General features: G+C 65.7%; 821 protein-coding genes, 12 tRNA genes, 3 rRNA genes, 5 pseudogenes, 5 riboswitches and 1 other annotated feature (2 of these 847 only partly in view). Of the genes and pseudogenes, 513 read left to right on the forward strand and 328 right to left on the reverse strand.

The genetic code is table 11. From position 1 onward, the window contains the following. From RND64_RS06325 to RND64_RS06340, 4 genes are all read right to left on the reverse strand, one after another. Positions 1-682: the 5' portion of an ABC transporter ATP-binding protein gene (locus RND64_RS06325; protein ID WP_049699760.1), read on the reverse strand. The gene continues 605 nt to the left of window position 1, outside the view; only the first 682 of its 1,287 coding nucleotides appear in the window; it begins with the start codon at positions 680-682; the stop codon falls past the left edge of the window. Further along, positions 679-1,326 (reverse strand): ABC transporter permease, encoded by a 648-nt coding sequence (locus tag RND64_RS06330; RefSeq protein ID WP_049699759.1) that lies wholly within the window; start codon positions 1,324-1,326, stop codon positions 679-681. Before RND64_RS06330 ends, RND64_RS06325 begins: the two co-directional genes overlap by 4 nt. 236 nt (positions 1,327-1,562) lie before the next feature. Further along, complete coding sequence (locus tag RND64_RS06335; RefSeq protein ID WP_290726755.1) at positions 1,563-2,816, reverse strand: acyl-CoA thioester hydrolase/BAAT C-terminal domain-containing protein; 1,254 nt, start codon at positions 2,814-2,816, stop codon at positions 1,563-1,565. A 22-nt stretch (positions 2,817-2,838) separates the two neighbouring features. Next, complete coding sequence (locus tag RND64_RS06340; RefSeq protein ID WP_251723084.1) at positions 2,839-3,324, reverse strand: hypothetical protein; 486 nt, start codon at positions 3,322-3,324, stop codon at positions 2,839-2,841. 356 nt (positions 3,325-3,680) lie between these two features. On the opposite strand from RND64_RS06340, the gene RND64_RS06345 reads away from it, so the two are divergent. Together RND64_RS06345 and RND64_RS06350 are read left to right on the forward strand one after the other, a co-directional pair. After that, complete coding sequence (locus RND64_RS06345; protein WP_251723085.1) at positions 3,681-4,472, forward strand: TetR/AcrR family transcriptional regulator; 792 nt, start codon at positions 3,681-3,683, stop codon at positions 4,470-4,472. A 116-nt stretch (positions 4,473-4,588) separates the two neighbouring features. Next, positions 4,589-5,785 carry a DUF5685 family protein gene (locus tag RND64_RS06350; protein WP_251723098.1) on the forward strand — a complete coding sequence of 399 codons (1,197 nt, stop codon included), beginning with the start codon at positions 4,589-4,591 and terminating at the stop codon, positions 5,783-5,785. Between the two features lie 24 nt (positions 5,786-5,809). Here the strand turns inward: RND64_RS06350 and RND64_RS06355 are convergent, their stop codons facing one another. Both RND64_RS06355 and RND64_RS06360 read right to left on the reverse strand, forming a co-directional pair. Continuing rightward, positions 5,810-6,601, reverse strand: coding sequence for a dioxygenase family protein (locus tag RND64_RS06355; RefSeq protein ID WP_251723086.1), 792 nt, complete (start codon positions 6,599-6,601; stop codon positions 5,810-5,812). 32 nt (positions 6,602-6,633) lie between these two features. Next, a complete protein-coding gene (locus RND64_RS06360) occupies positions 6,634-7,710 on the reverse strand; it encodes an EamA family transporter (RefSeq protein ID WP_251723087.1) in 1,077 nt (358 codons plus the stop codon). Between the two features lie 39 nt (positions 7,711-7,749). Here RND64_RS06360 and RND64_RS06365 point away from each other — a divergent pair, with 39 nt between their 5' ends. The 7 genes from RND64_RS06365 (at position 7,750) to cysC (ending at position 18,474) form a co-directional block, all read left to right on the forward strand. Further along, complete coding sequence (locus tag RND64_RS06365; RefSeq protein WP_290726748.1) at positions 7,750-8,292, forward strand: CGNR zinc finger domain-containing protein; 543 nt, start codon at positions 7,750-7,752, stop codon at positions 8,290-8,292. A 104-nt stretch (positions 8,293-8,396) separates the two neighbouring features. Beyond that, positions 8,397-11,990 carry a transcription-repair coupling factor gene (gene mfd / locus RND64_RS06370; RefSeq protein WP_290726746.1) on the forward strand — a complete coding sequence of 1,198 codons (3,594 nt, stop codon included), beginning with the start codon at positions 8,397-8,399 and terminating at the stop codon, positions 11,988-11,990. A gap of 19 nt (positions 11,991-12,009) precedes the next feature. After that, complete coding sequence (locus RND64_RS06375) at positions 12,010-12,903, forward strand: MazG family protein (protein ID WP_049699750.1); 894 nt, start codon at positions 12,010-12,012, stop codon at positions 12,901-12,903. Between the two features lie 322 nt (positions 12,904-13,225). Next, positions 13,226-14,707 (forward strand): sulfatase family protein, encoded by a 1,482-nt coding sequence (locus RND64_RS06380; protein WP_049699749.1) that lies wholly within the window; start codon positions 13,226-13,228, stop codon positions 14,705-14,707. A 91-nt stretch (positions 14,708-14,798) separates the two neighbouring features. Continuing rightward, entirely contained in the window at positions 14,799-15,584 is a 786-nt protein-coding gene (gene stf0, locus RND64_RS06385; RefSeq protein WP_049699748.1) for a trehalose 2-sulfotransferase, read from the forward strand. Beyond that, entirely contained in the window at positions 15,581-16,528 is a 948-nt protein-coding gene (gene cysD / locus RND64_RS06390; protein WP_049699747.1) for a sulfate adenylyltransferase subunit CysD, read from the forward strand. The genes stf0 and cysD overlap by 4 nt, the downstream gene beginning before the upstream one ends. Then, the gene (gene cysC / locus RND64_RS06395) at positions 16,528-18,474 is read left to right on the forward strand and encodes an adenylyl-sulfate kinase (RefSeq protein WP_235434397.1); all 1,947 of its coding nucleotides are present in this window, start codon (positions 16,528-16,530) and stop codon (positions 18,472-18,474) included. The genes cysD and cysC overlap by 1 nt, the downstream gene beginning before the upstream one ends. 269 nt (positions 18,475-18,743) lie before the next feature. Here the strand turns inward: cysC and efeB are convergent, their stop codons facing one another. From efeB to efeU, 3 genes are read right to left on the reverse strand one after another with little or no spacing between them, the layout of a single operon-like run. Then, positions 18,744-20,081 carry an iron uptake transporter deferrochelatase/peroxidase subunit gene (gene efeB / locus RND64_RS06400; protein WP_049699746.1) on the reverse strand — a complete coding sequence of 446 codons (1,338 nt, stop codon included), beginning with the start codon at positions 20,079-20,081 and terminating at the stop codon, positions 18,744-18,746. A 4-nt stretch (positions 20,082-20,085) separates the two neighbouring features. Beyond that, positions 20,086-21,279, reverse strand: a complete 1,194-nt coding sequence (gene efeO / locus RND64_RS06405) for an iron uptake system protein EfeO (RefSeq protein WP_270483055.1) — start codon at positions 21,277-21,279, stop codon at positions 20,086-20,088. Beyond that, positions 21,276-22,988 (reverse strand): iron uptake transporter permease EfeU, encoded by a 1,713-nt coding sequence (gene efeU / locus RND64_RS06410; RefSeq protein ID WP_270483053.1) that lies wholly within the window; start codon positions 22,986-22,988, stop codon positions 21,276-21,278. The genes efeO and efeU overlap by 4 nt, the downstream gene beginning before the upstream one ends. Before the next feature lie 80 nt (positions 22,989-23,068). On the opposite strand from efeU, the gene RND64_RS06415 reads away from it, so the two are divergent. From RND64_RS06415 to RND64_RS06435, 5 genes are all read left to right on the forward strand, one after another. Continuing rightward, positions 23,069-23,812 carry a lytic transglycosylase domain-containing protein gene (locus RND64_RS06415; RefSeq protein ID WP_049699744.1) on the forward strand — a complete coding sequence of 248 codons (744 nt, stop codon included), beginning with the start codon at positions 23,069-23,071 and terminating at the stop codon, positions 23,810-23,812. A 130-nt stretch (positions 23,813-23,942) separates the two neighbouring features. Further along, positions 23,943-25,226 (forward strand): phosphopyruvate hydratase, encoded by a 1,284-nt coding sequence (gene eno, locus RND64_RS06420; RefSeq protein ID WP_049699834.1) that lies wholly within the window; start codon positions 23,943-23,945, stop codon positions 25,224-25,226. A 13-nt stretch (positions 25,227-25,239) separates the two neighbouring features. Next, a complete protein-coding gene (locus RND64_RS06425; protein WP_270483050.1) occupies positions 25,240-25,953 on the forward strand; it encodes an FtsB family cell division protein in 714 nt (237 codons plus the stop codon). Positions 25,954-25,984: 31 nt separating this feature from the next. Continuing rightward, the gene (locus RND64_RS06430; protein WP_270483049.1) at positions 25,985-26,548 is read left to right on the forward strand and encodes a DUF501 domain-containing protein; all 564 of its coding nucleotides are present in this window, start codon (positions 25,985-25,987) and stop codon (positions 26,546-26,548) included. Beyond that, entirely contained in the window at positions 26,545-27,498 is a 954-nt protein-coding gene (locus RND64_RS06435) for a Ppx/GppA phosphatase family protein (protein ID WP_270483047.1), read from the forward strand. The genes RND64_RS06430 and RND64_RS06435 overlap by 4 nt, the downstream gene beginning before the upstream one ends. A gap of 46 nt (positions 27,499-27,544) precedes the next feature. On the opposite strand, the gene RND64_RS06440 is transcribed toward RND64_RS06435, so the two are convergent. The 5 genes from RND64_RS06440 to RND64_RS06460 form a co-directional block, all read right to left on the reverse strand. Then, a complete protein-coding gene (locus RND64_RS06440) occupies positions 27,545-28,159 on the reverse strand; it encodes a class I SAM-dependent methyltransferase (protein WP_270483046.1) in 615 nt (204 codons plus the stop codon). A 31-nt stretch (positions 28,160-28,190) separates the two neighbouring features. After that, positions 28,191-28,703 (reverse strand): DUF4395 domain-containing protein, encoded by a 513-nt coding sequence (locus tag RND64_RS06445; protein ID WP_270483045.1) that lies wholly within the window; start codon positions 28,701-28,703, stop codon positions 28,191-28,193. A 173-nt stretch (positions 28,704-28,876) separates the two neighbouring features. Continuing rightward, entirely contained in the window at positions 28,877-29,185 is a 309-nt protein-coding gene (locus RND64_RS06450) for a hypothetical protein (protein ID WP_270483043.1), read from the reverse strand. A 5-nt stretch (positions 29,186-29,190) separates the two neighbouring features. Further along, positions 29,191-30,378 carry a fatty acid desaturase family protein gene (locus tag RND64_RS06455; protein ID WP_270483041.1) on the reverse strand — a complete coding sequence of 396 codons (1,188 nt, stop codon included), beginning with the start codon at positions 30,376-30,378 and terminating at the stop codon, positions 29,191-29,193. Positions 30,379-30,380: 2 nt separating this feature from the next. Further along, positions 30,381-31,466, reverse strand: coding sequence for a ferredoxin reductase (locus RND64_RS06460; protein WP_270483040.1), 1,086 nt, complete (start codon positions 31,464-31,466; stop codon positions 30,381-30,383). 253 nt (positions 31,467-31,719) lie between these two features. Between RND64_RS06460 and RND64_RS06465 the strand changes: the two genes are divergently transcribed. The 4 genes from RND64_RS06465 to RND64_RS06480 all read left to right on the forward strand — a co-directional run bounded on the left by RND64_RS06465 (position 31,720) and on the right by RND64_RS06480 (position 38,944). Next, the gene (locus RND64_RS06465) at positions 31,720-33,087 is read left to right on the forward strand and encodes an MFS transporter (RefSeq protein WP_049699735.1); all 1,368 of its coding nucleotides are present in this window, start codon (positions 31,720-31,722) and stop codon (positions 33,085-33,087) included. 79 nt (positions 33,088-33,166) lie between these two features. Further along, a complete protein-coding gene (locus RND64_RS06470) occupies positions 33,167-33,823 on the forward strand; it encodes an HAD family hydrolase (protein WP_049699734.1) in 657 nt (218 codons plus the stop codon). Positions 33,824-33,923: 100 nt separating this feature from the next. Further along, on the forward strand, positions 33,924-35,648 hold the full coding sequence (locus RND64_RS06475) for an AMP-binding protein (protein ID WP_049699733.1): 1,725 nt from the start codon (positions 33,924-33,926) through the stop codon (positions 35,646-35,648). Next, positions 35,645-38,944, forward strand: a complete 3,300-nt coding sequence (locus RND64_RS06480) for an acetyl-CoA carboxylase family protein (protein ID WP_049699732.1) — start codon at positions 35,645-35,647, stop codon at positions 38,942-38,944. Before RND64_RS06475 ends, RND64_RS06480 begins: the two co-directional genes overlap by 4 nt. Positions 38,945-39,029: 85 nt before the next feature. Here RND64_RS06480 and RND64_RS06485 read toward each other — a convergent pair whose 3' ends face one another. From RND64_RS06485 to RND64_RS06495, 3 genes are read right to left on the reverse strand one after another with little or no spacing between them, the layout of a single operon-like run. Continuing rightward, positions 39,030-40,037: an NADP-dependent oxidoreductase gene (locus RND64_RS06485; RefSeq protein WP_049699731.1), complete on the reverse strand. Its 1,008-nt coding sequence runs from the start codon at positions 40,035-40,037 to the stop codon at positions 39,030-39,032. Continuing rightward, positions 40,034-41,545 carry an AMP-binding protein gene (locus tag RND64_RS06490; RefSeq protein WP_049699730.1) on the reverse strand — a complete coding sequence of 504 codons (1,512 nt, stop codon included), beginning with the start codon at positions 41,543-41,545 and terminating at the stop codon, positions 40,034-40,036. The genes RND64_RS06485 and RND64_RS06490 overlap by 4 nt, the downstream gene beginning before the upstream one ends. Positions 41,546-41,592: 47 nt before the next feature. Further along, positions 41,593-42,069 carry a MaoC family dehydratase gene (locus RND64_RS06495; RefSeq protein WP_049699833.1) on the reverse strand — a complete coding sequence of 159 codons (477 nt, stop codon included), beginning with the start codon at positions 42,067-42,069 and terminating at the stop codon, positions 41,593-41,595. 201 nt (positions 42,070-42,270) lie between these two features. Between RND64_RS06495 and RND64_RS06500 the strand changes: the two genes are divergently transcribed. The 11 genes from RND64_RS06500 to RND64_RS06550 all read left to right on the forward strand — a co-directional run bounded on the left by RND64_RS06500 (position 42,271) and on the right by RND64_RS06550 (position 53,793). Then, the gene (locus RND64_RS06500) at positions 42,271-43,032 is read left to right on the forward strand and encodes an SDR family oxidoreductase (RefSeq protein WP_049699729.1); all 762 of its coding nucleotides are present in this window, start codon (positions 42,271-42,273) and stop codon (positions 43,030-43,032) included. A 93-nt stretch (positions 43,033-43,125) separates the two neighbouring features. After that, positions 43,126-43,878, forward strand: coding sequence for an SDR family oxidoreductase (locus RND64_RS06505; RefSeq protein WP_049699728.1), 753 nt, complete (start codon positions 43,126-43,128; stop codon positions 43,876-43,878). Between the two features lie 53 nt (positions 43,879-43,931). Further along, positions 43,932-45,140: an acyl-CoA dehydrogenase family protein gene (locus RND64_RS06510; RefSeq protein ID WP_049699727.1), complete on the forward strand. Its 1,209-nt coding sequence runs from the start codon at positions 43,932-43,934 to the stop codon at positions 45,138-45,140. A 14-nt stretch (positions 45,141-45,154) separates the two neighbouring features. After that, positions 45,155-46,300 carry an acyl-CoA dehydrogenase family protein gene (locus RND64_RS06515; RefSeq protein WP_049699832.1) on the forward strand — a complete coding sequence of 382 codons (1,146 nt, stop codon included), beginning with the start codon at positions 45,155-45,157 and terminating at the stop codon, positions 46,298-46,300. A gap of 79 nt (positions 46,301-46,379) precedes the next feature. Beyond that, positions 46,380-47,363, forward strand: a complete 984-nt coding sequence (locus tag RND64_RS06520) for an NADPH:quinone oxidoreductase family protein (protein ID WP_049699726.1) — start codon at positions 46,380-46,382, stop codon at positions 47,361-47,363. 53 nt (positions 47,364-47,416) lie between these two features. Next, positions 47,417-48,619 carry an acetyl-CoA C-acyltransferase gene (locus tag RND64_RS06525; protein ID WP_049699725.1) on the forward strand — a complete coding sequence of 401 codons (1,203 nt, stop codon included), beginning with the start codon at positions 47,417-47,419 and terminating at the stop codon, positions 48,617-48,619. Positions 48,620-48,702: 83 nt separating this feature from the next. After that, complete coding sequence (locus RND64_RS06530; RefSeq protein ID WP_049699724.1) at positions 48,703-49,386, forward strand: TetR family transcriptional regulator; 684 nt, start codon at positions 48,703-48,705, stop codon at positions 49,384-49,386. Between the two features lie 146 nt (positions 49,387-49,532). Next, entirely contained in the window at positions 49,533-50,642 is a 1,110-nt protein-coding gene (gene sfnG / locus RND64_RS06535; protein WP_049699831.1) for a dimethylsulfone monooxygenase SfnG, read from the forward strand. Positions 50,643-50,725: 83 nt separating this feature from the next. Then, positions 50,726-51,943, forward strand: a complete 1,218-nt coding sequence (locus RND64_RS06540) for an SfnB family sulfur acquisition oxidoreductase (protein WP_049699723.1) — start codon at positions 50,726-50,728, stop codon at positions 51,941-51,943. 143 nt (positions 51,944-52,086) lie between these two features. After that, positions 52,087-52,827, forward strand: a complete 741-nt coding sequence (locus RND64_RS06545; RefSeq protein ID WP_235434395.1) for a hypothetical protein — start codon at positions 52,087-52,089, stop codon at positions 52,825-52,827. A gap of 69 nt (positions 52,828-52,896) precedes the next feature. Next, the gene (locus RND64_RS06550; protein WP_049699722.1) at positions 52,897-53,793 is read left to right on the forward strand and encodes a hypothetical protein; all 897 of its coding nucleotides are present in this window, start codon (positions 52,897-52,899) and stop codon (positions 53,791-53,793) included. Positions 53,794-53,901: 108 nt separating this feature from the next. Here the strand turns inward: RND64_RS06550 and gjpA are convergent, their stop codons facing one another. Then, positions 53,902-55,578 (reverse strand): outer membrane porin GjpA, encoded by a 1,677-nt coding sequence (gjpA, locus tag RND64_RS06555; protein ID WP_049699721.1) that lies wholly within the window; start codon positions 55,576-55,578, stop codon positions 53,902-53,904. 387 nt (positions 55,579-55,965) lie between these two features. On the opposite strand from gjpA, the gene RND64_RS06560 reads away from it, so the two are divergent. Together RND64_RS06560 and RND64_RS06565 are read left to right on the forward strand one after the other, a co-directional pair. Further along, complete coding sequence (locus RND64_RS06560) at positions 55,966-57,870, forward strand: fatty acyl-AMP ligase (RefSeq protein WP_049699720.1); 1,905 nt, start codon at positions 55,966-55,968, stop codon at positions 57,868-57,870. Positions 57,871-57,993: 123 nt separating this feature from the next. Beyond that, positions 57,994-58,896 (forward strand): hypothetical protein, encoded by a 903-nt coding sequence (locus RND64_RS06565; protein WP_200903270.1) that lies wholly within the window; start codon positions 57,994-57,996, stop codon positions 58,894-58,896. Between the two features lie 83 nt (positions 58,897-58,979). On the opposite strand, the gene RND64_RS06570 is transcribed toward RND64_RS06565, so the two are convergent. Further along, positions 58,980-60,542 (reverse strand): YibE/F family protein, encoded by a 1,563-nt coding sequence (locus RND64_RS06570; protein WP_049699718.1) that lies wholly within the window; start codon positions 60,540-60,542, stop codon positions 58,980-58,982. 21 nt (positions 60,543-60,563) lie between these two features. After that, positions 60,564-62,027: an LLM class flavin-dependent oxidoreductase gene (locus RND64_RS06575; RefSeq protein ID WP_235434405.1), complete on the reverse strand. Its 1,464-nt coding sequence runs from the start codon at positions 62,025-62,027 to the stop codon at positions 60,564-60,566. A 156-nt stretch (positions 62,028-62,183) separates the two neighbouring features. On the opposite strand from RND64_RS06575, the gene RND64_RS06580 reads away from it, so the two are divergent. Continuing rightward, positions 62,184-62,684, forward strand: a complete 501-nt coding sequence (locus RND64_RS06580; RefSeq protein WP_049699716.1) for a mycothiol transferase — start codon at positions 62,184-62,186, stop codon at positions 62,682-62,684. A gap of 46 nt (positions 62,685-62,730) precedes the next feature. Here the strand turns inward: RND64_RS06580 and RND64_RS06585 are convergent, their stop codons facing one another. The 6 genes from RND64_RS06585 to RND64_RS06610 all read right to left on the reverse strand — a co-directional run bounded on the left by RND64_RS06585 (position 62,731) and on the right by RND64_RS06610 (position 68,861). Further along, complete coding sequence (locus tag RND64_RS06585; RefSeq protein WP_049699715.1) at positions 62,731-63,150, reverse strand: DUF6764 family protein; 420 nt, start codon at positions 63,148-63,150, stop codon at positions 62,731-62,733. Between the two features lie 176 nt (positions 63,151-63,326). After that, complete coding sequence (locus tag RND64_RS06590) at positions 63,327-63,941, reverse strand: response regulator transcription factor (RefSeq protein WP_049699714.1); 615 nt, start codon at positions 63,939-63,941, stop codon at positions 63,327-63,329. Continuing rightward, positions 63,938-65,038 (reverse strand): sensor histidine kinase, encoded by a 1,101-nt coding sequence (locus RND64_RS06595; RefSeq protein ID WP_049699713.1) that lies wholly within the window; start codon positions 65,036-65,038, stop codon positions 63,938-63,940. Before RND64_RS06595 ends, RND64_RS06590 begins: the two co-directional genes overlap by 4 nt. Before the next feature lie 61 nt (positions 65,039-65,099). Continuing rightward, positions 65,100-65,906 carry an ABC transporter permease subunit gene (locus tag RND64_RS06600; protein WP_049699712.1) on the reverse strand — a complete coding sequence of 269 codons (807 nt, stop codon included), beginning with the start codon at positions 65,904-65,906 and terminating at the stop codon, positions 65,100-65,102. A gap of 36 nt (positions 65,907-65,942) precedes the next feature. Beyond that, the gene (locus RND64_RS06605) at positions 65,943-66,887 is read right to left on the reverse strand and encodes an ABC transporter ATP-binding protein (RefSeq protein WP_049699711.1); all 945 of its coding nucleotides are present in this window, start codon (positions 66,885-66,887) and stop codon (positions 65,943-65,945) included. A 102-nt stretch (positions 66,888-66,989) separates the two neighbouring features. After that, positions 66,990-68,861 carry an APC family permease gene (locus RND64_RS06610; protein WP_083444421.1) on the reverse strand — a complete coding sequence of 624 codons (1,872 nt, stop codon included), beginning with the start codon at positions 68,859-68,861 and terminating at the stop codon, positions 66,990-66,992. 382 nt (positions 68,862-69,243) lie between these two features. On the opposite strand from RND64_RS06610, the gene RND64_RS06615 reads away from it, so the two are divergent. From RND64_RS06615 to RND64_RS06630, 4 genes are all read left to right on the forward strand, one after another. Continuing rightward, on the forward strand, positions 69,244-69,933 hold the full coding sequence (locus tag RND64_RS06615; protein WP_049699709.1) for an MspA family porin: 690 nt from the start codon (positions 69,244-69,246) through the stop codon (positions 69,931-69,933). A 37-nt stretch (positions 69,934-69,970) separates the two neighbouring features. Then, positions 69,971-70,657, forward strand: a complete 687-nt coding sequence (locus RND64_RS06620) for an MspA family porin (RefSeq protein ID WP_049699708.1) — start codon at positions 69,971-69,973, stop codon at positions 70,655-70,657. A gap of 131 nt (positions 70,658-70,788) precedes the next feature. After that, positions 70,789-71,790, forward strand: coding sequence for a cation diffusion facilitator family transporter (locus RND64_RS06625; protein ID WP_049699707.1), 1,002 nt, complete (start codon positions 70,789-70,791; stop codon positions 71,788-71,790). A 63-nt stretch (positions 71,791-71,853) separates the two neighbouring features. Then, a complete protein-coding gene (locus RND64_RS06630) occupies positions 71,854-72,780 on the forward strand; it encodes an LLM class F420-dependent oxidoreductase (RefSeq protein ID WP_049699706.1) in 927 nt (308 codons plus the stop codon). Positions 72,781-72,808: 28 nt separating this feature from the next. Here RND64_RS06630 and RND64_RS06635 read toward each other — a convergent pair whose 3' ends face one another. From RND64_RS06635 to RND64_RS06650, 4 genes are all read right to left on the reverse strand, one after another. Next, a complete protein-coding gene (locus RND64_RS06635) occupies positions 72,809-73,612 on the reverse strand; it encodes a pirin family protein (protein WP_049699705.1) in 804 nt (267 codons plus the stop codon). A gap of 7 nt (positions 73,613-73,619) precedes the next feature. Next, a complete protein-coding gene (locus tag RND64_RS06640; protein WP_049699704.1) occupies positions 73,620-74,126 on the reverse strand; it encodes a MarR family winged helix-turn-helix transcriptional regulator in 507 nt (168 codons plus the stop codon). Continuing rightward, a complete protein-coding gene (locus RND64_RS06645) occupies positions 74,123-75,097 on the reverse strand; it encodes a pirin family protein (protein ID WP_049699703.1) in 975 nt (324 codons plus the stop codon). The genes RND64_RS06640 and RND64_RS06645 overlap by 4 nt, the downstream gene beginning before the upstream one ends. Before the next feature lie 126 nt (positions 75,098-75,223). Continuing rightward, on the reverse strand, positions 75,224-76,402 hold the full coding sequence (locus RND64_RS06650; protein WP_049699702.1) for an acyl-CoA dehydrogenase family protein: 1,179 nt from the start codon (positions 76,400-76,402) through the stop codon (positions 75,224-75,226). A gap of 202 nt (positions 76,403-76,604) precedes the next feature. Between RND64_RS06650 and RND64_RS06655 the strand changes: the two genes are divergently transcribed. Further along, the gene (locus RND64_RS06655; protein WP_049699701.1) at positions 76,605-77,438 is read left to right on the forward strand and encodes an SDR family NAD(P)-dependent oxidoreductase; all 834 of its coding nucleotides are present in this window, start codon (positions 76,605-76,607) and stop codon (positions 77,436-77,438) included. An 81-nt stretch (positions 77,439-77,519) separates the two neighbouring features. Then, positions 77,520-78,389 (forward strand): alpha/beta hydrolase, encoded by an 870-nt coding sequence (locus RND64_RS06660; RefSeq protein ID WP_049699700.1) that lies wholly within the window; start codon positions 77,520-77,522, stop codon positions 78,387-78,389. Here RND64_RS06660 and RND64_RS06665 read toward each other — a convergent pair. Both RND64_RS06665 and RND64_RS06670 read right to left on the reverse strand, forming a co-directional pair. Then, positions 78,386-79,618, reverse strand: coding sequence for an SAM-dependent methyltransferase (locus RND64_RS06665; RefSeq protein ID WP_049699699.1), 1,233 nt, complete (start codon positions 79,616-79,618; stop codon positions 78,386-78,388). The genes RND64_RS06660 and RND64_RS06665 overlap by 4 nt on opposite strands. Positions 79,619-79,720: 102 nt before the next feature. Next, positions 79,721-81,145, reverse strand: coding sequence for an aldehyde dehydrogenase family protein (locus RND64_RS06670; protein WP_049699698.1), 1,425 nt, complete (start codon positions 81,143-81,145; stop codon positions 79,721-79,723). 154 nt (positions 81,146-81,299) lie between these two features. On the opposite strand from RND64_RS06670, the gene RND64_RS06675 reads away from it, so the two are divergent. Both RND64_RS06675 and RND64_RS06680 read left to right on the forward strand, forming a co-directional pair. Beyond that, positions 81,300-81,620: a putative quinol monooxygenase gene (locus RND64_RS06675; RefSeq protein WP_049699697.1), complete on the forward strand. Its 321-nt coding sequence runs from the start codon at positions 81,300-81,302 to the stop codon at positions 81,618-81,620. A gap of 223 nt (positions 81,621-81,843) precedes the next feature. After that, positions 81,844-82,995, forward strand: coding sequence for a TDT family transporter (locus RND64_RS06680; RefSeq protein ID WP_049699830.1), 1,152 nt, complete (start codon positions 81,844-81,846; stop codon positions 82,993-82,995). 5 nt (positions 82,996-83,000) lie between these two features. Here RND64_RS06680 and RND64_RS06685 read toward each other — a convergent pair whose 3' ends face one another. The 4 genes from RND64_RS06685 to RND64_RS06700 form a co-directional block, all read right to left on the reverse strand. After that, the gene (locus RND64_RS06685) at positions 83,001-84,542 is read right to left on the reverse strand and encodes a phospholipase C (RefSeq protein ID WP_049699696.1); all 1,542 of its coding nucleotides are present in this window, start codon (positions 84,540-84,542) and stop codon (positions 83,001-83,003) included. Between the two features lie 154 nt (positions 84,543-84,696). Beyond that, positions 84,697-84,921 (reverse strand): hypothetical protein, encoded by a 225-nt coding sequence (locus RND64_RS06690; RefSeq protein WP_049699695.1) that lies wholly within the window; start codon positions 84,919-84,921, stop codon positions 84,697-84,699. Between the two features lie 31 nt (positions 84,922-84,952). Beyond that, a complete protein-coding gene (locus tag RND64_RS06695) occupies positions 84,953-85,768 on the reverse strand; it encodes a PE-PPE domain-containing protein (RefSeq protein WP_083444413.1) in 816 nt (271 codons plus the stop codon). A gap of 76 nt (positions 85,769-85,844) precedes the next feature. Further along, complete coding sequence (locus RND64_RS06700; RefSeq protein WP_049699693.1) at positions 85,845-87,362, reverse strand: alpha/beta hydrolase; 1,518 nt, start codon at positions 87,360-87,362, stop codon at positions 85,845-85,847. Positions 87,363-87,451: 89 nt separating this feature from the next. Between RND64_RS06700 and RND64_RS06705 the strand changes: the two genes are divergently transcribed. Both RND64_RS06705 and RND64_RS06710 read left to right on the forward strand, forming a co-directional pair. Continuing rightward, positions 87,452-88,909, forward strand: coding sequence for a dihydrolipoyl dehydrogenase family protein (locus RND64_RS06705; RefSeq protein ID WP_049699692.1), 1,458 nt, complete (start codon positions 87,452-87,454; stop codon positions 88,907-88,909). A gap of 38 nt (positions 88,910-88,947) precedes the next feature. Beyond that, positions 88,948-89,778 (forward strand): sulfurtransferase, encoded by an 831-nt coding sequence (locus RND64_RS06710; protein ID WP_049699691.1) that lies wholly within the window; start codon positions 88,948-88,950, stop codon positions 89,776-89,778. 80 nt (positions 89,779-89,858) lie between these two features. Here the strand turns inward: RND64_RS06710 and RND64_RS06715 are convergent. Together RND64_RS06715 and RND64_RS06720 are read right to left on the reverse strand one after the other, a co-directional pair. Next, positions 89,859-89,932: transfer RNA gene (locus RND64_RS06715), tRNA-Leu, on the reverse strand. Positions 89,933-90,015: 83 nt separating this feature from the next. Next, positions 90,016-90,414 carry a hypothetical protein gene (locus RND64_RS06720; protein WP_049699690.1) on the reverse strand — a complete coding sequence of 133 codons (399 nt, stop codon included), beginning with the start codon at positions 90,412-90,414 and terminating at the stop codon, positions 90,016-90,018. A 151-nt stretch (positions 90,415-90,565) separates the two neighbouring features. On the opposite strand from RND64_RS06720, the gene RND64_RS06725 reads away from it, so the two are divergent. Genes RND64_RS06725 through RND64_RS06735 form a run of 3 tightly spaced genes read left to right on the forward strand, consistent with a single transcriptional unit; the run spans position 90,566 to position 94,480 of the window. Beyond that, the gene (locus RND64_RS06725) at positions 90,566-92,887 is read left to right on the forward strand and encodes an MMPL family transporter (RefSeq protein WP_049699689.1); all 2,322 of its coding nucleotides are present in this window, start codon (positions 90,566-90,568) and stop codon (positions 92,885-92,887) included. Next, entirely contained in the window at positions 92,841-93,584 is a 744-nt protein-coding gene (locus RND64_RS06730) for a TetR/AcrR family transcriptional regulator (protein WP_049699688.1), read from the forward strand. Before RND64_RS06725 ends, RND64_RS06730 begins: the two co-directional genes overlap by 47 nt. 32 nt (positions 93,585-93,616) lie before the next feature. Next, complete coding sequence (locus RND64_RS06735) at positions 93,617-94,480, forward strand: Bax inhibitor-1/YccA family protein (protein ID WP_049699687.1); 864 nt, start codon at positions 93,617-93,619, stop codon at positions 94,478-94,480. Between the two features lie 74 nt (positions 94,481-94,554). Here RND64_RS06735 and RND64_RS06740 read toward each other — a convergent pair whose 3' ends face one another. Together RND64_RS06740 and RND64_RS06745 are read right to left on the reverse strand one after the other, a co-directional pair. Beyond that, complete coding sequence (locus RND64_RS06740; RefSeq protein WP_049699686.1) at positions 94,555-95,778, reverse strand: acetyl-CoA C-acetyltransferase; 1,224 nt, start codon at positions 95,776-95,778, stop codon at positions 94,555-94,557. A gap of 47 nt (positions 95,779-95,825) precedes the next feature. Then, positions 95,826-96,455: a TetR/AcrR family transcriptional regulator gene (locus RND64_RS06745; protein WP_049699685.1), complete on the reverse strand. Its 630-nt coding sequence runs from the start codon at positions 96,453-96,455 to the stop codon at positions 95,826-95,828. A 67-nt stretch (positions 96,456-96,522) separates the two neighbouring features. Here RND64_RS06745 and RND64_RS06750 point away from each other — a divergent pair, with 67 nt between their 5' ends. Continuing rightward, positions 96,523-97,923 (forward strand): MDR family MFS transporter, encoded by a 1,401-nt coding sequence (locus RND64_RS06750; RefSeq protein ID WP_049699684.1) that lies wholly within the window; start codon positions 96,523-96,525, stop codon positions 97,921-97,923. Here RND64_RS06750 and RND64_RS06755 read toward each other — a convergent pair. Next, positions 97,907-98,665, reverse strand: a complete 759-nt coding sequence (locus RND64_RS06755; RefSeq protein WP_049699683.1) for a LamB/YcsF family protein — start codon at positions 98,663-98,665, stop codon at positions 97,907-97,909. The genes RND64_RS06750 and RND64_RS06755 overlap by 17 nt on opposite strands. Continuing rightward, complete coding sequence (locus RND64_RS06760) at positions 98,662-99,582, reverse strand: SGNH/GDSL hydrolase family protein (RefSeq protein WP_049699682.1); 921 nt, start codon at positions 99,580-99,582, stop codon at positions 98,662-98,664. The genes RND64_RS06755 and RND64_RS06760 overlap by 4 nt, the downstream gene beginning before the upstream one ends. 62 nt (positions 99,583-99,644) lie before the next feature. Here RND64_RS06760 and RND64_RS06765 point away from each other — a divergent pair, with 62 nt between their 5' ends. From RND64_RS06765 to ilvA, 3 genes are all read left to right on the forward strand, one after another. Further along, a complete protein-coding gene (locus RND64_RS06765) occupies positions 99,645-101,045 on the forward strand; it encodes a cystathionine beta-synthase (RefSeq protein WP_049699681.1) in 1,401 nt (466 codons plus the stop codon). A 33-nt stretch (positions 101,046-101,078) separates the two neighbouring features. After that, on the forward strand, positions 101,079-102,233 hold the full coding sequence (locus RND64_RS06770) for a cystathionine gamma-synthase (protein ID WP_049699680.1): 1,155 nt from the start codon (positions 101,079-101,081) through the stop codon (positions 102,231-102,233). 76 nt (positions 102,234-102,309) lie between these two features. After that, positions 102,310-103,506 carry a threonine ammonia-lyase gene (ilvA, locus tag RND64_RS06775; protein WP_049699679.1) on the forward strand — a complete coding sequence of 399 codons (1,197 nt, stop codon included), beginning with the start codon at positions 102,310-102,312 and terminating at the stop codon, positions 103,504-103,506. 26 nt (positions 103,507-103,532) lie between these two features. Here ilvA and RND64_RS06780 read toward each other — a convergent pair whose 3' ends face one another. Next, positions 103,533-104,048 (reverse strand): SRPBCC family protein, encoded by a 516-nt coding sequence (locus tag RND64_RS06780; protein WP_049699678.1) that lies wholly within the window; start codon positions 104,046-104,048, stop codon positions 103,533-103,535. Between the two features lie 90 nt (positions 104,049-104,138). Between RND64_RS06780 and RND64_RS06785 the strand changes: the two genes are divergently transcribed. After that, positions 104,139-107,420 carry a BTAD domain-containing putative transcriptional regulator gene (locus tag RND64_RS06785; protein WP_049699677.1) on the forward strand — a complete coding sequence of 1,094 codons (3,282 nt, stop codon included), beginning with the start codon at positions 104,139-104,141 and terminating at the stop codon, positions 107,418-107,420. Between the two features lie 55 nt (positions 107,421-107,475). On the opposite strand, the gene RND64_RS06790 is transcribed toward RND64_RS06785, so the two are convergent. The 3 genes from RND64_RS06790 to RND64_RS06800 all read right to left on the reverse strand — a co-directional run bounded on the left by RND64_RS06790 (position 107,476) and on the right by RND64_RS06800 (position 109,795). Beyond that, positions 107,476-108,312: an ABC transporter permease gene (locus RND64_RS06790; RefSeq protein ID WP_049699676.1), complete on the reverse strand. Its 837-nt coding sequence runs from the start codon at positions 108,310-108,312 to the stop codon at positions 107,476-107,478. Next, positions 108,312-109,352 (reverse strand): ATP-binding cassette domain-containing protein, encoded by a 1,041-nt coding sequence (locus RND64_RS06795; RefSeq protein WP_049699829.1) that lies wholly within the window; start codon positions 109,350-109,352, stop codon positions 108,312-108,314. The genes RND64_RS06790 and RND64_RS06795 overlap by 1 nt, the downstream gene beginning before the upstream one ends. 113 nt (positions 109,353-109,465) lie before the next feature. Further along, positions 109,466-109,795, reverse strand: a complete 330-nt coding sequence (locus RND64_RS06800; protein ID WP_200903269.1) for a hypothetical protein — start codon at positions 109,793-109,795, stop codon at positions 109,466-109,468. A 166-nt stretch (positions 109,796-109,961) separates the two neighbouring features. Between RND64_RS06800 and RND64_RS06805 the strand changes: the two genes are divergently transcribed. After that, positions 109,962-110,864: a hypothetical protein gene (locus RND64_RS06805; RefSeq protein ID WP_049699827.1), complete on the forward strand. Its 903-nt coding sequence runs from the start codon at positions 109,962-109,964 to the stop codon at positions 110,862-110,864. 113 nt (positions 110,865-110,977) lie between these two features. On the opposite strand, the gene RND64_RS06810 is transcribed toward RND64_RS06805, so the two are convergent. Then, on the reverse strand, positions 110,978-111,859 hold the full coding sequence (locus tag RND64_RS06810) for an SGNH/GDSL hydrolase family protein (RefSeq protein ID WP_049699675.1): 882 nt from the start codon (positions 111,857-111,859) through the stop codon (positions 110,978-110,980). Positions 111,860-112,061: 202 nt separating this feature from the next. Between RND64_RS06810 and RND64_RS06815 the strand changes: the two genes are divergently transcribed. After that, positions 112,062-112,850, forward strand: coding sequence for a DUF4352 domain-containing protein (locus RND64_RS06815; RefSeq protein WP_049699674.1), 789 nt, complete (start codon positions 112,062-112,064; stop codon positions 112,848-112,850). A 93-nt stretch (positions 112,851-112,943) separates the two neighbouring features. Here the strand turns inward: RND64_RS06815 and greA are convergent, their stop codons facing one another. The 3 genes from greA to RND64_RS06830 form a co-directional block, all read right to left on the reverse strand. Continuing rightward, positions 112,944-113,435: a transcription elongation factor GreA gene (gene greA / locus RND64_RS06820; RefSeq protein WP_049699673.1), complete on the reverse strand. Its 492-nt coding sequence runs from the start codon at positions 113,433-113,435 to the stop codon at positions 112,944-112,946. A 233-nt stretch (positions 113,436-113,668) separates the two neighbouring features. Continuing rightward, the gene (locus tag RND64_RS06825) at positions 113,669-114,376 is read right to left on the reverse strand and encodes a queuosine precursor transporter (RefSeq protein WP_064869615.1); all 708 of its coding nucleotides are present in this window, start codon (positions 114,374-114,376) and stop codon (positions 113,669-113,671) included. A 113-nt stretch (positions 114,377-114,489) separates the two neighbouring features. Continuing rightward, the gene (locus RND64_RS06830; protein WP_049699672.1) at positions 114,490-114,963 is read right to left on the reverse strand and encodes a DUF4307 domain-containing protein; all 474 of its coding nucleotides are present in this window, start codon (positions 114,961-114,963) and stop codon (positions 114,490-114,492) included. 15 nt (positions 114,964-114,978) lie between these two features. Here RND64_RS06830 and mca point away from each other — a divergent pair, with 15 nt between their 5' ends. The 3 genes from mca to RND64_RS06845 all read left to right on the forward strand — a co-directional run bounded on the left by mca (position 114,979) and on the right by RND64_RS06845 (position 118,378). Next, positions 114,979-115,935 carry a mycothiol conjugate amidase Mca gene (gene mca / locus RND64_RS06835; RefSeq protein ID WP_049699671.1) on the forward strand — a complete coding sequence of 319 codons (957 nt, stop codon included), beginning with the start codon at positions 114,979-114,981 and terminating at the stop codon, positions 115,933-115,935. Continuing rightward, the gene (locus RND64_RS06840; protein ID WP_049699670.1) at positions 115,932-116,294 is read left to right on the forward strand and encodes a hypothetical protein; all 363 of its coding nucleotides are present in this window, start codon (positions 115,932-115,934) and stop codon (positions 116,292-116,294) included. The genes mca and RND64_RS06840 overlap by 4 nt, the downstream gene beginning before the upstream one ends. A gap of 71 nt (positions 116,295-116,365) precedes the next feature. Continuing rightward, complete coding sequence (locus RND64_RS06845; RefSeq protein WP_049699669.1) at positions 116,366-118,378, forward strand: thioredoxin domain-containing protein; 2,013 nt, start codon at positions 116,366-116,368, stop codon at positions 118,376-118,378. 41 nt (positions 118,379-118,419) lie between these two features. On the opposite strand, the gene RND64_RS06850 is transcribed toward RND64_RS06845, so the two are convergent. From RND64_RS06850 to rocD, 3 genes are all read right to left on the reverse strand, one after another. Next, the gene (locus tag RND64_RS06850; RefSeq protein ID WP_083444412.1) at positions 118,420-119,235 is read right to left on the reverse strand and encodes a patatin-like phospholipase family protein; all 816 of its coding nucleotides are present in this window, start codon (positions 119,233-119,235) and stop codon (positions 118,420-118,422) included. Further along, a complete protein-coding gene (locus RND64_RS06855; RefSeq protein WP_049699668.1) occupies positions 119,232-119,861 on the reverse strand; it encodes a histidine phosphatase family protein in 630 nt (209 codons plus the stop codon). The genes RND64_RS06850 and RND64_RS06855 overlap by 4 nt, the downstream gene beginning before the upstream one ends. 83 nt (positions 119,862-119,944) lie before the next feature. Beyond that, positions 119,945-121,993, reverse strand: a complete 2,049-nt coding sequence (rocD, locus tag RND64_RS06860) for an ornithine--oxo-acid transaminase (protein WP_083444411.1) — start codon at positions 121,991-121,993, stop codon at positions 119,945-119,947. A gap of 97 nt (positions 121,994-122,090) precedes the next feature. On the opposite strand from rocD, the gene RND64_RS06865 reads away from it, so the two are divergent. The 3 genes from RND64_RS06865 (at position 122,091) to RND64_RS06875 (ending at position 124,404) form a co-directional block, all read left to right on the forward strand. Next, entirely contained in the window at positions 122,091-122,537 is a 447-nt protein-coding gene (locus RND64_RS06865) for an Lrp/AsnC family transcriptional regulator (RefSeq protein ID WP_039993353.1), read from the forward strand. A gap of 283 nt (positions 122,538-122,820) precedes the next feature. Next, positions 122,821-123,915, forward strand: coding sequence for a 3-deoxy-7-phosphoheptulonate synthase (locus RND64_RS06870; protein ID WP_049699667.1), 1,095 nt, complete (start codon positions 122,821-122,823; stop codon positions 123,913-123,915). 87 nt (positions 123,916-124,002) lie between these two features. Continuing rightward, positions 124,003-124,404: a helix-turn-helix domain-containing protein gene (locus RND64_RS06875; protein WP_049699666.1), complete on the forward strand. Its 402-nt coding sequence runs from the start codon at positions 124,003-124,005 to the stop codon at positions 124,402-124,404. A gap of 175 nt (positions 124,405-124,579) precedes the next feature. Here RND64_RS06875 and RND64_RS06880 read toward each other — a convergent pair whose 3' ends face one another. From RND64_RS06880 to RND64_RS06890, 3 genes are all read right to left on the reverse strand, one after another. Further along, positions 124,580-125,182: a ClpP family protease gene (locus RND64_RS06880; protein ID WP_049699665.1), complete on the reverse strand. Its 603-nt coding sequence runs from the start codon at positions 125,180-125,182 to the stop codon at positions 124,580-124,582. Further along, complete coding sequence (locus RND64_RS06885) at positions 125,179-125,796, reverse strand: ClpP family protease (protein WP_049699664.1); 618 nt, start codon at positions 125,794-125,796, stop codon at positions 125,179-125,181. Before RND64_RS06885 ends, RND64_RS06880 begins: the two co-directional genes overlap by 4 nt. Before the next feature lie 85 nt (positions 125,797-125,881). After that, positions 125,882-127,534: an alkaline phosphatase D family protein gene (locus RND64_RS06890; protein ID WP_049699663.1), complete on the reverse strand. Its 1,653-nt coding sequence runs from the start codon at positions 127,532-127,534 to the stop codon at positions 125,882-125,884. Between the two features lie 115 nt (positions 127,535-127,649). Continuing rightward, a riboswitch (cobalamin riboswitch) is annotated at positions 127,650-127,858 on the forward strand. Positions 127,859-127,974: 116 nt separating this feature from the next. Here RND64_RS06890 and RND64_RS06895 point away from each other — a divergent pair. The 3 genes from RND64_RS06895 to RND64_RS06905 are packed head-to-tail and all read left to right on the forward strand — an operon-like array spanning position 127,975 to position 130,867. Next, entirely contained in the window at positions 127,975-129,036 is a 1,062-nt protein-coding gene (locus tag RND64_RS06895) for a FecCD family ABC transporter permease (protein WP_049699662.1), read from the forward strand. Then, positions 129,033-129,833: an ABC transporter ATP-binding protein gene (locus tag RND64_RS06900; RefSeq protein WP_049699661.1), complete on the forward strand. Its 801-nt coding sequence runs from the start codon at positions 129,033-129,035 to the stop codon at positions 129,831-129,833. Before RND64_RS06895 ends, RND64_RS06900 begins: the two co-directional genes overlap by 4 nt. Further along, complete coding sequence (locus tag RND64_RS06905; RefSeq protein ID WP_414652009.1) at positions 129,830-130,867, forward strand: ABC transporter substrate-binding protein; 1,038 nt, start codon at positions 129,830-129,832, stop codon at positions 130,865-130,867. Before RND64_RS06900 ends, RND64_RS06905 begins: the two co-directional genes overlap by 4 nt. A gap of 40 nt (positions 130,868-130,907) precedes the next feature. Here the strand turns inward: RND64_RS06905 and trhA are convergent, their stop codons facing one another. The 3 genes from trhA to RND64_RS06920 are packed head-to-tail and all read right to left on the reverse strand — an operon-like array spanning position 130,908 to position 133,061. Next, positions 130,908-131,576, reverse strand: a complete 669-nt coding sequence (trhA, locus tag RND64_RS06910; protein WP_049699659.1) for a PAQR family membrane homeostasis protein TrhA — start codon at positions 131,574-131,576, stop codon at positions 130,908-130,910. A gap of 37 nt (positions 131,577-131,613) precedes the next feature. Continuing rightward, positions 131,614-132,624, reverse strand: a complete 1,011-nt coding sequence (locus RND64_RS06915) for a TIGR03617 family F420-dependent LLM class oxidoreductase (protein WP_049699658.1) — start codon at positions 132,622-132,624, stop codon at positions 131,614-131,616. Next, positions 132,621-133,061, reverse strand: a complete 441-nt coding sequence (locus RND64_RS06920; protein WP_049699657.1) for a MarR family winged helix-turn-helix transcriptional regulator — start codon at positions 133,059-133,061, stop codon at positions 132,621-132,623. Before RND64_RS06920 ends, RND64_RS06915 begins: the two co-directional genes overlap by 4 nt. An 87-nt stretch (positions 133,062-133,148) precedes the next feature. Here RND64_RS06920 and RND64_RS06925 point away from each other — a divergent pair, with 87 nt between their 5' ends. Continuing rightward, positions 133,149-134,228, forward strand: coding sequence for a hypothetical protein (locus RND64_RS06925; RefSeq protein ID WP_049699656.1), 1,080 nt, complete (start codon positions 133,149-133,151; stop codon positions 134,226-134,228). Positions 134,229-134,268: 40 nt separating this feature from the next. Then, on the forward strand, positions 134,269-135,051 hold the full coding sequence (locus RND64_RS06930) for an isoprenyl transferase (RefSeq protein ID WP_049699655.1): 783 nt from the start codon (positions 134,269-134,271) through the stop codon (positions 135,049-135,051). Here the strand turns inward: RND64_RS06930 and RND64_RS06935 are convergent. Both RND64_RS06935 and RND64_RS06940 read right to left on the reverse strand, forming a co-directional pair. Beyond that, on the reverse strand, positions 135,018-136,262 hold the full coding sequence (locus RND64_RS06935) for an aminotransferase-like domain-containing protein (RefSeq protein WP_331436521.1): 1,245 nt from the start codon (positions 136,260-136,262) through the stop codon (positions 135,018-135,020). The two genes, RND64_RS06930 and RND64_RS06935, sit on opposite strands and share 34 nt — an antisense overlap. A 23-nt stretch (positions 136,263-136,285) precedes the next feature. Then, a pseudogene (locus tag RND64_RS06940) lies at positions 136,286-136,570 on the reverse strand (GntR family transcriptional regulator); the annotation flags it as partial. A 76-nt stretch (positions 136,571-136,646) separates the two neighbouring features. On the opposite strand from RND64_RS06940, the gene RND64_RS06945 reads away from it, so the two are divergent. Then, on the forward strand, positions 136,647-137,420 hold the full coding sequence (locus RND64_RS06945) for an SDR family oxidoreductase (protein ID WP_049699824.1): 774 nt from the start codon (positions 136,647-136,649) through the stop codon (positions 137,418-137,420). Then, on the forward strand, positions 137,417-137,896 hold the full coding sequence (locus tag RND64_RS06950) for a carboxymuconolactone decarboxylase family protein (protein WP_049699654.1): 480 nt from the start codon (positions 137,417-137,419) through the stop codon (positions 137,894-137,896). The genes RND64_RS06945 and RND64_RS06950 overlap by 4 nt, the downstream gene beginning before the upstream one ends. A 119-nt stretch (positions 137,897-138,015) precedes the next feature. On the opposite strand, the gene coaA is transcribed toward RND64_RS06950, so the two are convergent. Continuing rightward, a complete protein-coding gene (gene coaA, locus RND64_RS06955; RefSeq protein WP_049699823.1) occupies positions 138,016-138,957 on the reverse strand; it encodes a type I pantothenate kinase in 942 nt (313 codons plus the stop codon). A gap of 98 nt (positions 138,958-139,055) precedes the next feature. Between coaA and RND64_RS06960 the strand changes: the two genes are divergently transcribed. The 5 genes from RND64_RS06960 (at position 139,056) to RND64_RS06980 (ending at position 145,712) form a co-directional block, all read left to right on the forward strand. Then, complete coding sequence (locus RND64_RS06960; protein ID WP_049699653.1) at positions 139,056-140,294, forward strand: hypothetical protein; 1,239 nt, start codon at positions 139,056-139,058, stop codon at positions 140,292-140,294. Between the two features lie 55 nt (positions 140,295-140,349). Beyond that, entirely contained in the window at positions 140,350-141,627 is a 1,278-nt protein-coding gene (glyA, locus tag RND64_RS06965; RefSeq protein ID WP_049699822.1) for a serine hydroxymethyltransferase, read from the forward strand. Positions 141,628-141,702: 75 nt separating this feature from the next. Further along, complete coding sequence (locus RND64_RS06970; protein ID WP_049699652.1) at positions 141,703-142,575, forward strand: acyl-ACP desaturase; 873 nt, start codon at positions 141,703-141,705, stop codon at positions 142,573-142,575. Positions 142,576-142,901: 326 nt separating this feature from the next. Continuing rightward, a complete protein-coding gene (locus tag RND64_RS06975; RefSeq protein WP_049699651.1) occupies positions 142,902-144,209 on the forward strand; it encodes a PhoH family protein in 1,308 nt (435 codons plus the stop codon). A 483-nt stretch (positions 144,210-144,692) separates the two neighbouring features. Then, entirely contained in the window at positions 144,693-145,712 is a 1,020-nt protein-coding gene (locus tag RND64_RS06980; protein ID WP_269555537.1) for an IS481 family transposase, read from the forward strand. A 101-nt stretch (positions 145,713-145,813) separates the two neighbouring features. Here the strand turns inward: RND64_RS06980 and RND64_RS06985 are convergent, their stop codons facing one another. Next, positions 145,814-147,205: an NAD(P)/FAD-dependent oxidoreductase gene (locus RND64_RS06985; protein WP_049699650.1), complete on the reverse strand. Its 1,392-nt coding sequence runs from the start codon at positions 147,203-147,205 to the stop codon at positions 145,814-145,816. 200 nt (positions 147,206-147,405) lie between these two features. On the opposite strand from RND64_RS06985, the gene RND64_RS06990 reads away from it, so the two are divergent. The 9 genes from RND64_RS06990 to RND64_RS07030 all read left to right on the forward strand — a co-directional run bounded on the left by RND64_RS06990 (position 147,406) and on the right by RND64_RS07030 (position 157,229). Further along, positions 147,406-148,647, forward strand: a complete 1,242-nt coding sequence (locus RND64_RS06990) for an amidohydrolase (RefSeq protein ID WP_235434393.1) — start codon at positions 147,406-147,408, stop codon at positions 148,645-148,647. Next, complete coding sequence (locus tag RND64_RS06995; protein WP_235434392.1) at positions 148,641-149,057, forward strand: amidohydrolase family protein; 417 nt, start codon at positions 148,641-148,643, stop codon at positions 149,055-149,057. The genes RND64_RS06990 and RND64_RS06995 overlap by 7 nt, the downstream gene beginning before the upstream one ends. Then, positions 149,054-150,169, forward strand: a complete 1,116-nt coding sequence (locus RND64_RS07000) for an ABC transporter ATP-binding protein (RefSeq protein WP_049699649.1) — start codon at positions 149,054-149,056, stop codon at positions 150,167-150,169. Before RND64_RS06995 ends, RND64_RS07000 begins: the two co-directional genes overlap by 4 nt. Next, the gene (locus tag RND64_RS07005; protein ID WP_049699648.1) at positions 150,166-151,350 is read left to right on the forward strand and encodes a polyamine ABC transporter substrate-binding protein; all 1,185 of its coding nucleotides are present in this window, start codon (positions 150,166-150,168) and stop codon (positions 151,348-151,350) included. Before RND64_RS07000 ends, RND64_RS07005 begins: the two co-directional genes overlap by 4 nt. Beyond that, positions 151,347-153,200: an ABC transporter permease subunit gene (locus tag RND64_RS07010; RefSeq protein WP_049699647.1), complete on the forward strand. Its 1,854-nt coding sequence runs from the start codon at positions 151,347-151,349 to the stop codon at positions 153,198-153,200. Before RND64_RS07005 ends, RND64_RS07010 begins: the two co-directional genes overlap by 4 nt. A gap of 73 nt (positions 153,201-153,273) precedes the next feature. Further along, positions 153,274-154,098 (forward strand): SDR family oxidoreductase, encoded by an 825-nt coding sequence (locus RND64_RS07015; protein WP_049699646.1) that lies wholly within the window; start codon positions 153,274-153,276, stop codon positions 154,096-154,098. Positions 154,099-154,141: 43 nt separating this feature from the next. After that, positions 154,142-155,407: an acyl-CoA dehydrogenase family protein gene (locus RND64_RS07020; RefSeq protein ID WP_049699645.1), complete on the forward strand. Its 1,266-nt coding sequence runs from the start codon at positions 154,142-154,144 to the stop codon at positions 155,405-155,407. Then, on the forward strand, positions 155,404-156,453 hold the full coding sequence (locus RND64_RS07025; protein ID WP_270485879.1) for a phosphotransferase family protein: 1,050 nt from the start codon (positions 155,404-155,406) through the stop codon (positions 156,451-156,453). The genes RND64_RS07020 and RND64_RS07025 overlap by 4 nt, the downstream gene beginning before the upstream one ends. Positions 156,454-156,521: 68 nt before the next feature. After that, positions 156,522-157,229: a TetR/AcrR family transcriptional regulator gene (locus tag RND64_RS07030; protein ID WP_049699820.1), complete on the forward strand. Its 708-nt coding sequence runs from the start codon at positions 156,522-156,524 to the stop codon at positions 157,227-157,229. A 64-nt stretch (positions 157,230-157,293) separates the two neighbouring features. Here the strand turns inward: RND64_RS07030 and RND64_RS07035 are convergent, their stop codons facing one another. Together RND64_RS07035 and RND64_RS07040 are read right to left on the reverse strand one after the other, a co-directional pair. Beyond that, positions 157,294-158,826, reverse strand: a complete 1,533-nt coding sequence (locus tag RND64_RS07035) for an AMP-binding protein (RefSeq protein ID WP_049699644.1) — start codon at positions 158,824-158,826, stop codon at positions 157,294-157,296. Between the two features lie 73 nt (positions 158,827-158,899). Beyond that, positions 158,900-159,859 (reverse strand): phosphotriesterase family protein, encoded by a 960-nt coding sequence (locus RND64_RS07040; protein WP_049699643.1) that lies wholly within the window; start codon positions 159,857-159,859, stop codon positions 158,900-158,902. 209 nt (positions 159,860-160,068) lie between these two features. Between RND64_RS07040 and RND64_RS07045 the strand changes: the two genes are divergently transcribed. The 8 genes from RND64_RS07045 (at position 160,069) to RND64_RS07080 (ending at position 169,913) form a co-directional block, all read left to right on the forward strand. Continuing rightward, positions 160,069-161,025 carry a L,D-transpeptidase family protein gene (locus tag RND64_RS07045; RefSeq protein ID WP_049699642.1) on the forward strand — a complete coding sequence of 319 codons (957 nt, stop codon included), beginning with the start codon at positions 160,069-160,071 and terminating at the stop codon, positions 161,023-161,025. A gap of 199 nt (positions 161,026-161,224) precedes the next feature. Then, entirely contained in the window at positions 161,225-162,025 is an 801-nt protein-coding gene (locus RND64_RS07050) for an alpha/beta fold hydrolase (RefSeq protein ID WP_049699641.1), read from the forward strand. Further along, the gene (locus RND64_RS07055) at positions 162,022-163,338 is read left to right on the forward strand and encodes a hypothetical protein (protein ID WP_049699640.1); all 1,317 of its coding nucleotides are present in this window, start codon (positions 162,022-162,024) and stop codon (positions 163,336-163,338) included. Before RND64_RS07050 ends, RND64_RS07055 begins: the two co-directional genes overlap by 4 nt. Beyond that, positions 163,335-164,543 (forward strand): GNAT family N-acetyltransferase, encoded by a 1,209-nt coding sequence (locus tag RND64_RS07060; RefSeq protein WP_270485875.1) that lies wholly within the window; start codon positions 163,335-163,337, stop codon positions 164,541-164,543. The genes RND64_RS07055 and RND64_RS07060 overlap by 4 nt, the downstream gene beginning before the upstream one ends. A gap of 75 nt (positions 164,544-164,618) precedes the next feature. Then, a complete protein-coding gene (locus RND64_RS07065) occupies positions 164,619-165,893 on the forward strand; it encodes an acyl-CoA dehydrogenase family protein (protein WP_049699638.1) in 1,275 nt (424 codons plus the stop codon). A gap of 46 nt (positions 165,894-165,939) precedes the next feature. After that, positions 165,940-166,824 (forward strand): LLM class flavin-dependent oxidoreductase, encoded by an 885-nt coding sequence (locus RND64_RS07070; protein ID WP_049699637.1) that lies wholly within the window; start codon positions 165,940-165,942, stop codon positions 166,822-166,824. A 23-nt stretch (positions 166,825-166,847) separates the two neighbouring features. After that, positions 166,848-168,134 carry an NtaA/DmoA family FMN-dependent monooxygenase gene (locus tag RND64_RS07075; RefSeq protein ID WP_049699636.1) on the forward strand — a complete coding sequence of 429 codons (1,287 nt, stop codon included), beginning with the start codon at positions 166,848-166,850 and terminating at the stop codon, positions 168,132-168,134. Between the two features lie 162 nt (positions 168,135-168,296). After that, positions 168,297-169,913 carry an APC family permease gene (locus RND64_RS07080; protein WP_083444410.1) on the forward strand — a complete coding sequence of 539 codons (1,617 nt, stop codon included), beginning with the start codon at positions 168,297-168,299 and terminating at the stop codon, positions 169,911-169,913. On the opposite strand, the gene RND64_RS07085 is transcribed toward RND64_RS07080, so the two are convergent. The 3 genes from RND64_RS07085 to RND64_RS07095 all read right to left on the reverse strand — a co-directional run bounded on the left by RND64_RS07085 (position 169,900) and on the right by RND64_RS07095 (position 173,775). Further along, a complete protein-coding gene (locus tag RND64_RS07085) occupies positions 169,900-170,595 on the reverse strand; it encodes a PIG-L deacetylase family protein (protein ID WP_049699635.1) in 696 nt (231 codons plus the stop codon). The genes RND64_RS07080 and RND64_RS07085 overlap by 14 nt on opposite strands. A gap of 3 nt (positions 170,596-170,598) precedes the next feature. Beyond that, entirely contained in the window at positions 170,599-171,999 is a 1,401-nt protein-coding gene (locus RND64_RS07090; RefSeq protein ID WP_049699634.1) for a class II fumarate hydratase, read from the reverse strand. A gap of 87 nt (positions 172,000-172,086) precedes the next feature. Further along, complete coding sequence (locus tag RND64_RS07095; protein ID WP_049699633.1) at positions 172,087-173,775, reverse strand: fumarate hydratase; 1,689 nt, start codon at positions 173,773-173,775, stop codon at positions 172,087-172,089. A 188-nt stretch (positions 173,776-173,963) separates the two neighbouring features. On the opposite strand from RND64_RS07095, the gene RND64_RS07100 reads away from it, so the two are divergent. From RND64_RS07100 to RND64_RS07110, 3 genes are read left to right on the forward strand one after another with little or no spacing between them, the layout of a single operon-like run. Beyond that, positions 173,964-176,204: a glycerol-3-phosphate 1-O-acyltransferase gene (locus RND64_RS07100; RefSeq protein ID WP_049699632.1), complete on the forward strand. Its 2,241-nt coding sequence runs from the start codon at positions 173,964-173,966 to the stop codon at positions 176,202-176,204. Then, complete coding sequence (locus RND64_RS07105; RefSeq protein WP_049699631.1) at positions 176,201-177,715, forward strand: HAD-IB family hydrolase; 1,515 nt, start codon at positions 176,201-176,203, stop codon at positions 177,713-177,715. The genes RND64_RS07100 and RND64_RS07105 overlap by 4 nt, the downstream gene beginning before the upstream one ends. Further along, positions 177,712-179,148, forward strand: a complete 1,437-nt coding sequence (locus RND64_RS07110; protein WP_049699630.1) for a wax ester/triacylglycerol synthase domain-containing protein — start codon at positions 177,712-177,714, stop codon at positions 179,146-179,148. Before RND64_RS07105 ends, RND64_RS07110 begins: the two co-directional genes overlap by 4 nt. A gap of 8 nt (positions 179,149-179,156) precedes the next feature. On the opposite strand, the gene glpX is transcribed toward RND64_RS07110, so the two are convergent. The 3 genes from glpX to RND64_RS07125 form a co-directional block, all read right to left on the reverse strand. After that, positions 179,157-180,152: a class II fructose-bisphosphatase gene (gene glpX / locus RND64_RS07115; RefSeq protein WP_049699629.1), complete on the reverse strand. Its 996-nt coding sequence runs from the start codon at positions 180,150-180,152 to the stop codon at positions 179,157-179,159. A 164-nt stretch (positions 180,153-180,316) separates the two neighbouring features. Next, positions 180,317-181,111 carry an amino acid ABC transporter ATP-binding protein gene (locus RND64_RS07120; RefSeq protein WP_049699628.1) on the reverse strand — a complete coding sequence of 265 codons (795 nt, stop codon included), beginning with the start codon at positions 181,109-181,111 and terminating at the stop codon, positions 180,317-180,319. Beyond that, positions 181,108-182,643: an ABC transporter permease subunit gene (locus RND64_RS07125; RefSeq protein WP_083444420.1), complete on the reverse strand. Its 1,536-nt coding sequence runs from the start codon at positions 182,641-182,643 to the stop codon at positions 181,108-181,110. The genes RND64_RS07120 and RND64_RS07125 overlap by 4 nt, the downstream gene beginning before the upstream one ends. Positions 182,644-182,746: 103 nt before the next feature. On the opposite strand from RND64_RS07125, the gene RND64_RS07130 reads away from it, so the two are divergent. Further along, positions 182,747-183,313 carry a DUF4245 domain-containing protein gene (locus RND64_RS07130; protein ID WP_049699816.1) on the forward strand — a complete coding sequence of 189 codons (567 nt, stop codon included), beginning with the start codon at positions 182,747-182,749 and terminating at the stop codon, positions 183,311-183,313. 56 nt (positions 183,314-183,369) lie between these two features. Here RND64_RS07130 and RND64_RS07135 read toward each other — a convergent pair whose 3' ends face one another. The 3 genes from RND64_RS07135 to RND64_RS07145 are packed head-to-tail and all read right to left on the reverse strand — an operon-like array spanning position 183,370 to position 185,848. Next, positions 183,370-183,648: an exodeoxyribonuclease VII small subunit gene (locus RND64_RS07135; protein ID WP_049699627.1), complete on the reverse strand. Its 279-nt coding sequence runs from the start codon at positions 183,646-183,648 to the stop codon at positions 183,370-183,372. Beyond that, a complete protein-coding gene (gene xseA, locus RND64_RS07140) occupies positions 183,645-184,991 on the reverse strand; it encodes an exodeoxyribonuclease VII large subunit (RefSeq protein WP_049699626.1) in 1,347 nt (448 codons plus the stop codon). The genes RND64_RS07135 and xseA overlap by 4 nt, the downstream gene beginning before the upstream one ends. Then, complete coding sequence (locus RND64_RS07145) at positions 184,988-185,848, reverse strand: lipid droplet-associated protein (protein ID WP_049699625.1); 861 nt, start codon at positions 185,846-185,848, stop codon at positions 184,988-184,990. Before RND64_RS07145 ends, xseA begins: the two co-directional genes overlap by 4 nt. Positions 185,849-185,931: 83 nt before the next feature. On the opposite strand from RND64_RS07145, the gene RND64_RS07150 reads away from it, so the two are divergent. Continuing rightward, positions 185,932-186,888 (forward strand): 4-hydroxy-3-methylbut-2-enyl diphosphate reductase, encoded by a 957-nt coding sequence (locus RND64_RS07150; RefSeq protein ID WP_049699815.1) that lies wholly within the window; start codon positions 185,932-185,934, stop codon positions 186,886-186,888. A gap of 26 nt (positions 186,889-186,914) precedes the next feature. On the opposite strand, the gene mycP is transcribed toward RND64_RS07150, so the two are convergent. Both mycP and eccD read right to left on the reverse strand, forming a co-directional pair. Beyond that, a complete protein-coding gene (mycP, locus tag RND64_RS07155) occupies positions 186,915-188,297 on the reverse strand; it encodes a type VII secretion-associated serine protease mycosin (RefSeq protein WP_414652008.1) in 1,383 nt (460 codons plus the stop codon). A gap of 2 nt (positions 188,298-188,299) precedes the next feature. Then, positions 188,300-189,871, reverse strand: coding sequence for a type VII secretion integral membrane protein EccD (gene eccD, locus RND64_RS07160; protein WP_053117482.1), 1,572 nt, complete (start codon positions 189,869-189,871; stop codon positions 188,300-188,302). 126 nt (positions 189,872-189,997) lie between these two features. Between eccD and eccCa the strand changes: the two genes are divergently transcribed. From eccCa to RND64_RS07220, 12 genes are all read left to right on the forward strand, one after another. After that, the gene (eccCa, locus tag RND64_RS07165) at positions 189,998-194,185 is read left to right on the forward strand and encodes a type VII secretion protein EccCa (protein ID WP_049699624.1); all 4,188 of its coding nucleotides are present in this window, start codon (positions 189,998-190,000) and stop codon (positions 194,183-194,185) included. Further along, complete coding sequence (locus RND64_RS07170) at positions 194,182-195,507, forward strand: type VII secretion-associated protein (RefSeq protein ID WP_083444409.1); 1,326 nt, start codon at positions 194,182-194,184, stop codon at positions 195,505-195,507. The genes eccCa and RND64_RS07170 overlap by 4 nt, the downstream gene beginning before the upstream one ends. 180 nt (positions 195,508-195,687) lie before the next feature. After that, the gene (rplM, locus tag RND64_RS07175) at positions 195,688-196,131 is read left to right on the forward strand and encodes a 50S ribosomal protein L13 (RefSeq protein WP_049699623.1); all 444 of its coding nucleotides are present in this window, start codon (positions 195,688-195,690) and stop codon (positions 196,129-196,131) included. Then, a complete protein-coding gene (gene rpsI, locus RND64_RS07180; RefSeq protein WP_053117479.1) occupies positions 196,128-196,730 on the forward strand; it encodes a 30S ribosomal protein S9 in 603 nt (200 codons plus the stop codon). The genes rplM and rpsI overlap by 4 nt, the downstream gene beginning before the upstream one ends. A 1-nt stretch (position 196,731) precedes the next feature. After that, complete coding sequence (gene glmM, locus RND64_RS07185; RefSeq protein WP_049699622.1) at positions 196,732-198,135, forward strand: phosphoglucosamine mutase; 1,404 nt, start codon at positions 196,732-196,734, stop codon at positions 198,133-198,135. Between the two features lie 4 nt (positions 198,136-198,139). Further along, on the forward strand, positions 198,140-198,838 hold the full coding sequence (locus tag RND64_RS07190; RefSeq protein WP_049699810.1) for an HAD family hydrolase: 699 nt from the start codon (positions 198,140-198,142) through the stop codon (positions 198,836-198,838). A gap of 204 nt (positions 198,839-199,042) precedes the next feature. After that, complete coding sequence (locus RND64_RS07195; protein ID WP_235434391.1) at positions 199,043-199,405, forward strand: hypothetical protein; 363 nt, start codon at positions 199,043-199,045, stop codon at positions 199,403-199,405. Beyond that, positions 199,402-200,403, forward strand: a complete 1,002-nt coding sequence (locus tag RND64_RS07200; RefSeq protein WP_053117476.1) for a hypothetical protein — start codon at positions 199,402-199,404, stop codon at positions 200,401-200,403. Before RND64_RS07195 ends, RND64_RS07200 begins: the two co-directional genes overlap by 4 nt. After that, positions 200,400-200,675: a hypothetical protein gene (locus RND64_RS07205; RefSeq protein WP_049699619.1), complete on the forward strand. Its 276-nt coding sequence runs from the start codon at positions 200,400-200,402 to the stop codon at positions 200,673-200,675. The genes RND64_RS07200 and RND64_RS07205 overlap by 4 nt, the downstream gene beginning before the upstream one ends. 10 nt (positions 200,676-200,685) lie before the next feature. After that, positions 200,686-201,621: a dienelactone hydrolase family protein gene (locus RND64_RS07210; RefSeq protein ID WP_049699618.1), complete on the forward strand. Its 936-nt coding sequence runs from the start codon at positions 200,686-200,688 to the stop codon at positions 201,619-201,621. A 6-nt stretch (positions 201,622-201,627) separates the two neighbouring features. Next, positions 201,628-203,490 carry a glutamine--fructose-6-phosphate transaminase (isomerizing) gene (gene glmS, locus RND64_RS07215; RefSeq protein ID WP_049699617.1) on the forward strand — a complete coding sequence of 621 codons (1,863 nt, stop codon included), beginning with the start codon at positions 201,628-201,630 and terminating at the stop codon, positions 203,488-203,490. A gap of 6 nt (positions 203,491-203,496) precedes the next feature. Next, positions 203,497-204,951 (forward strand): bifunctional ADP-dependent NAD(P)H-hydrate dehydratase/NAD(P)H-hydrate epimerase, encoded by a 1,455-nt coding sequence (locus RND64_RS07220; protein WP_049699616.1) that lies wholly within the window; start codon positions 203,497-203,499, stop codon positions 204,949-204,951. Between the two features lie 124 nt (positions 204,952-205,075). Here the strand turns inward: RND64_RS07220 and RND64_RS07225 are convergent, their stop codons facing one another. Beyond that, a complete protein-coding gene (locus RND64_RS07225; protein WP_152930094.1) occupies positions 205,076-205,393 on the reverse strand; it encodes a hypothetical protein in 318 nt (105 codons plus the stop codon). A 163-nt stretch (positions 205,394-205,556) separates the two neighbouring features. On the opposite strand from RND64_RS07225, the gene alr reads away from it, so the two are divergent. The 6 genes from alr to tsaD are packed head-to-tail and all read left to right on the forward strand — an operon-like array spanning position 205,557 to position 210,566. Continuing rightward, on the forward strand, positions 205,557-206,759 hold the full coding sequence (gene alr, locus RND64_RS07230; RefSeq protein WP_049699809.1) for an alanine racemase: 1,203 nt from the start codon (positions 205,557-205,559) through the stop codon (positions 206,757-206,759). Further along, entirely contained in the window at positions 206,756-207,883 is a 1,128-nt protein-coding gene (locus RND64_RS07235; protein ID WP_049699614.1) for an alpha/beta fold hydrolase, read from the forward strand. Before alr ends, RND64_RS07235 begins: the two co-directional genes overlap by 4 nt. After that, positions 207,880-208,332: a tRNA (adenosine(37)-N6)-threonylcarbamoyltransferase complex ATPase subunit type 1 TsaE gene (gene tsaE, locus RND64_RS07240; protein ID WP_049699613.1), complete on the forward strand. Its 453-nt coding sequence runs from the start codon at positions 207,880-207,882 to the stop codon at positions 208,330-208,332. Before RND64_RS07235 ends, tsaE begins: the two co-directional genes overlap by 4 nt. After that, positions 208,325-209,026, forward strand: coding sequence for a tRNA (adenosine(37)-N6)-threonylcarbamoyltransferase complex dimerization subunit type 1 TsaB (gene tsaB, locus RND64_RS07245; protein WP_049699612.1), 702 nt, complete (start codon positions 208,325-208,327; stop codon positions 209,024-209,026). The genes tsaE and tsaB overlap by 8 nt, the downstream gene beginning before the upstream one ends. Further along, a complete protein-coding gene (gene rimI, locus RND64_RS07250; protein ID WP_049699611.1) occupies positions 209,023-209,520 on the forward strand; it encodes a ribosomal protein S18-alanine N-acetyltransferase in 498 nt (165 codons plus the stop codon). The genes tsaB and rimI overlap by 4 nt, the downstream gene beginning before the upstream one ends. Next, a complete protein-coding gene (gene tsaD / locus RND64_RS07255) occupies positions 209,517-210,566 on the forward strand; it encodes a tRNA (adenosine(37)-N6)-threonylcarbamoyltransferase complex transferase subunit TsaD (RefSeq protein WP_049699610.1) in 1,050 nt (349 codons plus the stop codon). Before rimI ends, tsaD begins: the two co-directional genes overlap by 4 nt. Here the strand turns inward: tsaD and RND64_RS07260 are convergent, their stop codons facing one another. Then, positions 210,567-210,977 carry a MarR family winged helix-turn-helix transcriptional regulator gene (locus tag RND64_RS07260; protein ID WP_049699808.1) on the reverse strand — a complete coding sequence of 137 codons (411 nt, stop codon included), beginning with the start codon at positions 210,975-210,977 and terminating at the stop codon, positions 210,567-210,569. Positions 210,978-211,076: 99 nt separating this feature from the next. Between RND64_RS07260 and RND64_RS07265 the strand changes: the two genes are divergently transcribed. The 3 genes from RND64_RS07265 (at position 211,077) to groL (ending at position 214,812) form a co-directional block, all read left to right on the forward strand. After that, positions 211,077-212,612 (forward strand): MFS transporter, encoded by a 1,536-nt coding sequence (locus RND64_RS07265; RefSeq protein ID WP_235434390.1) that lies wholly within the window; start codon positions 211,077-211,079, stop codon positions 212,610-212,612. A 171-nt stretch (positions 212,613-212,783) separates the two neighbouring features. Next, positions 212,784-213,083 carry a co-chaperone GroES gene (groES, locus tag RND64_RS07270; RefSeq protein WP_005174150.1) on the forward strand — a complete coding sequence of 100 codons (300 nt, stop codon included), beginning with the start codon at positions 212,784-212,786 and terminating at the stop codon, positions 213,081-213,083. 115 nt (positions 213,084-213,198) lie between these two features. Continuing rightward, positions 213,199-214,812, forward strand: a complete 1,614-nt coding sequence (gene groL, locus RND64_RS07275; RefSeq protein WP_049699608.1) for a chaperonin GroEL — start codon at positions 213,199-213,201, stop codon at positions 214,810-214,812. Positions 214,813-214,945: 133 nt separating this feature from the next. Here groL and RND64_RS07280 read toward each other — a convergent pair whose 3' ends face one another. After that, on the reverse strand, positions 214,946-215,242 hold the full coding sequence (locus tag RND64_RS07280) for a WhiB family transcriptional regulator (RefSeq protein WP_005174148.1): 297 nt from the start codon (positions 215,240-215,242) through the stop codon (positions 214,946-214,948). Positions 215,243-215,694: 452 nt separating this feature from the next. Here RND64_RS07280 and RND64_RS07285 point away from each other — a divergent pair, with 452 nt between their 5' ends. The 3 genes from RND64_RS07285 to RND64_RS07295 all read left to right on the forward strand — a co-directional run bounded on the left by RND64_RS07285 (position 215,695) and on the right by RND64_RS07295 (position 218,066). Further along, positions 215,695-216,498, forward strand: a complete 804-nt coding sequence (locus RND64_RS07285) for a hypothetical protein (protein WP_049699607.1) — start codon at positions 215,695-215,697, stop codon at positions 216,496-216,498. A 61-nt stretch (positions 216,499-216,559) separates the two neighbouring features. After that, the gene (locus tag RND64_RS07290; RefSeq protein WP_005207924.1) at positions 216,560-217,147 is read left to right on the forward strand and encodes a sigma-70 family RNA polymerase sigma factor; all 588 of its coding nucleotides are present in this window, start codon (positions 216,560-216,562) and stop codon (positions 217,145-217,147) included. Beyond that, positions 217,131-218,066 (forward strand): anti-sigma-D factor RsdA, encoded by a 936-nt coding sequence (locus tag RND64_RS07295; protein WP_083444408.1) that lies wholly within the window; start codon positions 217,131-217,133, stop codon positions 218,064-218,066. Before RND64_RS07290 ends, RND64_RS07295 begins: the two co-directional genes overlap by 17 nt. Before the next feature lie 152 nt (positions 218,067-218,218). Here RND64_RS07295 and RND64_RS07300 read toward each other — a convergent pair whose 3' ends face one another. Then, complete coding sequence (locus RND64_RS07300; RefSeq protein ID WP_049699806.1) at positions 218,219-218,608, reverse strand: DUF5319 domain-containing protein; 390 nt, start codon at positions 218,606-218,608, stop codon at positions 218,219-218,221. A gap of 132 nt (positions 218,609-218,740) precedes the next feature. Here RND64_RS07300 and guaB point away from each other — a divergent pair, with 132 nt between their 5' ends. From guaB to RND64_RS07315, 3 genes are all read left to right on the forward strand, one after another. Then, positions 218,741-220,252, forward strand: a complete 1,512-nt coding sequence (guaB, locus tag RND64_RS07305) for an IMP dehydrogenase (RefSeq protein ID WP_049699606.1) — start codon at positions 218,741-218,743, stop codon at positions 220,250-220,252. A 76-nt stretch (positions 220,253-220,328) separates the two neighbouring features. After that, positions 220,329-221,471, forward strand: a complete 1,143-nt coding sequence (locus tag RND64_RS07310; protein WP_049699605.1) for a GuaB3 family IMP dehydrogenase-related protein — start codon at positions 220,329-220,331, stop codon at positions 221,469-221,471. Positions 221,472-221,540: 69 nt separating this feature from the next. After that, complete coding sequence (locus RND64_RS07315) at positions 221,541-223,385, forward strand: FAD-dependent oxidoreductase (RefSeq protein ID WP_235434388.1); 1,845 nt, start codon at positions 221,541-221,543, stop codon at positions 223,383-223,385. A gap of 133 nt (positions 223,386-223,518) precedes the next feature. On the opposite strand, the gene RND64_RS07320 is transcribed toward RND64_RS07315, so the two are convergent. Genes RND64_RS07320 through RND64_RS07330 form a run of 3 tightly spaced genes read right to left on the reverse strand, consistent with a single transcriptional unit; the run spans position 223,519 to position 225,468 of the window. Then, on the reverse strand, positions 223,519-224,121 hold the full coding sequence (locus tag RND64_RS07320) for an energy-coupling factor transporter transmembrane component T family protein (protein ID WP_049699604.1): 603 nt from the start codon (positions 224,119-224,121) through the stop codon (positions 223,519-223,521). Next, complete coding sequence (locus RND64_RS07325) at positions 224,118-224,792, reverse strand: energy-coupling factor ABC transporter ATP-binding protein (protein WP_049699603.1); 675 nt, start codon at positions 224,790-224,792, stop codon at positions 224,118-224,120. The genes RND64_RS07320 and RND64_RS07325 overlap by 4 nt, the downstream gene beginning before the upstream one ends. A 22-nt stretch (positions 224,793-224,814) precedes the next feature. After that, a complete protein-coding gene (locus RND64_RS07330; RefSeq protein ID WP_049699804.1) occupies positions 224,815-225,468 on the reverse strand; it encodes a biotin transporter BioY in 654 nt (217 codons plus the stop codon). 114 nt (positions 225,469-225,582) lie between these two features. Between RND64_RS07330 and guaA the strand changes: the two genes are divergently transcribed. Next, on the forward strand, positions 225,583-227,208 hold the full coding sequence (gene guaA / locus RND64_RS07335) for a glutamine-hydrolyzing GMP synthase (RefSeq protein WP_049699803.1): 1,626 nt from the start codon (positions 225,583-225,585) through the stop codon (positions 227,206-227,208). A gap of 27 nt (positions 227,209-227,235) precedes the next feature. On the opposite strand, the gene RND64_RS07340 is transcribed toward guaA, so the two are convergent. Then, on the reverse strand, positions 227,236-227,493 hold the full coding sequence (locus tag RND64_RS07340; RefSeq protein ID WP_235434387.1) for a hypothetical protein: 258 nt from the start codon (positions 227,491-227,493) through the stop codon (positions 227,236-227,238). Next, on the reverse strand, positions 227,490-228,845 hold the full coding sequence (locus tag RND64_RS07345) for a PspC domain-containing protein (protein WP_049699602.1): 1,356 nt from the start codon (positions 228,843-228,845) through the stop codon (positions 227,490-227,492). The genes RND64_RS07340 and RND64_RS07345 overlap by 4 nt, the downstream gene beginning before the upstream one ends. An 82-nt stretch (positions 228,846-228,927) precedes the next feature. On the opposite strand from RND64_RS07345, the gene RND64_RS07350 reads away from it, so the two are divergent. Further along, positions 228,928-230,268, forward strand: a complete 1,341-nt coding sequence (locus tag RND64_RS07350; protein ID WP_083444407.1) for an ATP-binding protein — start codon at positions 228,928-228,930, stop codon at positions 230,266-230,268. Beyond that, positions 230,265-230,960 carry a response regulator gene (locus RND64_RS07355; RefSeq protein ID WP_049699600.1) on the forward strand — a complete coding sequence of 232 codons (696 nt, stop codon included), beginning with the start codon at positions 230,265-230,267 and terminating at the stop codon, positions 230,958-230,960. The genes RND64_RS07350 and RND64_RS07355 overlap by 4 nt, the downstream gene beginning before the upstream one ends. 46 nt (positions 230,961-231,006) lie before the next feature. On the opposite strand, the gene RND64_RS07360 is transcribed toward RND64_RS07355, so the two are convergent. Beyond that, entirely contained in the window at positions 231,007-232,314 is a 1,308-nt protein-coding gene (locus tag RND64_RS07360) for a serine/threonine-protein kinase (protein WP_049699599.1), read from the reverse strand. Positions 232,315-232,445: 131 nt separating this feature from the next. Between RND64_RS07360 and RND64_RS07365 the strand changes: the two genes are divergently transcribed. The 3 genes from RND64_RS07365 to RND64_RS07375 all read left to right on the forward strand — a co-directional run bounded on the left by RND64_RS07365 (position 232,446) and on the right by RND64_RS07375 (position 236,249). Then, positions 232,446-233,477, forward strand: coding sequence for an Rv2578c family radical SAM protein (locus RND64_RS07365; protein WP_049699598.1), 1,032 nt, complete (start codon positions 232,446-232,448; stop codon positions 233,475-233,477). 262 nt (positions 233,478-233,739) lie between these two features. Continuing rightward, complete coding sequence (locus tag RND64_RS07370; protein WP_049699801.1) at positions 233,740-234,666, forward strand: hypothetical protein; 927 nt, start codon at positions 233,740-233,742, stop codon at positions 234,664-234,666. Continuing rightward, positions 234,666-236,249, forward strand: coding sequence for a DNA polymerase Y family protein (locus tag RND64_RS07375; protein WP_049699597.1), 1,584 nt, complete (start codon positions 234,666-234,668; stop codon positions 236,247-236,249). Before RND64_RS07370 ends, RND64_RS07375 begins: the two co-directional genes overlap by 1 nt. A 204-nt stretch (positions 236,250-236,453) precedes the next feature. Here RND64_RS07375 and RND64_RS07380 read toward each other — a convergent pair whose 3' ends face one another. Then, complete coding sequence (locus tag RND64_RS07380; protein ID WP_049699596.1) at positions 236,454-237,512, reverse strand: alanine racemase; 1,059 nt, start codon at positions 237,510-237,512, stop codon at positions 236,454-236,456. A 178-nt stretch (positions 237,513-237,690) separates the two neighbouring features. On the opposite strand from RND64_RS07380, the gene RND64_RS07385 reads away from it, so the two are divergent. From RND64_RS07385 to RND64_RS07410, 6 genes are all read left to right on the forward strand, one after another. Next, complete coding sequence (locus RND64_RS07385; protein WP_049699595.1) at positions 237,691-238,119, forward strand: MarR family winged helix-turn-helix transcriptional regulator; 429 nt, start codon at positions 237,691-237,693, stop codon at positions 238,117-238,119. 26 nt (positions 238,120-238,145) lie between these two features. Continuing rightward, positions 238,146-238,721: a cysteine hydrolase family protein gene (locus tag RND64_RS07390; protein ID WP_049699594.1), complete on the forward strand. Its 576-nt coding sequence runs from the start codon at positions 238,146-238,148 to the stop codon at positions 238,719-238,721. Between the two features lie 5 nt (positions 238,722-238,726). Further along, complete coding sequence (locus tag RND64_RS07395) at positions 238,727-239,005, forward strand: hypothetical protein (protein ID WP_235434386.1); 279 nt, start codon at positions 238,727-238,729, stop codon at positions 239,003-239,005. After that, entirely contained in the window at positions 238,939-240,117 is a 1,179-nt protein-coding gene (locus tag RND64_RS07400) for an MFS transporter (RefSeq protein ID WP_235434385.1), read from the forward strand. The genes RND64_RS07395 and RND64_RS07400 overlap by 67 nt, the downstream gene beginning before the upstream one ends. A gap of 160 nt (positions 240,118-240,277) precedes the next feature. After that, positions 240,278-243,544, forward strand: a complete 3,267-nt coding sequence (locus tag RND64_RS07405; RefSeq protein ID WP_049699593.1) for an error-prone DNA polymerase — start codon at positions 240,278-240,280, stop codon at positions 243,542-243,544. 116 nt (positions 243,545-243,660) lie between these two features. Beyond that, positions 243,661-243,888 (forward strand): DUF167 domain-containing protein, encoded by a 228-nt coding sequence (locus tag RND64_RS07410; RefSeq protein ID WP_005207899.1) that lies wholly within the window; start codon positions 243,661-243,663, stop codon positions 243,886-243,888. Between the two features lie 142 nt (positions 243,889-244,030). Here RND64_RS07410 and RND64_RS07415 read toward each other — a convergent pair whose 3' ends face one another. Together RND64_RS07415 and RND64_RS07420 are read right to left on the reverse strand one after the other, a co-directional pair. Next, complete coding sequence (locus RND64_RS07415; RefSeq protein ID WP_049699800.1) at positions 244,031-244,495, reverse strand: tRNA (cytidine(34)-2'-O)-methyltransferase; 465 nt, start codon at positions 244,493-244,495, stop codon at positions 244,031-244,033. Positions 244,496-244,661: 166 nt separating this feature from the next. Beyond that, the gene (locus RND64_RS07420) at positions 244,662-245,618 is read right to left on the reverse strand and encodes a serine/threonine dehydratase (RefSeq protein ID WP_049699592.1); all 957 of its coding nucleotides are present in this window, start codon (positions 245,616-245,618) and stop codon (positions 244,662-244,664) included. Between the two features lie 107 nt (positions 245,619-245,725). On the opposite strand from RND64_RS07420, the gene RND64_RS07425 reads away from it, so the two are divergent. The 3 genes from RND64_RS07425 (at position 245,726) to RND64_RS07435 (ending at position 248,701) form a co-directional block, all read left to right on the forward strand. Continuing rightward, complete coding sequence (locus tag RND64_RS07425; protein ID WP_049699591.1) at positions 245,726-246,610, forward strand: bifunctional methylenetetrahydrofolate dehydrogenase/methenyltetrahydrofolate cyclohydrolase; 885 nt, start codon at positions 245,726-245,728, stop codon at positions 246,608-246,610. Continuing rightward, entirely contained in the window at positions 246,607-246,930 is a 324-nt protein-coding gene (locus tag RND64_RS07430; RefSeq protein ID WP_049699590.1) for a DUF3017 domain-containing protein, read from the forward strand. The genes RND64_RS07425 and RND64_RS07430 overlap by 4 nt, the downstream gene beginning before the upstream one ends. A gap of 247 nt (positions 246,931-247,177) precedes the next feature. Continuing rightward, positions 247,178-248,701: a hypothetical protein gene (locus RND64_RS07435; RefSeq protein WP_049699589.1), complete on the forward strand. Its 1,524-nt coding sequence runs from the start codon at positions 247,178-247,180 to the stop codon at positions 248,699-248,701. Positions 248,702-248,750: 49 nt separating this feature from the next. On the opposite strand, the gene metX is transcribed toward RND64_RS07435, so the two are convergent. Both metX and RND64_RS07445 read right to left on the reverse strand, forming a co-directional pair. Continuing rightward, positions 248,751-249,899 (reverse strand): homoserine O-acetyltransferase MetX, encoded by a 1,149-nt coding sequence (metX, locus tag RND64_RS07440; protein WP_049699588.1) that lies wholly within the window; start codon positions 249,897-249,899, stop codon positions 248,751-248,753. Between the two features lie 29 nt (positions 249,900-249,928). Further along, a complete protein-coding gene (locus tag RND64_RS07445; RefSeq protein WP_049699587.1) occupies positions 249,929-251,251 on the reverse strand; it encodes a bifunctional o-acetylhomoserine/o-acetylserine sulfhydrylase in 1,323 nt (440 codons plus the stop codon). Positions 251,252-251,313: 62 nt separating this feature from the next. Next, positions 251,314-251,461: riboswitch (SAM riboswitch) on the reverse strand. A gap of 311 nt (positions 251,462-251,772) precedes the next feature. On the opposite strand from RND64_RS07445, the gene RND64_RS07450 reads away from it, so the two are divergent. Both RND64_RS07450 and RND64_RS07455 read left to right on the forward strand, forming a co-directional pair. Continuing rightward, complete coding sequence (locus tag RND64_RS07450; protein ID WP_049699586.1) at positions 251,773-253,563, forward strand: cutinase family protein; 1,791 nt, start codon at positions 251,773-251,775, stop codon at positions 253,561-253,563. An 84-nt stretch (positions 253,564-253,647) separates the two neighbouring features. Beyond that, the gene (locus RND64_RS07455; protein WP_049699799.1) at positions 253,648-254,958 is read left to right on the forward strand and encodes an MFS transporter; all 1,311 of its coding nucleotides are present in this window, start codon (positions 253,648-253,650) and stop codon (positions 254,956-254,958) included. Positions 254,959-254,967: 9 nt separating this feature from the next. Here the strand turns inward: RND64_RS07455 and bfr are convergent, their stop codons facing one another. Together bfr and RND64_RS07465 are read right to left on the reverse strand one after the other, a co-directional pair. Next, positions 254,968-255,453, reverse strand: a complete 486-nt coding sequence (gene bfr, locus RND64_RS07460; RefSeq protein ID WP_049699585.1) for a bacterioferritin — start codon at positions 255,451-255,453, stop codon at positions 254,968-254,970. A gap of 95 nt (positions 255,454-255,548) precedes the next feature. Continuing rightward, positions 255,549-255,740 (reverse strand): (2Fe-2S)-binding protein, encoded by a 192-nt coding sequence (locus RND64_RS07465; RefSeq protein WP_005207883.1) that lies wholly within the window; start codon positions 255,738-255,740, stop codon positions 255,549-255,551. Between the two features lie 144 nt (positions 255,741-255,884). Between RND64_RS07465 and RND64_RS07470 the strand changes: the two genes are divergently transcribed. The 3 genes from RND64_RS07470 (at position 255,885) to RND64_RS07480 (ending at position 258,980) form a co-directional block, all read left to right on the forward strand. Next, the gene (locus RND64_RS07470; RefSeq protein WP_049699798.1) at positions 255,885-256,730 is read left to right on the forward strand and encodes an exodeoxyribonuclease III; all 846 of its coding nucleotides are present in this window, start codon (positions 255,885-255,887) and stop codon (positions 256,728-256,730) included. 69 nt (positions 256,731-256,799) lie between these two features. Further along, positions 256,800-257,852: a tryptophan--tRNA ligase gene (trpS, locus tag RND64_RS07475; protein ID WP_049699584.1), complete on the forward strand. Its 1,053-nt coding sequence runs from the start codon at positions 256,800-256,802 to the stop codon at positions 257,850-257,852. 69 nt (positions 257,853-257,921) lie between these two features. Continuing rightward, positions 257,922-258,980 (forward strand): YhjD/YihY/BrkB family envelope integrity protein, encoded by a 1,059-nt coding sequence (locus tag RND64_RS07480; protein ID WP_049699583.1) that lies wholly within the window; start codon positions 257,922-257,924, stop codon positions 258,978-258,980. 142 nt (positions 258,981-259,122) lie between these two features. On the opposite strand, the gene RND64_RS07485 is transcribed toward RND64_RS07480, so the two are convergent. From RND64_RS07485 to RND64_RS07495, 3 genes are all read right to left on the reverse strand, one after another. Next, positions 259,123-260,478 (reverse strand): D-alanyl-D-alanine carboxypeptidase family protein, encoded by a 1,356-nt coding sequence (locus RND64_RS07485; RefSeq protein ID WP_053117472.1) that lies wholly within the window; start codon positions 260,476-260,478, stop codon positions 259,123-259,125. 126 nt (positions 260,479-260,604) lie between these two features. Then, on the reverse strand, positions 260,605-261,978 hold the full coding sequence (locus RND64_RS07490; RefSeq protein ID WP_049699582.1) for an aspartate aminotransferase family protein: 1,374 nt from the start codon (positions 261,976-261,978) through the stop codon (positions 260,605-260,607). Further along, complete coding sequence (locus RND64_RS07495) at positions 261,975-262,427, reverse strand: Lrp/AsnC family transcriptional regulator (protein WP_005174049.1); 453 nt, start codon at positions 262,425-262,427, stop codon at positions 261,975-261,977. Before RND64_RS07495 ends, RND64_RS07490 begins: the two co-directional genes overlap by 4 nt. A gap of 122 nt (positions 262,428-262,549) precedes the next feature. On the opposite strand from RND64_RS07495, the gene RND64_RS07500 reads away from it, so the two are divergent. Together RND64_RS07500 and RND64_RS07505 are read left to right on the forward strand one after the other, a co-directional pair. Beyond that, positions 262,550-264,049 (forward strand): gamma-aminobutyraldehyde dehydrogenase, encoded by a 1,500-nt coding sequence (locus RND64_RS07500; RefSeq protein ID WP_049699581.1) that lies wholly within the window; start codon positions 262,550-262,552, stop codon positions 264,047-264,049. Next, on the forward strand, positions 264,049-265,470 hold the full coding sequence (locus tag RND64_RS07505; RefSeq protein WP_049699580.1) for an NAD(P)/FAD-dependent oxidoreductase: 1,422 nt from the start codon (positions 264,049-264,051) through the stop codon (positions 265,468-265,470). Before RND64_RS07500 ends, RND64_RS07505 begins: the two co-directional genes overlap by 1 nt. Positions 265,471-265,488: 18 nt before the next feature. On the opposite strand, the gene RND64_RS07510 is transcribed toward RND64_RS07505, so the two are convergent. Then, entirely contained in the window at positions 265,489-266,409 is a 921-nt protein-coding gene (locus RND64_RS07510) for an NAD-dependent epimerase/dehydratase family protein (RefSeq protein ID WP_049699579.1), read from the reverse strand. 70 nt (positions 266,410-266,479) lie between these two features. After that, positions 266,480-266,926 carry a PaaI family thioesterase gene (locus RND64_RS07515; protein WP_049699578.1) on the reverse strand — a complete coding sequence of 149 codons (447 nt, stop codon included), beginning with the start codon at positions 266,924-266,926 and terminating at the stop codon, positions 266,480-266,482. A 53-nt stretch (positions 266,927-266,979) separates the two neighbouring features. Between RND64_RS07515 and RND64_RS07520 the strand changes: the two genes are divergently transcribed. Then, positions 266,980-267,597, forward strand: coding sequence for a TetR/AcrR family transcriptional regulator (locus RND64_RS07520; RefSeq protein ID WP_049699577.1), 618 nt, complete (start codon positions 266,980-266,982; stop codon positions 267,595-267,597). A gap of 5 nt (positions 267,598-267,602) precedes the next feature. Here the strand turns inward: RND64_RS07520 and RND64_RS07525 are convergent, their stop codons facing one another. The 8 genes from RND64_RS07525 to sdhC form a co-directional block, all read right to left on the reverse strand. Next, the gene (locus RND64_RS07525) at positions 267,603-268,331 is read right to left on the reverse strand and encodes a type 1 glutamine amidotransferase (RefSeq protein ID WP_049699576.1); all 729 of its coding nucleotides are present in this window, start codon (positions 268,329-268,331) and stop codon (positions 267,603-267,605) included. Further along, positions 268,328-269,275 (reverse strand): universal stress protein, encoded by a 948-nt coding sequence (locus tag RND64_RS07530; RefSeq protein WP_049699575.1) that lies wholly within the window; start codon positions 269,273-269,275, stop codon positions 268,328-268,330. Before RND64_RS07530 ends, RND64_RS07525 begins: the two co-directional genes overlap by 4 nt. Beyond that, positions 269,265-270,770 carry an APC family permease gene (locus RND64_RS07535; RefSeq protein ID WP_200903268.1) on the reverse strand — a complete coding sequence of 502 codons (1,506 nt, stop codon included), beginning with the start codon at positions 270,768-270,770 and terminating at the stop codon, positions 269,265-269,267. Before RND64_RS07535 ends, RND64_RS07530 begins: the two co-directional genes overlap by 11 nt. A gap of 728 nt (positions 270,771-271,498) precedes the next feature. After that, on the reverse strand, positions 271,499-271,918 hold the full coding sequence (locus tag RND64_RS07540) for a hypothetical protein (protein ID WP_049699573.1): 420 nt from the start codon (positions 271,916-271,918) through the stop codon (positions 271,499-271,501). 186 nt (positions 271,919-272,104) lie between these two features. Continuing rightward, a complete protein-coding gene (locus RND64_RS07545; protein ID WP_049699572.1) occupies positions 272,105-272,887 on the reverse strand; it encodes a succinate dehydrogenase iron-sulfur subunit in 783 nt (260 codons plus the stop codon). Then, entirely contained in the window at positions 272,887-274,647 is a 1,761-nt protein-coding gene (gene sdhA, locus RND64_RS07550) for a succinate dehydrogenase flavoprotein subunit (RefSeq protein ID WP_049699571.1), read from the reverse strand. The genes RND64_RS07545 and sdhA overlap by 1 nt, the downstream gene beginning before the upstream one ends. A gap of 14 nt (positions 274,648-274,661) precedes the next feature. Continuing rightward, positions 274,662-275,120 (reverse strand): succinate dehydrogenase hydrophobic membrane anchor subunit, encoded by a 459-nt coding sequence (locus tag RND64_RS07555; RefSeq protein ID WP_049699570.1) that lies wholly within the window; start codon positions 275,118-275,120, stop codon positions 274,662-274,664. Between the two features lie 12 nt (positions 275,121-275,132). Then, positions 275,133-275,540, reverse strand: coding sequence for a succinate dehydrogenase, cytochrome b556 subunit (gene sdhC / locus RND64_RS07560; protein WP_331436522.1), 408 nt, complete (start codon positions 275,538-275,540; stop codon positions 275,133-275,135). Between the two features lie 220 nt (positions 275,541-275,760). On the opposite strand from sdhC, the gene RND64_RS07565 reads away from it, so the two are divergent. The 3 genes from RND64_RS07565 to RND64_RS07575 are packed head-to-tail and all read left to right on the forward strand — an operon-like array spanning position 275,761 to position 278,685. Beyond that, positions 275,761-276,162 carry a cytidine deaminase gene (locus tag RND64_RS07565; RefSeq protein WP_083444406.1) on the forward strand — a complete coding sequence of 134 codons (402 nt, stop codon included), beginning with the start codon at positions 275,761-275,763 and terminating at the stop codon, positions 276,160-276,162. A 1-nt stretch (position 276,163) separates the two neighbouring features. After that, entirely contained in the window at positions 276,164-277,471 is a 1,308-nt protein-coding gene (locus RND64_RS07570; protein WP_049699567.1) for a thymidine phosphorylase, read from the forward strand. Continuing rightward, the gene (locus tag RND64_RS07575; protein ID WP_414652054.1) at positions 277,471-278,685 is read left to right on the forward strand and encodes an adenosine deaminase; all 1,215 of its coding nucleotides are present in this window, start codon (positions 277,471-277,473) and stop codon (positions 278,683-278,685) included. The genes RND64_RS07570 and RND64_RS07575 overlap by 1 nt, the downstream gene beginning before the upstream one ends. A 68-nt stretch (positions 278,686-278,753) precedes the next feature. Here RND64_RS07575 and RND64_RS07580 read toward each other — a convergent pair whose 3' ends face one another. The 3 genes from RND64_RS07580 to RND64_RS07590 are packed head-to-tail and all read right to left on the reverse strand — an operon-like array spanning position 278,754 to position 281,398. Next, positions 278,754-280,055 (reverse strand): hypothetical protein, encoded by a 1,302-nt coding sequence (locus RND64_RS07580; protein ID WP_049699566.1) that lies wholly within the window; start codon positions 280,053-280,055, stop codon positions 278,754-278,756. Positions 280,056-280,112: 57 nt separating this feature from the next. Beyond that, complete coding sequence (locus RND64_RS07585; protein ID WP_049699565.1) at positions 280,113-281,063, reverse strand: C40 family peptidase; 951 nt, start codon at positions 281,061-281,063, stop codon at positions 280,113-280,115. Continuing rightward, a complete protein-coding gene (locus tag RND64_RS07590) occupies positions 281,060-281,398 on the reverse strand; it encodes a type VII secretion target (RefSeq protein ID WP_049699564.1) in 339 nt (112 codons plus the stop codon). The genes RND64_RS07585 and RND64_RS07590 overlap by 4 nt, the downstream gene beginning before the upstream one ends. 105 nt (positions 281,399-281,503) lie before the next feature. Here RND64_RS07590 and upp point away from each other — a divergent pair, with 105 nt between their 5' ends. Further along, a complete protein-coding gene (upp, locus tag RND64_RS07595) occupies positions 281,504-282,127 on the forward strand; it encodes a uracil phosphoribosyltransferase (protein ID WP_049699795.1) in 624 nt (207 codons plus the stop codon). Between the two features lie 51 nt (positions 282,128-282,178). On the opposite strand, the gene RND64_RS07600 is transcribed toward upp, so the two are convergent. Genes RND64_RS07600 through RND64_RS07615 form a run of 4 tightly spaced genes read right to left on the reverse strand, consistent with a single transcriptional unit; the run spans position 282,179 to position 286,257 of the window. Continuing rightward, positions 282,179-282,973, reverse strand: coding sequence for an ABC transporter ATP-binding protein (locus RND64_RS07600; RefSeq protein WP_049699563.1), 795 nt, complete (start codon positions 282,971-282,973; stop codon positions 282,179-282,181). A 60-nt stretch (positions 282,974-283,033) separates the two neighbouring features. Next, positions 283,034-283,687 (reverse strand): hypothetical protein, encoded by a 654-nt coding sequence (locus tag RND64_RS07605; RefSeq protein WP_049699794.1) that lies wholly within the window; start codon positions 283,685-283,687, stop codon positions 283,034-283,036. A 48-nt stretch (positions 283,688-283,735) separates the two neighbouring features. After that, complete coding sequence (locus tag RND64_RS07610) at positions 283,736-285,448, reverse strand: phospho-sugar mutase (protein WP_152930093.1); 1,713 nt, start codon at positions 285,446-285,448, stop codon at positions 283,736-283,738. Beyond that, positions 285,445-286,257, reverse strand: coding sequence for a purine-nucleoside phosphorylase (locus tag RND64_RS07615; RefSeq protein WP_049699562.1), 813 nt, complete (start codon positions 286,255-286,257; stop codon positions 285,445-285,447). Before RND64_RS07615 ends, RND64_RS07610 begins: the two co-directional genes overlap by 4 nt. Before the next feature lie 58 nt (positions 286,258-286,315). Here RND64_RS07615 and RND64_RS07620 point away from each other — a divergent pair, with 58 nt between their 5' ends. Together RND64_RS07620 and RND64_RS07625 are read left to right on the forward strand one after the other, a co-directional pair. Next, positions 286,316-287,029 (forward strand): enoyl-CoA hydratase/isomerase family protein, encoded by a 714-nt coding sequence (locus RND64_RS07620; RefSeq protein ID WP_049699561.1) that lies wholly within the window; start codon positions 286,316-286,318, stop codon positions 287,027-287,029. Then, the gene (locus RND64_RS07625; protein ID WP_049699560.1) at positions 287,026-288,192 is read left to right on the forward strand and encodes an amidohydrolase; all 1,167 of its coding nucleotides are present in this window, start codon (positions 287,026-287,028) and stop codon (positions 288,190-288,192) included. The genes RND64_RS07620 and RND64_RS07625 overlap by 4 nt, the downstream gene beginning before the upstream one ends. Positions 288,193-288,229: 37 nt before the next feature. Here the strand turns inward: RND64_RS07625 and RND64_RS07630 are convergent, their stop codons facing one another. Continuing rightward, complete coding sequence (locus tag RND64_RS07630) at positions 288,230-288,712, reverse strand: gamma-glutamylcyclotransferase (RefSeq protein ID WP_049699792.1); 483 nt, start codon at positions 288,710-288,712, stop codon at positions 288,230-288,232. 166 nt (positions 288,713-288,878) lie between these two features. Here RND64_RS07630 and RND64_RS07635 point away from each other — a divergent pair, with 166 nt between their 5' ends. From RND64_RS07635 to RND64_RS07655, 5 genes are all read left to right on the forward strand, one after another. Further along, positions 288,879-290,282: an NAD(P)H-quinone dehydrogenase gene (locus RND64_RS07635; protein WP_049699559.1), complete on the forward strand. Its 1,404-nt coding sequence runs from the start codon at positions 288,879-288,881 to the stop codon at positions 290,280-290,282. 119 nt (positions 290,283-290,401) lie between these two features. Further along, positions 290,402-291,796, forward strand: coding sequence for a hypothetical protein (locus RND64_RS07640; RefSeq protein ID WP_049699558.1), 1,395 nt, complete (start codon positions 290,402-290,404; stop codon positions 291,794-291,796). Beyond that, on the forward strand, positions 291,793-292,239 hold the full coding sequence (locus RND64_RS07645) for a hypothetical protein (protein WP_049699557.1): 447 nt from the start codon (positions 291,793-291,795) through the stop codon (positions 292,237-292,239). Before RND64_RS07640 ends, RND64_RS07645 begins: the two co-directional genes overlap by 4 nt. Before the next feature lie 63 nt (positions 292,240-292,302). Continuing rightward, positions 292,303-294,045 (forward strand): glycerol-3-phosphate dehydrogenase/oxidase, encoded by a 1,743-nt coding sequence (locus RND64_RS07650; RefSeq protein WP_049699556.1) that lies wholly within the window; start codon positions 292,303-292,305, stop codon positions 294,043-294,045. A gap of 85 nt (positions 294,046-294,130) precedes the next feature. Then, entirely contained in the window at positions 294,131-294,553 is a 423-nt protein-coding gene (locus tag RND64_RS07655) for a pyridoxamine 5'-phosphate oxidase family protein (protein WP_049699555.1), read from the forward strand. 47 nt (positions 294,554-294,600) lie between these two features. Here the strand turns inward: RND64_RS07655 and RND64_RS07660 are convergent, their stop codons facing one another. Both RND64_RS07660 and RND64_RS07665 read right to left on the reverse strand, forming a co-directional pair. Further along, a complete protein-coding gene (locus tag RND64_RS07660) occupies positions 294,601-295,413 on the reverse strand; it encodes a DNA-formamidopyrimidine glycosylase family protein (RefSeq protein WP_049699554.1) in 813 nt (270 codons plus the stop codon). Then, positions 295,406-300,073 (reverse strand): ATP-dependent helicase, encoded by a 4,668-nt coding sequence (locus RND64_RS07665; protein WP_049699553.1) that lies wholly within the window; start codon positions 300,071-300,073, stop codon positions 295,406-295,408. Before RND64_RS07665 ends, RND64_RS07660 begins: the two co-directional genes overlap by 8 nt. A gap of 53 nt (positions 300,074-300,126) precedes the next feature. Continuing rightward, positions 300,127-300,281, forward strand: a riboswitch (cobalamin riboswitch). 23 nt (positions 300,282-300,304) lie between these two features. On the opposite strand from RND64_RS07665, the gene RND64_RS07670 reads away from it, so the two are divergent. Then, entirely contained in the window at positions 300,305-300,532 is a 228-nt protein-coding gene (locus RND64_RS07670) for a CbtB domain-containing protein (protein WP_005207836.1), read from the forward strand. Between the two features lie 24 nt (positions 300,533-300,556). After that, positions 300,557-301,372 (forward strand): CbtA family protein, encoded by an 816-nt coding sequence (locus tag RND64_RS07675; RefSeq protein WP_049699552.1) that lies wholly within the window; start codon positions 300,557-300,559, stop codon positions 301,370-301,372. Positions 301,373-301,459: 87 nt separating this feature from the next. Here RND64_RS07675 and RND64_RS07680 read toward each other — a convergent pair whose 3' ends face one another. Continuing rightward, positions 301,460-302,134: a (2Fe-2S)-binding protein gene (locus RND64_RS07680; protein ID WP_049699551.1), complete on the reverse strand. Its 675-nt coding sequence runs from the start codon at positions 302,132-302,134 to the stop codon at positions 301,460-301,462. Between the two features lie 130 nt (positions 302,135-302,264). On the opposite strand from RND64_RS07680, the gene RND64_RS07685 reads away from it, so the two are divergent. Continuing rightward, positions 302,265-303,488, forward strand: a complete 1,224-nt coding sequence (locus RND64_RS07685; RefSeq protein WP_049699550.1) for an acyl-CoA dehydrogenase family protein — start codon at positions 302,265-302,267, stop codon at positions 303,486-303,488. Between the two features lie 44 nt (positions 303,489-303,532). On the opposite strand, the gene madC is transcribed toward RND64_RS07685, so the two are convergent. The 8 genes from madC to RND64_RS07725 form a co-directional block, all read right to left on the reverse strand. Continuing rightward, positions 303,533-305,065 carry a MadC family VWA domain-containing protein gene (gene madC / locus RND64_RS07690; protein ID WP_049699791.1) on the reverse strand — a complete coding sequence of 511 codons (1,533 nt, stop codon included), beginning with the start codon at positions 305,063-305,065 and terminating at the stop codon, positions 303,533-303,535. A gap of 13 nt (positions 305,066-305,078) precedes the next feature. Beyond that, positions 305,079-306,176 carry a MadB family AAA-type ATPase gene (locus RND64_RS07695; protein ID WP_049699549.1) on the reverse strand — a complete coding sequence of 366 codons (1,098 nt, stop codon included), beginning with the start codon at positions 306,174-306,176 and terminating at the stop codon, positions 305,079-305,081. Positions 306,177-306,319: 143 nt separating this feature from the next. Next, entirely contained in the window at positions 306,320-307,591 is a 1,272-nt protein-coding gene (gene mdo / locus RND64_RS07700; protein ID WP_049699548.1) for an NDMA-dependent methanol dehydrogenase, read from the reverse strand. A 154-nt stretch (positions 307,592-307,745) separates the two neighbouring features. Next, a complete protein-coding gene (locus tag RND64_RS07705) occupies positions 307,746-308,456 on the reverse strand; it encodes an MgtC/SapB family protein (RefSeq protein ID WP_197494465.1) in 711 nt (236 codons plus the stop codon). A 322-nt stretch (positions 308,457-308,778) separates the two neighbouring features. Continuing rightward, entirely contained in the window at positions 308,779-310,056 is a 1,278-nt protein-coding gene (locus RND64_RS07710; RefSeq protein WP_049699546.1) for an Nramp family divalent metal transporter, read from the reverse strand. A 167-nt stretch (positions 310,057-310,223) separates the two neighbouring features. Further along, positions 310,224-313,097, reverse strand: a complete 2,874-nt coding sequence (locus tag RND64_RS07715; RefSeq protein WP_049699545.1) for a molybdopterin-dependent oxidoreductase — start codon at positions 313,095-313,097, stop codon at positions 310,224-310,226. Beyond that, positions 313,094-313,924, reverse strand: a complete 831-nt coding sequence (locus RND64_RS07720) for an FAD binding domain-containing protein (protein WP_049699544.1) — start codon at positions 313,922-313,924, stop codon at positions 313,094-313,096. Before RND64_RS07720 ends, RND64_RS07715 begins: the two co-directional genes overlap by 4 nt. Before the next feature lie 28 nt (positions 313,925-313,952). Then, positions 313,953-315,332 carry an 8-oxoguanine deaminase gene (locus tag RND64_RS07725; protein ID WP_049699543.1) on the reverse strand — a complete coding sequence of 460 codons (1,380 nt, stop codon included), beginning with the start codon at positions 315,330-315,332 and terminating at the stop codon, positions 313,953-313,955. A gap of 349 nt (positions 315,333-315,681) precedes the next feature. Here RND64_RS07725 and RND64_RS07730 point away from each other — a divergent pair, with 349 nt between their 5' ends. Together RND64_RS07730 and RND64_RS07735 are read left to right on the forward strand one after the other, a co-directional pair. Then, positions 315,682-315,894 (forward strand): hypothetical protein, encoded by a 213-nt coding sequence (locus RND64_RS07730; RefSeq protein WP_235434384.1) that lies wholly within the window; start codon positions 315,682-315,684, stop codon positions 315,892-315,894. A 12-nt stretch (positions 315,895-315,906) separates the two neighbouring features. Further along, entirely contained in the window at positions 315,907-317,160 is a 1,254-nt protein-coding gene (locus RND64_RS07735; protein ID WP_235434398.1) for a nucleobase:cation symporter-2 family protein, read from the forward strand. Positions 317,161-317,199: 39 nt separating this feature from the next. On the opposite strand, the gene RND64_RS07740 is transcribed toward RND64_RS07735, so the two are convergent. Together RND64_RS07740 and RND64_RS07745 are read right to left on the reverse strand one after the other, a co-directional pair. Beyond that, positions 317,200-317,805 carry a L,D-transpeptidase gene (locus RND64_RS07740; protein WP_049699542.1) on the reverse strand — a complete coding sequence of 202 codons (606 nt, stop codon included), beginning with the start codon at positions 317,803-317,805 and terminating at the stop codon, positions 317,200-317,202. Between the two features lie 85 nt (positions 317,806-317,890). Then, a complete protein-coding gene (locus tag RND64_RS07745) occupies positions 317,891-319,342 on the reverse strand; it encodes a short-chain fatty acyl-CoA regulator family protein (protein ID WP_049699541.1) in 1,452 nt (483 codons plus the stop codon). 118 nt (positions 319,343-319,460) lie between these two features. On the opposite strand from RND64_RS07745, the gene prpD reads away from it, so the two are divergent. From prpD to RND64_RS07765, 4 genes are all read left to right on the forward strand, one after another. Then, positions 319,461-320,972 carry a 2-methylcitrate dehydratase PrpD gene (prpD, locus tag RND64_RS07750; RefSeq protein WP_049699540.1) on the forward strand — a complete coding sequence of 504 codons (1,512 nt, stop codon included), beginning with the start codon at positions 319,461-319,463 and terminating at the stop codon, positions 320,970-320,972. Then, complete coding sequence (gene prpB / locus RND64_RS07755) at positions 320,972-321,919, forward strand: methylisocitrate lyase (protein WP_049699539.1); 948 nt, start codon at positions 320,972-320,974, stop codon at positions 321,917-321,919. The genes prpD and prpB overlap by 1 nt, the downstream gene beginning before the upstream one ends. After that, a complete protein-coding gene (locus RND64_RS07760) occupies positions 321,916-323,046 on the forward strand; it encodes a bifunctional 2-methylcitrate synthase/citrate synthase (protein ID WP_049699538.1) in 1,131 nt (376 codons plus the stop codon). The genes prpB and RND64_RS07760 overlap by 4 nt, the downstream gene beginning before the upstream one ends. 116 nt (positions 323,047-323,162) lie before the next feature. Beyond that, positions 323,163-326,552: a pyruvate carboxylase gene (locus RND64_RS07765; protein WP_049699537.1), complete on the forward strand. Its 3,390-nt coding sequence runs from the start codon at positions 323,163-323,165 to the stop codon at positions 326,550-326,552. Between the two features lie 54 nt (positions 326,553-326,606). Here the strand turns inward: RND64_RS07765 and RND64_RS07770 are convergent, their stop codons facing one another. Continuing rightward, on the reverse strand, positions 326,607-327,239 hold the full coding sequence (locus tag RND64_RS07770; protein ID WP_049699536.1) for a fructose transporter: 633 nt from the start codon (positions 327,237-327,239) through the stop codon (positions 326,607-326,609). A 71-nt stretch (positions 327,240-327,310) separates the two neighbouring features. Then, a complete protein-coding gene (gene metE, locus RND64_RS07775; protein WP_049699535.1) occupies positions 327,311-329,635 on the reverse strand; it encodes a 5-methyltetrahydropteroyltriglutamate--homocysteine S-methyltransferase in 2,325 nt (774 codons plus the stop codon). 142 nt (positions 329,636-329,777) lie between these two features. Then, positions 329,778-329,968: riboswitch (cobalamin riboswitch) on the reverse strand. A 165-nt stretch (positions 329,969-330,133) separates the two neighbouring features. Here metE and RND64_RS07780 point away from each other — a divergent pair. Beyond that, a complete protein-coding gene (locus tag RND64_RS07780; protein ID WP_049699534.1) occupies positions 330,134-330,997 on the forward strand; it encodes an SDR family oxidoreductase in 864 nt (287 codons plus the stop codon). A gap of 3 nt (positions 330,998-331,000) precedes the next feature. Here the strand turns inward: RND64_RS07780 and uraH are convergent, their stop codons facing one another. The 3 genes from uraH to RND64_RS07795 are packed head-to-tail and all read right to left on the reverse strand — an operon-like array spanning position 331,001 to position 333,854. Continuing rightward, positions 331,001-331,327: a hydroxyisourate hydrolase gene (gene uraH, locus RND64_RS07785; RefSeq protein WP_049699533.1), complete on the reverse strand. Its 327-nt coding sequence runs from the start codon at positions 331,325-331,327 to the stop codon at positions 331,001-331,003. Positions 331,328-331,337: 10 nt separating this feature from the next. Then, positions 331,338-331,859 (reverse strand): 2-oxo-4-hydroxy-4-carboxy-5-ureidoimidazoline decarboxylase, encoded by a 522-nt coding sequence (uraD, locus tag RND64_RS07790; protein ID WP_049699532.1) that lies wholly within the window; start codon positions 331,857-331,859, stop codon positions 331,338-331,340. Between the two features lie 9 nt (positions 331,860-331,868). Further along, entirely contained in the window at positions 331,869-333,854 is a 1,986-nt protein-coding gene (locus RND64_RS07795; RefSeq protein ID WP_049699790.1) for a solute carrier family 23 protein, read from the reverse strand. 174 nt (positions 333,855-334,028) lie between these two features. Here RND64_RS07795 and RND64_RS07800 point away from each other — a divergent pair, with 174 nt between their 5' ends. Next, the gene (locus tag RND64_RS07800) at positions 334,029-334,616 is read left to right on the forward strand and encodes a nucleotidyltransferase family protein (protein ID WP_235434383.1); all 588 of its coding nucleotides are present in this window, start codon (positions 334,029-334,031) and stop codon (positions 334,614-334,616) included. Positions 334,617-334,635: 19 nt separating this feature from the next. Here RND64_RS07800 and RND64_RS07805 read toward each other — a convergent pair whose 3' ends face one another. The 9 genes from RND64_RS07805 to RND64_RS07845 form a co-directional block, all read right to left on the reverse strand. Then, complete coding sequence (locus tag RND64_RS07805; protein WP_049699531.1) at positions 334,636-335,505, reverse strand: 3-hydroxyacyl-CoA dehydrogenase; 870 nt, start codon at positions 335,503-335,505, stop codon at positions 334,636-334,638. 79 nt (positions 335,506-335,584) lie between these two features. After that, positions 335,585-335,935 carry a hypothetical protein gene (locus tag RND64_RS07810; protein WP_049699530.1) on the reverse strand — a complete coding sequence of 117 codons (351 nt, stop codon included), beginning with the start codon at positions 335,933-335,935 and terminating at the stop codon, positions 335,585-335,587. Positions 335,936-335,984: 49 nt separating this feature from the next. Then, positions 335,985-337,814: an acetyl/propionyl/methylcrotonyl-CoA carboxylase subunit alpha gene (locus RND64_RS07815; protein ID WP_200903267.1), complete on the reverse strand. Its 1,830-nt coding sequence runs from the start codon at positions 337,812-337,814 to the stop codon at positions 335,985-335,987. 262 nt (positions 337,815-338,076) lie between these two features. Beyond that, entirely contained in the window at positions 338,077-339,573 is a 1,497-nt protein-coding gene (locus RND64_RS07820; RefSeq protein ID WP_049699529.1) for a condensation domain-containing protein, read from the reverse strand. Continuing rightward, positions 339,570-340,001 (reverse strand): SufE family protein, encoded by a 432-nt coding sequence (locus RND64_RS07825; protein ID WP_049699528.1) that lies wholly within the window; start codon positions 339,999-340,001, stop codon positions 339,570-339,572. Before RND64_RS07825 ends, RND64_RS07820 begins: the two co-directional genes overlap by 4 nt. 9 nt (positions 340,002-340,010) lie before the next feature. Next, positions 340,011-340,901 carry a sulfurtransferase gene (locus tag RND64_RS07830; protein WP_049699787.1) on the reverse strand — a complete coding sequence of 297 codons (891 nt, stop codon included), beginning with the start codon at positions 340,899-340,901 and terminating at the stop codon, positions 340,011-340,013. A gap of 174 nt (positions 340,902-341,075) precedes the next feature. Then, the gene (locus RND64_RS07835; protein ID WP_083444405.1) at positions 341,076-341,786 is read right to left on the reverse strand and encodes a Maf family protein; all 711 of its coding nucleotides are present in this window, start codon (positions 341,784-341,786) and stop codon (positions 341,076-341,078) included. 13 nt (positions 341,787-341,799) lie between these two features. After that, entirely contained in the window at positions 341,800-342,045 is a 246-nt protein-coding gene (locus RND64_RS07840; protein ID WP_049699527.1) for an acyl-CoA carboxylase subunit epsilon, read from the reverse strand. Then, the gene (locus RND64_RS07845; protein ID WP_049699526.1) at positions 342,042-343,670 is read right to left on the reverse strand and encodes an acyl-CoA carboxylase subunit beta; all 1,629 of its coding nucleotides are present in this window, start codon (positions 343,668-343,670) and stop codon (positions 342,042-342,044) included. The genes RND64_RS07840 and RND64_RS07845 overlap by 4 nt, the downstream gene beginning before the upstream one ends. Positions 343,671-343,800: 130 nt before the next feature. Between RND64_RS07845 and RND64_RS07850 the strand changes: the two genes are divergently transcribed. Then, positions 343,801-344,646, forward strand: a complete 846-nt coding sequence (locus RND64_RS07850; protein WP_414652023.1) for a biotin--[acetyl-CoA-carboxylase] ligase — start codon at positions 343,801-343,803, stop codon at positions 344,644-344,646. Positions 344,647-344,675: 29 nt separating this feature from the next. On the opposite strand, the gene RND64_RS07855 is transcribed toward RND64_RS07850, so the two are convergent. Then, positions 344,676-345,356 carry a DUF6069 family protein gene (locus RND64_RS07855; protein WP_049699525.1) on the reverse strand — a complete coding sequence of 227 codons (681 nt, stop codon included), beginning with the start codon at positions 345,354-345,356 and terminating at the stop codon, positions 344,676-344,678. Between the two features lie 108 nt (positions 345,357-345,464). Here RND64_RS07855 and RND64_RS07860 point away from each other — a divergent pair, with 108 nt between their 5' ends. The 5 genes from RND64_RS07860 (at position 345,465) to purE (ending at position 350,176) form a co-directional block, all read left to right on the forward strand. Further along, positions 345,465-346,064 carry a PH domain-containing protein gene (locus RND64_RS07860; protein ID WP_049699784.1) on the forward strand — a complete coding sequence of 200 codons (600 nt, stop codon included), beginning with the start codon at positions 345,465-345,467 and terminating at the stop codon, positions 346,062-346,064. Next, positions 346,061-346,735, forward strand: coding sequence for a response regulator transcription factor (locus RND64_RS07865; RefSeq protein ID WP_049699524.1), 675 nt, complete (start codon positions 346,061-346,063; stop codon positions 346,733-346,735). Before RND64_RS07860 ends, RND64_RS07865 begins: the two co-directional genes overlap by 4 nt. A 14-nt stretch (positions 346,736-346,749) precedes the next feature. Beyond that, positions 346,750-348,087 carry a sensor histidine kinase gene (locus tag RND64_RS07870; RefSeq protein WP_049699523.1) on the forward strand — a complete coding sequence of 446 codons (1,338 nt, stop codon included), beginning with the start codon at positions 346,750-346,752 and terminating at the stop codon, positions 348,085-348,087. A 179-nt stretch (positions 348,088-348,266) separates the two neighbouring features. Beyond that, positions 348,267-349,448, forward strand: a complete 1,182-nt coding sequence (locus tag RND64_RS07875; RefSeq protein WP_049699783.1) for a 5-(carboxyamino)imidazole ribonucleotide synthase — start codon at positions 348,267-348,269, stop codon at positions 349,446-349,448. A 203-nt stretch (positions 349,449-349,651) separates the two neighbouring features. After that, positions 349,652-350,176 (forward strand): 5-(carboxyamino)imidazole ribonucleotide mutase, encoded by a 525-nt coding sequence (purE, locus tag RND64_RS07880; protein ID WP_268760676.1) that lies wholly within the window; start codon positions 349,652-349,654, stop codon positions 350,174-350,176. Positions 350,177-350,221: 45 nt separating this feature from the next. On the opposite strand, the gene RND64_RS07885 is transcribed toward purE, so the two are convergent. From RND64_RS07885 to RND64_RS07905, 5 genes are all read right to left on the reverse strand, one after another. Beyond that, positions 350,222-351,076, reverse strand: coding sequence for a dienelactone hydrolase family protein (locus tag RND64_RS07885; protein ID WP_049699522.1), 855 nt, complete (start codon positions 351,074-351,076; stop codon positions 350,222-350,224). Further along, a complete protein-coding gene (locus RND64_RS07890) occupies positions 351,073-351,495 on the reverse strand; it encodes a hypothetical protein (RefSeq protein WP_049699521.1) in 423 nt (140 codons plus the stop codon). Before RND64_RS07890 ends, RND64_RS07885 begins: the two co-directional genes overlap by 4 nt. 75 nt (positions 351,496-351,570) lie before the next feature. After that, entirely contained in the window at positions 351,571-352,281 is a 711-nt protein-coding gene (locus RND64_RS07895; protein WP_049699520.1) for a TIGR03089 family protein, read from the reverse strand. After that, complete coding sequence (locus RND64_RS07900) at positions 352,281-354,017, reverse strand: LCP family protein (protein WP_235434382.1); 1,737 nt, start codon at positions 354,015-354,017, stop codon at positions 352,281-352,283. Before RND64_RS07900 ends, RND64_RS07895 begins: the two co-directional genes overlap by 1 nt. Beyond that, entirely contained in the window at positions 354,014-354,361 is a 348-nt protein-coding gene (locus RND64_RS07905; protein ID WP_083444404.1) for a hypothetical protein, read from the reverse strand. The genes RND64_RS07900 and RND64_RS07905 overlap by 4 nt, the downstream gene beginning before the upstream one ends. A gap of 193 nt (positions 354,362-354,554) precedes the next feature. On the opposite strand from RND64_RS07905, the gene rfbD reads away from it, so the two are divergent. The 3 genes from rfbD to RND64_RS07920 all read left to right on the forward strand — a co-directional run bounded on the left by rfbD (position 354,555) and on the right by RND64_RS07920 (position 357,661). Further along, on the forward strand, positions 354,555-355,544 hold the full coding sequence (rfbD, locus tag RND64_RS07910) for a dTDP-4-dehydrorhamnose reductase (protein WP_083444403.1): 990 nt from the start codon (positions 354,555-354,557) through the stop codon (positions 355,542-355,544). Positions 355,545-355,625: 81 nt separating this feature from the next. Further along, on the forward strand, positions 355,626-356,531 hold the full coding sequence (locus tag RND64_RS07915) for a glycosyltransferase family 2 protein (protein ID WP_200903266.1): 906 nt from the start codon (positions 355,626-355,628) through the stop codon (positions 356,529-356,531). 59 nt (positions 356,532-356,590) lie between these two features. Next, positions 356,591-357,661 carry a sugar phosphate nucleotidyltransferase gene (locus tag RND64_RS07920; RefSeq protein WP_231894289.1) on the forward strand — a complete coding sequence of 357 codons (1,071 nt, stop codon included), beginning with the start codon at positions 356,591-356,593 and terminating at the stop codon, positions 357,659-357,661. A 6-nt stretch (positions 357,662-357,667) separates the two neighbouring features. Here the strand turns inward: RND64_RS07920 and RND64_RS07925 are convergent, their stop codons facing one another. After that, the gene (locus RND64_RS07925; protein WP_049699516.1) at positions 357,668-358,324 is read right to left on the reverse strand and encodes an O-methyltransferase; all 657 of its coding nucleotides are present in this window, start codon (positions 358,322-358,324) and stop codon (positions 357,668-357,670) included. A gap of 357 nt (positions 358,325-358,681) precedes the next feature. Here RND64_RS07925 and sigE point away from each other — a divergent pair, with 357 nt between their 5' ends. From sigE to tatB, 4 genes are all read left to right on the forward strand, one after another. After that, complete coding sequence (sigE, locus tag RND64_RS07930) at positions 358,682-359,320, forward strand: RNA polymerase sigma factor SigE (protein WP_049699515.1); 639 nt, start codon at positions 358,682-358,684, stop codon at positions 359,318-359,320. Between the two features lie 152 nt (positions 359,321-359,472). Beyond that, on the forward strand, positions 359,473-360,267 hold the full coding sequence (locus tag RND64_RS23120) for a hypothetical protein (RefSeq protein ID WP_414652022.1): 795 nt from the start codon (positions 359,473-359,475) through the stop codon (positions 360,265-360,267). A 17-nt stretch (positions 360,268-360,284) separates the two neighbouring features. Beyond that, entirely contained in the window at positions 360,285-361,868 is a 1,584-nt protein-coding gene (locus RND64_RS07940) for a trypsin-like peptidase domain-containing protein (protein WP_049699514.1), read from the forward strand. A gap of 84 nt (positions 361,869-361,952) precedes the next feature. Then, entirely contained in the window at positions 361,953-362,438 is a 486-nt protein-coding gene (gene tatB, locus RND64_RS07945) for a Sec-independent protein translocase protein TatB (protein WP_049699513.1), read from the forward strand. A 42-nt stretch (positions 362,439-362,480) separates the two neighbouring features. Here tatB and RND64_RS07950 read toward each other — a convergent pair whose 3' ends face one another. The 4 genes from RND64_RS07950 to RND64_RS07965 all read right to left on the reverse strand — a co-directional run bounded on the left by RND64_RS07950 (position 362,481) and on the right by RND64_RS07965 (position 367,050). Beyond that, positions 362,481-363,626 carry an Mrp/NBP35 family ATP-binding protein gene (locus RND64_RS07950; RefSeq protein ID WP_049699512.1) on the reverse strand — a complete coding sequence of 382 codons (1,146 nt, stop codon included), beginning with the start codon at positions 363,624-363,626 and terminating at the stop codon, positions 362,481-362,483. A 105-nt stretch (positions 363,627-363,731) separates the two neighbouring features. After that, positions 363,732-364,844 (reverse strand): lytic transglycosylase domain-containing protein, encoded by a 1,113-nt coding sequence (locus tag RND64_RS07955; protein ID WP_200903265.1) that lies wholly within the window; start codon positions 364,842-364,844, stop codon positions 363,732-363,734. Positions 364,845-365,179: 335 nt separating this feature from the next. Then, entirely contained in the window at positions 365,180-365,722 is a 543-nt protein-coding gene (locus tag RND64_RS07960) for a DUF1003 domain-containing protein (protein ID WP_049699510.1), read from the reverse strand. Beyond that, positions 365,719-367,050, reverse strand: a complete 1,332-nt coding sequence (locus RND64_RS07965) for a magnesium transporter MgtE N-terminal domain-containing protein (RefSeq protein ID WP_049699509.1) — start codon at positions 367,048-367,050, stop codon at positions 365,719-365,721. Before RND64_RS07965 ends, RND64_RS07960 begins: the two co-directional genes overlap by 4 nt. Positions 367,051-367,085: 35 nt before the next feature. Between RND64_RS07965 and RND64_RS07970 the strand changes: the two genes are divergently transcribed. From RND64_RS07970 to RND64_RS07990, 5 genes are all read left to right on the forward strand, one after another. Further along, positions 367,086-367,574 (forward strand): general stress protein, encoded by a 489-nt coding sequence (locus tag RND64_RS07970; protein ID WP_049699508.1) that lies wholly within the window; start codon positions 367,086-367,088, stop codon positions 367,572-367,574. Between the two features lie 367 nt (positions 367,575-367,941). Beyond that, positions 367,942-369,360, forward strand: a complete 1,419-nt coding sequence (locus RND64_RS07975; protein ID WP_049699507.1) for an extracellular solute-binding protein — start codon at positions 367,942-367,944, stop codon at positions 369,358-369,360. Beyond that, positions 369,357-370,667, forward strand: coding sequence for a carbohydrate ABC transporter permease (locus RND64_RS07980; RefSeq protein WP_083444402.1), 1,311 nt, complete (start codon positions 369,357-369,359; stop codon positions 370,665-370,667). Before RND64_RS07975 ends, RND64_RS07980 begins: the two co-directional genes overlap by 4 nt. A gap of 6 nt (positions 370,668-370,673) precedes the next feature. Continuing rightward, positions 370,674-371,504 carry a carbohydrate ABC transporter permease gene (locus tag RND64_RS07985; RefSeq protein ID WP_049699506.1) on the forward strand — a complete coding sequence of 277 codons (831 nt, stop codon included), beginning with the start codon at positions 370,674-370,676 and terminating at the stop codon, positions 371,502-371,504. A 5-nt stretch (positions 371,505-371,509) separates the two neighbouring features. Then, positions 371,510-372,685: an ABC transporter ATP-binding protein gene (locus RND64_RS07990; RefSeq protein WP_049699505.1), complete on the forward strand. Its 1,176-nt coding sequence runs from the start codon at positions 371,510-371,512 to the stop codon at positions 372,683-372,685. 31 nt (positions 372,686-372,716) lie between these two features. Here RND64_RS07990 and RND64_RS07995 read toward each other — a convergent pair whose 3' ends face one another. Genes RND64_RS07995 through fmdA form a run of 3 tightly spaced genes read right to left on the reverse strand, consistent with a single transcriptional unit; the run spans position 372,717 to position 375,548 of the window. After that, the gene (locus tag RND64_RS07995; RefSeq protein WP_049699504.1) at positions 372,717-373,574 is read right to left on the reverse strand and encodes a ParB N-terminal domain-containing protein; all 858 of its coding nucleotides are present in this window, start codon (positions 373,572-373,574) and stop codon (positions 372,717-372,719) included. Then, positions 373,564-374,250, reverse strand: coding sequence for a metallophosphoesterase family protein (locus RND64_RS08000; RefSeq protein WP_049699503.1), 687 nt, complete (start codon positions 374,248-374,250; stop codon positions 373,564-373,566). Before RND64_RS08000 ends, RND64_RS07995 begins: the two co-directional genes overlap by 11 nt. Positions 374,251-374,294: 44 nt before the next feature. Beyond that, positions 374,295-375,548, reverse strand: a complete 1,254-nt coding sequence (fmdA, locus tag RND64_RS08005) for a formamidase (protein ID WP_049699502.1) — start codon at positions 375,546-375,548, stop codon at positions 374,295-374,297. A 75-nt stretch (positions 375,549-375,623) separates the two neighbouring features. Here fmdA and RND64_RS08010 point away from each other — a divergent pair, with 75 nt between their 5' ends. Together RND64_RS08010 and RND64_RS08015 are read left to right on the forward strand one after the other, a co-directional pair. Further along, positions 375,624-375,911: an FmdB family zinc ribbon protein gene (locus RND64_RS08010; protein WP_049699501.1), complete on the forward strand. Its 288-nt coding sequence runs from the start codon at positions 375,624-375,626 to the stop codon at positions 375,909-375,911. Positions 375,912-375,935: 24 nt separating this feature from the next. Beyond that, entirely contained in the window at positions 375,936-376,511 is a 576-nt protein-coding gene (locus RND64_RS08015) for a suppressor of fused domain protein (RefSeq protein WP_200903264.1), read from the forward strand. 48 nt (positions 376,512-376,559) lie between these two features. Here the strand turns inward: RND64_RS08015 and RND64_RS08020 are convergent, their stop codons facing one another. Then, positions 376,560-377,630 (reverse strand): magnesium and cobalt transport protein CorA, encoded by a 1,071-nt coding sequence (locus tag RND64_RS08020; protein WP_049699499.1) that lies wholly within the window; start codon positions 377,628-377,630, stop codon positions 376,560-376,562. Between the two features lie 13 nt (positions 377,631-377,643). Here RND64_RS08020 and RND64_RS08025 point away from each other — a divergent pair, with 13 nt between their 5' ends. After that, positions 377,644-378,669: a glycine betaine ABC transporter substrate-binding protein gene (locus RND64_RS08025; RefSeq protein WP_049699498.1), complete on the forward strand. Its 1,026-nt coding sequence runs from the start codon at positions 377,644-377,646 to the stop codon at positions 378,667-378,669. 160 nt (positions 378,670-378,829) lie between these two features. Here RND64_RS08025 and RND64_RS08030 read toward each other — a convergent pair whose 3' ends face one another. The 3 genes from RND64_RS08030 to RND64_RS08040 all read right to left on the reverse strand — a co-directional run bounded on the left by RND64_RS08030 (position 378,830) and on the right by RND64_RS08040 (position 383,270). Continuing rightward, a complete protein-coding gene (locus RND64_RS08030) occupies positions 378,830-380,647 on the reverse strand; it encodes an HNH endonuclease signature motif containing protein (protein ID WP_331436523.1) in 1,818 nt (605 codons plus the stop codon). Positions 380,648-380,836: 189 nt separating this feature from the next. Then, entirely contained in the window at positions 380,837-381,667 is an 831-nt protein-coding gene (locus tag RND64_RS08035) for an SDR family NAD(P)-dependent oxidoreductase (protein WP_049701011.1), read from the reverse strand. A 61-nt stretch (positions 381,668-381,728) separates the two neighbouring features. Then, positions 381,729-383,270 (reverse strand): flavin-containing monooxygenase, encoded by a 1,542-nt coding sequence (locus tag RND64_RS08040; protein ID WP_049701010.1) that lies wholly within the window; start codon positions 383,268-383,270, stop codon positions 381,729-381,731. A gap of 103 nt (positions 383,271-383,373) precedes the next feature. Here RND64_RS08040 and RND64_RS08045 point away from each other — a divergent pair, with 103 nt between their 5' ends. Further along, the gene (locus tag RND64_RS08045) at positions 383,374-383,955 is read left to right on the forward strand and encodes a TetR/AcrR family transcriptional regulator (RefSeq protein ID WP_005205773.1); all 582 of its coding nucleotides are present in this window, start codon (positions 383,374-383,376) and stop codon (positions 383,953-383,955) included. A gap of 279 nt (positions 383,956-384,234) precedes the next feature. Here the strand turns inward: RND64_RS08045 and RND64_RS08050 are convergent, their stop codons facing one another. Then, positions 384,235-385,107: a LysR family transcriptional regulator gene (locus tag RND64_RS08050; protein ID WP_049701004.1), complete on the reverse strand. Its 873-nt coding sequence runs from the start codon at positions 385,105-385,107 to the stop codon at positions 384,235-384,237. A gap of 112 nt (positions 385,108-385,219) precedes the next feature. On the opposite strand from RND64_RS08050, the gene RND64_RS08055 reads away from it, so the two are divergent. Next, the gene (locus RND64_RS08055; RefSeq protein ID WP_049701003.1) at positions 385,220-385,588 is read left to right on the forward strand and encodes a nuclear transport factor 2 family protein; all 369 of its coding nucleotides are present in this window, start codon (positions 385,220-385,222) and stop codon (positions 385,586-385,588) included. 109 nt (positions 385,589-385,697) lie between these two features. On the opposite strand, the gene RND64_RS08060 is transcribed toward RND64_RS08055, so the two are convergent. The 4 genes from RND64_RS08060 to RND64_RS08075 form a co-directional block, all read right to left on the reverse strand. Beyond that, complete coding sequence (locus RND64_RS08060) at positions 385,698-389,576, reverse strand: multifunctional oxoglutarate decarboxylase/oxoglutarate dehydrogenase thiamine pyrophosphate-binding subunit/dihydrolipoyllysine-residue succinyltransferase subunit (protein ID WP_049701002.1); 3,879 nt, start codon at positions 389,574-389,576, stop codon at positions 385,698-385,700. A 255-nt stretch (positions 389,577-389,831) separates the two neighbouring features. Continuing rightward, positions 389,832-393,737 carry an ABC transporter ATP-binding protein gene (locus tag RND64_RS08065; protein WP_442903966.1) on the reverse strand — a complete coding sequence of 1,302 codons (3,906 nt, stop codon included), beginning with the start codon at positions 393,735-393,737 and terminating at the stop codon, positions 389,832-389,834. Then, positions 393,734-394,474, reverse strand: coding sequence for a hypothetical protein (locus tag RND64_RS08070; RefSeq protein ID WP_049701001.1), 741 nt, complete (start codon positions 394,472-394,474; stop codon positions 393,734-393,736). The genes RND64_RS08065 and RND64_RS08070 overlap by 4 nt, the downstream gene beginning before the upstream one ends. Beyond that, complete coding sequence (locus RND64_RS08075; RefSeq protein ID WP_049701000.1) at positions 394,471-395,580, reverse strand: glutathione S-transferase family protein; 1,110 nt, start codon at positions 395,578-395,580, stop codon at positions 394,471-394,473. The genes RND64_RS08070 and RND64_RS08075 overlap by 4 nt, the downstream gene beginning before the upstream one ends. Positions 395,581-395,677: 97 nt before the next feature. Here RND64_RS08075 and RND64_RS08080 point away from each other — a divergent pair, with 97 nt between their 5' ends. From RND64_RS08080 to RND64_RS08100, 5 genes are all read left to right on the forward strand, one after another. Continuing rightward, complete coding sequence (locus tag RND64_RS08080) at positions 395,678-396,367, forward strand: PadR family transcriptional regulator (RefSeq protein WP_083444493.1); 690 nt, start codon at positions 395,678-395,680, stop codon at positions 396,365-396,367. Further along, entirely contained in the window at positions 396,364-397,899 is a 1,536-nt protein-coding gene (locus RND64_RS08085; protein ID WP_049700998.1) for an MFS transporter, read from the forward strand. The genes RND64_RS08080 and RND64_RS08085 overlap by 4 nt, the downstream gene beginning before the upstream one ends. A 65-nt stretch (positions 397,900-397,964) precedes the next feature. Next, entirely contained in the window at positions 397,965-399,176 is a 1,212-nt protein-coding gene (locus tag RND64_RS08090; protein ID WP_049701008.1) for an exonuclease SbcCD subunit D, read from the forward strand. Further along, positions 399,173-402,154 (forward strand): AAA family ATPase, encoded by a 2,982-nt coding sequence (locus tag RND64_RS08095; RefSeq protein WP_049700997.1) that lies wholly within the window; start codon positions 399,173-399,175, stop codon positions 402,152-402,154. Before RND64_RS08090 ends, RND64_RS08095 begins: the two co-directional genes overlap by 4 nt. A 187-nt stretch (positions 402,155-402,341) precedes the next feature. Continuing rightward, positions 402,342-402,414, forward strand: a tRNA-Arg gene (locus RND64_RS08100). Between the two features lie 50 nt (positions 402,415-402,464). Here the strand turns inward: RND64_RS08100 and RND64_RS08105 are convergent. Continuing rightward, on the reverse strand, positions 402,465-402,848 hold the full coding sequence (locus RND64_RS08105; protein WP_331436524.1) for a cupin domain-containing protein: 384 nt from the start codon (positions 402,846-402,848) through the stop codon (positions 402,465-402,467). A 69-nt stretch (positions 402,849-402,917) separates the two neighbouring features. On the opposite strand from RND64_RS08105, the gene RND64_RS08110 reads away from it, so the two are divergent. The 7 genes from RND64_RS08110 to rho all read left to right on the forward strand — a co-directional run bounded on the left by RND64_RS08110 (position 402,918) and on the right by rho (position 412,825). After that, positions 402,918-403,811: a class II glutamine amidotransferase gene (locus RND64_RS08110; RefSeq protein ID WP_331436525.1), complete on the forward strand. Its 894-nt coding sequence runs from the start codon at positions 402,918-402,920 to the stop codon at positions 403,809-403,811. 82 nt (positions 403,812-403,893) lie between these two features. Beyond that, on the forward strand, positions 403,894-405,546 hold the full coding sequence (gene argS, locus RND64_RS08115) for an arginine--tRNA ligase (RefSeq protein ID WP_331436526.1): 1,653 nt from the start codon (positions 403,894-403,896) through the stop codon (positions 405,544-405,546). Beyond that, on the forward strand, positions 405,543-406,961 hold the full coding sequence (gene lysA, locus RND64_RS08120) for a diaminopimelate decarboxylase (RefSeq protein WP_331436527.1): 1,419 nt from the start codon (positions 405,543-405,545) through the stop codon (positions 406,959-406,961). Before argS ends, lysA begins: the two co-directional genes overlap by 4 nt. A 78-nt stretch (positions 406,962-407,039) precedes the next feature. Then, complete coding sequence (locus RND64_RS08125) at positions 407,040-408,347, forward strand: homoserine dehydrogenase (RefSeq protein WP_331436528.1); 1,308 nt, start codon at positions 407,040-407,042, stop codon at positions 408,345-408,347. Next, positions 408,340-409,434, forward strand: coding sequence for a threonine synthase (gene thrC / locus RND64_RS08130; protein ID WP_005205757.1), 1,095 nt, complete (start codon positions 408,340-408,342; stop codon positions 409,432-409,434). Before RND64_RS08125 ends, thrC begins: the two co-directional genes overlap by 8 nt. Positions 409,435-409,450: 16 nt before the next feature. After that, positions 409,451-410,389, forward strand: coding sequence for a homoserine kinase (gene thrB / locus RND64_RS08135; protein WP_331436529.1), 939 nt, complete (start codon positions 409,451-409,453; stop codon positions 410,387-410,389). Positions 410,390-410,788: 399 nt separating this feature from the next. Next, positions 410,789-412,825: a transcription termination factor Rho gene (gene rho, locus RND64_RS08140; protein WP_331436530.1), complete on the forward strand. Its 2,037-nt coding sequence runs from the start codon at positions 410,789-410,791 to the stop codon at positions 412,823-412,825. Positions 412,826-412,874: 49 nt separating this feature from the next. Here the strand turns inward: rho and RND64_RS08145 are convergent, their stop codons facing one another. From RND64_RS08145 to RND64_RS08160, 4 genes and pseudogenes are all read right to left on the reverse strand, one after another. Next, positions 412,875-413,405: a CGNR zinc finger domain-containing protein gene (locus tag RND64_RS08145; RefSeq protein ID WP_331436531.1), complete on the reverse strand. Its 531-nt coding sequence runs from the start codon at positions 413,403-413,405 to the stop codon at positions 412,875-412,877. 194 nt (positions 413,406-413,599) lie between these two features. Next, complete coding sequence (locus RND64_RS08150; protein ID WP_331436532.1) at positions 413,600-414,589, reverse strand: heme transporter; 990 nt, start codon at positions 414,587-414,589, stop codon at positions 413,600-413,602. 35 nt (positions 414,590-414,624) lie between these two features. Continuing rightward, positions 414,625-416,475: a sulfite reductase subunit alpha gene (locus RND64_RS08155; RefSeq protein ID WP_331436533.1), complete on the reverse strand. Its 1,851-nt coding sequence runs from the start codon at positions 416,473-416,475 to the stop codon at positions 414,625-414,627. Position 416,476: 1 nt separating this feature from the next. Beyond that, a pseudogene (locus RND64_RS08160) lies at positions 416,477-421,898 on the reverse strand (glutamate synthase-related protein). A gap of 448 nt (positions 421,899-422,346) precedes the next feature. On the opposite strand from RND64_RS08160, the gene rpmE reads away from it, so the two are divergent. The 15 genes from rpmE (at position 422,347) to RND64_RS08235 (ending at position 435,630) form a co-directional block, all read left to right on the forward strand. Next, positions 422,347-422,574 (forward strand): 50S ribosomal protein L31, encoded by a 228-nt coding sequence (rpmE, locus tag RND64_RS08165; protein WP_049700985.1) that lies wholly within the window; start codon positions 422,347-422,349, stop codon positions 422,572-422,574. 99 nt (positions 422,575-422,673) lie between these two features. Continuing rightward, positions 422,674-423,780, forward strand: a complete 1,107-nt coding sequence (prfA, locus tag RND64_RS08170; protein WP_331436534.1) for a peptide chain release factor 1 — start codon at positions 422,674-422,676, stop codon at positions 423,778-423,780. Positions 423,781-423,806: 26 nt separating this feature from the next. Further along, a complete protein-coding gene (prmC, locus tag RND64_RS08175) occupies positions 423,807-424,664 on the forward strand; it encodes a peptide chain release factor N(5)-glutamine methyltransferase (protein ID WP_331436652.1) in 858 nt (285 codons plus the stop codon). A 35-nt stretch (positions 424,665-424,699) separates the two neighbouring features. Next, a complete protein-coding gene (locus RND64_RS08180) occupies positions 424,700-425,353 on the forward strand; it encodes an L-threonylcarbamoyladenylate synthase (protein WP_049700982.1) in 654 nt (217 codons plus the stop codon). Beyond that, positions 425,353-426,570 carry an MraY family glycosyltransferase gene (locus RND64_RS08185; RefSeq protein WP_049700981.1) on the forward strand — a complete coding sequence of 406 codons (1,218 nt, stop codon included), beginning with the start codon at positions 425,353-425,355 and terminating at the stop codon, positions 426,568-426,570. Before RND64_RS08180 ends, RND64_RS08185 begins: the two co-directional genes overlap by 1 nt. A 339-nt stretch (positions 426,571-426,909) precedes the next feature. After that, positions 426,910-427,326 carry a hypothetical protein gene (locus RND64_RS08190; RefSeq protein ID WP_005205734.1) on the forward strand — a complete coding sequence of 139 codons (417 nt, stop codon included), beginning with the start codon at positions 426,910-426,912 and terminating at the stop codon, positions 427,324-427,326. Beyond that, entirely contained in the window at positions 427,323-428,093 is a 771-nt protein-coding gene (atpB, locus tag RND64_RS08195; protein WP_270486936.1) for a F0F1 ATP synthase subunit A, read from the forward strand. Before RND64_RS08190 ends, atpB begins: the two co-directional genes overlap by 4 nt. Before the next feature lie 86 nt (positions 428,094-428,179). Then, a complete protein-coding gene (locus RND64_RS08200) occupies positions 428,180-428,437 on the forward strand; it encodes a F0F1 ATP synthase subunit C (RefSeq protein WP_005179417.1) in 258 nt (85 codons plus the stop codon). Positions 428,438-428,486: 49 nt separating this feature from the next. After that, positions 428,487-428,990, forward strand: a complete 504-nt coding sequence (locus tag RND64_RS08205) for a F0F1 ATP synthase subunit B (RefSeq protein WP_270486935.1) — start codon at positions 428,487-428,489, stop codon at positions 428,988-428,990. A 2-nt stretch (positions 428,991-428,992) separates the two neighbouring features. Next, a complete protein-coding gene (locus tag RND64_RS08210) occupies positions 428,993-430,345 on the forward strand; it encodes a F0F1 ATP synthase subunit B/delta (RefSeq protein ID WP_331436536.1) in 1,353 nt (450 codons plus the stop codon). Positions 430,346-430,438: 93 nt separating this feature from the next. Continuing rightward, on the forward strand, positions 430,439-432,067 hold the full coding sequence (gene atpA / locus RND64_RS08215) for a F0F1 ATP synthase subunit alpha (RefSeq protein WP_331436537.1): 1,629 nt from the start codon (positions 430,439-430,441) through the stop codon (positions 432,065-432,067). A gap of 62 nt (positions 432,068-432,129) precedes the next feature. Further along, positions 432,130-433,065 (forward strand): F0F1 ATP synthase subunit gamma, encoded by a 936-nt coding sequence (locus RND64_RS08220; RefSeq protein WP_331436538.1) that lies wholly within the window; start codon positions 432,130-432,132, stop codon positions 433,063-433,065. 51 nt (positions 433,066-433,116) lie between these two features. Beyond that, the gene (atpD, locus tag RND64_RS08225) at positions 433,117-434,565 is read left to right on the forward strand and encodes a F0F1 ATP synthase subunit beta (RefSeq protein WP_049700975.1); all 1,449 of its coding nucleotides are present in this window, start codon (positions 433,117-433,119) and stop codon (positions 434,563-434,565) included. 9 nt (positions 434,566-434,574) lie between these two features. Beyond that, positions 434,575-434,952, forward strand: coding sequence for a F0F1 ATP synthase subunit epsilon (locus tag RND64_RS08230; RefSeq protein ID WP_049700974.1), 378 nt, complete (start codon positions 434,575-434,577; stop codon positions 434,950-434,952). Positions 434,953-435,189: 237 nt separating this feature from the next. Continuing rightward, on the forward strand, positions 435,190-435,630 hold the full coding sequence (locus RND64_RS08235) for a DUF2550 domain-containing protein (protein ID WP_331436539.1): 441 nt from the start codon (positions 435,190-435,192) through the stop codon (positions 435,628-435,630). 57 nt (positions 435,631-435,687) lie between these two features. On the opposite strand, the gene RND64_RS08240 is transcribed toward RND64_RS08235, so the two are convergent. Continuing rightward, positions 435,688-436,284, reverse strand: a complete 597-nt coding sequence (locus RND64_RS08240) for a cob(I)yrinic acid a,c-diamide adenosyltransferase (protein WP_331436540.1) — start codon at positions 436,282-436,284, stop codon at positions 435,688-435,690. A 70-nt stretch (positions 436,285-436,354) separates the two neighbouring features. Between RND64_RS08240 and murA the strand changes: the two genes are divergently transcribed. The 12 genes from murA (at position 436,355) to RND64_RS08300 (ending at position 448,606) form a co-directional block, all read left to right on the forward strand. Continuing rightward, complete coding sequence (murA, locus tag RND64_RS08245) at positions 436,355-437,611, forward strand: UDP-N-acetylglucosamine 1-carboxyvinyltransferase (RefSeq protein WP_049700971.1); 1,257 nt, start codon at positions 436,355-436,357, stop codon at positions 437,609-437,611. Between the two features lie 4 nt (positions 437,612-437,615). Next, positions 437,616-437,924, forward strand: a complete 309-nt coding sequence (locus RND64_RS08250) for an ArsR/SmtB family transcription factor (RefSeq protein WP_049700970.1) — start codon at positions 437,616-437,618, stop codon at positions 437,922-437,924. A gap of 202 nt (positions 437,925-438,126) precedes the next feature. Next, on the forward strand, positions 438,127-438,837 hold the full coding sequence (locus RND64_RS08255) for an energy-coupling factor ABC transporter permease (protein ID WP_064869980.1): 711 nt from the start codon (positions 438,127-438,129) through the stop codon (positions 438,835-438,837). Then, positions 438,834-439,229, forward strand: coding sequence for a PDGLE domain-containing protein (locus tag RND64_RS08260; RefSeq protein ID WP_049700968.1), 396 nt, complete (start codon positions 438,834-438,836; stop codon positions 439,227-439,229). The genes RND64_RS08255 and RND64_RS08260 overlap by 4 nt, the downstream gene beginning before the upstream one ends. Positions 439,230-439,231: 2 nt before the next feature. Beyond that, positions 439,232-440,008, forward strand: a complete 777-nt coding sequence (gene cbiQ, locus RND64_RS08265; RefSeq protein ID WP_331436541.1) for a cobalt ECF transporter T component CbiQ — start codon at positions 439,232-439,234, stop codon at positions 440,006-440,008. Next, a complete protein-coding gene (locus RND64_RS08270; RefSeq protein WP_331436542.1) occupies positions 440,005-440,763 on the forward strand; it encodes an energy-coupling factor ABC transporter ATP-binding protein in 759 nt (252 codons plus the stop codon). The genes cbiQ and RND64_RS08270 overlap by 4 nt, the downstream gene beginning before the upstream one ends. Positions 440,764-440,950: 187 nt before the next feature. Beyond that, positions 440,951-442,243 carry an NDMA-dependent methanol dehydrogenase gene (gene mdo / locus RND64_RS08275; protein ID WP_049700965.1) on the forward strand — a complete coding sequence of 431 codons (1,293 nt, stop codon included), beginning with the start codon at positions 440,951-440,953 and terminating at the stop codon, positions 442,241-442,243. 147 nt (positions 442,244-442,390) lie between these two features. Beyond that, complete coding sequence (locus tag RND64_RS08280) at positions 442,391-443,656, forward strand: AAA family ATPase (RefSeq protein WP_049700964.1); 1,266 nt, start codon at positions 442,391-442,393, stop codon at positions 443,654-443,656. Positions 443,657-443,671: 15 nt separating this feature from the next. Beyond that, positions 443,672-445,195: a VWA domain-containing protein gene (locus RND64_RS08285; protein ID WP_331436543.1), complete on the forward strand. Its 1,524-nt coding sequence runs from the start codon at positions 443,672-443,674 to the stop codon at positions 445,193-445,195. 62 nt (positions 445,196-445,257) lie between these two features. Beyond that, positions 445,258-446,472 carry an iron-containing alcohol dehydrogenase gene (locus RND64_RS08290; RefSeq protein WP_442903967.1) on the forward strand — a complete coding sequence of 405 codons (1,215 nt, stop codon included), beginning with the start codon at positions 445,258-445,260 and terminating at the stop codon, positions 446,470-446,472. Positions 446,473-446,522: 50 nt separating this feature from the next. Then, positions 446,523-447,950, forward strand: a complete 1,428-nt coding sequence (locus RND64_RS08295; RefSeq protein WP_331436544.1) for a MadS family sensor histidine kinase — start codon at positions 446,523-446,525, stop codon at positions 447,948-447,950. 35 nt (positions 447,951-447,985) lie between these two features. Further along, the gene (locus RND64_RS08300) at positions 447,986-448,606 is read left to right on the forward strand and encodes a MadR family response regulator transcription factor (protein WP_200903301.1); all 621 of its coding nucleotides are present in this window, start codon (positions 447,986-447,988) and stop codon (positions 448,604-448,606) included. A gap of 63 nt (positions 448,607-448,669) precedes the next feature. Here RND64_RS08300 and mftM read toward each other — a convergent pair whose 3' ends face one another. Beyond that, entirely contained in the window at positions 448,670-449,560 is an 891-nt protein-coding gene (gene mftM, locus RND64_RS08305) for a mycofactocin oligosaccharide methyltransferase MftM (RefSeq protein ID WP_331436545.1), read from the reverse strand. An 827-nt stretch (positions 449,561-450,387) separates the two neighbouring features. Between mftM and RND64_RS08310 the strand changes: the two genes are divergently transcribed. The 3 genes from RND64_RS08310 to rrf all read left to right on the forward strand — a co-directional run bounded on the left by RND64_RS08310 (position 450,388) and on the right by rrf (position 455,705). Continuing rightward, a 16S ribosomal RNA gene (locus RND64_RS08310) occupies positions 450,388-451,909 on the forward strand. A 425-nt stretch (positions 451,910-452,334) separates the two neighbouring features. Continuing rightward, positions 452,335-455,469 (forward strand): 23S ribosomal RNA (locus RND64_RS08315). A 119-nt stretch (positions 455,470-455,588) separates the two neighbouring features. After that, positions 455,589-455,705, forward strand: a 5S ribosomal RNA gene (rrf, locus tag RND64_RS08320). Together the 16S, 23S and 5S rRNA genes form the textbook arrangement of a ribosomal RNA operon. A gap of 58 nt (positions 455,706-455,763) precedes the next feature. On the opposite strand, the gene RND64_RS08325 is transcribed toward rrf, so the two are convergent. The 4 genes from RND64_RS08325 to RND64_RS08340 all read right to left on the reverse strand — a co-directional run bounded on the left by RND64_RS08325 (position 455,764) and on the right by RND64_RS08340 (position 460,221). Then, complete coding sequence (locus tag RND64_RS08325) at positions 455,764-456,399, reverse strand: isochorismatase family protein (protein ID WP_331436546.1); 636 nt, start codon at positions 456,397-456,399, stop codon at positions 455,764-455,766. Between the two features lie 84 nt (positions 456,400-456,483). Further along, the gene (locus RND64_RS08330; RefSeq protein ID WP_331436547.1) at positions 456,484-458,349 is read right to left on the reverse strand and encodes an FAD-dependent monooxygenase; all 1,866 of its coding nucleotides are present in this window, start codon (positions 458,347-458,349) and stop codon (positions 456,484-456,486) included. 90 nt (positions 458,350-458,439) lie between these two features. Beyond that, positions 458,440-459,360: a VOC family protein gene (locus RND64_RS08335; protein WP_270482388.1), complete on the reverse strand. Its 921-nt coding sequence runs from the start codon at positions 459,358-459,360 to the stop codon at positions 458,440-458,442. 6 nt (positions 459,361-459,366) lie between these two features. Then, a complete protein-coding gene (locus tag RND64_RS08340) occupies positions 459,367-460,221 on the reverse strand; it encodes a fumarylacetoacetate hydrolase family protein (protein ID WP_331436548.1) in 855 nt (284 codons plus the stop codon). Between the two features lie 162 nt (positions 460,222-460,383). Between RND64_RS08340 and RND64_RS08345 the strand changes: the two genes are divergently transcribed. After that, positions 460,384-461,079: a GntR family transcriptional regulator gene (locus tag RND64_RS08345; protein ID WP_331436549.1), complete on the forward strand. Its 696-nt coding sequence runs from the start codon at positions 460,384-460,386 to the stop codon at positions 461,077-461,079. Positions 461,080-461,092: 13 nt separating this feature from the next. Here the strand turns inward: RND64_RS08345 and RND64_RS08350 are convergent, their stop codons facing one another. From RND64_RS08350 to RND64_RS08360, 3 genes are all read right to left on the reverse strand, one after another. Continuing rightward, positions 461,093-462,667, reverse strand: a complete 1,575-nt coding sequence (locus RND64_RS08350; protein WP_331436550.1) for an APC family permease — start codon at positions 462,665-462,667, stop codon at positions 461,093-461,095. An 18-nt stretch (positions 462,668-462,685) separates the two neighbouring features. Beyond that, positions 462,686-463,564: a universal stress protein gene (locus RND64_RS08355; RefSeq protein ID WP_331436551.1), complete on the reverse strand. Its 879-nt coding sequence runs from the start codon at positions 463,562-463,564 to the stop codon at positions 462,686-462,688. Positions 463,565-463,749: 185 nt separating this feature from the next. Then, entirely contained in the window at positions 463,750-465,624 is a 1,875-nt protein-coding gene (locus RND64_RS08360) for an NAD(P)/FAD-dependent oxidoreductase (protein ID WP_331436552.1), read from the reverse strand. 149 nt (positions 465,625-465,773) lie between these two features. Here RND64_RS08360 and RND64_RS08365 point away from each other — a divergent pair, with 149 nt between their 5' ends. From RND64_RS08365 to nucS, 3 genes are all read left to right on the forward strand, one after another. Further along, the gene (locus RND64_RS08365) at positions 465,774-467,018 is read left to right on the forward strand and encodes a GAF domain-containing protein (RefSeq protein WP_442903968.1); all 1,245 of its coding nucleotides are present in this window, start codon (positions 465,774-465,776) and stop codon (positions 467,016-467,018) included. Positions 467,019-467,057: 39 nt separating this feature from the next. Next, a complete protein-coding gene (glsA, locus tag RND64_RS08370) occupies positions 467,058-468,494 on the forward strand; it encodes a glutaminase A (RefSeq protein ID WP_331436554.1) in 1,437 nt (478 codons plus the stop codon). Between the two features lie 83 nt (positions 468,495-468,577). After that, positions 468,578-469,276 (forward strand): endonuclease NucS, encoded by a 699-nt coding sequence (gene nucS / locus RND64_RS08375; protein ID WP_331436555.1) that lies wholly within the window; start codon positions 468,578-468,580, stop codon positions 469,274-469,276. A gap of 12 nt (positions 469,277-469,288) precedes the next feature. On the opposite strand, the gene RND64_RS08380 is transcribed toward nucS, so the two are convergent. Together RND64_RS08380 and mce are read right to left on the reverse strand one after the other, a co-directional pair. Then, positions 469,289-470,329, reverse strand: a complete 1,041-nt coding sequence (locus RND64_RS08380) for a hypothetical protein (RefSeq protein WP_331436556.1) — start codon at positions 470,327-470,329, stop codon at positions 469,289-469,291. Positions 470,330-470,429: 100 nt separating this feature from the next. Next, a complete protein-coding gene (gene mce, locus RND64_RS08385; RefSeq protein ID WP_235434477.1) occupies positions 470,430-470,972 on the reverse strand; it encodes a methylmalonyl-CoA epimerase in 543 nt (180 codons plus the stop codon). A gap of 79 nt (positions 470,973-471,051) precedes the next feature. On the opposite strand from mce, the gene RND64_RS08390 reads away from it, so the two are divergent. The 5 genes from RND64_RS08390 (at position 471,052) to trxA (ending at position 475,318) form a co-directional block, all read left to right on the forward strand. Beyond that, entirely contained in the window at positions 471,052-472,257 is a 1,206-nt protein-coding gene (locus tag RND64_RS08390; RefSeq protein WP_049700957.1) for an acetyl-CoA C-acetyltransferase, read from the forward strand. Between the two features lie 72 nt (positions 472,258-472,329). Beyond that, positions 472,330-472,698, forward strand: a complete 369-nt coding sequence (locus tag RND64_RS08395; protein WP_331436557.1) for a DUF3817 domain-containing protein — start codon at positions 472,330-472,332, stop codon at positions 472,696-472,698. Positions 472,699-472,762: 64 nt separating this feature from the next. Further along, on the forward strand, positions 472,763-473,068 hold the full coding sequence (locus RND64_RS08400) for a thiamine-binding protein (protein WP_331436558.1): 306 nt from the start codon (positions 472,763-472,765) through the stop codon (positions 473,066-473,068). Between the two features lie 31 nt (positions 473,069-473,099). Next, positions 473,100-474,326 carry an MFS transporter gene (locus RND64_RS08405; protein ID WP_331436559.1) on the forward strand — a complete coding sequence of 409 codons (1,227 nt, stop codon included), beginning with the start codon at positions 473,100-473,102 and terminating at the stop codon, positions 474,324-474,326. 86 nt (positions 474,327-474,412) lie between these two features. Continuing rightward, positions 474,413-475,318: a thioredoxin gene (gene trxA / locus RND64_RS08410; protein WP_331436654.1), complete on the forward strand. Its 906-nt coding sequence runs from the start codon at positions 474,413-474,415 to the stop codon at positions 475,316-475,318. Between the two features lie 20 nt (positions 475,319-475,338). Here trxA and RND64_RS08415 read toward each other — a convergent pair whose 3' ends face one another. Continuing rightward, positions 475,339-475,701, reverse strand: coding sequence for a winged helix-turn-helix transcriptional regulator (locus tag RND64_RS08415; RefSeq protein ID WP_331436560.1), 363 nt, complete (start codon positions 475,699-475,701; stop codon positions 475,339-475,341). A gap of 82 nt (positions 475,702-475,783) precedes the next feature. Between RND64_RS08415 and RND64_RS08420 the strand changes: the two genes are divergently transcribed. Then, positions 475,784-476,656 (forward strand): NAD(P)-dependent oxidoreductase, encoded by an 873-nt coding sequence (locus RND64_RS08420; RefSeq protein WP_331436561.1) that lies wholly within the window; start codon positions 475,784-475,786, stop codon positions 476,654-476,656. Here the strand turns inward: RND64_RS08420 and glgB are convergent. The 5 genes from glgB to RND64_RS08445 form a co-directional block, all read right to left on the reverse strand. Next, positions 476,653-478,857 carry a 1,4-alpha-glucan branching protein GlgB gene (glgB, locus tag RND64_RS08425; protein WP_442903969.1) on the reverse strand — a complete coding sequence of 735 codons (2,205 nt, stop codon included), beginning with the start codon at positions 478,855-478,857 and terminating at the stop codon, positions 476,653-476,655. The genes RND64_RS08420 and glgB overlap by 4 nt on opposite strands. Before the next feature lie 7 nt (positions 478,858-478,864). Continuing rightward, positions 478,865-480,865: a maltotransferase domain-containing protein gene (locus RND64_RS08430; RefSeq protein WP_331436562.1), complete on the reverse strand. Its 2,001-nt coding sequence runs from the start codon at positions 480,863-480,865 to the stop codon at positions 478,865-478,867. Between the two features lie 116 nt (positions 480,866-480,981). Continuing rightward, positions 480,982-483,078 (reverse strand): ATP-dependent DNA helicase, encoded by a 2,097-nt coding sequence (locus RND64_RS08435; protein WP_331436656.1) that lies wholly within the window; start codon positions 483,076-483,078, stop codon positions 480,982-480,984. A gap of 71 nt (positions 483,079-483,149) precedes the next feature. Continuing rightward, positions 483,150-483,761 (reverse strand): isochorismatase family protein, encoded by a 612-nt coding sequence (locus RND64_RS08440; RefSeq protein WP_049700926.1) that lies wholly within the window; start codon positions 483,759-483,761, stop codon positions 483,150-483,152. A 144-nt stretch (positions 483,762-483,905) separates the two neighbouring features. After that, on the reverse strand, positions 483,906-485,210 hold the full coding sequence (locus tag RND64_RS08445) for a nicotinate phosphoribosyltransferase (RefSeq protein ID WP_049700925.1): 1,305 nt from the start codon (positions 485,208-485,210) through the stop codon (positions 483,906-483,908). A 20-nt stretch (positions 485,211-485,230) separates the two neighbouring features. Between RND64_RS08445 and clpS the strand changes: the two genes are divergently transcribed. From clpS to rdgB, 11 genes and pseudogenes are all read left to right on the forward strand, one after another. Then, positions 485,231-485,572, forward strand: a complete 342-nt coding sequence (gene clpS, locus RND64_RS08450) for an ATP-dependent Clp protease adapter ClpS (protein ID WP_049700924.1) — start codon at positions 485,231-485,233, stop codon at positions 485,570-485,572. Between the two features lie 19 nt (positions 485,573-485,591). After that, on the forward strand, positions 485,592-486,167 hold the full coding sequence (aosR, locus tag RND64_RS08455) for an oxidative stress transcriptional regulator AosR (protein ID WP_049700923.1): 576 nt from the start codon (positions 485,592-485,594) through the stop codon (positions 486,165-486,167). Beyond that, positions 486,167-487,290 (forward strand): annotated as a pseudogene (locus tag RND64_RS08460) (P1 family peptidase). Before aosR ends, RND64_RS08460 begins: the two are co-directional and overlap by 1 nt. Before the next feature lie 78 nt (positions 487,291-487,368). Then, the gene (locus tag RND64_RS08465; RefSeq protein ID WP_049700922.1) at positions 487,369-487,776 is read left to right on the forward strand and encodes a Mov34/MPN/PAD-1 family protein; all 408 of its coding nucleotides are present in this window, start codon (positions 487,369-487,371) and stop codon (positions 487,774-487,776) included. A 7-nt stretch (positions 487,777-487,783) separates the two neighbouring features. Beyond that, positions 487,784-488,092, forward strand: coding sequence for a MoaD/ThiS family protein (locus tag RND64_RS08470; protein ID WP_049700921.1), 309 nt, complete (start codon positions 487,784-487,786; stop codon positions 488,090-488,092). 7 nt (positions 488,093-488,099) lie between these two features. Continuing rightward, positions 488,100-489,071 carry a PLP-dependent cysteine synthase family protein gene (locus tag RND64_RS08475; protein ID WP_049700920.1) on the forward strand — a complete coding sequence of 324 codons (972 nt, stop codon included), beginning with the start codon at positions 488,100-488,102 and terminating at the stop codon, positions 489,069-489,071. A gap of 194 nt (positions 489,072-489,265) precedes the next feature. Beyond that, positions 489,266-489,919, forward strand: coding sequence for a rhomboid family intramembrane serine protease (locus RND64_RS08480; protein ID WP_049700919.1), 654 nt, complete (start codon positions 489,266-489,268; stop codon positions 489,917-489,919). Next, positions 489,916-490,725, forward strand: a complete 810-nt coding sequence (gene murI, locus RND64_RS08485; RefSeq protein ID WP_083444490.1) for a glutamate racemase — start codon at positions 489,916-489,918, stop codon at positions 490,723-490,725. The genes RND64_RS08480 and murI overlap by 4 nt, the downstream gene beginning before the upstream one ends. Positions 490,726-490,829: 104 nt before the next feature. Beyond that, entirely contained in the window at positions 490,830-491,597 is a 768-nt protein-coding gene (locus tag RND64_RS08490) for a cyclic nucleotide-degrading phosphodiesterase (protein WP_049700918.1), read from the forward strand. Positions 491,598-491,615: 18 nt separating this feature from the next. Continuing rightward, a complete protein-coding gene (gene rph / locus RND64_RS08495) occupies positions 491,616-492,371 on the forward strand; it encodes a ribonuclease PH (RefSeq protein ID WP_049700917.1) in 756 nt (251 codons plus the stop codon). A 4-nt stretch (positions 492,372-492,375) separates the two neighbouring features. Beyond that, the gene (gene rdgB / locus RND64_RS08500; protein ID WP_049700916.1) at positions 492,376-492,987 is read left to right on the forward strand and encodes an RdgB/HAM1 family non-canonical purine NTP pyrophosphatase; all 612 of its coding nucleotides are present in this window, start codon (positions 492,376-492,378) and stop codon (positions 492,985-492,987) included. A gap of 47 nt (positions 492,988-493,034) precedes the next feature. Here the strand turns inward: rdgB and RND64_RS08505 are convergent, their stop codons facing one another. From RND64_RS08505 to RND64_RS08515, 3 genes are read right to left on the reverse strand one after another with little or no spacing between them, the layout of a single operon-like run. Next, complete coding sequence (locus tag RND64_RS08505) at positions 493,035-494,147, reverse strand: glycosyltransferase (RefSeq protein WP_049700915.1); 1,113 nt, start codon at positions 494,145-494,147, stop codon at positions 493,035-493,037. Positions 494,148-494,192: 45 nt separating this feature from the next. Beyond that, the gene (locus RND64_RS08510) at positions 494,193-494,564 is read right to left on the reverse strand and encodes a DUF3817 domain-containing protein (protein ID WP_049700914.1); all 372 of its coding nucleotides are present in this window, start codon (positions 494,562-494,564) and stop codon (positions 494,193-494,195) included. After that, complete coding sequence (locus tag RND64_RS08515) at positions 494,561-495,031, reverse strand: glucitol operon activator (RefSeq protein WP_049700913.1); 471 nt, start codon at positions 495,029-495,031, stop codon at positions 494,561-494,563. The genes RND64_RS08510 and RND64_RS08515 overlap by 4 nt, the downstream gene beginning before the upstream one ends. A 60-nt stretch (positions 495,032-495,091) precedes the next feature. On the opposite strand from RND64_RS08515, the gene RND64_RS08520 reads away from it, so the two are divergent. From RND64_RS08520 to RND64_RS08540, 5 genes are all read left to right on the forward strand, one after another. After that, positions 495,092-495,176, forward strand: a tRNA-Leu gene (locus RND64_RS08520). 156 nt (positions 495,177-495,332) lie between these two features. Then, positions 495,333-496,046 carry a GntR family transcriptional regulator gene (locus RND64_RS08525; protein ID WP_049700912.1) on the forward strand — a complete coding sequence of 238 codons (714 nt, stop codon included), beginning with the start codon at positions 495,333-495,335 and terminating at the stop codon, positions 496,044-496,046. Positions 496,047-496,102: 56 nt separating this feature from the next. Further along, the gene (locus RND64_RS08530) at positions 496,103-497,554 is read left to right on the forward strand and encodes an allophanate hydrolase (RefSeq protein ID WP_049700911.1); all 1,452 of its coding nucleotides are present in this window, start codon (positions 496,103-496,105) and stop codon (positions 497,552-497,554) included. Next, positions 497,551-498,258, forward strand: a complete 708-nt coding sequence (locus RND64_RS08535; protein ID WP_049700910.1) for a cysteine hydrolase family protein — start codon at positions 497,551-497,553, stop codon at positions 498,256-498,258. The genes RND64_RS08530 and RND64_RS08535 overlap by 4 nt, the downstream gene beginning before the upstream one ends. Before the next feature lie 84 nt (positions 498,259-498,342). Then, positions 498,343-499,941: a hypothetical protein gene (locus tag RND64_RS08540; RefSeq protein WP_049700909.1), complete on the forward strand. Its 1,599-nt coding sequence runs from the start codon at positions 498,343-498,345 to the stop codon at positions 499,939-499,941. Here the strand turns inward: RND64_RS08540 and RND64_RS08545 are convergent. Beyond that, positions 499,882-503,295, reverse strand: a complete 3,414-nt coding sequence (locus RND64_RS08545) for a GH92 family glycosyl hydrolase (RefSeq protein ID WP_235434476.1) — start codon at positions 503,293-503,295, stop codon at positions 499,882-499,884. The two genes, RND64_RS08540 and RND64_RS08545, sit on opposite strands and share 60 nt — an antisense overlap. Before the next feature lie 90 nt (positions 503,296-503,385). Next, positions 503,386-505,011: a hypothetical protein gene (locus tag RND64_RS08550; RefSeq protein WP_270482429.1), complete on the reverse strand. Its 1,626-nt coding sequence runs from the start codon at positions 505,009-505,011 to the stop codon at positions 503,386-503,388. Between the two features lie 421 nt (positions 505,012-505,432). On the opposite strand from RND64_RS08550, the gene RND64_RS08555 reads away from it, so the two are divergent. Together RND64_RS08555 and RND64_RS08560 are read left to right on the forward strand one after the other, a co-directional pair. After that, positions 505,433-506,959, forward strand: a complete 1,527-nt coding sequence (locus tag RND64_RS08555) for a DUF7782 domain-containing protein (protein WP_049700907.1) — start codon at positions 505,433-505,435, stop codon at positions 506,957-506,959. 184 nt (positions 506,960-507,143) lie between these two features. After that, positions 507,144-508,292, forward strand: a complete 1,149-nt coding sequence (locus RND64_RS08560; protein ID WP_049700906.1) for an acid phosphatase — start codon at positions 507,144-507,146, stop codon at positions 508,290-508,292. 145 nt (positions 508,293-508,437) lie between these two features. On the opposite strand, the gene opgC is transcribed toward RND64_RS08560, so the two are convergent. Both opgC and RND64_RS08570 read right to left on the reverse strand, forming a co-directional pair. Next, entirely contained in the window at positions 508,438-509,598 is a 1,161-nt protein-coding gene (gene opgC / locus RND64_RS08565; RefSeq protein ID WP_049700905.1) for an OpgC domain-containing protein, read from the reverse strand. An 82-nt stretch (positions 509,599-509,680) separates the two neighbouring features. Beyond that, on the reverse strand, positions 509,681-511,468 hold the full coding sequence (locus RND64_RS08570) for an AMP-dependent synthetase/ligase (RefSeq protein ID WP_049700953.1): 1,788 nt from the start codon (positions 511,466-511,468) through the stop codon (positions 509,681-509,683). A gap of 230 nt (positions 511,469-511,698) precedes the next feature. On the opposite strand from RND64_RS08570, the gene RND64_RS08575 reads away from it, so the two are divergent. The 3 genes from RND64_RS08575 (at position 511,699) to RND64_RS08585 (ending at position 518,210) form a co-directional block, all read left to right on the forward strand. Further along, entirely contained in the window at positions 511,699-513,456 is a 1,758-nt protein-coding gene (locus RND64_RS08575) for a DEAD/DEAH box helicase (protein ID WP_049700904.1), read from the forward strand. A 168-nt stretch (positions 513,457-513,624) separates the two neighbouring features. After that, the gene (locus RND64_RS08580) at positions 513,625-513,957 is read left to right on the forward strand and encodes a rhodanese-like domain-containing protein (RefSeq protein WP_049700903.1); all 333 of its coding nucleotides are present in this window, start codon (positions 513,625-513,627) and stop codon (positions 513,955-513,957) included. 95 nt (positions 513,958-514,052) lie between these two features. After that, positions 514,053-518,210 (forward strand): AAA domain-containing protein, encoded by a 4,158-nt coding sequence (locus tag RND64_RS08585; RefSeq protein WP_049700902.1) that lies wholly within the window; start codon positions 514,053-514,055, stop codon positions 518,208-518,210. 6 nt (positions 518,211-518,216) lie between these two features. Here the strand turns inward: RND64_RS08585 and RND64_RS08590 are convergent, their stop codons facing one another. Both RND64_RS08590 and RND64_RS08595 read right to left on the reverse strand, forming a co-directional pair. Then, positions 518,217-519,041, reverse strand: coding sequence for an NAD-dependent deacylase (locus RND64_RS08590; RefSeq protein WP_049700901.1), 825 nt, complete (start codon positions 519,039-519,041; stop codon positions 518,217-518,219). Further along, positions 519,038-519,487 (reverse strand): HIT family protein, encoded by a 450-nt coding sequence (locus RND64_RS08595; RefSeq protein ID WP_049700900.1) that lies wholly within the window; start codon positions 519,485-519,487, stop codon positions 519,038-519,040. Before RND64_RS08595 ends, RND64_RS08590 begins: the two co-directional genes overlap by 4 nt. 499 nt (positions 519,488-519,986) lie before the next feature. On the opposite strand from RND64_RS08595, the gene RND64_RS08600 reads away from it, so the two are divergent. Together RND64_RS08600 and acpS are read left to right on the forward strand one after the other, a co-directional pair. Continuing rightward, positions 519,987-529,217 carry a type I polyketide synthase gene (locus tag RND64_RS08600; protein WP_049700899.1) on the forward strand — a complete coding sequence of 3,077 codons (9,231 nt, stop codon included), beginning with the start codon at positions 519,987-519,989 and terminating at the stop codon, positions 529,215-529,217. 4 nt (positions 529,218-529,221) lie between these two features. Continuing rightward, positions 529,222-529,614, forward strand: a complete 393-nt coding sequence (acpS, locus tag RND64_RS08605) for a holo-ACP synthase AcpS (RefSeq protein WP_049700952.1) — start codon at positions 529,222-529,224, stop codon at positions 529,612-529,614. Positions 529,615-529,650: 36 nt separating this feature from the next. Here acpS and RND64_RS08610 read toward each other — a convergent pair whose 3' ends face one another. After that, positions 529,651-530,271: a TetR family transcriptional regulator gene (locus RND64_RS08610; RefSeq protein ID WP_049700951.1), complete on the reverse strand. Its 621-nt coding sequence runs from the start codon at positions 530,269-530,271 to the stop codon at positions 529,651-529,653. Between the two features lie 36 nt (positions 530,272-530,307). Then, on the reverse strand, positions 530,308-530,778 hold the full coding sequence (bcp, locus tag RND64_RS08615) for a thioredoxin-dependent thiol peroxidase (RefSeq protein ID WP_049700898.1): 471 nt from the start codon (positions 530,776-530,778) through the stop codon (positions 530,308-530,310). 244 nt (positions 530,779-531,022) lie between these two features. Here bcp and RND64_RS08620 point away from each other — a divergent pair, with 244 nt between their 5' ends. The 3 genes from RND64_RS08620 to RND64_RS08630 all read left to right on the forward strand — a co-directional run bounded on the left by RND64_RS08620 (position 531,023) and on the right by RND64_RS08630 (position 532,683). Beyond that, a complete protein-coding gene (locus RND64_RS08620) occupies positions 531,023-531,244 on the forward strand; it encodes a DUF3618 domain-containing protein (protein WP_049700897.1) in 222 nt (73 codons plus the stop codon). Between the two features lie 56 nt (positions 531,245-531,300). After that, the gene (locus tag RND64_RS08625) at positions 531,301-532,518 is read left to right on the forward strand and encodes a L,D-transpeptidase (RefSeq protein WP_049700950.1); all 1,218 of its coding nucleotides are present in this window, start codon (positions 531,301-531,303) and stop codon (positions 532,516-532,518) included. Between the two features lie 92 nt (positions 532,519-532,610). Next, positions 532,611-532,683: transfer RNA gene (locus RND64_RS08630), tRNA-Lys, on the forward strand. Between the two features lie 97 nt (positions 532,684-532,780). Here the strand turns inward: RND64_RS08630 and RND64_RS08635 are convergent. Then, positions 532,781-534,202, reverse strand: a complete 1,422-nt coding sequence (locus RND64_RS08635) for an MFS transporter (protein ID WP_049700896.1) — start codon at positions 534,200-534,202, stop codon at positions 532,781-532,783. A gap of 40 nt (positions 534,203-534,242) precedes the next feature. Here RND64_RS08635 and soxR point away from each other — a divergent pair, with 40 nt between their 5' ends. The 3 genes from soxR (at position 534,243) to RND64_RS08650 (ending at position 537,268) form a co-directional block, all read left to right on the forward strand. Continuing rightward, the gene (gene soxR / locus RND64_RS08640) at positions 534,243-534,716 is read left to right on the forward strand and encodes a redox-sensitive transcriptional activator SoxR (RefSeq protein WP_082937943.1); all 474 of its coding nucleotides are present in this window, start codon (positions 534,243-534,245) and stop codon (positions 534,714-534,716) included. 133 nt (positions 534,717-534,849) lie between these two features. After that, a complete protein-coding gene (locus RND64_RS08645) occupies positions 534,850-536,055 on the forward strand; it encodes a L,D-transpeptidase (protein WP_049700895.1) in 1,206 nt (401 codons plus the stop codon). Between the two features lie 70 nt (positions 536,056-536,125). Next, a complete protein-coding gene (locus tag RND64_RS08650; protein ID WP_049700948.1) occupies positions 536,126-537,268 on the forward strand; it encodes an acyl-CoA dehydrogenase family protein in 1,143 nt (380 codons plus the stop codon). A gap of 18 nt (positions 537,269-537,286) precedes the next feature. Here RND64_RS08650 and RND64_RS08655 read toward each other — a convergent pair whose 3' ends face one another. Beyond that, entirely contained in the window at positions 537,287-538,123 is an 837-nt protein-coding gene (locus RND64_RS08655) for a helix-turn-helix transcriptional regulator (RefSeq protein ID WP_049700894.1), read from the reverse strand. Between the two features lie 186 nt (positions 538,124-538,309). Between RND64_RS08655 and RND64_RS08660 the strand changes: the two genes are divergently transcribed. Next, on the forward strand, positions 538,310-539,053 hold the full coding sequence (locus tag RND64_RS08660; RefSeq protein ID WP_049700893.1) for an SDR family oxidoreductase: 744 nt from the start codon (positions 538,310-538,312) through the stop codon (positions 539,051-539,053). Positions 539,054-539,080: 27 nt separating this feature from the next. Here RND64_RS08660 and RND64_RS08665 read toward each other — a convergent pair whose 3' ends face one another. The 10 genes from RND64_RS08665 to orn form a co-directional block, all read right to left on the reverse strand. Continuing rightward, entirely contained in the window at positions 539,081-539,242 is a 162-nt protein-coding gene (locus tag RND64_RS08665; protein WP_197494508.1) for a hypothetical protein, read from the reverse strand. Positions 539,243-539,278: 36 nt separating this feature from the next. Then, positions 539,279-540,457, reverse strand: a complete 1,179-nt coding sequence (locus RND64_RS08670) for a PE-PPE domain-containing protein (RefSeq protein WP_053117548.1) — start codon at positions 540,455-540,457, stop codon at positions 539,279-539,281. A 132-nt stretch (positions 540,458-540,589) separates the two neighbouring features. Continuing rightward, positions 540,590-541,030: a winged helix-turn-helix transcriptional regulator gene (locus tag RND64_RS08675; protein ID WP_270482445.1), complete on the reverse strand. Its 441-nt coding sequence runs from the start codon at positions 541,028-541,030 to the stop codon at positions 540,590-540,592. A gap of 3 nt (positions 541,031-541,033) precedes the next feature. Then, the gene (locus tag RND64_RS08680) at positions 541,034-541,780 is read right to left on the reverse strand and encodes an alpha/beta fold hydrolase (protein WP_083444484.1); all 747 of its coding nucleotides are present in this window, start codon (positions 541,778-541,780) and stop codon (positions 541,034-541,036) included. A gap of 151 nt (positions 541,781-541,931) precedes the next feature. Further along, positions 541,932-542,534, reverse strand: coding sequence for a hypothetical protein (locus tag RND64_RS08685; RefSeq protein ID WP_049700890.1), 603 nt, complete (start codon positions 542,532-542,534; stop codon positions 541,932-541,934). 100 nt (positions 542,535-542,634) lie between these two features. Next, on the reverse strand, positions 542,635-543,261 hold the full coding sequence (locus tag RND64_RS08690) for a response regulator transcription factor (protein WP_049700889.1): 627 nt from the start codon (positions 543,259-543,261) through the stop codon (positions 542,635-542,637). After that, complete coding sequence (locus RND64_RS08695) at positions 543,258-544,424, reverse strand: sensor histidine kinase (protein ID WP_049700888.1); 1,167 nt, start codon at positions 544,422-544,424, stop codon at positions 543,258-543,260. Before RND64_RS08695 ends, RND64_RS08690 begins: the two co-directional genes overlap by 4 nt. A gap of 5 nt (positions 544,425-544,429) precedes the next feature. Next, the gene (locus RND64_RS08700) at positions 544,430-545,047 is read right to left on the reverse strand and encodes a TetR/AcrR family transcriptional regulator (RefSeq protein ID WP_049700887.1); all 618 of its coding nucleotides are present in this window, start codon (positions 545,045-545,047) and stop codon (positions 544,430-544,432) included. A gap of 181 nt (positions 545,048-545,228) precedes the next feature. After that, a tRNA-His gene (locus RND64_RS08705) sits at positions 545,229-545,304 on the reverse strand. 103 nt (positions 545,305-545,407) lie between these two features. Beyond that, a complete protein-coding gene (gene orn, locus RND64_RS08710; RefSeq protein WP_049700886.1) occupies positions 545,408-546,007 on the reverse strand; it encodes an oligoribonuclease in 600 nt (199 codons plus the stop codon). A gap of 112 nt (positions 546,008-546,119) precedes the next feature. Here orn and RND64_RS08715 point away from each other — a divergent pair, with 112 nt between their 5' ends. Next, positions 546,120-547,691 carry a helicase HerA-like domain-containing protein gene (locus RND64_RS08715; RefSeq protein ID WP_049700946.1) on the forward strand — a complete coding sequence of 524 codons (1,572 nt, stop codon included), beginning with the start codon at positions 546,120-546,122 and terminating at the stop codon, positions 547,689-547,691. A gap of 23 nt (positions 547,692-547,714) precedes the next feature. Here RND64_RS08715 and RND64_RS08720 read toward each other — a convergent pair whose 3' ends face one another. The 8 genes from RND64_RS08720 to RND64_RS08755 form a co-directional block, all read right to left on the reverse strand. Further along, a complete protein-coding gene (locus RND64_RS08720; protein ID WP_049700885.1) occupies positions 547,715-548,365 on the reverse strand; it encodes a hypothetical protein in 651 nt (216 codons plus the stop codon). 114 nt (positions 548,366-548,479) lie between these two features. Further along, positions 548,480-549,067, reverse strand: a complete 588-nt coding sequence (def, locus tag RND64_RS08725) for a peptide deformylase (RefSeq protein ID WP_049700884.1) — start codon at positions 549,065-549,067, stop codon at positions 548,480-548,482. Positions 549,068-549,075: 8 nt separating this feature from the next. Then, the gene (gene cmrA / locus RND64_RS08730; RefSeq protein ID WP_387316088.1) at positions 549,076-549,894 is read right to left on the reverse strand and encodes a mycolate reductase; all 819 of its coding nucleotides are present in this window, start codon (positions 549,892-549,894) and stop codon (positions 549,076-549,078) included. 54 nt (positions 549,895-549,948) lie between these two features. Then, complete coding sequence (locus tag RND64_RS08735) at positions 549,949-550,458, reverse strand: nitroreductase/quinone reductase family protein (RefSeq protein ID WP_049700883.1); 510 nt, start codon at positions 550,456-550,458, stop codon at positions 549,949-549,951. A gap of 100 nt (positions 550,459-550,558) precedes the next feature. Continuing rightward, positions 550,559-552,637, reverse strand: coding sequence for an NADPH-dependent 2,4-dienoyl-CoA reductase (locus RND64_RS08740; protein WP_049700882.1), 2,079 nt, complete (start codon positions 552,635-552,637; stop codon positions 550,559-550,561). Between the two features lie 41 nt (positions 552,638-552,678). Further along, positions 552,679-553,263, reverse strand: a complete 585-nt coding sequence (locus RND64_RS08745) for a PadR family transcriptional regulator (RefSeq protein ID WP_049700881.1) — start codon at positions 553,261-553,263, stop codon at positions 552,679-552,681. Between the two features lie 99 nt (positions 553,264-553,362). Then, positions 553,363-555,075, reverse strand: coding sequence for an ABC transporter ATP-binding protein (locus tag RND64_RS08750; RefSeq protein WP_049700880.1), 1,713 nt, complete (start codon positions 555,073-555,075; stop codon positions 553,363-553,365). Positions 555,076-555,214: 139 nt separating this feature from the next. Continuing rightward, complete coding sequence (locus RND64_RS08755; protein ID WP_160318061.1) at positions 555,215-555,352, reverse strand: hypothetical protein; 138 nt, start codon at positions 555,350-555,352, stop codon at positions 555,215-555,217. Positions 555,353-555,699: 347 nt separating this feature from the next. On the opposite strand from RND64_RS08755, the gene RND64_RS08760 reads away from it, so the two are divergent. Continuing rightward, on the forward strand, positions 555,700-556,947 hold the full coding sequence (locus tag RND64_RS08760) for a uracil-xanthine permease family protein (RefSeq protein ID WP_049700879.1): 1,248 nt from the start codon (positions 555,700-555,702) through the stop codon (positions 556,945-556,947). A 27-nt stretch (positions 556,948-556,974) separates the two neighbouring features. Here the strand turns inward: RND64_RS08760 and RND64_RS08765 are convergent, their stop codons facing one another. The 4 genes from RND64_RS08765 to RND64_RS08780 form a co-directional block, all read right to left on the reverse strand. Beyond that, complete coding sequence (locus tag RND64_RS08765) at positions 556,975-557,499, reverse strand: GNAT family N-acetyltransferase (protein ID WP_049700878.1); 525 nt, start codon at positions 557,497-557,499, stop codon at positions 556,975-556,977. 354 nt (positions 557,500-557,853) lie between these two features. Beyond that, the gene (locus tag RND64_RS08770; protein ID WP_049700877.1) at positions 557,854-558,558 is read right to left on the reverse strand and encodes a hypothetical protein; all 705 of its coding nucleotides are present in this window, start codon (positions 558,556-558,558) and stop codon (positions 557,854-557,856) included. A 138-nt stretch (positions 558,559-558,696) separates the two neighbouring features. Continuing rightward, positions 558,697-559,590 carry an IS3 family transposase gene (locus RND64_RS08775; RefSeq protein WP_005172744.1) on the reverse strand — a complete coding sequence of 298 codons (894 nt, stop codon included), beginning with the start codon at positions 559,588-559,590 and terminating at the stop codon, positions 558,697-558,699. Beyond that, a complete protein-coding gene (locus tag RND64_RS08780) occupies positions 559,587-559,904 on the reverse strand; it encodes a transposase (protein WP_005172740.1) in 318 nt (105 codons plus the stop codon). Before RND64_RS08780 ends, RND64_RS08775 begins: the two co-directional genes overlap by 4 nt. A 791-nt stretch (positions 559,905-560,695) precedes the next feature. Here RND64_RS08780 and RND64_RS08785 point away from each other — a divergent pair. The 3 genes from RND64_RS08785 (at position 560,696) to RND64_RS08795 (ending at position 563,868) form a co-directional block, all read left to right on the forward strand. After that, positions 560,696-561,817: a tyrosine-type recombinase/integrase gene (locus RND64_RS08785; protein WP_049700876.1), complete on the forward strand. Its 1,122-nt coding sequence runs from the start codon at positions 560,696-560,698 to the stop codon at positions 561,815-561,817. Between the two features lie 450 nt (positions 561,818-562,267). Continuing rightward, positions 562,268-562,459 (forward strand): hypothetical protein, encoded by a 192-nt coding sequence (locus tag RND64_RS08790; RefSeq protein ID WP_270482464.1) that lies wholly within the window; start codon positions 562,268-562,270, stop codon positions 562,457-562,459. Between the two features lie 473 nt (positions 562,460-562,932). After that, positions 562,933-563,868 carry a hypothetical protein gene (locus tag RND64_RS08795; protein ID WP_152929959.1) on the forward strand — a complete coding sequence of 312 codons (936 nt, stop codon included), beginning with the start codon at positions 562,933-562,935 and terminating at the stop codon, positions 563,866-563,868. Here the strand turns inward: RND64_RS08795 and RND64_RS08800 are convergent. Next, positions 563,856-564,122 carry a hypothetical protein gene (locus RND64_RS08800; RefSeq protein ID WP_053117307.1) on the reverse strand — a complete coding sequence of 89 codons (267 nt, stop codon included), beginning with the start codon at positions 564,120-564,122 and terminating at the stop codon, positions 563,856-563,858. The genes RND64_RS08795 and RND64_RS08800 overlap by 13 nt on opposite strands. A 681-nt stretch (positions 564,123-564,803) precedes the next feature. Between RND64_RS08800 and RND64_RS08805 the strand changes: the two genes are divergently transcribed. The 7 genes from RND64_RS08805 (at position 564,804) to RND64_RS08830 (ending at position 569,242) form a co-directional block, all read left to right on the forward strand. Beyond that, positions 564,804-564,971 (forward strand): helix-turn-helix domain-containing protein, encoded by a 168-nt coding sequence (locus tag RND64_RS08805; RefSeq protein ID WP_160318033.1) that lies wholly within the window; start codon positions 564,804-564,806, stop codon positions 564,969-564,971. A gap of 900 nt (positions 564,972-565,871) precedes the next feature. After that, positions 565,872-566,156, forward strand: a complete 285-nt coding sequence (locus RND64_RS08810) for a hypothetical protein (protein WP_152929960.1) — start codon at positions 565,872-565,874, stop codon at positions 566,154-566,156. Next, positions 566,153-566,665: a hypothetical protein gene (locus RND64_RS08815; RefSeq protein WP_152929961.1), complete on the forward strand. Its 513-nt coding sequence runs from the start codon at positions 566,153-566,155 to the stop codon at positions 566,663-566,665. The genes RND64_RS08810 and RND64_RS08815 overlap by 4 nt, the downstream gene beginning before the upstream one ends. Before the next feature lie 73 nt (positions 566,666-566,738). Beyond that, complete coding sequence (locus RND64_RS08820) at positions 566,739-567,470, forward strand: hypothetical protein (RefSeq protein ID WP_152929962.1); 732 nt, start codon at positions 566,739-566,741, stop codon at positions 567,468-567,470. After that, positions 567,467-567,718, forward strand: coding sequence for a hypothetical protein (locus RND64_RS08825; protein WP_049697026.1), 252 nt, complete (start codon positions 567,467-567,469; stop codon positions 567,716-567,718). The genes RND64_RS08820 and RND64_RS08825 overlap by 4 nt, the downstream gene beginning before the upstream one ends. Beyond that, positions 567,715-568,038 carry an HNH endonuclease gene (locus RND64_RS23125; RefSeq protein WP_152929963.1) on the forward strand — a complete coding sequence of 108 codons (324 nt, stop codon included), beginning with the start codon at positions 567,715-567,717 and terminating at the stop codon, positions 568,036-568,038. The genes RND64_RS08825 and RND64_RS23125 overlap by 4 nt, the downstream gene beginning before the upstream one ends. Positions 568,039-568,795: 757 nt before the next feature. Beyond that, on the forward strand, positions 568,796-569,242 hold the full coding sequence (locus RND64_RS08830; RefSeq protein ID WP_152929964.1) for a hypothetical protein: 447 nt from the start codon (positions 568,796-568,798) through the stop codon (positions 569,240-569,242). A 92-nt stretch (positions 569,243-569,334) separates the two neighbouring features. Here the strand turns inward: RND64_RS08830 and RND64_RS08835 are convergent, their stop codons facing one another. The 8 genes from RND64_RS08835 to RND64_RS08870 form a co-directional block, all read right to left on the reverse strand. Continuing rightward, a complete protein-coding gene (locus tag RND64_RS08835; protein WP_331436563.1) occupies positions 569,335-569,616 on the reverse strand; it encodes a hypothetical protein in 282 nt (93 codons plus the stop codon). 44 nt (positions 569,617-569,660) lie between these two features. Beyond that, positions 569,661-570,943, reverse strand: a protein-coding gene (locus RND64_RS08840; protein WP_287014881.1) for an IS3 family transposase whose coding sequence is annotated in 2 segments (ribosomal slippage) — positions 569,661-570,655 and positions 570,655-570,943 — 1,284 coding nt in all. Because the reading frame shifts where the segments join, the coding sequence is not laid out codon by codon here. Next, positions 570,537-570,665: a sequence feature (AL1L pseudoknot), on the reverse strand. (Overlaps the previous gene by 129 nt.) A gap of 543 nt (positions 570,944-571,486) precedes the next feature. Then, on the reverse strand, positions 571,487-572,257 hold the full coding sequence (locus tag RND64_RS08845) for a hypothetical protein (protein WP_152929966.1): 771 nt from the start codon (positions 572,255-572,257) through the stop codon (positions 571,487-571,489). A 595-nt stretch (positions 572,258-572,852) separates the two neighbouring features. Continuing rightward, positions 572,853-573,140 (reverse strand): hypothetical protein, encoded by a 288-nt coding sequence (locus RND64_RS08850; protein ID WP_049697029.1) that lies wholly within the window; start codon positions 573,138-573,140, stop codon positions 572,853-572,855. After that, a complete protein-coding gene (locus RND64_RS08855; protein ID WP_049697030.1) occupies positions 573,137-573,340 on the reverse strand; it encodes a hypothetical protein in 204 nt (67 codons plus the stop codon). The genes RND64_RS08850 and RND64_RS08855 overlap by 4 nt, the downstream gene beginning before the upstream one ends. Continuing rightward, a complete protein-coding gene (locus tag RND64_RS08860) occupies positions 573,337-573,480 on the reverse strand; it encodes a hypothetical protein (protein WP_160318034.1) in 144 nt (47 codons plus the stop codon). The genes RND64_RS08855 and RND64_RS08860 overlap by 4 nt, the downstream gene beginning before the upstream one ends. Next, positions 573,477-573,599, reverse strand: a complete 123-nt coding sequence (locus RND64_RS08865) for a hypothetical protein (protein ID WP_268760637.1) — start codon at positions 573,597-573,599, stop codon at positions 573,477-573,479. Before RND64_RS08865 ends, RND64_RS08860 begins: the two co-directional genes overlap by 4 nt. Before the next feature lie 25 nt (positions 573,600-573,624). After that, positions 573,625-573,701, reverse strand: a tRNA-Arg gene (locus tag RND64_RS08870). 302 nt (positions 573,702-574,003) lie between these two features. Between RND64_RS08870 and ssb the strand changes: the two genes are divergently transcribed. Continuing rightward, positions 574,004-574,444, forward strand: coding sequence for a single-stranded DNA-binding protein (ssb, locus tag RND64_RS08875; protein WP_049697031.1), 441 nt, complete (start codon positions 574,004-574,006; stop codon positions 574,442-574,444). Between the two features lie 55 nt (positions 574,445-574,499). On the opposite strand, the gene RND64_RS08880 is transcribed toward ssb, so the two are convergent. Next, the gene (locus tag RND64_RS08880; protein ID WP_235434274.1) at positions 574,500-575,357 is read right to left on the reverse strand and encodes a formylglycine-generating enzyme family protein; all 858 of its coding nucleotides are present in this window, start codon (positions 575,355-575,357) and stop codon (positions 574,500-574,502) included. Positions 575,358-575,654: 297 nt separating this feature from the next. On the opposite strand from RND64_RS08880, the gene ettA reads away from it, so the two are divergent. The 4 genes from ettA (at position 575,655) to RND64_RS08900 (ending at position 583,435) form a co-directional block, all read left to right on the forward strand. After that, positions 575,655-577,331: an energy-dependent translational throttle protein EttA gene (gene ettA, locus RND64_RS08885; protein WP_268760638.1), complete on the forward strand. Its 1,677-nt coding sequence runs from the start codon at positions 575,655-575,657 to the stop codon at positions 577,329-577,331. Between the two features lie 66 nt (positions 577,332-577,397). Next, positions 577,398-582,209: an NAD-glutamate dehydrogenase gene (locus tag RND64_RS08890; RefSeq protein WP_049697442.1), complete on the forward strand. Its 4,812-nt coding sequence runs from the start codon at positions 577,398-577,400 to the stop codon at positions 582,207-582,209. 66 nt (positions 582,210-582,275) lie between these two features. After that, a complete protein-coding gene (locus tag RND64_RS08895) occupies positions 582,276-582,737 on the forward strand; it encodes an acyl-CoA thioesterase (RefSeq protein ID WP_049697034.1) in 462 nt (153 codons plus the stop codon). Further along, entirely contained in the window at positions 582,734-583,435 is a 702-nt protein-coding gene (locus tag RND64_RS08900) for a hypothetical protein (RefSeq protein ID WP_083444260.1), read from the forward strand. Before RND64_RS08895 ends, RND64_RS08900 begins: the two co-directional genes overlap by 4 nt. Positions 583,436-583,441: 6 nt before the next feature. Here the strand turns inward: RND64_RS08900 and RND64_RS08905 are convergent, their stop codons facing one another. Both RND64_RS08905 and RND64_RS08910 read right to left on the reverse strand, forming a co-directional pair. Further along, a complete protein-coding gene (locus tag RND64_RS08905; RefSeq protein WP_387316185.1) occupies positions 583,442-585,448 on the reverse strand; it encodes a glycoside hydrolase family 13 protein in 2,007 nt (668 codons plus the stop codon). Between the two features lie 82 nt (positions 585,449-585,530). After that, positions 585,531-585,971, reverse strand: coding sequence for a globin (locus RND64_RS08910; RefSeq protein WP_049697035.1), 441 nt, complete (start codon positions 585,969-585,971; stop codon positions 585,531-585,533). A gap of 204 nt (positions 585,972-586,175) precedes the next feature. Between RND64_RS08910 and ctaJ the strand changes: the two genes are divergently transcribed. Both ctaJ and RND64_RS08920 read left to right on the forward strand, forming a co-directional pair. Further along, positions 586,176-586,424, forward strand: coding sequence for an aa3-type cytochrome oxidase subunit CtaJ (gene ctaJ, locus RND64_RS08915; RefSeq protein WP_049697036.1), 249 nt, complete (start codon positions 586,176-586,178; stop codon positions 586,422-586,424). Next, positions 586,411-586,911, forward strand: coding sequence for a DUF5130 domain-containing protein (locus tag RND64_RS08920; RefSeq protein ID WP_049697037.1), 501 nt, complete (start codon positions 586,411-586,413; stop codon positions 586,909-586,911). The genes ctaJ and RND64_RS08920 overlap by 14 nt, the downstream gene beginning before the upstream one ends. Before the next feature lie 113 nt (positions 586,912-587,024). Here the strand turns inward: RND64_RS08920 and RND64_RS08925 are convergent, their stop codons facing one another. After that, entirely contained in the window at positions 587,025-588,491 is a 1,467-nt protein-coding gene (locus RND64_RS08925) for a cation:dicarboxylate symporter family transporter (RefSeq protein ID WP_049697445.1), read from the reverse strand. Positions 588,492-588,663: 172 nt separating this feature from the next. On the opposite strand from RND64_RS08925, the gene RND64_RS08930 reads away from it, so the two are divergent. Next, a complete protein-coding gene (locus RND64_RS08930; RefSeq protein ID WP_387316114.1) occupies positions 588,664-590,220 on the forward strand; it encodes a sensor histidine kinase in 1,557 nt (518 codons plus the stop codon). 5 nt (positions 590,221-590,225) lie between these two features. Beyond that, entirely contained in the window at positions 590,226-590,918 is a 693-nt protein-coding gene (locus RND64_RS08935; protein ID WP_049697038.1) for a response regulator, read from the forward strand. A gap of 22 nt (positions 590,919-590,940) precedes the next feature. Here the strand turns inward: RND64_RS08935 and pepN are convergent, their stop codons facing one another. After that, positions 590,941-593,514 carry an aminopeptidase N gene (pepN, locus tag RND64_RS08940; RefSeq protein ID WP_049697039.1) on the reverse strand — a complete coding sequence of 858 codons (2,574 nt, stop codon included), beginning with the start codon at positions 593,512-593,514 and terminating at the stop codon, positions 590,941-590,943. Between the two features lie 154 nt (positions 593,515-593,668). Between pepN and RND64_RS08945 the strand changes: the two genes are divergently transcribed. Next, complete coding sequence (locus RND64_RS08945; RefSeq protein WP_049697040.1) at positions 593,669-594,277, forward strand: mycothiol-dependent nitroreductase Rv2466c family protein; 609 nt, start codon at positions 593,669-593,671, stop codon at positions 594,275-594,277. Between the two features lie 40 nt (positions 594,278-594,317). Here RND64_RS08945 and RND64_RS08950 read toward each other — a convergent pair whose 3' ends face one another. Then, the gene (locus RND64_RS08950) at positions 594,318-595,373 is read right to left on the reverse strand and encodes a M48 family metallopeptidase (protein WP_200903182.1); all 1,056 of its coding nucleotides are present in this window, start codon (positions 595,371-595,373) and stop codon (positions 594,318-594,320) included. Here RND64_RS08950 and RND64_RS08955 point away from each other — a divergent pair. Continuing rightward, positions 595,347-595,820: a ribose-5-phosphate isomerase gene (locus RND64_RS08955; protein WP_049697042.1), complete on the forward strand. Its 474-nt coding sequence runs from the start codon at positions 595,347-595,349 to the stop codon at positions 595,818-595,820. The genes RND64_RS08950 and RND64_RS08955 overlap by 27 nt on opposite strands. 101 nt (positions 595,821-595,921) lie before the next feature. Continuing rightward, complete coding sequence (locus RND64_RS08960; protein ID WP_049697043.1) at positions 595,922-596,725, forward strand: Fpg/Nei family DNA glycosylase; 804 nt, start codon at positions 595,922-595,924, stop codon at positions 596,723-596,725. 120 nt (positions 596,726-596,845) lie between these two features. Here RND64_RS08960 and RND64_RS08965 read toward each other — a convergent pair whose 3' ends face one another. Further along, the gene (locus RND64_RS08965) at positions 596,846-596,989 is read right to left on the reverse strand and encodes a hypothetical protein (RefSeq protein ID WP_200903183.1); all 144 of its coding nucleotides are present in this window, start codon (positions 596,987-596,989) and stop codon (positions 596,846-596,848) included. Positions 596,990-597,247: 258 nt separating this feature from the next. Here RND64_RS08965 and RND64_RS08970 point away from each other — a divergent pair, with 258 nt between their 5' ends. Beyond that, positions 597,248-598,225: a PE-PPE domain-containing protein gene (locus RND64_RS08970; RefSeq protein ID WP_083444287.1), complete on the forward strand. Its 978-nt coding sequence runs from the start codon at positions 597,248-597,250 to the stop codon at positions 598,223-598,225. A gap of 52 nt (positions 598,226-598,277) precedes the next feature. Then, entirely contained in the window at positions 598,278-599,738 is a 1,461-nt protein-coding gene (gene sthA / locus RND64_RS08975) for a Si-specific NAD(P)(+) transhydrogenase (protein ID WP_049697044.1), read from the forward strand. Between the two features lie 78 nt (positions 599,739-599,816). Here sthA and RND64_RS08980 read toward each other — a convergent pair whose 3' ends face one another. From RND64_RS08980 to RND64_RS08990, 3 genes are all read right to left on the reverse strand, one after another. Further along, complete coding sequence (locus RND64_RS08980; RefSeq protein ID WP_049697045.1) at positions 599,817-600,524, reverse strand: L,D-transpeptidase; 708 nt, start codon at positions 600,522-600,524, stop codon at positions 599,817-599,819. Positions 600,525-600,771: 247 nt separating this feature from the next. Then, positions 600,772-600,969 (reverse strand): hypothetical protein, encoded by a 198-nt coding sequence (locus tag RND64_RS08985; protein ID WP_049697046.1) that lies wholly within the window; start codon positions 600,967-600,969, stop codon positions 600,772-600,774. A 144-nt stretch (positions 600,970-601,113) separates the two neighbouring features. Continuing rightward, a tRNA-Gly gene (locus tag RND64_RS08990) sits at positions 601,114-601,184 on the reverse strand. 270 nt (positions 601,185-601,454) lie between these two features. Between RND64_RS08990 and RND64_RS08995 the strand changes: the two genes are divergently transcribed. The 17 genes from RND64_RS08995 (at position 601,455) to proB (ending at position 621,633) form a co-directional block, all read left to right on the forward strand. Beyond that, positions 601,455-601,528 (forward strand) — tRNA-Pro (locus RND64_RS08995). 42 nt (positions 601,529-601,570) lie between these two features. Then, positions 601,571-602,965: a trigger factor gene (gene tig, locus RND64_RS09000; protein WP_049697047.1), complete on the forward strand. Its 1,395-nt coding sequence runs from the start codon at positions 601,571-601,573 to the stop codon at positions 602,963-602,965. Positions 602,966-603,237: 272 nt separating this feature from the next. Continuing rightward, positions 603,238-603,843, forward strand: coding sequence for an ATP-dependent Clp protease proteolytic subunit (locus RND64_RS09005; protein ID WP_049697448.1), 606 nt, complete (start codon positions 603,238-603,240; stop codon positions 603,841-603,843). A gap of 60 nt (positions 603,844-603,903) precedes the next feature. Then, positions 603,904-604,593, forward strand: a complete 690-nt coding sequence (locus RND64_RS09010; protein WP_005207743.1) for an ATP-dependent Clp protease proteolytic subunit — start codon at positions 603,904-603,906, stop codon at positions 604,591-604,593. A 335-nt stretch (positions 604,594-604,928) separates the two neighbouring features. Then, a complete protein-coding gene (gene clpX / locus RND64_RS09015; protein WP_049697048.1) occupies positions 604,929-606,209 on the forward strand; it encodes an ATP-dependent Clp protease ATP-binding subunit ClpX in 1,281 nt (426 codons plus the stop codon). A gap of 103 nt (positions 606,210-606,312) precedes the next feature. Continuing rightward, complete coding sequence (gene mobA / locus RND64_RS09020; protein ID WP_049697049.1) at positions 606,313-606,948, forward strand: molybdenum cofactor guanylyltransferase; 636 nt, start codon at positions 606,313-606,315, stop codon at positions 606,946-606,948. Positions 606,949-607,026: 78 nt separating this feature from the next. Then, positions 607,027-609,675, forward strand: coding sequence for a valine--tRNA ligase (locus RND64_RS09025; protein WP_049697050.1), 2,649 nt, complete (start codon positions 607,027-607,029; stop codon positions 609,673-609,675). Positions 609,676-609,833: 158 nt separating this feature from the next. Then, positions 609,834-611,279 carry a bifunctional tetrahydrofolate synthase/dihydrofolate synthase gene (folC, locus tag RND64_RS09030; RefSeq protein ID WP_200903197.1) on the forward strand — a complete coding sequence of 482 codons (1,446 nt, stop codon included), beginning with the start codon at positions 609,834-609,836 and terminating at the stop codon, positions 611,277-611,279. Beyond that, complete coding sequence (locus tag RND64_RS09035) at positions 611,276-611,707, forward strand: DUF4233 domain-containing protein (protein WP_049697052.1); 432 nt, start codon at positions 611,276-611,278, stop codon at positions 611,705-611,707. Before folC ends, RND64_RS09035 begins: the two co-directional genes overlap by 4 nt. 101 nt (positions 611,708-611,808) lie before the next feature. Next, complete coding sequence (locus RND64_RS09040; protein ID WP_049697053.1) at positions 611,809-612,702, forward strand: undecaprenyl-diphosphate phosphatase; 894 nt, start codon at positions 611,809-611,811, stop codon at positions 612,700-612,702. A 242-nt stretch (positions 612,703-612,944) separates the two neighbouring features. Then, entirely contained in the window at positions 612,945-613,496 is a 552-nt protein-coding gene (locus RND64_RS09045; protein ID WP_053117310.1) for a hypothetical protein, read from the forward strand. A 97-nt stretch (positions 613,497-613,593) separates the two neighbouring features. Then, complete coding sequence (gene ndk / locus RND64_RS09050) at positions 613,594-614,010, forward strand: nucleoside-diphosphate kinase (protein WP_049697450.1); 417 nt, start codon at positions 613,594-613,596, stop codon at positions 614,008-614,010. Between the two features lie 451 nt (positions 614,011-614,461). After that, positions 614,462-617,977 (forward strand): Rne/Rng family ribonuclease, encoded by a 3,516-nt coding sequence (locus RND64_RS09055; RefSeq protein WP_049697054.1) that lies wholly within the window; start codon positions 614,462-614,464, stop codon positions 617,975-617,977. A gap of 279 nt (positions 617,978-618,256) precedes the next feature. Next, on the forward strand, positions 618,257-618,568 hold the full coding sequence (gene rplU / locus RND64_RS09060; protein ID WP_005176586.1) for a 50S ribosomal protein L21: 312 nt from the start codon (positions 618,257-618,259) through the stop codon (positions 618,566-618,568). A 64-nt stretch (positions 618,569-618,632) separates the two neighbouring features. After that, complete coding sequence (gene rpmA, locus RND64_RS09065) at positions 618,633-618,896, forward strand: 50S ribosomal protein L27 (RefSeq protein ID WP_005205054.1); 264 nt, start codon at positions 618,633-618,635, stop codon at positions 618,894-618,896. 171 nt (positions 618,897-619,067) lie between these two features. Next, on the forward strand, positions 619,068-620,525 hold the full coding sequence (gene obgE / locus RND64_RS09070) for a GTPase ObgE (RefSeq protein ID WP_049697055.1): 1,458 nt from the start codon (positions 619,068-619,070) through the stop codon (positions 620,523-620,525). Continuing rightward, a complete protein-coding gene (proB, locus tag RND64_RS09075; protein ID WP_049697056.1) occupies positions 620,518-621,633 on the forward strand; it encodes a glutamate 5-kinase in 1,116 nt (371 codons plus the stop codon). Before obgE ends, proB begins: the two co-directional genes overlap by 8 nt. A 30-nt stretch (positions 621,634-621,663) precedes the next feature. Here the strand turns inward: proB and RND64_RS09080 are convergent, their stop codons facing one another. From RND64_RS09080 to ectA, 4 genes are all read right to left on the reverse strand, one after another. Further along, entirely contained in the window at positions 621,664-622,548 is an 885-nt protein-coding gene (locus RND64_RS09080; protein ID WP_049697057.1) for a Sir2 family NAD-dependent protein deacetylase, read from the reverse strand. A 142-nt stretch (positions 622,549-622,690) separates the two neighbouring features. Further along, positions 622,691-623,116: an ectoine synthase gene (locus tag RND64_RS09085; protein ID WP_049697058.1), complete on the reverse strand. Its 426-nt coding sequence runs from the start codon at positions 623,114-623,116 to the stop codon at positions 622,691-622,693. Then, positions 623,113-624,384 carry a diaminobutyrate--2-oxoglutarate transaminase gene (gene ectB, locus RND64_RS09090; RefSeq protein ID WP_049697059.1) on the reverse strand — a complete coding sequence of 424 codons (1,272 nt, stop codon included), beginning with the start codon at positions 624,382-624,384 and terminating at the stop codon, positions 623,113-623,115. Before ectB ends, RND64_RS09085 begins: the two co-directional genes overlap by 4 nt. Positions 624,385-624,650: 266 nt before the next feature. Beyond that, positions 624,651-625,178: a diaminobutyrate acetyltransferase gene (ectA, locus tag RND64_RS09095; RefSeq protein WP_049697060.1), complete on the reverse strand. Its 528-nt coding sequence runs from the start codon at positions 625,176-625,178 to the stop codon at positions 624,651-624,653. A 188-nt stretch (positions 625,179-625,366) separates the two neighbouring features. On the opposite strand from ectA, the gene rsmD reads away from it, so the two are divergent. From rsmD to RND64_RS09250, 31 genes are all read left to right on the forward strand, one after another. Then, a complete protein-coding gene (gene rsmD / locus RND64_RS09100; RefSeq protein ID WP_049697061.1) occupies positions 625,367-625,930 on the forward strand; it encodes a 16S rRNA (guanine(966)-N(2))-methyltransferase RsmD in 564 nt (187 codons plus the stop codon). Beyond that, positions 625,927-626,415 carry a pantetheine-phosphate adenylyltransferase gene (gene coaD, locus RND64_RS09105; RefSeq protein ID WP_049697062.1) on the forward strand — a complete coding sequence of 163 codons (489 nt, stop codon included), beginning with the start codon at positions 625,927-625,929 and terminating at the stop codon, positions 626,413-626,415. Before rsmD ends, coaD begins: the two co-directional genes overlap by 4 nt. 174 nt (positions 626,416-626,589) lie before the next feature. Continuing rightward, positions 626,590-627,426, forward strand: a complete 837-nt coding sequence (locus RND64_RS09110) for a DivIVA domain-containing protein (RefSeq protein WP_387316192.1) — start codon at positions 626,590-626,592, stop codon at positions 627,424-627,426. A 52-nt stretch (positions 627,427-627,478) separates the two neighbouring features. Further along, on the forward strand, positions 627,479-628,093 hold the full coding sequence (locus RND64_RS09115) for a YceD family protein (protein ID WP_049697064.1): 615 nt from the start codon (positions 627,479-627,481) through the stop codon (positions 628,091-628,093). A gap of 62 nt (positions 628,094-628,155) precedes the next feature. After that, entirely contained in the window at positions 628,156-628,875 is a 720-nt protein-coding gene (gene rnc / locus RND64_RS09120) for a ribonuclease III (RefSeq protein WP_049697451.1), read from the forward strand. Then, positions 628,868-629,770 carry a bifunctional DNA-formamidopyrimidine glycosylase/DNA-(apurinic or apyrimidinic site) lyase gene (gene mutM, locus RND64_RS09125; protein ID WP_049697065.1) on the forward strand — a complete coding sequence of 301 codons (903 nt, stop codon included), beginning with the start codon at positions 628,868-628,870 and terminating at the stop codon, positions 629,768-629,770. Before rnc ends, mutM begins: the two co-directional genes overlap by 8 nt. Positions 629,771-629,888: 118 nt before the next feature. Beyond that, entirely contained in the window at positions 629,889-630,359 is a 471-nt protein-coding gene (locus RND64_RS09130) for an OsmC family protein (protein WP_049697066.1), read from the forward strand. Between the two features lie 34 nt (positions 630,360-630,393). Continuing rightward, positions 630,394-630,654, forward strand: coding sequence for an acylphosphatase (locus tag RND64_RS09135; protein WP_049697452.1), 261 nt, complete (start codon positions 630,394-630,396; stop codon positions 630,652-630,654). Positions 630,655-630,719: 65 nt separating this feature from the next. Beyond that, a complete protein-coding gene (smc, locus tag RND64_RS09140; protein ID WP_049697067.1) occupies positions 630,720-634,433 on the forward strand; it encodes a chromosome segregation protein SMC in 3,714 nt (1,237 codons plus the stop codon). 99 nt (positions 634,434-634,532) lie between these two features. Beyond that, a complete protein-coding gene (ftsY, locus tag RND64_RS09145) occupies positions 634,533-636,173 on the forward strand; it encodes a signal recognition particle-docking protein FtsY (protein WP_331436564.1) in 1,641 nt (546 codons plus the stop codon). A gap of 175 nt (positions 636,174-636,348) precedes the next feature. Beyond that, positions 636,349-637,692: an ammonium transporter gene (locus tag RND64_RS09150; RefSeq protein WP_049697069.1), complete on the forward strand. Its 1,344-nt coding sequence runs from the start codon at positions 636,349-636,351 to the stop codon at positions 637,690-637,692. Positions 637,693-637,741: 49 nt separating this feature from the next. After that, the gene (locus RND64_RS09155) at positions 637,742-638,080 is read left to right on the forward strand and encodes a P-II family nitrogen regulator (protein ID WP_005176661.1); all 339 of its coding nucleotides are present in this window, start codon (positions 637,742-637,744) and stop codon (positions 638,078-638,080) included. 5 nt (positions 638,081-638,085) lie between these two features. Beyond that, a complete protein-coding gene (locus RND64_RS09160; protein WP_331436565.1) occupies positions 638,086-640,719 on the forward strand; it encodes a [protein-PII] uridylyltransferase in 2,634 nt (877 codons plus the stop codon). 87 nt (positions 640,720-640,806) lie between these two features. Further along, positions 640,807-642,363, forward strand: a complete 1,557-nt coding sequence (gene ffh, locus RND64_RS09165; protein WP_049697071.1) for a signal recognition particle protein — start codon at positions 640,807-640,809, stop codon at positions 642,361-642,363. Between the two features lie 5 nt (positions 642,364-642,368). Beyond that, positions 642,369-643,457 (forward strand): amidohydrolase family protein, encoded by a 1,089-nt coding sequence (locus tag RND64_RS09170; protein WP_331436566.1) that lies wholly within the window; start codon positions 642,369-642,371, stop codon positions 643,455-643,457. A gap of 415 nt (positions 643,458-643,872) precedes the next feature. Further along, positions 643,873-644,337, forward strand: a complete 465-nt coding sequence (gene rpsP, locus RND64_RS09175; protein ID WP_331436567.1) for a 30S ribosomal protein S16 — start codon at positions 643,873-643,875, stop codon at positions 644,335-644,337. After that, positions 644,334-644,576: an RNA-binding protein gene (locus RND64_RS09180; protein ID WP_005176668.1), complete on the forward strand. Its 243-nt coding sequence runs from the start codon at positions 644,334-644,336 to the stop codon at positions 644,574-644,576. The genes rpsP and RND64_RS09180 overlap by 4 nt, the downstream gene beginning before the upstream one ends. Before the next feature lie 14 nt (positions 644,577-644,590). After that, positions 644,591-645,112, forward strand: a complete 522-nt coding sequence (rimM, locus tag RND64_RS09185) for a ribosome maturation factor RimM (RefSeq protein ID WP_049697074.1) — start codon at positions 644,591-644,593, stop codon at positions 645,110-645,112. A 38-nt stretch (positions 645,113-645,150) separates the two neighbouring features. Beyond that, positions 645,151-645,831, forward strand: coding sequence for a tRNA (guanosine(37)-N1)-methyltransferase TrmD (gene trmD / locus RND64_RS09190; RefSeq protein WP_064869913.1), 681 nt, complete (start codon positions 645,151-645,153; stop codon positions 645,829-645,831). 157 nt (positions 645,832-645,988) lie between these two features. Next, entirely contained in the window at positions 645,989-646,330 is a 342-nt protein-coding gene (locus RND64_RS09195; RefSeq protein ID WP_331436568.1) for a YbaB/EbfC family nucleoid-associated protein, read from the forward strand. Continuing rightward, positions 646,327-646,701: a hypothetical protein gene (locus RND64_RS09200; protein ID WP_331436569.1), complete on the forward strand. Its 375-nt coding sequence runs from the start codon at positions 646,327-646,329 to the stop codon at positions 646,699-646,701. The genes RND64_RS09195 and RND64_RS09200 overlap by 4 nt, the downstream gene beginning before the upstream one ends. Continuing rightward, the gene (locus tag RND64_RS09205) at positions 646,698-647,783 is read left to right on the forward strand and encodes a hypothetical protein (RefSeq protein WP_331436570.1); all 1,086 of its coding nucleotides are present in this window, start codon (positions 646,698-646,700) and stop codon (positions 647,781-647,783) included. The genes RND64_RS09200 and RND64_RS09205 overlap by 4 nt, the downstream gene beginning before the upstream one ends. Before the next feature lie 228 nt (positions 647,784-648,011). Beyond that, positions 648,012-648,353: a 50S ribosomal protein L19 gene (gene rplS / locus RND64_RS09210; RefSeq protein WP_005204995.1), complete on the forward strand. Its 342-nt coding sequence runs from the start codon at positions 648,012-648,014 to the stop codon at positions 648,351-648,353. A gap of 18 nt (positions 648,354-648,371) precedes the next feature. After that, on the forward strand, positions 648,372-649,238 hold the full coding sequence (gene lepB, locus RND64_RS09215; protein WP_331436571.1) for a signal peptidase I: 867 nt from the start codon (positions 648,372-648,374) through the stop codon (positions 649,236-649,238). 14 nt (positions 649,239-649,252) lie between these two features. After that, positions 649,253-649,954: a ribonuclease HII gene (locus RND64_RS09220; RefSeq protein ID WP_331436657.1), complete on the forward strand. Its 702-nt coding sequence runs from the start codon at positions 649,253-649,255 to the stop codon at positions 649,952-649,954. After that, positions 649,951-650,262 (forward strand): DUF2469 domain-containing protein, encoded by a 312-nt coding sequence (locus RND64_RS09225; protein ID WP_005176689.1) that lies wholly within the window; start codon positions 649,951-649,953, stop codon positions 650,260-650,262. The genes RND64_RS09220 and RND64_RS09225 overlap by 4 nt, the downstream gene beginning before the upstream one ends. 104 nt (positions 650,263-650,366) lie before the next feature. After that, entirely contained in the window at positions 650,367-650,780 is a 414-nt protein-coding gene (locus RND64_RS09230) for a YraN family protein (protein ID WP_064869849.1), read from the forward strand. Positions 650,781-650,789: 9 nt separating this feature from the next. Further along, positions 650,790-652,301 carry a YifB family Mg chelatase-like AAA ATPase gene (locus tag RND64_RS09235; protein WP_331436572.1) on the forward strand — a complete coding sequence of 504 codons (1,512 nt, stop codon included), beginning with the start codon at positions 650,790-650,792 and terminating at the stop codon, positions 652,299-652,301. Continuing rightward, a complete protein-coding gene (dprA, locus tag RND64_RS09240; RefSeq protein WP_331436573.1) occupies positions 652,298-653,446 on the forward strand; it encodes a DNA-processing protein DprA in 1,149 nt (382 codons plus the stop codon). Before RND64_RS09235 ends, dprA begins: the two co-directional genes overlap by 4 nt. Positions 653,447-653,493: 47 nt before the next feature. Beyond that, positions 653,494-654,357: a siderophore-interacting protein gene (locus tag RND64_RS09245; RefSeq protein ID WP_049697081.1), complete on the forward strand. Its 864-nt coding sequence runs from the start codon at positions 653,494-653,496 to the stop codon at positions 654,355-654,357. Positions 654,358-654,522: 165 nt separating this feature from the next. Then, positions 654,523-655,470 (forward strand): tyrosine recombinase XerC, encoded by a 948-nt coding sequence (locus RND64_RS09250; RefSeq protein ID WP_331436574.1) that lies wholly within the window; start codon positions 654,523-654,525, stop codon positions 655,468-655,470. 30 nt (positions 655,471-655,500) lie between these two features. Here the strand turns inward: RND64_RS09250 and RND64_RS09255 are convergent, their stop codons facing one another. After that, on the reverse strand, positions 655,501-656,097 hold the full coding sequence (locus RND64_RS09255) for a M23 family metallopeptidase (RefSeq protein WP_331436575.1): 597 nt from the start codon (positions 656,095-656,097) through the stop codon (positions 655,501-655,503). Between the two features lie 303 nt (positions 656,098-656,400). Here RND64_RS09255 and rpsB point away from each other — a divergent pair, with 303 nt between their 5' ends. Both rpsB and tsf read left to right on the forward strand, forming a co-directional pair. Continuing rightward, positions 656,401-657,237, forward strand: coding sequence for a 30S ribosomal protein S2 (rpsB, locus tag RND64_RS09260; RefSeq protein ID WP_005204976.1), 837 nt, complete (start codon positions 656,401-656,403; stop codon positions 657,235-657,237). Between the two features lie 98 nt (positions 657,238-657,335). Then, complete coding sequence (gene tsf, locus RND64_RS09265) at positions 657,336-658,160, forward strand: translation elongation factor Ts (protein ID WP_331436576.1); 825 nt, start codon at positions 657,336-657,338, stop codon at positions 658,158-658,160. Between the two features lie 115 nt (positions 658,161-658,275). Here the strand turns inward: tsf and RND64_RS09270 are convergent, their stop codons facing one another. Both RND64_RS09270 and RND64_RS09275 read right to left on the reverse strand, forming a co-directional pair. Then, entirely contained in the window at positions 658,276-659,970 is a 1,695-nt protein-coding gene (locus tag RND64_RS09270) for an MFS transporter (protein WP_331436577.1), read from the reverse strand. A 14-nt stretch (positions 659,971-659,984) separates the two neighbouring features. Next, positions 659,985-661,406, reverse strand: coding sequence for a condensation domain-containing protein (locus tag RND64_RS09275; protein WP_064869855.1), 1,422 nt, complete (start codon positions 661,404-661,406; stop codon positions 659,985-659,987). Positions 661,407-661,861: 455 nt separating this feature from the next. On the opposite strand from RND64_RS09275, the gene RND64_RS09280 reads away from it, so the two are divergent. The 5 genes from RND64_RS09280 to RND64_RS09300 all read left to right on the forward strand — a co-directional run bounded on the left by RND64_RS09280 (position 661,862) and on the right by RND64_RS09300 (position 666,380). Then, a complete protein-coding gene (locus RND64_RS09280; RefSeq protein ID WP_331436578.1) occupies positions 661,862-662,920 on the forward strand; it encodes an alpha/beta hydrolase in 1,059 nt (352 codons plus the stop codon). 50 nt (positions 662,921-662,970) lie between these two features. Continuing rightward, on the forward strand, positions 662,971-663,918 hold the full coding sequence (locus tag RND64_RS09285; protein WP_049697457.1) for a glucosyl-3-phosphoglycerate synthase: 948 nt from the start codon (positions 662,971-662,973) through the stop codon (positions 663,916-663,918). A gap of 159 nt (positions 663,919-664,077) precedes the next feature. Then, positions 664,078-664,818: a UMP kinase gene (gene pyrH, locus RND64_RS09290; protein ID WP_049697458.1), complete on the forward strand. Its 741-nt coding sequence runs from the start codon at positions 664,078-664,080 to the stop codon at positions 664,816-664,818. Positions 664,819-664,899: 81 nt separating this feature from the next. After that, entirely contained in the window at positions 664,900-665,457 is a 558-nt protein-coding gene (gene frr, locus RND64_RS09295; RefSeq protein WP_005204967.1) for a ribosome recycling factor, read from the forward strand. Between the two features lie 20 nt (positions 665,458-665,477). Next, positions 665,478-666,380, forward strand: a complete 903-nt coding sequence (locus RND64_RS09300) for a phosphatidate cytidylyltransferase (protein ID WP_049697459.1) — start codon at positions 665,478-665,480, stop codon at positions 666,378-666,380. A 43-nt stretch (positions 666,381-666,423) separates the two neighbouring features. Here RND64_RS09300 and RND64_RS09305 read toward each other — a convergent pair whose 3' ends face one another. Beyond that, positions 666,424-667,026, reverse strand: coding sequence for a TetR/AcrR family transcriptional regulator (locus tag RND64_RS09305; protein ID WP_049697087.1), 603 nt, complete (start codon positions 667,024-667,026; stop codon positions 666,424-666,426). 122 nt (positions 667,027-667,148) lie between these two features. Here RND64_RS09305 and RND64_RS09310 point away from each other — a divergent pair, with 122 nt between their 5' ends. From RND64_RS09310 to RND64_RS09325, 4 genes are all read left to right on the forward strand, one after another. Further along, on the forward strand, positions 667,149-668,057 hold the full coding sequence (locus RND64_RS09310) for a metal-dependent hydrolase (protein ID WP_049697088.1): 909 nt from the start codon (positions 667,149-667,151) through the stop codon (positions 668,055-668,057). Next, complete coding sequence (locus RND64_RS09315) at positions 668,054-669,139, forward strand: PDR/VanB family oxidoreductase (protein WP_331436579.1); 1,086 nt, start codon at positions 668,054-668,056, stop codon at positions 669,137-669,139. The genes RND64_RS09310 and RND64_RS09315 overlap by 4 nt, the downstream gene beginning before the upstream one ends. 89 nt (positions 669,140-669,228) lie before the next feature. Then, entirely contained in the window at positions 669,229-670,722 is a 1,494-nt protein-coding gene (locus tag RND64_RS09320; RefSeq protein WP_331436580.1) for a flavin-containing monooxygenase, read from the forward strand. Further along, positions 670,719-671,579 carry an SDR family oxidoreductase gene (locus RND64_RS09325; protein WP_331436581.1) on the forward strand — a complete coding sequence of 287 codons (861 nt, stop codon included), beginning with the start codon at positions 670,719-670,721 and terminating at the stop codon, positions 671,577-671,579. Before RND64_RS09320 ends, RND64_RS09325 begins: the two co-directional genes overlap by 4 nt. A 6-nt stretch (positions 671,580-671,585) precedes the next feature. Here RND64_RS09325 and RND64_RS09330 read toward each other — a convergent pair whose 3' ends face one another. Further along, entirely contained in the window at positions 671,586-671,984 is a 399-nt protein-coding gene (locus RND64_RS09330) for a LapA family protein (protein ID WP_049697092.1), read from the reverse strand. A 30-nt stretch (positions 671,985-672,014) separates the two neighbouring features. On the opposite strand from RND64_RS09330, the gene rlmN reads away from it, so the two are divergent. Beyond that, on the forward strand, positions 672,015-673,127 hold the full coding sequence (rlmN, locus tag RND64_RS09335) for a 23S rRNA (adenine(2503)-C(2))-methyltransferase RlmN (RefSeq protein ID WP_049697460.1): 1,113 nt from the start codon (positions 672,015-672,017) through the stop codon (positions 673,125-673,127). Positions 673,128-673,131: 4 nt separating this feature from the next. Here rlmN and RND64_RS09340 read toward each other — a convergent pair whose 3' ends face one another. Then, the gene (locus tag RND64_RS09340; protein WP_049697093.1) at positions 673,132-673,404 is read right to left on the reverse strand and encodes a DUF2631 domain-containing protein; all 273 of its coding nucleotides are present in this window, start codon (positions 673,402-673,404) and stop codon (positions 673,132-673,134) included. Positions 673,405-673,545: 141 nt separating this feature from the next. Here RND64_RS09340 and puuE point away from each other — a divergent pair, with 141 nt between their 5' ends. The 6 genes from puuE (at position 673,546) to RND64_RS09370 (ending at position 681,062) form a co-directional block, all read left to right on the forward strand. Continuing rightward, positions 673,546-674,511 carry an allantoinase PuuE gene (puuE, locus tag RND64_RS09345; RefSeq protein WP_331436582.1) on the forward strand — a complete coding sequence of 322 codons (966 nt, stop codon included), beginning with the start codon at positions 673,546-673,548 and terminating at the stop codon, positions 674,509-674,511. 26 nt (positions 674,512-674,537) lie between these two features. Continuing rightward, positions 674,538-675,701: a 1-deoxy-D-xylulose-5-phosphate reductoisomerase gene (dxr, locus tag RND64_RS09350; protein WP_331436583.1), complete on the forward strand. Its 1,164-nt coding sequence runs from the start codon at positions 674,538-674,540 to the stop codon at positions 675,699-675,701. A gap of 55 nt (positions 675,702-675,756) precedes the next feature. Continuing rightward, entirely contained in the window at positions 675,757-676,983 is a 1,227-nt protein-coding gene (locus tag RND64_RS09355; protein WP_331436584.1) for a M50 family metallopeptidase, read from the forward strand. A 91-nt stretch (positions 676,984-677,074) separates the two neighbouring features. After that, complete coding sequence (ispG, locus tag RND64_RS09360) at positions 677,075-678,259, forward strand: flavodoxin-dependent (E)-4-hydroxy-3-methylbut-2-enyl-diphosphate synthase (RefSeq protein WP_049697097.1); 1,185 nt, start codon at positions 677,075-677,077, stop codon at positions 678,257-678,259. A gap of 81 nt (positions 678,260-678,340) precedes the next feature. After that, positions 678,341-679,177, forward strand: coding sequence for a GNAT family N-acetyltransferase (locus RND64_RS09365; protein ID WP_331436585.1), 837 nt, complete (start codon positions 678,341-678,343; stop codon positions 679,175-679,177). 49 nt (positions 679,178-679,226) lie between these two features. Beyond that, positions 679,227-681,062: a penicillin-binding transpeptidase domain-containing protein gene (locus tag RND64_RS09370; RefSeq protein WP_331436586.1), complete on the forward strand. Its 1,836-nt coding sequence runs from the start codon at positions 679,227-679,229 to the stop codon at positions 681,060-681,062. Positions 681,063-681,279: 217 nt separating this feature from the next. Here RND64_RS09370 and RND64_RS09375 read toward each other — a convergent pair whose 3' ends face one another. From RND64_RS09375 to RND64_RS09385, 3 genes are read right to left on the reverse strand one after another with little or no spacing between them, the layout of a single operon-like run. Beyond that, the gene (locus tag RND64_RS09375) at positions 681,280-682,074 is read right to left on the reverse strand and encodes a heme ABC transporter ATP-binding protein (RefSeq protein WP_331436658.1); all 795 of its coding nucleotides are present in this window, start codon (positions 682,072-682,074) and stop codon (positions 681,280-681,282) included. Continuing rightward, positions 682,068-683,147, reverse strand: coding sequence for a FecCD family ABC transporter permease (locus RND64_RS09380; RefSeq protein WP_049697100.1), 1,080 nt, complete (start codon positions 683,145-683,147; stop codon positions 682,068-682,070). Before RND64_RS09380 ends, RND64_RS09375 begins: the two co-directional genes overlap by 7 nt. Next, a complete protein-coding gene (locus RND64_RS09385; RefSeq protein ID WP_442903973.1) occupies positions 683,144-684,157 on the reverse strand; it encodes a heme/hemin ABC transporter substrate-binding protein in 1,014 nt (337 codons plus the stop codon). Before RND64_RS09385 ends, RND64_RS09380 begins: the two co-directional genes overlap by 4 nt. A 191-nt stretch (positions 684,158-684,348) precedes the next feature. Between RND64_RS09385 and RND64_RS09390 the strand changes: the two genes are divergently transcribed. From RND64_RS09390 to map, 3 genes are read left to right on the forward strand one after another with little or no spacing between them, the layout of a single operon-like run. Then, on the forward strand, positions 684,349-684,726 hold the full coding sequence (locus tag RND64_RS09390; RefSeq protein ID WP_331436588.1) for a TA system antitoxin ParD family protein: 378 nt from the start codon (positions 684,349-684,351) through the stop codon (positions 684,724-684,726). Further along, on the forward strand, positions 684,723-685,313 hold the full coding sequence (locus RND64_RS09395; RefSeq protein ID WP_049697103.1) for a zeta toxin family protein: 591 nt from the start codon (positions 684,723-684,725) through the stop codon (positions 685,311-685,313). Before RND64_RS09390 ends, RND64_RS09395 begins: the two co-directional genes overlap by 4 nt. Continuing rightward, a complete protein-coding gene (gene map / locus RND64_RS09400; protein WP_049697104.1) occupies positions 685,310-686,173 on the forward strand; it encodes a type I methionyl aminopeptidase in 864 nt (287 codons plus the stop codon). Before RND64_RS09395 ends, map begins: the two co-directional genes overlap by 4 nt. Before the next feature lie 3 nt (positions 686,174-686,176). On the opposite strand, the gene RND64_RS09405 is transcribed toward map, so the two are convergent. After that, positions 686,177-686,896, reverse strand: coding sequence for an SDR family oxidoreductase (locus tag RND64_RS09405; RefSeq protein WP_331436589.1), 720 nt, complete (start codon positions 686,894-686,896; stop codon positions 686,177-686,179). Between the two features lie 143 nt (positions 686,897-687,039). Here RND64_RS09405 and RND64_RS09410 point away from each other — a divergent pair, with 143 nt between their 5' ends. The 3 genes from RND64_RS09410 (at position 687,040) to RND64_RS09420 (ending at position 689,937) form a co-directional block, all read left to right on the forward strand. Further along, on the forward strand, positions 687,040-687,435 hold the full coding sequence (locus RND64_RS09410) for a winged helix-turn-helix transcriptional regulator (RefSeq protein ID WP_049697106.1): 396 nt from the start codon (positions 687,040-687,042) through the stop codon (positions 687,433-687,435). 9 nt (positions 687,436-687,444) lie between these two features. Next, complete coding sequence (locus tag RND64_RS09415; protein WP_331436590.1) at positions 687,445-689,004, forward strand: cobyric acid synthase; 1,560 nt, start codon at positions 687,445-687,447, stop codon at positions 689,002-689,004. 96 nt (positions 689,005-689,100) lie between these two features. Further along, the gene (locus RND64_RS09420) at positions 689,101-689,937 is read left to right on the forward strand and encodes an alpha/beta fold hydrolase (protein WP_331436591.1); all 837 of its coding nucleotides are present in this window, start codon (positions 689,101-689,103) and stop codon (positions 689,935-689,937) included. Between the two features lie 75 nt (positions 689,938-690,012). Here RND64_RS09420 and RND64_RS09425 read toward each other — a convergent pair whose 3' ends face one another. Next, positions 690,013-691,428, reverse strand: a complete 1,416-nt coding sequence (locus tag RND64_RS09425) for a mycothione reductase (protein WP_331436592.1) — start codon at positions 691,426-691,428, stop codon at positions 690,013-690,015. Continuing rightward, positions 691,425-692,459, reverse strand: coding sequence for an alpha/beta hydrolase (locus RND64_RS09430; RefSeq protein ID WP_049697109.1), 1,035 nt, complete (start codon positions 692,457-692,459; stop codon positions 691,425-691,427). The genes RND64_RS09425 and RND64_RS09430 overlap by 4 nt, the downstream gene beginning before the upstream one ends. A 221-nt stretch (positions 692,460-692,680) precedes the next feature. Here RND64_RS09430 and mqo point away from each other — a divergent pair, with 221 nt between their 5' ends. From mqo to RND64_RS09460, 6 genes are read left to right on the forward strand one after another with little or no spacing between them, the layout of a single operon-like run. Next, the gene (gene mqo, locus RND64_RS09435) at positions 692,681-694,213 is read left to right on the forward strand and encodes a malate dehydrogenase (quinone) (protein WP_331436659.1); all 1,533 of its coding nucleotides are present in this window, start codon (positions 692,681-692,683) and stop codon (positions 694,211-694,213) included. A 40-nt stretch (positions 694,214-694,253) separates the two neighbouring features. Continuing rightward, positions 694,254-694,727 (forward strand): GNAT family N-acetyltransferase, encoded by a 474-nt coding sequence (locus tag RND64_RS09440; protein ID WP_064869875.1) that lies wholly within the window; start codon positions 694,254-694,256, stop codon positions 694,725-694,727. Beyond that, complete coding sequence (locus RND64_RS09445) at positions 694,724-696,748, forward strand: VWA domain-containing protein (protein WP_049697111.1); 2,025 nt, start codon at positions 694,724-694,726, stop codon at positions 696,746-696,748. The genes RND64_RS09440 and RND64_RS09445 overlap by 4 nt, the downstream gene beginning before the upstream one ends. A 32-nt stretch (positions 696,749-696,780) precedes the next feature. Continuing rightward, positions 696,781-697,398 carry a cob(I)yrinic acid a,c-diamide adenosyltransferase gene (gene cobO, locus RND64_RS09450; RefSeq protein WP_049697112.1) on the forward strand — a complete coding sequence of 206 codons (618 nt, stop codon included), beginning with the start codon at positions 696,781-696,783 and terminating at the stop codon, positions 697,396-697,398. 19 nt (positions 697,399-697,417) lie between these two features. Then, complete coding sequence (locus tag RND64_RS09455) at positions 697,418-698,845, forward strand: cobyrinate a,c-diamide synthase (RefSeq protein ID WP_331436593.1); 1,428 nt, start codon at positions 697,418-697,420, stop codon at positions 698,843-698,845. Beyond that, positions 698,845-700,512 (forward strand): GAF domain-containing sensor histidine kinase, encoded by a 1,668-nt coding sequence (locus tag RND64_RS09460; RefSeq protein WP_049697464.1) that lies wholly within the window; start codon positions 698,845-698,847, stop codon positions 700,510-700,512. Before RND64_RS09455 ends, RND64_RS09460 begins: the two co-directional genes overlap by 1 nt. A gap of 4 nt (positions 700,513-700,516) precedes the next feature. Here the strand turns inward: RND64_RS09460 and RND64_RS09465 are convergent, their stop codons facing one another. After that, positions 700,517-701,230, reverse strand: a complete 714-nt coding sequence (locus RND64_RS09465) for a response regulator (RefSeq protein ID WP_049697114.1) — start codon at positions 701,228-701,230, stop codon at positions 700,517-700,519. A gap of 193 nt (positions 701,231-701,423) precedes the next feature. On the opposite strand from RND64_RS09465, the gene RND64_RS09470 reads away from it, so the two are divergent. The 4 genes from RND64_RS09470 (at position 701,424) to RND64_RS09485 (ending at position 705,925) form a co-directional block, all read left to right on the forward strand. Then, positions 701,424-702,422 (forward strand): acyl-ACP desaturase, encoded by a 999-nt coding sequence (locus RND64_RS09470; protein ID WP_049697115.1) that lies wholly within the window; start codon positions 701,424-701,426, stop codon positions 702,420-702,422. Then, complete coding sequence (locus RND64_RS09475) at positions 702,419-702,760, forward strand: hypothetical protein (RefSeq protein ID WP_331436594.1); 342 nt, start codon at positions 702,419-702,421, stop codon at positions 702,758-702,760. Before RND64_RS09470 ends, RND64_RS09475 begins: the two co-directional genes overlap by 4 nt. 116 nt (positions 702,761-702,876) lie before the next feature. Then, positions 702,877-704,208: a uroporphyrinogen-III C-methyltransferase gene (gene cobA / locus RND64_RS09480; RefSeq protein ID WP_331436595.1), complete on the forward strand. Its 1,332-nt coding sequence runs from the start codon at positions 702,877-702,879 to the stop codon at positions 704,206-704,208. A gap of 169 nt (positions 704,209-704,377) precedes the next feature. Continuing rightward, positions 704,378-705,925: an MFS transporter gene (locus RND64_RS09485; protein ID WP_331436596.1), complete on the forward strand. Its 1,548-nt coding sequence runs from the start codon at positions 704,378-704,380 to the stop codon at positions 705,923-705,925. Positions 705,926-705,933: 8 nt separating this feature from the next. On the opposite strand, the gene RND64_RS09490 is transcribed toward RND64_RS09485, so the two are convergent. Beyond that, positions 705,934-706,626 (reverse strand): aminoglycoside 3'-phosphotransferase, encoded by a 693-nt coding sequence (locus RND64_RS09490; protein WP_331436597.1) that lies wholly within the window; start codon positions 706,624-706,626, stop codon positions 705,934-705,936. A 53-nt stretch (positions 706,627-706,679) separates the two neighbouring features. Next, positions 706,680-707,420: a peroxide stress protein YaaA gene (gene yaaA, locus RND64_RS09495; protein WP_331436598.1), complete on the reverse strand. Its 741-nt coding sequence runs from the start codon at positions 707,418-707,420 to the stop codon at positions 706,680-706,682. 83 nt (positions 707,421-707,503) lie between these two features. Here yaaA and RND64_RS09500 point away from each other — a divergent pair, with 83 nt between their 5' ends. Continuing rightward, a complete protein-coding gene (locus tag RND64_RS09500) occupies positions 707,504-709,234 on the forward strand; it encodes a proline--tRNA ligase (RefSeq protein ID WP_064869882.1) in 1,731 nt (576 codons plus the stop codon). A gap of 59 nt (positions 709,235-709,293) precedes the next feature. On the opposite strand, the gene RND64_RS09505 is transcribed toward RND64_RS09500, so the two are convergent. Beyond that, a complete protein-coding gene (locus RND64_RS09505) occupies positions 709,294-709,728 on the reverse strand; it encodes a ferritin-like domain-containing protein (RefSeq protein WP_331436599.1) in 435 nt (144 codons plus the stop codon). Then, the gene (locus RND64_RS09510; protein WP_331436600.1) at positions 709,725-710,291 is read right to left on the reverse strand and encodes a hypothetical protein; all 567 of its coding nucleotides are present in this window, start codon (positions 710,289-710,291) and stop codon (positions 709,725-709,727) included. Before RND64_RS09510 ends, RND64_RS09505 begins: the two co-directional genes overlap by 4 nt. 227 nt (positions 710,292-710,518) lie before the next feature. Here RND64_RS09510 and rimP point away from each other — a divergent pair, with 227 nt between their 5' ends. The 7 genes from rimP to RND64_RS09545 all read left to right on the forward strand — a co-directional run bounded on the left by rimP (position 710,519) and on the right by RND64_RS09545 (position 718,541). Next, on the forward strand, positions 710,519-711,064 hold the full coding sequence (gene rimP / locus RND64_RS09515; RefSeq protein WP_331436601.1) for a ribosome maturation factor RimP: 546 nt from the start codon (positions 710,519-710,521) through the stop codon (positions 711,062-711,064). A gap of 112 nt (positions 711,065-711,176) precedes the next feature. After that, the gene (nusA, locus tag RND64_RS09520; protein WP_331436602.1) at positions 711,177-712,220 is read left to right on the forward strand and encodes a transcription termination factor NusA; all 1,044 of its coding nucleotides are present in this window, start codon (positions 711,177-711,179) and stop codon (positions 712,218-712,220) included. 157 nt (positions 712,221-712,377) lie between these two features. Beyond that, positions 712,378-712,695: a YlxR family protein gene (locus RND64_RS09525; protein ID WP_331436603.1), complete on the forward strand. Its 318-nt coding sequence runs from the start codon at positions 712,378-712,380 to the stop codon at positions 712,693-712,695. A gap of 79 nt (positions 712,696-712,774) precedes the next feature. After that, on the forward strand, positions 712,775-715,591 hold the full coding sequence (infB, locus tag RND64_RS09530) for a translation initiation factor IF-2 (RefSeq protein WP_331436604.1): 2,817 nt from the start codon (positions 712,775-712,777) through the stop codon (positions 715,589-715,591). A gap of 153 nt (positions 715,592-715,744) precedes the next feature. Continuing rightward, positions 715,745-716,203, forward strand: coding sequence for a 30S ribosome-binding factor RbfA (gene rbfA / locus RND64_RS09535; RefSeq protein ID WP_064869920.1), 459 nt, complete (start codon positions 715,745-715,747; stop codon positions 716,201-716,203). Beyond that, positions 716,200-717,159, forward strand: coding sequence for a DHH family phosphoesterase (locus tag RND64_RS09540; RefSeq protein ID WP_331436605.1), 960 nt, complete (start codon positions 716,200-716,202; stop codon positions 717,157-717,159). Before rbfA ends, RND64_RS09540 begins: the two co-directional genes overlap by 4 nt. Positions 717,160-717,227: 68 nt before the next feature. Then, positions 717,228-718,541: an MATE family efflux transporter gene (locus RND64_RS09545; RefSeq protein WP_442903974.1), complete on the forward strand. Its 1,314-nt coding sequence runs from the start codon at positions 717,228-717,230 to the stop codon at positions 718,539-718,541. A gap of 38 nt (positions 718,542-718,579) precedes the next feature. On the opposite strand, the gene RND64_RS09550 is transcribed toward RND64_RS09545, so the two are convergent. Then, the gene (locus RND64_RS09550; protein WP_331436607.1) at positions 718,580-719,359 is read right to left on the reverse strand and encodes a hypothetical protein; all 780 of its coding nucleotides are present in this window, start codon (positions 719,357-719,359) and stop codon (positions 718,580-718,582) included. 58 nt (positions 719,360-719,417) lie between these two features. Here RND64_RS09550 and RND64_RS09555 point away from each other — a divergent pair, with 58 nt between their 5' ends. The 3 genes from RND64_RS09555 to truB are packed head-to-tail and all read left to right on the forward strand — an operon-like array spanning position 719,418 to position 721,958. Beyond that, positions 719,418-720,404 carry a metallophosphoesterase family protein gene (locus RND64_RS09555; protein WP_331436608.1) on the forward strand — a complete coding sequence of 329 codons (987 nt, stop codon included), beginning with the start codon at positions 719,418-719,420 and terminating at the stop codon, positions 720,402-720,404. Then, entirely contained in the window at positions 720,401-721,057 is a 657-nt protein-coding gene (locus tag RND64_RS09560; protein ID WP_331436609.1) for a 4'-phosphopantetheinyl transferase family protein, read from the forward strand. The genes RND64_RS09555 and RND64_RS09560 overlap by 4 nt, the downstream gene beginning before the upstream one ends. 1 nt (position 721,058) lies before the next feature. Continuing rightward, entirely contained in the window at positions 721,059-721,958 is a 900-nt protein-coding gene (gene truB, locus RND64_RS09565) for a tRNA pseudouridine(55) synthase TruB (RefSeq protein WP_331436610.1), read from the forward strand. Between the two features lie 39 nt (positions 721,959-721,997). On the opposite strand, the gene RND64_RS09570 is transcribed toward truB, so the two are convergent. After that, positions 721,998-722,702, reverse strand: coding sequence for a metal-dependent transcriptional regulator (locus RND64_RS09570; protein ID WP_005204465.1), 705 nt, complete (start codon positions 722,700-722,702; stop codon positions 721,998-722,000). Positions 722,703-722,907: 205 nt separating this feature from the next. Here RND64_RS09570 and RND64_RS09575 point away from each other — a divergent pair, with 205 nt between their 5' ends. The 6 genes from RND64_RS09575 (at position 722,908) to RND64_RS09600 (ending at position 730,304) form a co-directional block, all read left to right on the forward strand. Further along, positions 722,908-723,882, forward strand: a complete 975-nt coding sequence (locus RND64_RS09575; protein ID WP_039855079.1) for a bifunctional riboflavin kinase/FAD synthetase — start codon at positions 722,908-722,910, stop codon at positions 723,880-723,882. 167 nt (positions 723,883-724,049) lie between these two features. After that, the gene (gene rpsO, locus RND64_RS09580) at positions 724,050-724,319 is read left to right on the forward strand and encodes a 30S ribosomal protein S15 (protein ID WP_005204469.1); all 270 of its coding nucleotides are present in this window, start codon (positions 724,050-724,052) and stop codon (positions 724,317-724,319) included. Positions 724,320-724,822: 503 nt separating this feature from the next. Continuing rightward, a complete protein-coding gene (locus tag RND64_RS09585) occupies positions 724,823-727,111 on the forward strand; it encodes a polyribonucleotide nucleotidyltransferase (protein WP_049697133.1) in 2,289 nt (762 codons plus the stop codon). Positions 727,112-727,242: 131 nt separating this feature from the next. Further along, positions 727,243-728,745, forward strand: coding sequence for a putative nucleotidyltransferase substrate binding domain-containing protein (locus RND64_RS09590; RefSeq protein ID WP_049697469.1), 1,503 nt, complete (start codon positions 727,243-727,245; stop codon positions 728,743-728,745). Positions 728,746-728,773: 28 nt separating this feature from the next. Continuing rightward, positions 728,774-729,535 carry an NRDE family protein gene (locus RND64_RS09595; RefSeq protein ID WP_049697134.1) on the forward strand — a complete coding sequence of 254 codons (762 nt, stop codon included), beginning with the start codon at positions 728,774-728,776 and terminating at the stop codon, positions 729,533-729,535. Between the two features lie 94 nt (positions 729,536-729,629). After that, positions 729,630-730,304, forward strand: a complete 675-nt coding sequence (locus RND64_RS09600; RefSeq protein WP_152929971.1) for a GAP family protein — start codon at positions 729,630-729,632, stop codon at positions 730,302-730,304. A 78-nt stretch (positions 730,305-730,382) separates the two neighbouring features. Here the strand turns inward: RND64_RS09600 and ald are convergent, their stop codons facing one another. Further along, the gene (ald, locus tag RND64_RS09605; protein WP_049697136.1) at positions 730,383-731,498 is read right to left on the reverse strand and encodes an alanine dehydrogenase; all 1,116 of its coding nucleotides are present in this window, start codon (positions 731,496-731,498) and stop codon (positions 730,383-730,385) included. A gap of 173 nt (positions 731,499-731,671) precedes the next feature. Between ald and RND64_RS09610 the strand changes: the two genes are divergently transcribed. The 4 genes from RND64_RS09610 (at position 731,672) to RND64_RS09625 (ending at position 733,953) form a co-directional block, all read left to right on the forward strand. Next, positions 731,672-732,154: an Lrp/AsnC family transcriptional regulator gene (locus tag RND64_RS09610; protein ID WP_005204483.1), complete on the forward strand. Its 483-nt coding sequence runs from the start codon at positions 731,672-731,674 to the stop codon at positions 732,152-732,154. Positions 732,155-732,229: 75 nt separating this feature from the next. Beyond that, complete coding sequence (gene dapB, locus RND64_RS09615; protein ID WP_049697137.1) at positions 732,230-732,982, forward strand: 4-hydroxy-tetrahydrodipicolinate reductase; 753 nt, start codon at positions 732,230-732,232, stop codon at positions 732,980-732,982. A 6-nt stretch (positions 732,983-732,988) separates the two neighbouring features. Continuing rightward, positions 732,989-733,504, forward strand: a complete 516-nt coding sequence (locus RND64_RS09620) for a hypothetical protein (protein WP_049697138.1) — start codon at positions 732,989-732,991, stop codon at positions 733,502-733,504. Continuing rightward, positions 733,501-733,953 carry a flavodoxin family protein gene (locus RND64_RS09625; RefSeq protein WP_049697139.1) on the forward strand — a complete coding sequence of 151 codons (453 nt, stop codon included), beginning with the start codon at positions 733,501-733,503 and terminating at the stop codon, positions 733,951-733,953. Before RND64_RS09620 ends, RND64_RS09625 begins: the two co-directional genes overlap by 4 nt. Here the strand turns inward: RND64_RS09625 and RND64_RS09630 are convergent. Continuing rightward, positions 733,943-734,776 carry a hypothetical protein gene (locus RND64_RS09630; protein ID WP_049697140.1) on the reverse strand — a complete coding sequence of 278 codons (834 nt, stop codon included), beginning with the start codon at positions 734,774-734,776 and terminating at the stop codon, positions 733,943-733,945. The genes RND64_RS09625 and RND64_RS09630 overlap by 11 nt on opposite strands. A 161-nt stretch (positions 734,777-734,937) precedes the next feature. On the opposite strand from RND64_RS09630, the gene RND64_RS09635 reads away from it, so the two are divergent. Further along, positions 734,938-736,554, forward strand: coding sequence for a hypothetical protein (locus tag RND64_RS09635; protein ID WP_235434254.1), 1,617 nt, complete (start codon positions 734,938-734,940; stop codon positions 736,552-736,554). A 29-nt stretch (positions 736,555-736,583) separates the two neighbouring features. Here RND64_RS09635 and RND64_RS09640 read toward each other — a convergent pair whose 3' ends face one another. Then, the gene (locus RND64_RS09640) at positions 736,584-736,793 is read right to left on the reverse strand and encodes a hypothetical protein (RefSeq protein ID WP_053117313.1); all 210 of its coding nucleotides are present in this window, start codon (positions 736,791-736,793) and stop codon (positions 736,584-736,586) included. A gap of 85 nt (positions 736,794-736,878) precedes the next feature. After that, positions 736,879-737,700: a hypothetical protein gene (locus RND64_RS09645; RefSeq protein WP_049697141.1), complete on the reverse strand. Its 822-nt coding sequence runs from the start codon at positions 737,698-737,700 to the stop codon at positions 736,879-736,881. A gap of 209 nt (positions 737,701-737,909) precedes the next feature. On the opposite strand from RND64_RS09645, the pseudogene RND64_RS09650 reads away from it, so the two are divergent. Continuing rightward, positions 737,910-738,077, forward strand: a pseudogene (locus RND64_RS09650) (flavodoxin family protein); the annotation flags it as partial. Between the two features lie 230 nt (positions 738,078-738,307). After that, positions 738,308-738,985 (forward strand): GAP family protein, encoded by a 678-nt coding sequence (locus tag RND64_RS09655; protein ID WP_049697473.1) that lies wholly within the window; start codon positions 738,308-738,310, stop codon positions 738,983-738,985. 6 nt (positions 738,986-738,991) lie between these two features. On the opposite strand, the gene RND64_RS09660 is transcribed toward RND64_RS09655, so the two are convergent. Then, entirely contained in the window at positions 738,992-739,363 is a 372-nt protein-coding gene (locus RND64_RS09660; protein WP_049697142.1) for an HNH endonuclease, read from the reverse strand. A 105-nt stretch (positions 739,364-739,468) separates the two neighbouring features. On the opposite strand from RND64_RS09660, the gene RND64_RS09665 reads away from it, so the two are divergent. From RND64_RS09665 to RND64_RS09685, 5 genes are all read left to right on the forward strand, one after another. Then, entirely contained in the window at positions 739,469-740,302 is an 834-nt protein-coding gene (locus RND64_RS09665) for a thymidylate synthase (RefSeq protein WP_049697143.1), read from the forward strand. 228 nt (positions 740,303-740,530) lie between these two features. Then, the gene (locus RND64_RS09670) at positions 740,531-742,192 is read left to right on the forward strand and encodes a PE-PPE domain-containing protein (RefSeq protein WP_049697144.1); all 1,662 of its coding nucleotides are present in this window, start codon (positions 740,531-740,533) and stop codon (positions 742,190-742,192) included. Positions 742,193-742,201: 9 nt separating this feature from the next. Next, complete coding sequence (locus tag RND64_RS09675) at positions 742,202-742,726, forward strand: dihydrofolate reductase (protein ID WP_049697145.1); 525 nt, start codon at positions 742,202-742,204, stop codon at positions 742,724-742,726. Positions 742,727-742,737: 11 nt separating this feature from the next. After that, positions 742,738-743,982 (forward strand): winged helix-turn-helix domain-containing protein, encoded by a 1,245-nt coding sequence (locus RND64_RS09680; RefSeq protein ID WP_049697146.1) that lies wholly within the window; start codon positions 742,738-742,740, stop codon positions 743,980-743,982. 69 nt (positions 743,983-744,051) lie between these two features. After that, positions 744,052-744,816, forward strand: a complete 765-nt coding sequence (locus tag RND64_RS09685) for an HAD-IIB family hydrolase (RefSeq protein ID WP_049697147.1) — start codon at positions 744,052-744,054, stop codon at positions 744,814-744,816. A gap of 15 nt (positions 744,817-744,831) precedes the next feature. Here RND64_RS09685 and RND64_RS09690 read toward each other — a convergent pair whose 3' ends face one another. Further along, on the reverse strand, positions 744,832-746,241 hold the full coding sequence (locus tag RND64_RS09690) for an amidase (protein ID WP_331436611.1): 1,410 nt from the start codon (positions 746,239-746,241) through the stop codon (positions 744,832-744,834). 147 nt (positions 746,242-746,388) lie between these two features. Here RND64_RS09690 and thyX point away from each other — a divergent pair, with 147 nt between their 5' ends. From thyX to RND64_RS09725, 7 genes are all read left to right on the forward strand, one after another. Then, the gene (thyX, locus tag RND64_RS09695; protein WP_049697148.1) at positions 746,389-747,141 is read left to right on the forward strand and encodes an FAD-dependent thymidylate synthase; all 753 of its coding nucleotides are present in this window, start codon (positions 746,389-746,391) and stop codon (positions 747,139-747,141) included. Between the two features lie 113 nt (positions 747,142-747,254). Then, positions 747,255-748,160 (forward strand): 4-hydroxy-tetrahydrodipicolinate synthase, encoded by a 906-nt coding sequence (gene dapA / locus RND64_RS09700; protein WP_049697149.1) that lies wholly within the window; start codon positions 747,255-747,257, stop codon positions 748,158-748,160. Then, positions 748,160-750,181 (forward strand): ribonuclease J, encoded by a 2,022-nt coding sequence (locus tag RND64_RS09705; RefSeq protein ID WP_049697150.1) that lies wholly within the window; start codon positions 748,160-748,162, stop codon positions 750,179-750,181. The genes dapA and RND64_RS09705 overlap by 1 nt, the downstream gene beginning before the upstream one ends. 136 nt (positions 750,182-750,317) lie before the next feature. Further along, entirely contained in the window at positions 750,318-751,163 is an 846-nt protein-coding gene (locus RND64_RS09710) for a tyrosine-protein phosphatase (RefSeq protein WP_152929972.1), read from the forward strand. Between the two features lie 34 nt (positions 751,164-751,197). Next, positions 751,198-751,830 (forward strand): TIGR03085 family metal-binding protein, encoded by a 633-nt coding sequence (locus RND64_RS09715; RefSeq protein WP_049697152.1) that lies wholly within the window; start codon positions 751,198-751,200, stop codon positions 751,828-751,830. Between the two features lie 172 nt (positions 751,831-752,002). After that, on the forward strand, positions 752,003-755,002 hold the full coding sequence (locus RND64_RS09720) for an FtsK/SpoIIIE family DNA translocase (protein ID WP_235434255.1): 3,000 nt from the start codon (positions 752,003-752,005) through the stop codon (positions 755,000-755,002). A gap of 267 nt (positions 755,003-755,269) precedes the next feature. Beyond that, positions 755,270-756,280, forward strand: coding sequence for a TerC family protein (locus RND64_RS09725; protein WP_049697154.1), 1,011 nt, complete (start codon positions 755,270-755,272; stop codon positions 756,278-756,280). A 35-nt stretch (positions 756,281-756,315) separates the two neighbouring features. Here the strand turns inward: RND64_RS09725 and RND64_RS09730 are convergent, their stop codons facing one another. After that, positions 756,316-756,600 carry a YciI family protein gene (locus RND64_RS09730; protein WP_049697155.1) on the reverse strand — a complete coding sequence of 95 codons (285 nt, stop codon included), beginning with the start codon at positions 756,598-756,600 and terminating at the stop codon, positions 756,316-756,318. Between the two features lie 69 nt (positions 756,601-756,669). Beyond that, entirely contained in the window at positions 756,670-757,212 is a 543-nt protein-coding gene (locus RND64_RS09735) for an amino-acid N-acetyltransferase (RefSeq protein ID WP_049697156.1), read from the reverse strand. Between the two features lie 37 nt (positions 757,213-757,249). Between RND64_RS09735 and pgsA (RND64_RS09740) the strand changes: the two genes are divergently transcribed. The 7 genes from pgsA (RND64_RS09740) to RND64_RS09770 all read left to right on the forward strand — a co-directional run bounded on the left by pgsA (RND64_RS09740) (position 757,250) and on the right by RND64_RS09770 (position 762,976). Continuing rightward, the gene (gene pgsA, locus RND64_RS09740; protein WP_049697157.1) at positions 757,250-757,990 is read left to right on the forward strand and encodes a CDP-diacylglycerol--glycerol-3-phosphate 3-phosphatidyltransferase; all 741 of its coding nucleotides are present in this window, start codon (positions 757,250-757,252) and stop codon (positions 757,988-757,990) included. Positions 757,991-758,199: 209 nt separating this feature from the next. Beyond that, positions 758,200-758,544 (forward strand): helix-turn-helix domain-containing protein, encoded by a 345-nt coding sequence (locus RND64_RS09745; protein ID WP_049697475.1) that lies wholly within the window; start codon positions 758,200-758,202, stop codon positions 758,542-758,544. A 191-nt stretch (positions 758,545-758,735) separates the two neighbouring features. After that, entirely contained in the window at positions 758,736-759,557 is an 822-nt protein-coding gene (locus tag RND64_RS09750) for a PspA/IM30 family protein (protein ID WP_049697476.1), read from the forward strand. Then, positions 759,554-760,756, forward strand: coding sequence for a glycosyltransferase (locus tag RND64_RS09755; RefSeq protein WP_152929973.1), 1,203 nt, complete (start codon positions 759,554-759,556; stop codon positions 760,754-760,756). The genes RND64_RS09750 and RND64_RS09755 overlap by 4 nt, the downstream gene beginning before the upstream one ends. Positions 760,757-760,765: 9 nt before the next feature. After that, positions 760,766-760,960, forward strand: coding sequence for a DUF3046 domain-containing protein (locus tag RND64_RS09760; protein ID WP_049697159.1), 195 nt, complete (start codon positions 760,766-760,768; stop codon positions 760,958-760,960). 398 nt (positions 760,961-761,358) lie between these two features. Then, positions 761,359-762,402 (forward strand): recombinase RecA, encoded by a 1,044-nt coding sequence (recA, locus tag RND64_RS09765; protein WP_049697160.1) that lies wholly within the window; start codon positions 761,359-761,361, stop codon positions 762,400-762,402. A gap of 16 nt (positions 762,403-762,418) precedes the next feature. Further along, positions 762,419-762,976, forward strand: a complete 558-nt coding sequence (locus tag RND64_RS09770; protein ID WP_049697477.1) for a regulatory protein RecX — start codon at positions 762,419-762,421, stop codon at positions 762,974-762,976. Between the two features lie 2 nt (positions 762,977-762,978). Here the strand turns inward: RND64_RS09770 and RND64_RS09775 are convergent, their stop codons facing one another. The 4 genes from RND64_RS09775 to RND64_RS09790 form a co-directional block, all read right to left on the reverse strand. Beyond that, entirely contained in the window at positions 762,979-763,887 is a 909-nt protein-coding gene (locus tag RND64_RS09775; RefSeq protein ID WP_049697161.1) for an amino acid ABC transporter permease, read from the reverse strand. Further along, complete coding sequence (locus tag RND64_RS09780; protein ID WP_049697162.1) at positions 763,884-764,555, reverse strand: amino acid ABC transporter permease; 672 nt, start codon at positions 764,553-764,555, stop codon at positions 763,884-763,886. The genes RND64_RS09775 and RND64_RS09780 overlap by 4 nt, the downstream gene beginning before the upstream one ends. Before the next feature lie 14 nt (positions 764,556-764,569). Beyond that, on the reverse strand, positions 764,570-765,553 hold the full coding sequence (locus tag RND64_RS09785) for a glutamate ABC transporter substrate-binding protein (protein WP_049697163.1): 984 nt from the start codon (positions 765,551-765,553) through the stop codon (positions 764,570-764,572). A 94-nt stretch (positions 765,554-765,647) separates the two neighbouring features. Further along, positions 765,648-766,376: an amino acid ABC transporter ATP-binding protein gene (locus tag RND64_RS09790; protein WP_049697478.1), complete on the reverse strand. Its 729-nt coding sequence runs from the start codon at positions 766,374-766,376 to the stop codon at positions 765,648-765,650. Between the two features lie 181 nt (positions 766,377-766,557). On the opposite strand from RND64_RS09790, the gene miaB reads away from it, so the two are divergent. Together miaB and RND64_RS09800 are read left to right on the forward strand one after the other, a co-directional pair. Beyond that, the gene (gene miaB / locus RND64_RS09795; RefSeq protein WP_049697164.1) at positions 766,558-768,108 is read left to right on the forward strand and encodes a tRNA (N6-isopentenyl adenosine(37)-C2)-methylthiotransferase MiaB; all 1,551 of its coding nucleotides are present in this window, start codon (positions 766,558-766,560) and stop codon (positions 768,106-768,108) included. Positions 768,109-768,195: 87 nt separating this feature from the next. Next, positions 768,196-768,879 carry an Rv2732c family membrane protein gene (locus tag RND64_RS09800; RefSeq protein ID WP_049697165.1) on the forward strand — a complete coding sequence of 228 codons (684 nt, stop codon included), beginning with the start codon at positions 768,196-768,198 and terminating at the stop codon, positions 768,877-768,879. Positions 768,880-768,932: 53 nt separating this feature from the next. On the opposite strand, the gene RND64_RS09805 is transcribed toward RND64_RS09800, so the two are convergent. Then, a complete protein-coding gene (locus RND64_RS09805) occupies positions 768,933-770,327 on the reverse strand; it encodes a DUF349 domain-containing protein (protein WP_049697166.1) in 1,395 nt (464 codons plus the stop codon). 110 nt (positions 770,328-770,437) lie between these two features. On the opposite strand from RND64_RS09805, the gene RND64_RS09810 reads away from it, so the two are divergent. The 4 genes from RND64_RS09810 to hflX all read left to right on the forward strand — a co-directional run bounded on the left by RND64_RS09810 (position 770,438) and on the right by hflX (position 774,788). After that, positions 770,438-771,289 (forward strand): hypothetical protein, encoded by an 852-nt coding sequence (locus tag RND64_RS09810; protein WP_331436612.1) that lies wholly within the window; start codon positions 770,438-770,440, stop codon positions 771,287-771,289. Then, positions 771,286-772,206, forward strand: coding sequence for a tRNA (adenosine(37)-N6)-dimethylallyltransferase MiaA (miaA, locus tag RND64_RS09815; RefSeq protein ID WP_049697480.1), 921 nt, complete (start codon positions 771,286-771,288; stop codon positions 772,204-772,206). The genes RND64_RS09810 and miaA overlap by 4 nt, the downstream gene beginning before the upstream one ends. Positions 772,207-772,232: 26 nt before the next feature. After that, entirely contained in the window at positions 772,233-773,135 is a 903-nt protein-coding gene (gene dapF, locus RND64_RS09820) for a diaminopimelate epimerase (RefSeq protein ID WP_049697167.1), read from the forward strand. Between the two features lie 81 nt (positions 773,136-773,216). After that, entirely contained in the window at positions 773,217-774,788 is a 1,572-nt protein-coding gene (gene hflX / locus RND64_RS09825) for a GTPase HflX (protein WP_049697168.1), read from the forward strand. 4 nt (positions 774,789-774,792) lie between these two features. Here the strand turns inward: hflX and RND64_RS09830 are convergent, their stop codons facing one another. From RND64_RS09830 to RND64_RS09845, 4 genes are all read right to left on the reverse strand, one after another. Continuing rightward, entirely contained in the window at positions 774,793-775,053 is a 261-nt protein-coding gene (locus tag RND64_RS09830; protein WP_005204573.1) for an HPr family phosphocarrier protein, read from the reverse strand. A gap of 43 nt (positions 775,054-775,096) precedes the next feature. Next, positions 775,097-777,190, reverse strand: a complete 2,094-nt coding sequence (locus RND64_RS09835; RefSeq protein ID WP_049697169.1) for a PTS fructose transporter subunit IIABC — start codon at positions 777,188-777,190, stop codon at positions 775,097-775,099. A gap of 97 nt (positions 777,191-777,287) precedes the next feature. Continuing rightward, positions 777,288-778,253: a 1-phosphofructokinase family hexose kinase gene (locus RND64_RS09840; protein WP_049697170.1), complete on the reverse strand. Its 966-nt coding sequence runs from the start codon at positions 778,251-778,253 to the stop codon at positions 777,288-777,290. Next, positions 778,250-779,020 carry a DeoR/GlpR family DNA-binding transcription regulator gene (locus tag RND64_RS09845; RefSeq protein ID WP_049697171.1) on the reverse strand — a complete coding sequence of 257 codons (771 nt, stop codon included), beginning with the start codon at positions 779,018-779,020 and terminating at the stop codon, positions 778,250-778,252. The genes RND64_RS09840 and RND64_RS09845 overlap by 4 nt, the downstream gene beginning before the upstream one ends. A gap of 269 nt (positions 779,021-779,289) precedes the next feature. Between RND64_RS09845 and ptsP the strand changes: the two genes are divergently transcribed. Further along, positions 779,290-781,005 carry a phosphoenolpyruvate--protein phosphotransferase gene (gene ptsP / locus RND64_RS09850; RefSeq protein WP_049697172.1) on the forward strand — a complete coding sequence of 572 codons (1,716 nt, stop codon included), beginning with the start codon at positions 779,290-779,292 and terminating at the stop codon, positions 781,003-781,005. 44 nt (positions 781,006-781,049) lie between these two features. Here ptsP and lexA read toward each other — a convergent pair whose 3' ends face one another. Next, positions 781,050-781,697 carry a transcriptional repressor LexA gene (gene lexA / locus RND64_RS09855; protein ID WP_306302058.1) on the reverse strand — a complete coding sequence of 216 codons (648 nt, stop codon included), beginning with the start codon at positions 781,695-781,697 and terminating at the stop codon, positions 781,050-781,052. Positions 781,698-782,013: 316 nt separating this feature from the next. Here lexA and RND64_RS09860 point away from each other — a divergent pair, with 316 nt between their 5' ends. Next, positions 782,014-782,643 carry a LysM peptidoglycan-binding domain-containing protein gene (locus RND64_RS09860; RefSeq protein WP_235434256.1) on the forward strand — a complete coding sequence of 210 codons (630 nt, stop codon included), beginning with the start codon at positions 782,014-782,016 and terminating at the stop codon, positions 782,641-782,643. A 144-nt stretch (positions 782,644-782,787) separates the two neighbouring features. Continuing rightward, positions 782,788-783,222: pseudogene (gene nrdR, locus RND64_RS09865) on the forward strand (transcriptional regulator NrdR); the annotation flags it as partial. Between the two features lie 99 nt (positions 783,223-783,321). On the opposite strand, the gene hrpA reads toward nrdR, so the two are convergent. After that, the gene (gene hrpA, locus RND64_RS09870) at positions 783,322-787,308 is read right to left on the reverse strand and encodes an ATP-dependent RNA helicase HrpA (RefSeq protein ID WP_049697483.1); all 3,987 of its coding nucleotides are present in this window, start codon (positions 787,306-787,308) and stop codon (positions 783,322-783,324) included. Between the two features lie 135 nt (positions 787,309-787,443). On the opposite strand from hrpA, the gene RND64_RS09875 reads away from it, so the two are divergent. Next, complete coding sequence (locus RND64_RS09875; RefSeq protein WP_049697484.1) at positions 787,444-788,673, forward strand: aminotransferase family protein; 1,230 nt, start codon at positions 787,444-787,446, stop codon at positions 788,671-788,673. Positions 788,674-788,717: 44 nt separating this feature from the next. On the opposite strand, the gene RND64_RS09880 is transcribed toward RND64_RS09875, so the two are convergent. Further along, a complete protein-coding gene (locus RND64_RS09880) occupies positions 788,718-789,521 on the reverse strand; it encodes an SDR family oxidoreductase (RefSeq protein WP_083444265.1) in 804 nt (267 codons plus the stop codon). Between the two features lie 100 nt (positions 789,522-789,621). Here RND64_RS09880 and RND64_RS09885 point away from each other — a divergent pair, with 100 nt between their 5' ends. Then, complete coding sequence (locus tag RND64_RS09885) at positions 789,622-790,443, forward strand: helix-turn-helix transcriptional regulator (protein ID WP_049697174.1); 822 nt, start codon at positions 789,622-789,624, stop codon at positions 790,441-790,443. Positions 790,444-790,501: 58 nt separating this feature from the next. Here RND64_RS09885 and RND64_RS09890 read toward each other — a convergent pair whose 3' ends face one another. Further along, a complete protein-coding gene (locus RND64_RS09890; RefSeq protein ID WP_049697175.1) occupies positions 790,502-791,035 on the reverse strand; it encodes a carboxymuconolactone decarboxylase family protein in 534 nt (177 codons plus the stop codon). 11 nt (positions 791,036-791,046) lie between these two features. Beyond that, entirely contained in the window at positions 791,047-791,634 is a 588-nt protein-coding gene (locus tag RND64_RS09895; RefSeq protein WP_005204599.1) for a peroxiredoxin, read from the reverse strand. A 130-nt stretch (positions 791,635-791,764) separates the two neighbouring features. On the opposite strand from RND64_RS09895, the gene RND64_RS09900 reads away from it, so the two are divergent. Then, positions 791,765-792,712, forward strand: a complete 948-nt coding sequence (locus RND64_RS09900; RefSeq protein WP_049697176.1) for a hydrogen peroxide-inducible genes activator — start codon at positions 791,765-791,767, stop codon at positions 792,710-792,712. 19 nt (positions 792,713-792,731) lie between these two features. Here RND64_RS09900 and RND64_RS09905 read toward each other — a convergent pair whose 3' ends face one another. Together RND64_RS09905 and RND64_RS09910 are read right to left on the reverse strand one after the other, a co-directional pair. Continuing rightward, positions 792,732-794,870, reverse strand: a complete 2,139-nt coding sequence (locus RND64_RS09905) for a DEAD/DEAH box helicase (protein ID WP_049697177.1) — start codon at positions 794,868-794,870, stop codon at positions 792,732-792,734. Further along, the gene (locus tag RND64_RS09910) at positions 794,870-795,868 is read right to left on the reverse strand and encodes a PAC2 family protein (protein ID WP_049697178.1); all 999 of its coding nucleotides are present in this window, start codon (positions 795,866-795,868) and stop codon (positions 794,870-794,872) included. The genes RND64_RS09905 and RND64_RS09910 overlap by 1 nt, the downstream gene beginning before the upstream one ends. 265 nt (positions 795,869-796,133) lie before the next feature. On the opposite strand from RND64_RS09910, the gene RND64_RS09915 reads away from it, so the two are divergent. Both RND64_RS09915 and RND64_RS09920 read left to right on the forward strand, forming a co-directional pair. Continuing rightward, entirely contained in the window at positions 796,134-796,796 is a 663-nt protein-coding gene (locus RND64_RS09915; RefSeq protein ID WP_200903187.1) for a hypothetical protein, read from the forward strand. A gap of 91 nt (positions 796,797-796,887) precedes the next feature. Next, the gene (locus RND64_RS09920) at positions 796,888-797,961 is read left to right on the forward strand and encodes a DUF4192 domain-containing protein (RefSeq protein WP_235434257.1); all 1,074 of its coding nucleotides are present in this window, start codon (positions 796,888-796,890) and stop codon (positions 797,959-797,961) included. Between the two features lie 26 nt (positions 797,962-797,987). Here RND64_RS09920 and RND64_RS09925 read toward each other — a convergent pair whose 3' ends face one another. Further along, complete coding sequence (locus RND64_RS09925) at positions 797,988-798,671, reverse strand: metal-dependent transcriptional regulator (protein ID WP_049697181.1); 684 nt, start codon at positions 798,669-798,671, stop codon at positions 797,988-797,990. Positions 798,672-798,804: 133 nt separating this feature from the next. Here RND64_RS09925 and RND64_RS09930 point away from each other — a divergent pair, with 133 nt between their 5' ends. Both RND64_RS09930 and RND64_RS09935 read left to right on the forward strand, forming a co-directional pair. After that, complete coding sequence (locus tag RND64_RS09930; protein WP_049697182.1) at positions 798,805-800,049, forward strand: acetoin utilization protein AcuC; 1,245 nt, start codon at positions 798,805-798,807, stop codon at positions 800,047-800,049. 82 nt (positions 800,050-800,131) lie between these two features. Continuing rightward, positions 800,132-803,041 (forward strand): bifunctional acetate--CoA ligase family protein/GNAT family N-acetyltransferase, encoded by a 2,910-nt coding sequence (locus RND64_RS09935; RefSeq protein WP_049697183.1) that lies wholly within the window; start codon positions 800,132-800,134, stop codon positions 803,039-803,041. A 19-nt stretch (positions 803,042-803,060) separates the two neighbouring features. Here RND64_RS09935 and RND64_RS09940 read toward each other — a convergent pair whose 3' ends face one another. Together RND64_RS09940 and RND64_RS09945 are read right to left on the reverse strand one after the other, a co-directional pair. Continuing rightward, positions 803,061-804,071: a sigma-70 family RNA polymerase sigma factor gene (locus tag RND64_RS09940; RefSeq protein ID WP_049697184.1), complete on the reverse strand. Its 1,011-nt coding sequence runs from the start codon at positions 804,069-804,071 to the stop codon at positions 803,061-803,063. Positions 804,072-804,262: 191 nt separating this feature from the next. Beyond that, a complete protein-coding gene (locus RND64_RS09945) occupies positions 804,263-804,649 on the reverse strand; it encodes a DUF3099 domain-containing protein (RefSeq protein ID WP_049697185.1) in 387 nt (128 codons plus the stop codon). Between the two features lie 182 nt (positions 804,650-804,831). Here RND64_RS09945 and RND64_RS09950 point away from each other — a divergent pair, with 182 nt between their 5' ends. Next, positions 804,832-805,107, forward strand: a complete 276-nt coding sequence (locus tag RND64_RS09950) for a DUF3039 domain-containing protein (protein ID WP_049697486.1) — start codon at positions 804,832-804,834, stop codon at positions 805,105-805,107. 28 nt (positions 805,108-805,135) lie between these two features. On the opposite strand, the gene RND64_RS09955 is transcribed toward RND64_RS09950, so the two are convergent. Next, positions 805,136-806,329, reverse strand: a complete 1,194-nt coding sequence (locus RND64_RS09955) for a YihY/virulence factor BrkB family protein (RefSeq protein ID WP_049697487.1) — start codon at positions 806,327-806,329, stop codon at positions 805,136-805,138. Between the two features lie 332 nt (positions 806,330-806,661). On the opposite strand from RND64_RS09955, the gene RND64_RS09960 reads away from it, so the two are divergent. Next, the gene (locus RND64_RS09960; RefSeq protein WP_049697186.1) at positions 806,662-808,386 is read left to right on the forward strand and encodes a DEAD/DEAH box helicase; all 1,725 of its coding nucleotides are present in this window, start codon (positions 806,662-806,664) and stop codon (positions 808,384-808,386) included. A 78-nt stretch (positions 808,387-808,464) separates the two neighbouring features. Here the strand turns inward: RND64_RS09960 and RND64_RS09965 are convergent, their stop codons facing one another. After that, on the reverse strand, positions 808,465-808,671 hold the full coding sequence (locus RND64_RS09965) for a DUF7455 domain-containing protein (protein WP_005173003.1): 207 nt from the start codon (positions 808,669-808,671) through the stop codon (positions 808,465-808,467). 300 nt (positions 808,672-808,971) lie between these two features. Here RND64_RS09965 and RND64_RS09970 point away from each other — a divergent pair, with 300 nt between their 5' ends. Further along, a complete protein-coding gene (locus RND64_RS09970) occupies positions 808,972-809,307 on the forward strand; it encodes a DUF952 domain-containing protein (RefSeq protein ID WP_053117349.1) in 336 nt (111 codons plus the stop codon). 15 nt (positions 809,308-809,322) lie between these two features. Here RND64_RS09970 and RND64_RS09975 read toward each other — a convergent pair whose 3' ends face one another. Together RND64_RS09975 and ppgK are read right to left on the reverse strand one after the other, a co-directional pair. Further along, entirely contained in the window at positions 809,323-810,783 is a 1,461-nt protein-coding gene (locus RND64_RS09975) for an RNA polymerase sigma factor (protein ID WP_049697188.1), read from the reverse strand. Positions 810,784-811,017: 234 nt separating this feature from the next. Then, positions 811,018-811,803, reverse strand: coding sequence for a polyphosphate--glucose phosphotransferase (gene ppgK, locus RND64_RS09980; RefSeq protein WP_049697189.1), 786 nt, complete (start codon positions 811,801-811,803; stop codon positions 811,018-811,020). Between the two features lie 226 nt (positions 811,804-812,029). On the opposite strand from ppgK, the gene RND64_RS09985 reads away from it, so the two are divergent. Then, positions 812,030-812,941, forward strand: coding sequence for an inositol monophosphatase family protein (locus tag RND64_RS09985; protein WP_049697190.1), 912 nt, complete (start codon positions 812,030-812,032; stop codon positions 812,939-812,941). 20 nt (positions 812,942-812,961) lie between these two features. Here RND64_RS09985 and cei read toward each other — a convergent pair whose 3' ends face one another. Further along, positions 812,962-813,675: an envelope integrity protein Cei gene (cei, locus tag RND64_RS09990; protein ID WP_049697191.1), complete on the reverse strand. Its 714-nt coding sequence runs from the start codon at positions 813,673-813,675 to the stop codon at positions 812,962-812,964. Between the two features lie 428 nt (positions 813,676-814,103). On the opposite strand from cei, the gene RND64_RS09995 reads away from it, so the two are divergent. Beyond that, complete coding sequence (locus RND64_RS09995; protein ID WP_005173015.1) at positions 814,104-814,403, forward strand: DUF4193 domain-containing protein; 300 nt, start codon at positions 814,104-814,106, stop codon at positions 814,401-814,403. A 109-nt stretch (positions 814,404-814,512) separates the two neighbouring features. Here RND64_RS09995 and RND64_RS10000 read toward each other — a convergent pair whose 3' ends face one another. After that, positions 814,513-815,076: a DUF3093 domain-containing protein gene (locus RND64_RS10000; protein WP_049697488.1), complete on the reverse strand. Its 564-nt coding sequence runs from the start codon at positions 815,074-815,076 to the stop codon at positions 814,513-814,515. A gap of 22 nt (positions 815,077-815,098) precedes the next feature. On the opposite strand from RND64_RS10000, the gene dut reads away from it, so the two are divergent. Together dut and RND64_RS10010 are read left to right on the forward strand one after the other, a co-directional pair. Next, entirely contained in the window at positions 815,099-815,668 is a 570-nt protein-coding gene (gene dut / locus RND64_RS10005) for a dUTP diphosphatase (protein ID WP_049697192.1), read from the forward strand. Beyond that, a complete protein-coding gene (locus RND64_RS10010; protein WP_331436662.1) occupies positions 815,668-816,495 on the forward strand; it encodes a DUF3710 domain-containing protein in 828 nt (275 codons plus the stop codon). The genes dut and RND64_RS10010 overlap by 1 nt, the downstream gene beginning before the upstream one ends. Positions 816,496-816,517: 22 nt before the next feature. Here RND64_RS10010 and RND64_RS10015 read toward each other — a convergent pair whose 3' ends face one another. Then, entirely contained in the window at positions 816,518-817,288 is a 771-nt protein-coding gene (locus tag RND64_RS10015; protein WP_270482645.1) for an alpha/beta hydrolase, read from the reverse strand. A 156-nt stretch (positions 817,289-817,444) separates the two neighbouring features. On the opposite strand from RND64_RS10015, the gene RND64_RS10020 reads away from it, so the two are divergent. Both RND64_RS10020 and RND64_RS10025 read left to right on the forward strand, forming a co-directional pair. Continuing rightward, positions 817,445-817,822, forward strand: a complete 378-nt coding sequence (locus RND64_RS10020; RefSeq protein WP_005201887.1) for an OB-fold nucleic acid binding domain-containing protein — start codon at positions 817,445-817,447, stop codon at positions 817,820-817,822. Then, entirely contained in the window at positions 817,803-818,489 is a 687-nt protein-coding gene (locus tag RND64_RS10025; RefSeq protein WP_270482646.1) for a DUF3159 domain-containing protein, read from the forward strand. The genes RND64_RS10020 and RND64_RS10025 overlap by 20 nt, the downstream gene beginning before the upstream one ends. Here the strand turns inward: RND64_RS10025 and RND64_RS10030 are convergent. Both RND64_RS10030 and RND64_RS10035 read right to left on the reverse strand, forming a co-directional pair. After that, positions 818,482-819,141 (reverse strand): potassium channel family protein, encoded by a 660-nt coding sequence (locus tag RND64_RS10030; protein ID WP_049697196.1) that lies wholly within the window; start codon positions 819,139-819,141, stop codon positions 818,482-818,484. The two genes, RND64_RS10025 and RND64_RS10030, sit on opposite strands and share 8 nt — an antisense overlap. 9 nt (positions 819,142-819,150) lie before the next feature. Further along, the gene (locus tag RND64_RS10035) at positions 819,151-819,816 is read right to left on the reverse strand and encodes a potassium channel family protein (protein WP_049697197.1); all 666 of its coding nucleotides are present in this window, start codon (positions 819,814-819,816) and stop codon (positions 819,151-819,153) included. A 217-nt stretch (positions 819,817-820,033) separates the two neighbouring features. Here RND64_RS10035 and RND64_RS10040 point away from each other — a divergent pair, with 217 nt between their 5' ends. The 3 genes from RND64_RS10040 to dxs all read left to right on the forward strand — a co-directional run bounded on the left by RND64_RS10040 (position 820,034) and on the right by dxs (position 825,468). Next, entirely contained in the window at positions 820,034-822,037 is a 2,004-nt protein-coding gene (locus RND64_RS10040) for an APC family permease (RefSeq protein WP_197494641.1), read from the forward strand. Next, the gene (locus tag RND64_RS10045; RefSeq protein ID WP_270482651.1) at positions 822,034-823,386 is read left to right on the forward strand and encodes a class I SAM-dependent RNA methyltransferase; all 1,353 of its coding nucleotides are present in this window, start codon (positions 822,034-822,036) and stop codon (positions 823,384-823,386) included. The genes RND64_RS10040 and RND64_RS10045 overlap by 4 nt, the downstream gene beginning before the upstream one ends. A gap of 105 nt (positions 823,387-823,491) precedes the next feature. Beyond that, positions 823,492-825,468 carry a 1-deoxy-D-xylulose-5-phosphate synthase gene (gene dxs, locus RND64_RS10050; RefSeq protein WP_270482654.1) on the forward strand — a complete coding sequence of 659 codons (1,977 nt, stop codon included), beginning with the start codon at positions 823,492-823,494 and terminating at the stop codon, positions 825,466-825,468. 21 nt (positions 825,469-825,489) lie between these two features. Here dxs and RND64_RS10055 read toward each other — a convergent pair whose 3' ends face one another. Both RND64_RS10055 and RND64_RS10060 read right to left on the reverse strand, forming a co-directional pair. Beyond that, positions 825,490-826,782 carry a ribonuclease D gene (locus RND64_RS10055; RefSeq protein WP_270482655.1) on the reverse strand — a complete coding sequence of 431 codons (1,293 nt, stop codon included), beginning with the start codon at positions 826,780-826,782 and terminating at the stop codon, positions 825,490-825,492. Between the two features lie 10 nt (positions 826,783-826,792). Further along, complete coding sequence (locus RND64_RS10060; RefSeq protein ID WP_049697211.1) at positions 826,793-827,431, reverse strand: DUF3000 domain-containing protein; 639 nt, start codon at positions 827,429-827,431, stop codon at positions 826,793-826,795. Positions 827,432-827,640: 209 nt separating this feature from the next. On the opposite strand from RND64_RS10060, the gene hemE reads away from it, so the two are divergent. From hemE to RND64_RS10080, 4 genes are all read left to right on the forward strand, one after another. Then, entirely contained in the window at positions 827,641-828,666 is a 1,026-nt protein-coding gene (gene hemE / locus RND64_RS10065; protein WP_270482658.1) for a uroporphyrinogen decarboxylase, read from the forward strand. Between the two features lie 19 nt (positions 828,667-828,685). Continuing rightward, positions 828,686-830,101: a protoporphyrinogen oxidase gene (gene hemG, locus RND64_RS10070; protein ID WP_331436613.1), complete on the forward strand. Its 1,416-nt coding sequence runs from the start codon at positions 828,686-828,688 to the stop codon at positions 830,099-830,101. A 262-nt stretch (positions 830,102-830,363) separates the two neighbouring features. Continuing rightward, a complete protein-coding gene (gene hemQ, locus RND64_RS10075) occupies positions 830,364-831,059 on the forward strand; it encodes a hydrogen peroxide-dependent heme synthase (RefSeq protein ID WP_270482663.1) in 696 nt (231 codons plus the stop codon). Between the two features lie 20 nt (positions 831,060-831,079). After that, entirely contained in the window at positions 831,080-831,766 is a 687-nt protein-coding gene (locus tag RND64_RS10080) for a haloacid dehalogenase type II (RefSeq protein WP_270482666.1), read from the forward strand. A gap of 13 nt (positions 831,767-831,779) precedes the next feature. On the opposite strand, the gene msrB is transcribed toward RND64_RS10080, so the two are convergent. From msrB to RND64_RS10100, 4 genes are all read right to left on the reverse strand, one after another. Continuing rightward, on the reverse strand, positions 831,780-832,226 hold the full coding sequence (gene msrB, locus RND64_RS10085) for a peptide-methionine (R)-S-oxide reductase MsrB (RefSeq protein ID WP_270482668.1): 447 nt from the start codon (positions 832,224-832,226) through the stop codon (positions 831,780-831,782). A 43-nt stretch (positions 832,227-832,269) separates the two neighbouring features. Beyond that, on the reverse strand, positions 832,270-833,541 hold the full coding sequence (locus RND64_RS10090) for a glycosyltransferase family 87 protein (RefSeq protein ID WP_270482671.1): 1,272 nt from the start codon (positions 833,539-833,541) through the stop codon (positions 832,270-832,272). Positions 833,542-833,630: 89 nt separating this feature from the next. Next, the gene (locus RND64_RS10095; RefSeq protein ID WP_270482673.1) at positions 833,631-835,244 is read right to left on the reverse strand and encodes an alpha/beta hydrolase; all 1,614 of its coding nucleotides are present in this window, start codon (positions 835,242-835,244) and stop codon (positions 833,631-833,633) included. A 14-nt stretch (positions 835,245-835,258) separates the two neighbouring features. Further along, the gene (locus RND64_RS10100) at positions 835,259-836,011 is read right to left on the reverse strand and encodes a pyrimidine reductase family protein (protein ID WP_270482675.1); all 753 of its coding nucleotides are present in this window, start codon (positions 836,009-836,011) and stop codon (positions 835,259-835,261) included. A gap of 35 nt (positions 836,012-836,046) precedes the next feature. Here RND64_RS10100 and zapE point away from each other — a divergent pair, with 35 nt between their 5' ends. Together zapE and RND64_RS10110 are read left to right on the forward strand one after the other, a co-directional pair. Further along, complete coding sequence (gene zapE / locus RND64_RS10105) at positions 836,047-837,063, forward strand: cell division protein ZapE (RefSeq protein ID WP_005201904.1); 1,017 nt, start codon at positions 836,047-836,049, stop codon at positions 837,061-837,063. A 168-nt stretch (positions 837,064-837,231) separates the two neighbouring features. After that, a complete protein-coding gene (locus RND64_RS10110) occupies positions 837,232-838,209 on the forward strand; it encodes an alpha/beta hydrolase (protein ID WP_049697494.1) in 978 nt (325 codons plus the stop codon). A gap of 39 nt (positions 838,210-838,248) precedes the next feature. Here the strand turns inward: RND64_RS10110 and RND64_RS10115 are convergent, their stop codons facing one another. The 6 genes from RND64_RS10115 to RND64_RS10140 form a co-directional block, all read right to left on the reverse strand. Further along, positions 838,249-838,833, reverse strand: coding sequence for a GNAT family N-acetyltransferase (locus RND64_RS10115; RefSeq protein WP_331436663.1), 585 nt, complete (start codon positions 838,831-838,833; stop codon positions 838,249-838,251). Positions 838,834-839,036: 203 nt separating this feature from the next. Then, complete coding sequence (locus tag RND64_RS10120; RefSeq protein WP_049697224.1) at positions 839,037-839,246, reverse strand: hypothetical protein; 210 nt, start codon at positions 839,244-839,246, stop codon at positions 839,037-839,039. 23 nt (positions 839,247-839,269) lie between these two features. After that, on the reverse strand, positions 839,270-840,043 hold the full coding sequence (locus RND64_RS10125) for a 3-oxoacyl-ACP reductase (protein WP_331436614.1): 774 nt from the start codon (positions 840,041-840,043) through the stop codon (positions 839,270-839,272). Next, a riboswitch (TPP riboswitch) is annotated at positions 840,037-840,133 on the reverse strand. (Overlaps the previous gene by 7 nt.) A 147-nt stretch (positions 840,134-840,280) precedes the next feature. Continuing rightward, positions 840,281-840,355, reverse strand: a tRNA-Val gene (locus tag RND64_RS10130). 19 nt (positions 840,356-840,374) lie between these two features. Continuing rightward, positions 840,375-840,448 (reverse strand) — tRNA-Cys (locus RND64_RS10135). 22 nt (positions 840,449-840,470) lie between these two features. Continuing rightward, positions 840,471-840,543 (reverse strand) — tRNA-Gly (locus RND64_RS10140). A 234-nt stretch (positions 840,544-840,777) separates the two neighbouring features. Here RND64_RS10140 and RND64_RS10145 point away from each other — a divergent pair. Beyond that, positions 840,778-840,849: transfer RNA gene (locus RND64_RS10145), tRNA-Val, on the forward strand. An 85-nt stretch (positions 840,850-840,934) separates the two neighbouring features. Here RND64_RS10145 and RND64_RS10150 read toward each other — a convergent pair. The 6 genes from RND64_RS10150 to RND64_RS10175 form a co-directional block, all read right to left on the reverse strand. Then, complete coding sequence (locus RND64_RS10150) at positions 840,935-841,195, reverse strand: Ada metal-binding domain-containing protein (RefSeq protein WP_049697496.1); 261 nt, start codon at positions 841,193-841,195, stop codon at positions 840,935-840,937. 8 nt (positions 841,196-841,203) lie between these two features. Beyond that, positions 841,204-841,857 carry a 2OG-Fe(II) oxygenase gene (locus RND64_RS10155; RefSeq protein ID WP_049697497.1) on the reverse strand — a complete coding sequence of 218 codons (654 nt, stop codon included), beginning with the start codon at positions 841,855-841,857 and terminating at the stop codon, positions 841,204-841,206. A gap of 279 nt (positions 841,858-842,136) precedes the next feature. Beyond that, positions 842,137-842,730, reverse strand: coding sequence for a DinB family protein (locus RND64_RS10160; RefSeq protein WP_049697226.1), 594 nt, complete (start codon positions 842,728-842,730; stop codon positions 842,137-842,139). A gap of 116 nt (positions 842,731-842,846) precedes the next feature. After that, positions 842,847-843,410 (reverse strand): NADPH-dependent FMN reductase, encoded by a 564-nt coding sequence (locus RND64_RS10165; protein ID WP_005206064.1) that lies wholly within the window; start codon positions 843,408-843,410, stop codon positions 842,847-842,849. A 74-nt stretch (positions 843,411-843,484) separates the two neighbouring features. Beyond that, on the reverse strand, positions 843,485-843,751 hold the full coding sequence (locus RND64_RS10170) for a hypothetical protein (RefSeq protein WP_049697227.1): 267 nt from the start codon (positions 843,749-843,751) through the stop codon (positions 843,485-843,487). Continuing rightward, complete coding sequence (locus RND64_RS10175; RefSeq protein ID WP_049697228.1) at positions 843,748-844,353, reverse strand: recombinase family protein; 606 nt, start codon at positions 844,351-844,353, stop codon at positions 843,748-843,750. The genes RND64_RS10170 and RND64_RS10175 overlap by 4 nt, the downstream gene beginning before the upstream one ends. Before the next feature lie 239 nt (positions 844,354-844,592). Here RND64_RS10175 and RND64_RS10180 point away from each other — a divergent pair, with 239 nt between their 5' ends. The 16 genes from RND64_RS10180 (at position 844,593) to RND64_RS10255 (ending at position 859,915) form a co-directional block, all read left to right on the forward strand. After that, positions 844,593-846,029, forward strand: coding sequence for a carboxylesterase/lipase family protein (locus tag RND64_RS10180; RefSeq protein ID WP_049697229.1), 1,437 nt, complete (start codon positions 844,593-844,595; stop codon positions 846,027-846,029). A gap of 30 nt (positions 846,030-846,059) precedes the next feature. Continuing rightward, positions 846,060-847,580, forward strand: coding sequence for a glycosyltransferase 87 family protein (locus RND64_RS10185; protein WP_049697230.1), 1,521 nt, complete (start codon positions 846,060-846,062; stop codon positions 847,578-847,580). Beyond that, complete coding sequence (locus tag RND64_RS10190) at positions 847,498-847,932, forward strand: TIGR02611 family protein (protein WP_049697231.1); 435 nt, start codon at positions 847,498-847,500, stop codon at positions 847,930-847,932. The genes RND64_RS10185 and RND64_RS10190 overlap by 83 nt, the downstream gene beginning before the upstream one ends. A 113-nt stretch (positions 847,933-848,045) precedes the next feature. Beyond that, the gene (thrS, locus tag RND64_RS10195; protein WP_049697232.1) at positions 848,046-850,103 is read left to right on the forward strand and encodes a threonine--tRNA ligase; all 2,058 of its coding nucleotides are present in this window, start codon (positions 848,046-848,048) and stop codon (positions 850,101-850,103) included. Further along, the gene (locus RND64_RS10200; RefSeq protein WP_049697233.1) at positions 850,096-850,683 is read left to right on the forward strand and encodes an HIT family protein; all 588 of its coding nucleotides are present in this window, start codon (positions 850,096-850,098) and stop codon (positions 850,681-850,683) included. The genes thrS and RND64_RS10200 overlap by 8 nt, the downstream gene beginning before the upstream one ends. Positions 850,684-850,747: 64 nt before the next feature. Beyond that, complete coding sequence (pgsA, locus tag RND64_RS10205; RefSeq protein WP_049697234.1) at positions 850,748-851,470, forward strand: phosphatidylinositol phosphate synthase; 723 nt, start codon at positions 850,748-850,750, stop codon at positions 851,468-851,470. Next, a complete protein-coding gene (locus RND64_RS10210; RefSeq protein ID WP_049697235.1) occupies positions 851,467-852,384 on the forward strand; it encodes a phosphatidylinositol mannoside acyltransferase in 918 nt (305 codons plus the stop codon). Before pgsA (RND64_RS10205) ends, RND64_RS10210 begins: the two co-directional genes overlap by 4 nt. Then, positions 852,381-853,505 (forward strand): glycosyltransferase family 4 protein, encoded by a 1,125-nt coding sequence (locus RND64_RS10215; RefSeq protein WP_049697236.1) that lies wholly within the window; start codon positions 852,381-852,383, stop codon positions 853,503-853,505. Before RND64_RS10210 ends, RND64_RS10215 begins: the two co-directional genes overlap by 4 nt. 89 nt (positions 853,506-853,594) lie before the next feature. Continuing rightward, the gene (locus RND64_RS10220) at positions 853,595-854,113 is read left to right on the forward strand and encodes an NUDIX hydrolase (protein ID WP_049697498.1); all 519 of its coding nucleotides are present in this window, start codon (positions 853,595-853,597) and stop codon (positions 854,111-854,113) included. A gap of 152 nt (positions 854,114-854,265) precedes the next feature. Further along, complete coding sequence (pdxS, locus tag RND64_RS10225; protein WP_049697499.1) at positions 854,266-855,183, forward strand: pyridoxal 5'-phosphate synthase lyase subunit PdxS; 918 nt, start codon at positions 854,266-854,268, stop codon at positions 855,181-855,183. A gap of 85 nt (positions 855,184-855,268) precedes the next feature. Next, positions 855,269-856,111, forward strand: a complete 843-nt coding sequence (locus tag RND64_RS10230) for a PP2C family protein-serine/threonine phosphatase (RefSeq protein WP_049697237.1) — start codon at positions 855,269-855,271, stop codon at positions 856,109-856,111. 22 nt (positions 856,112-856,133) lie between these two features. Further along, entirely contained in the window at positions 856,134-856,871 is a 738-nt protein-coding gene (locus RND64_RS10235) for a hypothetical protein (protein WP_049697238.1), read from the forward strand. Between the two features lie 192 nt (positions 856,872-857,063). Continuing rightward, complete coding sequence (locus RND64_RS10240) at positions 857,064-857,582, forward strand: helix-turn-helix transcriptional regulator (RefSeq protein ID WP_049697239.1); 519 nt, start codon at positions 857,064-857,066, stop codon at positions 857,580-857,582. A 47-nt stretch (positions 857,583-857,629) separates the two neighbouring features. Continuing rightward, positions 857,630-858,484: an acyl-CoA thioesterase gene (locus tag RND64_RS10245; protein ID WP_049697240.1), complete on the forward strand. Its 855-nt coding sequence runs from the start codon at positions 857,630-857,632 to the stop codon at positions 858,482-858,484. Continuing rightward, positions 858,481-859,104: a pyridoxal 5'-phosphate synthase glutaminase subunit PdxT gene (gene pdxT, locus RND64_RS10250; RefSeq protein ID WP_049697241.1), complete on the forward strand. Its 624-nt coding sequence runs from the start codon at positions 858,481-858,483 to the stop codon at positions 859,102-859,104. Before RND64_RS10245 ends, pdxT begins: the two co-directional genes overlap by 4 nt. A 58-nt stretch (positions 859,105-859,162) precedes the next feature. Continuing rightward, entirely contained in the window at positions 859,163-859,915 is a 753-nt protein-coding gene (locus tag RND64_RS10255; protein ID WP_005206023.1) for a YebC/PmpR family DNA-binding transcriptional regulator, read from the forward strand. Positions 859,916-859,918: 3 nt separating this feature from the next. Here the strand turns inward: RND64_RS10255 and RND64_RS10260 are convergent, their stop codons facing one another. Further along, the gene (locus RND64_RS10260; RefSeq protein WP_049697500.1) at positions 859,919-860,530 is read right to left on the reverse strand and encodes a hypothetical protein; all 612 of its coding nucleotides are present in this window, start codon (positions 860,528-860,530) and stop codon (positions 859,919-859,921) included. Positions 860,531-860,623: 93 nt separating this feature from the next. Here RND64_RS10260 and ruvC point away from each other — a divergent pair, with 93 nt between their 5' ends. The 9 genes from ruvC (at position 860,624) to RND64_RS10305 (ending at position 871,430) form a co-directional block, all read left to right on the forward strand. Continuing rightward, the gene (gene ruvC / locus RND64_RS10265) at positions 860,624-861,241 is read left to right on the forward strand and encodes a crossover junction endodeoxyribonuclease RuvC (RefSeq protein WP_049697242.1); all 618 of its coding nucleotides are present in this window, start codon (positions 860,624-860,626) and stop codon (positions 861,239-861,241) included. After that, positions 861,238-861,831, forward strand: coding sequence for a Holliday junction branch migration protein RuvA (ruvA, locus tag RND64_RS10270; protein ID WP_049697243.1), 594 nt, complete (start codon positions 861,238-861,240; stop codon positions 861,829-861,831). Before ruvC ends, ruvA begins: the two co-directional genes overlap by 4 nt. Continuing rightward, positions 861,831-862,913: a Holliday junction branch migration DNA helicase RuvB gene (gene ruvB / locus RND64_RS10275; protein ID WP_049697244.1), complete on the forward strand. Its 1,083-nt coding sequence runs from the start codon at positions 861,831-861,833 to the stop codon at positions 862,911-862,913. The genes ruvA and ruvB overlap by 1 nt, the downstream gene beginning before the upstream one ends. A gap of 110 nt (positions 862,914-863,023) precedes the next feature. After that, positions 863,024-863,479: a preprotein translocase subunit YajC gene (gene yajC, locus RND64_RS10280; protein ID WP_049697245.1), complete on the forward strand. Its 456-nt coding sequence runs from the start codon at positions 863,024-863,026 to the stop codon at positions 863,477-863,479. A gap of 157 nt (positions 863,480-863,636) precedes the next feature. Next, on the forward strand, positions 863,637-865,340 hold the full coding sequence (gene secD / locus RND64_RS10285; protein ID WP_049697246.1) for a protein translocase subunit SecD: 1,704 nt from the start codon (positions 863,637-863,639) through the stop codon (positions 865,338-865,340). After that, positions 865,337-866,539 carry a protein translocase subunit SecF gene (gene secF / locus RND64_RS10290; protein WP_049697247.1) on the forward strand — a complete coding sequence of 401 codons (1,203 nt, stop codon included), beginning with the start codon at positions 865,337-865,339 and terminating at the stop codon, positions 866,537-866,539. Before secD ends, secF begins: the two co-directional genes overlap by 4 nt. A 7-nt stretch (positions 866,540-866,546) precedes the next feature. Continuing rightward, the gene (locus RND64_RS10295) at positions 866,547-868,226 is read left to right on the forward strand and encodes an ABC transporter substrate-binding protein (RefSeq protein ID WP_200903192.1); all 1,680 of its coding nucleotides are present in this window, start codon (positions 866,547-866,549) and stop codon (positions 868,224-868,226) included. A 4-nt stretch (positions 868,227-868,230) separates the two neighbouring features. After that, entirely contained in the window at positions 868,231-868,824 is a 594-nt protein-coding gene (locus RND64_RS10300; protein ID WP_049697502.1) for an adenine phosphoribosyltransferase, read from the forward strand. Positions 868,825-869,000: 176 nt separating this feature from the next. Beyond that, positions 869,001-871,430 carry a RelA/SpoT family protein gene (locus tag RND64_RS10305; protein ID WP_049697503.1) on the forward strand — a complete coding sequence of 810 codons (2,430 nt, stop codon included), beginning with the start codon at positions 869,001-869,003 and terminating at the stop codon, positions 871,428-871,430. A gap of 164 nt (positions 871,431-871,594) precedes the next feature. Here the strand turns inward: RND64_RS10305 and RND64_RS10310 are convergent, their stop codons facing one another. Then, on the reverse strand, positions 871,595-872,539 hold the full coding sequence (locus RND64_RS10310; RefSeq protein ID WP_049697248.1) for a peptidylprolyl isomerase: 945 nt from the start codon (positions 872,537-872,539) through the stop codon (positions 871,595-871,597). A gap of 231 nt (positions 872,540-872,770) precedes the next feature. On the opposite strand from RND64_RS10310, the gene RND64_RS10315 reads away from it, so the two are divergent. Together RND64_RS10315 and hisS are read left to right on the forward strand one after the other, a co-directional pair. Then, positions 872,771-873,490: an MBL fold metallo-hydrolase gene (locus RND64_RS10315; protein ID WP_331436615.1), complete on the forward strand. Its 720-nt coding sequence runs from the start codon at positions 872,771-872,773 to the stop codon at positions 873,488-873,490. Beyond that, positions 873,487-874,752 (forward strand): histidine--tRNA ligase, encoded by a 1,266-nt coding sequence (gene hisS / locus RND64_RS10320; RefSeq protein ID WP_331436616.1) that lies wholly within the window; start codon positions 873,487-873,489, stop codon positions 874,750-874,752. Before RND64_RS10315 ends, hisS begins: the two co-directional genes overlap by 4 nt. Here hisS and RND64_RS10325 read toward each other — a convergent pair. Continuing rightward, entirely contained in the window at positions 874,733-876,403 is a 1,671-nt protein-coding gene (locus tag RND64_RS10325) for a DUF885 domain-containing protein (protein ID WP_331436617.1), read from the reverse strand. The two genes, hisS and RND64_RS10325, sit on opposite strands and share 20 nt — an antisense overlap. After that, on the reverse strand, positions 876,393-877,271 hold the full coding sequence (gene ypfJ / locus RND64_RS10330) for a KPN_02809 family neutral zinc metallopeptidase (protein ID WP_331436618.1): 879 nt from the start codon (positions 877,269-877,271) through the stop codon (positions 876,393-876,395). Before ypfJ ends, RND64_RS10325 begins: the two co-directional genes overlap by 11 nt. Before the next feature lie 184 nt (positions 877,272-877,455). On the opposite strand from ypfJ, the gene aspS reads away from it, so the two are divergent. The 6 genes from aspS (at position 877,456) to RND64_RS10360 (ending at position 889,296) form a co-directional block, all read left to right on the forward strand. Next, positions 877,456-879,288 carry an aspartate--tRNA ligase gene (gene aspS, locus RND64_RS10335; RefSeq protein WP_049697252.1) on the forward strand — a complete coding sequence of 611 codons (1,833 nt, stop codon included), beginning with the start codon at positions 877,456-877,458 and terminating at the stop codon, positions 879,286-879,288. Positions 879,289-879,426: 138 nt separating this feature from the next. Further along, a complete protein-coding gene (locus RND64_RS10340; protein ID WP_331436619.1) occupies positions 879,427-882,894 on the forward strand; it encodes a transglutaminase family protein in 3,468 nt (1,155 codons plus the stop codon). Further along, on the forward strand, positions 882,891-885,632 hold the full coding sequence (locus tag RND64_RS10345) for a circularly permuted type 2 ATP-grasp protein (RefSeq protein ID WP_331436620.1): 2,742 nt from the start codon (positions 882,891-882,893) through the stop codon (positions 885,630-885,632). The genes RND64_RS10340 and RND64_RS10345 overlap by 4 nt, the downstream gene beginning before the upstream one ends. After that, complete coding sequence (locus RND64_RS10350) at positions 885,629-886,543, forward strand: transglutaminase family protein (protein WP_064870796.1); 915 nt, start codon at positions 885,629-885,631, stop codon at positions 886,541-886,543. The genes RND64_RS10345 and RND64_RS10350 overlap by 4 nt, the downstream gene beginning before the upstream one ends. 195 nt (positions 886,544-886,738) lie before the next feature. Further along, on the forward strand, positions 886,739-887,878 hold the full coding sequence (locus RND64_RS10355) for a hypothetical protein (protein WP_005202643.1): 1,140 nt from the start codon (positions 886,739-886,741) through the stop codon (positions 887,876-887,878). Between the two features lie 5 nt (positions 887,879-887,883). Continuing rightward, positions 887,884-889,296: a replication-associated recombination protein A gene (locus tag RND64_RS10360; protein WP_331436664.1), complete on the forward strand. Its 1,413-nt coding sequence runs from the start codon at positions 887,884-887,886 to the stop codon at positions 889,294-889,296. A 6-nt stretch (positions 889,297-889,302) separates the two neighbouring features. Here RND64_RS10360 and RND64_RS10365 read toward each other — a convergent pair whose 3' ends face one another. After that, entirely contained in the window at positions 889,303-890,496 is a 1,194-nt protein-coding gene (locus RND64_RS10365) for an MFS transporter (protein ID WP_331436621.1), read from the reverse strand. Between the two features lie 75 nt (positions 890,497-890,571). After that, a complete protein-coding gene (locus RND64_RS10370; protein ID WP_331436622.1) occupies positions 890,572-891,444 on the reverse strand; it encodes a helix-turn-helix transcriptional regulator in 873 nt (290 codons plus the stop codon). 236 nt (positions 891,445-891,680) lie between these two features. Here RND64_RS10370 and alaS point away from each other — a divergent pair, with 236 nt between their 5' ends. From alaS to aroB, 8 genes are all read left to right on the forward strand, one after another. Continuing rightward, entirely contained in the window at positions 891,681-894,353 is a 2,673-nt protein-coding gene (gene alaS, locus RND64_RS10375; protein WP_049697258.1) for an alanine--tRNA ligase, read from the forward strand. After that, the gene (ruvX, locus tag RND64_RS10380) at positions 894,350-894,778 is read left to right on the forward strand and encodes a Holliday junction resolvase RuvX (protein WP_049697259.1); all 429 of its coding nucleotides are present in this window, start codon (positions 894,350-894,352) and stop codon (positions 894,776-894,778) included. Before alaS ends, ruvX begins: the two co-directional genes overlap by 4 nt. 67 nt (positions 894,779-894,845) lie before the next feature. After that, positions 894,846-896,642 (forward strand): endolytic transglycosylase MltG, encoded by a 1,797-nt coding sequence (gene mltG, locus RND64_RS10385; RefSeq protein WP_442903970.1) that lies wholly within the window; start codon positions 894,846-894,848, stop codon positions 896,640-896,642. A gap of 4 nt (positions 896,643-896,646) precedes the next feature. After that, positions 896,647-897,504, forward strand: a complete 858-nt coding sequence (locus RND64_RS10390) for a shikimate dehydrogenase (RefSeq protein ID WP_331436623.1) — start codon at positions 896,647-896,649, stop codon at positions 897,502-897,504. 107 nt (positions 897,505-897,611) lie between these two features. After that, entirely contained in the window at positions 897,612-897,998 is a 387-nt protein-coding gene (locus RND64_RS10395) for a prepilin peptidase (RefSeq protein WP_049697262.1), read from the forward strand. Between the two features lie 31 nt (positions 897,999-898,029). Then, a complete protein-coding gene (aroC, locus tag RND64_RS10400) occupies positions 898,030-899,238 on the forward strand; it encodes a chorismate synthase (RefSeq protein ID WP_049697263.1) in 1,209 nt (402 codons plus the stop codon). A gap of 62 nt (positions 899,239-899,300) precedes the next feature. Then, complete coding sequence (locus tag RND64_RS10405; RefSeq protein WP_197494645.1) at positions 899,301-899,795, forward strand: shikimate kinase; 495 nt, start codon at positions 899,301-899,303, stop codon at positions 899,793-899,795. Then, a complete protein-coding gene (gene aroB / locus RND64_RS10410; protein ID WP_064870789.1) occupies positions 899,792-900,898 on the forward strand; it encodes a 3-dehydroquinate synthase in 1,107 nt (368 codons plus the stop codon). The genes RND64_RS10405 and aroB overlap by 4 nt, the downstream gene beginning before the upstream one ends. 15 nt (positions 900,899-900,913) lie before the next feature. Here aroB and RND64_RS10415 read toward each other — a convergent pair whose 3' ends face one another. From RND64_RS10415 to RND64_RS10430, 4 genes are all read right to left on the reverse strand, one after another. Further along, positions 900,914-901,462, reverse strand: a complete 549-nt coding sequence (locus RND64_RS10415) for a B-4DMT family transporter (RefSeq protein ID WP_331436666.1) — start codon at positions 901,460-901,462, stop codon at positions 900,914-900,916. Positions 901,463-901,559: 97 nt separating this feature from the next. After that, entirely contained in the window at positions 901,560-902,912 is a 1,353-nt protein-coding gene (locus RND64_RS10420; protein WP_331436624.1) for an MFS transporter, read from the reverse strand. 43 nt (positions 902,913-902,955) lie between these two features. Then, entirely contained in the window at positions 902,956-903,828 is an 873-nt protein-coding gene (locus RND64_RS10425; protein ID WP_331436625.1) for a shikimate dehydrogenase, read from the reverse strand. Positions 903,829-903,969: 141 nt separating this feature from the next. Next, positions 903,970-904,614, reverse strand: a complete 645-nt coding sequence (locus RND64_RS10430; protein WP_331436626.1) for a TetR/AcrR family transcriptional regulator — start codon at positions 904,612-904,614, stop codon at positions 903,970-903,972. A gap of 77 nt (positions 904,615-904,691) precedes the next feature. Between RND64_RS10430 and RND64_RS10435 the strand changes: the two genes are divergently transcribed. The 11 genes from RND64_RS10435 (at position 904,692) to pyrF (ending at position 917,582) form a co-directional block, all read left to right on the forward strand. Continuing rightward, positions 904,692-906,464 (forward strand): bifunctional sugar phosphate isomerase/epimerase/4-hydroxyphenylpyruvate dioxygenase family protein, encoded by a 1,773-nt coding sequence (locus RND64_RS10435; RefSeq protein ID WP_331436627.1) that lies wholly within the window; start codon positions 904,692-904,694, stop codon positions 906,462-906,464. A 56-nt stretch (positions 906,465-906,520) separates the two neighbouring features. Then, on the forward strand, positions 906,521-907,636 hold the full coding sequence (locus RND64_RS10440) for a M24 family metallopeptidase (protein WP_049697271.1): 1,116 nt from the start codon (positions 906,521-906,523) through the stop codon (positions 907,634-907,636). A 66-nt stretch (positions 907,637-907,702) separates the two neighbouring features. Beyond that, entirely contained in the window at positions 907,703-908,266 is a 564-nt protein-coding gene (gene efp / locus RND64_RS10445) for an elongation factor P (protein WP_049697272.1), read from the forward strand. A 30-nt stretch (positions 908,267-908,296) separates the two neighbouring features. Continuing rightward, positions 908,297-908,761, forward strand: a complete 465-nt coding sequence (gene nusB, locus RND64_RS10450) for a transcription antitermination factor NusB (protein WP_049697273.1) — start codon at positions 908,297-908,299, stop codon at positions 908,759-908,761. 88 nt (positions 908,762-908,849) lie between these two features. Beyond that, positions 908,850-909,422, forward strand: coding sequence for a bifunctional pyr operon transcriptional regulator/uracil phosphoribosyltransferase PyrR (gene pyrR / locus RND64_RS10455; RefSeq protein ID WP_049697274.1), 573 nt, complete (start codon positions 908,850-908,852; stop codon positions 909,420-909,422). Beyond that, on the forward strand, positions 909,422-910,393 hold the full coding sequence (locus tag RND64_RS10460; RefSeq protein ID WP_049697275.1) for an aspartate carbamoyltransferase catalytic subunit: 972 nt from the start codon (positions 909,422-909,424) through the stop codon (positions 910,391-910,393). Before pyrR ends, RND64_RS10460 begins: the two co-directional genes overlap by 1 nt. Further along, a complete protein-coding gene (locus RND64_RS10465) occupies positions 910,390-911,721 on the forward strand; it encodes a dihydroorotase (RefSeq protein WP_049697276.1) in 1,332 nt (443 codons plus the stop codon). The genes RND64_RS10460 and RND64_RS10465 overlap by 4 nt, the downstream gene beginning before the upstream one ends. Continuing rightward, on the forward strand, positions 911,718-912,239 hold the full coding sequence (locus RND64_RS10470; protein ID WP_049697277.1) for a PH-like domain-containing protein: 522 nt from the start codon (positions 911,718-911,720) through the stop codon (positions 912,237-912,239). The genes RND64_RS10465 and RND64_RS10470 overlap by 4 nt, the downstream gene beginning before the upstream one ends. Next, entirely contained in the window at positions 912,236-913,405 is a 1,170-nt protein-coding gene (gene carA, locus RND64_RS10475; protein WP_049697278.1) for a glutamine-hydrolyzing carbamoyl-phosphate synthase small subunit, read from the forward strand. The genes RND64_RS10470 and carA overlap by 4 nt, the downstream gene beginning before the upstream one ends. Beyond that, positions 913,405-916,740, forward strand: coding sequence for a carbamoyl-phosphate synthase large subunit (carB, locus tag RND64_RS10480; RefSeq protein ID WP_049697279.1), 3,336 nt, complete (start codon positions 913,405-913,407; stop codon positions 916,738-916,740). The genes carA and carB overlap by 1 nt, the downstream gene beginning before the upstream one ends. Next, positions 916,740-917,582 (forward strand): orotidine-5'-phosphate decarboxylase, encoded by an 843-nt coding sequence (pyrF, locus tag RND64_RS10485; RefSeq protein ID WP_049697280.1) that lies wholly within the window; start codon positions 916,740-916,742, stop codon positions 917,580-917,582. Before carB ends, pyrF begins: the two co-directional genes overlap by 1 nt. Before the next feature lie 69 nt (positions 917,583-917,651). On the opposite strand, the gene RND64_RS10490 is transcribed toward pyrF, so the two are convergent. Beyond that, the gene (locus tag RND64_RS10490) at positions 917,652-918,206 is read right to left on the reverse strand and encodes a hypothetical protein (protein WP_235434262.1); all 555 of its coding nucleotides are present in this window, start codon (positions 918,204-918,206) and stop codon (positions 917,652-917,654) included. Between the two features lie 614 nt (positions 918,207-918,820). Here RND64_RS10490 and mihF point away from each other — a divergent pair. The 6 genes from mihF to RND64_RS10520 form a co-directional block, all read left to right on the forward strand. After that, complete coding sequence (gene mihF / locus RND64_RS10495; protein WP_005173231.1) at positions 918,821-919,135, forward strand: integration host factor, actinobacterial type; 315 nt, start codon at positions 918,821-918,823, stop codon at positions 919,133-919,135. Continuing rightward, positions 919,132-919,734, forward strand: coding sequence for a guanylate kinase (gene gmk / locus RND64_RS10500; RefSeq protein ID WP_197500791.1), 603 nt, complete (start codon positions 919,132-919,134; stop codon positions 919,732-919,734). The genes mihF and gmk overlap by 4 nt, the downstream gene beginning before the upstream one ends. Next, on the forward strand, positions 919,731-920,030 hold the full coding sequence (gene rpoZ, locus RND64_RS10505) for a DNA-directed RNA polymerase subunit omega (protein ID WP_005202695.1): 300 nt from the start codon (positions 919,731-919,733) through the stop codon (positions 920,028-920,030). The genes gmk and rpoZ overlap by 4 nt, the downstream gene beginning before the upstream one ends. Positions 920,031-920,042: 12 nt before the next feature. Next, the gene (gene coaBC / locus RND64_RS10510) at positions 920,043-921,287 is read left to right on the forward strand and encodes a bifunctional phosphopantothenoylcysteine decarboxylase/phosphopantothenate--cysteine ligase CoaBC (protein WP_049697283.1); all 1,245 of its coding nucleotides are present in this window, start codon (positions 920,043-920,045) and stop codon (positions 921,285-921,287) included. A gap of 129 nt (positions 921,288-921,416) precedes the next feature. Then, complete coding sequence (gene metK / locus RND64_RS10515) at positions 921,417-922,628, forward strand: methionine adenosyltransferase (RefSeq protein WP_005202699.1); 1,212 nt, start codon at positions 921,417-921,419, stop codon at positions 922,626-922,628. A 64-nt stretch (positions 922,629-922,692) separates the two neighbouring features. Continuing rightward, positions 922,693-922,746, forward strand: partial view of a primosomal protein N' gene (locus RND64_RS10520; protein ID WP_049697284.1) — the start only. The gene runs 1,878 nt beyond the window's last position; only the first 54 of its 1,932 coding nucleotides appear in the window; it begins with the start codon at positions 922,693-922,695; the stop codon falls past the right edge of the window.

Genomic DNA, 922,746 nt, shown 5'->3' on the forward strand with positions numbered 1-922,746 from the left:
CGAGCTTGGTGGCCTCCTCGAAGTCGTGCGTCACGATCACGATGGTCTTGCCGAGCTCGTGTTGGATGGCGATCAGGCTGTCCTGCAACCGGACTCGCGTGATCGGGTCGACCGCGCCGAACGGCTCGTCCATGAGGAGGACCGGCGGATCGGCGGCGAGGGCCCGGGCCACGCCGACACGCTGCTGCTGACCGCCCGACATGTCCTTGGGGAGTCGAGTGGCGAACTGCGCGGGATCGAGTCCGACGAGATCGAGGAGATACTCGGTGCGCTCGGCGATCCGCTTCTTGTCCCAGCCGAGTACCCGGGGGATGGCTCCGATGTTCTTCTCGACGGTCCAGTGTGGGAAGAGGCCGCCCGATTGGATCACGTAGCCGATGGACTGTCGGAGTTTGTCGGGATTCTCCTTGGTGACGTCGCGCTCGTCGATGAAGATCCTGCCGTCGGACGGTTCGATCAGCCGGTTGATCATCTTGAGGGTCGTCGTCTTACCGCAACCCGATGGGCCGACGAAGGCGACGATATGGCCGGCCTCGATGTCGAGGTCGAGGTGTCCGACGGCGGGCTGGTCTTGCCCCCGAAATCGTTTCTCGACGCCGTCGAGTCGGATGGGGGCACCGGTCACCGTTGCCCCGGATGCGCTACCGGCCCCGGGGGCCGGCGTGTTGGCTACGTCGGTCATGACAGTCCTTTGGAGATGGTGAAGCGGCCGAGGAGAACGAGCAGGGCGTCGAAGACCAGAGCGATCAAGACGATGAGAATGGTTCCGGTGAGCGCCATTTGGAGTGCATTCGCGCCACCTAGGCGAGACAACCCGTTGAAGATCAACGATCCGAGGCCGGGTCCGAGGACGTAGGCGACGATCGCGGCGACTCCGACGATCATCTGGGTCGAGACACGAATCCCGGTCAGGATCACCGGCCACGCGATCGGCAACTCGACGCTCAGCAGAATTCGCCAGCGGGACAATCCGATTCCCTGAGCTGACTCGATCACGCTTGCCGGCACCGAACGTAGCCCGACGATCGCGTTGCCGATCACGGGGAGCGCGGCGAAGAACGCCAGCATGATGAACGACGGCACGACGCCGAGACCGAACGGGACGATCAGCAGGGCGAGAAGCGCGAGCGAGGGGATCGTCAGCGCCACGCGACTCGACGTCAGCGTGAGCGCCGAACCCAACGGCCGTCGGTACACGAGCACCGCGACGATGATCGCGACCACGGTGCCGACGAGAACCGTCTGAAATGCCAGAGATGCGTGCTGATAGGTGAGGAACGTCAGGTTCGCGGCGTGTGCGTGGATATAGTTCCACAAACTGCCCACAGCTATCCCCTCGTCGTGGTGAGCGTTCAGAGAGAATTCAGCCTACAAAGCAACCGCGACTCTTGGGTGATTCCCGCAATTCCGTGTCGGCGTGTACACCTGACAAGCGAGCATGCTGGCCCGCTGACCGGCGCCGACGTCCCCGAGGGCAATCGCCGGACCTCAGTGTCACGTTTTGATCACGGTGAGTAAAAGGGTCGAAATGTGTCGCACCATCCGAATGCAGCGCGAGGTGATCAGGTCAGGTGTTGGTGCAGGAAAGCGAGTGTCCGGGTCCAACAGTCCCGCTGTGCCGCTGCGATATGGCGCGGATCGCCGCCCCCGATCAGCGAGGCCGACCGGGTGACCGTCGTGGGAATCGCGGGCGGACGGATGAAGTGGCCCACCCCGGGATAGATCAGCAGTTCGTCGTCGGCTGCGTGGGTTGCGTGCCCGTCGCTGCGGCGTCGAACTATCTCTTGTGCCATGTCCGTAGCGGGATAGCACTGGTCGTCGGTGCCCGCGGCGACCAACATCGGGCACCCGATCTTCTCCACGGCGATGGTCGCCGCCCGCACAGCCGAATGATCCCGCAGACCCGCGGCGTACGCGGCGTGGGTCGACAGCGCCATCGACGAGCGTCCGTGAGAGATTTTGCGGCGCAGGAGATTCACGGCGAGTTGTCCGAGTAGTCGCTCACTACGCACGGGGACGTACGGCAGGTCGACGCCGCCGTGGGTGAGGGCGGAGACCTTCTCGGGAGGGCCGTCGCGGCGGAGTGCCTGGAACACGACGTGGCTGGGCGCCACCGCGACGACTGCGCGAGCGGGGGTCCCCATTGTCACGATCGTCGTCAGTGCTGTCTGCACACCTACCGACGATGCGTGGAGCGCGATCCTGTCCTCGTCGACGTAGGGCAGAGCGGCGAAGCATTCGATGCCTGCGGCGATGTTCTCCGTGGCAATTCTGCTGAACGAATCGGGCAACCCCGGGCGCTGAGTGTAGAAGAGGACGGCCGCGACATAGCCGTGAGCGGCGAGCAGCGCGGCCATCGCTGTCACCGACCTGGTGACCATCGTCCCGGGGAACACGATGATTCCCGGCAGAGGGTAGTCAGCTGACGCCGGACGGTAGATCTGTAGCTGCCATCCGTCGCCTCGTCGCTGTTCCACCGTGTGCTCGCGTCCCCACGTACGAGGGACCGTGGCCTTGTCGCTGGACGTACCGTCGGATACCGAGACGGTGAAATCCAATGTGCCGTCGCAGGATTCGAAAATGTCCGGGGAGCTCGGGTTGTCGACGAGCCGCATGTCCCACCACGGTAGGTCTGGATCGGTGAGGTCTATCCGTCCGTCTTTGCCGAGCCGATGGGTGCCGCGGGACCGCCAGTGCGATCCCGCGGCGTCTACACCATCGACGACGAGTTCGACCTTCTCCGCTGGTGTGTCGAACACGTTGAACTCGATGAGCGAGTCGACGAGTCCGTCCGCCGTGTCAACACTGATTCGCATGAGGATCAGACTCGGGTGCGATTCACGACAACACGTAGGTGGCGAGCATTCTCGGAGCGGGACGGATCAGGGTGGCCCTCACGGATTCACCGGGGGAGGCTTTACTGCCGGAGATATCGGTGAATCCGAGAGTGTGGCGCAGGGAGGCTGTGTAATTCACCACGGCGGAGCGGTAGGTGTAGGTGTAGGTGACAGTGACGCCCATGGCCAGAGGATTCGACGTCCAGGCGCGTACGACAGCCGTTCTGCCCATGCCGAGCGAGGCGGGTGGCGCATCGATCCATCGGAAGTCCATCGAACTACCCGCACCGACGCTGGTATCGGGGAATTGCTTCAGGGTCAACGGCATACCGGTGTTGTTGGTGATCACCAGGACGGCACTTGAACCGCCCTGCGGGATAGGCGTGGCCTCGCTCTTCGCGGCGGTGGCCGTTGTCAGGCCGAGGATCATCGCGGTCACGGCGATCGACATGCCGAGTACCTGGAGCAAGCTTCTGTGAGGTCTCATGGTCCATCCTTCGTCTCTCGTCGTCCGTTGCCACGCGCTGGATACGTGACTCTCTACGGGCGATGTATCTGACCGTAAGAAATCCGCACTCTCGGCATAAGTCCGAAATATGGGGGGTTTACAACCGCGGAAGAGGTGAGTACGTCGAAACCGACGAGAATAGGTGGATTGCGCATCTTTATAAGGTGAATGTGTGTCGAATCGAACGATGTGTGTGCTGCAGCGCCCACTTCCTTCGATACGACACACATCCTCCGGTCAGCTGGGTGCGGGTCCCGCGCACACATGCTGCGCGCAGCGGCGGGCGGCCGGAGCGTCAGGTCGATTGGGCGTGGGAGATCTCGTAGGGTGGCCTCATGGCTGTCAGCCGTCCGGCGAACTCGAGCACAGGTGAGGTCAAACGCGCGCCACGGGCCCGCATGACCGGCGCCCAACGACGCCTGCAACTGATCGAGGTCGCGCGCGGTCTGTTTGCCGAGCGGGGCTTCGAGGGCACATCCATCGAAGAGATCGCCCAGCGTGCCGGGGTGTCGAAACCGATTGTGTACGAGCACTTCGGAGGTAAGGAAGGTCTCTACGCGGTCGTCGTCGACCGTGAGATGGAGACGCTCCTCGAGATGATCACGTCGTCGCTCTCCAAGAACCGCTCGTTGTACCGCATTCAGCAGGTGGCCTTGGCGCTGTTGACCTACATGGAGGAGCGCACCGACGGATTCCGCATCCTCGTGCGCGGCGACAGTGCGTCGTCGAGGGACAACGCGACGTACGGAAGTCTTCTGAATGACGCCATCAGCCAGGTCGAGCACATCCTCGCCGGCGACTTCGAACGACGGGGATTCGACCCGAAGCTTGCCCCGATGTACGCGCAGGCGCTCGTCGGGATGGTGTCGGTGACGGCGCAGTGGTGGCTCGACGTCCGCGAACCGTCGAAAGAGGTTGTCGCGGCGCACCTGGTCAATCTCTGCTGGAACGGACTCACCCGCCTCGACCCCGACCCCGAACTCGTCGGGCCGGATTACGTCGAGCACAAAGCGCGAACGGTTGGCGACGCGACATCTGTCCCGGCGTTGGCTGAGGGGTCGGGGACTCCCGAGGCTTTGGAGTCCTCTGACGCGTCGGTGCCATCTGATTCGGTGGAGTCACCCTGATCGGCTGAGGTCTGCTGCGGGCGAGGCCTGAACACGCCGAACTGATCTATCACGTGCGAATGACGCTGCGCGTGGCGCAAGTTGGCGCCGACGGTCTGGCGTGCTGGAATCAGCCGGTGTTCGGACTTCTCACCCCGTGTCGCCACACGATGCCCGACGACCTCTTCACACAGTGGCAGGCGCACCTGTGTGGCTTATGTCTGTCGTTGCGTGACGGACACGGCCATCCCAGTAGGCTGACGACCAATACCGATGCGGCTACGGTGTCAATTCTTGTTGCGGCACAGTGCAATACGACGCCGTCGACCACGCGTGCCGGCCGTTGCCCGCTGCGTGGAATGAAGTCGGCCGAAGTTGTCGCGGTCGGTGATCCGGGACTGCGACTGGCCACCGGGGTCTCGTTGACGCTCGCCGCAGGTAAGGCCGCCGACATCGTCGAAGAACAGCGGTCCGGGCTGGCGCCACCGTCGCGGATGCGTCGGGTGGTCGCAGGAGGGGTAGCCGCGGCATTGCGACGTCACGCCGTCGACGACGGCCATGTGGCCCGCCTGCTCGACGTCGACTCCATGCTCGCTCGGCTGTCGGGGCAGGCCCAGGTCGAATCGAGGTCGACGGACCTCGACGATCTGCTTCGCGCGTCCTCGGAGTCGGCGGCCCGTGTGTTCGCGGCTACGGCCGACATCGCGGGTGCTCCCGAGAATCGCGAGCATCTCGAGGCCATAGGTGCCGATTTCGGTCGGCTCGCGCACCTGATCGATGCGATCGACGATCTCCCACAGGATCGCGAACAGGGGGAATTCAATCCGCTCGACGCATCGGGGACCACCATCGACGATGCCCGTGCGGAATGTCGGCTCCTCGTTCGGGCGATTGTGCGTCGCTACGCCAAGCTCGAACTGGTCGACGACAGATTGCTGCGTGCCGTCCTGGTCGACGGGCTGCGTCATGCGGTGAGTCAGCGCATACCGCGCCGCAGCTCGTGTGCGGTTCACCGACCTTCGGCTACCGAGCCATCGCTTCCCGAACCTCTACTTCCGGAACAGCCTTCACTTCCCGAACAGATGCCGCCGCCCGGATACCCGGAAGGGTGGCCGTTCCCGCCACCGTTCAGTCCGGATCGGCCTTTCCACGAGCGTCTACTGCCGTTTGTCGGCAACTCGTGTTGTGGGCCGGCGTGCTGTACCGACCACTGGAATCATTGCTCGGACACGTGGAAACCCGCGTTGTGCGACTGTGGCGATTGCTGTGACTGCGACGACTGCTGCGATTGCGGAGATTGTTGCGATTGCGGCGACTGCTGTAGCTGTAACTGACCACCCCGCCGGTGAGAGGCCCCCTCAGGCAAGCACCAGCGACCGCTTGGCCAAGCCCATCCAGAACCCGTCGATGACCTGGTCGGCCTGTTGCTCGGGATCGTCGCTGGCACCCAGTGCGACGAAGAGCGGCGCGAAATGCTCAATCGTGGGGTGGGCGTAGGGCATTCCCGGGGCGGTGCGTCGAAAATCGATCAGGGACTCGACGTCGCCGGCGGCGAAACGTTCGTGCGCCCAGGCGTCGAACTCCGACGACCAGCTCGGCGGCGCGGCGTCGGGGGAGGGGTCGGTCAGATACGGCAGCCCGTGCGTGGTGAAACCCGATCCGATGATGAGCACTCCCTCGTCGCGCAGCGGTGCGAGTCGACGGCCGAGGTTCAGCAATTGTGCGGGGTCGAGTGTGGGAAGCGAGATCTGGAGCACCGGAATGTCGGCGTCGGGGTACATGACCGTCAACGGCACGTAAGCGCCGTGGTCGAGGCGACGGTGCTGGTCACGGGCGATTGCCGTGCCGTCGGGCATCATCGCCGCGACTCTCGCCGCGAGGTCGGGAGCACCGGGCGACCAGTAGGTGGTGCGATAGAAGCGCTCGGGAAATCCCCAGAAGTCGTAGGTCAGGGGAGTGGTCGGGTCGGTCGAACCGATCGTCAGCGGCGCGGCCTCCCAGTGCGCCGACACCACCAGGATCGCCGAGGGAGGGTCGAGTGTGGTGGACAGCTCCGTGAGCTGGGAGACCCAGCGCTCGCTGTCGACGAGTGGTGGGGCGCCATGACTCAGGAACAGCGTCGGCTGGCGGGTGGGTTCGGGGGCTGACATGCGAACATCGTATCAAGCGGACCGCAGTCCGGTTAAGCTTCGGGTGCAGACGTTGCGGCATCGTTGTCGGGAGCAATGCTGTCGGCAGCATCGTTCTCGGGGCCTTCCGGCACGTGGCCAAGCGGCAACGGCTCGCCGACGGGCGACGTCGACGTGCTCGGTTCGCCGATCTTGGCCGCGATGACCCCGACGACAATAAAGACGCCGCCGACGATCTGGAGCGCCGCCGGGACCTGATCGAGCAGGAGCGCGGCCCATACGACCGCGGCCAAGACCTCTACAAGTGCGAACATCGAGGCGAGCCGCGCTCCGAGTCTGCGCGCGGCACCGATTCCGGTGAGATATGCGGTCGCCGCGGTGACGAGCGCGAGCGCAGCCAGCACCGTCCACGCGGGTGCGTCGAATCCGGCGAAGTGGACCGTCGGGTCGCCGATCGTCATCGGCAGTGCATGCACGAGGCCGAGTACTCCGAGAAGTGTTGCCGCAAAGACCATTCCGCTCGCGGCGAGCACGGACGGCGGCAGTGAATCGTTCTCCTTGGCCGAAATGATGAAGTAGCCGGCGGCGCCGAGCATTGCGCCAGACGCCCACAGCGCACCGATGGGGCTCACCGAGGTGCCGCCGACGAGGTCGAGGACTCCGACCAATCCGACGCCGCTCACCGCAATACCGGCCAGCGCCCACCGCGACGGCCGCTGGCGGTGGATCGCCCACATCCACGCGACCACGACGACGGGGGCCGTGTACTCGATGAGTAGGGCCGGCCCGACGTCCATGTGCTCGATGGCGGAGAAGTAGCAGAACTGCGCGACGGCCATGCCGAGGAATCCGTAGAGCGCGATCGTCCTGCCGTGGTCGCGGACCAGCGTGGACGCCGTCGACCATCGCAGCGCCGACACGCCGCCGAGGTCGCGAATGGCGAACGGCAGCAACGCGAGACCGCCGATACCGATGCGGATCGCGACGACAGCGCCCGCGCTCCATCCCGCGGCCATCAGCGGCGTGCCGAGCGCGCCCGACAGCCCGAAGCTCGTTGCGGACACCAGGGCCAGGATCAGGCCCGCGCGTCTGCGAGCGGCCACCGTGCGGTCATGGGTCACCGACGTCATGGGTAATGACGCTAGCGGCGGCCTTGGTAAGGTGTCAACATGGTTTTCGGTGATGACGTCGATCTGGCGCTGCAGGCAGCGGTTGCGCTCGCCAACTCGGCAGAGTCGCCCGAGACCCTGCGTTCCATCGACGACCTCGACGCCTTCTGGGACCACTACGGCTATACCGGCCGCCACGACGGTGACCAGCAAGAACTCGACGCGGTGTCGGCGATCCGGCCCGCGCTGCGAGCGCTGCTCATCGCCGACCGCGACCGTGCCGTCGATCAAGTCAACGAGATCCTGAGTCGGCACCGGGCCGTGCCGCGGTTGGTGCGACACGGCGACACGGACTGGCATCTGCACGCCATCGACGACGACGCCCCCCTCGCCGACCGGGTCATGGTCGAGACCGCGATGGCAATGATCGACGTGATCAGGGCCGACGACATGTCGAGGTTGTCCGTCTGCGCCGACGCGGGGTGCGAGGGCGTCGTCGTCGATCTTTCTCGCAACCGGTCTCGGCGGTATTGCTCGACGGCCTGCGGTAATCGCAACGCCGTCGCGGCGTATCGCGCGCGGCAGGCCGCGGCGATGGACTAGTGGCTGTGAGCGGCAACTGACCAGTGCTGCCCGCTGCGCCTGTCTGACCAGCGGCGCGCTGCGGCATCTGCCTGGCAGAATTGCCGTGCCCTAGAATTGCCGAAGTGTCGTCTACTCCCGCCCTTCACGGACTCGCATCCCTCGCCTGCGCGGACACGAGCATCGCGGCACTAGGTGACCATCGCGACGATCCGCAACTCGCGATCACTGCCCCCGACGCCGCCCGTCCGTTCGTGGTCAGTTGTCTCTCCGAGGTCGCTGACGCGCCGATCCTCGTCGTCTCGGCGAACGGGCGCGAAGCCGACGATCTGACCGCCGAACTGCGCGAGCTTCTCGACGATGAGTCCGCGGTGGCACAGTTCCCGTCGTGGGAGACGCTTCCGCACGAACGGCTCTCGCCGAGCGCCGAAGTCGTCGGGCAGCGTCTCGAAGTGTTGCATCGGCTGGCGCACCCGGGCGACGCTCCGCTGCGCGTGGTGGTCACCACCGTCCGATCACTGGTGCAGCCCATGGCGCCCGGACTCGGGGAGATACGCAGCATCACGTTGCGCGAGGGCATCGAACTCGACTTCGACGGCTTGCTCACCGATCTCGTCGAGATGGCGTACGAGCGCGTCGACATGGTCGGTCGGCGTGGCGAATTCGCCGTACGCGGCGGCATTCTCGACGTCTTCCCGACCACCGCCGATTTCCCTGTGCGGGTCGAGTTCTGGGGCGATGAGATCTCCGAGATGCGGGCGTTCTCGGTGGCGGATCAGCGTAGTCAACCCGAGGTCGACGCGTCGGTGGTCCTCATCCATCCCTGTCGCGAGCTGCTGCTCACCCCGCCCGTGCGCGAACGTGCGGCCGAACTCGCTGTCGAGAACGCCGACGACCCCTCGCTCGTCGAAATGCTCACCTCGCTCGCCGAGGGTATTCCGGTCGCCGGAATGGAAGCGCTGACACCGGCACTCGTCGACGGCGAGATGCAGTTGCTGACCGAGGTGCTGCCTGCCGGGACCCGCGTGCTCGTGCTCGATCCCGAGAAGGTCCGCACGCGCGCAGCCGATCTCGCACAAACCGGAGCCGAGTTCCTCGAGGCGTCGTGGAACGCCGCCGCGATGGGAGCCACGGCGCCCGTCGACACCCGCGAGATGTCCGGTCCGACGGGAATTGATCTGCAGGCCAGTGCTTATCGGCCGCTCGATGACGTCGAGAAGGCCACGCTCGCGGCGGGTCGGTCGTGGTGGACGATGAGTCCGCTGTCTGCGGGCTTCGGAGAAGAATACGAACTCGACATCACCCCCGGGCCGACGCCGCATGGCGACGACGAGGAGATCCGGATCGTGTTCGCCGGACTGCGCGCCCACGTCAGCGCGGGCAACACCGCTGCGATCGTGGTCGCGGGCAAGGGCACCGCACAGCGTGTCTGTGAGCGACTTGCCGATGCAGAGGTGCCGCACGCGCTCGTCGACGGGGGCGCGCGACCCGAACCGGGAACCGTGTCGGTGTTCAACGGCGCGCTGCGTCACGGAATCGTCAGTCCCAGTGCGGGATTGGTGGTCGTGACGGAGACCGACCTCACCGGCAACCGCGTCGCCAGTGTGCGCGACGGAAAGCGATTGCCCGCCAAGCGTCGTAATCAGGTCGACCCACTTGCGCTCACCGCGGGTGATCTCGTCGTGCACGATCAGCACGGCATCGGCAAGTTCGTCGAGATGATCGAACGCACGGTGTCGGGCGCGCGACGTGAGTACCTCGTGCTGGAGTATGCGGCCTCCAAGCGTGGGCAACCCGGCGACCGGCTCTATGTGCCGATGGATTCGCTCGATCAGTTGTCGCGCTACGTCGGAGGCGAGCAGCCGTCGTTGTCGAAGCTCGGCGGCTCCGACTGGCAGAACACGAAACGCAAGGCGCGCAAGGCCGTTCGTGAGATCGCCGGCGAGCTGGTCCAGCTCTACGCGGCCAGGCACGCCGCGCCAGGCTACGCCTTCAGTCCGGACACGCCCTGGCAACGTGAGATGGAGGACGCGTTCGACTTCACCGAGACCGTCGATCAGATGACGGTGATCGGCGAAGTCAAGGACGACATGGAGAAGTCGGCTCCGATGGACCGCGTGATCGTCGGCGACGTCGGTTACGGCAAGACCGAGATCGCGGTGCGCGCGGCCTTCAAGGCCGTGCAGGACGGTAAGCAGGTCGCGGTCCTGGTCCCGACAACCATTCTCGCGCAACAACATCTGCAGACATTCACCGAGCGTATGTCGGGGTTCCCGGTGCGCATCCGAGGTCTCTCGCGGTTCACCGATCCCAAGGAGTCACGCGAGATCATCAAGGAGATGGCGAAGGGCGAGGTCGACATCGTGATCGGTACGCACCGATTGCTGCAGACCGGCGTCACGTGGAAAGACCTCGGGCTGGTGATCGTCGACGAGGAGCAGCGTTTCGGCGTCGAACACAAGGAACACATCAAGTCGTTGCGCACGCACGTCGACGTGCTGACGATGTCGGCAACGCCGATTCCGCGAACGCTGGAGATGTCGATGGCGGGCATTCGCGAGATGTCGACCATCCTCACCCCGCCGGAGGAACGGCATCCGGTGCTCACCTATGTCGGCGCCTACTCACCCAAGCAGGTGGCGGCAGCGATTCGCCGAGAACTGTTGCGCGACGGCCAGGTTTTCTACGTTCACAATCGGGTGTCGACCATCGACAAGACTGCCCGCGATATCGCAGCGATGGTCCCCGAGGCGAGAGTTGCTGTGGCACACGGTCAGATGAACGAGGATCAACTCGAACGCACCGTCGCCGGTTTCTGGAACCGTGAGTTCGACGTGCTGGTGTGTACCACCATCATCGAGACCGGTCTCGACATCTCGAACGCGAACACACTCATCGTCGATCGCGCCGAGAATCTCGGTCTGTCGCAGTTGCATCAGTTGCGTGGTCGTGTCGGTCGAAGTCGTGAGCGCGGTTACGCCTACCTGCTCTACAGTCCCGAAAAGCCGCTCACCGAAACGGCTTACGACAGGTTGGCGACGATCGCGCAGAACAACGAACTCGGCGCGGGCATGGCCGTGGCGCTCAAGGACCTCGAATTGCGTGGTGCCGGAAACGTTCTCGGCGCCGAGCAGTCAGGGCACGTCGCGGGTGTCGGATTCGATCTGTACGTGCGCCTCGTCGGCGAGGCGGTCGAGGCATACCGTGCGGCGGCAGACGGTCTGCCCGTCACGTCGTCGGAACCCAGCGAAGTCCGCATCGACCTGCCCGTCGACGCACACATCCCGGTCGAGTACGTCGACTCCGATCGGTTGCGCCTCGAGGCGTACCGCAAGCTCGCGTCGGCGACGTCGGACGACGAGGTCGACGGCGTGATGTCGGAACTCACCGACCGCTATGGCGAACCGCCCGAGGAAACACGACGCCTGGCGTCGATCGCGAAACTCCGTCTGCGAGCACGTGAGCGGGGCGTCACCGAGATCGGCACCACCGGTACGAGTGTGAAGGTCGCGCCGCTCCCGCTGGCCGACAGCGAGCAGGTGCGCCTCAAACGGTTGTACCCCGCGGCGTCGTATCGGGCGACCACATCGGTTGTCACGCTACCGATTCCGCGCACCGGGGGCGTCGGATCGGCCCGCCTGCGCGACGACGAGGTCATCGAGTACCTCGCGACGTTCCTGCGCAACCTCAAGCCGCTCGAGCAGGCGGGCGTCGAGTGAGGACAGTCGAGGACGCCTCATGACAGTCGTTTTGCTCGATCCGCAGCAACCAGGGGTGATCCCGCTCGCGGCGCGCGCAGTGCTGACCGGCACCGTGCTGGTGACCGAAGACGTCCCCGCGTCGGTGCTGTGGGAACTCGACCACATCGTCACTGCGGCAGCCGACTCCGACTCGTCGCTCACACTGGTCACGACCGACGCGCAGCATCCACTCGTGCGTATGCGGATCGCCGACGGCGACGACGTCGTCGAAGTCGAACGCCGATCGGGTGCGAGTCTGCTCGACGCTGTCGCGCTGATGGACACGTTGCGTCGGAACGGACCGTGGGAGTCGACGCAGACGCATGCGTCGCTGCGGCGGTACCTGCTCGAAGAGGTCTACGAGTTGCTCGATGCCCTCGACGGTGACGACCAGGAGAACCTCCGCGAGGAACTCGGCGACCTGCTGCTGCAGGTGCTGTTCCACGCGCGGATCGCCGCCGACGACCCGGTGGCCCCCTTCGATATCGACGACGTCGCGCGGAGCTTCGTCGACAAGGTGCGTGGCCGGACCCCGGGCGTTCTGTCCGGCGAACACAGCGACCTCGAGACTCAGATCCGTGAATGGGAGGAGCGCAAGGCCGCCGAGAAGCAGCGTGGCTCGGTGCTCGACGGCATCGCGACGACGGCCCCTGCGCTCGCACTGACGCAGAAGGTCCTCGAGCGCCTGACCGCCGCGAACTACCCCGTCGACACCATCGACCCCGCGGTGCTCACCGTGACGATCGGGATCGGCGACGACAGCGTCGAAGCCGCCGCCAGGGCCAGGACGCTTGCGCTGATGGAACGGGTCCGTGACGCGGAGGCCAATGCTGCAACTGCAGGCGCGACGCTCGGCTCGCGCGAGGCGTGGGAGTCGTTTCTCGCGCGGTGAGGTCGACGCTGCGGGGGTTCCGAGCTGCGCCGCCCCGCGGCCTAAATGTGTGTCGAATTGAAGGATGTGTGTGCTGCAGCACCCACATCCTTCGATACGACACACATTCACCCGTGACGACGCCGCCCGGCACCGCGGCAGCCATGCTGAACCCGGATCTGCCGAACCGCCCGGCGACGACGCCCAAGCGACCCGCCGGGCACTCGCGAGCATTGCACTCACGCTGATTTCATCCCGTCGTGCTGGCGCGGTGAGCCCAGGTGGACAGCCTGGGCGTGCCACCCGCCACCACGTGCGGAAACGGCGGGTGCATCATGGGTAAATGCCTTTCGACAACACCGGCAGCGCCTCAGGCCCCACGCAGGAGAACGTCATCTTCGTGCACTGGCACGACCTCGGGCGTCATCTCGCGTGCTACGGGGCCGACGGTGTCGAGAGTCCGAACATGGACGCCTTGGCGTCGGAGGGGATCCTGTTCACCGACGCCCACGCCACCGCGCCGCTGTGCTCACCGGCTCGTGGGTCGCTCTTCACCGGCCAGTACCCGCATCACAACGGACTCGTCGGCCTCGCGCATCACGGGTTCGAGTACCGCGACGGCGTGCAGACACTGCCAGCCTTGCTGGGCGACGCCGGGTATCGGACCGTGCTGTTCGGCATGCAGCACGAGAGCTCCGATCCGCAACGACTCGGCTTCGACACCGTCGACGTCTCCGACTCCCGATGTGATCACGTGGTCGCCGAGTCGCAGCGCTGGCTGCGCAGGTATGTCGAGCGAACGGCGAATGAGCAAGCGGCCCAACCATTTCTGCTCACCGCAGGCTTCTTCGAGACGCATCGTCCCTATCCCGTCGACGAGTACAAGCATCCCGACACCTCGGGCATCGAGGTACCCGGGTTCCTTCCCGACACCGACGACGTACGCGAAGATCTCGCCGGCCTGCACGGCAGCATCTCGAAGGCCGACGACGCGGTGGGGCGCCTCCTCGACACCGTCGCCGATCTCGGACTCGACCACAACACCTGGATCGTCTTCATCACAGACCACGGTCTGGCGTTCCCGCGAGCAAAATCGACGCTCTATGCGGAGGGGACCGGCGTCGCGCTGATCGTGCGGCCTCCGACGGGGCGCGCGATCGAACCGCGCGTGTACGACGACCTGTTCTCGGGTGTCGACCTCACTCCGACGATTCTCGACCTTCTCGGCCTCGACGCGCCCGCCGACGTCGACGGTGTCTCGCACGCCCCCGAGATCGTGCGCAATGCGCAGGAGCCGATACGCGGGGCGGTGTTCACGGAGAAGACGTATCACGACGCCTACGACCCGATCCGGGCGATTCGGACGAAGAAGTACAGCTATATCGAAAACTACGCGCATCGCCCGGCATTGCTGCTCCCGCTCGACATCGCCGACAGTCCGTCCGCGCGGTCGATCGACGCGTCGGTCATCACAGCGGAGCGGCCGGCCGTCGAACTCTACGATCTCGAGCACGATCCGTGGGAGCGCACCAATCTCGCCGACGATCCGGATTTCGCGCACGTCCGCGCAGAACTCGCGGCGCGGTTGGCCCAGTGGCGTGCCGACACGCACGACGCGCTCCCGGACGAGAGCGCGGGGACTGCCATCGCGGATGAGTTCATGACCCGCTACTTCGAACAAGCCGTCGAGACCCCACCCGACGAGCAGGCACTTCCGTCGCGGCGCCCGCTCGGACGTGAGCGCGATCTCACCGGCGAGATCCAGCAGGGCGAGGTCGACGACGAGGCTCGCCGATCTGCTGATGCACCCGGCGCGCAGGGCTGACACACAGACGTCGAGTTTTGTAAATAGTTTGGACCGTCGAGCGCCTAATTGCCCAGGTTGCGGGCGGTTTCGGGCTGGTTAAACTGAGCGGGTGCCGCCAGTCGACAACTACCTCGTGTGCGCCAGTCAGCGCAGCGGGAGCACCCTCCTCGTCGAGTCTCTCGCCGAGACGGGGGTCGCCGGGACTCCCGAGGAGTTCTTCCAATACTTCCCCGCGACATCACAAGCGCCGCAACCACGTGAATGGTTCGCGGACGTCCACGACCCTGAGATCATCGACGTTCTCGACGAACTCGACGACGGGGTCGTCGACACCAGAACCTACGCACAGTGGCGCGACGACATCTTTGCCGCGGGCCGTTCCTCGAACGGCGTGTGGGGTGGCAAACTCATGTGGAATCAGACGCCCCTGCTGATCTCGCGAACACGGACCGGGTCGGGTTCGCTGCGCACCGCCATCCGCACACTGTTGGGCGACGATCCGCTGTACGTGCATGTCTACCGCGAAGACGTTGTGCCACAAGCAGTGTCGATGTGGCGTGCGGTGCAGACGCGAGTATGGCGACACGACGGCGATGCCTCCGAAGACGCGGCCGTCTACAACGCCGAAGGTATTGCCCATCTCGCGGAAATACTGCTGGCGCAAGAGAAGTCGTGGCGCGAGTGGTTTGCTGCGGAGCGCATCGAGCCCCTCGACATCGAGTTCGGTGAACTCACCAAGGACCCATCGGGCACCACAGCTCGCGTTCTCTCCGCGTTGGGTCAAGACCCTGCGCTGGCGCCCCCACCGCCGTTGAAGCCTCAGTCCAATGCCCGCTCCAAGGAGTGGGTCGAGCGGTACCGCGACGACGCGGTGCGGAACGGATACCCGCAATGACCACGCAGATCGACGCCGCAGCCGACCTCGACCACGTATCCGCATTGCGGGTGCTCGAGTCCGAGGCCGTGCACATCATTCGCGAAGTGGCGGCAGAACTCGAACGTCCGGTGCTGCTGTTCTCCGGCGGCAAGGACTCGATTGTGCTCCTCCGTTTGGCGGAGAAGGCATTTCGTCCGCATCCGCTGCCGTTTCCGATCCTGCACGTCGACACCGGACACAACTTCGACGAGGTGATCGAGTTCCGCGACCGTCGCGTCGCGCCGACCGCCGACAACCCCGACGGAATCAAACTCATCGTCGCATCGGTTCCCGACGCCATCGCGGCGGGACGCGTGGCGGAGTCGACCGATCCGTCGGGCTCGCGCAACCGACTCCAGACTCGCGTGCTCCTCGACGCGTTGGAGGAAGGACGATTCGACGCCGCGTTCGGCGGTGCCCGACGCGACGAAGACCGCGCGCGTGCCAAAGAGCGGGTGTTCAGCTTCCGTGACGAGTTCGGCCAGTGGGATCCCCGCGCTCAACGCCCCGAACCGTGGTCGCTCTACAACGGACGTATCCGACGCGGCGAATCGGTTCGCGTGTTCCCCCTGTCGAATTGGACCGAAACCGACATCTGGCGTTACATCGAACTCGAGGGCCTCGACCTTCCGCCGATCTACTATGCGGCGGAGCGAGAGGTGTTCGACCGCGCCGGCATACTGCTCACCGTGTCGCCCTACTCGCAGCCGGATTCGCCCGACGATGTGAGCACCGAGTGGGTGCGCTACCGCACGGTCGGTGATCTGACGATCACCGGCGCGGTGCGCTCGCGTGCGACGACGATCCCCGAGATCATCGAAGAGATCAGTGCCGCAACGGTATCCGAACGTGGTGAGACCCGCGCCGACGACCGCACGTCGTCGGCCGCCATGGAGGACCGCAAACGAGAGGGTTACTTCTGATGACCGAGACCATGACCCGCGATCCTTCCGAGGATTCGCAGCAAAGCGAAACCCTCTTGGGGGCAAGCGTTCCCACACCACGACGACAGATTCTGCGTCTGGCGACCGCCGGCAGCGTCGACGACGGTAAGTCGACGCTCATCGGCCGTATCCTGCACGACACCGGCTCGCTGCCGACAGATCACCTCGAGGGAGTGACGTCCGACGACGGCGACGTCGATCTGGCCGCGCTCTCCGACGGTCTGCGTGCCGAGCGCGAGCAGGGCATCACCATCGACGTCGCCTACCGGTTCTTCTCCAGCCCCACGCGCAGCTACGTGCTCGCCGATACTCCCGGGCACGAGCGCTACACCCGCAACACGTTCACCGGAGCGTCGAACGCTCATGTCGCGGTGCTGCTCGTCGACGCCCGAAAAGGCTTGCTGCGCCAGACCCGTCGGCATGCGCGTATCGCGACGCTGGTCGGCGTCCCGCACATCGTCGCCGCGGTCAACAAGATCGACCTCGTCGACTTCTCGGCCGATCGATTCGCAGAACTGGTCGCAGACCTCAACGAACTGGCTACGAATGTCGGTGCAGCGGAAATCACCGCGATCCCGGTCGCGGCGAAGCTCGGCGACAACGTGGTGAACAAGTCGGAGAACACGCCCTGGTACACCGGCCCGACGCTGCTCGAATACCTGGAAGGTATTGAGCTGCACGCACCCAATCCCATTGCGCGCGAACTGCGTCTGCCCATCCAGTGGGTGTCTCGCCCGGGGCCCGACGGCAAGCGCAGTTACACCGGACGTGTGGCCGCGGGAACACTCGACGTCGGCGATCCCGTTCTGGTGCTGCCGTCGGGGTCACGTACCACGGTGACCGCACTCGACACTCTCGACCCGACTCGGCCGACGGCCGTTGCGCCGCTGTCGGTTTCGGTGCAGTTGGCAGACGACATCGACGTCGGCCGCGGCGACGTGATCGTCAGCGGCGCCGACGACGCCCACCTGCCCGTGGCAGCACGTGAACTGTCCGCGACGGTCTGCTGGCTGTCGGAGACGCCGCTGCACGCGGGCGATCGCGTGGCGCTCAAGCAGGGTGCGTCGACGGTACGCGCGACGGTTCAAGCCCTTGAGCGCAAACTCGACCCGGAGACGCTGCTCGAGCAGGTCGGGCCGTCGGAGTTGGCGCTCAACGACATCGGCACACTCACGCTGCGGACGTCGTCGGTTGTGGTTGCCGATCCGTATGCGAGCAACCGCGACACGGGCGCGTTCATCCTGATCGACGAGGCGTCGAACGACACGGTCGGTGCGGGAACGATCCTCGAACCGCGCGAGGTGATTCCGGGCAAGGCGACCCGCAACGACATCAAGTGGCACCCGAGCGCGTTGAGCCGCAACGAGCGCTGGACCAAGATTGGCCAGCGCGGAGCGACGGTGTGGCTCACCGGCCTACCCGCTTCCGGTAAGTCGACGGTTGCCGTCGCACTCGAACGCGAACTGGTCAATCGCGCCCGCGTCGCCTACCTCGTCGACGGCGACAACATCAGGCACGGGATCTCTGACGATCTCGGATTCTCGCCCGGGGATCGCGCCGAGAACATCAGGCGGGTAGGCCATCTCGCGCGTCTGTTCGCCGACGCCGGGGTGATCGCCATCGCGTCGATGGTCTCGCCGCTGCGGTCCGACCGCGAAATCGCCCGCGAACTCCACGACGCCGCCGACCTCGACTTCATCGAGGTGCACGTGTCGACGCCGGTCGGGGAGTGCGAACGCCGCGACCCGAAAGGTCTCTACGAACGCGCGCGGCGCGGAGAACTCAAGGGACTCACCGGGGTCGACGCCCCGTACGAGAAGCCCGAGAACCCCGACCTGCGCTTCGACACCACCGGCGCCGACATTGCCGAACTCGCCGGCCGCGTCGTCGACGAGCTGGTCCGCCGGGGCGTCTTGGCTGAGTGATCTCGACAGGCTCGATCAGCGGGGTGGGCTCGGTGCGGTGCATGGCTGCCGGGTGAGCCATCCGCGCAGGAAGTAGGGGAAGCGATTCTTCCGCGACTTTCTGCGCTGGGCCGCCGGGCCGCCCCTTCGCGCAGGAACCAGGGGAAAGGGTTCTTCCGCGGGTTGTGCGCGTTTCCTCGAGACGTGTCGCGGGGAAGCCTCAGGAACTAGGGGAAAGAATCCTTCCCTTACTTTCCGCGCGCCCACGACGCCGCGCCCACGACGCCGCGCTAGTCCGTGTACCCGAAGAGCGTCTTGCCGTACCAGTCGCCGATCTTCGACAGGCCCGGTGGGACGGCGAAGAGTGAGCTCGAAATCGGTGCGATGTACTCGTTGAGCCCGTCCTGGGCGAGGTTGTTCTGGATGCGGACGAACTGCTCGTGCGCGTTCTTCTGGTACGCGATGAAGAACAGTCCTGCGGCCAGAGTTCCTGTGCGGGTGTCGATTCCGTCTGTGTAGTTGTAACCGCGACGCAGGATCTGGGCGCCGCCGTTGTTGTCGGGGTGTGCGAGTCGGACGTGCGAGAACCGGTCGACTGCGTACTTGCCGGTGTCGAGTCGTTTGTGGAAGTCGATCGTGGTGAACTCACTGCCACCCGACAGGGGAGCGCCGTTGTCCTTGGTGCGGCCGAAGATCAACTCCTGGTTGCCGATGTCGTCGGAGTCCCACGCCTCGATGTGCATGCGGATTTTGCGCGACACCAGATACGAGCCGCCCTTCATCCACGGCTGATCCGTCTCGTCGCCGACCCACACCCATTCTTTGGCGACGCTCGGGTCCTCGGCCTTGATGTTCGCCGTTCCGTCCTTGAACCCGAACAGGTTCCGCGGTGTCACCTGCGAAGTCGACGTGGCGGATGCGCGACCGAAACCCTCTTGGAGCCAGCGCAGCGTGACAACGGTGCGGCCGATCCGGGCAAGGTTGCGGACGGCGTGAAAGGCGACCTGCGGGTCTTCGGAGCACGCTTGCACGCAGATGTCGCCGCCGCTGATCGACGGGTCGATCGTCGTGTCAACTGCCAACTGCCCCAACGGTTTCAGGGCGGCGGGCATCTTGTCGCGCAGGCCGAATCGATCGTCGAACAGAGTTGGGCCGAAGCCCACTGTGATCGTGAGTTTGTTCGGCCCGAGGTCGAAGGCCTCGCCGGTGTCCGCGGGAGGTGAACCCGGACGGGTCTCCACCGGTCCGACAGGTTTGCCCTGCGTGAGCAGGCTTGCCGCGGCGGCCCAGCGTGCGAGCATCACCTCGAGTTGCTGCGTGGTCACCGAGTCGGCGACGTCGAACGCGGCGAACACGAGTGAATTCTGTTGGGGCGTAGTGATTCCCGCTTGGTGCTCGCCGTAGAAATCGACGATTTCCGACGCGGTATCCGTCGGTTTGGGTGCGGCGGCGTAACCGATGGCGCCACCCGCGGCGCCGCCGACGACAACTCCCGCGAGGCCGGCGGCACCAAGAAATCCCCTGCGTCCCAAGCGCGGTCCACGTCCACTGCTGGACGTGTCGGCGGTCTGGTCGGATGGGGTGGCGTCATCCGGTTGCTGCGTCGGAATGTTGTCGTCGGCGGACATCACATCAGCTCGCTGCGGCGATCTTTCCGCCGGCCTGCGCCAGCGGATCCTTGACGGCGACGATGGCGGCTGCCATCTCGCGCTTCTGCTCGGCGGTCACCTGCGTGAAGTTCTTGAAGCCGCCGGGCTCGTTGGGGTCGCGGAAGGTGTCGATCAGAGAATCGACCCTGGCGAACGCGTCGGTGATGGTCTGCGTGAGCTGCGGATCGATCTCCTTCAGCGCAGGCTTGACCATGGCGAAGGCCTGCTCGGAGCCCTCGATGTTCGCCTGCATGTCGAGGATGTCGATGTGCGAGTACGCCTCTTCCTCACCGGTGAGTTTGGTCGTCGAGACCTCGTCGAGCAGATCGCCTGCGCCGTTGACGATTTCAGCGGGAGCGAAGGTGAATTCCGGCTTGTTGACGACGGTCTGGAGCAGTTCGACGTTCTTCTGCAGTTCCGCTGCGACAGGGCCCATGTTCGCGAGGTTCTTGTCCTGGTAGATCGCCTTCTCCAGGACGTGGAATCCCTCCCACTTGTCGCCGGGGCCAACCGCATCCGGGCGGGCGTCGATCGCGAAATCGAGGCTGACAGAAGCGTTGTCGGAGCAGTCCGTCGAACCGTCGGTGCAGAATGCGCCGGCGATTGGCTCGATGCGCTCGTAGTACGGGCGGGCCTTGGGATACGCGTCCCGTGCGGCGTCGAGGTTGTTGGCCTTCACGGCGTCGGTCAGCGTCCTGGTGTTCTCGACGAGGCTGTTGACCTGAGTGATCACGTAGGCCTTGTAGTCGGCGGACGCGGTCTTCAGCTTGTCCGCGACGGTTCCGGTTGCCTCCGTGGCCTTGCCGGTGACCGTGAACTGAGTCTTTTCGTTGGTGGCGCCGGGGCAGTACAGCTCGTACGTGCCGCCGTCGAGCTTGTGGGAGAACGAGACCGACGCCATGCCGGGCACGATGTTCTCGCGCTCGGCGAGAATGCGGTTGTCCTTGATCAGCTCGACCTCGTTGACCGCTGCCGCGTTCGTGTTGGTGATCTCGAAGGTGATCGGCCCGGCGTCGACCTTGTCCGAGGTGGCCTTGCAGCCCTGATCGGTGATCTCGACCTTGACGGTCTTCACATCCGACGACGAGTTCGACGAGTCGGAGCTGTCCGAACAGCCCGCGATCCCGACGACGGCGACGGCTGCCGCGCCGACGGCCACCAGTGGTCGCACCCTCATGTGGTTTTCTCCTTTGTGTGAACGGGGCCGGTCAGGGTCCCTGTCTGCAAATCCTCGTGTTCGGGCGGCGGCGTCGGACGCCTGCGTCGCACCAGTAGCAGTCCGGCCAGAATCGCGGCGACGACGGCGCATCCGGCAAGCCACAGCGGTACTACGACCGAGCGGACGTGATGCGCCGATCGTTGGTCGAGGGCGTTTTGGAGTGCACCGAGTTCTGCGGCATCGGCGGTGTGCTCGGCGTCGAACGTCGCGACCTTCCCGAGCACCACGGCCGCGCCGGAATCAGGGGTGGCGGTGGCAGTCACGACGTAGTGGACATCCGCGGCCACCGGCGTATGGAACGTCGGGTCGACGCTGGTAGTCACCGTCGCGGTCATCGTGTAGATCACCGGTGCGTCGACTCCGAACGTTTGCGTGTTCAGTCCGACGGGCAGGCGCCCGTTGTTGCCCGCGGCGACCTGTGCAGGCGTGACGCGGGTGGGGGCGTCGGGAACGAGCGTGGCGATATCGAGGTTCGGTGAGGCGAGCTGTTGATAGGTCGGGTAGCTCGTCGAGCCGATCTGCGCGTTGTCTGTGGCAGCGAGCTTGGGCAGCGGCGTCGACACCGACCCGGACGTGAGCGTGCCCGTTGCCTGCGAGGCATCGGCGGACTCGACGCGTACTGCGACGGGATCGGGCACCCGAATGGTCTTGCCCGTCAGCACACCGGAGGTCGACGGCGTGCCGGAGACACTGCCGCGCATCGTGTCCGACGGAGGCGCCGGTTCAGCCGGTGCAGTGGAGAAGACGACGACGGCCGCGATCGCGAGCACTCCGGCGAGAGCGCCACACGCCAGCCCGGCGGCTCGTCGGGGGAACGCCTTGCCCGCCGGCCAGAGCACGATGGTGCCGACGATGAGCAGGTAGACCGCCCAGCCGACGACCTCGATGAGCACGGGCTTCGGTTGGATTCCGAGAACGCCGGTCAGCAGCGAGGATTGGATGGAGCCGGGTTGGACGAGCCAGGTCAGGTCGACGACCTGCTGTTGCCCGACGTTGAGCCAGCCCGCCTCGTGCGCGGTACGGAACGCGGTCATCACGAGTCCCGCCGCGACCAGGGCGAGCAGCAAACCGGTGACCTTGAAGAACCGCGCGAGGTTGATGTGGACGCCACCGCGATAGATGCCGTAGCCCAGCAGTACCGCTATGCCGATTCCGATGATCGCGCCCAGCGCCGAGGGCACGGCGTTGTTACTGGCATTGAATGCTGCGACCAGGAACACCGACGTCTCGAGCCCCTCGCGGAGTACCGCGAGGAAGGCCATCATGACGAACGCGATAGCCGAGCCCTCGTTCACCGCATCGGTGGCCGCGGCCTCGAGATCTCCCTTGAGGTCGCGTGCGTGCTGACGCATCCACACGATCATGTACGTGACCATCGCGACGGCGATGACGCCGATGACGGTTTCGAGGCCCTCTTGCTGGCGCTGTGGCAGGTCGCGCGACAGCACCTCGAGACCGATCGCGACGGCGACGCAGATCGCGACGGCGACGCCGACCCCGACCCACATCCAGCGCAGGGCGTCGGTGCGGCCCTGGCGTCGCAGGAAGGCCGCGATGATGCCCACGATGAGTGCCGCCTCGAGCCCCTCGCGAAGGCCGATGATGAGGGTCGCGAACACGTATTTCTCCGGTTTGTCCGATTTGCTGCGTTTTGGCTGGTCAGCCAAGCTTTACCTACCGTAAGCGAGCTAAGGCTACGCTCTACGATGCGGGATCACCAAGGGACCAATGGCACCATGGTGAATCGATGACCACCGTTCGACGGGCACTCGCCTCGATATCCGCTCTCACCTGCGTCGCAATTCTGACGTCGGCGTGCCTCGACCTCCCCTCCCTGAACCGTCCCGACATTCCCGACGGCATCCCGCCGGGTCTTGGAACGCCGGTACCGTTTGTCGACATCAACGCGCCTGGACGCACTGCTGAGCAGCTACGCGACTGGGCTCGGCCGATCTCCGACGCCACGGGTATCCCGTTCGTCGCGCTGGAGTCCTACGGCAACGCCGCTGAGATCCAACGACAGCAACATCCCGAGTGCGGAATCGGGTGGACGACCCTCGCCGGTATCGGCGGTGTCGAGAGCAAACACGGTCAGTACCGCGGCTCGAAGATCGCGCCGAACGGCGACGTCAGCCCGCCGATCAGGGGTGTGCCGCTCGACGGGACGCGGGGAAACATGGAGATCCCCGACACCGACGGCGGGAAACTCGACGGCGACGCCACTCACGACCGTGCGATGGGTCCGTTCCAGTTCATCCCGGAGACGTGGCGACGCTACGGCGTCGACGCCAACGGTGACGGTAGGGCCGATCCGGACAACATCGACGACGCCGCGCTGTCTGCTGCCCGCTACCTGTGCGTGTCCGCGGGCGGCGACATGACAACACCGCAGGGCTGGGAGAAAGCGGTCAAGGTCTACAACAATTCGATGGCCTACGTCATCGACGTGCGCGACCACGCCAACGCGTATTCGATCAACGTCCGCTACTGAACGCCGTATGTGCCTCGACGCTCCCGCCTTGCGCGCTCGATGCGTGACTGTTGACTTCACCGACTAGGCTTTGATCCCGTACCCGTCGGCTGCGCGAGGCGCCGACATGTTCACCGATAGGGGCAACACCGTGGCAATCATCGAACAGGTTGGTGCACGCGAAATCCTGGACTCGCGAGGCAACCCGACTGTCGAGGTCGAGGTCGTCCTCGACGACGGCACGTTCACTCGTGCCGCTGTGCCATCCGGCGCGTCGACGGGTGAGCACGAAGCCGTCGAACTTCGTGACGGCGGCAAGCGTTACGGCGGAAAGGGCGTCACCAAGGCTGTCGAGGGCGTGTTGAGCGAACTCGCACCCGCGGTCATCGGTATCGAGGCCGAGGAGCAGCGCCTCGTCGACCAGGCCCTGATCGACGCCGACGGCACTCCCGACAAGAGCAGGCTCGGCGCCAACGCCATTCTCGGTGTGTCGCTTGCGGTGGCCAAGGGTGCTGCAGAGTCGGCGGGACTGCCGCTGTTCCGCTACATCGGCGGACCCAACGCCCACATCCTCCCGGTCCCGATGATGAACATCATCAACGGCGGCGAGCACGCCGACAACGGCATCGACTTCCAGGAGTTCATGATCGCTCCGATCGGCGCGCCGACCTTCAAGGAGGCGCTGCGCTGGGGTGCTGAGGTCTACCACTCGCTCAAGTCGGTGCTGCACAAGCGCGGCCTGAACACGGCGCTCGGCGACGAGGGTGGCTTCGCCCCCGACCTCCCCGACACCGCGTCGGCCATCGCGGTCATCGGTGAAGCCGTCGAGGCCGCCGGCTACAACTTCGGTCGCGACATCGCGATCGCACTCGACGCCGCGGCGACCGAGTTCTACAGCGACGGCGCCTACAACCTCGAGGGCAAGAAGCTCTCCAGCGACGAGATGATCAGCTACTACGAGAAGCTCGTCGACGAGTTCCCGATCGTGTCGATCGAGGACGGCCTGTCCGAGGACGACTGGGACGGCTGGGTCAAGCTGACCGACGCGCTCGGCGACAAGGTGCAGCTGGTCGGCGACGACCTGTTCGTCACCAACCCGGAGCGTCTCGAAGAGGGCATCTCCAAGGGTGCGGCAAATGCGTTGCTGGTCAAGGTCAATCAGATCGGAACGCTCACCGAGACCCTCGACGCAGTCACGCTTGCCCACAACAACGGCTACAAGACCATGATGAGCCACCGTTCGGGTGAGACCGAGGACACCACGATCGCCGACCTCGCCGTCGCATGCGGCTGCGGTCAGATCAAGTCCGGCGCGCCCGCTCGTAGCGAGCGTGTCGCCAAGTACAACCAGTTGCTGCGCATCGAGGAGGGCCTCGGCGACGCGGCACGCTACGCGGGAGACCTCGCCTTCCCCCGATATACGTACGGTTCGTGATTAGCTAGAGCCCATGGCACAGGGCTCAGGGCGTCGGCGCACGCGTGCGTCGACGAGCGATCCCCGCTCTCGGGAGCGTGCCCGCAAGGCGCCCCGGCGCGAGCGGTCTACTTCTCGCCGTTCGCCGGTCTCGGTCATCGAGACCGGCGAACAGGAGATCTACGACGACTCGATCATCGACTTCGACGCCGAGGTTTCCGACGCACACACCGACGACGTCCCCGACAGCGAAAGCGATTCCGGTGACGAGATCTCCGACGTGCGTCGCGAACGTGAGCGGCTGCGAGCGCAACGTCGACGACGGGCGGGATTCACCGAACGAATGGCGCAGCGACTGCACCACGTCGACGCAAAACGCGCAGTGGTGCTGTCGTTGGTCATCGGCGTCGTCGCGCTCACCTTGGCTATGCCGCTGCGTACGTACTTTTCGCAGCACACCGAGTTCTCTCAGCTCGAAGAGTCGAATGCACAGTTGCGCGACCAGGTCGCCGACTACCAGCAGAAGGTCAACGAGCAGAACGATCCCGCCTACATCGAGGCCAAAGCACGAGAACGACTCAAGCTGGTCAAGCCCGGCGAGACGCCGTTCGTCATGCTCTATCCCGATGAGGCTGCTCGAAGCGCCGAGCGTCAGCGCGAAGCGGCACACGAGGCCAACTCCTGGTATGGCAACCTGTGGCAGTCCGTATCGACCCCGCCCGGAGCCGACGCGCCGGGGTCGCACTGAGTTCGCCGCACCGAACTGGTAGCAAAGAAGCGTGAGTACATCCGACGGCAACCAATCTGCCGGCCAGCAGGTGAGCGACGACGACCTCGCCACCATCGCCACACAACTCGGCCGTGAACCGCGCGGCGTGATCGAGGTCAGTTATCGCACTCCGGACGGCGTACCCGCCGTCGTCAAGACCACCCCGCGTCTACCCGACGGCACCCCGTTTCCGACGCTCTACTACCTCACCGATCCCCGCTTGACCGCCGAGGCGAGTCGACTCGAATCGGCAGGTGTGATGAAGGAGATGACCGCACGCCTGGCCGTCGACGACGATCTCGCCGCCGCGTACCGACGTGCGCACGAGTCATTCCTCGCCGAACGTGACGCCATCGAATCGCTCGGAACCGACTTCTCCGGGGGCGGCATGCCGGATCGGGTCAAGTGCCTCCATGTCCTGATCGCGCACTCGCTCGCGAAGGGCCCGGGCGTCAATCCCCTCGGCGACGAGGCCGTGGCGCTCGCCGCCGCAAATGGCATGCGCGGCACGGCGATTCCCTCCGACTGGCCCGACGTCCCCGCAACCACAGACGACGCGGAGTCCGACCGGTGACCGTGGTCGCGGCCGTCGACTGCGGCACCAACTCCATCCGACTTCTCGTCGCGGAAGAGGCCACCCCTCCCGCCGGCGGCCTGCGCGATCTGCACCGCGAGATGCGGGTCGTGCGCCTCGGGCAGGGCGTCGACGCCACGGGGCAGTTCGCCGACGAGGCGATCGAGCGAACCAGGGTCGCGCTCGCCGACTACGTCGACGTGATGCGCGCGCTCGGCGTCGAACGCGTCCGTATGGTTGCTACCTCGGCCACCCGCGACGCGCGCAACCGCGATGTCTTCTTCGCGATGACTGCGGAGCTGCTCGGTTGCGTCGTCGAGGGGGCGCAGGCCGAGGTGATCACCGGCGATGAGGAGGCACGGCTGTCGTTCCGCGGTGCCGTCGGCGAACTCGATCCTGCCGAAGGGCCGTTTGTTGTCACCGATCTCGGTGGCGGCTCCACCGAGGTCGTGCTCGGCGATGCTGAGGGAGTGTCGGCCGCGTACTCCGCTGACGTCGGATGCGTGCGCACCACCGAGCGCGCTCTGCATTCCGACCCGCCCACCGCCGACGAGGTTCGTAGCGCCACGCAGTTCATCCACGACAGACTCGCCGTCGCATTCGACGCCGTGCCGGTCGAGCGGGCACACACCTGGGTCGGTGTCGCCGGGACACTCACCACCATCGCGGCCGTGAACGCGGGGATGGACGTCTACGACTCCGACGCAATTCACCTGTCGCGCATCGGAATCGACGACCTCGACCGCGTCTGCCACGACCTCGTCGCGATGACTCGCGACGCTCGCGCAGCGCTGGGACCGATGCATCCCGGCCGCGTCGATGTGATCGGCGGTGGCGCGCTGGTGACGCTGGAACTCGCTCGGGTCCTGTCCGAGCGCGCAGGTATCTCCGAGCTCGTCGTCAGCGAGCACGACATCCTCGACGGCATCGCCCTGGGCTTGCTGGATTAGGCCTTCGCTGGTTGGGCCGCGAAAAGCCTTTTAAGAACACGATCTTTCACCGACGCCGCGCCATCAGGTGGAGTTCGGCGAACCGATGCGTGTCGTCGGCCTGCGCGATCAACCGCCACGCTTCGTCGAAGCCTGCGTCGAACAGCATGCGCGCGAGTGCATCCGGATGCCAGCGCCAGGCAGGCGCGACGCGGTGATCGAATGCGATGGTGTCGGCGTTCAGCGACGCCTGAGTGCCGATCAACACCGGTGCTCCGCTGGCCAATCGGGAGGCCCAGGCCGCAAGCACGGCGGGCAGTTCATCGGGTGGCACGTGAATCAGACTGAAGCGAGCCAGGATTGCGCCGCACTCGATGTCAGCCGCAGCTCGCGTGAGTAGCGCGTCGTCGTCGATGAAGTGACACTCAGGGTGTGTACGCATCGCGATGGTGCGCATCCCGCTACTGGGTTCGAGACCGACCGTTCGCACGCCCCACCGGACGAGATCGGCTGTGACGTGGCCGATTCCGCAGCCGACGTCGAAGACGGTCGCGGATGGATCATGCTCGCGGACCTCGTCGGCAAATGCCTCGACGGCGTGGCGTTCGACGGCACACTGGTACGGCGTCGGAAAGGAGTCGGCGTAGAGCTGCGCCAGCGCGTCGTATCCGGGCTGTTCCACCGTGTCAGTGTTACATCGGCGCCGGGGTAACTCAGTGAGTGTCGGCGGGTGCCTGCTCCGGGTTGCGTAGCCAGATGTTGTTGCAGGCCTCGCACACGTCCTCGGGGATCACGCCGCGCTGCTGCAGGAACCCGAAGATCACGCAGCCGAGGCAGAATCCGAACACCGATTCCAACAACGCCGCGACGATCAGCAGCCCGATGACGATCTGCGCGGCCAGTCCGTAGCCGAGCAGGCTCAGGACCAGCGCGGTGGTGGAGAAGGCGAGTCCGATGGCTTGTGCGAAGCGCTTGGGTGGTCCGGGGACGAGCTTGCTCTTGCGCCAGACCTTGGGCGCGATGACCCGCACGGAGAGCTGCCCGAACGGCGACAGCTTGGGGCCTGCCATCACGCGCAGCAGGAATCCGAGGGCAAGCAACGCGTAGACGATGGGGTGATTCACCTCGATGGCGACGATCGCCAGGATGACGACCAGCCCTGCCGTCGACCGCGCGGCATACTCGTTGACCGGGTTGGGGAAGGTGAGGATGGCTGGTGCGGACACGGGACTCCCAGGCAGATGCGGCTAGCGAAACACCACAACTTTACGGTGCACCCGATCTCAGCTGCCAACGTTGCCGTCACGGTGATCGGAACCCCGCTGACCTGCGCGGATTGATCTGCAGACACAACAGCGGGGCCTGATCGGATCAGGCCCCGCTGCGACAGTGCGACGAACTAGGCGCGGTGATGCTCTTCGGATGCGTCCTTGCGGTCGGTCTCGATGGCTCGGATCGCCGTCTCGGTGGCGTCGGCATCGTCGATTTCGTCGACCAACTCCGCGTCGACCACCTCGCGATGGTCGTCGGCCTTGGCCTTTCGAGCCGCATCACGCATCTCGAAACCGTCGGTGACGATGTCGCCTACTTCGCGCGCGACGTCGGCGACCGCCGTCGTGATGATCGTCGCGATCCGTCCGACGTGCGTTGCGGTGGATTCGACGATCTCCTGGACGAAGTCCTTGTTTCGTTCGTAGCGATCGATCATGGGCGTCAGGCTACTCCGGCCGACTTCTCTCGCTCGACGATGACGGTGAGATCGTTGTCATCGGAGGTCATGAAGTTGGGCAGAGAGAGCTTCGCGATCTTCGACCACGTCGACGTCAACTGCTGGTGCAGTGGCCCGGTGTTGTACGGCAGGCCGTACTTCTCGCAGATCGCCTGGACATCCTCGGAGATCGTGGGGTAGCGGCTCGCGGGAATGTCGGGGAAGAGGTGGTGCTCGATCTGGTGCGAGAGGTTGCCGCTCATGATGTGGAACAGGCTGCTCCCGGTGATGTTCGCCGAGCCGAGCATCTGTCGCAGGTACCACTGGCCGCGCGTCTCGTCCTTGCATTCTTCGGCGGTGAATGTCTGTGCCCCGGTGGGGAAGTGGCCGCAGAAGATGATCGAGTACGCCCACAGGTTGCGCACCAGGTTGGCACTGGCATTGCCCAGCAGCGTCGGCAGGAAGAACGGACCCGACAGCGCCGGGAACACGATGTAGTCCTTGAGAACCTGCCGGCTCGCCTTGCGCCACATGCCCTTGACCAGGCCCTTGACGTCGGTCCACTTGCGCTTGCCCGCCACGATGTTCTCGGCCTCGAGGTCGTGGAGCATCACGCCCCACTCGAACAGCAACATCAGCGCCGTCGCGTACCCGAGATTGCCCAGGTAGTAGGGGTTCCACTTCTGGTCGCGCGCCATTCGGAGGATGCCGTAGCCGATGTCGCGGTCCTCGCCGATGATGTTGGTGAACGTGTGGTGCACGTAGTTGTGGCTGTGGCGCCACTGCTCGGCGGGGCACACGGTGTCCCACTCGAATTCGCGCGAGTTGTAGGTGTCTTCACGCATCCAGTCGTACTGGCCGTGCATGACGTTGTGCCCGATCTCCATGTTGTCGAGGATCTTGGACACGCTCAGCGCGCCGACGCCTGCGATCCACGCGGGCGGGAACCAGCCGAAGAACAGCAGTCCGCGGCCGGCGATCTCGAAACCACGCTGCGCGCGGATGATCGAGTACAGGTATTCGCGGTCCTTCGTGCCGAGGTCGGCGACGACCCGCGCGCGCACCTCGTCGAGGTCGCGACCGAGCGCTTCGACCTGCTCGTAGCTCAGGTGAAGGGTGTTGGGGTCCGACGACCCGCGCAGGGCGGGCGGAATGTTGGTGTGTTCGGACGGGGTGATGGTGGTGACAGTCATTGTTAAACCTCGATTTCCACGTCGCCGACAGGTGCGTTGATGCAGAGCTGGATCTGCTTGTCGGCTTCGCTGTCGATGTCGCCGGTCAGCACGTTGCGGGTGCAGCCGGATTTCTTTACTGCGGTGCAGGAGAAGCAGATTCCCATTCGGCAGCCCGACTTGGGAGACAGTCCTGCGGATTCCGCCTGATCGAGAATGGTGCGGCCGTCGTTGGCTGCGACCTTGCCGGACGTCGTGAACGCGACGTCGCCGGAGATCGGTTCGTCGGGATCGATGATCGCCGCCGGAGCCGGGCGGAAGGATTCACTGTGCACTCGTGCGGTGGGGTGGGCGTCGGCGAGATGGTCGATGACAGCATCCATCAGCGTCGACGGTCCGCAGACGAAGACGTCGGCGTCGTCGAGAGCGATGTCGTCGAGATGTCCCGTAGTGAAGTGTCCTGCCTCGAGGTCTCCGTGGGCTCCGCGGGTGTACCGCAGGCGCACGTCGACGTTCGAGTGCGCGGCCGCGAGCGCATTGAGCTCGGTGGCGTATGCGACGTCGTCGGGCGTCCGTGCGTAGTGAATGAACGTGACGGGACCGCTGTGCGCTGAGGCTACAAGTGTTCTCAACATCGACAGGGTCGGCGTGACGCCGCTGCCGCCGCTGATGAACACGACCGGGCCCGCCGGACTCCGGGGTAGGACGAAGTCGCCGTCGGCCTGTTCGAGGCCGTAGACGTCGCCGACTCTCGCATTGTCGCGAAGGTAGGTCGAGACGAACCCGTCGTCGTGGGCGGTGATGGTCAACTCGATGACATCGGAGTGTCCCTGTGCGTTGGCAGGGGAGAAGCAGCGGACGTGTCTGACGCCGTCGATAACCACCTTGAGCTGGATGAACTGCCCCGCGCGGTGGCCGCGCCACTGCCTGGTCGGTGCCAAGGTGATGCGGACGGTTCGCGAGGTCGGACGTGTCACGTCGATGACCTTTGCGCGCAGATCGCGCCAGGTGATCATGGGGTCGAGCAGTTCGAGGTACCGGTCGACCGGATGCGGCGAGAGCCCTGCTTCGACGACCGATCCGATCATCTCGGGAAGACGGATACTCATGGTGTGCTCCGTTCGGAAGCGGTGATTCGTGTGGCTGTCACAGCCATTCAGTGAACGACTGTGCTCTGAATAGTGTTGCATGAGTTCTCTCGGTTGTGCACCCCGAATCGGATCTGCAAGCCAGCTCTCTCCGTGGGTCTCGAGATGAGCCACATCACTTCGTTTCGTCTCAAGTGATTGACATCACGACGTTTGTCTCTGAATATGAACTCATATTCAGTTCAACCTGCTGAAGCCGAATGAGGAGTGATCGATGACATCAGAAGTGGTTGCCCAGGGCGACGAGGTCGCGCAGGGAAGGAGACGAGCGCATCGGAAGTTGCTTGCCGCAGGGCTCGTCGGTAGCTCGATCGAGTGGTACGACTTCTTCCTATACGGGACTGCTGCTGCACTGGTGTTCCCGCATATCTTCTTCCCGGACTCGTCGCCGCTGATGGGGACATTGCTGTCGTTCAGCACCTTCTGGGCTGGCTTCGTCGCGCGCCCGATCGGCGGCATCGTGGCGGGCCACTACGGCGACAAGTTCGGCCGAAAGCCCGTCGTGGTGGTCTGCCTGTTCGTGATGGGCTTGGCGACATTCCTGATCGGGTGCCTGCCGACCGCTGGAACGATCGGAGTCGCGGCGCCGATCCTGTTGGTCTCGTTGCGATTCCTGCAGGGGCTGGCATGTGGTGGGCAATGGGGCGGAATCGTGCTGTTGCTGACGGAATCTGCAAGCCCCAAGCGGCGCGGCTTCGCGGGCACCTTCGGTCAAATGGGTGTGGCATGCGGTGTCCTGCTGGGCAATCTGATCTTCCTGGGATCGAGTTCTGCGGTGTCGAATTCGGCGTTCCTGGAATGGGGTTGGCGTATTCCGTTCCTGCTCAGCGTCGTGCTGTTCCCGGTGGTCTACTTCATCCAGACGCGTGTCGAGGACAGTGACGAGTTCAAGGAGCTGGAACAGGAAGTCGCTGAGGGTAGGCAGGAGATCGTGCAGGCGCCGCTGGTCGAGGCCGTCAAGAAGCACTGGCGGACGATCTTGCTGGGTTGCGGGCTGCTCGCGGCTACCAACTCCATCTTCTACATCTCGATTGCGGGCGTATTGAGCTATGCGACAGCCGAACTCGGCATGGATCGCGATCAATTGCTGATCGGGTCCATGCTCAGTTGCCTCGTCTCGCTCCCGGTCACGATCTGGGCGGGTTCGTTGTCGGACAGGATCGGACGCCGACCGCTCATCATCATCGGTGGCCTCGGGATTCTGCTGTGGGCGTTCCCGTACTTCATGCTCGTCAACACGGCGTCGTTGCCGATGTTCATGATCGCGGTCTCGGTGGCTGCTGTGTTCCAGTCGATGACCTACGGGCCTGTCGCCGCGTACATGGGTGAACTGTTCGAACCGCACGTCCGGTACTCCGGCGCCTCGCTGGCCTACCAGCTCGCCGCCATCCTGATCAGCGGATCGACGCCGTTCATCATGACCTGGCTGATCTCGGCTACCGGAACCACGACGTTGGTCGCCGCCTTCGTCGCGGTGATGGGGCTGATCACCTGTGCATCGGCATGGCGTTTGCGGGAGACGAATCCCGCATCTGTTCGGGAGGACCCGAACGCGGTTCCTGGTCTCGCGGCCACGAACTGACTCACGACGACAGAGCTGCCCACCTTTGTGAGGTGGGCAGCTCTGTTGTTGGGGACGTGTCGTGTGTTACAAATTGAATATGACCTCAAGTTCAACTGTGCGATCGAGTTCAACTACGCGATCAGCCGTACTCGTCGACTTCGGGGGAGTGGTGACCACCAGCGTGCTCGACGCGTTCCGCGGCTTCGGCACCGAGATCGGTGACCGCGACCTGCCGCTGCATCTGCTCGGACACGACGAGCAATCGCGCACGTTGCTCGCCGATCATGAAGCAGGTCGGATCGACGCCGAGACCTTCGATGTGGGTTTCGCCGCCCGGCTCGGGGCGCATGGCGTGACTGTCTCCTCCGAAGGACTCTCCGCGAGAATGCAGCATCGACTCGAGCGTGACGACGAGACGGTCGCGATGCTGAGCAGGCTGCGCGCTGCATCGGTTCCGGTTGCCCTGGTGTCCAACGCATTCGGACGAGATACCTATGCGGGTTTCGACTTGAGTGAGCTCGCGGATGTCGTCGTCATCTCCTCAGAGGTCGGGATACGCAAGCCATCGCGTCGGATCTTCGAGATCGCGTGCGAAAGGCTCGGAGTGGCCCCGCACGAATCGGTGATGATCGACGACCTCCAACAGAACCTCGACGGTGCAGCGAAGCTCGGGATCGCGGGGGTCCTCCATACCGACGGCGCTGACACCGCGAGGCAACTGAGCGAGACGTTCGGGCTGCCCGCAACCGCATGAGTTCTTTGTAGGCAGCCAACTGTGTCGAGGTCGGACCGTGATGTCGGCACCGCAGATGTCCACCGCGTGGACGCATGATCGAAATCCGAGGAGATGCACTGTGAACACCTCAACGACGACCACCTCGCCGACACCAGCAGTCGACGACCCGCTCGAGAGCGCGTTGGCCGAGGTCGGCCGCGTCCAGCAGGCGCACTGGCCGGTCGACGTCCCGCGGACCGTGGAATCCTCGGTCGACGCGCAGGGCATCGTCGGTTACCTGCGGCACTGGGCACGCGAGACTCCCGCTGCGGTCGCGATCGCCTTCTATGGACGCGAGATCACCTATGCCGAATACGACGCACTATCCGACAGCGTCGCCGGCTGGCTACGCGCTCAGGGGATTGGCGTCGGCGACAGCGTTGGCCTGTACCTGGGCAACTGTCCGCAGTTCCACATCACGATGCTCGCGATCCTCAAACTGGGTGCCGTCCATGTGCCCGTGAATCCGATGCTGCGCGAGCACGAACTCGCTCATGAACTCGCCGACGCCGAGGTGAGTGTGGTGCTGACCCAACCCGCGCTCGCCGGCCTCGTCGACGCGGTTCGCGATCGCACTCAGGTGCGCGTCGTCGCGACGACGGATCCCTCCGACATGCTGCTCGCGGACAGTCCCGACGCGCCGTTCGAGCGCACCGGGCAGGAGACGGACTGGGCTCGGATCGTCGCAACGCCTGCGCCTGCCGACTTCCCGGAGGTCGACCCCGATCGTCTTGCCGCGCTGAACTATACGGGCGGGACGACCGGAATGCCCAAGGGCTGTCAGCACACTCAGGCGCACATGCTCTACACCGCCGTGACGGCGACTGCGGCCCATGGTCGTCGGGTCGGGGCCGTGCATGGCGCGTCGCTGGTTTTCATGCCGGTGTTCTGGATCGCAGGGGAGGACACCGGCATCCTGGTCCCGCTGGTGAACGGCGACACCGTCGTCTTGCTGACGAGATGGGACGCGCGTGTCGTACTCGACAGCATCGAGAACTATCGCGTGGATTCGATGATCGGCACCGTCGACAACTACATCGAATTGATGGAGCGCGAAGACTTTTCGACGCACGACCTCACATCGTTGACCAACCCGCTCGCGGTGTCGTTTGTGTCCAAACTCGACCCGACGGTCCGGGCTCGCTGGCGTGAGGCGACCGGGAACACGTTGCGCGAAGGCAGCTACGGGATGACCGAAACGCACACCGCGGACACCATCACGCTTGGCTATTCCGCCGACGACTACGATCTGTTGGGCGACCCGGTGTTCTGCGGCGTGCCCGTTCCCGGAACCGACATCCTGATCGTCGACGCCGATGGCAATCCGGTTCCGCTCGGTAGCGAGGGTCAGATCATCGTGCGTAGTCCGTCGGTGATGCTCGGCTACCACCGCAATCCCGAGGCTACTGCCGACGCATTGCGCGACGGTTGGCTCCAGACAGGCGATTTCGGCAAGTTCAGTGACCGCGGAGCGCTGCACTACCTGGCGCGCAACAAAGAGATGATCAAGACCAACGGCATGAGCGTCTTCCCCTCCGAGGTCGAGTCGCTGCTGATGCTTCATCCGGCCGTCGACAAGGCTGCGGTGGTACCCAAACCGGATCGACGACGAGGTCAGATCGCCTTCGCATTTGTGCAACTACGCGGCGGAGAGAAGCTCACGGCCGACGAGATCGTCGCATGGGCTCGACAGAACATGGCAGGCTACAAGGTGCCCGAGGTCGAGATCATCGAACAACTTCCGATGACCGCGACGGGCAAGGTCCGCAAGGGCGATCTCTTCGCGAAGGTTGGCAAAGCATGAGTTCAGCAACCGTCCTCGTGGCGAACCGCGGGGAGATCGCACTCCGCATCATCCGCACCGCGCGGGAAACCGGGCATCGCGTCGTCGCGGTGTATGCCGCCGACGACGCGCAGTCACCACACGTCAGTGCCGCCGACGAGGCCGTCGCGCTCGAGGGCGTCGGGGCGCAGGCGTACCTCGACGTCGACGCGATCATCGACGCCGCACAGCGCACCGGGGCCACGTTTATTCATCCCGGATACGGATTCCTCAGCGAGGAGCCACGTTTGGCGCGTGCCTGCGCTGCCGCAGGGCTACGGTTCGTCGGTCCGTCGGCGGAGGCTCTCGAGACGTTCGGCGACAAGGCGTCGGCCAGACGAGCAGCGATCGCCGCAGATGTACCCGTACTCGACGCCACCGAGAGCGGTGTCGACGAGGCGCAGGTCGCCCAACTGCTTGCCGCACACCCGTCGGGCGTGATGATCAAAGCGGTTGCAGGCGGTGGCGGTCGAGGCATGCGCGAGGTCACCTCTGCCGACCAGATCGCCGACGCGATGAAGGCATGTGCCGCAGAGGCGCAGGCAGGATTCGGCAACGCGGACCTGTTCGCCGAGGAACTCTGCGGTTCGGCGCGGCACATCGAGGTGCAGATCATCTCGGCGGAGTCCGCCTCGGGGACAGGAGCTTCAGGAACTGGGGCGTCAGGAACAACAGCACTCGCGCTCGGTGATCGCGACTGCAGTGTGCAGCGCAGACATCAGAAGCTCATCGAGATCGCACCGGCACAACATCTCTCCGACGAGATGCGTGCCGGACTGCACGCGTGCGCGGCACGGCTGTGTGCCGCCAATGGATATCGCGGGCTGGCGACGGTCGAGTTCCTCGTCGCGGGCGATCGGTTCGTTTTCCTCGAGGTCAATCCGCGAATTCAGGTGGAGCACACCATCACCGAAGAGGTGACCGGTTGCGACCTCGTCGAGATCGGGTTGGCCATCGCCGCAGACCGGCGCTTCGGAGAGCTGGGGCTACCCGCGGGCATCACCTCCGACGGTGAAGCCGTGACCGGAACACCCGTGGATACGGCCGGTGTCGCGATCCAGGCTCGCGTGAACATGGAGACCACAACCCCGGATGGCACAACAGTGCCGCAATCGGGCACGTTGCGATCGTTCTCTGCGCCAACGGGACCCGGGGTACGGGTGGACACGTTCGGGCGGCCGGGTCTCACGACGAGCCCGCGCTACGATTCGTTGCTCGCCAAGGTGATCGGCCACACCGCGCGGGGTGACTTCACCATCGCGACGCGCAAGACCGCCGATGCGTTGGGCGAATTCGTCATCGACGGCGTCGCGACCAACGTCGGCCTGCTACGCGCGATACTCGGCGACAAGACATTCGGCGCAGGCTCGGTCACGACGAGATACCTCGGCGAACAAATCGACGAACTCGTCGCGCGCGCAACCGATTTCGACACCGCAGGCGCGGCCGCGCCGATCGCCGACGACGCCGCGGCACCGGTCCTCGACGTCGAACTCGCCGACGGCGAGGACGTGCTGGTGGCCCCGATGTCGGGCGTGGTCGTCGAGGTGGCGGAGGCGGGCGTCGCCGCAGCGCCCGGTACGGCACTCGTCGTGCTGGAAGCGATGAAGATGCAGCACACCGTGTCGATGCCCACCGCGGCAACACTGATCCGGGCGCTGGTCGAACCGGGTCAGGCCGTCGCAACCGGTCAACCGTTGGCGGTCATCGGAGCCGCCGGCGGTGATGCAGATGTCGAGACTCGCGCTGAGATCGACCCGGACCACATCCGGCCCGATCTCGCCGAGATCAACGCGCGGCACGAGGTGACGCTGGACGCCGCGCGTCCCGACGCGGTTGCCAAGCGCCACCGAATCGGTCGACGTACCGCTCGCGAGAACATCACCGACCTCGTCGACGAGGACAGCTTTGTCGAGTACGGGGCCTTGGCTCTTGCAGCCCAGCGCACGCGCCGCACCGAAGAAGATCTCGTCGCGAACACTCCCGCGGACGGACTGGTCGGCGGCGTCGCGACGATCGGCGCCGACCGGTTTGGTGCCAAAGCTGCTGAAGCTGTGGTGATCTCGTACGACTACACGGTGCTTGCGGGCACGCAGGGATTGCGTAACCACGCCAAGACCGATCGGCTGATCGAGTTGGCCAAGCGCAAGAACGTTCCGCTGGTGCTTTTCGCCGAGGGCGGTGGAGGCCGGCCGGGCGATACCGATGCCAACGGCGCGGCGGGCTTGGAGCTCAACACGTTCCGCGAGATGGCCTCGTTGCGCGGTCGGGTCCCGACGATCGCTGTTGTCTCGGGACGGTGCTTCGCGGGCAACGCCGCACTCGCCGGAGCGTGCGACGTCCTCATCGCCACACCCGAGGCCAACATCGGCATGGGCGGTCCGGCGATGGTCGAGGGCGGCGGTCTTGGTGTCTTCCGCCCCGAGGACATCGGTCCGGTCGAGCTTCAGCGTCGCAACGGCGTCGTACACATCGCGGCGCGCGACGAAGCCGACGCCGTCGATCTGGCTCGTCGATACCTGGCGTACTTCCAGGGCGACGTCGTCTACTGGGACGCGCCGGACACCAGGCTCTCCCGACACGTGGTCCCCGAGAATCGACTGCGCGCCTACGACGTTCGCGAGGCGATCGACTCCATTGCGGATCCCGCCTCGACGCTCGAGGTGCGGGCTGACTACGGCATGGGAGTCGTCACCGCGCTGATCCGAGTCGAAGGCGTGGCATACGGGGTGGTCGCGAACTCGAGTGCGCACCTCGGTGGCGCGATCGACGCGGAGGCCGCCGACAAGGCTGCCGACTTCCTGGAAATGTGCGAAGCGCACAGGCTCCCGGTGGTGACCCTGTGCGACACACCGGGATTCATGGTGGGGCCTGAGTCCGAGGAGCACGCGACCGTGCGGCGGTTCTCGCGGTTGTTCGTCGCGGGTGCGCGGCTGACGGTGCCGTTGGGAACGATCATCCTACGCAAGGGCTACGGGCTCGGGGCGATGGCGATGGCGGGCGGTTCATTCCACGCACCGCAGTTCACCGTCGCGTGGCCGACCGGCGAGATCGGTCCGATGGGACTGGAGGGCTCGGTACGACTGGGATTCCGAAAGGAACTCGAGGCGATCGACGATCCTGCCGAGCGGGACGCGTTGTTCGCCGAGTTGGTGGCGAAGGCGTACGAACACGGCAAGGCGCTGCACTCGGCCACGACCTTCGAACTCGACGACGTGATCGACCCCGCCGACTCACGGGCCTGGATTCGTCAGCTCGGTCGTCAGCGACACCAGTAAGAGCGACACAACTACAACAGCACCACAAAACCCAGAGCGGGGGAGGAAATTTCCTCCCCCGCTCTGGGTTTCGTTCCAGCGGGTACTAGCGGATCTGCAACACCAGCTTGCCCGTGTTGGCGCCCGAGAACAGCATGGCGAGCGTGTCGCCGAACGCGGTGATGTCGCCCTTTTCGACCTGCTCGGCCGCGGTGATCTGACCCGACCGAATCCAGGCCTGCAATGCGGCCTGGGCCTCCGGGTAGCGACGCCGGTAGTCGAAGATGATGAATCCCGCCATCGATGCGCGGTTGATCAACAGCGACAGGTAGCGCGACGGTCCGGGCGGTGGTGTCGTGGCGTTGTAGCCCGAGATGGCTCCGCAGATCGCCACGCGCGCGTGCGTACGCAACTGTGCCAGAGCCGAATTGAGGATATCGCCGCCGACATTGTCGAAGTACACATCGACGCCCTCAGGAGCGGCCGCACGCAGCGGCCTGCCGATGGAACCCTGCTTGTAGTCGATGGCAGCGTCGAATCCGAGTTCGTCGGTCAGCCATGAGCACTTGCGCTCGCCACCGGCCACCCCGATCACCCTGCAGCCCATCAGCTTTGCGATCTGCCCGGCGACGCTGCCGACGGCGCCCGCCGCGCCCGAAATCAGCACGGTGTCGCCAGGCTTCGTCTGTGCGACGTCGAGCAGCCCGAAATACGCTGTCATCCCGGGGAATCCGAGCGCGCCGAGCCAGGTCGGTGCGGGCGCGAGATCGGTATCGACCACCATGATGTCGTGGCCGTCGGACACGGCGTACTCCTGCGCACCGAACGGTCCGGACACCACGGTGTCCACGGGGTACTTGTCATTCTCCGACGCCACGACGGTGCCGACGGCGTGTGCGCGCATCACCTCGCCGATGCCCACCGGAGGGATGTACGACGGCACGTCGTCGAGCCAACCGCGCATGGCGGGATCGACCGAGACATAGTCGACGGCGACAACGAACTCGCCCGCCGACGGTTGTGGGATCGGTTCCTCGGTGACGGTGAATGTGTTCTCGTCGATCTCACCCGTGGGTCGTGCTGCGAGTCTGATCTGGCGGTTGACTGCACTCATGCGGTGGTCCTCCTCAGGGCCGTGCGATCGATGTTGCGTTTGAGGATCTTTCCGGTCGATCCCTTGGGGAGCTCGTCGACGAACAAGACCATGCGGGGAATCTTGTAGGCGGACAGACGCTCTCGGCACCACGACTCGATGTCGTCGTGAGTGGTCGTTGCTCCCGCCGTCAGTACGACGACCGCCGCGACTTCTTCGCCGTAGTGGCTGTCGGGTACGCCGACGACTGCGGCTTCGACCACATCGGGATGCTGATAGAGGATTTCCTCCACCTCGCCGGGATAGACGTTGTAACCACCACGGATGATCAGATCCTTGACGCGGTCGACGATCCGCAGATCGCCGTCGACATCGATCTCGCCGAGATCGCCTGTGCGGAACCAACCGTCGTGCGACAGTGCCGCGGCGGTCGCCTCCTCATTGCGCCAGTAACCCTTGAACACCATGTCGCCCGCGATGAACACCTCACCGACGACGCCCGGTGCGCACACGGCCCCGTCGGCGTCGCGTACCTCGACGCGCATCCGCGGAACCACGGCGCCGGTGCTGCCTATCTTTCCGCCGCGGTCGATGTCGTTGAACGTCGCCATCGCGGTGGTCTCGGTCAGCCCGTAACCCTCGAGCAGGGTGCACCCGAAGCGCTCCTCGAAGGCGCGTGCGATCTCCCCGGGAAGCGACGCTCCGCCGGAGACGGCAACGCGCAGATGTGCAAACCCTTCGGCGTCCGCTTCCGTTGCCTCGTGCAGCATCGCGTTCCACATGGTCGGGACGCCGCACAGCACTGTCAGCCGATCGCGGGCGAGCATGTCGATCATTCCGCGCGGTGTGAAACGACTCAGCAGCGACATCGATGCGCCCGTGGTGAAGGCCGCCATCATCACCGACGCCTGACCGAAGACGTGGAACAGCGGCAGTCCGGTGCCCAGCCTGTCGTCTGCGGTACCCCGGCTGACCTCGCCTGCCACCTCTCCGGCCGACAGGAGGTTCTTGACGGTCAGTTCGGCGCCTTTGGGCTTCCCGGTGGTGCCAGAGGTGTAGAGCAGGGCGGCGGTCTCGTCGGGTGCACGGTCGACGGGGGCCTCGAGCGGTGTCGCGGTCACGTTGCCGGGACTCAGCGCCGAGGCATCGAGTTGCCACGAGGGAACACCGGCCCCGGCTGCCGCGTCGGCGACTGCTGGGCCGAGCGTGACGTGCCCGATGGCCAGTGACGCCTCGGAGTTGCTCAGGAAGTAGCCGACCTCTGCGCTTGTGGACATCGTGTTGACGGTGATCACGGTGGCGCCGAGTGCCTGAATGCCCATGTACGCAATCGCGAACTCGGGGACCGACGGTGCCGCGAGCAGCACGCGGTCTCCGCGTCGGATGCCCGCATCACGCAGCGCACCGGCATAGGCCAACGCCGCGTCGTAGAACTCGCCGTAGTTCAGTGACGTCGAGTCACCGAGAAGAGCGGTCGCATCGGGCCGTGTCGTCGCGTGACGCACGACGGGGTCGATGAGATTGACCATGGGAGTTGCCTTTCAGATCAAAGTGGGTGGACACGTCGTTGTGCACGTCAGGACGCGGCGACGACCCGGGCGATCGATTCGGCGACCATCACCGGCTTGTCGGAGCCCTCGCGCTCCATGACCTGCGACGTCACCACCTGGATGCCGCCGGAGACCTCGTCGGCGGACACGACGGTGACGCGCATACGCACGCGCGAACCGACCGGCACGGGAGCGGGGAAGCGGACCTTGTTGTAGCCGTAGTTGAGGCTGTGTGCGAAACCGTCGAACCTAATCAGCTGGCTCGACAGGTGGGGCCCGAGGGACAGGGTGAGCAGGCCGTGCGCGATCGTCCCGCCGAGATCGCTGGCGGCAGCACGCTCGGTGTCGAGATGGATCCACTGGTGGTCGTCGGTGGCGTCGGCGAAGGCATTCACCCGGTCCTGCTCGACGGCGTACCACGGCGTCGGCCCGAGTTCGGTTCCGACCAGCTCGGCGAGATCGGCGGCCGTGGTCGGGCGGACGGGCTGTGTTGCTGTGGTCAAGGTTCCTCCTGTGATCAGATCGCCACGGGGCGATGTTGAATCTGAAATCACCTTCAACTATAGATGGTTGTCGAGACTGCGATCACGTTATGGGTCGGTTTGTGAGGGGGCGCTCTGCCTCGCGAGCGGATTCTCAACGACGCCGTCGACGACGCCCCGCGGGTGCGTCGACCTGATCACCATCGAAAGGATCTCTGCGCCATGACATCTCACGACCTCACCGGACGGACGGCACTGGTGTCGGGTGCCTCGCGCGGTATCGGCCTCGCCGCCGCGGCTGCGTTGGCCGACGCGGGCGCCAACGTGGTCGTCACCTCGCGCAAGCAGGAGTCGGCCGACGCCGCGGCGGCTCAGATCGGACCTCGCGCACTCGGCGTCGCGGCCCACGCTGTCGACGAGGACGCCGCGCAACGCTGCGTCGAACTCACGCTGGAACGGTTCGGCAGCATCGACATCCTGGTGAACAACGCCGGGACCAACCCTGCCGCGGGCCCGCTCATCGCCCAGGACCACGCACGATTTGCCAAGACCGTCGACGTGAACCTCTGGGCGCCCCTGCTGTGGACGAAGCTCGCCGTACAGGCGTGGATGGGTGAGCACGGGGGATCGGTCATCAACACCGCGTCGATCGGCGGGATGGTCCACGAGGCGAACATCGGCGTGTACAACACCACGAAATCGGCGCTGATCTACCTCACCGAGCAACTGTCGCTCGAGTTGTCTCCGCGCATCCGGGTGAACGGCGTCGCGCCCGGCGTCGTCCGCACCAAGCTCGCCGAGGCGCTGTGGCGAGAGCACGAGCCGCAGGTTGCCGCTGCCACGCCGCTCGGCCGCATCGGCGAGCCCGAGGACATCGCGTCGGCCATCGTCTTTCTCGCCTCCGACGCGTCGTCGTGGATGACCGGCGAGGTGATGGTGATCGACGGCGGTCAGCGACTCGGCGACGCCTCGCAGTATCGCTAATCCGCCCGCGGCACGACCACACATCGACGCTCACAACCACATTCACATCCAGCACAGTCGAATACCCCAATACCGAACAACGGAGGAAACACCATGGCCCAGAAGGTAGCGATCGTCACCGGAGCAGCGCGCGGAATCGGCGCCGCAATCGCGAAAAGGCTTGCCGACGACGGACTTGCCGTCGCAGTGCTCGATCTCGACGCCGCGGCATGCGCCGACACCGTAGCCGCAATCACCGCGGGCGGCGGCAAAGCGATCGCCGTGGGCGCCGACGTCTCCGACGAGGCATCGGTCAACGCTGCCGTCGAGAAGGTTGTCGCTGAGCTCGGTGCTCCGACGGTCGTCGTCAACAATGCGGGCGTGCTGCGCGACAACCTCCTGTTCAAGATGAGCGTCGACGACTGGGACACGGTCATGGCGGTGCATCTGCGTGGCGCCTTCAACGTCAGCAAGGCCGCGCAGAAGCACATGGTCGACGCCGGATGGGGTCGGATCGTGAATCTGTCGAGCACATCGGCGCTCGGTAATCGTGGTCAGGCCAACTACTCCGCGGCCAAGGCGGGCATGCAGGGCTTCACCAAGACACTCGCGATCGAGTTGGGCAAGTTCGGTGTCACGGCCAACGCCATCGCGCCAGGGTTCATCGAGACGGACATGACCGCGGCGACCGCCGCGCGGATGGGCGTCGACTTCGACGAGCTCAAGAAGGCCAGTGCCGCAGCGATTCCCGTTGCACGAACCGGAAAGCCGGAGGACATCGCCCACACTGCCTCGTTCTTCGTGTCCGAGGGCGCGGGATTCGTCTCCGGCCAGGTCGTCTACGTGGCCGGGGGACCGAAGGACTGACGGCACGCGCCTCTCCGCTGAATCCCACCCCTACCCGAAAGGATCGATGCCCAGTGCTCACGGATGCTCCAGCGTCGGTATCCGACGACATCACCGCCGACCTCGACGCGCGCGTGACCCGGCTGCTCGCCACCCACCCGCCGACCGAGACGTCCGAAAGCGATTTCCTCGGTGCCCGTTTCGATGCCGGACTGGCCTGGGTGCACTTCCCGGTCGGGCACGGTGGACTCGGAATTGCGCAGACCTATCAGGCGGGCGTCGACGCCGCGCTCGACGCGGCCGGTGCTCCGGGGCCCGCGCGCGGTCGCAACGGAATCGGACTGGGAATGGCGGCACCGACGATCGCTGCACTCGGCACCGAGGAACAACGCGCCCGTTTCCTGCGTCCGCTCTACACCGGTGAACACATCTACTGCCAGTTGTTCAGCGAACCGGGAGCGGGGTCGGACCTCGCAGGCGTGGCAACGCGTGCGGTTCGCGACGGCGACTCGTGGGTGGTCAACGGTCAAAAGGTGTGGACATCGGGCGCGCACAACGCCCAACGCGCAATCCTGGTGGCGCGCACCGATCCCGGCGCCGTCAAACACTCCGGGCTCACGTACTTCATCGTCGACATGAGTACACCGGGTATCGAGATCCGGCCACTGCGGCAGATCACCGGTGAAGCGGAGTTCAACGAGGTTTTCCTCACCGACGTCCGTGTGTCCGACGCCGACCGCATCAGCGACGTCGGCAACGGATGGCGTGTTGCCACAACGACTCTCAACAACGAGCGGGTTGCCATCGGCTCCGGTGCTCCTCGCGAGGGTGGGATGATCGGCAAGCTCGCGCAGTGGTGGCGCCAGAATCCGGACGACCGTGAGCCCGCGGCGTTGGATCGGGTGATGCAACTGTGGATCGACGCAGAGGTCACCCGTCTCGCCGGAGAACGCCTTCGCCAACAACTCGCGGCGGGCCAACCGGGCCCCGAGGGCTCCGCGATGAAGCTGGCTTTTGCCCGTCAGGCACAAGCGATCTCGGGACTCGAACTCGAGTTGGCCGGCGACGAAGGACTGCGCTACGACGACTGGACGCTGCGCCGCCCGGAGACCGTCGACTTCACCGGACGCGGACCCGGATACCGGTATCTGCGGGCAAAGGGCAACTCGATCGAGGGCGGAACGTCGGAGATCCTGCGCAACGTCGTGGCCGAACGCGTGCTCGGCCTGCCGCCGGAACACCGCGTCGACAAGGGAATCGCATGGAAGGACCTACCACGGTGACCACAACCGCACCCATGACCGCAACCGCACCCGCCGCCGCGCCGACGACTGCACCGCAGTCCGGGCAGCCGGACCTTGCCTATGGCGATACCGAGGAGGCGCTGCGTGCCGCAGTGCGCAGGCTCTTCGACGACCGCATCGATCCCGCTGCGCTGTCGGCGAGCTACGACGAGCCGACGGTCGACACCGCTGCGCTCTGGAAGTCGCTCGCCAACGAGATCGGTGTCGCGGGATTGCTTGTGCCCGAACACCTCGGCGGTGCGGGGGCGACCGAGCGGGAGGCCGCCGTGGTCTTCGAGGAGATCGGTCGTGCCGTGGCACCCACCCCGTTCCTGACGAGCGCGGTACTCGCCACCGAGGCGCTCCTACACGCCGGCGACGTCGACACGGTCAGTGCTCTGGCCGCCGGCGAGCAGACGGGAGCACTGCTGATTCCGTTCTCGACGACGCCCGGTGCCATTGCTGCGTCGGTCGACGTCGTCGACGGGGTCCTGAACGGCAGGGTCGAGACGGTCGCCGGTGCGTCGCAGGCGGATCTGCTCGTCATCCCGGTCAACGGTTCGGACGGGTTGGAGCTGCATGTGGTGGCTGCGGATGCTGCCGGAGTCGTCGTCGAACCCGTTGTGTCGCTGGATATGACGCGTCCGCTCGCCGACGTCGAGCTGGTCGGGGTCTGCGCCAATCGGGTCGACACCGCCGACGCCGCAACCGCGCTGAGCGCGGCCATCACCACCGCGGTGGCACTGTTGGCCTCCGAACAGTACGGCGTGGCGCAGTGGTGCCTCGACACGACGCTGGCGTACGTGAAGGAGCGTCGACAGTTCGGCAGGGTGATCGGCTCGTACCAGGCAATCAAACACCGACTGGCCGACCTGTGGCTCGAAGTCAGTTCGGCACGGGCGGCCGCCCGCTATGCCGCGGACACCGCGGCGCACGGCGACCTCGATGCGGCCATCGCGGCGCACATGGCGGCGTCGTACTGCGGAGACGTCGCCGTACGCGCTGCCGAAGAATGTGTGCAGCTCCACGGCGGTATCGGGATGACCTGGGAGTACCCGGCGCATCTCTACCTGAAACGGGCCAAGGCCGATCAACTCGCGTTAGGAACCGGCTACTGGCATCGCCGACGCCTCGCCGAATTGATCGGTCTCGCAGGCTGACTCCTACTTGCCGCAGGCACAGCCTTCAGCACCGCTTACCCCACAACGACATTCGTAGTCCACAGAAGGAGACACATTCATGAAAGCCTGGCGCGTCAACGAACTCGGTGACCCCCGCGACGTTCTGACCCTCGAAGAGGTCGACACACCCACGGCCGGTCCCGGCGAGGTCCTGGTGAAAGTGCTTGCCACGCCTGCCAACTTCCCCGACGTCCTGCTCTGCCAGGGCAAGTACCAGATCAAGCCGCCGCTGCCCTTCACGCCGGGCGTCGAACTGTGCGGTGAGGTTGTCGCCGTCGGTGAGGGAGTCGATCGTGCCGTTGTCGGCGAGCGGGTCGTCGGAAACCCGATTCTTCCCGGCGGGGCTTTCGCCGAGTACGCGCTGATGAATCAGGCCAACGTCTTTCACGCTCCCGATGCCCTCGACGACGCCGAGGCCGCCGCGTTGAGCATCGGCTACCAGACCGCATGGTTCGCGCTGCACCGTCGGACGCAGATCGCCGAGGGCGACTACCTGCTCGTGCACGCGGCCGCAGGAGGCGTCGGCAGTGCGGCAGTGCAATTGGGTAAGGCTGCGGGTGCGCAGGTCATCGGTGTCGTGGGTGGACCCGAAAAGGCGTTGTACGCCAAGGAACTCGGTGCAGATCTGGTCGTCGATCGACGCTCCGAGGACTTCGTGTCTGCGGTCAAGGAGTTCACCGGAGGCCACGGCGCCGACATCGTCTTCGACCCGGTGGGCGGCGACGCGTACGCCGGATCGACCAAGTGCATCGCATTTGAGGGGCGCATCGTGGTGATCGGCTTCGCGGGTGGCACCATTCCGCAACCGGCACTCAACCATGCGTTGATCAAGAACTACTCGATCGTCGGGCTGCACTGGGGTCTCTATCAGACCAAGAACCCGGCGGTCATCGATGAGTGCCACGCCGAACTGACCCGGTTGGCCGACAAGGGTCTTGTCAAACCTCTTGTGGGCGAACGACTTGCGCTGTCCGACGTTGCCGGCGGTGTCGGTCGTCTCGGCGAGGGCACGACCGTCGGTCGCCTCGTGTTCATTCCCTGAGCCCGCCGTCCACCTCAAAGCGATAACACCAGCACCAGAAAGAACAGACACTCATGCGCGAAGCAGTCATCGTCTCCACCGCACGGACCCCGATCGGGAAGGCGTACCGAGGAGCGTTCAACAACACCCAGGCACAAGAGCTCGCCGGGCACGCCATCGCCCATGCGGTGTCGCGGGCAGGTATTGAGGGAGGCGAGGTCGAGGACGTCGTGCTCGGTGCCGCCATGCAGCAGGGCTCGACCGGGTTCAACATCGCCCGCCAGGCGCTGCTGCGTGCGGGACTGCCCAACTCGGTGTCGGGCATGAGCGTCGACCGGCAGTGCGCGTCCGGCCTGATGGCCATCGCGACGGCCGCCAAGCAGATCGTCGACGACGGCATGGAGATCGCGATCGGTGGCGGCGTCGAGTCGATCTCGTTGGTGCAGAACGACCACGCGAACAACTACCGGGCTCAGGACCCGTGGCTCGTTGCCAACGTCGGTGATATCTACATGCCGATGCTGCAGACCGCGGAGATCGTCGCCGAACGGTACGGCGTCAGTCGGGAGCGGCAGGACGAGCTTGCGCTGATCTCCCAACAGCGGACGGCGGCAGCGCAGGAGGCAGGTCGGTTCGCAGAAGAGATCGTGCCGCTACGGACCACCAAGCTGGTCGTCGACAAGGAAACGGGTGAGACGTCGGAGCAGGAGGTCATGCTCGATCGCGATGAAGGCAACCGTCCCTCGACGACGAGCGAGTCACTCGCCGGTCTGCGCGCGGTGCTTCCCGACGGAGCCGTCACCGCGACGTCGACCGTCACGGCCGGTAATGCGTCGCAGTTGTCCGACGGCGCGTCGGCGTCGGTACTGATGGAAGCCGCCGAAGCGTCGCGACGTGGATTGCAGCCGCTCGGCGTCTACCGCGGCATGGCCGTTGCGGGATGCGCCCCCGACGAGATGGGGATCGGGCCGGTATTCGCGGTGCCGAAACTGCTCAAGCAGCACGGGCTGACCGTCGACGACATCGGTCTGTGGGAGCTCAATGAGGCTTTCGCGTCTCAGGCCCTCTACTGCCGCGACGAACTCGGAATCGATCCGGAGAGGTTCAACGTCGACGGCGGCGGCATCTCGGTGGGTCATCCCTACGGCATGACGGGCGCGCGCTGCGTCGGGCATGCGTTGATCGAGGGTCGACGACGCGGCGTCCGCTATTGCGTGGTGACGATGTGTATCGGCGGAGGTATGGGCGCCGCGGGACTGTTCGAGTTGGCCGGCTGAGGGGTCGCCGACCGGGTGGCGGAGCGTCGGCGTGAGCGACTGCGGTTGGTCGGCCTGACCTGCGGCAAGATAAGCTCGGGCAGGTGACCAGGACTCGACGCTCCGGCTCCGCCCATGGCGGTCGGGAGGCTGACGCCGAGACTCGCGCCGACCGCAAGAACCGCACCCGGCAGGCGTTGATCGGCACGACGCTTGATCTCGTCGCCGAACGCAGCTTCGGAAGTATCAGCCTGCGGGAGGTCGCGCGGGGTGCCGGCATCGTCCCGACCGCCTTCTACCGGCACTTCGCGTCGATGGAAGACCTCGGCGTCACGCTCGTCGAGGACTCGATGCGAGTGCTGCGACGCACGCTGCGCGAAGGGCGCCGCGACCTCGCCGCCCGGCAGGCACTGCCGACCGCGAAGAACTCACTCGACATCCTGCTGCAGCACGTGCACGACAACGAACCGGCGTTTCGCTTCCTGATCCGCGAACAGCATGGCGGCCTGGCGGAGATCAGGCGGGCCATCGACACCGAGTTGCGGTTGTTCTCGAAAGAACTGGCCATCGACCTGTCGCGGATACCCGACCTCGCCGACTGGAGCGCCGACGACCTCGAACTCGCCGCCGAACTCATCGTGAGCATCATGCTGACCGCCGTCGCCGACATTCTCGACGGCGAGCACCGCGGCAGAGGCGCGGAGTCGGCGATCATCGAACGCACTCAGCGCCAGTTGGTCATCGTGTTCCTCGGGATGGCGCAGTGGGAGCCGTCCGACGACCGTTGACCGGCGTCGTCGAACAGGTAACAGGTCGGCGCGCGCCGTCGACTTGAATCCATGCCGATTTCAACTGTGGGCGCCTGCGGCGGCGTCGATGACACTGAACTCCGATTGTGTCCGAGAGCGGACGTCCGCCGAGCAACAGGAGTGTCATGTCCACCGAGAAGATCGCCGACGAGATCAAGTTCGCGTATTGGGTCCCGAACGTATCCGGTGGACTCGTGACGAGCGACATCGAGCAGCGAACCGGGTGGGACTTCGAGTACAACAAGCGCCTCGCGCAGACGGCCGAGAACAACGGATTCGAGTACGCGCTCAGCCAGGTGCGGTACGAAGCGAGTTACGGGGCCGAGTTCCAGCACGAGTCGACGTCGTTCAGCCTCGCTCTCCTCGGTGCGACCGAACGTCTGAAGCTGATCGCGGCCATTCACCCCGGACTGTGGCATCCCGCAGTGCTCGCCAAGTTCGGCGCGACCGCAGACATCTTGTCGGGCGGGCGATTTGCGATCAACGTGGTGAGTGGTTGGTTCAAGGACGAGTTCACCCACCTCGGCGAGCCCTGGCTCGAGCACGACGAGCGCTACCGACGTAGCGGCGAGTTCCTCGAGGTGATCCGCAAGATCTGGACCGAGGACAACGTCGACTACCGCGGAGACTTCTACCGCATCCACGACTTCACCCTCAAGCCCAAGCCGCTCAACACTCCGGAACGGCCCAATCCCGAACTGTTCCAGGGTGGTAACTCCACGGCCGCACGCAACAACGGTGGCCGCTACTCCGACTGGTACTTCTCCAACGGCAAAGACTTCGACGGCGTCACCGAGCAACTCGACGACCTGCGTGCCGTGGCCCGCGCACACAACCGCGAAGTGCGCTTCGGACTCAACGGATTCATCATCGCGCGAGACACCGAAGCGGAGGCGCGTGACACCCTGCGCGAGATCGTCGAGAAGGCGAACAAGCCTGCGGTGGAGGGTTTTCGGAGTGCGGTACAGCAGGCGGGCAGCTCGACCGGCGACAAGAAGGGCATGTGGGCCGACTCGTCGTTCGAGGATCTGGTGCAGTACAACGACGGCTTCCGTACGCAACTGATCGGTACCCCGGAGCAGGTCGCCGAGCGGATCGTCGCGTACAAGAAGCTCGGCGTCGACCTGGTTCTCGGTGGATTCCTGCACTTCCAGGAGGAGATCGAGTACTTCGGCGAGCGTGTGCTGCCGCTGGTGCGCGAACTCGAACTAGCCGACCGCAGCGCGACGGTCTGACGGTGTCGACAGACCCCCACACATCAACGGCGACAGAAGGTTTCACTGCTCGGCCGGCAGAGACCGTACCGACCGCTGATCCAGTGGTCGTGCCGACCAGCGCCGCGGAGGCGTTGGCGAAGGCTCGTGAGGTCGCGGCGCGGATCGAGGTCGACGCCGCGTTGCGCGACCGTGATCGCCGACTCCCGTACGCGGAGATCAACGACCTGTCGGCGTCGGGGCTTCTGGCGATCACCGTCCCGCAGCGATTCGGCGGTCCCGACCTCGCGCCGAGCGTCGTCGCGGATGTCACCCGACTACTCGCAGCCGCAGACCCCAACGTCGCGCAGATCCCGCACAGCCACTTCGTCTATCTGAATCTGCTCCGCCTCGCCGGTCCGGATGCGTTGGCGCAGCGCATCTTCGGTCATGTCCTGCAGGGTGGTCGGGTCGCGAATGCGCAGTCGGAGCGGGGTGGCAAGACCGTCGCAGACATCAACACCACGCTGCGTCGGCAAGACGACCGGTTCGTGCTCGACGGTGAGAAGTTCTATGCGACAGGGTCGTTGTTCGCCCACACTCTCGCCGTACTGGCGCGCTTGCCCGAAGAGCCCGAAACCGGTGACGCCGCAGACGAGTTCGAGCCGGGCGAATACATCGCATTCGTGGCGGCCGACGCTCCGGGGGTCGAGATCGTCGACGACTGGAACGGTCTCGGTCAGCGCACCACCGGGTCGGGGACCGTCAGGTTCAGTGGCGTCGACGTGGACCCGGGCGACCTCGTGGCCCGCGCACCGGCCGTCGCTCGACCGACCGGCTACGGCGCATTCGCCCAGCTACTGCACGTCGCGATCGACGTCGGTATCGCGCGCGGCGCACTCGACGCAGCCGCCGACTTCGTGCGCACGAAGTCGCGGCCGTGGTTCGAGGCAGGAGTCGAGCGCGCCGACGCCGACCTGTTGACGGTGCAACGCTTCGGCGAGCTCGGCGTCGAGGTCGCGGCGGCAGAAGCGACGCTCGACGCGGCGAGTAGAGCCGCCGACGCGGCGACGGCCGACGACGTCGACGATCCAGCGCTTACCGCCCAGGCGTCTATTGCCGTCGCTGTCGCCAAGACAGTCGCCGACCGTGCGTCCAATTCGGTGAGCTCAGCGTTGTTCGAGGTGGCGGGCACACGCAGCGCGTCGGCCGAGCTCTCGCTCGATCGGTTCTGGCGAAACGCGAGAACACACACCCTGCACGACCCGGTGCGCTGGAAGTACCAGCACATCGGTCGCTGGGTGTTGCGTGGGGAGAGTCCCCCGATTCACGGGGTCATCTGAAGCGGGGGCTATCCGGGGTAGGGTCATCCGAGCTTGTCATCTGAACGGCGGGATTGTGCTGGTGTACCCACGCCAATCCGGCGTGCATCATCTGGCATTCCGGATATCCTCACTCCTATGTTCGCGAATCGGGCGTGTTCACTGTGACTCCGGCGCCGTACGATCGGTCGGGTCCCGCCGATGACAATCCGGGCGACGACCAGGCACGAAACGACCCCACCGGCAGTGACCCGGGTGAGTACCGGAACTCCACGCACGCGTACACGGATCCGTCGATCTACCCTGGCACGCCCGAGGGCGCTGGGCCGGGTGCCTACGAGCCGCCGGCGTACTCCGACTACGCCTATCCGGAATCGCCCCGTTCCGAAGCGCCCCATTCCGAACCGTCGCAGCCTGGTTCCGCGTATCCGTCGGCCCCTGGGCCGTACCAGCAGTCCGGCTATCCCCAGTCCGCGTACCCCCAGTCCGGATATCCCCAGCCCGGCTACCCGCAGTCCGCGTACCCGCAGTCGTACCCACCGCCTGGTCGTCGGCAGGGGCGCGACAAATCAGTGATGATCGTGCTGATCTGCATTGCCGTCCTGGTGATCATCGGCCTGCTCATCGTCGGCGCGTACTTCCTGCTCAATCGGAGCTCGGATTCGACAACCGACACGGAGGCGACGCCAACGGTCACGCAGACGGTCAATCCGCCGCAGACCTCCACCGTGACGGTCGGGCCCGCGACCCCGCCGCCGGGCGCGGTCTCCTGTGGCGCAGGGGTTTCCGCGGGTACGTCGGTGACCAGTTGCTCGTTCGCGCAAGCGGTCCGCGAGGGTACCTGCGCACGGGTGTGCAGGGGCAGGCGCGGGTTATCAGCGCCTACAGCCCGGTCACCGGACTGAGCTACGTGATGTCGTGCGGACCGGAGGGCGGCGTCGTCGCCTGCCGCGGCGGCAACGACGCGGTGGTCTATGTCTACTGACCGCCGCGGTCTTCTCGGCGTCATCGGCGTGGTTGCCGTATGCGCTCTTGGCTTTTCAGGCTGTTCGACGGCGGGTCGTGGTGACGGCCAGGTCACTCCTGTCACAGTGACGGTGACCGGGTCGACCACATCGCAAGCGTCTGCGCCTGCGTCGTCGAGCGCTCCCGTCGCGAATCCGCTGGCACGCGGATTCGGGGCGGTGGCTGCACAGGTCGGGGTTCCCGTCGGAGTTGCTCTGGCACCGGTCGGCCGCGGTGACAGCCGCCCGATCATGCTGGGCGACAACACACCTCAGGTGGCGTGGTCGACGATCAAGGTGCCGCTTGCCGTCGCGGCCGAGCGGCAGAACGGTCCGTCGACCGCTGAATCGAACGCGATCATCAACTCCGACAACGCTTCTGCCGAGGCGCTGTGGTCGTCGCTGGGGAGCGATGCTGTCGCCGCCCGTAAGGTGACCGCGGTGCTGCGCGAGGGTGGCGACACTCAGTCGACCGTACCTGCGCAGAGGTTGCGCGCCGGATTCACCGTCTTCGGGCAGACCGTGTGGACGTTGCCTGCCGCTGCCACGTTCACCGCCCATCTGCCATGCATGCCGGGAACAGCGCACGTCGTGTCGCTGATGGGGCAGGTCGCAGGCAACCAGCAGTGGGGCATCGAAGTGATGTCGACGCCGAGATCGACTGCAGTGAAAGGTGGTTGGGGTCCTGGCGTCGATGGCTCATACCTGGTCAGGCAGATCGGACTCATCACATTCTCCGACGGACGACAGACCGCCGTCGCCATGAGCGCCGCGGGTGGCTCGATGTCGGGCGGTATCGCCGCGCTCAACGCGATCGGAAATTGGCTCAACCGCAACGCCGCTCGACTTCCCCGCGGTGCCTGCTGATCCCCAGCGCACACCCTTCGCAACCCGCCTCCGACGGAACGACAACGAGCGGAGCGCCGGACCCTGTACCGGATCCGGCGCTCCGCCGTGTATGCGCTCAGTGACAGGTCAGTCGGTACTGGCAGACGACGTCGAATCGCTCGAACTCGATGCCGCGCCACTCGATTCGCTCGATTTGCTCGACGTGTCCGAGGACGAACTGGTCCCGGCGCCCGCTGAGCCCTTGGTGTCCGCAGAGCTCGTGGTGTCCGCGTCGGTGCCCGCGTTCGACGTCGACGATCCGCTCGACGCGGAGCCCTGCGTCGAATCCGAAGAGTCAGAGGGCGCATCGGTAGACGACGATGCCGGGGCGGTCGCCGAACTCGAGGGTTGACTGCTCGAGGGCTGGGCGGTCGGGCTCGCCGAGGTGGATTCCTCCGCCGCGGAGGAGGTCCTGGTTTCGGTGGACGAACCCGCCGGCGTCGAGCTCGACTCCGTCTGTGCGACTTCGGTCTTCGCCGACTCAGCCTTCGCAGACTCAGACTCCACAGAGTTCAGCGCGACGCTGGTTGTCGCGACGGCGGCTGCGGTCTTGGCGGTAACCGGCGAGGGGGTTGTCTCGGAATCCTTCTTGCCCAGCAAGGTGTCGGCCAGCTTCTGGATGGCCGCAGCCCAATTGTCTGCGGCCTTGTCGCTGATCGTCGGGAACTCCACACCGGCAAGGGGCGGAACCGGCTTGCCGTTCTTGCCATCCCAGCCGTCGCCGAGGAGCACTCCCACGGTCTGTGACAGACCCTCCATTGCGCCGATGGGGCCGACAGCTTGGCCAGGAATGTCGAGGGTGAGGGGGAAACCCAACGCATCTGTAGTGACATTCATGCCGATGCTGTTCAGGATCGACCCGCCTGGCGCGGTGATCGACGTGCCGTTGGGGCCGTCGTAGGACCCGCGTCCGACCGAACCAGGGGTGAACAGGCCGCCGAAGGCGATGTCGAGTGAGTTCAGTGTCGTGCTACCGAGTAGGCCGGTCTCGTTGATAATCGGAGTCAGAGCGGTGAGATCGAGTGTTGCACCGTTGAAAACCGCTCCAACGACGTTGGCCGGAGCGGAGAACACATCGGAAAAGACCGCATCGGGATCGCCCGCTTGGATCGCGGCCGCGATGGCGATTCCGCTGTTGAGTACGGCGACGGCCGGGCTGATCACGGGGCCGACAAGACCGATGAGCACGCCACTCATCGGCGACGCCAACACGTTCATGATCGCGGTGATCGTCGCCGGATCGATCGGTCCGCCCTCAGGAAGAAACTGCGGTAGCAGCTGCAGCACCAGCCCGTGCAGGCCGTCGACCGTGTGATCTTTCGTCTGCGCGAGCGTCTCGTCGCTCGCGCCGATACCGGTGACACCGGTGATCACGGCTTCGAGGTTGGCCCGCATCTTCTTCAAGACATCGTCGGCCTGTGACGGATCGTTCAGAACGTCGTTGAGATACTTCGACTGATTGGAAATGATCTGCTGCAGGGGCAGCCCTGGAGCCAGGAAGTAGTTATGGGCAAGAGTCGCAGCATTTTTCGACGCCTCGTTGAAGGCATCGATGTACGGCTCGAGTGGCTTCCAGTCGGCGGCGAGACGGACGGTCGCCTCGGTGGTTGCCTTGTAGGCGGTGGGTACCTCGGAATGAACGCCGGGCGCGACGGCCATGACGCTCGCACCGGCGATGGCGACACCAGCGGCAACCCACGCACGGGGGGATTTTTTGGGAACTTCGATATCGCCTTGCAGGGCGATTGGAGCTGAACGCTGCACGGACTCTCCTCGGGGCATGTGCAAGAACTTGAGTGCGGTCTGAACGTAGAGCCAGAAGGAGCTGAGAGAGGGGCTTTTCGAAAAGTTTGTTTTGGTACACGAAGCATTAACTAAGGGTCTTTCGCGGTGTTGGATCATTAAAGAGCCAGGTCAGGACGGCGGCGAACCTAGTAATAGTTAGTCGAAGATTCGCGATATTTGAGTACCGACGGGTAGGTTCCGGTGGCGTAGTGAGCTGTGGAACCTGAGAAAAGTGGCATCCGGCGACCGTGGCTCGGGTATCGTCCCTCGCGCCCGACGACCTGAACAGAACGCGAAAGACGGGTCGTCGTTTACGGCGCCGCGGACTCGACGCGGCACCGAGATCACGACCGACGAAGGTGGCCGATGTCCAAGCATGCAAAACTCACCGACGACACTCTGCTCGAACTGCTCCGGCAGCGGGCGGATCGGTACGCCGACAAGGTCGCGTTTGCCTTCTCGTACAACGGCGACGGTGAGAACACGAGTGTGTTGACCTATCGGGATCTGGATACCAGGGCTCGTGCGATCGCCGCCGAGTTGCAGAGCAAGGGTGCGGCGGGCGAGCGCGTGCTGGTGCTCTGTCGACCCGGATTAGACCACATCGCAGGCTTTTTCGGATGTGTCTACGCCGGTGCGGTCGCGGTACCCGTGCATGAGCGACTTGCCCCTCGACTGTCGTCGGTAGTGCCCGATGCACGTGCTCGTTTCGCGCTGGGAGTGTCGGAGACTCAGCCGGGGATCAAGACAATGCTCGACACGCTCGGTGAGGGCGGCGATCTCAACTGGGGCCTGATGGATGCGGTTACCGCGGACGCCGACGACTGGGTGGCGCCGGACATCGACGCGACGACGGTCGCGATGATCCAGTACACATCAGGATCGACCACGACGCCGAAAGGCGTTGTCCTCAAACATGACAACCTGATGCGGAATATGGAGGCCATCCGTTCGTCGTGGAACGGTACCGACTCTGACGTCGGAGCATTCTGGCTTCCTTCTCACCATGACATGGGACTGATCGGCGGTGTGCTGTCGATGATCTATCTCGGCTGCACAGCACATTTCATGTCGCCGACGGCGTTCATCAAACGACCAATGGCGTGGATGGAACTACTCTCCACGTCGGCCGCGACCTACACCGTCGCGCCAAACTTCGCCTACGAGTTGTGCATTGAGCACAGCACTGCCGAAGAACGTGCAGCACTTGATCTTTCGGCGTTGCGCACCGCCATGAATGGCGCCGAGCCCGTACAGGAGACAACACTGCGACGATTCGCAGAGGGATTCGCTCCAGCCGGATTCGCGCGAGAGGCGTTCTCCGCGGTCTACGGCCTGGCTGAAGCGACACTTCTCGTCACGGGCCGGCCCGATCCGGCGTCGCCTCGCGTGGTGCATCTCGATCGTGAGGCGCTCGCAGAAGACAGGGTCGTCGAGTGTGAGTTTCCCGCCGAGTCAATGACATTGGGAGCGGCGACTGCTGAGGCGGTGTCGGGGGAGTCGACGACATCAGGTGCCATGACCGTCGTCGGGTGTGGAGAGCCGCGCGCCGGCGAGGTGGCGATCGTCGATCCGGTGACGCGGGTGCGGTGCGGAGAAGGACGGGTCGGTGAGATCTGGTGTGCGGGTAGCAGTGTCGGGGCAGGGTACTGGCGTCGACCCGAGGAAACCGAGCACACCTTTGGTGCGTCGATCGCCGACACCAACGTCGGGCCGTTCCTGCGCACCGGCGACCTCGGGTTTCTTCGTGACGGCGAGTTGTTTGTCACCGGACGGTGCAAAGATCTCGTCGTGATTCGCGGCGGGCACCACTATCCCAACGACATCGAGTTCTCCGTGCAGGGTTGCCACGCGTCTCTCCTGTCTGGTCGTGGAGCGGCATTCGCGTTCACGCCGGGATTGCGTGCGGCCGAACGACTGGTCATCATCCAGGAAGTCGATGTCGATCACGAGGGTGCGGGCGATGCGGATGCGCTCGCCGAGATCATCGAAAGTGTGCGGGTGGCTGTGGCCGACCGGTACGGCGTCGATCCTCATTCGGTGTTTCTGGTCGATCCACAGTCGATCCCGACGACATCGAGCGGCAAGATCCAGCGCAGCCGATGTCGAGAGCTGTTTCTCGATGGTTCCCTGTCGCCAGTCGCTCGGTGGCAGACCCCCTCGGCCGCCGACGACGTGGCGCGAGCGAAAGAACTCGAGAGGGCGGTTGCGGGTGCCGAACTGGTGCGGCTCGTTGTCGCGTCGGGCAGGAACGTCGGGCAGCCGGGCTGAGGACGCCCATCTGTGCGCGCCTCCCGCCTGGGCGCCGGCGATACCGAGTTGTGACGCCCTCGGGGTCGCTTGGGGCGCGGCAGGGCCGTAACGTCTGTTACTCAAGTGACTAGAGGGACAGATGTGACTTTGTACAAACGACTTTGTGTGGTGGTCGTCGTTGCTGTGACTGCGGTCGTCCTCGGCGCCGGCAGCGCACATGCGGCCCCGGCGCCGTTTCGACTGCCGCCGCTCCCTGAGCCGATCGCGACGTGGTTGCGCCCACCGGTGCCCCCGGCCAAGCGGCTCGCGGATAGCTGGGCGGTCGCGCAGAAGTCGATACGCAAAGCGACTCCCGGCCAGCTCGGCGTGTCCTTGGTTCCCGTCGGGTCCGACGCCGCACAGTCCTTCGGGACGCTCAAAACGGGGCGGGCGTGGTCGACCTTCAAGGTCCCTGTCGCACTCGCGGCCGAGCGTAAGAACGGTGCGTCGATCCTCGTCAAGGAGGACAAGGCGATCACGTTCTCCGACAATGACGCAGCAGGCGACCTATGGGGATCACTCGGCGGTGGCAAGGCATCGGTCGACGCGGTGACCGCTGTCCTGCGCGAAGGTCATGACATGGCGACTCGGGTCAGTTCCGAGATCGACACTCCGCGTTCGTATCCGGGCTACACACAGTGGGCGCTGGCCGACCAGGCCCGATTCGGCGCGCATCTACCGTGCATGCCGAACAGTAAGAACATCCTCGACCACATGGGCTCGGTGGCACCGAACCAGCGGTGGGGCATCGCCGACCTCGGTCCCAAGCGGCACGCGGTCACCGCGGTGAAGGGGGGATGGGGGCCTGCCACTCACGCGGCGCCCGGCTACCTGGTGCGCCAGCTCGGCCTCATCTCAACCGACCAGGGCGAGGTCGCGGTTGCGATGGCTGCCCGCCCGGCCAGCGGCAAATTCGAGGACGGCACAAAGATGCTGACCAAGGTCGGCGATTGGCTCGGCCAGAACTTCACGTCGATTCCGGCGGGGAAGTGCTCTGTGCTCTGAACTGCGCACACTCGACGGTATGAGGCGCCCAGTCGGCCGTATGAAGCGCCCAGTCGGCGGTGTGGGGCGCCCAGTCGGCAGTGTCACTCCGGCATGGAGTGGCGGCCCGAGCGGGGCGGCGAAGGTGGGACGCTCCTCCCGCGCACAGGCGTCTGAGGCTCGCGCGCCTGGCGCTCTTCCTGCTCTTCCGCGCGGCGCGACGTCCGGACTTCCGGTTCGGCGGCACGGGGAGTCGCGTGGGCCTCCGGCTCGGCGGCACGGGGAGTCGTGCGGACTTTCGAGTCGGCGGCGCGGGGCGTCGTGTGGACTTCCGGTTCGGCGGCGCGGGGCGTCGGATAGGTGAGGGCGGCGGCGATCGCAGTGGTCAGGGGCACGGATAGGGCGATGGCGATGCCGCCGACGAAAGATCGCGCCAGTTCGACGGCGACGGCGTCGGTGGTCAGCAGAGACGAGAAGGGTTGCCGCGCAACCGAGAACAACAGGAGTAGCGGTAGAGCGCTGCCCGCGTATGCGAAGACGAGGGTGTAGACGGTGCTCGCGATGTGGTCTCGGCCGACGCGCATCGCTGCCCGGAAAGTTGCGAGGCGGGTCGGTTCTCCCGCGCCCGCGAGTTCGAATGCCGCCGACGCCTGGGTGATCGTGACGTCGTTGAGAACGCCGAGGGTGCCGATGATGAATCCGGCGAGCAGCAGGCCGCTGATCGAGATGCTGCCCTGGTAGACCTGCAGGTTGGTGGTCTGATCGCCCGACAACCCGGTGAGATGCATGGTCCTGATCGCGAGCCAGCTCAGCACGCCTGCGAGCACGAGCGAACTCAATGTGCCCAGCAGCGCCGAGCTCGTCCTAAGGCTGATGCCGTGCGCCAGATACAGAACGACGAAGAGAATCGCGGCCGATGACACCACGGCCACCGCGACGGGCGACTCACCGTCGAGAATCGCGGGCAGGGTGAACACGCCGAGCACGGCGAAGGCGAAGACGAGACCGATGATGGACCGCAGGCCACGCCAGGCCGCCACCAGGACCACGGCGCCCACGAACAGCACTGCCCAGATCAGCGTCGGTATCCCACGCGAGAAGTCGAAGAACGTGTAGCGCGGAGCGCCGTCGGGCCCAGGTACCGTGCTCAGCCGGATGGCGTCGCCGGGGGAGAGAGACGGTTGGCCCGCCTGCGGTTCGTCGAGGGTCGACGGGTCGGGTGCGACGCTGTCCGGTCCGCTGCCGGCCTGCGCCCGATTCGTCGGGATCTCGAGCAATGTGTATTTGCCTGAGTCACTTCCCGATTCGAGCTTGACGGTGTTCTCGATGCACGGGCCGTTCGGAGTCGGCGTAGTGCCGAAGTCAGGCGAATCCTGCGCGGTTCCGACGAGTTGGTTGAGGCAGGGGCCACGTGATTGTCCGACCACCTTGCCCGAAACGGTCGTGATCGCTCCGCCGTCAGCGCCTCTGAACTGCGGCGGAATCGGATGGCTCCCACCTGACGGCCACAGCAGCACCATCCCGACGATGACGGCGATTCCGGCAATCGTCAGGGTGACGACGACGAATCGTTTCGCGAACGGAGACAACGCCGCCGGGATCTCCGACAGCGAATGACTGTGCGAGTGTCCGACGTGCGTGCGGTGGGGTCCGGAATCGCGACTCACCCCGCCACCTTAGGCGGCGAGTCAGCGCGTCGCGGCACCGACCGTATCGTTACCGACTCGTGCTGCCGCATCGGTACCGACTCGTGCTGCCGCATCGGTGTCGACTCGCGCTGCCGCGTCGCGGACCGAGTCGTCGATGGTCGACCCTGCGCCCCCGACTCGGTACGACGCTCCGCGGTGGTTGTCCGGAAGCAGATCACCTCGTCCGAACAGCTTGTTGCGCAACGTCCCCGGCACGTACTCCCGCTCGTAGGCACCTCGCCGCTCCAGCGCGGGCACCACATGGGTGATGACGTCGGAGAAGGTGCCGGGCGTCACGGCGTACGCGAGGTTGAAGCCGTCGACGTCGGTTTCGGCGGCCCATTCGAGCAGGGCTGAAGCCACCTCGTCGCCGGACCCGATCAGCACGGGCCCCATACCGCCGATGCCACCCCACGCCGCGATGTCGCGCACCCGCCACTGCTCGCCGGTGTCGGATGCCTGCTGGAAGGCGGCCACCGCGGACTGGATTGCGTTGCTCGCCACGTTGCCGATCGGTTCGTCGAGGTCATACGACGCGAGGTCGATACCCATCCAGCCCGACATGAACACCAGTGAGCCCTCGTCGCTGGCCAGTCGCTGGTATTCGGTGGCCTTGGCGCGTGCGGCCTCCGGCGTGGCGTCGGTGATGATCGTCAGGAGCGTGTAGATCCGTGCGTCGTAGGGATCGCGACCCGCGATAACGAGTTCCTCGCGGATCTTGGCGACGGTCTCGCGCAGGATCTGCTTGGTGGGAGCCGCGACGAAGATGGCTTCGGCATTCTGCGCAGCGAAGCGTCGTCCGCGAGGTGAGGCTCCGGCCTGGTAGATGACGGGTGAGCCCTGCGGCGACGGCTCCGACAAATGGATGCCCGGCACGGTGAAGTGCTTACCGCGGTGTCCGACGTGGTGGACTTTCGACGGGTCGGCGAACACACCGGAGCTGCGGTCGCGGAGTACCGCGTCGCGCTCCCACGAGCCCTCCCAGAGTTTGTAGAGCACGGTCAAGTACTCGTCGGCGTGGTCGTAGCGGTCGTTGTGCGCGAGCTGATCGTCGTCGCCCATGTTGCGCGCGGCCGACGGCAGGTAGCCGGTCACCACGTTCCAGCCGATCCTGCCCTTGGTGAGATGGTCCAGCGTCGACAATCGGCGCGCGAACGGATACGGATGCTCGAATCCGGTGCCCGTCGTGATCCCGAAGCCGAGGTGCTGCGTCGCATGCGCCATGGCCGACACCAGCAGCAGCGGGTCGTTGACGGGGATCTGCGCGCCCTGCCTGATCGCGGCTTCGTCGGTGCCCGCGTAGACGTCGTAGGTGCCGAGTACGTCGGCGATGAACAGGCCGTCGAATCCGCCTGTTTCCAGCAGTCGGGAAAGCTCGACCCAGTAGTCGAGGGTGTTGTAGTCCCACGATCGGTCAGCGGGGTGACGCCAGAGGCCGGGGGATTGGTGCGCGACGCAGTTCATGTCGAATGCGTTGAACCGGATGGGTCGCGCTGCGGTCGATCGCGAACTCGGGGCGGAAGGGTGATGGCTGTCAGACACTCGGCCGATCGTCCGGCGTGACGCCGGGTTACGCCAGGTTTGTGCGCACCGCGGGCCAAAGGGGTACGAATGAGTGGCATGAATGCCTCGGAAGTTCTCCTCGACGGATTGAGCCGCATCAAGGACGGGGTCCACGGTGTCCTCGACGGAATCGACGAAGAGCGGCTGGGCCTCACGGTGGCGCCGGGGGCCAACACCATAGCCTGGCTGATCTGGCACCTCACGCGAGTCCAGGACGCGCAGATCGCCGACGTCGCAGGCTTCGATCAGGTCTGGACCAGAGATGGGTGGTACGAGAGTTTTGCTCTGCCGTTCGGCAAGGAGGCCACCGGCTATGGGCAGTCGCCCGAGGAGACGCGACGCGTAGTAGCCGAACCCGACCAGCTGCTCGGCTACTACGACGCCACACACGACGCATCGGTCGCCTACCTCGCGACGCTCGACGATGCCGACCTCGACCGTATCGTGGACGATCGCTGGGACCCTCCCGTTACGCTCGGTGTGCGCCTGGTCAGCATCGTCGACGACGACGCGAAGCACCTCGGGCAGGCTGCCTACCTTCGAGGGCTACACCTGTAGCACCGCCCGGCGCTGGCGGTCATAGGTGAGTGAAAGACGTTCTGGCTCAGGGCTTCCAGCAGCCCTTGAGGGTTTGGAAGTCGCCCGCGAACGAGGTTCCACCGGTGCAGGTGGGTCCGTTCTTACCGTCGACCACCACGGTGGCGCCCGGCCCGGCGATGCCGATCGCGAGTCCCGGCTTGATACCGGTCATCGTCACGGAAGCCTTGGGGCCCAACGCAATTGCCGCAGGACCGGCATAGTGGTCTGCCTTCGACGACGCCGTACCGCCGTTGTCGACGACCGCCAAGCTCAGTCCTGTTGGGCCGGAATCCGCTGTGCAGCCAGGCATTGTCGAACTCTGTCCCGGCAGGGCCGGACAGATCGTCGGTGCGGCAGCGGCGTCGGGTGCCGCGGCGAATGCGATTGCTCCCGCGCCTGCTGTTGCGACCAGTGCACCCAATGCGATTCGGGCTGTGTTCCGCATGTGAAGCTCCTTGTATCGGTAGATGAAGTATGTCGGTGGACGAGCATCAGCGATTCGGAGCAGGTGCGGGCCGCGGATGGGAACCGACGCGCAGAAAACTGCGCCCCCTGTGGCCTCCGTATGTACCGGTACATGCGAGAGGCGCGGGAGCTGCAACTTTCTGCGGGAAAGAAGTGTCAGATCCAGCCGCGATCGCGCGCGATGTGCGCGGCCTCGCCGCGCGTGCTCGCGCCGGTCTTCCCGATGGCCGACGACAGGTGGTTGCGCACGGTGCCTGCGGAGAGATGAACCTGCGCCGCGATCGTTGCGACCGTCGCGCCCGACATCGCTGCGCGCAGCACATCGGTTTCGCGCGCAGTCAACGGATTCTCGCCGCTGGCAAGACTTTCCGTCGCGAGCGTCGGGTCGACGACGCGCAGTCCCGCGTGCACACGTCTGACGGCATCGGCGAGTTGGGCAGCGGGGGTGTCCTTCACGACGAATCCCGATGCTCCCGCGTCGATCGCGCGACGGAGGTAACCCGGACGGCCGAACGTGGTCACGATCAGCGAACGCACCTGCGGAAGTTGTGTGCGTATCGCCGCAGCGGCCTCGATGCCGTCGGCTCCGGGCATCTCGATGTCGAGTAGGCAGACCTGCGCGTCGGATGCGCGGGCGGCCTCGACCACCTCGTCGCCTCGGCCGACCTGGGCGACCACGTCGAGGTCGGGTTCGAGGTCGAGCAGTGCGGCCAGCGCGCCCCGGACGAGCGCCTGGTCGTCGGCGAGGAGTAGTCGGATCGAGTCGGTCATGAGATCTGCACCCGCACTGTCGTTCCCGTCGAATCAGAGTCGAAGTGCACTGTGCCGCCTGCGGATTCGACGCGCTCACGAAGACCGCGCAATCCGTTACCGTGCTCGGCGTCGCCGAGACCGCGTCCGTCGTCGTGAACCGACATCGACGATCCGTCGATCAGCACCTCGCAGTGCTGTGCTCCGCTGTGTCTGACGACGTTGGTGACGGCCTCGCGCAATACCCAGGCGAAGAGTTCGGCGTGGAGAGTTTCGACGGTCGGCTCAGGCAACGTTGCCACGATGTCCGCCGCGTGCAACGCGCTGTCGACGCCTGCGATGGTGTCGGGCAGATCCGGTGTGCGTATGCGTCCGACGGTCGTGCGCACCTGCGCGAGCGCGTCGCGGGTCAACTGATTGACCTCACCCAGTTCTCGCTGCGCACGTTCTGGGTCGAGCTCGATGAGCCGCTGTGCGAGTTCGGTTTTCACACTGATGACCGTCAACGAGTGGCCGAGGATGTCGTGGACGTCGCGGGCGACGCGCTCGCGTTCCGCGACGACGGCCAGTCGTGCGTTGAGTTCTCGTCGACGCTCCTCCTCGCGTTCGCGCTCGCCCTCGCGCACCGCGACGAATCGAAATCCGAGCATGGTCAGTCCGACGGCAAGCAGGACGAGCACGATGCTGGCATCGGTGTGCCACCCGAACAGGCGGGGGAGGGCAACCGAGGCGACAACGACGGCGGCGACGCAGATCAGTGCCCATCGCGTCGGAAAGCAGAACGCGGCGACGACCATCAGGAATGGCGCTGCGCCGAAGGCGTTCTCGTCGATGATCGGGAACAGCCCGACCATGAGGAGCACGAGAAGTACGAACAAGGGGACGCCGCGCAGATCGGTCTCTGCCGTGCCGGTGAGCAGGTACACGCTCGCCAACAGGTAGGACAGCGCGAACAGGGTCAGGAGGGTGAATCCGATCGCCTTCGTCGCGGTGGAATGGTCGGAGGTCGCGACGGCGCCGATGGGGTATGCGAGAAAAATGAGCCAGACAGCGGTGAACACCCAGCGCAGATTGCGCCAGGGTGTCACCGCGCCGGCCGAGCCGAACCACCGTGCCATCACGCACTCCCGATCGTCATGGGCGGTGTTCTCCTGCTGGTCCGTCGTTGGTCTCGCGCACTCACTGGCGCTGTGTACTGCGACTGTAGAAGACCGCGGCAGCGACCGAGAACACTGCGGCCCAGATGACCAGATTGGCGACCGCGACCCAGAGTCCGATATGCGTCCCGTACACCGTCACGCCGTGGTCGAGGGGGTAGCGCGCCAGGGTCACCACTCCGAACATCGGGGTGAACTGGGAGATGGTCAGCATGGTTCCCTTGAGCGGAACGAAGACGTTGCCTGCGAAGGCGAGGAGCGCCAGTACGCCACCCATCACCTGCATCGCCCCGTCGGACCGCATGAGGCTGCCCACTGCGAGGCCGAACGCCGCGAACACCGACGCCCCGATCCATCCGAGCAGGAGGCATGCGATCCAGATGCCGAAGGGTGCGTGCGCACCGGTGGCGATTCCGGCGATGCAGAGCACCGCGATCGGCAGTGCCCCCATCGCGAGGGCCACACCGATTTTCGTTGCCACGTAACCCGCGGGTTGCAGCGGCGTCATCATGAGCGTTCGCGTCCACCCTGCTTGTTGCTCGATCGCCACCGACGCGGCATTCGTGGCTGCAGCGAGGATCGCCCCGTAGACGGCCATACCGATGAGAACGTAGAAGGCGACGTTGCCGGATCCCACTGCATCGCTTGTCGTCTGGGTTGCTCCGAAGACGAGGTAGAGCAGGGCGGGCATCACGACTGTGAAGATCATCGCGCGACGATTGCGCATGACACGACGGATGTCGAGGCGGAGATAGGTGGGTGAGGCGAAGAACCCCCGAAGGGAGTCCGACGCCGTCGTGGTCGGTGCGTCGGCGGTATTCACGTTCATGGTGGTCGAGCCTTTCGGTGTGCGGGGGTGTGCTGGTCAGTCGGTGGTGAGCGCGATGAAGGCGTCTTCGAGGTTGTGGGTCGCCACCTCGAGCTCGCGTGCGTCGGTCGTGGTCAGAAGACACCGCGCGAGGGCATCGGAATCGTTGGCGGACAGATACGTTCGTCCACCCCGGCGCTCGACCACCTCGAGATCGGGAATCGCCGCACCGACGGCGGCAATGGCGGTGTCGTCGATGATCGCCGACACCACACGTCGACTTGCGACGTTGCGGATCTCGGCCGTCGAACCGTCGGCGACGACGCGTCCGTGCGAGACCATCACGATGCGGTCAGCGAAGTCGTCGGCCTCTTCGAGATAGTGGGTGGCGAAGACGACGGTGCGGCCTGCGCCGGCATCGGCACGAATCGCCGACCAGAAGGCACGTCGTGACTCCACGTCCATTCCGGCCGTCGGCTCGTCGAGCACGATGAGGTCGGGATCGGGCAGCGTCGCCAACGCGAACTTGAGACGTTGCTGCTCGCCACCCGAGCATCGGGAAACCTTGCGCCCGGCGATCTCCGCGATGCCTGCACGTGCCATCGCCGATTCGACGTCGCGCGTGCGCCCGTGCAGATCCGCGATGATTCGCATGGTCTCTTCGACTGTGAAGTCGGGGAGCAGACCGCCGCTCTGCAGAACCGCGGCGACGCGGCCGGTCCGCGCGGCCTTCCTGGCCGACAGGCCATACACCTCGACGGTGCCCGAATCCGGTTGTGTCAGACCGAGAACCATGTCGAGTGTCGTGGTCTTACCTGCTCCGTTCGGCCCGAGAAAGGCCACGACCTCGCCGGGGCGGATCGTCAGGCTGAGGTCGTCGACGGCGGTGAGCCGCGAACCGTTGCCGCTGCGAAAGGTCTTCGTGACGCCGTCGATGACGAGTGCCGGCGCGGTCTGCGGCGAGCTGGCTGCGCGAATCGCGGTGGAATCGGTGTTGTTCATGACATCAAGACTCGCGCCGCGGGCGCGCCCACACACAGAGCAGATGTCATGTTTCGCCCATGACAAGCGTCATGGGTCGGGTCCGGATGCCCGGGTCAGGAGTCAGCCGACGTGCACGATCGGCCGTCGGCTGATCTCCGGCTCGGCTCGGCGGACGACTTCTCGCGTGACCGCCGCGACTTCGCCTTCGCCGATGAACAAGAACCGGAGGAGGTTGAGCAGCGGGTTGGTCTCGCTCCACTCGAAGTACACGTTGGGAACGATTCCGGTCTGTTCGCGGATGGCCAATAACGTGGCCGCGATCGTATTGGGCACCGCAGCCGAATCAACCCAGAGGATCCGGTATCCACCTTCGCGGTAGCGTCCGTGAATCAGGAGGTCGGTGGCGAACTCCGACGAGTCGGTCACGTTCACTTCGAGAAACACGATCTGATCGGCGTCGGGAATGTGGCTTTCGGCGCGTTGCTGCAGTTCTTTGTCGTGGTATTCGTGCAGCGACCGTTCGTCGGGGTCGTGGGTGACGATTTGTATCTCCCCGGAAGCCGCAGCCTCGTCGATGATGCGTTGTGCTGTCTCGTCGAAAGTGATGATGCCACTTCGCAATTCAAACGATCGGTTGATTCGGGAAGCAAACGACACGATCAGGATCGCCGCGATGAAGAATGCGGCCACCTGCACACCTTCGGGGCGTTCGATGATATTCGCGACGGTGGTGTAGATGAAGATCACCGAAATCGTGGTGAACATCAGCGTCAGTCGTCGGATCCTGCGTTTGCGCACTGAGAGCGTGACGGCGATGGCCGCGGACGTCATCAGAACCAGCACGCCGGTGGCGTATGCGCCGCCCTGTTTGTCGACGTTGGCGTCGAAATAGATGGTGACGCCGAAGGCGATGAGTGCGAAGACGACGACCAGCGGGCGGGTGGCGCGCGCCCAGTCCGGAGCCATGCCGTAGCGCGGCAGGTAGCGCGGCACCAGGTTGAGCAGACCGGCCATGGCCGACGCCCCGGCGAACCAGAGGATAAGGATGGTGCTGATGTCGTAGACGGTGCCGAAACCGCTGCCGAGGTAGTCGTGTCCGAGGTAGGCGAGCGCACGACCGTTGGCTTTGCCGCCGGGCTGGAACTCGTTCTCGGGTATCAGGATGGTGCACACCAGACTGCTCGAGATGAGAAAGACACTCATGATCAGTGCCGATGTGGTGAGGAGGCGTCGAGTGCCACGAATGCGGGTGATCGGATGATCGGGTGGATCGGCCGGTGAGCCGTCGACCTGCGGCATGACCGCGACGCCCGTCTCGAAGCCCGACAATCCCAGCGCCAGCTTGGGAAACACGAGGACGGCGATCGCTGCCACCATCCACGGATTGCCGTGCTCGGTGAACATCGCCGACTGCCAGTCGATGACGAGATGTGGAGCTTCGACGATGTGCCACAGCGCGGTCGCGATCACGACAACGTTGAGACTCAAATACACGACGACCAGGACGACCGCGATGGTGATCGCCTCGGTGAAGCCGCGCAGGAACACCGCGGCGAGCAGCGCGAGCAGGATCAGTGTGATCAGGACCGTGTGGTTGGAGAAGCCGCGTGGGACAAGGGGATTCTCGACGAAGTGGGCGGTCGCGTCCGCGGCCGACAACGTCATCGTGATCAGGAAGTCGGTTGCCGCGAAGCCGAGGAGGACGAGAACGAAGATCTTTCCGCCCCACTTGGGGAGAAGCCGTTCGAGCATCGCGATCGAGCCCTCGCCCTTGGGCGATTTTGCCGCGACGTACCGGTAGACGGGGAGCGCCCCGAACAGTGTCAGTGCGACCAACACCAGCGTCGCCACCGGGGCAACGGTTCCGGCTGCGAGTGCGGCGATACCCGGCTGATAACCAAGCGTCGAGAAATAGTCGACGCCGGTCAGGCACATGACCTGCCACCACCGGTGCGTATGCGATTCTTCGCTCGGAATGCGGTGCGGCCCCATGAGGCCGGCGGGCTCCGGTGAGATATCGGAGAGCAGCCACTGCCGCATTCGGTGGTCGGAAACGTCGGAACTCACTCGGAAACACTAACCGGACGAACCGTGATTTGGTGTAGCGAAGCTTGTCCGGATTCGTGTCGATCGCGTGACGCCGCATTTGTCCGATATTCGATAGTGCAAACGGTACAAAACGAAAGATCCTGTCGCACAACGGATTCAAAGATTACAAATTGGTCAACACGCCGCCCTGTGGCCGTTTTTCGTTCACGTTTTGTTCTCCGTCATCTCAGTACAGTTCGCGCGGAGTTGCCGCTGGGGCGACGACCGGCGCAGCGCGCGGATCGAGCGAGCGAGCCGAGCAATGAATTCATCTTGAGGGGACTACATGACCACCAACGAGTCACGGATGCGACGGGGTGCCGTTGGCGCACTGGCCATCGGTGCCGTCGCGACCGCCGTCGGCATGGCCGCGGCTCCCGCACACGGCGACGCCTTCGTTCGTTTGCCGGGAGGAACGGCTACCGGAGACGGACTGACGCTCACCCGCACCACTGAATCTGCGCAGATTTCGCCCTCTCTCGCGGCAAATGGCCTCGGCCGCACCGCGTGGGTGAGCGGAAGCGTCGTCCTCAAGGCGCCGGGACTGAAAGACGCCAAGGCGGGACCGAACAACGGTGTCGGTTCGAACGGCGAGGCCACCTACCCGGGCACGGGCGGCGTGTCGACGGATGGCGCCGCGGCGACGCTCTCGGTGGGCTACATCGTCGGTTGCCAGGTGAACGTCGGATCGATGACGGTCGGCGCCACCGGGACACTGAACCTGCTGAGCGCCGGCGCGGTATCAGGTTCGGGCAGCCTCAGCATTCCGCTGACGCCCGGTCAGGTGGTGTTTGCCCAGCTCGATTACAAGGACATCGAGAAGAAGGGCACGTACTACTTCAATTGGGACCGCACGCAGTTGAACATCAACAATTGCGCCGGTTACGCGCAGGCCCGCTCGTACGCGGTCGTGGAGACCACCGGCAGCGATCACCAGAAGGTCAACCTCTACGGCAAGCCCTTCTCGATCGGCTGACCGCTCTCATCACGACCACAACCATTTGAGGGAAAAAATGAACATCAGTTTGAAGCGGCTCGTCACCATCGGCGCGCCCGCGGCATTCACCACCGTCGCCGCCCTGATGGCACCGGCCATCGCACACGCCGACGTCCACGTCGCACTTCCGTCACAGACCGACCAGCAGACCCTCGGCGACGGCACCGTTGTGTCGGTGACCCGTACCAACGAGACGGCCAACATCAACCCGTCGCTCGGCGGAACGCCGCTGCACCGCAACGCATGGGTGTCGGCTACCTACGCAGTCAAGACCAGCAAGGACGCCAAGAACATCAAGATCAGGGCGGGTTACATCGTTGGCTGCCAGGTCAACATCTCCGGTGTCAGCGGTAGCGGCAACGGTGCTGCATCCGGCAAGCCGGGTCCGAATATCGACAGCCCGCCCGCAATCAGTTCGGCAACGACGGGCGCCGGAACTTCGCTGTCGGTCGGTCCGGGCCAGGCTGTCGCCTATTACGTGAACACTGTCGAGTCCGCCGACGACTTCGGCAACCAGAAGCTGAGCAACAAGGTCGGGTACAAGGCCACCAACCATGCGAAGCTCAGCTATACCAACGAGCAGATCGGGATCAACGGCTGCGCGGGTTACGCGCAGGCTCGTTCGTTTGCCGACGTGTACGTCAACACACCCAACGCAGAACAGATCGTGACGTTCTACGGAAAGCCCTTCAGCCTCGGATAACCTCTCACCCGAGTCTGGATTCGACGACCGCGCGGTGCACCTTCGGCTGGGTGCGCCGCGCGGTCCTTTCTGTCGGCGCGGTCGTAACCGGATCGAATGTCGGTGCTCGCATGCCGTGAGACGATCAGGGTATGGCTGACACGGATGCGCCGCTGACCGATGAGCAACTCGTCACCCCCATCGACGATCAGGATTCGATGACCACCGTCGTCATCGCGTTCGTCGCGAATGTCGCAGTCGCCATTGCCAAGACGATTGCCGCGATCGTCACGGGATCGGCGTCGATGACGGCAGAGGCCATGCACTCCTGGGCGGACTCGGGGAATGAGATCTTTCTGCTCATCGCCGAGCGTCGTGGAAACCGTGGCAGGACAAGAAGTCACCCGTTCGGGCACGGCAGGGAAACCTACATCTGGTCGATGTTCGCGGCGTTCGGATTGTTTGCTGTCGGCGCTGCCGTGTCGGTGGTCAACGGCATCACAGCGCTCGTCCACCCGGAAGAAGACACCAACTATCTCGTCGGCTACATCGTGCTCGCGATCTCCGCAGTGCTGGAAGGTATTTCGTTCATACAGTCGGTGCGCCAGGCCAAGGCGGGCGGGCGTCGGATGTCGATGCACCCGCTGCGCTTCGTCAGCCGGACGTCGAACACCACGCTGCGAGCTGTGTTCGCCGAAGACTTCGCGGCACTCGTCGGACTCGCGATCGCTGCTGCGGGCATGGCGTTGCATCAGATCACCGGCAACGCCGTCTGGGACGCGCTCGGATCGATCCTCGTCGGTCTGCTGTTGGGCTTCATCGCCATCTTCCTCATCCGACGCAACAGCGAGTTCCTGCTCGGCCAGGAGGCCATGGCGCCGATTCGCGACGCCATCCTCCTGCGTTTGCTCGCCATGCCCGATATCGATCGGGTCACCTATCTCCACGCGGAGTACGTCGGTCCGATGGAGTTCTACATGGTCGCCGCCGTCGATATCACCGGAGACCTCGCCGAGCACGACGTCGCCTTCCGGCTGCGCAGGCTCGAAGCGCAGATCGAGACACAGGAGGCCATCGTCGAGGCCGTCCTCACGTTGTCGACCATCGACGAGCCGTCGCTGGTGCCCGCGGGCCAGATCACGCCGTCGGCGTGATGCCTCCCCAGAGCGGACGGCACGCCGGACGGACCCGAGTTTGCGACGCGTAGGTTGAGTTCCATGGACTTGCGAATCTTCACCGAACCTCAGCAGGGCGCCACTTACGAGACGCTGCTGCGCGTCGCGCGGGCGAGCGAAGACCTCGGCTACGACGCATTCTTCCGATCCGACCACTACCTGGCGATGAACACCGAGGGACTCCCGGGGCCGACTGATGCGTGGCTCACGCTGGCTGCGCTCGGTCGGGAGACCTCGACGATCCGCCTCGGCACGCTGGTGACGTCGGCGACGTTCCGCCACCCCGGTCAGCTCGCGATCCAGGTTGCGCAGGCGGACGAAATGAGCGGCGGCCGAATCGAATTCGGACTCGGTGCGGGATGGTTCGCCGAGGAGCACGAGGCGTACGCGATCCCGTTCCCGCCGCTCGGGGAACGCTTCGAGAAGCTGACAGAGAACCTCGAGATCATCACCGGACTGTGGTCGACGCCGGTCGGCGATCTTTTCGACTACCGCGGCAAGCACTTTCAGATCAGCAACTCGCCCGCGCTGCCCAAGCCGTCGCAGTCACCGCGACCCCCGATCATCATCGGCGGCATGGGCAGGAAGCGCACCCCCGCGTTGGCCGCGCAGTTTGCCGACGAGTTCAACGTGCCGTTCGCGAAGACCGACGTCGTCGCAGCGCAATTCGACGTCGTGCGCGATGCGTGCACGGCGGCGGGTCGCGGACCCGACGAACTCACGTATTCGGCGGCGTTGACGATCTGCGTGGGCACAAGCGATGCAGACGTCACACGACGGGCCGACGCAATCGGGCGCGAGGTCGGCGAACTCCGGGAAAACGGTCTCGCGGGTACGCCCGATCAGGTGGTCGAGAAGATCGAGTCGTACCGGGCCATCGGGGTCACCAGGTTGTACCTGCAAATGCTCGACCTCGACGATCTCGATCATCTCGAGCTGGTCTCCTCGGCGGTTGCGCCGCAACTCTGATCGCGTGCTGTGACCGCTGGTTGAGCGGTCAGGCGTGCGCGGCGTCGAACGACGTGTGCATCTCCCAGAAGAGGATCTCGGCCGGCGCGTCTGCGGTGACGGTCAGTGCGGCGGTGCCTGTGGTGCGTAGCGCGTCGCCCTCGTCGAGGGTGAGGTGATCGTCGGGTGTCTCGTGGTCGGGTAGGCCGGACACCGTGACGGTGCCGGAGACCACGAACAGGTGCCCGAACGGTGCGGGCGGCAGGGTGACCTGGCGGTCGGGGAGTAGGCGCGCGGCGTGCAGTGCGACGTAACCGTTGCCGATCTCCAGCGCCTGCCCACTCGCGTCGCGGTCGAGTCCCGACACGATGGTGACCAGCTCGCCGTCGGCCAGCGCTTCGTTGACGTCTGCTTCCGCGTAACTCGGTGTGCCGCCCGAATACTCGGGTGCGATCCACATCTGCACGACGCGCAACCGCTGGTTCTCGGCACGCGTCGACGCGTTGCGCTCGGAATGCCTGATTCCCGATCCCGCCGACATCCGCTGCACGACGCCGGGTGTGAGAACACCTTCGCTTCCTTGCGAGTCCCTGTGGTGCAGAGCGCCTTCGACGACCCACGTCACGATCTCTGCGTCGCGATGCTGGTGGGTGTCGAAACCCGCGCCCGCGTCGACGATGTCGTCGTTGTGGACCAGCAGCATTCCGTGCGCGTTGGCTGCCAGGTCGAAACTGCCGGTGGCAGGAAACGATTGCCGTGAGTCGATGGCCTCGTCGTTCCACATATGGCGGTCGGCCGCGCGGATGAGGCGCCAGCTCGTGGCGTCGGTGATCTGTGTCTGCGTGTCGGTCATGATCTCGTCATTTCGCTCGGTCAGCGGGTGTACTTGCGATGGTGGACGTTTCGGTGTCGAGATGTTCGGTGAGCGTCGCCATGAGGTCGGCGAGTTCGCTTGCCTGCACGTCGGAGAGTCCGGACGTGAACAGCCTGTCGACGGCCGCGCCGTGATCGCGTGCGGCGGCAGCGAACGCCGAGCGTCCGTCGTCTGTCAGCACCGCGTAGCTACCGCGCTTGTCCTCGGGCGCGGCCTCGCGACGAAGCCACCCGCGCCGGACCATCGCGTCGACCTGGTAGGAGAGGCGCGACGTCGAGAACACCATGCGGTGGGAGAGGTCGCGCATCCGTGCGCGGCCGCCGGGGGATTCGTGGAGGATCAACAGAACGTGGTAGTCCGCCAACGACATTCGGCAGTGTGCACGCAGCTCGTCGTCGAGTGTGGTCTGGAGACGGGCGCTCGTCTCGATGAAGAGTCGCCACGCCTGTGCTTTGGACGCGGCGACCTTCTGGATCGAGTGGTTGACGGTCATCGAATGCTGGTGTGCGGCATGATCGCATCCGGCGGAATGACGCCGAGACGACCGGCCTGGAAGTCTTCGATGGCCTCGATCAGTTGCTCGCGGGTGTTCATCACGAACGGACCGTAGTGCGCGACGGGTTCGCGAATGGGTGCTCCGCCGAGCAGGAGAACCTCGAGGGCGGGACGGTTGCCGTCCTGCCCGGCGTCGGCGGCGACCGTCAGACGGTCACCCTTGCCGAAGACCGCGAGCTGGCCCTGCTCGATCGGACGCGCGTCCGGGCCGACGGTGCCACGCCCGGAGAGGACGTAGGCGAGTGCGTTGAAGTCCTCACGCCACGGCACGGACACCGACGCACCGGGCGCGACGGTCGCGTGCGCCACCGTGATCGGGGTATGCGTGGAACCCGGGCCTGCATGACCGTCGAGCTCGCCCGCGATGATGCGGACGAGTGCGCCGCCGTCGGGGGAGGCGACGAGCGCGACATTCCCGGCTTCGAGGTTCTGGTAGCGCGGAGTGAGGAACTTGTCCTTGGCGGGCAGGTTGACCCATAGCTGGATGCCGTGGAACAAACCGCCGGATTCGACCAGCTCAGCTGGTGGTGTCTCGATGTGCAGAATGCCGGCACCGGCGGTCATCCACTGGGTGGCGCCGTTTTCGATCAAGCCGCCACCACCGGTGGAGTCCTGGTGCTGGAAGCGACCGTCGATGATGTAGGTGACAGTCTCGAAGCCCCGGTGCGGGTGCCAGTCGGTGCCCTTCGGTTCGCCTGGTTCGTAGTCGACCTCGCCCATCTGATCCATGTGGATGAACGGGTCGAGGACTGCGGCTGGAACGCCCGCGAAGGCCCTGACCACGGGGAATCCCTCGCCCTCGTATCCGCGGGGACCACGGGTCAGTGACTTTACGGGCCGTTCGGAGGCCTCGAGCGTCGCCGCGGTGAGGCGGGGCAGAGTTGTGGTGTCGGCGGTGATGGCGGGCATCGGAACCTCCTGGTCGGCTATTTGCTCAAATCTGAGCAACTGGTTCAGTCAACCTGCCGGGGCGCGGCGTTATTCCGACAGTGCTGTCGGGTCTACTTCGCTGTCGGGTCTACTTCGCTGTCGGGTCTACTTCGCCGCGGCGCGGACCAGGTTGCCGCCGATGATGAGACGTTGAATCTCGCTGGTGCCCTCGTACAGCCGGAGCAGGCGCACGTCGCGGTAGATACGTTCGACCGGCACCTCGCGCATGTAGCCGGTTCCGCCGTGGATCTGCACGGCGAGATCGGCGACCTTGCCCACCATCTCGGTGCAGAACAGCTTTGCCGCCGACGGTCCGATGCGTCGGTCCTCGCCGGAGACGTACTTGGCGGCGGCCTCGCGAACCAGCGCGCGGCCGGCCATCACTCCGGTCTGCTGGTCTGCGAGCATCGCCTGCACCAATTGGAAAGAGCCGATGGCCTTTCCGCCCTGCGTGGCGTTGGCGGCATAGGCCACCGACTCGTCGAGCGCACGCTGCGCCTGCCCCACCGACAGGGCGGCGATGTGTACGCGCCCGCGGGCCAGCGAGGTCATCGCAGCCTTGTAGCCCTTCTCCGCATCGCCACCGACGAGCGCGGACGAGGGCACGCGCACCCCGTCGAAGGTGACGTCGGCTGTCCACGCGCCCTCCTGGCCCATCTTGGCGTCTTTACTACCCACCTCGACGCCGGGAGTGTCTGCGGGAACGAGGAATACCGCTATCCCTGTGCCCGACTCATCGGCGGGACGGGTGCGCGCGAAGACGACGAAGAGGTCGGCGATCGGCGCATTGGTGATGAAGCGCTTCTGGCCGTCGATCACCCAGTCCTGCCCGTCGCGGGTTGCCCTGGTGCGCAACCCCGCCGGATTCGAGCCCGCTCCCGGCTCGGTGAGAGCGAACGACGCGACCATCTCGCCCGACGCGATGCGTTCGAGCCACTGCTTCTTCTGCTCGTCGGTGCCGAAGTTGACGAGAACCTGACCGGCGATGCCGTTGTTGGTGCCGAACATCGACCGCAACGCCAAGCTTGTGTACCCGAACTCCATTGCCAGCTCGACGTCTTGCGTCAGGTCCAGTCCGAGTCCGCCCCATTCCTGCGGGATGGCGTATCCGAATAATCCCATCTCCGCGGCCTGTGCACGCAGATCGGCCGGTACCTCGTTGGTCTGCATGATCTCGGTTTCGCGAGGCACGACCTTGGTGCGGATGAAGTCGTGGACTAGTTGGCGGATCTGCTCGAAATCTTCGGCGTCGACCTCGGATGACGGGTTTTCGCTTGCGGTCATGTCTGGAAATTATCAAACGCGGAGACCGCGCCTCCCGCGATCAATGGCGTCGCCTTGGCGAGGGGTCGTCGAGTTCTTGGAAGGAGCGGGGTTCCGGCGCGCGTGAGGCATGTGCTCATGCCACACGCCCGACGGGACACCGTGTAGACCTGATGGAAAGCACTCGGGCACGAGGCCCGACGACACAAGCGGGGGAACCTCAGTGGCAGACACACGGACGATCGTGATCACCGGCGCCAGCGACGGCATAGGAGCTGTCGCCGCACGCGAGCTCGCCGGACCCGACGTCGACCTGATCATTGTCGGACGGTCGGAGGAGAAGACGAAGGCTGTGGCGGCAGAGGTGGGTGCGACGGCGTTCACCGCCGACTATGCGCGCCTCGACGAGGTGCGCGCTCTTGCCGGCGACATCGCCGCACGGGTCGATTCCATCGATGTGCTGCTCAACAACGCGGGCGGCACGTTCTCGCCGGCACAGAAGACCGCGGACGGCCACGAGCCGAACTTCCAGATCAATCACCTCAGCGGGTTTCTCCTGACGAACCTCCTCAGGGAGCAGTTGGCTGCCGACGGCGGCGCGCTGGTGGTCAACACCTCGAGCTTCGGCAACCTGGCCGGCAGCGTGGATCTCACCGACCTGGACTTCGAGCGACGACGCACCATCGAGTTACGGTGCTACGGGACAAGCAAATTGGAGAACATCATGTTCACCAGGGGTATCGCCGATCGATGGCGCGACGACGGGATCGTCTCGGCTGCCGTACACCCCGGTGTGGTCGCCAGCAGCTTCGGTCGGGACTCTGCCTTCGTCGGACTGTTCTACCGCACACCCTTGAAGCGGTTCGGAACGATCACCCCCGAGCAGGGTGCGCAGCCGCTCATCGCACTGGCGCGTCGTGGTGCCGACCCCGAGATCAACGGCGTCTACTTCGACCGTCTCAAGCCCAATGGTCGGGAAAACAAGCAGGCAAGCCGCCGCGACCTCATCGACGGGCTCTGGACGGCATCGGAGAAGTTCGTCGGGGTCGGCGTCTGACGCCGATCGGTGGCTGATGTGCACGGGTAGTGCTTGGCCCGAACTTGCTGATCGGGCCGCGCGGTAAGCAATAATGGCCGAATGGCTGACAGCGCAGACGGCACACCTGGCGTCACGAGCGAAGAGCGCACCTTCTCCGGCAAGCACGGTGAGCAGATCTTCTACACAACCCTCACGCCCGCGAGTCCGCGCGGACTCGTCGTCGTCGCACACGGCCTCGGCGAGCACGGCGGACGCTATGCGCATGTCGCGAAGGTGTTCACCGACGCCGGTTTCTCCGTCGCCATACCTGATCACCTCGGGCACGGCCGGTCCGGTGGAAAACGGTTGCGTATCAAGTCATTCAAGCAATTCAGTGATGATCTCGACACCGTCGTCACGCAGACCGCGATCGACGGACTGCCCACCTATCTGCTCGGACACAGCATGGGCGGCTGCATCGCGCTCGACTACGCACTCGACCATCAGGACAAACTCGACGGACTGATCCTTTCGGGTGCCGCCGTGATGCCCGGCGACGACATGCCGGGCCCGGTCATCGCCGTCTCGCAGGTTCTCGGCAAGGTCGCGCCCTGGCTGCCGACCATCGCGTTGGATTCGACGGCCGTCTCTCGCGATCCCGACGTCGTCGCCGCGTACCAAGCCGACCCGCTGGTGACGCGCGCACGTATTCCGGCGCGGTTGGGCGCGGAGATGCTGTCGACGATGCAGAGCTTCCCCGACCGCGTGGGATCGCTGACGATCCCACTCCTCGTGATGCACGGTTCGGCCGACCGGCTGACCAACCCGGCAGGCAGCGAGATGGTTGAACGCCTCGCAGGCTCCGACGACAAGACACTCGTCATCTTCGATGATCTCTACCACGAGATCTTCAACGAGCCGGAGCAGGACAAGGTGCTCTCAACGACGCTCGGGTGGCTCGAGGGGCACGTCACGCAAGCACAGGGCTAACGCGGCCTCGTCGCCGTGATCTGCTCGACGCCCATGCGACCGTCGCGGAAGGCCATGCGTCCGCCGACGAGGTAGAGCCGCCACACACGGGCCATTTCGTCGCCGACCAGGTCGACGGCGCGTGCCCAGTTCTTCTCGAAGGTGTCGTACCAGACGTCGACGGTCCGAACGTATTGCTCGGCCATCTCCTCGACGTCGTCGACGCGGAGTCCGGCATCGGTCAGGTACTGCACGGTTCGGTCGACGGGGCGCATGTACATGTCGGGTGCGATGAACGACTCGATGAACGGGCCGCCGCCGGGATGCTTACCCTCGGGGCGTGACATCTGCTGGATGCACACACGTCCACCGGGAATGACCTTGTCGCGCAACACCTGTGCGTATGTTGCATAGTTCTGCTCGCCGACGTGCTCGCCCATCTCCAGCGACGCCACGGCGTCGAAAGGAGGGTCGGGGATCTCGCGATAGTCCTGCACGCGGATCTCGACGCGGTCGGCCAGACCGCGCTGCGCGATGCGCTCGTCGATGAATGCCTTCTGTTCGCGCGAGATGGTCACGCCGACCACTCGTGCGTCGAAATGCTCTGCCGCATAGAGCGATAGCGAGCCCCACCCGCACCCGATGTCCAGGAATCGCTGTCCGGCAGCCGAATCCAGGCCCACCTTGCGGCAGACGCGATCGAGTTTGTCCGCCTGTGCGTCGGCGAGCGTGTACTCGGGATTGTCCGACGTCCAGTAGGCGCTCGAGTACGCCATGTGCTCGTCGAGGATCAGCTCGTAGAAGTCGTTCGACAGGTCGTAGTGGTGGCTGATCGCGGCGCGGTCGCGAGCGCGGGAGTGCAGACGGCCCCGCACCCGTGCCTGGCTGGCGGGTGGAGCTTTGGGGAGGCCGAGAAGTCGGTAGCGGAGAGCCAGTCGCGCGACGTCGAAAAGGACACGCGGCGAGGGTCGGATACCGGAGAGTCCGCGAGCAGCGGCGACCTCCCACACGTGGGTGAGGGCGTCGTCGAGATCGTCGACAACGTCGAGTTCGCCGGTGACGTACGCCTGGGCTGCACCGAGTTCGCCTGGATGCCAGATGATTCGACGGAGCGCATCGGCACTGTAGATGGCAACGTGGGGAGCGTTGTCCGGGCCGACGACGCTGCCGTCCCACGCGGTGAGATGTACTGGGATCTCACCGCCGATGTGGTGTTCGATCACGTCGGCGATGTCACGGGCAACGGTCATCTGGGCTCCTCGCGGGGTCGACCTAATGTGCGACTGTCACCGAGTCTTCGTTACCCACAGCGTATCCGGATGGGCATGTGTGACCCATCCGGATACGCAGGCTCAGGCGTCGTAGCCCAAGAGCGACTTCACCTCGAGGAACTCGTCGAATGCGTAGTCGCTCCACTCGCGGCCGTTGCCGCTCTGCTTGTAGCCGCCGAACGGTGCCGACGGATCGAGTTGCGCTCCGTTGAGGGAGATCGATCCGGCGCGGATACGTTCGCCGATCCGACGTACCTCGTCGAGATCCTTGCCCGAGACGTATCCCGCGAGGCCGTACTCGGTGTCGTTGGCGATCTCGAGGGCCTCGTCGATGTCGTCGTAGCCGATGACGACCAGCACGGGCCCGAACACCTCGGTCTGCGCGATCTCCATGTCGTTGGTCACGCCGGAGAAGACGGTCGGACGCACGTAGTAGCCGGTCGGCAGATCGTCCGGCCTACCGGCACCACCGATGACCGGGGTCGCGCCGTCGTCGATTGCGCGCTCGATGAGCCCCTGGATCTTCTCGAACTGCGGCTCCGAGACGACCGGGCCGAGACGCACCTTGCTCGTCGGATCTCCCACTGTCAGTGAGGGTTCGACCGACTTCACGGCCTCGACGACGTCGTCGAGGCGTGAGTTGGGGACCAGCATGCGGGTGGGTGCGTTGCAGGACTGTCCGGAGTTGAGCATGACCGACGCGACGCCGCCTGCGACGTTCTGTGCGAGGTCGTCGTCGTCGAGGATGATGTTGGGGCTCTTGCCGCCCAGTTCCTGCGCGACGCGTTTGACGGTCGGCGCCGCGGTGCGCGCGACCTCGATACCCGCACGGGTGCTGCCGGTGAAGGAGATCATGTCGATGCCGGGGTGGGCCGCCAACGCCGACCCGACGCCGGGTCCGTCACCGTTGACCAGATTGAAGACGCCCGCGGGAACGCCTGCGGCGTCGAAGATCTCGGCGACGATCGCGGCCGAGAAGGGCGCGACCTCGGAAGGCTTCAGCACCATCGTGCAGCCGGTGGCCAACGCGGGTGCCACCTTGCACATGACCTGATTGAGCGGCCAGTTCCACGGCGTGATGAATCCGCAGACACCGATGGGCTCTTTGACGATTCGAGAGGTTCGACGATCCTCCGCGAAGCGGTACTCGGGCAGCGCCGCCGCGGCGGTCATGAGGTGTCCGAGACCGATCGGTACCTGTGCGGCCTGCGCCAATCCCGCGGGAGCACCCATCTCCTCGGTGACGGCGTCGGCGAGGTCGTCTGCGCGCTTCTGATACTCGGCGATGATGGCGTTGAGTACGGCGAGCCTGTCGTCGACGGAGCTGCGCCCCCACGTAGCGAAGGCGCGTCGCGCTGCGCTCACGGCGGCGTCGACGTCTGCGGCCGTGCCCAGAGCCACGTGGCCCGCGGCTTTCTCGGTCGCCGGGTTGATCACGTCGATGAGGTTCAACTCGGTGGGCTCCACCCACTGACCGTCGACGTAGAACTTGGTGATCTCGCGCATCGCTTCTCCTCCTGTGGTGCTGTGTGACCCAAGTTACGCTCGCCGTCGTTGAGTGACGCAAGGCGTCTCTCCGTCGGTCTCCCGCGATCGCTGTTCTCACAATGAGACATAGCAACCGTTCCACGGTGTTGCGAGGCCGACCTAGGCTGGATGCATGATCCACATCGTCGCCAAATGGCAGATCAAGCCCGAGTACGCAGATCAGTGGCCCGACCTGGTTGCCGAGTTCACCGAGGCAACACGATCGGAGCCCGGCAACAAATGGTTCACGTGGTCACGCAGCCTCGACGACCCCAACGAGTACGTCCTGATCGAGGCCTTTGACGACGACGCCGCCGTCGCTCACGTCTCGAGCGATCACTTCAAGAAGGCGACCGCCGACCTCCCGCAGTTCCTCGTCGCGACCCCGGCAATCATCAACACCACCGTCGACGCCGACGGCTGGTCGGAACTCGGCGAGATGGCCGTCGACTGACCTGCCCAGTCGGCTGAACGCAGCGCCCACTCGGCTGAACGAGGCGCCCACTCGGCGGGGAAGTGCGGTCGAGTGGGCGCCCCGTGGCGTCGAGTGGGCGCTGTATTTCGTCGAGCGGGCGCCCGTCGCGTCGAGTGTGCGTGCAGGGCCACAAGCACTGCTTGTGACCCCACAATGCTGAGCCGTCTTCCGGCACGTCGGCCGCACGCCGATGCTGGGAATCATGACCGAGATCCTCGACCGTCCGCTGGCCCCCGACGTTCCGTTGAGCCGGTCGTCGGCGAAGCGTCGCGCAGAAGCGTTTGCTCACATCACGCCCAACTGGTTCGCGGCGGTGATGGGTACGGGGATCGTGGCGACGTCGGCGATCAGCGTTGCCGGAGATCTCTCGGCGGTCCGCGGCTTCGCGACGGCGATCTGGTTGCTCGCGGCGGTGCTGCTTGTGGTGATCACCGCGGCTTTCGGTGTGCATTGGGCAAGGCATCCGAAGCAGGCACGACGCTACGCCGCCGACCCCGTGATGGTTCAGTTCTACGGCGCGATCCCGATGGCGCTGCTGACCGTCGGAGCGGGCACCATCACTGTCGGGTCGTCGATCCTCGGGACTGACGCGGCGGTCGTCGTCGACGCGGCGCTGTGGTCGGTCGGGACTCTCCTGGGGCTCGGGACGGCGATCGCCGTGCCGTTTCTCATGATGACGCGCCATCGACGACGCTCCGATCTCGTCGCGCTACCCGCATGGCTGATGCCGGTCGTCCCGCCGATGGTGTCGGCGACGACGGGCGCGCTGCTGGTCGACCACGTTCCGGCCGGGCAGTGGCGAGTGGGCTTTCTGCTGTTGTGCTACTTGCTGTTCGGACTCAGCTTGTTTCTGGGGCTGATCACGCTCTCGATGATCTATGGTCGCCTGGTTCACGGGACCGTGCCCACCGGGTGTGCGACGCCGACGATCTGGATCACGCTCGGCGTCATAGGTCAATCCGTCACGGCCGCGAATTCACTTGCCGCTCATGCCGACTCCGCACTCGCCTGGCATTCGTCCGATTCCCACACCATCGCAACGGGTCTGCGGGTCTTCGGTATCGGTTACGGGGTCGCGGCGACGGGCTTGGGCGTGGTGATGTTCGCGCTCGCCACTGCTGTCACCGTGCACAACATTCGTCGTTCGATGCCGTTCGCGTTGACGTGGTGGAGCTTCACCTTTCCGATCGGCACCTGCGTGACCGGCCTGGCAGCACTGGGAACAGCGTTGGACTCCACCATGTTTCGCATTGCCGCGGCGTTGCTTCTCGGCGTTCTCGTCACCGCATGGACGACCGTGTTCACGCGGACCGTCGCGGCGGTTCTCGACGGACGTCTACCGGCAGCAGCGTGAGCGTGTCAGACGATGCCGCTCGGCGACCTACGAGTGCCGGGCTGCTGACGCGGCATGCTGTTGGGCGGCACCGGGTATGGCTTGCCGTACCCGGCCGTACCCGCAGCGATGTTGGGGCCGCATTTCAGCAGGGCGTTCTGCGCCTTGGGATTCGGGTCGCCGAGGCGGGGTCGCGCGGAGTTCGGTCGATGGGCGAAATCGAACGCCGTCGTCATGTCGCCGACGGTTTGCCTGCGCCACGCGGTCAGGTTCGGGACGTCGACGCCGAAGCGCTTCTCGATGAGTCGCAATTGCGAAGTGTGGTCGAAGGTTTCGCGCGCGACGAGTCCACCACGACTGTAGGGGGAGATCACGAAGCACGGCACGCGGTAGCCGAGTCCGATCGGCCCGCGGATGCCTTTCGACGACGAGACTTTGCCGATGTTGGGCACGCTGACGTACTCGCCTTTGGTGCCGGGGGGAGCTGTCGGCGGGACGACGTGGTCGAAGAAGCCGCCGTTCTCGTCGTAGCTGATGATCAGCGCGGTCTTCTCCCAGACAGCGGGATTCGACGTCAGGATGTCGAGCAGTTGCACAATGCCCACAGCGCCCAAAGCCGCGGGTAGCGCGGGATGTTCGCATTCCATCGCCGGCGGGACGACCCACGACACCTTGGGTAGCCGGTTGGCTGCGACGTCGGCGCGGAAGTCGTTCGGGTAGGTCGGGTCGATACCGCGTCGAGCCAGCTCCGAGTTGGGATTCTGCGCCTGCTTGAAACAGCCCATCATGCCGTCGAGGACAACCGACGAGACCGGTCCGAGGTCTTTGTTGTTGTAGATCTTCCAGCTCACGCCCGCGTCTCTGAGGTTCTCCGGCATGGTGCGCCAGCTATAGGCGAATTTGGGTATGAGCGTTGGTGTTTCGAGAAGTGGGCCACCGTGCGTGCCCTCGGGGTCGAGCGTTGCGCTCATCCAGTACAGTCGATTGGGGTCGGTGGGTCCGAGTACCGAACAGTGGTAGGCATCGCAGATGGTGAACGCCTCGGCGAGCGTGCGGTGGACGGGGATGTCCTCACGCTCGTAGTAGCCCATGAGGGCAGGCGCGTTGGCCGGGCCGACCGAATCGATCGACATCGGGAGCCAACCGTCGTTGCGGCCGCCGTTCCAGGCGTGGTGGAGCCCCGCCCATGAATGATCGGGGTCGTTGATGCACTCGCCGTCGAGGTTGGCGTCGTTCTCGGTGTCGAGGCGGAACGGCATCGTGTATCCCGACTTGGTCGGTCCGACGCCGGGTGCCCAGCCGCGTTGACGCCACAGCGGCGTCGACTCGCCGAATCCACGAACACCCGAGTAGGTGCCGAAGTAGTGATCGAAACTCCGGTTCTCCTGCATGAACAGCACGATGTGCTCGATGTCGTCGAGCGACCCGGTGCCCGCAGGGTCGGCCTGGGCGTAGGCCTTGTCGATGATCGGTGCTGCCCATGACGTGAGCAGTGCGCCGCCGCCGACCGCGGCAACTCTCGACAAGAACTCGCGACGACTCAAACCACCGAACGGCGTCTCTGACATACACACCCCTGACCAGGTCGATTCCACCGTCGGGTCAACGGGCTGCGTCCCCCGGCGGCAGAGCGTAACCGCCGAAGTCTAAACCCGCTCGGTGACAACCGTTGAGTGTTCGTGCATACGCAGGGCGTCGACCAGGTGGACAGTGGGTTGGCCGTCAGTGGATGCTGCTCATGACCGCGACGACGACGCCGGCCACCACCAGGACCCCGACGAATATCGCCATCGCGATGGCGAGGCGTCGACGCTTGCGGTTGACCGCATTGATGCCCACGCCGATCCCGATGAGAATGGCCGCCGAGTAAAGCGCGATGGCGAGCGTGAGCACTGCCACCTCGCTCTGATCTGCTGCCAGGATCAGGGCACTCGGCGAAGGCGTCATGCCTTCGAGTACATCATTCGAGTGGAATCCCTCAGCGGACAGGCACCACGGTGGTGTTCCCGAGTTGTGTGAAGCCCGCCCGGTTGTACCCGCGATCGACGACCGGTTTCCACGTGGCGTTGCCCTGCTCGGCGAGCTTGCTGAGACCTCTGTTGCGCATCCGTTCGTAGCGCGGGAGGTAGCTGGTCGGCACGAGAACAAACGTGTAGTTGCCCGTCCGCTTCACGAGATTCGACGACGCGTTCGGGTCGACGCCGGTGTAGTACGGGTGAATCGACGTGTAGCCGTCTTGCGAGGTCGCCACGGCGAGTGTGTTGCCGACGTCGTTCGGGTAGTCGGACATGCCGTCGTACTCACGGCTGATGTCGACGGTCGTGTACTTCGTGTACGGCGTCGGGGTCCCGGTCTTCTGCAGCGTGTTACGCCCATTGAGTGGGTGCTGCGGATTGCCGAGCAACACGAAGTACATGTCCGACGCCGCCGGCGAAGTCGCGCTTCCCGCATAGCGTTTGAGCCATTCTGACGCGACGAGAGCGCCCTGCGAGAATCCCATCACGGCCTTCTTGCCCGGTGTCGCGGCGATCGCGGCAGACAACGCCGAGACCCCGCTGTTGATGACCGAACTCAACCATCCCGACGTCTGATACGACACCGATTTGCACGTGTTGGGCGCCTTGCACATGACCCCCTGCAGCTCGGTGGACATCGGCGCCGACACCACATTCGGATTCGGTCCGACGGTGAGAACCGTGACCCCCGTGTCAGCTTTCGCTGTGGCGGTGCCGAACCAGATGCCCGGCACCACGACGCATAGAGCGCAAAAGAACACGACAAACTTCGAGCGCATAGCGATTTCCCCCCTGGAAATGTCAGATCGCGCGTGGGACGTTCGAGATGTTATGTCGTCGGAGGGGCCGGCAGCGTTACCCCGACGGTGTGGTCACCGTCGTAGTTGTTGTCGTCGTTGCCGACTCGGGAGTCGTCGACTGTGCCGGCGTGGAGGTGTTCGGGCTCGATTCGGTGGACCCTGACGGGGCCGGGGTAGTGGTCGTCGTGGTCTCCTCGGAGGGAGTGCCCGTCGTCGATTCGGTTGTGGACGCAGAAGATTCGGCGGACTCCGATGCCGAGGCCGGCGTCGAGGTAGACGGAGAGCTGCTTGCACTCGACGACTCACTTGCCGCCAGCGCCGCGAGCACAGCCGGGGTTTGTACCGGCTTCGCCGCCGCGACACGCGCGGCTGCGGTTGCCTTAGCCACGCCGTCGGGTTCCGGCGATCCGGCAGCACTGACGAGCTGAGTCTTCGCGGTCACCGCAGGTGTCTTGTTGAGTGCGGTCAAGACGTCGTTCTTGCCCGCTCCGAGACCGCGATCCCAGTTGGCCCAGTTGTGGACTCCGTAGTTCGGAAGCGAGATCACCGACACTCCGGCCTGTGCGAGCTGCAACTGCATGAGCACCGTCGACACGGCCGACAGGATTTCCAACGCGATGGCGTTGATCAGATCCGACTGCGAGAGCTTCGCCATGTCGGCGGGACTCGGAAAGCCGCTCCCGGACGAGATGATCAGGGTCTGACCGTTTTGCTTGAGCTTGTCGATGTTCTTCGACGGATCGTTCGCGGTCCACCGTGCGCTTCCCGGCGCGCCCCACATGTTGACGATCCCGTTGGTGTAGTTGGAGACGAGTGTCTGCGTCGCCAGCACTCCGAGCGCGCCGATCGGATTGTCGGTTTGGTAGTAGCCCGACATCGCCTGCACGACCTTGAACTGCTCGGGATGCCGCTCGGCGAGCGTGACTGCGGGCCCAGCGGACATCGACAGCCCGACAATCGCGTTGTTCGACCGGCTCACGCCGAAGTTGGTGGCGAGGTATGCGGGCAGTTCGTCGGTGAGGAAGGTCTCCTGCTTGATGGTGACGTTCTTGTCGCCTGCTCCGGCGTCCCAGTCGGTGTAGAACGATGACGCCCCGCCGGCGGGCATGACCAACGTCGTGTCGCTCTTACCGTCGTACACCTTGGCGGCCTGGACATCGGTGGTCCACGCGGAGCGGTCGTCGCGGGCACGCATGCCGTCGAGCAGGTACACGCCCTTGTTGCTGCCGTTCGACGCTCGGATCTGCACGACGATCCACTTGTTTTGTGACTTCGACCAAACTTTGCAGTTCTGGACGTAGTTTCCCGACGAGTCCCACTTGCAGCCGTCACGCAGGACCTCGGGGTGTCCGACGAGCGCCGACGCGCGGTCGTCCTTGCCGATCACCGCACTCAGACCCAGGAGGGCTGCCGTCAGCGTGAGCACCGTGGCGAGGCCGACGAGCCTGCGTCGGATTCGGCGTGGACCAGGGGTTTGGTGCCCCGGAGGCGTCGGCTCGTCGGCAAGTGAGGCGTCGTAGCTGATCCACTGATCGCGAGGATCGCCGGCAGCGGATTCGGGTGAAATGGGCATGAGTCTCCTGCGGTGTACGGACCCCGATGTGTTAGTGGTCGTTCTGCGGGCAGCGACTGTTACATCCGCCCGGGGCTACCGTGGATTTCATGGCAGATACCGACACCTACGACGTCATCGTGATCGGCGCTGGGCCTGCGGGTGAGAACGCCGCCGACTACGCAATCCGTGGAAGCGCTCGACGTGCGGTGCTCATCGAGGGTCAGCTCGTCGGCGGCGAATGCTCGTACTGGGCGTGCATGCCGAGCAAGGCGTTGTTGGGGGCCGGCGCAGCGCTCGAGGCCGCGACGGGGCTGCCCGGTTCGCGGACTCGGGTCGTCGACGATCAGCCCGAACCCGGCCGTCTGCTGGCGTGGCGCGACTCGATCACCCATAAGCGCGACGACTCGTCGCAGGTCGACTGGGCGCGTGGCGCGGGCATCGACGTGGTGCGCGGCGTCGGCAAGCTGGTGGGTGAGCGGGAGGTCGAGGTCGATGGTCGACGCCTGCACGCCACCGAGGCGGTGGTCTTGGCGACGGGAAGCGATGCCTCGATTCCACCGATCCCCGGGCTTGTCGACGCTGCGCCGTGGACGTCGCGTGATGCGACGAATCTCGTCGAGATTCCTGCGCGCATCGCGGTGCTCGGTGGGGGAGTTGTTGCCTGCGAGGCGGCGACCTGGCTCGCCGAGCTCGGGAGTGTGGTCACGATGGTCGTGCGCGGCCATTCGCTGCTTCCATCGATGGAACCCTTTGTCGGGGAACGAGTGTCATCGGGTCTGCGTGAGCGGGGAGTCGACATCCGCTTCGGCACGACGTTCGGATCGGTGGCGCGGCCGGAGGTTGACGACACGGGTTACGGGCGAGTGCACGGTGGGCCCGCTGTCGTCGAACTCGCTGACCACGCCGGCAATGTCACCGACCGACTCGAGGTCGACGAGATTCTCGTCGCGGCAGGTCGACGCCCGCGCACCGTCGGCGTCGGACTGGACGCGCTCGGCATCGACCCCAAGGCCGAGCTCGACGTCGACGATCACCTCAATGTCGCCGGGCACGATTGGCTGTACGCGGTCGGCGACGTCAACGGTCGCGCGCCACTGACGCACATGGGTAAGTACCAGGCGAGGGTCGCGGGTGACGTGATCGCCGCGCGCGCAGAAGGGCGTTCGCTCGACGGTGAGCGATATCTGGCCACCGCCGACCATGCCGCTGTGCCCCAGGTGGTGTTCACCGAGCCGCAGGTAGGGTCGGTCGGACTGACCGAGCGTGGCGCCCGCGACGCTGGCATCGATGTCGTCACCTCCGAACTCGATATCGAGGTCGCGGGGTCGGCCCTCGCCCGTGAGAACTACAGGGGCCATGCGGTCCTCGTCATCGACCGCGCGCGAAATGTGTTGGTGGGAGCCACGTTTGTCGGACCCGACATCGCGGAGCTCGTACATTCGGCCACCGTTGCCGTCGTCGGCGAGGTGCCCGTGGAAAGGCTGTGGCACGCGGTCCCGTCGTATCCCACGATCAGCGAGATCTGGCTCAGGCTCCTCGAGAACCTGCGCGGAAAGCAGAGTTGATCGGCGGAGATGTGCGCGGCCGCCGGTAGTGTCGGGGTATGGGCACGCCACATCTCATCACTGCTTCTGACCTGCGCGATCTGGGCGATGATCCCAAGCTGCGCGTCGTCGACGCGACCGTTCATCTCCGGTTCGGCGACGGAGCACCGCAGATCGAGTCTGGGCAGGCTTCATATCTGGCCGGGCACATTCCCGGCGCGGTGTTCGTCGATCAACTCACCGCGCTCACCGATCCCGACGGGGATGCGCCGTTCGCCGTCGCGTCGTCGGAACAGTTCGCGGCGGCCGTGGGTGCGGCCGGTGTCGGCGACGACTCGCGCGTCGTGGTCTACGACTCGGAGAACGGGATCTGGGCGACCAGACTGTGGTGGCAGTTCGGTTTCGAGGGCTTCGACAACGTGGCCGTGCTCGACGGCGGCCTGCAGGCGTGGGTTGACGCGGGCTTCTCCGTCGACCGTGGCGAATCAACTTATCCGCCAGCTGAATTCACAGCGCAGCGGCGCGAGGAGCGCATCGAGACCACCGACGAGGTGGTCACCGACGTCGACGACTCGACCGTGCTACTGATCAACGCCCTCGACCGCGACACCTTCGCGGCAGGCCACATTCCCGGAAGCGTCAATGTGCCCTTCGGCGAGCTGGTCGACGAGCGGGGCAAGCTGAAAGACGTGCCCGCGCTGCGGGCGATCTTCGACGCCGTGGGCGCCCTCGACGATTCGGTGCGACCCGTCACCTACTGCGGAGGTGGAATCGCTGCCACCGCAGCAGCTTTCGCGCTCACCGCAGTCGGACGCGACGACGCTGCGGTCTACGACGGCTCGATGAACGCGTGGACATCCGACCCGACGCGGCCGCTGACGACCAGCTGACGTCGAGTTGCGTGGGATCTGTTGCGTGGGATCTAGGGGTGCAAAAATGCCCCCGAGGATCCCACGCAACTTTCGACGGGTGCCCCCAGTCGGACTCGAACCGACACTGTGCGGATTTTAAGTCCGCTGCCTCTGCCAATTGGGCTATAGGGGCGCGTCGACAAGCATGCCATGCGGCCTCTGCCCGATCGAACCAAACCCGTGCGGGAAGGGGGGCCGTGGATCGAGGTGTCGCGACTATCGGTGGAGGCCGGCCTGGCGCACCGTCAGCCGCGCCGCGCGCTGAACGCACCACACCGTCCACACTGCTGAGATCAGTGCGATCACCAGCAGTTCGCTGGTCATCCACACAAGTCTGTTTCCGTTGACGGTGCTCGACGGGTCTTGGACCATGAACACCACAGCCATCACTGACAGCAGTCCGATCACGGCCGACGGCCAGCCCGCGCGCGCCTCGAGGTGATGCTTTTCGTCGATGACTTCTGCCGCGTGCCGTTGATGGTCCGACCTCGAGTCGTTGAGCTCGGAGAGTGCGATGAACAGGTCGGGGCTGCGGCGCGCCTGTGACGATCGGTGGTACGACAGCACCCACGCTCCGACCGCGACGGCGGCGAGAGCAAGTGAGAGGTAAACCACACCTCATGGTAGCCGAACAGGCTGCCTTCTCACCGTGGCCGATGAGAGCTGGATCAGCGGCTCCCCCAATCAGCCGACACACTCTTGACTCGCTGACTTACTGCCGATAACTTAACGCGGGTAAGTGACCGCGACGCGCTAGGGGACTCGCATGTTGGCAAGACTTACCCGTGTGGCCATATCTGCGCCCAAACGTGTTCTCGCACTGGCGTTCCTGTTCCTCGTGCTCTGCGGAATCTACGGAGCGTCGGCATCCCAGCACCTGCTGGCAGGCGGGTATTCCGATCCGAACAGCGAGTCGGCGCAGGCGTCGCAGCAAATCGACGACACGTTCAAGCGCGGGGGCCTGCAGGTCGTCATCAAACTCGACGCGCCCGCCGGCACCGACATGGAGAAGGACCAGCGGGCCGCCGCGGTCGGCAAGTCGATCGTCTCCGAACTCGACGCCCTTCCCTATGTGCAGCAACCGATTCTGTCGGTGTGGCAGGACCCGATGCTCGCGTCCGGCTTGGTCAGCAAGGATCGTAGTTCGGCGCTGATCATCGCCACGCTCGACGGCGGGGAAGCCGAGGCGCCTGCGCATGCCAAGGAGGTCGCCTCCCGATTCGAGGGCACCCGCGACGGCATCACGGTCCGCGTCGGTGGCCAGGGCATGGTCTTCCAGCAGGTCAACGAGCAGACGACGCGCGACCTCGCCGTCGCCGAGGCGATAGCGATCCCCATCAGCTTCCTCGTGCTCATCGTCGTATTCGGGGGCGTCATCGCGGCGATGCTGCCGATCGGCGTCGGCATCATCGCGATCGTGCTGACGTTCGCGTTACTGCGTCTGATAGGCACCGCCACCGACGTGTCGATCTTCGCGTTGAACCTCACCACCGCAATGGGTTTGGCGCTCGCGATCGACTACACGCTGTTGCTGGTGACGCGGTATCGCGAAGAAGTCGCCGGCGGCCGTGACAGAGCGTCGGCGATCCTGCGCACGATGCAGACGGCGGGACGCACCGTCGCGTTCTCGGCGGTGACCGTTGCTCTCGCGCTTGCCGCACTGGCGATCTTCCCGATGTATTTCCTGCGTTCCTTCGCGTACGCAGGAGTCGGCGTCGTGGTGATCGCCGCCGTGACGTCGCTGGTGATCACGCCCGCGGTGCTGATGCTCCTCGGCGACCGGATCGACTCCCTCGACGTGCGCCGCGGTGTGCGCAAGCTGCTGGGCCGTCCTGAGCCGACTCCACGCCCGGTCGAAGAGGGTTGGTGGTACCGCGCGGCGTCGTGGGTGCTGAAACGGGCCGCGCCGGTCGGCGCGACGGTCGTCGTCTTCCTGCTGGTTCTCGGTGCTCCGTTCCTGTCCATCAAGTTCGGCTTCCCCGACGATCGCGTGCTGCCCACCAGCGCCAGCGCGCATCAGATCCAGCAGGAGATCCGCGACGACTTCGACCAGAACCTCTCGTCGTCGGTCACCGTTGTCGCGACCGGAGACGTCTCCGCACAGACGAGGGCGGCGTATTCGCAGGAGTTGTCGCGGGTTGCCGACGTCAACTCGGTGTCGGGGGCAGGCGGAACCTTCGTCGACGGAAGAGCTGTTGCCCCGGCGAATCCCGCGGACCAACGCGGCGACGTCGGAGTGATCACGGTCGCCACCAACCTTGAACCGATGCGGCCCGCGGGCGAGCATCAACTGGCTCAGCTCCGAGACGTGCCGGTGCCCGCGGGCCTGACAGTGAAGTTCACCGGTTCCGCGGCGACCAACGTCGACACCGTCGACTCCATTTATGCGCACTTGCCGTGGGTGCTCGGGGTGATCGCGATCGCGACGTTCGTGCTGCTGTTCCTCTTCACCGGAAGCGTTGTTCTCCCGCTGAAGGCGTTGGTGCTGAATGTGTTGTCGCTGTCGGCGACGTTCGGCGCGATGGTGTGGTTCTTCCAGGAGGGTCACCTCGGCGGATTGGGCACCACGTCAACCGGGTATCTCGCGGCGACGATGCCGGTGCTGATGTTCTGCATCGCGTTCGGGTTGTCCATGGACTACGAGGTGTTCCTGCTCGGCCGGATTCGCGAATCGTGGCTCGCGTCGGACAGGTCGCGCGCGGCCAACGACCGGGCAGTCGCGCTCGGCATTGCCAGGACCGGTCGCGTCATCACTGCCGCAGCGCTACTGATGAGCATCGTGTTCGCGGGAATCGCAGCGTCGGAGGTGTCGTTCATGCGTATGTTCGGTGTCGGACTCACGCTTGCGGTGCTGATGGATGCCACCCTCATCCGGATGCTGCTCGTTCCGTCGTTCATGCGCCTCGCCGGGCGGGTGAACTGGTGGGCACCCGCACCGCTACGTCGCCTGCATGACCGCTTCGGACTGTCCGAGGAGATCGACGACGAGCCGCCGGGCACGCGAGAGACCAACAAGAACGAGACGACTACGCAGGAGAACAGTGACACGGACCAGCCGCAGGAGCCGCTCGCCCCGCGGGTCGGGTGAACTGCTGGCCGACGAGATCATCGACGCCGCCACGTCACTTCTGCTCGACTCCGAAGCCGCATCGGCGGTATCGATCCGGGCGGTCGCCGACCGGGTTGGAGTCACCCCGCCGTCGATCTATCTGCACTTCGACGACAAGGACGCACTCCTCGAAGCCGTCTGCGCCCGATACTTCGAGAGTCTCGACAAGGAACTGGCCGCGGCGTCGGAGGGAGTCGACGATCCGCTGGAACGAGCCCTGCAGATGGGCATCGCCTACGTGCGGTTCGCGGTCGACACGCCGGTCCTCTACCGGGAGGCCTTCCATCACGTCTCGCCCGTTGCCGAGCGCAGCAAGGTCGACGAGGTGCTCGCGGCGTCGGCGTTCGTGCGATTCACCGGAACTGTCAGCGAACTCGCAGAAGCGGGCATTTTCGCCCCCGACGAGGTCGGCGACGTCGTCCTCGAACTATGGACCGCTGCGCATGGCGTGGCGTCGCTGATGATCGCAAAGCCTGGCCTGGGCTGGGGCGATGACTTCGCCGTTGCCGCGCAGACCCTTCGCTCGATCTGTCTGGGGCGAGCGGTGCTGTCCATCCGTGAGTACGAGTCACCCGACGAGGTTCGAGTGTTCCTCGACTCACTGAGTACGCCGTCGAATCCCTCAATTGGTCAAGAGAAGGTAAAGTCGGAACTCGAACGGGTCGATCCCCGTTGATGAGACGTACACGTCCATAATAAGGAGCACCTGTGCGAGACAGCAGTAACCCGGTGATGCGCGGCGTCGTCCGCGATAACCAGAATCCCGGCGGCTACGCCGGCTTCGGGTCGAACATGGCCGGGGCCGGGCAAGCCGCGATGTACAACCAGTACGGTCAGCAGGTCCCGCCGCAGTACGCGCCCCCGCAGGCCGCCGGACGCCAACTGACCATCGACGACGTCGTGACCAAGACGGCGATCACGCTCGGCGTGCTGACGGTCACGGCAATCCTCAGCTACGTCCTCAGCAGCTACAACAACGCGTTGGCCGGGCCCCTCATGGGTATCGGCGCGATCGTGGGCCTCGTGCTCGTCTTGGTCGCCTCGTTCGGTCGTAAGCAGGACAATCCTGCGATCGTCCTCGCCTACGCGGCCTTCGAGGGACTGTTCGTCGGTTCGATCTCGTTCGTGTTCGCGAACTGGATGGTCAGTGGAGACACCAGTGCGGGCGCGCTGATCGGCCAGGCGGTTCTCGGCACGTTCGGCGTGTTCTTCGGAATGCTGCTGGTCTACAAGATCGGCGCCATCCGAGTGACTCCGCGCTTCACGCGCATGCTGTTCGCCGGACTCATCGGTGTGATGGTGCTGATGATCGGCAACCTGATCATCGGTCTGTTCACCGGCAGTGCCGGAGTGCTGCGCGACGGCGGTCCGATCGCGATCATCTTCTCGTTGGTCTGCATCGCGTTGGCGGCGTTCAGCTTCCTCCTCGACTTCGACGCCGCGGATCGCCTGATCCGTGCCGGCGCACCTGCCCGTGCGGGCTGGGGCGTCGCGCTGGGCCTGACGGTCACCCTTGTCTGGCTCTACGTCGAGATCCTGCGTCTGCTGAGCTACTTCAACTCCAACAACTAGTTTCGGCCCCCTCATACACCGAGGCCCTGCACTCTCCGTGAGTGCAGGGCCTCGGTGCTGTGTTGGGGGTCTGGTCAGCTCAGGCGCTCGAGCACCATCGCCATGCCCTGGCCGCCGCCGACGCACATCGTCTCGATGCCGAACGTCTTGTCGTAGGTCTGCAGGTTGTTGAGCAGCGTGGTGGTGATACGTGCACCGGTCATTCCGAACGGGTGGCCGAGCGCGATGGCACCGCCGGACACGTTCAGCTTGTCGTGGTCGATGCCCAGCTCGTTTGCCGAACCGATGACCTGGACGGCGAATGCCTCATTGATCTCGAACAGGTCGATGTCGGAGATCGACTTGCCTGCGACGCGAAGCACCTTGCGCACGGCCTCGATGGGGCCGAGGCCCATGATCTCCGGCGAGAGTCCGGTCGCGGCCGTGGCGACGACGCGTGCGAGCGGGGTCAGGCCGAGTTCCTTGGCCTTGGTGTCGCTCATGATGACCAACGCGGCCGCGCCGTCGTTCAGCGGGCAGGCGTTGCCGGCCGTGATGGTGCCGTCGGGGCGGAAGACGGGCTTGAGCTGCGAGATCTTCTCGTAGGTCGTGCCCGGCCGGGGGCCATCGTCGGTGCTGACGACGGTGCCGTCGGCCAGCGTGATCGGGTCGATCTCGCGCTCGAAGAATCCGGCCTTGATGGCCTCTTCTGCGCGGTTCTGGCTGCGCACGCCCCAGTGATCCTGGTCTTCACGCGAGATGCCGGTAAAGCTCGCGACGTTCTCGGCGGTCTGACCCATGGCGATGTAGACATCGGGGATCAGGCCGTCCTCGCGCGGATCGTGCCACGCGGGAGCGCCGCCCTCCGCGCTGCGCTCGGTGCGGGCCAGCGCCTCGTCGAACAGCGGGTTCTTGGAATCGGGCGCACCGTCGGCACCGCCGGAGATGCCGAAGCTCGACACGCTCTCGACGCCACCGGAGATGAACACGTCACCCTCGCCGGCCTTGATGGCGTGCAGGGCCATACGGGTGGTCTGCAACGACGACGAGCAGTAGCGGTTCACGGTGACGCCGGGAATGTGGTCGAAGCCGAGTTCGACGCCGAGCACGCGGGCGATGTTGTAGCCGCCCTGGCCGCCGGGCTGGCCGATTCCCCAGTGGATGTCTTCGATCTCCTTGGGGTCGAGCTCGGGGACCTTGGCGAGAAGTGCGGTGACGATCTGGCGAGAGAGTTCGTCGGGACGAACGTCTTTGAGGGATCCCTTTCCGGCACGGCCGATCGGGGAGCGGGCATGGGCAACGATGACAGCTTCAGGCATGTGAAACACGTTACTGGACAGCCCGGGTGTCAGATGAGCCGGATTTGTCACTCGTCGGAGCGCGGAGCCTTCGATGCGGTATCCGGTTGGACGAGCGGCAAGAAGACGTCGTCGACGATGGCGCGTAGGACGTCGTCCGGTACGGGTTTCAGGGACATGAGTACCTCGTATCGATAGAGGTCGGCCGGCAGTGTCATGGCTCGCTCGGTCACATGCGCGGGGTCCACCTCGCCACGAGCGATCGCGCGTTCGACGATGGTGGCCATGGTCGACGCACGATCGCCGACGAACAGCGCGCGAACCTCGCGGGGATTGGTGCCGCCCTCGGCGAAGTACTCGCCCAGACTCGACGCCATCATCACCACGAAATCTGCGCGACTGTTGTTCATGTCGCGCAGCGCTTCGAGGACGTCGTCGCGCAGGTTCCCGGTGTCGGGTACGACTACCTCGACCTGTCGCCCGCGATGGGAGATCGCAGCGCGCAGCAGGTCACCGCGCGTCGCCCACCGACGGTAGAGCACGGGCCTGCTGGTCCCCGCTCGTTCGGCGACAGCCTCGAAGGTCAGCCCCGAGTAGCCGCGGTCGAGCAACTGCTCCCACGCGGCGTCGAGGATGGCGGCCTCGAGTTCGGCGCCGCGGCGTCGCGTGGGGTTGGTGTCCCGGTGGTCAAGATCCACTTGCGTATCTTATCGCGTCGGCCTATCGTCGCAATAAGATACACAACTGATTCTTAAGGGGGTTCCCATGACGGCAACAGCGTCCCCGGCGCAGACCATCGATCCCGCGACGCGCCGTGTCGCGTGGGCCGTGATCATCGGTCTGATCGCACCGATCCTCGACACCACGATCACCACCATCGCGCTCGAGACGCTCGGCCGAGACCTCGACGTTCCGGTGTCGACGATCCAGTGGGTCAGTACCGGATACCTCCTGGCGCTCGCCGTCGCGGTGCCGTTGGCGGGTTGGGCGGCAACGCGATTCGGGTCACGCGTCGCCTGGATCGCGGGGCTGCTGATCTTCCTGCTCGGCTCGGTCCTGTGCGCGATGGCATGGGATGCGCCGTCGCTCATCGCATTTCGCGTTCTGCAGGGCCTCGGCGCCGGCCTGATCATGCCGCTGATGATGTCGATCCTGGTGTCGGCGAGTCGCGGAGTGGCGCTCGGGCAGGTCATCGCTCTGGTGTCGATGCCGACCGCGCTGGGCCCGATCCTGGGTCCCGTGCTCGGCGGCGTGATCCTGAACTGGCTCAACTGGCGTTGGCTCTTTCTGATCAACGTCCCGATCGTGGCCGTCGCGCTCTATCTCGCGCGGCGTATCCCCGACGACGACCGCACCCGCGGCGCCGACGACCACCACGCTCACCTCGATGTCGTCGGATTGCTGCTTCTCGCACCGGGTTTGGCGCTGATCCTGCTCGGACTCTCCAACGCCCATGCAGGCTTCGTCAGTCGGAGCGTGATGATTCCGCTGATCGTCGGCGTGATCACGCTGGGAGTCTTCGTGGTGCGCAGCCTGGTGTCTGCGCGCCAGGGGATCGTCGACATCCGGATTCTTGCTCATCGCGCAGTTGCCGCGTCGTCGGCCGGACTGTTCGCGTTCGGCATCGCATCGTTTGGAGCAATGTTCTTGCTGCCCTTGTTCTTTCAGCAGGTGTTCGGCGATTCGGTGCTCCGGGCAGCGCTCTATCTGATCCCGCAGGGCGTCGGAGCGTTCGTGACCCGCGGAGTCGCGGGAAAGTTGACCGACCGGTTCGGCGGGCGTTGGGTGGCGGCGTGCGGGTTCGTGATCGTCGCGGCCGCCACCGTGCCGTTCGCGTTCGCCGATGCGGGAACCTCGGTGATCTGGTTGATGATCGCCCTGCTGTTCCGCGGACTCGGACTCGGTTTGTTGTTGTCGCCGATCATGGCTGCAGGCTTCATCGGCGTCCCCGACTCCGCGCGTCAGGACACCAGCATGCTCACCCGGATCACCCAGCAACTCGGCGGCTCCTTCGGAACCGCGATCCTCGCCGTCGTGGTCATGTCGGCGGCCTCGGTGGCAGCGGGCTTCTCGGAAGCCTTCTGGTGGTCGGTGGTGTTCGCACTGGTGGGCGCGGTGCTCGCGCTCATGCTGCCGTCGCGGCCTACGCTCACGAGAACGGCGTGATCTCGATGCCCTCGGCGGTCAGCAGTTCGCGGGTTGCCACCGCCATCGCGACAGCGGCGGGACTGTCGCCGTGCAGACACACCGAGTCGACGTCGATCCGTATCGTGTCGCCTTCGACGGAGTCGACGACGCCGTCGGAGACCATGCGCAGCACCCGCCCGGCGACCACCGTCGGATCGTCGAGCACTGCGCCCGGTTCGCGCCGGGAGACCAAGGTGCCGTCGGAGTGGTAGGCGCGATCCGCGAAAGCTTCTCGGACAACGCCGATTCCGCGATCCGAGGCGATCTCGAGCAGCAGCGACCCCGGCAAGCCGAGTACGGGAAGAGCTGGATCGACCGCGGCGATGGCGTCGACGACGGCGCGCGCGTGCACTTCGTGATGGACGGCCGTGTTGTACAGCGCCCCATGCGGTTTGACGTAGCTGACCGTGGCTCCGGCGGCGCGAGCAATGGCCTGTAGCCCGCCGATCTGATAGACGACGTCGTCGGTCAACTCCGTGAGCGTGGCGTCGACGAACCGCCGCCCGAAGCCCGCGAGGTCTCGATAGCTGACCTGTGCGCCGATGCGGACACCGTTCGCGAGCGCGCTTCGACATGTTCGTGCCAGCGTGCTCGGATCGCCCGCATGGAAACCGCAGGCGACGTTGGCGCTGCTGACGACCTCGAGTACGGCGTCGTCGTCGCCGAGTTCCCAGCGGCCGAACGACTCGCCGACGTCGCTGTTGAGATCGATGCGCGTCATTCGACGGTCCGTGCGCGCCGCAGCAGGCGGGACATGAATTTGCTGGCGGGCACGGTCTCGGACAACTCGGGCGGCTCGGGTAGCGGTGCAGGCCCCCACTCGCCGATCTCTTCGAGGACCGGGGGAGTGAGGATTGCCGCGGCGAGTTCGTATCCGGCGGCGGACGGGTGGAACTGGTCGGGAGAGAACATGTGGTCGGGCTTGGCCTTGAACTCCTCGGAGAGCAGGTCGGCCAGCGGAACGGCGACGCCTCCTGCACTACGTACCGCTGCCGCCTGGCGGGCGGCGAGCCGCAAGCCCCAGACACGCAACACCGACCGCAGCGGCTGCGGGATCGCGGTGATCACGCCGAAGTCCGGGCAGGTGCCGACAACGACCACGGCACCGGTCTCGCGCAGTCGCCGAACCGCGGCGCCCAAGCGATTCGCCGAGGCCCGGATGCCGTTGGTCGCGGTCACGTCGTTGGCGCCGACCAGGACGACCGCGACGTCGGGTCGAAGTCCCGCGATCAGCATCGCGTCGATCTGCGCGGCCAGGCCCTTCGACGTCGCCCCGACGATGGCCTTGTTGCTGTAGCGGATCGCCCGACCGGTATCCGCTGCGACGCGACGGGCGACACGCACGCCGGGGGTGTCGTCTGCCGACTCGACGCCGAGTCCGGCGGCCGTCGAATCGCCGAACACGGTCAGGTGCAGGTCGGCGGTGGAGTCGCGGGTGACGCGCAGTGGGCCGCCGCCGTCCGGCAGGTAGATGCCGTCGCCGTTGGGGGCGTTGTCGGTGCGGTGGGGGATGGTGGTCCTGGCTTGTTGTGCCTGCCAGACCAGCACGTTGTATGCCGCCCAGGTGGCGCCGGCCCCCGCGGCCGTCGCGGTCGCTGCGGCACCGACATCGCGGAGGACGTGACGCGAATCGGACACGCGTCCCAGCTTAGCGGCAAGTCGAATGTGGACGGCTTGCGACGCTCTGGGACCATAGAGGTATGCGCATCGCCAATCACGTCGTCGACCTGGTGGGCAACACACCACTGGTCAAGCTCAACTCGGTGACCTCGCCCGGATCGGGGCTGGTCGCGGCCAAGGTTGAATACCTCAACCCGGGCGGCAGCAGCAAAGACCGTATCGCCGTGCGGATGGTCGACGCCGCGGAGAAGTCGGGGGAGTTGAAGCCCGGCGGCACGATCGTCGAGCCGACGTCGGGCAACACCGGTGTCGGGCTGGCGCTCGTCGCGCAGCAGCGCGGATACAAGTGCATCTTCGTGTGCCCCGACAAGGTCGGCGAGGACAAGCGCAACGTCCTGCGTGCCTACGGCGCCGAGGTCGTCGTGTGCCCGACAGCCGTCCCGCCCGAGCACCCCGACAGCTACTACAGCGTCTCCGATCGTCTGGTGCGTGAGGTCGACGGTGCGTGGAAGCCCAACCAGTACTCCAACCCCGCGGGTCCGCAGAGTCACTACGAGACCACGGGCCCGGAGATCTGGCGCGACACCGACGGCACGATCACCCACTTCGTCGCGGGCGTCGGCACCGGTGGCACCATCACCGGCACCGGCCGGTATCTCAAGGAGGTATCCGGCGGCAAGGTCAAGGTCGTCGGCGTCGACCCCGAGGGATCGGTGTACTCCGGCGGCACCGGGCGGCCATACCTCGTCGAGGGCGTCGGTGAGGATTTCTGGCCCACCGCGTACGACCCGAGCATCCCCGACGAGATCATCGCGGTCTCCGACGCCGACTCGTTCGACATGACCCGACGCCTCGCCCGTGAGGAGGGTCTGCTCGTCGGCGGTTCCTGCGGCATGGCGGTCGTCGCGGCACTGCAGGTGGCGCAACGGGAGGGACCCGACTCCGTCGTCGTGGTTCTGCTTCCCGACGGCGGGCGCGGCTACATGGCCAAGATCTTCAACGACGAGTGGATGAGCAGCTACGGATTCCTTCGTACCCCGCTCGACGGGGGCAAGCCGGAGCCTCTCGTGGGAGATGTGTTGCGCGGCAAGACCGGTACGCTGCCCGACCTCGTGCACACCCACCCGCAGGAGACCCTGCGCGACGCGATCGAGATCCTCCGTGAGTACGGGGTGTCGCAGATGCCGGTCGTCGGCGCCGAGCCGCCGGTGATGGCGGGCGAGGTCGCAGGCGCGGTCACCGAACGTGATCTGCTCTCCGCGGTGTTCGAGGGTCGTGCGAACCTCGCCGATCCCGTGTCTGCGCACATGGGAGATCCGTTCCCGCTCATCGGTTCCGGTGAGCCCGTGTCCGCGGCGACCAAGGCGCTCGGCGAGTCCGACGCACTCATGGTCGTCGAGGACGGAAAGCCGATCGGTGTCATCACCCGACACGATCTGCTGGCGTTCGTCAGCACTCATCCGACGATCACCGCCGGTTAGCGTCCAGATACCCACTCAGCGAGGAGTTCTCACGTGAAGAAGTACCAGCGTCCACGCGGCTTTTCCACCGAAGCCATCCACGCAGGCTACGACCCCGACCCGCAGACCGGCGCGGTGAACGTCCCGATCTACGCGAGTTCGACGTTCGCCCAGGACGGCGTCGGCGGTCTGCGTGACGGATTCGAGTACGCGCGTACCGGAAATCCGACGCGTCGAGCGCTCGAGGCGAACATCGCCGCGATCGAGGGCGGAACGTACGGGCGCGGATTCTCCTCCGGCATGGCAGCCACCGACGCGATGCTGCGCGCGTCGTTGCGTCCCGGCGACCACCTCGTCATCCCGAACGACGCCTACGGCGGCACCTTCCGCCTGATCGACAAGGTCTTCACCCAGTGGGGCATCGACTACTCGGTGGCACCGGTCAGCGACATCGACGCGGTACGAGCGGCGATCACCCCGAAGACCAAGCTCGTGTGGGTCGAGACACCGACCAATCCGCTGCTGAACGTCGGCGACATCGCCCGTCTCGGTGAGATCGCGCACGAGGCGAAGGCAAAACTGGTGGTGGACAACACCTTTGCGACGCCGTACCTGCAGCGTCCGCTGGAACTCGGTGCCGACGTCGTACTGCACTCCACGACCAAGTACCTCGGCGGCCACTCCGATGTCGTCGGTGGCGCCCTGGTCACCGACGACGAGCAACTCGACTCCGACATCGCGTTCCTGCAGAACGGTGCGGGCGCTGTGCCGGGTCCGTTCGATGCCTACCTGACGATGCGTGGCATCAAGACGCTCGCGGTCCGGATGGAGCGGCACTGCGACAATGCCGAGAAGGTCGCCGAGTACCTCAACCGCCACGACAAGATCGAGCGCGTGCTGTACCCGGGCGATCCCTCGCATCCCGGTTACGAGGTCGCCGCCAAGCAGATGAAGCGCTTCGGCGGGATGGTCTCGGTGTTGGTGTCCGGCGGCATCGAGGACGCCAAGAAATTCTGCGCCCGCACCGAGGTGTTCACGCTCGCCGAATCGTTGGGCGGCATCGAATCGCTGATCGAGCATCCCGGTGCGATGACCCACGCCTCGACCGCCGGGTCGTTGCTCGAGGTGCCCGAGAACCTGGTGCGCCTGTCCGTCGGCATCGAGGACATCGACGACATCCTCGCCGACCTGGAGCAGGCGCTGCAGTAGGTCGGACCGCTGGTATTCGGGACCGCCGCAGGTTGCGCTGCGTGAGGCATTGCAACCGCGTACGTTGACGCTCATTATGCTGATCACACAAGCCGAGATCGACGACGCCGCGATGGTGTTGGCGCCCGTGATGCGCCGCACTCCGATGGTGGCGTCGCGGGTGTTGTCCGAGCGCAGCGGCTCCGACGTCTGGCTCAAGTGCGAGAACCTGCAGCGCACAGGATCGTTCAAGCCTCGCGGCGCGTTCTACCGGATCTCGCGGCTCACGCCCGAGGAGCGTGCCGCGGGCGTCGTTGCGGCCAGTGCCGGCAATCATGCACAGGGAGTGGCATGGTCGGCGGCCCACCTCGGCATCACCTCGCGCGTCTATATGCCGGTGGGCGCCGCCTTACCGAAGTTGGCCGCCACCAAGGCATATGGGGCAGAGGTCGTGCTCGTCGGTGAGACGATCGACGAATCACTGGTCGCCGCACGAGCTTTCGCCGAAGAGACCGGTGCGACGCTGATCCACCCGTTCGATCATCGCGACATCGTGGCGGGGCAGGCGACCGTCGGCGTCGAGATCTGTGAGCAGATGCCCGACGTCGGTTCGATCGTCGTCCCGCTCGGCGGAGGTGGGCTGCTCGCCGGGATCGCTGCCGCGGTGAAGGCACGGCGACCCGACGTCCGGATCATCGGTGTCCAAGCAGCGCAGGCAGCGGCATGGCCGACCTCGCTGCAGGAGGACATGCCCGTTGCGGCGACCCACATGTCGACGATGGCCGACGGGATCGCCGTCGCGCTGCCCGGCGACGTTCCGTTCGCCCATGTCCGTGAGTTGGTCGACGACGTGGTCACGGTCGACGAGGGGCAGTTGGCCACCGCGCTGCTCCTGCTGCTCGAGCGCGCGAAGCTGCTCGTCGAACCCGCGGGCGCCGCGGGAGTAGCCGCGCTGATGAGTCTCGACCTCGATCTGCCGGGACCGATTTGCGTCGTCACCTCCGGCGGGAACATCGACCCCCTCGTGCTCAGCCACGTGACCACCGCGGGACTGACCGCGTCCGGTCGTTTCCTGACGGTCACCGCCACGATTCCCGACCGCCCGGGTGGCCTCATCTCGCTGCTCGAACTATTGCGTGAGCAGGGGGCGAGCGTCGTCGACGTCGTGCATTCGCGTGTTGCCGACGACCTACAGCTCGGCGAGGTGCAGGTGACGGTCAGCGCCGAGACCAGGGGCGCAGAGCACCAGGAGGCTGTGCGTGCCGCTCTCGCCGATGCAGGCTTCCTGCGCTGACGGGGTTTTCGGCGACCGGCGTCGGATCAGGTCTGCGGACGCAGTGTCGAGAAGTGGCGCAGGGTGTCGGTTTCGACCGTCTTGAACACCGACGCCGCTGTCGGCCCGCTGAACAGCCTGACCGGCTTGGCTCCGGTCGCGAGTTCGAGAGCAAAGCGCCACACGAGGCGGCAGCCGACGTCGGCGCTGCTGACCTCGGTCAGTTCTCCGAACCGCGACAGGCCGGGTACGGTCACCGATTCTCCGCGAAATGCGTTGCGGTAGTGGTGTTCTGCCGGCTCCTCGACCCAGTCGAAGAAGTACTCGGAGAGTGCCACGCCTGGGCCGAGTTTGGCCTGACGGGTCGTGCCGACACCGTATGGCGGCGGCGAGGTGAACTCGATACCCCTGATCGCCCGGCACCAGTCGAGGGTGTGTTGGCGCGTCAGCTCTGCCCACGCGCGTTCGGGTGTGACCGGCAGGTTGACGTCGATGCGATAGCTCACCGGTGCCGTGTCGAAGAAGTCGAGGTCGAACGAGTCGAGTGCGTAGCTGCGAGCCATCGTGCCATTCAAGCACGGCGCCGCACCGTCTTTCGGCGATACGTCCAGCGCGGACGCTCTCGATATGCACCGCGGGGCTAATCTGGCACAGTGTCCGTCCCCGCAACCACCGTGATCGGTCTGCTCGGTCCCGTCGCCACCGGCGTGTCCGCGGCGCCGGATTCGCCGGTGACGCCGGATGATCTGGTGACGGTTCCGGGCATCCGCGCAAAGCGGCTGTTGGCGTCGCTGGCGCTGGCCGGAGGGCGCACTCGCTCGGCAGAGCGGCTCATCGACGATGTGTGGGGCGACGATCCGCCACGGTCACCCGGGGCGGCACTGCACACCCAGATCTCCCGGCTGCGGACCGTCCTCGGGGCCGGGCGCCTCGAGGCGTCGGGCAGCGGGTATCGCTTGATCGGCGGACGCACCGACATCGAGATCGTCGAAGAACTCATCGCGCAGGGAACCGTGACCGCGCTCGACGACGCCGCGTCGTGGTGGCGTGGCGAGCCAGGAGATGACCTCGGCGTCGAGGCGGCATCGCTGATCGGCGAGATCCGCGCACGGGCGGGACACGCGGAGGACGCGTTCAACCGTGCTCGCAGCGCGGCCGCGATGAATTCCGGCGACTACTCCACGGCGCGCGAGATCGCTGAACGACGTTGTGCTCGTGACCCATTGGATGAGACGGCTGCGCTGGATCTGATGCGCGCGCTCGCCGGTGAGGGACGCGTCGCCGATGCGCTCGCCGTGTACGCCGCACTGCGCCGTCGACTATCGACGGAGTTGGGCGTCGATCCCGGTCCGACGATCACCGAGTTCCACAACGCGCTGCTCGCCGAGGGAGACCTCGATGTTCGACGCCCCGCTCCGAGCGCCCGACGCTCGAGTATGCAGACGGGTCTGCTGGTGGAGACGAGCGACCTCATCGGGCGTGAGGGCGACGTCGCGTCGATTCTCGAGCAACTGAAGGCGAATCGCGTCGTCACCATTCAGGGGCCGGGCGGAGTGGGTAAGACGCGGGTGGCCAACCGCGTCGGGCACCGGCTCGTCGACGAGGGATCATCTGTCTACTACGTTCCGCTCGCACCGATCCGCAACGACGACGACGTGGTGCCTGCCATCGCTGCGACGCTCGGCGTCGGTGAGTCGGACCTCGGTACCAACGCGCGACCGCGCATCGCGCCGACAGGTGATCTGCAGGACCGATTGATCGACGCGCTGCGCGGGCGGGGCGCGCTGTTGATCCTGGACAACTGCGAGCAGGTGATCGAGCGGTGCGCGCGCCTGGTGGCCGATCTGCTCGCTGCCGACTCGTCGTTGAAGATCCTGGTCACCAGTCGATCCCCGCTGATGCTGCCCGCCGAGCAGATCTTCGGATTGCCGACACTCGATGTCACCGACGACGGTGCCGCCGTCGAACTGTTCGTCACCCGAGCCCGCGCGGTGCGGCCCGACGCCGATCTGCCACACGAATCCGTCGCGCGACTGTGCCGACATCTCGACGGCCTACCGTTGGCAATCGAGTTGGCGGCAGCCCGAATTCGCACCATGACGGTCGAGGAGATCACCGATCGGTTGGCGGAGCGATTCGCACTGCTTCGCGGGACGGACCGCAGCGCTCCGGACCGGCACCGCACGTTGCGGGCCGTGATCGATTGGAGTTGGGACCTTCTCGACGACGATGCGCGTGAGGCGTTGCGTCGGCTGTGTAGATTCCCGGCCGGGTTCACGGCCGACGCGGCGGGAATCGTGCTGGGCTATCGCGGTTTTCGGCTCGACGACACTCTCGCCTCGCTGGTCAATCAGTCGTTGCTGACCGTGATCGAGGCCGACGGTCGGGTGCGCTACCGGATGCTGGAGATGGTGCGCGAGTTCGGCGAGGAGAAGCTCGCCGCGGAGCCGGGGCTGTCGTCGGAGGTCAACTCCGCAATGCGCAAGTGGGCCAGATCCGTTGCGTCGGAGATGGTTACCGGGTATGAGTCGGGCGTGGACGCAGGGTTGATGACCCGTGTTGCCGCCGACGTCGACAACCTCGTCTGGGTGCTCCGCCACTGCACGGAGCTGATCGCGCACGGCGAGAAGGACGACTCAGAGGTGGCCGACGCCGTCGACTGCGCGGTGCGGATCTTTCCCATCCTCGCCGGGTTCTGGATGGCGCGGGGCCTGCACGCGGAGATCATGAACTGGGGGTCGCGGCTGATCGACGTGTTGCCGACGCCACCGCGCGATCTTTCAGACGAGCGTCGACGTGATTGGCAGGCAACGGTTCTCGCGTCGATGACGCATCAGATGCTGCGCCAAGACCTTCGAGAGCTCGCACGTGCGCGGTATTACCTGCGACGACTGCACAATCCCGATCGGATCTATCTCGAGCCGACCGAACTGATGACGGCGTGTGTGCTGAGCCGGAGTACGACCGAGGCCATTCGCTACGTCGTGCGTGGCACCACGAGCCCCGACGAACGGGTGGCGACGACAGCGCTGGGCGGACGGATGAACCTCGCCGAGAACCTCGGCCGTCTGGATAAGGCGGAACGCGACGGTGAGACGCTGCGCAAGCGGTCGCGGCTCGGGAGTGACCACTGGATGTCGGCGATGGCTCAGGTGAGTCTCGGCGGAATCCACAGTCAGCAGGCGAATTGGTCTACCGCCGTTGACTTTTATCGGGGCGGAATCGCCGACCTTGTGCGACTCGGTTCCTTCGAGGACGAGATGCAGACCCGCTGTTACCTTGCGGTGACGCTGATCAACCTCGACCAACTCGACGCCGCAGAAGAACAACTGGTGCACGTTGCCGACGGCTGGACGCCCGATGACCCCGACCCGCGCGGGTTCCCGGAAGTGTTTGCCGGAATGATGTTGGCCTTCGGCGAACTCCGTTACGCGCGTGGCGATCTGGCCGACGCCGCTGAGCTGTTCGCCCGAGCGGGAGACCTGCTGTTGCGTGAGCATCCGATGGCTGCACGGGACCCAGGGGCCGCGATGCTGATCGGTGTTGCCGCCATCGGTCTGGTGCGCACCGGGCAGCTTGATCGTGCACGCGCGTTGCTGCCGGTACTGGCGTCGGGCGTCGTCGAGACGCTGTCGCCGAGTGGGTGGAACGATATCCCGCAGTCCGCGAATTTGGCGGTCGCAACGGGATACGTGTTGTGCGATAGGAGTGAGACCAGACGCGACGGTGCTCGGCTCCTGATGCTCGGAAAACGATTGAAGGCGCGCGTCGATTATCCGGGCTATTACGCAGTGTTGACCGACCTGGTCGGTGCGTCGAAGCTGACGCAGGAGGAGTGGGACGACGTCACCGCCGACATCCCGGGCATGTCCCGGCGGCGCGCGACCGAAGAACTCGTCGAACTGCTTGCGTCGAAGACGCCCCGCCTCGCCTGAGATCACACAGAGCGACGGGCCTGCCGCGTGGCAGGCCCGTCGCTGTGCGTGTTGGTCAGGCGTTGCGCATGTAGGCGCGCACGGCGAGCGGAGCGAACACAGCGGTGATGACCGCTGCGCCTGCCAGCGCCCACACCACGTGGATACCCGCGTGTCCGGTCGCGGTGAGCTCACGCACCGCGGTGACGAGGTGGCTCACCGGATTCACGTTCACGAATGCCTGCAACCAGCCCGGCATTGTGTCGACGGGAACGAACGCATTCGACATGAAGGTCAGCGGGAACACGACGAGCATCGAGATTCCCTGTACGGCAGAGGCTTTGCTCATTATGCAACCCATGAGTGCGAAGATCCAGGAGACGGCGAAGCTGCACACCATGACCAGGACAACCGACGCGATGACACCGAGGGCGTCGGGGCGCCAGCCCATGATCAGGCCCATCACGACGGTGATGATGCTCGCGATGAGGTAGCGGATCACGTCGGCGAGAAGGGCTCCCGCAAGCGGACTGATGCGTGCGATCGGCAGCGAGCGGAATCTGTCGAAGACACCTTTGTCCATGTCTTCACGCAACTGTGTTCCGGTCACGATGGAGCTCATCACCACGGTCTGCACGAGGATTCCCGGGATGATGACGGGAAGATAGGACGAGACGTTGCCACTGATGGCACCGCCGAAGATGTAGGTGAACATCACCGTGAAGATGATCGGCATGATGGTCACGTCGAATAGTTGCTCGGGGTTGTGCCGGAGTTTGAGCACACCGCGGTAGGCCATGGTCAGCGACTGGCGTGCGGTCTCCGCGAGAGAGACGGACTGTTTCGCTCGTGCTCGGATGGCGCCGGTGGTGATGGCATTGGGTGTGACGGCTCGGGGAAGTGTTGTGGTCATCAGAGGTTCTCCTCTTGCGTGGCGTCTTCGTCTGCGGGGGCGTCGTGGGAATCGGCGGGTTTGCCGGTGAGGGTGAGGAACACCTCGTCGAGGCTCGGTTTCTGGACGTTGATCTCGTCGACGGTGATGCCGTCGGAGCGCATGGCGATCAGGACGTCGGGCACGAGGTCAGGGCGGTGCAGTGGAGCGGAAATTCTGCTTGCTTCTGCCGATAGGGTTGCGGGCTCGCCCAGGACGCGTTCGACGATCTCGGCGACGCGCGGGGCGTCGGACCGTTCGAGTGGGGCGAGTTGCAATGTCGCCGCGCCCACCGAGTTCTTCAGGGCGTCGGCGGTGTCGTCGGCGATGACACGACCGTGGTCGATCACCGCGATGCGATCGGCGAGTTGGTCCGCCTCGTCGAGGTACTGGGTTGTCAGCAGCACGGTGGCGCCGTCGGCGACGAGTCGGCGGATGGTGTCCCACATCTGGGCGCGGGTGCGGGGGTCGAGTCCGGTGGTCGGCTCGTCGAGGAACAGCAGTGGTGGGGTGTCGATGAGGCTGGCCGCGAGGTCGAGGCGTCGACGCATTCCACCGGAGAAGTCCTTGAGTGGGCGGTCTGCTGCTTCTGTGAGTGAGAACTCGTCGAGCAGTTCGTCGGCTCGGACCTTGGCTGCTTTCCGCGAGAAGCCGAGCAGAAGGGCGAAGACGACGAGGTTCTGTCTCGCCGTCAGGTCTTCGTCGACCGAGGCGTACTGGCCGGTGACGCCGACCAGCGACCGGACGGCCGTCGAGTCGCGCACGACGTCGTAGCCGAAGATTGTGGCTGAGCCCGCGTCTGGTCGCAGGAGTGTGGCCAGCATGCTGACGGTGGTGGTCTTGCCTGCTCCGTTGGGGCCGAGGACGCCGTACACAGAGCCGGTTGGAACTGCCAAGTCGACGCCGTCGACGGCGCGGTTCGAGCCGAATTGCTTGACCAGTCCGCGTGCATCGATGGCAAGTTCGGAACCCAGTGGGTTCGACGCGCTCGTCGTCGCAGTGGTGGTGGTTGTCGTAGTCATGGCGTCAGCCTGCACTACGCGACTGTCGTGGGCCTTACGTCAACTGTCATGCAGCGGCGTCGAAGCGTCCGCGGTGTCAGGGCGCCGTGAGATCTGTGGTGGGGCGGGCGAGGTCACGCCGCCGATGCGGAGTGCACCGAGTTGCGGTGAGGTGCGGTCGCGAGATCGGTCTCGTAGCGGATCACCGCTGCGACGTGCCCGAGACGCTGCTCGACGATCAAGATCGCCTCTGCCAGTTGCGTGGTGTCGTCGACGTCGGCGACCAGCGCGACGGTGTGTCCGTTGTTGCGCAACATGAACGGCACGACGTCGTAGTAGTTGCTGCTGACGACGGCAACCGGCGTGCCCTCGTCGAACAGGGTCTTGGCGTAGTGGGCAACGAGTGCGTCGTCGTCGAGGACGACGAGCGGAACGTCGGGGGTTGGCTGCTTGTGCATCTTCATGGTCCGTCCTCCTTTGGATGGTTGAATGCTCTGACTACACGATGAACCCGCAGGTTAGCGATGGTCTGGGGCCAAGCTGTGGATAACCTGTGGTCCGAAGCCATGTGTGGATTTCCTGTGGACGGGCGCGGTGACTCCGGTCGTGATCGCGCCTAGCGTGCAGCGCATGGGGAGACGAAATCACAAGTCACGCAAGCCAACTGTCGGTCGCACGCGCAACGGCACCACCGGCAGCGATCGGCAGTATCACGCCGCCACCGGGCGACGGCTCAATCAGATTCCGTGGGCGGCGACGGGCATGCCCGACGTTCAGGCCGCGCTCGTCGACGCCTTCCGCGGACTCGCCGAGGAGTGGGCCGCATACATACGTCCGGTCGGCGTGCGGATGCTCCACGCGATGAAGCGATTCGATCAGTACCGAGACGGACATCTCGCACTCACCGAGGACGAATGCGCCGATCTTGCCGAGGACTACATCGAGAGCGTCGACCTCTATAAGCTGCTGCGCGGACTCCTCGGCCGCGCCGATACGTCCGCCGAGGTTCTTTCGAGGGTCTCGCCGATCTGGGTGCCCGAGTCGGTCACCAGCGAGGCGAGGTCTGCGGACGGCGGTGCGAGCATTCGCGTACTGCCCGAACTGGGCAGCGCGGGGCTCCTCGTCTTCGAGAAGCCTCTGACACGTATGACGGAGGGACCGCTACCCAACGGTGTCATCACGCCGACCGTCGACGTCGATGGCGTGCTGTGGTGGTCGCACGCCGAGTTCGCCGACATCGGGCTCGGTGGAGCGTGCACGAAGGAGGATACGACGACATGCGGGTCGTTCGAGGTGCAGCCGCTGACCCGCAGCCGCGACCTGCAGCCGCTGCGCGGCGAGGCATGGCGACTGTCGCTGCTGACCGAGGTGGCCAACTACAGCGTCGAACCGTGCGACGACATGTCGGACGCGCCGTCGGGCACACCGCTCTTCCAGATGTTCGACCGCTTGGGAGTTATGTTGGGGCGCAGTGACATTCACGTGAGTGACGAGTCGGGAGCGCTCACCATCCGCCGCGACGACGCGGCGTGAGTCAGCTGCGGTGTGGAGTCGGACCTAGATGTGGACCTAATCGAAGGAGTTGGGTGCGGCAGCACCCAACTCCTTCGATACGACACACATGTTCGTGGTGGATGCCCGGCTGGTTACCGCGCCAGACCGAGCGTCCGGCTGACGATGCCCGCCATCTCGCGCTCGCCAAGCGCGTTGGGATGCACGGGGATCGGCTGGACGGTGCCGAAGATCGGTTCAACCCAGCGCACGCCCACCGGCTTGCAACCATCGTGGCCGATCGACGGTGTGGTGGCGTCGACGAAGGTCACCCCGGTTGTCGTGGCCGCGCGCTTCACGGCGTCGTTGAGTGCGGTCTGGATTCCGTGCGCATACGGCAGATCGCCGGCGGCGACAGGCAGATTGGGGCACGCCTGTGCGGTCGCGGGCATGATGAGCGGGTAGCTGACGATTGCGACGCGAGCCCTGGGCGACTTCGCGCGAATTGCCTTGAGCGCGTTCACGATCTTCGGGTAGGTCGCGCTCTGGATCTCGCGTGTCACCGACGAGCCGTACTGGTCTTTGCACGGCGTGCCGCGGAAACCTGCGGCGACTCCTGCTGCGACACACTTCGCGACGGTGCCGGCGAAGACGTTGCCGTCGTTGCCTCCGATCATCAGGGTGACCAGTTGTGTGGTGGGCCGTAGGGCGCGCAATTGTGGTGCGACGTCAGGGTATTGGCGAGTGAAGAAGTCTTTGGTCTGTGCGCCACCGCAACTGACGTCCTTGAGTGAGAAGCCATTGCGGCGTGCGATCACGTGCGAGAAGTTGTTGCTCGACTGCGTGCAACTGCCGGGTTTGTCTGGCGCGGTGGGGGATACCCCGGAACCCGCGGAGTAGCTGTCTCCGAGGTTGACGTACGCGAGCGGCGCGGGGGCGGCGTCGGCGAGTGTGGGTGTCGAAACCGAGGTCAGCAGTCCGACGGCCACGGCAGCGGCGACGACCCCGACTCGGCGCAGAGTGATGCGCGTTTTCATTCCTGAGTCTTAGCATCGCGAAACACCCGCGCGAGACGTTTTGGTCAAACACGTCTCAGGCAGGGTACGAGTTTGCGGCTGCTCCGCGGAGCACTCGGATTCACCCGTTCAGACGACGCACTACGCGGCCGTTTTTGTCGGAGTCGATCCATAGAGTCCCCTTCGTCGCCGAACGTACGGCGTCGCGAACGAAGGAAGACCAATGACGAACCCTCCGAATGCGCCCCAGTCGGGCGCGCCCCAGCCCGGTGTCCCCCAGTCGGGCGCGCCCCAGTCCGGTGTGCCCCAGTCCGGTGTGCCCCAGTACGCGTACCCGCAGACCGGTGCCGGGCAGTTTGCCGGAGCGCCGAACACGGTGCCGCAGTACGGCTTTCCGCCTCAGGGTCCCGGCGGCCAGCCGGTCAATCAGCCGCCCAAGAAGCGGCGCAAGTGGCCGTGGATTCTCGGTGCGCTGGTGGTGTTGATCGTGATCATCGTTGCGGTGTCGGGAGGCGGGTCGGACTCGGATTCGTCGTCGAACTCGACGTCGGCGGGGTCGTCGCAGCAGGGTGCCGAACAGAAGAACGCTGGTGCGGAAAAGGACAGCGGCGCAGCGGGACTCAATACTCCTGTGCGCGACGGCAAGTTCGAGTTTGTCGTCACGGGAGTGGAGAAGGGGCTGTCGAGTGTCGGCGACAATCCCTATCTGACCGAGCAGGCGCAGGGGCAGTTCGTGGTTGTCTCGATGACGGTGCAGAACACGAGCAAGGAGCCGCAGAGCTTCTCGCCGTCGGATCAGAAGCTCGTCGACGACCAGGGTCGCAGTTTTGAACCGAGCACCTCCGCGCAGATCGCCCTCGGCGGCTCCGACATTCCGGTGTGGGACAACATCAATCCGGGCAACACCGTCGATGCCAAGGTCGTCTTCGACATGCCGAAGGATGCGACTCCGGCGACCATCGAGCTGCACGACTCGATGTTCTCGGGTGGCGTGAAGGTGCGTCTGAACTGATCATCTCGCGGTGAGATACGACGAAAGGTTGCTGTGGGCTGCGGAATCCGCAACCCGCAGCAACCTTTCAGCCTGCTGTAGTCCCGTAGGGGGTCAGCTGTGGTACGGCTCGGCCTTGACGAGCGTCACCTTCACCACCGAGCCGTTGGGCACGGTGTATTCGCGGGTGTCGCCGACCTTGGCGTCGATCAGTGCGGAGCCGAGCGGCGAGCTCGGCGAGTAGGTCTCGAGCTTGCCGGCCTGTGCCTCTTCGCGGGTGGCGATGAGGAAGGTCTCTTCGTCGCTCTTGTCGCCGTCGTAGTACACGGTGACGACGGAACCGGGCAGTGCGACGCCGGACTGTGTCGGGGCCTCGCCGACCTTCGCGTTGTTGAGCAACTCCTGGAGCTGGCGGATACGGGCTTCCTGCTGGCCCTGCTCCTCGCGGGCGGCGTGGTAGCCGCCGTTCTCCTTGAGGTCGCCCTCTTCGCGACGCTCGTTGATCTCGGCAGCAATGACCGGACGGTTGGCGATCAGAGAGTCGAGCTCGCTCTTGAGGCGGTCGTGCGACTCCTGGGTCAGCCAGGTCACCTGGGTGTCGGTCATCGGTCACTCCTTTGTGTTGTCCGCTCCCCGGCAATGTCTGAACCGGGGCACTGTCCCGAATCGGGACACATGGACTGCTGTAAATGCTTGGTTTGCCCACATGCTTCATGCGCGCACGTGCTTGGTTATGTCACACGCGGTAGCACGTGTGGGCCTGCTCTAAATGCAGCAACACGACCCCTCTCGGAGCCGTGTATTCAGTCAGGATACCAAATCCAGACGGATGTGGCACATCACACGTCGGTCGTGTTGACCTCGGCGAGGGCCTGCTGGTAGCTGGGTTCAGATCGTTTCAGCCATGCGACGACGCCGTAGGTGATCGGCATGACGAGGATTTCGACGAGCGTTTTCCAAATGAATCCGACGGCGGTGTAATTGATGAAGTCGCCCCACGTCGAAATTCCCAGGGCGGATGCGGCAATCGAACAGAACACGAGTGTGTCGGCGAATTCTCCGACGACGGTTGAGCCGAGTAGCCGTGCCCACAGTCGCTTTTCGCCCGCGCGTTGCTTCATCTTGACGAGCACGAACGAGTTGAGGAACTCGCCTGCGAGGTAGCCGGCCAACCCGGCGAGTAAGAACTGGGGCACCACTCCGGCTACGCGTGTGAACGCTTCTTGGCCGTCGTAGAAGTCGGCAGCGGGCAGGTGGATGGTCGCCCAGAAACACAGTGACGCCAAGAGGAGGACGGCGAAGCCTGCGAGGATCGTCCGGCGCATCGCCTTGAATCCGTAGACCTCGCTGATCACGTCGCCCAGGACGTATGCCAGCGGAAAGAGGTAAAACGCGCCGTCGGTGACCAGGCCGTTCATGTGGATTGGGCCGACGTCGAGGTGGAGCCAACTGTCGAACAACACGACACCCTTGGTGCCGGTGATGTTGCTGATGAGCATGACACCGATGAACAGCGCCACCAACGCGGGGAAGTACGGGCTGCTCAGGTGGGCGAAGACCGCCTTGTCCGGTCTTCCCCTTTTGTCGTGTTTACCCGGCGCGTCGCGTACGCCGCGGTCACCGTCTGGAGTGGCCGACGTCGGCACGGGACGCTCTTCTGTCACGACGCGGAGGAGGTCAGGTAAGCGGGGACGTCGGTGCTGCAGCCGAAGACCTCACCGATGACCGGCGGCCCGGACGTCTTGATGACGGTGCGCAGTCCCTGCTGCTGGGTGCCCGGCGGTACGAGAACCTCACGACGCCCCGCCTCCGAGCCGTCCTTGACCCTGGCGCGGACAACGCATGCCACCGGCTGGGTCGGGTCCTTGCGGGTCACCGTGTACAGCACGGCGACCGATGAGTCGTCGAGGATCTCGTAGCCGGTCGCCTGTCCGCTGACATCGGGATCGGCGAACTTGTTGTAGCCGATTGCGGCCAGGATCACACCGAGGACCACAACCGTGACTGCCGATGCGATGAACCACAGGCGCCGACTCCGGGCCGACTGTGCGACGGGATAGGTGGCACGCGGTCCGCTATGCGGTTGTTTGTGCAGGTCGGGTTCCTGCGGCGTGCCCCCGTCTGAACTGTTCACGGGTCAATACCTACCATGAGAGGAGTACGTATCCGAAGGCGAGGAACCGTGACCGAATCGCGCACGCAGGGCGGCTACCGTCTGATGGCAGTGCATGCCCATCCCGACGACGAGTCGAGCAAGGGCGCGGCCACATCGGCCAAATACGCCGCGGAGGGCAACGAGGTCCTCATCGTGACCCTCACCGGTGGCGAACGCGGCGACATCTTGAACCCGGCGATGGATCGTCCCGGGATCAAGGAGCGGATGACCGAGGTCCGCAAAGAGGAGATGGCGAAGGCTGCCGCTGCGCTCGGCGTCGAGCAGACGTGGCTCGGCTATGTCGACTCAGGCCTGCCGGAAGGCGACCCGTTGCCTCCGCTGCCGGAGGGCTCATTTGCGACGTTGCCGGTCGAGGTGCCGACGGAGAAGCTGGTTGAGCTGGTCCGCGAGTTCCGCCCGCACGTGATGATCACCTACGACGAGCACGGTGGATATCCCCATCCCGACCACATCATGTGCCACAAGGTGTCGGTGGCGGCGTTCGAGGCCGCGGGCGACCCGGCGGCATTTCCCGCCGCGGGCGAGCCGTGGACGGTGTCGAAGCTGTATTACACGCACGGATTCATCCGGGACCGCATGGTGCTGTTCTCCGAGGAGTTCGAGAAGAGCGGTCAGGAGAGTCCATTTGCCGAGTGGCTCTCCAAGTGGGACCCCAGTCGCGGCGATCTCATGGGACGCGTGACCACCCAGGTCGAATGCGCGGAGTATTTCCCGCAGCGCGACGACGCACTGCGTGCGCACGCGACACAGATCGATCCCAACGGCATGTTCTTCGCGGTCCCGCTCGAGTGGCAGCAGCGACTCTGGCCCACCGAGGAGTACGAGTTGGCACAGACGCGGGTGACCACCGCGATTCCGGAAACAGACCTGTTCACAGGTGTATCGCTCGACGACGAAGCCGTCGGGGTTGGGGAGCAGGCGACGTCATGACGTTCTCGACAATCGCGGTGTTGGCCGCACAGCAACCTCAGGGACCCGAGTTCGGCAAGGCCTCGCCGATCGGTCTGCTGGTGATCGTGGTCCTGCTCATTGGCACCGCCTTGCTGATCCGCTCGATGAACAAGCAACTCCGCAAGCTGCCGAAGTCGTTCGACGCCAACCATCCCGAAGCCGACCAGGCCTTCGACGAGGGCACCGACGCGGCCGGTGCTGGTGTTGCGGATAGCGACTCCGAGCGAGCCGCACAGGCAGAAGGTCGCGCCACGGCGACGGGAACCGGAAACGGGGTCTCGGTCAGCGCCGACACCACCGCCGACCCCGCGGTGCGACGGGACTCCGGCGGCACCTGACCTTGTAGTCGACCGGGTAGTTCGGCCGGTAGCAGGGACCCCAACGACTCTCGCGACGGAGCGGATCGGATATGCCGAATCAACTGAGCGAATCGTCGAGCCCCTACCTCCGGCAGCACGCTGACAATCCCGTCGACTGGCGCGAGTGGTCCGACGCCGCGCTCGAGGAGTCGGTTCGGCGCGACGTCCCGGTATTGCTCTCGGTGGGCTATGCGGCATGCCACTGGTGTCACGTGATGGCGCACGAGTCCTTCGAGGACGCAGCCACCGCCGCGCAGATGAACCGAGACTTCGTCTGCATCAAGGTCGACCGCGAGGAACGCCCGGACATCGACGCGATCTACATGAACGCGACGGTCGCGATGACTCGCCAGGGCGGCTGGCCGATGACGTGCTTTCTCACCCCTTCTGGTGAGCCCTTCTATTGCGGCACGTACTTTCCCGACACCCCTCGCGGCGGAATGCCGTCGTTCCGCCAGATCCTCTCAGCGGTGACGCAGGCGTGGACGACGCGGCGCAGCGAGATCGAGTCGATGGGTTCACGTGTCCGAGAAGCCTTGTCCGACGCCGCGTCCGCACTTCCGGCGGGTGGTGTCGACGTCGATGAACGGCTCCTCGACTACGCGGTCACCACCGTGCTCGGCGACGAGGACCGGGTCTCGGGTGGATTCGGTGGGGCGCCGAAGTTTCCACCGTCCGCGTTGCTCGAAGGTCTGCTGCGGCACTACGAGCGGTCAGCCGACGCCGCGCCTCTGCAAGCCGTGATGCGCACAACCGATGCGATGGCCCGTGGTGGAATCTACGACCAACTCGGCGGTGGCTTCTCGCGATATGCGGTCGACAACGACTGGGTGGTACCGCATTTCGAGAAGATGCTCTACGACAACGCCCAGTTGCTCCGCGTGTACGGACATCTCGCGAGAATCGTCGACGACCCGCTGCCCGGCCGGATCGCCGAGGAGATCGTCGACTTTCTGCGTCGGGATCTGCGTGTCGTCGGTGGGTTCGCCTCGTCGCTCGACGCCGATGCCGCAGGCGTCGAGGGCTCGACCTACGTGTGGACTCCCGCCGAGTTGCGCGAGGTTCTCGGTGACGAGGACGGCGAGTGGGCCGCAGCGCTTTTCGGCGTCACCGAGGCGGGAACCTTCGAGCACGGTGCGTCGACGCTGCAGCTGCGCACCGACCCCGAAGACGCCGACAGGTACGCGGACCTCAGGCGTCGACTCCTCACTGCGCGGGCGTCGCGCCCGCAACCCCCGCGCGACGACAAGGTGGTGACGGGGTGGAATGCCATGGCGGTCACCGCACTCGCCGAGGCCGGCGCGGCTCTGGATCATCCCGACTGGGTGGAACTGGCCGTCGAGGTGCTGACCGAGCTCGTCGACACTCATCTCGTCGACGGACAACTGCGGCGCTCATCTCTCGGCGGAATTGTCGGTGTGCCGGTGGCTGCACTCGACGACCACGCTGCACTGGTCACCGCGATGCTGACCGTCTGCCAGGTCACGGGCGAAAAGAGTTGGTGCGACAAGGGTTTGGCGTTGCTCGACTCGACGATCGAGACGTTCGCCGACCCCGACGAGGCGGGAGCCTGGTTCGACGCCGCGCAGGGAACACTCATCGCGCGGCCCCGGGATCCGGCAGACGGTGCGACACCGTCGGGTGCCTCGCTCGTGGCCGAGGCCGCGCTCATCGCGTCGGCCCTCGCACGGATGGGTCCCGCGACCCGCTACGCGAGCATCGTCGACGAGACGTTGACGCGTGGCAGCGTGCTCTTGGCCAAAGTGCCGCGTTCAGCGGGGCATTGGCTGGCCGTTGCCGAGGCGCGCCAGGATGGGCCGATCCAGGTCGCGATCGCCGAGGACTCCCGCAGCGCAGGCGAATTGGCGACGGCGGCACGACGACTCGCGCCCGGTGGAGCGATCGTCGTATCGGGTGCGCGCGACTCGCAGCCGCTGCTCGACGGCCGCGGGCCGGTCAAGGGACACGACGCCGCTTACGTCTGTCGCGGCACGGTGTGCGACCTCCCGGTGGTCGACGCGCACGATCTGGCCGCTTCGCTGGCGAGATCAGCGGCGACCTGACGACGCGTGTGCGCGGCGACTGTCCGAGCGAACGGGCACATTCAGCGCAGCAGTGAGAGTGCCTCGAGCCCGTCGTCGTAGCCGAGAACCGCTGCCAGGCCGCGGATGTCGGGATCGAAGGGGTTGTCGCCGGAGCGGCTCAGCGTGGTGGGCGACGGCGAAATGACTGTCGCCCTGTCCAGAACCGCTGCGATATCGGGCCGAGCCGTCGCCGGATCGTCGACCATCGGCGCGAGAACGACGACGCGCTCGGCGTCCTCGGCGAGGTGTGCGTTGGTGGGACTCAGCGAGCCACCGTCGACGTAGGTCGCCCCGTCGATGGTGACCGTCGGCCAGATACCGGGTACCGCGCAGCTCGGGGTCACCGCATCGACGAGACCGACGCCCGAGTCCGACCCGAAGACCACGAGTCTGCCGTCGGATCGTAGTGCCGTGACCCGCAAGGCGATTGGCCACGTCCTTCCGGACAATCTCGACTCGACGGCGTCACGGCGTGCGTGCGGATCGGCCGTCGACAGCGCATCCGACAACGCGACAAAACGTTGCGCGCGTTCGGGATCGGGCGCGGTTGATGCGGCGATAGACGCGAAGGCCTGCATCGGTGCGGCGAGATCGCCCGTCGGCGTCAGCTCCGCGTTGCGGCGCGACTTACGCGTCATGGACTCGAAAAGAGTGGATGCCGAGCCGGATTGGAGCACGGCAGCCCCAGTCGCCGAACCCGCGGACGTCCCGATGACGACGTCGGCGTCGGCCGCGACCAGAGCGCCGCATTCCTCGAGCGCGGTTAGAACACCTGTCATCCAACCGATGCCGAGCAGGCCACCACCACCGAGTACCAGCGCCGTCGATGGGGTCACAGGGAGCCGGTGCGCGGGCGAGCGCCTTCGGGGCCGCGCAACTCGACGAGCCGTCGATCACCCGCGTGATCGCTCAACAGAGCGCTGCCCGCCGGGCGCAGGTCGATGTTGGCGCCCTGGCTGATCGGCCATCCGAGAAATCGGCAGATGAACGACCGCGAGAAGTGTCCGTGCGAGACCACGATGACGTCGGACTTCTCGAAACGCTCCTCGACGTGGTCGACGGCGGCGTCGACACGCGTTGTCATGTCGGAGACGGACTCGCCGTTGCGGCCGCCGCCGGTCCAGATCGTCCAGTCGGGGTCGTAGCGCTCGTGGATCTGAGCGCGGGTCAGGCCCTCGTAGTCGCCGTAGTCCCACTCGGCGAACAGCTCGCTGGTCTCGTCGACGTGCAGTCCGGCGAGCTGTGCGGTGCGCTGGGCGCGCTTCCGGGGCGACGCCATGACCCACGGATCGGTGAGTCCCGAGCGGTTCTCGATCCCTTTCAGCGCTCGCGCGTCCTCCTCGCCCTTCGGGGTCAGATCGATGTCGGTGCGGCCGGTGTGCCGGTCTGTCAGCGACCATTCGGTCTGTCCGTGGCGGATGAGGAGCACGTGGTGGGTGGCGTCGTGCCGAGGGTCGGTCATGTTTCCGATGCTAGTGGCGTCCGCGAAGTGGCCGCAGTAATTCTGTGTGCATGTCGCTGCGATCGGTGCGTGACACGCAGTGCTCAGCTGCTCAGCGCCTCCGCGAATCGCTCGACGAGCCAGTCGATCTCGTCGTGCGTGACGACGATCGGTGGTGCGAGGCGGATCGTCGAACCGTGGGTGTCCTTGGCGAGTACGCCGCGTGCGGCGAGACGCAGGCAGAGTTCTTTGCCTGTGCCGAGCTCGGGGTCGATGTCGATGCCTGCCCACAGTCCTTTGCCGCGGACGGCGATGACGCCGTGTCCGACGAATTCGCGCAGGCGGGCGTGGAGGTGTTCGCCGAGTTCGGCTGCGCGTGCCTGCCAGGTGCCCTCGGCGAGCATGCGGACAACGGTGTGCCCAACGGCGGCCGCGAGAGGGTTTCCACCGAACGTCGAACCGTGCTGTCCGGGGTGGAACACTCCGAGTACATCGCGGTCGGCAACCACGGCCGACACCGGTAGTACACCTCCGCCGAGTGCCTTGCCGAGCGTGTAGACGTCGGGCACCACGCCCCAGTGCTCACATGCGAACGTCGTGCCGGTCCGACCGAGACCCGACTGGATTTCGTCGGCAATCATCAGCACGTTGTTCTCGGTGCAGAGTCGACGGACCTCGGGCAGGTAGTCGTCGGGCGGGACGATGATGCCGGCCTCGCCCTGGATGGGTTCGATCAGCACGGCGACCGTGGTGTCGTCGATGGCGTCTGCAAGCGCGGCGGCGTCACCGAACGGCACACGCGTGAAACCCGGTGTGAATGGCCCGAATCCGCCGCGCGCGTCCTCGTCGTCGCTGAAACTCACGATGCTGATCGTGCGGCCGTGGAAGTTGCCGCCCGCCACGATGACCGTCGCATGTCCCGGTGCAACGCCTTTCACGTCGTATCCCCACTTGCGGGCCACCTTGAGTGCAGATTCGACGGCCTCGGCGCCGGTGTTCATCGGAAGCACCATCTCCTTGCCGCACAGTTCGGCGAGCGCCGCGCAGAACGGTTCGAGTGCGTCGGAGCCGAACGCGCGACTGGTGAGCGTGACGCGATCGAGTTGTGCCTTTGCGGCCGCGACGATCTCGGGGTTGCGGTGGCCGAAGTTGACCGCGGAGTAGCCGCCGAGCGCGTCGAGGTAACGCCTGCCGTCGACGTCGGTGATCCACGCTCCCTCAGCGGTCGCCGCAGTGACCGGCAGCGGTGAATAGTTGTGTGCCACATGGGGTTCGACAAGCGTGTGCATGGTGTTCTCGTCCGACGTCGCTGGTAGCCGCAATTCTAGCGTGCAGCATTTGACGCCGCCGCCGCCTTTGAGGAGTTCGGAGAGGTCGACGGTGATCGGTAGGTAGCCTGCGTCGCGTAGGCGTGACTCCAATCCCGGTGCGGCATCGGTCATCACCACGTGGCGACCGTCGGAAACGAGGTTCAGACCGAGGACGACGGCGTCGGATTCGGTGGCGATGATCGCGTCGGGATAGAGGTCGGCGAGTACGGCGCGCGACGCGGGTGAGAAGGCGTCGGGGAAGTAGGCGATTGTGTCGTCGTCGAGCACGCCGAGTGCTGTGTCGAGGTGGTAGAAGCGCGGATCGATCAGTTCGAGACCGACAACCGGAAGTCCCGTGATCGAAGCGACTTCGGCGTGAGTGTCGGGGTGTGTGCGAAACCCGGTTCCCGCCAGGATGCGTCGACCGACGAGGAGGAAGTCGCCTTCGCCCTCCTGCACGCCGACGGTCTCATGCACAGCGTCGGCGCCGCAGGTGTGTAACCATGCCGTGTAGTGCTCGCCTTCCGGCGCGCGCTCGGGGTGCAGGAACCGTGCTGCCACGGCCTTTCCGTCGACGACGAGTCCGCCGTTGGCGGCATAGACCATGTCGGGCAGACCTGGTTGGGCGTCGACGAGTGCGACGGAGTGGCCGAGGGATCGGTAGATGTCACGCAGCGACTCCCATTGCGCCATGGCTAGTTCTGCGTCGACGGGGACGGACGGGTCCATCCACGGGTTGATCGAGTAGGTGACCGTGTAGTGGGAAGGAGGGGTCATCGCATAGGTGCGGGTGCGTGGGGTGCGTTCGGTGGGCGCAGTCAACCGTGGACTCGTCAGCGTCATAATTCGACGGTATCGTCAGCGTGCAGCGCAAACAATCGACGAGAATTGCGCATTTGATTAATTAATCTCGATTCACGGGTGGCAGAGGGTGGAAAAGTTGCGTCAGATCGACGAACTCGACGAGAAGGTGCTCGAATGTCTGGCTCGCGATGCGCGGGCGACGTACGCACAGATCGGCGACGAGGTAGGTCTGTCGGCACCCGCGGTCAAGCGGCGGGTCGATCGGCTTGTCGACGAGGGCGTGATCAAAGGTTTCACCACCGTGATCGATTCGACGGCGATGCAGTGGACCACCGAGGCTTACGTCCAGGTCTTCTGCCGTGGCAACATCTCGCCGGAGGAGCTGGCCGCCGCGTGGGAGCCGATACACGAGGTGGTCAGCGCCGCGACGATCACCGGTCAGGCCGATGCGATCCTGCGTGTCATGGCCCGCGACGTGCACCATCTCGAGCACGCACTCGAGCGCATCCGGCAGGCGGGTCCGGTCGACCGGAGCGAGTCGATCATCGTGTTGAGCCAACTGATCGACAGGGGGCATCCGTGAGTCGGGGAGGGTTCTTGAGCAGGGACTCTTCGACCATCCTGAGTAGCCGTGCTAACCTCACGAACGTGACCAGCAACGTACGCGCCTATTGGCGATTCTTTATCGAGGCTCCGGGTGAGCCTGCGATGAAGCGCTGAATCTGCGTCGCACGTCAACAAACCCGGAGCCCGAGCAGTGACCGAAAAGGTCGCTGCTTTTCTCATGTCAGGGGCCTCCGATGACAAAGCAAGCGGGTGTCCCAGTCGCAGAAGACAGGCCACCACCCGCGAAAGGCAACACAGAAGTGACCACCCTCCCGGATCTCGCCACCACGGCCGCTCACGAGGCCGAATCGACCTCCACCTCCGATCGGCGCGTCAGATCCTTCCGGTCCATCCCGTCGCCGGACACCATCCGCGCCGAATTGCCGCTGACCTCCCGTCGAGCGCTTCGGGTCCAGGCCGACCGCGACGAGATCGCCGCGATCCTTGCCGGCCAGGACGACCGTCTGCTCGTGGTCGTCGGGCCATGCTCGGTGCACGACCCGATCGCCGCGCTCGACTACGCGCGACGCCTCGCACCACTTGCCGACGACTACTCCGACCGCCTGAAGATCGTCATGCGCGTCTACTTCGAGAAGCCGCGCACCACGGTCGGCTGGAAGGGACTCATCAACGATCCCGGCATGGACGGCACCTTCGACGTCGAGCGCGGTCTGCGTACGGCACGGTCGCTGCTGCTCGACATCATCGACCTCGGCCTCCCGGTCGGATGTGAGTTCCTCGAGCCGACGAGCCCGCAGTACATCGCCGACGCCGTCGCGTGGGGTGCCATCGGAGCACGGACAACCGAATCGCAGGTGCACCGCCAGCTCGCATCCGGTCTGTCGATGCCGATCGGATTCAAGAACGGCACCGACGGCAACGTCCAGGTCGCCATCGACGGAGTGAATGCCGCCGCCGCGCAACACGTGTTCTTCGGTGTCGACGACTTCGGTCACGGCGCGCTTGTCGAGTCGGCGGGCAACGAGGACTGCCACATCATCCTGCGTGGAGGGACCACCGGCCCCAACTTCGACGACGAGTCCGTGGCATCCGCGGTCGCCGCACTCGACAAGGCAGGCCTGCCCGCACGGGTCATGATCGACTGCAGCCACGCCAACTCCGGCAAGGACCACATCCGTCAGGCGCAGGTCGCCGCCGAGATCGCGGCGTCGATCCGGACACGCCGTGCCGCGGGACACGCTCCGTTGATCAGCGGCGTGATGCTGGAGAGCTTCCTCGAAGCCGGTGCGCAGTCGCCCGACGCCCAGCCGCTCGTGTACGGCAAGTCGGTCACCGACAAGTGCATGGACTGGGAGTCGAGCGCGCGCGTGCTCGCCGACCTCGCGCGTAGCTGAGGGCGGTTCGCGTTCTGCTGTTGCTGCCGTTCTGCCCAGAGCAGAAGGGACGGCTGCCCGCAGCAGAGGTGACCTACGCTCGACTGCATGGCATCGAGGTACGACTCGCACACCCAGCCGTCACCGGAACCGCTCTGGCGTGAGGTCACCGGGCGCGTGCTGCGTCGACACCGCCACGAGCGCGGCGAGCGACTCGTCGAGACCGCGCGCCGAGCGGGCGTCTCGAGCCAGTATCTGTCCGAGATCGAGCGTGGCCGCAAGGACGCCTCCTCGGAGTTGCTTGCGGCAGTAGCCGGGGCTGTCGACCTCAGCCTGCTCGATCTCGCCCGCGAGGTCGCCGCCGAACTCTCCCGCGCCGAGAGTGTCGTCGGCGCGGCACGCGGGGCAGGCGCAGCGGCCCGCCCCGTCACGCTGCGTTCGATCCCCGCCGCAGCGCAACCGATCGTGCCGCTCTCGCGCATGCGTGGCCCGGTCGCGCTGGCCGCGTGACCGGCGTCGGCCGACCGGGCGTTAATACCGTCGACCGGGCGCGGTATCCGGTCGACTGGGCGCTCCGTTCAGCCGACTGGGCGCTAAATTCCGTCGACTGGGCGCTCCGTCGCGTCGAGAGTGCACCCCCTCGCGTCGAGAGTGCACCCCCTCGCGTCGAGAGTGCGCCCGACGATCACCGAACCGTTCTGGCCCTGGCATCGATGACCTGATCGGCGAGCCCGTACTCGACGATCTCCTCGGCCCGCAGCACACGGTCTCGGTCGGTGTCGTGACGCAGCGTCTCGATGTCGCGCCCGGTGTGCCGACTCAGTGCCTGTTCTATTTCCTCACGGATCCGCAGGATCTCCTCGGCGGCGAGGATCAGATCTGGGATCGTGCCACGGCCCTGACCCGACGGCTGGTGGAGCAGGACCCTGGCATGGGGGAGTACCGACCTCTGGCCAGGTGTGCCGGCGGCCAGCAGTAGTGCCGTCGACGAGAGTGCCTGTCCGACACAGGTCGTGGCGATCGGCGCGTGGCAGTACTGCATGGTGTCGTAGAGCGCGAAGGTAGCGGTCACCGACGCGCCCGGAGAGTTGATGTACAGCTCGATCGGGATGTCGGGATTCTCGGAGTCGAGGTGCAGGATCTGCGCGATGAGCGCATTGGCGACGCCGTCGTCGAGCTCGGTTCCGAGGTAGAGGATGCGGTCGTCGAGCAGCCGACTGTAGACATCCATGACCCGTTCGCCCTGCGGAGTGCGGGTGATGACGTTGGGAATGGTGTACGTGCTCATGCGCGGCTCACCTCGAAACCTGTTGCGGCAGGTGATAACGGCCGGATCTGTGCGATGTCGGTGACGATGTGGTCGACGAATCCGTAGTCGACCGATTCGGAGGCGGTGAAAACGTGATCGCGCAGCGAATCGTCGAAGATCGTCTCGCGGGTCTGTCCGGTCTGCTCGGCGATGATCGTCAGCACGGTATCGCGGACGTGGCGCAGGTCGTCGGCCTGCAGTTCGATGTCGGGTGCGTAGCCGCCGATGCCCGCAGATCCTTGGTGCAGCAGGACTTTGGCATGCGGCGTGATGAACCGCTTGCCCCGGGTGCCGTTGCACAGCAGGAATTGTCCTGCACTGTAGGCCATTCCGAGGTTGACGGTGATCACATCGTTGGGAATCAGACGCATGATGTCGGTGATCGCGAGCATCGCGGGCACCGACCCGCCGGGCGAGTTGATCCAGAGAGCGATGTCGGCGACAGGATCGTCGTCGGAGAGCATGACGAGTTGCGAGCACAGTTGCGTGCCGATCTCGTCGTCGAGCGCGGAGTCGAGTGTCAGGATGCGTTGCCCGAAGAGGCTTTCCGCGGTGCGCTTGCGTAGTGGCAGTGGTCGTTGTTCATCGGTCATGCACCGATCGTCGGTGGTGGACCGACATCGGTCACGTCGGTTCCGCTCAGAGCGGCACGATTCCGCACAGAGCAGAGCAGTCGGGTCAGACCACGTCGATGTCCGGCCGGCCTGACGGAATCGTGATCTGTGCCCGACGGTGCAGCGAATCGTTCGGCGCGGCAATCGAATCGCTCACCCGATAGTCCGCTTCCCAGCGGTCGGACGACAATCTGTTGAGGACGTAGCCCCGCTGAGCGTTGCCGAAGCGGATGTGGGGTGAGGCGGCCTTGAGTTGTTTGTCGCTGGCATCGCTGTCCTCGCCGTCTGCGCCAGATGCAATGGAGGTGCCCGCGAGTTCGACGCCGACGGTCGGGGACGGTCGCGAATACGTGGAGCGCAACTCGGAGACCACATTGCGGTGGATATCGCCGACGATCGAGACCAGGTTGCGCACACCGCGATCACGGGCGCCGTCGAGAACCCTTGCGCGCGAAGCCTCGTAGCCGCTCCACCCGTCCATGCTGACCGCGCGCTCACCGTTCTTCCGGCGGGCGAGGTCGGCGATGGTGGTCTGATGCGCGAGGACGTTCCAGCGGGCACGGCTCGCGGCCAGCCCGTCGAGCAGCCACTTCTCCTGTGCGGCACCGGTGATAGTGCGTCGGGGGTCGGCGGTCGCGGCATTCTGCGCGGTGTCGTTGTCGCCGTTGGCCTGATCGCTGCGGAAGGTCCTGGTGTCGAGAACGTTGAACTCGACGAGATCGCCATAACTGAACCTGCGGTAGGCACGCAGATCGTAGAGATCGGCCGTCGGTGTGGGGTGGGGTCGCTGCGCGACACGCACCGGTGTGTTCTCCCACCACGCGCGCATCGCCTGCGCTCGCCGGGAAAGGAATTCGGGGATGGGTTGATCGTCCTCGGGAACCCCTGCGGCCCAGTTGTTGTCGACCTCGTGGTCGTCGAAGATCGTGATGAACGGGCTCACTCGGTGCGCGGCCTGCAGGTTGGGGTCGAGTTTGTAGAGCGCATACCGATCGCGGTAGTCGTCGAGCGTCGCGCATTCCCGGTGTGCCGACGCAGGTGTTGCCGCGGTCCTGCGTCGGCCGCCATCGACGGGGATGGGCTTTTCGTAGATGTAGTCGCCGAGATGGAAGACGACATCCGGTGCGTGTGCCGCCATGTCGGCGTATGCGGGATAGTGGCCGTCGGCCCACGATTGGCACGAGGCGAATGCAAAAGTCAACGCGCTCAGACGACTTCCGTACGATGGAGCGGTACGAGTGCGCCCGATTGCCGAGACGGAGCCGCTCGCGCGGAATCGGTAGAAGTAGTCTGCGGCGGGTCGTAGACCGCGCACGTCGGCGTGCACGCTGTGTCCGTTCTCCGGCGTCGCCAGTTCGACGCCGCGCGCGACGACGTTCCTCATGCTGGCGTCGCTGGCGATCTCCCATTCGACCGGCACCGGAAGCAGACCCATCGCTCCGCCGCGGGCGAGCGGATCGGCGGCCAGCCGTGTCCACAGGACTATGCCGTCGGGAAGCGGATCGCCTGATGCCACACCGAGCGTGAACAGGTCACTGCCACGGCGTGGCGGGGGAGCCGACGCCGCGTCGGTGGTGAAAAGTGCGGGGACGGTTGCGATACCGGCCGCGACGCCCGCCCAGGTGAGAAAGCGTCGGCGGGTGGTGCCGGCGTGCAGGGTCTTGTCCCGATCGATCCGGAGGTCGGCCAGTGACGGTCGAGGTGAGATGTTCGGCATGCCGCCACCCGACCAAGAGAGGATGGACGTCGTCCAACCCGCCGTCGGCCTCGCGGTGATGGGATGGTGAAGTTCGTGAAACCGCATGCGCCATATGCCCGATTTGAGACCGTTGCTAGACTTCAGCGGCGTCGGTTCTCCAGCCGAGATTGTCGGTGGGAGCCAAGAGGGAATCTGGTGGGAATCCAGAGCTGCCCCGCAGCGGTAACGGAAACGAAGGCGTTCAACAGCACTGGGCCAGCGGCCCGGGAAGCGATCGTCGATAGGTGGCACATCACGTGCCGTGTCCGAAGTCCGAAGACCTGCCGACGTGACCGCCTGGCTCAGGCGGTCCCATCGACTTCGCGGGACATGGTCGGTGTTGAACTCGCAGCGGTCGTCGTCGACCGCGCGTGGCGACATCTGCTGTACCCGCTCCGGGCTGATCAGGAGGGCGGGCCATGTCGACGCGCAGTGCGAACCCGCGGGCAACCTGGACGCGACCCGTGTCCGTGGCCATCGGCTGCGGTGTGGCGCTCGTCGTGGCAGCAGCGTGCGGCGTCGCATACGGAACCGTGGGGATCGGCTGGTCTGTGTCGCTGCGGATGGTGTGGGCGGCGATCACCGGGGGATCGGTCTCGTTGGTCGACGCCGCGTCGTACTGGATCGTCGTCGACTCGCGTGTGCCACGGGTATTGACGGGGGCGCTCGTGGGGGCAGGCTTGGCGGTCGTCGGCGTGATCGTGCAGGCGATGGTGCGCAATCCGCTGGCGGATCCCTACGTGCTGGGGATCTCGTCGGGTGCGTCGGTCGGAGCCACCGCGGTAGTGCTGTTCGGTGTTTTCTCGGGACTCGGTCTCTATGCGTTGCCGACCGCGGCATTCCTCGGCGCACTGCTGGCGACGTTGCTCGTCTTCGGAATCGCCCAGCGTGGGGGAGGTCTCACACCGCTGCGGCTCGTGTTGACGGGAACCGCTCTCGGATATGGATTTTCGGCTCTGACCACCGTGCTCATCTTCTTGCGCCCGGTGGGTGATGCTGCGCGGAGTGTCATGTTTTGGCTGCTCGGGAGTCTTGCCGCGGCAACATGGCATTCGGTCGTGTTGGTCGCGGTGGTAGTGGTCATCGGGATTGGTGTTGTCGCGGCGAGAGCACGACAACTCAATGCGCTGGCGATGGGCGACGAGGTCGCCGCGTCGCTCGGCATACGCGCGTCGCGGTTTCGGCTCGAGCTTTTCGTCATCGCCGCGCTGATGACCGGGTTCATCGTCTCTGTCTGCGGCGCAATCGGATTCGTCGGTCTCATCGTGCCGCACGTGACCCGCATGGTGGTCGGTGCGGATCACCGTAAGATCATTCTCGTCGCGCCGGTGCTCGGGGCGCTGTTCCTTGTCGTCGCCGATCTGATGGCGCGCATTGTCGTTCCGCCGCAGGAGATTCCGCTCGGTGCGATCACGGCGGCCGTGGGTGTGCCGGTGTTCCTCGGGCTGATGCAACGTCGACGTACCCGGATCGACTCATGAGTGCTGTCGAGTACGACGGAGTCACGGTCGAGATCGATGGCACCAGCATCATCCGCGACGCATCGTTGATGGTCGACTCCGGAGAGTTCCTCGGGGTGATCGGCCCCAACGGCAGCGGGAAGTCGACCCTGCTTCGATGCGTGTACCGCGCGCTGGCACCGTCGAGCGGCGGCGTACGAATCGACGGCCACGACGTGCGTGCGGTGAGTATGCGGGAGAATGCCCGACGAGTCGCCGCGCTCACCCAATCAGCCTCGCTCGACTTCGATTTCACCGCGGCAGAGGTTGTCGCGACGGGACGGCTACCGCACCGCGAACTGGGTGCGGCGGCCCGTGCCCGCGATCGTGAGGTGTGCGCGGCGGCCATGGCGACAGCAGGCGTCGAGATGTTCGCCGACCGTGTGTTCACCACGCTCTCCGGCGGAGAGGCGCAACGCGTACTCATTGCGCGCGCATTCGCGCAGGAGCCCAACGTGCTGATCCTCGACGAGCCGACCAATCACCTCGACATTCGCCATCAGTTCGACATCCTCGGTGCGGCGCGCGGACGCGGGGTCACCGTCGTCGCGGCGCTGCACGACCTCAACATGGCCGCACAGTACTGCACCACCCTCGCCGTTGTGCTCGACGGGACGATCGCGTGCATCGGGCCACCCGACGAACTACTCACCGCGGCGAACATCGCCGAGTGGTACGGCGTTGGTGCGTACGTCGTCACCCACCCCCGCACAGGCGTTCCGCAGATAATCTTCGACGACCAAGTCCCACAAGCCATCTCCGAGGAAGAGCACTCATGACAGCACCTATGACCAGGACAGCACTTCGCAGACCGCGCGCACTCGTCGTGTCTGCGCTTGCCGCGATGACAGTGGTCTCCGGTTGCGGCGCCGACGTCGAGTCGTCGACTCCCAAGTCAGCAGGGGAACAGGTCACGGTCACCAATTGTGGTGCGCCGCTGTCGGTGAGCGGTGTGCCCGATCGTGCGGTGAGCAACGACACCGGGATCACCGAGCTGATGTTCGCGCTCGGGTTGGGCGACCGGATGGCCGGCTACACCACGTACGAGGGCAAAGAGCGCGATATCGAATCATCGCCGTGGCGAGCGGATTTCGAGAAGACACCATCATTGGGCACGGCGTTCTCGCGGGAGATCATCGCCGCCGCGCGGCCCGACTTCGTCTTTGCCGGTTGGAACTACGGGTTCAAGGAATCGACCGGAGTCACCCCCGACTGGGTGCGTTCGACCGGTGCCGTGCCGTACCAGCTGACCGAAGCCTGTCGCCAGGCCGGGACCACCAAGCGCGGCGTCGTGCGACCCCTCGACGCGTTGTACGCGGATCTGTCGAATCTCGGGCAGATCTTCGGCGTGAGTGGTCGGGCCGAGACGCTGACCGCCGAGTATCGCGCGCAGGTCGAGGCAGCGCGTGCCGGGGCGCCTGCCGCCTCCGCAGCGGCGCGGGTCTTCCTCTTCGACAGCGCCGATCCGACGCCGTTCACCTCGGGTCGGAACGCCGCACCGGATCAGATCATCGCCGAAGCCGGCGGACGCAACATCTTCGGCGATATCGATGACTCCTGGACGTCGGCATCGTGGGAGGCAGCGGCGCAGCGCGATCCGCAGGTCATCGTCATCGTCGATTACGGTGCAGGGCCGCAGAACACAGTCGAGGCCAAGATCAAGCAACTCGAGTCGCAACCGTTGATGGCGCAGACGACCGCAGTGCGAGAGCGCCGCTACATCTCGTTCCCGTATGCGGCGCTCGTCGAGGGTCCGCGCAATCCGCAGACCATCACGGCGCTTGCCGAGTACCTGCGATCGCAGGGGCTCTGAGTCGGCCTTCGGCAGGCGGCGACTCGGAGGTGAGGTGCGCTCAGGCTGCGACGACCAGCCAGACCGCGATGTAGTGCAGTAGCGCCGCGATGGCTGTGCAGACGTGGAACACCTCGTGGTGGCCGAACGTCGTCGGCCAGGGATTGGGCCAGCGCACTGCGTAGAGCACTCCACCGACGCTGTAGAAGACGCCGCCCACTGCGAGCAGGATCAGTACGAGCCAACCGACGTGTGAGACCAGAGTCGGGGCGACGGCGATGATGACCCACCCGAGCAGTATGTAGAGCGTGACCCCGAGCCAGCGGGGTGCGCCGGGCCACGCGATCTTCAGTGCGACTCCGGCGACCGCGCCGACCCAGACGATGCCGAGCACCCACCAGCGCATCGGACTCGGCAGACCCATCACGCAGAACGGGGTGTACGTACCCGCGATGAACACGAAGATCATCGAGTGGTCGGCACGTTTCATGTGTATCTGTGCGCGCAGCGATTTCCACGCGATCCGGTGATACGACGCCGAGGTGGCGAACAGACCCACGACGGTTGCCGCGTAGACGGCACAGGCGACCGCCGCTCCCGGTCCACGCAGCGAGCCTGCGCCGATGACCAGCGCGATGCCCGCGACCACTGCGACGTAGGCCGACCACTGATGAATGACGCCGCGGAGGCGAGGACGGTCGGCGACAGCGGTCACCAGGGCTGAGTTCACGTAAGCTACGGTACCGTAACTTCGTGTGAGAATGCTGTTAGCCGAGGGCGGCGATGACCGCCGCGAGCTGGTCGACGTCGATAGGTGTCGGCTGATAGATACACACTTCGTCGACGCGGACGTCCAGATCGCGCAACGCGTCGAACGCGCCGACACGGGCGCGGATCTGCTGGGCGACGTCTGCGGGACTACCGACAGCGGCAATCGTGTGCAGCAGCTCGTCGTCGACGAGGTCGGCCATCTCAGCCCACCGCCCCTGCTTCGACAACGCATTGAGTTCGGGCTGCAGATGCTCGGCACCGTGCGCGGCGAGGACGGGCCGGTAGGCGGGCGTCGAGCCGTAGAAGGCGAGGAGTCGTCGAGCGGCGGTGTGGTCGGTGCCCACCGACACGATCACCTCGGGGATCACGGTGAAGCCGCGGCCGTGATCGCGTGCGGCGAGACCGCGTCGAATGTTCGGGACGGTTGTCGACGCCAGAAAGTCGGCGGTGGAAAACGGCATCACCAACAATCCGTCGGCGTGCTTTGCCGCGGCGCGGGTCATCAACGGCCCGAGTGCGCCGACGAACACCGGCGGCCGACCGAACGGGTTGGGGCCGGGATTGAAGGTGGGCGTCATCAAGGTGTGACGGTGATAGGCCCCCTCGTAGCGCAGCGGGGCTCCGGTCTCCCACGCATCGAAGATGGCGTTGATGGCGCCGACCTTGTCGGCCATGCGGCCAACCGGGTCGTCGAAGTCAGCGCCGAACCGCTTCTCGATCTGCGGGCGTATCTGCGTTCCCAGGCCGAGTCGAAATCTGCCGCCGGAGAGCAACTGAAGATCGTTGGCCGCGTGTGCGAGGTGAATCGGGTTGCGCGGGAAGGCAATTGCGACGTTGGTCAGCAGGGTCAATTCCGGCACCGACGCCGCAACGACGAGCGGCGTGAACACATCGTGCGGACCCTCGAAGGTGAACACCCCCGCTGCGCCCGCGCGGGCGAGGTCGGTGGCACGCTGCGCTGCGCCCGTCGGCTCGAACAGGGCGGTCGTCACGGCTATCGGGGTCATGTCGCGTCGGCGTCGTTGTAGCGGCGCAACAGCGTCGCGAACAGTTCGAGATCGTCCTGCGTCCACGCGTCGAGCCTGCGCGCGATGGCGTCGCCACTGCGTCGTCGGATCTCGCCCAGGGTGTCGAGAGCCTCCTGGGTCACCTCCAACGATTGCGACCTCGACGACGTCGCGTCCTGCGTGCGGCGCAGCAGACCGCGGCGACGGAGTTCGCCGAGCTGGCGGCTGGCCGTCGACTTGTCGATGTTGGCCGCCCGAGCCAGCGACGCCGCGTTGATGCCCGGGTTGTCCGAGATCAATGCGAGGAGGGAGAACTCGACAAAGGTCAGGCCGCCCTCGGCGTAGATGTCGCGGGCACCGTTGCGCAGGCGCCGCGACAGCGTGACCAATTCCTGCCCGACGACTTCGGCGGCATCGGGTTGCTCGGGTGAAGCCATAGTTGTATATTACAACCTATCCAAGTTGCATTCTGCAACCGTTCCTGGTGAACGATCTATGTTCTCGACTAGCCCAGAAGGTAATCGATGTCCGCTGCTCCCACCCATGCGTTGTCGATCAAGACCATCGCGTCGCATGTCGCCGTTCCGCTCGTGATCGGTGCCGTCATGGCACTCGCCTATCTCGGGGGATTCCACAAGCCCGATCCGCACGATCTGCGTATCGATGTGGTCGGTGCCAGTACCTCGACTCAGGTGGCCGCACAGACTCTGCAGCAACAACTCGGCGACCACGTTTCGATCCGGACCGTCGCCACTGCCGATGAGGCGCGCGAGGCCATCGAGCACCGAGAGATCGCGGCGGCCTTCGAACCGAAGGCCGACACGCCTGTCCTCTATGTGTCGACGGCGGCGTCGGATCCCACAGCGGTGACGGTCGAACGGATCTTCAACGGCATCACGATCGCCAAGGACCAACCATTGAAGATCGTCGACGTCGTGCAGGCCGATCCGCAGCGCGATCCGTCCGGGCAGAGCATCTTCTTCTTCCTTGTGGCGCTCACCGTCGGCTCGTACGGATGCGGAATCGCGATCGCCGTCGCCGCGGGCGGGCGCAGGATTCGCGTGCGCCTCGGGTTTGCTGCGGTGTGCTCGGTGATCTCTGCCGCGGTGACCACGGCGATTGCCGTGTGGGTATTCGACGCCCTGCCGGGTGCGCAGTGGCAGATCTTCGGGCTGTCGATCCTCTACGCGCTGGCGACCATGCTGTTCGCGATCGGACTGCACCCGTTCATCGGTCGATTCACGACGCTGGCGATGGTCACGATCTTCGTCGGGTTGAACTTCACGACCAGCGGCGGCGTGTTCGCGCCTGCTCTGCAACCGAAGTTCTTCGCCGTCCTGCACGACTTCTGGATCGGCGCAGGCCTGAACGAGGCGTCGCGCAATCTTGCCTACTTCCCCGAGGTGTCCAGTGCGGGTGACATCGGCAAGATCATCGGCTGGCTGGTCGTCGGCGCTGCGCTGGTCGGGATCGTTGCCCTGCGGGACCATCGGAACCTCGCTCAAGGTGCGGCAGAGGCGAGTCCTGCCGCTGGCGGGCGTCACGAGCGTGACCAGCTCACCGACGAGGAGACCGAAGAACTCGCCGAGGATGTCGTGGCCTGATTCAGTGTGCCCTTACAGGTGAGGTCTAATCTGGTTCGCGATGAAACTCCTACCCGATCGTCTGCGTCGGCCGATGCTCTCCGTGTACGAGCGGCGGCTGATCCAGTTGACGGACGAGAACCGATTGCCCCAGCACGTGGCGATCATCTGCGACGGCAATCGACGATGGGCTCGCGAGGCGGGCTTCGAAGACGTCAGTCACGGGCATCGGGTGGGCGCACAGCGCATCGCCGAGATGCTCGAGTGGTGCGCCGAGCTGGGCATCGAGACGGTCACCATCTATCTGCTCTCCACCGAGAATCTGCAGCGCGCCTCTGACGAACTCGACGCGCTGATGGAGATCGTGCCCGACATCGTCGACGAGATCGCCACCCCGGACGGGCACTGGCGGGTGCGCATCGTCGGAACCCTCGATCAGCTCCCCGAGGCCGCGGCGCAGCGTCTGCGCGCCGCCGCCGAACGGACCCTCGACAGGTCGGGCATGAACGTCAACGTGGCCGTCGGGTACGGGGGCCGACAGGAGATCGCCGACGCCGTGCGTGCGGTGCTCGTGGAGAAGGCCGACGCCGGCGCGACCGTCGACGAACTCGTCGACGCCGTCACCGTCGAAGCGATCGACCGCAACCTGTACACCAAGGGACAGCCCGACCCCGATCTGGTCATCAGGACGTCGGGGGAGCAGCGGTTGTCCGGGTTCCTGCTGTGGCAGAGCGCCTATTCGGAGATCTGGTTCACCGACGCCTACTGGCCAGAATTCCGTCGCGTCGACTTCCTGCGTGCGCTGCGCGACTACTCCGCGCGCAGTCGACGATTCGGCAAATGATCTTCGAGTAGATCGATGAGCGCCGTGACGTCGGCGTCGAATGTCGAGACCGGCGGCGTGCCGAAGCCGACGAGGATTCCTCCTGTGGGCTCACCACGCGCGTCGTGAAGCCGCGGGGCGTCCGGATGCCGTAGGGCGTCGAGCCCGCCGAGCGAGAAACCCCGCTCGTGGGTTGCCGCGAGCACAGACGCCTCGACGTCGACGGGAACGGGTAACACCGCGTGCAGGCCGGCGGAGATACCCATGGTCGCGATCCTGTGCGCGTGCAGTCGCTCGATCAGCGCCTGCCTGCGGTGTCGATAGAACTGCCGACTGCTTCGGATGTGCTTGTCGTACGAGCCGGTTTCGATCATGTCGGCCAATGCGAGCTGATCGACGATGCTCGCATCTGTTTCCCGCATTCCCTTGGCCCACATCACAGTTGAGACCAACTCCGGTGGCAGGACCAGCCAACCGATGCGTATCGATGGGGACAAACTCTTGCTGACCGATCCCGTGTAGATGATGTGATCGGGAGCGAGTGCCTGCATCGCGCCTACGGGCTCGCGGTCGTAGCGCAGTTCGCCGTCGTAGTCGTCTTCGATCAGGAATGCGTCTGTCGCCCTTGCCCATTCGATGGCCGCCGCTCGACGCTGTGGAGCAAGTGGCACCCCGATCGGGGACTGGTGGCTTGGGGTGAGCAGGACGGCCTGGGGTGTGACGGCAAGGTCGGCCAGCGCTGTCACGTCAGCGCCGTCGTGATCGACCGGAATCGGTGACACGAGTGCACCGCGCCGGGTGAACGGGTCTCGAAAGAAGGGTAGGCCGTACGCCTCCGCCGCGACGGATTCACGAAAGAGAGTGCGTGCCAGAAGATTCAACGCCGACAGAACCGACGTGGTCAGTACGATCTGGTCGGGATGAGCACGAACGCCACGTGCGCGGGCGAGGTAGCCGGCGAGCGCGAGGCGTAGGCGTTCACTGCCGTTGGGCGGCGTCGGACCGAACGCGGAGTCGTCGGCTGTCGAGATCGCCCGCCGCATCGACCTGGTCCATGCGGTACGCGGGAACTGCGACGTGTTGGGCTGGCCGAGGGAGAAGTCATGTGCGACGCGCGGTGCGGACACGACGGTTGCGGGTGGGAGGCCGGCAGAACCCGGCGACCCGAAACCCGTTGCGACGGTGGTGCCGGTGCGACCGTGGTGCGCGCGCCCTGCCGCGCGGTCAGCCAACCTTCTGCGATCAGTTCGGAATACACCGAGGAGACTGTCCCGCGAGCGAGGCCGAGGTCGGCCGCGAGCGATCGGTAGGGAGGCAGGCGCATGCCGGGTGTGAGGCGACCATCTGCGATTGCGCTGCGCAATTCGTCGGCGAGCCGCGAGCGTAGTTGCGCGCTACGGCCTCGAGTGGGTGCGTTCGGATCGGGCTGCAGATCGAGATAGAGGTCGGTCCCGAGTCGCTCGGCGAGCGCAGACCATCGATCACCTGTCATCACGCCTCCTGGATTGACGCACAAGAATATGTCTCGATTGAACCTCATTTCTGGATCAATCTGCCACTAGCGTTGACGGTGTTGCGTTCCGAGAAGGCAGACGATCCGAGAGGAAGTGGAGCCGATGACGACGGTGGTGTTCGGAGCGAGCGGTGAGATCGGTGCGCTTCTCGCCGACGATCTCGAACGGCGAGGCGAGAAAGTGGTTCGCGCGCAACGGTCGTCGGGAGTAGACGCGTATGCGGGAACCGGCGTGCGGGAGGCGTGCGCGGGTGCCGACACGGTGATCGACTGCACCAACGTGATGACGACGCGCGGTTCGAAAGCCGTCGACTTCTTCTCGACGGTTGCGCGCACCATCGCCGAAGCCGCCGCAGCGGCGGGTGTGCAACGAGTCGTGTGCGTGTCGATCATCAATGCCGCAGATCCGGCGGTGAATGCGAAATTCGGCTATTACCAAGGGAAGGCTGCGCAGGAGCAGACCTACGCCGACAACGTCGACGCCGGGCATCTGCAGATCATCCGATCGGCCCAGTGGTACGAACTAGCCGGTCAGATGCTCACCCGCGCACGACTCGGTCCGATCGCCATGGCTCCGCGCATGGTGTGCCGCCCACTGGCCGCCGTCGACGCCGCAGGACTGATCGCAGACGCTGTTCTGTCCGACGACCCATCGGACCGGCAGATCGCAGGACCCGGGCAGCACGATCTCGTCGATCTTGCACGCGCGGTTGCTCGGCGCGACGGATCACCACGATGGGTTGTGGCAGTCCCGTTCGGCGGGAAAGCGTTTCGCGACGGCGGACTCATGCCGCGCGGGGCATTCGACAAGACCTCGACCACATTCGACGAGTGGCTCGAAACAACTCCACCCACTACAGAAAGGGTCAATCGATGACCACCACAGCACAAGAAACCGCCACCACGCGCAGGCTCTCGATGCTCGAGCAGAATCCGAACGTCTACAAGGCGCTCATCGCATTGCAGCTTGCGTCGTCGGAGGGTCTCGAGCCCGAGCTGATCGAGCTCATCAAGATCCGCGCATCACAGCTCAACGGGTGTGCCTACTGCCTGCGCATGCATATCGCCGATGCGCTCGCGATGGGAATCGACCCCATGGTCATCGGTCTGATCCCGGTCTGGCACGAGGCCTTCAACCATTTCGACGAGCGGCAGCGATCAGCCCTCGAACTGACCGAATACGTGACCAGAATCGGCGAAGAGGGAGTTCCCGACGACGCGTTCGAGCGTGCACGGGCGGTGTTCGACGAGGTGGAGCTCGGCCAGGTCGTCGCGTCGATCGTGATGATCAACGCGTGGAACCGCGTCGCCATCACGTCGAAATACCCGTACGAGGCCGACGAGCGTAAATAGCGCCGCCGACCCGAGGCTGAATGTGTGTCGAACTTAAAGAAGTGGGTGCTGCAGCACCCACTTCTTTCGATTCGACACACATCCTCGCGCAGGCACTTACAACTCGCGCAACCGCGAACTCACAACTTGCGCAGCCGGACCCGGTTGATCGAGTGGTCGGAGTCCTTGCGCAGCACCAGAGTTGCGCGCGGGCGGGTGGGGAGGATGTTCTCCCGCAGATTGGGCAGATTGATCGACGTCCAGATGTCGCGGGCGGCGGCGCGCGCCTGGTCGTCGGTCAGTGACGAGTAGTGGTGGAAGTGCGAGTTGGGGTCGGCGAACGACGTCGACCGCATCTGCAGGAATCGTGAGATGTACCAGTTCTCGATGTCGGCGGTCTTGGCGTCGACGTAGATGGAGAAGTCGAACAGGTCCGACACCATCAGCGTCGGACCTGTCTGCAGCACGTTGAGGCCTTCGAGAATGAGGATGTCGGGCTGGTGCACGTAGTGCATGACGTCGGGGACGATGTCGTAGGTGAGGTGCGAATAGACCGGGGCTGTCACCTCGCGGGCCCCCGACTTGACCTCGGTGACGAAGCGGAGCAGTCCCCTGCGATCGTAGGATTCGGGAAATCCCTTGCGGTGCATGATGCCTCGACGTTCGAGCTCACGCGTGGGTAGCAGGAAACCGTCGGTGGTGACGAGGTCGACCTTCGGGTGCGACTCCCAGCGGGCCAGGAGCGCTGCCATGATGCGGGCGGTCGTCGACTTTCCGACGGCGACGCTGCCCGCGATCCCGATGACGAACGGCACCTGCTTGGTGGTCTGCCGATCGCCGAGGAAGGTCGACGTCGCTGCGAACAGACGCTGCCTCGCGGCGACCTGTAGGTGGATGAGTCGCGACAGCGGGAGATACACCTCGGCGACTTCTTGGAGGTCGACGTTCTCGCCCATACCGACGAGCTGGTCGAGCTCGTTCTCATTGAGCACCATCGGCATGGATTCACGCAGGTCACGCCATTGCTTGCGATCGAGTTCCAGATAAAGACTGGGATCGCGGCCGGTGGTGTCGCGCGCCATCAGAGGGCTCGTCCCATCGGCGATCGCGGGTCGCACCTCGTCGTCATGGCCTACAGCTTAGAAGGACGCGTCGACGCCGCTGTCGGTAGCCTTCCACCATGGCAACGGCGTACAGCGGTTCGGCAACCCCCGATACGGATCTGGTCACCGACTATTTACGGCTCGGCCTCGCCTTCGACCGTCTCGAAGAGGGCTTCGTCGACGCCTACACCGGCGACCCCGCACTGCGCGCAGAGGTCGCGGGCGGTCCGGCCCCCGAACCCGCCGCGCTGGCCGACCGTGCGCGCGGTCTGCGATCCGAACTCCCCGCCGGTCTCACCCCCGATCGGGCAGCGTTCGTCGACGCGCACCTGCGCGCACTGGAATGTTCTGCACGCAAATTCGCCGGCGAGTCCATCGGATTCGTCGACGAGGTGCGTGCCTACTTCGACGTCGACATCGCGCCCGCCGACACCGACGACTATCGAAAGGCGCACGGCGAGTTGGCTTCTGCGCTCGGAGTGCCCGACGCTACCGGGCCCGCGCTCAGCGACGCCTATGCGACGTATCGTCGCGCCGACGAGATTCCACCCGAGCGCGTCGACGAATGCGTGCGTGCCTTCAGCGGTGCACTGCGGGAAAGGGTTCGCGACGTTTTCCCGTTGGCGGACAACGAGATCGTCGAATTCGAGGTGGTGACCGACAAGCCCTGGTCGGGCTTCAACTACTACCTCGGCAACTATCGGTCGCGGGTGGCCATCAATGCCGACCTCACGCAGTACATGTCGTCGCTGCCGCATCTCATCGCACACGAGGCGTACCCCGGTCACCACACCGAGCACTGCAGAAAGGAGCAGATCCTCGTCGGCGGTGGGCAGACCGAGCAGACCATCTTCCTGGTCAACACGCCGCAGTGCCTGATGGCCGAGGGGCTTGCCGACCACGCGCTGCACGCGGCCATCGGCGACAACTGGGGACTGTGGGCGCAGGAGATCTACGCCGACCTCGGACTGCGATTCGACGGCGAGCGCGCACAGCGGGTGGGCGCGGCGTCGTCGGGTCTGCTGACCGTGCGCCAGGACGCCGCGCTCATGCTGCACGATGCGCACCTCGACGCCGACGTCGTCGCGGGCTTTCTGCAACGGTGGCTGCTCGCGCCGTCGGAGCGGGCGCGACAGATGCTGCGATTCCTGACGTCGCCGCTGTGGCGCGCGTACATCTCCACCTATGTCGAGGGGTATCGGCTCCTGGGGGAGTGGCTCGAGCAGGTGCCGCAGGATGCGCGTCTCGCGCGATTCGGACGCCTTCTCGACGAACCCCTGACCCCAGCTCTGCTGCGTGCCGAACTGGGCCAATAGACTGGTCGCCATGAGCGAGAATCCCATCTCCGCGAACACCGCGAGCCTGAACTCGATGTCCCTGGCAGAGGTCGATCCCGACGTGGCGGCCGCGATGAACGGCGAACTGAGCCGCCAGCGCGACACACTCGAGATGATCGCCTCGGAAAACTTCGTTCCGCGTGCCGTGCTGCAGGCACAGGGCAGCGTCCTGACCAACAAGTACGCCGAGGGATATCCGGGCCGCCGCTACTACGGTGGCTGCGAATACGTCGACGTCGTCGAGGACATCGCACGCAACCGCGCGAAGGAGCTCTTCGGAGCCGACTTCGCCAACGTTCAGCCGCATTCGGGTGCGCAGGCCAACGCCGCGGTCCTCATGGCGCTGATGAACCCGGGGGAGCGGCTACTGGGCCTCGACCTCGCGCACGGCGGCCACCTCACCCACGGCATGCGTCTGAACTTCTCGGGCAAGCTCTATGAGAACCACTTCTACGGCGTCAGCAAAGAAGATTTCCGCATCGACATGGACGAGGTGCGCAAGATCGCCCTCGACGTGCAGCCCAAGGTGATCGTGGCCGGATGGTCGGCATACCCGCGAACCCTGGACTTCGACGCCTTCCGGTCGATCGCTGACGAGGTCGGCGCGTATCTGTGGACCGACATGGCTCACTTCGCCGGACTCGTCGCGGCCGGCCTGCACCCCAACCCGGTGCCTGCGTCGGACGTCGTCTCGTCGACGGTGCACAAGACCCTCGGCGGACCGCGCTCGGGCATCATCCTGGCCAAGCAGGAGTGGGCCAAGAAGCTCAACTCGGCGGTGTTCCCCGGGCAGCAGGGCGGACCGCTCATGCACGCCATCGCGGGCAAGGCCGTCGCACTCAAGATCGCCGGCACCGAAGAGTTCGCCGATCGGCAGCGTCGGACGCTCTCGGGCGCCAAGATCCTCGCCGAGCGGCTGACCGGCTCCGACGTCGAGAAGTCGGGTGTCTCGGTGCTCACCGGCGGCACCGACGTCCACCTGGTCCTGGTCGACCTGCGCAACAGCACGCTCGACGGTCAGCAGGCAGAAGACCTCCTCCACGAGGTGGGCATCACGGTCAACCGCAATGCGGTGCCGTTCGATCCTCGCCCGCCGATGGTCACCTCCGGCCTGCGGATCGGTACCCCCGCACTCGCGACCCGCGGCTTCGGCGACGAGCAGTTCAGCGAGGTCGCCGACATCATCGCCACCGCGCTCGCAGCAGGGCCTGATGCTGATGTGTCTGCGCTGCGTGGCCGGGTCTCGCGCCTCGCACTCGACTTCCCGCTGTACGACGGCCTCGAGCAGTGGGGACTGATGAGCCGGGTCTGACCTGGACATCTGGCCAGCATCGAGATGGTCGGGGCGGTTTGAAATCGCCACCTACGCATCCGTATCCTTGGCGCGGTGAACGTACTGAGCGAAGACGAACTGATCATCGCGCTGGAGAAGGCCCTCCCCGAGGTGGCCGAGGATCACCAGCTCGCTTCTGCTGCGTGGAATCCGCACGAGTACGTGCCGTGGGATGACGGTCGCAATTTCGCCTTCATGGGCGGAGACGACTGGGACCCGTCGCAGCAGACGCTGTCCGACGAGACCGCGGCCGCGCTGCTGGCGTTGCTCCTCACCAAGGACAACCTGCCGTCGTACCACCGCATCCTCGCCAAGTACTTCCCGGCGTTCTCCGACTGGCGTCAGCTCGTCGGCGTGTGGACGGCCGAGGACAACCGCCACGCGGTGGTCCTGCGCGACTACCTGGTGGTCCGGCGAGCGATCGACCCGGTCGACGCCGAGGAGCGTCGTCGAGTCCACGTCACCGCCGGTTACCGCCAGAACGAGGCGCAGGTCGACGAACTCAAGCCACTCGACGTCCTGGCACTCATGGCGGTGCACGAGGCGCAGAGCGTGAAGTTCATCGGCAAGATGCAGGCGTCGGTCACCGACGACATCCTCGGGCAGATCCTGCACAAGGTCGCAGGTGACGACGAGGTGTCGTCGCGCACCTTCGTCAACCTCCTCGGCGCGGGACTCGTCGCCGACCAGGACACGGCCGTGATCGCGCTCGACAAGGCGCTCGCACGCGGACTCGACGAACCGATCGGATTCGACGTCGTCGACTTCGACGAGCAGCGCGCCTTGATCGCCGACTACCAGGACGAGAGCACGATCGACGCGATCGCGGCGTCGATCGTCGATCAGTTGAAGCTCGAAAGTGTCGACGGTCTGAACGACGAGGCCGCAGCGGCCAAGGCCAGAATCCTCGCTCGCGCCGGTCGCTGACCGACGCATTTTCCCTGCTGACGGGCGTATCGTCACCACGGCATCGCTTCTGCGCGTCGTGGTTCGACGATACGTCCGTTTACGCATATTTCACGTAGACACACCCGGTTACGGCGCGCCGGAACGGCGCCATCCGCGTACGTTGACCAGTGACGGGCCGCGGGGAAGCGGTTCGTCCGGGAGGTTCACATCGTGGGTTGCACCAGCAGCACGAGGGGGCCGGCCCCGGTCCTCGTCCATCTCGGCTGACGCCGAGAAAAGGACAAGAACCAGCCGGTCATCGAAGAACTGGTTTGTGCGGGTGCCGCACAAACGTAGGAGCCCACGTGACCACACGCACCTACGTCCTCGACACCTCCGTGCTGCTCTCAGATCCCTGGGCAGTCACACGATTCGCTGAACACCACGTCATCTTGCCGTTGGTCGTCATCAGCGAACTCGAGGGCAAACGTCACCACCACGAGCTTGGATGGTTTGCACGTGAGGCATTGAGATTGCTCGACGACCTGCGACTCGAGCACGGTCGACTCGACGTCCCGCTGCCGATCGGCGACGAGGGCGGCACCCTGCAGGTCGAGCTCAACCACACCGATCCCGCGGTGTTGCCCGCCGGATTCCGCACCGACAGCAACGACTCCCGCATCCTCGCGTGCGCGCTCAACCTGCGCGCCGAGGGCAAAGACGTCACGCTGGTGTCCAAGGACACGCCGCTGCGCGTCAAGGCGGGCGCCGTCGGACTCGACGCCGACGAGTACCACGCACAGGACGTCGTGGTCTCCGGATGGTCGGGCATGGCGGAGCTCAACGTCGACCAGCTCGTCATCGACACGCTGTTCTCCGACGGAGTCGTCGACCTCGACGCTGCACGAGAACTGCCGTGCCACACGGGAGTTCGGCTGTTGGGCCACGGCTCGTCGAGTGCACTGGGCCGGGTCAACGAGGCCAAGCAGGTCCAGCTGGTCCGGGGCGACCGTGAGGCATTCGGGCTGCACGGGCGTTCGGCTGAGCAGCGGGTTGCCCTCGACCTGCTCCTCGACGACAGCGTCGGCATCGTGTCCCTCGGCGGCAAGGCGGGTACCGGAAAGTCGGCGCTCGCGCTGTGCGCGGGCCTCGAAGCCGTGCTCGAACGTCGGACGCAGCGCAAGGTCGTCGTGTTCCGTCCGCTGTACGCGGTCGGCGGCCAGCAGCTCGGCTATCTGCCCGGCGGCGAGGCCGAGAAGATGGGGCCGTGGGCGCAGGCGGTCTTCGACACGCTCGAAGGCCTCGCTTCGCCGGAGGTCATCGAAGAGGTGCTGAGCCGCGGAATGCTGGAAGTGTTGCCGCTCACGCACATTCGCGGTCGGTCACTGCACGACTCGTTCGTGATCGTCGACGAGGCGCAGTCCTTGGAGCGCAACGTACTGCTGACGGTGCTGTCCCGACTCGGCACAGGCTCGCGGGTGGTGCTCACCCACGACGTCGCGCAGCGCGACAACCTGCGCGTCGGACGGCACGACGGTGTGGCCGCGGTCATCGAGAAGCTGAAGGGGCATCCGCTGTTCGCGCACGTGACCCTGACGCGCAGCGAGCGCTCGCCGATCGCCGCTCTCGTCACCGACATGCTCGAGGAGTTCGCCCCGGGCGCCACGTACTGATCGCGGGAGGTGGTCTCGACAAGCTCGACCAGCGGTATCCGCTGGTCGAGCAGCCGCGAGGAACGAGCGGCGTGGAGAGACCACCTCCGCGCATCATCCGCTGGTCGAACGGCCGCCCGCCTTCCGCTCTGCGAACGGCCGCGCGCCTTCCGCTGGTCGAGCAGCCGCGAGGGACGAGCGGCGTGTCGAGACCACTTGCGCGCGCCCGGGATTCGAGCGGTGTGAGGTGGTCTCGACAAGCTCGACCAGCGGTTAGGGCTCGACCAGCGGGGAAAGCTCGCCCAGCGGGGAAAGCCCGATTAGCAGCGAGGTGGTCTCGACAAGCTCGACCAGCGGGAAAAGCTCGACCAGCGGTTAGGGCTCGACTAGCTGTACTGACCCGGAACGTTAGGTACAGAGTTCGGCGAGTCGACGTGACATAGGGAAGACCTCCGAGTGAGGTGTGGAGCTGTCTAAGAACCGCTCCTCAACCCGGAGGTCTTCATGTCCCACCGTAATTCACCGCTGTCCCCGACTGGCCGGTTGCGTCTGGCTCGGTGTGTTGTGGACGACCGGTGGCCACTGCGCCGCGCAGCTGACCGGTTCAACGTGTCAGTCACCACGGCCAAGCGATGGGCGGATCGCTACCGCGACCACGGGCCGGCCGGAATGGGTGATCGGTCCAGCCGGCCCCGATCGTGTCCGCATCGCACCAGCCGGCGCCGGGAACGCCGGGTCGTCGGGTTACGCGTCTCCCGCCGCTGGGGGCCAGCCCGGATCGGATACCACCTGGGGTTGAACGTCTCCACGGTGCACCGCATCCTCACCCGCTACGGCTGCCTACGACTGTCGTGGATCGACCCGGCAACCGGGGCGCCGGTACGTGCCCGCAGACGCGAGATTCGCCGGTACGAACACCAAGCGCCCGGAGACTTGATCCACGTCGACATCAAAAAGCTCGGCAGAATCCCCGACGGCGGTGGACATCGCGTACACGGCCGCGCCCAGGGCACCCGCAACTCCAGTGCCCACCGCGAGCCTGGACGAACCCGCAAAGTTGCTGGCCGCCCCAACCTGGGGTACGCGTATCTGCATCACGCCGTCGACGACCACTCCCGCTACGCCTACTCCGAGATCCTCGCTGATGAGAAGAAGGAAACCGCGACCGCGTTCATGACTCGGGCGTTGGCGCACTTCGCCTCGATCGGTGTCACCACCGCGCGAGTGATGACCGACAACGGGTCGTGTTACCGGTCCCGCATATTTCGGGACTTGTTGCACGACAACAAGATCAAGCACAAGTGGACCAGACCGTACCGGCCGCAAACCAACGGCAAGGTCGAACGATTCAACCGGACCCTGCAGGAGGAATGGGCCTACGCCCGTCCCTACCTCAGTGAAACCGAACGCGTCGCGGCCTTCCCCGAGTTCCTTCGCATCTACAATCACGAACGCGGCCACACCGCACTCCGAGGCAACTCACCCGCCGACCGCGTACCCAACCTGTCGGGTCAGTACAACTAGCGGTGGGGTGGTCTCGACAAGCTCGACCAGCGGGGAAAGCTCGACCAGCGGTTAGGGCTCGACCAGTGGTGACGACTCACCAGCGGGGAAGGCTCGACCACCTACGCCCGCCCGGAGATCCGATCAGCCACGCGGGCAATGACATTCGACTTCGGCGACGTCGAGGCCAGCTCTCGGCGGTCCGCGGCGCGGTAGGCGCCGTACATCGACGCGACGCCCAGCCAGCGCAGGGGTTCGGGCTCCCACTTCTTCGCGTGGTGCGCGACCCACGGCAGGTCGGTGAGTTCTGTCCGCTCTCCGACGACCAGGTCGCGTAGCGTGCGGGCGGCGACGTTGGTCGTCGTGAGTCCGGACCCGACGTAGCCGGATGCCGAGCCGATCCCCGTTGTCGGGTCGAAGTCGATCGACGCCGACCAGTCGCGGCTCACCCCGAGCACGCCGCACCACGCGTGCGCGATCTCGACGTCGACGGTCGCGGGGAAGAGCTCGTGCAGGGCGTCGACCAGTGACTGCGCGGTGCGCTCCTGGGTTTCGCCGTCATGGTCGATACCGGAGCCGTATCGGTAGGGCACGCCGCGTCCGCCGAGCGCGATTCGACCGTCGGCGGTGCGTTGCGAATAGGTGTAGGCGTGTGCCGTCTCGCCGAGCAGTTCTGCTCCCTCCCAACCGATCTCGTCCCACATCGCCTCCGGGAGCACCTCGGTCACGATCATCGACGAGTTGAGGGGGAGTAGTGCGCGGTGTCGCCCGGGCATGGTCGCGGTGAAGCCTTCGAGGCAGACCAGGATGGTCTCGGCACGAACGGTCCCGCGGTCGGTGCGGACCGATCGCGGGCTGATCTCGACGACGGCGGTGTCCTCGTGAATCGCCACCCCGCGGCGCTCGACGGCGTCGGCCACGCCACGGGTGAGTTTCATCGGATTCACCCGTGCGCACTGCGGCGAGAACATCGCCGCTTGCGCGCCGCGGATCGAGAGTCGATCCGCGACGGCGTCGGCGTCGAGGTACTCCCAGTCGCTCGCGCCGAAATGATGTTCGGCGTCGAGCTCGTCACGCAGTCGCGACTCCTGCGCCGGACAGCGCGCGATGTGGAGCACGCCCGACTTCACCGCGTCGCAGTCGATGTGTTCGGCGGCGACGCGAGCGAGTACCTCGTCGACACCTGAGCGCATGGTGGCGGTGAGTCGACGATTCGCTTCGAGGCCGTCACGGCCGCGTGACGTGGCGATGTCGGCATAGTGCGACCGGTTACCCGGCACCTCTGCCGACAACCAGCCGCCATTGCGCCCGGATGCGCCGAAGCCGCAGAACTCCTTCTCGAGCACCACGATGCGAGCGTCCGGAAGCGCCTCACGGAGGTAGTACGCCGACCACAGACCGGTGAGCCCGCCGCCGACGATGGCGATGTCGACGTCGAGGTCTCCACCCAGGGGCGAACGACGCCGGACGGGATCGATTGTCGAATACCAGAACGAGACTTCTCCATTGCGCATGCCACAGACCGTAAGCCACCGAATGTTGCGAGCAGATTAAGAAGCGTCCGTTCAGATGGAGAAAACCTGCGGAATCAGTGACGATTCTCGGCAAGTACATCGGATTTCGGCAGTCTAGCAACCGCTTGGGGGAGCTTGCCGCAGTCGGCGGTCGCGAGGCCGTCGACCCAGGCTGTCGGCACGGAAGGATCGCAACGCTCGTGGCAGTACCGCTTCCGGACACCGTTTTCCACTCGGGTCCGGTCTTCGACGGGCATCGCCTTCACGACGACATGGCGGTCGGCGTACGGTCCGGGCGAGTGGTCGCGGTCGGCGCCGTCGATCGCGTCGTGGCGCAGATTCCGTCGGCCGAGCGCGTCGACCTGGCCGGACGGCTCCTGCACCCGGGATTCACCGATGCGCACATCCATGCGTTGTCAGCGGGCGTGGATCGCAACGCGTGCGACCTGACCGACGCCGACGATGCCGCGCAGACGCTCGACGCGATCGCCGTGAATGCGCGCGCCACCGACCGGGAGTGGATCGTCGGCTCGGGCTGGACGATGAGTCACTTCGATCGAGGCTGCCCCACGGCGAGCGCCCTCGACGCCGTCGTCGACGACCGTCCGGCGTTCCTCCTCAACCGCGATCACCACGACGCCTGGGTCAACTCGCGAGCCCTCGAACTGGCAGGAATCGATGCCACGACGCCCGACCCGTCGGACGGCCGCATCGAGCGCGCGGCGGACGGATCACCCACCGGGACGTTGCACGAGGGAGCAATGGACCTCGTCTCCCGGTTCGTGCCGCAGCCCGACGTCGACGAGCAGTACGCCGGCCTGCTCACCGCCCAGAAATACCTCCATTCGCTCGGCGTCACGGGGTGGCAGGAGGCCATCGTCGGCGAGTACCCCGGCATGGCCGACCTCGACACGGTCTACACCGCTGCGGAGGACTCCGGTGACCTCACCGCGGACGTCGTCGGTGCGTCGTGGCTACCGCGAGACCTCGACCGCTGGGCGATCGACGACGTCGTCGCGGGCTTCGCCGCACGTCTGGCGAGCACGGCCGGTCGCCGCTGGAGCATGCACTCGGTGAAGATCATGGTCGACGGCGTCGTGGAGAACCGCACCGCAGCGATGTCGGAACCGTACTGTCGCGACTGCGCGTGCGCACCCGCGGACACCGGGCTGGCCTACTTCGACCAGAAGGTGCTGACCGAGGCGGTCATCGCATGCGACGCCGCGGGACTCGACATCCACTTTCATGCGATCGGCGACGCCGCCGTCACCGCGGCGCTCGACGCGGTCGAGGCCGCGCGAGTCGCGAACGGCCTCACGGCGGGTCGACACCACATCGCCCATCTGCAGCTGGTTCGCCCCGCAGACCTCGGCCGCTTCGTCCAACTCGGCGTGACCGTCAACATGCAGGCGCTCTGGGCGTGCAACGACACTCCATGGTGACGCTCGTACGCTCGGCGATCGGCGACGAGCGTTACCAGTGGCACTACCCGTTCGGGTCGCTCGCGCGGTCGGGGGCATCGCTGGCCATGGGCAGTGACTGGGCCGTGAGCACTCCCGACCCCTGGGCTGCGATGTCGGTTGCGGTCAACCGCATTCCACCCGGCGAGAGCGTCGAACCGCTTCTTCCCGCACAGTCGCTCGACCTCACAACAGCCCTTGCCGCGTACACCAGCGGGTCGGCGCACCTGAACAGGCGTGGCCAGGTCGGGGTCATCCGGCCGGGAGCACGCGCAGACCTGGTCATCGCCGACCGTAATCCCTTTGCAGAGCAACCAGATTCGCTTTGGAATACCAGATCCGACCTGACCGTCGCCGACGGTGAGATCGTTTACGAGAGGACCAAACCATGACCGCAGTCGAAGCCACCAAGCCGACGGAGGTGAGCACCGCGCAGCGCGGCGCCATCTCGATGCACGGCGTGACGAAGGTGTACGACAACGGTCACGTCGCGGTGACCGACATCGATCTCGACGTAGCCGCAGGCGAATTCGTCTCGCTGCTCGGCCCCTCCGGCTGCGGCAAGACCACGTTGCTGCGCATGCTCGCAGGCTTCGAGAGGCCGACGAAGGGCGAGATCACGCTCGACGGCGCGTCGATCATCGACGTTCCGCCGGAGCGTCGACCCGTGAATACGGTGTTCCAGTCCTACGCGTTGTTCCCGCACATGTCCGTCGCGCAGAACGTCGGATTCGGTCTGCGGCAACGCAAAGTACCGAAGAAGGAGATCGGGCAGCGCGTGGCCGAAGCCCTTGAGCTGGTGCAGATGACGCGGTTCGCCGACCGCAAGCCCGCCATGTTGTCGGGTGGACAGCAACAGCGTGTCGCGCTCGCGCGGGCGCTGGCCAACCGGCCGGACGTCCTGCTGCTCGACGAGCCGATGAGTGCCCTCGACCGCAAGCTTCGTGAGGAAATGCAGATCGAACTGAAACTGCTGCAAAAGGATCTGGGCACCACCTTCGTGTTCGTGACGCACGACCAGGAGGAGGCGCTGTCGATGAGCGATCGCATCGTCGTCATGAGCGAGGGACGCGTTGCCCAGGTCGGTGACGGCAAAGACATCTACGCCAAGCCGGTCAACCGATTCGTCGCCGATTTCGTCGGCAAGCAGACGTTCTTCGACGTCACCGGCACGCTGAAAGACGGACGACTGCCCACCACCGACGGCCCCTTCGCCGTCGCGGACGATATCGACGGTCTCAGCGGCGATCTCGTCGTCGCGATCCGTCCGGAGGCGATCTGGTTCGCCGAGGGACAGGCCGACATCGACGCCGCCGACAACGTCGTCTCGGGGACGGCGGCAGGCGTCTCGTTCCTCGGCGACCTCACCCAGGTTGTCGTCACCACCGACGCGGATACCGAGGTGCTGGTGCGTGGCGCAACACGCAACTTCCCCGATCTCCACGAGGGCCAGCGCGTGACATGCACGTTCTCGCAGGCGGATACGCGGGTGTTCACGAAATGAGACCACAGCACGACATGGACACCGAGTCGACGACGGTGCGCGCGCTCGTTCCCAGGGCCGCGGTCTCGCGCATCACCCGTCGCAGCTTTCTCGCCGGAATCGGCGTCACGGTAGCAGGTCTCGCGGTGACGGCGTGTGGTGGCGACAAGACCATCGCGCCGTCGAAACCTCTCTCGAATGACATCGAGGGTCAGCTCAATTACTACAGTTGGGGCGACTACGAGGACCCGGCCGATCTCGACGCCTACCGCGACAAGTTCGGGGTGCGCCTGCAGGTCGACGCCTTCGGCTCCAACGAAGAGATGATCGCGAAACTCGCTGCGGCACGCGGAACCTCGGGTTACGACGTCATCGTGCCGACCGGGGTCTACATCCCGCAGATGGTTGCGCACGGACTTCTCGACGAACTCGACCACTCGCGCATCCCCAATCTCGCGAACCTCGAAGAGCGGTTCTTCAACCCGCCGTGGAACCCACAGTCGCGGCACGCCGCGTGTAAGAACTGGGGCACAACGGGATTCATGTATCAGAAGTCGCTGACCGACAAGACACCGACGTCGTGGGCCGACTTCATCAGTCTCGCTCGGGGGCCTGCCAAGGGCAAGGTCAGCGTGGTCGAAGATCCGTGGGAAGTCGTCTCGATCGCGATGGGCGCGATGAATATCGACCCGAACACCACCGATGCCAAGAGCCTGTCGGCCGCGCGCAACATCTTGGTCAACCAACTCGCCCCGACCATCCAGGGCTACAACTCGTCGATCACCTCCATCGTCTCCGGCGGTTCGTACAGTCTGCTGCAGGCATGGAATGGTGACGCCCGGCTGACCCTGATGAACGAAAGCGACCCGGACAAATGGGGATTCGTCTATCCGCTGCCGACCGCGAATCTGTTCACCGACAACTTCGCGATCGTGCGGGGCACCCAGCATCCGGGCGCCGCGTACGCGTTCATCAACCACATGCTCGACCCGGAGGTGTCGTTCCGCGAACTCCAGTACATCGGTTATCAGACAGGCGTGAAGGGCATGTCGGAGAAGGGTAAGGCCGCAGACCTGCCCTTCCCGGAACTGCTGTTCCCCTCGGACGAGATCGTCAACCGGCTGGTCGTCGCGACCGTCGACTCCGCCACCCAGGAACGCACCGAGATCCTCAATCAGATGCAGGCGAGGAGCGCCCGATGACCACAGACATCCTGACGCCTTCACAGACCGGGCACGAACAACCCGAACCCGCTGCCGACACCCCCAAACCGCCACTGCGACAACGACTCTTCGGGGCCGGCGGGCTGACCTTCCCCGCGTGGGCGTACCTCGTCTTCTTCTTCGTCATTCCTCTCGCGCTCGTCATCTGGTACAGCTTCGGTTACAAGCCCGACCAGTTCACCACGTACGCGACCGACCGGTTGTCGCTCGACAACTACGGCGAGGCGTTCGGTGCGGACTATCGCTCGACCTTCACCAATACGTTGCAGATCGCCATCGTCGGCGTGTTGCTCACTCTGCTGATCGGCGTCCCGTTCGCGTATTGGCTTGCGGTGAAGAGCAATCCGCGACGTCGACCGTTGTATCTCGCGTTGATCATCGTTCCGTTCTTCACCAACTTCCTCGTTCGCACGATCGGCTGGCAGATCACCCTTGCACCGACGGGATGGTTGTCCAGCGCGATGCAGAGCGCGGGATTGGGCGAGCTCGGCATCCTCTACACACGTGCCGCGGTCCAGATCGGCGTCGTCTACAACTACCTGCCGCTGATGATCTTCCCGCTCTACGTCGCGATGGACCGGGCAGGACTCTCGCTGCGGGAGGCCAGTCGCGATCTCGGAGCCAACCGGTGGACCACGTTCTTCCGGATCACGCTGCCGCTCGCGGCACCCGGCATCGCCTCGGGCGTGCTCCTGGTGTTCATCCCGCTGATGGGCGACTACGTGACGCCGTCGGTGCTCGGTGGCGCCAAGGGAACCATGGCAGGCCAGATGATCGCCGCACAGTTCGAGACCGCGCAGAACTGGGCCCTGGGTTCGGCCATGACGGTCTCACTGATGCTCGTGGTGCTCATCTGCGTCGTACTCGCGGGCCTTGTCGTGCGAGCCGTCATCACCGTGCTCGACAGGCGCGTCTTCAACGTTCCAGCTGTGGATGCGACGGGAGAGAAGTCGGGTCCGCTGGCCCCGTTGACGATGAAGCCGCTTCGAACACAACGCGATTGGTACACCTTCGCGATCAAGGCGTGGGCGGTCATCGTCTTCCTGTTCTTGTTCCTGCCGATCACGGTGATCGTGGTGTATTCGTTCAACACCGGTCGGCTGCTGCAACAGTTCGACTCATTCGGCTTCACCGCGTACTCCGACGCCCTCACCAACGACACCATCGTGCGTTCGGTGCAGGTGTCGCTGGAGGTCGGTGTGCTCTCCGCGCTGCTGGCAACGGTGCTCGGCGGATTCGCCGGTATCGGAATCGGCATCTCCCGTCGACCGCGATGGTGGTCGATCGGCCTGTTGGGATTGCTTACCGTCACGCTCGTCACCCCCGACATCGCCGACGCCGTCGCCTTCCTTCCGTGGTACGTCACCCTCGGCGTCGACGGTGGTCTGAGCCCGTTCAACAACGGCCTGTTCCGGCTCGTGATCTCACATGCCGTGGTGTCGATGGTCGTGGTGACTTTCATAGTCCGAGCACGAGTCGCGTCGCTGGATCCCGCGCTCGAGGAGGCCGCCGCGGATCTGTATGCGTCGCCGCTGGCTCGACTGCGTCACGTGATCCTGCCCGCCGCCATGCCGGGCATCATCGCGGGCATGCTCTTGGCGTTCACCTTCAGCCTCGACGACGTGGTGATCTCCACCTTCGTGCAGCAGCCGGGGTACACGCCGTGGCCGGTGTACGTGTTCTCCAACGTGCGTGTCGCGCTACGGCCGGAGGTCGCTGCGATGTCGACGCTGATGTTGGCACTCACGCTGGCGGTACTTGCCATCTCCGCCCTGATCCTTCGCCGTAGCGGTGAGGACTCGAGTTCGATGGCGAAGATGCTGGGCTGACCCGGTCGACCAGATCGGAAAAAGATCGAAACCGTACTTGAACCTGAAATTGGGTTCAAGTACGGTTTCGTCTATGAACATCGACGGAAATGTTGCCATCGTCACAGGCGCGGCGGGCGGAATCGGGTCCGCGATCGCGCGTGCGCTCGTCGCGGGTGGGGCACGGGTCGTTGCCACCGACCTCGACGACGAGGCGCTCGAGCGTGCCGCCACCGAGATTGATCCGAGTGGCGAGAACGTGGCGACGCTGGCAGGGGATGCGGGCTCGTCGACACACATCGATGCAACCGTCGCGCTCGCGGAGAGCCGGTTCGGTGCCGTGGACATCTACGTCGCGAACGCGGGGATCGGAGGCCGACCGGGACTGGCGGCGTCGGACGCCGACTGGGATCTGGCGCTCAACGTCAACCTGCTCGCGCACGTTCGTGCTGCTCGTCGCCTCGTTCCCGAATGGGTTGAACGCGGCAACGGTTACTTCATCTCGACAGCGTCGGCGGCAGGTCTGCTGACTCAGCTCGGGTCGCCGATCTACTCCACCACGAAACACGCCGCCGTCGCCTTCTCCGAATGGCTCAACGTCACCTACGGCGATGACGGCGTCAAGGTGAGCTGTCTGTGCCCGATGGGTGTCGACACCGCACTGCTCCGTCCGCCCACGTCGCCGGACAACGGTGACGAGATGCTGATGCAGGCCGCAGTCGAGACCGCCGGCCGGGTGCTCACGCCGTCCGAGGTGGCCGAGGTCGTGCTCGCCGCCATCGCCGACGAGCACTTCCTGATTCTGCCGCACCCCGAAGTACTCGACATGTACCGCAACAAGGGCGCCGACTACGACCGCTGGTTGCGCGGGATGCGTCGGTACCAGAACACGCTCCGCGAGCAACTCACCAACGCGTGACAACCCTGTTCCTCCGAAAGCCTTACACCACAAGGAGAATTTCATGAGTCTGTACGAGATGTCGCCGCGCGCAGCGGAATACCGCCAGCGCCTGCTCGACTTCATGGACCAGTACATCTATCCCAACGAGGCCGTGTACGAGCAGCAGATGCGTGAGCTCGACAATCCGCACGCCAACCCGCAGATCCTCGACCAGCTCAAGGAGAAGGCCAGGGCAGAGGGGCTGTGGAACCTCTTCCATCCGCACAAGGAGTGGGGCCCGGGGCTGAGCAACCTCGAGTACGCGCCGCTCGCCGAGATCATGGGTCGCGTGGTCTGGGCGTCGGAGGTGTTCAACTGCAACGCACCCGACACGGGCAACATGGAGGTGCTCACGCTCTTCGGCACCGACGAGCACAAGGAGCGCTACCTCAAGCCGCTGCTCAACGGTGAGATCTCGTCGGCCTTCGCCATGACGGAGCCCGCGGTCGCGAGTTCGGACGCCACCAATATCGAGCTCTCGATGGTCCGCGACGGCGACGAGTACGTGCTCAACGGGCGTAAGTGGTTCGCGTCCAACGCGGTTCGTCCCGACTGCAAGGTGCTCATCGTGATGGGCAAGACCGATCCGACAGCGCCGACACACAAGCAGCAGTCGATGATGGTCGTGCCCACCGACGCGCCGGGCCTCACCATCGTGCGCAACCTCCCCGTCTTCGGATACGTCGATCGTGAAAGCCACGGCGAACTGGTCTTCGACAACGTCCGCGTGCCCACAGCCGACGTTCTCAAGGGTGAGGGCGAGGGCTTCGCCATCGCGCAGGCACGCCTCGGACCCGGACGCATCCACCACTGCATGCGGACCATCGGAATGGCAGAGCGCGCACTGGAATTGATGTGTGAGCGTGCCGTTGCGCGTGTGACCTACGGTGAGCCGCTGGCCGATCGCGCGAACATCCAGGACTGGATCGCGGAGTCGCGTATCGACATCGAGATGGTGCGTCTGCTCACCCTGAAGGCCGCCGACATGATGGACACCGTCGGCAACAAGGCTGCCGCCACCGAGATCGCGGCGATCAAGGTTGCCGCGCCCAACGTCGCGCTCAAGATCATCGACCGTGCGATCCAGGTGTACGGCGGCGCGGGCGTCACCGACGACTTCCCCCTCGCCATGGCCTACGCACACATCCGGACTCTGCGACTCGCCGACGGTCCCGACGAGGTGCACAAGCGGTCGATCGCGCGTCGTGAACTGCGCCCGTACCGCACCGGTCCGGTTCCGGAAACCGTTGCCGGCGTGACGGATCAGGCTCTGGCCGCGCGGTGGTGAGTGCATCGGTGACAGACCTCGGCATCCCCGACGTCGGCTCCGATGCCCTGCGGGCGTGGTTGTCGGACAACGGCATCAGCCTCGACGACCAGGTCACGGCGACGAGAATCGGTGGCGGACAGTCGAATCTGACATATCTGCTCGCTGACGGGTCGGGTCGGCGCTACGTGCTGCGCCGACCTCCTGTCGGGCACCTGCTCGCGTCGGCCCACGACGTTGCCCGTGAGGCGCGGATTCTGTCGGCGCTCGCACCGACGGACGTGCCCGTACCCAAGGTGTACGGCGTGTGCAGCGACGAAGCGGTGGCTCCGGTGCCGCTCGTCGTCATGGACTTCGTCGACGGCATCTCGCTGGAGAAGAGGGAGAACGCGGAGCTTCTTCCGCTGCCCGCACGCCGCAATGTCGGGACGTCGATGATGGAGACGCTTGCGCATATTCACGCGGTTGACCTCGACGCGACCGGACTGACCGATCTCGCCAGCCACAAGCCGTATGCGCAACGCCAACTCAAGCGGTGGGCCGCGCAGTGGGAGCACTCGAAGACGCGGGAGATCCCCGAGTTGGACTCGTTGACTCGCAGGCTCGCCGAGAACGTGCCGGAGCAGCACGAGACGTCGCTGGTGCACGGAGACTTCCACATCCGCAACGTGATGGTCGACCCGCAGACCGGTGACGTGCAGGCGGCTCTCGACTGGGAACTGTCGACGCTCGGCGATCCGCTCGCCGACATCGGCAGCACTCTGGCGTACTGGCCTGAGGTGGGGGAGGAGATCCCCGGACGATTCAGCGCCGAGACCATGGAGGGTTTCCCGACCCCGGCCGACGTGGCAGCCGACTACCTGCGAATCACAGGACGTGATCCGGAGGCGCTCAAGTACTGGCGGACGCTGGGGTTGTGGAAGGTCGCCATCATCGTCGAGGGCGTGGTGCGTCGAGTCCAGGACGACCCGACCAACCGCGCCGTCGTCGGCGCCCCAACCCCAGAGTTGGTCGACCGCTTCGTGGACAAGGCGAGTGAGATGGCCGACGAGGCAGGATTGGCGTGACCCGATACCGTTGATCGATCAGACTGTCCGGTCGTGAAGTGAGGCCCGAGATCGCCGAGGAGACTCAGATGAGCACCGAAACCGACGACACCGCCGCGCACGACACCGCGCTCGAGGTGCCGTCGGTTTCGGGTGCTCCGAGCGCTGTGCGCAAACCCCTGACCGCTCGCGGAGAGAGAACGCGGGCGGCTCTGGTGTCTGCGGCGCGCACGGTCTTCGAGCGCGACGGATTCGCCGATTCACGGCTCACCGACATCACCACCGAGGCGCAGTGCTCGATCGGGTCGTTCTACACCTACTTCGACAGCAAGGAAGAGATCCTCGACGCTGTGCTCGCCGAAGCGCACCAGGACATGCTGCATCCCGGCTACCCGCACGTCGAGCCGGGTTCCGACGACGACCCGACCGAGATCCTCGCCGCGGCCAACCGAGCCTATTTCGAGGCGTATCGGCGCAATGCCGGCCTGCGTCTGGTGCTCGAACAGGTGTCGTCGACGATGGCGGAGTTCCGTGAGAGGCGGCGCCAGCGCAGCCTCGTGTTCGTCGAACGCAATGCTCGTCATATTCGGGAGTTGCAGGAGCGAGGCATCGCCGATCCAGAACTCGACCCGACGGCCGCGGCCGCGGCGTTGTCGGGCATGGTGTCGCGGATGGCCTACCAGGCGTTCATCGTCGGCGGCGAGCCGTCGGACATCGACGCGATGGTCGACACCGCCACCCACCTGTGGGTCAACGCGATCGGCCTTCGACGTCCCGGTGCGGCCCCGCGCGACTGAGTGCCCCGAGGGGCACGTTCTCGCGGGTCCGCAACATCGGGCAATGAGGGTCTCGACGTGAACCTCATCGAGGTTGCTGTGTACCAGAGCCCGTCGAGCTGAGTTCGCGGAGCGAATCACGGTCGATCGCGCGCTTGAGGATCTTTCCGGTCGCGCCCTTCGGTAGTGCATCGACGACGTGGACGATCCGCGGGACCTTGTAGGCGCTGAGTCGTTCCTTCGCCCAGCCGCGCAGGGCATCGGTGTTGAGCACGGCGTCCGGCCGTAACGCGATGACCGCGGCGATCTCCTCGCCATAGTGGTCGTCAGGCACGCCGATGACGGCGACCTCGACGATGTCGGGGTGGGTGTAGAGCACCTCTTCGACTTCTCTCGGGTACACGTTGTAGCCGCCGCGGATGATGAGATCCTTTGCGCGGTCGATGATCCGGAGGTCGCCGTCGGCGTCCATCGCGCCGATGTCGCCCGTGCGCAGCCATCCGTCGACGAGTTCGGACGCGGTGGCCTCGGGGCGGTTCCAGTAGCCGGTCATCACCGTCGGCCCCTTGAGGAAGATCTCACCGACCTCGTCGGCGCCGAGAGGTGTGCCGTCGGGATCGCGAACCTCGATGGTGAAGCCTGGCAACGCCGGTCCGACGGTTCCGACCTTCGGTTCGCCGTCGAGGTCGCGGAAGGTCGCGGTGCCCGCGGTCTCGGTGAGGCCGTAACCTTCGAGGATCACGCAGCCGAACTTGTCGGCGAACGCACGAATGACCTCACCCGGCATCGACGCTCCGCCCGAGCACGCCAGTCGCAGGTCGACGAAATCATCGGATGAGTATCCGGATGCGTTCTGCAACATCGCATTCCACATCGTCGGAACGCCGCACGCGATGGTGACATGCTCGTCGCGGATTCGGTTCATGAACTCCACGGGCGCGAAGGGGGATAGCAGCGACAGGCTGCCGCCCCAGGTCAGCGCGCTGTGCATCACGACGACCTGCCCGAAGCAATGGAACAGGGGAAGTGCTGTGGCCCAACGCTCTTCATCGCCGATTCGTAGCGCCGGGCGGAACGCGATCGGAGCCGCGTTGACGTTGGCGATGCTCAACTGAGCACCCTTGGGCTTTCCGGTCGTCCCGGAGGTGTACAGGATGACCGCGGTGTCGTGCTCGTCGCGCTCGACATAGGCATCGACCGACGGCGTGTCCGTAACCGGATCATCCTCGAACGGCTTCAGTTCCACGAACGGAAGGCCACGGTTCGTCGCGACCAGATCGGCCGCCGCTGCCGACTCGTGCCACGCGACGATCAACGAGGTCCCGGAATCGTCGACAACGTAGTCGATCTCGTGGGTGGTCGACATCGTGTTGACCGTGATGATGGTGGCGCCGATCGTATGGAGACCGTAGTGGGCGATGGCGAACTCGGGAATCGACGGCGCAACAAGCAGTACGCGGTCACCGGGAGAGACTCCCAAGGCCGCGAAACGCGCTGCGCTGCGGGCGATTCGAGCACGCAGGTCGCCGTAACGCAGGATGCGCTCGCCGCTGCGTACCGCGATGCGATCGGGATAGGTGTCGGCACCCTTCCACAGGGCGGCTACGGGATTGGCCATGAGATTCCTTATGACAGAAGGGGTGTGGAGCTGTGTGCACCCGGGGCGGGTACTCGCCCCGGGTGCATGGCGGTCACTCGAAGTAGCGGCGCGGGACGTCGACGAGCATGGTGGTGATATCGGCGTCGCTCACACCCCGTTCGCGCAGAGCGGGGAGCACGTCCTCGCTGATGTGGCGGTAGTTCCAATTCGGGACCGCCTGCTTCTTGGCTTCTGGATCGAACCAGTCGATGAAGCACGACGCGTCGTGGGCAAGTCCCATCCGATCGGCGTAGCCACGTTTGGCGAGTTCGACGATGGTGTTGATGCGGTCGTCGAAGGGCAGCAGGACGTCGAGCCCGAAGCGGTCCATGCCAAGGATCGATCCCTCGTCGGCGACCTTCATGAGGTAGTCGAGGTCGGTCGAGTCCCCGGAATGTCCGATGACGACCTTGGTCAGATCGACGCCCTCCTCGCGCAGCACGCGCTGCGCGACGAGGCCAGAGCCGGTGTGCGGGTTGGTGTGCACGGTGATCGGAGCGCCGGTCTGAACGTGTGCCTGGCCGACGGCCCGCATCACGCGTTCGACGCCGGGCGTCAGTCCCTGCTCCTCGATGGCGCACTTGAGGAACGAGGCCTGCACGTCGGTGTCGGCGATTCCCTTGGTGAGGTCACGGACAAAGAAGTTCACCAGCGGCTCGTCGACGTCGAAGAGCAACCCGGGGCCGGTGTAGTGGAACTGGAAGGGAATGTCGTTGTAGGTGTAGAGGCCGGTTGCCACCACGATGTTCAGGTCGACCTGGTCGGCGATCTTCTTGATGCGGGGGATGTAGCGGCCGAGACCGAGCACCGTCGGGTCGAAGATGGTGTCGATACCGAGACCCTTGAGCTCGCGCAGATCGCGCACCGCGTCGGCGATCTTGCGATCCTCGTCCCAGTCGTCCTGATAGTTCTCTCGGTACTCCTCGCCGAGGACGAAGATGTGCTCGTGGATGAGTGTTGAACCCAGGTCGCCCGAGTCCACGGGGCCTGTGACGGTGTTGACAGTGCTCATCTGTTGTCCCTTCGACGTGTGTGAGTAGTCGCTGACTTCGGCCAGTGTGTGCTACGTCACCAAGAGACAATAGATGAGGCTGAGTTCATGTTCAAGTAGCAGTTCTGCCGCTCTGTCACCCGATCAGTGCAGCACTGTGATGCCCCTGAGACTCACGCCGTCTTGCCATTTGCCACACTTATGTGGTGCAGAAGTTACTGATGAGGCGAATGAGACTGTTGGGACTTGTAGTGATTGCGGTGATGGCTGCAATCGTTGCCGGTGCCGGCCAGGCATTGGCCGCGCCGGGAACCTCGACGACTCCCACATCACCCGCCCCGACATCACCCACGACACCCCACACTCCGACACCGACGTCGCCTTCTCTCGGTATCCCGCAGGTCGATGGAATCTTGGACACCCTCGCGGGTAACGGATCGTCGAAGCCGGGGCCGCAAGCGTCGGATACGGGCCAGATGATCGTGGTCACGGCACCGAAGGCGTCCGACCCGACCGCGACGCTCACCGCATTCGAGAAGGGCGCAGACAAGTCGTGGAAGCCCGTGTTCGGGCCGACCAAGGCGTTCCTGGGCTCGCTGGGAATGGGGGAGCCGAAGGACAACGTGTATCGCACGCCGGAAGGCACCTTCGCGCTGGACCAGGCATTCGGTAGGCAGGCCAATCCCGGCACCAAGATGCCGTACTTCCAGGCGACGCGTCAGGACTGGTGGGACTCCAACATGAAGTCCCCGACGTACAACACCCATGTGCGCCAGGCGAACAGCCCCGGCGGCGACAGCGAGAACCTCTACGACGCGGGTCCGGTGTACGACTACGCGGTCAACATCGCGCACAACCCGCAGCGCACCCCCGGCAAGGCGTCGGCGATGTTCCTCCACGTCACCAACGGCGAGCCGACCATGGGCTGCGTCGCAATCGATCGCGACGTGATGCGCAAGATCCTCGCGTGGCTCGACCCCGCCAAGCACCCCAAGATCACCATCGGCGTCAACGCCGCCGCCCCCACGGGCGACGGGCCGTCAACCACCGCGCCGTCGGGAACGACGCCGAAGACTCCCACAACGCCGAGCGTGCCGGGAGTGTCAGACATCCTGGGCGACAAGGGGTTGAGCGATCTGTTGACGCAACTGGTCAACCTCATCCCGACTCTGCTCGGGACCAAATAGCACCCCGGGGCCAGTAGCAACGCGCTGACTGTGGGTCGAATCGAAGGACGTGGGTGCTGCAGCACCCACGTCCTTCGATATGGCACACATGTAGCGGCGCGGGTGTCGGCTCAGAATCCGAATGGTTCAAAGGCTGTCGTGAAATGTGGTGGTGCGCGATGCTTCTCGGGCGCATCACAGCCCACAACAGGAGTGAACCATGCCCTTCTTCGACGGCGCGCAGGGTCGGATCTTCTACCGGCACTGGCCAACCAACACCACGCCGACAGCCGCGCTGATACTTCTGCACGGATTCGGTGAGCACTCGGGGCTCTACCACCGCTACGCAGCGGAGTTGGCAGCGCACGGCGTCGAACTCTGGGCACTCGACCAGCAGGGCCACGGATTGTCCGACGGTGAGCGCGGCGACGTCGGATCGTACGACGCCGTGGTGCACAACGCGCGAGCCCTGACCGACCTTGCCGCAGCACGCTCGCCGGAGCTGCCACTCGCGATCAGTGGACATTCGCTCGGCAGTCTCGGTGCGCTGTTCGCGGCGCTCGATCAGCCGTCGAGGTACTCCAGTGTCGTGATCTCGGGTGCCCCGCTGTCGCCGCTACCGTGGCTGAGTTCGGTGACCGAGGCTGGCGGCAGTTTCGAACTCGACCTCGACGCGCTGTCGGCCGACCCGTTCTATCGCGACGAGTTGGCCAACGATCCGTTGGCGTTCACCGGAGCCGATGTCGTCGAGGTCTTGAAGGCACTCTTCGAACCGGCGTGGGCGCGGCTCGACGAGGAACTGCCGACGTTGTCGACACCCGTTCTGGCAGTGCACGGTTCGGACGACCAGATCGCACCGGTGACCGGCGTGCTCGCCTGGCAGGACCGACTGCCCGGACTTCGCGTCGAGATCATCGACGACGCCGCGCACGACGTGCTCAACGAGACGGCCCACCGCGCGGTGGCCGACCACGTCGGCCGCCACGTCGTCGATCACGCCCTGACCGGAGCGAACGCATGACCTCAACTGCCGCAGCCACTTTCGTGCTCGACGAGCACGAACGGCGCGCGCTTGCCGACCTCACGAGCTTCCCACTGCTCGGGGCTATCACCGGCCGCCGATCACGCCGCTTTCCGGTTGGCGGTGAAATCCCCTCGGGAGAACTGGCTTTCGCCAGCAACAAACCGGTTCAGCCGCTCAGCGACACCGAGCGTGCAATCGTGCTCGCCGCTGTCACCGGAGTGACCGGCTGGAACTTCGGGATCAGCCACCACCCCGGATACGCGCCCGCGCTGCCGAACTACTCGGGCACCGCAACGGGCCGAACCTTCCCGTCCGCGGCCGGGTTTCACACCACAGAGTTCTTCTTCACCGACGACTCGGGTACCTACTTCTTGTCGAGCCGCGACGCACAACCTCAAAGTGAACTGCCAGACGACGGGTCGGCGTCCGACACGGACATCGAGGCCTGGCTCGCGGAGACGGTTGGTCGGTACCGCAAGATCTCCGACGACCGCATCTACCTCCCGCGCGAAGAGCCCTACCTCGAGGGCCACAACACCTGGATCGCCAACCATCCGGGTTCGCTGCTCGTCATACCGATCGCCGACCTGGCGCAGCACTTCATCGCCAACGTGGCATTCTTCCTCCAGAACGGCTATGGCCTGTACGACGACATCAACGGACGTGAGATCCCCGGTGGCACAGACTCTTCGCTGCGCCACGCCGGTGACCCGTTCCCGCTGTCGTTCGTCGAGCAGTACACACTCGCCGAGGCGAGCGCGGAACTGATCACCGCCGCCTACAACGGCCACCTCATTCTGGGCGCGCTGGGACTCGGCGGGTGGACCTTCGACGGGATCGACCGGCTCTCGATCCTCGGGGCGTCGGGCGATCCCGGGGTACCAGGACTCGGCTTGGAGGTGCAAACCGACGACCGTTGGGCCCTACCGAATCCGACAGGACTGCCCGGCGTGTTCGAAACGCTGTCGCGTCCGCACGTCGCAGACGCTGCCGAGGCGGTAGCACGATTTACGGAGCGAAAGTTCGGTCCCGGTGGGCCATTTCATCCGGACACCCCTGGACCGTGGAGTGACAACCCGCGCGTTCGCGGTTCGGCGGCGCGCTACGACGACGACTTCGTTCGACTGCTCACCGAGCAGATCGCGTACGTCGACGACACCTTCGGGAAGATCCCGGGTACCGTGCCGACGGTGCACATCCTCAATTACCTTCAGGCACAACACATCGACACCGACTTCTACGACCACCACTTCGGGCCGGGCGCATATCTGGATACCCACCGTGATCATGACCGGACGTGGCATCGATGAGCGTCGCGATCCGACCGCTGTCCGGCCCCGCCGAGGTCAATGCCGCCTTCCGGGTGTTCCTCCGGTCGATGGTCGGGCTGCGGTTCGGACAACTCGACGCCGCGACCATCACCGAGGAAGGCCGGTATCTGGGCGCATTCGACTGCGAGGTCATCGTCGGGGGCGCGGACTCGTACTCGAGCCAGCTTGTCGTTCCGGGCGGTGCACGCGTTCCCCACGCGGCCGTCACACACGTCGGCGTGCTGCCGACCCACCGTCGCCGGGGAATCGTCACCGGACTCATCGAGCGTCAACTGCATGACATCGCCGACCGGGGAGAGGTGGTGGCGACGCTGCGTGCCTCCGAGGCCGTGATCTACGAACGCTTCGGCTACGGGATCGCGAGTTCGAGTCGGGCCGTGACCATCGACGCGCGCCGAGCGAGGCTGCGCGACACCGTGCCCGACGGTGATACGAACGACGTGCGGCTCGTCGATGACGCGGTCACGACCGAACTCCTGGAAGACATCTACAGACGTGCCGCAACCTGGGTCGGTGCAATCGACCGTCCGGCAGGCTGGTGGCGACTGCAGCAACTACGACGCGACGCCGCACCCGTGCAGCATTACGTCGCCGTGCACAGCTCCGATGGAGTCGACGACGGCTACGTCGTCTACAAGCCGGAGGACCCCGACCATTGGTTCAGCAGTGACGCCAAGACGATCACCGTCGTCGACTTCGTGGCGTCGGGGCCGACCGCGCGGGCAGCGTTGTGGCGCCACCTACTGACACTCGACCTTGTCGACCTGATCGAGTGGCCCGCTGTCGCACTGGATGATTCGCTGCCGCTGGCCGTCACCGACCCGCGAGCGGTCCGGCAGGGCGCGGCGCACGACGAAACATGGCTGCGGTTCGTCGACGTCGAATCGGCGCTTCGCGCAAGGACGTACCGGATCGACGACCCGGTCCGGCTCGAGGTCGTCGACCCGCTCATCGATCGCAACAACGCGGTATTCGAGATCGGGCCCAAGGGGACCGAACGCGTGACGGGCAAGTCCGACGCAACGACCGATGTGGCGACGCTCGCCGCCGCTTATCTCGGCGGCACGCGGTGGAGGTCGCTGGCAGAAGTCGGACGCGTCGACGTGTCTGCCGCGTCGGCTGTCGACCGACTCGACGGTCTGTTCGCCGCGGGTGCGCTGCCCTTCGCGGGCACTGTTTTCTGACGAGACTGTTTTCGGCCTCGCCGCACGCAACCCGTATGTCATGTGTCGGCCCTCGCCGACAGGAAGGATCTCCCGATGACCGAGACCACCACACACCCGGCTTCCGCGCACGAGGTCGAGGGTTGGACCACCTATCTGCGCGAGCCGACCGCCGACTACGATCAGCTCGTCGAGCGTTTCGCGCCGGCATTCGAGCGCATCGCGGCCTCCAACGTCGCGCGCGAACACGACCGCTCGTTCGGCTACGACGAGGTTGCCGAACTGGTCCGAGAAGGACTGGGGCGCATCAGGATTCCCGTGGAGTTCGACGGTCTGGGCGCATCACTGGAACAGACATTTCTGCTGCTGTCGCGACTGGCCGCCGCGGACGCGAACATCGCGCACGTGTTCCGCAACCATCTGGCGTTCGTCGAAGATCGACTCAACGCGCCGCAGTCGGCGGGCAACGATCGGTGGATCGAGCGTTTCCTCGCGGGCGATTTCGTCGGTGGGGGTTGGACCGAGGCCAACAACGGTACGTACGCAACAATCGCGACAACAGTGCGACGTGACGACGAGCGCTACCTCGTCAGCGGAGCCAAGTTCTACGCCACCGGAAGCCTTTTCGCCGATTGGCTCGACGTGATCGGCAAATCCGACGACGGCGGCCTGCTCACCGCGCTCGTGCGCCGTGACGATCCCGGTGTCGAACTCGTCGACGACTGGACGGGATTCGGGCAACAGACAACCGCCAGCGGGAGTGCGCGCTACGTCGACGTGCCCGCCGAGCCCGACAACGTCTTCGACATCACCGAACGCTTTGTCTACCAGGGTCACTTCTACCAGGTGGCGATCCTCGCGGTACTCACCGGAATCATTCACGCATCCCTGCGAGACGGGATCGAGGCGCTCCGAGCGCGCAAGCGCAACTATCCGCAGGGGCTGGATCCGGTGCCCGCCAACGACCCTCAGCTACTGGCAGTGATCGGCGGAGTGTCAGCGCGCGCCTACGCCGCAGACGCCGCGCTGCGTGAGGTGGGTCGGGCGCTCGATCGTATCGCCGAGGCGCACGCATCTGGAGACCTCGACCTCCGCAGGGCTCGCGTCACGGATGCCCAACTCGCCACAGACCAGGCGCAACTCACCATTATCGACGCCGCACTCGCGGCAACCACCGAGATCTTCGACGCGCTCGGCGCATCCGGAGTCTCCACCGACAAGGCACTCGACCGCCACTGGCGCAACGCGCGCACCCTCGCATCGCACAATCCGCGGGTCTACAAGGCGCGCATCGTGGGCAACTGGCTGGTCAACGGTGTCGACCCCGTACCCGACTTCTCGGCATTCGGCCGTGGCGGACAGGGCAACTGAGGAGACGGGCAACTGAAGGGACAAGGCAACTGAGGGGAGAGGGCAGATGAGTGCACCGTACGTCGCGGTCGGATTGACCGGTGAGCAGGTGGGCGCGCTGTTGGCGGATCGTGCGCTCGCCGCGCGCTGGGATTCGCTGCCGTTGGCGTTCACCGTCGTCGGCATCGATCGGGTCAATGGTGCCGACGACGTTGGCGGGGCCGCCGGGCCGGATGGTCGCACGACGCTGGAATCCTCCGTTGCGACAACATTTCTCGCAAGGCAGGCTCCACGGTCCCGGTTCCTGTTCGCGGCGTCGTCGCGTCGCGATCATCCCTACAACCTCGCTCGACGAGTCGCATCCGCCGGGCATCTCTCGCGGGGGAGGACCGGCGTGCTCCTCGGCGTGAGGGACCCGTACGTGCCTGCGGGTGACCCGTGGACCCACGACGCCGTGTCCGTCGACGACATCGCGCACGCGGTACGCGTCCTGGAACAGACCTGGCCGTTCGCGTCGGTCGTCGCCGACCGTGCGTCGGGGATCTTCGTAGAGTCGGACCAGATTCAGTTCGCCGACCTCGAGGACCCCTACCGGATCTCTGGTCCGTTGACGGTGCCGGAGCCCGCGACCGGTCCGTCGGTGATCGCGACGTACCACTCCGGCGTGCGTGAGGCCGGCACCCGCAGCGATGTCGACCTCGTCGTCGGGCCGACCAGCGCTGTCCGTGAGGTTTCGTCGACGGCAGAGTTGCCGACCGACGTCGAGGGAATTCTGTTGCGCGACGACGAGTTGTCGCCCGCAGCGCTGGCCGATGCGGCGGAGAAGCTGCTGGCGATCTCCCGACCGATCGCGCCGGGCCTGTCGCTGCGGACTGCGCTCGGACTACCTGTCGCACCGCGGGATCTGCGTCGGGTGGCATTCGCACGGCCGGAACCGCTCGACGCACCCTGACCTCCACTCCGAGAGGAACTCCCATGACCCGACGCGACGGCCACGTCATACTCGGCATCAACGCACTCGTCCTCGGCTACGTGCCCGCCTCATGGCAGACACCAGGCCTGAGCGCGGAATCGTTTGTCTCGCCCGACTATTGGGAAGAGATCGGTCGGATCGCCGAGAGAGGGACACTCGACGCAGTCTTTCTCGCCGACGCCCCCGCACTCGGTGACCCTGCATACGACGCCAATCCGGCGCATCTGGAGCCGACGGTCAACTGGGCACATGTCGCGGCGGCGACGGAGCGGGTCGGGTTGGTGTCCACGGCGTCGACGACGTTCAACGATCCGGTCGAGCTCGCCGAGCGATTGCTGACGCTCGACTACCTGTCACAGGGTCGGGCGGCCTGGAACATCGTGACCACCCGGGGACCCGCGGCGGCGCGAAACTTCGGGCAACCCGACGTCCCGCCACGCGACGATCGCTACGAGCGCGCAGGCGAGTTCGTCGATGTGGTCCGTGCACTGTGGGGATCCGCGGACACGGGACGCGAGGTTCGGCACAGGGGAGCCCACTTCTCCGTCGAGGGGCGCCTGCGCACGCCGTCGAGTGGCGAGCATCCGGTGTTGTTCCAGGCGGGTGGGTCGGCTGCGGGCCGCGACCTGGCGGGGCGGGTCGCCGAGGGCGTCTTCGCCGCGGAACTGACACGCGACAAAGCGGTCGAACACTATCGTCTGGTGAAGCGAAAAGCGTTGGCATACGGTCGATCACCCGACAACGTCAAGATCCTTCCCGGTCTGCTCGTCTCCCTCGGCAGCACGGAGGAGGAAGCCAGAAGGCGGAACGACGAACTCCACGACCGAAGTCCGGCGTGGTACTCGGTCGGCTGGCTGTCGCACGCGATCGGCGTCGACGCGACGAAACTCGACCTCGACGCTCCGTTCCCCGAGGAGGTGCTCGCAGGACCTGCCGACCTCCAGACCTTCAGTGGCAGCATCGGTTTCCGCGAGTCGATCGTCGCGCAGATCCGACGCACCAATCCCACGGTCCGCGAGTACCTGCGGCAGACCCGCTACACGGGTTCGGGCCACGCCGGATTCGTGGGCACCCCGGAGCAATTGGTCGATCGAATCGACGACTGGTTCTCCGCGGGTGCGATCGATGGCTTCAATCTGCAGCCGGATGCGCTGATCGACGGTCTCGCTGTGATCGCCGACGAGGTGGTACCCCTGCTGCGTCGACGGGGGCTCTACCGCCACGACTACGAGACCGACACTCTGCGTGGACATCTGCGTGCCGCGGCGTCGTCGGCACCGCTCGGATGACAGGGATAGAACCGCGCAGAGAATAAGGGCTGGCAACAGCGTCGTCGGCCAGCATACTTCTCTCGATCAATCCCATTCGCGCACAGCGCAATACATAAGATACCCAGATCCGACGGCCGGGTAGTAACCGTCTTCGGCGATGGGTGTCCGAGAGGAATCGAGATGACCACCGACTCGACGTCGACGCGCCCGCCCGAGGCGGCGCACACACCACCAGCGCCACCGCACGTGCCAGAAGGCGCAGCCGCCGGATCGACGGTCACAGAGCAACCGGGTGGTCTGCGCTCGAACACGCTGGGCTCCTGGGAGGTCTTCGCGCAGGGCCTTGCCGCTGCGGCACCGAGCGTCGCTGTCGCGTCCGTTCCGTTCGCGCTGTACACCGCGGCGGGCAAGGGTGCCGCGTGGGCGGCGATCATCGGGTTGGTGATCGCCGTGCTGCTGGCAACCACCATCAGCTTCCAGGCGCGGCGGACGGTGTCGTCCGGCTCGTTGGGAACCTACACCGGTAACGGGCTCGGACCCGCGTTCGCGTTCGTCGGAGGCTTCAGCCTGCTGATCGGCTACGTCGGATTCTCGGTGACCGGGACACTCGGTGGTGTGCTCTACGTCGACTCCTTCCTTCTCGAACTCGGAATCGGTTCGGAGGCTTCGTGGTTCCGACTCTTGCTGGTCTTCCTGGTCGTCGGGCTCGCGGTGTACCTACCCATTCGCGGTGCGTCGCTCGCCGCGAAGTACGAGTTGGTGTTCGAGGTCATCGCGCTGATCTCCATCGCAGTGATCATCGTGGCCGCCTACGTCTCCTACGGGTGGCACTTCGACACCGAGCAGTGGAGCCTCTCGAACCTCGGCCACAGCTCGACATTCGTGGCGGCAGTGACGGCGGTCGGTGCCTACGCGGGCTTCGAAAGCGTTGCCTCGCTTGGTGCCGAAGCGCGGGACGCGCACCGGTCGATCTCGAAAGCGCTGCTGCGCGTCGTGTTGATCATCGGTGTGCTGTACATCATCGCGACGTATCCGCAGGTGTTGCACTTCGACGGGATCAACGGAGACAAGGCGATTCTGCCGCAGCTCGCCGACTCGTCCGGTGTGGGATGGGTGAAGCCGGTGACGAGCGCTGCCGTCGCTGTCGCCTTCATCGTCTTCGTCACTGCGGTCACGAGTTCGGCTGCGCGGTCGCTGTTCACGTTCGCGCATGAGGGCGCACTGCCGCGCGTGTTCGCCAAGGTCCACTCCAAGTACCACACACCGTGGGTCGGCGTCGCGTTCGTCGGTGCTGCGGCACTTGTCTTTTCGATTGTGGCCACCTTCAGTTCGGCCGGCCGCACCGTCTTCGACGTGTACGGCGCGTACGTCACCAACTGGGGCTTCTTGGTGAGCTATCTGCTCGTGGTGATCGCGACACCGATCTGGCTGTACAAGATCAAGGCGCTCACGCCGTTCCGTGCGATCGTGTCGGGCCTCGCGGTGGTGGCTCTCGGTTACGTGATCGTCAACAACCTGTACCCGGTTCCGGAGTTCCCGTTCAACATCCTGCCGTTCGTATATCTCGCGATACTCGCGGCGGGCGTGGCGTGGTACGTCTACCTCCGGGTGACGCGACCGGAGATCGCGGCGCGCATCGGCACCATTCAGACTCTGTCCGCAGAGGAGCAGGAGCGACTTGCCGACGCCGACATCGCCGAAGAACTGCAGGCGGACGATTTCAAGTCCGACGAACGGCAGGCCGATGAATTTCCGGCCGACGAACCCGAGACCAGCTCGTCCGTCACGCCGAAGTAGCGCGTGGCCGCTTGAGTTCGAAGCACGCCGCGCGACGACCACCGAAGTCGTCGCGCGGCGTTGTCACGGCTTCGATCTGAGCTCGGGCCTGCTCGATGACCGGTGTACCGGGATCGAGCACGCCGAGGTACACCTCGTGTGCCGCAAGGGAACTCACTGCGACGTCGACCTGCTCGGTGACGTCGACGGCATGCGTGGCGTGTGGGCCGTTTTCGAACAGCCACTGCGGAGCGTCGTCGCCGAGTGAATCGTATGCGTCGAGAACCGCCGCGGAGAACTCCATGTGGTCGGACTGGTTGGGAGTTCCGGGCGCCCACTCGGCCCCACCAAACAGCGACAGCACCACCTGCGGGCCGACGCGTCGGATCGTCTCGGCGATCACCGCGCGTAGCTCGGGAGTGTTGCGGATGTTGCTGTCCGGAAAGCCCCAGAACTCCACGTCGTCAACACCGACGATGGCGGCAGACGCGCGTTGTTCGCCCTCGCGGAGAGGACCTGCTTCGGCCGCCGCCATGCCCTCGATGCCGACCTCGCCGCTCGACGCCAGGGCGTACACGACGTGTTTGCCCTCGCCCGTCCACTTCGCGACCGCTGCCGCCATGCCGTACTCCGGATCATCCGGGTGCGCCACGAGCACCAGCGCCGTCTGCCAGTCGGTGGGGAAGGGCGCGAGATCGGCCACGACTCAGCGCTTGTGATCGAGGTTGGCCATCTTCAACACGTCGAGGCGCTTGTCGAGCTCTTCTTCGCTGAGCTTGTCGGGGACGAGACCACGATCGAGAACGGTCTGCCGAATCGTCTTCTTCTCCTTGAGAGCCTGCTTCGCGACGGCCGCGGCCTCCTCATAACCGATGGCCGAGTTGAGCGGCGTGACGATCGACGGTGAGCTCTCGGCGAGAGTCCGCAGACGGTCTTCGTCGGCCTTCAGGCCGGAGATACAGCGATCGGCGAACAATCGCGAGACGTTGGCGAGGAGCTTCAGTGATTCGAGGACGTTGCGCGCCATCATCGGGATGTAGACGTTCAGCTCGAACGCGCCGTTGCCGCCGCCCCAGGTCACCGCGGCGTCGTTGCCGATGACCTGCGCCGCCACCTGCGTAACTGCCTCGGGGAGAACAGGATTGACCTTGCCCGGCATGATCGAACTGCCCGGCTGGAGGTCGGGGAGGTGGATCTCGGCCAGCCCGGTGAGCGGACCGGAACCCATCCACCGGACGTCGTTGGCGATCTTGGTCAACGAGACCGCGATGGTCTTGAGCTGACCGGAGAGCTCGACGAGTCCGTCGCGGGCCGCCTGAGCCTCGAAGTTGTTCTTGGCCAACGTGATCGAGTCGACGTCGGTGAGCCTGACCAGTTCTTCGACAACCTTGGTGCCGAAGTGGTCGGGCGCATTGAGACCCGTTCCGACGGCGGTCCCGCCGATGGGTACCTCGCCGACCCGCGGCAGCGTCGCGACAAGACGCTCGATGCCTGCTTCCACAGCCCTGGTGTAGCCGCTGAACTCCTGGCCGAGCGTGACCGGTACCGCGTCCATCAGGTGGGTACGACCGCTCTTGACCACCTCACGCCATTCCTCTGCCTTGGCGAGCAGTGCCAACCGCAGGTGATCGAGCGCGGGGATCAGGTCGGTGACGACGGCTTCGGTTGCTGCGACGTGTGTCGCGGTGGGGAAGGTGTCGTTCGACGACTGCGACATGTTCACGTCGTCATTCGGGTGAACCTCGACGCCGTTCGCCTTCGCGATCGACGCGATGACCTCGTTGGCGTTCATGTTCGAGCTGGTGCCCGACCCGGTCTGGAACACGTCGATGGGGAACTGGTCGTCGTGCTTGCCGTCGGCGATCTCCTTGGCCGCGGCGATGATGGCGTCGGCCTTGGTCGCGTCGAGCAGCCCGAGGTCTTTGTTGACCTGCGCACATGCGGCCTTGAGTAGTCCCATCGCACGGATCTGCGTGCGCTCGAGCGGGCGGTGGCTGATCGGGAAGTTCTCGACGGCGCGTTGCGTCTGTGCGCGCCAGAGTGCGTCGACGGGGACCTTGACCTCGCCCATGGTGTCGTGCTCGATGCGGTACTGCTGCTCGCTCATCTGATGCGTCCTCCGAGTGTCTGCGGTGGGTTAGGACTACCTCAATCCACGCTACTCGCCGCGACCTGCCGCCAATTCTCGGCCCGGTCAGGACCTGACACGCACCCCCAGCGGGACCGTCACCGTGCCCGACGGATCGGTGAAGAAGTCGTTGCCCTTGTCGTCGACGACGATGAACGCAGGGAAGTTCTCGACCTCGATCTTCCAGACCGCCTCCATGCCGAGCTCCGGGTACTCGATGACCTCCTGGCTCTTGATGCAATCGAGGGCGAGGCGTGCGGCGGGGCCACCGATCGAACCGAGGTAGAAGCCGCCGTGGGCGTCGCACGCCTGGGTGACCTGCTTCGAGCGATTTCCCTTGGCCAACATGACCATTGATCCGCCCGCGGCCTGGAACTGCTCGACGTAGGAGTCCATGCGACCCGCCGTCGTCGGCCCGAACGAGCCCGACGCCATGCCCGCGGGAGTCTTGGCCGGACCCGCGTAGTAGACGGGATGATCGCGCAGATACTGCGGCATCGGCTCGCCGGCGTCGAGGCGTTCCTTGATCTTGGCGTGTGCGATATCGCGAGCCACGACGAGGGGTCCGGTCAGCGACAGTCGGGTCTTGACCGGGTACTTCGACAGTTCGGCGAGGATCTCGGGCATCGGCCGGTTGAGATCGATGTCGACGACCTGGCCGCCCTCGATGTCCTCGGCGACGCCGGCGTCCGGCATGTACTGCGCCGGATCGGTTTCGAGTTGCTCGAGGAAGACGCCCTCGGAGGTGATCTTGCCCAGCGCCTGGCGGTCGGCCGAGCACGAGACGGCGATCGCCACCGGGCACGATGCCCCGTGGCGAGGCAGACGCACGACGCGGACGTCGTGGCAGAAGTACTTACCGCCGAACTGAGCGCCGATTCCGAAGGACTGTGTCAGCTTGAAGACCTCTTCCTCCAACTCGACGTCTCGGAAGCCGTGCGCCGACATCGAGCCCTCTGTCGGCAGCGTGTCGAGATAGTGCGCCGACGCGTATTTCGCTGTCTTCAAAGCGAATTCGGCCGACGTCCCGCCGATGACGACGGCGAGGTGGTACGGCGGACAGGCGGCGGTACCCAATGACCGGATCTTCTCGTCGAGGAAGGTCAGCAGGCGGTCGGGGTTGAGAATCGCCTTGGTCTCCTGGAACAGGAAGGACTTGTTGGCGCTGCCGCCGCCCTTGGCCATGAAGAGGAACTTGTACTCAGGTCCCTTCGGCCCCTGCTGCGTGGAGTAGATCTCCACCTGCGCAGGCAGATTGGTGCCCGTGTTCTTCTCGTCGTACGTCGTCAACGGTGCGAGCTGTGAGTAGCGCAGGTTGAGTTTGGTGTACGCGTCGAAGACACCGCGCGAGATCCACTCGCCGTCGTCGACGCCGGTCAGCACCCCCTCGGACTTCTTGCCCATGACGATCGCGGTGCCGGTGTCCTGACACATCGGCAGTACACCGCCTGCGGAGATGTTGACGTTCTTGAGCAGGTCGAGCGCGACGAAACGGTCGTTGCCCGACGCCTCGGGGTCGTCGATGATCTTGCGCAACTGCCGCAGGTGTGCGGGGCGCAGGTAGTGGCTGATGTCGTGCATCGCCTCTGACGTCAGGCGCTCGAGAGCTTCCGGCGCGACCTTGAGGAAGGTCTGGCCGTCGACTTCGACCGTCGAGACCCCCTCTGTGGTGATCAGGCGATAGGGCGTGTCATCGGCGCCGGAGGGTAGCAATTCGGCATAGCGAAACTCCGGAGCAAGGGCTGGTTTGCTCACGCGAGAATCCTATCGCGGCCGGTCAGTGACCCTCCGGTGTCCCGGTACCTGATGTGGGCCACGCCACGGGGATTCGTCACGCTACTAGTCCGATGTGCGTGACGAACGGAAGGGGTATTACTGTGTGGTGGATCACAGTTCACTGAACTGTGTCCGATTCACTGATGTCAACACGGGAGGGGAACCCATTGGCTGCAATCGTGCTCGCCGAGGTTCGGACGAACTGTGAACGCGAGGCAGTCGCCGAATGGGCGGCGAGCAAGCATCCCGACGCCCCGGTGCGCACACTCGACGAAGTCGATCCCGAAGCCCTCGACCCGGCCACGACGCTGATTCCCGCCCGCGTCGTCTGGCTTCCGCCGATGCGCAAGGGCGAGCGCCGCGTGTCGATGGCCGACGTTCTGGTGTTGTCCAACCCGCGTCGACCCCCTGCGTTTCGGCAGGGGGCGATCAAGAAGCGTGCGCCCGATCGCGTTCGTGTGGTCGCCGGGGAACCGGCGACCGTGGAGGAATTGCGTCGCAGGCATGAGCAGTCGTCAGCCGAGGGAGAGGATTTCGGCCAGTTCGTCGAAGTGGCGGCGGCCCTGTCGGCGGAGCGCGCCGAACGGCAACTGATCGGTGACCGCTACAAGGTGCCGAAACTCGTCGCGCAGCAGATCGGTTCGTCGGCTCGCTTTCAGGCAAATGCCGCCAAGCTCGCCGCCGATCTCGGACGTCCGGCAGCGGCGATCATTCAGGATGCGATCGACAAGATGTCGACGTTCGTGGCCACACAGAGCCCGCTGATGGACGACGTGTTCTCGACGACCTTCGGCAAGCTGTACGAACGTACCTGGACGGTCTCTGTCGACCTCGACACGTTGAGTGAACTGCGCAGTCTCAACAAGACGCACGGCTTGGTGTTCTTGCCGTCGCACCGGTCGTACGTCGACACATTGGTTCTCTCGGATGCGCTACGGCGCCACGACTTTCCGCCCAATCTGGTACTCGGCGGCAACAACCTCGCGCTCTGGCCGCTCGCGGCGATCGCCCGACGCGCCGGAGTGATCTTCATTCGCCGCAAGTTCGGCGACGATCCGATCTACAAGTTCGCGATGCGCGCGTACCTGTCGTTCATCGTCGAGAAGCGTTTCAACCTCGAGTGGTACATCGAGGGTGGCCGCAGTCGCACGGGCAAGCTACGCCCGCCGATGATGGGGCTGCTCGCCTACGTCGTCGACGCCGTCGAGCAACTCGACACCGCGGACATGATGGTCGTGCCCACGTCCATCGTCTACGACCAGCTTCACGAGATCGCGGCTATCGCGCGCGAATCCGCCGGTGGCGCAAAGAAACCCGAAGATGTGACGTGGCTGCTGAAGTACGCCAAGGCTCAGCGGTCCTACCTCGGTGAGGCGCGAGTGCGGTTCGGCGAACCGTTCTCGCTGCGGGAGTCGATCCTGGAGTTGAGCGAGGACGATCCCGCACGCCTGGAGAAGATCGCATTCAAGGTGATGGACGAGATCAACGCGGCGACACCGATCTCGGCGACGTCGCTCGCAGGCTTCGCACTGCTCGGGGCGGGCGACCGGGCGTATACCGCCAAGGAGATCGAGGACATCCTGCGACCGCTGCTCGCCTATATCGAGCGGCGCGAGCTACCGGGGCCTGATCCGGCGATGTGCCGGGGACTCGGTCTGAAATCGACGTTGAAGGAACTGACCGACGCGGGCGTGCTGACCCATTTCGCGGGCGGCGTCGACGATGTGTGGTCGATCGCCGGGGAGAACCACGCGGTGGCTGCGTACTACCGCAATGGAGCGATCCATCATTTCGTCGACCGCGCGATCGTCGAGGTCGCGTTGTTCGCTGCGGACCGTCGCACCATCGACGACGATCGCGAAACACGTCTGGCAGCAGCACAAGCCGAGGCGCTGCGGATTCGGGATCTGCTGAAATTCGAGTTCTTCTTCCCGACCAAGCAGGAGTTTCTGCACCGTCTCGGCGCCGAGATGGATCTCATCGCGCCCGAGTGGCGGACCGTCAGGCCGACGCCCGCATGGTTGCACGACACCTTCGTCGCGATGTCGGGCGAGTTGTTTGCCCGCAGAACCCTTCAGCCGTTCTTCGACGCACAGTTGGTCATGTCCCGGCGGCTGGTGGAACTCGGCGAGGAGTCCCGCGAGAAGCAGGAGATCATCGCCGATTGCCTCGGGTTGGGTAAGCAGCTTGCGCTGCAGGGCGTCGTGAAGAGCAGGGATTCGGTGTCGACCGAGCTCTACACCGCCGCGTACAAGCTGGCCGACAATCGTGGATTGATCGATCCCCACGACGGACGCGATCTGGTTGCGGCACGGCAGGAGTGGCTCGATGAGGTCAAAGACATGCGGGATCGTCTAGCCAGAATTGCCGAGATCGAGGCGAAGCAGACGGGAGTGACGGCGGTATGAGCGCACTGGGCGACCGCCTGGCCGAGATCCGCTCTGCACCTCGCGGCAAGCACATCGGTGCGTTCTTCGACTACGACGGGACTCTGATCGAAGGATTCTCTGCGACAGCGCTTTTCGGAGCCCGGATTCGAAGTATGGAGTTCGGAATCGGAGAGGTCGCCGACTTCGCACTCATCGGCCTGCGCGGAGTGGAATCCGAACAGGACTACGCCGAGGTGCTCCAGGCGACCAAACCGACGTTCGCCGGGAAGACGTACGCGGAACTGTTGGACCTGGGGGACAGGCTTTTTCGGCAGGAGACGGCCGCCAAACTACGTCCTCAGATGTGGCAGATCCTCAACGCGCACCGCGAGATGGGGCACCGTATCGTGATCGCGTCGTCGGCAACGCGATTCCAGATCGAGCCCATCGCACGCGAGATCGAGGCCGATCACGCCTTGGCCACCGACGTCGAGGTGGTCGACGGCATCGTCACCGGGGAGGTGCTCGGCCGTCCGCTCTGGGGGCCGGGCAAAGCGGCGGCGGTGCGCTCACTGGCGCGCGAACACGACATGGATCTCGACGCGTCGTTCGCCTACAGCGACGGCAACGAGGACATCCCGTATCTCGAAAGCGTCGGACATCCCGCGGCGGTCTCGCCTCGGAGGACGCTGCGGGCCGAGGCGGAGTCCAGAGGGTGGCTGATCCTCGAACTACGCAATCCATCACACAATCGCTTCGGGATGGCTCTGCGTACCGGTGCGATGTACGGGTCGTTTCTCGCCGGTGCCGCCGCCGGAATCGCAGGCGGTGTCGTGGCGCGCAGTCGATTCGAGAGCGCCGTCCAGACGGGCATCGCCACCGGAAACGACGTCGGGCTGGCGTTGGCCGGTGTGCATGTCGACGTGCTCGACGGCAACGAGTACCTGACGTCGGACCGCCCGTGCGTGTTCGCGTTCAACCATCAGTCCAAACTCGATCTCCCCGTCATGATCCACCTGATACAGCGCGACGCGACGGGTGTGGCGAAGAAGGAGATCCAGCGGCTTCCGGTGTTCGGTCAGATTCTCGACGCGGCCGGGCTGGTGTTCATCGATCGGGCCGACGCCGGGAAGGCCATCAATCAGCTCGAGCCTGCGGTCCGCAAACTGCGCGACGAGGGTGCGTCGTTGGTCGTGGCGCCGGAAGGCACGCGGTCGCCGACGCCTCGGATCGGACGGTTCAAGAAGGGGCCCTTCCACATCGCCATGCAGGCAGGGGTGCCCGTCGTTCCGGTCGTGCTGCGCAACGTCGGCGAATTGATGTGGCGCGGTTCGCAACTCGTGGCACCGGGCACGATCGAGGTGCGCGTGTTGCCGCCCGTCGACACATCGGAGTGGCAGGCGGAGACGATCGACGACCACACCGAGGAGGTGCGCCAGATGTTCATCACCGCGCTGGCGGAGTGGCCGGAGCCGAACGGAACTGCAGAACACGATGATTCGCAACAGGACGAGAGCCGCAGTGACGACGCAGGGGAGGCTGTCGAATGAGTGAGGATCAACCCCTCGAGTGGGGCACCGAGCAGCACATGAGTCCGGTCGACGCGCTGATGTGGCGCGGCGACACCGACCGTCGACTGCGCGGGACGATCTCGATGATCGAGATCTACGATTGCGAACCCGACTGGGACAGACTGATCGCGGCACACGACTGGGGTAGCCGCATGGCGCCCAGATTCCGTTCGCGCGTGGTGGATTCGCCGCTGCACACCGGCACCCCGAGTTGGGCCGTCGACCCGGAGTTCGATCTGCACTATCACGTTCGACGCATCAGGCTGCCCGGCGACGGCTCGATGGGCGAACTGCTGTCGACGTGTGAGCAACTGGCGATGACCGCGCTCGACCCGGCGCGACCGCCGTGGGAGGGCTACCTGATCACCGGTCTCGCCGACGGCAAGACCGCCTACTTCCTCAAGGCACATCACGCGCTGACCGATGGGCTCGGCGCGATTCTCGCTCTCGCTCAACTGCATTCGCCGTCGCGCGAGCCGATCCCGAACAAGCCTCAACCGCCCGCGCCGCCGCCGACCGAACTGTCGGCGCTCGAGGTACTCGCTCGACAGGTGGGGGAGGAGATTCGACGTACCCCGTACCGGGCGGGTGTGGTGTTGCGCGGGGCGTTGGCGCTGACCGATCCCAAGCATGCGTTGAGCAAGGTGCTGCGATACGGGCGCTCGGTGCCGCGCGTTGCCGGCCTCGTCAGTCCGCCCGGTTCGCCACTGCTCGCGGAGCGCAGTCTCTCGTGGCGCTTTCTCGCGTTCGAGGTGCCGTTCGTCGAGTTGAAAGCCGTGGCGAAGTCGATGAAGGCGTCGATCAACGACGTTTACCTCGGCGGGCTGATCGGTGGCTTCCGCATTTATCACGAGAAGATGGGCGAGCAGGTCGACGCGATTCCCGTCGCGATCCCGATCTCGGTGCGTCGACCAGAGGATCCCGAGGGCGGTAACCGTATCGCGGTCGGCAGGCTCGCCGGCCCGATGGGCATCGACGACCCGTTCGAGCGGGTGTTGACGATCCGCGAACAGGTGCGTGCCGCACGCACTGAGCCCGCCGTCGACATCTTCAACACACTCGGATCGGTGCTGGCGTGGATGCCCGGTGAGCTGCTCGGTCAGTTCAGTGGCGCGACGAGCATGAACGATCTGCAGGCCAGCAACGTACCGGGTATCCCGTGGGAGACGTTCGTCGCGGGAGCAAAGGTCGAGCGGTTGTTCCCGTTCGGTCCGCTCCCGGGATGCGCGGTGATGGCGACGATGATCACGCACAATGCCACGGCATGCCTCGGGATGAACTGCGACGCCGCGTCGATCTCGGATCCGGAGCTGTTCGCCGAGTGCATAGTCGCCGGGTTCGACGAGGTGCTCGCCGTCGCCGAACCGACCGGTGATGTCACCGACCGGGTCGGGATGCGGCGCGTCGTATAAGGGTTTCGCTAGATGTCGAGGCGGGCGTATTCGCGCAGCTTGGTGGTGCGGTGCACCGCCTCGATACGGCGGATGGTTCCCGACTTCGAGCGCATGACCAGCGAACGAGTGGTCGCACCGCCTCGGCGGTAGGTGACGCCGCGAAGCATGTCGCCATTGGTGACGCCGGTCGCCGCGAAGAAGCAGTTCTCGCCGCGGACCAGGTCGTCGGTGCCCAGCACACGGTCGAGGTCGTGTCCGGCGTCGATCGCCTTCTGGCGCTCTTCGTCGTTGCGCGGCCACAGCTTGCCCTGGATCTCGCCGCCCATGCACTTCATCGCGACTGCGGTGATGATGCCCTCCGGCGTACCGCCGACACCCATGAGCATGTCCACCGTCGAGTAGTCACCGGCAGCGGCGATCGCGCCCGCGACGTCGCCGTCGGAGATCAGGCGGATCTTGGCGCCTGCCCTGCGGATCTCGCCGATGAGGTCGGCGTGGCGCGGACGGTCGAGGACGACGACGGTCAGATCGCCGACGTCGATGCCCTTGGCCTTGGCGACCGAGTTGACGTTCCATTCGACCGACTCGTCGATGTTGATGGCGCCCTTGGCTTCCGGGCCGACGGCGATCTTGTCCATGTAGAAGACGGCAGACGGGTCGTACATGGTGCCGCGCTCGCTGACCGCGATGACGGCGATCGAGTTGGGGCGACCCTCGGCCATCAGTGTGGTGCCGTCGATGGGGTCGACCGCGACGTCGCAGTCAGGGCCGAATCCGTTGCCGACCTCTTCGCCGTTGAACAGCATCGGGGCCTCGTCTTTTTCGCCCTCACCGATCACCACGACGCCGCGCATGGAGACTGTCGAGAGAAGCTCGCGCATCGCGTCGACGGCTGCGCCGTCGCCCTTCTTCTTCTCGCCGCGTCCCACCCAGCGCCCTGCGGCGAGTGCCGCGGCCTCGGTGACCCGCACCAGCTCCATGGCAAGGTTGCGGTCGGGTGCCTGGTGGTTCTCGGCTGTCATGTCTGATCGACTCCTTGGCGTTGGCAGTGACGCGGCCGCAGTGGCGTACGCGGCAGTGGGCGAACGACGCCCGTCAATCATCCTTTCATGGCGAGTGCGAGTTCACTCACCCGCCTCGGGCGTGATCTGAGGCGTCGATGCAGCGCACGCGGGTCGTGGAGGGCTCAGAGGGGGTCGAGGATGCGACGGAGGAACTGACGCGTGCGTTCCTGCGCGGGATGTGCGATCACCTCGTCGGGACCTCCGCGCTCGACGATCACACCACCGTCGACGAACAGCACCTGGTCGGCGACCTCCTGCGCGAATCGGATCTCGTGGGTCACGACGACCATGGTCCAACTCTCCTCGGCGAGCCCCTTGAGTACTTTCAGCACGTCGCCGACGAGTTCGGGATCGAGCGCCGACGTCGGTTCGTCGAACAACAGGACCTGCGGGTGTAGCGCGACGGCGCGGACGATCCCGACTCGCTGCTGCTGGCCACCCGACAACTGGTGGGGGTACTGGTCGCGCTTCTCGGCGAGCCCGACGCTCGAGAGCAGTCGATCTGCCTCGGCGATGGCGTCGGCCTTGGTGCGGCGCTGCACAGTGACGGGCCCTTCGATGACGTTCTCGAGGACGGTTTTGTGGGGAAAGAGGTTGTAGTTCTGGAACACCATCGCGCTCTGCGCGCGGTACTTGGTGACGTCGGACTTCGAGTACGTGCCGCCGAAGTCGATCGTCTGCTCGCCGACGCGGATGACGCCGGCGTCGGGGATGTCGAGGGCGTTGAGGGATCGCAGGATGGTCGTCTTGCCCGAGCCGGACGGACCGAGGATGACGGTCACCGTGCCGCGGTCGACGGTGAAGTCGATCCCGCGCAGAACGTGGTTGTCGCCGAAGGACTTCTGCAGTCCCGCGACGTCGACGACACTCTCCGGCTGATTGACTCTCTCCGGCTGATCACTGATGGGTTCACTCATGGCGTCACGAACCTTCCCAAGCGGGACTCGAGCCTGTTCTGCAGGGCTGACAGGACCATGCACACGATCCAGTAGTAGATGGCTGCGGTGGTGTAGAGCGCGAAGAACTCGAACGTCGGCGCCGCGGCGAGTTGGGCGACGCGCAGCAGCTCTGTCACCAGGATCGTCGACGCGAGGGAGGTGTCTTTGACCAGCGAGATCAGCGTGTTGGACAGACCCGGCACCGCATTGCGCGCCGCCTGCGGCAGGATGATCCGACGCATCGTCGTGCGGTAGTTCATGCCGATCGTCTGGGCGGCTTCTGTCTGCCCCTTCGGAACCGAGAGGATCGCGCTGCGGATGATCTCGGCGGCGTATCCGCCGACGTTCAGCGAGAACGCGACGACGGCGGCGGGGAACGGTGGCACCTTGATGCCCAGTTCGGGTAGCGCGTAGAAGATGATGAACAACTGCACCAACAGTGGGGTGCCGCGGACGATCGAGATGTAGACGCGCGCCAGCCAGTTGATCACTCGTGTCTGTGAGAGCCGTGCCAGTGCGACGACCAGGGCGATCACCAGCCCGATCACGAAGCTGATCGCGGCGAGCGGAATGGTGACGGTGATCGTGGCCTTGGCCATCGGCCACAGATTGTCGCCGATGATCTTCCACGTGCTGCGCGGTACGGCCTGCTGCTGTTGCGCGGCAGCGCTTCCGCTGGCGTCTGCCTTGAGGTACTTCTGCGAGATGGTCGACAGGGTTCCGTCGGCGCTCAGCTCGTCGAGTGCCTTGTTGATGTCGCCGGTGATTCCGCTGTTCTTCCTGGCGGCGAAGGCCTGCTCGCTGGTGTCTCCGGTCTTGGCGGCGATCTTGACGCTCTTGTCGCCGGTCTCGGCGAAGTAGGCGTAGACCGCGACGCTGTCGTTCACGGTTGCCTGGACGCGACCCTGGTTGAGCAGCTTGATCGCCTGGGTGAAGCCCTCGACGGATTCGACGTTCGCGCCTGCGTCGCGGGCCACCTGTGCCCAGTTGCTCGTGGCCGACTGTGCGGTGGTCTTGCCCTTGAGGTCGTCGAGCGAGCGGATGGAGTTGTCGTCGGTGCGGGTGACGATCACCCCCTCGCTGACGGCGTATGGCTTGGAGAGGTCGTATTTGGCCTTGCGTTCCGGCGTGATCGACACCTGGTTTGCGACGACGTCGAATCGGCCCGACTCGAGTCCCGCGAAAATGGAATCCCAAGGGGTGGTGACGAATTCGGCTCGTACGCCCATCTTCTTGGCGACCGCATTCGCGACGTCGACATCGTAGCCCGCGAGCTCACCCGTCGTGGGATCGCGGTAGCTGAACGGCGCGTAGGTGCCCTCGGTGCCGACGCGCAGCACGCCGGACGAACGGATCTCGTCCATGCCGTTGCGTTGATCCTCGGAACCGGCGCACGCAGCGAGTGTCGCCGCGGCGATGAGTGCGGACAACACGACGACGGCGATGCGTCCCCTGCCGCCGAGTCGGACGACGGACCCGACACGGGACACGACGAGCTGTAGCGCGCGCATACGGCACCGTACCGCGTGGCGGTGACAGTCGATTGTGGCGGCGGGCACGCTGGTCGAGGGGCGCGACGAGGGGTGCGGCGTGCGGCTGGGATACTCGTCAGCCATGGCGAGCAAACCCCGCATCCTGACCAGCGGCAAGGACATGATCTGGACGCTGATCCCGTTGCTGGCGGTGTGCGCGCTGGTGGCGATCGCATCCGGCAACTGCTCGGTGGGACTGACCGGCACCGCGTCCGACGACAAAACCCCCGCGTACGACGTCTACAACGGACTGGCCGCGGACGCGCGGACCATGCCGTTTCCGATTCGACGCCCCCCGACGCCGGAGGACTGGAAGCCGAACTCGGGCAGCACTGGGGAGATGGCAGGCGGCGCGACGTCGAGCAACGTCGGTTGGGTCACCGGCACCGGCGCCTATCTGCAGCTCACGCAGACCAATGCGTCCGAGGACGATCTCGTCGACAAGCTCGGCGGCGACGACGTCTCGTCGGGAACGGGCACCAAGCACATCGGCGGGCACACCTGGGTGACCTATTCGACGCACGACGACAACAAGTTCTGGATCACCGATCTCTCCGACGTGCGGATTGCCGTGATGTCGCGCGGTCCCGACTCCGAGATGGAGCAGATGGCGCAGTCGGTGCTCGCCCAGCAGCCGCTGCCGAAGTAGGGCTCTCGAGCGCTTTTGTCGGAATTCCGGTCCGGGTGAGCCCAGTCCGGACGAGCTCAGTCCTCGTCGGAATCTGAGTCGTCGAACTCCTCATCCTCGTCGTCCTCGCCGGGTGAGAGGGCAGCCTCGATGCGGTCACGCGCGCCGGTGAGGTGTTCCTCGCAGCGCGTCGCCAATGCTTCGCCGCGTTCCCAGAGTGCGAGCGATGCGTCGAGGTCGAGGCCACCGTGTTCGAGTGTCGTGACGACCTCGATGAGCTCGTCGCGTGCCTGCTCGTAACCGAGCTGCGCCACCGGAATCGGCTTGGCGGACTTGCCTTTCGCGGGGCCGGTCACTTCGTGCTCCTCTTCGTGCTGGGGGTGTCGGTGCTCTTCGCTGTGTGCTTCTCGGCGTCGGGGGCGGGTTGTGGTGACGTGACCTCAGCCGCCGCGGCGCCGTCGCCGACGCGGATGCGCAGTCGTGCGCCCGCGGGCATCTGGTCGGTCGAGGTCACCACGTGGGGTTCGCCGTCGTCGACGCGTTGGACGACGGCGTATCCGCGGGCGAGCGTCTGCGCCGGACCGAGTGTCGACAGGCGGGCGGAGAGATGTTCGACGCGGCGCTGCTCGGCGTCGACCATCCTGCTGACGTCGCGCCGGATATCGCGGCGCATGCGTTCGACGTCGTCGGAGCGCCGGTCGATCATGGTGAACGGGTTGGCCAGGACTGGCCGTGCACGCAGGCCCGCGATCACCCGTTCTTCGCGGTGGACCCAGTTGCGCAGTGCGTGCGCGCTGCGTCGGCGCATCTCGGCGATGCCCGCGAGTTCGGCGGTGACGTCGGGGACGACGCGCTTGGCCGCGTCCGTCGGGGTGGCGGCGCGGATGTCGGCGACGAGGTCGAGGAGCGGATTGTCGGGTTCGTGTCCGATCGCGCTGATGACCGGCGTGGTGCATGCTGCGACGGCCCGCAGCAGGGCCTCGTCGGAGAAGGGGAGCAGATCCTCGACGCTGCCACCGCCGCGTGCGATCACGATGACGTCGATTTCGGGGTCGGCGTCGAGATCGGCGAGGTGCGCCAGGATGCGTGGCACCGCTGTCGGTCCCTGGACGGGAGCGTCGCGGACCGCGAAGCGCACCTGCGTCCATCGTGCTTGCGCCACCGACATCACGTCACGCTGCGCGGCGCTCGCGCGTCCGGAGATCAGCCCGACGGTGCGGGGCAGGAACGGCAGTGACCGCTTGAGGCGCGGATCGAAGAGTCCCTCCGCCGCCAGGAGTTGTTTGAGGCGCTCGATGCGCAGGAGTAGCTGGCCGACGCCGATGGGCCGAATGTCTGTGACGCGCAACGAGATCGTGCCGCGGCCGGCGTAGAAGTCGGGTCGGCCGAGCATCACGACGTGGCTGCCCTCGGTCACGGGCACCTCGGTGCGCATCAACAGGTCGGGGCTGCAGGTGACGGTGATCGAGATGTCGGCGGCCGGATCACGCAGCGTGAGGAACGAGGTTCGGGTACCTGGTCGGCGCGAGACCTGGGTGACCTGACCCTCCACCCAGATCTGCCCGAGCCGGTTGATCCACTCCGCGATCTTGCGGTTGACGGTGCGTACCGGCCACGGGTTGTCGGCGTTGTTTCCCGTGTCCTGGGAGTTCCCGCTGTCTCTGGAGTTCCCGGGCGGCGTTGCGTTCGCCGAGGTCACGACCGCTTGTTCTGGGCGGTGATCCGGTTGTCGAGCATCGTGATGAACGGCGCCCGGTTCTTTGTCGCCGTCTCGTACGTGACCAACGCGGTGAGGTCGTCGAGGTCGACGGCCCGCAATTTGGCGCGCAGTTGGGCCAGCGTCAGGGTGTCGTACTCGATGAACTCGACGATCTCCGGCTTGTCGACGTCGGAGAGGTTGTCGTCCGTGGGGGCTGTCTCACCTGCGATGAGGTCGGCGGGTGCGGAGCTGTAGAGCGCGAACCGCCCTGCGTCGGCACGGGGCGCCGCGGCCTCGGTGGTCTTCGACGACGCCGGTGTCGCGGTCTTAGCGGGTTCCGCCTTGGGGGTGGCCTTCGCGGGCGTCGAGTTCTTGGTCGCCGTGCTCGTCTCGGCCGTGGCCTTCGGGGCTTTTGTCGCTGTGTCCTTATGGGCCGACTTCTTCTGCGCCGAACTCTTGTCGGCCGAACTCTTGTGCGCCGCGGCGGGCTCAGTGGACGACTTCGCAGTCATCTTCGGTGCCGCGTGCAGCGTCGTGACCTGGGCGGTCCGGGTCACGGTTGGTTCGGTGTCCGGACTCTCGATGGGCGTCCCGGGGTCGATCTCGGTCAGCTCGTCTTCGTCGAAGCGTGCCCACTCGGGCTGTTCGTCGGGTTTGTCGAAGAGAAGGTCGAGCGCCTCGTCGCCCTTGATGGCCAGCTCGGCGATCTGCTGCTGTGCCCGCATACCGGCTTGCAGCGTCTGACTAACCGCTGTCATGGGCAGCGTGAACAGGCGAGTCGGCAGTCGGCGGGTCTCTTCGATTGCCACGACGATGAGACCTGCGGCGATACGTGCAGGATAGGGTGCGCGAACCATGACAACACTCTGCCATCTGGTCTGCGTCACACCAACCCGAAGTGCGGCGGTTCGCGGGCATGACACCACGTACCCTGGAGACCATGTCTGAACCCAAGCGTGTCCTGCTGGCCGAGCCGCGTGGTTACTGCGCGGGCGTCGACCGTGCGGTCGAGACCGTCGAACGCGCCCTGGACAAGCACGGAGCACCGGTCTACGTGCGTAAAGAGATCGTTCACAACAGGCACGTCGTGGACACGCTCACCGAGCGTGGCGCCGTGTTCGTCGGCGAGACCGACGAGGTACCGGAGGGTGCGATCGTCGTCTTCTCCGCGCACGGGGTGTCGCCGGAGGTGCATCGCACGGCTGCGGCCCGCAGTCTCAAGACCATCGACGCCACCTGTCCGCTGGTCACCAAGGTGCACCAGGAGGCCAAGCGCTTCGCCCGCGACGATTACGACATCCTGCTGATCGGTCACGAGGGCCACGAAGAGGTCGAGGGAACCTCCGGCGAGGCTCCTGAGCACATCCAGATCGTCGACGGCCCCGACAGCGTCGACAAGGTGACCGTGCGCGACGAGTCCAAGGTGATCTGGCTCTCGCAGACCACACTGTCGGTCGACGAGACGATGGAAACCGTGCGGCGGCTGCGGGAGAAGTTCCCCCTTCTGAACGACCCGCCGAGCGACGACATCTGCTACGCCACGCAGAACCGCCAGGTCGCGGTGAAGGCGATGGCTCCGCAGTGCGATCTGGTGATCGTGGTGGGGTCCAAGAACTCGTCGAACTCGGTGCGGCTTGTCGAGGTCGCGGTGCAGAACGGCGCCAAGGACGGCCACCTTGTCGACTACGCCCGCGAGATCGACGACTCGTGGCTCGATGGCGTCTCGACTGTCGGCGTCACCTCCGGTGCGTCGGTGCCCGAGGTCTTGGTGCGCGGAGTGCTCGACTACCTCGCCGAGCGCGGCTACAACACGGTCGAGAAGGTCAACACCGCCGAGGAGACGCTGACGTTCGCACTGCCGCGCGAGTTGCGGCCCGCGCGGACGTCGTCGAAGTAGCCGACGCCTGTTGTACTCCCGGCGAGTCAGTACTCGTCCGGACTGAGCGTGCGGGTGCGTCGATGTGGCAGCGCGAGTGCGAGAACCACGATGATGAGCACCGCGGCCGCTCCCGTGCCGAGCAGGGCGACGTTGCGAGCGGTGTGATCGGGCGGCGGTGGTGACGGTGGCGCTGCGATCGGATGTGCGACGGCGTCGGCGCGCGGGGTGTCGTCGAGTTCTGCGGTGAGCGCCGCGACGGGGTCAACGACTCCGAATCCGATACGGGTATCGCGACCGTTACCCGGCGCGTGGGCCGTTCTGGTGACACGATCGATGACCGCGGCGGCGGTCAGTCGCGGGTATCGAGCACGGACAAGCGCGACGAGGCCGCTCACGTAGGCGGTCGAAAAGCTGGTGCCGCGCAAGGGGATTGGACCCGACTGATCCTGCTGCGCATACACGACCCGACCCGAACCGTCGATGCTGACGACGTCGGTTCCCGGTGCCGCTACAGACACCCACGGTCCGTTGATGCTGAAATCGCTGGGAGCGCCGGTGCCCGCGTCCACGGAGCCGACCGTGAGCACATACGGCGAGAACCATGCGGGGCTCGCGATCATCGAGACCGAACGCCAGCCCGTCGGGTCGTCTCCGCTGGGGATCGGATTCTGACTCGAACATGCCGAATCACGCGTCAGATTGCCCGCGGCGACGACGACAACGACGTCGCGCGTGTGCGCGTATCTCACTGCGGCGCCGAGCGATCGGTCGTTGAGCTTGGACCCTACGGCGGCACACGCCACCTCCGAGATGTTGATGACCGTTGCGCCGAGGTCGACGGCGCGGACCACCGCGTTGGCGAGCGTGCGGACCGAGCCGTATCCACTTCCCACGTTCGGATCGTCGGAACCGCGAGAACGCTTGGCGCCGAACGCTGTACTCGACTGACGAATCGAGATGATCGACGCGTCGGGTGCCACGCCGGTAAAGGCGTCGGTGCTGCTCGGCGCGCCCGCGATGATGCCCGCGACGAGTGTGCCGTGTGCGTCGCAGTCGGACAAACCGTCGCCGGTCGACACGTAGTCGCCACCCGCGGTCAGCCGGGGGAGTCGTCGACTCGGGCTCACGCCGGTGTCGATCACCGCGACGCGCTGTCCGGTGCCCCTGCTGAATCGCCAGGCGTCCGGCAGCCGCATCATCGCCTGCGCACCCGTCGCAGACGAATACGCTTCTGCGGCAATCGGTGTGGCACACAGCGTGCGTTGCTCTGTGGCTTCGGGCGGTGCCACGGGTGCAGATCTGACCAGCGCGGCGGCGTCGATGATCGGTGGTGTCACCGCAAGCGCCGGAGCCTCACTCGAGCATACGAGCACCGCGACGCACGAGACCATCGCCGCCACAACAGACCATGCGCGTGCGCGCGCCAACGTCAGAACTCCCGCACGATGCGGTAAAGGTCGAGTATCCACAGCAGCAACGGGATGACCGCGAGCAGCAACGCATACTCGAACAGTTCTGCGCTGCGCCGCAGCATCGGTGAGAAGTCATGAGCCGCAGCGAGTCTGCCGACGATCACGGCAACGACAGCCAGTGCCGTTGCGACGCCGAACCCGACGAGTGCCCACGGCGACGGATCGCCCACCGCGAGTCCGACGAAGACCGCGATCACCGTCAACGCGCCACCGGCGATCTGTGTTGCCGCCTGCGCGAGGTCGCTGTACGAGCGACCACGCAGGCACAGGACCAGACCGATGACGATCGCGTATGTGACCGCGATCACGTGGAATCCCGAGAGGGGAGCGGCTGTACCACATGCTGCTATTGCGGTGACAGTGGTTGCGCCGCCGATGATCCCGGTCAGATACGCGTTGGCGAGATGTGAGCGTCGTTCGAGCGCATCGACTTTGGGTAGCGCAATCGCACCGATAGCGCCGATCCCCTCGATCGCAGGCGTCGGTTCGAACACGTCGAGGTCGATCGGTGCGCCCGCCGTCGGTACCGGTGGCACAGGCAGTTTGGTGAGTAGGATCGTCGCGCGCGATGCGGTGCACACGGTCAACAGGCCGACTGCCGCCACGACCGCCGACACCTTCTCGACACCCACGCCGTCTGCGACGAGCGCCAGGACTGCTCCACCGCCTGCCAGCGCGGCGGCAGTGGTCAGCGCGCTGTGGGTGACCGGCCCGACCGCGGTCACGCGATACGAGACGACAGCGGCGAGCAAGACCAGCGCGCACCCCAGCGCCAGGTGGGCGGCGCCGAAGGTGCCGGGAGGCGTCAACAGGCCCGTGACGAATGCGAATGGCATGGCCGACGCCGACAGCACGGTTGCCGACGGCGCGTCGTCGTAGTGTCGCGCGACAACCGCGGCGGCGACAAGAAATGCCAGCGCCGCGATCGCACCGAATATTGCTGTCGTGCTTCCCATTCCGCCGAGTCGAGTGAGGCCGAGCGATGTGGCTGCACCCAGTGTGGCCACCAAGGTCGCGACGTATCCGCTGTAGCGCGCGGCGGTCGGCGACCACGTCGCGAACACCGAATCGTTGAGTCGTGCGACGGCGTCGACGACGTCGTCGAACAGCACAGGCGATTCGCCGGTGTCGACCGACTGCAGCATCAGGAGGTCGCCGTCGCGAACACCTGACTCCGACAACGTTCGGTTCGGCGCGAGCGGTTGCTGTCCGACGAGTGCGAGCGTCCAACGGTGATGGCGGTCGGGTGGCTGCGTCGAGGGGCCGACGTCGGGGTCGTCCTGGTCGCGCTGGACCGGGATGCGTGAGGTGATCTGGGCGACGAGTTCGCCGATCAGCACTGCCACCGGCACGGCAGCGGGGAGCCCGACGTCGAGTTGGGTGTTGCCGCCGAGGACCGACACTCGCACGAGTGCCGGCTCGATCGACGTCGTACGGCCGGCGCTGCGCTCGGTGGCTGAGCTGCCCCCGACCAGCCCGCCCCCGACCGGGCTGCCCCCGCCCGTCCTCGACGTGTCCACAGATGTCATGTTTGTCCGTTCTCCCCGCGGTTGGGAGTTAACATAGCGAACTACGACATCGACGACCAGCCAAGTCTCAACAGGGCTAGAAGCCATGAGGCGCAGCGTGTGTCCGGGTTCTGTGGGGGAGATGAGTTGGCTTCGACGACCGAGGGGTTCGTGCGGCGTGCGCGGATCGCCATGCCGCGTACCCCCGGCGGTGAGTTGACGATCGCGCCCCCGCCCGACGTTCCCCGTGTGGTCCCCGGGAACCTGTTGATGAAGCTGCTTCCGGTCGTCATGGTCGTCGCGGTCATCGGAATGCTGGCGTTGATGTTCGCGACCGGCGGTCGCAACATTCTCAGCAACCCGCTGTTCATGATGTTTCCGCTGATGATGCTCATGTCGATGTTCGGCATGTTCGCCGCGGGTGGTCGGGGAGGGGGTAAGCGCGCCGCGGAGCTCAACGAGGAGCGCAAGGACTACTTCAGGTACCTCGGACAACTGCGGGAACAGGTCCGCGACACCGTCGACGCGCAGCGCGCAGCGCTGACCTGGAGTCATCCCGACCCGCGCGCACTCCCGACGCTCATCGGTACGCGCCGGATGTGGGAACGACGGCCATCCGATGCCGACTTCGCACACGTCCGGATCGGTGTGGGCGCGCACGGGCTCGCGACACGCCTGATGCCGCCAGAGACCGGGCCACCCGAAGACCTCGAGCCCGTTTCGATGGTGGCGTTACGCCGTTTCGTCCGAACACATTCCGTCGTTCACCGATTGCCGACGTCGATCTCCCTGCGCGGGTTTCCGGCAGTCAACATCGGCGGCGTGCGCGGGGAGACACGCGACGTGGTGCGCGCCCTCGTCGCAGAGCTGTGTGTGTTCCACGGGCCCGACCACCTGCGGATTGCGATCGTCACCTCCGACCCCGTCGGCGAGGCGTGGGACTGGACGAAATGGCTTCCTCACGTGGGACATCCGAGCCTCCGTGACGGACTGGGGCCGATGCGCATGATTTTCGAGTCGCTGGCTGATCTGGAGACGTCGCTTGCCGCGGAACTACTCGACCGCGGTCGATTCAGCAGATCCGCGCCGCCCGTCGCCGGTCGAGCGCACCTCGTCGTGATCATCGACGACGGCCACGTCGCCGGTGACGAGCGGCTGATCAACGATGCCGGTACCGAACAGGTGACCGTTCTCGATCTGTCCGCCCCGCCCGACGGCCTCGCGGCGAGACGCGGACTCGAGCTGACGATTCGCGGCGGAAAGGTTTGTGCGCGAAGCGCTGTCGGCATCGAGGAGTTCGCCGACATGGATGGGTTGACGATCGCCGAAGCGGAGGCCATTGCACGCAGACTGGCTCGCTATCATGTGGCAACCGCGGCGAGCCTGGCCAACCTGGACTCCGAAGCCACGGCGGGAGACCCGGGACTGCCCGCTCTCCTCGGCATCGACGATGTTGCCCGATTCGATCCAGCTGTCGAATGGCGCGGACGGACGGGTAAGGATCGTCTGCGTGTTCCGATCGGTTTCCAACCGAATGGAACCCCCGTCGAACTCGACATCAAAGAGAGCGCACACGGCGGAACCGGGCCGCACGGATTGTGCATCGGCGCAACGGGTTCGGGGAAGTCCGAGTTTCTGCGCACGCTTGTCGTGTCGATGTTGGCGACCCATTCGCCCGCCGAACTCAACCTGGTGCTCGTCGACTTCAAAGGCGGGGCGACGTTCCTGGGGCTCGAATGGGCGCCACACGTCGCGGCGATCATCACCAACCTCGAACAAGAGCTGGCGATGGTCGATCGGATGAAGGACGCGCTCTCCGGTGAGATGACTCGTCGCCAGGAGGTGCTTCGTGCCTCGGGAAACTTCGCCAACGTCGCCGAGTACGAGCGTGCGCGCGCGTCGGGTGTGCGTCTCGAGCCGATGCCAGCGCTGTTCATCATCGTCGACGAGTTCTCCGAATTGCTTTCCCAGAAGCCCGATTTCGCGGAGCTGTTCGTAGCGATCGGGAGGCTCGGGCGTTCTCTGCACATCCATCTGCTGCTGGCCTCGCAGCGGTTGGAGGAGGGCAAGCTGCGCGGTCTCGACAGTCACCTGTCGTATCGCATCGGGCTGAAGACCTTCTCGGCCAACGAGTCGAGGTCGGTGCTCGGCGTTCCCGACGCCTACCATCTGCCGAGCGTCCCGGGCTCTGCATACCTCAAATGTGACAGCGCCGAACCGATCAGGTTCAACACCTCGTACGTGTCAGGGGCCTATCACTCGCCGTCTGCCTACCTCGACGAGATCGACGAGGACCCCGACCGTCCGCGCGCCACGATGAAATTGTTCTCGGCGTTGCCGGTGCCACTCGACGGCGCGGACCACGACGGTGCAGATTACGGCGGGGCAGGTTACGGCGGGGCAGATTACTCAGTGGCGCAGCAAGGTTCGGTACTCGATGCCGCGCTGGCGCTGCTCGACGAGGAGCCGCCGGCCGTCGACGCGAGCACTGCAGGCATGAACGCGGTCGACGGAAGCGCGTCGGGCGATTCCGGTGACAACGGCAACGTCGGTGCCGACGTCGTCGGAGTCGGGGTTCCGACGTTGCTGCAGACACTTGTCGGGAGGATTGCCGGACACGGACCCGCGGCGCACGGTGTCTGGTTGCCGCCGCTCGACGAGTCGCCGACAGTCGATGCACTTACCGGTTGGGACGTGAACCGGGCTACCGCACCAGGCAATCTCGTCGCTGCCGTCGGCATCGTCGACCGCCCGTATGACCAGCGTCGCGACCTGCTCCTGCTCGACCTGTCCGGCGGCGCAGGCAATGTCGCGGTTGTCGGTGGCCCGCAATCGGGCAAGTCGACGACGCTGCGGACTCTGGTCATGTCGATGGCGGCAACGCACACGCCCGAGCAGGTTCAGTTCTACTGCCTCGATTTCGGTGGAGGCAGCCTCGCGGGTCTGACCGGTGTCCCGCACGTCGGGTCGGTGGCTTCGCGCGGCGACCTCGACGCGGTGCGTCGCACGGTCGCCGAGGTGTCGGCGATCCTGCGCCGTCGCGAATTGTTATTCGCGCGCTTGGGAATCGAGTCGATGCAGGATTTCCGCGCGCGTCGGTCGCAGTGGTTCGCCACCGGAATCCTCGCCGACGACGACCCTCTCGGCGACGACCGGCACGGCGATGTGTTCCTCGTCTTCGACGGCATCGCGGTGCTCCGCGGCGAATTCGACTTCCTCGACGAACAGATCAGCACGCTTGTCTCACAGGGACTCTCGTATGGAGTCCACGTCGTCATCGCGGCGTCGAGATGGGCAGAGGTCAAGCCGGCGATGCGCGACCTGATGGGCAGTCGGATCGAACTGCGGCTCGGCGACCCCAGCGATTCGACGATGGGCAGGCGCGTGGCGGCATCGGTGCCGCAAAATCGACCAGGACGCGGACTCACCGCACAGGAGCTGCACATGCTCATCGCGCTGCCGAGGCTCGACGGGGTCTCCTCGTCGGAATCGCTACGCGCAGGCGTCGCTCACGCCGCCGAGAAGCTGCAGACCATCTACGGGGCCGACCGGCAAGCAATGCCGGTTCGCAAACTCGGCACCGAGATCACGCGTGAGCGCGTCGACGAGTTGTTGGCGGCGTCGTCGATCACGTTGGCGCCCAACCAGGTAGCGATCGGCGTCGGCGAACTCGAGCTCGCTCCCGTCATCCTCGACTTCGGCGTGCAGCCGCACTTCATGGTGTTCTCCGACGTCGAACACGGCAAGACCAACGTGCTCAGGACGATCGTGAACGGGCTCGTGCGCAATTCGACGCCCGACGAGGTCAAGATCGTCCTCGTCGATTTCCGTCGGACCATGCTGGGCATCATCGAGGGCGATCATCTCGCGGGCTATGCGAGCTCGACCGAGAACGCGGGATCGATGATGACCCAGCTCGCGGGCTACTTCCGTGATCGGCTGCCACCGGAAGACCTCACGGTGCAGCAGCTGAAGGAACGTAGCTGGTGGTCGGGCCCCGACATCTACGTCATCATCGACGACTACGACATGGTGGCCACCGGCGCGCGACATCCGATCGAACCGCTGGTCGAGATGGCGTCGCACGCCCGCGATATCGGACTGCACATCGTGCTCGCACGTCGGTCTGGTGGTGTCGGTCGGGCGATGTTCGATCCGGTGATCGCCCGCCTGAAGGACCTGTCGAGCGACGTGCTGCTGATGAGCGGCGACCGCGACGAGGGCTACATCGTCGGTCGATCCAGAATGCAGCAGCTCGTGCCCGGCCGCGGAGAACTCGTGTCGCGGGTCAGGCCGCAGGAGATGATCCAGGTGTCCCTCGAGGCGGATCAGTGAGCGTCGCGATCCCGCGGGAACTGCTCGCACCGGCCGCACCGACGGCCCCGCCGGTCGTCGTCGATCTTGCGTACGGCGAGGCGGTCGTCGACACCATGACCTGGCCGGAGCTCTCCGATGTCACCTTCCTGCTCGACCACATCGACGCGGCCGTGGTGACCGTGGCCGGCGCGTCGCGTGATGTCGCGGAGCTGTGGCGTGAGGTGTTGTGGAACATCGCTCGCAGCGTGAGCGGCAGACCCATCCTGATCGGCCACCCCAGCACCTGGGGGTCGGTGCGGTGCGGAGTTCTCTCCCGGGCGGCGGCAGGTATGCACCCGCCCGTGAGCCTGATACCGCGCGCTGTTCTCGTGGCCCGCAGTCACAGCGACACCGTGATGGGCAACTGCGTGGTCGTCGAGACGACACACCGGCCGAGCTATCCGGCCGACACGGTGCCACCGACCTGGGATGTTGCGCGGATGGTTCGCACCTCCGCGGGATGGGCGATCGAGCGCAGCGGGGTCATTACTGTCGACGGCGATGCGCAGGCGGGGGAAAAGATCGTCGAGCTCATCGACGACTCGATCGAGGCGGTATTCGTCGACGGCGCAGACCGGAATCAGGTACGCGCCGCGATCGAGGAGATCTGCGCGCACACCGTCGCCGGACGAGTCGTGCCGGTCGATCGGGGACTTGTCCGTCGGCACGGAGCACGGACGACGGTTATTGCCCCGCTACCCGAGGCGGTGGGTGCTCAACCGGAGGACACACGTGCACGCCAGTCGTTCGCGCGGCGGTACCGACTGCCGATCGCATGCTGTGCCGCGCTGGTCGTCGGTCTGGTGGTGCTCGGCGTCGTCGGATGGGGACACCACGCGCCACAGGGCCCGGCATACCGCGACGCCGTGGTCGGGCGCACGACGCTCTCGGTGCCCGCCGCCTGGCATCACAGTGCACCGCCGATGCCCGGCGATCCGACCGATCGTGGCGAGGGCCAGACCCGCAGTGTCTTCACCGATCCGGGGTCCGGTGGCCGGATACTCCTCGTGCAGAGCGACGTCCGGTCGGCGTCGACGCTCGACTCGGTGGCGAACAGTCTGCGCAACCGGATCAGTCAGCGTGGAGACGACGTGGTGAGTGAGTTCTCGGCGTCGACGAGGTTCGGAGATCGCGAGGTGATCGCCTACCGCGAGGCGCCGGCGTCGGGGTCGGCGATCCGCTGGTACGTGCTGGTCGACGACGACCTTCAGGTGAGTATCGGGTGCCAGGCCGGTTCTGCGGGAGAATCGGTCGACGCCCACTGTGCACGGGCTGTGTCGACGGTGCGGATCGTCCCGTGATGCCACCGGCCGCGTTTTGACCCTGACCTGCGGCGTCGCGTACTCTGAATCGCTGGTGCGTGACACCTTCGCTCCTGCACGGAGCAAGGTAGCAGAGCCCCGGGTCCCCACTGGTCGCCGGGAATCGTCTCCGTCTGCGCTCCTGACCAGCACCATCGACATAAGAGTTGAGGACCACCTGTGCCTACTTACACCCCGAAGGCCGGTGACATCACGCGTACGTGGCATGTCATCGACGCCAACGACGTGGTGCTCGGCCGGCTGGCCGTGCAGAGCGCGAACCTGCTCCGCGGCAAGCACAAGCCGACCTACGCACCCCACATGGATGGCGGCGACTTCGTCATCATCATCAACGCCGAGAAGGTTGCGCTGACCAGCAACAAGGCTGACCGCAAGCTGAACTACCGGCACTCCGGACATCCGGGTGGCCTCAAGGTGCAGACCACCGCAGAGCTGCTCGACTCGCACCCCGAGCGGGTCGTCGAGAAGGCGATCAAGGGAATGCTGCCCCACACCAAGCTCGGCCGCGCAATGGCCTCGAAGCTCAAGGTGTACGCAGGCCCGAACCATCCCCACGCGGCCCAGCGCCCCGTTCCCTTCGAAATCAAGCAGGTGGCCCAGTGAGCAACGAGAACATCAGCGACGAGGCTGTGGAAAACGCAGTCGAGAACGCCGCCGAGGCGCAGGCCGCTGCCGGTGAGAACACCGCTGCCGCAGAGGGCGCTGTCGAAGCTGCCGTCGAGGCCGCTGTCGAGCTCGAGCAGGCCGCAGACGATTACGACACCGAGGCACCCGCTGCCGCCGAGGTCACCATCGATCGTGGTCCCGTGGTCATCGACCGTCCGATCCAGACCGTCGGTCGCCGCAAGGAGGCCGTGGTCCGCGTCCGCATGCTGCCCGGTTCGGGTGGATTCACCCTCAACGGCCGCAGCCTCGAGGACTACTTCCCCAACAAGGTTCACCAGCAGCTCATCAAGGCTCCGCTGGTGACCGTCGAGCGCACCGAGTCGTTCGACATCTACGCCAAGCTCGTCGGCGGCGGCCCCTCGGGCCAGGCCGGTGCGCTGCGTCTCGCGATCGCCCGTGCCCTCATCGAGGTCACCCCTGAGGATCGTCCGGCACTGAAGAAGGCCGGCTTCCTGACTCGCGACCCGCGTGCGGTCGAGCGCAAGAAGTACGGCCTGAAGAAGGCCCGCAAGGCGTCGCAGTACTCCAAGCGCTGACTTGGCACGCCTTTTCGGTACCGACGGCGTCCGAGGCCTGGCCAACGACCAACTCACCGCAGAGTTGGCGTTGCGCCTGGCCTCGGCCGCCGCGGTCGTTCTCGGAGACCTTTCCACAACCGGCGACACCGCATCAGCCGGCGACAGCACCACGGGCTTTCGGCCCCAGGTGGTCGTCGGTCGTGATCCGCGCGCGTCGAGCGAGATGCTCGAAGCCGCGGTCTGTGCCGGACTCGCCTCGGTCGGCGCCGACGCCATCCGCGTCGGCGTGCTGCCGACGCCCGCCGTCGCCTTCCTGACCGGCGACTACGACGCGACGTTCGGTGTGATGATCTCGGCGTCGCACAATCCGATGCCCGACAACGGCATCAAATTCTTCGGCGCGGGCGGGCACAAGCTCGACGACGACGTCGAGGACCGGATCGAAGCCGTGATGACCTCCGGCGACGTTCCCCATCCCACCGGTGCGGGCGTTGGCCGTCTGCGCGAGGCGCCCGACGCCGGTGCTCGCTACGCAGCGCATCTCGCCGCAGCCATCGACGCGCGACTCGACGGACTCAACGTCGTCGTCGATTGCGCGAATGGTGCTGCGGCACAAGTGGGTCCGCAAGTGTTCGCCAGCGCTGGTGCCACCGTCACCACCATCCACGCCGAACCCGACGGCATCAACATCAACGCCGACTGCGGCTCGACGCACATGGAGAAGTTGCAGGCGGCAGTGCTGGAGCACGGCGCAGACCTCGGCATCGCGTTCGACGGCGACGCCGACCGCTGCCTCGCAGTCGACTCGACCGGACAACTGGTCGACGGCGACGCGATCATGGCCATTCTGGCCACCGCACTGCATGCCCGCGGCCGACTCGTCGACGACGTGCTGGTCGCTACCGTCATGAGCAACCTCGGTCTGCACATCGCCATGCGCGAAGCGGGAATCGAGGTGCGTACCACCGCTGTTGGCGATCGATACGTGCTCGAGGAACTGCGACGCGGAGGCTATTCGCTCGGTGGTGAGCAGTCCGGTCACATCGTCTACCCGCAGGCGGGAACGACCGGCGACGGCATCCTCACCGGGTTGCTGCTGATGGGGCAGATCGTCAGGTCGGGCAAGCGTCTGGCCGAACTCGCGTCGATCGTCACCGTGCTGCCGCAGGAACTCATCAACGTTCGAGTCACCGACAAGCACGCGGTCGCGATCGCCGACTCGGTGCGCGACGCCGTCGAGGCGGCCGAGCAGGAGTTGGGATCGACAGGACGAGTTCTGTTGCGCCCCTCGGGAACCGAGCAACTCGTCCGCGTCATGGTCGAGGCACCGACTCCCGAGCTCGCACACGGCATCGCCGAGCGGATTGCGTCGGTCGTCGCCGAAGCAGGCGCGTCGGCGCGGTTGGCGTCGGGACGTCGGTGACACGTTGAGCGGCACTCCCAAAGCAGTCCTTTTCGACTTCTCCGGGACGCTGTTCCGCTTCACCGACCAGCCCGAATGGTTTGCCGACCTCCACGACGAGAACGGTCAACCGCTGCACCTCGACCACCAGATGGAACTCATCCGACGGATGACCCAGCCCGTCGGACTTCCCGCCGCCGTCGAAGACGACGATCGGATCTCCTGGGAGAGAAGAGATCTCGATCCGGCCGAGCATCGTCGTGCATATCTGGCGATTCTGCGGGCATCGGGACTGTCGGTTCCCGGCCAGGCGGAGTCGCTCTATGAACGGGTGCTCGACCCCGCGTCGTGGGAGCCGTTCGACGACACCGCGACGGTACTGCGGGGCCTGAAGGCGGCGGGTGTTCCGGTCGGCATCGTCAGCAACATCGCCTTCGACGTGCGCAAAGTGCTCGAGCGCGTGGGTCTGCGCGATCTGGTCGACGCGTACGCACTGTCCTACGAGGTCGGCGCGATCAAGCCGAATCCGAGGATCTTCGAGGCCGCCCTCGACGAGCTCGGTGTCGCCGGCTACGACGCCCTGATGATCGGGGACAGCTCCGAAGCCGACGGCGGGGCGACGCGCATCGGCAGCGCCTTCGAGCTCGTACACGACGTGCCGCCGCAGCAACGCCCGACAGCCCTGGTCGACGCCGTGGAGCGGCACGGAATCGCTTTGTCGTAGCGTTCTGCGAGCTCGTCGACTGCGACTGCTGCCGAGCAGTCTTCGGCTGCGCTCAGAAATCTCGGCGAACATGGAACCCGCGGCGCATTCTCACCGTCTAGACTTCAACGCCACACGTAGATAGCCGCATATCGGGCAGCCCGACGAGGTGCCCGGCGCTATCTCGACAGCGCGGGCGGCAGACGGGGTGGGACTGTGTCGGAAGTGAGTTCGCAGGCGGCGGGAGAGCGTCTCCGCGTCGACCTCGATCAGGTGCACGGGGTGGTCTCGTTCTATCGGCGTGCGTCGCTGGTCGTCGGCGCCGCCGCATCCGACATGGAGTCGGCCGCCTTCGGTACGTGGTGTTCCGGCGAGGCGTACGCGACCCTCGCAGAACGCTACATCGCGATGGGAAACCATCTCGCACAACGACTCCGGGCCCAATCCGTCGCTGCGGCCGATCTCGCGGACACACTCGAACGCGGCATCACCAGCCTCGACGACGCCGATGCCGAGCTCACGCATGTCATCCGCCGAACCGTTGACGGCGATTCGGCGACCGTGAACCGGGCTGGAGCGGGCGAGTGACGCGGGCGATGGGGGAGGTGCTGGACAGCCTGCCGGTCCTACGCGAGCAGGCGATCGCGAGCGTCGACGACCTGATCTCGCTGATGGGTGTCGGCCGATCACTCGGGGTCGACGTTCCCGCCGACGACGAGCTGCGAGAACCGTTGGCGCGCATCGGACAATTCGACGTCGCCGCACTCGCCGACGATGCGCATCGGCTCGCGGCAGCACATCGCGCGGTGGCCGATCAACTGCACTGGCTGCCCGAGCAGCAGATCAGGCTCGACGACGGGTGGTCGGGCGCATCGGGCGACGCCACGACCGCGCTGCTCGTCGCACATCAGCGTCGCGCAGAGTCGGATCTCGGTGTGCTGCGCACCGTGTCGGAGTCGACGAACAGTGCGGCGTCGGGCATCGATCGACTATTGCGGACCTGGTACGTCACGGTCGCGCGTTGCTCCTGTCCCATCATCGCGGGCGTCCCGATCGCCGAGTTGCCCGCAGCGGTCCTCACCGGGGCGGTGCCGCTCTCGCTCGTGGCGGCAGACATCGCCTCGCGCGTGCGCCTGTTTCTCGACACCGCCGACACGACGGTCCGCACGCTCGACGAGATCCTCCACACGCTCAACCGGGCGACCGAGGGACTGGATGTCGAGACGTATCCCGATCGCGGACACGGCCGATCGGACGTGAATCACCCTGCACCGCACCAGATGTCGGTTGACCTCTCAGGCCACCCGCCGGTGCTACGCGATCGTGACGAAGGTGGCAGTGGCAGTGGCAATGGGAGTGACAGTGGTGCTGAGCGGGAAGTCCAGCCGTCCGATCGCACCGTCGAGCACGAGAACGTCGACGTTCCGCTCACCCTGCCGCAACCCGACGGTGCTCACCCCGACAGCGACGGTGCAAAACCCGACAGCCCCGCCCCGACCGACACGGCGCCCGCTGCCCAACCGCCCGCGACGTCGCACCACGACGTCGACTCGGGCGCAGACCTGGCACTGGCAGGAGACCAATGAGCCTCGCGGATCAGATCGACGCCATCGCTCGCGGCGCTACCGAATCGATCGTCGGCGCGTCGCGTGAGTTCACCGCAACGCAGGCCGAGTTGGCGAGGACTCTGGCCGAGCATCGACGACGGTCGGGAACGCAGACGGCCAGGATGCGCGACCAACTCGTCGACGACGCCGACGAGGCCGATGCGGTGCCTCGGCTGCTGCTGCCCGCAGATCTGGCCGACGCAAGTCCGCATTCTCCCCCTGAGGCGCTTTCGGGCGGTGTGACCACATAGGCTGAGCAACGTGGCCCGGAAAAAGCGCGTCTCCACGAAGTCTCCCGACAAGTTGTCCAAGCAGCTTGCTCGACGAGGTCCGCACAAGGTGTTGCGCGGCGACCTCGGCATCGTCGGAATGCCCGGTCTCGTCTTCACGCCGGCTGACGCCGGTCGGTATCCGGCTATCGCATTCGGTCACGGGTGGCTCACCGGTGCCGACCGCTACCGCTCGCTGCTCTATCACTTGGCGTCGTGGGGGATCGTCGTCGCGGCTCCCGACGATCAGAAGCGTGTGATGGCCTCCGACATCGCGCTGGCGGCACAGATGCGCGCGGCGGCGTCGATCGTCAGCAATTACTCGCTCGGCACCGGAGAGATCACCGTCGACCGAGACCGCATCGGGTTCGTCGGGCACGGTTTCGGTGCGTCCGCGGCCGTCATCGCCGCGGGTGATCAGCAACTACTCGGGCAGGAAGCACGGGACGTGCGCGGCGTCGTCGCACTGTTTCCGGCTCCGACCACGCAAGCGCTGCCGCAGGCCGCGAAGACCGCAACTGCTCCGTGTCTGCTGCTGACCGGGGCCGGAGATCTCGACAACGTCGACGCCAACGGGCTCGCGCTGGCTCGTGATTATGCGGGCGATGTGTCATTGCGCACCATCCCCAAGGCGACTCGGGCGGGCATCGTCGAGCGGCCCTCGGTCAAGTCGCTACTCGGATTCGCTGCGGTCGACCGCAAGTCTCATTCGACCGTACGTGCGATGACCACGGGATTTCTGCTGTACACCCTCACCGGCGACCCCCAGTACGCGGGCTTCGCCGACGCCGAGGCGCAGATTGGCAAGACCATGGTCGTCGACGTCGACGAACCGCCGCAGGAGCGCCTCGATTCGGTATCGCGATTGCTGGGTGCCAAGTCGGGCGGCGGGGCTCGTCAATTGCTCGCAAAAACCCCGGTACGCTGAACATCTATGTGTGGAATTGTCGGATACGTGGGCAGGCGAGACGCCCTCGACATCGTTGTCGAGGCGCTGCGTCGAATGGAGTACCGCGGATATGACTCGGCGGGTGTCGCCATTCTCGACGGGCACGGTCACACGACCGTCGAGAAGAAGGCAGGCCGTCTCGAGAACCTGGACAAACAGATCGCCGCGGTCGGTCGAGAAGCCCTGACGGGCACGACCGGAATGGGGCACACGCGGTGGGCGACGCACGGTCAGCCGACCGATCGCAACGCGCACCCGCATGTGAGCACCGACGGCAAGATCGCCGTCGTACACAACGGGATCATCGAGAACTACGCTCCGCTGCGCGACGAACTCGAGGCCGCGGGCATCGAGTTCACCTCCGACACCGACACCGAGACCGCGGTGCATCTCGTCGAGCGTGAGTACAACTCCGGCCCGACCGCAGGCGACTTCGTCGCGAGTGCGTTCTCCGCCCTGCGTCGACTCGACGGTGCGTTCACGCTGGTCTTCACGCATTCCGATCACCCCGACACGATCGTCGCGGCGCGTCGGTCGACGCCGCTGGTCGTCGGTGTCGGAAAGGACGAGATGTTCGTCGCGTCCGACGTCACCGCATTCATCGAGCACACGCGCGACGCCGTCGAACTCGGCCAGGACGAGGTCGTCGTGATCACCGCCGAGAGCTACACGATCACCGACTTCGACCAGAACCCTCGCCCCGGCAAGCCGTTCCACATCGACTGGGATCTCGCGGCCGCTGAGAAGGGTGGCTACGACTACTTCATGCTCAAGGAGATCGCCGAGCAGCCCCGCGCGCTCGCCGACACCCTGCTCGGGCATCTGGAGAACGGCCGGATCGTGCTCGACGAGCAGCGCCTGTCCGACGGCGACCTGCGCGACGTCGACAAGGTCTTCGTCGTGGCGTGCGGTACCGCGTATCACGCGGGCATGCTCGCCAAGTACGCGATCGAGCACTGGACCCGCCTACCCGTCGAGGTCGAGTTGGCCAGCGAGTTCCGGTACCGCGATCCGGTCCTCGACCGCCAGACGCTCGTCGTCGCCATCTCCCAGTCGGGCGAGACGGCCGACACGCTCGAGGCGGTGCGGCACGCCAAGGACCAAAAGGCCAGGGTCTTGGCGATCTGCAACACCAACGGTGCGCAGATCCCGCGCGAGTCCGACGCCGTGCTCTACACGCACGCCGGACCGGAGATCGGCGTCGCGTCGACAAAGTGCTTCCTCGCGCAGATCGCCGCGGCATATCTCGTGGGACTCGCGTTGGCGCAGGCCAGGGGCACAAAGTACGCCGACGAGGTCGCGCGTGAGTTCGGTGCGATGGAAGCAATGGTCGATGCGGTTCGCGAGGTGCTCGACACCATGGAGCCCGTCCGCGATCTCGCCCGTTCACTCGCCGATCGCGGCACTGTGCTGTTCATCGGTCGCCACGTCGGCTATCCGGTGGCGCTCGAGGGCGCGCTCAAGCTCAAGGAACTCGCCTACATGCACGCGGAGGGATTCGCTGCCGGCGAGCTCAAGCACGGCCCGATCGCACTCATCGAAGACGGACTGCCGGTCATCGTCGTGATGCCTCAGGCCGACGGTCGCGCGGTGCTGCACTCCAAGATGGTCAGCAACATCCGCGAGATCCAGGCGCGAGGCGCGCGGACGATCGTGATCGCCGAAGCCGACGACGACTCCGCGCGTGCCGTCGCCGATCACTTCATCCCGATCCCGAAAACGCCGACGCTGCTGCAGCCGCTGGTCTCGACCATCCCGTTGCAGGTCTTCGCGGCGAGCGTCGCGCAGGCTCGCGGCTACGACGTCGACAAGCCGCGCAACCTCGCCAAGTCGGTCACCGTCGAGTAGGTCCTGATGCCGGTCAGCTACCTCACCGCCGACGCCGTCCGCGCCGAGGAACGCGCGACAGGGGAACTGCTGACCAACGGCACACTGATGCGCCGCGCCTCGCACGGCGTGGCTCAGGCAGTGGCCGCGCTTCTGGCCGAACGCACGAACGGTGTGGTGGGACGGGCCGTCGGGATCGTGGTCGGGGCAGGCGACAATGGCGGCGACGCCCTCTACGCCGGCGCTGAACTTGCCAGACGCGGCGCCGCGGTCAGCGCGACGCTGCTCGCCCCCGACAAGGCACATGCCGGTGGGTTGGCGGCACTTCGACGTGCACGTGGTCGGGTCGTCGAAACGCTCCCGAGTTCGCTCGACGTCGTCATCGACGGTGTCGTGGGGATAGGCGGTCACGGGCCGCTACGGCCCGCCGCTGCAACGGTTTTCGCGTCCGTCGATCCGCTGACACCGATCGTGGCCGTCGACCTTCCATCCGGTGTCGACGCCGATACAGGGCAGATCAACCAGCCCGCCGTCCGCGCCGACGTCACGGTCACGTTCGGCGTACGACGACACGCGCATCTGCTCGCCGCACCGCAATGTGGGCGAGTAGAGCTTGTCGACATCGGTCTTGCCGAGGACCCGGAGGGTGCACCGCTGGTGTCGACGCCCCCGACGCGGCCAAGGCTGTACGCACTCACCGATACCGAGATCGCCGACGCCTGGCCGGTCCCCGGACCGCACGACGACAAGTACACGCAGGGTGTCGTCGGAGTGATCGCGGGATCGCATCGGTATCCGGGCGCGGGCATCCTGTGCACGGGAGCCGCGGTGACCGCGACGTCGGGGATGACTCGGTATGTCGGGTCGGCGCACGCCGAGGTGGTCGAGCACTTTCCGGAGGTCGTAGCGGTACCGGACTTCGCCGACGCCGGTCGTGTGCAGGCGTGGATCGTCGGACCGGGAGCAGGAACAGACGACGCTGCCGTCGATCTGCTGGGAAAGATCCTCGCCACCGAGCTGCCGGTTCTCGTCGATGCGGATGGATTGACCGTCCTGTCCCAGCACCCAGAACTGGTACGTGGACGCGAGGCGCCGACACTGCTGACGCCGCATGCGGGTGAATTCGCACGCCTCACCGGCGAGGAGGTGGGTGCTGACCGCCTCGGGACGGTGGCCGGGCTCGCTCAGCGCTGGGGTGTGACGGTGCTGCTGAAGGGGCGCATCACGCTGGTCGCCGAGCCCGACGGCACGGTGTTCGGCAACGACGCGGAATCGTCGTGGGCGGCGACAGCAGGAGCGGGAGACGTGTTGTCGGGCATCGCAGGTGCACTGCTGGCGGCGGGCCTGCCACCCATCTGGGCGGGTGCGGCTGCAGCGAGGGTGCACGCCCGGGCAGCGGCGTTGGCCAGCGGTGGAGCGCCGATCGGTGCGTCGAATCTGCTGGCTGGGCTCCGGCCAGCTCTGCGCACACTGCTTGTCTGAAGGGGTACGTAGCCCTGGCTGGTCAGGGAGCTTGCTGAAGACGGCCCTTGCTAGAAATTCAGGTAGAAGGCAAGGACTGCATGCCCGATCAGATTCAGGCCTGTGACCACCCATGCCGTGACGATCACCCAGGGCGCGCCGAGATGGCGTGTCTGCGAGATGACGTGAGCGCGAGTGCCGCGAGCGTCATGATGCCCGAAGCGACGATGAGGCCCACTGTGACCGCAAGCAGAGTGACTCCGACATACGCGGCGTCGCTGCCGGCATCGGCGCCGCCGATGGCGGCGAGAAGTCCGAAGAATCCCGTGAGCCCGGCTAACGGCAAGACGCCGATCGACACCGCGTTGAGCACGAATGACCAGGCGAGCGCAGCCTTGCTCGGCTGAGCGGCTCCGACATTCGGCATCGGGTACGAACTGGGGTGGTAGGGCACGAATGTCATCGGGAACCTCCGGTGAGCAGGGAGTTGGGGGATTGGCGTGAGCGCCACGGTCCAGTTCACTCGCCGGTCGCCGCGTGCGGATGCGGGAGACTACTCACCTGCGTGGTGGGAATCGCTCGAGTGTGCCGCCGACCACTCCGTCGGATCTGGGACAATGGTCGCGATGACCTCACATGATTCGACGCCCGATGCGCCGGTGGCTGCCGAGACCGGCCTTCCCGCAGCGCTGACGGCGTTCATCGACCTCGACGCGATCGCCCACAACGTGGGTGTCGTCCGCGCGGCGGCCGGTACGGACGTGATCGCCGTGGTCAAAGCGAATGGCTACGGTCACGGCGCCGAGCCTGTTGCGCGTGCCGCGCTGGCAGCGGGCGCCACAGAACTCGGGGTCGCCCACATCGCAGAGGCGCTCGCGCTGCGCGAGGCAGGTATCGACGCGCACATCACGGCGTGGCTGCACACCAACCACGCACCGTTCGACGCCGCGATCGGCGCCGACATAGACGTCGCGCTGTCGTCGCGGCGCCAACTCGCCCTGGTCGCCGACGCCGCGCGCCGTCTGGGACGAACCGCCACCGTGACCGCCAAGGTCGACACGGGCCTCAACCGCAGCGGCGTCGCCGTGGACGAATGGGCCGACTTCGCCGACGACCTGGCCAAAGCGAATGCCGACGGGGCCGTGCGGGTCCGAGCGATCATGTGTCATCTCGTGCGCGGCGACGAACCCGAGCATCCGCTGAACTCGCAGCAGGCCGAACGCCTCGATGCCGCTGCCGCTGACCTCGTGCGGCTCGGAAGTCCCGCCGAGGTGATGCACATCGCCAATTCGCCTGCGGCACTGACACGTCCGGACCTGGCTCGCGATCTGGTCAGGCCAGGTATCGCGCTCTACGGATGCACTCCGATTCCGCAGCGCGGCGACTTCGGGTTGGTGCCGGCGATGACGTTGCGGGCCGAGGTTGCTCTCGTCAAGAATCTTGCTGCGGGGCAGGGTGTTTCGTACAACCATCACTGGACGTCGGATCGCGACACCGTGATTGCTGTCGTCCCCGCAGGCTATGCCGACGGTGTGCCGAGATTGCTGTCCAACCAGATGCGGGTACAGGTCAACGGTCGGGGATTTCCGCAGGTCGGTCGAGTATGTATGGACCAGTTCGTCATTGATCTCGGACCAGACGGAGGCGGGGTCGCCGAGGGCGACGTCGTCGAATTGTTCGGCGCCGGAACACGTGGCGCTCCCATCGCGCGTGACTGGGCCGATCAGATCGGCACCATCGACTACGAGATCATCACCGGCATCGGCGCTCGCGCGCATCGGCAGTACGTCGGTGGGGGAGCCGTGGCCGGCAACGTGGGGCACCAGTGAAGCCGTACGAACGGGTTGGCCTCGTGGCGGGTCTCGGAGGTCTCGGAGCGCTGGGCGGGTTGGCCGTCGCGGGTGCCGGACGTGCGCTGGCTCGGCGTCGTGTCGACGCACTCGACGATCCCTATGCGGGAATCGATTTCACCGCCATCTACTCCGACGAGCCGTCGACTGTCACCACCGACGACGGGCTGGCGCTCGCAGTGCGCACCGTCGACCTCGGGGGCATCGCGCCTGGCGAGAAGCCGGAGCTGACAGTGCTGTTCGTGCACGGCTTCAGTCTTCGTATGGCGTCGTGGCACTTTCAACGATTCGACCTCGCCGAACACTGGGCGCAACGGCGAATCCGACTGGTGTTCTTCGACCATCGCGGACATGGGAAGTCCGACGCGGCGCCCCCCGACACCTGCACGATCGCACAACTCTCCGACGACGTCGCCGCCGTGATGCGGACCGTCGCACCGTCGGGACCTGTTGTGCTGTGCGGACATTCGATGGGTGGCATGTCGATCATGGCGCTCGCGCGACGCCACCCGGAGCTCTTCGGTCCTGACGGGCCCGTGGCAGGCGTCGCGCTCGTCGCCACCGCCGCACGTGGACTGACCGAGGCAGGTCTCGCGCGCGGGCTGCGCAACCCCCTCGTCGACGCGTTCCGCGCGACTGTTCGACACAGCCCGCGCGTGATCCAAGCCGGGCGCGACCTCACCAGGCTGGTCCTCGAGCCGGTCCTCGTGTCGGCAAGCTTCGGGCCCGACTTTCACAGCCCCGCACTCGGTCGGGCCGTGGAGAAGATGATTCAGAACACGCCGATCTCCACTGTCGTGAGTTTCCTGAATGCGTTGGAACACCACGACGAATCGATGGGCCTGCCGGTCATCGCCGCCGTCCCGACAGCCGTCGTGTGTGGAACCGCCGACCAGATGACACCGCTGCCCAACTCGCTGCACATGTTCGGCGACCTCGGCGACGACTCCCGACTCGACATCGTCGACGGCGCAGGCCACATGGTCTTGATGGAGCAGCCCGACCGGGTGACCGACGCCATCGCCGACCTCGTCGAACGGTCGCGGGCAGCGCGCCCGCAGCCGCGGCGTCGTCGAATCCCGTTGTTGGGCAGGCGACGATGAGCGGCACCGATGATGTCCAGACTCGTGAGCTGCCCGATGTCGCCGATACCGAGGCATTGGGAGCCGAACTCGCACAAGGCCTCTCGGCCGGCGACGTCGTCATCCTCGACGGGCTGCTCGGGGCGGGTAAGACGGCACTGGCACGCGGTATCGCCGCCGGTCTCGATGTGGTTGGCCGGGTGTCGTCGCCGACCTTCATCATCGCTCGTGAACACAAACCCGGTTCACCCGACCGTCCCGGGATGGTGCACGTCGACGCGTACCGCCTCGGTGGACTCGACGAACTCGACGCGCTCGACCTCGACACCGATCTCGCGGACGCGGTCGTCGTCGTCGAATGGGGCGAAGGCGTCGCGGAGCGTCTCGCAGACCGGCACCTGCTGGTGCGCTTGCAGCGCGATCCCGATACCGATGTCCGCCACGCACAATGGAGTTGGATAGATGGATGAGATGACGGTGCTCGTCATCGACACCGCGACCGATGTCGTGGTGACCGGCGTCGGGACGGTCGACGGTAGTGGTGTGCGTGTGTTGGCCGACCGTGCGACGGCCGACCACCGGCGTCACGCGGAAGTGCTGACGACGCTGATGTCCGAGACACTCGACGAGGCCGGTGTGCGCCGAGACGGGCTCGACGCTGTCGTGGTCGGTTGTGGCCCAGGACCTTTCACTGGTCTACGGGTCGGTATGGCGACCGGCGCCGGATTCGGCGACGCGCTCGGTCTTCCGGTGTACGGGGTCTGCTCGCTCGACGCGATCGCCGCCGACGCCGCGCAACACTTTCCGGCCGGATCGTCGATGGCTGTGGTCACCGACGCGCGACGCCGCGAGGTGTACTGGGCGCGTTACCGCGATGGAGCGCGGTTCAGTGGTCCCGACGTGTCGGCACCCGCGGTGGTAGCCGAATCGCTTGCGGCGCAGCCGGTCGACGTCGCGGCAGGCTCGCCGAGTCATCTCGAACTGTGCGGGTGGCAGGGAGAGCCGTCGCTGGTGACAACGCCGACGGTGCGCGGCCTGCTCCTGGCAAGCGCGGACGACGTCGTGACAGGCGCGGCGCCGGGACCGCTCGTCCCGCTCTATCTCCGACGCCCGGATGCCGTCGAACGAAAAGACCAGCGCGCCAAGGCGGTGACTCCGAAATGACCACCCACGAATTGCTGATCGACCGGCTCGATTATTCGGACATCCCTCGGTGCGCAATGCTCGAGCGCGAGATGTTCGTCGGCGATTCGCCATGGCCCGCAACCGCATTCCGTGCCGAGCTCAACGCGCCGTACAACCGGTACTTCGCGGCGCGCGAGACGCCCGGTGGCGAAGTCGTCGGATACGCGGGCATTTCGACACTGGGCGGCGAGGGCAACTTCGAGTGCGAGATCCATACCATCGCCGTCGCACCGAGTCATCGTGGTCTCGGCTACGGACGCGCACTGCTCGACGTGATGCTCGACGTCGCCGATGCCGCGGACGCCCCGGTCTACCTAGAGGTCAGGACCGACAACGACACCGCGATCGCGCTGTACGAACGCAACGGCTTCGTCCGACGTGGTGTGCGCCGCAACTACTATCAGCCCTCCGGCGCCGACGCCTACACGATGGCGCGGCCCTCGGTGTCGGGGCGTGGAGGTGATCCCACATGATCGTGATGGGCGTGGAGAGTTCGTGCGACGAAACCGGAGTCGGGATCGTCGAGTGGACGCCGGGTGAAGGTGACGGGCCCGGCGAGGTCACGCTGCTGGCCGACGAGGTGGCATCGAGTGTCGACGAGCACGCACGCTTCGGGGGAGTGGTGCCCGAAATCGCCTCGCGTGCGCACCTCGAAGCGATCGTGCCTGCCATGCAGCGGGCGCGCGAAGCTGCGGGGATCGACAAGCCGGATGCCATCGCCGTCACCATCGGGCCTGGCCTCGCAGGCGCGCTGCTCGTCGGAGTTGCTGCCGCCAAGGCGTATTCGCTGGCGTGGGATGTACCGCTGTACGCGATGAATCATCTCGGCGGGCACGTCGCCGTCGACACACTCGAACACGGGCCGATGCCCGAATGCGTCGCGCTCCTCGTCTCGGGTGGCCACACCCATCTCCTGCACGTCACCGATCTCGCCGACCCCATCGTCGAACTCGGCACCACGGTCGACGATGCCGCCGGGGAAGCCTTCGACAAGGTGGCGCGCCTGCTCGACCTCGGCTTCCCGGGCGGTCCCGAACTGGATAAGGCTGCGGCACAGGGTGACCCGCACGCGATCGAGTTCCCGAGAGGCATGACGGGGCCGCGTGACGCCCGCTACGACTTCTCGTTCTCGGGGGTGAAGACGGCGGTGGCACGCTACGTCGAGAAGTGCCGCCGCGATGGCGTCGACGTCCCGGTCGCCGATATCGCGGCGTCGTTTCAGGAAGCCGTGGCAGATGTGTTGACACTAAAGGCGGTTCGCGCGTGCACGGACCTCGGCGTCGACACCCTGGTGCTCGGCGGCGGTGCGACGGCCAACTCCCGGATTCGGTCGCTGGCGCAAGAACGTTGTGCCGCAGCCGGAATCACGCTGCGCGTGCCGAAGCCGCGCCTGTGTACCGACAACGGCGTCATGATCGCCACGCTGGGCGCGCACGTCATTGCGGGCGGCGCGCAACCGTCACCGCTGACCGTGGCCACCGACCCGGGGCTGAGTGTGCAGGTGTCGCAAGAACGCTGATCAGCCCTCGCGCAACAGTTGCGGGCACCCATCCGTGAGCGACGCGAGGGTCTCGCGCTGCGTCGGGCGTGCCTGCGCATACCGCTGCTCGCCCGAGGCGGTCAGGGTGGCGAAAACCGAGCGTCGGTCCGAGGAACACATCGTGCGGACAACCAGCCCGTCCTTCTCCAGTCGGCCGACAACTCGGGAGAGTGCGCTCTGGCTCAGATGCACTCGGCTTGCCAGCTCGCTCATCCGGGCTTGATGGTCGTCGGCCTCCGCGAGCAGCTCGAGTACCTCGAACTCGCTCGATGAGAGTCCGTGCTTGGCCTGCAGCTCACGGTCGAGACTGCACAGGACCTTGTTGTAGCGGATCGACAGATCTCGCCACGCGGCAGCCAACTGGTCCTCAGAAGTCACCGCCTTAGTCATGCACCGCATCCTACCCTGCAACTGCAATATATGCTTCAGCAAAAGATGTGATAACAATTAATGTAGACGCATTGAATGCACATGCATATAGTTCCTCGCATGGCACACAACACACGAGACGTGGTCATCGCGCATCGGTCCGAGTCGTCGAGCGTCGACGATCGGGCACACGACATCAATCAGGCGGCTCCCGAACCGTCATCGGACCTTCACATCACCTCCCCCCACATCACCTCCGCGACAGGGTGGACCGGGAAGGTGTGGCTGCTGCTGGTGGTTCTGGCGGGAGCGCTCTTCCTCGACGGCCTGGACATCTCGATGGTCGGCGTCGCACTGCCGTCGATCGGCGAGGACCTCCACATGGGTCAGTCGCAATTGCAGTGGATCGTGAGCGGATATGTCCTGGGCTACGGCGGCCTGCTGTTGCTGGGCGGGCGTGCAAGCGACTTGTTCGGTCGCCGCAGGGTGTTCCTGGTGGCACTGGGCGTGTTCGGCGTCGCGTCTGTCGCAAGCGCCGTCGTCGACATCAATGCGGTCATCATCGCTCTGCGTTTCATCAAGGGGATCGCCGCGGCGTTCACCGTGCCCGCAGGCTTGTCGATCATCACGACGACGTTCGCCGAGGGGCCCGCCCGCAACAAGGCATTCAGTATCTACACCGTGTGCGGAGCGAGTGGCTTCTCGCTCGGCCTGGTCTTCGGTGGTCTGCTGACCGAACTCTCCTGGCGCGCAACGCTTCTGTTCCCGGGTCCCGTCGCGCTTGCGTTGCTCTTCGCGGGGCTGCGCGTGATCCCGACCGCGCCGCGCACACCCATGCACTGGCGACAGTTCGACGCGTTGGGCGCTCTGACCAGCACCGGTGCACTGCTGCTGCTCGTCTTCGCGGTCGTGCGCGCTCCCGAGGTCGGGTGGACCGCACCCGTCACGATCGCGAGTTTCGCCGCGTCGGCAATCCTGGGCGTCGCGTTCGTCGCTGTTGAACTTCGTCACCGACACCCGCTGGTGCGTCCGGGAATTCTGAGGTCGGCGTTGCTGGTCCACGCGAACCTCTCCGGTGCGCTGATGTTCGGCGGCTACGTCGCGTTCCAGTTCGTCGTGACGCTGTATCTGCAGGACTCGTTGGGTTGGTCGCCGCTGGGAATGGCGCTCGCCTTTCTGCCGGCAGGCGTGATCGTTGTCGCGAGTGCGACACGGATGGATCGTGTCCTCGACAGGGTTCCGACGCCGCTTCTGCTCGTGGCCGGCTTCGCGTCATTCCTCGGCGGTTACCTGTGGTTCTCCCGTGTCCAGCCGGGCATGTCGTACGCCGAGTTCCTGCTGCCGACCATCATTCTGTTGGGCGTCGGGTTTGCGCTGACGTTCCCGTCGATCAACTCACAGGGCACCGCTGGCGTCGCCGACCACGAGCAGGGTTTGGCGTCCGGTCTGGTCAACACCAGCGTCCAGGTTGGCGGCGCAGTGATGCTGGCGATCATCACCGCCATTCTGGCCAGTTCGGGCGTCACGCAGCAGCCCGGTCAGTTGTTGGGCGGTATGTCGATGGCGATCTGGGTGGTCAGTGCGCTCGCGGTGGTCGGATTGTTCGGAGCACTCGTGGCATCGTGGTGGTCGCGACGCCTCCCGGTCGGTGCCTGAGCCGCGTAGGGGAGACGTTTGCACCCGTGCCCCTTGAGTGCTGGCACTCTCACGTATAGAGTGCCAGTAGGCACTGAAAGTGAACCTCGGCCACCCGCGACGACGAGGTTTCGTGCAGGGCCCGCAAACACATACATCGTTTCTCGGATGAGAAAGTTGAGGACTCACATCGTGGCGAGCGTGAACATCAAGCCGCTTGAGGACAAGATCCTGGTGCAGGCTGTGGAGGCCGAGACGACCACCGCATCCGGTCTGGTCATCCCGGATACCGCCAAGGAGAAGCCCCAGGAGGGCACCGTCATCGCCGTCGGCGAAGGGCGTGTCACCGAGCAGGGCAACCGCGTCCCTGTCGACGTCAAAGAAGGCGACACCGTCATCTACAGCAAGTACGGCGGCACCGAAATCAAGTATGCCGGCGAGGAGTACCTGATCCTCTCGTCCCGCGACGTGCTCGCGGTGATCGGCAAGTAAGACCCCACGGACCAACGTGTGGTCGTTCCGCCCCGGGGTCTGTACGCAGACCCCGGGGCGGACTACGTTGTGCCCCCATTCATTTCCCCAGTAGAAGGCACTCAAGAAGGAAGTCATGGCCAAACAGATCGAATTCGACGAGAAGGCCCGTCGCTCACTCGAGCGCGGTATCGATCAGCTCGCTGACACGGTCAAGGTGACACTCGGCCCACGTGGGCGACATGTGGTGCTGTCCAAGGCGTTCGGCGGACCGTCGGTCACCAATGACGGCGTGACGATCGCACGCGACATCGAACTCGAGGACCCGTTCGAGAACATGGGCGCTCAGTTGGTGAAGTCGGTCGCCACGAAGACGAACGACGTCGCAGGCGACGGCACGACCACCGCAACCGTTCTCGCGCAGGCGATCGTCAGCGAAGGTCTGCGCAACGTCGCAGCGGGCGCGAGCCCCGTCTCGCTCGGTGCGGGTATCTCGAAGGCCGCCGACGCGATCAACGACGAACTGGTCCGCGTCGCAACGCCCGTCGAGGGCGAGAAGGCGATCGCCCAGGTCGCCACCGTCAGCTCGCGTGACCCCGAGGTCGGCGAGATGGTCGGCAAGGCGATGGCGACGGTCGGCACCGACGGCGTCGTCACCGTCGAAGAGGGATCGGGACTGCACACCGAACTGGTCGTCACCGAGGGCGTGCAGTTCGACAAGGGCTACCTCTCGCCCTACTTCATGACCGATCCCGACAGCCAGGAAGCGGTCCTCGAGGACGCCTACGTGCTCCTCTACCGCGAGAAGATCAGCTCGCTGCCCGATTTCCTCCCGTTGCTGGAGAAGGTCGCGCAGTCTGGCAAATCGCTGCTGATCATTGCCGAAGACGTCGAGGGCGAGCCGCTCTCGACGCTGGTGGTCAACTCGATCCGCAAGACCATCAAGGCCGTCGCGGTCAAGGCGCCGTTCTTCGGTGATCGTCGCAAGGCGTTCCTCGACGACCTCGCTGTCGTCACCGGTGGCACCGTGATCTCGACCGACATCGGACTCTCGCTGTCGACGACCGAGCTCGATCAGCTCGGCACGGTGCGTCGCGCTGTCGTCACCAAGGACACCACCACCCTCGTCGAGGGTGGCGGTTCGAAGGAGGCCGTCGCCGCACGTGCCGACCAGATCCGACGCGAGATCGACAACAGCGACTCCGACTGGGACCGCGAGAAGCTCGCCGAGCGGTTGGCGAAGCTCTCCGGCGGCATCGCGGTGATTCGCGTCGGCGCGCCGACCGAGACAGCACTCAAGGAGCGCAAGCACCGCGTCGAGGATGCGGTCGCCGCAGCCAAGGCTGCTGTCGAGGAGGGCATCATCCCCGGTGGTGGGTCTGCGCTCGTGCAGGCGTCGAAGGTGCTTGATTCTCTCGCCGAGGGACTCGGCCAGGACGAGGCGCTCGGCGTCCGGGTCGTTCGCGACGCCGTGCGTTCGCCGCTGTACTGGATCGCCAGCAACGCGGGCGTCGACGGTGCCGTGGTTGTCGACAAGGTCGCACGCCAGGAGACCGGTCACGGCTTCAACGCCGCGACACTCTCGTACGGTGACCTGCTGGCAGACGGCATCATCGACCCGGTCAAGGTGACGAGGTCGGCCGTCGTGAACGCGGCGTCGGCATCGCGGATGGTGCTGACCACCGAGGCCGCGGTTGCCGACGAGCCCGCCGGTGCGGCCGCAGATCACGGTCACGGGCACGCACACTGACCGAGCGGTGCTCGCGGTCTGATCTCTGACCGCATGTGACACAACTGCAAGAGGCAAAAAGGAGCCCGGGCCGACCAGATGGTCGGCCCGGGCTTCTTTGTGGTCTTGTCGTCTGCTGTGTGTGAGTGCTCGGTCAGCTCGCGATGCGACGTCCGACGCCGCGCTTCATCAGCATGCTGCGTTCGGACTCCGAGAGTCCGCCCCAGATCCCGTACGGCTCAGCGACTGCGAGAGCGTGCTCACGGCAATGCGCGATCACCGGGCACTGGTGGCACATTTCTTTTGCGCGACGCTCTCTCTGAGCTCGTGCCCGGCCGCGCTCGCCATCGGGATGAAAGAACATAGAGGAGTCGACGCCGCGACATAGGCCTTGCATTTGCCAATCCCAGATATCGGCATTAGGTCCGGGGAGGTGATTTGGCTGAGGCATGGCACGAACTCCTTTGATTCTCGAGGTACCGCTGCACTGCTCCGTCGGCCGCGAGACCGGCGGAACCACACTGGCGCATCGCCGCTATCGGCTGTGCATCGCAAACACTAGGCGGACGACGGAAACAGCGTCAATAGTGCCTCTTGAGGACAAGATCGTTCAAAAAATTCCATCGTTGTTAACGAAATGTTGTGTGGTTGGCCTGGGCTAGCACAGGCCGACCCTGCCACCTGCGGAGACCCTCGTCAGGGTCCGATGACATGCCGTGACCTGCATGGATGCGGATTGATTTCGCTCTCTTCGAGCGAAAGTGCGATCGTAGGCGCGTGCGGGGCCGAGAACGCCGAGTAACACGAAGGAAATGTTCTCATCATGCGTACGTGACGTTGGCGTCGAATTAAAGAATTGTGACAACAGGTTAAATTCAGGAAAACGGAGACGATGGAAGTGATGTGGACCACGAGATTGTGTTGAATTCGCTGCGACAGCAATGGTGGGCGGCCGTCGTACGAGGAGGGCTTGGCGACGGGGCCGCAGCGCTGACCATGCTCGACCGGCTTCGTGCGCACGCCAGAGCGGTCGACGCCAGAGAGGTGATCTCCTTGGCGTTCAGTACCACGGCCTCACTACACCGACAGTCGGGTCGACACGACCTCGCCGTCGGGTTCGACGCCGCGGCGCTGGCTGAACTCGATGATCCCTTCGGCTCCACAGATCCGTGGGTTCGCGTTGCCGCGCACGACGCCGTCGTAGGCCTCGCGGCCGACAATCTGGGTCTGTTCCGATTCTCGGCCTCGGCTCGGCTGCTCATCCGGGCGCGAGAGCTGCACGATGGCCGCGACGTCGAGGAAGCGGGCTCCGACGCGTGGACGACTTTCGTCACCGAGGTCCGCCCGCGCGTGCGGGAGCGATGGGTCGGTGCTGAGCTGGCCATCTACACCGGCGACGCAGACCGGGCGCGTCGACTTATCGGTGAGGCCCAAAAAATGATGGCCTCGGTCTCGGCGAATCATGAGCGTCATCACATCAAGACAGATCTCATCGCCGCGGCGTCCGCGATCGATACATCCGACGCGCTCACCGTCGCGAGGGCATGTCTTCGGCGCGCGCAGGCAGGTGGATTTTTACCTCTGACCTGGGCGTCGTTGTCTTTGCTGCAAGGCCTCGGCGACACGTCGGATACAACGATTGCAAGCATCAACGCGTCGCATGACATGCTTGTGGATCGGGGGATGCCGTTCGCCGGCCGCTCGTAGATCCATCACGACCCGATTGATCAGGCAACACAAACGTGTAACACGGGAATCTCAACTGACGATGAAACTGACAGGTGTTGAGTTAGACGAAGCCGTCCGCGCAGCCGCGTCGGGCGACCGGGTCGCACTCACGTCAGTCCTCGAAAGTGTGCAGGAACCGATCGTGCGCTACTGCCGAGGGCGAATCGGTGTCGGAGAACGCCATTTGTTCTCCGCTGACGACGTGGCGCAGGAGGCCCTTATGGCTGTCATGACCGCGCTGCCCCGGTATCAAGACCAGGGGCGACCGTTCATGGCCTTTGTGTACGGCATTGCCTCGCACAAGGTAGCTGACGCCATGCGCGTCGCCGGTCGTGTGAAGGCTGACCCCGTCGAGCAGCTCCCCGAGGTCGTCCAGGTCACTGGAGGACCAGAGCAGAGCGCACTCGACGCCGACGCCAGCCGTGAGATGAAAGCACTTCTCGCGTTGATTCCGGAGAAGCAACGCGAAGTGCTCATCCTGCGTCTGGTCGTCGGACTGTCCGCTGAGGAGACCGCGGAAGCCGTGGGAAGCACCCCCGGTGCGGTTCGCGTCGCGCAACACCGAGCTTTGGCCAAGTTGAAGGAACAGCTGAGAAAGGCGGGAGGACATGATGAACGACGAGCATGAGTCGCATCGTGGTCGCTCCGTGCCGGGTCGGCGGCAGTCGGGGGGCATGCATGACACCGGAACTGGTGCGTACAGAAATCCCACAGGGGAGTGGTCGACTCCCGACGACACGCCCGTGGACATCTCCGCGGTCCAATTCGACGACGCGTTCATCGACGCACTGTCGCACGACGTTCCGACGCCGACGCGCGATGACGCCGAGTACGAGCTCGCGGGTCTGCTCTCCGCGTGGCGCCACGAGTCGCTAGCCGATCCGCTGCCGCTCGGCCCGACTGTCGCCGACGTCGAGAACGCGATCGCTGCGGAACGTCCGAGGGCTCGGACCCGTACCGTGGTGCGCACCCTGCGTATCGTCGCCGGGGCCGCAGCAGTTGCCATCGTCGCGGCAGCAGGGCTCACCGTGATGTCGCAGGGTTCCGAACCGGGCGACCCGCTGTGGAACGTCAAGAAGGTCGTGTTCGCGCAGGCTGCATCGGAAACGCAAGCCGCATACGACGTGCGTTCGAACCTCGAGAAGGCCGAAGCCGAACTCGCCGCAGGCAACACGCCTGCCGCCGAATCGTTGATCTCGCAGGCAGAGAATTCGATGGGGCCGGTTCGCGACTCAGACACCCGCTCACACATGGACGAGTGGATCGGACGCCTGCGAGCCGACACCGGGACAACCGTGCGCAGCGGTACCTCGGCAACGTCGCCGAACGGCGGAAACGTCGATACCTCCCAGGCGCGAACGTCGGAGCCGCAACAGCCGACCGACCCGCTCACGAGTCAGACAAAGCCCGAGACGACGTCGCCTCAGACGACTCCGCCTGAGACCAGCCAGACCCCGACGACCACAACCAAGCCGCCGACGACGACCACGACCACCACTACGGCGGCAAACGACGGTCCGTCGAGCAGCTGGCCACCGTCGAGCTGATCTGCGTCAGTCAGACGGATTAAGACCTTCGGTGTAGGACAGGTCAATCGGGCGAGACAATCGAACAAGCCACGAGCTCCGCGATTGCGGCGCTCGTGGCTTGTTTCGTGATGTCAGCTGTGTGCGACGCCCGAGACGCTGTGCTCGGTATCTCAGCGGTCGTCGTCGATGTGATGGTGCGCGTCGGCATAGCCGCGGCAGTAGTCCCAGGTGACGTAGGCGTCGGGACGCGGATCGACAGCGGGCTCATGCGGCCGCACGGTTCCGTCGATCAATAGTTGAAGTAGGTTGGCGCGCAGCATGTCCCAGTCGTGGTAATGGTCTTCCTGGCAGTCGTCGCAGACGACGACGAGCCCACGAATCCCACGATGTGCCAGCAATGCCTCATAGACGGCGAGGTCGGCCAGATCCTCTTCGACCGCGAGCCGCTCACTCTCGTCCAAGGGGATGCCAGGCTCCATCGAATCCAGCATGGAAGCCGGATCGCTGGGGTCGTCGGCGAACGGGTCTGGTGGAAGGCCCGGTGGGAGATGATCACGCACGACTCCACCGTAACCGATTGCAGCGCACGGCTGCCGCAACGCTCCACAGTTTGTCTGCTGTCTGCGCCGACGCCGGGCGCCCTTCGCTGCGGGCGAAATCAGCAGCCACCCTTTACCAGATAGAATGGACTAATGACGCAGGTTCGCACCGGAGGAGACGACCCCGGCAAGGTCGCAATGCTCGGACTGACGTTTGACGACGTCCTGTTGTTGCCGTCGGCGTCGGATGTGATTCCCAGTGAGGTCGACACATCCACGCGGGTGACCAAGGAGATCACGCTTCGCGTGCCTCTCGTAAGTTCGGCGATGGACACCGTCACCGAGTCGCGCATGGCCATCGCCATGGCGCGTGCCGGCGGCATGGGTGTCCTCCACCGCAACTTGTCGATCGAGGCCCAGGCCGGCCAGGTGGAGACGGTCAAGCGCTCCGAGGCGGGCATGGTGACCGATCCCGTGACCTGCTCGCCGAGCAACACGCTCGCCGAGGTCGACGCCATGTGTGCCCGGTACCGCATCTCCGGCCTGCCGGTCGTCGACGATCGCGGCGAACTCGTCGGCATCATCACCAACCGCGACATGCGCTTCGAGGTCGACCAGGACCGCCCGGTCTCCGAGGTGATGACCAAGGCGCCGCTCATCACCGCACAGGAAGGCGTGTCCGCTGAGGCCGCGCTCGGACTCCTGCGTCGCAACAAGGTCGAGAAGCTGCCGATCGTCGACGGCAACGGCAAGCTCACCGGCCTCATCACGGTCAAGGACTTCGTCAAGACCGAGCAGCACCCGCTTGCCACCAAGGATTCCGACGGCCGATTGCTCGTCGGCGCGGCCGTGGGAACCGGCGATCCGCAGTGGGAACGTGCGATGGCGCTCTCCGACGCGGGCGCCGACGTGATCATCGTCGACACCGCCCATGCGCACAACCGACTGGTGCTCGAGATGGTCGCCAAGCTCAAGGCCGAAATCGGCGATCGTGTGCAGATCGTCGGCGGCAACGTCGCAACCCGTGAGGCCGCGCAGGCGCTCGTCGACGCGGGCGCCGACGCCGTGAAGGTCGGTGTCGGCCCCGGCTCGATCTGCACGACCCGCGTCGTCGCAGGTGTCGGTGCCCCGCAGATCACCGCGATCCTCGAAGCCGTCGCCGTGTGCAACAAGGCAGGCGTTCCGGTCATCGCCGACGGTGGCGTGCAGTACTCCGGCGACATCGCCAAGGCACTCGCGGCAGGCGCGTCGACCGTTATGCTCGGTTCGCTCCTCGCGGGCACCGCAGAGGCTCCCGGCGACCTGATCCTGGTCAACGGCAAGCAGTTCAAGAGCTACCGAGGCATGGGATCGCTCGGTGCCATGCAGGGCCGCGGACAGGCCAAGTCGTACTCCAAGGACCGCTACTTCCAAGACGACGTGCTCGCCGAGGAGAAGCTGGTGCCCGAGGGCATCGAAGGACGGGTGCCCTACCGCGGGCCCCTCGGCCAGGTGGTGCACCAGCTCGTCGGCGGACTTCGTGCGTCGATGGGTTACACCGGGTCGTCGACCATCGATCACCTGCAGGGTGCACGCTTCGTGCAGATCACCGCGGCGGGCCTCAAGGAGTCGCATCCGCACGACATCACACTGACCGCCGAGGCGCCGAACTACTATTCCCGCTGAACGTCGTCGTGATCGTTGCGATCACGACGCCGCACAGTCGAATAGCAGTCCATCAACCCCCTAGAGAGGCGCAACGGTGCGTGACCTGACCGACATCGGCATGGGCAGAACCGCCCGTCGAACATATGAACTCGACGACATCAGCATCGTCCCGTCACGACGGACGCGCTCATCGAAGGAAGTGTCGACGGCCTGGCAGATCGACGCCTACCGGTTCAACTCGCCGATACTGAGCCATCCCACCGACGCCCTCGTCTCGCCGCAGATGGCGGTGGCGCTGGGAAGGCTCGGTTCGCTCGGCGCAATCAACGGTGAGGGACTCTGGGCGCGCCACCGCGACGTCGAGGGCAAGATCGCGCAACTCGTCGACATCGCGCTCAACGATCCGGACCCATCCGCGCCCGTGCGCTTCCTGCAGGAACTGCATCGCGCCCCGATCGACACCGATCTTCTCGGCGAAGCCGTGAGCTTTGTGCGTGACGCGGGTGTGACGACCGCCGTTCGGGTGAGTCCGCAACACGCACCGGAACTGACGCCCGCACTCCTCGCCGCCGGCGTCGAGATCCTGGTCGTGCACGGCACGATCATCTCCGCCGAGCATGTTGTCCGCGGTGAAGAAGAACCACTCAACCTCAAGACGTTCATCGCCGAACTCGACATCCCGGTGATCGCGGGCGGCGTACACGACCACCGGACCGCCCTCCACCTGATGCGGACCGGCGCTGCCGGCGTGATCGTCGGATACGGCTCGGCCGAAGGAGCGACGACGACATCGGAGGTGCTCGGTATCGGCGTTCCGATGGCCACCGCCATCGCCGACGCCGCAGCTGCGCGTCGGGAGTACCTCGACGAGACCGGCGGCCGCTATGTGCACGTCATCGCCGACGGCGACATCCACACCTCTGGCGACCTCGCCAAGGCGATCGCCTGTGGTGCCGATGCCGCGGTGCTCGGTACGCCGCTGGCCGCAGCAGCCGAAGCCCCAGGTCAAGGATGGTATTGGCCGTCGGCCGCAGCGCATCCTGACACTCCGCGCGGCGCGCTGCTGCGCGTCGCGACCGACGTGGGACGCCCGAGCCTCGAGACGGTACTCAACGGACCGTCCGACGACCCGTTCGGAGAACTGAATCTGGTTGGCGCACTGCGTCGTTCGATGGCGAAGGCCGGCTATTCCGATCTCAAGGAGTTCCAGAAGGTCGGGTTGTCTGTTCGCGCCTAACCGCGTTTTCTGCCCACCAGGTGAGACCGCCGTCACGTCATGTGACAACGGGCGTTAGAATGGTTGGCTATGGCAGCCCACCATGGTTTCGACAAGCTCAACCAGCGCAAGAACAAGCTCAACCAGCGCAAGAACGCGCTCAACCAGCGCAACAACGCGCTCAACCAGCGCGAGAATGAGCCTGACTTCGACGTGCTCATCGTCGGTTCCGGTTTCGGCGGCAGCGTCAGTGCGTTGCGCCTCGTCGAGAAGGGGTACCGCGTCGGGGTGATCGAAGCCGGACGTCGGTTCGAAGACCACGAGTTCGCGAAGACGAGCTGGCGTCTGCACAAGTGGCTGTGGGCGCCGAAGCTCGGGCTGTACGGGATTCAGCGGATCCACGCCCTCAAGGACGTGATGATCATGGCGGGAGCGGGCGTCGGCGGTGGCTCGCTCAACTACGCCAACACCCTGTACAAGCCTCCGACTCCGTTCTTCACCGATCCCCAGTGGAACCACATCACCGACTGGGAGGCCGAGCTCACACCGCATTACGAGCAGGCGCGACGGATGCTGGGCGTCGTCACCAATCCCACTGTCACAGAATCGGATCGGGTGATGCGTACCGTCGCCGAACAGATGGGCGCGGCCAACACCTTCACCTCGACGCCGGTCGGAGTGTTCTTCGGTGCCAAGACCGGCCTGGCGGGAGTGCCGGGCGAGACCGTGCCGGACCCGTATTTCGGTGGAGCCGGACCCGAGCGGACCGCCTGCACCGAGTGCGGGGCGTGCATGACCGGCTGCCGGGTGGGCGCGAAGAACACCCTGATGAAGAACTACCTCGGTCTCGCCGAGCGCAACGGAGCAACGATCATCGACCGCACCACCGTCGACGGACTCGCGCAGCGTGCCGACGGGACGTGGGAGGTCGACACCAGGGGCTCGTCGTCGTGGGGTCCGTTCGGCGCGGGTAAGCGCACCTTCACCGCAGATCAGGTGATCGTCGCGGCCGGGACGTTCAACACGCAGAAGCTGCTTCACCGTGCCAAGGGGACGTCGCTTCCGAAGATCTCCGACGCGATGGGCGCGTTGACGCGTACCAACTCCGAGTCGATCCTCGGCGCGATGGCTGCGAAATACGATCCGCAACACGACTATTCGCACGGGGTGGCGATCACGTCGTCGTTCCATCCGGAGCCCAACACGCATATCGAGCCAGTTCGATATGGCAAGGGCAGCAACGCGATTGCGTATCTGCAGACGGTGCTCACCGACGGTGGCAGTAGGCGCAACCGGTTCGGTCAGTTCTTGAAGGAGATCGCGCGGAACCCCTTCCTGCTCGTGCGACTTCTCTTCGTGCGCAAGTGGAGTCAGCGCACCGTGATCGCTCTGGTCATGCAGAGCAGTGACAACTCACTGACCACGTTCGTGCGTAAGCGCGGACCGTTCCGTTACGTCACGAGCAAGCAGGGGCACGGTGAGCCGAATCCGACGTGGATTCCCAAGGGTAACGAGGCAACTCGACGCATCGCCGACATCCTGCCGGGAGGGCTCGCGGGCGGCACCTGGGGCGACGTGATGAACATGCCGCTCACCGCCCACTACCTCGGCGGGTGTGCCATCTCCGACGATCCTGCGAACGGCGTCGTCGACGCATACCACCGTGTGTGGGGTTATCCGACGCTGCATGTCACCGATGGTGCCGCGGTCTCGGCGAATCTCGGCGTCAACCCGTCGTTGACCATCTCGGCGCAGGCCGAGCGCGCGATCTCGTTGTGGCCCAACAAGGGTGAAGATGACCAGCGCCCCGAGCAGGGCAGCAGTTACAGGCGGCTCGCGCCGATCGCACCCGCACACCCTGTGGTGCCCGCCGACGCTCCTGGTGCGCTGCGGCTGCCGATCACGCCGGTGTTCTCGACGGCTGTGGTTCCCTGACCGCACGCCCGGCAGCAGGGGTGGCGCGCGCAGAAAACCACACCCCTCGGGTCCTCCGCCTGTACCGGTACATGCGAGCGACCCACGAGGCGTAGCTTTCTGCGCGGCTCGGGACCCGAGCACTGCTGTGTGATCAGTCCAGCCCGCGGGCGCTGAGGCTCTCGGCGAACCCGTCGGCGGTCCGCAGCGCGGCGATCACGATGGGCGCAACCAGGATTCGTGCGCCTGGCCGTAGTCCGCGTGCGCGGCGCGCCTCGTCGACCTGGCCAGCGATCTCGACGATCAGCGGAATCGTCCGGATGGTCAGGGCGAGCGAGATCGCGATGAGGTCGGTGCGCACGCCGAGCTTGCTCAGCGGCGACATGGCGCGCGTCAGGGAGTCCAGCATGTCGGTGGTGCGGGTGGTCAGGCTGACGACGGCGGCCAGAAGCACCGAGAGCGCGAGGATGCCGCACAACAGAACCGCTCGACGCCAGTCGGTGAAGACGAGCTGAAACACGAAGACGAACAACAGAATCCACAGCGTCGGCCGGAACTGGCGCCACGCCGTGGCCGGACCGATGCCGGCAAGTGCGTAGACCGCGACGACCGCGGCGGCGGCAATGCCGAGGGCCGGAAGGGTTCTCACACACAGGGTGATGACGAGAATGCCTGCAGCGAGGCCGAGCAACTTCACGCCGGGGGAGGCCCTGTGCAGCAGCGAGTGTCCGGGCAGGTAGGTGCCGAGCGGATTCATGCCATCGCCTCGCGATAGGCGGGCAGTGCGACGCCGGGCACATCGTCGACGGTGATGACCCCGTCGTCGATGACGAGTACGCGCTCGAAGTCGTCGACAAGGTCGAGGTCGTGGGTGACCACGACGAGTTGGACGTCGAGGTCGGCGAACACGCGACGCAGCATACGGCTGTTGCGCAGGTCGAGGAGCGTCGTCGGTTCGTCGGCGACGATGATCGCCGGTTCGGTGACGAATACCGCTGCGAGAGCGAGGAGTTGTTTCTGCCCGCCGGACAGTCTGCTCGCGGGTTGGTCGGCGTGGTCGGCGAGGCCGAAACGCTCGAGCACGCTCATCGCGCGGTCCCGACGTTCGGCCTTGTTCAGATCTGTTCTGGTCAGCGACAGTTCGATGTCCTCACGCACCGTCGGCATGATGATCTGTCGGTCGGGGTCGGAGAAGATGAATCCGACGCGGCGTCGAACACGACGCTTCTCCTTCGCGGCGTCGAGACCATCGACGACGACGGTCCCGGTGTCGGGGACGACGAGCGCGTTGATCATCCGCGCCAGCGTCGACTTTCCGCTGCCGTTGGCGCCCACGATGCCGATGCGTCGTTCGGGAAGGTCGACCGAGACATCACTCAACACTCGACGACCGTCGAATGAGTGTGAGACATCGCGGAATTCGATCACGCGGGGTCCATGCGGTGAGGTGTCATGCGGTGAGTGCGACGACGCGTCCACGTCGTATGCGCAGTGGGGTGATGAGGCCTGGCCACCCTCGGTGCACCTGGCTCGCGACCAGCGCCGCGATCACCGCCTTGACTGCGTCGCCCGCGATGAACCAGCCGTTGGCCGCGATCGCCGCCCACAGGGTGAGGTCGGCGCGGATCATCAGGCCGATGGTGCCGCAGATGTAGATCACCAGCACTCCGCCGATCAGATTCGCCACGATGCCCAGCAGGATTCGGTACCGCGGCATCATGAAGGCGGTCAGCAACCCGATCACGAACACGCCGGGCAGGAAGCCGACGAAGAATCCGGCCGTCGGCGACGACAGTGCGGTCAGACCGTTGCGACCACCCGAGAGGATCGGCAGTCCCGCGATCGCGAGGGCCATGAAGATGACCACCGCCAACGTGCCCTTCTTGGGGCCGAGGATGGCGCCGGTCAGCATCACGCCGAGGGTTTGGAAGGTGATCGGTACGCCCGCGCTGCCGACGCTGATCTGTCCCGGCAAGCCGAGTGCCGCGATCAGTGCGGCGAACACAGCAGCCTGGGTGATGTCGGAGATCGACAGGGACAGCCATCGCCGACCCGGCTTCTCGACAGATGACCTGGCCTTTTCTCGCTCGTCTGAGGTGCTCATATCGACATGGAGTATCCCACGGTGCTGCCTGAGCTCCATCGTCGCCGCCTGCACGGCGGTGGCGGGTGCCGCCTGCGCGGCGGTCGCGTCGGTACGCACGCATAGAATGGGGTGGTGACAGACTCTTCCGCCGACACCTCGTCTGCCGACCGATCCTCCGCCGAGAGCGCGCTCGTCGAGGGCCCGCGACCGGTCCTCGTCGTCGACTTCGGTGCGCAGTACGCGCAATTGATCGCTCGACGTGTCCGTGAGGCGCGTATCTACTCCGAGGTCATCGCCCACGACGCCACGATCGATGAGTTCAAGGCCAAGGATCCTGCCGCGATCATCCTGTCCGGCGGGCCGGCGTCGGTGTACGCCGACGACGCGCCGAGCCTCGATCCGGCCATTCTTGAGCTGGGCATCCCGGTGTTCGGGATCTGCTACGGCTTCCAGACAATGGCTGCCGCGCTCGGCGGCGAGGTGGCCAACACAGGTGGGCGCGAGTTCGGACGCACGACGTTCACCGCCACCGACGACGGCGTGCTACATCGCGGTCTCGACCGCAACCAGCCCGTGTGGATGAGCCACAACGACGCCGTGCAGGTGGCGCCCGAGGGCTTCGTCGTCACAGGGTCGACGCCCGGTGCGCCCGTCGCGGCGTTCGAGTCCGTCGAGGCGAAGATGGCAGGCGTGCAGTACCACCCCGAGGTGCTGCATACGCCGCACGGCCAGCAGGTGCTCACCCGGTTCCTCTACGAGATCGCGGGCCTCGAGGCCGACTGGACGCCCGCGAACATCGCCGACGCACTGATCGACCAGGTCTCCGACCAGATCGGCGACGGCCTCGCGATCTGCGGTCTGTCGGGCGGCGTCGATTCGGCGGTTGCGGCAGCGCTGGTTCAGCGGGCCATCGGCGATCGGCTGACGTGTGTCTTCGTCGACCACGGACTGCTACGTGCCGGTGAGCGTGAGCAGGTCGAGCACGACTTCGTCGCCGCCACCGGTGCGCGACTGGTGACGGTCGACGCCGCCGACAAGTTCCTCGCCGAACTGTCCGGTGTCAGCGACCCCGAGACCAAGCGCAAGATCATCGGACGCGAGTTCATTCGGTCGTTCGAGGGCGCTGTCAGCGACGTGCTGGGCGACCGAGCGGCCGACGGAGACAAGGTCGACTTCCTGGTCCAGGGCACGCTGTACCCCGACGTGGTCGAATCCGGCGGGGGTAGCGGCACCGCGAACATCAAGAGCCACCACAACGTCGGCGGGTTGCCAGACGATCTCGAGTTCAGCCTCGTCGAGCCTCTGCGGTTGTTGTTCAAGGACGAGGTGCGGGCGGTCGGACGTGAACTCGGTCTGCCCGAGGAGATTGTCGGTCGTCAGCCGTTCCCCGGACCCGGTCTCGCCATCCGCATCGTCGGCGACGTGACCGCCGACCGTCTCTCGATGCTGCGCAAGGCCGACCTCATCGCCCGAGAGGAGCTGACGGCCGCGGGTCTCGATCACCAGATCTGGCAGTGCCCGGTGGTGTTGCTCGCCGACGTGCGCAGCGTCGGCGTGCAGGGCGACGGCCGCACCTACGGGCATCCGATCGTCCTGCGGCCGGTGTCGAGCGAGGACGCTATGACGGCCGACTGGACGCGCGTGCCGTACGAGGTACTCGAGACGATCTCCACACGCATCACCAACGAGGTGCCCGACGTGAACCGCGTCGTCCTCGACGTCACGAGCAAGCCGCCGGGCACCATCGAGTGGGAGTAGCAGCCGAGCGGGAGTAGGTGGCGAGCGCTAACTGCGTCGCGCGCCGCTGACCAGAAGCACCAGGCCGACGATCAGCCCTATCCCGACGACGCCCCAGCCGAGGACCGACGCCGACGGGAGATCGGGGGTGTCGGCCAGGCCCCAGATCGCCACCGCGATCGCGGCGATACCGAGGAGCGCGAGCCCTGGGGCGCGGTGCCCCACGGCATTGCCCACCTGCTCGCTGCTGCCTGACTCGTTGCCCTCTGCGGTTCCGTTGGCCGTTTCTGGACGCCAGTCGTTCATCGGGTCACCTCCACGCTGCCCACGTTGGCGTGCGCATTGATCGTCAACACTGGCTTGTCGGCGCCGGCAGTGCCGACGGATAGCCCTTCAGGGCACTGCGGATCACCGACATTCAACGTGCAGTTCGCCCGCACATTCATGTCCTTCGGGACCCGCACGGTCACTTCGCCGAGGCCGGCACGAAGGTCGACGGTGCGGTCGGAAGTGAGCGTGAGGTCGCGGACGTCGAGTTCGAGCGAGCCCATGGTGACCGAGTACCTGTCGCGAATGTCGTTCTCGGACAGTGGCTTATACATGCGCTGACCCACACCTCCGGACGGTACGACGCTCTCGTCGGACTGTCCGACCCATGTCGTCGTTGCGCCGGTGACGATGACCGCCGCGCCCAACGCGACCGCCAGCGGGACGAGTCCGACCTGCCGTCGCCCAGCGGATCGCTTCAACGCTGCGAGCGTGAGCAGACCAACGCCGACGACCGCGAGGGCCATGGAGAGAATGCGCGTCGGGGTGAACCACTCGACACCCGCCTGGTGTGCGGCCACCCCGCTCATCGCCACGAGAAGGGCCGCTCCGACGACGATGAGCGATGCTCGGGTGGAGGAGTGTCGGTTCTCCGGTACCGCGGGCGGCGTCGGGGTCGCGGGTTCAGGTAGATCCCAGGCGAATCGTGCGGCACCGAGCGGGTCCCACGACGGTGGCTGGCGGTCGGCGAGGGTGAACACCGACGTCGCGGCGTCGGAGCTGTCGCCGCGAGGCGTGGTCGGAACGTCGAAAGCTGGGGGGCTCGGGACGGTGACCGGCACTCCCGTCGCGCCCTCGAAGCTCGGCGCTGCCCCGGTGCGCAGCGCGCGCGGAGTCCAGCGCTGGAACTGATCCGCAGTGGCCGAGGGCGCCGCGGTGAGCGTGTCGGCGCTCGTTCCGGGCAGCGGTGTCGGTGTTCGACGGAACAGAAGCCACCAGCCGAGCAACATGAGTACGGTGCCGAGACCGGCACTCGAACTCCACGTGCCGTGCGGACCGAACGACATCACCAGGACGACCGCGACGGCCGCGACGATCACGAACTTCGGGTTGTGGTGGCGGCCGTGGCCGTGCCCACTGCGATCGTTGGCGGGGTCGGCGGCCGAGAGTCTGCTCGAGGGGAAGGCGATCCATCCGATGACGTAGAGGAGCAGGCCGCCGCCACCGAACAGCGTCGAGACGACGAAAGCGACCTTCACCAGCGTCGGATCGACGCGGTAGCGGAACGCGATGCCGCTGCAGACACCTGCGACCGTGCGCGGACTCGCCGGACGAACGGGACGCGTGTGCCAGAGATGCTCGAGCTGTGCGCGGACTTGTGTGGCATCCATGAGTCCTATCCTCGCGGCCCTGCTTGGCGTGGGCATCGGGGACATACCCTGACGTTCCCCCGGAAATCGGGGAACGACCCTGATGTGGCGACCGGGGTGTGTGGGGCAGTATCGAAGTGTGAGTACCCCCGCTGCCCCCGATGTGCCACCGATCCCTCGGCTGGTGCGACGTGACGCCGGCCGGGTCATCGGTGGCGTCGCGGGCGGCGTCGCCGATCATCTCGGCGTCGACGCGTTCCGCGTCCGCGTGGTGTTCGTGGTGTTGGCAGCGTTGGCCGGTGCAGGTGTGCTGGCCTACGGACTGCTGTGGTTCTTCTGCCCGCAGGGCAACGACACCGAATCGCCCGCGCCGGGGGAGCGTCGACAAGCGTTGGGTCTCGCGGTGCTCGCGCTGGTCGCGATGACCGTCGTCGGGTTCGCGGCGTCGGGAACGCCCGCCGCCTATCTCGTGCCGTTCGTGTTCGTGATGGTCGGTGCGGGCCTGGTGTGGCGCGAGTTCGACACGTCGAAAACCGCGCCCCACAGCACCGCGCTCACCTGGACGCGGTTGGCGGGCGGCGCTGTCCTCGTCGTCGGTGGCCTTGCGGTGATCGTCGTGGCGGGCCGGCGCAATTACGGCGGCCTGAGCACCACGTTGCTTGCCGTCGCAGCCACCTTGATCGGTGTCGTGCTGCTGACCGTGCCGCTGTGGATGCGACTGTGGCGCGCGCTGAACGAGGAGCGAGCGGCCCGAATCCGAAACGCCGAGCGCGAGGAGATCGCATCCCACCTCCACGACTCGGTGCTCCAGACACTTGCGCTCATCCAGAAGCAGGCGGGTAAACCCGAGGAGGTCGCCCGGTTGGCCCGCAGCCAGGAGCGCGAGTTGCGCGGCTGGCTCTTCGGCGACGTCGCTCAGCGCGGTACCTCGTTGAGTGCGTCGATCCGTGAGGTCGGCGCAGAGGTGGAGGACACGTACGGGATCGAGGTCGAGGTGATCACCGTCGGCGACCTGCGTCCCGACGAGGGAGCCCGCCACGGACCAGGGAGCGAGATACGACGGTGGCCCGCCCTGATCGGAGCGACGCGCGAGGCGCTCGTCAACGCGGCCAAGCACTCCGGCGAGCGTAGCGTCGATGTCTACATGGAGGTGGGCGACGAGGAGGTCGAGGTGTTCGTGCGCGACCGGGGCGTCGGATTCGATCGTGATGGTGTCGACCCGGACAGGCAGGGGCTTGCCCGCTCCATCAAGTCTCGGGTGGAACGTGCTGGGGGACAGGCTCGTATCGATTCGACGCCGGGACGCGGAACGAACATCCGACTGATCATGCCGCGCCCCACGACGCACTCCGACGCGGATACCGATGGCCACGACGACCCGCACGATGTCACGGACGAAGCCACACACACCGACGAGGCGATCGACCACGGGAAGGCACGATGAACGAGAACGCGACCGCCGGGCCGGATGCACAGAGCGCGTTGTGCCGTGTGTTTCTCGTCGACGACCACGCGGTGTTCCGCTCCGGGGTACGCGCCGAACTCGCCAACGAACCGGGACTGCACGTGGTTGGCGAGGCGGGCACCGTCGCCGATTCGATCACTGCCATCACGCGACTCCGGCCAGACGTCGTGCTCCTCGACGTCCACATGCCCGCCGGTGGCGGCGTTTCCGTATTGCGTGGTGTCACAGAGACTTTGGGCGACGATGCGCCGGTTTTCCTCGCACTCAGCGTGTCCGACGCCGCCGAGGATGTGATCGCCACGATCAGGGCGGGAGCCCGCGGATACGTGACCAAGACGATCGACGGTCGCGAACTGGCCGACGCGGTTCGACGCGTGGCAGACGGTGACGCGGTATTCAGTCCGCGCCTCGCTGGATTCGTGCTCGATTCGTTCACGGGGAAATCGTCGGTGCCCGAGCCCGCCCTCGATCCCGAACTCGACTCTCTCACACGACGAGAGCTCGAGGTGTTGCGTCTGTTGGCGCGCGGATACACCTACCGCGAGATCGCCGAAGAACTGTTCATCTCGATCAAAACCGTCGAGACCCACGCGTCGAACGTGTTGCGGAAGACCCAGCAGTCCAACCGAAATGCGTTGACCCGGTGGGCCGCCACCCGCCACATCGGTTGAGGTCGGGCGCAGTTCTCGTTGTGGCCCAGTACAGCTCCCGTGTGACTCAGCGCATCAAGACGATCGCGAGGACGATCACGACGGCCAGCACCACGAAGAAGCCGAGTACGGCGAGCGCGAGCGTCGTCGGAGATGTGCCCGAAGCCCGTTGGGAGGGTGGAAGACTCGCATAGGGGTCGATCGGATAATGCTCGCCCTGATACTGACCACTCGGGTATTGACCACTGGGGTATTGCCCGCTCTGGAACGGTGGTGTCGACGAGACCAGAGTGTGGTGTCGATGCGGCGACGCCGGGGTCTGCCATCCGGCGGCAACCGACGTGCCCGGGGTTCGTCGATCCGACGCGGGGCGGGCCGAGGGAAAACCGCCGGGGCGGGCCGAATCCGGTTGCGACGACTGGCCGGGTCCCGCGCCATGCGGCGTCTGCGGGGGAAGGGTCGTCACGCCTGATGCGCGGGGAATCAGGCTCGTGAGTATCTGATCGGCGGAGGCGCGGCCGCCGGACGCGACTGCGATGAGTTCGTCACGGGCCTGTGCCATCGTGATCCGCTTCGTCGGACTGGGTTCGAGCATGTGCAGAAGCACTGGTTCGAGGGCGCCCGCCCGCTTCATCGGATTGATCTGCGCACGAGCCACCTTGTGCAACATGACAAGTGAGTTATCGTCGACTCCGAATGGTGGCTCGCCCTCGACCATCGTGTAGACCGTCGCACCGAGTGAGTACACATCGGATGCCTCGGACGGTTCAGCACCGCGAGCGACTTCGGGAGCGAAATACGCTGGGGTGCCGGTGATCACGCCGGTCTGCGTCAACGTGATGTCGTCCTTGGCTCGCGAGATGCCGAAGTCGGTGAGTTTGACCAGTCCCACGTTGCGTCCGGATTCGGAGATGAGGATGTTGCCCGGCTTGATGTCGCGATGCACGATGCCCGCTGCGTGGGCCTCGGTCATGGCGTCGGCGACCTGCGCACCGATCTTGGCCGATTCGGTGACGTCGAGTGTGCCTGCCGAGTAAAGGATCTGGGCGATGCTCCGTGACGGAAGGTACTCCATCACCAGCCACGGTTCACCGCGGTCGAGTGCAACGTCGTGCATCGCAATCGCGTTGCGGTGGGCGAGTTTCGCGGCAATTCTGCCCTCACGCATCGCGCGCTTACGGGCATTGTCGGCGGAATCGTCGGAGAGGCCCTCGGTGGAGAGGACCTGTTTGACCGCGACATCACGATCAAGAAGTTGGTCGCGGGCCAGCCAGACGGTGCCCATGCCGCCGCCACCGATTCGGGATTTCAGCCGATAACGGCCGGCGACCAGGTACTGGGGACCCGGTGTGCGGTAGCTCTCGGCGAGTGACATACGGAAATGATAGCCGCGTGGGCCGCCCGGGGACGTGGCCGTGGAGAGCTCGTTGCGGTTCTGTGGTCGGTGGATGGTGCTCGTGGGCTGGTGGGTTGACAGTGCCTAGTACGTATGTTCGACTCATCACCATGAGGTGGTCCGAACAGGTGGTCGAAGTCGACGACGGCGCGCTGCCCGGCTTCGCGCGTGCCGGACTCGTGCGGTCGGTGCAGACTCCGGAGTTCGAGGGCATCACCTTTCACGAGGTGCTCGCCAAGAGTGCACTCAACGCCATGCCGGAGGGGTCGGGGTTGCCGTTCCGGTTCACGGTCAACACATTTCGTGGATGTTCGCATGCGTGCCGCTACTGTTTCGCGCGGCCGACACACGAGTACCTCGACCTCGACGCCGGGCGCGACTTCGACTCGCAGGTAGTGGTCAAGCTCAACGTCGCCGCGGTGCTGCGTAAAGAACTCCGACGACGCTCGTGGCAGCGGGAGACCGTTGCGTTGGGCACCAACACCGATCCGTATCAGCGTGCTGAGGGTCGGTACCGGTTGATGCCCGGTGTGATCACCGCGCTCGCCGAATCGGGGACGCCGTTGTCGATCCTCACCAAGGGCACACTGCTACGTCGAGATCTACCGCTGTTGCGTCAGGCGTCGGCCCGGATTCCGGTGAGTATCGGAGTGTCGCTGGCCATCTTCGACGACGACCTGCAGAAGCAGATCGAACCGGGAACGCCGTCGCCGCGGGCGCGGTTGGAGCTGATTCGCGCGATCGCCGAGGCAGGGTTTGTGCCACACGTCATGGTCGCGCCGGTCATCCCGTATCTGAGCGATTCCACCGCGCACCTCGACGCCCTGCTCGGCGCGCTCGCCGACGCAGGGGCGGCCGGGGTCACCGCGTTCCCGATGCATCTACGCAGTTCCACCAAACCGTGGTTCATGAATTGGCTTGCCGCGAATCATCCCGCGCTGGTGCGCAAGTACAACGGGTTGTACGGCCGGGGTGCGTATGTCACCGCGGAGTATTCGTCGTGGCTGCGAGATCGATTGCAGCCGTTGGTGGCCCGGCACGGATTGGCCGGCCGCGATCACGGCAGGGCAGAATCGGCGGATTCGGACGAGCGCGACCTGGTCGCGCCGCCGGAGATGGCCGAGGCGTTGACGTTGTTCTGAGCAGCCGCGTCTGCGATGTCGATGGCTTGTCGAAGGTTTTGTGCGGCCGGAAAGAGCAGGTCAGCCTGCATTTTCGCGTCGTGATCGTCGTTCGTGGGCGGCGGCTCGGCCGTTCGTCACCTGGGCTGTTGCGGAGTGTCAGAGGGGCGTCGTACGATCTGAATATCGAAAAAACGTTCGATCAAACTCGGTGATCCGAGCGACCGACGGCGCAGCAACTTCCCGGCTCGCCATGCATCACAACGCTGGCCAGGAGGTCTTCATGAGTGTTTTGCCGTTGGCTCATCCGAACGCATCGCAGTCGGATGCGCATGCTCTCGACGGTGGCCTGCCGGACGGTGGTGATCTGCCCGATGTGGGTGATGTGCCGGATGGGGCGCGGGCCGACACGCTGGCGCAACTCCGCAAGCGGATGGCGGTGCTGTCCGGCATGCCAGACAGGTTGTCCGTCGACCGTGTTGACGAGATCGGCGACCGGCTACCGCTGCCGGACGTTCTCGCAGATCTGTTGCCACACAGCAACTCTCAACACCATGATGCTCGTCGCGGGGGGATCGCCCGAGGGAGTGTGATCGACTGTTCCGGGGCGCGGTCGTTGGTGGTCGCGATGATCGCCGCGGTGAGTCGCAGTGGTGGTCAGGTGGGAATCGTCGGCTTGCCGTGGCTGAGCTTGTTGTCGGTCGCGGAGATGGGTGCCGATCTCGCCCGTATCGCCATCGTGCCGGATCCGGGAGTCGATCCGATCGAGATCGCCTCGGTGCTGCTCGACGGCATGGATCTGGTGGTGCTCGGCCTCCGTGGAGTCGACGTCGCGCCCGCGCGGTGCCGGGTGGTCAGCGGCCGGGTGCGGCAGCAGTCGTCGGCGCTGTTGGTCGTCGACGGTCATTGGCCGGGCGCGCAGGTGCGTATGGAGGCGAGCGTGCTCACCTACCGGCACGTCCCGGGAACGTCGGGAACAGATCTCTCTGCAGCACGACGTGGGCACGGTCGGATCGGGGGACTGCGGCTGCAGGTCACCGCAACCGGGCGTGACCGTAGACGACGCAGCGCCGACGTCGATCTGAGCTCGTTGAGTGCGCACGGTCAAGCCGGGCTCGTGGGGCTGACACGCCCCGAAGATCCGGTAGTGGGCAGATCGGATGATCAGCTCAGCGCAGACGACCAGATGCTCACCGCGGTGGCGAACTGATGGGTCGGGTCATGGCCGTGTGGTGCCCGGACTGGCCCGCGATGGCGGCAGCAGCCGACGAGGATCTGCCTCCGGCACAACCGATTGCGGTGTTGTCGGCCAATCGGGTGACCGCGACGTCGGCGACCGCCCGAGCGGCTGGGGTCCGACGGGGCATGAGAAAAAGACAGGCGCAGGCGGTGTGTCCGGAGATGCGGGTGTTCACCGCCGACGTCGATCGTGACGCACGTTTCTTCGAGCCGGTGGTGGCGGCGGTGGCCGAGGTGGTCGCCGTGGTCGAGGTGCTGCGGCCGGGACTGGTGGTGATGCCTGCCGACGGCGCCGCTCGACATCACGGCGGAGAGGAGTCGCTGGCCGAACAACTCGTCGACCAGATTTCGGTGTGCGGCGTCGAATCGCAGGTCGGGGTTGCTGATGAGTTGTTCACCGCGGTGATCGCCGCACGTCGGGGACATCACGTCGAACCGGGAGCAAGCCGTGCCTATCTGGCCGATCTCCCTGTGGCGGAACTGAACGTCGAGCAGAGTTTGTCTGTGCCCGAACGGGCAGAGCTGGTCGATCTGTTGCGTCGACTCGGGCTCGTCACCATCGGCGATTTCGCCGCGATGTCTGCGCGCGACGTCGCAACCAGGTTCTCAGCCGACGCCGCCGTCGCCCACCGGTTGGCCAACGCACTGGCCGATCGTCGACCGTCGGGCAGTGCGGTCGCACCGGAGTTGGTGATCGAGTACGTTTGCGAGCCATCGATCGACCGGATCGACGCCGCAGCGTTCGCGGGCCGACGCCTCGCCGACATGCTGCATCGTCGACTCGCCGACGTACCCGCGGCATGTACCAAGCTCAAGGTCGAGGCTGTTACCGAACGCGGACAACGACATTCACGGATCTGGCGGTGTGCACAACCGCTCACACCGGACGCGACAGCCGACCGCATCCGGTGGCAGTTGGAGGGCTGGCTGACCGGCGCGGGCAGGGGGAGGAGTCGCGGCGACACCCGGCCCGACTCGCCGATCGCGATGCTTCGACTCGAGCCGGTGGAGACTGTCGACGCCGGCGAGTTGCGCTACGCACTGACCGGTGCGGGACTGCCGGGCGAGTCGGAGGTCTCCGAGCGCGCACGCCGGTCATTGGAGCGTGTGCAGGGTCTACTCGGCGGCGACGCCGTGCAGGTGCCGGTGCGCAGCGGTGGTCGCGGGCCGTCGGAGCAGATCACGATGATCCCACTCGGCGACGAGAAGATCCCCGAGCGCGACCCGCAGGCGCCGTGGCCGGGTCGCGTGCCCCAGCCCGCACCCGCGGTCATGTCCCGCGCCCCGGTGTCGTTGACCGACGCGTCGGGGCAACCGGTGACCGTCACCGGTCGGGGAGCGTTCTCCGACGAGCCCGCCGTCGTACGCATGGCACGTCCCGGCCGCGACGCCGCCCGCGACACCTGGGCGTTGAGCTGGTGGGCCGGACCGTGGCCTGCGGGCATGGACGACACCGGCATCGTCGCCAGAGCCCAAGTGCTCCTAGAGGATTCACGCGCGCTGCTGCTCTACTACCGGGCGGGCGACTGGATGGTCGAGGGCGTGTACGAGTAGCGGCGTTCCGGTGTGCGCGCCGGTGCGGAAAGTAGGGGAAGGGTTCTTTCCCGGGTTCTGTACGTTTCCTCGTGTTGTTTCTCGAGAAAGGGTGCGAAACCCACGGAAAGAATCTTTCCCCTAGTTCCTGCGCGGGGCCGGGGTGGTTCTGCGCCGACCAGGCGGTTGAGGCGGCCCGGCCGCGCACGCGCGCGGAGTCTGCGGTCAGCTGTTCGCGCCGCGGGCGATCACGCGCCACGTCGGAACCGCGCCACCATCGTCACCACCACCGACGACCAGCTCGTCGACGAGGTTCACCGCGGTGCAGACGTGGTTGGGCACGACGCGCACCGTCGAGCCGAGCTCGGGGGTGTTCTCGTCCGGGTACTCGACAACCGCGTGGTGTTCGGAGAGTGCGACGATGCGTGCGTCTGGCTCGTCGAGTATCCGACCGTGCCCGCTGGCCCACGCGGGCCGGTCGGCCCCGATGATCTTGCTGCCCGCGTCGAGAACCACACGACGTCCGTCGCGATGAACGACGGTGCTGACGGCGGTCAGTGACACATCGTCGAATCCGCAGACGCCGAGCTCCACCTGCTGGGCGTCGTAGAACGGGTAGACGCCCGGTCGGATCTCGGTCAGCACGCCCGAATCCGCGAACTCGATCGTCGGCGTCGAGCCGCCACTCCGCACACGTGGCTCGATTCCTTTGTCGCGCAACCGCTCTGCCGCCGTTGCGAGTGCAGTTATCTCCTGTGCAGCTGCGTCACTGCGTGCATGTCCTGGGCCGTATCCGTGGCCGGGAAACGTGAAGACCCCGACCACGTCGAGCCCAGCCGACTGCGCGGCTACTGCGACCTCGCCGGCGGACTCAGGTGCCACGCCTGTCCGGTGTTGTCCGGAGTCGACCTCGACGAGAACTTCGGCGCCGGGTAGTTCGGCGGCAAGGCGCGTGGCCCCTTCGACGGCGTCGACGGCCAGACGGAGTGCAACCCGATCGGCGAGCGCGCGCAGTCGAGAACCCTTGTGCGCGCTCACCCACAGCGGATACGCGAGGAACAGGTCGGAGACGCCCGCATCGGCGAACGCCTCTGCTTCACCGATCGTCGCCACCGTGAGTCCCACAGCGCCGCTGTCGATCTGGCGTCGAGCGAGCTCTACGGTCTTGTGCGTCTTGGCGTGTGGCCGCAGATCGACGTGAGCGTTCCGCGCGAGCTCGGCGACCGCCTGCAGGTTGCGATCGAGGCGGGCGAGGTCTACGGCGAGATACGGGGTGTCGGTCACCGATCCACGGTACCGAGGGAGGTCGACGGAAGGTTGTTGGGACGCTGAGGGCTTTCGGGCACCAGGATGCTGGGGGCGCGGGGGTGGGGGCGCCAATGGAGTGTCGGGAGAAGTTGTCGGCAATGTCTTTTCAATCAGTCAACTTATCAGTTAGCTGATTATTTGCTAGACTCACAATATGTCCGAAAGTGCCGCCGAGATCGCCGCGACCCTGCGCCCCGTGCTTGCGGCGCTCAATCGTCGACTTCGGGCGCAGGGCCCGATCGGGGATCTCACGCGGTCGCAGACCAACGTGCTCGGCAGGCTCGAACGTGGGGGACCGGCGACGGCAAACGACCTCGCCCGAGCCGAAGGTGTTCGCCCACAGTCGATGTCGACGACAGTTGCGGCGCTGCTCGAGCAGGGGCTCATTGTCCGGACGCCTCATCCGAAAGATCGTCGAAAGACACTCCTCGATCTCTCGGACAAGGCTCGTGAGACCTACGCGCGTGGACGATTGGCTCGCGAGGACTGGCTCGCCGACCGGCTCGGGCAGGTTCTCACCGACGAGGAACGGGCGCAGATCGCCACCGCAACAGAGCTTCTCCGCCGTGTGGCGGAGTCCTGACAGTCGCTTCGATCAAGGAGGAATCCATGGCCATGACAGCGCTCGACCCGCGGGTCGCGTTGATCGTCATCGACATGCAACGTGGAATCGCGTTGCGCGACAATCTCGCACCGTATCCGGCGTCGGAAATCGTCGACCGCGCGGGACAATTGGTCGACAGGTTCCGCAAGTACGGGCAGCTCGTGGTGATGGTCAACGTCGACGCCGTGCCTCCCGGACGGACGGACCGCAACTCTGGATCGGCGAGGCCGCAACTGCCGACGGAGTGGACCGAGCTCATCGACGAATTCGCCCCCGAGCCTGACGATCTGGTGGTGACCAAACATTCGCGTAGCGCATTCGCGGGTACCGCACTCCTCGAGGAGTTGCGTTCCAGGGGCGTCACCCAGGTCGCCGTCGTCGGGATCGCCAGCGGCGCAGGCGTCGAATCGACGGCCCGCGACGCACACGAAGCGGGGTTCAACGTGACGTTGCCGACCGACGCGATGACCGATTCCGACGGGGAGCGTCACGCGCACAGCGTGCGCGAGGTGTTCCCCCAGATCGCCGAGACAGGTTCGACCGCAGAGCTTCTCGAACTCCTCGACGCCACAGCTCAGTGAGCGCCGTGGCCACCGGCGACGCCGGTGTGGCACAGCGCAATCCGTTCGGCTGGCGGTTCACCGGGCCACTGTTGATGGGGTCGACACTCAACCCGATCAACAGTTCCATGATCGCCACCGCGCTCGTCGGGATCGGCGTCGACTTCCATCGAGGTCCGGCACAGACGACGATCCTGATTTCAGTGCTCTACCTGTGCAGCGCAGTGGCACAACGACAATGGGCAAACTCGCGACGGTCTTCGGTCCTCGTCGCGTCTTCGCCTCCGGGCTGGTCGTCCTGCTGATCGCCGGTGTCATCGGTGCCGCCGCGCCGGCGTTCTGGTGCCTGATGCTCTCGCGTGCCCTGATCGGCATCGGCACCTCTGCGGCGTATCCGACGGCGATGGCGCTCGTGCGGTCTCGTGCCGACTCATTCGGGATGGGAGTGCCGAGTCGCGTGCTCGGTGGGTTCTCGATCGCCGCCCAGGTGATCGCGGTGATCGGACTGCCGCTCGGTGGTGTGCTGACCGGCGTGTTCGGCTGGCGGGCAGTGTTTTTCGTCAATATTCCGATCGCGCTGATCACCCTCGTGTGGGCGCTGCGCAGCATCCCTCGTGACGGTCCGATGCATGTGGGCGGCTTCGGTGGCCTCGTCCGCGTGGTCGACGTCGTCGGGGTGGCACTCTTCGCGGTTACCGTGATCGCGACGCTCGAGTTCCTCGCCGGGCTCGGTGCACCGAAGTGGTGGCTGCTGGCGGTGATCGTCGCAGCGGGGTTCCTCCTGGTGTTCTGGGAACTGCGCGCGGCACAACCTCTCATTGATGTGCGGATGCTCGCGGCCAACTCCCCGTTGGTGCGCACCTACCTGCGTCAGATGCTGGCAGGTCTCGGCTCGTACACGGCGATGTACGGGATCAGCCAGTGGATGGAGCAGTCCGCGGGATACTCCGCGGCGCAGGTCGGGCTCATCCTCATCCCGTACTCCGCGCTGAGCGTGGTGTGCGCACGGGTGAACTCGACGCACGGGTGGGTGCGAATCCCGTTGATTCTCACGGGTTTCTGCTTCGTCGGTGCCGGAGTGACCGCGGTGGCGATCCATCACTCGTCCGGGCTGTGGGTCCTGCTCGCGATGACGTTCTTGTTCGGCGTTGCCAACGGACTGAGCGGTTATGCGAATCAGGCGACGCTCTACACGCAGAGTCCGCCGGAGTCGATCGGTGTGGCATCCGGGCTGTACCGGACGTTCATGTACTTCGGGGCGATCTTCTCGTCGAGCCTCATCGGGATCGCCTTCGGGGCCCGCGCAACCGATGGTGGACTCCACATCGCGGGCTGGGCCGTCGTGGTGATCGGAGCGGCGTTGATCGCCATGACCGTGGCGGATCGTCGAATCCCGCGGGCGGTGTCAGTCGACTGACGGTGCTGCGGCGCCGGAACGATCGCGGGTGCCGTACGTCGTCGAGTCGCGCGAGGATGTGGGTCCAATCGAAGGATGTGGGTGCTGCAGCGCCCACATCCTTCAGTTCGACCCACATCTAGCGTCGACCGGTGTCGAACACGTGTTCTATACTGGCTGAGTGGGCTGGAACCAGGGCCCGCCGACGTGGCGGGAGATGGAGCGGGTGCTGTCGGGGCGCTCGCCCGATGGCGGTCGTCCCGGGGAGTTCTTCGGTCCCGAGCTGGCGGGCGACGGCAACGACAGCCCCGCGTGGTCGCGCAAGCGAGGCGCCTACACGGCGCCGGAGGTGTCTCGTGAGCGATCGTCTGTGCGCTACGCGGAACTGCACGCGCACAGTTCCTACAGTTTTCTCGACGGGGCGTCGATGCCCGAGGAGATGGTGGAGGAGGCGGCCCGACTCGACCTGACCGGTCTGTCGATCACCGACCACGACGGCTTCTACGGTGTGGTCCGATTTGCCGAGGCCGCAAAGGAATTCGCGATGCCGACGGTGTTCGGTGCCGAACTCTCCCTGGAGCCGGACGTGACCCGCACCGGGGTGACCGATCCGGCCGGCGAGCATCTGCTGGTCCTCGCGCGTGACAGTGAGGGGTATCGGAGGTTGTCACGGGCTATTGCCGACGCCCACATGTCCGGCGGTGAGAAGGGGTTGCTGCGCTACGACGTCGACCGGCTGACCCGCGACGCCGGGCACTGGATGATCCTGACGGGCTGTCGCAAGGGCGCGGTTCGGCGAGCGTTGGATCGTGCGGGTATCGGTGCTGCCGAGGCCGCTCTCGGTGGAATGGTCGAGCGGTTCGGACGCGACGACGTCGTCGTTGAACTCACCGCGCAGGGTCTGCCCGACGACGACGAGCGCAATGCGGTGCTCGCCGACCTCGCGCGGCGATTCGGCCTGCCGACCGTCGCGACGTCGGGGGCGCACTTCGCGGGGCCACGTCGTCGACGCCTCGCACTGGCGATGGCGGCGGTCCGTGCTCGCACCGACATCGAGACCATCGCAGGCTGGATGCCGGGGGTCGGCGGTGCGCATCTGCGCAGTGGCGACGAGATGATGCGCCTGCTGCCCGCGCACCCCGACGCCATCGCCACCGCGGCAGACCTCGCCGACGACTGCGCCTTCTCGCTCGGATTGATCGCGCCGCAGTTGCCGCCGTTCGACGTGCCTGCCGGGCACACGGAGTCCAGTTGGCTACGGCATCTCACCATGACCCGCGCACGACGCCGCTATGGGACACCGGCCGAACATCCGGCGGCGTACCGGCAGATCGAGCACGAGCTGGCGATCGTCGAGACGCTCACCTTTCCCGGCTATTTTCTCGTCGTCGCCGACATCGTCGACTTCTGTAAACGCAACGACATCCTGTGCCAAGGTCGGGGGAGTGCTGCCAACTCCGCGGTGTGTTACGCGTTGGGTATCACCAACGTCGACCCGGTGGCCAACGAGTTGCTGTTCGAGAGGTTCCTCTCGCCCGAGCGTGACGGGCCACCGGACATCGACGTCGACATCGAATCGGACCGTCGTGAGGAGGCGATCCAGTACGTGTACCGACGGTATGGCCGCGAGTACAGCGCACAGGTCGCCAACGTGATCACCTATCGGGGTCGATCGTCGGTGCGCGACATGGCGCGGGCACTCGGCTATGCCAGCGGTCAGCAAGACGCCTGGAGCAAGATGCCCGACACCGCGCCCGACGACGTACTCGACCTCGCTGGCGAAATCGCCAACATGCCAAGGCATCTCGGCATCCACTCCGGCGGAATGGTGATCTGTGATCGTCCCATCGCCGATGTCTGTCCGACGGAGTGGGCGCGGATGGAGAACCGTAGTGTGTTGCAGTGGGACAAAGACGACTGTGCCGCAATCGGTTTGGTCAAGTTCGACCTACTCGGCCTCGGGATGCTCTCGGCGTTGCACTACGCGATCGATCTGGTCGCCGAACACAAGAACATCCATGTCGACCTCGCCAAACTCGACCTCACCGAGCAGGCCGTGTACGAGATGCTCTGTCGCGCAGACTCTGTCGGGGTTTTCCAGGTGGAATCGCGAGCGCAGATGGCGACCCTCCCGCGATTGAAGCCGCGCTGCTTCTACGATCTGGTCGTCGAGGTCGCACTGATCCGTCCGGGACCGATCCAGGGCGGATCGGTTCACCCGTTCATCCGGCGACGCAACGGCCAGGAGGAGCCGACCGTCGAGCATCCGTCGATGTGGCCCGCGCTCAAGCGCACACTCGGTGTACCGCTGTTCCAGGAGCAGCTCATGCAGTTGGCCGTCGACGTTGCCGGATTCGACGCCGCCGAGGCGGATCAGCTCCGTCGGGCCATGGGGTCGAAGCGATCACCGGAGCGTATGCACCAGCTCCGTCGACGCTTCTACGAGGGCATGCAGCGCTCGCATGGCATCACCGGCGACATCGCCGACCGGATCTACGAGAAGATGGCAGCCTTCGCCAATTTCGGCTTCCCCGAAAGTCATTCGCAGAGTTTCGCATCGTTGGTCTTCTACTCGTCGTGGTTCAAGCTGCACCATCCGGCCGCCTTCTGCGCCGCGTTGCTGCGTGCACAACCCATGGGCTTCTACTCGCCGCAGTCGTTGGTCGCCGACGCCCGCCGACACGGCGTCGACGTGCACCGACCGCATATCAACGCGTCGCTGGCCGAGGCGACGTTGGAGAATGACGGACTCGACGTGCGGCTCGGATTGGCGTCGATACGCGGGGTCGGAGACGACGTCGCGGCGCGCATCGTCGAATCCAGGGGAGTCGACGGTCCGTATGCGAGCATCACCGACCTGTCGCGGCGAGCCGATCTCAACCTCGCGCACCTGGAGGGGCTGGCGGGCGCGGGGGCGTTCGAGTGTTTCGGCATGAGTCGACGACAAGCGTTGTGGGAGGCGGGCGCCGCGGCCACCGCGAGCGTCGAACATCTCGAGTTGGAGTCATCTGCGCAGGTACCGACGCTGCCGGGATTGTCGGATGTCGAGCTGGCCGCCACCGATGCCTGGGCGACGGGGATCACGCCGTCGAACTATCCGACACAGTTCCTGCGTCCACGGTTGACTGCGATAGGTGTCCTGCCCGCAGAGGCGCTATTGTCTGTGCCGGATGGGTCACGTGTCATCGTCGGAGGGGCTGTCACCCACCGGCAGCGTCCGGCGACAGCATCCGGCGTGACGTTCATCAACCTCGAAGACGAGACCGGAATGGTCAACGTGGTGTGTTCGGTCGGGCTGTGGTCGCGGTATCGCGAGCTGGCACACTCGGCATCGGCGCTGCTGGTACGCGGCAGAGTGCAGAATGCAGAGGGCGCGGTGACGGTGGTTGCAGATCGGTTGCAGCGGATGGATCTTCGAGTGGGTACCCGCTCACGGGATTGGCACTGACGTGACATGTGCACTGATCTGACATGTGCACTGATGTGAGATTTGCACTGATGTGAGATTTGCACTGACAACTGCGCGGAAGCATTCGCGCACAACGACAGCGGGGAGAGGAACAGATGGCGAAACAGGTGATCGTCACGGCAAAACCGAGTAGTCGCAAGGGGCCGCTCGTCGAGACCGGGCCGGACGGTTCCATCACCATCTACGTGCGCGAGCCCGCCACAGAGGGTAAGGCGAACAAGGCGGTCGCCGAACTGCTCGCCAAGCACCTTGGCGTGCCGAAGTCCAAGGTGGCGCTCATCGGGGGAGCGACAGCGCGCACCAAGCGTTTCCGCGTCGGCTAGGCGGGCGGTCCATCCGTCTGCCGAGCGGACGCGATTCCATCGAGTGGGTCCCGCATAGCGCCGACTGTGCGTCACGTAAGGCCGACTGTGCGCTCCGTGGCGCCGACTGTGCGCCAGTCCCGTTAGTGCGCAGGAAATTTCGTCACACCGCGCCGTCGAATCCGTTCTGTCGCCACGCCTCGTAGACGACGATGCTCGCGGCATTCGCCAGGTTGTGTGAGCGGCGCCCGGCGAGCATCGGGATACGAAGCCGGTCGGTGATCTCGGGTTCGGCGAGCACGTCGTCGGGGAGTCCGGTGGGTTCCGGACCGAACAGCAGTACGTCGCCGGGGCGATAGTCGACGTCGGTGTGATAGCGCGATGCATGCGCGGTAAATGCGAAGACGCGTTGCGGTTTCAGCTCGGTGAACGCTGTGACGAGGTTCGGGTGGACGGTCACGTTCGCCATCTCGTGGTAGTCGAGGCCAGCTCGTTTCACCTGAGCGTCGGACATCGAGAAACCGAGCGGCTCGATCAGATGGAGTTCGCAGCCGGTGTTGGCAGCCAGCCGGATCGCGTTACCCGTGTTGGGCGGGATGCACGGCTGATAGAACATGATGCGGAACATGGGGTCCATTGTGCAGAGCGTGATCCGACGCCCCGCCGGGGGCGGTCGACGCACAGTCGACGCGAGGGAGCGCCCAGTCGACATGAGGGGACGCCCAGTCGACGCGAGGGAGCGCCCAGTCGGCGCGAGGGGACGCCCAGTCGACGCGAGGGAGCGCCCAGTCGGCTCAGAGGTCGTCGAGTCGGGTGTTGGCTCCGCACAGCAGCACGCACAGCGTCGAGTCGGGGGCCGGCGTCACCAGCCCCGCGACGACCGCCGCGACTGCGGTGGCGGTGCCGTGCTCGACGACAATCCGGAACTGCTCCCACAGCATTCGACGCGCGGCGATGATCTCGTCGTCGGAGACGACGACGCTCTCGACTGTCTTGTCGGCGATGGTCGACCAGCAGATGTCGCCGATCCTGGTGGCGCCCAAGGAGTCCGCGGCGATGCTGTCGAGCTCGACGGATACCGGCCCGCCCGCCTCTATCGCCTGATGCAGACTCGACGCTCCGGTGGGCTCCGCGCCGACGAGACGATCGCCGGGACGCTGGGCCGCTGCGAGACCCCCGAGCAGTCCGCCGCCTCCCACGCACGCGACGACGGTCTGTGGTCCGGGGACCTCGGCGGCCAACTCGAGGGCGATGGTTCCGGCGCCCGCGACGACGTCGGGGAGGTCGTATGCGTGCAGCAGCAGCGCACCGGTCTCCGTGGCGAGAGCATCCGCGAACTCGGCGGCGTCATGATATTTCGAGCCGTGCAGCCGAACCTCGGCTCCCAGATCCCGTAGCGCCGTCACTTTCACCGGTGGGGCGTTCTCGGGTACGACGACGGTGCACCGTGTGCCGACGATGCGTGCCGCGTGCGCTGCGCCGATCGCGGCGTTTCCGCCGGACGCCACGACGACGCCGCTCTCCGAGAGGTTTCCCGCCTCGCGTGCGGCCATTACGGCATTCACGCTCCCGCGGGCTTTGAACGAACCGCCGAGTTGCAGGTACTCGAGCTTGAAAGCCACCGGCACGCGCCCGTTGACCGTGTCGAGTTCGGCGCGCAGCACCGGAGTGCGTCGAACGTGCGCGGCGATGCGGCCCCGCGCCCTTCTGACGTCGGCGACGGTGACCGGGCGGGCAGCATTCGTGGACATGGCAGCACGGTACTCGGGCGTCGCAGCGCATCCTCGACCCCGACTTCCCAAACTATTGACACCCGACACCTGACACCGCACGTCGCGCAGGATGGAACAATGGACGGGTGAGCGCGATACGACTCGACGGCAAGCTGACCCGCGACGAGATCTTCGCCGATCTCCGTGAACGCGTCGACAAGCTGCGGATGGCCGGCGTGATGCCGGGTCTCGGCACGATCCTCGTCGGCGACGACCCGGGTTCGCAGTCCTACGTCAAGGGCAAGCATTCCGACTGCGCCAAGATCGGTATCGCGTCGATCCGCAAGGATCTCCCCGCGGACGCCACCACAGAAGACCTCAACGCAGCCATCGACGAACTCAACGCCGACCCCGGCTGCACCGGCTACATCGTGCAACTCCCGCTGCCGCGACACCTCGACGAGAACGCCGCGCTCGAGCGGATCGATCCCGCCAAGGACGCCGACGGTTTGCACCCGATCAACCTCGGACGACTCGTCCTCGGCAAGGAGTCGACGCTCCCGTGCACGCCGCGCGGAGTGATCCACCTGCTGCGTCGGTACGACATCCCGATCAACGGCGCGCGCGTCACCGTTGTCGGCCGTGGCGTGACGATCGGTCGCCCGATCGGCCTGCTGCTCACTCGGCGCAGCGAGAACGCGACGGTGACGCTGTGTCACACCGGAACCCGCGACCTCGCCGCAGAGATCAAGCGTGCCGACATTGTCATCGCAGCGGCAGGTGTGCCACATCTGGTCACCGGAGACATGGTCAAGGCGGGCGCCGCTGTCATCGATGTCGGCGTCAGCCGCACCGAGGACGGGCTGGTCGGCGACGTCGCCCCTGACGTGTGGGACGTCGCGGGATATGTGTCGCCGAATCCGGGCGGCGTCGGACCACTGACGCGCGCGTTCCTGCTCGTCAACGTGGTTGAGCGCGCGGAGGCAGATCTCGCGGCCGGAGTGAGCGTCGCCGGGGGTTCCGGCCGGTGAACTCCGCGACGGATGCGCGGGTGCGGCAGCTTCGCCACGCCCGTCGGGTCCGCGCCTACATCGCGCAGATTCCCTATCTCCTGGTGATGCTGGGCGTGATCGCCGGAGCGGCGCTGGTGTTGTTCGACCGGTGGCGACGCGGTTCGTTCGTCTTCGGAACGGCTTTGCTATTGGGCGCGCTCATGCGTGCGGTGTTGCCAACGTCACGAGTTGGATTGCTGCAGGTCAGAGGAAGATTCTTCGACGTTATATCCCTTGCCAGTGTCGGAAGCCTCATGTTATGGCTAGCTGCGTCAATAGATCCTTTGGGCACGGATTGATTACAATATGGCGCACGCTTCGGTAAAGTGTCCCGTGACGTGAGCTGATCCGGCACCTGTCTGATCAGTCTCTGCGACCCTTCGGATCCTCAGGTTCCGGACGCGCGCACTGACCGAGTAGTGGCGCGCTGCGAAGGTGCGTGAGCACGTCGCAACGACCGACGAACGGCGACAAACGGGCAGGCAACCAATCTCTTCGACGCTGGATAGACCACAGGATCGCTCCACCCACGACGAGACGACGTCGATGGGTGTTTCGTTGGGTCAGGGCATGATCCACTTTGTCCTGCTGACCCGTGACGGATCGGGACGCGAACTCGTGGAGTCGCGAGTGATCGACGTCGATCCCAGCGATGGCCACGACACCGCGGGCAGGGTCAACGCAGGCATCGACCTCATGCTCGACGCCGCGCGAGGTGCCGACCGGCGTGTCGGACCGATCGGCGTCGCGGCAGGCGGCGACCTCGGGCGTGAACTCGTCGGTTCGACAGGATCGGGTCCGCGCCGACAGATCCACCTTGTCTCCGTCGAGGAGGCCGTTACGGCCTGCCTGACCGAAACGGGTCAGATCGGGCGGTATCGATCAGTGGTCGTCGTCGACTGCGGCGACACCGGCATGACCCTCTACACCGTCGATCCCTCGACCGGAGCGATCGGCGACATCACACACTCGCGCGCGCTGTCGGGTCGCGCCCTCGACGACGCGATCGTCCGCGAAGTGATCGACGCGGGCGCCGTGAGTGGTTCGTTCTCGAGCAAACTCAGTCGCAACGCGTTGCGTAGCGCCGTCCGAACTGCCAAGGAGGAGTCGGGCGAGCACGGCACAGCCGACGCCGCAGGCCGGTTCCGGATCGGCGATGCAACGCTCGCCGCAGCGGTTCGTCCGTTCCTGCTCGACGCTCGCGAAGAGCTGAGCCGTTACCTCGCAACGCATTCGGCGTGCGCCATTGTCCTTGTCGGTGGCCTGGCGAACCTGCCGACCATCGCCGACATGGTGCCCGAAGAGGATGCCGATGGCGGCCTCATCGAGGTCATCGTCCCGACGAACCCGGAACAGACCGCCGCTGTGGGTGCCGCGATGCTCTCGTCCGAGCAGGCGGCGGCACCGAGTCGCCTGACCTTTATGGGAGGCGGGAGGCGCAGGGGAGTGCTTTCGCCGCTGCCGATTGCTGTCGCCGCCGTGGTCATCGCGGCAGCGATGTTCACGGTGTACGCGGTGGGGTCGACCCTCACCGGGAATACCACCGACATCCCATCGCCTTCGAGTGCTCGAGTGGCGTCGATGTCGACCGCATCCGACGAAGCCGACGTCGTCCCCTCGGAGACGAGACAGGAACCGACGCAACTCACGTCGACGCCGGCCGAAGCTCCGCGCACAGCCCGGGAGGACGACGGACCCGGGTGGGCGACAACGCAACTGCCGCCGACCACGCCGTCGCCGTCGACGCTCACACTCTCCGCGCGTCCGAGTACGCCGTCGACGACTACGCGGCCACCCAGCGCCGAGACCAGTCGTCCCACCTTGCCGCTGCCGCCGGGGATCACGATTCCGCCGAATCTGCTGCCGCCGGAGTTTGCCCCGCCGTCGAGGGAGCCCGCTCCCGGCGAGCAGACACCCACTCCAGACAATCAGCAACCCTCCGGGGAAGCTGGTCCGAATGGCAATGCGTCCCAGTCGAATAACCAGCGCGGTACCGGCACGGGCAGGCAGGCGCCTGCCACCACGACCACGACGACACCGGTTCCCGGCGGACTGCTGCCCCCGCCCTGAGGTACCTGAACGCCCTGAGGTACCTGAACGCCCTGAGGTACCCGAACGTTCAGCGACGCGCGAGATCGACTGTGCGCTTGAGTAGATCGCCGATGGCGTCGAATTCGGTGAGGAATCCGTCGTGTCCGTTGTCGGACTGCACCACCTGTAGGCCTCCGACGCAATTGCCGAGTTCTTCGGCGAGCTCGACCTGTAACCGCAAGGGGTACAGGCGATCCGAGTCGATACCGCCGACGATCACCGGAACGTCGCAGGCGTTGAGTGCTGCCGTCACGCCACCGCGATCGCGCCCGACGTCGTGGTGGTTGAGTACTTCGCTGAGAATGACGTAGCTGCCCGGATCGAATCGCTCGACGAGTTTGCCCGCCTGGTGCTCGAGGTAGCTCTGCACGGCGTAACGTCCGCCGGTGAGCGGATTCTCTTGTCCCTGAGCGTCGTTCGCGAAGCGCTCGTCGAGTTCCGGTTCGCTGCGGTAGGTCAGGTGTGCGATCCGGCGAGCGATTCCCATTCCGGTCGTCGGCGACTCGCCGGTGCCGTGATAGTCGCCGCCGTGCCACGCCGGATCGGACGTGATGGCTGCGATTTGCGTTGTCTGCGTGCCGATCTGGTCGGCTGTCGCACGAGCGCCGACGGCGAGCACGAGTGCGCTTCGAACCCGTTCGGGATACTCGATGATCCACTCGAGTGCCCGTGCGCCGCCCATCGAGCCGCCCACGACCGCACCGATACTCTCGATGCCCAGATGATCCATCAGCGCGACTTCGGCGCGGACCTGATCGAGCACGGTGAGTTGCGGGAAGCTCGAACCCCACGGTCGGCCCGTGGAGTCCAGCGATGCAGGCCCGGTCGACCCGCGGCATCCGCCGAGCACGTTTGCCGAGATGACGCACCATTCGTCGGTGTCGACTGCCGCGCCGGGACCGATCAGACCGTCCCACCAGCCCGGGGAGGGGTGAGCGGCATCTGCGGGTCCGGTGACGTGTGAGTCGCCGGTCAGGGCGTGCAGCGTGAGGATGACGTTGTCGCGGGTAGGTGACAATTTTCCCCACCGCTGAAAAGCGAGGGTCACGTCGTCGATCTGCTCACCGTTGTCGAGTGAGATCGACCCGAGACGGGCGCTGAGCATCTGGCCGTCCGGGGCGTTCTCCCAGTCTGGCCGTTGCTCTGTATCCGTCTGCGGGTCGATGCTCACCGACACAGGTGTCCTCGCTCCTTGCTCTGCGTTGTTTACTTGGCTGCTTCGAAACCCCGGTCGAGGTCGGCGAGAATGTCGTCGATTCCCTCGATGCCCACCGCGAGGCGGACGAGGCCGGGGGTGACACCCGCGGCGAGTTGCTCCTCGGGGGTCAGCTGGCTGTGGGTGGTCGATGCGGGGTGGATCACCAGCGAGCGCACGTCACCGATGTTGGCGACGTGGCTGTGCAGCGTGAGCGCCTCGACGAACCGCTTGCCCGCGTCGACGCCGCCTGCGATCTCGAAGCCGATGACCGCACCTTGGCCCTTCGGCGCGAGCTCCTGGCCACGCTTGTACCAGGGCGACGACGAAAGGCCGGCGTAGTAGACCTCTTCGACCTGCGGGTTGTCGTTGAGGTACTCGGCGACGCGCTGCGCGTTGGCGACGTGGCGCTCGACCCGCAGGCTCAGGGTCTCGAGGCCCTGGGCGAGCAGGAATGCGTTGAACGGCGAGATGGCTGCACCGGTGTCGCGGAGCAACTGCACGCGGGCCTTGAGCGCGTACGCGGGAGCGCCGAGATCGGCGAAGACCGCACCGTGGTAGCTCGGATCGGGCGTGGTGAAACCGGGGAAGAGGTCTTTCCCGTCGCGCTGGACACGCCAGTCGAAGGTGCCGCCGTCGATGATCACGCCGCCGATCGCGGTTCCGTGCCCGCCGATGTACTTGGTGGCCGAGTGCACGACGATGTCGGCGCCATGCGCGAGCGGATTGAGCAGGTACGGGGTGGCGACGGTGTTGTCGACGATGAGCGGCACGCCGTTGCGGTGTGCAACCTCCGAGATGCCCTTGATGTCGAGGATCTCGTTGTTCGGGTTGGAGATCGACTCGCCGTAGAACGCGCGGGTGTTGTCGCGCACGGCAGCCTGCCAGGAGTCGAGATCCTCGGGATCCTCGACGAAGGTGACCTCGATGCCGAGCTTGGGCAGCGTGTAGTGGAAGAGGTTGTACGTTCCGCCGTAGAGTCGCGGACTCGACACGACGTGCCCGCCGTTCTCGACGATGTTGAGGATCGAGTACGTCTCCGCGGCCTGACCCGATGCGACGAGCAGCGCGGCGACGCCGCCCTCGAGAGCGGCAAGACGCTGTTCGACGACATCCTGCGTCGGATTCATCAGCCGCGTGTAGATGTTGCCCGGCTCGGCAAGGCCGAACAGGTTCGCGGCATGGGTGGTGTCGTTGAAGGTGTACGACGTGGTCTGGTAAATCGGTAGCGCGCGGGCGTTGGTTGCCGCGTCGGCTGACTGGCCCGCGTGGATCTGCTTGGTCTCGAAACTCCAGTTGTCGGCTGGGTTCTGGTCGACGTCGACGTCAGACATTGAATATGCGTCACTTTCTACGGTCGGCAGGGCACGACGACCCTGTTGGGGTCCGACCTTCGGACCCGCGCTTGCCGGGGACCCGAAACCATCTTCGATGGAGATCATCGAGGAGCGGGGTCCCACAACCCGGTCATCACCCGGAGCACCCCACCGCGGTTGGAGGGTTGCCGATCAGCGAGCCGGGGCTTTGCGCTGATACTCATGACCTGGCGTCAAGGATATAACACGGTCGAAATGAAGTGAGAACCCTCCGACGCAGGCTGGTTCTTGGGCTGGACAAGGCGTCGTTGCGGCCGCGGTGCTCCTCGGCGGCGAATGGCCCCGAAGAATGCCTTCTCGTGTAGTCCGAACAGTCGAATTTGACGTTCTTTATCGACGGTTCGCCGCGCGATCGTCGGTTTCTGCCGTGGCGTGGGTCACAGACTTCTACGATCCGATCATTCGCGAGGGGTCGGCAAACCCGGACGCCGACCATGTCGCGATGACACGGCAGAACCGGCCGGATTGGTGGAGAACGCATGGGTGGTCACTTCGGTTTCAGGCGATCGATCAGGGCGGCGAGCACACTCGGACTCGCCGCAGTCGCAGCGGTTCTCCTCGCGATAGGCCAGACTTCCGGCGCGGGTGTCGCGCGAGCCGAGGCCAGCGCCGATTGCGGCAACGGCGCACTCGTCTTCGTCGGCGGTACGTGGGATCCCCAGGCACATTTGCTCGACGGCGTCACGCGTCAGCCGCAGTACGCCGGCTACACCGTCGAGCGCGTCGAGTATCCGGCGTCGATTTGGCCGTTGGGTGCCTTCGGCTTCGACGACAGTCAGTCGCAGGGCGTCGCGGCAACGATGTCGACAGTGGCGAGCTATCAGGCGCAGTGTCAGGGTTATCCGGTCGTGATCGTCGGGTACTCGCAGGGCGCGGGAATCGCCGGCGACGTGCTCACCGGCATCGGCACCGGCAATACTTCTGGCCACGAGATCTCACCGAGCAAAGTTTCCGGACTGCTCTACTCCGATCCTCGGCAGGCAGGAACTCTCTACGGACAGGGCATCGAACGCGTTCTGATCGGCGTGATCCCCGGACTGACCATGGCGGGCGGACGCGGCGTCGACGACTTCGGCGGAATTCCGGTGACCTCCGTGTGCTTCACGGGCGATCCGATCTGCGACCTGCCCGATCCGCTCCACGATCCGCTCGGTGCCCTCGATGGCTTCGCGGGTTACTGGGTCAAGCATGGTCTGTACCCGCTCTACATGTATTTGGCAGCGACCAACGGGGCCCTGTGGGACGCATGGGGAGTCAAGCCGTTGCACTGCGACAACACCACTGGCCAGGTCAGTACGTGTCAGCTCGTCGTGCCGTCGTCGGCGTGGGTCCTCACCCAGCAGTTCGTCGACAAACTCGGTCTCGGTTGGACCGTGCCCGACCTCGTGAGCAAACGGTGGAGGTTCCCGGACATCCTCGGCATCACACTGGCCGACTTCCAGCCGCCGATCCGGTGGGCCATGGGTTGGTTCCCGCAGTTGCCCCAACTCGGCTACGGCGGTGTACTCACCGACGTCTACACGTTCCAGGACATGGCACGAGGATTGTTCACATGGGATCCGGTGCTCTGGGGGCAGGGCGTCGACGCGTTGAGGACCAGCGTCAGGAGCATCGCGGCGATGCCGCTGAACTTCGGAAAGTTCTGGGCCTACACACTGACCGGCCGCGATGTCACGGGCATTCCCGGACCCGCGTACCGACCTTCGCTTGTCGCGTTCGAAGAGTGGCTCGCGTCGCTGCGCTCTCCGTCGACGACGACCAGCCACACCGAGTCGCTGGTGGCGCTGTCGGCATCGGAGAAGATCGCCGAAGCCTCGGGGACCGTGGTCACGGAGAAGAACGTCGGTGACCACGAAGGGCTCGGCACCACCGGAGCTGGGGTCAGCACCGGGGATGAGGGCGCCACCGGCACTGAGGGTCCCTCTGGCGGAAAAGTCGTCGACGATTCGGCCAGCGTTGGTGGCGACGGCGCAGCTGACGGGACGGGCACCGGAGCCGGGTCGACGCCTCCGACTGTCAGCGACTCGCCGCAACCCCAACCGCACCCGGGCGGGGAGTCGTCACAGCCGAGCGAGAATCCCGGCGGCGCGCAGGCGCCTGCACCAGAGTCGTCGGCGCCCCAGCCAACACCCGACACGTCAACACCCGACAAGCCAACAGCCGACACGTCGACATCTGACGAGTCGACACCCGGTGCCTCGACGCCGCATGCAACGTCGCCGGAGAGTGCGACACCGAAACCAGCGGCGGAGGGCGCACCAGCTGCCTGACTCCGGCCCCGCGAGGGGTCGGGTGTGAACGAATTCACCGTCGACGACGGAATCACGCCGACCGGGGTGCTCGTTGCAGCGGGAATGTCCTCAACCACCACGACTGAGACGAACTGGCCCGGGACGACTGGGCCCGGGACGAACAGGAATGTCGTCCACTCCAATGCCACTCGTCGGTTCGCCATGCTGGCGATGGCGCTGGGCGGTTTCGGGATCGGCACCACGGAGTTCGTCGCGATGGGCCTGTTGCCGAACATCGCGTCGTCGGTGCATGTCTCCGAGCCGACGGCGGGCTATGTTGTCTCGGCCTACGCACTCGGGGTGGTTGTCGGGGCGCCGCTCATCGCAGCGCTGACCGCGCGGATGTCTCGTCGCACGCTGTTGATCGCACTGATGGTGGCATTCACGGTCGGCAATGCCGCGACCGTGCTGGCGCCGAACTTCGGAACGCTCATGGTCGCGAGATTCGTGGCGGGACTCCCGCATGGCGCGTACTTCGGTGTCGCGGCTCTCGTCGCTGCGCACCTGGCCGGACCTCGCAACCGTGCCAAGGCGGTCGGTCTCGTTCTCCTCGGGTTGTCTGTTGCCAATGTCCTCGGTGTGCCGTTGGCGACCTGGCTCGGCGAAAGCCTTGGCTGGAGAGCAGCTTTCGTGGTCGTGGTGATCATCGGCATCGTGACGATCGGTGCGCTGTTCGTCACGTTGCCCGCACTCGACGACATGGCCGTCACCAATCCGATGACCGAACTCGGCGCCCTCACCAGGCCTCAGGTGTGGTTGACGCTGGCGATCGGCGTCGTCGGGTTCGGCGGCATGTTCGCGTTCTACACGTATCTCAACACGGCGCTGACAAGCCTCACGGGTATCTCGGTCGGATGGGTTCCGGTGGTGTTGATGGTCTTCGGCGTCGGCATGGTGGTCGGCAACCTGGTCGGCGGTGCCGCCGCCGATTCGAGCGTGCCACGCGCGATTTTCGTGGGACTCGTCGCGACAGCGGTGGTGCTCGGATTGTTCGCCGCATTCGTCGCGTCGCCGTGGGCGGCCGTTCCGCTGACCTTCCTCGTCGGTGTCAGTGCGACGGCGATGGTGCCCGCACTGCAAACGCGTCTCATGGACGTGGCCGAAAACGCTCAGACGCTGGCCGCGGCGCTCAACCATTCAGCGCTCAACATTGCGAACGCACTCGGTGCGTGGCTCGGTGGCGTGGTGATCGCCGCGGGGTTCGGGTACCGAGCGCCGTCGGTCCTCGGGGCAGGACTCGCGGTTGCCGGCATCGTCGTACTGGGTCTGGCGTTGGCTGTTGCCCGACGCACGGCTGCCCGGCACACAGCCACATCAACAACAGCGACAACAGCGACCCCGACACCTGCTGGTGCCGGGGCCGAGTCGGAGTGAGTGGCTGGTTCAGCCCACGTCGGGGGGCGTAGCGATCGTCTTCGACAGGTAGAGCGGCTCACCGAGCTTCTCGATCAGCTCGAGCTGCGTCTCCAGATAGTCGATGTGGTGCTCCTCGTCCTTGAGGATCTCCTCGAAGATCTTGGCTGTCGTGATGTCCTGCTTTTCGCGGCACAGCACGATGCCCGGCTTGAGGCGGTTGACCACCTCGATCTCGATCGCGAGGTCGGACTCGAACTGCTCGCGCAGAGTCTGGCCGATGCGGAGCGGCAGCAGCTTCTGATAGTTCGGCAGACCTTCCAGGAAGAGGATGCGATCGGTGAGGATCTCCGCGTGGGTCATCTCCTCGATCGATTCGGCCCTCGTCTTCGAGGCGAGCTCGGTCAAGCCCCAGTTGTCCTGCATCTTGGAGTGCAGGAAGTACTGGTTGATAGCGGTGAGTTCACTGGTCAACTGCTCGTTGAGTAGAGCGATGACCTCATCGTCTCCACGCATGGCATACCTCCGGTTCGGACTGATTGTGTCAGTGAACCTAGCACGCCAAAAGGCCCCGTGGGGAATATCCACACGGGGTGTTTCTGCAGGTCAGGCTAGGCTGCGCTAGTTGTGGCGACCCTTCCTGCGGTGCGAGAGGCGACGATCTGGGTGAGTCGTTCGATGCAGGTTCCGCAGCCTTCGCCTGCGCCGCAGCGCTCGCTGACGGCGTCGGGAGTTCTGGCTCCGGCGTCGCAATGCTCGTGGACCTCGTCCACTGTGACGGCCCGGCAAATACACACGAACATCTCGCACCTCGCATTCTGTTAGGCAAGGTTTACATAAAAGCTGGATGATCGCAAGGTTTGCCTTACCTTTTGGACTCGGTCCGGATTGGGCTGCGACGGGGTGCGCGGCGTCGATGTCGGTGGCTCGCCGTAGTGTGGCGAACCGTGCCAACTGCGATCACCACCGTGAATGTGAACGGCGTCCGAGCGGCCACCAAGGTGCGGTCGGAGAACAACCCGGGATTCGTTCCGTGGCTGCGCTCATCCGGAACCGACGTCGTGCTCCTGCAGGAGATCCGTGCCAGCGAAGATCAGGCCAGGGAGGTTCTCACACCTCTTCTCGACGACGGATGGCACCTGTCGATGACTGAGTCGGTCGTCAAGGGACATGCGGGCGTCGGGGTGCTCAGCACAACCGAGCCGACGGCGGTGCGCGTCGGTTTCTCCAGCGACGAATTCGATTCCACGGGAAGGTATCTCGAGGTAGACCTCGACACCGAGGGTGGAGCCGTCACCGTCGCAAGCCTCTACCTACCCAAAGGCGCTGCGGCCCCGACGGCCACCTCGTCGGACAAGGACGTGGAGAAGTTCGCCGAGAAGAAGCGATTCCTCGACGCGTTCGGCGCGCACCTGGGCTCGTTGGCACGTAAACGACGTCCGGTGGTGGTCGGCGGTGATTGGAACATCGCGCACTCCGAGCACGACATCAAGAACTGGAAGGGCAACCTGCGCAGCCCGGGGTTCCTCCCGCACGAGCGGGAGTGGGTCGGCGGATTGTTGGAGTCCGGCTGGTCTGACGTGATGCGTGAACTCCACCCCGGCACAGACGGGCCGTACTCATGGTGGTCGTGGCGCGGAAAGGCGTTCGACAACGACTCGGGCTGGCGGATCGACTATCACCTCGCCAACAAGGCCATGGCGGAGCGCACGGTGAAAGCCTTCGTCGACCGCGCCGACGCCTACGACCGCCGGTGGTCTGATCACGCGCCGGTCACCGTCGTCTTCGAGTGACCGCCGAGTAGCGCCCTGCGGGTAGCACCTCCGAATAATGAGGGGCTGCCGTCTGAGAGACTGGAAACCATGAGCGACGTCGAGAAATCACCTGCGTCGGGTACGCGGCGGCGGGTGTTGTCGGGTATCCAACCGACCAGCGATTCCTTCCACCTCGGAAACTATCTGGGTGCGGTGCGTCAGTGGGTCGAGCTGCAGGACGAGTTCGACGCCTTCTACTTCATCCCGGACATGCACGCGCTGACAGTGCAGTTCGATCCGTCGGTGCTCGCCGACCGCACACGCATGTCGGTGGCACAGTTGCTCGCCGTCGGCGTCGATCCCGCCCGCTCGACCGTGTACGTCCAGTCGCACGTTCCCGAGATCGCGCAGCTCACCTGGGTTCTCAACTGCATCACCGGATTCGGCGAGGCAAGCCGGATGACGCAGTTCAAAGACAAGGCCGCCAAGCAGGGCGTCGAGTCGTCGAGCGTCGGGTTGTTCACCTATCCGATCCTGATGGCCGCCGACATCCTCGCGTTCCAGGTCGACCAGGTACCCGTCGGCGAAGACCAACGGCAGCACCTCGAGCTCACCCGAGATCTGGCGCAGCGATTCAACAAGCGTTTCGGCAAGGCGTTCACCGTGCCGCAGGCGTACATCGTCAAGGAGTTCGCGAAGATCTACGACCTCCAGAACCCGACGGCCAAGATGAGCAAGTCGGCCGAGACCGACAAGGGGTTGATCAATCTTCTCGACGACCCGAAACGGTCTGCCAAGAAGATCCGGTCGGCGGTGACTGATACGGGTAGTGAGGTGGCGTTCGATCCCGAGAACAAGCCGGGGGTCTCGAATCTGCTCACCATCCAGTCGGCGTTGTCTGGCGTGGAGGTCGCAGATCTCGTCGCCAAGTACGAGGGCAAGGGATACGGCGACCTGAAGGTCGAGACCGCCGACGTCCTCAGCGACTTCGTGACCCCACTGCGTGGACGCGTCGACGAATATCTCGCCGATCCGGCCTACCTCGATGGCATCCTCGCCGACGGTGCAGCGCGGGCGCGCTCGGTGGCGTCTGCGACGCTGCGCGATGTCTACGACAAGGTGGGTTTCCTGGCGCCGAGCGTGTCAGCAAACAAATCCTGACCCGCAGCACTCGTTTCCGGTAGACACGGTGAGGAGAGACAGCACCGACCGATGGGGAAACGAGGGTCTATGGCTTCGGTGATCGATTCGGGCAAAGCGCTTGTCGTGCGCGGCAAGGACGAGTTCGAGTCGGCCCGCGAGCGGTGGGGCTGGCTCGACCACATCATGCGCACGGTGCAGCGGTACAACGATCGTCGCGGCAACCTCTACGCCGCGAGCATCACCTTCACCGGAATCCTCTCGATCGTGCCGATCATCATGGTCGCCTTCTCGATCGGCGGTTTTGTCCTCGCGGCCCACCCGGAGTGGCTCGACACCATCAAGGACGAGATCGTCAAAGCCATGCCCGGCGAGCTCGGCACGACGCTCGAGAGCGCAATCGACTCGGCCATCGACTCACGCGCGACCGTCGGCATCATCGGTCTGATCGGTGCGGGACTGACCGGTATCGGGTGGATCTCCGGTGTGCGCGTCGGAATGACCGAGATGTTCGGCGGCAGGGTCAACCGCAATGCGGTCAAGTCGAAGATCAGCGACCTCGTGATCTTCGTGTTGCTGGGTCTCGCCTTCCTGTTCACGCTCGGCCTCACCGCCCTGGGCAACAGCGGGTTGATCAACAAGATCCTCGAGTGGGCGCATGTCGACGGCTTCAGTGGCTCGACTGTCGTGGTGCGGGTTCTGGCCATCGTGGTGTCGCTGGTGGCGACCTGGCTGCTCTTCGTCTTCGTCTTTGCCCGACTTCCCTTGAATCCGTTGCCGTTTCGCAACGTGCTCAAGGCGGCGCTCCTCACCGCGACCATCTTCGAGATCCTCAAGTCCGTCGCGGGTATCTACTTGAAATCGGTTCTCGGCAGTCCGGCGGGCGCCGCCTTCGGACCACTGCTCGGCGTCATGGTCTTCGGCTACCTGGCCTCGCGAATCGTCCTGTACGCCACGGCGTGGTGTGCCACGGATCGTGCCAATGAGCCCTACCAGGTCGTCGACCCCACCGAACAGCCCGAACCGCCCTCCGTCGTCGTGCGCCCGGTCTATGAGGCGGATCCCGTGCCGAAGGCCGGGCCGTTGGCCGCGGCGGCGGCGATCGGCGCCGCGGTGGCTCTCGTGACGCGGCACAAGCGCGGCGACTGACCCGACGAGTGGGCCCTATTGCGTGGCTACACGCTCACCCGTTTCCTTCCGGCTTATTGAATTCAATAAGCCGGAAGGAAATGGGTGAGCGGGACTCCGTCTTCTCGACCTTGGAGGTGCGCCCGCGTGACCCGCGAGCCGGTCAGCGGCGTCGGATCAAGCGAAGCGCAAGCAGCAGTAGGAGCAGCGCCACAAGCAGCCCCACGAGTCCGACGAGGATGCGCACCGACCAGCCAGACGTCGAATCCTGGTAGGCCACTCCCTGGCTCGTCCGCGCTTCGGTCGTTGCGACCCCGGCGCGGGCGCCGTCGGAGGTACTCGCGCGTTCGCCGTCTGAGGTGGTCGCGCGTTCGTCTGAGGTCGATGCGAGTTCGCCCACTTTCGCCTCACGTGGGGCGTGCGCGCCGTAGGCGACGAGCGAGCGGGCCTGGTCCCAGTAGTTGTCGTCGGCGGTCGACAGGCCGTACATCTGAACCACCAGAACGGTACGACCGTCCTGCTTGACCGCCCCGACGAATGTCTTCTGCGCGTCGTCGGTGTATCCGGTCTTACCGCCGAGGACGCCCGGATCGCCTTCGAGCAGAAGATGATTCGACGTCTGCATCAGGTAGCCGGGATGGTCGACGTCGCCGGGAACGTCGGGTCGTTTCGGGTACCCGGGGAACGGGTGGTTCGGCATGGCGATGATGTCGCGGAACGTCGAGTTCTGCATGGCGGCGCGGAAGATCACCGCGAGGTCGTAGGGGGACGTCGACATTCCGGCGGCGTCGAGACCAGACGGAGTCGACGCCCTGGTGTCATACGCCTGCAGTGAGCGGGCCAGTTCGTTCATCTTGGTCAGCGTGGCGTCGACGCCGCCGAGGTCTCGCGCGATGACGTGGGCGCAATCGTTCCCGGACACCATGAGGAGCCCGATCATCATGTCGCGCATGGTGTATTTGCCGCCCGGTCCCATCCCGCAGGAGTCGCCCTCGGCACTCCAATCGTCGGCCGTCGCCGTGACCGGTTTGTCGAGCGCGATTCCCGAACGCAGCGCGGTGAGAGCGAGCAGGACCTTGATGGTCGACGCCGGGCGGTACCGACCGTGCGGGTCTTTGGCCGCGATCACGGCGCCGCTGTCGAGATCGGCGACCAGCCAGGCCGCCGACGTCAGCCGCTCCGGCACACGACCCGCCGACGAGTCTGCGACGACGCCGCACCCGCCCAACGCTTCGCCACCGACCGGTGGGGAATGCACCGGCAGTGGGGATGGTGTTGTCGAGCCGGGAGCCACGACTTCCGACTCGTCGACAGCGGGAGGCGGCGAGACCCGATGCGGGCAGTGGTCGGTGTCAGGTGATGCGTCGTGCGGCTGTGCCTGTGTGGGGGCCGCCCACGCCGGGAATGCGGTCGGGCCGATCCCGACAACAGCGACGATCCCGGCCACAGCGACGATCAGCACGACCACGCAGCGGGTGACGAAGTCTGTGGCGGGTGCAACGGCACGAGGAGGACGCATATCGCACAGGAGGCTACAGCGCCTCACGTCACATCGGTAGCGCGCCGGCGGAACTGCTCGTCCGCCGACGCGTCGCCGACCTGGAAAACCGTCAGTCCCGGATAACCGTCGTTGCTCTGGTGAACCTCAGAGGAGCGTGTACGCCTCGGCCAGAACGCCACGCAGGATCTGCTCGATCTCGTCGAACTCCGCCTGGCCGCAGATGAGCGGCGGCGCGAGCTGGATGACCGGATCGCCGCGATCGTCGGCGCGACAATAGAGACCGGCGTCGAACAGTGCGGTCGACAGGAATCCACGCAGTATGCGCTCGGATTCGGCCTCGGTGAACGTCTCCTTGGTGGCTTTGTCCTTGACCAGCTCGATGCCGTAGAAGAATCCTTCGCCGCGCACGTCGCCGACAATCGGGACGTCGTGGAGCTTCTCGAGTGTCGATCGGAACGCGGGCGCGGTGGTCTTCACATGATCGTTGAGCCCCTCGCGCTCAAAAATGTCGAGGTTGGCCAACGCGACCGCCGCCGACACAGGGTGACCGCCGAAGGTGTAGCCGTGCGCGAAGGTCGTCGTGTTGTCGTTGAACGGCTCGAAGAGTCGCTCACTGGCGATCATCGCGCCGATCGGGGAGTAGCCCGAGGTCATGCCCTTGGCACAGGTGATGATGTCGGGCTGATAGCCGAAGTCCTCGCAGGCGAACATCGAACCGATGCGGCCGAAGGCGCAGATCACCTCATCGGACACCAGCAGGACGTCGTACTCGTCGCAGATCTCGCGGACCCGCTCGAAGTATCCGGGCGGCGGCGGGAAACAGCCGCCCGCGTTCTGGACCGGTTCGAGGAACACGGCTGCGACGGTGTCGGGACCCTCGAACTCGATGGCCTCGGCAATGCGATCGGCGGCCCAGCGGCCGAACTTCTTGGGGTCGGCAGCCAGTTCCTCGTCGGGAGCGCGGTAGATGTTGGTGTTCGGCGCGCGGAACCCTCCGGGAGTCAACGGCTCGAACATCTTCTTGAGGTCGGGGATACCGGTGATGGCCAGCGCGCCCTGCGGGGTGCCGTGGTAGGCGATCGAACGCGAGATAACCTTGTGCTTCATCGGTTTTCCGGTCAGCTTGAAGTACTGCTTGGCCAGCTTCCACGCGCTTTCGACGGCCTCGCCGCCACCGCTGGTGAAGAAGACGCGGTTGAGGTCGCCGGGCGCGTTGGCCGCGAGTCGCTCGGCGAGCTCGATGGCGGGCGGAGTGGCGTAGGACCACAGCGGAAAGAACGCCAGTTCCTTGGCCTGCTTTGCCGCTGCCTCGGCGAGCTCGTCACGTCCGTGCCCGACCTGGACGACGAAGAGCCCCGCGAGTCCGTCGAGGTAGCTGCGTCCGCGATCATCGAAGATGCGTGCCCCCTCGCCTCGCGTGATCACCGGTGGCGTGATCTCGTCGCCGTGACGGGAGAAGTGTCCCCACAAGTGCGCAGCGCTTCGCTGCCCGAGGGATTCGGTTACGGATGCGGTCATCGTGTACCCCAATTGTATTGCTGTTTCACTAGTTTCAGATAAACGAGGGTCTCGGTCGAGTTCACCTCGGGGTGTGTTCGAACCCTGCGATTGATGATGTCGAGGAGATGATCGTCGTCCTCGCAGACAACCTCGATCATGATGTCGTAGGTACCCGCAGTCAGTACCACGTAGTCGATTTCGGGATGCTCGGCCAGTTGCCGGGCCAATCGCTCCGTGTCGCCGGTGCAGCGGATACCGACCATCGCCTGGCGAGAGAAGCCGAGCTTGAGTGGATCGGTCACCGCGACGATCTGCAGCAGGCCGCTCTCGCTGAGCTTCTGGACGCGGTTGCGCACAGCAGCTTCGGACAGGCCAACGGATTTGCCGATCGCCGCGTATGAACTCCGGCCGTCGGCCTGGAGTTCTTCGATGATCTTCTTCGCGATGGCGTCGAGGTGTGTCGACATTGGTTCGCCCACACGTCGATGGTGGCGGATTCAGCAGATATTGGCAACCGAAACCACGGTTTCGGTTGGGAATTGTTGCTCCAAGTCGTGAATCCGTTGTTTTGCCGGTATCGTGATCTGTCGTGTCAACCATCACGACAGTTCCCAGTGGTTGGGTCGACGGTGCTCCCAGCAGCGGATCGGGCCTCGACCACACTGTGATCGATCCCGCCACCGATGCCCCGGTAGCGAACCTCGTACTCGCCTCCGGCTCCGACGTTACCTCCGCGGTCGCACATGCCGCGCGCGCACAACACGATTGGGGTGGAGCCACCCCCGCTGAGCGGTCGGCGGTACTGCATGCCTTCGCGCGTCTGCTCGACGCCAACGCCGATCTGTTGGCGAGCGAGGAGGTCTCCCACACCGGCAAGGCGATCCGTCTCGCAACGGAATTCGACGTGCCGGGCAGCATCGACAACGTCGACTTCTTCGCCGGCGTCGCACGCAATCTCGACGGCAAGGCGAGCGCGGAGTACTCGGGCGAGCACACGTCGTCGATCCGACGTGAACCCGTCGGGGTCGTCGGGTCGATCACTCCGTGGAACTACCCCCTGCAGATGGCCGTGTGGAAAGTGTTGCCCGCGTTGGCCGCCGGGTGCTCCGTGGTACTCAAACCCGCGGAGATCACTCCGTTGACGACGCTGACACTCGCTCGTCTTGCGACGGAAGCGGGTCTGCCAGACGGCGTCTTCAACGTCCTGGTCGGCACCGGCGCAGATGTCGGCGCCGCCATCGCGGGACATCCCGACATCGACATCGTGACCTTCACGGGTTCGACGGCGGTCGGGCGCATGGTGATGTCGCAGGCCGCGGCGAATGGCACGCGCGTACAACTCGAACTCGGTGGCAAGGCGCCGTTCGTCGTCTTCGACGACGCCGACCTCGACGCCGCGATCCAGGGTGCCGTCGCCGGAGCGCTCATCAACGCCGGACAGGACTGCACTGCCGCGACACGAGCGATTGTCGCGCCGTCGCTCTACGACGACTTCGTGGCCGGTGTCGCCGATGTCATGTCGTCGGTGCGGGTCGGCGATCCGCGCGACCCCGACACCGACATGGGCTCACTCATCTCCCACGCACACCGCGACAAGGTTGCGGCAATGGTCGAACGTGCCCGTGCCGCCGGCGCGCGTGTGGTGACCGGCGGGGTGCTGCCCGACGGTCCCGGCAGCTTCTACCCGCCCACGTTGATCGCCGACGTCGCGGAGGACTCCGAAATCTACCGCGACGAGGTATTCGGCCCGGTGCTGACGGTCTCGACCTTCACCGACGACGACGACGCGCTGCGCCGCGCGAACGACACCGTCTACGGACTCGCCGCATCGGCGTGGACGCGCGACGTCTACCGCGCGCAGCGGGCGAGCCGCGAGATCAAGGCCGGCTGCGTCTGGATCAACGATCACATCCCGATCATCAGCGAGATGCCGCACGGCGGTGTCGGCGCGTCGGGCTTCGGCAAGGACATGTCGGCCTACTCGCTCGACGAGTACCTGACCGTCAAACACGTGATGAGCGACATCACCGGTGTTGCCCGAAAGCCTTGGCATCGAACGGTGTTCACGAATCCGGGAGAGGTCCGCTGATGAGCGAGGCATGGGCAACAGAGCCCACAGCACGCGGGGCGGCACTGGTCTCCACCGCGCACGCGTCGTCGTATTGGCTCGATCGCGCGGATCGGCCTGCGCCGCGTCCGCGCGTGCTCGGTGAAGTGACCGCCGATCTCGTCATCGTCGGTGGGGGATTCACCGGACTATGGACCGCGGTACAAGCGGCAGAACGCGATCCGGGACGTCGGATCGTGCTCGTCGAGCGCGATCGGATCGCCGAGCACGCCAGCGGACGCAACGGCGGCTTCTGCTCGGCGAGCCTCACCCATGGCCTCGGCAACGGCATGGACCGCTTCGCCGACGAGCTGCCGACACTCCTGCGCCTCGGTCACGAGACGCTCGACGCCATCGATGAGGCGATCCGCCGCCACGGCATCGCCGCCGACGCCGAGCGCACCGGCGAACTCGACTTTGCCAATTTCGATTGGCAGGCAGACGAATTGGCCGAGTACGCGGAGTCGGCGAAGGAACTCGGCGAAGACCTTCCGCTGCTGTCGGAGGAGCAGGCGCGCGAACGGGTCGACTCACCGATGGTGGCGGGAGCGGTGTTCGATCCCGACGTCATCATGCTCGACCCCGCGCGATTGGCGTGGGGTCTTGCCGACGCCGCGGAGCGCCTCGGCGTGCGGATCTTCGAGCAGTCGGAAGTGACGGGTATCAGCAGCGAGGGTGACGGGCTGCGGCTCAGTACCGGCTTCGGCGAGATCGTCGCCGACCGCGCCGTGCTCGCGACGTCGGCGAGCCCGTCGCTGGTGCGTCGACTGCGGCTGTACACGGTGCCGGTGTGGGATTACGCGATCATGACCGAACCGCTGTCGGAGGCGCAGCTCGCGTCGATCGGCTGGAAGGGCAGGGAGGGACTTGCCGACGCGGGGCCACGGTTCCACTACTTTCGTCTGACGGCCGACAACCGGATTCTATTCGGCGGCTGGGATGCGTTGTACCACTACCGATCCGACGATTCGCCGCGCCACCAGCAGGAGCCGCGTGAGTTCGCACTACTGGGCGAGCACCTGCTCCAGATGTTCCCGCAACTCGAGGGCATCCGCGCCAGTCATGCGTGGGGTGGGGCCATCGACACGTGCTCGCGGTTCTGCGCGTTCTGGGACCGCTCGTATGGTGGACGCGTCGTCACCGCGGTGGGATTCACCGGTCTCGGTGTCGGTGCGTCGCATTTTGCTGCCGCAACCGCACTCGACCTCGTCGACGGTGCCGACACCGAGCGCACGCGTCTGAACATGGTGCGCTCCAAGCCGATTCCGTTTCCGCCAGAACCCTTGCGTGCGTTCGGCATCAACATGACCCGACGCGAACTGGCTCGCAGCGAGCGCCGCCAGGGCAAGCGCGGCCTGTGGTTGACCGTGATGGACAAGGTGGGGCTGGGCTTCGACAGCTGATGCGGCCGCGCGCGTCGACTAGTGGGTGACGAGCTGGGCGACGCCGGCGTCGTAGGTGGTGACGGCGAAGTCGGGGAAGGCTCGGGTGAACTTGTCGGAGACGAAGACGGTGTCGACGCCGTAGCGGGGCAACAACTCCCACAGTTCGCGGACGTTCTTGCTGAACAGACGTCCGAGGGCGAAGACGGGTGTGCCGAGCACCGTGTACTTGTTCTGGTGCCCACTCGCCTGGGAGGTCAGCTCCATCAGCTGTGCATAGGTGCGTCGGTTGCTGTCGATCGGCAGGTGCCAGGTCTGGCCGTACGCCGACTCGGTGTTGCCGATCAGCGCCATCGCGCGGCTGGCGTCGGGAGTCCAGATCAGTGAGCGCAGGGTGTCGTCACGGATCGGGACGAACGCTCTTTTGTGTTGCGCGATTCGGTCGAAAACCATTGCGTTGGTGAAGCTTTGGGTCTGGTTCGGACCGTAGAACTCTGGGGCACGACAGATCACGGCGTCGACCGTTCCCGCGGTCATCGCGTCGAGCAACATGGTTGCGGTCTGTGCGCGTGTGCGGCCCTTGCTGCCTGCGGGGCGGAACGGGGTGTCCTCGGTTTGTGGCTCACTCGTCATCGGATACATGTAGGTGTTGTCGAAGAACACGAGCTTCGTGCCGTGGTGAGCGCATGCGTCGATCGCGTTGCGCATCATCACCGGAAAACGCTGCGCCCACATCTGAGAATCGGCGGGCAGTCCGACGGTCAGGTATGCGATGTCGCTTCCCGCTACAGCCGCGTCGGTTTGTGCGGCATCCATGAGGTCGGCGGCGACGAGTTCGTCGGTCTCGTTGACCCGCCGGGGTTGTCTGCTGACGAGTCGGATGTCGCGGGTGTGGTTGCGGTGGAGATCACGAGCGAGCTCTGTGCCTATCTGCCCGTTCGCGCCCAGGATCGTCTGCATGGTTCGACGCTAGGCGCCAATGTAAGCAGTGTCAACAAGGGCTGGTGCCCGGCGGGAGCGCGGCCATCGGTCAGCCGATTTGATAGGTGCCCGTCGCGCGGGCGACAAGTTGGCCGGCGCTTGCTGAGGTCAGGTCAACGGTGCAGTGGCACAGTCGTTTTCCGTTGTGGAGACGATCAGCGACGATGCGTAGATCGTCGGCGATCAGTGGGTTGATGAAGCTCACCGACATCGAGGTGGTGACCCCGCGGAGCCGATCAGGGATCGGTCGGCCTGCCCAGGCGGCCGCCATGATTCCGATGTCTGCGCATGCGCTGATCGCGCCGCCGTGGACCATTTCGCCGACGGTCGTCAGCTCTGGCCGGTAGGGCATGACCAGTTCGGCGTGGCCGTCGGAGATATCGGTGAGTCGAAGCCCGAGTTCTGCCACGAAGGGCGAGCGGGGGATGAGCAGTGAGATCGCCTCGGAGCCGTCGGCGGGTGTTGGCAGGTCGGAGGTGGTCACAGTGGGAGACATGTCGATCCTTCTGTAGTTGGACTATGAAAACGTAGTCAGACTACAATTAGCACATGTCCTCACTGCTTGACGAGCCCCGCGATCGACGACGGCGGCGTACGCGTGCCGCAGTCCTCGATGCCGCTGCTGAGTTGTTCTCACGCAACGGATTTCGCGCCACGTCGGTCGATGCGATCGCCTCGCACGCCGACGTCGCGCTGACGTCGCTGTATGGGAATTTCCCCGACGGCAAGGCGGAGGTCTACGCAGTGGTCGCATGTCGACTGGCGCGCGAGCACGCCGAACGGATGGGACGCAGCGTCGAGCGAACCGGTGGCGGTGCACCGACGGCTCGAGCGGCGTTCGAGGAGTACGTGCGCTTTCATCGGGACGAACCGCTCGCGTTCCGGATGCTGGGTCTCGCCGACGTGTCCGAGGTGCACGGGGACGTCGTCGACCAGGCGCGGTCGGAGATCGGGCGGGTACTCGCGGGCGTAGCCGACGACGTGATCGATGCGATCGACTCCGCCGACCCCGCCGCACGATCGTCGGTACTGCTCGCGTGGGCGGCCATCAACGGCGTTCTCGCGCTCGAACAACGTGGGCACATCGACGCCGCCACCAGCGACAGCCTGCTCGGCGACGCCGTGGAACTACACGTAGCCCGCGTGGCGCAGGTGTGTGAGGTGTGAACGGGCTAGCGTTCTTGCCGCGCGACGACGATGTCGAGCCACCGCGACATCGCTGCCGCGGCCATCGCGCGGGTCGTCGACTCTACGTCGGTGAGGTCGGCGCTGACCTGGTCGGGACCGCCCGGACCCAGCGCTTCGACGAGTTCGGTGCGGTAAGCGGGGTCGTCGAGCCAGGTAGCGAACAGCGGGGAGTCGACTTCGAGATGAAACTGCAGGCCGTAACTCGCGCCGAGACGGAACGCCTGGTTGGCGTACGACTCCGACGACGCCAGCAGCGTCGCACCGGCGGGTAGATCGAACGTGTCGTAATGCCACTGCATGCTGTCGAATGTCTTGTCCGACAGACCTTTCCACACAGGGTCGACGACGCCGTCCGAGGTCCAGGTGACCTTCGAGATCCCGATCTCGGGGGCAGGTCCCGTGCTGACCTTCGCATCGGCCGCGCTCGCCAGCAACTGCGATCCGAGGCAGACGCCCCAGATCGGTACGTCCTTGGACAGCGCTCGTCGCAGGAAGTCGATCTCGTCGTCGATCCACGGATAGGTCGGGCCGTCGTTGGCTCCCATTCCGCCGCCCATCACCGCGATGGCGTCGAACGACGCAGGGTCGTCGGGAAACGTGTCGCGCTCGGCTCGCAACGTGGTGACCTCGGCGTCGTGTGGAAGACCGCCCGCGTACGTGCCGAGTGATTCGCACTCGGCGTGCCTGATCTCGAGCAGTCGCAGCGTCGTCACTCGCCCTGTGCCTTGGTTGTCGTCGATTCCGTGTCTGTCGTTTCCGTGTCAGGTGTTGATTCCTTGGGTACGACGATCACCGGGGCAGTGGTCCAACGCAGAATGCGCGCGGCGGTCGAGCCGAGGAAGACGCGGTTGTCGGCGCCGAGATGCCCCGAGCCGACAGCGACGATGTCATTCGCGTCCCACGGCAGATTGTCGAGCGCTTCGTCGAGGGTGTCGCCGTCGGCGACGAGAACGTCGACCTCGAGGTCGACGTCGAGTTGGTCACGGGTGTGCTCGAGAAGCTCTCGCGCCACGTCGACCTGTTGTTTGCGTACCGCGAGGCTGGTGTCGTCGGCCGCCGGATTCTCCAGCGACACCAGCGAGAGCAGACGCACGTCGATCGACGCGGCTTCGGCAAAGCGGATGCCGAACGAGAGGGGATCGCTGGCCGACTTCTTGACCGGCACGGCGATGGTGATCATGTCGATCACGACGTCGGAGCGACGCGCATATCCACGCGGCGCCAGCGCAACGGGCAGCGGTGAGGAATGCAGCAACTCGGTACTCACCGTGCCGAGGGCGTGGCGCGAGATGATGCCGTCGCCCGTGCCTCCGACGACGATCATCGCCGCTCCGGATTGCTCGGCGACGTCGATGAGGCCCTCGGTGAACGACTCGTGCACCGTGACGACGGTGCGCACCTCGATGCCCTCCGGGATGCGTGATGCGCCGTCGGCAAGCCATTCCGCCGCCTGGTTCTCGAGGCGTTCCATGTACTGGTCGATGCCCGGTTGACCGTCGTAGGGCACAGGATGGACCACGCAGATCAGGTCGATGGCAGCGCCCGTCTTGGTGGCGATGGCCGCGCCGAGGGCCACGCCGTCGTCACCCGACTGTGTGGCGAGGTAGCCGACTGCGACACGTTTCGGGTTCGCAGCGGAGGTGTTGTCAGTAGACATCGGGGACCTTCACTTCGGTATTCGCGTTGAGGGTCTTGCCCTTGAAGAAGTCGCTGTCGGCGGCGCAGCACGCGAGCATCAACGGCACGCCGAGGACCAGCATGCCGACGCCGAGGATGAACACGCCACCGATTCCGCCGACCGACGTCGAACCGTAGTCGGGGTTGATCATGTCGATGGCGCTCTTGATGAATGCCCAGGCCATCGCGATGCCGCCGAGAAGCGGGAAGAGTCCGCGCATGAAGAAATTGCGAGCGGAGTCGAACAGCGTCCGACGGAAGTACCAGACACACGAGAACGCGGTGATGCCGTAGTAGAACGCGACGGCGAGACCGAGTGACGCGATCGAGTCGGCAAGCGTGTTCTGACTCGCGAACGACAGAACGAGGTAGAAGACCAACGCCGACGCGCCCATCACGGCCGTGCCGAACGCAGGCGTCATGTAGCGCGGGTGGATGTAGGCGAACCGTTGGGGGAGAGCCTTGTACACGGCCATCGACAGCGTGCCGCGTGCCGTCGGCAGGATGGTCGACTGCGTCGACGACAGTGCCGAGATGCTGACGACGAGCAGCAACGCCGACGCCATCACCGCGCCCGCGACCGGTTCGCCGAGGATGGTGAGCACGTCGTCGGTGTTGTCGGGGTTGTTCAAGCCGATGCCGGTGGTGCCGAAACCTGCGAACGACTCGACGGCGTAGGCGACCAGGACGTAGGTGGCAACGAGGATCAGGCAGCAGATCACCGCCGCCCGGCCGGGTGTCTTCTCGGGATCCTTGGTTTCCTCACCGACGGCCAGACACGCATCCCATCCCCAGTAGATGAAGATGCACAAGATGACCGCCGCAGCGATCGACGACTGGTCGAGACCCGTCGGCGACAACCAACTCCACTGGGGTGTGACGGCCTGGGGACCGGCGTGGTCGGTCGCGACCTTCACGAGCGCGATGACGCTCGCCAGGATCAGGATGCCGAACTGGATGAACATGAGCACCGACTGGATGCGTTCACTGATGACGATGCCGCGGATGCTGATCCACGTCATCACGATGATGAAGAAGCACCCGAGTGCGACCTTGGCCCACAGGCTGTCGGCGAGTGAATCGAGGTGCAGAAAGCGAAGCAGGTACACGGCCGCGATCTCGGCGACGTTGGCGAGCACGATGATCGCCGACACCGCGAGACCCCATCCACCGATCCACCCGATCCACGGCCCGAACGCCTTGGTGCCCCAGGTGAAGGTGGTGCCGCAGTCGGGGGTGTCGCGCGAGAGTTCTCGGTAGGCGAATGCCACCAGCAGCATCGGAATGAACGCGATCACGAACATCGCCGGCGCTTTGCTGTGCACCGCAGCGACCACGTAGCCGAGCGTCGCGGCGAGACTGTAGGCGGGTGCCACGGCCGAGAGACCGATGATCACGTTGCCCAGCAGTCCGATCGACCCGGCCCGCAGCCCTTTGTCGCCCGATTGGATCTCGGCGTGAAGCTTCTCCGCCATGCCGCGATCACCCCCTATGACGTCGCTCAGTAGTTCGTCAAGACTATGGTTCCCGCAGAGTGTGCGCGCGGTGACTGAGCAAATCGACGTCGAATCGGCGGAATTGATTCGGAATGCGCTATTTGTGTCCGATTTGACGAGGCTAAAGAGTTTAGGCGCGCTCAGGGGTTGGGGTGTGCGCTGGGCGGCTCGGGCGCGCGCGTCCGGACCGGTTTCGGCCGGCGCAGAAAGTGGGGGAGGGTTCTTTCCTCGGGTTGTGTGCGCTTTCGTGAGTAGCTTCGCGGGGAAACGTCGAGGAGTGGGGGAAGAGTTCTTTCCGCGACATTTTTCCGTGTGTTTTGGGAGCTGTCCGCGGCGCGCGCGTGAACCGGCGTCGCGCGGCGTCGGGAACTAGGGGAAGGGCGTGCGGGGGCGTCGGGGAGTCGGGGGAAGGGTGCGCAGCGGTGTCGGGACGTCGGGGCGGGGTGCGCGGGGGGCGTCGGGAACTAGGGGAAGGTCGGCCGCGGCCGTTGTTGGGACGGTCCCACGGCCGCCGGCGGACTGATCGGCGCGCTACCTGCGCAGAAACTAGGGGAAACGATCCTTCCTCGGGTTTTGAGCCGTTCCGTGGGTAGCTTCGCGGGGAAACGTCGACACCCCGGGGAAAGAACCCTTCCCCTACTTTCTGCCCCGGTCGGGAGCCAGAGCCCGACCCCCGACCCCGCCCCGGCCGACAACCGCGCGGCGCCTCAGCCCCTTCGACGCGGCGTCGGGCGGTCGCAGGTCGCGAGGGCGTGGGCGCCGCGGGCGGTGTGGTCGCGCACCTTGACCTTGCCGACCCAGATCTCGCAGCGCGCGAAGCGGCCCGTCGAGCCGAACGAGACGTCGACGTTCTGATTGCGGGACCGGCTGACAATCGTGAGCGACCCCGACCAGAGGCCGCTGGCGTCGTCGTGCGTCGGAAGCCGCACGTCGGATTGGCGGCGGAGTGTGTTGTGGGCGTCGAACCACACGATCTGCTCGTTCCACTCGCGGTCCGAGCTGACCGAGATGGTCACCACGTCGCCGCTGCTCGGGAATCGGGTCGACGCCGCGGCGGGCGTTGTGGTGCTCAGTAGTGCACCGCACACGAGGATCAGCAGGCTGGCGAGGATTGATCGGGTGTTCACGGGTAGCTCCGTTCGTCGTGTCGAGTCCACGGCTGTGGCCTCGAAAGACTTGGACGCACGCGAGCACCGATCGGTTTCATCGGGCGCGAAAAAACAACGAACCGAGAAAAACAGCGAACCCACCATCCGTGGAGGATGGTGGGTTCGCCGGGGCTGCAGAGAGGGTCTGCGTCGGTGATTCCGAGATCAGCGCGAGAACATGAGCGCGCGCTTGACCTCCTGGATCGCCTGGGTCACCTGGATGCCACGCGGGCATGCGTCGGTGCAGTTGAACGTGGTGCGGCAGCGCCACACACCGTCGGAATCGTTGAGGATGTCCATGCGCTCGACGGCGCCCTCGTCGCGGCTGTCGAAGATGAAGCGGTGCGCGTTGACGATCGCGGCGGGGCCGAAGTAGCTGCCCTCGTTCCAGAACACCGGGCAGCTCGTGGTGCAGCACGCACAGAGGATGCACTTGGTGGTGTCGTCGAAACGTGCGCGATCCTTCTGGCTCTGGATGCGCTCACGGGTCGGCTCGTTGCCGGTGGTGATGAGGAACGGCTTGATCGCGCGGTACGCGTCGAAGAAGGGCTCCATGTTGACCACGAGGTCCTTCTCCACCGGAAGACCCTTGATGGGCTCGATGGTGATGGTGATGTCCTTGGACTTGTCCTTGGGCAGGAAGTCCTTCATCAGCATCTTGCAGGCCAGGCGGTTGACGCCGTTGACGCGCATCGCGTCGGAGCCGCACACGCCGTGGGCGCAGCTGCGTCGGAACGTCAGCGTGCCGTCGAGGTAGCCCTTCACATAGAGCAGGAGGTTGAGCAGACGGTCGGTCGGCAGCGCGGGAACACGGAAGCTCTCCCAGCCCTGGGCGTCGGGCTCCTCCGGATTGAAACGCATGATCTTCAGCGTGACCATGGTCGCTTCGTCCGGAACTTCTGGCAACGGCGGCTCGTCGGTGTGCGGCGCCTCAATGGTGGCGGTCATCAGTACTTACGCTCCATCGGCTCGTAACGGGTCTGGATGACAGGCTTCCAGTCGAGCTCGATGTCGGAAAGGAGCTTGTCACCCTTCTTGTAGGCGATCGTGTGGCGCATGAAGTTCACGTCATCGCGATTCGGGTAATCCTCGCGGGCGTGCCCGCCGCGCGATTCCTTGCGGTTGAGCGCGCCGACAACGGTGACCTCGGCGAGTTCGAGCAAGAAGCCCAGCTCGATTGCCTCGAGCAGATCGGAGTTGAAGCGCTTGCCCTTGTCGTGCACGCGGATGTGGTCGTAGCGCTCCTTGAGAGCGTGGACGTCGGTCAACGCCTGCTTGAGCGTCTCCTCGGTGCGGAACACCGACGCGTTGTCGTCCATCGTCTGCTGCAGCGCGGTGCGGATGTCGGCGACGCGCTCGTGTCCGTGCTCGGACAGGATGGTCTCGAGCCAGCCGGTGACCATGTCGGTCGGCTTCTCCGGAAGGTCGGTGAACCCGTGGCTGTTGGCGTAGTCGGCGGCTGCGATGCCGGCGCGACGACCGAAGACGTTGATGTCGAGCAGCGAGTTGGTTCCGAGACGGTTTGCACCGTGCACCGACACGCACGCGCACTCGCCTGCGGCGTACAGGCCGTGGACGACGTCGTCGTTGTTGTTGCTGCGCAGCACCTGACCCTCGATGTTGGTCGGGATGCCGCCCATCAGGTAGTGGCAGGTCGGGTAGACCGGCACCCACTCCTTCACCGGGTCGACGCCGAGGTAGGTGCGGGCGAACTCGGTGATGTCGGGGAGCTTCTCGTTCAGGACGTCCTCGCCGAGGTGGGTCACGTCGATGTAGACGTAGTCCTTGTTCGGTCCGGCGCCGCGTCCCTCGAGAACCTCGAGCACCATCGAGCGCGCGACGATGTCGCGGGGTGCGAGGTCTTTGATGGTGGGGGCGTAGCGCTCCATGAAGCGCTCGCCGTCGGCGTTGCGCAGGATGCCGCCCTCACCGCGAACGGCTTCGGAGATCAGGATGCCGAGACCCGCGAGGCCTGTCGGATGGAACTGGTGGAACTCCATGTCCTCGACGGGCAGGCCCTTGCGGAACACGATGCCGACGCCGTCGCCGGTCAGCGTGTGCGCATTCGACGTCGTCTTGTACATGCGGCCCGAACCACCGGTCGCGAAGATGATCGACTTCGCGTGGAAGACGTGCAGTTCGCCGGTCGCGAGCTCGTAGGCCACGATGCCGGTTGCGACAGGCTCGCCCTTCTCGTTCTCGCTCAGGCACAGGTCGAGCGCGTAGAACTCGTTGAAGAACTCGACGTCGTGCTTGACGCAGTTCTGGTACAGCGTCTGCAGGATCATGTGGCCCGTACGGTCGGCCGCGTAGCAGGCACGACGCACCGGCGACTTGCCGTGGTCACGCGTGTGACCACCGAAACGACGCTGGTCGATCTTGCCCTCGGGCGTGCGGTTGAACGGCAGGCCCATCTTCTCGAGGTCGAGCACGGCGTCGATGGCCTCCTTGGCCATGATCTCCACCGCGTCCTGGTCGGCGAGGTAGTCGCCGCCCTTGACCGTGTCGAAGGTGTGCCACTCCCAGTTGTCCTCTTCGACGTTGGCCAGTGCGGCGCACATGCCGCCCTGCGCCGCGCCGGTGTGGCTACGCGTGGGGTAGAGCTTGGTCAACACTGCGGTGCGGGCGCGGGGCGCTGCTTCGATCGCTGCGCGCATACCGGCGCCGCCTGCACCGACGATGATGACGTCGTAACGGTGTTCCTGCATCTTCAGTGGTCTCCTTAGTTTGCGCTGTTCACGTCGAAGGTGAGCAGCGCGTAGGTGCCCAACACCAGCACGAGGATCATCGAGACCCCGAGCAGCACGTTCAGCCAGAAGCGGGTCGAGTCCTTGCGCGAGTAGTCGGCGATCACCGTGCGCACACCGTTGCCGCCGTGCAACTGGGCCAGCCACAGCATGGTGAGGTCCCAGATCTGCCAGAAGGGCTCACGCCAGCGGGCCGCGACGAACGATGCGTCGATGCGGTGCACGCCGTTGTCCCACGCCAGCATGATGAACATGTGGCCGATGGTCAGGATGATCAGCGCCAGACCGGAGAAGCGCATGAACAGCCATGCCCACTTCTCGAAGTTGCCGCCTCGGGGCTTACGCGGCGAGCGCGGATTGTCGAGGCTGGCGGGCCGGTCGTACTGGGTGCCCAGCGACTTGGCGACGTTCTGTGAGGTAGGAGATGTGGTCATTGTCGTATCTCCTTAGAACGCGTGCTCGATGAGGATCTGCAGGAGTCGGATAGCCGCGGCGCCGAAGACCACCACGAACAGTCCGAGAATCACCCACAGCATCTGACGCTGGTACTTGGGGCCCTTCGACCAGAAGTCGATCAGGATGATGCGCAGGCCGTTGAGCGCGTGATAGAGCACGCACGCCACGAGCGCGATCTCCATGAGACCGATGATCGGGGACTTATAGGTGTTGATGATCTCCGAGTACTTGTTCGGGTCGATACGGATCACCGCCGTATCGAGCACATGCACGAACAGGAAGAAGAAGATCGTCACGCCTGTGATGCGGTGTAGCACCCAGGACCACATGCCTGGATCGCCGCGGTACAGCGAACGTTTGCGCACCGGCTCCGGTGCGACCTCTGTCTCGGAACTCATCGGGGAATTGGCCTCCAACATCGTCGATGGACGCGGTGGCACCGGCTGGGTGTCACCTTGGACCCATGCAAGAGACTTTAAACCTATGCTGAGTGAGTCGTTAAATTGCCCGAACCGATCTGCGGGACAAGGCATTACGAATTAGGTTTGCCTTACCAAGCTTGATTGGGTATCTCCCATCGCATCGACTCCGATACCGACCGACTGGCAGGAGGCTGTCTTGACTCCCGATATTGATTGGAATCTATTGCGGGACAACGCAACTGGCATGATCGAGCGTGCTTATGCCCCGTATTCCTCGTTTCCGGTCGGGGCGTCGGGACTCACAGACGACGGCCGAATCGTGGTTGGTTGCAATGTGGAGAATGTCTCATACGGGCTCGGTATCTGCGCCGAGGTCGGACTCGTCGCATCGTTGATCGCGTCGGGCGGCGGGCGACTCGTTTCGGTCAGTGTGTGCGACGCCACCGGGTCGATTCTGATGCCGTGTGGGCGTTGCCGACAGGTCCTCTACGAACACGGTGGCGGCGATCTGCTCGTCGATCATCGCGATGGACCGACGACGCTGGCGCGACTGTTGCCCGACGCATTCGGACCCGACGACCTTGACGCGGTGCGGTGAGATGAGCGACCACATTCACGCGACGTCGGTCATCGCAACCAAACGCGACGGCGCAGAGCTCACCACGCCGCAGATCGACTGGGTGGTCGACGCCTACACGCGCGGCGACGTCGCGCCTGAGCAGATGTCGTCGCTGCTCATGGCGATCGTGCTGCGGGGTATGACGCGTCGCGAGATCGACGACTGGACCGGCGCCATGATCGACAGCGGCACCCGAATGGACTTCTCCGGACTCCGTCGTGGCGGCGCGGTGCTGCCGACCGTCGACAAGCACTCGACCGGCGGCGTCGGCGACAAGATCACCCTGCCGTTGGCTCCGGTGGTCGCCTCCTTCGGTGTCGCGGTGCCCCAACTGTCGGGGCGCGGCCTCGGCCACACCGGAGGCACGCTCGACAAGCTCGAATCGATCCCGGGCTGGCGGGCCGACCTCACGACCGCCGAGATGCACGCGCAGCTCGAAAGCGTCGGAGCGGTCATCTGCGCCGCGGGCGCCGACCTCGCGCCCGCCGACCGCAAGCTCTACGCGCTGCGCGATGTGACGGGGACTGTCGAATCCGTCCCATTGATCGCCAGCTCGATCATGAGCAAGAAGATTGCCGAGGGCACCGGAGCACTCGTCCTCGACGTGAAGGTGGGGTCGGGGGCATTTCTGCCCGACGAGGCCCTCGCGCGGCAACTCGCCGAGACGATGGTGTCGCTCGGCGTCGACGCCGGCGTGCGGACCACGGCGTTACTCACCGACATGGACGCCCCGCTCGGGTTGACCGCGGGCAATGCGGTCGAGGTCGCCGAGTCGCTCGAGGTGCTCGCCGGGGGAGGACCGTCGGACGTCGTCGAACTGACGATTGCGCTCGCGCGTGAAATGCTCGACGCCGCAGGCGTTTCCGACGCCGACCCGGCAGCCGCACTGGCCGACGGCAGCGCGATGGACACTTGGCGCGCCATGATCGCCGCGCAGGGCGGCGATCCGGATGCCCCACTACCGCGTGCGCCGCACACCGACGACGTGCCCGCACCGGTGTCCGGATACGTCCACCGGATCGACGCGCGGGCGGTCGGCGACGCCGCGTGGCTGCTCGGCGCCGGACGGTCGCGACCCGGCGAAGCCGTCCAGGCGAGCGCCGGAGTCGTGTTGCGCGCGAAGCCAGGCGACCGCATCAGCGCAGGCTCACCGCTGTTCACGCTCCACACGGAGACGCCCGAACGATTCGACGCCGCGCGGGCGAGGCTCACCGACGCGACCGTGATCTCACCGGATCCACCGCCGCATCCCCGACCAATCGTGCTCGATCGCGTTAGGTTCGACTGATGACGCCAGCGACGGAGAGTGCAGTGACCGACAGTGCAGTGACCGACAGTGTGACGACAGCAGCGGACGGCGCGACATCGGAAACGGGTCTGACTGCCGCCGGTGGGCAGCCGCTCGACCTGAGCACCCTCGCGCTCGCGCCGAAAGTCTTGCTCCATGATCATCTCGACGGTGGGCTCCGGCCGTCGACCGTGCTCGAACTCGCCACCGAGGTCGGCTACGACGACCTCCCCTCCACCGACGCCGACTCGCTTGCGCACTGGTTCCGGGAGGCCGCGGACAGCGGGTCACTGGAGCGATACCTGGAGACCTTCGCGCACACCGTTGCCGTGATGCAGACGGCATCTGCGCTCGAGCGCGTGGCCCGGGAATGCGTCGAAGACCTTGCGGCCGACGGTGTCGTATATGCCGAGATCCGTTATGCCCCCGAGCAGCACCTCGAGCGAGGGCTGACGCTCGACGAGGTCGTCGAGGCGGTGTTGCGCGGCTTCGCCGAGGGTGAGGCGGTCGCCGCTGCGGGCGGACGACCGATCACGGTTCGCTGCCTGGTGACCGCGATGCGTCACGCCGCGCGTGCACGCGAGATCGCCGAACTCGCGGTGCGCTATCGCGACGAGGGCGTCGTCGGATTCGACATCGCAGGTGCGGAGGCGGGCAATCCGCCGACTCGCCATCTCGACGCCTTCGAGTACATGCGCGCCAACAGTGCACCCTTCACCATCCACGCCGGCGAGGCATTCGGACTGCCGTCCATCCACGAGGCGATCGCGTTCTGCGGCACGGACAGACTGGGCCACGGGGTGCGGGTGATCGACGACATCACCCTGCCCGACGGCGTCGACCTCGCAGCGTCGTCGTTCGCCGGTGCAGAACTCGGAGAGATCGCTAATGTGGTGCGTGACAAGCGGATTCCGCTCGAACTCTGCCCGAGCTCGAACGTGCAGACCGGCGCGGTCGCCTCGATGGCCGATCACCCGTTCAATGCGCTCGCGCGGCTGCGATTCCGGGTCACCGTCAACACCGACAACCGGCTGATGAGCGACACCACGATGAGCAAGGAGTTCTACCGGCTCGCGCAGCAATTCGGTTACGGCTGGGCCGATTTCGAACGTTTCACCGTGAATGCGATGAAGTCGGCGTTCATCCACTTCGACGAACGCCTCGCGTTCATCGACGAGGTGATCAAGCCCGGCTATGCGGTCCTGATTGGCTGACTCGGCTCACTCGTGCGGCACGACGTCGAGCTTGACTCAGACGTCGGGCCGCATCCGGGATGGACTCGTCAGCGCTTGATCTCCAGGCGGTCCTCGAAATCGTGCTCGAGTGCGCGCCACGCCTCGGCCTCGTTGTCGAACGGTGCCGAGGGTGCCAACCGCTTCGGGTCCGGATTGATCGCGTAGTCGACGAACCAGCCGAGTGGGGTCGTGCTCGCCAATGCCTCCGAGACTGCGTCGTCGTCGGCGTAATCGGCTGCGTCGGAGAACAATTCGACGGCGAGGTCGAGCTGGTTGCGGTCGATGCGGCGCGGTCCGTCGAGGATGTCCTCTGCGAGGCCGGGCAGCACGTAGACGTTGTCGTCGATGACGTCGAACTCGAGCGCCCCATCGGTTGCCTCGGTGCGGACGTCGGTGAACGTGGAGACGTCGGTGAGATCGTGGTCGTTGTTCTCGGCGAGGAATTTCGACAACGTGCGCGGCGAGGTGAACACGAAGATTCTTCCCCGTGCACCGAGGAACACGGGGTCGTCTCCGAGGTAGCAGCGCAGCGAGAGGTATTCGCCGGTCCCGGTGACGATCTTGATCGGGTCGATGCCGACGCCCGCCCAGAAATCGTCGTCGTCGATGTCATCGAGGTCGTCTTCGTCGTCGTCCGCGGAATCGTCGGCGCCCGTCGCGGCCGTGACAACCGCAGCAGCCTCGGCGTCTTCGGAGTCGTCGTCGAGCAGGTCGATGTCGTCGTCGGGCTCGTCCTCGTCCTCGGCCGACGCCGCGGCTTCGAGTTCATCGGCGGCGACCGTGACGGCCGCGGCGTCGACGTCGGGGGTCTTGATGACGTCATCGATGGCGTCGAGGACGTCGTCCCAGTGCTTGGCGATGAGACGTCCGATGCGGACCCACAGGTCGACGCCGTCGCGGCCCTCGAAGTTGCGGGTACCGGTCGTCACCGCTCCGAGGATCGGGTTGCCGTTGAAGAACTTGGTGACGGTGATCAGTTCGCAGACCTCGCCGAGGATGCGCACGATCTCGAGTGCGTCCTCGAGTTCGGCGATCACCTCGGGTGTCGGGTCTTCTGCCGCGAGCTCCGGCACACCGACGAGATCATAGGTGTGGCGGTCGTCGGGGATCAGTTCGTCGGCCGAGAGCTGCTTGACGGTGTCCCACGCCGGGTGCTCGATGAGATCGTTGTCCGTGTCGGTGCGGACGAAGCCGACGAGTTCGGCGACGCCGGGGAATACGTACAGGTCATCGTCGAGTCCGAGGAATGCCTCCCACTCGTCGTCGCCCTCACGCCAGCGTGGCGCCCACAGGGTGAAACCGTTTCCGTTGGTGAGTCCGAGTTCGATGGGAACGATGTCTCCGGCCATGAGGCAACAGCGTAGCGATGATCACTGTGAACTCGATACCTGCCCCGTCCGCCTCGATCACTTCGGCCGGAAGAAGCCCTGGAATCCCTGCCCCGCGTTGGTGGTCCGCAACGGGGAAACGCCCACCGGATCGCCGGCCTCCACGAGCTGGTCGTTGCCGATGTACATCGCGACATGCCCGTCCCACACGGCGAGGTCGCCGGGCATCAACTGATCCTGCGTGACCGCCATACCTGCGGTGTCTTGCTCCTGCGCCAGTCGAGGAAGTTCGACGCCCGCCTGTCGGTATGCCCACTGGGTGAATCCGCTGCAATCGAAGCCGTCGGGTGTGGTGCCACCCCAGACGTACGGCACACCCTGCTGGCTCAGCGCTGCACGGACCGCGGCGGCCGCGCGTTCGTTCGGTGCGTACGCGACCGAGCCGTCGGGGAGCGTGACCGCGACGCCCTTGCCCGTTGGCGACGACGCTGTGTTCGCCACGGGTTGCGAGCCGGCCTCCGCCGGTGCTTCGTGACGGCCGAGTTCGGACATCGTCCTGGTGTCGTCGGCGAGGTCGGTCTGCGCACGCGACACGATCGACAGCCCGCGCTGCACATGGTCGACGGCGACCGGCACGATGGCCGCCAGGCCCGCCGGCGTCGACAGCGCGGGACCCATCGCGGTGGCCGCGCGCTCGAACGAATCGACCAGCTCGCGGAGTTGTCGGGCGGCGAGTTCGATTCGAGCACTTGCGGTTTCCACCAGTGTGGCGATCTGTTGTCCGTCGTCGTCGACGGTGGTCGAGGTGCGTGCAGTTCGGTCGGCTGCCGCTGCCGCGCCACCTGACCCGATTCCGCGCCACTCGTTCTGCACGGCAGACGTTGCCGCCGCCGATGTTCGACGCACCTCGTCGAGGTCGGTGCTCGCCGATCGGATCATCGTGGCGGGATTCTCGGCGGGCAGCACACCGGTGCCGAGTGCGGTGACCAGGATTCGCAGGGGTGCGATGAGGATGTCGACGGTGATCATGGCAGGCGCAGCCCCATGTCGGAGGCGCTCGCGGTGTCGGCGTCGGAGTAGGCGACGGCGGCGGTCGTCGTGTTGGTGCCGATCCGATCGTGGGCGACGGCGATGGCGTCGAGTCGCTCGGCGCGGGCCCGCATCGTCGCTGATAGTGCCGCGAGGAAGTCGGCTCCGATCACCCCGAACGTCGGTGTCAGCGCCGTGAGGTCGGCCCGGCCGGCGGTCGCGTGTGCGGCGACACGGTTCCCCGCGGTGCGCTGGGTGCCCGCGTAGGCATCGAGTGCGGCGGTCTCGAGTGCTGCGGTGTCGAGGGAGGTGCGATAGGAGGTGAGGTCCGTCATGCGAATTGAGACGGCGAGAAGCCACGATCGGTTCCATCGAATTTGCGTTCTCGTGGCTGCCGGACAAGTGCGCACCGACGGTGGACGCGCCCTAGAGTGATCCGCATGCAGGTACAGATCGTCGAACATCCGCTCGCCGCGGCCCGGCTCACCACGTTGCGCGACAAGACGACCGGTAACGCGGGATTCCGTGCGGCACTGTCGAGTCTGACGCAGATGCTGGTATACGAGGCGTTGAGCTCTGCGAAATCTGCGGTCGTCGAGATAGAGACGCCGTTGCAGCCCTACACCGGTTCGAGGCTGGAATGTGCGCCGCTGCTCGTACCCGTCCTGCGTGCGGGAGTCGGCATGGTCGATCAGGCCCTCGCGATGGTGCCCGAGGCGCACGTCGGATTCGTGGGCATCGCTCGCGACGAGGAGACCGCTCAGCCGGTGCCGTACCTCGAATCGCTGCCCGACGATCTGTCCGGATTCCCGGTGTTCGTCCTCGATCCCATGCTGGCCACCGGCGGATCAATGCTGCACACGATCGAACTCCTCGTCGCACGCAACGCGACCGACATCACCGCGGTCTGCGTCGTCGCGGCACCGGAAGGTGTTGCTGCACTGGCTGATTCAGGACATCCGGTGCGTCTTGTGGTTGCATCGGTCGACGACGGACTCAACGAGGCCGCCTACATCGTGCCCGGTCTCGGCGATGCGGGTGACCGCCAGTTCGGGCCGCGCTGAGGGCAGGGTTCGGAGTCGGGAGATTCGAAGCCGAGTTCACGCCAAGCCGCGCTACGCGGCGGTCGCCGACCAGCGGCCGTCGTGGCGTCGGACCGAGACCGGATGGTCGAAGCAGGCGCTGATCTGCTCCGAGGTCAGTGTCTGGGCAACCGGTCCCGACGCCGTCACCTCGCCGTCGCGGAGCAGCATCGCGTGCGTCGTCGAACTCGGCAGATCCTCGAGGTGATGGGTGACCAGCACGCTCGCAAGGCGGTCGACGTCTGAGCGCAGGCGGTCGATCGCCGACAACAGACGCTCGCGGGCGGCGAGGTCGAGGCCGGTTGCGGGCTCGTCGAGCAGCAACAGGGCGGGACGCGGCATGAGGGCACGCGCGATGAGCGTGCGACCGCGCTCGCCCTGGCTCATCACCGGCCATTCGGAGTCGCGTCGGGCACTCATGCCGAGCATGTCGAGCAGATCGTCGGCGTGGCGATGCTCGTCGTCGGTGTAGGCGTGGCGGCGGTCGAGTTCCGGGGTGTTGGTCAGACCGGTCAGCACGACGTCGTGCGCGGTGATCGGCACGTCGATGCGCCAGCGCGGATCGACGTGACCGATGTGAGTTCGCAGTTCGCGCATGTCGACCCGGCCGAGGCGACGACCGAGCACATCGACAGTTCCGGTGGTGGGGTGGCTGCGCGCGCCCAGGATTGCCATCAGCGTCGACTTGCCCGCCCCGTTCGGGCCCAACAGCGCCCAGTGCTCGCCCGGCGAGACCGACAGGCTCACGTCATGCAGTAGCTTTCGTCCGCCGCGGACGACGTCGACCGATGAGGCGTTCAGGACTGGCGCGTCGGTGGATGAGCTCACCCGTCAGTTGTAATCCAGCGACGCCGACGCCCCGTCACGGGGTACGGGCGAGAGCGCAGTTCAGGATGCGGTCCAGTACGCATTCATCGGCTCGGTGGCGATGGTCTCGCCGTTCTTCTCGATATCGAGTTGGCTCGGCCCCACGACGTAGGTCACGTTGCCGTTGGTGGCTCGGTAGGTGTCGCCGCTGCGAGTCGGGTAGCCGACTTCGACGGAGTTCCCCTCGGCGTATCCCTTGTAGTACCAGCGTCCGGCCTGCGAACCCACCTGGCAGATCACGATCTGCGAGCGATTGGTCGCAGCGATCACCATCGCCGGGTCGTCGGCCGCGTTGCACCGTGGACCCGCGGTGAATCCCTGCCAGTCGGTTCCAGAGATGTCGGGGGTGGCATGCGGGGTCGTAGGGCTGTCTGTGTCCTGAGTGCCGTTGTTCTGGGGATTCTTGTTCTGGATTTCGGGAGGGCGAGTGCCGTTCTGGGCGCCACCTGAGCCTGCCGTGGTGGTCGCGGGTCCGACGTTGCCCGGTGCCCCGGACGTCGGTGCAGGTGAACTCGACGCCGCCGCCGAGTTCGAGTCGTCGCCTTCGAGACGGGGGAGCAGGATCAACGCGGCCAGAACAACTCCGACGACGAGAAGGATTCCCGTCGCGATCGCGATGATCACCGCCGGAGACGACCACGGCGACCGCTGCGGGGGCTGCTGGGGGTAGGTCATGCGGAGCATTCCTTCCGTCGGTGACCCGTCACGGACCTCTGGTGTCGATCAGGTGCGGCCGTACTCGGCGAGTTCGGCCGCGACACGCAGCGTCAGGTCGTCGAGCAGATGAACAAGTGCGCGGGTATCTGCACCGTATGTCGTCGGCGCCGCCGATTGTGTTGCCGACACCACGAAATCGGGAGGTGTCGTCATTTCGATGTAGTACTTGAGTTTCGGCTCGGTGCCGGACGGGCGTGCCATCACCCGTACCGACATTCCGTCGCCCGCAACGCCGCGCAACGCGATCAGATTCGTGCGCAGACTGTCGCTGCGTCGGGCGTAGTCTTCCGCCGTCACCGCGATGTCGGCCAGTGTGCTCGGCGGCGCGGTGCGTAGCCGCTCCATCAGTGAAGCGATCACCGTGGTGTCGTCGACGCGCACCGAGTGTTGGCGCGTCACATGCACGCCGTGTGTCTCGTACAGCTCGAGGAGCAGGTGCGCCACACCGCGGCCGTCGCGGCGACAGCGGTCGGCCAATACGGCCAATGCCACCGCCGCGCTGATGCCGTCTTTGTCGCGCACCGCGTCGGGGTCGACACAGTGCCCTATCGCCTCCTCATAGGCGTATCGCAGTGGTTCTCCGGCGCGCACAAGCCATTTGAAGCCGGTCAGCGTCGTCACATGGTGGGCGCCCGCCCGCGTGGCGATCTTCTCCAGCAGACTGCTCGACACCAGCGTGCTCGCAACGACCGGGGGTTCTCCGTCGTGGCCTGCCGCACCGTCGGAGAGGATGAACGAGCCGAGCAGCGCGCCGGTCTCGTCGCCGGTGAGCATCCGCCAGGTGCCCTCGACGCGCGTGCCCACGGCGCACCGGTCGGCGTCGGGATCGAGCGCGATCGCAATGTCGGCGTCGACCTCTTCGGCGAGCGCGAGCAGCAGGTCACTCGCGCCTGCCTCCTCGGGGTTGGGGAAGTCGACGGTGGGGAAGTCGGGGTCGGGTTGGAACTGTTCGTCGACGACGTGGACGTCGGTGAATCCTGCACGCGCGAGGGCGTCGACGGCGATCGCACCGCCGACGCCGTGCATCGGAGTCAGTGCGATCCGCAACGAGGTGTCGGCGACGGTCGGGAAACGTTTGCCGATGCGCTCGAGGTAGCGGCCGACGATCTCGTCGGCACGCGGGTCGTGCACGACGGGTTGGCGGGGAATGTCGACGGCGTCGGGTGATGCCGCGATGAGCTCCTCGATCTCACCGTCGGCGGGCGGAACGATTTGTGCGCCCCCGGCGAGGTAGACCTTGTAGCCGTTGTCGCCGGGTGGATTGTGGGATGCCGTGATCTGGACCCCCGCGACGGCGTCGAGATGGCGGCACGCGAACGCCACCAGCGGCGTCGGGCCCGGCGCCGGAACGACGACGACGCGGAAGCCTGCCGCCGCGAGGACCTGTGCCGACGCCGCGGCGAACGGCTCGGAACCATGGCGGGCGTCACGACCGACCACGACTGAACCGCCACTGTGCCCGTGCTCGATCAGCCACGCGGCAAGGCCCGCCGTCGCTCGGGTGACGACCGCGACGTTCATGCCGTTGGGGCCCGCGCGCACCGGGCCGCGCAGTCCCGCGGTACCGAACCGCAAGGGTGCGGCGAAACGCTCGGCGAGATCGGTGCCGGCGACGGCGGTCAGTTCGGCCCGGGTTGCGGGATCCGGATCGGCGGCGATCCATGCGGCGACCCGCTCGTCCGCGACGCCGTCGCTCACTTCCTCGGGTCCGCCACTCACGTTGTGCCGAGTTCTTCGATGATCGCGGCGAGCAGCGTGCCCATTCGTGCCGCAGACGCCCGCCCCACCTCGAGTACCTCGGTGTGGCTGAGCGGTTCTCCGGTGATCCCGGCCGCGAGATTGGTGACCAGCGAGATCCCGAGAACCTCCATCGCCGCGGCCCGTGCGGCGATCGTCTCGTGGACCGTCGACATACCGACCAGGTCGGCGCCGATGGTGCGAAGCATGCGGATCTCCGCCGGGGTCTCGTAGTGGGGCCCGGGTAGACCGGCGTACACGCCCTCGGCAAGCGACGGCTCGATACCGCGGGCGACGCCGCGCAGCCGCGGCGAGTAGGCGTCGACCAGATCGACGAACTGCGCACCGACAAGCGGCGAGCGCGCGGTGAGGTTGAGGTGGTCGCTGATGAGGACCGGTTGGCCGACGGACATGTCGTCGCGCAGGCCGCCCGCCGCGTTGGTCAGCACGATCGTGCGCGCACCGGCCGCCGCTGCGGTGCGCACCGGGTGTACGACGCGGGCGAGGTCGTGACCCTCGTAGGCGTGAATCCTGCCCAGCATCAACAAGACTCGACAGTTCCCGATCCGCACCGAATGAATGACGCCGCCGTGTCCCGCTGCCGTCGGCGGCAGGAAGCCGGGAATGTGCGCCATCGGCACCGACGCGATCGGTGCGCCGAATGCCTCCGCCGCCGGAGCCCAGCCGGAGCCGAGGACGACCGCGACGTCGTGCGTTGAGGCATCGGTTTCGGCTGCGATGGTCGCGGCCGCGGAGATGGCCGCGGCGTCGGCGTCGACGGTGGGATCCATGGGCATCACACTAGGGGCATCCTGCGTGCCGCGTGTGACCAGGCGATAAGGTCAACCCATGCCGTATCTGTCTGACGCAGCGCAGTCCGAGAATCCCGATATCGCCTACCTGTACCTCGGGTCGCCGGGTGTCGAACTCGACGAGAACAATCCCGAGAACCGGTTCAGCCCTGCGTGGCTCGACGCGATCGAAGGTCTGCTCGACGAGATCGCGGCGGGTCCGGCCAAGGCACTGGTGATCACGTCAACAGGCAAGTTCTTCACCAACGGACTCGACACCGACTTCGTCTTCGCCAACGCGTCGGAGCTGCCCGCCTACCTCGACCGGGTGCATGCGCTCTACGCGAAGGTTCTGACGCTTCCGCAGTCGACGGTCGCAGCGATCAACGGTCACGCCTTCGGCGCCGGCGCGATGCTCGCGCTATGCGCCGACTACGCGGTCATGCGGACCGAACGTGGCTTCTGGTCGCTCCCCGAGGCCGCACTGAACATGCCGTTCCCGCGCGGGATGGCCGGCCTGCTCACCACACGACTGCCCGATCGCACTGCCACAGAGGCCATGCTGACCAGCCGCCGCTACGGTGCGGCCGACGCCGTGGCAGCGGGCATCGTCGACGACGCCGTGTCGGCGGACGACCTGCTGACGCGGGCAGGTGAGGTGGCCGCTGAGCGCACGGCGGTCGCCGGGCCCAATCTTGCCAACGTCAAGCGAGCACTGCGGCAGCACCTTCTCGCCGATCTCGTCGCCCCGACGCCTGCCGCGCTGCTATGAGCGACGGCGCGTCGATCATCGACGACTGGTGGGCGGCTCACCGCGCCGACGTCGTCGGTTGGCGGCGTGCCATCCACCAGCAGCCCGAGTTGTCGCGGCAAGAGGTCAAGACCACCGAGATGGTCATGGCCCTTCTCGGAGAAGTGGGCCTGAACCCCACGCGTCTTCCGCTGGGAACCGGGGTGGTCTGCGATCTCGGCCCCACGACGGGTCAGCGCATCGCGCTCCGTGCCGACATGGACGCGCTGCCCATCACCGAGCACACCGGATTGCCGTTCTCCTCCACAGTTGAGGGTGTCTCGCACTCGTGCGGCCACGATGCGCACACCGCGATCCTGATCGGGGTGGCCCGGCTGCTCGCGGCCGTCCCGTCGCTACCGGTCGGTGTGCGACTGATCTTCCAGCCCGCCGAGGAGGTCATGCCCGGCGGTGCGCTCGACGCCGTCGCCGCCGGAGTGACCGAGGGCGTGAGTCGGATCTTCGCGCTGCACTGCGATCCCCGACTTCCCGTCGGCTCCGTCGGCCTCCGTGCAGGCGCACTGACATCTGCAGCGGATCACATTGAGCTGCAGATACATTCGCCCGGTGGGCACACGTCGCGCCCGCACCTCACCGGCGACATCGTGTACGCGATGGGCACGGTGATCACCGGACTTCCCGGTGTGCTGTCGCGCAGGGTCGACCCACGCTCGGGCACGGTGATGGCGTGGGGTGCGGCGCATGCGGGCAACGCGCCCAACGCGATTCCGCAGGAGGGCATGCTTCGAGGCACCGTCCGCACCGGAGACCACGGCACGTGGGGTGAGTTGGAACCGTTGGTGCGCAGCGTCGTCGGGCAACTACTCGGCCCGCTCGGAGTGTCGTACGACCTGTCCTACTTTCGCGGAGTGCCGCCGGTTGTCAACGACGAGACCGCGATCGCGATGTTGGCGACCTCGGTATCGGCACTCGGGCCCCAGGCCATCGCGGATACCCCGCAATCGCCTGGCGGAGAAGACTTTTCGTGGTATCTCGAGCACGTGCCGGGCGCGATGGGCAGGCTCGGCGTGTGGGATGGGATGGGGCCGCAGATGGACCTGCACCAACCCAACTTCGACCTCGACGAGCGCGCGCTCGAGGTCGGCGTGCGCACCCTCGCGGGCGTCGTGCTCGACATCGCCTGAGTCGACGCCTACCGAAGTGATGCCCCGCCGGGGCCTCTCAGGAATCGATCGGGCCGGGTCCCGGTCCGACGTTGCGCGCCTCGCGCAACCTGATGTCCTGTACGTAATCGGCTGGGGCCCCTGCGCTTTCGGCCGCGTCGGCCATCACGCCGAGGTAGCGTGCCGACGGGAGTCCGCCTTCGAAGGCGTCCATCACGTAGAGCCACGCGAGCACGGGTCCGTCGGCGGTGTCGACACGGGCGCGGATCTTGCGGTGGATGCCGAGTTCTGAGCCCTCCCAACGGTCGAGGGTTGCCTCGTCCTCGTCGGGGACGTCGTAGAGGACGACGAAGACCTGGGCCTCGGGGTCGTCGCGGTCCTCGGTGACTGTCGCGAGCGAACCCTCCCAGCCGATGTCGGCGCCGGCAAAGGTGAGTCGCCAACCGCGCAGCCAGCCGGTCCCCGACATCGGGGAGTGCGGTGCGCGCTCGGTCATCTGGTCCGGACTCATGTTGGACCCGTACGCGGCATATATCGGCACGTCGGGAAACTCTAGATGGTCGCGGCCCGTCACGAAAGCGGACGGTGAGCGACGCGACTCGCCCCGTGACGGCGTGGACGCCCGGGTGGGACTAGGTTGGAGGTGTTGAGCGGCGCCTGTATGTGCCGTGCCCGATGGCCCCTCTCGCCGAACAGGAGTGTGCTCTGTGACCAGGATCGTGATCATCGGCGGTGGCCCCGCCGGATACGAGGCCGCGCTGGTCGCGGCAGCGTACGGCGCCGACGTGACCGTGATCGACTCCGACGGCATCGGCGGCGCGTGTGTGCTGTGGGACTGCGTGCCGTCGAAGACCTTCATTGCCTCGACCGGCATCCGAACCGAGGTTCGACGGGCCATCGACCTGGGCATCAACCTGCGTACCGACGACGCGCTGGTCACCTTGCCGCAGATTCACCAGCGCGTCCGCGACCTCGCGTTCGCGCAGTCAGCCGATATCCGCGACCGGCTGCTCAGCGAGGGCGTGACGCTCGTGTCCGGCTACGCCTCACTGGAGGAGACGCACCCGGGGATCGCGTCGCATCGTGTCGTCGCGACGCTGCAGGATGGCACCACGGAGCACTACGACGGTGACGTCGTGCTGATCGCGACGGGCGCGTCGCCGCGGGTACTTCCCGACGCCAAACCGGATGGCGACCGCATCCTGACGTGGCGCCAGCTCTACGACCTCGAGAAGCTGCCGGAGCATCTCGTCGTCGTCGGCTCGGGTGTGACCGGTGCCGAGTTCGTGCACGCCTACACCGAACTCGGCGTGAAGGTGACGCTCGTCTCCAGCCGCGATCGCGTGCTGCCGGGCGAGGACGAAGACGCAGCGCTGGTCCTCGAGGATGCGCTGGCCGAGCGCGGCGTCGAATTGGTCAAACATGCGCGTGCCGACAAGGTGGAACGCACCGGCGATTCCGTGACCGTGTACCTCGCCGACGGCCGCACGGTGACCGGCTCGCACGTGCTGATGACCGTCGGTTCGGTCCCCAACACGAAGGACATCGGCCTCGATCGGGCGGGAGTCGCGACCGACAAGGGCGGCTACATCACCGTCGACCGGGTGTCGCGCACCTCTGTGCCGGGTATCTACGCGGCGGGCGACTGCACCGGATTGTTCCCGCTCGCCTCCGTCGCCGCCATGCAGGGGCGCATCGCGATGTACCACTCGCTCGGCGAGGGCGTGAGCCCGATCAAGCTGAAAACCGTTGCCTCCGCGATCTTCACGCGTCCGGAGATCGCCACCGTCGGCGTCTCGCAGCAGGCGATCGACGTCGGCGAGTACCCCGCGCGCACCGTGATGCTGCCGCTCTCCACCAACCCGCGCGCCAAGATGAGTGGTCTGCGGAGAGGTTTCGTCAAGATCTTCTGCCGCCCCGCGACCGGTGTCGTGATCGGCGGTGTGGTGGTCGCACCGACGGCGTCGGAGTTGATCCTTCCCATCGCGTTGGCCGTGCAGAACAAGCTGACCGTCGGCGATCTCGCCCAGACCCTGTCGGTCTATCCCTCGCTGTCGGGTTCGATCACCGAGGCCGCTCGGCAGCTCGTGCGGCACGACGACCTCGACTGAGTCGCTCGCCGCGGTCCGGAGTTAGTGCACAGGCGCGAGGATCCCCGGTCGGACGCGTCGATGTCGCGGTACTCTTCGACTTCGGCGAGATCGAGCGACTACTGACGGGGGAGGTCCGCGTGCCGGGTCAGTCTTTCTCGCATTCCCCTGATGCGTCGGCGGAGGTCAGTGCCACCGGCTCTCGGAACGCGTACCTGCTCACGCCCGGGGGTTCTCACGCGACGAGCGACGGGCGTACCCCGTGGGCGTCGATGAGTGTTTCCGAGATCCTCGCGAAGATCGAGAGCATCACCGACAGCTCAGCCAGTGGTGATGCGAAAGCGATTCAAGCCGCGCTCGACGCCGTGAGCAAGGTTGTGGAGAGTCTGACGAGCGCCTTCGGAGACGACACGATGCTCGGGCGTGCCGCCGAGGGCAGTAGCGCGGCGGGTGCGGGCGTCGGCAACGTCATCACCACGGCAGCCGAGTCCGTGCGGCCGGCGATCGACGCGCTCGCGCAAGCCCGCAGCGTTCTCGCCAACACCTCGCAGCAGGCCGGTGCCGTCAGGCATGCGGCCGCGCAGATCCGCGCGCATCCCGAGGACGCGTCGACGTTGCGCGCGCAGGTCGTATCGCTGATGGAGAGCGTGTACACAAACCCGATGATCAGCGTCCAGACGTGGCTCCCGGAACTTCCCGCCGCATCGTCGGATCAGATCACCGGCAGCGACTCGGGTCAGGGTGTGGCCGCGGGTACGGGCGTGGATTCGGGGCGCGGGCAGTCGGGCAACATCGCTGATTCCGACCTGAATGGCTCTGCCGGACCGGGGGCGGGTGGCGGCGCGACGACCTCGTCACCGACACCGTCGACTGCGTCACCCGGTGCTGGTCGTGCCGGCGCCGGCGGACCCTCGAGCGCCGCGGGCACGTCGGCCGCAGGCGCGGGCGACGCCGATGCCGACCGGCTGACTCGGGGCGGCCTCGGCAACGCCGACTCCTCGGCGAACACCACGGCGTCCTCACCGGCGAACGGGGTCGGCGCACGCGGTGCGGCAGACTCCGGACGATCGGACTCCCTCGGCGCAGGTCGTGGCGGATCGTCGGGTCTCGGCGCGGGTCAGGGCATTGGCGCCGGTTCGGGAAGTGCGCTTGCACCCTCCCTCGGCGCGTCGCGACCGCCGGGGTTGGGCGCCGCGCCGTCGACGCCCGCAACTTCGGCGACTCCGAGCGCGGGACCCGCGATGCGGACCGGTCCCACCTCCGCGATGCCGCCGGGGTCGGCCGGCGGTGCGCGTGACCGCGGCGACAACAAACACCAGTCGGCCCGCTACCTCAACACGCGTGAGCACGGCGAGGAGATCGTCGGAGACCTCCCGCTCGTCGGTCCTGCGGTGATCGGCGACTGGACGCCACAGTCGATGCCGCCGCTCGATCCCGCTGCCGATACCACTGCTGCCGAACCGAAGGTCGATGCACAGCGATCCGACGCGCGCTCGGGCGCCGAGTCCTCTCGTGAGCGGGGCGGGGGCCGATGACCCCGAACTCCGCGCCCGGTCGGATCGACAGGCTGTCGGCGGACGTCCGAGGTCTCGCCGACCGCATTGCCGACGACGTCGTCGACGATGCCCTTGCCCGGCTGGCTGTCGTCGTTGTCGATGTCACCGACATCGGTGGGGTCGAATCGGTACTCGACGCGATGACCCAGTGGCAGGCCACTCGTCGGGTGTCGATGGACACCCGCAAGCGACTCGACGCCGCGTTGATGCAGCGCGATATCGACGGTCTCGCCGCACACCGTGTCGGTGACGTGTTCACGCAACGTGTTCATTTTCGTGCCGCCCGCGGATTGACCTGTCTGGCAATAGTTTTCGACCCGGACATTGCCGCTCGACGTCGAATACGTGAAGCGGTGTACGAGGCGTCGGTGGCACTGGGCGGCAGCGCGGGTGTCGTCGGCGTGCTGGTCGAGTTCACCTGATCGGGTGCCCACGCGCCGGATCAATGACGGGTGAACCCTCGGGGTGTCGATTAGTCTCGGCTCATGGAGACGGAGTTCAATCCGGACCGACCTGCCGACCTCGGGCCGCTCTACCGCGAGCAGGCGTGGCGTCGGTTGGGTACCGAACAGTTCGACATCGTCGTCATCGGCGGTGGTGTCGTCGGAGTCGGAGCCGCTCTCGACGCCGCGACGCGGGGCCTGCGGGTCGCGCTCGTCGAGGCGCGTGACATTGCCTCGGGTACGTCGAGTCGGTCGTCGAAGATGTTTCACGGCGGACTGCGCTATCTCGAACAACTCGAGTTCGGATTGGTGCGCGAGGCGCTCCACGAGCGTGAACTCTCACTCAGCCTCTTGGCCCCACACCTGGTCAAGCCGTTGCCGTTCCTCTACCCGCTCACGCATCGCGTCTGGGAACGCCCGTACGTCGCCGCGGGAATCTTCCTCTACGACACGATGGGCGGTGCCAAATCGGTACCGGGCCAAAAGCACGTCACCCGGTCGGGCGCGCTCCGCGTGGCTCCCGCGTTGAAGCGCGATTCGTTGATCGGCGGCATTCGCTACTACGACACCGTCGTCGACGACGCCCGGCACAGTCTCACCGTCGCGCGCACGGCCGCCAACTACGGTGCGGTGATCCGCACCTCGACTCAGGTGGTCGGATTTCTGCGCGACGCCGACCGCATCATGGGCGTGCGCGTCCGCGATACCGAGAACGGTGAGACAGCAGAGGTCAAAGCGCACTGCGTGATCAACGCGGCAGGCGTGTGGACCGACGAGGTGCGCGCACTGTCCAAGCAACGTGGGCGGTTCAAGGTGCGGGCGTCCAAGGGCGTACACATCGTGGTGCCGCGCGATCGGATCGTGAGCGAGACGGCGATCATCCTGCGCACCGCGTCGTCGGTGCTGTTTGTGATCCCGTGGGAGACGCACTGGATCATCGGGACGACCGACACCGACTGGCACCTCGACCTCGCACACCCCGCTGCGACCCGCGCCGATATCGACTACCTGCTCGAACGCGTCAACGAGGTGCTGGTGACGCCACTGCGTCACGACGACATCGAAGGCGTCTACGCCGGCCTGCGTCCACTTCTCGCGGGCGAGGACGAGGCGACGTCGAAGCTCTCCCGCGAGCACGCGGTGGCCGAGGTCGCACCGGGACTCATCTCGATCGCCGGGGGCAAGTACACGACGTATCGCGTGATGGCCGCCGACGCCGTCGATGCCTGCGTCGACTTCATCCCGACACGCGTTGCGCCGTCGATCACCGAGCGTGTCCCGCTCATCGGTGCGGACGGCTACTTCGCGCTGATCAACCAGTGCGAGTCGCTCGGCGAGAAGTACGGGCTGCATCCCTACCGCGTCCGCCGACTGCTCAACCGGTACGGATCGCTGATCGACGACGTGCTGTTCTACGCGGCGGATGATCCGTCGCTGTTGCGTCCACTCGAGGCCGCGCCGCAGTATCTGCGCGTCGAGATCGTGTACGCGGCCGTCGACGAGGCGGCGTTGCACCTCGAGGACATCCTGGCGCGCAGAACCAGGATCTCCATCGAGTACGCACATCGCGGTGTGGACTGCGCCCAGGAGGTCGCCGAGCTCGTCGCGCCGGTTCTCGGCTGGAGTCCCGAGAAGGTCGCTTTCGAGGTCGAGACCTACCAGGCGCGGGTCGCCGCGGAGATCGCCTCACAACAGCAACCCGACGACGAGTCGGCCGACGCACTACGCGCCGCCGCACCGGAGTCGCGGGTGGACATCCTCGAACCCGTGCCGGTTCCGGACTGACCGCGCATTTTCCTTTCAGGACCAAATGCCCTTCGCTCGGTAACCTCGGCGGCGTGACAATGAAAATATGAGCAGAGGAGACGCCATGGTGCACAATCCCATTCACGAGCTTCCCGTCGACGAGGCATGGGCGCTGCTCGCCAGCTCCGACGTCGGAAGGATCGCGTTGAGCGTCGGGGGACAGCCCGACATCTTTCCCATCAACTACTTCGCCGGAGACGGCCGCGTGTTGATGCGAACAGCGGAGGGCACCAAGCTCGCCGAACTCGCCGTCAACGGCAAGGTGGCCTTCGAGGCCGATGCCTACAACGACGACGGTGGGTGGAGCGTCGTGGTCAAGGGGTCGGCGCGGATCCTGACCACCCTCGCCGAGATCGCCAAGGCCGACGAGGCCCCGCTGCGGCCATTGATCCCGACGCTGAAGTACAACTACATCGAGATCGTCCCGGACGAGGTCAGCGCCCGCCGCTTCGAGTTCGGCCCGGAGCCGGAGCGGTATCCGGTCTGAGCGTCGTCGCCACATCGGCTCGGACGTCGTAGTCGCCTGTCCGACGCTCAGGTCTGGCAGCGAGGGCAGTAGTACACGACCCGATCCTCCCTGGTCGAGTCCGGCCGATCACGCCAGAACTCGCGGGCGATGAGCGTTCCGCATCGTCGGCACGGTTGGCCGATTCGTCCGTACACCCAGGTGCGCGCATTGTGTCCGGTGCGGCCGGTTGTGGTGCGCGCCGTGCGAAGCCTGTTGGCCCACAACATTCTTCGACACAGGTCGACGAGCGGCGGCACGTCGACGTCGGCGACGAGTCGGTCGGGTCGGATGCCCCGAAGAAAGCATGCCTCACACCGGTACACGTTGCCGACGCCTGCCATGAGTCGTTGGTCGAGGAGCGCCTCGCCGATCTTCGCGTCCGGATGTGCCCCGATGTTGGCGACGGCGCGCGCGGCGTCGAAGTCGTCGGAGAGAAGGTCGGGTCCGAGGTAGTCGAGGTCGGCGGCCGCACGGGGGAGCAGCTCGAGAATCCCGAGTTCGAATCCGACGGCCTCGTAGCCGTTGGCCTGCAATACGATTCGCGCCTGGAAGGCAGGTTTGCGCCATCTGGTGCCGACGCGATGGACGTGCCACACGCCCTCCATCTTCAGATGGCTGTGGATGCTGACGCCATCGGGCGCCGACGTCGCGGTCCCCAGTGCCGGCACCACGTCGATGAGAAGGTGTTTGCCTCGGGAGCGCACCGCGGCGACGTGTCCGCCCCGCAGGTCGGTGGTGGCCAGCGACGGGATGCGAAAGTCGGTGCGCTCCAACGTGGTCTGGTCGAATGCACGACGGAGACGGTCGGCTGCCTGGTAGACGGTATCGCCCTCAGGCATGTTGTCCGTATCGCATTCGGAGGCCACGGGGCGTGGTCGCGAAACCTGCGCCGACGAAGACCTGCTGCAGTTCGGAGCGCAGCGCGGTGACGCCGTCGATCGAGTCGATGGTCAGGCGTGCCACGCGACCGGCCCTCACGACGTCGGCGAGCGCCGTCGCCATGGTCTCCAGCGCGGGGACGTCGTCGCTGAAGGTCAACACGGTCTTCCCGCCGCGCTCGACGAACGCCACGAGTTCGCCCTCCACCAGACATACGAGGGCGCCCGGTTTGCGTCCCGGTCGGTGCCCGCCTGCGCCTGGCGCCGTCTCGGGCCAGGGGAGTGCTGCCCCATAGGGATTGGCCGGGTCGGTGGCGGCGAGGACCGTCGCGGTGTTCGGAGCTCGATGACTGCCCGGTGCGCTGTCGGTCAGTGCGTGGCGGCGTAATTGGTCGACGGTGGAGGTGCCCGCGAACTGTGCGCCGCCGAGGCCGTCGACATAGTAGCCCCGTCGCACCTGGCCGCTGTCTTCGAAGATGTTGAGTGCCTTGTAGATTCGTGCGAAACCTCCGACGACGTCCTCCGCCGTCACGCTGCCCTTGGTGACAACCCCGTAGCGGGCGAGAAGCTGGTCGCACAGGGCTTGCGTCGCGACTGTTGTCTCGAGCAGCGCACCCGGCGTTGCGAACCAGCGGCCGGTTGCCGTTGAGGGCGTCGCGGCGCCGCCTGTCTGGGAGAGGAGATGCCGCGTGCTCAGCCGTCCGGGCCGCAGGCGCGGGGCCTGGCCGCGCGATCGGTGTGACGGCATTGCCCGACTCGACGACGAGGTACGACGAGGAGTCTGCAACGCACGGACCGGTGCAAACGTGTCGTTGCTGACGTGGCCGGCCCAGACGAGGTCCCACAGGGCGTCCTCGACCTGCTGGCGCGTCGTGGTGGCGCCCGGCGATGATGCGCTCTGAGTCGACGCGTCGTCGAGTAGCTGGGCAAAACGCAATCCGCCGCCGGTGCCGAAGGTCTCGAGGAGGCGGGCGTGGATCTCGGTGGTGTCGATCTCGACCTCGGTCGGTACGAACAGCGGCGCGAGGTCGGCGGGGAAGAAGCTGATCCAGCCGTCGGTCGAGCCGATCCGGCCGTGCCCCGCCCACATGAAGTCGCCGCTGGAGAGGAGCTCATCGAGCATGGCGGGCCGGTAGTCGCTGATCCTGCTCGGCAAGATCAGCGACTCCCACGCCGACGCCGGAAGCTGATGGCCCGCCAGTTGGTCGAGAACTGCCGCGAGTCCGTCGACGCCGGTGAGTCTTTCGTCGTCGGCGACGTGCTGCCAGGCTCCGAGGAATCGGGCGAAGGTCGGTCCGTCGACAGGCGCGACCTCGGCGCGGCTTGCCGCGAGCGAGCCACGTCGGATCTGCCCGAGGACGTCGCTATGACACCATTGCGTGGTCCATGCGGGGCTGCCGTCGGGATTGTCGTCGGTGGCGGGTAGGAAGTCGCCTTCGACGACCTTGCGTTCGGCTGCCAGCCGAATCAGCGTGTCGCGCACCACCGCCGGTGCCATTCCGATCGACTCGGCGGCCTCGTCGACGGTGAATGGGCCATGGGTTCGTGCGTACCGATGGACGAGATCGCCGACGGGATCGGGGACCGATTCGGTGAACGCTGCCGGAACGCCCAGTGGCGCAGGAACTCCCAAAGCGTCGCGCAGGCGTGCGGTGTCTTCGACCGCCGCCCACAACGGCACGCCGCGGATGCTCACCGAGACGATCGCGCCGCGTCGATGCAACTCGGTCAGCACGTCGAGCGCCGCGGGGCTGTCGTCGTCGCGTCGATACCGCAAGGCCACCTCTTCGGTGGTCAGAGGACCGAGCCACCGCAGTAGGTCGGCGATATCCTCGGCGTCGCGTGCCTTGCGGTGCTCATCGAGGCGTTGCAGCCGTGCGACCACGGCGGCGATGACCGCGGGATCGAGCAGTTCGCGCAGATCGACGCGCCCGAGTAGTTGCGCGAGGAGCGCGGTGTCGAGGGAGAGTGCCGCGGCACGACGCTCGGCAAGCGGGGCGTCGTCGTTGTACATGAACGCTCCGACATAGCCGAACAGCAGCGATGCCGCGAACGGCGACGGTTCGGGCGTCTCGACCTCGATCAGCCGGATACGTCGCGAGCGGATGCGGGTGAGGAGGTCGGTGAGCGACGGAAGGTCGTACACGTCCTGCAGGCACTCGCGAACCGTCTCGAGGATGATCGGGAAGTCGGGGAATTGCGATGCGACGGAAAGCAATTGGGCGCTGCGCTGACGCTGCTGCCACAGCGGGGCCCGCCGGCCGGGGTCGCGGCGGGGGAGCAGCAGTGCTCTGGCCGCGCACTCCCGGAAGCGGGAGGCGAACATCGCCGAGTCGGCGAGTGCGTCGGTGACCATCTGTTCGATCTCGTCGGGATCGATGACGAAGACCGCGGAGCCCGGCGGTTCGTCGTCGGTGTCGGGGAGGCGCACGATGATGCCGTCGTCGGATGCGGTGACGGCGCCGTCGAGTCCGAGGGTGGCCTGTAGGCGGGCGGAGATCGCAGATGCCCACGGCGCGTGGACGCGTAAACCATAGGGGGAGTGCAGGATCAGGCGCCAGTCGCCGAGCTCGTCGCGGAACCGTTCGATGATCAGGGTGCGGTCGGTCGGTAGTTGTCCTGTCGCGTCGCGCTGCTCGGAGATGATCGACGCTAGGTTGTCGCGTGCGTATTCACTGAGTCCGAGTTCGGTTGCCTGGCGGTCGAGTTCGGACTCGTCGGCGACGGAGCCGACGAATTTCCCGATGGCCGCGCCCAGTTCGGCCGGGCGGCCCTGTGCGTCGCCGATCCAGAATGGGAGGCGCCCGGGCTGACCGAACGCGGGTGAGACCAGCACGCGGTCGTGGGTGATGTCCTCGATCCGCCAACTCGTCGCGCCGAGCGCGAAGACGTCGCCGACGCGCGACTCGTAGACCATCTCCTCGTCGAGTTCGCCCACGCGACTGGACTTTTCGCCGACCATGAACACGCCGAAGAGTCCACGGTCGGGGATGGTGCCGCCGGAGGTGACCGCCAGTCGTTGCGCACCACGGCGGCCGGTCAGCGTGCCCGCGTCACGGTCCCACGTGACACGAGGACGCAGCTCGGCGAACTCGTCGGAGGGGAAGCGACCCGAGATGAGGTCGAGCGTCGCCTCGTAGATCGACCGGCTCAACTCACGGTACGGCGCTGCGCGGCGGACGACGCCGTACCACTCGTCGACGTCGAGCACATCGAGAGCGGCCGCGGCGATCGTCTGTTGCGCAAGCACATCCAGTGGATTCCGCGGCACCTGCAGCTCTTCGATCGCGCCCGCACGCATCCGCGAGACGGCGACCGTGCAGCCGATCAGATCGGTGCGATGCTTGGGATACAGAACACCCTGACTGATCTCGCCGACCTGGTGGCCCGCGCGACCGATCCGCTGCAGACCGCTGGCCACCGACGGCGGTGTCTCGACCTGGATCACCAGATCGACGGCACCCATGTCGATGCCGAGCTCGAGTGAACTCGTCGCGACCACACAGCGTAGGCGGCCGCTCTTGAGGTCGTCTTCGATCTCGGCGCGCTGCTCCTTGGAAACAGAGCCGTGGTGCGCGCGGGCCAGGACGGTCGCGGCGCCGGTGGTGGCTCCCGACGCCATGACCATTGCCGGCGCGCCGCCGCCGACGCGGTCGTTGCGTGGCGGTTCGCGGCCGGGCTCGGTGCGTTGCTCGTGGATCTCGTTGAGCCGTGCGGTGAGGCGCTCGGCGAGACGTCGGGAATTGGCGAACACGATGGTCGTGCGGTTGGTCTCGATGAGGTCGACGATCGACGCCTCGACGTAGGGCCAGAGCGAACCCGCCGTCGGGGAGAACGCGTCGTCGAGCTCGTCCGAGTCCGGTGCGTCGGGTGGCGGTGGGATGTTCGCCATGTCGGGTACCGGGACGTCGACGCGGAGGTCGAAGGTCTTCGACGCCTTCGGGCGCACGACGGTGCACGGGCGGGCGCCGGAAAGGAACTCGGCGACCAGCTCGGGCGGGCGCACCGTCGCCGAGAGTCCGATGCGCTGCGCCGGGGAGTCGAGGAGTTCGTCGAGGCGCTCGAGCGACAGCGCCAGGTGAGTGCCACGTTTGGTGCCGGCGACGGCGTGTACCTCGTCGACGATCACGGTCTCGACCGTGGTGAGCGCTTCCCGTGCCGACGAGGTCAGCATCAGGTAGAGCGATTCGGGCGTCGTGATGAGGATGTCGGGTGGGGTCTTGGCGAGGAGTCGACGCTGGGCGGCGGGGGTGTCGCCCGAACGCACGCCGACGGTGATCGACGGTTCGGTGACCCCGAGTTCCTGCGAGGCGCGCGTGATGCCCGCCAGCGGCGCGCGCAGGTTGCGCTCGACGTCGACCGCCAGCGCTTTGAGTGGCGAGATGTAGAGGACGCGCGTGCCCTTGGACCGCTCGGGGCGGGCGGCGAGCGAATCGAGTGCCCAGAGGAACGCCGAGAGGGTCTTGCCCGAGCCGGTGGGCGCGATGACCAGCGTGTTCTCGCCGTCGGCGATGGCCTTCCACGCGCCCTGCTGAGCGGGGGTCGGCGCGGGAAAAGCGCCGCTGAACCACCGACGCGTGGGGTCGGTGAAGCGGTTCAGGATGGAGGACGGGCCGGGCACACATCCATTGTTCCGCACGGGTCTGACAGGACGGCACAACGTGCTGGTCGGGCGGCGAGAACCTGGTATAGAGTCGATCCACGCTGGTTGCCAGGAACCCGGTGAGAATCCGGGACGGTCGCGCCACTGTAAGTCCGACGGGAAGCGACCTGTCGCGACGAGTCAGGACGTGGCAACCAGGCCACATTGCTCCACGTCAGGGACGCGTCATCCCGGAAGGAACCCACCTCAATGGTTGCCACCTCATCACAGGCCGAACGTCGGCCCGCCGCGCTCGCCGTGCCGAACCTCTCGGTCGCCTCGGCTGCGCTCTGGCTCACCGCCACCGTGCTCATCGCCGCGCTGGCCTACTACTTCATCGGCTACGACCAGGGCGCCTGGTCGGTGTTCGGCAGCGACACCCACATCCACGAGTTCGTGCACGACTCCCGCCACTTCCTCGGCTTCCCCTGCCACTGATCTGACCCGGGAGACAACAGAACAATGGAGAAGAAGTTCATCGGCGCGGGCCTGCTATCAGGCCTGATTGCCGGAATTTTTGCGTATGTGTTCGCTCGCATCTTCATCGAGCCGGTGGTCGCGAAGGCCATCGATTACGAAGACGGCCGTAGCCACGCCGAGGAGATGCTGACCGGCGAGCACGGCCACGAGCACGAGGTGTTCACCAGGTCGGTGCAGGAAAACATCGGTGCCGGGGTCGGCACGATCGTCTTCGCACTCGCGATGGGTGCCTTCTTCGCGGTCGGGTTCACTGTCTTGTGGACCTACCTCGGACGGCGATACCCCGCCACCGATCCGCGCTGGGCGGCTGCCGCACTCGGTGCGCTCGGATTCGTGGCGTTCTTCGGCGTCCCGTACTTCGCGTATCCCGCCAACCCGCCGGCAGTCGGCAACGACGAGACCATCGCCGACAGGTCGAGTGCCTACCTCACCATCACCGTGGTGTCGGTGATCGCGGTCATCGCTGCCGTCGTCTTCGCGCTGTGGCTGCGTCCGCGCATCGGCGGCCTGCTCGGTGCGATCGCAGGCGGCGTCGGCTACCTGGTTGTGGTCACCATCGCCATCGCGATGCTGCCGAGCTTCGACGAGGTGCCGACGCCGGTCACCAACGATGGAGGCCAGATCGTGTTCCCGGGCTTCCCGGGCGACGTCATCGGGGACTTCCGCGTCTACTCGATCGCCAACCAGGTCATCCTGTGGACCGTGCTCACCACGGTGTTCGCGCTCGTCCTGGGATGGATGTCGCGCTCGCGGTCGTCGAAGCAGGTCGACGACTCCGCGACGCAGACCGTCGCCTGACCCCACCCCCGACGTTCCACACGCGGCTCGAGTTGGCAGACGCGGCTGGCACACCAGCCGCGTTCACCAGTTCGGGCCGCGTTTGGCTTATCCGGAGGTCAGTACGCAGTCGCCACACACGGCTGTCCGGTCGCCGGAGACCTGGTAGATCAGGCAGCAGCTGCGTCGTCGAAAATTCGGTCCCGCCCGCAGGTGTCCACCCTCGACGTAGGGGTGGGCGAGGAAGAGGTCGGCGTGGCGTCGGGCCGAGTCGGCGAGTTCTGGCCGGGCGGTACCGATCATCCGTGCCGCGGAGTTGATCGCCGACGCGACGTTGCCGCCGAGGACGCGCGGCCCGACCGAGTACGACGTGTCGAAGAGTGCGGTGAGTGCGTCGACAGCACTTGGGAGTTCGCCGTCGTCGGCGGGCTCGGGCTCCACCGTCGCGACGGACAGCGGGAAGGGCCCGCCGAGGTGGTCCTGCCACCAGATGTCAGCGGGGTCGGGGGACAGGTGGGTGTTGGTCACCGCTGCGGCAAGCGCCGGCGCCAGCAGCCTGGCGACGAGACCCAGATGGGTCACCGACGCCGCGACGCGCAAGGAGACGTTCGACGCCGCGCCTGCGCCCAGTGCCGTCTGGACCCGTTCGACTCGGCCCTTGATTCGTTGTGGATTCGCCAGTGCCGCATCCAGAGTCGACCATGGGCCGTCGACTGGTGCACCGGCCGCATGGGTCTCGCTCGCAAAGAATGGCCCGAACTCGGCGAACACGTGATCGTTCACGCTCTCTGCCTATCTCATCGACCGCTCGCGCGTCCAGCGAGCCCACGACGGCCGCGGCTGGACAAGCCGGGATCGCGGCTGACACAGTAGTGGAACGTGTTCTAGTTCCGGCGTTGAACGGTGGGTGGCAATGTTCGAGTGGTCCGAGGAAGACCTCATGGTTCGCGACGCGGTGCGGTCATTCGTCGACAAGGAGATCCGCCCGCATTCCGACGAACTCGAAAGCGGTCAGATGCCGCCGTACGACATCCTGCGGAAGCTGATGACATCGTTCGGCGTCGACGCGATGGCACGCGAGGGCCTGGAGAAGGAGCTCGACGCCGAGGCCGCGGGCGAGTCGAAGCCCAAGGGTTCCGGCGGCGGCATGATGAACTCGATGGCGCTGATCCTCAACATGGAACTCGCGGCCGCGAGCCTCGGCATGGTGGTGTCGATGGGCGTCAGCGTCGGGTTGACGGTGTCGACGATCCGGTCGAAAGGCACACTCGCACAGAAGAAGCGGTGGCTGCCCGAACTGGTCACGCTCGAGAAGGTCGGCGCGTGGGCGATCACCGAACCGGACTCTGGCTCGGATGCTCTCGGCGGGATGAAGACGACGGTCCGCCGTGACGGCGACGGCTACATCCTCAACGGGCAGAAGACCTTCATCACCAACGGCCCGTACGCCGACACGATCGTCGTGTTCGCGAAGCTCGACGAGGGCGACGGCACCCCGATCCGCGAACGCAAGGTGCTGACCTTCGTGCTCGACAAGGGCATGGAGGGCCTGACCCAGGGCAAGCCGTTCAAGAAGATGGGCATCATGAGTTCGCCAACAGGTGAGCTGTTCTTCGACAACGTTCACCTCGGTCGCGACAGGTTGCTCGGAGAGACCGAGGACGCGGGGTCGGGTAGTCGAGGTGACGACGGAGTCAAGGCGGGCTTCACCGCTGAGAGGATCGGCATCGCAGCACTGTCGATGGGCATCATCAATGAGGCGCAACGCCTGTCGATCGAGTATGCGAAGTCGCGCACGCTCTGGGGGCAGGAGATCGGGAAGTTCCAGCTCATCCAGCTCAAGCTCGCCGAAATGGAGATCGCACGAATCAACGTGCAGAACATGCTGTTCAACGCGCTCGAACGTGCGAAGGCGGGTAAGCCGCTCTCGCTGGCCGAGGCGTCGGCGATGAAGCTCTACTCGTCACGCGCCGCGACCGAGGTCGCGATGGAAGCAGTGCAATTGTTCGGCGGCAACGGCTACATGACCGAGTATCGCGTGGAACAGCTTGCGCGCGACGCGAAGTCGTTGATGATCTACGCCGGCAGCAACGAGATCCAGGTGACCCACGTGGCCAAGGGCCTATTGGCGCAGTAGCCGCTTGCTAGGCCAGGGCGACTTGCAAGGCCAGGGCGGACTTGCTAGGCCAGGGCGGAGCCGAGTTCGTCGACCTTGTCGATGAGCTCCGCTCCGTCGCGCGCACTCACGACACCGGAGCAATGGTCCGCGTAATCATCGAGCGCACAACCTGTTTGGTGCCAGTAGCGGGACGGCTCCGGCGTCACCCAGGCGAGGCGATGCGCGCGACGGGACAGTTCGGCGACGAGATCGGTGCGGGGGTCGAAGCCGTTGCTGCGCGCATCCCCAACCATAAGGATCGACGTGCGTCGGGTAACGAGATCGCCATGGCCGTCGAGTAGTTCGGCGAACATCCTGCCGTAGTCGCTGGTTGCCGAGAGATCGAGTCCATCGGTCGCCAGGACGGATGCGAGTGCCCCGTCGGCGACAGCGGTACGTAGCGCGGTGGTGACCACTACCGGTCGGTCGACGAATGCGACCACGTCACAGCGGTCGCCGAACCGATGCAGCGTCTGGGCAAGGCGCAGAATGAATCCGACGACCGGTCGTACCGACAACGAGACGTCGACCACCACGAGTAGCCGCACCGGGGCTGATCGGTGATTCCTGCGCCAGAGTGCGAGGGGGACACCGTCGGTACTCGTTGCCGAACGCATGGTGCGCCGCATGTCCAGGACGCCGCGGTCGGCCCGGCTGGTCACGGCTCGGGGAGCGCCACGTATGCGCGCAATGAGTCTGTGGCACGCTTGGTCGATCTGAGGTTGATCGCTGCCGATTCGACAGGGGGCGGTGTCGACGTCTGCGGGGTCACTCGCCAAGCGTTCCGACAGCGCGGTGATGAATGTCAGGAGGGCGCGTTCGAGTTCGGAACGCTGGTGGCTTGTGAGGTCGTCAGCGCCATCCTCGCCGTAGGTGTGCCGGGCGTCAACGGAGTCGAGCGCACGCAGGATCGCGGAGGCGTCGGCGAGCGTCAACGACGTGCCGTGGACGCGAGTCGTCGACCCGATCAACTCGCCGACGTCGGCGGCCGCGGCTGCGTCGAGCTCGACTGTGTAGGTGATTCCGCCTGCGACGGAGTTGCTTTCGGAGTCGACGGTGAGTTGCTCCGTCCCCGACGACACCGAGAAGTCGTTCTCTTCGCGGTGTGCGCTCTCGCCGTGTCGTTCGCGTGCTCCGGGATCGTCGGCCGTGAGGTCGCCGATTTCGTCGGTGTGTTCGTCGGCGCCGATTCGGCGAGCTGCACCTTCGAAGTCGTCGTCTGCTGCCACGTCGTCCGGCAGTTGCGCGGCAGTCCCACGAGGCCGTGGGAGGTTGGCGGAGTCGTCCTGTGGCGCCCCGCCGCAGAAGACCATGTCGAAGCCGGCGTCGAACCCGGCGGCTTCGTACGCGTATTTCGCGCTGACCGCCCGTAGCGCAGAACGCAGTCGGTCGAGATCGTGTGCTCCCACGAGCGCGATGACACGTCGAATCTCGATGGTCTCGGCCGGTGATACGGCGACACCGTTGCGCCGCAACACATGTGCGAACAGTACGGAGACGGCGTCAAGTATGCGGTCGCGTGTGTGGCCGGTGGGATCGAGGTAGGTGGGATCCATGGTCGTGGCGAATTCAGCGCCGGGCCGCGGTGCGGGCACGACCCGAGCCGAACGCTGTCGCCGTGACCGATCCGCGCGGACTCGAGCCGTCGGCGGATATCGGTGTGCCGCTACCGGATCTGTCGGAGTCCTCAGATCGTCTGTCGGAGTTCAGCATTGTTCGCGCGGTATCGAGGTCGGTGCCGAACTTCACCAGCAGCGACAGCAACGTGTGGTCCACGGCGGGGCTGTCGTGGTCGCGAGCGGATACACGTTGGCTCGCGCCCAGATACGAGGCGGCCCTTGCCGCGTCGATGACTTCGGCGATCGACGGACTCTTGCGCAGCGGCAGCTCGCGCAGTCGGCGTGCGAGATCGACGACATCGGCGATGACGCCGGACTCGACCTCAGGCGCTCGAACGGAAACGATTCGACGCTCTCGATCGGTGTCGGGGTAGTCGACCTGGAAGTGCAGGCAGCGACGTTTGAGTGCGGGGGATAGTTCCCGAGTGTCATTGGACGTCAAGATCACCCAGGGCGCCGAACGCGCAGTGAATGTGCCGAGTTCTGGCACGGTCACCTGACGTTCGGCCAACACCTCGAGCATGACCGCCTCCATGGCCTCGTCGGCGCGATCGATCTCGTCGACGAGCAGTACAGCCGGGGTAGACGTTGTGATCGCCGCGAGGAGTGGACGCGCCACGAGAAAGCTCTCGGTGTAGACGCCAACGTCCGCGCGGGCCAGCGCCGCGGATGCCTCCGCCAGCGTCGGCGCTTCGGCGAGTTCGGATCCGATTCTGTCCCTGAGCATCTGGACGTGCAGCAATTGCCTGGCATAGTCCCACTCATAAAGCGCCCTGGATTCGTCGAGCCCCTCATAGCATTGCAGGCGAATGAGTTCGCGACCTGCCGCCGCGGCGAGCGACTTGGCCAGCTCTGTCTTTCCGACACCTGCCGGTCCCTCCAAGAGCAGAGGCCGGTCGAGCAGCGTCGCGAGGTGTACGACCACCGCAAGGTCGTCGTCGACCAAATAGCCTTGGCCGTCGAGGCCTTCGATCAGATCGTCGACGGTGTCGAAACTCGTTGATTCTGTGGATAACTGGGCTGCGGTCAGGTCAGAGGCTTGCGACATGGCTCCTCGCGGCAATCGTCGTGATGAGTGGGAAGCGGGAACGGATCGGCCCGGGTGAAGGGTCAGGTCGTGACCTCACCCGGGTCGATCCGTGACTCGGGAGGTGCTCAGTCTCCCGAGGGTCTCGATTGGCGCTACGCCGATCAGTAGCTTCCGGTCATCGCATGTGTGACCATCGGGATGAGGGAATCGACGCTGCATTCACGCGGGTTGGCAGGCGTGCACCAGTCGTCCATCATGTGCTCGGCAATGGCGCGGACCTGCTTGTCCGAGGTGTCCATCGTCTCGCCGCGACCCTCGTACTTGCCGGTGTTCATTCGATTCTTCTCGTAGCTGTCCACACTGATCTGGCCGAAGTTGTCGGGAATGCCGAGGTCCTTGGACAGTCGAATCGCTTCCTCGACCGCGGCGTCGGCGGCCTGAACGGTCGTCATCTTGGAGGTGTCGACACCCAGGAGCGCCGCGATGTCGGCGTAGCGCTCGTAGCGGCTGGGCAGGTTGTACTCCCACACGCGAGGCAGTGCGATCGCGTTGTTGAGGCCGTGGTGGCTGTCGTAGAACGCGCTGACGGCGTGTGAGAGCGAGTGGATGAGACCGAGCCCGCCAGAGTTGAATGCCTGTGCGGCAATGTATTGCGCGTGCATCATTCCGGTGCGGGCCTCGAGATTGCGAGGCTCGTACACGGCGGTGCGCAGGTGATCGCGGATGAGTTCGATGGAGTACTTCGCATTGCCCAGTGACGGTGCGAAGTCGAGCCGAGAGACGTAGGGCTCCGAAGCGTGGGCAAGAACGTCGAAGCCGCAGAACGCCGTGAAGTGTTCGGGGCAGCTGTAGTACAGCAGCGGATCGTCCATCGCGAGGTCGACGAGACAGCTGTCGTCGAAAGCGACCCACTTGTGCGGTTTGTTCATATCCGAGGTGTCGGTGATGACGTACGCCCACGAGGTCTCCGACCCGGTGCCCGCCGTGGTCGACACCGCGATGTGCTTCGGGTTCTCCTTGTTGGTGGCCTTGGAGAAGCCCTCGAACTCGTTGATGTTGCGGCCATCATGCGCGATCACCATGCGGGCGCCCTTCGCGGCGTCGTGGCTCGATCCGCCGCCGACGGAGATGATGCCGTCGCATTTCTCCGACTGGTAGAGGGCGGCCGCGTCCATGCAGTTGTAGTCCTTGGGATTGGACTCGACCTTGTCGTACAGCACTACGTCGACACCCTGGTATTCGATCTTGCCGACGAGTTCTTCGATGATGCCCGAACCGCGCAAACCCGTGGTCATGAGCAGTACACGCGTCATCCCCAGGTTCTTGGCCTCGACCCCGAGCATGTCATGGGCGCCGACGCCGAGTTTGCCGTTGGGGAACGGGTGGAAGTCCTTGATCGGGAAGTCCCAGATCTGATTGAGCTCGATGGCCATGTGGCGATCTCCTTGTGACGTAACCGGTGATTCACGATCCACTCTGTGCGCCACATCACGTCCAAACAAGTCCACCTGCTCAGATGAAAAGGTGATCAGACCAGAAGGGCAGAGACGATCCTGGCCAATCGGACAGGGAGTCCAGGCGTCCTCGTCAGTCGGCGCTCGGCTCGGCGGTCGCCGACCACCGCACCGAGGTCACCGGTTCGGCGCGCACGACTGTTGCGAGGGCGTCTTCGATGTCGCGGTCATTGCGCTCGGCGCTGAACACATGTGCGGTGATCGTCACGATGCCGTTTTCGTCGTCGGTCGCGGCGATGGAGCGTACGGTCAGCTCCGGGCGGTGGACGGCGTCGAACACCATTGCGCGCACGGTGGTTTCGGCTGACTGTGGACAGGTGACCTCGAAAATGTAATTCGCGGAGGGTGATTCACGGCCGGTGTCGCCGGGGTGGCGGTCGATGAGCCTGCCGAGCGGTCGGAGCAGCGTATTCGCGAGCATCACGGTTGCGGTTCCCGCGATCGCGACGAGGAGCAGTCCGCCGCCGGCGAGAGCGCCGACAGCAGCCGAGGCCCACAGTGTCGCCGCGGTGTTGAGACCGGAGATCGACGCGCCCTGCTTCATGATCACGCCCGCACCGAGAAAGCCGATACCGGAAACGATCTGGGCGGCAACACGAGTCGGGTCGGCGTCTGGGCCGTGGAAGCTGAACGCTCCCATCACGACGAACAGGGCCGCGCCGAGTGCGACGAGTGCGTTCGTTCGCAGACCCGCTGTGCGAGAGCGCCACTGGCGTTCGAAGCCGATCGCGGCTCCGCACAGGAGTGCTACGGAGATGCGGGCAAAGATGTCGAGTGCGGTGATGGACATGGGGACCGCCTTGGGGTCAGGGTTCCCCAACCCGCACGCGGCCGCGGTGCCGCACGTGATACGCGCGGCGTCGGCTCACCTGTGACGGGCGAGGGGAGGACACGATTCGAACGATGGTCTGTCAGAAGAACTGTCACCAGATGGCATTCGGATCTCACCTCCCTGCAAGCGCATTCGCGCCCGGTCGGTCGAGCGCCATATCAGTGATAGCCGTGCTGGCCGGTGATGTCAAAGTGAAGGAAGGCATGTGGGGCCGAGATGTCGGAATAGAGAAGTCCCAAGTGGCGCAGATGACAACACGCGAAGCTGCTGATGCTCACGCGCCGATGATCAGCAGCACGATGAGGGCAAGATTCAGCACGACGATGAGCACCGACGACACCGCGGCTCCGATGCGCAGCGGCCACCCGTCGGCATACTCGCCCATGAGTCCGCGGTCGGCGGTGAGTCGGCCGAGCGGGATGATCGCGAAGGGGATTCCGAAGCTGAGTACCACCTGACTGATCACCAGAGCCCAGGTCGGGTCCACGCCGACAGCGAGCACGATGAGCGCGGGAATCAGTGTGATGAGTCTGCGCAGGACGAGAGGCACCCGAACGTGCAGTAGTCCATCCATGATCGCCGAACCCGCCGACGAACCGACCGAGGTCGCTGCCAGACCGCTGGCCAGCAGACCGATCGCGAAGATGGTCGCCACCGAGGGGCCGAGCGAGTCGCGGACGGCGTCGTACGCTCCCTCGATGGTGTCGGTGCCCTCCTTGCCGCGGAGATTGGTGGCCGCGAGCAACAGCAGTGCGATGTTCACCGCACCGGCCACGATCAGAGCGATCACGACGTCCCAGCGCGTCACCCTGATCAGGCGTCGCTTCCGCGACCGCGTCGAGCTGATGCCGTGTCGGTCGACGACCAGCGAGGAGTGGACGTAGATCGCGTGCGGCATCACGGTCGCGCCGAGCATGGACGCGGCGAGCAGCACCGTCTCGGGACCCTGTAGTCGGGGCACGAGCCCGCCGAGGACCTCTCCCGCGGGCGGTGGTTCGACGACGAGGCCGGCGAGGAATCCCACGACGATGATCGCGAGCATGCCGAAGATGACCCGTTCGAAAACGTGTTGTTGGCGCGGATTCTGCAGCAGCAGCATCAGGAGTGACACCACGCCGACGATCACGCCGCCAAGAACGAGTGGCAGTCCGAACAGCAGGTTCAGCGCGATGGCACCGCCGAGCACCTCCGCGAGGTCGGTGGCCACTGCGACAGCTTCGGCCTGAACCCAGAACGCGAGCCGAGAACGACGACCCATCCGCGCGCCGATCAAAGCGGGCAGTCCCTTGCCGGTGACGATTCCGAGCTTCGCCGACTGGTACTGGATCAGCATGGCGATGACGTTGGCCAGCACCAGCACCCAGACCAGCAGGAACCCGTACCGGGAGCCCGCGGTGATGTTGGCTGCGACGTTGCCGGGGTCGACGTAGGCGATGGCCGCGACGAACGCGGGGCCGAGCAGTGCGACGTTCCGCAGTAGTGCACGTGGCCGACGTATGCGACGGCGGACCGCGGTCGGGTCCGGCTGCTCGCGCTCTTCGACCGTGCTCACCTGACCAATCTCGCACAGCTCGACGTCGAGTTCAACCTGGGCGAATCAAAAAGTTCGGGTCACCGAAACCGTGCGTCGCCCGAGTTGTCCCAGACGCGGCTCGAATCGGCAGACGCGGCTGGTGCACCAGCCGCGTCCACACGCTCGGGCCGCGTCTGGGATGCCGATCACCCCTGGAGGAGGCGCCAGACCCGATCACGCGACATCGGCAGCTCGTAGGGCCGCTGGCCGATCGCCCGCCTGATGGCGTTGGCAAGAGCGGGGGCCACCGGGTTGTAGGGCGACTCGCTCATAGACTTCGCGCCATACGGGCCGAGTTCGTCGGCGGTGTCGGCGAAGTAGACCTCGGTCTCGGGGACATCCGCCATCTGGGGCACCCGGTAGGTACGGAACACGGGGGTCAGCGCTACCCCCTTCCCGTCGAGCATGATCTCCTCGTACAGCGACGATCCGATCGCCTGCGCCACACCGCCTTCCACCTGACCGCGACACTGCTGCGGGTTCATCACCGTGCCGGCGTCGGCCGACTGGACGGACTGCAGGATGCGCACGCTGCCGGTCACGGTGTCGACGGCGACACGAAAAGCGTGCACGTTGAACGCAATCGAGCGCAGCGCGCCACTCTCGGAACCGGTGGCGACCACGCGGTCGCCCACGCGGTGCGCAGGGTCGACGGTGTCGATGAGCTCGGCGAAGCTCACCAGTCGTTCACCGACGAGTGCGCCGTCGGGGACCAACCGGATGGCATCGGGTGCCGTTGCGGTGATCGACGACGCCGCGTCGAGCAGCACCGTACGCAGCGCGAGTGCTGCGCCGTAGGTCGCCTTTCCCGCGACCGTGATGCCTGCCGACGCGAAGGCGCCGGTGTCGTAGACCGCTGCGTCGGTGTCGCCGTGCGCCAACACGATTCGTGACGGAACGGTGCCCATCGCCTCGGTGACGATCTGGGTGAGCACCGTCGTCGTGCCGTTGCCGAACTCTGCCGTGCCCACACCGACGTGGTAGCGACCGTCGGTGTCGACACCGACGGTCACGGTAGAGAAGTGGCCACGGGGCGCCATTGTGGCGATGGCGGCAATGGCCATGCCTTCGCCGACGCGCCACGAATCACCTTCTGGCGCAGCGACATCGTTGCCGCGGCGTAGCGCCGTCTGGGCGAGGTCGAGGCACTGGTCGAGCCCGTAGCTCCCGTAGATCAGGTCGTCCTCGGGTTCGGGGTGTGCGATGAGAAGCGGATCGCCGTCGCGGACCGCGTTGAGTCGACGTAGCTCGAACGGATCGATGTCGAGCGCAATCGCGAGTTCATCCATGGCGGATTCGACGGCCAGGATCACCTGCCCCAAACCGTAGCCACGGAATGCACCCGACGGCGGGTTGTTGGTGTAGACCACCTCGGCGTCGATCCGTTTGACCGGGCAGTTGTACACCGAGACCGATTCGGCGCACGCGTGGAACATGACGCCCATGGAGTGATTGCCGTATGCGCCGGTGTCGGAGAGGACGTCGACCTTCATCGCACGCAGGCGACCGTCGGCGTCGGCGCCGAGATCGACTGCGACACGGAAGGGATGGCGATAGGTGGTGCGGGTCATCTCGTCGGTCCGCGACATCTCGTAGGCAACGGGCATTCCGGTGCGTAACACCGCGATTGCCACCAGATCCTCGGTGAGCAGTTCCTGCTTGCCGCCGAATCCACCGCCGACGCGGGCGCTGAACACGCGGATGCGATCTGCGGGGAGGTCGAGCAACAGAGCGAGCTCGTCACGGACCAGGAAGGGCACCTGCGTGCTGGTGCGGATCACCAGTCGACCGTCGTCGTCGAGCCAGCCGATGGAGCCGTGGGTCTCCAACTGCGCGTGGGAAATTCGTGCGGTATGCCAGGTTCCGCCGACGGTGATGGTCGACGCTGCGAGCGTCGCGTCGACGTCGCCACCGAATCCCTCGTGGAACGAGGAGATGACGTTGCGCTCGGCCTCGAACACGCGGTCCTCGGGAGTGCGTTCGGGATGAACCAGCGGAGCTCCGGGGCGTCGTGCTTCCTCGGGATCGAAGACGCCCGGGAGGGGCTCGTATTCGACAACGATCAGTCGGCACGCTTCCTCGGCGATTCCGGCGGTGTCGGCGACCACCGCCGCCACCCGCTGCCCGACGAACCGCACCACGGAGTCGAGGACGAGCGTGTCGTCGGGATCGTCGGCGCGCGACTCGTGCCTCGCGGTGGAAAACCTTCGCGTACTGACGTTCTCGTGGGTGAGGACGAGCGCGACGCCGGGCAGTGACTGCGCCGCGGACGTGTCGATCGAGACGATCCGGGCGTGCGGGTGTGGCGAAGTGAGGACCCGGAGATAGCGGGTCCCGGGCACTGTGACGTCGAAGGTGTACGGCTCGGTTCCGGTGACAACCCGGCGGCCGGCGGGCGGCGTGAGCGACGTGCCGATCGCGGGGGAGGTGGTCTCGACACGACGCTCGTTCCTCGCGTCTGCTCGACCAGCGGGGGACGCGGTTCTCGCGTCTGCTCGACCAGCGGGGGACGCGGTTCTCGCGTCTGCTCGACCGGCGGAGGAGTCTGCTCGTCCAGCGGGTTGCTCGGCCGGCGACGCGGTGTCGACGCCTCGACGGATCGCCTGGCGGATCGCGCGATATCCCGTGCAGCGGCAGAGGTTTCCCTTCATCTTGCGCTGTAGCTCGTCGGTGTCGTGGACGGTGTCGGCGTCGAGCGTTGACGCCGTGACGATCATTCCGGCGGTGCAGAAACCGCACTGGAAGCCGAAGTTGTCGACGAAGGCCTGCTGCATGGGGTGGAGGTCGTCGGGGGTACCGAGGCCCGAGACCGTTGTGACCGAACGCCCTTCGATGCGCTGGGCCGGAAAGATGCACGAGTGCACCGGCGTGTCGTCGACCAACACCGAGCACGCGCCGCAGTCGCCCGCATCGCAGCCCTTCTTGACTTCGAAGTGGGCTTGGTCGCGCAGGAACGTGCGCAGGCACTGGCCGGCGGCGGGAGTCGCGTCGACCGATTCGCCGTTGATCTCGAACTTCACGGTGCACCAACTCCTTCGGCGTCCCGTTCTAGTTCGCCACGGATCTGTTCGGCCAGGACCGCGCTGACTCCGCGCCGCCAATCGGCGGCACCGAGCGGGTCGGTGTAGTAGCCGTCTGCCGACCAGATATCGGCGCGCAGACGCTCGGCGTCGGGTAATCCGTTGTAGCGCAGCACGGTAGGCCACAGCGTCGCCGCGGTGATCCCGACGACGACGGTGTCGTCCTCGTCGCGGCGTCCGGTCACCACCACCCCGGAGCGCCCGAGCTCTGCCAGGGCGATCTTTCTGAAACCGGTTCGGCCGCGCAGTGCGTATCCGGGGATGTCGATGGCGCGCAACACTTCTCCCTCGCCCAGGGTGTTGGTTCCGTTGCCGGTGACGAAATCGGCGACGTCGACGCTGTAATCGGTGCCATCGGGGCGCCAGATCAATACGCGACCGTCGAGTCCCGCTGCCAGTGACACCATCGATGCGGCCGCGAACGAACGGCAGATGTTGCCGCCGACGGTGGCGACGTTCCAGATCTTGAAGGAGGCCAGAAGTGCTGTCGCGCACTGGAAGAGCAGCGGGTGTGCCCGCCAACCCGGCTTGGCGGGCAGTTCGGCGAGTTGCGCGATGGTGGCTGTCGCCGCGATCCGCAGGCCACCGTCGGGTAGTTCCTCGAAGGGCTCCCAGTCGATGCGGCTGATGTCGACCACCCCGCTCGAGGTCACCTGCGGTTCGGAGAAGAACCACGTGCCGCCCGCGACGATGCGTTCGCCTTCCGCCAGGGTGAGGTCGTCGCGGCTGTAGGCGTAGCGGTAGGTCGAGATCGTGTGCAGATCCATCACAGTCCCCTGCGTGCCATAGCGGGTGTCATGTGAGGGCCCCGCGTGCTTTGTCCAGCAGTCGGCGATGCTCGTGTGCGCAGTCGGCCGCGACGGTCGTCGTGTCGACGGTGAGCAGCTCGGCGTCGGCGACGATCTGTGTGCCGTTGACCCACGATGCCTTGATCGGCGGGATGGCACCGAGAACCAGTGCTGCCACCGGGTCGTCGATGTCGGCGTGCGCGAGCGTGGTGAGGTCCCAGAGGACGAGATCGGCGAGCTTCCCGACCTCGATGGAGCCGATCTCGTTGGCACGGCCCAATACTTGAGCACCACCGATGGTCGCGAGCTCGATCGCCGTCCGTGTGGTGAGTGCGGTGGGGCCTCCCCGTGTGCGGGCCATCAGCACGGCCTGGTGTGCCTCTTCAAGGAGGCGCGCCGATTCGTTCGACGCCGCGCCGTCGACGCCCAATCCCACGGGAACCCCGGCGTCGACGAGGTCGCGAGTGCGGCAGATGTGGTTGCCGAGGCGGGCGTTGGAGGTGGGGCAGTGGGCGACGCCGGTCGACGTCGCCGCGAGCCGGGCGATCTCGTCGTCGGCGAACTCGATGCCGTGGGCGAACCACACGTCGTCGCCGGTCCAACCGACGGATTCCATGTATTCCAGTGGTGTGCAACCGAAATGCTCGTCGCAGTAGGTGTTCTCGTCGACCGATTCGGCGAGGTGGGTATGCAGTCGGACGCCGAGTTCTCGTGCCAGCACGGCGGATTCGCGGAGCAGGTCGGTGGTCACCGAGAACGGTGAGCACGGTGCGAGCGCGATGCGCAGCATCGAGGCGGGTGCCGGATCATGCCAGCGCGCAACGGCATCGGAGCTGGCGGTGAGGATTTCGTCGATGCTCTGCACCACGGTGTCCGGCGGCAGGCCGCCGTCCTTCTCGGACAGGTCCATCGAACCGCGCGTCGGGTGGAAGCGCACGCCGACGGCCTGGGCTGCACCGATTTCGGCGCCGAGCAGGTCGCCGCCCTCACGCGGGAAGACGTAGTGGTGGTCGGTCGTCGTCGTGCAGCCGGACAACGCGAGTGTCGACAGGCCGCCGAGCGCCGCCGTGTGCACCGCCTGCTCGTCGATACCCGCCCAGATCGGGTACAGCGTCGTCAGCCATTGGAAGAGCGTGTGATCGGCGGCGAGGCCACGGGTGATCCACTGATAGAGGTGGTGATGGGTGTTCACGAGCCCGGGCGTGAGCACGCAGCCGGTGCCGTCGATGCGGAGAACGTCGTCAGGCAACGGCACCGCCGGGGCGTCCGTCTCGATGATCGCTGTGATCGTGGTGCCCTCGATGAGTACCGATGCGCGCGTCAATTCCCGACGATCCGGGTCGACTGTCACCACGGAGGCATTCTCGATGAGGGTTGCTGAGGGCACAGCGACACGCTACGACGATCAAGCCGGTGCGGCATGTCGGGGTGTGCGCAATCGTTGCGGGTATACCCGCCCACCCGGCACGTTAACGCTGTTGTTACGCGACGTGAATCGGCCGTAACACGATCCCGTTTTACTTGTACTCGCAAGATGGATTGCACGTAGTAGGGGTCCCGACCTGTACTGCGTCGCGGGAACCGGAGTCCGGTTCCTTCGCTTTCGAAAAGCGCGTGCGATCTCACGGATTTCCACCGTGATCGATCGGGTACAGCGCAGTTCCTCCGATGAATCGGTCGCGACCGGAGCCGTGTAAGAGCCGAACACTCGGCGCCGGTTGAAACAGGAACAGGCCATGAGCAACCCCACCGCAGTCTCCCGCGTCCGCGAGAGGATCGTCCGCAAGAACTTCGACCCCACCGCGACGACCGATCAGATCATCGTCGACCAGTCCGCACAGCGTGTCGAGCCGCACGACTCGACCCACCCCGACGCTGCGTCGGACAACGCTACCGACCCGGTGAACAAGGTTCCCTCACCTGGTCCGCTCGTCGTGTTCGCGCTCTAGCATCTGCTCGTGATGTATGCGAGCACGGTGACGGTGCCCGTCGTGGTGTCGGCAGCGCTCGATCTCTCGCGGGCAGATCTCGTCTACCTCGTCACCGCAGACCTGCTGTTGTGCGGTTTCGGCACGCTACTGCAGTCGCTGGGCATCTGGAAGGTCGGCGTGAAGCTGCCGATGGTGATCGGTGCGTCGTATACCGGCATCGCGCCGATGCTGATCATCGGCCAGGGTGAGGGACTGCAGACGATGTACGGTTCGGTGCTCGTCGTCGGCCTTGCGACGATCGCCATTGCGCCGCTGGTCAGCAAGCTCATGCGGTTCTTTCCGCCGGTCGTCATCGGGACGACCATCCTGCTTATCGGTATCCAGTTGATACCAGCGGGCGGAAAGATGATCGTCGGTTCCGATCCCGACGAACCCGGGTTCGCTTCTCCGGCCAAGATCGGCGTGGCCGCTGCAACAGCGCTGGCCATCGTGCTCTGCTACTGCCTGTTGCCGCGCGCGCTTCGACCGATCTCGGTGTTGATCGGCATGATCGTCGGCGTCGTTGTCGCCGCGCTCACGGGGATGTTCGACGGTTCGGGCATCGGTGAGGGTGCCGCGTTCTCGTTCCCCGACCTCTTGCATTTCGGTGTGCCGCGTTTCGACCTGCTGGCGATCTGCTCGCTGGCCCTGATTCAGATCGTGCTCATCGTCGAACTTGCCGGACAGGTCAATGCCGTCGGGGAAGTGGTGGGACAGAAGGTCTCGCGCGATCGCCTGGCAGCGGCCGTGCGTGCCGACGGCGTGGTCACCGCGCTGGGCGGTGGCGTGTTCCAGTCGTTCATGTACGTCACCTTCGCGCAGAATGTCGGCATTCTGACCATCACGAGGATGTTCAGCCGCTACGTGACAGCGCTGACCGGCGCGATGCTGATGTGCCTCGCGTTCTTTCCCGTCGTCGGTGAGGTCGTGGCGGCGATCCCGCGGCCCGTCCTCGGGGCCGCAGCAGTGGTGATGTTCGGAACCATCGCGGTGGTCGGTATCCGCATCCTCGGGCGTGTCGACTACAGCCAGAACTCCAACGTGATCATCACGGCTGCGGCGATCGGCGTGGCCCTGCTGCCGATCACGATCAACGGCTTCTACAGTCAATTCCCGACGGCGGCCAAACAACTGCTTTCCAGTGGCGCTGCGGTGGGCATCTTCGTGGCCATCGCGTTGAATCTGCTGTTCACGATGCGGCGTCACGACGGCGCAGAGAAGGTCAACAGCGACGACGTCGCCTGAGCGGCCGGGTCACGATCACTGCCTGAGTCGGTATGAGACTCAGGCGGTGATCGTGACAGGCGTGCCGTCGCCCGCCCAGTCGTAGAGGTGCTTGATCTCGTTGCCGGGCACGTGAATACAGCCTTCGGAGCCCCGGGTCTTGTAGGCCGTCGTGTCGCCGTAGGGAAACTTCTGCCAGGGTGAGTCGTGGAATCCGATGTCGCCGAACAGGTGCAACCAGTAGTGCACGAACACCGTGTACCCGGGACCGCTCAGCGTGCGATCGACGTCATGGCTTTCGATACGCCAGGTTCCCAGCGGTGTGCCTACACCGCGGTCGACGCTGCCGGTGGTCACCGCGATGTCGGAAACCGGTTGCCCGTCAAGGCATAGGACCATGTGTTGCGACGCGAGTCCGACGACGATGGCCTTTCCTTCGGACTTCTCGGGGCAGGAGGGCTTGGGGATGATCGGGGCAGCGACCGGACGTGCGGCAGTCGTCGCGGCCGCGGAGTCGGCGGCCGGGGACGACTGCAGTGTGAGACCTACGACCACCGCTATGGTGACAGCCAAGACGGCGAGGGCAGCAAGAGCCGGCCACGCGTACCCGAGTACGAGTGACCGAGCCGTGAGAGCACGGCTGCGCTTCTTGGTAACCGATATCATTTCGCCCGACGTTACCGCAGACCGGATACGCGCCGACGCATGCGTGACGGACAGAACGACGACGCCCTGTCGCTCACGAGCTCACCTACCCTGTGCGGGCCGGGCGATACGGGACGGAGTCACTGACAGTGACGTCGACGTCGATGGGCCTGCCGACCTGCGGGAACGCCCGCTGCGGGCAGGCAGGTCGCGGGCACACCTTGCATCCGGCGCCGATCGGTACGGTACGACGGTCGTCGGCGAGGTCGATGCCGGTGGAGTAGACGAGACGGTCGGCGTGTGCGAGATCGCAACCCAATCCGATGGCGAAGGATTTGTGCTGTGTGAGGTAGCCCAACCCCTCGTCGGTGCTCCGAGCGAGCCAGAAATACGACCGGCCGTCGGGCATCTGCGAGACTTGGGTGACAACTCGCCCCGGCGAGGCGAATGCGTCGTGTACGACCCAGAGCGGGCAACTCCCTCCCGCCCGCGAAAAGTGAAATGCGGTGGCGGATTGTCGCTTGGAGATGTTTCCCGCGCGATCGGTCCGGACGAAGATGAACGGGACACCGCGATGTCCGGGGCGCTGGAGCGTCGACAGCCGATGACACACGGTCTCGAAGCCGACGTCGAAGCCGACGCAGAGCAGTTCGATGTCGTAGCGTGCTTCCTCCGCAGCATCGCGAAAGTGTTTGTACGGCAACAACAATGCTCCCGCGAAGTAGTTCGCGAGTCCGATTCGGGCTACAGACCTGGACTCATCGCTCAGTTCGACGGCGTCGGCGATCACCGCGTCGATCACATCGCTCTGCGTGATCAACGCCAACTGGGTGGCCAGTTGGAACGCGCGCTGCCCGGAGGTGAGTCGACCCGCGAGCTGGACGACGCGCCGAGTGGGATCGAAGACGCGTTTGGGGCGGCGCGCGGCGGCGACGGGGTCGGTGTCACGGCTGATCGACACGGAGACGCCGTGTTCGCGTGACAGCAGCGTCGCCAATTGCAGGTCGAGTCCTCCGACGCGCAGGCCATGCTGATCGAACATGTCCTCGGCTGCCCGGTCGAGGACGTCGATGTAGTTCTTGCGGTCGTAGAAGAAGTCGCGGACCTCCTCGAACGGCATCGGAGTCGACGACGCTCCGCCGTTGGCTGCCTGGCCCCGGTATGTGTCGAGCTCGGATTCGGCGGCTACGAGACGCCTGTGGAGAGCGGCGATCGTGCGGCCGACGTCGGGCATTCGGGAGACGAGCTCGGTGATCTGCGCGCGCGTGACATCGCCGCCGTCGGGTGCGGTGGCAAGTGCGTCGGCCAGGTCGGCGACCAGGCGCGCGTCGGTGTCGGCCGCGAAGTAGTCGGCGTTGAGGTCGAACTCGCGGGTGAGTGCGAGAAGTACGCCGACGGTGATCGGGCGCTGGTCGTTCTCGAGCTGATTGACGTAGCTGGTCGATTTGTCGATTCGACGTGCGAGTGCGGCCTGGGAGAGTCCCTGCTCGTCGCGGAGCCTGCGTAGGCGAGCTCCAACGAGAAGTCTCCCGGGCGTCGCGGCAGAGGGGTGTGCCATGTGCAGAGCCTAGCTCGTCATGTGTTCACAACATTCGCAAATTTGCGGGTAGTCATCCACAAAAATACGCATTCGCCAGGACTTATGTGGAGCGGAACGAGATGCGTACGGTGCGAACATGATCATTCACAACGTGCGGACCCACCGCAGTGCCTCCGACTTCGAGCAGTCGGAGCATCTCGCTCAGAAGATCGCCGAGGTCGCCGTCGACCCTGTCGAGGTGCCGATCGAGACAGCCGAGATGGTGATCAATCGGATCATCGACAACGCGGCGGTCAGCGCCGCATCGGTGATTCGTCGGCCGGTGACGACTGCGCGATCACAGGCGCTCGCGCACCCGCGCGGGCAGGGCGGTCGCGGCGCAGCGGTGTTCGGTGTCGCCGGCGCGTACTCCCCGGAGTGGGCGGCGTGGGCCAACGGGGTTGCCGTGCGTGAACTCGACTTCCACGACACCTTCCTCGCTGCCGAGTACTCGCACCCGGGAGACAACATCCCGCCACTGGTCGCGGTGGCGCAGCACGTCGGCGCCGGGGGTGCAGATCTGATCCGAGGCATCGCCACCGCCTACGAGATCCAGATCGATCTGACGCGCGGAATGTGTTTGCACGAGCACAAGATCGACCACGTTGCGCACCTCGGTCCCTCCGTCGCCGCGGGGCTGGGAACCATGTTGCGCCTCGACGTCGAGACGATCTACCAGGCCGTCGGCCAAGCCCTGCACCTGACAACCGCGACGCGGCAGTCGCGGAAGGGGCTCATCTCCAGTTGGAAGGCATACGCGCCGGCTCACGCGGGCAAGATCGCGATCGAAGCGGTCGACCGTGCGATGCGAGGTGAGGGGGCGCCCGCTCCGATCTGGGAGGGCGAGGACGGCGTGATCGCGTGGCTACTCGGAGGCCCCGAGAAGGTCTACGAGATACCGCTTCCCGGTCCGGGCGAGGCCAAGCGGGCGATCCTCGACAGCTACACCAAGGAGCACTCGGCCGAGTATCAGAGTCAGGCGCCGATCGACCTCGCGCGTCGGATGCGTGAGCGGATCACCGATCTCGCCGAGATCGAATCGATCGTGCTGCACACCAGCCACCACACCCACGTCGTGATCGGCACGGGCTCCGGTGATCCCCAGAAGTTCGATCCGTCGGCCAGTCGCGAGACGCTCGACCACTCGGTGCCCTACATCTTCGCCGTCGCACTGCAGGACGGTTTCTGGCACCACGAGGCGTCGTATGCGCCCGAACGTGCGAATCGTCCCGACACCGTCGAGCTGTGGCGCAAGATCTCGACGGTCGAGGATCCCGAGTGGACCCGCCGCTACCACTCCACCGATCCGGGGGAGAAGGCGTTCGGCGCGAAAGCGGTTGTGACGCTGCGCAACGGTGAGGTCATCACAGACGAACTGGCTGTTGCGGACGCACATCCGCTCGGTGCCCGCCCATTCGCTCGGGAGCAATACGAGGCCAAGTTCTCCACCATGGCAGACGGCGTGATCGATGCGGCCGAACAGCGTCGATTCCTTGATGCGGCAGCCGGTCTCGCGTCGCTCGAGGAGGGAAGCCTCGGTGCTCTCAATCCGACGGTGCTGTCCGTCGTGCTCGACAAGGCGCCGACCATCGGGACGGGGATCTTCTGATGACCTCATCGGAAAGCGCTGTGGCGGGGCTGTTCTCGTCATCCGTACCTGCCGCCGACAAGCGGATCGCGCTGCGGGCGGGCCTGGCGTCGGGAAGTCTGCAGCGTTGGCCCGGCGCATTCTCGCCGCTGGTGGCCAAGCTCATAGCCGACGTCGGGTTCGAGGGCGTGTACGTATCCGGCGCTGTGCTCTCGGCCGATATCGGGCTCCCCGACATCGGGCTCACGACGCTGAGTGAGGTCGCCGCTCGCGGCGGGCAGATCGCCCACGCAACCAACCTGCCGTCACTTGTCGACGCCGACACCGGATTCGGTGAACCCATGAGTGCGGCGCGGACCGTTGCCACCCTCGAAGACGCGGGGTTGTCCGGCTGTCATTTCGAGGATCAGGTCAATCCCAAGCGGTGCGGTCATCTCGACGGCAAGGACGTCGTTCCCGTCGGTGAGATGCTCGCAAGGCTTGCGGCAGCGGTCACGGCACGACGCGACGACAACTTCGTGATCTGCGCGCGGACGGACGCGCGTGCCGTCGAGGGTCTCGACGCCGCGATCGACCGCGCCAAGGCGTATGCCGATGCCGGCGCCGACCTCATCTTCACGGAGGCATTGCGTGACGCCTCGGAGTTCGAGAGATTCCGTGCGGCCGTTGACGTTCCGCTCCTGGCCAATATGACGGAGTTCGGCAAATCCGACCTGCTCACTGCGAAACAGCTGGGGGACGTCGGCTACAACGCGGTCATCTATCCGGTGACGACGCTACGCATCGCGATGGGTGCCGTCGAGTCCGGACTTCGGGAGATCGCCTCTACCGGAACACAATCGGGGCTCCTCGACGGCATGCAGCACCGGAGCAGGCTCTACGAGTTGCTGCGCTACGCGGACTACAACGACTTCGATTCCGAACTGTTCAACTTCACCCTGAATTCCACGCCGGAGGTACATCCATGAGCGCGCCGCCAGTTGGCCAACCTGCTATTCACAAGGGTCTTGCAGGGGTCGTCGTCGACACCACTGCGATCTCGAAGGTTGTGCCCGAGACGAATTCGTTGACCTACCGGGGCTATCCCGTACAGGATCTCGCCGCGCGCTGCAGCTTCGAACAGGTCGCGTACCTGCTGTGGCACGGCGAGTTGCCCACCGACGCCCAACTCGCCGCGTTTACGCAGCGGGAGCGGGCGAGTCGTCGACTCGACCGGTCGACGCAGGCCGTCCTCGCCCGTATTCCGGAGAACTGCCACCCGATGGATGTCGTTCGCACGGTCATCAGCTACCTCGGCACCGAGGACCCGGACGAGGACAATGCGGCGCCCACCGCGAACTACGACAAGGCGCTGCGGATGTTCTCGATCCTGCCGACCATCGTCGCGGCGGACATGCGTCGACGACGCGGACTCGACCCGATCGCCCCGCACCATGGACTCGGCTACGCGGAGAACTTTCTGGCCATGTGTTTCGGCGAGGTTCCCGATCCGGTGGTCGTCTCGGCGTTCGAGAAGTCGATGGTGCTCTACGCCGAGCACAGTTTCAACGCATCGACCTTCGCGGCCCGGGTGGTGACGTCGACTCAGTCGGACATCTACAGCGCGGTGACGGCGGCGATCGGAGCGCTGAAGGGATCGCTGCACGGCGGCGCCAACGAGGCGGTCATGTACGACATGATCGAAATCGACCGCCCAGAACGGGCGGTCGCCTGGCTCGAGCACAAGCTCGAGAACAAGGACAAGGTGATGGGGTTCGGCCATCGCGTCTACAAGAACGGTGATTCGCGGGTGCCGACGATGCGTGCGGCTCTCGTCGAGGTCTCCGAGCAGCTCGGCGAGGACCGGTGGCTGCGCATCTACACCGAACTCGAGCGGCTGATGGACGAGCGCACGGGCATCAAACCGAATCTCGACTTCCCGACCGGACCCGCGTATCACCTGATGGGCTTCGACATCGGATCGTTCACGCCGATTTTCGTGATGAGCCGCATCACGGGGTGGACTGCGCACATCATGGAACAGGCAGCGTCGAACTCGCTGATCCGTCCGTTGAGCAGCTACACGGGGCCCTCGCAGCGCTCTCTCACACTTTGAGACAAAAGTGAGGTATCACCCTCACTTGCAGATAAGGTCGACGACGACGGCGGTGCCTGTCCTGTGGGTGCCTGCCCGGGCAACGTGTATTCGACGAACGAAAGTTGTGTCCCGAGATGTTTGAGAAAGTCCTGGTCGCAAATCGTGGAGAGATCGCGATCCGTGCCTTTCGTGCGGCATACGAGCTCGGGGCAGGAACCGTCGCGGTGTTCCCGTACGAGGACCGCAATTCGCTGCACCGACTGAAGGCCGACGAGTCGTACCAGATCGGCGTACCGGGACATCCGGTCCGTGCGTATCTGTCCGTCGACGAGATCATTGGCGCCGCACTGCATTCGGGTGCAGATGCGGTGTATCCCGGCTACGGCTTCCTGTCGGAGAACGCGGGCTTGGCGGCGGCGTGTGCCGAGCACGGCATCACGTTCGTCGGACCGCCCGCGCACGTACTCGAGTTGACCGGCAACAAGGCTGAGGCTGTCGCTGCGGCGAAGGCTGCCGGTCTGCCGGTCCTGGCGTCCTCGGAGCCGTCGGCCGACGTCGACGAGTTGGTCGCGGCATCCGCCGACATGCAGTTCCCATTGTTCGTCAAGGCGGTCGCCGGTGGCGGTGGCCGCGGTATGCGTCGCGTCGCAAAGCGCGAGGATCTCGCCGAAGCCATTTCGGCGGCGTCGCGCGAGGCCGATACCGCGTTCGGCGACCCGACGGTGTTTCTCGAGCAGGCCGTGATCAATCCGCGCCACATCGAGGTGCAGATCCTGGCCGACACGCAGGGCAACGTCATTCACCTCTTCGAGCGTGACTGCAGCGTGCAGCGTCGGCACCAGAAGGTCGTCGAATTGGCACCGGCGCCGAATCTCGATCCGCAACTGCGTGAGCGGATTTGCGCCGACGCCGTCGCGTTCGCCAAGCAGATCGGCTACTCGTGCGCCGGGACCGTTGAATTCCTGGTCGACGAACAGGGACGGCACGTCTTCATCGAAATGAATCCGCGCATTCAGGTGGAGCACACGGTGACCGAGGAGATCACCGACGTCGACCTTGTCGGTGCGCAGTTGCGGGTGGCGTCGGGGCAGTCGCTCGACGACCTGGGGTTGAGTCAGGACTCGATCGCCATCCGTGGAGCAGCACTACAGTGCCGTATCACCACCGAGGATCCGTCGGATGGTTTCCGTCCGGACGTCGGGCGTATCACCGCCTACCGCACGCCGGGGGGTGCCGGCATCCGACTCGACGGCGGTGCGGTCCTCGGCGGAGAGATCAGCGGCCATTTCGACTCGATGCTGGTCAAGCTGACCTGCCGGGGTCGCGACTTCGACACCGCGGTGCGGCGCGCACGACGTGCCTTGGCGGAGTTCCGCATTCGCGGTGTGGCCACCAATATTCCGTTCCTGCAGGCGGTGCTCGACGACGCCGACTTCGCTGCGGGACACGTGACGACGTCGTTCATCGAAGACCGCCCGTGGTTGTTGAATTCGCGTGGATCGGCAGACCGCGGCACGCGCATCCTCTCGTATCTCGCGGACGTGACGGTCAACAAGCCGCATGGGGAACGTCCGAGCACGGTGTACCCGCGCGACAAGCTTCCTGCCCTCGACCGTGCGCAACTACTCGCACCACCCGACGGCTCGCGGCAGCGACTGTTGACCTTGGGGCCCAGCGGTTTTGCGCGTGACCTTCGTGAGCGCGCGGCGGTCGGTGTCACCGACACGACGTTCCGCGACGCCCATCAGTCGCTGCTCGCGACGCGCGTACGGACGAGCGGAATGCTCGCCGTCGCACCGTATGTCGCGGCGACGACCCCGCAGTTGCTGTCCGTCGAGTGTTGGGGCGGTGCCACCTACGACGTCGCGCTGCGGTTCCTGAAGGAAGATCCGTGGGATCGGTTGGCGCAGTTGCGTGAAGAGATACCCAACATCTGCCTGCAGATGCTGCTTCGCGGTGCCAACACCGTCGGCTACACGCCGTACCCGCAGAAGGTGACGACGGCATTCGTCGCCGAGGCGACGGACGTGGGCATCGACATCTTCCGAATCTTCGACGCGCTCAACAACATCGAACAGATGCGACCTGCCATCGACGCGGTACTGGAGACCGATCGCGCGGTCGCCGAGGTCGCGATGAGCTACACGGGCGACCTCGCGAACCCCGACGAGAAGCTCTACACGCTCGACTACTACCTGCGCCTGGCGGAGGAGATCGTCGACGCAGGCGCGCATGTGCTGGCCATCAAGGACATGGCGGGTCTGCTGCGTGCACCTGCGGCCGACAAGCTGGTCCGTGCGTTGCGAAGCGAGTTCGATCTGCCGATCCACGTCCACACCCACGACACCCCTGGTGGGCAGTTGGCGACGTACCTCGCGGCCGTCAACGCGGGGGCAGACGCAGTCGACGGCGCGTCGGCACCCTTGGCCGGCACGACGAGTCAGCCGCCACTGTCGGCGATCGTCGCGGCGTTTGCGCACACCGAACGCGACACCGGGCTGGACCTCAAGGCGGTCTGCGACCTGGAACCGTACTGGGAAGCGGTGCGAAAGGTCTACGCCCCCTTCGAGTCCGGTGTTCCCGCACCGACCGGGCGCGTCTACTCGCACGAGATCCCGGGCGGCCAGTTGTCGAATCTGCGTCAGCAGGCCATCGCGTTGGGGCTCGGTAACCGCTTCGAGGCCGTCGAAGAGGCCTACGCTGCCGCCGATGCGATGCTGGGGCGTCTGATCAAGGTGACGCCGTCGTCGAAGGTCGTCGGCGACCTTGCTCTCGCCCTCGTCGGGCAGGGCATCGCGCCCGCTGACTTTGCCGCCAACCCCGGTTCCTACGACATCCCCGACTCCGTCATAGGTTTTCTCCGTGGCGAACTGGGCGAGCCCGCGGGTGGGTGGCCGGAACCGTTGCGTACCCGTGCACTCGCCGGTCGTACGGCGCCGCGCCCCGTCGAAGAACTCAGTGCGGCCGACGACACCGCACTCGACACAGCGGGCAGACCGCGGCAGGAAACCCTCAACAGGCTGTTGTTCCCCGGTCCGACAAGGGAATTCGAGGAGCATCAGGAAACCTACGGGGATACGTCGAGGCTGTCGGCCAATCAGTTCTTCTACGGACTGCGCTACGGCGACGAGCACCGAGTGGAACTCGAGCCGGGCGTCGAATTGCTGATCGGCCTCGAGGCGATCAGCGAACCCGACGAGAAGGGCATGCGCACGGTGATGTGTGTGCTCAACGGACAGTTGCGGCCGGTAGCAGTGCGAGATAGGTCCGTCGACTCCAAGGTCGCCGCCGCCGAGCGTGCCGATCGGGCGAACCCGAACCACGTGGGCGCACCGTTCGCGGGCGTCGTGTCGCTGTCGGTGAACGTCGGCGACGAGATCGCAGCGGGCGCGGCGATCGGCACGATCGAGGCCATGAAGATGGAGGCGACCATCACCGCGCCGGTCGGCGGCAAGGTCGCCCGGGTCGCGGTGACGTCCGTGCAGCAAGTCGCGCCCGGCGACCTGCTGATCGAAATCGGCTGAGGCCGCGCGGGTTCGGCAGCGCCCCACGCGGCCGTGCAGCTCGAGCCCCGGCGGTCAGTCGATCGTGGTGGCGTCGAGCTCGGCGTCGGAGTGTGCCCGGGTCGCCCTGATCTGCGCGGCGTTCGGGTCGTCGACGCGCCTGATCCACTCGAGAGCATCGTCGACGGTCCGCCCGGTGGCCACGTGCCGGGCCAGGAGGCGTTCATGTCGGATGGCGTCGGGTAGGTCGACGAACCACATGCGGTCGATGAGTCGACGGACAGGGGCCCACGCGCCGTCGAATCCGAGGTAGTTGCCCTCGACCACAACGATTCTCGCCGGTGCGGGGATCAGGGCGGCTGCTGCGATCGGTTCGCCGAGGTTGTGGTCGAAATCTGGTGCGTAGACCTCGGTGTCCGGCGTGGCGGCCCTGCGGAGTGTCGAAACGAATCCGTCGACGTCGAAGGTGTCCTGGGCCCCGCGCCGTTCGGTTCGGTGGAGTAGGTGCAACATCGGCGTCGCGAGATGGAAGCCATCCATGGGGAGGTACCCGATGTGAGCGTCGCCGAGGCGGTCGGCGAGTTCGAGTGTCGCCCGACGCGCGACCGTCGTCTTACCCGCTCCCGGTGGGCCGGTGAATCCGACGACCACGCGGGAGCGGGTGTTCGCGAGGTCGATGATCTCTCCGACCAGCGCGTCGATGATCATGACTGAAACGATACGAGACGATCGACAGGGAATCGACGAGATGGACTCATCCCGTCGACTCCCGGCCAGTATCAGACCTCGACGTCAGCCCGCACAGTCGTCGCGGCGGTGACCAGGTTGGTCAGCGACGCGATCACCTCGCCGGGTGTGCGGGTCTTGAGTCCGCAGTCGGGGTTGACCCAGAGTCGTTGCGGGCCAACCGCCTTCAACGCTGCGCGCAGTGACCGTTCGATCTCCGCCGTGCCCGGTACCCGTGGCGAGTGGATGTCGTAGACGCCGGGGCCGACGCCGTTCGAGAATCCGACGGCGTTGAGATCGTCGAGGATCTCCATCGCAGAGCGGGCCGCCTCGATCGACGTGACGTCGGCGTCGAGGTCGGCGATCGCGCCGATGACCTCACCGAACTCCGAGTAGCAGAGGTGGGTGTGGATCTGCGACGAGTCGGCGACACCCGAGGTGGATAAGCGGAACGCGCGCACCGCCCAGTCGAGGTAGCGCTGCTTGTCCGCATCTCGCAACGGAAGGAGCTCACGCAGTGCGGGCTCGTCGACCTGGATGATGGTGATTCCGGCCTTCTCGAGGTCGACGGTCTCGTCGCGGATAGCCAACGCGATCTGATCGGCCGACTCCGAGAGCGGCTGGTCGTCACGGACGAACGACCAGGCGAGGATCGTGACCGGACCGGTCAGCATTCCCTTGACCGGCTTGTTGGTCAGCGACTGCGCGAAGGTGATCCAGTCGACGGTCATCGGCTGCGTGCGGACGACGTCGCCGTAGAGGATCGGCGGCCGGACGCACCGGGTTCCGTACGACTGGACCCACCCGTTGGCGGTGGCGAAGAAGCCGTCGAGTTGTTCGGCGAAGTACTGGACCATGTCGTTGCGCTCGGGCTCGCCGTGAACCAGTACGTCGAGTCCGAGTTTCTCCTGCAGCGCAACCACATCGGCGATCTCGGCGCGCATCCGTCGCTCGTACTCCGACTCGTCGATCTCGCCCGAACGCAGCGCGGCACGAGCAAGTCGGATCGCCGAGGTCTGCGGGTAGGAGCCGATCGTGGTGGTCGGCAGCGGAGGAAGTCCGAGCTGTGAATTCTGTGCCGCGATGCGCTCTGCAGCAGGCATCCGCGTGATGTCGGTGTCTGTGACGGCCGCCAGGCGAGCACGCACCGCCGGGACATGCGGCCGCGGATCGCTTGTGCGGGTGGCCAGCGCCGCGGCGGACGCCTCGAAGGCCTCCCGCTCCGACTCCCGACCGTTGCGCAGTGCGCGGGCGAGAACCCCGACCTCGTCATACTTCTGCGCGGCGAATGCCAGCCAGCCTCGCAGGTTGTCGTCGAGTTCGTCCTCGGCGTCGAGCGTGTAGGGCACGTGCAGCGTCGAGCATGACGTCGAAACAGCAAGCGCGCGTGCCGATCCCAACAAGGTGCCGAGGGTGGCGAGCGCCTTGTCGAGGTCGGTGCGCCAGATGTTGCGACCGTCGACGACGCCTGCGACCAGCAGCTTGTCGGCGAGTTCTGGGACCACGACGACCGAGTCGACCGAGCCCTCGACAAGGTCGACGCCGATGGCTTCGACCGGTGTACGCGCCAGGGCGGCGAGAGACGCACCGGGGTCACCGAAGTAGGTGTTGACGAAGAGCGCAGGACGCTCGGTGACGGCACCGAGCCTCAAGTACACCGAATTGGCCAGTGCGGGAAGGTCTTCGGCATAGTCGGTGACGAGAACCGGCTCGTCGATCTGGACCCACGCGACTCCGGCCTGCGCGAGCTGTGCGAATAGCTGCTCATACACACCGAGCAGATCGTCAATCCTCGTCAGTGGCGCGGGCGCGCCGTCGACGGCCTTGGCGAGTGCCAGGAAGGTGATCGGCCCGATGATGACGGGTCGGGCGTCGACGCCGCGCGCCCGGGCTTCGGCGATCTCGCCGAGAACCTTGTCGGGGTGCAGTCCGAACGTGGTGTCGCCGCCGATTTCGGGGACCAGATAGTGGTAGTTGGTGTCGAACCACTTGGTCATCTCCAGTGGAGCGATGTCCGCGGTGCCACGTGCCGCGGCGAAGTATCGGTCGAGTGGATCGGCGATGCCGTCGAACCGGCGGGGGAGTGCACCGAGGAGGACCGCGGTGTCGAGTACCTGGTCGTAGTACGAGAAGGTGTTGACCGGGATCGAGTCGAAACCGGCTGCGGCCAACTGTTCTACGGTGTCGCGGCGCAGTCCGGCTGCGGTCTGCTCGAGCTCGGCGGCGCTGACGCGGCCCGCCCAGTAGCCTTCGATGGCCCGCTTGAGTTCGCGGCGCGGGCCGATCCGCGGAGTGCCGGGCACGGTGGCGGTGAACGGCCTGCCAACCTGATCGGACGCCGTCGTGGAGACAGTGGTGTCTGCTGAATTGATGGACATGAGTTCGTGAACTCCTGCATTCGACGTGGACGGTTCACCGCCATGCAGGGAGAGTCGACAAGCCCCGGGTGGTGTGCAGAAGACACCACGACACGCTGATCGACCTGCGCCCGGTCCACGAGGCGGCGAGCCACCGGTCGCGGCGCGACCGGTACAGGAGGCAGGTCTTCGGACTCGTCGGCGGGCTCACACGAGGTGAGATTCCTAGTGGCCGTCGCTTCCCGGGCTCGTGCCCAGTGCTTGGTGACGGCGGTCGTTCCGACATACCGCTGCGGGACAGTTCCGGATTCTCACCGGATTCCCTCTCACCCGACCGCCGATTACGGTGGCCGGATTCGACGCCGCGCGCGGGACGGAGGGGCTCCATCACAATTCCCGGCGGGCGAACCAGCTGCCGTTGCAGCATAGCGCAGCCTTTTTGTCGTCAGCCTCACCGTTGTGACCTAGTAGACGACCATCGCCATGAATCCGCGAACCCAACGGTTCCGAACCAGATAGGTGACTGATCAAACGAACACCACGTATCTCATCACCGGTGCAGGCAGCGGCTTCGGCAAGGAGGTCGCACTGCGCCTCGCGGAGCAGGGCCACGACGTCATCGCAGGCGTCGAGATCATCGCGCAGGTCAATGTCCTGCGCGCCGAGGCGAAGGAACGCGGCGTCGACCTGCGCGTGGAGAAGCTCGATGTCACCGACGAAGGAGATCGCGACAAAGCGGCCCAGTGGGACGTCGACGTACTGCTGAACAACGCGGGAATCTCCGAGGGCGGGTCGTCGGTGGACATTCCCGCCGCGAATATCCGGAGGCAGTTCGAGGTCAACGTCTTCGGACCGATTCTGCTGACCCAGCCGATCGCGAAGGCCATGGTCGCCAAGGGCGGGGGCAAGATCGTGTTCATGTCGTCGGTGGCCGGCCTCACCGTCGACCCGTTCACCGGTGCCTACGCCGGGTCGAAGCACGCGGTCGAAGCGTTTGCCGACGCGCTCGATCAAGAGCTCAGCGAGTACGGGATCACGGTGGCGACGATCAACCCCGGCCCATTCCTGACCGGCTTCAACGACACGATGTTCGAGGCGTGGAAGTCGTGGGAAGACGATCCGTCAACCCGGCTCTTCGATTACGAGAAGCTCTCGTTCCCGCATGAGCAGTTCGACCCGGAGGAAGTCATCGAGGTCACCCTCGACGTGCTCACCGGTGCCGACACCGACTACCGACACGTGCTGCCCGCCCACACCGTTGACGACATCAAGTCACAGGTCTCGGCGCAGTGGGACCGGACGCTCAACGACGGCAAGCGTGCCGAGCTGGTTCAGACCGCATACGACATCTCGCCCTACACTCCGGTCACCCGGGACGCGTGAGCGTCAGCTCCCGCGGTACGTCGAATACGAGTAGGGACTCAGCAGCACCGGTACGTGATAGTGCCGGTTGGGGTCGTCGACGGTGAAGCAGATGTCGATCTGCGGGTAGAAGCCGACAATTCCGTTGGCGCCGAACCAATCCGCCGTCGCGAACACGAGGTGGTAGGTGCCCGGGGCGAGCGGGTCGACGTTGACCTGTGAGATGCGGCCGTCGCTGTCGGTGGTTCCCGACGCGAGGCGCTCGCCGTCGACATCTCGCAGTGTGATCGACATTCCGACGGCGGGCGCACCACTGGTGGCGTCGAGTACGTGGGTGGACAGACCGGTCATAGGGGTCAGCCTAGTCGTCGACGAACTCGATGGCGGGAGTCAACATCCGTTGCAGCCGACTGCGATTGATCTTCGCGAGCTCCATGCGCATGACACGTCGTTCGGTCGGCGCGTCGTTGCGGATGCGCTCCTTGAGGATCGCGAGCAGTTCTTCTGCGGGACGTCCGTTGGCGAACACGAGGTAGACGTGTCCGAACTTCTCGTCGTACTCCTTGTTGAGCTGTTTGAGCTCTGCGAGTACCTCGGGGTCGGCGCCGGTGACCCCGGACTGCTCTCTGCTCGACGAGGCGTTGTCGGGGCGGTCTCCGATGCGGGGATGCCCGGACAGCGCCTCGTCGAGGTCGGACTCGGTCAGTTCGGCGAGAATCAGATCGGCGTACTCGAGGAGCGCTTCGTCGTCGACGAAGGGCCGCGCCTTGGCCACACGTAACGCCCAGATCGACGAGCTACAGCATTCGTACAGTGTGCTGATCGCACGCAGTTCGGACAGCTCGTTGAAGCTCGGGAGGCCACGCCAATCGACTCGTCGCACGCGGTCAGCCTACGAGAGTTCCGGTTGACGGCTGAACCGAGCCGACGTCAGCGGGTTGGCGTCGGCCACCAGATCGTCGAAGCGGTGGTTGGCGATCTTCGCGATCTCGATGAGCGCGAACGACTTCTCCGACGTCTCGGAGTTGTCCATGCGTGCCCAGCCGTTGCGCAGCACGCGGTCGTAACGCTCGGCCTCCTGCGCGTCGATGACGAGCGGGAACCCGAAGTGTTCCTTGTAGGCTTTCGCGAGGTCGACGACGTTCTCGTGCTCGGTCTCCTCCAGGTGTGACAACCCCTTGTGATCGACCGCGGTCAACTCTCCGGTTTCGTCTTCGGCTCCGAGGTCGGGGAAGGCCTGAATGAGCTGGAGTTGTTCCTCGTCGCTACCGGTCAACATGGCTTCTTGGAAGGCGCTGCGCAGATCGTGCACGTCCTCGAACGGACGCTGCTCGTAAGCGCGTTCGACCACCCAGTCGACGTTCTGCACGAGGCCGCCGAACGTCTCGTTGAACTCGACGAAGCTCATCTTGTTGACCGCGTCGAGCGTGATCGCACCGCGGCCTGCGACCGCCGGGCCGCGTCGTCCGATGTGGAAGAACAAGAGGTTCAACAGGATTGCGGTGATAGCGCCCATGGTGATACCCGTCGAGAACGGTATCTGCAGGATCATGTTGGGCATCGATTGGTCGACGCCGGGGAGGGCGGGTACATCGACGTGAGCGCCGCCCTTCTCGATCACGGTGGTCGGGCTCGACGACTGCGAGAACTGCACGTAGAGCGCAACTGCCAACGAGGTCGCCGCGATGATGAGGTTGCGGTGATCGGTGAAGTCGACCGAGGTGAGCGTCTGAATACCCACGATGGCCACCGTCGCGAACATGATGAGCGCGGCGCCACCGAGCACCGGGGCGGGAATCGACTCGACGATCTTCGCGAGCTTGGGTAGGCAGCCCAGGATGATCATGATGACGCCTGCACATGCGACAACCCAGCGGCTCTTGACTCCGGTCAGGCGCACCAGACCGACATTCTCGGAGAATGCCGTGTACGGGAACGAGTTGAAGATGCCGCCGAAGATGGTGGCGACGCCGTCGGCGCGCACGCCCGCCGCGACGTCCTCCTTCTTGATGCGCTTGCCGACGATCTCGCCCGTGGCGAAGATCGATCCGGTCGATTCCACGGCGACCACCAGCAGGACGACGATCATCGACACGATGGCGACGAGATCCCACCTCGGTGCGCCGAAGGCGAACGGCGGTGTGAAGCCGAGCCATGCTGCCTCGCCGACCGAACTGAACGTGGCGTCGCCGCACAGCCAGGCGACGAAGGTGCCGACGACCAAACCGAGGAGCACAGCGATCGTGGCCATGAAACCGCGGAAGAAGCGCTGCATCAGCACGATCAGCAGAATGGTGCCGAGCGTGTAGCAGACCCACTTCCAGTTGGCGTTGTCGTGCAGATGCTCCGCCGGGTTGGTCACGGCGTCACCCGCACCGACCGGGATCAGGCACACGCCGATGATCGTGATCAGTGTGCCGGTCACCACCGGTGGCAGGAAGCGGATCAGTTTCGCGAAGAACGGTGCGATGAGGAAGGTGAACACACCGGCGGCGATCACCGCGCCGTAGACGGTCTGTAGTCCGACACGACCGCCGCCGTGTTGATTGGCGATCTGGATGACCGGGGCGAGGGTTGCGAACGTGATGCCCTGAAGTAGCGGCAGACGCACGCCGATCTTCCAGATACCGACTGACTGCAGCAGCGATGCGATTCCGCAGGTGAAGAGGTCGGCCGTGATGAGCATCGTCAGTGCGTCGGAGTCGAGTTTGATCGCGCGGGCGATCAGCAGCGGCACGAGCACCGCGCCCGCATAGAACGCGACGACATGCTGTGCACCGAGCGCGACGAGTTTGCCGGGTGGCGGCACCTGATCGACGGGGTGCACGCGCTTGCGCTTCTTCGCCGGCGGGGACGCGGGCGTCGCCTCGGTTGTCATGATCGCCTCCAACGGATGGTGGTGTTCCGCGCACACGAATGTGGCGCCGACGGCGAAGGGATGCGCGTCAGCAGATAGATAGTGGACCCGCGCGCGACTTCTCGCGCATCGGAAAGCGCACGTTTCCGCGACGTTAAAACGGAGATCTCCGACACGCGACTACGATCGGCTCCCGTGAACATCGCACGTCCCGACGCGGCGGACCGTCCCGAGTTTTTCGGCGGCGATCCGGTGGTCGGTGTTGTGCTCGCCGCGGGCGCGGGGCGTCGTTACGGCAAACCGAAAATACTTGCAGCGCAAGGGGAGTGGCTGGCGAACGCGGTATCGGCGCTGACCGTTGGCGGGTGCGACGACGTGGCCGTGACGATGGGCGCAGCGGTCGTGGAGGCCCCCGACGGTGCCGCGACGATCCGCGTCGGCGACTGGGCCGATGGGCTGTCGGCGAGTGTGCGCGCAGCACTCACGTGGGCGACTGAGAAGAACAATGTCGCCGGCGTGGTTTTACATGTTGTTGACACGCCGGATGTCGGCGGCGAGGTGGTTGCGCGCGTCATCGGGCAGTCGGGGCGTCGACGCGATGCCGTGGTGCGCGCGACGTATCGGGGCGCCCCGGGGCATCCGGTCTATCTCGGAGCCGACCACCTTGTGGCCGTCATGGATTCGATGAACGGCGATGTCGGCGCCGCGGCATATCTGCGCGCGCACGTCGAAACCGTCGATTGTGCGGACCTGGCGTCGGGTCGTGACATCGACGAGCCGTAGCGCCGGGCCGTCATCGATCTCAGGCGGGTTGCTCCTGCTTGGGATAGGTGTAGAACCCCTCGCCGCTGGCCATCCCGAGCTTGCCCTTGTCGATGTAGTTCTGTTTGAGCCACGCGCCGAGGTGTCGGTTGCCCTGATCGCCATTCATCAAGATGTTGTACGGCGTCATCAGTCCGACGACGTCGTAGATCTGGAACGGTCCCAGCGGCGATCCGGTGGCGATGCGCCAGGTGTTGTCGACATCCTTGGGATCGGCGTAGCCGCCCGCGGCGAGTTCGAGTGCCGCGTTGAGGAACGGGATCAGCAGCGAATTGAGAACGTACCCGGCCTTCTCCTTGTGGATCTGAATGGGCACCATGCCGATCTCGTCGGCGAACTTCACCACCTTGGCGTAGACCGCCGGGTCGGTGTCCTTGGTGCCCATGATCTCGGCGGTGTTGAACTGCCAGACCCGGTTGGCGAAGTGCAGCGCGAGGAACTTGTCGGGCCGACCCGTCGACGACTCGAGATCGCTCGGTAGCAGCGACGACGAGTTGGTCGCGAAGATCGTGTCCTTCGGCGCCAGTTCGTTGAGCTTGCGGTAGGTGTCCTGCTTGAGCTCGAGGACTTCGGGCACCGCTTCGATGATCAGTTGGGCCTGAGCGGCTTTCGCGAGGTCGTCGGTAAGGGTGATGCGCTTGCGCGCTTCCTCCGCCGCGCCGTCGGCGGCGCCGGGAACCTCACGCTTGTAGGTCTCGACGAGTTCGTCGTATCGCTTCGACGCGGCGTCGAGCGCCTGCTGATTGATGTCGTAGGACGTGACGTCGAATCCCTTGTACGCGGTCTGGAATGCGATCTGGGAACCGAGGACGCCCGCACCGAGCACTGCAACTGTGGAGAACTCTGCCATCGTGAACCATCTCCTGTAGGTCGTTACTTCCCTACAACTCAACGTACTCGCGCGTGCATCGACGAGGAGTTGATGCTCGTCACGTCTGCGGGTCGGACACCTTGACGCCGAGTGCTCCCGTGGCGAAGCGGGCCACGACCGGATACGCGGAAGCGAGCGCGTCGTCGTAGCCGTCGCGGGTATCTCCGACGAGCCTCGCGCGATCGTCGTCGAGAATGACCGACACGGTCGCCACGAGCTCGCCCGTCGTCGGCTCGCAGACCGCCCAGGTGAACGACGACTCGTCGGACCACTCCGAATCTACTTGCCGCACATAGGCTTCGGGATCGTCGACGCCCAGGTCGCGTAAAGCTGCCGCGTCGGAGATCCGCTCGTCGTCGCGGACTCCGCGTAGGTACCAGGCGCCCGCGTTGATCTCGATCGGTTCCATCGGAATTCCTCGGAAAATGAGTCGGGCCCGATCGGGTAGGTGTGGGCGGCTACTTGATCTCGAGCAGCACGGTGCCCTGGGTGACGGCCGCGCCCGCCTCGATGGCGAGGCCGGTCACGACACCGTCCTTGTGCGCGGTCACCGGGTTCTCCATCTTCATCGCCTCGAGCACCACGACGAGGTCACCTGCGGAGACCTCCTGGCCTTCCTCGACGGCGATCTTGACGACGGTGCCCTGCATGGGCGCGGCAACCGAGTCGCCCGAAGCGGCTGCACCGGCACCCTTGGTGCGTGTGCGCGGCTTGGGCTTCTTGCGGACGACGCCGTTGCTCGACGACCCTCCGCCGAGCGCGAGATCGCCGGGCAGCGAGACCTCGACGCGACGGCCACCGACCTCGACGACCACGTTCTGACGCGGCGCCGAATCGTCCTCTTCGATGGCTGCGCCACCGGTGTAGGGCTCGATCGGGTTGTCCCAGTCGGTCTCGATCCACTTGGTGTAGACGTCGAATGTCTCGACGCCGTTCTCATCGGTATGGCCGACGAACGCGGGGTTGGTGACGATGTGACGGTCGAAGGGGAGGACCGTTGCGAGTCCCTCGACCTCGAACTCGTCGAGGGCGCGGCGGGCGCGCTCGAGTGCCTGCTCGCGGTTCTCGCCGGTGACGATGAGCTTGGCGAGCATCGAATCGAACTGTCCGCCGATGACGTCGCCCTGCTCGACGCCCGAGTCGACGCGCACACCCGGGCCGGACGGCTCCTTGTAGACGGTGATCGGTCCGGGAGCGGGGAGGAAGTTGCGCCCCGGATCCTCGCCGTTGATCCGGAACTCGATGGAGTGTCCGCGCGGTGCGGGATCTTCGGAGAACTCGAGCTTCTCGCCGTTGGCGATGCGGAACTGCTGGCGGACGAGGTCGATACCCGACGTCTCCTCGGTGACCGGGTGCTCGACCTGTAGGCGGGTGTTGACCTCGAGGAACGAGACCAGGCCGTCGTTGCCGACGAGGAACTCGACGGTGCCCGCACCGTAGTAACCCGCCTCGCGGCAGATGGCCTTCGCCGACGAGTGGATGCGATTGCGCTGTTCGTCGGTGAGGAACGGCGCGGGTGCTTCCTCGACAAGCTTCTGGAAGCGACGCTGCAGCGAGCAGTCGCGGGTGCCGGCGACGATCACGTTGCCGTGCTGATCGGCGATGACCTGCGCCTCGACGTGGCGCGCCTTGTCGAGGTAGCGCTCGACGAAGCACTCACCGCGGCCGAATGCGGAGATGGCCTCACGGGTGGCCGACTCGAACAGCTCGGGGATCTCCTCGATGGTGTAGGCCACCTTCATGCCGCGGCCGCCACCGCCGAACGCCGCCTTGATCGCGACCGGTACGCCGTACTCCTTGGCGAACTCGACGACCTCGTCGGCGTTCTTGACCGGGTCCTTGGTGCCCGGAGCCATCGGGGCGTCGGCCTTCAGCGCGATGTGGCGTGCGGTGACCTTGTCGCCGAGGTCGCGGATCGACTGCGGCGACGGTCCGATCCAGATGAGGCCGGCGTCGAGAACTGCCTGGGCGAAGTCGGCGTTCTCGGACAGGAATCCGTAGCCGGGGTGGATGGCGTTGGCGCCCGACTTCGCCGCGGCGTCGAGGATCTTGTCGAAGACCAGGTACGACTCTGCGGAGGTCTGGCCGCCGAGGGCGAAGGCCTCGTCGGCGAGCTTCACGAACTTGGCGTTGGCATCAGGTTCCGCGTAGACCGCGACGCTGGGGATTCCGGCGTCGCGCGCGGCGCGGATGACGCGGACCGCGATCTCTCCTCGATTGGCGATCAGGACCTTGTTGATCGTCGAGCTGGAGCTGATCGTGGAGTTGGGCGCTTGTTCACTGGGCACTTGCTTGATCTCCTGGGCCTGGCTCTGTGCTGAGCTGTCTTCACGGGGTACTGCCGCCGGTATGCGACGTCCCCCTCGTCTCGCCACTCGTTTGTTGTTCGTGCGGCTTCGTCGTACCGGTGTCACGCCTGTGCGGTGTTGTCACGTGGACTGTGCACTCACCTGGAGGGTGTCACCTGGGCGACGTCAACCACTCGAGTCTATCGGGTGGGTTCCGCGGTTTACCCTAGCCCACCGAGCAATCGTTCGGTTGCGCTCGGGGTCACACTGTGGGACTGAATGTGCTTGCGTCACCGACGGACCGGACGAATGCGGCGAAATCGTGCAGGTAGGCGTGCACCGGTCCCTCGTTGGGGATGATCTCACCGGGTGGCGTTCCGGCGCGTGCTTCTGGGTCGGCGACCAGAGTGGGGCCGACGACGTCGCCGGCAGGGCTCTCCTGGGGAAATCGTGCCGAGAAACGCATGCCCGACGGTGTGCGGTTGATCCAGATGAAGACCTCGTTGCGGGCGTAACTGTGGCTTCTGATCACCGTGGCGCGACCGCTGTCCGCCTCGGCGGCCCCCGGAGCGTAGCGAGTGTCGATGAACGAGATGACGAACTGCGGTTCACCTCGGTAGCCGATGAGGTCGGCGACGCGCAGGAAGGGTAGCGATGCTCCCTGACGTGCGCGTTTGAGTTCGTCGGTTGCGCGGGCCACCGCTTGGTCGAAGGTGGGCGAATCCGACATGTCGAGGCAGAACGGGGCGACGGCGACGAACCACCCGAGTGCGGTGAGCCATCGCTGCTCGTTTCGTGTGTGCCGCGGCAGGACGCAGCGGAACTCTCGATCGTCGGTGCGGCGGTGATGGACGATCGCGAACGCGGCGAGGATCCCTGCGGTGAGAGTGCCGCCCGCCTCGGAACACACCGCGGTGAAGCGGTTGGCGGCCTCGTCGTCGACGATGACACCCGACAGCGACTCCTGCGGGACATCGACAGCGGGATCGGGCGGCTCGGCGACGGCGGTGTTCGCTCCCGGGACCTGGAACGGCGGCATGTCGCCCGCGCCCGCCTTCAGAAACGACGTCCAGGTGGACACGCTGGGGTGATCGGCTCCGGCCTGGTCGGCGAGTCGTCGCTCCTGAGCGCTGAAGTCGACGTAGCTGCCGACCTCCGGCAGCGCCGCGTCGGTGCGGTCGCGCGCGGCTCGGTAGAGGGTGATCAGCTCGTGCTGGGCCATGATCAGCGAGTAGCCGTCGACCAACGAGTGGTCGGCGGCGAACAGCAGCGTGAACGACGATTCGCGGCCAACCGTCGCGAACATGTAGGCGGGCCACTGCATCGGTGCGGTCGCGCGGTCGAAGGCGCCCGCGATCTGTTCGAGTAGCGGACCGGACTCGGTGTACCAGCCGATCCGGCCCATCTTCAGCTGAACGGTTCCCTCCGGCGTGCTCAACCGGTGTAGACCGTCGGCCTTGATGATGACGTGGCTGCGCAGCACCTCGTGGCGATCGATCCACTGCGACAACGCTGCACGGATTGCCGGAATCGACAGCGGCTCGTCGAAGTTGATCGACAGGCCGAGCCACGACTCGCGACCGCCCTCCTTGCGGGTGCGCACGCGATAGTCGAATGCGTCGCGCAGATGCTGCTCGTGGTTGTGGGAGGTCAGCCGTGTGTCGTCGAGCCAACCCCCGAGGCCGCCGGGAACCGACGGAACCCACTCGACGAGGCCACCCGGTTCGATCGGCTCCTCGAGGATCTGGATGAACTTCACTGACGACCGGTCTGACTGCGCACCTGGTTCTTCACCCGGCCGAGCATCCCGGCCATACCGCGAAGGCGCAGCGGACTGACCGCGGCGTCGAGTCCGAGGTCGTGGTAGAAGTCGGCAGGCACTGCGAGGATCGCGTCGGCGGATTCGCCGTCGAGGCCCTGGGCGAGGATCGACGCGAAACCGCGCGTCGTCGGGGCCTCGGGTGGGGCGCTGAAATAGAGCCTCACGGCGTCGGCGTCGGCCGCGTCGACCGACAGGAACACCGGAGATTGGCACTCCGGTACCGGTTCCATCGCCTCGGTCGCGAGGTCGTCGGGGAGCGCGGGGAGTTCGCCCGCGAACTCGAGGAGGAGTGTCACCTTGTCCGAATCGCCAAGCGCGGCAAAGTCGTCGACGATCTCGGCGAGGGATGCGGGGAGTGTGCCCATCGGGGTGTCCTATGCGGGTGCGTCGCCGGGCTCTTCGCCGACCGCGATGGGGACGCGCACAGCGTTGCCCCACTCGGTCCACGACCCGTCATAGTTGCGCACGTGTGTGAACCCGAGTAGATGGGTCAGCACGAACCAGGTGTGGCTCGACCGTTCGCCGATGCGGCAGTACGCGATGGTCGGGGTTTCGGGGTCGAGGTCGCCATAGATCTCGTCGAGTTCGGCGCGTGAGCGGAAGCGACTGTCGGCGCGTGCCGCCTTTGCCCACGGGATCGAGATCGCCGTCGGGATGTGGCCACCGCGCAGCGCGCCCTCTTCGGGGTAGTCGGGCATGTGGGTGCGCTCACCGGTGTACTCCTGCGGCGAACGCACGTCGACCAGCGGCTCGGTACCGAGCGAGGCGCGTACGTCCGACTCGAAGGCGCGGATCAACGAATCGTCGCGCTCGACGACGGGGTAGTCGGAGCGCGGGTACTCGGGTACGTCGAAGGAGGTGTCGCGATCCTCCGACATCCATGCGTCGCGGCCGCCGTCGAGCAGGCGAACGTCCTCGTGCCCGAACAACGTGAAGACCCACAGTGCGTATGCGGCCCACCAGTTGCTCTTGTCGCCGTAGATGACGATGGTGTCGTCGCGCTCGATTCCCTTGCTGCGCATCAACTCTGCGAACTGCTCGCCGTCGATGTAGTCGCGCACCACGTGATCGTTCAGGTGCAGGTGCCAGTCGACCTTCTGTGCGGTCGGGATGTGACCGATGTCGTAGAGCAGGACGTCTTCGTCGGACTCGATGATCTTGAGACCCTTGGCCCCCAGGTGCGCGGATAGCCACTGCGTGGTGACCAGACGCTCTGGGTGCGCGTAACCGGCGAATGCCGGGTTCGGATCGGTTTCCACAGTCACGGTGAGATTCTCCAGCTCGGATCGGGCCACGGCGCAGGCGGCGCAGGACGGCGAAATTCAGCCTAGTCGACATCGATGCGCCCGCACGGTTGGGCGGGCGCGGTTCACCGGTTGTTCTGTGACCACCTAGACACGTCGGGGTGGTCGTGTCGGGTATTACCTTTGCCGCGGGTCTTACGCAGTCGAGGTGGGGGACCACAGGGACGTGACGGGGATGTCCAAGCGGCGCAAGAGGTGTCGAACGGTCGGGAGTCCGATGCCGATCACCGACGACGGATCGCCCTCGATGCCCGCGATGAACCACCCACCACGACCGTCGAGCGTGAACGCACCAGCGACCTCGAGCGGTTCGCCCGTCGACACATAAGCCTCGATCTCGTCGTCGTCGACGGAGGCGAACCGGACCACCGTCGACGCGGACTCCGCCGAACGCCCCACCACGTCGAGTCCGCGGATGTGTGCCACGCAGTGGCCCGTCAGGAGCTGGGCTTCGTCGCCGCGCACTCGCTTCCACTGCTCGATCGCCACCTGCGCCGAGTGTGGTTTACCCGTCAGCGTGCCTCGATACAGGAGCATCGAATCGCAGGTGAGCACGACGAGGTCGGGGAGGGTCTGCGCGTCGGAGGATGCGGCGTGGTCGACGCGTTCGTTCAACAGGGTTGCGATCACCGAGTCGGCCTTCGCCTGCGCGAGGCGCGTCACGGCGTCGCCCGGATTCTCGGCCGCCATGGTTCCGAGGAGGTGGTCCTCGTCGACGTCGGCTACGACGACTCTCGGGTCGAGACCCGCATTACGCAGCACCGTCAGGCGCGCGGGCGACGCCGAGCCGAGGATCACCTCGTAGCGTCGATCGGCCCCTGTCACGTCGGACTCCCCGCTGGACACGTCGGCCTACCCGTCAGAAACGCAGGAACGACGACGCCGAACCCCACACGGGACGGAGGCGGTCGATCGGGCGGCCCCAGTCGTTGCGCGGCTCCGTGCTTTCCGGTTCCGGAGCGCCACCGCCACCGGTGGCGAGCAATGCCACCAGAACCGCGACGTCCTCGTCGGTCGGATTGCCCTTCACCACACGCAACACGGGGCGGGCCGACTGCTGTCCGGCGTCCGCGTCGGCGGGCGTGTTGTCGTCAGGTGAGCTCACAGCGGAATGTTCCCATGCTTCTTGGGCGGTACGTTGACGACCTTGCGCTCGAGGAGCTTGAGCGCGGTCGCGATCTGGCCGCGCGTGTGGCTCGGCGGGATGACCGCGTCGACGTAGCCGCGCTCTGCGGCGACGTAGGGGTTGACCAGCGTGTCCTCGTACTCTTCCTGCAGTTGGAGGCGCAGTGCGTCGACATCCTCGCCGTTGGCCGCGGCCTCCTTGAGTCGCGCGCGATAAACGAATCCGACGGCTCCGGACGCGCCCATCACGGCGATCTGGGCGGTCGGCCACGCGAGGTTGACGTCGGCGCCCATGTGCTTGGAACCCATGACGTCATACGCGCCGCCATAGGCCTTGCGGGTGATGACGGTGATCTTGCCGACGGTCGCCTCGCCGTAGGCGTACAGCAGCTTGGCCCCGCGGCGGATGATGCCGTTGTATTCCTGGTCGGTGCCGGGCAGGAATCCCGGAACGTCGACGAGGGTCACGATCGGGACGTTGAACGCGTCGCAGGTGCGCACGAAACGCGCTGCCTTCTCCGATGCGTTGATGTCGAGGCAGCCGGCGAACTGGGTCGGCTGGTTGGCGACGATGCCGACGCTGCGTCCGTCGACCCGGCCGAATCCGACGAGGATGTTGGTCGCGTAATCGGCCTGAACCTCGAGGAACTCGTCGTCGTCGAGGATGCGTCGGATGACCTCGTGCATGTCGTAGGGCTGGTTCGGTGAGTCGGGGATGAGCGTGTCGAGCTCGAGGTCCTCGTCGGTGAGGGTGTCCTCGATCGAACCGGCGGCGGGCTCGTCGACGGGCAGCCGCGGCGGATCGGCACGGTTATTGCTCGGCAGGTACGCGAGCAGGTCGCGGACGTAGTCGAGTGCGTCCTCCTCGTCGGAGCCCACGTAGTGGGCGACACCCGACTTGGTCATGTGGGTGTTGGCGCCGCCGAGCGCCTCCATCGTCACGTCCTCGCCGGTGACGGTCTTGATGACGTCGGGACCGGTGATGAACATCTGGCTCTGCTGGTCGACCATCACGACGAAGTCGGTGAGGGCCGGGGAGTAGACATGGCCACCCGCGGCAGGGCCCATGATCAGCGAGATCTGGGGGATCACGCCGGAAGCGCGCACATTGCGGTAGAAGATGTCGGCGTAGAGACCGAGGGAGACCACGCCCTCCTGGATTCGGGCGCCCGCGCCCTCGTTGATGCCGATGAGTGGGCGGCCGGTCTTGATCGCGAGGTCCATGACCTTGACGATCTTCTCGCCGTAGACCTCGCCGAGGCTGCCGCCGAAGACGGTCACGTCCTGGCTGAACACACAGACCTCGCGGCCGTCGACCGTGCCGTAGCCGGTCACGACACCGTCGCCGACAGGTCGACGCTCTGCGAGGCCGAAATTGGTGCTGCGGTGACGTGCGAGTGCGTCGAGTTCGACGAACGACCCCTCGTCGAGGAGGTGGGTGATGCGCTCGCGAGCCGTGAGTCTGCCCTTGGCGTGGATCTTCTCGATCGCGGCCTCGCCGACGGGATGCAACGTTTCGTCGAGGCGCTCGCGCAGGTCGGCGAGTTTGCCCGCGGTGGTGTGGATGTCTGGAGCAGCGTCGGGCTGCTGCGGCGCAGAGGTCATAACAGCCGATGCTATCGAGCGCTCGGTAGCCCGCGTCAACCACCCCAATATGAGAACGCCTCACCTTTCTCGTGATCGGTGACACGTCGAGGTGGCCGAGTGAGCCACGACGACGCAGGCCGGGTGACTAATGTCGGTAGTCGTGAGCGACGAGCAGACATCACCGAATCCCCGATCACCTCTCGACGCCGACGCGCTGCGAGCGGCCATCGTCGAGCGCTTCGGTTCGCCCGGCAGCGGTGTGGGATCGACGATCGAGGTCGTCGAGTCGACCGGGTCGACCAACGCAGACCTCGCTGCGCGTGCGGTAGAGCCGGGGATCGTCGGAACGGTGCGCATCACCACCGACCAGACATCGGGACGCGGCAGGCACGCACGGGTGTGGTCGGCTCCCGCGGGAGGACAGGTGGCCATCTCGGTGGCGCTCGACGCGGGCGATCAGACCGAGCAACTGGGCTGGTTGTCGTTGGCGACCGGGGTGGCCGCGGCGTCGGCCATCGAGGCGGCGACCGGCGTACGTCCCACACTCAAATGGCCGAACGACGTCCTCGTCGACGGAAAGAAGGTGGCGGGCATCCTCGCCGAGTACATCCCCGCGCCGACGGGCGGCGTGGTGATCGTCGGGATCGGCATCAACACCGGTATGACCGCCGACGAGCTTCCGGTGCCGACGGCCACCAGCTTGCAGGTGGAAAGCGGAGCCCCGGTCGACGTCGCCGCACTGGTCGCGGAGTACTTGCGGGCACTGGCCGACGCGCCGTGGCCCGACGACGTCGCCGAGGTGGCGCGACGCTATCGGGATCGCTGCGACACACTCGGGCGTCGCGTCCGGCTCTCGTTGCCGGGGGAGCGCACCGTCGAAGGGGTCGCCGACGATGTCGACGAGCAGGGCCGGATCGTGGTGCGCACGGACGACGGCCAGAGTTTCACCGCCGCGGCGGGAGACGTGCTGCACCTGCGTCCCGCGCAGGACTGACCTCGACGCGCTTGGCGCCTGTCCGGGGTTCAGCGTTGAATGCTCTTCTCGCCCATGGCGGGGATCAGCGACAGAACCGGCAGGCCGATGACGAGATGGACCACCGCCGTACCGATCCCGGTGGATATCTGCGCTGACAGCACAAGCGGGATGATCACCGCGGCGGCAATCAGCAGGCCGACGATCCAGCGGTAGAACTGGTTGGGCGAAGGTGTCGTCAGGTAGAGGACGTACCAGAGGGCGCCACCCGCGAGTGCGCACAAGAATCCGGTGATCGCGAACCAGTATTCGTCCTGGGCGAGTGGATTCCAGACGCCCAGGTTGCCTGCCTCGTTGACGCGTTGGGCGATGGCCCGGATGATCCACGCCACCAGCCAGGCGGCGAGACCCGTCACGACGCCCGTCATCACGACGCCGCCTGCGTAGAGACCCGCGTTGATGCTCGGCCGTTGACGCTGCTTGCGCTGCTTGCCGTACGACGCCGAGCCGGCGTATCTCGGGTCGGACTGGGCTGCGTTGTACTGGGCGGGGTTGTCGCGGGGGTCCCGATACTGCTGGTCCCCGTACTGTCCGTCGCCGTACTGCTGCTGGTATCGATCGGTCGGCTGGCTGTAGGCACGCGACTGCGGCGAGTAGCCGGCCTCGTAGCGCGCCGTTCCCTGGTCCCTCGGGTCTTGATCCCTGGGGTCGCGGGGGTCGCGGTAGCTCATGATTCTCCTGACCTGTTGCGCGTCGTGTGCACGCAGTCTACCGAGCGGGGGACAGGCGCCGGGTCGGGTTGACCGACCGCCCGTTCATCTGCGGATATGCTGAGATTCATGTCGTTTCCCAGGGACAACCTCGCGAGTGGTGAGCGCGTCGTGGTGCATCACCACCCGCATTGGAAGTGCCTGATCGGCCCGTTTTCGGTCTTCGTCGTGTGCACCGGGCTCGCAGGCCTCGCGGCGGGCGCGATCGCGGCGTCGACCATCAATTCGACGCTCGCGCTGATTCTCAACATCGTTGTCGCCGTGGGCTGGGGCGCTGCGGCCGCCTGGTTCTTCGTCCGTCCGCTCATCGCATGGAAATCGACTCACTTCGTGCTCACCGACCGTCGCGTGATCTTCCGCAGGGGAGTGCTCACCCGTTCGGGCATCGACATTCCGATCCGACGAATCAACACCGTCGAATTCCGCCACGGCCTCCTCGACCGCATGATGCGTACCGGCACCCTGATCATCGAGTCCGCGTCCGACGAACCGCTGCTGTTCGACGACGTGCCGCAGGTCGAGCGGGTGCATTCGCTGCTCTACCACGAGGTGCTCGACGAACGCGACGACGGCTTCGACGACCGCTATGACTCGGCCGACCGAGACGAGGGCCGGGGACACGACGGCGACTCCGCGTACTCTCGCCGCGTGGAGGTCGACAGGCGATGACAGACGTATTGCTGGCAGAAGACGACGCGGCGATTGCCGAACCCCTGGCGCGTGCGCTCGCCCGTGAGGGCTACGGATGCGACGTCGTCGGGACGGGATCGGCAGCACTCGAGCAGGCTCGCGATCAACGCTACGAGTTGCTCATCCTCGACCTCGGGCTTCCCGAGATCGACGGACTGGAGGTGTGTCGGCGCGTGCGCGTCGAACGTCCGGAACTCGCGGTGCTGATGCTGACCGCGCGCACCGACGAGGTCGACTTCGTCGTCGGACTCGACGCCGGCGCCGACGACTACGTGGGCAAACCCTTCCGGTTGGCCGAACTGCTCGCGCGGGTGCGCGCACTACTGAGGCGACGGCAGACGGTCGACGTCGTCCTCACCGGCGGCGACATCCAACTCGACGCGCGGGGGCGGCGGGTCCTCGTCAACGGCGACGATCTCGTGCTGGCGAACCGCGAGTTCGACCTGCTGCGCTTCCTCATGGAGCGGGCCGGCGAGGTGGTGTCGCGCGACGAGATCCTGACCGAGGTGTGGGGGTCTGCGGACCTGCGCTCGTCGAAGACACTCGACATGCACATCTCGTGGTTGCGTCGAAAGATCGGCGACGACCGCCACGATCGACCGCGGCACATCGTCACGGTGCGCGGCGTCGGCTTTCGGTTCGACGCCTAGGGAGAGACTTTCCAGTGCGCCGTCGAATTCTCTACACGATGATCGCCATGCTCATGGCGGTCGGCGGACTATTGGGAATCCCACTCAGCGTCATCGCATGGTGGTGGGTCGCCGACAGTGCGCACCAGTTGATGGATTCGCGGCTGAAGACGATCTCCGATCAGATCATCCGTCAGGCGGAGATGGGCGAGCATCTCAACAATGCGGTCATCGATTCCGAGTCGATCCGACTCATGCTTCCCGAGGACGGCAGGCTCACCCTGCGCTATCAGGACGTCAACGGCAAACCGGCCTCCACGTCGATCGGTGCCGACATCACCGATGCGACGATGTCTGATTCGATCGGCCTTGGTGCCGCGGGCACGTTGATCCTCGAGATCCCGATGGACACCGTCCGTAACGACCAACTCGCCGCCGTCGGCATCGTCTGCCTCGTGGTCGCGGGATCGATGGCTGCGGGCACCGTCACAGCCGCGGTGACGGCCGGGCGCATCGCCGACCCTCTCATCGATCTCGCCGACCGTTCGGAGGCGATGGCTCGCGGCGACTTCCGGTCGCGATGGAAGACCTATGGCATCGACGAACTCGACCGCGTCTCGCGTGCGCTGGGCGACGCGAACGCCGAGATCGCGTTGCGGCTCGAGCGTGAGGGCGAGATCGTCGGCGACGTCTCGCATCAGATTCGATCGCGCCTCACCGCCATCCAACTGCGACTCGACGAACTCTCGCTCCACGACGATCCGGCGGTCGTGAGTGAGGCCGAAGCCGCACTCGGACAGGTCGATCGGCTCGCCGCGGAACTCGACGAACTCGTAGCGGCATCACGGGACGAGCCCGCGCAGCCGGGCAGTGTCGACGTGTCGTCGCTGATCATGACGCTTGTCAGTGACTTCGACTCGGCCTTCACCGCTGAAGGGCGCACCTTGAGTGTGTCGTTCTCCGGTGACGCTGTCGCGCGTAGCGCCGGTCCGGGTCGGCTGCGTGAGGCGGTCAGCGTGCTCGTCGACAACGCGCTGCAGCACGGCAGCGGCGAGTGTCGGATCTCCGTCAGCGACCTCAAGGGCGACATGCTGCGTATCACCGTGGCCGACGAGGGAACCGGCGTCGCCGACGACGTGGCCACCGACATCTTCCGTCGGGGATTCTCTGGTGGCGCGGGCAACGGTGTCGGGCTCTCCCTCGCCCGTGCACTCGTCGAGGCCGACGGCGGACGCCTCGAACTCACGTCGCGGAGGCCGCCGGTGTTCGCGATTGTCGTGCCCGCGGCGACCGACCGTGACGACGACGCTCCGAAGGACGCGAATGCGGCGACGCGGGTGGGATCGCGACGTGACCGTGTTCCTCATCGGTGACGTGGGCAGGTTTCGCTGACCACGCATCGACGACCATGCCACTAAGCGGCGGCAACGCCGACCGTGCCACGATGTATCGCGTGACTGCCCGAGATTCAGATACCGGCGCAAACGCCGCGGCGCCGCCTGACGCGGCCGCCCGCGCGATTCCCGAACGCGACGTCTTGCCGACCGTGACGATGATCGGTGGTGGTCAGCTCGCCAGGATGACCCACCAGGCCTCGATCGCCCTCGGCGAGTGTCTACGCGTGCTCGCCGCGAGTGCGACTGATCCCGCTGCCCAGGTCAGCGCCGACGTCGTGATCGGTTCGCACGATGACCTCGACGACCTACGACGCGCCGCCGCCGGTGCGGTGGCGCTCACGTTCGATCACGAGGGTGTGCCCCTCGAGCACCTGCGTGCACTGGAGGCCGAGGGCGTCGCCGTGCGGCCACCGTCGGCCGCGCTGGTGTTCGCGCAGGACAAGCGAGCAATGCGGGTGAAGCTGAGCGAACTCGGCCTGCCGGTACCGGATTTCGCCGATCTCGCGGGCGACCTCGGGCTGGCTCGCGGTCGGCTCGTCGAATTCGGTGAACGGCACGGATGGAACATCGTGTTGAAGGCGGTTCGCGGCGGGTACGACGGACGTGGCGTGTGGATCGTCGACAACGGACCCGACGCTCTCGCGGTGTTCGATGAGCAGTTCAATGCCGGCGTCGACCTCATCGCCGAGGAAAAGGTGCAGATGCGCCGCGAACTGTCGGCGATGATCGCTCGTTCGCCGTTCGGCCAGGGGGGCGCGTGGCCGGTGGTCGAGACCGTGCAGCGTCGGGGACAGTGCGCTGTGGTCATCGCGCCCGCACCGGAACTGAGTGCCGAGACCGCCGAACGTGCACAGGAGATGTCTCTGCGGCTGGCGTCGGAGCTCGGCGTCGTCGGCGTGATGGCGATGGAACTGTTCGAGACCACCGACGGCGAGCTACTGGTCAACGAGCTCGCGATGAGACCGCACAACAGCGGTCACTGGACGATGGACGGTGCGGTGACCTCGCAGTTCGAACAGCACCTCCGGGCTGTTCTCGACTACCCGCTCGGCGACACCGCCCCGCGCGCCGAGGTGACCGTGATGGCCAACATCCTCGGTGCTGCGCAGGCGCCGGAGATGTCGATGGACGAGCGCACGCACCATTTGATGGCGCGCATGCCCGACGCGCGAATTCATCTGTACGGAAAGGGAGAACGCCCCGATCGGAAGATCGGGCATGTCAACATCGTGGGGAAGCCGGGAGAAGACGTCGCAGCCGTCCGCGAGCGTGCAGAACGCGCGGCGCACTGGATGTCCGACGCCGAGTGGACGGACGGTTGGGACCCGCATTCATGAACGACGAGACGACAGGCGACCTGGTGGACGACGAGACAGACACGACCGAGGCTGCAACAACCGAGGCCGGGACAACCGAGCCCGGGACAACCGAGACCGATACGACGGAGGTCGGGACTACCGAGGCGGGCACCGCTTTTGAAGCCGGCACCGCTTTTGAAGCCGGCACCGGTAGTGAAGCCGGCACCGCTTTTGAACCCGAGGTGGCGTCGCCGCCGATCCGTAGCCGGGCCCGCGTCGGACTGATCATGGGCAGCGACTCCGACTGGCCGACGATGGAGGCCGCGGCCGAAGCGCTCGCGGAGTTCGACGTCCCGTTCGAGGTCGGTGTCGTGTCGGCGCATCGCACCCCGCAGCGCATGCTCGACTACGCGAAGTCGGCTGCGGGCGAGGGCATCGAGGTCATCATCGCGGGCGCGGGAGGCGCGGCACATCTCCCGGGCATGGTCGCCGCCGCCACCCCGCTGCCGGTTATCGGTGTGCCGGTACCGCTGCGCTACCTCGACGGCATGGACTCCCTGCTGTCCATCGTGCAGATGCCCGCCGGAGTGCCGGTGGCAACCGTGTCGGTGGGTGGCGCGCGCAACGCAGGGCTGCTCGCCGTACGCATCCTCGGTTCATCCGACCCGGTGTTGCGGGCCCGGATGGAGTCCTTCCAGCGCGGACTCGAACAACTCGTGCTCGACAAGGACGCAGCCCTGCGTCAGCGGTTGCTCGGCGGCGACTGAGCAGCTGGGCTGACGAACTACTGATCAGCGGCCACTGATCGTCCGCTACTGATCGCCCGTGACCGGCTTGGTGATCCCGAGTCGCTGGGCGAAGAAGTCGAGCACGGCTACCAGGGCGTCGTGTGTCGGTTCGCCCGGCACGACGATGAGATCGTTGGTGAGCGCGGAATGCGGTGTCGGCAACGGTGATTCGGGATTGGCCGCCGAATCGGGCAGCTCGATCGCGAGGAACGCGTCGCCGAGGACTTCGCGCAAGAACTGGAAGCGCGACGGTGGCGACATCCGATCACCCTCGAATCGCACGCCCATGACGTCGAGTCCGCGCGCGCACCGCCCGACGACCGTTGCGAGGTCGTCGTCGGAGATGTCGAGGGATCGTGCACGACGAGGGCTGACCGCGAACGGCAGCGACGGTTGAGCCAGGACCGGTGCGAGGATGCGATCGTCGGTGGCCATCGCCAGGGCGAAGCCACCGGTGAAGCACATGCCGATCGCGCCGACACCCGGACCGCCGCAGCGCTGGTGTTCCTCGGCGGCCAGTGCCCGCATCCATTCGACGGCAGGTGAGGTCCTGCCCGTCGCCAAAATCGTGAAATCCCTGCTGATACAGGCGCGCCCCATCGTGCCGAGCATGTTCGTCGCGGCCCCGACAACCCCGAGACTCGACGGCGACGGGTCCTGGCCGTCGACGCCGTAGATCGACGGCATGACCGCGGTTGCTCCGATAGCCGCGACGCGTCTGGCGAAGTCGGCGACGGCGGGACTGATGCCTGGCATCTCGGCGATGACGATCACGGCGGGCCCCTCGCCGATGCTGTAGACGCGGCGAGGGGTGCCGTGGTGGGTTGCGATCCGTACGTCGAAGTCGGAGAGCGGGTCGTCGGCGGCGTGTCGGGTCACCGCGACGTGCCTGACGGTTTCGCCTCGCGGCCATCAGGAGCGACGAGGGTGCCCTGGAGTGCCCACTCGAACGCGCGGCCTGCGAGACCGGCGACGAGCGGAAGGTCGGGTGAGTCGGCGGGAATGATGGTGGGCCGGATCAGCTTGTACTGCTTGCCTTTTCGAGTGATTCCGGCCGAGCCCGCGGCGAGTGTGTTGCGTACCCAGTCGGTGTCGCGCCCGTAGGTCAGGATGATGTAGATCTTCTTCTCGTCACCCGTCTCGTTGACCCACGCGAGCACCGGGATCGAGTAGATCCGCCCACTCTTGCGTCCGACGTGATGGACCATCGCCCACGGCGCCAGATAGGGCGCCCAGCGTCGTTGCAGCGGATTGGTGATCTTCTTGTTGGCGCGGGCCAACCAGGCGGGTAACTGCATACGGCCCACTCTGCCGTATGAGGCGCCCGCCGTGAACCACTCCGGAACAAGTGTTCACCTCGACGGGTGGCGTCGTCAGTCGAGAACGACGTCGGCGCGCTCGGACGCCGCACGCGCCGCGAGGTCGGTATCGGGGGTCGGGGAGACCCACACGAGACTGGCGCCGACGCTCAACGGCGCGATGAGACTACTCAGAATGCCTGCACCCGTGCGCCATTCACGTGTCGACAGCACCCGGCTGGGTGCGGAGACCCCCTCGGCGGACGCTTGAGTCGATGCGGTGTCGAGGACGTCGCTCGCGGGGGTGCCGTCGAGCGCAGGACCCGAATATCGAGGCGGCGAGTACTGATCGCCGTGCACGCGGACCGCCGACGCATAGTCGGTGACCCCCGGTGGAAGGTCGGCGACGCCGAGTGCGAACGGATCGAGCGAGGCGACGACGAGTTCTTCGGCGTCGGGGTGCTCGTCGATTCCTCCAGCGCTGGTGAACGCGACCCGCGGGGCGTCGACCTCGGTGGTGACATGCACATGCGCCCCGGCCCACCACGCGCCCAACAGGATCGCGGCGCTCTGCCAGTGTTCGGGCAGGTCGACGACGACGTCGTCGCCGGGTGCGAGACCGAGTTCGACGACGAGATAGTTGGCAGTCTTCGCCGCCCAGTTGCCCAGCGTCGCCCCCGACAGCTCGGTGCGTTCGCCGGTGTGATCGTCGTAGTAGGTGAGCAGAGGTCGAGCCCAGTCGTCGATGCGTGCGAGCAGGGAGGTGGTCAGCGTGTCGTCGGCCATCAGTTCACACACACCGGTCCGTCGGTGCCCGCCGTGATCGGTGGGGCATTGTTGCCCACCCGTTGGCTGGCAGGCGTGTTGTCGGTCTGTGCTCCGACGTCGTTGATCGATCCCGGACCGGCAAAGGTGTTGGTGAGCACCAACTTCAGGTGATGCTCGTCGAGGTCCGGCTGCGCCTCGACACGTACCGCACGCAAATCCTTCGCGAGCAACTGCGCCCCCGGGTTGTCGGCGCTGTGTGCGTAGATCACCGAGTCCTTGATGTCGGCTGGGGTGCTGCTGGTCTTGCCTGCCTGGAATCCCTTGTTGGTCAGGATGTTCGAGACATTGCTCGCCAGTCCGTCGATGGTGCCCGCGTTGTCGACGTCGACGGTGTAGTCGCCGCGTCGTGACTGCGACTTGGACGCGCCGTCGTTGAGCAGATTACTGGTGAAGGTGTGCACGGCGTTGGGGTCGACCGTCACGACGCTCTGCTGTCCGTCTTCGCTCCACCCCTGTTCGTCGAGCACGGGAATCGTCGCGAACTTGACGCGCCCGCCGCTGAGATCCTTGAGTTGCTCGGCGAATTGCACGACGTTCCAGTCGTCGTCGATCACTACCGAACGCGATACGGCGTCCTCGAGTTCGTTCAGCTTCGACGGATCGGTGAGGGTGTGCGCCGACAGGATCTTCTGCGTCAGCGACGCCATGTAGACCTGCTGGCGCGTGATGCGGTCGAGATCGCCGCGGGGCAGCTCGTGGCGTTGCCGGACGAAGCTCAATGCCTGTGGGCCGTTGAGGGTTTGGCGTCCGGCTTTGAATCGTGCTCCCGAAAGTGGTTCGTTCACAGCGTCTTTGAGGCATACCTCGACGCCGCCGACCGCCTTGGTCAACAGGGCGAACCCGAGCAGGCCGACCTCGGCGTAGTGGTCGACCTTGACGCCGGTGAGGTCGGCAACCGTGTCGATGAGTGCCTTGCGGCCGGCGAGTGTGCCCTCGCGCTCGGCATCCTCTTCCGGCTTGCCCGCTTCGACCGCGCGCTTGCGCGCGCCTTCGCGGGTGGTGCCGTACGCGGCGTTGATCTTCGACAACCCGATACCGGGAACCGACACGTACGAGTCGCGTGGAATCGAGATAGCCGTGGCCGACGATCCGTCGTTGGGAATGCGAATGAGCAGGATGGTGTCGGTGTTGGTGGAGATGTCGTCACCTGCGCGAAGCCACTTGAGCTCCTCGGACGAGAGCGGGTTGCCCTTGGCGTCGGTGCGCGAATCAGTGCCGACCAGCAGGATGTCGGTGGCGCCGTCGTCGCCCCCGCCGAGGTCGAGGCCGCCGAGCTGAGTGATCTTCGACGTCAGTCCGTTGACGCTGCTCCACGCGTATCCGGTGCAGACGAGCACAGCGACCGAGACCAGCGCGATCAGTCCGCGGCCCCAGGCTTTGCGTCCGAATCCGCCGACCGCCGCGAGCGCGCCGCGGGCAGGCGGGGGTGGATTCTGGCCCTGGTCGTCGTGGCCCTGCGGCTTCTGCTCCCGTGTGCTCGCGCTCGTGGTGGCCGCAGCACCCTTGGTGTGGATCTCTCCGGAGCGACGCTGGCGCGGACGACGAGTGACGCCGGGCTTCGCGGGCGCGCCGGTGTCGTCGGGCGACTGGGAGGCCGGGCGTTGGCGGGCGTCGGGCCGATTTCGTCGAGGCGGTTGCGGTGTGCGTGGGCGTTGACCGTCGGGACCCGGGCGGCGAGGCGCGTCGGGGTTCACCCGCCGCTCTGTTCGCTGACGTTCTTGCTGGCCGGTGCGTCCCTGCTTGCCTGGGTGTCGTCGTCGCGGATTTCCGGTGCCCTCTCGCCGGTCCGGTGTCGCCCCTTCGGGGCGGGGCCGTGTGGGCCGGGGGGCGCGTTGCTCGTCGTGCGCGTCCTGGGCTGGGCGTCGGGGATGGGCCGCCCGGGACTCGTCGTGCGCGTCCGAGGTTGGGCGTCGAGGGCCGCTTGGCCGCCGACGCGCGCCTTCGGGTCGTGACTCCACGAGTGGTCAGGTCCTTTGCGATCGTCGAATCCGGCGTTCGGCTCCTCGGGGGATCGCGTCCCGTTCCCCGCGGGACGCATGTGAATGCCGTTATTCAAGAGGTTGACGTTGCTGAAGTTGTTGTACTGACGTCAGGCTACTGAAGTGGCGCGCAATATCGCGGTTGCAACGCCGACGCGATCTCGTCGCCCGTCACCCTGCCGACGTGACGATCAACACCTCGTGTGTCGGGTCACGTGCGCGTGACCACGATTCGTGCGGCACGATGAGGCCATGCACAGGGGCGACGACGTCGATACGGAACCATCGAACAGCGATATCGCAGCGAAGGAATGCACGGTGTGGATCGTGGGGGCAGGCGGCCAGCTCGGCACAGCGCTGCTCGATTCCGAGCACAAGCCCAGCCACGTTCGCGCCCTGACTTCGCGCGACGTCGACATCTCCGACGCCGAGTCGGTCGCCCGGGCATTCGCCGACCTCGCAGCGGGAGACGTCGTGGTCAACTGCGCGGCCTACACCAACGTCGACGCCGCGGAGTCCGATCGCGAGCGGGCCGCGGCGGTCAATGCGAGCGGGCCGGCGAATCTGGCGACGCAGACAGCCCGAGGCGGCGCGTGGTTGATCCACATCTCCACCGACTACGTCTTCGGCGGAGCTGCCGCGGGCAGCCCACGCGAAGGTGAGGCCCGGCCCGCGCCGCGGACCACGCCATATGAAGCGACGATGGTCGAGGACGACCTCGCTCCCGAAACCGTCTACGGCGCAACGAAACTCGAGGGCGAGCGTGCCGCGCGGGCCGCCGATCCGACCGCCACCATCGTCCGAACCGCCTGGGTGTACACGGGAGGTCGCGAAAGCCCCGACTTCGTCGGCACGATGCGCCGCCTCGAGGCGTCCCGCGACACGATCACCGTCGTCGACGACCAGACCGGCTCACCGACCTATGCGCGAGACCTGGCCGACGGAGTGTGGGAGTTGGCATCACGTGTCGGCGACGACGCCGTGACCGGGGCCGTCCTGCACGCCACCAACTCGGGCGCAGCGACGTGGTTCGACGTCGCGCAGGCCGTCTTCGAGGGGGTGGGTGCCGATCCGTCCCGGGTATCGCCCGTGACGACGGACGAGTTCCCCCGACCCGCGCCGCGGCCCGCCTATTCGGTCCTCGACGCGTCGGCGTGGGCCGACGCAGGGCTGACCCCGCTGCGGGGCTGGCGGGATGCGCTGGGTGCGGCGATCGCGGAACCCGACGTTCGGAACGAATGAGGTATCGCCGATCCCCACGGACGCGTGACATACGCGGGAGGGACGTCGGGGATCCGGTCGGTGGTTGGTTACCCTGACCGGGTGACTTCTGCCATCGGTGTCGTGACGGTGACCTATTGGTCCGGCGGCCACGTGGAGACCTTCTTGAAGAGTCTCGACCACGCGACCTCAGCTGTACCGCGCGTCATCATTGCCGACAACGGCTCCGGCGACGGCGCACCCGAGGCCGCGGCACGCGACCACGACAACGTCACGCTGGTGCACACCGGCGGCAACATCGGCTACGGCGGAGGCATCAACAGGGCGGTCGCCGAGCTCGGCACCGACGTCGATTTCATCGTGATCGCCAACCCGGACGTCGAGTGGTCGCCCGGTGCGATCGACGAATTGGTCGCGGCCGCCGCGCGCTGGCCGCGGGCAGGGGCTTTGGGGCCCCTGATCTACGAACCGGACGGTTCGGTCTACCCGTCGGCACGCAGTGTCCCGAGCCTGGTGTCGGGAACGGGGCACGCACTGCTGGGGACCGTGTGGAAGTCGAACCCGTGGACTGCGGCCTACCGCGCCGACGACGTCGCCCCCAGCGAGCGACCCGTCGGCTGGCTGTCGGGATCATGCCTGCTGGTGCGCCGCGAGGCCTTCGAGGCGATCGGCGGCTTCGACGAGCGGTACTTCATGTACATGGAGGACGTCGACCTCGGAGACCGACTCGGCAAAGCCGGATGGCTCAACCTCTACGTGCCGGGCGCCGAGGTCACTCACACGAAGGGCCACAGCGCAGGTCGTGACCCCGGCGCGATGCTGCCGGCGCACCACCGCAGCGCGTACATGTTCCAGGCTGACCGCAATCCGGGACTGCTGCGCGCACCGCTGCGCCTCGCGCTGAGGCTCGGCCTCGCGCTTCGTTCGCGCCTGGCGGTCCGCGCTGCGGGGCGCGACATGATCGTTGATGATGATGGTTCGACCCACTCGAGAGGACACGACCAGTGACCGGATTTACCGTTCCGAGCACGGCCACCTCGACGTCGGCGCCCAGCGCTGACGTCGACATGTCGAAGACCCAGGCGGTGATCCTCGTCGGTGGTAAGGGCACACGGTTGCGCCCGCTGACGTTGTCGGCGCCCAAGCCGATGCTGCCCGTTGCCGGGTTGCCCTTCCTCACACATATGTTGTCGCGAATCCGCGCAGCAGGGATCACCGACGTCGTGCTCAGCACGTCCTTCAAGGCGAGTGTGTTCTCGGAGTACTACGGCGATGGCTCGAAGCTCGATCTGAACCTTCGCTACGTGACCGAGGACGAGCCGCTGGGCACCGGCGGCGGTATCCGCAACGTGCTCGATCTGCTCACCGCCGAGGACATCGTGGTGTTCAACGGCGATGTGCTCAGCGGAACCGACATCAGCCAGGTCGTCGCGACACATCAGCGCACCGAGGCCGACGTCACGCTGCATCTCGTGCGCGTCGGTGATCCGCGTGCGTACGGCTCCGTGCCCACCGATGACAACGGCAGGGTCACGGCGTTCCTGGAGAAGACCCAGGACCCGCCAACCGATCAGATCAACGCGGGCACCTACGTGTTCCGTCGCGGGGTCATCGAGCAGATCCCGGCGGGCCGTGAGGTGTCGGTGGAGCGCGAGGTGTTCCCGAGCCTGCTCGCCGACGGCAAGCGCGTCCAGGCCTACGTCGACAACACCTACTGGCGTGACATGGGCACGCCGGAGGATTTCGTGCGTGGCTCGGCCGACCTCGTGCGCGGTATCGCGCCCTCGCCTGCCCTCGGTGACCGTCACGGCGAATCGCTGGTCCACGAGGGTGCGGGCGTTGCTCCCGGTGCCGTCCTCGTCGGCGGAACCGTCGTGGGTCGCGGCTGTGAGGTCGGCCCACGTGCTCGACTCGACGGCGCGGTGTTGTTCGACGGCTCGGTCGTCGAAGCGGGTGCCGTCGTGGAGCGCAGCATCGTCGGAAAGGGTGCGCGTATCGGCCCGCGTGCGCTCATCCGCGACACCGTCATCGGCGACGGCGCAGAGGTCGGCGCACGGTGTGAACTGCTGCGCGGCGCGCGCGTATGGCCGGGTGTTCAACTACCCGACGGCGGCGTGCGCTTCTCCACCGACGTCTGAGCGCGCTCAGCGGGCTTTCGCCGCTGCGAGTACTCCACCCCCGAGGGGAACCACCACGGGCAGCAACTGATCGTCGTCGGCGATGCGCAGCGCGGCGGACCGTGCCGCGCTCGTCACCGGGTCCGTGCGTGTCGGGTCGCCGACCGCCCCCGACGCTGTGGCGTTGTGCACCACGACCACGCCGCCCGGGCGCAGCATCCGGACGGCCTCGTCGACGAACGTCGGGAGGTCTATCAGCGGACCGTCGATGAACACGAGGTCGTAGGAGCCGTCGGACAGTCGCGGCAATACCTCTCGCGGCGTGCCGTTGATCAGCCGGGTCCTGCCGGGCGGGATGTCGGCGCCTGCGAACGACGCGCGTGCGGCGCGGTGGTGTTCGGGTTCGGGGTCGATGGTGGTGAGGACCCCGTCGCCCGACATTCCGTTGAGAAGCCAGAGGCCACTCACCCCGGTGCCGGTGCCGATCTCGGCAATGGCGTGTGCGTCGCACGAGCGGGCGAGCAACGCCAGCAGTGCACCCACTGCCGGGCTGACTGGTTCGGTCCCCAATTCGTCTGCGCGTGCCCTCGCGGCGGCCAGCGCATCGTCTTCGACGATCGCCGATTCGGCGTAGTCGATCAGGGCCGCGGCCGCGGCATCGGTACCGGTGGGTGCATCGGTCATTCCATGAGATTAGGCCGGACACGGCCCGCCATGTCAGTGGCACGCCCGATTCGGGTGTTGACGGAGGTCGACGAGTCGTAAACCCGACCCATCCGAATCGTCGCGGGCTCCGACGTACTTCAGTGAAGACGTGCTCTGCAGTGCAGACATGCTCGGCAAAGCGTCCTCAGCGAAGACTTACTCAGTGAAACCTCAGCCGCCTCACACTGCGACCACACCGCGATGGGAGAGGGTGAGACAACAGCACGGGCGCGGTGGTCGGAATAGCCGTCGATGCGCAGGTGTTCAAGATAGCGAATTCGTGTCGAATCGGACTCGAGCCGCTCGACAGCAAAAGAAGGGAACCGGCCACCCGCGATGACTGATCCCCAGGCATCCACCACCGCAGAGTTGAACACGGCGGTCGAGACGATCGACGTCATCCCCTCGGGGACGGCGGGCTTCGACGCAACCGGCGATGAGTTCTTGATGCCGACGTGGGACGAGCTGGTCCGTGAGCACGCTGACCGCGTCTACCGGCTCGCCTACCGTCTCTCCGGCAATCAGCACGACGCCGAGGATCTGACGCAGGAGACCTTCATCAGGGTGTTCCGCTCGCTGTCGAATTATCGGCCGGGAACGTTCGAGGGGTGGCTGCACCGCATCACCACCAATCTGTTCCTCGACATGGTCCGTCGTCGCAACAAGATCCGCATGGAGGCCCTGCCAGAGGAGTACGACCGTGTTCCCGGCGACACTCCCGATCCTCAGCAGATCTACGCCGACGCCAATCTCGACCCCGACCTCCAGGCTGCGCTCGACTCGCTGACCCCCGATTTCCGCGCCGCAGTCGTCCTCTGCGACATCGAGGGACTTTCCTACGAGGAGATCGCCGCGACGCTGGGCGTCAAGCTCGGCACGGTGCGTAGTCGTATCCACCGCGGACGGCAGACGATCCGGGATTACCTCGCAGCTCGCGGCCACGACAATCGGCGTTCGGTAGCCGTCGGAAACTGACGTTTTCACCCGATTCGGGAACCCCGGGCACCGTCGTGCCGTTTGGGATTCGGATAGGCTGTGTTGCCGGCACGGGCACGCAGCGCCCTCCGCGTCACGGACCCGACCGGTTCGCTCGCGGAGACCGACCTGTGAAGAGGGGTGAACCACACATGATGGACGGCCGACGGGATCGACGAGATTCCGCAGCGGACGCCGACAAACGAGCTCACGTCGACAACAGCCCGCCCGGTAGTGGCGCGCTCGCCGACGGTCCGCCCGCTGAGGGAGCATCGCATGTCGACACCGCAGGGCACGCCGATGGTGTGGCTGCATCGCCCGATCTACGGGGCCGTAGGCGTTCTCCGTGGAACCCCGCCACGTGGTCACCCGCGACGTCCTCGTTCGCGCCCAACCCCGCTTTCCGACGTCCCCGCCCGCGTCGATTCGCTTCGACCGAGCATCTCGCGTCCGAGGCCGTCGCAGCATTCGTCGACGGTGAGCTCGGCATGACCGCACATGTGCGGGCCACGCACCACCTCGCGCTGTGCCGTGAATGTATGGATGCCGTCGACGCTCAACTCGACGCCCGCACGCGGCTGCGCGACTCCGGGACGGTGGCGATGCCCGCTGACCTGCTCGGTCAGTTGAGCCAGATTCCCACGCGCGAGATCGACATGACCGGTGTGCGCGACCGTCGCGAACAGGGTCGTTCTGACGGCCCGGTTGGTCCGAATCCCTCTCGTCGCGACGCCTTTCACTCCAGTCCGTTTCCGGACGGACGGTTCCACGGACCTTTTGCCACGCCCGGACCGCTCGCTGCGTCGGGCTTGCCGCCGGTGAACACACAGACCGACTACGGGCACACCGACTTCGGGCACGAGGCATCGCGTCCCGCCACTGCGCCAACCGACGCGGTCCGCGGTGAGCCCGACCGTGGGCGCCGCAACCGCTGGCGCGGACGCTGAGCACCGGAAACGAACGCGTGGGAGCAGACGACATCGACGAGACCGACGCCGGCGGATCTGACGGCGGTCAGTGCCGTTCGCAGCCGGACGATTCACCCTTCAGCCGTGAGAACGCCGCTGCAACGGGAGGTGCGACACCTCCTGCCGAGACGCCACCCGGCGACGGCGCTTCCCGCGGCCAGCAGCGACACGTCCCGGTGTCGCCGGCTACCGCTCAGGTGTTCGGCCGCCCCGCAGGCGTGCGTGGTTCGTTCGCGAGCACTCCGTCGTCGTCGAGGCCCGCTCCGCAGATCGCGCCACCCGACGCGGTGCTCGCCGAGGCATTCGGCAGGCCGGAGGGTTCCGACGAGACACTCCAGCGCGATCCACTCGCCGCGTACGGCGTCCCGACCGACGAGCCCGCGCCCCCGGACCCGTGGCGCGACCCGGAGAGCATCGCCTCCCTCGACGCGCCTGCGCTCGTCGACGAGTCTGCGATAGACCCGACGGTCGCCGGTCCGAAGCTGGGCGTCAAGGATCTGCTCTTCGGTAAGAGGGTGACGTGGTATGCCCTGGCCACCCTCGCCGTCCTGGCATTGCTGATCGGGTTGGTCGGCGGATTGATCGGCCGCTACACCGCAGAGGTCGCGTCACCGCTGAACAGCAACACGGTGAAACTCTCGACGGGCGACGGCGGAGATGGCGGGGGAGAACCGAAATCGGCCGTCGCGCGCGTCGCCAAGGCCGTCGAGAAATCGGTGGTGTCGGTCGATGTGCGGACAGCGAGCGCCTACGGCACCGGTTCGGGTTTCGTGATCGACGCAGACGGTTACATCCTCACCAACAACCACGTGATCTCGATGGCGGCGAACGACCGCAGCGCCAAGCTCGAGGTCGTCTTCTCCGATCGCAACCGAGTGCCCGCCCGCATCGTCGGCCGCGACATCCACACCGACCTCGCTGTGCTCAAGGTCGACAACGTGGCGAACCTGACGGTTGCGAAGATCGGCAACTCCGACGATCTGCAGATCGGTGAAGAGGTCATCGCATTCGGTTCGCCGCTGGGCCTCGACCGCACTGTCACCAGCGGGATCGTCAGCGCGACGCACCGCGCGGTCCCGCTGCCACCCGACGCCGAGTCGGACACCGATGCCGTGATCGACGCGATCCAGACCGATGCGGCGATCAACCCCGGCAACTCGGGTGGTCCGCTCGTCGACGAGTCGGCGGCGGTGGTCGGGATCAACACGGCAATCGCCTCCGGTGCCGGCGGCTCGATAGGTCTCGGCTTCGCCATTCCCATCAGCCAGGCCATCCCCATCGCCCAGTCACTGATCCGCGACGGCAAAGTCAACCATCCGCAGATCGGCGTGAGCGCAAGCTCTGTCCGCAATGACCGAGTACTCGGCGCGGGCGTGCGCAACGTCGTCGCCGACGGGCCGGCGGCACAGGCGGGCGTCAGGGAGAACGACGTCATCACCTCCTTCAACGGCCGCAGCATCGAAAGCGCCGACGAATTGACGGTTGCGGTGCGCACGACGAAGATCGGTGAGCGGGTGCCGTTCACCTACTGGCGGGACGGTCGAACATTCAACGGTTCGATCACCACAGCCAGCGACTAGCGCGGGTTCGGCCACCCAGCGACTGGCGTAGATCGGTTGGCCAGCGATTAGCGTCGTAGATCGGTTTCAGAGTAGGGAAGTGTCATGTTCAGCAGCATCGGTTGGGGTGAGATCCTCGTGCTGCTCGTCGCTGCGCTGGTCATTCTCGGCCCGGAGCGGCTCCCCGGGGCCGTGTCGTGGAGCATGCAGTCGCTGCGCAAGGCGCGCGAGTACGCGACGGGTGCCACCGATCAGTTGAAAAACGACTTCGGCCCCGAATTCGACGAGCTGCGTAAGCCGCTCTCGCAACTGAACGAGCTACGCGGACTCACCCCACAGTCGATGATCACCAAGCATCTCTTCGACGGCGACTCGTCGATCTTCACCAGCGGACCGTCGTCGAACACCGTCGAGCGTGACTCACAGACCCCGCCGATCAAGCCGGTCTCCGCGCCCGTGCCGATGACCAAGGAGGGTCAGCGCGCGAGTTCGAATACGAGTGCGTCGACATCAGAGCAGAGGACATCAGAGCAGAGGACATCAGAGCAGAGTTCGCGTCGGCACGATGTGGCCGACTGGGACGCCACCTGACTGTCCACCCCGGCTGACCGTCGGGCCTGGAGGACAGACGTGTCAGCCGTGACGCGTTGTGTCGATGCCGAGGCTCATGCCCGCGAGGCCACGTCGACGAACCGCGAGCTTGTCGGCGATCGCGCGTAGCGCACGCCCAGATGCTGAGTCGGGAGCCGAGAGCACAACGGGCTCACCGGAATCGCCGCCCTCGCGCAGCGCGGTCTCCAGCGGCACCTGGCCGAGCAAGTCGACGCTCGACCCGACGGCCCGGGTCAACCGCTCGGCGACCTTCTCGCCGCCTCCGGAGCCGAACGGCTCCATGCGCGTACCGTCGGGCAGTTCGAGCCACGACATGTTCTCGACGACGCCGAGGATCTTCTGCCTTGTCTGCAGCGCGATCGCACCCGCGCGTTCGGCGACCTCGGCAGCGGCCTGCTGCGGGGTGGTCACCACGAGGATCTCCGCGCCCGGGATGAGCTGTGCGATCGAGATGGCGACGTCGCCGGTCCCCGGTGGCAGGTCGAGGAGGAGCACGTCGAGATCTCCCCAGTAGACGTCGGCGAGGAACTGCTGAAGCGCGCGGTGCAGCATCGGTCCGCGCCAGGTGACCGGGGTATTGCCGTCGGTGAATTGCCCGATCGAGATGAACCTCACGTCGTGGCTGATCGGCGGCATGATCATCTTCTCGACCTGCGTCGGCTTGGCGTCGCTGCCGAGCATGCGCGGCACAGAATGGCCGTAGATGTCTGCGTCGAGTACGCCAACGGACAGTCCGCGTTGCGCGAGGGCCGTCGCCAGATTCACCGTCACCGACGACTTTCCGACGCCGCCCTTGCCGGACGCGACGGCATACACCCTGGTCAGCGAACCGGGTTGCGCGAACGGAATGACCGGCTCTGCCTTGTCGCCGCGGAGCTTCTTGCGTAGCTCGGTGCGCTGTTCGTCGTCCATCACGTCGAGATCGACGCGGATCGTGCCGACGCCGGGGACGTCGGCTACGGCCTTCTCCACCCGGCCCGAGATCTCGGTGCGCATCGGACAACCCGACGTCGTGAGGTAGATGGTGACATCGACGCTCGAGTCGTCGTTGATCTGCACCGACTTGAGCATTCCCAGGTCGGTGATCGGCTTGCCGATCTCGGGATCGTTGACCTTGCTCAGCGCGGAGCGGATCGCGGATTCGGTTGGCTGGACTCCGGTAGTCATCTCCGCTAGCTTAGCGCCGCGATCAGCGCAGGTAGAGAACGGGTGGGGTGCCCCACGGCATGACGATCACACGGTCTCTCCGACGACGCGACTGCGACCGCGAGCCTATTGCGGCACGACCTTGAGCGCCGGCGTGCTCGTCGTCGCTGGTCCGGGATTGCGCGGCGCGTTCTGCTTCGGTGCGGGCTTGGGTGCGGGCTGGCCGGGGATCGTGATGCCCGGGGGCAGGCAGATCGCACCCAGGCACTGCTGCGTGGGGGTCGTCGGTGTCGATGGCGTCGACGAATCCGACGATGAGCCGGGCGCACTCGGCGCGCCGGGCTTGGGTGGCTTCGACGGCTTGGAACTCGACGACGAAGACGACGAAGACGGCCGCTTCGGTTCGGGAATGGGGTTGGTCGGCATCACGCCGGTCGCATACGCCCCGGCCCAGGCGAGGACGTTGGTCACGTAATCCATCGAGTGGTTGTACCGGTACACCGCTGCGACCTTGTTCTTGTCGGTCATGATGTCGGTGAATCCCGAGCACAGGTAGCGGCCGGCAGAGTAGGTGGAGTCGAAGATGTTGTTCGGGTCGGCCTTGCCGTCGCCGTTACCGTCGGCTCCCCACGCGGCCCACGTGCCGGGAATGAACTGCATTGGTCCCATCGCGCGTGCATAACCGCCCTGGTGGCGAATCACCTCGTTACCGGCGAGGGAGCCGTCGAGCACAGGCCCCTCGATGGGATTGATGGTGTTTCCGTACTGGTCGACGGACCCGTTGCTCGCGTGATTCGACTCGATCCTGCCGATGCCGGCAAGCAGGAACCACGGGAGCTTGCACTGTGGTTCCTCGGTACCGATGCGGTTCGCGGCCAGTTTGTACGCCTGCAGGACGACGCCGGGAATTCCCAGCGGGCCCGATGGCAGATCAGCGGCGAGACGATACTGCGGGGCGGTTGCGGTCGCCGCAGCGGCTGCTGCGCTGGCCGAGACGGTCGGCGGGGGTGCGAATCCCAGCAGCGCAACCGGTTCGGCGGGTGCGACCGCCGCGAGGACCGTCGGCTTCGCGGGCTCGGCGCGCACCGCGACCCGAACCCCGCCCTGGGCACTCGACGTGGCGGCTCCGAGCACCATCACACCGACGAGGACACCGCCCGCGCCGACGGCGAGAGCTCTCCCCGGGAGTCGGGTGCGCTTGGGCCCGCGACGACGTCGAAAAGGGTGTGGCGCTCTCAATCTCGGACCTTCCCGAGATCGCTCACACCCAACAGTCGAGTCTGACCCGTCATCGACACTCCATTGCCTCCACACAGTCCGTTGGCGCCCGTCTCACCGTGCCGGTGCACATGCAGGAGGGTCCACCCCGGAAACAAACGCCGGGCGTCACCATCGGTTGATGTCCGACGGCACTCCGGCTGTGACCCACCATACATATGGGTCGAGTGTCCGAGTGCGGAACCTTCACAAAAGTTCACCATGTGAAAGTCATCGCGTGATCTGTCCGTGAAGTTACGTGCGTTGACGTTATGTGCGCCGAAGTTGTGTGCGCCGAAGTCACGTGCGTCGCGGTGCTAACGCTCGGGGTGGTGGCGCCGCGACTTCTCGGTGTCTGCCGAACCGTCGAGTCCCTCGAGCCGGGCGACGAGTCGGTCGGTGAGGTCGTCGAGCATGTCGTCGAGTTCTTTTCGCAGGTAGTCGCGGGTGACGGTATCGCCGACGGCGAGGCGGACCGCGGCGAGCTCTCGCGCGAGGAACTCCGTGTCGGCCTTGGTCTGCGCGGCACGGGCACGATCCTCATCGAGCGCGACGCGGTCGCGGTTCTCCTGCCGGTTCTGGGCCAGGAGGATCAGGGGAGCGGCGTAGGCGGCCTGCGTCGAGAACGCCAGGTTGAGCAGGATGAACGGGTACGGGTCGAAGCGCAGCGCGACCCAGCTCAGATTGATGATGATCCACACGATGACGATCACCGTCTGAATCGCCAGGTAGCGGCCGGTACCGAGGAACCGCGCGATCCGCTCGGCGTATATGCCGATCAGGTCGCTGTCGACGTGGAACGACGGCCGTCGGTTCACGCGCGGGGTGTCGAGGCGGCGCGTGCTCTGCTCGCTCGTCATTCACTCGCTCCTGCTGTGCCGTTGCCGCTTGCGGCACCTGCCGTCTCCGACTCTGGTTCGTTGTCCTCGGGTTCATTCTCACGCCAGTCACGCGGGAGCATCTCGTCGAGGAGGTCGTCGACGCTGACCGCACCGAGGAGGTGGTTCTCGTCGTCGACCACCGGGCCACACACGAGGTTGTAGGTCGCGAAGTAGCGCGTGACCGTCTCGAGTGAATCGTCGGGATGCAACGATTGCAGATCCGTGTCGAGGATGCCACCGACGATGTTCGCAGGTGGCTCGCGCAGCAGCGCCTGCAGGTGGACACATCCGAGATAGCGTCCGGTTGGCGTCGCAGTCGGCGGACGCACGACGAAGATCATGCTGGCGGCTGCTGGGGTGACATCGGGGTCGCGCACGCGTGCGAGCGCCTCGGCGATAGTCGTCGAGGCGGTGACGATCAGCGGCTCCGAGGTCATGAGACCGCCCGCGGTGTCCGGGGAGTGGGTCAGCAGTCGTCGCACAGGCGCCGATTCCTCGGGGTCCATTCGTTCGAGCAGTGACTCCGCCTCGGTGTCCGACAGTTCGCCGAGGAGGTCGGCCGCGTCGTCGGGGTCCATGGCCTCGAGCACATCGGCGGCACGTTCGACGCCGAGGTGTGTGAGCACTTCGGTTTGATCGTCCGGCGGTAGTTCCTGCAGCACGTCGGCGAGCCGCTCGTCGTCGAGGGCCTCGGCGATCTCGTCTCGACGTTTCGGCGGCAGCTCGCGCAGAGCATTCGCGACGTCGGCGGCTCGCATCCCCTCGAACTGGGAAAGTGCCTGTGCCACACCCTGTCCGGGTAGTTCTAGTGCGCTTGCGGTGAGCCCCTGGACCCGATTCCACTCCACGACAATGGTTTCGCCGCGCCGAAGTCCGCGCCGTGCCGGACGTGCCGCGACACGGGAGACCACCCAGTCGCGAGTACGTGTCCGCTCGATCCCGAGGTCGACGACGATCATGTCGATGCCCTTGAGGTCCTCGTGATCGGGATCGTCGATCCGCACCCGTGAGTCCAGGATCTGTCCGATCGCGAGGGCTTCGCCCGGACGCAGGTGCAGTCGTCGCAGGCTCACGGTTCCGGTGTTGAGGGTCACCGCGGTGGGATCGATGGACGTGACCCGCAGCATGGGAACGAAGATCCGTCGGCGCGTGGCCAATTCGACGGCGAGGCCGAGCACGCGAGGCTGCTGTCCTGGGAGTCGAACGGCGATCACGGCGTCGCGGACACGGCCGATCGATTCACCGTCGGGACCAAGGACCGCCAATCCGACTAATCTGGCCACGAAGACCTTGCTCACCGACGCCATGTGGGTAAGGGTAGTGGCCGAGTGGAGGACATGACATGACCAACCCGATGAGTTCCGGTCGGCAGACGCCGGGTCTCCCGACGCCGCCCAAAGGATGGCCGATCGGCTCGTACTCGACTTACGCTGAGGCACAACGTGCTGTCGACTATCTCTCCGACGAGAACTTCACCGTTCAGGACGTGACGATCGTCGGCGTCGACCTCATGCAGGTCGAGCGTGTCATCGGCCGACTCACCTGGGGCAAGGTGATCGGCGGCGGTGTGGTCTCGGGAGCGTGGCTCGGACTCTTCTTCGGACTGCTGGTCTCGCTCGTCGTCAGCGGCAACGCATTGGTGCCCATTCTGTTCGGTCTCGTCGGCGGCATTGTCTTCGGCGTCATCTCGACGACGATCCCGTACGCGGCCACTCGCGGTCAGCGTGACTTCGCGTCGACGATGCAACTCGTCGCGGGACGCTACGACGTGCTCTGCGACCCCAAGAGCGCCGAGAAGGCCCGCGACATGCTCGCCCGCCTCAATCCCTGAGCCGTACACCGATGCCATTGGCGCGTGCGTAGAACCGGCGCGCGCGAAGAACATTGGCACGGTCGCGCCGAATGTGTTGCTTGTCACTACCGCGCCGGACTAGCGTAGCCACCAACGCCATGGCGCGCGGTGACGCGCGTTGTGCTGCGTGCGACATCGAGGAGGCTGCGTGCGGAGCGACGGTGACCAAGCCGGTAGCGGCGATCGCGACAGGGATTCGGGCAACACCGATTCGGGCAACACGGATTCGAGCACTACGGATTCGAGCACTACGGATTCGAGCAACAGGGATACAGGCGTTGTAGTCCGGCGTCGCAGGGCCGCAGACGTGGCCGGCAGGGCATCGGGGCGGGGTCGATCACGACGAATGTCGGTGAAGGCGGCCGTCGCAGCGGCGGCACTGATCACGGTGCTCCCGATCGTGTCGGCATGCGGTTCCGGGCATGAGCCGGGAGTCCTGAATCTGTATCCGCCCGCCGACGGCGCCGGTTCGATCAAATCCATGGGCGACAAGTGTTCTCAGGAATCCGGTGGCAAATACCGGATCGTGACGACGGCCTTGCCCAAGGCGGCCGACGACCAGCGTCTGCAGTTGGCGCGACGACTTTCGGGCAACGACAAGAGTCTCGACCTGATGGGTATGGACGTCGTGTGGACCGCGGAGTTCGCCGACGCCGGATGGCTCACACCGGTGCCCGAGAGCATCGCGGGTGAGGTGGAGGGTCGAACACTGGGTGGTCCGCTCGAGACCGCCAAGTGGAAGACGAAGAGCGATGACGCGGAACGGCTTTACGCGATCCCGATCTGGACCAACACCCAATTGCTCTGGTACCGCAAGGATGTTCTGCGCGACACCCTCGACAAGGGGCAGCCTGCCAAGACGTGGGACGGCATGGTGGCCGACGCGACCCGCAGCCTCGCCAAGGGCGGGCCGAGCTACATCATGGTGCAGGGCAAGCAGTACGAGGGCCTGATGGTGTGGTTCAACTCGGTCCTCGCGAGCGCAGGCGGCGAGGTGGTCGACCCCAACGATCCGAACAAGGTGACGCTCAACGACACCCCGGAACACCGCGCCGCCACGGTGAAGGCGCTCAGCGTGCTCAAGGCCGTCGCGACCGCGCCGGGACACGATCCCTCGTTGACCAACGGCGACGAGACCAGTTCGCGTCTGGGCATGGAGACGGGAAAGGCGATCTACCAGGTCAACTGGCCGTTCGTGCTCTCCTCGATGCGAGAGAACGCCGCCTCGGGCAGCGTGCCGTTCCTGACCGACATGCAGCAGTATGCCGGTCTGTTCGCCGACAAGGACAACACCCCGACAGACGAACAACTGGCGCCGGTGACTCGCGCGGTACGGCAGAAGTTCGATTTCGCTCCCTATCCCGGTGTGACGGAGGGAATTCCGGCCAAGAGCACGGTCGGCGGGTTGAATATCGCGGTGGCGAACACCTCGCAGCAGAAGGACCTGGCGTTCGAGGCGGCGATGTGTCTGACGAACGCGCGGGCGCAGAAGTTCTATTCGATCGACGCGGGCACCCCGCCGGTCATCTCGTCGCTCTACAGCGATCCCGATTTCCGTGCGGCGTATCCGATGGCTGACGACATCAAACTCCAGCTCGAACCCGAGCATGCGGCACTACGTCCGAAATCACCTGACTACCAAGCGATCTCGACGCTGCTGCAGGCCAAGCTCTCTCCGGTTGGCTCGTGGGACCCCGAGACTCTGGTCGACCAGCTTGCCGAGCAGGTACAAAAGGCGATCGACGGGGAGGGACTCATCCCATGACATCCGGTAACGACGGCACGGGCAACGACCCGGCCGAGGAGCGCAGGGGCAGGCACGCGATGCCCGGCGACGGCGACGACACCGGGGGATCGTCGGCGGCGCAGGGGTCCGGATCGGGGCACGGGCCCGGATCGTACGGTCGCACAGTGCATTCGGACGCGTGGACGCCGCCGGAACGTCTCGGTCAACCCACCGGAAGCGCACCCGAGCACGCCGCGCCGACGTCGAGCACCCCGTCCTCCGAGACTCCGTCTTCCGAGACCCCGTCCTTGGAGAAGTCGGCGCCGCTGACGCCCACCGCCGCGCAAGCGACCGTGGTCGGGGCGGCCGCGCGCTCGGATGCCACACGGTCGGGAGGCGGGACGTCAACGGCGACTCTGGAGCGGCCGGCGACGTCGTCGAAGCGCACGAAGCGATCCGGCGAGGTGAGCGAGGGCAAGAAGCAGGAACGTCGGCTGGCGTATTGGTTGATCGCTCCGGCCGTGATCCTCATGCTGGTGGTCACGGCGTATCCGATCGTCTACGCATTCTGGTTGTCGCTCAACAAGTCCAGCCTGTCTGCGCCGGGCGAGCGCGAGTTCACGTGGTTCAGCAACTACGGCACGGTGCTCAGTTCCAACTACTGGTGGACGGCCTTCTTCGTCACGCTCGGCATCACGGTGGTCTCGGTCGTCATCGAGTTGGTGCTCGGCATGGCGATCGCGATCGTGATGCACCGCACCATCTTCGGGCGCGGTGTGATCCGAACCGTCGTGCTGATCCCGTACGGCATCGTGACGGTTGCGGCCGCGTTCTCGTGGTACTACGCGTGGACACCCGGAACCGGTTACCTCGCCAACCTCCTGCCAGACGGTAGTGCGCCGCTGACGCAGCAGTGGCCGTCACTGGCAATCATCGTGCTCGCCGAGGTCTGGAAGACCACTCCGTTCATGGCGCTGCTGCTGCTCGCCGGTCTCGCGTTGGTGCCCGACGAACTACTCAAGGCCGCTGAGGTCGACGGCGCGGGCGCATGGACCCGCCTGCGGCGCATCATCATTCCGATGATGAAGCCCGCGATCCTGGTCGCGCTGCTGTTCCGTACGCTCGATGCGTTCCGCATCTTCGACAACATCTATGTGTTGACGGCAGGCAACAACAACACGTACTCGGTCTCGATGCTCGGCTACGACAACCTGTTCAAGGCGTTCAATCTGGGTGTGGGATCAGCGATTTCGATACTCATCTTCATCTGTGTCGCGATCATCGCCTTCATCTTCATCAAGGGTTTCGGCACAGCCGCGCCCGGTTCCGACAACGAGGGGAGGTAGGACGCCATGAATCGCACCGCCAAATCTCGGGTCGGCTGGCTGATCGCCGACATCCTGGTCGTGCTCTACGCGATCATTCCGCTGCTGTGGATCATCAGCCTGTCGTTCAAGCCGGCGAGCAGCGTGACCGACGGCAAATTCATCCCGACGCAGTGGACCCTGGAGAACTACTCGGGGATCTTCCAGACGAGTGCGTTCACCTCTGCGCTGCGTAACTCGCTCGGTATCGGTCTCATCACCACTCTGATCGCCGTCGCGATCGGCACGATGGCCGCCTATGCGGTTGCGCGCCTGGACTTTCCCGGCAAGAAGCTACTCGTCGGCGCTGCGCTGTTGATTGCGATGTTCCCCCAGATCTCGCTGGTCACACCGCTGTTCAACATCGAGCGCAGCATCGGACTCTTCGACACCTGGCTCGGCCTGATCCTTCCGTACATCACGTTTGCTCTGCCGCTGGCCATCTACACGCTGTCGGCCTTCTTCCGGGAGATCCCGTGGGAGTTGGAGAAAGCGGCAAAGATGGACGGCGCCACGCCATTTCAGGCGTTCCGTAAGGTCATCGCGCCGCTCGCTGCGCCCGGTGTTGTGACCGCGGCGATCCTGGTGTTCATCTTCGCCTGGAACGACCTGCTCCTCGCACTGTCGTTGACCTCGACCGAGCGGGCGATCACCGCTCCCGTCGCGATCGCGAACTTCACGGGCAGTTCGCAATTCGAGGAGCCGACCGGCTCCATCGCAGCTGCGGCGGTCGTCATCACCATCCCCATCATCATCTTTGTGCTCTTCTTCCAACGTCGAATCGTCGCCGGCTTGACCTCCGGCGCGGTGAAGGGATAGTCCCCATGGCAGAGATCGTGCTCGACAACGTCAGCAAGAAATACGCGGACGGCACTGTCGCCGTTCACGACTTCACTCTCACGATCGCCGACGGCGAGTTCATCATCCTCGTGGGGCCGTCGGGCTGCGGAAAGTCGACGACCCTCAACATGATCGCGGGTCTCGAGGACATCAGCAGCGGCGACCTGTACATCGGTGGAGAGCGGGTCAACGACAAGTCGCCCAAGGACCGCGACATCGCCATGGTCTTTCAGAGCTACGCGCTCTACCCGCACATGACGGTCCGACAGAACATCGCATTCCCGCTCACCCTGGCGAAGCTGCCCAAGGACGAGGTCAACAAGAAGGTCGACGAGGCCGCCAAGATCCTCGATCTGACTCAGTACCTCGACCGCAAGCCGTCGAATCTGTCCGGCGGCCAGCGCCAACGCGTCGCCATGGGGCGCGCGATCGTGCGGTCGCCCAAGGCATTTCTCATGGACGAGCCGCTGTCGAATCTCGACGCCAAACTTCGCGTTCAGATGCGCACCGAGATCTCACGCCTGCAGACGCGGCTGAGTACGACGACCGTCTACGTCACGCACGATCAGACCGAGGCGATGACCCTCGGTGATCGCGTGGTGGTGATGCGCAACGGATACGTCCAGCAGGTCGGAGCCCCCAACGAGCTCTACAACAACCCGGTCAACGTGTTCGTCGCAGGATTCATCGGGTCGCCGTCGATGAACTTCTTGCCGGGCACCCTGAGTGCCGACGCGATCGATACTCCGCTGGGACGATTGGTTCTCGACGACCACGATGCGATTGCGGCCGAGGCGAAGAAGGAAGGCAGCAACGGCGAGGTGCTGATCGGTATCCGGCCCGAGCAGATCGAAGACGCTTCGCTCATCGACCCGGCCGTGAAGGCGCGTGGCACGACGTTCACCGCCGACATCGATGTTCTCGAATCGATGGGTTCGGACAAGTACGCCTACTTCACCATCGATTCCGGCCGCGCGGCCAACGACGCCCTGGCCGAACTGGCAGCGGATTCGGGCTCAGACCTCGGCACCGGTGAGATGGTCGCCAGGCTCTCGCCGGAGTCTGCGGTGACCAAGAACTCGCGCGCCGAGTTGGTGTTCGACACCGACAAGATCGCCGTGTTCGACCAGCAGTCGGGAGTGAGCCTGCGCCGCAGGTGATCGCCCCCGCTGGTCGAGCCTGTCGAGACCACTACCGCCGGCGGCGCTGCGACTGCTCGCGGAGCTCCTCGATGATCTCGTCGTCCCAGATGTGCCTGCGCACAAGGCGATAGCGTTCGCCCGCGACCCACATGTAGAGCTCGGCGTCGTCGGTGATGTCGGGCCGAACCTCGGCGCGGCGTGCCATGCGGACCACCGGTAGAAACTCTTCGCCGAACCACCGGCGCGCGACCTCGGGCCTGCTCAGGAACTCTCCGACTTCCTGGCTGAGCCGAAAACCCCACGCCTCGACGGCTTCTGCCAGTTCTGCGTAAGAGAACGGGTCGGACAGGCGCACGGCATCCGCCTGCGCGCCCGCGAGGGGAACGCGTGCGAGAAAGAGTCGACGGTGGTCTTTGAGCACGAGGTCGGACGGCGCGTTGATTCCGTCTGGTGTGATGCGCGTGTGGATCTCGGTGACGTAGGCGTCGATCGTCTCGAGATGGCGGGCGATCGCGATCGAGACACGATGATGGCCGTCGATCACGAAGTACATCGATCCGATCTTGTACAGCAAGACCGGTGGCACCGACTCGCCCCGACGTTGCGCGGCGGCAAGACGTTGCCAACGTTGCCGGATGCGTGATGACGTCGGGCGAAAGTACTTGTCGAAATCCTTTGTGCGGTCGACACTTCCGACGATGTCGCGCACGTTGACCTGCTGCAGGCCCAGGTTGGTCTCGCCGGTTCTGCCCAGTGCGCGCACCACTTCGTCGAACGGCAGGATCGTGTTGACGTCGGCGGGTTGGCGGGTGAACCAGTGCGTGAGACGGGCTAGTTCGGCCTGGCGCCGCATGCGCGCGAAGTCGTTCTCGGCGTCGGCGTCGGGAAATCCGGTGTCACGCGCCATATCGTCGCCTCACGATCGTGAAGTCGCGGTGCCCGGGATCGATGTCGAACTGGCAGTATCCGACGACGTTGACCGATGTGGTGTGCGTGCCGATCGCCTTGTCTGTCGGGTGTCCGCCGTAGGGATGTACGTGTCCGTGAACCAGTAGCGTCGGCTCGAGATCGTCGACGAGCGGGTGAAAGCAGGCGAAACCCCTGTGCGCCGGATCGTCTCCGTCGCCGACGCCCTGCGCCGGGCTATGCGTCAAGAAGATGTCGGGCCGACGCCGCGTCAGGTGTGCACCGACGCGAACTCTCCAGCTGCGCCACCGCTGTTGAGGCTCGGTGTACTGGTTGGGGCCGTCGTTGTAGCGAATTGAGCCGCCGAGGCCGCTGATGCGCAGCCCGGCAGCCTCGACGGTCCGTCCGTCGGCGTTGAGGGCGCCGAGCGGTCCGGGGTCTGCTGCGGGCAGTCCGGCGCGCAGCCATCCGGTGCGCGATTGCCGATAGCCGCGCAGGTCCGGGTCGTGATTTCCCGGCACATATACGGCGGGAACGTCATAGGTCGCCATGAGTCCGTCGACATACTCGAACGGGAGGTCGCCCGCTGCGACGATCAGGTCGGGACGACCCTGAACGCCGATGCCGAGAACGAGAGAGTCGACCACTTCGTCGGCGACAGCAAGAACACTCACCATGTGAGTCAGCGTAAGCCCGGAGCGCGGCGCACGGTGCCGAGCTCCTAGAAGCTGGCGTGCGGGGCGCCGATCCCCGGGTCGATCCGGACCGGCCCGTCTTTGGAAGGCGCGACCGGAAAGTCGAAAATCGCAGTCGGAATGTACACGGTCGCACAGGAATTGGGAATGTCGACGACCCCGGACAGTCGCCCCTCGATCGGCGCGGAACCGAGAAGTAGATACGCCTGCTCGGGGCTGTATCCGAACTTCGTCAGGTACTCGATCGCGTGCAGACATGCCCGTTGGTAGGCGAGGTCGGAGTCGAGGTAGCGCTGCTCGCCGTCGAGCGTCACCGACGTACCCGAGAAGGCGATCCACTCCGAGTACTGCGGATCGGTGTTGCCGGGCATGAAGATTGCGTTCTCGGTGACGCCGTAGGTCTCCATGCCGCCCTTGATCAGGTCGACGTGCAGATCGATGAAGCCGCCCATTTCGATGGCCCCGCAGAAGGTGATCTCGCCGTCGCCCTGCGAGAAGTGGAGATCGCCGAACGACAGGTTGGCGCCCGGCACGAAGACGGGATAGAAGACGCGACTGCCCTTGGTGAGATTCTTGATGTCCTGATTGCCGCCGTTCTCGCGGGGCGGTGCCGTCCGTGCAGCCTCTGCGGCGACTCGATCGAACTCCGCGCCGCTCAGTGATCCGAGGATGGCGCCGCTTGGTTCGGGTGGAAGTGCCAGTGGCGGAACACGTTCGGGGTCGGTGGCGATCAGCGCGCCCTCTCGCGCGTTCCAGGTTGCCAACAACTGCGGGCTCGGGGCCGTGCCCATCAATCCCGGGTGCACGATTCCGGTGTACTTCACATGCGGCACATGGCGACTCGTCGCACTCTGCCCGGCGAAATCCCAGATCGCTTTGTATGCGTCGGGGAACTGCTCGGTGAGAAACCCTCCGCCGTTGAGCTTGGCGAAGATGCCGGTGTAGCCCCAGCCCTGGCCTGCGAGCGGACCCGAATCCTCCTGGGGGATGGGACCGACGTCGAGAATGTCGACGATCAGCAGGTCGCCGGGTTGTGCGCCCTCAATCGCGAACGGTCCGGAGAGTGTGTGCACGTTGTTCAGCGGCGCGTTGAGGATGTCGTTGGCCGAATCGTCGTTGTGGATCGCGCCGTCGAACCACTCGCGGCAGTGCGCCCGAAAGGTGTCGCCCGGTTTCACCGTCACCGCAGGCGGAATGTCGGGATGCCACCGGTTGTGGCCGACGATCTGCTGCGCGGTGAACGGCTTCGATGAGTCCAACGAGAAGAGCAACTCCGGCATGACAGCCTCCTGGTGGCGCGACGGTGCAGTGCCTTTCGAGATTCCGCGACGCACAGGTCGCGCTATGGTCTGCACATGCCAACCTACGTCTTCCGGTGCCGGCAGGCATGCGATGACGTCGAACAGGTGCACTCGATGCTCACTGTCCCCGACGACGTGGAGTGTCCGGTCTGTTCGGAGCGCGCTCGACGAATCGTCACCGCAGCGAGGCTCGGCGTCGGCGACAGTGCTGCCATGCGGGCACACGACGCGACGCGCGCGACCGCCGACGCGCCGACGGTGGTGTCATCGGTGCCCGGTTCGCCTCGACGGTCGACGCCGGTGACCACCAACCCGCTGCACCGGCGGCTACCGCGTCCCTGAACCGCCCGGCTACCGTTGAGTGTCGTGAGTCCTTCCGTCACCGACACCGTGCACGAATACGTCGTCTCCGAACTCGGCGTCGAGCCGCAGCGGGCGTCTGTGACCTTCCTGGGTGTCGAGCCCATCGACGTCGAACGATTCGCACTCGACGACGACGTGGTGTTCGTGACCGTCGGGTGCGCTCGTCATCCGATGACCGACCCCAGTGACATTCATGCCGACCCGCTGCGCGGTCCGCGCGTCGAGCTCGTGGTGCGGATGCACACGGGGGTTGCGATGCCGGGGCTGCACCGACGATTGGCAACCGTCGCCGCAGCGCCGGCGGTCGAGGGGCTCATCCTCGCACCGGACGCACTCGTCGATCTCGGCGAGCCCCTCTGGGATGGTGCGCCGTTCACCGCACTATTGACCGCTGCCGACGAACTCGGCGAGGTGGTGCTTCCCGACCCGATGGAACCGGTGCGGTTCCTGCGCGCTATCCCGATCACGGCGAACGAAGCCGCGTGGGTGCGCCTCAAGGGAGCCGACGCCCTTCGCGAGGCGTGGGCAGAGGCGAGCATCGACATCGCCGACGCGAGGCGTTCGCCTGCCAGCATGTGACCCGGTGAATCGAGGCGGCCCTTCCGTCTAGGCAGCCGGGGGCGGCGCTTACAGCCAGTGACTTCGCCGGAACGTCGCCCACAGGGCGCCGCAGATGAGGAACATCGTCAGGCAGAGAATGCCGAAGCCCTGCCGGTCGTGCATGCCGGGCAGGATGTCGAAGTTCATTCCGTACAGTCCAGCGACCATCGTCGGTACCGCGGCGATCGCCACCCATGCCGAGATCTTGCGCATGTCGCTGTTCTGCTGGATGCTCACCTTCGTCGCGGCGGCGTCGAGTAGCGAACTGAGGACCTCGTCGTATTCGACGACATGCTCGATCACGGTGCTGAGGTGGTCGGACACATCGCGGAACTGGCGTCGAATCTCTTTGGGCACCAACGTGTTGTCCGACGCCAGCCGTGACAGCGGGCCTGCCAGCGGTGTGACCGCTCGGCGCAGTTCGAGAACCTCGCGACGGAGCAGATATACCGGTTCGATGTTGAGCCAGCGCTGCTGTCGGGAGAAGACCGTGCTCTCGATCGACACCACGTCGTCTTCCATCCGCTCGGAGACGGCGAGGTAGGAGTCGACGACCTTGTCGGCGATGGCGTGCAGCACGGCGGTCGGTCCGAGCACGAGGCGTTCTGGTCGGGCTTCGAGTCGTCGACGCAGATTGTGTAGATGGGTGTGGTCGCCGTGGCGAACGGTGATGACGAAGTCGCGGCCGGCGAAGACCATGATCTCGCCGGTTTCGACGACCTCGCTGGCCTTCTCCATCGACTCGTGCTCGACGTACTTGACCGTGCGGAGCACGAGGAACTGCGTGTCGTCGTAGACCTCGAGCTTGGGACGTTGGTGGGCGTGCACCGCGTCCTCGACGACCAGCTCGTGCAGGCCGAACACCTCGCCGACGCCGGTCATCTGTTCGTCGTCGGGCGCGGCGAGTCCGAGCCACACGAACCCCTTGCCGGTCTCGCGTACCTGCGCGAATGCGTCAGCGTAGGTGATGCGCCCCGGCTGTCTGATTCCGTCGACATAGACCGCGCAGTCGACGACCGCCCGTGCGACGGGGACCGGAATCCGGGGGAGCGGACGCGCCCCACGCGCGTTCCGTGCACCTGGGCGGAGGTTGGGCATTGGCACGAGGTGGATGCTACTCGTGCAGGGGCATCGTTATACCGTGAGAGCCGTGCGGAATCGTGTGTGGGCCACCGCTGTCGTCATTGCGGTCGCGATGGTTGTCACCGGGGTGCTCGCGGGATGTTCGGATTCGTCGCGTGACTCCGCGTCGTCGAGTCGGCTGTTGCATCTCGGCTCGGCCGACGACCCCGCGCTGCGGGTGATGGCCGAGATCTACGCGGGAGCATTGCGCGACGTCGGCGCACCTGTTGCAGATGACTTGATCCGCGGCGACGACACCGCATTGCTCGACGAGATGGATCGCGCGCGGGTCGACCTGTTTCCCGCGTTCAGTGGCGAACTACTCACCTCGCTGGCGCCGAAGGCGACCGTCACGTCGTCGGACGACGTCTACGACGAGCTCAATCGCTCTCTGCCCCAAGGTGTTTCGGTGGGTGATGCGACACCCGTGAGTGCGACGCCGCAGGTCTTTGTCGCGACGTCGCTGGCGCAGTCGAGCAATGTCACCGATCTATCGGAGTGTGGGCGACTGCCCGAGGGGCTACCCGTCGTTGTCGTCGGACGTCCGGAACCCGCGGATATGGCTGCGTTCGCAGCGCAGGGTTGCCGCTTCGGTGCGGTGGAGTCGGTCGGATCGGCCCGCGAGGTGATCGCACGAGTGGGGACGGCGCAGGCTGTCGGCGTGGTGACGGCACTCGACGCCGCGGTCGCTCTCGACCCCGCGGCGCCACAGATCCAGGCGCTCAGAGTCCCCGCGCCGACGCAGGACGACGCGGGACAGCCGTCGACCCCCTCCAACCCGGCGACTTCACCTCAGTCTCAGTCTCAGTCCCCGTCTCCGCAGAGCGGTCCGCGCGCGCAGAATCTCGTTCCGGTGTACCGGACCGCCGCGCTGACCCGCAGCGAGGTCAAGCAGATCAATCGTGTCGCGGGGGAGATCACCACCGCCGACCTGGCCGAACTGGCACGACGCGCAGACGCGGGCGCCGAACCACGCGACCTCGCGATCGGGTGGCTCGGCGAGCACGGCCTCTAGTTGGAGCGGGGCAGGAGGCTTCGTCGCCCCAACCACGTCGCCCCAACCACGTTGCCCAACCACGTCTGCCCCGCCACCGGGGTGTAGACGGGTTGCAGCACAACCTGATTCGACGGTTCACCAAGGCTAGGGGTTGGCGCGTCGGTCAGGTGACCGTTGGTCAGGCGGCGTCGGACAACGGTGGGTCGACGCCTCCGGGTGGGTCGACGCCGCCGATGCGGTTGGGGCCGCCTGGTGGGGCGGGACCTGTTGGCGCGTCTGGGTCGTTGGGTGGCTCGGGGTCAAGTTCGAGTGGCGGTAGGTTCCACCCGATGTCGACCCGCGAGCTGAGGCGCAGAGTATCGCCGGAGGGCATCGCACCCACCAGAGTGAGCTCGACCCGCCCGGCGGGCGGGTTGGACACTAAGGGCGGAGGCACAATCGCGGTGACGGCTGTGTCTGTGGCGATTCCGGTACCGGTCGTGCGTGCCGCGGCGGCGGCCTCGTTGTTGGTGTGTTCTGCGGCGAGGTAGTCGCGGAAGTCGGCTTTGACGTCGGCGATCCGGTTGATGCGTTCGGGATTCTCCGGCATACCTGGCTTGGCGTTCAATCGCCACGCGACCCGCCCGGTATCGGGGCCTTCGGTGATCATCCGGGTGGTGAACTGGCCGGGCTTCGTGCCGACCCGCCGGTTGTGCACATCACAGGCGGGCACCAACTGGTCGATATCAGTCAAGCCGCCGTCTGCCCAGTCTTTCGCGGCGTGATGCATCTGCACCCTGCTCGCAGGTTGGTTGCAGCCGGGGGCGGAACACATTTTCCCGCCGGGTGAGGCGAATGAGGCGAGTCGTTGTCCGAGTGACGCGATCCGCTTCGACCGCCCCAGGTAGAGCGGGATGCTGGTGTGGTCACCGAACACCGCCAAATACTGGCTCGCTCCGGTCGAGGCGGCCATCTCGATCACATCACCGATCGGCAGGAGTGTTCCGGACGTGGTCTGTGCGATCCCTGCCTGCTCTTCGAGTTCTCGCAGGCTGGTGGTGACGATGACCTGGATCGGCAATCCACGATGGGTGTTGCCGAGCATGCCGGATTCCAACACCTGGCCGAGTAGGGCGGAGAAGGCGTCGTGGTTGCGTTGCGCGGGTGAGCGTTCATCACGCAGCGCAGCCGCCGCGACCTGTTCGGCGTTCGCGGTGGTGATCGGACCGACAGGCGACTCCGGGTCGTCCGGGTTGTTCATGCCGGGTTTGGCCCACGCATCCAACACCGTGTCGAGCCGTGCGCGGGCGATCGGATCGAGATCGGCGGTCAACCGCGACATCAACTGTGCGTTCTGCCGGTTCACCCACAGGCGGCGTCGGCGTTTGCGGTCCTTCGGGTTGGTGAGTGTCCCGTCAGGATCCAGATGGGCGAGTAGCCGTGACCCGAGGTTGGTGATCTCGGCGGGGGTGAATTGGACCGCGTAGCCGGCCATCTGTGCTTCGGCGGCGGCTTTTGTCTCGGCCGACACTTCACCGGGGATCGCTTCGAGCACCTCGAGCACCGCACGGACGTGTGTGCCGGCGACGCGACCCTCGGCCACGTAGCCGGCCAACGTGGGGCATGCAGGTGGTAGTCGGTCACCGCAGATCGTGGTGAACGAGCCGGTCGCGGCGATCACCCGATGCCGCGCCGCCGGATCACCAATGTGCAGACCCTGCCCCATGAAGTTGCGAACATCGCGGAAACCCAACGCGCGGGGCAGATCCCGGTCGGAGGCTTCCACAATCAGGCGATCCGTCACCGCACCCGCAGTCCGCAACGCCAGGCGTTCGGCCTCCACAGTGGCTTCAACCAGCGCCGCGTCCGACACCAACGACACATCGACGGCAGCCAACTCATCCAACACTGCGGCAAGCCGTGACAGCTTCTCCGCCACGACAGCGTCCGCGGAACCCGCCGCTGCCGACGCCAGAGCCCAAGGCGCGCCGCCGGTCCCAAGATCTTTGCTGTTCACGTGCCGCCACCCCCGCCCCCGTCATGTCGAATATGTGTTCTACATTACCCGGCAATACCGACAGCGTCGAGGAATTCTCGAACAATTTTTCGACCCTGTGGATACCGCCCAATAGGCGAGGAGGGCGTCGCTCAGTTCGTGCGGTCGACTACGTCGTCTATCGCACGAACTGAGCAACGACGACAGCGGTCAGCGGAACGAGGTGGTGACGCGCTTGGTCACGCCCGCCACGACGCCCTGGTACTTCGAGGCGACGAGACGCACCCAGACGTCGAGCACGATGGCGTCGGCGCCGATGAGGACGCGCGCCTTGTTCTTCTTCACGCCCTTGATGATGGTGTCGGCAGCCGACGATGCCGAGGTGCGCGCGAGGTACTTGTCGAAGAACTGGGCGAAGTTCGCCTGGTCGTAAACGTCGGCGACCGTGGCGTTGCGCGCGATCGCGGTCTTGATGCCACCGGGATGCACGCACGTGACGCGTACGGGGTGCTTGGCGATCAGCATCTCCTGGTTGAGCGATTCGGTGAATCCGCGGACCGCGAATTTCGCCGAGTTGTAGGCCGCCTGGCCCGGCTCGGACAGCAGGCCGAACAGCGACGACGTGTTGACGATGTGGCCGTCGCCCGACGCGATGATGTGTGGCAGGAAGGCCTTCGTTCCGTTCACGACGCCCCAGAAGTCGACATCCATGACTCGCTCGATGTCTTTGAACTCTGTGCGCTCGATCTCGCCGTGGTGCGCGATGCCCGCGTTGTTGAAGACGACGTTGACCTTGCCGTAGTTGGCCATGACCGTGTCGGCGTAATCGAGAACCGCCTCACGCTCTGCGACGTTGAGCAGTTGGGCGTGCACCGGTGCGCCGGTCTCGGCGACGAGCTTTTCCGTCGTCGCGAGACCGTCGGGGTTGACGTCGGAGATCGCCAGCTTGGCGCCCTGTTGGCCCAGCTTCACCGCCAGTTCGCGGCCCATGCCCGAGCCCGCACCGGTGACGACGACGACCTTGTCGCGAAAATTCTTCATGGTGTTCTCCTGTGTGTGTTGATGCGTGCGAGATCCGGCGTGCACGCGGATGAAGTCGAGATCAGGCGCGGGTGCTCGCGAGCACGGCCGGTGTGTCGGCCGCCGACGAATCGCGAGCTACGTCGTATGCAGCGACGTCGAACCGTCGGGTTTGCTTGCGGAAGTTGAATGTGAAGCCCGGCCACAGCGTGGTGATGTTGCCGTTGTCGTCGGCGTACCAGGAGGCGCAGCCGCCATTGACCCAGACGCTGTGACGCAGCGCGTGCTGAATACCGGTGTTGTACCCGCGCTGCGACTTCTCGTCGACGTCGACACGCGTGATCCCTTGTGTCCGAACGGTTTTGAGATAGTCGACGAGGTAGTTGAGTTGCGACTCGATCATGTACACCATCGAGGTGTGACCGAGGCCGGTCGCCGGCCCGACCATCAGCATCATGTTCGGGAAACCGTGGACGAATGACCCCTTGTAGCCCTGCATTCCGTTCGTCTCCCACGCCTGTGCGAGTGAGTGTCCCTCGGCGCCGACGATGCAGTCGAACACGGGCGAATCGGTGACGTGGAAGCCCGTCGCGACGATCAATACGTCGATCTCGCGTTCGGTGCCGTCGGCGGTCACGATGCCCGACGGTGTCACGCGTGCGATGGGGTCGGTGACGAGGTCGACGTTGGGTCGATCGAGTGCCGGGTACCAGGCGTTCGATCGCAGGATTCGCTTGCAGCCGACCTGGAAGCGGGGAGTGACCTTGTCGCGCAGCTTTCGGTCGCGGATTCCGCGTGCGATGTTGGCGCGGGCGACGATCTCGACGGGCTTGAGTGCCTTGCGCGAGTGGGTCAGGCCGAAGGCGATGAACTCGTTGAATGCGTACACCCCTGCGCGGCTGGCGCTCTGCACGATGGGTGCGTTCTTGAACAGCCAGTGCTCGACAGGAGTGTACGGCCGCTCGGTGCGGGGGACGATCCACGGCGCCGTGCGCTGGTACACGTCGAGATGCGCGACGCGCTTGGCCACCTCGGGGACGATCTGGATGGCCGACGCGCCGGTGCCGATCACGGCCACGCGCTTGCCCGAGAGCTCGACGTCGTCGTCCCAGCGCGCGGAGTGCATGACCGTGCCGCCGAACGATTCGATTCCGTCGATGTCGGGAAGGTTGGGTTCGCAGAGCGGCCCGACCGCGCCGATGAGGTGCTGTGCCCAGTACGTCGTCACGGCAGCGGTGGCCGGATCGGTTCCGGCGGGCACAGTGTCGATCAGCCAGCGCTGTTGCGACTCGCTCCACGCGGCGCGGGTGACCTCGACACCGAACCTGGCCTTGTCGCGCACGCCGAAACGATCCGCAACGTCGTTGATGTAGCGGTGGATCTCCGGCTGGTGGGAGTACGAGCGCGACCATCCGGGATTGGGGGCGAACGAGTACGAGTACAGGTTCGACGCGACGTCGCACGCGGCGCCCGGGTAGGTGTTGTCGCGCCAGGTGCCGCCGAAATCGGCTCCGCGATCGAGGATGACGTAGTCGGTGAAGCCGTTCTGGCTCATTTTGATCGCCGCGCCGAGGCCGGAGAATCCGGCGCCGACGATGGCAACCTCAACATTGTGCGTTGTCATGCTCATGACACTAGGAGCCTATTGAACATTAGTCAATAGGCTATTGAACACCGGTCAATAAGTCGCCTAGACTGTGTCTGTGACCCAGACGAAGCGCACGAGGATGAGCCCGGAGGCCCGACGCGACCAGCTCATCGCGCTCGGGCTGCAGATGGTGTCGGAGCGGCCTCTCGATGAGGTGTCCATCGACGCGATCGCCGAGGTCGCCGGTGTGTCCCGCGCACTGCTGTTTCACTACTTCGCATCGAAGCAGGAGTTTCACGTCGCCATCGCGAAGGCGCAGGGCGAGGAGATGTTGCGGCTGACAGCACCCGACGAGACCCTCGACGATCCGCTCGCCATCCTGTGGAGCTCGTTGTCAGCGTTCGTCGACTACGTCAGCGAGCATCGCAGCGCCTACACCGCATTCCTGCGCGGCGCGTCGAGCACCGACCCGGCGATGCGGGCCGTGATCGACGGCACCAGAGCGGTGATGGCCGAGCGCATCCTCGATCACGCACCTGCGCTCGGCGTCGAGGTCACCCCGGCGGTCCGACTCGCGACATTCGGGTGGATCGCCTTTGTCGAGGAGGTCACGATCGGCTGGCTCACCGATGGGGAGATCACCCGCGACCAGCTGCTTGCCGTGATCTCCTCGTCCCTGCCCGCCCTTGTCACGACCCTCACCGATCTTCCGGCGCACTGAACCAGGCGTATCAGGGACCCCAGAAACCCCAGTTGCCGCCGGTCGGGTCTCCTGGGAACGGTGGCCGTTGACTCGGATCCGAGAGCCCCTGTGCGCGTCGGAATTCACGAAACTCCCGAGCCTGCCTGCACGCCCGCCGGTACATCAGAGCCAAGGGCGTCAAGACGACGACGAGCACTGCTACGACTATCAGACCGGCCATGACTACTGATGATCCGCCGACGTCGGTGCAGGTGGAAGGCCTGCGTCGTGCGTTCGTCGTACGGGAATCCTCGGGGATCAGCCGGTTCGACGCCGCATCTCGCGGAGCAGGGCAGCGGTCGCCGGTGACGGGGGTTCGCGCCAGATTATGCCGAGCGTGGATCGCGCGGCAGGGTCGGTGATCGGCAGGCTGACGGTGTCTCGCCACGTGGCTGCGGTGCTCTCGCTGAGTACGGCGACGCCGAGCCCGCGCGTGGTCAGCATGTGCGCAAGTGACGGCGTTGCGACCTCCCAGCGCGGAACCCGAGCGCCTCGCTCACGTGCCAGCAGGGCGTCGAGTGCTGTGCGGGCGCCGGTGCCGCGGGTGAGCGAGATGAGGTCGGCACCGGCGATCTCCTCGGGTCCCACATCGGCACGCGTCGCCCACGGATGATCTCGCGCGACGACGGCGTGCAGCGCGTCGTCGACGATGACTGTGGTGTGCACGTGCTGGGGCGGCTCGCCCGACCACGCAGCTATCGCGACGTCGAGCTCGCCCGAGTGCACCCCGTCGATGAGCGTCGTCGAGATGGCTTCGCGGACCGAGATGTCGACCCCGGGGTGATCGTGGTGCATGCTCGCGATGGCGTCGAAGATGGGCTGCCAGGTGAGTCCGCTCACGGTGCCTACCCGCAGTGTCCCTGTGGTGAGGCCGCGCAGATCGTCGGCCAGAGCGACGACCGCGTCGACTCCCTCGACCGCCCCGCGTATGGCGGGCAGTACTCGCTCTCCTTCGCTCGTCAACGTCACGCGTCGTGTGGTGCGCTGCAGCAGTGCGATCCCCAGTTCGTTCTCGAGCTTGCGAATCTGAGTGCTCACACCCGACTGGCTGATGTGCAGAGTCGACGCCGCAGCGGTGAACGATCCGGTGTCGACGACCGCGAGGAGGTAGCGGAGCTGATGCAGTTCCATGACTCGCAATGATAAATGCTATAAGAAGTCGATGTTGGACAGATTAATTGCCGCCGAGCAGTCTGGAGTACGAACACCCACTGACCGATGCTTCGAAAGGGAGAAGAGATGACTGTGGACAACTGCGCAGGCCGATACGGCGGTCACCAGGGATGCGGCGACAACCTACTTCGACGCATGGCGCGCAGGCGATTTCGACCGGTTGCGTTCGGTTCTCGCCCCCGACGTCGACTTCGTCGGTGTGATGGGGACGGCTCGCGGAATCGACGAGTGCATTGCCGGTCTGCGCGGGATGTCGGAGCACCTGATGCGCGATCTCGTCTTGCACGCGCGTGTTGTGGACGGTGCCGATGCGATCACGTGGTTTGACCTGGTCACCGACAACGCATCACTACCGACGGCGAACTGGAGTCACGTCGAGAACGGCCTGATCACGCGGATTCGCGTGACATTCGATCCGCGTCCGCTCTCGGAGAGCTGACCGCTCAGTCCTTCCGCTGGGACTCATGTGAGTTTCCGACGTTGATCGACAAACGAGTGAGGGCCGCACCCGAAACAGGTGCGGCCCTCACTCGTTGCTATTCGACGCCTCAGGCAAACGCCTCGTCGAGGATCTCCTGCTGCTCGACGGCGTGCACCTTCGACGAGCCGGAGCTCGGTGCCGACATCGGGCGACGCGAGATGCGGCGCAGACCCTTGAGGAGGTTCGGCAGCATCTCGGGCAGCCACAGTCCGAGGAACGGCCACGGCCCCTGATTGGCGGGTTCGTCTTGCACCCACACGAAATCGTCGGCGTTCGGGTACTTCTCGAGCGTCTCCTGCAGACGACGATGCGGCACGGGGTAGAGCTGCTCGACGCGGACCACGGCGATGTCGTCGCGGCTTTCCTTGTCCCGACGGGCGGCGATCTCGTAGTAGATCTTGCCGCTCACCAGCAGAACGCGCTTGACCTTGCTGCGATCACCGCTGTCCTTCAGGAACTTCGGATCATCGATCACCGAGCGGAACTTGTCGTCGGTGAAGTCCTCCACGGGGCTGACCGCAGCCTTGTTGCGGAGCATCGACTTCGGCGTGAACACGATCAGCGGGCGGCTGATCCCGTCGAGCACGTGCCTACGCAGCAGGTGGAAGTAGCTCGCGGGCGTCGACGGCTGAGCGACCGTCATCGAACCCTCGGCGCACAACTGCAGGAACCGCTCGATACGTCCCGAGGTGTGGTCGGGACCCTGCCCCTCGTGGCCGTGCGGCAGCAGCAGCACGACGTCGGAGCGCTGACCCCACTTGGCCTCGCCGGAGCTGATGAACTCGTCGATCACCGACTGTGCGCCGTTGACGAAGTCGCCGAACTGCGCCTCCCACAGCACCAGTGCATCGGGGTTGCCCACCGAGTAGCCGTACTCGAAACCGACAACCGCGAACTCCGAGAGCGGCGAGTCGTAGACCATGAAGCGGCCTTCGGAATCGGCGTCGCCGTCGAGCGGTGCGAGGTGGTTCAGCGGCGTGTACTCGGAGCCGTTCTCCCGGTCGATGAGGACCGAGTGACGCTGGCTGAACGTGCCGCGTCGCGAATCCTGGCCGGACAGGCGGACGGTACGTCCCTCGAGCACGAGCGAACCGAAAGCCAGCAACTCGGCGAACGCCCAGTCGACGTGGCCGTCGCGGCTCATCTCGTGACGACGCTTGAGCACCGGCTTGACACGCGGGTGCGGCGTGAAGCCGTCCGGTGTGTCGTAGAACGCATCGCCGATGCGCTCGAGAACCGTCTTGTCGACGGCGGTGACGAGTTTCTGCGGCAGAGGCTGATCGTCCTCGACGGACTCACTGGGCTCGGGAGTGAACTTCTCGAGTTCCTTGACCTCGTTGAAGACACGTTCGAGCTGACCCTGGTAGTCGCGAAGGGCGTCCTCGGCCTCCTTGGTCGAGATGTCGCCACGACCGATCAGAGCCTCGGTGTAGGACTTACGCACACCACGCTTGGTGTCGATGACGTCGTACATCGCGGGCTGGGTCATCGACGGGTCGTCGCCCTCGTTGTGTCCGCGACGGCGGAAGCAGACGAGGTCGATGACGACATCCTTGTGGAAGATCTCGCGGTAGTCGACGGCCAGCTTGGCCACCCACACGCACGCCTCGGGGTCGTCGCCGTTGACGTGGAAGATCGGGGCACCGATCATCTTCGCGACGTCGGTGCAGTACTCGCTCGACCGCGAGTGCTCCGGCGCCGTGGTGAAGCCGACCTGGTTGTTGACCACGATGTGCACGGTGCCGCCGGTGCGGTAACCCGGAAGCATCGCGAGGTTCAGCGTCTCGGGGACGACTCCCTGGCCTGCGAATGCGGCGTCGCCGTGCAGCATGAGCGGCAGGATGGAGAACTCGCGTTCCTCAGGTAGAAGATCCTGCTTCGCGCGGACGAGGCCCTCCAACACCGGGTCGACGGCCTCGAGGTGGCTCGGGTTGGCGGTGAGCGAGACGTTGATCTCGTTCTCGCCGAACATCTGGTAGTACTTGCCCTCGGCGCCGAGGTGGTACTTCACGTCGCCGGAACCGTGGGCCTGTGACGGATTCAGATTGCCCTCGAACTCGGTGAAGATCTTCGAGTAGGGCTTGCCGACGATGTTGGCCAACACGTTGAGGCGGCCGCGGTGCGGCATTCCGATGACGACCTCGTCGAGCGAGTACTCGGCGCTCTGGTCGATCACGGCATCCATCATCGGGATGACAGATTCCGCACCCTCGAGCGAGAAACGCTTCTGCCCAACGTATTTCGTCTGCAGGAAGGTCTCGAATGCCTCGGCGGCGTTGAGCTTGGAGAGGATGTACTTCTGCTCGGCGACCGGCGGCTTGACGTGCTTGATCTCCACGCGTTCCTGAACCCAGCGCTGCTGCTCGGGCTCGAGGATGTGGGTGTACTCGACGCCGACGTGGCGGCAGTACGCATCGCGCAGAATCGACAGGACGTCGCGCAGCTTCATCGTGTCCTGGCCGTGGAAGCCACCGACCTTGAAGGTGCGGTCGAGGTCCCACAGCGTCAGGCCGTAGGTCAGGATGTCGAGATCCGGATGCGACGTCCGCGCATAGCTGTCCATCATGAGCGGATCGGTGTCGGCCATCAGATGGCCACGGTTGCGGTAGGCCGCGATCAGCTCGAGCACCCGGGCGTTCTTGTCGACGACTCCCGCAGGGATGTCGCGACGCCAGCGGATCGGCTCGTAGGGGATGTGGAACGCCGTGAACAACTCGTCGTAGAACGCGTCGTCGAGCAGCAGTTCATGGATCTTGCGCAGGAAGTCGCCCGATTCGGCGCCCTGGATGATCCGGTGATCGTAGGTGGAGGTCAGCGTCATCAGCTTGCCGACGCCGAGCTCGGCGATCTGCTCGTCGCTCGCACCCTGGAACTCTGCCGGGTACTCCATCGCTCCGGCGCCGACGATCGCACCCTGGTTCTTCATCAAGCGCGGCACGGAGTGCACGGTGCCGATGGTGCCCGGGTTGGTCAGCGAGATGGTCACGCCCGCAAAGTCTTCCGCGGTGAGCTTGCCGTCACGGGCACGGCGCACGATGTCCTGGTACGCGGCGTAGAACTCGGCGAAACCCATGGTCTCGCAGTTCTTGATGGCGGCGACGACGAGCGAGCGGTTGCCGTCCTTGCCGACGAGGTCGATCGCCAGTCCGAGGTTGGTGTGCGCAGGGGTGACCACATTCGGCTTGCCGTCGATCTCGGCGAAGTGGCGGTTCATGTTCGGGAACGCCTTGATCGCCTGGACGATCGCGTAGCCGAGGATGTGGGTGAAGCTGATCTTGCCGCCGCGGGTGCGGGCCAGATGATTGTTGACGACGATGCGGTTGTCGATCATCAGCTTGGCCGGGATCGCACGAACCGAGGTCGCGGTCGGGATCTGCAGCGACGCCGTCATGTTCTTGGCGACTGCGGCCGACGCGCCGCGAAGCACCTTCTCGGTGTCCTCGGCGGGTGCTGCGTCGGCGGTTGCCGACGCGGCCTTGGCCGACGCGGGCACCTTCTGCGATCGCGACGATCCGTCGCGGCTCGCGACGCTGTGACCCGACGCGGCCTTGGTGGCGGTCGATTCACGGGCGTGGGAGTTGGTGGTGGCCGGACGCGGGGTCGGCTCCTGGTCGAGAGTGACCTGTCGAGGTGCGGGCTTGCCGTTGGACGAGGCGCTGCCATTGCTGCTCGCCGGTGCGGGCTTCTTCGGGGCTGCAGTGTTCGACGCACCGTTGCTGTGTGCGGTACCCGACCCGTTGCCCGACGCCGTGTTCTTCGCGGGCGCTGTCGTGGTCGATGCGGTCTTGGTGGTCGCCGCGGTTGTGGACTTGGCCGCAGACGATGCCCCCGCAGATGAAGCTGAGGTGCCGTTGGACGAGCCGTCGTCGCCGGGCTTGTAGTCCTTCAGCAGATCGTGCCAACTCGGGTCGACCGAGTTCGGGTCTTTTTTGAATTGCTGGTACATTTCGTCGACCAGCCACGTGTTTTGTCCGAAATCTGATATCGAACTGCTCACAGCGGTATCTCGCCTCAATTCCCTCTGGTGTCGGGTCGCTCGCTCGCGTCGTGGAGTCCCTTGTGGAGACCGAGTCCCTTGTGAAGACTACGACGCACCACCTGCTCATGCTACGCGCGCGACGTTGCGCCCCGTGTACCGACCGCGCCGACGTCACACCCCGTTGCGGCCCCGACCCGCAACCCTGGTGAGCAACGTCGATCGTCAGACGCGATCGTCGCCGTGAGCAGGCTCGATACCGTCGACGTCCGGATCGACACCTGCATCCCAGAACGCGCGGTACCTTCCACCCAACGACAGCAACTCGTCGTGTGTTCCCAACTCGACGACCCGCCCGTTGTCGACGACGGCGATCCGATCGGCGCGCGCCGCGGTCGCGAGACGGTGGGCGACGATCACCGAGGTGCGTCGACGTGTGACGGTTTCGCCCGCCGCGAGGACCAGCGCTTCGGTCGCTTGGTCGAGGGTCGCGGTCGCTTCGTCGAGAAGCAGGAGGTCGGGGTCGACCAGTTCGGCCCGCGCGAGCGCGATGAGCTGACGTTGGCCCGACGACAATCCGCCGCCGCGTTCGCCGACCTGGTGGCGCATCCCGCCGTCGAGTCCGGCGATGACATCGGTGGCGCCGACGGCGAGTGCAGCGGCCGTGATCTGTGTCCGGTCGGCGTCGGGTCGGCCGTAGGCGATGTTCTCGGCGACGCTCCCGGTGAACAGGTGTGGTTCCTGGGGTACGAGGCCGATCCGATGTCGGTAGTCGAGCAGTCCGAAGTCGCGGATGTCGGTCCCATCGATGCGGACCTCGCCGCTGGTGGGGTCGTAGAAGCGGGCGAGCAGTTTGACGACCGTCGATTTGCCCGCCCCCGTGCGTCCCACGAGCGCCAGCGATGAGCCTGCCGGGATGGTCAGTTCGACGTCGCGCAGGGCGTCGGCATGAGCGCCGGTGTACCGGAACCCGACGTCGTCGAGTTCGATGTCGCCGTCGAAACCGTTGGCGGGAACCGGTATTCGATCCTCGCGTGATTCGAGGGAGCTGCGTGTGCGGAGGAGGTCCGCGATGCGTCGAAGCCCCACGACTGCCTGCTGATAGCCGTCGAAGACCTGCGAGAGCTGCTGCACCGGACCGAAGAGCAATGCGAGATAGAGAATGAAGGCGACGAGTGTGCCCGCCTGCATCGTTCCGGCCGAGATGCGATGTGCGCCGACGGCGATCGCCACGGCCGCCGCGACGTCGGACATCAGCGTGATGAACGGGAAGTACACGGAGATGGCCCGTTGTGAACGCATTCGTGCGCGCACCCATTCGACGGTGCGATCGGTGAAGCGGGTCATGGCGATGTCGCTGTTGCGGTAGGTCTGTGTGGTTCTGATCCCCGCGATGTTCTCTTGGAAGTCGGCGTTGACCACGCTCACCAGTTCCCGCGAGCGCGTGTACGCCTCCGCGGCAACCCGTCGGAACGCGATGGTCGCGGCGATCATGATCGGAAAGACGGGCAGGATGATCAGTCCGAGTTCGATATCGGTGAGCAGTAGTGCGACGGTGACTCCGACGAGTGTCAGCACGGCGACGATCGCCGAGGTCAGGCCCGTCTGCAGGAACGTCGACAACGCGTCGACGTCGGTGGTCATCCGCGTCATGATGCGGCCGGACAGTTCGCGCTCGTAGTAGTCGAGACCCAGTCGCTGCAGGTGCGCGTAGCTGCGCACCCGGAGGCCGAACAGGACGCGCTCGCCTGCGCGTGTCGATGTCAACGTCATCGCGGCGCCGACGATCCAGCCGAGCGCGACCAGTCCCACACCGAAGGCCGCGACCTCCCATAAGCGCGCTTCGTCTGCGCGGCCCGCAGCGTCGAGGACCGCGCGGGCCAACGACGGAAAGGCGAGTCCGATGAGCGTGTCCAGCGAGATGCAGACAATCGCGGTGATCAGCAGGAGGCGCACCGGCGAGAGGATGCCCCAGAGGCTGAACTCTCGGTTCTCGCGACGCACCGACGCGGTGTCGACCCGGGGATCCTCATCGGCGGGTGGCAGGGCGTCGACGGCCCGGAGCAACGCGGGCGTCGCCTGCATCGAACCGAGTGCGCTCGCCACGCCGCCCCCGCGACCACTCGGTCCGCGACCGGGTGGCGCGGCGATGCGCGACATCGTCGACGCCGCGCTGTCGTCTGCGGGCGGCGCTCCCGGATCGACGGGCGGCCACAGCCGGGTCATGAGTGAGTCATCCACCACCGCAGGTGCCGCCACCCGAGGAGCAGTGTCGTGCAGCGCGGCCCGCGCAGTGGGCGCCTCGGGGACCACGCCGGTCATCAGAGCTCGGAAGCGCGGACTGCGGGCATCGAGTTCGGCGACGGTACCGATGTCGGTGATCCGCCCGTCGTCGAGCACGGCCACACGGTCGGCCAGCATCAGCGTCGACCGTCGATGCGCGAGGACGAGCATCGTCGGCCGTGTATCGCCGCCGCTGCGCAGGTCACGCAGGATGCGCGATTCGGTTGCGGCGTCGACGGCAGATGTCGCGTCGTCGAGAACGAGCACACGCGGGTCGGCATACAGTGCGCGGGCGAGCGCGATGCGTTGTCGTTGGCCGCCCGAGAGGGTCAGGCCCCGCTCGCCGACGATGGTGTCGAATCCGTCGGGCAGTGCCGAGATGAACTCGAGCGCGTCGGCGCGGGCCGCGGCGTCGACCAGGCGTGGATGTGGCGAGCCGTCCGGCAGTGTGCGTGCATCCGCGGGAACGCCGAGTGCGATGTTGGCGGCGATGGTGTCGGAGTAGAGGAACGGTTCGTCGAAGACGACGGCGACCGCGGAATGCAGACTGTCGGGGGAGAGCGTGGCGACATCGTGGGAGCCATCGGTCGAGACCAGTGACACCGTGCCGGCGGTCGGGGAGAGGTAGCGGCTGGTCAGTTCCGCGATGGTCGACTTCCCGGAGCCGGGTGGTCCGACGATCGCGACGCACTCGCCGGGAGCGATGTCGAGGTCGATCTCGTGCAGGACGGCTTTGTCGCCGAACGCGAATTCGACGTCGTCGAAGCGAAGTCCGAGAGCGCCGTCGGGCAGTGTGCCGGTCTGTCGGTCGCCGGGGTCGGTGGGTTCGTCGATGACGTCGTAGACACGGTCGACGGCCGCGCGGGCCAACTGGCCACTGACCACGACGTTGGTCAGCAGGCGTGCCAGTGACGTCATCGTGGCGACGTAGGTCGCGAATGCGAGGAAGGTGCCCGCGGTGATGGTGCCGCGCAACGTCAGCCACCCGCCGAGAGCGATGACCGCGACCATGCCCAACTGGGGTATTGCCGCCATCGTCGGGGCAAACCGCGCGTTGATCTTGGCCGCGCGCAGGCGTTTTGAATAGAGGTCGCGCGCGAGGCCGACGAGTTCGTCGACGGCTCGCGACTCCTGACCGAATCCCTTGACCACCCGCACGCCGGTCACGGTCTCCTCGACGTGCTGTGCGACGTTGGCCGCAGATTGCTGCGCCGACCAGGTGGCGGCGAAAAGCTTTCTGCGCGTAGTGAAGACGACGATGCCGACGACGGGGATGATGCTCAACGCGACGACCGTCAGCAGCGGCGACAGATAGGCCATGATCCCGATCGCGATCACCACCTGGACCGCGGCACCCGCCGACAACGGGACCACGGCCAGCAGTCCCTGCACGATCTGCAGGTCCGAAATCGACCGCGAGACAACCTGTCCCGTGCTGATGCGTGACTGAGCGGCGCCGTCGAGATGCAGCAGCGTGTGCATCAGGCGCAGCCGCAACGCATTCTGCACGCTGATCGACAGTTGTCCCGCGGTGAGCCTGCGCCCGAACTGACAGGCGTAACGCACGACCGCCAACACGAGCAGCGCCGCGACGATCACCGAGATTGTCGCGCCGCCGCGTTGCGCTCCGGTCGCGTGATCAATCGCAGCCTTGGCCAGCAGGGGCGCGACGAGGTCGACGGCAACGGCAACCAGGGTCACCGCAAGAGTGACGACCACCAATCTGCGATGTCGCCAGCATTCAGTGGAGAGTCGACGAATCCAGCCGGTGTGCTGCGCGGGAGTCGGATTGTTGGTGGGTGGGGCATCTCGGATCGGGGCCGGGCTGTCCGTGAGGGAGCCGGTCACCGATCCCCGGCGGGCAGGCCGGGTTCGGTGACGACGCTCCCGTCGACGACATCGCCATGCCACGACTTCGGCGCCGGACCGAACGCCTCGCGTGCGTTGAGGACGACGCGACGTCCGAGTGCGCGGTTTCCGGCACCGCCGACAACGGCTCCGATACCTGCAGGCATCAGCTTCCCGAAGATGAGCGGCGCGCGCTTGATCGCATACTTCTTGACGATCTTGTTCATCAAAGTGGTGTTCAGTTTCCCGAGGCCACCACCGGGGATGGCTGCGGTTCCGAGTCGACGCAGTGCGCCACCTCGGGTGCCGATGAGGCGGCCGAGCGCTGCGACGCCCTCCTCACCGAGAGCCACCGCCAGGACGAGCGTCTTTCGTCGTTCGGACTGCTCGACGCCGATGCCGTGTACCTCGGCGACGGCGAGTGCAAACAACGCCGAGGCTTCGAGGAACAGGGCGGTCTCGCCCGTCATCGCGGTCAGCGCCGTCATGGTGCCGACCCCGGGGATCGCCGCGGTCGCGCCGACCGCGCTACCCGTTCCCATGACGGTCCGCAGGAACTGCTTCTCCAGCCTCCGGATGATCTGCTCCGGCGACTCGTCTGGATGCGCCTTACGCAGCGCGTCCACGTACTTCTTGACCGCCGGAGCCTGGAGGCGCTGGGCCTTGTCCAGCAGGCCCCCGGTCACCTCGACCGCCTTCGCGGGAGGTTTCTGTTCGGTTCGTTTGGCTTCGGTCATGGCAGTGGTACCCAATCCTGTGCTGGCACGACCTCATTCGGCCGCGGCGGGGGTGGTGGCGTTCCATCTCCGAAGGGGCTGCCCCCGAGCTCGTCGCGATGGTGAGGAGTGAGCCAATTCCTCAGGTCCGGGCCGTCGGGCACGATCCCGGTGGGATTGATGTCGCGGTGGACCAGGTAGTAGTGCTGCTTGATCTGTGTGAAGTCGACGGTGTCGCCGAAACCCGGAGTCTGGAAGAGGTCGCGCGCGTACGCCCACAGCACCGGCATCTCCGACAGTTTGCTCCGATTGCACTTGAAATGCCCGTGATAGACCGGATCGAATCGCGCAAGCGTCGTGAACAACCGGACGTCTGCCTCGGTGATGGTGTCGCCCACCAGGTAGCGCTGCGATGCCAGGCGTTCGGTCAGTTCGTCGAGTTTGGTGAAGAGCCTGTCGTATGCCTTGTCGTACGCGTCCTGACTGCCGGCGAATCCGCAGCGGTACACGCCGTTGTTGACCTCGGTGTAGACACCCTTGCTGACGGATTCGATCTCGTCGCGTAGGTGCTCGGGGTAGAGGTCGGGTGCCCCCTCGCGGTGATAGTCGGACCACTCGACCTCGAAGTCGACGGTGATCTGCTTGAAGTCGTTGGTCACGACCTCACCGCTGGGGACGTCGACGATCGCCGGTACGGTGATGCCCTTCGGATAACCGGGGAACCGCTTCTCGTACGCGTCTTTGAGACGTGGAATCTTCAGGACGGGGTCGACGCCGCCGGGGTCGAGGTCGAACGTCCACGAGTCCTTGTCATGGGTGGGACCGCACAGTCCCAACGAGATCGCATCCTCGAGACCGAGGAGTCGCCGAACGATCAGCGTGCGGTTGGCCCACGGGCACGCGCGCGCCGCAACAAGTCGATACCGACCTGCCTCGACCGGATAGCCGTCGCGACCATCGCGCGTGATGCGGGTCTCGATGTACTGCGTATCGCGGACGAACTCCTGTCCGCTGGTGACATAGGACGCCTGCGTGCCTGACTGGGCTTGTTTGCCTGACGGGGCTTGTGTGCCTGACTGGGCTTGTGTGCCTGACTCGGCTTGTGTGCCTGACTGGGCGGGACTCATGACTCCACAGTAGTGATCGCCACCGACGGTTGGCACCCGTTATTCGGCGCGGTATATTCCACCCGGAATATTTGGCAGCGAGAAAGGGGGCCACGCCGTGACTGTTACGCGACCGTTGGCTCCGCAGGCGATCCTGGTGCTCGGCCTGGTTGCCGAACGGCCGATGCACCCGTACGAGATGTTCCAGACCACGATCGAGCGCGAAGAAGACCGCCTCACCAAGATTCGTCCCGGCACGCTCTATCACACGGTCGACCGCCTGGCCGCCGACGGACTCATCGAGGTCGTCGAGGTCCGTCAGGAGGGCAACCGACCGCAGCGGACCGTTTACGCGATCACCGAAGCGGGTAGGGCCGCGCTCGCTGCGAGCCTCGAGGCGATTCTCGAACGTCACCCCGTCGAATATCCCGAGCTCTACCTCGCTCTGTCCGAAGCGCATTCGTTGCCGCGACAGCGGGTCGTCGAACTGCTCGAACGACGTATCGATGCGATGCGCGCCGATCGTGAACGGGTCGAGGTGGCGGCAGAAGCAGCGCATGCACGCGGAGCGGTCGAGATGTTCTATCTCGACGTCGGGTGCCGCCTGGCAACTCTGCAAACGCAGATCGATTGGCTTGTCGATCTCGTCGGGCGTCTGCGTCACAACGACATCGAGTGGATCGACGACCCCGGCTCGACGTGGCGCACGAAGCACACCACCACGCCGGCACCGCCTCAATCCTCCCCAGCACAGAACTCGTCCCCAGCACAGGATTCGTCCACACCTCAGAAAGTGCAGAACTCATGACCGCTCCGGCATTCAAGTCGGTGACCAACCGACCGTGGCTTTCGCTCATGTCCCTGTGCGTCGGCTTCTTCATGATCCTCGTCGACATGACGATCGTCGCCGTCGCACAGCCGCAGATCCGTGCGGCGCTCGATACCGACGTCAACGGCATCGTCTGGGTGACCAGCGCGTATCTGTTGACGTACGCTGTGCCGCTGCTGATCACGGGCAGGCTGGGCGACAAGTACGGACCCAAGACCGTCTACCAGGTGGGCCTTGTGGTGTTCACCGCCGCGAGCGTCTGGTGCGGGTTCTCCGGCTCGATCGGCGAACTGATCGCAGCGCGCGGACTGCAGGGCGTCGGAGCTGCGTTGATCACGCCGCAGACGATGGCCATGATCACGCGCATCTTCCCGCCCGAAAAGCGTGGTGCCGCAATGGGTGTCTGGGGCACCGTCGCCGGTGTGGCAACGCTGGTCGGCCCGCTGCTCGGCGGCGTGCTGACCGACAACCTCGGCTGGGAGTGGATCTTCTTCGTCAACCTCCCCGTCGGCATCGTCGGTCTGATCCTCGCGGCCGTGCTCGTCCCCGAGGTCGAGAAGCACGACCACTCCTTCGACTGGGTCGGAGTCGTACTGTCGGCAATCGGTCTGTCCGCCTTGGTGTTCGGTATCCAAGACGGTGAGAAGTACGACTGGGCGCCGTGGATCTGGGCACTCATCATCGTGGGCGTCGTCGTGTTCGCGCTCTTCATCTTCTGGGAGTCGCGGGTCAAGACCGAACCGCTCGTTCCGCTCTCGTTGTTCCGTCAGCGCAATTTCTCGTTGTCCAACATCGGTATCGCCTCGATGGGCTTCGCGATCTCCGGTCAGATGATTCCGGCCATGTTCTTCCTGCAGCTCGTCGGTGGCATGACGCCGACGCAATCGGCGTTGGTCATGGTGCCGATGGCGATCTTTACCGGAATCCTCGCACCGATCGTCGGGCGAGTTCTCGACCGCGTGCATCCCAGCCTCATCATCTCCACGGGTCTGTTCCTGGCATCGATCTCGCTGTTCTGGATGGGAAGCATCGCGCGGTCGGCGACCCCTGTGTGGCAACTGATCCTGCCGCTGGCGCTGATGGGCATCGCGTCTGCGGGTATCTGGGCGCCGCTCGCGGCGACAGCAACTCGCGACCTTCCCTGGTACCAGGCTGGTGCGGGAGCCGGCGTCTACAACACCACGCGAATGATCGGCTCGGTGATCGGCGCGGCCGCTGTCGGCGCACTGATGCAGACGAGACTGGCCGCGAATCTGCCCGGCATGGACACCGCGTCGAACAACGACAGCGCCAAGCAGTTGCCGATCGAGGTCTTCGGTCACCCTGTCCGTGAGCCGTTCGCACTCGCGATGGGACAAACGCTCTATCTGCCCGCGGCGGCATTGCTGATCGGCGTCGTCGCAACGCTGTTCCTCAAGCGGCCGGCGACGCAGCGTTCGTATCCGCCTGCGGCAGAAGCCAAGGCCGCAGCGGCCGCCGAAGGTGCGGTGGAAGAGGCCGGGGCAGCGTGACGGCATCCGGGGCGGGCTGACGCGCCTCCCCGGATCTGTCGGTGGCAGATCGTACGGTGTTTCCCATGCGAATCCTGCACACCTCCGACTGGCATATCGGCCGAACCTTCCACGGCGCCGACCTGCTCGATGACCAGCGCGCGTCGCTGCGTCACCTCGCAGACGTCGTCGCCGCGGAATCGGTCGACGTCGTCGTGGTCGCGGGTGACGTGTTCGACAGGTCGGTGCCCTCGGCCGACGCCGTCCGTGTCTACGACGACGGCCTTGCCGCGATCGCTGCAGCCGGTGCCGCGATCGTCGTGACCTCCGGCAATCATGATTCGCCGACGCGACTGGGTGTCGGATCGAGCTTCGCCGCGGCCGGTGGTCTGCATCTGCGCACCTCGGTGGCGTCGATCGCCGACCCCATCGTCTTCTCCGACGAACACGGAGACGTGGCGATCTACGGAATCCCATACCTCGAACCCGAGGTCACGCGAACCGAACTCGGCGTCGACGACGCGCGCGGACACTCCGACGTGCTCACTGCGGCCATGGAACGCATCCGTGCCGATCTCGCCCCACGCGATGCGCGTTCGGTGGTCATCGCGCACGCGTTCGTCGTCGGTGGCCTCGCTACCGGATCCGAACGTTCGATCAGTGTTGGGGGAGTAGAAACCGTTGCAGCCGAGGTGTTCTCGGGGGTCGACTACGTCGCACTCGGCCACCTGCACTCGCCGCAGGAACTCACGCCGACAGTCCGCTACAGCGGGTCGCCCATCCCGTACTCGTTCGGTGAGAACACACACCACAAAGCCGTGTGGCTCGTCGACCTCGACGCCGACGGTGTATCCGACGTCCGTCGCCACGATCTGCCGATCGTGCGCGGTCTCACTTCGCTGCGGGGCACGCTCGACGAGTTGCTGACCGACGAGTCGCTATCGATTGCCGAAGACCACTACGTCGAAGCGACGCTCACCGATGCGGTCCGCCCGGTCGACGCGATGCGTGCTCTGCGACAACGGTTTCCGCATGCCGTGCACGTGCAGTGGCAGCGTCCCGACGCCGAGAACAGCGTCGACTACCGCTCTCGGGTGCGCGGTCGCAGCGATGCGGAGATCATCACATCCTTCGTCACCGATGTACGCGACAAGCCGACCACCCGTGAGCGGGCGCTTGTGGAAAGCGCGCTACGCGCTGTCGTCGGCGAGCCGGAGCAGGTAGCATCCTGCGAGCCGTTGGCGCTCTTCGAGATCGACGCGCCGGCAGACGGCCACCGGGTGGCAGAGTCGGCATGAGACTTCATCGGTTGCGCATGAGCGCGTTCGGGCCGTTCGCCGACGATACGGCCATCGACTTCGACGCGCTCGGAGCCGACGGCCTGTTCCTGCTGCACGGACAGACGGGTGCGGGCAAGACGACGGTGCTCGACGCCGTCGCGTTCGCGCTCTTCGGCCGGGTGCCCGGCGCCCGGAACGAGGCCAAACGTCTGCATTCCGATCATGCTCCGGCAGAACAGGTTCCGCAGGTCGAGGTCGAAGCGACGATCAACGGCCGCCGTTTCCGCATCGTCCGTTCGCCCGAGTATCAGCGCCCCAAGAAGCGGGGGACGGGGACAACAAAGGTCCAGGCGAAGGCGACGCTCGAGTGGGTCGACGGGTCGGGGGTGGCACTCACCCGATTGCCCGAGATCGGCGAGACCGTGAGCGAACTCCTCGGCATGAGTGCCGAGCAGTTCTTCCAGGTCGTGCTTCTCCCGCAGGGCGACTTCTCGCGGTTTTTGCGCGCACCCAACGAAGAGCGAGAAGCGTTGTTGGAGAGACTTTTCGACACCGAGCGATTCGGCGACGTCGAGGAGTGGCTGCGCGAGCGCGCGCGAGAGAGTGCAGCGGCGCTCGACGCAAAGGCGGCGTCGATCGACCGCGTCGCCGCACAGATCGGGGCCCTGGCCGACGTCGAGGCACCCATTGAGCCCGACATGGCCTGGGCGCAGAAATGCCTCGACGACGCCCGCGAGGCAGAACGCCGCGACGCCACGGCGTTGGCGGAGGCGCGCGACGTACTCGACGCCGCGCAGCAGTCATACGACCGCGGCAGAAAGATGATGCACGACAGGCAGCGTGGACTCGCCGCGCGGTCACGCATCGAACAACTCGACGCCGCCGAGCCCGAACTCGATGTCGCAGAGAAGGCACTCGCCGCTGCGCGTCGCGCGGCGCCCGTGGTCCCCGTGCTCGCCGATCACGAGCAGGCGATCGCCAACGCCCGTGCTGCCGATGCACTCCGTGCGGCAGCGGAATCGGCCGTGTCCGAGCATGCGGTGTCCGAAGAGGTGGAGGCGGCGTGGGCGCGCGAGTGCGACGACACCGAGTTGACCCGCGCGATCGACACCTGGGCGGCGGAGTCGGGTCGGCTCGAACCGCTGGTGCGCAGGGCACTCGAACGTCCCACGCTGATCGCTGCGATCGGCGCAGCTGAGGCCGAGGTCTCGGCTGCCGCCACCCGCACCGTCGAACTCGACGACGCGCTCGCGGCGCTGCCGGAGCAACGGACCGCAGCTATCGCTGCCCTGCACGATGCTCATGAGCAGCGTGCCCGGGTCGAGACGCTGCGCAATCAGCAGGCACAGCAGACGTCGATTCTCGGGGCCATCGATGAGCGCGACAACCTCGAGGTTGTCCTCAGTCGTGCCGAGCGCGCTGTCGCCGACGCACACTCGGCGCACAATGACGCACGGACCAGACTGCTCGACCTTCGCGAACGTCGCCTTGCCGGGATGGCGGCCGAACTCGCGTCCCAACTCGTCGACGGCGAGCCGTGCACCGTCTGCGGCTCGCGCGAGCACCCCGCACCCACGACGACCGATCCGGGCGATCATGTGGGCGACGCCGACGAGGCGGCGGCTGCTGACATCGAACACCGCGCCTCCGCCGAGCTGACGAGTGCGCGCTCGTCGCTGGACACCTATCGCGAGCGAAAAGCCAATCTGGACAAGCTGATCGGTGATGCGGAGCGCGAATCCGTACGCTCCGATCGCGACGATACGGTCAAGCGCCTCACGCAGGCCGAACACGCTGCGGCGTCGGTCGACAAGCTGCAGCGCGTCGTCGACGAATTGGACGGGCGGACCAGAGCATGGCAGGCCGAACGATCGCAGATTCAGGCGCGGCGGGCTGCGGCGTCCGTGCGTCTGGACTCCCTGCGTGGCGAACTCGAGTCGCTCGACGCGGAGGTCTCGACGGCAACCGGAGGCCGGGGCGATGTCAGCGGCCGCCGGGCCGAACTGGCCGAACTGTGTCGCTGCGCGACGGCTTTGCGGGATGCGCGTGCGGAGGTGCGCCGTGCCGGAGAGTGGGTGACACAGGCGGCGAGGCGCGCCGCGTCCGCGTGCGACGAAGCGCAGTTCGCCGACGAGAGCGCGGTGCGAGCGGCGATGGCGACGGACGAGCAGATGGGAGTCTGGGAGTCGTCGCTGCGCAAGGCGCACGGCCTGAGAGTCGAGGCGCAGGGCACGCTCGACGACGACGACGTGCGTTCGGCGCTGGCGGCCGAGCCCGTCGATCTGGCCCACCTCGAGACCACGCTCGAGGCGGTGCGTGCCCGCTGCGACGCCGCGTCCGGCGCTGCGGCCGTCTCCGCGCGGCGAGCGACCAGCCTGGCCGATCACGTCACCCTCTACTGGGAGGCGCTGACCGATTTCGAGCCGATTCGTCTGCGGCAGAAGGAGATTCACGATCTCGCCGAATTGGTGAGTGGACGAGGGCAGAACGCGAAGCGAATGACACTGCGCTCGTACGTCCTCGCGGCACGCCTCGAAGAAGTCTTGGTCGCGGCGTCGGATCGACTTCGGCAGATGTCCTCTGGCCGTTACGAATTCGCACACTCCGATGCCGGAGGGCCGCGGGGGCGTCGTGGCGGTCTCGGTATCGAGGTGCGCGACGAGTACACGGGTGTCACGCGTGCGGCGACAACCCTCTCGGGTGGCGAGACGTTCTTCGCGTCCCTGGCGCTGGCACTCGGACTCGCCGACGTCGTGTCGAGCGAAGCGGGCGGCCGTGTGCTCGACACGATGTTCATCGACGAGGGGTTCGGCACCCTCGACCCGGAGTCCCTCGACCTGGTGATGGGCGTGCTCGACGAATTGCGTTCGGGCGGCAGAGTTGTTGGCGTGGTCAGCCACGTCGACGAACTGCGTGCCCGTATTCCGTCGCAGTTGCACGTGCTGCGCGGCGAATCCGGCTCCAGGGTCACCGTCCGGACACTGGCCGCCCCGTAAATGTGTGTCGTATCGAAGGATGTGGGCGCTGCAGCACCCACATCCTTCGATACGACACACATCTGGAGCGCTCCGCCCCCACGTCAGCCGGCCATCCCAGCACCGACGGTCCGCCACGGTTCTGACACGCGTACCGACCGGGTTGGGATCTGTTGTCGCCGTGGGTTAGGCTTGCTGCGCCCGATGAGCCCCCGTAGCTCAGGGGATAGAGCGTCTGCCTCCGGAGCAGAAGGCCGCAGGTTCGAATCCTGCCGGGGGCACAGTTATATTCTTCAGGCCTCCCGTCGTGGGCATCGCTCCCCGGACAGGCCTAGCCCTCAGCCTTCGCCACGAAGCCCGACGCCGCGTCGTCGGCGAGGCCGACGTACAGGCGCCGCCACGGATCGTCGCCGATCAGCTCCCACTGGTGACCGCTGCCGTCGGTGTCCTCGGCAACAAGTACGACGCCGGGTTCGAGCCGAAAGCGCTCGCCGTCGCGGGTGATGAAGTCGAGGACTCCAGCAAGTGTGATCACGTACTGCCGCCGCGGGGCGGTGTGCCAGGCGAGCGACCCGCCCTCCGCTGTCTCCTGAAAAGCCGCCGTGGTCGTCGCCGTCTCGGACGACCGCAATGTGCCGGCGTCGAGAGAGATCGTGCCGTACTCGACGTGGGAGCGGCCGTCGTCGTCGTTGAAGAGTCGAATCGCCGAGATCATGCCATGAACTCTACGAGCTCGTCGCCGTGATTCCCGCGCGCAACGGCGCACCCTGTTAGCGTCGAAACCATGTGCCGCTGGCTTGCCTACGCTGGTTCTCCCATTCGTATCGAAGACCTTCTCACCAGGCCATCTCATTCGCTGGTCGATCAGAGCTTCGAGGCGCGGCAGCTGTACCTTCCCGGGGCGCCGATGACGTCGATGTTCCGCAACCACGCGTGGCCGACCAACGGCGACGGATTCGGTGTCGGATGGTGGGGTGATCGCAGCTTCCCGGGTCAATACCGCGATGTACGGCCCGCATGGAGTGACGCAAATCTGCATCGGCTGGCCGAACAGGTCTCCTCGCCGATGTTCCTCGCCCACGTCCGGGCTGCGCTGGGAGGCACGATCGATCGAGCAAACTGTCACCCATTCCAGTACGGGCGGTGGCTGTTTCAGTACAACGGCGAAATCGGCGACTTCTTCCGGCTCAAGCGCGACCTGACCCTCGACGTGGCGCCCGAGCTGTATCCGTTCATCGAGGGCAACGCCGACACCGAACTGTGCTTCTACCTCGCGTTGACCTACGGACTCGACACCGATCCCAAGGGTGCGTTGGCGCGCCTGGTCGGGCGTGTGGAGCAGGCGCGCACCGACAACGGCGTCGACGCCCCGTTCAGTGCCACGATCTGCGCCGCCAACGGCGAGGAGATCTACGCGGTGCGCTATTCGAGCAATCGGGCGTCGAATTCGCTCTATCACTCGGTGGGCACGATGCGATTGACCGCCGGCGACCGCGGGGGAGACATCGAACTCCCCGCTGACGGGCGCATCGTGGTGTCCGAACCATTGGAACTCGAGTACCGCGATACCAAGTGGGTCGAGATTCCGGAGTGGTCGATCGTGACCGTTCGTTCGGGGGTTGAACCCACGATCGAACCCTTCACACCGACCGTGCTCCCTCACGAGCACGCCTCCTAGGTGCTTTCGGCTACCCGTACACCGACGTCACCTACCAGGGGCGTTGTCGCCCGAAGAATGCAGGCCAATAGGATGGTGACCTGTGACTCCCGCCGACCTCGCTGCATTGCTGAGTGCCGTGACCCGGACCGTCGTGTCCGACCACGGACTCGACGCTTCTCTGGTGCCCGACTCCGTGGTCGTCGAGCGCCCGCGCCTCGCTGATCACGGCGACTACTCGACCAACGTCGCACTCCAGCTCGGCAAGAAGCTCGGCGTCAACCCGCGTGAGCTCGCCGGCTGGCTCGCCGACGCCTTCTCCGCGGCTGACGGAATCGACAAAGCCGAGGTCGCGGGCCCGGGATTCGTCAACATCTGGCTCGCAGCGGCAGCACAGAACAGCGTGATCGAGACCGTCCTCACCGACACCGTCGACTACGGCAGGGGCGACGAGTTCTCCGACAAGACCATCAACCTCGAGTTCGTCTCCGCCAACCCGACCGGCCCCATCCACCTCGGTGGCACCCGCTGGGCCGCCGTGGGCGACGCGCTCGGACGAGTGCTGGCCGCACGCGGTGCGAAGGTCACCCGCGAGTACTACTTCAACGACCACGGCTCGCAGATCGACAAGTTCGCACGCTCGCTCGAAGCGTCGGCACTCGGTGAGCCGACGCCCGAGGACGGTTACGCGGGCGAGTACATCGTCGAGATCGCGAATCAGGTCGTCGAGGCGGTACCGGGCGTACTCGAGCAGCCGCAGGAGCAGCGTCGCGAGACCTTCCGCTCGGTGGGCGTCGAGCTGATGTTCGACCACATCAAGTCGAGCCTGCACGAGTTCGGAACCGACTTCGACGTGTTCACCCACGAGAACTCGATGTTCACCTCGGGCCTCGTGGAGGAGTGCATTGCCGAGCTGCGCGCAAACGGAAACCTCTACGAATCCGACGGCGCGTGGTGGCTGCGCACAACGAACTTCGGCGACGACAAGGATCGCGTCGTCATCAAGAGTGACGGCGAGGCCGCCTACATCGCGGGCGACATCGCCTACTACCGCGACAAGCGCAACCGCGGTTTCAACCTGTGCATGTACATGCTCGGCGCCGACCACCACGGCTACATCAAGCGACTCAAGGCTGCGGCCGCCTCACTCGGTGACGACCCCGACACCGTCGAGGTACTCATCGGCCAGATGGTCAACCTCGTCCGCGACGGCAAGCCCGTGCGGATGAGCAAGCGTGCCGGCACCGTGATCACGCTCGACGATCTCGTCGACGCGGTCGGAGTCGACGCCGCGCGCTACGCACTCATCCGCTCGTCGATCGACGTCAACATCGACATCGACCTCGACCTGCTGGCCAAGCAGTCCAATGACAACCCTGTGTACTACGTGCAGTACGCACACGCGCGGTTGTCGGCGATCGCTCGCAACGCCGACGAACTGGGCCTCAAGCCCCGGCTCGAACACCTCGACCTGCTCGACTCCGACACCGAGGGCGATCTGATCCGCACGATCGGCGACTTCGACGAGGTGGTGGCCACGGCGGCGCAACTGCGTGAGCCGCACCGCATTTCGCGCTACCTGGAGTCGCTCGCGGGTGCCTACCACCGGTTCTACGCCCACAATCGGGTGCTGCCACAGGGCGATGAGGAACCCGGTGACATCCACGGCGCGCGGCTTGCGCTGTGTGCGGCGACCCGTCAGGTGCTGCGCAACGGGCTCGATCTCATCGGCGTCAGCGCTCCGGAGCGGATGTGAACGCGCATCCGGCGGGACCGCGCCACGCCGAGACGCAAGCGGCACCGCAGTTGGCCCAGCAGCCGAACGACCCGGCCGCGGTGGCGCAGATACCGGCAAATGTGTTCCCCCGCAATGCTGTTCGTGCCGAGTCCGGTGAGCTGACCATCGCGGGCGTCGGTGTAGGCGAGCTGGCCGAGACATTCGGCACCCCGCTGTTCGTGCTCGACGAGGATGATTTTCGCTCCCGCTGCCGCGACATGATGACCGCGTTCGGGCCCTACGGACGTGTGCACTACGCGTCGAAGGCGTTCCTGTGCAGCGAGGTTGCGCGCTGGGTTGACCAGGAAGGTCTGTCACTCGACGTCTGTTCCGGTGGTGAGCTCGCGATCGCCCTTCACGCGGGCTTCCCGGCCGAGCGAATCGCCTTGCACGGCAACAACAAGAGCCTCGACGAACTCGACGCGGCACTCGAGGCCGGTGTCGGTCACATCGTGTTGGACTCGATGATGGAGATCGAGCGCCTCGACCGCTTGGCGGGCGAGCGCGGTGTCGTCGCCGACGTACTGATTCGCGTGACCGTCGGCGTGGAGGCGCACACGCACGAGTTCATCGCCACGGCGCACGAGGATCAGAAGTTCGGATTCGCGCTGTCGGGCGGCGTCGCGATGGAAGCGGTTCGACGCGTCTTCGCCACCGACAACCTGCGACTGGTGGGGCTGCACAGCCACATCGGCTCCCAGATCTTCGACATGGACGGTTTCGAGCTCGCGGCACATCGGGTGCTCGGATTGCTGCACGACGTCGTCGACGAGTTCGGTGTCGACAAGACATCGCAGATGTCGATCGTTGATCTCGGTGGGGGACTGGGTATTTCGTACCTTCCCGACGAACGTCCGCTGCCCATCGCCGACGTCGCCGAGACACTCGCCGCCATCGTCCGCCGCGAATCGGAAGCGGTTGGCCTGCCGATGCCGACCATCGCCGTCGAACCCGGTCGCGCGATCGCGGGGCCGGGCACCATCACGCTCTACCGCGTCGGGACCATCAAAGACGTCGAACTCGGCGGCGGGTCGGTGCGTCGCTACGTGTCGGTCGACGGCGGCATGAGCGACAACATCCGAACTGTGCTGTATCAGGCCGAGTACGACGTGCGGCTGGTCTCGCGAGTGTCCGCCGCCGACGCGGTGGTCAGCCGCGTCGTCGGAAAGCATTGTGAGAGTGGCGACATCGTCATCAAGGACTGCTGGCTACCCGGCGACCTCGAACCCGGCGATCTGATCGCCGTCGCGGCGACCGGTGCGTACTGCTATTCGATGTCGAGCCGATACAACATGGCGATGCGGCCGGCCGTGGTCGCGGTGGCCGACGGTACGGCGAGGGTGATTCTTCGCCGCGAGACACTCGACGACTATCTGCGGCTGGAGGTGAGCTGAATGAGCAACGGTGCAGGACAAGAAGAATCAGCAGGACGAGACAACTCGGTAGGGCAAGACCAATCGGCGGGACGAGACATGACAGCGCAGGACAAGACGATCGGCGTCGCGGTCCTCGGTATGGGCAACGTGGGTTCCGAGGTCGTGCGGATCATCGAGGACAACGCCGCCGATCTTCGCGCTCGGGTCGGTGCGCCCGTCGAATTGCGCGGCGTCGCGGTGCGTGATCTGACCCGGCCGCGCAAGATCGCCCAGGAACTGATCACCGACGACCCCGCGGCACTCGTGGCACGCGACGATGTCGACATCGTCGTCGAACTCATGGGCGGAATCGACCCCGCACGCGAATTGATCCGCACCGCACTGCAATCGGGCAAGTCTGTGGTGACGGCCAACAAGGCGCTGCTCGCCGAGTACACGGGCGAACTCGCCACCGCGGCCGCCGACGCGAAAGTGGATCTGTACTTCGAGGCGGCCGTCGCCGGGGCGATTCCGGTGGTGCGTCCGCTGATGCAGTCTCTCGCGGGCGACACCGTCGAGCGAGTCGCCGGAATCGTCAACGGCACCACCAACTTCATCCTCTCGGAAATGGCCGAGACCGGTGCCGACTACGCCAAAACCCTCGCAGAGGCAGGACGTCTGGGTTACGCCGAGGCCGATCCGACGGCCGACGTCGAGGGTTACGACGCGGCAGCCAAGGCCGCGATCCTCGCGTCGATCGCGTTCCACACTCGTGTGACGGCGGCCGATGTCTACCGCGAGGGCATCACCAACGTGACGCCCGACGACCTGGTTGCGGCGAAGAAGTTCGACTGCACGGTCAAACTTCTCTCGATCTGTGAGCGTGTGCGGGGTGACGATGGTGCGCAGCGTGTGTCGGCGCGTGTCTACCCGGCGCTGATCCCGTTGTCGCACCCGCTCGCAACGGTCAACGGGGCGTTCAACGCGGTCGTGGTCGAGGCAGAGAACGCGGGAAGGCTCATGTTCTACGGGCAGGGTGCCGGCGGTTCGCCGACGGCATCGGCGGTGCTCGGCGACATGGTGATGGCCGCGCGAAACAAGGTGCACGGTGGTCGCGGACCACTCGAATCGACCTACGCGTCGTTGCCGATTGCGTCGATCGATGAAGTGCCCACCCGCTACTACGTCTCCATGCGAGTCGCCGACAAGCCCGGTGTACTCTCGCAGGTCGCCAACGAATTCTCGAAGCGATCGGTGAGTATCGCCGCAGTCCGTCAGGAAGGCGCGGGCGACGACGCCCGGCTGATCGTCGTCACACACCGCGCACCCGATCGAGCTCAGTCGGAATGCGTTGCAGCACTTGAGGACATGGACTCCGTGACCACGGTTTCCAGCGTTCTGCGATTGGAAGGAACCGATGACTGACGCGACCAACGCACCCGCGCACGCGCCTGTGCACGCAGGCTGGCCGGGGCTGATCGAGGCCTATCGTTCACGACTGCCCGTCGGCGACGACTGGAAGGTCGTGACCCTCCTCGAGGGTGCGACGCCGCTGGTACCGGCGCCATACCTGTCGGAGCTGACCGGCTGCGAGGTGTACCTCAAGGTCGAGGGCCTCAACCCGACGGGCTCGTTCAAGGACCGCGGCATGACCATGGCCGTGAGCAACGCGGTCAACAACGGTAAGACCGCGGTTCTGTGCGCGTCGACGGGCAATACGTCGGCGTCGGCGGCTGCCTACGCCACCCGCGCCGGTATCACCTGCGCCGTGCTGATTCCCGAAGGAAAGATCGCGATGGGCAAGCTCGCCCAGGCGGTCATGAGCGGGGCCAAGATCATCCAGGTGCAGGGCAACTTCGACGACTGTCTCGAACTCGCTCGCAAGGCCACCGCGGAGTTCACCGAGATCGAGCTGGTCAACTCGGTCAATCCGGCGCGTATCGAGGGGCAGAAGACCGCGGCATTCGAGATCGTCGACGTCCTCGGTCGCGCGCCCGACGTGCACGTGCTCCCGGTGGGCAACGCGGGCAACATCACCGCGTACTGGAAGGGCTATCGCGAGTACCACGCCGACGGCATCAGCGATCTTCCGCGCATGCTCGGCGTGCAGGCTGCCGGTGCTGCTCCGCTGGTCAACGGCGCGCCGGTGAAAGATCCCGAGACCATCGCCACCGCGATCCGCATCGGGTCGCCCGCAAGCTGGAATCAGGCCGTCGCGGCCAAGGAGGAGTCGGGCGGCCAATTCCGCGCAGCCACCGACGAGAAGCTGCTCGAGGCGTATCGCCTCGTGGCGGGCAAAGAAGGCGTCTTCGTCGAGCCCGCGTCCGCTGCCAGCGTGGCGGGCCTGCTCGCGGCCCACGCCGACGGCTGGATCACTCCGGGCCAGACGGTTGTGTGCACCGTGACCGGAAACGGACTCAAGGACCCCGACACCGCGCTCCTCGGCATGCCGGAAGTCGAGGCGATTCCCGTCGATCCCGTGGCAGTTGCCGATGCACTCGGCGTCGCCTGAAGCTGGGACGCGACGAATGGTCAGCCCGGATACGGTGTATAGGCAACTGCCGGAAGGTCTTTCGACCAAGGTGCGCGTGCCTGCGTCGAGTGCGAACCTCGGACCGGGGTTCGACTCGCTCGGCATCGCGCTCGGCCTCTACGACGAGGTCGTCGCGTCGACGACACCCGCGGGCATCGACGTCGACGTCGTGGGTGAGGCAGCCGACGACGTTCCGCGTGATGCCAACCATCTCGTCGTCCGCGCGCTCCTCGCAGGGCTCGCGCACGCGGGGGTTTCGGCCGCTGGGCTGCACCTGAAGACGGTCAATGCCATCCCGCATTCGCGCGGCCTCGGATCGTCGGCCTCGGCCGCGGTCTCAGGACTCGCCGCAGCGTCGGGACTCGTCGTCGCCGCAGGCCTCGGCGACCCCATCTCCGACGCCGACCTCGTGCAACTGGCCAGTGCCTTCGAGGGTCACCCCGACAACGCCGCGGCAAGCGTGCTGGGGTCCGCGGTTGTGACCTGGATCGAACCCGGTGAGCATGCCCACTATGGCGCGCGGCGGCTCGATGTCCACCCCGCGATCCGAGCGACAGCCTTCGTTCCGTCGACCGAGTCGTCGACGTCGTTCACCCGTGGGCTGCTGCCAGACGACGTCCCGCGTACCGACGCGATCTTCAATGTCAGTCGCGCAGCGCTCGCCGTCGTAGCCCTGACGTCCGATCCGAGTTGTCTGTTTGCAGCAACCGACGACCGGTTGCATCAGCCCTATCGCGCGGCCGCCATGCCCGAGACGGCGCGACTCGTCGCGGCCCTCCGCGCGCGGGGATACGCGGCGACAGTCTCCGGGGCAGGCCCGAGCGTGCTGGTCCTCGACACGCGATCGGTCGATTCGACGACCCGCGAACTGGCAGGCGAACAGGGCTTTCGCGTGCAGCAACTCGAGATTGCCGGCGGCGTCCAGATCGGCTGAATCTCCTCATGCGGATTCGGCGTGTTGCCGGTACCATGCCTGGGGGGTTATCATAAACTGGTCTAGCCGCGCAGGCTCGTTCCGCCGTGCTTCTCACCGATCTCTGATCAACATCCGGTCGGCTCCCGGGTGTGCACATGAGCAGTCACCGATCTGGGGCATCGCGCAATCCGCGAGTCGGCACTTCTTGTCGAGAGCAGATTCTTGTCGAGAGCACAGCAGTTCAGGAGTGACATACCGCAGCCGGACCACAATCTTGTCCGCCCGTCCACCACGGACGGCGGTCATTTCCTCTGAAGGTTGACGACGCGTCGAGCCGATCGAGCGGCGTCGGACACCTCAGTAGGCGACATCACGACCTCATGCAGCATCTGACTGCGGAGGAACGAAAGGACATCCGTGACTGATACGGACCTGATCACCGCGCCAAGCGTCGCCGACGACCAAGGCGCACCCAAGACCAAGCCGCGCGCAGGCCTCTCCGGCATGGTGCTGACCGAACTCCGTTCACTCGCAGGTGAGCTGGGCATCAAGGGCACGTCCGGAATGCGCAAGGGCGATCTGATCGCCGCCATCAAGGAGCGCCAGGGCGCAGGATCACCTGCCGCCGACACCCAGAAGGCAACCGCACCCAAGGCCGAGGCTGTTGCCGGTGAGGCTCCCAAGGCGGTCCGCAGCGCGACCCGCCGCACGAAGACCGCGACATCTGCCGAGGCTGCGCCGGAGCAGATGACGATCACCTCCGAGACCACTGCGAGCCCGCAGTCGGAGAAGTCTGCCGACAGTACTCCTGCCAGCAGTGGCTATGCCGACGGTGCTGCTACCGACTCGGCGAACGGCGCGTCGGTGGAGTCGAGCGCGCAGAGCACTCGGACCGACATCGACCAGTCGAACAATCACCGCGGTGACAACGACCGTGGTGGCAACGGGCGGGGCGACAGCGACCGCGGTGACAACGACCGTGGTGGCAACGGGCGCGGCGAGTCCGACCACGCGTCGAACCAGGGCGGCGGCAACAATCGCAACCGCACCCGCAACCGTAACGGTGGGCAGGGCGGTTCGAACTCGAACGGCTCGAACTCGGCTCAGCAGGGCGGAAGCAACCAAAGCAGCGAGGGCGGCCAGAACAGCGGCAAGAACCAGGGCCCCAACAACAATCGCGACAACAACAATCGCGACGACGATGGCGAAGGTGGTCGCGGACGCCGCGGTCGTCGCTTCCGTGAACGTCGCCGTGGACGTGACCGTGACGGATCGGGTGGCGGCGAGCCGCAGATCTCCGAAGACGACGTGTTGCAGCCTGTCGCAGGCATTCTCGACGTTCTCGACAACTACGCATTCGTGCGGACCTCGGGCTACCTCGCCGGTCCCAACGACGTGTACGTCTCGATGAATCTCGTTCGCAAGAACGGTTTGCGTCGTGGCGACGCGATCACCGGTGCCGTGAAGGTGCCGCGTGATGGCGAGCAGCAGAACCAGCGACAGAAGTTCAATCCGTTGGTGCGCCTCGACTCGGTCAACGGGTCAGACGTCGAATCCGCCCGTAAGCGACCGGATTTCAACAAGCTGACACCGCTGTACCCGAACCAGCGACTGCGTCTCGAGACGGCCAAAGAGCAACTCGACACCCGCGTCATCGACCTCATCATGCCGATCGGTAAGGGGCAGCGCGCACTCATCGTGTCGCCTCCGAAGGCAGGCAAGACGACGATACTGCAGGACATCGCCAACGCGATCGCCATCAACAACCCCGAATGTCACCTCATGGTGGTCCTCGTCGACGAGCGACCCGAAGAGGTCACCGACATGCAGCGGTCGGTCAAGGGCGAGGTCATCGCCTCGACGTTCGATCGTCCGCCGTCAGACCACACGTCGGTCTCGGAGCTCGCGATCGAGCGCGCCAAGCGCCTCGTCGAGCAGGGCAAAGACGTCGTGGTGCTACTCGACTCCATCACCCGCCTCGGCCGCGCGTACAACAATGCGTCGCCCGCATCGGGACGCATCCTGTCCGGTGGTGTCGACTCGACGGCGCTCTACCCGCCGAAGCGATTCCTCGGCGCTGCTCGCAACATCGAGAACGGCGGATCGCTGACGATCATCGCATCCGCACTGGTCGAGACCGGTTCGACCGGCGACACGGTGATCTTCGAGGAGTTCAAGGGCACCAGTAACGCCGAGCTCAAGCTCGACCGCAAGATCGCCGATCGTCGTGTGTTCCCGGCTGTCGACGTCAACCAGTCGAGTACCCGTAAGGACGAGCTGCTGATGTCGCCCGAGGAGTTCGCCATCATGCACAAGCTTCGTCGCGTGCTGAGCGGACTCGATTCGCAGCAGGCCATCGACCTGCTGATCAGCCAGCTCAAGAAGACCAAGAACAATTACGAGTTCTTGCTGCAGGTGCAGTCGAACGCCCCCGGCGCCATGAAGGACGACTGACACAGCAGACGACTGACGCAGCAGGACGACTGACACAGGACGACTGACGCTAGCTTGCAGCGGCCTGTGCGGCGCGGTGGCGTCGCACGGCTGCGCGGTTGGCGCAGGCCGGTGAGCAGTAGCGCTGCCGCCCGTTGCGTGAGGTGTCGGCGAAGACATGGGTGCATTCGGCGAGTTCGCATGCACCCATGCGATCGATCCCGCGTCCGGTGAGGTGCAGTGCCGTTGCCGCAGAGATCAACACACAGATCTGCTGCCAGCCCGCGACGTTGTCGTCGCGGAAGTGTAGATGCCACCCGGTCTTCGCATGGTTGGTGAGTCGGGGAGACGCGGCGTGCTGCAACAGCAGGTCGTTCAACAGGTCAGCGCGCGTCTGCTCGTCGGTCGCGCGCGCGACATCCCGCCAGAGTTCGAGGTATTCGAGGGTCTTGCGCAGGTCGTCGGGACCGATGTCGTCGGCGTCGAATACGAAACCGGCTGCACGGCATCGGGTGACGAGTTCGTCTGCATCCCTCGGAGGGCTATTGGCCAAGTCGACGGCCAGCCCGACGGCATCCCGCCCGTAATGGTTGAAATGCATAATGCCATTACATCACAGTGGAAGCATGTCACTCACGCATCTCGACCACGCACACCACTGGACCGCTCAGTCACGCCACCTCACCTCGACGGGTGTGGTTGTCTACCAACGGTGTTCGTGCGGAGCTCTTCGCGTCGTCGAACATGACCTCACGGCAACGCAATCGGCAGCCGAACACGTCGTCGGACCTGATCTCAGGCGGCCAGTTCGGTCATCAGGTGATCCCACGCGTCGAACATCGCGGCGGGTACCGCGCCGGTCTGCGTGATCACCATCCCGCATCGCGCGTGGCGGTCGTAGATCTCGATGGACCCGGTCGGACCCCACACACCCTGTGACCAGGTCACCCAGCACTCGGTGACGAGATTGAAGTTGATCATCGCCCGTCCGCGCCCGGATGCCAGCAGCATCTGTCCCTCGTGTTCGCGTGCGCCGTCGAGCTGATCGTGGTGTAGCTGGACACAACCGGGTGCCGTCGCGGCCATGGTCAGTTCCACACCGTGCAGCGCCGCATGCTCGAGCGCAGCGATGGCCTGACGAGAGTCGATGCGTGCGAAGCCTTCTCGCGCCGGCATCGAGGCGAGACGTGAGACTCCGCCGTCGACGAGGATGCTGTCGAGCTGCGCGACCTGATCGTCGAGCGCGTCGTCGCAACAGACGATGACCTCCGGCGCCTCGTTCGCGATATCGGCGTCGGGCGGGCCGTCGGACGAGAACGTGTCGGCAGACAATCCGATGGCCTCGAATGCCAATCTGTCCGACGCCTCCGTCAGATAGGTTGCGTGAGCGGTGTTTCCGTCGGCGTCGAACAGTCGGAGCATGGGCGGCGCCTGCGCTGCGGGTTCGCTGACGAGTGCGGAGCCGAGACGATCGGGGTGCAGACGCAGCGACACCCGGCCGGGGCGACAGCGAATCGGCCCGCCCATGATCGTCGGGGTCTCGTGGACACCGACGTCGTTGAGGATGACAGGTCCGGCAACGGTCACGCCGACGATCTGATCGAGCAGTGGTAGATGTCCTCCGAGTGCAGAGGCGTTGCCGCGCAGCAGATGTCCGGAGAACTGCGGATCTGCGAGCAACGCGTCGAGGTCGCTGGTGTGCGTTGCCCTGCTGCAGCGACACGCGCCCTCGCGTGCGCAGCGTCGCGTTGTCGGTTGCTCGGGATCCGGCGGGTTGGCTGGCATCGTTGCCATCCTTTCAACTGCTGATCGGGGTGAGGTCAGTAGACGTCACGCATGTACCGCTTGTCCTTTTTGAGCTGTGACACCGCATCCTGCGCTGCGGAGGCACTGTGCCCGCCGTGCTCGGCGATGATCTCGTGCAACGCATCGTCGACGTCGCGCGCCATTCGAGTCGCATCGCCGCACACATACAGGTACGCGCCGTCGTCGAGCCAGCGGAAGAGTTCGGCTCCGCGAGCGCGCATCCTGTCCTGCACATAGACCTTGTGTTCCTGATCGCGTGAGAACGCGAGGTCGAGACGGTTGAGCAGCCCGTCGGACACGAACTGATCGATCTCGTCGCGGTAGATGTGATCGCACGTTTCGTGTTGGTCGCCGAAGAACAGCCAGTTGTCTCCCGTCGCACCGCGTTCGGCTCGCTCGTGGAGGAATGCACGAAACGGAGCGATGCCGGTACCGGGTCCGACCATCACGACCTTCGCGTCGTCGGATGGCAGCCGGAACGACTTGTTGGGTGTCACGAACACACCGATCGTCTCGTCGTCGGCGATCCTGTCTGCGAGGTGCGTCGAGCACACCCCTCCGCGGTCGCGCTCGCCGGAACGGTAGCGGACCGTCGCCATCGTCAGGTGGACGGTTCCTGCGTGTGCGCGAGGACTCGACGAGATCGAATAGACGCGGTGGGCGAGCGGCTGCAACTCCGCGAGGAGTTCGTCGGGGGTGATGGTCAGCGATTCGTCGACGTTGAGGAGGTCGAGCACGTCCTTGCCCCACAGCCACGCGTCGAGCGCTTCGCGGTCGCCGGTGGAGGCGAGGTGTGTGAGTTCGGCATCGCCGCTGCGGGCCGCGATGTAGTCGACCAGATACTTTGAGGCAGTCGCGATCTCATAGCGGTGCAGCAGTGCCTCGCGCAGCGGACGTTGCTCCTTGCGATCGACGACCGGTGTCTGCGGCGAGACGCCGAGCCTGTCGATGATGCGGTCGACGAGCGCGGGGTCGTTGCGCGGCACGACGCTCAGCCCGTCGCCGGGCTCGTAGGTGATGCCGCTGTCGCCCAACGAGATCACCAGGTGCCGAACTTCTTTGGCCGAACCGGGGCCGGAGAGAACGGTGTTGGCGATCACCGTCGCCGGGTACGGATTCTTGCGACCCCACGTCGACTTGCGTTGTCGCGCAGGCTTACCGGCCTTCTCGGTGACGCCCTTGCGGGTCTCGGAGGCCTCGACTGTCGCCGCGGGAGCGGGCGCCTCGTCCGCAAGCTCGGAGCCCGTCTGCTGCGGTGTGGCCGCGGCAAACAGAGGTAGAGCCCGTGCGAGCCACTCGTCGGCCGTCTGCTGATAGTCGACATCGCAGTCGACACGTTCGACGACCCGTGTCGCCCCCAGTTCCGCGAGCCGTGCGTCGACGTTCTTACCCGCCTGACAGAAGCCGTCATAGATCGAATCCCCGAGCGCGAGGACGCCGAATGTCAGTCCGTCGAGTCGACCGACCTCCGGTGCCGCGAGTGCCTGCCAGAAGTCCTCGGCGTCGTCCGGCATGTCGCCCTCACCGTAGGTCGACGTGACGACGAGCAGCCGCGTCGTCGTGCCGAGTGCGGCGAGATCGAGGTCGGCGAGGTCGCAGACCCGTGCGTCGATGCCGATCTCTGCGGCCTTCGCCTTCGCCTTCTCGGCGAGCATCTCCGCGTTTCCGGTCTGGGTGCCGTAGGCGATGAGCAAGGGTTGCGACACGTCGGCCGTACTCGATTCGGCCGACGTGTGTCCGACGCCGGGCGCGGACTCAGGCTGCGGCATCGTCATTCTCGTATTCAGGCCTGCGAGGAATCCTGCGAGCCATGCCTTCTGGTCGCCCGTGAAGGGAACATCGGTGGGAATGTAGGGCAATTGCATGTCATCCCGCCTTCGGGTGTGAGAGAGGTGTGATGTCGTCGGCAGCGTCGGATCTGTGCGGTGTCGCTGCTGCGAGCGCCTCGACGACGGTCGGCACTGTGCGCGAGGCGAACAGGGCGTCGAAGTCGGGGAGTGAACCCAACACGTCACGGATGTGGTTGTCCTGGTGCATGATCCATCCGTACGTCGCGGGTGCGTCGACGGAGCGGACATTGCGGGCCGCGAGCGCCCGCTTGTAGTCGTCGATTCGTTTGGCGGAGATGAGCGCGGCAATCTGTTGTTCGTCGTAGTCGGCGAGGATGTCGCGGACGAACGTACCCACGCGTGTGACGAGGTCGAAGTCTTCTGTCAGGACGAGATTGCGTGCGGCTCGCGCGATGAGCTGTTCCGACCGCGAATCCGCGCCCACGACCGTCGATCTCGAGCGACGCATGCGGGTCTGGGCGACCTCTCGGGCGAGATGGAACACCGTGAACGCGTTGAGGAGTCGGTACATCGTGGCGTCGTCGGTGTGACCGTACGCGGGCACGAGGCCGTCGAGGATCGGCGTCCGGTTTCTGACATGCCGTTTGAGAGCCCTGACCTGGTCGGTGGCGATCGACGTGGACAGTTCGTCGACGAGCGCGCGGTGACCGAGCGTGGCCAGCAACGTCGGGGCGTCCTGGTGGCTGACGAGCGCGCGCGGCATGGCGTAGCTGATGTAGTGCCGCTCGGTCTCCCAGTTCTCGAGGAGCCGGTTCGCGAGCGCGGAACCGGTTGCCTCGGCGTGCATCTCGAGGAGTAGGTGGACCGCGTGGTGGTGGATCGGTGCGAGTGGGTCGTCGACTCCCGTGATCGCTCCGACGAGCACCGAGTCGGAACTGATCCGGTCGGCGAGTACACAGGCCGGATCGTACTGATAGAGGAAGCCGCCGCTCATCCCGTTGCCGAGTCCTCGACCGAACCCGCCGATATTGAGCACCGCTCCGTTGGTCATGTATTCACAACCGAACTCGCCGATGCCTTCGACCACTGCGGTGCTACCCGAATTGCGTACGGCGAAGCGGTCTCCGGCTTCTCCCTCGACGAAGAGGCGCCCACCGGTGGCTCCGAACAGCGCGAAGTTTCCGATCAGGACGTTGCCGCCCTCTGCGGGCGAACCCCCCCCCGGGAGAGCGCACCACGACCGTTCCACCCGACATCGACTTTCCGACGCCGTCGTTGCACGTACCGGTGTGCTCGAGGCGCAGACCGTCGTTGCAGAAGGCGCCGTAGGACAAGCCCGCGGAGCCAGAGGTGGGGATCGTGACGGAATCGGGTGCGAGATAACGACGCCCGCGCTCGTCGACATAGACGGCCGGTAGCAGGTCGATATTCTCGGAAGCGGCGTGTTCTGAAGCGGGGTGGTCGGGTGCGGTGTAGTTGAGCATGCGCTCGATGTCGACGGCCAGTTGCGCACCGACACTCTTGTTGCGGTTGCCGAGCACCGTCGGGATGGTGACGACACTCTCGGCCCTCTCATCGAACAGCGCGTCGCGCACCTGGGCCAGCAGCGAGTCGTCGACGGAGAAGTCGGCCTCGAGGTAGACCGGATCGGTGATCGCCTCCCTGTCGACGCGCGCGAGAAGCGGTGCGGTGTCGAGGCGGCCGACGATCGCAGGGTGGTCGATTCCGACGAGTAGGTCTGTGCGACCGCGTGCCGCGCTCAGATCGGGTAGCGCGAGGTCGGCGAGTATCTCCCGCACATCGTGCGCGACGTTCAGCAGGTACTGCGCCATGGCACGCGGATCCCCGTCGAACAGTTCGGGATTCGTCGTGAGGCCCGCCGGACATTTGATGTTGCAGTTCTTGGCCATCACGCAGCCCATCATCATCAGGGCGGCGGTACCGAACTCGAAGCTGTCGGCACCCAGCAGCGCCGAAACCACCACGTCGCGACCTGTCTGATGAGCTCCCGACGCACGGAGGACGACCTTCTCGCGGAGACCGTGCGCACCGAGTGCCTGGTGTACCTCGGCCAGACCGATCTCGGCGGCACGCCCGGCATAGCGCAGGCTGCTGACCGACGCCGCGCCGGTGCCGCCGGTGTTTCCGGCGACGTTGATCACGTCGGCGCCTGCCTTGGCGACTCCGACGGCGATGGTTCCGATGCCCTCGGACGACACCAGCTTCACGATCACGCGCACCCGCGCTGCTTTGCAGTCGTGGATGAGCTGAGCGAGGTCTTCGATCGAGTACGTGTCGTGGTGCGGTGGGGGAGAGACGAGTTCGACTCCCGGAGTGCCACCGCGGGCCGCGGCGATCTCGACGGTGACCTTCGGCGCCGGAAGTTGGCCTCCCTCACCGGGTTTGGCGCCCTGGCCGATCTTGATCTCGAGTTCGGTGAGCATGGGGTCGGCGAGGTATCCCGCCCAGATCCCGAATCTGCCCGAGGCGAACTGCTTGATCCTCGACGCGCGTAGCGTGCCGTACCTCGAATAGTGCTCGCCGCCTTCACCGCTGTTCGACAACGCGCCGACCATGTTGGTGCCGTGGGCAATGGCTTCGTGTGCCTGTGCGACGAGAGCGCCGTGGCTCATGGCCCCGGACGCGAACGTTGCGGTGATCTCGTGGGCGGGTTGCACATCGGTCAACCTGCGTGACGTGTCGGCACGACGAAGGTTGAGGACGTCGCGGACGGTACTCGGACGTTCCGCCCGGGTCCGCGCAATGTCGTCGACGAATGCGCGGTAGGCGTCGGTGACGGTGAATGCGTCGATCTCGGCATCGGTGAGCCGGTCATAGCTGCTCGATGAGTACAGTTGCGCGGTCTCGCCGAATGCGCCGTCGAGGTCGCCGAGCGTGAGCAGTCTCAGAAGATCCGCTGCCCCCGCCTCGTCGGCACGTACGGAGTTGACTGTCGCCGTGGCGAACTGCAATCTCTCCGAGACCATCTCGCCGTAGCCGCGGACGGCAGCGACGCCAAAGGAGTGGCCTGCGCCGTCGGCACGTTCCTTGAACAGTCCGAGTAGTGGAAGATCTTTGTCCGACGACGCGGCAGGCGCGGCCATCGCAGCTCGGTGAGCACCGGCAATGGCGTCGACGACATCGGCAAGTGCAGCTCCGCCCGCTGGCGAGCGCATCGTCGGAAACCATGCTGCGAGTACAGGGTCGGAGGTGTCGAGGAAGTTCGGCTCGAAGAACTCGCCACCGATGTAGCTCTCGACCGTGCACAACCCCACCCGGCCCATCGTCTTCATGAGCGACTTCGTGGCCGCAGCGGCCCAGCGAGCGAATCCTGCTGTCGCCGTCTGTTGGTCACCGGAGCGCGTTGCGCGCCGCGCGACCGAATGAGGATGTGCCGCAGCGGCTCCGAAGCCGAGGATCGCGGCGAGGTCATGCGACGACTCGATCTGGCCCGAGTCCACCACCAGGGACACGCTCAGCCGTGCGCCAGAAGCGATCAGTCGTTGGTTGACTGCAGAGACGAGGAAGATCATCGGCAAAGCGGCACGATCGGCCCGGATCGCACGGTCGCTGAGGACCGCGATTCCGCCGGTGGCGGAGGCGAACTCGACAACTTGGGTGCACACTCGCTCCACTGCGCTGACGAGTGCCGTGGCGTCGTCTTGTGCCGCGGTGTTATCGGCGCTTGCCGTATCGGAGCCGTCGGATACCTCCGGCAGCGCGAACGTGGCATCGAATACGCGGACGGGGGATTCGTCCTGCGCGAGCAAGACGTCGAGCGCGGCGGCGTCGAGTATCGGCGACGGGATGACGATCTGGCGATGCGGATGTGTTGTGGCCGTGTCGATCTCACTGATTCGAGGCCGTGCACCGAGCGCAACGCGCAGCGACATCCCGTCTGCTTCACGGATACTGTCCAACGGTGGGTTGGTGACCTGCGCGAATCGCTGCGAGAAGTACCGGGCGACGCTGGGCTCCCGATTGGTGAGCGCATTGATCGCGTTGCCGAAACCCATGGCGGAGACGCGTTCGACGCCCTCGTCGATCATCGGGTCGACAAAGTACCTCAGGCTTTCCTGGTCGAGGTGATACGCGCGGAAGCGTTGATGGTCCGTCAGCGTCGGATCGTCGCAAGGAAGGGTGGGCGAATCGTCACTTTCGGAAGTGTGTGAAGACTGTTGTGGCGCAAGCGCGCTCAGTTCGACCCGTGCGGCGTTCAGCAGTGAGGGATAGTCGCGCGCCGCGGCGAGCTTCGCGTACGCCTGCTCGGTGGTGTAACTCCGGTGCTCGCGATGGTCGTAGTAGATCATCCCGCCAGCGGACACGCGCCCACGCGCGATCACACGCTCCGGCGGTAGCGAGATCTGTCCCGCCTCGGAGAAGGCGCACAGATAGTCGGCGGTCTCGACGGTGCGCAGGGGGCGTAGTCCTAGGCGATCGAGGCGTGCACCGATGACCGTGCCGTCGCCGAACACCACGGCCGCCGGGCCGTCGTTCTTCTCCTCGTAGAGAGAGAAGTACTCGAACATCGCCCGAACCTCGGGGGCGAGTGTCGTGTCGTTCTCCCAGGCGGGCGGCATCATCGACACGATCGCGGTGACGAGGTCGACGCGTTCGGACACGACACGCGCGGCGACCGTCTGGTCAAGCCTGCTCGAGTCGGATTGACCCGGCGGTCGCGAGATGGTCCTGCCGGAGGCGGCCGCTGCGGTGACCTGCGCGATGCGATTCTTCTTGTCGGTGTTGAGCTCGCCGTTGTGCGCGAGGAGCCGAAATGGCTGAGCCATCGTGGGATGCGGGTCGGTGTTGGTGGAGAAGCGCGTGTGGAAATACAGCGTGTGCACGCGATGGTCCGGATCGGCGAGGTCGGTGAAGTAGTCGACGACCTCGTTCGACGAGAGTCTGCCCTTGAGGACCTGCGTGCGTGCGGACAGCGACAGCGGATAGAGCCCCGCGAACTCATCGGACGTGTAGGCGATGGACTCAATGTGCAGCAGTGCCTGCTGAACGAGATGGTCGAGATCGGCCGGATCCGGGCACGGGTCGGGTGCCGCGAACACCCATTGCCGGATCGGGAGCTGCGCTGCCGCGGAGGCCGGCCGCAACACCGAGGGGTCGACAGGAACGTCGCGCACGCACAGTTCGGTGAATCCGCGGTCGTGCATCGTGCGCTCGATGAGTCGCGTGGCCCTCGCTGCCGCTGCGGGGGACTCCGGGAGAAAGAAGTTGCCGACGCAGAATCGGCCGAGCTCGAGATCGGGTCGGCCGGTCACCGAACGAAAGAAGCGTCGGGACAGATCCATGGACACGCCGCCGCCGTCGCCGATGCCGAGCGCCGAGATGCCACCGCGGTGGGGTACCGAACACAGCGCCTCGCGCGCCATATCGATGACGTCATGCGTTGCCCTGCCGTCTTTGCGCGTGATGAAGCCGACGCCGCAGCTGCTCTTTTCGTCGCTGTGATCCCACACCAGGTGTGGACTCCGGATCGCGTGCACGCAGGTCCTCTCGTAGGGATGGGGTTCAAGATGCGAATGCAGCCCGCTGCGACGTTGGAGCGGTTCGCCGCTGCAACACTGGAGCGGCCCAGCCGCTGCGACGATGAAGCGGCTCGCACGACTATAACTTAGGTAAGGCACAGTAAACTAAGGCTTACCTTCGGTGGAACTACCGACTCACGTCGTCGCCGGAGCGGTTCGACACATTTACGCAGCGTGCAGCCCATTTCGCGGAGACGGAACTGCGTCGGAATGAATATGGACGGGGCCGTGTTGAGGCGGGTGACAGGCAGTCGAGTCGAATCCGGCGCCCGCGGTCGTCGCCAGCCACTAGGTTGCGATTTCCGTCTGGGCCTGGGGCGATGGCATACTGATCGGTCGAGTCCGGTACCGGTTCACACCGCCGAATCGCGGCGGTGACCCGGCGACCACAGAAAGGGACACCAGAATGAAGCAGGGAATTCACCCCGATTACCACGTCACAGAGGTCGTTTGCGGCTGTGGCAACACCTTCGAGACCCGCAGCACCGCCGAGAACGGTCGGATCAACGTCGAAGTCTGCTCGCAGTGCCACCCGTTCTACACGGGCAAGCAGAAGATCCTCGACACCGGCGGCCGCGTCGCGCGCTTCGAGAAGCGCTACGGCAAGCGCACCAAGAACGCAGACGCCAAGTAGCTATCCCGACGACGCCCGCCCGGTCACACCGACCGGGTCGGGCGTCGTTTTCGTTGGGCGAGCAAGTATCTGGGCGAGCAAGTATGAGGAGGACGAGCGGTGAATAAGAGCGCACACACGCGCGACGCCGGAGGCGGTGCCAATGGCGGTGCCATCGACGACATTCTTGCCGAGCACGCTGGGCTCGAGCAGCAGCTCTCTGATCCCTCATTGCACGACGATCCGTCGCATGCGCGGCGGGTGGGCAAACGATTTGCCGAGCTCGCGCCGATCATGGCGACGTATTCGAAGCTGCAGACCTCGCGCGATGATCTCGCCGCGGCCAGGGAACTCGCTGCAGACGATGCGGCGTTCTCCGAGGAGATTCCCGCTCTCGAAGCTGCGGTCGAATCTCTGGATGCGACGCTGACCGATCTGCTCGCACCACGCGACCCGCACGATTCCGACGACGTCGTGTTGGAGATCAAATCGGGGGCCGGTGGCGAGGAATCGGCGCTGTTCGCCTCCGATCTGGCCCGCATGTACCTCAGGTACTGCGAGCGGCACGGCTGGAAGGCCCAGGTCCTCGGTGTCACCGAGTCCGATCTCGGGGGCTACAAGGAGGCCACGCTCTCGATCAAGGGCCGCGAGCCGTCGCGCGACGGTGTGTGGTCGCGGCTGAAGTTCGAGGGCGGCGTTCACCGCGTGCAGCGTGTCCCGGTGACCGAGTCTCAGGGCCGTATCCACACGTCGGCGGCAGGCGTGCTGATCTACCCGGAACCCGAGGAGGTCGAGGAGATCGAGATCGACGAGTCCGATCTACGGATCGACGTCTACCGCTCGTCCGGCAAGGGCGGTCAGGGCGTGAACACCACCGACTCGGCGGTCCGTCTCACCCACCTGCCCACCGGGATCGTCGTGACCTGCCAGAACGAGCGATCGCAGCTCCAGAACAAGGCCCGTGCCATGCAGGTGCTGGCTGCGCGGTTGCAGTCTGCTGCCGAGGAGGAGGCCGACGCCGCCGCAGCGGAGGGCAGGGCTGCGCAGATCCGGACGGTTGATCGTTCCGAACGCATCCGCACCTACAACTTCCCGGAGAACCGGATCACCGATCACCGGATCGGTTACAAGGCAAACAATCTCGATGCCGTGCTGAGTGGCGACATGGACGCCCTGCTCGACGCGCTCGTCGCCGCAGACCGTCAGGCGCGGCTCGAGGCCGAGTGAGGTCGACCTGCGTGACAAGTGACCAGATGACGTCGGCGGTGTCGGAGCTGCATTCGGCAGCATCGCTGCTCGCGGAAGCCGGAATCGACTCGGCGCGCAGCGATGCCGAGTGGTTGATGGCGCATGTCCTCGACGTCGATCGGGGTTCGTTGGCTTTCGTCGACGGACCAGACGCGGGTGAGCGCAGGCGGTTTCGCGAACTCGTCGCGCAGCGTGCACGTCGAATTCCGTTGCAGCACATCATTGGTCGCGCCGCTTTCGGCCCCATCGATCTGGCCGTCGGGCCAGGGGTTTTCGTGCCGCGGCCCGAGACGGAGCTCATCCTCGAATGGGCCGTCGAGAATCTGCGGGGCATTTCGCATCCGCTCGTCGCCGATCTGTGTAGCGGCAGTGGGGCACTGGCCATCGCGATCGCCGTGTCGGTGCCGTCGGCCCGTGTGGTGGCGGTCGAGAAATCGCCGTCGGCACTGTTGTGGCTGCGCCGGAATGTCGAGAACCTCGGTGTCGGCGATCGCGTGGCAGTTCTCGGCGCCGATGTCACCGATTACGCACAACTGTCCGATCACATCCCGGACGGCTCGCTCGACCTCATTGTGGCGAACCCGCCGTATGTGCCGACCGACACCGACGTCTCGCCCGAAGTCGAGGCGGATCCGGCCGAGGCGGTGTTCGCCGGCCACGACGGGATGAGCGTGATCACGCCGCTCGCCGACGTCGCCGCGCGACTACTGGCACCCGCCGGGCGCATCGGCGTCGAGCATGACGATTCGACGTCGTCGCAGGTAATCGGGGCCTTCGAGGCGACGGGACGGTTCGACGACGTCGTGGCGCGCCGCGACCTCGCAGGTCGACCGCGGGTCGTGACCGCGCGCCGTCGACCTTGATCCGGCGCAGACGTGTCGCGTGAAAGGATGGATGGGTGAGCACCGTTTTCGATTGCACTGACGAGGACACCCGTTCTGCGGGCATCCAGGCGGCCGTGGGGGCCGCCAAGGCCGGGCGCCTGATCGTCACGCCCACGGACACGGTCTACGGCATCGGGTGCAACGCGTTCGACGCCGAGGCCGTCACCGACCTCCTGGCTGCAAAGCACCGGGGTCGCGACATGCCCGTACCCGTCCTGGTCGGTTCCTGGCATTCCATCGACGGTCTGGTCTTGTCGGTGTCGGCATCGGCGCGCAGCCTCGTCGAGGCGTTCTGGCCGGGCAGTGTGAGTCTCGTCGTCGAGCAGGCTCCGTCGCTCGCGTGGGATCTCGGCGACACGTCGGGCACCGTGATGTTGCGGATGCCGCTGCACCCGGTGGCCATCGAGGTGTTGCGTGAGGTCGGACCGATGGCGGTCTCGAGCGCCAACGTCTCCGGCAGGCCTCCTGCGATCACATGCGACGAGGCCCGCGAACAACTGGGCGACTCGGTGTCGGTCTACCTCGACGGCGGTAGAGCACCCAAGGGGGAGCCGTCGACAATTGTCGACGTCACGGGTCCGAGTCCGCGTGTCCTGCGCGAGGGTGCTGTGACGACGGCCGAGGTGGCAGAGGTGCTCGACGTCGATCCGGCCAGCCTGGTCAACTGATGCTCGAGCCCGTCACCGGTACCAGCATGGTCGTCGCCGACATGCTGTCGGCCGATTCGAGCTCGGGCGGTGCCGGTGTCCCGCTGCGCGAATTGCTGTTGGTCGGCCTGACCGCCGCTGCCATCACGTACCTGCTGACATCGCTGGTTCGGGTGATCGCGATCCGAGTGGGTGCTGTGGCCGTACCCCGTGTGCGAGACGTACACACCATTCCCACACCGAGGCTCGGCGGCGTCGGCATGTTCGCGGGAGTCGTCGCCGCGATCGTGTTGGCTGCCAACCTCCCCGCGCTCAACCGCGGATTCGCCTACACCAACGACATGGGTGCGGTGGTGACGGCCGGAGCGGTCATCGTCATCGTCGGGATCATCGACGACCGGTGGGGCCTCGACGCGTTGACGAAGTTCGTCGGACAACTCACGGCGGCGGGAGTCATGGTGGTGATGGGCGTGAGCTGGCTGCAGGTGCCGGTTCCGTTCGGAAACATCGGGACCATCGTTCTCGACCCGTTCCAGTCGGGGTTGCTGACAGTCGTGATCACCGTCGCCACCATCAACGCCGTCAACTTCATCGACGGACTCGACGGTCTCGCCGCAGGGCTCGGACTCATCTCGGCGTCGGCCATCTGCATGTTCTCGCTCGGCCTGCTCCGAGACCAGGGTGGCGACGTCAGCTATTACCCACCCGCACTGATCTCGGTCGCACTCGCGGGTGCTTGCCTCGGGTTCCTTCCGCACAACTTCTCGCCCGCGAGGATCTTCATGGGCGACTCGGGTGCGATGCTCATCGGCTTGATGCTGGCAGCGGCGTCGACGAGCGCGTCGGGACGTATAGCGGTGAACGCGTACGGTCCGGCCGACGTGTTCACGCTGCTCTCACCCCTGATCCTGGTTGCGGCCGTTGTCTTCATTCCGATGCTCGACATGCTGATGGCGGTGGTACGACGCACCAGGGCAGGCGTCGGGTTCTACACACCGGACAAGCTGCACCTGCATCATCGGCTGCTCGAACTGGGGCATTCACAGCGACGTGTCGCGCTGATCATCTACCTCTGGGTCGGAATCCTCGCGTTCTCGGTGGCCGCGAGCACGATCTTCCCGATGTCGGTGGTCGTGCCGGCGTTCGCGGCCGGTCTCGTGGTCGCGATGCTTGCGACGATGGCGCCCAGGCTTCAGCGGCGCATCGCGGAGCTGCGGACCGCGCGAGCGCTGCGCTGACCGACACCCTCGCTGAGGCAAGTGCTGTGCTCGAAAGACCAGGTAGGGGCCGATTCGGCGGGGTGGGTGACGGTTGACCTACCGGTTAGGTAACCGGACAGTAAAATCGTGTACTATCTGCTGTAGTACTTGAGGGGGACGCATATGATGCGCCGCTGGCGCGACGTGCCCCACCTCGGTAAGTCAACACAAACTGCGAAGACACCCCCCGGTGACCGCGGCACACCGTGTTGATAAGGTCACTGCAAATGCAGAGCGTACGCTCGGCGGCACCTGCCGCGAGGACGCACGCTCATCGCCTGATGCCTATGGCATGAGGTGTTCACGTGAGGAGAGGCAATGGCGACGTCCGCCCCTGACTCGGCTCCCGTGTATTACCCGCCCGCGCCGACCGGCCTCCGACGACCGGCGATCATCGCCGCCGTACTGACGGTCATCGTCGCGATCATCGCGGTGTTCCTCGGGAGCTGGTTGTTCCCGCTGTTCTTCGCAATCGGTGTGGTCGCCGTCTTCATCAACACCAAGATGGTCATCATGTCCGTCGAACGTGTTGCGGCAGAAGAGAATCCACGCAAGAAACTGCTCGCCGTCAACTCTGCCGCACGCCTCGGAGCCATCACTGTGCTCGCGCTGGCGGCGGCGTTCCTGTTCCGGCCCGAAGGGCTGGGCGTGATGTTCGGACTCGCTCTGGGCCAGGTTGTCCTGGTGCTGAACACGGTGATTCCGGTAATGAAAGGACTTCGTAAGCAGCTATGATCGCATCGACTTACGGCGCCGAGAGCCTCGTGCTGGCCGAAGCCCAAATCGAGGTCGGCCACCACAAGCAGGTGGAGTGGCTGGGCCTGACGTGGAACATCGACACGATTGTGGCCACTTCGATCGCGGGCTTGATCGTGATCGCATTGGCATTCTTCGTCCGGTCGAGGATGACTTCCAAGCGCCCCAATTCGGTGCAGCTGTTCTTCGAAGCAGTGACCACGCAGATGCGCAGCCAGATCGAGAACTCGATGGGCATGAAGGTCGGTGGATTCGTTCTGCCGCTCGCGGTAACGCTGTTCACGTTCATCCTCGTCGCGAACTGGCTGGCGGTTCTGCCGCTGCAGTACGGCGATGCCGAGGGCAAGAGCGCCGAGGTCTTCGCGCCTGCGGCCAGCGACGTCAACTTCTGCTACGCGCTCGCCGCGTTCGTGTTCATCTGGTACACCGCAGCGGGCATCAAGCGCCGCGGGCCGGTCGGGCACTTCACCCGCCTCGTCAAGGGCCACGTCGCATTCCTCGCGCCGATCAACATCATCGAGGAGATCGCCAAGCCGGTCTCGCTCTCGCTCCGTCTTTTCGGCAACCTGTTCGCAGGCAGCATCATGGTCGCGCTGATCTCGCTGTTCCCGGCGTACATCATGTGGGCGCCGAACGCGATCTGGAAGTCCTTCGACCTCTTCGTCGGCCTCATCCAGGCATTCATCTTCTCCCTGCTGACCGTGCTGTACTTCAGCCAGGCCATGGAGATGGACGAAGACCACTAGCAAGTCCGACCCCGACCGGCACCGCGCCGGTCGGACCTTAGACCTGGCAATCCGATTGCCAGTATCACCCGAAAGGAAAGTTCTCAATGGATCCGAATCTGATTGGTCTGGGCGCGTTGATCGGTGGCGGCCTCATCATGGGTGGCGGCGCAATCGGTGCCGGTGTCGGTGACGGTATCGCCGGTTCCGCGTTGATCTCCGGCATCGCACGTCAGCCGGAGGCTCAGGGCCGTCTGTTCACTCCGTTCTTCATCACCGTTGGTCTGGTCGAGGCTGCGTACTTCATCAACCTCGCGTTCATGGCGCTGTTCGTGTTCGCCACCCCGATCTCCGGCCAGTCCTGATCTTCCCGGTCTTAGTCGGGTTCCTCGAACAACAAGGGACATCTGAACCATGAATCTCGCCGCAGAGAACTTCTTGATCCCCAATGGCACGTTCTTCGCGTGTCTGCTGATCTTCGTCATCGTGCTGGTCGTCATCCGCGCGTGGGTCGTGCCACCGATTGTGAAGGTGCTCGACGAACGGCAGGCGCGCGTCGCGAAGACCGCTGAGGACAACAACGCCGCTGCGGCGAGCTACGAGGACGCCGATCGGGAGTACCAGGCTCGAATGAAGGACGCCCGCGCTGACGCGACCGGTATCCGGGACGAAGCGCGGGCCAAGGGTAACGAGGAGCTGTCGGATGCGAAGCGGCGTGCGACGGATGAAGCCGACGCCGCTCTCGCGAAGATCTCCGCCGATCTCAAGGTGGAGGCCGACAGCGCCGTGACAGAGGCCAAGCGCGACGTCGACTCGTTGTCGCGAACGCTTGCCGAACGAGTTCTCGGCAAGCAGGGTGCCGGCGTGCAAAGTGCAGGGGCGTCGACCGCCTCGGCAGAGACTGAGACGGTGAAGTAGCAGTGGATATTTTTATCGGACAGCTCATCGGCTTTCTGATCGTCATCTTCCTGTTGTGGAAGTTCGTCGTCCCGTTCTTGCGCAAGGTCGTGAAGAACGCGCAGGACGTCGTCGATCAGCAGGTGGCCGAGAGTGACGCGGCCAAGGCCCGCCTCGAGGACGCCAAGGTCGCGCACGAGCGCTCGATCGAGCAGGCAAAGGTCGAGGCAAAGCAACTGCACGAAGGTGCGGTCGAAGATGCCGAGGGCATCGCGGATGACCTGCACAAGCAGGCAGACGCCGAGGTCAAGCGCATCTCCGAGCACGGCAAGACGCAGGGCGAACTGACCAGAACGTCCATGGTTCGCCAGTTGCGCAGCGAGCTCGGACTCACCGCGGTCGACGGCGCGGGCAAGATCGTGCGCGATCACCTCGCCGACCCGGCCAATCAGTCGGAGACCGTCGATCGTGTCATCGACGAGCTCTCGGCCATGTCGCGCGGCGGACAGCCGTCGACCGGTGTGCCGAGTTCGAGCGAACTGATCGGTCTGCATTCGATGCATGCCGCGAGCCGAGAGGCCGCGCGTGCGGTCGCTCGCGAGTTCGCCACCAACACTGAAGGCAAGTCGCCTCAGGACCTGCTTGCGGCAAGCGAGGATCTGACTCAGATCATCGACTTCCTCCAGCAGAATCCGGTGTTGCGCAAGAAGTTCACCGAGGACGAGGATTTCCCGGCTCTCAAGAAGAACCTGGTGCACACCCTCTTCGACGGCAAGGCATCGCCGATCGCGGTCGAGATCGTCGCATCAGCCGTCGCACAGCACTGGTCAGCGCCCAACGACATTCTCGTCGCGCTGCGCAGGCAGAACGCGCTTGTCGTGCTGACCGCCGCCGAGCGTGACGGTCAGATCGAACAGGTCGAGGACGAACTGTTCCGGGTGAGCCGCCTGCTCGACGCGAATCCGACCCTGGCGTCGTTGCTGACCGACTTCACCAAGCCGGCCGACAGGCGTAACGGCCTGCTCACCGGGCTGGTGGGGGATCAGATCGGCGACTACACCTCGCATCTGCTCACCCAGACGATCAGCCTGCTCCACGGACAGCCCGCGGAGTCTGCCGTCGACCAACTAGCTGCGCTGGCAGCAGCGCTGCGCGGCGAAACCGTTGCCCACGTGGTGTCGGCGGCCGAATTGAGCGATGCTCAGAAGGAACGTCTCGGTGGAGTGCTCGCCGAGATCTACCACCGTTCGATCTCGGTGCAGACCGAGGTCGACCCGTCGATCATCGGCGGACTGCGTATCGGTGTCGGCGACGAGGTCATCGAGGCCGACATCGCGACACGCCTGGCGAAAGCCGCCGAGACACTGCCGAGGTAAGCGCCTCGCCGTACTGGCCACCACCACAACGGCGACCGTGCCTCATCACCACGACTCACTTACACCGACCGACATCAAGAAAGACGAGAACCCATGGCGGAGTTGACGATCTCAGCAGACGAGATTAAGGGAGCGATCGAGCAGTACGTCTCGTCGTTCGAAGCCGAAGCCTCGCGCGACGAGGTCGGCACGATCACCGACACGGCTGACGGTATCGCCCACGTCAGCGGTCTTCCGGGCGCGATGGCCAACGAGCTGTTGCAGTTCCCGGGCGGCGTCCAGGGTGTTGCACTGAACCTCGACGAGGACGAGATCGGCGCCGTCATCCTCGGTGACTACGAGGACCTCGAAGAGGGCGCTCAGGTCAGCCGTACCGGCGAGGTGCTCTCGGTGCCCGTCGGCGACAAGTTCCTCGGACGCGTGGTCGACCCGCTCGGCGCACCGATCGACGGACTCGGCGACATCGAGGCCGAGGACAACCGCGTCCTCGAGCTGCAGGCAGCCACCGTGCTCGAGCGTCAGCCCGTCGAGGAGTCGCTGGCCACCGGCATCAAGGCCATCGACGCCATGACGGCGATCGGTCGCGGACAGCGTCAGCTGATCATCGGCGACCGCAAGACCGGTAAGACCGCGGTCTGCGTCGACGCGATCCTGAACCAGAAGGACAACTGGGCAACCGGTGACCCCAGCAAGCAGGTTCGCTGCATCTACGTCGCGATCGGCCAGAAGGGCTCGACGATCGCCGGCGTGAAGACGGCTCTCGAAGAGGCCGGCGCGATGGAGTACACCACCATCGTCGCGGCTCCCGCGTCCGACTCGGCCGGCTTCAAGTGGCTCGCCCCCTACACCGGCTCGGCCCTCGGCCAGCACTGGATGTACCAGGGCAAGCACGTTCTGGTGGTCTTCGACGACCTGACCAAGCAGGCCGAGGCCTACCGCGCGATCTCGCTGCTGCTGCGTCGCCCGCCGGGCCGCGAGGCATACCCCGGCGACGTCTTCTACTTGCACTCCCGCCTGCTCGAGCGTGCTGCCAAGCTCTCCGACGAACTCGGTGGCGGTTCGATGACGGCACTGCCGATCATCGAGACCAAGGCCAACGACGTCTCGGCCTTCATCCCGACCAACGTCATCTCGATCACCGACGGACAGGTCTTCCTCGAGTCCGACCTGTTCAACAAGGGTGTTCGTCCGGCCATCAACGTCGGTACCTCGGTGTCGCGCGTCGGTGGTGCAGCACAGACCAAGGGCCTCAAGAAGGTCTCCGGCTCGCTGCGTCTCGAGCTCGCACAGTTCCGTGAGCTCGAAGCGTTCGCCGCCTTCGCCTCCGACCTCGACGCGGCGTCGAAGGCTCAGCTCGAGCGCGGCGCCCGCTGGGTCGAGATGCTCAAGCAGGACCAGTACAGCCCCTACTCGGTCGAGGACGAGATCGTCTCGATCTACCTCTGCGGTGAGGGCCACTACGACTCCGTGCCGGTCAATGACATCCGGAACTTCGAGACGCAGCTGCTCAGCCACCTGCACCACAACGCGACCGGGGTCTACGACTCCATCGCCGGTGGCAAGGTTCTCGGCGACGATGAGGCCGAGGCGCTCGTCGCCGAGACCAACAAGTTCAAGAACAGCTACCTCACCCACGACGGCAAGCGCGTCGTGAACGAGGCCGAGGCAGCCGCAATGGACGCCGACGACGTCGAGCAAGAACAGATCAAGATCCGGAAGTGACCTTGTGACTGTCTGTGCCCGCATCGGGCGTATCCGTGCGAAGGAAGAAGGGGTGAGGGCTCATGGCCAGCATTCGTGAGCTGCGCTCACGCATCCGGTCGGTCCAGTCGACGAAGAAGATCACCAAGGCACAGGAGCTGATCGCGACCTCGCGTATCACCAAGGCTCAGGCCAGGGTTGCGGCAGCCAAGCCGTACTCGGAAGAGATGACCAAGGTGCTCTCGGAGCTGGCCAGCAGTGCGGGGTCGCTTGACCACCCGCTGCTCAAGGAGCGCGAGGATCCCAAGCGTGCGGCGATCCTGGTGATCACCAGTGACCGCGGCATGGCGGGTGGATACAACTCCAACGTGCTCCGGTCGTCGCGCGAGCTCATCTCGCTCATCCGCGACGAGGGCAAAGAACCGGTGGTCTTCGTCATGGGCACCAAGGGCGTGAACTACTTCACGTTCCGTGGCATGGACGTCGCGGCGTCGTGGACCGGGTTCTCGCAGGCCCCGGAATACGCAGATGCGGCGCAGGCGAGCAACTTCCTGGTCGACCTGTTCGTGGCCGGGTCGGGCGAGAACATCGACCTCCCCGACGGCGAGGGAACCATCGAGGGCGTCGACGAGCTGCACATCGTCTACACCCGGTTCGTCTCCATGCTGACCCAGACCCCCGAGGTTCGCCGGATGGCGCCGCTGGTGGTCACCGAGAACGACAACCCGGATCACGGCGAGGTCGAGGTCGACGACGAGTCGCGCAACTACAGCTTCGAGCCCAGTGCGGAGACGCTTCTCGAGGCACTGCTGCCGAAGTACGTCGCCACGCGCGTCTACGCGGCGCTGTTGGACTCTGCGGCATCTGAGTCGGCCGCTCGTCGCACCGCCATGAAGGCGGCAACCGACAACGCCGAGGAATTGTCCAAGTCGTTGTCGCGTGAAGCCAACCAGCTTCGCCAGGCTCAGATCACCCAGGAAATCAGCGAGATCGTCGGCGGATCGAGCGCGCTGGCCTGATGACGCCGATCCCGCCCCAAACTTCGATCAAAAGGAAGTGACCCAAGCATCATGACCGCAACTGTAGAGACACCCTCGTCGCAGTCGGCGGGGACCACTGAGGGCCGCGTGGTCCGCATCATCGGCCCCGTCGTCGACGTCGAATTCCCCCGCGGCTCGATCCCAGACCTGTTCAACGCCCTGCACACCGACGTGACGCTCGAGGCCGTTGCCAAGACGCTGACCCTCGAGGTCGCGCAGCACCTCGGCGACAACCTGGTCCGCACCATTTCGATGCAGCCCACCGACGGCCTCGTCCGTGGCGCGGTCGTGACCGACTCGGGCTACCCGATCCGCGTTCCGGTCGGCGACCAGGTCAAGGGCCACGTGTTCAACGCACTCGGCGACTGCCTCGACAGCCCCGGCCTCGGCCGCGATGGCGAGCAGTGGGGCATCCACCGCAAGCCCCCGGCCTTCGACGAGCTCGAGGGTAAGACCGAGATCCTCGAGACCGGCATCAAGGTCATCGACCTGCTGACCCCGTACGTCAAGGGCGGCAAGATCGGCCTGTTCGGCGGCGCCGGCGTCGGCAAGACCGTTCTGATCCAGGAGATGATCACCCGTATCGCGCGTGAGTTCTCCGGAACCTCCGTGTTCGCGGGCGTCGGTGAGCGCACCCGTGAGGGCACCGACCTGATCATGGAAATGGAAGAGATGGGCGTCCTCCAGGACACCGCCCTTGTCTTCGGCCAGATGGACGAGCCGCCGGGCACGCGTATGCGCGTCGCTCTCTCGGCCCTGACCATGGCCGAGTACTTCCGTGACGTGAAGCACCAGGACGTGCTGCTGTTCATCGACAACATCTTCCGATTCACCCAGGCGGGTTCGGAGGTGTCGACGCTGCTCGGCCGTATGCCTTCCGCCGTGGGTTACCAGCCGACGCTTGCCGACGAGATGGGTGAGCTCCAGGAGCGCATCACCTCGACGAAGGGCCGTTCGATCACGTCGCTGCAGGCGATCTACGTGCCTGCCGACGACTACACCGACCCGGCACCCGCGACGACATTCGCGCACCTCGACGCGACGACCGAGCTCTCGCGCCCGATCTCGCAGCTCGGTATCTACCCGGCTGTGGATCCGCTAACGTCGACCTCGCGCATCCTCGAGGCGTCGATCGTCGGTGACGAGCACTTCCGCGTCGCCAACGAGGTCAAGAGCATCCTGCAGAAGTACAAGGAGCTCCAGGACATCATCGCGATCCTCGGTATGGACGAGCTGTCCGAAGAGGACAAGGTGACCGTCCAGCGTGCCCGTCGTATCCAGAAGTTCCTTGGTCAGAACTTCCTCGTCGCCGAGAAGTTCACCGGCCAGCCCGGATCGGTCGTGCCGCTCGCCGACACCATCGAGGCATTCGACCGCATCTGCAAGGGTGAGTTCGACGCTTACCCGGAGCAGGCGTTCAACAGCTGCGGTGGCCTCGACGACGTGGAGGCAGCCGCCGCCAAGCTCGCCGGAAAGTAGCGGTACGCCATGGCTGAGAAGTCCTTCCACGTCGAGGTCGTGTCCGCCGACGCCGAGCTGTACTCGGGCGAGGCCACGTTCGTCATCGCGCAGACCACGGTCGGCGAGATGGGTGTGCTGGCCAACCACGAACCGCTGCTCGGACAGCTCGTGCCCGGCGGGTTCGTGGTGATCGTCGAGGAAAGCGGTACCCGCAAGGCGGCCGCCGTCGAAGGCGGTTTCATCTCGGTGACCGGTGAGTCGGTGACGATTCTCGCCGAGGCCGCGGAGTGGGCAGATGGCGTTGACATCAACGCCGAGAAGTCCGCTCTCGAGTCCGCAGAGCCCGATACGCCGGAGTACAACCGCGCTCATGCACGGTTGCGCGCCGCGGAGCAGATCGCCTGATCGAGAACGAGCCGATGCGTGCGGTGGAGTCCTGATCTGGACGAAAACCGTTGCGTCACAACTGAATACGAGTCGTCACGATGACTCGGTAGTCGTCAGCCAGCCACCCGCGTATCGCGGGTGGCTGGCTGCTTCATACGGTCTACTGGCATGCTGGGGGTACGTCATCGCCGAATCAGCCCGTCGACAGCCCGCCGACATCTCGGTGATGCAACCCGCGCGAGGGAGGTTTGCCGCGTGACCGTTGTGGTCGTCCTGCTGATTCTGCTTGTGGTGGCGCTGGTTGTCTGCGGCCTGCTGGCATATCGACTACAACAGCTACGCAGCGCGGGGACCCCCGCGCTACTGCGCGACCTGCCTGCGAAGGTCGACGAGGGCTGGCGCCACGGCACCGTCCACTACGGCGATGAATCGCTGCGGTACTTCCGGCTCAGCTCGCTTCGGCCAGGTCCGTCACGTCGCTTCCCCCGCCACAGCATCGAGATCGTCGGTCGTCGATGCGCGGCAGGCAGCGAGGGCGTCATTCTCGACGGGATGACCATCCTGCACGTCCGCGAGTACCACGACGACGAGCCCAGCGAGTACGAGCTCGCCCTGACACCCGACGGCGTCACGGCCTTCCAAGCGTGGCTGGAGGCGGGCGCTCCGCAGCGGTCACAGCGGCGTCGAAGCGCCTGAAATCCTTCCGTCCCGGGAGCCCGTCGCTCCGGAGCTGTTCACGCCTGAGGCCGGCACTCAGGGGCGGTGACGATCCCCTCCGGGAACCCAGGTCACGTCGCCATCTCCGCCCGGCCCTCGATTGGCTACTCGGGACAGAATGAACAGCAGATCCGACAGCCGATTCAGGTACCGGGCGGGCAGGACGGACGTGTGGTCGGGGTCGGCGTCGACCGCGGCCCATGCCGAACGTTCCGCTCGACGAGTGACTGCGCGTGCTTGGTGCAGAAGTGCGGCGAACGGTGTGCCACCGGGCAGGACGAAGGAGTTCAGAGCGGGGAGATCGGCACCGAAGGCGTCGCACCATGACTCGAGGGCGTCGATGTAGCTCTGTTCGATGCGCAGCGGCGGATATTTGGGGTCGTCGACGACCGGCGTCGAGAGGTCCGCTCCGGCGTCGAAGAGGTCGTTCTGGACCGTCGTGAGCACGGTTGTGATCGCGTCTGGGATCTCGCCACCGAGCGCGAGGGCCGTGCCGATGAAGGTGTTGGCCTCGTCGCAGTCGGCATAGGCGACAACGCGCGCATCTGTCTTGGCTACGCGTGAGAAGTCGCTGAGCCCAGTGGTGCCGTCGTCGCCGGTGCGGGTGTAGATACGAGTCAGATGCACGGCCATGGACCCAAATGTAACCGCAGGTCCAGTGCTGTGCGTTGAGCACTGCCGCGAGGCGGATAAGGTATCTGACGTGAGTGATCGGTTTCTGGTGTCCGGGGGAGCACGCCTGCACGGCGAGGTGTCGGTCGGTGGGGCCAAGAACAGCGTCCTCAAACTGATGGCTGCGTCGTTGCTCGCCGAGGGCACGACCACGTTGACCAATTCGCCCGAGATCGCCGACGTTCCGCTCATGGCCGACGTCCTGCGCGGTCTGGGTGCTGTCGTCGAGATCAACGGTGAGACGGTCACGATCGAAGCGCCCGCGGAACCCAAGTACCACGCCGATTTCGACGCGGTGAAGCAGTTCCGCGCGTCGGTGTGCGTGCTGGGACCGCTGATGGCGCGGTGCCGACGCGCTGTGGTCGCGCTCCCCGGTGGCGATGCGATCGGTTCCCGACCCCTCGACATGCACCAGGCGGGGCTGCGGGCGCTCGGCGCTCATAGTTCGATCGAGCATGGCTGTGTGGTCGCCGAGGCCGACGCGCTCGTCGGCGCCCCGATCGCACTCGAGTTTCCCTCCGTCGGCGCCACCGAGAACATCCTGATGGCCGCGGTTCTCGCCGAGGGAGAGACGGTCATCGACAACGCTGCCCGTGAGCCCGAGATCGTCGACCTGTGCGTGATGCTTCAACAGATGGGCGCGCGGATCGAGGGCGCGGGTACGTCGACGTTGACGGTCACCGGCGTCGAACGGCTGCATCCGACCACCCACCGGGTCGTCGGCGACAGGATCGTCGGTGCGACGTGGGGTATCGCCGCGGTGATGACCCGCGGCGACGTCACGGTCAACGGTGTCAATCCTCATCATCTGCAGCTGGTGTTGAACAAGCTCGTCGACACCGGAGCCCGCGTGGAGACGCATCCGAACGGATTCCGCGTCAGTCATGACCGCAGACCAACCGCCGTCAACGTCTCGACGCTGCCGTTCCCCGGATTCCCGACGGACCTGCAGCCGATGGCGATCGGCTGGGCGTCGATTGCCGAGGGGATGTCGGTGATCACCGAGAACGTCTTCGAGGCGCGATTCCGCTTCGTCGAGGAGATGGTCCGCCTCGGAGCCGACGCACGTACCGACGGCCATCATGCGGTCATCCGTGGCATCGAGAAGCTCTCCAGCGCACCCGTGTGGTGCTCGGATATTCGCGCGGGCGCGGGTCTCGTACTCGCGGGGCTCGTCGCCGACGGTGTGACCGAGGTGCACGACGTCGAGCACATCGACCGGGGATATCCGCACTTCGTCGAGAATCTTCGGAGTCTCGGCGGCGAGATCGAACGCCGCACCGGGTAAGCGCATGGCCGACATCGAGCACGCTCGTGGCGTCGACATCGCCGAATGGTCCACCCGGTTCGACCTGCTGTCGGACCCGCACCGCCTGGAGATCCTGCTGGTGCTGCACCGCCATCCGGGCATCATCGTCGGCGATATCGCCGCAGAGGTCGGACGCACCGAGACCGCGGTCTCGCAGGCGCTACGTGTGCTGCGTCATCAGGGATGGGTCACGTCGACGCGGGTCGGACGATCGGTGAGCTACCGGCTCGACGACGAGACGGTTCACGATCTTCTGCACTGGATCGGTGCAGGACACAACCCGCCCTCCTAGGCAACAGACTGGCCGGCCACCTCGGAGCATCGTGTGGTCAGTGTCACACCTGACCCTTCGGATAGTCTGCCCGCTTCAACATCTGAATAAGTGGACAGATGTCGGCGCTGGACCTAACGTCTGTCGCATCGTGTTCGTGCGGACCGCGCATCCCGGGGTCTGACGGCACGCACGTGCTCACCCGTTGAAGGGACACCGCTCAATGTCCACAACCGTCGTCGCCATGCATATGAGCGACGGAATCATCAACGCGCAGACGTCGATCCTGTTCGGTGTCGTCGCCGCAGTGGGACTCGCATTCTGTGCGTGGCGCGCTCGGACCGATCTGGACGAGAAGGCCGTACCGATGGCCGGCCTCGTTGCCGCGTTCATCTTCGCCGTCCAGATGATCAACTTCCCGATACTGCCCGGCGTCAGCGGACACCTGCTCGGTGGTGCACTCGCCGCCATCCTGGTCGGGCCGTACACCGGTGCGCTGTGCATCGCGATCGTCCTCGTCGTGCAGTGTCTGCTGTTCGCCGACGGTGGCGTCACCGCCCTCGGTGCCAACATCACCAACATGGCCCTGATCTCGACATTCGTCGGGTACGGCGTCGCGGTCGGGTTGTCGCGACTCCTGCGCTCCCGACGCCGCGGGGTGTCGCGGCTCGGCGCGATCTCGTTCATTGCGGCGTTGTGTGGAACCGTCTCCGCTGCAACGGGTTTCGTCATCGAGTACGCGATCGGCGGTGCCGCGACGACATCCCTGACGACGGTCGCGGGCTACATGTGGGGCACACACATCCTGATCGGGATCGGTGAAGGGCTGATCACCGCGGTGACTGTCGTCGCCGTTGCCAAAGCGCGTCCCGACCTCGTCTACCTGCTGCGGCGCGAACGCGTTGTCTCCGAGCGAATCGAGGTGGCGGCATGAGTATCGCCGCATCCGAGTCGCGCCCGCCACGAGTCCGGCGTCGTCACTTCCTCATCGGGTTCGCCGTGGTCGCGCTACTGATCGCGGGACTGCTGTCCTACTTCGCGAGTAGTTCGCCAGACGGTCTCGATTCGGCCACTCTGCAGGGTTGTCAGACCGTCACGGTGAACGGTGTCGAGGAGCTGAAGGGCACCTGCATCGCACAGCACGCCACCGATCACGCGATGTCGTCGTCGCCGCTCGCCGAGTACGCGGTGAAGGGTGCCCAGTACACGAACGGCATCGCTGGGATCATCGGCGTGCTCGTCACTCTCGCGGTGGCGGTCGGCGCGTTCTGGTTGATCGCCCGCGCACGTCGAACGAGCGGCGCCGCAGTTCAGGCAGACGACTGACGATGGGCGCCGGGCACGCACATCCGCTCTACCGCGACGTCACCTCGCGTGTGCACCGCGCGCCGACCGAGGTCAAACTCGTCTGTCTCGTGCTGTTCGTCTTCGCCGTGGTCGCCACGCCGCGCGAGATGTTCTGGCCCTACCTGGGTTTCGCGGTCATCGTGCTCGTCGTGTGGCAGCTCGCCCGCGTTCCGCTTCGGTGGATCGTTCCACGGATGCTGATCGAGGTTCCGTTCGTCGTCCTCGCCGTGTTGTTGCCGTTCGCCGAAGGTGGGCGTCGCGTCGACGTCGTCGGCGTATCCCTCTCCGTGGCAGGGCTTTACGCTGCATGGGGAATCGTCGTCAAGGGCACATTGGGTGTCGCGGCGTCGTTGACCTTCGCGGCAACCACCCCGGCCCGCGAGTTGCCCGTCGCACTGAGCAGGCTCGGGGTTCCCCGGACCATCACCCCGATCTTCGTGATGATGCTGCGGTACGTCGATCTGCTGTCCGCGGAGGTCAAGCGCATGCAGATCGCGCGTACCGCACGCGGTGATTCTCCGCGCGCACTGCATCAGGCGAAAGCTGTTGCCGTGAGCGTCGGATCGGTGTTCCTGCGCTCCTACGAACGTGGCGAACGGGTGCACCTCGCGATGATGTCGCGGGGGTTCACCGGAACGATCCCCGACATGCCCGGCGTGGCGACGTCGCCACGTGCGACGTCTGCACAGTGGACGCTGGTGTTGCTTCCCGCGGCCGCTGCCGTCGCCGTTGCGGCCGCAGCGTGGAGCCTGTCATGAACGCGATAGACATCCGAGAACTCCGATTCGCCTATCCCGACGGCCATGTCGCGCTCGACGGCATCGACCTGTCGGTCGCCGAGGGTGAGCGGGTGGCAGTGCTCGGTCCCAACGGGGCGGGCAAGACGACCCTGATGCTCGCGCTCAACGGTGTGCTTCTGCCGACCTCGGGGTCGGTGTCGATCTACGGCTCACCGGTGGGGAAGTCGACGCTGCGCGAGGTACGACGACGCGTCGGCCTGGTGTTCCAGGATCCCGACGACCAGTTGTTCATGCCGACGCTCGCCGAGGACGTCGCCTTCGGTCCCGCGAACTTCGGTGTCGACGGCCCCGAACTCGCGCAGCGGGTCGCGGAGGCGCTCGAGGCGGTGTCGATGACGCAGCACGCGGGTGCCAGTCCACACCATCTGTCCGGGGGACAGCGCAGACGAGGTGCCCTCGCGACTGTATTGGCTTGTCGCCCAGACATACTCGTGCTCGACGAGCCGTCGGCCAACCTCGACCCGGTGGCGCGGCGCGAACTCGCCGACACCCTGCTCACCCTCGACACGACGATGCTCGTCGTCACCCACGACCTGCCCTATGCGGCCCAGTTGTGCGACCGCGCGGTGATCGTCGATGACGGGCGGGTCGTCGCCGACGATTCCGTCGACGCGATCCTTGCCGACACCGCACTGCTCGCCGCGCATCGGCTCGAGCTGCCGTGGGGTTTCGACGCCGAGACCCTGCGGCGTGCGAGGGTGTGCCAACGCTGAAACCGCCGCGGTGGGTACCTGTCCGGAAGGTCAGGTGCTCACCCGACCGCGGGTCAGTACTGGCGGCAGTATCGGACGGTTCGGTCGCAAAGCACTTCTGAGGCCGGGTGTGACGCGCGTAACGTCTCGATCGCTCACCCACTCCCGACGCCACGTGTGTCGGCAGCACGAGAAGGTCAGGTCAGAAATGCAGGTAGACGAACTACTCAAGCCGTTCCCCATCAAGGAGTTTCACCCGTTCCCGCGCGCCATGATGGGTCCCGGTGCGCACGAGATGATCGGGCCGGAGGCTCTCAAGCTGGGCTTCAAGAAGACGCTCATCATGACGACCGGCCTGCGTGGCAGCGACACGGTCCACAAGATCGTCGAGTCGTGCAAGTACCACGGACTCGAGGTTGTGCTCTACGACAAGGTCGAGTCCAACCCCAAGGACTACAACGTCATGGACGCGGTCTCGCTCTACAACTCCGAGCAGTGCGACTCGTTCATCTCGATCGGCGGCGGCTCCGCGCACGACGCCTGCAAGGGTGCACGCATCTCGGTCGCGCACGACGGTCGAAGCGTCAACGAGTTCGAGGGATTCAACAAGAGCGAGAATCCCAAGAATCCGCCGCACATCGCCGTATCCACCACTGCCGGAACAGGTTCGGAGACGTCGTGGGCCTACGTCATCACCGACACGACGACCGACCCCGACAAGCCGCACAAGTACGTCGCGTTCGACGACGCCGCCGTCACGACGCTGGCGATCGACGATCCGGTGCTGTACTACGACTGCCCGGTGGCCTACACCGCGCAGTGCGGCTTCGACGTCCTCGCGCACGCATCCGAGCCCTACGTCTCGCGGCTCAACTTCCCGCCGTCGATGGGTAACGCGCTCTACGCGGTGAAGATGACCGCGGAGAACCTGCGTGAGGCCACCTGGAACCCGACGGACCTCAAGGGTCGCGAGGGCATGATGTACGCGCAATACATTGCGGCGCAGGCCTTCAACTCCGGCGGTCTCGGCATCATCCACTCGATCAGTCACGCGGTCTCGGCATTCTTCGACACCCACCACGGCCTGAACAACGCCATCGCGTTGCCGCGCGTGTGGGCGTTCAACATGCCCACCATGTACGAGCGTTTCGCAGACATGGCGCAGGCCATGGGCGTCGACACGCACGGCATGACCAAGGTGCAGGCAGCAGACGCCGCGCTCGGCGCTGCGATCCGACTGCTCCGCGACGTGGGCATCGTCGAGCGTTTCGCCGACGTCAAGCAGGATTCGTACCCGAAGAACCGTCTCGGCCAGGGCCCGACGAAGTTCTACGAGGGTCGTCCCGACATCACCACCGATGCCGCGACCATCGACGCGCTGACCAACCACGTCCTCGGTGATGCGTGCACGCCCGGCAACCCCAAGGAGTGCACGTTCGAGACGGTCCGGCCGGTCGTCGAGCACTGCGTCAACGGCGACCTCGACGAGCTTCTGCCGTAGGTCGGGAAGAACTCCGCACGGCGCGACCGTGCGGGCACGGCCCCGGATGACGGATTCCGCTGCCCCAAAGCGGAATCCGTCATCCGGCTCCACCCCCTACGCAAGCCCGTCACCGCACCACCTCCCTTCCGAGCACAGGAGACGCCGATGTCCGTGCACTTCGCCGCAACCGACGACAGCACATCCGCCGCGGGGGCCGACCCCGCTGACCATTCACACTTCGCCGACGTCGACGACGTTGTGACCCGATTCGCCGACGCCGGCTACCTCGCCGACCAACGCCTGGCGACGACGGTCTTTCTGCAGAGCAGACTCGGCAAGCCCGTGCTGCTCGAGGGACCCGCGGGAGTGGGCAAGACACAGCTCGCCAAGACTCTCGCGGACGTCACGGGGCGAGAACTGTTGCGGCTGCAGTGTTACGAGGGTCAAGACGAGACCACGGCGCTCTACGAGTGGGACTACGGCAAGCAGCTCCTCTACACGCAGGTGTTGCGCGAGAAGATCAGTCAGGTGGTCGCCGACGCCGCGTCGTTGTCGGAGGCAGTCGATCGGATCGGTGCCGAGGAGAGCGTCTTCTTCTCCGAGCGATTCCTCGCACCCCGCCCGCTGCTGGAAGCGGTGCGATCCGAAAAGCCCGTCGTGCTGCTGATCGACGAGGTCGACCGTGCCGACGAGGCGCTCGAAGCTGTGCTCCTCGAACTCCTCGCCGAGTACCAGGTGTCGGTTCCCGAGATCGGTACCTTCGTGGCCACTCACCAGCCGATGATTGTGTTGACCTCCAACAACACTCGCGATCTGTCCGCAGCACTCAAACGACGCTGCCTGCACCTGTCGCTCGATTACCCCGACGCCGCACGCGAACTCGACATCATCAAGTCCAAGGACACGGGACTCGCCGACGTCCTCGCGGCCAAACTCGTCGAGATCGTCCGCGGTCTACGAGATCTCGATCTGCGCAAGGCGCCGAGCATCTCCGAGACGATCGACTGGGCGCGCACCCTTGCCGTGCTCGGCGCCGACGAACTCAGTGCGGACCTGCTGTCGGCCACGGCCAATGTCGTCGTGAAGTACGACAGAGACCTGACCCGCGCACTCGACGCGCTACCGCGACTCGTCGACCCGAACGCCCAGGTGCCCGATCACCTTCACTCCCACGGACATTCGCACGGCCACTCTCACGGGCCCGGGCATTCGCACAGTCATGACGATCATGATCACGACCACGATCATGACCACGCGTCCGCCGACCGATCCGGAAAGGCACGCCGCGCGGCGAAGGACGAGCCCGGCCGCCACGGCGACGAATACTACGGGTCGCCCGGAGCGAAGAGCGATGCCGGAACGCGCACCGTCAGCGCATCGCAGGGCAGCAGGTCGTTCAACGCTCGCGGTGCGCGCAAGCGGCCGGTCTAGCGGGGGAGTGCGCTGATGGAAGGTGCCGTACACCGCTTCATCCGTCTGCTCCGCCTGCACGGCGTGCGAATCGGGGTCTCGGAGGCGATGGACGCCATGGCCGCCGTTGCGACGGCGGAGATCCTCGCCGATCGCGAGCTGCTCCGCTCTGCGCTGCAGGCCTGTCTGATCAAGGACCGTCGGGACGAGGACACGTTCGCGCGGGTCTTCGACAGGTTCTTCGCACTGCGGCCGGTCGTCGAAGACAATGGCGGACAAGGTCATTCGCACACGCACGACGATCTCTCCGACGAGGGTGAGCTCGAGGAGTACACGCTGTCGGACGAGGTCAGCAAGACTCCCGCGCAGGGACACAGTCACGGACCGCCGTCGAATATCCGGCAGTACTTCGATCCTGAGGACCTCGCCGAGCAGTACAACCTCCATCAGGAGGCCAACAAACTCGACATGGCGTCGTTGACCGACGAGATCGTCCTGTCGGCCGACTCGGTTCCGAACTCGGAGCAGGCGGCGCGTGTCCAGCTCACCGTGTCCCGCCTGCACAATCCGGGTCGGCCCGGAGAGTTGGTGAGCGGCAACGCAACACAACTCGACGCCGAACTGTCGGTTGCCCAGGAGATGGCGCTGCTCGACTGGCTCGACGACACCGAGGCAGAAGGAGCGCAGCCCGACCCGGAGGAACTCGCAGCACTGCGCAGCGCGCTCGCGGGCCTTCTCGACGGCCTGCCCGAGAAACTTCGCGATCACCTCGAGCAACTGATGGCCACCGACCACGAGCTCGAGGACCGCGAGATCAAGGCGAGCGTTCGTGACGCGATCGGCGAGCAGGAGCGCGCAAGCCTCGAGGAGTCCGTGCGACGACTCATCCGCAGCCTGCACGGCGCGCCACGATCGCGTCGGAAGGTGGCCGCGAGGGGCACGGTCGACGCCGCGCGCACGATGCGCGCCAACCTCCGATTCGACGGCGTTCCGTTCCGGCCGATCACCGTCGCCAAGGTCGAGGACAGGCCGAGCCTGTTGATCCTCGCCGACGTCTCGCTGTCGGTGCGTACGACGACGCGGTTCACCCTGCAACTCGTCCATGGGTTGCAGAGCATGGTCGCGCACGTCCGATCGTTCGCCTTCGTGTCCGACCTCGTCGAGATCACCGACCTCTTCGCCGAGCACCCTGCCGAGGAGGCGCTGTCGCTGGTCGTGTCGGGCCTGCCGGCGGGCGGCGTGCTCGACGTCGACGCCGATTCGGACTACGGCAACGCGCTGCAGACGTTCCTCGACGAGTACGGCGGCGCCATCACCAGAAGGACGACGGTCATCGTGCTCGGCGACGGCCGCAACAACGGGAAGGATCCGAACCTCGGTGCGTTCGAGGAGATCAGTCGACGTGCGCGCGAAACCATCTGGCTGACACCCGAGCCGGCCTACTCCTGGGGCCTCGGTTCGTGCGATCTCCCCGCATACGCCACCTACTGCGACCGTGTGAACGTCGTGCACGATCTTGCCGAATTGGAGCAGGTCTCGGTTGCGGCTTCGGGCGCGTGAGTGGTGGCATCGCGCGTAGGATTCGGGCCGGAAGACAACGCTGCGATGGGTAGGTGACAGGCGTGGGGACTGACGTCGTCGACACCCGCGCGCCGAGCACCGTTCGGGATACGCGGGCTGCGCGCGGCGGAGGCGTGCACATCGCCAAGTTCCACACACCGGAGATCATCATCGGGCCGGGGTCGCTCGCCGAGGTGCCGCGCGCGGCCGCGGGTCTCGGCATGCGTCGCCTGCTGATCGTCTCCGATCGCGGACTGGTGGCGACTCCGTGGTATCCCCAACTGGCACAAGCACTTCACTCCGATCGACTGTCGGTGTCGTCTTTCACCGACATATCGGTCAATCCGCGGGCTCCCGAGATCGTTGCGGGCTTCGCGCGGTACGAGGAGAGCGGTGCCGATGGCATCGTCGCCCTCGGCGGTGGCTCGGTGATCGACGCGGCAAAGGGGATCGCGATTCTGGCCGCCAACGGTGGACACATCCTGGAGTACGAGGGGATCGATCGCGCCCGACGGCCGCTGCCCCCGTTGATCGCGGCACCGACCACGGCCGGAAGTGGTTCGGACGTCTCGCAGTTCTGCATCGTCAACGACGTCGACCGCATGACCAAGGTGACCATCATCGGTCGCGGGTTGGTGCCGGACGTCTCGGTGGTCGACCCGCGTACGTTTGCCTCGCTTCCCGCCGACGTGGCCGCGCAGTCGGGCATGGACGCGATCACCCATTGCCTCGAGGCGTACGCATCGCTCGCGCACAATCGGCTCAGCGATCGTGCGGCGCTGAGCTCGATCGGCACCGCGTGGCGCAGCATCGAGAGGTTTGTCGACGATCCGTCGGATCCCGACAGCGGAACCGACATGGCGTACGCCGCGCTCGAGGCGGGCATGGCGTTCACCAACGCGATCCTCGGGGCCACCCACGCCATGAGCCACCCGGTCGGCGGACTGTGCGACGCCGCGCACGGTGCGATCAACGCTGTCCTCCTGCCGCATGTCATCCGGTTCAACGCGAAGATCGACCCGACGCCCTATGTCGAACTCGCCGACGCAGTGGGTGTCCGGGGCGGCTCGCCCCATGCTGTTGCCGAGCAACTCGCCGACGAGGTCGCGTCGTTGTCGCGCCGCGTCGGATTGCCAGCCGACCTCAGATCGCTCGGCGTGCGCGACGAGCACGTCGCGGTCCTGACCGCGAACGCGCTGCTCGATGCCTGCATGACGACCAACCCGCGAAAACCGACCGCAGACGACGTCGCGCGCATCTATCGCGAGGCGCTGTGACCGGGGGCGCCCAGCCCGAGGGATACGGGCCGGGGACCGACGTACCGGGGGTGAGCGGATCTGGTTTGCACGGGTCTGGGCAGTACGGGCCCGAGTTGGACTCGCTGGTCGGGCTGCATTCGGTCAAGGGCTCGCACTATGCGCAGTATCGGGGCGTCGAGCAGCGGCTCACGCGCGTGGTGGGGGCGCTCGATCGCATCTCGCGCGCGCTCGTGCAAACCGCCGAGGGCCCCGAGAACCTGGTCCTCTCGGTGGTGCGTGCCGTGCGGGAACACCTCGACGCCGACTGGGTGGTCTTTGCCCTCAGCGACGGCGAACTCGAGCGCACGGGGCCAAGGCACCTAATGATGAGCGGCGACGGAACCATCTACGCCTTCGAGGGCGTGCAGGCCGCGCGCACACCGAGTCACCTTCCCGACGAGGTGCTCAACCGGCTCAACGACGTCCTCCGCAATCAGATGGGCGAGCTGAGCCGACCAGTGGTCGCTGAGCATCACCTTCACGTGCCGGTGCACCTCGACGGCCGCGTTGTCGGCGGACTCTCGGCATGGACCCCGGATCATCACGTCGTCGACTCCGCCGATCTCGTCGTGATGCGCATTCTTGCCAGACAGGCGATGGTCGCCCTCCTGAACGCGTCGCTGCTCGAGGAGAGTCGACATCAGCTCGCGCGTGCCGAGGATGCCTACGCCAAGGCGCGCGAGCAGGCGACAGACCTTGCCGTCAGAAACGCGGAACTTCAACGGACACAACGAGAATTGTCGGCCGTGATGCGCCAGCGACTGGTCACAGAGGAACGCGAACGCATCGCCCGCGAACTCCACGACTCCGTCACGCAGTCGGTGCTGTCGGCCGGCGTCCAGATCGAGGTGTGTCGGATGGAGTCCGACGCCGCGACGGCCGCGCGCCTCGAAGTCGCGGGGAAGCTGACCCGTGACGCCGTCGAACAATTGCGGTCGGTCATCTACGCGCTCAACCAGTCGCCGTCGGTCGAGGGGCTGAGTCTCGGCGAGGTGCTCGACGAACTGTGTTCGATGCACATGCCCGCCGATCTCGACACCGACGTCCGCATCGTCGGACGCCCGCGTGACGTCCCCGACGACGTGCAACACGCGGTACTGCGGATCGCGGGCGAGGCGCTGTTCAACACCGCGGTGCATGCCGGGGCACAGACTGCGCGCGTGGTCCTCACATATGCCGACGACCACGTCGGCCTGGCCGTCGACGATGACGGCGGGGGCGATCCCGGGCATCTTCGGCGGGTGATGCGTGCGGCGATGCTCGGCGACCTCGCAGGCAGGCACCGGGGACTGGCCAACATGGCCGCGCGCGCGGATCAGTTGGGTGGCGAGGTCCGGGTACGTCGTTCGCGACTCGGTGGGATACGCATTGCGGCCACATTGCCCGACGTCGGATCGGCGTCGACGAGTTACTCGAGGAGCGAGTCAGGGCCTCGACACGAGGAGGTTGTGCGGTGAATTCCACAGAGGTCAGTGCCGGCTCGATACGGACCATGCTGGTCGACGACCATGCGCTACTACGGGCGGGCATACGATCACTGCTTGAACGCGAGGACACGATATCCGTTGTCGGAGAAGCTGGTTCGTTCGATCACGCGCTCGCAGAGGTTGCCCGGTGCCGCCCGGACGTGGTCGTCGTCGATCTCAAGCTGACGGCAGGCACCGAGTACGAGGGGCTGCGACTCATCACCGAGATCGCGCAGCGGCACAGCGATGTGGCCAGTCTGGTGCTCACCACCTTCCTCGACGATGATCTCGTCGTGCGCGCGGTGAAAGCCGGAGCACGCGGATACGTGGTCAAAGACGTCGACACGACCGAACTCGTGCGGGCTATCCAAGCGGTGTCGGGTGGCGGCAGCGCGTTCGATCCGCGAAGCGCGGCAATCGTGCTGCGGACGGTGTCGGGCGGTGGCGAGAGTCCGGAGGCACTGACCGAGCGTGAGCGTGAGGTACTCCGACTGCTGGCCGACGGACTGAGCAACAAGCGGATCGGCGAGACCCTGTTCATCTCGGAGTCGACGGTGAAGTTCCACATTCGCAACATCATTCGCAAACTCGGGGTCACCAAACGCACCGACGCGGTCTACATCGCCAGCAAACGAGGCCTCATCTGAATCGCGGCGCTCGTGAGTTGAGGTCGCTTCTGAATGGCCGCTCGTGAATTGGTGTCGTCGGCGCTAGTCGGCCCGAGGTGTCAGGATCAACCAGCCGCCGTGGTCGTCGAGTATCTCCGCGCCCGCATGGTCGACGTGTTGCGCCCAGTCGATCAGGTCGCGCTCACGCAGACAGCTCAGGTGCCCGAAGTGTGGACTCGGCTCCTCCTCGTAGGGGACGGCGACGATCACGCGCCTCCGAGCGACCCGTAGGGCTTCTGCAAGCGCACGATCTCTTTCGTCACGTGACAAATGTTCGAGTAGGTGAATGAGGGTGACGGTATCGACCGAGTCGTCGGCGCAGGGGAGATCGGTCGCGTTCGCGACGATCGCGTCGACAGAAGTCCGACGTCGCGCGGCTGCCGCCCGCAGAAGGTTGATCGCGCCGGCCGAGATGTCGCACGCGCTGACACTGAGCCCAGTTTCGGCGCATTGCAGCGCGAAAAGCCCGAAGCAACAGCCGACCTCCAACACCTCGGTGCCCTGCACCAGGGTGCGAGCTCGACGATGAACGGGACTGAACGAGGCGATACCCGTGACGAGATCTCGCAGCGAGTTGTCATAGAACGACGACCACGCGAGGTCCGCGGAGGAGGCGGACGAGCGAATCAGTCCGACCGCGGCCTCCTCGAACTCCCACTGACCCGCGAGCGCTCCGTCTTCGACGAGACAGACCAGGGCCGAGACCATGACATCGTCGGAGATCAGGTCGCTGGTGAACGGATGGCGGATGTCGACCGTCGTGGATCCGTCCTGCGTAGTGGTCCGACGCCACGACAGCGAGCCGCATCGTCGGAAGCCCTCGGCAGTGAGTTCCCCGGTAGCCGGATCGGCCCGACGCACCGTAATGGTGCTGGTCGTCGGGGTGCCCGCGCTCCTGGTGGCTGCGCTCCTGATCTCTGGGGCGATGGTCATACCTCGAACGGTAGGAGCCGACCCCCGCACGCGTAACTGACCTGTCAGACGAGGTCACTGACCGAAAGTATGGGTTTCCGTCTCGGCCGCTGGGCGCTGAACTCCCTGGTAGGCGCCTCGCGCAAGGTCCACTGGGACGCCAGGAGACAGCCCGCCAGCGCAGAATGACGCAGATCACATTCGTGGATTTCGGGGGTTCAGGCGAGATTTCGACGCTGCGGGGCACTGCCTGACCGCCCGTCACCTGCGGAAACGTCGCTAGGCGCACTTGCTGACCAGGCGATTTGACCCTCGCCGACGCATTGCGTAACTTTCTTCGAGTCAGCGCGCCACGGCGCCGCCCCGGACGGCCTCCTGAGAGGGAGAGCAACGGGGAAGGGAAACCGGGTTCAGCGCAGACCAACCCCCGAGAAATCACACCGGGTGCCTCGGCGCCCGGAGCGAGATCGAGGGAACCAGATGACTCCCAAACGAGAAACAACACGGAGTTGCGGATCGCAGAGATCATCTGGTAGGCTGGAAGAGTTGCTCCGGAGACGGGGTCAACATCCTCCAAACGGAACAAGCTTGCTGGTCAAGCCCTTTTCAGGGGTAGCGCCAGTGGGTGTGCGTTCTTTGAGAACTCGATAGTGTGTGATGAATTGTTTGATGCCATATTTTGGCATCGTGTGTCCAAGTTTTTGGATTATGTGATGATTTATTTTTGTGACGCTCAGGTCTTTGGGTCTGGGTGTTGCTAGTTTTTGTTTGGTCAGGTTTTTGTCTCTCTGGCTGAGATTGTGTTGAAAATTCTGTCGACTGTATGGTTGGCGGGTTTTTGATAGGTTTTCATGGAGAGTTTGATCCTGGCTCAGGACGAACGCTGGCGGCGTGCTTAACACATGCAAGTCGAACGGAAAGGCCCAGCTTGCTGGGTACTCGAGTGGCGAACGGGTGAGTAACACGTGGGTGATCTGCCCCTGACTTTGGGATAAGCCTGGGAAACTGGGTCTAATACCGGATATTCATTTTTCCTCGCATGGGGATTTGTGGAAAGCTTTTGCGGTTGGGGATGGGCCCGCGGCCTATCAGCTTGTTGGTGGGGTAATGGCCTACCAAGGCGACGACGGGTAGCCGACCTGAGAGGGTGATCGGCCACACTGGGACTGAGACACGGCCCAGACTCCTACGGGAGGCAGCAGTGGGGAATATTGCACAATGGGCGCAAGCCTGATGCAGCGACGCCGCGTGAGGGATGACGGCCTTCGGGTTGTAAACCTCTTTCAGCTCCGACGAAGCGCAAGTGACGGTAGGAGCAGAAGAAGCACCGGCCAACTACGTGCCAGCAGCCGCGGTAATACGTAGGGTGCAAGCGTTGTCCGGAATTACTGGGCGTAAAGAGCTCGTAGGCGGTTTGTCGCGTCGTCTGTGAAATTCTGCAGCTTAACTGCAGGCGTGCAGGCGATACGGGCAGACTTGAGTACTACAGGGGAGACTGGAATTCCTGGTGTAGCGGTGAAATGCGCAGATATCAGGAGGAACACCGGTGGCGAAGGCGGGTCTCTGGGTAGTAACTGACGCTGAGGAGCGAAAGCGTGGGTAGCGAACAGGATTAGATACCCTGGTAGTCCACGCCGTAAACGGTGGGTACTAGGTGTGGGTTTCATTTCACGGAATCCGTGCCGTAGCTAACGCATTAAGTACCCCGCCTGGGGAGTACGGCCGCAAGGCTAAAACTCAAAGGAATTGACGGGGGCCCGCACAAGCGGCGGAGCATGTGGATTAATTCGATGCAACGCGAAGAACCTTACCTGGGTTTGACATACACCAGACGCAGTCAGAGATGGCTGTTCCCTTGTGGTTGGTGTACAGGTGGTGCATGGCTGTCGTCAGCTCGTGTCGTGAGATGTTGGGTTAAGTCCCGCAACGAGCGCAACCCTTGTCCTGTATTGCCAGCGGGTTATGCCGGGGACTTGCAGGAGACTGCCGGGGTCAACTCGGAGGAAGGTGGGGATGACGTCAAGTCATCATGCCCCTTATGTCCAGGGCTTCACACATGCTACAATGGCTGGTACAGAGGGCTGCGAGACCGTGAGGTGGAGCGAATCCCTTAAAGCCAGTCTCAGTTCGGATTGGGGTCTGCAACTCGACCCCATGAAGTCGGAGTCGCTAGTAATCGCAGATCAGCAACGCTGCGGTGAATACGTTCCCGGGCCTTGTACACACCGCCCGTCACGTCATGAAAGTCGGTAACACCCGAAGCCGGTGGCCTAACCCTTGTGGAGGGAGCTGTCGAAGGTGGGATCGGCGATTGGGACGAAGTCGTAACAAGGTAGCCGTACCGGAAGGTGCGGCTGGATCACCTCCTTTCTAAGGAGCATACAAACAACCGTGTTTCTGCACCCGATCGTGGTGCGGCACGAGTGTGTTCACGGGTGAAACATCAAACGAACTCAAAGCTGTACCGACTCATTCGGTTGTAGCTGGGTTGTCGCCGGCCGCGAGGCCAGCGCGTTTATCGCACACTATCGGGGTTCTGAGAGAACGCAAGTTTTCTCCGGATGTCGAATATCGCGCAGCTCTGCTGAGGCGTCTTGTGATGAGACGCGGAGGAGTATGCGGACGTTCGATGTGTGTTGTTTGAGAAGTGCATAGTGGATGCGAGCATCTTTATTTTTGCAATGCATACAAGTTTTTTGGTTGTGTGTTTTGTCGAGTTTTTGTGTCTACATTCGTGTCTCGTGTGGATGGCCTCTTTTTGGGGTTGTTTGTGTGGGGTGTGTTTGTAGGTGTTGTTGTAAGTGTTTTAGGGCGTTCGGTGGATGCCTTGGTACCAGGAGCCGATGAAGGACGTGGTAGGCCGCGATAGTCCTCGGGGAGTTGTCAAACGAGCTGTGATCCGAGGGTGTCCGAATGGGGAAACCCAGCACGAGTGATGTCGTGTTACCACCAGCTGAATGTATAGGCTGTGTGGGGGGAACGTGGGGAAGTGAAACATCTCAGTACCCATAGGAAGAGAAAACAATTGTGATTCCGTGAGTAGTGGCGAGCGAAAGCGGAGGAGGCTAAACCATGCGCATGTGATACCGGGTAGGGGTTGTGTGTGTGGTGTTGTGGGGTTCATCTTCTCCGATCTACCTGTCGGGGCGTGAGTGATAAATGCTGCATGTTAGGTGAAGTGGCCTGGAATGGTCTGCCGTAGACGGTGAGAGTCCGGTAGCTGAAAACGTGTGGTCTTGCGTGATGGGTGCCCAAGTAGCAGCGGGCTCGTGGAATCTGCTGTGAATCTGCCGGGACCACCCGGTAAGCCTGAATACTTCCTGGTGACCGATAGCGGACAAGTACCGTGAGGGAAAGGTGAAAAGTACCCCGGGAGGGGAGTGAAATAGTACCTGAAACCGGACGCTTACAATCCGTCAAAGCCTGCGAATCATTTGGTTGGTTGTGGGTGATGGCGTGCCTTTTGAAGAATGAGCCTGCGAGTTAGTGCTCGGTGGCAAGGTTAACCCGTGTGGGGTAGCCGTAGCGAAAGCGAGTCTGAATAGGGCGTGGAGTCGCCGGGTCTAGACCCGAAGCGGAGTGATCTACCCATGGCCAGGGTGAAGCGTCGGTAAGACGTCGTGGAGGCCCGAACCCACTTCAGTTGAAAATGGAGGGGATGAGTTGTGGGTAGGGGTGAAAGGCCAATCAAACTCCGTGATAGCTGGTTCTCCCCGAAATGCATTTAGGTGCAGCGTTCTGTGTTTCTTACCGGAGGTAGAGCTACTGGATGGCCGATGGGCCCTACTAGGTTACTGACGTCAGCCAAACTCCGAATGCCGGTAAGTGAGAGCAGGGCAGTGAGACTGCGGGCGATAAGGTTCGTAGTCGAGAGGGAAACAGCCCAGATCGCCGGCTAAGGCCCCTAAGCGTGTACTAAGTGGAAAAGGATGTGGGGTCGCGAAGACAACCAGGAGGTTGGCTTAGAAGCAGCCACCCTTGAAAGAGTGCGTAATAGCTCACTGGTCAAGTGATCCTGCGCCGACAATGTAGCGGGGCTCAAGTACACCGCCGAAGCCGCGGCACTCACATAAGCCCGCCCATGATCTACGGGTTGTGGGCTAGGTGTGTGGGTGGGTAGGGGAGCGTCCTGCATCCGTGGAAGCGCCCGTGTGAACGAGGTGTGGAGGGTGTGGGAGTGAGAATGCAGGCATGAGTAGCGAAAGCAGAGTGAGAAACTCTGCCGCCGAATGACCAAGGGTTCCTGGGCCAGGCTAATCCGCCCAGGGTGAGTCGGGACCTAAGGCGAGGCCGACAGGCGTAGTCGATGGACAACGGGTTGATATTCCCGTACCCGTGTATCCGCGCCCATGCTGAATCAGTTGTACTAACTGTCCAGATCCTCCGAGAAGACCTTCGGGTCTCGAGTGGGGTGATGCACAGGACCTTGGCTGGTAGTAGGCAAGCGATGGGGTGACGCAGGAAGGTAGTGGTGCCAGGCGATGGTTGTCCTGGTGTAAGCCTGTAGGACGAAACATAGGTAAATCCGTGTTTCATGAAGTCTGAGAGGTGATGCGTAACCGTTGTGGTGAAGTCCATGATCCTATGCTGCCGAGAAAAGCCTCTAGTGAGTTGGTACACGGCCCGTACCCCAAACCAACACAGGTGGTCAGGTAGAGAATACTAAGGCGATCGAGAGAACTGTGGTTAAGGAACTCGGCAAAATGCCCCCGTAACTTCGGGAGAAGGGGGACCCATTCTGGTGACGACATTTACTGTTTGAGCTGGTGTGGGTCGCAGAGACCAGAGAGAAGCGACTGTTTACTAAAAACACAGGTCCGTGCGAAGTCGTAAGACGATGTATACGGACTGACGCCTGCCCGGTGCTGGAAGGTTAAGAGGACCGGTTAGTTCCCTTCGGGGGGCGAAGCTGAGAATTTAAGCCCCAGTAAACGGCGGTGGTAACTATAACCATCCTAAGGTAGCGAAATTCCTTGTCGGGTAAGTTCCGACCTGCACGAATGGCGTAACGACTTCTCTGCTGTCTCAACCACAGACTCGGCGAAATTGCAGTACGAGTAAAGATGCTCGTTACGCGCGGCAGGACGAAAAGACCCCGGGACCTTCACTATAGCTTGGTATTGGTGTTCGGTTCGGTTTGTGTAGGATAGGTGGGAGACTGTGAAGTGGGCACGCCAGTGTTCATGGAGTCATTGTTGAAATACCACTCTGATCGTATTGGACTTCTAACCTCGGACCCTGATCGGGTTCAGGGACAGTGCCTGGTGGGTAGTTTAACTGGGGCGGTTGCCTCCTAAAATGTAACGGAGGCGCCCAAAGGTTCCCTCAGCCTGGTTGGCAATCAGGTGTTGAGTGTAAGTGCACAAGGGAGCTTGACTGTGAGACGTACATGTCGAGCAGGGACGAAAGTCGGGACTAGTGATCCGGCACCAACGTGTGGAAGTGGTGTCGCTCAACGGATAAAAGGTACCCCGGGGATAACAGGCTGATCTTCCCCAAGAGTCCATATCGACGGGATGGTTTGGCACCTCGATGTCGGCTCGTCGCATCCTGGGGCTGGAGTAGGTCCCAAGGGTTGGGCTGTTCGCCCATTAAAGCGGCACGCGAGCTGGGTTTAGAACGTCGTGAGACAGTTCGGTCTCTATCCGCCGCGCGCGTTAGAAACTTGAGGAAACCTGTCCCTAGTACGAGAGGACCGGGACGGACGAACCTCTGGTGTGCCAGTTGTTCCGCCAGGAGCACTGCTGGTTAGCTACGTTCGGAAGGGATAACCGCTGAAAGCATCTAAGCGGGAAGCCTGTTCCAAGATGAGGTTTCTCACCCTCTTGAAGGGTTAAGGCCCCCTACAGACCATGGGGTAGATAGGCCAGAACTGTACGCCTAGTAATAGGTTTAGGTGACTGGTACTAATCGGCCGAGGACTTACCAACAACACCCAACACATCAACTTGTAATAAAGGTGTGTTCGCATCCACTATGACACTTCTGAAACAACACGCGCAACGCTCATATAAAGAGCGCATCCTGCGTGGATGCTGTTTCATATTGTTTCGGCGGCTATAGCGGTGGGGAAACGCCCGGTCCCATTCCGAACCCGGAAGCTAAGCCCACCAGCGCCAATGGTACTGCACTCTAATCGGTGTGGGAGAGTAGGACACCGCCGAGCACAACATCCCAGTAATGCCCCGCACCCCCGTGGTGCGGGGCATTACTGCGTTTAAGGCCTATTCGAGGCCGAGGCGCGCTCGTTCCGGGAAGTACCACCGCATGACGGTGCGGAGGTTGTCCGAGTCGGGGCGCGCCCAGTTGCGCATGAGCTCGGCGCCGAACGAGATGGCGGTCACCGGCTGTGCGCCCGCCTTGACCATCCGCGCGATCGCTTGCTCATGAGACACCGGGCTGATTCCGCCGACAGCGTCGATGACCGGGTAGACGTCGTACCCCTCGGCGAGCATGTCGAGCGTCGGGAACGTGAGGCAGACCTCGGTCCACAAGCCGGCGATGACGACTTTTCGGCGGCCCGTCGCACGGATGGCGTCACGGAAGTCGGCGTCCTCCCACGCGTTGACGCCCGTGCGGTCGATCTCCTCGACATCGGGAAGTGCCGATCGCAGCGCTTCGGTGGTTCCGGTGTTCACACCGAGGTCGACGCCGACGGTGCTGAGGACGACCGGGACCTCGTAGGCGGTGGCGAGTTTCGCAAGAGCGACCACCCCGAGGTTGATGGCTTCGGTGCTGGTCGACGTAATCGTCGAGTACTGCTCGGGTTGGTAGTCGATGAACGTGACCACACAGTTTTCTGGGGTGAGCAGGTGATCACCGCGCGGTTCGCGTATCGGTTCTGGTTCGGTTTTTGGCATCTATGCCGTTCCTCCCTTATCGATCGAGCGTCGCTGTAGCGGGAGCTTGGTCGTCGGTCGGTTGAGCGACGTGCCCGTGTCGGTTCAGTTCGAACCGGTAACGAGCGGTGCTCCGGTCCCGACCGTAACAACTCCGACAGGCTGGTCGTGGGAAACGACCGTCTCCACCGATCCGCGGGGTGCGGTCGGCGCTGCGTCCGCGGGCACCTGCCTGCCGAGCACCGTGCTGATCGCGGTGCGGAGGGCGGAGGCCGGATCGTCGACCATCTCCATGCTCCGCCACGCGACGTGATGGTCGGGGCGGACGAGAAGCGCGCCGTCGTCGCCGACCTCCCGCTGGTGCGTCCACTCACGGAGGACATCGTGGTATTCACAGCCGACGCCGACAGCTCGGACGTCGAGCTCGACTCCGAACTCGTCTGCAACCTGTGCTGCCGCGGCACGCCAGCGTTCGCCGTTCTCGCCGATGATCAGTGTGAGCGCTCCGTGGCCCGTGATGTCGATGGTCGAGACGCGGCGTCGACCCTGTTCCACCCACGCGTGGGGAAGGCGCGCTCCCGGATGCGTCGTCGGTTGGTAGTAGAGCTCGTCATCGCGGACGCTCTCGGGGTAGTCGGTGCCGTCGTCGACGATGCATGTCGACGAATAGCGTTGTCCCAGTTCGACTCCGTGCGCGTTGAACTGATAGTTCTGTAGCGCGACGGCACTGTCGAGTTCGCGGCGTCGGGCGGCGCCGCGCTCGGTTCCGGAGAACAACTCGTCGAGCATCTTCCAACCGTCCTCCGCGGACTGTCCGGGCTCGAAGCCGAGTGCCTGCGAGATCGGCAGCATGTTGCGCACACTTTCCATCGCGCGATCGACGACCTGCTCACCGACGGGTTGGCGCTCCTGCGTGTAGGTGTCGAGGAGTGCCGGTTCGGCGTCGCCGCGCAGCACCATGGCGAGTTTCCACGCGAGGTTGAAGGAGTCCTGCACCGAGGTGTTGGTGCCCAGACCGTTCGCAGGTGGGTGGCGGTGCGCCGCGTCGCCTGCGAGGAACACCCGACCCTTACTGAACGTGTCGGCGATGACGTGGTTGATCTGCCATTTGCTGACAGCCTTGATACGGATGTCGATCGAGTCGTCGCCGATGGTGGTGCGGGCCCGCTCGATGACCGCCTCCTCGGACGTGTCGGGTTCGCCGTCCTCGGGGTTGTACATGCACAGCAACACCCACTCCGTCCATGGCTTCACGCAGATCCACGTTCCGCTACCGACCCAATAGTCGTTGCCCGGCTGTGCCATCCAGTAGAGCGTTCCGGGACGGTGGGCGGTGTACTGGGAGAGGTCTGCTTCGAGCCAGATATTCATGGCGGCGCCGAGGCCCATCTCCCCGCGCAGGGGGAACTCCATCTGCTGTGCGACTGTCGAACGTCCGCCGTCGGCGCCGATCACATACTCGGCGCGTACCCGATACTCGGCGCCTGTCGTGCGTTCGCGCACGATGGCGTCGACGTGATCGCCGGTGTCGGTCAGTGAGACGGCCTCCGTGCTGAACCGGATCTCCGCGCCGAACTCACGCGCTGCCTGCAGGAGTATCGGTTCGAGGATGTGCTGCGGAATGTTGCACATCTCCGTCGGGCTCGATACCTCGTAGTCGGCGTGCCGTAGCGTCCCCGAACCCCATGACTTCAGCCGGGCGATCTCGGTCCCCGCGAAGCTTGTCGCCCAGACGTTGTTGCCCATGTACTCGTTCGGCACGGCTGCGGCACGCACGCGGTCGTCGATGCCGAGGTCGCGGAACACCTCCATCGCACCCTGATTGGTGATGTGGGCGCGTGGTGAGTTCGCGGTTCCCGAGTATCGGCTGACGGTCAGTGCCCTGACGCCGTACTTGGCGAGCAGTGCTGCTGCGGTCAGGCCTGCCGGTCCTGCGCCGACGATGAGGACATCTGTGGTGACGGTTTCCATCGGAGTCGACCTCCATGGTCGAAGTGCCGGCAGTCGTGCCGGAGGGGTGGATAAGGGGTTGGGGAGTTGTTCGAGCGGGAGTGTTGGGCGTCAGTTGGTCGAGTGGGCGCCGGTCATCATCGCGGCCAGATCCTCGGGAGCGAGGAAACTCGGGGGAGGTGGCGGTCCCCAATTGAACAGTCCACGTGCGCCTTCGAGATCTTCCGGCGTCCACAGCGCATCGTCGGGGATGCAATCCATGTCGGAGTAATACTCGGAGAAGTTCCCTGCCGGGTCCTTCAGGTACCAGAAGAAGTTCGACCCGGCGTGGTGTCGGCCGAGACCCCAGACATGGCGTTCGGGATTGCCCTCGAGCATCGCGGCCGCGCCTCGTCCCACATCGTCGATATCGTCGACCTGCCATGAGGTGTGGTGCAGGTAGGTCACCGGCGAGTTCATGACGAGCACGTTGTGGTGGTCTTGCGAGCAGCGCAGGAACGATCCGTGCCCCTTGATGTGGTCGCTGATCTTGAAGCCGAGTCCGTCGACGAAGAATCGGCAGGTCGCCACGTAGTCGGTGGAACCGAGGACCGCGTGTCCGAGCTTGTGCGGCTTGATCGGGTAGTCGCGCATCACGCCGGGTGCGCGGCCGTACCGTTCGATACGGCCCGGACCGTTATACGGAGTCGGTTCGACACGCTGCTGGTTCAGTCGCGGCAGGACTCGAACGGTGGCGCGAAGATCGGCGACCGGCTCGTGGGCGGTCACCTCGTCGCCGTGCCGTTGCGCGAGAAAGCCTTTCGAGATCAGTTCGTGGTGGATGCGGTCGATGTCGTCGAGATCGTCAGCGCCGACCGAGAGTTCGAGGAGTCGACGCGTCGGCGCGGCGACGATCCGCAACTGTTCGCCACCCTCGGTGGTCGACAACCAGCCGTCCGATGTCGGCGTCAGCCCGAATTCCGTGTAGTAGGCCAGAGTTTCGTCGACGTTCGGTACGCCCATGGTGACCGACGCGAGTCTGTGCAGTGCCATCGTCGATCACCGCGTCTCTGCCGTTGCGACGAAGCGCTGCTCGATCTCGCCGATGCCGGCGATTCGTGAAGTGAGAACGTCACCGTCGGTGAGGAATCGCTGCGGCGTTCTGCCCATGCCGACACCGGACGGCGTGCCGGTGAAGATGATGTCACCCGGGAGAAGCGGAGTGATGTGCGAAAGACGCGAGACCAATTGCGGGACAGAGAAGATCATCTCCGACGTCCGGCCCTTCTGCATCTGCTCTCCGTTGACGGCGCAACTGAGCTCGAGGTCGTCGCGGTCGGCGAATTCGTCCGGCGTGACGACGACCGGTCCCATCGGGGCATACCCCGGGTACGACTTGCCGAGGCTGAACTGCGGTGGGTGCGCGTTGAATTGGGTTTCGCGATCGGAGATGTCCTGCCCGATCGTCAGTCCGGCCACATAGTCCCAACCGTCCGCTTCGCTGACACGATGAGCCGCACGGCTGATCACAGCGACCAGCTCGACCTCCCAGTCGATCTTGGGACCCGTCAGCTCGACGACGCCGACCGGGCCGGCCAGCGACGTGCGGTACTTGGTGAACACCGGCGGGAAGTCGGGGATGTCGTACTTCGACTCCGCCGCGTGCTCTGCGTAGTTGAGGCCGATGGCGAAGACCTGCGCGGGCTCGGGAATCGGATTCTCCAGCGTGGCGTCGAAGACGCTGCCGTTGGCGGGGTCGATGTCGTGGGCCCAGGCGGCGAAATCGTCCCAGACGTTGTAGATCGCAGTGATCGACGGCCCGAACCGTCCGTCGCTGGCCTCGGCGACGTCGATGGCCAGCCGGTGTCCGTCATCGACCAACACTGCGCGCTTCTCGAGAACTCCCAGGCGCATGATTGCTCACTTCCTCGTATCGCTGCGCATCGATGCCAGAGGGTGATCGGTGTCACAGTCACTGACCTCTGGTCTACTCCCTCATATTCGTCAGTGCAAGTTATTTTCGAAAATCGGTCGATCAGACGCTAATGCGGACAAGAGTGGGTTATGGTTGTGACCATGGCAACAGCGAAGGCGAAGCAGACGCGAGGCGACCTCGTCTACGCGCAGTTGCGCGGCGAGATCTTCGGGGGTCGGTATCTGCCGGGTGACCGCCTGAAGTTCGGAACTCTTGCCGAAGAATGTGACGCGAGCATGAGTGTGATCCGCGAGGCACTTACGCGGTTGTCGCTCGAGGGGCTCGTCACCAACGAACCCAACGTCGGGTACGCGGTCACCGAAATCTCCGTTCCCCGGTTGCGTGAACTGACCGACGCGCGTCTCGAACTCGAGGGCCTGGTCTTCGGCCGTGCGATCGGTGACGGCGACCTCGCGTGGGAGTCGTCGGTCGTCGCCGCTCATCACCGGATGGTCGGTACGCCCTATCTCACCGACGACGATCCCGTGCGCGTGACCGATGAATGGGCACTGGCCCATGCGGCGTTCCACCGCGCACTGCTCGACGGTTGCGCGAACAAGAAGCTCCTGCAGTTGGCCAACGGTCTACGCGACGAGGCCGAGCTCTACCGACGCTGGTCGCAACCGTTGGGGCGCGAGAAGAATCGCGATCTCGACGGCGAGCATCGTCGAATGATGGAGTTGGCGCTCGCGCGCGACGCCGAGGGCGCGGTGACCGCGCTGCGCGATCACATCGCGCACACCACAGAGTTGCTCGTCGAGAGCGACATCGCCGTGCACAGCGCCGTCACCATGTGACCGCTCTCGACACCTAGCCGCTGTCTGCGTCCGACGAGACGGGCAGCGAGCGGGGAAGCGTTTCGCCCCGGAAGAACGCCGGCTGTCGCATGCGTAGGTAGAGCATCACGAAGAGGCCGAGCACCAGCAATCCGAAACCGATGTAGAACACAAGTCCGACGCCGAATATCGAAGCGCCACTACCGTTGTCGGGATTCATGCTCTCGCCGACCGAGATGACGAACACCACGATCAGTGCGGCACCGCCCAGGAGTGGGAACAAGAACTTGAAGAAGAAGTTGTGCACAGACGAGAAGAGTTCGCGCCGGAAGTACCAGACACACGCGAACGCCGTGATGCCGTAGTACCAGCAGATCATGATGCCGAGCGCGGCGATGGTGTCGATCAGCGTGCGCTCGGACAGAAGCGTCACCGCCGTGTAGAAGACGGCTGTGACGATGCCGGCGACGAGCGCCGCGAAGGACGGTGACAGGAAGCGCGGGCTGATCTCGGCGACCTTCTTCGGAAACGCTCCGTAGCTCCCCATGGCGAGCATGGTGCGTGCGACCGGCAGGAAGGTCGTCTGCAGGCTGGCGATCGACGAGACCAGGATCGCGGCGAACAGCAGGACGCCGCCCCATCGTCCCAGGATCGGATCGGCCAGTGCGCCAAAGACATTCTCGGCGTTGTTCTCGTTGCCCAGCCCGACCCCGTCGGTGCCCACGCCCGCATACATCATCACGGCGACCGCCACGAGCAGATAGGTGAGCAGGATCGACATCACGCACAGCAACCCGGCACGTCCGGGGGTGCGCTTGGGGTCTTTGGATTCCTCGCCGAGCGTGAGGCACGTGTCCCAACCCCAGAACGCGAAAATCGATCCGGTGAGCCCGATTGCGAACGCGGAGATGGTCAGCCCGGTAAAGGGATTGAACCAGTCGATGTCGAAATGCAGTCCCGCGGGCGCGGATCCGTCGGCGACCTTGACGAACGCGATGATGGCAAATGCGAACAACACGATGAGCTGAAAACCGACCAGCACGTACTGAAGTCGTTCGCTCGTGGTGATCCCGCGCATCGACACCCACGTGGCTATCGCGAGCAGTACCAGCGTCGTCAGGATGTTCACGAGCTTGTTGGTGCCGAGATCTGCGATCGACGGCTTGTCGAAGATCTGGGCGATGATCAGGTAGAAGAACTGCACGCCGATCGCCGCGAGATTCGACAGCACGATGATGGTCGCCACGACCATGCCCCAACCGCACATCCAGCCCACGTACGGCCCAAATGCCTTGGTAGACCAGGTGAACGACGCTCCGCAGTCGGGGGTGTCCTTGTTGAGTTCCCGGTAGGCGTACGCGGTCAGGAACATCGGAATGAAACCGGCGATGAAGATCGCGGGCATCTTGAGCCCGACCGCCGCGACGATCAGTCCGATACTCGCGGTGAGCGTGTAACCGGGGGCCACCGTCGAAATCCCGAGGACAGCACCGGAGAACACTCCGACCTTCCCCGACGCGAGCCCCTTGCTGTTCGCATCGATGGTGACGGTGGGCGTCGACGGCGCAGGGTCAGGCGATTCGGTTGGCGACGATGGGGACGTACTCATCTCTGCAGATCTCCGGTGTCAGGCGCCGCGGGGGACGACGATCATGGGAACGGCGAGCACCCGCAACATCTTGGCCGCGGTTGATCCGAGAAACAGGTGGAATGGCTGTGCCAGTCGGCTCGAACCGACGTAGAGGAGGTCGCCCGGCTCCCAATCCAGCGACGCCGCAGCGTCTTCGACGGTCTTGCCGGTCGCGATCGCGGTGGTGACCGAATGCCCGTCCGGCAGGTCGTCGCGCACCGCGGCAACGGTGCGCTCGAGGTGCTCGTGCACAACGCGGCGGGCCTCGGAGTCCTTCGTCGGGTCGCTCGAGAGGCCGTCGTCGACGGGCAGTAGTGACAACAATCGGAGCGGGACGTCGGCGGCTGTGCACGCCCTCGTCGCCGCCTGCAACAGCGCCTCGACGCCGGGCCGTCGACCCACCGCGCACGTGACGCGGGTGACCGGCGAGACGATCTCGCGAATGCCGCGCGGTGTCACCGCGACCGGGGTCGCCGAGGTGTGTACCAGATTGGTCACGACGGAACCGAGCGTGTGACGGCCGAGTATGCCGCCCCCGGACCCGCCGACGACGATCATCGACGAGTCCAGCCGCTCCGCCTCGATCGACAAGCCCTCCGCGGCGTTCTCGTACTCGGCGACATAACCTTCGCCGTCGACACCGTCGGGCAGCGTGCGCAGTGCGTCGTCGAGCCAAGTCGCGGCCTGCCTGTCCAGGATCTCCTGGAAGTCGCCCGGTGCCACGGCCTGTTCGGCTGGTGTGGAAGGCGGCACCACCAGACAGATCTTCAGGTCGGCGTCGAAGGATTGGGCCAACTGCGCGCCCAGTGCCAGTGCATCCTCGCCGCCGGGGGTTGCGAGGTAGGCGACCAGCAGGTTGGGCCTGGGGTTGGTCATGGTGGTGCGCTCCGTTCGGTCGGCTCGGGGAGGTGGCGCCAGCAGCGCCCGAGCGGTTCGATGTTCACGGCATCCGATTCACTGTGCGCTGGGCCACTTCCGGACGCACTGGCCAGAATGTCCTGCGTCCAAGAGGCACGCAGGACATTCTGGCCAGTGGGTCGAGAACGGCAGTGGACGACCGGTCAGCTCAGGTGGTGGACCTCCTGTAGCCCGTAGACCGGGGTGTCGATGCCTTCGAACCGTGCCTTGAGTTGTAGTGCGAGGTAGAGCGAGTAATGGCGGGACTGGTGCAGATTGCCCCCGTGGAACCACAGACCCGGTTGCTGGGTCGGCTTCCACATGTTGCGTTGCTCGCCTTCCCACGGTCCGGGATCCTTGGTGGTGTCGGAGCCGAGACCCCACACTTTGCCCACTCTATCGGCGACATCCTGGCCGATCAGGTCGGCGGCCCACCCGTTCATCGAGCCGTACCCGGTCGCGTAGACCACCACGTCCGCCGGAAGCTCTGTGCCGTCGGCGAGCACGACGGAGTTCTCGGTGAGGTGGTCGACCTGGCCGTGAGCGAGCTTGATGGTGCCGTCGGCAACCAGCTCGCACGCGCCGACATCGATGTAGTAGCCCGATCCGCGGCGCAGGTACTTCATGAACAGTCCCGAGTCGTCGTCGCCGAAGTCGAGGTCGAAGCCTGCCGCCTGCAGCCGCCCGTAGAAGTCCTTGTCGCGCTCCCGGATCTGGTCGTAGAGCGGAATCTGGAACTCGTGCATGATCCGGTAGGGCAGCGAGGCGAAGGTGAGATCGGCCTTCTTCGTCGTCATGCCCGACGCCACGGCCTGCTCGCTGTAGAGCGCGCCGAGGCCGATCTCCATGAGCGAGTCCGACTTCACGATGTGTGTCGACGATCGCTGGATCATCGTCGTGTCGATCCCGTTCTCCACCAACGCTTTACATATGTCATGTGCCGAGTTGTTGGCACCGACCACGACGACGCGTTTGCCTGCGAAGCCGTCGGGTCCCGGGTGCTGACTCGAGTGGTGTTGCTCGCCGGCGAACACGTCCTGGCCGGGGAACGACGGGACGTTGGGCTTGCCCGACATCCCGGTCGCGAGGACGAGTTGGGTCGGGGTGAGCGTGAGGTGTTCGCCGTCGCGCTCGACCTCGACGGTCCATCGCCCGGCTTGCTCGTCGTAGCTCGCCGACGTGCACGTGGTCTTCGACCAGTACGGGACCTCCATGACGCGCGTATAGAACTCGAGCCAGTCGCCGATCTTGTCCTTGGGCGCGAAGACGGGCCAGTTGTCGGGGAAGGGGAGGTAGGGCAGGTGGTCGTACCAGACCGGATCGTGCAGGCACAGCGTCTTGTACCGTCCGCGCCACTGGTCGCCCGGTCGGTCGTGACTGTCGACGACGATCGACGGAACGCCGAGTTGCCGCAGGCGCGCACCGAGCGCGATGCCGCCCTGACCGCCGCCGACGACGAGCACGTATGGCTGGCTCGACCGGCCGAGCTCCGCCTCTTCGGCCTCGCGGCGTTCGGCCCAGGATCGCGCGTCGGGCTCGGACCCGTGCACTGCGCCCAGCACCCTGCTCGCGCCGCGGCGCTCCTCGTGCCCCTTCAGTTCCTGGAGGGTGGTGAGCAGCGTCCACGCCTCGTCGCGGCCGTCGTCGTCGCCGTCGGCCGCCTGTCGGAGCCGCAGCATGCCTTCGCCGCGACCCGTTGCGGTCTCGAACTCGAGAAACGCGGTCACGACGCCGTCGTCGTCGGTCGGAGTCTCGGTTGCGGCGAACGACTCCGGGGCGGTGTCGTCGAGGCGCGCCGTGAGCATGTCTGCGAGTTGTTCGCGGCCCTCGACTGTTTTGAGGTTCCAGGTGAAGGCCACGAGGTCACGCCAGTAGCAGTCGGTCGCGAACATCGAGGTCACCGCGGCGATATCGCGCGCCCGAAGCGCCGACTCGAAGTCGGCGAGCCACCGGTCTACGCGCTCTGCCGGTGTCCGTTCGGTCGGCTCGTCTCGTCCGGTGGTCGGTGTAGACGTCTGGGGTTCAAGCGTCTGGGTCATTGCTACTCCTCATCTCTGCCGGGCCGTTGCGCCCGGCGGGTGTGATGCACAGCACACTCGGGAGCGGGTGGGGTGGGCAAGGGTTGCAACAGGTTGCATTCGCGGGGTTCTTTGCGGTTCTTCTGTGATCGAGAGCACAATCGCTGGTGATGACCGCTACATCACCATCCAGAGAGGGCGAGCCCGCGGTCGGCGCGGGCGATGACCCGCGGCAGTATGCCGCCGTGCTCGCAGCCGTGTACGACGCCGCGATGTCGGGCGGCCGCCCACCCGCGCGTCCGCGCGATGTGATCGGCGAGTCGTGGCGTCGAGTCCTGCGCGCGGGTGTCGACCCCGAGCGCGGCAGCGGTGAGAGCCTCATCGGTGCCGCGGACCTCGAGGCGCGTCGGGCTCAGTCGCCGTTGGCACTCGTTCTCGACGATCTGACCGGTGGACTCGACGCCGTGATCGCCGACGGGGACAACATCCTGGTGATCGCCGACGCCGCGGGACACGTTCTCTGGCGTGGAGGTCAGACCCGCGTGCTGCACCGGGCCGATCGTCTCGGATTCGTCGAGGGCGCGGACTGGGGAGAGCAGTCCGTCGGCACCAACGCCATCGGAACCGCGCTGATGTCCGGAGGTCCCGTCCAGGTCTTCTCCGCCGAGCACTTCGTTCGAACACACCACACCTGGACGTGCACGGGTGCGCCGATCCGCGACCCGAGAACGGATGCGGTGCTCGGCGTCGTCGACGTCAGTGGCCCCGCCGCAACCATCCACCCGACGACGCTGGCACTGGTGAGTGCCGTTGCGAAACTCGCCGAATCTCAACTGCGCGAACATCATCGACGCCGCCTCGACGAGCTGAGGGCGATCGCGGCTCCGATCCTCGCGCGGTCATCCGGGCCGGCGCTCGCCGTCGACGCAGACGGCTGGGTGGCGGCGGTCGACTCGGTTGCGCCGTGCTCGCGGCTGCTTCTACCCGGGACTCCGCAGCCCGGGCGTACCTGGTTACATGCTCTGGGTGCATGCGAGTTCGAACCGTTGCCGGGCGGATGGCTCGTGCGCGTGGCCGACGACCGCGACCCGACGACGACGCTCGTCGAACTCGACCTCGCTGGCAACCGTCCACCGACTGTGCGGGTATCGGGCGCGACGGGCTCGTGGACCCACCGTCCGTCGCGGCGGCACACGGAGATCCTGGCGCTGCTCGCCGCGCACCCCGACGGGTTGAGTGCGGCAGCGATGTCGGAGCAACTCTTCGGCACCGACGACCGCACCGTCACGGTGCGCGCCGAGATGTCGCGTCTGCGAAAGAGTCTCGGCGGCGTGCTCAGCGCGAATCCGTACCGGTTCGCCGCGGGCGTCGAGATCACGACTGTCGACGACCCGGCGCGGTCACTCGACCGGTGAATCCTCGACCGATGAACTTCGGCGGGTTACGGTCAGTGCGTGACGATTTCGCATGTGGATGGCTACCTGCGCAAGATCATGTCCGACTGCGCCGACGACCGGGCGGGGGAGGTGGCCGACTACATCCCCGAACTCGCGGCGGTCGATCCCGACGGCTACGGACTCTCGGTCGCCATGCACGACGGCTACCTGTACTCACTCGGTGACTCGGGGACCGCGTTCACCATCCAGTCGGTGTCCAAGCCACTGACCTACGCGATGGCGCTGAGCCGATTGGGCCCGACGGAGGTCGACGCGAAGATCGGTGTCGAGCCGTCGGGTGAGGCGTTCAACCAGATCAGCGTCGACTCACAACGTCGACCCAAGAACGCGATGATCAACGCCGGAGCCATCGTCGCGTCGTCGTTGCTCCTTCCTCCGATCCGCGAGGTCGATCCCGAGGTCGTGGAGAAGACTTTCGAGGAGATTCTCGCCTTCTACTCGGCGTGCGCCGGCCGACAGCTGACGCTCAACCAGGACGTCTTCGAGTCGGAGGCGGCCACGGGGTCGCGGAATCGTGCGATCGCCTACATGCTCGACAGCTTCGGCGGACTCGACACCCATCCAGACGCTGCGATCGCGCTCTACTTCCGGCAGTGCGCGATCGAGGTCACCACCAACGACCTCGCCGTAATGGGTACGACGATCGCCTGCGGTGGGGCCAACCCGCGCACCGGACGGCGAGTGTTCAGCCAGGAGGTCGCACAGCGGCTGCTGAGCGTGATGACCACGTGCGGCATGTACGACGCCGCGGGCGACTGGGTGACAGCGGTCGGCATGCCCGCGAAAAGTGGTGTGGGAGGCGGCATCCTGGCGGTGCTGCCCGGTCAGCTCGGCATCGGTGTCTACTCGCCTCGACTCGACGAGCACGGCAACAGCGTGCGCGGCGTCGACACCTGCGAGCACCTGTCGGCCGACCTCGGACTCCACATGTTCAACGTGACCCGCGAGAACCGGGTCACGATCAGAGCGACCTACGACATCGCCGACTTCTCCATCGGCGACGACTGGACGGAGGAGGAGCGCAGCTTCCTGCGCACCTGCCGCGACCGTGTCCGGGTGTACGAGTTGCAGGGCGACCTCACGTTCGGCAGCGCGGAGAGCGCACTGCGTCGGGTCGAGGAGGACATCGAGCGCGTCGATGTCGTGATCATCGAGATCTCGCGCGTCGGGGTGATCGACCCGGTGGCCCGCACGATGATGCTCGCCGTCAAGAACTCGGCCGACGACAACGGCAAACGCATCATTCTCGTCGACCCCGACGGCGAGGTCCGCGCGAGTGTCGAGCGACACCGGTCGGACTCCTTCGTCCACAATCTCGCCGTGCCGGCCCAGTTGCAGGGCCTCGACCCCACGCTCCCGCACGTGCACTCGTCCATGGCCGATGCCGTCGACGACGCCGAACAATTCCTGCTGAAGCACTACCGCAACGCCTGACTCGTCGCGGCGGTGGCTCGGCGTGGCTCGCTGGGGGTCGGGGGTCGTGTTGGTCAGCGCGTGCGGCCGATAAGCTGCCCGGTGTGCGTCTGGTGATCGCGGAATGCCAAGTGGACTACGTCGGCCGACTGACGGCTCATCTGCCCATGGCCAAACGGCTGCTGCTCATCAAGTCCGACGGATCGGTGAGTGTGCATGCCGACGACCGCGCCTACAAGCCGCTGAACTGGATGAGTCCGCCCTGCTGGTTGACCGAGGCGCAGGTGCCCGAGGAGATCGCGGCAATGCACGATTCGGTCGAGGCGTACTGGGTGGTGACCAACAAGGCCGGCGAGGAACTGCGGATCACGCTCGCCTCGATCGAACACGACTCGTCGCATGAACTCGGCATCGATCCCGGTTTGGTCAAGGACGGCGTCGAAGCGCACCTGCAGGAGTTGCTCGCCGAGCACGTCGAGACTCTCGGACCCGGCCACACGCTGATCAGGCGCGAGTACATGACGGCAATCGGACCCGTCGACATTCTGTGCAGGGATGCGCAGGGAGCGACCGTCGCTGTCGAGATCAAACGTCGCGGCGAAATCGACGGCGTCGAACAACTGACCCGCTACCTCGAACTCCTCAACCGCGATCCGTTGCTTGCCCCGGTGAGTGGTGTCTTCGCGGCCCAGCAGATCAAACCGCAGGCGCGCACGCTGGCAACCGACCGCGGAATCCGTTGCGTCGTCTTGGATTACGACGCACTGCGGGGTGCGGAGAGTACCGAGTTCCGGCTGTTCTGACGCGCGAGGGCGTCAGTCGCCCGTGCTGAAGCGAGCGCGTTCGGACAGTATCCGGTTGAGAAGTTCGGAGTCGTCGGCATCCGACAACGACGTGTAGTCGATGTCTTCGGCCGGTCGCAACGTGTCGGGGAAGGTGCCGAACTCACGCTGGATCTCGACGAGCTTCGTGCGGATCTCCTCGAACTCCTCGAGCACCTGCGTGCGAGCATCGTCGGCCTTCGCCGAGAGGTTGCGGGAGCCCGCCAGTCGCTCGATCGCGATATCGCGCGCGGTGTCGCGGATCTGATTGGCCTCGGCCAGTGCTTGTCGACGCTCCTCGGCGAGCGTCGAGTCGTGCCGGCGGCGCTCCTCGGTGCGTGTCTGCTTGCTCTGGCGGGCCAGTTCGTCGGCGTCGGCATGAGCCTTGGCGACCAGTTGGGACGCCTGGGTACGTGCCGCGTTCATCGTCGTGGTGTGCTCGGCTTCCATTGCGGCTGCGCGCTCGGTGCACAGGCGATCCGACTCGGCGGCGTCGGCCTTGGCCTTGGCATGGATCGATTCCGCATCGGTGCGTAGATCGGTTGCGTGCTGTTCGGCGTCGGCGACGATGCCCGACGCCTTGTTCTCCGCATTCGACACGATCGACTCGGCCCTACTCCGTGCCTCCGACACGATGCGGTCGGCGTCTTCACGCGAGTTCTTGGCGAGTTCCGCTGCTTCCTGACGCGCCACCGACACCGTCTCGGCGGCCTCTGCGCTGGCTTCCGCGCGCATCTCCGACGCCTCGTCGGACGCGAGCTGCAGCATGCGACTCAACCGTTCGCTCATGCCCTGCGCCGTGGTGGGCGGTACCGACAGCGTGTCGACCTCGCGCCGGAGTTCGTCGATCGTCGCGCGGGCCTCGTGCAGATGTGCGGCGAGTTCTTGCGCGTTGGCGGTCGCGGCGTCACGGTCGGCTGCGAGGACTCGCAGGTCGGCGTCGATGCGTCGAAAACGTTCGGCGACCTGCTCGCGATCGTATCCGCGCATGACGACGGCGAACGGGAGTTGCTGCCTCGGAGCCTGGCTCGACATGGTTCGACAGTCTAGTCGGCTGTGCTGTGGCGGTGCTGTGTCTGGCCCGAGTGCGTGTGCGTCTCGGCAAGGAGTTTCCGTCGACGCGGAAGTGTGCGGCTCAGTGCGTCGAAGCGCCCTGGTCGGCCGCGGGCTCGACGAGTTCGAGGAGCACACCGCCCGCATCCTTCGGATGCACGAAGTTGATTCGCGAGTCGGCCGTGCCGCGTCGCGCCTCCGGATACAGCACGCGGACACCTGCGGATGTCAGGCGTGACATCACCTCGTCGACGTCGGTGACCCGTACGGCGAGCTGCTGCAGGCCTGGTCCGTTGCGATCGAGGAATTTGGCGATCGTCGACGACTCGGAAGCCGGGGCAAGCAGCTGGATCACCGCGCCGGCGCCTGCGTCCGCGGGTCCGACCATTGCTTCCTCGACACCCTGCTCCTCGTTCTTCTCCTGGTGCAGGGTGACGAATCCGAGGTGGTCGGCATACCACTGCTTCGCGGCGTCGAGATCGGGCACCGCGATGCCGACGTGGTCGATGGCCACCACGAGGTCGGAGATGAGTGCCGTCGCACCAGGGGAGTCGACCGCACCTGCGGCTTCTGAATCGACTGCAACCGCTGATTTGGCGGGGGGCACGGATGATGAGGTCGTCATGCGATAAAGGTAACGTTTAAGGCGTCATTCGAACAGAGCGACCGCTCGGTTGGTCGCTGCCCAGTACTTGGAGGTCCTCATGTCCCCGGCAACAGATCAGGCGACGTCGGTGATCGTCGCCGGCGCGCGCACGCCGTTCGGTCGGCTCCTCGGCTCGCTGAAGGGTTTCAGCGGTGTCGATCTCGGTGCGATCGCCATCAAGGCTGCGCTCGAACGCGGCGGTGTCCCGGCGTCGGCAGTCGACTACGTGATCATGGGCCAGGTGCTCACCGCCGGCGCAGGTCAGATGCCTGCGCGTCAGACGTCGGTGAAAGCCGGAATCGGCTGGGATGTCCCCGCGCTGACCATCAACAAGATGTGCTTGTCGGGCATCGACTCGATCGCACTCGCCGATCAGCTCATCCGCGCCGGTGAGTTCGAGTGCGTCGTCGCCGGTGGCCAGGAGTCGATGACCCAGGCACCGCACCTGCTGCCGGGAAGCCGCAGCGGATTCAAGTACGGCAACACCGAGCTCGTGGACCACACCGCATTCGACGGCCTCTACGACGCCTTCACCGATCAGCCGATGGGTGCGCTGACCGAGCAGGGCAATGACGCCGACGGCTTCACCCGCGCCGAGCAGGACGAGTTCGCCGCGCGTAGCCACCAGCTCGCCGCAACCGCGTGGAAGAACGGGCTGTTTGCCGACGAGGTCGTTCCGGTGAGCATCCCGCAGCGCAAGGGCGACCCGATCGAATTCGCCGAGGACGAGGGTATTCGCGCCGACACCACCGCCGACACTCTCGCTGGACTGCGGCCGGCATTCCGCAAGGACGGCACCATCACGGCGGGCAACTCGTCGCAGATCTCCGACGGCGGCGCCGCCGTCGTCGTGATGAGCAAGGCGAAGGCAGCAGAACTCGGCCTGACCCCGCTCGCCGAGATCGGTCCGCACGGTGTGGTTGCGGGCCCCGACTCCTCGCTACAGCTCCAGCCGGCCAACGCCATCGAAAAGGCTTGTGCGCGAGCAGGTATCGCGCCGGCCGATCTCGACCTCGTCGAGATCAACGAGGCGTTCGCCGCGGTCGGCCTGGCGTCGACCAAGGCGCTCGGCATCAACCCCGACATCGTCAACGTCAATGGTGGGGCCATCGCGATCGGCCATCCCATCGGGACGTCGGGCGCCCGCATCACGCTGCACCTCGCGCTGGAACTGCAGCGTCGGGGTGGGGGCGTCGGCGTTGCCGCGCTCTGCGGTGCCGGTGGTCAGGGTGACGCGCTCATCATCCGAGTCCCCAAGGCCTGAGGTCACTCCAACACGTTCGTGATCACGGATGCCTACTACGCCGTGTCGTAGTAGGCATCCGTATCAGGCACAATGTCCTATATGAAGCAATTCTTCGACCTGTCCACCCCCGCCAAGCGATTCCGGTTCGTCGCCGTGCTGGAAGCGATCACCTGGGCTGCGCTGCTGGTGGCGATGTTCTTCAAGTGGGTGCTCGGGTACACCGAGGCCGTCGCGGTTCCCGGCATGGTGCACGGCATCGTGTTCGTCGCGTTCGTTCTGATCTCGATCGTCACGGCGGTCTCGTTGAGGTGGAGCCTCGGGGTCACGTTGCTCGCGCTGATCTCGAGCATCCCGCCGTTCGGCACCCTCGTGTTCGAATGGTGGGCGCGCCGCAACGGGCATCTGGCCGAGTTGTCGGCGCAGTTCGACGCCGAGGGCAAGCCCCAGTACGCAGCCTGACGCCCGCGTATAGGGGCTGGCCTGCGTTGCCTCCGATCCCGCACAGCTCGCAGAGGAGCCGATCATGATCGCCGCTTTCAGTCTCACTCCGTCGGGTGGCGGTGCCGTCGACGATGACGGCGGGATGAGCGAGGCCGTCGCGGCTGCGGTGCGGGTGGTTCGCGAATCCGGTCTGCCGCACCAGACGACCGCCATGTTCACCTATGTCGAGGGTGACTGGGACGCGGTGATGGACGTGATCAAGCGCGCCACCGACGCTGTCGGCGAGCTCGCGCCGCGGGTCGGGCTCGTCATCAAAGCCGATATTCGCCCCGGCCACACCGACGAATTGACCGGCAAGGTCGACCGGGTGATGCGACATCTGTCCTGACTCGGCCCGCGCGCTTGCTCGACGATCCACGTTGGCACGTGCGCGCGGTGCGGTCTCGGCGATCTTCTTCCTGAACGGCTTCCTCGCTGCGCTGTGGGTTGCCCATATCCCCGTCATCACCGCTCGCACGGATACCTCGCACGAGCAACTCGGCGGGCTTCTGCTGTTGCTCGGCGGCTCGGCGTTCGTCGGCATGCAGGTCAGCGGGCACGCACTCGACCGATTCGGTTCGCGTACCACCACGTTGGTCGCGGCGACGCTGCTGTGTCCGGTCATGATCGGGCCGGCGGTGGCGTCGAACACCGTTGCGCTCGCTGTCGCGCTCGCGCTCTTCGGGTTTGTGAACGGCAGCCTCGACGTCTCCATGAACGCCCAGGCCGTCGCGGTTGAACGGGCGTATCGCCGACCGATCATGTCGTCGTTTCACGGGTTTTTCTCGCTCGGCGGTCTCGCGGGGTCGCTCGTCGTCGCCGCGACGTTGTGGGCGCAGGTCGGTGTGGCCGCGACCGTCGGGGTGTCGTCGCTGCTCGGGCTGATACTGGTCGCGGTATGCGCACGTTCGCTCGTCGCGCCGGACGGCGGGGGACTGGTCGAGACGACGCAGTCGGACACGGTCGGGTCGGACGTCGGCGATGAGTCGACGGCGAAGGCGCGCTGGTGGCACGGACTGGACCTGCGTCGACTGGCGATCCTCGCTGCCGTGGCGTTCGCACTCATGCTGGCCGAGGGGACCGCATACGACTGGAGTGCGCTGCAGATCGTCGAAGATTTCGGTACGCGTGACGCGGTCGGCGCTGTGGCGTTCGGGGCGTTCAGTGCGGCGATGACCATCGCGCGCTTCGGTATCGATCCGATCGCCGCGCGACTCGGCCCCGTCTGGGTGGTGCGGGCGGGGTCGGCGCTCGGAATCTGCGGAATCAGCTTGGCGATTCTCGCTCCCGAACCGATCATCGCGATCGTCGGCTGGACCATTTTCGGTGTCGGTCTCGCAGGGCTGATACCGCAGATCTTCACGGCTGCAGGCAATCTGACGGCGTCGTCGAGCGGACGTGCCATCTCTACCGTCGTCGGCTGCGGTTACATCGGGATGCTGTCGGGACCCGCGATCGTCGGATTCATCGCCGGCCGCTCGGGGGTGTCGGTCGGTCTGACACCCGTCATCGGCGCGCTGGTGTTCGCGTTGGTGGCCGCACCGGTCGTGCGTCCCGCTGCACGACCGGTGAGCGGCCGCGATGCACATGACACACTAGAGGGGTGACACGACCGACCCCCAGGCCTCAGGGAAATGCTGCACGCACTCAGGCCGGCGCCGCAGCACGTCAGCAAGCCGCCGCGACAGTTGCCATGTCGGGTGCAGTCGACCTCTCCGCACTGAAGGAGAAGGCCGAGGCGCAACGAGCACAGGCACGTCAGCCCGCAGCGGCGGCGCAGCAGCCGAGCGCCGGATCGGCGCCGACCGGCAGCAACGTGATCGACGTGACGGATGCGACCTTCGAGACCGAGGTCCTCGCGCGGTCGACGAGACAGCTTGTCCTGGTCGACCTCTGGGCTGAGTGGTGCGGTCCGTGTAAGCAGTTGTCGCCGGTGTTGGAGAAGCTCGCCAACGCGTCGGGCGGCGCCTGGGTGCTCGCCAAGATCGACGTCGACGCGAACCCGCAGATCGCGCAGGCCTTCGGTGTGCAGTCGATCCCGACGGTTGTCGCACTCGCCGCCGGACAGCCCGTCGCCGCGTTCAACGGTGCCCGTCCCGAGGCCGAGATCGTCGACTGGATCGATCAGATCCTCGCCCAGGTCGGCGGTGCGCTCGCCGGGGCTCCTGCTCCGCAAGCAGAGCAGGAGATCGCCGACGATCCGCGCATGATCGCCGCCGAGGACAAGATGAACGCGGGCGATTTCGACGGCGCGCTCGCCGACTACCGCGCCATCGCCGAGGCCGAGCCCGACAACGTCGAGGCCGCATCGTTGGTGCGCAACCTCGACTTCATGCTCCGTGCCCAGGCGCACGACCCGGCGATCGTCGAGAACGCCGCCGCGACCGACGTCGACGCTCAGCTCGCGGCCGCGGACGTACTGCTGCTCGGTCAGGATCCGGAGGGAGCGTTCGCGCGCATCATCGACGTCGTGAAGGCGACCTCAGGCGACGACCGCACGCGTGCACGAACCCGACTGCTCGAGTTGTTCGAGCTGTTCGATCCTGCCGAGCCCTTCGTGGTGGCCGCTCGTCGAAAGCTGGCTGCCGCGCTGTTCTGAGCCGGCCATCGGCGAGGAGCTTACGAAGAAGTTCTCGGAGTTTGCCGCGTGGCGACGATGGTCACGAGGTTCGCTTCGCCCCAGTCTCCGAGGGGGAGCAGTGCGTCGTTGAGTGACTGTCCCAGCGGGGTGAGCGAGTACTCCACTCGTGGTGGCACTTCCCGGTAGACCTCGCGGTGGACGATGCCGTCGCTTTCCAACTCGCGCAATTGCTGGGTGAGCATCTTCTCGCTGACGCCTGAAACGTTGCGCCGCAGTTCGCCGAAGCGGCAGGGGCGCTCGTGCAGCGCCCACAGGATCAACGGCTTCCACTTTCCGCCGACCACCGCAACCGCCGCGTCGAGTCCGCAGGAGAACGGACCCTTGCTCGAAGCATCAGCCATCAGCCAATACTAACCATTCGGTGGCTACCTAACGCGAAAGTGCGTACTTGTGAGAAGTGCAGCGGCACAGGAGTGTTGAGGCATGACTTCTACCGTGACCGTCATCGGGGCAGGCCCGATCGGGCAGGCCATCACCCGCGCTCTACTCTCAGCAGGCCACGAGGTGACCGTCTGGAACCGAACCCTCGAGAAGACCGCACCGCTTGCCGAACTCGGTGCGCGTGTCGCCGCCACTCCACGAGAGGCCCTGCGTCGCAGCGACATTGCGCTCATCTCCGTACGGGGCAACGACGCTGCGCGCGACATACTCGAACAAGCCGAACTGTCCGGCCTGGACGTGCTCGTCGTGAACCTCACGTCTGACACCCCGAGCTCGGCGCGCGAACTCGCAGGCTGGGTGACCAGCCAGGGGGTCAGGTATCTGAGCGGGACGATGCTCACCCCCTCCGTCTTGGTGGGGCAGCCCGGCTCGACCGCGGTGCTGGGTGGCGTCGAGAGCATCTACGAGCAAGCCCTCCCGGTGCTCGAGGTGATCGCGCCGGAGGTCGCACGCCACGGCGACGATCCCGGAGCTGTCGCCGCGCTCGACCTCGCCCTGCTCGACGCATTTTGGGGCACAGTGGCAGCGTGGAGCCACGCCGTCGCCCTCGGACGAGCCGAAGGGCTCAACGCAAACGACCTCACCGAGCGGCTGACCGCGATAGTGCACCTGGCCGCGGAGATCGGAGCCGGGATCTCGCAGGATGCCGAGCTCGGCAGCTATCCCGGTGATGTATCCACCATCGCGTCTGCCCGCAGCACGCTGACCCATATCCTCCACGCCAGCACGGATCGCCGCATCGACGCGGGCTTCCCTGGCTCTGTCGAGGCGCTACTCCGACGCGCTACTGACCACGGCTACCACGACGACGGGCCGTCGCGCCTGGTTCCGACGATCGCGGGGGCCGCGGACTAGGCCGGTGCGAGCCAGATCGCCGAGTTGGCAGGAATCGTGACCGACGCCGAGACCGGCCTGCCGTGCCAGCCCTCGCCGTCGGCCTGCACCGAGCCGAGATTGCCCTTGCCCGCCCCGCTGTAGGCGGCGGCGTCGGTGTTGAGGATCTCGGTCCAGGTTCCGGCGTGGGGAAGTCCCACGCGGTAGTCGCTGCGGTCGGCCCCGGAGAAATTGAACAGGCACGCCACCACCGAGCCGTCGGAACCCCATCGCAAAAAGCTGATCACGTTGTTCGCGGTGTCGTTCGCGTCGATCCATTCGTAGCCCTGCGGATCGGTGTCCTGCGTGAACAGAGCGGGGCGCTCGCGGTACACCCGATTGAGATCGGTGGTGAGCGCCGAGATCCCTTGGTGCAGTTCACCTTCCCAACCCTGAAGCTGGTACCAATCCAGGCTGCGGTTGTCGGCCCACTCGGCTGTCTGTCCGAACTCCTGGCCCATGAACAGCAGTTGCTTGCCGGGATGCGACCATTGGTATGCGAGAAACACCCGCACTCCGGCGGCTTTCGTCCACGAGTCGCCGGGCATCCGGCTCCACAGCGTGCCCTTGCCGTGCACCACCTCGTCGTGTGAGAGCGGGAGCACGAAGTTCTCACTCCACGCGTACATCAGTGAGAACGTGATCTCGTGGTGATGGAAGCTGCGGTGGATCTGGTCGCGACCCAGGTAACCCAGCGTGTCGTGCATCCAGCCCATATTCCATTTGAGGCTGAAACCCAGTCCGCCGAGGTCGGTCATGCGTGTCACGCCGGGCCAGGCCGTCGACTCCTCGGCGACGGTCACCGCGCCGGGGAAGAGCTTGTGGACGGTTGCGTTGGTCTCCTGCAGGAACTGCACGGCTTCGAGATTCTCTCTGCCGCCGTAGATGTTCGGGCGCCAGCCGCCTGCCGGCCGCGAGTAGTCGAGGTAGAGCATCGATGCGACGGCGTCTACGCGCAGTCCGTCGACGTGGAATTCGTCGATCCAATAGAGTGCGTTGGCGACCAGGAAGTTGCGCACTTCGCGTCGACCGAAGTCGAAAACGTATGTGCCCCAGTCGAGCTGCTCGCCGCGCATCGGATCGGCATTCTCGTAGAGGGGCGTTCCGTCGAAGCGTGCGAGCGCCCATTCGTCCTTGGGAAAATGGGCGGGGACCCAGTCGATGAGCACCGAGATTCCCAACGAATGCAGATGATCGACGAGGAACCGGAAGTCGTCGGGCTTGCCGAAGCGGGCCGTCGGCGCGTAGTACGACGTGACCTGGTATCCCCACGAGCCACCGAACGGGTGCTCCGCGACGGGCAGGAACTCGACGTGGGTGAATCCCTTCTCGATCACGTAGGCGCCGAGTTGTTCTGCGAGTTCGCGATAGTCGAGGCCCTTGCGCCACGAACCCAGGTGCACCTCGTAGACGCTCATCGGTTCGCGTGTCGGCTCGCTCGCGACCCGACGGTCGATCCAGTCGTCGTCGGACCAGACGAAGTCCGAGTGGGTGACCACCGACGCGGTGGCGGGCGGAACCTCCGTGCGCCTGGCCATCGGATCGGCCTTGTCGTGGATGGTGCCGTCCGCGCCGTGGACGCGAAACTTGTACAGCGTGCCCTCGCCGACGTCGGGGATGAACAACTCCCAGACACCCGACGGCCCCATCGACCGCATGGGCGTCGACCGTCCGCTCCAGCCGTCGAAATCACCGATCACGACGACGCCGTGCGCGTTGGGTGCCCACACCGAGAACGTCGTGCCGGGCACGTCGCCGTCCGGTGTGGTGTAGGTGACGGTGTGCGCGCCGAGAACCTTCCAGAGTTCCTCGTGCCTGCCCTCGGAGAACAGATGCAGATCGAGCTCACCGATGCTCGGCAGGAACCGATAACCGTCTGCGACGACGAATTCTCTTGTGCCGCCGTGCCCGTCGGGGTAGACGACACGATAGCGGTAGTCGATGAGATCGGTGATCGGCACGGTGACGACGAACAGGTCGTCGGTCTGATGGTGCATCGGATAGTCGACGCCGCCGATCACCGCCGACACCGAGATGGCGTTCGGACGCAGCGTCCGCAGGATCGTGTAGTCGCCCGGGGCGTCGTGGGCACCGAGGAACGAGTGCGGGTCGGGATGCGTCGTCGACATCAGACGTCGAAGGTCGTGGTCGGAAGCGAAGGGGTCGGGCTGCGTGCTGGTCACGGTGTGCTCACTGGATTCGGTAGGAGAGTCGGCGGGCGGCGTCGGGACTCAGGGGTGGAAGGGCGACGATGTGTGCGACGGCGCGCCACGGTTCGAGTCGTACGTAATTCGCCTGGCCCCAACCGAATTCCTCACCGGAGACCTCGTCCTTGCCGACGAAGCGTTCCTGCCAGTCGAATCCGAGCGCGGGCATATCGAGCCACAGCGTCGACTCCTCCGCACCGAACGGATTGATGTTGATCACCACGACGACACGGTCGCCCGACACCGGGTCGAGCTTGGAATAGGCGATCAGTGCGGGGTTGTCGAGGTGGTGAAATGTGATGTCGCGCAACTGTTGCAGGGCCGGATGCCGTCGACGGATCGCGTTGAGCGACGTGATCCACGGTTCGAGCGACTCGCCGCGGCTCGCGGCCCCCTTGTAGTCACGCGGACGGAGTTCGTACTTCTCGGAGTTGAGATACTCCTCGCTGCCCTCGCGTACGGGCAGGTGCTCGTAAAGCTCATAGCCGCTGTAGACACCCCAGGTCGGTGACAGCGTGGCGGCCAATGCGGCGCGAAGCGCGAACATGCCGGGTCCACCGTGTTGCAGGCTCTCGTGCAAGATGTCGGGGGTATTGACGAAGAGGTTGGGCCGTGACTCGTCGGCGTGCGCGGCGATCTCGCGACCGAATTCCTCGATTTCCCACTTCGCGGTCTTCCAGGTGAAGTAGGTGTAGGACTGGGTGAAACCAAGGCGCGCAAGGCCATAGAGCCGGGCGGGTCTGGTGAACGCCTCGGCGAGGAACAGCACGTCGCTGTCGCGCTTCTTGACCTCCATGATCAGCCACTCCCAGAAGTTCGGCGGCTTGGTGTGCGGATTGTCGACCCGAAAGATCTTGACGCCCAACTTGTTCCACGCAAGTACCACCTCGAGTACCGCGCGGTAGATGCCATTGCGATCGTTGTCGAAGTTCAGCGGATAGATGTCCTGATACTTCTTCGGTGGATTCTCGGCATAGGCGATCGTGCCGTCGGGCAGGGTGGTGAACCAGTCGGGATGCTCGGTGGCCCACGGGTGGTCGGGGGCGGTCTGCAACGCCAGATCGAGAGCGACCTCCATGCCGAGTTCGCTTGCGCGAGACAGGAAATACTCGAAATCCTCCTGCGAGCCGAGCTGTGGGTGAATCGCGTCGTGACCGCCCTGCGCCGACCCGATCGCCCACGGCGACCCGACGTCGTCTGGTGCCGCGACCAATGTGTTGTTGGGGCCCTTGCGATTGACCTCACCGATCGGATGGACCGGTGGCAGGTAGACCACGTCGAATCCCATGTCGGCGATGCGCGAGAGGTCTTGGGCCGCAGTCAGGAACGTGCCGTGCACGGGACGGCCGTCGTTGTCCCAGCCTCCCGTCGATCGCGGGAACATCTCGTACCACGATCCGTAGAGTGCGCGACGTCGGTCGGTCCAGATCCGCAGATTGCGACTCTTGGTCACGAGCTCGCGCACGGGATGCTCGTCGAGAAGATCGACGACCTCGTCGGACAATGCGATGCCCACTCGGTTCTCGACTCGCCTGCGCCTCGAGCGAAGTGAGTCGACGGCGTCGAGCAACAGTTGGCGGTCGGTGCCGTCGACCTGTTGCGCCGCTTCGCTGAGAACCCGTGCGCCGATCTCGAGGTCGTTGGCGAGGTCTTCCGCGCCCTGGCCGGCGTCGATCTTCTTGGTGACCGCCGACCGCCACGTCGCATACGGATCGCTCCACGCCTCGATCCGGAAGGTCCAGTAGCCGACGGCGTCGGGCACGATGGCTGCGTTGAAAACATCCGGTTCGCTCGCGGGTGACATGCGGACGTCGAACGAGGTGCGGTAGGGCGTTTCGACGTGCAGGGTGACCCCGAGGGCGTCGTGCCCCTCCCGCCACGCCGTCGCGCTGATCGGGATCAATTCTCCGACAACACATTTGGCAGGGTATTGCCCTGCGGAGACCAATGGTTGGATGTCGTCGATGCCCATCCGGCCGATCACTTCGGCCCCCTCTCGTCAGCGGCCACGCGCAGGGCCGGGAGTCCTCATCGATCCCAAGGTGTTGCGTTCACTCTAGTGACGTCGCCGGGTCGTGATGCCAGATCCAGGCGTCAGACTCACCGTAGCGGTACGGCGGCGAGTCTGCCGAGTGCCGCGCGGACCACGTCGGGGTCGGTGGTGCGCCAGAACGGTGGCATGGATGCGAGGAGGTAGCCGCCGTATCCGGCCGTCGCCAGTCGCGAATCGAGGACGGCGACGACGCCGCGGTCGTCGACCGAACGCAGGAGCCGTCCGGCCCCCTGCGCCAGCAGCAATGCGGCGTGATTGGCCGCTACCGACAGGAATCCGTTTCCTCCCCGCGAGGTGACGGCGCGCTGGCGGGCGCCGAGCAGGGGATCGTCGGGGCGCGGGAAGGGGATGCGGTCGATGATCACCAGCGACAACGACGGTCCGGGAACGTCGACACCCTGCCAGAGCGACAGCGTGCCGAACAGGCAGGTCCTGGGGTCTTCGGCGAAGCGTGCGACGAGCGCTGCGGTGGTGTCGTCGCCCTGGCACAGGATGGGTAGGTCGCTGCGTGCGCGAAGCGCCTCGCTGGCCTCGCGGGCGGCGCGCATCGACGAGAACAGCCCGAGCGTGCGACCACCCGCGGCCTCGGTGAGCGCGGCGAGTTCGTCGAGTGTTGCGGGCGCGATCGAGTCTCGGCCCGGTCGGGGGAGATGACGTGCGACGTAGAGGATTGCCGAGCGTGGATAGTCGAAGGGCGAACCGGCGTCGAGTCCCGTCCACCGCATCGGCGAACCGTCGGAGGGTGCAGCACTGCCCGTTGCGGTGACATCGCGTGCGGGTGCGTCGTTGCGTGCGTCGCCGAGCGCGATGTCGTCGGCGGCGGGGGTGTCGGTGCCGCGACCCGCGGCGGGCAGCCCCCACGTGGCGGCCAGGGCGTCGAAGGAACCCCCGATGGTCAGTGTCGCGGAGGTGAGAATGACGGTCGACTCGCTGAACAGCGTCGCACGCAACAGTCCGCCAACCGACAGCGGTGCGATGTGCAGCACGGTGCGCGTCGACGATTCGGATCTGCCCGCGCGTTCTTCGGCCACCCACACGACGTCGCGTCGTTTCGCCGGGTCGGGTTCGTCGAAGGCGCCGAGCACGCGGACCGCGGTGTCGTGGAGTTCTTCCAACGAGGTCAGTGCCGCCGACCGTGCCGCACCCTTGCCGTCGTCGGCACCTCCCGGCCCGCGCGCGGGACCGATCGCCGATCGCGCCTGCCACAACCGATCTCGCAGCGTCGCCAGCACCAGCGCGGCATCCGCGGGCATGGCGGTCCATTCGCGCTTGGGGGCGTCGTCGAGCATGTCGCCGAGTTGCTCGCCCGCTCCGATGAGTGCGTCGACGGTCTCCTCGTCGATGAGCTTGCCGCACCGTCGGGCGGCCACCGAGATCGACGCGGCAGAGACGTCGGATGTCGACACCGAGGTGATGCGGTCGACGAGATCGTGCGCCTCGTCGACGATCACCACATGGTGGTCGGGCAGCACGTTGGCCGGACTCATCGCGTCGATCGCCAACAGCGCGTGATTGGTGACCACGACGTCGACCTGCCCCGACTTGCGTCGTGCCCGCTCGGCGAAGCAATCCTCGGCATACGAGCAGTTCGACGCCCCGAGGCATTCGCGCGAGGTGACGCTGACCTGCCGCCAGGATCGGTCGGCGACTCCGGGGGAGAGGTCGTCGCGGTCGCCGGTGTCGGTGTCGGACACCCACTCGCGCAGGCGCGTGACCTCTCGGCCGGTGCGCGAGAGTTCGAACGCGTCGAACAGTTCGGTATCCGGCTCTTCGACGGTTCCCGCGTGAATCTTGTTCAGGCAGAGGTAATTTCCGCGACCCTTGAGAATTGCGAACGTCGGCTCCCGGCCGAGCGCGCCCTTCAGGGCTTTGGAGAGGCGGGGAAGGTCGCGCTCGACCAACTGCCGCTGCAGTGCGATGGTCGCTGTGGAGACCACCACGGTGTCGCCGGATTCGACGGCGTGCCGGATGGCCGGCACGAGATAGGCCAACGACTTACCCGTGCCGGTACCTGCCTGCACTGCGAGGTGCTGGCCGGTGTCGATCGCGTTGGCGACGGCGGAGGCCATGCGGACCTGCCCGTCTCGGCGTTTGCCCGACAGTGCGGTCACGGCGGTGTCGAGGAGGGCGGTCACCGGCGGCAGCCCGGTCGCCCGTGAGCCGGTTGGCCCGGAGGCGTCCGGCGCAGCCGCATTCGCTACAGAGAGGTCGGTCACTAGGAAGCGGCCTGTCCGCCATAGACCAGGTCGCCCACGAGCGTGACGCCTGCGTCGCGCATGCTCGTCAGCGCGGCGTTGGCGGTCGGTTCGGAGACTGCCGCCGTGAAGTTCAACAGGACGCGGGTGTCGAAACCCTCGTTCGCGGCGTCGACTGCCGTGGCGCGTACGCAGTGATCGGTGGCGATACCGACCACGTCGACGCTGCGCACGTCATGGGCGCGCAGCCAGTCCGCGAGTGTGGTGCCGTCGTCAGATGCGCCCTCGAATCCGGAGTACGCCGCGCTGTAGGCGCCCTTGGAGAACACCTCCTGCACATCGGAGGTATCGAACTCGGGCGAGAACGCAACGCCGTCGGTCCCGACCCTGCAGTGCGGCGGCCAGGTGTCGACGAAGTCGGGGTCGTCGGAGAAGTGTGCGCCCGGATCGATGTGGTAATCACGCGTCGCCACGACGATGCCGTAGTCGTCGGTCAACGAGTTGAGCGACCGCGCGACCGAGGTGCCGCCGTTCACGCCGAGTGCGCCACCCTCACAGAAGTCGTTCTGGACGTCGACGACGATGAGCGCTTGGGCTGGGGTGACGTCGTCGTCGAAGTGTGGGCTGGACATTCCGATCTCCTCGGGTCGTGGCTTGGCTGCTTGTGTGATCGGTTGTGTTTGCTTGACGTACCTGTGTTTGCTTGAAGTACCCGGGTTGCTCGCTACCGGTTCGATGATTGGACGTGGGCGGGTGGGGATCGGTTCCCGCGGTTGTCAGCCGAGTTGGAAACGTGTCGGTACGGCGGGATCTCCGTGCGAGAGTCCCAGCCCCTCCCACGGCAGGCTGACCAGACCTTCGGCGAGGAACGCGCGCGCGTCGTCGAGCGTCGGAAGGTCGTCGACGCGACGGCCACCGCGAACCAGCGGGATCTGCAGAGGTCGGACGACGTGTCCCGGAACGTCGGGTGTCGGTGTTCCGTCGCGGTAGAGGATCTCCTCGACGATGGTGCCGGTGGGACGCGCGACCCGCACGGCGTTCTTCGCGCCGCCCTTCGATTCCTTGTGGCTGGCGCGTTTGGCGACGGGGATGCCGTCGACCTCGACCAGTTTGTAGACCATGCCCGCAGTCGGGGCGCCGCTGCCGGTGACCAACGAGGTTCCGACGCCGTAGGTGTCGACGGGCTCGGCGCGCAGCGACGCGATCGCATATTCGTCGAGGTCACCGGAGACGACGATCTTGGTGTTCGGGGCACCCAGTTCGTCGAGTTGCTCGCGGACCTGCCGTGCCAGCACACCTAGGTCGCCGGAATCGATGCGGACGGCGCCGAGCTCGGGACCGGCCACCTCGACGGCGTTGCGCACGCCCTGGGTGATGTCGAAGGTGTCGACGAGCAGCGTGGTGCCGACGCCGAGCGTCTCGATCTGTGCGGCGAACGCGGCCTTCTCGTTGGGGCCCTCGGGATCGGTGAACGCGAGGGTGAACGAGTGTGCCGCGGTTCCCGCGCTCGGGACGCCGTAGGTGCGCGCGGCCTCGAGATTGGAGGTGGCGGCGACACCCGCGAGATAGGCGGCCCGAGCGCTCGCCACGGCGGCCCACTCGTGCGTGCGACGCGATCCCATCTCGATGATCGGGCGCCTGCTTGCCGCGCTGACCATGCGGGCGGCGGCGGACGCTATGGCGCTGTCGTGGTTGAGGATCGAGAGGATCAGCGTTTCGAGCACCACTGCCTCGGCGAAGGTTCCGCGCACCGTGAGGATCGGCGAGTTGGGGAAGTACAGCTCACCTTCGCGATAGCCGTCGATATCGCCGGTGAACTCGTAGTTACGGAGCCACTCGACGGTCTCGTCGTCGAGGAAACGTTCGACGACGGCGATCTCGTCTTCGCCGAACCGGAACTGTGTCAGCGCGTCGAGGATGCGAGCGGTGCCTGCGACGACCCCGTACCTGCGGCCGTCGGGGAGCCTGCGTGCGAACACCTCGAACACACACTGCCGGTGTGCGATCGGCTGCCGCAGCGCGGCGGAGACCATGGTGAGCTCGTACTGGTCGGTGAGCAGGGCGGTGTTGCGGATGGTCACGATCCCTTACCCTAGTTTGTATGGCGCCTGACGATATTCGTGCGCATGAGGCTACCCCCGGAAGTGGCGGTGGTAGCGGTGGCACGGCCGTGGCCGACCCGGCAGTTGCCGACTCCGCCTCGGCGTTCGACCGTCCCTGGGTGACCATCGTCTGGGACGATCCGGTCAATCTGATGCGCTACGTGACGTTCGTGTTCCAGAAGGTCTTCGGATACTCCGAATCCAAGGCGAATCAGCTCATGATGCAGGTGCACACCGAGGGTAAGGCCGTGGTGTCGTCGGGCGACCGCGACAAGATGGAATCCGACGTGACGAAACTGCATGCCGCGGGTCTGTGGGCGACCATGCAGCGCGACAGCTAGCAGCGGGCGGGATATACGAGTGCGCGTTTTCAAACGCAAGGGCCGAGGACGCTCGGTGCGGTACACGACGTCGTTGGAGTCGCACGAATCCGAGCTCCTCGCGTCGATGGTGGCGTCGATGTCGGAATTGCTCACCGAACGTGAGGAGAGCGCGCCGCGCGACGACCTCGCCGAGCTGACCGGGATCCGGACCGGACATTCGAGCGCCCCGACGGACGCGACCCTGGGACGCTTGTTGCCCGACTTCCACCGCCCCGACCAGGACACCGAACTCACCGCAGACGCCGTCAACGGGCGGCTCAATGCGGCATTACGCAGTGTCAACGAACCCAAGATCATCGACGCCAAGCTCGCGGCGTCGACGACGATGCTCGCGACCCTTCCCGACGGCGGCGGCGATGTCGCGCTCACGGAGGAGGAGGCGATGTGCTGGCTGACAGCGCTCAACGATGTCCGCCTCGCGTTGGGCGCGATGCTCGGGATCTCCGAGGACACCCCCGATCAGCTCCCGGCCGACCATCCGCACGCTGCTCACCTGGACGTCTATCACTGGCTGACCGTCATTCAGGAGCTGCTCGTCGAGGCGACGATGTGATTACCGGCTGGGCCCCCGTCGGCGATCGGATCACCGATGTTGCGGGCATCGCCGTCGGTCATCATCACCTCGTCGACGCGGACGCCACGCTCGGCCTCGGCGGACCCGACGATGCGCCGGGAACGGGATGGGCTACCGGTACGACGGTCGTGGTGGTCAGCGCACCCGAGGGGGCGACGGGTGCCCCGACGGCGGCCGTCGATGTGCGGGGCGGCGGTCCGGGGACTCGCGAGACAGACCTTCTCGACCCGTCGAACACCGTCACGACGGTGCACGCGATAGTGCTCACCGGCGGCAGCGCCTATGGACTCGCCGCCGCGGACGGGGTGATGGCCGGGCTCGAGGAGTCGGGTCGCGGCTTACCGATGAACGCCCGGGGCGGCGTGGTCCCGATCGTTCCGGGGGCCGTGATCTTCGACCTCCCGATGGGCGGGTGGACCAACCGTCCGGACGCGAGCTTCGGACACGCGGCGCTGCAGGCTGCGGGTGTCGAGGTTGCTCAGGGCAGCGTCGGCGCAGGGGCAGGAGCCCGGGCGGGTGGACTGAAGGGCGGAGTGGGTACGGCGTCGTCGCGCATCGAGACCGGCGCGGCGTCGGGGATCACTGTCGGCGCGCTGATCGTCGCCAACCCGGTGGGTTCGGTGATCGACCCCGATACCGGATTGCCTTGGGGTGCAACAGATCACGACCTCGCGTATTACGAACTCGCCGCCCGGACAGCTCGGATACTGCGCGACTGGCCGACGTCGCTGCCAAGCAGACCGTGCTCAACACCACGATCGGCGTGGTGGCGACCGACGCCGAACTCGACGCGGCGTCGGTACGTCGAATCGCGATGTCGGCGCACGACGGTCTCGCCCGCGCCATCCACCCCGTGCACTCGCCGCTCGACGGAGACACGATCTTCGCGGTTGCCACGGGGGCACATCCGACCGAGCCCTCGGCGTTCGTGCCGGCGGGGATGAACCCCGACGTCGCTGTCCTCGCCGACATCTGCCGCGTCGCCGTGACGGTCACTCAGCGCGCGATCGTCAACGCCGTGCTGGCGGCCGATTCGGTGGCGGGCGTGCCCTCCTACGCCGACCTCGCGCCGTCGGCGATCACCACCTCCGGCATCGCGTAGCGGCCTGGTTTCGGAATAGCGGCGCCGAGGGGCACGTTGTTCGTCACGACGTTTATCCGTTCACCTCGAGGAGAGCGAGTGCTGCAGATCAGCCAGGAGTTGGTCGACCAGATGGTCGCGCATGCGCGCGCGGACCATCCCGACGAGGCGTGCGGGGTGATCGCAGGCGCGGAGGGTTCCGACCGTCCCGTCCGCTTCATCCCGATGGTCAACGCCGAGCGGTCGCCGACCTTCTACCGCTTCGATTCGACGGAGCAACTGAAGGTGTGGCGGGAGATGGACCGCAACGACGAGGAGCCGATCGTCATCTATCACTCCCACACTGCGACCGAGGCGTACCCGAGCCGCACCGACGTCTCCTACGCCAGCGAACCCCAAGCGCACTACGTCCTCGTGTCCACGCGCGACGCCGACGACACCGAGATTCGGAGTTACCGCATCATCGACGGTGAAGTCACCGAAGAACCCATCGAGATCAGGAGCTGAATCAACCATGACGGTCACCGTGTCCATCCCGACCATCCTGCGTACGCACACCGGCGGCGAGAAGCGGGTCGAGGGTTCCGGCTCGACGCTGTCGGAGCTCATCGACAATCTCGAGACCGCCAACCCGGGCCTCAAGGAACGTCTCGTCGCCGCAGACGGTGCGGGCGCGGGCAAGCTGCATCGCTTCGTCAACATCTACGTCAACGACGAGGACGTGCGTTTCTCCGGTGGTCTCGCGACCACGATCGACGACGGCGACGAGGTCACCATCTTGCCTGCGGTCGCCGGTGGCGCACTGCCACAGCTGGGACGATAGGGATTTCGTGGCGCGCTACACGTCGCTGATCTCATCGGTCGGGAACACGCCCCTGATCGGACTGCAACGTCTCTCACCGCGGTGGGACGACTCCGCCGACGGTCCGCACGTGCGGCTCTGGGCCAAGCTCGAAGATCGCAACCCCACCGGCTCGACCAAAGACCGGCCGGCATTGCGCATGATCGAGCAAGCCGAAGCCGACGGCCTGCTACAGCCGGGGTCGACGATCCTCGAACCCACGAGCGGCAACACCGGCATCTCGCTTGCCATGGCCGCGAAGCTCAAGGGCTACCACCTGATCTGCGTGATGCCCGAGAACACCTCGGAGGAACGTCGATCACTGCTGCGCATGTACGGCGCCGAGGTGATTTCGTCACCAGCGGCGGGCGGCTCGAATACCGCCGTCCGTATAGCGAAGGAACTCGCCGCGGAGCACCCCGACTGGGTGATGCTCTACCAGTACGGCAACGAGGCCAACTGGCGCGCGCACTACGAGGGCACGGGCCCGGAACTGTTCGCCGACCTTCCCGAGATCACGCACTTCGTCGCAGGACTGGGCACCACCGGAACGTTGATGGGCGTCGGACGGTATCTGCGCGAACGAGACCCCGACATCGAGATCGTCGCTGCCGAACCGCGATACGGCGACGAGGTGTACGGCCTGCGCAACATCGACGAGGGCTTCGTGCCCGAGCTGTATGACGAATCGGTGCTGACCCGCCGCTACTCGGTTCAGGGCGTCGACGCCGTCGCGCGAGTGCGTGAACTCATCGACCGCGAGGGCATCTTCGCGGGCGTGTCCACGGGCGCGATCCTGCAGGCCGCCCGCGGCATCGGCCGCAAGGCGCTCAAAGAAGGTCGACGCGCCGACATCGGATTGGTAGTGCCCGACGCGGGATGGAAGTATCTGTCCACCGGGGCGTACGACGGTAGCCTTGAGGATGCCGAGCAGGCACTCGAGGGGCAGCTCTGGGCCTAGCCGCAGTGGTTTCGACTCGGGTGCTCGCTGCGCTCGCGCCCGCTCAACCAGCGGGAGGGCCACCCCAGCCGGTCGAGCGAGCCTCGCTGGTCGAGCTTGTCGAGATCACCGCTGGTCGAGCTTGTCGAGACCACCGCCGGTCGAGCTGAACCCGCTGGTCGAGCTTGTCGAGACCACCCGACGAAGGAAAGACGATGACACCGAGCACCACGCCCGCGACGCGCGGCGCGCGACCCCTGTGGGCGCGGTCGGCGATCGTGATGGCGTTCATCGTCGCGGTGCTCGTGATCGTCGAGGCGATCGACGCCGCGACGCGCTACGACCTCGATCGCGCCGGCATCGAACCACGCCAGATCGACGGACTCGACGGCATCCTGTGGGCACCATTTCTCCACGCCGATTGGCAGCACCTGTTCGCCAATCTGATCCCACTCGTCGTGCTGGGATTCATTCTGCTGCTGAGCAAGCGCTTCCTCATCGTCACCGCGATCGTCTGGATCGTGTCTGGCCTCGGAGTCTGGTTGTTCGCGCCGTCGTACAGCGTCACAGTCGGAGCGTCGGGCATCATCTTCGGTTGGCTGACCTACCTGCTCGTGCGCGGGATCTTCAACCGCGACCTCACACAGATCGCGATCGGAGTCATCCTCTTTCTCGTGTACGGATCGGTGCTGTGGGGCGTGTTCCCCGGCACCTTCGGAGTCTCGTGGCAGGGCCATCTGTTCGGCGCGATCGGCGGCGTGCTTGCCGCGTGGTTCCTCGCCGACCGGGATCGTCGCCGACGCCCACGGAGCGCCTCGTCGGGTCCTGTATCACCGTATGGCCCGACAACACCGGGGGTGCGGTCATAGTCACGAACACACGCGCCGACGCGCCTATCGGCATCTTCGATTCCGGCGTCGGTGGGCTGACCGTTGCCCGCGCGATCATCGACCAACTGCCCGACGAGGACATCGTCTACATCGGCGACACCGCGAACGGCCCGTACGGTCCGCTGACCATTCCGGAGATTCGACGCCACGCATTGGCGATCGGCGACGACCTCGCCGAGCGCGGGGTCAAGGCAATCGTGATCGCCTGCAACACCGCGTCTGCGGCGTGCCTGCGCGATGCCCGTGAGCGCTACGCGCCGATCCCGGTGATCGAGGTGGTCCTGCCCGCGGTCCGTCGAGCCGTTGTCGCGACGAAGACCGGGCGCATCGGTGTGATCGGAACGGAGGCGACGATCTCGTCGCGCGCTTATCAGGACTCGTTCGCCGCCGCCCGCGATGCTCAGATCACCGCCGTCGCCTGTCCGCGATTCGTCGATTTCGTCGAACGCGGAATCACCAGCGGCAGGCAGATCCTGGGTCTTGCGCAGGGATATCTCGAACCGCTGCAGGAGGCGGACGTCGACACGGTTGTCCTCGGCTGCACTCACTACCCGTTGCTGTCGGGCGTGATTCAGTTGGCGATGGGCGACGAGGTAACACTCGTGTCCAGCGCCGAGGAGACCGCCAAAGATCTGTTCCGTGTGCTCACCGAATCCGACCTCCTTCACCCGCACACCGGGCGCGAGGCTGTGCGCCACTTCCAAGCGACCGGCGACCCGGAGATGTTCGCAAAGCTGTCGAGTCGATTCCTCGGACCCGTTGTCCGATCGGTGGATCCGGTCTGACGTGCGGCGTGTCGCCCACGCCGGGCCGGTCACACATCCCGGTCGGCGTGTCTTGTGACCGATAAGTGGTCTGCCCGCCATGTGCGCGTGGCAAGGTAGGTCGTATGCGTCTGACTGTCCTGGGCTGTTCGGGCAGTGTCGGTGGCCCCGGCGCGGCCTGCTCGGGTTACCTGCTGACCGTTCCTGGTCATCGACCCGTGCTCGTCGACTGTGGTCCCGGGGTAATGGGGGAGTTGCAGCGGATTGTTGATCCGAACGAGGTCGACGTCGTACTGAGCCATTTGCATGCCGATCACTGTGTTGACCTTCCCGCGTTGTTGGTGTGGCGCCGCTATGCACCGACACCCGCGACCGAACTGGCGTCGCTCTATGGGCCGACCGGTACCGCGCTGCGGATCGGGGCGGCGTCGAGCGAGTTCGGTGGTCAGATCGACGACATCACCGATACATTCGACGTCCACGAGTGGTCGGACAATATCGAGATCACGTTGGGCGGCATCACGATCGACCCCTTCCGGGTCGACCATCCGCCCGCGACATTCGGTCTTCGGTTCACCGGGCCGGAGGGGCAGGTCATCGCGTACAGCGGCGATTCGGGTCCGTGCGATGCGGTGATCGATCTGGCGGCAGACGCCGACATCTTCTTGTGTGAGGCGTCGTGGACGCATGCTCCATCGGATCGCCCTCCGCACCTGCACATGTCGGGCATCGAGGCCGGGGAGATGGCGACCAAGGCCGACGCGAAATCTCTCGCGATCACCCACGTTGCACCGTGGTCGGACGCCGAGGCGATTCTCGCCGAAGCGCGAAGTACCTTCTCGGGTCCGGTCGGACTCGTGCGCCAGGGCCAGGTGTTCGACCTACCCGGGTGATCTCCTACAGTTGAGTTCGTGACCACACGAGCTGACGGCAGGACCGACGACGAACTCCGTCCCATCACCATCACCCGCGGATTCACGTCGAATCCCGCAGGGTCTGTGTTGATCGAGTTCGGTCAGACACGGGTGATGTGCACCGCGAGTGTCACCGAGGGCGTTCCGCCCTGGCGCCGCGGTTCGGGGCTCGGCTGGCTGACCGCCGAGTACTCGATGCTTCCCGCCGCAACCCACGAGCGTTCACGCCGCGAGTCGGTCAAGGGCAAGATCGGCGGACGCACCCACGAGATCAGTCGACTGATCGGGCGCTCGCTGCGCGCGTGCATCGACCTGGGCGCGCTCGGTGAGAACACCGTCGCCCTCGACTGCGACGTCCTGCAGGCCGACGGCGGCACGCGCACCGCGTCGATCACCGGCGCCTACGTCGCACTCGCCGACGCCGTGACGTGGCTCAAAGCTGCTGGGCGACTGTCGGATCCGCAGCCGCTCTCGTGCATGATCTCCGCCGTGAGTGTCGGCGTTGTCGACGGCCGAGTGCGACTGGACCTCCCGTACGAGGAGGATTCGCGCGCCGAGGTCGACATGAACGTCGTCGCCACCGATGCCGGAACCCTCGTCGAGGTGCAGGGCACGGGAGAGGGTGCGACCTTCCCGCGCGCCACCCTCGACAAGTTGCTCGACATGGCTGAGATCGGTACGGACAAGCTGTTCGTGGCGCAGCGTGAGGCGCTCGCGCTTCCGTATCCCGGCACCCTGCCCGAGCCGGCCTGACCCTATGTCGCAGGTACTCCTCGCCAGTCGTAACCGCAAGAAGCTCGCCGAGCTTCAGCGTGTCGTCGACGCCGCAGGCCTCACCGGCCTCGAGGTGATCGGACTCGACGCCGTGCCCGAGTACCCCGAAGAACCCGAGACGGGTGCGACCTTCGAGGACAACGCGTTGATCAAGGCCAGGGCAGGCGCTAAGGCAACTGGATTACCTTGTCTCGCAGACGATTCGGGAATTGAGATCGACGCACTCAACGGGATGCCCGGGGTGCTTTCCGCTCGATGGAGCGGCCTACACGGCGACGACGCCGCCAATAACGCGCTGGTGTTGGCGCAACTCTCGGATACGCCCGACGAACGACGGGGCGCGGCATTCGTGTCGGCGTGTGCGTTGGTGTCGCCGGCGGGCGACGAGACCGTCGTGCGCGGTGAGTGGCGCGGCACGTTCGCGCGAGAGCCGCAGGGCTCCAACGGCTTCGGCTACGACCCGCTCTTCCTTCCCAGTGACGCAGAAGCTGCCGGACGCTCCGCCGCCGAGTTGGCACCGGCCGAGAAGGACGCACTGAGCCATCGCGGAAAAGCCTTGGCGCAGTTGGTTCCCGCACTGCGCGCCCTGGCCTGAGGGTCGACGGCGCGCAACGGACCAGGCGTCGCGGCAAACGGCCACCGTCAGCCTGCGCCGCCGCTGTGGACCGCGAGCATTCGTGAGACCGAATCGGGCCACGTGAACTGCGCAGCACGCGCACGAGCGGCACCTTCGCGTTCGGTACGTGGTATCGACAGAACATGCTCGACGGCGCGTGCGAACCCTGTCCCAGAATTGTCGGCGAGTGCGCCGCACGACTCGTCGACCATTCCTGCCACGGCGGACGACCGCGATCCGACGACCGGCGTCCCGGACGCGAGCGACTCCAACGCCGACAGGCAGAACGTCTCGTGCGGGCCGGGAGCGAACGAGACGTCGGTGCTGGCCAACAGTGCCGCGACCTCGCGCCGGTCACGCAGATGGCCGAGAAACGTGACAGGTAGGCCCCTGGCGGCGTGCTGCAGGGCGCCGCGCATGGGACCGTCTCCCGCGATGACCAGATGCACGGGTAGTCCCGCGCGATGAAGTTTCGCAGCGGCCGCGATGGAGCGATCCGCGCGCTTTTCCATAGACAGTCGGCCGCAGTGGCCCAGGAGAGTCGTCGAACCGTCGGTCCACCGAGCACTCAGCGCGGGGTCGAGGTGGTGTGGTGCGAACTGCTCCAGGTCGACGCCGAGCGGTGCGCGGACCACGTTGCGGGCCCCGATCCGCTCGAATTCGGCGGCGGCGAACCCGGTGGTGCACACCACGGAGTCGTACGAGTTGGCGGTTGCGGCGTTCGCCCGATCGGCCAGTGCCCGGGCGGTCCGCACGGGCATGGCCATGGCCAGCAGCCTGTCGAGCCGCTCGTGCGACACCATTGCCGACGGGATGTCGCGGCGTCGGGCCCAGCCACCGAAGCCGCGCAGCGTCAGCCGGTCCGACACCTCGAGTGCGTCGGGGCGGATCGAAGCCAGAACGTCGGCGACGCGTCGAGCGGATGCCAGGCGATACCCGCCGGAGAACGGGATACCCGGGGCGCGCACCGAAATCTTCACTACGCCGGACGGCATCAGATCTTCGCGTGATTCGCTTCCCGGTACGACGAGCGTCACGTCGTGTCCTGCGGCGACGTAGCCGGCACCCCAGCGGTCGACGGCTGTGCGCAGTCCTCCGGAGCGCTCACCGTAGAAGTTGGCCAACTGGACGATGCGCACCTCGCCAGTCAGCCGCGCTTGCGTGAACGCAGCGCTGCGCGTGCCTTAGGGCAGGTTGAACTGCGCCTTTACTTCCTTCGACCGGATGTGCTCGACATAGAACGAGAGGAAGGGGATGGTGCCCGCGATGGCGGTCACGATGATCTTGCCGACCGACCAACGCACCTTGATACCGAGGTCGATCGCGCAGATCAGGTAGATGAAGTAGATCCAGCCGTGTACCGGCGGGACGAAGTCCAAGACGTGATTGCCGAAGCCATAGCGCAGGATCAACTCGGCGACCAACAGCAGCAGCCAGATGCCGGTGATCCACGCGAGCACGCGATAGCGAGTCAGTGCGCTCTTCACCTTCGCGACGGGCGTGGTGGTCTGCGCGGACTGGGCGGTTTCGGTGCTCTGTGGGGTCTCGCTGCTCACCTGGGGTGTTCCTCCGTCTGTGTGGACTCGCGGGTCGTCGCGGGCGTGGTGACCGGCTGCGCCTCGGTGCGCTCGTGGTCTGTGGCGGCGAGCTCGGCGAGGTACCGGTTGTAGTCGGTGAGTGTCGAATCGTCGCGCACGGGAGTCGCGGCGAACGACGACGCGCTCGGGGTGGTGGCCCGCTCGGGAAGTATGCCGTCGGGGATCTCGGTCACGCCCTTGGGCCTGAGCTTCTCGACCTCCTCAGGGTCGGCCTCGAGCACCACGAACCGGCGGTACGCCCAGACGAACGCAATGGCGAACGCCGGCCACTGGAGCGCGTAGCCCAGGTTCTGGCCGGTACCGCCCGACGACTCATAACGATCCCACTGCCACCACGCCATGCCGAGGCATACGACAGCGGCGAGCGCCACCAGCACCAACAGTGCCGGGCGGTGCCTGCGGGCACCACGACGCGTAGTAGACATACCTTTGACGGTACCTGGCCTGGGTGTATCGCCGCGCGACCGGTACTGTTGACCGCGCACGCGCGAGTGGCGGAATTGGCAGACGCGCTGGATTTAGGTTCCAGTGTCTACGGACGTGGGGGTTCAAGTCCCCCCTCGCGCACCACAGAACCCTTACTCGAATCAGTGCGCCCGTGAATTCGCATCCGACGTCACGGTGGCCAGAGATGTCCAGCGGATGACGCGATGCTGACTAGACTCGGCCACGGGTACGACCAACCGTCACCCACGAATTCATCACTACGAAGGGTACGAACGCACGATGACGGAGATCGATGGGTCCGGTGTCACCCCCGATCTCCCGGAGAGCCTCGTCGACGTGGCAGGCCGTCGTATTCGGGACGCGATCCTGTCCGGGGCATTGACACCCGGACAGAAGATTGTCGAAGAGACACTCTGCACCGATCTCGGCATCAGTCGGGCTCCGGTCCGAGAGGCACTCCGGTTGCTAGCCCAGCAGGGCCTCGTAGAACACCAGCCTCGCCGCGGAACCCGGGTGGCAGAGTGGGCACCGCGAGACATCTTGCAGCTCTTCGAACTTCGCCAACTCCTCGAGCGATATGCGGTCGAGTCGGCACTGCCGCTGGCCGATCCCGACGTTCAACTTGCGCCAGTGCGCGCGGCCATCGAGGCCATGGAGAATGCTTCGGCCGACATTGATATCGACGATGCTCATCGGCGGTTTCATGCAGCGGTGGTCGGACTCGCCGACAATCGGCAACTCGACATCGCCTTGGAGCCGATCCTGCTGAAACTACAGTTGCCCATGGCGGTCAACCTGCGTGCGGAGGCGCGCGACCACCACGGGCACGATGATGGACTCCATCGTCATCACGACATCTTGCACGCGCTAGAAGCCAACGACATCGAAGCCGTGGTCGCCGCACTACGTGATCACGGACACCTCAACTACCTCAACCTTGTCGAGGCGACGATGGGGGAGGACGGGCGAGCCGACGAAGCCCGGATGAGCTAACACAAACGACACACAGTCGTTCTTCGGTTGGCACGATTCTGTCGACAATCGACGGTATGAACATTTCCGGAGAGGGTCCAACCCTGGGGCCGACGGTCGCCGAGATCGTCGAATCACATGTGAGCGGTAGCGGGTCGCCGAGCAGAACCGCACGAATGGTCTGCGATGCGATCGAGGCGCGTGGAGACGATGGCACCTGGTTGTCGACGGTGCCGAGAGACCAACTGATGGCGGCGGCGGCCGAACTCGAAGCCAGGCCGGGCGCGCGCGGTCTTCCGCTGTACGGAGTGCCTTTCGGCGTCAAGGACAGTATCGACGTCGCCGGGGTGCCCACAACGCTGTCGTGCCCGGGCTACGCATATGTCGCCGAGACCACCGCGCCGGTCGTGCAGCGCCTACTCGACGCGGGTGCGCTCTACGTCGGGAAGACCAACCTCGACCAGTTCGCTACCGGTCTCAACGGCACGCGCACCCCGTTCACCGTGCCCCGCAGCGTTTACGGGGGCGACATGATCTCCGGTGGCTCGAGTTCGGGATCGGCGCTGGCGGTCGCGCTGGGTGAGGTCCCGTTCGCGGTGGCCACCGACACTGCCGGGTCCGGCCGGGTCCCTGCGGCCCTCAACGGTGTCGTCGGTTACAAGCCGTCCCGAGGCTTGATCAGCACTGTGGGGCTTGTGCCGGCGTGTAAGTCGTTGGACTGCATCACGATGATGGCCGGCTGCATCGACGACGTCGATCGGGTCATGGCGGTGATGGCAGGCGTCGACGACGATGATCCGTGGTCACGAGCGTCGGGGCCGGGATTCGACGGTGACCGCATCACTATCGGCCTGCCGCCGGTGGAGGAGTTGGAGTTCTTCGGCGATGAGGCGATGCGCGATGCTCATCTTGCTTTCCGAAACAAGCTCCAGAACAACAGTTTCTCCGTCCCGACTGAGGTCGTCGAGGTATCTCTGGCGCCCTTCCTTGCCGCCGGCGAACTCCTGTATTCGGGGCCGTGGGTCGCCGAGCGCCTGGTGGTGTTCGATGAATTCCTCGACGAGCATCCGGAAGAGATCGTCCCAGTGGTGCGCGATATCTTGCGCAGCGGACTGAAGTACACGGCGGTCGATGCCTTCGCCGCGCTGCAGCGACTCGCCGAACTGCGTGCCGAGGTCGGCCGGATCTGGCGCGCCATGGATGTTCTGGTGGTGCCGACGATCGGCCGCACGTTCACCGTCGATGAGGTGCTTGCACAACCCATCGCGGCGAACACGATGCTCGGTCATTACACGCACTTCGGGAATCTGCTTGACCTTCTAGGGATCTCGGTACCGCAGGGAACCACCGCCGACGGACGTCCCCATGCTGCGATGCTGCTCGGCGATGCCCTCTCCGACGACACGGTGTTGCATCTTGCGGCCGAGTTGCTCGACGAGCCGCGGGCGCACGCCTCCGTCGTGGGACGCCCAGAGCTGAACAGCGTGCAAGCGAAACCCCTGCAGCACAACAGAAAGGCCGTGTTGTGAGCGAATCGGTCACCGTCATGGCGTTACCCGAACCAATCGATCTCGAACTCGACCGCACCGCACTGGTGATCATCGACATGCAGCGAGATTTCCTGCTGCCCGGTGGTTTCGGTGAGACTCTTGGCAACGACGTCGGGCAGTTGCAGAAGGTCGTCGAACCGTTGCAGGCGCTGCTCGCCGCCGCCCGATCAGCGGGCATGCTCGTCGTACACACGCGAGAAGGACACCTCCCTGATCTGTCGGATTGCCCGCCCGCCAAACTGTCTCGAGGTGCTCCGTCGAAACGGATCGGCGACCTCGGGGCATTCGGACGCATCCTGATCCGGGGCGAGTACGGCCATGACATCGTCGACGAGCTTGCGCCGCTGGCCGACGAAGTCGTGATCGACAAACCCGGCAAGGGTGCCTTCTACGCGACGGACTTCGGAAAAGTGTTGGAGTCCAATGGCATCACGCAGCTATTGGTGACCGGCGTGACCACCGAGGTGTGCGTGCACACCACAACTCGTGAAGCCAACGACCGGGGTTATGAGTGCGTCGTGGTTTCTGATTGCGTCGGGTCCTACTTCCCTGAGTTTCAGCGTGTCGGGCTGGAGATGATCGCCGCGCAGGGCGGCATCTTCGGCTGGGTCGCTGCGAGTGCCGACCTGCTCCCGGCGATGCTCGGGCGTCGTGCAGAGGCCTCGTCTGACGTCGTTTCCTGAACTAGCACAACACTATTCACCACCACCTTCCACGGCGTTGTGGAATCGACATTGCTGAAACATCTACACACTCGAAGGAACATCATGGGCACCACCGTCGAACCCGCGCCACCCACCGAGCCGTCGACACCTGACGCCACTGCGAAGTTACCGTGGTGGACCCGAGGGGATACCAACGCCTTCTTCGGGCTCGGATTCAACATTCTCGTCAACGTGTTGACCCTTACCGGCCTGATGATCGGCGTCGTCAAGGTTCCGGCCGACGATGTCCTCGGTACCGTGCTGCCCGCCCTCGGCGTCGCACTCGTGCTGGGCAATCTGTACTACACCTACCTGGCCCGACGACTTGCCAAGCGTGAGAACAGGAGTGACGTCACGGCTCTGCCGTACGGGCCGAGCGTTCCACACATGTTCATCGTCGTATTCGTGGTCATGCTGCCGGTCTACCTCAAGAGCAACGACGCGATGCAGGCTTGGCAGGCCGGCTTGGCGTGGGCGTTCATGATCGGTGTGATCGTGATGATCGGAGCGTTCGTGGGACCGTACGTCCGCAAGCTCACCCCGCGCGCGGCGATGCTCGGCACCCTCGCCGGTATCTCGATCACCTTCATCTCGATGCGGCCGGCCGGACAGATATGGGATGCGGCATGGATTGGGTTGCCGGTGCTGGCGATCATCTTGATCGGGTTCTTCACCGACGTGAAGCTGCCGGGCAACATCCCGGTCGGGCTGGCAGCGCTACTTGTCGGCACCGCCATCGGTTGGATCGGCGGGTTCATGTCGTTGCCCGACCTGCAGAGCGCTGTCGACAACATCGCCATCGGAGTCCCGGATCAGCGGTTCGACATGCTCTTCTCGGGCTTGGGGGATCTCGCCCCGCTGCTGGGCACAGCAATCCCGTTGGGCGTCTACAACTTCACCGAGGCGATGAGCAACGTCGAGAGCGCCGCCGCCGCGGGCGACAACTACGACCTACGGAGCGTGCTGCTGGCCGACGGTGCGGGCGCATGTATCGGTGCGGCGTTCGGCTCGCCGTTCCCGCCTGCGGTCTACATCGGGCACCCGGGGTGGAAGGACGCCGGTGGTCGGTCGACGTACTCGCTGGCCAGTGGGGTGGTGGTCGGCCTGCTGTGCTTCCTCGGGTTGGTCGGGGTACTCGAGGCGCTGCTGCCGGTGCCCGCGATCGTGCCGATCCTGCTCTACATCGGCCTGCTCATCGGGGCCCAGGCGTTCCAGGCTGTACCCCGACTGCACGCGGTAGCGGTGGTCGCGGCGATCCTGCCGAACCTCGCGCAGTGGGGAACCGGCCTCATCGACAACGCACTGTCCGCGGCAGGAACGACGGCCGACAAGGTAGGAGGCGACGCGTTGGCCAACGCCGGGCTCGTCTACTCCGGCCTCAAGACCTTCGGCGAAGGTGCGGTGCTGGTGGGTCTGGTGTTGGGGGCGATCGTGACGTTCATCCTGGACAAGAAGTTCCACTATGCGGCGATCGCCTGCCTGGTCGGTGCGGTGCTGTCGTTCATCGGGCTCATCCATGCACCCGAGGTGACGTGGGCGGCCAACCCGCAGGTGGCGCTCGGCTATCTCTTCTTCGGAATCGTGTGCTTCGCCTACTGGTTCCTACCCAAAGCCCGAACGCCGGTGACCGTCGACGAGGCCGACGTGGTCGCCGGACACTGACTCGCCACTATCGCTTGCCCGCGGCGTCGCGAGACGTCGCGGGCAGTGCTGGCTTTCTTCCGGTGGGTGCACGGTGCTGTTCAGTCGCAAGAACTCCAACTGAGCCAGCTCGGCGTCGTCGAGTGTCCGCAGTCGGATCTCCGACGTTGTGCTCGCCGTCGGCAGCGCGAAGATGCGGGTCTGTCGATCCCACCGGAACGAAGCTCTCCGTTCGTCGACGGAGATCCACGTGCCGGCGTCGTCGAGAACCTCGATCAGCCACCCCAGCTCGCCCGCCGAGTGCGGGGTGACGGTGTAGTGGTCGACGAGGGTCGGGGCGTCGAATGCCCAGCCGACCGCGTGGCCAGATGGCAGGAGTAGTGGCGCTGTCGACGAATCGTCGTCGAAGACGGCGGTTGCGTCTGTTGGGCCGCGGGCGCACGTCGGAGCTGCCCGCGGACTCGTCAGGTCGCGGGGTGGTTGGGGTACTGCGCCCTGCGGAGTAGTCGATGCCGGCACCGTGCCCGCGGCCCACGTCGTGGGCGCCGGGCCGAGCGCGATGGTGATGCGTGCACCCCGCATCAGTCGTTCCCGAGACACGGTGATGTGACTCCACGGCTGCCCGTCGATGGTCACGGACTCGATGTAGCGATTCGTCGGCGACGCCGCGGGAGCGTCGACGGTGAGTGTGGCGCCGTTGTCCAACGTCCACCTGATCCAGGGGAACGTCGGCGCGGTGATCACGTATTCGCCCGAGCCGATCGACAGCGGATAGAGCCCCGTGACCGCCCAGAGGTACCACGCCGACATCTCGCCGTTGTCCTCGTCGCCCGGATATCCCTGCCCGATCTCTGATCCGAGAAACAGTCGCTGTGTGGCATCGCGAACCAACGACTGCGTCTTCGCGTGGGCGACGCTACCCGGCGTGGACGCGTGGGCGTACATGAACGGAATGTGGTGTGCGGGTTGGTTGGAGAGGGCGAGCATGCCCATGCGGGTGTCGCGCGCCTCTCGCATCTCGTGGATCACAACGGGATACGACCCGCGCATGTCGGCGCTGCCGGTCTCGGGAGTCGCGCAGAACTCGCCGAGCTTCTTCTCGAGTGCGGTTCGTCCTCCGTGTAGCGTCGCAAGTCCCTCGCCGTCGTGGGGTGCGGTGAATGCTGTTCCCCAGGCGTTGGTTTCGGTGTAGTCGATGCCCCATCTACGCGGGTCGAAGTCGCGGAGCGGGCGCAAGTCCCCTTTGCGATCTCGCCCGCGGAAGAAGCCGCTCTCGGCGTCGAAGACGGCGGCGTACGACGCGGCTCGTGCGTCAAACCACAGCGCGTTGGTGCGGAACTCCTCACTCCGAGGATGAGCTGGGAAGCGTTGTGCGAGTAAGCGTGAGAAGGTTGCTAGGGCTGCGTCGTTGATCGCGGCGTCGACCGTCCAGCTCATTCCCTCGGCCGTGTCGGTGTCGGTGAATCCCTGGAACAGAGACCGCGACATACCCTTTCGGCCCACGCGGGGATTCGACGACGGGGTGGTCGCGTTGCGTAGGCAGGCGTCGTAGGCATTCTCGAGATCGAGTCCCGGCAGGTCGGCGAGCGCGGCGTCGGCGAATACCGCGTCGCTGCTCGTGCCGGTCATGATGTCGGCGGGCCCCGGCGCCGACCATCTGCTCGTCCAACCACTCCGCCGGTAATGTTCGACGAAGCCGTCAACCAATTCGCCTGTCTCCGTTGGCCACACGAGGGTACGTAGGGGCCAGCTCGCACGATAGGAGTCCCAGAAGCCGTCGGTCACGCTGAGCTTGCCGTCGACAACGGGACGCGCCGTCCGCGTCGGTGCGTCGTCGACGGGCGGAACGAACGGGTCTGCGTATGCCCACCGCGGACGCTCGGGGGTCCCGACGTTCTCATGGGCGATGGTGGGGTAGAGGTGAACTCGATGGAGACTGGAGTACGCGGTGACGAGTTGGTCATCGCTCGCGCCACGGATGTCGAGCCGACCGAGGACAGCGTCCCAGGCCGCTCGGCTTCGTGACCAGATCGCATCGAAACCGCCTCCCGCAAGACAGATGTCGTAGTCGAGGTTGCGGGCTGCCTGATCGACACCGATGAACGACGTCCCGATGGCGAGCACCGCGCTTCGACGCTGCGCGACGTCGAGCGTGACCGCTCCGAGCACCGCGCTGCGTTCGTGGCGACCGGGTGCGTGGCGTGTTGCCGTGACGGGAACATCGACGCGTGCGGCGAAGTACATGCGTGGCACATCGACCAAACCGCCTGGGCCATCGACGAATCCGGTGATCACACCCTGTGAGGCGTCGGACAACACCAGCGATCCGCGCCCGTCGAGCTGATCGAAGATCAGTGACCCGACGTCGGAGGGAAAGCCAACCCGCAGCCACACCGACCAGGTGCCCGCGGTGATTTCGGCGTCGACACCACCGGCGGCAGAGCCGCCGCCGAGTGGCACGGCGTAGCGATCCGGACGATCAGACTCGTCGTGGTGCGAGAACTCGAGCGCACGGTCGCCGCGATCGAGCGAGGGCTGGGAAAGTGCACTGGGAAAGAACTGGAGCACACCACGATCACCCATCCAGGGACTCGGGATGTGCGAGGTCGCGAAAGCGTTGAGGTGCGAACGATTCTCGGCGTCGTTGGCCTCGTGGTACGAGTACGGCCACCCTCGATTGCCCGCGTCGGTCATCGGCAGACCGAACACCGCCCCGTGCGGGGGAGCGACGAGCGGTGCGCAGTTGCCGCGTGAGAAGCGGTCGCTGGAGTGCGTTCCGCGTGTGGTGCGTACGCGATGAATACGCTCCGGGGGAGGGACACTGCGCGGACGCAGGCACACCTCGTCGACAAATCCCCTGAGCCGACGTTGCTTGTGACTCTTTGTGATTCGCGGGGGTGGAGCCAACCGGAGCGCCACCCCGACGATCCTCAGCCCCGCGCATCCGGTGAGTCGCACTCGTTTCAGAGTCCATTGATCCACCGCGATAGTCCGAGAAAGGTACTGACTGCGCGGATGGAGTTCGACGCCGTGCTGGTCGGACACCGCTCGCTCGGAAAGCGAGTGCCCGTCGTCGAAGTGGAGATCGAGGGATACGGCCGTTGCGGCGTACGAGTCCCGCACGTCGTGCTCGTCAGGGTCGAAGAAGGCATGGATGGCGTAGGTCAGCTCGTCGTCTTCTCCGACGACGCGCCCGACGAGATCGCAGCCGTCGAGCCCGGCAACCCCCTCGGACTCGGGGCGCACAGTGAGGTCGTAGACCCACGGTTGCAGCGACGTCAGACCGACCAGCGGCCGTGCGTTGACAGGATGCGACGGACCAGGGCCGCGCCGTAGCGAGGTGGTCGGATTCTGCCTGCGCGCACCGAACCGCACAAGCGTTACCCTACGTGCACTACCACCTGCGGTTGCTGTGAGTCACCAAACCCGAGACCGACAGCAACCGCCGCGAATTGCGTTCGGCTATCAGCCAGCAGCCGGAATCGTGAAGGGCAGGCCGGGCACCGGTGTGATGGCGGGCTTCTTCGATGTGGTCGACGGTGTCGCGGTGCGGCGTCGATCCTCACCGGCGGGCACGCGCGCTGACGTGGTCGGTGCGGCGGGCGCGAGCGCCTTCTCGTCGGCCGCCTTCTCGGTGCGCACGCCGTCCTTGGCGTCGCGCAACTTCTTGTTCTGCTCGGCTCCGAGACCGGCTCCCGTGGTGTCGTCCTCGCGCAAGCACATCGACCGGATCACGTTGTGGTAGTTGACGAGTCCGTACGTGATGGCTGCCGAACCGGCCGCGTTGAGCAGGCGGACCGGGGTGATCGGAAGACCCGTGATACCTGCAGCCCCAAGGCCCGCAGATTCCACCAGTCCGCCTGCCGTGCTGAACAAGTACAGCGACAGGTAGAGCGAGTAATACGCGGCGGTCATTCCCTTGGTCACGGTGAGGTCTGCGAGCGGTACCGTCGCCGCGAGGTTGTCGCCTTGGCCGATGTTGTGTCCGAGGCCCAACGCGATGTCGAGGGGTGCGCCGCCGACGTAAGGAATGATCGTGCCGATGTAGGACGCGATCGATTCCGCCGTGTTGAAGTCCGCGGGATCGGCGGGGATCAGGTTGTGCGGAATCGGGGTCGAGCGCATCGTCGTAAGAATGCGCTTGGTCTCGTTACGAATGTTGCGCTTCTGCGCCTCGGTGGTGACCATCGTCTGCGCGTAGTCGGAGGTGCGAGTCACGATGCGCGACAGCGGAAGTGAACCGACCGGAGCGCAGGTCTTGTTGTCGGCGAGTGCGAGTTGATCGGCGATGTCCTGCACGATGGCCGGGATCGGGATGTTGTAGCGCACGGTCTCGCTGGGCCGACCGGCGTCGTCCTTCTGCTCCTTGGTGACCCGCGCGACGCATTGGTTGATCATCGAGCTGGCGATCGCCTGGTAGGTGTACTGGGCACCGAGCGCGCTGGCGGAGACGCCGATCTGCAGGATGCTCCTCCAGGTGATGAAGTCCGAGAGTGCCGACAGCTGGGTTCCCTCAAACGGACTGCCCTGGATCGGCGCGATCTGCGACAGCACCCGCGCAGGTGCCACGACGGTCGTGAACAAATACAGCCATGCCGTCTCCACGGCCTGCATCAACGTGATGCGGCTGACCGGGATCGCATCGTTCTGCTTGCCGTCGCGAACCTTCAAGAGCTGCACCACGATCCACTGGGAGATCGGGGTGCGGTACTTGGTGGCCGGGTCGTCGGAATCGGCGCCGAGGGCCAGCGGGTTGTCGGAGATCGCCAGCGTCGAGACGTTCATCTGGTCCATGTCGCGATGTGCCTGTGCACGTGCGGCGTAGGCGTTCTGCTTCAGCTGAGGCGGAAGTGACGGGAGGATCGACTCGAAGAGCGAGTCGTAGACCACTGCAAGGGAGGTGAATTCAGCACTGACACAACTGGTTTCCTTGCCCAGGTTCTCCTTGGGCGTTGCCAGCAGTGATCGCTTCGACTTGCCGATCCGGTCGAGTCGCTCGTCGTAGGTCTCGGCGGGACGCGTTGTCGGCTTCGTCTTGATCTGTGCCGCTTGCGTTGCGGCCTGCTGCTGATGCGCGGCCTGCGTGGCCACCACGGCGGCTGTGCCATTACCGGTAGCGCCGGCGGCAAACACCGAACACAACGTCGTGACTGCGGTGACGCGGACGAGCCATTTCGTCCCGGTTCTCGATCGTCCTACTGCCGCTGGGTGGTCCCGACCCCCGCCACGCACCATGAAGCACTCTCTTCTCATGTGTCACCGAAATGGTGTCCGCCGCCTGCTCACTCATCCCGCCGATGGCACCAGCACATCGGCTCAGTTCGTGAGGTTAGCATAACCTTAATGAATCTCTAAGGTCACTATCAGGTCTCGGCTGACACTCGGAAGGCTAGGGCACTTTACGGACTGCGTACAGACTTCTCGGCGAATTGATGTGAGTGTCGTCTGCCACGGTGCGGGTCGTGTGGTCTGCTGGACATTGCCCCACGAAGCATTGAAAGGTCGGTGACGCATGTCTGACCCCACGCCTGGGCGCCTTCCTCTCCACGACGCGTCGGTCGTCGACTCGATCGGAGCGGATCTGCGTGCGGCGCAGTACAACTCCGACGGAGTTGCCGCGCTTCTCGGTGACGAGGCCAACGCAGCTCTCGGCGGGGGAGTGTGGTGGCCTGCGCTGCGAGCTACCTCGTCAGCGCCCACCGAACACCGACCTCTCGCGACGCTGATCCGACTCTTCCTCCTCGGCTCTGACGAGCCGCGTGAGGCCGCTGAGCAGGCGTTTGCGTCGACGCCGCTGGATGCGCTCGCAGCGAACGGCGTCGTCGAGTTCGTCGATGACGAGCGGGTGCGGGCTGTCCTCGACATCCGACCGCACGCCGACGACGTCCGCGATTACCTCGTCGTCTCCGACCAAGACGCCGCGATGCGCTCGGGTCCTGTCGGGCACGATCACGTACTTGGTATCGGAGGGGCGTCGATCTCGTTGGCACGGGCGATCATTCGTGATCCGGTCGAGTCGGCATTGGACCTCGGTACCGGGTGCGGAATTCAGGCGCTGCACCTCGGAACGCACGTCGACCGGATCGTTGCGACCGACACCAACCCCCGAGCGCTTGCTCTGGCAGCCGCGACCGCGCGCCTCAACGGAATGTCCTGGGATCTGCGCGAGGGCAGCTTGTTCGAGCCCGTCGGCGACGAGCGCTTCGACCTGATCGTCTCCAATCCGCCGTTCGTCGTCGGAGCAGGGTCGCAGGACTACGAGTATCGCGACTCCGGGATGGAGGGCGACGCTCTGTGTGCGCGCCTGATCCGCGAGTTGCCCGCGCACCTGAATCCCGGAGGCACGGCGCAGCTGCTCGCCAACTGGATCGTCTACGAGGACGCCGACTGGCGCGATCGAGTGGGTTCGTGGATCGCGGAGACGGGCCTCGACGGGTGGGTCGTGCAGCGCGAACTGGCCGATCCCGTCGACTACATCTCGCTGTGGTTGTCCGACGCAGGCGAAGAACCCGAGCAGATCGCCGCGCGGGGATCAGCCTGGCTCGACTGGTTCGAGCGCGGGCGCATTGCGGGAATCGGCATGGGAGTCATCACACTTCGGGATCGTCGCGGCGGACCCGACGGCCCGCCCGACGTCGTGATCGAGGAGATCACCGGCGCTGGTGAGGAAGTGACCGGCCCTGAAGCGAAGGCGTTCTTGGACCGTCGTGACTATCTGCGGGCAACCTCCGACGACGCCCTGCTGGCCGCTCGGCTGAAGACTGCTCCCGTATTTCTCGACGCGCAGTCACTTCCGAGCGACGAGGGGTGGCAGGAGATCGGTGCATCCGTACGCCGTCCCGGCGGGCCCGGCGCCGTGCTCGGCGTCGAGGACGTCTCACGGGCACTGCTGGCGGGTTGCCGAGGCCAGGTGCCACTCGGCGCTCTGATCGAACTTCTCGCCGACTTCCACGACGTCGACGCCGACGCGCTCGCACAAGCAGCACTGCCCGTGGTGCGCGAGGCAATCGGTCGGGGCATCCTCTACGAGGTTCGCTGAGCAAGCACCCCCACAGCGCTTCCCAGCCCGACCGGATTGTCCGACCCCGATCTGATGGGACCGGTCTGGACACCAGACGTTCACCGCATCGTCGCCGTGGCGTTGACATGAGCTGGTCATCTGAGTGAGTTCGCGACCGGCCCCGACGTCCATGGGGCGAAACTGCCTCGGGGAGGAAACACCTATGCGTCGGTTCGGAAGTCGCAGATTACTCACGGCCGCAGTCGTTCCCGTCATTGCTGCCGTCGGCCTGCTGGTACCCACGACCGCCACAGCGGCTCCCACAGCATGTGCCTTCGCCCCGACTGCCGTCTCGGCGTCGAGTGGCTTCACCGCGGGCGAGAAGTCGGCGCCGTTCGCGACTGCGAAGCCCGCGGATCACATCGCGACCCTTGACGCGTTCTCGTCGCTGTCCCCGGTGATCAAGCAGCAGAATCTTCTCGAGGCCATCGCGGTGAACAACTCCGCGAGTCCCAAGGCTTCGGCGTATGCGGTCGACGACAACTACGCGATCGAGGGACCCGCGATCTTCAACGCTCTCGGCTCGAAGCTCTCGCCCGCGTTCTTCGACGCGCTCAAGGCGGGACAGCTTCCGAAGACGAGTGAGTTGCTACTCGGCGAGAAGGCCTTGGTCGGCGAGCGCGTCGGCACGTCGAAGGAGAAGAAGTACTTCGACTACAAGCGGCCGTTCGAGGTCGCGCCCACTCTCATCCGCCACTACAGCGATGGTCGCCCAGACCTCTACGAATCGGTGCGCGGCAGCGGGTCGTACCCGTCGGGACATACCACCTGGGGCTACACGCAGGCGTTTCTGATCGCGACGATGCTGCCCGAGGTCGGGCCGCAGGTCCTCGCCCGCGGCGCCGAGTACGGCTATCACCGCGTCGTGCTCGGGGTGCACTACCCACTCGACGTCATCGGCGGACGCATGCTTGCCGAGAACATCACCGCCGAGGTCATCGCCGACCCGAGTTTCGGAAGGCTGCTGGCGCAGGCGCGCACCGAACTGCGGTCGGTACTCGCCGCGCGAGTCGGTGCACCGATCAGCCGCATCGTCGGCTGCCAGCAGCCCTACGTGTCGACCGACGCCGCGCTGACCAGCTACCGGCAGCGCTCGACCTTCTCGTTCCTGCCGACCGGACCCGCTGCGCCGCTTCAGGTTCCGGCCGGTGCAGAGAACCTGATCCGGGCTGCTCACCCGGGATGGTCGACGCAGCAACTGCGGGACTTGTTGGCGCGCACGGCGTTGCCCGGCGGGTATCCGCTCGACAAGACCGGAGCGCACGGCGGTTGGCAACGACTCGACATCGCGCGTGCATGGGCGGCTCGCTGAGGCGGGCTGCACGACTCGAACCGGTCTGATCGCAGCGCAGAAAACCACATCCCTGGGGTCACTCGCATGTACCGGTACGTGCGAGTGACCCCAGGGACGTCACTTTCTGCGCGGCGCTGCCCCGACAGTCAACGGCTTCGGGAACTCAACCGGGTACACCGCCGGCGACGGGCTCGCGTTCCGGGGCTTCAATAGTCCCGTCGCCCGGGGTGGCGCGGCTGCGCGTCGCGTCGTAGGCGATCGCGGGGAGGCGATGGAGTTTGTCGATCTCGGCGGCGCGTCGAAGCTCCGCCCACGCCCAGCACGCGCCGAAGACGAGCAGCGTGACGGCAATCGACGTGGTCTCGTCCCAGGGCCGGTGAGCGATGTGGATCGGAACGATGATGAGCGCGATTGCCTGGATGACATACGAATCGAGGCTGCGTGCCCCGGTCATCACGAGGGGTCGCAACCAGTCGTGGTGCCACACGCGCAGCAGCGCGCGGAACACCCCGTACACCGCGGGTACGACGACCCAGGCGCCCAACGCCCGTGCCGGCGCAAAGCTGACCTTGTCGGCGACGAGGGGTTCGAGATCGGCCAACGGCCCGGCGTCGATCACGTAGTGGAAGACCAACCACACGCCGACGGCCACGAGAACAAACGCGGGTAGGTATCTGTCGATGAAACGGGCGCCCTGCCAACGTCGCCAGTTCCAGCCGATCACCAGTGCAGGCACGAACATGATCTGCCACGCCGCCCAGTTCTCCGTCCGCGGAGACGCCATCGACTGGGTCAGGAAGAACCAGTGCGGGGAGTGGATCTGCGAGAGCACGTACAGCGCAATCGATCCGCTCAGCACCGCGACCCACCATCCGCGCATCAACAGGGGGAACACGACGTACGCCGACGCCATCAACACCATGTACAGCAACAAGATGTTGCCCCCGCTGGGCAGGTAATTCATGCTCAGCGCGAGTCGTAGACCTTCGCCCCACCCGTCGATCGGGAGCAGGAGAGTGAGCCAGCGATGCCCGGCCATTGCCGCGGCTACGGCGACGAGCGCAATCGTCAACTGACACAGATAGAGGACGACGATCCGTTTGGTGAGCCGCTGGTAGCCGAACCACAGGCCGTGGCGTTCTATCCAGCGCTGATACACCAGTCCGAGGACGAATCCCGATAGCAGGACGAACGCAGACATTCCGTCGACATAGGGAAACGAGTGCGTGGGTTCGGCGATGCGCATGCCCAGCGCGAAGTGCGCCGTGATCATCGACCAGATGGCGACGCCGCGTGTGGCGTCGATGGCGAGATCACGAGTCATGGTTACTCGAGCGTAGAAGACCGCACCCCGCGTAGCCGTGCAGGGCCACGCGGGGTGCGGTGAGAACTTTGCTAGCGAACGATCACGTGTAGAGGTCGGCGATCGCCTTCTGGTGGGCGGAGTGGATGATGTTGCGCTTGAGCTTCATCGTCGGCGTGAGCTCGCCCGAATCGATCGTGAAATCGGTGTCGAGGATGCTGAACTTCTTGATCGCCTCAGCCTTGGAGACCTTCGCATTCGCGGCGTCGACGGCCTCGGCGATCTCCGCCCGCAACTTGTCGTTGGAGGCGAGCTCGGTCAACGGGGTATCGGCAGCGAGCCGGTTGCGCTCGAGCCAACCGGGAACGGCCTCGACATCGATCGTGATCAATGCGGCGATGAACGGCTTGTTGTCGCCGACGACGAGGCACTGACTGATCATCGGATGCGCGCGGATCGAGTCCTCGAGCTGGGCGGGGGAGACGTTCTTGCCGCCCGCGGTGACGATCAGTTCCTTCTTGCGGCCGGTGATGAAGAGGAAGCCATCCTCGAGGTGTCCGACGTCGCCCGTGTGGAACCATCCGTCGCGAATCGCATCAGCGGTCGCGTCGGGGTTGTGCCAGTACTCGGTGAAGACCACCGGACCCTTGACGAGAACTTCGCCATCCTCGTCGGCAATCGCGATGGTCACCCCGGGGATCGGCCGTCCGACAGAACCCACGCGCTGGTGTTCTTCGCTGTTCGCGGTGATCGCCGCTGTGGTTTCCGACAGCCCATAGCCCTCGTAGACCGGCACGCCTGCGCCACGGAAGAAGTGCCCGAGGCGCGCCCCGAGAGGGGCTCCGCCGGAGATCGCGCCGTCGCAGTTGCCGCCCAGTGCGGCACGCAGCTTCTTGTAGACCAGAGCGTCGAACACCGCGTGCTTGAGCTTCAGCGCGATGCCGGGCCCGCCCTTTTCCAGCGCCTCGCTGTACTCGATGGCGGTGTCGGCGGCCTTGTCGAAGATCGATCCCTTGCCGCCGTCGTATGCCTTCTGCTTGGCCGAGTTGTAGACCTTCTCGAACACGCGCGGGACCGACAGCACGTAGTTCGGCTTGAAGGTGGCGAGATGTTCGACGAGGTGCGGGATATCGCTCGTGTGCCCCACGATGACGCCACTCTCCAGGCTCGCGACGGCGATGACGCGAGCGAAGACGTGTGCCAGTGGGAGGAAGAGCAGCGTCGAATTGCCCTCTTCGAGACCCGATCCGACGGCCGAGCGGGTTGCGGCGCACTCGGCGAGGAAGTTCGCGTGGGTGAGGACCACACCCTTCGGGCGCCCGGTGGTGCCCGAGGTGTAGATCAGCGTCGCTGCGTCGGACGACACCGTATTGGCGTGTCGCGCATCGAGTTCGGCGTCGGGCACATCTTTGCCGCGGTTGGTGAGCTCGTTCACCGCGCCGTCGTCGATGACGAGGGTTTCGCGAAGCGCGGGCAGTCCGTCGGTCACCTCGCGGAACTTGTCGCGGTGGTTGGCGTCCTCGACGACAAGCGCGACGGTTCCGGAGTCCTCGAGGAGGTACTGGACCTGATCGGGTGCAGAGGTCTCGTAGATCGCGACCGTTGTCCCGCCCGCACGCCAGATGGCGTAGTCCAGGAGCGACCACTCGTACCGAGTGGACGAACAGATCGCGACGCGGTCGCCCGGTGCGATCCCGGACGCGATGAGACCTTTCGCGACGGCGTCGACCTCGTCGGCGAATTGCTTCGCGGTCACCGTGATCCACTGGCCGGACGACTGTCGCCGGAAGAGTGGGAGTGTCGGGCGTTCGTCGCGATAACGGAGCAGAGTGTCGACCAGCGTGGCCTTGTCTTCGACGGTCAGATCCGACGGAGTGGCGTACTGCTGCATGTAGGTGGCCCCCTGGGACGTGTTATCCGGCATTTCGGACATAGACATTACGGACATAGTCGAGGTAGGGCGGGATGCCGCTCGCATATGTTGCCACAGAGGGTAGCAGGGAAAGTGGCGTCCATCACATTGGGGTGTGATCGACTCCGGTCTTGACCATGCCGCACGTGAATGCCGCTTTTGGCCCGCCTGCGGATTACAGTTGAGTCGATGAACGGGACACGCAGACCATGACCGACAGCCCGACCGCAGATACACCGTCGATCACATTCGACGACCTCGACATCGACGAGCGCGTACGCAACGCCATCGCCGATGTCGGTTACGAGACCCCGTCGCCCATCCAGGCGGCCACGATTCCACCGCTCATGGAGGGCCGCGACGTCGTCGGGCTCGCCCAGACCGGTACCGGCAAGACCGCCGCGTTCGCGATTCCGATCCTCTCGCGGATCGACCCGCAGGTTCGACGCCCGCAGGCGCTGATCCTCGCGCCGACCCGTGAGCTCGCACTCCAGGTGGCCGAAGCGTTCGGCAAGTACTCGGCACACATGCCCGACGTGCGCGTCCTGCCGATCTACGGCGGACAGAGCTACGGCGTCCAGCTCGCCGGTCTCAAACGCGGCGCGCAGGTGATCGTGGGTACACCGGGACGCGTCATCGACCACCTCGACAAGGGCACGCTCGACATCTCCCAACTCGACTTCCTCGTGCTCGACGAAGCCGACGAGATGCTGACGATGGGGTTCGCCGAGGACGTCGAACGCATTCTCGCCGAGACTCCCGACGACAAGCAGGTGGCGTTGTTCTCGGCGACAATGCCGAGCGCGATCAGACGCCTCGCGCAGCGGTACCTGCACGATGCGCAGGAGATCACGGTCAAGGCCAAGACCGCGACCGCTCAGAACATCACTCAGCGCTACCTGCAGGTTTCTCACCAGCGCAAACTCGACGCCCTGACGCGCTTCCTCGAGGTCGAGACGTTCGACGCGATGATCGTCTTCGTCCGCACGAAGTCGGCAACCGAAGAGCTGGCCGAGAAGCTTCGCTCGCGGGGGTTCTCCGCGGTCGCGATCAACGGCGACATGGTGCAGGCCCAGCGCGAGCGGACGATCAATCAGCTCAAAGCCGGTGGCATCGACATTCTCGTCGCCACCGACGTGGCTGCCCGCGGACTCGACGTCGACCGGATCTCGCATGTGGTCAACTACGACATCCCGCACGACACCGAGTCGTACGTGCACCGCATCGGACGCACCGGGCGTGCCGGACGGTCGGGTAACGCTCTGTTGTTCGTCTCGCCGCGGGAGCGCCATCTGCTGCGCGCAATCGAGCGTGCAACACGTCAGCCGCTGACCGAGATCGATCTGCCATCTGTCGACGACGTCAACGCTCAGCGCGTCGCGCGTTTCGCCGATTCCATCACCGAGAATCTGGCGTCGGAGAATCTCGACATGTTCCGACAGCTGATCGAGAACTACGCCCGCGACAACGACGTGGCGATGGCCGACATCGCGGCGGCGCTGGCGCTCGAGACCCGCGACGGTGGATTCCTGATGGCGCCCGACCCGCCGAAGGGCGAGCGTCCCGAGCGTCGGGAACGTGCGCCGCGGTCGGGTGGCGGCAACTTCGCCGCCTATCGGATCGCTGTCGGACGCAAACACAAGGTGTCTCCGGGCGCGATTGTGGGCGCGATCGCCAACGAGGGCGGACTGACCCGGGGTGATTTCGGCAACATCAGCATCCGCGACGACTTCTCGATCGTCGAGCTTCCTGAAGATCTCGACAGGGAGACATTGGAGCGCCTGCGGCACACGCGGATCGGCAAGAACCCGATCGACATCCGACGCGACCAGGGCCCGCCTCGCACACGTGGCGGCAAACGTAATGGTCAGGGCGGTGGCAGCTTCAACCGCGACCGTCACGGTAAACGCGGTGACAGTTGGGGCAAGCGCGGCAATCCGCGCGTCGCCGGTCGTGGTCGGGGCTGACGGAATCGGGTAGCTGGTTCGCCCGTCCTCGCGACAGCTTTGATCCTGTGACCAGGCTGTTGGTGCGAAGGTGGACAGATCGATATCTTTCCGTAACCTTTTGGGGGGAGAGCGGTACACCGACTCCCGACAGGCAAGTAGAAGTTCGAGTTCAGGAGTGAGTCACCAGTGTCAGTGGTGAGTGCGATTACCGCAGCAGAAGCCATCGATCACGTCGAGCACGGCGACGCAGTCGTTGTCGACGCCCGTCCGCAGGTCGTCCGTCATCAAGGCAGTGTCCCCGGCGCAGTCGTCGTCGACCCGAATGAGGTCACAACCCGACTCGCGCCCACGCCGACCGGTTCGTTCCCGCTGGTCAGCAACCGCGACACCGAGATCGCCGTCGTGTCGGTGCGTTCGCAGGCACCGCGCATCGCAGAGCAGATCGCCGACCTCGGATACACCAACGTGCACTACGTCGATGGCGGTTTCCCTGCCATTCGAGGCACCTCGGGCCGCTGAGCTGCACCGCCACAGTGCTCGTCGACACGACTGGCCCTCCGCGGCCTTGGTAGCGTTGATGAACTCTGGTATCGCGGCGGGAAGGCAGCAAGCGCATGATCAACGACACTCCTGATGAGCGTCGGGATCAGGTGTCGAGGCTGATCGGCTTTCTCCGTGGCCTGGTTCGGTCACGATCGGTCTCGGTCAGCACAGTCGATTCCCACCCCGCTGTCGTGTGGGTCGGCAGATCGACGCCCGTGCCCGTCCGCACCGGAGCCGCGCCGGGACAGACCGTCGTCGAAGTATCTCCGGACGACGAAGCGTATCCACAACTGTCGACGATTCTCGACGACCTCATCGCCGATCCCGAATCGCTCGAGATCGTCCTCGCCAACGGGCTTGTCACCGTCGTCGACCAGGAGAACGACGGTGAGCCGCTTGTTCGTGAACACCTGCTGACGCAGGACGTCGTCGCAGAACGCGACGCCGATTCCGGGACCATCCGGATCTCGCTCGGTTCCGCGGGCGTGCCGATGATCCACGACACGCACCTGCTCGCCTCGATCGACGGCATAGACCTGTCGGACGCGGTCAAGCAGCGGGGCCGTGTAGCAGGCCTTACCAATGTCGCGAATTCTGCTGCGGGACAACTGATTTCCGCGTGGCGCGACAAAGTGGTCGTCGACGACGAGCACGTGTCGTTGACCATCGACCTCGCGCCGGCCATCGTTCTACGCAACCGCGGAACGGGGTCGGCGTTGCGCTTTTACGACGCGATGCTGGCGGCGCTGCGCGAGCCGGGCACCGAGGTGCCGATCGGTCTGTCGCAATTGGTCGCGCCCATCGAGGCAGCGGATCGGCTGGCGGCGCTCAGCGGGCAGGGAGCGACACCCGCCACCGAACTCGTCGCCGACGCGATGTTCCCGCTCGCGTCCAATGTCGAACAACGTGACGTGCTGGCTCAACTCGGAGTCGACAGTGGGGTTGTCGTCGAGGGGCCACCCGGTACCGGCAAGACCCAGACCATCGCGAACGTCCTCTCGGCACTTCTCGCGAAGGGCCAGCGCGTTCTGGTGACCAGCGAGAAGGTCAACGCGCTGCAGGTGCTGCGCGACATCCTTCCGCCGGAGCTGCGCGAGTTGACCGTCTCGCTCGCCGACGTCAGCACCGACAGCTACGACGCCGTGGTCTCGGGCGTCGAGGCGATCGCCGACCGCAAGTCGAGTTTCTCCACCGGTGTCGCCGACGCCGAGATCGACGACCTCGCCTACCGCCGCGCGCAGGCGATCGACCGGCGCGAGCGGGCACTGCGCGGTCTGTGGGATCTGCGTTCGTCGGAGACCGAGGTGCACGAGTGGGTTGCGGGCGACTATCGCGGCACCGCGGCGTCGATCGTTCGCGCATGCAACGCCGACGCCGAACGGTTCGACTGGCTTCCCGGGCCACTCGAAGGGGCGTTGCCGCCACTGGACAGCGGCGAATTCACCCGCCTACTCGAACTGCTTCGTCGTGTCGGCGCCGACTCCGGGCGTCTCGCGCAGCGCCTGCCAGACCTCGACGACTACCTGCCCGACACGATGACGATGGACGCGATCTGCGAACGGATCGGACAGCGGCCCGCGGAGCCGATGGTCGGCAGCGGATCGTTGATGTCGATCCTGTCGGACGTGGCAAGCGAACGGTTGCTGCGTATCAAGGGGATCTGCGATCACCTCGCGGTGGCCTCCGGAGAGGTCGCGACGTTCCCGCCGCTGATCGTCGACATGGCCGACAGGCTCCTCGCCGGGCAGGAAGCGCACCTGTGGTCGCGCGTCACGGCTCTCTCGTCGGTCATCGCCGACGCCGCGCAGCGTGACCGGGCGATCGGCGCGCACGTCGTCGTTGTCGAGAATGCGAGGCCCGGTGACGGCGAACGGTTCGCGGCCGCTGCCACCTATCTACGTGAGGGTGGACGCTGGCGTGGCCGCCTGCTGCGGTCGGAACAGCAACGGGCAGTGGAGGATTCGGGCGTCATAGCCAGTGTCGACGGTCGTCCGGCCACCGATGCCGACAGCTTGGAGCTCGTCGCTGATCACCTCGCGGTCCTCGACGCCGTGAGTCAGGTACATCGCGTGCTCGCCGATCTGCACGTCCCCGTCGACACCGCCGGTTCGCGATCAAAGCAGCTCAGCCAACTCGTGCGCCTCGACACGCAACTCGCCTGGGTATCGGATCTGCTGTCTGCACGCGACCAGCTGATTCGCGAGCTCGAGTACATCAGCCCCGGCGGTCCTCGCCCGCGCAGCGTCGCGGAGGTGTCGGAGGTTGCCCACCAGGGTGCGTTCATCGCTGCCGCCAACGACGCGAACCTCGCCGAGCAGGAACTGGCCGACCACGCCTATCGGTTGTCGACGGAAGTCGAGAGGGGACCGTCGCCCGAAGGTGATGCGCTTGTCGCCGCACTGGCCAACGCCGACGCGGAGGCGATCAGGTCGGCGCGACGCGCCTTCACGACGGCGCGTGACGAATTGAACGACCAAGCCGCGCTCGACCTGCTCGCTCTGCGGTTGCGCGGTAAGGCACCGGAGTTCTACGCGGCGCTGGCCGCAACTCCCGACGATCCCGCGTGGGACGCACGTCTGCGTGACGTGGTCGGCGCCTGGGAGTGGCGTCGGGCACGGACCTGGGTCGCCGAACGCAGCGACCCCGACGCCGAGGCGCGCCTGGCTTCTGCGCTCGACGACGCCGATGCCGACATCGCACAGCTGACCACCAAGCTCGCCGCCGCACGCGCGTGGCGGGCATGTCTCGCGCGCACCACCGTCGCCCAGGTGCAGGCGTTGCAGTCCTACCGCGACCACATGATCAATCTGGGCAAGGGATCGGGCAAGCACGCCAACCGCTTCCGGACTGCTGCGCGCGAGGCGATGGAGCAGGCACAGTCGGCGGTTCCCGCGTGGATCATGTCGACCAGCCAGGTCGCCGACATGCTTCCGCCCGAACCGAATTCGTTCGACGTCGTGATCGTCGACGAGGCGAGTCAGGCCGACATCACCAGTTCCTTCCTGCTGTGGCTCGCGCCCCGTGTCATCGTCGTCGGCGACGACAAGCAGTGTGCCCCACGCGGACTCGCCGGGACCTCGCTCGACGACGCCTTCGCACGACTCGACGCCGAGCTTCCCGATCTGCCGCACTACCTCCGGGATGGTCTGACTCCGCGCTCGAGCCTGTTCTCGTTGCTGCGCAGTCGATTCGGTCACCTCATCCGGCTGCGCGAGCATTTCCGTTCGATGCCGGAGATCATCGAGTACTCGTCGCGACAGTTCTACGGCGGGTCGCCACTCGTCCCGGTCCGACAGTTCGGTGCCGATCGGCTCGATCCCCTGCGGACGGTGCGTGTCGACGGTGCGGCAACCGGTCAGGGACAGTCGTTGGTGAACGAAGGGGAGGCCGCCGCGATCGTTGCGACGCTCCTCGATTGCCTCGCCGATCCCGCCTACGCCGAGCTCGATTTCGGCATCATCGCTCTGCAGGGAACCAAGCAGGTCGACGAGATCACACGTCTCCTACGCGAGGCTGTTGACGAGGAGACCTGGCGTGCACGCCGTATCCGGGTCGGGACCCCGCCCGACTTCCAGGGCGACGAACGACACGTGATGTTCCTGTCCATGGTGGTCTCCGACCCCGCGTCACTGAGTGCTCTCACCCGCGCCGAATCGCAGCGTCGAATCAACGTCGCCGCATCGCGCGCGATGGATCAGATGTGGCTGTTCCACTCGGTCGGACTCGACGATCTGCGTCCCAACGACCTGCGCTACTCACTGCTCGGCTACATGCAGGCAAATCAGGGACCGACCATCGCGCCGATGCCGTCCGACGTCCCCGACCACGAGCGCGTCGAACCTTTCGACAGTCTCTTCGAGCAGCGGGTGTTCAATCGCCTCGCGGCACTCGGGTATCACGTGACGCCGAAAGTCCTTGTCAACAATCGGGTCATCGATCTCGTGGTCACGGGTTCGGAGGGCCGGATGGCCGTGGAATGCGACGGAGACGAGTTCACCTCTACCGGCGCACAGGCGCGTTCCGACATGGAGCGTGAGCGTGAGTTGCGTCGGTGCGGTTGGGAATTCGCGCGTGTGCGCGAATCGGAGTTCGAGCTCGACGCCGACACTGCGCTCGCCGCGGTGATCCGGCTTCTCGATCGTCGCGGCGTCAAGCCGGGTTCGGTATCGGCGACGGCCTCGCGTGAGGTCGCCGCGTGGGAGCCGATCGACTTGACCGGAGCGGAGTAGCAGCCGTTATCGGCTGCGCCGCGCGGCACGAACGCGTTCGGCGATCTCGGGTAGACCCTGTGCGGCGGTGGTCCGAATGCTATGTGTGGCAACGGAACTCAGTCCCGACGGTTGCGGGTTGAGTTCGATGACCGGAATACCCCTTGCCGGTGCGCGCTCGGGGAGCGCCGCAGCGGGGTAGACGATCCCGCTGGTCCCGACCACGAGGACCGCGTCGGCGACGTCGAACACCTGCTCGGCGCGCGCCCAGGGCTCCGGGGGGATCGGCTCGCCGAACCACACGACGCCGGGGCGCACCAGCGACAGGCATATCGGGCACGACGGCGGTTCCATGGGATGTTCGTCGGTGGCCGTCGCCGGATTGGCGTCTCTGCCCTCGTAGGGATGTCCGCAGCGTGAGCAGCGTGGTGCGAAGAGCGAGCCGTGTACATGGCTGACCACAGTGTTACCCGCGCGCTCGTGCAGGTCGTCCACGTTCTGCGTCACCACCATGACCGACGGCGCGTCGTCGGCCTCATCGGCACGTTCTGCCAGTGCGCTCAATGCGAGGTGTCCGGCGTTCGGGGCAGCTCGGCTGACGAGGTGTGCGCGCCACTGGTACCAGCCCCAGACGAGTGCTGGATCGGCGTCCCACGCCTGCGGGGTTGCCAGTTGCTCGGCGTCGAAGTTCTCCCACAGTCCCGTCTGCGCGTCGCGGAAGGTGGGTACGCCGCTCTCCGCCGACATCCCGGCACCGGTGAACACGGTGATCCACTCGGCCCCGGCGAGGATGTCGATCGCGGCCTGGGGGATCTGCGCGCCAGGTGTGGTGAGAGCGTCGTCGGAGGTCATGCGGGTCCGATCTGTTCGAGGACCGCCGCACGCACGGTGGCCGCGGTGGCGTCGGGATTCTTGTCGCGGCGTACGAGCAGCGACCTCGCCATGCGGAGCTTGTCTCCGCGGTGTCGCGGGATCACATGGAGGTGGGTGTGAAAGACGGTCTGGAACGCTGCCTTTCCGTCGTTGACGACGAGGTTCACCCCGTCGGCGGGCTCGTCGTCGCGTGTCAGTGGCGCCGTCCGGAGTGCTGCCGCGACGACCTGGCCCGCTCGCATCAGGGCGGCGCCGTCGTCGGGAACCAGATCTCCCAGTCCGCTCGAATGGATGCGGGGAACGAGCAGGGTGTGTCCGCGCGACATCGGTCTGATGTCGAGGAAACCCACCACGGAGTCGTCCTCGTACACCTTTCGGGCCGGTGCGGAACCGTCGATGATCTTGCAGAACACGCAGTCGGTCATCCCTGCACCCTAACGACTTCGACGTCTTGGCTCGACATCGCTGAGGGCGTGCCATGTCGCAGCGGACGACACGCAGTGCGACAGGTCACATAACGATTATATAACGACGACCGGATGTCTTCGCTACGGCTCGGGCGACCGGAGAAATGCGCCCCGAACTGGTCGGATGTGCACGTCGATCAATGGGCGCACGGGCCCGCATTTTGTTACCGGCGGGGCTACTCGCGGGTATACCTGGGGGTCGGAAACAACATGAGGAAGTCCTCACGTTTATGTGCCATCATGAGTGCCACGTTCATGTCGACGACGTTCCACGCTGAACTGTCAGTCGCCCGCCACAGCGTCAAAGGTGTTGCTGGGCAAGCATGTTCGTGAGAGACACGTGCGCGACCCGGCGATATCCCCCCGCCGCCGGGTCGTGCCACGTGGTGCTCTCGCACGAGAACCAGACAACTCCTGCACCGCACATCAGCCGAGCCCCGATCCTCTAGGAGAGCCCGTGACCGTCGACCAATTCCGCCAAGGGCACCACGGAAGCCGCAACACCGGAAGCCCTGCAGAATCCCTGATCGATCGGCTCTCAGCAGGTGAGCAGTACGCAATCAGCTTCGGTGGGCAGGGTGGTCCGTGGTTGTCGACGCTGGCCGAATTGGTCGTCGACGCGGATCTCGAACAGAAGCTGGCGGGTGCCGTCGCTGCCGCAGAGCGCATGCTCGCCCCCGTCGCCGACTCGATCGAGATAGCCCGCCCCGACGGCTTCCACCCCCTCGCATGGGTGCGTGCGACCGACGCGGGTGAGCCGGTGCCGTCCGACGCCGAGCTCGCCGACTTCGCGCTGAGCGGTCCCGGCGTGCTCCTCAGCCAGGTCGCCGCCGTCGAATCACTCAAGAAGCAGGGCCTCGATCCCGACGTGATCGCACCCGTCGCCGTCGTCGGACACTCACAGGGGTCACTCGCCGTCGACGCTATCCGGCACGGGGAGAGCGGCTGTGGACAATTGCTGGCGATCGCGCATCTCGTGGCGGCCGCGGGCACTCTCGTTGCTCGACGTCGCGGCCTGGCGAGCAGTCCGGACGGCTCACCGATGCTGTCGATCACCAATGTTGCTCCCGCGCGCATCGACGAGATCCTGACGACCTACCGAGCTGGACTGCCCGAGGCCGAACTCGTCACGGCACCCGTGATCGCCATCCGCAACAGCCGACGTTCGGTCGTGCTGTCCGGTGCGCCCCGACATCTCGCGGCGTTCGCGGCCGAATGCGAGCGCATCGTCGCCGCGGAGGCCGATGACCGCAAGCGCAAGAGCACCGGCGGCGCGCCGTTCGCCCCCGTCTTCGACGAGCTCCCCGTCAGCGTCGCATTCCACCACCCCGGCATGGCACCGGCGGTCGACCTGGTACGTGAGTGGGCGCAGACGTGCGGGATCGACGCCGACCTCGCTGCCGGCCACGCCGAATCGATCCTTGTCGCGCCCGTCGACTGGGTCGCACAGATCGACGCCGTGATCGCAGACGGCGCCGCGTGGATTCTCGATTTCGGTCCCAGCGATCTCGCAACACGGCTCACCGCCCCGCTCGTTCGCGGACAGGGCGTCGGTCTGGTGGCGACAGCGCTTCGCGGAGGCCAGCGAAATCTGTTCAGCCCCGGCGGGATTCCCGAGGTTGCGCGCCGTTGGTCCGACTTCGCCCCGACACTGGCCGAACTCGCCGACGGTCGTCGTGTCGTGCAGACGGCGTTCACCCGGCTGACCGGGCGCTCTCCGATGCTGCTGGCGGGCATGACCCCGACCACCGTCGACCCCGCGATCGTCGCTGCCGCGGCCAACGCGGGTCACTGGGCAGAGCTCGCCGGCGGCGGTCAGGTCACCGAGGAGATCTTCGCCCGCAACATCGCGGCGCTCACCGACCTTCTCGAGCCGGGCCGCGAAGCGCAGTTCAATGCGCTGTTCCTCGATCCGTATCTGTGGAAGCTGCAGCTCGGCGGCAAGCGTCTCGTGCAGAAGGCACGGGCGCAGGGCGCTCCGATCGACGGCGTGATCGTGTCGGCGGGTATCCCAGAGCTCGAGGACGCAGTGGCACTCGTCGACGAATTCGTCGACGCAGGACTGCGTTTCGTGGCATTCAAGCCAGGCACCGTCGAGCAGATCCGTTCGGTGATCCGCATTGCGGCCGAGGTGCCGCATCACCCGGTCATCGTGCAGATCGAAGGCGGGCGCGCCGGTGGCCACCATTCGTGGGAAGACCTCGACGACCTTCTGCTCTCCACATACGCCGAGCTGCGCGTGCGCGACAACGTCGTCATCTGCGTCGGTGGCGGCATCGGCACCCCCGAGCGCGCCAGCGAGTACCTGACCGGCGAATGGGCAACCAGGCACGGGTATCCCACCATGCCGCTCGACGGCATCCTGATCGGTACCGCGGCCATGGCGACCGCCGAGGCGACCACCGCGCCGGAGGTCAAGCAGCTACTCGTCGACACCGAGGGGGTCGACGAGTGGATCGGCGCAGGCCGGGCCGCGAACGGAATGGCCTCGGGCCGAAGCCAACTCGGCGCCGACATCCATGAGGTCGACAACGCCGCGTCGCGCTGCGGTCGACTGCTCGACGAGGTGGCGGGCGACGCCAACGCGGTGGCCGAGCGTCGCGACGAGATCGTGGCCGCGATGGCGCTGACAGCGAAACCCTACTTCGGCGACCTCGACACCATGACCTACCGCGAATGGCTCGATCGCTATGCGACGCTGGCCGTCGGGGATGGCCGCACCGATCAGTACCCGTGGGCCGACATCACCTGGCAGCAGCGATTTGTGGAGATGCTGCAGCGTGCCGAGGCGCGCATGCACCCGAAGGATTCGGGCCCGGTCCCCACGATGTTCGCCGACATCTCGACCACCGACGATCCGCACGCGGCGATCGACGCGCTCGGCGGTGTCTACCCCGAGATCGAGACCGACATCCTGCATCCCGCGGACGTCGCCTTCTTCCTCGGCCTGTGCCGGACCCCGGGCAAGCCGGTCAACTTCGTGCCCGTCGTCGACAAAGACGTTCGACGGTGGTGGCGCAGCGACTCGCTGTGGCAGGCCCACGATGCACGCTACGGCGCGGACGCCGTCTGCATCATCCCCGGACCGGTCGCGGTCTCGGGTATCACCCGTGTCGATGAGCCGGTGGGCGAGCTGCTCGATCGATTCGAGGCCAAGGTCGTCGACGATCTCGCCACCGCGGGCGCCGACCCCGACCTGATCACCGCCCGCAAGCAGGCTCCGGTGCGAGACGCGGGCATCCTCGGTGCCGTGCTCTGGGCCGACGACGTTTCGTGGGCCGGCCGCATCGTGCCGAGTCCGGTTGCGCTGCTCGGCGATCGGGAGTCGTGGGAGGTCTCCTCTGAGCGCCGAGCCGAGCATGCGGCAACAGGCGCAGTGCTCGAACACGTGGGAGAGGACAGCTTCGAGCTGATCGTGCCGATCTCGGGATCGTCTGTGCGCATTCCGCTCCGTGTTGATCGGAGCATCGCCGACGGCGGCAGCCCTCGCATCGAGCGAGACGACGCAGCAGGTGCCATGCGCGAGATCCTCACCGTCGCAGCCGGCGGACGCCTCACCGACGTCGTCGACGGCGTCGCGGTCACCACCATCGGGTGGTCGGCAGACGGGGTCGCCGACCACGCCGTCGTCACCGCCAACACGCTGCCTGCTCACCTCCACGCCGTCACACCGGCGCAGCCCTTCGGCTTCGCGGTGCCCGACACGCTCGTCGGAGCCTGCTGGCCAAGCGTTTTCGCGACGATCGGTGCTGCCACGACCGACGACGGCATCCCCGTCGTCGAGGGCCTGCTCGACCTCGTCCACCTCGACCACACCATCGAGACCGTCGGTTCCATCCCCGACCACGACACCGAACTCACCATCGTCGCCCGCGCGGGCGAGGTCCGGGACACGACGGTGGGACGCGTCATCGACGTCGCCGTCGAGGTGTCGGGGCCTGACGGTGAGATCGCCCGTATGACAGAGCGTTTCGCCATCCGTGGTCGCATCGGTGATGCCGAGCTCGACGACCCGCAGCGCGCCGGGGGAGCGATCACCGACGAGGCCGCGGCCACCCGGAAGCCGCTGCGTACCGCGACTATCACCGCACCGACACGCATGAGTGCGTTCGCTGTCGTCTCGGGCGACCGCAATCCGATCCACACCGATACAAGCGCGGCAAAGCTCGCGGGACTCGGTGAGCCCATCGTGCACGGCATGTGGTTGTCGGCGGCAGCTCAGCACGTCGTCACTGCGGCCGACTCGCGCAACCGCATCCCGTCGCCGCGCCCGATCGTCGGGTGGACGGCTCGCTACCTCGGGATGGTTCGTACCGGCGATGCGGTGTCGGTCCGCGTCGACCGCGTCGGTCTCGATCGCGGCCGCGAGGTCGTCGAGGTGACCTGCAAGGTCGGCGACACCCTGGTGATGAGTGCCACGGGACTTCTCGCGACTCCGCGAACCGTCTACGCCTTCCCGGGGCAGGGCATCCAGAGCAAGGGCATGGGACTCGACGCCAGGTCACGCTCGAAGGCGGCCCGGGCGATCTGGGATCGCGCGGACAAGCACACGCGCGCGGCTCTCGGGTTCTCGATCCTCGCAGTTGTACGCGACAACCCCACCACGCTCATCGCCAACGGCACCACCTACAACCACCCCGACGGCGTGCTGTACCTGACACAGTTCACCCAGGTCGCCATGGCGACCCTCGGCGTCGCGCAGATCGCTGAGCTCAAGGAAGCAGGCGGATTCGTCGACGGCGCCATCACCTGTGGACACTCGGTCGGCGAGTACAACGCCCTCGCGGCATGCGCGGGAGTGCTCCCACTCGAAGCCGTCCTCGAGGTGGTGTTCCAGCGCGGCGAGGCCATGCACCATCTGGTCCCGCGAGATGACCTGGGGCGCAGCGACTATCGCATGGCGGCCATTCGCCCGAGCCAGTTCGGCCTCGCCGACGCCGACGTCGAGTCGTTCGTCGCAGAGGTCGGGGAGTCGATCGGCGAGTTCCTCGAGGTGGTCAACCTGAACCTTCTCGGCTCGCAGTACGCGATCGCGGGCACGGTTCGCGGTCTCGAACATCTCGAAGACGAGATCGAGCGTCGTCGAACCGAATTCGGCGGCAAGCGATCGTTCATCCTCGTTCCCGGCATCGATGTGCCATTCCATTCGACAGTGCTGCGCGCCGGTGTACCCGAGTTCCGCGGCAAGCTCGACGAACTGCTGCCCGCACAGATCGATCCCGACATCCTCGTCGGGCGCTACATCCCGAATCTCGTACCGCGGTTGTTCACGCTCGACCGTGCATTCGTCGAAGAGATTGCGGCACTGGTGCCGTCCGATCCGCTCGACGCCGTCCTCGCCGACTGGGACACCCACGCGGCCGACCCGGCGGGCTTGGCGCGCATCGTTCTCATCGAGCTACTCGCCTGGCAGTTCGCCAGTCCTGTGCGCTGGATCGAAACCCAGGACCTCCTCTTCGGTGCAACCGAGCGCGGCGGGCTGGGCATCCAACGTTTCGTCGAGATCGGCCTCAAGGGTGCGCCCACGCTGGCCGGCCTGGCGACCAACACTCTCAAGCTCGACGACTACGGCTCGGCGACAACCGAAGTGGTGAACGTCGAGCGCGATTCCGACGTCATCCTCGCCAAGGATGCCGGCCCCGAGCTCGACGATGAACCCGTCGAAGACGCGCCTGCGCAAGACACCGGTGCCTCGCACGACGCTGCGTCAAGCACGCCCGCTCCCGCGGCAGCAGCGCCTGCTGCTCCGAGTGCGCCCGCAGGCGCTCCGCGGCCCGACGACGTCTCCTTCGGGCCGTCGGACGCGGTTCGTGCAGTCGTGGCGCTGTGGACCAAGATCCGCCCCGAGCAGATCGGTTCGGCCGACACCATCGAAGCGTTGTGCGATGGCGTCTCGTCGCGGCGTAACCAGCTCCTGCTCGACATCGGTGGCGAGCTCGGACTCGGCGCGATCGACGGAGCCGCAGAAGCCGACATGGTCGCGCTCGCCGCGACGGTGGACAGCCTCGCGCGTGGTTACCGCCCGCTGGGGGCGGTGCTCACCGACGCGGTGTCCGATCAGATCCGCAAGGTACTCGGCCCCGTCGGAAAGCGGCAGGCCTACATCGCCGATCGGGTGACCGGCGTGTGGCAGCTCGGTCCCGGCTGGGGACTGCACACCACCGTGGCACTCGCCCTCGGTACCCGCGACGGAGCCAGCGTGCGCGGAGGCGACCTCGGCGATCTGCTCGACGGACCACTCGCCAACACCGACGCGCTCGATGCTCTCGTCGACCGCGCCGTGACCGCGGTGGGTGCGTCGCGCGGTATCGCTGTCGCCAAGCCCGCGGCCGACACCGGCGGTGGCGCGACGGTCGACGCGGCAGCACTCGGTGAGTTCACCGAGCAGCTCACCGGACGCAGTGGCGCGCTGGCCTCTGCCGCGTACACGGTGCTGGCCAAACTCGGACTCACCGAGGACGACGCCGCGCCCGAGATCGCGGAGAACGTCGACGCGCACCTGGCCGAGCGGGTCAGTGCCGAACTCGGCTCCGACTGGGCGCGCACCGTCGCGCCGGCGTTCGACGCGGAGAAGATCGTCCTCGTCGACGACCGGTGGGCCACCAGTCGCGAGGATCTGGTCCGCATCTGGCTGACAGCCGACGCCGACCTCGCCGACCGCCACGACACGATCGTCGAGTCCTTCGCGGGTGCGGGACAGACTGTCGCGCAACATGCCACGTGGTGGCAGGGCAAGGCTCTCGCCGCAGGCGAGGCGACCCGCGCGCAGATCTTCGGCGCCATCGCCGCCGCGGCACAGGCGCCCGACGCGGGTGAATGGTCCGACGAGATCGCCGTGGTGACCGGCGCGGGTAAGGGATCGATCGCCGCAGGCGTGATCGGTCGACTGCTTGCGGGCGGAGCGACGGTCATCGCCACGACGTCGAAGCTCGACTCCGGCAAGCTCGCCTTCTACAAGAAGCTCTATCGGGAGAACGCGCGTCACGACGCGGCGCTATGGGTCGCACCGACCAACATGGCGTCGTACACCGATGTCGACGATCTCGTCGAATGGGTCGGCAGCGAACAGACCGAGAACGTCGGCGGCACAACGGCTGTCATCAAGCCTGCGATGAAGCCGACGCTGCTCTTCCCGTTCGCGGCACCCCGTGTCGCCGGCGACCTCACCGACGCCGGGGCGCGCGCAGAGCTCGAGATGAAGGTCCTCCTCTGGTCGGTGGAGCGGCTCATCGCGGGGCTGTGTGAGATCGGCGCCGATCATGACATCGCGGCCCGACTGCACGTCGTGCTTCCCGGATCGCCCAACCGCGGGATGTTCGGTGGCGACGGTGCTTACGGCGAGTCCAAGGCCGCACTCGATGCACTGGTCACCCGCTGGGGAGCCGAGGAATCGTGGGGTGCGCGAACGACTCTCGCGCACGCACTCATCGGGTGGGTGCGCGGCACCGGGCTGATGGGCCACAACGACGGCATGGTCGCGGCTGTGGAGGCCGCGGGCGTGCGGACGTGGAGCACCGACGAAATGGCAGCACAGCTCCTCGGACTGTGCACGCCGCAGCAGCGAGCCGCTGCCCGGGACGAGGCGATTCTCGCCGACTTCACCGGCGGCCTCGACCCGTCGATCGATCTCAAAGCGCTCGCCACGGACCAGGACGACGCCGGAGAGGTCGAGGCGGAGGCCGACGAACTCGACGACGCCACGGTCGCTGCGCTACCCGCGCCGGCCCGCGCCGCGAAGTCGATGGCGCCAGCATGGCCGTCGATCGATGCGCGCCCCGAGGATCTCGTGGTGATCGTCGGCGCCGGAGAGCTCGGACCCTACGGTTCGTCGCGCACCCGGTTCGAGATGGAGGTCGACGAGAAGCTCAGCGCGGCAGGCGTGTTGGAGCTTGCCTGGAACACCGGTCTGATCGTCTGGGACGACGCACCCAAGCCGGGCTGGTACGACACCGGGACCGGCGATCCGGTCGACGAGGCCGACATCGCAGAGCGCTACCACGACGCGGTCGTCGAGCGCTGCGGCATTCGGCGCTACGGTGATGAAGGCGCCATGGTCGACAACACCTCGCCGCTGCTCACGTCGATCTTCCTCGACGAGGACCTGAGCTTCACCGTCAGCTCCGAGGAGCAGGCAAGGGCATTTGCGGCCGCCGATCCGGACAAGACCAGGATCGCCCCGATCTCCGACACCGGAGACTGGCGGGTTACTCGCTTGGCCGGCACCGAGATTCGCGTGCCCCGCAAGTTCGAGCTGAGCCGGACCGTCGGAGGCCAGATCCCGACCGGGTTCGACCCGACCCGCTGGGGTGTCACGCCCGACATGGTGGAATCGATCGATCGTGTTGCGCTGTGGAATCTCGTCGCGACCGTCGACGCCTTCCTGTCATCGGGATTCACCCCGTCGGAACTGATGCGGTGGGTGCATCCGGGACTCGTCGCGAATACCCAGGGAACCGGTATGGGTGGCATGACGTCGATGCGTGAGCTGTACGTCAACACCCTGCTCGGCGAGGCGAAAGCCAACGACATCCTCCAGGAGGCGTTGCCGAACATCGTTGCCGCACACGTCGTTCAGTCGTACGTGGGAAGCTACGGTGCGATGATCCACCCGGTCGCTGCCTGTGCGACGGCCGCGGTGTCGGTCGAGGAGGGCGTCGACAAGATCCGTCTCGGCAAGGCAATGTTCGCGGTGGCGGGCGGATTCGACGATCTCGGTATCGAAGGCATCGTCGGATTCGGTGACATGTCGGCGACCGCGGAGTCGGCGAAGATGGCCGCACGCGGAATCGACGAGCGCCGGTACTCGCGTGCCAACGACAGGCGACGCGGAGGATTCGTCGAATCTGCCGGTGGCGGAACCATTCTGCTCGCTCGCGGCGACGTCGCGGCACAGCTCGGACTGCCGGTCCTCGGTGTCGTCGCCTGGGCGCAGAGCTTCGGCGACGGAGTGCACACCTCGATTCCCGCACCGGGACTCGGAGCGCTGGGAGCCGCACGTGGGGCGCTCGCCTCGCCGTTGGCCAACGCGCTGGGTGCACTCGGCGTGAGCGCCGACGACGTCGCGGTGGTGTCCAAGCACGACACCTCGACGCGTGCAAACGATCCCAACGAGTCAGAGCTGCACGAGCGACTCGCCGACGCGATCGGCAGGACGCCCGGCGCGCCGCTGTTCGTCGTGTCGCAGAAGTCGCTCACCGGCCACGCAAAGGGTGGCGCGGCGGCATTCCAGCTCATCGGGCTCTGCCAGGTGCTGCGTGACGGGGTGATCCCACCCAACCGCAGCCTCGACTGTGTCGATGAGCAGATGCGCGACTACCCCCACCTGGTGTGGGCGCGTGAGCCGCTCGCGCTCGGTGATCGGTTCCCGCTCAAGGCGGGTCTGCTCACCAGCCTCGGCTTCGGTCACGTCTCGGGTCTGATCGCCATCGTCCATCCGGAAGCCTTTGTCGCAACACTGGATTCGGATCAGGCGCAGAGCTATCGCGATCGGGCCGCACGCCGCGAACGTGACGGTGCACAGCGGCGGCTGGTCGCGATGTGCGGCGGCGAGCCTGCGTACCGTCGTCCGTCGGGTCGACGTCTCGACAGCACGCTCGACGAGCACGATGCCGAAGCCGGGCTGCTGCTCGATCCGGGTGCACGCCTCACGACCGATGGCGCGTACGGCGTCGCGGCCGATGGGCGCTGACGCGATGGCCGTACTCGGGGTGGGGATCGACGTCGTGTCGATCCCGGAGTTCGGAGACCAACTCGAACAGGTCGGCACGAACTTCGTCGAGAGATTCACGGTGGGCGAGAGACGTGACGCGGCAACGGGTACGGGTGAGGACGCCCGTCACCTCGCGGCACGGTGGGCGGCGAAGGAGGCGGTGGTCAAGGCGTGGTCGGTGAGCAGATTCTCGCGCTCGCCGTTGCTGCCCTTGATCCGGCACAGCGATATCGAGGTCGTCACCGACACGTGGGGCCGTCCGGCGATCAGGTTGTCGGGGGAGATCGCCGAACACCTCCGTGAGACGACAGTGCACATTTCGCTCACGCACGACGGGAACACCGCTGCCGCGGTGGCGATCCTGGAGGGGAGCTGACCGGCCGGTGCGCAATCCGTGTGCGGTGCAACGGATTCAGCTACCGGTCGACTCCTCGAGTAGGAGGTAGCCCGCGAGCATGCGCTTGAGTTCGTCGACCGTTGCGTCGTGATCGTGGCCGTCCTGCACCGAGAAACTCAACAGCGAGTACGCGGTGTGGACGAGAACCTGAGCCATCATCTCCCGGCGGCGTCCCTGCGAGGGGATCAGCGGCGCAAGAAGGCGAGCCACCTGCTCGGCGAGTACGCGCTCGTTGAGTGTCGCCGTCGCGCGGGTCGCAGGGGTCGACTGGACAGCGAGCCAGACCGCGCGGCGCGATGGATCGTCGCGCCAGAGCGTCGCGAGATGGTCGAGGAACTTCTCGAGAAGGTTCGGCCATTCGAGCGAGGGCACCTCCGACGCGAAGGCGGCGAGCTCCTCACGGACGCCGACTGTGTCCTGTCGGTCGAGTTCGCAGACGATGACGTACTTGTTGGCGAAGTACTGATAGAGGGTTCCGATGGGAACGCCCGCGCGAACGGCGATTTCCTCACAGGTGAGCGATTCGAAACCCACCTCGGTCAGCAGATCGCGCGCCGTCGCGAGCATCGCGGAGAACTTTCGTTTGCTGCGCTCCTGCGTAGGGCGTTTGCGCGGCACCAGGGGTTCGGTACTCATCGGTTCGATCAACTCGGTTCGATCAGCGCCTGTGGGTCACACCGACAGGTCGCGCCTGAGCTTGGCAACGTGCCCGGTGGCACGCACGTTGTACTGCGCGAGCTCGATGGTCCCGTGGTCGACGAGGAACGTCGACCTGATCACGCCCGTCACGGTTTTGCCGTACAGCTTCTTCTCGCCGAACGCTCCCCATTCGGTCATAACCGACTTGTCCGGATCTGACAGCAGGGGAAACGTCAGACCCTCGGCGTCGGCGAACTTGGCGAGCTTCTCCGGCTTGTCGGGGGAGATACCGACGACGGCGATACCTTGTCCGTCCAGTTCAGCGAGGTTGTCGCGAAAGTCGCACGCCTGCTTGGTGCAGCCGGGCGTCGACGCCGCGGGGTAGAAGTAGACGATGACCTTGGTATCGGCGTAGTCGGAGAGCGATACCGTTTCGCCGTGGGCGTCGGTGAGTGTGAAGCCGGGCGCGGTGTCGCCGACGGCAAGACGGGATGTGCCAGACATGGTCGTCAGGCTACCGATAGGGCAGGTCGACCGGGTGATCGACCCTCAGCCGGGCAAACCGGGCACCTCCTCGACTCGCTCGTGCAGGACGAGGCTCGCCACGTCGCGATGACGTATTCTCGACATGTCGTTTGCTCTGTCGACGCGCGCGCGCCTGCCGTGGCCGCTGCGTCGACGGCGTTCTGGCGGAAAGACGCGGATCGGTGAGTCCGCATGTGTAGTGAAAAAGTCTGGGAGGACAACTGTGGCCGGCGACACCGACCGTATCGAACAGGACATCGTGCAGGCGCGCGAAGACCTGGCCAACACACTTGACGAACTCGCGGTTCGGGTGAGTCCCGAAAGGCTTGCCGACTCCGCGAAGACCAAGGTGATCGCCTTCGTCAACAAGCCGGCGGTCAAGATCTCGCTCGCGGTTGCCGGGGCAGTCGTCTTGGTTGGCGTCGTCCGCAAGGTGATCGCGTGACGCGTGCTCGTCGCTTCAAGGCTTCAACTTCTTTGAGTACTTCAGAAACTTCTTTCATTGGTCTGAGTGGGCAGAAGTCGTCCCGTTCGCGCGTACGCCGTGTGGGTGCGCTCGCGGCGGCCGGTTTGGTTGTTGTCAGTGCGGCGGCGTGCTCTCAGTCGCCGGAGTATTCCGACACGGTCACCAATGCGCCTGCGCTGCAATCGTTTGCGCAGCCGACGATCTCGGTGACCGGATGGCGTGACCGTCCGATGTCCGACCACGCGGTCGGTGTCATGCCTGGCGCCCCTGTGAAGGTCGCGGCGCAGAACGGCAGTCTCACGTCCGTCGTCGTGTCGGGGCCTGATGGTCCGGTCGCAGGCAAGGTGTCGCCCGACGGCGGTACCTGGGTGTCGAGTCAGCCGCTCGACTTCGGTGGCGATTACACGCTGACCGCTGCGGCGAAGGGCGTCGAGGGCGATGGTGCCCGCAAGATCAGCTTCACGACGGCTTCCGCGGACTCGCTGGCATCGGCGTCGTCGGTGGTCGAGGACAACGAGACCGTCGGTGTCGGCCAGACGGTTGCAATCAACTTCGACACCCCTGTCGCCAACAAACTCAACGCGCAGCGCGCGATCACGGTGACCGCCGACCCTCCGGTCGAGGGTGCCTTCTACTGGCTCAACGACAGCATGGTGCGTTGGCGCCCCGAGCATTTCTGGAAGCCGGGCACCAAGGTGCACGTCGCGGCCAACCTCAAGGGCATCGACCTCGGTGGCGGGGTATACGGCAGCAACAACCTCGAGACCAACTTCAAGGTGGGGCGCAGTTTTGTCGCGGTCGCCGACGACAAGACCAAGAACATCACCGTCTCGATCGACGGCAAGGTCGTCAAGACGATGCCGACCTCGCTGGGCAAGGATTCGACGCCGACCAACAACGGCATCTACATGGTCGCCGAGCGTGAGCCGAGCGTGATCATGGACTCCTCGACGTACGGGGTGCCGGTGAGCTCGCCCGGTGGCTATCGAGAGACCGTGTATGACGCGACTCGAATCTCGTTCAGCGGCATCTACGTTCACTCCGCGCCGTGGTCGCTTGGCGACCAGGGCGTCGACGACGTGAGCAACGGATGCCTCAACGTGAGCCCCGACAACGCGGAGTGGTTCTTGAACAACGCACTCCGCGGCGACATCGTCATCGCGAAGAACACCGTCGGCGAGCCGTTGCCCGGCGACGACGGCCTCGGTGACTGGAACGTTCCGTGGGATGTGTGGAAGAAGGGCAACGCATGAGTTCCCGTGCGGGAGAGGCCAAAAAGGGCTTGTGAACAGGCGATTTCACTTCTGAGGCAGTGACCCTGTAAGGTTCTTTCTCGCACGGCCAAGCGCCATTAGCTCAATTGGCAGAGCAGCTGACTCTTAATCAGCGGGTTCGGGGTTCGAGTCCCTGATGGCGCACAGCGAACGCCCCTCACCGTTTCAACGGTGAGGGGCGGTTTTCTTTGTCGGCCCATCACCGTCGATAGCCGATCACCGATTGCCTAACCCGACGACGCTAGCGCCGGATGGCGACGGTGATCGCCACGACGCCGAGGGCGCCGAGCGCTGCGAGTCCCGCGCCCATGGTCATCGCCCCTGCGGCGCCCGGGCCACCGACGACAACCAACACCCCGACCAGTGCGGACGAGATCGCATTGGCGATGAGTTCTGCGGTGCCGACCCCGGCGGCGGCCTTCGACCCCTCGACCGGATCATCGGTGCTGCGCATCGCCGCGACGCTCAGGTGCGGGAAGGCGAGTCCGACACCCGCTCCGGCAAGCAGGAGCCCCACTACCCAGATGACGGCGATCCATCCCGCGTTCGCGTGCAGAGTCGCGGCGAACAGTGTCAGGCCGATGGTCATGAACACCGGGCCGAGGACCATGAGTCGCCTTCGGGTCCGTTCGCTGTCAACACTCGCGCTGAACAACTGCACGACACTCCAACCAATCGACACGGTGGCACCGAAGATTCCGGCGACGAGGGGCGACATCCCCGCGAGTTCCTGCCCGAACTTGGGGAGAAAGATCTCCGCCATGGCCGCGGCACTGAGGATGCCGAGAACGATGTAGAACCACTTCAACGGATTACCGCGCTGATAGGTGATGTGCGGCAACACCGGAGACGACGCGCGGCGATCCACCATGACAAAGGCCCCCAGGAGTGCCACACCGGAGACGAGTGCGACGACGGTTGGTCCGCCGACAGGCACGACCGCAGCGATACTGAATGCTGTCGCAGCCAGAACGAGCACCGTCAGCGATGGCACCGGAACCCGGCCGAAGTCGTCGGATTCCGCACTGCGCCTGGGCAATCCGCGTACCGAGAGCACACCCAGGATGATCGCAACGACGGCGAGCAGCCAGAATGCTCCCCGCCAGAAGTTGATTTGGGCGAAGACGCCGCCGATGGTCGGTCCGAGGAGTGTGCCGAGCCCCCACATCGCCGAGACCAATCCCGTGGCGCGTGTCCAGAGATGTTCGGGGAGTGCATCGCGGATCACGGCGTAGCCGAGCCCGGCGAGGAGTCCGCCTCCGAGCCCTTGCAGCACCCGTGAGGCGAGGAGGAGTTCCATGTTCGGTGTGAGCGCGGCGCCGACCGAGCCTGCTGCGAACAGCAGGAACGCGATCAGGTAGGCGCGTGCTGCGCCCCATGATGCGAGCGAACGAGCGACCAGCATCGACGCCAGTACCGATGCCACCATGAATGTTGTTGTCACCCATGCGAAGTAACGATCTCCGCCGATGTCGTCGACCGTCGACGGGAGGAGTGCGGCGGTCACGAAGGTGTTCATCGCGTACACCGCGATACCACCGGCCAGGACGAGCGAGGCGGTGATGTGTTCGGCGCCGAACAGTTCGCGCCAGCTTCCGGATCGTGTGCCTGCGGATGCGTTGTCTCTGGAATCCCCAGGCGTTCTAGTATCTTCGGTCGTCATGTCGGCTACGCTAGAACCTGAACTAAAGTTGAGGTCAAGCGTGAACGAGATCAAACCAACCCCGACCGATCTGCTCACCGTCGGCGACGTTGCCCGGCGCACGGGAGTCGCGGTATCGGCTCTGCACTTCTACGAGCGCGAGGGGTTGATCTCCTCGACACGCACCTCCGGAGGCCAACGACGATTCGCTCGGCACGTGATCCGGCGTGTGTCTGTGATCCAGGTGGCCAAGCGCATGGGTATCCCGCTCGCCGAGGTGGCCGAGGTCTTCTCCGAGCTGCCGCAGGATCGCATGCCGTCGAAAACCGATTGGCGACGCATCGGGGAGCGGTGGCGCGGCCGGCTCGAAGCTCGACGCAAAGAGATCGAGCGCATGGAAGAAGAACTCGTGGAGTGCATCGGATGCGGGTGTGTGTCCTTGCGGAGTTGCCGGGTACTCAACCCCGACGACGAACTCGGCGTCGACGGTTCGGGCCCGCGGCTGCTACCGGCAATCGATCCTGAAGACGACTGAGCCATGTCGGGCGACTCGGGCATTCGGTAGATCTCGTACACTGGTGGCGCGCCGTCGCGCACAGTCATTTGATCCATGTCTGCGGTTCCACACAACGGGACCGCAGATCGTTTGAACATCGGGCAGGAGTCACATGGGGAGCGGTCGTATCCAGCGACGCGGGTTGTTGATCGTTGGAATGGTGGTTGCCGTGGCTGCGCTGCTGAGCTCCTGCTCGCAGACGGCGAAATACTCCGAGAACGTGCAGAGTTCAGCACTTTTCGGCGATCTCCTCATGCCCGGCGTCGAGATCACCGAGTGGGCCGACCGGCCTCTGATCGATCAGGCGGTCGGCATTCAGCCCGGCGCGCCGATCACCGTTCAGGCCAGCGAGGGCGCCCTGACCAACGTGCGCATCGACAAGGCCGACGGCACGCCGTTGCGCGGAAGCCTCAGTGAGGACGCGACGCGATGGACGAGTGCCGAGCCCCTCGGCTACGCGCGCAACTACACCGTGCAGGCCGACGCCAAGGGCATCGGCGGCACGAGCACCAAGCGTGTCTCGTTCACCACACGAGCGCCTGCCAATCTGACACAGGCGTACCTGACCCCGTCGAACGGTGAGACCGTCGGTGTCGGCCAACCGGTCGCCGTGAAGTTCGACGAACCCATCCCTGATCGCAAGGCCGCCCAGCGCGCGATCACAATCACCACCAACCCTCAGGTCGAGGGTGCCTTCTACTGGATCAGCGATACCGAGGTCCGCTGGCGGCCGAAAGAGTATTGGAAGCCGGGAACGAAGGTCTCGGTCGCGGTGAACACCTACGGCATCGACCTGGGTGATGGCCTCTTCGGTCAGGAGAACCTCAAGTCGAACTTCACCGTCGGGCGTTCGATGGTCGTGACCGCCGACGACCGCACCAAGCAGGTTGTCTTCAATCGCGACGGCAAGGACATCCGCAGCATGCCGACATCGATGGGCAAGCCGGGTACCGAAACGGATAACGGTGTGTACCTCGTGTCAGACAAGCACGACCACATCATCATGGACTCCTCGACCTACGGCGTCCCCGTCGGTTCCGCAGACGGCTACCGCACTCCGGTCGACTACGCGACACGGATGTCTTACAGCGGCATCTTCTTCCACTCCGCGCCGTGGTCGGTGTGGGCGCAGGGCAATACCAACACGAGCCACGGGTGCCTCAACCTCAGTCCCGACGACGCGCTCTGGGTCATGCAGAACACGCTGCGCGGCGACCCGGTGGTGGTCAAGAACACCGCAGGCGGGACGCTCTCGGGTACCGACGGGCTCGGCGACTGGAACGTTCCGTGGGCCGTTTGGTCAAAGGGCAACGCCTAGCAAGTACTGTGACACCGGCCACTGTTACGATCGGCGGTGACATTGTTTGCCGACGATCGAGGTGTACAGCATGGCCGAGCGCTCCCCGTGGGAAACCGACGACCTGACAGCGGTGCGCGATCTTGCTCGCAGTTTCTGCGAGAAGGAGATCAAGCCGAATATCGAGAAGTTCATCGAGCAGCATCACGTCGACCGTGAGCTGTGGAACAAGGCGGGTGACCTCGGCCTGCTGTGCATGTCGATTCCCGAGGAGTACGGCGGAGGCGGCGGAACGTTCGCCCACGAGGCGGTGCTGATCGAGGAGCAGGCGCGCATCGCGGACTCGTCGTGGGGCGCGAGCCTTCACAACGGGATCATCGCCCACTACCTCCTCGCCTACGGGTCGGAGGAGCAGAAGCGCACCTGGCTCCCGAAGATGGCGTCGGGCGAGGTCGTCGGGGCCATCGCGATGACCGAGCCGGGTACCGGATCGGACCTGCAGGCCGTGAAGACCAAGGCGATCCGCGAGGGTGACGAGTACGTCATCGACGGCTCGAAGACCTTCATCACCAATGGCGGCCAGGCTGACCTCATCATCGTCGTCGCCAAGACCGACGTGAGTGAGGGTGCCAAGGGAATCTCGCTCGTCCTCGTCGAGGCCGATCGTCCCGGGTTCAGGCGTGGTCGTGTGCTCGACAAGGTCGGGCAGCGCGGACAGGACACCTCGGAGCTCTTTTTCGACGGTGTTCGCGTGCCGACGTCGAACCTGCTCGGCACCGAAGAGGGTCAGGGCTTCATTCAGCTCATGCATCAGCTCCCGCAGGAGCGTCTGATCATCGCCGTCGCGTCGACCGCCGGGATGGAGGTCGCGCTCGAGCACACGCTGGCCTACACCAAGGACCGCACCGCATTCGGCCGACCCATCTTCGGTTTCCAGAACACCAAGTTCAAGCTCGCAGAGGTCGCCACCGAGGCGCGCATCGCCCGCGTGTTCACCGACGATTGCATCATCAAGCACCTCGACGGCAAGCTCGACATCCCTACTGTCGCGATGGCCAAGTGGTGGACCAGTGAGCGGGCGATGGCGGTGGCCGACGAATGTCTGCAACTCTTCGGTGGCTACGGGTACATGAACGAATACCCGATCGCGCGCATGTGGGCCGATCAGCGGGTGCAGAAGATCTACGCGGGCACCAACGAGATCATGAAGGAGATCATCTCGCGCAGCCTCTGAGGCCGAGAGGTTGGCGGTTCAGTCGGCGAACGCCGCGAGCATCGCCAGTTTCTCGTAATCGGACGAGCCCGGCACCGCGGTGTAAACCAATAGTGCTTGAGCGGTGCTCGGATCGAACAGCATCTGGCACTGCACCTCGATGACGCCGAGTGAACCGTGCACGATTCGCTTGTCGGTGTCGGTCAGCGTGACGCCGACATCGTGCCGGTGCCACAGCTCTGCGAACTCGGTGCTCTCGGCGAGTAGTGCGTCGGCGACTTCTGCTGCACGCGAGTGTGGTCCGAGCCGCGTGACCGCCTCCCGCAGTCTGGCCGTGTGCGCCCGCGCATGCAGGGCGTGATCCTCGGGGAGAAAACGCGCACGGGTGTCAGCGTCGGTGAACCATCGATAGGCAATCGATCGGCTCAACCCGGTGAAGACACTGTCGTCACCGACGAGCGCGGCAGCCAGCGGGGTCTGTACGAGAGTCTCACCGGCACTGTTGACGACCATGGCCGGAGTGTCGGTGAGGCGGTCGATGATGCGCAGCATCCCGGGGGAGATGTGATCATCCCGGCTGAGGTGGTCGGGCGCGTTGTGTCCTGCCAACCGGAACAGGTGGTCGCGTTCGGCGAGTGACAGGTGCAGTGCCCGCGCAATGGCCGTGACCATCTGGTCCGACGGCTGCGGCCCACGTTGCTGTTCGAGTCGCGTGTAGTAATCGACCGACATTCCTGCGAGCGCCGCGACCTCCTCGCGCCTGAGCCCCTGTGTCCTGCGGCGTTGTCCGACGCCGAGGCCGACGTCGGCGGGTTGCAACGACTCCCGGCGCCGACGGAGGAACTCGGCGAGGCCCGCTCGATCGACGGTGCTCACCTTGCTCGCTTCGAGGGCATCGGCTTGTCAGTCATCTCTCCAGGGTGACCGATCGGACGGAGGTGAACCAGGGATTGTCGGTCCCCGGATATCGGGTGCCTTGTCGGCGTCGTACGAGAGGAGTGAACTCGGAGTCAGAACCGAGGAACGGCGCACGGCCGGACCACACGGCAACGAGGAGACGACATGAAGACAAGCGGCAACACCATTTTCATCGCGGGCGCGACGTCGGGCATTGGACTCGGTCTCGCGCTGAGGCTGAAGGAGGCGGGCAACACGGTCCTCATCGGCGGGCGTCGTAAGGAACTTCTCGACCAGATCGTCGCCGAGCACCCCGGGATCGAGGCGGTCCGCATCGACACCACCGACACCGACGACGTCACTCGCGCGGCCGCTGAGGTGACTCGACGTTTCCCGGAACTGAACGTGGTCGTCGCGATGTCGGGGATCATGCGGGCCGAGGACCTCACGACTCCCGACTTTCTGGAGACCGCGGCTCTGGAGGTCGACACAAACATTCTGGGACCGCTACGTCTGGTCGCGGCCTTCACCGATTCGCTGGCCGGTAAGGACGGGGCGACCTTCATCACGGTGTCGTCGGGTCTGGCGTTCACGCCGATGGTCGGCACCCCCACGTACAGCGCCACGAAGGCGGCCATCCACTCGCTATCGGAGAGCCTTCGGATTCAATTGGCGGACAAGGGTATCGCTGTCCTCGAACTGGTCCCGCCGGCCGTGCAGACAGACCTCATGCCCGGACAGGCCGACGCCGAGTGGGCCATGCCGCTCGACGAGTTCCTCACCGAGGTGATGAAACTGCTGCCCACCTCGGAGCGCGAGATACTGGTCGAGCGGGTCAAGCCGCTGCGGTTCTCCGAGGTGTCGGGTGAGCACGACCAACTTGTGACGATGCTGGCCCACCTCGGTTGATGAGGGCCGCACCCGGGTTGGTCGAGGTCACTTGCGATCTTTGATGATCTTCTTTACCTCGTCGGCGTCGATGTTCTTGGCTATGAGCTTGCCGCTCTTGGACTTTCGCACTGAGTACGTGTCCTTTTTCTTGCCCGGCGCAACGTGGAGCCCCGACTTCTTCGCGGCCTTGTTCAGATCTTCCAGCACGGGTGCAGATCGTAGAGCATGAAAGTAAACACCGCGCTACGACGCTGCGCCCACCGCTCCCGCGGTCTCAGCTGCCGTGTGCGAGGTGTCCTTGGCTGAGGCATCGGGCTCTGCGGTTGCGTCGGGCACCGAGGTCGTGTGAGGCGTCGCCGCAGGGGCCGCTTCGTTGTTGCCGACCGCGCTCGCGGACTCAGATTGCGTGACTTGCGTTGTCTGCGAAGGCGCGTCGGAAACGGATTTCGAGGTGCTGGTCGTCGCGGGTTGCGTCGTCGGCGTCGTTGCGAGGGAGTAGGTGGTCGGGGCGGTCGCGGCGAGTGGGGCCGGCGCCGTCAGAAGCGCCGTCGGGCGCTGCGACGTCGCGAGCTTGCTCGAGACGGTGACAGAGTTGCTGCTCCTCGACGACGAGGTGGGCGATCCCTCGGGTAGTGGAAACACCGGTGTGGTCTGCGGAGTGAATCCGCTCCGGTCGTACCCGGCGTCGACGATCTTCTTGAGCGCGGGATTGAGCTGGTCTGCCAGAGCGTTCAAGCCCAGCATGCGCAGGGGTTGGAGGAGGGGGAGATTGTCGGTCGGCACGAGCACGTAGGTTGTGTCGTCGACCGTCTTCACCAGGTTGCGGGGATCGTTGATGTCGACGCCGGTGTAGTCGGTGTGGACCAGCAGATAGCCCGCGAATGCGTTTGCGACGGCCAGTGCGTTGAACGGATTGGTGGGGAAGTCGGACTCCAGGTCGTACTCGCGACTCACATCGATGACCCGATACCCGGTCTTACTGGGAGTCGAGGCGCCACCGGTCGCCCGTGAAAATCCGCCGATCGCACGTTGCGGATTTCCGAACACTATGAACGTGAGATCGTCGCGACTGGGAGCATCCGCGTCGTGCGCGTGCGCGGCCACCCACATCGTGACGATGTATCCGGCCTGCGAGTAGGCCATCACGATCTTCTTGCCCGACGTCGAGGCGATCGCCTTCTGCAGGTTGACGGCTCCCTGCTGGAGCGCCACCGAACCGATCGACGCGGACGGGTATTCGACGGCCTTACACACGTTCGGAGATCGGCAGAGGTCTCCGCGTAGTTCCTGGCTCATCGGGGTACTGACCACCAGCTGATTGCCTGCGACGGTCAGAACAGTCGCGGCAGAACCGTTCGGCGCTGTCGCGACAGCCGCTATCGTCGCGCTCAGAATTGCCGTTGCCGCCAGCCGATGTCGCATGCGCGCTCTCGATTCGTTGTGCGACGCGCCCGATGCCGCATCGCTGAGCGGAAACGGCCGACGAGGTGGGCCGATCTTCCTGGATCGAGACTTTAGAACGCCAAAGCGCAACGCGCCACCAGAGCGCGGAGATTACATCGAGTCCATGGGGGCGCTGGGTGAGTGCTCGGAGCGCAGGGCGTCCATGAGATGCGTCCACGCCGTCGGAGGCTCGTATGCGAGTTCAGCGACCACGTCGACCTTGTCCGGATCGGCCGGGCAGTGAGCCGCACCCCACTGCGCCACGGTGGCGACGACCGGGACGAGGTCGATGCCCTTGTCCGTCAGCGTGTACCGGGCCTTCTGTCGGTGCGTGGGATCGTCCTCGCGGGTGAGAATTCCAGCCGTCGTGAGTCGGTCGAGCCGGTCGGCCAGGATGCTGCTGGTGATGTGCTCTTCTGAGCCGCGGAGAAGTTCTCGGAAGTGCCTACGGTCGGCAAAGATGATGTCGCGCAGCACAAGTAAGGTCCAGCGGTCTCCCAGAATCTCGACAGCGAGGTTGATCGGGCAACGGGAACGATCTGTCGTGGCCATGCTTCACTCCTGTCCTTCTCCGTAGCGGACCACTTCACGGGCGATGAGGTCGACGACGTCGTCGGGCCTCGACAGCATGGGCCAGTGTCCGCTCACGAGATGCTCGACCCGCCATGCCTTCGGGACACCCGGGTCCGTCGCGCGGCTTGCGGTCGAGATGTCCTCAGGCGACAGGGTGAAGTATGTCGTGGGCTGATCCGAACTGGCGGTATGCAGCCGCGCGGGGTCGGTGACGGTGTGACCTGGGTGCAGCGTGAATCGCTCGGCAAGTAACGTCCGGTCGGCATTCGTGAGGTCCCGTTCGTGTTCGAGCATGTGTGGCTCGGGTGGCAACCATACATCTCCCGCATCGACGATTGCCCGGCGCTCGTCCTCGCGTGCCGACGGAGAGTGTCCCCAGCCGTCGAGCAGGGAACGTCCATCCTCGGGCATGAAGCCTCCGAAGTGAACGAGTCCGACGACCTGGGCGCCCACACGGTCGGCAACCTGAGCGGTGACCATTGACGAATATGAATGGCCGACGAGCACAACGGGATTCGTGCGACGAGTGACAAGCGCGACGACCTGATCGACGTGGTCTTCGAGATGGACAGCGGCGATGGCTGCTCGGGGCAGGTTGGTCTCGAGACCGCGAAGGGTCACCGCCTCGGCTTCAATTCCTCTGCGGCACAACTCGTTTGCTGTTGGCTCCCACACCCAGGCTCCCGTCCATGCGCCTGGCACCAAGATCACGGTGGGTTGACTGCTCATCGTTGACACCTTTCTCTAAACTGCTCGTGTTTCGCGATCAGTTAAAGGCTATGGCAACTGGTCGCGAAACACAACCAGTTGGCGAGGGGTTCGATAGCGGCGAAGGTTCCACGCATAGGGCAGTCAGGTGTGGGCATCCCGGTGGGGCCGGTCAGAAGGGGCCGAGCCAGGCGATCAGAAGCAGCGCGACGCCGAGGCCGAGGTCGAGCATGAAGCAGGCCTCGGCAAGAGAACGCGGCACAACCTTGTTTCGGACGAAGTAGATCACGTCCCAGCCCGCGTGCCCGATGGCGCCGAGTGCGGCCAAATACAGGGCGGCGACGGGATTCACCACCATGGCGGTGAGCGCGATTGCGCTGAATCCTCCGAACGCCAGGGTTTGTGCCGTGAGTTCACGGCGGTCGATGTTGCGGCCGCGGAGGAAGCCGAAGGCGGCGAAACCGGCGCCCATGACGAGCAGGGTCGCGGTGGGGTCGAGTCCGGTGAGGCGTGCGAGGACGACGGCGATGCTTGCCACCGCGACCACGACCCAGCCGCTGTGTTGACGGCCGATGGCACTCGCGGCCAGGTAGCACATGGAGGCGATGACGATGATCATCGCGGTCACATGGGAGTCTGCTCCGTTAGTGACGTTGAAAAGCAGAGCGGCCAGACCGAGGAGTGAGGGCCAGCGCCCCAGGACATGGCGCCCTATGCTCCCGTTCTGGCCTGCGTTGTGGTGGCTGTGATTCTCGAGATGAGTTTGTGTGTTCATACTCGAAAGTCTCGGCCCGGCTCGTGCCCGGCCAACCCGTGAATCGGTCACGAATTTTCCGCGGAATTCCCGGGGCGGCACAGCCGAATCGTGTTCGCGCTCACGGCGCAAAATCCACCCACCCGTTCTCGCGGGCTATTCGGTAGGCGCCGGATCGATTGTCGACGCCGAGTTTTCGATTGATGGTCGCGAGATGGTTCCGCACGGTGCCGGTGGAGAGAAAAAGTTCTCGGGCGACATCGCGGACGGCGCGGTCTTCTTGCGCGGCCGCGAGGACCTGGGTCTCACGTGCCGTCAGCGGTGACGGTCGCATGGTCAACGCGTCTGCGGCGAGTACCGGGTCGACGTAGCGTTGCCCCGAGTGGACTCGCCTGACGACATCCGCGAGGGCGGTGGCGGGCGCTCCCTTGGCGAGGAAGCCTCGTGCGCCGGAGGCAAGGGCGGTACGCAGAGCATTGGGGTGCCCGTGGCCGGTGAGTATCACCCCGGCGCACTGCGGGAGTACCCGCTGCAGTTCTCCGATGACCTCGAGGCCATCCAGTTTCGGCATCTGTAGATCGACAACGGCGACTTCGGGCGTATGGAGCACAGCACGTTCGACCGCCTCCCTGCCATCGCGTGCGGTGGCGACCACGCGCAGGTCGGTCTCCCGCTCGAGTAGACCAACCAACGCCTCCCGGATCAGCTCATCGTCCTCGGCGAGGAGGACTCGGATTGACTCGTTCACGGCGCATTCCCGCTGTCGCGGGGCGATACCAGGCTCAGCTCGAAGCGGTTCTCTCCGATGGGACCTGCGACCAGACTCGCGCCCATGACTGCGCATCGCGCCGACAGCGCCGCGAGGCCGGTTCCGCCGCCCGTGCTCGTCTGTGAAGTCTTTCCTCCGGCCCCATCGTTGACTATCCGCATGGTCACCATGGAGGTCGTCGCGGAAATCAGAATCGACGCGGTACGAGCGTCGCTGTGGCGCAACAGATTTGTGACGGCCTCGCGAACGACCATCGCCAGAAGGTTGGTGACGGGTGGCGGTATGAGGTCTGGCTTCTCGACGTCGATCGTCGTGTCGATTCCGGCTGAGTCGAGCACGAGCCGTGCGGACCGAAGTTGAGTCGGGAGATCGATGGCGGATTCTCCATGGATCGCGCGTCGTGCTTCGTGAAGCGTTCCGTTCGCGAGTTCACGGATGCTCTCGCTTTCCGCAGCTGCTCGGTCGGGATCTTGCCGGGCGAGATCGGCTGCGAGCTCGGCCTTGAGCGCGATGACTGTCAGACGCCGCCCGAGCACGTCGTGCAACTCGCGGCCCACGCGTAACCGCTCCTGTGCGGCTGCGAGTTCGGTGTGGGCCTCCCGACCATCTTGAGCTGCCAGCCACAGGCGGTGAATCCAGACCAGGACATGACATGTCGCCCACGCGGCCAGGGCGCAGCCGAGAGTTGTGAGAAGGCTCGGGATCGGCGACCCGTCGAAGATTTCGCCGCCGAGTGCTGCGGCGCCGCCGAGTATCACCGCCGCGATCACGCCACAGTGCCAGGTGAGCAGCGCACAGGCGGCGATGGCGAAGCCGGCGAGCCATACCCAGGGCGTTTCACCCGACTCCGTCCACAGGTGAGTCGGCGTCCACAGCGCTGAGCAGACGATGATCAGCAGCGTCGTCTTCTGAATACCTGCGGCGAGCACGGGTGCGGGTTCGACCGCGTTGCGCAGAACGGTCAACAGAGCGAACCCGTACAGGATGAGTCCAGCGCCGTATGCCACGGCGAGCGGTGCCGTCGGGGGCGCGGTGGACGACATCGCCATCATCGGGGCCCACCCGAAACTGGTCATCAAGAAGCCGAGGACGATCCAGCGCGGACTTCGCCACGGCGGCAGGACGTCGACGAGTCGGGACATGATCGTCAGTCCGCTGGTGGGGCAAATGCGGGTTGAAGGATGGCATTGATGAAACGAGCCGCGTCCGAGGGATCAAGCCTGCCGGCGGTGATCTCATCGGCGGCGGCGTTGATGACGACGTGGGTGGTGGTCAGCAGCCAGCTCACCGGCAGGTCATCCCGGAACCTGCCTTCTCGCTGCCCTCTTTCCAGCAGGTTGCGCATGCGTGCTTCAACCGTCTCGTGCAGCTCGCGGATTCGAGCAGCAGGCAGTTCCTTCTGGGCGGCGGCGAGGAGACCACGGGCCTGATCGACGAGTGTCCAACTGGATTCGACGAGGCGGCCGAGGGCCTCGGCGGGATCGTCGTCGAGCGGCACTTCGGAGAGAACGTCGTCGCCTCGCTTCAGACTCTCGACCACGGCCGCCTCGATGAGCTCCGCGCGGGTCTTGAAGTGCCCATAGAGGGTCATCCGGCCGACACCGGCTTCGGCTGCGATGTCTGCGATGGAAGCGTCGGGATTCTTACGGAGAGCGATGGGAGTGGCCATTAAGATCGCGCCGCGGTTGCGTTGGGCATCGGCGCGTTGGTTGCTGGGACGGCCTTCCCTGCTCGTCGCAGCACCGGTGTGGTCCGTCGCGCTCATGTAGACCAACTCCTATCTCGTACGGGGAGATACGGGTTAGCATAGCCGGATACTCGTACACGGGTGCTTGATTTGGTCTCTGGCACGGCTGGCGCCGAGATCCGCCGAAGTCGCAGAAACGAAAAACGAGGTCCAAACCCGGACAGGGATTTCCCTGTCGCAGGTCTGAACCTCGTTCTTTTGGGGTGAGCGACGGGACTCGAACCCGCGACAGCCAGGATCACAACCTGGTGCTCTACCAACTGAACTACGCTCACCATCGGCATCGGAAACCCAGGAAGAACACTGGGTCCCAGAGCCAAGGTCATACTCTAGCGGTTCGGACGCTCCGAACTCCAATCGGTTGACTGACCTGTGCGTTCAGGCCGGTCCGAGGTCTTTGACGATCGTCGCGAGGGTATCGACGTCGGGGCCTGGGTCGGGGACGAAGGCCGCAGCGCGGTAATACCGGAGTTCGCGGATGGACTCGCGGATGTCGGCGAGGGCACGGTGCGCGAGGCCCTTCTCGGGCTGATTGAAGTAGATGCGCGGGTACCAGCGTCGAGTGAGTTCTTTGATCGAGCTGACGTCGACCATGCGGTAGTGCAGGTAGGCGTCGAGTTCCGGCATGTCCCGAGCGATGAAGCCCCGATCGGTCGCGATGGAGTTGCCTGCGAGGGGGACTGCGCCCGCGGTCGTCACGTGCGCGCGGATGTAGTCGAGGACCATCGCCTCGGCCTCCGGGACTGTGATGGTCGAGCGTCGGACTTCTTCGGTCAGCCCCGAGTCGGCGTGCATTTTGGTCACGACGTCGGGCATTGACTCGAGGTCGGCGTCGTCGGCGTGGATGACCACGTCGACGCCGTCGCCCAGAATATTGAGCTCACTATCGGTGACGAGGGCGGCGATCTCGATCAGTTTGTCCTTCTCGAGATCGAGGCCGGTCATTTCGCAATCGATCCACACCAGTTTGTCCTGCACGCATCAACCTTAGCGGGCGGCGTTCCACGGCTATTGTTTGCTGTAGTGCACCGACTGCCAGTGCTTGGACCGGTGTCGTGCTCAGTCAATCAACCGCCGGAAGGACATGTTCGTGACCGATCCCACCCAGGCCGCCCAGACGATCGCGCAGGGCTACCAGTTCGATTCGACTGCGCTTGAACTCGGCACGGTATCGGTCGACGGCCAGGTCGATCCGACAGCCAAGGTTCGTATCCCGCTGGCGATGATGAACCGTCACGGGTTGGTGGCCGGGGCGACGGGCACGGGTAAGACAAAAACCTTGCAGCTCATCGCAGAACAGTTGTCGGCCAACGGCGTTCCGGTTGTGATGGCCGACATCAAGGGCGACCTGTCGGGGCTGAGCCGACCGGGGGTGTCCAACGACAGGATCACCTCACGGGCGTCACAGACCGGCGACGACTGGTCGCCGACGGCGTACCCGGTCGAGTTCGTGTCACTCGGATCGCAGGGGATCGGGGTGCCGATACGCGCGACCATCACTGCCTTCGGGCCGATTCTGCTCAGCAAGGTGTTGGGACTCAACGAAACTCAGGAATCGACGCTGGGCCTGATCTTCCACTGGGCCGACAAGAACGGGCTGGCCCTGCTCGACCTCAAAGACATCCGGTCGGTGATCGCCTACCTGACCAGCGACGAGGGTAAGCCAGAACTCAAGGCGATCGGCGGCGTCTCCACGCAGACCGCAGGAGTCATTCTGCGTGCACTGACGAATCTCGAAGCGGCAGGCGGCGATACGTTCTTCGGTGAGCCCGAGCTCAATCCGAAGGACCTGCTGCGGCTCGCGCCGGATGGCCGCGGCATCATCACACTGTTCGAGCTGGGAGACCAAGCCGCCAACCCGGTGCTGTTCTCCACGTTCCTCATGTGGATCCTGGCCGACCTGTTCGAGTTCCTGCCCGAGGTGGGCGACGTCGACAAGCCCAAGCTCGTCTTCATCTTCGACGAGTCGCATCTGCTGTTCAACGGCGCGTCGAAAGCCTTTATCGGCCAGGTGGTGCAGACGGTCAAGTTGATCCGGTCCAAGGGTGTCGGTGTGTTCTTCTGTTCGCAGTTGCCGACCGACATTCCCAACGACGTGCTGTCCCAATTGGGCGCGCGAGTCCAGCACGCGCTGCGCGCATTCACCCCCGACGATCAGAAGGCACTCAGCAAGACGGTCAAGACCTATCCGGTATCGGACGTCTACAAGCTCGATCAGGCACTGACGTCTCTGGGGACCGGCGAGGCGATCGTGACCGTGCTGTCGGAGAAGGGTGCGCCGACGCCGGTCGCCTGGACGGTCATTCGTGCGCCCCGGTCGTCGATGGAAGCTGTTGCGGCAGAAGAGATCACGGCAGCGGCGAAGGCGAGCCCGCTCTATCAGACCTACGGCACGGCGGTCGACAACGAGTCGGCATACGAGAAGCTCGCCGCGAAGATGCTCTCGCCGGGCGAGTCACCCGACGCCCCGGCACCGACTCCGCCCGCACAGGCACCAGCGCCGACGCCGGCACCTGTGCCTGCTCCCGCGCCCGAAGAGCCAGGCATGATCACCGAAATCCTGACGAGCCAGCCGATGCAGAGCTTCTTACGTAACGCTGCCAGCCAGGCCGGCCGCGAGTTCAGCCGAGCCATCTTCGGTACCGGGCGTCGTCGACGCTGAGGACGCCCGGCACCGCCTGAGCGTCACTCCTTCAGTTCGACCGTCACCGCATTGCCCGGGCCGGACGCGATGGGATTGAGCAGCGGCGTGAGCGCGCCGCAGCCTGCCAGCGGTGGGATGGTCAGATCGCCCTTGAGGGTGAGGGGCGCGAAGAAGTCGGTGCCCTCGTCCTCGGAGAAGGGGATCTGGCCGGTCAACTCCAGTTCAGCAGGGGTGCTCGTCGTACACGGAGCCCCGACGAGATTGAACTCCTTGATGCCGAGAGGTTCGATCCGCTGGATCTGAATGTCGAGCTTCTGAGTGACCTTGACGTCCATCGGTCCCTGGCCCGTCGGCGTGGCGTTTCCGGTCGCTGGTCCGTCGGGGATCATCTTGATCTGCAGCGTCGCGATGCGTAGGTCGGCCAGTCTCCATGCGGCACGTGTCTGTGCCGGCTCGATCTTGGATTCCAGCGCGAACGGTGGCATCGACTCGGCTTTCGTCCGCTCTGTGGTTGTGAAGACCACGTCGACGCCGAGATTCTTGAGGTGAGTGGTCACCGTGGTGTGCTTGTGGTTGATGTAGAGCGAAGGGGCCGCCTCCGCGTGTACGGAAGTGGCGAAAACGGCTGCGGCAGTTGCGGATAGCGTTGCGGCCGTGATGACTGTCCGACGTAGACGGGTGAAGCGACGCATGAGACCTCCTGAGAACGAGCCAGCACCTACCTGTGAGTAAGTTCTCAGAAACTAGCACTGTGTGATTTGGCTAACTATCAGAATCCTGAATTGTCCCGCTGAAGGCAGAGCCGGTCATCGCGAGCCGGACACCATCGGCGACACGGGCCAGTCGTCGGGATACCGATCGGTAACCTCACCGGCATCGCGGAAGAGTCGTTTGCGAGCCTTGGCGGTCAGGCGATCGCCGAACACCATGCCGCGCGTGTGGTCGGTCTCGTGCTGTAGACAGCGGCCGAGTATCCCGCCCGCTGTCACGGTGACCGGTTGGCCGAATTGGTCGACGCCTCGACACGTCGCGACCTTCGGACGGGCGAGATCCTCATGGGCACCCGGCAGCGAGAGACATCCCTCGCCCAGCGTCGCGAGTTCCCTGTCGCGGCCCTCAGGGAGTTCGAGCTCGGGATTGCAGATCACGCCCGTACGTCGCCTGCCTGTCTCGTCGCCGCAGTCGTACACGAATACCGCGAGGTCGACGCTGATCTGGGCCGCGGCAAGACCCGCACCCGGTGCCGCGGTATTGGTGGCGAACATGTCGGCGATCAGATGCTGCAGCTCGTCGTCGAAGTCTGTCACCGGACGGGCAGGCGTATGCAGGACAGGGTCGCCCCACCGCACGATCGGGCGCGTCGTACCGATGCGGAGCAATTCTTCGAGTGGCATCGGGGTTCCTAGGACTCTGGCCCGAGTCGCTTGTAGAACGTGCCGACGATGGGAGCGACGAGCGCTCGCGGACTGTATCCGCCCGCGACCGACATTGCCTTCGACAGCGTTCCGGGCACAACGCGCATCTTGTTGTGCTCCAGGGCATCCAGGCTCATCTTGGCGACCTCCGCGCTGTCGTGCCACAGAAAGCCCGGCACCATCTTGTCGACGATCGACGCGTCCTCGGGGTCCGGTGTCTGAGTACGGACAGGTCCTGGCGCGAGCAGGGTGACGTGGACACCCGAACCGCCGACCTCGCCACGCAGCGACTCGCTGAAGGTGTTCACGAAGGCTTTCGACGCCGCGTAGGTGGCGTTGTTGGGGATCGGCATGTTGCCAGCTGCCGAGCCGACCATGAGGATGCCGCCCGAGCCGCGAGCAACCATCTGGGGGAGCACCGCGAGGGTCAGGTCATGCACGGCGTTGACGTTGAGCCGGACCTGGGCGCGCTCGTAGTCGGCGTCGAGCTCGGCGACCGGACCGAAGGTGGCGATGCCCGCGTTGTTGCAGAGTACCGAGACCTCACGCTGGGCGAGTTCTGCGGAGAGGATCTCGACGGCAGTCGGATCCGACAGGTCGCTCGGTCGCACCTCGACCTGCACGTCGTGTTGCGTGCGCAGCTCGACTGCGAGCTCTTCGAGGATGTCTCCGCGACGCGCCACGACGATCAACGAGTGTCCACGACGGGCGAGTTCGCGGGCGAGTTCCATTCCGATTCCGGAGGACGCGCCGGTGACGACGGCACGCGCGGACACGACAGGAGACGCAATGGGCATGGCGGTCATGGTAGCGCCGCCGGAGTGGCTCGATCGCGAACTGGTCGCGTGGCTGTGCGCCGGTCAGCTCGCCGAGAGCCGGAACACCCTGATCTCGCGATCGGTGCGATCGCGGTAGACCGAGTACACGTCGGTGACGTCGCTCTCGAAGAGGCGGTAGATCCGTTCGCGCTCGGGGCCGTCGAGAAGCGTCGCGACGGCGTCGACCTCGACGCCTGCCGTGTTGACCGTGCAGGCGGGGTTGGCGAGGAGATTGGCCGTCCAGGCGGGATGGCGTTCCTGGCCGAAATTGGACCCGACGACGAAGATGTCGTCGCCGTCGCGGGCGTAGAGCAGCGGCGATGTTCGCGACAGTCCAGACTTTGCGCCGGTGGTCGTCAACAGCAGCGTCGGAGCCCCGATCGGTCCCAGCACCGTGAACCGACCCTTCGAGGCATGCAGGACACGCCGGTCGACACCGGCCGATCGACGCACCACCCACGAGCCGACGCTCGTCTTCGCGAGAGCGGTCATGGGGCCGCGCAGCGGACTAGACGTCGAGCCCCAGCGACGCTCGGCAAACGGAGACGCCATGCCACTCCTTCGATCGACGGACGTGCGACCCACACAGCTTGTCAGTTTTGCGGCCGCGCGTACGTCGAATCGGTCTGGGTGTCGATCGATTGGTAGCGGTTTACTCGATACCCGCTGCGACCTCCGTGCCCTGACGGATCGCGCGCTTGGCGTCGAGCTCGGCGGCCAGGTCGGCGCCACCGATGACATGCGTTCGGATGCCCGCCACGGTCAGCGGGTCGACGAGGTCGCGGACGGACTCCTGTCCCGCGCAGATGACCACGTTGTCGACCTCGAGGAGGCGCGTCTCACGGACCGAGCCGTCGTCGTCGTGAAAACTCAGGTGGAGTCCGGCGTCGTCGATCTTGTCGTAGGTTGCACCCGAGATCTGTTCGACGCCTTTCATTTTCACACTCGCCCGGTGCACCCACCCGGTGGTCTTGCCGAGTGTCTTGCCCTGCTTGCCGCGCTTGCGCTGCACCAGGAAGACCTCGCGGGTCGCGGGAAGCGGTCGGGGCGTGGTGAGGAAGCCGGGAACGTCGAGGTCTTCGCTGACTCCCCATTCCTGTTCCCACTCCTTGAGGTTGAGGGAGGGTGAGTCGTCGACGGTGAGGAATTCGGTGATGTCGAAACCGATGCCGCCCGCGCCGATCACCGCGACACGCTTGCCGATCTCGCGGTGGCCGAGGACTGCCTCGGCGTACGACATGACCATCGGGTGATCGACACCGGGGATGTCGGGGATGCGTGGGGTGACGCCGGTGGCGACGATCACCTCGTCGAAGCCCTCGGCGATGATGTGCTCGGCGTCGACGCGCTGTTCGAGATGGACGCGGACGTTGTTGAGCTCGAGCTGCCGGGTGTAGTAGCGCAGCGTCTCGGCGAACTCCTCTTTACCGGGAATCCTTGCGGCGATGGAGAATTGGCCGCCGATCGTCGGGCCGGCCTCGAAGAGCTCGACCCGGTGTCCGCGTTGTGCGGCGGTCACCGCGGCCGACAGTCCGGCCGGTCCGGCGCCGATGACCGCGACCTTGCGTGCCCGACGTGTCGCGCCGAGGGTCAGCGTGGTCTCACGTCCGGCACGCGGATTGAGCAGGCACGACACCTTCTTCCCGACGAACGCGTGATCGAGGCACGCCTGGTTGCAGCCGATGCAGGTGTTGATCTCGTCGGCGCGACCGGTCATGGCCTTCACCGGGAACTCGGGGTCTGACAGGAGCGGGCGAGCCATCGACACCGCGTCGACGCGGCCGCGGGCGAGTATCTCCTCCGCCACCTCCGGGGTGTTGATGCGGTTGCTCGCGATGAGCGGGATCGAGACCTCGTCGCGGAGTCGTTCGGTGAACTTGACGAACGCCGCGCGCGGCACCGAGGTGACGATGGTCGGCACTCCGGCTTCGTGCCATCCGATGTCGGTGTTGATGGCGTCGACGCCGAGCGCCTCGGCTTTGCGCGCCATGAGGGCGATCTCGTCCCAGGTCTGTCCACCCTTGACGAAGTCGGCGATCGACTGCCGAAGGATGACCGGGAAGTCGCGGGGGACGCGGCGTCGGATCTCGGTGATCACCTCCACGAGAAACCGTTGCCGGTTCTCGGTGGAGCCGCCCCACTTGTCGGTGCGGTCGTTGGTGTGCGGGCACAGGAACTGGTTGACCAGGTAGCCCTCGCCGCCCATGATCTCGACGGCGTCGTACCCGGCCTGACGCGCCAGCTTCGCGGCCTGACCGTACGAGCGGATCACGTGCCGGATGACGGTCTCGGGCATCGGCAGGTTCTTGAACGGGTGGATGGGCGAATTCTCGCTTCCCGGAGCAACTTTCAGCGGCGTGTAGCCGTAGCGGCCTGCCTGGAGGAGTTGCATGGCAATCTTGCCGCCCGCATCGTGGACCGCGCGGGTGACGCGCTGGTGCCGTTTGGCGTCGAGCACGTTGGTCATCTTGCCCGCGAAAGGCAGGAGCTGGCCGGTGCGACTGACCGCGAAGCCGCCCGTGATGATCAGGCCCGCACCGCCGCGGGCGCGCTCGGCGTAGTACGCGCCCAGCTTGTCGGTGTCCCACACGCGGTCTTCGAGGCCGGTGTGCATCGACCCCATGACGATGCGATTGCGCAACGTCATCCCACCGACGGTGAGGGGCTCGAACAGACGCGGATAGTACGGATTCGGTTGGCTCGAGCTGGTATTCGCGGATGGGGCTGACATCTGCGTTCTCCTGGGTCGTCGGGGATGGGGTGGGTTGGTGGTCAGGACTCGTTGCCGACGGATGGCGTCGACGCGGTGGCTGTTCGACGCTGCTCGGTGTCGAGCGCGGTGATGACTTCGTCGCACCAACCGACAAAGCCTTCTTCGATGCGTACGCCGCCGCGGAGTACCAGGTACTGATGGAGGCGACGGCCGGTCAGTGCCTGCGGATCGGGGTAGTCGTCCTTCTCGAACGACTGGTAAAGGTGCAGTCGCGCAAGGTGTTCGGCGCGGTGCCTGCGGAGTTCGTCGATGACGTCGGTGAGGTCGGCGTGCTCTGCTGCTCGGATCTTGAGTCCGAGGTCGTCGCGGAGTTGTTGCATGGGTGTCGGCGACGAAACCCACTCGCGCAGTGCCTGACGGCCCGCGTCGGAGAGTGTGTAGACCTTCTTGTCCGGTCTGCCCTCCTGGGCGACGGGTTCGAAGCTCACCATGCCCTCGGCGTGGAGCTTGCCCAGTGTGCGATAGATCTGCTGGTGCGTCGCCGACCAGAAGTAGCCGATCGACCGGTCGAATTGCCTGCCGATCTCGTAGCCGGTGCCCGGGCGTTCGGAGAGCGACACCATGATCGCGTGTTCGAGTGCCACGACTCGACCGTACCAATGCACCTACGCACTATGCAATAGTGTGCATAGGGTGCCTGTTGCATATCGAGCAGGCGGTTTCCCCGTACGTGCACTATCGCGTCACGCGGGTGTGTTCTCGGGTTCCATCCACCGCGTCAGGTCGTAGAGATGCCCGTCGCGGAGTTCGACGATGCGGTCGGCGATCGCGGTGACCCGAGTGTCGTGCGTGATGAGCAGCGTGGTGCGGCCGTCGGCGAGCCGCCGGAGGGGGTCGAGGATCCGGCTCGTGGTCGCGGCGTCGAGACCTGACGTCGGTTCGTCGAGGATGAGCGCGGGGGTATTGCGGAGCATCGCACGGGCGATCGCGATACGTTGCCGTTGACCACCGGAGAGCGTGAGGCCGCCGTCGTCGAGCCGGGCGTCGTAGCCGTCGGGAAGCCTGCGGATGAACTCGTCGGCGTCGGCGGCGACCGCGGCGGCGATGATCTCTTCTCGCGTCGCGTCCGGCCGCCCGTAGGCGATGTTGTCGGAGATGTTGGCGCCCTTGATGATCGGCTGCTGCGGAAGCAGCGTGATGTGATCGCGAATCCAAGCGCCTGTCAGGTCGTCGTAGTCGACGTCGCCGATGCTCAGGTTCCCGGAGTCGGGATGTTCGAATCGGCACAGCAGCGACGCCAGCGTCGACTTTCCGACGCCGCTCGGTCCGATCAGTGCGGTGATGGTGCCCGGCGCGAGGTCGAGGTCCACGGCATCGAGGACCGTCTGGTGTTCGCGCGCGAGTGTGACGTCGCGCAGTGCGATACCGACCGGAGTCGTCGGACGTAGTGGAGTTCGGACCGACGTGCGGGCCGTGGGGGTTTCGACGCGTTCGACGGGTGCGATGTCGAGGACTTCGGCAACTCGCTCGGCGCTGATCACCGCCGATGCGATGGCGATCCGGATGTCGGCGAGCTCCTGCATCTTGGGATAGAGCATCCCGAGGTAGCCGGTGAGGGCGAGTAGGCCGCCGACGCTGAGCTGGCCCTGACGGACCTGCCAGACGCCCACGATCGCGATGGCCAGCGTGACCACGACCTGCCCGAAGCTCAAGATGCCGCCGAGTCCGGCCTCGACGCGCGTCTGCGCCAGGCGGGCGCTCATCCAGGTGACTCCGTGCCGGTGGAGTCGAGCGTGTTCACGTCCCTGCTGGTTGTAGGCGACGGCCGTCTCGTGGCCGAGGAGTGCGGTTTCGACGGAGTCGGCGATGTCGCTGTTGGCGCCGCGTTCGTCGCGGGTGACGCGTTCCTGCCGACGCGCGAAGAACGCCGAGAGACCCCATAGCGCCGGGACCGCAGCCAGAGCGACGAGCGCGACCTGCCAGCTCATGATGAGCGCCGCGACGACCAGCCCGATGGTGTGGGCCAGCGCGATCACGAACTGCATCACGCCCGTCCCGATCAGGTACTCGACTGCTTCGAGATCGCCGGTGTGTCGGGTGACGAGGTTGCCAAGACCCAGCCGTCGGTGCTGCACAGGATGAAGGCGTTGCACATGGTCGAAGAGCTGGTCACGCAGCCGCAGCACCACCCGCTCGGAGATGCCGACGGACACGACCTGGCCGAAATAGTCTCCGCCGCAGGAGATTGCAGTGATGAGGAGCCAGATGAGCGCAAGGCGCGCGAACGTCGTGACGCTGTTGGAGTCGAGCGCGCCGTCGATGACGTCTGCGAGCACGAAGACGGCAACCACCTCGCATGCCGCGGCGATGCCGAGCAGAGTTCCCGCGAGTGCGAATCGTCTGGCCTCGCCACGTACTGCGGGAGAGAAGCGTCGAAAAGCTTGTCGCGCGTTCATCGAACGTCCTTCTGTATCGGTAGGCATGGGAATCGGCGGGCACGGGAGTCAGCGGGCATGAGAACAGGAGCCGACGCGGGCGTCGGTGGCACGCCTGGCGGCGTCGGACGTCCGTGTCGGCTCCCGTAGGGCCGGAAGGTCAGTAGACCCAGCGCCAGTCCCAGCGGTGTGCGCGCGGATTCCAGAAGCGCTGCCGACGACGGCGACGCGGCGGCTGCGGGGCAGGGGCCTGTCGCGGGCCGTTGTTGTTCTGCTGCGGCCCGTTATTGATAGGCATGGGTTCTCCTTCGTGACTTCCTGCCGGCGGCGTTGCCGACGAGGAGAACACTATGGAGCTTCGCTGACCGCGCCCTGCGGCGACGCTGGGAGGCGGCTGTCAACGCAAAGGTGCTGTCCGACAGTGGGTTACCGGTCTGATCGGTGCCCGGCTAGGTGCGGTCGCCGGTCCCGGTATGCCGGTAAACCCGGCGTCGCGCTCCGTGATCGCGCAGACTGATTCTCGTGCGTAACGACGAAACTCGTGATGGCGGTGGCGATAGCGGAAGGGGCGACGGCGACAACGGTGGAGGGAGCGAGCGCGGGAGCTCCGGCGCCACCACGACGTCGCGACGACTGGCAGACAACATGGGATGGACGCGCGTCGACGTCGACGACGTGGTCTCACCGGGGGAGCGGCTGTCGTGGCCGAAGACGGTGAGTATCGGCCTGCAGCATGTCGTCGCGATGTTCGGTTCGACGTTCCTCGTCCCGGTGCTCACCGGATTCCCGCCCGCCACAACACTGTTGTTCTCGGGGATCGGTACCGCACTGTTCCTGATCATCACGGGTAATCGGTTGCCGAGCTATCTCGGCTCGAGCTTCGCGATCATCGCGCCGGTACTCGCGGCCACGGCGTCGAATGGGCAATCGTCGGCGCTCGGCGGGATCGTCGTGGTGGGTGCGTTGCTCGCCTTGATCGGCGTCATTGTGCACTTTGCGGGCGTTCGGTGGATCGACCTCGTGATGCCGCCGATCGTCACCGGAACGATCGTGGCGTTGATCGGCCTCAACCTTGCGCCGTCGACAAAGGCGAACTTCGAGAAGCAGCCCGTGACCGCGACGATCGTCCTGGTGCTGCTGGTCTTGTCGATCGCGTTGTTGCGTGGACTGCTCGGACGACTCGCCATCGTGTTGAGCGTGGTGATCGGCTATGTGGTGGCGTTGATTCGCGACGAGGTGGACACCAGCGCCATACATACCGCGAGTTGGATCGGCCTGCCCGAGTTTCACACCCCGACGTTCCACCTCTCGGTGATCCCGACGTTCTTACCGGTGGTCCTCGTGCTGGTGGTCGAGAACATCGGGCACGTGAAGTCCGTCGCGATGATGACCGGAGCGAACTTCGACGACCGGATGGGCAGGGCGTTGTTCGCCGACGGACTGTCGACGATGATCGCAGGCTCGGGCGGAGGGTCGGCGACCACGACTTACGCCGAGAACATCGGTGTCATGGCTGCGACCAAGGTGTATTCGACTGCGGCGTACTGGGTCGCCGCTGCCGCGGCGATCATCTTGGGACTGTGTCCGAAGATCGGTGCCGTGATCGCGTCGGTTCCCTCCGGGGTCCTCGGAGGCATCACCACTGCGCTCTATGGCCTTGTCGCCATCATCGGTGTGCACATCTGGGTGACCAACCGCGTCGACTTCTCCCGACCGATCAACCAGTTCACCGCCGCGATTCCGCTGATCATCGCGATCGCAGACTTCAGTTGGACCATCGGCGACGTGAGCTTCGGCGGCATCGCGATCGGCGCGGTGTGTGCGCTGCTCATCTATCACACCATTCACCTCATCGGCGGGTGGCGAGGAACTGCGGGAGCGCGCGGCGCCTAGTCGAAAGGTGTTGTCCGTCCAGATGATTCACACGCCGAACGGCGCGGCGTAGTGCATGACTCCGGGCGGAAGTGGCTTGCCCTCGTCGAGTGTCATCGCCATGACGGCGTCGTCGGGGGCGTCGAACGGGACGGTGATCCCGTGCGTCGATGCGCGTTCGAACCCGAACCGCGGATAATAGTCGGCGTGTCCGAGCACGACGACGTGTGGTTCGCCTATCTGCCGTGCGGCCTCGAGGAGTGCACGGTTGACTGCGCTGCCCGCGCCGCGGTTCTGGAACTGCGGAAGCACCGACACCGGCCCCAATCCCAGGACCGGAGAGTCGTCGACGAAGCCGCGGGTCGCGACGCCGTGGCCCACGACGCGTCCCGACTCGTCGGTGACGACGATCGACAGTCCGTCGATCCACGCGGGGTCACGCCGTAGGCCGTCGAGGATCTCGGCTTCCTCCGCGGTGGGAAACGCGGCGAGGGTGATCTCGCGGACAGTCGGCACGTCGGCCGGAGTTTCGGTACGGGTGTGCCACTGTGCGGCGGGGATCTGCTCAGACATCAGTCGATGACGCTATCAGCGTTGCGTCGCGGTGCAATCGAATTTCATCCCGGTCGGCAGCGTTGTCGATACCGACATCGGTGCCATGGCAAGCTCGTCGGATGAGTACGACAAATGGTGCAGGCACTCTGCCTCCGATTCAGATCGAATGGATCACTGCGCGCTGTTAGCGCACTTATGTGAAAAATACCGCCTCGAAGGGACCGGAATTAGGCGCCTCAGAGCTGCACCATCCCGTCCGCTGTGCTGCGTCGGGTAGTTGTGGTCCGCGCAGTCGCGGCCCGCGGCAATAAAGGCGAAAGTACGCCTGGAGACCAGGTCTCCTAAACAATCGGCGCGGCAAGTGGCAGCACACTATTCATCTAGGTAAGCCCTTGACCACTCGCGGATCGTCCGTTCCAAGCGATCCGGATAGATGGGACGAGGGTAGTTGCTAGGGACTTCTCCTGCTGATTGCGCCTCGAACAGCGCGATGGCGCTTTCAGTCATCACGAGAGCGACTGCTAGTGAGTCCGCCAAGCTGTTAAACAGTCCCCGTCCATCGTCGCCAACGTGTTCGTGTACCCATTTGTACCCATGTACGGTGCTCGACGTGATGCAGTAGGTGGCCTGCGCAAGCTGCTGAACGCCGAACTTTGCTACTTCCTGGCGGGCGTGCGCCGGGGGATTATCGTCGATCCACCCGCCAGCAAGTTCGATCGCTTTAGTTGGTCGGTCGAAGCCGATGGTTGTTGAAGCTTCGGCGATATCGCGGTACTGCATCGACTGCGCAGCGTGTTCGGCGCGTTGTGTCTCGGCCTCAGGGCTGATTCTTCCCTTGTGTAGGTTCGCTGCGTGGGCGAAGTAGATGGTCTGCTCATGCCATTCCTTCCCAGCAAGTGAGGTAGTGCGTTGTCGACGTGTCTCACGGTCTTTGGGACTCAGCAGCCAGATCGTGCGGGCGGCAGACTCCATCGCGGTGCGGCAGAGATTCATCACAGCGTTGGAGTGCAGGCTGGTTGAATTGCTGATGTGAGGGAGTAGCGGGGCAATAGCAGATATGTTGTCGGTCGCGGCCATTGCGGGGAAGACTGCTGTGCTGGATACAAGGAACTTGTCTTCGAGTTCTGGAATCAGCTCAAAGGCGCGTAGATCATCCTCGGCGAGAATGCTTCCCCGGTCGGGTACACTGAGGCTCCCCCGAAAAAGTGGACACGGTTAGCTTGATTGCTGACTGGTCAGTGACTTGATCTCGAAGGCGATGGGCGAGATCATTCCCAGCGAGCTGTGCCTCCTGTCATGATTGTAGAAGCGTACGTAATTGTCAAGTCCTGCAGTAAGATTCGTGTAGCTGGTGAACGCGTGCCGCTTGTAGTACTCGTGCTTGACCGTTGACCACAGCGACTCGGCGCCGGCGTTGTCCCAGCAGATCCCCGTCGCGCCCATCGAGCGCTTGAGGTCGTACTTGCCGCATGCTGCGGCCATGTCGTGGCTGGTGTACTGGCTGCCGCGGTCGCTGTGCAGGATGGTGCCGGCCACTGACCCCCCGCGGGTGAACACCGCGGCGTCCACGGCCGTCTCGACCAGCTCGGTGCGCATGTGATCGGCCAGTGACCAGCCCAGCACCCGCCGCGAGTGCTCATCACGAATCGCACACAGATACGCATCCCCTTCACCGCAGGTCAGATACGTGATGTCGGAGGTCCAGACCAGGTCGATGCCACCCTGGTCGAACACCCGCCCGACCCGGTCCGGTGGGAACGTCGCGGTCGGATCGACCTGGGTGGTCTTGACCTTGAAGGTGCGTGGGCTGATGCCCTCGATACCCATCTCGGCCATAATCTTGGCGACGGTGTTCTCCGAGACCGCGACACCCTCGGCGTGCAGGTCGGCGGTGATCCGCGGTGAACCATAGGTGCGCGTGGATGCCTGCCAGTGGGCGAGGATCTTCACCTCCAAATCGCGACGCCACTGCTGTCGCGCTGTCAGTTCAGTGCGGCGTTGCCGATCCACCCACGCGTAGAATCCGGATCGTGAAACACCGAGCAGTTCAGTGAGTTTCGTGATGTCGTGGTCGGCGCACTCCGCGGCGATGAGCTCGAACTTGCTCACCGATGTTGCTGCGCCGCAAAGTACGCCGATACTTTTTTCAGGAACGCTAGATCGCGATCCTTCTCGGCGAGCTCCGCGCGTAACCGGGTCAACTCCGCGTGCTCACCAGCCGACAGATCCCGGTCCGGTGGGGCATTGCGCATCTCGTCGGCGACACCATCGCGCATCCGTTCAGCGCGAACCCATTTGCCCAACAAGTTCTCGTGCACGTTGAGTTCACGTGCGACCTCGGTGACCGGCCGTCCCCCGTCGATCACCCGACGAGCAGCCTCCGCCTTGAACTCAGGCGTAAACGACCGACGCGTCCTGGACATGTAGACATCCTCCCAGCAGGACCCTTCGCCCCGCTATCTCAGGTGTCCACTCAAACTGGGGAGGTTCACACGACGAGTCAACCCCCATGGTTTGAGGTCTGAAGCTTGCTTAGCTCGTGTCACTATTCGTCCGTAGGTTGCGAGGATCGCAAGCTTTGCAAAGGGGTCAGAGGGTGGTTGCATGCTGGCGACCGTATATGTTGCCTCTGACGAAAATTCGAATCTGTAGCCCTGAATCCAAATTCAAAGTTTGGCGCGCGGCGGCGCTCATTGCTCACCTCCGTCAGTGTCGGACGTGGCGGCGTGTCGCCGAGTGCCTTTGTAATCGGTTGCGTCCCACCTGTCGCGGATGTTCGAGGGCGTCTGAGACGTGGTGTTGAGGTAACCGTGTACGGTGTCGTGCTTCATGCGGCACACCATCCGAAGGTGAGGCGGATGCGCATTGTTTGGGAAGCGGGGCAAGGTTGACCAGGGCCCGCGCAGACGATCGGAGCCGCGTGGATGCGGGTCAACGATAGACATCCGTTCACCAAGACTGCTTTCTGAACGGTCTTTGGTGCCCCCGGCAGGACTCGAACCTGCGACCTAGGGATTAGAAGACCGTTCAAGCGACAACATACAGCACGGTCGGGAGATGCGGGAATTGACCCATAAAATCCCTGTTAGAACGGCGTGTCGGATCGGTGCGGGTGCGTACGGATAAGCATGGATCGGCACGCCTTGGAACGTGGGTTGCAACACGAACACACCACGCACTGTCACCGTGTTGCACGCGCACGTATCCTTGGCGGATGGCATGGGCAACGCAACTCCCGTCCAAGAAGTGGCGCGGCATGTACCGGGACAGCGACGGGAAGCAACGGTCGGCGGGAACGTTTGGTCGGAAGACGGACGCGTTATTGGCGGCGGACCTTGCGGAGAAGCGGGTTCGTAACGACCCTGACAGCCTTGGCACCGTCACGTTCTCAGAGTTTTTGCCGACGTGGTGGGCGCAGCGGATCGTGCAGCCGACGACACGCAAGCAGGACGAGAGCAAGCTCGACAACCGTGTGACGCCCCGTTGGGGTGATGTTGCTTTGAAGGACATTTCTAGGCCCGACGTGCAGCAGTGGGTGGCTGATATGCGGAGCGACAAGCTCGCCGCTTCCACGATTCAAAAGCACGTCAATCTCCTGTCGTCGGTGATGCGGTTGGCACTGGACAAGGGCATGATTCCGGCTGGCGCACGGGGTGAGGCTCCCGTCAATCCGTGCAGAGGTGTCGACGTTCCGAAGCCGGACCCGTCGCCTGAACGCTTCCTGACTCGTGCGGAGGCCGACGCTGTTCGCGCGGTGCTCATCGGTTTCGACCAGTTCATCTTCGACTTGCTGATCGGGACGGGAATGCGGTGGTCGGAGGCGGTCGGTCTTACATGGGAGCGGGTCGACTTGGAGCGCAACACTGTTGATGTGGTCTTGGCGTACGACCGTGCTGATAAGTCGTTGAAGGCGACCAAGGGGCACGCGGCTAGGTCTGTACCTATTGGTGCAACGCTGGGGAAGTTGCTTGCTGGCAGGTTGGCGGCGGTGGGGTTTGGAGAGCCGCCGAGTCTTCCGTGCGTGAACGTGCCGACGCCGCGTAGTGGCCTTGTGGTGGCGAATGCTGCGGGGCTGCCGTACGACTCGGCCTTGTTCGCAAAGCGTCTCGATGCTGCGGCGCGGGTTGCGTCGGTGAAGGTCGGGCGCCAGGAGCGCAAGGTCGGGCATGTTCGTGTTCACGATTTGAGGCACAGCTTTGCATCTTGGCTTGTGCAGGCGGGTGTGCCGATTCAGCAGGTACAGGAGTTGCTAGGCCATAAGTCGATTGCGACGACGGAGCGTTACGCAAAGTTGGGCAGGTCTTGGGATGAGGCTGTGCGCAATGTGCTGGGCTGAGTCTCAGTCGGTTGTTGGTCTGTGAGGCGTCATAAGGGGATCGATACACCCGCGCGCCAAAGTTGTGATGTCAGTCACAATAACCTCGTGCGGCGGTGTTCCCAGAGATTCCCAAACGTTCCCTTTGATGCCCATTGGCACCTTGAAATGACGGCCAACGTAGCGTGCGCTGCACGATTCTTGTGCTTTTGTCAAAAATTCGTGTGATACGTTTTGACCCGTTCGACCGCAGGATTCCGCGAGAGACAGACCGGACCCCGGATAAACGAGCACAACCAGGCACAGGATTCAGGTGCCGCATCGGATCACTGTAGACAAGTCTCCCCGTTATGCGGGGAAGGAAGTTCTTTGACAAATGAAAACTAAGAAAAAAACTATGAGTCACGACTACGTGTCCGTGACCGCCGATCTGGATTCGATCTTTACCGGCCCCTTGGCTAGAGCGTCGGCGTGATCCTTACCGATCTAGGAAACTTAAGCGTGGTGGCCGAACAACGCGCCGATGGACTTCACGACGTTGTAGCTCGCGTCGTCATTGATAGCGGTTTCGATAGTCAGGCGGTTGCGGAGGACGAAGCCGCCGCATGGCGGATGGAGCTAGATTGTTCCCGCATCACCGTGGAAGGGCTGCTGGTGGAATGAGCAAATTCGCGTGGCACAAACAGATGACTGCCGTCGTTAAACGGGTTCAGGTGCCCGGTAAGGCACGACCAGGACTCGCACTATCCGACCTCGTAGTGCTGTCGTGGATCTTTGACCACACCGACAGCGATGGGGCTGGCGCTATCGCACCGATTGAGCGAGTCGCCGCCGACACGAATCTTAGTCGTAGCACGGTTGAAGACGCCTTGAAGACGCTGCGGGCAACTGGGATGGCATCGCAAACCCGTAAAGGTGGGCGCAGCTGGGATGGTTCAACGTTCGCGTCTGTGTATCGGCTAGGTGATCTTAGCGACGTGGTGCTTGCGGCTCCGTTGGTTGACGACTCGACTAGTTCAAACCCCGGAGATGGGGTGACTCAAACCCCGGAGTCTACTCACTCAAACCCCGGAGATGCGGGGGCAAACATATCCTATATAACAAATCCTACTAAACAAAATACTCTAACTAAATATATGAGCGATGATCATTGTGTGGCAAAAGAACCTTCGCAGGCTCCGGTCCAAACAGATTCTATCCGAGATTACCTATTGGAGAACACGAGTGGCTTGGGCGAATCTGAAGAAACTTCTTCGGGGTCAAATTCGAGTTTTGAGGATGATGCATTGTCTAAGCGCGACGAGGTTGCTTTCGAATCCACTGTGGTCGCGCCGAAGTTGTCTTGTTTAAAAGACAGCGGCAGTGACAAGGAAGGGAAGGGTTTGTCGAATAAGCCCGCTGAATTGTCCCGTGTGAGCTTTGATGCCTGGGCCTTACTGGGAGCCGCAGATGATGTGTTTATCGCGGCAGCGACCGATCTAGGGGTCAATGCGGGCGTCTTGTGTGGAAAGGCTCAAACAGAGTTTGGTGATGGGGAATATCGGACGGTCGTGGACTGGTCGCGTGTCGTGGCACAGTTCCTTACAACTTCCATCGGATCTGACGACGCAGTGCAGGCTGAGTTGCCAACCACCGTCCCGGACATGACCGACGTTCTGCGCAGTGCCGATGACGACACGCTGCTGACGTTGGACGAGTTCTACAAGGGTTGGCGTATCGGCGTCATCGCTGAGTTTCTAGACGCCCGTGACCTTGTAGCCGGTGACGCTACTGAGTATTGGGACTATCAACGAGCAATGCGTGCTGAACTGCTGTACTCGGGAGAGGTGCTGTCTGAGAGGGCGTGGTTCACCCTGTTCGCGTCGCGTGTCTGGGCATCTGACGGTGATCGTGGGGAGTCGGATCGGGCGGAGGGGTTGAGCCGTTTACGGGCCGTCCAATTGGATATGGGCTTGATTCCGAAACATGGGCGTCGACTCCGAGAGTTGCAGACGGCTACGGCGGTGGCGTTGGGCGATGTGCCGGAGGAATCAGACGACTCGTCGGGGCAGAGGGCTGGCTATTCGATGTAGCCGGTGTCGGGGTCGATCATGGCGAGGAAGTCTCGTATCGAGTCCTCGTGCTGTTGGAGCGTCAGAACAAGGGTTGGCGCGTCGGGGTTGCCGACAGTGTGTGTTCGGCTGCTGCTGAACCCGTAGCCCTCGTTTCGTCCTGTGAGCCAGACGTAGTGGTAGCCGCCGTCAGGGCGAGCAGTGATGGTGAATGTTTCGCCGTCAACGGTGAGGGTTGTCGGCAGTGCGGGTGGCTGTTGGTCATCGTTGCCCATGCTTTGAACTGTTGCATCTGTCGGGAGCGGCTGGCAACGGGCTTTAGGTACCTCGTGGTGGTCACGCTGTCACGGGCCGGGGCTGCTGCGCTTGTGTCTGAGCCCTTTTGATGAACATGGATGATCCGGGTGCCCAATTGAGGCGCTAACGTCGCGGATCTGTGAATTCTAGTTTCCCTGCCTTTGGAAGCTAAAGGTTGCTTAGCGTCGATCTGAGCGTCATTAATCGCTAGCGCGTGGGATGCCGACGACGTAAACGAGTCGGGCTTAACGTCGATTGTTAGGCCCGACTCCATAGCTTCACGCCAGATCGTGCGATAGCGAATGATGCTGTTCCGGGATCGGAGACCCACTAGGCCCATCTCCGCGAACTCGCTTACCGTCAAAAGTGTTGACTTCTGAGCACTTTTGCTTGGCCGTCCACCGCCAGTGTCATAGGTAAACGCCCAAATTATTGCGGCCCGCTCCCACTCGCCAGCCGTCACTAACCGACCAATCGACGTCAACTCTGACACGGCCCGCATCAATAGACTTGGGAACAGTTGCTAATCCTTAAGATTTGTGGGGTCGCCCTCTGCTAATCGAGGTCGTCAACAGACGGTTACTAAGATGATAAATGACACCCTAACGAAAGACTTAGAAAGTCTTAGCTGATCCGAAAAAATGTTTGGAGCCAATATCATGCCCGAGAACGACGAATGGATGACCGCCCGCCAAGTCGCCACCGAACTCAATGTCGCCTACAACACGGTGCTGCGTTGGATCAAACGCGGCGACCTCGTAGGCGAAAGGATCGGCCCACGCGTGTATCGAATCCGTCGATCCTCGCTAAACGCATTGGCACGTTAACAGGTCAACGAAACATTCTTAGTCTTCCCGGATCTGCAAATGGGAGTATAAGCGGAATCGGGAGGAAACCCCAGGGTTGAGCGCGCCTAACCACACCGCAGGGCTGCGCTCCTCTGGGGTTTTACACTTCGGTAGGAGGCTTATGAGGGTTTGCAGCGAATCAGGTTGTGAACGGCAAGCCACGAGGCGCTACCTCTGCCAACCGCATTACCGACGCCGTCTGAAATCTAACGACCTCCCGCCCAAGATGCCTAACCGCTTCATCGTTGAGGCTACGCAGCTTTATGACGAGCTAAAGGCGATCCAAGACGCGAAGGTTGAAGAGTTTGCTATCGGGTATGCCAAGGAAAGGCGTCTGTACTTCTCTGAGGTTGAGCCTGCTATTCGACTGGCAGATTGCCTTAAGGCCGTCGCTGACGAGTATCGGCAACGAGCCTTAGCTCTCTAACTGTCTGATTGCCCCGCTAAGCGAGTTTCGCACCTAACCCTATGTAGCTAGACCCTAACGCCCTATTTGGAGCGCACAATGCAAATGAACGACATTAAAGGGAATCCCATTGCAAGCCTACACATCGGTTACATACCTCACCTCCAAGAAGAACGCTTAGCGATTCAGCAAGGCGACTCCGTAATTGGAGTGCCCTTAGATTCCATCTATAAGGTGGCCGACACACTCGTTATGGTTGCCGAACTGTTGGAACGACGCGCAGACCCTACCAGACCACATGCCTAAACTGTTAAGGAACACACCTATGCCCGCAATAGCATTAAGCATAGACTTTGCGGTAAGCGCCAGCAGATCACAAACCCCACCCGTACACGTTAGCGTTCACCAATTCGGCAACGAAACACGCCTCACCCTAAGCCAAGCATCCTCGCTCGTAAGCCTGCCGGTAGAAGATGCCAAACGGCTGGTCGATGCAATCGTTAGGGCCGTTGATCGTGGCTAAATTGCAAGCTAACGCAAAAATTCAAGTTAGGCACAACAGGCTTAATAAGCGATACGTCGCGGAGATCATCGACTATCGCAAATCGTTAACGTTTGGATTTGAACCTTTGGAGGCCATAGAGGTAGCCGAGCAACTTATGGTGATTGCTGCCAACTATGAACAGCGGACTGTCATCGAAGCCGTCGACCGGATCTTTGACCAGATCGACAGTCAAAGCAGCGAGCTTGCCCGGTGACCACCACTACTCCCACGTTGGCTACCGTGGAACGACTTTCCGCCCGACTTGGGGTGTCACTTAATCCTGGAACAACGGATTATGCACGGGCAGAAGAGGCTTTGTGGTCGGCTTCTGCCCGTGCCCGGTCCATTGCGGAACGTGAATCACCTGATGATGCTTGGTCTGATGTAACGAAAGTCCCGGACGCAGTAGTTGACGTGGTGCTCAGTGCAGCATTGCGTATCTACCGCAACCCGGACCGTTACCTCATGAATCAGGCAGGCACCTATCAGGCCGCATTGTCGTCGTCGGACTTCGCGACCGGAAGCATATTCCTAAGCGGAGAAATAGTCGAGCTAAAGAAACATGCACGGCTTAATGTGGCAATCGTTAACACTTACCGCGACGACGACAAGCGTAACCCGCGATTCGATCTGAACGCTTACGTGTCAGACGGGATTGATCACGAGGGCGGCGACCCGTTCTATGTGGGCCTAGAGTTCACAGACCCTTTAACATACGGCTAAGCCCGCTACACAAGCGGCAATTAACGCCCATAAACGAGCATGGCTTGCTCAAACCAACCTAAAGGAAACCCTCATGGCTTTTGACACGACCTACTATCTTGCTGAACGACGAGCTATCGAAGAGATGACACCACACCTAGCGGCACTCGGACTCCTCAGCGACGACGAACAAGCGCAGGTGAAGGAACGGCTTGCGGCAACTCACCTCGCGGAGAAGACCTCCCGCGAACTCGATCACGACGCCCGACGCGTCGCTCAACAGATCGCCGCCGAACTCCCCGACAATCTGACCGCCGAACACATCCGGGACGCTGCGCTACGAGTACCTGACCAGACCGCTGTTGACCGCATCGTCGCGCACGTCTGGGTTAAGGCGCTCGATGAGGCTGCGGCTGTGGCATTCGCTCACAAAGCGGATCTCGCGGCGACGCTGAACCGAGAACTAGAGCAGATCGTGGCGGACTTCGCGAAACTGTCACCCAAGCTAGGTGGAGTTCACACCGCCGACGAGGCGATCAACGCGAACAAGGTTGGAGAGTGGCGTCGCGCTATTGAACTGGACGAACGCTACAGGTGGTTGCGTTCGGTCACCGATTCCGCGCAGATTCGGGGCTTGCTGCCTGAGCCGTCACCCTCCGATTCGGGGCCGTGGTGGCGATTCCGAATCCCCGACACCGACGAGACTGTGGCGTTGGCTGACGGAACGCGGGTCGGCAACCTTGCCGCCGAATTGGCCCGCCAACCCTACGTCCCGGCAACCACGGCAGAGGCACAAGCCACCGCCGACGCCTGGGAGCACGCGTGAGTTACCTGCGCAATGACGATTCGCTAACCGCAGTCATCGAGGCAGTCGATACCGACGCCACCCGTACCGGCGCGTTCATCGACAACGAAGTACACGCGTACGGCGGTGGGAAGCCTGAAATGTTTGGGTTTGGCGCCACCCAAGCCGAACGAGATGCGCAAGCGGCTACGGAGATTGTCGACCGGGTGCTCAGTGGTGGCACGGCACAACGCTGGGAAGGCCACTATCGCGACGGCGCGTGGACATGACCGCGAGCAAACAGCGCCCACGTGGACGCACCCACCAGCTCGCGAAACTGCACGCAATCCTGGAACGCCGACTGCGGGAACAAGGCCACATCATCTGCCACCTGTGCGGGCGACCCGTCAACGTCGCTCTAACAGACAGGGACGAATCATTGGAATGGGACCACCTGGTACCCGTGTCGGTCGACCCAGTACGCGCGGAATCGATCACGAACCTTGCGCCTGCGCACCGTCGCTGCAACCGCGAACGAGGCGATATGCCGCTAAACGAGTGGTGGAAACGCACAGCGACAGGCAGACCTGCGAGCAGGCGATGGCTTTAACGGTCGCGAACGCTGACAGCAAAAGGTGTGTTAACTGCCGTGTCACCAAGCCAGTCACCGAGTTTTCACAGGACCAAAGGCGCCGCGACAACCTCAAAGCTCAGTGCCGGACCTGTGACCGGGCACGCCTCCGCGCCGCATATGAGCAGCAGCACCCACATTGTCGACCCTACAGGCCGCAAAGAGGCGGACTGTGCGACGTGGAAGGCTGCCAAGATCGGCACAAGGCGCGCGGATTCTGCCGCAAACACTATCTACGGGTGCTTAAGCATGGCTCACCCGAGCCAACTACACCCCTTTAACGCAGCACATGCGTTCGAGTTTGGTGGACGTTCAGAGTTTCCGTGACACGACGAGAAACTTTGCGCGAAAAAGTTTACGAAACTGGGGGGGGGGGGGTTAGGCGCTCCTTAAGCCCTTAAGGGGGCTTAGAGAGAGAAATCGCGCTGGGGCGGCAGGTGTCGACCATCTGTTCGAACAGGGGGTACCCCCCACCCTTAGCAACGTTTTAGGCTTGTGACCTGCATGTTTGTTGGGCGAAGTGGTGGTTCGGGTCGGCGGGCTTGGGCTTAGAAGTGTGAGGTGACGGATTTGGGTCGTCTAAACGAATGACAAGGGCTAAGGCTAAGTCGGTTAAGCGGTCGGGTGCAGGTGTTCGGGGGGTGTCCGCTTAGGTGAACGTTAACTAGAGGGGTTGAGTGTGTTAGGTGCTGTGACGCATGTCGGATTAACCGGGCCAGCCGTGAGTGTTCCGAGTATGGGGATGGTGAAGCGTATTCGGCGGGCACGTAAGGCTGCTGGTGGTGCGTATGCTGATGCGCTTGTGCAGGAGTACCTGATTAATCCGTGGCTTAACCGTGTGGGTGTCGGGGTTTCTGCTGTCGATGTGGATGCTTGGGTTCGCGTGTTTGAGGCAGTCGGCTATTCGCACAATGGGGTTGTGGATGAGAAGCAACGTCCTCGCGAAGCGTTAACTTTGTTTCGGGGTGCTCGTGATGAGGATTGTTACGGGTTGTCGTGGACCGATTCGCTTGAGTTTGCTGAATGGTTTGCTGAGCGTGCCGATGATGGTCGGGTGTGGTCGGTCGTGGTTCCGTCAGATCGTTTGTTGGCGTGGATTGGTGGGCAGTTTGGTGACAGTCAGGTTGCGGGTGGCGAGTTTGTTGCTGATGTGCGTGGTTTGTCTGTTGAGGTGGTGCGGTAGGTGTGTGGCGTGTTAGCTGCCCCCTTGGTCTTCGGGCTGAGGGGGCGCTTTCGTCGTATGAGCATGGGTCGGCACAGTTGAAGTGCGCAGTGTCAGTCACTTCCGTCGTTGTGCTGGGAGAACTGCGCTACGTCTTCAGGGAAGGCTGATTTGACATTGTTATCGATGGAGATTGAGACGGTGTCGCGCTGGCCCGGTCGAGATGCCAATGCGGCATGGAACTGCTGAAGCGATGCAGCGTTGAGCGGCGGTGTCGAGATTTGCTCGGGTTCGTAGTTGTTGAATCGACGCCAGCGCCGTCCGTGGCGGTCTGAATACTCGTAGAGCACAGAGACCGGGGGAAGTGAATCAAGGCCTAGGTTCGGCACCGGCACTACCCATCCTGAAGTGAATCGCCCCGGGTTTGCTGGAGGCTCGGTTAGTTGGTTCCAGCGTTTGCGGGGACCGGGTTCTCACGGTAGCTGGTGACGGTGTGGGTCGACCAGTAGGCGCTCTCGTACTCGACGGGTGGGACGTGTCCGATCTCGCCGTGCAGGCGGCGGTGGTTGAACCATTCGACGTACTCAGCGACGGCGATCTCGACCTCGCCCACACCTGCCCAGCCGCCTCGCGGGCGCATCACGGGGTTACGGATGCATTCGGCTTTGAACAGCGAGTTGAACGCCTCAGCCATCGCGTTGTCGTATGAATCCCCCTTGGAGCCAACAGATGTCACCGCTTCGGCTTCGGCCAGTCGTTCGGTGTAGCGGATGGCTCGGTATTGCACTCCGCGGTCGGAGTGGTGGATCAGCCCGGCCACGTCGTGGCCGGCACGCGACCGTGCCCACAATCCCATGTCTAAGGCGTCCAATGCGAGGTCGGTGTGCATCGTGGTCGAGACCTGCCAGCCGACGACCATCCGCGAGAACACGTCCAGGACGAACGCCGCGTACACCCAGCCCGAGTGGGTGCGGATGTAGGTCAGGTCCGCCACCCACAACGCGTTCGGTGCCGCCGCGGTGAACTGACGGTTGACCCGGTCAGCCGGCCGGGGTGTTTCAGCTCCCTCGCTGCGCGTGGTCTTGCGTGTCTTGAGTCTCGCTATCCCTTGCAGCCCATCGGCTTTCATCAATCGCTCGACGGTGCAGCGGGCAACACTATGGCCCTGTCTGCGCAATTGGGCATGCACCTTGCGGGCACCGTAGACGCCGAGGTTGTCGGCATGCACCGCGCGGACCTGGGTAAGGAGATCCCGGTCACGCACCACACGAGGCGCCTCGGTCTTCTGGGGGCTCAGGTGGGCTCGTACCGTGGACGGAGCGATCTGGGCGGACGTATCGCGCAATGCCGCACAGATCGGATCGACTCCGTGTTCATCGCGGTGAGCCGCGACGAACTCCACGATCAACGCTGTGGGCGGTCGATCTCCGCCGCAAAGAAAGCCGAAGCCTGCTTCAAGATCGTGTTCGCTCGCCGCAGTTCACGGTTCTCCCGCTCCAACGCCGCGATGCGGTCAGCGTCCTCACTCGTGGTGCCCGGGCGGACCCCGCCGTCGATCTCGGCCTGACGAACCCAATTGCGCAACGCCTCGGGATGGACTCCGAGCTGATCGGCGATCCGCTTGATCGCACCTCTCGACGAATCGGGATCTCGTCGCGCTTCACATGCCATCCGGGTGGCCCGGTCCTTGAGTTCCTCACTGTACTTGCGTGGTGCTGCCATGCTCTCCATCCTTCACAGGTTCGAGAGCCTCCGACAGACCCGGGGCGGTTCAAAGTGACAAAATCCCCAGGTCCGAGAAGCTCGAATCGTGCTTCTGCGGCGTCTTTGAAATAGTCTCGGATCGTTTGCTGGCATCCGTAGGGGCCGTGTGCGACGCCGAGGATTTGAATGTCACTGAAAGCATCGCTAGTGCTTGCGTTCCGGAGGACAATTCGAGTTGTGGCGTAGTTGTCGCCAGGCCCATGCGCGTATGCGCTGCCTCCGCGTCGTGTCACAACCAGTAGACGCGCGGGCGCAATCTCGTCGTCTTCTCTGTTTCGGACAGCCCGCCGATAGGTGAGGACAGCAACGGCAACGCCTCCTACTGCGATAAGGCTGAAGAGTGCGCTTAGCCATGCTGGTGCGCTGCCCATGTCGATGCGGGTGTGGAAGCGGCGGGTGGCGGCGCTTGTGAGGAGCACTACGACGACCAGGAGCACAGCCGCGCTAAGGCTCACTGCGACGGCTTGTGTGCTGGTGGTTGGTCTGTGACGCATGGCGGGATTATGCCTGCTGCGTCTCATCGCGCTCTGGTGGTGGGTACATGCGTGCCCACTTGGCGACCGTCTGGTGTAGCCGGTTCGGGCATTTGGCATTTCGAATGTGGCTGCGCGGGATATTCGCCTGTGCCTCATACAGTGCGATTGCGCACTCGGTCATGTTGACCGCTGCTGCGAGGCAGTCCGCAGTCATTGACATGATGTTGCGTTCGTCGCCCAGATAGTCGCGAATCCACTTCATGCCGTGTCCTGCGCTTGATCCGAGGTTGTAGGCGACCTTCATGCCGTGCGTGAGGTCGCGTTCGCGGATCTCACCGTTGTCGTGTGGTGGCACGTTGGCTCTAATCCAATCGGCTGCGTCGGCAACGATGACTCGATATTGGATTCCTTTTAGCCCCGCAACCCCGTTCAGATATTTCCGCCGTTCCTCGAACTCTTCCTTGTGGCTTATAAAGCCGCTGTAGTCGGCGTTGCTGAGCCGATTGCTGCCTGTGTGGATGGTCGTGTCGAGAAGCCCAACAAAGTAGCTTTGCTGGAGGAGTTCGTACTTTGAGAGTGCGAGGCATCGTGCGCGCCGTTCGTCTCGTTCGGTGGGTGACAGCATCCAGATTGTCTGCGCAGCGGATTCAAGGGCAGAACGGCACAAAGTCAAGGTTGCAACGGTGTGGAGGTTGTGCGAGTCGCGTCGGTTAAGGGTGGTCTCGCTAGCGACTGAGAGCGCATCGGTTGCCGCCATTGCCGGATAGAGCGCGGTGCTGCTGACAAGGTTCTTCATGTTGAGTTCAGGTGCGAATCCGTCGTCATCGGCGTGCAGGCTGCTGCCGACTGCTGCGCGTGACTGCGCTAGGCCCCACGGCTGGAGTTGGAGTCCGCGTTTAGCGCGGGAGTCGATTCGCCTCGATACGTCGGTGATTCCCGCTCGCGATTCTTGCTGGGGTGTGACTGGTGGGCGCTTTGCCTTCATGTGTGCAGATGATGCCGCACGTGACTGACACAACCGTCTTGTTTACTGCGCGGGCCACCCTGCGGGCGGACTGGTGCCGGTGTCGATCCCTCACACCGTCGACCCACGAATCCATAGCCGCATATCGCATCTGCGCAACGCCGAATCGCCACCTGACCCTGAGGGTAGGCGGGACCGCTATTGCACCTGCTCGCGATTCGCGACGTCGTGGGAGGTGGCCCTAGAGCACGGCTAGGGACAGGGCTACGTGCTGACCGCTGGTTTACGTCGGGCTGGTCGATGACGACGGGCACACTCGGTGAATGGTCGATGTGCTCGTGCCCTTAGCGGAGTCGAACCGCTATCAAGACCGTCAGGGCTGCCCTGTTCGGGGCTGAGAACGATGCAGGCGCAGTGGAATTGCGCGCTACCGGGTGACTGTGGGTGTCGGCTCTAGATCGGTCCACACGTCTCGTGCGTTGATCAACGCGACGATCAGGGCATCCAACTGTGAGCGGTCCCGAATCTCGTCAATGTTCGACGGGTTGCTGATGATGACGACGGGGCCGTCGACATGATCGGTGACCGGGTGGACAGCGGTTGACACGGTCACGGTGAGGTCGTAGTCGGGGCCGTTGGCGATGTGCTCGGACCACTCGTGGATCTGGTAGCCGTCGCGTTCAGGTTCGTGCACGTGTAGCGGGGTGAGGGTCATGCGCTGCGCCTCATGTGTGCGAGAGCATCGGCAAGTGCTGTCCGGTAGCCGCCGTCGTAAGCGGGATCGTCATCGGGATCTGGGGTCGATCTGAGCATCCTTGGCACGAGGATTGACAGCATGGGACCGGGGAGGCTGGCGAGGTCGTTGGAGGCTTTTGTGTAGCCGCGAAGCCATAGGTCGGCGCGTGCTGTGGTCATTGCTCGCACCCGTCAGTTCCGGGGGTGTCGGCGTGTCGGCGGGTGCCTACATAGTCGTTGGCATCCCATCCGTCGTAGACGGTTTCGAGGGTGTCGGAGATGTGGCGGTTGAGGTAGCCGTGTTCGGTGCTGTGTTTCACGAGGCGTACCAGCCGATGGCGAGGCAGATGCGCATTGCGGTGAGCGGGACGAGGTAGACGAGGGCTGCACAGACAATCACAGCGGCGTAATAGCGGGGCAACGGAAGACTCCTGTTCACGAAAACTGTTGTCGTGAACGGTCTTTGGTCCCCCCGGCAGGACTCGAACCTGCGACCTCGGAATTAGAAGTTCCTTGCTCTATCCATCTGAGCTACGGAGGGTGGTGCTACACAAAATGCAACACATTTGTGTGTCTTCGCAGTTCAGGCCGGATACTCAAGGGATTAGAAGGCCCTTGCTCTATCCACCTGAGCTACGGAGGCGAAACCGACACGGAGAGTGTACGGCAGGGGGCCGGGTGTCTTGACGGCGCCCGTATCCACAGGCGGAGTCCTGTCCACAGCTTGGTCTCGCGCCCGCTGTCGGGGGCGTGTTCTGCGGAATGCTCACGGGCAGCCATCTCAGCCCGAGTTGCGAACTCGGTGTCTGCACTCCGATGGCACCTCACGGCAGGAGCGGAGCAATGTACGAAACCTATTCGACGATCGTGGGGCGAGTGATCTCCGACCCCCGGCGCAACCGCATGGCAAACGGCGATGAGGTGATCTCGTTCCGCATGGCCAGCAACACGCGTCGACGGGATCGCGCAACGGGGGAGTGGGTCGACGGGAACAGTCTGTTCCTGACCGTCTCATGCTGGCGGCGGCTGGTGGCGGGCGTCGCGTCTGCGATCGAGAAGGGTCGGCCCGTGATCGTGCACGGGGCGATACACACGAACACCTACACGACGAGCGACGGCGAATCCCGCACGGAGTTGGAGATGATCGCCGACTCCGTCGGCCTCGATCTCGCACGCTGCGTCGTCGAGTATCGCGGTCGTGCCGATTCCCCGGCGCCCCGGCCCGCGGATGCACAAGCGGCAGGCGTCGACTCCACAGGCGACGCCACAGGCGCTGCGGCGTGACCGACCTCCCGCCACGGTGAACGCCGGAGGGGTGCGTTCACCGTGGCGGGACCCGTCATGCGGCGATAACGTCTGCGGCGCAACGGAATCCGAGGTGCGACGTGGCCGAGTCGTCGGATTGCGGAGAGCGGGCGGCGGGTCGGTAGCGTCGGCAGTACTGCGGTGAGCACAGGTGCGAACCGCCCTTCGTGACACGCGTGACCTGTGGAGATGTGGTGGGCGCCAAGAGGTCCGGCCGACCGTCGGGGGAGACGGTCGCAAGATCGGGCGGGACGTGGCGCGGAGCGAAGACGTCCGACGTGCGTTCCCACACGTTGCCGATCATGTCGAGAAGTCCGAAACCGTTGGGCGGATAACTCCCGATCCTCGACGTTCCGCTCCAGCCGTCGCTCGCGTAGGGGAAGTCGCCGATCCACGTGTTGGCGAGAATCTCACCCTCGGGATGCAACTCGTCGCCCCACGCGTACTCGTGTCCGTCGAGTCCGCCACGCGCGGCGTACTCCCACTCGGCCTCGGTGGGGAGCCGACGTCCGGCCCACGCGGCGTAGGCCACAGCGTCGGCGTAGGCGATCTGGGTGACGGGGTGGTCGCCGTGCCCGACGAGGTCGGTCGCCGGCCCGAGCGGGTGACGCCACGACGCTCCCGGCTGCCATCGCCACCACGCTCGCCAGTCGGTGAGGTCGACCGGACCCGCTGTCGGGGTGAAGACGAGGGCACCCGGAACGAGCATCGTCGGGTCGGCGCCGGGGAAATCGGCAGGGTCGATCTCGCGTTCGGCAACGGTCACATACCCGGTGGCGCTGACGAACGCCGCGAACTGCGCATTGGTCACCGGATGCCGTTCGATCGCGAAAGCGCGGATGCGTCGCTGATGTGCGGGACGTTCCTCGGGGTAGAAGCGATCCGAACCCATACAGAAGACGCCGCCGGTGAGCTCGACGAGCTCGGTCAGCGGCGCGGAGGCGGTCACACTCTCGATGGTGCCAGTGATCGCGTTCGCACGTCTGCAAGGACCGCGGCGCCAGGTCTGCGGGCGGGCGGCGCCGACTCGATCGCGGCCATGTGGGAGAGTGTCGCGCCACGTCGATAGAGTGGTACGCGACGTTGCGCCGAGAGCCTGCCGTGTCGCCGGAGTGCGACACCCCGCATGCACTCTCCGGTATCGGAGCTCGAGCGCAGGTGACCACAAAACCGCAGGTGAGGACATTACGTGGCTGGCGAGTTTATTTACACGATGAAGAAGGTGCGCAAGGCGCACGGTGACAAGGTCATTCTCGACGACGTCACCATGTCCTTCTACCCGGGCGCCAAGATCGGCGTCGTCGGACCCAACGGTGCCGGTAAGTCGTCGATCCTCAAGATCATGGCGGGGATCGACCAGCCGTCCAACGGCGAGGCTTTCCTCGACCCGGAGGCCACCGTCGGCATTCTGCTGCAGGAGCCGCCCCTCAACGAGGAGAAGACGGTCAAGCAGAACGTCGAGGAGGGGATGGGCGAGATCAAGCAGAAGCTCGACCGCTTCAACGAGATCGCCGAGCTGCTCGCCACCGACTACTCCGACGAACTCATGGAGGAGATGGGCAAGCTCCAAGAGGACCTCGACAACGCCGACGCCTGGGATCTCGACTCGCAGATCGACCAGGCCATGGACGCACTGCGCTGCCCTCCCGGCGATTCACCGGTCACCCACCTGTCCGGTGGTGAGCGCCGCCGCGTCGCGTTGTGCAAGCTGCTGCTGTCCAAGCCCGACCTGCTGCTGCTCGACGAGCCGACCAACCACCTCGACGCCGAGAGCGTGCTGTGGCTCGAGCAGTTCCTGGCGTCGTACCCCGGCGCAGTCCTCGCGGTGACACACGACCGCTACTTCCTCGACCACGTGGCCGAATGGATCTGCGAGGTCGACCGCGGCAAGCTGCACCCGTACGAGGGCAACTACTCCACTTACCTGGAGAAGAAGGCCGAGCGCCTCGAGGTCCAGGGCAAGAAGGACCAGAAGCTGCAGAAGCGCCTCAAGGAAGAGCTCGCCTGGGTCCGTTCGGGTGCCAAGGCCCGTCAGACGAAGAACAAGGCACGCCTCTCGCGGTACGAGGAGATGGCGGCGGAGGCCGAGAAGACGCGCAAGCTCGATTTCGAGGAGATCCAGATCCCGACGCCACCGCGTCTGGGTGATGTGGTGGTCGAGGTCGCCAACCTCGACAAGGGCTTCGACGGTCGCGTGCTGATCAAGGATCTGTCATTCACGTTGCCGCGCAACGGAATCGTCGGTGTCATCGGACCCAACGGTGTCGGTAAGACGACGCTGTTCAAGACCATCGTCGGACTCGAGGAGCCCGACTCGGGTTCGGTCAAGGTCGGCGACACGGTCAAGCTCAGCTACGTCGACCAGAATCGCACCAACATCGACCCCAAGAAGAACGTGTGGGAGGTCGTCTCCGACGGCAACGACTACATCGAGGTCGGCCAGAACGAGATGCCCTCGCGTGCCTACGTCAGCGCATTCGGGTTCAAGGGTCCCGACCAGCAGAAGCGGGCCGAGGTGCTCTCCGGTGGTGAGCGTAACCGTCTCAACCTGGCGCTGACCCTCAAAGAGGGCGGCAACCTGATCCTGCTCGACGAGCCGACCAACGACCTCGACGTCGAAACCCTCGGCTCGCTCGAGAACGCTCTGGAGTCGTTCCCCGGCTGTGCCGTGGTGATCAGCCACGACCGGTGGTTCCTCGACCGGACCTGTACCCACATTCTGGCGTGGGAGGGCAATGTCGAAGAGGGACAATGGTTCTGGTTCGAAGGCAACTTCGAGGCGTATGAGGCGAACAAGGTCGACCGGCTCGGACCCGACGCCGCGCGTCCGCACCGGGTTACTCACCGGAAACTCACTCGCGACTGAATCGCGTCACTACCATCGCGGTAGGGCTCGAATCGGAGATCATCTCCCAATCTCCTTGAAGTGAAGGTGAGTGCGTTGTCTCAAGAGAGTGCTCTGTTGCCTGCGGCGGTCAGCTGCTATCTCAACGCGAGCAACCCTCCGGGCGACGCGCACCACCCGACGACGGGTTCGGGAGGTGGTCTCACCGACGCGACCGACCTCGACGCGATCGACGACGCCGATCTGAACCGCGTTCGTCGACACGTCGGGTTGGCGTCGACGCGATCAGCCGGGCAGTGCCTGGTCGACGTGAGCTCGGGACCGTCGGGAACCGAGATCGTCGTCGTCAACGACGACATGCCACTGCTGGTCGAAGCGGTGCTGACGGTTGTCGAGGCGCACGGACTGACCGTGAGCCGCATCGACCACCCGGTGATGGCGGTGGCGCGCGACGAGGCAGGCACGCTCAGCGACATCGGCGCCGGACCAGACCGCACAACCGAGTCGTGGATCTACGTGGTCGCGATGTCGGCGAAGGGTGAAGTCGACACCGAGGCCTTGCGTACCGAACTCGTCGACGTCATCGCCCGTGTGGCCGACGTCGACCGCGACGCGGTGGATATGCGCGGCCGCCTGTCGACATGCGGTGCCGATTGCGCCGTCGCCCCGACCACCGCGGAGTCGGGTATCGCCGCGGTCGACCGCTACGAGTATTCGCGCCTACTCGACTGGTTCGCGGGTAACCACTTCGTGCCACTCGGTTACCGCAGGGTGGGCGTCGACGGCGCGGTCTCCGACGGGCGGGGTCTGTGGCGAGGCGACTCACTCCTCGACCTCACCGGGGCGCGCGACTTCGGAGTGCTCACGCAGCGGCCGCTGCTGCCGCGGGTCTCGCGGGTTTATCTCGAAACGGGCGTGCAGCGTTCGAACTATCCGATCCTGATCCAGATTCCCGAATTCGACGCCGCCGGAACGCATGTGGGCGAACATCGCTTCCTCGGCACCTTCACGTCCTCGGGCCTGCACCAGACGATCCTCGACGTGCCCGTACTGCGTGGCAAAGTGCACGAGGTGATCCGCCGGGCAGGCGTCGACGAGGATTCGTTCGCCGGTCAGTCGATGATCGAACTGCTGCAGAACTATCCGCTCGTGGAGATGTTCGCGTCGTCGGATGCCGAGTTGAGCCGACGGATCGCCGAGATGCTCGACGCCGTCGCCACGCGAACCCTGCGCGCGTTCGTCCGCGTGAATCCGCAGGGCAGTACCGCGACCGCGCTCATCTATCTACCTCGCGACAGATACAACACGCAGAACCGGTTGGCGCTGCAGAACGTCGTCTCAGAGCAACTGCAAGGCACGGCGCTCGAGTACTCGGCTCGGGTCAGCGAGATGCCCCTCGCGCAACTACAGGTGATGGTCCGCGTCGACGAATCGGATGCTGCACGACGCGGGTCCTTCGACATCGGAACTCCCGAACAGAGCGCCATCCAGCACGAACTCGCACGGGCCATTCGGACGTGGGACGAGCGGTTTCGGGAGGCGGCAGGCGGACTCGACGCGTCGTCGGCCCGACTTCCCATCGGCGGCGTGGACGCCGTGCTGCGACTACTTCCTGCGCTGCCCGACGACTACAAGGACCAGCGCGAACCGTCGGACGCCGTCGCCGACCTCATCCGAGTCGCCGATCTCGACGTCGGGGGAATCGCCGTCACGCTGGGGCAGACCGCCACCGAGCCCGGGGCACCGTGGAAGTTCACGTTGTATCTGTGCGGCGTCGCAGCCACATTGACCGACGTGCTGCCGGTGCTTCACAGCCTCGGCCTCGATGTCGTCGACGAGCATCCGTACCGTCTGGTGCGGCCGGACGGGCAGGTCTGCCACGTCTACGAATTCAGTGTCGCGTTGGCCGATGGGATGTCGTTGGATCTCGACTCGGCCGACGACCTCGACGACCGGTTCACCGACGCGTTCGTCCAGATCTGGCGGCAGCGTGCGGAGGTCGACGCCTACAACGAACTCATCATCAGGTGTGGTCTCGAGTGGCGCTCCGCGGCGATGCTCCGCGCGTATGGCCGGTACCTACGCCAGTGTGGCTTCTCCTACAGCAACACTCTGGTTGCGCACACGCTCGGCGAGTATCGCGATGTCACGCGGGGACTGGTGGCGTTGTTCGAGGCGTCGTTCGACCCCGATCACGCCGACGAACAGCGCCGTGACCGCGCGGCAGCCGCGCTCAGCGACGACATCGGCAAGGTTCTCGGACTCGAAGCCGACCGCATCGTTTCGGCGTTCTCGGCCGTCATCGGAGCGACGTCGCGCACGAATTTCTACGTCCGCGACGACGACGGCGACCGACCGGTGATGTCGTTCAAGTTGCGACCCAGAGAGATTCCGCAAACTCCCGAACCGCGGCCACTGCACGAGATCTTCGTGTACTCGCCGCGTGTCGAAGGGGTCCACCTGCGTTTCGGTGCCGTTGCCCGCGGCGGGCTGCGGTGGTCGGATCGACGCGAGGACTTCCGCACCGAGATCCTGGGTCTGGTCAAGGCTCAGGCCGTCAAGAACGCGGTGATCGTTCCCGTCGGCGCCAAGGGCGGTTTCGTGGTGAAGCGGCCGCCGGCGCCGACAGGCGACACCGCAGCAGACCGAGATGCCACGCGCGCGGAAGGCATTGCGCGGTACCGCGACTTCATCTCCGGCCTGCTCGACGTCACAGACAATCTCGACCGACACACCGGTGCTGTCATCCCCGCGAAGTCGGTGGTCCGCAGAGACGGCGACGACACCTACCTCGTCGTCGCTGCCGACAAGGGCACGGCCACCTTCTCCGATATCGCCAATGATGTTGCAGCCCAGTACGATTTCTGGCTCGGGGATGCGTTCGCCTCGGGTGGCTCGGCCGGCTACGACCACAAGGCGATGGGCATCACCGCGCGAGGCGCGTGGGAATCGGTCAAGCGTCATTTCCGGGAGATGGGCGTCGACACACAGTCGCAGGACTTCACCGTCGCGGGTATCGGCGACATGAGCGGCGACGTGTTCGGCAACGGCATGCTGTTGTCGCAGCACATTCGTCTCGTCGCGGCGTTCGATCACCGGCACGTGTTCGTCGATCCGAATCCGGACGCCGCGTCGTCGTATACCGAACGCGCACGGCTCTTCTCGTTGCCGCGCTCGTCTTGGGCCGACTACGACACCGCGCTGATCAGTGAGGGTGGCGGCGTCTGGTCGAGGGAGACCAAGTCGATCCCGATCAGCGAACAGATGCGCACGGCACTCGGACTCGAGGTGGGCGTCGATGCGTTGTCGCCACCGGAACTGATACACGCGATCCTGCTCGCACCGGTCGACCTGCTGTGGAACGGCGGCATCGGCACGTACATCAAGTCGTCCTCCGAATCCGACGCGCAGGTGGGGGACAAGGCAAACGACGCGATCCGCGTCGACGGAGATCAGTTGCGCGCCAAGGTCGTCGGCGAAGGCGGCAACCTCGGCGTGACCGAACGCGGTCGGATCGAGTTCGACCTCGCAGGTGGACGCATCAACACCGACGCGATGGACAACTCGGCGGGCGTCGATTGTTCCGACCACGAGGTCAACATCAAGATCCTGCTCGACTCTGCGGTCTCGACCGGGCAACTCGTGGCTGCCGACCGTGATCCACTGCTCGAGTCGATGACCGACGAGGTCGGCGATCTGGTGCTGGCCGACAACGTGTCACAGAACTCCGAGCTCGGTTTCTGTCGCGCCTACTCGCTCGATCGCGTCGATGTGCACGCACGCCTGCTCCACGAGATCGCCTCGCACGGAGTCGATTTGACTCTGGAGGCATTGCCGACACCGCAGCAGTTGATCAAACGCCTGCATTCGGACGTACACCGCGGGCTCACCTCGCCGGAACTCGCGACGCTGATGTCGCACGTGAAGCTGATCGCCAAGGACGACCTCCTGGGAGGTGACCTGCCCGAGAACGATGTGTTCGAGGGTCTGCTCGCCGAGTACTTCCCGCTTCCGCTGCGCGAACGATTCGCGGACGGGATACGCGCGCACCGACTGCATCGCGAGATCGTCACCACCGTCCTCGTCAACGAGGTCGTCGACCGGGCGGGCATCACGCACCTGTTCCGGCTAGGAGAATCGACGGGCTCGACAACCGAGGAGGCCGTGCGGGCCTACGTGGTGGCCGACAGGGTCTTCGGTCTGTCGGACCTCTTCGCGCGCATCCTGCATGCCGACGCTCCGGTGGAGGCCATCGACGAGATGATGCTCTACGAGCGGCGGCTGCTGTTCCGGGCGTCGAGATGGCTGCTGGCGTTTCGTCCGCAGCCGCTCGCCATGGCGGCGGAGATCACCCGTTACACCGAGCAGGTGGCTGAGCTCACCGCACTGATCGACAGTTGGTTCGGTGCGCAGTCGGCCGCCGACGTCGAGCGGCGCGTCGAGCACTACCGCGCGCTCGGTGTGGAGACCGACCTCGCCCACGACGTCGCGATCAGCCTCCACCGGTTCTGCCTGCTCGACATCGTCGACGCCGCGGAGATCGCCGACCGCGATCCCGTCGAGGTCGGCGAACTGTACTTCGCGATCATGGAGCACTTCGGACTCGAGGAACTGCTCACCGCGGTCTCCACCCTCGAATACGGTGACCGCTGGCATGCGTTGGCGCGCTTGGCTCTTCGCGACGACATGCACGGCGCGCTGCGCGCCCTCACGCTGACGATCCTGCAGAGCAGCGAACCCGACGAGAGCGCGGCGGAGAAGATCTCCGAGTGGGAGTCGTCGCATTCGTCGCGGCTGTCGCGGGTCCGCACGATGCTCGCCGACATCGAGCAGGGTCCCGAACTCGACCTCGCGACGCTGTCGGTTGCCGCGCGGCAGTTGCGCAGCCTCATCAGGTGACGAACCTCTTCAGTTGACGACCATCGGCCCTCTTCACGGGGAGGTGTCGCGAACGAAAGGACAGTCGTGCTCTACGAGGACGAGGGAGTCAGGACCGACGCCGGTTACGTGGTCAAGGTTCCCGTCCGCTGGTCGGACATGGATGTGTTCGCGCACATCAACCACGCGCGCATGGTGACACTCATCGAAGAGGCTCGGATTCCCTGGCTCTTCTACGACGGGCGACCCACCGCAGACCTGCGTCGGGGTTGTGTCGTCGCGGACCTGCACGTCAAATACCGCCAACAGGTTCGGCACGACGAGGGGCCGATCGTCGTGACCATGTTCGTGGAGAAGGTACGTGCCGTCGACTTCGTCGTCGGATACGAGGTGCGTCCAGACGCCGCGTCGCCCACCGACAAACCCGCTGTCACCGCGACCACCCAACTCGTCGCCTTCGACGTCGACGCTCAGCGGCTGCGACGACTCACCCCGGACGAGCGCGAGTACCTGGAGAGTTTTCGCCGCACGTCGGGCACCGGCGCGTGACGGAGCTGCCCGAGCGGTTCGTCGTCGCGGGAAGTCCCGACGACCGCGGGGACGCATTGGCCTTCCTGTCGCGCGCCATACGCCTCGACGAGGCCGCGGTGATCAGAGTGGTGCAACGGTCCGATGGGCTACTCGCGCTGTGGGCCCATACCGGTTTCGACGTACTGGTCACGAGGTCGATCTTCGGCAGCGTGGCACCGTCGGACATCGTCGTCGACGCCGACACACTCCGCAGTCGGCTGAGCGACGGTACGGCGGGTGTGCCGGTCGAGCCGGGAATGTCACTCGACTCCGCGTGGCGTGGTGCGCTGCCGCTGCGCAGCGGCTACCGGCACCTCGACGATGTCCCCGCGCGGACGGTCGTCGAGTTGACGCGCGAGGGAGCGCGCCTTGCCCGCGAGGAGGGCAGCAACTTCGGGCCCGCTACCGGCCTCCTCGACCAAGGCGTACTCGACGTCTCGTCCGCCGACGGGGCACTGAACGCCACGGTCTCACTGCGATCGTTGTTCGCGCTCACCGCAATGGGTTTCGTGCGCGATGCCGACGGCCACGAGGTGACCGAGACGTCGCCGATCGACGCCATAGGCGCCACCGAGCCTGTACGCGTGCGTATTTCGGCAGCGTGGATTCGGATCGACGCGCGCTACGGTTCGGTGTACCAGCGCAGGCACCGCGACCTCGACGTCACGGTTATCTAGCGGCCCTCAGACGAGCCATGCGGCGGCGTTGGGTGCCAACATGCCGTCGACGAGTGGTGCGCTCGTCAGGATCAGGTCTCCCGGGGGTAGCCCGACCGGTTCGCTCGTCGTGTTCAGCGCGCACACCAGGTGTCCCTCGGAGCGTCGGAATGCCAGGCATCCCGTGGGTGCGCCGTACCATTCGATGCCATCGCCTGCGAATTCGTCACGCTCATAACGCAATTCGATGGCCGTGCGGTACAGCGACAGCGTCGAGTTCATGTCTTCGAGCTCGGCCTCGACGGTGTACTCCGCCCACGATTCCGGAATCGGAAGCCACGTTTGCGGGTTCGTCGAGAAACCGAACGGCGGCTCGGAGCCTTCCCACGGCAGGGGTACCCGGGATGCGTCCCGCCCGCGTTCGGTGTGCCCGGAGCGTTCCCACACCGGATCCTGCAGAGCGTCGTCGGGAAGGTCGGCATTGGGGACGCCGAGTTCTGCGCCGTTGTAGATGAATATCGAACCGGGGAGCGCGAACTCGACGAGCGCCATCGCCCGCGCCCGTGCAGTCCCCAGCTCGACGTCGACGTGGGGCGTCTGCTCGGCTCGTTCTGTCTCGACGTCTTCTGTCCCGCTGTCTTGAGTCTCGGTGTCCGGAGTCTCGGCGTCGAGTGTCTCGCCGGCCGAAGTCTCGGCGTCGGGAGTCTCGTCGTCGAGTGTCTCGCCGGCCGAAGTCTCGGTGTCTTGAGCCTCGGTGTCGGGAGTCTCGCTATCGGGGGTGTCGCTGTCGACGGTGTCGGTGTCGGGAGTCTCGCTGTCGGACGTCACGACGGCGGAACCGTAGCGCGTCACTTCGCGGTCGACGTCGTGATTCGACAACGTCCAGGTGGGTGTTCCGCCAACGCTCTGCACCGCGTCGAGCGAGTTCTCGATGGCGTCGCGGATGGAGTCGGCGTCGAACGGCGCTTTGGCGAGTCTGAAGTTGAAACCCAGATGCAGTTCGTCCGGGCGCAGGTACTCCGCGAATCGCTCGTTGTCGTCGACCCAGATCTCACCGACGTTCGCGGCGCCGGGGTAGTCGTCGATGACAGCGCGGATCTTTCGGTGGATGTCGTGCACCGCGTAGTTGTTGAACCTGGGGTCGTCGTCGCGGTTGACCAGGAGTCCTGCGGCCTCGACGTCCATGTCGGGAAGGTCGGCGGGTTTGGCCATACCGTGTGCGACGTCGATGCGGAAGCCGTCGACGCCGCGGTCGAGCCAGAAGCGCAACGTCTGCTCGAGGTCGTCGAACACCTCGGGGTTCTCCCAGTTCAGATCCGGTTGTTCGCGCGCGAAGATGTGCAGGTACCACTGGCCGGGTGTGCCGTCGGCTTCGGTGACGCGGTCCCACGCGGGGCCGCCGAAGATGCTGACCCAGTTGTTCGGCGGTTCGTCGCCGTTCTCTCCTCGCCCGTCACGGAAGATGTACCGCGCACGTTCGGGACTGCCCGGGCCGGCCGCCAGCGCGTCGATGAACCATTGGTGCTGGTCGCTGGTGTGGTTGGGGACGAGATCCATCGTCACTCGGATCTCGCGGTCGTGCGCCTCGGCGATCAGCTCGTCGAAGGTCGCGAGATCACCGAAGAGCGGATCGATGTCGCGTGGATCCGAGACGTCGTACCCGTGATCTGCCATGGGGGAGCGCATGATCGGGCTCAACCACAACGCGTCGACGCCGAGGAGTTCGAGGTAGCCGAGCTTGTCGATGACGCCTGCGAGGTCGCCGATGCCGTCGCCGTCGAGGTCGGAGAACGACCGGGGATAGATCTGATAGAAGATCGCCGAACGCCACCAGGTGTCGTCGGCTGGGTCGAGCTGGGTTGCAACTGCGGCGAACCCGTCTGCTTCGTCGACCCCTTCTGCTTCGATAACGCCGTCTGCTTCGATGACCCCGTCTGCCTCATGGACGCCGTCCGCCTCGGTGGCGTGCTGGTCGTCGACGCCCGACGCGTCGTCGTTGAGGTCGTCCGGTGTCTCGTCGCTCACCGCGACAATTCTGCCCTACCTGTGTTTTCCGGTAGAAGACCAGGTGGCATCGGCGCGTCGTGTCCGATCTGTCGGATTGGTGCCGGGCAGATCAGAAGGGTGAATTGACCATCGACTGGGCGGCCATCTCCATGTAGTCGACGAGCGCCTGGCGGTGTGGTGGGTCGAGGGTGTCGTCGTCGATCGACGCGATCGCGGTGTGCATGCAGCGCAGCCAGGCGTCGCGCTCGATCGGACCGATGGTGAACGGCTGATGGCGCATGCGCAGGCGGGGGTGGCCCCGTTCTTCGGAGTAGGTTCGCGGGCCTCCCCAGTACTGCTCGAGGAACATGCGGAGTCGACGCTCGGCCGGCCCGAGGTCTTCCTCGGGGTACATCGGCCGAAGGATCTCGTCGGCGGCGACCTCTCGATAGAAGACGCTGGTCAGCTTCTCGAAGGTCTCATGGCCACCGACCTCGTCGTAGAACGAACGATGAACCTGGGTGTTCGCCGGCTGGCCGCCGGCAGGGATGTTGCCGCTCACCCGACCCATTGTCCCCACCGTGCGCTGTGGTCTCAACATTGCTGTGAGAAGGCGGCTACGACAGCACTCTGCACGCGTCTACGACAGACCGTAGGGGTCGGTGCCCGAACGGCTGTGGTGTGGGCTAAATTGATCACACGACCTGTGCGGCGTGAGCGTGCATCGCGCGCTCACCGGCCGTGCGCAAGAGGGTTTATCGATCGGAAGGGTCTCATGGACAACTGGATCGCCTACATCGGAGTGCCGGTCACGGTCCTGGTGGTTATCTTCGCCCTGGCGTGCGTGGTCTCGATGGCATTCTCGAGTGGCGTCAAGTATCCCGAGCAGCAGGAATACACGCTCGACCAGAAGTGGGACCGCGGACCGCTGCTCTTCTCCGCAACGGAGATCGAATCTATTGCGTTGCCGCGTCACGCGGAACCGAACGATGTGGATGGAGGCTCGGCCAGTGCCAAGTGGTGAGATTTCGCAGACGACAAGCTCCGAAGGAACGTCAGAGGTCATCGCGGCCCCCGCGCTGCCCGTCGGCACGGTCATCACCAACAGCGGGCGCGTTTCGTCCACCCGCTTTCCCGGTCAGACCGCGACGACCCCTCCGTTCTCGCGCGACGAACTGATCGCACTCGACGACGCGATCCACGCCGCAACCGAGAAGGCGCTTGTGCGCTTCTCCGTGTACATCGGAGAGCTCGGAACCGACCCGGTGGCCGATGCGCGCAACGTGCTGCTCAAGGCAGCCCCCGAGCCCGCGTACGGCGCGCTGCTCGCGGTCTCGCCCAACACGCACGACGTCGTGGTGGTGTCGGGCAGTGAGGTCGCCGACCGCGTCAACGATCGCGTCGCCGACCTGGGCGTGACCGCCGCGATCGGCAGCTTCCGGCAGAACGAGCTCATCGACGGACTCATCTCCGCGCTGCACGTGATGGCGACCGCAGCAGCACCCATCTGAGCTGCAGCACCGAAGAACTTCAGCGGCCCGAAGAACTTCAGCCGCACCGAATAACCAACGAGAATGGCCCGGGAGCAATCCCGGGCCATTCTCGTATGTTGTTGCTGCGGTTCCTACTGTGCGACCAGATCTCTGGTGGCCGGTGCCTTCTCCGTGGAGACCTTCTCAGCCGGTACGGCGGTGGTCGCGTCCTCATTCGTCGCATCGGGTCGCGTGGGGGAGCTTCCCAGATGGTCGTCGACCATGTCGTTCTCGTCGAACGGATCGCGGCCGGACAGCACGTCGTCGACCCGATTCTTGTCGATGGTCCCTGTCCACGATCCGACGAGAATTGTCGCGACCGCGTTGCCCGAGAAGTTGGTGACCGCGCGAGCCTCGGACATGAAGCGGTCGATGCCCACGATCAGTCCGACTCCGTCCAGCATGGCCGGTTGGTGGGCCTGCAGGCCGCCGGCGAGAGTTGCCAGTCCGGCACCGCTGACGCCTGCGGCACCCTTCGAGGCGATGATCATGAAGACCAGCAGGCTGATCTGTGCTCCGATCGAGAGCGGTGCACCCATGGCATCTGCGATGAAGATCGACGCCATCGTCAGGTAGATGGCTGTTCCGTCGAGATTGAAGGAGTAGCCGGTCGGAACCACGACACCGACGGTGGACTTGTCGACACCGAGGTGCTCCATCTTGGCGATCAGTCGAGGCAGCGCCGATTCGGAGGACGAGGTGGCAAAGATCAACAGATACTCGCGGGCAAGGTAGCGGACGAGTCGGAAGATCGAGACGCCTGCGACCGACCGCAGGATCACTCCGAGGACGCCGAAGACGAACACGACGCATGTCACGTAGAACGCGATCATCAGGATCATCAGCTGTCCGACCGCGGCCCAGCCGGTCTGGCCCACAACGTTGGCGATCGCGCCGAATGCACCGATCGGGGCGAGCCACAGGATCATGCTGAGGATCTTGAACACGAGCTTCTGGATGTAGGCGACAGCCGCGAGGATCGGTTCACCGCTGGGCCCCATGGCCTGCAGTGCGAAGCCGACGAGAAGCGCGACGAACAGTGCCTGCAAGACGTTGCCCGAGGTGAGCGCCGACAGGAGTGACTCCGGGATGATCCCCTGGATGAATGCCATGAGTCCGCCGGATTCGTGGGCCTTGTCGGCCAATGCCGAACCCTTGTCCGCGGTCGCCGTGATGTTGAGGCCGTCGCCGGGCTTGATCAGGTTTCCGACGACGAGCCCGATCGCGAGTGCGATGGTCGACATCACCAGGAAGTAGACGAAGGCGAGTCCGCCGACCTTGCCGACCGTCGCGGCCTTTCTGACCGAGCCGATGCCGAGCACGATGGTGCAGAAGATGACCGGCGCGATCATCATCTTGATGAGGCTGACGAACATGGTGCCGAGTACCCCGAGGTCTTTGCCGACACCGGGAGCGATGATGCCTACCGCCACGCCTCCGACGACAGCGACGATGACCGCCACGTACAGCCAATGCGTCTTGTCGCGCTTCTTGGGGGGCGTTGCCGGCATCTCGTCGGTCGCCACCGCGCCGTCTGGGTGTCGTCGTCTCAGATTCATCGTGCTGTCCTTCCTGTGATGCAGGTCGACGTCTTCGAAGCGCACCCGCTGTGGAAGATTGTTGGGCAACACCGTGATGTGGGTCACCATTGAGTTCATTTCGTTCAGGCGATCACCGTGGTGAACTCGATGGCGATTGCCGTATGGGCGGTCGCGGAAGGATGGTGCGGACATGCTGCAGTGGCGTCCCCGGACACTCGCCGGTCAGGCTGTGGCGCTGCAGTTGGCTGTCGTCGTCGTGATCGTGGTGGCGGCGGCGGCCCTCGCCCTGCTCGATGCCCGGCTCGACGGGGTGCGCGCCGCGCGTGAACAGGTCACTTCTGTGGCGGTGAGCATTGCCGACGCACCGTCGACGGCCCGCGCGCTGGCGTCTCCCGACCCGACCGCGAGCCTGCAGCCGGTGACGGAGGAGATCCGCTCGGTCACCGGGCTGTCGTTCATCACGATCATGAACACAGAGGGTGTGCGCTATACGCACACCAGGCCCGCGCTCATCGGGCAGCGCTACCTGGGTTCCACCAGCCAGGCGCTTCGTGGGGAGGTCTACACCGAGACCTATACCGGGACGCTAGGCCCATCGATCCGTTCGATCGCACCGGTACGCAACGACGAGGGCGTGATCGTCGGGATGGTTGCTGTCGGGATCACGCAGGCCACGCTCACCGACGAGTGGCTGGACCAACTGCCGTTGATCGCGTCGATCGGTCTGGTGGCGATCGTCGCCGCCCTCGGCGGGCTCTGGCTCATCCGACGGCGGCTGTTGCGGCTCACAGGTGGTCTGGCGCCGGGAGAACTACGCGTCATGTACGACCATCACGACGCGGTGCTCCATTCGGTCAAGGAGGGGCTCGTGGTGATCGACGACGGCACGATCGCTTTGTGCAACGACGAGGCGCGTCGGTTGCTCGCAGGCGATCGTGGCGGTGATGTCGCTGAACTCGACGAGATGCCCGAATTCCTGCTCGGCACAGAGCCTCTCACCGACGTGCTGTACGTCGATCAGGGCCGGGTGCTCGTGGTCAATCGGGCCCCCGTGTCGACGCGACCTGGTTCGACCGTCGTCACGATCCGGGACAGGACCGAATTGTCGGCTGCCATAGGCGAATTGGATTCACTCTCGCGCTTCGCCGAAGCGCTCCGGTCGCAGGCGCACGAGTCGGCCAACCGGTTGCACACGATGGTCGCGCTGATCGAGACCGGCCACTCGGAGCGCGCCGCCGATCTCGCCACCGCCGATCTCGCCCTCTCGCAGCGACTGGTCGATCGCGTCTCGGACACGATCAGCGATCCCACCCTCAGCGCGTTGTTGCTCGGCAAGTCGGCCCAGGCAGCAGAACGCGGGATCTCGATGACGTTGACGGAGGAGTCCGCTCTGGACTCGGTCGAGACCTCTCCGTTGACCACCGACGAGATGATCACCATCGTCGGAAACCTGATCGACAACGCGTTGGACGCCTGCGATCCGGATGACCCGTGGGTGGAGGTCACAGTGGCATCGGCGGACGGATTCCTGCGGATCGTCGTCGCCGACAGTGGTCCGGGTATGACCGATGATGAATTTGAAAGAGCGTGCAGCAGAGGATATTCGACGAAGTCCGGTGGCGATGCGCAGGGCAGGGGACTCGGCCTTGCCCTGGTGAGTCACGTGGTCAACCGACACGGCGGCACCCTGCGATCCGAGCACACATACGGCTCGGTCGTCACTGTCGAGATCCCGAGCGGAGAATAGCCATCGTGATACGCGTGATGATCGTCGACGACGAGCCGCTACTCGTGCAAGCGCACCGCGACTACCTCGCCCGCATCGGCGGGTTCGAGGTGGTGGCGACGGCGGGCACCGCGCAGGATGCGCACCGCGCGGCGAACGCGGCCGTGGCGGCGGGGGCACCTGTCGAACTCGTGCTGCTCGATCTGGGCCTGCCGGACGCGAGCGGTATCGACCTCGCGTCCGCGCTGTCGGGACTTCGGCCCGATCCCGACATCATCGCCATCACGGCTGCACGCGATCTGCCGACAGTTCGCCGAGCGGTGGCGCACGGCGCGCTGCTTTATCTGCTCAAACCGTTCTCGTACGCGGCTTTCGCCGAAAAGATCGAGCACTACCTGCGCTACCGCGAAACCGTCGCGGGCGACGGCGACGCCGTCAGCCAGCGAGACGTCGACCGTGCGCTTGCCGCGCTGCGCACCGCCGACCCCCGACGCGGCGCGCCCAAGGGCATGGCACCGGACACCACCGACGCCGTCGGAAGGGCGGTCCGCGATGCGCCCGACGGGCTGACCGCATCGGAAGTCGCTGCGCAGGTGGGCAGTTCGCGAGTCACCGCGTGGCGATACCTGGAGCGGCTCGCCGACGCCGGCACGGTGCGCAGGGTCACCGAGTACGGCGGGGCGGGCCGACCCCAGATTCGCTACACCTGGACGAGGTGACCTGTCACTCGGTTGTGAACTGTCACTCGGCGTCGAAACCTCGCGCGCGAAGCGAGCGCTCGACACCGGCGCGACCCTCGATGATCAACCGCTTGAGTGCTGTCGGGTGATCGTTGGAGAGGAACTCGTCGGCCTTCGCCAGCGCCTCGGGAGTGATCTCCCACGACGGATACAGACCGTTGACGACGGTCTGCGCCACCTCGCTCGATCGACGGCTCCAGATCTCCGGAACCGCGGCGAAGTACTTGTCGACGTACGGCGACAACAACTCCGCCTGGCCCGGACGGTCGAAACCTGCCACGACGGCTCGCGTGTAGATGTTGGAGAGCGTGTCGTCGTCGATCGCCTGCGACCACGCGTCGGCCTTCGCCTCCGCAAGCGGACGTGCGGCTCGCGCGGTGGCAGCCTGACGCGTACCCGCAGAGGTGTTGTCGCGCTTGGCCTCCGCGTCGATGACAGGTGTATTCGACGGGTCGCTGTCGATGGCGCCCGCAGTAGCCAGCGCGAGCACCAGCTTCCAGCGCAGATCGGTGTCGATGGTCAGGCCGGCGAGACCGTGGTCGGCGGGATCGTCGCCGTCGAGGAGCGCTCGGACCACCGCGATCTGTTCGTCGAACAGCTTTCCGGAGAGCAGGGTGTTGACGAACGCGAGCTGATGGTCGGAGCCCGACTCGGCCGCGCGGGCGAGTTCGAGGAGTCGGGAGCTGAAACGCGGCCAGCCGACGGTTGTGGCCCACTCCGGGTCGGCGTACGACTCGATCGCGGTTGTCGCCTGCAGCAGAACACGCTGCACCACACCGATTTCGGTCTCGGCGGCGATGCCGTGCTCGACGAGCGCGACAAAGTCGCGCGCCTTCATCTCCGCCTGGCGGGTCATCTCCCACGCGGCCGACCACACCAGCGTGCGCGGCATCGAGTCGGTGATGTCGCCGATGCGTGCGGTGGCGGTCTCGAGCGATTCGGGGTCGAGGCGCACCGATGCGTAGGTGAGGTCGTCGTCGTTGAGCAGGATCAGTTTTCCGCGCGGGACGCCGACGAGGTCGGCGACCTCGGTGACCGAGCCCTCGACGTCGAGTTCGACACTCTGGACGCGCTCGAGAGCTCCGGATGCGTTGTCGTCGTAGATGCCGACGCGCATGCGGTGCACGCGTGTCTCGCCTGCGCCGGGAGCAGCGCCGTCCTGGACGATGGCGAAGCGGGTGAACGCGCCCGAGTCGTCGACCTCGAAGTCGGGGCGGATGACGTTGATGCCGGTGGTCTTGAGCCACTGGCTACCCCAGTCGGACAGATCGCGACCCGACGACTTCTCCAGCGCGGCAAGCAGATCCGAGAACGTCGCATTGCCGAACTTATGTGAGGTGAAGTAGTCGCGTAGACCCGCGAGGAAGTCGTCGACTCCGACATAGGCGACCAACTGCTTGAGCACGGATGCGCCCTTGGCATAGGTGATGCCGTCGAAGTTGACCTCGACGGCGGCGATGTCGGGGATGTCGGCGGCAACCGGATGCGTCGAGGGCAACTGATCCTGGCGATAGGCCCACGACTTCTCGACGTTGGCGAACGTCGTCCATGCGCTGGTGTACTCGGTTGCCTCCGACTGGCACAGCACCGATGCGAATGTGGCGAAGGATTCGTTGAGCCACAGGTCGTCCCACCACTTCATGGTGACCAGGTCGCCGAACCACATATGTGCCATCTCGTGCAGGACGGTCTCGGCTCGCCGCTCGTAGTTGTAGTTCGTCACGCGCGACCGGAAGACGTAATCCTCGAGGAAGGTGACGGCACCCGCGTTCTCCATTGCGCCCGCGTTGAACTCGGGCACGAAGAGCTGGTCGTACTTGCCGAAGGCGTAGGGGATGCCAAAGTTCTTGTGGTAGAAGGAGAATCCCTGCTTGGTCTCGGTGAACAGTCGCTCCTCGTCCATGAACTCGGCGAGGGACGCCCTGCAGTAGATTCCCAGTGGGATCGAACCGTGGTCGTCGGTGTAAGTGTCTGTCCACTCCGCGTACGGCCCTGCGATCAACGCGACCAGGTAGGTGCTCATCACAGGGGTTTGCGCGAATCGGTGCACTCCGCCGTCGATCGACTCGGTCAGCGCGTTCGAGATGACTTTCCAGTCCTCGGGAGCGGTCACGGTGATCGTGTAGGTCGCCTTGAGATCGGGTTGATCGAAGCAGGCGAACATCCGCTTGGCGTCTGCGGTCTCGAACTGCGAGTAGAGGTAGACGGAATCGTCGGTGGGATCGACGAAACGGTGCAGTCCCTCACCGGTGTGCGAGTAGGCGCAGTCGGCGACGACGACGAGCTCATTGTCGGCGGCGAGATCGGGGAGTGTCAGTCCCACCGATTCGTCGAATCCGCTGACGTCGAGTTCTTTTCCGTTGAGCGTCGCCGAGATGAGCGTCGGTGCAACCAGATCGATGAAGGTCTGTGAGCCGGGTGTTGCGGTGAAGGTGACGGTGCTCGTCGAGCGGAACGTCTTCTCTCCGGGCTTGCCGCTGCCGTCGGTGAGGTCGAGTTCTACGTCGTAGTGGGATACGTCGATGGTGGTGGCGCGTTCTCGCGCCTGGTCTCGGGTCAGATTCGGGGCAGTCACAATCGCCAGCTTAGCCGCGTAACGTCGGCGTGGAATCGTTGCGGATGGTCGTTGGTTGAAAGTGCTGCTGGTTCAAAGACCTGATGGTTATTCAATGACCTGTCGGGTGTGAACGACCGATACGCGTCGGCCATGTCGAAGGGAATGTTTGCAGATGTCGCAAAAGGATCGTATTGATTTCTGGTTCGACCCACTGTGCCCGTGGTGCTGGATCACCTCGCGGTGGATTCTCGAGGTGGAGAAGGTGCGCGACGTCGACGTGAACTTCCACCTGATGAGCCTCGCCGTCCTCAACGAGGGCCGCGACATCCCCGACGACTACCGCGAAGCGCTCAAGAACGCCTGGCGGCCGGTCCGCGTGATAGCCGCGGCAGTTGCGGCGAAGGGCGACGACATCCTTGCGCCGATCTACACGGCCATGGGCACCCGAATCCACAACCAGGGCAACAAGGATTTCGACGTCGTGATCGCCGAGACGCTCGATGAACTGGGCCTCGATCCCGAGCTCGCGAAGGCCGCGGACTCCACCGAGTACGACGAGTGGATTCGCACCAGCCATCACGAGGGCATGGACAAGGTGGGCGACGATGTCGGGACGCCGACCATCCACGTCAACGGGGTCGCGTTCTTCGGTCCTGTCCTGTCCCGGATACCGCGCGGTGAGACGGCGGGAACCGTCTGGGACGGCGCTGTCGCCCTCGCGTCGTACCCGCACTTCTTCGAGCTCAAGCGCAGCCGCAATGAGGATCCGCAGTTCGACTGAGCTGGCTCTCGTGGCCTGTCGCTAGAGCTCGGGCTTGTCGCTAGAACTTGGGTGGGGCCTCGAGTCCGTTGGGCAGCGACCCCTCGGCCACGGCGGCGGGGTGCGGCGGCGGCGTGACTGGTACTGCGTTGCCGCTGCCGACGCCGCGAACGATGGTCCTCGGGCGGAACAGAATGGCGCCCGGGCGTGTCCGATCGCGCAGTGCGGCTGCGCGCCACGTCAGAACAGGGTGTGACGCGAGCAGATTCACGAGGAAGATGAAAAAGCCCTTCTCGTGTGTTGCCCTGTCGGCCAGTTGGTCGAAGTCGACGGCGCGCAGCATGTACTTGCCCGCCGAGAGCACGCCCATTGCCCGCGGCGCGCCGTCGGGTTGCGTGTAGTAGCCGAAGTTGTCGGCCGAGTACTCCTGGGCCCGAGACAGCAGCGAGCCGAGTATGGGGATCTGCATGCCGATGCTCGTCGCGAGTTGTCGCCAGTAGGACGTGTGCCCTGCGGCGATGTGACCGACCTCGTGGCCGATGATGAATCGCAGCGCCTCCGGATCACGGGCTCTGCCGCCGATCTCGAAGAGGTCGGAGTAGACGACCACATAGCGCCGGAAACCGTGGCCCGACGCGAACGCGTTGATCTGCCCGTTGCCCAGCACGACGTAGGCGTCGGGGACGTACTCGAGTCCGTAGCGGGCGGCCGCCTCGACGACCATCCGGTATCCCTCGACGAATTGCGTCGGCGTCATCTGAACGCCGTTGGCGCGGGGAGTGGCGTAGGTGATGCCTCGGATGAGGAACAACAGCAACGGCAGCGCGAGTGCCAGCAGCGCGAGCTGATTGAACACACCGAACATCACCAACACCACGGTGATCGCGTAGCCGACCACCGACAGCAGGATCAGCACGACAAGCGTCGGGATCTCCCAAGGATGCAGTCGCGGCTGCGCCGCGTACTTGGCAGGCGTCAGCCACCGTCGGTTGGGGTCGTAGTGGGCCGTCGTCGGCGCAGGATCGGCAAGTCCTGGCACATTGGGAATAGGCGATGAGTCGTCCACGGCCTTCAATCTATAGTGGTCGCTATGCGCGTATACGTCGGTGGCGACCATGCCGGATTCGAACTCAAAGCCAAGATCTCCGAACACCTCAAGGCGAACGGGCACGAAGTGATCGATTCCGGCGCGCACGAGTACGACGCGCAGGACGACTACCCCGCATTCTGCATCGCCACCGCACAGAAGACCGTCGACGATCCGGGCAGCCTCGGCATCGTGCTCGGCGGTAGCGGCAACGGTGAGCAGATCGCGGCGAACAAGGTCAAGGGTGCGCGGTGCGCACTCGCCTGGAATGTCGAGATCGCCCAACTTGCCCGTCAGCACAACAACGCACAGCTCATCGGTATCGGTGGCCGTATGCACACCACCGAGGAGGCGCTCGCGATTGTCGACGCCTTCGTCGACACCCCGTTCTCCGAGGAGCCGCGTCATCAGCGTCGAATCGACATCCTCAGCGAGTACGAGGAGACCGGCATCGCACCGGCTCTGCCCGAGTCCTGATCGTCGGGACTCCTCGCTGGCAGCGATGACCGGTCGACGGGGGATGGCCGGTCGACGGGGGATGACCGGTCGGCGAAGGACTATCTGTCCACGAGGGCGCCGTGCCTGAGGGCCATACCCTGCACCGCATCGCGCGGCGCCAACGAAAGCTGTTCGACGGCCAGCGCGTTGCGGTCAGTTCGCCACAGGGGCGGTTCGCCGAAGGTGCCACCGTCGTCGACGGCATGGTTTTCGACGACGCTCAGGCGTGGGGCAAACACCTCGTGCAGCGCTATCGCGACGGTCGACGTGAGCAACTGCTGCACGTACACCTCGGGCTCTACGGCGCGTTCACCGAGTTGCCGGTCCCGATGGGTGAGCCCGTCGGACAGGTGCGGATGCGGATCGTCGGGCAGTCGACCGGCGTCGACCTCCGGGGCCCCACCGCGTGCGAGCTGTACACGCCGGCCGACCTCGACGCGCTCGTCGCACGGCTCGGCCCAGACCCATTACGTTCCGACGCCGATCCGTCCCGGGCGTACGCGGCCATCGCCCGATCGCGTCGACCGATCGGCGCGCTCCTGATGGACCAGAAGGTCATCGCGGGAGTGGGCAACGTGTACCGCGCAGAAGTGTTGTTCCGCAACGGAATCGACCCGATGAGGCCGGGGACGTCGATCACCGCGGACGAGTTCGATGCCGTATGGACCGATCTCGTCGGGTTGATGAAGGTCGGCGTTCGTCGTGGCCGTATTCACGTGGTGCGCGCTGAGGACGATCACGGTGCCCCGGCATATGCAAAGAATCGCCCGCGCACCTACGTGTACCGGCGCGCGGGAGAAGAGTGCAGGATCTGCGGGACGCCGATCGCACACAGCGAATTGGAAGGTCGAAACCTGTTCTGGTGCCCGGTCTGTCAGTCGTGATCGGCTTCCGGACAACTCGGCTCGGCAGTGTGGAGCAGGACTCATCCGCGGCCCGCAAGAAGAGCGGGTATCAACACGAAAGCGCCCGCAGTCAGTGACTACGGGCGCAGAATTTGTGGCTCAGTGGGAGCGCTGCTCGGCGCGCTGCGCCATGATCAGCAGTTCGTCGCGCTGAGAATCGGCGGCGACCCGGTTGATCCGGTCGTAGAGCCTGCGACGGTCGGACGAATTGTGGAGCTGTGCACGGAATCGTGCGAAAGACATTGGAAACGCTGCTTTCTTTGGTATCGGGCGTCTTGTTCGGTGGTGCAGTGCGCTCGTTCGACCACCGAGATGGTCGCCTGACGAACCGCACCATCCAGTGTTCGCGTTAATTCTGTGTAAATCAACCTGATCCGACGTGATTTGCGCGACTCTGACCTGCGGTCTCACCGAAACGCGCGGGCTCACAGCGAAAGCCTCACAGAGAAAGTTCAGTGTCGTTGGGCACTACTCTCATCGGCTGCGCCGACCATGGGCTACATGGAGTGCACAGATTCCTTGCGGCCGGCAGACGCGCATCAGGTAGCCGGCGGTGACCTCAGGGCTCGGGCGTCGACGGCGGATCGCATCACGGTGCTCGCGGTCGGGGGAACGGGTGAGTCGTACCAGGGGGATTCGCGAACAGCGGTCACCGGGTTGCTGGCTGCGGTCGTCGACGATCTCGACGCTCGTTTCGTGTCGCGGTGGGTGGGATATCCGGCAAGCTACGGGCCGGCGAACGGCAGGGACGGCATGAGCTACGCGGACAGTGTGGCGCAGGGCGTCCGGTCGCTGCGGCGACAGCTCGCGCAGACCGGCGGACCGGTGATGATCGTCGGCTACTCGCAGGGCGCCGTCGTCGTCCGACGCTGTATGCATGAACTGCACCGCGACGGTGATCCGGTGATGAATCGTGTTCTGGGTCTCGGATTCGTCGCCGATCCGCACCAACCGCCCGGCGCCGTCACCGGGTGTTCCGGATGGGGAGTCGCGGGGGAGGGCCCGCAGCTGCCCGATCAGATTCCCGCGTGGTGGGTCGGGGCGCCCACCGACATGATCTGTAACGCCGAACCGGATTCGTTGATCCGCGACATCGCCGATCTGACTTCGACCCTTGAACTACGGCGGCCGTTCCGATGGATTCTCGACATGCTTGCGATCTTGCGGGACAACGCTTTTCAGAACGCCGCACGCACCTCACTTCGACCTACCCAGTGGAGTCGCGACGTACGCCGCGTCCGCTCCGCGTGGCGCGCGGTGCGGCGGTACCTTCCGGCTCTCATCGTGTGGCACAGCCTGGTGATCACCAACCGTGACGGTGGCAGGCACACCGCGTACAGCCGTGAGCCGTACCGACGACTCGTCACGGACCCGGACACGACGGGCTGCCAGGAGTTGGCCCGGTGGTTACAGGTGGGTGCAACCTTTGGCCCGGTCGGCGCCTCGAGTCGTGCGAACCCGATCGCTGAGCCACACTGATCACAGACCCCGCGACGGGTCGTCAGGTGTCAGACGAGCGAAAGACGAACCCGTGGATCATTTCGACATCGTTGTCATCGGTTCTGGACCGGCCGGTCAGAAGGCGGCCATAGCCGCCGCAAAGCTCGGCAAGCGGGCAGCAATTGTGGAGCGGCGCAACATGGTTGGCGGTGTGTGCATCAACACCGGCACGATTCCATCCAAGACGTTGCGCGAGGCGGTGTTGTATTTGACCGGCCTCAACCAACGTGAAATGTACGGCGAATCATATCGGTTGAAATCGGATATAACGGTCACGGATCTTTCGGCCCGCACCATGCACGTCGTCGGGAAAGAAATCGATGTCATTCAGAGCCAGCTCGCTCGCAATGGTGTGACCATGCTGCTCGGCAGTGCGTACTTCACGAGTCCTCACGAAATAGCGGTCGAGGACGCCACCGGCGATCTCAAACACGTGAGCGCCGACAAGTTCGTCATCGCCGTCGGTACGCGGCCCGCGCGCCCTCCCTCGGTGGACTTCGACGGCACCACCGTCGTCGACTCCGACCAGATCCTGGCACTCGATCGGGTTCCGCGATCGATGGTCGTCGTCGGAGCGGGTGTCATCGGCATCGAGTACGCGTCGATGTTCGCGGCCCTGGGCACCAAGGTCACCGTGATCGAGCAACGGCCCACCATGCTCGACTTCTGCGACCGTGAGATCGTCGAAGCGCTGCAGTACCAACTGCGCGAGCGAGGCGTGACCTTCCGGTTCGGTGAGCAGGTACAAACCGTCGAGACACATCCATCCGGAACGCTGACGATCCTGGCGTCGGGCAAGAAGATCCCCGCGGACACCGTGCTCTACTCCGCGGGCCGTCAGGGTGTTTCCGACGAATTGAGGGTGGAGGCAGCGGGCCTGACGGCAGACAAGCGCGGCAGGCTCACCGTCGACTCCGACTTTCGGACCGCGGTCGACCACATCTACGCGGTTGGCGACATCATCGGGTTCCCCGCGTTGGCAGCGACGTCGATGGAGCAGGGCAGACGCGCGACGTATCACGCGTTCGACGAGCCGGTCGGTGCCACGGACGACAACCTGCAGCCGATCGGGATCTACGCCATCCCGGAGATCAGCTTTGTCGGTCAGACCGAAGACCAGCTGACGGCAGCGAATGTGCCGTTCGAAGTGGGTGTCGCGCGATATCGCGAACTCGCACGAGGGGCCATCATGGGCGACTCCTACGGCCTGCTCAAGTTGCTCGTGCACGCCGAGGAGCGAACGCTTCTCGGGGTACACGCATTCGGTAGCAACGCCGCCGAACTCGTCCATATCGGCCAGACGGTGATGGGTCTGGGCGGCAAGATCGACTACCTCGTCGATGCCGTCTTCAATTACCCGACCCTGGCCGAGGGCTACAAGGTTGCCGCGCTCGATGCGTCGAACAAGATGCGCGCGATTGCGCAGGTGCGGGCCGAGGGTAATCGGATGGACCTCGACGTCGGGACGGTCGACGCGGGAACCCTCGTCTGAGTTCGAAGCAACACGAAAGAGGCTCCCGGTCGTCGACCGGGAGCCTCTTTCGTGTCTTGAATGATTCAGATAGGCAGATCAGTTGCCGTCGTACTGGCCGCCGACGGTTCCGCGGACCACGATCGGGGTGCCCTGCGGGATGGTGTCGTAGACCCACTTGCCGTTCTCGGTGCTGATGTTGATGCAACCGTGGCTGACGTTGCTGTTGCCCTGCTGTGCGACCGACCAGGGTGCGGCGTGGATGAAGATGCCGTCGCCCGACATGCGGGTCGCCCAGTTGACGTCGGTGCGGTAGCCCTCGGGTGAGTCGACCGGAACGCCGTAGGTCGAGGAGTCCATCACGATGTGCTGGTACTTCTCACGGGTGTGGTAGACGCCGTTCGGGGTCGGATGCGCGTTGGATCCCATGGAGATCGGCATCTTCTTGACGAACTTGCCGTCCTTCCACCAGTAGATGGTGTGGTCACCATCGGTTGCCAGCGCGATCCAACCGGTCGAGGTCTTCACGTTGGGGATCGCGGGGACGTTCGGGGTCTCCTGCGTGGTCGTAGGAGGAGGCGTGGTGGTCTTGGGAGCCGGCGCAGGAGTCGACGGCTTGGGCGGAGTCGGCAGTCCCGGAATGTTGTCGGGGATCTCGACAGGCGGAAGGCCCGGCACGACGGTGACTGGCGTGGCCTGGGCGAGGCCCGGTGCGGCCAGTGCAACGGCGATGACGCCGATGACCGCTGCAAGGAGTCCACGGACGACGCTCTTCCGGCGACGATGGGACGACGTTGTGTTCAACACGGGAGTTCGCAAACCTTCGCTCTCGGGACAGTACGGGCGCACCCCCCCGAGGCGCCGCGACCATCGTTACACAACCGTTGTCTTTCCTTCAAAGGCAAACGCGTGGGACGCCCCATTGAGGTGTCGGATTGGTGCTTCGCGAACGTAAAAGGGGAGGTCGGTGGATAGGCTGCCGCACTGTGTGACACCCATCACATTTTTCCGAATCGTCAACTCGCAGGTCTCGAAAAGGCTGCGGCGCCGCGCATTACGCCGGCTGGCTCTGGGTATCCGGGTGCTCGGTCTTGAGATGCAGCGCGGGTTCTGAGCATCCCTCGTTGCGGCAGACGAGCATGGCGTCGACGCGTGGCGTGCCACTCTCGGACGTCGTCACGTCGCGGCGGAAGAACAGCGGTGCGCCGCAGGTAGAGCACTTGCGCGGGGTCTTGGAGTAACTGGAGGACATGCTGCAAGGTTACACCCGAATGTGGCGTGGATCACACTCGTCATCGTGGTGGTGTGTCGCAGGTGCTACTCGAAGAAGGTGACGAAAGTCGAGGCCGATGCCCAAAAGAAAGAGGCCAGAGGGAAAACCCTCTGACCTCGTCTGAGCGGGTGACGGGAATCGAACCCGCGTAGCTAGTTTGGAAGACTAGGGCTCTACCATTGAGCTACACCCGCGTGCTGTCGCCGAGCGGCAGCGCATGTGACTGTACCCAATGAGTGCGTCGGATTCGAAATCGCCTGGACGTCCACGTGTCACGCGGGAGTTGCCGGGGGCCGAGTGGCTCCGTGTTCACAAGTCCGCGGCTCGTCACACGCACGTCGTCGAGGACCGGATTCGGTTACTCAACTGGGGCCACGTACTATCTTCTGTTGGCCCTGCTCGTCAGGGAATCGATGGGTCCGCGGAGGGGCCATCGGGGCCGCGGTGAGGTGTATCGAGGCCACCGGGATGTGGCGCAGCTTGGTAGCGCATCCGCTTTGGGAGCGGAGGGTCGCAGGTTCGAATCCTGTCATCCCGACAGATCAGGACGTACGCACGTACACATAAGGAGCATTGAGGCGTGAAGAGCACCGTCGAGCAACTGAGCCCGACCCGAGTGAAGCTCAATGTCGAAGTACCGTTCGAGGAACTCTCGGGCGACTTCGACCGGGCATACCGCTCGCTGGCACAGCAGATCCGTATCCCGGGCTTCCGTCCGGGAAAGGCGCCGGCCAAGCTGATCGAAGCTCGAGTCGGTCGCGACTCGATCCTCGCTCAGGTCGTCAACGACGCGCTGCCGGGCAAGTACTCGGAGGCCGTGGCGGAGACCGAGACCAAGGCCATCGGCCAGCCCGAGATCGATCTGTCCGAGCTGAAGTACGGCGAGAGCATCAGCTTCACCGCTGAGGTCGACGTTCGCCCGGAGATCGAGCTTCCCGACTACTCGACGCTGTCCGTCGAGGTCGACGCCGTCGCCGACGACGAGGACGCGGTCAACGAGCAGCTCGAAGGGCTGCGCGGCCGGTTCGGCACGCTCAAGGGAGTCGACCGCGCCGTCGAGAATGGCGACCACGTCTCCATCGACCTGTCGGCGACCGTCGACGGCGAGAACGTCGAAGACGCGTCGACCGAGGGGCTCTCACACGAGGTCGGTTCGGGTCAGTTGATCGACGGACTCGACGAGGCGCTCGTCGGTCTGAAGTCCGGCGAGTCGAAGACCTTCACCACCAAGCTCGTCGCGGGAGATCATGCAGGCGCCGACGCCGAGGTCACCGTCACGGTGAACTCGGTCAAGGAGCGCGAACTGCCCGAACTCGACGACGAGTTCGCCCAGATGGCGTCCGAGTTCGACACCGTCGACGAGCTGCGCGAGTCGATCGTCGAGCGCGTTGAGCAGTCGAAGCGGTTCGACCAGGCCAACGCTGTTCGTGACGCCGTGCTCGACAAGCTCCTCGAGACCGTCGAGATCCCGCTGCCGGAGAACGTCGTGCAGGCCGAGGTCGACGGACAGCTCGAGCAGGTGCTGCACAGCATCGGCCATGATGACGCGATCTTCGAGCAGTTGCTCGAGGCGCAGGGCACCACGCGTGAGGAGTTCGAGAAGAACGCTCGCGAGTCGGCCGAGAAGTCGGTCCGCACGCAGCTCCTCCTCGACGCCATCGCCGAGCAGCAGGAGACCGAGGTCAGCCAGGACGAGCTGACCCAGCAGATCCTGTTCCAGGCGCAGCGTTACGGGATGGCTCCGCAGGAGTTCATCCAGCAGCTCACCCAGGCAAACCAGGTCGGCGCCGTCTACGCCGACGTTCGCCGCGGCAAGGCGCTCGCCGGCATCGTCGACGAGGTCACCGTGACCGACTCCGACGGCAACACCGTCGACACCGCAGAGTTCTTCGGCGGCGGCACCGATGCCGACGACGCTGCTGACGAATCGGCCGCTGACGAGTCGGATACGGACAAGAAGGATTCCGACGCCTGACTTTTCCACAGCAGGACGTGACAGCCGGATACTGGGCCATGCCCGTGTCCGGCTGTTCTGCTCTCAGCGAATAGGGGCGTCATGGGCGGTGTCGGGCACCGTCGATTGACTACTGTCGGTGAGGACGATCCCGAATAAGCGAGATCGACAGGGCATGCCATCGACAGGCCGCGCCCCGTCATCAATGCACTCGAGATCAACAAGCACACGGGCCCCGGGTCAGCCGGGGCGCGGATCGAGACAGACCACAAACGACAGACAAGGTGGGAACCGTGAGCAAGCCGACCATTTACACACCCTCGATGAGTTCAGGGGTCGCCGGGCTGAACCTGAGCGACTCGGTGTTCGAGCGGCTGCTGCGTGAGCGAATCATCTTCCTGGGTACTCAGGTCGACGATGACATCGCCAACAGGCTGTGCGCGCAGATTCTGCTGCTCGCCGCCGAGGACCCCACGCGAGACATCCACATGTACATCAACTCGCCCGGTGGCTCGGTGACCGCGGGCATGGCGATCTTCGACACGATGGAACTCGCCGAGTGCGACATCGCCACCTACGCGATGGGCCTCGCGGCCTCGATGGGTCAGTTCCTGCTCACCGCCGGCGCCAAGGGAAAGCGCTACGCCCTTCCGCACGCCCGCATCATGATGCACCAGCCGTCGGCAGGTATCGGTGGTACGGCGGCCGACATCGCGATTCAGGCCGAGCAGTTCGCCACGACCAAGAAGCAGATGAACGAGCTGAACGCCGAGCACACCGGTCAGACGGTGGAGCAGATCGAGGCAGACGCCGATCGCGACAAGTGGTTCACCGCAGGGGCGGCCAAGGACTACGGCCTCGTCGACCACGTGATTTCGCGCGCCAGCCAGGCGTCGTAGATCTCAAGCGATCAACCACAGTCGAGTTCACCCGTCACCTCACACTTCACGGAGCAGACCATGACCAACATGTACGACTCGCTGCCGGCCGACGTCGCCGCAGGGATTCCCGCTTCGGCCCTCGCGCTGAAGAACATCGAAATGCGCTACATCCTCCCGCAGTTCATCGAGCACACCCCCAACGGGCAGCGCCAGTACGACCCGTACGCGAAGCTGTTCGAAGAGCGCATCGTGTTCGTCGGAACGCCGATCGATCAGACCGTCGCGAACGACGTCATGGCGCAGTTGCTGGTTCTCGAATCGCAGGACCCCGACCGCGACATCACCATGTACATCAACTCGCCGGGCGGCAGCGTGCCGGACATGCTCGCGATCTACGACACGATGCAGTACGTCCACTGCGACATCGTGACCGTCTGCCTCGGAGAGGCTGCGTCGGCTGCGGCGATTCTGCTCGCGGGCGGTAGCCCAGGCAAGCGTGCGGCGTTGCCGAACGCGACGATCCTGATCCACCAGCCTCGTACGGGTGGAGCATTCCAGGGCCAGGTGTCAGACCTCGAGATCCAGGCCGCCGAGATCGAGCGCATCCGCAACCGTCTCGACGAGATTCTCGCCGGCCACACCGGTCAGTCCAAGGAGAAGATCCGCAAGGACACCGACCGCGACAACATCCTCACCGCCGACCAGGCGAAGGAATACGGCATCGTGGACGAGGTGTTCGAGTACCGCAAGAAGTCGATGAAGAAGTAGCGACACACCCCTCGGGGTTCCCCGATAACGGTGCGGCACAGGGTGCATGCTTGAGTGCCGCACCGTTGGGGGCGACGAGTCGGCGGATTTCGATCGCGACATTTGCTCTTATCGGTCGAAGTTATGTCGACACGCGGGTACCGTCGTGATATCGGGCGATCCTGACTAGCGATGGTCCGCATCCGACTGCCCCGAGTACGAGGTCTGCGACGACAGTCAAAGTTCCACCCCGCAACGATCCAGACGACAGCGATCCAGACCACAACGATCAGGCCGACACGATTCATACGACGACACGGCAGCACGGCAAGCAAGGGAAGTAGGTACGGCGCGAGATGGCACGAATCGGAGACGGTGGCGATCTGCTGAAGTGCTCGTTCTGTGGGAAGAGCCAGAAGCAGGTCAAGAAGCTCATTGCCGGCCCCGGCGTGTACATCTGCGACGAGTGCATCGACCTGTGCAACGAGATCATCGAGGAAGAGCTCGCCGAGAACGGCGACGTGAAGCTCGACGAGCTGCCCAAGCCCGCAGAGATCCGCGACTTCCTCGAGAACTACGTCATCGGCCAGGACACTGCCAAGCGCACGCTCGCGGTGGCTGTGTACAACCACTACAAGCGCATTCAGGCCGGGGAGAAGAAGGACTCGCGGACCGGCGAGGTCGTCGAACTCGCGAAGTCCAACATCCTGATGCTCGGGCCAACCGGGTGCGGCAAGACCTACCTCGCCCAGACGCTCGCCAAGATGCTCAACGTGCCGTTCGCCATCGCCGATGCCACCGCGCTCACCGAGGCCGGTTACGTCGGTGAAGACGTCGAGAACATTCTTCTCAAGCTGATCCAGGCCGCCGACTACGACGTCAAGCGCGCCGAGACCGGCATCATCTACATCGACGAGGTCGACAAGATCGCCCGTAAGAGCGAGAACCCGTCGATCACCCGTGACGTCTCCGGCGAAGGTGTGCAGCAGGCGCTTCTCAAGATTCTCGAGGGCACGCAGGCATCGGTGCCGCCGCAGGGTGGACGCAAGCACCCACACCAAGAGTTCATCCAGATCGACACGACCAACGTGTTGTTCATCGTCGCGGGTGCGTTCGCCGGACTCGAGAAGATCATTTCCGAGCGAATCGGCAAGCGCGGCATCGGTTTTGGCAACGAGGTTGCGAGCAGGGCCGAGGTCGACACGAGCGATCATTTCGCCGAGGTCATGCCGGAGGACCTGATCAAGTTCGGTCTGATCCCGGAGTTCATCGGACGTCTGCCGATGATCGCGTCGGTGACCAACCTCGACAAGGAATCTCTCGTCTCGATCCTGTCGGAGCCGAAGAACGCGCTGGTGAAGCAGTACACCAAACTTTTCGACATGGACGACGTCGAGCTGGAGTTCACGCAGGATGCGTTGGAGGCCGTCGCCGACCAGGCAATCCACCGCGGCACCGGTGCCCGCGGGCTCCGCGCCATCATGGAAGAAGTCCTGCTTCCGGTCATGTACGACATCCCGAGTCGCGACGACGTCGAGAAGGTTGTCGTGACCGCTGAGACGGTCAACGACAACGTCCTGCCGACGATCGTGCCGCGGTCCGACACGTCGGCCGAGCGTCGCGACAAGAGCGCCTGACACCGCACCGAACTCTCTGACACGCGGGCTCCGTCTCACAAGACGGGGCCCGCGTTTTGTCGTCTTGGGGACGGTGACGCCGGGGGTGGTACAGACTGGTCAGATGACACTCACCGAAGACCAGATCGCGGGAATCGTATTGGCGGGTGGCCGTTCACGCCGCATGGGCAGCGACAAGGCGGCCCTCGACTGGAACGGCGAACCCATGCTCGCAGGTGTCGTGCGGGTGATCTCGCAACGGTGCGAACCGGTGTTCGTGGTGGCCCCTGAGGACTCGGCGGCCTACCGGCTTCTGCACGGGACCGGCGGTCCGGAAGCGGTGTGGGTGACCGACGAGCAGCCCGGTGCCGGTCCGTTGGCAGGCCTCGCCGTCGGGCTTGCGGCAGCGCGCGACGCCGGTCGCTCGTACGCGTTCGTGTCCGCGACCGACATGCCGCTCATCGAGCCGGGCCTCATCGACGAACTGAGTCGGGCGGTGACCGACACCGCGGGCGTTGTCGTCGCGCACGACGCCGAGCGCGACCATCCCATGGCGGCGATCTACCGCACCGATGCTGCCGACGTGATCGGCCAGCTCGTCGCGACGGGGGAACGTCGAATGACAGCGGCTCTCGACGCCCTTGCCACCTATCGGGTCACCGTCTCGGACCCGCTGTGGCTGACCAACGTGAACTCTCCGGAGGATGTCCACCGCGTGCGGGTTTCGGCCGACGCCGCGCGTGCCGAAGCGATCGGCTGAGCAGCCGCTCGAGACGGTAGAAGCGGCCCGTGTGGAGACGGTGTGAATAGCGCTGACGGCGTTCCCTAAGATTGAAGGGTGACCGACTCGACGCCTGCACTGCCGAAATCCTGGGACCCCGCCGACCACGAGTCGAAGCTCTACCAGGGCTGGGTTGATGCCGGGTATTTCACGCCGGATGCTTCCAGTGACAAGCCCGCGTACTCCATCGTCATCCCGCCGCCCAACGTCAACGGGTCGCTGCACATGGGGCACGCCTACGAGCACGTCCTGATGGACGCCTTGACCCGCCGCGCACGCATGCAGGGTTTCGAGACGCTGTGGCTGCCCGGTATGGACCACGCCGCCATTGCGATGCAGACCATGGTCGAGCGCAAACTCGCTGCCGAGGGACTCACCCGCGACGATCTCGGTCGCGATGCCTTCATCGAACGCGTCTGGCAGGAAAAGGCCGAGATCAGCGGCAACATCGGTGAGCAGATGCGCCGACTCGGCGATGGCGTCGACTGGACCCGCGAACGCTTCACCATGGACGAGGGCCTGTCCCGGGCGGTCCAGACCGTATTCAAGAAGATGTACGACGACGGCCTGATCTATCAGGCAGAGCGTCTCGTCAACTGGTCGCCGGTGCTCAAGACCGCGGTCAGCGACATCGAGGTCAGCTACGCCGACGTCGAGGGCGAGCTCGTCAGCTTCCGCTACGGATCGCTCGACGATGCCGAGCCGCACATCGTCGTCGCGACGACTCGAATGGAGACGATGCTCGGCGATACCGCGATCGCTGTGCATCCCGACGACGAACGGTATGCCGCGCTCGTCGGGACCGAACTCGAGCATCCCTTCCTCGACCGCAAGATCCCGGTCATCGCCGACGACTATGTCGACCCCGAATTCGGCACCGGAGCCGTCAAGATCACCCCCGCGCACGACCCGAACGACTTCGCGGTCGGCGCCCGACATGATCTGCCGATGCCGACGATCATGGACGAAGAAGCCCGCATCGCCGACACCGGAACGCAATTCGACGGCATGGACCGCTTCGAGGCGCGGGTCAAGATCCGCGAGGCCCTGGCTGCGCAGGGCCGCATCGTGAAAGAGGTTCGGCCGTACCTGCACAGCGTCGGACACTCCGAACGGACCGGTGAGCCGATCGAGCCGCGGCTGTCGATGCAGTGGTGGGTCGCCGTCGAGTCGCTGGCAAAGGCCGCAGGCGACGCCGTGCGTGACGGATCGACGGTCATCCATCCGAAGTCGATGGAGCCGCGCTGGTTCGCGTGGGTCGACGACATGCACGACTGGTGCATCTCGCGTCAGCTCTGGTGGGGTCACCGCATCCCGATCTGGTACGGACCCGACGGCGAGGTGGTCTGCGTCGGCCCCGACGAGCAGGCCCCCGAGGGCTACGTCCAGGAGACCGACGTGCTCGACACGTGGTTCTCGTCGGGATTGTGGCCGTTCTCGACGCTCGGCTGGCCGGACGATACCCCCGACTTCGAGAAGTTCTATCCCAACTCGGTGCTCGTCACGGGCTACGACATCCTGTTCTTCTGGGTCGCCCGGATGATGATGTTCGGTACCTACGTCGGCAAGGATTTCGACGCCGACAAGAAGGTGCCGTTCCACAACCTGTTCCTGCACGGACTCGTGCGCGACGAGCACGGCCGCAAGATGTCGAAGTCACGCGGCAACGGCATCGATCCCCTCGACTGGGTCGACCGTTTCGGCGCCGACGCGCTGCGGTTCACACTTGCCCGTGGCGCGAATCCCGGATCGGACATCTCTGTCGGCGAGGATCACGCCCAGTCATCGCGCAACTTCGCGACCAAGCTGTACAACGCCACCAAGTTCGCCCTGATGAACGGTGCGCAGGTGCCTGCGGACGGCGAGTTGCCCGATGCCGCCGACCTGACCGTCGCCGACCGCTGGATTCTCGGGCGCCTCGACGAGGTTCTCGCCGAGGTCGACGCCGGATTCGACTCGTACGAGTTCTCCAAGGCATGCGAGGCGCTGTATCACTTCGCGTGGGACGAGGTCTGCGACTGGTACCTCGAGCTCGCGAAAGTGCAGTTCGCACAAGATGATCCGCAACGCTCGCGGTCGACAGCGCTGGTGCTCGGCGCTGTCCTCGACCCGCTGCTGCGCGCGTTGTCGCCGGTCATGCCGTTCGTCACCGAGGTGTTGTGGAAGACGCTGACCGGTGGCGAGTCCGTGGTGATCGCGTCGTGGCCGACGCGTTCGGGGCGTCCGGTCGACGCCGCCGCGGCAACCGAAGTCGACGACCTCCAGCGACTGATCACCGAGGTTCGACGCTTCCGCAGCGACCAGGGACTCCGTCCCGGGCAACGGGTCGCGGCCGAGATCGACGGCCTCGACGCCGCCGGGCTCTCCGACGTGCGGCCCTATCTCGACTCGCTCGCCCGTCTCGACGGTGCCGGCGACGACTTCTCCGCGACCGCCACGGTCGACGTCCGGCTGTCGGCGGCGACCGTCACCGTCCGGATCGACACGTCCGGGACCGTCGACATCGAAGCCGAACGCAAACGTGCGGCCAAAGACCTGGCCGCCGCTGAGAAGGAACTCGCACAGACGACGGCCAAGCTCGGAAACGAGCAGTTCCTCGCGAAGGCTCCCGACAACGTCGTCGCCAAGATCCGGGAACGACAGCAGGTCGCGACCGAAGAAGTCGAGCGGCTCGGGGCGAAACTGGCATCGCTGGGCGGATCATGAGTTCGCGCGACGGTCGGTCAGGTCGGGGAGACGATTACTCGCCCGACCCGTCGGACTTGGACTCCTCAGACGGGGACTACGTGGAAGATGACGGGGAGCCGATCTTCACGTCGGCAGATTTCGCCGGTTACGAGGACGGCGACGTCGAGCCCGATCCGATGAATCTCGGTTCGCTCCTCGGCGACGACCTCGACGACACACCGATCATCGTCGTCGACAGTCCGTCCGATCTTGCCGAGCTCGCCGAGTTGGAGAACGAACTCGACACGCGGTGGCCGGAAACGCGGATCGAGCCGTCGCTGACCCGTATCGCGGCGTTGATGGATCTGCTTGGTTCACCTCAGCACGCCTATCCGGCGATCCACGTCGCCGGCACCAACGGGAAGACGTCGGTCACTCGGATGATCGACTCGCTGATGGTCGCGCTGCATCGTCGATCCGGTCGGTACACCAGCCCGCACCTACAGCGCGTCACAGAACGAATCGCTGTCGACGGCCGCCCGATTCCGGCGCGCGACTTCATCGACACCTACCGCGACATCGAGCCGTACGTCACGATGGTCGACGATTCGTCGACCGCGGCCGACGGTCCGCGCATGAGCAAGTTCGAGGTGCTCACGGCCATCGCGTTCGCATACTTTGCCGAGGCGCCGGTCGACGTCGCCGTCGTCGAGACCGGGATGGGCGGGCGCTGGGACGCGACCAACGTCGTCGACGCGACGGTCGCTGTCATCACCCCGATCGCGATGGATCACGCCGACTACCTCGGCGATTCGCTCGCGGCGATCGCGGGGGAGAAGGCCGGGATCATCAAGCCCGCCAAGGACGATCTGGTCGTGACCGATCCGGTGACCGTGATCTCGCCGCAGCAGCCGGAGGTGATGGACGTGCTGTTGCGCGAGGCCGTCGCACAAGACACCGTCGTCGCGCGGCAGAATTCCGAGTTCGCAGTCCTCGAGTCCGTCACGGCGGTCGGTGGGCAACTGCTGCGCCTGCAAGGTCTCGGCGGCGTCTACGACGAGGTGTTCCTGCCGCTGCACGGCGAGCATCAGGCAGCCAACGCGTCGATTGCGCTCGCCGCTGTCGAGGCGTTCTTCGGTGCGGGACCGGGCCGCCAACTCGACATCGACGCCGTGCGTGCGGGGTTCGCTGCGGTCAGCAGTCCCGGCAGGCTCGAACGTGTCCGCAGTGCGCCGACCGTCTTCGTCGACGCCGCGCACAATCCCCACGGGGCACACGCACTCGCGCACGCACTCACCGAGGAGTTCGACTTCCGACGGCTCGTCGGAGTGATCGGCATGCTCGGCGACAAGGATGCCGCGGGCTTTCTCACCGAACTCGAACCGGTACTCGACGCGGTGGTCATCACCAATAACGGCTCGCCGAGAGCGGTCGACGCCGAGACGCTCGCCGAGACCGCGCGCGAGGTCTTCGGAGAGGAGCGGGTGCACGTCGAACCCTTCCTGCCCGACGCCGTCGAAGCAGCGATCGGACTCGCGGAGGAATCCGACGGCGAACCGGTCTCGGGTGCCGGGGTGGTCATCACCGGTTCGGTAGTGACGGCAGGCGCCGGACGAACGCTGTTCGGGAAGGAGCCCGCATGAGCGAATCATCCGGCAACACACCGGAATCCGCGGCCACGCCCAAGTTCACGCCACCGACGAACGACCCGTGGAAGGGTCTGCGTGGCGTGATGGCGGGCACCATGGTGCTCGAGGTCATCGTCATGATCCTGACGTTCCCGATCGTTGCGCGGGTGGGCAACGGCCTGACCTGGGTGTCGGGGACGTATCTGGGTGTGGTGACCCTTCTGATGGTGCTCGCTGCCGGAATGCAGAAGCGACCACAAGCGCTCAACATGAACCTGGCGCTGCAGGTCCTCGTCATCATCGGCGGTGTCTTTCACTGGTCGATCGCGGTGATCGGCGTGATCTTCGGTTGCGTCTGGCTCTATATCCGCTACATCAAGGGCGACGTGCAGCGTCGAATCGACCGCGGTTTGCTCTATGGCCAGGAGCCGATCGAGAGCTGAAGCGCCCCGCCGCAATTGTCCGATTAGCGCGCGGCACAACGGATTTCGCTACTGTGGCGTCCCGGAAGACAAGAACTTGTCGACGCTGAGGGGGCGCTGCCGTGACTGACCTGACCTATCCGCAAGCGGCGATACTCGGCCTTCTGCAGGGCGTCACCGAACTGTTTCCGGTGTCGAGTCTCGGGCATTCGATCCTCGTGCCCGCCTGGCTCGGTGGCGATTGGGCGAAACTGGTCACGGAGTCCAAGAGTTCGGGGCACACCCCGTTTCTGGCCTTCGTCGTCGCACTGCACGTCGCGACCGCACTGGCCCTGATCCTGTTCTACTGGCGCGACTGGGTGCGCATCGTCGCGGGCTTCATCCGATCGCTTCGTCACCGAAGCGTCGACGACGACAGCGACGCCCGCCTGGCGTGGCTGCTCATCGCGGGCACGATTCCGGTCGGTGTCGTGGGATTGATCGCAGAGAAGCCGCTACGCGTGCTGTTCGCGACCCCGCTGGCGGCGGCGATCCTGCTCTTCCTCAACGGACTGGTGCTGCTTACCACCGAGCTTTTGCGCAGGCGCCGTGGTCGAATCGGGCGACACTCCGTGGCCCGGCAGGCGCCGGCCCGGTCGGTCACGTCGCTGTCGATGAAAGAAGGTACGGCGATCGGGTCGGCTCAGATACTCGCGCTGTTCCCGGGGATCTCGCGCTCGGGATCGACGATTTCAGCGGGCCTCCTGCGAGGCCTCGATCACGAGGACGCCGCCCACTTCGCATTCCTGCTCGCCACGCCCGTCATCCTTGCCGCTGGGGTGCTCAAGATCCCCGAACTCTTCGGGCCGGACGGTCAGGGCATCGGGGGCCAGGTACTCGTCGGGTCGGTGTGCGCGTTTGTCGCGGCGTTCGCGGCTGTCGCATTTCTGGCAAAGTACTTCCACACGAGAACGCTGTATCCGTTCGTGGTCTATTGCCTCGCGGCGGGCGCGATCAGCATCGTGCACTTCGCCTGAGCGGCGTCGACGTTCCTTTGGCACCGCTGTAGGCCAGAAATGTGATGTATGCATCTTTGCATTCTGTGTGTGCTCTGTGACAATGACGGGGCGCAAGCGCCTGGGGACAATGGCAAGGCGCCCGCTCAGGGGGCGTGGTCGACGATCCTCAAGCCCCACGAAGAACCGATGACGCCTGGTAGCCGCCGGCAACGAGGTGTCCCATACGACGTCGAACACGTCATCACACCGAGAGGAGTCGCGTGACCTTTAGCGCACCGACCACCCGTATCAACCACACCGCAGCGAAGACATCGCGAAACCTTCGTCTCGCCGCGGCGACAGCAGCCTCGATGGCGCTGGTACCACTGGGTGTGATCAGCGCGCCGGAGGCAGTGGCCGCTCCCGAAAAGCCGACGCCCCAGTCCGTCGCTCCCCAGTCCGCCAATCCACAGTCGGCGACACCTCAATCGGTGGCGCCCTCCGCGCGGGGCGGTGCGTCGGACTCCGACATTCCGCTTCCGACGCCCGGACCGCCGATGCCTGTTCCGGGTGAGGCGTTCGGCTACCTCGCGACGCACGACCTCACCAAGCGCATGGACTCGATGAACCTGCCGCAGGCCGTCGCAGCACTGCCGGTGCCGGATTCCTATCGGCCAGCGAACCTGGCCTTCGCAGGCCAGTTCGACAGGGCGGTGACCGCGGCACTCGCCTCGCCGGGCGGATGCGTCCAGGTGATCATCAACTCGCACACCGCAGCGGGCAATCTCTTCGACTACGGATTCTTCCCGATCGAGCCCAAATACTGCCCCTGACGGACAAGTACTGCCCCTGACCGATTAGTAGTACCCGCCCGGCTGCGAATCACGAGGTCGGGGTGGCGTGCGGGCGTCGGGTCGCTACAGTGTGCTCGTGACTGAACGGACTCTGGTACTCATCAAGCCCGACGGCGTTTCGCGTTCGCTCGTCGGCGACATCCTCGCCCGCATCGAGCGCAAAGGCCTGACCTTCGCGGCACTCGAGCTCAAAAACGTCAGCGACGACCTCGCGGCCAAGCACTACGCGGAGCACGAGGGCAAGCCCTTCTATCCGTCGCTGGTCGAGTTCATCACGTCGGGTCCGCTGGTCGCGGCCGTGCTCGAGGGGCCGCGTGCTGTTGCCGCGTTCCGTCAGATCGCGGGCGGAACCGACCCCGTGGAGAAGGCCGTACCGGGCACGATCCGCGGCGATTACGCGCTCAGCACCCAGTACAACCTCGTCCACGGATCGGACTCGCCGGAATCGGCGGAGCGTGAGATCGCGCTCTGGTTTCCCGCACTGAACGACTGAGCAAGAACCCGCGTAGCCCAGCGCGCGTCGGCGGTTGTCAAGCCGCTGACGCGCGCTTTATCGCATAGTTTGCGGGATATGTCGCACCGTGTGGGATACTTGCTTGGTTATCGCGAACACACTCTGCTCGTGATGACGACGATGGCGTTCGGCGTCGGACACAGCAGTGGAGATTGTTGCCCATGGCGGCAATCCGCACAGCGCCCGTTCGGCAGATCGCTTTCCCCATCGACGTCGAGAACAGACTCGACGGGCGGCCCAGGCCGTCACGCATGGCGTGGAAGGCATGACGGATCTCATCACCCAGCAAGAGCGCAACCTGCGGAGTCCGGACAACGGAACACCAGGAGCGCGGAGACCATATAACACCGGTCCGCACAGGACCGGGACACACGAGAGACCCCCGCGTGGCCGCCGACAATGTCGCGCCCGGGGGTTCAAGGAGACATCAGTGACCGACAACGGGTCGCCGATCGACGCGAACGCTGCGTCAGGCTCGGCGGAGGATTTTCCCAGCAAGCTTCGGGTGCACGCGCTGGCGCGCACGCTCGGCCTCACGAGTAGGCAGGTGCTTGCGCACCTCACCGAGCTGGGCTGGCCCAGCCGGAGTGCTCAGTCGAGCGTCGAACGCAGCATGGCGCAAGCCGTCGCCGACCGTGTACGCAACGACGTCGAGGTCGACGACGCCGCGGTACCCGCCGAGGCGGCCGATTCCGCATCGGAGCAGGCACCCTCGACGGCAGAACCAACAGGGCCCGCCGAAGCTTCTGACCAGGGCGAACCTGCGAGCACGCCGGAGGCCGGCGGCGCGGAAAGTGCCGACGCCGCAGGTAACGCTGCGGCCGTAGACGAGGCGCCCGTCGACGCCGCACCGGACAGCGACGCAGCAGACGTCACGGTGTCCGAGGTGTCTGCACCCGCCGACGCAGCGGCCGAGGCGGCCGACGTCGAGCCGAGCGCACAGGCGCATGCTCCGCACACTCTCTCGCTCTTCTCGGCGATCGAGACCGAGAAGCCGCAGGTCGCGGCGCCTGCCGAGGAGATCGCCGCCAGCCCGCTCTTCCTTCCCCCGCAGCCCGCCGCCGCGTCTGACGCACCCAGCGGCCGCCACCGTAAGAGCAGTGACGACTCTGCGTCGGATGGTTCGCAGCGTGGCGCCAAGAGTGGTCGGCCGACGTCTGAGCGTTCCGCGCCGAACGCGACCGACGAGAGTGCCGAGGACTCCTCGGACTCCGGCAACAACGCCGGCTCCGATGACAGCGAAGGCTCCGACAACGGGAGCTCCGGCGACGACAGTGGCCGTAATCGTCGACGTCGTCGTGGCAGGCGTGGTCGTGGCCGCGGTCGCGGCGATCAGAACGAGCGTGACCAGAACGAGGACACCGACTCGTCGGACGATTCCGACCAGTCTGATTCTGATCGGTCCGATTCCGATCTTTCCGACTCCGATCATTCGGATTCTCAGTCGGACAACGATCGACCCGCGGGCAAGAAGCGGAAGAAGTCCGGCAAGGGCAAGCCAGCAGAGGGCAAGAACTCAGCGGGCAACAGCGGTCAGGGCGAGAGTCAGGATGACGGGCGCGGGCAGGGCCCGGGTTCGGCAGACGATTCCAACGCCGCGGACGATTCCGCCGACAAGGGCGACAATCAGGCCGACGGCAACGCCGACGACTCGGATGATGCCGAATCCGGAGACGGATCGTCGACCAAGCGCCGCAGGCGCCGTCGTCGCCGTAAGGGTGGAGCAGAATCCGACGACTCATCGTCGCCCGACGATCCGCCGAACACCGTCGTCCACGAGCGGGAGCCGCGCAGCAAGCGTGCCCGCGACGAGGTGCAGGGGATTTCGGGGTCGACGCGCCTCGAGGCCAAGCGCCAGCGACGTCGCGACGGTCGGGACGCGGGGCGTCGTCGACCACCGATTCTGAGTGAGTCGGAGTTCCTCGCGCGCCGCGAGGCCGTCGACCGGGTGATGGTCGTGCGTGAGCGCAGCGCCAACGTTCGACTCTCGCAGTCCGACGAGCATGATCACGTCACTCCCGTCGAGGACTACACGCAGGTCGCCGTGCTCGAAGATGGTGTGCTCGTCGAGCACTTCGTCACCACGGAGACGTCGTCGTCGATGGTCGGCAACATCTACATCGGGCGCGTGCAGAACGTGCTGCCCGGCATGGAGGCCGCGTTCGTCGACATCGGTCGCGGTCGCAACGGCGTTCTCTACGCGGGTGAGGTCAACTGGGACGCTGCCGGACTCGACGGCGGGTCGCGCAAGATCGAACAGGCCCTCAAACCGGGTGATCCGGTGCTCGTGCAGGTCAGCAAGGACCCTGTCGGTCACAAGGGTGCTCGCTTGACCACGCAGATCTCGCTGGCTGGTCGCTACCTGGTCTACGTGCCGGGTGGAACGTCGACCGGCATCAGCCGCAAGCTTCCCGACGTCGAGCGCAAGCGGCTCAAGCAGATCCTCGCCAAGCTCGTCCCCGACGATGCCGGCGTCATCATCCGCACCGCGTCGGAGGGTGTCAGCGCCGACGACCTCGCTGCCGACATCGAGCGACTCGAGAAGCAGTGGAAGTCGATCGACGAGGCGTTCGGCAAGGCCAACAAGGGATCGGTGTCGCCGCGCGCGCTCTACGAGGAGCCGGACCTGCTGGTCCGCGTGGTCCGCGACCTGTTCAACGAGGACTTCAAGAAGCTCGTCGTCGAAGGCGACAAGGCGTGGAACCTCGTCGAGGGATACGTCAGTTCGGTCGCGCCCGACCTCATGGATCGGGTGGAGCGCTTCGAGCGTCCGCGCGCCGACGCACCCGACTCCTTCGTCGTGCACCGCATCGACGAGCAACTCGCCAAGGCACTCGACCGCAAGGTGTGGCTGCCGTCGGGCGGCACGCTGATCATCGAGCACACCGAGGCGATGACCGTCGTCGACGTCAATACGGGCAAGTTCACCGGCTCCGGGGGCAACCTCGAGGAGACGGTGACCCGCAACAACCTCGAGGCAGCGGAAGAGATCGTGCGGCAGATGCGTCTGCGCGATATCGGCGGCATGATCATCGTCGACTTCATCGACATGGTGCTCGAATCCAACCGCGACCTGGTGCTGCGTCGACTCACGGAGGCCTTGTCGCGCGATCGCACGCGCCACCAGGTGTCCGAGGTGACGTCGCTGGGCCTCGTGCAGATGACGCGTAAGCGACTCGGTACTGGACTTCTCGAAGCGTTCTCCACAACCTGCACGACGTGCGGCGGCCGCGGGATCATCGTGCATTCGAGTCCTGTCGAGGTGACGTCCGACGACGGCGGAAAGTCGGAGAACACCGGCTCGAAGCGCTCGCGGCGCAGCAAGAAGAAGGCGGAGCCGGTCGAGCAGAAGCCTGCTCACAACCCGGCCGAGCATCCGATGTTCCGCGCGATGGCGGCCCACACGCACGACGAGGACGGCGAGGTCATCGACGTCGAGGCAGTCGTCGTGGAGGACGAGGCGTCGTCGGATACCTCGGCAGACGCGCAGTCGGCGGGAGAGAGCGCCCAGTCGACGGGACAGGACGCCCAGTCGACGGGACAGGACGCCCAGTCGGCGGGAGAGAGCGCCCAGTCGGCGGGACAGGACGCCCAGTCGGCGGGAGAGAGCGCCCAGTCGGCGGGAGAGAGCGCCCAGTCGGCGGGACAGGACGCCCAGTCGGCGGGACAGGACGCCCAGTCGGCGGGAGAGAGCGCCCAGTCGGCGGGAGAGAGCGCCCAGTCGACGAACGGAGTCGAGGCGCCGAAGCGTCGTCGCCGTGCGGTTCGTCGGGCGGCGTCGCCGACCGGAGCGGCCGAGCCGGTGGTTCTCGCAGACGACGCGCCCACGAGTGCGCCGTTGACCACGTTCGGCCCGGTCTCGTCGGCGCCGACGACCGTCGCGGTGCGGCGTCGACCACGTAGGCGCACGGCCGGACGTCCGGCTGGACCGCCTGTGGAGGACTGACCACCACGTCGGCAGGTCCGGCATGGTATGGCGAGTTTGACCCAGCGGTGACCGGTCCCGTAATCTTGATTGGTCGCCTTCCGCGGAGGGTTCGAGCTGTGCCGGTCATGCGATAAGCACTGCTGACGAGACCCGCGGACAGGCCCTCTGGTGTGATCCGTGAGCATCCTGGGCAGCAATGCCTGATGCCGTGCGGCCCGCACCGGGACGCACACACCCACAACGCTCGTGCGCGACGGACGCGCACCGAGCCCGATGATGAGTAAGAGGACAGCTTCGATGGCAACGTACGCGATCGTCAAGACCGGCGGTAAGCAGTACAAGGTCGCTGAGGGCGACATTGTGAAGGTCGAGAAGATCGACAGCGAGCCCGGCAGCAGCGTGAGCCTGCCCGTGGCGCTTGTCGTCGACGGCTCGACCCTGACCACCGACGCGGACAAGCTCGCGAAGATCTCGGTCACCGGCGAGGTGGTCGAGCACGTCAAGGGCCCCAAGATCCGCATCCACAAGTTCAAGAACAAGACCGGCTACCACAAGCGCCAGGGCCACCGTCAGAAGCTGACGGTCCTCAAGGTCACCGGTATCAAGTAATTTCCGGGGCCCAGCCCCTGATCCCTAAACTGCAACACACTCAGGTAGCCAGGAGGACGAGAAAATGGCACACAAGAAGGGCGCGTCCAGTTCGCGCAACGGTCGCGATTCCAACGCGCAGCGCCTCGGCGTGAAGCGCTTCGGTGGCCAGCAGGTCAGCGCCGGCGAGATCCTGATCCGCCAGCGCGGCACCAAGTTCCACCCGGGCGTCAACGTCGGTCGCGGTGGCGACGACACCCTGTTCGCTCTCGAGTCGGGCGCGGTGCAGTTCGGCACCAAGCGCGGCCGCAAGACCGTGAACATCGTTCCGGAGACCGCACAGGCCTGACCTAGCGGTTTTCGAGCACAGCTCTCAACGACAGGGCGGGCCAGGGGCATATGCACCCGGCCCGCCCTGTTGTATTTCTACAACGGGGTTGTATTTCTACAACGAGAAGATCAGGTTCGACGGCCCGACAGCGCGACCCGCGCTTTCGGCCCACGAACGAGAAAGGACGTCATGTCGCGGTTTGTCGACCGGGTGACGATTCACGTCGCTGCGGGCAATGGTGGCCACGGCTGTTCGTCGGTGCATCGGGAGAAGTTCAAGCCGCTCGGCGGCCCAGACGGTGGCAACGGGGGCAACGGTGGTTCCGTGACGCTCGTCGTCGACCCGCAGGTGCACACGCTGCTCGATTTCCATTTCCGGCCGCACGCCAAGGCGGGTAACGGGACGCCCGGCATGGGCGATCACCGTAGCGGTGCCAATGGCGATGATCTGATCCTCCACGTGCCGGATGGCACCGTCGTGCTCGATGAGAACGGGACGATCCTTGCCGACCTGGTCGGGGAAGGGACGACGTTCGACGCCGCTTCGGGCGGACGAGGCGGACTCGGCAACGCGGCGCTGGCATCCAAGGCGCGCAAGGCGCCGGGCTTCGCGCTCCTCGGTGAGGAGGGGCAGCACCGTGATCTCGTTCTCGAACTGAAGTCCGTCGCCGACGTCGGACTCGTGGGCTTCCCGTCGGCGGGCAAGTCGTCGCTGGTGTCGGTGCTCTCGGCGGCCAAGCCGAAGATCGCCGACTACCCGTTCACCACACTGCAACCCAATCTCGGCGTCGTGCAGACCGCCGGTGGTGTGTTCACCATCGCCGACGTCCCGGGGCTGATTCCCGGCGCATCGAGTGGCCGAGGGCTCGGGCTGGAATTCCTACGGCATCTCGAACGCTGCGCGGTGCTCGCGCACGTCGTCGACCTCGCCACGCTGGAACCGGGCCGTGATCCGATCTCCGATATCGACGCGCTCGAAGCCGAGCTCGCGGCGTACGAACCCGCTCTGCACACCGATCACGGCCTCGGCGACCTCGCCGAGCGCCCGCGTGTGGTGATCCTGAACAAGACCGACGTGCCCGAGGCCAACGAACTGGCCGATCTCGTCGAACCCGAACTCGCAGAACGCGGTTGGCCCGTCTTCCGGATCTCCGCGGTCGCGCATCAGGGGCTCAAGGAACTGACCGACGCGCTCGCCGCGATGGTCGACGAGTACCGCGAGGCGCATCCGAAGCCTGTTGCACGCCGCGCCGTGATCCGTCCGAAGGCCGTCGACGACAGTGGCTTCACGGTCGTCGCCGATCCCGCGACGCCCGGTGGTTTCATCGTGCGGGGTACGCGGCCGGAGCGGTGGATCGCGCAGACACAGTTCGACAACGACGAGGCCGTCGGCTACCTCGCCGACCGTCTCAACCGTCTCGGCGTCGAGGACGAACTCGTCCGTCTCGGTGCGGAGCCGGGCGCGCCGGTCACCATCGGCGACGTCAGCTTCGATTGGGAGCCGACGACCCCGATGGGCGACGATGTGCCGATCACGGGGCGCGGCACCGACATTCGGCTTGATCGGTCGGAGCGTGTCGGCGCTGCCGAGCGTAAGGAAGCGCGACGTCTGCGTCGTGGGCTGCAAGATGAGACCGACGGTGAGTGACGTCCGCGAATCGATCGCTGCGGCTCGCAGCATCGTCGTGAAGATCGGATCGTCAGCGATCACCGACCTCGACAGCGGTCTCGACCGTGACCGGCTCGACAAACTCACCGATGCGCTCGAAGCGCGCATGCGAGCGGGCTCGGACGTCATCGTGGTGTCGTCGGGCGCCATCGGCGCGGGCATTGCGCCGCTCGGCCTGAAGAAGCGACCGACCGACCTCGCCACCAAACAGGCCGCGGCAAGCGTCGGCCAGTTGGCGTTGGCGCACGCGTGGGGCACGTCGTTTCACCGGTATGGCCGGACCGTCGGTCAGGTGCTGCTGACTGCCGACGACATCTCCAACCGCGCCCATCACGCGAATGCGCAACGGACGCTCAACCGCCTGCGCACGCTGCACGCCGTGGCCGTCGTCAATGAGAACGACACGGTGGCCACCAACGAGATTCGCTTCGGAGACAACGACCGTCTGGCCGCGCTCGTAGCGCACCTCGCGGGCGCCGATGCCCTCATGTTGCTCTCCGACGTCGACGGGCTCTACGACGGCGATCCGCGCAAGGTCGGACCCGACGGTGAGCGTGCGCGCTTCATCGACGAGGTCAACGGGCCCGAGGATCTCGACGGTGTGATCGCGGGCTCCGGTGGCACGCTGGGCACCGGCGGCATGGCGTCGAAGCTGGCCGCGGCGCGACTGTCGGCCGACGCGGGCGTTCCGGTCCTGCTGGCCGCCGCCGCTGACGCCGACCGCGCGCTCGGCGACGGATCGGTCGGCACAGTGTTCGCGGCGAGGCCGGAACGCTTGTCCGCCAGGCGTTTCTGGGTCAGGCACGCCGCGGACGCGCGCGGACAGATCGTGCTCGACGACGGCGCCGTCGCGGCTGTCGCACGCAAGCGACGTTCGCTGCTCGGTGCGGGGGTCGTCGGGGTGCGCGGGCGCTTCTACGACGGCGATGTCGTCGAATTGGTCGACACCGCAGGCACTCTGCGCGCACGCGGCGTCAGTAGCTATGACTCCGACGACGTCGCCCGGATGGTCGGCCGGTCGACGTCGGAACTACCGAATGAGTTGCACCGCCCCGTGATTCACGCCGACGACCTGGTTGCCGTCTGAGTCGATCAGGCAGTCGGGTCTATCCGGCCATCAGGCCGCCAGCGGGGTGAGTTCGGCCAGCACCTCGGCGCAGTAGTGATCGATCTTGAGGTCGGCGATGTCGTCGGCGCGCGTGATGCCGCGGTTGATCACCACGAGAGGCTTACCGGTGCGGTGTGCGTGCCGGGCGAATCGTAACCCTGACATCACGGTGAGCGACGAGCCGATGACGATCATCGCGTCGGCGTCGTCGACTGCCGAGAACGCTTGTTGCACGGTGGTTTTCGACGCATTCTCGCCGAAGTAGACGATGTCGGGCTTGAGGGTTCCACCGCACGTCGAGCAGTCGGCGACGACGAAGTCGCTCGTGTCGTCGAGTGTCACGTCGGCGTCCGGTGCCACCTCGATCGCGCCGCGACCGGAGACGCGATCCACGAATCCCGGATTGAGCGATTCAAGCGTGTCGGCGAGGCGTCGGCGAGAAATCGTCTCTCCGCAGTCGAGGCAGCGCACACGTCCATAGCAGCCGTGCAGTTCGATCACCCCGCGTGTACCCGCCTTGGTGTGCAGCATGTCGACGTTCTGCGTGATGACCGTCGTCAGTGTACCGCGGCGTTGGAGGTCGGTGAGCGCACGATGCGACGCGTTGGGCCGCGCGGCGTCCATATGGCGCCAGCCCAGATGGTTGCGCGCCCAATAGTGGCGTCGGAAGTCCGGTGACGACAGGAACATCTCCAAGGTCATCGGCGTCCGGACCGGCGCGCCCGGGCTGCGGTAATCGGGGATGCCCGAGTCCGTGGAGATACCCGCGCCGGTCAGCGCGACGACGCGTCGGCCGTCGAGCAGTCGGCGCATGTGGTCGACGCGGGCGTCGAGGTCGTCGTCGAGAGGTGTCGGTTCGGCCGGCGTCCAGCCGATCTGTAACCGAGTGCGCATACATCCAGGCTAGCGCCGTTTCGCCGACCGGCGGTGCCAGACGAGGCTCCGGAAGGCACAGGCCGGACGGCACAGACGCCTGCGGGCCCCGGCCTCCTGGTGGGGGAGTGCGGGGCCCGCAGGCGAAATGTTGCTCGTGCGATCAGGCGTTCGCGTGCTTGCCGTTCGGTTGCTCCGGGACGGTGACGAGCGGGTAGATGCCGTTCTCGTCATGCACCTCGGTGCCGACCACGGGAGGGTTGAACACGCAGAGCATGCGCATCTGCGTCTCGGCCGTCACGGTGTGGCGCTCGTGTCCGTTGAGCAGGTACATCGACCCGGCGGCCAGGGGATAGGTCTGCCCGGTCTCACGATCGAGCAGGGTTCCCTCGCCCTCCACCAGCCACACCGCTTCGATGTGGTTGGCGTAGTGGAACTCGTTGACGCTGCCGGCGTTGATGGTGGTCTCGTGGAACGAGAACCCGACGCCGTCGCCGCCGAGGACGATGCGCTTGGACACCCAGTTGCCCTTGGGGTCGGCGACCTCGCGCTCGGTGCCGGTGATTTCGTTGGTGGTACGTACGATCATGCGATCACCTCCTCCACGGAATCGACGAGAATGCCGAGTCCGCGGTCAAGTTCTTCGGTGGAAATGGTAAGTGGCGGAAGAAGTTTCACAACCTCGTCCGACGGTCCCGACGTCTCGGCGAGCAGTCCGGACCCGAAGGCCCGCGCACATGCCTTGGCCGCGAGCGTCGGCTCGTCGAAGACGAGGCCGCGCACCATGCCGCGTCCTCGCGTCGACAAACCTTCGTGGCGTTCCGACAGCGTCGAGAAAACTTCGTCGATCTGGCGTCCCTTGCGGTGGACGTCGCGAGTGAGCTGGTCGTCGGACCAGAACTCGTTGATGGCCTTGGTGGCCGTGATGAACGCGGGGTTGTTGCCGCGGAACGTGCCGTTGTGCTCGCCGGGCGCCCAGACGTCGAGGTCCCGACGGATCAGCACGAGCGCCATCGGCAGTCCGTAACCGCTGATCGACTTCGACATGGTGACGATGTCGGGCTTGATACCTGCCTCCTCGAACGAGAAGAACTCACCCGTACGCCCGCAGCCCATCTGGACGTCGTCGACGATGAGCAGGATGTCGCGGCGCTTGCACAACTCGGCGAGCCCACGCAGCCACTCGGCGCGCGCGACGTTGACGCCGCCCTCACCCTGGACCGTCTCGACGATGACGGCGGCCGGGGTGTTCAACCCACTGCCGGAGTCCTCGAGCACACGCTCGAACCAACTGAAGTCCTCGACGGTGCCGTCGAGGTAGTTGTCGAAGGGCATCGGCGTGGCGTGCACCAGCGGGATGCCCGCGCCTGCGCGCTTCATCGAGTTGCCGGTCACTGAGAGCGATCCCAGCGTCATGCCGTGAAAAGCATTGGTGAAGCTGACGATCGACTCGCGGCCGGTGACCTTGCGAGCCAGCTTCAGTGCCGACTCGACGGCGTTGGTGCCGGTCGGTCCGGGGAACTGGACCTTGTAGTCGAGGTCACGGGGCGCCAGGATCTTGTCGTGGAACGTCTCCAGGAACTGCCCCTTGGCGACGGTCGCCATGTCGAGCCCGTGGGTGATGCCGTCCGCCGAGATGTACTCGAGGAGAGCCTCTTTCAGGACCGGATGGTTGTGACCGTAGTTCAAGGCGCCTGCGCCCGCGAAGAAGTCGAGGTATTCGCGGCCTTCGGTGTCGGTGATCCACGAGCCACGTGCGCGACCGAACACGGTCGGCCAGTTGCGGCAGTAGCTGCGGACCTCGGACTCGTTCTGGGCGAAGACCGAGTCGTCGATGGTGGTGTCGAGAAGTTGCATCGTGCTTCCTCCAATGTGGGAAAACTCTGTGCCACAGTCACTTCGGAGCGAAGCTCTCGAGAAGTGCTGTGGGGACGCACATGTACGCGTTCACGTTCGCGGCGCGCCACTGTTCGACGCGTGCGGGTTGTGTTCGGGCGCAACGGCTCTCCGTCGCGGATGGTCTCGCCGACGACCGTTCGTCGGAAGCCGGCGTTAGCCGCTACCAGCGAGAACGCGCCGGCGGGAAACACTCCCACCGGTGAAAGAACCCCGCGCAAGAAGTACTAGGGCTCGCCGACCTTCGGCTCGAGCATGTAGAGATCCTCCGGCTGGTGCGCATCCGGGAAATCGTCGACGGCGAACAGGTCACGGCGAACGAAGTCCAAGCCGCGATCTCGTGCGACCGACGCGAAAAGACGTTGGGACGCAACGTTGTCGGGACTGATGGTGGTGTGCATGGCCACCACCGAACTGCGCCGGACACGATCGAACAACTGGTGCAGCATCTTTGCTGCGATTCCGTGGCCGCGGAAATCGTCGTCGACGGCGACCTGCCAGACCATCAGGGTCGACGGATCAGCCGGGCGTCGATAGCCGGTGACGAAACCTACTGCGCGGCCGCCGACTTCGGCGACAATCGAGGTGTCGGCGTAGTCGTGGCACCACAGCACATAGGCGTAGCTCGAGTTGACGTCGAGAACCTGTGAATCCGAGGCAATTTCCCAGAGTCTGGTTCCGTCGGACACCGTCGGCGTCCGATAGTCGATCGTCAGGACAGTTGATGGGGCCGTTCTCGTTGAGGAGGGGCTCATAACGTTCCTGACGTTAACAATGTGTGTCGGCGAAGTCATGCTGCTGTCGGAATCGGACACCGAAACCCCGGCGTCGGCGCTGTTCAACACCTGATTGTGATAGGGGTCACGTTTGTGTGATTTGTCGGTGTCGGACGGCCGAGACCCGGCGTTCTCCTCGGGCGGGTATCGCGAGCAGAATACGAACGATGACGAGGATCATCGCAGGCGCTCTCGGTGGGCGACGGCTGACCGTGCCCGACGACGGCACCCGCCCGACCTCCGACAGGGTGCGCGAGGCGCTGTTCAGTGCGCTCGCCGCGCGCATCGACTTCGACGACGCCCGTGTCCTCGACCTCTATGCGGGCTCGGGGGCGCTCGCGATCGAGGCCCTCTCGCGCGGTGCGGCGTCGGCCGTCCTGGTGGACAGTCGAAAGCGGGCCACCTCGGTCATCGCCGCGAACCTGCGCTCGCTCGATCTGTCCGGTCGCTCGGACGTGGTGACCTCCTCGGTCGGGTCGTATCTTGCCGCATCGAGAGCAGGCAAGCCGTTCGACCTGGTGTTCTCCGACCCTCCGTACGCGCTGGACACGGCAGACGTCGAGGCCGATCTCGGGCGCCTGAGCTCCGACGGATGGCTCGCGGACGACGCGCTCGTCGTCGTCGAACGCGATGCGCGATCGTCGCCGCCGACGTGGCCCGAGGAGTTCGACCTCATCGTGGAGAAGGTCTACGGAGAGACGCGCGTGGAGATCGGTAGGTTTACGCCATGAGCAGCGCAGTGATTCCAGGTTCCTTCGACCCGTTCACCAGGGGACATCGGTACATCGTCGAACGCGCGGCGTCGGCCTTCGACGAGATCGTGGTTCTCGTGGTGGTCAATCCCAACAAACACGGACTGTTCAGCATCGACGAGCGCATCGCGTTGATCGAAGAGGACTGTGCCGATCTGCCCAACGTCCGTGTCGACCGATGGACCGGTCTGCTCGTCGACTATCTGACCGAGAAGAACATCGGAGTCCTGGTGAAGGGGCTGCGCTCGGGCGTCGACTTCGACTACGAACTGCCGATGGCACAGATGAATCGCGAGCTCGCCGACGTCGAGACGGTCTTCATGATCACCGATCCGCGCTTCGCCCACGTCTCGAGTTCGCTGGTCAAAGAGGTGGCGAAGCTCGGTGGCGACGCGTCGCCGTACCTCGCACCGCACATCCACCGTCGCCTCGAGGCGGTCCTGGCGGGGGAGCGGACCGTCTGACGTTCGCTACTGACGCAGCGTCACAATCGTCACAGGCGACACGCCCATATCATCCGGCTCCATAATCCCAGCGATCACATTCGGCACAATAGTCACATCAGTCTCAGGCGGACCCGCGTCACCACGACACAGGTCTCACTGACAAGTAATGGCATGAGCCGGATTGGGGTAGCTGTGTACCGGGTATTTGAAGCTCTCGACGAACTCGTGGCCATCGTCGAAGAGGCACGAAGTGTTCCCATGACGGCCGGCTGTGTCGTGCCGCGTGGTGATGTCCTCGAGCTGCTCGACGACATCAAGGACTCGATTCCGGGCGAGCTCGACGACGCTCAGGACGTGCTCGATCAGCGCGAAAACATGCTCGGCGATGCCGCCGATCACGCCGACAAGGTCGTGACCACCGCGGAGTCGGAGTCCGACGCCATGCTCGCGCACGCCCGTGCCGAAGCCGACCGCCTCCTGGCCGACGCGAAGGCGCAGGCCGACCGGATGGTCGACGAGGCCAGCGCGCACGGCAAGAACCTGGTCGACGAGGCCAGCGCGGAAGCCCACCGGCTGTCGACCAGCGCGGCACGCGAGTTCGACGCCGTGACCGGACGTGCACGTGCCGAGGCACAGCGGACCATCGACTCGGCCAACAACACCTACGACAAGTCCGTCGCCGACGGCATCGCCGAGCAGCAGCGCCTGGTCTCGGAGACCGAGGTCGTCGCGGCGGCGAAGTCGGAGGCCGAGCGGATCATCGACGCCGCACACGCCGAGGCCGATCGACTGCGTGGCGACTGCGATGTGTACGTCGATGAGAAGCTCGCCGAGTTCGAGGAGATCCTCACCGGGACCCTGCGCTCGGTCAACCGCGGACGCCACCAGTTGCGTACCGGCGCGGGCATGCACGACTACGTCGAATACCCGCGCAGCGTCGACGACGCAGGTGCTCGTCGGACGAGTGCTGAGCAGGCGCGATCGGGTTCGGCGGACCTGCACGACCACAGCTCGCCGCTCGCGGTCTGAGCGGCGCGCCGGGTCGTTCGATGAATGACCTGGTCGGGCGTATGGTGCACATGTGGCCGAGAATGCAGTGACTCAAGGTGCGCAAGCGCAGCGCGATCCCTTCGTCCTCGACATCCGATCGTTGGGCAGGCGTCCGGGGACGATGGAGGAGATCCATCGCACGGTCGTCGCTCCCAATCGGATCGGCGTGGAGATGATCGCGATACCCGCGGATTCCGACGTCGACCTCGACTTACGGCTGGAATCGGTGTCGGAGGGCGTGTTGGTCACCGGCACCGTCTCCGGCGAGACCGAGGGCCAATGTGTGCGTTGTCTGGAACCGGTCGACGGCACGGTGACCGTGTTCCTGACCGAGCTGTACGCCTACCCCGACAGTGAGACCGAGCAGACGACCGACTCCGAGGACATCCATCGGATCGTCGACGACAGGATCGACCTCGAGCAGGCCGTCATCGACGCCGTTGCGCTCGAACTCCCGATGTCACCGCTGTGCAGTGAGGACTGCGCAGGCCTCTGCAGTGAATGCGGTGTCCGGCTCGCCGTCGCGGAGCCCGGACACTCTCACGAGATCATCGATCCCCGCTGGGCCAAGCTCGCTGACAAGCTCGGCTCGCTGGAGCAGAAGGAGTCGCAGGACTCCGACAGCGGCGAACGGGGCTCGGCGTGACCGGTGTCGACGACGCGGCGTCGCCTGCACCTCACGGAGGCAGCAACGATGCCGTCGCTTCTCTGGGTGCCGACTCCGCGGGTGTCGCATCGTTGCTGGAAGCGCTCGGCACGCCGATCGCGGATGAACTGCTCACACTCGCGCTGACCCACCGCTCGTATGCGTACGAGAACGGGGGGCTGCCGACCAATGAGCGGCTGGAATTCCTCGGCGATTCGGTGCTCGGTGTGGTGATCACCGAGCGGCTCTACCTGCGGTACCCCGATCGTCCCGAGGGTGAGCTGGCCAAGATCCGGGCGAGCGTCGTCAACATGCACGCGCTGGCCGACGTCGCGCGCGGCCTCGGCGAGGGCGGCCTCGGTCGTCACCTCTTCCTCGGGCGCGGCGAAGAGATGACCGGCGGCCGCGACAAGGATTCGATTCTGGCAGATGGCCTCGAATCGCTTTTCGGCGCAATGTATCTCGACCACGGCCTGGAGACCTCGCAGCGCATCATCCTCGACCTCTTCGACGAGATCCTCGACCGCGCAGGCCAACTCGGCGCGGGACTCGACTGGAAGACCTCGCTGCAGGAGCTGGCCGCCGAGCGTGGCTACGGACCCCCGCAGTACCAGATCAGCTCGACGGGTCCCGATCACAGCAAGGAGTTCACCGCGCGTGCGGTGATCGCAGGCGAAGAACTCGGTGAAGGTGTGGGACGCACCAAGAAGGAAGCCGAGCAGAAGGCCGCATCTCTGGCATGGCAGGCGCTCACCGAGCGTGACGCCGTGAGCGATGCCTGAACTTCCCGAAGTCGAGACCGTACGTGCCGGTCTCGAGAAGCATGTCGTCGGGCGCACGATCACCGACGTGGAGGTCCTCCACCCGCGAGCCGTCCGCAGACACGTCGGCGATGCACCCGATCTGATCGGAAGGCTCAGGGGCGCAACGATTCTCGCTGCGCGTCGACGTGGAAAGTACCTGTGGCTCGACGTTGAGGCGCCCCGCGGCGTCGACCGGTTCGCGCTCGTCGTCCACCTAGGCATGAGCGGGCAGATGCTGGTCGCCCGTGTCGGCGCACCCGACCACACGCATCTGCGGGTGCGCGCAACTCTCGACGACGGCAACGAGTTGAGGTTCGTCGACCAACGGACCTTCGGCGGGTGGCACCTCGACGACTATGTCGACGCCGAGTCTGCCGACGTCGACACCGAACTGCCCGGCGACCCGGCGTCGCTGCCGCGCTCGATTGCCCATATCGCGCCCGACCCGTTCGACTCCGGGTTCGACAGGGACGAGGTGGTGCGTCGAATGCGTGGAAAGCACACAGAGGTCAAGCGCGCACTGCTCGACCAGTCGCTGATCTCCGGCGTCGGAAACATCTACGCCGACGAGGCCCTGTGGCGAGCGCGGCTGAACGGCGCGCGCGTCACCGATGGAATTTCGCGACGCAAGCTCGCCGAGTTACTCGACGCCGCGACGGCGGTGATGAGCGACGCGTTGGCGGTGGGCGGCACGTCGTTCGACGCGCTGTACGTGAACGTCAACGGACAGTCGGGCTACTTCGAGCGTTCGTTGAACGCCTACGGCCGGGCGGGCCAGCCGTGCCGGAGATGCGGGACGCTGATGCGGCGTGAGGAGTTCATGAACCGGGGCTCGTTCTTCTGTCCGAAGTGCCAGCCCAGGCCTCGGCAGTAACGGTTCATTGCGCGCAGTATGAGATGTCGCGGCATAAGACGACATCGGAAGCAGTTCTACTATTGCGAGCGGCGCCTCGGGTGCGCCGTCGTCGATTGCGAAGGGAGTCATCGCGCAGATGACCAGCGAGAATTCGTCCGCGACCACAGCGGCGCCGCAGGTGTCGGATGCCGGCTCGGCGCACACCGAGTTGTGGGTGCAGCGGACCGGGACGCGTCGCTACACCGGCAAGAGTTCGCGTGGCGCGGAGGTTTTGATCGGCTCGCAGGATGTCGACGGTGTGTTCACGCCGGGTGAGCTGCTGAAGATCGCGCTCGCCGCGTGCACCGGCATGTCGTCGGACCGCCCGCTGGCACGTCGCCTCGGTGACGACTACGACGCGACGATTCGCGTCTCCGGCGACGCCGACCGCGAGAACGAGGTGTACCCGCACCTGCGCGAGGTGCTCGACGTCGACCTGTCCGAACTCGACCCCGCCGCTGCGGAGCGGTTGCTGGTGGTCGTCGAGCGCGCGATCGACTCGGTGTGCACGGTCGGTCGCACGCTCAAGGCCGGCACCGAGGTCGAACTCGTCATCGAGAGCGACTGACACCCCGATGAGTGGTTCCGACCAGGTCGTTCGCATGACCGCACACGTTCACGGACAGGTCCAGGGAGTCGGGTTCCGATGGTGGACGCGCTCGCGCGCCCTGGAGCTCGGCCTGGTCGGCTCCGCGACGAACCTCGCTGACGGGCGGGTGCTCGTCGTCGCGGAGGGGGCCGAACCACAGGTACATGCGCTACTCGACCTGCTGCGTTCGGGCGACACTCCCGGTCGCGTCGACCTCGTCGTCGAACGTTTCGATGCGCCGCGGGGTGACCTGCAAGGATTCGTCGAGCGCTAATCCGCCGATCAACCGCCTGCCCGGTTGCGCCTGCCTGCATCGGGTGATGGGTAGGCTTAACGGTCGTGCACCTGAAAAGCCTGACCCTGAAGGGCTTCAAGTCCTTCGCGTCGGCCACGACTCTGCGATTCGAGCCCGGCATCACCTGCGTGGTGGGTCCCAACGGCTCGGGTAAGTCGAACGTGGTCGACGCTCTGACGTGGGTGATGGGCGAGCAGGGTGCGAAAGCGCTGCGTGGCGGCAAGATGGAAGACGTCATCTTCGCCGGGACGTCGGGTCGGCCGCCTCTCGGTCGGGCCGAGGTGACGCTGACGATCGACAACTCCGACGGCGCTCTGCCGATCGAATACTCCGAGGTATCCATAACGCGACGGATGTTCCGCGACGGTGCGGGCGAGTACGAGATCAACGGGAGTTCGTGCCGGTTGATGGACGTGCAGGAGTTGCTGTCCGACTCGGGTATCGGGCGCGAGATGCACGTCATCGTCGGGCAGGGCCGTCTCGCGGCAATTCTGGAATCGCGGCCGGAGGACCGTCGTGCCTTCATCGAAGAGGCGGCGGGAGTCCTCAAGCACCGCAAGCGCAAAGAGAAGGCCGTCCGCAAGCTCGACTCGATGCAGGCCAATCTCGCGCGGCTGAGCGACCTCACCGCCGAACTGCGGCGCCAGCTCAAACCGCTCGGACGGCAGGCCGAGGTTGCCCGTCGAGCGCAGACGGTGCAGGCCGATCTTCGCGACGCACGACTGCGGTTGGCCGCAGACGATCTGGTCACCCGGCGCACGGAGATGGCCGAGCACACCGCTGTCGAGGAAGAGATTCGACGACGCTCCGACGAGGTCACCGCAGAGCTCGACGCCGTCAACGCCGAGGTCGCCGAGCACACTGACCATCTCGCCCAGGTCACTCCCGCTGCGGCGGCGGCAGGCCAGGCGTGGTTCCGGTTGTCGGCGCTCGCCGAGCGTGTCGACGCGACCAATCGGGTCGCAACCGAACGCAGCCGCTACCTCGCGGAGCCGACGGTCAGCTCTGGCGGTCCCGATCCGGAACAACTCGAACGCCAGGCCGAGGAGGCCGCGCTCACCGAGGCCGAAATGGCCGAGGCTGTCTCGCTCGCCGCCGAGTCGCTTGAGGTGTCCAAGCTCGAACTCGAGGAGTACGAGCGCGTCGCCGCGCAGGCGGAGCAGGCTCACATGGCCGCAGTGCGTGCGGTGGCCGATCGACGCGAAGGACTCGCGCGGCTCGAGGGACAGGTCGAGAGCCTGCAGACCAAGGCCGACGGCGTCGACGCCGAGGCGTCGCGCCTCACCGCTGCGATCGCAGCAGCTGTCGAACGCGCCGAAACTGCTGCGCAGCAACAGGATTCGGCAGCCGAATCACTGAGTCAAATGGAGGCCTCTGAGCAGGGCCTCGACGAACACCACGAACGGTGCGTCGCGGCACTGAACCTGTCGAATGAGCGGGTTGCGTCGCTGCAGGCCGCCGAACGTGAGGCCGAGCAGCGGATCGCGTCGCTTGCCGCGCGGATCGAGGCGCTCTCGGTGGGCCTGGAACGCAACGACGGCGGTGCGTGGCTGCTCGAGAACGCGCCCGAGGGATTGGCAGGCTCCGTCTCCGACCTGCTGGCTGTCGACTCGGGTTTCGAGACGGCCATCGCCGGAGCGCTGGGGCCCGCCGCCGACGCGATTGCGACCGTCGACGCGCTGGCCGCCGTCCGCGCTCTGCAGGCGTTGAAGACCGGAGACGGCGGCCGGGCGTCGCTGCTCCTGGGCGGACTCGACGACGCCGCGCCGAATCGTACTGTCGCGCTACCCGACGGTGCGGTGTGGGCGACCTCGGTGGTCAGCGCGCCGTCGCAGATCAAGGGTGCCGTCGATCATCTACTGGCCGACGTCGTCGTGGTCGACGACGCCGAGCAAGGCGTCGACCTGGCGGTACGCCACGGACTCCGGTGCGTCACGCGAGAAGGTGACCGCATCGGCCCCGCGTCGGTGGAAGGCGGATCGTCGCGTCGACCGTCGACGTTGGAGGTCACCTCGGCGATCGACACCGCAACCGCAGATCTCGCCGCAGCGCATCGGACCACCGAGGAGACGCAGGCGGCCCTCGAAGGTGCACTGACCGAACAGCGTGCCCGTCGCGAGGCCGCCGAAGAGGCGTTGGCCGCGCTGCACGAGTCGGATGCGGCCGTCGGCGGAGCCTACGAGCAACTCGCCCGACTGGGTCAGGAGGTCCGCGCGGCGCAGTCGGAGGCTGATCGGCTCACGCGGCAGCGCGACCGCGCAGAAGACGGTCGCGGTGACATGCTCACCACCCTCGCCGAACTGCGGGAACGCCTACGCCTGGCGCGTGACGAGTCGACGTCCGAACCCGACGAGGTCGGGGGAGACGGGGGCGAGCGCTCGGCGGCTGCCGCGGCAGTCGCCGGTGCGCGTTCGAGTGAGATGGAAGCGCGTCTGGCACTGCGTACCGCGGAGGAACGTCTCGCGTCGGTGCGTGGCCGTGCCGACTCGCTTCGTCGTGCGGCCCAACGTGAACGTGACTCCCGCGAGCGTGCCCGACGCCAAGACGAGGCTCGTCGGGTCGCTGCGCAGGTCGCGGCCGAGGTCGCCCAGGCGGCCACCGCGGTCTCCGAACGTCTCATCAGCGCGGTCGCAACGGCGCAAGCGGGTCGTGACGAGCTCGAGCAGGTCAAGGCCGCGCGTACCGAAACCCTCGAAGCGCTGAAGACCCGAGCGGCGGCACTCACCGATCAGCTCAACGCGCTGCGCGACTCCGTGCACCGCGACGAGGTCGCCCGAGCGCAGTCCGCGTTGCGCATCCAGCAGCTCGAGGAGCAGGTTCTCGAGAACTTCGCGATGTCGCCCGATGATCTGATCGCCGAGTACGGTCCGGATGTTCCGATGCCGCCGTCCGCGTTGGAGATCTCCGAGTACGAGCAGGCCAAGGAGCGCGGCGAGAGCGTCGTGGCACCCGCGCCGCTGCCGTACGACCGCGCGACGCAGGAGGCACGCGCGAAAAAGGCGCAGAAAGACCTCAACACTCTCGGCAAGGTGAATCCCCTTGCGCTGGAGGAGTTCGCCGCCCTCGAGGAGCGCTACAGCTTCTTGTCTGCGCAACTCGAGGACGTCAAGGCCGCGCGGAAAGACCTTCTCGACGTGGTCGAGGACGTCGACGCGCGCATCCTGCAGGTGTTCACCGAGGCCTACGCCGACGTCGAACGTGAGTTCTCCCAAGTCTTTTCGACGCTGTTCCCCGGCGGCGAGGGTCGACTCATCCTCACCGAACCCGGAGACATGCTCACCACGGGAGTCGAGGTCGAGGCGCGGCCACCCGGTAAGAAGGTCAAGCGGCTGTCACTGCTCTCGGGTGGCGAGAAGTCGCTGACCGCAGTGGCGATGCTCGTGGCGATCTTCCGTGCGCGACCCTCACCGTTCTACGTGATGGACGAGGTCGAAGCTGCGCTCGACGACACCAACCTGCGGCGCCTGATCACCCTCTTCGAGCAGTTGCGTGAGCGGTCGCAGCTCATCGTGATCACCCACCAGAAGCCGACGATGGAGGTCGCGGATGCGCTCTACGGCGTCAGCATGCGCGGCGACGGCATCACGACCGTGATCTCGCAGCGGCTGCGCGGCCAGAACGTCGCGGTCACGGCAACCGCGCCGCAGGTAGCGGGTGACACCGATGGGGGAGGCGACGTCGGCGGGCAGGAATCCGACGTTTCAGACGCGAACACAGCGACGACCAACAGTGCGACGACCAACAGTGCGCCAACATGACAAACAGGGCGACAACATAGAGAACGCCCCTTCCGCTAGTCGGCGGAGGAGCACGATGGACAACGCAGCCCGAGATATGCGGGAAGAACTGGAGAAGCAGTGAACACCGGAATCATCATCGGAATCGTCATCGCGGTCGTCGTCATCCTCGCGTTGATCGTCGCGGGTCTCGTCCTCGCGCGTCGTCGACGCATCTCTCTGCACGACGACGAGCAGACGCAAGTGGTCGACGGCTCGAAACCGCAGGTCGACCGCTCAGGCGGGTACAAGGCGTCGTCGGGCTTCAGCTTCAGCCAGGGTGGCGCGGCGTCGGGAACCGCTGTCGCGGAACCACCCGAGCCGACCGTCGCGCCCACTGAGCGGACCGAGGTCGACGGTCAGCCGGGCGTCGGCGACGACGCATCGGTGCCGCGTGACTCGGAACGCCGCGGCATCACCAACGTCACGCTGCCCGACACTGCCGACGTCGAGACGGCAGACACCGCTACGACCGACGTTCCCACGGCCGACACCGGGACGACCGATAGCTCTGCGACTGCCACCGCTGCGCCGACCGCGGACGCCACAGAGACCGCAGACACCACCGCTACCGCAGGCACCACCGCTACCGCAGGCACCACCGATACCGCTGCGACCACCGCAGAGTCGGCGCTGACCAGCGAGTCGGTGCCGCTCGACGAGGACATCGATTCGTCGGTCACCACGCCGTTGTTCGAGGAGATAGTCGAGTCGGTCGGTGAGAGCCCCGACGAGATCATCGAAGAGATCGACGAGATCGAAGACGAGGAGGCCGCTGCCACAGCGCCGCCGCGTGACGAGATCGAGCCGACGGCGGGCCGACTCGGTCGCCTCCGTGGGCGTCTGTCGCGGTCGCAGGGCGCGATCGGCAAGAGCATGCTCGGCCTTCTCGGTGCCGGCGATCTCGACGAGGAGAGCTGGGAGGAGATCGAGGACACCCTCGTCATGGCAGACCTCGGCTCCGCCACCACCGAAGCGGTTATCGAACGGCTCCGGACCGAGTTGGCCACCAATCCGGTGCGCAACGCCGACGACGCTCGCGCACTGCTGCGCAGGGTGCTCGTCGAGCAACTGCACCCCGAATTCGACCGTTCGATCCGCGCGCTTCCCCATGCCGACACACCGGCGGTCGTGCTCGTCGTCGGGGTCAACGGCACCGGCAAGACGACGACGACGGGCAAGCTCGCGCGCGTCCTAGTCGCCGACGGCAGGCGCGTATTGCTCGGCGCAGCAGACACCTTCCGCGCCGCAGCGGCAGATCAGCTGCAGACGTGGGGTGAGCGGGTCGGCGCAGACATCGTTCGTGGCAAGGAACAAGCCGACCCGGCAGCAGTCGCATTCGACGCCGTCGCGAAGGGGATCGACGAGGGCGTCGACGTGGTGCTCATCGACACCGCGGGACGTCTGCACACCAAGACCGGTCTGATGGACGAGCTCGGAAAGGTCAAGCGCGTCGTCGAGAAGAAGGCTCCGGTCGACGAGGTCATCCTCGTCCTCGACGCCACGGTCGGCCAGAACGGACTGACTCAGGCGAAGGTCTTCGCCGACGTCGTCGACATCACCGGCGTCGCACTGACCAAGCTCGACGGAACCGCCAAGGGCGGCATCGTGTTCAACGTCCAAGAGGTTCTCGGCGTCCCGGTGAAGCTCGTCGGGCTCGGCGAGGGAGCCGACGACCTCGCGCCGTTCGACCCGGAAGCGTTTATCGACGCGCTTCTGTAAGCTGCGAAAAACCTTTGAAGCCATGTCCGATTCACCTGGCGATTTACCTTCGCGAAATGTGAATCGGGCTTTGGTTCACACGCTCGAAACACGGGAGCACCACAGCTGAAACCACTTCCGGACAGAGTCTTTGCAGGCGCCGAGCCGTCGGCGCGCTCTGAGGAGGTTTTCTACAGTGGTCTCTGCACTACCGGATAGTGTTTTCGGAGAGCCTGACGCCGGCAATACAGCATGGATGCTGGCCAGTGCGTCGATGGTTCTTCTGATGACTCCAGCGCTGGCCTTCTTCTACGGGGGGTTGTCTCGGGGTAAAGCAGTTCTGAACATGATGATGATGTCGTTCGGCTCGGTCGCGACGGTCAGCATCGTCTACGTTCTGTGGGGGTTCTCGCAGTCGTTCGGAAATACAGTCACCGGCGAGTCCGATATCTGGGGCATCTTCGCGAATCCGTTCTCGCTCTTCGGATCCGATCAGCTGATGAACACCGCGGGCACCGAAGACAAGCCGACATATGTGCTGTGGACCGGCGTCGAAACCCATGTGCCCGCGATCGTCTTCATGGCTTTCCAGCTCACCTTCGCCGTCATCACCGTCGCCCTCATTTCGGGTGCGGTCGCAGAGCGCGTGAAGTTCTCCACCTGGCTGGTGTTCTCCGTGCTGTGGTCCACCATCGTCTACTTCCCGCTTTCCCACATGGTGTGGGGCGGCGGCCTGATGTCGAACGCCGAAAGGGGCTTCGCCTCATGGATGTTCGGCACGAACTCGGATGGAACCGCCAACGTCGCGCCGATTGACTTCGCCGGTGGCACGGTCGTCCACATCAACGCCGGTATGGCCGGTCTGGTGCTGGCCATCATCGTCGGTGCGCGCGTCGGCTTCGGCAGGACCGCTTACCGTCCGCACAACATTCCGTTCGTGATGCTCGGTGCCGCACTGCTGTGGTTCGGTTGGTTCGGCTTCAACGCAGGTTCCGAACTCGCCGCGGACATGACGGCAGGCAAGGTCTGGGTCAACACGACCGCCGCAACCGCGGCAGCGATGATCGGCTGGCTCGGAGTCGAGTGGGTGCGCGACAAGCACGCCACCAGCGTCGGCGCGGCGTCGGGCATCGTTGCGGGACTCGTGGCCATCACCCCCGCCTGTGGCGCTTTGACGCCAGTCGGTTCGTTGATCCTCGGCGTGATCGCCGGCGCTCTCGCAGCGCTCGCCATCGGGCTGAAGAACAAGTTCGGCTACGACGACTCGCTCGACGTCGTGGGTGTGCACCTCGTCGCAGGACTCTGGGGCACCATCGGTATCGGGTTCCTGGCCAAGGACACCGGCCTGTTCTGGGGCGGCGACTACAAGCAACTCGTCGTGCAGATCGTGATCGCCGCATTCGCGCTCGCGTTCACCGGTGTTCTCACCACGATCATCGCTCTGGTGCTCAAGCCGCTGGGCTGGCGCGTCAAGCCTGATGAGGAGAAGAGTGGCATCGATGAGGCCGAACATGCCGAGACCGCGTACGAACTGGCATGAATCCCCGGTCGTTGACTACTACGCTGATTCCTGTGGAGAGGGATAACCAATGAAGCTCATCACCGCAATCGTGAAACCGTTCACGCTTGAGGATGTCAAAGCCGGCCTGGAGCAGGCTGGAATTCTGGGAATGACCGTCAGTGAGGTGCAGGGTTACGGTCGCCAGAAGGGCCATACCGAGGTGTACCGAGGTGCCGAATACTCGGTCGACTTCGTTCCCAAGGTACGAGTCGAGGTCGTCGTGGACGACGCGGCCGTTGACAAAGTTGTCGATGTCATCGTGGAAGCCGCGCGAACCGGCAAGATCGGTGACGGAAAGGTGTGGGTCTCCCCGGTCGAATCGGTCGTTCGCGTCCGAACCGGCGAGCGCGGCGCAGACGCGCTGTAGGCCCGTTGCCTTTCGTCAACTCCGACCGTGGCCCTGCGTCCGACGATTCGTCGGGTGCGGGGCCACGGCCCGGCATGGGACCGGGCGGTGGCCCCCTCGCAGCGACCGACCTGGCACGTACCCGTAGGCAACTCACCGAGGCGACAGGTGCTGGGAGACTCGACGCCGCCGGGCTGCGGCAGGTGTTGGTCGACCTGCACGAATTCTGGCTGACGAGTAAGGCCGCCGAGCTCGGGATCAAGCCGCACAGCGGACTCGCGATCGTGGCCGTCGGTGGACTCGGACGCGGGGAGATGCTTCCGCATTCCGATCTCGACCTGATCCTGCTGCACGACGACCTCGCCGTCGAACGGCTCTCGGAGGTTGCGGACGGGCTCTGGTATCCGTTGTGGGACGCCAACATTCCGCTCGATCACAGTGTGCGCACCGTCCCTCAGGCTCTGCAGGTCGCCGCCGAGGACACCACGGCCGCGCTCGGACTGCTCGAGGCGCGCCACATCGTCGGCGACGAGGATCTGTCGTCGCTGCTGATCGGGGGAGTGCGCCAGCAGTGGCGCACCGAGATCAGACACCGCTTCCCCGAAGTGGTCGAGCACGCACAGGATCGCTGGCGTCGCGCCGGCGACATCGCGCACCGTGCTGAACCTGACTTGAAGAACGGTCGCGGCGGCCTGCGCGACGTGCAACTCCTCGGCGCGCTCGCCATCGCGCAACTCACCGACGGCATGGGAGGCCTGCGCCCCGATTCGCCGAATGCGGGGCCGCAGATGGCCTATCACCGGTTGTTGGACATCCGTACCGAACTGCACCGCATCGCCGGGCGCCCGCGGGAGCAGGTCCGCGCACAGGACGCCGACGAGATGGGTGCGTCACTGCGGATCGGCGACCGCTTCGACCTCGCGCGCGTCATCAGCGACTCCGCTCGCACGATCAGCTACTCCATCGACGTCGGCTTGCGAACCGCGGGTAATGCGCTACCGCGCCGCGGTCTTTCCAAGCTGCGGCGATCGCCCATCCGACGTCCGCTCGACGAGGGCGTCGTCGAGCACAACGGTGAGATCGTGTTGGCGCGCAACGCGATTCCGAGCAAAGATCCAGGGCTCATCCTTCGGGTCGCGTCGGCGTCGGCGCGTACCGGGCTGCCGATCAGTGCGTCGACGCTCTCCCGGCTCGCCGATTACGCACCGGAACTGCGCGAACCGTGGCCAGCGGAGGCGCTGAGCGACCTGCTGGTGTTGCTCGGCTCCGGACATCACATGATCGATCCCATCGAGGCACTCGACCGCACCGGGCTGTGGGGCAGGCTCTTGCCGGAGTGGGGTGCGGTGCGTGACCTACCGCCCCGGGACGCGGTGCATACCTGGACCGTCGACCGGCACCTTGTCGAGACAGCCGCCTACGCGAGTTCGATGACCACCCGCGTCTCGCGACCCGACCTGCTGGTACTCGGAGCGTTGATCCATGACCTCGGCAAAGGGCGCGGTGCCGACCACAGCGTCGTCGGGGCCGAACTCGCCGTGCAGGTGGGTAACAGGTTCGGACTCTGGCCGCAGGATGTCGACGTGCTTTCCGACTTGGTGCGCCATCACCTCCTGCTTCCGACGATCGCGACGAGACGCGACCTCGACGACCCCGCGACCGCGACCGAGGTCGCAGAGACCCTCGGATACGACAGGGTGTTGTTGGAACTCCTTGCGGCACTTGCCGAGGCGGATTCACGTGCTACGGGTCCCGGTGTGTGGGGTGAGTGGAAGGCGTCGCTGATCAACGATCTCGTCCGACGCACCATGCGGTTGATCGACGGCGAGACGCCCGAAGAGCCCGAACCGCTCAGTCCGCAGACGCGTGCGCTCGCAGAATCCGGTGAGTACGCGGTCAGCCTCACTCCGGGCGAGGGACCGCACACGTTCACCGTGGTGATGGTTGCACCCGACGCCCCGGGCCTGCTGTCGAAGATGGCGGGAGTCGTCGCCTTGAACGGGCTGCGGTCGCACTCCGCGACGGTTCAGGGAATCGAGACGTCGGACGGACAACGCCGCGCGGTCAACACGTTCGTCGTGGTCCCGACATTCGGCTCCCCGCCGGAGGCCGGTCTGCTCCGCCAGCAGTTGATTGCGGCCGTCGAGGGCAAGATCAACGTCATCGAGCGACTCGATGCACGCGAAAGCAGTTCACCGATCCCGACGATCGGCTCGGTCAACGCCACCCCGGGGATCGGCGCCGGTGCAGCAGCGGGAAGCACCGATCCCGCCGTCGATGGTGCCGGGCATCCCAAGAACGCGGTACCGGCACTGTTTGCCATCGCGCCGCCACGGGTCCTCTGGGCTCCGGCGCCGTCGGACGACGAGGTGCTGATGGAGTTGCGCACCGACGACCGCCTGGGTCTGCTCAGTCGCGTCAGCAAGGTCATCGAGCAACAGGGAGCCGACGTCCGGTGGGCGAAGGTGACGACACTCGGGCCGACCGTCGTCGACAACTTCTGTCTGCGTCTGGCCGACGACACCCCACAGGCGCGTACCGCGTTGGCAGATGCCGTGATCGCGGCATGTCCACCGCCGCAGCCGCGATCCGACGACGACAAGGGCGACGGCGCGGCGGGTGCGACAGGCTCCGGGCGTTCGGGAGTGCCGATCAGCTGACGACCGCGTTCGCCTCGCCGGCGGTCGGGGTGACGGCGAGACGCACCGCTGCGGCGAGCACACGCGGGCTCATGGGACACTGGAACAATGTTCGACTCCCTCTCCGATCGCTTGACTGGTGCGCTGAAGGATCTGCGCGGCAAGGGACGCCTGTCCGACGCCGACATCGACCGCACCGCACGTGAGATTCGTCTGGCCCTACTCGAGGCCGACGTCTCTCTTCCCGTGGTGCGCGCGTTCATCGCCCGGATCAAGGAGCGCGCCAAGGGCGCCGAGGTCTCGCAGGCACTCAACCCCGCCCAGCAGGTCGTCAAGATCGTCAACGAGGAGCTCGTCGGCATCCTCGGCGGCGAGACGCGGCGCGTGCAGTTCGCCAAGAACCCACCGACCGTCATCATGCTCGCGGGCCTGCAGGGTGCGGGTAAGACCACTCTCGCGGGCAAGCTCGGCCACTGGCTCAAGCAGCAGGGCCACACTCCGCTGCTCGTCGCCTGCGACCTTCAGCGGCCCGGTGCGGTCTCGCAGCTTCAGATCGTCGGCGAGCGCGCGGGCGTTCCGGTGTTCGCTCCCGACCCCGGGACGAGCATCGGCCAGACGGGCGACCTCGGCACGGTCAGCCACGGCGATCCCGTCGCCGTCGCGCGCGCCGGTGTCGCGGAGGCCCGCGACCATCACTACGACGTCGTGGTCATCGACACCGCCGGTCGCCTGGGCATCGACGAGGAGTTGATGGGCCAGGCCTCCGACATCCGCGAGGCAACGCAACCCGACGAAGTGCTCTTCGTCGTCGACGCGATGATCGGTCAGGACGCGGTGGCCACCGCGGAAGCCTTCCAGAGCGGCGTCGGATTCACCGGTGTCGTACTCACCAAACTCGACGGCGACGCTCGCGGCGGTGCGGCGCTGTCGGTGCGTGAGGTGACCGGCCAGCCGATCATGTTCGCGTCGTCCGGTGAGAAGCTCGAGGACTTCGACGTCTTCCACCCCGACCGCATGGCGAGCCGCATCCTCGGTATGGGCGACGTGCTCAGCCTCATCGAACAGGCAGAACAGCACTGGGATGCCCAGCAGGCGGAGGCCGCCGCACAGAAGATCAGCCAGGGCGAGCTGACACTCGAGGACTTCCTCGAGCAGATGCAGATGCTGCGTCGCATGGGGCCGATCGGCAACATCCTCGGCATGCTGCCGGGCGCCAACCAGATGAAAGACGCTCTCTCGCAGGTCGACGACAAGCAACTCGACCGCGTGCAAGCCATCATCCGGGGCATGACGCCCGCCGAGCGTGACAACCCGAAGATCATCAACGCCTCACGCCGACTTCGCATCGCGAACGGCTCGGGCGTCACGGTCAGCGAGGTCAATCAGCTCGTCGACCGGTTCTTCGAGGCGCGCAAGATGATGGCCCAGATGTCCGGTCGCATGGGCTTGGGCGGCGGTTCTCGCAAGACCAACCGGAAAAAGGGCAAGGGCAAGAAGGGCAAGGCCAAGGGACGCGGCCCGACGCCACCGAAGGTGCGCGGCGGTTTCCCCGGCATGCCCGGCGGTTTCCCCGATCTCTCGGGCATGCCCGCTGGACTCGACGAACTGCCCCCGGGCCTCGAAGGCATCGATATCTCGCAGTTCCAGCAGCCCAAGAAGAAGTAGCAGCCGTGAGCGGTCGCGGGTCGTCGACGGCACGTCACTATCGCGGTCACGATCCGTTGACCGATGAGCTCGTCGAGTTGTGGGTGGTCGGTGACACCATCTCGCGCGAGCCGGTGTCCGACGCCACGACCGTCGCCACCGACGGCTGGATCGTTCCGGGACTCGTCGATGCGCACAATCATGTGGGAATCGCGCCCGGACTCGGTGTGACCATCGAGCAGGCTCGCGCGTTCGCCCGCGCCGACGCCGAAGCCGGGGCGCTGCTCATCCGCGAGGTCGGGTCACCGCTCGACACCCACCCGCTCGACGCCGACGCCGGACCACTGTTCGTCCGGTCCGGCAAACACATCGCGCGCACGAAGCGGTACCTGCGCGGGTACGGCATCGAGCTCGACGACCCCGACGACCTAGCCGAGGAGGTAGCGCGGCAGGCCGCCGCGGGCGACGGCTGGGTCAAGCTCGTCGGTGACTGGATCGACCGTGAGGTGGGCGACCTCGCCCCGCTGTGGACCCGAGCCCAACTCGACGGGGCGGTCGCGGCGGCGCATGACGCGGGTGCTCGTATCACCGCGCACGTGTTCGGCAGTGACGGGCTCGACGACCTCATCGCGGCAGGCGTCGACTGCATCGAGCACGGAACCGGCTTGCACGCTGATCAGATCGATGCGCTCGTCGAGAAGTCGATTGCCTTGGTGCCCACGATGATTCAGGTCGACAACTTTCCCGAGATCGCCGCGGGCGCAGACAAGTACCCGACCTACGCCGCACATATGCGCAAACTGCACGCGGATGCGCCCGACACCTTCGCCGCGGCGCGGGAGGCGGGCGTCGCGATCTACGCGGGCACCGACGCCGGTGGATTCATCGAGCACGGGCGAATCGTCGACGAGGTCGAGCGGCTCGCAGGTATCGGACTCGGCGCCGCGGGCGCCCCGGCATCGGCGACCACCGAACCGCGGCGCTGGCTCGGCGCGGGAACGCTCGAGCACGGCGATCGCGCCGACTTCCTCGTCCTCGACGACGATCCACGGGTGGATCTCTCGACGCTTCGACGCCCACGCGCTGTGGTGTGCGCGGGCGAGCACGTCGGCTGAGAGGCATCCGGTGTGAGGTACACCACTTTTTATGCCATGGTCTCCGTTGTTACCGCCTAGTAGCGTGGCACCCACGTTGCATTAAGGCGCGTCGGCGGTCCTGATCTCGGTTATGGCCCCGCGCAACGCTCGTGTTGGGGGGCCGGGCGTGGTCGTGAGGTCCGTGGGTCCGTCAGGTGTCGTATGGAGCATGCGTGTGCCTTGTCGCGGGGTGGGCATCCGCATGCTCCATACGCGTGGTCGGCCCCGCATTTGCGGCGATTTCGCCTCCTCGGTGGCGTCTGGCACAATGGATCCTCGGTTCGTCGGACCGGTTACGCACCGCCCGACGGTCACACCCGAATAGATCGCAAAACCGGGTCCGCCAGTTCCGGCGGGCTGCTGAATTGCGCAGTGACCACTGGAGAAGCAACACATGGCTGTCAAGATCAAGCTCACGCGGCTCGGCAAGATCCGCAACCCGCAGTACCGCATCGTCGTCGCCGATTCTCGGACCCGCCGCAACGGCCGGGTGATCGAGACCATCGGCAAGTACCACCCGAAGGAAGAGCCGAGCCTCATCGAGGTCGATTCCGAGCGCGCGCAGTACTGGCTGACTGTCGGCGCACAGCCGACCGAGCCTGTCGCCGCGATCCTCAAGATCACCGGTGACTGGCAGAAGTACAAGGGTCTTCCCGGTGCCGAGGGCACGCTGAAGGTCGCCGAGCCCAAGACCTCCAAGCTCGACCTGTTCAACGCGGCACTCGCAGCCGCCGACAGCGAGCCTGTCGCCGAGGCCACCACCCCGAAGAAGAAGGCCGCCAAGAAGGTCGACGATGCGCCTGCCGCAGACGAGGCTCCGGCCGAGGCTGCTGCTGGTGACGCCAAGGACGAGGCGTGAGCGCTGTCGTCGCCGACGCGGTCGAACATCTCGTCCGCGGAATCGTGGCCAACCCCGACGATGTGCGCGTCGAGCTGATCACCGGTCGTCGTGGCCGCCTCGTCGAGGTGCACGTGAACCCCGAGGATCTCGGCAAAGTCATCGGTCGCAACGGTCGTACGGCAACCGCGCTGCGCACCCTGGTCTCCGGAATCGGTGGCCGTGGTGTGCGCGTCGACATCGTCGACACTGACCGCTGAGTAGACGCTCCACGATGGATCTCGTCGTCGGACGTGTCGCGAAATCACACGGTATCCGTGGTGAAGTCGTCGTCGACGTGCGTACCGATGTTCCGGAGGAACGCTTCGTGGTCGGCTCGGTCGTCCGCGGCCGCCCCGGTCGTGGGGGAGACGAGAAGAACTACACAGTGACAGCCGCCCGGCAGCATGCCGGGCGGCTGTTGCTGTCGTTGGCCGAGGTGTCCGACCGCACCGAGGCCGACGCCTTGCGCGGCACCCTCTTCCTCATCGACAGCGCCGACGTCGACTCGGGCGACGATCCGGACGAGTTCTACGACCACGAACTCGAGGGCGTGGAAGTCACGACCGTCGACGGTGAACGAGTCGGCGTCGTCGGCTCGGTACTGCATCTGCCCGCCAACGATCTCCTGGCCGTGAAGACGGTTGATGGGCGCGAGGTTCTGGTGCCGTTCGTGCGCGAGATCGTGCCGACTGTCGGACTCGACGGCATCGTGATCGACCCGCCGGACGGGCTGCTCGACGTCGGCGAGTCATGAGCGACTCACCGCGTACGGATTCGGTTCATGCCGATCCCATGCGCATCGATGTCGTCTCGATTTTTCCCGAGTATCTCGATCCTCTGCGAATGGCGTTGCTGGGCAAGGCAATCGACAAGGGTGCGATCGAGGTAGGCGTTCACGATCTGCGCGACTGGACCCACGACGTGCACCGCGCCGTCGACGATTCGCCGTACGGTGGCGGACCGGGCATGGTGATGAAACCCGACGTCTGGGGACCGTGTCTCGACGAGGTGTGTCCCGATGGCGCCCTCCTCGTGGTCCCGACGCCCGCGGGAGTTCCGTTCCGGCAAGAAACCGCCCAGCGCTACAGCCGTGAAAAGCATCTCGTGTTCGCATGCGGTAGGTACGAGGGAATCGACCAGCGCGTCTTCGATGACGCGGCGCGGCGCGTGCGCGTCGAAGAGGTTTCCCTCGGCGACTTCGTGCTGATCGGTGGCGAAGTGGCCGCGATGGCAATGATCGAGGCGACCGTGCGGCTCATCGACGGTGTCCTCGGCAATCCGCGCTCGCACGAGGAGGATTCGTTCTCCGACGGGCTGCTCGAAGGTCCGAGCTACACGCGACCCGTGCAGTGGCGCGGACTCGACGTTCCCCCCGTCTTACTCAGTGGCGACCACGCCAAAGTCGCCGCATGGCGTCACGAACAGTCGCTGGAACGAACCCGCGAGCGCAGACCCGACCTGCTCGACGACTGACCCTCCGGAGCTCCCTGGCGGCCGCGATATCCACAGGTGTGCGGCGAGGCGGCGTGCGCCGGCGAATGGCCGGTTATGATCTCCGCAAACCGGGCGGCGACAGCGAAGCGGTTGGCCGGGTGGGGAGGGGAGTGCTGTGCGGGATCGATGGACACGCATGCTCGACGACGTCGACCATCAGCGCGTCGAATTGGCAAGAGTCGCAGGCGAACTCGATCGGCTGACCGCGCAGGCGTCGACTCCCGATCGGTTGGTGAGCGTCACCGTCGGGTCGCGGGGACTCGTGCGCGACGTCGACATTCGACCTGCCGCATTGCGCCATTACCGTGCTGATCAACTCTCCGCGACCATTGTCGAGCTCGTCGTGCGCGCAGACTCAGAGCTTCGCGATCAGCGAGAGCGCCTGTTGCGCACCGTGTCCGAACTCAGGCCCGACTACTCCGACGTACGCCGTAACGGTGTCGAGGTGCCTGCGGGCCGAGGTCGGGCGCCCCGATGAGCGAGCCGTCGCGCTCACGCCCCGACGACGCGTCGTTCATGCGTGTCGACGGCCTGGACAACGCCGAGCTGAGTCGTCGGCTGTCCGAGATCGCCCGACGCGTCGATACGATGCGCGACGAGTTGATCGCCGTCGGGCTCGTCGTCGACGCGTCGACCGGGCAGGGTGCACCCGCCGAGGCTTTCCGTCCCGGAGCAGGGCGTGCGGAACAGGGGTGCCTGCGCGGGGTCGAATCGGTGTCCAAGGCGCTGGCCGTCATCGCCGCCAACGCCGCGGCCGGGGTGAGGCAGGTAGTCGACGCCGACCGTGAACTCGACGCCCAATTCCGCACCTCCGGTCAGAGCGCCGGAGCAGACGGGTGCACGCCGTGAACAACGTCGCGCACCCGACAGTCGGTGCGACAGAGGAGCTTCGACGGCTTGCCGAGTCGCTCGTGCCGGGGTGCTGGCCGACCGCCGACGACACCGCGCTCGTCGAATGTGGCCGTCGACTCCGCGGAATCGGCGACGAACTGCGCGATCTCGCCGACGTCGTCGACGCGCTCCGGCGAGATCACGACGGGTCGGGACGCTTTCACGACGGGCTGATCCACGCGCTCACGCAGGTGACGTCGGATGTCGACGGCATGCGCAGCGTCTCCGACCGATTCGCCGTGTTCGCCGCATCGCTCGACACCTTCGCGCTGGCGACAGTCGACGCGCGATCGGAGATGACCGTGCTCGCGTCCATCGCCGACCGCGACCGCCTGGCGGGTTCGGTTGCCGAGGCACTCGGCGACGACTCCGCTCGGGTGTCGGCGGCGAGTGCGGGTCGCTACGCGCTCTCCGCCGCCGGCGACGAGTACACCGAGCGCGCCGGGGATGCCGGTCACTCGGCGGTGCCCTGGGACAATACAGTGCAGTCGGACAAGGCAGGGCACTCGGACAATGCAGTGCTCAGTGACGAGTCAGAACAGCGAACCGACTCGACTCCGCCCGCTGCGACCAGCGGCATGATGACAGCGGGTGGCTTCGCCGGCCTCGGCGCGATGGGCGTGGCGGCGGGTGGCGCGCTGCAGGGCGTGAGTGCTGTCGGAGGCCGGTCCAGTGGACCCGACATCGACCCGGCATGGCTGATCGAGCGCGCAGCGCTATTGCAGTCATCGCTGCCATCGCCCTTCTCCGAATGGATGCGCGTCGCGATCGGTGTCGGAACCGACGCCGACGGTGGCCAGGTCAGGGTCGTCGCAACCAGCGACCCGCAGCCGTATCAGCGTCCGGGCTTCGCGATCGCCCACAGTGAGTTGCTCGCGGGCGACGGAGGCCCTCCTGAATACGCGATCGTCGCCGAGATGGCACGCGCAGGGCTGACACCGGTGATCGTGGCGTCGGCTATGACGATGCCGCAGGGAATCGCATCGGTGCTGGTGGCAGAGGGTGTCGAGGTGGCGTCGCCGCCATCGCCGCGAACGTGAGACGCGGATACGAGCGCCGACTCGAGCCTCGGATGCGCGATTTCACTTCCTGCCTGGTGCTCTGGCACAATGGACGGGTTGCCTGAGGCCGTCGATCGGCCCTCGGGCATGACTCGGAGCACGAACCGGTTCGATCCCTGACGCCACACCGTCGGAACACCGACGCCAATGGCGTGGGCCGCCAGGTTCCTCTGTTCACCAGTAGCCACATTAAGGAACAACGACATCATGAACACCCTCGACTTCCTCGACAAGCAGTCGCTGCGCGACGACATCCCCGCGTTCGGCCCCGGTGACACCCTCGACGTTCACGTCAAGGTCATCGAAGGCTCCAAGGAGCGCGTCCAGGTCTTCAAGGGTGTCGTCATCCGTCGCCAGGGTGGCGGTGTCCGCGAGACCTTCACCGTTCGCAAGGTCTCGTTCGGTGTCGGCGTGGAGCGTACCTTCCCGGTGCACAGCCCCAACATCGCGAAGATCGACGTTCTGACTCGCGGCGACGTGCGTCGCGCGAAGCTGTACTACCTGCGCGATCTGCGCGGCAAGGCAGCCAAGATCAAGGAAAAGCGCTGACGCGTCTACCCTGACGACGTGGCATCCGAACACAGCGCGGCAAATCACTCCGACGCAGACGACGCCCATTCACGTCCGGCAGACACTGCCGACGGCGGGTCCGAGGATTCCGAGGAGCGCCCCTGGCGCACCAAGGATGACGACGCCGAACCGCGATCCAAACGTGGTTCATGGCTACGTGAGACGATCATCATCGTCGCGTGCGTTCTCCTGGTGACGTGGATTCTGCAGACCTTCATCGGTCGTCAGTACGTGATCCCGTCGGAGTCGATGGAGTCGACGCTCATCGGATGTCAGGGCTGCACCAACGACCGCATCGTCATCGATAAGCTGGCGTATCGCTTCGGCGATCCCCAGCCCGGCGATGTGGTCGTTTTTCGTGCCCCGACCTCGTCGTGGGATGGCGACTGGGAGTCGCCGCGGTCGAGTAATGCGGTCATTCACGGTCTGCAGAACGGACTGTCGTGGTTCGGTTTCGCGCCGCCCGACGAGAACGATCTGGTCAAGCGCGTGATCGCCACCGGCGGCCAGACCGTCGAATGTCGCAACTCCGAAGGGGTGGGCGTGAAGGTCAACGGCAAGCCGTTGAATGAGCCCTACATCGACAAGAGCCTTCAGTCGCGCGACGTGGCGTCGGGTCAGTCCGGTGAGCCCGACAACCAGGTGACCAGTTGCTACGGTCCCGACTTCGGCCCCATCAAGGTGCCCGACGGCAACCTCTGGGTCATGGGCGACAACCGCGAGTACTCGGCGGATTCGCGTTATCACGTCACCGACGAGCTGCAGGGCACCGTTCCGGTGTCCGACGTCCGCGGCAAGGTGCGCTTCATCATCTACCCCGTGTCACGGATCGGTGGTGTCGGCTCGATCAACCCGCAGCAGTGACCAGTCGCAGCATCGTGGGTTCGTGGCCGCCGAGGTCGCCGGTTCGCCGGGCCTCGGGACTGCGCACGTTCGAGTTCGCGCTGCACCGCGGTGGTCTTGGTCCGGTCGCAGGCGTCGACGAGGCAGGTCGGGGTGCGTGTGCCGGCCCGCTGGTGGTTGCGGCATGCGTCCTCAAACCAACCCAGCTGGCGTCTCTGGCTGATCTCGACGACTCCAAACGCCTCTCGGAGGCCACGCGCGAAACCCTCTACCGTGCGGTCACGCGGTACGCCGCGAGCTGGTCGGTCGTTGTCATCGAGGCCGACGAGATCGACCGGATCGGTATCCACGTCGCCAATATCGAGGGAATGCGACGCGCGGTCGCCCAGCTCGACGTGACGCCGGGATATGTCCTGTCCGACGGCTTCGCGGTGCCGGGGCTGACCGCCCCGTCACTCCCGGTGATCGGCGGCGACGGCGCTGCGGCGTGTATCGCTGCCGCCAGCATCCTCGCGAAGGTCACACGCGACCGCATCATGGTCGCCATGGACGACGAGGTTCCCGGCTACGACTTCGCCATTCACAAGGGCTACAGCACTGCGCACCACATGGCGTGCCTCGACGCGCATGGGCCCTCCGACCAGCACCGGATGTCGTATCGGAACGTCGCCGCACGACGTCGCCGACCCCGACCAGACCTCCCGCCAGAACCCGATCGCGATAGGCTTGACCGATGAGCGCTGAGGATCTCGAGAAGTACGAAACCGAGATGGAGTTGTCCCTGTATCGGGAGTACAAGGACATCGTCGGCCAGTTCACCTACGTGGTGGAGACCGAGCGGCGCTTCTATCTCGCCAATGCCGTGGAGATGGTCCCGCGAAACACCGACGGCGAGGTGTACTTCGAACTCCGCATGAGCGACGCCTGGGTCTGGGACATGTACCGTCCTGCTCGCTTTGTCAAGCAGGTCCGGGTCATCACGTTCAAGGACGTCAACATCGAAGAGCTCGAGAAGCCTGAACTACGGCTACCCGACGAGCCGTGAGTGTCATGACCGTCGTCTGTCCACAGGCGGCGGTCTTTCCACAACTCGCGCACTGATCTGAGTTCTCTCGCTGTTTCGTCGTCGCTGTCGGCCACTGTTGTGGCATGAGAAGCGAGTCGTCGGAAGGGCGTCCGAATCGGCGGGCATTCATCGGGCAGCTGGGTGAAGATCTGGCAGCCAGTTACGTCGTCGGTCTGGGTTGGTCTGTCCTGGAACGGAATTGGCGTTGTCGGTACGGCGAGATCGATCTGATCGCCAACGACAACGTTGTCCTTGACCCGACGTTGGTCGTCGTCGAGGTGAAGACCAGGGCCAGTCGGGTGTTCGGTGATCCCGCGCAGGCGGTGACCGCCGACAAGTTGTCGCGTCTGCGCCGATTGACACGGATCTGGCTCACCGAGCAGGAGATGTTCTGGCCGAATATCCGATTCGACGTCATCTCGGTGCAACTCGATACGCACTATCCCGATCGCACCGAGTTCGCTGCGGTGCGCCACCACACCGGCGTGTTCGAGTAGGGACGCGCGATGTCGTTGGGGCGTTGTCATTCGGTTTGCCTGAACGCTTTTGAGGCAGGCGTGATCGAGGTGCAGGCATCTCTGAGCCAGGGGTTGCCGGGGTTTTCGTTGTCGGGCAATGTCGATTCCTCGTTGCGTGAGGCGCGCGACCGGGTGCGGGCCGCCATCTCGAATTCGGGGGTGAAGTTCCCCGAGAAGAAGGTGACGGTCAACCTGGCGCCTGCTCAGATGCCCAAGAGCGGGTCGGGACACGATCTCGCGCTTGCTGTTTCGATACTCGCCGCGACGGACGCTGTTCCCACAGCGAAGTTGGATGGGACGATCTTCCTGGGCGAACTCGCACTCGATGGACGTCTCCGACCGGTGCGCGGCGTGCTTCCGGCCGTGATCGAGGCGCGCAACGCGGGTTTCGCTCGTGCGGTGGTGCCGATCGAGTCGGTTGGTGAGGCGACGCTGGTGCGCGATATCGAGGTCGGCGGTGCGCATTCGCTGTCGGAGGTGTCCTCGTGGCTGCGCGGCGAGTGCGTGCTGGACACGGTGTGTGAGATCAGGGCGGTCCCCGCCGATCCGGTCGCCGATATGGCCGATGTGATCGGTCAGAGCGAGGCGCGCCACGTACTCGAAATCGCCGCTGCCGGTGCGCATCACGTCATGATGACCGGCCCACCGGGTATCGGGAAGACGATGCTGGCGAGACGGCTGCCCGGCATCCTCCCGCCGCTCGAGGAGGAAGAATCGCTCGAGGTCACCGCACTTCACTCGATCGCGGGCCGATTGCGTCCGGGCCAGCCGTTGATCACCTCACCACCGTTCGTCGCGCCGCACCACAGCACCTCGACGACAGCGCTGATCGGTGGCGGCACCGGTATCGCGCGGCCCGGCGCGGTGTCGCTGGCACATCGGGGAATTCTGTTCCTCGACGAGTGCGCTGAGATGGGGCCCAAAGTGCTTGACTCCCTGCGACAACCACTCGAAGAAGGGGAGGTGCGGATCAGTCGTCGCGACGGGGTGGCCACCTACCCGGCGCGCTTCCAACTGCTCCTCGCCGCCAATCCGTGCGCGTGCGCGCCGGTGCACGACGTCGATTGTGTCTGCAGTGCGGTCGTCCGCCGGCGCTACCTGGGAAAACTGTCGGGACCGCTGATGGACCGTGTCGACCTGCGGGTGCAGATGGAGCCGCCAGGAAACGCCGCACTGATGATGGCGGCGGAGGAGTCGAGCTCCGACATTCGGGCGAGGGTGACCGCTGCGCGTTCCGCCGCGATCGAACGATGGCGGGAGCACGGCTGGCGTACCAACTCCGAGGTGCCCGGTTCGGCACTGCGACAACAGTTTCGGCTATCACCCAAAGCGCTTCGGCCTGTCGACGTGTGCGTTCGGGAGGGGCGCGTGACCACGCGCGGCGTCGATCGAGCTCTGCGAGTCGCGTGGACACTCAACGACCTGCGAGGTGGCGACGTCCCGACCGAAACCGATGTGGCGCAAGCACTGCTGTACCGAGACCGAGGGGGATTCCGATGACCATGTACGCCGACACACGCCACGACGACGAAGTACTGCGCGCGTGGGCTTATCTGAGTGCTGTGGCCGAACCTCCGTGTTCTTCTATTCGACGCCTCGTCGACGACCTCGGAGCAGTGGCCGCGGCCGACGCTATCCGTAGTCGGCGGGTGCCGAGCGGCCACGAGGCGGTACTCGGTCCGACGAGCGCTCGGGCCGAGAGTTGCACTCCCGCCGTGGATCTCGACACCGCGCACGCGGTCGATGCTCGCCTGATCACATCCGACGACGCCGAATGGCCCGCCTGGTCGTTGCTCCCGTTGACGCGACTCGATCCGAATGCGCACGGTGACGAGCCGATCGCACTGTGGGTGCGAGGCCCCGCGCGCCTCGACGACGTCGCGGCCGCCTCGATCTCATTGGTCGGATCGCGCGCAGCGTCGTCGTACGGGGAGCACGTCACGGGGAAGCTCTCGAGCGAGCTGTGCGCGCAGGGGTGGGCCGTGGTCTCGGGTGGTGCCTATGGCGTCGACGGCGCCGCGCATCGTGCGGCACTCGCGTCGGCAGGGATCACCGTGGCGGTGCTCGCGTGCGGGATCGACCGTGACTATCCGGCGGGCCACGCTCGGCTGCTTGCCGAGGTCGCGAGCAGCGGAGCTGTCGTCTCGGAGTACGCGCCTGGCACCACGGCCGCACGGCATCGGTTCTTGACGAGGAATCGGTTGGTCGCAGCGCTGTCGTCGGCGACTGTTGTCGTCGAGGCTGGCAAGAGGTCGGGGGCTGCGAACACGGCGGCATGGGCACGCGCGATAGACCGCCCGGTCGGCGCGGTTCCGGGGCCCGTCACCTCGGCGACGTCGGTGGGCTGCCATCGCCTGATCGCCGATGGGCTCGGCGTACTCGTGACCGACGCGGCGTCGGTCATCACACTGGCAGTACCCGACGGAGGCGGCGACCCCGGTCGTGGTCGCGAACGCCCCACCGACACGCTGACCGACGACGAAAAGCGGGTCCACGACGCGATTCCGGGCCAGGGGAGTGCCACGATCACCGAGATCTCGTTCGCCGCGGGCCTCGACGTCGGTATCGTGCGAGCTGCGCTCGCGGGGCTGGAGATCGCGGGTCTAATCGCCGGCGACGGCGCCGGATGGAGACTCGCGATTTAGGTAACCCTAATTCGAGTGGCGTAGGCTGGAACGCATTAGGAGGTTTCATGGCAAAGCGCGTGAATTCGATGACGGTGCTCCGGCGAGAGCAGATCACACCCCACATGGTGAGGCTCTATCTGGGCGGTGACGGCTTCGGCGATTTCGCCGCGGCACTGCCGCCGCGGGACGAACGCGACACCGACATGTACGTGAAGTTGATCTTCATGCCCGACGGTGTCGACTTCCCGGCCGACTTCGATCCGAGGGCGTCCCGGTCGCTACCGCCCGAACAGCAGCCTGTGTTGCGCACCTACACCGTCCGCACCGTCGATGAGGACGCGCGCGAGATCGCGATCGACTTCGTCGTGCACGGTGACGAGGGCATCGCCGGACCCTGGGCCGCGACGGTTGCTCCCGGTTCCGCCGTGCACTTCCTCGGTCCGGGCAGCGGGTACCGGCCGGACAACGACGCCGCATGGCATCTGCTGGCCGCGGACGAAGCCGGACTTCCCGCGCTGGCCGCGGCCATCGAGTCGTTGCCCGAAGGTGCGATTGCGAAAGCGTTCATCGAGGTCGCCGGACCCGAGGACGAGGTCGCGCTCGACGTGCCGTCCGGCGTGGAGATCACCTGGGTCCATCGTGGCGGACCCGCGGGCGAGGTGCCCGATGACCGCGCAGGCGACAACGCCCCGCTGATTGCCGCGGTGCGCGAGACCGAGTGGCTCGACGGTGAACCGCACGTTTTCATCCACGGCGAGGCGCAGGCCGTCATGCACAACCTGCGCGGCTATGTGCGCAAGGAGCGCGGCGTGAGCGCAGCACGCGCGTCGATCTCCGGCTACTGGCGACGTGGTCGCACAGAAGAGGGCTTCCGGCAATGGAAGTCCGATCTGCGTGCCGAGGAGGAGGGCGCGGGCGTCGCCGGTTGAAGAGCGACGGCCGGTCGGGTGGCCGGGAGGCTCTCTCGACTGCGTGCCGGCGGCTGACGTCCGGGGTCGAAGAACCTGACCTGGTGACGATCTGACCCAGTGACGATCTGACAACGACGCGCGTGTGCGGTTGCGTACACGCGCGTCGTTCGTTGTCATCGACCGATGACCATGTCCGTGCTCGACGACTTCGCCGACCATCTGCGACACGAGCGCGGCCGCAGTGAGCACACCATCCGCGCGTACCTGTCGGATGTGCGGGGCCTGATCGCGTTCGCGGGTGCCAGGGGAGTTCGGGTCGGCGACATCGATCTGGCACTGCTGCGGTCCTGGCTGGCAGAACACACTCGACGCGGCGCGGCCCGCACCACCGTCGCGCGTCAGGTCTCGTCGGCAAAGACCTTCTGCGCGTGGGCCTTCAGGGAACAGATCCTCGGCGACGATCCGTCCACCCGGCTACAGGCGCCCAAGGCTCATCGCACACTGCCGCCGATTCTCGCGCCCGACGAGGCCGTCGCCGCGATCGCCGCTGCAGGGCGCCCTAGCCCTGTGTCGGAGAGCGATACCGACGCGGGTGACGAGCCCGTGTCGCTTCGTGACAGCGACGACCCCATCGCTCTGCGGGACGTCGCGATTCTGGAGTTGTTGTACGCCACGGGGATTCGCGTCGGCGAGTTGTGCGGTCTGAACATCGAGGACATCGACGCTCACCGTCGAGTGGTGCGCGTGATCGGGAAGGGCAACAAAGAGCGAACGGTGCCCTACGGCGCGCCCGCGGCAAAAGCCGTTGCCCGCTGGCTTCGCGACGGTCGACCGTCGTTGGTGGGGCCACGGTCAGGAGAAGCGCTGCTCCTCGGCGCGCGCGGTGGACGCCTCGATCAGCGCATGGCTCGCAGCGTCGTGCACCGAGCCGTCGAGGCCGCGGGCGGACCGTCGATGGGACCACACGGTCTCCGACATTCCGCCGCGACCCACCTCCTCGAAGGCGGCGCCGATCTTCGTGTGGTCCAAGAACTTCTCGGCCACGCGTCGTTGGCGACCACGCAGCTCTATACGCACGTCAGCGTCGAACGTCTGCGTGCGGCCCACCGTCAGGCGCACCCTCGGGCGTGATCCGCGAGGGTCCCGCAAAGCCGGGGCCCATCAGTCGTCGAGCGGTTTGAGGCGCACCCTCACGGCGCCGAGTAGTCCGAGCGGGTCGACGTAGTCGGCGGTCCGCCCCGCGCCGCGTCGTGCGCCCCAGTGCAGGCAGGCGGTCGCCGGACATCCGGGATGTCCGGCCAGAGCCGTGCCGATGGCTGTCCCGCGACTCACGCGATCTCCGCGCCGAACCGTGGGACGGACCGGCTCGTACGTGGTGATCAGGCCGTCGGGATGCTGGATCGACACCGTCGACTTGCCGCCGACCTCACCCGCGAACCGGACCACGCCGTCGCCTGCCGCCAGAACCTGCGCGCCGTCGACGACGGCGAGGTCGACGCCGCGGTGGCCTGCATGCCATCGCTGATCCGGCTCGTCGAATCCGGTGACCACGCTTGGCTTGGGAACGAGCGGGGCGGTGTAGGTGGGCGGACGGGCGGAGGCCAACGACGGAACGCCGATCAGGAGTGCGCTGGTCAGGGCGATGTCGGTGAGGACGACGAGCAGTCGTCGGACAATCGGGAGACGCCCGGGTGGGTCGTCTGAGTTGTACTGGGTCGGCGTGACGTCGGTGGTCATGTCGACTCTGCGCGTGTCCATGCTGACTCTGACGCACGCGCGAGGCGGAAAGGTCCATCGGCGCGAGAATTTCTCCCGCGGTGGGCTGTGCAGGGGGCGTTTTGGGTTCTGAACTGCGGCGGCGTAAGCTGAAGGGGCATCTCATCTGCGGATGAGGTGACTTCGCGCGCCTGCATCAGGCAATGCACCACGGCGACCACGGTCGCGTGTGAGAGCCGACAAACTCGCGTGGGCGGTCCCGGACACCCGGGTCCGCGCGACGCAGGCGCCAGGATCGTCATCACCCGATGGCGATGTCAACTGCACACAAAGGATAGAAGACTCATGGCTGTCGTAACCATGAAGCAGCTGCTTGACAGCGGCGCACACTTCGGGCATCAGACCCGCCGTTGGAACCCGAAGATGAAGCGTTTCATCTTCACCGACCGCAACGGCATCTACATCATCGATTTGCAGCAGACGCTGACCTACATCGACAAGGCCTACGAGTTCGTCAAGGAGACCGTCGCCCACGGCGGCACCATCCTGTTCGTCGGCACCAAGAAGCAGGCTCAGGAGTCGATCGCTGCTGAGGCCACCCGCGTCGGCATGCCCTACGTGAACCAGCGCTGGCTCGGCGGCATGCTCACCAACTTCCAGACCGTTCACAAGCGTCTGCAGCGTCTCAAGGAACTCGAGACCATGGAGCAGACCGGCGGTTTCGAGGGTCGCACCAAGAAAGAAATCCTGATGCTGACCCGCGAGAAGAACAAGCTCGAGCGGACACTCGGCGGTATCCGGGATATGGCCAAGGTGCCTTCTGCCATTTGGGTGGTGGACACCAACAAGGAGCACATTGCTGTCGGTGAGGCACGCAAGCTCAACATCCCGGTCATCGCGATCCTCGATACCAACTGCGATCCCGACCTCGTCGACTACCCGATCCCGGGTAACGACGACGCGATCCGCAGTGCTGCTCTGCTCACCCGCGTCGTGGCTTCGGCCGTCGCCGAGGGTGTTCAGGCTCGTGCGGGCCAGGCTTCCTCGGACGCCAAGCCCGACGCCGCCGCAGGCGAGCCCCTCGCCGAGTGGGAGCAGGAGCTGCTGACCCAGGCTGCCGCACCGGCAGCCGAGGTTGCTGCCGAGGCTCCCGCCGCGACGGAGCCGCCCGCTACCGCCTGACGCGCGTAGCCGATAGTCACCGGCGGGTGCTCGCAGGATCCCTCCGGATTCTGCGGGCACCTGCACCGTTTAACCCACTTGAAGGAGGCTCGCCAACGATGGCGAACTACACCGCAGCCGATGTGAAGCGTCTCCGTGAGCTCACCGGTTCAGGCATGTTGGACTGCAAGAAGGCCCTCGAGAACAACGACGGCGACTTCGACAAGGCTGTCGAGGAGCTCCGTATCAAGGGTGCCAAGGACGTGGGCAAGCGCGCGGAGCGCTCCACCGCCGAAGGCCTCGTCGCCGCCAAGGGCGGCGCGATGATCGAGCTCAACTCCGAGACCGACTTCGTCGCGAAGAACGCCGAGTTCCAGGCGCTCGCCGACCAGGTTCTCGATTCCGCACTGGTCGCAAAGACCAGCGACATCGAGGAGCTCAAGGCAGCCAAGCTCGGTGACGGCACCGTTGCCGATGCCGTGCAGGCGCTCTCGGCCAAGATCGGCGAGAAGCTCGAACTGCGCCGCGTCGTCTACTACGACGGACCCGTCGCCGTGTACCTGCACAAGCGTGCGTCCGATCTGCCTCCCGCTGTCGGCGTTCTCGTGTCCTACGACGGTGACGGCGACGCCGCCGCCGAGGCTGCGCGCAATGCCGCGCAGCAGGTTGCTGCTCTCAAGGCGCGTTACGCCACTCGCGACGAGGTCCCCGCGGACGTCGTCGAGAACGAGCGTCGCATCGCCGAGGAGACCGCCAAGGCAGAAGGCAAGCCGGAGAAGGCTCTCCCGAAGATCGTCGAAGGCCGTCTGACCGGATACTTCAAGGACTCGGTCCTCATCGACCAGCCCTTCGTGAAGGACTCCAAGAAGACCGTCAAGAACGTTCTCGACGAGTCGGGCGCCACCGTCAAGGCGTTCACGCGGTTCGAGGTCGGCCAGTCCTAAAGCACTAGCGCCAACTACCGGCGCAGGCACAAATACCAACGCCCGCATCCGAATTCGGATGCGGGCGTTGGTGATTGGGGGACCTTGGTCCGGTCTGTTGATCGACCCTGGGCGGTCAGTCGGCCCTGCGACGCCCGAGCGCGAGCGACAGCACGGCGATGACACAGCCGAGGATCGCGAGGACCCAGAGAGTTGCTCGGAATGCGCCCATGAAACTCTGTGCCGCGACGTGCCTGCCCGCGATCTTGAGTTCGGGTGCCGCCTGCCGTGCGACAGTGGCCGCTACGCCCTGCTGGGCAGATCCCGACGTCGAGCAACCCGGTGCGGGACGTTCGGGATGCGCCGAACTCAGTTGAGCCGACGCGCAGTCGGCGAAACGGTCGGCCACCGCACTGCGGAACATCGGGTCGACGTCAGTGCTCTCGAGTGCCGACGACAGTTCAGCGCGCGCGGCGGGAACCGCCTCGACCGACTGGGCGGACACCTGACCGAAGAAGAAGATGGTGACCACGGCCAGTCCGATCGACGCGCCGATCTGTTGCACCGTCGGTACGCAGCCAGACGCGGAACCGATGTTCTGTTCGTTCGTGTCGGAAAGAATCGCCGTTTGCAGTGGTGCGATGAAGAATCCCGTGCCGATACCGCCGACGACGAGCGGTGCGATGACCGCAGCCACCGACAACGACGCGGACTGTGGTTCCAATTCTGCTGCGAGCCAGGCAAGTCCGGCCGACAGGATCAGGACACCGATACACAGTGTGCGTGCTGGACCGAGTCGACGAACCAAGAGCGGCGAAGCGATAGAACCCGCGGCCGCCCCAATGGCGAACGGCAGCGCGAGCAGGCCCGTGCGCAGCGCCGAGTAGCCGAGCCCGAACTGAGTCGCGACCGACACCGTGAAGAAGAATCCCGCGAAGACGCTGAAGAAGAGCAGCGACAGAAGCAGCCCGACCGAGAAACGTCGAGACGCGAAGAGGTCGAGTCGAAGCAGGGGAGCACCGCCACTGCGCAGCAGGCGTCGTTCGACGACGACGAACAACCCCAGCAGGACGACGGCCGCCCCCATCATCGCCCACAGGCGCGGTGGCCAGTTCTGTTCGCGGCCCACCGCCAACGGGTAAAGCAGCAGGAAGAGGCCCGCGGTCGACAGCGCCACACCCACGAGATCGAGCCGCGGCGGGTTGTCGTCGCGCATCTGCGGAAGTCGACGGCCCGCGAGGATGCATGCGACGAGTCCGATCGGGACGTTGACGAAGAAGATCGCTCGCCAGCCCCAGCCGAACAGGTCGCCGGTCACCAGGAGTCCGCCGAGCACGGGGCCCAACATGGCGGCCAGCCCAGCGACCGCGCCGTAGATGCCGAACACGGCACCGTGGCGCGATTTGGGAAACAGCGCCGCGATCAACGCCAGGGTCTGCGCCGACATCAGCGCCGCACTCATACCCTGGGCACCGCGACAGATGATCAGCTCGAGTGGGCTACGAGCCAACCCGCACAGCACCGAGGTGACCGTGAACGCGACCATCGCGAAGATGAACATCCGACGTCGCCCGAGCCGGCCACCGAGTGTCGCGGCAGTCAGCAGTGTGCAGGCGAAGGCCAGCGTGTAGACGCTCAGGACGAACAACTGCTCCGACGTCGACGCGCCGAGGTCGACTGTGAGGTCGGGAAGTGCGATGTTGACGATCGTCGTGTCCAACATCTGCATGAACACGCCGAGCAGACACCCCGCCAGCGCCAGCCATGCGGCACGTGTCGGGGTGTCGGGTGCCGTACTCGACGACACCACCGGGGTGGTGTTGGCAGCCATCCGGCTACGACCGGTCAGTTCGCGGTGGGCAGCTCGGGCTGGTAGTCGCCCTGGTCGGCCACTGCCCGCATGATCTTCTTGACCTTCTCGGTGTAGAGCGCGAGCGAGTCACGGCCCTCCGCGGTGTCGGGGAACAAGAAGGTCATCGACGTCTGGTCGTTGAACCTGTTGACCCACATGAACACCTCTTCGCTGCTGCCGCGATTGCCGTAGAGACAGCCGTTGATGGCATCGAATAGGTCGACTCCGGGTAGTTTGCGGACGTCGATGTAGGAGAACATCGGCACCGTCCATCCCACGGGGATGTCGACGGCGTCGTCGTCGGAGACCAACTGTGCCACTCGATGCAGCGACACGTCGGTCAGATCCTTGCCCGCCGTATAGCTCTGTCCTGCCAGGGCGGCGACGTCGGTGAAGTTCGCACCGGGTGTGACCGCGATCGGCACGGGAATTAGGCTGGTGAACCAACCGACGGAGTTCAGCTCGGCGCCGACTGCGCGAGTGCTCTTCGGTGTCATCGCGAGATACTCTGCGGCACCGGTGAATTCGCAGTAGGCGATGGCGGCCACCGCGAGGAGTCCCGCGGTCATGTTGGCGCCGTTCTCCTTGCAGATCTTCTCGAATCGCTGTGCGGCGGACTCATCGAACACGTTCTCCGTCACGTGCCCGCTGCGTGTGTAGCCTTCGGACTCGGTACCGAGAGGCAGCGGGAAATGCGGTAGCTCGCCACCATTGTTTTGGATCAACTCGACCCACCGTCGCACCTCGGGTGAGTCGGTGGTCAGGTCCCGGGACACGCTGCGCTCATGCTCGCAATAACGCAGGTAGCTTCCTATTTCAGGAAGTGGGTTCTTGAGTCCGAATGCCTCGTTGGAATACAGCGTGATCAGCTCGACGCACGTGAGCGCCTGCGAAATACCGTCGGTATTGAGATGGTCGACGGCTGCATACAGGGTGAAACCGCCATCCCATTCGATTGTTCCAAATGTGAAACAGTTCCAGTGAAATGGTCCGGGTGTGATGTCCGAAATGAGGGTCCGGATCTCTTCTGCCGTCCCGATGGTGCCGTGGTCGGTGGCCGACAGTTCGACGATCTCGGGCTCGACGACGTGCCGGGCGATCGATCCGTCTTCCTCCGCCGAGAACCAGGAGAGGTAGGTGTCGTGCCTGCGCAGGAACGTGGTGACCGCGCGCTCGAGTGCGCCGCGATCGAGCGGTGTCTGAAAATCGAAGGCTTCCAAGCAAAGTCGGGAGAATCGGAATCCGGCCGACTCGTTGCGCAGCGCGGCGTTGAGGTATTCCTCTTGCTGGTGTGACGCGGGTACCGGATGTACCGGCGCCTTGGATCCCGCGGCGACCGCCTCGGGGGAGAGTGTCCAACTCGTCACCGCGCCTGCGCGTGGCTGCCATTCGTCGATCAGGCCGAACTTGACCATCGATAAAACCTCAATTCACTTTGGTGATGGATGAGTAGGGGCCCCGACTTCCCTTCATCTCACGACGGAAATTGTCACGTCACGCAATATCGAACCGACGGTACCGTAACAAGTGAATTGCCGCAATTGTTGGGACTCGCGATTGAAGTGTGAAAACCGTTGGTCGCCAAGAGAACTGAACTGGGTCAAACGACCAATGCGGCTGTTTCGCGACCGCGGGTATTGGGTCGATAGACCAGCTTCTTGTGTCTTTCTTCAACAGGTGGACAACCGGATATCGCGTACGGCACACTGCCGAATCGGGGCTCCTTCGCTGCTTTTTCGTGATCACAGATGTCCGGACGGCGAAGGCGGGGTTGTCACGCGCCAGGCGACGTGAAAGTCAGACGTGGAGCGTGGCGTCGGCCACCGACGGACATCGAATCTGGCCAGACGGTGGATGTGGGGAGAAGCGAGTGAAGTCAGCAGGTTCGAAGTCCGACGCGGGAGCATGTCGTGACAGGGCACTCGGCGCGCGATCGTTGCGCACGTGCGTCGTCGTGATCGCAGCCGCGGCATGTGCGCTCGGTGGTGGCGTCGTCGGATCTCCGGTGGCGATCGCCGAACCGGGCGGTGCGCGCATCGTGTCGGAGAATGTCGTCGCGCCCACCGAGATCGACATCGAGGTGGCTTCACCGGCGATGCGTCGTTCGGTGCCGGTGAAAGTGATTCCCGCTCGCAGCGGTTCGTCGGCTCCCACGCTCTATCTCCTCAACGGCGCCGCGGGAGGCGACGACGGGAGCAGTTGGTTCGACCAGACCGACATCCGAACATTCTTTGCGAACGAGGACGTGAATGTGGTCGTGCCGATGGGTGGAGCAGCGAGCTACTTCACCGATTGGCAGCGCACCGACCCCAAGCTCGGTGTGCAGAAGTGGGCCACCTTCCTCACCGCGGAGCTTCCCTCGGTCGTCGACAAGCGATTCGACGGCAACGGTCGTAACGCAATCGCCGGAATCTCCATGGCGGGAACGTCGGTGTTCCAGTTGTCCTTGCACGCGCCGACGTTGTACCGCGCTCTCGGGTCGTTCAGCGGCTGCGCCCAGACCAGCGATCCGGCTGGCCAGGCGGCGGTGCGGTTGGTCGTCGAAGGCCGCGGTGGCGGCAACACCGTGAACATGTGGGGGCCGCCGTCGGCTCCGGCGTGGCGCGATAACGATCCCTACCTGCACGTCGAGCAGTTCCGAGGCAAGTCTGTCTACGTCTCCAACGGCTCCGGAGTTCCCGGTCGCTACGACACGATCAACGGTCCCGGTATCGATGGCAATGGGCAGAAGCTCGCCGAGCAACTCGCGGTCGGCGCGGTCATCGAGACGGCAACCGATCAGTGCTCGCGCAACCTGGCGCGTCGGATGCGCGAGGTCGGGGTGCCCGCGACGTTCCACTTTTATGAGGGCGGCACGCACGCCTGGCCGTACTGGCAGGACGAACTGCACCGGGCATGGCCGCAGTTCAGGGCGGCGCTGAAGCGATGAGCGGGCAGCGGTCGATCAACGGGGCGTCGGGCTCCGACTCCCAGCCGTCGATGACGATCTCGACGTCGGAAGGTGCGGCCACCTGGCTGGAGTCCAACACGTGGGAGCGCCCGGATTTCTCGGTCGATGAGCTCGTCGATGCGAAAGCAGGGAGGACGATCTCCGTCGTGCTGCCCGCACTCAACGAAGAGCGGACTGTCGGCAGCGTCGTCGATGCCATCCTGCCGCTGGTAGGCACGTTGGTCGACGAGCTCGTCGTGGTCGACTCCGGGTCCACCGACGCGACGATCGAGGTCGCGCGGGCGGCGGGAGCCAGGGTGGAAACGCGGGAGTCCGCACTCGAGGGCATCCCGGTCGTCGACGGCAAGGGTGAGGTGCTGTGGCGATCGCTGGCGACGACGACCGGCGACATCGTCGTGTTCGTCGACAGCGACCTGGTCGACCCGGATCCGACGTACGTGCCCAGGCTGGTCGGCCCGCTCCTCACCACGCCCGACCTTCACCTGGTGAAGGGCTACTACCGGCGACCGCTCATGGGTGTCGACGGGGTCGATCCGTCGGGCGGAGGACGGGTGACCGAACTCACCGTGCGACCGCTGATCGCGGCACTGTGTCCGCCGCTGTGCGGGTTGATACAGCCCCTCGCGGGCGAGTACGCAGCAACTCGAGAGCTGCTGACGTCCATTCCGTTCGCTCCCGGTTACGGCGTCGAGATCGGAATCGTGCTCGACACCCTCGCCCGTCACGGCATCGATGCCATCGGTCAGGTCAACCTCGGGCTGCGGATACATCGCAATCGTCCTCTCCACGAACTGGGGCCGATGTCGCGCCAGATCGTCGCCACCTTCCTGTCGCGAGTGGGAATCGGAGATTCCGGGAGTCCGCTCGTCGCGTTCGTGATGGAGGGCGACGGCGTACACAGTCCGCGTCGTTCGTATCCGGTTCTCGACGACAGACCCGCGCTGCGGAGCCTGTTCGCCGCTGTTCATCGTCGCTGAGCTGCTCGTTCACCTTCACGTCACCGCCTGATACCCGGCTCTGCCCGCGTCTGGCGGGCTCGAGCCGCGCACGAACGGGTCTCGATCGGCGACCGCGATCACGAGGACGGCGACGTCCCCATAAGATGAACGAGGCGAACCGACGAGTTGAGGATGTTGATGAGCGAAACCCCTGAGTCCCCGGAATCTGCACGCCCCGGCTACCACCGCGTACTGCTGAAGCTCGGCGGCGAGATGTTCGGGGGTGGTCAGGTCGGTCTCGATCCTGACGTTCTGAGCACAGTCGCAGATCAGATCGCCGAGGTGGTCAATTCGGGCGTTCAGGTCGCAGTGGTCATTGGTGGCGGCAATTTCTTCCGAGGTGCCGAACTCCAGCAGCGCGGCCTCGACCGCGCCCGATCCGACTACATGGGCATGTTGGGCACGGTGATGAACTGCCTCGCCCTGCAGGACTTCCTGGAAAAGCGGGGGATCAGCACCCGCGTGCAGACGGCCATCACGATGGGCCAGGTCGCCGAACCCTACCTCCCGCTGCGTGCGCAACGACACCTCGAGAAGGGTCGGGTCGTGATCTTCGGGGCAGGCATGGGCATGCCGTATTTCTCGACTGACACGACCGCGGCTCAGCGGGCGCTGGAGATCAAAGCGGAGGTCGTCCTCATGGCGAAGGCCGTCGACGGCGTCTACAGCGACGACCCGCGCACCAACCCGGATGCGACGCTGTATCGCGAGGTCACCCACCGCGAGGTGCTCGACAAGGAGCTCAAGGTCGCCGACGCGACTGCTTTCAGTCTCTGTATGGACAACAAGATGCCGATGCTCGTGTTCAATCTCTTGGAGAAGGGCAACATCGCGCGGGCGGTTGCCGGCGAGCGTATTGGCACACTGGTCAGCACGTAAGCCGACCCACGGGGAGACCCCCGACGCGGCCAGCCAGGCACTGACGAGAACCGGCAACAACGACGAGGACCAGGAACCGACATGATTGACGACGCATTGTTCGACGCCGAGGAGAAGATGGAGAAGGCGGTCGGCGTGGCGCGCGAGGACATGGGGTCCATCCGGACCGGTCGCGCGAATCCCTCGATGTTCAACAAGATCCACATCGAGTACTACGGCGCTCTGACCCCCGTCACCCAGGTCGCATCGATCACGACTCCCGAAGCCCGACTGGTCGTCATCAAGCCCTACGAGCCGTCGAGTCTGCGCGACATCGAGACCGCGATCCGCAATTCCGACCTCGGCGTGAACCCGACCAACGACGGAAACCTGATTCGCGTCGCCATCCCGCAGCTGACCGAGGATCGCCGCAAGGAACTCGTGAAGCAGGCGAAGGGCAAGGGTGAGGACGCCAAGGTCGCGATCCGCAACATCCGCCGCAAGACCGTCGACGAGCTCAAGCGCATCCAGAAGGACGGCGAGGCGGGCGAGGACGAGGTGTCGCGCGCCGAGAAGGAGCTCGACAAGACGACCGCAGGCTATGTGCACCAGGTTGACGAGCTGGTCAAGCACAAGGAATCCGAATTGCTCGAGGTGTGACCGAGGAGCCGACGCATCCCATGTCCGACGATTCAGCGACGAATCGCGACGACGGCAGTACCAGCGCAGCGGAGCCGACGAGTTCTGCAGAGGCGGAGCCGAAGAAGTCGCGTGCGGGGCGTGATCTCCCGGCAGCCCTGGGGGTCGGCTTCTCGTTGGGTATCGGGATCATCCTGATCCTGCTGTTCGCGCCGAAACTCTGGTACGTCGTCGTGGCGGTGGCATTCGCGATCGCGACGTGGGAGGTGAGCAAGCGCCTACGCGACGGCGGGTACGACGTTGCGTTGCCGCCGCTACTCGTCGGCGGGCAGGCGATCATCTGGTCGAGCTGGCCATGGGGGACGACCGGCGTCCTGGTCGCGTTTGTGGGCACGCTCCTGGTGATGATGGTGTGGATGTTGTTGGCGCAGGGCATCACTCACGCGCCGGTGAACTATCTGAAGAATCTGTCGGCGAGCGTGCTCGTGCTCGCCTGGTTGCCGCTGCTGGCCTCGTTCGGCGCGATGATGGTCGTCCAAGACCACGGCGCCGCCCGCGTCGCCACCCTGATGGTTGTCGTCGTCTGTTCCGACGTCGGCGGTTACGCGGCCGGAGTGCTCTTCGGCAAGCACCCGATGGCACCGGCAATCAGCCCGAAGAAATCGTGGGAGGGCCTCGCCGGCTCGCTCGTGGTCGGCACGGCGGGCGCGATCGGCTGCGTGGTCTTGCTACTCGACAGCCAGTGGTGGATCGGAATGATCCTCGGACCTGTTCTTGTCGTCTGCGCGACACTCGGCGACCTCGTCGAGTCCCAGATCAAACGGGACCTGGGCATCAAGGACATGGGCACGCTGTTGCCGGGACACGGCGGGATCATGGATCGTCTCGACTCGCTGCTTCCGTCGGCATTCATCGTGTGGTGCGTACTCACCGCACTGCTCTGACCGCCTCTGCCGCAACGTCGTTTCGGTGGTCCCTGGGGGCCTTTCAGCCCGGGCCGGCGATCGCGAGTAGGTGGTCGCGTGCGAACTTCTCGACGTCGGCGTAGTTCGTCAGCGGTACACGCACCTCGGGCGTCAGCAGGATGGAGTGCGTGATGCGCACCAGAATTTCGGCGCGCGATGCCAATTCGTCGTCGTCGAGTGCGACATCGGGGGTGCGCAAGATGTCGGCGGTTGCCTCGACGGCGGCGGCCAGGATGAACGATCCGTTGAGCGTCAACTGCTCCAGCACCGACGCGGGCTCGAGTTCGATGAGTCGGTTCCACACCGGGTTGCCGCGCACCGTCGTCACCGTCGTGGCGAATGCGGTCACCACCCTGTCGGCATAGGTCTCCGCGGCGTCGGCCGCCGCGCGTACGTCGGCGAACAGTCGCGATGCCTCGCGGATGAGAACCGCGGTCAAGACCTCGTTGCGCCCGCCGATGCGGCGGTACACGGTGACACGTCCGACGCCCGCTCGCTTCGCGATGTCGTCGACCGTCGCACGACGGATTCCGATGTCGGCGAAGACGTCGAGGGCGGCGTCGAGAATCGGGTCGGATGCGGTGTCGACGCCCGCCCCCGTGGTGAACAAACCGGGCACGGACATGGTGTCAGCCTAAACGACCGAGCTATTGAAACACTGAGTCAATCTATGTTTCACTGTTCGCGTCAGGAAGGTGACGCGACTCACGCAGGCGTCGCCCCGAGTTGGCACGAGGAGGAGGGTCCGTGACGCAAGCACAGCCACAGGCACACCGGGCGCGCACACGCGAGTACGAGCAGGAAGCGTTGGCGATCAATGCTCGTCCGGTTCGATTCGACTGGAGCGGCGTGCCGCTGGAGTACATCCCCGGCGAGCCGTACGCGACGCACTTCTGGAATGTCATGCACCTCGTCTTGCCCGAGGGTGAACGAGCCATGGCTGATGTCTTCGCGCAGGCGCTCGCATTCATCGACGACCCACGATTGCGGGAGGAGGTCGTCGGATTCGTCGGCCAGGAGGCCACGCACGCGTCGTCGCACGAGGGATTCCGAAAGTACCTGATCGCCAACGGGGTCGAGATCGGTCCGGTGATGGCGCGCATCGAGTTCGCCGTCGAGAAGATCTTCGGCGACCACGGCATCACCGACGGCCGTGCCAGCAGGGCGTGGTTGTCGGAGCGCCTCGGAATCTACGCGGCTGCAGAGCATTTCACAGCGGTGGTGGGTGAGTGGCTGCTCGACAACACGGCTTTCGACGACATCGGCGTCGACCCGACGATGCTTGACCTGCTCCGATGGCACGGTGCTGAAGAACTCGAACATCGAAACGTCGCATTCGATGCATTCCAGTACGTCGACGGGGGCTACTTCCGTCGTGCTCGGACTGCACTCATCGCGTCGACAGGACTTGCCGCACTGTGGTTTTCGACAGCCGCGTACCTCTACCGCAATGACGCAACCATCGCTCGACGCCGCCCGTGGCCCGTGGCGTTCGCACGAGCGGCACGCAGGCACATGATTCCCGGAGTCTCGTTCCTGTTCGAGCAGATCTACCTGTACCTCCGCCCGGGATTCCACCCGTCGACCATGGGAGACATCGACAAAGCCGTTCGCTATCTTGCGATCTCGCCCGCGGCGCGAGCGGCAGAGCAATGAACTACCTTCCGTCGCCCACGACCGACGTCGACAATCCGACGCCGGTCCTGCGTGAGATCCACCGGTTGGCGCGGGGCTATTCGCGCGTCTTCGCGCAGGCGCGGTTCGCCGAACGCCTTTCGCGGCCGAACCCGGTGCGTCGCGTCGGATTCGACATGCGACTCGACGTGGTCGAGAGTGTCGAGGCCGTCGACGGGGTGCGCCTGATCACCCTCGCCCGACCTGACCGCTCGGCTTTGCCCGCCTGGAGTCCCGGCGCTCACATCGACGTGTTCACCTCGACCGACCGTCAACGCCATTACTCGCTGACCGGCGATCCCGCCGACACCACCACCTATCGAATCGCGGTGCGGCGCATACCCGACGGGCTCGGCTCAGCGGAGATGCACGTGCTGCGAGCTGGTGATCAGCTGCGGATTCGGGGGCCGCGCAACGCCTTCAACTTCGCTGCCACGACACACTGTCTCTTCGTGGCGGGCGGGATCGGCATCACCCCGATCCTGCCGATGGTGCGCGAGGCACATGCGCGCGGTCTCGACTGGCGACTCGTCTACACCGGCCGATCACGGGCGACGATGCCGTTTCTCGACGAGGTGCTCGCACTCGACGGCGACCGGGTACGCGTCCATACCGACGACGTCGACGGCACTCCCGACATCGCCGACATCCTCGGTATCGGTATCGGCAGCGACAGGGAGGCCGGGCCGATCTACCTGTGCGGACCGTCGAGCATGCTCGCCGCGGCACGACGCCTCGTCATGGAGCGAGCTCCCCGCCGCGAATTGCACAGCGAAAGATTCAGTCCACCACCGGTTGTCGACGGTGAGCCGTTCCGGATCGATTTCGCGTCGGGGGGTTCGGTCGACGTCGCTTCAGACGAGAGCGCCCTCGCGGCGATCCGCCGTGTGCGACCCGACGTGCGCTACTCGTGCCAGCAGGGCTTCTGCGGGGCGTGTCGGGTGCGCGTGCTCGCCGGAGCCGTCGAGCACCACGACCGCGTGCTGATCGGTGACGAACGTGACGATTCGATGATGATCTGCGTCTCGCGCGCAGCAGGCGACCAAGTTGTCGTCGACCTCTAGGAGGAACCGTAGTGCACTCTTCAGCCCCACAAGACCCAGCCCAACAGCACGACCCAACCCTCCACGACCCGGCCCGACGGCACTTTCACGTGGCGATCATCGGCGCGGGGTTCGGTGGCATCGGCGCCGCGATTCGATGCTTGCAGAACGGATTCGACGACCTGGTCGTGTTCGAGCGCGCCGCAGATGTCGGGGGAACGTGGGAGGTCAACACGTACCCCGGTGCGCAGTGCGACATCCCGTCGGCGCTGTACTCGTTCTCGTTCGCCCCGAATCCGGACTGGACACGCCTGTACCCACTGCAGCGTGAGATCCAGGCGTACATCGCCCGGTGCGCTGACGATTTCGGGGTTACCCCTCACGTCCGGTGCGGCCATGACGTCAGCGATGCGTCGTGGGATGACCTCGCTCAGGTCTGGCGTCTGACTGTCAACGGATCGGTATTCACCGCCGATGTTCTCGTCGGCGCGACGGGGCCGTTCAGCGAGCCGTCCCGACCCGACATTCCCGGACTCGACGACTTCGACGGCGATGTCTTCCACTCGGCGCAGTGGGATCACGCGTGGTCGCCCGAGGGTAAGCGGGTTGCCATCATCGGAACAGGCGCGTCCGCAGTGCAATTCGTTCCCCAGCTGCAGCCGCGGGTGGCCCATCTGACTCTGTTCCAGCGCACGCCCACCTGGATTCTGCCGCACCCGGACCGGCCGATCCCGCAGCGTGTGCGGTCGATGTTTGCTCGGGTGCCCGTCACCCAGCGCGCACTGCGCGGAGTCTGTTCAATGGTGCAGGAAATGATGGTGCCCGGATTGGTGAGCCATCCTGCGCTGCTGAAACCTGCTGCGGCACTGGGCAGGTGGCATCTCCGCCGGCAGGTGGCAGACGACAAGCTCCGGGCAGCCCTGACGCCGAGGTATTCCTTCGGGTGCAAGCGGCCGACCTTCTCCAACGGGTACTACCCGGCGCTGGCCGCACCGAATGCCTCGGTGGTCTCCGACGCGATAGTCGGGGTGCGGGCCGAGGGCATCGAGACGGCCGACGGTCGCGTCCACGAGGTCGACACCATCCTCCTCGGTACCGGCTTCAAACTCGCGGCGGGGGAGGGCTTCTCGCGCATCCACGGTGCAGACGGCCGCAGCCTGTCGCAAGTGTGGGGCAACGGCGAGATGAAGGCCTACATGGGAACGAGCGTCGCGGGGTTCCCGAACTTCTTCATGATCCTCGGACCCAACTCGGTGGTCTATACCTCGCAGGTGGTCACCATCGAGGCGCAGGTCGACTACCTGGTCGATGCGCTGAAGGCCATGCGCCGTAGGCGAATCCGCAGTTTTGATGTCACGCAGTCGGCGCAGGATCGGTTCGTGGACGAGGTCGATAAAGGCCTGGAGGACTCCGTGTGGAACACCGGTGGCTGCTCGAGCTATTACCTCAGTCCGTCTGGACGAAACTTCACCTTCTGGCCGGGTTACGTGTTCACCTTCAGGCGCGCGATGAGACACGTGAACTGGGATGACTTCGACGTCCGAACGGGCATTCCGACTCGACCCGCGGCGTCGACGACGACGCAGGAGGTAGTGGTCGGATGAGCAGGACGGACATTCGCGGGTCGGTGGTTCTCGTCACCGGGGCGGCACAGGGGATCGGGCTGCGCACCGCGCGCCTCCTCGTCGACTCGGGTGCACACGTGGTGCTGACCGACGTCGACGCTGCCGCACTGGAATCCGCCAGTGCCGATTTCGCCGACGACGCCATCCTCACGGTAGAAGCTGATGTGCGCGAACTGGATTCGATGGCCGCCGCCGTCGACAAGGCGATCGGCAGGTTCGGCCATCTCGATCACGTTGTCGCCAACGCGGGCATCACGCCACCGACGGCAACGCTGCGTGGCGTCGACCCGGCGGCCTTCGACCGGGTCATCGACGTCAACCTGCGCGGGGTGTTCAACACCGTGCGCGCGTGCATGGAGCCGGTGATCGCCGCGCGTGGGCACATGCAGTTGGTTGCCTCATGTGCTGCCTTCGCTCCCGGGATGGGAGGTTCGGCGTACATGATCACCAAATCGGGGGTGGAACAACTCGGGCGAGCGTTGCGCATAGAACTGTCGGCGTACGGCGCCTCTGCGGGCATCGCGTACTTCGGCATCGTGGAGACGGACATGACGCGGGCGACGCTCGACGACGACCCGATCGGGCGCGAGATCGGCGGGCAACTGCCGTGGCCGCTGAACCGTCGGATCACCGCAGACGACGCCGCCAGAGTCCTGGTCGACGCAATCCGGTCCAGGAGGGGACAGGTTATCGCGCCCCGGCAATGGTCGGTGTACTCGGCGCTTCGAGGACTCATCAATCCGCTGCTCGACGAGAAGCTCACACGCGACGCGTCGATTCATCGGATCGTCAGGCACCTCGACGGCGGCGTCACACCGCGATCGGTGGGTGCGTGAGGGGCACTACTCCGGTGGCGGCTCCGTCGCACTCTTGGCCTTCTTCAGTGCCCGATTGAGCTGGAACACGCGTGCGCCTCCCGCCATCGCGACAATCAACGCTCCCGCGATCGCGGCGATCAGCAAGCTGACCCCGACGGGCAGGTTGACCTCCCAGAACAGAACGTCGATCCGCTGCGAGTCGAGGTTCTGGAGGATGAATACCAGCAGCAGGATCGTGATGATCGCCCCGACGACCAGGCCCGTGAACGCTGCGCGAGCGCGAGTGTGCTCGACCTTCTCGATCTTGGTCCGCAACTCCTGCCGTTCGGCGAGTAGTGCCTGATGTTCGGTCGGGTCGACGGTGGGCGTCACGTCGGGTTCGGTCACGTCGTGGTTGGCCCTGCGCTTGTCGCCGTGGTTCATACACCCATGATGACATGCGACAATGGATTCATGACGTCATTGCCGCTCGTGTTCACCGCGCCCAAGAAGGGACTGCCGCCGACGCACTTCGCTGATCTCGATGTCGACGGTCGGCGCGCGGTCATCACCGATCTCGGCCTGCCGAAATTCCGCGCAGACCAGTTGGCTCGGCAGTACTACTCACGTCTCAACGGCGACGTCGAGGAGATGACAGACCTCCCGGCGTCGGCACGTCCCGCGGTCGCGGAGGCACTGTTCCCGCAGCTGCTCACACCCGTCCGCCATATCGCCTGCGACGACGGCAGCACACGCAAAACCCTCTGGCGCCTGCACGACGGCACCCTGCTCGAGAGCGTTTTGATGCGCTACAGCGATCGCAACACGCTGTGCATCTCCAGTCAGGCGGGATGCGGAATGGCCTGCCCGTTCTGTGCGACCGGGCAGGGCGGACTCGACCGCAACCTGTCGACCGGTGAGATCGTCGATCAGGTGCGTGTCGCAGCGCGAGCGTTGCGCGACGGCGAGTTCGGCGATGCCGGCAGGCTCTCGAACGTGGTCTTCATGGGCATGGGGGAGCCGCTGGCCAACTACAAGCGCGTCGTCTCCGCGGTCAAACAGATCACGTCGCCGAGTCCGGAGGGGCTCGGAATCTCGGCGCGCTCGGTGACCGTGTCGACCGTCGGTCTGGCGCCTGCGATCCGACGCCTCGCCGACGAGGGTCTCTCGGTGACACTGGCTGTGTCTTTGCACACTCCCGATGACGAACTGCGTGACACGCTGGTGCCCGTCAACAACCGCTGGTCGGTGCAGGAAGTTCTCGACGCCGCCAGGTATTACGCCGACACCACGGGGCGTCGGGTCTCGATCGAGTATGCGTTGATCCGTGACGTGAACGATCAGCCGTGGCGAGCCGACATGTTGGGCAGCAAGCTACACAAGGCACTCGGGTCCTTGGTGCACGTGAACCTGATTCCGCTCAACCCGACGCCCGGCTCGCAGTGGGATGCGAGCCCCAAGGACGTCGAGCGTGAGTTCGTTCGTCGCGTGCGCGCGCAGGGGGTGTCGTGCACCGTCCGCGACACGCGCGGGCAGGAGATCGCCGCGGCGTGCGGCCAGCTCGCTGCCGAGGAGACGAGCGGTTAGCCGCTCAGCTCCACTTCTTCTTCTTGAACATCTTGTAGAGCAGGATGCACGCGAGCGCGACGGCGATGACGATCAGGTAGATGTCCTCGACGTGGCCGACCTGGTTGCCGATCAGCATGAACAGCAGCGCTGCGACGCAGAACCAGCCGGCGGCATACATCGACTTCGTCGCGGTGCCGTGCCAGCCGAATCGTGCCGAAGGCGCATCCTCGGGCTCGTGCCTCCAGCCGGTGTCGATCTGCTTGTGCTGCTCGTGCTCGACCTCGGTGCTTGCCACGGTGGCTCCTCACTGCGAAACGACTGACACTTCTGCCCAACTACGATGTCCGACGACGATCAGTAGTAGTTCACGATGAGCATAGCGGCCGCGTCGTCGCCCCGTCGCACGGCCACGCGCGATGTAGGAGAGAATGCCGCCATGCTCCCGACGACACGTTCGCTGAACGATTACCGCACAGAGGCATACCCCCGCGACATGATCGGATACGGACGCACCACCCCCGATCCGCAGTGGCCGGGTGACGCGAAAATCGCGGTGCAGTTCGTCCTCAACTACGAAGAGGGCAGCGAGAACAACGTCCTCGAGAACGACCGCGGCAGCGAGACCTTTCTGTCCGAGATGGTTGGCGCGCAGTCATTTCCGAATCGGCACATGAGCATGGAGTCGCTCTACGAGTACGGCTCCCGTGCGGGGGTGTGGCGCATCCTGCGTACGTTCTCTCGACGCGAGTTGCCGTTGACGATCTTCGCCGTCGCGCAGGCGATGGCGCGCAATCCCGAGGTTGCGGCGGCATTCGTCGAGCGCGGCGACGAAATCGCGTGTCACGGATATCGCTGGCTGAACTATCAGATGGTCGACGAGCACGTCGAGCGCGAGCACATGCGTGCGGCGATCGAGCTGCTGACCGAGATCACCGGGTCGCGACCGCTCGGTTGGTACACCGGCAGAGACTCGCCGAAGACTCGCGATCTGGTCGTCGAGTACGGGGGATTCGCCTACGACTCCGACAGTTACGCCGACGATCTGCCGTACTGGGTCAAGGTGCCGAGGCGCACCGACGGGGCGATCGAGGACGTCGACCATCTCGTCGTGCCCTACACGATGGACACCAACGACATGCGGTTCGCGTCGCCCGGCGGCTTTCCCTCGGGTGAACAGTTCTACGCACAGCTGCGTGACGCATTCGACGTGCTCTATCGCGAGGGACTTGAGGGTTCACCGAAGATGCTGTCGGTCGGGCTGCACTGTCGGGTCGTCGGACGTCCGTCACGGTTGGCGGCGCTCGAGCGATTCCTCGACCACGTGCAGTCGCACGACGGCGTCTGGATACCTCGACGCATCGAGATCGCCGAACACTGGCGCAAGGTCCACCCGCCTGCCTGAGTTGCCCGGTGAGCGACAATGGTCGGGTGAGCACACGTGTACTGATTCTCGGCTCGACCGGCTCGATCGGGGTTCAGGCCCTCGAGGTGATCGCCGAGCATCCCGAGCGATTCGAGGTGGTCGGACTCGGCGCGGGCGGCGGCAACCTCGACCTGCTGGCGCAGCAGGCGCGGTCGACCGGCCTGACAGCGGATCGCGTCGCCGTCGCCGACTCGGGCGCGGCGGAAAAACTCGCGGCCGAACTGGGCGACGGAGTCCTCGGCGGGGCGGAGGCGATGTGCAGGCTCGTCGAGAGCGTCGACGCCGATGTGGTGCTCAACGCGATCGTCGGATCGATTGGGCTGCGTCCGAGCCTCGCCACGTTGGAATCCGGCGCTCGGCTGGCGCTCGCGAACAAGGAGTCGCTGGTCGCGGGCGGGTCACTGGTACTCGACGCCGCGTCGCCGGGGCAGATCGTCCCCGTCGACTCGGAGCACTCGGCCATCGCGCAGTGCCTGCGGGCGGGTACGGCCGAGGAGGTGTCGCGGCTGGTGCTGACCGCATCCGGTGGACCCTTCCGCGGGTGGACACGCGAGCAACTCGTCGACGTCACACCCGAGCAGGCGGGTAAACATCCGACCTGGTCGATGGGACCCCTGATCACGCTGAACTCCGCGACGCTGGTCAACAAGGCCCTCGAGGTGATCGAGGCCCACCTGCTGTTCGACGTCGACTACGACCGGATCGACGTGACGGTGCACCCGCAGTCGATCGTGCACTCGATGGTGACCTTCGTCGACGGCGCGACGATCGCCAAGGCATCCCCGCCGTCGATGAAACTGCCGATCGCGCTGGCTCTCGGCTGGCCCGACCGCGTTCCGGGCTCGTCGATTCCCTGTGACTTCTCGACGGCGTCGTCGTGGACGTTCGAACCGGTCGACAACGCCGTGTTCCCCGCGATCGAGCTCGCCCGGGAGGCCGGTCGCGCGGGCGGAAGCCTCACCGCGGTGTACAACGCCGCAAACGAGGCGGCCGCCGACGGGTTCTTCGCTGGACGCATCGGCTTTCCGCGCATCGTCGAGATCATCGCCGATGTGCTCGCCGTCGCAGATGAATGGCGTGCGCAGCCAGGTACTGTGGAGGAGATCCTTGCCGCCGACGCATGGGCACGAGAGCGCGCTGCGCAGTTCGTCGCACACGCTTCTGCGTGATAGGGAGACCAGCCCGTAGAGCTTGCTGCGGGGACGTCGAATTGGAGTTGAGTACGTGAGTTTCGCGATCGGCGTCGTGCTGTTTGCGGTTGCGCTGGTGTTGTCGGTCGCCTGGCACGAATGCGGTCACATGTGGGCCGCGCAGGCCACGGGCATGAAGGTCCGACGTTACTTCGTCGGATTCGGCCCGACGCTGTGGTCGACCAAGCGTGGTGAAACCGAATACGGCATCAAGTTGATTCCCGCTGGCGGTTTCTGCGACATCGCGGGCATGACCCCCTACGACGAACTCGCCGACGACGAGCGTGACCGTGCCATGTACCGCCAGAAACCGTGGAAGCGGTTCGTGGTGCTGCTCGCGGGTCCTGCGCAGAACATCCTGCTCGGCCTGGTGCTCGTGTTCATCGTGGCCATCGCGTTCGGCCTGCCCAAGATCGGTCCCGATGCCAACAACGCACCTGTCTACGTCGACAAAGCGACGTGCGTGGCCCCGAGTACAGACGCCAAGGGCGAGCCTGTGGCCTGTTCGGGACCCAGCCCCGCCGCGGAGGCAGGGCTGCGCTCGGGCGATCAGGTCGTCGCGATCAACGGGCATCGTGTCGACAACAACGCCGACCTGATCATGACCACGTGGAAGACCTCCGGCACCGCCCAGCTCGAGGTCTTGCGCGATGGCAAGACCCTGACGCTCGACGTGCCCGTCACCCAGGTGCAGCGGATGCAGAGGGCCGACGACGGGTCGCTCAAGCCGATCACGGTCGGGGCCATCGGTGTGCAGCTCAATACGCCTCCGGAGCCGATCAATCACTACAACGTCGCGACGGCGGTACCGGGAACGTTCTCGTTCACCGGGCAGCTACTCGTCGAGACGTTCAAGGCGTTGGTCTCGCTGCCGTCGAAGGTCAGCGGGCTGTGGGCCGCGGTGACCGGTGGCGAACGCGCAACCGATTCGCCGGTGAGCGTTTACGGCGCGTCGGTGATGGGCGGGCAGACGGTCGAGCGCGGGCAGTGGAGCGTCTTCCTGCTGCTGCTCATCAGCGTCAACCTGTTCCTCGGGCTGTTCAATTTGGTCCCGCTACTACCCTTGGATGGTGGGCACATGGCGATCGTCGGCTACGAGAAGGGCCGCGACACCGTGCGCCGGTGGTTCGGCAAGGCGCCAGGGGGCGTCGTCGACTACTACAAACTGATCCCGATCACCTACGCGGTGGTCATCGTGATGGCGGGGTTCATGGTCCTGACCTTGACCGCCGACATCGTCAACCCGATCAAGATCTTCTGATGCGCGGCCCCGTCAGCCCAGATACGACGGCCGCGAGCGGCCCGGATTCGACGGCCGCGCAGACAACCGAATCCGCTTCGAGGAGTACGAGATGAACGCACCTGCCACGAGTGGGGCCACCGCCATCGGCCTCGGTATGCCCGCGGGTCCTCCGCCGGTACTGGCGCCGCGTCGCAAAACCCGTCAGATCCACGTCGGGTCGGTGGGCGTCGGCAGCGACTACCCGGTGTCGGTGCAGTCGATGACCACCACGAAGACGCACGACATCAACGCGACGTTGCAGCAGATCGCCGAACTGACGGCGTCGGGATGCGACATCGTCCGGGTGGCGTGTCCCCGGCAGGAGGATGCCGAGGCGCTGCCGATCATCGCGAAGAAGTCCAAGATCCCGGTGATCGCCGACATCCACTTCCAGCCGAAGTACATCTTCGCTGCGATCGACGCCGGTTGCGCGGCGGTCCGTGTGAACCCCGGCAACATCAAGGAGTTCGACGGCCGCGTCAAGGAGGTCGCGAAGGCGGCGGGCGACGCGGGTATCCCGATCCGGATCGGCGTGAACGCGGGGTCGTTGGACAAGCGCATCATGCAGAAGTACGGCAAGGCGACGCCCGAGGCGTTGGTCGAGTCGGCGCTGTGGGAGGCGGGGCTGTTCGAGGAGCACGGCTTCGGCGACATCAAGATCTCGGTCAAGCACAACGACCCGGTCATCATGGTCGAGGCATACCGGCAGCTGGCCGCGCAGTGTGACTATCCGCTGCATCTCGGTGTGACCGAGGCGGGTCCGGCATTCCAGGGGACGATCAAGTCGTCGGTGGCTTTCGGTTCGCTGCTCAGTCAGGGCATCGGCGACACCATCCGGGTGTCGTTGTCGGCACCGCCCGCCGAGGAGATCAAGGTGGGCGACGCGATCCTGCAGTCGCTCAATTTGCGCCCACGCAAGCTCGAAATCGTCTCGTGCCCGTCGTGCGGGCGCGCGCAGGTCGACGTCTACAAGTTGGCCGACGCCGTGACCGCTGGACTCGAGGGCATGGAGGTTCCGCTGCGTGTTGCCGTGATGGGCTGCGTCGTGAACGGTCCGGGAGAGGCTCGCGAAGCCGACCTCGGCGTCGCCTCGGGCAACGGCAAGGGCCAGATCTTCGTCAAGGGCGAGGTCATCAAAACCGTGCCCGAAGCCGAGATCGTGGAGACGCTGATCGAAGAAGCGCTGCGGATTGCGGAGGAATCGGGAGAAACTGGTGATGGAGCGGTGGGATCACCCACCGTGACTGTTTCCTGACGGCAGTCCGCACCCCGGTTTCGTTGACACGTGGTGTCGGTAAGTCGTCGGAAGAGGTACCAGGGTCGATGGAGGAATGACGTGCTGAGGCTGTTGGGCGACAAACCGCTCGGCGCACGCGACGCCCCCGTGGTGGCGCGCGTCCTCAATGCCGACCCGGTCGCCTGTTGCATGGTCGCAGCCCGTTTCGAGACGCACGGTATCGACCCGCGGCTGCTGGGCGGCGAACTGTGGACCGCCGACGATCCCGCCACGTCACTGTGCTTCTCCGGCGCCAATCTCATCCCGCTGATCGGTACGAGCGCCGACATGAATTACTTTGCCGAGCGCGCACTGTCGAGTTCGCGAGTCTGTTCGTCGATCGTCGGCGACTCTGATCACGTCCTCGCCATGTGGGATCGGCTGTGCCCCGCATGGGGTCCTGCTCGTGAGGTCCGCCCGGCGCAGCCGCTGCTCGCGCTGTCGGGACCGCCGCTTGTCGCACCCGATCCGGGCGTGCGACTGGTGACTCTCGACGATCTCGACGTCTACCTGCCCGCTGCCATCGAGATGTTCATCGGCGAGGTCGGGGTCGACCCCTGTGCGGGCGATGGTGGCCGCTCGTATCGTCGACGTCTGGCCGCGTTGATCTCGGCGCAGCGAGTGTTCGCACGATTCGACGGCGCAGCGGTGGTGTTCAAAGCCGAGATCGGTTCTCTCTCACGCCGAGTCGGCCAAATCCAGGGAGTCTGGGTCGATCCGACGCGGCGCGGACAGGGATTCGGTGCGGGTGGCACTGCCGCGGTCGCCGCGGCGGTGCAGGCGCAGGGCCGGATTCCGAGTCTGTACGTGAACAGCTTCAACCTTCCCGCACGGTCGGTCTATCAGCGGATCGGATTCACCGAGGTGGGCACCTTCGCGACCGTCCTCGTCGACTAGGGCGAGCCTCCCCGGCGGGTCGTCTTCGCGGGCTTATCATCGGCTACCGATGGTGCTTCTGAGACGTCACGTCACTTCCCTGATTCCCGTGGCGATCAGTGCTGCGCTCATCGTCGGGGCCACTGCGTGCACCTCGGCTGACGACGGTCCGCGTCAGGCCGCACAGCACTTTCTCGCGGAGTTCGGCAAACGAGACGTCGACGCCGCCGCGGCGCTGACCGACAATCCCAATCAGGCTTCGCAGGGACTCGAGGGCGCGTGGTCGGGGTTGGGTGCCACGTCGATGACCGCAGAGGCTGGTCGTGCCGACATCAACGGCGACACGGCCGATATCGACGTCACCTATCGCTGGAAGTTGCCCCGCGGCCGCGAATGGAGCTATCCGGCGACGGTCAAGATGGGGCGGAGCGATTCCGGCTGGGCGGTGCGCTGGACGTCGACCGATGTGCACCCGGATCTCGGTGCGAATCAACGCTTGTCTATGCGAATCGTCGAGGCGCCGCGGGCGACGGTCAACGAGGCCGACGGCTCGCAGGTGATGGTCAACGGAACGGTCGTCGGGGTCAACTTCGACGCGAAGAAGGCGGCGGAGGAGGGGTCGGTCGCCGATTCGGTGACCCGACTTGCTGCGGCGCTCAACGCGACCGGTATGTCGCTCGACGCGCAGAAGATTGCCGAGGATTCCACCGCCACGGACGGCGAGTATCCGATCACGCGTCTCAGCCAAGCCCAGTTCGACCGTCTGCGTGATCAATTGGCGATTCCCGGCGTCGTCACCAACGAGCAGGCCGAGCTTGTCGCCAAGGATCCGGATTTCGCACCCGCGCTGCTGTCTCAGGTCAAGAAGGTCGTCGACAGTGAGGTCGACGGACACGTCGGGTGGCGCGTCGTGACAGTCAACCCCAACGGACTCGACGCGGACGTCCTCACCGACCATGCGGCAACGCCTGCGCCGTCGATCTCGTTGAGTCTGTCGCGAGCCGTCCAAGAGGCTGCACAGCGAGCAGTCAACGCCACCAACCGTTTTCAGATTGCGATGGTCGTGGTCCAACCGTCGACCGGGCGCATCCTGGGAGTGGCGCAGAACCAGTCGGCGGATGCGAGCGGACCGATCGCCACCACCGGCCTGTACCCGCCCGGTTCGACGTTCAAGATGGTCACCGCGGCCACGGCGATCAGACGTGATCTGGCGCAACCGGATTCGCTCGTGCCGTGTCCCGGTGAAATCGAGATCGGGCCGCGAACCATCCCGAACTACGACAGGTTCTCGCTCGGCACCGTGTCGATGCTGAAAGCCTTCGCGTCGTCGTGTAACACGACGTTCGCTCATCTCGCCAGCATGATGGGGCCGTCGGATCTTGCCAACACTGCAGCGGCGATGGGCGTGGGGGAGCAGTACGAGATCCCTGGCCTCGACGCGGTGTCGGGGTCTGTTCCGATCGCCAACGAACTCGTGGCCCGCAGCGAGGACGGGTTCGGTCAGGGCAAGGTGCTGGTCAGCCCTCTCGGGTTGAGCCTGGTGGCCGCGACCGTCGCCAACGACGGCAAACGTCCTGTCCCGCAACTCATCCTCGGCAAGCCCACCACCGTGACCGGACCGACGCCTGCGCTGGAACCCGGCGTCGTGGACAAGCTCCGTCCCATGATGCGCGCGGTGGTCACCGAGGGAACCGGCACGACGATCGCCGAGCAGGGCGAGATCTACGGCAAGACCGGTGAGGCCGAATTCGACGGCGGATCGCACGCCTGGTTCGCGGGCTACCGCGGTGACCTCGCCTTCGCGACGCTCGTCGTCCGCGGCGCCGACTCGAACAACGCCGTCGCGGTGACCCGTGACTTCTTCAACTTCCTGCCGCCGGGCTACGCGACGGCCACCCGCCCCTAGCCGCGCTACCCACTCGGCACGCTCGAGCGCCCACTCGACACGCTCGGACGCCCACTCGGCACGCTGGGGCGCCCAGTCGGCACGCTGGAGCGCCCAGTCGGCACGCTCGAACGCCCACTCGGCACGCTCGAGCGCCCAGTCGGCAGGCTGGAGCGCCCAGTCGACGCTGCGCGGCCGTCGAGTGGGCGCTTCTGAGCGTCGAGTGGGTAGTTCGTGCTCAGCGTCGTCGCGGGATGATCACCGGCTGGCCGGTCTCGGGGTGGTCCCAGATCTCGACGGGGTGGTCGTAGGTCTCCGACAGGCGGTCCGCGGTCATCACCTCGCGCACCGAGCCGACGGCCAGTAGGTGGCCTTCTTTCATCAGGGCGACGCGGTCGGCGTAGGCGGCGGCGAGCGAAAGGTCGTGGACCACAAGCAAAATGGCTGCGCCGTTGTCGCGGTGGTTGCGCAAGATGTCGAGGACGCCCTCTTGGTGGTGGATGTCGAGGGCGGCGGTCGGTTCGTCGAGAAGCATGATCGGGGTCGACTGTGCGAGTGCACGACCCAGCGAGACGCGTGCCTGCTGGCCTCCGGAGAGTTGTCCGAAGGGGCGCTCGGCGATGTCGTCGAGATGGCACAGCCGCATCGACTCGGCGATGATCTGCGGTGACTCGGCGGCCTGCGGAGTGCGCAGCCACGGATACCGCCCCATTTCGACGACCTCGGCGACTGTGAACGGCGTATCCGGACGATTCTGCTGGGTCACCAGCGAGCGTGCCCGCGCCAGATCCCGTGCGTGCATTCCGGAAATGTCGACGCCGCCGACCGTCACACGGCCTGCCTGCGGAGTTCGGAGACCCGCCATCACCGAGAGCAGCGTCGATTTGCCGCATCCGTTGGGGCCGACCAGCACGACGAGTTCGCCGGGTGCGACCTCCAGCGTGACGTCGCGGACCACGGTTCGCCCGCCGAGTTCGACCTCGATGTGCTCTCCGAGTAGCCCGGCCGTTGTCGGGGTGTCAGCGCTCACCAGCCGGCTCCGGCGTTTCGACTGCGGCGTAGGAGCAGGAAGAAGACCGGTCCGCCGACGATCGAGGTGAACAGGCCGAGCGGCAGGCTCGCGGGAGGCATGACGGTCCGCGCTGCGAGATCGGCGGCGGCGAGCACCAGTGCGCCGCCGATGACGCTGGTCGGCAACAGGATCGAATGTCGGGGTCCGACGATGAGCCGCATGAGGTGCGGCACGATCAGTCCGACGAACATCACGATGCCGGTGAACGCGACGGCTGCCGCGGTGAGGATGGCCACCAGGACGATGACCTGCCGACGCACCACCTCGACGTTCACGCCCAGCGACGCGGCCTGCACCTCGCCGAGAGCGAGCAGATCGAGCTTGTGCACCAGCAGAAACGACGCCGCGACGGCCGCCACGACGAGCGGCAGCGCCACCCACACCGGTCCCCAGCCGATGCCTTCGAGTGAACCGAGTTGCCAGAACACGATCTGCTCGCGGGCCGTCGTCGACGCGATGAACGTGAGGTAGGCGATGATGCCGAGAGCGAAGGCGTTGACGGCGATCCCGGTGAGCACCAACATGATCGGCGACGACGAGCCGTCGCGCAGCGAGAGCACGTACACCGCTGCGGAGGTGGCGAGCGCGAAGACGAACGCGACAGCGGCCAGTGCCCACCCGTTAACTCCGACGCCGCCGACGACGATCATCAGCGCAGCGCCGACGGCGGCACCCGACGACACTCCGACGACGCCGGGTTCAGCGAGGGGATTGGCCAGGACGCCCTGCATGAGACACCCGCCGGCACCGAGCGCGGCGCCGACGATGAGGCCCATGACAATTCGGGGGAAGCGAACGTTCCACAGCGTGTACTCGCCGATGTCGGCCGGAAGCGGTCCGATCGACAGGTGGAGGTGGTGTGCGAGGCTGCCGAGGACTTCGACAGGCGACACACTGACCTGCCCGACGGCCGCCGAGGTGATCACCACCAGAACGGTCAACACCAGGAGTGCCACGATCACGACGACGCCGGACACGCGGCCGCCGTGGGTGGTGAGGTGTCGCGATCGCGACGGTGAGGTCTGCAGGGTCATACGTAGATGGCCCGGGCGAGCGCGCCGAGCACCTTCCCGGTGTCGGGTCCGAACGAGAGCATCTCGGTCTCGTCCATCTGGACCACACGACGCGCTTTGCCCGCACTGGTCTGCGAGACACCGGGGAGCGCGAGGACGCCGTCGAGCCCGCCGACCGAGTCGGCGCCCTGGGTCATCACGAGGATCACATCGGGGTTCGCGCTGAGCAGTGCTTCCGTGGTGACCTGGGTGAACCCGGGCTTGAGCCCCGACGCTGTTCCGGCGTCGGTGCCGCCGAGCGCTGCGATCAGATCATCGGCCCCCGATTGCGGTCCGGACATGAGCACCAGTCGTGGGCCGCGGATGTAGAGAAACGCCATGCGCGGATTGCCCGACGGATTGGGCACCGCTGCTCGGGCGTCGGCGATCTCCTTCTCGGTCCGCGTCACGAGTTGCTCGCCGGCCTGCCGAACCCCGAGCGCCGCGGCAACGTCGCGGATGAGGGCGGGAGTGGTGGCAATCGTTCTGGTCGAGGTGAACGCCACCACCGGGATACCGGAGTTACGAATCTGATCGACGGCGCCGGGCGGTGTCGTGTCCTCGTCGACGAGCACCACCGTGGGGTTCAGCGCGAGTACCGCCTCGGCGCTGAGCGTGTGTCCGTTGGTCGTGACGAGGGGGAGCTTCGACGCTGACGGGAAGGTCGTCGACCTGTCGCGGCCGACCACCCGCGATCCCAGTCCAAGCGAGAACACGGTGTTGGAAAGCGTTCCGTTTCGATCGATCGCGATGATGCGACTGGTATCGGTGACCGTCACCGTGCCGTGTCCGACGGAGTCGACCGTCGTGGGCAGCGTGATGGTCGGTGTCGCGGTGACCGGCACGACGTCGGAGTCGGGGAGTGTCGCCGTCGACGGTCCGTTGCGTAGGTGTGCGGTCGCGGAAACCGAACTGCTCGTCGACTGTTGGATGGGTGCGGTGCTACAGCCCGCGACGAGCGCGACCAGCGCTCCCAGCAACACCGCGAGCACCCGTGAAGACCTCAATCGCCCGCGACCTCCCGCTTTCCCCGACATGCCATCTGTGCCACCTGGGGCAACGCGTCGGCTTAGTCTCACCTTAGTCGTCGCATCGGCTGCGACGTCCGAGGGATCTGGCTCTCGTCCGGCTCTGGCCGTAGCAGATTGCTACACTGGGTTGAGGTTCGTGGTCAGGAGGAGTCATGACGAACGTTGCCGACAAGGTAACTCGTTTCTCGTCGGAGCTTGTCGACGCCGCGGCGTCGGAGGGCCGACGCGAACAGCGCTCTGCGCGACAGCAACTCGAGCACTGGGTGCGGGTCGGTCGTGAGGTGTCCGACCAGCGGCAGGTCGCCCGACGTCGTGTCGAAGCCGCGCTTGCCGGACGGCTCCCGCTCGGTGAGCTGTCGATCGAGGAGGGGGCGGTGTTCAACGCAGAGATCGCCGCATCCCTCGAAGAGTCGCTCGCCACCGGCAATCACGTCGCCGATCGTGCGGCTCGTGGTCTCGCGACGGTCGCGCTAGACGACCAGGGACGCGTCGTGAAGCATCTGCCTGACGGTACGCAGATCGTTCTGTGAAGCGGCTCGACCTCGTCGTCGGGCCCAACGGTTCTGGTAAGACGACGTTCGTCGAGCAGCGCCTCGCGCCGCTGCTGCCGGGCAGCGTGTTCGTCAACGCCGACGTGATCGCCCGCGATCGCTGGCCCGAGGCTCCCGAGGCGCACTCCTACGAGGCGGCCCGCATCGCTTCGACGATCCGCGAGACGCTGATCGAGCAGGGCGAGTCCTTCGTCGCCGAGACCGTGTTCTCCCACCCGTCGAAGCTGCACCTGATCACCCGCGCGCGACGATCGGGCTACGTCGTGGTCCTCCACGTCGTGCTCGTACCCGTCGAACTCTCCGTGGCGCGTGTCGCCGAACGGGTCGTCGAAGGCGGGCATTTCGTGCCGGAGGACAAGATCCGCGGCAGGTATGCGCGTCTGTGGGCTCTGGTGTCTGCCGCGATCGGCATGGTCGATCACGCGACCGTGTACGACAACTCGGCTCCCGACGTTACGCGGATCGTCGCACGCTTCGTCGACGGCGACCACGCGGGCACGGCGCAGTGGCCGTCGTGGGCGCCCCACGAACTGATCGAGATCACGGAGCCTAGTCTGGAGGTATGACCGTGCGCACTGCTCTTCGACCAGGAAAGCCGACACCCATCCGTCAGGTGCCCGACTCCATCGAGCGCCCTGAATATGTGTGGAAGCCGACCGTCAACGAGGGCCACGAGCCGTGGGTGCAAAGCCCCGAGGTCATCGAGAAGGTGCGTGTGGCGTCGAAGATCGCCGCCAACGCGCTCGCCGAGGCCGGTAAGGCCGTGGCTCCCGGTGTGACCACCGACGAGCTCGACCGTATTGCACACGAGTACATGATCGACCACGGTGCATACCCATCGACGTTGGGCTACAAAGACTTTCCCAAGTCATGCTGCACGTCGCTCAACGAAGTCATCTGTCACGGAATCCCCGATTCGACGGTCATCGAAGACGGTGACATCGTGAACATCGACGTGACCGCTTACATCGACGGCGCGCACGGCGACACCAATGCGACGTTCCTCGCGGGCGATGTCTCGCAGGAGGTGCGGGATCTGGTGGAGCGCACCAGGATCGCCACCGAACGAGCGATCAAGGCGGTCAAGCCAGGTCGCGAGCTCAACGTCATCGGACGGGTGATCGAGGCGTACGCGAACAGGTTCGGCTACACCGTCGTTCGCGATTTCACCGGGCATGGGATCGGCGAGACCTTCCACAATGGGCTCGTCGTGCTGCACTACGACCAGCCCAACGTCGAGACCGTGATCGAACCCGGCATGGTGTTCACGATTGAACCGATGATCAACCTCGGCGGGCTGCCCTGGGAGATGTGGGACGACGGCTGGACCGTCGTCACGGCAGACAAGAAGTGGACCGCGCAGTTCGAGCACACACTCGTCGTCACCGACGACGGCGCCGAGGTTCTGACGATTCCCGACGCGTAGCGATTACGCGCTGCGTGCCCCGCCTTCGACGTGGATGGTCTCCCCGGACACGAATCCCGCGGTGAGCAGCCATTCGGCAGCGTCGACGATGTCGTCGACGGCGCCGACTCGCCCGGCGAGGTTGCCGCCCGCGACACCGTCGAAGAACGCGCTTCGGTCGGCCTCGGGCATCGCGTCCCAGGTTCCGGAGTCGATGATTCCGGGCGAGATCGCGTTCACGCGAATGGGTTTCAGTTCATTGGCCAGATGGCTGACCGCGAACGAGACCGCCCCGTTCGTGATGCCCATGACCGAGTAGCCCGGCGCAGGCTTCCACGCGGCGACGCCCGAGAACAGCGTGATCGATCCGCTCGGTGGAAGCTTCGGTGCGAAGTGCTTGGCCAGCAGCATGGGCCCGATCACTTTGGCGTCGAACGCCTTGACGGTCGCATCGTGGTCGAGCTCGGCCACGGGCACATTGTGATGTGCCGCAGCGGTACTCACGATGTGGTCGACGGCCCCGAGTTCGGCAGCGGCCGCGGCGATCGACTGTTCGTCGGTGACGTCTATCGCGACGCCGCGCCCGTCACGGAGACCGGCAGCCGCCTTCTCCGCAGAGTCGATGTCGCGCGCACCGATGATCACCGACGCTCCGGCGGCGTCGGCTCGGCGTGCGATCGCCAGTCCGAGATTCTTGGCACCGCCGACGACGAGGACGGTGGTTCCGGACAGGTGTGCGCTCATGGCGTGGTCCCTTCAGATCGGTAAGCTGAACACCGACAACGGTATGGATTTGATACCGGTATCTTCAACGAAATCGTCGACGACCAGCGCAGATCGAGGCGTCTAGCGGTGCCGGGAGCGCGAACTGCGGTGAGAGGAAAGAGATGGCCAAGGCGTACGACGTGATGGCGGCGACGTGTCCGAGTCGGGTTGTGCTGCACCGAATCGGGGCGCGGTGGACGGTGTTCGTCATCACCGCGCTCTCCGACGGCCCGATGCGCTTCAGCGCGCTCAAGGCGCATATCGAGGGCATCACCCCGAAGGTGTTGACGGAGACGCTGCGGGCCCTGCACTACGACGGACTCGTCGACCGCCTCGACCTCGGTGGCCAGCCGCCGCACGTGGAGTACCAACTCACCGATCTCGGTCGGTCATTGTTGGTGCCGCTGGCCGCGGTGCGGGCGTGGGCGGAGGATCACGTACCCGACGTCGAGGACGCGCATCGACGCTTCGACGACGGCGATCTCGCTCCGACGCGTGCCGATGGAGCACCCCGATAGGGTGAGCCGGTGACGGAGTTACGCGGAGCGCTCCTCGTCGGGGGTACGAGTTCTGACGCGGGTAAGAGCCTCGTCGTCGTCGGGTTGTGTCGGGCACTCGTGCGCGAAGGTGTGCGGGTCGCGCCGTTCAAGGCGCAGAACATGTCCAACAATTCGGTCGTCACGCTCGATGGCGGTGAGATCGGTCGTGCGCAGGCGTTACAGGCCACAGCATGCGGACTCGCACCGTCGACACGATTCAACCCGGTGCTGCTGAAACCGGGCAGTGATCGACGTTCGCACGTCGTGGTCCGCGGCCGACCTGCCGGCGATGTGGGTGCGCGGGACTACCTCACCCGCCGTGCGGAGCTGCGCGAGGTGGTTGCCGACGAACTCGCCTCTCTGCGTGCAGAATTCGACGTCGTCATCTGCGAAGGCGCAGGATCGGTCGCCGAGATCAACCTCCGCGCCTCCGACATCGCCAACATGGGTCTTGCGCGATCGGCAGACCTTCCGGTGATTCTCGTCTCCGATATCGACCGCGGCGGATCGCTCGCGCACCTGTTCGGCACCACGGCGATCCTCGAACCCGCCGACCAGGCGTTGGTCGCCGGGTACGTCATCAACAAGTTCCGCGGCGACCAGACGATCCTCGACCCCGGCCTGCACACCCTCGGCGCGCTGACCGGTCGCCCGACCCTCGGCGTGCTCCCGTATGTCGACGATCTATGGATCGACGCCGAGGATTCGCTGGCCGCGCCGGTGGGGCGCAGGGTCGGCCCGCCGGAAGCCGCCGGTGCGTTCAGAACAGGGCCGGGCGCGTCCGAGCGGCTGTCGGTGGCAGCCATCCGGTTGCCACGTATCTCGAACTCGACCGACGTCGAGGCACTCGCGTGCGAGCCGGGTGTCGATGTCACCTGGGTCGCCGATCCGACGTCGGTACGCACCGCAGACCTGGTCGTCGTGCCGGGAACGCGCGCAACCGTGGCCGATCTCGCGTGGCTCCGTGAACGCGGCCTCGACGTCGCGTTGACCGAACGCGCGGCACGGCACGGCGCGATCCTCGGTATCTGCGGTGGCTTCCAGATGTTGGGCAGACGGATCGTCGACTCGGTCGAATCCTCGGGTGGGGCCGTTGTCGACGGCCTCGGTCTGCTCGACGTCGACGTGCGATTCGAGCCGGAGAAGGTGCTGCGCACGACGACCGGCGTCGTCGACGGCGTCGAGGTCACCGGGTACGAGATCCACCACGGCAGGGTCGTCGACTCGTCGGAAGCGTCGTGGATCGACGACGACGAGCAGGGTCCGGAGGGTGCCCGCCGGGACGCGATAAGGGGCACGCACTGGCACGGACTGCTGGCGTCGAACGAGTTCAGGCGCCTTTTCCTGCGTGAGGTCGCTGCCGTCGCGGGTAAACACTTTGAACCGGCAGGTGACACCGACGTCGCCGCGGTCCGGGGCAGGCAACTCGATCTGATGGCAGACCTGGTGACAGCACACCTCGACATGGCCGCGATCTGCGACATCATCGGCAGCGGCGCACCGCGACGGGCGCCGACAATAGCCCACTACCTGGGCGAGAACCGGTAAGTGGTTGCCGACGCATCGGTGAGTAGTGAGATTTGCAACCTGTGACCCGGCTCAACCCGCTGATTCAGCGGCGATCCCGCCGCTAGGGTTGGTGGAGTGGAAACTGAGCGGCGCGAGATCACAGTCGGCGACCTGACCTTCGACGTTCGCGTCGGCGGTCCTGACCGCGGCCCCTGGGTGCTGCTGTTGCACGGGTTCCCGGTGAACAGCTCCTGCTACGACGACGTCGCCGACCGCCTGCACGAGTCCGGTCTGCGCACCATCCAGGTCGACCAGCGCGGCTACAGCCCGGGAGCGCGTCCCGAGGGGGTCGAGGCCTACCGGCTCGAGGCACTCGTCGACGACGCACTCGGCGTACTCGATGCGCTCGACGTTCCGTACGCGATTCTCGTCGGTCACGACTGGGGTGGAATCGTCGCCTGGCACCTCGCAGGTAAGCACCCCGACCGGTTCACCGGCCTGGTCGTGGCGAGCACGGGCCATCCGTCGGCGATGCGTGATGCGATCAAAGACCCGGACGCCGTCGACGATCAGCGCGAGAAGTCGGCGTACATCAAGGATTTCATCGCCGAGGGTGCCGAGGAGATGCTCCTGGCGCGCGACGGGGTGCTGCTGCGTCGCGCAGGTGTGACCGCCGAGGAATTGGCTCCGCTGCGCGAACCGGGGGCGCTGACGGCAGGACTCAACTGGTACCGCGCCAACTTCACCGGCGACGTCGCCGCAACCCTCTCCTGCCCACCGATCGAAATCCCCACCACCCTGGTGTGGAGCGACGGCGACACCGCGCTCGGTCGGGCGCAGGCCGAGGGGAGTGGCCGCTACGTCTACGGCGACTACCGGTTCTGTGAACTGCCCGGCATCGACCACTGGATTCCGCAGAAGGCCGCGAAGGAGTTGGCCAGCGAGATCTCGCTGCGCTCAGCGGTGTTCTGACAAACCTCGCTGCGCTCGGCGGTGTTCTGACAAACCTCGCTGCGCTCGGCGGTGTTCTGAGCGGGACTTCTCGCGTCAGAATTCCAACCCGAGCAGAGCGTTCTCCAGAACCTCCGGCATGGCCGGGTGAATCCAGTACTGACCGCGCGCCATCTCTTCGACGCCGAGGCCGAAGCTCATCGCCTGGATTGCAGGCTGAATCAACGTCGGTGCCTGCGGGCCGATGATGTGGACTCCGAGTAGTCGGTGGGTCTCCCGGTCGGCGATGACCTTGCATGCGCCGGTCGTGTCCTCCATCGCCCAGCCGTAAGCGACGTCGCCGAACTCCTGCACCTTGACCGCGATGTTGTGGCCGCCGTCGCGCGCTTCGAACTCGGTCAAGCCCACCGCAGCGACCTGCGGGTGGGTGAACACCGCAGCGGGCACGACGTCGTGCTGGAAGGTGCCGAGATCTGTTGCGTCCCAACCCTTGAGCAGATTGGCGGCCACCACGCGCTCCTCGTGATTGGCCACGTGCTTGAGCTGGAACGGCGAACTCACGTCGCCGAGTGCCCACACTCCACGCGCACCGGTGCGGCCGTGGGAATCCACCTCGACCCGGCCGTCGTCGGTCAGGTCGAGGCCGATCGTGTCGATGCCGAGGCGGTCTCCGTTAGATACGCGCCCGGTCGCCACGAGAAGGACGTCGGCTTCGACGATCTCGTCGTCGCCCAGGGTGAGTCGGATCCCGCCGTCTGCAAGATTCTCGGCGGAGACCAGGTCGCGCTCGAGCCGCACGTCCCACTTGCCGCTCGCGATGTCGGTGAACCGCGTGGACAATTCGGTGTCGAGCTTGCGGAGCAGCCGCGGACCGCGCGCCAGAATCGTGACCTGTGTGCCGAGTGAGCCGAAGACGTGTGCGAATTCGGCTGCGATGTAACCACTTCCGAGGATGATCATGCGGCGCGGAAGGTCGGGGAGTCGCATCACGTCGTTGTTGGTGTGATAGGTCACGCCCGATTCGGTGATGCCTTCCGGTATCACCGGGCGCGAACCCGCTGCGATCACCACCTCGCGGGCGAGCACAAGGGCGTCGGCGGTGACGAGCCGGTAGAGCCCGTCGTCGTCGCGTCCGTCGAATTCGACGTGAGAGGCGTAGACGGTGATGTTGTCGCATTCGAGTTCGCGGTACTGCAGGCCGCCGGTCGAGATGGGATCGATCCGGCCGAACACCCTGTCGCGAATCGCGGGCCAGTCGACGCCGTCGACCCGGGAATGAACGCCGAAACGGTCACCGTCGGAGGCGATGTCGGCGACCTCGGCCGGATAGACGAACATCTTCGTCGGGATGCAGCCGACATTCAGGCAGGTCCCGCCGTAGATGCCCTCTTCGAAGATGGCGATCTGCTTGTCGGCGAAGCGGTCGTCGGGAATCGAGTTGCCGCTGCCGCTTCCGATGATCGCGAGATCGACTGTCTGCGTAGCGGATCGGGTCTCGGAAGTTGCGGTCATGATGCGCTCCTTGCTGGCGACGGGTCGACGACGGTGTCGAGCCACCGATCGACCTCGGAGTATGCCTGTGTGCGCGCCGACTCGACGGACAGGAAAACGTCGTGGCGTGCGCCGGCGATGGGCGCGATCGTGACGTGACCGCCAAGGCTGCCGCTCCACCGCGCGATCTGCGTGACGTCGAGTACGACATCGGCCGCGTCGACCGCAGGCGAGTAACTCTTGGCGAACTTCGTTGCGTCCGAGCGCAACACGAGTGTCGGTACCCCCACATCGATGCCGTGATGAAGGTGGCGCTGGCCCGAGCGGACCGCGTTGAGGAATCCGAACGTGACCGGAAAGCCGCCGAGTGGCTTCTTCGTGAGGTCGTAGGCCCACTCTCCGTGGGAGTCGACGTGCAGGCTCTCGCCGTAGGCCGCGGAGAGTTCGCGGGTGAGCGTCTCGAAGGGGCGCACGGCCGCAAGGCCTTTGACGACCATCGTCACCGGATACGAGCGCAGCACGGGCTTGCCCTGCAGGTCGAGCCACGGGCTGTTGAGCAGAAGCCCCGACACGCGCGCGTGGCGCTCCGGCGATGCGGTGCGTAGACGATCGAGCCACAGCGGGGTGATCAATCCACCCGTCGAGTGGGCGGCGATCAGTACCGGTGTGTCGGCGGTGAAGTCGTCGGCGATGGCATCGAGTGCGAGCCCGAGCTCGAGATCGTAGGCAGCGAGGTCGCGGACGAAATGGGGCGTCTGCCCGTCGAGCAGCGAACGTCCACATTTGCGTAGATCCAGTGCGTAGAACGCGTACCCGCGGTCGTGGAAGTGATCGGCGAGGGGCTCGTGAAAGAAGTAGTCGGTGAATCCGTGGACGTAGAGCACCGCGCCATTAATTGCGGCCGCTGGTGCGGTGGGTTTGCGAACCAGGGTTGCGGTGATCGGGTCCTCGCCATCCGGGTCGGGGCCGAGGTCGAAGGTCCGCACCTCGTAGTGGTCGAGGAAGCCGTCGGGTTGCCAACCGGAATCGCGGTCGGTGGGATCATCTTGCACCGAGGAGGTCGACTGCTGACTAGTCGACTCTGGGGACACAGTCACGATTTCCACTGTAAAGGCGCATCCGAGGTAGGCACGCAAGTGTCATCCGGCCCACACTTCGCGGAGGCGATTCGGGCGGCTACACACTCATGGGGAACAATGGTCGACGTGGACGAAGATTCGTCCTCCGCAACACAAGACAGTGTTGTCGAGTGGAGTCTGAAGTGGGGTCCGAGTTGTCTGAATCGGTGATCAAGACGGACGTTGCGCTCGTGGGTGCAGGCATCATGAGTGCCACCCTTGGTGCGCTGCTGCGGCAGGTGCAGCCTGATTGGACCATCAGCCTCTTCGAACGGCTCGATGCCGCGGCCGCGGAGAGCAGTGACCCGTGGAACAACGCGGGCACCGGCCATTCGGCGTTGTGCGAGCTCAACTACACACCGAAGACTGCGGATGGTGGCGTCGACACCACCAAGGCGATCGCCATCAATGAGCAGTTCCAGGTCTCTCGACAGTTCTGGGCATACGCGGTCGACAACGACATCATCTCCCGCCCCTCGGAGTTCATCAATCCGATTCCGCACGTCAGCTTCAGTCACGGTGACGCGGGCGTCGACTACCTCCGCAAGCGCTACGACGCGCTCTCGAAAGAAGTTCTCTTCGAGGGCATGGAGTACATCACCGATCCGAGCGAATTCAGTGCGCGTCTCCCGCTGATGTCGCAGGGGCGTGACTTCTCCGACCCGGTCGCGTTGAACTGGTTCACCGAGGGCACTGACGTCGACTTCGGTTCGCTCACCCAGAAGCTCCTCAATTTCGTGGGCAAGGGTGGCGACATCTACTTCGGTCACTCCGTGACCAACCTGGACAAGCAGTCCGACGGAAGCTGGATCGTCAAGGTGCGCAACGTCCGTACCGGCGAGAAGTGGACCGTCCACGCCAAGTTCGTGTTCGTCGGCGCGGGCGGCGGTGCGCTGCACCTGCTGCAGAAGTCCGGCATCAAGGAAGCCAAGGGCTTCGGCGGATTCCCGGTCTCGGGCGAGTTCTTCCGCTGCAACAACCCCGAGCTCATCGAGGAGCACCACGCCAAGGTGTACGGCCAGGCTGCCGTCGGCGCGCCGCCGATGTCGGTGCCACACCTCGACACCCGTGTCATCAATCATCGACAGGGCCTGCTGTTCGGTCCGTACGCCGGATGGTCGCCGAAGTTCCTCAAGAGCGGAAAGATGACGGACCTGCTGAGCACGGTCAAGCCCGGAAACGTGCTGCCCATGCTCTCCATCGCACCGCAGGAGTTCGGTCTGCTCAAGTACCTCATCGGCGAACTCGCCGCGAGTCCCGCCGACCGCGTCGACACCCTGCGCGAGTTCGTTCCCCGCGCCTTGGGCGAGGACTGGGAGCTGATCACCGCGGGTCAGCGCGTGCAGGTCATCCGTAAGAACAAAGACGGTGTCGGCGGAAAGCTCGAGTTCGGCACGGCGGTCGTCGCCGCCGGAGACGGCACACTCGCAGGCCTCCTCGGAGCGTCACCCGGTGCGTCGACGGCAGTTCCGGCGATGCTCTCGGTTCTCGAACAGTGCTTCCCGGCCGACTTCGAGCGCTGGACGCCGAAGCTGACCGAGATGATTCCGTCGTTCGGCAAGAAGCTCTCCGACAACGCCGACCTGTTCCACCAGGTCTGGGATTGGACCAGCAACAGTCTCGAACTGCGTCGCAACACCGTCGACGCTCCGGCCGACGCCGACGTCGAGCCCGCACCGGCAGGCTGAGTTGTGACGTGCGTGCTGTCGGTGTGATAGTCACGACACCATGACCTCTGGGCAGCTTCATCGCAGCTTCACAGCCGACCTCGACGTCGAGACGCTGTACAACATCCTGCGATTGCGGGTGGATGTGTTCGTCGTCGAACAGTCCTGCCCGTACCCGGAACTCGACGGTCGGGATCTCGAGCCGGCTACCCGCCAGCTCTGGGTGTCCGACGACGAGGGGCGCGTGGTCGCGACGTTGCGGCTCCTCGAGGATTCCGGGGCACCTGGTGACGGCGAGATGTATCGGATCGGGCGAGTGTGCACCGACCGGTCCCGCAGAGGCGAGGGTATGACCGCGCGTCTCATCGAGACAGCGCTCGCCGAGGTCGGCGAGCATCCGTGCCGCATCGAGGCGCAGAGCTATCTCATCGACATGTATGCGAAGTTCGGTTTCGTCGTCGACAGCGAGGAGTACCTCGAGGACGGCATCCCGCACGTCTCGATGATCCGACCTGCCAGAAGCACGCGCTCATGAGCGGTAGGCACGCTGTCGCGGCTCCGGTGAGCGCCACTCCTGCGCGGTATCCGTTCAGCGCCGTGGTGGGGCAGGAGCGGCTGAAGTTGGCGTTGATCCTGTGCGCGGTGTCGCCGGGCATCGGCGGTGTGCTGATCCGCGGCGAGAAGGGCACGGCCAAATCGACCATCGTCCGCGGACTCGGACCACTGATCGCTCACGAGAACACGGCAGACGGCGGCGACGAGCCGTCCGCGGGCAGAGTCGTCGAACTCCCGATCGGCGCCACCGAGGACCGCGTCGTCGGGTCGCTGGATCTGACGGCCGTACTGCGCGACGGCGAGGCGGTGTTCACGCCCGGGCTGCTTGCCCGTGCCGACGGGGGAGTGCTCTACATCGACGAGGTCAATCTCCTCGCCGACCACCTCGTCGACGTGCTGCTCGACGCCGCGGCCAGCGGGCGGGTGACCATCGAGCGCGACGGCGTCTCACATACCCAGGCCGCCGACTTCGTGCTCGTCGGAACGATGAATCCCGAAGAGGGAGAACTACGTCCGCAGCTGCTCGACCGTTTCGGGCTGGCCGTCGACGTCACCGCGGCGCGCGAGGTCGACGACCGCGTCGAGGTCATTCGACGCCGGATGGACTTCGACGCCGATCCCGATCGCTTCGTCGAACTGTATGCCGACGACGAACGAGCACTCTCCGACCGGATCGCCGCCGCTCGCGCAACCGTGGGAAGTGTCGAGATCAGTGCGCGAGAATTGCGACGCATCGCAGGCATCTGCGCGCACCTCGACGTCGACGGACTGCGCGGCGACATCGTCGTCGCACGCACCGCGGCCGCACATGCGGCGCTGCGCGGCGCAGCGTCGGTGACCGAGGAGGATGTGCGCGTCGGCGTCGAACTCGCTCTGCCACACCGTCGTCGACGCGACCCCTTCGACGAGTCGGGCATGTCCGAGCAGCAACTCGACGACGCGCTGTCGGCAGGCGACGACGCCGCGGGCCCTCCGGAAGAACCAGAGCCCGACCCGGACGGACCCGACGGTGCTCCTGCGCCCGAGCAACGCGACGAGTCTTCCGCTGACTTCAATCCTGCTGACTCCGATCCCACAGGCCCGCAACAGGATTCCAGCGACGAGCCTGTCGAGCAGGACGTCTCCGGACAGTCGCAGCAACCGCCGCGCGGCCAGATGTTCGGTGCCGCGGCGTCGAGTTCCGGTGTACGCATGCGGCGCCTGCGGGCCGACGGGGTCGGTGACGGCGATCCGGGTAAGCGGTCTCGCGCACGAAGCCGGCGCGGGCACACCGTGTCCGACACCGACTTCGCGCCGGGAGGTCCGGTCCACCTCTTCGGGACTGTGCTGCGCGCCGCAGGGCGTTCGGTCGCCGCCACTGAGATATCGACGACGCCCGAGCGGCTATCGGTTGCACCGGTCGATCTGCGTGGGGCACAACGCATCGGGCAGGAAGGCAACCTGGTGGTGTTCGTCGTCGACCTCAGCGGGTCGATGACGGCACGCAGGCGACTGAGTGCCGTGAGCCGGTTGTGCGTTGACCTGCTGCGCGATTCGTACACCCGGCGCGATCGGGTCGCGGTGATCGTGGCGCGCGGATCGCGTGCAGAACTCGCTGTGCCACCGACGAAATCGGTCGATATCGCTGTGCGGCGGCTCGCCGACATCAGGACCGGTGGCCGAACCCCGTTGGCGGAGGGACTGATCGAGGCGCAACGGGTCATCGAGCGTGCCCGACGCGCCGACCCGCGACGCAGACCGCTGCTCGTGGTGCTGACCGACGGTCGGGCCACCGCGGGACCTGACGCCGCCGGACGCGCATCGGTTGCGGCGCAGCGTATTCGGCGCAATGGAATCGACAGTGTCGTCGTCGACTGCGAGCAGGGCGTGGTTCGACTCGGACTGGCCGCGGATCTTGCCGTGCGCCTCGGGGCGCAGACGATGCGGACGGACGAGCTGTCGGTGGCGGCGTTGTCGGCCCCCGCCGCCGACCGGCGTCAGTCGCGCACGTCGGCCGCCTGATCCGAGTCCGCGCGAGAATAGGGAGAGTTACTGTGCCGCAGGGTGTTCCGCAGACGGTACCCGACGACGGGTTGACCACCCGGCAGCGTCGACAGCAGCCGGTACTGGCCGTGCACACCGGTGACGGCAAAGGAAAGTCGACAGCCGCGTTCGGGATGGCGATGCGCGCATGGAATGCGGGTTTGCGCGTGGCGGTCTTCCAGTTCGTCAAGAGCGCGAAATGGCGTGTGGGAGAAGAGTCGGCGATGGCCGCGCTCGGCGAGATCCACGCCGAACAGGGCATCGGCGGGCCCGTCGAGTGGCACAAGATGGGCCAGGGATGGTCGTGGCTGCGCGCCAATGCCGACGTCGCCGACGACCATGCCGCGGCGGCGCGTGCGGGGTGGGCTGAGATCGCCCGTCGTCTCGCCGACGAGCAGCACGACTTCTACGTGCTCGACGAGTTCACCTACCCCCTCGACTGGGGATGGATCGACACCGACGAGGTGGTGCGGACACTCGTCGACCGACCCGGCCGCCAACACGTGGTCATCACCGGACGTCGTGCTCCCGAGGCGCTTATCGACGCCGCCGATCTGGTGACCGAGATGCGCAAGGTCGCGCACCCGATGGACGCGGGACGTAAGGGCCAGAAGGGAATCGAGTGGTGAGCCGCGGGGCGAGGGCGACATGACGTCGATCCCCACAGTCGTCGTGGCCGCGCCGTCGTCGGGTAGCGGCAAGACCACCGTGAGCACCGGGCTGATCGGTGCGCTACGCCGCGCCGGGCACCGCGTTGCGCCGTTCAAAGTCGGCCCCGACTACATCGATCCCGGCTATCACGCGGTCGCCGCGGGACGTGTCGGTCGCAACCTCGACCCCAACCTGGTCGGAGCCGACCTGATCGGGCCGCTGTTCGCGGCCGGAAGTCTCGACGCCGACATAGCGGTGGTCGAAGGCGTCATGGGGCTCTTCGACGGCAGGATCACCGCTGACGACGTCGCCGACGCGGACCCGATCGGCACGGGCTCCACCGCGCACGTCGCAGCACTGCTGAACGCGCCGGTCGTTCTTGTCGTCGACGCCGCGGGTCACAGTCAGTCGCTCGCGGCGCTGCTGCACGGCTTCGTCGGCTACGAACCGTCGGTGCGGATCGCGGGTGTCGTGCTCAATCGGGTTGGCTCCCCGCGACACGAAGCCGTGCTGCGACAAGCCTGTGCGCGTGTCGGAATGCCCGTGCTCGGGGTGCTGCGTCGCGACTCGCGCCTTCAGGTGCCCTCTCGTCACCTGGGGCTGATCCCCGCCGCGGAGAGGTCGGTCGAGGCTGTCGAGGCCGTCGACGCGATGTCGGAAATGGTCGGCGCAGCACTCGATCTCGACGCAATCGTCGCGCTCGCGGAATCGGGCGGCGTCACGCTGTCGGCGCCGTGGTCGGCCGCCGACGCCATCGCAGACGCGGAGGAGGGCGTGCGATCCGAACGTCCGCACTCTGCTCGTCCCCACTCTGGACGCCCAGTCGTCGCGATCGCTGCGGGTGCTGCGTTCACCTTCGGGTACGCGGAGCACGCGGAACTGTTGCGCGCGGCCGGTGCGGAGGTCGTCGAGTTCGATCCGTTGGTCGACCGCCTGCCCGAGCGCGCAGCAGGACTCGTCGTCGGAGGGGGATTCCCCGAGGAACACGCAGACAAGCTGGCGGCCAATCATGAACTGCGAGAAGACATCGCGACGCTGAACCGCGCAGGTGGTCCCATCCACGGGGAGTGTGCAGGCCTGCTGTACCTCACACGAGAGCTCGACGGGCATCACATGACCGGGGTGATCGACGCGGTCGGTCGGTTCGGTCCCTCGCTCACCCTCGGATATCGCGACGCCGTGGCGGTCACAGATTCGGTGCTCTATCGGCCGGGTGAACGGGTCACCGGGCACGAGTTCCACCGCAGTGTCGTCGAACTCGATGCCGGGGCGCCCGCGTGGGCGTGGCGTGATCATCATGGCGCATCAGGAGTGCACGGCGTGGCGACGTCGAATGTCCACGCGTCGTATCTGCACGTGCACCCGGCGGCGGTGCCGACATCGATCGCGCGGTTCGTGCGCGCGTGCGAGTCGAAGGAGACGTGATGGCGGAGAGCAAGGTTGCGCAGGTGCTCGACATCCTGCGTGAGCACGGCGTCGACGATCCGGCGATCCTGCGTGATCTGCTCGAGGCGGTACTTGTGGTCGGGCAGGGACTCGACCTGGACGAAGCCCTCCAGCGGATCGTCGAAGTCGCTGTCGGAGTCGTCGATGCTCGCTACGGCGCGCTGGGTGTGCGCGGTCCCGATGGTGGGCTGTCGGAGTTCGTATACACGGGGATCACTCCGGACGAGCGGTCTGCGATGGGGTCGCTGCCGGTCGGCAAGGGGGTGCTGGGGGTCCTGATCAACGACCCCCACATCCTGCGTATTCCGGATCTGGCGAAACACCCTGCGTCGGTGGGCTTTCCGGCGAACCATCCGCCGATGACGACATTCCTCGGTGCTCCGATCATCATCCGTGGCTCGAACTTCGGCCGCATCTACCTGACCGAGAAGCGTGGGGCTGACCAGTTCTCGCCGCTCGACGAAGCGCTGATCGCGGTGCTCGCGGTGGCCGCCGGGATCGCCGTCGACAATGCCCAGTTGTTCGAGAGCTCACGCACGAGGCAGCGGTGGATGCAGGTGCTGGTGCGTCGCGGCTCCGAGCCACTCTCGGGAATCGCGTTGGAGGACACGCTGTCTCGGATGTGTACCGACGTCGCCGACCTGGTCGGCGCCTCCGACGTCCTCATCTTGAGCGACGAGAGCGACAGCGGAGACGACATCGTGCTCAGCGGCCACACCGGCGGGCCGATCGAGTTCGATCCCGCGGAGTTCTCGGCGCCGACGGGGACGGGGATGTCGATCGTGCCGATCGCCGATCTCTCGCCCGCACTCGGTCGGCGCGGTGCTCGCTGGGCGACGGTGCAACCGCTTGCGCGCGCCTCGGGGGCTTTCGGGTGGATCGTCATCACACATGTCGACGAACCGGTGTGGGAGGCCGAGGAGGCCTCGGGCCTGGCCGGCGTCTCCGAAGTGGCGTCGTTGGCGATGGTCTATGCGGAGCAGCAACAGGTCGCCCGCGACCTCGAGGTGCTCTCCGACCGCCACAGAATTGCCCGCGACCTGCACGACCACGTGATCCAGCGACTGTTCGCGATCGGCATGTCGATCCAGACGATGCTCGCGGCCGGCGGGAGCGGTGCGTCGGTGCGATTCGACGACGCCGCGCGCGCCGAGCGGCTCGAACAGGTGATGACCGACCTCGACCGCACGATCGCGCAGATCCGCACCTCGATCTTCGACCTGCAGACCGTCCCCGGGCATCACGACACCGCGACGTTGCGGCGCCGCGTCCTCGACATCGTGTCCGAACTCTCGGTCCACGCGCCGATCGCGCCGAGTGTGCAATTCGACGGCCCGGTCGACACCGTTGTCCCCGACGCGCTGGGGCCACACATCGACGCCGTGCTGCGCGAGGGACTGTCGAATGCGCTGCGCCACGCACACGCCGAGCACATCTCGGTGTCGGTGAGCGCCGACGACGTGCTGTCGGTCGAGATCACCGACGACGGGGTGGGTATCAGTACCGACGTCACCTACCGCGGTCTGGAGAACCTCACGCGCCGCGCAGAGGAATGCGACGGCACGTTCACCGTCGTCACCAATCCTCGTGTGGCGCCCGGCCGTTCGTCGGGGACGACGCTGACCTGGTCGGTGCCGCTCACCTAGCGGCTCAGGCCTTGCCGTCGCGGATCTTGGTGGCCATCACCGCGACCTGGGTGCGTCGCTGCATGTCGAGCTTGGCGAGGATACGTGAGACGTAATTCTTGATCGTCTTCTCCGCCAAGAACATTCGCTGAGCGATCTGGCGGTTCGTCAGCCCGTCGCCGATGAGGTTGAACACCTCGCGTTCCTGATGGGTGAGCTCTGCGAGAGGGTCGGACGGCTTGTTCTTGCCGTCGCGCAGCTTGGCGAGCAGTGCGGCGGTCGAACGGTCGTCGAGCAGCGAGCCGCCCCGTCCGACGGTGCGTACGGCCGCGATGAGGTTATGGCCGAGGATCTGCTTGAGCACGAAGCCGGACGCCCCCGCGAGTACCGCGGCGAGGAGTGCGTCGTCGTCGGCGTAACTGGTGAGCATGAGGCATCGGATCTCGGGTTCGGCGGCACGCACGTCGCGGCACAATTCGACGCCGTTGCCGTCGGGGAGCCGGACGTCGAGGACCGCGACGTCGGGCTTGGCGGCGAGGATGCCCACGCGGCCCTCGCCGACCGACGCGGCCTCGCCGACCACCTCGATGTCGTCGGCCGTGCTGAGCAGGTCACGGAGACCTCGACGCACCAACTCGTGGTCGTCGACGAGGAAGACGCGCACCCTCGACTCGTCCGGCGCGGTGTCCGACGCCGTGGGATCTGACGCCGCGGGGGCCGGCTGACCTTCGGAATGCATGTACCGAAATTACCGCAGGTCGAAGTTGAGTTCGCGACGTCGGTCCCCATCCACTCGGGACTTTGGTCTCACTCACGCCCCCTGCGTCACACGCGAGAGTGAATATCTGTCGGTGGAGGTCGGTGGTCGGGCCGAGCGGAACCGGACGACGCAGCGCTACGCGCGGCGTCGACGACGAGAGCGAGGAGAGACAGTGACGAGCCTCATCGGGCCAGGAATCAGCGACACCGGAATGACCGGTTCGGATCTGCTGCGGGAGTTGCTTCCCGTGTGCGAGACCGAGGTCGAGCGGCACATGAAGATGACCAAGGACTGGCATCCACACGACTACGTGCCCTGGGACGAGGGGCGCAACTTCGCTGCTCTCGGTGGCATCGACTGGGATCCGGAGCAGTCGCAGCTCTCCGACGTCGCGAAGGCCGCGATGATCACCAATCTGCTCACCGAGGACAACCTGCCGTCGTATCACCGGGTGATCGCGGAGAACTTCTCCCTCGACGACGCCTGGGGCTTCTGGGTGGGGCGCTGGACCGCCGAGGAGATGCGTCACTCGACGGTGATGCGCGACTACCTCGTCGTGACCCGCGGCGTCGACCCGGTGGAACTCGAAGAGACCCGCATGGCGCACATGACGTCGGGTTTCAATCCGCTGCCTGAGGACGACGGTCAGCGTGACCACAGCTTCGACATGCTCTTCGCGGTCAGCTACGTCAGCTTCCAGGAACTCGCGACACGCGTGAGCCACCGCAACACCGGCAAGGCATGCGGCGACCCGATCGCCGACCGCATGCTGCAGCGGGTCGCCGCCGACGAGAACCTGCACATGCTCTTCTACCGCAACGTCGTTGCGGGCGCCCTCGACCTGGTTCCCGATCAGGCGATGTGCGCCATCTACAGCATCGTGTCGAACTTCCAGATGCCGGGCGCGACGATGCCCAACTTCCGACGCAATGCGGTGCTGATCGCCAAGGGCGGCATCTACGATCTGCCGCAACATCTTTCGGAGGTCGTCATGCCGGTCCTGCGCAAGTGGCGGATCTTCGAGCGCGACGACTTCGGGCCGCTCGGTGAGATGTACCGGGAGAAGCTGGCCGACTACCTCGAAGAGATGAACGTCAAGGTCGAGAAGTTCGAGCGCGCCCGCGAACGCGCACTCGAACGCGAGGCGAAGAAGGCGAGGGCAGGAGCGTGACCGTGATCGACAACAGGCTGGCACTGGCGATTTCGCCCGCGGACGACGCCGGGGCACGGGATTGTGACGGGTGTTGCGGCGCGTGCGAGCGTGAGACCACCGACCAGCGCGACGTCCCCGAAGGCTTCGACGAGGCGATCATGATGGCCGAGGCGGCCACGTTGCACAACCCGACCCGGTGGAATGAGATCCGCACCCACGCAACGGATTCCGCTGCAGGGGAGTACTGCTCGTCGATCCTCCTCGGCGCGTTGTTGCAGTCCGCGGCGCACCGGCTCGGGGTGCCCGCCGCCGACGTGTGGTCCTACGTTCGACGCGTCGGTGAGCTGCCGCTCTGAGTTGGTGAACCCGTGAATCGGTGATCCTCGACGATCGCGAGGGGGCGGTCCGCCTCTTGCGGGCCGACCCGTCGCGATCCGGACGCACGCGCGTCTCGTCGGTAGGATCAGCACCCATGTCAGACGATGCGTCCGCGGTACCCGGTGGCGATAAAGACAGTGGCAATAACGACAAGAGTGGCGACAACGTCCACTATCTCGCCGGGCTCGATCTGCACGGACGAAAGGTGGTTGTCGTCGGTGGTGGGTCGGTTGCGCAGCGTCGACTTCCGAATCTTGTGGCCGCCGGCGCGCGGGTAGAGGTCGTCGCGATTGATCCGACGCCCGCCGTCGAGTCGTTTCCCGGGGTCGTCGTGCACAAGCGTGCGTATGTCGACGGCGATCTCGACGGGGCGTGGTATGCGATGGCGTGTACCGACGATCCCGACGTGAATGCAGCGGTCGTCGCCGAGGCGGAGCGTCGGCACACGTTCTGTGTGCGGGCCGACGAAGCGCGGTGGGGCAGTGCTGTCACCCCGGCGTCGGGGCGACACCGCGACGTGCAGTTCGGGGTGCTGGCGAGCGGCGATCACAGGTTGTCGGCGGCCTTGCGCGCCGCGATCTCGCGGGCACTGGCCGACGGTTCACTCGACGTCGACGAGCAGCCGCACCCGCCGGGCGTCGCGCTCGTGGGTGGAGGCCCCGGCGACCCCGACCTCATCACCGTGCGCGGACTCAAACTGCTGATGGCGGCCGACGTCGTCGTCGCGGATCGGTTGGCGCCGCCGGAGCTGTTGGCCTCGCTCGGTCCGCAGGTGGAGATCATCGATGCCGCGAAGGTGCCCTACGGGCGGGCGATGAAGCAGGAGGCCATCAACGACGTCCTCACCTCGAAAGCGAAAGAGGGCAAGTTCGTCGTGCGGTTCAAGGGTGGCGATCCGTATGTCTACGGTCGCGGCTTCGAGGAGTTGCAGGCATGCGTGGCCGCAGGGGTTCCGGTGACCGTGGTCCCCGGTATCACCAGCCCCATCTCCGTGCCGAGTTCTGCCGGCATCCCGGTCACGCATCGAGGCGTCACCCATGAGGTCGTGATCGCCTCGGGGCACGTCCGGCCCGGACACCCCGATTCGCTCATCGACTGGTCGGTGCTCGCACAGCTACGCGGAACGCTGGTGCTGATGATGGCCGTCGAACGTGTCGACGTCTTCGCCGACGCGCTCCTGGCAGGCGGCAAGCCCGGCGACACCCCGGTCGCGATGATCGAGAACGGATCACTGCCGACCCAACGTCTCATCCGCACCGACCTCGCCCACGCCGGCGAGACCGCCGCGCGTGAAGGACTCAAGCCACCCGCGATCGTCGTGATCGGCGCCGTCGCGGGATTCGACGATGCCGATGCCGTCGCGGCGTTCGGTGATCTCGACAGAGCTCGATCAGCGGGGGACGAGTCTCGATCAGCGCGACGGTAGGGTGCCAGGCCGTCGACTGGGCGCTGTATCCAGCCGACTGGGCGCTGCATCTCGTCGACTGGGCGCTGTATCCAGCCGAATGGGCGCTGCGTCGAGCCGAGTGGGCATACAACCTATCCGCCAACGAGAATTGGCACATACGCGCAGGGGCGCGGTAGCGTCGAAGCCTATGTCGTCGTCACCTGGGCAAGCACACCGGCTGGATTTCGCGGCCGGGGCGTCGGACACCAATCAGTACCGGCCGGTGTTCGGACTCGCGATTCTTGTGCTGTCCGGAATGCAGCTGCTGATGGTGCTCGACGGTACCGTCGCTGCGCTGGCGCTTCCGAAGATCCGCGAGTCGCTGCAACTCTCAGAGTCCGGCGCGAACTGGATCATCAGCAGCTACGTCCTGGCGTTCGGCGGGTTGATGCTCCTCGGTGGTCGACTCGGCGACACCTTCGGGCGCAAGCGCATGTTCGTGATCGGCGTCGCGGCCTTCACCGTGACCTCACTGCTGTGTGGCCTGGCCTGGGACGAGACGAGCCTGATCGTCGGACGTGCCCTGCAGGGTGCCTCGGCGGCCGTCGCAGCGCCGACCGCGATGGCCCTGGTCGCCACGACGTTCGCACCGGGTAAACCACGTAGTCAGGCGTTCGCGATCTACGCGGCGATGACCGGTATCGGTTCAGTCGCGGGTCTGATCCTCGGTGGTGTGCTGACCCAGGTCTCCTGGCGTCTTGTGTTCCTGATCAACGTTCCGATCGGCCTGCTCGTCGCTGTCGGCGCCTACTTCGTCCTGCGCGAATCCCAGGGTGTGCGATTGTCCCTCGACCTACCGGGAGCCGTGCTCGCGACGCTGGGATGCTCGCTGCTGGTGCTCGCGGTGAACGAGGGCCCGAGCGGTTGGGGCCGTCCGATCGTCATCGGCTCGTTCATTCTCGGCGGTCTTGCTCTTGTTGCGTTCGTCATAGTCGAGCGACGTGCCAGCAACCCGATCTTGCCGTTCGTTCTCTTCGACAACACGAGTCGCGTGGCCGCGCTGGTCGCCATCTTCTTCGCCAGCATGATCATGATGTGTATGGCGGTCTTCATCTCGCTGTACCTCCAGGGAATCCTGAAGTACAGCCCCGTTCAGAGTGGTCTCGCGGTCGTGCCGTTCGCGTTCGGCCTCGGGATCGCCGCTGCGATCGCGTCGAAGCTCGCGCTGCATGTTCAGCCGCGGTGGCTGGTGCTCTGCGGCGGCGCAATCATTCTGGCCGGTTGCCTGTACGCGGCGTCGATCGCGTCGAAGGCTCCCGCCTATTTCCCGAGCATCCTCATCCCTGTCGTGGTGATCGGCGTGGGTGTCGGTTTCGCTGTCATCCCGCTGACGCTTTCGGTTGTCGCGGGCGTCGGACCGAATGAGATCGGGCCGCTCACGGCGCTCGCGCAGGTCGCCCAGAACCTCGGCGGTGCGATCGGGTTGGTCGCGGTCGGGGCGCTCGTGACGTCCCGCGCGTTGTCGCTCGGCGGCACCACTGCACCCGTGGAAACGATGAACGCGACGCAACTCGCAGCGCAGGCCAACGGCTACGGATTGGCCTTCGCGTGCTGCGCGGGCATCGCGGTGATTGCCGCGGTCGTCGTGTTGTTCATGCGGTTCACCCCCGAGCAGGTGGCCGAGGGGCAGGCCGCGCAAGAAGCCGCGGACGCCGGACTCGACGCGGACATCGCGCAGAACACCCGCGACCAATGATCAGTGTCTCAGGTGGAGTCCCAGAGACGCTGGTAGAAGCTCATTCGCTCCTCGTCGAAGTCGACGCCGTACGCCTCGACGAGCGGTCGTTCCCACCCTGGCCCGTAGTCCCACTCCGTACTCATGGCTGCGACGGCGATGTCGGCCCAGCGATCTGCGACGCCGAGGCCGCCCAGATCGACGTACGCCGTCACCTGTCCGGGGTCTGACAGCAGGAAGTTGGGACAGCACGCGTCGCCGTGACACACGACCGCGCGGTCGATCGTGGGGGCATCTGTGCCCTCGAGTTGGACGTCGATGCCGCGCGACCGTGCGTCGGAAATGCGTTCGGCGGGCGACCACGTCCACGGACACGCGTCGGTGGGCAACGTGTCGTGCAGACGGCGAAGACCCCGACCGAGCGCTGGGACGGCGATCTCGGGGTGCTCGAGCCACGGTGTGAACACCGCCGAATCCCCGGGCGCTGCGGCCGTGAGCATCCACTCCGCGCTCTCGTCGTATCCAGCGTCGAGGACGGTGGGACACGCGACGAACCGCGCCGCCCACAAGAGTCGGTGTGCTTCGGCGCTCAGGGAGACCTCGTCTGTCGGTGGCTGCCATTTCAGGTACCGGGCGGACGGGCCTTCGCCGAGCCGATAGGTGATGCCACCGACATCATTGAGCCAGACCGGCGTGATCGGATCGTCGCCGGAATGCGACAAGACGACGTCGGGAATTTCGTGCGCGGGGACAGCAGAGGCTATGGGGATCGGTGTCAGTCGGTCAGGACGACGATCTCGTCGGGTCGGGGGATCTCGACGCGCTGCCCGGCGTCGGACAGCACGGCGGCGAGGGCGTTGATGTCGCGGACGTTTCGGCGCGTTCGTACCAGTTCGCGGGCCATCAGCCCCTTGTAGTGCTTGTTGAAGTGGCTCACCACTTTTCGGGTGCCGTCGGGCGCCTCTGTCATCACCGTGGCGGTCACCGCGCCAGAGACGGGGCCCAACTGCTGGTAGATCCCGGAGCGCAGGTCGACGACGAAATCGTTCACGGCGTCGAGCGCGTTCGAGAGAGCTGGTTTCCACGCCGAGGTGAGTGTGCCGAAGCCGGGCAGTGTGGATCCGCCCGAGAGGCGGTACGCGGGTATCCGGTCGCCCGCCCGGATGACCCCGAACAGCGCCGACCCGATCGCGAGGCGGTCTGCCGCTTTCGTCTTGCCCGCGCGGGTCAGTGATCGGTGGTCGAGGGCGTCGTAGAGCACGCCGGTGTAGCGCTCGATGGCAGGGCGGGTGGGGGAGAGCCAGAGGTCGGCGTTGCGGTCGACCTCGGCGAGTTGTGTCTTGCCGAGTCCGAGTGCCTTGACGCTCGCGTCGAGATCACCAGCGAGGTCGACGACGGCGTCGGCGATCTGTTTGCGGACCGGATTGAGTTCGGTGAACGAGAGTGCGTCGAGGTCGAGTGGGGCGCCGGAACCCCCGTCGGACTTGGTTTCCGAGGGCGGGAGGATGACGAGCACGTCGAACACTGTATCCGGCCATGCGGACGGGACCGAAAAGCGTATGCGGTGGCCGACTAGACTGATCGACCGTGATCACACGGATGTCGACGCTGTTCCTGCGTACGCTGCGCGATGACCCGGCAGACGCCGAGGTTCCCAGCCACAAGCTGCTTGTTCGCGCTGGATATGTTCGGCGCGTCGCGCCGGGCGTGTACAGCTGGCTCCCCCTGGGACTGCGTGTGCTCAGGGCGGTCGAGAACATCGTGCGCGAGGAGATGAACTCGATTGGCGCGCAGGAGATCCTGCTGCCCGCGCTGCTACCGCGTGAACCGTACGAGACGACTGCCCGCTGGACCGAGTACGGCGACAACCTGTTTCGTGTGAAGGACCGCAAGGGCACCGACATGCTCCTCGGTCCGACGCACGAGGAGATCTTCGCGCAACTGGTCAAGAGTGAGTACTCGTCGTACAAGGATCTGCCGGTCATCCTCTACCAGATCCAGACCAAGTACCGCGACGAGGAACGTCCGCGCGCAGGCATTCTGCGTGGACGCGAATTCGTCATGAAGGACTCGTACTCGTTCGACCTCGACGACGACGGTCTGAAGGCCTCCTACATCGCGCACCGTGACGCCTACCAGCGCATCTTCGCGCGGCTCGCGGTGCGATACGTCATCGTCGCCGCGACGTCCGGTGCGATGGGCGGCAGTGCCTCGGAGGAGTTCCTCGCCGAGAGCGAGGTCGGCGAGGACACGTTCGTGCGATGCGTGGAGTCGGGCTACGCGGCCAATGTCGAAGCCGTCGTCACGCCTGCGCCCGAATCGATTCCGTTCGACGGGCTCGCAGCCGCGCAGGTTCACGAGACCCCCGACACCACAACGATCGAGACGCTCGTGGCCTGGGCCAATGAGACCCTCGACGGGACGTTCGACGCCGCGGACACACTCAAGAACGTGATGGTCAAGGTCCGCGAACCCGGAGGCGAGTGGGAGTTGCTCGGCATCGGCGTTCCGGGCAATCGCGAGGTCGACTTCAAGCGGCTCGAGGCGTCGTTGGAGCCTGCCGAGGTCGAGCTGCTCACCGAGGCCGACTTCACGGCCAACGCGTTCCTGGTGAAGGGCTACATCGGACCAAAAGCGCTGCAGGAGAACGGCGTTCGCTATCTCGTCGATCCGCGCGTCGTCGACGGCACGGCGTGGATCACGGGCGCCGACCAGCCCAACCGGCACGTCGTCGGACTCGTCGCCGGGCGCGACTTCACGCCGGACGGGACGATCGAGGCCGCCGAGATTCTCGACGGCGATCTCTCGCCGGACGGCAAGGGGCCGCTGGTGGCCGCGAAGGGCATCGAGATCGGTCATATCTTCCAGTTGGGCCAGAAGTACACCAACGCCTTCGAGGTGGATGTTCTCGGCGAAAGCGGAAAGCCGGTCCGCCTGACCATGGGGTCCTACGGCGTCGGCGTGTCGCGTCTTGTCGCGGTGATTGCCGAGCAGCAGCACGACGACAAGGGTTTGCGCTGGCCGGCAGAGGTGGCGCCCTACGACGTGCACCTGGTGATCGCCAACAAGGACGAGGCCGCGATCGGCGGCGCGACGTCGCTGGCCGAGGAACTCGACGCCGAGGGTCTCGACGTTCTGCTCGACGACCGGAAGTCGTCGCCCGGCGTGAAGTTCAAGGACGCCGAACTGCTCGGCATGCCCATCGTCGTCGTGGTGGGCCGCGGCTACGCCAACGGCGTCGTCGAGGTCCGCGACCGCTTCACCGGCGAGAGCGCAGAGGTGCCGGTCGACAACGCAGTGTCGGCGATCGTCGCTGCGGTGCGCGGGTAGCTTCCCGCGGCGGGCCCCTCGGACCTATTGCGGCTGGGGGTCTATTACGGCCACTCGGACTACTGCGGCTGGCCCGGGAACGCGACGGTCACCGGCCGTTCGCCGAGCGCGGCACGCCAGGTTGCTGCTCGCTGTGCGCAGTCGGTGAGTTGGTCGACGGCCAGGCGGCGCGCTGATTCGGAGTCGGCTCGCTCGAGTGTGGAGCGATATGCCGTGGCGCAATCATTTTCGGCAGCCAGCGCGGCGCGGGCGGCACTGGTGGGGTCGGTGACCTGCACCGGCAAGGTGTACCCGGAGGCCATGTCGGGTGGCGTCGCACCCCCTGCCAAGATGGCGGCGTTCAGGGCGTCTCGCGCGGCGCGGTGGGCGGCGGTGTAGTCGGCAACGGTGGTGCGTCGAGTCGCGGACACGAAGGCCGTCGTGACCCCGTATGTGAAGATCGCGGCATTCTCGGCCTGCGTCGCCGCGGCCAGAGCGTCGGTCGTGGCGGTCATGCGAGCTGCACCTCAACGAGTGTTGCGACCGAAGCGCTGACCGACCCGGCCAATCCTGCCGAGTAGCCCTTCAGTGAGATCGCGGCGTCGTGTGCTGCGCGGGTCGACGCACGCAGCGCCGAGCGCAGCTCGTCGAGCGTTCCCGCTGTCGACGACGACTCCGGTGTGGACGTCGACGACGCCCCCGCACCGGTCGAGCCGGGGGTCGCGGATGCCGACGGTACGGCAGACAACTGGTTGGCCGTGTCGGAGTCGAGGCGCTGGACCTCCTGCGAGAGGGCGGTCGCGTGGGCGTCACGCTGCTCGGCGATCACTCCGAGCGCCGCGCTGTAGGTCGGAAGGCGAGGGGCGAGGGAACGTGCTGCCGCAGCGTCGGAGCGGGCAGCCTTGGCCAAGGGGAGCAGGGCGGTTGCGGTGATCTCATTGGGCGTCGGGCCGCTGTCGCATGCGCTCGACGCGCCGATCACGAGTGCTCCGGCACCGAGCGCGAGGCCGCCTCGCAAGACGGTGCGACGATCCACGGCGTCGAGTACATCGGTGGCTGCTGGCTTCACCCGACACATGATGCCAGCCCGACACACGGGCGCCGCACGGGCCGCGAGAGGCCCGGCGGCTTGAAGTAGCCTGCCGAGTCCGAGGCCGGTCGCAAGGTGGTCGGGAGAGGGTCGAAGATCGACTAGAATGGGGTGCCGTCGGATGCGGCAGAGCAATCGTCGCGAAAGCCGACCGATGGCTACGAACGCAACTGAACACGCTGCGCGGCAAGCGAAGACGAGGAGTGAGGGGAGCAATGAGCATCGATACACGACAACTCCGCACACTCGTCGACACCTTTGTCGCCGACCGTGGATTCGACGTCGAAGACGTCGCGGTCACCCAGGGTGCGGACGGCGACGCTGTCGTCGTGATCGTCGATCGGGACGGGGGAGGTTCTCTCGACGAGCTCGCCGACCTCAGTCGCGAACTGTCGGACGCGCTCGACGCCGATCCCGCCTACTCCGACATCGACACGCTCGAGGTCACCTCACCCGGCGTCGACAGGCCGCTCACGACCGAACGCCAGTGGCGTCGCGCTGCCGGACGCAAGGTGCTCATCGATCTCACGGGCGACGACGGGCCCGCCCGTGTCGCCGGCAGGGTCGGACCGTTGCACGACGGCCGGGTCGACATCGTGAGCAACGACCGCGGGCGTTTCCGGGTGCGCGCCGTCGAGCTCGACGCGGTCACACGCGCCGTGGTCGACGTCGACTTCTCGCGGCCGGGAGTCGCCGAACTGCGATTGTGCGGCCTCGACGACGAACAGATCGCGCAACGTCGCGACACCGTCACCTCGTAGCGACTCGACAACGCAGCCGACGAGACAAACCGGGGCGACAAAAACTGACTTCAGAACCGAACGACACAGCCGAAAAATTCCATAGCAGCCGACAAGTGAATAGGAGCGCCCAATGAACATCGACATCAATGCACTGCGCATGATCGAGGCCGACAAGGGAATCTCGATCGACACCGTCATCACCGCCATCGAGACCGCATTGCTCACCGCATACCGCCACACCGACGGGTTCGCGCCGCACGCGCGCATCGACGTGAATCGCAAGAGCGGGGCGGTCCGGGTGATGGCCCAGGAGGTCGACGAGGACGGCACCGTCGTCCACGAGTACGACGACACCCCCGAGGGATTCGGTCGGATCGCGGCCACCACCGCCCGTCAGGTCATCCTGCAGCGTCTGCGGGACGCGGAGAACGAGAAGAACTTCGGCGATTTCGTCACCCACGAGGGCGAGATCGTCGGCGGCGTCGTCCAGCAGGACGCCCGCGCCAACGCACGCGGCATGATCGTCGTGCAGATCGGTAGCGACGCCAACAGTGCGGAGGGAGTCATCCCGCCCGCTGAGCAGGTGCCCGGAGAGAGCTACAAACACGGCGAGCGCATCAAGTGCTACGTCGTCGGGGTCTCGCGTGGCCCGCGCGGGCCGCAGATCACGCTGTCGCGCACCCATCCGAACCTGGTCCGCAAACTGTTCGCCCTCGAGGTCCCCGAGATCGAGGACGGATCGGTCGAGATCGTCGCCGTGGCGCGCGAGGCGGGTCACCGCTCCAAGATCGCCGTGCACACCGGTGTCAGCGGACTCAACGCCAAGGGCGCGTGCATCGGTCCCATGGGGCAGCGCGTGCGCAACGTGATGAGCGAGTTGTCCGGCGAGAAGATCGACATCATCGACTACGACACCGATCCCGCCGTGTTCGTCGGGAACGCACTGTCGCCTGCGAAGGTCGTATCGGTGGAGGTCGTCGACGGCGCACAGAAAGCCGCGCGTGTCGTGGTGCCCGACTATCAGCTCTCGCTCGCGATCGGTAAGGAAGGTCAGAACGCTCGCCTGGCCGCTCGACTGACGGGTTGGCGAATCGACATCCGCTCCGACGCCGACGACGCTCCCGGTGCACCCGCCGGACAGGCGGGCGGGCCGGGCACCGGACGCGCGTCATGAGGTCCGGTTGTCCAGTTCGGTGCTCGGCGCGCTAGACTGATCGATGGTCACGCGAATGCGGCCGGCCGCCCCCTGTGGACACGCTTCCGATGGTGGTGACCGGTCCGGTCCGCGGAACGATTCTCCCGAGAGTCATTCTCCGCAAGGTCCGATCCGTATGTGTCTGGGATGTCGGCAACGAGCCGGCATCCCAGATCTGGTCCGTGTCGTCGTCGTCACCGGCGCGAGCGGCCCGAGGATCGCGGTCGACACCGCGAAGACCATGCCTGGGCGAGGTGCTTGGCTGCATCCGATGGCGGACTGCGTGTCCGCCGCGGTTCGACGCCACGCGTTTGCCCGGGCGCTGAGGAGTCCGGGACTGGTCGTAGACCAGTCCGACCTCAAAGAAGTGCTGTACACCCGCTCGGGAGACAGCACGGACGAGAGCGGCCCTAACGGGCCAGAACAGGTAGCAGAAGACATGAGCACACCGTGAAGTCACCACGATGAGCACGTATCGGACGTAATCCGAGGCCGTGGCGGGCAAGCCGCTCGGCCTCCAAGTGAGGAGAGCAGTGGCAGGCAAAGCCCGCGTGCATGAACTGGCTAAGGAACTTGGCGTGACGAGCAAGCAAGTGCTCGAACGTCTCAAAGAACAGGGCGAGTTCGTCAAATCCGCGTCGTCGACCGTCGAGGCCCCCGTGGCCCGCCGACTCCGCGAATCCTTCCCCGCAGCTAACGGGGGAGCAACCAAGAACGACTCCACGAAGTCGGCAGCACCCAAGCCGGGTGCCGCGGCTCGTGACAACTCTGCTGCGCCCAAGCCCGGCGCAGCTCGCCCCGGCCCCAAGCCGGCGGCTCCGAAACCTGCACCAGCACCGACGCCTGCCGCCGCACAGTCGGCACCAGCGCCCGCGCCTGCAGCCACCCCGGCACCTGCCGCCGCGCCCACCCCGGCGCCGGCACAGAAGCCGACGCCCGCGGCAGCTCAGGCTTCCGCGCCGGCGCCGACGAGTCCACGTCCCGGGCCCAAGCCCGGTCCGCGTGCGCCTCGCGTCGGAAACAATCCGTATTCGTCTGCTCCCGCACCAGCTCCGCGCCCGGCGGCACCACGTCCCGGACCCGGCCAGGGCGGACCCCGCCCGGGTGGCGGACGTCCGACACAGGGCCGACCAGGTCAGGGTGCAGGACGCCCCGGTCCCGGCGGCGCCGGAGCACGTCCCGCACCGGGTCAGGGCGGACCTCGCCCGAATCCGGGCAACATGCCCCCTCGCCCGAACCCGGGTGCCATGCCCAGTCGTGCGGCACGTCCCGACGCAGGCCGACCAGGCCGCGGCGGCGGACCGGGCGGTCGCGGTGGCGGCGGTGGCGGAGGCTATCGCGGTGGCGGCGGAGGCGCGCCCGGCGGCGCACCGGGAGGTCCTCCCGGAGGCTTCCGCGGACGCCCCGGTGGCGGCGGTCGCGGTCGTGGCGGCGCAGCCGGTGCGTTCGGACGTCCGGGTGGTGCACCCCGCAAGGGTCGCAAGTCCAAGCGTCAGAAGCGGCAAGAGTACGACTCGATGCAGGCTCCGGCCGTCGGTGGCGTCAGGCTGCCGCGCGGCAACGGTGAGACGATTCGTCTCGCCCGTGGCGCTTCGCTGTCCGACTTCGCCGACAAGATCGACGCCAACCCGGCATCGCTGGTCCAGGCGCTGTTCAACCTCGGCGAGATGGTCACGGCGACCGAGTCGGTCAACGACGAGACGCTGGAGCTGCTCGGCTCGGAGATGAACTACAACGTCCAGGTCGTCAGCCCGGAGGACGAAGATCGCGAACTCCTCGAGAGCTTCGATCTCTCCTACGGCGAGGACGAGGGCGGCGAAGAGGATCTCGAACAGCGTCCGCCGGTGGTCACCGTCATGGGTCACGTCGACCACGGCAAGACCCGCCTGCTCGACACCATCCGTAAGGAGAATGTGCGTGAGGGCGAGGCCGGTGGCATCACCCAGCACATCGGTGCCTACCAGGTGAATACGCACCTCAACGGCGACGATCGTCTGATCACGTTCATCGACACCCCGGGTCACGAGGCGTTCACCGCCATGCGTGCCCGTGGTGCAAAGTCGACCGACATCGCGATCCTCGTGGTCGCCGCCGACGACGGCGTCATGCCGCAGACGGTGGAGGCCGTGAACCACGCGCAGGCAGCAGATGTGCCGATCGTGGTCGCGGTCAACAAGATCGACAAGGAAGGCGCCGATCCGTCGAAGATCCGCGGCCAGCTCACCGAATATGGGCTGATCCCCGAGGAGTACGGCGGCGACACGATGTTCGTCGACATCTCGGCCAAGCAGGGCACCAACATCGAGCAGCTGCTCGAAGCGGTGCTGCTGACCGCCGACGCGTCGCTCGATCTGCGTGCCAACCCCGACATGGACGCCCAGGGTGTCGCCATCGAGGCGCACCTCGACCGCGGTCGCGGACCAGTGGCTACGGTGCTGGTCCAGCGCGGAACGCTGCGTGTCGGCGACTCCGTGGTGGCAGGCGATGCCTACGGTCGTGTGCGACGCATGGTCGACGAGCACGGCGACGACGTCAACGAGGCTCTGCCTTCGCGACCCGTCCAGGTCATCGGCTTCACGTCGGTGCCGGGTGCAGGTGACAACCTGCTCGTCGTCGAAGAAGATCGCACCGCCCGGCAGATCGCCGACCGGCGCAACGCGCGCAAGCGCAACGCGCTGGCCGCACGTAGCCGCAAGCGGATCAGCCTCGAGGACCTCGATTCGGCGCTGAAGGAAACCAGCCAGCTGAACCTGATCCTCAAGGGCGACAACGCAGGTACCGTCGAGGCGCTCGAAGAGGCGCTGCTCGGTATCGACATGGGTGACGAGGTGTCGCTGCGCGTCATCGACCGTGGTGTCGGTGGCGTGACGGAGACCAACGTCAACCTGGCTGCGGCGTCGGATGCGATCATCATCGGCTTCAACGTCCGTGCGGAGGGCAAGGCCACAGAGCTCGCCAACCGCGAGGGCGTCGACATCCGGTACTACTCGGTGATCTACCAGGCCATCGACGAGATCGAGAGCGCGCTCAAGGGCATGCTCAAGCCGATCTACGAAGAGGTGGAACTCGGCCGCGCCGAGATCCGCGCCATCTTCAAGAGCTCGAAGGTCGGCAACATCGCCGGTTGCCTGGTGCAGTCCGGTCTCATCCGCCGCAACGCCAAGGCGCGTCTGCTTCGCGACAACGTGGTGGTCGCCGAGAATCTCACGATCTCGTCGCTGCGACGCGAGAAGGACGACGTCACCGAGGTTCGCGAAGGCTACGAATGTGGTCTCACGCTGACGTACAGCGACATCAAGGTCGACGACGTCATCGAGAGCTACGAGTTGCAGGAGAAGCCGCGCGACTGACGCGCGGATCGTCGAACACGCTCCCCTTCCGGAGCCCGAGGGCACTTGGTGCTCGACGGCCCCGGAAGGGGAGTACGTTCCTCATTCACAGTGCGTGGTTCGATTCTCAGTGGTTCGATTCTCGCTGGTTCGATTCTGGAGGAAGGACATCCCATGGCTGACCCGGCACGGGCACAGCGAATGGCCAAGCGGATCTCGTCGATCGTGGCGTCGTCGATCGCCCACGACATCAAGGACCCGCGGCTGGCCCACGTCACGATCACCGATACCAAGGTGACCAACGACCTGCACGACGCGACGGTCTTCTACACCGTCATGGGCGAATCGATCGACGCCGAACCCGACTACGAGGCCGCTGCCGCGGGACTCGCCAAGGCGACCGGGATTCTCCGCTCGAAGGTCGGCGCCGGAACAGGCGTGCGCTTCACCCCGACATTGAGTTTTGTCCTCGACACCGTTCCCGACGCCGCGCGGCACATGGAAGAACTCGTGGCACGCGCACGTGCCAACGACGAACTCGTCGCGCGTCAGGCGAAGGAAGCGCAACCCGCCGGTGACGCGGACCCGTATCGAAGCAAGGACGAAGACAGCGAGGACGGTTCACGCGGGTGACCACTGCCTCCACTGCGGCGATCGCAGATGCCCTCGGAGGGGCATCGGCGGTGACGATTCTCTGCCATGTGCGACCCGACGCAGACACCATCGGTAGTGGACTCGCGCTGGGGCTTGCGTTGAAGACACGCGGCCTCGACGTCGAGGTGTCCTATCCCGGTCCCGAGAGCCTGCCCGTTGCCCTGCGCGACCTGCCGGGGGCGCGGGATCTGCTCGTCGAACCCGATGCGCTCAAGGGTCACGACGTGACGGTGTCGGTCGACGCGGCCGGACCTGATCGGCTCGGCGAACTGGCCGCGGTCTTCGAGCGTGCGGTCACATCGGTCGTCGTCGATCATCACATGTCCAACGGGGGTTTCGGCGACCTCGACTTCGTCGACCCCGACGCCGACTGCACCGCGGTGCTTGTCCTGCGACTCATCGACGAACTCGACGTTCCGCTGAACGCCGACATCGCGACGTGCCTGTACGCGGGTCTCGCGACAGATACGGGGTCGTTCAAATGGGCGCGCCCCGATTCGTTTCGGGTCGCGGCGCGATTGCTCGACAGCGGAGTCGACGGTCGACGGTGGAGTCGGGCGCTGTTCGACACCCACCCCTTCTCGTGGCTGTCCATGGTGGCCGGGGTGTTGGCTTCGGCGACGTTCGTCCCGGAAGCAGCCGACGGTGCGGGACTCGTCTACGCCGTCGTCGATCACGACGCGATGGTCGGCATGAGCTGGGAAGAATCCGAGAGCATCATCGATATCGTGCGAACCACGGCAGGCGCCGAGATCGCGGCGGTGTTCAAGGAGATCGAACCGGAGAGTTGGACGGTCTCGTTGCGGTCGAAGGCCTCGGTCGATCTGGTTCCGATCGCACGCGCACTCGGCGGTGGCGGACATCGACACGCCTCCGGGTACAGCGATACCGGGAGCGCGTCTGAGGTCGTCGACCGGCTGGTGGGGTTGCTCTGACCGAGCCCGCCCGACCGGCCGACGCCGAGGCGAGCGCCCCGGACACGGGGATACGCCGAATCGCCGTGTTGTCGGTGTCGGCGCTTGCGGTGCTGACCGCGCCGCCGCTGTATCTACTCCTCGACCTCGCCGTCGTGGGACGCCTCGGCGGCGACGAACTGGCCGCGCTCGGCGTCGGCGCTCTGGTGCTCTCCGTGATCAGCACCCAGCTCACCTTTCTCTCGTACGGGACAACCGCGCGATCTTCTCGACGGTTCGGCGCGGGCGATCGCGCGGGTGCGGTGGGAGAGGGCGTGCAGGCGACGTGGCTCGCGCTCGGCGTCGGTGCGGTGATCGTCGCCGTGATCTATCCGCTCGCGCCGTGGGTGATGCGACTCATGGTCGGCACGTCGGGTCCGGATGCGAGTCACGTTGCGGCGGAAGCGACGTCGTGGTTGCGAATCGCATGCTTCGGCGTGCCGCTCATTCTTGTGTCGATGGCGGGCAACGGCTGGATGCGTGGCGTCCAGGAGACCCGTCGACCGGTCGTGTACGTCGTGATCGGATTGTCGATCGGGGCGGTTCTGCTGGTTGGGCTGGTGCACGGGCTGTGGTTCTTCCCGCGGCTCGGCTTGCAGGGCAGCGCAGTTGCCAACGTCGTCGGACAGTCGATCACCGGTCTGCTGTTCGCGGTGCGACTCCTCCGTGAGGTACTTCCCGACGGCGGGCGTCGCGCGCTACGTCCTCGATGGGCCGTGATCAGGGCCCAACTCGTGATGGCGCGCGACCTTGTCGCGCGCAGCCTCTCGTTCCAGGTGTGCTTTCTCTCGGCGGCTGCCGTTGCCGCCCGCTTCGGGGTGGCCGCCGTCGCCGCTCATCAGCTGACACTTCAACTGTGGGAGTTCATGTCGCTGTTCCTCGACTCGGTGGCCATCGCGGCTCAGGCCTTGGTCGGTGCCGCGCTCGGGGCGGGTGCGGTCACAGCGGCGCAGAACGTCGCCCGCAGGGTCACCATCGTCTCGGTGGTGGCTGCGTCGACAATGGCAGCGGTCTTCGCCCTCGGCGCCGGCGTGCTGCCGAGGCTGTTCACCAGCGACGCCCGTGTGCTTGACGCCATCGGCACGCCCTGGTGGTTCTTTGTCGCCATGCTGCCGATCGCGGGTGTCGTGTTCGCGCTCGACGGCGTGCTCCTGGGCAGCGGCGACGCCGCTTACCTACGTACTGCGACGTTGGTGGCAGCGCTCGTCGGATTCCTACCGCTGATCTGGCTGTCGCTGGCCTTCGACTGGGGGCTGGCCGGCATCTGGACCGGCCTCGTGGTGTTCATGGTGATCCGCATGCTGACCGTCGTGCGGCGGATTCGATCGGGCCGGTGGCAGCGGGTCGGACACGAGCGCGGATAGCCGACGGCACCAATGTCGACGGGTCGCGCGGCGACCACTCAAAAGCCGGGCTGTGGGTACGCAGGTCGCGGTCTGCTCTGAGTGCGTCCGCGTCGGATGGCGAGGCCGATTCCGTCGCAGGCCCACACACTGAGGATGCCGAGCACACAAAAACCGACGTATACGGTGCCGTTGAGAAGCCAGGTCGTGATAAGTGACTCCGGATAGTTGACTGCACCCTCGACCCATACGCCTGCGGCGCTCAGCGCGAGCGCCGGGATAACGCCGATCAGTGCGAATGCGGTTCTTCGGCGTGCGACCGACCACCCGACCACGACGCCAAAGATGGCTAGTCCGTTGGCGGTGTTCGACCACAGGGCAATAGTGTCGTGGCTAAAGTCCCTGTACAGGCGCGGGCCGCCGACGGCCCACAATACGTCGAGTACACGTTGCAATCCCAGGAACACCAGGGCGGCGCCGGGACCAAGGATTCGTTGCGGAGTGGATCGGGCCCACACCGCGAGAACGCCCACGAAAAACAGGGCCATTAACGTCCAGACGCCGACTCTCCACCAATCGCGCGACCCGAACTCGGCCACAATGACTAGGAGCGTGCAGATCACAACATAGAAGAATCCCCCGATCGCCGCGCTGACCAGGGCTTGTGCCCACCAGGGCCCGCGGTTGCCGATAGGCGTGCGGGATCGAGGTCGCGGGCGATACGCCGGGTACGCGGGCATGTTCGGGGGAGCAGGCGGCTGTGCAACAGGCGGCTGGGGTTGGCTCGGATACACGTGCGCATCCTGACACAAGGTGGAACGCCACATCGAGTGGGTCACCGGTGATTCATTCGGTTGAAAACAGTGGCGCCGCGGCCATCTGGCACGATGGATCCTCGTGGCTACACTCTGGGCGATCAGCGATCTTCACGTCGCGCACCGCGGCAACGAGAGCATCGTCGACCAGATTCGACCGTCGGCTCCCGACGATTGGCTGATCGTCGCCGGCGACGTGTCCGAACGCACCGACGACATCATCGACACCCTGCGTCGACTCAAGGCTCGATTCGACACGGTGATCTGGGTGCCGGGCAATCATGAGCTCTACACCACCGCCAAGGACCCGCTGCAGATCTTCGGTGTCGCGCGCTACGACTACCTCGTCCAGGCGTGCCGCGACATCGGGGTTGTCACGCCGGAAGACATCTACCCGCTGTTCGACGCGGGCGATGGCAGCGAACCCGTCCGCGTCGTGCCGATGTTTCTGCTCTACGACTACACGTTCCGCCCGGAGGGCACCTCGACGGCGCTGCAGGCGCTCGCTGTCGCACGGGAACGCAACGTGGTGGCGACAGATGAGTTCTTGCTGTCCGCCGAGCCGTACCCGACCCGTGACGCGTGGGGGCGGGCCCGCATCGAGTCGACACGCAAGCGTCTCGAGGCACTCGACCCGGCAGAGAAGACCATCCTGATCAATCACTGGCCGCTGCGGCGCGAACCGACCGACGCGCTGTTCTACCCCGAATTCGCACTGTGGTGCGGAAGTGAACTCACCGCCGACTGGCACACGCGGTTCAACGCCGCATGCAGCGTCTACGGACATCTACACATCCCGCGCACCACCTGGTACGACGACGTGCGGTTCGAGGAGGTGTCGGTCGGATACCCGCGCGAGTGGAAGCGACGCGGCCTACCCGAACCGCTGCTACGTCAGATCGCACCCGATCCCGGTGTGCGCGAACAGGATCTACCCGATCACGGCGCGCGCTTCACGCTGCCACCGGATTATGCCGAGCGTGCCCGCGAGTTCGCCGAACGCGTGGCGCAGCGTCGAGCACAGCGAAGCTCGGGTCAGACGAGCTCAGGTCAGGAGGGCGACCAGTGATCGAACGACTCCTCCCACCCGGCGTCGCCTCCGCCGAATCCTTCGGCGACCCACCGGGTCTCGAGCCGATGCCCGCCGAGGAATCGCTGATCTCGCGCGCCGTCGAGAAGCGTCGTCGTGAGTTCATCACGGCGCGTCACTGCGCCCGTCAGGCGCTCGGCCAGCTCGGGATCGAGCCGACGCCGATCATGCGCGGCGACAAGGGAATGCCGTTGTGGCCGAACCAGATCGTGGGCAGCCTGACACACTGCGACGGATATCGTGCCGCCATCGTCGCGTACGCGATGGGCGTCAGGACGCTGGGGATCGACGCCGAGCCGCACGAGGTGCTGCCCGACGGCGTGCTCGAGCACACCAGCATTCTTGCCGAACGCGACGTCATCGCGCAGCGGCCGTCGGGACTGCACTGGGATCGACTTCTGTTCTGCGCCAAGGAGACAACCTACAAGGCGTGGTTCCCGCTGACCCAACGATGGCTCGGCTTCGAGGATGCGCACATCACGTTCGAGCAGACCGCGGAAAATATGGGTACCTTCCGCTCCCGAATCCTGATCGACGGCTCGGTCATCGACGGGGGAACACCGATCACCGAGTTCTCCGGACGCTGGCTGGTCGACGACGGTTACATCACCACGACGATCGTGATGAGCTGACATGGCCGACTCATCGATCGAGAACGCCGGATTGGTCATCGTCGACAAGAACGAGGGCATCACGAGTCACGATGTGGTCTCTCGCTGCCGAAAACTGTTCAACACCAGGCGAGTTGGCCATGCGGGCACACTCGACCCGATGGCGACCGGAGTGCTCGTGGTCGGCGTCGAGCGGGCGACAAAACTGCTCGGATTGCTCGCACTGACCACCAAGTCGTACACCGCGACCATCCGCCTGGGCGCCGCAACCGACAGCGACGACCGTATGGGCGAGGTCATCTCGAGCGCCGACGCGTCGTCGATCACCGACGAGCAGATCGCTTCAACGGTCGCGACACTCACCGGCGACATCGAGCAGGTGCCTGCCAAGGTCAGCGCGATCAAGGTCGACGGCAGGCGCGCGCACGCGCTGGCACGGACCGGCGAGGAGTTCGAGCTCGCCGCGAGGCCGGTCACCGTCTCGCGATTCGACGTGTTGGCTCGACGCGACGAGGGGGAGTTCGTCGACCTCGACGTCGTCGTCGACTGTTCCGCAGGAACCTACATCCGCTCTCTCGCACGCGATCTCGGCGCGGCAATCGGAGTCGGGGGACACCTGACCGCGCTGCGTCGAACCGCGGTGGGGCCGTTCACATTGGAACACGCACGGACCCTCGAGCAGTTGGCTGAGCGTCCCGAGCTCAGTCTCACGATCGACGAGGCTGCCCTGATCTCCTTCCCGCACCGCGATATCGACGACGACGAGGCCGAATCGATCAGTCAGGGACGGTGGTTGACGCCGATCGGGCGCAAGGGCATCTACGTGGTTGTCGACCCGGCCGGGCAGGCCATCGCGCTGGTGCAGGAAAAGGGGCGTCGGGCGAGTTCTGTGATGGTCGTGCGGCCGGCAACGCTGCGATAGCGACGCGTGGCTTGACGCGCTCCTGACAGTGCGTCGTGTTCAGTGCTCGGCGACGAGGAAGATCGCGCGAGCGGCGATGTCGCCGAGCACGATCGGCTCGGCGCCGTCGATCGAGATCGAGATCGTGCCGGCGAACGGACGTTTCTCGGAGACGTGGACCACGCAGTCCAGAGCGACTCCGAGTTGGTCGAAGTAGCGGAGCACCTCGGGATCGGTATCGGAGATTCGTGCGATCCTGCCGCCCTCACCCGTGTCGAGATCGGCGAGTGAGAACGCCTCCGGTGCGGGTATCGAGCCGTCGACACGCGGGATGGGGTCGCCGTGCGGATCACGGTCTGGATGACCGAGTTTGGTGTCGAGGCGCGCCATGAAGCGGTCGGACATCGCGTGCTCGAGGACCTCGGCCTCGTCGTGCACCTCATCCCACCCGTAGCCGAGTTCGCGGACGAGGAATGTCTCGATCAAACGGTGGCGTCGCACCATCAGCACCGCGGCCGCCCGACCCTCGTCGGTGAGGGTGACTGCGCCGTACCGCTCGTGTGAGACTAGGCCCTGATCGGCGAGTTTGCGGATGGCCTCCGACGCCGTCGACGCCGATACGCCCATCTTGTCGGCGAGCATCTTGGTGGTCACCTTGACCTCGGCCCACTCCTGGCTGGTCCAGATGACCTTGAGGTAGTCCTGGGTGACCGTCGACAACTCGGCCACGGACGTATCGGGACCGGCAGCTCGGGTTTGAGGCATGAAACGAGCTTAGCCCCGCCTACCGACGCCGAAGCCCCATGGCCGACCGAACCCGGCGCCATCGCGGCATGGACAACTGTCATTGGTGTGGTGGCATGCCGCGATTCACTGTGTGGACGTGCGTGATTCACGATGCGCCTTCGGATCGGCATCGGGCGGGCGCGGGTGCTGGTTCACCGGCGTCGGTCGCCGTAGGCTTGTCGGCGTGTTGCGATGGCGAGGTCTGGACGAGGTGCCCGCGGATTGGGGCAGGTGTGTGGTCACCATCGGTGTGTTCGACGGCGTGCATCGAGGACATGCCCAGTTGATTCACGCCGCGACCTCTGCGGCGGCCGAGCGCGGCATTCCGTCGGTGTTGATGACGTTCGACCCGCACCCCGCCGAGGTGGTTCGCCCCGGAACGCACCCACCACAGTTGACGACGCTGACTCGTCGAGCCGAGTTGGCCGAGGAGCTGGGGATCGACGTGTTCTGCGTGATGCCGTTCACCCCCGAGTTGGCGTCGCGTTCTCCGAAGGACTTCGCGCACAACGTTCTCGTCGAGAGCCTGCATGCCGCCGAGGTGGTGGTCGGTGCCAATTTCACCTTCGGGAAGAAGGCCGCGGGCAACGTCGAGAAGCTCACAGAGCTCGGTCAGCGTTTCGGGTTCGAGGTGCAGGCCATCTCGCTGTTCGGCGAGCACGCGGTGACCTACTCGTCGACCTACATCCGCTCGTGCGTTGCTGCGGGCGACGTCGAGCGCGCGGCTGAAGCACTCGGACGACCCCACCGCGTCGAGGGTGTGGTGGTTCGCGGTGACGGACGTGGGCGCGAATTGGGTTATCCCACAGCCAATGTCGCACCCCCGATGTACGCTGCCATTCCGGCTGACGGGGTGTACGCCGCGTGGTTCACGGTCCTCGGGCCCGGACCGGTCGTGGGCCAGGTGATTCCGGGGGAGAGCTACCAGGCGGCTGTGTCGGTGGGTACCAACCCGACGTTCTCCGGGCGTACGCGGACTGTCGAGGCATTCGTCCTCGACACCACGGCCGACCTCTACGGTCAGCACGTCGCCGTCGACTTCGTCGACAGAATCCGCGGCATGGAGAATTTCGACAGCATCGACGATCTGCTGACCGCGATGAGCGGGGACGTCGACAAGACCCGAGGCATCCTCGCCGCGACCCAGAGCGGTTCGTAGGACCACGGACGCTTTGGCGCGATTTGGGCTGGGACCTGCGCGGTTGGTAACCTGACATGTCGGTGCCGCTGCAGTCCGCGGTGGCGCACCGAATCAGCGTTGACGATCCCGGGTGGGATTGCCGCTGGTCACAGATGACGCGGGACTGAAACAACAGGAGTATCTCCATGGCATTGACTGCCGAGCAGAAGAAAGAAATCCTCACCGAGTACGGCCTGCACGAGACCGACACCGGCTCGCCCGAGGCCCAGGTCGCGCTGCTGACCAAGCGCATCACCGACCTCACCGAGCACCTCAAGGAGCACAAGCACGATCACCACAGCCGTCGTGGTCTGCTGCTTCTCGTCGGCCGTCGCCGTCGCCTGCTCAAGTACGTCGCCAAGGTCGACATCGCACGCTACCGCTCGCTGATCGAGCGCCTCGGCCTGCGTCGCTGAGCGACCTCGACGTTTCGTCGCTGAGCGACCCTGGTTTCCGTCGCTGAGCGACACGCGAACTCACGAACCGGTCATCTCCCACGTGGAGGTGGCCGGTTCGTTGTTTTTCGGTGTCGTCGTTTCCTGGTCTCAGGGGCCGCGATGATAGGCTGACAAGCGGAACGTTGCAGATTTGTGTGCTCACACACATGTCGCAGAGTCAGATCGGTCCTCGGTAGTGGCCGCCGGAATCGCCAGATGATTCCGACCGCTTCGATCGAAGGCCGTCTGAGCACCCACGGGTCGCACTAGGGCGGCCCTGGCATGCAGTGGCCATTTCGCGCGATGTTCTGGGCCGGTAGTGGCGCTACGCGCGCCCCGGTGCGCGAGTTCATTCGCGCAGTTCATCGGGAGCGCACGTCAGTCTGTCGCTCCTGGTCCCAATCCGCATATTCGGGTCGCTATGAGCGGCCACCACCACGGTCGCGTCGAATGCGACCGGCACGAAGGGATTCATAGCCCACATGACAGATGTCACCACCACTGAGGTCGTCGAGGAGTTCGACGACGCGATCACCGAGGCAACGGCCGTCATCGACAACGGCAGCTTCGGCACCCGCACCATCCGGTTCGAGACCGGACGTCTCGCCCTGCAGGCAGCCGGTTCGGTAACCGCCTACCTCGACGACGAGACCATGCTGCTGTCGACGACAGCGGCGTCGAAGCACCCCAAGGAGCACTTCGACTTCTTCCCCCTCACCGTCGACGTCGAAGAGCGTATGTACGCCGCGGGACGCATTCCCGGGTCGTTCTTCCGCCGTGAGGGCCGTCCGTCGACCGACGCGATCTTGACCTGCCGTCTGATCGACCGTCCGCTTCGTCCGTCGTTCGTCGACGGCCTGCGCAACGAGATCCAGGTTGTCGTCACCGTCCTGAGCCTCGACCCCAAGGATCTCTACGACGTCGTCGCGATCAACGCGGCATCGGCGTCGACCCAGCTCGCGGGCCTGCCGTTCTCCGGCCCCGTCGGTGGCGTGCGTGTCGCGCTCATCCCGACCGAGGAGAACAAGGCCGGCCAGTGGGTGGCGTTCCCGACCGTCGAGCAGCTCGAAGGTGCAGTCTTCGACATGGTCGTCGCCGGCCGCATCGTCGGAGAAGGCGATGACGCCGACGTCGCGATCATGATGGTCGAGGCCGAGGCAACCGACAACGTCATCGACATCGTCGCAGGCGGCGCGCAGGCACCGACCGAGGCCATCGTCGCCGAGGGCCTCGAGGCTGCCAAGCCGTTCATCGCTCGTCTCTGCGAGGCACAGAAGTCGCTCGCCGCGGCTGCTGCCAAGGAGACCGCTGAGTTCCCGCTCTTCCCGGCCTACGAGTCCGACGTCTACGACGCCGTCTCGGCTGCTGCCACCGAGCGTCTCTCGCAGATCCTCACCATCCCGGGCAAGCAGGAGCGCGACGAGAAGACCGACGAGCTCAAGGCCGACATCCTCGCCTCGCTCGGCGAGCAGTTCGAGGGTCGTGAAAAGGAGATCGGCGCGGCATACCGCTCGGTCACCAAGAAGCTCGTGCGTCAGCGCATCCTGACCGACCACTTCCGTATCGACGGTCGCGGCATCACCGATATCCGGTCGCTCTCGGCCGAGGTCGCCGTGATCCCGCGCGCCCACGGTTCGGCACTGTTCGAGCGCGGCGAGACCCAGATCCTCGGTGTCACCACGCTTGACATGGTCAAGATGGCGCAGCAGATCGACTCGCTCGGACCCGAGACGTCGAAGCGCTACATGCACCACTACAACTTCCCGCCGTACTCGACCGGTGAGACCGGTCGCGTCGGATCGCCCAAGCGTCGCGAGATCGGCCACGGCGCGCTCGCCGAGCGTGCCCTCGTGCCGGTGATCCCGAGCGTCGAGGACTTCCCGTACGCGATCCGTCAGGTCTCGGAAGCGTTGAGCTCCAACGGTTCCACCTCGATGGGTTCGGTCTGTGCGTCGACCATGTCGCTGCTCAATGCCGGTGTGCCGCTGCGCGCTCCGGTCGCGGGCATCGCGATGGGCCTCGTGTCCGACACCGTTGACGGCGAGACCCGCTACGTCGCGCTCACCGACATCCTCGGTGCCGAAGATGCCTTCGGCGACATGGACTTCAAGGTCGCGGGCACCAAGGACTTCGTCACGGCGCTGCAGCTCGACACCAAGCTCGACGGCATTCCGTCGAAGGTGCTGGCCGGCGCATTGAGCCAGGCCAAGGACGCGCGTCTGACCATCCTGGACGTCATGGCCGAGGCCATCGACGAGCCCGACGAGATGAGCCCGTACGCCCCGCGGATCACCACCATCAAGATCCCGATGGACAAGATCGGCGAGCTGATCGGCCCCAAGGGCAAGACGATCAACGGCATCACCGAGGACACCGGTGCCAACATCTCGATCGAGGACGACGGCACCGTGTTCATCGGTGCTGCCGACGGCGTCTCGGCGCAGGCCGCGATCGACAAGGTCAACGCCATCGCCAACCCGCAGCTGCCCAAGGTGGGCGAGCGCTTCCTGGGCACCGTGGTGAAGACCACCGCCTTCGGCGCGTTCGTGTCGCTGCTGCCGGGCCGCGACGGTCTGGTGCACATCAGCAAGCTCGGTAAGGGCAAGCGCATCAACAAGGTTGAGGATGTCGTCAAGGTCGGCGACAAGCTTCAGGTCGAGATCGCCGACATCGACGAGCGCGGCAAGATCAGCCTCGTCCCCGTCGACGACAGCGACAAGTCCGGCAGCGATGCGGAGAAGTCCGACGACAAGGCTTCGGCAGACGCCTGATCTGCTGACGCCGCGGCGCTCGCCGCGAGAACTCGACGGCCCGTCGTCCACAATGGAGTGGACGGCGGGCCGCCGTCGTCGGTGTGGACACGTTCGTATGTTCGCGAGGAATTCGGTGAGGGGGAGTGACGATGGCGGAGGATGAGCGTGGTGGTGAGGCCGGCGGGGTCGGCGCCTTCGCAGACAAACTCACCGTCGCGCACCGGCGTGAGCCTGCCGGATCGGTCGACCACACCGTCGAGAGCCTCATCCGCTCCGCCCCGGTTGTCGGCACGGCCGACATGTCGGTGCGGGAGGCGGCCCAACTGATGACCGAGCGCAATCGCGACCACGTGCTGATCCCGTTGCGCGACGGCGGTTTCGGAGTGCTCACGGACGCGATCATCCGTGAGCGAGTGGTCGCGGCGGGCGCGTCGCTCGATACCCCGGTGACAGAGCTGACGCAGCGACGCGCAACCGTGGTCGCGCCGCACGTCGCAGCCACCGATGCGCTCACCACCATTCTCGAAAACGACCTGACGGCACTGCCCGTCGTCGACGCGGGGGGAGTGGTGCGCGGAGTCGTCGCACCGTCGGACTTCGTGGCAGCACCCGGAGGGCCGAGTGTTGCTCTGCGCGAGCAGATCTCACGCGCGCGCGACGTCGTCGAATTGCAGGAGCGTGCGTCGCGGGTGCCGTACCTGATCGCTGATCTGGTCCGCCGCGAGCAACCCGCACACTCGGTCACCACTATGGCTTCTCTTGTCGTCGATGCTGTGGTCCGTCGTGCGCTCGAACTCGTCCTCGCCTCACATCCGGAGCTGGACCCGACCAAGCTGACGTGGATGTCGTTGGGCAGCAACGCTCGTCGGGAGACAGTGTTGAGTTCCGACATCGACTCGGCCGCCTCGTTCTCCGACGACGTCAGCGACGAGCAGGTGCAGGCCTATCGAGTGGCTTTCGGCGAGGTCGACACCGTGCTCCGCGGAGCGGGTATGGCCGTCGACGACAACGGCGCGATTGCCTCGATGCCGTTGTTCTCGCGCACTCACGCGAAATGGCGCGCGGCAGCGGAACGGTGGCTCGCCGAGCCGTTGGAGAACAAGGGCATGATCCTCACGTCGTTGTTGATCGACGCCCGTCCCATCTGGGGCGATGAAGGACTCCCCGCGGTCGGCGAGGTGTTCGCCGACCTTCGACGCCATCGCGGAACGCTGAACCTCCTGCTGTCGGAAGCTCTTGCCACCAGAGCGAAGATGCGGTCGATGCGCGATGTGCTGACTCGTCGAGGCGACGACTTCGACATCAAGGAACATGCGATCGGTCCCCTGGTGAACTTCGCCCGCTGGGCGGCGTTGTCGGTGGGGTCGACGCAACTCGACACCCGAGGTCGGTTACGCGCCGCGTCGGGAACCGAATTATTGTCCGACGACCAGGCCGACACCCTGATCGAGGTCTTCGAGATCTTGCAACGGATACGGCTCAATTACCAAGTCGCACAGTTCGATCGGGGTGAGGACGTGAGCGACGTGCTGGACATGAAGCGATTGTCGCCGCTCGATCGAAGCATGGTCGCGCAGGCCGTACGCGAGATCGCCGGGGTGCAGCGTCGGGCCGCCAACCGCGCGCACTATCTGCCGGTAGGTTCGACGTAATGAATTCTGTGACAAGGGGTCGCGCGCGGTGTGTCTGATTCTGTTCGCCGTCGACGCCGACCCGAGATACGAGTTTCTCCTGGCCGCCAATCGTGACGAGATCTACTCGCGACCGACCGAGGGGATTCACCGGTGGGCCGATGCCCCGATCATCGGCGGTCGTGATCTAACGGCGGGCGGCACCTGGATGGGTGTGTCGACGACGTCGCCACGACGCATGGCGGCGGTGACGAATGTGCGCATCGGCGAGCCGAAAGTGCTGCCGGACAAACGATCACGCGGCGACCTGCCCGTCGACTTCCTCGTCGGTGAGGCCACCCCGCGGGAAGCGGCGGAGCATCTTGTGCGACACGCCGACGAATACGCGCCGGTCAACCTGCTGGTGGCCGACGGCGTCGACGTCTGGTGGGCGACGAATGCGCCCGTGCCCGAGGCGAGGGCCGTGGCGCCCGGCTGGCACGGATTGTCGAATGGCGTGCTCGACAGCGACTGGCCCAAGGTGACCGATGGTGTTCGACGGTTCCAGCACGTCGCGGCCGAGCCGGGCGCGCTGCCGGACGACTACCTTGCGATGCTCGACGATCGGCGCCTGGCCGACCCTGCGCGACTGCCGGACACGGGCATCGACCCCGAGCGTGAACACGAGCTCTCAGCGATGTTCGTCGACATGGATGGCTACGGCACCCGCGCCTCGTCGGTGCTGCGGATGGGACGCGACGGCCGTGGCGACCTGACCGAGCGTCGTTTCCACGAGGGAAAGGCCGCCGCGACCACAGTGCTGTCCTGGTGATTGCCCCGGTGACTGGTGTCTGTCAGCGACGCGGTCCATCGCGCTGCACCCCCGAGTGTCGGCATTGCAGCCGCAGTCCGGTTATGTTGCTCAGGTGATTCGCGCGGCAGTCGACGTCCTACCCATTGCACTCGGCCTACTGATGGCGTCGGCGCCACTGGTGATGGTCAGCATGGCGCTGGTGATCAGACGGTCGGTGGGGGCTGGTTGGAGCTTTCTGCTCGGCTGGATTCTCGGGCTCGCAATCGTCTGCGGGGTGGTGGTCGCTGTTGCCGACCTGGTGTCCATCGCCGGTGACACGGGGACCGTCGGCGGCGTGGTCGGCGTCGTCGTGGGCGTCATCCTCCTCGGCCTCGGCGTCTGGAAGTGGTACGGCGCGTGGCGGAACCCGAACAAGGGCGACGTGGCGTCGTGGTACGAGTCGATCGAGCGTATGCGCGGTTCAACGGTCTTCGCCTTCGGCATCGGAATGGCGGCGCTGAACCCCAAAAACCTCTTCCTCGCTGTCGCGGCCGGTGTCGCCGTCGCCGAGGCGACCGACAACATCGGAGCTCAGGTCGTCGGAATCGTCGTGTTCGTCCTCGTCGGCAGCATCGGAGTGGCCGCACCCACCGTGGCAACGCAGTTGGCGGGAGACCGCGCAGGACCGACGCTGGCGCGGGTCGACGAGGTGATCACGCGATACAACTCAGTGATCGTCGGTGCCGTGCTGATCATTCTGGGCGCCGTCGTGACGACCAACGGGATCGATGCCCTGCTCGCGTCCTGAGTTGCGGGCGCGGCTTATACGACAACCGCCGGGCCCGAGGCGATCTCGGGTCCGGCGGTCTCGCGATGGAGGTCGTGGTCAGTTGGTGGCGAACGGGTTCTGCTCGGCCGGGATATCGAGCGCTGCGCCGACCTCGGCGTTGAACAACGCGCCGGCGTGGGTGCTCAGGCCGCCTGCGAGTGCGGCGTTGTCAGCCAAAGCCTTTTCCCAGCCCTTGTCGGCGAGCTGCAGCACGTAGGGGAGCGTGGCACCGGTGAGCGCCTGCGTCGATGTGCGGGCGACGGTGCCGGGCATGTTGGCGACGCAGTAGAACACGGTGTCGTGCACGGTGAACGTCGGGTCGTCGTGGGTGGTGGGCCGCGAGTCTTCGAAGCAGCCGCCCTGATCGATAGCGATGTCGACGAGCACCGCGCCCGACTTCATCTGCGCGACAAGGCTGTTGGGGACGAGCACGGGTGCCTTCGCGCCGGGGACGAGCACCGCACCGATCACGAGGTCGGCCTGCTTGACGGCCTCGGCGAGTGCGAGCGACGTCGAGTAGCGGGTGTGGACGCGTCCGCCGAAGCGGGCGTCGACGGCGCGAAGTTTGGCGATGTCGAGGTCGAAGACGGTGACCTGTGCGCCCATTCCCATCGCGATGGTCGCGGCGTTGACGCCGCTGACACCAGCACCGATGACGACGACGTCGGCGGGTTCGGTGCCGGGGACGCCGCCCATTAGCACGCCGCGGCCGCCTTCGGAACGCATGAGGTGGTAGGCGCCCACCTGGGGAGCGAGTCGGCCGGCGACCTCGCTCATCGGGGCGAGCAGGGGCAGCGAGCCGTCGGCGGCGCGGACGGTCTCGTAGGCGATCGACGTCGTCTTGGAAGCCAGCAGCGCATCGGTGCACGGGCGGCTGGCCGCGAGGTGCAGGTAGGTGAAGATCGTCTGGCCCTCGCGCATGAGTCCGTACTCGGCCTCGATCGGCTCTTTGACCTTGAGGAGCAGGTCGGCCTGCTCCCAGACCGCGGCCGCGGTGTCGAGGATCTGTGCGCCCGCGGCCTTGAAGTCGGCGTCGTCGATGGCGGACCCGAGGCCTGCACCTGCTTCGATGATCACGTCGTGGCCGCGCTTGGTCAGCTCGGCGACACCGGCGGGCGTGATGGCGACGCGGTATTCGTTGTTCTTGATCTCTGTGGGGATGCCGATACGCATCGGGAACTCCTAAGAAAGTTTTGGGGTGGTGGTCACGTGGTGGCGCTGCGGAGGCGCTGCTCTGCGCTGAACACCTTCAAGCGTGAAGGAACGTCGACAAGCGCACAACATTGATGAGGAAAGTTCTGTAGATTGTGTATCTGGATGAAGAATCGTCATATCGAGGAGTTGTGATGGCCGCCACGCCGAAGGATGTTCGGGCAGTCGAGCTCGACGCGACCGATCGAGAACTGCTGCGTGTCCTGCAACTCGATGCGCGCATCCCCAACAGTGAGCTCGCGGCACGAGTGGGGATCGCGGCGTCGACAGCGCACGGGCGCCTCCGACGGCTCGTCGACGCCGGTGTGATCCGCGGATTCTTCGCCGACGTCGATCCGGCTGCGGTCGGACGGCCGTTGCGAGCGATGGTCGCCGTGAGCTTGCAGTCGGATGCTCGCGGGCAGATCCGCCAGTTCGTCGGCGAGATCGCACAGCGAGACGAGGTGATCGACGTCTTCTTTCTCGCAGGTGCCGACGACTACCTGCTGCACGTCGCGACCGCCGACACGGAGGCATTGCGCACGTTCGTCGAGATGCTCAATGCCAGACGCGAGGTCGCAGGGACCACGACGTCGCTGGTATTCGACCACCAGCGTGGCGATGCGCCGATCTACTGAGGGTGGGCACGAAAGTGCCGCCCACTAGACTCGGACAAGAATGTTCGACCGAGCACGCACGAAGAGGGAGCACCGATGAGCGACGAGATCAGAGTTGGCGTATTCGGCAGCGGGGGCAAGGTCGGGCAGGCCATGGTCGACGCTGTCGAGGCCGCCGAGGATCTCGTGTTCACCACCGGCGTCGACAAGGGCGACGATCCCGTTGCCTTCGTCGACACAGACACCTCCGTCGTCATCGACTTCACGCATCCCAGTGTGGTCATGGATAACCTGAAGTTCTTGATAGAGAACGGAATTCACGCGGTCGTCGGTACGACAGGTTTCACGGCGGAACGTCTTGCGCAGGTGCGCGAGTGGTTGTCCGACGCGCCTGGCGTCGGGGTGCTGATTGCACCCAACTTTGCGATCGGAGCCGTCCTGTCAATGCGTTTCGCGCAGCAGGCCGCACGCTTCTTCGACTCCGTCGAGGTCATCGAGCTACACCATCCGCATAAGGCCGACGCGCCGTCGGGCACCGCATATCGCACGGCGGCGCTGATCGCCGAGTCGCGTGCGCAGGCGGGCGTCGGGCCGAGCCCAGATGCCACGACCGAGGAACTCCCCGGTGCGCGGGGGGCCGTTGTCGACGGCGTGCGTGTGCACTCTGTCCGACTCGCCGGTCTCGTCGCACACCAGGAGGTCCTCCTCGGCACGCAGGGTGAGACGCTGACCATCCGCCACGACTCGATCGATCGCAGTTCGTTCGCGCCGGGTGTGCTGCTCGGCGTTCGCCAGATCGGCACCCGGCCGGGCCTGACCGTCGGGCTCGACGAACTGATGGACCTGTAACTGCCGATGTCTGCCGAGCCGAGCAAGAAGCAAAAGAAGGATCCGACGCAGCGCGACGCCCGCCCGATCGTGTGGATGATCGCGTTTCTCGTCGTCGCGATGATCGTCTACTTCGTGCTGCTCGGCAGGACCGGTGTGCAACTCATTGCGCACGGCGGCGTCGTGGCGGTGGGGCTCGGTATCGGAGTGTTGATCCTGCCGTTCCTTGGTGCGTGGCTGATCTGGTCGACGTTGCGTGCGGGCATCGAGCATCAGAAACTGGCGCGGATCATGGCGCAGGAGGGACGTGAACTCAACGTCTCCGACCTGCCGCGTCGAGCGTCGGGTCGCATCGAACGTGAGGCTGCTGACGAACTGTTCGCCCAGGTCAAGCAGGAGTGGGAAGCAAACCCGTCCGATTGGCACAACACGTATCGGATCGCGCGCGCCTATGACTACGCGGGCGATCGCTCTCGAGCCAGAGAGATGATGAAACGCGCCGTGGCGCAGTTCCATGGACGTGAGCAGCGGCCAAGCGCATGAGTCGCCTGCTGATCGTCCACCACACGCCGTCGCCGCATTGCCAGGCGATGTTCGAGGCGGTGGTCAGCGGTGCAACGGACCCCGAGATCGAGGGCGTCGACGTCGTGCGTCGTGCCGCACTGTCGGTGTCGACCAGCGACTTCCTCGACGCCGACGGGTATGTCCTCGGCAGTCCCGCCAACCTCGGTTCGATCTCAGGGGCCCTCAAACACGCCTTCGATTGCTCGTACTACCAGATCCTCGACTCGACGCGGGGCCGCCCGTTCGGCCTCTACCTTCACGGCAACGAGGGGACGGAGGGCGCGGAGAACGCGGTCGACCGGATCACCGCGGGGCTCGGCTGGGAGAAGGCCGCGGAGTACGTCATCGCGTCGAACAAGCCGGACAAGGCTGTGCTCGAGGCGTGCTGGGAGCTGGGTGCGACGATCTCGTCCCAGCTCATGGGGTAGGCGTATCAGTTGACCCATTGCCCGTGATCTCCTCGAATTCAGCCTGGCGATTGTGCTCGATGGACTGATGAAGGGTTTGCCACACGGTCGGGTCGAGATCCGAAAGGTCCTTTGGGAAAGGGGCATCGACCGGCGCGGTCAGCGCGCGGACTTCCTCGTCCAGTGTGGTGGTGGTAACCACCACATCGTCAGTCAAGACATCAGAACTGACCTCCAACAGCCCATCTTCGATCAGGGTCTTTAACATCATTGCTGTGTAGATGACTCGATCGCAGATCCGCGCCACTCCGTGGGCGGCGGCCTGAAAACGATCGTCGATGCTCAACTCGCGAACGATCGGGGATCGAGGCGATGCCGCATGAACGACGTCTCCGTAGAGCCAGGCGTACATCAGCTTCCGGTCGGTGATAGAGCCATTCGGAGTCGTCACGAGATATGCCTGTGCGTCGCGGTTAGCGTCGATGATTTCTCTCCAGAACTCTCGCCACCAATCCAAATCTATTTGCTCGCTGAGCGTTTCGGCACCTACAACCTCGGCGAGTGCATCGAGGACCTTGTCGTAGTAGATCGGTTCGCTGCTCAGAATCAGCGGACGGACTCTGCTGGCCAGCGACTCTAGAATCTCTTCGTCGGGATACTCAGCCCGTAGCCGATAGGTTTCTTCACCAGTCTTCGCATTCACCGTTACCGCCACATTGACTTCGCCTGTGTGCAGCTTCTCCATCAGCGCTGCCTGATCACGGATCAGCGAGTGCTCCATGATTCGGCGCGCACGGAGAATGAAACCTTCAACAATCGCCTGCGGGGTGGGCTTCTTGGCCATTCGACAACTTTAGGCGGAGGGGCGGACACCCACGCGCCGTATCCATGCGGGTGGGTGTCGAGGCCATCCATCGTCACCTTCCTCGCCGCAAGTGACTGATCTACCACTGGGGGCGGGTGCGGGCTCGACGCCTACCCGCTAATTGGTTCAGACTATTCGCAATGCTCCAGCGTGTCGGGGGCACCGTGTATCTGTATGCCATGACTTTGACAGTGCCCGAAGACATCCCGCGCTTCCGCTACATGCGATACGTTCGGCCTCCGGCAAATACGACCGGGACCCAGCGCGACGCGCAGCCCCTGTTCCCGATCCAGCCAAGTACTCGCACAATGCGAGTTGGCATTGACATCCAGACCTTGCCAGAACCGACGGCGGAACTGCTAAGGGTGGTCGGTCGGGACGACGAGGTTGAGCCGATTTTGATGGTCCAAAACGATGCTGGCGAACCGACAGCGTGGCTTCGTGCCCTCGGCTCTAGCGAGTGGTACGAGTTCACATTCACCACCGTGGAGGACGCCCCGATGTTCGCCGACGCATCGACTGTTGGTATTTCCGGCTATCGAGACGGCGAGCAATGGCTGTGGACGTCGGGGAACTTCTTCAGCATCTACGCGCAGCTCGATGAAGCGGCTCGCAAGGCATATTCGGACGACGATGGCCTGACCCTTGCCGATCGGCACAGAGCGTCTGCACTGGCAGCGGCGGCCGGTGCTGTTGGCGTAGACGTCATCGTCACGACGGCTCCGACCGCACTGCGAGACGACGTGGCCGACAATGACTCGGTCATCAGTGTCACCCCCAATCAGCTGCTACCCCTGTTTGGTCATTACCTTCGCAGCACAGGAAACCACGTGCTGGAATCGGCGAAGGGCAAATTGCAGGGGGGAAGTACGTATGTCCGAAAGTACAACGCCACATCCGTTGTCGACCTTTACCTCGCCGGGATCGACGCTTCGGTACCGCATCTCACCGCGATACGCCTGATGGCCACGATGGGCCGTGACTCTGATCTCGTCGAGTCTATGGCCGCGATAGCGCTGCGCCTAGGCCGTGCAGCGCGAGCCGTCGACAATCTCCTCGCTGTACTCAGTAACGGCAGCTCATCTGAGATGCAGCGGTCGGATACCGCCGAGATCACCGCCGAGGCATTCGACCGAATCTTGCTCTATCTTTGTGCGGCGATGGACAGATACGCTCGCGTAACCCGAACGCTACTCGACACAAGTCTGAATCCGGACAAGCAGCGTGGTTCGCTCACATCGGCGGTTGAACTGCGTTCGGTGATCGAGCAGTTCGAACCGACCGACACATCGAAACTCGAAGCGCTCGGCGCGTATGCGCGGGTCATCGGTCAGCTACGAAACCGTATTCATGCGTTGCCGCTCGATGCGCAGCACCAGCTATCTCGGGGCTATGGTTCGTCGACAACGGTGGCTGTAACTCTGGACGGCCTCGCTGAGTTTGATCCGGGTAGCACACCACTGAACCAGGACCAACTAGACCGCTTAGGAGTTTGGAACGCGCAGTCCTCAAATCCCTTTGAACCACGTTCATATGCCGCTGATCTAGCGACACTAGCGACCACGTTGTTTAAAGAGACGCTCCGATATGTCGAGGAGTTCTCACATTTCCTCATCCGCAATAAGACTCTTGCGACGATCACGACTGTGCAGCACCCAGTGCTGGGGTGTTGGGCGGACGATCCACGCCCGATGCCAGATGCGACCGGGAATGAGGTTCTGTATCGGGAGATGCTGGGATGGGCGGACTTTGGGTAGTAGGCGGTTCCTCGGCGGGACGCGATGGATCAGCCTCGCACGCCTGCCGGGGTGACCCCGAAGGTGCCCGGCGTCGCACCGCTCCTGATGTTGGCGAGTGCGAACGAGCGGGCGTCGGGGTCGTCGAGGGGCAGGAACAGCGCCTTGTCGACGTCGGACTGGGGTACCTCGCCATCGGTGTAAAGCTGGTGGGCGAGTCCGGCGATCGAGCCCCAACAGTTCGCCACCAGCCGCGGCATCGCACCTCTGTTGTCGCCCGATTCGCGGAAGGCGTCGAAGGCGCGGTGGTCGATGTGACGATCATGTACCGCTGGGGTGCGGAACTCAGATCAGTGGTCGCTGCGACTCGGGAAGGGACTCGATGTAGTCGTGCTGCGGGATTGTTCGGAGCTGACGCATCGTCGGTACGGTCCAGCCATTTTCGCCGGGGCGAGGTCCCCAATCGTCGAGCCACCACGGAAGGATTCCCAGCACGTAGCCGACATCCTTGGTGTCGCCCCACACCGCGAACTGCATCCCGAACTTGCGTAGCGCGAAGATGCAAGCCTTCACGTACTTCAGTCCGGCCAGGACCTCGCGAGCCTCGGCCTCAGTGATCGTGACAGTTTTGCGGTTATGGATCGCCCACCTTGCTTCGTGCGTGGTCACGCTGGTCTGGCTTTCCTCGTCCCACAGTCCGATGCCTCCCATGGTCACGGTCATCTCGTTAGGCTCCCAGTAGGGCACACGGAGAACCGTCACCGACTGGTTGGGACTCTGACCCGTGACCGAGGTGAAATGCAGCAAGTGACCGAGGTCGTCACGCATCGACTTGGCGCGCTTACACTCGTCGGTCCACTCAGTCTTGCTCGGTAGTCGCAGATTCAGCTTTCGGGCGACACGGCGCAGATCGCGTGCTATGTGCTCACCGTCCGGGTAGAAGAACGGCGGCTCCGTTGGCGGGTTCTCCGCGATGTTGTAGCGCAAGAACCGGACCTCCTCGATCACGGTCTCCCATGCGCCGCACACCTGCCAGAGGAGCCGACAGATTTCGGTCGACGGTTCGCTGAACCACTCGTCGGCGACGCGCTCACTCGCCTCGATCTGGCGTTCAAACTCATCGAACGAACTTGGGCTCTCCGACTTGTCACTGCTGTCACCGATCATGCGGGCTACGCTATCGCCCGCGGGTCCGGGGGATTATGGCGATTCCACCGCACTGCCTACGCGGCGTTGTGGTCGGGGTCGGCGTCCTCCAAGTGCGCCCTGACGGCCTTGCGCGCGTGCTGTTGAGGACCGGCGCACCGCGTTAGCGTGCCAGGTGGCCGCGCCGCTGCCGGTCATTCACGACGGCCACCGACCCGCGCCGCCCGTTCGGCAACGAGGGGACGGAGGGCGCGGTGAACGCGGTCGACCGGATCACCGCGGGGCTCGGCTGGGAGAAGGCCGCGGAGTACGTGATCGCGTCGAACAAGCCGGACAAGGCTGTGCTGGAGGCGTGCTGGGAGCTGGGCGCGACCGTGGCCGCTGGGCTATCGACCTAGGCGGGCCGGCAGGGATCGCAAACGCGGCTCGAGTCGGTGAACGCGGCTGGTGCACCAGCCGCGTCTGCCAGTTCGAGCCGCGTCTGGAACGTGAGGACACGGGCCGACGCCACCGCGCATTTTGTGCCGACTTTGCGGCCATCTACGACGAAAATGCACGACTGCTGGAAAACTTGCGCAAACAATCGTCGGCGAGTGCGGAAGGCGTCAATCGTGACAGGAGCAGCGGCGTGATCGCCACCGCGGTGGGAGATGTGTTGCCGATCGCGGTGACGGTCGCGATCAGTCCGGTCGCGATCATCTCGGGTGTCGTGCTCCTGTTGTCCGAACACGGCCGCGCCAAAGCGGTGCTCTTTGCTGTCGGGTGGATCGTCAGTCTGCTTGTCGTGACGGGCATCGCGGTCGCGGTGACGGACGTGGCAGAAGAGGATTCACCCGCCGCCACGGATGACGGAGTCAAGATCTTCACCCTGATACTCGGGCTGATCTTCCTTGGACTAGCAGTGATTTCCTGGCGAAGGCGACCCGCGCCCGGTGAGCCGGCAAGCGAAGCGAAACTCCTCGCCAGGGTGACGGCGATGTCGGGGCTGTCGGTGTTGGGGCTCGGGCTTGTCGAAGCGGTGGCGATCGTGAAGAACGTGCCACTCAGTCTCGGCGCGGGGGCGCGAATTGCCGAGGACACCGGGAACCGGTCAGAGGCGTGGATAGTGCTGGTGATCTATGTCCTCATCGCCAGTCTCGGCATCCTGCTCCCACTGCTCATTGCGATAGTGGGAGGTCACCGGCTCGATCCGGCGCTGAACAACTTCAGGGAGTGGCTCGAGGCAAATATCTCGCCGATCACCATCATCACGTGTCTCGTCGTCGGTGTGTACTTCGTCGGCAAGGGACTCGCAGTGTTCTCGTGAGGCCGGTCATTCCGTCGGTTGCGCCTCTTCGAAGGCGTCGGTCAGTTCAGCGATGATCTGGGCCTGCCGGACCAGGAACAAGCGTTCGTCGAGCTTCTTGCGACGCATCCACGTGGTGACCTCGGTATTGCACTTGCTGGCGTTGCATGATCGGCAGCACGGCACCACATTCCCCAGCGTGTAGCGACCACCACGGGAAATCGCCAACATGCAATCACGTTGCAGCGCAACACCATCGGCGCGACAGTATGCGCAGCCGCCCCACGCTTCTTTGAGTGCTGCCCACTGGAGGGGAGTCAGGTCGTGCGATTTCGCCGCGACTCGTGACCTGCGACGTCGTGCGTAGCGGTTGGCGCGGGTACGCGGGCGGGGCGGCACATAGCGAGCCTAGTCTCTTGTCACCACACATCACACGAGCCACACGCAACCCACGGGGGTGTCGCGAAGACCGGGGGCAGGTGCGACGGCCCTAGACTGGCAGGCGTGAGTACGGCCATCCGCGACCTCAGCTCGACAGAGACGATCCCGACGCCATATGAAGACCTGCTGCGTCTGGTGATGGACACCGGCACGCCCAAGGCCGATCGCACCGGGACCGGAACACGCAGTCTGTTCGGGCACCAGCTTCGCTACGACCTCGCTCAGGGTTTCCCGCTGGTCACCACCAAGAAGGTGCATCTGAAGTCGATCATCTACGAATTGCTGTGGTTTCTGCGCGGCGATTCCAACGTGCGATGGCTCCAGGACAGAGGCGTGACGATCTGGGACGAGTGGGCCGACGAGAACGGCGAACTCGGCCCCGTCTACGGCGTGCAGTGGCGGAGTTGGCCGACTCCGTCGGGTGAGCACATCGACCAGATCTCCGCGGCGCTCGAGATGCTCAAGACCAACCCCGACTCGCGACGCAACATCGTGTCTGCGTGGAACGTGGGGGAGATCCCGCAGATGGCGTTGCCGCCGTGCCACGCGTTCTTCCAGTTCTATGTTGCCGACGGCAAGTTGTCGTGTCAGCTCTATCAGCGCAGTGCGGATCTGTTCCTCGGAGTGCCGTTCAACATCGCGTCGTACGCGTTGCTCACGCACATGATGGCGCAGCAGGCCGGCCTCGACGTCGGGGAATTCGTCTGGACCGGCGGGGACTGCCACATCTACGACAACCACGTCGACCAGGTCAACCTGCAGCTCTCGCGTGAGCCGTATCCGTATCCGACGCTCCGACTGAATCCGCGCGAGTCGATCTTCGACTACGAGTTCGACGACATCGAGATCGTCGACTATCGGTCACACCCGGGAATCAAGGCGCCTGTCGCGGTCTGATCACGAGCAGCATCCGTTGTCCTTCGAACGGAGTGTTTATCGTGGCCTACTTTTCAGTGCCGACGGTATCGAAGTGTGATGTGTGTTACATCATGATTCACCGCGCGGAGATCTGATGGGCCTCACCGCACTCTGCCGGTCTCGTCGGTCGGGAGTGCCCTCGCGACCAACGGGCTGACTTTCGAAGTCGGGTCGGGAGCGGTCGGCCCGATCGGTTGGTAACTACATATGGGATCGATTCTGCGCGTCTGCGCCGCGATGGCGTCGGCGATCGGTGGCGTCATCGGAGCTGTCTGGGCGGCTGCCGTCATGACGGTGGCGAACGCGGCGACCGTCACGGCGCTCATCATGGGTGGTACCTGGAATCCGTTGGTGGACTTCGGTCCTCAAGCGCAAACCGACGAGTTCGTCGACACCTATCTCAACCTCATCGCGTCGAACTACCTCGCGCAGGCCAGTGGTGTGAACGCGGCCGACCTCAACAAGGTCGCCGTGTACACGCCGGAGGAGTTCGCGCCATTCACCGCGGGCGACCTGAGTTTCGATCGTTCTGTCGCGCTCGGAGTGGCGAATCTGAGTGCCTGTGTATCGGGTGCGAATGCGTGTCCGCGCAATCTCTCGTTCGGCACGCCCGCCGCGGGCGATCAGCTCGTCGTGTTCGGATACTCGCAGAGCACCAGGATCGCGGCGATCACCAAACGGTCGCTGATCGACTACTACTCGAGCGTCGGCTGGGCGTCGGCTCCCGACGTGTCTTTCGTTCTGGCCGCGGACGTGAACAGGCCCAACGGGGGAATCCTCGCGAGGTTCGCAGGATTGTCGATTCCGTTCCTCGGTATCAGCATGGACGGCGCGGCGCCGACGAACAGTTGCGTCGACGAGCAATGTCATTTCCGCACAACCGATATCAGCTTCCAGTACGACGGCTTCTCGGACTTCCCGTCACACCCGCTCAACGTGATCGCTGACCTGAACGCGGTTCTCGGCATCGCCTATCAGCACGGCCTCTATCCATTTGAATCACCGCTGGGCGCACCGGGCACCGTCGATCAGGGCGAGTACGGGGACACGCACTATTACCTGATTCCGGCAGAGGTTCTGCCGATCCTCGTTCCACTGGTGGGCGTGCTACCCGCGACGTGGATCACCGCGCTGGATATGCCGTTACGCACCATCGTCGAAATGGGATACAGCCGCGACATCAGTCCGGGGGAACCGCTTCCGGCGCAGTGGTTCCGGTTCTCGCCGGTGCGTGACGCCATCACCGTTGCGATCGCGATCGCGACAGGTATCGACGACGCTGTCGCGCAGAAGTCCGGCGATCCGTCCAACCGGCCACTCGGCACAACGGCAATCAACGGACCATTCGGGGTGCCGGAGTTCAGCTTCCGAGACTGGTTCGACGCCGCGCATCCCGACAGTTCAGCTGAATCCTCGCGCAGTTCGACTGTCGAGTTGTCGGCGGCTCCTGTCGCCGCTCAGGCACGATCCGCGCAGGTGAACGATTCGACCGTGGCACTTCCCGGTCAGCGCGACCCGGAGACGTCGGTGCCGCGCGCCGCCGAATCGGGCGAGGCTTCGGACAACTCGGCGGCGGGGGCCGAATCCATCAAGCCGGACACGCCGCCCTCCGGTCGTTCGGCGGCACCGCCGCGGCCTGGCAATCAACCGCAGGTGCCTTCGGAGGGCGAGTCGGCAGATCCTCCGAATGCGGGTGGCGGACCCGAGAGCGATAGCCGCCCTGTCGATGACGTGCCGAGTACCACCGACCCGGCAACAGCGCCGGCAGGCGGTACTCAGGCGACCGAAGGTGCTGCGGTACCGCATGATTCGTCACAGGTAGATCGGGGCGCGTCGACGCTCGGAGAGCCTGTCGGAGCGCGGCGGTAGTCTCTGTCCATGGCCACCGTCATCACACTCGTCTGGGCCCAAGACCGCGTCGGCGCCATCGGGCGTCAGAATGCGATTCCGTGGCGCGTTCCCGAGGACATGCGCCGGTTCCGCGAACTGACGGGCACCGACCCGGTCGTGATGGGACGAAAGACGTGGGAGTCGCTGCCCGAGCGATTTCGGCCGTTGCCGGAGCGCCGCAATGTCGTGATCACCCGCAACAGCGACTACGTCGCGCCAGGAGCCGAGATTGCGGGTTCGCTGCGTGAAGCGCTCGATCGGATCGTCGGCGCCGTCACGGTGATGGGTGGCGGGGCCATCTACGAGGCCGCGATGGAACACGCCACGCGATTGCACGTGACCGAGATCGACCTCCTCGTCGAGGGCGCCGACGCGTTCGCACCCGAGATCGACCCGTACGGGTGGGAGGTCGCGGAGACGACGTCGTGGGAGACGTCGTCGGGCGGACTTCGCTATCGATTCGTCGACTACTCGCGTCACGGCGCGACGTCGGATGTGCGTCGGGGAGCTTGATAGCCTCCGCGATGGCGTCTCCCGAGCTCACGGCCGCGCAGGCGGCCCGAATCGCCCTCACCGCACAGGGATTCGGTCCTCGACCCTTCGCGGGAACCGTGACACGCAAGCAGGTGTCGCGGATCGTCGAACGCACGCGATTGATCCAAATGGACTCGGTGAACATCGCGGTGCGAGCGCACTACCTGCCGTTGTTCTCGCGACTCGGCACCTACGACCGAACCCAGCTCGACCGCGCCGCGTGGCATCCCGGACGGGCCACTCGGATGCTCGTCGAATACTGGGCGCACGAGGCCGCGCTGATTCCGGTCGACGACTGGCCGCTGTTCGGGTGGCGGATGGAAGAGTACCGAGACGGACGGTATCTCCACACACGAGAACTCATGCGCGACAATCGGGCTCTCGCGGCAGACATTCGGGCGCTCATCGCCGAGATTGGACCGTCGACGCCGCGCCTGATCGAGAGTCATCTCGGAATCGAGCGTGAACCCAGTGCGCCCGGCGGCTGGTGGAATCGCGGCGACGTGAAGCATCTGTGCGAAGCGATGTTCGCCTCCGGTGAGTTGTCGGCTGTGCGAGACGCCAACTTCGGACGCCATTACGACCTCACCGAGCGCGTCGTCGGCGAGGTCGCGCAGCGCCGCATCGGCAGGGTCGATGCGCACAGACAGTTGGTGACGAATGCCGCTGCGGCACTTGGCGTCGCGACGGTCGCCGATCTCGCCGACTACTACCGACTCAAGCCCGCCGAGGTTCGCGGTGTCGTCGCCGAGTTGGTGGAAGACGCAGTGCTGCAACAGGTCTCGGTGCGTCACTGGAAAGACCCCGCGTTCGTGCACGCCGACACCGTGATTCCGCGTCGCATCGCCCATGCGGACGAACGGTCGGCGCTGCTGTCACCGTTTGATCCGCTGGTCTTCTTTCGTCCGCGTGCCGAACGGCTCTTCGGTTTCCGCTATCGCATCGAGATCTACGTACCCGAACACAAACGCGTACACGGCTACTACGTGCATCCCTACCTGCTCGGCGACGAGATCGTCGCACGCGTCGATCTCAAGGCCGACCGCGCCGCGGGTGTGCTCCGGGTGCCTGCGGCCCACCTCGAGGAGGGGAGTGACGCAGGCATGGTCGCCGAGCGCCTCGCAACCGACCTCGCAACGACGGCGCAGTGGCTCGGACTCGACGGCGTCGAGGTCGGTTCCCGAGGCGATCTGGCTGCCACCTTGGCTCATGCCACCGTCGGGGCTTCGGCATGACATGCTGTTCCCGGCTTTGAGACAATCCAGCAGGCATTCACCACATCGAAGAGTTCACGAGAGGTACCGATGACGGTCACGCACGACGGGCGCACCTACCAACTGGTCATGTTCGACCTCGACGACACCCTGGCACCGTCGAAGAGCCCCATGGACGATTCCATGGTCGAGGTCTTCGGCCGACTACTCGACCGCAGCATGGCGTGCATCATCTCGGGCGGCAACTTCGATCAGTTCCAGGTGCAGGTGCTCGACCGACTCGGCGACGGCGTGAATCGCGCGAACCTGCATCTGATGCCCACGAACGGCACGCAGTACGTGCGGTGGGACGGCTCCGAGTGGAAGACCGTGTACGCCGAGTACCTCACCGACGACGAGAAGCAGCGCACCCTGACCACGCTCGAGACCGGCGCGAAAGAACTCGGGCTGTGGGAGACCGAGACGTGGGGGCCGGTGCTCGAGGATCGGGGCAGCCAGATCACGTTCAGCGCATTGGGGCAGGCCGCTCCCGTCGACGCCAAGAAGGCATGGGATCCCGACGGTCGCAAGAAGGAGTCGCTGCGCGCGTACGCGGCCGAACGACTTCCCGACCTCGAGGTGCGCAGCGGCGGATCGACGTCGGTCGACGTGACCCGCAAGGGCATCGACAAGTCCTACGGCGCGCGCCGACTGATGGAGATCCTCGACCTCACCGTCGACGACATCCTCTTCTACGGCGACCGTCTCGACGAGGGCGGAAACGACCGTCCCGTGATGGAACTGGGCATCACGTCGATCAGCGTGTCCGATTGGACCGACACGCTCGCCAAGCTCACCGCGCTTCTCGACGAGTGAGCCCGGCCGGCGTGCTCACCGTCCGGTGACGTGTGGCCGATGCTCGGTGAACCCAATCATCTGCTCGATCTGAGCGGCCAGCGACACGAGCAACAACTCGCTGTTCGCCGGTCCGACGAGCTGAGCGCTCTGCGGCAGGCCCGACCGATCCACTCCGATGGGTACGGCTGCCGCGGGGTTGCCCAGTACGTTCCACGCCGCCGTGTACGACGCGGTCTCGGCTGCCGCACGTAGAAGGCCGACGAACCCGTGCCGATCGAGCTGCCCCGCCTCGACGGCGGTGGTGAGCGTGGTCGGGGTCAGCAGGATGTCGTAGTCGTCGAAGATCGTTGCGAGGAGTTCGTCTGCGAACTGCTCCGCGCGTCGCTCGGCCCATCCGGCACGGGCGTGGAGGACACGTCCGACTCGGGCGATGCGTCGAGTATTGCGCTCGAGCCGGTCCGGATGTTCCACGCGCGCAGCCTCTTCGGAGACACCCGACGCGGTTTGCACGGAGAACACCCCCGACAGGAGCGGGTAGTCGGGGTCTGATTCGACGACGTCGTGTCCCGCGTCCCGCAGTCGGTCGGCCAGCGCGCGTATCGCCGCGGCCGACTCGTCGTCGACCATGCCCGCCCGCATCGGATTGCGAAACGAAAGCCGGATCCGCAGACGGCCGGGCGGTGTGCCCGCAGCGTCGACGAATGAACCGGCCAGCTCAGTGGCATGAAATCTGTCTGTCGACGTCGCACCGGAGATCACGTCGTAGATGAGTGCGCTGTCTGCGACGGTGCGGGTCAACGGTCCCAGGGTGCCCAGCGCTCGCCACAGGTCGGGGTTGGGTGCGGTACTGACCCGACCTCGCTGCGGTTTGAGCCCGAACAGGCCGCACCAGCTCGACGGGAGGCGGATCGACCCACCTCCGTCGCCGCCAATACCTGCGGCCACCATCCCCGACGCGACCGCTGCCGCGGTGCCTCCGCTCGAGCCGGCGGGGGACCGGTCGGTGTCCCACGGATTACGAGTCCAGCCGTTCGCAGCGGTTTCGGTGAAGGGCCAGATGCCGAACTCGGGCATCCGGGTCTTGCCGATGATCACAGCGCCCGCGTCGCGCAGACGCTTCACCACCTCCGAGTCGGCCTGTGCCGGCGTCGTGACCGACGCTCCGCCGTATGCCGTGGGCACACCGCGGACGTCGTTCTCGTCCTTGATCGCGATCGGTACCCCGTGCAGCGGGCCGGCAGGGATGCCGTCGCGCAACGCGGCGTCGAGTCGATCGGCTTCGGCTCGCGCCTCGTCGTGCAGAACGGTGGAGAACGCGTTGAGCGTGGGGCCGAGGCGAGCGATCTCGGCCAAGCTGTGCTCGACGAGTTCGCGAGAGGTGACCTGGCCGTCGACGACCCAGGAGCGCTGGCTGTGAACAGAACTGAAGTGCAGATCGGGCATGCCACCCATCGTCCCCCGTCGGGCACCGGGGCGGGTGCTGAAACTCCGCAGGTGTTGCCGAGAGCTCCCTCGGACGACGGGGTGCTCGGGTCGTGAAGGTCGCGCTGATGGACAATCATGGATGCCCACTAGGTGAGAGGAGGCGGCATGTCGGACATGGTCCCGTTGAAGGTGCAGATGGTCGCCGCGACCACGTTCAACCCGCCCGAGGACGTCCCGTGGAGCACCGACGCCGACGGCGGCGAGGCGCTCGTCGAGTTCGCAGGCCGCGCTTGCTATCAGAGCTGGGACAAGCCCAATCCCCGAACCGCGACGAACGCCGGTTACCTGCGGCACATCCTCGAGGTCGGTCACCTGTCGCTACTCGAGCACGCGAACGTGACCTTCTACATCACCGGGATCTCGCGGTCGTGCACGCACGAACTGATTCGGCATCGTCACTTCTCGTATTCGCAGCTCTCGCAGCGGTTCGTCCCCGAACACGACTCGAACGTGGTCGCACCACCGGCAATCGAGGGCGACGCGCACCTCGAGGCGTTGTTCACCGAAGCCACCGACGCGAGCCGCAAGGCGTACGGCGAACTGCTCGACGCCCTGGAGGCGAAATTCGCCGACGTGCCCAACGCGATCCTGCGCCGCAAGCAGGCACGGCAGGCCGCGAGGTCGGTGCTGCCCAACGCGACCGAAACCAAGATCGTCGTCACCGGCAACTACCGTGCGTGGCGACACTTCGTCGGCATGCGCGCCACCGAACACGCCGACGTCGAGATCCGCCAGCTCGCCGTCGAATGCCTGCGTCAACTCATGGATGTCGCGCCGACCGTGTTCGGCGACTTCGAGATCGGCACGCTCGCCGACGGCACCGAGGTCGCCACATCGCCGTTCGTGCTCGAAGGCTGAGCAGCGGGCCAGGTAGTAAGACCCGCGTGGCCCGCTCGCTCGCGCTCCAGGCGCCACGGCGCTGATGTGGCCCGCTCGCTCACGCTCCCGGCGCCACGGTAGCCTTGACCACCATGAACGCAGGAGCGCAGCAGCTGCACACGCACCCCTTCGGGACCAACGTGGTGGCAATGGTGACCCCCTTCCGCGCCGACGGCTCGCTCGATCTCGACAAGGCCGCCGAACTGGCAGATCACTTGGTGTCCAAGGGATGCGACGGACTCGTCGTCTCCGGGACGACCGGCGAGTCTCCCACAACCACGCCACAGGAGAAGCTCGACCTGCTGCGCGTCGTGCTCGCAGCAGTCGGCGACCGCGCCCGCATCACGCAGGGCGCGGGAAGCTACGACACCGCAGAGAGCATCCGCTTCGCGCAGGCCTCCGAGCAGGCCGGTGCGCATGCGCTTCTCGTCGTCACCCCGTACTACTCCAAGCCGCCGCAGGCCGGGCTGCTCGCGCACTTCCGGGCCGTCGCCGATTCGACGTCGCTCCCGGTTCTGCTCTATGACATTCCGCCGCGCTCTGTCGTTCCGATCGCCAACGAGACACTCATCGCCCTCGCCGAGCACCCGCGAATCAAGGGCGTCAAGGACGCCAAGGGAGATCTGCATTCGGCGGCGGGCATCATCGCGACGACCGGACTCGAATACCTCTCCGGCGAGGACGCACTGAACCTGCCGTGGCTCTCGGTGGGGGCGACCGGATTTGTCAGCGTGATCGGACATCTTGTGCCCGACCGTCTGCGAGACATGCAGATCGCCGTCGAGAAGGGCGATCTCGTTGCGGCACGTGCGATCAACACGTCGATCCTGCCGCTGGTCAATGCGATGGGTCGCCTCGGCGGGGTGACGATGGTCAAGGCGTCGTTGCGTGTTCTGGGATTCGACGTCGGAGATCCGCGTCTGCCGCAGGTGCCCGCGACGGGCCCGCAGATCGAAGCGCTCATCACCGACCTACGTGCGGCGGGGGTGCTCGCCTGATGGCCACCCAACGTCGACGCAGCGCCTCACGCCAAGCGGGTCCTCCCACGCCGGCCGCCGAACGTCCCGAGCCGACGCCCGCGCAGAAGCAGGCACCAGCCCAGGAAGCTCCCGCCCAGCAAGCACCGGCCCAAGAAGCATCGGCACAGCAGGCGCCGGCGCAGAAGCAGGCACCAGCTCAGCAGGGTTCCAAACCATCGGGCGAACAGAACCCGGGACGCGGTCGGCGTCGCGGCAAGCATGAGCGTCGCGACGATGCGCAGGCCTCCGGCAACGGCAAGCAATCGGGGGCGCAAGGACAGGCCGGCCGTCGAGAGTCGATCCCCGTTGACCCGGCGGTCGACCGGCTCGGAACCCCGCGCAAGCTGCCGCGCGGCGGACTACGCGTGGTCGCGCTGGGCGGAATCGGCGAAATCGGCCGCAACATGACGGTTTTCGAGTACAACGGTCGGCTGCTGATCGTCGACGCGGGAGTCTTGTTCCCGGAGGACGCGCAGCCCGGCGTCGACCTCATCCTGCCCGACTTCCGCTATATCGAGGATCGCATCGACGACGTCGAGGCGGTCGTACTCACCCACGGCCACGAGGATCACATCGGCGCCGTGCCGTTCCTGCTGCGGTTGCGCAGCGACATCCCGGTCGTCGGTGCGAAGTTCACTCTCGCGCTCGTCGACGCCAAGTGCAAGGAACACCGCCTGCGGCCCAAGCTCGTCGAGGTACGTGAGGGCGATCGGCTCGATTACGGACCGTTCGACCTTGAGTTCTTCGCGGTCAACCATTCGATCCCGGACGCGCTCGCGGTTGCCATCCGCACCCCCGCGGGGCTGGTGTTGCACACCGGCGACATCAAGCTCGACCAGCTTCCACTCGACAACCGCCTCACCGACCTCGCAGGATTCAGCCGTCTCGGCGACGAGGGCGTCGACCTGTTCCTCGTCGACTCCACGAACGCCGAGGTCCCCGGATTCGTGACGCCGGAACGCCAGATCGGCTCGGTCCTCGACCAGGTCATCGGCAAGGCCAAACAGCGCGTCATCGTCGCATCGTTCGCGAGCCACGTACACCGCATCCAACAGATCATCGACGTCGCGCACGCCCACAACAGGCGCGTGACCTTCGTCGGACGGTCCATGGTGCGCAACATGCAGATCGCCCAGGACCTGGGATACCTGCACGTGCCCGACGGCGTCGTCGTCGACATGGATACCGCGGCGACGCTCCCGGATCACCGGCTCGTGTTGATCTCGACAGGTTCGCAGGGCGAGCCGCTCTCGGCGTTGTCCCGGATGGCTCGTGGCGAACACCGTCAGATCAACATCCGCGCCGACGACCTGGTCGTGCTGGCGTCGTCGTTGATCCCGGGTAACGAGAACTCGGTGTTCGCGGTGGTCAACGGACTCGCCAAGCGAGGCGCGACGGTGATCACGCAGCAGAACGCGAAGGTCCACGTCTCCGGGCATGCTTCGGCGGGCGAGTTGCTCTACCTCTACAACGCCGTGCGGCCGACCAATGCCATGCCGGTGCACGGGGAATGGCGGCATCTACGTGCCAACGCGGCTCTCGCGGTGGCGACAGGTGTGCACCCTGACCGCGTGATGCTCGCCGAGGACGGCGTCGTCGTCGACCTCGTCGACGGCCAAGCCGAGATCGTCGGACGGGTGCCCGTCGGCCACGTCTACGTCGACGGCCTGTCTGTCGGCGACGTGGGGGAGTCGACGCTGTCCGAACGCCTCGTCCTCGGGGAGGGCGGATTCATCGCGATCACGGTCGCCATCGACGCCGCCACCGGTCGTGCCGTCAGCCCTCCTGAGGTCTCCGGACGCGGGTTCTCCGACGACCCGGAAGCGCTCAAGGAAGCGGCGAGCCTGGTCGACCAGGCGCTCGATTCGCTTGCCGCAGAAGGGGTTACCGACGCGCATCGGATCGCCCAGACGATTCGACGAGTTGTCGGACGGTGGGTTGCCGACACCTATCGTCGACGCCCGATGATCGTGCCGACGGTGCTCGCGGTCGGTTCGTAGCTCCTGTGGGCGGTCTCACGTCCAGCCGAGAGGTGCCAGTCGTTATGCTCACTCCGGCCCGCGATTTCGCGGGTAAGCGACGGGGCGTGGTGTCTCGTTGTGAGCTGAGATGACGCCCCGAAAGGCCAGCCCCGAAGTGACTTCGAATACGCGTAGCGACGCCCGGTCGCGTGCCACAGCCGCAGCCAGGAAGATCACGATCGCCGCAACGGTGCTGAGCACCACGCTGATCCCGATCGGCGTCGCGACGGCAGCGCAGGCGCACGCCGCTCCCGCTGCGATCACCGCGCACGCCGCCCCGGCGCCGCTGGCCATCTCGGTGCCCGGTGTCCAGAACGCCCGCACCTTCGCGAACTACACGACGCACAGCGGAATGCGCATCTCCGACAAGGTGATTCGCAGCGCCAATCTCAGTGGGCTCACTCCCGCCGGGGTCGGTGTCCTCCAGCGACACGGCCTGCGCTCGATCATCGATCTGCGCACTCAGCTCGAGTCGACGGTGCAGCCCGACAGAGTGGTTCCCGGTGCCACGCGACGCAGTTTCGACGTCCTCGGTGCGGTCCCGGCGTCGTACCTCGTCGACCTGCCCAGCGCCTACCGCGCCTTTGTCACCGACGCGCACGCACGCGAGGCGTTCCGCGCGTCGCTGCTCGACATCAAGAACACCGTCGGTGCAGGCGGATCGGTGCTGTTCCATTGCAGCGCAGGCAAGGACCGCACGGGGTGGCTCTCGGCGGTCCTGCTCACCGTTCTCGGCGTCGATCGCCAGGTCGTCGACGCCGACTTCCTCGCCAGCAACTCGTTCCGCCACGCATCGCCCACCGATCCGCTCAACGGTGTGAACATCGGATTGCTCAACGCCGCATTCGCAGCGGCAGACAAGACGTACGGCAGCTTCGAGAACTACGTCCACAAGGGACTTCGGCTCTCCGACTCGGACATCGCAGGACTCAAGAAGGCGTTGCTGCTGCCGTCGATCTGAACAGCGTTCCGCGCGGGCTGGCTAGGGTGGGGTCGTGAGCCTTGCACAGTCGGAACGCGCGGAGTTGGCCGCGACGCTACGGACCGTCGGACCCGATGCGCCCACGATGTGTGGCGACTGGGATGCCCGCGACCTCGCGGCGCACCTGGTGATCCGTGAGCGTCGACCCGACGCAGCGCTCGGAATCGTCGTGAGTCCCTTGGCCGGGCACACCGAGAAGGTGCAGGCGCAGACCGCTGCCCACCCGTGGCCCGACCTCGTCGAGGAGGTTGCCGACGGCCCGCCGTGGTATTCGATGTTCCGCCTTGTCGACAGGTGGGCCAATCTCGCCGAGATGTTCATCCACCACGAGGACGTACTGCGCGGTGGCGCGGATCCGGACGGACCGTGGACTCCACGCGAACTGAGCGCTGAGATGACGCAGGCACTGCGTACCCCGCTGAAGGGTATGGGGAAGCTCACGCTGCGGTCGATGCCTGCTCAGCTCACGCTCGCGACACCGGACGGCGAGAACGTGCTGGTCGCGGGGTCGGGTGAACCGGTAACGGCCACGGGGACCGTCGGCGAGTTGCTTCTGTTCGCCTACGGCCGCGCACCTGTGGCGATCACATGGTCCGGCGACCCCGATGCGATCGCGGCGGTGTTGGCAACCACCCGCTCCGTGTGAATTTCCCAGTGTGAATCTCCCCGTACGAATCAGCTGATTCGGGCGTTGAACTGCGGGTTCGCGAAAGTTCCAGCAACGCTCGAGTCGGGCACGGGTTACGAATTCGACACACAGTTGTGTTGCCTGTGTTGTGTATGTGACTCAGGTGATGGGTGACCACTAGTCTGTCCGTATGGCTTCGAAGGCAGGCACGAGTTCGGCCGCGGCCGCGTCACGCGCAAGCGGTGGACAGCGCGCAGCGGCGGGACGGGGTGCAACGGGGGGACGGGCGTCGAGCCGTCAGCAGAGCACGGGCGGACGGCGACCCGCGGCAGGGTCGGGGAGTCGTGCCGCAGGGTCGCGCACCAGCGGTACCGGACGCACACGCACAGCGTCGACGTCGTCGACCAGCTCGCAGGGTTCGGGGCGAAAGCAGAGTTCAGGCCGTCAGCAACCGGTCCGTAAGCAACAATCCGCCGATATCAGTCGACGCTCCGCGGGAGCCGTCGTCGGTCGGGGAGTGGGCCGCGGTCTCGGGGGTGCGTGGTCGCTGCTCGCGCGGGGGGTCGGTTCTGTCGCACGTGCGGGCGGTGGGCACTCGACGTCGGCGTCGGTGGTCGACGAGGACCTCCGCGACGTCGACGACGACTACTTGACCGCCGATGACGCCGACGGTTTCGAGGGTCGGGCCGATCGGCACGCCATCGGCGCGCAGGGCCATTCGCATCGGCGCGACGGGATCGGGCTGGCGCTGCTTGCCCTGGCTCTCCTCGTCTCTGTTGGTGTCTGGCTCGGGGCGGCCGGTCCGGTCGGCGCGTTCATCGACGCTCTGGTGCGGGCCATTGTCGGAACCGCTGCGCTGTTGGTGCCCGTCGCGCTCGCCGCAGGTGCGGTAGTGCTGATGCGACGGGGCCCGAACCCCGAGAAGCGCGCAAGATACATAGGTGGCGCGTTGCTGATCGTGTTGCCGCTGCTCGGTCTGATGCACCTGGTGGCCGGGGCACCCGAAGACCTTCCCGGCCGCTCACATGCGGGCGGGTTCGTCGGCTACGTCGTCGGGACGCCGCTCACCGCGGGTGTGACGGCGTGGGTGTCGGTGCCGATCCTGGTGTTGTGCATCGCTTTCGGCGTCCTGATCCTCTCCGGTCGCACGATCCGCGAGGTGGTCGACGCTGCCGCGGGCTGGCTCGGCTTGGGCGGCGGGCACGTCGTCGACGACGAACTCCCGTGGGACGACGACGTCGACGATGAAGCCTATGACGACGACTTGGTCGACGCCGACGACGACTTCGAGGACGAGAACCGGAGCGGCTCCTACGCCACCAGTGGATGGTCTCGGTCGGCTGCAGGTGGCCGCTCCGACGACCCGTACGAGAACTACCCGCCCGACGACGACTCGACGGCGCGCCCTCGTCGACGCAGCACGCGCTCGGATCGACGCAGCGCACCCATCGCTGTGCCGACACCGACCGTCGACGTTGCCGACCTGCCGACCGACAACTTCGACGACATGCTGACCGAACCCGTCGTCGACGAGGTCACCGAGCAGATCGCGCGGCCCGCCGCCAGAACCCGCAAACGTGCGGGCGACATTGCCAAGGCGCGAAGTCGCGAGACGACTGCGTCCACGAAGCCGGCAGCACCGGAGCCGGTCGTCGACCCCGACGCCGACTCGGACGCGCTCGTCGTCGCCGAGGTCGAAGGCGATTACCGCCTGCCTCCGGCCACATTGCTCGTCGATGGTGATCCGCCCAAGCGCGGTAGCCAGACCAACGACGACATGATCGATCGCATCACCGGGGTGCTCGAGCAGTTCAAGATCGACGCGGCGGTCACGGGGTACACCCGCGGACCGACCGTCACGCGATACGAGGTCGAGCTCGGTCCCGGTGTGAAGGTCGAGAAGATCACCGCACTGCAGCGCAACATCGCGTACGCGGTGGCCACCGACAACGTTCGGCTGCTCGCGCCCATCCCGGGTAAATCCGCCGTGGGTATCGAGGTGCCCAACTCCGATCGGGAGATGGTGCGTCTGGCAGACGTCCTCAAGTCGCCGTCGACCCGCAAGGACTCGCATCCGCTGGTGATCGGTCTCGGCAAAGACATCGAGGGCGATTTCGTCAGCGCCAACCTCGCGAAGATGCCGCACCTGCTGGTAGCGGGTTCGACGGGTTCCGGTAAGTCGAGCTTCGTGAACTCGATGCTCGTGTCGCTGCTTACGCGCGCCACTCCCGAGCAGGTGCGAATGATCCTCATCGACCCGAAGATGGTGGAACTCACGCCGTACGAGGGCATCCCGCACCTGATCACGCCGATCATCACGCAGCCCAAGAAGGCGGCGGCCGCCCTCGCCTGGCTCGTCGAGGAGATGGAGCAGCGCTACCAGGACATGAAGGCGTCGCGGGTGCGCCACATCGACGACTTCAACAGCAAGGTGGCCTCGGGAGAAATCACCACGCCACTGGGCTCCGAGCGCGTCTACAAGCCGTACCCCTACATTCTCGCCATCGTCGACGAGCTCGCCGACCTGATGATGACCGCCCCCCGCGACGTCGAGGACGCGATCGTCCGCATCACGCAGAAGGCACGTGCGGCCGGTATCCACCTAGTGTTGGCGACGCAGCGGCCGTCCGTCGACGTCGTCACCGGTCTGATCAAGACCAACGTGCCGTCGCGATTGGCGTTCGCGACGTCGTCGCTGACCGACTCCCGCGTCATCCTCGACCAGCCCGGCGCAGAGAAGCTCATCGGCATGGGCGACGGACTGTTCCTTCCGATGGGCGCGAACAAGCCTGTCCGTATGCAGGGAGCGTTCATCACCGACGAGGAGATCGCCGCCGTCGTCGACTACACGCGTGAGCAGGCCGATCCCGAGTACACCGAGGGCGTGACAACAGCCAAGGCCGGAGACAAGAAGGACATCGACGGCGATATCGGCAATGATCTCGACGATCTGTTGCAGGCCATCGAGCTCGTGGTGTCGAGCCAGTTCGGCTCGACGTCGATGCTGCAGCGCAAGTTGCGTGTCGGGTTCGCCAAGGCAGGACGACTGATGGACCTGATGGAGACGCGCGGCGTTGTGGGCCCGAGCGAAGGGTCGAAGGCGCGTGAGGTGCTGGTGAAGCCGGACGATCTGGCAGGGGTCATCGCATCGATCACCGGCGGTGGCGACACGGACAGTAGCCCCGAATAGCCGATTCGGGCATAACGGATGAACCGGATCGCCCTCGGTTTCATTTGACTGTTAAAGTGGTCGGCAGATCGAAGAGGGGAGTATCCCCAACCTCGCAGACTGTCCGTCAATACGGTCGGGAGGTCGACGATGCGGATCATCGCTCGACACCCCCGGCCCGGGTAGCTGGTCCGGAAATGTCGCTGCCCGTGATGAGGCGGCGCCGGGCGGGAGAGACCTCTGGCATCGCAACAATTCTGTGCTGCGCGCTGGAGGTTAGATCTTTCTATGAATGTTTCGCCCACCGTCTGGGCGATCACCTGTGTGGTGATCCTCGGCCTCTTCGTCTTCGACTTCTTTGCACACGTCCGTGTTCCACACGCCCCCTCGCTCCGCGAGTCCGGAATGTGGTCGGCGATCTACATCTCGATCGCCGTCATCTTCGGTCTGTTCGTCTGGTGGCAGTGGGGCGGAACCTACGGCGGTGAGTACTTCGCGGGCTACGTCACCGAGAAGGCGCTGTCCGTCGACAATCTCTTCGTGTTCGTGATCATCATGAGCAAGTTCGCGGTGCCACGGGAGTACCAGCAAAAGGTACTTCTTCTCGGCATTGTGATGGCGCTGGTGATGCGTGGCGCCTTCATCGCTGTCGGTGCCGCCGCGATCAACGCATACAGCTGGGTGTTCTACCTCTTCGGCGCGTTCCTCATCTTCACGGCGATCAAGCTGCTCCGCGAGAGCGACGACCCCGTCGAGCATGAGGAGGAGCGCGAGACGAGGCTCGAGCGTTTCCTCAAGAAGCGCTTGCGCACCAGCGACGAGTACGACGGCGACAAGCTCTTCACCAAAATCAACGGCAAGCGGTGGGCGACGCCCATGCTGCTCGTCCTGATCGTCATCGGTTTCACCGACGTCTTGTTCGCGCTCGACTCGATTCCCGCGATCTACGGCCTCACGCAGGAGCCGTACCTGGTGTTCACCGCGAATGCGTTCGCGTTGATGGGCCTTCGCCAGCTGTACTTCCTGCTCGGCGGGCTACTCGACCGCCTGGTGTTCCTGTCCTACGGTCTCTCGTTCATCCTCGGCTTCATCGGCGTGAAGCTCGTGCTGCACGCACTCCACGAGAACACGCTGCCGTTCATCAACGGCGGCGAGCACGTCGCGGTACCGGAGATCTCGACGGTGGTGTCGCTGTCGGTCATCCTCGCGACACTCGTGATCACCACGGTGGCGAGCCTGCTCTGGTCCAAGCGCAAGGGCGCGTCGACGAGCGAACCGGCGGTCCGACACGACGAATAGCGCCGAGGTGTCGCCCAGGTGTGCGGCGTCCCGAGCTATTCGGCGAAGGGGCCGTACACCTGGGTCCATTCGACGACCCGCACGCCGTCGATGGCCTGGTGCGCGTTGAACGGATCGTTGGCGATGAACGCCTCTGCCTCGTCGAGGTCGGTGCCGCGGATGAGGATCAGCGCTCCCGAGCCGTCGGGGTAGGGGCCGGTCATCAGCACGTTGCCGGCCTTGAACTCTTCGGCCAACCACTCACGGTGCAGCGGCCGGTGCTGGTCTCGCACGGCCGCCTTGGCGGGACCGTAGGTGTAGTGGACTGCGAAGATCGCCACGATGTCGCTCCTTGTGTCTGGTTGGTGTCGAGTGGGTGAATGTGTAGTCGGTGACCGGTGCTCGGTCGGTTACGGCGTCTGCTCGGTCGAATTCTTGTCGAGGTGGGCGAGCATGCGTGTGTTGCCGAGGGTGTTCGGCTTGACGTAGCTCAGGTCGAGGAACTCGGCGACGCCGGTGTCGTACGAGCGGCACATTTCTTCGTAGACCTCGCGGGTGACGGGGGTGCCCTCGATTTCGCGAAAGCCATGCCTACCGAAGAACGCGGTCTCAAAGGTCAGCACGAACACCCGGGAGAGTTGGAGTTCCCGGGCAACCGACATGAGCTGTCCCACCAGGAGGTGCCCGATCCCGCGACCGGAGAAGCGGGTGTCGACCGCGACGGTACGTACCTCGCCCAGATCGGCCCAGAGGACGTGCAGCGCGCCGCAACCCACCACGACGCCGTCGACCTCGGCCACCCAGAACTCCTGGACCGCCTCGTACAGCGTGACGAGGTTCTTTTCGAGCAGGATTCTGCCCGCGTAGAGGTCGATGAGCTCCTTGATGCGGGGCACGTCGGACGTGCGGGCGCGTCGAATGAGGGGCACCGTTTCCTGTTCGGCAGTGGGCACGGCATCTGAGCCTAGTCGCGACAGATACGCTAAAGGGGTGCGGACTCCCGATCACATCACCGACCCGGTCGATCCGGTGCCGGTGGTCAACATCGCCAATGCGCTGACGGTGTTCCGCATTCTGCTGGTTCCCGTGTTCGTCGCGGTGCTCTTCATCGATGGCGGGCACGACACCGTGTGGCGGATCGTCGCCGCGGTCATCTTCGCGGGTGCCGCGTTCACCGACAGGGTCGACGGCAGGCTCGCCCGCGAACGCGGACTCGTGACGGACTTCGGGAAGATGGCAGATCCGATCGCCGACAAGGCGCTGATCGGTGCCGCACTCATCGGCCTGTCCATCCTGGGCGATCTGAGCTGGTGGGTAACCGGCATCATTCTGGTCCGTGAGTTGTGGGTGACGCTTCTACGCTTCTGGGTGATCCGGTATGCGGTGATTCCGGCCAGTCGGGGCGGCAAGTTGAAAACGTTGCTGCAGTCGGTCGGTATCGGGCTCCTGGTGCTTCCGTTGAACGGTGTATGGCACACGATCGCGATGGTGATCATGTGGGCCGCTGTCGTGGTGACCGTCGTGACGGGCGTCGACTACACCTGGCAGGCGCTGCGTGTGCGCGTCCGGGCCGCTCGGTCGGATTCGACGACCGGTTCGCTACGCAAGGCTCCTGATTCCCGCAAGGCTCCTGATTCCCGCAAGACCTCTGACGATCGCAAGACCTCTGACGCACGCAAGGCTCCTGACGTCATTCGTCCTTCGCCGCGCCGCCATTCCGACACCGTGTGATCTGGCGCGGGCCAAGGGTTGGCGCCGCGACGCGCGGACGAACGGCGTACGGCGACTGTCGGAACTTTGGACTAGTGTCGTGCAGACACACGGGGGACGGTGTGCGAAGTTCGGGATTCGAAGGTTCGGGAACGTATCGGCTGTCTCCGGCGTTGAAGCCGAACGGACACGAGAGACAGAACACGACACAGACACCGAGAGGAGACTCGATGGCGATGCTCTTGCGCGAGGCGCTTGGCGACAGCTTGCGCCGGGTGCGTACCCAGCAAGGCCGAACGCTGCGCGAAGTATCCACCAATGCACGGGTCAGTCTGGGATATCTGTCCGAGGTGGAACGCGGCCAGAAAGAGGCGTCGAGCGAACTGCTCGCCTCGATCTGTGATGCTCTCGACGTCGAGATCGCCGATCTGCTTCTCGACGTCGGCACGGCCATGCGACCCGAGGCAGCCGACGCCGATGGGATGGCACTGGCGGGCGAATCGGGTCTCGGTTCCCCGAAGGTCGTCATCCCATCGCCCGACGCCCACCGGACCACTGCGCTTGCCGCTGCCTGACAAGTGCCTGTTTGTCGGTCGGTAGGCGCTAGATTGGATTCAGCACCAACGACAGACCCCTCGAATCGGCAAAACCACCCGAATCGACAAGACCCGTCGAATCGGTAACCTGGCGAATCGGTAAAGCCGGCGAATCGATAAGACCTGTCGGACCGAGGTTCGACGACCGCTGAATGGAGTTGACGAAGAGCATGGCGAATCCGTTCGTGAAGCTGTGGCGCTACCTGATGGCAGCAGGCAACGCGAAGATCGACGAAAACGCGGATCCGAAGATCCAGATCCAGCAGGCGATCGAAGACGCTCAGCGTCAGCACCAGGCGCTGTCGCAGCAGGCGGCAGCGGTCATCGGCAACCAGCGTCAGCTCGAGATGAAGCTCAACCGGCAGCTCGAGGAGATCGAGAAGCTCCAGGCGAATACCCGCCAGGCGCTGACTCTTTCCGATCAGGCGACCGCGGCGGGCGATACGCAGAAGGCCCAGGAGTACACGAACGCTGCTGAGGCATTCGCCGCGCAGCTCGTCACTGCGGAGCAGAGCGTCGAAGACCTCAAGGCCCTCCACGATCAGTCGCTGCAGGCCGCGGAGCAGGCAAAGCACGCAGTCGAACGCAACGCGATGATCCTGCAGCAGAAGCTCGCCGAGCGGTCGAAGCTCCTCAGCCAGCTCGAGCAGGCCAAGATGCAGGAGCAGGTGTCGGCGTCGCTCAATCAGATGAGCGAACTGTCGGTCCCCGGAAACACCCCGAACCTCGATCAGGTGCGCGACAAGATCGAACGCCGCTACGCCAACGCCCTGGGCTCAGCCGAGCTGGCAAAGAACAGCGTTCAGGGGCGCATGCAGGAAGTGCAGCAGGCCAGCGTTCAAATGGCAGGCCATTCTCGCCTCGAGCAGATCAGGGCCAGCATGAACGGCGGAGCGCTGCCGTCCGGCGGTACCGCGGCCCAGCCCGCCCAGAACGCGGCTCCTGCCCAGCAACCGACGCAGCCCGCGACCGAGCCCCCCACCAGCAACTGACGGGTTCACCGCCCCGAGTCGGGATCGTTGCCGGACCAGATGCCGGTCACGCCTTTCCTGCGTTCGCTCTCGCTGAGCGCTGCCGCGACATCGGCTGGGAAGCCACGGTGTTCACCGGCACGCAGTGGTACGCCGCGGCCGGCAGGCGGGATATCGACATCGCGGAGCTCCCGGAACTGCGACCAGACGACTCCGACGACGACCTCGACGCGGGGGAGAAGCTGAGCGGACGGGCAGCGCGGATGGCCGTTCGTCTCGCACCTGTGTTGGCGAGCCGACGGATCGACCTTGTGGTCTCAGATGTCATCACGGTCGCCGGGTCGTGGGCCGCGGAGCTGACCGGGCTACCGTTCGTCGAACTGTCGCCGCACCCGCTGTATGCGCCGTCGAAGGGTCTGCCGCCGGTCGGCGCAGGTCTGACGCCCGGCCGCGGGTTCCGTGGTCGGTTACGCGATACTGCGATGCGCGCCGCGAGCAATCGTTCCGTCGCACTCGGCGTACGTCAGCGCGCTGCAGCTCGCCGCGGCATCGGGCTCGGCGATCACGGACCGGCGCCTGCCGCCCGACTGATCGCGACTCTTCCCGCGTTGGAAGTCTGGCGCCCGGACTGGCCACGCGATACACATCTGGTCGGTCCGCTGCTCTGGGAGCCGACCGACCGCATCTTCGAGCGGCCGTCGGGCGACGGGCCGCTCATCGTCGTGGCGCCGTCGACCGCGGTCACCGGTTGCGAGGGTCTACTCGACGAGACGCTCGGTGCACTCGGCGCGATCTCGTCACGTACGCCGGTACGGGCGGTGATCTCCTCCCTCGACCCACCTCCGTCGGACACACTCGCGCGCGCAGGGGCCGCGACGGTGAGCTTCGGACTCGGTCGCCAGGACGAGTTGCTGGCCGATGCGGATCTCGTGGTCTGCGGTGGTGGACATGGGATGCTCGCGAAGTCGTTGTTGGCCGGTGTCCCGGTCGTTGTCGTCCCCGGCGGTGGCGATCAGTGGGAACTGGCAAATCGGGTCAGCAGGCAGGGCAGTGGTGTGCTTGTTCGGCCCGCTGACGCGACGGCGATTGCGGAGGCGATCGAGGCGGTGCTGTGCGATCCGAGCCACGCCGCTGCTGCTGCCCGAGCTCGAGAGTCGGCGAACGCGGTGACCGACCCGACCGACGTGCTGCGCGACGTGCTCGCATCGGCGGGAACGTAGGCTGGCCGAGTGCGTCTCACGGAGTTCACGGAACTGATGACAACACAGTTCGGGGTGTCGTCGGCTGATGCGATCCTGGCCGATCACGTGCTCATCGAGTTCGGTGGCCGGACCGGGGCGCAAGCCATAGAGGACGGCGTCGATCCCCGTGACATCTGGGTGGCGATCTGTCGTGACTTCGACGTTCCGCGCTCGCTGTGGTGATGGGCCACGAAGTGAGTCCGGGGCCGAGGAGTCACACGGTCCAGTCGCGGGTGTAGCGCAGGCCATTGGCATTCGCGTAGCCGGCGATCCACATTCCGGCCGATTTTCGCTGTTGTCGCGGCGTGGCCTGTTCGGTGGTGCGAATCGACCTCTGCCCGCGTGTCGCGCTTGCCGTCGAACACTTGTTCGCGCCATGCTGTATTCAGTGGAACCACAGCGACCCCGGATGCGTCAGAGATTCTGTCAGAACCGTTTTGTCAGACCCGGTTTTGTCAGACCCACCGACTAGCGTCCAACGCAACATGAAACGAACAACGGCCTCGAAGACAACACGTTCAGCGCGCAGCACGCAGGACGGCACAGACAAACCTCAACCATCCCGAACAAGGAGAGATCCCATGGCAGCAGCTCCCCAGGACCGCGAGAAGGCTCTCGACCTCGCGCTGGCCCAGATCGACAAGAACTTCGGCAAGGGTTCTGTGATGCGCCTCGGTGAGGAGAGCAGGCAGCCGATCGAGGTGATCCCGACCGGGTCCATCGCACTCGACGTCGCGCTCGGTATCGGCGGTCTGCCTCGTGGCCGCGTCGTGGAGATCTACGGCCCTGAGTCGTCGGGTAAGACGACGGTCGCTCTCCACGCGGTGGCCAACGCGCAGGCTGCGGGCGGCATCGCCGCATTCATCGACGCCGAGCATGCCCTCGATCCCGACTATGCGGCCAGGCTCGGTGTCGATACCGATGCACTGCTGGTCTCTCAGCCCGACACCGGTGAGCAGGCTCTGGAGATCGCCGACATGCTGATCCGTTCCGGCGCTCTCGACATCCTGGTCATCGACTCGGTGGCCGCGCTGGTGCCCCGCGCCGAGATCGAGGGCGAAATGGGCGACAGCCACGTCGGTCTGCAGGCTCGCCTGATGAGCCAGGCGCTGCGCAAGATGACGTCGGCGTTGAGCAGTTCCAAGACCACCGCGATCTTCATCAACCAGCTCCGCGAGAAGATCGGTGTGATGTTCGGGTCACCCGAGACCACCACGGGCGGCAAGGCACTGAAGTTCTACTCGTCGGTCCGACTCGACGTACGTCGTATCGAGACCCTCAAGGACGGCACCGACGCCGTGGGTAACCGCACCCGCGTCAAGGTGGTCAAGAACAAGGTCGCACCGCCGTTCAAGCAGGCCGAGTTCGACATCCTCTACGGCCAGGGCATCTCCAAGGAGGGCTCACTCATCGACATGGGTGTGGCCGAGGGATTCATCCGCAAGTCCGGCTCGTGGTTCACCTACGAGGGTGATCAGCTCGGACAGGGCAAGGAGAACGCTCGAAAGTTCTTGTTGGAGAACACCGACATCCGCGACGAGGTCGAGAAGAAGATCAAGGAGAAGCTGGGTATCGGTGCGGTCGTCGACGCCGACGACATCGCGCCCGCGCCGGTGGAATTCTGATCTGCGCGCATCGCCGATGAGTTCACCCCATGACCCCGGGGAGCCGAGTGAGTCCACGACGGAGAGGAACGGCCCGTCCGCGTGGGATGTAGCACTCCGGCTCCTCGGGGTTCGTGCTCGCAGCCGTTCTGAGATGGCTCAGCGTCTGGCGCGCAGAGGATTCGATGCCGACACCGTCGACGAGGTGATGACTCGCCTCGACGCCCACAATCTGCTCGATGACGAGGAGTTCGCCGCCGAGTGGGTGCAGTCACGCCACACCTACTCGGGGCGAGGGCGCGTCGCGCTGCGGCACGAACTCGCCGCCAAGGGAGTCGACGTCGCGATCGTGCAGCGAGCGCTCGACGAGATCGATCCCGACGACGAACGCGCCGCGGCCCGCAACCTGGTCGACCGCAAGCTCACACCGACTGTGACCGAGCAGCTTGTCCACGCCGCGGAAACCAACGACAGATCAGTGCGCGACAAGCACTTTCGACGCCTCGTCGGCATGCTCGTCCGACGCGGCTACCCGCAATCCATGGCGATCGACGTCGTCGGCGGGGCGATCGACGAGATCACCTCCGCCGACTGACGTCAGGCCCGTGGCTTGGGCGAGGGCACCGGCATGTTCTCCATGGCCGCCTGGTCGACCTGATCGGCGGGCGGCACGTCGTCGGTGTTACCGCCGCGACCTTGCCGCAGCCTTCGCTCGATGTATGTCGCCAACGACGACAGCGCGAAGTTGATGATGATCAGGATGATGGCGATCACGATGAGAACCGGAATGTAGTTGCCGTACCGGGCCGCGGACAGCTGCGCCATGTGAATGATCTCGGAGTAGCCGATGACATAACCGAGCGCGGTGTCCTTGAGGGCCACGACCATCTGCGAGATGATCGCAGGCATCATCGCTGTGACGGCCTGCGGGAGCAGAACCGACAGCATCATCTGTGTCTTGCGCATACCGAGCGCCTTGGCCGCCTCGGTCTGCCCCGTGGGCAGCGACTTGATGCCCGAGCGCAGGATTTCCGCCATCACCGAGCCGTTGTAGAGCGTCAGGCCGCAGACCACTGCCGCAAAAGCCAGCTGTGACGACGGCACCACTCCGTACTGGGCGAAGAAGAACCAGAGGAACAGCATCAGGATCAGCACGGGAATCGCGCGGAACACCTCGACCAGCACGGTGCACACCCCGCGTACCCAGGCGTGATCCGACAGACGTCCGATGCCGAGAATGGAACCGAGGATCAGTGCGAGCACGATCGAGAGCGCTGCCGCGACAAGGGTGCGCCACAGACCGGGAAGGATGTAGCCGGTCCAGGTGCTCCACGTGACGAACGGCTTCCACTTCTCGGCGGTGAACTGGTCGTTGCCTGCGAATATCGCGATCACGTACGCGAAGATCGCGACGAGAATCGCGATGAACACGACGGCCACGATCGCGTTGCGTACGCGCGCACGGGGTCCGGGAGCGTCGTAGAGGACGGTTGCCTTGTCGCTCATCGCTTGACCGCCCATCGCTTTGCGAGCCAACCGAAGACGGCGCCCTCACTGAGTGTGATGATCATGAATCCGACGGCGATCACCGCGAAGATGACCAGTAGTTGGTCGGCAAAGGACTCGATCTCCGTTTTCATCAGTGCCGCGGCTTCGGCGACGCCGATCACGGAGGCGATGGTGGTGTTCTTGGTGAGTGCGATGAGCACGCTGCCCATCGGGCCGATCGTCGCTCGGATCGCCTGCGGGAGCACGATGATGCCGAACACCTGGGTGAAGGAGAGCCCGAGCGACCGTGCGGCCTCGGCCTGCCCGAGTGGGACGGTGTTGAAACCGGAGCGCAGCGTCTCGCAGACGAACGTCGACGTATAGACGATGAATGCGAGGACGGCGAGCCAGAAGTTGTTGGTCTTGATGGTCGACGAGAACGTCAGCCCGAGATTCTGATACAGCCCGATCGCGGCGAACAGCACGATCAGGGTCAGCGGCGTGTTGCGCACGATGTTGACGTATGTGGTTCCGAAGCCGCGCATCACAGGCACGGGGGAGACCCGCATTCCGGCCAGGATGGTCCCCCAGATGAGGGAGCCGATCGCCGACCAGAACGTCAATTGGATCGTCACCCAGAACGCGGGCCACAACTGCGGCCCCATGTCTTCCCAGAGTTCACTCACGACTGGTCACCTCCTCACTTCAGGCCCGCGGGGCACGGTGTGGACTTCGATTCGAGGAATGCGAGGTCGCCGGGCTTCGGTGTGAACGCAAACTTCGATCCCGGCTTCTCGGCGCGCTGCTCGATCTGGTTGACGTAGTCGTCGCCGAGGCTTTCGCGCAGTGCGCTGATCCACGGTGACGGACCGTTGTCGGCGCTTGGCTTCAGCATGGAGTCGAGGGCTTCGTTCACCTTGTTGACCGACTCCGAGTCGCCCTTGGCCAAACCGATCCCGTAGCGCTCGGTGGAGAACGGCGTTCCCGCCGCCTTCAGAGCTTTCTTGACGCACGCGTCCTTGAGATAGGTCATCTCCACAAGACGGAATTCGCCCTTCCAGAAGTTGGAGTAGCCCGCGAGGATCGATTCGTCTGTGGTCAGTGCGTCGACCTTGCCCCGACGTAGCGCCTCGACGCATGCGGAGTACGAATCGTATTCCTGCAGTTCGATATTCGGCAGTTGTGCCTTGACATTCTGGGCTGACGTCGACCCGGTGACCGAGCACAGTTTCTTGCCCTTGCCGAGGTCGGGGAGATTCTGGATCGACTCGTCGGACTTGCGCACCATGAGTCCCTGATAGGTGATCAGGTACGGGCCGCCGAAGTCGACCTTCTTGGCGCGGTTCTCGTTGATCGAATAGGTGGCGGCGATCATGTCGACCTCGCCGTGCTCGATCATGGCCTCGCGTCGAGCCGACGGTGTCTCGCGCCACGAGATCTTCGGGTGGGGCACTCCGAGCGAGTCGGCGATGTGATTGACGACGTACTCGGAGACGGCGGGGTCGAACCCGCTCATGGACTTGTCCGGGTTGTAGATGCCCAGCCCCGGCTGGTCGAACTTGGTGCCGAGTACCACCTCGCCGCTGCGGATCGAGTCGAGCAGGTTCTTCGGCTCGGTACTTCCGCAGCCCGCGAGGAGCGAGACGAACAGCGCACAGACGGGGAGAAATACCGTGAGCGCCATGGTTCGTCGGCGCGACCGTTTCCTCGCAGCAGGGGTGTCGACAGCTAGGTGCCCGGAGGCACGCCGACGCGTCGTCGGCGACGTGTCGGCCATGTCAGTGGCCCAAGATCTTGCCGAGGAAGTCCCTGGCGCGTTCGGACTGTGGACTGTCGAAGAAGCTGTCCGGATCGGTGTCCTCGACGATCGCGCCGTCGGCCATGAAGATCACGCGGTCGGCCGCCTTGCGGGCGAAGCCCATCTCGTGGGTCACCACGAGCATCGTCATGCCCTCCTTGGCCAACGAGACCATGACGTCGAGCACCTCGTTGACCATCTCCGGGTCGAGGGCCGAGGTCGGCTCGTCGAACAGCATCACCTTCGGTTCCATGGCGAGTGCGCGTGCGATGGCGACGCGCTGTTGCTGACCACCGGAAAGCTGCGCGGGGTACTTGTCCTTCTGGCTGGCGATGCCGACGCGTTCGAGGAGCTCGAGCGCGCGCTTCTCGGCGTCGGCCTTGTTCTTCTTACGGACTTTGGTCGGCGCGAGCGTGACGTTTTGGAGAATTGTCTTGTGCGCGAACAGGTTGAACGACTGGAAGACCATTCCGACGTCGGCGCGCAGAGTGGCGAGGTCGCGGCCCTCCTCGGGAAGTAACCGTCCCTCGACGAGGATCTCGCCGGAATCGATGGGTTCGAGCCGGTTGATCGTGCGGCACAACGTCGACTTGCCCGAGCCGGACGGGCCGAGGACGACGACGACCTGTCCGGCGGGGACCTCGAGGTCGATGTCCTTGAGGACGTGCAGCTCGCCGAAGTGCTTCTGCACGTTCTTGAGCACGATCATGTTGGTTCCGGTGGCGGGAGCCGGGGTCGCGGGTCCGACCGCCGAACCCCCTGTCGGTGAATCGGTCATAACCGTCGACACTAATGCCGACAACCCTTACAGGCGCGCTGAATGAGAACCTCGGCGTTGCGCGTGTGGTGACCGTGAAGGCGATTTGCACCGGCACCGTACCCTGGATCCAGTGAGTACGGAGTTGTCGGAGCGGCATGAGCTGCCGCGATCGGGGCGCAGCTATCAGGTGCGTACCTATGGCTGCCAGATGAACGTGCATGATTCCGAGCGCATCGCGGGTCTTCTCGAAGATGCCGGATATGTGCGCGCCGACGACGACGGCGATGCCGATCTCGTCGTGTTCAACACCTGCGCGATCCGCGAGAACGCCGACAACAAGCTCTACGGCAACCTCTCGCACCTCGCGCCGGTGAAGACGCAACGACCGGGGATGCAGATTGCGGTCGGCGGATGTCTCGCGCAGAAGGACAAGGACACGGTCTTGCGCAAGGCGCCGTGGGTCGACGTCGTGTTCGGTACGCACAACATCGGTTCGCTGCCTGCACTCCTCGATCGCGCCCGGCACAACGAGGAGGCGCAGGTCGAGATCCTCGACTCACTCGAAGCCTTCCCGTCGACGCTGCCCGCCAAGCGCGACTCGGCCTACTCCGGGTGGGTGTCGGTATCGGTCGGGTGCAACAACACCTGCACTTTCTGCATCGTTCCGTCCTTGCGTGGCAAAGAGGTTGATCGACGCCCCGGCGACGTGCTCGCCGAAGTCAAGGCGCTCGTCGACCAGGGCGTGCTCGAGGTGACGCTGCTCGGGCAGAACGTCAACGCCTACGGCATGTCGTTCGCCGACCCCGAACTGCCCCGCAACCGCGGCGCGTTCGCCGACCTCCTGCGCGCCTGCGGCGACATCGACGGTCTCGAACGAGTCCGATTCACCTCGCCGCACCCGGCAGAGTTCACCGACGACGTCATCGACGCCATGGCGCAGACACCCAACGTGTGCCCGCAGCTTCACATGCCGCTGCAGTCGGGTTCGGATCGCATCCTGCGGGCCATGCGACGCAGCTATCGCACCACCAAATTCCTCGGCATCCTCGACAAGGTGCGCGACGCGATGCCGCACGCCGCCATCACCACCGACATCATCGTCGGATTCCCCGGTGAGACCGAAGAGGACTTCGCCGCGACGCTCGACGTCGTCGAGCGTGCGCGGTTCTCGAGTGCGTTCACCTTCCAGTACTCGCCTCGACCGGGTACGCCCGCGGCAACGATGCCCGATCAGGTGCCGCCAGAGGTCGTCAGCGAGCGCTACCAACGACTGATCGCGCTGCAGGAGCGCATCTGTCTCACCGAGAACCGCAACCTCATCGGGTCCGACGTCGAGCTGCTCGTAGCCGCGGACTCCGGGCGCAAATCCGCCGACACCGGGCGGCTGACCGGCCGCGCCCGCGATGGGCGACTCGTGCACTTCCGCGCGGGCGACGCCGCCGAGGCGATCCGACCCGGCGACGTCGTGGTCACGACCGTCACCGACGCCGCGCCGCATCACCTCATCGCCGACGGGTCCATTGCGTCGCATCGCAGAACCCGCGCAGGCGACGCGCACGAAATCAACGCCACCCCGACGACGGCGCCGGTCGGCGTCGGACTGGGTATGCCGGGACTGGGTCCGGCGCCGATGCCCGCCGTGGCCTCGACCGGATGTTCTTCGGGCGCCTGTGGTTCGTGAACCATGACGGCATGACCTGCCGGGCACCGTGATCTGCCGGGCCTTTTGAACTGCCAGCACCCAGCGACGAGAGATGAGAGGCGCGAGATGAGCGACGAACCGCGCGAGGACAACACCGACGACCGACTGCCGACGGCTCAACGAGCCAGCGGTGGTAGCACCGGTGATAGCACTGCCGACGGCGGGACCGGAAGTGACGACGCCGAGTTCGCGCAGTACGCAGACGATCTCCGCAAGGCCGAACGTAAGGTCGCGGGCGAGATCGATCCGGGAGCTCGCGCCGTGGTGGTCGCCGTCGCTGTGCTCGTCGCGATGGGCTCGCTGCTCCTGCCGCACACGGGTTCTGCGAACGGATTCGACGTGCTGACCTCGTCCGCGGCCGCCGCGACCGAACGAGTCGCAGTGGTGTCGAAGGTATTCGTCTGGTTCCTGGTGGTGTTCGGAATCTTTGGGTCGATGCTCGCGCTGGTCACCCGCCGATGGGTGATCGCGTGGATCGCGTTGTGCGGGTGCGCGATCGGCTGCGTCGCAGGCATGCTCGCGTGGTGGTCGCGGAACACTCCTGGTGTCGGGGGAGTGGCACCGCCGTCGGGTGTCGGCGCGGGGCTCGTCCTCGGCTGGTTGGCCCTGCTCGTGCTCACCTTCCACTGGTCACGCGTCGTGTGGGCGCGCAGCACCTACCACTTGGCGCTCGAAGAGGAGCGTCGTCGGGAAGCGGTGGCACGCGAAGAGGCCGCCCGCAAACTGCAGCAGCGCCCGCGCGAGCGCTGAGTACCAGTACCTGATCGAGTATCAGTACCTGGTCGAGCTCAGCCCCGGGCCGGCTAGCGGTCGGCGATGGCGCTCTGCGCGGCCTGCGCCCATTCGCGCCACTGGGCCGCCTGCTCGCGCAGCTTCTCCGCGTCGCGCTTCTTGCCGCGCTCGGCCGCCTTTGCTGCCTGGTCCTCGAGTTGTGCTGCGCGGTCGGCGAATTGCGCGGCACGCGCGAGCGCCTCGGGGTCGGTGCGCTGCCACTGCGCGTCCTCGGCGTCGCGAATCCGCTTCTCCAACGCACGCGCACGGCCTTCGAGGCTGTGCATCTGTTCGCGCGGCACCTTGCCGATCTCGTCCCACTTCTCCCGGAACGTCCGGAACTCGCGGCGCGCACCGTCGAGATCGGATGCGGGATCGATGGACTTCTCCGCCTCGTCGAGCAGGGCTACCTTCGCCGTCGCGTTGGCACTGAACTCGGCGTCGCGCTCGGACGATGCCGCGTTTCTAGCAGCGAAGAAGACGTCCTGGGCGGCTTTGAACCGTTGCCACAGCGCCTCGTCGGCGTCGCGCGGTGCCCGCCCGGATGCCTTCCAGTCGGCGAGGAGTTCGCGGAAGGCGCCCGCGGTCGGACCCCAGTCGGTCGACGACGACAACGCCTCTGCCCGTGCGATGAGCTCCTCTTTGCGTGCCTTGGCGCCAGCGCGTTCCCGATCGAGATCGGCGAAGTGGGCGCCGCGTCGACGATTGAACGCGTCGCGCGCCTTCGAGTACCGCTTCCACAGCGCGTCGTCGGTCTTACGGTCGATGCCCTTGATGGTCTTCCACTCGTCGAGGATCGCGCGCAGCCGATCGCCCGCGGTCTTCCACTGGGTGGATTCTGCTCCGATGGCTTCCGCCTCGGTGGCGAGTTCTTCTTTGCGCGCGATGGCTGTGGCGCGAGCCTGTTCGCGCTCGGCCTTCAGCGAGTCGGCGACGTCGTCGGCACTTCCGACGATGACGGTCAATCGCTGCTCGATGGCAGAGACGTCGCCGATCACGCTGGCCTCGGGGAGGGTGTCGAGCAGATGTTTGGCTGCGGCCTGCGACTTGCGAGGATCGCCGGTGCGTGCGGCGAGGCGCTCTTCGAGAATCTCCACCTCTGTCTCGAGGTCGGAGTATCGACGCGCGAAATGGGCGAGACCCTCGTCGATGGTTCCCGCCTGCCACGACCCGATCTCACGCTCACCGTCCGCGGTGATGAGCCAGACGACGCCCTGTTCATCGATCCGCCCGAACTTGCGGGGATCGAACGACTCATGCTTACCGACGGCAACTGCAGGAACAGGGGTCGGTGCCTGCGCGGCAGGTTTGGGTCCGGGACCGGGCCGAGGGCCGGGCTTGGGACCTGGCTTCGGCGGGCCGGGCCGGGGGCCGGGAGTCGGCTCGGATGCGGGTGTGGCCGGTCCGCTGGTGTCGTCGCTCGTCATGGTGTGGTCCCCTCACAGCGTCAGTGGTGCCGCGCGTCACGGCTGCCTGTCACTACGTCCTGCGCAACTGGCCCCAGGACTCCACCTATTCAAGCAGGTCAGGGTTCTCGATGTGCGGCCTGCGGAACATCGCCGACGTCGCGGGGGGTGTGTCGGAGCTAGTCGCGGCATCGGGCACACCGTCGGCTAGCGTCGACGGTGTGCTGGCGTGTGTGGTTTTCGTCCCGAGCGCACCACTGGTCGTTCCCGAGTTGGCGGGACCGGACGCGGTGGACACCCTCGAGGTGCGCTCGGCTGTTCGCGATGCGGGCGCGCTGCTCGCCCGACATGCGTCACGCTGGGTGGCGGTGGGGGCCGACGACCGCATCGCCTCCGCGAGGTCCGGTGCAGGCGAGGCGCAGGCCTCGCGCTCGATACCGACGACGGGCGGTTTCGGCAGGTTCGGCGTCGACGTACCGGTCTCCCTGGAACGAGCGGGTGAGGAGCGATCATCGGGACGTCTGCCGCTGTCGATGTTGATCGCCGGGTGGTTACGCGGACAGGTCGACGCCGCGTCGGTGCGTCCGATCGTCGTCGACCCCGACGTACGGCCCGAAGTCGCCTGCGAGCGCGGTCGTGCACTGGCGGCCGAGATCTCCGCCGACCCCGAGCCAATCGGGGTACTCATCGTCGCCGACGGTGCAACCGCGCTTGCGCCGAAGGCTCCCGGCGGGGGCCGACGCGACAGCGCCGTCGAACTCCAGCAGCGCATAGTCGAGGCGCTCGGGGCGGCTGACGTCGACGCGCTTCGCGGACTCGACGTTGCCGCGTGCGATGCCGACGGAGTCGACGGCAGGGCGGCGTGGCAGGTCGCCGCGGCGATCGTCGGCGACACCCTGATGGCGGCCGAGGTGTCCTACGCCGACGCACCGTTCGGTGTCGGCTACGTCGTCGCGTCGTGGACACCCGAGGACGCGCGGTGAGTGCTCGGTCATCCGGGGTGACCCCCATTGCCGTCGTCGGCCCGACCGCGACCGGGAAATCCGACCTCGCGCTCGACCTCGCGGAACGACTCGACGGCGACATCGTCAACATCGACGCCATGCAGCAGTACCGCGGCATGGACATCGGCACGGCCAAGCTGCCACCACAGGAGCGTCGGGGCATCCCGCACCATCAACTCGACGTCCTCGACGTCACCGAGACGGCCACCGTCGCGCGCTATCAGGAGGCCGCGTCCGCCGACATCGACTCCCTGCTCGCCGCCGGCCGCACGCCGGTGATCGTGGGCGGGTCGATGATGTACATCCAGGGGCTACTCGACGACTGGCGCTTCCCGGCAACCGACCCCGCGGTGCGGGCCCGTTACGAGGCGATGCTCGACGAGATCGGAGTCGCGGCATTGCATCAGCATCTCGCGACTGTCGACCCTGCGGCGGCGTCGTCGATCCTCGCTACCGATGCACGACGGATCGTGCGCGCGCTCGAGGTCGTCGAACTGACCGGGGAGCCGTTCGCGGCGTCGGCGCCGAAGATCGGTGAGCCACGGTGGGGGACAAGGATTCTCGCGCTGGACCGCGACACTGCCGAACTGGACGAGAGGATTGCGCTCCGGACGCGGCTGATGTTCGCGAACGGTCTCGTCGACGAGGTGGACGCGCTCGTCGAGGCCGGTCTGCGCGAGGGCGTCACCGCTCGTCGAGCAATCGGATATGCGCAGACACTGGCCGCACTGGACGGCGAGTACGACCTTGCGACTGCGGAAGAACTGACCTTCATCGGCACCCGTAGATACGTGCGCAGGCAGCGGTCGTGGTTTCGCCGCGATCACCGCATCCATTGGCTCGACGCCGCGACACCCGCACTCCTCGACGCCGCGCTTGCGGCGGCGGAAGTCTGAGAACCTCCCGCACGTATTCTGGACGGGTGACGACGATCAGCGAGGCAGTGACCTACGTGAAGGGGCACGGCACCCAGAACGACTTCGTCGTGCTCACCGACCCGGCGGTCGAACTCGACCTCACGACCGACTTCGTGGCGGCGGTCTGCGATCGCCAACGCGGTATCGGGGCCGACGGCATGCTGCGCGTCGCGCGGGCGGTGGCCCTCGTGCGCGCCGGCGTCCTCGACGAACTGCCCGACGGCGTCGACCCCGACGACTGGTTCATGGACTATCGAAACGCTGACGGCTCCATCGCCGAGATGTGCGGCAACGGCGTCCGCGTCTTCGCCCACTACCTGCGGGCCACCGGGCTGACGGATTCCGACGAGTTCACGGTGGGTTCGCGCGCGGGCGGACGTCCCGTGGTGGTGCATTCTTTCGATGATCTGTTCGCCGACGTCAGTGTGCGGATGGGTCGGGTGACACTCGGAGACGACGCGACCGTGCGGATCGGCGACGACCTCTATCCGGGTGTCGCGGTCGATGTCGGCAACCCGCACCTGGCGTCCGTGGTGCCCGACATGTCGACGTCTGACCTCGCCGCGATCGATTTCTCTACCGGCGTCGTCCTGCCGGACGGCGTCTTTCCGCACGGCGCCAACGTCGAACTGCTGACGTCTCCCGAAGACGGCCCGCACGGTGGTCTGCACGCCACGATGCGTGTCTTCGAGCGCGGTGTCGGCGAGACCAGAAGTTGCGGAACGGGGCTGGTCGCGGCGGCGGCAGCGGGTCTGCAGACCCTCGGCCGCGACGCAGGCGAGATGGTCATCGACGTGCCCGGCGGAAGGGTGACGGTCACCGTTGCCGACGGTCATGCGACGCTGCGTGGACCGTCCGCACTGGTGGCCGACGGCCGATTCCGGGCGGGCTGGTATCGCGTCGACTGACGTGCCGCAGGCCCGCTGTACGGCGGCTCGGCGGATATCCACGTGCTCGACGGGGCGTCGGCGTGTCACCATGGATGGTGTATGACCGAAACATCACCACAGGTACATGACCTGCACGACACCCGTCCCGTCGACGCGAACGCACCCGCGATCGACCTCTCCCGCGATCTGATCGATCCCGACGATCTCGTCGACCCCGCAGACTTCGGCGACCACGACGATTCCCGCGACCGTGCCCACACCCCGACGACCGGCGAGCTCGCACTCTCCGATCGCGCCTCGCTGCAGCGCGTCGCCGGGCTCTCGACAGAGCTCACCGACGTCACCGAGGTCGAGTATCGACAACTGCGCCTCGAGCGCGTGGTGCTCGTCGGCGTCTGGACCGAGGGATCCGCGGCCGCCGCGAAGGCGAACATGGAGGAGCTCGCAGCGCTCGCCGAGACCGCGGGTTCCGTGGTCCTCGAAGCAGTGATCCAGCGACGATCCTCACCCGATCCCGCGACCTTCATCGGCTCGGGCAAGGCGCAGGAGCTGCGCGACGTCGTCGCCGACACCGGCGCCGACACCGTCATCTGCGACGGCGAGCTGACCCCTGCGCAGCTGACCGCGCTGGAGAAGGTAGTCAAGGTCAAGGTGATCGACCGCACGGCCCTCATCCTCGACATCTTCGCCCAGCATGCGAGTTCGCGTGAGGGCAAGGCGCAGGTGGCTCTAGCGCAGATGGAGTACATGCTCCCGCGTCTGCGTGGTTGGGGTGAGTCGATGTCCCGTCAGGCCGGTGGCCGGGCCGGCAGCAACGGCGGCGTCGGTCTGCGCGGACCGGGTGAGACGAAGATCGAGACCGACCGTCGGCGCATCCGTGAGCGAATGGCCAAGCTGCGCCGCGAGATTCGCGAAATGCGCACCGCCCGAACCACGAAGCGCTCTGCGCGGCTGCGGGGCGCTGTGCCGCGCATCGCCGTCGCGGGATACACCAACGCGGGTAAGTCGAGTCTGGTCAACGCCATGACGGGTTCGGGTGTGCTCGTGCAGGATGCGCTGTTCGCGACCCTCGATCCGACGACGCGCCGCGCGACTCTCGAGGACGGCCGCGAACTGGTCTTCACCGACACCGTCGGCTTCGTCCGCCATCTCCCGACGCAACTCGTCGAGGCATTCCGGTCGACGCTGGAGGAGGTCGTCGATGCCGATCTCGTACTGCACGTCGTCGACGGCAGCGACCCGTTCCCCGCGGAACAGATCACGGCGGTCCGACGGGTCATCAACGACGTCGTGGCCGAAGAGGGAGTCGCGCCACCCCCGGAGTTGTTGGTGATCAACAAGATCGATGCCATCGATGCGTCCCGGCTCACCGAACTGCGCGGCATGCTCGGCGCGGGCGGTAGTACGCACGGCCCCAACTCAGCGGGCGTCGTGTACGTCTCGGCGCGCACCGGTGAGGGACTGCCCGAACTGTTCGAGGCGGTCCGAGAGTTCGTGGGTCGCGACGACGTGGAACTCACCGTCGACATCCCGTTCACGCGAGGCGATCTGGTGTCACGAATTCACCGCGAGGGCGAGGTTCTCACCACAGACCACAGCACCGAGGGCACCCGGATGCGTGTCCGTGTGCCCTCGGCGCTGGCGGGAGAACTGGCCTCGTTGAAGCAGTAGGGGTCTACTCCGCGTCGAGGTCGGCGGCGACGAGCTTCGCGATGGCGTCGAGCGTTGCCTGATCGTCGGATTCGACGACGACCGCGGTTCCCTTCTCGGCACCGAGCGTCATGATCAGCAGTGCCGATCCCGCGTCGACAGGTTCGCCTCCGACGACCGAGATCGTCACGGGTGTACCCGCGTCGGCGACTGCCTCGGCGATGATCGTTGCTGGTCGTGCGTGCAATCCGACGGCTGATCCGACCTCGACGGTGGTGCTTGGCATTATTTGCTCCTTTGCAGATGGGGTTATGTCGGGACTGGTGATCTCAGGCGGGAATGGTCTCGAGCTCGGGTGCCGCTGTCTGGCGGCTGGCCGATCGCCCGAATTGCTTGGCCGCGACGACGCATACCGTGCCGAGGACCGTACCCGCCGCAAGCGCGGCGAGGAAGAGCAGCCAGTGGTTCATCGTGAAGAAGACGAAGATGCCGCCGTGCGGCGCACGCTGAGTGACTCCGAAGGCCATGATCAGAGCGCCTGCGAGTGCGCCACCCGCCATCATCGACGGAATCACGCGGATCGGGTCCTTCGCTGCGAACGGGATCGCACCCTCGGAGATGAATGCAGCGCCGAGGAACCAAGCGGCCTTACCGTTTTCGCGCTCGGGCTCGGTGAACAGTCCGGGGCGGATGACGGTGGCGAGTGCCATCGCGAGCGGCGGAACCATGCCCGCACACATGACCGCTGCCATGATCTCGAGCTGGGGTGTGTCGCCGATCGCGAGACCGGTGGTGGCGAAGAGGTACGCGGCCTTGTTGACCGGTCCACCGAGATCGAAGCACATCATGAGTCCGAGGACCACGCCGAGGACGATCTTGGAGCTGCCGCTCATGCTGTTGAGACCGTCGGTGAGCTGGGTGGTGACCCAGGCGAGCGGCTTGCCGAGCAACATGAACATCAGACCGCCGACGATCAGGCTGCCGAACAGCGGGATGATGATGACCGGCTGGAGTCCACGTGCCCACTGCGGCAACGGAAGTCGGGAAATTGCGAGGCACACGGCGCCTGCGATGAGTCCACCGATCAAACCTCCGATGAAACTCGCGCCGACGGCAACCGAGACCAGGCCTGCGACGAAACCGGGTGCGATACCGGGACGGTCGGCTATCGCGAACGAGATGTAACCCGCGAGGACAGGTACCAGCATGCTCATGGCGAGCGCGCCGATCGCGAAACTGACACCGCCGAGGTACTGGCCGAGACCGCCCGCGGGTAGATCCCAGAGGCTGTTGTTCAGTGCGATGTAGGCGCCGTCGGACAGGGTTTTGGATGAATCGAGTGTCTTGTTGGCGATCTCGTATCCGGCAAGCAGGAAGCCCAACGCGATCAACAGTCCGCCTGCCGCGACGAACGGGATCATGTAGCTGACACCGGTCATGAGTGCCTGCTGGATCTTCTTGCCGAACGACAGGCTCGACGCCGATCCCTCCGCTGCGCCGGCACCGTCGTCTGCCGACCCGTCGACGCGCGAGGCGTGCGGATTGCGCGACGCCTCGACGGCCTCGGCAATCATCTTGTCGGGTTCGTTGATGGCGCGCTTGACCCCGGACTCGATGACCGGCTTTCCGCTGAAGCGGCTCTTGCCCTTCACGCCGACGTCGGTGGCGAAGATGACGGCGTCGGCACCGGCGATGACGTCAGGGGTGAACGGCGTCGTGCCCGACGATCCCTGCGGCTCGACGTGGAAGTCGACGCCCGCGCGTTCCGCGGCGTACTTGAGTGCGTCCGCGGCCATGTAGGTGTGTGCGATTCCGGTCGGGCACGCGGTGATCGCGACGATCGAGGGGCGCTTCTGCGAATCGGGACTCAGTGTCTTCGCGGTCTTCGCGCCTGCTGGCGACGCGGTCGCAGCAGCGGCGGCCGAGCTCGCCGCAGGCGTGGCGGATGTCGACGGAGAGCCTGCCGGGGCAGGGTTGATGGCCTCATCCACGAGTTCGACGACGCGCTCGTCGCTCGGCGCCTCGCGGAGGGCGGCGACGAAGTCGGGACGCACGAGCGCTCGTGCGAGCGAGCTCAGCAGCTTCATGTGGTCGGACGCAGCGCCTTCGGGTGCTGCGATGAGGAATACGAGGTCGGCCGGACCGTCGGGGGCACCGAAGTCGACCTTGTTGGACAGTCGGGCGAACGCAAGGCTGGCAGTGGTGACCGATGCGGCCCGTGCGTGAGGAATCGCGATCCCACCGGGCAGCCCGGTTGCCGACTTTGCCTCACGGGCCAGCGCGGCGCGGCTCAGTTCGGATGGATCGGTCGTGCGCCCGGCCTCGCCGAGATTCTCGGCGAGATAGGTGATGACGGCGGCGGGATCACTGCCGGCGTCGACATCGAGATGCACCGTCGCTGCGGTGATGATGTTGTCGGACATGGGTTTTCCTTCTACTTCTGTGCGGCCGGAGGGGGTGTTCCGGTTCTGGTCGGTGAGCTTCGTGGCGGTTCGCGTACAGGGTCTGGAGGCTGTGGGGTCACGTGATCGGGGCGGCTCCCGAGAGTTCGACGACATCGACCGAGTCGACGTCGACCTGTGCTGGAAGCGGCGGTTGCGTCCCCGCAAGTCCGGCGGCCGCCGAGCCGTAGGCGACTGCCGTGCGGAGACGGTCGGGTTCGGAGGCGCCTGCCGTGTACGCGATGAGGTATCCGGCCAGCGACGCGTCGCCTGCCCCGACGGTGCTGCGCGGCACGATCGGCGGGGGAGTGGCCAGCCAACTGCCTTCAGCGGTCGTGAGTACCGCACCCGCCGCACCGAGGGTCGCGAGTACCGCTCCCTGCGTGGTGGCGATCAGCGTGCGCGACGCCGCCACGACGGGCAGGTAGTCGCCCGAGGCGATGGCAGCGGCCAGTTCGGCTGGGGCGATACCACTGACCTCGGCGAGTTCTTCGTCGTTGGGTTTGACCAGGTCGATGGGCCCCGACATCGCCGCGCTCAGGGGTGCGCCCGACGTGTCGATCGCCACGCGGCGTCCGCTCGTGACGAGGCGATCGGAGATGCGTCGATACCAGTCGTCGGGAACTCCCGGCGGAAGCGAGCCACACAGTGCCACCCACGACGCGTCCTCGGCGCTGCCGAGTACGAGCGCTGTCAGATCGTCGAGTTCGGCAGGTGTGAGGGTGTGGCCGGGCGCATTGATCTTCGTGGTCGTTCCGTCGTTTTCGGCGACCGTGATGTTCGTGCGGATCTGGCCGTCGATATCGACCGTGCGATAGGGCAGTGCGACCGCGTCGAGGGCGGTGAGCAGCGGGTCGTCGGCGTGCGCGGGTAGTACCGCGACGGTGGGGATGCCGGCTTCCGCGACGACGCGGGACACGTTGACTCCCTTGCCGCCCGGCTCGACCCGGGTGGAGGTACTGCGTTGCACCTCGCCCCGCATCAACGGTCCTGCGATCTCCAGGGTGCGGTCGAGACTCGGGTTGGCTGTGACTGTGAGGATCATGCGATCACGACCTCGATGCCGTGTGCCGAGAGCGCCGCGGAGAACTCGGGGTCGATCCCGTCGTCGGTGATCAGGACATCCACCTCGTCGAGCGGAGCGAACGAGCTGAAGTCCTCGCGTTCCATCTTCGACGAGTCGGCCAGCACTACGACGCGCTGCGCGGCGGCGACGATGGCCGACTTGACCGAGGCTTCTTCCGCGTCGGGGGTGGACAGGCCGTGGCCTTCGCTGATCCCGTTGGTGCCGACGAAGGCAACCGAAGCACGCATCTTTCGCAGCGCTGCGACGGTCTCGGCTCCGACTGCGGCCTGGGTGAGTCCGCGGACTCGACCGCCGACCATGAGTAGGGTGGCCCGCTCGTGCGCGGTGAGTGCCTGCCCGAGCTGGAGGCTCGTGGAGATCACCGTGAGCCTGCGATCCGAAGGCAGCAGCTTGGCGGCCTGGTAGGTGGTGGTTCCGGCGTCGAAGATCACCGATCCACCGTCCGAGGGCAGAAACCGTATCGCAGCGCGTGCGATCGCGGCCTTCTCTGCGGTGTGGGAGGACTCGCGCTGGTCGAGTCCCAGCTCGTTGACTACCTCGACCGTCCCGGCCTTGACTGCTCCACCGTGGACGCGTTGCACGCTACCTGCGCGCTCGAGGACCGCGAGGTCGCGGCGCACCGTCTCGCTCGTCACGTCGAACCTGTCGGCGAGGGCGGTTACGGATGCGCGGCCGTGCGCGCGCACCTGATCGGCTATTGCTCGCTGTCGCTCTTCGGCGTACACCTGTCGACTCCGATCTGTGGTGTGGCTCGCGCTTCGGCGAACCATCTGTGGGTCTGTGTTCTGTGGATCCGGCTGCTGTGGATCTGGCTTCTGCGGATCATCGTGAGTTTGGTTCTGTGTGGCATTCGATGTTGATATATCTGTGTTTACGCCCGTGTGTGTTGACAAGTCAAGTGTTTCGAGTAACTTTGATCACAGAAATTCACGACGCCGGGTATCCCTCACAGATCACCGCACCCGGCCGATCGACCCGGAAGGCAGCAGACGCAATGGAGAAGCACCTGGTATCGGAGAATCGGGTCACCATGAACGGTCAAGGAGAGTTGTCGGGAACACCCGTCGTCGCAGGGTTCGCCTACGGGCCGGTGTTGTGGCCGGGTGGGCGCGTCACGTACGACGAGACGTCACTCGGCACCGATCGCGTTCTGGCCGAGGACGAGCGGGACGCGGAGGCGGAACGCCTCGTCGCCGCCGCGGCAGTCGTCGCGGGCAGGCTACGTCATCGCGCGTCACACGCGTCGGGAGCTGCGGCCGAGGTCCTTGCTGCGACCGCCGGGTTGGCCGAGGATCGGGGATGGATCGGTGCGGCGAAATCTCGTGTCGCGAAGGGCGCGTCGGCGCCCGCCGCCGCGGTCGCGGCCACGGCGCAGTTCTCCGAGATGTTCGCCAAACTCGGCGGGTTGATGGCAGAGCGGATCACCGACCTCAACGACGTTCGTGACCGAGTGGTCGCCGAGTTGCTCGGCCAGCCGGAACCGGGGATTCCGACGCCGAGTCACCCGTCGATTCTCTTCGCTGACGACCTCGCTCCCGCGGATACCGCCGGGCTCGATCCCGCGGTGATCGTCGGGCTGGCCACGCGTCTCGGCGGACCGACCAGTCATACCGCCATCATCGCGCGGCAGTTGGGCATCCCGTGCGTGGTCGCTGTGGCGCGACTTAGTGAGATCACCAGCGGCACAATGGTTTTGCTCGACGGAGGCGCGGGGTCGATCACCGTCGAACCAGAGGGGGCCGAGGCGCGTGAACTCGTCGAGCGCAGCGTTGCGGAGGCCGCGCTTGTTGCTGCGTGGCGTGGCCCCGGCCGGACTGCCGACGGCACCGCCGTCGCCATCCTCGCGAATGTTGCCGACGGCGTCTCCGCGCGCAGCGCTGCCGATGCGCCAGTCGAGGGCATCGGGCTGTTCCGCACCGAGTTGGCGTTTCTCGACAGGGCGGATGAGCCCGATGTGGACGAGCAGACGCGGCTGTACCGCGACGTGTTCGAGGCGTTCGCGGGCCAAAAAGTCGTCATCAGAACGCTCGACGCCGGTTCGGACAAGCCGCTGGCCTTCATCGAGCACCCGGACGAGGCGAATCCCGCACTCGGCGTACGCGGCAACCGCATCGGCGACGACCACCCCGACATCGTGCGAACTCAGCTCGACGCGATTGCGCGCGCGGCAGAGGAGTCCGGCACGACGCCGTGGGTCATGGCACCGATGATCGCCACGGCCGCGGAGGCCGCACAGTTCGCCGAACTCGTCCGTCAGCGTGGTCTGACGGCAGGCGTGATGATCGAGATCCCGGCAGCGGCGATCCTGGCGCCGGCGATTCTGGCCGAGGTCGACTTCGTGTCGATCGGAACCAACGACCTCACCCAGTACACGATGGCCGCCGACCGGATGTCGGCAGAACTCGCCGAACTCACCGACCCGTGGCAACCGGCGGTGCTCGCACTCATCTCGCAGGTTGCGACCGCCGGCGCCCAGCAGGGCAAACCCGTCGGAGTCTGTGGCGAGGCCGCGGCCGACCCGTCGCTCGCATGTGTGCTCGTCGGGCTCGGAGTCACCTCGCTGTCGGCGGCTCCGGCGGCGACGCCCGCAGTCGGAGCAAAGCTGTCGACGGTGACGATGGAGCAGTGCCGGGCTGCCGCCGCTGCCGCACTTGCCACCTCGAGTCCGGCACTCGCCCGACGCGCAGCCGCCGAGCAACTCGACGGCTGACACAGACCCCGCTGGTCAACGACCTGCGGGGCCCGTTCGGCGCATCAGACCCGTCGCATCACCGTGACGACTTTGCCGAGGATGGCGGCGTCGTCTCCGGGGATCGGATCGAAGAGCGGATTGTGCGGCATCAGCCAGACGTGGCCGTCTTTGCGCTTGAAGGTCTTCACCGTCGCCTCGCCGTCGATCATCGCTGCGACGATGTCGCCGTTGTCGGCGACATTCTGCTGACGCACGACAACCCAGTCGCCGTCGCAGATCGCGGCGTCGATCATCGATTCGCCGACGACGCGGAGCAGGAACAACGAGCCCTCACCGACGAGCTCACGCGGAAGCGGGAAGACGTCTTCGACCGCCTCCTCAGCGAGAATCGGACCGCCCGCCGCGATACGGCCGAGTACCGGAACGAACGTGGGGGTCGGGAGATCTCCGTTGATGGCATCGGAGTGATGTGCATCGGGAGCCTCGGAGACGTTGACCGCCCGCGGACGGTTGGCGTCGCGCTTCAACAGGCCCTTGCGCTCGAGGGTGCGCAACTGGTGTGCGACCGATGACGTGGACGTGAGGCCGACGGCGTCGCCGATCTCTCGGATGCTCGGCGGATATCCACGCTCGCGCACCGACTTTCGGATCACATCGAGGACGCCACGCTGGCGATCGGTGAGTGTTGCCTCGGCGACGGCCGGATGGATCGGTGCCTCCTCGCCGCCTCCACTCTTCTTGCCTTCGACGCTGCGACCGTTGCCCTTGGGCGACGACGGGCCGCGTCGTGACTTCTCTGTCATCGGTTCCGTCCTTCCTGATGTGTGAAGCGGGTGCTGTTGTGAACCGGGTGCTGCTGTGAAGCGGGGTGGGGTGCGTCTTTCTTCCATCGTCTGGCGCCGACAGTAGCGGAGGCCACTGACAACATCAAACATTTGTTCGACGTGTCGCAGGACTTTGTCGGACCCCTCTGGTAGAACTCGAACATCAGTTCATCGAACGCTTGATCGACCATTGGAGGTAGCGATGACCAGCTTGATGACCAACCCGGTGACCCGCACGATTCCCAGCACGTCGAGTGCATCCGCGGCAACACCGCCGACCACCCGATCTGCAACGCCGCGACCTGCATCGACGACGCGTCCCCGAGTTCACCGCGCCACGGTGGTCAGTGGACGTGCACCGTCGAATCCCGCGCGTAGCGACGAGCTAAGTGTGGCGGGGCGCGTTCGAACGACTGAGTCCCGACGGACCGCCGTCGCAGACGTCGCGCCGCGGCCTCGGCGTCGGATCGCGTTCGATCACGGCACCTCAACGCGGCCTGCGGGCACGCGATGCGCCGGTGGCGTCGGAGAGCTGGTGGCGGCCCGTCGGCGCCGGGCAGCGGTCTTGGCGGTGCTCGCGGGAGTCGGGTTGGCACTGACCGTGTGGGTGGTCGGGACCGTCGGCGCCGACTACCAGCGGGCGAGCGTGCCGTCCTCGACCTCGACGCAGGTGGTCCACGTGCGTTCCGGCGAATCGCTGAGCTCGATCGCGGCACGCGTCGCGCCCGATGTGCCGCGTCAGACAGTCATCGACGAGATCATCGACCTCAACGATCTGCCGTCGAGTGGGCTGCGCGTTGGCCAACCGCTTGTCACACCCGCGTACCGCTGAGCGCTGGCGGTATTCTCGATGTCACAGGGTCCAGTCGGAAACCGACACGGTCACCGCTGCGGTCTCGCTTCCGCCGGTCGTCAGACGATCGGACCGAGCCAGACCGACGGAGCCGCTGCGTCCCGAGATCTGCACGAGGACTACATGCGCTGCCCGTTTTGTAAGAACGAAGACACCAAGGTCGTCGATTCGCGTGTCGCCGATGAGGGGCAGGCGATCCGGCGTCGTCGCGCGTGCAGCGAGTGCGGGCGGCGGTTCTCCACAGTCGAAAGTGCTGTTCTGGCAGTCGTGAAGCGAAACGGTGTGACCGAGCCGTTCAGCAGAGAAAAGGTGATGCGCGGGGTACGACGCGCATGCCAGGGACGTCACGTGAACGAAGACGATCTCGCACAGTTGGCTCAGCAGGTCGAAGACGCGGTGAGGTCGTCCGGTTCGGCCGAGATCCCCAGCAACGAGGTCGGTCTGGCCATCCTCGGCCCGCTCCGCGACCTCGACGAGGTGGCGTACCTACGTTTCGCCTCGGTCTACCGGTCGTTCGATTCGCTCGAAGACTTCCAACGCGAGATCGACGACCTCCAGGGCAACCTCACCGGTTCGCACGAAGGCTCCGACGACCTCGACACGCCCGCCACCCGCGACGACACTGTCGATGCTGCGTCGAGTCCGGCGGGTCCGGTCTCAACCGAGTCGGTCAAGAGCTCGTAGCGCCCGTTTCTCCGAAATGGGATAGGCGGTACCGAGTTTCTGGGCAAAGAGGCTCACCCTCAGCTCCTCGACGATCCACTGAGCTTCCTCGCTGACGATGTCTCGGCGCGATTCGGGAAGCTGTGTCAGGCGCTGGTTCCATCGTTCGGTGACCCTGTCGATGGCGGCCATTCCCTCGCGGTCGCGGTTCGCGGCGGCAGGAAGCTGCTCGAGGCGCTGTCGTGCGGCGGTCAGGTATCGCGGAACGTGCTGCAGGTGTTCGCTAGCCGTTGCGAGAACGAATCCGTCGAAGACCAGGTTGTTGAACTGTTCGGCGACGTCGTCGGCTGCTGTTTGACCCGAGTGGCGGTCGATCTCGGCACGCAGGGGAGCAACCTCACGCAACACATCGACAGCAAGAGCGAAATACTCCGGCGCCGCAGCCGATACACGCGGTCGCAGTGTCGAGACCAGCTCATCGAAGGCCGAGGGTGTGCGGATCGAGCCCAAATCGACTGCTGCGGGAGCGATGTCGCGAATCGCCCGACGGGTGCAGTCTGCATACAGCGCGTCGGGTGACGCATAGGGACTCTGGCTCAGTGCCAGCCGACCGGCCGGGTCGAGCCCGGCGCTGATCTTGCGTGAGAGCGGCGGGATCGCGTGGTCGAGCAGTTCGATGACGGCACCGTGCAATTGCGCACGTCGCTGGGCGTCCGACGTCGCGAGCGTCCGCGCCACCCCACGGTTACGCTCTCCGTCGACGACCTCGAGTGACGGATATCGCGTGATCTGTTGTCCGGCAACGCTATCGACGCTCGACTCGGCGAGTGTTCCGATTCCGTCGGCCGTCCACGTCGTGTACACCCGACGCGGCGTCGGCGCGGGCGCCTCACCCTCGATGCGTCGGCGGAGCTCGGCGAGGGACTTGCCGGTAGCGACCGACTCCTCTCGGTCATCGATCACGACGAAGTTCATGCGAAGGTAGGCGGGGAGTCGCTCCGGAGTGAAGTCGTCGGCCGCAATCGTCTGCCCGGTGATCGTCGACAGCTCACGCGCGAGGCCGTTGATGAGCGGCTCGCGGCGTGGGGTGAGACGAGACAGGGCGAGATCGGCGAATCGCCCGGCCGGTGCCATCGTCTTGCGGATCGTCTTGGGCAGCGTCTTGATCAACTCGGTGGCGAGTTCGCTCCGCATTCCCGGGACCAGCCAGTCAAAGCCCGCCGGGCGCACGTGTCGCAACAGCGGGCGTGGAATGAGCACGGACACACCGTCATCGGGTGCGCCGGGCTCGAATCGGTATCGCAGGCGGTAGCGGGTATCGCCCTGTTGCCACTCGCCGGGATAGTCGGCATCGGCGACGTGGACGTCGGCGGCGACGTCCTCCGGGGTGAGGTCGAGCAGCGACTGGTCGGCGCGGCGCGCCTTCTTCCACCAGGTGTCGAAATGGCGTGCCGAGGTGACCTCCGCGCCGATGCGATGGTCGTAGAAGTCGAACAGTTGGTCCTCGGTGATCACCACGTCGCGGCGTCGAGCGCGGTGTTCGACCTCGGCGGCGTCGGACAGCAGTGCTCGATTGCGGTCGAAGAACGGATGATTCGTCTTCCAATCACCTTCGACGAGGGCGTGCCGGATGAACATGTCACGCGCGGCGGCAGGGTCGATGGGTCCGTAGTCGACGCGGCGTCGGGCCACCAGCGGGACGCCGTAGAGCGTCGCGCGTTCGTATGCCATCGTGGCACCGCGCTTCGACGACCAGTGCGGCTCGCTGTATGTGCGTTTGACCAGGTCGCCTGCGAGTCGTTCGGCCCACAGAGGGTCGATTCCCGCGACGGTGTGCGCGAAAAGCCGGGACGTTTCCAGGATCTCGGCGGCCATCAGGAACGCGGGCGGCTTCTTGGAGAGTGACGAGCCGGGGAAGATCATCAGGGTCGTGTTGCGTGCGCCCGTGTACTCCCGACCTTCGGCGTTGCGGGCGGCGATGTTGCTCAGGAGCCCGGACAGTATCGCCTGGTGGATCGCATCGGTGTGGTGCGACGCCTCGGCCTCGCCAGACTCCTTCGACGACCAGCCGAGATCGTCGACGATGCGCCGAAGCTGTCGGTGCAGATCCTGCCACTCGCGGATGCGGAGGTAGTGGAGGAACTCGCGTTCGCAGGTGCGGCGGAACTGGTTGCCGGACAGTTCTTGTCGCTTCTCCTGGAGGTAGCGCCACAGTGCGAGGTAGCCCATGAAGTCGGAGCCGGGCACGACGAACCGCTTGTGGGCTGCGTCGGCGGCTTCGCGATGATCGCCGGGTCGCTCGCGGACGTCGGGGATCGACAGTGCGGCAGCGATGACCAGAACGTCGGCGAGACAACCGGATTCGTGTGCCGCGATCAGCATGCGCGCGACCCGAGGCTCGACCGGGATGCGCGACATCGTGCGTCCGACAGGTGTCAACCGCGGTGTGGTGTCGGTCTTGTCGGTCGTCGTGATCGCGCCGAGTTCGGTGAGAACCCCGATTCCGTCGCGGATACCGCGTGCGTCGGGAGGTTGGACGAAGGGGAAGTCGGCGATGTCGCCGAGCCGCAGCGAGGCCATCTGCAAGATGACCGACGCGAGATCGGTGCGGAGAATCTCGGGGTCGGTGAAGGCGGGACGGGCGTCGAAATCGGCCTCGCTGTACAAGCGGATGCAGATGCCGGGGGCGACTCGCCCGCACCGCCCGGCGCGCTGGCGGGCGCTCGCCTGTGAGATCGGTTCGACCGGAAGTCGATGGATCTTGGTGCGCGCCGAGTATCGCGAGATACGTGCGGTGCCCGTGTCGATCACGTAGCGGATACCCGGGACGGTCAGCGACGTCTCGGCGACGTTGGTGGACAACACGATTCGGTTGCCGCGCGACTGTGTGAACACCTTCTGTTGTTCGGCGATCGACAATCGCGCGTACAGCGGAACCACCTCGGCGCCTGCCGCGACGCGTCGGGACAGTGAGTCCGCCGCCTCGCGGATGTCACGTTCGGTTGGCAGGAACACCAGGATGTCACCCCCGGCGTTACTGCGTCCCCACAACTCGTCGATGGCGGCGTCGATGCCCTGGATCTGGTCGAGGTCGGCGTGCTCGCCGCCACCGCGTTCGTCACCGGTGTCGGGGCCGTCGGAGGAGATGAGCGGGCGGTAGCGGACGTCGACGGGATACGCCCGCCCCGACACCTCGAGCACGGGGACCTCGGCGTCGGGTGTGGTGAAATGCCGCGCGAACCTGTCGGGTTCGATCGTGGCCGAGGTGATGATGAGCTTGAGGTCGGGGCGACGGGGGAGCAGTCGGTGCAGGTAGCCGAGGATGAAATCGATGTTGAGGCTTCGTTCGTGCGCCTCGTCGATGATCAGCGTGTCGTAGGCGCGCAGCATCGGATCGGTGGCGATCTCGCGGAGCAGGATGCCGTCGGTCATCACCTTCACGAGCGTGTCGGCGCCGGAGCGGTCGGAGAACCTCACCGAATACCCCACGGCGTCGCCGATCTCGGTGTTGGTCTCGTCGGCGATACGTCGCGCCACGGAACTGGCGGCGATACGCCTCGGCTGGGTGTGACCGATGGCGCCGCGCACGCCTCGGCCGAGCTCCAGGCAGATCTTGGGCAGCTGCGTGGTCTTGCCCGACCCGGTTTCGCCCGCGATCACGACGACCTGGTGAGTGGCGATCGCGGCGGCGATCTCGTCGCGGGCCACCGACACCGGTAGCTCCGGTGGGAACTCGAGCACCGGAACTGATGCTCGACGACGCTCGACGCGGCGTGATGCGGCGTCGATGTCGCGCGAGAGTGCCGCCACCGCATCCGCGTTCGACGATGCACCGAGCTTGTCGACGCGGCGTCGAAGGCGGTGTTGGTCGACGATCGTCAGGTCGGCGAGCCGGCGTCGAAGTGAGCGTTGGTCCGTCGGAGTAGGTTGCGTCGCCTCGGCGGTGGACTCGCTGGGCTGTGATTCGGGGGAGACGGACATGATCACTCAAGGATATGTGTCGACGCATGGGTCAACGCAGTCTGACCTCCGACCGATGACCCAGAGTGTGACCCTGGGTGCGCTGACCTGACCCTGAGTGCCCTGACCGCGATGCCGCCGGGCATCATTGAGCGCATGTCAGGTTCACTGTGGCACGGATTCGCCGATATGGGGTCGGTCAGCGCAAGCGGCCCGTTTGTGGTCACGCGGGGTGAGGGCACCCGCGTGTGGGACCGCGATGGCAACGAGTATCTCGACGCCACCGCTGGTCTCTGGTTCACCAATATCGGTCACGGGCGCACCGAGGTCGCGCAGGCGGTGGCCGATCAGCTCTCGACGCTCGCGCATTACTCGGGATTCGGCGATCTCACCGCCGACGTCACCGACGCACTTGCCGATCGGCTCGCGACAATCGCGCCGGTTCCCGGCAGCAAGATCTTCTTCACTTCCGGCGGAAGCGACTCGATCGACACTGCGGCGAAACTCGCGCGGCGTTACTGGGTGGAGGTCGGCAAGCCGGAGAAGACGATGATCGTCGGCCGTACCAAGGCCTACCACGGCATGCATGTCGCGGGCACCTCACTCGCGGGCATCCCGGGTAACCACGACGGCTACGGCACCCTGATGCCCGACGCCCAGACCGTCGAGTGGGACGACGCCAAGAGCCTGCTCGGACTGATCGAACGCGTCGGTGCCGACAAGGTTGCCGCGTTCTTCTGCGAGCCGATCATCGGCGCGGGCGGCATCTACCTTCCGCCCGAGGGCTATCTGGCCGAGGTCCGACAGATCTGCCGCGACAACGATGTGCTGTTCGTCGCCGACGAGGTGGTGACCGGCTTCGGCCGTATCGGAGGCGAGAGCTGGTTCGCTTCGGCGCGCTTTGATCTCCAACCCGACATGATGACCACAGCGAAGGGCTTGACGTCGGGGTACGTCCCGATGGGTGCGGTCTTCATCGCGCCGCGCGTCGCCGAACCCTTCTACGCCGGTGGTGTCTGGTGGCGTCACGGTTACACCTATGGCGGCCACGCGGGAGCTGCGGCAGCCGCGATGGCCAACCTCGACATCATCGAGCGGGAGGGACTCCTTGCCGAGGCGGCGAGGCTCGAGGGCGATCTGGCAGACAAGCTCGCCCCGCTCGCCGACCTCGACGCGGTGTCGGAGGTGCGCACCGGACTCGGTGTGGTCACGGCCGTCCAACTCGCCGACCCGGCGCAGGCGCCCGCAGCGGTCGGTGCTCTGCGTAAGCACGGCGTGAGCACCCGCGCCGCAGGGCAGGGCGCGCTGCAGGTGTCGCCGTCGTTCGTGATGACGACCGCCGAGGTCGGCGAGCTGGCCGACCGTATCGGCGCAGCGCTGGGCTGAGCCGGTCAAAGCTTGGCCGGTCGGTCAAGCGCTGGGCCGGTCGCTCAGCCCTGTGCCGTCGGCAAGACCTCGATCGACGCGGCGTTGACCGCAGCCGGAAGCGATACCGACCAGGCGACCGCCTCCGCGATCGCGGCGGCGGGGATCGGCGGGTTCTGTACGGCGAAACCCGCCAGGAACTCCTTCGAACCCGGGTAGGTCATGTCGTGGCCGAGGTCTGACTCCGTCATTCCCGGTTCGATGACCCGCACACGGATACCGTTGGGGCCCAGCTCTGCTCGGAGCGTTCGTGTGAGGTGCGACACGGCGGCCTTCGTCGCCGTGTAGACCGCGTACGTCGGTAGCACGATGTGCGCGCCGATTGAACTGATCAGCACGAGGTCGGCGGATCGTCCGTCCGCCGCGGCCGCGCGCAAGCCCGGGATGGCGGCGCGAGCGGTGTCGAGTACGCCCATCACGTTCACATCGAGCATTCGACGCCACTCGTCGCGGTCGGCGTCGTCGAACGGCGCCGCGAGCATCGCACCGGCGTTGGCGACGACGAGATCGGGTGCGCCGATGCGCTCCGTCACTTCCTCGAACGCTGCGGCGACGGCACGGGGGTCACTGACGTCCGTCGCGATGGCGAGGCCGTCGAATTCGTCAGCGACGTCGGTGAGCTTGTCGATTCGACGACCGAGCAGCGCGACGCGTGCTCCGCGCGCCGCCAGCGTCCTTGCCGTCGCGGCGCCGATACCCGTACCTGCGCCGGTCACCACCGCGATGCGGCCGTCGAGAGTTGCGGTGTTCTCGTGTTGTGTCAGTGCTTCATGTGGCAGTGCTTGTTTCGTCCTGGCTTCTTGTGTCATAGCTACAAGGATCGAGCGGCTCGGACGGCACGAACAGACCGCGTCGTGAGGGGTCCTCGCACTACCTGGCTGTCGATCGCTGCGAGCCTAGACTTTCGCTATGACCGCACTCGGAGAGTTCCTGCGCGCCCGCCGCGAGCGTGTCGACCCTGCGACGCTCGGTCTGCGGACGGTCGGCCCGCGGCGTACGCCCGGTCTGCGTCGTGAGGAGGTTGCCAGTCTCGCCGGCATCAGCGTCGAATACCTTGTGCGGCTCGAACGTGGACGCGACCGCAATCCGTCGGCTGCGGTCGTGGCCTCGCTGGCCGATGTACTCGGACTCGATGATGCCGAGCGTGAGCATCTCGCCGCACTCGCCGATGTGCGCATCGACGTCGACTTCGCCGATCATGAGGTGGTCGAACCGATACGAGTCTTGATGGCTCAATGGCAGCAGCCTGCGATCGTGATGAATCGGTTCATGGACCTCCTCGCGATCAACGACGCAGGAGCAGCACTTCATCAGGCGATCGGGACCGTGCCCGGAGACAACATGTTGCGCAAGCTCTTTCTTGATTCGCACGCTCCGTCGATCTATCCCGATTACGAGTTGCTGGCGGCCGAGACCGTCGCCAACCTGCGATCGCTCACCGGAGCAGACATTGATCATCCGCGTCTGCGCGACCTCGTGGGCGAACTCTCGCTGCACAGCCCGTTGTTCGCCGAGATCTGGGCGCGCAACGAGGTTCAGGTGAAGTCCAGCGGCGCCAAGCGGATAGTGCTCGCCGACGTCGGCGTCGTCGAATTACGTTGGGACACTCTCGAAGTCGCCGGTGCGCGGGGGCAGAGGGTCGTCGTCTACCAGCCTGTCGAGGGCACCGGCAGCGCCGAGAAGCTCGCACGACTCGACGCCGCCGCCAGGGTCGGTGTGGTCGGCAGCTGACCCGAACAGCACACTGCCCCGGTCTCGTGAGACCGGGGCAGTGCAGTGGGGTGATAGATCAGGCGTTCGCCAGCACCTCGGTGGTGGTGATGGCCTGTGCTACACCGGTAATCGTCGCGGCGACCTTGACGGCCTCCCAGACCTGTTCCTTGGTCAGGCCGCCATCACGGACGACCTTCGCGTGCGCTGCCGTGCAGTCGTGGCAACCGTTGATGGTCGACACGGCGAGGCTCCACAGCTCGAAGTCGGTCTTGTCGACGCCGGGGTTGCCGATGATGTTCATCCGCAGACCCATGCGCACCTGGGTGTAGTCGTCGCCGAGAAAACTCTTGGCGCGGTACGCGACATTGTTCATGCCCATGATCGACGCCGCGCCCAGCGCCGCGTTGTAGGCCTCGGCCGAGAGGGTGTCCGCGGCTTCCTCGGAGACCTCGGCCAGCACCTTCGCGTTGCGAGATGCCGCAGCCGACGCGAGGAAGGTGCCCCAGAGCTGCTGCTCGGAGAGCTCGGTCGAACGCGCCAGCGAACTCAGATTGAGCTTGAGGTCCTTGGCGTACTCGGGGAGGGCTTCCTTGAGATTGTCGATGCTCATGCCGATTCCTCTCAGACGCTTGCGGTGAGGAGCTCGCCGGCGTCGATGGTCGGATCGCCCTTCTTCCAGTTGCAGGCGCACAGCTCGTCGGACTGCAGTGCGTCGAGAACACGCAGCACCTCGTCGACGTTGCGGCCGACGGAACCGGCCGTCACCGAGACGAACTGGATCTCGTTGTTGGGGTCGATGATGAAGGTCGCGCGATCGGCGACGCCATCGGCGTTGAGAACGCCTGCGGCGGTGGCGAGCTCACGCTTGAGGTCGCTCAGCATCGGGAAGGGGAGGGTCTTGAGGTCCTCGTGCTGTGCACGCCACTGGAAGTGGACGAACTCGTTGTCGACGGACGCGCCGAGGACCTGGGCGTCGCGATCGGCGAACTCGTCGTTCAGCTTTCCGAAAGCGGCGATCTCGGTCGGGCACACGAACGTGAAGTCCTTGGGCCAGAAGAAGACGATGCGCCACTTGCCGGGGTGATCGTCGCTCGACACCTGGGTGAAGTAGTCGTCGGGCTGCTGGGCGTCCACCTTGCTCAGGTCGCCTCCGATGACCGCCGTCAGGTTGTAGGCGGGGAACTGGTCTCCGATGGTCAGAAGAGCCATGTGTGTTTTCGCTCCTTCGTGTCGATTGCGTTCGTGGGTGGCGCGCGAACTCACGTTCTGCAGTTGCCTCTCAATTCTGCCGAAAAGCCACCAAAAGCGAAACGTGATGATTAGCACTAGACTGATAGGCATGAGTGATAAAAGTTATCAGCCGTCCGTGGCCGGTCTGCGGGCGTTCGTCGCACTCGCTCGCAAACGTCATTTCGGTTCTGCGGCAACAGAACTCGGTGTCAGCCAGCCGTCTCTGTCGCAAGCACTCGCCGGCCTCGAGGCCGGGTTGGGCAAGCAACTCATCGAACGTACAACGCGGCGTGTCTTCGTGACGCCGGAGGGCGAGATGCTTCTACCCAAAGCGATCGCGGTGACCGACGCCGTCGACGAATTCCTCTCTGCCTCCGCGGGTTCCGACGATCCACTTGCCGGCACTCTGCGACTCGGCCTGATCCCGACGGTCGCGCCATACGTTCTGCCGACCGTACTGCGCGGGCTCGCCGCCGAATTGCCCTCTCTCGCTTTGCGGGTCGTCGAGGACCAGACGGCGCGACTGGTGGCGCAGTTACGTGAGGGCTCACTCGACGCCGCGTGTCTCGCGCTACCCGCCGACGTGCCCGGCCTTGCCGAGATACCGATGTACGCCGAGGATTTCGTGCTGGCGCTGCCGTCCGATCATCCGTTGGCCGGACGCAAGCGCGTCGACCCGAGTTCGCTCGCCGACCTTCCGCTCCTGCTGCTCGACGAGGGGCACTGCCTACGCGACCAGGCGCTCGAGGTGTGCCGACTCGCGGGCGTGCGCGCCGACATCGGGCACACCCGAGCGGCGTCGTTGGCGACCGCGGTGCAGTGCGTCGAAGGTGGTCTGGGCGTCACGCTGATCCCAGGGACCGCCGTTGCCGCCGAAACAGCGGGCGGCGACCTCGCGACCGCGACATTCACGACGCCGCGGCCGGGGCGTCGAATCGGGCTGGTCTACCGCGAGTCGTCGGGCAGAGGCGAGTCGTATCGGCGACTGGCGTCCATCATCGCCGGTCTTGTCGAACAGACCGGCGCGGTGCGCGTGGAGAAAGCGGCTGCCGTGTGAGAGTGATTCGGTCGGCGTCTCAGTGTTCCTCGGCGAGGGCGTCGGCGGCGGCGGTGCGGGCCAACTCTTCCCACTCGTCGAGGAGACTTGAGTCGACATCGCGGACCATGTCGCCGACGCGTTCGGTGAGTTCGACGATCTCGTCGGTCAACACCGTGGTCGGAACACCCTGGCGCAACACGCGATAGCAGTCGGATAGGTACCGCAGTACCACTCCTTCGCTGCGGGCCAGACCGTAGGCAGAGATCAGTTCGGTGAACGTCATCGCTCGCTCGAGCATCAGCCGGAGGACCGACTTCGGCGACGGCGGAAACCCCGCTATCCACGGGTGGGTCCGGCGGTAGACACCGAAGGCGTAGTCGATCTCCTCGGCGAGCGGTTGCGGCCAGGTGATCTCCTCGAGCCGCGCCATGCGCTCCTCGTACTCGACGCCGTCGGCTTTCATCTCGGCGATCGCAGCGTCGCGCGCTTCCTTGCGCTGTGCCATCAGCACCGGGCGGGGATCGTCGAGAGTGGATTCGAGGATCGAGACGACGTCGAGCGCATAGGTCGACGAATCCGGATCGAGTAGCTCGAAGGCGGCGAGCGCGAAGGCCGACAGCGGGTTGGTGAGTGCGAAGTTCTCGGGCATGTCGACGCTGAGCGCGACGTATCGGCCCTCGTCGTCGGGTTCGGGTAGTTGTACGACGATGCCCGCGTCGCGCAGGTCACGGTAGAGGCGAATGGTGTGGCGGATCTGTCCCAGTTGTCGATTGCGGGGAAGATGGTTGTCTTCCAACAGATGTCGCGTGGCCGCGAAGCAATCTCCGGGCCGGCCGAGGACTTCGAGCAACATCGCCGTTGTCATGCGGAAGTGCGAGCGCAACGGCTCATCGGGTGCGTCGACGAGTTGCAGGAACGTCTTCTCGCCCCAGGAGACGAAACCCTCGGGTGGCTTCTTGCGCACCAGCTTTCGCAGTTTCTTCGGGTCGTCGCCCGCCTTGGCGACCGCGCGGGCGTTCTCGACGTCGTGCTCGGGTGCCTGCGCGACGACGTAGCCGATGGTGTCGAAGCCTGCTCGCCCGGCGCGGCCGGCGATCTGGTGGAATTCGCGGGCGCGCAGACGACGTACGCGCGTGCCGTCGTATTTGCTCAGACCGGCGAACAGGACGGTACGGATGGGCACGTTGATGCCGACTCCGAGGGTGTCGGTACCGGCGATGACCTTGAGAAGTCCCTGTTGGGCAAGGCGTTCGACGAGACGTCGGTAGCGCGGCAACATGCCTGCGTGGTGGACCCCGATGCCGGCGCGGAGCAGCTTCGACAGGGTGGAGCCGAATCCGGTGGAGAAGCGGAAGTCGCCGATCGCCTCGGCGATCTGAGCCTTCTCCTCCTTGGTGGTGATTCGTGCCGACAGGAGTGCCTGCGCGCGCTCGACCGCTGCTGCCTGGGTGAAATGCACGACGTAGATCGGGGCGCGACCCGCGTCGATGAGTCCCTCGATCGTCTCGTGGATAGGCGTCATCGCATACGTGTATTCGAGGGGGACCGGTCGATGGGTTCCGGTGACCGCGGTGGTCGTGCGGTCGGTGCGTCGCGACAGGTCGTCGACGAAGAAGCTGATGTCGCCGAGCGTCGCCGACATCAGAAGGAATTGCGTGTGCGGAAGCTCGATCAGCGGGACTTCCCACGCCCATCCGCGGTCGGACTCGCCGTAGAAGTGGAACTCGTCGGCGACGAGAACCCCGATATCGCTGTTCGGACCGTCGCGAAGTGCGAGGTTCGCGACGATCTCGGCGGTCGCGCAGATGATCGGAGCGTTGGCGTTGACCGAGGCGTCGCCGGTCATCAGGCCGACCTGGTCGGCCCCGAACTGAGCGCAGAGATCGAAGAACTTCTCGCTGACCAGCGCCTTGATCGGCGCGGTATAGAAAGCTCGTTGGCCCCGACATCGGGCGAAGTAGATGGCGCCGGAGGCAACGAGCGACTTGCCCGAACCAGTCGGTGTGGCCAGGATGACGTTGTTACCCGAGATCAACTCGAGCAGCGACTCCTCCTGATGGGGATACAGGTCGATGCCGCGGTCGGCCCACCATCCGGTGAACGTGTCAAATGCGGCGTCGTCATCGTCGGCGACAGGGGTCAGCGTCGTCGCCGACCCCGAAACGGACTCGTCGATCAGTTCGGCGATGACGAACCGCCGTTGCCGTCCTCGTCGTGGAGATCTCCGGTGCCGTCCGGATCGACGTCGCCACGCGATTGCTCCGCCAGGAACCGCTCGAGTTCAGCGCCGAGCTCATCCCCGCTGGGCAGCGGTTCGTCGGCGGCGAGCAGAGATGCGCGCTGAGTCTGTGCCTCGGTGAAGCTGTCGTACTGCGCCTCGAGCGCCGCGACGACGGATTCGATCTCACCGTTGCCCGACACCTCGGCGTCGACCTGCTCACGCACTGCCGCTGCTGCGGATTCGAGTGCACTGGTGGGCAATTCGAGACCTGTCAGTCCCGACACCGCCTCCAGCAGACGTGCTGACGCAGCCGGGTAGTCGGTCTGGGAGAGGTAGTGCGGCACGTGCACCGACAGTCCAGAGGTGCGTCGTCCGCCCTGACCAAGGCGCAGCTCCAAGAGCATCGACGCACTCGCGGGGAGCTTCATCTGCGAACCCCACGTCGGTAGGTCGCCCAACGATTCGGGCTCGTTGCCGTGCGCGGTCAACGACGACGGGCGGGTGTGCGGAACGGCCATCGGGATGGCGTTGAGACCGATCACGTCGGTGACCCGGAAATGGTCGGCGAGGCGTCGAATGGCCTCGGTGAACTGTTCCCACCGCAGGTCTGGCTCCGAGCCGGACAGCAGCAGGAACGGCTTGCCGGCGTTGTCGCGGATCGCGTGCAGCGTGAGCGTTGGCATCTGCACGTCGGTGAAGGTCTCGCCGCTGAAGGTGATCGTCGGACGGCGAGAGCGATAGTCCATCAGCTCGTCGTTGTCGAAGGTCGCGACCACCTCGGAGTCGAGCGAGTCGCGAAGATTCTGCGCGGCGAGTGCCACGGCGTGTCCCGCGTCGGCGAAGCCGTCGAGCGCGTGGATCAGTACGGGGCCGGTTCCCGCAGCGTCGGAGACCTGGGGAGCGGGGAAGGCGAGCTCGAAGAGCTGACGGCCCTCGTCCGGATTGGAATCCATGTCGTCCCTCCTCTTGAAGATCGGCACGTGCCTGTCCTACCTGTTCGTCGAATTGTCCCGCATCCACACCACTCGTGACCAATCGGTGTCGCTCGTCGAGCGTCCGCGTGACGCATCTGTGTTGTTCTTGCAGCGGATCCTTGTGTGTTAGCGGATCTTTGTGTGTTCAACAACCGCGCCCACCTCTCGATTCCCCGTGATGATCTGGAGACCGTCGGAGTGTCGTGAGCGGTGCCTCGGCCTTGCGGTGGCACAGTCGAAGGTCGTGGGTGTACGCAGTGTCGGTGTGGTGATGGGGTTGGCCGCGGCTTTTCTCGTGGCGTCGTGTTCGGTCGATGGTGATGCGACGCAGAACACTGCCGATCTCTCTTCGCGATCGGTGACCGCAGCCGATTTTCCGGTTTCGGGTGCTACCCGCGTTCCGCAGAACTCCGTCGCATACGCGATCGGCGACCTCATCGGCCGACCAGCCAACTCGCCCTACGATCCACCCGCGTGTCAGCCCGCGGCGGTCGGCTCCGACGGAGCCGTCGTCTATCTGGGAATCGTCGAAGCCGACCGTGCGTCCTTCACCTCCGCCGTCGTCGGAGTCGATGACGCGTTGAGCACGGTGGTCGATCAGGCGCGTGCGTGTCCTCGAGCGACCACCGGCAACGCGACGACGGCGACGAGCAAGGTGCAGACAAGGGTGTCCGACGCCCCCGAACATCCTGCCGGGGTCGATACCGCTGCCGTCCTGCGGACTGTCGAGACCGGTGGCGACCAGGCGCCGCTCTTGACGCGCACGATGACCTACATCGGACAGCAGGGCACGGTGCGCGTGTACTGCCAATACCGGTGGCCATCAGCGGGTGACATCAGTTCCGAGGCGAAGGGTCAGCTCGGAGCTCTGTTCGAGAAGGTGTTGCGGGCGGCTTTCGGTTCGTGAGTTTGTGCACCCGTCCGAGGGTGTGCACAACGTCGGTCATCGGAGCTTCTCGCGGGTTCGGGCGTCTCCGGGTGAACCCAAGATGTTCGACATGTCACTTCGAAACGATTCGTCGAACGGGCCGATCCGGACCGTCTCCGCGCTGCTCACCGCTATCCCTGGCTTCTTCGGGTTCATTCCCGAGCGCTCGCTCGTGCTCCTGGCACTCGCGCCGGACGGACGCACGGTCCAGGCGTCCGTACGGCTCGATCTCGACCTTGCCCCCGACGGCTCACCGGCGCGACCGATGCTCAACGAGATCGACAATCTGGCGCGAATATTTCAGGGCTACGGCAGCGCCGACCTCATCGCGGTCATCGGTGATGACCGCTTCGAACTTGATACCCGCACGTATGAGCAGATTCTGTCGAAAGTCGATCGGCGGATGCGACTGTGCGGAGGCATTGGTCGCGGCTACGTGTGCAGTCGCTTCGCCGAGGGGGAGCCGTGGACGCAGATCTGGGAGCACGGCGCTGCGCTGTCGGCGCAGTCGTTGAGGCACTGCGGGGTGCTCACCGACCCTCGGATCTCGCCGACCGCGGTGTCCGGTGCCGTGCATTCAGGGCGCTTCCTCATGGCGAACCGCGCGGAGATCGCAGCGATGCTCGCTCCGACGCCTCATTGCGACGACGGCTCCTGCAGCACCATCGCCGACGACGGCCGCTTCGATGACGAACCACCACAGGAACTCCTGGTAGCGATCTACGAGGCGGTCGTGATGGAGTCCGACTACTACTCGTGCGAGCGGGTTGCCGAACTCGAACGCGCGATCTGCGACGTTCGGGTTCGCGATGCGGCCCTGGCATTCGCGGTCACAGATCTTCGCTCAGGTGCCGAGATGTTGTGGCGTGAACTGACCCGACGGTTGACCGGTACCGGACGAGCCAGCGCTGCAACACTCCTCGCGCATCTGCACTACATCGCAGGTGAGGGGAGTTTCGCAGGTGTGGCGCTCGACGTCGCGCGCGACGCCGACCGCAACTGGAAGCTCGCACAACTCCTCGACCACTCGCTGCGCAACGGATTACGTCCGGACAACCTGTGGCACCTCATCGGTGATTCGTACGACGCGGCAGCGGAGCTCGGCCTTGTCTTGCCGCACGCAACCCTGCGCGATGCGGGTTGACGTGTTGCTCCGAATTGTGTTGTCGCTCAGACCTTTTCGACGAACAGTGAGTGGGCCATCTCCGGAGACAGTGTCAGTCCGGCGTGCCCTGGCGTGCTGATCTCCACCTTCTGCGGCGTGCAGGTCACTGTCACGCGTGCGTTCGGGACCACGCCCGCCTCGCGCAGCGCCGCGATCAGCTCTGTATCCGACTGCGCGTGCTCGGAGAGTCGACGCACGATCACCGCAACCGCCTCACCCTGCGGGAGGTCGGACAGGCGCGCGGCCTCACCAGTGGACGTCGTCGTCTCGACGCCGAGCTCTTCCAGGCCGGGAATCGGGTTGCCATATGGCGAGGTCGTCGGGTTGTCGAGCACGGCGAGGAGACGGCGCTCGACGTTCTCGCTCATGACATGCTCCCAGCGGCACGCTTCCTCGTGGACCTCGTCCCAGGGCATGCCGATCACGTCTACGAGCAGCCGCTCGGCGAGACGATGCTTGCGCATCACGGCGACCGCGAGGGCGCGACCCTTGTCGGTCAGCTCGAGGTGCCGGTCGCCTGCGACGCGCAACAGTCCGTCGCGTTCCATACGCGCGACTGTCTGAGACACAGTCGGTCCGCTCTGCTCGAGTCGTTCGGCGATGCGTGCGCGCAGTGGGACGATTCCCTCTTCTTCGAGGTCGTAGATCGTCCGGAGGTACATCTCGGTGGTATCAACCAGATCGTTCACTTGAGCCAGTCCCTTCCGTCTTTACAAGAGTACCTTGACCTGCGTTCGAGACTGCCTCGTCACATGCCGAACGCGTCCGGCCCGCGCGGCGAGGCACTAGCCTTGGTCGTGTGCGTAGTGCGTGGAGACATCAATGAGCGCGGCAGTGATCTGGAGCGAGGAGTTCCTCTCGTATCGCTGGGCACACACCCACCCGATGAATCCCGTGCGCTTGGCGCTGACGATGACGCTCGCGCAGAGCCTCGGAGTGCTCGACGATGTCGACGTCGCCGAACCACTTGCGATCGGCGATGATGCGCTGACCGTCGTCCACAGTCAGGACTACATCGACGCGGTGCGTGCTGTCGGATCGGGGACGGCGTCGTTGTCGGGCCCGCTTCTCGAGCGTCTGTTCGGTCTCGGCGACTCCGACAATCCCGTGTTCGACGGAATGCACGAGGCGGCACGGCTGTTGGTCGGCGGAACGCTGGCGGCGGCGCAGGCGGTCGGTTCCGGGGCGGTGCGTCGAGCAGTCAATATCGGTGGCGGGATGCACCACGCGATGCGGTCGCGGGCTGCCGGATTCTGCATCTACAACGACTGCGCGGTGGCCATTCACTGGCTACTCGAGAACGGCTTCGACCGCATCGCCTACATCGACATCGACGCGCACCACGGTGACGGCGTGCAGGTGGCGTTCGCGTCCGACCCGCGCGTGATGACAGTGTCGCTGCACCAGCATCCGGCGACGTTGTGGCCGGGAACGGGCTGGCCGACCGAGGTCGGCGACGACGGCGCGGAGGGTTCCGCGGTCAACATCGCCCTGATGCCCGACACGCAGGACCGGTTGTGGCTGCGCGCCTTCCATGCCGTCGTTCCGTCGCTGATCGCCGAGTTCAAGCCGCAGATCATCATCAGCCAGTGCGGCGCCGACAGCCATCGCGCCGATCCGTTGACCGACCTGTCGCTGACCGTCGACGGGCAGCGCGCCGCGATGATCGCGATGCGCGACCTGGCCGAGAAGCATTGCGACGGTAGGTGGATCGCGGTCGGCGGAGGCGGCTACGGCGTGGTGAACGTCGTCCCGCGTAGTTGGTCGCACCTGCTCGGGGTCGTCCTTGATCGTGACGTTGACGTCACGACCCCGATCAACGAATCGTGGTGCGCCACAGCCGAACAGATCGCAACGCAGGTGCATTCGGAGTACTCGCAGGCGCCCGTGCATGTGATGGGCGACGATGGCGACGTCGACTTCGTCGAATGGGATGGCGACACGGGGCAGGAACCACCGCCCGGCATCGACGAGAGCGCCCAACGACAAACCGATCGCGCCATCATGGCCACTCGCCGTGCCGTGTATCCGCTACACGGACTCGACCCGGAGGACCCCCGTGACTGATTCCCCCGCGACTGACACCTCAGCCGCTGGTACCCCGGCCACTGATTCCCCAGCCGCTGGTACCCCAGCGACGGATTCAGCCGTGCAGACCGCTCCCCGGGACGATCACGGAGAGGGTGAGCGCCCGCGCGGTCCGTGGGATTACCCCCGACACTGGATCGCCGATGTCCTCGCGTCCGACGGTGGCGTGGTGCATCTGCGTCCGATCGTTCCCGACGACGCCGACCGCGTCGTCCGATTCCACTCGGGTTTGTCCGAACGCACCAGGTACATGCGCTACTTCGGTCCGACGCCGACGCTTCCGCCGCGCGAGGTCGCACGCATGACAACGGTCGACCACCGCAACCGGGTTGCGATCGTCGCAGTGCTCGGTGGGGAGATCATCGCGATCGGCATCTACGAGGGACTCGCCGCCGACGGCAAGCCCGAATCTGCCGAGGTCGCCTTCGTCGTCGCCGACGAACACCAGGGCCGCGGCCTCGGGCCGATTCTGCTCGAACATCTCGCCGGTGCCGCTGCCGAGAACGGATTCACCCGCTTCGAGGCCGAGGTGCTCAGCGAGAATCCCAACATGGTCGCCGTCTTCCGCGACGCCGGCTACCAGATCTCGCGCGCATTCGACGGCTCGACGGTGCACGTCGAGTTCACGATCGATCCCACCGAGGCGATGCTCTCGGTGCGCAACGACCGTGAGCGCGCCTCCGAGGCGCGCAGCGTCGCCAACCTGTTGCGACCGGCGTCTGTTGCCGTGATCGGGGCGTCGACCGATCCCAAGAAGGTGGGAAACGCGCTGCTGGCCAACATCATTGCGGCCGGATTCACCGGCCCTGTGTTCCCGGTCAATGGTCCCGACCGTGACGGTGAACCCGACGATGAGCAGGGCGGATCGGCTCACGACGCGGCGCGTGCCGGGGCGACGCGCCAACCACAGCGACGCCATCGCGGCCCGGCGCGGGCGCCCCGCGTGCGGCCGCCGTCGGTCAGGGGAATCCGCGCGTACCCGACGGTGCGCGACATTCCCGATCCGGTCGATCTCGCGGTGGTCGCGGTGCCCGCGGCGAGCGTCGACGAGGTGCTCGACGACTGCATGGTCAAGGGCGTGCGCGCGCTCGTGATCGTGTCGTCGGGATTCGGCGAAAGCGGTGAGGCGGGCCTGGAGAGCGAACATCGCCTCGTCCAGCAGGTCCGTGAGCACGGCATGCGCCTGGTCGGGCCGAATGCTCTCGGCGTCGCGAACAACGACCCGTCGATTGCGCTGAATGCCACTCTCGCGCCGCGTATCCCGCCACTGGGACGTGTCGGATTCTTCTGTCAGTCCGGTGCGCTCGGCATCGCGATCCTCGACACGGCCGCACATCGCCAGATCGGGTTGTCGACCTTTGTCTCGGCGGGCAACCGTGCCGACGTCTCAGGCAACGACCTGCTGCAGTACTGGGATTCCGACGCCGCTACCGACGTCGTGCTGCTGTATCTCGAGAGTTTCGGTAATCCGCGCAAGTTCTCGCGCATCGCTCGCAGAGTGTCGCGGTCCAAGCCGATCGTCGCGGTCAAATCGGGCAAGGGTGCGATGAGCCCGGTGCGTGCCGCACGGACGGCTGCGGCGAGCCTCGACGATCGCATCGCCCAGATGATGCTCGAGCAAGCGGGCGTCATCCAGGTCGACACCATTCCCGAATTGTTCGACTGCGCATCACTTTTCGCGTATCAACCGCTGCCTCGCGGTCCGCGGACCCGCATCATCGGCAACTCCTCGGTGCTCGGCAGTCTTGCCGCCGACACCGCGCGGTCAGGCGGTCTCGAAGTCGAGTCGACCATCGACCTCGGCGCAGGAGCCTCGGAGGACGAGTTCGAGGCCTCCGTCGCGCAGGCCATGGCCGATCCGGGTGTCGACAGCGTGATCGTCGTCTTCGTGCCACCGGTCGCCGTCGACCTCGACTGGCACGCACGCGCCCTGATCGCGGGCGCGAACACACCGGACGCCGACGCCGACAAACCGATCGTGACCACCTTCCTCGCCGTCGAGGGCATCCCGCCCGGCCTGATGAGGCCCGGACCGTCGGGGCTGCCGGCGCGCGGCTCGATTCCGTCGTATTCGTCCCCCGAACGTGCCGCGGCCGCGCTGGCACGGGCATGGCAGTACGCGCGGTGGTGTGCACGACCGGAGGTCCCCGTCGAGAGACCCGACGGGATCGACCCCGAGGCTGCGAGGACATGGGTGCGCGAAGCCATGTGGGGACTTCCCGACGACGATCCGGGCGTCGATTCTGGTGTCGATTCTGGTGTCGATTCGGACGGCTCCACGGTCGGCGGCGCCGATCCGGTGACGGTGCTCGACGACGTCGACTCCGCCCGCCTGCTCGAGTGGTACGGAGTCGAGGTGGTGCCCTTCCGCGAGGTCTCGACGATGCACGAGGCGTCGGCCGCAGCGCGTGACCTGGGATTCCCTGTCGCAGTGAAAGCAACATCACCGGCATGGCGCGGCCGACTCGACCGTGAGGGCGCACGTCTGGATCTGCCTGACGCCACCGCCGTGGTGACCGCCTTCGCCGAGATCTCGGAGCTGACCGGCGACGACGTGCTCCACGTGCAGAAGATGGCACCCAAGGGTGTCGGCACCATGGTGCGCATGCGCGACGACCCGTCGTTCGGGCCGTTGATTTCCTTCGGATTGTCGGGCAGGACGTTCGAGCTACTCGGCGACGACGGGTACCGCGCGATCCCGATCAATGCGCTCGATGCCGACGAACTCATCGACGAGCCACGATCGGCCCCACTGCTCTACGGGTATCGGGGAGAGGCCCCGGTCAACAGAGGAGCGTTGGTCGACCTACTGATCCGCATCTCGACGATGGCAGACGACATCCCGGAGATCCGCGAGATCGTCGTCGATCCCGTGCTGTGTTCGCCGGAGGGCGCCGCAATCCTCAACGCCCGCATACGAATCGGCCCGGTGCCCACCAAGGCGGACACCGGACCGAGACGATTGAGCTGATTGAGTTGGCGGGAGCGGGTCAGCTCGCGTAGGCGCGCAGGCGCTCGGCGCGCTCGCCCTGACGGAGCTTGCCCATCACCTCACGCTCGATCTGACGGACGCGTTCGCGCGAGAGCCCGAACATGCGGCCGATCTGGTCGAGTGTGCGTGGCTGTCCGTCGTCGAGGCCGTAACGCATACGGATCACCTGCTGCTCACGCTCGTCGAGCGTTGCGAGCACCGCGCGGACGTCGGTGTGCATGAGTCCGGCGATGACGGCGCTCTCCGCGGAGGTCGCCTCGGCGTCTTCGATGAAGTCGCCCAGTGGTGCCTCTTCGTCGCTGCCGACCGGCATGTCGAGGCTCACCGGATCGCGGCTGTGGTCGAGCAGATCTGCGATCTTCTCCGCCGGGATGCCCGATTCGTTGGCGAGCTCGTCGTCGGTGGCCTCGCGTCCGAGCTGCTGATGCAGCTCACGCTTGATGCGCGCCAACTTGTTGACCTGCTCGACCAAGTGGACAGGCAGACGAATGGTGCGGCTCTGGTCAGCCATGCCTCGGGTGATGGCCTGGCGAATCCACCAGGTCGCGTAAGTCGAGAACTTGAAGCCCTTCGCGTAGTCGAACTTCTCCATCGCGCGGATCAGACCGAGGTTGCCCTCCTGGATGAGGTCGAGAAGCGGCATTCCGCGGCCCGTGTAGCGCTTTGCCAGCGAGACGACGAGGCGCAGGTTGGCCTCGAGGAGGTGGGAGCGTGCTGCCTCGCCTTCGCGAATGACGATCGTGAGATCACGCTTCTTTGCCGCGGACAGCCGCTTGCGGGTCGCCAGAACGTGCTTGGCGTAGAGACCTGCTTCGATCTGCTTGGCGAGCTCGACCTCCTGCTCTGCGTTGAGCAGGGCTGTGCGGCCGATGCCGTTGAGGTAGACACGGACCAGATCCGCCGCAGGTGACTGTGCGTCGAGATCCTGTTCCGTCATCGCCGGACGCGAGGGGGTGGTGTCGCCAGAAGCGACGGTGGATGTGGAGCGTGTGACGGTGGAGCGTGACATCTGGCCTCCTAATCGAGTGCGTTCATAGGGTGCAACGACATGCACTCCTCGAAAGTTCCCCGGAGGCTGATTCGGGCTACTGGCTCCTGACCTGCATAAACACTCATTAAGGGATGTCGAACCGACTGAGAATCGGCTGAGATCTACGCGCGGTCGGTCTGTTACGGACGCGGTAGATCGATCCGGAAGCGTCAATGGGGATGTCGGTCGTCGGCGACCGTGGAGTCGATGACATTCGACTCGCCGCCGAGGGCCTGCGGACCGACGACGTGGTGGTCGGGACCGTATTTGTACTGGGCAACCTCTCCGCGCTTGCGAGGCGGCCGATCGTTGGCGATCAGTACGGCGACCCAGGGGAGTGGGATCGACAGTGCGACGATGCCGAGCGCCCACCAGCCCGATCCCGTCATGCTGTAGACGATGCCCGCGATGATCAGCGCGGGAACACGAAACGACATGAGCGTCAGATATTTCCGTACGCGTGTCCGGTGCTGCTCGTCGAGGGACTCCTGCGCGTCGGTGATGAGGAAGGCCTCGGGCGACACGTGATCGCGGCGTGGCCCCTCAGCGCCAACCATGACTGCGCTTCGTTCCGTCGAATCCCATGTCTCCACTGTTCCACTTTCAGTTCCTGATTGCACCGATGGGGCAACCGTGGTGTGACGCGCTCGGGCGTGTCAGGGCCGCGATGGTGGCCCGGGTCGTCGCGCGTGGCGGGTCACCGTGTCGGAATCGGCCCGTGAGGAGCACAATAGAGTGCATGGCTACCGAAACTATCGAGCGGCCCGACCTCGACGAATGGTCGGACACCAAGACCGATGAGCGGCCCGACGCCGATGCGACCGATCGGGGAGACGACGACAGACCCAAGTTCTTCCATTACGTTAAAAAGGACAAGATCGCCGAGAGCGCTGTCATGGGCAATCACGTGGTTGCCTTGTGCGGCGAGACATTCCCGGTGACGCGCTCGGCCAAGCCGGGTTCGCCCGTCTGCCCCAAGTGCAAGAAGATCTACAGTCGGATGCGCAAGGAGTGACTCTCCCCGCCTCAGCCACCGCCGCCCGCTAGCGACTCTCGCCGGGCGGCGGTTGCCGTTGAGGTCCCGATTCGCGGTCTGGGGGCTGCTGAGGACCCTTGCGGATCGGTCCGGTGGCCAGCCGCTCGGGAAGCGCCTTGATGTGGCCGGTGAAGTCGGAGGTCTGTTCGTGTACCCAGTGTCGGACGTGCGCGGTGGCGGGCGGTTTGGCGGGCCAGAGTGATTGGACCGCTGCGTTGAACTCGGCGCCGATCACGATCGCGAAGCCGAGGAAGAACGTGAAGAGCAAGAAGGCGATCGGCGTCGCCAGTGCGCCGTAGGTGTATCCGGCGCGTGTGATCGCGGCGAGGTAGATGCGCAGAACATAGCTGGCGATCCAGAAGAAGACCCCGGCGACCACCGCGCCTCCGACGAGCCTGTGCCAGGGCAACGGATTGGGCAGAGCCAGGTGGTAGAGCGTCGTGAGGACCCCGAGTAGCAGCAGCGCGACGAACGGGAAGTATCCGAAGTCGATCAGCGCGCTCACTCCTCGGTCCCAGGAGTCGGGAACGATCTCGTGCAAGTAGTTCGGGCCGAGTGCGACCAGCGGTAGCAGGAAGACCGACACGACGAGGAAGCACACGTACAGCAGGAGCGCGAAGATCCGCTGCCAAACCGGGTTGCGCACCTCGTGCTGGTCGTGCGCCCGAACGATCGACGCGACGAAACACGACACCGCCGACGAACCGGCCCACAGCGACAGGATGAAGCCCACCGAGATGACGCCGACCCGCCCGCGGCCGAGGACGTTGTCGACGGTGGGGGTGATGAGATCGTTCACGACGTTCGTCGAGAAGGTGCGCTCAGCGAAGCTGATGATCCGCGACGAGATCACCTCGACGGTGTCGGGACCGAACCACCCGGCGATGTAGCCGACGCTGCCGAGGAGCCCGAGGAGCAGCGGAGGTAGCGACAACGCTTGCCAGAATGCTGCCTGCGCGGCCCAGCCGACGATCCCGTCGTCCCAGGCCTTCTTGATCGTGCGCCAGACAACCCGATGCAGATTGGGCAGCACAGGAGGCCCGGGCGACGACGTCTGGTGCTCCTGCGGATCGTCGGTTCCCGTCGATGCGGTGCCGTCTTTCGTCGATCCGGTGTCGTCGGTCTCACGTGTCGGCGCAGCGCGCCTCGGGGCGTCGGGAGAATCGAGCGGCTGGCGTTCGTCTCCCAGCGGAAGATCCATCGACACCGGCGCAGGCCGACGAGGTGTTCTGCGCACGCGTTCTCCGAGAGCCGGCGACGGGGCGGCGTCGTCGGTCATCGGAACAGGGTTGCGGCGTGTCGTGGCTATGGGTCCAGCATCCCTGATCGGCGCAGGTTACGTGCGACACACCCCTTGCCGCGTGTCACAAAGCCCATCACCCGGCTCACCTCGACAGCCGTGTCTGGCGAAAGGCGCGTCGGCGCGAGCCGCTAAGATCGGAAGGTCCCCTCGGATGAGTGAATGTGTTCCGGCACGGTCCATCTGGCCGAGGGGTTGTTTCTTGCCTTCGCGCCGTCGGGAGCTTTGTTTACGTGACTTCTGCCCAATCGCCCGCAACGCCCGCCGGTCCGCCGCTACGCGCCTGGCAGCGTCGAGCGCTCACGAAGTACCTCGCGACCCGGCCGACCGACTTCCTCGCGGTGGCGACGCCAGGTGCGGGAAAGACGACGTTCGGACTTCGGGTCGCGCGGGAACTGCTCGACGATCGCACGATCGAACAGGTCACCGTCGTCACCCCGACCGAACACCTCAAGCATCAGTGGGCGCAGGCTGCCGCGCGCGTCGGCATCGCCCTCGACTCCCGCTTCCGCAACTCCGACGGTCAGACCAGCTCGGACTACAACGGCGTCGCCCTGACGTATGCGCAGGTGGCCGCGCACCCGTCGCGCCACCGGGTGCGCACCGAGAATCGTCGAACACTCGTGATCCTCGACGAGATCCATCACGGTGGCGACGCGAAGTCGTGGGGCGACGCGATCCGTGAGGCGTTCTCCGACGCCGTGCGGAGGTTGTCGCTGACAGGAACACCGTTCCGCTCCGACGACTCACCCATCCCGTTCGTCACGTACGAGCCGGAAGGGGCAGGAGTGCTCCGATCGCGTGCCGACCACACCTACGGCTACGCGGACGCACTCGCCGACGGCGTCGTGCGCCCGGTCGTGTTCCTTGCGTACTCCGGGCAGGCGAGTTGGCGCACGTCGGCGGGCGAGGAGTACACCGCCCGACTCGGTGAGCCGCTGTCCGCCGAGCAGACCGCACGAGCCTGGCGAACCGCACTCGACGCGCACGGTGACTGGATTCCGTCAGTCCTCCAGGCCGCCCACACGAGGTTGGGCCAATTGCGTGCGGCGGGCGTTCCGGACGCCGGAGGACTCGTCATCGCCACCGATCAGACCGTCGCCCGCGACTACGCCGAACTGCTCGAGTCGATCACCGGCCGCAAACCAGTCCTCGTCCTCTCCGACGACCCCAAGTCGACGTCGCGCATTTCGCAGTTCGCCGAATCCGACGATGAGTGGATGGTCGCGGTCCGCATGGTGTCCGAGGGCGTCGACGTGCCGCGTCTCGCGGTCGGTGTGTATGCGACGAGTGCGTCGACCCCGCTGTTTTTTGCGCAGGCGATCGGGCGCTTCGTGCGTTCGAGACGCCCGGGCGAGACCGCGAGCGTGTTCCTGCCCTCCGTGCCCGTGCTGTTGAATCTGGCGAGCCAGATGGAAGCCGAGCGCGACCACGTGCTCGGCAAACCGCATCGCGACAGCGACGGTCTCGACGACGCCCTGCTGATCGATGCCAACAAGCAGAAGGACGAGCCGGGCGAGGACGAGAAGAGCTTCCAATCGCTGCATGCCGACGCCGAGCTCGACCAGGTGATCTTCGACGGCTCGTCGTTCGGAACGGCGACGTTCGCAGGCAGCGACGAGGAATCGGACTACCTGGGCCTTCCCGGGCTGCTCGACGCCGACCAGGTGCGCGCTCTGCTCCGGAAGAAGCAGGCCGACCAGGTGGCACAGCGCTCGACGGTCACGCAGATCGTGCCTGCGGCAGATAAGGTGCCGACGCAGCCCGCGACGGGGGAGAACCTCCACGCGCTGCGCAAGGAACTCAACGGGCTGGTCGCGATGCACCACCATCGCACCGGTAAGCCGCACGGCATGGTGCACAACGAACTACGCAGCAAACTCGGCGGCCCGCCGACGGCCATGGCGACGGCCGACCAGCTCCGCGAACGCATTAAGGCGCTCCGCGCGTGGCGGTGACGTGGGCAGCGAAACCTGAATAGCAGAACACCCCGGCCACATCCGAGTGGTCGGGGTGTTCGCTACGTGTATCGGTCTCTAGACCAGCTCTCCCGCAGACTCTTCGACGGTGGCACTGAGCTCGACGAGTCGGGCTTCGTGCTCGTTGAAGTGGTGGCGGCAGAAGAGAAGCTCGCCGCCCTTGGGCAGGACGGCACGAACCTTTGCGGCTGCGCCGCAGCGATCACAGCGATCGGCAGCGGTGAGCGGTATGGAGATCGGGGTTGTGGTGGCGATGTCAGACATTTTCCTCCGTCCCGGTCCGGCGCCGGTGTGGTCGCCTTCCCTTCAGAGCCAACGCATCCGGACGATGCGTCAACCTCACTGTGTCAGACGTTTGGGGGCCCCGTATTGTTCCGTCGGTTTCCCGGGTGTGTCGTCACTCACCGTTTACATCGGTTCCCCGAGGTGCAACACAACTACACGACCCCGTTACGCGCGAGGCGATCTGGCTCACATTTCGATAGTGGTGAGACCTCTGGTGGCTATGGTGCTGCAGTGACGTCACCAACCGACGAGCCGGCCGTCGAACGCCTCATCCATCTGATGTCGAGTGCGGACTGGGACGCAGCCCGACACGAATCGGAACTACGGCCGCCGTCGCTGGCCGACGTCGGGTTCATTCACCTCTCGACCCCGCAACAGGTGCACCTGCCGGCAAACAGGTTCTACTCCGGTGAGGAGGATCTGCTCGCACTCCACGTCGAGTCGGCACGCCTCGACGCCGAGATCCGCTGGGAGCCCGGCGTCGACGACGATCCTGAATCGATGCTGTTCCCGCACCTCTACGGCCCACTACCGCTCAGTGCGGTGGTCGACGTCACGCCCTATCCGCGTAGCGAAGACGGCACATTCGCGCCGTTTGACGGGCGAAGTGCCTGAACCCCGTGACGACGGTCAGTCGAGGTAGTCGCGAAGCACCTGAGAGCGGCTCGGGTGGCGAAGCTTCGACATGGTCTTCGACTCGATCTGACGGATGCGCTCACGCGTCACGCCGTAGACCTGGCCGATCTCGTCGAGTGTGCGCGGCTGACCGTCGGTGAGTCCGAAGCGGAGCCGGACAACGCCTGCCTCGCGCTCGGACAGCGTCTCGAGAACCGACTGCAGCTGGTCCTGGAGCAGCGTGAAGCTGACCGCGTCGACCGCGACCACGGCTTCGGAGTCCTCGATGAAGTCGCCGAGCTGTGAATCGCCCTCGTCGCCGATCGTCTGGTCGAGCGAAATCGGCTCACGCGCGTACTGCTGGATCTCCAGCACCTTCTCGGGCGTGATGTCCATTTCCTTCGCGAGCTCTTCAGGAGTCGGCTCACGGCCGAGGTCCTGGAGCAGTTCACGCTGGATGCGACCGAGCTTGTTGATGACCTCGACCATGTGCACCGGGATACGGATAGTGCGGGCCTGATCGGCCATCGCGCGGGTGATCGCCTGACGGATCCACCAGGTGGCATACGTCGAGAACTTGTAACCCTTGGTGTAGTCGAACTTCTCGACAGCGCGGATCAGACCGAGGTTGCCCTCCTGGATCAGGTCCAGGAAAGCCATGCCGCGGCCGGTGTAGCGCTTGGCGAGGGAGACGACGAGGCGGAGGTTTGCCTCGAGGAGGTGATTCTTGGCGCGGTTGCCGTCGCGGGAGATCCAGTTCAGGTCGCGCTTCTGTGCGGTCGAGATCTTCTCGCCGGACTCCATGATCCGGCGTAGACGCTCGGTGGCGTACAGGCCCGCTTCGATGCGCTTGGCGAGTTCGACTTCCTCTTCTGCGTTGAGGAGAGCGACCTTGCCGATCTGCTTGAGGTAGGCACGAACCGAGTCGGCGGACGCGGTGAGCTCTGCGTCTTTACGGGCCTGACGAAGAGCCTCTGACTCTTCCTCGTCCCAGACGAAGTCTCCCGCGGTCTTCGCGTCGGCGTCCTTCGACGACTTGTCGGCGGGCGGCGCAACCGGGGGAGTGGCTCCGGCGGTCGTCTTGGCCGGAGTCTCCGGCTCCTCGGCGTCGTCATCGTCGGCCGAATCCTCGGCCGAATCCTCGGCCTCATCCTCGACGTCGATATCCTCGTCGTCGATCTCGACGTCCTCTTCGAGTTCCGCGTCGGGACCGTCGATGTCGTCGATCGAGCCGCCGTCGAGTTCTTCCTCGGCGTTGGCTTCTTCTGCCCCGTCGGCAGGACTCGCGGCCTTCTTGGCCGCCTTCTTCGGAGCGGCTTTCTTGGCCGCCTTCTTGGCGGGGGCCTTGCGAGCGGTGGCCTTCTTGGCCGCCTTCTTGGCGGTCTTCTTGGCCGTCGCCTTTTCTGCAGCCGGGGCCGACGTCGTCGTCGAATCCTCGGCTTCGGCGTCGCTCTGGCGGGTCTGGGTGGCTGCCACGTACAACCTTTCCGAACACAATCTGACACGCTGATTCACAGCGGAAAACCGCTGCGGATCGGGCTGGTTTCTCGGTGCATCGTCACCGGTGGAAACCATTGTAACGACAACATCACTCCGAATGTGACAAATGCCAGGTCAGACAGGTTGTCGCAGGATCGGTTACGTCGACTTCGCCAGCCCCCACCGATCGCCGACGGCTCGCGCTGGGAGACCGCGCAGACCTCGGCCTGATCAGGGCTTGAGACCCCGATCGACGGCCATCGCGGCGCCCACGATTCCCGCGGTGTTCTGTAGGGCGGCCGGAACCACCTTGGTGTCGTTCGTCAGGTACGGAATCCACTTGTCGGCCTTACGGCTGATGCCGCCGCCGGCGATGAACAACGACGGCCAGAAGAGCGCCTCGTACTCCTCGAGGACCGTGCTGACCTTCTTGGACCACTTCTTGTACGACCAGCCCTTTTCTTCCTTCACGCGCGAGGACGCCTGATGCTCGGCTTCCTTCTTTCCGACGATGAGGTGACCGAGCTCGGTGTTCGGTACGAGCGTGCCATTGACCAGGATCGCCGATCCGATGCCGGTGCCGAACGTCAGCAGCATGACAACGCCGTCGACTCCGCTTCCGGCTCCGTGTGCGTCCTCCGCCATTCCGGCCGCGTCCGCGTCGTTGACGACCGAGAGAGCACGCCCCCCGAGGTCCTTGGCGAAGAGCTCGTAGGTATTCGTGCCGATCCACCCCTTGTCGATGTTCGCCGCGGTGCGCATGGTTCCGTCGGTGATGACCCCGGGAAGCGTGATGCCAACGGGCCCATCCCAGTTGAAGTGGCCGACGACCTCGGCGACACCCTTCGAGACCGCTTCGGGTGTCGCGGGTTTGGGGGTGAGCACCTTGTAGCGTTCGCCGACGAGCTTGCCGGTCGTGAGGTCCACGATTCCGCCCTTGATCCCCGACCCCCCGACATCGACGCCGAACGCGCGGGGTCCGGCGGAATCTTTCGCAGAGGTGGATGAGTCGGTCATGGCGGCTTCCTCTCTCGGGGGATCGCGGTGTCCGCGACCGTGCGATATTCAGGCTATCGAGGGGTGACGTGCAACGGGCGGACGTTGTCGGAAATCGTGTCGCACGGTGACGATCACGTGACCGGCGAGTGACGGTATGCCTGCACCGGGTCGGGCGCGGTTGCCCGCAGGGTCGAGCAAACGTCACCGACATGGTCGCGCGAAGGTCAACTGACATGATGGTCTGGTGAACATCCCACGCGAGAACGCCGATACGGCCCAGACCATTGCAGGCGTCGACGTGGAGAAGCTCGGTGAGGTGGCATTCGAGGTGGCCACCGATGCGGCTCGCCATGTCCGGAGGCGACGTCCGGAGTTGTTCGGGCGAACCGGAACGGCGCCGGGAACGGGCAATGACGTTGTCCCGTCGGCGGTGTCGACGAAATCCACGCCGACCGATCCGGTGACGCTTGCCGATACCGAATCCGAGGAACTCATCCGCGCGCTGCTGAAGCGGCTGCGCCCGGACGACGCTGTTCTCGGCGAGGAGGAGGGCGGCTCCGTCGAGGTCCCGTCCGGTGTGCGCTGGGTGATCGATCCCATCGACGGGACGGTCAACTTCCTCTACGGCATTCCCGCATACGCGGTGTCCGTGGCAGCCCAAGTCGACGGCAGGTCGGTCGCCGGTGCTGTCGTCGACGTCGCGCGTGATGTCGTGTACACGGCGACGCTGTCCGGTGGCGCGTACGAGGTTCGCGACGGCGTGCGCACGAGGCTGCGTGCCAATCCGATCTCGCGAGTCGACCTCGCGCTGGTCGCGACCGGATTTGGTTACGACGTCGAGCGTCGTCGCGCACAGGGCGAACTGATGTCTCGGCTGCTTCCGCGGGTTCGGGATCTACGTCGAATAGGCGCAGCGGCGCTCGACCTGTGCATGGTGGCCTCGGGTGCGGTTGATGCGCACATCGAGCACGGATTGAGTCCCTGGGACTGGGCCGCCGGTGCGCTTGTGGCGGCAGAGGCGGGCGCGATCGTGCGGACCCCGCCGCCGGATTCGCGCTCAGCCGACGGCGACGCCACGGTTGCCGTCGCGCCGGGCATCGGCGAGGAGTTCTTTGCGCTGCTCGATGAGATCGGTGCGCTCAAGCCCATCGTCTGAGCGACCAATTGTCCTGTCTGTCAACAGGGTTGGGCGTGAACCGCTCGTACCACTCCGGGATCGGCTCCGGTCTTCGGGTTGTGCGGATCGGCCGACCGGAGAGCTTCGAGGGCTGCCTGCGTGTCCTGTGACTGCTCACGTGCTTTGTAGTACTCGCCGAGTGCGACGTCGACCGAAGTGCCTGTGCGCCCATCGTCGACGAGTTCAGCGCAGGGGATCGCGACCCAGACCGACGCCGCGGCAGCCTTGCCCGCGGGCCCGAATCGGATCTGTGCCACGCAGTCGAGGTCGTGGTTGGGGTACAGCGCGTCGTCGGCATAGGCGCCGTCAGGAACGGGATTGAAACCCTGGGCGGTCAGGTCGTCGGAGACGGTCTGAGCCTCACCGCGCTGAGTCGATGCGTTGAGCACGCGCACCTGGAATGTGGACAGCGCGGCGGGTGCGACGTTCAGCATGTCGTCACGACTGACGACGGTGAGCTTCGGTGTTTTCGCAGACGCCGCTGCGGGGGCGTTGGCGGCAGGGGGCGCCACGACCGATGAACTTGCCGGGGTGGGCGCGTTGCAGCTGGTCGGCGTCGCGTCCGCGGTCGAATTCGACAGCGCGACCGCCCATGCGATCACACCTACGACGAGCAGGATGACCGCGACGATGATGGCCGGCCGCGCGTGCCGACGTCGGTAGGGGCGTCCCTTGTCGTCGGTCGGGTAGCCGACCGTAATCCTCGAGACCACCGTTGACCCTGCTCCTTCTCGTATCCACGCATACCTGCGCCTGCCGGCGCCGGGAGCCCAGCGAGCAGGACGAGTTCACTGTAGAGGGTTCGCGGGCGCCGATGTGTCAAGCGCTGTGTGTGCGAGTCGGAGCTCACCGGTACCCGGGTGATGAATCACTCGGGAATGAATCGGCGTAGCCGTGATGTTGACCGCGGACAAGCGATGCACTACAGTTCGGGCGCCCCGTCCTAGACATGGATGGACCAGCCTACGGATTATGTGATGCACATCACATAAATCTGTTTGGTTGGGGGTAACGAATTGCAGGCGCCACGAGTTGTTGTGACGTCGGTGAAATCCAAACCCCCGACAGGCATCGTGCTCATTGGTCGACCGGCCACAAGCCAGTCTTCCTCGGCTCCAACTCCAACCAAGTAAGGCACACAATGGCTACTGATTACGACGCGCCACGGCGTACGGAGACCGAAGACCTGAATGAGGATTCGCTCGAAGAGTTGAAGGCTCGTCGCAGCGAAGCCCAGTCGTCTGCGGTCGACGTCGACGAGACCGACACAGCCGAGTCGTTCGAACTGCCCGGCGCTGATCTCTCCGGAGAAGAGCTCTCCGTTCGTGTGATCCCCAAGCAGGCTGACGAATTCACCTGCAGCAGCTGCTTCCTCGTCTACCACCGCAGCCGTTTGGCTCGGGAGAACGGCAGCTCGCTCATCTGCGTCGACTGCGCCTGAGCGCTGCGCAGCGTGCCGGTCTCCGGCACTGCTGCGCCGCTCACGACCGTCGGTGAGTCGCGACTGGGCGCGGGCATCGACTCGCCTCGCGGCGTTAACTCTGTTCGCGTTAACTCTGTTCGCGGTCCGAGTGCTCGGGACTCACCACACTCGTCGCGCTGGCATCGGGAATGTCCAGTGCGGCGAGCACCTTCTCGGGATGTCTCGTTGACACCAGCCAGTACGGCGTCGGGTCATCGGGATCGTCCAACACCAACAACACCATTGTCTTGATCCACGCATGATGCATGAGGAACGCGGCCGGATCGAGCTGACGGCCGAGTGCCGCACTCTTGGCCGACGCCGGAATGCTCGCGCCGCGCGCGATCACCGAATTGGGCAGCTGCGCCTTGCCCGCGTGCAGGACACCGTCGGCGTCGACCCTGATCTGGGTACGGCCCATCGACCACAGCAGAAATGCGCAGAGCAGACCGACCGCGATGTACCCGACGAAGCTCCACGACGAGCGATGCGCCGAGAGTTGGATCTCGTATCCGGCGACGGCTGTCACCACGGCTGCCGCCGGCCACCACCACAGGGGCACACGCAGGCGTTCGCTGTAGCGGTCTGCTGCCGGATCGGCAGGTCCTGACGACCGGGACCCGGTCTCCTCGGGTGGTTCGGATGAGCTCACATGCTCAGCGTAGTCTGCGTTCGTGACCGTAGAATCCACCCCCGGCGCTGCGGCGATCGGTCCGATCCCGGTGAAGCGACTCGATCCGGGTATTCCGTTGCCGACTCGCGCTCATCCCGGCGACGCGGGAGTCGACCTGTGCTCCACCATCGATGTCGAACTACCACCGGGACGCAGGCAACTCGTCGGCACGGGTATCGCCGTGGCACTGCCATTCGGAACGGTCGGGCTGATTCATCCGCGGTCGGGACTCGCGGCCCGCGCGGGCTTGTCGATCGTCAACGCCCCGGGAACCATCGACGCCGGGTACCGCGGGGAGATCAAGGTCTGTCTCATCAACCTCGACCCGTCGGAGACGATCAGCATCGTCCGCGGGGATCGCATCGCGCAGTTGCTGATCCAGCGGATCGAACTAGCCGACTTCACCGAGGTCGATGAACTCGACGAGACGGCACGCGGCGAGGGTGGCTACGGATCGAGCGGTGGACACGCCATACTGACGAGCGGGGGCCCTGTCGATCCGGCCACAGTCCACACGAACAGCGGATCGGATACCGCAGGCGACAACGCGAACGAGGAGAACCCCACGTGATGGCACGAGACCCCGAGTCGACGTCGAACGCATCCGACCAGCCACTGCTCATCGGACAGGCGCGCGGACCCTACGACATCACCGAACTCGACACCCCTGCCGAGGATCTGGAGAAATCGCACCTCGACCTCGGTGCCGTGCTCGTGCCAGTCGTCGAAGGCGGGCAGGTCACCGTCGAGATGACTGCCGATCATCAGCCGGAGGCCGTTTACCTGGTCACTCCGTATGGACGGCTCACCGTCGCGGCCTTCGCGGCACCCAAGTCGCCGGGACTATGGCGCGAGGTGGTCGGTGAACTCGTCGACTCACTGAAGAACGACGGCGCGGCAACGAGCATCGAAGACGGCCACTGGGGTCGCGAGATCGTCGCAGAGGTCCCCGGCGGCAGCCACCGCTTCATCGGCGTCGACGGCCCGCGCTGGATGGTTCGGTTGGTGGCCAGCGGACCGACCGAGACCGCTTCCGAACTTTCACAACTTTCCCGTGCCGTGCTCGCCGAGTCGGTGGTACGTCGAGGCACCGAGCCCGCGCCGCCACGCGAGATGCTGCCGCTCGTGCTCCCGCCGGTGCTCGCCGAGCAGGTCGCTGCAGCACAGCAGCAGATGTTCGCCGCAGAGGGGGGCGAGGTCCCGCCCGGCGTCGTGGTCCCCGACGGCGCGGTGACAGGCGCGGGCGACGACGTGCAGCCCGCGCAGCAGGCAGCCGTCACGGAACCGAGCGGCGCGGCCGACGACGCCGGGTTCGCCACCGGTGACGACGTCGACTCTGCCGACGATCAGCCCCGTTCTGCCGGCTCGGCCATGCAGCGTTTCCGTCGACGCCGCTGACCTCGCTGACAACTGCGCGCCACTAAGGGCGTCGAGCACCGGGGGCTGGTGCTGGAGTGACCAGCAGGCGCAGCCATGCCCGTGCGCACGCTGTCCCGAGCACCGAGGGATCGGTGCCCCACTGAGTCAGTCCGACGTCGACGACCTCCGCGCACGGCGCGGCCGCCGACCACTCCTCGGCGATGTCGCGGGGATGGAGCGGATCGTCGACCGCAGCGGTGATCGCAAGCGGCACAGTCAGTGTGGAGATCTCGTCCGGCGTCGGCGCCACGCACTGCGACGCTGCGCGCAGTTGTGCGACGAGGTCGCGAGCCTGCGCACGCCACGACCGGCTCAGCTCGACGCCGAGCCACTCGGGACTCGTCGACACCATCGTCGCGATCGTTGCGTCGAGACCGTCGCGCTCGATGGCGTCGGCGGTGAGGCGGGCGCTTGCCGCGGCGAGCGATCCGGACGGTTGGCCGCTCCAGGGCGGCAGAGCAGCCAAGACCCCGGCACAGGTTGCGGTCCCTGCATGTGCGGCCTGCCCGTCCAGCGCCCAGCGCAGCGCAGTCACCGCACCGATGGACACGCCGCCGACCAGGACGGACTCGTGCTCGCGCGCCGCGGAGTCGAGTGCGCGGATGAATCCGGGGATGAGGTCGGCAGTCGGCTTCACTGCGATGAGTTCGACGTCGAGAAGTCGGGAAGCCGGTCCGAACGCCCGTCGAATGTAGTCGTCGTCCGACCCCGTTCCGGGCATGGCGATCAGCGCGGTCGGTGCTGGTGGGGGCACGGTGTCAGCCAAGGGCATGAACCGATGATGCCGTGCGTTGTAAGTGGTGAGCGCAGAGGTCTAGGCTGACCGAGAGCGGCTCGGTTGGTTCAGCCCGATACGCCGAGTCCGAAACACCGATCGAGCCCGAAACACCGATCGTGTCACAAGCACGACGCCTACTTGGAGGTTGTGATGCCCACAGCCGGTTATCTCAAGCGACTGACCAGGCGGCTCACCGAAGATCTCGGAGAAGCCGACGCGGAGAAGATCGCGGCGGAGTCGGCAGCCACCGGCGCACAGCGCGCGGTGGAGTGTTCGCGCGGCGACGAGGTCACGATGCATGGTGAGTTGCGCGCTGTCGAGACCTGTTCCCGCACCGCGAAGAGTGGGGTCAAGGCCGAGTTCTTCGACGGAAGCGACGTCGTCTTTCTGAAGTGGATGGGACGCAACCGCATCCCCGGTATCGAGCCGGGTCGGAAGATTACCGTGAGCGGGCGTCTCGGCGAACACAACGGCACCAAGGTGATCTACAACCCCGATTACGAGTTGCATGGCGACGGAGAAGACTGACAGTCCCGACGCCGCGTCGGAAGTCGACGCAGCCGAACGGTCAACCGCGACCGTTCTCGACCAGCTCGGCGGAGTATCCGGTCTGATTTCGTCGACGATCCCGGTCATCGTGTTCGTGGTCGTCAACGCCGCATTCGGCGTGACGGCGGCCATCGTCGCGGCATTGTGTACGGCAGCACTGGTTGCCGTTGTCCGCCTGCTCCGGCGCGATGGACTCGCACCGGCGGTCTCCGGCTTTCTCGGCGTAGCGATCTGTGCGTTCATCGCTCATCGCGTCGGTGACGCGAAAGGCTACTTTCTACTCGGCATCTGGACGTCGCTGGTGTACGCGGGTGTCCTGCTCGCTTCGATCCTGGTTCGGTGGCCGCTGATCGGCGTTGCCTGGAACTACGTCAACGGCGCCGGAACGCAGTGGCGCAGCAACCGCAGAACGTTGATCGCCTACGACATCGCCACGGCGTTCTGGGCGCTGGTGTTCGCGGGACGCTACCTCGCACAGTCGTCGCTCTATGACAGCGGCGACACTGGTTGGCTGGCAGTGGCCCGGATCGGAATGGGCTGGCCTCTCACCGCGCTCGCCGTAGTGGTGACCGTCTTGCTCGTCCGACGCGCCTCGCGCGCCTCACTTACATCAACCGACCGAAATCAGCCGACCCAGATCAGTTGACGTGCATCGCCGCGTGGAGAGCGGGTTCGACGTCGACTGCCGCGACGAAGACGAGTTCGTCTCCGCCTTCGAGCGGATCGTCGCGCTCGGGCACGATGACGCGGCCGCCACGGATGATGGCCACCAGCGCGGCATCGCGCGGCAGGTCGATCTTGCGTACCGGCTTTCCCGCCAATGGGGTGTCCGGCGGCAGTGTGAGTTCGACGAGGTTGGCCTGGCCCTGACGAAATGTCATGAGGCGCACCAGATCTCCGACCGATACCGCTTCTTCGACCAGCGAGGCGAGGAGTCGAGGTGTCGAGACCGCGACGTCGACGCCCCAGTCCTCCCCGAACAGCCACTCGTTGCGCGGATCGTTCACGCGGGCGACCACCCTGCTCACCGCGAACTCGGTCTTCGCGAGCAAGCTGACCACGAGATTGGCCTTGTCGTCTCCGGTCGCCGCGATCATCACGTCGTAGGACTGCAAACCGGCTCGTTCGAGGTTGGCGAGTTCGCAGGCGTCCGCGAGTAGCCAGGTCGCTCCCTGGACCGCGTCGACGTCGATGTGGCTTGCGAGGCGTTCGAACAGGGTCACCTCGTGTCCAGCCGCGATGAGTTCACGGGCGATCGAGCGACCCACTGCGCCTGCACCGGCGATGGCGACTTTCATCTCTCTCCTCTAATCGGCGTGAGCCAGGGGTGCTGCGACCAGCGCACGTACTCCGGCAAGATCGTCGAGGCGGACCGACGCGAACACGATGTCGTCTTGTTGCAGAACGGTTTTGGCTTCGGGCAGGATCGGTTTGCCGTGTCGGTTCAGAAACGACAAGCGAGCGCCGGAAAGCTCTTGAAACTTCACCGACGTGATGCCGATCCACGACTCGTGGATGTCGAGCTGGGCGATCGCGATGGTTCCCGACGGATCGCGCCACTCCGTCGTGGTCGACGTCTCGCCGAGTGCCGAGACGAAACGCTCGGTCGTCCACGGCACCGTCGCTACGGTCGGGATGCCCAGTCGCTCGTATACCTGGGCGCGCTTGGCGTCGTAGATTCTGGCGACGACGCGCGGGACGTCGAAGGTCTCGCGGGCGACGCGCGCGGCGATGATGTTGGAGTTGTCGCCCGACGACACCGCAGCGAACGAGTCGGCCTGTTCTATTCCGGCACGGGTGAGTACCTCGCGATCGAATCCGACCCCGACGATCCGCTCTCCGGTGAAGTCGTCGGACAGTCGTGTGAACGCTGCCGGATCGCGGTCGATGATGGACACCTGATGTCCGCGCTTCTGCATGGCCATCGCCAGGGACGATCCCACTCGTCCGCACCCCATGATGACTACCCGCACATCGATCCTCTCGTGGGTTCACTACTCGTCGGGCGCGGTGGAGCGTCGACGCAGGCGACTGCCGCCGATTGTCCGCGCGACTTGAACCTACCCGCACCATCAGCCCGGCGACATCGGGCCACGCGAACTGGTCGCGCACGCAGCGATCATGGCCACCTGATCGACCACCCCGGGGCCGTAGTGGCCCTAAACGAGCGCAAGGTCTTAGTGTTGCGTGGTGTCCACCGTGTCAAAGGCGTCTGTTGCGACGAAACGACTGCTCCTCGGCAGGCCGTTCCGTAGCGACAAATTGGGCCACACGCTGCTGCCCAAGCGGATCGCACTGCCCGTGTTCGCCTCAGACGCGATGTCGTCGGTCGCCTACGCGCCGCAGGAGATCTTCCTGGTGCTCTCGGTTGCCGGCCTCAGCGCCATGACCCTTGCCCCCTGGATCGCGATCGCCGTCGCGGTCGTGATGGCGGTGGTTGTCGCCAGCTACCGACAGAACGTCCACGCCTATCCGTCCGGTGGTGGCGACTACGAGGTGGCAACCGTCAATCTGGGGTCGTCGGCGGGTCTGGTCGTCGGCAGCGCCCTGCTCGTCGACTACGTGCTGACCGTCGCGGTCTCCATCTCGTCGGCCGCGGAGAACATCGGTTCCGCCATCCCGTTCGTGCACGAGCACCGGGTGTGGTTCTGTGTGGCCGCGATCGTGGTGCTCGCCGCCGTCAACCTGCGCGGCATCAAGGAATCCGGTTCGGTGCTGGCCGTTCCGACCTACGCGTTCATCTTCGGCGTCATCGCCATGCTCGTGTGGGGTGCGATCGAGATCTTCATCCTCGGTCGCGACGTCCGCGCCGAGACCGCCGACTTCGATATCCGGGCGGAGAACACGCATCTCGCCGGTGTGGCGTTCATCTTCCTCATCGCGCGCGCATTCTCGTCGGGTTCGGCGGCCTTAACCGGTGTCGAGGCCATCAGCAACGGCGTGCCCGCCTTCCAGAAACCGAAGTCGCGCAACGCCGCCACGACGCTGCTCATGCTGGGAACAATCGCGATCGTGCTGCTGCTCGGGATCGTCTGGCTCGCCGAGCGGGTCGGTGCCAAGTACGTGTCCGACCCGGCTCGCGACCTGATCGGCGCGCCACCCGGCTATCAGCAGGAAGCGCTTATCGCACAGTTGGCGCAGGCCGTCTTCGACAATTTCCCCGTGGGGTTCTACTTCGTGGCCGTCGCCACGGCGCTCATCCTGATGCTCGCGGCCAACACCGCGTTCAACGGATTCCCCGTGCTCGGTTCCGTCCTGGCGCAGGATCGCTTCCTGCCCCGACAGTTGCACACGCGTGGCGACCGCCTCGCGTTCAGTAACGGCATCATCTTCCTCGCCGTCGCGGCGATCGCCTTCGTCGTGGCATTCGGCGGCGAGGTCACCGCGCTCATCCAGCTCTACATCGTCGGTGTGTTCGTCTCGTTCACGCTGAGCCAGGCGGGCATGGTTCGGCACTGGACGCGCCTGTTGCGACACGAGACCGACCCGCGCGCGCGGCGTCGGATGAAGCAGTCGCGGATCATCAACTCCGTTGGCCTGGTGATGACGGCTACCGTCCTGGTCGTCGTGCTCATCACCAAATTCACTGCCGGGGCATGGATCGCCATCCTCGCCATGGTCATCCTGTACGTACTGATGAAGCTGATCCACCACCATTACGCGTCGGTGCAGCGAGAACTCGAGCGGGTCGAAGCAGAAGAAGACCAGGTTCTTCCGAGCCGCACGCACTCGATCGTGCTGATTTCCACGCTGCACCTGGCGACCAAGCGTGCGCTGCTCTACGCCCGCGCCACGCGACCGGACGTCCTCGAGGCCATCACGGTCAACGTCGACGACCGCGACACGCGAATACTGGTGTCGCAGTGGGAGGAAAGCGACATCAAGGTGCCGCTCAAGGTGATTGCGTCGCCGTACCGTGAGATCACCAGACCGGTGATCGAGTATGTGCGTCGGGTGCGGCGCGAGCACCCGCGAGACGTGATCACCGTCTTCATCCCCGAATACGTTGTCGGGCACTGGTGGGAGCAGATTCTGCACAACCAGTCGGCGCTGCGACTCAAGACGCGTCTGTTGTTCGAGCCCGGTGTGATGGTCACCTCGGTGCCGTGGCAGCTCACGTCGTCGGACCGACGCCGCGACGACCTCGAGTACAACGCTCCCGGTGACACTCGGCGAGCGTTGGGTGGCCAGTGAGTTCGACTCCGCAACCACCCGTGACCGCGCCCGTCGTGACCGTGCGGGTTGATCGCCCGGCCAACGGGGGAGACGCCGTGGGCCGCCTCGACGACGGACGAGTGGTGTTCGTGCGTGGCGCCATTCCCGGGGAGACGGTCGCGGCGCAGGTCGTCGACACCCGAGCGGAGTCGTTCTGGCGCGCGGAGGCGATCGACATCCTCGACCCGTCGCCGCATCGCGTCGACATGATCTGCCCGGCGGCCGCCCACGGCGCAGGCTGCTGCGACCTCGCCTTCATCGAACCCGGCCATGCGCGGACGTTGAAGGCGCAGGCGCTCGAGGACGTCCTCGTGCGGGTCGGCCGTTTCGCCGCCGATCGTGTCCACGACTGGTGCGCCGACGACGCGAATCCCGATGCGCCACCCGCGATCGGCATCCGTTCGCTGTCCGACGACGCCACGGGCTGGCGCGTGCGGACGCGTCTCGCGGTGGACGATGCCGGTCGAAGCGGACAGCACCGATTCCACAGCGGCGACCTCGTCGTGGGGGTCGACTGTGTGCAGCCGGTCACAGGTCTGCTCGACGGACTCGACGACCGCCGCTTCACGCCCGGTGCAGAGTTGGCGATCGTCGCCGACGCCGCCGGCCGCAGGCACATCACCGAACTCGCGCCGGCGACGCCGCTCCGACGGCACTCCCGTCGCGATCGAGGCAGAAGTGCCGCGCAGCGTCGTCGACGTAGCGTCGAATCACGCAGGGCAACAACGGTACTCGAAGGCGACGCCGCCGCACGCCACCGCGTGGGGGAGCGAGAGTGGTCGATTCCGGTGACGGGCTTCTGGCAGGCACATCGAATGGCGCCGACCCGCTACGCGCAGACCGTCGCCGAGTTCGTCGCTTCGACCGACGTCTCGCGGCCCGCGACCTGTTGGGACCTCTACGGCGGTGCAGGCGTCTTCGCGGGCGCTCTGGTCGACACGCTGGACACCGGTGAAGTCCATATCGTCGACTCAGACGCCGCCGCACTGGCCGCTGCCGACGCGGTGTTCGCCGAGGAGGACTCGTCGGTCGCCACCCACCGCGGCGAAGTCGCCGACGTGATCGAGTCGTTGCCTGCCCCGGAGGTCGTCGTCCTCGACCCGCCGCGAACCGGCGCAGGCACCCGAGTGATCGACAGGATCGTCGCCGCCTCGCCCCAGGTGGTGGTGCACGTCGGGTGCGACGCCGCGCGATTCGCGCGTGACCTCGCGTTGTTCACCGAGCGCGGGTACGCCGTCACCCGGATGCGGGCATTCGACGCTTTCCCGCTGACGCACCACGTCGAAGCGATCGCGCTGCTCGTGCCGAACGCAGCCGTCGGTGTGTGACCAGCTCGCGGTTGTGGTGAGTTAGTGCACTGCCGCGAGGTCCGTAGACTGTTCGACACGACCGCGACAAGCCCGCGCGGCCGGTGTGCGTAGTAGGAGGACTCGATGAGTGTGCTCGAGCGGATCTCTTCCCCGGCCGATCTCAAGGCGTTGTCGCCGGACGAGGTCGTGGTACTTGCCGGTGAGATCCGTGAATTCCTCATCGAGAAGGTGTCGGCCACCGGTGGCCACCTCGGCCCGAACCTGGGGGTCGTCGAGCTGACGCTTGCACTCCACCGTGTCTTCGATTCGCCTGTCGACCCCGTGATCTTCGACACCGGCCACCAGTCGTACGTGCACAAGATCGTCACCGGACGTGCCGCGGGCTTCGACGAGTTGCGTCAACGCGACGGACTCACCGGGTACCAGGATCGCGCCGAGAGTGAACACGACTGGGTCGAGTCCTCGCACGCATCAGCAGCACTCAGTTACGCCGACGGACTGGCGAAGTCGTTCGCTCTGACCGGTCAGGACCGCACGGTCGTCGCGATCGTCGGCGACGGCGCGCTCACCGGCGGAATGTGTTGGGAGGCGATCAACAACATCGCCGATTCCGACCGCTCGGTCGTCATCGTCGTCAACGACAACGGGCGCTCCTATGCACCGACCATCGGCGGCGTCGCGGCGCACCTGTCGGGTCTGCGACTCCAGCCCGGATACGAACGCTTCCTCGACGAGAGCCGTCGTGTGATGCAGATGTTGCCCGTTGTGGGCGGACCCGCGTACGCGGTGCTGCACGGCATGAAAAGCGGAATCAAAGACCTCCTCGCGCCCCAGCAGATGTTCACCGACCTCGGGCTCAAGTACGTCGGACCCGTCGACGGCCACGATGTCGAAGCGCTCGAAGCGGCGTTCACGCGGGCACGATCATTCGGCGGTCCGGTCATCGTGCACGCCGTCACCCGCAAGGGCAACGGCTATATTCACGCCGAGAACCACGTGGCCGATCAAATGCACTCGACCGGTGTGATCGATCCCAAGACCGGCCGCGCCAAGTCGGTGTCGGCGCAGGACTGGACGTCGGTGTTCTCCGCGGCACTCCTCGAAGCCGGTGCGACGCGTCCCGACGTTGTCGCGATCACCGCCGCGATGCCCGGTCCGACGGGGCTCGCACCCTTCGGCGAGAAGTACCCCGACCGAATGTTCGACGTCGGCATCGCCGAACAGCACGCGCTCACCTCGGCGGCGGGCCTCGCACTGGGCGGGATGCACCCCGTCGTCGCGATCTACTCGACGTTCCTCAACCGCGCATTCGATCAACTCCTCATGGACGTCGCGTTGCTGCGGCAGCCCGTCACCTTGGTCCTCGACCGTGCCGGGATCACCGGACCCGACGGCCCCAGCCACCACGGCATGTGGGATCTGTCGCTGATGGCGATGGTTCCCGGTCTGCGCGTCGCCGCACCGCGCGACGCCGTCCGTCTCCGTGAAGAATTCGACGAAGCGCTTGCCGTCGACGACGGCCCGACCGCACTGCGCTTCTCGAAAGGTGCTGTGCCAGAAGACATTCGCGCGGTAGAGCGTCTCGACGACGGCGTCGACGTTCTGCGTCGGTCGTCACCCGGCGTCGGGGAAGCCGCGGGCGACGTGCTCATCGTCGCCGTCGGCGCGTTCTGCGGTCTCGCTGTCGACACCGCAGACCGGCTGGCCAAGCAGGGCATCGACGCGACGGTCGTCGACCCGCGGTGGGTGCTGCCCGTCGCGGAGTCGATCGTCGACCTCGCGCGCAGGCATCGACTGGTGGTGACACTCGAAGACAGTGGTGTGAGCGGGGGAGTGGGAGCCGCAGTCAGCGCCGCTCTCTCCGATGCGGAAGTGCCTGTGCCCGTGCAACTTCGAGGAATTCCGCAGCGCTTCATCGAACACGCGTCGCGTGGCGAGATCCTGGCCGAGCTCGGCCTGACGGCTCAGGACCTCGCGCGATCGATCACGGCCACGGTGTCGGGGATGGAAACGGTGCCAGAACTCGAGCACGCCGACGAGGCGGTCGACGTGGCGCGTGATGCCGCCGGTGTCGACACGCCCGAGGTCGACCGAGGCTGACGGTAGGAGCAGACCTCGCGGTCAGCTCGTCGAATCCGACTCAGCGACAGGCGTTTCCGCAGCGGCGTTGAGTGCATCGGCAAGAGCGACATCGGTCAGGTCGCGCTGCCAGGGTCGGGCCCCGCCCGCCGCAAGGTACGCGTCGACGGCGTCCGGTGTCGCGGGCAAAGCCACTCCGTCCCAGGCGAGTTGGCGCACCAGGTCGGGTGCGAGGAGATTCTCGACGGGCAGGTTGTTGCTCTCGGCGATCTCTTTGACGATCGGACGGACCTGCGCGATGCGCGCGGCGGCGTCGGGGTTGCGCTGTTCCCACCTGCTGATAGGTGGGAGTCCTACTGTCGGACCGCGTTTCGACGGCAGTTGGGATTCGGGGAGGCTACGCGCGCGATCGATCGCGCCGAGCCAGATCCCGGCCTGACGGCGTTGCCTGGGGCCGCCGAACACGGGCAGTCGGGTCAGCTCCGCCTCCGAGGTAGGCATGGCGTTGGCTGCGGTGACGATGGCCGAATCGGGCAGGATTCGGCCCGGCGCGACATCACGACGCTGAGCGAGTTGTTCACGGGCAGTCCACAACTCGCGGACCGCAGCCAACGATCGGCTGCTCTTCACGGTGTGCACGTTGGCGGTCCTGCGCCATTTGTCGACGCGTGGGGCAGGGGCCGGCCGGTCGAGAACGTAGCGGAACTCCTGGCGTGCCCACTCGTCCTTCCCCTGCTCCACCAGCGCCTGTTGCACGGCGTCGCGTAATTCGACGAGCACTTCCACATCGAGCGCGGCGTAGTTGAGCCAATCGTCGGGGAGCGGTCGGCGCGACCAGTCCGCGGCGCCGTGGCCCTTTTGGAGGCCGAGTCCGAGATAGGTGGCGACCATCGCTGCGAGATTGACCTTGGGCTCGCCGAGAAGGCGCCCGGCCAGTTCGGTGTCGAAGACCGTCTCGCAGCGGAAACCGAGTTCGCGCAGGCAGGGCAGATCTTGATCGGCGGCGTGCAACACCCATTCCGGGCCGTCGAGGGCCTCGATCACCGGGGCCAGTGCCTCCGGCTCGCTGATCGGGTCGAGCAGGAAGGAGCCGGAACCCGTGCGACGCAACTGAACGAGGTACGCCCGCTGCGAGTATCGATACCCCGAGGCGCGTTCGGTATCGACGGCGATCGGGCCGGTTCCGGCGGCAAGGCATTCGGCGGCATAGGCGAACTCCGCCGCACGCGACAGCACGGGTGGAACACCGTCGGCGGGTGCGAGCAATGGTTCGACGGCCGGCTCTGCGTCGACCTCGATGCCGGAGTCGGCGGGCCGATCGTCGGACGTACTCATCTCGCTGTACTCACACCGAGCCGAGTTCGGTGATGCCGACCGGCGGCAGACCCGCGGCCGACGAGAGCACCTCGCAGAACGCCTCGAGATGGCCGCCGAGTCCGTCGGCAGTGGGAGCGGTCCACGAGGCTCGCAGTTCGAGCTGATGTGCCCTGGGCGGTCCCGCGATGTCGCCGTAGCGCACCGACGTCGTCGACGTGACCGTCCCGCCGAGCGCTGTGACGACGATCGGTTCGCCGGTCCGCGACATCTGGGTGCCGTCGCTCGACGTCGAACCCACTTCGGCGCCCAGCGCATCGGACAGCCAACTCCACGCCACCTCGGGCAGAAGTGGATCCATGGCAAGAGCGGCCTCGACCTCGGCCTGGATGTAGGCGACGAGGCGCATGGTGCCGTTCCAGGCGTCCTGGCCCGCCGGGTCGTAGAGCAGAACCAAGCGGCCGAATGCGCTTCCCGACGAGTCGACCGGCACGTCGTCGTCGATATCGGGTACGCGCACCTCGGCGCCTACGGCGTAGCTGTACGGGGCAAGTCGCTGCGGGGGACGGATCGGCCCGACCTCGATATCGCGTCGAATCTGGGCGGTGTGCAGCGACTCGACCGCGGTGCGGAAGTCAGCAGGCTCCGTCGGAGCTCCAGAGGAGGTCACATCTCGACGGTAGAGTGAGGTAGGCGTGGCCGACGGGAGGCGCGCCGGGCAAGGGGGGCCTTGGTCGGCGGTGTGTCGGGTCGGCGGCGTGTCGGGTAGTCGGGGACCTCTCAGAGTAACGCCGACCTGGTCGGCCTGCGCCGTTGTCGCACATGGCAGAGTGATTGGTGATGTCACACCCTGCCCGCACGCGCCGAAATCATTCCCAGATGCCGCTCATCGCTGCCGCGACCGGCGGCACGCCCACACGTCGCCCCGTGTGGTTCATGCGGCAGGCCGGCCGATCCCTGCCTGAATACCGTGCCATTCGCGCCGATCACGGGATGCTCGAGTCGTGCTTCGATTCGTCGATGGTCTGTGAGATCACCATGCAACCGGTGCGGCGCCACGACGTCGATGCCGCAATCCTGTTCTCCGACATCGTCGTGCCGCTCAAGGCCGCCGGAGTCGACCTCGACATCGTGGCCGGTACCGGCCCGGTCATCGCGCATCCGGTGCGGACCGCCGACGACGTGGCACACCTCCCAGCCCTCGATCCCCAATCGGTGGGTGCGATCGCACGGGCCATCGGGTTGATCCTCGACGAACTCGACGACGAGACCGCACTCATCGGATTCGCGGGTGCGCCGTTCACCCTTGCCTCGTATCTGATCGAGGGCGGACCGAGCCGCAACTACACCATCACCAAGTCGATGATGTACTCCGATCCGGAGCTCTGGCATGCGTTGATGGGGCGTCTCGCCGACATCACCATCACCTTTCTGCGCACCCAGCTCGACGCAGGAGTCGACGCGATCCAGCTCTTCGACTCGTGGGCCGGTGCGCTCTCGGATGCCGACTACCGGACCTTCGTCGCGCCACACAGTGCGCGCGTGCTGGCCGAGGTCTCCGATTTCGGCGTGCCCCGCATCCACTTCGGTGTGGGGACAGGGGAGTTGCTCGAGTCCATGACCAAGGTCGGAGCCGACGTGATCGGCGTCGACTGGCGCGTACCCCTCGACGATGCCGCGCGCCGGGTCGGCGGACGAGTCGCAGTGCAGGGAAACCTCGATCCCACAGTGCTTTTCGCCGGCGACACGGCGGTCGACCAACATGTTCGACGCATCGTCGCCGAGGGTGAGCGTGCAGTCGTGCACGGCGCGGCCGGGCACATCTTCAACCTGGGGCACGGTGTGCTGCCGGGAACCGATCCGGATGTGATCACGCGGACCGTCGAACTGGTCCATTCGATCTGAACGCTCACGAGGTGAGGACATGACCATCGACGTCGCCGTTGTCGGAGCGGGCATCTCGGGTCTCACCGCGGCGTTCCGGCTCCGGCAGCAGCTCGGTCCCGACGCACGTATCGACCTGTACGAAGCGGGGGAGCGGACGGGCGGAATTCTCAAGACGGTCGACGTCGGTGCTGACGGTCGGGGGTCGGTGCTCGTTGATGTGGGCGCTGAGGCGTTCATCGTGCGACGGCCAGAGGCGCTCGGTTTGGTCACCGAGCTCGGCCTGGCTGATCGGGTGGTGTCACCGACCGGGCGTCGACCCGCATTGTGGGCGTCCGGCCGATTGCACCACATGCCCCGCCCCGCGCTGATGGGGATTCCCGCAACGCCCGACGCGGTGGCCGACCTGGTCGATCGGGCAGATCTCGAGCGGATGCGTACCGATCCCGACCGTCGGTTGGAATGGGCTCCCGGTACCGACGTCTCGGTGGGAGATCTTGTCGCCGACCGGTTCGGTCCGTCGGTGGTGTCGCGCAGCGTCGACCCGATGCTCGGCGGGGTGTATTCGAGCCTGGCCGCGGATATCGGTGTGCGCGAAGCGCTTCCGGCTCTGGCGGCACAGCTGGACGCGGGTGCGCCGAGTCTGACGGCCGCGGTCGGCGCCCTGCTGGCCAACCCGACCGCGACCGGGCCGGTCTTCGGAACGTTGGTCGGCGGGTATCGAGTCCTTGTCGAAGCGCTGCTCGACGCCGCGCGACCCGACTTCCACCCCTGCACGGCGGTGACCGATATCCGACGCGACGGTTCGCGATGGGCACTGTTCACGGGCGATCGCCCGGCCGGTGCCGACGCGAGCTACGACGGCGTCGTCCTGTCGACGCCGGCGTGGATGACGGGACACATGCTCCGCCGTGAGGTGCCCGACGCCGCGTCGACGTTGCTGGCGGTCGAGCGGGCGGGGTCGGTGGTCGTGTCCATCACGCTGGCGCCCGACACCGCACTTCCCGACAACTCCGGGGTGCTCGTCGCCACGGGAGAAGACCTGCGCGCCAAGGCTTTCACACTCAGCTCACGCAAGTGGGCGCATCTCGGCGAGCCCGGCGGGGCGTTGTCGGTGCGTGCGTCCTTCGGCCGATACGGGCAGCCGATTCCCGGCGAGGACGTCGAGCCAGGGATCGACGATCGCCTGCGCGACTGGGCACTGGCCGATCTCGATCGTGTGTGTGCGGCGGCAGGCATCGAGCCGTTGACGGGACGCGTCGTCGACACCTTCGTGCAGCGGTGGGAGCTACCGCGTTACGCGCCAGGGCATCTCGCGACGATGGCGAGGGTCGAAGGATCGCTGCCGTCCGGGCTGGCCCTGGCGGGCAACGCTGTGCGGGGCGTCGGGGTACCCGCGTGCATCGGTCAGGCAGGCAGGGCCGTCGAACGCCTGCTCGGCGACCTGGAGGCCTAACCCCGCTGGTCGAGCGGACGTGCGCCCAACTTCGCTGGTCGAGCGAGCGCGAGCCGTAGCGCGCCCATCTCCGCTGGTCGAGCGGCGTGAGCCGGAGCGCGCCCAACCCCGCTGGTCGAGCGGGCGCGAGCGCCAGCGAGCACCCGAGTCGAGACCACCCTGCCCAACTCCGCTGGTCGAGCGGGCGTGAGCGCCAGCGAGCACCCGAGTCGAGACCACCCTGCCCGGTTCGCGGACGCGCGCCGGTGGCACCATTGATCTCATGAGCCGCCTCGACTACACCGCCCTGAACTCGACGATCCGCTACCTGATGTTCTCGGTATTCGCTGTGCGCCCTGGCGAGCTCGGCGACGACCGTGACCAGGCCAAGTCGGACGCCACCGACTTCTTCAAGTCGCTGGAGGACGAGGGCGTGGTCGTGCGCGGCGTGTACGACGTGTCGGGACTGCGTGCAGATGCCGACTTCATGATCTGGTGGCACGCCGAGCACATCGAGCAGTTGCAGGCCGCCTACAGCCGATTCCGTCGCGAGACGCTGCTCGGCCAGGCGTGCGATCCGGTGTGGAGCGCAGCGGCGCTGCACCGGCCGGCGGAGTTCAACAAGAGTCACGTGCCTGCCTTTCTCGCCGGTGAAGAAGCCGGAAAGTACATCTGCGTCTACCCGTTCGTGCGCTCTTACGACTGGTATCTGCTACCCGACGAGGAGCGTCGGGCGATCCTCGCGGAACACGGCAAGGCTGCTCGTGGTTACAAGGACGTCAGGGCCAACACGGTCGCGTCGTTCGCGCTCGGAGACTACGAGTGGTTGCTCGCCTTCGAGGCGCCGGAGTTGCACCGGATCGTCGACCTGATGCGCGATCTGCGCGCCACCGAGGCCCGCCGTCACGTGCGCGAGGAGATTCCGTTCTTCACGGGACCACGCGTCGAGGTCGTCGACCTCGTCGACGCGCTGCCTTAATTCCCGAACAAGGAGGGCACGTGGTCAAGGTCCTGGCAGTCGACACTTTCGGCACCGTCACCGATTGGCATTCGGGTGTGAGTGCCGTTCTGGCCGAACAGTTTCCGACTGTTGACAGCTCGCAGCTCGCGCGCGACTGGCGAGACACCTACGCGCCGGCGCTGGAGCAGATCGAATCGGGTGCCAGGCAGTGGACGCTGCTGGACGATCTGCACCGCGAGTCATTGGACGCATTGCTGCGGGACTCGTACGACATCACGGCGACTTCGACGCAGTTGGACACGGCCGTCCATGCCTGGCACGTCATTCCGGGCTGGCCCGACGCCGCGGACGGGATTCGCCGCCTGACGTCGAAGTACGTCGTTTCCGCGTTGAGCAACGGCAACGTGGCGCTACTCGCCGAGATGGCCAAGCACAACGGATTCGACTGGGACTTCCTGGGCGGCGCCGATCTGTGGCGGCACTACAAACCGTCGCCGGAGGTCTACCTCGGGATCGCGCGCCTCATGCAGGTGGAGCCGTCGGACGTCCTGATGGTCGCGACGCACGCGTGGGATCTCGACGCGGCTCGCGCGTGCGGACTGCGCACCGCCTATATCGAACGTCCCCGGGAGTGGGGTCCGGTACACAAGGACGAAACCCCGAATCCGCTCGACGACTTCCGTGCCACCGGATTCGACGACCTGGCCGATCAACTCGGTTGCTGATCGGCCCGACCGGTTAGCCCTCGTCCGGCTCCAACGTCATGCTGATCGAGTTGATGCAGTACCGCAGGTCGGTCGGGGTGTCGTAGCCCTCGCCGGCGAAGACATGGCCGAGGTGCGAGCCGCAGTTGGCACACAGCACCTCGGTGCGTCGCATCCCGAGCGAGTCGTCGGATCGCTCGATGATCGCGTCGCCCGCCAGCGGTGAGAAGAACGACGGCCAGCCGCAGTGTGAATCGAACTTCTGGTCGCTGCGGAACAATTCGGCACCGCACGCCCGGCAGCGGTAGACGCCGGTGGTCTTGGTGTCGGTGTACTCGCCGACGAACGGCGCTTCGGTGCCCGCCTGCCGCAACACGTGGAACTCCTGCGGGGTCAGGCGCTCACGCCATTGGTCGTCGGTGAGGTTCGCCAGTTGCTCGGGGCTCTCAGATGCCGACTTTCCAGAGGTCTCAGATGTCATGACTCAACGGTACGAGTGTCGCTGTGGCCGTGCCACCAACCCCTCAGCGAGGTTGGCTGACGGTGCGGTCGGCTGCGGAATCCGTCGACGCCGGCGACTGCGCGGCCGGAACCTCCGGTTGCCGCTGGAGCGAGCCCTCGCCCTGCCCTCGCACGTCGAGATAGCGGAACAGCAGTGAGCAGAACACGGCGATCATCAGCAGAGACCAGCCGTAGGTGACCTTGTTGTACTCGAGCATCCAGCCGAAGGCCGTCCATTCGCGCGAGTAGAACGAGTCGAAGGTCATGCAGCCGTATATCCCGAGCCACGCCGGCCAGTTGCGGACGGTCGAGCCCGGGATCAGGACGGTCATGATCAACGGGAACAGCAGCATCGAATAGTAGCCCTGACCGAGCGCGCCCACGAGGAACGTGGTGGTCAGCAGCACGCCCGACGATGTGGTCAGCCACAGCAGTTCGTTGGTCGTGCGGTAGTAGCGGTACAGGAACCACAGCGAGAACACGGCCATCAGGACGAACGCGATGCGAAGAACGAGGACCAGCCACGGCGCCACACCGAAGTAGGCTCCGTTGCCCGCGATCGAGCTGTTGTAGTAGTCGCGCGCCTCGCCGAGGTAGGGGAGGGTTCGGTCGATGAAGGCTCCCGGATCCGCGGACAGCGGCCACGCGATGATCGTCAGGACCAGCGGGACGCCGATTCCGGTGACCAGGATGCGCCACTGGCGGTTGAGCAGCGGGAGCAGCAGGAGGGGGGCGAGTACCGGTTTGACGGCGATGGTCAGCCCGATCGGTACACCGGCCCACCAGTCCTGGCGCTTCATCATCAGGAGCATGAACGCCGACATGCCGAGCAGCACAAAAGCATTGAAGTTGGTGAAGATCAGAGTGTGGGCCGTCGACTCCGTCATGAAGAAGAAGAACAGGATGGTCGGCAAGACCCACGACTTGAGTGAGTAGCCGAAGAGCTTGGTGAGAAGAAGTGCCGAGATCACCAGTGCGAGCACACTGACCCCGATGAAGGTCCAGCGCGCGGTCTGCGGGTCGAGCACCGAGATCGGTGCCATCAACAACGTCCCGGACGGCGGATACAGATAGTGCGGGTCGACGGTGTTGAGGTTCTCGTTGTACACCGGCTGGTTGTTCATGAACCGCAACGCGGCCTGGTAGACGGGCGTGAAGTCGTCGGTCCGGTCGCCGTTGATGGCGAGAATCACCGACCGATGAATCGCCGTCATGATCGTGAGCGGCCACAGCACCAGCGGGATGATCCGCTGCACCGTCATCTGCGGGTAGAGAATCCTGTCGAGAGAGGCCACCCGCGAACCGTACTACGAGTGGTGCCCGACACCGCGTCGGCCCCGCCGTGCCTGCGGCGGAATCCTGTGATGGGTTCGGCAGGACTCGGTCAGGTCGGGCAGCCGCGTTCTGACGGTCCGCTCAGCGGTGCCTGCTTGACGTAATCGGAGACGGCGTCGGCTGCGCAGTCGCTGCGGGCGAGCACCGAGTAGCCGAGGCCCTCCCACGTCACGCTGACCGAGTCTGCGCCCGCCTTGGTCAGCAACGTGTTGACCGTCGCGATGCCGCTGCCGCCATTGACCGGGTCTCCGGTGCCGTTGAGCAGCAGCGGCGGGACCGGGTACGAGTTCGGCGGATTGACCACGGGCGTCGACGCCCAGCCGAGGCACCTACCGAGCGACAGTGCCGAGTTGTTACCGGTGAGCGGATTCTGTTTGCTCCAGGTCGTTGCGAGGCCGGGGATCTCGTTCTGGCCGATCGGTCCGGAGACGTCGTTGCAGGCTGCGACGAGTTGCCCGTCGGACTCGCGCAACGAGGCGGCGTCGTCGGCGAATCCGGCTAGTGCGCGGGTGTCGCCGCGGTCGGCGGAGGCGATGGCCGATGCCACCGAGTTGATTCCGTCGGGGTTGTTGGGTGCGAGTGCGAGTGCCGTGGTGATCGCGGCGAGCGCATCGGTGTCGGATATGCCGCCCAGCTGACCGTTGCGTCCCTTGTCGAGCACGCTCTGCATCGTCTGGGTTCCGTTGGCTCCGAAGGCGCAGGAGGGCAACGAGGAGCAGCGCTGGGCGAAGGTTCGCAACGCGGCCTGGACTCCGGTCGCCCCGCTGGCAGCGGTGTCACGAGCATTCGCACCGAAGGGTGTCGGCGTGTCGAGGATGATGCGCCCGGTCCGGCCGCCGTATTGGGCGGTGTACGCGATGACCACATCGGACCCTTCGCCCACGCCGATCAGCCCGAGCCTGTCGACTCCCCATCGCTCGCGCAGCGACTCCAGATCGGAGGCGGCGTAGGAGATGCCGAAGTGTAGTTGGTTGGGGGTCAGCGTCTCGGTGCAGCCATCGGCCGCGGACGACGCTGCGGCGGAGAGTCGCGTCAGCCGCGCAGACGTATCCGACGACCCACCGTCGAGGCCGTTGTTCCGGATCGTCGTGCGTTCGTCGCGCGTCAGGCAGTCGAGTGCCCCGCTGCGTTCGATCCCGCGCCTGTCGACTGCGACCACCGGATTGCTGGCGAGGAGTTTCTTGCCCGCGCCGCCCGCGAGGAGCAGCAGTGTGCGCGACGACGGGAGGTCGGAGCCCGACGTCAACACCAGAGGCGCAGCGTCGGCGGGCGTATCGGCTGCCCGGGCGCGCGTCAACGCGACTTCGATGGTGTCGCCGGGCCGGTCGGGATCTAACGGCGAGGGCAGAGTGGCGCACTCGATGGTCACGCCACTCGGCGCAGACGTCGAGTAGTCCCGCGCGACCCGGCTGCCGCACTCGCGCCAATCGAATTCGTTGCGCGGCTTCTGCAGTGCGGGGATCTGTGGCGCGGCACTCGACGACGCCGGAGACTGGTTGCCCCCGCCATCGCCCGCGGGCACCAACCCCGGTCCGGTGTCGGGGCCGACTGCGCATGACGACACGACGAGCACCGTTACGAGTGCGGAGACGACACCGATCACCACTTTCCAGGAGTGACGGGGTCGCCGGGGGTGTCCGTGTCGGCCTCGCGCAGATCGCATGTGGGCGAGCGTAGTCAACGGCTCCACCGGCTGAAGACGTAGCCGTCGTTGTCGGTGAGGAGGTGCACGAGCCGCAGATGGTGCAGCGTCGCGCCGTCGCGATCGCTGTGTGAGATACGTGGGGCGTCGCCGGATGCCAGGTTGGGGCTGACAGTGAGACACAGCTCGTCGACGAGATCGGCGTCGACGAACGAACCGAGCAAGCTGGGGCCGCCCTCGCACAGAATGCGTGGGCTGCCGGTCGCCGTGAGGTAGTCGGTCACCTGGTGGAGATCGAGGGCGTCGTCACCGCAATCGACGACAGTCGCACCCGCGTCGGCCAGGCGAGCGCGACGGGTGGCGTCGGCCTGGGATGTGGTGATGACGACGGTGGCGGGGTCGCTCAGCGGCGCGAAGTCGGGGTCGACCGTCAGCGACCGAGTGACCAGGGCGAGCCGAGGAGCGGGGGTCTGGCCTGCGGCTGATCGGCGCGCGGCGAACGAAGCGTCGGGTTGTGGTTGGCCGTAGCCCTCGTCGATCGCTGTTCTGGCGCCGACGAGAACGACGTCGCACAATCCACGAAGGACCCGGAAGACGGCTTTGTCGCCCGCGCCACCGAGCCCCCCGGACTTGTCCTGGAACGACGCCGCGCCGTCCAGCGTGGAGATCATGTTGGCTCTGAGCCACGGGCCGTCGAGGTCGGTGGGATAGGCGTACAGATCGGCGATCCCGTCGACGTCGTCGTCGGGAGATAATGTGACCTGGGTCGCTTTCTGCAGGTAGAGCATCTCGTCCCTCCGATGGTTATCGCTAGGCTCCCGGTATGGTGGCCAGTCTTGTCGACCGCAATCCGGTCGTGTCTCCCGACGCTCTTATCGATGAGATGGTGCCGCCACCGACCTTTGACGAGGTCAGCTTCGACACCTACATCCCCGACCCGAACGAGCCTACGCAGTCGCAGGCCGTCGACGCCGCTCGCGACTTCGTGACGCGCGCACGCAAGGTCAGGGGCGGTAAGAAGGGACTGTTCTCCCGCAACAAGCAACAGCAGGGCGTCGGGCTCTACCTCGACGGCGGGTTCGGCGTCGGCAAGACGCACCTGTTGGCGTCGATCTACCACGCGATGCCAGAACCCAAGTCGTTCGCGACGTTCGTCGAGGTGACGCACCTCGTCGGCGCGCTCGGATTCATGCAGGCCGTCGAGCGGTTGTCCGACCACTCGGTGCTGTGCATCGACGAGTTCGAACTCGACGACCCCGGCGACACCATGCTGATCTCGCGACTGCTCGCCGAACTCACCGCGCAGGGTGTGTCGATCGCCGCGACGTCGAACACGCTGCCCGGGCAACTCGGTGAGGGGCGCTTCGCGGCACAGGACTTCCTGCGGGAGATCCGCAAGCTCGCATCCGTCTTCGACACCATCCGCGTCGACGGACCCGACTATCGCCATCGCGACCTACCGCCTGCGCCCGACCCGCGCAGCGACGCCGACCTCGTCGCTCTCGTAGAGTCGACGCCCGGCGCGACCCTCGACGATTTCGACGCCCTCTGCGAGCACCTGAGTACGTTGCATCCGTCGAAGTACAAAGCGCTGGTCGACGGTGTGTCCCTTGTCGGTATCCGTGACGTGCATCCGGCCAAGGATCAATCGGTGGCGCTGCGCCTGGTCGTTCTCGCCGACCGGCTCTACGACGCCGACATCCCCGTGACGGTGTCGGGTGGGAAGCTCGACGAGATCTTCACCGACGAGATGCTTGCCGGCGGGTACCGCAAGAAGTATCTCCGTGCGACGTCGCGACTTCTCGCGCTGTCGCGGTCGTCGGAAACGGCGATCGGCTAGCACCGACTGTCAGCCGATTTCCAGTGTTCGAGTGTTCACTGAAGTCGGTCGTGCTTTACTTACTCCTCAGTAGTGTAGTCGGTGTCGGGGGACGGGAATCTGCGCTCATGAGCGGGGTGCGTCGGCGTCTCGTATGACTCGACCCTGGGGGTAATTGTGCGGATTGTGATGACGGCGGCTGCTGCGTTGGTCGCGGCACTCTTTGTGGGAGTGGCGATTTCGGCTCCGGCCTCTGCCGAACCCCTGGGCTCCACCGACGCGTCGCGCATTGAAGCGGTGAGCATGGCGAGCGCCACGCGCGCTCAGGTGACGACGTACTCCGCAGCGATGAAGAGGCGGATCACTGTCAGCGTGCTGTTGCCTCGGGATCGCTCGACGCCACGTCCGACTCTGTATCTTCTCGACGGGATCGACGGCGGTGTCTACACCAACTACACCGAGAGTGGCTGGACCTATCAGACAGACATCGAGAAGTTCATGGCCGACAAGCAGGTCAATGTGGTGCTCCCGATCGGAGGCACGGGCTCGTACTACACCGATTGGCGGTCGAACGACCCCATCCTCAAGAACAACCGGTGGGAGACATTCCTGACCAAGGAACTCCCGCCGCTGATCGCGAAGCGCTTCGACACCAACGGTGTGAACGCGATCGGTGGGCTGTCGATGGGCGCACTCGGCGCGATGTCGATCGCGGTTCGCAACCCCGAGATGTATTCGGGCGTCGCGGCATTCAGCGGATGCCTCGATCAGGGGACGCCGGATTTCCGTCGCGCGACAGCGGCGACCGTACAGACGCGCGGCGGCAACCCGGACAACATGTGGGGACCGATCACCGACCCGCTGTGGACCGAACACGACCCCGCAGAACACATCGCAGCACTGCGCGGAAAGCCGATCTATGTCGCTGTGGGCGACGGACTTCCTGACCTCTCGCTGGGCCTCGCTGGGATCGCCTCGCCGGTCGGTGGCGCACTCGAGCGTGCCGCGCTCGAGTGCACGACGGCATTCAAGCAGAAGGCCGATCAGGCGGGCGTGAAGATCACCTACAACTTCCGGCAGGGTCTGCACTCCTGGGGCTACTGGAACCAGGATCTGCACCGCGCATGGCCGACCATCGCGAAGGCGCTCGACGTTCCCGTGCGCTGAATCGATCCGGCGCGCTGACTCGGTTCCGGAGCGCTCAGTCTAAAGGCGTCGGGTCAGGATGAAGTCGTGCTCGATGCTGCCGTTGAGGTCGAACGTCTTGACCCCGGCACGCTCGAATCCCATCTTCGTGTAAAAGCGTTGCGCGCGAACGTTTTCCTGGTTGACGCCGAGCCAGACGAGCACGCTGCCGCGATCACGGGCGGTCTCGATCGCGGCGCGCATCAGCAACTGTGCAGGCGGGTCGGTGCGGCCGCGTGAGTGATGGTCGGGGAGTACGTACATCTTCGACAGCTCGGACGACGGTGTCTCCACGACCACCGCTGCGACGTCGGGGTCGGTCGGTGGCCGGTGGTGCACGAGCGAATAGCCCACCGTCGTGCCGTCGGATGTGCGTGCGATCAACACGTCACTCTCGTGGCTGGCGATGTAGGCAGCAAAGTTCGCTTCGGCCAGGTTGGTCGTGATGAACCCGGCGATGTCGTCGGGCGACGAGTGCGGCGGACAGGCCAGGGGGAAGGTTGCGGCAGCTACCTCGGCGACGACGCCTGCGAGTGAGGGGTCGACCACGACGTCGACGGCCACGGCACCGTGGGAATGCTGTTCGGGTGCGGCATCGCCGGCCATCTGGCTGGTCGGATGTGGTGGCACAGGCTGCGCTACTTCTTTCCGCAGGTGCAGTTGGCGCCGCACGAGCAGTCGGGCCCGCAGGTGCAGTCGGGGTTGTCGCAGCCGGGTGTCATATCAGCAGTCATGCATACGATTCTACGACCGCGCCGAGAGCGTCGGAAGGCGATCGGCGGGCTCAGATGCACGACGAAGCTCCGGATTCACCCCAGTGAGAGTCGCCACGAGCCCGCGTAGATCTCGCGGAGTTCGGTCACTTCGTATGGCATCGCGCCCTGACCCTCGGTGGTGATGGCGTTGACGATGAGCATGCCGTCGGTGATCTCCCACTTGTACTGGTCCCCGTCGAATGCGGCCTCGCGACCTGATGAGTCGACGACGGTGAAGCTGCCCGGGCGGTAGTCGATGTTCATGCTCGCAGTATGCCTGCCGGTGTTCAGTCCTTGACGAGGCCGCCGTCGACGACGAGGTTCTGTCCGGTGACCGCCCGCGACCACGGTGAGAGGAAAAACAGTGTGGCGTCGGCGAATTCCTCTGGTGTGGTGACCGACCGCAGGGGAGTGGACGCGGCGATGGCGTCGAAGATCTCAGGGGGTGTCGCTGCGCTCGCGTCGGTGGTGCGTAGGAGTCCGCCGGAGACCATGTTGACGGTGATGTTGTCTGGGCCGAGGTCGGCGGCCAGCGTGCGAGTCAGCGCCAGGAGTGCGGCCTTGGCGGCTGTGTAGTCGTGGTAAGGGACGACGGGATTCTGCACGAGGTTGGTGCCGATGTTGACGATGCGCCCCGTACCGGCTTCCCGCATACCCGGAAGTGCCGCCTGTACGACTGTCAGTGCGCCGCCGACGATTCCGCGAAACTGCGCGTCGAGTTCTGCGGTGGTGATGGTGTCGGCGGTTGAGCGGGCGTCGCCGTTGAACGAATAGTCGGGAAGGGCGTTGTTCACCACTGCCGTGATAGGCGCGCCGAAATGGGTTGTCGCAGCATCGATCATCGTCTGAACCGCGTCGGGGTCGGTCACGTCGGCTTCGACGGCGAGTGCTCGGTCGCCGAACTCTGCTGCCAGCGCAACTGCCGCGTCGGCGCTGCGTCGATAGTTGACGACCACGCGCGCACCCTCACGCGCCGCGGCGCGTGCGAGGGTTGCGCCCAGTCCGCGGCCCGCGCCGGTGATCAGTACGACGTGCTCGGAAAGAGGCAGCGCTGCAGGCATTTTCGGACCATCCCTTCGCCAGTGCTAACTGGAGCAGGTTCTGCGGGTCTGATCTCAGCCGACCTTGTGTCGGCACCCCGTGTCAGTCTGGCAATCAGACCGCACTCGGGTGGCGAACGCAAGCACCGCTTAAAGTTGCGTGGGATCCTCGGGGGCATTTTTGTACCCGTGGATCCCACACAACTGCGCCGAGGGGCCGGGGAACAAAAAGATCCCGCTGCGAACAGCGGGATCTGATGGTGCGCGATACTGGGATTGAACCAGTGACCTCTTCCGTGTCAGGGAAGCGCTCTCCCGCTGAGCTAATCGCGCGGGTATGAAATTGGTGGTTTGGAGGTGGCGACGGGAATCGAACCCGTGTACACGGCTTTGCAGGCCGTTGCCTCACCACTCGGCCACACCACCAGATGCGAGTCGACTCGCGCCGAGCGGATGACGGGATTCGAACCCGCGACCCTCACCTTGGCAAGGTGATGCGCTACCAGCTGCGCTACATCCGCATGCTTCGCGAGCAGATCTTGTGGACCATTTGTTGCTCGCGATGCGATGCAGAACATTATCCGACCGACACGCTTCTAACAAATCGCCTGGTCAGAGCCTCGGAAAGTGGGAAGTGTGCAGGCGGAGAGTGTCGCGATGGCACCAAGACGCACCCTTGGGCCGCGATTTGGGTTCCCGGCGTCGATCCGTGTAGTCTTTGCCCTCGTGCACCGACGCCTTTGCGCGTCGCGCGCGGTCCCGTGGCTCAGTGGAAGAGCGTCCCGTTCACACCGGGAAGGTCGCTGGTTCGATCCCAGCCGGGACCACAAGAATGTCGCTGCTCGGTGGGTTGTCTCAACGCCGAGCACTGTGCCCGACAGGGTTCCCTGACCGGCAGTACCTGCGCCGTGATCACTGCGCCTGCCTCCAAGCCCGGTATTTTTCCGGCAGGCACACCGCGCACGGACGGAACCCTGCTGCGATCGCGGTCGCTTCGTCGGCGAAGAAGACGCGATTGTTCACGTATCCGCCCCGGGCTATCGTCCGCAGCGCAGAGGTGCAATCCAACTCGCCGTAGATGCGGCTACGTCGGTGTCCGCCAAGGCTTCCCGGTGTCGAGCTCCTGTGTGGCTTCCGATCCGCACCGAGGAGCACGTACGTCTTCTCCTCCACCTCCACAGCTACGCGGCGTCGTGAAAGACCAAGGCGAGGGTGATGCGTTCGCCGGAGCGGACGGCCGAGACTCCGTGTCGGATCGGAGCTGCCGACCACCCGCGCTTCGACTCGACGGGACGGTCTCGGGTGGTGAACACGTAGCCATGACCCTGCGGCAGCAGGAACGCGGTTCCCCGTGACTGTGCACGTGGGCGTTGTTCGAGCAGCAGGAACTCCCCGCCGGTGTGGTCGACTCCGGGGTTGCTGAGATTGATGACCACCTGCAACGGAAACACGAGGTCGCCGTAGAGGTCCCGATGCAACGCGTTCCAGTCCCGCTCACCGTACTTCAACAGGATCGCCGTCGACTTCGTCTGGCCCGCTGCGTGGCACATCGCCAGCCATTCGTCGAGGGTGTCCGGCCAGATCGGGTCGCGGCCGAGCTTGGTCCACCAATCCCGAGCAATGGTCAGCAGTCGCGGATAGAGCGCCTGTTTCAGACGCTCGACCGGCTCCGGGTAGGGAGTGTCCAGGTATTTGTACTGGCCCTCCCCGAAGCGGTGACGACCCATGTCGACCGTAGCGCGGAAGACGTCGTCGGCGTCGTACAGCGCTCGGAGCTCGTCGACTTCGGGTGCGGTCAGTAGCCGGGGGAGAAGCGCACCGCCGTACTCGTTCACCTCGGCGGTGACGCTTCGCCAGTCGGCCGACTCGACACGCTCCGAGTACGCCTCCCCGGCTGTCGCCCTCGTGGAGCTGACGCTGCTGTGTGCGCCGGCGTCAGCCCCACGATTTCCTTGCCTCTCCGCGGCTGTGGTCACGTGTCCTCCCAGGTCGACTAACAAGCGCGTCCTGCGCCCTCACCGGGTAGTCGCGACAGCGGGCTGAAACGTGAGATGAGATTTACACCAGCACGGTTCTCGGTGTTGCCGAGCACCTCGCCTGCGTGACAACCCCTTTCATGCTCCGATGGTCCCCGCGGCAGGCTCGTAGGGCGTGAAGAACTGATTCGCGGGCACGCCCTCGAGGGTCATCACCAGAGCGGGCACGGCCATGCCGTCGATCTGCTCTCGGATGATGTCGGCGTGTCCAGCATGGCGCGCGTACTCCTCGATGAGGTGAATGAGGAAGTAACGCAACCGGATGGGTTGCGGCTCGAGCCGGCCGTACCACGGCGCGGGCGGCGCAATCGCGTCGGCGTCCGGGTCGCTTGCCAGGATCAGTCGACGCAGTTGCGCACGCGTGGTGTCGAAGTCGCTGAGCAGGTCGTCGACCGACTCGTCCTCGCCCACAACGAAACCGGCGAGGTAGTCGGCGAAGCCATCGGCGTCGACCGTCGGCGTGACGTCTTCACCGGAGAGTCGCTCGACTGCCCCACGCATGCCGTCGAGAGTGTGCTTGATCAGGCCGCCGATGGAAAGCTCGCTCCGACAAGGGGTTTCGCGCAGCTGCGCCTCCGTGAGGCCGAATGCCGCGGCGCGGATCGCGTCGAGCTGCTGATCCACGTAGTTGGCGATACCGGTCGCTTCGTTGTCGCGCTGCGGTGAATACATCGAGATGCTCCGATCAGAGGTGGTGTGACTTCTGATCAGAGCCTCTCAGCGATTGCGGTCGGTTTCGGTCCGCAATGAAATAGTGACTGTCAGCTCCGAAGCGGTGCCAACGCTCGTCATCCGCGAAGCGGTGCCAAGGCTTCTGACAGCTTCACGATCTCGTCGAGCTGAGCCTTGACCACGGCGCTTTGCTGCTCGTTCGGCTCGAAGATGCCGTCGTCGGTCAGTTGCTTCTGCGGGAAGTTGATCTCGACGTTGCCCTTGGTCATGACGAGCCCGAGTGCTGACACGACGACCCGCAGCGCGACCTGGGCGCGTGTTCCGGCCGAGTTGCCGCCCCAGTTGACGAAGCCGACTGGTTTGCGATCCCACTCGCTGTGGAGGTAGTCGAGCGCGTTCTTGATGGCGGGGGAGTAGCTGTAGTTGTACTCGGGGAAGACGAAGATGAACCCGTCCGCTGCCTCGACGCGAGCGCTCCACGCCTTGGTGTGGTCCTTCACGTAGTTCTTGAGTCGCGGATGGTTCGGCTCGTCCATGAACGGAAGATTGAGCTCTGCGAGGTCGACGAAGTCGACGTCGTAACGGTCGTCGGCATCGGCTGCTGCCTTGACCCATTCGGCGATGGGGCCGCCGATCCGGCCTTCGCGGACACTTCCGAGAATGATCATGAGTCTGGTCATAAGAGTCTCTATCTCTGTTGGATGTGCAAGCGGTGTCTGCGCCATCGATGGTAGTCAGGACGTGCACCCGACAGTCAGCGGCGGACCCGCCTCACGAAGCCGTACAGCGCGGCGCGGTACCCGCGTTCGTAGCTCTGCGTGATGTCGGGAATGTCGCCTGAAGCGAGCGCCGACGACGCGTGGTGACGTGCCCAGGTGTCCGGCATGGTGGCGAGATACGTTGTCGCATCGTCGAATCCGCGTTGGAACGCGTCCTCGTCGACTGTGTCGTCGGCGAGCGACGACTGATGCGTCGTCGGGGGCGTCGACGACGGAAACGCCACGATTCGGCCGCTGGTCATCTGGTGGCTCTCTTTTCTGCGAGTGTGCGGTACAGGGTGGCGCGACTGACGCCGAGTACGGCGGCAATTGTCGGGACGGAATCGCCGTTGTCGCGAAGGCGTCGTGCGAGTTCGACCTGCTCGTCGGTCAGCGCTCGTGGCCGCCCGAGGTGCCCGGTTCGATGACGATCGCCGGGGCCGCGCGCTCGACGCCCGACGGCGCTCATCTCGTCGTTGGCGACTGCGAGCGACGCGAGAACGCCGACCAGCGTCGAACCGGCGTCGTCGTGCGTGCTCAGACCCTCGCGGAGGGCTTGTATCCCCACGTCGTGTTCGGTGAGCGTGCGGATGGTCGCCAGGACTTCGTCGGCGGAGCGTCCCAACAGGTCCATGCTCACAACGATCAACACGTCGCCCGGGCGGGCGTAGTCGACAAGGGCGTCGAAGCCAGGTCGTTGTGCCGCAAGGACTCCCGCGTCGGTGTCGTCCGTGTAGATCCGACGCTGAGCGACGCCGTGCGAGACAAGGGTGTCGACCTGTTCGTCGAGGGCCGGCGCCGCAGCACTCGCACGCGCGTATCCGAGCAGCATGTGCTGCGCGGACGACGGAGGGGGCTCTGTCATGTCCAACAACCTATCGCAAAACTCGACGCAAAATGAGATTAGGCGACGGCGTTTCGAGACTGGCCAACCAGCGCGCGAGACTGGCTCGAGCTGAAGGCATTCACGAGAAACGTATCGGAGTCACGGAAGGCGCGCCAGTACGGGACTTATGAGACACAAGATCAGATTACGAGACGACTATTCGAGATATCTTCCGGATCGGGTCCACCCGGCGTCGTCGCGGCGTACTGTCCGCGAGCATGACGCGAACACACCTCGAGACCCCCGTCGTCGCGACCACCTCTGGGCGGGTCTCGGGTCGCAGAACCGACGACGTGACGGCCTTCCTCGGCATCCCCTACGCGGCGCCTCCTGTCGGGCTCGCGGCGTTCGACTCGCCACGGCCGGTCGACGCCTGGGACGGGGTGCGCACAGCCACCGAGTACGGGCCGACCGCACCGCAGGTCCCATACCCGGCGCCGATTGCCGCACTGCTCGACAACGTGATCGCTCTCGGCGACGACTACCTCACGGTCAACGTGTGGACCCCGGATCACGGCGCGGGTGGCTTACCGGTGATGGTGTGGATTCACGGCGGTGCGTTCACCCGCGGTTCCAACCGGTTGGCCATGTATGCGGGCGACACCTTCGCCCGCGACGGCGTGGTCTGCGTCGGCATCAATTATCGGCTCGGCACAGCGGGTTTCGCGTCGGTGAGCGGCGGCGTCGAGAACAGGGGATTGCGCGATCAGATCGCGGCTCTCGAGTGGGTGCAGGCGAACATCGCGAGCTTCGGCGGCGATCCCGGCAACGTGACGATCTTCGGCGAATCGGCGGGAGCCATGAGCGTGGCGTCACTACTGGCGTCACCGCTGGCGCGCGGCCTGTTCCGGCGAGCGATCATGCAGAGCGGCAACGGGTCGGTGGCCGCGCAGATCGACGATGCCCGTCTGGTCACCGCGCGGCTGTCCGAAATCCTCGGTGTCGAAGCCGACGCGCAGTCACTTGCCGACGTCGATCCCGCCGCGTTGCTCGCGGCTCAGTCGCAGTTGGCACTCGAGTGCATGGTGAACCCGGACCCCGCAGTGTGGGGTGAGTCGACGGTGGCCCAGGGGATGGGCATCATGAGCCAGTTCCCGATCGTCGACGGTGACGTCCTCACTTCCGTGCCGCATGAGGCGATCGCGTCGGGTGCCGGCGCCGACATACCCCTGCTGGCCGGATGGAATGCCGACGAGTTCCGCTTCTTCCTCGTCGCGTCGGGTGGGGCCGACGCGGTCACCGAGCAGGCCGCCGCAGCGGTGCTCGGTCGCCAGCCGAATGGCATCGAGCACCTCCGCGCCCGACTCGACGCCGGAGACAGTCCAGGTGACGCGCTCGCGCAGGCACTCACCGCGCGCGCGTTCTCCGGTCCGACGACTGCGCTCGCCGCGTCGCGTCCATCGGGCTCGACGCACCTCTACGAGTTCGGGTATCGCAGCCCGAGAGCAGGTATCAGGGCTGGTCACGCCGTAGAGATTCCGTTCGTGTTCGATCACCTCGACCAGGCGCACGCCCTCGTCGGTCCCGAACCCGACCAGCAGATCGCCGACGAGATGCATCGAGCGTGGGTCGACTTCGCGACGACGGGCGATCCCGGCTGGTCGTCGACAGGTTCGGAATCAGACAATCGACACTTTCGGCGATTCGGTTTCTGACCTGCGATAAGTCTTGGCTACGGTGTGTGCATGTCTGCGAGCACCTCCGTCGATCAGCGACCGTCACCGCTGGTAATCGGGTTCAAGCCGGTGCTCGCGGTCGCGGTACTCGCCATCCTCGCGGTGATCTGGCACATCTTCGTGATCCCGATCGGCGCGCAGTTCAACGGGCTGTTCGACAACGCCACCGATCTCTACGTCTACCGGGCAGGCGGACGAGCCGTGCTCGACGGCCGACCACTCTACGAATATCCGGTCTGGGGTCGTCTGAGCTTCACCTACCCGCCGTTCTCCGCGGTGGTATTCACCGTCTTCGCGCTGATGAGCGCGGTGGTGGCGAAGATCGTGTGGTGGGCCGCGATATTTTTCGCGCTCGTCGCGACGGTATTCCTCGGAATGCGCACACTCGGCTACAAGGCCGACAGAAATCTTGCCGTCTTCGCCGTGAGCGGAGGGATCTGTGTCACGGTGCTCGAACCCGTCCGCACGACGATCTGGCTCGGTCAGATCAACGTCTTCCTGATGTTCATCATCCTGCTCGACCTGGTCTTTCTCGATCTGCTCCATCCCCGATCAAGACTGCGTGGTCTCGGCGTCGGCATCGCGGCGGGACTGAAGCTGACGCCCGCGTTCTTCGTCGTGTATCTGCTCGTGCTGCGCCGGTGGCGGGCTGCGGTCATGGCACTCGTGGGGTTCGCCATCACGGTCGCGATCGGTTTTCTGGTCATAGGGTCCGATGCGCGGCAGTACTGGACGACCTATGTCACCGGCGAGTCACGGATCGGGCGCGTGGATTCACCCGCGAACCAGTCGATCAACGGCTTCATCTCTCAGATGCTGGCGTATTTCGACGTCCGGCGGTTCTCGCAACCCGCGCCGGTCGGGCCACTGTTTTCGGCCCCCGATTGGTTGTGGATGCCCGTTGCGCTCGTCGCGGCGATCCTGGGTCTCTGGGCGGCGGTCGTGTCGTATCGGCGTGGACGGAGACTGCTGTCGGTCACCACCGCCGGCATGACGGCAGCGACGGTGTCGCCGTTCTCGTGGGGTCATCACTGGGTGTGGGTGGTGCCACTGCTGGTCGTCGCATTCGACTTCGCGTACCGGGGCAGCATCGGCGGGCGAAGGTACTGGTGGCGGTGGTTGGCCCCGCTGACCGTGTGTGCGCTCTCGTTCTCGTACTGGTGGAACTACTGGGGCAGTGGCAGTCGCTACGGAGCCGATCACATCATCGCGATCGGACTGTTCATGATGCCGCGATATCCCGACCCGGGGGTGTTGGATCGCATCGCCGTCATCTTGTACGCCGGGTGCTATCCACTGATCCTGTTGCTCACGATCATCGTCACGTTGGTAGCCGAGTTCCGGCAGCGGCGCGTCGAGGCGTCCGAGGAGGTGACGCAGCCGGATACGTACTCTGGAGATATCGAATCGTCCGGCGCCGCGGACCCCTCGGCGCCGGACACAGCACATGCGGAGAGTGGAGTACTGCGTGCCGAGGTGGCAACGAATACGCATCTGGAGTCGTCAACGCAGGTACGTCATCCGGCGTGACGCGCGTCTGAACCTCACCTATCGGATCGTTGTCGGCGTCGTCGGTGCGCTGGTGCTCGCCGGCGGAATCGTCGCGATCCCATACCCCGGCCCGGGCTGGCTGATCGTGTTCCTCGGACTCGGAATCCTCGCGTCTGAATTCTCGTGGGCCCAACGGTTACTGCGCTTCGCGCGCAGCAAGTACGACGCCTGGCTCGAGTGGATGAAGCAGCGCCACTGGTCGGTGCAGGGTGCTTTTGGTGTTGTCACCTTCGTCGTCGTGCTGGCCTCGCTGTGGGTCCTGGGTGTCCTGGGAACGGCCGCGAACTGGGTGAACCTCGACGCGGCGTGGCTGACGAGCCCGATCCTGTGAGACATCCCGGCCGCGGTGGTGGCCGACGGGGCGCCCGCAGATACGATCGACGTGCACGAACACCGAAACCTCTCGGCGGGTAACCCCCCCGCCTCTCATCAAGGAGCAGCGAAGTGCCCGACAACGCATTGGTGACCAGCCCAGCCACGATCCGTGTGCCGGCCGGGACCACCGCGGGCACGGCGCTGCGCGAGCACGAGCTGCCGAACAAGGGACCTGAGGCGGTCGTCGTCGTCCGTGACGCCGCGGGTCAACTGCGGGATCTCTCCTGGGCTCCCGATCTCGACACCGACGTCGAACCGGTCTCTGCCAACACCGACGCGGGTCGCAGCGTGATCAGGCATTCGACCGCGCACGTGCTCGCACAGGCTGTGCAGGATCTCTTTCCCGAGGCCAAGCTCGGGATCGGCCCGCCGATCAAGGACGGCTTCTACTACGACTTCGACGTCGCAGAGCCCTTCACTCCCGAAGATCTCACCGCGCTCGAGAAGAAGATGAAGCAGATCATCAAGTCGGGTCAGAAGTTCTCCCGACGGGTCTACGCGTCGAAGGACGAGGCCCGGGTGCAGCTCGCAAAGGAGCCGTACAAGCTCGAGTTGATCGACGACAAGGGCGCGGCCGACGACAGCGAGGTCATGGAGGTCGGCGGGGCTGAACTCACCGCATACGACAACCTGAATCCCCGCACCGGCGAAGTGATCTGGTGCGATCTGTGCCGTGGCCCGCATGTGCCGACCACCAAGTACATCTCGGCGTTCAAGCTCACCAGGAGTTCGGCTGCCTATTGGCGCGGCGACCAGGACAACGCCGACCTACAACGCATCTACGGCACCGCCTGGGAGTCGGCGGAAGCCCAGGACACCTACCTGGAGATGCTCGCGGAGGCCGAGAAGCGCGACCATCGACGCCTGGGTGCAGAACTCGACCTGTTCAGCTTCCCCGACGAGATCGGCTCGGGGCTACCGGTGTTCCATCCGAAGGGCGGCATCATCCGCACCGAGATGGAGGACTACTCGCGCAAGCGCCATATCGCTGCCGGGTATCAATTCGTCAACACGCCGCACATCACCAAGAGCAACCTGTTCGAGGTGTCGGGACACCTCGATTGGTACGCCGACGGCATGTACCCGCCCATGCAGCTCGACGCCGAGTTCAACGACGACGGCTCGGTGCGCAAGCCGGCTCAGGACTACTACCTGAAGCCGATGAACTGTCCGATGCACAACCTGATCTTCGATGCGCGCGGACGCTCGTATCGCGAACTCCCGTTGCGCCTCTTCGAGTTCGGCACTGTCTACCGCTACGAGAAGTCGGGCGTGATCCACGGACTGACCCGCGCCCGAGGGTTCACTCAGGACGACGCACACATCTACTGCACTCGTGAGCAGATGCGCGACGAACTGCGCTCGCTGCTGACCTTCGTGCTCGATCTGCTCCGCGATTACGGTCTCGACGACTTCTACCTGGAGTTGTCGACGCGGGATCCCAAGAAGTCCGTCGGCGACGACGAGACCTGGGAGATCGCGACCAACACCCTCGCAGAGGTTGCGGGAGAGTCCGGACTCGACCTCGTGCCCGATCCCGGGGGTGCTGCGTTCTACGGGCCCAAGATCTCCGTCCAGGTCAAGGACGCGCTGGGCCGCACCTGGCAGATGTCGACCATCCAGCTCGACTTCAACCTCCCCGAGCGCTTCAACCTCGAGTACACCGGCCCGGACGGCGCCAAGCACCGACCCGTCATGATCCACCGCGCGCTGTTCGGCTCCATCGAGCGGTTCTTCGGCGTGCTCACCGAGCACTACGCGGGTGCCTTCCCGGCATGGCTCTCGCCGGTGCAGGTCGTCGGCATCCCTGTTGCCGAGGCGTTCGTCGACCACCTGCAGGGCGTCGTGGATCAGTTGAAGGCCAAGGCAATTCGCGCCGAGGTCGACTATTCCGACGACCGCATGCAGAAGAAGATCCGCACGCACACCACCGGCAAGGTGCCGTTCATGCTTCTCGCGGGCGAGCGAGACGTCGAGGCCGGTGCGGTGAGCTTCCGGTTCCGAGACGGCACCCAGGTCAACGGCGTACCCGTTGCCGACGCGGTCAGAATCATCGACGAGTGGATCTCCGCGCGTCGCAACGAGTCTCCGACCAAGGAGCTGATCGAGGGTGCCGGAGATGCCTGAGGCCGACGACGCATCGACCGGTGAGATCCGCGATTGCGGTACCGGCGATCCCGATCGGCTACAGCGGCTGTGGAGTCCGCACCGGATGACCTACATCACGGCCGACCCGCCGGTCGTGAAGAAGGCGGCCGACGGTTCGGACCTCACCGGGCACCCCTTCCTCGACATCCCGACGATGACCGACGAGGACGGGTTGATCGTGGCGCGCGGAGAGCACGTCTACGCCGTGCTCAATCTGTACCCGTACAACCCCGGCCACACGATGATCGTGCCGTACCGGCAGGTCGCCGACCTCGAGGCGCTCACCGCAGGCGAGGCCGACGAGTTGATGGGCTTCACGCAGCGCATGATCCGCACGATCAAGGCGGTGTCGAATCCGAACGCGTTCAACGTGGGTCTGAATCTCGGTTACGCGGCAGGCGGCTCGCTATCGGAGCACATCCACCAGCACATCGTGCCGCGGTGGGTGGGCGACGCGAACTTCATCACGGTTGTCGGCGAGACAAAAGTCATGCCACAGTTGCTGCGCGACACCCGTGCGCTGCTCTCGGACGCGTGGAAGCAGCTCGACACCCCATGAGCGCGCGACCGCACCGCATGAGCAGTGCAGGTACAGAACTGAACGGTCGGGAAGGAGCGGTGCGGTGCTGAGCATTCGAGGCCGGGCGTCGGTGTCGAAGGTGACGTTGCCGCTCGGACGCGCGTTGCTGCGCACCGGGCTGACTCCTGACGCCATGACCGTGATCGGCACCGTGGCGACAGTCGCGGCGGCGGTCACGTTGTTCCCGATGGGCCACCTCTTCTGGGGCACGATGGTCATTTGGCTGTTCGTGATGTTCGACATGCTCGACGGCGCGATGGCGCGAGCACGCGGTGGCGGAACCCGATTCGGTGCGGTTCTCGACGCCACCTGCGACCGCATCGCCGACGGCGCGATCTTCGCGGGCCTCGCGTGGTGGTGCGCGTGGACGGTGCCGCACCAGTGGCTCTTCGTCGCCACGATGATCTGTCTGGTGACCTCACAGGTCATCTCGTATGCCAAGGCACGCGCCGAGGCATCGGGTCTGTACGGCGACGGCGGTCTCATCGAGCGCCCGGACCGGCTGATCATCGTGCTGGTCGGAGCGGGGTTCACCGGTCTCGGACTGTGGTGGGCGATTCACGTCGCCATGTGGCTCCTCGCGATCGGGAGCGTGATCACCGTCGGACAGCGCATGTGGTCGATTTCCCGATCGCCTGGTGCTCGCGACCTGATCCCGCTTGCACCGAGCGCCCGTGACGTCGACACCGATGCCGAGACCGACGCTGGCGCCGATACCGACACCGAGACCCAGGCCGGGCCCGACGCAGGCACCGGAACCCGGTGAGCCGTCTCGGCGGGTACCTCTCCGACCTGGGCTACCGGGCCGGATGGGCGGGTGTGCGTCTGCTGCCGGACCGATGGGGCAGAACTGCTTTCGAGGGCGCGGGCGCGATGGTCGGTCGCCGTAACGGCGGCCCGCAGCAGTTGCGACGCAATCTCGCTCGCGTGATCGGAGCCGAACGGCCGCAGGACGTGCCGGACGAGCTCGTAGCCGACGCGATGCGCTCGTATGCGAGGTACTGGTACGAAGCGTTCCGGCTCCCTGCCATGGGATTGGCGAACGCCGCGGCATCGGTGCACATCGCCGACGACGATGTCGCCCGCTTCGAAGCGGAGATCGCGAAGGGCAAGGGCCTCATCTTCGCGTTGCCGCACAGCGGCAACTGGGACATGGCCGGGGTGTGGCTGATCAACCGAGGTCATCGATTCTCGACAGTGGCCGAACGACTCGAACCGGAGTCTTTGTTCGACCAGTTCGTCGCCTATCGCGAGAGCCTCGGGTTCGAGATCTTTCCGCTTACCGGCGGGGAACAGCCCCCGTTCGCGCGTCTGGCCGACCGACTTCGTGACGGGTCGGTGGTGTGTCTGCTCGCAGAACGCGACCTGACCCGCCACGGCGTGCCGGTTCAGTTTTTCGGTGAGCCGACCCGCATGCCCGCCGGACCCGCGCGCCTGGCGATCGAGACCGGCGCCGCGCTCATGCCGGTACACCACTTCTTCCTCCCGGACGGAAGGTCGCAAATCCTGGTCGGAGAGTCGGTCGACGTCTCGGGCGGCGTCGAGAAAGCCACCCAGGCCATGGCCGACGCGTTCGCCACGAACATCGCGGCGCATCCCGCGGATTGGCACATGTTGCAGCCGCTCTGGGAATCCGACTGGTCGGCGGAGCGTCGTGCGCGAATCGAGAGCACCGGATGAAGATCGGAATGGTCTGTCCGTACTCGTTCGACGTTCCGGGCGGCGTGCAGGCACATGTGGTCGAGCTCGCCGAGGTGTTCATCGACCGTGGCCATACCGTGAGCGTCCTCGCGCCTGCCGCCGACGACACGGTGCTGCCCGACTACGTCGTGTCGGCGGGTCCCGCGGTGGCGCTGCCCTACAACGGGTCGGTGTCCCGCGTCTGCTTCAGCCCGCACGGCTATCTGACGCTTCGACGCTGGATCGCCGAGAACGAGTTCGACGTCTTGCACGTCCACGAACCCAATTCGCCGAGTCTGTCGATGCTGGCGTTGATGGTCGCGCTGGGGCCGATAGTCACGACGTTTCACACCTCGACGTCGAAGTCGTTGTGGTTGAAGACATTTCAGGGAATCTTGCGCCCGTATCACGAGCGGATCGCGGGCAAGATCGCCGTGTCGGAGCTCGCTCGACGCTGGCAGATGGAGTCGCTGGGTTCCGACGCGGTCGAGATCCCGAACGGAATCAACTGCGCAGGTTTCGCCGACTCTCCGCCCCTGCCCGGGTACCCGCATCCCGGCCGATCGGTGCTGTTCCTCGGTCGCTTCGACGAACCACGCAAGGGCATCGACATTCTGATGCGTGCATTGCCGACGATCGTCGAGAGTTTTCCCGAGGTCCGAATCCTGGTGGTCGGCGGAGGCAATGAGCGTGCGTTGAGGCGTCGGGCAGGAGATCTCGCGGACCATCTGGTCCTGCTCGGTCAGGCCGACGACGAGACCAAGGCGCGAGCGCTGGCATCGGCAGACGTGTACGTGGCGCCCAATCTCGGTGGCGAGAGCTTCGGCATCGTGCTGGTGGAAGCCATGGCGGCGGGCGCGGCGGTGGTCGCGAGCAAACTCGACGCCTTCCGACGGGTCCTCGACGACGGCCGTGCGGGAAAGCTGGTTGCCGTCGGGTCTGCGGATGAACTCGCCGAGTCCGTGATCGAGCTCCTGTCCGACGACGACGCCCGCGCCGACCTTGTCGAGGCCGGTCGGGCGAGGGCCGCGAAGTACGACTGGTCGCGGGTGGCCGATCAGATCCTGCGCGTGTACGAGACGGTCACCGTCGACGCCGGACCCGTCGTGGTGTCGGACTGAGTGGGCCCGACATGAATGTTGCTGGGCCACAGGTGGCATCGAGCCTTGCCGACGCCGTGCGGTTCTCCGGGATCACGATCTCGGGAACCGTGGCGTCGATCGTGTTCGTCGTGGTGGTTCTGGTCCTCGTGGCGGCGGCGTGGGCCTATAAGACCGCCAACCGCCTCGACCGGCTGAACGTTCGCGTCGACCTGGCACGTCGGTCGCTAGAATCCGCGCTCGAGCGACGCAGCGTCGTCGCACGTGCCATCGCGGCGTGGATGGAGACATCGACCGACGACCGTGACAGAACGGCCGCGGCCAAGCTGACCGCGGTCGCCGACCGCGCCGAACGCGCGACGCCCGAGCAGCGCGAGGACGCGGAGAACGACGTCTCCGCAGCGCTTTCCCGTACCGACAACGGCGCCCGCCCGGCGTCGTTGTCGATCGAACTCGCCGACGCCGAGACCCGCGTGATGATGGCACGACGCTTCTACAACGACGCCGTTCGCGACACGCGGGCGCTTGCCACCCGCAGACCCGTCCGCTGGCTCAAGCTCGGAGGCACGGCAGCGCCACCTGCGTACTTCGAGATCTCCGAGCGGGTGGCACCGGACGAATCGTCCTGACAGGCGGCGAACCTGCGGCTAGGACACAATTCGGGGTCGCCTATCCTGTAAGGCCAGGAGCCCAGTGGATCGCCGATGGGCCGTGAACGCGAAACCAGGAGACATCAGTGAGTCAATTCCAATCAGGGGAGCAGCCCGCGACGGACGCAACCCTGTCGGTCAACGGACACGCCGCTGCTGACTCGCAGGCAGGACACGGCACCGCCCGCGTCAAGCGCGGAATGGCCGAGATGCTCAAGGGCGGCGTGATCATGGACGTCGTCACGCCCGAGCAGGCGAAAATCGCCGAGGACGCGGGTGCTGTCGCGGTCATGGCGCTCGAGCGGGTACCCGCCGACATCCGCGCACAGGGTGGCGTGTCGCGTATGAGCGACCCCGACATGATCGACGGGATCATCAACACGGTCAGCATCCCGGTGATGGCCAAGGCGCGTATCGGACACTTCGTCGAGGCGCAGATCCTGCAGAGTCTCGGCGTCGACTACATCGACGAGTCCGAGGTGCTCACGCCCGCCGATTACGCCAACCACATCGACAAGTTCGCGTTCACCGTGCCGTTCGTGTGCGGTGCCACCAACCTCGGCGAAGCGCTCCGACGCATCACCGAAGGTGCTGCGATGATCCGCTCCAAGGGCGAGGCAGGCACCGGCGACGTCTCGAACGCGACGACCCACATGCGCAAGATCCGTGACGAGATCCGACGTCTCACCTCGCTGCCGAAGGACGAATTGTACGTCGCGGCAAAGGAATTGCAGGCGCCATACGATCTCGTCGTCGAGGTCGCCAACGCGGGCAAACTGCCGGTGACCCTGTTCACCGCGGGTGGAATCGCCACTCCCGCCGATGCCGCGATGATGATGCAACTCGGTGCCGAGGGCGTGTTCGTCGGCTCGGGCATCTTCAAGTCGGGTAACCCCGCGCAGCGGGCGGCGGCGATCGTGCAGGCCACGACGTTCTACGACGACCCGGACGTGCTCGCGAAGGTATCGCGCGGACTCGGCGAGGCGATGGTCGGCATCAACGTCGACGACATCCCGGCACCGCATCGTCTTGCCGAGCGTGGCTGGTAGTCGACATCGACGACATGGACACGTTCGCTCCGACGGTGAGTTCGTCACCCGCGCAGGTCGAGCCCGCCGGTAGGATCTGCTGACCATGGACTCGGTGAGCATCGTCCGTGATTCGTCGCTGACCGGCAGCGACATCGTCGGAGATCTGCGACTCGACTGGTCGGTGTACAGCGACGTCGGACGTGTCCGCGACGCCAACGAAGACGCCGCTCTCGTGCTGCCCGGACGCTATCTGCTGGCCGATGGCATGGGTGGGCACGAAAGCGGCGAGTTGGCCAGCGAAGCAGCACTTCTGACGCTGGCCGAGGTCGAGCCGGGCGCTGAACTCGCAGGCACCCGAGACGCACTCGACCAACTCCTCGTCGACGCGCAGCAACGTATCGGTGGCATCGACGGATTCTCCGACCGACGAGCGGGGACCACGGTCACCGGTGCGGTGCTCGTGACCGACGATGACGTCCTCCACTGGCTGATACTCAACATCGGCGATTCGCGGACGTACCGGTTCCAGAACGGCACGCTCCAACTGCTCACACGCGACCACTCGCAGGTCCAGGAGTTCGTCGACGCCGGTGTGATCACCGCCGAGCAGGCACGAATCGACCCGCGCCGCAACGTGATCACCAGGGCGCTCGGAGCCGGCATGGCCGAGCCCGACGCCGATTACTTCTCCACGCCGGCCCTGCCCGGGGACGTACTGCTCATCTGCTCCGATGGTCTGACCGGAGAGCTTCCCGACGCCGAGATCGCCGAGATCCTCGCGGGCTCCGACTCCGTGGAAGACGCCGCGGCAAGCCTCGTCGACGCCGCGCTGTTCGTCGGCGCGCACGACAACGTCACCGTCGTCGTCGTGGCGGTCCGCAGCGACGAGGAGTCGGACGAGGCCGACGGGGAGAACACCGAGACATCGGGCGAGACGCCCACATGACCGCGTCGAGGTGCGCTCGCCGATGACGTCCGGACAGGGTCCGCAGACGCAGTCCGAGCGCGCATTCGTCGACTATTGCGGCGAGCGGTTCGGAATCCTGGCGGGCCGTCGGTTCTGGATCGGGCGTGAGGCGGATCTGTCCGTCGACGACAATCCGTATCTGCATCGTCGATTCTTGTTGCTGCACAACGTGAATGGGTTGTGGTGGTTGAGCAACCGAGGTGCGCACCTGTCGGCGAGTGTCTCTGCGGGCGACGTCGGATTCTCGGCGGTACTCGGACCGGGCGCGCGGATGCCGCTGGTCTTCGGACACACCACGATCGTGTTCACGGCAGGGCCGACCACCTACGAGGTCGACGTCCACACCGTGAGCCCGCAGGTCGACGCCGTGACCGCGCCCGAGGTCGTCGGCGGGATGATCACGCAGGGTGTGCCGATGCTGACCGAGAGTCAGAAGCTGCTGATCGTGGTCCTGGCGGAGGAGATTCTGCGTCGTGACGGCACGGGTGCCAGCGCGATCCCCTCGTCGGCGCAGGCAGCGGGGCGGCTCGGCTGGTCGCTTACGAAGTTCAACCGCAAGCTCGACAACGTCTGCGACAAGCTCGATCAGCTCGGGGTCAGTGGAATGCGAGCGGGCGGTGGAAAACTCGCGAGCAATCGCCGGGCAAAGCTCGTCGAGTACGCGGTGGCCTCACGCATCGTGACGCGCGGCGACCTACCCCTCATCGACGAAGAGGCCGCGCGCAACGCTGCCGGCTGAGCCCGATTCACCCGCTCTGAACTGCGACGATGCGGCATGGGGAGTTCTCCCCATGCGTAGGGGAGTTCTCCCCATCGACGGGCGGCCCGAGCACTCATAACGTCATCTGCACGCGGTGCGTAGTACCGCGAATGACCGAGCCGACACGGCGTAGACCGATGCGGCACAAGCGATGACCGAGGAGATGCTGACATGACCGCACCTACCGCACCCCGTATTCCCGCTGTGCAACTCGACGCCTACGCCGCACGACGTCGTGCCGAGTCGGTGGCGCGTCGGCAGGAGGCATTGGCCCGCCTCGCGGCGCGTCGGATGCCGTTGCCCGGGCCCTCAGCGGCCGTCGCCGTCGGCGAAGGACCTCGGCAGGGCGCGACTGTTGCCGGTGGCCGGGGCGAACGACACATGCACCTGTTGCCGCAGCTCGATTCGAACGTGGGGGAGGCGGCGACGACCGACGAGCGCCCACGCAGCCGACAAGCACTGCCGAAGCCGCAGTTGACGCCGCGGGAGATCGAGGTGCTGCGGACGTGGCTGATGGTCGACACGAAGCCCGCAACCGCTGCGGCGCTGTACATTTCGCTCGGCACGGTGAACACACACCTCACACGTATTCGGGCCAAGTACGCCGAGATCGGCCGTCCGGCCCCAACCAAGGCGGGACTCGTAGCGCGCGCGGTCCAGGACGGGATCGTCGAGCTCGACGAGCTCTGAGAAGGCCGTGTGTCTGCCGCGGTGTCACCATGCGGGATACTGTCCGGGTGGCAGACATCGAAGAGATCCTCCAGGTCGAGCGGATCGAGAAGGACATCTACCGCGGTGGCGCGTTCGAGAGCTTTCTGCAGCGCACGTTCGGCGGCCAGGTCGCGGGTCAGGCGCTGGTCTCCGCCACCCGCACGGTCGACGACAGTTACACGGTGCATTCGCTGCACGGATACTTCCTGCGTCCCGGCAATCCCGATATCCCGGCGGTCTTCCTCGTCGACCGTATCCGCGACGGACGGTCGTTCTGCACCCGGAGAGTGACCGGAATCCAGAACGGCGAGGCGATCTTCACGATGTCGGCGTCGTTCCACGTGGGCGGTGACGAGGGGATCGAGCACCAGGACCGCATGCCTCCTGCGCCCGACCCCGAGTCGTTGCCGGACAGGGCCGACAGTGAGTCCGACGACGACTCGTCGGTGCTCAAGGAATGGCAGAACTTCGACCTTCGCGTGGTGCCTCGCGACGAGATGGTGACGAATCCCTATCTCGCTGCGCAGCAACGGGTCTGGTTTCGGTACCGACATCGACTGCCCGACGATCAGACAATCCACGTGTGCACGCTGGCCTACATGAGCGACATGACGTTGCTCGGGTCGTCGAAGGTGCCGCACCCCGGCATCGAACCGCAAGCGGCCTCGCTCGACCATGCCATGTGGTTCATGCGACCGTTCCGTGCCGACGAATGGCTTCTGTATGACCAGAATTCGCCGTCGGCAGGGGGTGGCCGCGCGCTGACTCAGGGCCGCATCTTCGATCGCGACGGTCGGCTCGTCGCCGCGGTCACGCAGGAGGGCCTGAGCCGCACCGGTCGCCAGATGCCCGCCGACCAGCACGCACGGCACGACAGGTGACCGCGGACAGCGGATCGCCACAGGTCGGAGTCCTAGCACTGCAGGGTGACGTGCGCGAACATCTCGCCGCCGTCGCTGCTGCGGGTGCCACGCCGATCAGTGTGCGTCGCCGCGAAGAACTCGACGCCGTCGACGGACTGATCATCCCGGGTGGGGAGTCGACGACGATGAGCAGACTCCTCGGGGTGTTCGATCTCTACGATCCGTTGCGTGCGCGACTCCGCGACGGCATGCCCGCCTACGGCTCGTGTGCGGGAATGATCATGCTCGCCTCGGAGATCCTCGATACGCGGCCCGATGCCCGGCATCTCGATGCGCTCGACATCACGGTGCGACGCAACGCGTTCGGACGGCAGGTGGAATCGTTCGAGACCGATCTGGAGGTCGACGGCATCACCGACGGACACCCGATGCGTGCGGTCTTCATCCGCGCACCCTGGGTCGAGCGGGCGGGCGACACTGTTGAGGTTCTGGCCCGGGTCACCGAGGGGCCCGCGGAGGGTCGGATCGTCGCGGTGCGTCAGGGTGACGTCCTCGCGACGTCGTTTCACCCGGAGGTGACCGGCGATCGACGAGTGCACGAATACTTCGTCGGGATGGTCGCAGCTAAGATCGAATGACGAACGACACCGTGCGCGGCAACGACGCCGCGGGCACGCGAAAGGATCGGAACAGCGTATGAGCGGCCATTCCAAATGGGCGACCACCAAGCACAAGAAGGCGGTCATCGATGCCAAGCGCGGCAAGATGTTCGCCAAGTTGATCAAGAACATCGAGGTCGCGGCACGTACCGGGGGTAGCGACCCCGCCGGTAACCCGACGCTGTACGACGCGATCCAGAAGGCCAAGAAGAGCTCGGTACCCAACGACAACATCGAGCGCGCACGCAAGCGCGGCGGTGGTGAAGAAGCCGGTGGCGCCGACTGGCAGACCATCACCTACGAGGGTTACGGCCCGAACGGCGTCGCGATCCTCATCGAGTGCCTCACCGACAACCGCAACCGGGCTGCGGGCGAGGTTCGCACCGCGATGACCCGCAACGGCGGCAACATGGCCGACCCGGGGTCGGTGGCCTACCTGTTCACCCGACGTGGTGTGGTGACGCTGGAGAAGAACGGACAGTCCGAGGACGACATCCTGATGGCGGTTCTCGATGCCGGTGCTGAGGAAGTCAACGATCTCGGCGACTCGTTCGAGGTCGTCAGCGAGCCGACGGATCTGGTCGCTGTCCGCACCGCACTGGTCGACGCAGGCATCGACTACGACTCGGCCGAGGCCGATTTTCGCGCCTCTGTCGAGGTGCCGGTCGACGCCGAAGGCGCACGAAAGGTCTTCAAGCTGATCGACGCGCTCGAAGACTGCGACGACGTCCAGGACGTGTACAGCAACGTCGACGTCAGCGACGAGGTACTCGCGGAACTCGACGCCTGAGTTTCAGTTCGTTCGCGCGAGCGCCGGTCGCTCCGGGTGGTCGTAACGTACCTCGAGATCGGCGGTCGGAGCGTGCGCGTCGTCGTCGAGCAGCGGTTCGATGGTCCACTGCTCGGCGTCGGGTGTCCGCCGTCGCAGCGCGCCCTCCGACATCGCCAGATGGATCACCAAGTCGAGGTCTAGTGCCTGCGTGCGCAGCATCGGGCCGGCGAGAACGATGATCTGAGAGTCGGTGGCGTGCCGGTGTTCGTCGCGAAATGATCTGTCGCGCACCGGGTCCCATAATCGAGGCAGCCACCGTCGGTGCGTCCGGACGGCGTCGATCACCTCCCGGCCGATAGCGGCGAAGTCGAACCAGCTCTCCCGGTACGACTGGGGATCGGATCTGCCGTACTCCAGGCGTAGTGATGCCGGACGCAGATAGTCCGACGTGCGGACCACGGCGGCCGCCCGCCCGCGTGCCCGCAGGCCGTCGACGATTTCCGAGGCAAGTACCTCCGGGCCGGCTGCGGGCGCGCCGTCGACCCCGACGACCGCGATGCCGTCAAGGGCGGCGCAGCGTTCGGTGCACAACTGCACCAGGCCCTGCGGAGTGATCGGTTCGAATCGCGTCATCGAGTCCACTCTTACGCCGTGTCGATCACCCGTATTGTCGGGCCCCCTCGGTAATATCTCGAACAACTGTTCGCTGCAATCCGAGGAGTACGTGTGCGAGTGATGGGCGTCGACCCGGGGCTGACGCGATGCGGTATTGCCCTCGTCGAGTCGGGTGCCGGTAGGCAGGTGACCGCGCTCGACGTCGACGTTGTCCGCACACCGACCGACATGGACCTCGAACGACGACTGCTCGCCGTGTACACCGCGGCCTCGCACTGGCTCGACACGCACCATCCCGACGTCGTCGCGATCGAGCGGGTATTCGCCCAGAACCAGGTTTCCACGGCGATGGGCACAGCGCAGGCCGGTGGTGTCATCGCGCTCGCCGCCGGTCAGCGCGAGATTCCCGTACGCTTCCACACCCCATCCGAGGTCAAAGCCGCGGTGACCGGCAGCGGCCGCGCCGACAAAGCGCAGGTCACCGCAATGGTCACCCGCATTCTCGGCATGCAGACCAAGCCGCGCCCAGCCGACGCCGCCGACGCTCTGGCTCTCGCGATCTGCCACTGTTGGCGAGGTCCGATGGCCGAGCGGATGATGGCCGCGCAGAAGCAGGCCGAGGCCGCGGCCGCCCGGCACCGTGAGAAGATCGCCGCTGCGCGCGAGCGCGCCGCCGACACTGCGCGTGAGCGCGCCGCCGGCGCAGCGCAGGGGAGGAGCGGAGCATGATCGCATCTGTTCGTGGGCCGGTCGTCGACGTCGCGCTCGACCATGTGGTGATCGATTGCGCCGGTGTCGGATACCGGGTTCTCGCCACGCCGTCGACGTTGTCGCGGATGCATCGGGGTGAAGAGTCGACCCTGCTGACCTCGATGATCGTGCGCGAGGACTCGATGACCCTTTACGGGTTCACCGAGCCCGACGCCAGAGCACTGTTCGCGCTGCTGCAGACCGTGACCGGTGTCGGGCCGCGCCTCGCGATGGCGACGTTGGCGGTTCTCGAACCCGAGGCGCTGCGCAGGGCACTGGCCGACTCCGACGTCAAGGCGCTCACCTCGGTACCCGGGATCGGCAAGCGTGTTGCCGAGCGACTCGTCGTCGAGCTTCGCGACAAGGTCGACCGTCCCGCGGCAGACGGACCGTCTGGTGTGAGCGTCGTGAGCGGCGGAGTACGTGATCAGGTCATCGAGGCGCTCGTCGGGCTCGGCTTCACCGCGGCGCCCGCGGAGAAGGCGGTCGTCGCGATTCTCGCGGAGACTCCCGATGCCGACGCATCGGCTGCCCTGCGGAAATCCCTTGCGCTGCTTGGGAAGTCGTAATGAGTTCAGACGAGCAACTCGAGCGCGAGGTGAACGCGACGCCGGTGCGGTCCGACGGCGACCTCGACGCTGGTCTGCGCCCGCGATCACTGGCCGACTTCATCGGGCAACCGCGCGTGTGCGAACAGCTCGAACTCGTTCTGCACGGAGCTCGTGGTCGGGGAGGGACGCCCGACCACATCCTGCTGTCCGGACCTCCAGGGCTGGGCAAGACCTCGTTGGCGATGATCATCGCGGCCGAGATGGGTGCCGCGATCAGGGTGACGTCGGGTCCGGCGCTCGAGCGGGCAGGCGATCTCGCGGCGATGCTGTCGAATCTGGTCGAGGGAGATGTGCTCTTCATCGACGAGATTCACCGCATCGCCCGCCCCGCCGAAGAGATGCTCTACCTCGCGATGGAGGACTTCCGAGTCGACGTCGTCGTGGGCAAGGGGCCGGGCGCGACGTCGATCCCGCTGGACGTCGCGCCGTTCACGCTGGTCGGCGCGACCACGAGGTCGGGGTCGCTGACCGGCCCGCTGCGCGACAGATTCGGGTTCACCGCCCACATGGAGTTCTACGAGACCGACGAGTTGGTGCGAGTGCTCCGCCGTTCTGCGGGCATTCTCGGCATTGATCTCGGCGGCGACGCGGCGTCGGAGATCGCGAGTCGGTCGCGCGGGACACCGCGTATCGCCAACCGGCTCCTACGTCGTGTGCGCGACTACGCGGAGGTACGCGGCGACGGAACAGTCACCGTCGACACCGCGCGCGCTGCGCTGGCCGTCTACGACGTCGACGAACTCGGTTTCGACCGGCTCGACCGTGCGGTGCTCAATGCGCTGATCAGGGCATTCGGTGGCGGGCCTGTCGGTGTGTCGACCCTGGCCGTTGCCGTTGGCGAGGAGCCCGCAACCGTCGAGGAGGTCTGCGAACCCTTCCTCGTGCGTGCGGGGATGATCGCGCGGACTCCGCGCGGTCGCGTGGCAACGGCTGCGGCGTGGCACCACCTCGGCTTGACGCCGCCGGCGGGTGCGCTGAACGCCACGTTCGGTGTGCGTCCGCGCGACGTCGACGGCGAATCGCTGTTCGACGACCTCTGACACCCAGGTAGTGAGCCAAAAATGTCCGAATTAGCGGCATGGCACACTAGAGGGAGTGCACAGCTACGGCGTGCAACCTCCACATTCAACGAAGGACTGATCGCTCTCTCATGGAATCTCTGCTTTTCCCGCTTCTGCTCGTGCTCCTCGCCGGCTTCATGTTCTTCTCCATGCGTAAGCAGAAGAAGCGCGCTGCCGAGCAGCAGGACATGCAGAACTCGATTCAGACCGGCACGCGCATCCAGCTCACCTCGGGCCTGTTCGGCACCATCATCGACGCCTCGTCGTCGGACTATGTCGATGTCGAGATCGCTACCGGAGTTGTCACACGCTGGAACCGCCTGGCGATCATGAAGGTCGTACCCACCGAGGATGCCGCGGCAACCTACGCCGGTTACGTCCCGCCGAGCGCACCGCTCACCGCGGATGGTGACGAGTTCTCGACCATCGACGGCAGTGTGAACTACGACGGCATCTCCAGCCACGATGATGTCCGTGACGCCGACGACGTAGACGTCGACCTGCGTAAGGATCAGGGCGGAAGCAGCCCCGACTCGGACAAGTAACGCATCTGGTCTGAGCAGCACTGCTGGCGCGTCACACGGCCCGGTGGGGTCGTGTGAACGCGTCAGGGCTGATCAGTAGAGTGGCGTGCGGCCGTATGGCCCATCAGTACAGTGGCCTGCGGCCATCTGACGCGCGCTGAAGGAGATCGAGTACAACGTGACCACCCCTCGCCGGGCGACAGAGGCGTCGACCAACACACGAGGATCGTCGACCAAGACACGAGGGTCGTCGACCACAAAGCCAGCGAAGAAGCGGCGGTCGCCAGCGCGCGAGATCCCGCCGTGGCGTCCGCTGACGGTCTTCTTCGCGCTGCTTGCGGTGATCTACGCGCTCATCTTCTTCACCGGCGGCGGCTCACCGGAGCCGAAGCTTGGTATCGATCTCCAGGGCGGCACCCGTGTGACCCTGACGGCGCGCACCGAGTCGGGTACCCCGCCAACGCGTGAACAACTCGACCAGGCCAAGCAGATCATCGAGCAGCGCGTCAATGGCCTCGGTGTCTCGGGATCCGAGGTCGTCGTCAACGGCAACAACCTGATCATCACGGTTCCCGGTCAGGATGGTGCACAGGCCAAGACTCTCGGCCAGACCGCGCGTCTGTTCGTGCGTCCCGTGGTCGAGGTGCAGGCGGCCACGCCGCAGCCGAAGAAGGACCAGGCGGCGCAGCCGACCGACCAGCAGCCCGCCGACCAGGCCGCCAAGGCGATCGAGGAGCAGCGCAAGCTGCGTCAGGTTCCCGCTGGTGCGAACACCGACGGGCTCAAGGCCTACATGTCCAAGATGGACTGCTCGACCGGCGCCAACGATCCACTTCTCGGTAACGACCTCTCCGATCAGTACCTCGTGGCGTGTGCGGAGGACGGCAAGCAGGTCTACCTGCTCGCACCCCAGATCATCGACGGTCGAGACATCAGTTCTGCGAGTTCGGGATCCAATCAGCAGACCGGTGCGTGGACGGTCTACCTCGACTTCAAGCCCGATGCGGCGCAGACCTGGAGCGAGTTCACCGCCAAGAACATCGGCAACACCACGGCGTTCGTGCTCGACAGCCGTGTCGTGTCGGCCGCGACGATCAACTCGCAGATCTCCGGCGGCAAGACCGAGATCACCGGATCGTTCAGCGAAGCCGAGGCCAGCGACCTCGCCAACGTGCTGAAGTACGGCTCGCTGCCACTCTCGTTCAAGACGTCCGACGCCGAGACGGTCTCGGCAACGCTGGGTCTGCAGTCGTTGCGTGCGGGTCTGATCGCAGGCCTGATCGGTCTGATCGCGGTCTTCATCTACGCCCTCGCGTACTACCGCGCGCTCGGCTTCCTGACCATCTTGTCGCTGATCCTGGCCGGCGCCGCGGTCTACGGAATCATCGTGCTGCTCGGCCGATGGATCGGGTTCACGCTCGACCTCGCGGGCATCGCGGGTCTGATCATCGGTATCGGTATGACCGCCGACTCGTTCGTCGTCTACTTCGAACGCATCAAGGACGAGATGCGTGAGGGACGAAGTTTCCGGTCGGCTGTGCCGCGTGGCTGGGCCAGCGCCCGCCGGACCATCTGGTCGGGCAACGCGGTCAGCTTCATCGCCGCTGCCGTGATCTACACGCTCGCGATCGGTGAGGTCCGAGGATTCGCGTTCACGTTGGGTCTCACGACCATCCTCGACGTCGTCGTGGTCTTCCTCGTCACCCATCCGCTCGTCGTGCTCGCCAGCAGAAACGACTTCCTCTCGCGGCCGAATATCAACGGACTCGGCGCGGTGAGCGAGGTGGCGCGGCAACGTCGTCAGGGCACGAGCAAAGCAGATCGGGCAGCCGCAGAGCGCACCGACAACGAGCAGACCGTCGCAGAAGGAACGTCGAAATGACAACCACCAACGACACGCGCGACGGCTCGACGTCGGCTCCGTCTGCCGGAAGTGACGCCGATTTCGTCGCCGACACCAACAGGTCGTTCCTGTCTCGGCTCTACACCGGTACCGGTGCATTCGAGATCGTCGGACGCAGGCGCATGTGGTACCTGGTGAGCCTGGCGATCGTGGTCATCTGCGTCGCATCCATCGCGATCCGGGGTTTCTCCTTCGGTATCGACTTCGAAGGTGGAACGCAGGTCTCCATCCCCGTCACGCAGGGTGTGACGAGCCAGTCTGTCGAAGACGTCACCACCAAGGCTCTCGGCAGCGCGCCCGATTCGGTCCAAACCGCGGGTTCTGGCGCGGCCCAGACCGTGCAGGTGCGCACCGACACGCTGACGGTGCAGCAGGCGTCGACGCTGACCCAAGCGCTCACGGACCGCTTCGGTCCCGAACTCACCAACGGTGATGTGAGCATCTCCGAGGTGAGTTCGACCTGGGGTAAAGAGATCACGGAGAAGATGCTCATCGCGCTCGCGGTGTTCCTCGTGATCGTCTTCGTCTACATCGCCATCCGCTTCGACAGGGAGATGTCGGTGGCGGCACTCGCCTCGCTGCTGTTCGACATCGTCGTGACGGCGGGTATCTACTCACTCGTCGGGTTCGAGGTCACTCCGGCAACGGTGATCGGTCTGCTCACCATTCTCGGCTTCTCGCTCTACGACACCGTCGTCGTGTTCGACAAGGTCGGTGAGAACACCCGGTCGGTCTTGCAGACGACACGTCGGACGTACGCCGAGCAGGCCAACCTTGCGATCAACCAGACCCTCATGCGGTCGATCAACACGACGGTCATCTCCGTGCTGCCGATCATCGCGCTGATGGTGATCGCCGTGTGGTTGCTCGGAGTCGGCACGCTCAAGGACCTCGGACTGATCCAGTTGGTCGGCGTGGTCGTCGGTACCTACTCGTCGATCTTCCTCGCGGCCCCGCTACTGGTCACGCTCAAGGAACGTCGTTCCGACATCAAGAAGCACACCGCGCGTGTGCTGGCGCGGCGCGGCGCCGTCGAGGCGGGTGAAGACGTCAGCGCAGCAGACCGTCCGGTTCGCGGACGTTCGAGTGCGGCGTCGAGCACACGGAGTGCTCGCGCTGCAATGGATGCGGGGGAGGAGCCACAGGCTCCGACCGGCAAGCGTCGACGTTCCCGATAGGCGCCCCGTGACCTCAGCGCGCAGCACGAAAGTGCTCGCCATGGTGTTGGCGGGCCTCGTCATGGTCGGGGTCGTCGCCGCGTGCGGCGACGACCCACCGCCGACGCTCGACTACCTCACCGACGCGCGGTTGAGCACCGCCAACGCGAACACCGCTGCGGGCAACGCCGACGGCGCGCTGATGCTGACCGGCCGAGTGCTCCCTGGTTTCAGTTACCTCGGGGCGTCGGGTCAGGTGACGCCCGACCGTGACATCGGCACGGTCAGTGTGCAGGCCGGGCCGGTACAGACGTTGACCTACCAGTTCACCCCCGACGCCGCGTTCTCCGACGGCACACCCCTCGACTGCGACGATCTGGTCCTGGCATGGACAGCGATGAGCGGACGGTATCCAGAGTTCGGGGCCGCGACCACCGCCGGCTACCGCGACATCGAGGCGGTCGACTGTGAGGCGGGTGCCAAGGCGGCGACGGTGACCTTCAAGCGCGGTCGCGATTACCGTGACTGGCTCTCGCTGTTCGGCGCGGGCACGCTCATGCCCGCGCAGGTGGTTGGCCGCGTCGCGGGCGTCGCCGATGCGCTGACGTCGATCAGATCGGCCGACCGGGCCGCGATCAGGAAGCTCGCGAGGGCGTGGACATCGGCGTTCGAGCTGCGAGCGGGCGGCGGTGCCGACAACGTACCGTCGTCGGGTCCCTACGAGATCTCCGAGATCACCGAGGCGGGCGTCCTGCTCGTCCCCAACCCGAAGTGGTGGGGAGACGCTCCGAAGGTGTCCAGGATCCTCGTGCACGGCAGGTCAGACTCGGCCCGCCTCATCACGGGCAACTCGTACAGCGTCGCCGACGTCACCGCAGGCCTGACCGACGGCGACGCCAAACGCAGCGACCAGAACGCCACAGGGCAGGTGCAAGCCCCGGATGCGCCCGGACGCGCACTGGGCGTCGAGGAAGTGGTGCTCTCGCGGCGCGGCGTCTTCTCCGACGTGGGTGTTCGACGGGCGTTCGCCAGTTGCGTGCCCCGGGATGCGCTGACGCGCACATTCGGGCAGGGCGCGCAGCTCTGGAACCTCCGGACGCTCGCGCCTGCGGACCGCCTAGCGGCAGCGATCAACGGCGAGTTCGGTCAGGGATACCTACGCGCGAACACCGCCAAGGCGCGCGAACTTCTCGCCGGAGCGGGTCAGGAGTCCGGCGTCCGGGTGCGCATCGGCTACCTCGCGCCGGGCGATCGCCAACGACAGATGGTCGCAGCGATTGCCGACTCCTGCCGCGCGGCAGGAATCGCGGTCACCGACGTGTCGTCGCCGCAGTTCGATATCAGCGATCTCGGAAAGACTGCTGACGCGGTGTTGGTGGTCAATGGAACGTCGTTCTCCGCGGCAGGCGCGGCCGATCCGAGTCGAGATGCGTACCAGTTGTTCGACGGAGATCCGTTGGACATCAACGACTTCGATGATCAGGCGGTCTCCGAAGCCATCGCCGCCCGCAGCGTCGGGGCACTCGGAAGCGAACACCTGGGCCTTGTCCGGACGATCGAGGGCGCGGCGTGGGCGGATGTGCCGTCGATTCCGTTGTTCGCTGCTCCGCGGGTTCGGCGATGGAATGATCGAGTCGACAACGTGGTGGCCGGACTCGGCCGCAATGGAACGGGATGGAACATGGATCGGTGGGTAAGTGGTGAGTGAGCGCGTGAGCAGCGGGCACACGAGCAGTGGTTCCGACGAGGTCACGCGTGAGGCGGTCCTACGGGCACGAGCTGCGATCGCCGAGCACGAACGCACGGTTCCCGACTTTCCCAAGCCGGGCATCCTCTTTCGCGACCTGACCCCGGTCCTTGCCGACACGGAGGGTTTCTCGTCGATCGTGACCGCGCTGACGCATGGCTGTTCCGGCGTCGACCTCGTCGCAGGCATCGACGCCCGCGGTTTCCTCGTCGGTGGTGCCGTCGCACAAGAGTTGGAGGTCGGCATCCTGGCTGTCCGTAAGGGCGGCAAGCTGCCCCCACCGGTCTACGGCGTCGACTACGACCTCGAATACGGCACGGGTCGGCTGGAGATCCCGGCGAGCGGCATCGACATCACCGGGCGACGCGTGCTGATCGTCGACGACGTCCTCGCGACGGGCGGGACCGCTGTCGCGGCGTCGAAACTCATGGGTCTGGCGGGTGCCTCGGTTGTCGGGGTCGCGGTGATCATGGAGCTCGCCGATCTCGGCGGGCGTGCGCGGATCGCTGCCGAACTCGGGCCTGATGTGAGCCTGCACGCGATCACCGACGACCGCTGAGCTGCATCGGTCTCGCAGCGCGCGCCGCGCCGGGCGTCGGGGCCGGATTAGACTCGTCGCATACGGTGTTGAATTCTTCGGAATTTTGTTCACATCGGTGAATATCAGCGTGTCGGCACGGCGTGGCTCGTCGAACGGACACACCGGGAGAAGACGCACCGGGAGAAGGAGGCAGCATGGCGAATGAGACCGAGGCGGCCGTCGCACGTGAGCGGGTCACGCCGACCGCCCCCGCAGCGGAAGAGGTCCGTACCGCAGAAGACGCCCGTGCCGCTGCTCCCGCCCCGGTGAGTGCGCCCGATGGCAATCGGGCCGCCGAGCCCGCGTCGCCCGCCGACACCACCCACGCCTCAGCCTCGCGGCGGGTTCGCGCCCGCCTTGCACGGCGGATGACCGCGACCCGCAGTTCGGTCCGCCCGGTGCTCGAACCACTGGTCACCCTGCATCGGGAGATTTACCCCAAGGCCGACATCGCGCTTCTGCAGCGTGCCTACGATGTCGCCGACGAGCGTCATCGTGGTCAGAACCGGAAGTCGGGCGATCCGTACATCACCCATCCCCTCGCGGTCGCGACGATTCTCGCCGATCTCGGGATGGACACCACCACGCTCGTCGCCGCCTTGTTGCACGACACCGTCGAGGACACCGGTTACACCCTTGAGGCGCTCGAGAGTGAGTTCGGCGCCGAGGTCGCCCATCTCGTCGACGGCGTGACCAAGCTCGACAAGGTCGCGCTCGGTAGTGCCGCTGAAGCCGAGACGATCCGCAAGATGATCATCGCGATGGCCCGCGATCCGCGGGTGCTCGTGATCAAGGTCGCCGACCGCCTCCACAACATGCGCACGATGCGTTTCCTGCCGCCGGAGAAGCAGGCGCGCAAGGCTCGCGAGACGCTGGAAGTCATTGCGCCACTTGCTCATCGGCTCGGCATGGCGACGGTGAAGTGGGAGCTCGAAGACCTCTCGTTCGCGATTCTGCACCCCAAGCGCTACGAAGAGATCGTGCGGCTTGTAGCCGACCGCGCGCCCTCGCGTGACACCTATCTCGCCCGTGTACGCGCCGACATCAACAACGCGCTGTCGTCGGCCAAGATCACCGCGACGGTCGAGGGCAGGCCCAAGCACTACTGGTCGATCTATCAGAAGATGATCGTCAAGGGTCGCGACTTCGACGACATCCACGACCTCGTCGGCATGCGCATCCTGTGCGACGACGTGCGCGACTGCTACGCCGCAGTCGGCGTCGTGCATTCGCTGTGGCAGCCGATGGCCGGGCGTTTCAAGGACTACATCGCTCAGCCGAGGTTCGGCGTGTACCAGTCGCTGCACACCACGGTCATCGGGCCGGAGGGCAAGCCCCTCGAAATCCAGATCCGCACCAACGACATGCACCGCACCGCCGAATTCGGTATCGCCGCGCATTGGCGATACAAGGAGGGCGGCTACCGGGATCGCAAGGGGCGCAAGTCCGATACGACCGAGATCGACGACATGGCGTGGATGCGCCAGCTTCTCGATTGGCAACGAGAAGCCGCCGACCCCGGCGAGTTCCTCGAGTCGCTGCGTTACGACCTCGCGGTCAAGGAGATCTTCGTCTTCACGCCCAAGGGCGACGTCATCACTCTGCCCGCGGGCTCGACGCCCGTCGACTTCGCCTACGCGGTGCACACCGAGGTTGGGCACCGATGTATCGGTGCTCGGGTCAACGGCCGACTCGTCGCGCTCGAACGCGAACTCGAGAACGGCGAAGTCGTCGAGGTGTTCACCTCCAAGGCTCCCAACGCCGGACCGAGCAAGGACTGGCAGAACTTCGTCGTCTCGCCGCGCGCGAAGGCCAAGATCCGTCAGTGGTTCGCCAAAGAGCGTCGTGAAGAGGCGCTGGAAACCGGCAAGGACGCCATCGCCAAGGAGGTTCGACGAGGCGGGCTGCCGTTGCAGCGCCTGATGAGCGCCGAGTCGATGGCCGCGATCGCCAAGGAACTGCGCTACGCCGACGTCAGCGCGCTGTACACGGCTGTCGGCGAGAACCATGTGTCCGCACGGCACGTCGTGAATCGGCTCGTCTCGTCCCTCGGTGGCATCGACGACGCCGCGGAGGAGATCGCCGAGCGATCGACACTGTCGACGATGCCGTCGCGGACCAGGGCCGGCGGCGATGCCGGTGTCGTCATCGAGGGCGTCGACAACGTCCTCATCAAGCTCGCGAAGTGTTGCACACCGGTTCCCGGAGACGACATCCTCGGCTTCATCACGCGCGGCGGGGGTGTCAGCGTGCACCGCACCGACTGCACCAACGCGGGTGAACTGCGCCGCCAGGACGAACGAATCATCCCCGTGACCTGGGCGCCGTCGCCCGAGTCGGTGTTCCTTGTCGCCATCCAGGTGGAGGCCCTCGACCGACATCGGCTGCTGTCGGACGTGACCAAGGTGCTCGCCGACGAGAAGGTGAACATCCTGTCGGCGTCGGTGACCACCAGCCGCGACCGCGTCGCGGTCAGCAAGTTCACGTTCGAGATGGGCGACCCCAAGCATCTCGGTCACGTACTGAACGTCGTGCGCAACGTCGAGGGCGTGTACGACGTCTACCGCGTGACCTCCGCGGCGTAGCCGCGCACAGTCGGCGTTCTAAAGCGCCCACTCGGCGGTCTGGGGCGCCCACTCGGCGGTCTGGGGCGCACAGTCGGGCGTATGGAGCGCCCAGTCGACGCAAAGAAGCGCCCAGTCGACGGGTTGTCCCGTCGACTGGGCGCTTCCTCGCGTCGAGTGTGCGTTTAGTCCAGGTCTCCGCCGGTGATCTTGGCCGTGGTGATCTCCACCGGGAGCTTGGGCTTGCCGTCGTTGGTCTCTCCCGACGGTCCGGGGGTCACGCCGCCTGCGGCGACCTTGTCGAGCACCTTGAGGCCCTCGGGGTCGACCTTGCCGACCACCGAGTAGTCGGCCGGGAGCTGACTGTCGGAGATGACGAGGAAGAACTGGCTCGAGCCGGTGTTGCTGCTCTGGCCGCCCTGGTTGCTGTTGGCGATCGCGATGGTGCCGCGGGGGTAGACCACCGACTGCTGGCCGGTCATCTGGTTGGCCTGTCCCGCCGGCTTGAGGTTGGTCGGCGGCTCGTCGGGACTGCTCCAACCCGGACCGCCGGCACCCGTTCCGGTGGGATCACCGCACTGCAGCACCTTGAGCGCCTCGCTCGTGGTCATGCGGTGGCACGGGGTGTCGTCGTAGTACTTGTCGCCGATGAGCGAAACGATCGCGCCCGTGTTGCACGGTGCCGAGGCTCGGGTCAGCGTGATCGGAATCGCGCCCTGGGACGTGTCGAACACCGCCGAGACGTCGCCGGACTTCAGTTGCCGGTCACCGGGTTTGGGGGCAGTCCGCTTCTTGGGGATGCCCTCGTTGATCATCTTGTTCATCTCAGCCGCGTACTTGCGGTATTCCTCGTGCTGCTCCGCTGGCACGCCCTGTGGCGGGTCGGTGGGGATCGGCTTGAGGCGGTCGGGCTGATCCTGGTACTCACACGACGTCCACCGGGCGGCCTCGCGGTCGTCGAGGACCTTCTTCACGATGAGCGTGGTCGCGGTGGCCACGACCGCAACCACCACCACCGTCGAGATCGATGCGATGAGGATGCGCCGACGCTTGCGATCCTGACGCTCGCGTTCGAGTCTGTCCTCAAGCTTCCGCTTGGCGGCTTCGCGGCGTTCCTCGTTGGTGGTCACGCTGGTGAACCCTCCTGAGACGTCTGTCGGTGCGGATGAACACGGCGCGTTCGAAACACGGTGCGCTCGAAACACGGCTGTATCGACACGCAAGTGTGCCAGGACACCCTGAGAGTTCCCCAGGCAGGTGTACCGGAGTGTTGTCGAGTGCTGTTCTCGCGTGCGCCAGAATGGAGTGTCAGGAGCGACGCGTCATCGGCGCCCGCGTCATGTCGAAGCCGAGGAGAGCATATGCTGATCACCGGATTCCCCGCCGGGATGTTCCAGACCAACTGCTACATCGTGGCACCCGAGCCGGGTGGCGAGGCGGTCGTCATCGACCCGGGCCAGGAAGCGGCCGACAAGGTCGCCGAGATTCTCGCCGAGCATGACCTGACCCCGGTTGCGGTGTTGCTGACCCACGGACACCTCGATCACACCTGGAACGCCGCGGATGTCTGCGACGCACATGGGATTCCCGCCTACATCCACCCGGCGGACCGTCCGATGCTCGCCGACCCGGCGGTCGGCCTCGGCAGTGCACTCGGCGCGATGATCGGGCCGTTGACCTTCCGTGAGCCGGAGAAGGTCATCGAGTTCGTCGACGGTGAGCCGATCGAGGTGGCGGGCATCAGATTCGACGTCGATCTCGCACCCGGCCACACCCAGGGATCGGTCCTACTCACCACCGACGTACCGGTCGTCGACGATGCAGGTCAGGAGACCAGCATCAAAGTGTGCTTCTCCGGTGACGTACTCTTTGCGGGGTCCATCGGACGCACCGATCTGCCCGGCGGCAACCACCGGCAACTGCTCGAATCGATCGAGTCGAAGCTCCTCGTGTTGCCCGACCAGACCCAGGTGTTGCCCGGCCACGGGCCACAGACCTCGATCGGGCAGGAACGCGCGACGAACCCGTTCCTGACGGAGCTGGGGGAGTCGAGCCGACAGAAGGGAAGCAGGAGACTGTGAGCGCCGACTTCGTCGCACCGAAGGGCATCCCCGACTACTACCCGCCGGCGTCGGCCGATTTCCGACGCGTCCGCGACACGTTCACCGACGCCGCTCGGCGGGCCGGATACGGACACATCGAACTGCCGATCTTCGAGGACACCGGCCTGTTCGCCAGAGGCGTCGGCGAGTCGACCGACGTGGTCAGCAAGGAGATGTACACCTTCGAAGACCGCGGCGGTCGGTCGGTCACGCTGCGTCCCGAGGGCACCGCCGGAGTTGTTCGCGCGGTCATCGAACACGGTCTCGACCGCGGACAACTCCCCGTCAAGCTCTGCTACGCGGGTCCGTTCTTCCGCTACGAACGCCCACAGGCGGGCCGCTACCGCCAACTGCAGCAGGTCGGGGTGGAGGCGATCGGCGTCGACGACCCCGCGCTCGACGCCGAGGTCATCGCGATCGCCGACGAGGGATATCGACGGCTCGGGCTGTCGGGGTTCCGTCTGGAGATCACCTCCCTCGGCGACGACTCCTGCCGCCCCGCATACCGCGAGGCGCTGCAGGAGTTCCTGAGCGGACTCGACCTCGACGAGGCGACACGCCAACGCGCACAGATCAATCCGCTACGCGTGCTCGACGACAAGCGCCCCGATATCCGCGAGGCCACCGCCGACGCACCGCTCATGCTCGACTACCTGTCCGACGACGCGCGCGGCCACTTCGAGAGCGTGCTGTCGCATCTGCGCCAGCTCGGCGTCCCGTATGTGATCAACCCGCGCCTGGTCCGCGGCCTGGACTACTACACCAAGACGACGTTCGAATTCGTCCACGACGGTCTCGGCGCGCAGTCGGGCATCGGTGGCGGCGGTCGGTACGACGGCCTGATGCGTCAGCTCGGCAGCAAGCAGGATCTCTCGGGAATCGGCTACGGACTCGGCGTCGACCGGACGATGCTGGCTCTCGAGGCCGAGGGCATCGCCCACGTCGACGCGGCGCGGTGTCAGGTGTTCGGGGTGCCTCTCGGCACCGACGCCAAAGCCGAATTGGTCAGTATTGCAGGACAACTGCGTGCTGCGGGTGTCAGCGTCGACCTCGCCTACGGCGACCGCGGACTCAAGGGCGCGATGAAGGCCGCGGATCGGTCCGGCGCGAAGCTGGCGCTGGTACTCGGCGACCGCGAACTCGCCGAGGGCACCATCGAGGTCAAGAACCTGACCAACGGCGAGCAGCACAAGACGTCGCTGGAGGGCGTCGTCGCCGAGGTCAGCCAGCTGCTGGCCTGAGTGTCATCTCCTCGCGCAGGACGTCGAGGCTGACCCCGCCGAGCGCGAGGGCGTTGGTGTGGAAGTCCTTGAGCGTCCACTCGGGATGACGGGTCAGTGCCTGTGTCCGGCACTGTTCCCAGACGCGTTGTCCCAGAGCATAACTCGGTGCCTGCCCGGCCCATCCGAGGTAGCGGTCGAGCTCGAAGCGCAGCACCGCCCGATCCATCGCCACCGACGCCGTGAGAAATTGCCATGCCTTCTCTGCATCCCACGTGCCGCCGCCGACGGATGCGGGTGCGGCCTTGCGGCAGTGGACTCCGATGTCGACGACGACCCGCGCCGCACGTAGGCGCTGCGAGTCGAGCATGCCCATCCGGTCGCCGGGGTCGTCGAGCCAACCGAGCTCGCTCATCAACCGCTCGGCATAGAGCGCCCAGCCTTCGCCGTGGCCCGAGGTGAACGACGCGAGCTTGCGCCAGGTGTTGAGGTCCGGATCGACGATCGCGGCGCCGAGCTGCAGGTGATGCCCCGGCACGCCCTCGTGGTAGACGGTCGTCTTCTCCTGCCAGGTGTGGAAGACGGTCTGTTCCGGCGGTACCGCCCACCACATCCGTCCGGGTCGGGAGAGGTCGGCACTCGGCTGCGTGTAGTAGATGATGCCGGTCGACGACGGCGCCAGCCGACATTCGAGTCGGGTGAGACGGTCCGGAATGTCGAAGTGCGTGCCGGCGAGACCGTCGACCGCCGCGTCTGAGGTCTGCTGCATCCACGCGAGAAACGACGCGCGGTCGTGGATCTGGTACTGCGGTGCGGCGTCGAGGAATTCGAGTGCCTCGGCGACGCTCGCGCCGGGCACGAGGTCCGCGGCGATGGCCTGCTGTTCTGCGGTGATGGCGTCGAGGTGACCGAGCGCCCAGTCGTAGGCCTCGTCGGGATCGGCATCGGTGCCGAGGTAATACGGCAATCGGAGCAGATACCTGTCGCGCCCGATGGCGTCGTCGGGGGCGGCGGAGTCGAGGACCGTCGACCTCAGGAGTGCGGCCAGGGCGTCGAACGCGGCACCCGCACCGTCGAGGGCGCCGGCCAGGTCGACGGCGAGCGCGTCGTCGGAGGCGATCGGCGTGGTGTTCTGTGCGATCGCTGCGCGCGCCCCGTCGGCTTGTGCCGCAACCAGTTCGACCTGTCGTCGTGCGAGCGCGGGTCCGACGTCGCGGCGGTGTTCGAGTCCGACGATGACGCTGTCGATCGCCGCCGGAATCGCGTCGATCCGCGCAACCATGTCGGCGCGCTGTTCGGCGGTGTCGGTGGGCATGAGGTCGAAGATGTCGCGAATCGCCTGCAGCGGTGAGGCAATCACGTTGCACTCGCCGGTCAGTTCGCCTGCGTCGGCGAGTGCGAGTTCGCGATTGAGCCCCGCGCGCATGGTGGCGATGGTGACCCTGTCGACGTGGTCGGTGGGCGACGCGGCGTCGAGCTGTGCGAGCGTCGAACGCACCAGAGCGGCCCGTTCGTCGACGGCGTCCGGGGAGAAGTCGGTCAGCAGCCGGTCGTGGCCCGCGAGGCCGTACTCGGTGGCGAGGATCGGGTCGAGTGCGGCACTACGCGCCAGATGGTCGTCGGCGATCGCGTCGACGGGTGTCGGTGTGCGCCTGACGGTCTCAGAGGTCATTGGTGGAGAACGTGTCGCACTGACGTGGGTCGCCGTTCTTGTATCCGATGGAGAACCAACGGACCCGCTGATCGGCCGAGCCGTGCGTCCAGCCCTCGGGATTGGAATTCGCGCCCTGGATGGTGTCGTCGCCGATGGCCTTCGCGGTCTGGATGACCGAGTTGATCTGATCGGAGGTGAGCGGTTCCAGCATCGCGTCGCTGCCCTTGTCTGCGTGATACGCCCACACACCCGCGTAGCAGTCTGCCTGCAATTCGACGCGGACCGAACCCGACTTGGGTCCGCTGGAACCGAGTTGCTGCCCCTTCTGCAGTGCCCCGGTCAGGTTCTGCACGTGGTGGCCGTACTCGTGTGCGACGACGTACTCCTGGGCCAGCGGACCATCGCTGCCACCCATTTGTTTGAGCTGGTTGAAGAACGTCGGGTCGAAGTAGGCGGTCTTGTCGACGGGGCAGTAGAACGGTCCGGTCGCCGACGTTGCGGCGCCGCAACCGGTATCGACGGAATTGCTGAAGATGACGGTCTTCGGTGGGGTGTAGCCCTTCATGAGGTCCGACCACACCCTGTTGATGCTGATGGTCGTGGCCTTGATGCGGCAGATGTCGTCGGTGTTGGCCTTCTCGATGGTGCACTGGGCGAGGTGTTCGTCGATCTCGCTCGCCGAGGTGCTCGACGAACCTCCGGTTGTCGGCGAGCTGCCGAGGATCTGGCCGGGATTGATGCCGAGGAAGAGTGCGATGAGCGTGACGATCAGTCCGGCACCGCCGCCGAGCGCGATACGGCCACCGCCTCCGCCGCCGAAACCACCGCCACCCCCGCCACCGGACACGTTGCTGTTGTCCAGCCCCCCGCTGCCTTGGAACGTCATGCAGGTCAGGCTACCGGCGAGGACGTCCCGATACGGGTGAACCACGCCCAACAATCACGTCTCGGAATGGTGCGAGGGCGGCGGGTTCGGCGCGGGCGGGATACCACTCGGCGACGGCGGGCGCGCCCTCCGTAGGATTGAGCGCGAGATTTCCGAGCTCGTACGTCCACCAGGAAGGACTCCAGTGCTTCGCACGCATTTCGCCGGTTCGCTGCGCCGCGCCGACGCGTCGCAGACCGTCACCGTCGCCGGGTGGGTTGCGCGTCGCCGCGACCACGGCGGCGTCGTGTTCATCGATCTGCGTGACAGCTCCGGGCTGGTGCAGGTCGTCTTCCGTGAAGAGGCTGTCGCCGAGAAGGCACACCGGTTGCGCGCGGAGTACGTCGTGAAGGTCACCGGTCTCGTCGAGGAACGTCCCGCCGGAAGCGAGAACCCGAACCTGCCGTCGGGCGAGATCGAGATCAACGCGACCGAACTCGAGGTACTCAACGAGTCGGCGCCGCTCCCGTTCCAGCTCGACGAGAGCCCCGGCGAGGAAGCGCGGCTGCGCTACCGCTACATCGATCTGCGTCGCGAAGGACCCGCTGCGGCAATCCGCCTGCGCTCGAAGGCGAATGCTGCGGCTCGCGGCGTGCTCGCCGCTCACGACTTCGTCGAGATCGAGACGCCGACGCTGACTCGCTCGACGCCAGAGGGTGCACGCGACTTCCTCGTGCCCGCGCGTCTGCAGCCGGGAACGTTCTACGCCCTGCCGCAGAGCCCGCAGCTGTTCAAGCAGCTCCTCATGGTCGCCGGTATGGAGCGCTACTACCAGATCGCTCGTGCGTACCGGGATGAGGATTTCCGTGCCGATCGCCAGCCGGAGTTCACCCAGCTCGACATCGAGATGAGCTTTGTCGACGAGGACGATGTCATCGCGCTCGCCGAGGAGATCCTCGTGGCGCTGTGGCGGCTCATCGGCGTCGAGGTCACCACACCGATCCCGCGGATGACGTACGCCGATGCGATGCGTCGATTCGGTTCGGACAAGCCGGATCTGCGTTTCGGGATCGAGCTCGTCGAGTGCACGGAGTACTTCGCCAACACGCCCTTCCGCGTGTTCCAGGCGCCCTACGTCGGCGCGGTCGTCATGGAGGGCGGGGCGTCGCAGCCGCGTCGCACCCTCGACGCCTGGCAGGAGTGGGCCAAGCAGCGCGGCGCCAAGGGCCTGGCATATGTGCTCGTCGGCGAGGACGGCACCCTCGGTGGTCCGGTCGCCAAGAACCTCTCCGACGCCGAGCGGGACGGTCTCGCCGCACATGTCGGCGCCAAGCCCGGCGACTGTGTCTTCTTCGCGGCGGGCCCGGCCAAGGCACAGCGCGCACTGCTCGGTGCCGCTCGCAGCGAGATCGCCGTCCGCCTCGGACTGATCCCGGCACCCGGCGAACCCGTCGACCCGTCGACCGCCGCCTGGGCGTTCACCTGGATCGTCGACGCTCCACTGTTCGAGCCGGCAGACGACGCGACGGCGTCGGGCGATGTCGCCGTCGGCTCCGGCGCGTGGACCGCGGTGCACCACGCGTTCACCTCGCCCAAACCGGAGTCGCTCGACGGCCTCGAATCCGATCCCGGCAACGCACTGGCCTATGCCTACGACATCGTGTGCAACGGCAACGAGATCGGCGGCGGGTCGATCCGTATCCACCGTCGCGACATCCAGGAACGCGTGTTCGCGATCATGGGTATCGACCACGACGAGGCGCAGGAGAAGTTCGGCTTCCTGCTCGACGCCTTCGCCTACGGTGCGCCGCCGCACGGCGGGATCGCATTCGGATGGGATCGCATCACCGCACTGCTCGCGGGTGAGAGTTCGATCCGTGAGGTCATCGCCTTCCCGAAATCGGGTGGTGGCGTGGATCCGCTCACCGACGCGCCCGCACCGATCACCGCTGCGCAGCGCAAGGAGTCGGGCATCGACGCCAAGCCGAAGCCCAAGGGCGGCGAGTCCGACCAGGGTGCTGCGAAACCTGCGAGCTGAACGGCCGGCGATTGTCCGCGTGACACATGTCGCACACGGGTGCGTGGGGGACCGCACGTCGGGCGCACGGGCGCTATCTGTGCTGAGATTTCTACCCATGGGGACGTATCTGCTCGACGACCTCCGGGAGGATGACCGGTGACAATCAAGGTGGCGCTCGAACACCGCACTGCGTATGCGTTCGATCGGCCTGTCAAGATCTATCCGCACGTGGTGCGGCTGCGCCCTGCACCGCACTCACGCACCCCCATCGAGGCGTATTCGCTCGCGGTGGAACCCGCGGGACACTTCTTGAACTGGCAGCAGGACGCGTTCAGCAATTACCAAGCGCGCCTTGTGTTTCCGGAACCCTCGACGACTCTGTCGATCACGGTGAGTCTCGTCGCCGACCTCACGGCCATCAATCCCTTCGATTTCTTCATCGAGGACTGGGCCGAGGACTACGGCTTCGACTACCCCGACGAACTGCGCGAAGACCTCGAGATCTACCTCCGACCGGTCGGGGTCACCGAGGGGGAGTTCGCCGGGGCGCCGGTACATCCCGCCATCGCCGAGTTCGCGGCCGAACACAAGCCGACATCGCCGACACGCATCATCGACTTCCTCGTCGCGCTCAATCAGGCCGTCCGCGACGCCGTCGGGTACACCGTCCGGCTCGAACAGGGCGTGCAGACGCCGGAGTACACACTCGCCAGTGCCATCGGTTCATGCCGCGACTCCGCGTGGCTGCTGGTGGCGCTCCTGCGCGAGCTGGGATTGGCGGCGCGCTTCGTCTCCGGCTACCTGGTGCAGCTCACCTCGGATATCAAGTCGCTCGACGGTCCGTCCGGGCCCACCGCCGATTTCACCGACCTGCACGCATGGACAGAGGTCTACCTGCCGGGAGCGGGCTGGGTGGGCATGGACCCGACGTCGGGCCTGTTCGCCGGAGAGGGCCACATCCCGCTGGCCGCGACGCCGACCCCCGGCGGTGCTGCCCCGATCACCGGCGCAACCGGTCCGTGCCACGCGACGCTCGACTTCTCCAACACGGTCACCCGCTTCCACGAGGATCCTCGGGTCACCCTGCCGTACACGGAGTCGCAGTGGGAGCGGGTCGTCGAACTCGGTGCGGCGGTCGACAAGAAGATGGCAGACAACGACGTCCGACTCACGATGGGCGGTGAGCCGACGTTCGTCTCCCTGGACAACCAGACCGACCCGGAATGGACGACCGACGCCGACGGCCCGCACAAGCGGGAGTTGGCGTCGAAGCTCGCCGCTCGCCTCGCCGACGACTACGCGCCGACCGGCCTCGTGCAGCGCAGCCAGGGGAAGTGGTACCCGGGAGAGCCGCTGCCGCGCTGGCAGATTGCCGTCATGTGGCGGGCAGACGGCCAACCGATCTGGCGTCGGCGAGACCTCTTGGCCGACCCCTGGGCGACGCGCGCACAAGCCGCCGGGGCGATGGCACTCGAGGCGTCGGGACCGAAACCGGGCTCGGGCGGCGATCCCGCTGCCGAAAAGTTGTTGTCCGCGTTCGCATCCGCGTTGGGTCTGCCCGGCTCACAGGTGATGCCCGCCTTCGAGGACCCGCTGGTGCGGATGCGCGAGTTGTCGGCGCTCCCGCCCGGCGATCCGGGATCCGACCCGACGCTGCCTGCCGCGCGAGCCGCGGCATGGGCAGCTGCTGCCGCCGAAGTCGTCGACGCCGACGCCGACATCGAGCCCGCCGACGATTCGACGAAGGCGAGGCGTGAACTGCTCGAATCGCTCGACGCATCGATCACCGATCCGACGGCGTTCGTCCTGCCCCTGAGCCGCTCCGAAGACAAGACGGCGTGGCAGAGCGCGCGGTGGACGACGCGACGTGGGCGTCTGGTGCTGACGCCCGGCACGTCTCCCGCGGGACTGCGTCTTCCGCTGAACTCGCTCTCGTGGGGACCCGCGCCGGTCCTGTACGAGGCCGACCCGTCTGTCCGCGCCGACCCGTTGCCCGACGACGTCGCGGACTCGTTGGGCCGCACCGTGACCGACGTCGACCCGACCGCCTTCGTGCCACGCACCGCACTGGTCGCGGAGAAGCGTGGCGACACCCTGTACGTGTTCCTACCGCCGACGGCAGAACTCGAGGAGTATCTGGCGATCGTCGAGATGATCGAGAACGCCGCAGCGGAGATCGATACACCGGTGGTCATCGAGGGCTACGGAGCCCCCGCGGACGCCCGCCTCGTCACGTTGACCGTCACACCCGACCCGGGCGTCATCGAGGTCAACGTTCAGCCGACGAGCAGCTTCGCCGAACAGACCGAGCTGCTCGACTCGCTTTACGAGCACGCACGCCACGCCAGGCTGGGCACTGAGACGTTCGATCTCGACGGCAGCCACGGAGGCACCGGCGGCGGCAACCACATCACCCTCGGCGGATCGACGCCCGCGGATTCACCGCTGTTGCGTCGACCGGATCTGCTGGTGTCGATGCTGACCTACTGGCAGCGCCATCCGTCGTTGTCGTACCTGTTCAGCGGCAAGTTCATCGGAACGACATCGCAGGCACCCCGCGCCGACGAGGGTCGCGACTCCGCGCTCTACGAGATGGAGATCGCGTTCGCCGAGATCGACAGGCTCGCGGTGAAGGGCGAACCGGCGCGCGGTGCCGACGCCCCACCGAATCCGTGGGTCACCGACCGGGCGCTGCGGCACCTACTCACCGACATCACCGGCAATACCCACCGAGCCGAGTTCTGCATCGACAAGCTCTACAGCCCCGACTCCGCGCGCGGCAGGCTCGGACTGCTCGAACTGCGCGGCTTCGAGATGCCGCCGCATCACCGGATGGCGATGGTGCAGTCGTTGCTCGTCCGCTCGCTGGTGTCGTGGTTCTGGGAAAAGCCCTACCGCAGCAGGCTCATCCACCACGGCACCGACCTCCACGGCAAACACCTTCTGCCGTACTACGTCATCGCCGATATCGCGCAGGTCGCAGAGGAACTGCGCGAGGCGGGGTATCCGTTCGACACCGCATGGCTCGACCCGTTCACCGAGTTCCGCTTCCCGCGGCTGGGAACCGTCGCGATCCGCGAGTACGAGGTCGAACTGCGCGGGGCTATCGAACCGTGGAACACCCTCGGCGAGGAGTCGACGGGGACGGGAACCGCGCGCTACGTCGACTCGTCGATCGAGCGGGTGCAGGTGCGTGTGCAGGGTGCCGACGACGACCGATTCGTGTTGACCTGCAACGGCTATCCGATCCCGCTGACGGGCACCGGCAGGCCCGGTGAGCGCGTGGCAGGCATCCGGTTCAGGGCGTGGCAGCCGCCGAGCGCGCTGCACCCGACCATCAGCATCGACACACCGCTGACCTTCGACCTCGTCGACACGCTCGCGGGCCGATCCGTCGGCGGCGCGACCTACCACATCGTGCATCCGGGCGGCCGTGCCTACGATCGCCCACCGGTCAACGCGGTCGAGGCGGAGTCGCGCCGAAACGGTCGGTTCGAGGCGGCAGGGCACACCAGTGGTTCCGTCGACGTCGGACTGCTCCGGGAGCGCGTCGCCCGCATGGCCACCGACAGTGGGGTCCCGGCGATCCTCGATCTGCGTCGGGCACGTACAGTTCTTCGGTGACTGTTTCAGCGGGCGGCGGTGTGCCCGCGGTGTTCGACAGGTACCGATCCGACGGTTACACGCTGTTCGATCTCGGGCAGCTCAATTCGGGCGGTGCCGCACCTGCTGCCGCACGCAACCATTACGACGAAGTGCTCGATTCCGCGGGCGCTGTTCGTCCTGCCTGGGACGAGCTCGTCGCAGGCTACGCGCTGCGCGGCGACGACCGACTGCAGGCGTCGGCCGCGCGCCTGGCGTCGGCGGTCTCGGACGAAGGTGTCGTCTACAACCAGGTCGACGGCAACACGACAATCCCGCGGCCCTGGCTGCTCGACGCTGTCCCGCTGATCGTCGACGGCGTCGAATGGGCCGAGCTGGAGAAGGCGATCACCCAGCGGTCGATGCTGCTCGATCTCATCCTGCGCGACATCTACCGCGACCAGAAGACCATCAATGCGGGTCTGATACCGCCGGAGATGGTCTTCGGACATCCCGGCTACGTGCGCAAAGCCGCTCGGCTCGAGGTCGCGGGACCGCACGCGCTGTTCCTACACGCACTCGACCTCGGACGCCTGAACGACGGTACCTTCGCCGTCTACGCCGACCGGACGCAGGCGCCGTCGGGTGTCGGCTTCGCCATCGCCGACCGGCGACTGATCTCCCGGACGTTCCCGCAACTGTTCCAGCGCTGCGCACCACGCCCGATGGCGACGTTCGCGGGCACCCTCCGACTGGCGTTGACCGACTACGCCCCGCCGGGAGTCGACGACCCGACCGTCGCGGTGTTCAGCCCCGGCAGCATGTCGGAGACCTTCTTCGACCAGGCGTATCTGGCGTCCGTGCTGGGCTTCCCGCTGGTCGAGGGTGCCGACCTGACGGTGCGCGACGGCGCGGTCTACATGCGTTCCCTCGGCAAGTACAAGCGCGTCGACGTGCTGCTGCGCCGCGTCGACGCCTCCTTCTGTGACCCGCTCGACCTGCGGACCAACTCCCGCCTGGGCGTCGCGGGACTCGTCGAGGCCATCTCGCGTGGAAACATCACCGTCGTCAACACCCTCGGCAGTGGCGTGCTGGAGAACCCGGCACTGAACGCCGTCCTCCACAAGGTCGCGCCGATGCTCATCGACGAGGAACTCGCACTCGGATCGGTGCGGACCTATTGGGCCGGCGACGATTCGGCACGGTCGAAGATCGTGTCGTCGCTCGACTCGCTCGTCCTCACGAACTTCCGTACCGGCGAGGAGTTCGTCGGTCCCGCAACGAATTCCGCGACCCGAGACGTGCTGCGCTCACGAATCGACGCCGAGGCCTGGCAGTGGGTCGGCCGCGAGGTCGAGGCGTACTCGGTTGCGCCGAGCCTGACCGAGGCGGCGTTGCCCGCGCAGGGGCGCGGCACTCTGCGTGCCGCACCCGTCTCCGTGCGCGCGTTCTCGGTCGCGCAGGGTCCCACCTACGCGGTGATGCCGGGCGGCCTCGGTTCGGTCCTGGCCGACGGAGTTGTCGGCGCGTCGCTGGCATCGGTCGCCGCCAAGGACATCTGGGTGACCAATCCCGATGTGGGAGGACATGTTTCGCGGCGTACGGAGCTCCGCGGCGAACCCGACGACGAGGTCGCCATCATCGCGCGCCCGGCGTCGACCGGCTACTCCGACATCGCGGCCGCTGCGAGCCCGCGCGTCCTCGCCGACATGTTCTGGTTCGGCCGGTACGGCGAGCGCACCGAGTCGGTCACGCGGCTGGCCAAGGTCGCGCGTGAGCGCTACCAGGACTTCCAGTACCGGCCGTGGATGTCGGGCACCGCTGCGGTGCCGCTGTTCTTGCACGCGGTCGCCGAGGTGACCGGAACCACCGGCCTCCTCGGCACGGGGGAGACGTTGCTCGACGACGATTCGTCACTCTCGTCGATCGAGCAGGTCAATACCGCGATCGTGAAGATCGCCGAACTGACCGTCAACCGGTACACGCAGGGCACCATCGCGCACTCGACCGAACGCCTCGTCGCCACCGCCAGGGCCGTCCGCGACCAGATGTCGACGAGTACGTGGATGGTGTTGACCCCGATGGAGCGCGCGCTGGAGGCGATGACACGCCAGATCGAGCGCGCCCGCGACGACGTCGGGGCGGGCACCGGGGTGTTCGGCGACGCCGCACTCGACCTCGGACCCGATCTGGCCCGCACGCACGAGCACATCCTGCACGGCGCTCTCGCTCTGTCCGGTCTGCAGGCCGAATCGATGGTGCACGACGCCGCCTGGCTGCTCATGGATCTCGGTAGGCGTATCGAGCGGGTGATCACGCTCGCCGACCTCACCCGCGCGCTGTTCGAGTACGAGCACCCGCTGGACATGGAACAGACCCTGTTGGAGTCGTACCTGAGCGCCACCGAGTCGTCGGTCATCTACCGCCGACGCAACCGCGGTCTCTACCGGGCCGAGGCCGTCGCCGAGCTGCTGATGTTCGACGAGACCAACCCGCGCGCGATGATCTACCAGCTCGCCAAGATGCACGACGATCTGACGTCGCTGCCCGAGGAGTTGCGTTCGGCCGCTGCCGAGCGCGCGGTCGAGGAGATGACAGCAGAATTGCGTCGCTGCGACCCGGCCGATCTGAGTAGCGTCGACGGATACGGCAAGCGCGCCGACCTCGTCGAACTGACAAGCACTCTGCGCGACCGCGCACGGGCGCTGTCCGACCTGCTCAACCGCACGCGGTTCGCTCCGCCTCGTACCGCGCAACCGATCTGGGGAGGTCAGCTGTGACGACACCCGCCGAGACGCCCGCAACGCGCAAGTACCGCGTCTTCCACCGCACCTGCTACACCTACGACGACGAGGTGTCGTCGTCGTACGGCCGGTGCTATCTGACCCCGCGCGACCTCCCGTATCAGCGTGTCCGTGAAACCGAGACGGTGATCTCGCCCGAGCCCGCTGACCGGTCTGTCGGTGTGGACGTCTACGGCAACATCGACGCGTACTTCCATGTCCGCACCGCGCACCGGGCGCTGGAGGTGACCACGACGTCGATCGTCGAGGTCGACCCCATCGACCAGGGACTCGTGCACAGCGTCGCCGCACGGGCGCCGTGGGAGGACGCTCGACCTGCCGTCACGGGCGCTGTTCTCGTCGACGAGTTCGTGCTCGATCTCGACCCACCGGAGATCACGCCCGCCGTGCGCGACTACGCCGCAGCGGTCTTCACGCCGGGTCGTCCGCTCGTCGACGCGATCATCGATCTGACGTCGCGCATCTTCTCCGACTTCACCTACCGCTCCGGATCGACGGCGATCAGCACGCGCGTCGACACGGTGCTCGAACGCAGGATGGGCGTCTGCCAGGACTTCGCCCGCGTGGCCATCGCCTGCCTACGGTCGGTGGGACTCGCGGCGCGCTACGAGTCCGGTTACCTCGCGACCGACCCGCCCCCGGGTACCGAGCGCATCTTCGGCGCCGATGCCAGCCATGCGTGGGCCGCGGTCTGGTTGCCCGGTGATCGGTGGCTGGCCTTCGATCCGACGAACAACAAACTCGTCGACGAACGTCATGTCACCGTCGCATGGGGTCGTGACTACGACGACGTCCCGCCGCTGCGTGGCGTGATCTACACCGACGCGTCCAAGAGTGAGATCGAGGTCTCGGTCGATGTCAGTCCCTTGTCAGAGGTGATCACGTGAGTGCTGCGCGAGGCAGCCGAGCGGGGCCGGGTCGGTCGAAAAGCCGTCGTCGCAACGAATTGTTGTCTTTTGCGACGCAAAAGGATCTCTCGAACGATAACTGCAGGTCGAAGCCGTGCCGTGCAGTTCGCTCTTCAAGTCACTCGCATAACCCGGTGACGCGTGTCGGCGCCGACGAGTAGGTTGGTTGGTGCCATGACGGTCATCACAGAAAGCCGCGTCACCAGCGTGGTGCGTGCCGCAGAAACAATGTTGTCCCGCCGAGCGGGGTCGCCGGTGGTTCTCGCCGATCCCGAGGATCTCGGAGGGAGCGGCCGAACCACAGTCGTCCGAGTACGTGTGGCACAGAACCCACTGTCGATGGACCGCACCCTCGTCATCAAGGCGCTCCCGAGTCACGAGGACCCGCAGGCGTTTCACCGCGAGATCGCATCGTACAAATACGCGACGGCACTGCCGACGGAGTCACGGCCCGGTCCGCAACTGATTGCCTCCGATCCCGACAACCGGTTGATGGTGCTCTCCGACCTCGGCCGCGGGCACCCGTTGACGGTGCTGCTCGCCGACGCCGATGTGGTCGAGATGAGCCGCGCGGTGAGCGCGTGGGGCCAGGCGCTCGGCCGGATGCATGCGGCAACGGTCGGCGGAGAAGGCGACTTCGACGCCCTCGTGCGCCACGGTGCGGCAGGCACCGCGGGCAGGGACATCCTCCGCGACGAAGCGATCCGTGCGGTGTCCGCAGCATCGGCGCGGGTTGCCGATCTCGGGCTGACGCTTCCCGACGCCGTCGCGGAGGCGCTGACGTCGGCCTGCGCACTCTTCGACGAGGGTGATCACCGCGCGTTCAGTCCCTCCGACGTCGGCCCCGAGAACATCCTCCTCAACGACGACGGCGTGCAGTTCATGGATTACGAGTGGGGCGGATTCCGCGACGCCACACTCGACATCGCCTACGGGTTGGTCACCTTTGCCCCGCAACTCGGGCCGGCGGGCGTCGCCCACCGCCTCGACCTCGAGGTGTCGATGGTCGACGCCTGGCGCTCAGAAGTGGTGCCGATCTGGCCCGCGCTCGAGCGCGATCGCTACATGGCACGGCAGTTGCTCACGGCACGGCTGCTGTGGGTGTGGTTGTCGACGGTGTGGATGCTGCCCGATTCGTCGACCGACACCGTTCCGATGACGCACTACGCCCACGACTGGGCGCTGCACACCAACGATCCCCGCGTCCTCGTGGCGCGCTGGTCCGATCTCGCCGCCGCGGCGACGAGCAACGCCGAGATCTCTGAGTTCGCAACCGAAGTGGGCCTCGCGCTGCAGCGTGCGTGGCTGGACTGACCGCAGTGGGGGGATTGTTCGACCCGCCGCCTCAGAGTTCGACGAGCGGCGCCACATCGCTGACATCACCGCCGTCACCGAGCGCACCGCTGGCGGTTCGGATGCGTCCGCAGAGTCTCGACGACATCGTCGGCCAGCAACATCTCCTCGGCGCCGGGTCGCCATTGCGGCGTCTGATCAACGGATCGGGCGCGGCGTCGGTGATGCTCTACGGCCCGCCGGGAACCGGAAAGACGACGATGGCGTCGCTCATCTCGAGTGCCGCGGGAGGTCGCTTCGAAGCGCTCTCCGCGTTGTCCGCGGGCGTGAAGGAGGTGCGCGCGGTCATCGAGGTCGCGCGGCGCCGACTGGCGGCGGGTGAGCAGACCGTCTTGTTCATCGACGAGGTGCACAGGTTCTCCAAGACCCAGCAGGATGCACTGCTCGACGCCGTCGAGAACCGCATCGTCCTCCTCGTCGCCGCGACCACCGAGAATCCGTCGTTCTCTGTCGTGTCGCCGCTGTTGTCCAGATCGCTTGTGCTGCAGCTGCGTTCGCTCACCGACGACGACATTCGCACGGTGCTCCGCCGTGCCGTCGCCGACGAACGCGGACTCGGCGGCGCCGTCACCGTCACCGACGACGCATACGCCCACCTCGTGGCCGTCGCGGGCGGCGACGCACGCAGAGCACTGACCGCACTCGAAGCCAGCGCCGACGCAGCGCTGCGCGAACCAACACCCGGTGCCGAGGAGATCGGTGAGGAGGGGGTAGGCGAGATCCCCGAGATCGGTGTGTCCGACGTCGAGGCGGCCATCGACCGTGCGGCTGTGCGGTACGACCGCGACGGCGACCAGCACTACGACGTGACCAGCGCGTTCATCAAGTCGATCCGCGGATCCGACGTCGACGCCGCGGTGCACTACCTCGCCCGGATGATCGCCGCGGGCGAAGATCCCCGATTCATCGCACGACGTCTGATGATCCACGCGAGCGAAGACATCGGGATGGCCGATCCGACGGCGTTGCAGACCGCGGTCGCCGCGGCGCAGGTGGTGGCTCTCGTGGGGATGCCGGAGGCCAAGCTGGCGCTCACGCAGGCGACAATCCACCTCGCTACCGCCCCGAAGTCCGCGGGCGTCGTCAGCGCCATCGGCGCTGCACTCGCCGACGTCGAAGCGGGCAAAGCCGGAGCGGTGCCGCCGGGATTGCGCGATGCCCACTACAGCGGCGCCAAGAAGCTGGGTAGCGGCGTCGGATATCAATACCCGCACAACGATCCCGACGGTGTTGTGCCGCAACAGTATCCACCCGACGAGCTCGTCGGCGTCGACTACTACGTGCCGACCGATCACGGTTTCGAGCGCGAGATCGGGCCGCGGGTGGCCAAGCTGCGGTCGATCGTGCGACGGGCGACGCGCCGGTCCAAGAAGGCGTGACGCGACTCAGCGGTGGCGTGTTGCGAATGCGAGAGCCGTTGCTGCCACGGCCATTCCGACACCGACCCACACCGGCGACACCCAACCGAGCCCTGCACCGATCGTCAGTCCACCGAGAAACGTGCCGATCGCATTGCCCACGTTGAACGCGGCGATGTTCGCTGCCGACGCCATGGTCGGAGCATCGCCCGCGAAGTGCATGACACGCAGTTGCAGTGGCGGGCTCGTCGCGAAGCCCACGAGACCCATGACGAAGAGCAGGATCGCGACGGCGACCGGCACGTGTGCGAGCAATGCGTAGGCGACGAGGGTGAGGGTCAGCAGCACGGGCAGGGTCCGCAGCGTGAGTGAGAGGTTGCGATCGGCGGCCCAGCCGCCCACGACGTTGCCGACACAGAGTCCGAGTCCGAAGATGATCAGCAGCCAGGCCACCGCGGACTCCGGATAGCCCGTCACATGCGTGACGAGGGGCTCGACGTAGATGAACGCGCCGAAGACTCCGCCGAAGAGCACCATTGTCAGGACGATCGAGATCAGCACCTGCGGTCGGAGTAGGACGCGATAGGCCGATCCGCTGCTCGACGTCGGCGCCGGTCGTGACGGGACGAGTGCCACGATCCCGAGCAGTGCGACAACCCCGACGACGCTCACCATCCAGAACGCCGCCCGCCAGCCGAAGTGTTGGCCCACAACGGTTCCGAAGGGAACCCCGATCACATTCGCCGCAGTCAGGCCGGTGAACATGACCGCTATGGCGCTGGCTCTGCGGTGCGGCGCCACGAGGTCGGCCGCCAGCACGGCGCCGATACCGAAGTAGCCGCCGTGGCACATCGCTGTGACCACGCGGCCGAGCAACGCCACGTCGAACGTCGGCGCGAGGGCGGTGAGCACGTTGCCGACGATGAACAGGCACAGCAGCACCACCAGCGCGCGTTTGGGTGGTCGCCTGCTGAGGAATGCGGTGACGGTGAAGGCTCCGACGGCGACGGCGAGCGCATATCCCCAGATCAACGCGCCCGCGGTGGGCACCGATACGCGCAGCGACTCGGCGACGTCGGACAGCAGTCCGGAGATGATGAACTCGGTCAGGCCGATGCCGAATCCGCCGACAGCCAGTGCGGTCAGAGCCGCTCGGGCGTGTGTCCTGGCAGTCACCCCGCTCACCGTGGGATCTGTTGCGGGCGTTGTCGTCTCGCTCATGGTGTTTCCTTCACGACGAAATGACGCGCGGTCGGGTGACCGGCGTGGAAAAAGGGGGAACGGGGTGGCGCGGGCTCAGCCCGACAGAGTCGTGCTCGCGAGCAGACGTAGCGCGTCGTCGTGCGACGAACCGGGCGTGGCGTGCATGAGCATCAATCGATGCCCGTCCTCCTGGGGGAGATGCAGCATGTCGTAGGTGAGGTCGAGCTCGCCGACGATGGGATGCAGGAAGCGTTTGGTGCCGCTCGAACAGGATTCGACGGGGTGCTGCGCCCAGATGCGCGCGAAATCGACGCTGCTGGAGGCGAGGTCCGAGACGAGATCGGCGATGTCGTCGTTGGCACCGTTGGTGTTCACGTGTCCGGTGACCAGCGGCCCCGTGACGTATCTCAGCGAGGCAACTGCCAGTCGTGCCTCGAACTCCCAGTCACGGTGCAGCGCACGCGTGGCCGGGTCGGTGAACAGCATCGACACCTTGTTCGGTGGTGTGTCGGACGTCGGGGCCGCAGGGTCGAGGTGACTTGCCAGCACCGCGTGGCCAAGGCGATTCCAGCCGACGATGTCCTGCACGGGCGACAGTGCGATCGCCGCGACGTCGGGCATCGCGTCGAGCAACGTCGCAAGACCGGGACGCATCCGCGGCCGGACGGGCCGGGGCGTCGCCGAGCCCGCGAGGTGATAGAGATGTGCGCGCTCGACCTCGTCGAGGCGCAGTGCGCGTGCCAACGCGTCGATCACCTGCGTCGATGGATTCGACGCCGCGCCCTGTTCGAGGCGGGTGTAATAGGTGAGCGAGACACCTGCGAGTTCTGCGAGTTCTTCTCGACGTAGCCCCGGTACCCGCCGAAGACCCGTGGTGACGACGCCGAGGTCGGCGGGTACGAGCGCGGCGCGGCGGCTGCGCAGGAAGTCGGCGAGTTGCTCGGCGGCGGTGGATCCGTTGGTCACCGATCCATGGTCGCGCGATCGGCCGCGGCGTGCCTGTCCCTGTCGGTGACAGTCGACCGGACGGCCACAACACCGCTGTCCAGCACGGCCTTCTCGTGCTGCTGACGACGCAATTCAGGTGTCCTCGTCGCGCGGCGGTAGGCTGGTATGTCGCAGATCGTCGGATTCGCGCACGCCCCGAGTCAGTCCGACGCAGACCTTCCAGACGCACCACGACGACCGAGGACGAGAACCCAGTGCAGACGCATGAGATCCGGCAGCGATTCCTGGATCACTTCATCAAGGCCGGACACACCGAGGTGCCCAGTGCCTCACTGATCCTCGACGATCCCAACCTGCTGTTCGTCAACGCCGGCATGGTGCCGTTCAAGCCCTACTTCCTCGGTGAGCAGACCCCGCCGTTCGACCGCGCCACCAGCGTGCAGAAGTGTGTCCGCACGCTCGACATCGAAGAGGTCGGCATCACCACCCGCCACAACACCTTCTTCCAGATGGCCGGCAACTTCTCGTTCGGCGACTACTTCAAGCGCGAGGCCATCCGCTTCGCGTGGGATCTGCTCACCTCGTCGGTGGACGACGGCGGATACGGCATCGACCCACAGAAGCTGTGGCCGACGGTCTACCTCGACGACGACGAGGCATTCGCGATCTGGCGTGACGAGATCGGTGTTCCCGCAGAGCGCATCCAGCGGCGCGGGATGAAGGACAACTACTGGTCGATGGGCGTGCCCGGCCCGTGCGGTCCGTGCTCGGAGATCTTCTACGACCGTGGCCCCGACTACGGCGTCGAAGGCGGACCCGAAGCCGACGAGGATCGCTACATCGAGATCTGGAATCTCGTGTTCATGCAGAACGAGCGAGGCCCCGGCGGAGCCAAGGAGAATTACGAGATCCTCGGCCCGCTGCCGAAGAAGAACATCGACACCGGCATGGGTGTCGAGCGCGTGGCCTGCCTGCTGCAGGGCGTCGACAACGTCTACGAGACCGACCTGCTCAAGCCGCTGATCGACCTTGCGTCGGAGCTGACCGGTCGGGGCTACGGGGCGGGCAATCACGACGACGACGTGAGGTTCCGCGTCATCGCCGACCACGCCCGCACCGCGGTGATGCTCATCGGCGACGGCGTGCTCCCCGGCAACGACGGACGCGGCTACGTGCTGCGGCGCCTGTTGCGCCGTGTGGTGCGCTCCATGCGGTTGCTCGGTGATGCCAAGCCGACGATGGAGATCATCGTGAACACGGTGATCGACGTCATGTCGCCGTCCTATCCCGAACTCGCCGAGCAGCGCGCCCACATCGTCTCGGTCGCCGTCGGGGAGGAGACGTCCTTCGCCAAGACACTCGAGGCAGGCTCCAAGCTGTTCGCCGACGCCGCGCAGGCCACCAAGGCCGCACACAAGAAGACGATCAGCGGCAACGACGCCTTCACCCTGCACGACACCTACGGATTCCCGATCGATCTGACGCTCGAGATGGCCGCGGAAGCGGGCCTCGACGTCGACCAGCAGGGATTCACCGAACTGATGGCGGAGCAGAAGCAGCGCGCCAAGGACGACGCGGTCGCCCGCAAGACCGGGCACACCGACGCCGCTGTCTACCGAGAGTTCCTCGACCGCGGTCCCACGGAGTTCACCGGCTTCGACGAATTGGTGTCCGAGGCGCGAGTGCTCGGTCTGATCACCGACGGCACGCGTGTGCGGTCGGCGGGGCCGGGGGAGCAGACCACGGTAGTTCTCGACCGCACCCCGTTGTACGCGGAGTCGGGCGGCCAGATGGCCGACGTCGGCACCATCACCACCAGCGACGGCACCCGCCTCACCGTCAGTGACGTGCAGAAGGTCGGCAAGTCGGTGTGGCTACACAAGGCCACTGTCGACGCCGGTGAGATCCACGACGGCGACGAGGTCATCGCTTCCGTCGATCAGTCGTGGAGACACGGTGCGACACAAGGGCATTCGGGTACGCACATGGTGCATGCCGCGCTGCGCGAGGTGCTCGGCCCCAGTGCGACACAGGCCGGATCGCTCAACCGGCCCGGCTACCTCCGATTCGACTTCCACTCCGGCTCGGCGCTGAGCGAGGATCAGCGACAGCAGATCGAGGAGATCTCGAACGCCGCCGTCGAATCCAATTACCCGGTGCACACCTTCGAGACCGGCCTGAGTGAGGCGAAGGCGATGGGCGCGATGGCGCTCTTCGGCGAGAACTACGGCGACGTCGTCCGCGTCGTCGAGATCGGCGGTCCCTTCTCGATGGAGCTCTGCGGCGGAACGCATGTGGCGTCGTCGGCGCAGATCGGGCCGGTCACGCTGATCGGCGAATCCTCCGTCGGATCGGGTGTGCGGCGCGTCGAGGCATACGTCGGAATGGACTCGTTCCGCTACCTGTCCAAGGAGCGTGCGTTGCTCGCGGGACTGGCCTCGTCGCTCAAGGTCCCGTCCGCTGAGGTCCCCGGTCGCGTCGAGCAACTCGTCACCCGCCTGCGCGACGCGGAGAAGCAGCTCGAGAAGGTTCGCGCCGATGCCGCTCGCTCGGCGGCCGGAGGTCTGCTCGATTCCGCCGACACCGTCGGCTCGACACTCGTGGTCGGTGGGGTGGTCCCGGGAGTCGGGGCGAACGACCTACGCGGCATCGCGACCGATCTGCGAGGCCGTGTCGGTGATCGGCAGGCCGTGATCGCGTTGTTCTCGACGACGGGTGAGGGTGACGAGACCAAGGTTCCGTTCGTCATCGCCACCACCGATGCCGCACGAGGCGCAGGCATCAAAGCGGGCGATCTGGTCAAGGAGATCGCGCCACTCGTGGGCGGACGCGGCGGCGGCAAACCCGACCTCGCGCAGGGATCGGGGACCGACGCCGCGGGGATCGACGCGGCGCGGACCCGCATTCGGGAGATCGTCGGCCGATGAGTCTGACTCGGGGGCGTCGTCTCGGCGTCGACGTGGGGAGCGTGCGGATCGGGGTCGCCGTGAGCGATCCCGACGGCATCCTCGCGACACCCGTCGAGACGGTCGCCGGAGCCGATGTCGACGCCGCTGTGGCGCGACTGCGCGCGCTGGTCGAGGAGTACGAAGCCGTCGAGGTGATCGTCGGGTTACCCAAGACGCTGCGCAACACGGACGGTCCGGCAGCCGAGAAGGCGCGCGCCTTCGGGGCCCGACTCGCCGAAGAACTTGAGGGGATTTCAGTCGTGTTTTCTGACGAACGACTCACCACCGTAGCTGCGCAGCAGGCGCTGCACGCCAGTGGACGCAGCGTCAAGGCGTCGCGTGGGGTGATTGATCAGGCGGCGGCGGTCGCTATTCTTCAGGGGTGGCTGGATTCGCGACGATGAGTGGTTCAACGCTGTCCACGGACCATCTCGCCGTGCGAGCCGTTCGATGTGAGGGAGGGGACGTTCGGTGACCGACGAACGGCATCGGAATCGTCATCGTGAAGCCTCTGATCACCCTACCGAAGGTCTCGATCTCGAGCGACTCCGGTACTTCACCCAGCCGGCCGATGGTAAGCCGCACAACCGACATCGGCGTCGGCGCACCGGCACCACGGGACAGATACCGGTAGTCCGAACCGACACCCCGAGATCCGAACGACCGCGACCCGACGGCGCGCAGGCGCCGCAGCCGACGCGGAACGTCGCAGAGGGTCGTGCTCCGCGTCCGGTGCCGCGTGCGCCACAGGCCCCCGCCACGACGCCGCGGCCGGCTGATCGGCCCGTGCGCCGTCCGGAACCGGCCTCCGACGTCGAGCCGGTGGACACCTTCCACATGGCCGCACCGCGTCGCGCCCGTCCACAACGGATCGCGCCGACGCCTCCCGTCGACAAGCAACTCGACACCGCACCGGTCGAGCCGACTCCGGTCGAAGCCCCGGTGGCGTCGAGGACGCCGGTCTCACCGGACTCGTACGAAACGCGCGACTACCAGAGCGCAGGCGTCGCACTCGAGTCGATCGAGACCGACGAGTCGTACGACTCGATAGACCACGACCAGCCGATCTCGCCGACGCGCAGGGGGAGGGTTCGCGCCCACACTCCCGAATCGCGACGCAGGCGACGTAAGCGACGAACCGTGCTCGCAGCGGTCATCGCCATCATGCTGGTCGCTGTTGTCGGGGTCGGCTACTACGGATTGCGGGCGGCGGGCATGCTCGACTCGCGCAAGGACTACACCAACGCCGCGGGTACCGGCGACGTGATCGTCGACATTCCGCAGAACTCCACGCTGAAGGATTTCGGGCGAATCCTCGCAGACGACAACGTCGTCGGCAGTCAGCGCGCATTCATCAATGCTGCTGATGGACAGGCGATTTCGGGCGGCTACTACAAGCTGCGCACCGAGATCCCCGCGTCGACAGCAGTGCAGATGCTGACCGATGGGACGACGCACCGGGTCGGTCGGGTCGTGGTTCCGGAGGGTCTGCAGCTCGACACGAAGAAGGGTGCCGACGGCAAGACGACGCCCGGCATCTTCCAGATGATCTCCGACGCCACATCCGTCACCGTCAACGGACAGAAGGTCGGGGTATCGGTCGACGACCTGCAGAAGGCGGCAGCAGGCACCTCCGCGCAGGAACTCGGTGTTCCCGATTGGGCGGTGGCCGACGTCGAGAAACTCAATGGTGATCACCGGCGGATCGAGGGGCTGATCGCTCCCGGAACGTGGGAGACGATCGACCCGCACATGTCGGCAACACAGATCCTGCAGCAGTTGATCTCGCAGAGTGCGCAGCGTTTCGCGCAGTGGGGCCTGAGCGATCAGGGCTCCAACGACTCGGGTCTGACGCCGTACCAGACCTTGGTGTCGGCGTCTGTTGTCGAGCGCGAGGTCGCCAAGCCAGACGACTACGCCAAGGTCGCGCGGGTGATCCTCAATCGCCTCGACAAAGACCAGCGTCTCGAGATGGACTCGACCGCCAACTACACCGCGACGGTGACCAACATCGACCTCGACGGTGAGGCGTACAAGTCAGACAACGCGTGGAACACCTATCAGATGAAGGGGCTCCCGGCGACGCCGATCGGAGCGGTCGGCGAGCGCGCGCTCGAGGCGACCGAGCATCCGGAGGACGGCAACTGGCTCTACTTCGTCACCGTCGACCGCGAGGGTACGACGCTGTTCGCCGACACCTTCGACCAGCACAAACGCAACCGTGAGCAGGCGTGCGACAACAAGCTCCTGACCACCGGGTGTAGTTGAGTCGATGGATCTGACACCTCCACCGCGGCGCGCTCCCGTCGGTGGCGCGGTTGGACGCCGCGCCGCGGTCCTCGGCTCGCCCGTCTCGCATTCGCGCTCACCCGACCTGCATCTCGCGGCCTACCGCTCGCTGGGCCTCGACGACTGGACCTACGAGCGGATCGAATGCGGCGAGCGTCGGCTTCCCGACCTGGTGGGCGAGCTCTCACCTGAATGGGTGGGTCTGTCGGTCACCATGCCCGGCAAGCGTGTCGCACTCGAGGTCGCGGACGAACGCACCGAGCGGGCAGTCCTCGTGGGTTCGGCGAACACCCTGGTGCGCACCGAGACCGGTTGGCGCGCCGACTGCACCGACATCGACGGCATGATCGGTGCCCTGCGGGAGGTCGACGTCGCGGCGTCGCAGCACCCGCACGCGGTTCTCGTCGGGGCAGGTGGAACCGCGCTACCGAGCGTTGCCGCCCTCGCAGAGGCCGGATTCGGTGCACTGACGGTGGTCGCGCGCGACGAGTCACGCGCGTCCGACGTGGTCGACCTCGCGCAGCGACTCGATCTCGACGTGCGCTTCCTCCCGTTTCGCCCGTCCCCAGAACTCCTCGACGCGAGCGCAGACGCGGGCGTCGTCGTATCGACGGTCCCCGCCGCGGCGGTCGAGCCGATCATCGACTCGCTCACGCACACGCGCGCGCTCGTCGACGTGATCTACAACCCGTGGCCGACGCCGCTGGCCGACGCCGTGTCGGCGAGCGGGGGGCGCGTTGTCGGGGGTCTGGTGATGTTGCTGAATCAGGCCTACAGCCAGGTGGAGCAGTTCACGGGACGTGTCGCACCGCGTGCGGCGATGGCCGCGGCGCTCGACTGATCCCTCCCCAGCCCTGTTCCCTCCCCAGACACAGCCCTGTCCACAGGTTCGCCGCACATGTCGGCCGCGGGACGTCGGATCGCGCCGCGTCGCCGAGACTGTCGTGCATGGAACTCGTCGGCTGCGTGGTTGCGCTGTGGCTCGTCGCGCTCGCCGACATCGACCGTCGCACCTCGCGGCTGCCGACCGTGCTGCTGTGGCCAGGTCTCGTCGCAGTCGGGGTCTCGTGCTGCGTGCGGCCGTCCATCGCGCTCGCAGCGGTCGCTGCCGCAGGTCCCTACCTCGTGGGGTGGCTGGCCGGTCTCTGCGGTGGTGGCGACGTGAAGTTGGCGCTCGTGCTCGGCGGCATGCTCGCCGACCCGGCGTCGGCGTTGCTGATGGTGCTCGCGGCTCAGGTACTCGGGCTGCTGACGCGACGAGGGCGGCAGCGCTGGCCGCACGGGCCGCCGATGATCGCCTCGGGTGCGACGCTGTTCGTGGCCGGCTCGGGATGAGAAGACGTGGTTGGGGTGTCGCCGCCGTCACATGGAACAATTGATCCTTGTGTTGCGCTGGATAACCGCCGGAGAGTCTCATGGCCCGGCCCTTGTTGCCATTGTCGAAGGCATGGTCGCCGGGGTGGAGATCACCTCGACCGACATCGCCGAACAACTCGCACGCCGCAGGCTCGGCTACGGGCGTGGTGCGCGCATGAAGTTCGAGGCCGACAAGGTGAGTGTGCTCGGGGGTGTGCGGCACGGGCTGACGCTCGGAGGGCCGGTGGCGATCGAGATCGCCAATAGCGAGTGGCCCAAGTGGGAGACCGTGATGGCCGCCGATCCCGTCGACCCCGCAGAGCTCGAGGGCAGCGCGCGCAACGCCGCGCTGACCCGACCCCGGCCGGGTCATGCCGACTACTCCGGCATGCTCAAGTACGGATTCGACGACGCTCGGCCGGTGCTCGAGCGCGCGAGCGCCCGCGAGACCGCCGCGCGCGTCGCGGCAGGTACGGTCGCGCGCAACTTCCTGCGTCAGGTTTTCGGGATCGAGGTGATCTCGCACGTGATCTCGATCGGTGGCAGCACCCCGTATGTCGGTCCGCCGCCGACGATTTCGGACCTCACGGCGATCGACGAGAGCCCGGTGCGTGCCTTCGACAAGGCCGCCGAGGAATCGATGATCGCGGAGATCGAGACCGCGAAGAAAGAGGGCGACACACTCGGCGGCGTCGTCGAGATCGTCGCGACCGGTGTCCCTGTGGGGCTCGGTTCCCATGTCAGCGGCGAGACCCGTCTCGATTCGCGGCTGGCGGGCGCGCTGATGGGTATCCAGGCCATCAAGGGTGTCGAGGTCGGCGACGGCTTCGAGACCGCACGTCGTCGTGGTAGCGCCGCGCACGACGAGATGGTGCCCGGGCCCGACGGCGTACTCCGCTCGACCAACCGCGCGGGCGGCCTCGAGGGCGGCATGACGAACGGCGAGGATATCCGCGTTCGCGTCGCCATGAAGCCCATTTCGACGGTGCCGCGCGCACTCTCGACCATCGACATGGCGACCGGTGAGCAGGCGCAGGCCATCCACCAGCGTTCCGACGTCGTCGCTGTGCCCGCGGCGGGTGTCGTCGCCGAGTCGATGGTCGCGCTCGTTGTCGCGCAGGCTGCTCTCGAGAAGTTCGGTGGCGATTCGGCGACCGAGACCTCCGACAACCTGGCCGGATACCTCAAGCGCGTCGCGCAGCGCGGAGCGCGGTCGTGAACACTCCTGCGGCAGCGGGCGTGACATCGACGAACAAGCCCGCGGCCGTACTCGTCGGGTTCATGGGTGCGGGTAAGTCGACCGTCGGCCGGTTGCTCGCCGACAGGCTCGGCGTCGACTTCATCGACACCGACCACGAGATCGTGCGACGAACCGGCCGCTCCATCCCGGACATCTTCGTCGCCGATGGCCCCGAGAAGTTCAGGGAACTCGAAGCCGACGTCGTCGCCGATGTACTCGCGACGCACGGCGGCATCGTCGCCCTCGGCGGAGGTGCGGTCACCACCGCGGACGTGCGTGCGGCCCTCGATACGCATCGTGTCTTCTACCTGCGCGTCAGCGCGGAGTCGGGATTCGCCAGGGTCCGCGAGTCGGATCGCCCGCTCCTGGCCTCAGACGATCCGGCAGAGCGCTACCGCTCTCTGCTCGCAGAACGCGAGGACACGTACTCGGCGGTGGCGGGCGTCGAGGTCGATGCGCACGGCGACCCCGACGCCGTCGCCGATCTGATCATTCTGGCGTTGGCCGACGAACTGACAGCAGGGAGAACCTCATGACCGAGCCGATCTCGATCAGAGTCGACGGGGCGTCGCCCTACGACGTCGTCATCGGGCGCGGACTGCTCGACGAGGTCGCGCAGGCCGCCGCAGGCGCCGACCGGATCGCCGTGCTGTATCAGCCGACACTCGCGCAGACGGCAGAGCAGGTACGAGAGTTCTTGGCGGACAAGGGTTTCGATGCGCATCGCGTAGAGATCCCCGATGCCGAGGCAGGTAAGGACCTGTCGGTCGCCGCATTCTGCTGGGACGTCTTCGGGCGAATCGGCCTCAAGCGCAACGACAAGGTCATCGCGCTCGGCGGGGGAGCGGCAACCGATCTCGCCGGTTTCGTTGCCGCCACCTGGATGCGCGGAATCGGTGTGATCCACATTCCGACGACGCTGCTCGCCATGGTCGACGCCGCGGTCGGTGGCAAAACCGGCATCAACACCGACGCGGGCAAGAACCTCGTCGGCTCGTTCCACGAACCCGACGCCGTGCTCATCGACATCGCCACGTTGGAGACGGTGCCGCGCAACGAGATCATCGCGGGCCTCGCCGAGGTCATCAAGACCGGATTCATCGCTGATCCCACCATCCTCGACATCATCGAGGCCGATCCCGCGGCTGCCACCGACCCGACCGGTCCGGTGCTACCGGAGCTGATCCGACGTTCGGTCCAGGTGAAGGCCGACGTCGTCTCGGCCGACCTCAAAGAGTCGTCACTGCGCGAGATCTTGAACTACGGACACACGATGGGGCACGCGATCGAGCGTCGCGAACGCTACCGGTGGCGTCACGGCGCCGCCGTGGCCGTCGGATTGGTCTATGTCGCCGAACTGGCGCGGCTCGCAGGACGACTCGACGACGAGACGGCCGATCGCCATCGGAGCATCCTCGAACTCGTCGGATTGCCGACCACCTACGACGCCGACGCGTTTCCCGATCTGCTGGACGGGATGTCGGGCGACAAGAAGAACCGGTCGGGTGTCCTGCGGTTCGTCGTACTCGACGGGCTGGCCAAGCCGGGCAGGCTCGAGGGTCCCGATCCGAGCCTGCTGGTCGCGGCCTACTCGGCTATCGCGTCGGAGCGTCCGACCGCGGGTACCACACTGCTCTGATCTCGCGGATACCGATCAGGCCGGATCGGCGCCCGAGTTCGCGACTCTGCGGTCGTCGGTGCGCTCGATAACGGCGGTGTCGTCGTCGCGGTCGGAAGTCTCGCGGTTGGATTCGTCGTCGAGACGTCGTTGCTCTTTGCGCTGGTCACGCCGGGTGAGCCAGCGGCCGATGGACGCGCCGAAGAACGCCGGGAAGAAGATGAGAAGCGCGATGAACGAGCCGCCGGCGATGATCTCGATGAAGAAGCTCGACTCGCTGATTCCCTGAACACCGATGGTGCCGAGAATCCAGCAGATCAGGCACGACAACAGGCCCGCGAAGACGCCTGCCTTGAGCCAACGGATCGTGAGGTCGTCGTAGTCGTCGGGGTCGGGGTGTGCCCGGGCGTCGCGGATACCGTCGAAACCGCCCCAGACCAGCGCAATGAAGACAACCGCAGCGACCGCGATGGTCTTCCATGCCGTCGAGTGAAGTGGTGATTGAACGACTGCGATACCGAGGAGAATACGAGCGACGACGTGGACCGCGGTCATGACGACACCGCGCAGCAACCAGGACACCATGGCCGACAGCATACTCATGGGTAGCGTGATCTCGAACACGCGGGAGTGGAGTGGCGTGGTTCGCCACCCCACTCCCGCGCGGGAAATCGTTGCGATGTCAGGCCGCGAGCGCCGTGGCGCTGCGGGGTGTCGCCGCCACCGGCGCGGCTCCGAGGTCGTCGGTCGCGACATCCTTGGTCTCGCGGGCGGTGAGCGCGGCCGCAGCCGCGATCAGGCAGATGGCCGCGGTGAAGATGCTGATCACCACCCAGCCGCCGTCTCCGACGCCTCCCAGTGCGGTCACGATCGACGGGGCGAAGCCCGCCATGAGGAATCCGAGCTGCGTGCCGATGGCGAGGCCGGAGAAACGGACCCGGGTGGAGAACATCTCGCCGTAGAAGGCGGGCCACACGGCGTTGGCAGCCGCATACCCGAACGAGAAGGTGAGCACGGCGAGCACGAAGGTCAGCAGATGATTGCCCTGACTCATCGAGAGCATGTAGAAGGGCATCAGGATGGCCGACGAGAGCGCGCCGTAGATAAAGACGGGCTTGCGTCCGATGCGGTCGGCGAGGGCTCCGAAGAGCGGCTGCGTGATCAACGCGCCGATATTGGCGACGACCACGAGCCACAGGGTGAGCCCGGCGTCGAGTCCGACGTGCTTGCCGTAGGCGAGAGCGAGATTGGCGAAGACTGTCGAGACCGCTGCGATGAAGGCGCACAACACGACTCGCGCTACATCACGCCAGTGGTCGCGCATCAGGGGTACCAGTGGCATGCGTGCGATGTCGCCGGATTCGCGGGCCTCGGTGAATTGCGGTGTCTCGTGCAGTCGACGTCGGATGAAGAAGGCGACGAGAACCACGACGGCCGACAGCCAGAACGGAACACGCCAGCCCCACGAATACTTCGCGTCGTCGGGAAGTGCCATGAAGGGGATCAGCACGAGCGAGGCCAGGATGAGTCCGCCCTGGGTTCCGGTCAGCGTCCACGACGTGAAAAACGCACGACGGTGGTCGGGCGCGTGCTCGAGTGCCAACGAGCTGGCGCCTGCCTGTTCACCTGCTGCGGAGAACCCCTGGAGCAGACGACAGATCACGAGCAGGGTTGGCGCGAGCCAGCCGATCTGATCGAAGGTCGGCAGACACCCGATGACGAACGTCGACACGCCCATCAGCAAGAGTGTGAACATCAGTACGCGCTGGCGACCGATGCGATCACCGAAATGGCCGAGGATCAGCGCTCCGATCGGGCGCGCGATGTAGGCGACACCGAACGTGGCGAACGACATCACCAGCGCCGCGTTGTCGTCCGACGGGAAGAACACATGCGGGAAGATCAGCGCTGCGGCGGAGCCGAAGAGGAAGAAGTCGTAATACTCGACCGCACTGCCCATGAAACCCGCGAGTGCGGCGTGTCGTGGTGTGCGTTTCCCGACGGCTCCGGTGCCGTCGGATTCGGTGGTGGTCATGTTGGGTACTCCTCTGGTGCGATTGTGCCTGGTGGCAGGGCGGTCAGGACGCGTTTGCGACGAGTTGGCGGAAGTGACGGGTCATTCGATCGGCATCCGGGTGCAGCCCGGTGATCAGCGCGAATGCGTCGACGGCCTGGTAGACGGCCATGTGGCCTCCGTCGAGGGTTGGTGCGCCCACCGCACGCGCGGCCTGAAGCAGCGCGGTGTCGAGGGGGCGGTAGACGATGTCGGCGACCCAGAGGTCGGGCCGCAGCAGCCCGGCGTCGAACGCGATGCCGGGATGCTCGGCCATTCCAGTCGGCGTCGCGTGGACGACGCCGGAACTCTCCGGAAGCAGTGCGGGCAGCTTGTCGAACGCCGCGGCGTCGACACTCGGCAGTGGGTGGCGGGTGGCGAGGTCGTGTGCGAGGGCTCCGGCACGGTCGACGTCGAGGTCGACGACGGTGAGATGGGCGGCACCGAGCCGCAGTAGCGCGTCCGCGACCGCCGTTCCCGCACCGCCCGCGCCGACAAGTACGACGTCGGCGAGGTCGGCGTCGGGCAGACCCTCGGTGAAGCCGTGCGCGAATCCCGTTGTGTCGGTGTTGTATCCGACGTCGCCGTCGTCGGTGAACAGGACGGTGTTCACCGCGCCGAGTGTCGCCGCGACGGGATCGACATGGTCGAGATGCGCCATGACCAACTGCTTGCACGGATGGGTGACGTTGACCGCGTCGAATCCGAGCGCGCGGGCCCAGGACAGCACCTCGCCGATGCGATCGGGGGAGATGCCCGCCGCGGCGAGGTCGATCGGCCGGTAGCTGTAGTCGAGGCCGAACGCGCGGCCCTCGGCCATGTGCATCGCCGGGGTCAACGACGGTCCGACGCCGGTGCCGATGAGTCCGACCAGATAGCTGGTCTCGGAAGGTTCCATGAGCTGCTCCATAATGTACGAACTAGTACGTTCGCAATCGAGTAGAGCACTGTGCGCTGCGTCTCGTCAACAGTTTCGTGTGATTGGAATCGCACAAGAAGACGCAGAGGGTCCCGACGGGGCCTTACTCAGGGAAGTGGTTCAGGCGGTGGTCGTGAGCCATCCGACGACGACGTCGCCGATCATTCTGCGCAGGTGAGCGCGGTGCGACGTCTCGGTCAGATCGACGTCGAAGAGGTAGCCGAACGTGTAGCGATTGGCCACCTGGAACACGCAGTACGAGCTGATCACCAGGTGGACATCGAGTGCACTGACGTCGGTCCGGAACAGGCCGGCTGCACGACCGTCGGCGAGTATTTCGTCGAGGAGCGACGTCGCGGGCGCGCTCAACTGCGGGAGGTCGGTGAGTCTCCGGATGAAGTCACCACGATGGATGTTCTCGATCGAGACCAGGCGGATGAAGTCGTCGTTGTCGATGTGATGGTCGAAGGTGACTTCGGCGAGTCGTCGGATCGCCTCGATCGGATCGGCGTGGTCGACGCGCAACTTCTGTTCCGCCTGACGGATTCCTCGGTACGCCCGGTCCAGAACCGCCAGGTAGAGGCCCTCTTTGCCGCCGAAGTAGTAGTAGATCATCCGTTTGGTGGTGCGCGTGCGTTCGGCGATCTCGTCCACACGGGCGCCCGAGTATCCCGACTCGGCGAAGACCTCGGTGGCAATGTCGAGCAGTTCTGCACGCGTGCGCTCGGGATCGCGCTGGAGTTCGGATTTCGGCTTGGCGGCCACGGTGGGAGCTTACTTGCGAGGTGTCTGTCCATGACGAACCATTGCCACCGCAATGTACCAATTGGTACATTGATGTGATGAAGACCTCGATTGCGACCGTCTCGGTGTCTGGCTCACTCGTCGAGAAACTGCACGCGTGCGCCGACGCGGGGTTCGACGGCGTGGAGATCTTCGAGCCCGATCTGATCGCCGCAGACCAGTCCCCGGAGGAGATTCGAGCTCTCGCACACAGGCTCGGGCTGGCGCTGTACCTGTATCAGCCGCTACGCGACATCGAAGGTGTCAGCGAGGCGAGATTCGCCGACAATCTGCGACGCGCGGACGCGACATTCGCCACCGCTGCGCGACTGGGTATCGACACGGTCCTCGTGTGCAGCAATGTCGCCACCGCAACGATCGACGATGACGCGGTGTCCGCCGATCAGCTCCGACGCGTCGGCGATCTCGCGGCCGGACACGGCCTTCGCATCGCCTTCGAAGCCCTCGCCTGGGGACGGTTCGTCGACGACTACCGGCGTTCATGGCGCATCGTCGAGCTCGCCGACCATCCGGCAGTCGGCCTGTGCCTCGACAGTTTTCACGTGCTCTCGCGCGGGCACGATCCGTCGGCGATCCGAGCGATCCCGGGGGAGAAGATCTTCTTTCTCCAACTCGCCGACGCCCCGGCACTGTCCATGGACGTGTTGTCGTGGAGTCGGCACCATCGCCTGTTCCCCGGCGAAGGCGCGTTCGATCTCGAGGACTTCGTCGGTCATGTCCTGGCTGCCGGATACACCGGCCCGCTGTCGTTGGAGGTCTTCAATGACACGTTCCGACAGACCGACCCCGTACCGACGGCGGCGCACGCGCATCGGTCGCTGCTGTGGTTGCAGGATCGGCTCGACCTGATCGACATCCCGGATCCCAAGCCCCCGACAGGATTCGACTTCGTCGAGATCAAATCCGAGGACACCCGCGAGGTCGAGGCCATGTTGCACCAGCTTGGCTTCGTCGGCCGCGGCCGACATCGCAGCAAGCCGGTCACGTTGTGGACGGCGGGTCACGCGCGAGTGGTTCTCAACGAGCAACAGGCGCGCGACGAGTCGCCGCACATCGCGGCCATCGGACTCCAGGTATCCGACCCGGACGCGGTGAGCAGACGCGCCTCGATCCTCGGTGCGCCTGCGGTCAATCGGCGCACACACGCGTCGGAGCACGCGTTCGGCACGACGGTCGTGCCCGGCGGCACCGAGGTCTTCTGGACGGGCGCGACCGCCGACTCGCCCCGCTGGGTCGACGAGTTCGACGACGGACTGCCGACGACAAGCACGACGATTCGCGCGATCGACCACGTCAACCTCACCCAGCAGTGGGAGACCGCCGACGACGCACGGCTCTTCTTGATGAGCGTGTTCGGTCTCGACGCCGACGACCCGGTCGAAGTGCCAGGACCGCGCGGGTTGATCCGCAGCCAGGTGCTGCGCTCTGCGGACGGTGCCGTCCGGGTTCCGCTCAACGTCGCACCGCACGTCCTCGACTCCGAGGCGATCGCGCAGCATGTCGCGTTCGCCTGCGATGACGTGCTCGGACTCGCGCGTCGCGCACACGACGCCGGCCTGCAGTTCCTGCGTGTCCCGGACAACTACTACGACTACGTTCGCGGGCGCTTCGGTGTCGCCGAGGATCTGCTGGCGCGCCTGCGCGAACTCGGCGTGCTTTACGACCGCAGCTCCGATCCGGCCGGCGGCTACCTGCTGCACTTCTATACCCGCACGGTGGGCCGGGTCTTCTTCGAATTCGTCCAACGGTTCGACGCCTACGACGGATACGGCATCGACAACGCACCCGTGCGGCTCGCCGCACAGCACTGACGCCGGGGCTCGCCGCGCAGCAGTGACGCCGCGGCCCTCCGAGTAGCGTGAGTGGCATGCTCACAGCTCCGTTGCCCGATGAATTCGCGCGTCGTCGCGAGCGTTTTCGTGCACTGATCTCGACCGGCCCCGAACCCGTCGACGTCTTCGTGGTCTCCGATCTCACCAACATCCGCTACCTGAGCGGGTTCACGGGCTCGAACGCCGCGCTGTCGATCTCCGCCGCGGGCAGCGACGGCGACCGCATCTGCACGGATGGGCGCTACATCACACAGGTCGCCGAGCAATCGGGCGACCTCGTCGCTGTCATCGCGCGCAACTGCACCGAAGAGCTCGTCGGAGCCGCGCTCGTATCGGGGGCGTCGCGGGTCGGCTTCGAGTCGGACATCCTCACCGTTGCGACCCACGCGAATCTGACAGGTGGTCTCGCGCAGGGGAGCGAACTCGTCGGACGGACCGGCCTCGTCGCCGAGTTGCGTGAGGTCAAAGACGACGCAGAGGTCGAACTGCTGCGGCGTGCGTGTGCCATCGGCGACGTAGCGCTCGCCGAGATCATCTCCGACGGCGTGATCCGCGCCGGCGCGACCGAACGCGAGGTGGCACGCGCGCTCGAGAACGCGATGTTCCGGCACGGCGCCGACGAGATCTCCTTCGAGACCATCGTCGCGGCCGGTGCCAACTCGGCGATCCCGCATCATCGCCCGACGTCGGCGGTGCTCGCCGACGGTGACTTCGTGAAGATCGACTTCGGGGCGGTCGCAGGCGGCTACCACTCGGACATGACCCGCACCTATGTGCTCGCGCGCGCTGCGGACTGGCAGCGAGAGATCTACGACCTGGTCTTGACGGCACAGACCGCGGGCCGTGAGGCGCTGAAAGCGGGTGCCGACCTGAGGTCGATCGACGCCGCTGCGAGGTCGGTCATCGACGACGCGGGTTACGGGGACCAGTACGTCCACGGACTCGGCCACGGCGTCGGACTCGAGATCCACGAAGCGCCCGGCATCGGAAAACTGGCGACGGGTACACTACCTTCCGGCGCAGCGGTGACTGTGGAGCCCGGTGTCTACCTCCCCGGAAGAGGTGGCGTCCGGATCGAGGACACGCTCATCGTCACAGATGGCGAGCCCGACCTGCTGACCACCACCGACAAGACCTTTACCGTCATCTGACGGCCCGCGCACCCCGATGCGCAGGAGATGCACACATACCGACGTAGAAGATTGAGGAACTGATTCATGGCGACCACCGCCGATTTCAAGAACGGTCTCGTACTCCGCATGGACAACCAGCTTTGGCAGATCCTGGAGTTCCAGCACGTCAAGCCCGGCAAGGGGCCTGCGTTCGTGCGTACGAAGATCAAGAACGTGCTCAGCGGTAAGACCGTCGACAAGACGTTCAACGCGGGCGTCAAGGTCGAGACCGCGACCGTCGACCGTCGCGACATGCAGTTCCTGTACAACGACGGCACCGACTACGTCTTCATGGACGCCCAGGACTACGAGCAGTACCCGATCGCGCCGGAGACCGTCGGCGACGGTGCGCGCTTCCTGCTCGAGAACATGACCGTCCAGGTTTCCCTGAACGAGGGTCAGCCGCTCTTCGTCGAGCTCCCGGTCACCGTCGAGCTCACCGTCACGCACACCGACCCGGGCCTGCAGGGCGACCGGTCGACCGGCGGCACCAAGCCGGCCACGGTCGAGACCGGCACCGAGATCCAGGTGCCGCTGTTCATCAACACCGGCGACAAGCTGAAGATCGACTCGCGCGACGGCAACTACCTCGGCCGCGTCAACAGCTGATCACCAATCTCGGTCAACGAAGGTAGATCAGTGAAGCAACCCGGAACCCGGCACAAGGCTCGCCGGCGCGCAGTGGACCTGTTGTTCGAGGCTGAGGCCAAGCAGGTCAGCCCCGCGCAGCTCGTCGCGGAACGGCGCGAGTTCGTACGCGACGACGAGAGCGTCGGCGAGATCCACGACTACACCGCGACGGTGATCGAGGGACTGGCCGACGATCAGACGCAGATCGACTCCGTCGTTGCGTCGCATCTGAAGGGCTGGACCCTGGAGCGGCTTCCCGCCGTCGACCGTGCGATTCTCCGTCTCGCGACGTGGGAGCTCTTCAACTCGACCGACGTCGATCCGATCGTGATCGTCGACGAGGCCGTCGAATTGGCCAAGGAACTGTCCACCGACGACTCACCCGCGTTCGTCAACGGTGTGTTGGCAAAGATCGCCGAGCTCGCCCCGCAGGTGCGGGCAGCGCAGGCGGCCGGGTCCGACGGGCAGGGCTGAACAGCCCGATGCCTACCGGCGTGTAGAGTATTCGGCGACAGACATCCTTTAACGATCCGTCCAGTGAGGCGGAGAAGGAGGTCCATACATGGGCGAACGTGTTCTGCTCGACGCCGCGGATGTGTCCCGCACCATCGCGCGCGTCGCGCACCAGGTCATCGAGAAGACGGCTCTGGACTCACCTGATGCACCCCGCGTGGTGATCATCGGAATCCCGACGCGCGGAACGACTCTCGCCAATCGGCTGGCCGCGAGGATCAAAGAGTTCTCCGGCGTCGACGTTCCCGTCGGATACCTCGACATCACGCTCTACCGCGACGATCTCCGCGCCAAACCGCACCGCCCGCTCGAACGCACGATGGTGCCTGCCGGTGGCGTCGACAACGCGGTCGTCGTACTCGTCGACGACGTGCTCTACTCGGGCCGAACCGTTCGCGCCGCACTCGACGCGCTGCGCGACCTCGGCCGTCCCGCCGCGGTCCAACTCGCAGTCCTCGTCGACCGCGGCCACCGCGAACTACCGCTACGCGCCGACTACGTCGGCAAGAACATCCCCACCTCGCGTGACGAGACCGTGTCGGTCCACCTGACCGAGCACGACGGCGTCGACGAGGTTGTGCTCGGCTCGAAGGGGTCGGGCGACGAGCAGGCGGCTCAGTGATGCGCCACCTACTCTCGACTGCCGACCTGACCCGCGACGACGCCACCGATCTTCTCGACGAGGCCGAGCGCTTCGAACAAGCGCTGACCGGTCGCGAGATCCGCAAACTCCCGACGCTGCGCGGACGCACCGTCATGACGGTGTTCTACGAGAACTCCACTCGCACAAGGGTTTCCTTCGAAGTCGCGGGCAAATGGATGAGCGCCGACGTCATCAATGTGAGCGCGTCGAGCTCGTCGGTCAACAAGGGCGAATCGCTGCGCGACACCGCAAAGACGTTGCGGGCGGCGGGAGCCGATGCGCTCATCGTGCGGCATCCCGCGTCGGGCGCGGCACATCAGATCGCGGCGTGGACATCCGGCGGATTCGGCCCCGACGGCCCGGATGCGGAAGGTACCGGACCTGCGGTGATCAACGCGGGCGACGGCACCCATGAGCACCCGACGCAGGCGCTTCTCGACGCGCTCACGCTCCGCCAGCGACTCGGCAGCATCGAGGGACGTCGGATCGCCCTCGTCGGCGATGTGCTGCACTCGCGCGTCGCGCGGTCGAATGCGCACCTGCTCTCCACACTCGGCGCCGACGTCGTGCTGGTCGCGCCGCCGACGTTGCTCCCGGTGGGAGTCGACGAGTGGCCGGTCGAGACGTCGGGCAACCTCGACGCCGAACTACCGGGCGCCGACGCCGTGATGATGCTGCGGGTGCAGGCGGAGCGCATGAACGGTGGCTTCTTCCCGTCCGCGCGCGAATACTCGGTGCGCTACGGCCTCAACGAGCGTCGGATGGGGTTGCTGTCCGACGACGCCGTCGTGCTGCATCCGGGTCCGATGCTGCGCGGCATGGAGATCGGCTACTCGGTCGCCGACTCGCCGCGCGCGACCATTCTCGAACAGGTGCGCAACGGCGTGCATGTCCGCATGGCGGTGCTCTTCCGGCTGCTCGCGGGCACAGAATCAGGAGGTGCGCTGTGACCGGCCCCAGCTCGGCAGCAGGATCGGTTGCCACCGGATCAGTGCTGATCCGCTCGGTCCGCCCGTACGGCGAGGGCGACCCGGTCGACGTGCTTGTCACCGACGGCGAGATCGCGGAGATCGGAACGTCGATCGACGCCCCGGACGACATCGAGGTCGTCGACGGTAACGGCGCCATCGTGCTGCCGGGCTTCGTCGACATGCACACGCATCTGCGTGAACCCGGCCGCGAAGACACCGAGACGATCCGAAGTGGTTCTGCCGCAGCGGCTCTCGGTGGATATACGGCCGTGTTCGCGATGGCCAACACCGCGCCCGTCGCCGACAACTCGACGGTGACCGACAACGTCTGGCGTTCCGGACGCGAAGTCGGACTCGTCGACGTCTACCCGGTCGGGGCCGTCACCGTCGGACTCGAGGGCAAGCAACTCGCCGAGATGGGCATGATGGCGTCGGGAGCCGCAGGCGTCCGCATGTTCAGTGACGACGGAAAGTGCGTCTCCGACCCGCTGCTCATGCGGCGTGCGCTCGAATACGCCAAGGGACTCGGCGTGCTCATCGCCCAACACGCAGAAGAGCCACGCCTCACAGTCGGCGCCGTCGCGCACGAGGGCCCGACGGCGGCACGGCTCGGACTCGCGGGCTGGCCGCGCGCGGCCGAGGAGTCGATCGTCGTCCGCGACGCCCTGCTGGCACGCGACGCCGGGGCGCGGGTGCACATCTGTCACGCGTCGACCGAGGGCACCGTCGCACTGCTGCGCTGGGCCAAGGAGCAGGGGATCGACGTGACCGCCGAGGTCACACCGCATCACCTGCTGCTCGACGACTCGCGGCTGCAGACGTACGACGCCATCAACAAGGTCAATCCGCCGCTGCGTGAGGAGCGCGACAAGGTCGCGCTGCGTCAGGCGTTGGCCGACGGGATCGTCGACTGCGTCGCGACAGATCATGCGCCGCATGCCGCGCAGGAGAAGTGCTGCGAGTTCGCGCAGGCCAAGCCGGGAATGCTCGGCTTACAGACCGCGCTGCCCATCATCGTCGAGACCATGGTCAACCCGGGCCTGCTCGACTGGCGAGGCGTTGCCCGCGTTATGAGTGAACGTCCGGCACAGATCGTCGGGCTCACCGATCAGGGCCGCCCGGTCGCCGTCGGCGAACCCGCGAATCTGACGCTGGTCGACCCGGAGACGTCGTGGGTGGTGCACGGGCGCGAGCTCGCTAGCCTTTCCGACAACACCCCCTACGAGTCGATGTCGATGCCCGCCACCGTCGTGGCAACACTGCTGCGCGGCGTGGTCACGGCGCGCGACGGCGAGGTGACACGGTGAGTGCGTCGGAGATCCTCATCGTGATCGTCGTCGTGCTGGTGTGGCTGGGACTGATCTCACTGGTGCTGCGCGGATGGCGCAACCGAGGCCGTGGCCAGGCAGAGTTGATCGGCGAGATGCCCGTGGCTCCAACCGAACTCGGCGAGCCGCAGCTCGGCCCCGACTCCGGTTTGTACGTCGGTTCGACGCTCGCGCCGAGTTGGCAGAACCGGGTGGCCGTCGGCGACGTCGGCGATCGTGCCACCGCAACCATCTCGGCCTACCCCGACGGTGTGCTGCTCGAACGGCGTGGTGCCAGCGATATCTGGATTCCGCGTTCGTCGATCACCGCCGTCCGCACCGAGCGCGGACTCGCGGGCAAGGTCATGACGGCCGACGGACTGCTGGTGATCCGCTGGGTGCTGCCGACGGGAACCGAAATCGATTCAGGAATACGTGCCGACGACAAGACCGTCTACCCGGGATGGGTGGCCGCATTCGACACACAGCCCGATACAGAACAGAGGAAAGACCAATGACCGCAGCGGTTCTGGTGCTCGAAAACGGCCAGGTGTTCCGCGGCCGGGAATACGGCGCCGTCGGCGAGACGCTCGGCGAAGCGGTGTTCTGCACTGCGATGACCGGCTATCAGGAGACACTGACCGACCCCAGCTACCACCGTCAGATCGTCGTCGCGACCGCCCCGCAGATCGGTAACACCGGCTGGAACAACGAGGACGGCGAATCGACGGGCAGTGCGGGCAGTGAGGGCGAGGTCGGCGACTCGGGCAAGATCTGGGTTGCCGGGTACGCGGTGCGCAATCCCACACGGCGCGTGTCGAATTGGCGCGCGACCACGTCACTGGAGGCGGAGCTCGAGCGTCAGGGCATCGTCGGTATCTCGGGTATCGACACCCGGACCGTAGTGCGTGTGCTGCGCGACCACGGATCGATGCGGGCCGGGGTCTTCTCCGGTGCTGCGCTCGCAGACGACGACGAGCTCATCTCCCGGGTGCGTAGCCAGCCGTCGATGAAGGGCGCGAACCTCGCCGGCGAGGTCAGCACCGACACCGGCTACCTCGTAGAACCGGGCTCCGATCCGCAATTCACCGTTGCCGCAATCGATCTCGGTATCAAGACCAACACCCCACGCATGTTCGCCGAACGCGGAGTCGCGGTACACGTGCTGCCCGCGGACGCCGGATTCGACGCGATCGCCGAGCTGAAGCCCGACGGCGTGTTCCTGTCGAACGGCCCGGGCGACCCGGCGACCGCCGACGATGCCGTCGAGCTGACCCGTCAGGTCCTCGGAGCCGATCTGCCACTGTTCGGCATCTGCTTCGGTAACCAGATCCTCGGCCGCGCATTCGGCCGGAACACCTACAAGATGAAGTTCGGCCACCGCGGCATCAACATCCCGGTGATCGACGCTGCGACCGGCAAGGTGTCGATCACCGCACAGAATCACGGCTTCGCGCTCGAGGGCGAAGCGGGCGAAGAGTTCGACACCGACTTCGGACGTGCCCGCGTCAGCCACGTCTGCGCCAACGACGGAACCGTCGAAGGCGTCGAATTGCTCTCCGGCCGAGCGTTTTCGGTCCAATACCACCCAGAAGCGGCGGCCGGTCCACACGACGCCGCCTATCTGTTCGACAGATTCGTCTCCCTGCTGGAGGCTGATCGCGCCAACGGAACGAGGTCCTAATGCCGCGCCGCGACGACATCAATCACGTCCTGGTGATCGGCTCCGGCCCGATCGTCATCGGACAGGCCTGCGAGTTCGACTACTCGGGCACCCAGGCGTGCCGCGTCCTCAAGGCCGAGGGCCTGCGCGTGAGCCTGGTCAACTCCAACCCGGCGACCATCATGACCGATCCGGAGTTCGCCGACGCCACCTACATCGAGCCGATCACGGCCGAGTACGTCGAGAAGGTCATCGAGGCCGAGCGCGACGCCGGTCATCCGATCGACGCGGTACTCGCCACCCTCGGTGGGCAGACTGCGCTGAACACCGCTGTGGCCCTGCATGATCGGGGTTCTCTCGAGAAGTACGACATCGAACTGATCGGTGCCGACTTCGACGCCATCCAGCGCGGCGAGGACAGGCAGATGTTCAAGGACATCGTCGCCAAGGTCGGGGGAGAGAGCGCACGGTCGCGCGTCTGTCACACCATGGAAGAAGTGCGTGAGACCGTCGCCGACCTCGGGTATCCCGTGGTCGTGCGCCCGTCGTTCACGATGGGTGGCCTCGGTTCGGGTATGGCCTACAACACCGACGACCTCGACCGCATCGCGGGTGGCGGCCTCGCGGCGTCGCCGACCGCCAACGTGCTCATCGAGGAGTCGATCCTCGGGTGGAAGGAATACGAGCTCGAGCTGATGCGCGACAACCGCGACAACGTGGTCGTCGTCTGTTCGATCGAGAACGTCGACCCGGTCGGAGTGCACACCGGCGATTCGATCACCGTCGCACCGGCAATGACCCTGACCGACCGCGAATACCAGAAGATGCGCGATCTCTCGATCGACATTCTGCGCGAGGTCGGCGTCGACACCGGCGGCTGCAACATCCAGTTCGCGCAGGACCCGCGCGACGGACGACTCATCGTGATCGAGATGAATCCGCGAGTGTCCCGTTCGTCGGCATTGGCTTCCAAGGCAACGGGTTTCCCGATCGCCAAGATCGCCGCGAAGCTCGCGATCGGCTACAGCCTCGACGAGATCACCAACGACATCACGAAAGAGACCCCTGCCTGCTTCGAGCCGACGCTCGACTACGTCGTGGTCAAGGCGCCGCGTTTCGCGTTCGAGAAGTTCCCCGGCGCCGACGACACGCTGACCACCACGATGAAGTCGGTGGGCGAGGCGATGAGTCTCGGACGTAGCTTCGCCGAGGCGTTCGGCAAGGTGATGCGCTCGCTCGAGACCAAGGCGGCCGGATTCTGGACCGAGCCGAACCGACCCGATCCGGCGACCGTCGACCTCGAGGCCCTGCTGGAGGAGATCGCGACGCCCAAGGACGGTCGCATCTACAAGGTGATGCTCGCGTTCGACGCCGGAGCCACCATCGAGCAGGTCTACGACGCCACCGCCATCGACCCGTGGTTCCTCGCCGAGATCGCGGGGATCGGGGCGCTCGGCGCGCAGATCCGTGACGCCGACGAACTCACCGAGGATCTGCTCCGCGACGCGAAGTCGAACGGCTTCTCCGATCGTCAGATCGCGGCTCTGCGTGACGATTTCGCCGACGAGAATGCCGTTCGCGCCCACCGTCACGGGCTCGGCGTCCGACCGGTCTACAAGACCGTCGACACCTGTGCCGCGGAATTCGAGGCAAAGACGCCGTACCACTACTCGACCTACGAGCTCGATCCCGCGGCAACCAGCGAGATCGCTCCGCAGACCGAGCGGCCCAAGGTGCTGATCCTCGGCTCGGGTCCCAACCGCATCGGCCAGGGCATCGAGTTCGACTACTCGTGCGTGCATGCGGCGCTGACCCTGTCGGAGGCCGGCTACGAGACGGTCATGGTCAACTGCAACCCGGAGACGGTCTCGACCGACTACGACACCGCCGACCGCCTCTACTTCGAGCCGCTGACCTTCGAGGATGTGCTCGAGGTATACCACGCGGAGTCGGAGTCGGGCACGGTCGCGGGAGTGATCGTCCAACTCGGCGGACAGACACCGCTCGGACTCGCCGACCGTCTCGAGGCCGCCGGGGTGCCGATCGTCGGAACCAGCCCTGCGGCAATCGATCTCGCGGAGGACCGTGGCGAGTTCGGCAAGGTACTGACCGACGCCGGACTGCCCGCGCCCGCGTTCGGTACGGCCACCTCGTTCGAGGAGGCACGCGACACCGCCGCCCGGATCGGCTACCCGGTACTGGTGCGCCCGTCCTACGTGCTCGGCGGTCGCGGCATGGAGATCGTGTACGACGAGGCATCGCTCGCCGACTACATCTCGCGCGCAACAGAATTGACGCCCGACCACCCGGTGCTCGTCGACCGCTTCCTCGAAGACGCGGTCGAGATCGACGTCGACGCGCTGTGCGATGGCACCGAGGTGTACATCGGTGGCGTCATGGAGCACATCGAGGAGGCCGGTATCCACTCCGGCGATTCGGCGTGCGCGCTGCCGCCGATCACGCTGGGCCGATCGGATCTCGAGATGGTCCGACGCTCGACCGAGGCATTGGCCAAGGGTATCGGCGTGCGCGGACTGATGAACGTCCAGTACGCGCTCAAGGACGACATCCTGTATGTCCTGGAGGCGAATCCGCGTGCCAGCCGCACCGTGCCGTTCGTGTCGAAGGCGACGTCTGTCCCGCTCGCAAAGGCGTGCGCACGCGTCATGCTCGGCGAGACCATCGCCGAACTGCGTGAGCAGCAACTGCTGCCTGCCACCGGAGACGGCGGCACCGCGCCGATCGACGCTCCCATCGCGGTCAAAGAAGCGGTATTGCCGTTCAACCGCTTCCGCCGCTTCGACGGCACCGGAGTCGACGCGCTGCTGAGCCCGGAGATGAAGTCGACGGGCGAGGTCATGGGAATCGACGCCGATTTCGGGCGGGCGTTTGCCAAGTCGCAGACCGCGGCATACGGCTCACTGCCCACCCAGGGCGCCGTCTTCGTGTCGGTGGCCAACAAGGACAAGCGCGCTCTGCTCTTCCCGGTCAAGCACCTCGCCGACCTCGGGTTCACCATCCTGGCCACCGAGGGCACCGCAGAGGTGTTGCGGCGCAACGGAATCGTCGCGACGACAGTGCCCAAGCACTTCGAGGCCAAGCCGGGGGAGCGCACGATTGTCGATGCGATTCTTGCCGGTGAGGTCGCGATGGTGATCAACACGCCCTACGGCCAGTCGGGTCCGCGCGTCGACGGTTACGAGATCCGCAGCGCTGCAGTCACCGCGGGAATTCCGTGCATCACCACCGTGCAGGGAGCCAGCGCAGCGGTCCAGGGCATCGAGGCCGCGTTGCGAGAAGAGATCGGCGTCGAATCGCTGCAGCGTCGGCACGCAACGTTGATCAACGAGGGGTGATGAGTGTGACACGTTCGGACACAACAGGTTTCGCGGTTCATTACCGATCTGCTGTTGCCGAACGTGGCAGGCTGTGCGCCGGGATCGACCCCCACGTCGAGCTGCTCGAGCAGTGGGGGTTGCCCGTCGACACCAGCGGACTGCGGCAATTCGCCGACATCTGCGTCGACGCGCTCGGCCCGGTCGCAGCCGTGATCAAACCGCAGGTGGCCTTCTTCGAGGCGTTCGGCGCCGCGGGATTCGCGGTGTTGGAGTCGGTCATCGCGGGGTGCCGGGCGGCGGGTGCCGTCGTACTCGCCGACGCCAAGCGCGGCGACATCGGCTCCACGATGCAGGCGTACGCGCACGCGTGGCTCGACGAACGGTCACCGCTGTGCGCCGACGCCGTCACCGTCTCGCCGTATCTGGGATTCGGCTCACTGTCGCCCGCGATCGACGCCGCGCGCAGCGGTGGGCGCGGTGTCTTCGTGCTCGCGCGCACGTCCAACCCCGAGGGTGCCGGCCTGCAGCTCGCCACGACGGGCGACCGGACCGTCGGACAGACGATCGTCGACGACGCCGCTGAACAGAACGCTGACGGATCGGCGACGGTCGGGCTTGTCGTCGGAGCAACTCGTGCGCACGGGCTCGATCTGAGCGCACTGAACGGCCCCATCCTGGCTCCCGGTCTCGGAGCGCAGGGTGCGACGGCCGCCGACCTGCCCGAGGTCTTCGACGGCGCCGACCCTGCGTGGGTGCTGCCCGCGAGTTCCCGCGGCGTGCTGCGCGCCGGCCCCGACGTTGCGGCGCTGCGGGCGGCGTTCGCGGTTGCTCGTGACGAGGTAGAGGCCGCCCTGGGCTGATCGTCGGATTCTCGACGACGAGACGCCCGCCCGACACATCCGTGCCGGACGGGCGCCTGCTCGTTCCTATCACCACAGGTCATAGACGGCGTTCGCGTTGGGGAATCCGCTCGCGACCGAGGCATTGACGAAGTAGTGACCACCGGTGGTGCCGGTCATGTTGGTGTTCACATCGCCGCGCACGTTCTCCAGCTCGTAGATCGCACGCGGGCCGAAGGCGCCGACCTGATAGTTGACGAACACCGTCTCCGACGCCGCGTTCGGTGCACTGGCGGTGACGACCTCACTGGCACCCGGGGCCAGAGCGAACTGAGGCGCGTTGATCCACTGACCGGAGCCCGGTGTGCCGCCCGCGTAGAACTCGGTGTGATCGGTGTGGTTGGTGATCGTCATGGCGACGGTCGGCTCTCCCGGATGGTTCACGGGCAAGGTGCCCGCGTGTGCCGCGCCGACTCCGGCGGCTGCCAGTGTGCCGGCGATTCCGAGTCCTGCGACGACGGCCGCGGTGCGGATTGCGAAGGTCTTGCGGTGACGCGGCGTGGTCTGCCCGGTGCTTGCGGTGTTGCCGGTCTCGGTGCTTGCGGCGGCGGTGTTGGTCTCAGGGGTGGTGTTGTTGGCGTTCATGGTGTTTCTCCTTGCGACGGGGCCGCGTCCTTTGGGGGCGTGGTCGCTGTTTCTGACACCAATGACTTTGCCGCTCAGAAGCCCTTCGCAACCTCCGCCTACGGGCTGATCAGCAGGATGATCAGCGCATCCCCCGATCGGTGGATGTGGGCGTCGGCACAGCAGAACGTCGAGGACGCAGGCGCGCGACACGCTCAACGAGTGCATCAATTCGCTGAGTTTGTCGGTCGCAACTGCTGTCACAGCAGTACCAGGCAGGATTCGACGAGCATCGACGACTTCGGGGCGTCGGAAACGATCGTGTCACGGAGCCGGGTCTGTGACCTGCGGGTTTATTCGGATTCGTGGTCTGTCACAGCGAACGCGTAGGCTCTGCCGGGTCGTCGGTGAGCAGGGAGTTTCCGAACCCTCTACATCACCGAGGCCGACCGAAAACGCGGGGGTGCCTCTCGCAAATGCCTGTTCAGATGGGTACGGTCGCTTTCGCTGCAGTCATTCGAGGTGATGTCGCCCCAGATCGGGGCGAGTACACGTCGGGACCCGCGGCCACACGCCGCCGGAGCCTGCCCCGGGCGCCGGTGTAGTCAGTTCGAGAACGAAAGACGGAGGAACCCGTGGCGCTTCCCCAGTTGACAGACGAGCAGCGCGCCGCTGCGTTGGAGAAGGCAGCTGCCGCTCGCCGAGTACGCGCCGAGCTCAAGGAGCGTCTCAAGCGCGGCGGCACCGATCTCTCGCAGGTGCTCAAGGATGCCGAGACCGATGAGATCCTCGGCAAGATGAAGGTCTCGGCTCTGCTCGAGGCGTTGCCGAAGGTTGGCAAGGTCAAGGCGCAGGAAATCATGACCGAACTCGAGATCGCCCCGACGCGCCGCCTGCGCGGCCTCGGCGATCGTCAGCGCAAGGCGCTGCTCGAGAAGTTCCCGTCCTGAGCGGGCAGAACACACACACGAGGGGCCGACTGGTTATTCTGGTCGGCCCCTCGGCCGTGGGTAAGTCGACCGTCGTGAGACGAGTCCGCGAGCTCGTGCCAACCCTGTTCTTCAGCGTCTCCGCCACGACGCGCGCGCCGCGCCCCGGCGAGGTCGACGGCCGCGACTATTACTTCGTTTCCGACGCCGAGTTCGATCGCATGATCGCCGACGACGAGTTCCTCGAGTGGGCAGAGATCCACGGCGGACTCCAGCGATCGGGCACGCCGGCGAAGCCTGTCGAAAACGCGCTCGCCAAGGGACAGCCGGTACTGTTGGAGGTCGACCTGGCCGGCGCACGCAACGCGGTACGCCGACTTCCCGAGGCCATCACCGTCTTCCTCGCGCCGCCGAGTTGGGACGATCTCGTCGAACGACTCGCAGGTCGCGGCACCGAAACACCCGAGGCGGCACAGCGTCGTCTCGAAACCGCCAGAACCGAAATGGACGCGCAGGGCGAGTTCGACCACGTGGTGGTCAACAACGAAGTCGACTCAGCCGCCCGCCAGTTGGTATCCTTGCTGGTTGGATCCGACAATACAAAGCAGGAGTTCGCGTGAGCACGCAGACCAATTTCGACACCCCCGAGATCGTCGACGCACCGTCGTACGACACACCGCTCGGAATCACCAATCCTCCGATCGACGATCTGCTCGAGCGCGCATCGTCGAAGTACGCCCTGGTGATCTACGCGGCAAAGCGCGCACGTCAGATCAACGACTACTACAACCAGCTCGGCGACGGCATCCTCGAGTACGTTGGCCCGCTCGTCGAGCCGGGTATGCAGGAGAAGCCGCTGTCGATCGCCATGCGTGAGATCCACTCGGATCTGCTGCAGCACACCGAGGGCGAGTAGTACCCACAGGAGATGACCACTCCGGGCGCCAAGCGGCGCATTCTGGTCGGCGTCGGCGGCGGTATCGCCGCGTACAAGGTGTGCTCGGTCATCCGACACTTCACCGAGGCCGGACACGAGGTGCGGGTCATCCCGACTCGTGCGGCCCTCGAATTCGTCGGCGCGGCGACCCTGGAGGCACTGTCGGGTCATCCGGTGTCCACCGAGGTCTTCGAGCACGTCGACGAGGTGCCGCACGTCCGATTGGGGCAGGGCGCCGACCTGGTGATCGTCGCGCCTGCCACAGCCGACCTCATGGCGCGGGCCGCGACGGGGCGCGCCGACGACCTGCTGACCGCGTCGCTGCTGACGGTCACGTGTCCGGTGATGTTCGTGCCCGCCATGCACACGGAGATGTGGGAGCACCCCGCAACGCAGGCCAACGTCGCCACGTTGCGTGAGCGCGGCGCCACCGTCGTGACACCGGCCTCCGGAAGGCTGACCGGTCGCGACACCGGTGCCGGACGCCTACCCGAGCCGCAGGAGATCGCGCTTCTCGGCGAACTGCTGCTCGACCGCTCCGACGCGCTGCCATACGACCTGGCCGGAGCGCGCATCGTGATCAGCGCCGGAGGCACCCGCGAACCGCTCGACCCCGTGCGCTACCTCGGCAACCGCAGTTCGGGCAAGCAGGGATTCGCTCTCGCACGCGCCGCAGCGCAGCGCGGAGCCCACGTGACCGTCGTCGCGGGTTCGACCAACGAGGCGGGCGAACCGGCAGGCGTCGACGTCGTCCACATCGAGGATGCGCGAGAACTCGCCGACGAGATGACCAAGCGTGCCGCAGACGCCGACGCGGTGATCATGGCGGCGGCCGTCGCCGACTTCCGGCCGATCACCGTCAACGACACCAAGATCAAGAAGAACGACGACGGCCCCGCGCCGATCGAGCTGACGACCAATCCGGATATCTTGCGGGGTCTCGTGCAGTCCCGCGAGTCCGGAGCCATCCCGTCCGAGGTCGTGATCGTCGGCTTCGCGGCCGAGACCGGAGACGAACACGGCGGCGTGCTCGACCATGGCCGCGAGAAGCTGCGCCGAAAGGGCTGCGATCTACTCGTCGTGAACGCGGTCGGCGACGGCAAGGCCTTCGGAACCGAGGACAATACCGGCTGGTTACTCGCAGCGAACGGCAACGAAACGTCGCTTCCGTACGGTTCGAAAACACTCATGGCGAGCCGAATACTTGACGAAGTTCACGCTTTGCTGCCTGATTAGGTTCGCGCTCCACCTCGTCAATCGGATGTCGGGACGAGTGTGTAGGTTTGTAATCCACGAGACCACCAACGGCGATCATTCGAATTGCCGTGTGCTCCCAGTGGGGGGACACATGTTTGAGAGGATCAGATGACCAGCTCTGCGTCACGCCTGTTCACCAGTGAGTCGGTCACGGAGGGCCATCCGGACAAGATCTGCGACGCCATCAGCGATTCGGTCCTCGACGCGATCCTCACCGACGACCCGAAGGCCCGCGTTGCCGTCGAGACCCTCGTCACCACCGGGCAGGTTCACGTGGCAGGAGAGGTCACGACGACCGCCTACGTCGATATCCCCGGCATCGTCCGCAGCAAGATCCTCGAAATCGGCTACGACTCGTCCACCAAGGGCTTCGACGGCGCGTCGTGCGGTGTGAACGTGGCAATCGGCGCTCAGTCGCCCGATATCGCGGGCGGTGTGTTCAACTCGCACGAGAGCCGCAGCGGCATCTCCGAGGACGAGATCGACGCTCAGGGCGCGGGCGACCAGGGACTCATGTTCGGGTACGCCACCGACGAGACACCCGAGCTGATGCCGGTGCCGATCGCGCTCGCCCATCGACTGTCGCGTCGGCTCACCGAGGTTCGCAAGAACGGCACGCTGCCGTACCTGCGACCCGACGGCAAGACCCAGGTCACCATCGAATACGACGGCGACAAGCCGGTCCGACTCGACACCGTCGTCGTCTCGACGCAGCACGCAGCCGATATCGACCTCGAGAAGATGCTCACCCCCGACATCAAGTCGCAGGTGATCGATCCCGTCCTCGCCGAGCTGGATCTGCCCGGCTTCACCACCGAGGGCTACCGACTGCTGGTCAACCCCACGGGCAAGTTCGTGCTCGGCGGCCCCATGGGCGACGCCGGCTTGACCGGACGCAAGATCATCGTCGACACCTACGGCGGCATGGCCCGCCACGGTGGTGGTGCCTTCTCGGGTAAGGATCCGTCGAAGGTCGACCGCAGCGCGGCGTACGCCATGCGCTGGGTCGCCAAGAACGCTGTCGCTGCCGGTCTCGCCAGCCGCATCGAGGTGCAGGTCGCCTACGCCATCGGCAAGGCAGCTCCCGTCGGACTCTTCGTCGAGACCTTCGGCACGGAGAAGACCGATCCCGAGGTCATCCGCAAGGCGATCTCCGAGACCTTCGATCTGCGGCCGCTCGCGATCATCCGCGATCTCGACCTGCTGCGCCCGATCTACGGCCCGACGGCGGCCTACGGCCACTTCGGACGCACCGATCTGGACCTGCCCTGGGAGAACACCGACCGGGCCGACAAGCTGCGCTCGGCAGCGGGTCTCTAAGACATAAGCCGCAGTTCTGCAGAAAGAACGTGCAGCGTCGAAGCCGGTCGCGAAGGTCCTGCCCATGCTCGGGCTGGCCCATCTCGACCGGCCTTTCGATTATCTGATCGACGCCGAG

Origin of the sequence: Gordonia sp. w5E2 (assembly GCF_036540975.1) — a bacterium.
Taxonomy (GTDB): Bacteria; Actinomycetota; Actinomycetes; order Mycobacteriales; family Mycobacteriaceae; genus Gordonia; species Gordonia jacobaea.

What these genes read in the sequence shown, in the direction of transcription:
- RND64_RS10170 (WP_049697227.1), bottom strand. Translation starts at nt 843,751, where the DNA reads ATGACCAGCGGCCGAATCGTGGCGTTTCCGTCGTCGACGCCCCCGACG.
- RND64_RS07340 (WP_235434387.1), bottom strand. Translation starts at nt 227,493, where the DNA reads ATGAACGACTGGCGTCCAGAAACGGCCAACGGAACCGCAGAGGGCAAC.
- sdhA (WP_049699571.1), bottom strand. Translation starts at nt 274,647, where the DNA reads ATGCAGGAACACCGTTACGACGTCATCATCGTCGGTGCAGGCGGCGCC.
- RND64_RS08250 (WP_049700970.1), top strand. Translation starts at nt 437,616, where the DNA reads ATGGCCGACATCGAGCACGCTCGTGGCGTCGACATCGCCGAATGGTCC.
- RND64_RS06500 (WP_049699729.1), top strand. Translation starts at nt 42,271, where the DNA reads ATGACATCTCACGACCTCACCGGACGGACGGCACTGGTGTCGGGTGCC.
- RND64_RS07375 (WP_049699597.1), top strand. Translation starts at nt 234,666, where the DNA reads ATGGGTCGGGTCATGGCCGTGTGGTGCCCGGACTGGCCCGCGATGGCG.
- RND64_RS08735 (WP_049700883.1), bottom strand. Translation starts at nt 550,458, where the DNA reads ATGGCGTCTCCGTTTGCCGAGCGTCGCTGGGGCTCGACGTCTAGTCCG.
- RND64_RS07350 (WP_083444407.1), top strand. Translation starts at nt 228,928, where the DNA reads ATGTGGCGACCGGGGTGTGTGGGGCAGTATCGAAGTGTGAGTACCCCC.
- RND64_RS06425 (WP_270483050.1), top strand. Translation starts at nt 25,240, where the DNA reads ATGGCACAGGGCTCAGGGCGTCGGCGCACGCGTGCGTCGACGAGCGAT.
- RND64_RS09720 (WP_235434255.1), top strand. Translation starts at nt 752,003, where the DNA reads ATGGCTTCGAAGGCAGGCACGAGTTCGGCCGCGGCCGCGTCACGCGCA.
- RND64_RS06645 (WP_049699703.1), bottom strand. Translation starts at nt 75,097, where the DNA reads ATGCCCGCCATCACCGCCGACACCACAACTCTGCCCCGCCTCACCGCG.
- RND64_RS07150 (WP_049699815.1), top strand. Translation starts at nt 185,932, where the DNA reads ATGTCTGAACCCAAGCGTGTCCTGCTGGCCGAGCCGCGTGGTTACTGC.
- secF (WP_049697247.1), top strand. Translation starts at nt 865,337, where the DNA reads ATGACAACCACCAACGACACGCGCGACGGCTCGACGTCGGCTCCGTCT.
- coaA (WP_049699823.1), bottom strand. Translation starts at nt 138,957, where the DNA reads ATGGCGCGCGACACCACCGGCCGCGATCCCAGTCTTTATCTGGAACTC.
- RND64_RS09590 (WP_049697469.1), top strand. Translation starts at nt 727,243, where the DNA reads ATGGCGGAGGATGAGCGTGGTGGTGAGGCCGGCGGGGTCGGCGCCTTC.
- RND64_RS08025 (WP_049699498.1), top strand. Translation starts at nt 377,644, where the DNA reads ATGCTACTCGTGCAGGGGCATCGTTATACCGTGAGAGCCGTGCGGAAT.
- RND64_RS07735 (WP_235434398.1), top strand. Translation starts at nt 315,907, where the DNA reads ATGTATGCGAGCACGGTGACGGTGCCCGTCGTGGTGTCGGCAGCGCTC.
- RND64_RS08490 (WP_049700918.1), top strand. Translation starts at nt 490,830, where the DNA reads ATGCGTCTGACTGTCCTGGGCTGTTCGGGCAGTGTCGGTGGCCCCGGC.
- RND64_RS06995 (WP_235434392.1), top strand. Translation starts at nt 148,641, where the DNA reads ATGGTGACGCTCGTACGCTCGGCGATCGGCGACGAGCGTTACCAGTGG.
- RND64_RS06335 (WP_290726755.1), bottom strand. Translation starts at nt 2,816, where the DNA reads ATGCGAATCAGTGTTGACACGGCGGACGGACTCGTCGACTCGCTCATC.
- rbfA (WP_064869920.1), top strand. Translation starts at nt 715,745, where the DNA reads ATGGCTGACCCGGCACGGGCACAGCGAATGGCCAAGCGGATCTCGTCG.
- RND64_RS08400 (WP_331436558.1), top strand. Translation starts at nt 472,763, where the DNA reads ATGATCGCCGCTTTCAGTCTCACTCCGTCGGGTGGCGGTGCCGTCGAC.
- RND64_RS10215 (WP_049697236.1), top strand. Translation starts at nt 852,381, where the DNA reads ATGAAGATCGGAATGGTCTGTCCGTACTCGTTCGACGTTCCGGGCGGC.
- RND64_RS08650 (WP_049700948.1), top strand. Translation starts at nt 536,126, where the DNA reads ATGGCCGAGCGCTCCCCGTGGGAAACCGACGACCTGACAGCGGTGCGC.
- RND64_RS10390 (WP_331436623.1), top strand. Translation starts at nt 896,647, where the DNA reads ATGGATCTGACACCTCCACCGCGGCGCGCTCCCGTCGGTGGCGCGGTT.
- acpS (WP_049700952.1), top strand. Translation starts at nt 529,222, where the DNA reads ATGGCCGTACTCGGGGTGGGGATCGACGTCGTGTCGATCCCGGAGTTC.
- RND64_RS07365 (WP_049699598.1), top strand. Translation starts at nt 232,446, where the DNA reads ATGAGGTGGTCCGAACAGGTGGTCGAAGTCGACGACGGCGCGCTGCCC.
- RND64_RS09900 (WP_049697176.1), top strand. Translation starts at nt 791,765, where the DNA reads ATGAGTGATAAAAGTTATCAGCCGTCCGTGGCCGGTCTGCGGGCGTTC.
- RND64_RS06525 (WP_049699725.1), top strand. Translation starts at nt 47,417, where the DNA reads ATGCGCGAAGCAGTCATCGTCTCCACCGCACGGACCCCGATCGGGAAG.
- RND64_RS08260 (WP_049700968.1), top strand. Translation starts at nt 438,834, where the DNA reads ATGAGTATCGCCGCATCCGAGTCGCGCCCGCCACGAGTCCGGCGTCGT.
- RND64_RS08415 (WP_331436560.1), bottom strand. Translation starts at nt 475,701, where the DNA reads ATGGCTGATGCTTCGAGCAAGGGTCCGTTCTCCTGCGGACTCGACGCG.
- RND64_RS06375 (WP_049699750.1), top strand. Translation starts at nt 12,010, where the DNA reads ATGACAGTCGTTTTGCTCGATCCGCAGCAACCAGGGGTGATCCCGCTC.
- rpsP (WP_331436567.1), top strand. Translation starts at nt 643,873, where the DNA reads ATGGCTGTCAAGATCAAGCTCACGCGGCTCGGCAAGATCCGCAACCCG.
- RND64_RS06460 (WP_270483040.1), bottom strand. Translation starts at nt 31,466, where the DNA reads ATGAGTATCCGTCTTCCCGAGATGATCGGATCGGTCGTCGAAGCAGGG.
- RND64_RS10160 (WP_049697226.1), bottom strand. Translation starts at nt 842,730, where the DNA reads ATGTATTCACCGCAGCGCGACAACGAAGCGACCGGTATCGCCAACTAC.
- RND64_RS08780 (WP_005172740.1), bottom strand. Translation starts at nt 559,904, where the DNA reads ATGTCCAGGACGCGTCGGTCGTTTACGCCTGAGTTCAAGGCGGAGGCT.
- RND64_RS08515 (WP_049700913.1), bottom strand. Translation starts at nt 495,031, where the DNA reads ATGTCTACTACGCGTCGTGGTGCCCGCAGGCACCGCCCGGCACTGTTG.
- RND64_RS08675 (WP_270482445.1), bottom strand. Translation starts at nt 541,030, where the DNA reads ATGGCCACGACAGATCGTTCCCGTTGCCCGATCAACCTCGCTGTCGAG.
- RND64_RS09890 (WP_049697175.1), bottom strand. Translation starts at nt 791,035, where the DNA reads ATGAGCATCGACAATCTCAAGGAAGCCCTCCCCGAGTACGCCAAGGAC.
- ilvA (WP_049699679.1), top strand. Translation starts at nt 102,310, where the DNA reads ATGCTGATCACACAAGCCGAGATCGACGACGCCGCGATGGTGTTGGCG.
- RND64_RS06945 (WP_049699824.1), top strand. Translation starts at nt 136,647, where the DNA reads ATGACGACGGTGGTGTTCGGAGCGAGCGGTGAGATCGGTGCGCTTCTC.
- RND64_RS09930 (WP_049697182.1), top strand. Translation starts at nt 798,805, where the DNA reads ATGAGCGCGGCAGTGATCTGGAGCGAGGAGTTCCTCTCGTATCGCTGG.
- tsf (WP_331436576.1), top strand. Translation starts at nt 657,336, where the DNA reads ATGGCGAACTACACCGCAGCCGATGTGAAGCGTCTCCGTGAGCTCACC.
- obgE (WP_049697055.1), top strand. Translation starts at nt 619,068, where the DNA reads ATGTCGCGGTTTGTCGACCGGGTGACGATTCACGTCGCTGCGGGCAAT.
- RND64_RS06985 (WP_049699650.1), bottom strand. Translation starts at nt 147,205, where the DNA reads ATGCGCAATGGAGAAGTCTCGTTCTGGTATTCGACAATCGATCCCGTC.
- RND64_RS07125 (WP_083444420.1), bottom strand. Translation starts at nt 182,643, where the DNA reads ATGCGCGCGCTACAGCTCGTCGTGTCCCGTGTCGGGTCCGTCGTCCGA.
- RND64_RS10185 (WP_049697230.1), top strand. Translation starts at nt 846,060, where the DNA reads ATGTCTGCGAGCACCTCCGTCGATCAGCGACCGTCACCGCTGGTAATC.
- RND64_RS07465 (WP_005207883.1), bottom strand. Translation starts at nt 255,740, where the DNA reads ATGTTCGTGTGTATTTGCCGGGCCGTCACAGTGGACGAGGTCCACGAG.
- RND64_RS09255 (WP_331436575.1), bottom strand. Translation starts at nt 656,097, where the DNA reads ATGGACACGCGCAGAGTCGACATGACCACCGACGTCACGCCGACCCAG.
- RND64_RS10240 (WP_049697239.1), top strand. Translation starts at nt 857,064, where the DNA reads ATGACCGCACCTACCGCACCCCGTATTCCCGCTGTGCAACTCGACGCC.
- upp (WP_049699795.1), top strand. Translation starts at nt 281,504, where the DNA reads ATGCAGGTACAGATCGTCGAACATCCGCTCGCCGCGGCCCGGCTCACC.
- RND64_RS08570 (WP_049700953.1), bottom strand. Translation starts at nt 511,468, where the DNA reads ATGCAGCAGTACGCCACTCCGTCGGATCTGACCGTCGAAGACAAGGCC.
- RND64_RS07120 (WP_049699628.1), bottom strand. Translation starts at nt 181,111, where the DNA reads ATGAGTGAACCCATCAGTGATCAGCCGGAGAGAGTCAATCAGCCGGAG.
- RND64_RS09625 (WP_049697139.1), top strand. Translation starts at nt 733,501, where the DNA reads ATGAGTCGCCTGCTGATCGTCCACCACACGCCGTCGCCGCATTGCCAG.
- RND64_RS08770 (WP_049700877.1), bottom strand. Translation starts at nt 558,558, where the DNA reads ATGGCCGCGACCGACAACATATCTGCTATTGCCCCGCTACTCCCTCAC.
- RND64_RS09725 (WP_049697154.1), top strand. Translation starts at nt 755,270, where the DNA reads ATGAATGTTTCGCCCACCGTCTGGGCGATCACCTGTGTGGTGATCCTC.
- aroC (WP_049697263.1), top strand. Translation starts at nt 898,030, where the DNA reads ATGGAACAATTGATCCTTGTGTTGCGCTGGATAACCGCCGGAGAGTCT.
- RND64_RS08350 (WP_331436550.1), bottom strand. Translation starts at nt 462,667, where the DNA reads ATGAGTACGTCCCCATCGTCGCCAACCGAATCGCCTGACCCTGCGCCG.
- RND64_RS08880 (WP_235434274.1), bottom strand. Translation starts at nt 575,357, where the DNA reads ATGGGTTCGGATCGCTTCTACCCCGAGGAACGTCCCGCACATCAGCGA.
- RND64_RS09610 (WP_005204483.1), top strand. Translation starts at nt 731,672, where the DNA reads ATGGCCGCCACGCCGAAGGATGTTCGGGCAGTCGAGCTCGACGCGACC.
- RND64_RS08985 (WP_049697046.1), bottom strand. Translation starts at nt 600,969, where the DNA reads ATGTCCTCCAGTTACTCCAAGACCCCGCGCAAGTGCTCTACCTGCGGC.
- RND64_RS07480 (WP_049699583.1), top strand. Translation starts at nt 257,922, where the DNA reads ATGGCTTCGGTGATCGATTCGGGCAAAGCGCTTGTCGTGCGCGGCAAG.
- pyrF (WP_049697280.1), top strand. Translation starts at nt 916,740, where the DNA reads ATGAGTGTGACACGTTCGGACACAACAGGTTTCGCGGTTCATTACCGA.
- alr (WP_049699809.1), top strand. Translation starts at nt 205,557, where the DNA reads ATGACCTCACATGATTCGACGCCCGATGCGCCGGTGGCTGCCGAGACC.
- RND64_RS06905 (WP_414652009.1), top strand. Translation starts at nt 129,830, where the DNA reads ATGACAGCACCTATGACCAGGACAGCACTTCGCAGACCGCGCGCACTC.
- RND64_RS06980 (WP_269555537.1), top strand. Translation starts at nt 144,693, where the DNA reads ATGTCCCACCGTAATTCACCGCTGTCCCCGACTGGCCGGTTGCGTCTG.
- RND64_RS08590 (WP_049700901.1), bottom strand. Translation starts at nt 519,041, where the DNA reads ATGACCTCCGACGACGCTCTCACCACACCTGGCGCGCAGATCCCCCAG.
- opgC (WP_049700905.1), bottom strand. Translation starts at nt 509,598, where the DNA reads ATGACTCGTGATCTCGCCATCGACGCCACACGCGGCGTCGCCATCTGG.
- RND64_RS09225 (WP_005176689.1), top strand. Translation starts at nt 649,951, where the DNA reads ATGAGCGCTGAGGATCTCGAGAAGTACGAAACCGAGATGGAGTTGTCC.
- RND64_RS08380 (WP_331436556.1), bottom strand. Translation starts at nt 470,329, where the DNA reads ATGTCGAGCCAGGCTCCGAGGCAGCAACTCCCGTTCGCCGTCGTCATG.
- RND64_RS08645 (WP_049700895.1), top strand. Translation starts at nt 534,850, where the DNA reads ATGGGGAGCGGTCGTATCCAGCGACGCGGGTTGTTGATCGTTGGAATG.
- RND64_RS07575 (WP_414652054.1), top strand. Translation starts at nt 277,471, where the DNA reads ATGACGCCAGCGACGGAGAGTGCAGTGACCGACAGTGCAGTGACCGAC.
- cobA (WP_331436595.1), top strand. Translation starts at nt 702,877, where the DNA reads ATGTCAGACGATGCGTCCGCGGTACCCGGTGGCGATAAAGACAGTGGC.
- RND64_RS06960 (WP_049699653.1), top strand. Translation starts at nt 139,056, where the DNA reads ATGGCAACGGCGTACAGCGGTTCGGCAACCCCCGATACGGATCTGGTC.
- efeO (WP_270483055.1), bottom strand. Translation starts at nt 21,279, where the DNA reads ATGAGGGTGCGACCACTGGTGGCCGTCGGCGCGGCAGCCGTCGCCGTC.
- RND64_RS07845 (WP_049699526.1), bottom strand. Translation starts at nt 343,670, where the DNA reads ATGACCTCTGCGCCGCAGCAGCCCGACGCTGCTCCAGACATCCACACC.
- RND64_RS06845 (WP_049699669.1), top strand. Translation starts at nt 116,366, where the DNA reads ATGCCGAATCAACTGAGCGAATCGTCGAGCCCCTACCTCCGGCAGCAC.
- RND64_RS08845 (WP_152929966.1), bottom strand. Translation starts at nt 572,257, where the DNA reads ATGAAGAACCTTGTCAGCAGCACCGCGCTCTATCCGGCAATGGCGGCA.
- RND64_RS06465 (WP_049699735.1), top strand. Translation starts at nt 31,720, where the DNA reads ATGACATCAGAAGTGGTTGCCCAGGGCGACGAGGTCGCGCAGGGAAGG.
- RND64_RS09270 (WP_331436577.1), bottom strand. Translation starts at nt 659,970, where the DNA reads ATGGCTGCCAACACCACCCCGGTGGTGTCGTCGAGTACGGCACCCGAC.
- RND64_RS10015 (WP_270482645.1), bottom strand. Translation starts at nt 817,288, where the DNA reads ATGCCCTTGGCTGACACCGTGCCCCCACCAGCACCGACCGCGCTGATC.
- RND64_RS08075 (WP_049701000.1), bottom strand. Translation starts at nt 395,580, where the DNA reads ATGAGTCCCGCCCAGTCAGGCACACAAGCCGAGTCAGGCACACAAGCC.
- mdo (WP_049700965.1), top strand. Translation starts at nt 440,951, where the DNA reads ATGCAGGTAGACGAACTACTCAAGCCGTTCCCCATCAAGGAGTTTCAC.
- RND64_RS09965 (WP_005173003.1), bottom strand. Translation starts at nt 808,671, where the DNA reads ATGTCTGACATCGCCACCACAACCCCGATCTCCATACCGCTCACCGCT.
- RND64_RS09330 (WP_049697092.1), bottom strand. Translation starts at nt 671,984, where the DNA reads ATGAACCACGGCGACAAGCGCAGGGCCAACCACGACGTGACCGAACCC.
- RND64_RS06750 (WP_049699684.1), top strand. Translation starts at nt 96,523, where the DNA reads ATGACGGCAACAGCGTCCCCGGCGCAGACCATCGATCCCGCGACGCGC.
- RND64_RS06890 (WP_049699663.1), bottom strand. Translation starts at nt 127,534, where the DNA reads ATGCCGAACATCTCACCTCGACCGTCACTGGCCGACCTCCGGATCGAT.
- RND64_RS06665 (WP_049699699.1), bottom strand. Translation starts at nt 79,618, where the DNA reads ATGACCGTTGCCCGTGACATCGCCGACGTGATCGAACACCACATCGGC.
- RND64_RS06600 (WP_049699712.1), bottom strand. Translation starts at nt 65,906, where the DNA reads ATGAACGTGAATACCGCCGACGCACCGACCACGACGGCGTCGGACTCC.
- coaD (WP_049697062.1), top strand. Translation starts at nt 625,927, where the DNA reads ATGAGCAGCGCAGTGATTCCAGGTTCCTTCGACCCGTTCACCAGGGGA.
- RND64_RS08185 (WP_049700981.1), top strand. Translation starts at nt 425,353, where the DNA reads ATGCTCGAGCCCGTCACCGGTACCAGCATGGTCGTCGCCGACATGCTG.
- RND64_RS09835 (WP_049697169.1), bottom strand. Translation starts at nt 777,190, where the DNA reads ATGTCCGACAACATCATCACCGCAGCGACGGTGCATCTCGATGTCGAC.
- RND64_RS10325 (WP_331436617.1), bottom strand. Translation starts at nt 876,403, where the DNA reads ATGACCTCTGAGACCGTCAGGCGCACACCGACACCCGTCGACGCGATC.
- RND64_RS06880 (WP_049699665.1), bottom strand. Translation starts at nt 125,182, where the DNA reads ATGAGCACGTACACCATTCCCAACGTCATCACCCGCACTCCGCAGGGC.
- RND64_RS08280 (WP_049700964.1), top strand. Translation starts at nt 442,391, where the DNA reads ATGTCCGTGCACTTCGCCGCAACCGACGACAGCACATCCGCCGCGGGG.
- RND64_RS07280 (WP_005174148.1), bottom strand. Translation starts at nt 215,242, where the DNA reads ATGCCTCAGCCAAATCACCTCCCCGGACCTAATGCCGATATCTGGGAT.
- thyX (WP_049697148.1), top strand. Translation starts at nt 746,389, where the DNA reads ATGTCGGACATGGTCCCGTTGAAGGTGCAGATGGTCGCCGCGACCACG.
- RND64_RS08480 (WP_049700919.1), top strand. Translation starts at nt 489,266, where the DNA reads ATGACACCGAGCACCACGCCCGCGACGCGCGGCGCGCGACCCCTGTGG.
- ispG (WP_049697097.1), top strand. Translation starts at nt 677,075, where the DNA reads ATGAACGCACCTGCCACGAGTGGGGCCACCGCCATCGGCCTCGGTATG.
- RND64_RS07295 (WP_083444408.1), top strand. Translation starts at nt 217,131, where the DNA reads ATGAACGACGAGCATGAGTCGCATCGTGGTCGCTCCGTGCCGGGTCGG.
- RND64_RS09955 (WP_049697487.1), bottom strand. Translation starts at nt 806,329, where the DNA reads ATGGATCTTCCGCTGGGAGACGAACGCCAGCCGCTCGATTCTCCCGAC.
- RND64_RS07320 (WP_049699604.1), bottom strand. Translation starts at nt 224,121, where the DNA reads ATGAATCCGCTCGGCACCTACCTGCCCGGACACTCGCTGCTGCACAGG.
- RND64_RS10100 (WP_270482675.1), bottom strand. Translation starts at nt 836,011, where the DNA reads ATGCTCTACCTGCAGAAAGCGACCCAGGTCACATTATCTCCCGACGAC.
- RND64_RS08300 (WP_200903301.1), top strand. Translation starts at nt 447,986, where the DNA reads ATGCTGGTCGACGACCATGCGCTACTACGGGCGGGCATACGATCACTG.
- RND64_RS06590 (WP_049699714.1), bottom strand. Translation starts at nt 63,941, where the DNA reads ATGACCGACTCGATCCGACTACTCCTCGCCGACGACCAGGCGCTCGTC.
- ectA (WP_049697060.1), bottom strand. Translation starts at nt 625,178, where the DNA reads ATGAGCCCCTCCTCAACGAGAACGGCCCCATCAACTGTCCTGACGATC.
- RND64_RS06485 (WP_049699731.1), bottom strand. Translation starts at nt 40,037, where the DNA reads ATGAGTGCAGTCAACCGCCAGATCAGACTCGCAGCACGACCCACGGGT.
- RND64_RS07570 (WP_049699567.1), top strand. Translation starts at nt 276,164, where the DNA reads ATGAGCGACCACATTCACGCGACGTCGGTCATCGCAACCAAACGCGAC.
- RND64_RS07035 (WP_049699644.1), bottom strand. Translation starts at nt 158,826, where the DNA reads ATGGCCAATCCCGTAGCCGCCCTGTGGAAGGGTGCCGACACCTATCCC.
- RND64_RS07000 (WP_049699649.1), top strand. Translation starts at nt 149,054, where the DNA reads ATGACCGCAGTCGAAGCCACCAAGCCGACGGAGGTGAGCACCGCGCAG.
- RND64_RS08680 (WP_083444484.1), bottom strand. Translation starts at nt 541,780, where the DNA reads ATGAGCAGTCAACCCACCGTGATCTTGGTGCCAGGCGCATGGACGGGA.
- RND64_RS07925 (WP_049699516.1), bottom strand. Translation starts at nt 358,324, where the DNA reads ATGACCGATGCACCCACCGGTACCGATGCCGCGGCCGCGGCCCTGATC.
- RND64_RS08595 (WP_049700900.1), bottom strand. Translation starts at nt 519,487, where the DNA reads ATGACCGACTGCGTGTTCTGCAAGATCATCGACGGTTCCGCACCGGCC.
- RND64_RS08240 (WP_331436540.1), bottom strand. Translation starts at nt 436,284, where the DNA reads ATGGCCGTGCATCTGACTCGTATCTACACCCGCACCGGCGACGACGGC.
- RND64_RS07860 (WP_049699784.1), top strand. Translation starts at nt 345,465, where the DNA reads ATGTCGTTTCCCAGGGACAACCTCGCGAGTGGTGAGCGCGTCGTGGTG.
- RND64_RS06765 (WP_049699681.1), top strand. Translation starts at nt 99,645, where the DNA reads ATGCGCATCGCCAATCACGTCGTCGACCTGGTGGGCAACACACCACTG.
- rlmN (WP_049697460.1), top strand. Translation starts at nt 672,015, where the DNA reads ATGACGTCATTGCCGCTCGTGTTCACCGCGCCCAAGAAGGGACTGCCG.
- RND64_RS07015 (WP_049699646.1), top strand. Translation starts at nt 153,274, where the DNA reads ATGAACATCGACGGAAATGTTGCCATCGTCACAGGCGCGGCGGGCGGA.
- RND64_RS06650 (WP_049699702.1), bottom strand. Translation starts at nt 76,402, where the DNA reads ATGACCGCAAGCGAAAACCCGTCATCCGAGGTCGACGCCGAAGATTTC.
- RND64_RS07355 (WP_049699600.1), top strand. Translation starts at nt 230,265, where the DNA reads ATGAACGAGAACGCGACCGCCGGGCCGGATGCACAGAGCGCGTTGTGC.
- RND64_RS07495 (WP_005174049.1), bottom strand. Translation starts at nt 262,427, where the DNA reads ATGTCGACACACCTCGACGCCATCGCGAAGAAGATCATCGAAGAACTC.
- RND64_RS09570 (WP_005204465.1), bottom strand. Translation starts at nt 722,702, where the DNA reads ATGCCTCAAACCCGAGCTGCCGGTCCCGATACGTCCGTGGCCGAGTTG.
- RND64_RS06515 (WP_049699832.1), top strand. Translation starts at nt 45,155, where the DNA reads ATGACCGCAACCGCACCCGCCGCCGCGCCGACGACTGCACCGCAGTCC.
- RND64_RS07585 (WP_049699565.1), bottom strand. Translation starts at nt 281,063, where the DNA reads ATGATCACCGTCGACATCCTCATCGCACCCCTGCGAATCCTGGTCACC.
- RND64_RS08660 (WP_049700893.1), top strand. Translation starts at nt 538,310, where the DNA reads ATGAAGACAAGCGGCAACACCATTTTCATCGCGGGCGCGACGTCGGGC.
- RND64_RS06640 (WP_049699704.1), bottom strand. Translation starts at nt 74,126, where the DNA reads ATGACCGTCAACCACTCGATCCAGAAGGTCGCCGCGTCCAAAGCACAG.
- RND64_RS08755 (WP_160318061.1), bottom strand. Translation starts at nt 555,352, where the DNA reads ATGCCTATCAATAACGGGCCGCAGCAGAACAACAACGGCCCGCGACAG.
- RND64_RS07070 (WP_049699637.1), top strand. Translation starts at nt 165,940, where the DNA reads ATGAGTGCACCGTACGTCGCGGTCGGATTGACCGGTGAGCAGGTGGGC.
- RND64_RS06520 (WP_049699726.1), top strand. Translation starts at nt 46,380, where the DNA reads ATGAAAGCCTGGCGCGTCAACGAACTCGGTGACCCCCGCGACGTTCTG.
- RND64_RS06805 (WP_049699827.1), top strand. Translation starts at nt 109,962, where the DNA reads ATGGGGAGACGAAATCACAAGTCACGCAAGCCAACTGTCGGTCGCACG.
- RND64_RS09585 (WP_049697133.1), top strand. Translation starts at nt 724,823, where the DNA reads ATGACAGATGTCACCACCACTGAGGTCGTCGAGGAGTTCGACGACGCG.
- RND64_RS07990 (WP_049699505.1), top strand. Translation starts at nt 371,510, where the DNA reads ATGGCAGAGATCGTGCTCGACAACGTCAGCAAGAAATACGCGGACGGC.
- RND64_RS07865 (WP_049699524.1), top strand. Translation starts at nt 346,061, where the DNA reads ATGACAGACGTATTGCTGGCAGAAGACGACGCGGCGATTGCCGAACCC.
- RND64_RS07265 (WP_235434390.1), top strand. Translation starts at nt 211,077, where the DNA reads ATGGCACACAACACACGAGACGTGGTCATCGCGCATCGGTCCGAGTCG.
- RND64_RS07225 (WP_152930094.1), bottom strand. Translation starts at nt 205,393, where the DNA reads ATGACATTCGTGCCCTACCACCCCAGTTCGTACCCGATGCCGAATGTC.
- RND64_RS07730 (WP_235434384.1), top strand. Translation starts at nt 315,682, where the DNA reads ATGAGCAACCCCACCGCAGTCTCCCGCGTCCGCGAGAGGATCGTCCGC.
- RND64_RS08695 (WP_049700888.1), bottom strand. Translation starts at nt 544,424, where the DNA reads ATGTCCCGACTCGTCGACGTCCTGCCGCCGTGGCGAAGTCCGCGCTGG.
- RND64_RS07555 (WP_049699570.1), bottom strand. Translation starts at nt 275,120, where the DNA reads ATGACCACATCTCCTACCTCACAGAACGTCGCCAAGTCGCTGGGCACC.
- RND64_RS07415 (WP_049699800.1), bottom strand. Translation starts at nt 244,495, where the DNA reads ATGTTCCGCATCATGTTCTATCAGCCGTGCATCCCGCCCAACACGGGT.
- RND64_RS06355 (WP_251723086.1), bottom strand. Translation starts at nt 6,601, where the DNA reads ATGTCAGCCCCCGAACCCACCCGCCAGCCGACGCTGTTCCTGAGTCAT.
- RND64_RS07515 (WP_049699578.1), bottom strand. Translation starts at nt 266,926, where the DNA reads ATGTCTCCCACTGTGACCACCTCCGACCTGCCAACACCCGCCGACGGC.
- RND64_RS08325 (WP_331436546.1), bottom strand. Translation starts at nt 456,399, where the DNA reads ATGCCAAAAACCGAACCAGAACCGATACGCGAACCGCGCGGTGATCAC.
- RND64_RS07315 (WP_235434388.1), top strand. Translation starts at nt 221,541, where the DNA reads ATGGCAGCCCACCATGGTTTCGACAAGCTCAACCAGCGCAAGAACAAG.
- RND64_RS09895 (WP_005204599.1), bottom strand. Translation starts at nt 791,634, where the DNA reads ATGGCTCTTCTGACCATCGGAGACCAGTTCCCCGCCTACAACCTGACG.
- RND64_RS07905 (WP_083444404.1), bottom strand. Translation starts at nt 354,361, where the DNA reads ATGCGTCCCGCGGGGAACGGGACGCGATCCCCCGAGGAGCCGAACGCC.
- RND64_RS07080 (WP_083444410.1), top strand. Translation starts at nt 168,297, where the DNA reads ATGACCACCGACTCGACGTCGACGCGCCCGCCCGAGGCGGCGCACACA.
- RND64_RS08470 (WP_049700921.1), top strand. Translation starts at nt 487,784, where the DNA reads ATGACGGTCACCGTGTCCATCCCGACCATCCTGCGTACGCACACCGGC.
- RND64_RS09880 (WP_083444265.1), bottom strand. Translation starts at nt 789,521, where the DNA reads ATGACACAAGAAGCCAGGACGAAACAAGCACTGCCACATGAAGCACTG.
- metE (WP_049699535.1), bottom strand. Translation starts at nt 329,635, where the DNA reads ATGTCCATCAATTCAGCAGACACCACTGTCTCCACGACGGCGTCCGAT.
- RND64_RS08125 (WP_331436528.1), top strand. Translation starts at nt 407,040, where the DNA reads ATGACAGCGCAGGACAAGACGATCGGCGTCGCGGTCCTCGGTATGGGC.
- yajC (WP_049697245.1), top strand. Translation starts at nt 863,024, where the DNA reads ATGGAATCTCTGCTTTTCCCGCTTCTGCTCGTGCTCCTCGCCGGCTTC.
- RND64_RS10260 (WP_049697500.1), bottom strand. Translation starts at nt 860,530, where the DNA reads ATGACGCGATTCGAACCGATCACTCCGCAGGGCCTGGTGCAGTTGTGC.
- RND64_RS09830 (WP_005204573.1), bottom strand. Translation starts at nt 775,053, where the DNA reads ATGCCAAGCACCACCGTCGAGGTCGGATCAGCCGTCGGATTGCACGCA.
- RND64_RS09275 (WP_064869855.1), bottom strand. Translation starts at nt 661,406, where the DNA reads ATGGTCAAGTTCGGCCTGATCGACGAATGGCAGCCACGCGCAGGCGCG.
- glpX (WP_049699629.1), bottom strand. Translation starts at nt 180,152, where the DNA reads ATGACAGCCGAGAACCACCAGGCACCCGACCGCAACCTTGCCATGGAG.
- rpsB (WP_005204976.1), top strand. Translation starts at nt 656,401, where the DNA reads ATGGCTGTCGTAACCATGAAGCAGCTGCTTGACAGCGGCGCACACTTC.
- RND64_RS06585 (WP_049699715.1), bottom strand. Translation starts at nt 63,150, where the DNA reads ATGCGGAACACAGCCCGAATCGCATTGGGTGCACTGGTCGCAACAGCA.
- RND64_RS08440 (WP_049700926.1), bottom strand. Translation starts at nt 483,761, where the DNA reads ATGTCCAGCCCACACTTCGACGACGACGTCACCCCAGCCCAAGCGCTC.
- RND64_RS10305 (WP_049697503.1), top strand. Translation starts at nt 869,001, where the DNA reads ATGGCGAATGAGACCGAGGCGGCCGTCGCACGTGAGCGGGTCACGCCG.
- ppgK (WP_049697189.1), bottom strand. Translation starts at nt 811,803, where the DNA reads ATGACCGACTCATCCACCTCTGCGAAAGATTCCGCCGGACCCCGCGCG.
- RND64_RS07510 (WP_049699579.1), bottom strand. Translation starts at nt 266,409, where the DNA reads ATGCAGACGATCCTGGGCGCGAACGGGCAGATAGGCACAGAGCTCGCT.
- metK (WP_005202699.1), top strand. Translation starts at nt 921,417, where the DNA reads ATGACCAGCTCTGCGTCACGCCTGTTCACCAGTGAGTCGGTCACGGAG.
- RND64_RS09970 (WP_053117349.1), top strand. Translation starts at nt 808,972, where the DNA reads ATGTCGAGTGCGGACTGGGACGCAGCCCGACACGAATCGGAACTACGG.
- RND64_RS08340 (WP_331436548.1), bottom strand. Translation starts at nt 460,221, where the DNA reads ATGCGCCTGGGAGTTCTCGAGAAGCGCGCAGTGTTGGTCGATGACGGA.
- RND64_RS10180 (WP_049697229.1), top strand. Translation starts at nt 844,593, where the DNA reads ATGACGCGAACACACCTCGAGACCCCCGTCGTCGCGACCACCTCTGGG.
- RND64_RS07360 (WP_049699599.1), bottom strand. Translation starts at nt 232,314, where the DNA reads ATGTCACTCGCCGAGAGCTACCGCACACCGGGTCCCCAGTACCTGGTC.
- RND64_RS08685 (WP_049700890.1), bottom strand. Translation starts at nt 542,534, where the DNA reads ATGAACACACAAACTCATCTCGAGAATCACAGCCACCACAACGCAGGC.
- RND64_RS09305 (WP_049697087.1), bottom strand. Translation starts at nt 667,026, where the DNA reads ATGTCCGTGCCCGGTTTGTTCACCACGGGGGCGGGCGTCGACACCGCA.
- uraH (WP_049699533.1), bottom strand. Translation starts at nt 331,327, where the DNA reads ATGACCGGTCTGTCCACCCACGTACTCGACGCCACCAGTGGTGCGCCC.
- RND64_RS09155 (WP_005176661.1), top strand. Translation starts at nt 637,742, where the DNA reads ATGAAGCTCATCACCGCAATCGTGAAACCGTTCACGCTTGAGGATGTC.
- RND64_RS07995 (WP_049699504.1), bottom strand. Translation starts at nt 373,574, where the DNA reads ATGGCGCGTGACACCGGATTTCCCGACGCCGACGCCGAGAACGACTTC.
- RND64_RS07490 (WP_049699582.1), bottom strand. Translation starts at nt 261,978, where the DNA reads ATGACCGCATCCGTAACCGAATCCCTCGGGCAGCGAAGCGCTGCGCAC.
- RND64_RS06580 (WP_049699716.1), top strand. Translation starts at nt 62,184, where the DNA reads ATGAATGCCTCGGAAGTTCTCCTCGACGGATTGAGCCGCATCAAGGAC.
- RND64_RS08785 (WP_049700876.1), top strand. Translation starts at nt 560,696, where the DNA reads ATGGCATGGGCAACGCAACTCCCGTCCAAGAAGTGGCGCGGCATGTAC.
- RND64_RS23120 (WP_414652022.1), top strand. Translation starts at nt 359,473, where the DNA reads ATGATGGACGGCCGACGGGATCGACGAGATTCCGCAGCGGACGCCGAC.
- ruvB (WP_049697244.1), top strand. Translation starts at nt 861,831, where the DNA reads ATGAGTTCAGACGAGCAACTCGAGCGCGAGGTGAACGCGACGCCGGTG.
- RND64_RS08585 (WP_049700902.1), top strand. Translation starts at nt 514,053, where the DNA reads ATGATCAACGACACTCCTGATGAGCGTCGGGATCAGGTGTCGAGGCTG.
- RND64_RS07105 (WP_049699631.1), top strand. Translation starts at nt 176,201, where the DNA reads ATGAGCGCACTGGGCGACCGCCTGGCCGAGATCCGCTCTGCACCTCGC.
- RND64_RS07620 (WP_049699561.1), top strand. Translation starts at nt 286,316, where the DNA reads ATGCCGTATCTGTCTGACGCAGCGCAGTCCGAGAATCCCGATATCGCC.
- RND64_RS07960 (WP_049699510.1), bottom strand. Translation starts at nt 365,722, where the DNA reads ATGACGAGCGAGCAGAGCACGCGCCGCCTCGACACCCCGCGCGTGAAC.
- RND64_RS08035 (WP_049701011.1), bottom strand. Translation starts at nt 381,667, where the DNA reads ATGAAGAATTTTCGCGACAAGGTCGTCGTCGTCACCGGTGCGGGCTCG.
- RND64_RS10365 (WP_331436621.1), bottom strand. Translation starts at nt 890,496, where the DNA reads ATGAGCGAGACGACAACGCCCGCAACAGATCCCACGGTGAGCGGGGTG.
- RND64_RS08105 (WP_331436524.1), bottom strand. Translation starts at nt 402,848, where the DNA reads ATGATCTCGGCGATTCGACTCTTCAACGACGACGACGGCCGCTCCCAC.
- RND64_RS06895 (WP_049699662.1), top strand. Translation starts at nt 127,975, where the DNA reads ATGTCGACGCGCAGTGCGAACCCGCGGGCAACCTGGACGCGACCCGTG.
- RND64_RS07590 (WP_049699564.1), bottom strand. Translation starts at nt 281,398, where the DNA reads ATGACGGACCTCACCTCCTATCGCACCTCCCTCGACACCGCAGCACTC.
- RND64_RS07385 (WP_049699595.1), top strand. Translation starts at nt 237,691, where the DNA reads ATGTCCGAAAGTGCCGCCGAGATCGCCGCGACCCTGCGCCCCGTGCTT.
- RND64_RS10125 (WP_331436614.1), bottom strand. Translation starts at nt 840,043, where the DNA reads ATGCCTGCAGCGCTGCCTCTTTCCGAGCACGTCGTACTGATCACCGGC.
- tsaD (WP_049699610.1), top strand. Translation starts at nt 209,517, where the DNA reads ATGATCGTGATGGGCGTGGAGAGTTCGTGCGACGAAACCGGAGTCGGG.
- RND64_RS10230 (WP_049697237.1), top strand. Translation starts at nt 855,269, where the DNA reads ATGGACTCGGTGAGCATCGTCCGTGATTCGTCGCTGACCGGCAGCGAC.
- ald (WP_049697136.1), bottom strand. Translation starts at nt 731,498, where the DNA reads ATGCGTATCGGCATCCCCACAGAGATCAAGAACAACGAATACCGCGTC.
- RND64_RS08530 (WP_049700911.1), top strand. Translation starts at nt 496,103, where the DNA reads ATGAACATTTCCGGAGAGGGTCCAACCCTGGGGCCGACGGTCGCCGAG.
- RND64_RS07660 (WP_049699554.1), bottom strand. Translation starts at nt 295,413, where the DNA reads ATGCCTGAGGGCGATACCGTCTACCAGGCAGCCGACCGTCTCCGTCGT.
- RND64_RS06800 (WP_200903269.1), bottom strand. Translation starts at nt 109,795, where the DNA reads ATGAAGATGCACAAGCAGCCAACCCCCGACGTTCCGCTCGTCGTCCTC.
- mutM (WP_049697065.1), top strand. Translation starts at nt 628,868, where the DNA reads ATGCCTGAACTTCCCGAAGTCGAGACCGTACGTGCCGGTCTCGAGAAG.
- RND64_RS07765 (WP_049699537.1), top strand. Translation starts at nt 323,163, where the DNA reads ATGTTTGAGAAAGTCCTGGTCGCAAATCGTGGAGAGATCGCGATCCGT.
- RND64_RS06630 (WP_049699706.1), top strand. Translation starts at nt 71,854, where the DNA reads ATGGACTTGCGAATCTTCACCGAACCTCAGCAGGGCGCCACTTACGAG.
- RND64_RS09805 (WP_049697166.1), bottom strand. Translation starts at nt 770,327, where the DNA reads ATGACGAGCGACGACACCAGCGGACCGGCCACACCCGCATCCGAGCCG.
- groL (WP_049699608.1), top strand. Translation starts at nt 213,199, where the DNA reads ATGGCCAAACAGATCGAATTCGACGAGAAGGCCCGTCGCTCACTCGAG.
- RND64_RS09130 (WP_049697066.1), top strand. Translation starts at nt 629,889, where the DNA reads ATGACCAGCGAGAATTCGTCCGCGACCACAGCGGCGCCGCAGGTGTCG.
- RND64_RS06915 (WP_049699658.1), bottom strand. Translation starts at nt 132,624, where the DNA reads ATGACCCCGATAGCCGTGACGACCGCCCTGTTCGAGCCGACGGGCGCA.
- RND64_RS08395 (WP_331436557.1), top strand. Translation starts at nt 472,330, where the DNA reads ATGTCCTATATGAAGCAATTCTTCGACCTGTCCACCCCCGCCAAGCGA.
- RND64_RS10025 (WP_270482646.1), top strand. Translation starts at nt 817,803, where the DNA reads ATGGCGACGGAGAAGACTGACAGTCCCGACGCCGCGTCGGAAGTCGAC.
- RND64_RS07950 (WP_049699512.1), bottom strand. Translation starts at nt 363,626, where the DNA reads ATGACTACCGGAGTCCAGCCAACCGAATCCGCGATCCGCTCCGCGCTG.
- RND64_RS08355 (WP_331436551.1), bottom strand. Translation starts at nt 463,564, where the DNA reads ATGACCAACCCCAGGCCCAACCTGCTGGTCGCCTACCTCGCAACCCCC.
- RND64_RS10190 (WP_049697231.1), top strand. Translation starts at nt 847,498, where the DNA reads ATGCGGAGAGTGGAGTACTGCGTGCCGAGGTGGCAACGAATACGCATC.
- RND64_RS09440 (WP_064869875.1), top strand. Translation starts at nt 694,254, where the DNA reads ATGACCTCTGGGCAGCTTCATCGCAGCTTCACAGCCGACCTCGACGTC.
- rimP (WP_331436601.1), top strand. Translation starts at nt 710,519, where the DNA reads ATGAGCATCGATACACGACAACTCCGCACACTCGTCGACACCTTTGTC.
- rimI (WP_049699611.1), top strand. Translation starts at nt 209,023, where the DNA reads ATGACCACCCACGAATTGCTGATCGACCGGCTCGATTATTCGGACATC.
- RND64_RS08255 (WP_064869980.1), top strand. Translation starts at nt 438,127, where the DNA reads ATGTCCACAACCGTCGTCGCCATGCATATGAGCGACGGAATCATCAAC.
- RND64_RS09010 (WP_005207743.1), top strand. Translation starts at nt 603,904, where the DNA reads ATGACCAACATGTACGACTCGCTGCCGGCCGACGTCGCCGCAGGGATT.
- RND64_RS08950 (WP_200903182.1), bottom strand. Translation starts at nt 595,373, where the DNA reads ATGGTCGCCACCGACGTATACGCGCATAGCGACCACTATAGATTGAAG.
- RND64_RS06885 (WP_049699664.1), bottom strand. Translation starts at nt 125,796, where the DNA reads ATGACCGATGAACAACGACCACTGCCACTACGCAAGCGCACCGCGGAA.
- RND64_RS09680 (WP_049697146.1), top strand. Translation starts at nt 742,738, where the DNA reads ATGGCGTCTCCCGAGCTCACGGCCGCGCAGGCGGCCCGAATCGCCCTC.
- rplS (WP_005204995.1), top strand. Translation starts at nt 648,012, where the DNA reads ATGAACACCCTCGACTTCCTCGACAAGCAGTCGCTGCGCGACGACATC.
- cysD (WP_049699747.1), top strand. Translation starts at nt 15,581, where the DNA reads ATGACCACGCAGATCGACGCCGCAGCCGACCTCGACCACGTATCCGCA.
- RND64_RS06690 (WP_049699695.1), bottom strand. Translation starts at nt 84,921, where the DNA reads ATGACGCCTTCGCCGAGTGCCCTGATCCTGGCAGCAGATCAGAGCGAG.
- RND64_RS10490 (WP_235434262.1), bottom strand. Translation starts at nt 918,206, where the DNA reads ATGAACGCCAACAACACCACCCCTGAGACCAACACCGCCGCCGCAAGC.
- RND64_RS08760 (WP_049700879.1), top strand. Translation starts at nt 555,700, where the DNA reads ATGGGATGGACGCGCGTCGACGTCGACGACGTGGTCTCACCGGGGGAG.
- ectB (WP_049697059.1), bottom strand. Translation starts at nt 624,384, where the DNA reads ATGCAACTTCTCGACACCACCATCGACGACTCGGTCTTCGCCCAGAAC.
- RND64_RS08205 (WP_270486935.1), top strand. Translation starts at nt 428,487, where the DNA reads ATGAATCTCGCCGCAGAGAACTTCTTGATCCCCAATGGCACGTTCTTC.
- RND64_RS08830 (WP_152929964.1), top strand. Translation starts at nt 568,796, where the DNA reads ATGGGGATGGTGAAGCGTATTCGGCGGGCACGTAAGGCTGCTGGTGGT.
- RND64_RS10175 (WP_049697228.1), bottom strand. Translation starts at nt 844,353, where the DNA reads ATGACAGAGCCCCCTCCGTCGTCCGCGCAGCACATGCTGCTCGGATAC.
- RND64_RS09425 (WP_331436592.1), bottom strand. Translation starts at nt 691,428, where the DNA reads ATGACCGCAACTTCCGAGACCCGATCCGCTACGCAGACAGTCGATCTC.
- RND64_RS09690 (WP_331436611.1), bottom strand. Translation starts at nt 746,241, where the DNA reads ATGCCCGATCTGCACTTCAGTTCTGTTCACAGCCAGCGCTCCTGGGTC.
- RND64_RS06920 (WP_049699657.1), bottom strand. Translation starts at nt 133,061, where the DNA reads ATGGCTTCACCCGAGCAACCCGATGCCGCCGAAGTCGTCGGGCAGGAA.
- RND64_RS06505 (WP_049699728.1), top strand. Translation starts at nt 43,126, where the DNA reads ATGGCCCAGAAGGTAGCGATCGTCACCGGAGCAGCGCGCGGAATCGGC.
- RND64_RS06340 (WP_251723084.1), bottom strand. Translation starts at nt 3,324, where the DNA reads ATGAGACCTCACAGAAGCTTGCTCCAGGTACTCGGCATGTCGATCGCC.
- RND64_RS09380 (WP_049697100.1), bottom strand. Translation starts at nt 683,147, where the DNA reads ATGACCCTGCAGACCTCACCGTCGCGATCGCGACACCTCACCACCCAC.
- RND64_RS08765 (WP_049700878.1), bottom strand. Translation starts at nt 557,499, where the DNA reads ATGTCTGAGCAGATCCCCGCCGCACAGTGGCACACCCGTACCGAAACT.
- RND64_RS09620 (WP_049697138.1), top strand. Translation starts at nt 732,989, where the DNA reads ATGTCTGCCGAGCCGAGCAAGAAGCAAAAGAAGGATCCGACGCAGCGC.
- RND64_RS09315 (WP_331436579.1), top strand. Translation starts at nt 668,054, where the DNA reads ATGAACTACCTTCCGTCGCCCACGACCGACGTCGACAATCCGACGCCG.
- sdhC (WP_331436522.1), bottom strand. Translation starts at nt 275,540, where the DNA reads ATGAGTTCCGAGACAGAGGTCGCACCGGAGCCGGTGCGCAAACGTTCG.
- RND64_RS08010 (WP_049699501.1), top strand. Translation starts at nt 375,624, where the DNA reads ATGCCAACCTACGTCTTCCGGTGCCGGCAGGCATGCGATGACGTCGAA.
- RND64_RS10120 (WP_049697224.1), bottom strand. Translation starts at nt 839,246, where the DNA reads ATGAACATCGACTACCGCCCGGGCAGCTTCACCGTCGTCGACTCATCA.
- hemQ (WP_270482663.1), top strand. Translation starts at nt 830,364, where the DNA reads ATGAGCCGCCTCGACTACACCGCCCTGAACTCGACGATCCGCTACCTG.
- RND64_RS07450 (WP_049699586.1), top strand. Translation starts at nt 251,773, where the DNA reads ATGGGTGGTCACTTCGGTTTCAGGCGATCGATCAGGGCGGCGAGCACA.
- RND64_RS08750 (WP_049700880.1), bottom strand. Translation starts at nt 555,075, where the DNA reads ATGAACGCGCGACAAGCTTTTCGACGCTTCTCTCCCGCAGTACGTGGC.
- madC (WP_049699791.1), bottom strand. Translation starts at nt 305,065, where the DNA reads ATGGATCCCACCTACCTCGATCCCACCGGCCACACACGCGACCGCATA.
- RND64_RS08045 (WP_005205773.1), top strand. Translation starts at nt 383,374, where the DNA reads ATGAGCCCGGAGGCCCGACGCGACCAGCTCATCGCGCTCGGGCTGCAG.
- mce (WP_235434477.1), bottom strand. Translation starts at nt 470,972, where the DNA reads ATGACGACCTCATCATCCGTGCCCCCCGCCAAATCAGCGGTTGCAGTC.
- RND64_RS07420 (WP_049699592.1), bottom strand. Translation starts at nt 245,618, where the DNA reads ATGTCCACGAATGCTGCCCGCCCGGTCACCGTCGCCGACGTCAGAAGG.
- mdo (WP_049699548.1), bottom strand. Translation starts at nt 307,591, where the DNA reads ATGGCCATCGAGCTCAATCAGATCTGGGACTTCCCGATCAAGGACTTC.
- RND64_RS08155 (WP_331436533.1), bottom strand. Translation starts at nt 416,475, where the DNA reads ATGCAATTGCCCTACATTCCCACCGATGTTCCCTTCACGGGCGACCAG.
- RND64_RS09950 (WP_049697486.1), top strand. Translation starts at nt 804,832, where the DNA reads ATGGCTACCGAAACTATCGAGCGGCCCGACCTCGACGAATGGTCGGAC.
- RND64_RS10425 (WP_331436625.1), bottom strand. Translation starts at nt 903,828, where the DNA reads ATGGAACCTTCCGAGACCAGCTATCTGGTCGGACTCATCGGCACCGGC.
- RND64_RS09285 (WP_049697457.1), top strand. Translation starts at nt 662,971, where the DNA reads ATGACGATCTCGACGTCGGAAGGTGCGGCCACCTGGCTGGAGTCCAAC.
- RND64_RS09135 (WP_049697452.1), top strand. Translation starts at nt 630,394, where the DNA reads ATGACCGCACACGTTCACGGACAGGTCCAGGGAGTCGGGTTCCGATGG.
- RND64_RS09390 (WP_331436588.1), top strand. Translation starts at nt 684,349, where the DNA reads ATGACGAACGTTGCCGACAAGGTAACTCGTTTCTCGTCGGAGCTTGTC.
- rimM (WP_049697074.1), top strand. Translation starts at nt 644,591, where the DNA reads ATGGATCTCGTCGTCGGACGTGTCGCGAAATCACACGGTATCCGTGGT.
- RND64_RS06675 (WP_049699697.1), top strand. Translation starts at nt 81,300, where the DNA reads ATGATCCACATCGTCGCCAAATGGCAGATCAAGCCCGAGTACGCAGAT.
- RND64_RS08020 (WP_049699499.1), bottom strand. Translation starts at nt 377,630, where the DNA reads ATGCCCAACCTCCGCCCAGGTGCACGGAACGCGCGTGGGGCGCGTCCG.
- RND64_RS08810 (WP_152929960.1), top strand. Translation starts at nt 565,872, where the DNA reads ATGCCAAACGGCTGGTCGATGCAATCGTTAGGGCCGTTGATCGTGGCT.
- RND64_RS10355 (WP_005202643.1), top strand. Translation starts at nt 886,739, where the DNA reads ATGACGGTCATCACAGAAAGCCGCGTCACCAGCGTGGTGCGTGCCGCA.
- frr (WP_005204967.1), top strand. Translation starts at nt 664,900, where the DNA reads ATGATTGACGACGCATTGTTCGACGCCGAGGAGAAGATGGAGAAGGCG.
- RND64_RS06660 (WP_049699700.1), top strand. Translation starts at nt 77,520, where the DNA reads ATGGCTGACAGCGCAGACGGCACACCTGGCGTCACGAGCGAAGAGCGC.
- tsaB (WP_049699612.1), top strand. Translation starts at nt 208,325, where the DNA reads ATGGATGAGATGACGGTGCTCGTCATCGACACCGCGACCGATGTCGTG.
- RND64_RS06740 (WP_049699686.1), bottom strand. Translation starts at nt 95,778, where the DNA reads ATGCCTGAAGCTGTCATCGTTGCCCATGCCCGCTCCCCGATCGGCCGT.
- RND64_RS09505 (WP_331436599.1), bottom strand. Translation starts at nt 709,728, where the DNA reads ATGACCGCCACGACCGACGCTCTGGCCGCGGCGACGCAGGCCGAGAAT.
- RND64_RS08220 (WP_331436538.1), top strand. Translation starts at nt 432,130, where the DNA reads ATGGCCAGCATTCGTGAGCTGCGCTCACGCATCCGGTCGGTCCAGTCG.
- RND64_RS07530 (WP_049699575.1), bottom strand. Translation starts at nt 269,275, where the DNA reads ATGTCTACTGACAACACCTCCGCTGCGAACCCGAAACGTGTCGCAGTC.
- RND64_RS09910 (WP_049697178.1), bottom strand. Translation starts at nt 795,868, where the DNA reads ATGGATTCCAATCCGGACGAGGGCCGTCAGCTCTTCGAGCTCGCCTTC.
- tatB (WP_049699513.1), top strand. Translation starts at nt 361,953, where the DNA reads ATGTTCAGCAGCATCGGTTGGGGTGAGATCCTCGTGCTGCTCGTCGCT.
- RND64_RS07005 (WP_049699648.1), top strand. Translation starts at nt 150,166, where the DNA reads ATGAGACCACAGCACGACATGGACACCGAGTCGACGACGGTGCGCGCG.
- RND64_RS07745 (WP_049699541.1), bottom strand. Translation starts at nt 319,342, where the DNA reads ATGGCACACCCCTCTGCCGCGACGCCCGGGAGACTTCTCGTTGGAGCT.
- RND64_RS09455 (WP_331436593.1), top strand. Translation starts at nt 697,418, where the DNA reads ATGACGTCGATCCCCACAGTCGTCGTGGCCGCGCCGTCGTCGGGTAGC.
- RND64_RS07030 (WP_049699820.1), top strand. Translation starts at nt 156,522, where the DNA reads ATGAGCACCGAAACCGACGACACCGCCGCGCACGACACCGCGCTCGAG.
- RND64_RS08090 (WP_049701008.1), top strand. Translation starts at nt 397,965, where the DNA reads ATGCGAATCCTGCACACCTCCGACTGGCATATCGGCCGAACCTTCCAC.
- thrB (WP_331436529.1), top strand. Translation starts at nt 409,451, where the DNA reads ATGGTCAGCCCGGATACGGTGTATAGGCAACTGCCGGAAGGTCTTTCG.
- RND64_RS06470 (WP_049699734.1), top strand. Translation starts at nt 33,167, where the DNA reads ATGACCTCAAGTTCAACTGTGCGATCGAGTTCAACTACGCGATCAGCC.
- trpS (WP_049699584.1), top strand. Translation starts at nt 256,800, where the DNA reads ATGAGCGACGTCGAGAAATCACCTGCGTCGGGTACGCGGCGGCGGGTG.
- RND64_RS07445 (WP_049699587.1), bottom strand. Translation starts at nt 251,251, where the DNA reads ATGTCTGACGTCGACGTCGACCAGAACCCAGCCGACAACTGGAGTTTC.
- RND64_RS07045 (WP_049699642.1), top strand. Translation starts at nt 160,069, where the DNA reads ATGAGACTGTTGGGACTTGTAGTGATTGCGGTGATGGCTGCAATCGTT.
- RND64_RS09445 (WP_049697111.1), top strand. Translation starts at nt 694,724, where the DNA reads ATGAGCGGTAGGCACGCTGTCGCGGCTCCGGTGAGCGCCACTCCTGCG.
- RND64_RS06840 (WP_049699670.1), top strand. Translation starts at nt 115,932, where the DNA reads ATGACGTTCTCGACAATCGCGGTGTTGGCCGCACAGCAACCTCAGGGA.
- thrC (WP_005205757.1), top strand. Translation starts at nt 408,340, where the DNA reads ATGACTGACGCGACCAACGCACCCGCGCACGCGCCTGTGCACGCAGGC.
- RND64_RS07650 (WP_049699556.1), top strand. Translation starts at nt 292,303, where the DNA reads ATGGAGACGGAGTTCAATCCGGACCGACCTGCCGACCTCGGGCCGCTC.
- RND64_RS06490 (WP_049699730.1), bottom strand. Translation starts at nt 41,545, where the DNA reads ATGGTCAATCTCATCGACCCCGTCGTGCGTCACGCGACGACACGGCCC.
- RND64_RS06815 (WP_049699674.1), top strand. Translation starts at nt 112,062, where the DNA reads ATGACGAACCCTCCGAATGCGCCCCAGTCGGGCGCGCCCCAGCCCGGT.
- RND64_RS07670 (WP_005207836.1), top strand. Translation starts at nt 300,305, where the DNA reads ATGGTTGCCACCTCATCACAGGCCGAACGTCGGCCCGCCGCGCTCGCC.
- RND64_RS06575 (WP_235434405.1), bottom strand. Translation starts at nt 62,027, where the DNA reads ATGAACTGCGTCGCGCACCAATCCCCCGGCCTCTGGCGTCACCCCGCT.
- rpmA (WP_005205054.1), top strand. Translation starts at nt 618,633, where the DNA reads ATGGCACACAAGAAGGGCGCGTCCAGTTCGCGCAACGGTCGCGATTCC.
- RND64_RS08610 (WP_049700951.1), bottom strand. Translation starts at nt 530,271, where the DNA reads ATGAGTACCGAACCCCTGGTGCCGCGCAAACGCCCTACGCAGGAGCGC.
- RND64_RS07795 (WP_049699790.1), bottom strand. Translation starts at nt 333,854, where the DNA reads ATGACAACCGAGGCGACGCCCGCGTCCCCGCCGGCGAAGAAGCGCAAG.
- RND64_RS07040 (WP_049699643.1), bottom strand. Translation starts at nt 159,859, where the DNA reads ATGAGCACTGTCAACACCGTCACAGGCCCCGTGGACTCGGGCGACCTG.
- RND64_RS08230 (WP_049700974.1), top strand. Translation starts at nt 434,575, where the DNA reads ATGGCTGAGAAGTCCTTCCACGTCGAGGTCGTGTCCGCCGACGCCGAG.
- atpA (WP_331436537.1), top strand. Translation starts at nt 430,439, where the DNA reads ATGGCGGAGTTGACGATCTCAGCAGACGAGATTAAGGGAGCGATCGAG.
- RND64_RS09675 (WP_049697145.1), top strand. Translation starts at nt 742,202, where the DNA reads ATGGCCACCGTCATCACACTCGTCTGGGCCCAAGACCGCGTCGGCGCC.
- prpB (WP_049699539.1), top strand. Translation starts at nt 320,972, where the DNA reads ATGACCTCATCGGAAAGCGCTGTGGCGGGGCTGTTCTCGTCATCCGTA.
- glyA (WP_049699822.1), top strand. Translation starts at nt 140,350, where the DNA reads ATGTCCCTGGCAGAGGTCGATCCCGACGTGGCGGCCGCGATGAACGGC.
- RND64_RS09745 (WP_049697475.1), top strand. Translation starts at nt 758,200, where the DNA reads ATGGCGATGCTCTTGCGCGAGGCGCTTGGCGACAGCTTGCGCCGGGTG.
- tsaE (WP_049699613.1), top strand. Translation starts at nt 207,880, where the DNA reads ATGAGCGGCACCGATGATGTCCAGACTCGTGAGCTGCCCGATGTCGCC.
- efeB (WP_049699746.1), bottom strand. Translation starts at nt 20,081, where the DNA reads ATGTCCGCCGACGACAACATTCCGACGCAGCAACCGGATGACGCCACC.
- RND64_RS09875 (WP_049697484.1), top strand. Translation starts at nt 787,444, where the DNA reads ATGTCAGGTTCACTGTGGCACGGATTCGCCGATATGGGGTCGGTCAGC.
- RND64_RS10030 (WP_049697196.1), bottom strand. Translation starts at nt 819,141, where the DNA reads ATGAAAGTCGCCATCGCCGGTGCAGGCGCAGTGGGTCGCTCGATCGCC.
- RND64_RS06620 (WP_049699708.1), top strand. Translation starts at nt 69,971, where the DNA reads ATGAACATCAGTTTGAAGCGGCTCGTCACCATCGGCGCGCCCGCGGCA.
- RND64_RS06705 (WP_049699692.1), top strand. Translation starts at nt 87,452, where the DNA reads ATGGCAGATACCGACACCTACGACGTCATCGTGATCGGCGCTGGGCCT.
- RND64_RS10200 (WP_049697233.1), top strand. Translation starts at nt 850,096, where the DNA reads ATGCCTGAGGCCGACGACGCATCGACCGGTGAGATCCGCGATTGCGGT.
- RND64_RS07920 (WP_231894289.1), top strand. Translation starts at nt 356,591, where the DNA reads ATGTCGAAGACCCAGGCGGTGATCCTCGTCGGTGGTAAGGGCACACGG.
- RND64_RS06925 (WP_049699656.1), top strand. Translation starts at nt 133,149, where the DNA reads ATGTCCGCTGCTCCCACCCATGCGTTGTCGATCAAGACCATCGCGTCG.
- RND64_RS10460 (WP_049697275.1), top strand. Translation starts at nt 909,422, where the DNA reads ATGCGCCACCTACTCTCGACTGCCGACCTGACCCGCGACGACGCCACC.
- rdgB (WP_049700916.1), top strand. Translation starts at nt 492,376, where the DNA reads ATGTCGCAGGTACTCCTCGCCAGTCGTAACCGCAAGAAGCTCGCCGAG.
- RND64_RS08345 (WP_331436549.1), top strand. Translation starts at nt 460,384, where the DNA reads ATGGCAACAGCGAAGGCGAAGCAGACGCGAGGCGACCTCGTCTACGCG.
- RND64_RS08200 (WP_005179417.1), top strand. Translation starts at nt 428,180, where the DNA reads ATGGATCCGAATCTGATTGGTCTGGGCGCGTTGATCGGTGGCGGCCTC.
- RND64_RS07545 (WP_049699572.1), bottom strand. Translation starts at nt 272,887, where the DNA reads ATGACCGCCACCATTGAGGCGCCGCACACCGACGAGCCGCCGTTGCCA.
- RND64_RS08820 (WP_152929962.1), top strand. Translation starts at nt 566,739, where the DNA reads ATGGCTTTTGACACGACCTACTATCTTGCTGAACGACGAGCTATCGAA.
- RND64_RS08040 (WP_049701010.1), bottom strand. Translation starts at nt 383,270, where the DNA reads ATGACAACGCACAATGTTGAGGTTGCCATCGTCGGCGCCGGATTCTCC.
- RND64_RS08525 (WP_049700912.1), top strand. Translation starts at nt 495,333, where the DNA reads ATGACGGAGATCGATGGGTCCGGTGTCACCCCCGATCTCCCGGAGAGC.
- ctaJ (WP_049697036.1), top strand. Translation starts at nt 586,176, where the DNA reads ATGGACAACTGGATCGCCTACATCGGAGTGCCGGTCACGGTCCTGGTG.
- RND64_RS08800 (WP_053117307.1), bottom strand. Translation starts at nt 564,122, where the DNA reads ATGGGCAACGATGACCAACAGCCACCCGCACTGCCGACAACCCTCACC.
- RND64_RS06875 (WP_049699666.1), top strand. Translation starts at nt 124,003, where the DNA reads ATGGCATCGAGGTACGACTCGCACACCCAGCCGTCACCGGAACCGCTC.
- RND64_RS09510 (WP_331436600.1), bottom strand. Translation starts at nt 710,291, where the DNA reads ATGTGTCGGGTGAAGCCAGCAGCCACCGATGTACTCGACGCCGTGGAT.
- RND64_RS09840 (WP_049697170.1), bottom strand. Translation starts at nt 778,253, where the DNA reads ATGATCCTCACAGTCACAGCCAACCCGAGTCTCGACCGCACCCTGGAG.
- RND64_RS07625 (WP_049699560.1), top strand. Translation starts at nt 287,026, where the DNA reads ATGAGCGACGGCGCGTCGATCATCGACGACTGGTGGGCGGCTCACCGC.
- RND64_RS09810 (WP_331436612.1), top strand. Translation starts at nt 770,438, where the DNA reads ATGTGCGGCCTGCGGAACATCGCCGACGTCGCGGGGGGTGTGTCGGAG.
- folC (WP_200903197.1), top strand. Translation starts at nt 609,834, where the DNA reads ATGAATCTCGGTTCGCTCCTCGGCGACGACCTCGACGACACACCGATC.
- RND64_RS07505 (WP_049699580.1), top strand. Translation starts at nt 264,049, where the DNA reads ATGAGCGAGGCATGGGCAACAGAGCCCACAGCACGCGGGGCGGCACTG.
- RND64_RS10405 (WP_197494645.1), top strand. Translation starts at nt 899,301, where the DNA reads ATGGGTGCGGGTAAGTCGACCGTCGGCCGGTTGCTCGCCGACAGGCTC.
- RND64_RS07075 (WP_049699636.1), top strand. Translation starts at nt 166,848, where the DNA reads ATGACCCGACGCGACGGCCACGTCATACTCGGCATCAACGCACTCGTC.
- RND64_RS09945 (WP_049697185.1), bottom strand. Translation starts at nt 804,649, where the DNA reads ATGGTTGGCGCTGAGGGGCCACGCCGCGATCACGTGTCGCCCGAGGCC.
- RND64_RS07875 (WP_049699783.1), top strand. Translation starts at nt 348,267, where the DNA reads ATGATCGGTGGTGGTCAGCTCGCCAGGATGACCCACCAGGCCTCGATC.
- RND64_RS08855 (WP_049697030.1), bottom strand. Translation starts at nt 573,340, where the DNA reads ATGACCACAGCACGCGCCGACCTATGGCTTCGCGGCTACACAAAAGCC.
- RND64_RS08635 (WP_049700896.1), bottom strand. Translation starts at nt 534,202, where the DNA reads ATGACGACCGAAGATACTAGAACGCCTGGGGATTCCAGAGACAACGCA.
- RND64_RS08285 (WP_331436543.1), top strand. Translation starts at nt 443,672, where the DNA reads ATGGAAGGTGCCGTACACCGCTTCATCCGTCTGCTCCGCCTGCACGGC.
- RND64_RS10420 (WP_331436624.1), bottom strand. Translation starts at nt 902,912, where the DNA reads ATGACCACCACCGAATCCGACGGCACCGGAGCCGTCGGGAAACGCACA.
- RND64_RS08360 (WP_331436552.1), bottom strand. Translation starts at nt 465,624, where the DNA reads ATGACCCAGACGCTTGAACCCCAGACGTCTACACCGACCACCGGACGA.
- rsmD (WP_049697061.1), top strand. Translation starts at nt 625,367, where the DNA reads ATGACGAGGATCATCGCAGGCGCTCTCGGTGGGCGACGGCTGACCGTG.
- RND64_RS07390 (WP_049699594.1), top strand. Translation starts at nt 238,146, where the DNA reads ATGGCCATGACAGCGCTCGACCCGCGGGTCGCGTTGATCGTCATCGAC.
- RND64_RS06625 (WP_049699707.1), top strand. Translation starts at nt 70,789, where the DNA reads ATGGCTGACACGGATGCGCCGCTGACCGATGAGCAACTCGTCACCCCC.
- RND64_RS08420 (WP_331436561.1), top strand. Translation starts at nt 475,784, where the DNA reads ATGACTTCTACCGTGACCGTCATCGGGGCAGGCCCGATCGGGCAGGCC.
- RND64_RS09940 (WP_049697184.1), bottom strand. Translation starts at nt 804,071, where the DNA reads ATGTCACGCTCCACCGTCACACGCTCCACATCCACCGTCGCTTCTGGC.
- greA (WP_049699673.1), bottom strand. Translation starts at nt 113,435, where the DNA reads ATGACCGACACCCAGGTGACCTGGCTGACCCAGGAGTCGCACGACCGC.
- sigE (WP_049699515.1), top strand. Translation starts at nt 358,682, where the DNA reads ATGACTGATCCCCAGGCATCCACCACCGCAGAGTTGAACACGGCGGTC.
- RND64_RS07655 (WP_049699555.1), top strand. Translation starts at nt 294,131, where the DNA reads ATGGTGCACAATCCCATTCACGAGCTTCCCGTCGACGAGGCATGGGCG.
- RND64_RS10095 (WP_270482673.1), bottom strand. Translation starts at nt 835,244, where the DNA reads ATGCGATCTGCGCGAGGCCGACACGGACACCCCCGGCGACCCCGTCAC.
- RND64_RS07770 (WP_049699536.1), bottom strand. Translation starts at nt 327,239, where the DNA reads ATGATCATCGACGCGCTGGTCGGAGAGATCATCGACCTCGCGAACACC.
- trxA (WP_331436654.1), top strand. Translation starts at nt 474,413, where the DNA reads ATGTCGGGTGCAGTCGACCTCTCCGCACTGAAGGAGAAGGCCGAGGCG.
- RND64_RS08850 (WP_049697029.1), bottom strand. Translation starts at nt 573,140, where the DNA reads ATGACCCTCACCCCGCTACACGTGCACGAACCTGAACGCGACGGCTAC.
- RND64_RS09485 (WP_331436596.1), top strand. Translation starts at nt 704,378, where the DNA reads ATGTCGTCGTCACCTGGGCAAGCACACCGGCTGGATTTCGCGGCCGGG.
- hflX (WP_049697168.1), top strand. Translation starts at nt 773,217, where the DNA reads ATGACCGAAACATCACCACAGGTACATGACCTGCACGACACCCGTCCC.
- RND64_RS09645 (WP_049697141.1), bottom strand. Translation starts at nt 737,700, where the DNA reads ATGATCGGTGACAGCAGTGACAAGTCGGAGAGCCCAAGTTCGTTCGAT.
- clpX (WP_049697048.1), top strand. Translation starts at nt 604,929, where the DNA reads ATGGCACGAATCGGAGACGGTGGCGATCTGCTGAAGTGCTCGTTCTGT.
- RND64_RS08190 (WP_005205734.1), top strand. Translation starts at nt 426,910, where the DNA reads ATGGCGACGTCCGCCCCTGACTCGGCTCCCGTGTATTACCCGCCCGCG.
- RND64_RS08150 (WP_331436532.1), bottom strand. Translation starts at nt 414,589, where the DNA reads ATGCCAGCCAACCCGCCGGATCCCGAGCAACCGACAACGCGACGCTGC.
- RND64_RS07060 (WP_270485875.1), top strand. Translation starts at nt 163,335, where the DNA reads ATGAGCGTCGCGATCCGACCGCTGTCCGGCCCCGCCGAGGTCAATGCC.
- RND64_RS09705 (WP_049697150.1), top strand. Translation starts at nt 748,160, where the DNA reads ATGGCCACCCAACGTCGACGCAGCGCCTCACGCCAAGCGGGTCCTCCC.
- RND64_RS07695 (WP_049699549.1), bottom strand. Translation starts at nt 306,176, where the DNA reads ATGTCGCAAGCCTCTGACCTGACCGCAGCCCAGTTATCCACAGAATCA.
- RND64_RS10010 (WP_331436662.1), top strand. Translation starts at nt 815,668, where the DNA reads ATGGCACGAGACCCCGAGTCGACGTCGAACGCATCCGACCAGCCACTG.
- RND64_RS10020 (WP_005201887.1), top strand. Translation starts at nt 817,445, where the DNA reads ATGCCCACAGCCGGTTATCTCAAGCGACTGACCAGGCGGCTCACCGAA.
- hrpA (WP_049697483.1), bottom strand. Translation starts at nt 787,308, where the DNA reads ATGTCCGTCTCCCCCGAATCACAGCCCAGCGAGTCCACCGCCGAGGCG.
- RND64_RS06365 (WP_290726748.1), top strand. Translation starts at nt 7,750, where the DNA reads ATGGTTTTCGGTGATGACGTCGATCTGGCGCTGCAGGCAGCGGTTGCG.
- RND64_RS09080 (WP_049697057.1), bottom strand. Translation starts at nt 622,548, where the DNA reads ATGCGCACTCGGTTACAGATCGGCTGGACGCCGGCCGAACCGACACCT.
- RND64_RS09300 (WP_049697459.1), top strand. Translation starts at nt 665,478, where the DNA reads ATGTCCGACGATTCAGCGACGAATCGCGACGACGGCAGTACCAGCGCA.
- RND64_RS09685 (WP_049697147.1), top strand. Translation starts at nt 744,052, where the DNA reads ATGACGGTCACGCACGACGGGCGCACCTACCAACTGGTCATGTTCGAC.
- RND64_RS07985 (WP_049699506.1), top strand. Translation starts at nt 370,674, where the DNA reads ATGAATCGCACCGCCAAATCTCGGGTCGGCTGGCTGATCGCCGACATC.
- ruvX (WP_049697259.1), top strand. Translation starts at nt 894,350, where the DNA reads ATGAGTCTGACTCGGGGGCGTCGTCTCGGCGTCGACGTGGGGAGCGTG.
- cbiQ (WP_331436541.1), top strand. Translation starts at nt 439,232, where the DNA reads ATGGGCGCCGGGCACGCACATCCGCTCTACCGCGACGTCACCTCGCGT.
- RND64_RS09635 (WP_235434254.1), top strand. Translation starts at nt 734,938, where the DNA reads ATGCTCCAGCGTGTCGGGGGCACCGTGTATCTGTATGCCATGACTTTG.
- RND64_RS10110 (WP_049697494.1), top strand. Translation starts at nt 837,232, where the DNA reads ATGACGGCGGCTGCTGCGTTGGTCGCGGCACTCTTTGTGGGAGTGGCG.
- RND64_RS07965 (WP_049699509.1), bottom strand. Translation starts at nt 367,050, where the DNA reads ATGGCGTCGGTGAGCAAGGTCTTCGTGGCCAGATTAGTCGGATTGGCG.
- RND64_RS07090 (WP_049699634.1), bottom strand. Translation starts at nt 171,999, where the DNA reads ATGAGCGAGCAGCAGTACCGCATCGAGCACGACACCATGGGCGAGGTC.
- RND64_RS06930 (WP_049699655.1), top strand. Translation starts at nt 134,269, where the DNA reads ATGAAACTCCTACCCGATCGTCTGCGTCGGCCGATGCTCTCCGTGTAC.
- msrB (WP_270482668.1), bottom strand. Translation starts at nt 832,226, where the DNA reads ATGACATCTGAGACCTCTGGAAAGTCGGCATCTGAGAGCCCCGAGCAA.
- RND64_RS10395 (WP_049697262.1), top strand. Translation starts at nt 897,612, where the DNA reads ATGGAACTCGTCGGCTGCGTGGTTGCGCTGTGGCTCGTCGCGCTCGCC.
- RND64_RS06695 (WP_083444413.1), bottom strand. Translation starts at nt 85,768, where the DNA reads ATGCGCTCGAAGTTTGTCGTGTTCTTTTGCGCTCTATGCGTCGTGGTG.
- RND64_RS10165 (WP_005206064.1), bottom strand. Translation starts at nt 843,410, where the DNA reads ATGACCAGACTCATGATCATTCTCGGAAGTGTCCGCGAAGGCCGGATC.
- rocD (WP_083444411.1), bottom strand. Translation starts at nt 121,993, where the DNA reads ATGACGCTGACGAGTCCACGGTTGACTGCGCCCACCGAACGCACCCCA.
- RND64_RS09775 (WP_049697161.1), bottom strand. Translation starts at nt 763,887, where the DNA reads ATGAGCGACAAGGCAACCGTCCTCTACGACGCTCCCGGACCCCGTGCG.
- RND64_RS09035 (WP_049697052.1), top strand. Translation starts at nt 611,276, where the DNA reads ATGAGCGAATCATCCGGCAACACACCGGAATCCGCGGCCACGCCCAAG.
- RND64_RS06700 (WP_049699693.1), bottom strand. Translation starts at nt 87,362, where the DNA reads ATGCCCATTTCACCCGAATCCGCTGCCGGCGATCCTCGCGATCAGTGG.
- RND64_RS07010 (WP_049699647.1), top strand. Translation starts at nt 151,347, where the DNA reads ATGACCACAGACATCCTGACGCCTTCACAGACCGGGCACGAACAACCC.
- bfr (WP_049699585.1), bottom strand. Translation starts at nt 255,453, where the DNA reads ATGCGTGGAGACGATGAGGTCATCGCTCTACTCAACGAGCAGTTGACC.
- RND64_RS10315 (WP_331436615.1), top strand. Translation starts at nt 872,771, where the DNA reads ATGCTGATCACCGGATTCCCCGCCGGGATGTTCCAGACCAACTGCTAC.
- RND64_RS07605 (WP_049699794.1), bottom strand. Translation starts at nt 283,687, where the DNA reads ATGACCTACCCCCAGCAGCCCCCGCAGCGGTCGCCGTGGTCGTCTCCG.
- RND64_RS08910 (WP_049697035.1), bottom strand. Translation starts at nt 585,971, where the DNA reads ATGGGTCGGGTGAGCGGCAACATCCCTGCCGGCGGCCAGCCGGCGAAC.
- prmC (WP_331436652.1), top strand. Translation starts at nt 423,807, where the DNA reads ATGACGTCGGCGGTGTCGGAGCTGCATTCGGCAGCATCGCTGCTCGCG.
- bcp (WP_049700898.1), bottom strand. Translation starts at nt 530,778, where the DNA reads ATGTCTGGCACATCCCGTCTTGCCGTCGGCGACACCGCGCCCGGCTTC.
- RND64_RS07485 (WP_053117472.1), bottom strand. Translation starts at nt 260,478, where the DNA reads ATGCGTCCTCCTCGTGCCGTTGCACCCGCCACAGACTTCGTCACCCGC.
- RND64_RS06795 (WP_049699829.1), bottom strand. Translation starts at nt 109,352, where the DNA reads ATGACTACGACAACCACCACCACTGCGACGACGAGCGCGTCGAACCCA.
- RND64_RS07740 (WP_049699542.1), bottom strand. Translation starts at nt 317,805, where the DNA reads ATGATATCGGTTACCAAGAAGCGCAGCCGTGCTCTCACGGCTCGGTCA.
- atpD (WP_049700975.1), top strand. Translation starts at nt 433,117, where the DNA reads ATGACCGCAACTGTAGAGACACCCTCGTCGCAGTCGGCGGGGACCACT.
- RND64_RS08335 (WP_270482388.1), bottom strand. Translation starts at nt 459,360, where the DNA reads ATGGCACTGCACAGACTCGCGTCGGTCACCATGGGCGTACCGAACGTC.
- RND64_RS09230 (WP_064869849.1), top strand. Translation starts at nt 650,367, where the DNA reads ATGAGAAGCGAGTCGTCGGAAGGGCGTCCGAATCGGCGGGCATTCATC.
- RND64_RS07805 (WP_049699531.1), bottom strand. Translation starts at nt 335,505, where the DNA reads ATGGCAGAGTTCTCCACAGTTGCAGTGCTCGGTGCGGGCGTCCTCGGT.
- RND64_RS09995 (WP_005173015.1), top strand. Translation starts at nt 814,104, where the DNA reads ATGGCTACTGATTACGACGCGCCACGGCGTACGGAGACCGAAGACCTG.
- RND64_RS06455 (WP_270483041.1), bottom strand. Translation starts at nt 30,378, where the DNA reads ATGACTGTCACCACCATCACCCCGTCCGAACACACCAACATTCCGCCC.
- RND64_RS06755 (WP_049699683.1), bottom strand. Translation starts at nt 98,665, where the DNA reads ATGACGCGCATCGATCTCAACAGCGACGTCGGCGAGTCGTTCGGCCGC.
- eccD (WP_053117482.1), bottom strand. Translation starts at nt 189,871, where the DNA reads ATGACATCTGTGGACACGTCGAGGACGGGCGGGGGCAGCCCGGTCGGG.
- dapA (WP_049697149.1), top strand. Translation starts at nt 747,255, where the DNA reads ATGAACGCAGGAGCGCAGCAGCTGCACACGCACCCCTTCGGGACCAAC.
- RND64_RS07760 (WP_049699538.1), top strand. Translation starts at nt 321,916, where the DNA reads ATGAGCGCGCCGCCAGTTGGCCAACCTGCTATTCACAAGGGTCTTGCA.
- RND64_RS09525 (WP_331436603.1), top strand. Translation starts at nt 712,378, where the DNA reads ATGTGTCTGGGATGTCGGCAACGAGCCGGCATCCCAGATCTGGTCCGT.
- RND64_RS07825 (WP_049699528.1), bottom strand. Translation starts at nt 340,001, where the DNA reads ATGGGCACACTCCCCGCATCCCTCGCCGAGATCGTCGACGACTTTGCC.
- RND64_RS07055 (WP_049699640.1), top strand. Translation starts at nt 162,022, where the DNA reads ATGACCTCAACTGCCGCAGCCACTTTCGTGCTCGACGAGCACGAACGG.
- RND64_RS09465 (WP_049697114.1), bottom strand. Translation starts at nt 701,230, where the DNA reads ATGCATTCCGAAGGTCAGCCGGCCCCCGCGGCGTCAGATCCCACGGCG.
- RND64_RS09370 (WP_331436586.1), top strand. Translation starts at nt 679,227, where the DNA reads ATGGTGCTTCTGAGACGTCACGTCACTTCCCTGATTCCCGTGGCGATC.
- RND64_RS06595 (WP_049699713.1), bottom strand. Translation starts at nt 65,038, where the DNA reads ATGGCACGGTGGTTCGGCTCGGCCGGCGCGGTGACACCCTGGCGCAAT.
- carB (WP_049697279.1), top strand. Translation starts at nt 913,405, where the DNA reads ATGCCGCGCCGCGACGACATCAATCACGTCCTGGTGATCGGCTCCGGC.
- glmS (WP_049699617.1), top strand. Translation starts at nt 201,628, where the DNA reads ATGTGTGGAATTGTCGGATACGTGGGCAGGCGAGACGCCCTCGACATC.
- RND64_RS07260 (WP_049699808.1), bottom strand. Translation starts at nt 210,977, where the DNA reads ATGACTAAGGCGGTGACTTCTGAGGACCAGTTGGCTGCCGCGTGGCGA.
- RND64_RS07810 (WP_049699530.1), bottom strand. Translation starts at nt 335,935, where the DNA reads ATGGAACCGATCGAGATCAACGCGGGCGCCTGGTACCTACGCGGAGTC.
- RND64_RS06780 (WP_049699678.1), bottom strand. Translation starts at nt 104,048, where the DNA reads ATGGCTCGCAGCTACGCACTCGACTCGTTCGACCTCGACTTCTTCGAC.
- RND64_RS07675 (WP_049699552.1), top strand. Translation starts at nt 300,557, where the DNA reads ATGGAGAAGAAGTTCATCGGCGCGGGCCTGCTATCAGGCCTGATTGCC.
- efp (WP_049697272.1), top strand. Translation starts at nt 907,703, where the DNA reads ATGGCGACCACCGCCGATTTCAAGAACGGTCTCGTACTCCGCATGGAC.
- RND64_RS06605 (WP_049699711.1), bottom strand. Translation starts at nt 66,887, where the DNA reads ATGAACAACACCGATTCCACCGCGATTCGCGCAGCCAGCTCGCCGCAG.
- cmrA (WP_387316088.1), bottom strand. Translation starts at nt 549,894, where the DNA reads ATGACCGCCATGCCCATTGCGTCTCCTGTCGTGTCCGCGCGTGCCGTC.
- RND64_RS07535 (WP_200903268.1), bottom strand. Translation starts at nt 270,770, where the DNA reads ATGGCGGAGAAGCTTCACGCCGAGATCCAATCGGGCGACAAAGGGCTG.
- cysC (WP_235434397.1), top strand. Translation starts at nt 16,528, where the DNA reads ATGACCGAGACCATGACCCGCGATCCTTCCGAGGATTCGCAGCAAAGC.
- RND64_RS07890 (WP_049699521.1), bottom strand. Translation starts at nt 351,495, where the DNA reads ATGCAGTTACCCGCCTGGTTGGCCCGCGCCAACAAGAAGATCACCAAT.
- ptsP (WP_049697172.1), top strand. Translation starts at nt 779,290, where the DNA reads ATGGAGAAGCACCTGGTATCGGAGAATCGGGTCACCATGAACGGTCAA.
- RND64_RS09640 (WP_053117313.1), bottom strand. Translation starts at nt 736,793, where the DNA reads ATGCCGCGGCTGGTGGCGAACTGTTGGGGCTCGATCGCCGGACTCGCC.
- RND64_RS10440 (WP_049697271.1), top strand. Translation starts at nt 906,521, where the DNA reads ATGCTCACAGCTCCGTTGCCCGATGAATTCGCGCGTCGTCGCGAGCGT.
- RND64_RS06550 (WP_049699722.1), top strand. Translation starts at nt 52,897, where the DNA reads ATGTCTACTGACCGCCGCGGTCTTCTCGGCGTCATCGGCGTGGTTGCC.
- RND64_RS06900 (WP_049699661.1), top strand. Translation starts at nt 129,033, where the DNA reads ATGAGTGCTGTCGAGTACGACGGAGTCACGGTCGAGATCGATGGCACC.
- RND64_RS09790 (WP_049697478.1), bottom strand. Translation starts at nt 766,376, where the DNA reads ATGATCGTGCTCAAGAACGTGCAGAAGCACTTCGGCGAGCTGCACGTC.
- RND64_RS07370 (WP_049699801.1), top strand. Translation starts at nt 233,740, where the DNA reads ATGAGTGTTTTGCCGTTGGCTCATCCGAACGCATCGCAGTCGGATGCG.
- RND64_RS07050 (WP_049699641.1), top strand. Translation starts at nt 161,225, where the DNA reads ATGCCCTTCTTCGACGGCGCGCAGGGTCGGATCTTCTACCGGCACTGG.
- RND64_RS06635 (WP_049699705.1), bottom strand. Translation starts at nt 73,612, where the DNA reads ATGACCGACACGCAGACACAGATCACCGACGCCACGAGCTGGCGCCTC.
- RND64_RS06680 (WP_049699830.1), top strand. Translation starts at nt 81,844, where the DNA reads ATGACCGAGATCCTCGACCGTCCGCTGGCCCCCGACGTTCCGTTGAGC.
- RND64_RS07455 (WP_049699799.1), top strand. Translation starts at nt 253,648, where the DNA reads ATGTCCTCAACCACCACGACTGAGACGAACTGGCCCGGGACGACTGGG.
- rplU (WP_005176586.1), top strand. Translation starts at nt 618,257, where the DNA reads ATGGCAACGTACGCGATCGTCAAGACCGGCGGTAAGCAGTACAAGGTC.
- RND64_RS09325 (WP_331436581.1), top strand. Translation starts at nt 670,719, where the DNA reads ATGAGCAGGACGGACATTCGCGGGTCGGTGGTTCTCGTCACCGGGGCG.
- RND64_RS09885 (WP_049697174.1), top strand. Translation starts at nt 789,622, where the DNA reads ATGACCGCACTCGGAGAGTTCCTGCGCGCCCGCCGCGAGCGTGTCGAC.
- RND64_RS09195 (WP_331436568.1), top strand. Translation starts at nt 645,989, where the DNA reads ATGCTCGACGACGTCGACCATCAGCGCGTCGAATTGGCAAGAGTCGCA.
- ssb (WP_049697031.1), top strand. Translation starts at nt 574,004, where the DNA reads ATGTACGAAACCTATTCGACGATCGTGGGGCGAGTGATCTCCGACCCC.
- RND64_RS07205 (WP_049699619.1), top strand. Translation starts at nt 200,400, where the DNA reads ATGAGCCTCGCGGATCAGATCGACGCCATCGCTCGCGGCGCTACCGAA.
- RND64_RS09235 (WP_331436572.1), top strand. Translation starts at nt 650,790, where the DNA reads ATGTCGTTGGGGCGTTGTCATTCGGTTTGCCTGAACGCTTTTGAGGCA.
- RND64_RS09860 (WP_235434256.1), top strand. Translation starts at nt 782,014, where the DNA reads ATGACCAGCTTGATGACCAACCCGGTGACCCGCACGATTCCCAGCACG.
- dprA (WP_331436573.1), top strand. Translation starts at nt 652,298, where the DNA reads ATGACCATGTACGCCGACACACGCCACGACGACGAAGTACTGCGCGCG.
- RND64_RS08540 (WP_049700909.1), top strand. Translation starts at nt 498,343, where the DNA reads ATGGGCACCACCGTCGAACCCGCGCCACCCACCGAGCCGTCGACACCT.
- RND64_RS06480 (WP_049699732.1), top strand. Translation starts at nt 35,645, where the DNA reads ATGAGTTCAGCAACCGTCCTCGTGGCGAACCGCGGGGAGATCGCACTC.
- RND64_RS09085 (WP_049697058.1), bottom strand. Translation starts at nt 623,116, where the DNA reads ATGATCGTACGTACCACCAACGAAATCACCGGCACCGAGCGCGAGGTC.
- prpD (WP_049699540.1), top strand. Translation starts at nt 319,461, where the DNA reads ATGATCATTCACAACGTGCGGACCCACCGCAGTGCCTCCGACTTCGAG.
- RND64_RS06450 (WP_270483043.1), bottom strand. Translation starts at nt 29,185, where the DNA reads ATGATCGATCGCTACGAACGAAACAAGGACTTCGTCCAGGAGATCGTC.
- puuE (WP_331436582.1), top strand. Translation starts at nt 673,546, where the DNA reads ATGCTCCCGACGACACGTTCGCTGAACGATTACCGCACAGAGGCATAC.
- truB (WP_331436610.1), top strand. Translation starts at nt 721,059, where the DNA reads ATGGCCGACTCATCGATCGAGAACGCCGGATTGGTCATCGTCGACAAG.
- ffh (WP_049697071.1), top strand. Translation starts at nt 640,807, where the DNA reads ATGTTCGACTCCCTCTCCGATCGCTTGACTGGTGCGCTGAAGGATCTG.
- RND64_RS08085 (WP_049700998.1), top strand. Translation starts at nt 396,364, where the DNA reads ATGACCGCTCCGGCATTCAAGTCGGTGACCAACCGACCGTGGCTTTCG.
- RND64_RS07685 (WP_049699550.1), top strand. Translation starts at nt 302,265, where the DNA reads ATGTTCGAGTGGTCCGAGGAAGACCTCATGGTTCGCGACGCGGTGCGG.
- RND64_RS07980 (WP_083444402.1), top strand. Translation starts at nt 369,357, where the DNA reads ATGACATCCGGTAACGACGGCACGGGCAACGACCCGGCCGAGGAGCGC.
- dxs (WP_270482654.1), top strand. Translation starts at nt 823,492, where the DNA reads ATGAGTGTGCTCGAGCGGATCTCTTCCCCGGCCGATCTCAAGGCGTTG.
- nusA (WP_331436602.1), top strand. Translation starts at nt 711,177, where the DNA reads ATGAACATCGACATCAATGCACTGCGCATGATCGAGGCCGACAAGGGA.
- RND64_RS09250 (WP_331436574.1), top strand. Translation starts at nt 654,523, where the DNA reads ATGACCATGTCCGTGCTCGACGACTTCGCCGACCATCTGCGACACGAG.
- RND64_RS10115 (WP_331436663.1), bottom strand. Translation starts at nt 838,833, where the DNA reads ATGGCCGGCGATGCCGCACCCGAACAGCATTCCCACGGTGCCGTGGCC.
- RND64_RS07065 (WP_049699638.1), top strand. Translation starts at nt 164,619, where the DNA reads ATGACCGAGACCACCACACACCCGGCTTCCGCGCACGAGGTCGAGGGT.
- sfnG (WP_049699831.1), top strand. Translation starts at nt 49,533, where the DNA reads ATGTCCACCGAGAAGATCGCCGACGAGATCAAGTTCGCGTATTGGGTC.
- RND64_RS08700 (WP_049700887.1), bottom strand. Translation starts at nt 545,047, where the DNA reads ATGAGCGCGACGGACCACACCGGTGCTGCGACGAGCAGGGAAGGCCGT.
- def (WP_049700884.1), bottom strand. Translation starts at nt 549,067, where the DNA reads ATGCCACTCGAAGAATTGCTCCGCATCGGTACGACGCGCCCGATCGTG.
- RND64_RS08670 (WP_053117548.1), bottom strand. Translation starts at nt 540,457, where the DNA reads ATGCGACATCGGCTGGCGGCAACGGCAATTCTGAGCGCGACGATAGCG.
- RND64_RS06415 (WP_049699744.1), top strand. Translation starts at nt 23,069, where the DNA reads ATGACCACCGTTCGACGGGCACTCGCCTCGATATCCGCTCTCACCTGC.
- RND64_RS10055 (WP_270482655.1), bottom strand. Translation starts at nt 826,782, where the DNA reads ATGAGTACGTCCGACGATCGGCCCGCCGACTCCGGCATCGAGGTCGAC.
- RND64_RS07855 (WP_049699525.1), bottom strand. Translation starts at nt 345,356, where the DNA reads ATGAGCTACCGCGACCCCCGCGACCCCAGGGATCAAGACCCGAGGGAC.
- RND64_RS06685 (WP_049699696.1), bottom strand. Translation starts at nt 84,542, where the DNA reads ATGTCAGAGACGCCGTTCGGTGGTTTGAGTCGTCGCGAGTTCTTGTCG.
- RND64_RS06950 (WP_049699654.1), top strand. Translation starts at nt 137,417, where the DNA reads ATGACCACCACAGCACAAGAAACCGCCACCACGCGCAGGCTCTCGATG.
- RND64_RS07580 (WP_049699566.1), bottom strand. Translation starts at nt 280,055, where the DNA reads ATGGCCGGAGACATCGTTCCCATCGAACTCGGACTCACCAACGGAAAC.
- RND64_RS07850 (WP_414652023.1), top strand. Translation starts at nt 343,801, where the DNA reads ATGTCGGTAGTCGTGAGCGACGAGCAGACATCACCGAATCCCCGATCA.
- RND64_RS07400 (WP_235434385.1), top strand. Translation starts at nt 238,939, where the DNA reads ATGGGCAAACTCGCGACGGTCTTCGGTCCTCGTCGCGTCTTCGCCTCC.
- RND64_RS08270 (WP_331436542.1), top strand. Translation starts at nt 440,005, where the DNA reads ATGAACGCGATAGACATCCGAGAACTCCGATTCGCCTATCCCGACGGC.
- RND64_RS07130 (WP_049699816.1), top strand. Translation starts at nt 182,747, where the DNA reads ATGGCGAGCAAACCCCGCATCCTGACCAGCGGCAAGGACATGATCTGG.
- aroB (WP_064870789.1), top strand. Translation starts at nt 899,792, where the DNA reads ATGACCGAGCCGATCTCGATCAGAGTCGACGGGGCGTCGCCCTACGAC.
- RND64_RS06855 (WP_049699668.1), bottom strand. Translation starts at nt 119,861, where the DNA reads ATGACCGACCCTCGGCACGACGCCACCCACCACGTGCTCCTCATCCGC.
- zapE (WP_005201904.1), top strand. Translation starts at nt 836,047, where the DNA reads ATGGTGGCCAGTCTTGTCGACCGCAATCCGGTCGTGTCTCCCGACGCT.
- RND64_RS09200 (WP_331436569.1), top strand. Translation starts at nt 646,327, where the DNA reads ATGAGCGAGCCGTCGCGCTCACGCCCCGACGACGCGTCGTTCATGCGT.
- RND64_RS06615 (WP_049699709.1), top strand. Translation starts at nt 69,244, where the DNA reads ATGACCACCAACGAGTCACGGATGCGACGGGGTGCCGTTGGCGCACTG.
- RND64_RS06725 (WP_049699689.1), top strand. Translation starts at nt 90,566, where the DNA reads ATGTTGGCAAGACTTACCCGTGTGGCCATATCTGCGCCCAAACGTGTT.
- recA (WP_049697160.1), top strand. Translation starts at nt 761,359, where the DNA reads ATGGCAGCAGCTCCCCAGGACCGCGAGAAGGCTCTCGACCTCGCGCTG.
- RND64_RS08965 (WP_200903183.1), bottom strand. Translation starts at nt 596,989, where the DNA reads ATGTCTTTCGCACGATTCCGTGCACAGCTCCACAATTCGTCCGACCGT.
- RND64_RS06790 (WP_049699676.1), bottom strand. Translation starts at nt 108,312, where the DNA reads ATGACCACAACACTTCCCCGAGCCGTCACACCCAATGCCATCACCACC.
- RND64_RS08330 (WP_331436547.1), bottom strand. Translation starts at nt 458,349, where the DNA reads ATGGAAACCGTCACCACAGATGTCCTCATCGTCGGCGCAGGACCGGCA.
- RND64_RS08050 (WP_049701004.1), bottom strand. Translation starts at nt 385,107, where the DNA reads ATGGAACTGCATCAGCTCCGCTACCTCCTCGCGGTCGTCGACACCGGA.
- mftM (WP_331436545.1), bottom strand. Translation starts at nt 449,560, where the DNA reads ATGACCATCGCCCCAGAGATCAGGAGCGCAGCCACCAGGAGCGCGGGC.
- map (WP_049697104.1), top strand. Translation starts at nt 685,310, where the DNA reads ATGACCGTGCGCACTGCTCTTCGACCAGGAAAGCCGACACCCATCCGT.
- RND64_RS06670 (WP_049699698.1), bottom strand. Translation starts at nt 81,145, where the DNA reads ATGCGCGAGATCACCAAGTTCTACGTCGACGGTCAGTGGGTGGAGCCC.
- RND64_RS09800 (WP_049697165.1), top strand. Translation starts at nt 768,196, where the DNA reads ATGAGCGACGAACCGCGCGAGGACAACACCGACGACCGACTGCCGACG.
- RND64_RS08060 (WP_049701002.1), bottom strand. Translation starts at nt 389,576, where the DNA reads ATGTACCAGCAATTCAAAAAAGACCCGAACTCGGTCGACCCGAGTTGG.
- pyrH (WP_049697458.1), top strand. Translation starts at nt 664,078, where the DNA reads ATGAGCGAAACCCCTGAGTCCCCGGAATCTGCACGCCCCGGCTACCAC.
- RND64_RS08955 (WP_049697042.1), top strand. Translation starts at nt 595,347, where the DNA reads ATGCGCGTATACGTCGGTGGCGACCATGCCGGATTCGAACTCAAAGCC.
- RND64_RS08945 (WP_049697040.1), top strand. Translation starts at nt 593,669, where the DNA reads ATGTCGCAAAAGGATCGTATTGATTTCTGGTTCGACCCACTGTGCCCG.
- RND64_RS08070 (WP_049701001.1), bottom strand. Translation starts at nt 394,474, where the DNA reads ATGACCGAAGCCAAACGAACCGAACAGAAACCTCCCGCGAAGGCGGTC.
- RND64_RS08575 (WP_049700904.1), top strand. Translation starts at nt 511,699, where the DNA reads ATGACCGACAGCCCGACCGCAGATACACCGTCGATCACATTCGACGAC.
- RND64_RS07345 (WP_049699602.1), bottom strand. Translation starts at nt 228,845, where the DNA reads ATGGATGCCACACAAGTCCGCGCACAGCTCGAGCATCTCTGGCACACG.
- RND64_RS09245 (WP_049697081.1), top strand. Translation starts at nt 653,494, where the DNA reads ATGGCAAAGCGCGTGAATTCGATGACGGTGCTCCGGCGAGAGCAGATC.
- ypfJ (WP_331436618.1), bottom strand. Translation starts at nt 877,271, where the DNA reads ATGACGTTCCAAGGCAGCGGGGGGCTGGACAACAGCAACGTGTCCGGT.
- dapB (WP_049697137.1), top strand. Translation starts at nt 732,230, where the DNA reads ATGAGCGACGAGATCAGAGTTGGCGTATTCGGCAGCGGGGGCAAGGTC.
- RND64_RS08110 (WP_331436525.1), top strand. Translation starts at nt 402,918, where the DNA reads ATGTGCCGCTGGCTTGCCTACGCTGGTTCTCCCATTCGTATCGAAGAC.
- RND64_RS09630 (WP_049697140.1), bottom strand. Translation starts at nt 734,776, where the DNA reads ATGGCCAAGAAGCCCACCCCGCAGGCGATTGTTGAAGGTTTCATTCTC.
- RND64_RS07970 (WP_049699508.1), top strand. Translation starts at nt 367,086, where the DNA reads ATGACCAACCCGATGAGTTCCGGTCGGCAGACGCCGGGTCTCCCGACG.
- RND64_RS07720 (WP_049699544.1), bottom strand. Translation starts at nt 313,924, where the DNA reads ATGGATCTGCACACGATCTCGACCTACCGCTACGCCTACAGCCGCGAC.
- RND64_RS08740 (WP_049700882.1), bottom strand. Translation starts at nt 552,637, where the DNA reads ATGTCAGCCCCATCCGCGAATACCAGCTCGAGCCAACCGAATCCGTAC.
- RND64_RS09500 (WP_064869882.1), top strand. Translation starts at nt 707,504, where the DNA reads ATGTCGACGCTGTTCCTGCGTACGCTGCGCGATGACCCGGCAGACGCC.
- RND64_RS09405 (WP_331436589.1), bottom strand. Translation starts at nt 686,896, where the DNA reads ATGAGCGCACACCTGTCCGGAACCACCGTCCTCGTCGTCGGCGGTGCC.
- RND64_RS06380 (WP_049699749.1), top strand. Translation starts at nt 13,226, where the DNA reads ATGCCTTTCGACAACACCGGCAGCGCCTCAGGCCCCACGCAGGAGAAC.
- RND64_RS09670 (WP_049697144.1), top strand. Translation starts at nt 740,531, where the DNA reads ATGGGATCGATTCTGCGCGTCTGCGCCGCGATGGCGTCGGCGATCGGT.
- RND64_RS09460 (WP_049697464.1), top strand. Translation starts at nt 698,845, where the DNA reads ATGGCGGAGAGCAAGGTTGCGCAGGTGCTCGACATCCTGCGTGAGCAC.
- RND64_RS08805 (WP_160318033.1), top strand. Translation starts at nt 564,804, where the DNA reads ATGCCCGAGAACGACGAATGGATGACCGCCCGCCAAGTCGCCACCGAA.
- RND64_RS07330 (WP_049699804.1), bottom strand. Translation starts at nt 225,468, where the DNA reads ATGAGCACCTCAGACGAGCGAGAAAAGGCCAGGTCATCTGTCGAGAAG.
- RND64_RS06710 (WP_049699691.1), top strand. Translation starts at nt 88,948, where the DNA reads ATGGGCACGCCACATCTCATCACTGCTTCTGACCTGCGCGATCTGGGC.
- RND64_RS06345 (WP_251723085.1), top strand. Translation starts at nt 3,681, where the DNA reads ATGGCTGTCAGCCGTCCGGCGAACTCGAGCACAGGTGAGGTCAAACGC.
- RND64_RS08560 (WP_049700906.1), top strand. Translation starts at nt 507,144, where the DNA reads ATGCGTCGGTTCGGAAGTCGCAGATTACTCACGGCCGCAGTCGTTCCC.
- RND64_RS07615 (WP_049699562.1), bottom strand. Translation starts at nt 286,257, where the DNA reads ATGGATCCCACCGTCGACGCCGACGCCGCGGCCATCTCCGCGGCCGCG.
- atpB (WP_270486936.1), top strand. Translation starts at nt 427,323, where the DNA reads ATGATCGCATCGACTTACGGCGCCGAGAGCCTCGTGCTGGCCGAAGCC.
- rfbD (WP_083444403.1), top strand. Translation starts at nt 354,555, where the DNA reads ATGCACAGGGGCGACGACGTCGATACGGAACCATCGAACAGCGATATC.
- RND64_RS08930 (WP_387316114.1), top strand. Translation starts at nt 588,664, where the DNA reads ATGCTGCAGTGGCGTCCCCGGACACTCGCCGGTCAGGCTGTGGCGCTG.
- RND64_RS09410 (WP_049697106.1), top strand. Translation starts at nt 687,040, where the DNA reads ATGGCCAAGGCGTACGACGTGATGGCGGCGACGTGTCCGAGTCGGGTT.
- guaB (WP_049699606.1), top strand. Translation starts at nt 218,741, where the DNA reads ATGACGCAGGTTCGCACCGGAGGAGACGACCCCGGCAAGGTCGCAATG.
- RND64_RS08795 (WP_152929959.1), top strand. Translation starts at nt 562,933, where the DNA reads ATGAGCGATGATCATTGTGTGGCAAAAGAACCTTCGCAGGCTCCGGTC.
- mobA (WP_049697049.1), top strand. Translation starts at nt 606,313, where the DNA reads ATGACACTCACCGAAGACCAGATCGCGGGAATCGTATTGGCGGGTGGC.
- RND64_RS09750 (WP_049697476.1), top strand. Translation starts at nt 758,736, where the DNA reads ATGGCGAATCCGTTCGTGAAGCTGTGGCGCTACCTGATGGCAGCAGGC.
- RND64_RS10435 (WP_331436627.1), top strand. Translation starts at nt 904,692, where the DNA reads ATGAAGACCTCGATTGCGACCGTCTCGGTGTCTGGCTCACTCGTCGAG.
- RND64_RS07410 (WP_005207899.1), top strand. Translation starts at nt 243,661, where the DNA reads ATGGCGAAACAGGTGATCGTCACGGCAAAACCGAGTAGTCGCAAGGGG.
- hemE (WP_270482658.1), top strand. Translation starts at nt 827,641, where the DNA reads ATGCCGCTCATCGCTGCCGCGACCGGCGGCACGCCCACACGTCGCCCC.
- RND64_RS10235 (WP_049697238.1), top strand. Translation starts at nt 856,134, where the DNA reads ATGACGTCCGGACAGGGTCCGCAGACGCAGTCCGAGCGCGCATTCGTC.
- RND64_RS06810 (WP_049699675.1), bottom strand. Translation starts at nt 111,859, where the DNA reads ATGAAAACGCGCATCACTCTGCGCCGAGTCGGGGTCGTCGCCGCTGCC.
- RND64_RS07645 (WP_049699557.1), top strand. Translation starts at nt 291,793, where the DNA reads ATGACCCCGAACTCCGCGCCCGGTCGGATCGACAGGCTGTCGGCGGAC.
- rpmE (WP_049700985.1), top strand. Translation starts at nt 422,347, where the DNA reads ATGAAGCAGGGAATTCACCCCGATTACCACGTCACAGAGGTCGTTTGC.
- RND64_RS08720 (WP_049700885.1), bottom strand. Translation starts at nt 548,365, where the DNA reads ATGCGTCGCTTCACCCGTCTACGTCGGACAGTCATCACGGCCGCAACG.
- RND64_RS10415 (WP_331436666.1), bottom strand. Translation starts at nt 901,462, where the DNA reads ATGGTGTCCTGGTTGCTGCGCGGTGTCGTCATGACCGCGGTCCACGTC.
- RND64_RS08970 (WP_083444287.1), top strand. Translation starts at nt 597,248, where the DNA reads ATGGAGTGCACAGATTCCTTGCGGCCGGCAGACGCGCATCAGGTAGCC.
- RND64_RS06560 (WP_049699720.1), top strand. Translation starts at nt 55,966, where the DNA reads ATGTCCAAGCATGCAAAACTCACCGACGACACTCTGCTCGAACTGCTC.
- RND64_RS07020 (WP_049699645.1), top strand. Translation starts at nt 154,142, where the DNA reads ATGAGTCTGTACGAGATGTCGCCGCGCGCAGCGGAATACCGCCAGCGC.
- hemG (WP_331436613.1), top strand. Translation starts at nt 828,686, where the DNA reads ATGACCATCGACGTCGCCGTTGTCGGAGCGGGCATCTCGGGTCTCACC.
- RND64_RS07975 (WP_049699507.1), top strand. Translation starts at nt 367,942, where the DNA reads ATGTCGGTGAAGGCGGCCGTCGCAGCGGCGGCACTGATCACGGTGCTC.
- RND64_RS09770 (WP_049697477.1), top strand. Translation starts at nt 762,419, where the DNA reads ATGAGTTCACCCCATGACCCCGGGGAGCCGAGTGAGTCCACGACGGAG.
- RND64_RS09920 (WP_235434257.1), top strand. Translation starts at nt 796,888, where the DNA reads ATGTCACTTCGAAACGATTCGTCGAACGGGCCGATCCGGACCGTCTCC.
- RND64_RS08390 (WP_049700957.1), top strand. Translation starts at nt 471,052, where the DNA reads ATGTCCCCGGCAACAGATCAGGCGACGTCGGTGATCGTCGCCGGCGCG.
- RND64_RS07520 (WP_049699577.1), top strand. Translation starts at nt 266,980, where the DNA reads ATGTCCTCACTGCTTGACGAGCCCCGCGATCGACGACGGCGGCGTACG.
- carA (WP_049697278.1), top strand. Translation starts at nt 912,236, where the DNA reads ATGACCGCAGCGGTTCTGGTGCTCGAAAACGGCCAGGTGTTCCGCGGC.
- RND64_RS10255 (WP_005206023.1), top strand. Translation starts at nt 859,163, where the DNA reads ATGAGCGGCCATTCCAAATGGGCGACCACCAAGCACAAGAAGGCGGTC.
- mca (WP_049699671.1), top strand. Translation starts at nt 114,979, where the DNA reads ATGAGAGGAGTACGTATCCGAAGGCGAGGAACCGTGACCGAATCGCGC.
- RND64_RS08925 (WP_049697445.1), bottom strand. Translation starts at nt 588,491, where the DNA reads ATGAATCTGAGACGACGACACCCAGACGGCGCGGTGGCGACCGACGAG.
- RND64_RS08555 (WP_049700907.1), top strand. Translation starts at nt 505,433, where the DNA reads ATGTCTGACCCCACGCCTGGGCGCCTTCCTCTCCACGACGCGTCGGTC.
- RND64_RS08000 (WP_049699503.1), bottom strand. Translation starts at nt 374,250, where the DNA reads ATGGTGAGTGTTCTTGCTGTCGCCGACGAAGTGGTCGACTCTCTCGTT.
- RND64_RS07110 (WP_049699630.1), top strand. Translation starts at nt 177,712, where the DNA reads ATGAGTGAGGATCAACCCCTCGAGTGGGGCACCGAGCAGCACATGAGT.
- RND64_RS07220 (WP_049699616.1), top strand. Translation starts at nt 203,497, where the DNA reads ATGCCGGTCAGCTACCTCACCGCCGACGCCGTCCGCGCCGAGGAACGC.
- RND64_RS06360 (WP_251723087.1), bottom strand. Translation starts at nt 7,710, where the DNA reads ATGACGTCGGTGACCCATGACCGCACGGTGGCCGCTCGCAGACGCGCG.
- RND64_RS23125 (WP_152929963.1), top strand. Translation starts at nt 567,715, where the DNA reads ATGACCGCGAGCAAACAGCGCCCACGTGGACGCACCCACCAGCTCGCG.
- clpS (WP_049700924.1), top strand. Translation starts at nt 485,231, where the DNA reads ATGGCGCCTGACGATATTCGTGCGCATGAGGCTACCCCCGGAAGTGGC.
- coaBC (WP_049697283.1), top strand. Translation starts at nt 920,043, where the DNA reads ATGACCACTCCGGGCGCCAAGCGGCGCATTCTGGTCGGCGTCGGCGGC.
- fmdA (WP_049699502.1), bottom strand. Translation starts at nt 375,548, where the DNA reads ATGCCGGAGTTGCTCTTCTCGTTGGACTCATCGAAGCCGTTCACCGCG.
- RND64_RS08095 (WP_049700997.1), top strand. Translation starts at nt 399,173, where the DNA reads ATGAGACTTCATCGGTTGCGCATGAGCGCGTTCGGGCCGTTCGCCGAC.
- RND64_RS07895 (WP_049699520.1), bottom strand. Translation starts at nt 352,281, where the DNA reads ATGGCCGACGACACGCTGACCACCTCCCTGCTCGCACGCATCGACGAC.
- RND64_RS07435 (WP_049699589.1), top strand. Translation starts at nt 247,178, where the DNA reads ATGGGTGTTTCGTTGGGTCAGGGCATGATCCACTTTGTCCTGCTGACC.
- RND64_RS09785 (WP_049697163.1), bottom strand. Translation starts at nt 765,553, where the DNA reads ATGGCGCTCACGGTATTTCTCCCCGTCTGTGCGCTGTTCGTCTCGCTC.
- RND64_RS08145 (WP_331436531.1), bottom strand. Translation starts at nt 413,405, where the DNA reads ATGCATTTCAACCATTACGGGCGGGATGCCGTCGGGCTGGCCGTCGAC.
- RND64_RS08365 (WP_442903968.1), top strand. Translation starts at nt 465,774, where the DNA reads ATGACCGCTACATCACCATCCAGAGAGGGCGAGCCCGCGGTCGGCGCG.
- RND64_RS07145 (WP_049699625.1), bottom strand. Translation starts at nt 185,848, where the DNA reads ATGGTTCGCGCACCCTATCCTGCACGTATCGCCGCAGGTCTCATCGTC.
- ruvA (WP_049697243.1), top strand. Translation starts at nt 861,238, where the DNA reads ATGATCGCATCTGTTCGTGGGCCGGTCGTCGACGTCGCGCTCGACCAT.
- rpsO (WP_005204469.1), top strand. Translation starts at nt 724,050, where the DNA reads ATGGCATTGACTGCCGAGCAGAAGAAAGAAATCCTCACCGAGTACGGC.
- RND64_RS06610 (WP_083444421.1), bottom strand. Translation starts at nt 68,861, where the DNA reads ATGGGGCCGCACCGCATTCCGAGCGAAGAATCGCATACGCACCGGTGG.
- trmD (WP_064869913.1), top strand. Translation starts at nt 645,151, where the DNA reads ATGCGCATCGATGTCGTCTCGATTTTTCCCGAGTATCTCGATCCTCTG.
- RND64_RS07290 (WP_005207924.1), top strand. Translation starts at nt 216,560, where the DNA reads ATGAAACTGACAGGTGTTGAGTTAGACGAAGCCGTCCGCGCAGCCGCG.
- pyrR (WP_049697274.1), top strand. Translation starts at nt 908,850, where the DNA reads ATGGGCGAACGTGTTCTGCTCGACGCCGCGGATGTGTCCCGCACCATC.